This window comes from Citrobacter freundii complex sp. CFNIH9 (genome assembly GCF_002903305.1).
Classification (GTDB): Bacteria; Pseudomonadota; Gammaproteobacteria; order Enterobacterales; family Enterobacteriaceae; genus Citrobacter; species Citrobacter portucalensis.
Genome location: NZ_CP026238.1, coordinates 1 through 922,746 on the forward strand (window position 1 = coordinate 1; position 922,746 = coordinate 922,746).

General features: G+C 52.5%; 860 protein-coding genes, 17 tRNA genes, 7 rRNA genes, 3 other RNA genes, 7 pseudogenes, 1 riboswitch and 1 other annotated feature (1 of these 896 only partly in view). Of the genes and pseudogenes, 481 read left to right on the forward strand and 413 right to left on the reverse strand.

Features of this window, described 5'->3' with window-relative positions:
• Positions 1 to 8 precede the first annotated feature (8 nt).
• On the forward strand, positions 9 to 902 hold the full coding sequence (rarD, locus tag C2U43_RS00005; RefSeq protein ID WP_003828953.1) for an EamA family transporter RarD: 894 nt from the start codon (positions 9 to 11) through the stop codon (positions 900 to 902).
• A 73-nt stretch (positions 903 to 975) separates the two neighbouring features.
• Here the strand turns inward: rarD and corA are convergent, their stop codons facing one another.
• From corA to lptM, 8 genes are all read right to left on the reverse strand, one after another.
• Positions 976 to 1,926 carry a magnesium/cobalt transporter CorA gene (gene corA, locus C2U43_RS00010; RefSeq protein WP_003017920.1) on the reverse strand — a complete coding sequence of 317 codons (951 nt, stop codon included), beginning with the start codon at positions 1,924 to 1,926 and terminating at the stop codon, positions 976 to 978.
• A 154-nt stretch (positions 1,927 to 2,080) separates the two neighbouring features.
• Positions 2,081 to 2,137: a YsgD/CorL family protein gene (gene ysgD, locus C2U43_RS29685; RefSeq protein WP_212723238.1), complete on the reverse strand. Its 57-nt coding sequence runs from the start codon at positions 2,135 to 2,137 to the stop codon at positions 2,081 to 2,083.
• Between the two features lie 247 nt (positions 2,138 to 2,384).
• On the reverse strand, positions 2,385 to 4,547 hold the full coding sequence (gene uvrD / locus C2U43_RS00015) for a DNA helicase II (RefSeq protein WP_103284528.1): 2,163 nt from the start codon (positions 4,545 to 4,547) through the stop codon (positions 2,385 to 2,387).
• An 88-nt stretch (positions 4,548 to 4,635) separates the two neighbouring features.
• Positions 4,636 to 5,352 carry a 5-amino-6-(5-phospho-D-ribitylamino)uracil phosphatase YigB gene (gene yigB / locus C2U43_RS00020; protein WP_032945701.1) on the reverse strand — a complete coding sequence of 239 codons (717 nt, stop codon included), beginning with the start codon at positions 5,350 to 5,352 and terminating at the stop codon, positions 4,636 to 4,638.
• The gene (gene xerC, locus C2U43_RS00025) at positions 5,352 to 6,254 is read right to left on the reverse strand and encodes a tyrosine recombinase XerC (RefSeq protein WP_103015294.1); all 903 of its coding nucleotides are present in this window, start codon (positions 6,252 to 6,254) and stop codon (positions 5,352 to 5,354) included. The genes yigB and xerC overlap by 1 nt, the downstream gene beginning before the upstream one ends.
• Positions 6,251 to 6,958: a DUF484 domain-containing protein gene (locus tag C2U43_RS00030; protein WP_008787084.1), complete on the reverse strand. Its 708-nt coding sequence runs from the start codon at positions 6,956 to 6,958 to the stop codon at positions 6,251 to 6,253. Before C2U43_RS00030 ends, xerC begins: the two co-directional genes overlap by 4 nt.
• The gene (gene dapF, locus C2U43_RS00035) at positions 6,955 to 7,779 is read right to left on the reverse strand and encodes a diaminopimelate epimerase (RefSeq protein ID WP_003017933.1); all 825 of its coding nucleotides are present in this window, start codon (positions 7,777 to 7,779) and stop codon (positions 6,955 to 6,957) included. Before dapF ends, C2U43_RS00030 begins: the two co-directional genes overlap by 4 nt.
• A gap of 49 nt (positions 7,780 to 7,828) precedes the next feature.
• Positions 7,829 to 8,032: an LPS translocon maturation chaperone LptM gene (lptM, locus tag C2U43_RS00040; RefSeq protein ID WP_003017937.1), complete on the reverse strand. Its 204-nt coding sequence runs from the start codon at positions 8,030 to 8,032 to the stop codon at positions 7,829 to 7,831.
• A gap of 138 nt (positions 8,033 to 8,170) precedes the next feature.
• Between lptM and cyaY the strand changes: the two genes are divergently transcribed.
• A complete protein-coding gene (cyaY, locus tag C2U43_RS00045) occupies positions 8,171 to 8,491 on the forward strand; it encodes an iron donor protein CyaY (RefSeq protein WP_003828967.1) in 321 nt (106 codons plus the stop codon).
• 75 nt (positions 8,492 to 8,566) lie between these two features.
• On the opposite strand, the gene cyaA is transcribed toward cyaY, so the two are convergent.
• Positions 8,567 to 11,113, reverse strand: coding sequence for a class I adenylate cyclase (gene cyaA, locus C2U43_RS00050; RefSeq protein WP_032934207.1), 2,547 nt, complete (start codon positions 11,111 to 11,113; stop codon positions 8,567 to 8,569).
• A 394-nt stretch (positions 11,114 to 11,507) separates the two neighbouring features.
• Between cyaA and hemC the strand changes: the two genes are divergently transcribed.
• From hemC to hemY, 4 genes are read left to right on the forward strand one after another with little or no spacing between them, the layout of a single operon-like run.
• On the forward strand, positions 11,508 to 12,449 hold the full coding sequence (gene hemC / locus C2U43_RS00055; protein WP_003828972.1) for a hydroxymethylbilane synthase: 942 nt from the start codon (positions 11,508 to 11,510) through the stop codon (positions 12,447 to 12,449).
• Positions 12,446 to 13,186, forward strand: coding sequence for a uroporphyrinogen-III synthase (gene hemD / locus C2U43_RS00060; protein ID WP_003828974.1), 741 nt, complete (start codon positions 12,446 to 12,448; stop codon positions 13,184 to 13,186). The genes hemC and hemD overlap by 4 nt, the downstream gene beginning before the upstream one ends.
• A 21-nt stretch (positions 13,187 to 13,207) precedes the next feature.
• Positions 13,208 to 14,389 (forward strand): uroporphyrinogen-III C-methyltransferase, encoded by a 1,182-nt coding sequence (gene hemX, locus C2U43_RS00065; RefSeq protein ID WP_103284529.1) that lies wholly within the window; start codon positions 13,208 to 13,210, stop codon positions 14,387 to 14,389.
• A gap of 2 nt (positions 14,390 to 14,391) precedes the next feature.
• A complete protein-coding gene (hemY, locus tag C2U43_RS00070) occupies positions 14,392 to 15,591 on the forward strand; it encodes a protoheme IX biogenesis protein HemY (RefSeq protein WP_048215221.1) in 1,200 nt (399 codons plus the stop codon).
• A 455-nt stretch (positions 15,592 to 16,046) separates the two neighbouring features.
• Here hemY and C2U43_RS00075 read toward each other — a convergent pair.
• The 20 genes from C2U43_RS00075 to trxA all read right to left on the reverse strand — a co-directional run bounded on the left by C2U43_RS00075 (position 16,047) and on the right by trxA (position 33,201).
• Positions 16,047 to 16,123: transfer RNA gene (locus C2U43_RS00075), tRNA-Pro, on the reverse strand.
• A 41-nt stretch (positions 16,124 to 16,164) separates the two neighbouring features.
• A tRNA-Leu gene (locus tag C2U43_RS00080) sits at positions 16,165 to 16,250 on the reverse strand.
• 20 nt (positions 16,251 to 16,270) lie between these two features.
• A tRNA-His gene (locus C2U43_RS00085) sits at positions 16,271 to 16,346 on the reverse strand.
• Positions 16,347 to 16,402: 56 nt separating this feature from the next.
• Positions 16,403 to 16,479, reverse strand: a tRNA-Arg gene (locus C2U43_RS00090).
• A 102-nt stretch (positions 16,480 to 16,581) separates the two neighbouring features.
• A complete protein-coding gene (gene thrP / locus C2U43_RS00095) occupies positions 16,582 to 17,967 on the reverse strand; it encodes a bifunctional threonine/serine APC transporter ThrP (RefSeq protein ID WP_003828980.1) in 1,386 nt (461 codons plus the stop codon).
• A gap of 278 nt (positions 17,968 to 18,245) precedes the next feature.
• Positions 18,246 to 18,986: a lipopolysaccharide N-acetylmannosaminouronosyltransferase gene (wecG, locus tag C2U43_RS00100; protein ID WP_003017964.1), complete on the reverse strand. Its 741-nt coding sequence runs from the start codon at positions 18,984 to 18,986 to the stop codon at positions 18,246 to 18,248.
• On the reverse strand, positions 18,986 to 20,341 hold the full coding sequence (gene wzyE / locus C2U43_RS00105; RefSeq protein WP_020996101.1) for an ECA oligosaccharide polymerase: 1,356 nt from the start codon (positions 20,339 to 20,341) through the stop codon (positions 18,986 to 18,988). The genes wecG and wzyE overlap by 1 nt, the downstream gene beginning before the upstream one ends.
• Positions 20,338 to 21,417: a TDP-N-acetylfucosamine:lipid II N-acetylfucosaminyltransferase gene (locus tag C2U43_RS00110; protein ID WP_103284530.1), complete on the reverse strand. Its 1,080-nt coding sequence runs from the start codon at positions 21,415 to 21,417 to the stop codon at positions 20,338 to 20,340. Before C2U43_RS00110 ends, wzyE begins: the two co-directional genes overlap by 4 nt.
• Positions 21,414 to 22,664: a lipid III flippase WzxE gene (gene wzxE, locus C2U43_RS00115; protein WP_100271711.1), complete on the reverse strand. Its 1,251-nt coding sequence runs from the start codon at positions 22,662 to 22,664 to the stop codon at positions 21,414 to 21,416. The genes C2U43_RS00110 and wzxE overlap by 4 nt, the downstream gene beginning before the upstream one ends.
• 1 nt (position 22,665) lies before the next feature.
• Positions 22,666 to 23,796 (reverse strand): dTDP-4-amino-4,6-dideoxygalactose transaminase, encoded by a 1,131-nt coding sequence (gene rffA / locus C2U43_RS00120; protein WP_032945690.1) that lies wholly within the window; start codon positions 23,794 to 23,796, stop codon positions 22,666 to 22,668.
• Positions 23,797 to 23,800: 4 nt separating this feature from the next.
• The gene (gene rffC, locus C2U43_RS00125; RefSeq protein WP_103284531.1) at positions 23,801 to 24,478 is read right to left on the reverse strand and encodes a dTDP-4-amino-4,6-dideoxy-D-galactose acyltransferase; all 678 of its coding nucleotides are present in this window, start codon (positions 24,476 to 24,478) and stop codon (positions 23,801 to 23,803) included.
• Positions 24,456 to 25,337: a glucose-1-phosphate thymidylyltransferase RfbA gene (gene rfbA, locus C2U43_RS00130; protein ID WP_032945685.1), complete on the reverse strand. Its 882-nt coding sequence runs from the start codon at positions 25,335 to 25,337 to the stop codon at positions 24,456 to 24,458. Before rfbA ends, rffC begins: the two co-directional genes overlap by 23 nt.
• A 33-nt stretch (positions 25,338 to 25,370) precedes the next feature.
• Complete coding sequence (gene rffG / locus C2U43_RS00135) at positions 25,371 to 26,438, reverse strand: dTDP-glucose 4,6-dehydratase (RefSeq protein WP_103284532.1); 1,068 nt, start codon at positions 26,436 to 26,438, stop codon at positions 25,371 to 25,373.
• Entirely contained in the window at positions 26,438 to 27,700 is a 1,263-nt protein-coding gene (gene wecC / locus C2U43_RS00140; protein WP_103284533.1) for a UDP-N-acetyl-D-mannosamine dehydrogenase, read from the reverse strand. The genes rffG and wecC overlap by 1 nt, the downstream gene beginning before the upstream one ends.
• Entirely contained in the window at positions 27,697 to 28,827 is a 1,131-nt protein-coding gene (gene wecB, locus C2U43_RS00145; RefSeq protein ID WP_071446066.1) for a non-hydrolyzing UDP-N-acetylglucosamine 2-epimerase, read from the reverse strand. Before wecB ends, wecC begins: the two co-directional genes overlap by 4 nt.
• 55 nt (positions 28,828 to 28,882) lie before the next feature.
• Positions 28,883 to 29,929 carry an ECA polysaccharide chain length modulation protein gene (wzzE, locus tag C2U43_RS00150; RefSeq protein ID WP_071446068.1) on the reverse strand — a complete coding sequence of 349 codons (1,047 nt, stop codon included), beginning with the start codon at positions 29,927 to 29,929 and terminating at the stop codon, positions 28,883 to 28,885.
• A gap of 12 nt (positions 29,930 to 29,941) precedes the next feature.
• Positions 29,942 to 31,072 (reverse strand): UDP-N-acetylglucosamine--undecaprenyl-phosphate N-acetylglucosaminephosphotransferase, encoded by a 1,131-nt coding sequence (wecA, locus tag C2U43_RS00155; protein ID WP_267966254.1) that lies wholly within the window; start codon positions 31,070 to 31,072, stop codon positions 29,942 to 29,944.
• 202 nt (positions 31,073 to 31,274) lie between these two features.
• The gene (rho, locus tag C2U43_RS00160) at positions 31,275 to 32,534 is read right to left on the reverse strand and encodes a transcription termination factor Rho (RefSeq protein ID WP_002437993.1); all 1,260 of its coding nucleotides are present in this window, start codon (positions 32,532 to 32,534) and stop codon (positions 31,275 to 31,277) included.
• An 87-nt stretch (positions 32,535 to 32,621) separates the two neighbouring features.
• Positions 32,622 to 32,741 carry a rho operon leader peptide gene (locus C2U43_RS00165; protein WP_049259789.1) on the reverse strand — a complete coding sequence of 40 codons (120 nt, stop codon included), beginning with the start codon at positions 32,739 to 32,741 and terminating at the stop codon, positions 32,622 to 32,624.
• A gap of 130 nt (positions 32,742 to 32,871) precedes the next feature.
• Positions 32,872 to 33,201, reverse strand: coding sequence for a thioredoxin TrxA (gene trxA / locus C2U43_RS00170; protein WP_001280776.1), 330 nt, complete (start codon positions 33,199 to 33,201; stop codon positions 32,872 to 32,874).
• Between the two features lie 143 nt (positions 33,202 to 33,344).
• Between trxA and rhlB the strand changes: the two genes are divergently transcribed.
• A complete protein-coding gene (gene rhlB, locus C2U43_RS00175; RefSeq protein WP_003829013.1) occupies positions 33,345 to 34,613 on the forward strand; it encodes an ATP-dependent RNA helicase RhlB in 1,269 nt (422 codons plus the stop codon).
• 136 nt (positions 34,614 to 34,749) lie between these two features.
• Positions 34,750 to 36,231, forward strand: coding sequence for a guanosine-5'-triphosphate,3'-diphosphate diphosphatase (gppA, locus tag C2U43_RS00185; protein ID WP_003829016.1), 1,482 nt, complete (start codon positions 34,750 to 34,752; stop codon positions 36,229 to 36,231).
• A gap of 51 nt (positions 36,232 to 36,282) precedes the next feature.
• Here gppA and rep read toward each other — a convergent pair whose 3' ends face one another.
• The 4 genes from rep to C2U43_RS00205 form a co-directional block, all read right to left on the reverse strand.
• A complete protein-coding gene (rep, locus tag C2U43_RS00190; protein ID WP_057067462.1) occupies positions 36,283 to 38,304 on the reverse strand; it encodes a DNA helicase Rep in 2,022 nt (673 codons plus the stop codon).
• Between the two features lie 104 nt (positions 38,305 to 38,408).
• Positions 38,409 to 39,137, reverse strand: coding sequence for a nicotinamide riboside transporter PnuC (pnuC, locus tag C2U43_RS00195; protein WP_060683009.1), 729 nt, complete (start codon positions 39,135 to 39,137; stop codon positions 38,409 to 38,411).
• A complete protein-coding gene (locus tag C2U43_RS00200) occupies positions 39,137 to 39,886 on the reverse strand; it encodes a nucleoside phosphorylase (protein WP_182315587.1) in 750 nt (249 codons plus the stop codon). Before C2U43_RS00200 ends, pnuC begins: the two co-directional genes overlap by 1 nt.
• Positions 39,887 to 39,911: 25 nt before the next feature.
• Positions 39,912 to 40,616: a Crp/Fnr family transcriptional regulator gene (locus C2U43_RS00205; protein WP_103285957.1), complete on the reverse strand. Its 705-nt coding sequence runs from the start codon at positions 40,614 to 40,616 to the stop codon at positions 39,912 to 39,914.
• A gap of 193 nt (positions 40,617 to 40,809) precedes the next feature.
• Here C2U43_RS00205 and ppiC (C2U43_RS00210) point away from each other — a divergent pair, with 193 nt between their 5' ends.
• Together ppiC (C2U43_RS00210) and ppiC (C2U43_RS00215) are read left to right on the forward strand one after the other, a co-directional pair.
• Positions 40,810 to 41,091 carry a peptidylprolyl isomerase PpiC gene (gene ppiC / locus C2U43_RS00210; RefSeq protein WP_038634595.1) on the forward strand — a complete coding sequence of 94 codons (282 nt, stop codon included), beginning with the start codon at positions 40,810 to 40,812 and terminating at the stop codon, positions 41,089 to 41,091.
• Between the two features lie 49 nt (positions 41,092 to 41,140).
• Positions 41,141 to 41,422, forward strand: coding sequence for a peptidylprolyl isomerase PpiC (gene ppiC / locus C2U43_RS00215; protein WP_003017999.1), 282 nt, complete (start codon positions 41,141 to 41,143; stop codon positions 41,420 to 41,422).
• A 100-nt stretch (positions 41,423 to 41,522) separates the two neighbouring features.
• On the opposite strand, the gene ilvC is transcribed toward ppiC (C2U43_RS00215), so the two are convergent.
• Entirely contained in the window at positions 41,523 to 42,998 is a 1,476-nt protein-coding gene (gene ilvC / locus C2U43_RS00220) for a ketol-acid reductoisomerase (protein ID WP_003829020.1), read from the reverse strand.
• Between the two features lie 164 nt (positions 42,999 to 43,162).
• Here ilvC and ilvY point away from each other — a divergent pair, with 164 nt between their 5' ends.
• Positions 43,163 to 44,065: an HTH-type transcriptional activator IlvY gene (ilvY, locus tag C2U43_RS00225; protein WP_003829023.1), complete on the forward strand. Its 903-nt coding sequence runs from the start codon at positions 43,163 to 43,165 to the stop codon at positions 44,063 to 44,065.
• Positions 44,066 to 44,237: 172 nt separating this feature from the next.
• Entirely contained in the window at positions 44,238 to 45,431 is a 1,194-nt protein-coding gene (gene fabV, locus C2U43_RS00230) for an enoyl-ACP reductase FabV (RefSeq protein ID WP_008787067.1), read from the forward strand.
• Positions 45,432 to 45,494: 63 nt separating this feature from the next.
• Here the strand turns inward: fabV and ilvA are convergent, their stop codons facing one another.
• The 6 genes from ilvA to ilvL all read right to left on the reverse strand — a co-directional run bounded on the left by ilvA (position 45,495) and on the right by ilvL (position 52,145).
• The gene (gene ilvA / locus C2U43_RS00235; protein ID WP_003018007.1) at positions 45,495 to 47,039 is read right to left on the reverse strand and encodes a threonine ammonia-lyase, biosynthetic; all 1,545 of its coding nucleotides are present in this window, start codon (positions 47,037 to 47,039) and stop codon (positions 45,495 to 45,497) included.
• Positions 47,040 to 47,044: 5 nt separating this feature from the next.
• Positions 47,045 to 48,895 carry a dihydroxy-acid dehydratase gene (ilvD, locus tag C2U43_RS00240; protein WP_103284534.1) on the reverse strand — a complete coding sequence of 617 codons (1,851 nt, stop codon included), beginning with the start codon at positions 48,893 to 48,895 and terminating at the stop codon, positions 47,045 to 47,047.
• A 158-nt stretch (positions 48,896 to 49,053) separates the two neighbouring features.
• On the reverse strand, positions 49,054 to 49,983 hold the full coding sequence (locus C2U43_RS00245; RefSeq protein ID WP_003829030.1) for a branched-chain amino acid transaminase: 930 nt from the start codon (positions 49,981 to 49,983) through the stop codon (positions 49,054 to 49,056).
• A 17-nt stretch (positions 49,984 to 50,000) separates the two neighbouring features.
• Entirely contained in the window at positions 50,001 to 50,264 is a 264-nt protein-coding gene (gene ilvM / locus C2U43_RS00250) for an acetolactate synthase 2 small subunit (protein WP_003018017.1), read from the reverse strand.
• Entirely contained in the window at positions 50,261 to 51,907 is a 1,647-nt protein-coding gene (gene ilvG / locus C2U43_RS00255; protein ID WP_103284535.1) for an acetolactate synthase 2 catalytic subunit, read from the reverse strand. Before ilvG ends, ilvM begins: the two co-directional genes overlap by 4 nt.
• Before the next feature lie 139 nt (positions 51,908 to 52,046).
• Positions 52,047 to 52,145, reverse strand: a complete 99-nt coding sequence (gene ilvL, locus C2U43_RS00260; protein WP_001311244.1) for an ilv operon leader peptide — start codon at positions 52,143 to 52,145, stop codon at positions 52,047 to 52,049.
• 352 nt (positions 52,146 to 52,497) lie between these two features.
• On the opposite strand from ilvL, the gene C2U43_RS00265 reads away from it, so the two are divergent.
• The gene (locus tag C2U43_RS00265) at positions 52,498 to 54,018 is read left to right on the forward strand and encodes a YifB family Mg chelatase-like AAA ATPase (protein WP_020996103.1); all 1,521 of its coding nucleotides are present in this window, start codon (positions 52,498 to 52,500) and stop codon (positions 54,016 to 54,018) included.
• 24 nt (positions 54,019 to 54,042) lie between these two features.
• Here C2U43_RS00265 and maoP read toward each other — a convergent pair whose 3' ends face one another.
• Complete coding sequence (gene maoP, locus C2U43_RS00270) at positions 54,043 to 54,381, reverse strand: macrodomain Ori organization protein MaoP (RefSeq protein WP_003018025.1); 339 nt, start codon at positions 54,379 to 54,381, stop codon at positions 54,043 to 54,045.
• A gap of 106 nt (positions 54,382 to 54,487) precedes the next feature.
• Here maoP and hdfR point away from each other — a divergent pair, with 106 nt between their 5' ends.
• On the forward strand, positions 54,488 to 55,333 hold the full coding sequence (gene hdfR / locus C2U43_RS00275) for an HTH-type transcriptional regulator HdfR (protein WP_008787063.1): 846 nt from the start codon (positions 54,488 to 54,490) through the stop codon (positions 55,331 to 55,333).
• 99 nt (positions 55,334 to 55,432) lie between these two features.
• Here the strand turns inward: hdfR and C2U43_RS00280 are convergent.
• The 6 genes from C2U43_RS00280 to C2U43_RS00305 form a co-directional block, all read right to left on the reverse strand.
• A tRNA-Trp gene (locus C2U43_RS00280) sits at positions 55,433 to 55,508 on the reverse strand.
• A 52-nt stretch (positions 55,509 to 55,560) separates the two neighbouring features.
• Positions 55,561 to 55,637, reverse strand: a tRNA-Asp gene (locus tag C2U43_RS00285).
• A gap of 54 nt (positions 55,638 to 55,691) precedes the next feature.
• A 5S ribosomal RNA gene (rrf, locus tag C2U43_RS00290) occupies positions 55,692 to 55,807 on the reverse strand.
• A gap of 97 nt (positions 55,808 to 55,904) precedes the next feature.
• A 23S ribosomal RNA gene (locus tag C2U43_RS00295) occupies positions 55,905 to 58,812 on the reverse strand.
• 221 nt (positions 58,813 to 59,033) lie between these two features.
• Positions 59,034 to 59,109 (reverse strand) — tRNA-Glu (locus tag C2U43_RS00300).
• 85 nt (positions 59,110 to 59,194) lie between these two features.
• Positions 59,195 to 60,736 (reverse strand): 16S ribosomal RNA (locus C2U43_RS00305).
• A gap of 481 nt (positions 60,737 to 61,217) precedes the next feature.
• Between C2U43_RS00305 and C2U43_RS00310 the strand changes: the two genes are divergently transcribed.
• A complete protein-coding gene (locus C2U43_RS00310; protein WP_003023753.1) occupies positions 61,218 to 61,922 on the forward strand; it encodes a FadR/GntR family transcriptional regulator in 705 nt (234 codons plus the stop codon).
• Position 61,923: 1 nt separating this feature from the next.
• Entirely contained in the window at positions 61,924 to 63,339 is a 1,416-nt protein-coding gene (mdtD, locus tag C2U43_RS00315; RefSeq protein WP_103284536.1) for a multidrug transporter subunit MdtD, read from the forward strand.
• Here mdtD and rbsR read toward each other — a convergent pair.
• The 7 genes from rbsR to kup all read right to left on the reverse strand — a co-directional run bounded on the left by rbsR (position 63,317) and on the right by kup (position 71,263).
• Positions 63,317 to 64,309 (reverse strand): ribose operon transcriptional repressor RbsR, encoded by a 993-nt coding sequence (gene rbsR, locus C2U43_RS00320; RefSeq protein ID WP_003023757.1) that lies wholly within the window; start codon positions 64,307 to 64,309, stop codon positions 63,317 to 63,319. The two genes, mdtD and rbsR, sit on opposite strands and share 23 nt — an antisense overlap.
• Positions 64,310 to 64,312: 3 nt before the next feature.
• Positions 64,313 to 65,242, reverse strand: coding sequence for a ribokinase (gene rbsK, locus C2U43_RS00325; RefSeq protein WP_003826997.1), 930 nt, complete (start codon positions 65,240 to 65,242; stop codon positions 64,313 to 64,315).
• A gap of 141 nt (positions 65,243 to 65,383) precedes the next feature.
• On the reverse strand, positions 65,384 to 66,274 hold the full coding sequence (gene rbsB / locus C2U43_RS00330; RefSeq protein ID WP_103284537.1) for a ribose ABC transporter substrate-binding protein RbsB: 891 nt from the start codon (positions 66,272 to 66,274) through the stop codon (positions 65,384 to 65,386).
• Between the two features lie 24 nt (positions 66,275 to 66,298).
• Complete coding sequence (rbsC, locus tag C2U43_RS00335; RefSeq protein ID WP_045449027.1) at positions 66,299 to 67,264, reverse strand: ribose ABC transporter permease; 966 nt, start codon at positions 67,262 to 67,264, stop codon at positions 66,299 to 66,301.
• A 5-nt stretch (positions 67,265 to 67,269) separates the two neighbouring features.
• Positions 67,270 to 68,775 (reverse strand): ribose ABC transporter ATP-binding protein RbsA, encoded by a 1,506-nt coding sequence (rbsA, locus tag C2U43_RS00340; protein WP_003023764.1) that lies wholly within the window; start codon positions 68,773 to 68,775, stop codon positions 67,270 to 67,272.
• 7 nt (positions 68,776 to 68,782) lie between these two features.
• Positions 68,783 to 69,202 (reverse strand): D-ribose pyranase, encoded by a 420-nt coding sequence (gene rbsD, locus C2U43_RS00345; RefSeq protein ID WP_003827001.1) that lies wholly within the window; start codon positions 69,200 to 69,202, stop codon positions 68,783 to 68,785.
• Positions 69,203 to 69,394: 192 nt separating this feature from the next.
• Positions 69,395 to 71,263 (reverse strand): low affinity potassium transporter Kup, encoded by a 1,869-nt coding sequence (kup, locus tag C2U43_RS00350; protein ID WP_003827003.1) that lies wholly within the window; start codon positions 71,261 to 71,263, stop codon positions 69,395 to 69,397.
• Positions 71,264 to 71,592: 329 nt separating this feature from the next.
• Here kup and ravA point away from each other — a divergent pair, with 329 nt between their 5' ends.
• Together ravA and viaA are read left to right on the forward strand one after the other, a co-directional pair.
• The gene (gene ravA / locus C2U43_RS00355) at positions 71,593 to 73,089 is read left to right on the forward strand and encodes an ATPase RavA (RefSeq protein ID WP_020996042.1); all 1,497 of its coding nucleotides are present in this window, start codon (positions 71,593 to 71,595) and stop codon (positions 73,087 to 73,089) included.
• Positions 73,083 to 74,534, forward strand: a complete 1,452-nt coding sequence (viaA, locus tag C2U43_RS00360) for an ATPase RavA stimulator ViaA (protein WP_103284538.1) — start codon at positions 73,083 to 73,085, stop codon at positions 74,532 to 74,534. The genes ravA and viaA overlap by 7 nt, the downstream gene beginning before the upstream one ends.
• A 3-nt stretch (positions 74,535 to 74,537) precedes the next feature.
• Here viaA and asnA read toward each other — a convergent pair whose 3' ends face one another.
• Positions 74,538 to 75,530 (reverse strand): aspartate--ammonia ligase, encoded by a 993-nt coding sequence (gene asnA / locus C2U43_RS00365; protein ID WP_003827009.1) that lies wholly within the window; start codon positions 75,528 to 75,530, stop codon positions 74,538 to 74,540.
• Positions 75,531 to 75,681: 151 nt separating this feature from the next.
• On the opposite strand from asnA, the gene asnC reads away from it, so the two are divergent.
• The 20 genes from asnC to phoU all read left to right on the forward strand — a co-directional run bounded on the left by asnC (position 75,682) and on the right by phoU (position 96,195).
• The gene (gene asnC / locus C2U43_RS00370; protein WP_003023780.1) at positions 75,682 to 76,140 is read left to right on the forward strand and encodes a transcriptional regulator AsnC; all 459 of its coding nucleotides are present in this window, start codon (positions 75,682 to 75,684) and stop codon (positions 76,138 to 76,140) included.
• 88 nt (positions 76,141 to 76,228) lie between these two features.
• The gene (gene mioC, locus C2U43_RS00375; RefSeq protein WP_003827013.1) at positions 76,229 to 76,678 is read left to right on the forward strand and encodes an FMN-binding protein MioC; all 450 of its coding nucleotides are present in this window, start codon (positions 76,229 to 76,231) and stop codon (positions 76,676 to 76,678) included.
• 372 nt (positions 76,679 to 77,050) lie between these two features.
• Positions 77,051 to 78,940, forward strand: coding sequence for a tRNA uridine-5-carboxymethylaminomethyl(34) synthesis enzyme MnmG (gene mnmG, locus C2U43_RS00380; protein WP_003827014.1), 1,890 nt, complete (start codon positions 77,051 to 77,053; stop codon positions 78,938 to 78,940).
• A gap of 102 nt (positions 78,941 to 79,042) precedes the next feature.
• Positions 79,043 to 79,666, forward strand: a complete 624-nt coding sequence (rsmG, locus tag C2U43_RS00385; protein WP_003827017.1) for a 16S rRNA (guanine(527)-N(7))-methyltransferase RsmG — start codon at positions 79,043 to 79,045, stop codon at positions 79,664 to 79,666.
• 614 nt (positions 79,667 to 80,280) lie between these two features.
• On the forward strand, positions 80,281 to 80,661 hold the full coding sequence (gene atpI, locus C2U43_RS00390; RefSeq protein ID WP_003827019.1) for a F0F1 ATP synthase subunit I: 381 nt from the start codon (positions 80,281 to 80,283) through the stop codon (positions 80,659 to 80,661).
• Between the two features lie 7 nt (positions 80,662 to 80,668).
• Positions 80,669 to 81,484: a F0F1 ATP synthase subunit A gene (gene atpB, locus C2U43_RS00395; protein WP_003023792.1), complete on the forward strand. Its 816-nt coding sequence runs from the start codon at positions 80,669 to 80,671 to the stop codon at positions 81,482 to 81,484.
• Positions 81,485 to 81,530: 46 nt separating this feature from the next.
• Entirely contained in the window at positions 81,531 to 81,770 is a 240-nt protein-coding gene (gene atpE / locus C2U43_RS00400) for a F0F1 ATP synthase subunit C (protein ID WP_003023794.1), read from the forward strand.
• 59 nt (positions 81,771 to 81,829) lie between these two features.
• Positions 81,830 to 82,300, forward strand: coding sequence for a F0F1 ATP synthase subunit B (atpF, locus tag C2U43_RS00405; protein ID WP_003827022.1), 471 nt, complete (start codon positions 81,830 to 81,832; stop codon positions 82,298 to 82,300).
• 14 nt (positions 82,301 to 82,314) lie between these two features.
• The gene (gene atpH, locus C2U43_RS00410) at positions 82,315 to 82,848 is read left to right on the forward strand and encodes a F0F1 ATP synthase subunit delta (RefSeq protein WP_003827024.1); all 534 of its coding nucleotides are present in this window, start codon (positions 82,315 to 82,317) and stop codon (positions 82,846 to 82,848) included.
• Positions 82,849 to 82,860: 12 nt separating this feature from the next.
• A complete protein-coding gene (gene atpA / locus C2U43_RS00415; RefSeq protein ID WP_003023802.1) occupies positions 82,861 to 84,402 on the forward strand; it encodes a F0F1 ATP synthase subunit alpha in 1,542 nt (513 codons plus the stop codon).
• A gap of 50 nt (positions 84,403 to 84,452) precedes the next feature.
• Positions 84,453 to 85,316, forward strand: coding sequence for a F0F1 ATP synthase subunit gamma (gene atpG / locus C2U43_RS00420; protein WP_008786551.1), 864 nt, complete (start codon positions 84,453 to 84,455; stop codon positions 85,314 to 85,316).
• A 26-nt stretch (positions 85,317 to 85,342) separates the two neighbouring features.
• Positions 85,343 to 86,725 (forward strand): F0F1 ATP synthase subunit beta, encoded by a 1,383-nt coding sequence (gene atpD, locus C2U43_RS00425; protein ID WP_003023806.1) that lies wholly within the window; start codon positions 85,343 to 85,345, stop codon positions 86,723 to 86,725.
• Between the two features lie 20 nt (positions 86,726 to 86,745).
• Positions 86,746 to 87,165 carry a F0F1 ATP synthase subunit epsilon gene (locus tag C2U43_RS00430; protein WP_003023809.1) on the forward strand — a complete coding sequence of 140 codons (420 nt, stop codon included), beginning with the start codon at positions 86,746 to 86,748 and terminating at the stop codon, positions 87,163 to 87,165.
• A 676-nt stretch (positions 87,166 to 87,841) separates the two neighbouring features.
• Complete coding sequence (gene glmU / locus C2U43_RS00435) at positions 87,842 to 89,212, forward strand: bifunctional UDP-N-acetylglucosamine diphosphorylase/glucosamine-1-phosphate N-acetyltransferase GlmU (RefSeq protein WP_008786550.1); 1,371 nt, start codon at positions 87,842 to 87,844, stop codon at positions 89,210 to 89,212.
• A 224-nt stretch (positions 89,213 to 89,436) separates the two neighbouring features.
• Positions 89,437 to 91,266, forward strand: coding sequence for a glutamine--fructose-6-phosphate transaminase (isomerizing) (gene glmS / locus C2U43_RS00440; protein WP_003827031.1), 1,830 nt, complete (start codon positions 89,437 to 89,439; stop codon positions 91,264 to 91,266).
• A 335-nt stretch (positions 91,267 to 91,601) separates the two neighbouring features.
• The gene (gene pstS / locus C2U43_RS00445) at positions 91,602 to 92,642 is read left to right on the forward strand and encodes a phosphate ABC transporter substrate-binding protein PstS (protein WP_003827033.1); all 1,041 of its coding nucleotides are present in this window, start codon (positions 91,602 to 91,604) and stop codon (positions 92,640 to 92,642) included.
• A gap of 143 nt (positions 92,643 to 92,785) precedes the next feature.
• Positions 92,786 to 93,745: a phosphate ABC transporter permease PstC gene (gene pstC, locus C2U43_RS00450; RefSeq protein WP_008786549.1), complete on the forward strand. Its 960-nt coding sequence runs from the start codon at positions 92,786 to 92,788 to the stop codon at positions 93,743 to 93,745.
• A complete protein-coding gene (gene pstA, locus C2U43_RS00455) occupies positions 93,745 to 94,635 on the forward strand; it encodes a phosphate ABC transporter permease PstA (RefSeq protein WP_003827037.1) in 891 nt (296 codons plus the stop codon). Before pstC ends, pstA begins: the two co-directional genes overlap by 1 nt.
• A 46-nt stretch (positions 94,636 to 94,681) precedes the next feature.
• Complete coding sequence (gene pstB, locus C2U43_RS00460) at positions 94,682 to 95,455, forward strand: phosphate ABC transporter ATP-binding protein PstB (protein ID WP_003023821.1); 774 nt, start codon at positions 94,682 to 94,684, stop codon at positions 95,453 to 95,455.
• A gap of 14 nt (positions 95,456 to 95,469) precedes the next feature.
• Positions 95,470 to 96,195 (forward strand): phosphate signaling complex protein PhoU, encoded by a 726-nt coding sequence (phoU, locus tag C2U43_RS00465; RefSeq protein ID WP_003023824.1) that lies wholly within the window; start codon positions 95,470 to 95,472, stop codon positions 96,193 to 96,195.
• Between the two features lie 121 nt (positions 96,196 to 96,316).
• Here phoU and yieH read toward each other — a convergent pair whose 3' ends face one another.
• Entirely contained in the window at positions 96,317 to 96,982 is a 666-nt protein-coding gene (gene yieH, locus C2U43_RS00470) for a 6-phosphogluconate phosphatase (RefSeq protein WP_003827040.1), read from the reverse strand.
• Positions 96,983 to 97,149: 167 nt separating this feature from the next.
• Between yieH and adeP the strand changes: the two genes are divergently transcribed.
• The gene (gene adeP / locus C2U43_RS00475; protein ID WP_003827042.1) at positions 97,150 to 98,487 is read left to right on the forward strand and encodes an adenine permease AdeP; all 1,338 of its coding nucleotides are present in this window, start codon (positions 97,150 to 97,152) and stop codon (positions 98,485 to 98,487) included.
• 56 nt (positions 98,488 to 98,543) lie between these two features.
• Here the strand turns inward: adeP and C2U43_RS00480 are convergent, their stop codons facing one another.
• The 10 genes from C2U43_RS00480 to C2U43_RS30160 all read right to left on the reverse strand — a co-directional run bounded on the left by C2U43_RS00480 (position 98,544) and on the right by C2U43_RS30160 (position 106,587).
• A complete protein-coding gene (locus C2U43_RS00480) occupies positions 98,544 to 99,110 on the reverse strand; it encodes an NADPH-dependent FMN reductase (RefSeq protein ID WP_003827046.1) in 567 nt (188 codons plus the stop codon).
• Positions 99,111 to 99,140: 30 nt separating this feature from the next.
• Positions 99,141 to 99,887 carry a 4'-phosphopantetheinyl transferase family protein gene (locus tag C2U43_RS00485; protein ID WP_003827048.1) on the reverse strand — a complete coding sequence of 249 codons (747 nt, stop codon included), beginning with the start codon at positions 99,885 to 99,887 and terminating at the stop codon, positions 99,141 to 99,143.
• A 166-nt stretch (positions 99,888 to 100,053) separates the two neighbouring features.
• Complete coding sequence (gene yidZ, locus C2U43_RS00490; RefSeq protein WP_103284539.1) at positions 100,054 to 101,013, reverse strand: HTH-type transcriptional regulator YidZ; 960 nt, start codon at positions 101,011 to 101,013, stop codon at positions 100,054 to 100,056.
• The gene (locus C2U43_RS00495; RefSeq protein WP_008786546.1) at positions 100,988 to 102,163 is read right to left on the reverse strand and encodes an MFS transporter; all 1,176 of its coding nucleotides are present in this window, start codon (positions 102,161 to 102,163) and stop codon (positions 100,988 to 100,990) included. The genes yidZ and C2U43_RS00495 overlap by 26 nt, the downstream gene beginning before the upstream one ends.
• Before the next feature lie 182 nt (positions 102,164 to 102,345).
• Positions 102,346 to 103,710 (reverse strand): tRNA uridine-5-carboxymethylaminomethyl(34) synthesis GTPase MnmE, encoded by a 1,365-nt coding sequence (gene mnmE, locus C2U43_RS00500; protein ID WP_032945460.1) that lies wholly within the window; start codon positions 103,708 to 103,710, stop codon positions 102,346 to 102,348.
• 105 nt (positions 103,711 to 103,815) lie between these two features.
• A complete protein-coding gene (gene yidC, locus C2U43_RS00505; protein WP_003827058.1) occupies positions 103,816 to 105,462 on the reverse strand; it encodes a membrane protein insertase YidC in 1,647 nt (548 codons plus the stop codon).
• Between the two features lie 2 nt (positions 105,463 to 105,464).
• Positions 105,465 to 105,722 (reverse strand): membrane protein insertion efficiency factor YidD, encoded by a 258-nt coding sequence (gene yidD / locus C2U43_RS00510; protein ID WP_003023846.1) that lies wholly within the window; start codon positions 105,720 to 105,722, stop codon positions 105,465 to 105,467.
• Positions 105,686 to 106,045, reverse strand: coding sequence for a ribonuclease P protein component (gene rnpA, locus C2U43_RS00515; protein ID WP_003844432.1), 360 nt, complete (start codon positions 106,043 to 106,045; stop codon positions 105,686 to 105,688). The genes yidD and rnpA overlap by 37 nt, the downstream gene beginning before the upstream one ends.
• 17 nt (positions 106,046 to 106,062) lie before the next feature.
• Positions 106,063 to 106,203, reverse strand: coding sequence for a 50S ribosomal protein L34 (gene rpmH, locus C2U43_RS00520; RefSeq protein ID WP_003023858.1), 141 nt, complete (start codon positions 106,201 to 106,203; stop codon positions 106,063 to 106,065).
• 228 nt (positions 106,204 to 106,431) lie between these two features.
• Positions 106,432 to 106,587 (reverse strand): hypothetical protein, encoded by a 156-nt coding sequence (locus tag C2U43_RS30160; protein ID WP_418657320.1) that lies wholly within the window; start codon positions 106,585 to 106,587, stop codon positions 106,432 to 106,434.
• 222 nt (positions 106,588 to 106,809) lie between these two features.
• Here C2U43_RS30160 and dnaA point away from each other — a divergent pair, with 222 nt between their 5' ends.
• The 8 genes from dnaA to C2U43_RS00565 all read left to right on the forward strand — a co-directional run bounded on the left by dnaA (position 106,810) and on the right by C2U43_RS00565 (position 117,290).
• Entirely contained in the window at positions 106,810 to 108,213 is a 1,404-nt protein-coding gene (gene dnaA / locus C2U43_RS00530) for a chromosomal replication initiator protein DnaA (protein ID WP_003827078.1), read from the forward strand.
• A 4-nt stretch (positions 108,214 to 108,217) separates the two neighbouring features.
• The gene (gene dnaN, locus C2U43_RS00535; RefSeq protein ID WP_003023863.1) at positions 108,218 to 109,318 is read left to right on the forward strand and encodes a DNA polymerase III subunit beta; all 1,101 of its coding nucleotides are present in this window, start codon (positions 108,218 to 108,220) and stop codon (positions 109,316 to 109,318) included.
• Positions 109,318 to 110,391, forward strand: a complete 1,074-nt coding sequence (gene recF, locus C2U43_RS00540; protein ID WP_103284540.1) for a DNA replication/repair protein RecF — start codon at positions 109,318 to 109,320, stop codon at positions 110,389 to 110,391. The genes dnaN and recF overlap by 1 nt, the downstream gene beginning before the upstream one ends.
• A gap of 28 nt (positions 110,392 to 110,419) precedes the next feature.
• Positions 110,420 to 112,834, forward strand: a complete 2,415-nt coding sequence (gene gyrB / locus C2U43_RS00545) for a DNA topoisomerase (ATP-hydrolyzing) subunit B (protein ID WP_008786542.1) — start codon at positions 110,420 to 110,422, stop codon at positions 112,832 to 112,834.
• A 210-nt stretch (positions 112,835 to 113,044) separates the two neighbouring features.
• Positions 113,045 to 113,857, forward strand: a complete 813-nt coding sequence (yidA, locus tag C2U43_RS00550; RefSeq protein WP_008786541.1) for a sugar-phosphatase — start codon at positions 113,045 to 113,047, stop codon at positions 113,855 to 113,857.
• A 171-nt stretch (positions 113,858 to 114,028) separates the two neighbouring features.
• Positions 114,029 to 115,039: a hypothetical protein gene (locus tag C2U43_RS00555; protein ID WP_020996043.1), complete on the forward strand. Its 1,011-nt coding sequence runs from the start codon at positions 114,029 to 114,031 to the stop codon at positions 115,037 to 115,039.
• Positions 115,036 to 116,166 (forward strand): BamA/TamA family outer membrane protein, encoded by a 1,131-nt coding sequence (locus C2U43_RS00560; RefSeq protein ID WP_103284541.1) that lies wholly within the window; start codon positions 115,036 to 115,038, stop codon positions 116,164 to 116,166. The genes C2U43_RS00555 and C2U43_RS00560 overlap by 4 nt, the downstream gene beginning before the upstream one ends.
• On the forward strand, positions 116,163 to 117,290 hold the full coding sequence (locus tag C2U43_RS00565; RefSeq protein WP_103284542.1) for a DUF4056 domain-containing protein: 1,128 nt from the start codon (positions 116,163 to 116,165) through the stop codon (positions 117,288 to 117,290). The genes C2U43_RS00560 and C2U43_RS00565 overlap by 4 nt, the downstream gene beginning before the upstream one ends.
• On the opposite strand, the gene cbrA is transcribed toward C2U43_RS00565, so the two are convergent.
• Positions 117,279 to 118,424, reverse strand: a complete 1,146-nt coding sequence (cbrA, locus tag C2U43_RS00570) for a colicin M resistance lipid reductase CbrA (protein WP_103284543.1) — start codon at positions 118,422 to 118,424, stop codon at positions 117,279 to 117,281. The two genes, C2U43_RS00565 and cbrA, sit on opposite strands and share 12 nt — an antisense overlap.
• Positions 118,425 to 118,523: 99 nt before the next feature.
• Between cbrA and C2U43_RS00575 the strand changes: the two genes are divergently transcribed.
• Positions 118,524 to 119,750, forward strand: a complete 1,227-nt coding sequence (locus C2U43_RS00575) for a DUF3748 domain-containing protein (protein ID WP_103284544.1) — start codon at positions 118,524 to 118,526, stop codon at positions 119,748 to 119,750.
• 1 nt (position 119,751) lies between these two features.
• Here C2U43_RS00575 and C2U43_RS00580 read toward each other — a convergent pair whose 3' ends face one another.
• The gene (locus C2U43_RS00580; protein ID WP_003023879.1) at positions 119,752 to 120,084 is read right to left on the reverse strand and encodes a YceK/YidQ family lipoprotein; all 333 of its coding nucleotides are present in this window, start codon (positions 120,082 to 120,084) and stop codon (positions 119,752 to 119,754) included.
• A gap of 238 nt (positions 120,085 to 120,322) precedes the next feature.
• Positions 120,323 to 120,394, forward strand: a sequence feature (ROSE (Repression Of Heat Shock gene Expression) occurs in the 5'-region of heat shock genes and acts as an RNA thermometer to modulate expression.).
• Here C2U43_RS00580 and ibpA point away from each other — a divergent pair.
• From ibpA to C2U43_RS00610, 6 genes are all read left to right on the forward strand, one after another.
• Positions 120,388 to 120,801, forward strand: coding sequence for a small heat shock chaperone IbpA (gene ibpA / locus C2U43_RS00585; protein WP_003023882.1), 414 nt, complete (start codon positions 120,388 to 120,390; stop codon positions 120,799 to 120,801). Its footprint overlaps the feature before it by 7 nt.
• A gap of 92 nt (positions 120,802 to 120,893) precedes the next feature.
• Positions 120,894 to 121,322 carry a small heat shock chaperone IbpB gene (ibpB, locus tag C2U43_RS00590; protein WP_003827096.1) on the forward strand — a complete coding sequence of 143 codons (429 nt, stop codon included), beginning with the start codon at positions 120,894 to 120,896 and terminating at the stop codon, positions 121,320 to 121,322.
• A gap of 124 nt (positions 121,323 to 121,446) precedes the next feature.
• Positions 121,447 to 123,108 (forward strand): putative transporter, encoded by a 1,662-nt coding sequence (locus tag C2U43_RS00595; RefSeq protein WP_048237049.1) that lies wholly within the window; start codon positions 121,447 to 121,449, stop codon positions 123,106 to 123,108.
• Positions 123,109 to 123,293: 185 nt separating this feature from the next.
• Positions 123,294 to 123,641, forward strand: a complete 348-nt coding sequence (locus tag C2U43_RS00600; protein WP_003023888.1) for a YidH family protein — start codon at positions 123,294 to 123,296, stop codon at positions 123,639 to 123,641.
• A complete protein-coding gene (locus C2U43_RS00605; protein WP_032945444.1) occupies positions 123,631 to 123,993 on the forward strand; it encodes a DUF202 domain-containing protein in 363 nt (120 codons plus the stop codon). The genes C2U43_RS00600 and C2U43_RS00605 overlap by 11 nt, the downstream gene beginning before the upstream one ends.
• 14 nt (positions 123,994 to 124,007) lie before the next feature.
• A complete protein-coding gene (locus C2U43_RS00610) occupies positions 124,008 to 124,520 on the forward strand; it encodes a radical SAM protein (protein ID WP_053069354.1) in 513 nt (170 codons plus the stop codon).
• 12 nt (positions 124,521 to 124,532) lie between these two features.
• Here C2U43_RS00610 and dsdA read toward each other — a convergent pair whose 3' ends face one another.
• Entirely contained in the window at positions 124,533 to 125,855 is a 1,323-nt protein-coding gene (dsdA, locus tag C2U43_RS00615) for a D-serine ammonia-lyase (RefSeq protein ID WP_103284545.1), read from the reverse strand.
• 17 nt (positions 125,856 to 125,872) lie between these two features.
• A complete protein-coding gene (gene dsdX / locus C2U43_RS00620) occupies positions 125,873 to 127,210 on the reverse strand; it encodes a D-serine transporter DsdX (protein WP_003827107.1) in 1,338 nt (445 codons plus the stop codon).
• Positions 127,211 to 127,439: 229 nt separating this feature from the next.
• On the opposite strand from dsdX, the gene dsdC reads away from it, so the two are divergent.
• Both dsdC and C2U43_RS00630 read left to right on the forward strand, forming a co-directional pair.
• On the forward strand, positions 127,440 to 128,366 hold the full coding sequence (dsdC, locus tag C2U43_RS00625; protein WP_003827110.1) for a DNA-binding transcriptional regulator DsdC: 927 nt from the start codon (positions 127,440 to 127,442) through the stop codon (positions 128,364 to 128,366).
• A 78-nt stretch (positions 128,367 to 128,444) separates the two neighbouring features.
• The gene (locus C2U43_RS00630) at positions 128,445 to 129,527 is read left to right on the forward strand and encodes a cellulase family glycosylhydrolase (RefSeq protein ID WP_103285958.1); all 1,083 of its coding nucleotides are present in this window, start codon (positions 128,445 to 128,447) and stop codon (positions 129,525 to 129,527) included.
• Here C2U43_RS00630 and emrD read toward each other — a convergent pair.
• From emrD to tisB, 3 genes are all read right to left on the reverse strand, one after another.
• Positions 129,454 to 130,638 carry a multidrug efflux MFS transporter EmrD gene (gene emrD / locus C2U43_RS00635; protein ID WP_032934162.1) on the reverse strand — a complete coding sequence of 395 codons (1,185 nt, stop codon included), beginning with the start codon at positions 130,636 to 130,638 and terminating at the stop codon, positions 129,454 to 129,456. The genes C2U43_RS00630 and emrD overlap by 74 nt on opposite strands.
• 191 nt (positions 130,639 to 130,829) lie before the next feature.
• A complete protein-coding gene (locus C2U43_RS00640; protein ID WP_020996046.1) occupies positions 130,830 to 131,663 on the reverse strand; it encodes a DMT family transporter in 834 nt (277 codons plus the stop codon).
• Positions 131,664 to 131,786: 123 nt separating this feature from the next.
• Positions 131,787 to 131,876, reverse strand: a complete 90-nt coding sequence (gene tisB / locus C2U43_RS00645) for a type I toxin-antitoxin system toxin TisB (RefSeq protein WP_003023909.1) — start codon at positions 131,874 to 131,876, stop codon at positions 131,787 to 131,789.
• Positions 131,877 to 132,398: 522 nt separating this feature from the next.
• Between tisB and ivbL the strand changes: the two genes are divergently transcribed.
• The 7 genes from ivbL to uhpT all read left to right on the forward strand — a co-directional run bounded on the left by ivbL (position 132,399) and on the right by uhpT (position 139,706).
• On the forward strand, positions 132,399 to 132,497 hold the full coding sequence (gene ivbL / locus C2U43_RS00650; RefSeq protein WP_003827118.1) for an ilvB operon leader peptide IvbL: 99 nt from the start codon (positions 132,399 to 132,401) through the stop codon (positions 132,495 to 132,497).
• Positions 132,498 to 132,604: 107 nt separating this feature from the next.
• Positions 132,605 to 134,293: an acetolactate synthase large subunit gene (gene ilvB, locus C2U43_RS00655; protein ID WP_048215245.1), complete on the forward strand. Its 1,689-nt coding sequence runs from the start codon at positions 132,605 to 132,607 to the stop codon at positions 134,291 to 134,293.
• Between the two features lie 3 nt (positions 134,294 to 134,296).
• Positions 134,297 to 134,587: an acetolactate synthase small subunit gene (gene ilvN / locus C2U43_RS00660; RefSeq protein WP_003023914.1), complete on the forward strand. Its 291-nt coding sequence runs from the start codon at positions 134,297 to 134,299 to the stop codon at positions 134,585 to 134,587.
• A 154-nt stretch (positions 134,588 to 134,741) separates the two neighbouring features.
• Positions 134,742 to 135,335: a transcriptional regulator UhpA gene (gene uhpA, locus C2U43_RS00665; protein WP_003023923.1), complete on the forward strand. Its 594-nt coding sequence runs from the start codon at positions 134,742 to 134,744 to the stop codon at positions 135,333 to 135,335.
• On the forward strand, positions 135,332 to 136,834 hold the full coding sequence (uhpB, locus tag C2U43_RS00670) for a signal transduction histidine-protein kinase/phosphatase UhpB (protein WP_103284546.1): 1,503 nt from the start codon (positions 135,332 to 135,334) through the stop codon (positions 136,832 to 136,834). Before uhpA ends, uhpB begins: the two co-directional genes overlap by 4 nt.
• A 9-nt stretch (positions 136,835 to 136,843) precedes the next feature.
• The gene (locus tag C2U43_RS00675; protein WP_048237040.1) at positions 136,844 to 138,172 is read left to right on the forward strand and encodes an MFS transporter; all 1,329 of its coding nucleotides are present in this window, start codon (positions 136,844 to 136,846) and stop codon (positions 138,170 to 138,172) included.
• A 142-nt stretch (positions 138,173 to 138,314) separates the two neighbouring features.
• Complete coding sequence (gene uhpT / locus C2U43_RS00680) at positions 138,315 to 139,706, forward strand: hexose-6-phosphate:phosphate antiporter (protein WP_003023929.1); 1,392 nt, start codon at positions 138,315 to 138,317, stop codon at positions 139,704 to 139,706.
• A 47-nt stretch (positions 139,707 to 139,753) separates the two neighbouring features.
• Here the strand turns inward: uhpT and C2U43_RS00685 are convergent, their stop codons facing one another.
• Positions 139,754 to 140,659: a LysR family transcriptional regulator gene (locus C2U43_RS00685; protein WP_103284547.1), complete on the reverse strand. Its 906-nt coding sequence runs from the start codon at positions 140,657 to 140,659 to the stop codon at positions 139,754 to 139,756.
• A gap of 105 nt (positions 140,660 to 140,764) precedes the next feature.
• Here C2U43_RS00685 and C2U43_RS00690 point away from each other — a divergent pair, with 105 nt between their 5' ends.
• The 3 genes from C2U43_RS00690 (at position 140,765) to nepI (ending at position 143,176) form a co-directional block, all read left to right on the forward strand.
• The gene (locus C2U43_RS00690) at positions 140,765 to 141,217 is read left to right on the forward strand and encodes a DUF1198 family protein (protein WP_003827141.1); all 453 of its coding nucleotides are present in this window, start codon (positions 140,765 to 140,767) and stop codon (positions 141,215 to 141,217) included.
• Between the two features lie 99 nt (positions 141,218 to 141,316).
• Complete coding sequence (locus tag C2U43_RS00695; protein ID WP_003827143.1) at positions 141,317 to 141,841, forward strand: SRPBCC domain-containing protein; 525 nt, start codon at positions 141,317 to 141,319, stop codon at positions 141,839 to 141,841.
• A 141-nt stretch (positions 141,842 to 141,982) separates the two neighbouring features.
• The gene (gene nepI, locus C2U43_RS00700; RefSeq protein ID WP_008786516.1) at positions 141,983 to 143,176 is read left to right on the forward strand and encodes a purine ribonucleoside efflux pump NepI; all 1,194 of its coding nucleotides are present in this window, start codon (positions 141,983 to 141,985) and stop codon (positions 143,174 to 143,176) included.
• Positions 143,177 to 143,237: 61 nt separating this feature from the next.
• On the opposite strand, the gene C2U43_RS00705 is transcribed toward nepI, so the two are convergent.
• The 5 genes from C2U43_RS00705 to C2U43_RS00725 form a co-directional block, all read right to left on the reverse strand.
• Complete coding sequence (locus tag C2U43_RS00705; protein ID WP_008786515.1) at positions 143,238 to 144,617, reverse strand: carbohydrate porin; 1,380 nt, start codon at positions 144,615 to 144,617, stop codon at positions 143,238 to 143,240.
• 205 nt (positions 144,618 to 144,822) lie between these two features.
• Complete coding sequence (locus C2U43_RS00710) at positions 144,823 to 145,125, reverse strand: PTS lactose/cellobiose transporter subunit IIA (RefSeq protein WP_008786514.1); 303 nt, start codon at positions 145,123 to 145,125, stop codon at positions 144,823 to 144,825.
• A 12-nt stretch (positions 145,126 to 145,137) separates the two neighbouring features.
• Positions 145,138 to 146,520 (reverse strand): glycoside hydrolase family 1 protein, encoded by a 1,383-nt coding sequence (locus C2U43_RS00715; RefSeq protein ID WP_103284548.1) that lies wholly within the window; start codon positions 146,518 to 146,520, stop codon positions 145,138 to 145,140.
• Positions 146,521 to 146,540: 20 nt separating this feature from the next.
• Positions 146,541 to 147,872: a PTS cellobiose transporter subunit IIC gene (locus C2U43_RS00720; protein ID WP_008786512.1), complete on the reverse strand. Its 1,332-nt coding sequence runs from the start codon at positions 147,870 to 147,872 to the stop codon at positions 146,541 to 146,543.
• Between the two features lie 12 nt (positions 147,873 to 147,884).
• On the reverse strand, positions 147,885 to 148,199 hold the full coding sequence (locus C2U43_RS00725; protein ID WP_008786511.1) for a PTS sugar transporter subunit IIB: 315 nt from the start codon (positions 148,197 to 148,199) through the stop codon (positions 147,885 to 147,887).
• 292 nt (positions 148,200 to 148,491) lie between these two features.
• Between C2U43_RS00725 and C2U43_RS00730 the strand changes: the two genes are divergently transcribed.
• The gene (locus C2U43_RS00730) at positions 148,492 to 149,439 is read left to right on the forward strand and encodes a LacI family DNA-binding transcriptional regulator (protein WP_032941556.1); all 948 of its coding nucleotides are present in this window, start codon (positions 148,492 to 148,494) and stop codon (positions 149,437 to 149,439) included.
• Positions 149,440 to 149,476: 37 nt separating this feature from the next.
• Here C2U43_RS00730 and C2U43_RS00735 read toward each other — a convergent pair whose 3' ends face one another.
• Entirely contained in the window at positions 149,477 to 149,770 is a 294-nt protein-coding gene (locus tag C2U43_RS00735; RefSeq protein WP_103284549.1) for a YicS family protein, read from the reverse strand.
• A gap of 130 nt (positions 149,771 to 149,900) precedes the next feature.
• On the opposite strand from C2U43_RS00735, the gene C2U43_RS00740 reads away from it, so the two are divergent.
• The 3 genes from C2U43_RS00740 (at position 149,901) to nlpA (ending at position 152,412) form a co-directional block, all read left to right on the forward strand.
• Entirely contained in the window at positions 149,901 to 150,317 is a 417-nt protein-coding gene (locus C2U43_RS00740) for a GNAT family N-acetyltransferase (RefSeq protein WP_003827152.1), read from the forward strand.
• A gap of 226 nt (positions 150,318 to 150,543) precedes the next feature.
• Complete coding sequence (locus C2U43_RS00745) at positions 150,544 to 151,470, forward strand: Rpn family recombination-promoting nuclease/putative transposase (protein ID WP_103284550.1); 927 nt, start codon at positions 150,544 to 150,546, stop codon at positions 151,468 to 151,470.
• Positions 151,471 to 151,593: 123 nt separating this feature from the next.
• Positions 151,594 to 152,412, forward strand: coding sequence for a lipoprotein NlpA (nlpA, locus tag C2U43_RS00750; RefSeq protein ID WP_032945419.1), 819 nt, complete (start codon positions 151,594 to 151,596; stop codon positions 152,410 to 152,412).
• Positions 152,413 to 152,440: 28 nt separating this feature from the next.
• On the opposite strand, the gene C2U43_RS00755 is transcribed toward nlpA, so the two are convergent.
• Together C2U43_RS00755 and C2U43_RS00760 are read right to left on the reverse strand one after the other, a co-directional pair.
• Positions 152,441 to 153,343, reverse strand: a complete 903-nt coding sequence (locus C2U43_RS00755; protein ID WP_003827166.1) for a carboxylate/amino acid/amine transporter — start codon at positions 153,341 to 153,343, stop codon at positions 152,441 to 152,443.
• 25 nt (positions 153,344 to 153,368) lie between these two features.
• On the reverse strand, positions 153,369 to 154,313 hold the full coding sequence (locus C2U43_RS00760) for a LysR substrate-binding domain-containing protein (RefSeq protein ID WP_103285959.1): 945 nt from the start codon (positions 154,311 to 154,313) through the stop codon (positions 153,369 to 153,371).
• Between the two features lie 146 nt (positions 154,314 to 154,459).
• On the opposite strand from C2U43_RS00760, the gene C2U43_RS00765 reads away from it, so the two are divergent.
• Positions 154,460 to 155,236, forward strand: coding sequence for an SDR family NAD(P)-dependent oxidoreductase (locus C2U43_RS00765; RefSeq protein WP_103284551.1), 777 nt, complete (start codon positions 154,460 to 154,462; stop codon positions 155,234 to 155,236).
• Positions 155,237 to 155,275: 39 nt separating this feature from the next.
• Here C2U43_RS00765 and C2U43_RS00770 read toward each other — a convergent pair whose 3' ends face one another.
• Positions 155,276 to 155,566, reverse strand: coding sequence for a putative quinol monooxygenase (locus tag C2U43_RS00770; RefSeq protein WP_162623446.1), 291 nt, complete (start codon positions 155,564 to 155,566; stop codon positions 155,276 to 155,278).
• Positions 155,567 to 155,582: 16 nt separating this feature from the next.
• Positions 155,583 to 156,590, reverse strand: coding sequence for a zinc-binding alcohol dehydrogenase family protein (locus C2U43_RS00775; RefSeq protein ID WP_060682985.1), 1,008 nt, complete (start codon positions 156,588 to 156,590; stop codon positions 155,583 to 155,585).
• Between the two features lie 238 nt (positions 156,591 to 156,828).
• Here C2U43_RS00775 and C2U43_RS00785 point away from each other — a divergent pair, with 238 nt between their 5' ends.
• The gene (locus tag C2U43_RS00785; RefSeq protein ID WP_103284552.1) at positions 156,829 to 157,731 is read left to right on the forward strand and encodes a LysR family transcriptional regulator; all 903 of its coding nucleotides are present in this window, start codon (positions 156,829 to 156,831) and stop codon (positions 157,729 to 157,731) included.
• A gap of 36 nt (positions 157,732 to 157,767) precedes the next feature.
• Here the strand turns inward: C2U43_RS00785 and C2U43_RS00790 are convergent, their stop codons facing one another.
• The 3 genes from C2U43_RS00790 to C2U43_RS00800 all read right to left on the reverse strand — a co-directional run bounded on the left by C2U43_RS00790 (position 157,768) and on the right by C2U43_RS00800 (position 160,841).
• Positions 157,768 to 159,264: a C69 family dipeptidase gene (locus tag C2U43_RS00790; RefSeq protein ID WP_032945412.1), complete on the reverse strand. Its 1,497-nt coding sequence runs from the start codon at positions 159,262 to 159,264 to the stop codon at positions 157,768 to 157,770.
• A 342-nt stretch (positions 159,265 to 159,606) separates the two neighbouring features.
• Positions 159,607 to 160,071 (reverse strand): hypothetical protein, encoded by a 465-nt coding sequence (locus C2U43_RS00795; protein WP_103284553.1) that lies wholly within the window; start codon positions 160,069 to 160,071, stop codon positions 159,607 to 159,609.
• Complete coding sequence (locus C2U43_RS00800) at positions 160,068 to 160,841, reverse strand: winged helix-turn-helix domain-containing protein (RefSeq protein WP_103284554.1); 774 nt, start codon at positions 160,839 to 160,841, stop codon at positions 160,068 to 160,070. Before C2U43_RS00800 ends, C2U43_RS00795 begins: the two co-directional genes overlap by 4 nt.
• Positions 160,842 to 161,418: 577 nt before the next feature.
• Here C2U43_RS00800 and C2U43_RS00805 point away from each other — a divergent pair.
• Together C2U43_RS00805 and misL are read left to right on the forward strand one after the other, a co-directional pair.
• Positions 161,419 to 162,036, forward strand: a complete 618-nt coding sequence (locus C2U43_RS00805; RefSeq protein WP_032945410.1) for a helix-turn-helix transcriptional regulator — start codon at positions 161,419 to 161,421, stop codon at positions 162,034 to 162,036.
• A 75-nt stretch (positions 162,037 to 162,111) separates the two neighbouring features.
• Positions 162,112 to 164,916 (forward strand): intestinal colonization autotransporter adhesin MisL, encoded by a 2,805-nt coding sequence (gene misL / locus C2U43_RS00810; protein WP_103284555.1) that lies wholly within the window; start codon positions 162,112 to 162,114, stop codon positions 164,914 to 164,916.
• 108 nt (positions 164,917 to 165,024) lie between these two features.
• Here the strand turns inward: misL and C2U43_RS00815 are convergent, their stop codons facing one another.
• The 4 genes and pseudogenes from C2U43_RS00815 to C2U43_RS00830 all read right to left on the reverse strand — a co-directional run bounded on the left by C2U43_RS00815 (position 165,025) and on the right by C2U43_RS00830 (position 166,122).
• Positions 165,025 to 165,327, reverse strand: coding sequence for a type II toxin-antitoxin system RelE/ParE family toxin (locus tag C2U43_RS00815; protein WP_103284556.1), 303 nt, complete (start codon positions 165,325 to 165,327; stop codon positions 165,025 to 165,027).
• A gap of 3 nt (positions 165,328 to 165,330) precedes the next feature.
• The gene (locus C2U43_RS00820; RefSeq protein ID WP_103284557.1) at positions 165,331 to 165,591 is read right to left on the reverse strand and encodes a type II toxin-antitoxin system Phd/YefM family antitoxin; all 261 of its coding nucleotides are present in this window, start codon (positions 165,589 to 165,591) and stop codon (positions 165,331 to 165,333) included.
• Between the two features lie 175 nt (positions 165,592 to 165,766).
• A pseudogene (locus C2U43_RS29995) lies at positions 165,767 to 165,934 on the reverse strand (SymE family type I addiction module toxin); the annotation flags it as partial.
• A 93-nt stretch (positions 165,935 to 166,027) separates the two neighbouring features.
• Positions 166,028 to 166,122: transfer RNA gene (locus C2U43_RS00830), tRNA-Sec, on the reverse strand.
• A gap of 290 nt (positions 166,123 to 166,412) precedes the next feature.
• On the opposite strand from C2U43_RS00830, the gene C2U43_RS00835 reads away from it, so the two are divergent.
• The 9 genes from C2U43_RS00835 (at position 166,413) to C2U43_RS00875 (ending at position 176,620) form a co-directional block, all read left to right on the forward strand.
• Complete coding sequence (locus C2U43_RS00835) at positions 166,413 to 167,795, forward strand: glycoside-pentoside-hexuronide family transporter (RefSeq protein ID WP_048227337.1); 1,383 nt, start codon at positions 166,413 to 166,415, stop codon at positions 167,793 to 167,795.
• A 10-nt stretch (positions 167,796 to 167,805) separates the two neighbouring features.
• Complete coding sequence (gene yicI / locus C2U43_RS00840) at positions 167,806 to 170,124, forward strand: alpha-xylosidase (RefSeq protein WP_103284558.1); 2,319 nt, start codon at positions 167,806 to 167,808, stop codon at positions 170,122 to 170,124.
• A gap of 456 nt (positions 170,125 to 170,580) precedes the next feature.
• Positions 170,581 to 172,134, forward strand: a complete 1,554-nt coding sequence (locus C2U43_RS00845) for a BglG family transcription antiterminator (protein ID WP_103284559.1) — start codon at positions 170,581 to 170,583, stop codon at positions 172,132 to 172,134.
• Between the two features lie 26 nt (positions 172,135 to 172,160).
• Positions 172,161 to 172,631 carry a PTS sugar transporter subunit IIA gene (locus C2U43_RS00850; protein ID WP_008786490.1) on the forward strand — a complete coding sequence of 157 codons (471 nt, stop codon included), beginning with the start codon at positions 172,161 to 172,163 and terminating at the stop codon, positions 172,629 to 172,631.
• 19 nt (positions 172,632 to 172,650) lie between these two features.
• Positions 172,651 to 172,971, forward strand: coding sequence for a PTS fructose transporter subunit IIB (locus C2U43_RS00855; RefSeq protein ID WP_103284560.1), 321 nt, complete (start codon positions 172,651 to 172,653; stop codon positions 172,969 to 172,971).
• A 26-nt stretch (positions 172,972 to 172,997) separates the two neighbouring features.
• Positions 172,998 to 174,089 carry a PTS fructose transporter subunit IIC gene (locus C2U43_RS00860; protein ID WP_003827232.1) on the forward strand — a complete coding sequence of 364 codons (1,092 nt, stop codon included), beginning with the start codon at positions 172,998 to 173,000 and terminating at the stop codon, positions 174,087 to 174,089.
• An 11-nt stretch (positions 174,090 to 174,100) separates the two neighbouring features.
• Positions 174,101 to 174,952, forward strand: coding sequence for a class II fructose-bisphosphate aldolase (locus tag C2U43_RS00865; protein ID WP_032945395.1), 852 nt, complete (start codon positions 174,101 to 174,103; stop codon positions 174,950 to 174,952).
• A gap of 80 nt (positions 174,953 to 175,032) precedes the next feature.
• A complete protein-coding gene (locus C2U43_RS00870; protein ID WP_003024018.1) occupies positions 175,033 to 175,893 on the forward strand; it encodes a ketose-bisphosphate aldolase in 861 nt (286 codons plus the stop codon).
• A gap of 49 nt (positions 175,894 to 175,942) precedes the next feature.
• Positions 175,943 to 176,620, forward strand: coding sequence for a D-lyxose/D-mannose family sugar isomerase (locus C2U43_RS00875; protein WP_103014667.1), 678 nt, complete (start codon positions 175,943 to 175,945; stop codon positions 176,618 to 176,620).
• Positions 176,621 to 176,662: 42 nt separating this feature from the next.
• Here the strand turns inward: C2U43_RS00875 and C2U43_RS00880 are convergent, their stop codons facing one another.
• A complete protein-coding gene (locus tag C2U43_RS00880; protein WP_103284561.1) occupies positions 176,663 to 178,372 on the reverse strand; it encodes an AsmA family protein in 1,710 nt (569 codons plus the stop codon).
• Positions 178,373 to 178,493: 121 nt separating this feature from the next.
• Positions 178,494 to 179,885 carry a xanthine/proton symporter XanP gene (xanP, locus tag C2U43_RS00885; RefSeq protein WP_003024026.1) on the reverse strand — a complete coding sequence of 464 codons (1,392 nt, stop codon included), beginning with the start codon at positions 179,883 to 179,885 and terminating at the stop codon, positions 178,494 to 178,496.
• A gap of 225 nt (positions 179,886 to 180,110) precedes the next feature.
• On the opposite strand from xanP, the gene gltS reads away from it, so the two are divergent.
• The gene (gene gltS / locus C2U43_RS00890) at positions 180,111 to 181,316 is read left to right on the forward strand and encodes a sodium/glutamate symporter (RefSeq protein WP_003024029.1); all 1,206 of its coding nucleotides are present in this window, start codon (positions 180,111 to 180,113) and stop codon (positions 181,314 to 181,316) included.
• A gap of 42 nt (positions 181,317 to 181,358) precedes the next feature.
• On the opposite strand, the gene recG is transcribed toward gltS, so the two are convergent.
• Genes recG through gmk form a run of 5 tightly spaced genes read right to left on the reverse strand, consistent with a single transcriptional unit; the run spans position 181,359 to position 187,226 of the window.
• Positions 181,359 to 183,440, reverse strand: a complete 2,082-nt coding sequence (recG, locus tag C2U43_RS00895) for an ATP-dependent DNA helicase RecG (protein WP_103284562.1) — start codon at positions 183,438 to 183,440, stop codon at positions 181,359 to 181,361.
• A gap of 5 nt (positions 183,441 to 183,445) precedes the next feature.
• Positions 183,446 to 184,135 carry a tRNA (guanosine(18)-2'-O)-methyltransferase TrmH gene (gene trmH / locus C2U43_RS00900; RefSeq protein ID WP_032945382.1) on the reverse strand — a complete coding sequence of 230 codons (690 nt, stop codon included), beginning with the start codon at positions 184,133 to 184,135 and terminating at the stop codon, positions 183,446 to 183,448.
• Positions 184,136 to 184,139: 4 nt separating this feature from the next.
• On the reverse strand, positions 184,140 to 186,254 hold the full coding sequence (gene spoT, locus C2U43_RS00905; RefSeq protein ID WP_003024038.1) for a bifunctional GTP diphosphokinase/guanosine-3',5'-bis pyrophosphate 3'-pyrophosphohydrolase: 2,115 nt from the start codon (positions 186,252 to 186,254) through the stop codon (positions 184,140 to 184,142).
• A gap of 18 nt (positions 186,255 to 186,272) precedes the next feature.
• A complete protein-coding gene (rpoZ, locus tag C2U43_RS00910; protein WP_000135058.1) occupies positions 186,273 to 186,548 on the reverse strand; it encodes a DNA-directed RNA polymerase subunit omega in 276 nt (91 codons plus the stop codon).
• Positions 186,549 to 186,602: 54 nt separating this feature from the next.
• Positions 186,603 to 187,226, reverse strand: coding sequence for a guanylate kinase (gene gmk, locus C2U43_RS00915; RefSeq protein WP_003024042.1), 624 nt, complete (start codon positions 187,224 to 187,226; stop codon positions 186,603 to 186,605).
• A 261-nt stretch (positions 187,227 to 187,487) separates the two neighbouring features.
• Between gmk and ligB the strand changes: the two genes are divergently transcribed.
• Entirely contained in the window at positions 187,488 to 189,167 is a 1,680-nt protein-coding gene (gene ligB, locus C2U43_RS00920) for an NAD-dependent DNA ligase LigB (RefSeq protein ID WP_103284563.1), read from the forward strand.
• Here ligB and C2U43_RS00925 read toward each other — a convergent pair.
• Together C2U43_RS00925 and C2U43_RS00930 are read right to left on the reverse strand one after the other, a co-directional pair.
• Positions 189,164 to 189,781: a trimeric intracellular cation channel family protein gene (locus C2U43_RS00925; protein WP_003024049.1), complete on the reverse strand. Its 618-nt coding sequence runs from the start codon at positions 189,779 to 189,781 to the stop codon at positions 189,164 to 189,166. The genes ligB and C2U43_RS00925 overlap by 4 nt on opposite strands.
• 258 nt (positions 189,782 to 190,039) lie before the next feature.
• A complete protein-coding gene (locus tag C2U43_RS00930) occupies positions 190,040 to 190,903 on the reverse strand; it encodes a YicC/YloC family endoribonuclease (RefSeq protein WP_003024052.1) in 864 nt (287 codons plus the stop codon).
• Between the two features lie 125 nt (positions 190,904 to 191,028).
• Here C2U43_RS00930 and rph point away from each other — a divergent pair, with 125 nt between their 5' ends.
• Both rph and pyrE read left to right on the forward strand, forming a co-directional pair.
• Positions 191,029 to 191,745 carry a ribonuclease PH gene (gene rph / locus C2U43_RS00940; RefSeq protein ID WP_003024054.1) on the forward strand — a complete coding sequence of 239 codons (717 nt, stop codon included), beginning with the start codon at positions 191,029 to 191,031 and terminating at the stop codon, positions 191,743 to 191,745.
• 65 nt (positions 191,746 to 191,810) lie between these two features.
• Positions 191,811 to 192,452, forward strand: a complete 642-nt coding sequence (gene pyrE, locus C2U43_RS00945; RefSeq protein ID WP_003837602.1) for an orotate phosphoribosyltransferase — start codon at positions 191,811 to 191,813, stop codon at positions 192,450 to 192,452.
• A 66-nt stretch (positions 192,453 to 192,518) separates the two neighbouring features.
• Here pyrE and slmA read toward each other — a convergent pair whose 3' ends face one another.
• From slmA to coaBC, 3 genes are all read right to left on the reverse strand, one after another.
• A complete protein-coding gene (slmA, locus tag C2U43_RS00950; RefSeq protein ID WP_003827257.1) occupies positions 192,519 to 193,115 on the reverse strand; it encodes a nucleoid occlusion factor SlmA in 597 nt (198 codons plus the stop codon).
• Between the two features lie 116 nt (positions 193,116 to 193,231).
• Entirely contained in the window at positions 193,232 to 193,690 is a 459-nt protein-coding gene (dut, locus tag C2U43_RS00960) for a dUTP diphosphatase (RefSeq protein WP_003827259.1), read from the reverse strand.
• Positions 193,668 to 194,888 (reverse strand): bifunctional phosphopantothenoylcysteine decarboxylase/phosphopantothenate--cysteine ligase CoaBC, encoded by a 1,221-nt coding sequence (coaBC, locus tag C2U43_RS00965; RefSeq protein WP_100272877.1) that lies wholly within the window; start codon positions 194,886 to 194,888, stop codon positions 193,668 to 193,670. The genes dut and coaBC overlap by 23 nt, the downstream gene beginning before the upstream one ends.
• A 171-nt stretch (positions 194,889 to 195,059) precedes the next feature.
• Between coaBC and radC the strand changes: the two genes are divergently transcribed.
• From radC to mutM, 4 genes are all read left to right on the forward strand, one after another.
• Entirely contained in the window at positions 195,060 to 195,725 is a 666-nt protein-coding gene (gene radC / locus C2U43_RS00970) for a RadC family protein (RefSeq protein ID WP_032945377.1), read from the forward strand.
• 276 nt (positions 195,726 to 196,001) lie between these two features.
• Positions 196,002 to 196,238, forward strand: a complete 237-nt coding sequence (gene rpmB / locus C2U43_RS00975; RefSeq protein ID WP_003024071.1) for a 50S ribosomal protein L28 — start codon at positions 196,002 to 196,004, stop codon at positions 196,236 to 196,238.
• 20 nt (positions 196,239 to 196,258) lie between these two features.
• Positions 196,259 to 196,426, forward strand: a complete 168-nt coding sequence (rpmG, locus tag C2U43_RS00980) for a 50S ribosomal protein L33 (RefSeq protein WP_003024094.1) — start codon at positions 196,259 to 196,261, stop codon at positions 196,424 to 196,426.
• Between the two features lie 98 nt (positions 196,427 to 196,524).
• Positions 196,525 to 197,334, forward strand: a complete 810-nt coding sequence (mutM, locus tag C2U43_RS00985; protein WP_103284564.1) for a bifunctional DNA-formamidopyrimidine glycosylase/DNA-(apurinic or apyrimidinic site) lyase — start codon at positions 196,525 to 196,527, stop codon at positions 197,332 to 197,334.
• Positions 197,335 to 197,372: 38 nt separating this feature from the next.
• On the opposite strand, the gene coaD is transcribed toward mutM, so the two are convergent.
• Both coaD and waaA read right to left on the reverse strand, forming a co-directional pair.
• Positions 197,373 to 197,852, reverse strand: coding sequence for a pantetheine-phosphate adenylyltransferase (gene coaD / locus C2U43_RS00990; protein ID WP_003024099.1), 480 nt, complete (start codon positions 197,850 to 197,852; stop codon positions 197,373 to 197,375).
• 8 nt (positions 197,853 to 197,860) lie between these two features.
• The gene (gene waaA / locus C2U43_RS00995) at positions 197,861 to 199,138 is read right to left on the reverse strand and encodes a lipid IV(A) 3-deoxy-D-manno-octulosonic acid transferase (protein WP_048237015.1); all 1,278 of its coding nucleotides are present in this window, start codon (positions 199,136 to 199,138) and stop codon (positions 197,861 to 197,863) included.
• 424 nt (positions 199,139 to 199,562) lie between these two features.
• Here waaA and C2U43_RS01005 point away from each other — a divergent pair, with 424 nt between their 5' ends.
• Genes C2U43_RS01005 through C2U43_RS01020 form a run of 5 tightly spaced genes read left to right on the forward strand, consistent with a single transcriptional unit; the run spans position 199,563 to position 203,569 of the window.
• Positions 199,563 to 200,687: a glycosyltransferase family 4 protein gene (locus C2U43_RS01005; protein WP_103284566.1), complete on the forward strand. Its 1,125-nt coding sequence runs from the start codon at positions 199,563 to 199,565 to the stop codon at positions 200,685 to 200,687.
• Positions 200,680 to 201,477 carry a lipopolysaccharide core heptose(I) kinase RfaP gene (gene rfaP / locus C2U43_RS01010; RefSeq protein WP_103284567.1) on the forward strand — a complete coding sequence of 266 codons (798 nt, stop codon included), beginning with the start codon at positions 200,680 to 200,682 and terminating at the stop codon, positions 201,475 to 201,477. The genes C2U43_RS01005 and rfaP overlap by 8 nt, the downstream gene beginning before the upstream one ends.
• Before the next feature lie 30 nt (positions 201,478 to 201,507).
• Positions 201,508 to 202,401, forward strand: a complete 894-nt coding sequence (locus tag C2U43_RS01015) for a glycosyltransferase family 8 protein (RefSeq protein WP_233899559.1) — start codon at positions 201,508 to 201,510, stop codon at positions 202,399 to 202,401.
• Positions 202,341 to 202,529 carry a glycosyltransferase family 8 C-terminal domain-containing protein gene (locus C2U43_RS29690; RefSeq protein WP_233899560.1) on the forward strand — a complete coding sequence of 63 codons (189 nt, stop codon included), beginning with the start codon at positions 202,341 to 202,343 and terminating at the stop codon, positions 202,527 to 202,529. The genes C2U43_RS01015 and C2U43_RS29690 overlap by 61 nt, the downstream gene beginning before the upstream one ends.
• Before the next feature lie 47 nt (positions 202,530 to 202,576).
• Positions 202,577 to 203,569 carry a glycosyltransferase family 8 protein gene (locus tag C2U43_RS01020; protein WP_103284568.1) on the forward strand — a complete coding sequence of 331 codons (993 nt, stop codon included), beginning with the start codon at positions 202,577 to 202,579 and terminating at the stop codon, positions 203,567 to 203,569.
• A gap of 26 nt (positions 203,570 to 203,595) precedes the next feature.
• Here the strand turns inward: C2U43_RS01020 and C2U43_RS01025 are convergent, their stop codons facing one another.
• The 7 genes from C2U43_RS01025 to rfaD all read right to left on the reverse strand — a co-directional run bounded on the left by C2U43_RS01025 (position 203,596) and on the right by rfaD (position 210,982).
• The gene (locus C2U43_RS01025) at positions 203,596 to 204,540 is read right to left on the reverse strand and encodes a glycosyltransferase family 8 protein (RefSeq protein WP_103284569.1); all 945 of its coding nucleotides are present in this window, start codon (positions 204,538 to 204,540) and stop codon (positions 203,596 to 203,598) included.
• The gene (gene rfaQ / locus C2U43_RS01030) at positions 204,541 to 205,596 is read right to left on the reverse strand and encodes a lipopolysaccharide core heptosyltransferase RfaQ (RefSeq protein WP_103284570.1); all 1,056 of its coding nucleotides are present in this window, start codon (positions 205,594 to 205,596) and stop codon (positions 204,541 to 204,543) included. It lies immediately after the preceding gene.
• Position 205,597: 1 nt separating this feature from the next.
• On the reverse strand, positions 205,598 to 206,611 hold the full coding sequence (locus tag C2U43_RS01035; RefSeq protein ID WP_103284571.1) for a glycosyltransferase family 2 protein: 1,014 nt from the start codon (positions 206,609 to 206,611) through the stop codon (positions 205,598 to 205,600).
• On the reverse strand, positions 206,604 to 207,887 hold the full coding sequence (locus tag C2U43_RS01040) for an O-antigen ligase family protein (RefSeq protein WP_182315596.1): 1,284 nt from the start codon (positions 207,885 to 207,887) through the stop codon (positions 206,604 to 206,606). Before C2U43_RS01040 ends, C2U43_RS01035 begins: the two co-directional genes overlap by 8 nt.
• Positions 207,888 to 207,903: 16 nt before the next feature.
• The gene (gene rfaC, locus C2U43_RS01045) at positions 207,904 to 208,872 is read right to left on the reverse strand and encodes a lipopolysaccharide heptosyltransferase RfaC (RefSeq protein WP_103284573.1); all 969 of its coding nucleotides are present in this window, start codon (positions 208,870 to 208,872) and stop codon (positions 207,904 to 207,906) included.
• Between the two features lie 3 nt (positions 208,873 to 208,875).
• Complete coding sequence (gene rfaF, locus C2U43_RS01050; protein ID WP_071446339.1) at positions 208,876 to 209,922, reverse strand: ADP-heptose--LPS heptosyltransferase RfaF; 1,047 nt, start codon at positions 209,920 to 209,922, stop codon at positions 208,876 to 208,878.
• Positions 209,923 to 210,001: 79 nt separating this feature from the next.
• The gene (rfaD, locus tag C2U43_RS01055) at positions 210,002 to 210,982 is read right to left on the reverse strand and encodes an ADP-glyceromanno-heptose 6-epimerase (protein ID WP_048227317.1); all 981 of its coding nucleotides are present in this window, start codon (positions 210,980 to 210,982) and stop codon (positions 210,002 to 210,004) included.
• A 214-nt stretch (positions 210,983 to 211,196) separates the two neighbouring features.
• Between rfaD and kbl the strand changes: the two genes are divergently transcribed.
• The 3 genes from kbl (at position 211,197) to C2U43_RS01070 (ending at position 214,648) form a co-directional block, all read left to right on the forward strand.
• Positions 211,197 to 212,393 (forward strand): glycine C-acetyltransferase, encoded by a 1,197-nt coding sequence (gene kbl / locus C2U43_RS01060; RefSeq protein ID WP_003827313.1) that lies wholly within the window; start codon positions 211,197 to 211,199, stop codon positions 212,391 to 212,393.
• A 9-nt stretch (positions 212,394 to 212,402) separates the two neighbouring features.
• Positions 212,403 to 213,428, forward strand: a complete 1,026-nt coding sequence (gene tdh / locus C2U43_RS01065) for an L-threonine 3-dehydrogenase (protein WP_003024132.1) — start codon at positions 212,403 to 212,405, stop codon at positions 213,426 to 213,428.
• Positions 213,429 to 213,610: 182 nt separating this feature from the next.
• Positions 213,611 to 214,648 carry a glycosyltransferase gene (locus C2U43_RS01070; protein WP_048215306.1) on the forward strand — a complete coding sequence of 346 codons (1,038 nt, stop codon included), beginning with the start codon at positions 213,611 to 213,613 and terminating at the stop codon, positions 214,646 to 214,648.
• Here C2U43_RS01070 and C2U43_RS01075 read toward each other — a convergent pair whose 3' ends face one another.
• From C2U43_RS01075 to gpmM, 3 genes are read right to left on the reverse strand one after another with little or no spacing between them, the layout of a single operon-like run.
• On the reverse strand, positions 214,649 to 215,584 hold the full coding sequence (locus C2U43_RS01075; RefSeq protein WP_003024138.1) for a divergent polysaccharide deacetylase family protein: 936 nt from the start codon (positions 215,582 to 215,584) through the stop codon (positions 214,649 to 214,651).
• Between the two features lie 3 nt (positions 215,585 to 215,587).
• Positions 215,588 to 216,847 carry a murein hydrolase activator EnvC gene (gene envC / locus C2U43_RS01080; protein WP_233899628.1) on the reverse strand — a complete coding sequence of 420 codons (1,260 nt, stop codon included), beginning with the start codon at positions 216,845 to 216,847 and terminating at the stop codon, positions 215,588 to 215,590.
• Between the two features lie 33 nt (positions 216,848 to 216,880).
• A complete protein-coding gene (gene gpmM / locus C2U43_RS01085) occupies positions 216,881 to 218,425 on the reverse strand; it encodes a 2,3-bisphosphoglycerate-independent phosphoglycerate mutase (protein WP_103284575.1) in 1,545 nt (514 codons plus the stop codon).
• A gap of 248 nt (positions 218,426 to 218,673) precedes the next feature.
• Here gpmM and C2U43_RS01095 point away from each other — a divergent pair, with 248 nt between their 5' ends.
• The 5 genes from C2U43_RS01095 to cysE all read left to right on the forward strand — a co-directional run bounded on the left by C2U43_RS01095 (position 218,674) and on the right by cysE (position 221,841).
• A complete protein-coding gene (locus C2U43_RS01095) occupies positions 218,674 to 219,105 on the forward strand; it encodes a rhodanese-like domain-containing protein (protein ID WP_003024148.1) in 432 nt (143 codons plus the stop codon).
• A gap of 52 nt (positions 219,106 to 219,157) precedes the next feature.
• Positions 219,158 to 219,409: a glutaredoxin 3 gene (grxC, locus tag C2U43_RS01100; RefSeq protein ID WP_003024152.1), complete on the forward strand. Its 252-nt coding sequence runs from the start codon at positions 219,158 to 219,160 to the stop codon at positions 219,407 to 219,409.
• Between the two features lie 46 nt (positions 219,410 to 219,455).
• Positions 219,456 to 219,923: a protein-export chaperone SecB gene (gene secB, locus C2U43_RS01105; RefSeq protein ID WP_003024155.1), complete on the forward strand. Its 468-nt coding sequence runs from the start codon at positions 219,456 to 219,458 to the stop codon at positions 219,921 to 219,923.
• Complete coding sequence (gene gpsA, locus C2U43_RS01110) at positions 219,923 to 220,942, forward strand: NAD(P)H-dependent glycerol-3-phosphate dehydrogenase (protein ID WP_008786462.1); 1,020 nt, start codon at positions 219,923 to 219,925, stop codon at positions 220,940 to 220,942. The genes secB and gpsA overlap by 1 nt, the downstream gene beginning before the upstream one ends.
• 77 nt (positions 220,943 to 221,019) lie before the next feature.
• The gene (cysE, locus tag C2U43_RS01115) at positions 221,020 to 221,841 is read left to right on the forward strand and encodes a serine O-acetyltransferase (protein ID WP_003024160.1); all 822 of its coding nucleotides are present in this window, start codon (positions 221,020 to 221,022) and stop codon (positions 221,839 to 221,841) included.
• Positions 221,842 to 222,022: 181 nt separating this feature from the next.
• Here the strand turns inward: cysE and trmL are convergent, their stop codons facing one another.
• The 5 genes from trmL to C2U43_RS01145 all read right to left on the reverse strand — a co-directional run bounded on the left by trmL (position 222,023) and on the right by C2U43_RS01145 (position 226,777).
• On the reverse strand, positions 222,023 to 222,496 hold the full coding sequence (gene trmL, locus C2U43_RS01125; RefSeq protein ID WP_048237006.1) for a tRNA (uridine(34)/cytosine(34)/5-carboxymethylaminomethyluridine(34)-2'-O)-methyltransferase TrmL: 474 nt from the start codon (positions 222,494 to 222,496) through the stop codon (positions 222,023 to 222,025).
• Between the two features lie 40 nt (positions 222,497 to 222,536).
• Positions 222,537 to 223,727 carry an FMN-dependent L-lactate dehydrogenase LldD gene (lldD, locus tag C2U43_RS01130; RefSeq protein WP_008786460.1) on the reverse strand — a complete coding sequence of 397 codons (1,191 nt, stop codon included), beginning with the start codon at positions 223,725 to 223,727 and terminating at the stop codon, positions 222,537 to 222,539.
• Positions 223,724 to 224,500 (reverse strand): transcriptional regulator LldR, encoded by a 777-nt coding sequence (gene lldR, locus C2U43_RS01135; RefSeq protein ID WP_003024170.1) that lies wholly within the window; start codon positions 224,498 to 224,500, stop codon positions 223,724 to 223,726. Before lldR ends, lldD begins: the two co-directional genes overlap by 4 nt.
• Complete coding sequence (gene lldP, locus C2U43_RS01140) at positions 224,497 to 226,152, reverse strand: L-lactate permease (RefSeq protein WP_103284578.1); 1,656 nt, start codon at positions 226,150 to 226,152, stop codon at positions 224,497 to 224,499. The genes lldR and lldP overlap by 4 nt, the downstream gene beginning before the upstream one ends.
• Positions 226,153 to 226,414: 262 nt before the next feature.
• The gene (locus tag C2U43_RS01145) at positions 226,415 to 226,777 is read right to left on the reverse strand and encodes a YibL family ribosome-associated protein (RefSeq protein WP_008786458.1); all 363 of its coding nucleotides are present in this window, start codon (positions 226,775 to 226,777) and stop codon (positions 226,415 to 226,417) included.
• A gap of 292 nt (positions 226,778 to 227,069) precedes the next feature.
• On the opposite strand from C2U43_RS01145, the gene C2U43_RS01150 reads away from it, so the two are divergent.
• Positions 227,070 to 227,276 carry a hypothetical protein gene (locus C2U43_RS01150; protein WP_032945348.1) on the forward strand — a complete coding sequence of 69 codons (207 nt, stop codon included), beginning with the start codon at positions 227,070 to 227,072 and terminating at the stop codon, positions 227,274 to 227,276.
• A 12-nt stretch (positions 227,277 to 227,288) separates the two neighbouring features.
• On the opposite strand, the gene mtlR is transcribed toward C2U43_RS01150, so the two are convergent.
• From mtlR to mtlA, 3 genes are all read right to left on the reverse strand, one after another.
• The gene (mtlR, locus tag C2U43_RS01155; RefSeq protein WP_003024179.1) at positions 227,289 to 227,876 is read right to left on the reverse strand and encodes a mannitol operon repressor MtlR; all 588 of its coding nucleotides are present in this window, start codon (positions 227,874 to 227,876) and stop codon (positions 227,289 to 227,291) included.
• Positions 227,876 to 229,024, reverse strand: a complete 1,149-nt coding sequence (gene mtlD, locus C2U43_RS01160) for a mannitol-1-phosphate 5-dehydrogenase (RefSeq protein ID WP_100271768.1) — start codon at positions 229,022 to 229,024, stop codon at positions 227,876 to 227,878. The genes mtlR and mtlD overlap by 1 nt, the downstream gene beginning before the upstream one ends.
• A gap of 138 nt (positions 229,025 to 229,162) precedes the next feature.
• Complete coding sequence (gene mtlA / locus C2U43_RS01165) at positions 229,163 to 231,076, reverse strand: PTS mannitol transporter subunit IICBA (protein ID WP_008786455.1); 1,914 nt, start codon at positions 231,074 to 231,076, stop codon at positions 229,163 to 229,165.
• A 531-nt stretch (positions 231,077 to 231,607) separates the two neighbouring features.
• Here mtlA and C2U43_RS01170 point away from each other — a divergent pair.
• From C2U43_RS01170 to C2U43_RS01210, 9 genes are all read left to right on the forward strand, one after another.
• The gene (locus tag C2U43_RS01170; protein ID WP_003827338.1) at positions 231,608 to 231,970 is read left to right on the forward strand and encodes a DUF3302 domain-containing protein; all 363 of its coding nucleotides are present in this window, start codon (positions 231,608 to 231,610) and stop codon (positions 231,968 to 231,970) included.
• Between the two features lie 2 nt (positions 231,971 to 231,972).
• On the forward strand, positions 231,973 to 233,109 hold the full coding sequence (locus tag C2U43_RS01175) for an HlyD family secretion protein (RefSeq protein WP_003827339.1): 1,137 nt from the start codon (positions 231,973 to 231,975) through the stop codon (positions 233,107 to 233,109).
• A gap of 97 nt (positions 233,110 to 233,206) precedes the next feature.
• Entirely contained in the window at positions 233,207 to 233,815 is a 609-nt protein-coding gene (locus tag C2U43_RS01180; protein ID WP_008786453.1) for a glutathione S-transferase, read from the forward strand.
• A gap of 98 nt (positions 233,816 to 233,913) precedes the next feature.
• Positions 233,914 to 235,305: an L-seryl-tRNA(Sec) selenium transferase gene (selA, locus tag C2U43_RS01185; RefSeq protein WP_008786452.1), complete on the forward strand. Its 1,392-nt coding sequence runs from the start codon at positions 233,914 to 233,916 to the stop codon at positions 235,303 to 235,305.
• Positions 235,302 to 237,146, forward strand: coding sequence for a selenocysteine-specific translation elongation factor (gene selB, locus C2U43_RS01190; protein ID WP_103284579.1), 1,845 nt, complete (start codon positions 235,302 to 235,304; stop codon positions 237,144 to 237,146). The genes selA and selB overlap by 4 nt, the downstream gene beginning before the upstream one ends.
• Before the next feature lie 188 nt (positions 237,147 to 237,334).
• Positions 237,335 to 238,486, forward strand: a complete 1,152-nt coding sequence (yiaY, locus tag C2U43_RS01195; protein ID WP_008786450.1) for an L-threonine dehydrogenase — start codon at positions 237,335 to 237,337, stop codon at positions 238,484 to 238,486.
• Positions 238,487 to 238,604: 118 nt separating this feature from the next.
• Positions 238,605 to 240,116, forward strand: coding sequence for an aldehyde dehydrogenase AldB (aldB, locus tag C2U43_RS01200; RefSeq protein ID WP_103284580.1), 1,512 nt, complete (start codon positions 238,605 to 238,607; stop codon positions 240,114 to 240,116).
• A 250-nt stretch (positions 240,117 to 240,366) separates the two neighbouring features.
• Positions 240,367 to 240,690: a DUF3302 domain-containing protein gene (locus tag C2U43_RS01205; protein WP_003024200.1), complete on the forward strand. Its 324-nt coding sequence runs from the start codon at positions 240,367 to 240,369 to the stop codon at positions 240,688 to 240,690.
• 5 nt (positions 240,691 to 240,695) lie between these two features.
• Positions 240,696 to 241,832, forward strand: coding sequence for an HlyD family secretion protein (locus tag C2U43_RS01210; RefSeq protein ID WP_003827345.1), 1,137 nt, complete (start codon positions 240,696 to 240,698; stop codon positions 241,830 to 241,832).
• A 16-nt stretch (positions 241,833 to 241,848) separates the two neighbouring features.
• Here C2U43_RS01210 and C2U43_RS01215 read toward each other — a convergent pair whose 3' ends face one another.
• Positions 241,849 to 242,799, reverse strand: a complete 951-nt coding sequence (locus tag C2U43_RS01215; RefSeq protein ID WP_103284581.1) for a LysR family transcriptional regulator — start codon at positions 242,797 to 242,799, stop codon at positions 241,849 to 241,851.
• A gap of 121 nt (positions 242,800 to 242,920) precedes the next feature.
• Between C2U43_RS01215 and C2U43_RS01220 the strand changes: the two genes are divergently transcribed.
• On the forward strand, positions 242,921 to 243,661 hold the full coding sequence (locus C2U43_RS01220; protein WP_032945338.1) for a MipA/OmpV family protein: 741 nt from the start codon (positions 242,921 to 242,923) through the stop codon (positions 243,659 to 243,661).
• An 87-nt stretch (positions 243,662 to 243,748) separates the two neighbouring features.
• Here C2U43_RS01220 and C2U43_RS01225 read toward each other — a convergent pair whose 3' ends face one another.
• Positions 243,749 to 245,704 carry a glycoside hydrolase family 127 protein gene (locus C2U43_RS01225; RefSeq protein ID WP_103284582.1) on the reverse strand — a complete coding sequence of 652 codons (1,956 nt, stop codon included), beginning with the start codon at positions 245,702 to 245,704 and terminating at the stop codon, positions 243,749 to 243,751.
• Between the two features lie 10 nt (positions 245,705 to 245,714).
• Entirely contained in the window at positions 245,715 to 247,115 is a 1,401-nt protein-coding gene (locus C2U43_RS01230) for an MFS transporter (RefSeq protein ID WP_103284583.1), read from the reverse strand.
• A 252-nt stretch (positions 247,116 to 247,367) separates the two neighbouring features.
• On the opposite strand from C2U43_RS01230, the gene C2U43_RS01235 reads away from it, so the two are divergent.
• The gene (locus C2U43_RS01235; protein ID WP_003827350.1) at positions 247,368 to 248,183 is read left to right on the forward strand and encodes a helix-turn-helix domain-containing protein; all 816 of its coding nucleotides are present in this window, start codon (positions 247,368 to 247,370) and stop codon (positions 248,181 to 248,183) included.
• A gap of 76 nt (positions 248,184 to 248,259) precedes the next feature.
• Here the strand turns inward: C2U43_RS01235 and araD are convergent, their stop codons facing one another.
• The 8 genes from araD to yiaK form a co-directional block, all read right to left on the reverse strand.
• A complete protein-coding gene (araD, locus tag C2U43_RS01240; protein WP_103284584.1) occupies positions 248,260 to 248,958 on the reverse strand; it encodes an L-ribulose-5-phosphate 4-epimerase in 699 nt (232 codons plus the stop codon).
• Entirely contained in the window at positions 248,952 to 249,812 is an 861-nt protein-coding gene (locus C2U43_RS01245) for an L-ribulose-5-phosphate 3-epimerase (RefSeq protein ID WP_103284585.1), read from the reverse strand. The genes araD and C2U43_RS01245 overlap by 7 nt, the downstream gene beginning before the upstream one ends.
• Positions 249,805 to 250,467, reverse strand: coding sequence for a 3-keto-L-gulonate-6-phosphate decarboxylase UlaD (gene ulaD, locus C2U43_RS01250; protein WP_048227376.1), 663 nt, complete (start codon positions 250,465 to 250,467; stop codon positions 249,805 to 249,807). The genes C2U43_RS01245 and ulaD overlap by 8 nt, the downstream gene beginning before the upstream one ends.
• Positions 250,467 to 251,969 carry an FGGY-family carbohydrate kinase gene (locus C2U43_RS01255; RefSeq protein ID WP_103284586.1) on the reverse strand — a complete coding sequence of 501 codons (1,503 nt, stop codon included), beginning with the start codon at positions 251,967 to 251,969 and terminating at the stop codon, positions 250,467 to 250,469. The genes ulaD and C2U43_RS01255 overlap by 1 nt, the downstream gene beginning before the upstream one ends.
• 98 nt (positions 251,970 to 252,067) lie before the next feature.
• Positions 252,068 to 253,387 (reverse strand): MFS transporter, encoded by a 1,320-nt coding sequence (locus C2U43_RS01260; protein WP_003827355.1) that lies wholly within the window; start codon positions 253,385 to 253,387, stop codon positions 252,068 to 252,070.
• A 31-nt stretch (positions 253,388 to 253,418) separates the two neighbouring features.
• Complete coding sequence (locus C2U43_RS01265; protein ID WP_103284587.1) at positions 253,419 to 254,351, reverse strand: DUF4862 family protein; 933 nt, start codon at positions 254,349 to 254,351, stop codon at positions 253,419 to 253,421.
• Between the two features lie 14 nt (positions 254,352 to 254,365).
• A complete protein-coding gene (locus C2U43_RS01270) occupies positions 254,366 to 254,830 on the reverse strand; it encodes a YhcH/YjgK/YiaL family protein (RefSeq protein ID WP_103014694.1) in 465 nt (154 codons plus the stop codon).
• Positions 254,831 to 254,841: 11 nt separating this feature from the next.
• Positions 254,842 to 255,840, reverse strand: a complete 999-nt coding sequence (yiaK, locus tag C2U43_RS01275; RefSeq protein ID WP_003827358.1) for a 3-dehydro-L-gulonate 2-dehydrogenase — start codon at positions 255,838 to 255,840, stop codon at positions 254,842 to 254,844.
• Between the two features lie 217 nt (positions 255,841 to 256,057).
• Between yiaK and yiaJ the strand changes: the two genes are divergently transcribed.
• Positions 256,058 to 256,873, forward strand: coding sequence for an IclR family transcriptional regulator YiaJ (gene yiaJ / locus C2U43_RS01280; protein ID WP_003827359.1), 816 nt, complete (start codon positions 256,058 to 256,060; stop codon positions 256,871 to 256,873).
• Positions 256,874 to 256,978: 105 nt separating this feature from the next.
• Positions 256,979 to 257,452 (forward strand): 4Fe-4S dicluster domain-containing protein, encoded by a 474-nt coding sequence (locus tag C2U43_RS01285; protein WP_008786443.1) that lies wholly within the window; start codon positions 256,979 to 256,981, stop codon positions 257,450 to 257,452.
• 34 nt (positions 257,453 to 257,486) lie between these two features.
• On the opposite strand, the gene avtA is transcribed toward C2U43_RS01285, so the two are convergent.
• Together avtA and malS are read right to left on the reverse strand one after the other, a co-directional pair.
• Positions 257,487 to 258,737 carry a valine--pyruvate transaminase gene (gene avtA, locus C2U43_RS01290; RefSeq protein ID WP_103284588.1) on the reverse strand — a complete coding sequence of 417 codons (1,251 nt, stop codon included), beginning with the start codon at positions 258,735 to 258,737 and terminating at the stop codon, positions 257,487 to 257,489.
• 176 nt (positions 258,738 to 258,913) lie between these two features.
• Positions 258,914 to 260,944 (reverse strand): alpha-amylase, encoded by a 2,031-nt coding sequence (malS, locus tag C2U43_RS01295; protein WP_103284589.1) that lies wholly within the window; start codon positions 260,942 to 260,944, stop codon positions 258,914 to 258,916.
• Between the two features lie 316 nt (positions 260,945 to 261,260).
• Between malS and C2U43_RS01300 the strand changes: the two genes are divergently transcribed.
• Positions 261,261 to 262,085: a protein bax gene (locus C2U43_RS01300; protein ID WP_008786441.1), complete on the forward strand. Its 825-nt coding sequence runs from the start codon at positions 261,261 to 261,263 to the stop codon at positions 262,083 to 262,085.
• Between the two features lie 44 nt (positions 262,086 to 262,129).
• Here C2U43_RS01300 and xylR read toward each other — a convergent pair whose 3' ends face one another.
• Positions 262,130 to 263,308, reverse strand: coding sequence for a D-xylose utilization transcriptional activator XylR (xylR, locus tag C2U43_RS01305; RefSeq protein WP_008786439.1), 1,179 nt, complete (start codon positions 263,306 to 263,308; stop codon positions 262,130 to 262,132).
• 361 nt (positions 263,309 to 263,669) lie between these two features.
• Here xylR and xylA point away from each other — a divergent pair, with 361 nt between their 5' ends.
• The 3 genes from xylA (at position 263,670) to yiaB (ending at position 267,051) form a co-directional block, all read left to right on the forward strand.
• On the forward strand, positions 263,670 to 264,992 hold the full coding sequence (gene xylA / locus C2U43_RS01310; protein ID WP_003024252.1) for a xylose isomerase: 1,323 nt from the start codon (positions 263,670 to 263,672) through the stop codon (positions 264,990 to 264,992).
• Positions 264,993 to 265,063: 71 nt separating this feature from the next.
• Positions 265,064 to 266,518 (forward strand): xylulokinase, encoded by a 1,455-nt coding sequence (gene xylB / locus C2U43_RS01315; RefSeq protein WP_103284590.1) that lies wholly within the window; start codon positions 265,064 to 265,066, stop codon positions 266,516 to 266,518.
• A 167-nt stretch (positions 266,519 to 266,685) separates the two neighbouring features.
• Complete coding sequence (yiaB, locus tag C2U43_RS01320; protein ID WP_048227297.1) at positions 266,686 to 267,051, forward strand: inner membrane protein YiaB; 366 nt, start codon at positions 266,686 to 266,688, stop codon at positions 267,049 to 267,051.
• Here the strand turns inward: yiaB and C2U43_RS01325 are convergent.
• On the reverse strand, positions 267,048 to 268,043 hold the full coding sequence (locus C2U43_RS01325; protein ID WP_071446723.1) for an acyltransferase: 996 nt from the start codon (positions 268,041 to 268,043) through the stop codon (positions 267,048 to 267,050). The two genes, yiaB and C2U43_RS01325, sit on opposite strands and share 4 nt — an antisense overlap.
• A 172-nt stretch (positions 268,044 to 268,215) precedes the next feature.
• Here C2U43_RS01325 and C2U43_RS01330 point away from each other — a divergent pair, with 172 nt between their 5' ends.
• The 3 genes from C2U43_RS01330 (at position 268,216) to glyS (ending at position 271,610) form a co-directional block, all read left to right on the forward strand.
• Positions 268,216 to 268,524 (forward strand): YsaB family lipoprotein, encoded by a 309-nt coding sequence (locus C2U43_RS01330; RefSeq protein ID WP_020996059.1) that lies wholly within the window; start codon positions 268,216 to 268,218, stop codon positions 268,522 to 268,524.
• A 95-nt stretch (positions 268,525 to 268,619) separates the two neighbouring features.
• The gene (glyQ, locus tag C2U43_RS01335) at positions 268,620 to 269,531 is read left to right on the forward strand and encodes a glycine--tRNA ligase subunit alpha (RefSeq protein ID WP_001168551.1); all 912 of its coding nucleotides are present in this window, start codon (positions 268,620 to 268,622) and stop codon (positions 269,529 to 269,531) included.
• 9 nt (positions 269,532 to 269,540) lie between these two features.
• Entirely contained in the window at positions 269,541 to 271,610 is a 2,070-nt protein-coding gene (gene glyS, locus C2U43_RS01340; protein WP_008786433.1) for a glycine--tRNA ligase subunit beta, read from the forward strand.
• Between the two features lie 113 nt (positions 271,611 to 271,723).
• On the opposite strand, the gene cueP is transcribed toward glyS, so the two are convergent.
• The 3 genes from cueP to C2U43_RS01355 all read right to left on the reverse strand — a co-directional run bounded on the left by cueP (position 271,724) and on the right by C2U43_RS01355 (position 273,233).
• Positions 271,724 to 272,263: a copper-binding periplasmic metallochaperone CueP gene (cueP, locus tag C2U43_RS01345; RefSeq protein ID WP_048236988.1), complete on the reverse strand. Its 540-nt coding sequence runs from the start codon at positions 272,261 to 272,263 to the stop codon at positions 271,724 to 271,726.
• A gap of 187 nt (positions 272,264 to 272,450) precedes the next feature.
• The gene (gene cspE, locus C2U43_RS01350; protein WP_000014594.1) at positions 272,451 to 272,663 is read right to left on the reverse strand and encodes a transcription antiterminator/RNA stability regulator CspE; all 213 of its coding nucleotides are present in this window, start codon (positions 272,661 to 272,663) and stop codon (positions 272,451 to 272,453) included.
• 279 nt (positions 272,664 to 272,942) lie between these two features.
• Complete coding sequence (locus tag C2U43_RS01355) at positions 272,943 to 273,233, reverse strand: HTH-type transcriptional regulator (protein WP_103284591.1); 291 nt, start codon at positions 273,231 to 273,233, stop codon at positions 272,943 to 272,945.
• Between the two features lie 380 nt (positions 273,234 to 273,613).
• Here C2U43_RS01355 and C2U43_RS01360 point away from each other — a divergent pair, with 380 nt between their 5' ends.
• Positions 273,614 to 274,324, forward strand: a complete 711-nt coding sequence (locus C2U43_RS01360; RefSeq protein ID WP_003827386.1) for a DUF3053 domain-containing protein — start codon at positions 273,614 to 273,616, stop codon at positions 274,322 to 274,324.
• 58 nt (positions 274,325 to 274,382) lie between these two features.
• Here C2U43_RS01360 and ghrB read toward each other — a convergent pair whose 3' ends face one another.
• From ghrB to C2U43_RS01390, 6 genes are all read right to left on the reverse strand, one after another.
• On the reverse strand, positions 274,383 to 275,357 hold the full coding sequence (gene ghrB / locus C2U43_RS01365; RefSeq protein WP_103284592.1) for a glyoxylate/hydroxypyruvate reductase GhrB: 975 nt from the start codon (positions 275,355 to 275,357) through the stop codon (positions 274,383 to 274,385).
• 22 nt (positions 275,358 to 275,379) lie between these two features.
• A complete protein-coding gene (locus C2U43_RS01370; RefSeq protein WP_103284593.1) occupies positions 275,380 to 276,660 on the reverse strand; it encodes an MFS transporter in 1,281 nt (426 codons plus the stop codon).
• 64 nt (positions 276,661 to 276,724) lie between these two features.
• The gene (locus C2U43_RS01375; RefSeq protein WP_103284594.1) at positions 276,725 to 277,663 is read right to left on the reverse strand and encodes a sugar kinase; all 939 of its coding nucleotides are present in this window, start codon (positions 277,661 to 277,663) and stop codon (positions 276,725 to 276,727) included.
• Positions 277,664 to 277,666: 3 nt separating this feature from the next.
• Complete coding sequence (locus tag C2U43_RS01380) at positions 277,667 to 278,416, reverse strand: sugar phosphate isomerase/epimerase family protein (RefSeq protein WP_103284595.1); 750 nt, start codon at positions 278,414 to 278,416, stop codon at positions 277,667 to 277,669.
• 99 nt (positions 278,417 to 278,515) lie between these two features.
• Complete coding sequence (locus C2U43_RS01385; protein WP_005133828.1) at positions 278,516 to 279,532, reverse strand: LacI family DNA-binding transcriptional regulator; 1,017 nt, start codon at positions 279,530 to 279,532, stop codon at positions 278,516 to 278,518.
• 104 nt (positions 279,533 to 279,636) lie between these two features.
• Complete coding sequence (locus C2U43_RS01390; protein ID WP_003827397.1) at positions 279,637 to 280,299, reverse strand: OmpA family lipoprotein; 663 nt, start codon at positions 280,297 to 280,299, stop codon at positions 279,637 to 279,639.
• A 159-nt stretch (positions 280,300 to 280,458) separates the two neighbouring features.
• On the opposite strand from C2U43_RS01390, the gene C2U43_RS01395 reads away from it, so the two are divergent.
• Positions 280,459 to 282,792, forward strand: a complete 2,334-nt coding sequence (locus C2U43_RS01395) for a molybdopterin guanine dinucleotide-containing S/N-oxide reductase (protein ID WP_103284596.1) — start codon at positions 280,459 to 280,461, stop codon at positions 282,790 to 282,792.
• Here C2U43_RS01395 and C2U43_RS01400 read toward each other — a convergent pair.
• Positions 282,761 to 283,201 (reverse strand): N-acetyltransferase, encoded by a 441-nt coding sequence (locus tag C2U43_RS01400; protein ID WP_008786424.1) that lies wholly within the window; start codon positions 283,199 to 283,201, stop codon positions 282,761 to 282,763. The two genes, C2U43_RS01395 and C2U43_RS01400, sit on opposite strands and share 32 nt — an antisense overlap.
• Positions 283,191 to 283,760: a DNA-3-methyladenine glycosylase I gene (gene tag, locus C2U43_RS01405; protein ID WP_103284597.1), complete on the reverse strand. Its 570-nt coding sequence runs from the start codon at positions 283,758 to 283,760 to the stop codon at positions 283,191 to 283,193. Before tag ends, C2U43_RS01400 begins: the two co-directional genes overlap by 11 nt.
• Positions 283,761 to 283,918: 158 nt before the next feature.
• Here tag and C2U43_RS01410 point away from each other — a divergent pair, with 158 nt between their 5' ends.
• The 11 genes from C2U43_RS01410 (at position 283,919) to C2U43_RS01475 (ending at position 296,223) form a co-directional block, all read left to right on the forward strand.
• Complete coding sequence (locus tag C2U43_RS01410; protein WP_020996061.1) at positions 283,919 to 284,620, forward strand: autotransporter outer membrane beta-barrel domain-containing protein; 702 nt, start codon at positions 283,919 to 283,921, stop codon at positions 284,618 to 284,620.
• Positions 284,621 to 284,871: 251 nt separating this feature from the next.
• Positions 284,872 to 286,074 (forward strand): L-lactate MFS transporter, encoded by a 1,203-nt coding sequence (locus C2U43_RS01415; protein ID WP_020996062.1) that lies wholly within the window; start codon positions 284,872 to 284,874, stop codon positions 286,072 to 286,074.
• A 210-nt stretch (positions 286,075 to 286,284) separates the two neighbouring features.
• A complete protein-coding gene (gene eptB, locus C2U43_RS01420; RefSeq protein ID WP_103284598.1) occupies positions 286,285 to 287,979 on the forward strand; it encodes a kdo(2)-lipid A phosphoethanolamine 7''-transferase in 1,695 nt (564 codons plus the stop codon).
• Positions 287,980 to 288,070: 91 nt separating this feature from the next.
• Positions 288,071 to 288,147, forward strand: a tRNA-Pro gene (locus tag C2U43_RS01425).
• 34 nt (positions 288,148 to 288,181) lie between these two features.
• A non-coding RNA gene (locus tag C2U43_RS01430) (RtT sRNA) lies at positions 288,182 to 288,314 on the forward strand.
• Between the two features lie 829 nt (positions 288,315 to 289,143).
• Complete coding sequence (dppA, locus tag C2U43_RS01445; RefSeq protein WP_003827414.1) at positions 289,144 to 290,751, forward strand: dipeptide ABC transporter periplasmic-binding protein DppA; 1,608 nt, start codon at positions 289,144 to 289,146, stop codon at positions 290,749 to 290,751.
• 166 nt (positions 290,752 to 290,917) lie between these two features.
• Positions 290,918 to 291,937, forward strand: a complete 1,020-nt coding sequence (gene dppB / locus C2U43_RS01455) for a dipeptide ABC transporter permease DppB (RefSeq protein ID WP_032945322.1) — start codon at positions 290,918 to 290,920, stop codon at positions 291,935 to 291,937.
• 9 nt (positions 291,938 to 291,946) lie between these two features.
• Complete coding sequence (gene dppC / locus C2U43_RS01460; protein ID WP_003024315.1) at positions 291,947 to 292,849, forward strand: dipeptide ABC transporter permease DppC; 903 nt, start codon at positions 291,947 to 291,949, stop codon at positions 292,847 to 292,849.
• Between the two features lie 10 nt (positions 292,850 to 292,859).
• On the forward strand, positions 292,860 to 293,843 hold the full coding sequence (gene dppD, locus C2U43_RS01465; protein WP_003024317.1) for a dipeptide ABC transporter ATP-binding protein: 984 nt from the start codon (positions 292,860 to 292,862) through the stop codon (positions 293,841 to 293,843).
• A complete protein-coding gene (gene dppF / locus C2U43_RS01470; RefSeq protein ID WP_003827418.1) occupies positions 293,840 to 294,844 on the forward strand; it encodes a dipeptide ABC transporter ATP-binding subunit DppF in 1,005 nt (334 codons plus the stop codon). Before dppD ends, dppF begins: the two co-directional genes overlap by 4 nt.
• A 176-nt stretch (positions 294,845 to 295,020) precedes the next feature.
• Positions 295,021 to 296,223, forward strand: a complete 1,203-nt coding sequence (locus C2U43_RS01475) for a sigma-54 interaction domain-containing protein (RefSeq protein ID WP_057067482.1) — start codon at positions 295,021 to 295,023, stop codon at positions 296,221 to 296,223.
• Positions 296,224 to 296,258: 35 nt separating this feature from the next.
• Here the strand turns inward: C2U43_RS01475 and C2U43_RS01480 are convergent, their stop codons facing one another.
• Both C2U43_RS01480 and megL read right to left on the reverse strand, forming a co-directional pair.
• The gene (locus tag C2U43_RS01480) at positions 296,259 to 297,557 is read right to left on the reverse strand and encodes an amino acid permease (protein WP_008786415.1); all 1,299 of its coding nucleotides are present in this window, start codon (positions 297,555 to 297,557) and stop codon (positions 296,259 to 296,261) included.
• 117 nt (positions 297,558 to 297,674) lie between these two features.
• Positions 297,675 to 298,871: a methionine gamma-lyase gene (megL, locus tag C2U43_RS01485; RefSeq protein WP_048236980.1), complete on the reverse strand. Its 1,197-nt coding sequence runs from the start codon at positions 298,869 to 298,871 to the stop codon at positions 297,675 to 297,677.
• 425 nt (positions 298,872 to 299,296) lie between these two features.
• On the opposite strand from megL, the gene C2U43_RS29295 reads away from it, so the two are divergent.
• The 4 genes from C2U43_RS29295 to C2U43_RS01515 all read left to right on the forward strand — a co-directional run bounded on the left by C2U43_RS29295 (position 299,297) and on the right by C2U43_RS01515 (position 304,796).
• On the forward strand, positions 299,297 to 299,404 hold the full coding sequence (locus tag C2U43_RS29295; protein WP_003827426.1) for a type I toxin-antitoxin system toxin Ldr family protein: 108 nt from the start codon (positions 299,297 to 299,299) through the stop codon (positions 299,402 to 299,404).
• A gap of 226 nt (positions 299,405 to 299,630) precedes the next feature.
• A complete protein-coding gene (gene hmsP / locus C2U43_RS01495) occupies positions 299,631 to 301,637 on the forward strand; it encodes a biofilm formation regulator HmsP (RefSeq protein ID WP_020996063.1) in 2,007 nt (668 codons plus the stop codon).
• Between the two features lie 157 nt (positions 301,638 to 301,794).
• A complete protein-coding gene (gene dctA, locus C2U43_RS01505) occupies positions 301,795 to 303,081 on the forward strand; it encodes a C4-dicarboxylate transporter DctC (protein WP_008786411.1) in 1,287 nt (428 codons plus the stop codon).
• Positions 303,082 to 303,302: 221 nt separating this feature from the next.
• Positions 303,303 to 304,796: a M16 family metallopeptidase gene (locus tag C2U43_RS01515; RefSeq protein ID WP_032945317.1), complete on the forward strand. Its 1,494-nt coding sequence runs from the start codon at positions 303,303 to 303,305 to the stop codon at positions 304,794 to 304,796.
• 99 nt (positions 304,797 to 304,895) lie between these two features.
• Here the strand turns inward: C2U43_RS01515 and C2U43_RS01520 are convergent, their stop codons facing one another.
• Positions 304,896 to 305,825, reverse strand: a complete 930-nt coding sequence (locus tag C2U43_RS01520) for a sugar kinase (protein ID WP_103284599.1) — start codon at positions 305,823 to 305,825, stop codon at positions 304,896 to 304,898.
• Positions 305,826 to 306,055: 230 nt separating this feature from the next.
• On the opposite strand from C2U43_RS01520, the gene pdeH reads away from it, so the two are divergent.
• Together pdeH and C2U43_RS01530 are read left to right on the forward strand one after the other, a co-directional pair.
• Positions 306,056 to 306,823 carry a cyclic-guanylate-specific phosphodiesterase gene (gene pdeH, locus C2U43_RS01525; protein ID WP_008786408.1) on the forward strand — a complete coding sequence of 256 codons (768 nt, stop codon included), beginning with the start codon at positions 306,056 to 306,058 and terminating at the stop codon, positions 306,821 to 306,823.
• 78 nt (positions 306,824 to 306,901) lie between these two features.
• Positions 306,902 to 308,962 (forward strand): AsmA family protein, encoded by a 2,061-nt coding sequence (locus tag C2U43_RS01530; RefSeq protein ID WP_103284600.1) that lies wholly within the window; start codon positions 306,902 to 306,904, stop codon positions 308,960 to 308,962.
• Positions 308,963 to 309,045: 83 nt separating this feature from the next.
• Here the strand turns inward: C2U43_RS01530 and C2U43_RS01535 are convergent, their stop codons facing one another.
• The 3 genes from C2U43_RS01535 to C2U43_RS01545 form a co-directional block, all read right to left on the reverse strand.
• Positions 309,046 to 310,368: an MFS transporter gene (locus C2U43_RS01535; RefSeq protein WP_003023312.1), complete on the reverse strand. Its 1,323-nt coding sequence runs from the start codon at positions 310,366 to 310,368 to the stop codon at positions 309,046 to 309,048.
• Between the two features lie 334 nt (positions 310,369 to 310,702).
• Complete coding sequence (gene yhjD / locus C2U43_RS01540) at positions 310,703 to 311,704, reverse strand: inner membrane protein YhjD (RefSeq protein WP_032945313.1); 1,002 nt, start codon at positions 311,702 to 311,704, stop codon at positions 310,703 to 310,705.
• Positions 311,705 to 311,775: 71 nt separating this feature from the next.
• Positions 311,776 to 312,675, reverse strand: coding sequence for a LysR family transcriptional regulator (locus C2U43_RS01545; RefSeq protein ID WP_103284601.1), 900 nt, complete (start codon positions 312,673 to 312,675; stop codon positions 311,776 to 311,778).
• Between the two features lie 119 nt (positions 312,676 to 312,794).
• On the opposite strand from C2U43_RS01545, the gene C2U43_RS01550 reads away from it, so the two are divergent.
• Both C2U43_RS01550 and C2U43_RS01555 read left to right on the forward strand, forming a co-directional pair.
• Positions 312,795 to 313,553 (forward strand): SDR family NAD(P)-dependent oxidoreductase, encoded by a 759-nt coding sequence (locus C2U43_RS01550; RefSeq protein WP_032945309.1) that lies wholly within the window; start codon positions 312,795 to 312,797, stop codon positions 313,551 to 313,553.
• A gap of 371 nt (positions 313,554 to 313,924) precedes the next feature.
• Positions 313,925 to 314,530, forward strand: a complete 606-nt coding sequence (locus C2U43_RS01555) for a helix-turn-helix transcriptional regulator (protein ID WP_003827446.1) — start codon at positions 313,925 to 313,927, stop codon at positions 314,528 to 314,530.
• A 15-nt stretch (positions 314,531 to 314,545) separates the two neighbouring features.
• Here the strand turns inward: C2U43_RS01555 and C2U43_RS01560 are convergent, their stop codons facing one another.
• Positions 314,546 to 314,896 (reverse strand): glycoside hydrolase family protein, encoded by a 351-nt coding sequence (locus C2U43_RS01560; RefSeq protein WP_103284602.1) that lies wholly within the window; start codon positions 314,894 to 314,896, stop codon positions 314,546 to 314,548.
• 86 nt (positions 314,897 to 314,982) lie between these two features.
• A complete protein-coding gene (locus tag C2U43_RS01565) occupies positions 314,983 to 315,522 on the reverse strand; it encodes a GNAT family N-acetyltransferase (protein ID WP_060682918.1) in 540 nt (179 codons plus the stop codon).
• Between the two features lie 167 nt (positions 315,523 to 315,689).
• Here C2U43_RS01565 and C2U43_RS01570 point away from each other — a divergent pair, with 167 nt between their 5' ends.
• On the forward strand, positions 315,690 to 317,279 hold the full coding sequence (locus tag C2U43_RS01570; RefSeq protein ID WP_060682917.1) for an STY4199 family HEPN domain-containing protein: 1,590 nt from the start codon (positions 315,690 to 315,692) through the stop codon (positions 317,277 to 317,279).
• 27 nt (positions 317,280 to 317,306) lie between these two features.
• On the opposite strand, the gene C2U43_RS01575 is transcribed toward C2U43_RS01570, so the two are convergent.
• Positions 317,307 to 318,956: an alpha,alpha-trehalase gene (locus tag C2U43_RS01575; RefSeq protein WP_003827453.1), complete on the reverse strand. Its 1,650-nt coding sequence runs from the start codon at positions 318,954 to 318,956 to the stop codon at positions 317,307 to 317,309.
• Between the two features lie 427 nt (positions 318,957 to 319,383).
• Here C2U43_RS01575 and C2U43_RS01580 point away from each other — a divergent pair, with 427 nt between their 5' ends.
• A complete protein-coding gene (locus tag C2U43_RS01580; protein WP_103284603.1) occupies positions 319,384 to 320,778 on the forward strand; it encodes a cytochrome-c peroxidase in 1,395 nt (464 codons plus the stop codon).
• 42 nt (positions 320,779 to 320,820) lie between these two features.
• On the opposite strand, the gene gorA is transcribed toward C2U43_RS01580, so the two are convergent.
• Together gorA and C2U43_RS01590 are read right to left on the reverse strand one after the other, a co-directional pair.
• Positions 320,821 to 322,173 (reverse strand): glutathione-disulfide reductase, encoded by a 1,353-nt coding sequence (gorA, locus tag C2U43_RS01585; protein ID WP_103284604.1) that lies wholly within the window; start codon positions 322,171 to 322,173, stop codon positions 320,821 to 320,823.
• A gap of 104 nt (positions 322,174 to 322,277) precedes the next feature.
• Positions 322,278 to 323,120, reverse strand: coding sequence for a 23S rRNA (adenine(2030)-N(6))-methyltransferase RlmJ (locus C2U43_RS01590; protein ID WP_003827459.1), 843 nt, complete (start codon positions 323,118 to 323,120; stop codon positions 322,278 to 322,280).
• 208 nt (positions 323,121 to 323,328) lie between these two features.
• Between C2U43_RS01590 and prlC the strand changes: the two genes are divergently transcribed.
• Entirely contained in the window at positions 323,329 to 325,371 is a 2,043-nt protein-coding gene (gene prlC, locus C2U43_RS01595; RefSeq protein ID WP_103284605.1) for an oligopeptidase A, read from the forward strand.
• A gap of 8 nt (positions 325,372 to 325,379) precedes the next feature.
• Positions 325,380 to 326,129 (forward strand): 16S rRNA (guanine(1516)-N(2))-methyltransferase RsmJ, encoded by a 750-nt coding sequence (gene rsmJ, locus C2U43_RS01600; RefSeq protein WP_003827462.1) that lies wholly within the window; start codon positions 325,380 to 325,382, stop codon positions 326,127 to 326,129.
• Between the two features lie 176 nt (positions 326,130 to 326,305).
• Here rsmJ and C2U43_RS01610 read toward each other — a convergent pair whose 3' ends face one another.
• Together C2U43_RS01610 and C2U43_RS01620 are read right to left on the reverse strand one after the other, a co-directional pair.
• Positions 326,306 to 327,286, reverse strand: a complete 981-nt coding sequence (locus C2U43_RS01610) for a transposase (RefSeq protein ID WP_103284606.1) — start codon at positions 327,284 to 327,286, stop codon at positions 326,306 to 326,308.
• Positions 327,287 to 327,517: 231 nt separating this feature from the next.
• Positions 327,518 to 328,717: an NAD(P)/FAD-dependent oxidoreductase gene (locus C2U43_RS01620; RefSeq protein ID WP_103284607.1), complete on the reverse strand. Its 1,200-nt coding sequence runs from the start codon at positions 328,715 to 328,717 to the stop codon at positions 327,518 to 327,520.
• A 232-nt stretch (positions 328,718 to 328,949) separates the two neighbouring features.
• On the opposite strand from C2U43_RS01620, the gene C2U43_RS01625 reads away from it, so the two are divergent.
• Positions 328,950 to 329,453 carry an RrF2 family transcriptional regulator gene (locus C2U43_RS01625; protein WP_003023361.1) on the forward strand — a complete coding sequence of 168 codons (504 nt, stop codon included), beginning with the start codon at positions 328,950 to 328,952 and terminating at the stop codon, positions 329,451 to 329,453.
• 87 nt (positions 329,454 to 329,540) lie between these two features.
• Here the strand turns inward: C2U43_RS01625 and dtpB are convergent, their stop codons facing one another.
• Complete coding sequence (gene dtpB, locus C2U43_RS01630) at positions 329,541 to 331,013, reverse strand: dipeptide/tripeptide permease DtpB (protein ID WP_048215357.1); 1,473 nt, start codon at positions 331,011 to 331,013, stop codon at positions 329,541 to 329,543.
• A gap of 281 nt (positions 331,014 to 331,294) precedes the next feature.
• Positions 331,295 to 331,732 carry a universal stress protein UspA gene (gene uspA, locus C2U43_RS01635; protein ID WP_003023368.1) on the reverse strand — a complete coding sequence of 146 codons (438 nt, stop codon included), beginning with the start codon at positions 331,730 to 331,732 and terminating at the stop codon, positions 331,295 to 331,297.
• A 393-nt stretch (positions 331,733 to 332,125) separates the two neighbouring features.
• Here uspA and uspB point away from each other — a divergent pair, with 393 nt between their 5' ends.
• The gene (uspB, locus tag C2U43_RS01640; protein ID WP_003023371.1) at positions 332,126 to 332,461 is read left to right on the forward strand and encodes a universal stress protein UspB; all 336 of its coding nucleotides are present in this window, start codon (positions 332,126 to 332,128) and stop codon (positions 332,459 to 332,461) included.
• 64 nt (positions 332,462 to 332,525) lie between these two features.
• On the opposite strand, the gene pitA is transcribed toward uspB, so the two are convergent.
• Complete coding sequence (gene pitA / locus C2U43_RS01645) at positions 332,526 to 334,025, reverse strand: inorganic phosphate transporter PitA (RefSeq protein ID WP_003827471.1); 1,500 nt, start codon at positions 334,023 to 334,025, stop codon at positions 332,526 to 332,528.
• A 229-nt stretch (positions 334,026 to 334,254) separates the two neighbouring features.
• Between pitA and C2U43_RS01650 the strand changes: the two genes are divergently transcribed.
• The 6 genes from C2U43_RS01650 (at position 334,255) to C2U43_RS01675 (ending at position 342,877) form a co-directional block, all read left to right on the forward strand.
• The gene (locus tag C2U43_RS01650) at positions 334,255 to 335,445 is read left to right on the forward strand and encodes an NAD(P)/FAD-dependent oxidoreductase (RefSeq protein ID WP_103284608.1); all 1,191 of its coding nucleotides are present in this window, start codon (positions 334,255 to 334,257) and stop codon (positions 335,443 to 335,445) included.
• Between the two features lie 93 nt (positions 335,446 to 335,538).
• Positions 335,539 to 337,005 (forward strand): AAA family ATPase, encoded by a 1,467-nt coding sequence (locus C2U43_RS01655; protein WP_197964487.1) that lies wholly within the window; start codon positions 335,539 to 335,541, stop codon positions 337,003 to 337,005.
• A complete protein-coding gene (locus C2U43_RS01660; protein WP_103284610.1) occupies positions 336,980 to 337,612 on the forward strand; it encodes a TIGR02646 family protein in 633 nt (210 codons plus the stop codon). Before C2U43_RS01655 ends, C2U43_RS01660 begins: the two co-directional genes overlap by 26 nt.
• A 329-nt stretch (positions 337,613 to 337,941) precedes the next feature.
• On the forward strand, positions 337,942 to 339,009 hold the full coding sequence (locus C2U43_RS01665) for an HlyD family secretion protein (RefSeq protein ID WP_060682909.1): 1,068 nt from the start codon (positions 337,942 to 337,944) through the stop codon (positions 339,007 to 339,009).
• The gene (rbbA, locus tag C2U43_RS01670; RefSeq protein ID WP_103284611.1) at positions 339,006 to 341,753 is read left to right on the forward strand and encodes a ribosome-associated ATPase/putative transporter RbbA; all 2,748 of its coding nucleotides are present in this window, start codon (positions 339,006 to 339,008) and stop codon (positions 341,751 to 341,753) included. The genes C2U43_RS01665 and rbbA overlap by 4 nt, the downstream gene beginning before the upstream one ends.
• A complete protein-coding gene (locus C2U43_RS01675) occupies positions 341,753 to 342,877 on the forward strand; it encodes an ABC transporter permease (RefSeq protein ID WP_020996068.1) in 1,125 nt (374 codons plus the stop codon). The genes rbbA and C2U43_RS01675 overlap by 1 nt, the downstream gene beginning before the upstream one ends.
• Before the next feature lie 104 nt (positions 342,878 to 342,981).
• On the opposite strand, the gene nikR is transcribed toward C2U43_RS01675, so the two are convergent.
• Entirely contained in the window at positions 342,982 to 343,383 is a 402-nt protein-coding gene (gene nikR / locus C2U43_RS01680) for a nickel-responsive transcriptional regulator NikR (RefSeq protein WP_003827507.1), read from the reverse strand.
• 91 nt (positions 343,384 to 343,474) lie between these two features.
• Positions 343,475 to 344,335 carry a LysR family transcriptional regulator gene (locus tag C2U43_RS01690; RefSeq protein ID WP_103284612.1) on the reverse strand — a complete coding sequence of 287 codons (861 nt, stop codon included), beginning with the start codon at positions 344,333 to 344,335 and terminating at the stop codon, positions 343,475 to 343,477.
• 99 nt (positions 344,336 to 344,434) lie between these two features.
• On the opposite strand from C2U43_RS01690, the gene C2U43_RS01695 reads away from it, so the two are divergent.
• Positions 344,435 to 344,941 carry a phenolic acid decarboxylase gene (locus tag C2U43_RS01695; protein ID WP_103284613.1) on the forward strand — a complete coding sequence of 169 codons (507 nt, stop codon included), beginning with the start codon at positions 344,435 to 344,437 and terminating at the stop codon, positions 344,939 to 344,941.
• Here the strand turns inward: C2U43_RS01695 and acpT are convergent.
• Positions 344,933 to 345,523 (reverse strand): 4'-phosphopantetheinyl transferase AcpT, encoded by a 591-nt coding sequence (gene acpT / locus C2U43_RS01700; RefSeq protein ID WP_003827514.1) that lies wholly within the window; start codon positions 345,521 to 345,523, stop codon positions 344,933 to 344,935. The two genes, C2U43_RS01695 and acpT, sit on opposite strands and share 9 nt — an antisense overlap.
• 62 nt (positions 345,524 to 345,585) lie before the next feature.
• A complete protein-coding gene (locus C2U43_RS01705) occupies positions 345,586 to 346,635 on the reverse strand; it encodes an AI-2E family transporter (RefSeq protein WP_103284614.1) in 1,050 nt (349 codons plus the stop codon).
• A 133-nt stretch (positions 346,636 to 346,768) separates the two neighbouring features.
• Between C2U43_RS01705 and C2U43_RS01710 the strand changes: the two genes are divergently transcribed.
• Positions 346,769 to 347,986 carry an MFS transporter gene (locus C2U43_RS01710; protein WP_057067177.1) on the forward strand — a complete coding sequence of 406 codons (1,218 nt, stop codon included), beginning with the start codon at positions 346,769 to 346,771 and terminating at the stop codon, positions 347,984 to 347,986.
• Between the two features lie 3 nt (positions 347,987 to 347,989).
• On the opposite strand, the gene C2U43_RS01715 is transcribed toward C2U43_RS01710, so the two are convergent.
• Positions 347,990 to 348,547 (reverse strand): DcrB family lipoprotein, encoded by a 558-nt coding sequence (locus tag C2U43_RS01715; RefSeq protein ID WP_003827547.1) that lies wholly within the window; start codon positions 348,545 to 348,547, stop codon positions 347,990 to 347,992.
• Positions 348,548 to 348,619: 72 nt separating this feature from the next.
• Positions 348,620 to 349,285: a 7-cyano-7-deazaguanine/7-aminomethyl-7-deazaguanine transporter gene (locus tag C2U43_RS01720; protein WP_003827549.1), complete on the reverse strand. Its 666-nt coding sequence runs from the start codon at positions 349,283 to 349,285 to the stop codon at positions 348,620 to 348,622.
• Positions 349,286 to 349,453: 168 nt separating this feature from the next.
• Here C2U43_RS01720 and tusA point away from each other — a divergent pair, with 168 nt between their 5' ends.
• Complete coding sequence (gene tusA / locus C2U43_RS01725; protein WP_103284615.1) at positions 349,454 to 349,699, forward strand: sulfurtransferase TusA; 246 nt, start codon at positions 349,454 to 349,456, stop codon at positions 349,697 to 349,699.
• Positions 349,700 to 349,797: 98 nt separating this feature from the next.
• On the opposite strand, the gene zntA is transcribed toward tusA, so the two are convergent.
• Together zntA and C2U43_RS01735 are read right to left on the reverse strand one after the other, a co-directional pair.
• Entirely contained in the window at positions 349,798 to 351,996 is a 2,199-nt protein-coding gene (zntA, locus tag C2U43_RS01730) for a Zn(II)/Cd(II)/Pb(II) translocating P-type ATPase ZntA (RefSeq protein ID WP_060682898.1), read from the reverse strand.
• A 74-nt stretch (positions 351,997 to 352,070) separates the two neighbouring features.
• A complete protein-coding gene (locus C2U43_RS01735; protein ID WP_003827558.1) occupies positions 352,071 to 352,697 on the reverse strand; it encodes a lysoplasmalogenase in 627 nt (208 codons plus the stop codon).
• Between the two features lie 141 nt (positions 352,698 to 352,838).
• On the opposite strand from C2U43_RS01735, the gene C2U43_RS01740 reads away from it, so the two are divergent.
• The 6 genes from C2U43_RS01740 (at position 352,839) to C2U43_RS01765 (ending at position 356,914) form a co-directional block, all read left to right on the forward strand.
• Positions 352,839 to 353,198: a DUF2500 domain-containing protein gene (locus C2U43_RS01740; RefSeq protein ID WP_032945264.1), complete on the forward strand. Its 360-nt coding sequence runs from the start codon at positions 352,839 to 352,841 to the stop codon at positions 353,196 to 353,198.
• 239 nt (positions 353,199 to 353,437) lie between these two features.
• Positions 353,438 to 353,917 carry an Hcp family type VI secretion system effector gene (locus C2U43_RS01745; RefSeq protein ID WP_103284616.1) on the forward strand — a complete coding sequence of 160 codons (480 nt, stop codon included), beginning with the start codon at positions 353,438 to 353,440 and terminating at the stop codon, positions 353,915 to 353,917.
• 6 nt (positions 353,918 to 353,923) lie between these two features.
• Positions 353,924 to 354,805 carry a hypothetical protein gene (locus C2U43_RS01750; protein WP_233899561.1) on the forward strand — a complete coding sequence of 294 codons (882 nt, stop codon included), beginning with the start codon at positions 353,924 to 353,926 and terminating at the stop codon, positions 354,803 to 354,805.
• Between the two features lies 1 nt (position 354,806).
• Positions 354,807 to 355,310: a DUF1240 domain-containing protein gene (locus C2U43_RS01755; protein ID WP_233899562.1), complete on the forward strand. Its 504-nt coding sequence runs from the start codon at positions 354,807 to 354,809 to the stop codon at positions 355,308 to 355,310.
• 211 nt (positions 355,311 to 355,521) lie between these two features.
• Positions 355,522 to 356,403: a hypothetical protein gene (locus C2U43_RS01760; RefSeq protein ID WP_233899563.1), complete on the forward strand. Its 882-nt coding sequence runs from the start codon at positions 355,522 to 355,524 to the stop codon at positions 356,401 to 356,403.
• Positions 356,387 to 356,914, forward strand: a complete 528-nt coding sequence (locus tag C2U43_RS01765; RefSeq protein ID WP_223240772.1) for a DUF1240 domain-containing protein — start codon at positions 356,387 to 356,389, stop codon at positions 356,912 to 356,914. Before C2U43_RS01760 ends, C2U43_RS01765 begins: the two co-directional genes overlap by 17 nt.
• Positions 356,915 to 356,971: 57 nt before the next feature.
• On the opposite strand, the gene C2U43_RS01770 is transcribed toward C2U43_RS01765, so the two are convergent.
• Both C2U43_RS01770 and rsmD read right to left on the reverse strand, forming a co-directional pair.
• Entirely contained in the window at positions 356,972 to 357,247 is a 276-nt protein-coding gene (locus C2U43_RS01770) for a DUF1145 family protein (protein WP_003023415.1), read from the reverse strand.
• Positions 357,237 to 357,833: a 16S rRNA (guanine(966)-N(2))-methyltransferase gene (gene rsmD / locus C2U43_RS01775; RefSeq protein WP_003827565.1), complete on the reverse strand. Its 597-nt coding sequence runs from the start codon at positions 357,831 to 357,833 to the stop codon at positions 357,237 to 357,239. The genes C2U43_RS01770 and rsmD overlap by 11 nt, the downstream gene beginning before the upstream one ends.
• 151 nt (positions 357,834 to 357,984) lie before the next feature.
• Between rsmD and ftsY the strand changes: the two genes are divergently transcribed.
• The 5 genes from ftsY to C2U43_RS01800 all read left to right on the forward strand — a co-directional run bounded on the left by ftsY (position 357,985) and on the right by C2U43_RS01800 (position 363,782).
• On the forward strand, positions 357,985 to 359,511 hold the full coding sequence (gene ftsY, locus C2U43_RS01780) for a signal recognition particle-docking protein FtsY (RefSeq protein WP_008786366.1): 1,527 nt from the start codon (positions 357,985 to 357,987) through the stop codon (positions 359,509 to 359,511).
• Positions 359,512 to 359,513: 2 nt separating this feature from the next.
• Complete coding sequence (gene ftsE / locus C2U43_RS01785; protein WP_003023420.1) at positions 359,514 to 360,182, forward strand: cell division ATP-binding protein FtsE; 669 nt, start codon at positions 359,514 to 359,516, stop codon at positions 360,180 to 360,182.
• On the forward strand, positions 360,175 to 361,233 hold the full coding sequence (gene ftsX, locus C2U43_RS01790) for a permease-like cell division protein FtsX (protein ID WP_003837835.1): 1,059 nt from the start codon (positions 360,175 to 360,177) through the stop codon (positions 361,231 to 361,233). The genes ftsE and ftsX overlap by 8 nt, the downstream gene beginning before the upstream one ends.
• 270 nt (positions 361,234 to 361,503) lie before the next feature.
• Positions 361,504 to 362,358 (forward strand): RNA polymerase sigma factor RpoH, encoded by an 855-nt coding sequence (rpoH, locus tag C2U43_RS01795; protein ID WP_003023425.1) that lies wholly within the window; start codon positions 361,504 to 361,506, stop codon positions 362,356 to 362,358.
• 320 nt (positions 362,359 to 362,678) lie between these two features.
• Complete coding sequence (locus C2U43_RS01800) at positions 362,679 to 363,782, forward strand: branched-chain amino acid ABC transporter substrate-binding protein (RefSeq protein WP_158654517.1); 1,104 nt, start codon at positions 362,679 to 362,681, stop codon at positions 363,780 to 363,782.
• Between the two features lie 83 nt (positions 363,783 to 363,865).
• On the opposite strand, the pseudogene C2U43_RS30165 reads toward C2U43_RS01800, so the two are convergent.
• Together C2U43_RS30165 and panM are read right to left on the reverse strand one after the other, a co-directional pair.
• A pseudogene (locus tag C2U43_RS30165) lies at positions 363,866 to 363,993 on the reverse strand (hypothetical protein).
• A complete protein-coding gene (gene panM / locus C2U43_RS01805) occupies positions 363,978 to 364,361 on the reverse strand; it encodes an aspartate 1-decarboxylase autocleavage activator PanM (protein ID WP_003827573.1) in 384 nt (127 codons plus the stop codon). Before panM ends, C2U43_RS30165 begins: the two are co-directional and overlap by 16 nt.
• Positions 364,362 to 364,784: 423 nt before the next feature.
• Between panM and livK the strand changes: the two genes are divergently transcribed.
• The 11 genes from livK (at position 364,785) to ugpQ (ending at position 375,251) form a co-directional block, all read left to right on the forward strand.
• On the forward strand, positions 364,785 to 365,894 hold the full coding sequence (gene livK, locus C2U43_RS01810; RefSeq protein WP_103284620.1) for a high-affinity branched-chain amino acid ABC transporter substrate-binding protein LivK: 1,110 nt from the start codon (positions 364,785 to 364,787) through the stop codon (positions 365,892 to 365,894).
• A gap of 61 nt (positions 365,895 to 365,955) precedes the next feature.
• Positions 365,956 to 366,882, forward strand: a complete 927-nt coding sequence (gene livH, locus C2U43_RS01815; RefSeq protein WP_003827575.1) for a high-affinity branched-chain amino acid ABC transporter permease LivH — start codon at positions 365,956 to 365,958, stop codon at positions 366,880 to 366,882.
• Positions 366,879 to 368,156 carry a branched chain amino acid ABC transporter permease LivM gene (gene livM / locus C2U43_RS01820; protein WP_048215381.1) on the forward strand — a complete coding sequence of 426 codons (1,278 nt, stop codon included), beginning with the start codon at positions 366,879 to 366,881 and terminating at the stop codon, positions 368,154 to 368,156. The genes livH and livM overlap by 4 nt, the downstream gene beginning before the upstream one ends.
• Positions 368,153 to 368,920 carry a high-affinity branched-chain amino acid ABC transporter ATP-binding protein LivG gene (gene livG / locus C2U43_RS01825; protein ID WP_103284621.1) on the forward strand — a complete coding sequence of 256 codons (768 nt, stop codon included), beginning with the start codon at positions 368,153 to 368,155 and terminating at the stop codon, positions 368,918 to 368,920. The genes livM and livG overlap by 4 nt, the downstream gene beginning before the upstream one ends.
• A 17-nt stretch (positions 368,921 to 368,937) precedes the next feature.
• Entirely contained in the window at positions 368,938 to 369,651 is a 714-nt protein-coding gene (livF, locus tag C2U43_RS01830; RefSeq protein WP_103284622.1) for a high-affinity branched-chain amino acid ABC transporter ATP-binding protein LivF, read from the forward strand.
• Between the two features lie 101 nt (positions 369,652 to 369,752).
• Positions 369,753 to 370,034, forward strand: coding sequence for a hypothetical protein (locus C2U43_RS01835; protein WP_003827582.1), 282 nt, complete (start codon positions 369,753 to 369,755; stop codon positions 370,032 to 370,034).
• Between the two features lie 247 nt (positions 370,035 to 370,281).
• Positions 370,282 to 371,598, forward strand: coding sequence for a sn-glycerol-3-phosphate ABC transporter substrate-binding protein UgpB (gene ugpB / locus C2U43_RS01840; RefSeq protein WP_003827583.1), 1,317 nt, complete (start codon positions 370,282 to 370,284; stop codon positions 371,596 to 371,598).
• A gap of 110 nt (positions 371,599 to 371,708) precedes the next feature.
• Positions 371,709 to 372,596, forward strand: a complete 888-nt coding sequence (gene ugpA / locus C2U43_RS01845; RefSeq protein ID WP_003837841.1) for a sn-glycerol-3-phosphate ABC transporter permease UgpA — start codon at positions 371,709 to 371,711, stop codon at positions 372,594 to 372,596.
• Positions 372,593 to 373,438: a sn-glycerol-3-phosphate ABC transporter permease UgpE gene (gene ugpE, locus C2U43_RS01850; RefSeq protein WP_003023450.1), complete on the forward strand. Its 846-nt coding sequence runs from the start codon at positions 372,593 to 372,595 to the stop codon at positions 373,436 to 373,438. Before ugpA ends, ugpE begins: the two co-directional genes overlap by 4 nt.
• Before the next feature lie 2 nt (positions 373,439 to 373,440).
• On the forward strand, positions 373,441 to 374,511 hold the full coding sequence (locus tag C2U43_RS01855; RefSeq protein ID WP_008786359.1) for a sn-glycerol-3-phosphate import ATP-binding protein UgpC: 1,071 nt from the start codon (positions 373,441 to 373,443) through the stop codon (positions 374,509 to 374,511).
• Positions 374,508 to 375,251: a glycerophosphodiester phosphodiesterase gene (ugpQ, locus tag C2U43_RS01860; protein ID WP_057067171.1), complete on the forward strand. Its 744-nt coding sequence runs from the start codon at positions 374,508 to 374,510 to the stop codon at positions 375,249 to 375,251. The genes C2U43_RS01855 and ugpQ overlap by 4 nt, the downstream gene beginning before the upstream one ends.
• On the opposite strand, the gene C2U43_RS01865 is transcribed toward ugpQ, so the two are convergent.
• Entirely contained in the window at positions 375,248 to 375,688 is a 441-nt protein-coding gene (locus C2U43_RS01865; RefSeq protein ID WP_048215386.1) for a DUF2756 family protein, read from the reverse strand. The two genes, ugpQ and C2U43_RS01865, sit on opposite strands and share 4 nt — an antisense overlap.
• Before the next feature lie 118 nt (positions 375,689 to 375,806).
• On the opposite strand from C2U43_RS01865, the gene ggt reads away from it, so the two are divergent.
• Complete coding sequence (gene ggt, locus C2U43_RS01870; protein ID WP_199771088.1) at positions 375,807 to 377,552, forward strand: gamma-glutamyltransferase; 1,746 nt, start codon at positions 375,807 to 375,809, stop codon at positions 377,550 to 377,552.
• Positions 377,553 to 377,862: 310 nt separating this feature from the next.
• On the opposite strand, the gene tssD is transcribed toward ggt, so the two are convergent.
• From tssD to yhhY, 3 genes are all read right to left on the reverse strand, one after another.
• Positions 377,863 to 379,002, reverse strand: a complete 1,140-nt coding sequence (tssD, locus tag C2U43_RS01880; RefSeq protein WP_048236955.1) for an Hcp family type VI secretion system effector — start codon at positions 379,000 to 379,002, stop codon at positions 377,863 to 377,865.
• Positions 379,003 to 379,270: 268 nt separating this feature from the next.
• Positions 379,271 to 380,155 (reverse strand): hypothetical protein, encoded by an 885-nt coding sequence (locus C2U43_RS01885; RefSeq protein ID WP_103284623.1) that lies wholly within the window; start codon positions 380,153 to 380,155, stop codon positions 379,271 to 379,273.
• Positions 380,156 to 380,201: 46 nt separating this feature from the next.
• Positions 380,202 to 380,690 carry an N-acetyltransferase gene (gene yhhY, locus C2U43_RS01890; protein ID WP_103284624.1) on the reverse strand — a complete coding sequence of 163 codons (489 nt, stop codon included), beginning with the start codon at positions 380,688 to 380,690 and terminating at the stop codon, positions 380,202 to 380,204.
• Positions 380,691 to 381,160: 470 nt separating this feature from the next.
• On the opposite strand from yhhY, the gene C2U43_RS01895 reads away from it, so the two are divergent.
• From C2U43_RS01895 to gntU, 5 genes are all read left to right on the forward strand, one after another.
• Positions 381,161 to 382,198, forward strand: coding sequence for an oxidoreductase (locus tag C2U43_RS01895; protein WP_071446689.1), 1,038 nt, complete (start codon positions 381,161 to 381,163; stop codon positions 382,196 to 382,198).
• A gap of 123 nt (positions 382,199 to 382,321) precedes the next feature.
• Positions 382,322 to 383,017 (forward strand): quercetin 2,3-dioxygenase, encoded by a 696-nt coding sequence (gene yhhW / locus C2U43_RS01900; protein ID WP_103284625.1) that lies wholly within the window; start codon positions 382,322 to 382,324, stop codon positions 383,015 to 383,017.
• Between the two features lie 297 nt (positions 383,018 to 383,314).
• Entirely contained in the window at positions 383,315 to 384,310 is a 996-nt protein-coding gene (gene gntR / locus C2U43_RS01905) for a gluconate operon transcriptional repressor GntR (protein ID WP_008786351.1), read from the forward strand.
• Between the two features lie 141 nt (positions 384,311 to 384,451).
• The gene (gene gntK / locus C2U43_RS01910; protein ID WP_003023475.1) at positions 384,452 to 384,982 is read left to right on the forward strand and encodes a gluconokinase; all 531 of its coding nucleotides are present in this window, start codon (positions 384,452 to 384,454) and stop codon (positions 384,980 to 384,982) included.
• On the forward strand, positions 384,982 to 386,322 hold the full coding sequence (gntU, locus tag C2U43_RS01915) for a gluconate transporter (protein ID WP_060682883.1): 1,341 nt from the start codon (positions 384,982 to 384,984) through the stop codon (positions 386,320 to 386,322). Before gntK ends, gntU begins: the two co-directional genes overlap by 1 nt.
• Here the strand turns inward: gntU and C2U43_RS01920 are convergent.
• The 3 genes and pseudogenes from C2U43_RS01920 to yhgN form a co-directional block, all read right to left on the reverse strand.
• Positions 386,245 to 386,424, reverse strand: a pseudogene (locus C2U43_RS01920) (MarC family protein); the annotation flags it as partial. The gene gntU and the pseudogene C2U43_RS01920 overlap by 78 nt on opposite strands.
• A complete protein-coding gene (locus tag C2U43_RS01925) occupies positions 386,418 to 386,864 on the reverse strand; it encodes a hypothetical protein (protein WP_103284626.1) in 447 nt (148 codons plus the stop codon). The pseudogene C2U43_RS01920 and the gene C2U43_RS01925, both read right to left, overlap by 7 nt.
• A gap of 1,028 nt (positions 386,865 to 387,892) precedes the next feature.
• Positions 387,893 to 388,486 (reverse strand): NAAT family transporter YhgN, encoded by a 594-nt coding sequence (yhgN, locus tag C2U43_RS01935; RefSeq protein ID WP_003023480.1) that lies wholly within the window; start codon positions 388,484 to 388,486, stop codon positions 387,893 to 387,895.
• A 190-nt stretch (positions 388,487 to 388,676) separates the two neighbouring features.
• Between yhgN and asd the strand changes: the two genes are divergently transcribed.
• From asd to glgP, 6 genes are all read left to right on the forward strand, one after another.
• The gene (asd, locus tag C2U43_RS01940; RefSeq protein WP_003827614.1) at positions 388,677 to 389,783 is read left to right on the forward strand and encodes an aspartate-semialdehyde dehydrogenase; all 1,107 of its coding nucleotides are present in this window, start codon (positions 388,677 to 388,679) and stop codon (positions 389,781 to 389,783) included.
• Between the two features lie 273 nt (positions 389,784 to 390,056).
• Complete coding sequence (glgB, locus tag C2U43_RS01945; RefSeq protein ID WP_032945237.1) at positions 390,057 to 392,240, forward strand: 1,4-alpha-glucan branching enzyme; 2,184 nt, start codon at positions 390,057 to 390,059, stop codon at positions 392,238 to 392,240.
• A complete protein-coding gene (gene glgX / locus C2U43_RS01950; RefSeq protein ID WP_103284627.1) occupies positions 392,240 to 394,216 on the forward strand; it encodes a glycogen debranching protein GlgX in 1,977 nt (658 codons plus the stop codon). Before glgB ends, glgX begins: the two co-directional genes overlap by 1 nt.
• A 14-nt stretch (positions 394,217 to 394,230) precedes the next feature.
• The gene (glgC, locus tag C2U43_RS01955; protein ID WP_006687433.1) at positions 394,231 to 395,526 is read left to right on the forward strand and encodes a glucose-1-phosphate adenylyltransferase; all 1,296 of its coding nucleotides are present in this window, start codon (positions 394,231 to 394,233) and stop codon (positions 395,524 to 395,526) included.
• Positions 395,526 to 396,959 (forward strand): glycogen synthase GlgA, encoded by a 1,434-nt coding sequence (gene glgA / locus C2U43_RS01960; RefSeq protein WP_003827622.1) that lies wholly within the window; start codon positions 395,526 to 395,528, stop codon positions 396,957 to 396,959. Before glgC ends, glgA begins: the two co-directional genes overlap by 1 nt.
• A gap of 19 nt (positions 396,960 to 396,978) precedes the next feature.
• Complete coding sequence (gene glgP, locus C2U43_RS01965; protein WP_048215392.1) at positions 396,979 to 399,426, forward strand: glycogen phosphorylase; 2,448 nt, start codon at positions 396,979 to 396,981, stop codon at positions 399,424 to 399,426.
• A gap of 90 nt (positions 399,427 to 399,516) precedes the next feature.
• Here the strand turns inward: glgP and glpD are convergent, their stop codons facing one another.
• Positions 399,517 to 401,025: a glycerol-3-phosphate dehydrogenase gene (gene glpD, locus C2U43_RS01970; protein WP_008786343.1), complete on the reverse strand. Its 1,509-nt coding sequence runs from the start codon at positions 401,023 to 401,025 to the stop codon at positions 399,517 to 399,519.
• A 198-nt stretch (positions 401,026 to 401,223) separates the two neighbouring features.
• Here glpD and glpE point away from each other — a divergent pair, with 198 nt between their 5' ends.
• The 3 genes from glpE (at position 401,224) to C2U43_RS01985 (ending at position 403,263) form a co-directional block, all read left to right on the forward strand.
• Positions 401,224 to 401,550 carry a thiosulfate sulfurtransferase GlpE gene (glpE, locus tag C2U43_RS01975; protein ID WP_003827629.1) on the forward strand — a complete coding sequence of 109 codons (327 nt, stop codon included), beginning with the start codon at positions 401,224 to 401,226 and terminating at the stop codon, positions 401,548 to 401,550.
• 75 nt (positions 401,551 to 401,625) lie between these two features.
• Positions 401,626 to 402,459 (forward strand): rhomboid family intramembrane serine protease GlpG, encoded by an 834-nt coding sequence (gene glpG / locus C2U43_RS01980; protein ID WP_103284628.1) that lies wholly within the window; start codon positions 401,626 to 401,628, stop codon positions 402,457 to 402,459.
• Between the two features lie 45 nt (positions 402,460 to 402,504).
• Positions 402,505 to 403,263, forward strand: coding sequence for a DeoR/GlpR family transcriptional regulator (locus tag C2U43_RS01985; protein ID WP_003023499.1), 759 nt, complete (start codon positions 402,505 to 402,507; stop codon positions 403,261 to 403,263).
• Positions 403,264 to 403,304: 41 nt separating this feature from the next.
• Here C2U43_RS01985 and malT read toward each other — a convergent pair whose 3' ends face one another.
• Complete coding sequence (malT, locus tag C2U43_RS01990; RefSeq protein WP_103284629.1) at positions 403,305 to 406,010, reverse strand: HTH-type transcriptional regulator MalT; 2,706 nt, start codon at positions 406,008 to 406,010, stop codon at positions 403,305 to 403,307.
• 618 nt (positions 406,011 to 406,628) lie between these two features.
• Between malT and malP the strand changes: the two genes are divergently transcribed.
• Both malP and malQ read left to right on the forward strand, forming a co-directional pair.
• Complete coding sequence (gene malP, locus C2U43_RS01995; RefSeq protein ID WP_103284630.1) at positions 406,629 to 409,022, forward strand: maltodextrin phosphorylase; 2,394 nt, start codon at positions 406,629 to 406,631, stop codon at positions 409,020 to 409,022.
• A 9-nt stretch (positions 409,023 to 409,031) separates the two neighbouring features.
• The gene (gene malQ / locus C2U43_RS02000) at positions 409,032 to 411,119 is read left to right on the forward strand and encodes a 4-alpha-glucanotransferase (RefSeq protein WP_103284631.1); all 2,088 of its coding nucleotides are present in this window, start codon (positions 409,032 to 409,034) and stop codon (positions 411,117 to 411,119) included.
• 87 nt (positions 411,120 to 411,206) lie between these two features.
• Here malQ and gntT read toward each other — a convergent pair whose 3' ends face one another.
• The 3 genes from gntT to gntX form a co-directional block, all read right to left on the reverse strand.
• On the reverse strand, positions 411,207 to 412,523 hold the full coding sequence (gene gntT, locus C2U43_RS02005) for a gluconate transporter (protein WP_103284632.1): 1,317 nt from the start codon (positions 412,521 to 412,523) through the stop codon (positions 411,207 to 411,209).
• Between the two features lie 379 nt (positions 412,524 to 412,902).
• Positions 412,903 to 413,478 (reverse strand): Fe-S biogenesis protein NfuA, encoded by a 576-nt coding sequence (gene nfuA / locus C2U43_RS02010; RefSeq protein ID WP_003023509.1) that lies wholly within the window; start codon positions 413,476 to 413,478, stop codon positions 412,903 to 412,905.
• A 58-nt stretch (positions 413,479 to 413,536) separates the two neighbouring features.
• Positions 413,537 to 414,220 carry a DNA utilization protein GntX gene (gntX, locus tag C2U43_RS02015; RefSeq protein WP_008786337.1) on the reverse strand — a complete coding sequence of 228 codons (684 nt, stop codon included), beginning with the start codon at positions 414,218 to 414,220 and terminating at the stop codon, positions 413,537 to 413,539.
• A 37-nt stretch (positions 414,221 to 414,257) separates the two neighbouring features.
• On the opposite strand from gntX, the gene bioH reads away from it, so the two are divergent.
• The gene (bioH, locus tag C2U43_RS02020) at positions 414,258 to 415,028 is read left to right on the forward strand and encodes a pimeloyl-ACP methyl ester esterase BioH (RefSeq protein ID WP_057067158.1); all 771 of its coding nucleotides are present in this window, start codon (positions 414,258 to 414,260) and stop codon (positions 415,026 to 415,028) included.
• A 44-nt stretch (positions 415,029 to 415,072) separates the two neighbouring features.
• Here the strand turns inward: bioH and C2U43_RS02025 are convergent.
• From C2U43_RS02025 to greB, 6 genes and pseudogenes are all read right to left on the reverse strand, one after another.
• Positions 415,073 to 415,546: pseudogene (locus C2U43_RS02025) on the reverse strand (Rpn family recombination-promoting nuclease/putative transposase); the annotation flags it as partial.
• A gap of 233 nt (positions 415,547 to 415,779) precedes the next feature.
• Positions 415,780 to 416,016 (reverse strand): [Fe-S]-dependent transcriptional repressor FeoC, encoded by a 237-nt coding sequence (gene feoC, locus C2U43_RS02030; RefSeq protein WP_003023516.1) that lies wholly within the window; start codon positions 416,014 to 416,016, stop codon positions 415,780 to 415,782.
• A gap of 11 nt (positions 416,017 to 416,027) precedes the next feature.
• Positions 416,028 to 418,346 (reverse strand): Fe(2+) transporter permease subunit FeoB, encoded by a 2,319-nt coding sequence (gene feoB, locus C2U43_RS02035; RefSeq protein WP_008786334.1) that lies wholly within the window; start codon positions 418,344 to 418,346, stop codon positions 416,028 to 416,030.
• A gap of 18 nt (positions 418,347 to 418,364) precedes the next feature.
• A complete protein-coding gene (gene feoA, locus C2U43_RS02040; RefSeq protein ID WP_003023519.1) occupies positions 418,365 to 418,592 on the reverse strand; it encodes a ferrous iron transporter A in 228 nt (75 codons plus the stop codon).
• 432 nt (positions 418,593 to 419,024) lie between these two features.
• Complete coding sequence (locus C2U43_RS02045) at positions 419,025 to 421,358, reverse strand: Tex family protein (protein WP_103284633.1); 2,334 nt, start codon at positions 421,356 to 421,358, stop codon at positions 419,025 to 419,027.
• 98 nt (positions 421,359 to 421,456) lie between these two features.
• The gene (gene greB, locus C2U43_RS02050; protein ID WP_003023524.1) at positions 421,457 to 421,930 is read right to left on the reverse strand and encodes a transcription elongation factor GreB; all 474 of its coding nucleotides are present in this window, start codon (positions 421,928 to 421,930) and stop codon (positions 421,457 to 421,459) included.
• 225 nt (positions 421,931 to 422,155) lie between these two features.
• On the opposite strand from greB, the gene ompR reads away from it, so the two are divergent.
• The gene (gene ompR, locus C2U43_RS02055) at positions 422,156 to 422,875 is read left to right on the forward strand and encodes an osmolarity response regulator transcription factor OmpR (RefSeq protein WP_103284634.1); all 720 of its coding nucleotides are present in this window, start codon (positions 422,156 to 422,158) and stop codon (positions 422,873 to 422,875) included.
• The gene (gene envZ, locus C2U43_RS02060; RefSeq protein ID WP_103284635.1) at positions 422,872 to 424,224 is read left to right on the forward strand and encodes a two-component system sensor histidine kinase EnvZ; all 1,353 of its coding nucleotides are present in this window, start codon (positions 422,872 to 422,874) and stop codon (positions 424,222 to 424,224) included. Before ompR ends, envZ begins: the two co-directional genes overlap by 4 nt.
• A gap of 787 nt (positions 424,225 to 425,011) precedes the next feature.
• Here the strand turns inward: envZ and nadS are convergent.
• The 3 genes from nadS to pckA form a co-directional block, all read right to left on the reverse strand.
• On the reverse strand, positions 425,012 to 425,308 hold the full coding sequence (nadS, locus tag C2U43_RS02070; protein WP_048236945.1) for a NadS family protein: 297 nt from the start codon (positions 425,306 to 425,308) through the stop codon (positions 425,012 to 425,014).
• Positions 425,309 to 425,360: 52 nt separating this feature from the next.
• Positions 425,361 to 425,678 carry a toxin HigB-2 gene (locus C2U43_RS02075; protein WP_047408175.1) on the reverse strand — a complete coding sequence of 106 codons (318 nt, stop codon included), beginning with the start codon at positions 425,676 to 425,678 and terminating at the stop codon, positions 425,361 to 425,363.
• Between the two features lie 122 nt (positions 425,679 to 425,800).
• Entirely contained in the window at positions 425,801 to 427,423 is a 1,623-nt protein-coding gene (gene pckA / locus C2U43_RS02080; RefSeq protein ID WP_003023529.1) for a phosphoenolpyruvate carboxykinase (ATP), read from the reverse strand.
• A 378-nt stretch (positions 427,424 to 427,801) separates the two neighbouring features.
• Between pckA and C2U43_RS02085 the strand changes: the two genes are divergently transcribed.
• Positions 427,802 to 429,520 carry a DUF4153 domain-containing protein gene (locus tag C2U43_RS02085; protein WP_103284636.1) on the forward strand — a complete coding sequence of 573 codons (1,719 nt, stop codon included), beginning with the start codon at positions 427,802 to 427,804 and terminating at the stop codon, positions 429,518 to 429,520.
• 109 nt (positions 429,521 to 429,629) lie between these two features.
• On the opposite strand, the gene hslO is transcribed toward C2U43_RS02085, so the two are convergent.
• From hslO to igaA, 4 genes are all read right to left on the reverse strand, one after another.
• On the reverse strand, positions 429,630 to 430,508 hold the full coding sequence (hslO, locus tag C2U43_RS02090) for an Hsp33 family molecular chaperone HslO (RefSeq protein ID WP_003023531.1): 879 nt from the start codon (positions 430,506 to 430,508) through the stop codon (positions 429,630 to 429,632).
• A gap of 24 nt (positions 430,509 to 430,532) precedes the next feature.
• Positions 430,533 to 430,934: a ribosome-associated heat shock protein Hsp15 gene (gene hslR / locus C2U43_RS02095; RefSeq protein WP_003837900.1), complete on the reverse strand. Its 402-nt coding sequence runs from the start codon at positions 430,932 to 430,934 to the stop codon at positions 430,533 to 430,535.
• Between the two features lie 10 nt (positions 430,935 to 430,944).
• Positions 430,945 to 431,613 (reverse strand): GMP/IMP nucleotidase, encoded by a 669-nt coding sequence (yrfG, locus tag C2U43_RS02100; protein ID WP_003023533.1) that lies wholly within the window; start codon positions 431,611 to 431,613, stop codon positions 430,945 to 430,947.
• A 62-nt stretch (positions 431,614 to 431,675) separates the two neighbouring features.
• A complete protein-coding gene (gene igaA, locus C2U43_RS02105; protein ID WP_032945218.1) occupies positions 431,676 to 433,811 on the reverse strand; it encodes an intracellular growth attenuator protein IgaA in 2,136 nt (711 codons plus the stop codon).
• Positions 433,812 to 434,133: 322 nt separating this feature from the next.
• Here igaA and nudE point away from each other — a divergent pair, with 322 nt between their 5' ends.
• Positions 434,134 to 434,694: an ADP compounds hydrolase NudE gene (nudE, locus tag C2U43_RS02110; RefSeq protein ID WP_048236942.1), complete on the forward strand. Its 561-nt coding sequence runs from the start codon at positions 434,134 to 434,136 to the stop codon at positions 434,692 to 434,694.
• 105 nt (positions 434,695 to 434,799) lie between these two features.
• On the opposite strand, the gene mrcA is transcribed toward nudE, so the two are convergent.
• Positions 434,800 to 437,352, reverse strand: a complete 2,553-nt coding sequence (gene mrcA / locus C2U43_RS02115; RefSeq protein ID WP_162623412.1) for a peptidoglycan glycosyltransferase/peptidoglycan DD-transpeptidase MrcA — start codon at positions 437,350 to 437,352, stop codon at positions 434,800 to 434,802.
• Between the two features lie 120 nt (positions 437,353 to 437,472).
• Between mrcA and C2U43_RS02120 the strand changes: the two genes are divergently transcribed.
• The 20 genes from C2U43_RS02120 to C2U43_RS02215 all read left to right on the forward strand — a co-directional run bounded on the left by C2U43_RS02120 (position 437,473) and on the right by C2U43_RS02215 (position 455,238).
• Positions 437,473 to 438,255: a DNA utilization protein HofM gene (locus C2U43_RS02120; protein WP_103284638.1), complete on the forward strand. Its 783-nt coding sequence runs from the start codon at positions 437,473 to 437,475 to the stop codon at positions 438,253 to 438,255.
• Entirely contained in the window at positions 438,252 to 438,791 is a 540-nt protein-coding gene (locus C2U43_RS02125; protein ID WP_103284639.1) for a PilN domain-containing protein, read from the forward strand. The genes C2U43_RS02120 and C2U43_RS02125 overlap by 4 nt, the downstream gene beginning before the upstream one ends.
• The gene (locus tag C2U43_RS02130; protein ID WP_032945211.1) at positions 438,775 to 439,230 is read left to right on the forward strand and encodes a HofO family protein; all 456 of its coding nucleotides are present in this window, start codon (positions 438,775 to 438,777) and stop codon (positions 439,228 to 439,230) included. The genes C2U43_RS02125 and C2U43_RS02130 overlap by 17 nt, the downstream gene beginning before the upstream one ends.
• Positions 439,220 to 439,633: a HofP DNA utilization family protein gene (locus C2U43_RS02135; protein ID WP_048215406.1), complete on the forward strand. Its 414-nt coding sequence runs from the start codon at positions 439,220 to 439,222 to the stop codon at positions 439,631 to 439,633. Before C2U43_RS02130 ends, C2U43_RS02135 begins: the two co-directional genes overlap by 11 nt.
• Entirely contained in the window at positions 439,536 to 440,783 is a 1,248-nt protein-coding gene (gene hofQ / locus C2U43_RS02140; RefSeq protein WP_075551229.1) for a DNA uptake porin HofQ, read from the forward strand. Before C2U43_RS02135 ends, hofQ begins: the two co-directional genes overlap by 98 nt.
• A 404-nt stretch (positions 440,784 to 441,187) precedes the next feature.
• The gene (gene aroK / locus C2U43_RS02145) at positions 441,188 to 441,709 is read left to right on the forward strand and encodes a shikimate kinase AroK (RefSeq protein ID WP_003023552.1); all 522 of its coding nucleotides are present in this window, start codon (positions 441,188 to 441,190) and stop codon (positions 441,707 to 441,709) included.
• Between the two features lie 57 nt (positions 441,710 to 441,766).
• On the forward strand, positions 441,767 to 442,855 hold the full coding sequence (gene aroB / locus C2U43_RS02150; protein WP_103284640.1) for a 3-dehydroquinate synthase: 1,089 nt from the start codon (positions 441,767 to 441,769) through the stop codon (positions 442,853 to 442,855).
• A gap of 96 nt (positions 442,856 to 442,951) precedes the next feature.
• Positions 442,952 to 444,256, forward strand: coding sequence for a cell division protein DamX (gene damX, locus C2U43_RS02155; protein WP_071446675.1), 1,305 nt, complete (start codon positions 442,952 to 442,954; stop codon positions 444,254 to 444,256).
• Positions 444,257 to 444,373: 117 nt separating this feature from the next.
• A complete protein-coding gene (dam, locus tag C2U43_RS02160) occupies positions 444,374 to 445,210 on the forward strand; it encodes an adenine-specific DNA-methyltransferase (RefSeq protein ID WP_003023558.1) in 837 nt (278 codons plus the stop codon).
• Between the two features lie 17 nt (positions 445,211 to 445,227).
• The gene (rpe, locus tag C2U43_RS02165) at positions 445,228 to 445,905 is read left to right on the forward strand and encodes a ribulose-phosphate 3-epimerase (RefSeq protein WP_003023561.1); all 678 of its coding nucleotides are present in this window, start codon (positions 445,228 to 445,230) and stop codon (positions 445,903 to 445,905) included.
• A complete protein-coding gene (gph, locus tag C2U43_RS02170) occupies positions 445,898 to 446,656 on the forward strand; it encodes a phosphoglycolate phosphatase (RefSeq protein ID WP_103284641.1) in 759 nt (252 codons plus the stop codon). The genes rpe and gph overlap by 8 nt, the downstream gene beginning before the upstream one ends.
• Positions 446,649 to 447,653, forward strand: coding sequence for a tryptophan--tRNA ligase (trpS, locus tag C2U43_RS02175; protein ID WP_103284642.1), 1,005 nt, complete (start codon positions 446,649 to 446,651; stop codon positions 447,651 to 447,653). Before gph ends, trpS begins: the two co-directional genes overlap by 8 nt.
• A gap of 165 nt (positions 447,654 to 447,818) precedes the next feature.
• The gene (gene yhfZ / locus C2U43_RS02180) at positions 447,819 to 448,724 is read left to right on the forward strand and encodes a GntR family transcriptional regulator YhfZ (RefSeq protein ID WP_008786319.1); all 906 of its coding nucleotides are present in this window, start codon (positions 447,819 to 447,821) and stop codon (positions 448,722 to 448,724) included.
• Between the two features lie 15 nt (positions 448,725 to 448,739).
• Positions 448,740 to 449,102 carry a hypothetical protein gene (locus C2U43_RS02185; RefSeq protein ID WP_020996077.1) on the forward strand — a complete coding sequence of 121 codons (363 nt, stop codon included), beginning with the start codon at positions 448,740 to 448,742 and terminating at the stop codon, positions 449,100 to 449,102.
• An 83-nt stretch (positions 449,103 to 449,185) separates the two neighbouring features.
• Complete coding sequence (locus C2U43_RS02190) at positions 449,186 to 450,349, forward strand: YhfX family PLP-dependent enzyme (protein WP_008786317.1); 1,164 nt, start codon at positions 449,186 to 449,188, stop codon at positions 450,347 to 450,349.
• Positions 450,349 to 451,575, forward strand: coding sequence for a phosphopentomutase (locus C2U43_RS02195; RefSeq protein WP_103284643.1), 1,227 nt, complete (start codon positions 450,349 to 450,351; stop codon positions 451,573 to 451,575). Before C2U43_RS02190 ends, C2U43_RS02195 begins: the two co-directional genes overlap by 1 nt.
• Positions 451,572 to 452,450, forward strand: coding sequence for a phosphotriesterase-related protein (locus C2U43_RS02200; protein WP_103284644.1), 879 nt, complete (start codon positions 451,572 to 451,574; stop codon positions 452,448 to 452,450). Before C2U43_RS02195 ends, C2U43_RS02200 begins: the two co-directional genes overlap by 4 nt.
• A 10-nt stretch (positions 452,451 to 452,460) precedes the next feature.
• Positions 452,461 to 452,814: a DUF2620 domain-containing protein gene (locus tag C2U43_RS02205; protein ID WP_003023576.1), complete on the forward strand. Its 354-nt coding sequence runs from the start codon at positions 452,461 to 452,463 to the stop codon at positions 452,812 to 452,814.
• A gap of 11 nt (positions 452,815 to 452,825) precedes the next feature.
• Positions 452,826 to 454,130, forward strand: coding sequence for a YhfT family protein (locus C2U43_RS02210; RefSeq protein WP_008786313.1), 1,305 nt, complete (start codon positions 452,826 to 452,828; stop codon positions 454,128 to 454,130).
• Positions 454,131 to 454,143: 13 nt separating this feature from the next.
• A complete protein-coding gene (locus C2U43_RS02215; protein WP_103284645.1) occupies positions 454,144 to 455,238 on the forward strand; it encodes an aminotransferase class I/II-fold pyridoxal phosphate-dependent enzyme in 1,095 nt (364 codons plus the stop codon).
• Between the two features lie 67 nt (positions 455,239 to 455,305).
• Here C2U43_RS02215 and C2U43_RS02220 read toward each other — a convergent pair whose 3' ends face one another.
• The 8 genes from C2U43_RS02220 to tsgA form a co-directional block, all read right to left on the reverse strand.
• Entirely contained in the window at positions 455,306 to 455,476 is a 171-nt protein-coding gene (locus tag C2U43_RS02220) for a YhfL family protein (RefSeq protein WP_103284646.1), read from the reverse strand.
• Between the two features lie 196 nt (positions 455,477 to 455,672).
• A complete protein-coding gene (locus C2U43_RS30170) occupies positions 455,673 to 456,071 on the reverse strand; it encodes an autotransporter domain-containing protein (RefSeq protein ID WP_442861424.1) in 399 nt (132 codons plus the stop codon).
• Complete coding sequence (locus C2U43_RS02225) at positions 456,037 to 461,694, reverse strand: beta strand repeat-containing protein (protein ID WP_442861425.1); 5,658 nt, start codon at positions 461,692 to 461,694, stop codon at positions 456,037 to 456,039. Before C2U43_RS02225 ends, C2U43_RS30170 begins: the two co-directional genes overlap by 35 nt.
• 319 nt (positions 461,695 to 462,013) lie before the next feature.
• Positions 462,014 to 463,387, reverse strand: coding sequence for a siroheme synthase CysG (cysG, locus tag C2U43_RS02230; protein WP_008786309.1), 1,374 nt, complete (start codon positions 463,385 to 463,387; stop codon positions 462,014 to 462,016).
• Positions 463,388 to 463,547: 160 nt separating this feature from the next.
• Positions 463,548 to 464,354: a nitrite transporter NirC gene (gene nirC, locus C2U43_RS02240; RefSeq protein ID WP_103284647.1), complete on the reverse strand. Its 807-nt coding sequence runs from the start codon at positions 464,352 to 464,354 to the stop codon at positions 463,548 to 463,550.
• A gap of 186 nt (positions 464,355 to 464,540) precedes the next feature.
• Positions 464,541 to 464,867 (reverse strand): nitrite reductase small subunit NirD, encoded by a 327-nt coding sequence (nirD, locus tag C2U43_RS02245; protein WP_003023590.1) that lies wholly within the window; start codon positions 464,865 to 464,867, stop codon positions 464,541 to 464,543.
• A complete protein-coding gene (nirB, locus tag C2U43_RS02250) occupies positions 464,864 to 467,407 on the reverse strand; it encodes an NADPH-nitrite reductase large subunit (protein ID WP_008786307.1) in 2,544 nt (847 codons plus the stop codon). The genes nirD and nirB overlap by 4 nt, the downstream gene beginning before the upstream one ends.
• A 271-nt stretch (positions 467,408 to 467,678) precedes the next feature.
• A complete protein-coding gene (gene tsgA / locus C2U43_RS02255) occupies positions 467,679 to 468,860 on the reverse strand; it encodes an MFS transporter TsgA (protein WP_032945197.1) in 1,182 nt (393 codons plus the stop codon).
• Between the two features lie 264 nt (positions 468,861 to 469,124).
• Here tsgA and ppiA point away from each other — a divergent pair, with 264 nt between their 5' ends.
• The 5 genes from ppiA (at position 469,125) to argD (ending at position 472,461) form a co-directional block, all read left to right on the forward strand.
• Positions 469,125 to 469,697, forward strand: coding sequence for a peptidylprolyl isomerase A (gene ppiA, locus C2U43_RS02260; RefSeq protein ID WP_003023595.1), 573 nt, complete (start codon positions 469,125 to 469,127; stop codon positions 469,695 to 469,697).
• Between the two features lie 106 nt (positions 469,698 to 469,803).
• Positions 469,804 to 469,971, forward strand: coding sequence for a YhfG family protein (locus C2U43_RS02265; protein ID WP_065772013.1), 168 nt, complete (start codon positions 469,804 to 469,806; stop codon positions 469,969 to 469,971).
• The gene (locus tag C2U43_RS02270; protein ID WP_103284648.1) at positions 469,961 to 470,563 is read left to right on the forward strand and encodes a putative adenosine monophosphate-protein transferase Fic; all 603 of its coding nucleotides are present in this window, start codon (positions 469,961 to 469,963) and stop codon (positions 470,561 to 470,563) included. The genes C2U43_RS02265 and C2U43_RS02270 overlap by 11 nt, the downstream gene beginning before the upstream one ends.
• A gap of 31 nt (positions 470,564 to 470,594) precedes the next feature.
• The gene (pabA, locus tag C2U43_RS02275; RefSeq protein WP_048236932.1) at positions 470,595 to 471,158 is read left to right on the forward strand and encodes an aminodeoxychorismate synthase component 2; all 564 of its coding nucleotides are present in this window, start codon (positions 470,595 to 470,597) and stop codon (positions 471,156 to 471,158) included.
• A gap of 85 nt (positions 471,159 to 471,243) precedes the next feature.
• A complete protein-coding gene (gene argD, locus C2U43_RS02280) occupies positions 471,244 to 472,461 on the forward strand; it encodes a bifunctional acetylornithine/succinyldiaminopimelate transaminase (protein ID WP_008786303.1) in 1,218 nt (405 codons plus the stop codon).
• A 75-nt stretch (positions 472,462 to 472,536) separates the two neighbouring features.
• Here the strand turns inward: argD and C2U43_RS02285 are convergent, their stop codons facing one another.
• On the reverse strand, positions 472,537 to 474,624 hold the full coding sequence (locus tag C2U43_RS02285; protein WP_071446669.1) for a YccS/YhfK family putative transporter: 2,088 nt from the start codon (positions 474,622 to 474,624) through the stop codon (positions 472,537 to 472,539).
• A 51-nt stretch (positions 474,625 to 474,675) separates the two neighbouring features.
• Positions 474,676 to 475,308 (reverse strand): cAMP-activated global transcriptional regulator CRP, encoded by a 633-nt coding sequence (gene crp, locus C2U43_RS02290; RefSeq protein WP_000242758.1) that lies wholly within the window; start codon positions 475,306 to 475,308, stop codon positions 474,676 to 474,678.
• A gap of 308 nt (positions 475,309 to 475,616) precedes the next feature.
• Between crp and C2U43_RS02305 the strand changes: the two genes are divergently transcribed.
• Complete coding sequence (locus tag C2U43_RS02305) at positions 475,617 to 476,024, forward strand: OsmC family protein (RefSeq protein WP_003827750.1); 408 nt, start codon at positions 475,617 to 475,619, stop codon at positions 476,022 to 476,024.
• 93 nt (positions 476,025 to 476,117) lie between these two features.
• Here C2U43_RS02305 and C2U43_RS02310 read toward each other — a convergent pair whose 3' ends face one another.
• The 4 genes and pseudogenes from C2U43_RS02310 to C2U43_RS02325 all read right to left on the reverse strand — a co-directional run bounded on the left by C2U43_RS02310 (position 476,118) and on the right by C2U43_RS02325 (position 479,079).
• Positions 476,118 to 476,987, reverse strand: coding sequence for a phosphoribulokinase (locus tag C2U43_RS02310; RefSeq protein ID WP_008786301.1), 870 nt, complete (start codon positions 476,985 to 476,987; stop codon positions 476,118 to 476,120).
• A 53-nt stretch (positions 476,988 to 477,040) separates the two neighbouring features.
• Positions 477,041 to 477,259, reverse strand: coding sequence for a YheU family protein (locus C2U43_RS02315; protein WP_003023615.1), 219 nt, complete (start codon positions 477,257 to 477,259; stop codon positions 477,041 to 477,043).
• Positions 477,256 to 478,324 (reverse strand): annotated as a pseudogene (locus C2U43_RS02320) (hydrolase). The gene C2U43_RS02315 and the pseudogene C2U43_RS02320 overlap by 4 nt, the downstream one beginning before the upstream one ends.
• 35 nt (positions 478,325 to 478,359) lie before the next feature.
• Positions 478,360 to 479,079, reverse strand: a complete 720-nt coding sequence (locus C2U43_RS02325; RefSeq protein ID WP_008786298.1) for an NUDIX domain-containing protein — start codon at positions 479,077 to 479,079, stop codon at positions 478,360 to 478,362.
• 191 nt (positions 479,080 to 479,270) lie between these two features.
• On the opposite strand from C2U43_RS02325, the gene prs reads away from it, so the two are divergent.
• Entirely contained in the window at positions 479,271 to 480,131 is an 861-nt protein-coding gene (gene prs / locus C2U43_RS02330; protein ID WP_008786297.1) for a ribose-phosphate diphosphokinase, read from the forward strand.
• 14 nt (positions 480,132 to 480,145) lie between these two features.
• Entirely contained in the window at positions 480,146 to 481,636 is a 1,491-nt protein-coding gene (locus C2U43_RS02335) for a nicotinate phosphoribosyltransferase (protein WP_103284650.1), read from the forward strand.
• A 52-nt stretch (positions 481,637 to 481,688) separates the two neighbouring features.
• Here C2U43_RS02335 and C2U43_RS02340 read toward each other — a convergent pair whose 3' ends face one another.
• Positions 481,689 to 483,590: an ABC transporter ATP-binding protein gene (locus tag C2U43_RS02340; RefSeq protein ID WP_003827754.1), complete on the reverse strand. Its 1,902-nt coding sequence runs from the start codon at positions 483,588 to 483,590 to the stop codon at positions 481,689 to 481,691.
• Positions 483,591 to 483,722: 132 nt separating this feature from the next.
• On the opposite strand from C2U43_RS02340, the gene kefG reads away from it, so the two are divergent.
• The 4 genes from kefG (at position 483,723) to slyD (ending at position 486,995) form a co-directional block, all read left to right on the forward strand.
• Entirely contained in the window at positions 483,723 to 484,274 is a 552-nt protein-coding gene (gene kefG / locus C2U43_RS02350; RefSeq protein WP_003023629.1) for a glutathione-regulated potassium-efflux system ancillary protein KefG, read from the forward strand.
• On the forward strand, positions 484,274 to 486,079 hold the full coding sequence (gene kefB, locus C2U43_RS02355; RefSeq protein WP_003827759.1) for a glutathione-regulated potassium-efflux system protein KefB: 1,806 nt from the start codon (positions 484,274 to 484,276) through the stop codon (positions 486,077 to 486,079). The genes kefG and kefB overlap by 1 nt, the downstream gene beginning before the upstream one ends.
• Before the next feature lie 9 nt (positions 486,080 to 486,088).
• Positions 486,089 to 486,289, forward strand: a complete 201-nt coding sequence (locus C2U43_RS02360) for a YheV family putative zinc ribbon protein (RefSeq protein WP_003023632.1) — start codon at positions 486,089 to 486,091, stop codon at positions 486,287 to 486,289.
• A 94-nt stretch (positions 486,290 to 486,383) separates the two neighbouring features.
• A complete protein-coding gene (slyD, locus tag C2U43_RS02365; protein WP_008786294.1) occupies positions 486,384 to 486,995 on the forward strand; it encodes a peptidylprolyl isomerase in 612 nt (203 codons plus the stop codon).
• 113 nt (positions 486,996 to 487,108) lie between these two features.
• Here slyD and C2U43_RS02370 read toward each other — a convergent pair whose 3' ends face one another.
• Positions 487,109 to 487,327, reverse strand: coding sequence for a protein SlyX (locus C2U43_RS02370; RefSeq protein ID WP_003023639.1), 219 nt, complete (start codon positions 487,325 to 487,327; stop codon positions 487,109 to 487,111).
• Positions 487,328 to 487,559: 232 nt separating this feature from the next.
• On the opposite strand from C2U43_RS02370, the gene fkpA reads away from it, so the two are divergent.
• From fkpA to bfr, 11 genes are all read left to right on the forward strand, one after another.
• Positions 487,560 to 488,378, forward strand: a complete 819-nt coding sequence (fkpA, locus tag C2U43_RS02375; RefSeq protein ID WP_003827768.1) for an FKBP-type peptidyl-prolyl cis-trans isomerase — start codon at positions 487,560 to 487,562, stop codon at positions 488,376 to 488,378.
• Between the two features lie 167 nt (positions 488,379 to 488,545).
• Positions 488,546 to 489,268 (forward strand): helix-turn-helix transcriptional regulator, encoded by a 723-nt coding sequence (locus C2U43_RS02380; RefSeq protein ID WP_003023643.1) that lies wholly within the window; start codon positions 488,546 to 488,548, stop codon positions 489,266 to 489,268.
• A complete protein-coding gene (tusD, locus tag C2U43_RS02385; protein ID WP_057067137.1) occupies positions 489,268 to 489,654 on the forward strand; it encodes a sulfurtransferase complex subunit TusD in 387 nt (128 codons plus the stop codon). The genes C2U43_RS02380 and tusD overlap by 1 nt, the downstream gene beginning before the upstream one ends.
• Positions 489,654 to 490,013 carry a sulfurtransferase complex subunit TusC gene (gene tusC / locus C2U43_RS02390; protein ID WP_003827771.1) on the forward strand — a complete coding sequence of 120 codons (360 nt, stop codon included), beginning with the start codon at positions 489,654 to 489,656 and terminating at the stop codon, positions 490,011 to 490,013. The genes tusD and tusC overlap by 1 nt, the downstream gene beginning before the upstream one ends.
• Positions 490,014 to 490,020: 7 nt before the next feature.
• Positions 490,021 to 490,308: a sulfurtransferase complex subunit TusB gene (gene tusB / locus C2U43_RS02395; RefSeq protein WP_103284651.1), complete on the forward strand. Its 288-nt coding sequence runs from the start codon at positions 490,021 to 490,023 to the stop codon at positions 490,306 to 490,308.
• 125 nt (positions 490,309 to 490,433) lie between these two features.
• Entirely contained in the window at positions 490,434 to 490,808 is a 375-nt protein-coding gene (gene rpsL, locus C2U43_RS02400) for a 30S ribosomal protein S12 (RefSeq protein WP_003023654.1), read from the forward strand.
• A 95-nt stretch (positions 490,809 to 490,903) separates the two neighbouring features.
• Entirely contained in the window at positions 490,904 to 491,374 is a 471-nt protein-coding gene (rpsG, locus tag C2U43_RS02405; protein ID WP_003023657.1) for a 30S ribosomal protein S7, read from the forward strand.
• A 96-nt stretch (positions 491,375 to 491,470) separates the two neighbouring features.
• On the forward strand, positions 491,471 to 493,585 hold the full coding sequence (fusA, locus tag C2U43_RS02410; protein ID WP_003023659.1) for an elongation factor G: 2,115 nt from the start codon (positions 491,471 to 491,473) through the stop codon (positions 493,583 to 493,585).
• A 69-nt stretch (positions 493,586 to 493,654) separates the two neighbouring features.
• Positions 493,655 to 494,839: an elongation factor Tu gene (gene tuf, locus C2U43_RS02415; RefSeq protein ID WP_003031109.1), complete on the forward strand. Its 1,185-nt coding sequence runs from the start codon at positions 493,655 to 493,657 to the stop codon at positions 494,837 to 494,839.
• 185 nt (positions 494,840 to 495,024) lie between these two features.
• Positions 495,025 to 495,219, forward strand: a complete 195-nt coding sequence (gene bfd / locus C2U43_RS02425) for a bacterioferritin-associated ferredoxin (RefSeq protein ID WP_003031111.1) — start codon at positions 495,025 to 495,027, stop codon at positions 495,217 to 495,219.
• 71 nt (positions 495,220 to 495,290) lie between these two features.
• The gene (gene bfr, locus C2U43_RS02430) at positions 495,291 to 495,767 is read left to right on the forward strand and encodes a bacterioferritin (RefSeq protein WP_003827773.1); all 477 of its coding nucleotides are present in this window, start codon (positions 495,291 to 495,293) and stop codon (positions 495,765 to 495,767) included.
• Here bfr and C2U43_RS02435 read toward each other — a convergent pair.
• Complete coding sequence (locus tag C2U43_RS02435; RefSeq protein ID WP_032945174.1) at positions 495,764 to 496,231, reverse strand: prepilin peptidase; 468 nt, start codon at positions 496,229 to 496,231, stop codon at positions 495,764 to 495,766. The two genes, bfr and C2U43_RS02435, sit on opposite strands and share 4 nt — an antisense overlap.
• Before the next feature lie 379 nt (positions 496,232 to 496,610).
• Between C2U43_RS02435 and rpsJ the strand changes: the two genes are divergently transcribed.
• The 31 genes from rpsJ (at position 496,611) to arfA (ending at position 511,448) form a co-directional block, all read left to right on the forward strand.
• Positions 496,611 to 496,922: a 30S ribosomal protein S10 gene (gene rpsJ / locus C2U43_RS02440; protein ID WP_001181005.1), complete on the forward strand. Its 312-nt coding sequence runs from the start codon at positions 496,611 to 496,613 to the stop codon at positions 496,920 to 496,922.
• 32 nt (positions 496,923 to 496,954) lie between these two features.
• Positions 496,955 to 497,584, forward strand: coding sequence for a 50S ribosomal protein L3 (gene rplC, locus C2U43_RS02445; RefSeq protein WP_103284652.1), 630 nt, complete (start codon positions 496,955 to 496,957; stop codon positions 497,582 to 497,584).
• A 10-nt stretch (positions 497,585 to 497,594) separates the two neighbouring features.
• Positions 497,595 to 498,200, forward strand: coding sequence for a 50S ribosomal protein L4 (rplD, locus tag C2U43_RS02450; protein ID WP_003031119.1), 606 nt, complete (start codon positions 497,595 to 497,597; stop codon positions 498,198 to 498,200).
• On the forward strand, positions 498,197 to 498,499 hold the full coding sequence (rplW, locus tag C2U43_RS02455) for a 50S ribosomal protein L23 (RefSeq protein WP_000617546.1): 303 nt from the start codon (positions 498,197 to 498,199) through the stop codon (positions 498,497 to 498,499). The genes rplD and rplW overlap by 4 nt, the downstream gene beginning before the upstream one ends.
• Before the next feature lie 17 nt (positions 498,500 to 498,516).
• A complete protein-coding gene (gene rplB / locus C2U43_RS02460; protein ID WP_000301869.1) occupies positions 498,517 to 499,338 on the forward strand; it encodes a 50S ribosomal protein L2 in 822 nt (273 codons plus the stop codon).
• A gap of 16 nt (positions 499,339 to 499,354) precedes the next feature.
• Positions 499,355 to 499,633: a 30S ribosomal protein S19 gene (gene rpsS, locus C2U43_RS02465; RefSeq protein WP_001138115.1), complete on the forward strand. Its 279-nt coding sequence runs from the start codon at positions 499,355 to 499,357 to the stop codon at positions 499,631 to 499,633.
• Between the two features lie 14 nt (positions 499,634 to 499,647).
• On the forward strand, positions 499,648 to 499,980 hold the full coding sequence (rplV, locus tag C2U43_RS02470; protein WP_000448832.1) for a 50S ribosomal protein L22: 333 nt from the start codon (positions 499,648 to 499,650) through the stop codon (positions 499,978 to 499,980).
• 17 nt (positions 499,981 to 499,997) lie between these two features.
• Positions 499,998 to 500,699 (forward strand): 30S ribosomal protein S3, encoded by a 702-nt coding sequence (gene rpsC / locus C2U43_RS02475; RefSeq protein ID WP_000529945.1) that lies wholly within the window; start codon positions 499,998 to 500,000, stop codon positions 500,697 to 500,699.
• Between the two features lie 12 nt (positions 500,700 to 500,711).
• Positions 500,712 to 501,122 carry a 50S ribosomal protein L16 gene (gene rplP, locus C2U43_RS02480; protein ID WP_000941208.1) on the forward strand — a complete coding sequence of 137 codons (411 nt, stop codon included), beginning with the start codon at positions 500,712 to 500,714 and terminating at the stop codon, positions 501,120 to 501,122.
• Positions 501,122 to 501,313, forward strand: coding sequence for a 50S ribosomal protein L29 (gene rpmC / locus C2U43_RS02485; RefSeq protein ID WP_000644742.1), 192 nt, complete (start codon positions 501,122 to 501,124; stop codon positions 501,311 to 501,313). The genes rplP and rpmC overlap by 1 nt, the downstream gene beginning before the upstream one ends.
• Entirely contained in the window at positions 501,313 to 501,567 is a 255-nt protein-coding gene (gene rpsQ, locus C2U43_RS02490) for a 30S ribosomal protein S17 (protein WP_003031120.1), read from the forward strand. Before rpmC ends, rpsQ begins: the two co-directional genes overlap by 1 nt.
• Before the next feature lie 163 nt (positions 501,568 to 501,730).
• Complete coding sequence (rplN, locus tag C2U43_RS02495) at positions 501,731 to 502,102, forward strand: 50S ribosomal protein L14 (protein ID WP_000613954.1); 372 nt, start codon at positions 501,731 to 501,733, stop codon at positions 502,100 to 502,102.
• 10 nt (positions 502,103 to 502,112) lie between these two features.
• Positions 502,113 to 502,427, forward strand: coding sequence for a 50S ribosomal protein L24 (rplX, locus tag C2U43_RS02500; RefSeq protein WP_003031122.1), 315 nt, complete (start codon positions 502,113 to 502,115; stop codon positions 502,425 to 502,427).
• A gap of 14 nt (positions 502,428 to 502,441) precedes the next feature.
• Positions 502,442 to 502,981 (forward strand): 50S ribosomal protein L5, encoded by a 540-nt coding sequence (rplE, locus tag C2U43_RS02505; RefSeq protein WP_003031123.1) that lies wholly within the window; start codon positions 502,442 to 502,444, stop codon positions 502,979 to 502,981.
• Positions 502,982 to 502,995: 14 nt separating this feature from the next.
• Positions 502,996 to 503,301: a 30S ribosomal protein S14 gene (gene rpsN, locus C2U43_RS02510; RefSeq protein ID WP_003031125.1), complete on the forward strand. Its 306-nt coding sequence runs from the start codon at positions 502,996 to 502,998 to the stop codon at positions 503,299 to 503,301.
• Positions 503,302 to 503,331: 30 nt separating this feature from the next.
• On the forward strand, positions 503,332 to 503,724 hold the full coding sequence (gene rpsH / locus C2U43_RS02515; RefSeq protein WP_003031127.1) for a 30S ribosomal protein S8: 393 nt from the start codon (positions 503,332 to 503,334) through the stop codon (positions 503,722 to 503,724).
• A 12-nt stretch (positions 503,725 to 503,736) separates the two neighbouring features.
• The gene (gene rplF / locus C2U43_RS02520) at positions 503,737 to 504,270 is read left to right on the forward strand and encodes a 50S ribosomal protein L6 (protein ID WP_003031129.1); all 534 of its coding nucleotides are present in this window, start codon (positions 503,737 to 503,739) and stop codon (positions 504,268 to 504,270) included.
• 9 nt (positions 504,271 to 504,279) lie between these two features.
• Entirely contained in the window at positions 504,280 to 504,633 is a 354-nt protein-coding gene (gene rplR / locus C2U43_RS02525) for a 50S ribosomal protein L18 (RefSeq protein ID WP_000358960.1), read from the forward strand.
• A gap of 14 nt (positions 504,634 to 504,647) precedes the next feature.
• Positions 504,648 to 505,151 carry a 30S ribosomal protein S5 gene (rpsE, locus tag C2U43_RS02530; RefSeq protein WP_003031131.1) on the forward strand — a complete coding sequence of 168 codons (504 nt, stop codon included), beginning with the start codon at positions 504,648 to 504,650 and terminating at the stop codon, positions 505,149 to 505,151.
• A gap of 3 nt (positions 505,152 to 505,154) precedes the next feature.
• Positions 505,155 to 505,334: a 50S ribosomal protein L30 gene (gene rpmD, locus C2U43_RS02535; RefSeq protein WP_001140434.1), complete on the forward strand. Its 180-nt coding sequence runs from the start codon at positions 505,155 to 505,157 to the stop codon at positions 505,332 to 505,334.
• 3 nt (positions 505,335 to 505,337) lie between these two features.
• Positions 505,338 to 505,772: a 50S ribosomal protein L15 gene (gene rplO, locus C2U43_RS02540; protein ID WP_003031132.1), complete on the forward strand. Its 435-nt coding sequence runs from the start codon at positions 505,338 to 505,340 to the stop codon at positions 505,770 to 505,772.
• 7 nt (positions 505,773 to 505,779) lie between these two features.
• Entirely contained in the window at positions 505,780 to 507,111 is a 1,332-nt protein-coding gene (gene secY / locus C2U43_RS02545; RefSeq protein ID WP_001118864.1) for a preprotein translocase subunit SecY, read from the forward strand.
• A gap of 30 nt (positions 507,112 to 507,141) precedes the next feature.
• Positions 507,142 to 507,258 carry a 50S ribosomal protein L36 gene (gene rpmJ, locus C2U43_RS02550; protein WP_000868187.1) on the forward strand — a complete coding sequence of 39 codons (117 nt, stop codon included), beginning with the start codon at positions 507,142 to 507,144 and terminating at the stop codon, positions 507,256 to 507,258.
• 146 nt (positions 507,259 to 507,404) lie between these two features.
• The gene (gene rpsM, locus C2U43_RS02555; RefSeq protein WP_003031135.1) at positions 507,405 to 507,761 is read left to right on the forward strand and encodes a 30S ribosomal protein S13; all 357 of its coding nucleotides are present in this window, start codon (positions 507,405 to 507,407) and stop codon (positions 507,759 to 507,761) included.
• A gap of 16 nt (positions 507,762 to 507,777) precedes the next feature.
• Positions 507,778 to 508,167 carry a 30S ribosomal protein S11 gene (gene rpsK, locus C2U43_RS02560; RefSeq protein ID WP_003031137.1) on the forward strand — a complete coding sequence of 130 codons (390 nt, stop codon included), beginning with the start codon at positions 507,778 to 507,780 and terminating at the stop codon, positions 508,165 to 508,167.
• Between the two features lie 33 nt (positions 508,168 to 508,200).
• The gene (rpsD, locus tag C2U43_RS02565) at positions 508,201 to 508,821 is read left to right on the forward strand and encodes a 30S ribosomal protein S4 (RefSeq protein WP_003031138.1); all 621 of its coding nucleotides are present in this window, start codon (positions 508,201 to 508,203) and stop codon (positions 508,819 to 508,821) included.
• A gap of 25 nt (positions 508,822 to 508,846) precedes the next feature.
• The gene (locus C2U43_RS02570; RefSeq protein ID WP_003031139.1) at positions 508,847 to 509,836 is read left to right on the forward strand and encodes a DNA-directed RNA polymerase subunit alpha; all 990 of its coding nucleotides are present in this window, start codon (positions 508,847 to 508,849) and stop codon (positions 509,834 to 509,836) included.
• 40 nt (positions 509,837 to 509,876) lie between these two features.
• Entirely contained in the window at positions 509,877 to 510,260 is a 384-nt protein-coding gene (gene rplQ, locus C2U43_RS02575; RefSeq protein ID WP_001216370.1) for a 50S ribosomal protein L17, read from the forward strand.
• Positions 510,261 to 510,367: 107 nt separating this feature from the next.
• On the forward strand, positions 510,368 to 510,736 hold the full coding sequence (locus C2U43_RS02580) for a DUF1992 domain-containing protein (RefSeq protein ID WP_003845236.1): 369 nt from the start codon (positions 510,368 to 510,370) through the stop codon (positions 510,734 to 510,736).
• Positions 510,737 to 510,746: 10 nt separating this feature from the next.
• Entirely contained in the window at positions 510,747 to 511,172 is a 426-nt protein-coding gene (zntR, locus tag C2U43_RS02585; protein ID WP_048236923.1) for a Zn(2+)-responsive transcriptional regulator, read from the forward strand.
• A gap of 57 nt (positions 511,173 to 511,229) precedes the next feature.
• Positions 511,230 to 511,448 (forward strand): alternative ribosome-rescue factor ArfA, encoded by a 219-nt coding sequence (gene arfA, locus C2U43_RS02590; protein WP_003828276.1) that lies wholly within the window; start codon positions 511,230 to 511,232, stop codon positions 511,446 to 511,448.
• Here the strand turns inward: arfA and mscL are convergent.
• The 5 genes from mscL to def form a co-directional block, all read right to left on the reverse strand.
• Complete coding sequence (gene mscL, locus C2U43_RS02595) at positions 511,445 to 511,858, reverse strand: large-conductance mechanosensitive channel protein MscL (RefSeq protein WP_003031152.1); 414 nt, start codon at positions 511,856 to 511,858, stop codon at positions 511,445 to 511,447. The two genes, arfA and mscL, sit on opposite strands and share 4 nt — an antisense overlap.
• Before the next feature lie 141 nt (positions 511,859 to 511,999).
• On the reverse strand, positions 512,000 to 513,376 hold the full coding sequence (gene trkA, locus C2U43_RS02600; protein WP_003031153.1) for a Trk system potassium transporter TrkA: 1,377 nt from the start codon (positions 513,374 to 513,376) through the stop codon (positions 512,000 to 512,002).
• A gap of 21 nt (positions 513,377 to 513,397) precedes the next feature.
• Complete coding sequence (gene rsmB / locus C2U43_RS02605; protein WP_032945172.1) at positions 513,398 to 514,687, reverse strand: 16S rRNA (cytosine(967)-C(5))-methyltransferase RsmB; 1,290 nt, start codon at positions 514,685 to 514,687, stop codon at positions 513,398 to 513,400.
• A gap of 51 nt (positions 514,688 to 514,738) precedes the next feature.
• The gene (fmt, locus tag C2U43_RS02610) at positions 514,739 to 515,686 is read right to left on the reverse strand and encodes a methionyl-tRNA formyltransferase (protein WP_103284653.1); all 948 of its coding nucleotides are present in this window, start codon (positions 515,684 to 515,686) and stop codon (positions 514,739 to 514,741) included.
• Between the two features lie 14 nt (positions 515,687 to 515,700).
• Positions 515,701 to 516,210 carry a peptide deformylase gene (def, locus tag C2U43_RS02615; protein ID WP_003828283.1) on the reverse strand — a complete coding sequence of 170 codons (510 nt, stop codon included), beginning with the start codon at positions 516,208 to 516,210 and terminating at the stop codon, positions 515,701 to 515,703.
• 129 nt (positions 516,211 to 516,339) lie between these two features.
• Between def and dprA the strand changes: the two genes are divergently transcribed.
• The 6 genes from dprA to C2U43_RS02645 are packed head-to-tail and all read left to right on the forward strand — an operon-like array spanning position 516,340 to position 520,132.
• Positions 516,340 to 517,464 (forward strand): DNA-protecting protein DprA, encoded by a 1,125-nt coding sequence (dprA, locus tag C2U43_RS02620; RefSeq protein WP_103284654.1) that lies wholly within the window; start codon positions 516,340 to 516,342, stop codon positions 517,462 to 517,464.
• A complete protein-coding gene (smg, locus tag C2U43_RS02625) occupies positions 517,436 to 517,909 on the forward strand; it encodes a DUF494 family protein Smg (protein WP_003031162.1) in 474 nt (157 codons plus the stop codon). The genes dprA and smg overlap by 29 nt, the downstream gene beginning before the upstream one ends.
• Before the next feature lie 26 nt (positions 517,910 to 517,935).
• On the forward strand, positions 517,936 to 518,478 hold the full coding sequence (locus C2U43_RS02630; RefSeq protein WP_008786284.1) for a DNA topoisomerase family protein: 543 nt from the start codon (positions 517,936 to 517,938) through the stop codon (positions 518,476 to 518,478).
• A gap of 4 nt (positions 518,479 to 518,482) precedes the next feature.
• On the forward strand, positions 518,483 to 519,055 hold the full coding sequence (tsaC, locus tag C2U43_RS02635) for an L-threonylcarbamoyladenylate synthase type 1 TsaC (RefSeq protein ID WP_008786283.1): 573 nt from the start codon (positions 518,483 to 518,485) through the stop codon (positions 519,053 to 519,055).
• A 1-nt stretch (position 519,056) separates the two neighbouring features.
• Positions 519,057 to 519,878, forward strand: coding sequence for a shikimate dehydrogenase (aroE, locus tag C2U43_RS02640; protein ID WP_103284655.1), 822 nt, complete (start codon positions 519,057 to 519,059; stop codon positions 519,876 to 519,878).
• Positions 519,875 to 520,132, forward strand: a complete 258-nt coding sequence (locus C2U43_RS02645) for a DUF1488 domain-containing protein (protein ID WP_060682860.1) — start codon at positions 519,875 to 519,877, stop codon at positions 520,130 to 520,132. The genes aroE and C2U43_RS02645 overlap by 4 nt, the downstream gene beginning before the upstream one ends.
• Here C2U43_RS02645 and C2U43_RS02650 read toward each other — a convergent pair.
• Positions 520,108 to 520,662, reverse strand: coding sequence for a gamma carbonic anhydrase family protein (locus tag C2U43_RS02650; protein WP_003031171.1), 555 nt, complete (start codon positions 520,660 to 520,662; stop codon positions 520,108 to 520,110). The two genes, C2U43_RS02645 and C2U43_RS02650, sit on opposite strands and share 25 nt — an antisense overlap.
• Positions 520,663 to 521,136: 474 nt before the next feature.
• On the opposite strand from C2U43_RS02650, the gene C2U43_RS02665 reads away from it, so the two are divergent.
• From C2U43_RS02665 to rrf (C2U43_RS02695), 7 genes are all read left to right on the forward strand, one after another.
• Positions 521,137 to 522,678: ribosomal RNA gene (locus C2U43_RS02665) — 16S ribosomal RNA — on the forward strand.
• A 71-nt stretch (positions 522,679 to 522,749) separates the two neighbouring features.
• Positions 522,750 to 522,826: transfer RNA gene (locus C2U43_RS02670), tRNA-Ile, on the forward strand.
• A gap of 108 nt (positions 522,827 to 522,934) precedes the next feature.
• A tRNA-Ala gene (locus tag C2U43_RS02675) sits at positions 522,935 to 523,010 on the forward strand.
• A 208-nt stretch (positions 523,011 to 523,218) separates the two neighbouring features.
• A 23S ribosomal RNA gene (locus C2U43_RS02680) occupies positions 523,219 to 526,126 on the forward strand.
• Between the two features lie 97 nt (positions 526,127 to 526,223).
• Positions 526,224 to 526,339, forward strand: a 5S ribosomal RNA gene (rrf, locus tag C2U43_RS02685).
• Positions 526,340 to 526,353: 14 nt separating this feature from the next.
• Positions 526,354 to 526,429: transfer RNA gene (locus C2U43_RS02690), tRNA-Thr, on the forward strand.
• A gap of 38 nt (positions 526,430 to 526,467) precedes the next feature.
• Positions 526,468 to 526,583, forward strand: a 5S ribosomal RNA gene (gene rrf, locus C2U43_RS02695).
• Positions 526,584 to 526,703: 120 nt separating this feature from the next.
• Here the strand turns inward: rrf (C2U43_RS02695) and C2U43_RS02705 are convergent.
• The 7 genes from C2U43_RS02705 to C2U43_RS02735 form a co-directional block, all read right to left on the reverse strand.
• Positions 526,704 to 527,462, reverse strand: coding sequence for an amino acid ABC transporter ATP-binding protein (locus C2U43_RS02705; RefSeq protein ID WP_003025300.1), 759 nt, complete (start codon positions 527,460 to 527,462; stop codon positions 526,704 to 526,706).
• 7 nt (positions 527,463 to 527,469) lie between these two features.
• A complete protein-coding gene (locus C2U43_RS02710) occupies positions 527,470 to 528,573 on the reverse strand; it encodes an amino acid ABC transporter permease (RefSeq protein WP_063941628.1) in 1,104 nt (367 codons plus the stop codon).
• A gap of 9 nt (positions 528,574 to 528,582) precedes the next feature.
• Positions 528,583 to 529,764 (reverse strand): amino acid ABC transporter permease, encoded by a 1,182-nt coding sequence (locus C2U43_RS02715; RefSeq protein ID WP_003844801.1) that lies wholly within the window; start codon positions 529,762 to 529,764, stop codon positions 528,583 to 528,585.
• A 69-nt stretch (positions 529,765 to 529,833) separates the two neighbouring features.
• Positions 529,834 to 530,859, reverse strand: a complete 1,026-nt coding sequence (locus tag C2U43_RS02720; protein WP_008785976.1) for an amino acid ABC transporter substrate-binding protein — start codon at positions 530,857 to 530,859, stop codon at positions 529,834 to 529,836.
• Between the two features lie 460 nt (positions 530,860 to 531,319).
• A complete protein-coding gene (locus C2U43_RS02725; protein ID WP_003025292.1) occupies positions 531,320 to 531,541 on the reverse strand; it encodes a lipoprotein in 222 nt (73 codons plus the stop codon).
• Between the two features lie 270 nt (positions 531,542 to 531,811).
• On the reverse strand, positions 531,812 to 534,925 hold the full coding sequence (locus C2U43_RS02730; RefSeq protein ID WP_008785975.1) for an efflux RND transporter permease subunit: 3,114 nt from the start codon (positions 534,923 to 534,925) through the stop codon (positions 531,812 to 531,814).
• 11 nt (positions 534,926 to 534,936) lie between these two features.
• The gene (locus C2U43_RS02735; protein WP_008785974.1) at positions 534,937 to 536,097 is read right to left on the reverse strand and encodes an efflux RND transporter periplasmic adaptor subunit; all 1,161 of its coding nucleotides are present in this window, start codon (positions 536,095 to 536,097) and stop codon (positions 534,937 to 534,939) included.
• A gap of 413 nt (positions 536,098 to 536,510) precedes the next feature.
• Between C2U43_RS02735 and envR the strand changes: the two genes are divergently transcribed.
• Positions 536,511 to 537,167 carry an acrEF/envCD operon transcriptional regulator gene (envR, locus tag C2U43_RS02740; protein ID WP_103284657.1) on the forward strand — a complete coding sequence of 219 codons (657 nt, stop codon included), beginning with the start codon at positions 536,511 to 536,513 and terminating at the stop codon, positions 537,165 to 537,167.
• A 46-nt stretch (positions 537,168 to 537,213) separates the two neighbouring features.
• On the opposite strand, the gene C2U43_RS02745 is transcribed toward envR, so the two are convergent.
• The 13 genes from C2U43_RS02745 to acuI all read right to left on the reverse strand — a co-directional run bounded on the left by C2U43_RS02745 (position 537,214) and on the right by acuI (position 548,530).
• Positions 537,214 to 537,378, reverse strand: a complete 165-nt coding sequence (locus tag C2U43_RS02745; protein ID WP_003025279.1) for a DUF2556 family protein — start codon at positions 537,376 to 537,378, stop codon at positions 537,214 to 537,216.
• Between the two features lie 82 nt (positions 537,379 to 537,460).
• On the reverse strand, positions 537,461 to 538,345 hold the full coding sequence (gene yhdJ / locus C2U43_RS02750) for an adenine-specific DNA-methyltransferase (protein WP_103284658.1): 885 nt from the start codon (positions 538,343 to 538,345) through the stop codon (positions 537,461 to 537,463).
• An 88-nt stretch (positions 538,346 to 538,433) separates the two neighbouring features.
• Positions 538,434 to 538,730, reverse strand: coding sequence for a DNA-binding transcriptional regulator Fis (gene fis / locus C2U43_RS02755; protein ID WP_000462905.1), 297 nt, complete (start codon positions 538,728 to 538,730; stop codon positions 538,434 to 538,436).
• Positions 538,731 to 538,755: 25 nt separating this feature from the next.
• Positions 538,756 to 539,721 carry a tRNA dihydrouridine synthase DusB gene (dusB, locus tag C2U43_RS02760; RefSeq protein ID WP_008785970.1) on the reverse strand — a complete coding sequence of 322 codons (966 nt, stop codon included), beginning with the start codon at positions 539,719 to 539,721 and terminating at the stop codon, positions 538,756 to 538,758.
• A 298-nt stretch (positions 539,722 to 540,019) separates the two neighbouring features.
• Positions 540,020 to 540,754, reverse strand: coding sequence for a carbonic anhydrase (locus tag C2U43_RS02765; protein WP_225623070.1), 735 nt, complete (start codon positions 540,752 to 540,754; stop codon positions 540,020 to 540,022).
• Positions 540,755 to 540,924: 170 nt separating this feature from the next.
• On the reverse strand, positions 540,925 to 541,806 hold the full coding sequence (gene prmA, locus C2U43_RS02770; RefSeq protein WP_003025221.1) for a 50S ribosomal protein L11 methyltransferase: 882 nt from the start codon (positions 541,804 to 541,806) through the stop codon (positions 540,925 to 540,927).
• Between the two features lie 11 nt (positions 541,807 to 541,817).
• Complete coding sequence (gene panF, locus C2U43_RS02775) at positions 541,818 to 543,269, reverse strand: sodium/pantothenate symporter (RefSeq protein WP_020996361.1); 1,452 nt, start codon at positions 543,267 to 543,269, stop codon at positions 541,818 to 541,820.
• Complete coding sequence (locus tag C2U43_RS02780) at positions 543,259 to 543,501, reverse strand: YhdT family protein (protein WP_003828839.1); 243 nt, start codon at positions 543,499 to 543,501, stop codon at positions 543,259 to 543,261. Before C2U43_RS02780 ends, panF begins: the two co-directional genes overlap by 11 nt.
• 107 nt (positions 543,502 to 543,608) lie before the next feature.
• Complete coding sequence (gene accC, locus C2U43_RS02785) at positions 543,609 to 544,958, reverse strand: acetyl-CoA carboxylase biotin carboxylase subunit (protein WP_003828838.1); 1,350 nt, start codon at positions 544,956 to 544,958, stop codon at positions 543,609 to 543,611.
• A 10-nt stretch (positions 544,959 to 544,968) separates the two neighbouring features.
• Complete coding sequence (accB, locus tag C2U43_RS02790; protein WP_003025210.1) at positions 544,969 to 545,439, reverse strand: acetyl-CoA carboxylase biotin carboxyl carrier protein; 471 nt, start codon at positions 545,437 to 545,439, stop codon at positions 544,969 to 544,971.
• A 392-nt stretch (positions 545,440 to 545,831) separates the two neighbouring features.
• Positions 545,832 to 546,431, reverse strand: coding sequence for a protein-methionine-sulfoxide reductase heme-binding subunit MsrQ (gene msrQ, locus C2U43_RS02800; protein WP_103284659.1), 600 nt, complete (start codon positions 546,429 to 546,431; stop codon positions 545,832 to 545,834).
• Positions 546,432 to 547,436 (reverse strand): protein-methionine-sulfoxide reductase catalytic subunit MsrP, encoded by a 1,005-nt coding sequence (gene msrP / locus C2U43_RS02805; RefSeq protein ID WP_103284660.1) that lies wholly within the window; start codon positions 547,434 to 547,436, stop codon positions 546,432 to 546,434.
• 119 nt (positions 547,437 to 547,555) lie between these two features.
• Entirely contained in the window at positions 547,556 to 548,530 is a 975-nt protein-coding gene (acuI, locus tag C2U43_RS02810) for an acrylyl-CoA reductase (NADPH) (RefSeq protein ID WP_060683120.1), read from the reverse strand.
• A 225-nt stretch (positions 548,531 to 548,755) separates the two neighbouring features.
• Here acuI and csrD point away from each other — a divergent pair, with 225 nt between their 5' ends.
• Complete coding sequence (gene csrD / locus C2U43_RS02815) at positions 548,756 to 550,696, forward strand: RNase E specificity factor CsrD (protein ID WP_103284661.1); 1,941 nt, start codon at positions 548,756 to 548,758, stop codon at positions 550,694 to 550,696.
• Between the two features lie 8 nt (positions 550,697 to 550,704).
• On the opposite strand, the gene C2U43_RS29305 is transcribed toward csrD, so the two are convergent.
• Positions 550,705 to 551,025 carry a hypothetical protein gene (locus tag C2U43_RS29305; RefSeq protein WP_153752135.1) on the reverse strand — a complete coding sequence of 107 codons (321 nt, stop codon included), beginning with the start codon at positions 551,023 to 551,025 and terminating at the stop codon, positions 550,705 to 550,707.
• On the opposite strand from C2U43_RS29305, the gene mreB reads away from it, so the two are divergent.
• The 7 genes from mreB to tldD all read left to right on the forward strand — a co-directional run bounded on the left by mreB (position 551,003) and on the right by tldD (position 561,189).
• Positions 551,003 to 552,046 carry a rod shape-determining protein MreB gene (gene mreB / locus C2U43_RS02825; protein WP_000913396.1) on the forward strand — a complete coding sequence of 348 codons (1,044 nt, stop codon included), beginning with the start codon at positions 551,003 to 551,005 and terminating at the stop codon, positions 552,044 to 552,046. The genes C2U43_RS29305 and mreB overlap by 23 nt on opposite strands.
• Positions 552,047 to 552,112: 66 nt before the next feature.
• Complete coding sequence (gene mreC, locus C2U43_RS02830) at positions 552,113 to 553,135, forward strand: rod shape-determining protein MreC (protein WP_003828827.1); 1,023 nt, start codon at positions 552,113 to 552,115, stop codon at positions 553,133 to 553,135.
• Positions 553,136 to 553,624: a rod shape-determining protein MreD gene (gene mreD, locus C2U43_RS02835; protein ID WP_003025196.1), complete on the forward strand. Its 489-nt coding sequence runs from the start codon at positions 553,136 to 553,138 to the stop codon at positions 553,622 to 553,624.
• 7 nt (positions 553,625 to 553,631) lie between these two features.
• Positions 553,632 to 554,225: a Maf family protein gene (locus C2U43_RS02840; protein ID WP_103284662.1), complete on the forward strand. Its 594-nt coding sequence runs from the start codon at positions 553,632 to 553,634 to the stop codon at positions 554,223 to 554,225.
• Complete coding sequence (gene rng / locus C2U43_RS02845) at positions 554,215 to 555,684, forward strand: ribonuclease G (RefSeq protein ID WP_003025190.1); 1,470 nt, start codon at positions 554,215 to 554,217, stop codon at positions 555,682 to 555,684. Before C2U43_RS02840 ends, rng begins: the two co-directional genes overlap by 11 nt.
• A gap of 111 nt (positions 555,685 to 555,795) precedes the next feature.
• On the forward strand, positions 555,796 to 559,596 hold the full coding sequence (gene yhdP / locus C2U43_RS02850; RefSeq protein WP_103284663.1) for an AsmA2 domain-containing protein YhdP: 3,801 nt from the start codon (positions 555,796 to 555,798) through the stop codon (positions 559,594 to 559,596).
• 147 nt (positions 559,597 to 559,743) lie between these two features.
• Complete coding sequence (tldD, locus tag C2U43_RS02855) at positions 559,744 to 561,189, forward strand: metalloprotease TldD (protein WP_103284664.1); 1,446 nt, start codon at positions 559,744 to 559,746, stop codon at positions 561,187 to 561,189.
• Positions 561,190 to 561,275: 86 nt separating this feature from the next.
• Here tldD and aaeR read toward each other — a convergent pair whose 3' ends face one another.
• On the reverse strand, positions 561,276 to 562,205 hold the full coding sequence (aaeR, locus tag C2U43_RS02860; RefSeq protein WP_008785957.1) for an HTH-type transcriptional activator AaeR: 930 nt from the start codon (positions 562,203 to 562,205) through the stop codon (positions 561,276 to 561,278).
• Positions 562,206 to 562,389: 184 nt separating this feature from the next.
• Here aaeR and aaeX point away from each other — a divergent pair, with 184 nt between their 5' ends.
• From aaeX to C2U43_RS02880, 4 genes are all read left to right on the forward strand, one after another.
• Positions 562,390 to 562,593 carry a p-hydroxybenzoic acid efflux pump operon protein AaeX gene (aaeX, locus tag C2U43_RS02865; protein WP_003828816.1) on the forward strand — a complete coding sequence of 68 codons (204 nt, stop codon included), beginning with the start codon at positions 562,390 to 562,392 and terminating at the stop codon, positions 562,591 to 562,593.
• 7 nt (positions 562,594 to 562,600) lie between these two features.
• Positions 562,601 to 563,533 carry a p-hydroxybenzoic acid efflux pump subunit AaeA gene (gene aaeA / locus C2U43_RS02870; RefSeq protein WP_003828814.1) on the forward strand — a complete coding sequence of 311 codons (933 nt, stop codon included), beginning with the start codon at positions 562,601 to 562,603 and terminating at the stop codon, positions 563,531 to 563,533.
• 5 nt (positions 563,534 to 563,538) lie between these two features.
• Positions 563,539 to 565,506, forward strand: a complete 1,968-nt coding sequence (aaeB, locus tag C2U43_RS02875; RefSeq protein ID WP_071444711.1) for a p-hydroxybenzoic acid efflux pump subunit AaeB — start codon at positions 563,539 to 563,541, stop codon at positions 565,504 to 565,506.
• 119 nt (positions 565,507 to 565,625) lie between these two features.
• Positions 565,626 to 565,904: a barstar family protein gene (locus C2U43_RS02880; RefSeq protein ID WP_103284665.1), complete on the forward strand. Its 279-nt coding sequence runs from the start codon at positions 565,626 to 565,628 to the stop codon at positions 565,902 to 565,904.
• Positions 565,905 to 565,961: 57 nt separating this feature from the next.
• On the opposite strand, the gene yhcN is transcribed toward C2U43_RS02880, so the two are convergent.
• Both yhcN and argR read right to left on the reverse strand, forming a co-directional pair.
• Entirely contained in the window at positions 565,962 to 566,228 is a 267-nt protein-coding gene (gene yhcN, locus C2U43_RS02885; RefSeq protein WP_003828812.1) for a peroxide/acid stress response protein YhcN, read from the reverse strand.
• 376 nt (positions 566,229 to 566,604) lie between these two features.
• On the reverse strand, positions 566,605 to 567,075 hold the full coding sequence (gene argR, locus C2U43_RS02890; protein ID WP_003025162.1) for a transcriptional regulator ArgR: 471 nt from the start codon (positions 567,073 to 567,075) through the stop codon (positions 566,605 to 566,607).
• Positions 567,076 to 567,511: 436 nt separating this feature from the next.
• Here argR and mdh point away from each other — a divergent pair, with 436 nt between their 5' ends.
• On the forward strand, positions 567,512 to 568,447 hold the full coding sequence (gene mdh / locus C2U43_RS02900; RefSeq protein ID WP_008785953.1) for a malate dehydrogenase: 936 nt from the start codon (positions 567,512 to 567,514) through the stop codon (positions 568,445 to 568,447).
• Between the two features lie 145 nt (positions 568,448 to 568,592).
• Here mdh and degS read toward each other — a convergent pair whose 3' ends face one another.
• The 3 genes from degS to zapG form a co-directional block, all read right to left on the reverse strand.
• Positions 568,593 to 569,660, reverse strand: a complete 1,068-nt coding sequence (gene degS / locus C2U43_RS02905; RefSeq protein ID WP_008785952.1) for an outer membrane-stress sensor serine endopeptidase DegS — start codon at positions 569,658 to 569,660, stop codon at positions 568,593 to 568,595.
• A gap of 89 nt (positions 569,661 to 569,749) precedes the next feature.
• Positions 569,750 to 571,117, reverse strand: coding sequence for a serine endoprotease DegQ (gene degQ / locus C2U43_RS02910; protein ID WP_008785951.1), 1,368 nt, complete (start codon positions 571,115 to 571,117; stop codon positions 569,750 to 569,752).
• 168 nt (positions 571,118 to 571,285) lie between these two features.
• A complete protein-coding gene (gene zapG / locus C2U43_RS02915; protein WP_003025147.1) occupies positions 571,286 to 571,684 on the reverse strand; it encodes a Z-ring associated protein ZapG in 399 nt (132 codons plus the stop codon).
• A gap of 192 nt (positions 571,685 to 571,876) precedes the next feature.
• Here zapG and zapE point away from each other — a divergent pair, with 192 nt between their 5' ends.
• The 5 genes from zapE to sspB all read left to right on the forward strand — a co-directional run bounded on the left by zapE (position 571,877) and on the right by sspB (position 575,522).
• The gene (gene zapE / locus C2U43_RS02920; protein WP_103284666.1) at positions 571,877 to 573,004 is read left to right on the forward strand and encodes a cell division protein ZapE; all 1,128 of its coding nucleotides are present in this window, start codon (positions 571,877 to 571,879) and stop codon (positions 573,002 to 573,004) included.
• A 217-nt stretch (positions 573,005 to 573,221) separates the two neighbouring features.
• Positions 573,222 to 573,650, forward strand: coding sequence for a 50S ribosomal protein L13 (gene rplM, locus C2U43_RS02925; RefSeq protein ID WP_003025141.1), 429 nt, complete (start codon positions 573,222 to 573,224; stop codon positions 573,648 to 573,650).
• A gap of 15 nt (positions 573,651 to 573,665) precedes the next feature.
• Positions 573,666 to 574,058, forward strand: a complete 393-nt coding sequence (gene rpsI / locus C2U43_RS02930; RefSeq protein ID WP_003025138.1) for a 30S ribosomal protein S9 — start codon at positions 573,666 to 573,668, stop codon at positions 574,056 to 574,058.
• 316 nt (positions 574,059 to 574,374) lie between these two features.
• A complete protein-coding gene (sspA, locus tag C2U43_RS02940; protein ID WP_003025132.1) occupies positions 574,375 to 575,013 on the forward strand; it encodes a stringent starvation protein SspA in 639 nt (212 codons plus the stop codon).
• Positions 575,014 to 575,018: 5 nt separating this feature from the next.
• The gene (gene sspB / locus C2U43_RS02945) at positions 575,019 to 575,522 is read left to right on the forward strand and encodes a ClpXP protease specificity-enhancing factor (protein ID WP_032945142.1); all 504 of its coding nucleotides are present in this window, start codon (positions 575,019 to 575,021) and stop codon (positions 575,520 to 575,522) included.
• Between the two features lie 55 nt (positions 575,523 to 575,577).
• Here the strand turns inward: sspB and dcuC (C2U43_RS02950) are convergent, their stop codons facing one another.
• Positions 575,578 to 576,945 carry an anaerobic C4-dicarboxylate transporter DcuC gene (gene dcuC, locus C2U43_RS02950; RefSeq protein WP_057067985.1) on the reverse strand — a complete coding sequence of 456 codons (1,368 nt, stop codon included), beginning with the start codon at positions 576,943 to 576,945 and terminating at the stop codon, positions 575,578 to 575,580.
• A gap of 359 nt (positions 576,946 to 577,304) precedes the next feature.
• On the opposite strand from dcuC (C2U43_RS02950), the gene nanR reads away from it, so the two are divergent.
• The 5 genes from nanR to nanQ all read left to right on the forward strand — a co-directional run bounded on the left by nanR (position 577,305) and on the right by nanQ (position 582,285).
• Complete coding sequence (nanR, locus tag C2U43_RS02955; RefSeq protein WP_008785946.1) at positions 577,305 to 578,096, forward strand: transcriptional regulator NanR; 792 nt, start codon at positions 577,305 to 577,307, stop codon at positions 578,094 to 578,096.
• 259 nt (positions 578,097 to 578,355) lie between these two features.
• On the forward strand, positions 578,356 to 579,249 hold the full coding sequence (nanA, locus tag C2U43_RS02960) for an N-acetylneuraminate lyase (protein ID WP_003828793.1): 894 nt from the start codon (positions 578,356 to 578,358) through the stop codon (positions 579,247 to 579,249).
• A gap of 109 nt (positions 579,250 to 579,358) precedes the next feature.
• A complete protein-coding gene (gene nanT / locus C2U43_RS02965) occupies positions 579,359 to 580,849 on the forward strand; it encodes a sialic acid transporter NanT (RefSeq protein ID WP_003828791.1) in 1,491 nt (496 codons plus the stop codon).
• A 96-nt stretch (positions 580,850 to 580,945) separates the two neighbouring features.
• A complete protein-coding gene (gene nanK / locus C2U43_RS02970; RefSeq protein ID WP_103284667.1) occupies positions 580,946 to 581,815 on the forward strand; it encodes an N-acetylmannosamine kinase in 870 nt (289 codons plus the stop codon).
• Between the two features lie 2 nt (positions 581,816 to 581,817).
• Positions 581,818 to 582,285, forward strand: a complete 468-nt coding sequence (nanQ, locus tag C2U43_RS02975; protein ID WP_057067638.1) for an N-acetylneuraminate anomerase — start codon at positions 581,818 to 581,820, stop codon at positions 582,283 to 582,285.
• A gap of 58 nt (positions 582,286 to 582,343) precedes the next feature.
• On the opposite strand, the gene C2U43_RS02980 is transcribed toward nanQ, so the two are convergent.
• The 4 genes from C2U43_RS02980 to gltB form a co-directional block, all read right to left on the reverse strand.
• Positions 582,344 to 583,624: a cytosine deaminase gene (locus tag C2U43_RS02980; RefSeq protein WP_032945132.1), complete on the reverse strand. Its 1,281-nt coding sequence runs from the start codon at positions 583,622 to 583,624 to the stop codon at positions 582,344 to 582,346.
• A complete protein-coding gene (gene codB / locus C2U43_RS02985; protein ID WP_032945130.1) occupies positions 583,614 to 584,864 on the reverse strand; it encodes a cytosine permease in 1,251 nt (416 codons plus the stop codon). The genes C2U43_RS02980 and codB overlap by 11 nt, the downstream gene beginning before the upstream one ends.
• A gap of 247 nt (positions 584,865 to 585,111) precedes the next feature.
• Positions 585,112 to 586,530 carry a glutamate synthase small subunit gene (locus tag C2U43_RS02990; protein WP_008785940.1) on the reverse strand — a complete coding sequence of 473 codons (1,419 nt, stop codon included), beginning with the start codon at positions 586,528 to 586,530 and terminating at the stop codon, positions 585,112 to 585,114.
• A gap of 12 nt (positions 586,531 to 586,542) precedes the next feature.
• The gene (gene gltB / locus C2U43_RS02995; protein ID WP_020996357.1) at positions 586,543 to 591,003 is read right to left on the reverse strand and encodes a glutamate synthase large subunit; all 4,461 of its coding nucleotides are present in this window, start codon (positions 591,001 to 591,003) and stop codon (positions 586,543 to 586,545) included.
• A gap of 684 nt (positions 591,004 to 591,687) precedes the next feature.
• Between gltB and C2U43_RS03005 the strand changes: the two genes are divergently transcribed.
• The 4 genes from C2U43_RS03005 (at position 591,688) to mtgA (ending at position 596,748) form a co-directional block, all read left to right on the forward strand.
• Complete coding sequence (locus C2U43_RS03005; protein ID WP_103014945.1) at positions 591,688 to 592,617, forward strand: TIGR01212 family radical SAM protein; 930 nt, start codon at positions 591,688 to 591,690, stop codon at positions 592,615 to 592,617.
• Between the two features lie 195 nt (positions 592,618 to 592,812).
• The gene (gene arcB, locus C2U43_RS03010) at positions 592,813 to 595,149 is read left to right on the forward strand and encodes an aerobic respiration two-component sensor histidine kinase ArcB (protein WP_020996355.1); all 2,337 of its coding nucleotides are present in this window, start codon (positions 592,813 to 592,815) and stop codon (positions 595,147 to 595,149) included.
• A gap of 229 nt (positions 595,150 to 595,378) precedes the next feature.
• Positions 595,379 to 596,032, forward strand: coding sequence for an isoprenoid biosynthesis glyoxalase ElbB (gene elbB, locus C2U43_RS03015; protein WP_003828774.1), 654 nt, complete (start codon positions 595,379 to 595,381; stop codon positions 596,030 to 596,032).
• Positions 596,029 to 596,748: a monofunctional biosynthetic peptidoglycan transglycosylase gene (gene mtgA, locus C2U43_RS03020; RefSeq protein ID WP_103284668.1), complete on the forward strand. Its 720-nt coding sequence runs from the start codon at positions 596,029 to 596,031 to the stop codon at positions 596,746 to 596,748. The genes elbB and mtgA overlap by 4 nt, the downstream gene beginning before the upstream one ends.
• Before the next feature lie 66 nt (positions 596,749 to 596,814).
• Here the strand turns inward: mtgA and npr are convergent, their stop codons facing one another.
• The 11 genes from npr to C2U43_RS03075 form a co-directional block, all read right to left on the reverse strand.
• Entirely contained in the window at positions 596,815 to 597,087 is a 273-nt protein-coding gene (gene npr / locus C2U43_RS03025; RefSeq protein ID WP_003828770.1) for a PTS phosphocarrier protein NPr, read from the reverse strand.
• Entirely contained in the window at positions 597,084 to 597,938 is an 855-nt protein-coding gene (gene rapZ, locus C2U43_RS03030; RefSeq protein ID WP_003025085.1) for an RNase adapter RapZ, read from the reverse strand. The genes npr and rapZ overlap by 4 nt, the downstream gene beginning before the upstream one ends.
• A 45-nt stretch (positions 597,939 to 597,983) precedes the next feature.
• The gene (ptsN, locus tag C2U43_RS03035; protein WP_003025083.1) at positions 597,984 to 598,475 is read right to left on the reverse strand and encodes a PTS IIA-like nitrogen regulatory protein PtsN; all 492 of its coding nucleotides are present in this window, start codon (positions 598,473 to 598,475) and stop codon (positions 597,984 to 597,986) included.
• Positions 598,476 to 598,558: 83 nt separating this feature from the next.
• Entirely contained in the window at positions 598,559 to 598,846 is a 288-nt protein-coding gene (gene hpf, locus C2U43_RS03040; protein ID WP_003025078.1) for a ribosome hibernation promoting factor, read from the reverse strand.
• Positions 598,847 to 598,868: 22 nt separating this feature from the next.
• Positions 598,869 to 600,302, reverse strand: coding sequence for an RNA polymerase factor sigma-54 (rpoN, locus tag C2U43_RS03045; protein WP_008785934.1), 1,434 nt, complete (start codon positions 600,300 to 600,302; stop codon positions 598,869 to 598,871).
• A 46-nt stretch (positions 600,303 to 600,348) separates the two neighbouring features.
• On the reverse strand, positions 600,349 to 601,074 hold the full coding sequence (gene lptB / locus C2U43_RS03050) for an LPS export ABC transporter ATP-binding protein (RefSeq protein WP_003828761.1): 726 nt from the start codon (positions 601,072 to 601,074) through the stop codon (positions 600,349 to 600,351).
• 6 nt (positions 601,075 to 601,080) lie between these two features.
• Positions 601,081 to 601,629 carry a lipopolysaccharide ABC transporter substrate-binding protein LptA gene (gene lptA / locus C2U43_RS03055; RefSeq protein ID WP_003828759.1) on the reverse strand — a complete coding sequence of 183 codons (549 nt, stop codon included), beginning with the start codon at positions 601,627 to 601,629 and terminating at the stop codon, positions 601,081 to 601,083.
• Entirely contained in the window at positions 601,598 to 602,173 is a 576-nt protein-coding gene (lptC, locus tag C2U43_RS03060) for an LPS export ABC transporter periplasmic protein LptC (RefSeq protein WP_008785932.1), read from the reverse strand. Before lptC ends, lptA begins: the two co-directional genes overlap by 32 nt.
• Entirely contained in the window at positions 602,170 to 602,736 is a 567-nt protein-coding gene (kdsC, locus tag C2U43_RS03065) for a 3-deoxy-manno-octulosonate-8-phosphatase KdsC (RefSeq protein WP_032945113.1), read from the reverse strand. The genes lptC and kdsC overlap by 4 nt, the downstream gene beginning before the upstream one ends.
• A gap of 20 nt (positions 602,737 to 602,756) precedes the next feature.
• The gene (kdsD, locus tag C2U43_RS03070) at positions 602,757 to 603,743 is read right to left on the reverse strand and encodes an arabinose-5-phosphate isomerase KdsD (RefSeq protein WP_003025063.1); all 987 of its coding nucleotides are present in this window, start codon (positions 603,741 to 603,743) and stop codon (positions 602,757 to 602,759) included.
• Between the two features lie 13 nt (positions 603,744 to 603,756).
• Entirely contained in the window at positions 603,757 to 604,734 is a 978-nt protein-coding gene (locus C2U43_RS03075) for a calcium/sodium antiporter (protein ID WP_003828751.1), read from the reverse strand.
• A gap of 215 nt (positions 604,735 to 604,949) precedes the next feature.
• Between C2U43_RS03075 and mlaF the strand changes: the two genes are divergently transcribed.
• The 7 genes from mlaF (at position 604,950) to murA (ending at position 609,798) form a co-directional block, all read left to right on the forward strand.
• Positions 604,950 to 605,762, forward strand: a complete 813-nt coding sequence (gene mlaF / locus C2U43_RS03080) for a phospholipid ABC transporter ATP-binding protein MlaF (RefSeq protein ID WP_003828749.1) — start codon at positions 604,950 to 604,952, stop codon at positions 605,760 to 605,762.
• 7 nt (positions 605,763 to 605,769) lie between these two features.
• Positions 605,770 to 606,552, forward strand: coding sequence for a lipid asymmetry maintenance ABC transporter permease subunit MlaE (gene mlaE, locus C2U43_RS03085; RefSeq protein ID WP_003025053.1), 783 nt, complete (start codon positions 605,770 to 605,772; stop codon positions 606,550 to 606,552).
• 4 nt (positions 606,553 to 606,556) lie between these two features.
• Positions 606,557 to 607,114, forward strand: a complete 558-nt coding sequence (gene mlaD / locus C2U43_RS03090; RefSeq protein WP_003828747.1) for an outer membrane lipid asymmetry maintenance protein MlaD — start codon at positions 606,557 to 606,559, stop codon at positions 607,112 to 607,114.
• 18 nt (positions 607,115 to 607,132) lie between these two features.
• Positions 607,133 to 607,768, forward strand: coding sequence for a phospholipid-binding protein MlaC (gene mlaC, locus C2U43_RS03095; protein ID WP_008785928.1), 636 nt, complete (start codon positions 607,133 to 607,135; stop codon positions 607,766 to 607,768).
• Complete coding sequence (gene mlaB, locus C2U43_RS03100; protein ID WP_071444702.1) at positions 607,768 to 608,061, forward strand: lipid asymmetry maintenance protein MlaB; 294 nt, start codon at positions 607,768 to 607,770, stop codon at positions 608,059 to 608,061. Before mlaC ends, mlaB begins: the two co-directional genes overlap by 1 nt.
• Positions 608,062 to 608,230: 169 nt before the next feature.
• Complete coding sequence (gene ibaG, locus C2U43_RS03105; protein ID WP_003025040.1) at positions 608,231 to 608,485, forward strand: BolA family iron metabolism protein IbaG; 255 nt, start codon at positions 608,231 to 608,233, stop codon at positions 608,483 to 608,485.
• A 53-nt stretch (positions 608,486 to 608,538) separates the two neighbouring features.
• Positions 608,539 to 609,798, forward strand: a complete 1,260-nt coding sequence (murA, locus tag C2U43_RS03110) for a UDP-N-acetylglucosamine 1-carboxyvinyltransferase (RefSeq protein WP_003839949.1) — start codon at positions 608,539 to 608,541, stop codon at positions 609,796 to 609,798.
• A gap of 56 nt (positions 609,799 to 609,854) precedes the next feature.
• Here the strand turns inward: murA and sfsB are convergent, their stop codons facing one another.
• Positions 609,855 to 610,139 carry a DNA-binding transcriptional regulator SfsB gene (gene sfsB, locus C2U43_RS03115; RefSeq protein WP_003025035.1) on the reverse strand — a complete coding sequence of 95 codons (285 nt, stop codon included), beginning with the start codon at positions 610,137 to 610,139 and terminating at the stop codon, positions 609,855 to 609,857.
• A 220-nt stretch (positions 610,140 to 610,359) separates the two neighbouring features.
• The gene (ispB, locus tag C2U43_RS03120) at positions 610,360 to 611,331 is read right to left on the reverse strand and encodes an octaprenyl diphosphate synthase (protein WP_003839953.1); all 972 of its coding nucleotides are present in this window, start codon (positions 611,329 to 611,331) and stop codon (positions 610,360 to 610,362) included.
• A 258-nt stretch (positions 611,332 to 611,589) separates the two neighbouring features.
• Here ispB and rplU point away from each other — a divergent pair, with 258 nt between their 5' ends.
• The 4 genes from rplU (at position 611,590) to cgtA (ending at position 614,459) form a co-directional block, all read left to right on the forward strand.
• Entirely contained in the window at positions 611,590 to 611,901 is a 312-nt protein-coding gene (gene rplU / locus C2U43_RS03125) for a 50S ribosomal protein L21 (RefSeq protein WP_003025032.1), read from the forward strand.
• Positions 611,902 to 611,920: 19 nt separating this feature from the next.
• On the forward strand, positions 611,921 to 612,178 hold the full coding sequence (rpmA, locus tag C2U43_RS03130; RefSeq protein WP_003025030.1) for a 50S ribosomal protein L27: 258 nt from the start codon (positions 611,921 to 611,923) through the stop codon (positions 612,176 to 612,178).
• Between the two features lie 127 nt (positions 612,179 to 612,305).
• On the forward strand, positions 612,306 to 613,271 hold the full coding sequence (locus C2U43_RS03135; RefSeq protein WP_008785922.1) for a DMT family transporter: 966 nt from the start codon (positions 612,306 to 612,308) through the stop codon (positions 613,269 to 613,271).
• A gap of 15 nt (positions 613,272 to 613,286) precedes the next feature.
• Complete coding sequence (cgtA, locus tag C2U43_RS03140) at positions 613,287 to 614,459, forward strand: Obg family GTPase CgtA (RefSeq protein WP_003828732.1); 1,173 nt, start codon at positions 613,287 to 613,289, stop codon at positions 614,457 to 614,459.
• A gap of 105 nt (positions 614,460 to 614,564) precedes the next feature.
• On the opposite strand, the gene dacB is transcribed toward cgtA, so the two are convergent.
• Positions 614,565 to 615,998, reverse strand: coding sequence for a serine-type D-Ala-D-Ala carboxypeptidase (dacB, locus tag C2U43_RS03145; RefSeq protein ID WP_103284669.1), 1,434 nt, complete (start codon positions 615,996 to 615,998; stop codon positions 614,565 to 614,567).
• Positions 615,999 to 616,246: 248 nt separating this feature from the next.
• Between dacB and greA the strand changes: the two genes are divergently transcribed.
• On the forward strand, positions 616,247 to 616,723 hold the full coding sequence (gene greA / locus C2U43_RS03155; RefSeq protein WP_003025019.1) for a transcription elongation factor GreA: 477 nt from the start codon (positions 616,247 to 616,249) through the stop codon (positions 616,721 to 616,723).
• A 153-nt stretch (positions 616,724 to 616,876) separates the two neighbouring features.
• On the opposite strand, the gene yhbY is transcribed toward greA, so the two are convergent.
• Positions 616,877 to 617,170 carry a ribosome assembly RNA-binding protein YhbY gene (yhbY, locus tag C2U43_RS03165; protein WP_003025016.1) on the reverse strand — a complete coding sequence of 98 codons (294 nt, stop codon included), beginning with the start codon at positions 617,168 to 617,170 and terminating at the stop codon, positions 616,877 to 616,879.
• Between the two features lie 125 nt (positions 617,171 to 617,295).
• On the opposite strand from yhbY, the gene rlmE reads away from it, so the two are divergent.
• The 4 genes from rlmE to glmM all read left to right on the forward strand — a co-directional run bounded on the left by rlmE (position 617,296) and on the right by glmM (position 622,236).
• The gene (gene rlmE / locus C2U43_RS03170) at positions 617,296 to 617,925 is read left to right on the forward strand and encodes a 23S rRNA (uridine(2552)-2'-O)-methyltransferase RlmE (protein ID WP_003025015.1); all 630 of its coding nucleotides are present in this window, start codon (positions 617,296 to 617,298) and stop codon (positions 617,923 to 617,925) included.
• Positions 617,926 to 618,024: 99 nt separating this feature from the next.
• Positions 618,025 to 619,959, forward strand: a complete 1,935-nt coding sequence (ftsH, locus tag C2U43_RS03175) for an ATP-dependent zinc metalloprotease FtsH (protein ID WP_003025013.1) — start codon at positions 618,025 to 618,027, stop codon at positions 619,957 to 619,959.
• 98 nt (positions 619,960 to 620,057) lie between these two features.
• Positions 620,058 to 620,906 carry a dihydropteroate synthase gene (gene folP / locus C2U43_RS03180; RefSeq protein WP_048225717.1) on the forward strand — a complete coding sequence of 283 codons (849 nt, stop codon included), beginning with the start codon at positions 620,058 to 620,060 and terminating at the stop codon, positions 620,904 to 620,906.
• Entirely contained in the window at positions 620,899 to 622,236 is a 1,338-nt protein-coding gene (gene glmM, locus C2U43_RS03185) for a phosphoglucosamine mutase (protein WP_103284670.1), read from the forward strand. Before folP ends, glmM begins: the two co-directional genes overlap by 8 nt.
• Positions 622,237 to 622,280: 44 nt before the next feature.
• On the opposite strand, the gene dcuC (C2U43_RS03190) is transcribed toward glmM, so the two are convergent.
• Together dcuC (C2U43_RS03190) and iadA are read right to left on the reverse strand one after the other, a co-directional pair.
• Positions 622,281 to 623,747 (reverse strand): C4-dicarboxylate transporter DcuC, encoded by a 1,467-nt coding sequence (dcuC, locus tag C2U43_RS03190; protein ID WP_103284671.1) that lies wholly within the window; start codon positions 623,745 to 623,747, stop codon positions 622,281 to 622,283.
• 10 nt (positions 623,748 to 623,757) lie between these two features.
• Positions 623,758 to 624,891 (reverse strand): beta-aspartyl-peptidase, encoded by a 1,134-nt coding sequence (gene iadA, locus C2U43_RS03195; RefSeq protein ID WP_103284672.1) that lies wholly within the window; start codon positions 624,889 to 624,891, stop codon positions 623,758 to 623,760.
• A gap of 148 nt (positions 624,892 to 625,039) precedes the next feature.
• Between iadA and C2U43_RS03200 the strand changes: the two genes are divergently transcribed.
• The 3 genes from C2U43_RS03200 to C2U43_RS03210 all read left to right on the forward strand — a co-directional run bounded on the left by C2U43_RS03200 (position 625,040) and on the right by C2U43_RS03210 (position 626,529).
• A complete protein-coding gene (locus tag C2U43_RS03200; protein WP_103284673.1) occupies positions 625,040 to 625,933 on the forward strand; it encodes a LysR family transcriptional regulator in 894 nt (297 codons plus the stop codon).
• A gap of 167 nt (positions 625,934 to 626,100) precedes the next feature.
• The gene (secG, locus tag C2U43_RS03205; protein WP_003025000.1) at positions 626,101 to 626,433 is read left to right on the forward strand and encodes a preprotein translocase subunit SecG; all 333 of its coding nucleotides are present in this window, start codon (positions 626,101 to 626,103) and stop codon (positions 626,431 to 626,433) included.
• Positions 626,434 to 626,442: 9 nt separating this feature from the next.
• Positions 626,443 to 626,529, forward strand: a tRNA-Leu gene (locus C2U43_RS03210).
• Between the two features lie 197 nt (positions 626,530 to 626,726).
• Here the strand turns inward: C2U43_RS03210 and argG are convergent.
• Positions 626,727 to 628,070: an argininosuccinate synthase gene (argG, locus tag C2U43_RS03215; RefSeq protein ID WP_005131837.1), complete on the reverse strand. Its 1,344-nt coding sequence runs from the start codon at positions 628,068 to 628,070 to the stop codon at positions 626,727 to 626,729.
• A 333-nt stretch (positions 628,071 to 628,403) separates the two neighbouring features.
• On the opposite strand from argG, the gene C2U43_RS03220 reads away from it, so the two are divergent.
• The 12 genes from C2U43_RS03220 to mtr all read left to right on the forward strand — a co-directional run bounded on the left by C2U43_RS03220 (position 628,404) and on the right by mtr (position 642,284).
• A tRNA-Met gene (locus C2U43_RS03220) sits at positions 628,404 to 628,480 on the forward strand.
• Positions 628,481 to 628,687: 207 nt separating this feature from the next.
• On the forward strand, positions 628,688 to 629,140 hold the full coding sequence (rimP, locus tag C2U43_RS03225; protein ID WP_003024996.1) for a ribosome maturation factor RimP: 453 nt from the start codon (positions 628,688 to 628,690) through the stop codon (positions 629,138 to 629,140).
• 28 nt (positions 629,141 to 629,168) lie between these two features.
• The gene (gene nusA / locus C2U43_RS03230; RefSeq protein WP_003024992.1) at positions 629,169 to 630,656 is read left to right on the forward strand and encodes a transcription termination factor NusA; all 1,488 of its coding nucleotides are present in this window, start codon (positions 629,169 to 629,171) and stop codon (positions 630,654 to 630,656) included.
• A gap of 24 nt (positions 630,657 to 630,680) precedes the next feature.
• The gene (gene infB / locus C2U43_RS03235) at positions 630,681 to 633,371 is read left to right on the forward strand and encodes a translation initiation factor IF-2 (RefSeq protein WP_003828710.1); all 2,691 of its coding nucleotides are present in this window, start codon (positions 630,681 to 630,683) and stop codon (positions 633,369 to 633,371) included.
• Positions 633,372 to 633,520: 149 nt separating this feature from the next.
• Positions 633,521 to 633,925 carry a 30S ribosome-binding factor RbfA gene (gene rbfA, locus C2U43_RS03240; RefSeq protein WP_003024988.1) on the forward strand — a complete coding sequence of 135 codons (405 nt, stop codon included), beginning with the start codon at positions 633,521 to 633,523 and terminating at the stop codon, positions 633,923 to 633,925.
• Positions 633,925 to 634,869, forward strand: coding sequence for a tRNA pseudouridine(55) synthase TruB (gene truB / locus C2U43_RS03245; RefSeq protein WP_003828704.1), 945 nt, complete (start codon positions 633,925 to 633,927; stop codon positions 634,867 to 634,869). The genes rbfA and truB overlap by 1 nt, the downstream gene beginning before the upstream one ends.
• Before the next feature lie 273 nt (positions 634,870 to 635,142).
• Entirely contained in the window at positions 635,143 to 635,412 is a 270-nt protein-coding gene (gene rpsO / locus C2U43_RS03250; protein WP_000059465.1) for a 30S ribosomal protein S15, read from the forward strand.
• Between the two features lie 246 nt (positions 635,413 to 635,658).
• A complete protein-coding gene (gene pnp, locus C2U43_RS03255) occupies positions 635,659 to 637,791 on the forward strand; it encodes a polyribonucleotide nucleotidyltransferase (RefSeq protein ID WP_008785911.1) in 2,133 nt (710 codons plus the stop codon).
• Positions 637,792 to 637,900: 109 nt separating this feature from the next.
• On the forward strand, positions 637,901 to 638,785 hold the full coding sequence (nlpI, locus tag C2U43_RS03260) for a lipoprotein NlpI (RefSeq protein WP_003024982.1): 885 nt from the start codon (positions 637,901 to 637,903) through the stop codon (positions 638,783 to 638,785).
• Between the two features lie 106 nt (positions 638,786 to 638,891).
• Complete coding sequence (gene yrbN, locus C2U43_RS29310) at positions 638,892 to 638,972, forward strand: protein YrbN (RefSeq protein ID WP_010723222.1); 81 nt, start codon at positions 638,892 to 638,894, stop codon at positions 638,970 to 638,972.
• The gene (locus C2U43_RS03265; protein WP_003828643.1) at positions 638,965 to 640,893 is read left to right on the forward strand and encodes a DEAD/DEAH family ATP-dependent RNA helicase; all 1,929 of its coding nucleotides are present in this window, start codon (positions 638,965 to 638,967) and stop codon (positions 640,891 to 640,893) included. The genes yrbN and C2U43_RS03265 overlap by 8 nt, the downstream gene beginning before the upstream one ends.
• Positions 640,894 to 641,039: 146 nt before the next feature.
• Positions 641,040 to 642,284: a tryptophan permease gene (gene mtr / locus C2U43_RS03270; protein ID WP_003828642.1), complete on the forward strand. Its 1,245-nt coding sequence runs from the start codon at positions 641,040 to 641,042 to the stop codon at positions 642,282 to 642,284.
• Between the two features lie 90 nt (positions 642,285 to 642,374).
• Here the strand turns inward: mtr and C2U43_RS03275 are convergent, their stop codons facing one another.
• The 3 genes from C2U43_RS03275 to ubiU all read right to left on the reverse strand — a co-directional run bounded on the left by C2U43_RS03275 (position 642,375) and on the right by ubiU (position 645,443).
• Complete coding sequence (locus tag C2U43_RS03275) at positions 642,375 to 643,382, reverse strand: luciferase-like monooxygenase (protein WP_103284674.1); 1,008 nt, start codon at positions 643,380 to 643,382, stop codon at positions 642,375 to 642,377.
• A gap of 178 nt (positions 643,383 to 643,560) precedes the next feature.
• Positions 643,561 to 644,439 (reverse strand): U32 family peptidase, encoded by an 879-nt coding sequence (locus C2U43_RS03280; RefSeq protein ID WP_020996351.1) that lies wholly within the window; start codon positions 644,437 to 644,439, stop codon positions 643,561 to 643,563.
• An 8-nt stretch (positions 644,440 to 644,447) separates the two neighbouring features.
• A complete protein-coding gene (gene ubiU, locus C2U43_RS03285; RefSeq protein WP_003024971.1) occupies positions 644,448 to 645,443 on the reverse strand; it encodes a ubiquinone anaerobic biosynthesis protein UbiU in 996 nt (331 codons plus the stop codon).
• A gap of 220 nt (positions 645,444 to 645,663) precedes the next feature.
• Between ubiU and ubiT the strand changes: the two genes are divergently transcribed.
• Both ubiT and C2U43_RS03295 read left to right on the forward strand, forming a co-directional pair.
• Complete coding sequence (gene ubiT, locus C2U43_RS03290; protein ID WP_003828637.1) at positions 645,664 to 646,188, forward strand: ubiquinone anaerobic biosynthesis accessory factor UbiT; 525 nt, start codon at positions 645,664 to 645,666, stop codon at positions 646,186 to 646,188.
• Positions 646,182 to 646,685, forward strand: coding sequence for a GNAT family N-acetyltransferase (locus C2U43_RS03295; RefSeq protein ID WP_008785907.1), 504 nt, complete (start codon positions 646,182 to 646,184; stop codon positions 646,683 to 646,685). The genes ubiT and C2U43_RS03295 overlap by 7 nt, the downstream gene beginning before the upstream one ends.
• On the opposite strand, the gene C2U43_RS03300 is transcribed toward C2U43_RS03295, so the two are convergent.
• On the reverse strand, positions 646,682 to 646,972 hold the full coding sequence (locus tag C2U43_RS03300) for a GIY-YIG nuclease family protein (RefSeq protein ID WP_032945094.1): 291 nt from the start codon (positions 646,970 to 646,972) through the stop codon (positions 646,682 to 646,684). The genes C2U43_RS03295 and C2U43_RS03300 overlap by 4 nt on opposite strands.
• 52 nt (positions 646,973 to 647,024) lie before the next feature.
• On the opposite strand from C2U43_RS03300, the gene C2U43_RS03305 reads away from it, so the two are divergent.
• Both C2U43_RS03305 and C2U43_RS03310 read left to right on the forward strand, forming a co-directional pair.
• On the forward strand, positions 647,025 to 647,453 hold the full coding sequence (locus C2U43_RS03305; protein ID WP_003828634.1) for a YhbP family protein: 429 nt from the start codon (positions 647,025 to 647,027) through the stop codon (positions 647,451 to 647,453).
• 36 nt (positions 647,454 to 647,489) lie between these two features.
• A complete protein-coding gene (locus C2U43_RS03310; RefSeq protein WP_003828632.1) occupies positions 647,490 to 648,125 on the forward strand; it encodes an NAD(P)H-binding protein in 636 nt (211 codons plus the stop codon).
• A gap of 73 nt (positions 648,126 to 648,198) precedes the next feature.
• Here the strand turns inward: C2U43_RS03310 and dolP are convergent, their stop codons facing one another.
• The 4 genes from dolP to C2U43_RS03330 are packed head-to-tail and all read right to left on the reverse strand — an operon-like array spanning position 648,199 to position 651,813.
• Entirely contained in the window at positions 648,199 to 648,774 is a 576-nt protein-coding gene (dolP, locus tag C2U43_RS03315; RefSeq protein WP_008785904.1) for a division/outer membrane stress-associated lipid-binding lipoprotein, read from the reverse strand.
• A gap of 9 nt (positions 648,775 to 648,783) precedes the next feature.
• A complete protein-coding gene (gene diaA, locus C2U43_RS03320; protein WP_003024948.1) occupies positions 648,784 to 649,374 on the reverse strand; it encodes a DnaA initiator-associating protein DiaA in 591 nt (196 codons plus the stop codon).
• 34 nt (positions 649,375 to 649,408) lie between these two features.
• A complete protein-coding gene (locus C2U43_RS03325; RefSeq protein ID WP_003828625.1) occupies positions 649,409 to 649,804 on the reverse strand; it encodes a YraN family protein in 396 nt (131 codons plus the stop codon).
• Positions 649,762 to 651,813, reverse strand: a complete 2,052-nt coding sequence (locus tag C2U43_RS03330) for a penicillin-binding protein activator (protein ID WP_103284675.1) — start codon at positions 651,811 to 651,813, stop codon at positions 649,762 to 649,764. The genes C2U43_RS03325 and C2U43_RS03330 overlap by 43 nt, the downstream gene beginning before the upstream one ends.
• Before the next feature lie 63 nt (positions 651,814 to 651,876).
• On the opposite strand from C2U43_RS03330, the gene rsmI reads away from it, so the two are divergent.
• The gene (gene rsmI, locus C2U43_RS03335) at positions 651,877 to 652,740 is read left to right on the forward strand and encodes a 16S rRNA (cytidine(1402)-2'-O)-methyltransferase (protein ID WP_003024942.1); all 864 of its coding nucleotides are present in this window, start codon (positions 651,877 to 651,879) and stop codon (positions 652,738 to 652,740) included.
• A gap of 55 nt (positions 652,741 to 652,795) precedes the next feature.
• On the opposite strand, the gene kbaY is transcribed toward rsmI, so the two are convergent.
• The 8 genes from kbaY to kbaZ all read right to left on the reverse strand — a co-directional run bounded on the left by kbaY (position 652,796) and on the right by kbaZ (position 660,173).
• On the reverse strand, positions 652,796 to 653,677 hold the full coding sequence (kbaY, locus tag C2U43_RS03340) for a tagatose-bisphosphate aldolase subunit KbaY (RefSeq protein ID WP_016151042.1): 882 nt from the start codon (positions 653,675 to 653,677) through the stop codon (positions 652,796 to 652,798).
• Positions 653,678 to 653,689: 12 nt separating this feature from the next.
• The gene (locus tag C2U43_RS03345; RefSeq protein WP_048215474.1) at positions 653,690 to 654,844 is read right to left on the reverse strand and encodes an AgaS family sugar isomerase; all 1,155 of its coding nucleotides are present in this window, start codon (positions 654,842 to 654,844) and stop codon (positions 653,690 to 653,692) included.
• Between the two features lie 301 nt (positions 654,845 to 655,145).
• A complete protein-coding gene (gene nagA / locus C2U43_RS03350; protein WP_103284676.1) occupies positions 655,146 to 656,279 on the reverse strand; it encodes an N-acetylglucosamine-6-phosphate deacetylase in 1,134 nt (377 codons plus the stop codon).
• Positions 656,276 to 656,710, reverse strand: a complete 435-nt coding sequence (gene agaF, locus C2U43_RS03355) for a PTS galactosamine/N-acetylgalactosamine transporter subunit IIA (RefSeq protein ID WP_008785899.1) — start codon at positions 656,708 to 656,710, stop codon at positions 656,276 to 656,278. Before agaF ends, nagA begins: the two co-directional genes overlap by 4 nt.
• A 16-nt stretch (positions 656,711 to 656,726) precedes the next feature.
• Positions 656,727 to 657,605 carry a PTS N-acetylgalactosamine transporter subunit IID gene (gene agaE, locus C2U43_RS03360; RefSeq protein WP_003024929.1) on the reverse strand — a complete coding sequence of 293 codons (879 nt, stop codon included), beginning with the start codon at positions 657,603 to 657,605 and terminating at the stop codon, positions 656,727 to 656,729.
• Positions 657,595 to 658,374, reverse strand: a complete 780-nt coding sequence (gene agaW / locus C2U43_RS03365; RefSeq protein ID WP_003839998.1) for a PTS N-acetylgalactosamine transporter subunit IIC — start codon at positions 658,372 to 658,374, stop codon at positions 657,595 to 657,597. The genes agaE and agaW overlap by 11 nt, the downstream gene beginning before the upstream one ends.
• 10 nt (positions 658,375 to 658,384) lie before the next feature.
• A complete protein-coding gene (gene agaV, locus C2U43_RS03370; protein WP_003024925.1) occupies positions 658,385 to 658,858 on the reverse strand; it encodes a PTS N-acetylgalactosamine transporter subunit IIB in 474 nt (157 codons plus the stop codon).
• 19 nt (positions 658,859 to 658,877) lie between these two features.
• Entirely contained in the window at positions 658,878 to 660,173 is a 1,296-nt protein-coding gene (gene kbaZ, locus C2U43_RS03375) for a tagatose-bisphosphate aldolase subunit KbaZ (protein WP_020996349.1), read from the reverse strand.
• Between the two features lie 249 nt (positions 660,174 to 660,422).
• Here kbaZ and C2U43_RS03380 point away from each other — a divergent pair, with 249 nt between their 5' ends.
• Entirely contained in the window at positions 660,423 to 661,229 is an 807-nt protein-coding gene (locus tag C2U43_RS03380) for a DeoR family transcriptional regulator (protein WP_003024922.1), read from the forward strand.
• Between the two features lie 323 nt (positions 661,230 to 661,552).
• A complete protein-coding gene (agaR, locus tag C2U43_RS03385) occupies positions 661,553 to 662,323 on the forward strand; it encodes a transcriptional repressor AgaR (protein ID WP_003024920.1) in 771 nt (256 codons plus the stop codon).
• A 37-nt stretch (positions 662,324 to 662,360) separates the two neighbouring features.
• On the opposite strand, the gene C2U43_RS03390 is transcribed toward agaR, so the two are convergent.
• The 7 genes from C2U43_RS03390 to garD all read right to left on the reverse strand — a co-directional run bounded on the left by C2U43_RS03390 (position 662,361) and on the right by garD (position 670,754).
• The gene (locus C2U43_RS03390; RefSeq protein WP_008785896.1) at positions 662,361 to 663,281 is read right to left on the reverse strand and encodes an ROK family protein; all 921 of its coding nucleotides are present in this window, start codon (positions 663,279 to 663,281) and stop codon (positions 662,361 to 662,363) included.
• 18 nt (positions 663,282 to 663,299) lie between these two features.
• A complete protein-coding gene (locus tag C2U43_RS03395; protein ID WP_048236827.1) occupies positions 663,300 to 664,556 on the reverse strand; it encodes a Gfo/Idh/MocA family protein in 1,257 nt (418 codons plus the stop codon).
• Positions 664,557 to 664,592: 36 nt separating this feature from the next.
• A complete protein-coding gene (locus C2U43_RS03400; RefSeq protein WP_008785894.1) occupies positions 664,593 to 665,699 on the reverse strand; it encodes an ABC transporter ATP-binding protein in 1,107 nt (368 codons plus the stop codon).
• 11 nt (positions 665,700 to 665,710) lie between these two features.
• The gene (locus C2U43_RS03405; RefSeq protein ID WP_003024907.1) at positions 665,711 to 666,535 is read right to left on the reverse strand and encodes a carbohydrate ABC transporter permease; all 825 of its coding nucleotides are present in this window, start codon (positions 666,533 to 666,535) and stop codon (positions 665,711 to 665,713) included.
• 9 nt (positions 666,536 to 666,544) lie between these two features.
• Entirely contained in the window at positions 666,545 to 667,489 is a 945-nt protein-coding gene (locus tag C2U43_RS03410) for a carbohydrate ABC transporter permease (protein WP_048215478.1), read from the reverse strand.
• A 78-nt stretch (positions 667,490 to 667,567) separates the two neighbouring features.
• Positions 667,568 to 668,827, reverse strand: a complete 1,260-nt coding sequence (locus C2U43_RS03415; protein ID WP_103284677.1) for an ABC transporter substrate-binding protein — start codon at positions 668,825 to 668,827, stop codon at positions 667,568 to 667,570.
• Between the two features lie 355 nt (positions 668,828 to 669,182).
• Entirely contained in the window at positions 669,183 to 670,754 is a 1,572-nt protein-coding gene (gene garD, locus C2U43_RS03420) for a galactarate dehydratase (RefSeq protein WP_057067637.1), read from the reverse strand.
• Between the two features lie 405 nt (positions 670,755 to 671,159).
• Here garD and garP point away from each other — a divergent pair, with 405 nt between their 5' ends.
• The 14 genes from garP to C2U43_RS03500 all read left to right on the forward strand — a co-directional run bounded on the left by garP (position 671,160) and on the right by C2U43_RS03500 (position 688,721).
• Positions 671,160 to 672,494, forward strand: a complete 1,335-nt coding sequence (gene garP / locus C2U43_RS03430; RefSeq protein ID WP_103284678.1) for a galactarate/glucarate/glycerate transporter GarP — start codon at positions 671,160 to 671,162, stop codon at positions 672,492 to 672,494.
• A gap of 15 nt (positions 672,495 to 672,509) precedes the next feature.
• Entirely contained in the window at positions 672,510 to 673,280 is a 771-nt protein-coding gene (gene garL, locus C2U43_RS03435) for a 2-dehydro-3-deoxyglucarate aldolase (protein ID WP_008785889.1), read from the forward strand.
• A gap of 30 nt (positions 673,281 to 673,310) precedes the next feature.
• Positions 673,311 to 674,201, forward strand: coding sequence for a 2-hydroxy-3-oxopropionate reductase (gene garR, locus C2U43_RS03440; protein ID WP_003828600.1), 891 nt, complete (start codon positions 673,311 to 673,313; stop codon positions 674,199 to 674,201).
• A gap of 65 nt (positions 674,202 to 674,266) precedes the next feature.
• Positions 674,267 to 675,412, forward strand: coding sequence for a glycerate 2-kinase (garK, locus tag C2U43_RS03445; protein WP_032934186.1), 1,146 nt, complete (start codon positions 674,267 to 674,269; stop codon positions 675,410 to 675,412).
• Positions 675,413 to 675,444: 32 nt separating this feature from the next.
• Positions 675,445 to 675,821, forward strand: an RNA gene (gene rnpB, locus C2U43_RS03450) — RNase P RNA component class A.
• Positions 675,822 to 676,679: 858 nt separating this feature from the next.
• Positions 676,680 to 677,618 carry a transcriptional regulator TdcA gene (tdcA, locus tag C2U43_RS03455; protein ID WP_003828596.1) on the forward strand — a complete coding sequence of 313 codons (939 nt, stop codon included), beginning with the start codon at positions 676,680 to 676,682 and terminating at the stop codon, positions 677,616 to 677,618.
• Positions 677,619 to 677,716: 98 nt separating this feature from the next.
• Positions 677,717 to 678,706 (forward strand): bifunctional threonine ammonia-lyase/L-serine ammonia-lyase TdcB, encoded by a 990-nt coding sequence (gene tdcB / locus C2U43_RS03460; protein ID WP_003828594.1) that lies wholly within the window; start codon positions 677,717 to 677,719, stop codon positions 678,704 to 678,706.
• Between the two features lie 22 nt (positions 678,707 to 678,728).
• Positions 678,729 to 680,060, forward strand: a complete 1,332-nt coding sequence (gene tdcC / locus C2U43_RS03465; protein ID WP_057067551.1) for a threonine/serine transporter TdcC — start codon at positions 678,729 to 678,731, stop codon at positions 680,058 to 680,060.
• Between the two features lie 31 nt (positions 680,061 to 680,091).
• Positions 680,092 to 681,300 carry a propionate kinase gene (gene tdcD, locus C2U43_RS03470; RefSeq protein ID WP_103284679.1) on the forward strand — a complete coding sequence of 403 codons (1,209 nt, stop codon included), beginning with the start codon at positions 680,092 to 680,094 and terminating at the stop codon, positions 681,298 to 681,300.
• 28 nt (positions 681,301 to 681,328) lie between these two features.
• Complete coding sequence (gene pflB, locus C2U43_RS03475; RefSeq protein ID WP_043017750.1) at positions 681,329 to 683,623, forward strand: formate C-acetyltransferase; 2,295 nt, start codon at positions 681,329 to 681,331, stop codon at positions 683,621 to 683,623.
• A 13-nt stretch (positions 683,624 to 683,636) separates the two neighbouring features.
• A complete protein-coding gene (locus C2U43_RS03480) occupies positions 683,637 to 684,032 on the forward strand; it encodes an enamine/imine deaminase (RefSeq protein WP_003828585.1) in 396 nt (131 codons plus the stop codon).
• Positions 684,033 to 684,119: 87 nt separating this feature from the next.
• Positions 684,120 to 685,484 carry an L-serine ammonia-lyase gene (tdcG, locus tag C2U43_RS03485; protein WP_008785882.1) on the forward strand — a complete coding sequence of 455 codons (1,365 nt, stop codon included), beginning with the start codon at positions 684,120 to 684,122 and terminating at the stop codon, positions 685,482 to 685,484.
• A 570-nt stretch (positions 685,485 to 686,054) separates the two neighbouring features.
• The gene (locus C2U43_RS03495; RefSeq protein ID WP_020996346.1) at positions 686,055 to 687,386 is read left to right on the forward strand and encodes an amino acid permease; all 1,332 of its coding nucleotides are present in this window, start codon (positions 686,055 to 686,057) and stop codon (positions 687,384 to 687,386) included.
• A gap of 24 nt (positions 687,387 to 687,410) precedes the next feature.
• Entirely contained in the window at positions 687,411 to 688,721 is a 1,311-nt protein-coding gene (locus tag C2U43_RS03500; RefSeq protein WP_008785880.1) for an L-cysteine desulfidase family protein, read from the forward strand.
• Positions 688,722 to 688,775: 54 nt separating this feature from the next.
• On the opposite strand, the gene C2U43_RS03505 is transcribed toward C2U43_RS03500, so the two are convergent.
• Both C2U43_RS03505 and C2U43_RS03510 read right to left on the reverse strand, forming a co-directional pair.
• Positions 688,776 to 688,925: a hypothetical protein gene (locus C2U43_RS03505; protein ID WP_003828578.1), complete on the reverse strand. Its 150-nt coding sequence runs from the start codon at positions 688,923 to 688,925 to the stop codon at positions 688,776 to 688,778.
• A gap of 26 nt (positions 688,926 to 688,951) precedes the next feature.
• Positions 688,952 to 689,653: a pirin family protein gene (locus C2U43_RS03510; protein ID WP_103284680.1), complete on the reverse strand. Its 702-nt coding sequence runs from the start codon at positions 689,651 to 689,653 to the stop codon at positions 688,952 to 688,954.
• Between the two features lie 104 nt (positions 689,654 to 689,757).
• Between C2U43_RS03510 and yhaJ the strand changes: the two genes are divergently transcribed.
• Positions 689,758 to 690,654, forward strand: coding sequence for a DNA-binding transcriptional regulator YhaJ (gene yhaJ, locus C2U43_RS03515; protein ID WP_003024855.1), 897 nt, complete (start codon positions 689,758 to 689,760; stop codon positions 690,652 to 690,654).
• Between the two features lie 108 nt (positions 690,655 to 690,762).
• Here yhaJ and C2U43_RS03520 read toward each other — a convergent pair whose 3' ends face one another.
• The 11 genes from C2U43_RS03520 to C2U43_RS03570 all read right to left on the reverse strand — a co-directional run bounded on the left by C2U43_RS03520 (position 690,763) and on the right by C2U43_RS03570 (position 698,042).
• Positions 690,763 to 691,128 carry a DUF805 domain-containing protein gene (locus C2U43_RS03520; RefSeq protein ID WP_008785879.1) on the reverse strand — a complete coding sequence of 122 codons (366 nt, stop codon included), beginning with the start codon at positions 691,126 to 691,128 and terminating at the stop codon, positions 690,763 to 690,765.
• 125 nt (positions 691,129 to 691,253) lie between these two features.
• Complete coding sequence (gene yqjG / locus C2U43_RS03525) at positions 691,254 to 692,240, reverse strand: glutathionyl-hydroquinone reductase YqjG (RefSeq protein WP_103284681.1); 987 nt, start codon at positions 692,238 to 692,240, stop codon at positions 691,254 to 691,256.
• A gap of 72 nt (positions 692,241 to 692,312) precedes the next feature.
• The gene (locus tag C2U43_RS03530; protein ID WP_003024847.1) at positions 692,313 to 692,705 is read right to left on the reverse strand and encodes a DoxX family protein; all 393 of its coding nucleotides are present in this window, start codon (positions 692,703 to 692,705) and stop codon (positions 692,313 to 692,315) included.
• A 173-nt stretch (positions 692,706 to 692,878) separates the two neighbouring features.
• The gene (locus tag C2U43_RS03535) at positions 692,879 to 693,178 is read right to left on the reverse strand and encodes a YqjK-like family protein (RefSeq protein ID WP_103284682.1); all 300 of its coding nucleotides are present in this window, start codon (positions 693,176 to 693,178) and stop codon (positions 692,879 to 692,881) included.
• A complete protein-coding gene (locus tag C2U43_RS03540) occupies positions 693,175 to 693,573 on the reverse strand; it encodes a phage holin family protein (RefSeq protein ID WP_103284683.1) in 399 nt (132 codons plus the stop codon). Before C2U43_RS03540 ends, C2U43_RS03535 begins: the two co-directional genes overlap by 4 nt.
• Positions 693,574 to 693,575: 2 nt before the next feature.
• Positions 693,576 to 693,881, reverse strand: a complete 306-nt coding sequence (locus C2U43_RS03545) for a DUF883 family protein (protein WP_003024832.1) — start codon at positions 693,879 to 693,881, stop codon at positions 693,576 to 693,578.
• Positions 693,882 to 693,914: 33 nt separating this feature from the next.
• Positions 693,915 to 694,283 (reverse strand): DUF1090 domain-containing protein, encoded by a 369-nt coding sequence (locus tag C2U43_RS03550; RefSeq protein ID WP_103284684.1) that lies wholly within the window; start codon positions 694,281 to 694,283, stop codon positions 693,915 to 693,917.
• Positions 694,284 to 694,431: 148 nt separating this feature from the next.
• Positions 694,432 to 694,800, reverse strand: a complete 369-nt coding sequence (gene mzrA / locus C2U43_RS03555) for an EnvZ/OmpR regulon moderator MzrA (protein WP_172111181.1) — start codon at positions 694,798 to 694,800, stop codon at positions 694,432 to 694,434.
• An 18-nt stretch (positions 694,801 to 694,818) separates the two neighbouring features.
• Positions 694,819 to 695,481, reverse strand: coding sequence for a DedA family general envelope maintenance protein YqjA (gene yqjA, locus C2U43_RS03560; RefSeq protein ID WP_003828561.1), 663 nt, complete (start codon positions 695,479 to 695,481; stop codon positions 694,819 to 694,821).
• Between the two features lie 348 nt (positions 695,482 to 695,829).
• Positions 695,830 to 696,606, reverse strand: coding sequence for a transcriptional regulator ExuR (gene exuR / locus C2U43_RS03565; protein WP_003828559.1), 777 nt, complete (start codon positions 696,604 to 696,606; stop codon positions 695,830 to 695,832).
• Positions 696,607 to 696,740: 134 nt separating this feature from the next.
• Positions 696,741 to 698,042, reverse strand: coding sequence for an MFS transporter (locus tag C2U43_RS03570; RefSeq protein WP_003828557.1), 1,302 nt, complete (start codon positions 698,040 to 698,042; stop codon positions 696,741 to 696,743).
• A gap of 472 nt (positions 698,043 to 698,514) precedes the next feature.
• On the opposite strand from C2U43_RS03570, the gene uxaC reads away from it, so the two are divergent.
• The 3 genes from uxaC (at position 698,515) to C2U43_RS03585 (ending at position 702,122) form a co-directional block, all read left to right on the forward strand.
• Positions 698,515 to 699,927: a glucuronate isomerase gene (gene uxaC / locus C2U43_RS03575; RefSeq protein WP_003024811.1), complete on the forward strand. Its 1,413-nt coding sequence runs from the start codon at positions 698,515 to 698,517 to the stop codon at positions 699,925 to 699,927.
• A 15-nt stretch (positions 699,928 to 699,942) separates the two neighbouring features.
• Positions 699,943 to 701,430, forward strand: coding sequence for a UxaA family hydrolase (locus C2U43_RS03580; RefSeq protein ID WP_103284685.1), 1,488 nt, complete (start codon positions 699,943 to 699,945; stop codon positions 701,428 to 701,430).
• A gap of 137 nt (positions 701,431 to 701,567) precedes the next feature.
• Positions 701,568 to 702,122, forward strand: coding sequence for a YgjV family protein (locus tag C2U43_RS03585; protein ID WP_103284686.1), 555 nt, complete (start codon positions 701,568 to 701,570; stop codon positions 702,120 to 702,122).
• Between the two features lie 16 nt (positions 702,123 to 702,138).
• On the opposite strand, the gene sstT is transcribed toward C2U43_RS03585, so the two are convergent.
• From sstT to C2U43_RS03605, 4 genes are all read right to left on the reverse strand, one after another.
• A complete protein-coding gene (sstT, locus tag C2U43_RS03590; protein ID WP_103284687.1) occupies positions 702,139 to 703,383 on the reverse strand; it encodes a serine/threonine transporter SstT in 1,245 nt (414 codons plus the stop codon).
• A 242-nt stretch (positions 703,384 to 703,625) separates the two neighbouring features.
• Positions 703,626 to 704,594 carry a TerC family protein gene (locus C2U43_RS03595; RefSeq protein ID WP_048216385.1) on the reverse strand — a complete coding sequence of 323 codons (969 nt, stop codon included), beginning with the start codon at positions 704,592 to 704,594 and terminating at the stop codon, positions 703,626 to 703,628.
• 271 nt (positions 704,595 to 704,865) lie between these two features.
• Entirely contained in the window at positions 704,866 to 705,864 is a 999-nt protein-coding gene (locus C2U43_RS03600) for a Gfo/Idh/MocA family protein (protein ID WP_008785868.1), read from the reverse strand.
• A 72-nt stretch (positions 705,865 to 705,936) separates the two neighbouring features.
• The gene (locus tag C2U43_RS03605) at positions 705,937 to 706,437 is read right to left on the reverse strand and encodes a M48 metallopeptidase family protein (RefSeq protein WP_016154609.1); all 501 of its coding nucleotides are present in this window, start codon (positions 706,435 to 706,437) and stop codon (positions 705,937 to 705,939) included.
• 82 nt (positions 706,438 to 706,519) lie between these two features.
• Between C2U43_RS03605 and rlmG the strand changes: the two genes are divergently transcribed.
• Complete coding sequence (rlmG, locus tag C2U43_RS03610) at positions 706,520 to 707,656, forward strand: 23S rRNA (guanine(1835)-N(2))-methyltransferase RlmG (protein ID WP_008785866.1); 1,137 nt, start codon at positions 706,520 to 706,522, stop codon at positions 707,654 to 707,656.
• Between the two features lie 53 nt (positions 707,657 to 707,709).
• Here rlmG and C2U43_RS03615 read toward each other — a convergent pair whose 3' ends face one another.
• Together C2U43_RS03615 and ygjG are read right to left on the reverse strand one after the other, a co-directional pair.
• Positions 707,710 to 709,728, reverse strand: a complete 2,019-nt coding sequence (locus C2U43_RS03615; RefSeq protein ID WP_103284688.1) for an NADPH-dependent 2,4-dienoyl-CoA reductase — start codon at positions 709,726 to 709,728, stop codon at positions 707,710 to 707,712.
• 202 nt (positions 709,729 to 709,930) lie between these two features.
• Positions 709,931 to 711,310, reverse strand: coding sequence for a putrescine aminotransferase (ygjG, locus tag C2U43_RS03620; protein ID WP_167371260.1), 1,380 nt, complete (start codon positions 711,308 to 711,310; stop codon positions 709,931 to 709,933).
• A 430-nt stretch (positions 711,311 to 711,740) separates the two neighbouring features.
• Between ygjG and C2U43_RS03625 the strand changes: the two genes are divergently transcribed.
• The gene (locus C2U43_RS03625) at positions 711,741 to 713,261 is read left to right on the forward strand and encodes a methyl-accepting chemotaxis protein (RefSeq protein ID WP_079934933.1); all 1,521 of its coding nucleotides are present in this window, start codon (positions 711,741 to 711,743) and stop codon (positions 713,259 to 713,261) included.
• Positions 713,262 to 713,314: 53 nt separating this feature from the next.
• On the opposite strand, the gene C2U43_RS03630 is transcribed toward C2U43_RS03625, so the two are convergent.
• Positions 713,315 to 713,998: a PadR family transcriptional regulator gene (locus C2U43_RS03630; protein ID WP_167820709.1), complete on the reverse strand. Its 684-nt coding sequence runs from the start codon at positions 713,996 to 713,998 to the stop codon at positions 713,315 to 713,317.
• Between the two features lie 235 nt (positions 713,999 to 714,233).
• Here C2U43_RS03630 and C2U43_RS03635 point away from each other — a divergent pair, with 235 nt between their 5' ends.
• On the forward strand, positions 714,234 to 715,007 hold the full coding sequence (locus C2U43_RS03635; RefSeq protein ID WP_103284689.1) for a siderophore-interacting protein: 774 nt from the start codon (positions 714,234 to 714,236) through the stop codon (positions 715,005 to 715,007).
• Here C2U43_RS03635 and C2U43_RS03640 read toward each other — a convergent pair whose 3' ends face one another.
• The gene (locus tag C2U43_RS03640; RefSeq protein WP_020996343.1) at positions 715,008 to 715,856 is read right to left on the reverse strand and encodes a helix-turn-helix domain-containing protein; all 849 of its coding nucleotides are present in this window, start codon (positions 715,854 to 715,856) and stop codon (positions 715,008 to 715,010) included.
• A gap of 67 nt (positions 715,857 to 715,923) precedes the next feature.
• On the opposite strand from C2U43_RS03640, the gene cfa reads away from it, so the two are divergent.
• On the forward strand, positions 715,924 to 717,078 hold the full coding sequence (gene cfa / locus C2U43_RS03645) for a cyclopropane fatty acyl phospholipid synthase (RefSeq protein ID WP_048225647.1): 1,155 nt from the start codon (positions 715,924 to 715,926) through the stop codon (positions 717,076 to 717,078).
• 284 nt (positions 717,079 to 717,362) lie between these two features.
• Here the strand turns inward: cfa and C2U43_RS03650 are convergent, their stop codons facing one another.
• Complete coding sequence (locus tag C2U43_RS03650) at positions 717,363 to 719,021, reverse strand: glycerone kinase (RefSeq protein WP_103284690.1); 1,659 nt, start codon at positions 719,019 to 719,021, stop codon at positions 717,363 to 717,365.
• A gap of 561 nt (positions 719,022 to 719,582) precedes the next feature.
• Between C2U43_RS03650 and C2U43_RS03660 the strand changes: the two genes are divergently transcribed.
• Positions 719,583 to 720,680, forward strand: a complete 1,098-nt coding sequence (locus C2U43_RS03660) for a glycerol dehydrogenase (RefSeq protein WP_003024745.1) — start codon at positions 719,583 to 719,585, stop codon at positions 720,678 to 720,680.
• 91 nt (positions 720,681 to 720,771) lie between these two features.
• Entirely contained in the window at positions 720,772 to 722,697 is a 1,926-nt protein-coding gene (dhaR, locus tag C2U43_RS03665; protein ID WP_003828512.1) for a dihydroxyacetone kinase operon transcriptional regulator DhaR, read from the forward strand.
• On the opposite strand, the gene C2U43_RS03670 is transcribed toward dhaR, so the two are convergent.
• Genes C2U43_RS03670 through C2U43_RS03685 form a run of 4 tightly spaced genes read right to left on the reverse strand, consistent with a single transcriptional unit; the run spans position 722,675 to position 725,190 of the window.
• A complete protein-coding gene (locus tag C2U43_RS03670; protein WP_103284691.1) occupies positions 722,675 to 723,205 on the reverse strand; it encodes a cob(I)yrinic acid a,c-diamide adenosyltransferase in 531 nt (176 codons plus the stop codon). The two genes, dhaR and C2U43_RS03670, sit on opposite strands and share 23 nt — an antisense overlap.
• Positions 723,206 to 723,559 (reverse strand): glycerol dehydratase reactivase beta/small subunit family protein, encoded by a 354-nt coding sequence (locus C2U43_RS03675; RefSeq protein WP_103284692.1) that lies wholly within the window; start codon positions 723,557 to 723,559, stop codon positions 723,206 to 723,208. It abuts the gene before it with no gap.
• Positions 723,560 to 723,575: 16 nt separating this feature from the next.
• Positions 723,576 to 724,739: a 1,3-propanediol dehydrogenase gene (dhaT, locus tag C2U43_RS03680; protein ID WP_103284693.1), complete on the reverse strand. Its 1,164-nt coding sequence runs from the start codon at positions 724,737 to 724,739 to the stop codon at positions 723,576 to 723,578.
• Between the two features lie 22 nt (positions 724,740 to 724,761).
• Complete coding sequence (locus C2U43_RS03685) at positions 724,762 to 725,190, reverse strand: GlcG/HbpS family heme-binding protein (protein ID WP_103284694.1); 429 nt, start codon at positions 725,188 to 725,190, stop codon at positions 724,762 to 724,764.
• A 392-nt stretch (positions 725,191 to 725,582) separates the two neighbouring features.
• Between C2U43_RS03685 and C2U43_RS03690 the strand changes: the two genes are divergently transcribed.
• From C2U43_RS03690 to C2U43_RS03710, 5 genes are all read left to right on the forward strand, one after another.
• Positions 725,583 to 727,250 (forward strand): propanediol/glycerol family dehydratase large subunit, encoded by a 1,668-nt coding sequence (locus C2U43_RS03690; RefSeq protein ID WP_057067396.1) that lies wholly within the window; start codon positions 725,583 to 725,585, stop codon positions 727,248 to 727,250.
• A gap of 11 nt (positions 727,251 to 727,261) precedes the next feature.
• Positions 727,262 to 727,846, forward strand: coding sequence for a propanediol/glycerol family dehydratase medium subunit (locus tag C2U43_RS03695; protein WP_103284695.1), 585 nt, complete (start codon positions 727,262 to 727,264; stop codon positions 727,844 to 727,846).
• A 2-nt stretch (positions 727,847 to 727,848) separates the two neighbouring features.
• Complete coding sequence (locus tag C2U43_RS03700) at positions 727,849 to 728,277, forward strand: diol dehydratase small subunit (protein ID WP_007372193.1); 429 nt, start codon at positions 727,849 to 727,851, stop codon at positions 728,275 to 728,277.
• 10 nt (positions 728,278 to 728,287) lie between these two features.
• Positions 728,288 to 730,102, forward strand: a complete 1,815-nt coding sequence (locus tag C2U43_RS03705; protein WP_103284696.1) for a diol dehydratase reactivase subunit alpha — start codon at positions 728,288 to 728,290, stop codon at positions 730,100 to 730,102.
• A gap of 109 nt (positions 730,103 to 730,211) precedes the next feature.
• Positions 730,212 to 730,535, forward strand: coding sequence for a DUF1889 family protein (locus tag C2U43_RS03710; protein WP_001573898.1), 324 nt, complete (start codon positions 730,212 to 730,214; stop codon positions 730,533 to 730,535).
• Positions 730,536 to 730,783: 248 nt separating this feature from the next.
• On the opposite strand, the gene C2U43_RS03715 is transcribed toward C2U43_RS03710, so the two are convergent.
• Positions 730,784 to 730,859 (reverse strand) — tRNA-Ile (locus tag C2U43_RS03715).
• Between the two features lie 125 nt (positions 730,860 to 730,984).
• Here C2U43_RS03715 and mug point away from each other — a divergent pair.
• The gene (gene mug, locus C2U43_RS03720; RefSeq protein ID WP_008785849.1) at positions 730,985 to 731,491 is read left to right on the forward strand and encodes a G/U mismatch-specific DNA glycosylase; all 507 of its coding nucleotides are present in this window, start codon (positions 730,985 to 730,987) and stop codon (positions 731,489 to 731,491) included.
• Between the two features lie 45 nt (positions 731,492 to 731,536).
• On the opposite strand, the gene rpoD is transcribed toward mug, so the two are convergent.
• The 3 genes from rpoD to rpsU all read right to left on the reverse strand — a co-directional run bounded on the left by rpoD (position 731,537) and on the right by rpsU (position 735,866).
• The gene (gene rpoD, locus C2U43_RS03725) at positions 731,537 to 733,384 is read right to left on the reverse strand and encodes an RNA polymerase sigma factor RpoD (protein ID WP_003024699.1); all 1,848 of its coding nucleotides are present in this window, start codon (positions 733,382 to 733,384) and stop codon (positions 731,537 to 731,539) included.
• Between the two features lie 283 nt (positions 733,385 to 733,667).
• Positions 733,668 to 735,413 (reverse strand): DNA primase, encoded by a 1,746-nt coding sequence (dnaG, locus tag C2U43_RS03730; RefSeq protein WP_003828467.1) that lies wholly within the window; start codon positions 735,411 to 735,413, stop codon positions 733,668 to 733,670.
• A 237-nt stretch (positions 735,414 to 735,650) separates the two neighbouring features.
• Positions 735,651 to 735,866: a 30S ribosomal protein S21 gene (gene rpsU, locus C2U43_RS03735; protein ID WP_001144069.1), complete on the reverse strand. Its 216-nt coding sequence runs from the start codon at positions 735,864 to 735,866 to the stop codon at positions 735,651 to 735,653.
• A 236-nt stretch (positions 735,867 to 736,102) separates the two neighbouring features.
• On the opposite strand from rpsU, the gene tsaD reads away from it, so the two are divergent.
• Complete coding sequence (gene tsaD / locus C2U43_RS03745; RefSeq protein ID WP_003024694.1) at positions 736,103 to 737,116, forward strand: tRNA (adenosine(37)-N6)-threonylcarbamoyltransferase complex transferase subunit TsaD; 1,014 nt, start codon at positions 736,103 to 736,105, stop codon at positions 737,114 to 737,116.
• 87 nt (positions 737,117 to 737,203) lie between these two features.
• Here tsaD and ureG read toward each other — a convergent pair whose 3' ends face one another.
• The 10 genes from ureG to ttdA all read right to left on the reverse strand — a co-directional run bounded on the left by ureG (position 737,204) and on the right by ttdA (position 745,279).
• Entirely contained in the window at positions 737,204 to 737,821 is a 618-nt protein-coding gene (ureG, locus tag C2U43_RS03750) for an urease accessory protein UreG (RefSeq protein WP_103284697.1), read from the reverse strand.
• 9 nt (positions 737,822 to 737,830) lie between these two features.
• Entirely contained in the window at positions 737,831 to 738,502 is a 672-nt protein-coding gene (locus C2U43_RS03755) for an urease accessory protein UreF (protein WP_060683212.1), read from the reverse strand.
• Positions 738,502 to 738,960: an urease accessory protein UreE gene (gene ureE, locus C2U43_RS03760; RefSeq protein ID WP_020996339.1), complete on the reverse strand. Its 459-nt coding sequence runs from the start codon at positions 738,958 to 738,960 to the stop codon at positions 738,502 to 738,504. The genes C2U43_RS03755 and ureE overlap by 1 nt, the downstream gene beginning before the upstream one ends.
• A gap of 9 nt (positions 738,961 to 738,969) precedes the next feature.
• Entirely contained in the window at positions 738,970 to 740,673 is a 1,704-nt protein-coding gene (gene ureC / locus C2U43_RS03765) for an urease subunit alpha (protein ID WP_103284698.1), read from the reverse strand.
• Positions 740,666 to 740,986, reverse strand: a complete 321-nt coding sequence (locus tag C2U43_RS03770) for an urease subunit beta (RefSeq protein WP_003828455.1) — start codon at positions 740,984 to 740,986, stop codon at positions 740,666 to 740,668. The genes ureC and C2U43_RS03770 overlap by 8 nt, the downstream gene beginning before the upstream one ends.
• A 9-nt stretch (positions 740,987 to 740,995) precedes the next feature.
• Complete coding sequence (locus C2U43_RS03775; RefSeq protein WP_003024678.1) at positions 740,996 to 741,298, reverse strand: urease subunit gamma; 303 nt, start codon at positions 741,296 to 741,298, stop codon at positions 740,996 to 740,998.
• Between the two features lie 10 nt (positions 741,299 to 741,308).
• Positions 741,309 to 742,133, reverse strand: coding sequence for an urease accessory protein UreD (locus C2U43_RS03780; RefSeq protein ID WP_199771096.1), 825 nt, complete (start codon positions 742,131 to 742,133; stop codon positions 741,309 to 741,311).
• Between the two features lie 123 nt (positions 742,134 to 742,256).
• Positions 742,257 to 743,720: an anion permease gene (locus tag C2U43_RS03785; protein WP_103284700.1), complete on the reverse strand. Its 1,464-nt coding sequence runs from the start codon at positions 743,718 to 743,720 to the stop codon at positions 742,257 to 742,259.
• Between the two features lie 48 nt (positions 743,721 to 743,768).
• Positions 743,769 to 744,374 (reverse strand): L(+)-tartrate dehydratase subunit beta, encoded by a 606-nt coding sequence (gene ttdB / locus C2U43_RS03790; RefSeq protein ID WP_003828447.1) that lies wholly within the window; start codon positions 744,372 to 744,374, stop codon positions 743,769 to 743,771.
• Positions 744,371 to 745,279 carry a L(+)-tartrate dehydratase subunit alpha gene (gene ttdA / locus C2U43_RS03795; protein ID WP_003828445.1) on the reverse strand — a complete coding sequence of 303 codons (909 nt, stop codon included), beginning with the start codon at positions 745,277 to 745,279 and terminating at the stop codon, positions 744,371 to 744,373. Before ttdA ends, ttdB begins: the two co-directional genes overlap by 4 nt.
• A gap of 213 nt (positions 745,280 to 745,492) precedes the next feature.
• Between ttdA and ttdR the strand changes: the two genes are divergently transcribed.
• Positions 745,493 to 746,434, forward strand: coding sequence for an L-tartrate utilization transcriptional activator TtdR (gene ttdR, locus C2U43_RS03800; RefSeq protein ID WP_032945042.1), 942 nt, complete (start codon positions 745,493 to 745,495; stop codon positions 746,432 to 746,434).
• 31 nt (positions 746,435 to 746,465) lie between these two features.
• Here the strand turns inward: ttdR and plsY are convergent, their stop codons facing one another.
• Positions 746,466 to 747,083, reverse strand: coding sequence for a glycerol-3-phosphate 1-O-acyltransferase PlsY (gene plsY / locus C2U43_RS03805; RefSeq protein WP_003828443.1), 618 nt, complete (start codon positions 747,081 to 747,083; stop codon positions 746,466 to 746,468).
• A gap of 106 nt (positions 747,084 to 747,189) precedes the next feature.
• Between plsY and folB the strand changes: the two genes are divergently transcribed.
• Both folB and bacA read left to right on the forward strand, forming a co-directional pair.
• A complete protein-coding gene (folB, locus tag C2U43_RS03810; RefSeq protein WP_003024659.1) occupies positions 747,190 to 747,558 on the forward strand; it encodes a bifunctional dihydroneopterin aldolase/7,8-dihydroneopterin epimerase in 369 nt (122 codons plus the stop codon).
• A gap of 86 nt (positions 747,559 to 747,644) precedes the next feature.
• A complete protein-coding gene (bacA, locus tag C2U43_RS03815; RefSeq protein ID WP_003828439.1) occupies positions 747,645 to 748,463 on the forward strand; it encodes an undecaprenyl-diphosphate phosphatase in 819 nt (272 codons plus the stop codon).
• Between the two features lie 109 nt (positions 748,464 to 748,572).
• On the opposite strand, the gene C2U43_RS03825 is transcribed toward bacA, so the two are convergent.
• Together C2U43_RS03825 and C2U43_RS03830 are read right to left on the reverse strand one after the other, a co-directional pair.
• A complete protein-coding gene (locus C2U43_RS03825; RefSeq protein ID WP_103284701.1) occupies positions 748,573 to 749,808 on the reverse strand; it encodes a multifunctional CCA addition/repair protein in 1,236 nt (411 codons plus the stop codon).
• Between the two features lie 62 nt (positions 749,809 to 749,870).
• On the reverse strand, positions 749,871 to 750,491 hold the full coding sequence (locus C2U43_RS03830; RefSeq protein WP_003828434.1) for a TIGR04211 family SH3 domain-containing protein: 621 nt from the start codon (positions 750,489 to 750,491) through the stop codon (positions 749,871 to 749,873).
• A gap of 241 nt (positions 750,492 to 750,732) precedes the next feature.
• Here C2U43_RS03830 and C2U43_RS03840 point away from each other — a divergent pair, with 241 nt between their 5' ends.
• The 3 genes from C2U43_RS03840 (at position 750,733) to hldE (ending at position 756,494) form a co-directional block, all read left to right on the forward strand.
• Positions 750,733 to 752,034: a CYTH domain-containing protein gene (locus C2U43_RS03840; protein WP_103284702.1), complete on the forward strand. Its 1,302-nt coding sequence runs from the start codon at positions 750,733 to 750,735 to the stop codon at positions 752,032 to 752,034.
• A gap of 126 nt (positions 752,035 to 752,160) precedes the next feature.
• Entirely contained in the window at positions 752,161 to 755,001 is a 2,841-nt protein-coding gene (glnE, locus tag C2U43_RS03845; RefSeq protein WP_103284703.1) for a bifunctional [glutamate--ammonia ligase]-adenylyl-L-tyrosine phosphorylase/[glutamate--ammonia-ligase] adenylyltransferase, read from the forward strand.
• A gap of 59 nt (positions 755,002 to 755,060) precedes the next feature.
• Positions 755,061 to 756,494 (forward strand): bifunctional D-glycero-beta-D-manno-heptose-7-phosphate kinase/D-glycero-beta-D-manno-heptose 1-phosphate adenylyltransferase HldE, encoded by a 1,434-nt coding sequence (gene hldE / locus C2U43_RS03850; protein ID WP_103284704.1) that lies wholly within the window; start codon positions 755,061 to 755,063, stop codon positions 756,492 to 756,494.
• Between the two features lie 103 nt (positions 756,495 to 756,597).
• Here hldE and C2U43_RS03855 read toward each other — a convergent pair whose 3' ends face one another.
• Together C2U43_RS03855 and C2U43_RS03860 are read right to left on the reverse strand one after the other, a co-directional pair.
• Positions 756,598 to 758,265, reverse strand: a complete 1,668-nt coding sequence (locus tag C2U43_RS03855; protein WP_103284705.1) for a flotillin family protein — start codon at positions 758,263 to 758,265, stop codon at positions 756,598 to 756,600.
• Positions 758,266 to 758,288: 23 nt separating this feature from the next.
• Complete coding sequence (locus C2U43_RS03860) at positions 758,289 to 758,918, reverse strand: OB-fold-containig protein (protein ID WP_103284706.1); 630 nt, start codon at positions 758,916 to 758,918, stop codon at positions 758,289 to 758,291.
• Between the two features lie 261 nt (positions 758,919 to 759,179).
• On the opposite strand from C2U43_RS03860, the gene glgS reads away from it, so the two are divergent.
• Positions 759,180 to 759,386 carry a cell surface composition regulator GlgS gene (gene glgS, locus C2U43_RS03865; RefSeq protein ID WP_008785836.1) on the forward strand — a complete coding sequence of 69 codons (207 nt, stop codon included), beginning with the start codon at positions 759,180 to 759,182 and terminating at the stop codon, positions 759,384 to 759,386.
• A gap of 33 nt (positions 759,387 to 759,419) precedes the next feature.
• Here the strand turns inward: glgS and ubiK are convergent, their stop codons facing one another.
• On the reverse strand, positions 759,420 to 759,716 hold the full coding sequence (gene ubiK / locus C2U43_RS03870) for a ubiquinone biosynthesis accessory factor UbiK (RefSeq protein WP_020996337.1): 297 nt from the start codon (positions 759,714 to 759,716) through the stop codon (positions 759,420 to 759,422).
• A gap of 132 nt (positions 759,717 to 759,848) precedes the next feature.
• A riboswitch (FMN riboswitch) is annotated at positions 759,849 to 759,998 on the forward strand.
• Between the two features lie 106 nt (positions 759,999 to 760,104).
• Between ubiK and ribB the strand changes: the two genes are divergently transcribed.
• The gene (gene ribB / locus C2U43_RS03875; RefSeq protein ID WP_003828424.1) at positions 760,105 to 760,758 is read left to right on the forward strand and encodes a 3,4-dihydroxy-2-butanone-4-phosphate synthase; all 654 of its coding nucleotides are present in this window, start codon (positions 760,105 to 760,107) and stop codon (positions 760,756 to 760,758) included.
• An 84-nt stretch (positions 760,759 to 760,842) separates the two neighbouring features.
• Here ribB and dsbI read toward each other — a convergent pair whose 3' ends face one another.
• The 3 genes from dsbI to C2U43_RS03890 are packed head-to-tail and all read right to left on the reverse strand — an operon-like array spanning position 760,843 to position 764,023.
• Entirely contained in the window at positions 760,843 to 761,520 is a 678-nt protein-coding gene (dsbI, locus tag C2U43_RS03880; protein WP_103284707.1) for a protein-disulfide oxidoreductase DsbI, read from the reverse strand.
• Between the two features lie 14 nt (positions 761,521 to 761,534).
• Positions 761,535 to 762,203 (reverse strand): thiol:disulfide interchange protein DsbA/DsbL, encoded by a 669-nt coding sequence (locus C2U43_RS03885; RefSeq protein WP_103284708.1) that lies wholly within the window; start codon positions 762,201 to 762,203, stop codon positions 761,535 to 761,537.
• Positions 762,204 to 762,226: 23 nt separating this feature from the next.
• Positions 762,227 to 764,023 (reverse strand): aryl-sulfate sulfotransferase, encoded by a 1,797-nt coding sequence (locus C2U43_RS03890; RefSeq protein ID WP_048215529.1) that lies wholly within the window; start codon positions 764,021 to 764,023, stop codon positions 762,227 to 762,229.
• Between the two features lie 396 nt (positions 764,024 to 764,419).
• Here C2U43_RS03890 and C2U43_RS03895 point away from each other — a divergent pair, with 396 nt between their 5' ends.
• Entirely contained in the window at positions 764,420 to 764,596 is a 177-nt protein-coding gene (locus C2U43_RS03895) for a hypothetical protein (RefSeq protein WP_071446370.1), read from the forward strand.
• Between the two features lie 65 nt (positions 764,597 to 764,661).
• Here C2U43_RS03895 and zupT read toward each other — a convergent pair whose 3' ends face one another.
• Entirely contained in the window at positions 764,662 to 765,435 is a 774-nt protein-coding gene (gene zupT / locus C2U43_RS03900; RefSeq protein WP_003024600.1) for a zinc transporter ZupT, read from the reverse strand.
• Between the two features lie 147 nt (positions 765,436 to 765,582).
• Here zupT and ygiD point away from each other — a divergent pair, with 147 nt between their 5' ends.
• Positions 765,583 to 766,371, forward strand: a complete 789-nt coding sequence (gene ygiD / locus C2U43_RS03905) for a 4,5-DOPA dioxygenase extradiol (RefSeq protein WP_003828413.1) — start codon at positions 765,583 to 765,585, stop codon at positions 766,369 to 766,371.
• An 85-nt stretch (positions 766,372 to 766,456) separates the two neighbouring features.
• On the opposite strand, the gene C2U43_RS03910 is transcribed toward ygiD, so the two are convergent.
• The 3 genes from C2U43_RS03910 to tolC all read right to left on the reverse strand — a co-directional run bounded on the left by C2U43_RS03910 (position 766,457) and on the right by tolC (position 769,926).
• A complete protein-coding gene (locus tag C2U43_RS03910; RefSeq protein WP_079934119.1) occupies positions 766,457 to 767,617 on the reverse strand; it encodes a glutathionylspermidine synthase family protein in 1,161 nt (386 codons plus the stop codon).
• 5 nt (positions 767,618 to 767,622) lie between these two features.
• Positions 767,623 to 768,300: a DUF1190 family protein gene (locus C2U43_RS03915; protein WP_003024591.1), complete on the reverse strand. Its 678-nt coding sequence runs from the start codon at positions 768,298 to 768,300 to the stop codon at positions 767,623 to 767,625.
• 147 nt (positions 768,301 to 768,447) lie between these two features.
• A complete protein-coding gene (gene tolC, locus C2U43_RS03925) occupies positions 768,448 to 769,926 on the reverse strand; it encodes an outer membrane channel protein TolC (protein ID WP_103284709.1) in 1,479 nt (492 codons plus the stop codon).
• 199 nt (positions 769,927 to 770,125) lie between these two features.
• Here tolC and nudF point away from each other — a divergent pair, with 199 nt between their 5' ends.
• Genes nudF through parE form a run of 5 tightly spaced genes read left to right on the forward strand, consistent with a single transcriptional unit; the run spans position 770,126 to position 774,531 of the window.
• Positions 770,126 to 770,758 (forward strand): ADP-ribose diphosphatase, encoded by a 633-nt coding sequence (gene nudF, locus C2U43_RS03930; RefSeq protein ID WP_048215533.1) that lies wholly within the window; start codon positions 770,126 to 770,128, stop codon positions 770,756 to 770,758.
• Complete coding sequence (locus tag C2U43_RS03935; RefSeq protein ID WP_003024582.1) at positions 770,755 to 771,177, forward strand: DUF1249 family protein; 423 nt, start codon at positions 770,755 to 770,757, stop codon at positions 771,175 to 771,177. Before nudF ends, C2U43_RS03935 begins: the two co-directional genes overlap by 4 nt.
• Before the next feature lie 24 nt (positions 771,178 to 771,201).
• Positions 771,202 to 772,029 (forward strand): 3',5'-cyclic-AMP phosphodiesterase, encoded by an 828-nt coding sequence (gene cpdA, locus C2U43_RS03940; protein ID WP_008785825.1) that lies wholly within the window; start codon positions 771,202 to 771,204, stop codon positions 772,027 to 772,029.
• Positions 772,029 to 772,610 (forward strand): esterase YqiA, encoded by a 582-nt coding sequence (gene yqiA, locus C2U43_RS03945; protein ID WP_003024575.1) that lies wholly within the window; start codon positions 772,029 to 772,031, stop codon positions 772,608 to 772,610. Before cpdA ends, yqiA begins: the two co-directional genes overlap by 1 nt.
• A 28-nt stretch (positions 772,611 to 772,638) precedes the next feature.
• Positions 772,639 to 774,531 (forward strand): DNA topoisomerase IV subunit B, encoded by a 1,893-nt coding sequence (gene parE / locus C2U43_RS03950; RefSeq protein WP_003024571.1) that lies wholly within the window; start codon positions 772,639 to 772,641, stop codon positions 774,529 to 774,531.
• A gap of 106 nt (positions 774,532 to 774,637) precedes the next feature.
• On the opposite strand, the gene C2U43_RS03955 is transcribed toward parE, so the two are convergent.
• The 4 genes from C2U43_RS03955 to qseB all read right to left on the reverse strand — a co-directional run bounded on the left by C2U43_RS03955 (position 774,638) and on the right by qseB (position 777,679).
• Positions 774,638 to 774,952, reverse strand: a complete 315-nt coding sequence (locus C2U43_RS03955) for a putative quinol monooxygenase (protein ID WP_003024557.1) — start codon at positions 774,950 to 774,952, stop codon at positions 774,638 to 774,640.
• A 30-nt stretch (positions 774,953 to 774,982) separates the two neighbouring features.
• On the reverse strand, positions 774,983 to 775,564 hold the full coding sequence (locus tag C2U43_RS03960) for an NAD(P)H-dependent oxidoreductase (RefSeq protein WP_003828397.1): 582 nt from the start codon (positions 775,562 to 775,564) through the stop codon (positions 774,983 to 774,985).
• Positions 775,565 to 775,673: 109 nt separating this feature from the next.
• Positions 775,674 to 777,023, reverse strand: a complete 1,350-nt coding sequence (gene qseC / locus C2U43_RS03965) for a quorum sensing histidine kinase QseC (protein ID WP_100271902.1) — start codon at positions 777,021 to 777,023, stop codon at positions 775,674 to 775,676.
• Positions 777,020 to 777,679 carry a quorum sensing response regulator transcription factor QseB gene (qseB, locus tag C2U43_RS03970; RefSeq protein WP_003828394.1) on the reverse strand — a complete coding sequence of 220 codons (660 nt, stop codon included), beginning with the start codon at positions 777,677 to 777,679 and terminating at the stop codon, positions 777,020 to 777,022. The genes qseC and qseB overlap by 4 nt, the downstream gene beginning before the upstream one ends.
• A gap of 150 nt (positions 777,680 to 777,829) precedes the next feature.
• Between qseB and C2U43_RS03975 the strand changes: the two genes are divergently transcribed.
• From C2U43_RS03975 to ftsP, 4 genes are all read left to right on the forward strand, one after another.
• On the forward strand, positions 777,830 to 778,228 hold the full coding sequence (locus C2U43_RS03975; RefSeq protein WP_003024544.1) for a YgiW/YdeI family stress tolerance OB fold protein: 399 nt from the start codon (positions 777,830 to 777,832) through the stop codon (positions 778,226 to 778,228).
• 118 nt (positions 778,229 to 778,346) lie between these two features.
• On the forward strand, positions 778,347 to 780,605 hold the full coding sequence (parC, locus tag C2U43_RS03980; protein WP_003828391.1) for a DNA topoisomerase IV subunit A: 2,259 nt from the start codon (positions 778,347 to 778,349) through the stop codon (positions 780,603 to 780,605).
• Between the two features lie 195 nt (positions 780,606 to 780,800).
• The gene (plsC, locus tag C2U43_RS03985) at positions 780,801 to 781,538 is read left to right on the forward strand and encodes a 1-acylglycerol-3-phosphate O-acyltransferase (protein WP_003024540.1); all 738 of its coding nucleotides are present in this window, start codon (positions 780,801 to 780,803) and stop codon (positions 781,536 to 781,538) included.
• A gap of 70 nt (positions 781,539 to 781,608) precedes the next feature.
• Positions 781,609 to 783,021, forward strand: a complete 1,413-nt coding sequence (gene ftsP / locus C2U43_RS03990) for a cell division protein FtsP (protein ID WP_008785819.1) — start codon at positions 781,609 to 781,611, stop codon at positions 783,019 to 783,021.
• Positions 783,022 to 783,037: 16 nt separating this feature from the next.
• Here ftsP and C2U43_RS03995 read toward each other — a convergent pair whose 3' ends face one another.
• Positions 783,038 to 784,513 (reverse strand): TrkH family potassium uptake protein, encoded by a 1,476-nt coding sequence (locus C2U43_RS03995; protein ID WP_020996330.1) that lies wholly within the window; start codon positions 784,511 to 784,513, stop codon positions 783,038 to 783,040.
• A 199-nt stretch (positions 784,514 to 784,712) separates the two neighbouring features.
• Between C2U43_RS03995 and C2U43_RS04000 the strand changes: the two genes are divergently transcribed.
• Positions 784,713 to 786,884, forward strand: a complete 2,172-nt coding sequence (locus C2U43_RS04000) for a YgiQ family radical SAM protein (RefSeq protein ID WP_103284710.1) — start codon at positions 784,713 to 784,715, stop codon at positions 786,882 to 786,884.
• Between the two features lie 103 nt (positions 786,885 to 786,987).
• Here C2U43_RS04000 and C2U43_RS04005 read toward each other — a convergent pair whose 3' ends face one another.
• The 4 genes from C2U43_RS04005 to yqhD all read right to left on the reverse strand — a co-directional run bounded on the left by C2U43_RS04005 (position 786,988) and on the right by yqhD (position 791,345).
• On the reverse strand, positions 786,988 to 787,443 hold the full coding sequence (locus tag C2U43_RS04005; RefSeq protein ID WP_008785817.1) for an HIT family protein: 456 nt from the start codon (positions 787,441 to 787,443) through the stop codon (positions 786,988 to 786,990).
• A 44-nt stretch (positions 787,444 to 787,487) separates the two neighbouring features.
• Positions 787,488 to 788,942 (reverse strand): DASS family sodium-coupled anion symporter, encoded by a 1,455-nt coding sequence (locus C2U43_RS04010; protein WP_003828381.1) that lies wholly within the window; start codon positions 788,940 to 788,942, stop codon positions 787,488 to 787,490.
• Positions 788,943 to 789,129: 187 nt separating this feature from the next.
• Positions 789,130 to 789,957: a 2,5-didehydrogluconate reductase DkgA gene (gene dkgA, locus C2U43_RS04015; protein WP_008785816.1), complete on the reverse strand. Its 828-nt coding sequence runs from the start codon at positions 789,955 to 789,957 to the stop codon at positions 789,130 to 789,132.
• Between the two features lie 224 nt (positions 789,958 to 790,181).
• Positions 790,182 to 791,345 (reverse strand): alcohol dehydrogenase, encoded by a 1,164-nt coding sequence (yqhD, locus tag C2U43_RS04020; RefSeq protein ID WP_048215537.1) that lies wholly within the window; start codon positions 791,343 to 791,345, stop codon positions 790,182 to 790,184.
• 194 nt (positions 791,346 to 791,539) lie between these two features.
• On the opposite strand from yqhD, the gene C2U43_RS04025 reads away from it, so the two are divergent.
• Positions 791,540 to 792,439, forward strand: a complete 900-nt coding sequence (locus C2U43_RS04025; RefSeq protein ID WP_032941737.1) for an AraC family transcriptional regulator — start codon at positions 791,540 to 791,542, stop codon at positions 792,437 to 792,439.
• 70 nt (positions 792,440 to 792,509) lie between these two features.
• On the opposite strand, the gene yghB is transcribed toward C2U43_RS04025, so the two are convergent.
• Entirely contained in the window at positions 792,510 to 793,169 is a 660-nt protein-coding gene (yghB, locus tag C2U43_RS04030) for a DedA family general envelope maintenance protein YghB (protein ID WP_003024510.1), read from the reverse strand.
• 131 nt (positions 793,170 to 793,300) lie between these two features.
• Positions 793,301 to 794,488, reverse strand: coding sequence for a cystathionine beta-lyase (gene metC / locus C2U43_RS04035; RefSeq protein ID WP_060683231.1), 1,188 nt, complete (start codon positions 794,486 to 794,488; stop codon positions 793,301 to 793,303).
• Between the two features lie 250 nt (positions 794,489 to 794,738).
• On the opposite strand from metC, the gene exbB reads away from it, so the two are divergent.
• A complete protein-coding gene (exbB, locus tag C2U43_RS04045; protein ID WP_003024507.1) occupies positions 794,739 to 795,473 on the forward strand; it encodes a tol-pal system-associated acyl-CoA thioesterase in 735 nt (244 codons plus the stop codon).
• 6 nt (positions 795,474 to 795,479) lie between these two features.
• On the forward strand, positions 795,480 to 795,905 hold the full coding sequence (gene exbD / locus C2U43_RS04050) for a TonB system transport protein ExbD (RefSeq protein ID WP_003828370.1): 426 nt from the start codon (positions 795,480 to 795,482) through the stop codon (positions 795,903 to 795,905).
• A gap of 77 nt (positions 795,906 to 795,982) precedes the next feature.
• Here exbD and C2U43_RS04055 read toward each other — a convergent pair whose 3' ends face one another.
• Positions 795,983 to 796,390, reverse strand: a complete 408-nt coding sequence (locus C2U43_RS04055; protein WP_057068268.1) for a hypothetical protein — start codon at positions 796,388 to 796,390, stop codon at positions 795,983 to 795,985.
• Position 796,391: 1 nt separating this feature from the next.
• The gene (locus C2U43_RS04060) at positions 796,392 to 796,796 is read right to left on the reverse strand and encodes a hypothetical protein (RefSeq protein WP_008785810.1); all 405 of its coding nucleotides are present in this window, start codon (positions 796,794 to 796,796) and stop codon (positions 796,392 to 796,394) included.
• 104 nt (positions 796,797 to 796,900) lie between these two features.
• Between C2U43_RS04060 and C2U43_RS04065 the strand changes: the two genes are divergently transcribed.
• Positions 796,901 to 797,404 (forward strand): ESA_00282 family adhesion-associated protein, encoded by a 504-nt coding sequence (locus C2U43_RS04065; protein ID WP_103284711.1) that lies wholly within the window; start codon positions 796,901 to 796,903, stop codon positions 797,402 to 797,404.
• A gap of 68 nt (positions 797,405 to 797,472) precedes the next feature.
• Here C2U43_RS04065 and C2U43_RS04070 read toward each other — a convergent pair whose 3' ends face one another.
• Positions 797,473 to 798,513: an aldo/keto reductase gene (locus C2U43_RS04070; RefSeq protein WP_008785808.1), complete on the reverse strand. Its 1,041-nt coding sequence runs from the start codon at positions 798,511 to 798,513 to the stop codon at positions 797,473 to 797,475.
• A gap of 155 nt (positions 798,514 to 798,668) precedes the next feature.
• Here C2U43_RS04070 and yghX point away from each other — a divergent pair, with 155 nt between their 5' ends.
• From yghX to hybG, 11 genes are all read left to right on the forward strand, one after another.
• Complete coding sequence (gene yghX / locus C2U43_RS04075) at positions 798,669 to 799,556, forward strand: YghX family hydrolase (RefSeq protein WP_079934127.1); 888 nt, start codon at positions 798,669 to 798,671, stop codon at positions 799,554 to 799,556.
• A 215-nt stretch (positions 799,557 to 799,771) separates the two neighbouring features.
• Positions 799,772 to 801,412, forward strand: a complete 1,641-nt coding sequence (locus tag C2U43_RS04080; protein ID WP_008785806.1) for a methyl-accepting chemotaxis protein — start codon at positions 799,772 to 799,774, stop codon at positions 801,410 to 801,412.
• A gap of 84 nt (positions 801,413 to 801,496) precedes the next feature.
• Positions 801,497 to 801,784 carry a DUF2623 family protein gene (locus tag C2U43_RS04085; protein ID WP_003024490.1) on the forward strand — a complete coding sequence of 96 codons (288 nt, stop codon included), beginning with the start codon at positions 801,497 to 801,499 and terminating at the stop codon, positions 801,782 to 801,784.
• A 188-nt stretch (positions 801,785 to 801,972) separates the two neighbouring features.
• On the forward strand, positions 801,973 to 803,091 hold the full coding sequence (hybO, locus tag C2U43_RS04090; RefSeq protein WP_003024486.1) for a hydrogenase 2 small subunit: 1,119 nt from the start codon (positions 801,973 to 801,975) through the stop codon (positions 803,089 to 803,091).
• A 2-nt stretch (positions 803,092 to 803,093) separates the two neighbouring features.
• Positions 803,094 to 804,080, forward strand: coding sequence for a hydrogenase 2 operon protein HybA (gene hybA / locus C2U43_RS04095; protein WP_003828357.1), 987 nt, complete (start codon positions 803,094 to 803,096; stop codon positions 804,078 to 804,080).
• On the forward strand, positions 804,070 to 805,248 hold the full coding sequence (gene hybB, locus C2U43_RS04100; RefSeq protein ID WP_003828354.1) for a Ni/Fe-hydrogenase cytochrome b subunit: 1,179 nt from the start codon (positions 804,070 to 804,072) through the stop codon (positions 805,246 to 805,248). Before hybA ends, hybB begins: the two co-directional genes overlap by 11 nt.
• Positions 805,245 to 806,948 carry a hydrogenase 2 large subunit gene (gene hybC / locus C2U43_RS04105; protein ID WP_003828353.1) on the forward strand — a complete coding sequence of 568 codons (1,704 nt, stop codon included), beginning with the start codon at positions 805,245 to 805,247 and terminating at the stop codon, positions 806,946 to 806,948. The genes hybB and hybC overlap by 4 nt, the downstream gene beginning before the upstream one ends.
• Positions 806,948 to 807,442, forward strand: a complete 495-nt coding sequence (locus C2U43_RS04110) for a HyaD/HybD family hydrogenase maturation endopeptidase (RefSeq protein ID WP_032944999.1) — start codon at positions 806,948 to 806,950, stop codon at positions 807,440 to 807,442. The genes hybC and C2U43_RS04110 overlap by 1 nt, the downstream gene beginning before the upstream one ends.
• Positions 807,435 to 807,923, forward strand: coding sequence for a hydrogenase-2 assembly chaperone (gene hybE, locus C2U43_RS04115; protein WP_008785804.1), 489 nt, complete (start codon positions 807,435 to 807,437; stop codon positions 807,921 to 807,923). The genes C2U43_RS04110 and hybE overlap by 8 nt, the downstream gene beginning before the upstream one ends.
• On the forward strand, positions 807,916 to 808,257 hold the full coding sequence (gene hypA / locus C2U43_RS04120) for a hydrogenase maturation nickel metallochaperone HypA (protein WP_103284712.1): 342 nt from the start codon (positions 807,916 to 807,918) through the stop codon (positions 808,255 to 808,257). Before hybE ends, hypA begins: the two co-directional genes overlap by 8 nt.
• 30 nt (positions 808,258 to 808,287) lie before the next feature.
• On the forward strand, positions 808,288 to 808,536 hold the full coding sequence (gene hybG / locus C2U43_RS04125; RefSeq protein WP_003024459.1) for a hydrogenase maturation factor HybG: 249 nt from the start codon (positions 808,288 to 808,290) through the stop codon (positions 808,534 to 808,536).
• Between the two features lie 94 nt (positions 808,537 to 808,630).
• On the opposite strand, the gene yghU is transcribed toward hybG, so the two are convergent.
• Positions 808,631 to 809,497: a glutathione-dependent disulfide-bond oxidoreductase gene (gene yghU, locus C2U43_RS04130; RefSeq protein WP_103284713.1), complete on the reverse strand. Its 867-nt coding sequence runs from the start codon at positions 809,495 to 809,497 to the stop codon at positions 808,631 to 808,633.
• 218 nt (positions 809,498 to 809,715) lie between these two features.
• On the opposite strand from yghU, the gene C2U43_RS04135 reads away from it, so the two are divergent.
• Both C2U43_RS04135 and gss read left to right on the forward strand, forming a co-directional pair.
• Positions 809,716 to 812,004, forward strand: a complete 2,289-nt coding sequence (locus C2U43_RS04135; RefSeq protein ID WP_103284714.1) for an FdhF/YdeP family oxidoreductase — start codon at positions 809,716 to 809,718, stop codon at positions 812,002 to 812,004.
• A gap of 153 nt (positions 812,005 to 812,157) precedes the next feature.
• Complete coding sequence (gene gss, locus C2U43_RS04140; RefSeq protein WP_103284715.1) at positions 812,158 to 814,017, forward strand: bifunctional glutathionylspermidine amidase/synthase; 1,860 nt, start codon at positions 812,158 to 812,160, stop codon at positions 814,015 to 814,017.
• Positions 814,018 to 814,268: 251 nt separating this feature from the next.
• Here gss and C2U43_RS29315 read toward each other — a convergent pair whose 3' ends face one another.
• The 8 genes from C2U43_RS29315 to C2U43_RS04175 form a co-directional block, all read right to left on the reverse strand.
• The gene (locus C2U43_RS29315; protein ID WP_158654519.1) at positions 814,269 to 814,424 is read right to left on the reverse strand and encodes a hypothetical protein; all 156 of its coding nucleotides are present in this window, start codon (positions 814,422 to 814,424) and stop codon (positions 814,269 to 814,271) included.
• A gap of 122 nt (positions 814,425 to 814,546) precedes the next feature.
• On the reverse strand, positions 814,547 to 815,656 hold the full coding sequence (locus C2U43_RS29320; RefSeq protein WP_158654520.1) for a hypothetical protein: 1,110 nt from the start codon (positions 815,654 to 815,656) through the stop codon (positions 814,547 to 814,549).
• Positions 815,657 to 815,679: 23 nt separating this feature from the next.
• Positions 815,680 to 816,027, reverse strand: a complete 348-nt coding sequence (locus tag C2U43_RS29325; RefSeq protein WP_158654521.1) for a hypothetical protein — start codon at positions 816,025 to 816,027, stop codon at positions 815,680 to 815,682.
• Between the two features lie 768 nt (positions 816,028 to 816,795).
• A complete protein-coding gene (locus tag C2U43_RS04155) occupies positions 816,796 to 817,185 on the reverse strand; it encodes a hypothetical protein (RefSeq protein WP_103284718.1) in 390 nt (129 codons plus the stop codon).
• A 537-nt stretch (positions 817,186 to 817,722) separates the two neighbouring features.
• Positions 817,723 to 818,796 carry a PAAR domain-containing protein gene (locus C2U43_RS29540; protein WP_199771089.1) on the reverse strand — a complete coding sequence of 358 codons (1,074 nt, stop codon included), beginning with the start codon at positions 818,794 to 818,796 and terminating at the stop codon, positions 817,723 to 817,725.
• Between the two features lie 35 nt (positions 818,797 to 818,831).
• A complete protein-coding gene (locus C2U43_RS04165; protein WP_103284719.1) occupies positions 818,832 to 820,805 on the reverse strand; it encodes a type VI secretion system Vgr family protein in 1,974 nt (657 codons plus the stop codon).
• A 603-nt stretch (positions 820,806 to 821,408) separates the two neighbouring features.
• Positions 821,409 to 822,137, reverse strand: coding sequence for a peptidoglycan recognition protein family protein (locus tag C2U43_RS04170; RefSeq protein ID WP_071445514.1), 729 nt, complete (start codon positions 822,135 to 822,137; stop codon positions 821,409 to 821,411).
• Between the two features lie 474 nt (positions 822,138 to 822,611).
• Positions 822,612 to 823,130 (reverse strand): Hcp family type VI secretion system effector, encoded by a 519-nt coding sequence (locus C2U43_RS04175; RefSeq protein WP_047408665.1) that lies wholly within the window; start codon positions 823,128 to 823,130, stop codon positions 822,612 to 822,614.
• Between the two features lie 673 nt (positions 823,131 to 823,803).
• On the opposite strand from C2U43_RS04175, the gene tssB reads away from it, so the two are divergent.
• The 15 genes and pseudogenes from tssB to C2U43_RS04250 all read left to right on the forward strand — a co-directional run bounded on the left by tssB (position 823,804) and on the right by C2U43_RS04250 (position 843,393).
• A complete protein-coding gene (tssB, locus tag C2U43_RS04180; protein WP_071445512.1) occupies positions 823,804 to 824,310 on the forward strand; it encodes a type VI secretion system contractile sheath small subunit in 507 nt (168 codons plus the stop codon).
• Between the two features lie 19 nt (positions 824,311 to 824,329).
• Positions 824,330 to 825,811 carry a type VI secretion system contractile sheath large subunit gene (tssC, locus tag C2U43_RS04185; RefSeq protein ID WP_071445509.1) on the forward strand — a complete coding sequence of 494 codons (1,482 nt, stop codon included), beginning with the start codon at positions 824,330 to 824,332 and terminating at the stop codon, positions 825,809 to 825,811.
• A gap of 5 nt (positions 825,812 to 825,816) precedes the next feature.
• Complete coding sequence (gene tssE, locus C2U43_RS04190; RefSeq protein ID WP_071445507.1) at positions 825,817 to 826,239, forward strand: type VI secretion system baseplate subunit TssE; 423 nt, start codon at positions 825,817 to 825,819, stop codon at positions 826,237 to 826,239.
• A 5-nt stretch (positions 826,240 to 826,244) separates the two neighbouring features.
• Entirely contained in the window at positions 826,245 to 828,077 is a 1,833-nt protein-coding gene (gene tssF, locus C2U43_RS04195) for a type VI secretion system baseplate subunit TssF (protein ID WP_103284720.1), read from the forward strand.
• Positions 828,044 to 829,087 (forward strand): type VI secretion system baseplate subunit TssG, encoded by a 1,044-nt coding sequence (gene tssG / locus C2U43_RS04200; RefSeq protein WP_071445502.1) that lies wholly within the window; start codon positions 828,044 to 828,046, stop codon positions 829,085 to 829,087. Before tssF ends, tssG begins: the two co-directional genes overlap by 34 nt.
• Positions 829,088 to 829,115: 28 nt before the next feature.
• A complete protein-coding gene (gene tagH / locus C2U43_RS04205) occupies positions 829,116 to 830,390 on the forward strand; it encodes a type VI secretion system-associated FHA domain protein TagH (RefSeq protein ID WP_395227742.1) in 1,275 nt (424 codons plus the stop codon).
• Positions 830,391 to 830,413: 23 nt separating this feature from the next.
• On the forward strand, positions 830,414 to 830,920 hold the full coding sequence (gene tssJ, locus C2U43_RS04210; protein ID WP_373371263.1) for a type VI secretion system lipoprotein TssJ: 507 nt from the start codon (positions 830,414 to 830,416) through the stop codon (positions 830,918 to 830,920).
• Between the two features lie 2 nt (positions 830,921 to 830,922).
• Complete coding sequence (tssK, locus tag C2U43_RS04215) at positions 830,923 to 832,266, forward strand: type VI secretion system baseplate subunit TssK (RefSeq protein WP_103284723.1); 1,344 nt, start codon at positions 830,923 to 830,925, stop codon at positions 832,264 to 832,266.
• 27 nt (positions 832,267 to 832,293) lie between these two features.
• Positions 832,294 to 833,079, forward strand: a complete 786-nt coding sequence (gene icmH, locus C2U43_RS04220; RefSeq protein WP_374115577.1) for a type IVB secretion system protein IcmH/DotU — start codon at positions 832,294 to 832,296, stop codon at positions 833,077 to 833,079.
• An 11-nt stretch (positions 833,080 to 833,090) separates the two neighbouring features.
• Complete coding sequence (gene tssH / locus C2U43_RS04225; protein ID WP_103284724.1) at positions 833,091 to 835,829, forward strand: type VI secretion system ATPase TssH; 2,739 nt, start codon at positions 833,091 to 833,093, stop codon at positions 835,827 to 835,829.
• A complete protein-coding gene (gene vasI / locus C2U43_RS04230; RefSeq protein ID WP_103284725.1) occupies positions 835,826 to 836,572 on the forward strand; it encodes a type VI secretion system-associated protein VasI in 747 nt (248 codons plus the stop codon). Before tssH ends, vasI begins: the two co-directional genes overlap by 4 nt.
• Positions 836,573 to 836,582: 10 nt before the next feature.
• A complete protein-coding gene (tssA, locus tag C2U43_RS04235; RefSeq protein WP_103285964.1) occupies positions 836,583 to 837,998 on the forward strand; it encodes a type VI secretion system protein TssA in 1,416 nt (471 codons plus the stop codon).
• 105 nt (positions 837,999 to 838,103) lie between these two features.
• Complete coding sequence (gene tssM, locus C2U43_RS04240; RefSeq protein ID WP_158654568.1) at positions 838,104 to 841,535, forward strand: type VI secretion system membrane subunit TssM; 3,432 nt, start codon at positions 838,104 to 838,106, stop codon at positions 841,533 to 841,535.
• 14 nt (positions 841,536 to 841,549) lie between these two features.
• A pseudogene (locus tag C2U43_RS04245) lies at positions 841,550 to 843,002 on the forward strand (VasL domain-containing protein).
• Positions 842,914 to 843,393: an Hcp family type VI secretion system effector gene (locus C2U43_RS04250; RefSeq protein WP_047408701.1), complete on the forward strand. Its 480-nt coding sequence runs from the start codon at positions 842,914 to 842,916 to the stop codon at positions 843,391 to 843,393. The pseudogene C2U43_RS04245 and the gene C2U43_RS04250 overlap by 89 nt, the downstream one beginning before the upstream one ends.
• 228 nt (positions 843,394 to 843,621) lie before the next feature.
• Here C2U43_RS04250 and C2U43_RS04255 read toward each other — a convergent pair whose 3' ends face one another.
• From C2U43_RS04255 to C2U43_RS04265, 3 genes are all read right to left on the reverse strand, one after another.
• The gene (locus C2U43_RS04255; protein WP_103284728.1) at positions 843,622 to 844,404 is read right to left on the reverse strand and encodes a hypothetical protein; all 783 of its coding nucleotides are present in this window, start codon (positions 844,402 to 844,404) and stop codon (positions 843,622 to 843,624) included.
• 633 nt (positions 844,405 to 845,037) lie between these two features.
• Positions 845,038 to 845,113, reverse strand: a tRNA-Phe gene (locus tag C2U43_RS04260).
• 105 nt (positions 845,114 to 845,218) lie between these two features.
• Positions 845,219 to 845,926, reverse strand: a complete 708-nt coding sequence (locus C2U43_RS04265) for a DUF554 domain-containing protein (protein ID WP_048215570.1) — start codon at positions 845,924 to 845,926, stop codon at positions 845,219 to 845,221.
• Between the two features lie 468 nt (positions 845,927 to 846,394).
• Here C2U43_RS04265 and C2U43_RS04270 point away from each other — a divergent pair, with 468 nt between their 5' ends.
• Complete coding sequence (locus tag C2U43_RS04270) at positions 846,395 to 848,530, forward strand: ornithine decarboxylase (RefSeq protein ID WP_103284729.1); 2,136 nt, start codon at positions 846,395 to 846,397, stop codon at positions 848,528 to 848,530.
• Positions 848,531 to 848,582: 52 nt separating this feature from the next.
• Here C2U43_RS04270 and C2U43_RS04275 read toward each other — a convergent pair whose 3' ends face one another.
• The 4 genes from C2U43_RS04275 to mutY all read right to left on the reverse strand — a co-directional run bounded on the left by C2U43_RS04275 (position 848,583) and on the right by mutY (position 852,571).
• Positions 848,583 to 849,839 carry a nucleoside permease gene (locus C2U43_RS04275; protein WP_071445575.1) on the reverse strand — a complete coding sequence of 419 codons (1,257 nt, stop codon included), beginning with the start codon at positions 849,837 to 849,839 and terminating at the stop codon, positions 848,583 to 848,585.
• Positions 849,840 to 850,049: 210 nt separating this feature from the next.
• Positions 850,050 to 851,135 carry a membrane-bound lytic murein transglycosylase MltC gene (gene mltC / locus C2U43_RS04280; protein WP_158654522.1) on the reverse strand — a complete coding sequence of 362 codons (1,086 nt, stop codon included), beginning with the start codon at positions 851,133 to 851,135 and terminating at the stop codon, positions 850,050 to 850,052.
• A gap of 86 nt (positions 851,136 to 851,221) precedes the next feature.
• The gene (locus C2U43_RS04285) at positions 851,222 to 851,491 is read right to left on the reverse strand and encodes an oxidative damage protection protein (RefSeq protein ID WP_003027126.1); all 270 of its coding nucleotides are present in this window, start codon (positions 851,489 to 851,491) and stop codon (positions 851,222 to 851,224) included.
• Positions 851,492 to 851,518: 27 nt separating this feature from the next.
• Positions 851,519 to 852,571 (reverse strand): A/G-specific adenine glycosylase, encoded by a 1,053-nt coding sequence (mutY, locus tag C2U43_RS04290; RefSeq protein WP_032941749.1) that lies wholly within the window; start codon positions 852,569 to 852,571, stop codon positions 851,519 to 851,521.
• Positions 852,572 to 852,731: 160 nt separating this feature from the next.
• On the opposite strand from mutY, the gene trmB reads away from it, so the two are divergent.
• The 4 genes from trmB to ansB all read left to right on the forward strand — a co-directional run bounded on the left by trmB (position 852,732) and on the right by ansB (position 855,782).
• On the forward strand, positions 852,732 to 853,451 hold the full coding sequence (gene trmB / locus C2U43_RS04295; RefSeq protein ID WP_003825406.1) for a tRNA (guanosine(46)-N7)-methyltransferase TrmB: 720 nt from the start codon (positions 852,732 to 852,734) through the stop codon (positions 853,449 to 853,451).
• The gene (locus tag C2U43_RS04300) at positions 853,451 to 853,777 is read left to right on the forward strand and encodes a YggL family protein (protein WP_003027115.1); all 327 of its coding nucleotides are present in this window, start codon (positions 853,451 to 853,453) and stop codon (positions 853,775 to 853,777) included. The genes trmB and C2U43_RS04300 overlap by 1 nt, the downstream gene beginning before the upstream one ends.
• Before the next feature lie 49 nt (positions 853,778 to 853,826).
• Complete coding sequence (locus C2U43_RS04305) at positions 853,827 to 854,546, forward strand: DUF2884 domain-containing protein (RefSeq protein WP_003825409.1); 720 nt, start codon at positions 853,827 to 853,829, stop codon at positions 854,544 to 854,546.
• 189 nt (positions 854,547 to 854,735) lie between these two features.
• Positions 854,736 to 855,782 (forward strand): L-asparaginase 2, encoded by a 1,047-nt coding sequence (gene ansB / locus C2U43_RS04310; protein WP_003027108.1) that lies wholly within the window; start codon positions 854,736 to 854,738, stop codon positions 855,780 to 855,782.
• Between the two features lie 114 nt (positions 855,783 to 855,896).
• Here the strand turns inward: ansB and hemW are convergent, their stop codons facing one another.
• The 5 genes from hemW to C2U43_RS04335 are packed head-to-tail and all read right to left on the reverse strand — an operon-like array spanning position 855,897 to position 859,203.
• On the reverse strand, positions 855,897 to 857,033 hold the full coding sequence (hemW, locus tag C2U43_RS04315; RefSeq protein ID WP_103284731.1) for a radical SAM family heme chaperone HemW: 1,137 nt from the start codon (positions 857,031 to 857,033) through the stop codon (positions 855,897 to 855,899).
• On the reverse strand, positions 857,026 to 857,619 hold the full coding sequence (locus C2U43_RS04320) for an XTP/dITP diphosphatase (protein ID WP_103284732.1): 594 nt from the start codon (positions 857,617 to 857,619) through the stop codon (positions 857,026 to 857,028). Before C2U43_RS04320 ends, hemW begins: the two co-directional genes overlap by 8 nt.
• Positions 857,620 to 857,626: 7 nt before the next feature.
• Positions 857,627 to 857,917: a DUF167 family protein YggU gene (gene yggU / locus C2U43_RS04325; protein ID WP_003027101.1), complete on the reverse strand. Its 291-nt coding sequence runs from the start codon at positions 857,915 to 857,917 to the stop codon at positions 857,627 to 857,629.
• Entirely contained in the window at positions 857,914 to 858,480 is a 567-nt protein-coding gene (locus C2U43_RS04330) for a YggT family protein (protein WP_003825417.1), read from the reverse strand. The genes yggU and C2U43_RS04330 overlap by 4 nt, the downstream gene beginning before the upstream one ends.
• 18 nt (positions 858,481 to 858,498) lie before the next feature.
• Positions 858,499 to 859,203 carry a YggS family pyridoxal phosphate-dependent enzyme gene (locus C2U43_RS04335; RefSeq protein ID WP_103284733.1) on the reverse strand — a complete coding sequence of 235 codons (705 nt, stop codon included), beginning with the start codon at positions 859,201 to 859,203 and terminating at the stop codon, positions 858,499 to 858,501.
• A gap of 17 nt (positions 859,204 to 859,220) precedes the next feature.
• Between C2U43_RS04335 and C2U43_RS04340 the strand changes: the two genes are divergently transcribed.
• A complete protein-coding gene (locus C2U43_RS04340; RefSeq protein ID WP_048236732.1) occupies positions 859,221 to 860,201 on the forward strand; it encodes a type IV pilus twitching motility protein PilT in 981 nt (326 codons plus the stop codon).
• Here the strand turns inward: C2U43_RS04340 and ruvX are convergent.
• The 8 genes from ruvX to metK all read right to left on the reverse strand — a co-directional run bounded on the left by ruvX (position 860,198) and on the right by metK (position 867,450).
• On the reverse strand, positions 860,198 to 860,614 hold the full coding sequence (ruvX, locus tag C2U43_RS04345; RefSeq protein ID WP_008785771.1) for a Holliday junction resolvase RuvX: 417 nt from the start codon (positions 860,612 to 860,614) through the stop codon (positions 860,198 to 860,200). The two genes, C2U43_RS04340 and ruvX, sit on opposite strands and share 4 nt — an antisense overlap.
• A complete protein-coding gene (locus C2U43_RS04350) occupies positions 860,614 to 861,177 on the reverse strand; it encodes a YqgE/AlgH family protein (protein WP_003027086.1) in 564 nt (187 codons plus the stop codon). Before C2U43_RS04350 ends, ruvX begins: the two co-directional genes overlap by 1 nt.
• A 176-nt stretch (positions 861,178 to 861,353) precedes the next feature.
• On the reverse strand, positions 861,354 to 862,301 hold the full coding sequence (gshB, locus tag C2U43_RS04355; RefSeq protein ID WP_003027083.1) for a glutathione synthase: 948 nt from the start codon (positions 862,299 to 862,301) through the stop codon (positions 861,354 to 861,356).
• 19 nt (positions 862,302 to 862,320) lie between these two features.
• Positions 862,321 to 863,052 carry a 16S rRNA (uracil(1498)-N(3))-methyltransferase gene (gene rsmE, locus C2U43_RS04360; RefSeq protein ID WP_008785768.1) on the reverse strand — a complete coding sequence of 244 codons (732 nt, stop codon included), beginning with the start codon at positions 863,050 to 863,052 and terminating at the stop codon, positions 862,321 to 862,323.
• Between the two features lie 74 nt (positions 863,053 to 863,126).
• On the reverse strand, positions 863,127 to 863,834 hold the full coding sequence (gene endA / locus C2U43_RS04365; RefSeq protein WP_103284734.1) for a deoxyribonuclease I: 708 nt from the start codon (positions 863,832 to 863,834) through the stop codon (positions 863,127 to 863,129).
• Between the two features lie 94 nt (positions 863,835 to 863,928).
• A complete protein-coding gene (locus C2U43_RS04370) occupies positions 863,929 to 864,426 on the reverse strand; it encodes a SprT family zinc-dependent metalloprotease (RefSeq protein WP_003825440.1) in 498 nt (165 codons plus the stop codon).
• A 76-nt stretch (positions 864,427 to 864,502) separates the two neighbouring features.
• Complete coding sequence (gene galP / locus C2U43_RS04375; protein WP_008785766.1) at positions 864,503 to 865,897, reverse strand: galactose/proton symporter; 1,395 nt, start codon at positions 865,895 to 865,897, stop codon at positions 864,503 to 864,505.
• A 398-nt stretch (positions 865,898 to 866,295) separates the two neighbouring features.
• On the reverse strand, positions 866,296 to 867,450 hold the full coding sequence (gene metK / locus C2U43_RS04380) for a methionine adenosyltransferase (protein WP_020996311.1): 1,155 nt from the start codon (positions 867,448 to 867,450) through the stop codon (positions 866,296 to 866,298).
• Positions 867,451 to 867,868: 418 nt separating this feature from the next.
• Here metK and C2U43_RS30000 point away from each other — a divergent pair.
• From C2U43_RS30000 to speB, 4 genes and pseudogenes are all read left to right on the forward strand, one after another.
• Positions 867,869 to 867,970 (forward strand): annotated as a pseudogene (locus C2U43_RS30000) (hypothetical protein); the annotation flags it as partial.
• 258 nt (positions 867,971 to 868,228) lie between these two features.
• Complete coding sequence (yqgB, locus tag C2U43_RS04395; protein WP_071692618.1) at positions 868,229 to 868,375, forward strand: acid stress response protein YqgB; 147 nt, start codon at positions 868,229 to 868,231, stop codon at positions 868,373 to 868,375.
• Complete coding sequence (speA, locus tag C2U43_RS04400) at positions 868,368 to 870,344, forward strand: biosynthetic arginine decarboxylase (protein ID WP_020996310.1); 1,977 nt, start codon at positions 868,368 to 868,370, stop codon at positions 870,342 to 870,344. Before yqgB ends, speA begins: the two co-directional genes overlap by 8 nt.
• 207 nt (positions 870,345 to 870,551) lie before the next feature.
• Complete coding sequence (gene speB, locus C2U43_RS04410; RefSeq protein ID WP_003027056.1) at positions 870,552 to 871,472, forward strand: agmatinase; 921 nt, start codon at positions 870,552 to 870,554, stop codon at positions 871,470 to 871,472.
• A gap of 184 nt (positions 871,473 to 871,656) precedes the next feature.
• Here speB and C2U43_RS04415 read toward each other — a convergent pair whose 3' ends face one another.
• Positions 871,657 to 872,415 (reverse strand): M48 family metallopeptidase, encoded by a 759-nt coding sequence (locus C2U43_RS04415; RefSeq protein ID WP_032944921.1) that lies wholly within the window; start codon positions 872,413 to 872,415, stop codon positions 871,657 to 871,659.
• A gap of 279 nt (positions 872,416 to 872,694) precedes the next feature.
• Between C2U43_RS04415 and tkt the strand changes: the two genes are divergently transcribed.
• The 8 genes from tkt to srsR all read left to right on the forward strand — a co-directional run bounded on the left by tkt (position 872,695) and on the right by srsR (position 882,317).
• Positions 872,695 to 874,686, forward strand: coding sequence for a transketolase (gene tkt, locus C2U43_RS04420; protein WP_048215577.1), 1,992 nt, complete (start codon positions 872,695 to 872,697; stop codon positions 874,684 to 874,686).
• 491 nt (positions 874,687 to 875,177) lie between these two features.
• On the forward strand, positions 875,178 to 876,206 hold the full coding sequence (epd, locus tag C2U43_RS04430; RefSeq protein ID WP_103284736.1) for an erythrose-4-phosphate dehydrogenase: 1,029 nt from the start codon (positions 875,178 to 875,180) through the stop codon (positions 876,204 to 876,206).
• A 39-nt stretch (positions 876,207 to 876,245) separates the two neighbouring features.
• A complete protein-coding gene (pgk, locus tag C2U43_RS04435) occupies positions 876,246 to 877,409 on the forward strand; it encodes a phosphoglycerate kinase (protein ID WP_003027032.1) in 1,164 nt (387 codons plus the stop codon).
• 88 nt (positions 877,410 to 877,497) lie between these two features.
• On the forward strand, positions 877,498 to 878,577 hold the full coding sequence (gene fbaA, locus C2U43_RS04440; protein ID WP_003027029.1) for a class II fructose-bisphosphate aldolase: 1,080 nt from the start codon (positions 877,498 to 877,500) through the stop codon (positions 878,575 to 878,577).
• A 191-nt stretch (positions 878,578 to 878,768) separates the two neighbouring features.
• Positions 878,769 to 879,629 (forward strand): small-conductance mechanosensitive channel MscS, encoded by an 861-nt coding sequence (locus tag C2U43_RS04445; protein ID WP_003825461.1) that lies wholly within the window; start codon positions 878,769 to 878,771, stop codon positions 879,627 to 879,629.
• Between the two features lie 192 nt (positions 879,630 to 879,821).
• Complete coding sequence (gene argO / locus C2U43_RS04450; protein ID WP_003027005.1) at positions 879,822 to 880,457, forward strand: arginine exporter ArgO; 636 nt, start codon at positions 879,822 to 879,824, stop codon at positions 880,455 to 880,457.
• 93 nt (positions 880,458 to 880,550) lie between these two features.
• Complete coding sequence (locus C2U43_RS04455) at positions 880,551 to 881,297, forward strand: oxidative stress defense protein (RefSeq protein ID WP_003825465.1); 747 nt, start codon at positions 880,551 to 880,553, stop codon at positions 881,295 to 881,297.
• Between the two features lie 123 nt (positions 881,298 to 881,420).
• Positions 881,421 to 882,317 carry a LysR family transcriptional regulator SrsR gene (gene srsR, locus C2U43_RS04460; RefSeq protein WP_003026999.1) on the forward strand — a complete coding sequence of 299 codons (897 nt, stop codon included), beginning with the start codon at positions 881,421 to 881,423 and terminating at the stop codon, positions 882,315 to 882,317.
• On the opposite strand, the gene C2U43_RS04465 is transcribed toward srsR, so the two are convergent.
• From C2U43_RS04465 to argP, 5 genes are all read right to left on the reverse strand, one after another.
• On the reverse strand, positions 882,314 to 883,780 hold the full coding sequence (locus tag C2U43_RS04465) for an acetyl-CoA hydrolase/transferase family protein (protein ID WP_103284737.1): 1,467 nt from the start codon (positions 883,778 to 883,780) through the stop codon (positions 882,314 to 882,316). The two genes, srsR and C2U43_RS04465, sit on opposite strands and share 4 nt — an antisense overlap.
• Positions 883,781 to 883,804: 24 nt before the next feature.
• A complete protein-coding gene (gene scpB, locus C2U43_RS04470) occupies positions 883,805 to 884,590 on the reverse strand; it encodes a methylmalonyl-CoA decarboxylase (protein WP_008785757.1) in 786 nt (261 codons plus the stop codon).
• A gap of 10 nt (positions 884,591 to 884,600) precedes the next feature.
• Positions 884,601 to 885,596: a methylmalonyl Co-A mutase-associated GTPase MeaB gene (meaB, locus tag C2U43_RS04475; RefSeq protein WP_103284738.1), complete on the reverse strand. Its 996-nt coding sequence runs from the start codon at positions 885,594 to 885,596 to the stop codon at positions 884,601 to 884,603.
• The gene (gene scpA / locus C2U43_RS04480; protein WP_103284739.1) at positions 885,589 to 887,733 is read right to left on the reverse strand and encodes a methylmalonyl-CoA mutase; all 2,145 of its coding nucleotides are present in this window, start codon (positions 887,731 to 887,733) and stop codon (positions 885,589 to 885,591) included. The genes meaB and scpA overlap by 8 nt, the downstream gene beginning before the upstream one ends.
• A 233-nt stretch (positions 887,734 to 887,966) precedes the next feature.
• Positions 887,967 to 888,860 carry a DNA-binding transcriptional regulator ArgP gene (argP, locus tag C2U43_RS04485; protein WP_003825477.1) on the reverse strand — a complete coding sequence of 298 codons (894 nt, stop codon included), beginning with the start codon at positions 888,858 to 888,860 and terminating at the stop codon, positions 887,967 to 887,969.
• A 170-nt stretch (positions 888,861 to 889,030) separates the two neighbouring features.
• On the opposite strand from argP, the gene rpiA reads away from it, so the two are divergent.
• Together rpiA and serA are read left to right on the forward strand one after the other, a co-directional pair.
• Positions 889,031 to 889,690, forward strand: coding sequence for a ribose-5-phosphate isomerase RpiA (rpiA, locus tag C2U43_RS04490; protein ID WP_003825479.1), 660 nt, complete (start codon positions 889,031 to 889,033; stop codon positions 889,688 to 889,690).
• 271 nt (positions 889,691 to 889,961) lie between these two features.
• Entirely contained in the window at positions 889,962 to 891,194 is a 1,233-nt protein-coding gene (gene serA / locus C2U43_RS04495; protein ID WP_003825480.1) for a phosphoglycerate dehydrogenase, read from the forward strand.
• Positions 891,195 to 891,315: 121 nt separating this feature from the next.
• On the opposite strand, the gene C2U43_RS04500 is transcribed toward serA, so the two are convergent.
• The 3 genes from C2U43_RS04500 to zapA form a co-directional block, all read right to left on the reverse strand.
• Complete coding sequence (locus tag C2U43_RS04500) at positions 891,316 to 891,912, reverse strand: 5-formyltetrahydrofolate cyclo-ligase (RefSeq protein WP_003825482.1); 597 nt, start codon at positions 891,910 to 891,912, stop codon at positions 891,316 to 891,318.
• Positions 891,913 to 891,931: 19 nt separating this feature from the next.
• Positions 891,932 to 892,115: non-coding RNA, 6S RNA (gene ssrS, locus C2U43_RS04505), on the reverse strand.
• A 41-nt stretch (positions 892,116 to 892,156) separates the two neighbouring features.
• The gene (gene zapA / locus C2U43_RS04510; RefSeq protein ID WP_003026980.1) at positions 892,157 to 892,486 is read right to left on the reverse strand and encodes a cell division protein ZapA; all 330 of its coding nucleotides are present in this window, start codon (positions 892,484 to 892,486) and stop codon (positions 892,157 to 892,159) included.
• Between the two features lie 167 nt (positions 892,487 to 892,653).
• Between zapA and C2U43_RS04520 the strand changes: the two genes are divergently transcribed.
• The 8 genes from C2U43_RS04520 (at position 892,654) to C2U43_RS04560 (ending at position 902,859) form a co-directional block, all read left to right on the forward strand.
• Entirely contained in the window at positions 892,654 to 893,232 is a 579-nt protein-coding gene (locus C2U43_RS04520; protein ID WP_158654524.1) for a YecA/YgfB family protein, read from the forward strand.
• A 24-nt stretch (positions 893,233 to 893,256) separates the two neighbouring features.
• Complete coding sequence (pepP, locus tag C2U43_RS04525; protein WP_048215582.1) at positions 893,257 to 894,582, forward strand: Xaa-Pro aminopeptidase; 1,326 nt, start codon at positions 893,257 to 893,259, stop codon at positions 894,580 to 894,582.
• Positions 894,579 to 895,757: a 2-octaprenyl-6-methoxyphenyl hydroxylase gene (gene ubiH / locus C2U43_RS04530; RefSeq protein WP_103284741.1), complete on the forward strand. Its 1,179-nt coding sequence runs from the start codon at positions 894,579 to 894,581 to the stop codon at positions 895,755 to 895,757. Before pepP ends, ubiH begins: the two co-directional genes overlap by 4 nt.
• A 115-nt stretch (positions 895,758 to 895,872) precedes the next feature.
• Entirely contained in the window at positions 895,873 to 897,075 is a 1,203-nt protein-coding gene (gene ubiI, locus C2U43_RS04535; RefSeq protein ID WP_008785748.1) for an FAD-dependent 2-octaprenylphenol hydroxylase, read from the forward strand.
• A 452-nt stretch (positions 897,076 to 897,527) separates the two neighbouring features.
• Positions 897,528 to 898,622 (forward strand): glycine cleavage system aminomethyltransferase GcvT, encoded by a 1,095-nt coding sequence (gene gcvT / locus C2U43_RS04545; protein ID WP_048215585.1) that lies wholly within the window; start codon positions 897,528 to 897,530, stop codon positions 898,620 to 898,622.
• Between the two features lie 25 nt (positions 898,623 to 898,647).
• Entirely contained in the window at positions 898,648 to 899,037 is a 390-nt protein-coding gene (gene gcvH / locus C2U43_RS04550; protein WP_003026965.1) for a glycine cleavage system protein GcvH, read from the forward strand.
• 127 nt (positions 899,038 to 899,164) lie between these two features.
• Positions 899,165 to 902,038: an aminomethyl-transferring glycine dehydrogenase gene (gcvP, locus tag C2U43_RS04555; RefSeq protein WP_103284742.1), complete on the forward strand. Its 2,874-nt coding sequence runs from the start codon at positions 899,165 to 899,167 to the stop codon at positions 902,036 to 902,038.
• A 77-nt stretch (positions 902,039 to 902,115) separates the two neighbouring features.
• Positions 902,116 to 902,859 carry an SDR family oxidoreductase gene (locus tag C2U43_RS04560; protein WP_003825501.1) on the forward strand — a complete coding sequence of 248 codons (744 nt, stop codon included), beginning with the start codon at positions 902,116 to 902,118 and terminating at the stop codon, positions 902,857 to 902,859.
• A 93-nt stretch (positions 902,860 to 902,952) separates the two neighbouring features.
• Here C2U43_RS04560 and bglA read toward each other — a convergent pair whose 3' ends face one another.
• Both bglA and C2U43_RS04570 read right to left on the reverse strand, forming a co-directional pair.
• The gene (gene bglA, locus C2U43_RS04565; protein ID WP_103284743.1) at positions 902,953 to 904,386 is read right to left on the reverse strand and encodes a 6-phospho-beta-glucosidase BglA; all 1,434 of its coding nucleotides are present in this window, start codon (positions 904,384 to 904,386) and stop codon (positions 902,953 to 902,955) included.
• A gap of 120 nt (positions 904,387 to 904,506) precedes the next feature.
• The gene (locus C2U43_RS04570) at positions 904,507 to 905,235 is read right to left on the reverse strand and encodes a MurR/RpiR family transcriptional regulator (protein WP_008785744.1); all 729 of its coding nucleotides are present in this window, start codon (positions 905,233 to 905,235) and stop codon (positions 904,507 to 904,509) included.
• A 52-nt stretch (positions 905,236 to 905,287) separates the two neighbouring features.
• Here C2U43_RS04570 and yqfB point away from each other — a divergent pair, with 52 nt between their 5' ends.
• The gene (gene yqfB / locus C2U43_RS04575; protein ID WP_048225466.1) at positions 905,288 to 905,599 is read left to right on the forward strand and encodes a N(4)-acetylcytidine aminohydrolase; all 312 of its coding nucleotides are present in this window, start codon (positions 905,288 to 905,290) and stop codon (positions 905,597 to 905,599) included.
• A 163-nt stretch (positions 905,600 to 905,762) separates the two neighbouring features.
• On the forward strand, positions 905,763 to 906,425 hold the full coding sequence (gene trhA / locus C2U43_RS04580; RefSeq protein ID WP_071445549.1) for a PAQR family membrane homeostasis protein TrhA: 663 nt from the start codon (positions 905,763 to 905,765) through the stop codon (positions 906,423 to 906,425).
• 131 nt (positions 906,426 to 906,556) lie between these two features.
• Here the strand turns inward: trhA and ygfZ are convergent, their stop codons facing one another.
• Complete coding sequence (gene ygfZ, locus C2U43_RS04585; protein ID WP_103284744.1) at positions 906,557 to 907,540, reverse strand: tRNA-modifying protein YgfZ; 984 nt, start codon at positions 907,538 to 907,540, stop codon at positions 906,557 to 906,559.
• A 257-nt stretch (positions 907,541 to 907,797) separates the two neighbouring features.
• On the opposite strand from ygfZ, the gene sdhE reads away from it, so the two are divergent.
• Together sdhE and C2U43_RS04600 are read left to right on the forward strand one after the other, a co-directional pair.
• On the forward strand, positions 907,798 to 908,064 hold the full coding sequence (gene sdhE / locus C2U43_RS04595; protein ID WP_003825514.1) for an FAD assembly factor SdhE: 267 nt from the start codon (positions 907,798 to 907,800) through the stop codon (positions 908,062 to 908,064).
• Positions 908,045 to 908,452, forward strand: coding sequence for a protein YgfX (locus C2U43_RS04600; protein ID WP_003825515.1), 408 nt, complete (start codon positions 908,045 to 908,047; stop codon positions 908,450 to 908,452). The genes sdhE and C2U43_RS04600 overlap by 20 nt, the downstream gene beginning before the upstream one ends.
• A 101-nt stretch (positions 908,453 to 908,553) precedes the next feature.
• Here C2U43_RS04600 and fldB read toward each other — a convergent pair whose 3' ends face one another.
• The gene (gene fldB / locus C2U43_RS04605) at positions 908,554 to 909,075 is read right to left on the reverse strand and encodes a flavodoxin FldB (RefSeq protein WP_003026933.1); all 522 of its coding nucleotides are present in this window, start codon (positions 909,073 to 909,075) and stop codon (positions 908,554 to 908,556) included.
• Between the two features lie 113 nt (positions 909,076 to 909,188).
• Here fldB and xerD point away from each other — a divergent pair, with 113 nt between their 5' ends.
• From xerD to lysS, 5 genes are all read left to right on the forward strand, one after another.
• Entirely contained in the window at positions 909,189 to 910,085 is an 897-nt protein-coding gene (xerD, locus tag C2U43_RS04610) for a site-specific tyrosine recombinase XerD (protein ID WP_003825519.1), read from the forward strand.
• A gap of 23 nt (positions 910,086 to 910,108) precedes the next feature.
• Entirely contained in the window at positions 910,109 to 910,822 is a 714-nt protein-coding gene (gene dsbC, locus C2U43_RS04615; protein ID WP_003825520.1) for a bifunctional protein-disulfide isomerase/oxidoreductase DsbC, read from the forward strand.
• 5 nt (positions 910,823 to 910,827) lie between these two features.
• Positions 910,828 to 912,561 carry a single-stranded-DNA-specific exonuclease RecJ gene (gene recJ, locus C2U43_RS04620; RefSeq protein ID WP_103284745.1) on the forward strand — a complete coding sequence of 578 codons (1,734 nt, stop codon included), beginning with the start codon at positions 910,828 to 910,830 and terminating at the stop codon, positions 912,559 to 912,561.
• Between the two features lie 91 nt (positions 912,562 to 912,652).
• Positions 912,653 to 913,751 (forward strand): peptide chain release factor 2 gene (gene prfB, locus C2U43_RS04625; RefSeq protein WP_100194817.1). Its coding sequence is split into 2 segments (ribosomal slippage): positions 912,653 to 912,727 and positions 912,729 to 913,751, totalling 1,098 coding nucleotides; the frame shifts between segments, so codons are not numbered across the junction.
• A gap of 9 nt (positions 913,752 to 913,760) precedes the next feature.
• Positions 913,761 to 915,278 carry a lysine--tRNA ligase gene (gene lysS, locus C2U43_RS04630; protein WP_003026911.1) on the forward strand — a complete coding sequence of 506 codons (1,518 nt, stop codon included), beginning with the start codon at positions 913,761 to 913,763 and terminating at the stop codon, positions 915,276 to 915,278.
• A 77-nt stretch (positions 915,279 to 915,355) separates the two neighbouring features.
• On the opposite strand, the gene idi is transcribed toward lysS, so the two are convergent.
• Positions 915,356 to 915,910, reverse strand: coding sequence for an isopentenyl-diphosphate Delta-isomerase (gene idi / locus C2U43_RS04635; protein WP_057068486.1), 555 nt, complete (start codon positions 915,908 to 915,910; stop codon positions 915,356 to 915,358).
• Between the two features lie 166 nt (positions 915,911 to 916,076).
• Between idi and actS the strand changes: the two genes are divergently transcribed.
• From actS to C2U43_RS04650, 3 genes are all read left to right on the forward strand, one after another.
• Positions 916,077 to 916,835, forward strand: coding sequence for an amidase activator ActS (gene actS, locus C2U43_RS04640; RefSeq protein WP_103285965.1), 759 nt, complete (start codon positions 916,077 to 916,079; stop codon positions 916,833 to 916,835).
• A gap of 79 nt (positions 916,836 to 916,914) precedes the next feature.
• Positions 916,915 to 916,988, forward strand: a tRNA-Gly gene (locus tag C2U43_RS04645).
• Between the two features lie 164 nt (positions 916,989 to 917,152).
• Positions 917,153 to 918,343, forward strand: a complete 1,191-nt coding sequence (locus C2U43_RS04650; RefSeq protein WP_048998164.1) for a tyrosine-type recombinase/integrase — start codon at positions 917,153 to 917,155, stop codon at positions 918,341 to 918,343.
• A gap of 26 nt (positions 918,344 to 918,369) precedes the next feature.
• Here the strand turns inward: C2U43_RS04650 and C2U43_RS04655 are convergent.
• The 4 genes from C2U43_RS04655 to silR all read right to left on the reverse strand — a co-directional run.
• A protein-coding gene (locus C2U43_RS04655) for an IS3-like element ISSen4 family transposase (RefSeq protein ID WP_103284746.1) occupies positions 918,370 to 919,490 on the reverse strand; the annotation gives its coding sequence in 2 pieces (ribosomal slippage) (positions 918,370 to 919,232 and positions 919,232 to 919,490; 1,122 coding nt in all).
• A 537-nt stretch (positions 919,491 to 920,027) separates the two neighbouring features.
• On the reverse strand, positions 920,028 to 920,459 hold the full coding sequence (gene silE, locus C2U43_RS04660) for a silver-binding protein SilE (protein ID WP_000790483.1): 432 nt from the start codon (positions 920,457 to 920,459) through the stop codon (positions 920,028 to 920,030).
• A gap of 250 nt (positions 920,460 to 920,709) precedes the next feature.
• Positions 920,710 to 922,185 carry a copper/silver sensor histidine kinase SilS gene (gene silS / locus C2U43_RS04665; protein ID WP_032433718.1) on the reverse strand — a complete coding sequence of 492 codons (1,476 nt, stop codon included), beginning with the start codon at positions 922,183 to 922,185 and terminating at the stop codon, positions 920,710 to 920,712.
• A protein-coding gene (gene silR / locus C2U43_RS04670) for a copper/silver response regulator transcription factor SilR (RefSeq protein ID WP_038633715.1) crosses the window boundary here: on the reverse strand, positions 922,178 to 922,746 show its 3' portion. Its footprint extends 112 nt past the window's final position; 569 of the gene's 681 nt are visible here — the last part of the coding sequence; its start codon lies off the right edge, out of view; its stop codon occupies positions 922,178 to 922,180. Before silR ends, silS begins: the two co-directional genes overlap by 8 nt.

Sequence of the window (922,746 nt, forward strand, 5' to 3'; positions counted from 1 at the left end):
TTTTCCCGATGGATGCTAAACAAACGCGGCAGGGCGTGCTACTCGCTCTTGCTGCTTATTTTATTTGGGGTATCGCTCCCGCCTACTTCAAGCTGATTTACTATGTTCCGGCGGATGAGATCCTGACGCACCGCGTCATCTGGTCATTTTTCTTTATGGTGGTACTGATGAGCATCAGCCGCCAGTGGTCAGGCGTCAAAACGCTGCTACAAACGCCAAAGAAGATCTTCCTGCTGGCGCTCTCTGCAGTGCTCATCGGCGGAAACTGGCTGCTGTTCATTTGGGCGGTCAATAATCACCATATGCTGGAAGCCAGCCTCGGCTATTTTATTAACCCACTGGTGAATATTGTGCTGGGAATGCTATTCCTCGGTGAGCGCTTTCGTCGCATGCAGTGGCTGGCGGTACTGTTAGCCGCCTGCGGCGTGCTGGTACAGCTGTGGACCTTCGGATCGCTGCCAATAATCGCGCTGGGACTGGCGTTCAGCTTTGCGTTCTATGGGCTGGTGCGCAAGAAGATTGCCGTCGAAGCACAAACCGGCATGCTGATCGAAACCCTGTGGCTTTTACCTGTCGCCGCCATCTATCTGTTTGGCATTGCGGACAGCTCAACTAGCCATATGGGGCAAAACCCCATGTCGCTCAACCTGCTGCTGATTGCCGCGGGTGTCGTGACCACCATTCCGCTGCTGTGCTTTACCGGCGCGGCAACCCGCCTGCGTCTGTCCACGCTGGGATTCTTCCAGTATATCGGGCCTACGCTGATGTTCCTGTTGGCCGTCACCTTCTACGGTGAAGTTCCGGGAACGGATAAAATGGTCACGTTTGCGTTTATCTGGGTGGCGCTGGCGATTTTCGTGATGGATGCGATTTATACGCAACGACGGGTTCGTCGGAGCTAGGGGAGTGCCGGATGGCGCTTCGCTTATCCGGCCTACAAAAGCACATCGCCGTAGGCCGGATAAAGTACAGTGATTACAGCCAGTTCTTGCGCTTAAAGTACAGATACGGCGCCAGCCCCGCGAGCATCATAAAGACAATCGCGCCCGGGTAACCGAAGCTCCAGTGCAATTCCGGCATAAACTCAAAGTTCATCCCGTAGCTGGAAGCCACCAGCGTCGGCGGCAGGAATACCACAGAAACCACCGAGAAGATCTTGATGATGCGGTTCTGCTCGATGTTGATAAAACCCATCGCCGCCTGCATCAGGAAGTTAACCTTCTGGAACAGCGATTCGTTATGCGGCAGCAGTGACTCGATATCGCGCAGGATCTCACGCGCCTGCTCCAGCTGACTGCCCGGCAAACGCGCTTTACGCACCAGGAAGTTCAGCGCGCGCTGGGTATCCATCAGACACAGACGTACTTTCCAGCCGATATCTTCCAGTTCCGCCAACGTCGAAAGCGCTTCGTCATACTCATCGCCCTGACGCCCTTCCATGATCACACGGCTGAGTTTTTCCAGGTCGCTGTAGATGTTTTCGATCTCATCCGCCAGTTGTTCAATTTTGGTTTCGAACAGGTCGAGCAACAGCTCGTAAGCGTTACCATCCACCATCGCCTGGTTACGCGCACGCATGCGGTACAGGCGGAAAGCCGGCAGTTCGCGCTCGCGCAGAGTAAACAGGCGGCCTTCGCGAATGGTAAATGCGACGGTTGAGTTACCCGCGTGATCGTCGGCGTCTTCGTAAAAGAAGAAGGAGTGGATGTGCAGACCGTCTTCGTCTTCAAAAAAACGTGCGGATGCTTCGATGTCTTCCAGTTCAGGGCGCGTAGCCAGATTCTGGCCCAAGTCCTTTTGCACACGGTTTCGTTCTTCGTCATCCGGCTCGACTAAATCGACCCAAACCGAACTGGCCAGGTGCTCGATCTCGTCTGCCTCAAGGCGAGTTAAACGATTGTTTTCCAGTTGAAATGCGCTCAGCATGACCGGGACTCCCAATGCAAAAAATTATCGGACAGTTCGGAGGGCACACAGAAACAAATTGGGTTTCAGACCATTAAACAGCCTGACTCAGCGCGACGGGAAAAAACAGAAGGTCGCTGACAACCGCGAAGGCTATCAGCAAAAAGGGATAGCCTTAGGAGTTGATCCTGGATGACAGGATAATGAGCCAGTATCTACTGGGTGTGTCCAAGGCGAATGTCCTCTTAGCGTAATCGTGCGCGCATGTTACGCCAGCAAAATTTTGACGTCAACACGCAACGGATGGCGAAAAAGTAATAATTTCCCCTTATACAGAAAGGTTAGCAGAGGGGAATTATTTATCTATGATTTCAGAATATTAACCGACAGATAGCCGGATGGCGGCTTCGCCTTATCCGGCCTACAAATCAAAATATTACGTTCCGCGTAGGCCTGATAAGCGCAGCGACATCAGGCGATCATACCGTTTCCAGTCTGGCGTAGGCGGCAACCAGCCATTTGATCCCCTGCCCCTGGAACGCGACCTGCAAACGACTGTGTTCGCCGCTTCCTTCCAGGTTGACGATGGTGCCCTCGCCAAATTTAGCGTGGCGCACGCGCTGGCCGAGCTTATAGCCGGTATCATTTTCCGCCATTGGCGTGCCCATCCGCTGATGGCTCACCGGGCGGCTGACAGTGGCGCGCAGGCGAACCTCTTCAACGCACGCTTCCGGCAGTTCGCCGATAAAGCGCGACGGACGATGGTAAACCTCTTTGCCGTACAGACGACGCGTTTCGGCGTAGGTCAGCGTCAGCTTTTGCATTGCGCGGGTCACGCCTACGTAAGCCAGGCGGCGCTCTTCTTCGAGGCGACCGCCTTCGTCCAGCGACATCTGGCTGGGGAACATGCCTTCTTCCATCCCGACGATAAACACCTGCGGGAACTCCAGACCTTTCGCCGAGTGCAGCGTCATCAGCTGTACCGCATCCTGCCAGGTATCCGCCTGCCCTTCGCCCGCTTCCAGCGCGGCGTGAGACAGGAACGCCTGCAGCGGCATTAAGTCTTCGTCTTCTTCGTTGTAGCTGAACTGGCGCGTTGCCGTCACCAGTTCGTCTAAGTTTTCGATACGCGTCTGGCCTTTCTCGCCTTTTTCCTGCTCGTACATAATGCGCAGGCCGGAGTCTTTAACCACCCGGTCAGTCTGCACGTGCAGCGGCATATCGGCGGTCTCCTGCGCCAGTGCGTCAATCAGCTCCATAAAGCGCTGTAAGGCGCTGGCGGCGCGACCCGCGAGGGCTTTTTCCTGCAACAGCTCACGACAGGCCTGCCACAACGTTAGCTGGCGGTCACGGGAGGTCTGACGCACCACATCTAAAGTACGATCGCCAATCCCGCGGGTGGGCGTATTCACCACGCGCTCAAATGCGGCGTCGTCATTGCGGTTGGCGATCAGACGCAGGTAGGAAAGCGCATCTTTGATTTCCTGGCGTTCGAAGAAGCGCATCCCGCCATAAATCCGATACGGCATGCTGGCCTGTAACAACGCCTCTTCCAGTACGCGCGACTGGGCGTTGCTGCGATAAAGAATAGCGCATTGCTCCAGCGCACCGCCGTTGTCCTGCCAGGTCTTGATACGATTGACCACAAAGCGCGCTTCATCGAGTTCGTTGAACGCGCAGTACAGCGAGATCGGTTCGCCGTCGACGCCATCGGTCCACAGCTTTTTACCCAGACGCCCGTTGTTGTTTTCAATCAGGGCGTTGGCCGCGCTGAGGATATTGTTAGTCGAGCGGTAGTTCTGCTCCAGGCGAATAGTTTCTGCGCCGGGGAAATCCGTGAGGAAGCGCTGGATGTTCTCCACCTGCGCTCCGCGCCAGCCGTAGATTGACTGATCGTCATCGCCGACGATCATTACCTTGCCGGTATCGCCCGCCAGCAGGCGGATCCACGCGTACTGAATGTTGTTGGTATCCTGAAATTCGTCCACCAGGATATTGGTAAAACGTTCGCGGTAGTGCTGCAGGATATGCGGTTTGTTGAGCCACAGCTCGTGGGCGCGCAGCAGCAGCTCGGCGAAATCCACCAGCCCCGCGCGGTCACACGCTTCCTGGTAAGCCTGATACACTTTCTGCCAGGTTTGCTCAACCGGGTTGCCGTAGCTTTGCAGATGATGCGGACGCAGCCCTTCGTCTTTCTGGCTGTTGATGAACCACATCGCCTGACGCGGCGGCCACTGCTTCTCATCAAGGTTCATCGCCTTGATCAGACGCTTGAGCAAACGCAGTTGGTCTTCACTGTCGAGGATCTGAAAATCCTGCGGCAGGTTCGCATCCATATGGTGCGCGCGCAGCAGGCGGTGGGCCAGACCGTGGAATGTCCCCACCCACATACCGCCCTGGCTGGTTCCCATGATCTGGCCGATACGGTGGCGCATTTCCGCCGCCGCTTTGTTGGTAAAGGTCACAGCCATAATGGAGTACGGCGAGTTATTCTCAACCGTCAGTAACCAGGCGATACGGTGCACCAGCACGCGCGTTTTACCACTCCCCGCGCCTGCCAGAACCAGCATGTTGCTGCGTGGCGCGGCCACCGCTTCACGCTGTTTATCATTAAGGCTGTCGAGCAGGTAAGAAACGTCCATTGGCACCGCCGCGTAAAAGTAGGTAAGGCGGATAAGCGTAGCGCCATCCGCCAAAAAGCTGGGTATATATACAGAGTTCTGCTGGTGATTATATCAGCGAGGTCAGAGATGCCAACTGTGAAATTTCGATATGCGGAAGCAAACGACTGTCTGCGGTTTGCATCAGGTCGGCATTTTCCGGTTTGATCCAGCAGGCCTGCATACCACAACGGATGGCGCCCGCGACGTCCGTCGTCAGGTCATCACCCACGTGCAGAATCTCACCCACAGGCATTTTCAGTTTTTCCGCCGCCAACGTGTACATGTCGCTAAACGGTTTTGATCGTCCGTCGGGACCGGCACGCAGCACAAACTCAAAGTAATCACCCAGGCCAAACAGTTCCGGCTGCGCGTTACCGTTGGTGATCGCCACCAGCGGCCATTTGCGGGCCAGCGCCTTCAGCGTGTCATGCGTCGTCTGCGGGACTTCAATGCGGCTACGCCATTTGGCAAAATTCATCATCGCCGCATTCGCCCCCATTCTGGCTTCTGCCGCTGACAACCCCGCCTCCAGCATAGCGCGCTCTACGGCACGGTGACGCCATTGGGTAACATCGTGGTAGATTTCCGGCTCGGCGTCGCGAACGGCCTGACGTAAGCGCTGTAGGTCGCTATTTTGCAGCGAATTCAACGCCGGATGGTAATTCTGTACAAACGCGAGCGCTTCCTGCTCGGTGCGTGTGATAACGGGACGGTTATCGTAAAGGGTGTCATCAAGGTCAAAGGTGAGCGCAGAAATGCGCCCCAAAGGCCGGTAAAAACGCATTATTTCCCCCGTTTGGCGCGCGGATGCGCCGCATCGTACACTGAAGCCAGGTGTTGAAAATCAAGATGGGTATAGATTTGAGTCGTGGAGAGATTGGCATGACCCAATAACTCCTGCACTCCGCGCAGATCGCCGCTCGACTCCAGCATATGCGTCGCAAAGGAGTGACGCAATTTGTGGGGATGTACGTGGCTGTTCAGCCCCTGCTTGATACCCCATTCAGCAAAGCGTTTCTGCACATTACGCGCCGAGATGCGTTTGCCCAGTTTGGACAGAAATAGCGCATCGTCATCGCTGCCAAATAGCCCGCGTAGATCCAGCCAGTGCTCAATCCACGCCACCGCGTTGCGGCCAATCGGCAGGCGACGCTCTTTACTGCCCTTACCCATCACCCACACTTCGCCGGTGTCGAGGTCGAGATGTTTAATATCCAGCCCAACCAACTCAGATAAACGCAGACCCGCGCCGTACATCACTTCCAGCATTGCTCTATCGCGCACGGCAAGGGGATCGTTGAGATCGATATCCAGCAGACGATTAACATCGTCGACATCGATATTTTTAGGGAGATGACGCGGTGCTTTCGGCGCGGAAACGCTTTTTGCCGGATTAGCTTTCAGCTCGCCCTGATTAACCAGCCAGTCGAAGAAACTGCGTAACGCGGAGAGACGCAGCGCCAGACTCGCCGGCCCCAGTCCTTTACGACGGCTGCGAACAGCAAAACTACGTACCATCGCAGCATCACATTGTTGCCAGCTTTGCAGACCGGTCTCTCCGGCTAACGCAATGATGGCATCAAGCTGACGCTGATAATTAAGCAATGTGACCGGGCTAAGCTGACGCTCAACGCCCAGATAGCGCAAAAAGCGCGCCACATCCTGAGAAAGGGGTGAATCGGTCATACGCGTTCAATCCAGCGCTCCAGCAGTTCCGGCAACATCAGCGAGATTTCCTGCAGCAATTGCGTGCCTTGCCCCTGCTGGTAATGATTAACGTCACGGCTGCTGAACAGCATCACGCCCAGAGAGCCATCTTGCCCGAGCATCGACATCGCCACCGAACCTATGGCTTTCGCCTCCGGCATCATGACCAGCAATTCCGGACCATTGAGTGGCCCAAGATAGTGCTGTGACTGACCCAGACGCTGGATACGCAGCGGTTCAAAAGCCTGACGGCTTAATGCCAGATGGGTGAATTTTGATGGCGCGCCAAGTCGCCAGCGATCCGGGAACAGACGAACCGTCGCTCCGGCCAGCCCTAACTCACGCGCCCAGCGATGAAATCGCATCAGCATGTCGTCAAGACTGCTGGCCGACACCAGCCGCCCTTGCAGATTTAACAGACGATAGAACAGGCTTTCATTGGCGTTGGCTTGTTCCATCAACAACGCCATGTTCTCTTCCAGCACGTTAATATGATTACGTGCCCGCGCCATATGCCATTCCACTAAAGAGACCGTGCCCCGCACTGGGTGCGGAACTCGCATCGCTTCAACGGCCTGGGCATTACGGATAAAAAACTCAGGATTACGTTGCAGGTAATCGACGACCGCCCGGTCGTCCAGCTCCATGAGCGTTTCCTGTAGTTCTTCCCCTGGTTGCTTCATAAGTGAATAAATCCGTCGTAGACATGTGCCGCCGGGCCAGTCATATACAGCGGATGACCCGGACCTTTCCAGGCGATATCAAGTCGACCGCCCGGTAATTCCACCCTCACTTCTTCTGCCAGCAGACCCTGCTGGATACCGACCGCAACGGCAGCGCACGCACCGCTGCCGCAGGCCTGCGTTTCACCCGCGCCGCGCTCATAGACGCGCAGTCGGATATGCTCGCGTTTTACCACCTGCATAAATCCGATATTGGCGCGTTCAGGGAAGCGTTCGTGGCTTTCCAGAACCGGTCCCAGTGTTTCTACCGTGGCCGTATCAACATCATCAACCTGAATCACGCAGTGCGGGTTCCCCATTGAAACCACGCCGCACAATACTGTCTGTTCGGCCGCGCGCATAATATAGGTCTTCTCTGCTTTGTTAGCGCGAAAAGGAACCTGCGAGGGTTCAAAATTGGGTTCGCCCATATTCACCCGCACCAGCTCGTCGTCGGTTACGGTTAATACCATACGACCATTCGCGGTACTGACGCGAATATCACGTTTATTAGTCAGCCCTTTCAGGCGAACAAAACGGGCAAAACAGCGGGCGCCATTGCCACACTGTGACACTTCACTGCCGTCGGCATTAAAAATACGGTAGTGGAAATCCAGCTCCGGATCATACGGAGGCTCAACCACCAGCAGTTGATCAAATCCAACGCCGAGATGTCTGTCGGCCAGGCGGCGGATCAGCTCTGGTGAGAAAAAGACATTCTGCGTTACCGCGTCGACGACCATAAAATCGTTGCCAAGGCCATGCATTTTAGAGAATTGCATCATTCACTCCGTTCACGCGGGTACAGAAATGTAAAATCTATTCCTGCCGTTAGTAATTCACCTGAGAAGGCCCATCACTAATCCCACGATCGTTTTTCTCAGGCGTGGTGGATTGCGATTGCGGCTGAACGCTCTTGGTCGGAGGCGGCGCGGTTTTATCAGCTGGCGGGAAATAGAGCGGGCCTTTTAACCCACAGCCCGTCAGGCTGAACAGAGTAAAAATGACAGCGAGTGGCTTTAACACGTTTTTCATTATGGATTGCCTGTAAAGTTCATGCTTTCTGTTTTCTATCATCGCAGGAGAAGGCGTAAAAGCAAGAGTTTGGCTAAAAACTGCATCGCGATTTATTCCACGTTATACTGCGGGCATCACGAAAAATAGGATAAGAAAATGAACGACAGTGAATTTCATCGCCTTGCTGACACCCTGTGGATGACCATTGAAGAACGTCTGGATGACTGGGATGGCGACAGCGATATCGATTGTGAGATCAACGGCGGCGTGCTGACCATCAGCTTCGAAAACGGCAGCAAAATTATTATTAACCGTCAGGAGCCGCTGCACCAGGTGTGGCTGGCGACCAAACAGGGCGGCTACCACTTTGACCTGAAAGGCGACGAATGGATCTGCGACCGAAGCGGCGAAACGTTCTGGGATCTGTTGGAACAAGCGGCAACGCAGCAGGCGGGTGAAGAGGTGAGCTTCCGCTAAGCTTTAGTGCCGGATGCGCTTTGCTTATCCGGCCTACTTTAGCCCGGTAAGCGTCGCGCCACCGGGCAAGTTAACTCACGAGAAATACTGCTGTAACAGCGGCGTGTCGTTGTCCTGACTGGCTGGCGGAACGGCGCTAATCGGCTGGGTGCGGAACGGAATCACCTGCGCGCGCCCGTCGGTTTTCACAATCTGATAGAACTGCGGCAGGTTAAAGTTGATGAAGCTGGAGCCGTAGGTAAAACGATCGTGCGACGATGAGTAGAAACGACTGACGTCGCGTACCAACTCCTCTTTGCTACCTTCGCAGTGGTGATACACCTCGGCCCGATTGCTTTCGTCCAGAATGTAGATATTAAAGCCCTGCTCATCACCCGTTTCTTCGAAAAAGAACTGAATAATCCCTTCGCTGGCAAAACCGTCGACCACCGACGGCAGTTTCACATGGTTGGTCTCAACCTGGACGGAAAGCCCGTGCAGTTTGTTATGTGAAATCGCGCCATAGAATTCAATTGCGTTTTCCAGCTTCTGTACCGAAACGTTCAGGCGCTCGAAGAACAATCCCCACGTCTGGCCGGAAACACGCAGCGCTTTGAAACGTCCGGTTTCCTGACGGGTGCTGGAGAGGCGTAGTTCGATGCACTCAGACACCAGTTGCTGGACGCGGGTGCGAATTAAACCGCGCAGATGCTGGCTATAGCAGAAGACCTCGACGCTATCTGGCGGCGCGGCATCCTGGTGCATTTTGCCCAGAATCGTTTTTAACGCTTCAATCATCGCCTGCTCGCCGTTGAAGTGCAGCGTACGCACTTCATTCCACGAGTTGCGATACAGCAGGTCGACGCTTCCTACCAGGCAATTTTGCTCTTCGCCAAAGCTGAAGACGTCCAGCTTACGGAAATCAAAATGCACCACCTGATTGCGAAATGCTGCCGTTGGGTCATATTCGAGGTTAACGATAATCGCCAGATGGCGAATTTCGCATGGGCTATAGAGCGCTTTCGGCGTTGGTGCAGGCAGCCGCAGCGGGAAGTGGTGCGATACGTCGGCGACCATTTCCTGCAGCTTCGGCAAATCAACAATGCCGTTGCCCTTAATAAACAAATGCGTACGCGAGGTCAGCAGGCCGTTGAACCAGGCCCACGCCACCAGCTTGTTTAGATAGCGGTTATATTCCAGCGGCTGATGGCTGATGATCGAGTCCATGTTCGGCGCGCGGTTGTAGAGATACCAACCTGAACGGTTGGCACGACCCGGCGGTACATGGATAAAGGTCAGATTCGGTTCCGAGAGATCCGGAGATATCTGTGGGTTCACCAGCGTGACTTTACCCGGTAACGCTTCAAACGCGGCATACAGCTTACGGGTCAGCACGCCGATATCCTGCGGGCTGGCGCTGACGCTGAGGTTATTGCGCCGCGCAAAGCGGATCAGATTACGATAGCTCTGCATCATCGCATCGAGCAGTTCGTTATGCGCTTCGCGTACCTGGTCAATCTTCCAGTTAGCGCGGTTATCCAGCATGGTCAGACGGGCGTCATCCCAGCCCCACTCTTTCACTAACTGACTTAATACTTCACGACGCCAGCCCACACAGGCGCGCTCACGGCTCAGTTTCTCACACACTTTTAAGTAGAAACATCGACGCACTAAATCCAGGCGCGTCGGATCTTCGATCGCCGTGAGGTACTCGGTAACGCGCTCCAGCATCATGCAGTAAGGATCGAGACCAAAAGAGACGATCTCGCCGTCATGCAGACGCTGTTTAATATCTTTCGCCAGCAGGCGTGGATTTGGGTATTCCCAGGAATAAGCTTCCAGCAGCAGCGTTTTCAGCACCGCTTTGTACGGGGAGTCGATACTCTTGTACAACTGCCAGAGGCTGGCGCCAAAGTACTCTTCGGCGGATAGCGAACTGAGCCCGCCGAGATCCAGCCATTCGTTTGGCGTTAGCACCCCCTGCGCGTAGAGCGTCATGACGTAATCGTCGTAATGCTCTTCTTCGTCGCCAGGCACCATATTCCACAGAATACGTTTACCCGCGAGGCGCACAGCGGTGCGATAGAATTCATCAAGCAACAGGATATGCTGCGTCGAGCCACAGTCTTCACCACCCAGACTGCCGCTTTCATTGTGACGGAAACGGTTTTCATCAATCAGGAAGAAACTGACCTCCACGCCCAGCGAGGCGGCCCAGCTTTCCAGCAGGCTGCATTTACGCTGCAGCAGCTGGCGCTCTTCACTATCCAGCCAGGATTGATGGCAGACCCAGATATCAAGGTCAGAGGAACAGCTTTGCCCTACCGAAGAGGTGCTGCCCATTGAGTAAACGCCGGTGATCGGCAGTTCGCCCTTGGGAGGATCCTGCGGCGACATACCGCGGTACAGTTCCAGTTCGTTCAGGTAGTGGCGTTGGGTTTCATCAGGCGTGTAAAAGCATATGCCTTTGGGAACGTTACCATCGAGGTAACCCGGCATCAGCGGATGGTGGTAGTGCAATAATGTCGGCAGCAGACTGTATACCTGCTGGAAGGCAGGTCCCATGGCAGCAAGCGCGCGATCCACACGCAGTTGATTTATGGCATCCAGTCTCTGTTTCAGAGTCTCAATATAGAGGTACAAGACGTATCGCCTGATGTTGCTATCCGTCATGTTGTCGATTGCCGCGGCGCAAGCGCTCACAATAATCGCCATCAATTCGGATAAACCGTATGTCAAAAATAACCGTTACCTGTTTTTCGCCCATATTTTTTTATGCTGTTCAGCCGAAAAAATGGTCTAAAACGTGATCAATTTAACACCTTGCTCATTGACCGTAAAGAAAGATGCGCTACATACAAGTGTAGCACCGTTCGTTACGTGTAAATTCCTTCATACGGTCGGGAGGTTTCTCGTCATTATTCACTGCCAGTGATGATGCAGCGCCTTTTCCTCTCACTTACGTTTGAGCGTAACGCTGACATCCCTTTGATAAGGATGTTAGGATGGTCAATGATTGATAATGACGGTAACAAGCATGTTAGACAATGTTTTGAGAATTGCCACACGCCAAAGCCCCCTTGCGCTCTGGCAGGCACATTATGTCAAAGACGCCTTAATGGCAAACCACCCCGGTCTGATCGTGGAACTGGTTCCTATGGTAACCCGTGGCGATGTGATCCTTGATACCCCGCTGGCGAAGGTCGGGGGGAAAGGGTTGTTTGTTAAAGAGCTGGAAGTCGCGCTGCTGGAAAAACGCGCCGATATCGCTGTGCATTCCATGAAGGATGTGCCGGTTGAATTCCCTGACGGTCTTGGGCTGGTCACCATTTGTGAGCGAGAGGATCCGCGTGATGCTTTCGTCTCAAATAAGTACAACTCGCTGGATGAACTCCCCGCAGGCAGCATCGTCGGGACGTCCAGTTTGCGCCGCCAGTGCCAGTTGGCGAAGCGTCGCCCGGATCTCGTCATCCGTTCGCTGCGCGGCAACGTAGGCACGCGCCTCAGCAAACTGGATAACGGCGATTATGACGCCATTATTCTGGCAGTCGCCGGATTAAAACGTTTAGGTCTTGAGTCGCGAGTCCGCACCGCTCTGCCGCCGGAAGTCTCCCTGCCCGCTGTCGGGCAAGGCGCAGTAGGCATAGAATGTCGACTGGATGATATGCGCACTCAGGCACTGTTAGCGCCGCTCAACCATGAAGAGACCGCGCTACGCGTCAAAGCAGAACGCGCCATGAACACCCGCCTGGAAGGGGGATGTCAGGTACCTATTGGCAGCTATGCCGAAATCATCGACGGTGAGATTTGGCTACGTGCGCTGGTCGGCGCGCCAGACGGTTCACAGATGGTATGTGGAGAACGTCGCGGCGCCACACAGGATGCCGAACAGATGGGTATCTCTCTGGCAGAAGAACTGCTGGAGAACGGTGCGCGCGCCATTCTGGCGGAAGTTTATAACGGAGAAGCCCCCGCATGAGTATTCTGGTCACCCGCCCGTCTCCCGCAGGGGAAGAGTTAGTGAGCCGACTGCGCACACTGGGGCAGGTGGCCTGGAGTTTTCCGCTCATCGAGTTTTCACCTGGTCGGGAACTGGCAACGGTTGCTTCCCGACTGTCGGCGCTGACGGAGAACGATCTGGTCTTCGCTCTCTCGCAGCACGCCGTCACCTTTGCAGATGCCGAGCTTCGCCAGCAAGAGAAAAGCTGGCCATCCCTTCCGCGTTATTTTGCCATTGGCCGTACAACGGCGCTGGCGCTGCATACTGTTAGCGGCTTCAATATTCACTACCCTCTGGATCGGGAAATTAGCGAAGTCTTGCTACAATTACCTGAATTACAAAATATTGCGGGAAAACGCGCGCTTATATTACGCGGCAACGGTGGCCGGGAGCTGATAGGTGAAACCCTGACGGCACGCGGAGCCGATGTCGATTTTTGTGAATGTTATCAACGCAGTGCAAAACATTACGATGGTGCGGAAGAAGCTATGCGCTGGCAATCCCGTGGCGTAACCACGGTGGTTGTCACCAGCGGAGAGATGCTACAACAGCTCTGGTCGCTCATTCCGCAGTGGTATCGTGAGCACTGGTTACTACGCTGTCGGCTGTTGGTCGTCAGTGAGCGTCTGGCGCACCTCGCCCGGGAACTGGGCTGGCAAGATATTAAGGTCGCTGATAACGCCGACAACGATGCGCTACTACGCGCATTACAATAACTCTCATAATGGGATGCCATAATGACGGAACAAGAAAAATCCTCCGCCGTGGTTGAAGAGACCAGGGAGGCCGTGGAAACCACGTCACAGCCAGTCAATACTGAAAAAAAGAGTAAGAACAGCACGGCGCTGATTCTGAGCGCTGTGGCGATTGCTATTGCGCTGGCTGCAGGCGTTGGGCTGTACGGCTGGGGGAAACAACAGGCAACAACACAAACGGCAACCAGCGATGCGCTGGCGAACCAGCTGATGGCGCTGCAAAAAGCGCAGGAAAGCCAAAAAGCTGAGCTGGAAGGCATTATTAAACAGCAGGCAACACAGCTGGATGAAGCCACTCGCCAGCAGGCCGCGCTGGTCAAACAGCTTGATGAGGTCCAGCAAAAAGTCGCCACCATCTCCGGCAGCGATGCTGGCACATGGCTGCTGGCGCAGGCTGATTTTCTGGTGAAACTGGCCGGTCGTAAATTATGGAGCGATCAGGACGTCACCACCGCCGCGGCGCTGTTGAAAAGCGCCGACGCCAGTCTGGCAGATATGAACGACCCGAGCTTAATTACCGCGCGACGTGCGATTACTGACGACATCGCGAGCCTCTCCGCGGTGACTCAGGTCGACTATGACGGCATTATCCTGAAAGTGAATCAGCTCTCTAATCAGATTGATAACCTGCGTCTGGCCGACAACGACACCGACGATTCACCAATGGACTCCGACAGCAGCGAGCTTTCCAGCTCGATTAGCGAATGGCGCGTCAATCTGCAAAAAAGCTGGCAGAACTTTATGGACAGCTTCATCACTATTCGTCGTCGTGATGAAACCGCCGTCCCGCTGCTGGCACCGAACCAGGACGTTTACTTACGAGAGAACATCCGTTCTCGTCTGTTAGTGGCCGCACAGGCCGTGCCGCGTCATCAGGAAGAAACATACCGCCAGGCGCTGGAAAATGTCTCCACATGGGTGCGTGCTTACTACGACACCGACGATGCAGCGACCAAAGCGTTCCTTGAAGAAGTAGACCAGCTGAGCCAGCAAAGCATCAGTATGGATGTTCCGGAAACGCTGCAGAGCCAGGCTATTCTCGACAAGTTAATGCAGACCCGCGTACGTAATTTACTGGCGCAGCCTGCCACAGCACCGGTAGCAGTAGCACCTGCGCCAGCGCCTTCGACAGATGCTCCGGCAACCGCGCCGCAAGGAGAATAATGATGCTAAAAGTATTGTTGCTCTTTGTGCTGTTGATCGCCGGGATCGTCGTCGGTCCGATGATAGCCGGTCATCAGGGTTACGTGCTGATCCAGACGGATAACTACAATATAGAAACCAGCGTGACGGGCCTGGTGATCATCCTGATCGTCGCCATGGTCGTCCTGTTTGCGATTGAATGGCTGTTGCGCCGAATTTTCCGCACCGGCGCACATACCCGTGGGTGGTTTGTGGGTCGTAAGCGACGTCGCGCCCGTAAGCAGACCGAACAGGCGCTGCTCAAACTGGCAGAAGGTGACTATCAGCAGGTTGAGAAGCTGATGTCGAAAAATGCCGATCATGCAGAACAGCCGGTAGTGAATTACCTGCTGGCGGCAGAAGCGGCTCAGCAGCGCGGTGACGAAGCGCGCGCCAACCAACACCTTGAGCGAGCTGCCGAACTGGCCGGAAATGATACGATCCCGGTAGAAATCGCTCGCGTTCGCCTGCAACTGGCGCGTAATGAAAATCACGCCGCACGCCACAGCGTAGACAAACTGCTGGAAGTGACGCCACGTCATCCGGAAGTGCTGCGTCTGGCTGAGCAGGCCTACATTCGCACCGGCGCATGGAGTTCCTTGCTGGATATCATCCCATCCATGGCAAAAGCGCATGTGGGTGATGATGAGCACCGCGCCATGCTGGAACAACAGGCATGGGTTGGCTTGATGGATCAAGTCCGCGCCGATCAGGGCAGCGAGGGGCTGCGTGCATGGTGGAAAAACCAGAGCCGTAAAACCCGTCATCAGGTTGCTTTGCAGGTAGCGATGGCTGAACATCTGATTGAGTGTGACGATCACGATACGGCGCAGCAGGTCATCATTGATGGTTTGAAACGTCAGTACGATGACCGCCTGGTGCTGCCGATCCCGCGTCTGAAAACCAATAATCCGGAACAGATAGAAAAAGTGCTGCGCCAGCAGATTAAAGCCGTGGGCGATCGCCCGTTGCTGTGGAGTACGCTGGGTCAGTCGTTAATGAAGCATGGGGAATGGCAGGAAGCTACTCTCGCCTTCCGTGCCGCTCTCAAACAGCGCCCGGATGCCTATGACTACGCCTGGCTTGCTGACGCGCTGGACAGACTGCACCAGCCGGAAGAAGCTGCCACCATGCGCCGTGATGGCCTGATGTTGACGCTGCAGAACAACAATCCCCCGCAGTAACTCCTGAATGCCCGGTGGCGTTTTCGCTTACCGGGCCTACATATTTTTCAATCGCATAAACAAAATCCTTCGAGAAGTCACTTGAAGGATTTTGTTTATGCATAAAAAAACGCCCGCTCGGTAAGGAGCAGGCGTTAAACAGGTCTGTATGACAACATAAATGGGTGCTTCACTCAACGTTATGTCCATGGTGTTTGATGAGGCCTGAGCGACATCTGTCTGTGGACGATAAGCACCGTAAACGGCTCTGCATCATTCCTGAGTTTATGAGGCCAGATGGCGAACATAAGAGATGGAATGAGCATCTACCCGCATATTATTGCACAACGCATGCCACGATTGCACTGCAAAAACCAGGTATTCGGACTTTTTAAGACTTCAGGAAATTCGCAGATGCGCAGGCTAAGAAGGGAAAATCTGAAAACAAAAAACCCCGCCGAAGCGGGGTTCAAAATTGGTCGGCGAGAGAGGATTCGAACCTCCGACCCACTGGTCCCAAACCAGTTGCGCTACCAAGCTGCGCTACTCGCCGTTTTACTGCTTTTTGAATTTTTAGTTCAATTCTTTAAGTCGTGGTGCGAGGGGGGGGACTCGAACCCCCACATCCTAAGGACACTAACACCTGAAGCTAGCGCGTCTACCAATTCCGCCACCTTCGCATTTCACAACTTTAAATTAATGGGGTGGCTAATGGGATTCGAACCCACGACAACTGGAATCACAATCCAGGGCTCTACCAACTGAGCTATAGCCACCACTGCAAATCTTTTACGCGGTATTAAAACCACCGCAGCTCTGGCACCCTACTAAATGGTGCGCCCGACAGGATTCGAACCTGAGACCTCTGCCTCCGGAGGGCAGCGCTCTATCCAGCTGAGCTACGGGCGCTTAGCGCCGTTGCGGGGCTGGATATTACGGAGGTCTCGGTCTTCTGTCTAGTGCTTTTTTAAAATAAATTATCGTTTGGTCATGGTTTGTGCGTTTTGTCGCTTATTCCCGCAATTTATGGGCTGTGCCATGACGATTCAGACCAAAAACCTTATAAATGAGCGTCACGGCCAGTAAGAAACCCATGCCAACAAAAAGCGACATTCGGGTATCTTCATTAAAGTACATGCCAATTAATACGCAAATCAGGAACGCCATCGTCAAATAATTCGCCCACGGGAACAGAATGGAGCGGAATGGATGACTGGCAATCGCCGCTTTATGCGCCTGACGGAAACGCAACTGGCTTATCAGGATCACAAACCACGGCACCATCCCCGGCAACACGCTGGCACTATAGACATAAACAAACACGCGCTGCGGGTTAGGAATGATGTAGTTCAGGCATGAGCCAATCAGCAGGATCGCGATAGAAATAGCCACTCCGGCAACCGGCACGCCATGGCGTGATACTTTTCCAACAACGGCAGGAAGCTGGCGATTCTTTGCCAGCGCGTAGAGCATACGCCCACAGCTGTACATGCCGCTGTTACAGCCAGACAGCGCCGCCGTCAGCACCACAAAGTTAATAATCCCTGCCGCAGCAGTAATACCAATCTTGGCAAAGGTGAGAACAAACGGGCTGCCGTTGCTGCCAATCTCATTCCACGGGAAAATAGTGACGATGACAAAAATCGCACCAACGTAGAAAATCAGAATGCGCCACAGCACCTTACCCACCGCGCTACGCAGCGTGACCTGTGGATTCTTCGCTTCCCCTGCAGTGATGCCGATCAGCTCCACGCCCTGGTAAGACGCCACAACAATACACAATGCCGTCAGGAAGCCCTTCCAGCCCCCAGCAAAGAAGCCACCGTGCTCGGTCAGGTTGCCAAAACCAATCGCCTGGCCGCCATTGCCGAAGCCGAAGAAAATCACCCCAACCCCAATGACAATCATCACAATGATGGTGGTCACTTTGATCATGGCAAACCAGAACTCAATTTCACCATACAGGCGAACCGCAGCGAGGTTTGCCAACGCAACCAGTCCGACCGCGATCAGTGCGGGTATCCATTGCGCCATTTCCGGAAACCAGAACTGCACATACACCCCGATGGCGGTAATCTCTGAGATCCCCACAGCCATCCACATAAACCAGTATGACCAGGCGGTGAGATAGCCAAAGAAGGGGCTCATATAACGGTGAGCGTAAACAGCGAATGAACCTGCAACCGGCTCGAGGAATAACATCTCCCCCATAGAACGCATAATGAAAAACACGAACAGCCCGGCGACGATATACGCCAGCAGAACCGAAGGTCCCGCCCATTTCAGGGTACTGGCGGCCCCCATAAATAGCCCAACGCCAATAGTGCCCCCAAGGGCAATTAATTCGATGTGACGAGCCTCCAGCCCACGCTGTAGCTCAGGTTTGTTCTCAGCCATAAATCCTCTTGATGTGTTTGCATGCTGTCCGGTATTACCGGTTCTCGTTATGGGTACATCTTGTTATGCCATAACAGGCCATGCGGCACCGACCGCTTTACGGTTGGCGCCAAAAACACCACGGCACTGCAATGATTGTTGCGAATGGTTTCCTAAAATCGCTTAAATGGCAATTAAAGCATTCAAAAAATGAATAGATTGTGCGAGAAAGCAGCGATTATGTTGTGAATAAGTAGCGTAATTAGCAGATCACGCTACTTATCAGAGGAGAGAGAGCGTCAGAGGTTGCCGGTATAGTGCCAGCGGAGATAGCGTAATAAGCGAAGTTGCCGAGTAATACGGCTCGGCTGCGACAATAAGCGATACAGCCACTCCAGCCCCAGATTTTGCCAGATTTTAGGCGCACGCTTAACGTGACCGGTAAAGACGTCGTAGGTGCCCCCGACGCCCATATACAGCGCGTCGGGGTGAGTCTTGCGGCAATCACGCATAAAGATCTCTTGTTTTGGCGAGCCCATCGCCACCGTCACAATTTGCGCACCGCTGGCGTGAATACGCTCAAACAACGCCTGACGCTGCTCTGGGGTAAAATAACCGTCCTGACTACCCACAATGTTCACGCGCCACTGTGCACGTAGTTTTGCTTCTGTTTGTGCCAGAACTTCAGGCTTGCCGCCAACCAGGAAAACTGGCGTTCCGTTTTGCCCAGCTCGCGCCATCAGCGCTTCCCAAAGGTCAGCTCCGGCCACGCGTGAAACCTGCGCCTGTGGGAATTTTTTGCGCACCGAACGCACCACGCTAATCCCATCCGCATACTTGAACTCCGCGGCGTTGATCAGCTCCCTCACTTCAGGGTTATCTTCTGCTGTCAGCATCTTCTCAGCGTTAATAGCCACCAGCGTTCCTGACCTGAGGTGTCCTTCGGCAAACAGGTAATTCAGCGCATGTTGCATATCGCGCCAGCCAATCAATTGTAATCCGCGCAGCGAATACAGCGGCGCAGTTGTGTTATCTGTCATTACGATCCTTCAATCTGTGTCCGGGGCAGCGATTTGATTCGTTTATGAATGAGTCCCGCGCTATCAAACAGCCAGAACAGCAGTTTTGCCACCAGTAGGCAAACGCCGAAAATCACGAGGAAAAAGACCACTCGTGAGACAAACGAATCCAGCCCTTCACGTGCCAAAACGATCATATTGAAAATGGCGCCAAAACAGAAACTGTGCAAAATCGCCGCCTTATAGCGATTGGTTTCGCGATTGCCAAGCTCATACAGCCAGTCGAACCACTTGATAATGAGCCCAACAACAATCGCGCCTAATGGTATAAACAGCGCCCCGCCCATCACCACCAGTGAACCAATTAACGTCGGCGAAATCGCCAGTCCTGAGTGGTTGTTCAACACTTCCCAGGTAAAGTAGTTCGCTGAATTGAGTACAATACTCGGCCGCCCAGGCCACAGCCAGGAGGGAATAAAGACGTAGAAGTCACGGACGATCGGCGCCAGCCCCTGGAACTCAATATTGTGGTAATTCTGCAGCAATAGCGCCAGGTTCTCCCACGGTGAGAAGGTGTCGCGCGTAAGGTACAGGAACGTATAGAACGCCTCATCGCCGCTAACGCTCATTCCGTAGCGCTTCAACGCCAGCCAGAACATCCCGACAATGCCCAACACGCCTGCAGCGGCCAACATCCACAGCGAAATCCAGCCGCGAATAATGCCGATAAACAAGAAGATGGCAAACGCGATAATGATATTGGCACGCGTCCCACCCACAATCATATAGGTCAGCAAACCAAACGCGACGGTACTCACGAGGAAGAACACCCACGCTTTGCTGTCCTGACGCAAGAAATAAACCACCAGCATTGCCGGAATGAAGAAGTAGAAGAAACGCTTCAGAGCGACGCCAGAGACTTCACTGGAAAAAATTTGGCTATAGGATTGCAGTCTGAACAGCAGGAATCCGTTGTGCATAAAGAAGATGCCCACACTCACCAGCGCAATCGCCATCAGGATAACCCAGGTCAAATGGGCTTCAACGCGATTGATGGTAAACAGCGGCCTGCGCGGCTTATCATCTACTCGTTTGCGCAAGCGCGTTTTATACGTCACGTAGTAGACGGCATAGAAACAGGCGGCTGACAGCAAGGCCTGTAGAAGGATCTCCGGCGGAGCCACTGCCACATCAAAGCGGAACACCAGGATGCTGGTTAACGGGAATCCGAAGAAGAACGTCAGCAAGAACAACAATGAGAAGAAAACATTGAAGTTAAAACGCACGCGGCGGAACTCAAACCAGGTCAGCGTGGCGATAAACAAGGTGGAGAGCAGCCAGACCACCAGAAGACCGCTGAATTGCATCAGGCTCATACGGTTTCTCCTGAAGCAATGCGCAGCGCGTTGTGCCACGGCTGCAGATAATTCGGGCTAAAGAAGGTAATAGTATTTTTATCTACCGATGCCAACTGGCGCTGCGCTTCACGTACGACGCCTTCATTGAGATCATCAGTGGTGAATAACACCGGAAGATTTTGTTCCACCATATCCTGCCAGAAGGGATTTTCACGGTTGAGCACGCATGGGATACCCGCCTGGATCAGCAAACACAGGGTACCGATTCCCTGTTGACGGGCAAAAATAAAGTAACCCAAATCGCATTGACGCAATAACGCGAGATAAGCGTCAAATTCCAGCTTTTCACTCAAAATTTGCAGATTATCAGCGCTAAATAACGCCAGGCCGGCCTGGCGAACCTCGTCGATATAGGCCGCATTATTGGCGGGATAACCCATCGGCACAATCACATTCACCGTGTCGCCAAACTGCTGATGGACGGCGCGAAGCGCGGCAACATGCTCATTGCTGCGATCGCCAGAGTTGCCAACCAGCACCGTCATCTTGCCGCTGCGCTGGCAATCATTGTTCATGTTATTGAGTGAAGGATCCATTCGCGTTGGGAAATAGAGCAACTCACCCCGCACACGGGGATGTTGCTCGGCGAAATAACGTAAATCGCCCCGTGTGGCAAACACGCAGCCCACACGATTCTGCGCCATGCGGCGAATCGGGTAAAACAGGCGGAATTTCAGTCCACTGGAGACTTCGTATAAATCAGCGCCCCAGATATGCCAGTAAAACTGCGCCGGTTTAATCCCGCCACTCAGCAGCGCCAGCCACAGGCTGGTGTTGAACTGACCGTGGAAGAAGAAACGCTGTTGGCGATCCGCTTTCGCTTTCGCGATCACAGCGTCAGCAAGCGCCTTTTTCCCGCTGTAGAAGCTTAGCGATAACGCCGGGCAGCTCTCACTGAGTCCCGCATCCTGACCGGCAACCATAAACGTGCGCGCATGCTCGCTCGTCGCGGCCAGCGAGTCGTTGAAAAACCGCAACACGGTTTGGTTATGGTGAGGGATATCCGATCCCAGAACGTGAATCAGTACAGTCATGCCCGCCTACGCCAGAGTAAAAACACGCCACAACAAAGAGAAAAATAGACGATGTACGTTGCCATATAAGCCTGTGCCGCTCCCAGCGCACCGTGTGCAGGGATCAGCCAGTGAGCAAACACCGTCAATAACATGAACTGGCTAATTTCAGCCAAAATATAAAACCGCAGCGATGCTTTCGCGATCACCAGATACCCAAAGACATACGCCCCAACTTTCAGTACATCGCCGACCAGTTGCCAGGCAAACAGATCGCGCATGGCGGTGAATTTTGCGGAGAAAAGCAGCCAGATCGCAAAATCACGCAGCAACCAAACAGTAAAGCTCGCAGCGGCAACCGCCGGTAACACGAACTTCAGCGACTTAATCACCTCGCGCGTAATGTCGCGCTTTTCGGTCAGTCGCGACAACGTCGGAAGCAAGTAAACGCTGAATGAGGCGGTAATGAATTGCAGATAAGCATCAGAGATACTGCTTACTCCCTGCCAAATCCCTACATCATCCCAACTGTACTGCGCCGCCAGCAGGTTTCGCATCATCACGTATGCCACAGGCAGCGTTACGGAGGTAATCAGCGCCATCAGGGTAAACTTGCTTAGCTGTCCAGCCAGACCGTTATCCCACGAGGGTTTCAGGTAATGCAGGGGAATCGCCCCACGCTTAATCAGCATAATAGCGGCGGGGATAACGACCAACGCGGGCACTAACGCCAGACCCAGCAAAGCGCCTTCATACCCTCCCAGGCGATAACAGCCATAATAAGCCACTACGCCCACCAGGCTACCCACAATCAGCGACAGCGCGTTACCCGCCGCATCGCGAAAGCCCTTCATCAACGCCAGCAGCAGGTTCGCCCAGGCAATACCCATCTGCACCAGCGCAACCAGTCTAACCAGCCCCTGATAATGTGTATGACCAAATAATCCCTGACTAATAGGCGCGGCCGCCAGCAGGAAAATCACCGCCATCAGCGTAGAGAATCCCAGCACCATCGCGGAAGATGTACCGACCACCTTACGGAGCCGGGTCGGATCGTCATGATGCTGCGCAACGTATTTCGTGACGCCATTGAAAATGCCGGCCCCCGCCAGGACACCAAGCACGGTGACCATCTGGCGGAAGTTACCCGCCTGCCCCACGCCTGCCGGGCCAAACGACACCGCCAGCAGCTTCACGACCAGCAAACCTGCACCAATTTTTACCAGCGTACTGGCTGCCGTCCATAAGGACGCTTTAGCAAGCGACATATCAGGCGAAGTAGTTGAGTAAGGTCGAAATGACCGTTCGCTGGTTTACTGGCGACAGGTTGTAAAACAGCGGCAAGCGCAGCAGACGCTCGCTCTCTTTAGTGGTGAAACGATCAACACCGGCAAATACGCCGAATTTATCGCCAGCCGGACAATCATGTAGCGGGATATAGTGGAACACCGCCATAATTTCAGCTTCTTTCAAGAAGTTAATCAACGCCGTGCGATCGTCGATATCGCGCAGCTTGATATAAAACATATGGGCATTCTGCACGCAGTTTTCCGGGACAGAAGGCAGATCAATGCGTCCGGCACGCGCCAGCGGTTCGAGAGCATCATAGTAGTTCTGCCACAGCGCCAGACGCTGCTGGTTAATACGGTCAGCCGCTTCCAGTTGTGCCCACAGATAGGCAGCCTGCAGATCGGACATCAGATAGCTGGAGCCAATATCACGCCAGGTATACTTATCCACCTGACCGCGGAAAAACTGGCTGCGGTTAGTTCCTTTTTCACGGATGATCTCTGCACGTTCGACTAATTTTTTATCATTAATCAGCGTCGCACCACCTTCACCGCCTGCGGTATAGTTTTTGGTCTCATGGAAGCTAAAGCAACCGATGTGACCAATCGTCCCCAGCGCCCGACCTTTGTAAGTCGACATGACGCCCTGGGCCGCATCTTCCACGACAAACAGGTTATGTTTGGTCGCCAGCGCCATGATGGTATCCATTTCACAGGCTACGCCCGCGTAATGCACCGGCACGATAGCGCGGGTCTTGTCGGTGATCGCCGCTTCAATCAGCGTTTCGTCAATGTTCATGGTATCCGGGCGGATATCAACAAAGACAATTTTCGCACCGCGCAGCACGAAAGCATTGGCCGTGGAGACAAACGTATAGCTCGGCATAATGACTTCATCGCCAGGCTGGATATCCAGCAGCAATGCCGCCATCTCAAGCGATGCGGTGCAGGAAGGCGTCAGCAATACTTTCTCGCTGCCAAAATGCTGTTCCAGCCATTGTTGGCAGCGACGGGTAAAACCACCGTCGCCACACAGTTTGCCGCTGTTCATCGCAGACTGCATGTAATCGAGTTCAGTGCCCACCACCGGCGGTGCGTTAAATGGAATCATCGTGTCACCTGTATAACCAATACGCGGTGCTTTCCACATTCGCACCACTGTGTATATAACGTTTAAGCGCGGCGGTATTGCCCATTTGGGTCGCCACGCGCAATGTTGTTTTACCGCGAGCCTGCGCCCAGCAAAGGGCAACCTGCATCAGTTCTGCTCCCACCCCACGCCCGGCCAGCAGGCCAATTCGCGCATCGGTCGCATTCAGTTCACGCAGCGAGACATAGCCACGAATATCACCTGCCGGTGTACGAAAAACGAGGCATTGATGATCGAACGTCCCCAGCACCGCGTTTTCAATCCACTGCGCATAAAAACGCGTGCTGGCATCTGCTGCATACCATGGGGCGCGAAAACGACTTTGCGCGAACGCCTGTCCTGCCAGTTGGCGTAATGCAGGGATATCCGTAGTTTGTGCGACCTGCGCACCGTGGTCGCCATGCGCACACATCACCGGCAGCACAAAATCCACTTCACCTTCAACCAGTGAGAAGCCCAACTGTTGCAAGGCATCTAATTCATGGGTATTGGCCGCAGGAATTTTTGCCTGTACCCGCGACCAGGGCTGCAACACATCCGCAGTCAGAACCGGCGCGTGTTGGTCAAAACGCACAATGGCGCTATTCACGCCAAAGAACGTATTTTCCCAGCTAAGCGGCTCAATACTGGCGCGGACGAGCACGGAGCAGCTCCAGCAGGTATTGACCATAACCCGTTTTGGCCAGTGAACTGGCAGCACGCTTCACGCCTTCGTCATCCAGCCAACCGTTACGCCAGGCGATTTCTTCCAGACAGGCTATTTTGAAGCCCTGGCGTTTTTCCACCGTCTGCACAAAAGTACTCGCTTCGATAAGACTGTCGTGCGTACCGGTATCCAGCCAGGCAAAGCCACGCCCGAGCAATTCTACCGTCAGATGTCCGTCATCAAGATACATCTGGTTGATAGACGTAATCTCCAGCTCCCCACGCTCAGAAGGTTTTACGCGTTTTGCGTATTCCACCACCTTGCTGTCATAGAAATAGAGACCGGTCACCGCCCAGTTTGATTTTGGTGCTTTCGGCTTCTCTTCCAGCGAGATAGCTCGAAAATTGTCGTCAAACTCCACGACACCAAAACGTTCAGGATCCATCACCTGGTAACCAAACACCGTCGCGCCTTGCGTTCTGGCGGCTACGTGACGCAGTTTTGGACTGAATCCCTGACCAAAGAAGATATTGTCGCCTAACACCAGACATGATGGTTCACCGTTAAGGAACGTTTCACCAATGATAAACGCCTGTGCTAATCCATCCGGACTGGGTTGCTCAGCATAGTGCAATTCAATGCCGAACTCAGATCCATCGCCCAGTAAGCGCTGGAAATAGCCTTTATCTTCCGGTGTAGTGATAATCAGGATTTCGCGAATTCCCGCCAGCATCAATACTGATAACGGGTAGTAAATCATCGGCTTATCGTAAATAGGCAATAGCTGCTTCGATACGCCACGCGTAATGGGATACAGGCGAGTACCTGAGCCACCCGCCAGAATGATACCTTTCATGCGTTGTCTCCTCCGGGAGCCAAAACCAGGCTGTTAGCCCTTCAGACCTAAACGTTCGCCCTGGTAACTGCCGTCCTGCACGGGTTTCCACCATGCCTGATTAGCCAGATACCACTGCACGGTTTTGCGCATTCCGCTTTCAAACGTTTCTTGCGGCATCCAGCCTAGTTCACGCGCAATTTTCGACGCGTCAATGGCGTAACGCAAATCATGACCCGGGCGATCGTCCACAAAAGCGATCAAGTCGCGGTACTGCGCGATACCCTGAGGCTTTTGCGGTGCCAACTCTTCCAACAGGCTGCAAACCGTTTCGACAACTTCCAGGTTTTTACGCTCGTTATGACCACCGATATTATAGTTTTCTCCCACCGCGCCCGTTGTCGCCACACAATAGAGCGCCCTGGCGTGATCTTCTACATACAACCAGTCACGGATCTGTTGCCCATTGCCGTAAACCGGCAACGGCTTCCCCGCCAATGCGTTGAGGATCATCAGCGGAATCAGTTTTTCCGGAAAATGGTACGGACCATAGTTGTTAGAACAGTTGGTTATCAGCGTTGGCAGACCGTAGGTACGCAGCCAGGCGCGAACCAGATGATCGCTGCTGGCTTTCGACGCGGAATAAGGGCTGCTCGGTGCATACGGTGTGGTTTCAGTGAAGAAATCATCCGTAGAATGCAGGTCGCCATACACCTCGTCAGTCGAGATATGGTGGAAACGAAACGCTGATTTTTTCTCGCTGGTTAAATCACCCCAGTAAGCGCGCGCCGCTTCCAACAGCGTGTAGGTTCCCACGATGTTAGTTTCGATGAAGGCGGCCGGACCATCAATTGAGCGATCGACGTGGCTTTCTGCCGCCAGATGCATCACGCAGTCCGGCTGATAGTGTTGAAACACCCTGTCGAGCGAAGCTCGATCGCAGATATCGACTTTCTCAAAGGTAAAACGAGGATTCTGTGCAACCGGCTCCAGCGACATCAGATTTCCGGCATAGGTCAGTTTATCGACCACAACTACCGCATCCTGAGTCTCATGAATGATATGCCGAACAACCGCAGAGCCGATGAATCCCGCTCCACCGGTAACCAGAATTCGTTTCATTAGCGCCAAACCCCTTTGGTATCAACGACATATTGCTGATGAACCGCATCGCCTTTAATGGCTTTAAATTCATTATGGTCGACCAGCAAGACCAGCACATCGGCGCTTGCCAGGGCATCGTCCAGCGTTGCCAGTTGGCACAGACCGTCCAGTTTTTTCGGCAGTTGATGGATGTTCGGTTCCACCACCAATGTTTCGCCTTTGTGCCAATGCGCGATGCTTTGCGCAATCCCCATCGCCGGGCTTTCACGTAAATCATCAATATTCGGTTTAAATGCCAGACCAAAGCAGGCAATTTTCACTTCGCTGGCCCGTTTATTGGTATCCGCCAGACAGTCGGCCACGGCAGCTTTTACCCGCTCGACCACCCAATGAGGCTTACCGTCGTTTACCTCACGCGCGGTGCGAATCAATTTCGCCTGCTGCGGGTTCTGCGCCACGATAAACCACGGATCAACTGCGATACAGTGCCCGCCAACACCCGGACCCGGTTGCAAAATATTCACGCGCGGATGGCGATTTGCCAGGCGAATCAGTTCCCAGACGTTGATCCCCTGATCGGCGCAAATCAGCGACAGCTCATTGGCAAAGGCGATATTGACGTCGCGGAAGCTATTTTCAGTCAGCTTGCACATTTCCGCAGTGCGGGCGTTAGTCACGACACATTCACCCTCAAGGAAGATGTTGTACAGTTCGCTAGCACGCGCGGAACAGACAGAGGTCATTCCCCCAATCACGCGGTCGTTTTTAATCAGTTCAACCATCACCTGGCCCGGCAGCACTCGCTCTGGGCAATAAGCAATGTTAACGTCAGCCTGTTCACCGACCTGTTGCGGGAAAGTCAGATCAGGACGCATTTCAGCCAGCCATGTGGCCATCTGTTCGGTAGCCCCGACAGGCGACGTCGATTCAAGGATCACCAACGCGCCTTTTTTCAGCACCGGCGCAAGAGACTTCGCCGCAGCTTCCACATAAACCATATCGGGTTCGTGCTCCCCCTTAAACGGAGTAGGCACAGCAATCAGATAGGCATCCGCATCTACAGGGGTTGTGGTCGCACACAGAAATCCATTTGCGACCGCCGTTTTCACCACGGCGCCCAAATCTGGCTCAACGATATGAATTTCACCGCGATTAATGGTATCCACCGCGTGTTGATTTACATCTACGCCAATCACATGCTTTTGACGGGAAGCAAAGGCAGCCGCCGTCGGCAGTCCGATATAACCCAGCCCAATGACAGAAATGGTCGTAAAACTCATAGCGATATCCGATTATTTTTTAACGCGTGTAAAATGCGGCCACATGCCTGCCCGTCACCATACGGATTATGGGCGCGGCTCATGGTCTGATATTCATTGTCGTCATGCAGCAAACGCGTGACTTCTTCGACAATACGCTGCGGGTCTGTCCCTACCAGACGTACTGTGCCCGCAGTAATCGCTTCCGGACGTTCCGTCGTTTCGCGCATCACCAGTACCGGTTTCCCCAGAGATGGGGCTTCTTCCTGAATCCCACCAGAGTCGGTAAGGATCAGCCAGGCGTGATTCATCAGCCAGACAAACGGCATGTAATCCTGCGGTTCAATCAGGATGACGTTTTCAACGTGACCCAGAATACGATTAACCGGTTCGCTGACGTTAGGATTCAGGTGCACTGGATAGACAATCTGTACGTTCTGATTGGCCGCGGCAATTTCCGCCAGCGCGTGGCAAATGCGTTCAAAACCGCGACCAAAGCTTTCCCGACGATGACCGGTCACCAGAATCATTTTTTTATCAGCGGCCAGGAAAGGATAACGTTCTGCCAGATCGGTACGCAGCACCTCGTTTCCCAGTACACGGTCACGAACCCAGATCAACGCATCAATAACCGTATTACCTGTTACGAAGATACGGCTATCAGAAATGTTTTCCCGTAGCAGGTTTTGGCGCGAGTTTTCTGTTGGCGCAAAATGATACATCGCCAGATGCCCGGTCAGCGTACGGTTCGCCTCTTCCGGCCAGGGAGAGTAGAGATCGCCTGTACGTAAACCCGCCTCCACATGCCCTACCGGAATGCGTTGATAGAACGCGGCCAGGCTAGTGGCAATGGTGGTCGTGGTATCGCCGTGAACCAACACAACGTCGGGTTTAAAATCAGCCAGAATAGGCTTTAATCCTTCAAGGATTCGGCAGGTAATTTCTGTTAGTCCCTGACCTGGCTGCATAATATTGAGATCGTAGTCAGGTACAATGGAAAAAAGGTTCAACACCTGATCGAGCATCTCCCGATGCTGTGCCGTGACGCAAACTTTTGCCTCAAAATCAGGATCTTTTGCCAGCGCATGAACCAGAGGTGCCATTTTTATGGCCTCTGGTCGCGTGCCAAATACAGTCAGTACTTTCACATCGATTCTCTTCGGATTGGCAGTGAGAGCCCAGCCCCTCACTGCAACGATATTGCTAAATCGTGCGGCGACGGGTTAACGCGACACCAGCACCGATCAGAGCCCCAACGATGCCCCACATAATCATCAGGAAGGCACGACGAGGGCTGTCACGTTTTACCGGTTCCTCCGGTGTACGCAAATAACGATAGGTCTGAAAACGCGGATCCAGAGTTGGCCCAACGTTCAGTGTGTTAAGCATGGCTCGGTTTTGGAAGTAGTCCAGATCGAAATCGGGACCAACAGATTGCAGGTTTTCGAGTCGCGCCTGCAGCATAGGACGTCCGAGCAAAAACAGTTCTGAATCGGGCAACTCTTCAGCCGGAACGTCAGTGGAAGTACGCGAAATATTATGCTGTTCAGCAATTTTGAGTGCCTGCTCAATATTATGAACACGGCGAGAGAAAATCGATTTCGCCACTTCTTCCTGGCGTTTAACCTGTGCTTTCATCTGCACGGTGCGCGCAGCCCAGGCTCCCTTTAACTCGTCGTTCAGATGACGCGCTGCACGCTGACTGGCAAACGCGACGTACTGTCGCAGCAGATTGTTGGCATCAGGTGCCGTCTCGGCAATCAGTTTCACGCTGTCATTGGTATTACGAACCGCATCGCCGGGCATAAACTGAATGTTATTGATCAGTTCATCCAGCATCGCCGCATCGGCTTTACTGTTACCCACCATACGTTGCTTGTAGTAATCAGTCTGCAGCCAGAATTCACGGCGCGTATCCCATGAGGCAAGCTGCATAATAAATTCTTTATAGGCTTCATCCATCACTGACGGTTGATCCGCAGATGCAAGACTGGCCTTGATGTCCAGGTTACGCAAGAACTGCTGCTGAGAATAATAGCCGCCCAACATATTGACCGTTGGCCTGTCTGAAATCGCCGTTGCACTCCACTCCTGACGAGCAAAAAACGTATACGCGAGAGCGACTATCGCGAAGGCGAGAGCCATGCCGACAATCCACACTTTCCCTGCCCATAAGGCACGAAACAACCCACGGATATCCAGTTCATTTTCTGCGCTCACGGCGTGTTCCCCCGGTAATGGTTGTGTCATCGCATCCTCAATTCACTTGGTTAAGTTTGGTTTGCCTTCGCGGTGCCTTCGTAGCCTGCGCTTAACACGCTTAATAAATCTCGCGACCTTCCATGCCCGCTTAATACAGTAACCGTAAAGACCGAATGCCAGTAAAAAGAGCACCAACATGGCCCATTCAGGAACTAAACGAAAATATTCAGCCAGTGCACCGATAGAGGCCAGAATCGCTGCAGCCAACGTGATCAGAACAAATGCCTGTCGGGAAGTAAACCCGGCGCGCATCACTAAATGATGAATATGCTGGCGATCGGCAGAGAAAGGACTCATGCCTTTACGTAAACGACGATACATGATCGCCACCATATCCATTAACGGAATGGCGATAATCCACAGTGCAGTGACCGGGCTAATAGGATGCGTTTTACCTTGAGTGGTCTCCAGCAGGATCCAGATTACCGTAAAGCCAATCAGCGTACTCCCCGCATCGCCCATAAAGACCTTATAGCGGCGTCCAAGAATACCCAGGTTCAGCATGATGTAAGGCAGGATGGCGGCAATCATGGCAAAACACCAGATAGCCAGGCTTGTCTGACCATCGAACCACAGGATAAACCCCATCGCTGCGAATGAGACGCTGGATAGCCCGCCTAACAAGCCATCAATGCCATCAACCATATTAAAGGCGTTAATCGCCGCCCAGACGGCAAAAAGGGTGAGAAAATAACCAAAGGGACCCAACAACAACTCCCACGGGCCAAAAATATATCCCAGGCTACTTAGATAAAGCTCACCTTTTACCATCATCAAAATAGCAATCACCGCCTGAACAACTGCTCGTACTTTTACGCTGATGTCAAAACGATCGTCAAGCGCACCAACAAACACCAGCACACCTGCACAGAAGAGGTATAACGAGGCATGGGGAATGTAATAATCCGAAAGGCCAAACATGAAATTGATTCCTGCAAACACAGAAATCCCGCCCACTAACGGAATAATCCCTTGGTGACGTTTGCGGAAGTTTGGCTTATCCACTAAACCTATTTTTATGGCTACTTTTCGTGCCAAAAAAATAAAAATGGTTGTGAATAAAAAAATACTAACTAGCTCAGAGAAAGCAGCGAGTAGATTCACAGTGTATGTGTTCTCAGCATATATCATTTCCTTAAAGTATAATGCGTTAAGACGCCCCCTTGAAGAGAGCAGCTAAAACATTACACTTCCTACCTCTTGTCGGTCATGCCACTCATTGTGACAATCCATGACGCCGATAATAATGACAATTTTATCTGACCAAACATTAGGATGAATCGTAAAAGCAAAACGCCACGTAAAAACGTGGCGTTTTCAGATGATGCCCGAATCAGGAACGCTTCATCATATCGAAGAAGTCGTCGTTGGTCTTGGTCATCGCCAGTTTGTTAATGAGGAATTCCATTGCATCGATTTCACCCATCGGATGGATGATTTTGCGCAGGATCCACATTTTCTGCAGCTCTTCCTGGGTGGTGAGCAGCTCTTCTTTACGGGTACCGGAACGGTTGTAGTCGATAGCCGGGAAGACGCGTTTTTCAGCAATCTTACGAGAGAGATGCAGTTCCATGTTGCCGGTACCTTTAAACTCTTCGTAGATAACTTCATCCATTTTAGAGCCGGTATCAATCAGCGCAGTCGCGATGATGGTCAGGCTACCGCCCTCTTCCACGTTACGTGCAGCACCAAAGAAACGCTTCGGACGATGCAGGGCGTTGGCGTCCACACCACCGGTCAGTACTTTACCGGAAGCCGGAACCACGGTGTTATATGCACGCGCCAGACGGGTGATGGAGTCAAGCAGAATGATAACGTCTTTCTTGTGTTCAACCAGACGTTTCGCCTTCTCGATAACCATTTCCGCAACCTGAACGTGGCGGGAGGCAGGTTCGTCAAAGGTAGAGGCAACCACTTCACCTTTCACCAGACGCTGCATCTCGGTAACTTCTTCCGGACGTTCGTCAATCAGCAGCACCATCAGCACGCAGTCAGGATGATTGTATGCAATGCTCTGCGCGATATTCTGCAGCAGCATGGTTTTACCCGCTTTCGGCGGAGCAACAATCAGACCACGTTGGCCACGACCGATCGGCGATGCCAGATCCAGTACACGCGCCGTTAAGTCTTCAGTAGAACCGTTACCACGTTCCATACGCAGACGAGAGTTTGCGTGCAGCGGCGTTAAGTTCTCAAAGAGGATTTTGTTACGGGCGTTTTCTGGTTTGTCGTAGTTAACTTCGTTAACTTTCAACAGCGCAAAGTAGCGTTCACCTTCTTTCGGCGGGCGAATCTTACCAGAAATGGTATCACCAGTGCGGAGGTTGAAACGGCGGATTTGGCTGGGAGAAACGTAGATGTCATCAGGACCGGCGAGGTAGGAGCTGTCTGCAGAGCGGAGGAAACCAAATCCATCCTGCAATATCTCCAGCACACCGTCACCAAAGATATCTTCGCCACTCTTTGCGTGCTGCTTCAGGATGGCAAAAATAATGTCCTGCTTGCGCATACGAGCCAGGTTTTCCAGGCCCATATTTTCGCCGAGAGTGATCAGCTCAGAAACCGGCGTATTCTTTAATTCGGTAAGATTCATAATGGTGTGAGTTCTTAAACTTGGGGTAAATCTCGAACTTAATGTTGTGAATGGTATGGCAGGGTCATCCATGCCTGTTTACGGCCATCAACTCATGTCTGTTCGCTGTCTGGTCACAGGAAAGTACGCAGAACTGAAACGACAAGACGGATTGAGTGACAAGCCAGGAATCTGTCCACTTCTCGCGCGAGAAACAACGGGAAGTATTGGATATAACTAGATTCAAACTTAATAAGGTATGTTTAATACGAAGTCAACACTAACTTAGCACGACTCAAGTCGGGCGTCCAGTCATCCGAATCATTTCGAAGTAGGGTCGCCCGATCATGAGACTTCCTTACGCTAAATTAGCGTCGAGGAATTCTTTCAACTGACCTTTGGACAGCGCGCCGACTTTCGTCGCCGCAACTTCGCCGTTTTTAAACAGCAGCAGGGTCGGGATGCCACGGATACCATACTTCGGCGCGGTGCCTGGGTTTTGGTCAATGTTCAGTTTAGCAACCGTCAGTTTGCCCTGATATTCGTCAGCGATTTCATCCAGAATCGGAGCGATCATTTTGCACGGACCGCACCACTCTGCCCAGAAATCAACGAGGATTGCTCCGTCCGCTTTGAGTACATCCGTGTCAAAACTGTCGTCAGTCAGGTGAATAATTTTATCGCTCATAATAACTCCACAGGAATAAGCCTGGTGCATTGGTGTAGCATTAATCAACGACGTGTTGATGTAGCATTAACCAACTAAAGGTTGACTTTATTTCACCGGATACGCTTTCGTAAAGCAATAGTAAGCTGATATTCTACCACACTATGAGCAAAACACATTTAACAGAACAGAAGTTTTCCGACTTCGCCCTGCACCCAAAGGTGATAGAAGCCCTTGAAAATAAAGGCTTTCATAACTGTACGCCCATTCAGGCCCTCGCGCTGCCGCTAACGCTGGCTGGTCGTGATGTTGCCGGGCAGGCGCAAACCGGTACCGGAAAAACGATGGCGTTCCTGACGTCAACGTTTCATTATCTTCTCTCTCATCCCGCGATTGCCGATCGCAAGGTGAACCAACCGCGTGCGTTAATTATGGCGCCAACGCGTGAGTTAGCCGTGCAGATCCACGCCGATGCCGAGCCGCTGGCACAGACCACTGGTCTGAAATTAGGCCTGGCGTATGGCGGCGACGGTTACGATAAACAGCTGAAAGTGCTGGAAAGCGGCGTCGATATTCTTATCGGCACGACCGGTCGTCTTATCGACTATGCAAAACAGAACCACATTAATCTGGGCGCGATTCAGGTCGTGGTGCTGGATGAAGCCGATCGTATGTACGATCTGGGCTTTATTAAAGATATCCGTTGGCTGTTCCGTCGTATGCCGCCAACCACCCAACGTCTGAACATGCTGTTTTCTGCAACCCTCTCTTACCGCGTTCGCGAACTGGCGTTCGAACAGATGAATAACGCTGAGTACGTTGAAGTCGAACCGGAACAGAAAACTGGCCACCGCATTAAAGAAGAGCTCTTCTACCCTTCCAACGAAGAGAAAATGCGTTTGCTGCAAACGCTGATTGAAGAAGAGTGGCCAGATCGCGCCATTGTTTTTGCTAACACCAAGCATCGTTGTGAAGATATCTGGGGCAGCCTTGCTGCGGACGGTCATCGCGTCGGTCTGCTGACCGGTGACGTAGCACAGAAAAAACGTCTGCGTATTCTTGATGAGTTCACCCGTGGCGATCTCGACATTCTCGTTGCGACGGATGTCGCTGCGCGTGGCCTGCATATTCCAGCCGTAACGCACGTATTTAACTATGACCTGCCGGATGACTGTGAAGATTACGTTCACCGAATCGGTCGTACCGGACGTGCTGGCGCAAGCGGTCACTCTATCAGCCTGGCCTGTGAAGAGTACGCGCTGAATTTACCTGCAATCGAGACCTATATCGGCCACTCGATTCCGGTCAGCAAATATAACCCGGATGCGCTGATGACCGATCTGCCGAAGCCGTTGCGCTTAACGCGCCCGCGTACAGGCAATGGCCCACGCCGTACCGGTGGTGCTCCGCGTAATCGTCGTCGTTCAGGTTAAGAAAAGTTATGCCATACACAAAATCATTCAGCCTGTATCAAGGCGGCAAGAAAACGAATCCCGATGAGCTTACTTTAGTAAGTGATTCGGGTGAGAGAACGCAGCCAACACAGATACAGGTTGAAGGATGAAGTGTATGAATTCTACTTCGCTGTATGCAGCAATCGATCTCGGTTCGAATAGTTTTCATATGCTGGTTGTACGCGAGGTGGCAGGAAGCATCCAGACGCTCACGCGTATCAAACGCAAAGTGCGTCTGGCCGCTGGACTCAACGGTGACAACGAGCTCTCTGTTGAAGCGATGGAGCGCGGCTGGCAATGCTTGCGCTTGTTTGCAGAACGTCTGCAGGATATTCCGCATCCTCAAATCCGCGTGGTCGCCACGGCAACATTACGCATCGCCGTAAATGCCGATGTGTTTATTGCTAAAGCGCAAGAGATCCTTGGCTGCCCTGTCCAGGTAATTAGCGGTGAAGAAGAAGCGCGACTGATTTATCAAGGTGTGGCCCACACAACCGGCGGTGCCGATCAGCGTCTGGTTGTGGATATTGGTGGCGCCAGCACTGAATTAGTCACCGGTTCCGGCGCACAAACCACCTCTCTGTTCAGCCTGTCGATGGGCTGCGTCACCTGGCTCGAACGTTATTTTACCGATCGTAATCTGGCACAGGAAAACTTTGACGAGGCAGAGAAGGCCGCACGTGAAGTTCTGCGCCCGGTCGCCGACAAACTGCGTTTTCATGGCTGGAAAGTTTGCGTTGGTGCCTCTGGTACCGTCCAGGCGTTGCAGGAAATCATGATGGCGCAGGGTATGGATGAGCGCATTACGTTGGCCAAACTGCAGCAGCTTAAGCAGCGTGCCATTCACTGCGGTCGTCTGGAAGAGCTGGAAATCGAAGGGTTAACGCTGGAACGTGCGCTGGTTTTCCCCAGCGGGCTGGCCATTCTGATTGCTATTTTCACCGAACTGAACATTCAATGCATGACTCTGGCTGGCGGCGCATTACGTGAAGGTCTGGTCTACGGCATGCTGCATCTGGCGGTGGATCAGGATATTCGTAGCCGCACATTACGCAATATCCAGCGTCGCTTTATGGTCGATACAGAGCAAGCACATCGCGTTGCCAATTTAGCGACTAAATTTCTCGATCAGGTAGAAAAAAAGTGGCATCTCGAACCGATTAGCCGCGAACTACTGATTAGTGCCTGTCAGCTGCATGAAATTGGCCTGAGCGTTGATTTTAAACAGGCACCACAGCATGCCGCTTATCTGGTGCGCAATCTCGATCTCCCGGGTTTTACCCCTGCGCAAAAGAAACTGCTAGCAACGCTGTTACTCAACCAGACCAACCCCGTCGATCTCTCTTCGCTCCACCAGCAAAACGCAGTGCCACCGCGCATCGCGGAGCATCTTTGCCGTTTGCTACGTTTGGCGATCATCTTCGCCAGCCGTCGCCGTGACGATCTTGTGCCGGAAATTCAAATGGATGCAAGAAACGAGCACCTGACGGTCACGCTACCAGAAGGCTGGCTGGAACATCATCCGCTGGGTAAAGAGTTAATCGATCAGGAAAGTCAGTGGCAAAGCTATGTCCACTGGCCGCTGGACGTTCATTAGATGTTGGTTGCCGGATAGCGCGCGTTTACACGTATCCGGCCTACAAAATACCTACTTCGCTTTGGCTTTCGCCATCATTGCCCGAATATTAGCGATGCTGGCCTGCCCTTTTTGCATCCGCTCCTCAGCGCTCACCACTTTACGCTCTTGTTCCCAGATAACGTCATCCTGTGGCAGCTCCAGCAGGAAACGACTCGGTTCCGGACGCACCAGCTCACCATACTGACGACGCTCTTTGCACAGAGTGAAGATGAGTTCTTTCTGTGCACGCGTAATCCCTACGTAAGCCAGACGACGTTCTTCGTCGATATTGTCTTCATCGATACTGCTCTGGTGCGGCAAAAATCCTTCTTCCATTCCCACCATAAACACGTAAGGGAACTCCAGCCCTTTTGAGGCATGCAGCGTCATCAACTGCACCTGATCCAGCTCTTCTTCGCTCTCTCCACGCTCCATCATGTCGCGCAGGGTAAAGCGGGTAACGACCTGGGTCAGGGTCATCGGCTCTTCCAGCTCACTGCCTTCCAGCATCTCCGTCATCCAGCTGAACAGCGTATTGACGTTTTTCATACGCATTTCAGCCGCTTTCGGGCTCGGCGAGGTTTCATACAGCCAGGATTCGTAATCAATACCGTGGATCAGATCGCGCACGGCGGCAACCGGTTCGCGCTCCGCCAGGCGCTGAATTTCACCCAGCCAGTGCGTAAAGCGGGTCAGAGAGTCATACCCCCGCCCGGTCAGTGTCTGGCTAAGCCCCATATCAAAGCTGGCGGTAAACAGGCTTTTATTACGTGTCATCGCCCATTCACCCAACTTTTGCAGCGTGGCCGGACCGATTTCACGCTTTGGCGTGTTTACGATGCGCAAAAATGCGCTGTCGTCATCCGGGTTGCTCAGCACGCGCAGGTAGGCCAGCAAATCTTTAATCTCCGGACGCGAGAAGAACGATGTTCCGCCGGAGATTTTGTACGGGATACGGTTCTGCATCAGAAACTTTTCGAACACGCGCGACTGATGGTTGCCGCGATAAAGGATGGCGTAGTCTTTATATTGCGTCTTGTTCACAAAGTGATGGGCAATTAATTCCCCGGTCACACGTTCGGCTTCATGCTCTTCATTATTTGCGCTCAGTACCTTCAGCTCAGCACCGTAACCCAACTCGGAAAAGAGCCGCTTTTCAAAGACGTGTGGATTGTTCGCAATGAGGATGTTCGCCGCCTTCAGGATGCGACCTGATGAACGGTAGTTTTGCTCCAGCTTCACCACCTGCAAAGCCGGAAAATCTTTGCTCAACAGTACCAGGTTCTGCGGACGGGCGCCGCGCCAGGAGTAGATCGACTGATCGTCATCGCCCACGACGGTAAAGCGCGCACGTTTCCCTACCAGCAACTTCACCAGCTCGTACTGGCTGGTGTTGGTATCCTGATATTCATCCACCAGCAGGTAGCGGATTCTGTTTTGCCAGCGCTCACGTACTTCTTCATTGCGCTGTAGCAGCAGCGTGGGAAGCAGGATCAGATCGTCAAAATCGAGGACGTTACACGCCTTCATATGCGCGTCATACAGACCATAGCAGTGGGCAAAAATACGATCGCGCTCGCCCTTTGCGCTGGCTGCCGCCTGCGCTGGCGTCATCAGATCGTTTTTCCAGTTGGAGATCGTCGAGATCAGCTGCTGGAGAATAAGCTTATCGTCTTCAATTAGCCCTTCGGTCAGTTCCTTAAGCAGGGCCACCTGGTCGGTATCGTCAAACAGCGAGAAGTTCGACTTCATCCCCAGCGCCGCATATTCGCGCTTAATGACATCCAGTCCCAGTGTGTGGAAAGTGGAGATCATCAACCCGCGTGCTTCTTTACGCCCCAGCGTTTGCGCCACGCGCTCTTTCATCTCGCGCGCAGCCTTATTGGTAAAGGTCACTGCCGCAATATGTCGTGCCTGATAGCCACATTCACGGATCAGATGGGCTATTTTGTTGGTGATAACACGCGTCTTGCCGGAACCCGCTCCCGCCAGCACCAGGCAAGGTCCGGTGACGAATTCGACGGCTTGTTGTTGTCCGGGGTTCAAACGCATAAGGGATTGCTCAATCTGTAAACACGGGGGAGGTGGATTGTAGCAGAAAGAGGGAGAAAAAGAGTAACTGGCTACCCCTGTGAGTAGCCAGAAAATCGGGTCAATCAGGAAGCTGTCGCGGCTAGTGGTGTATAGCCGTTGCGCTGCGCGCTCTTGATCCAGCTGTAGGATCCCATCACCGCGATTGCCGTCAGCAGGACATATTCGAGCGACATGGCGTAAACGCCCTGCACCGCGTAAATAACCACGCTAATCACGTCGATGAGCACCCACAGCAGCCAGTTTTCGACATATTTACGCGTCATCAGAATCATGGCCGCAATCGACAACACCAGCATGGTGGAATCCCAGAACGGGAAGGCATCGGGCTGAAGGTCAGGCATCGCGACCGGTATACCTATCATTTGTAGCAGTGCAATCATAATGCGGGTAAGCGCTGCAAACACCGGATCGATAAACAGCGTCATCAAAACTATCGCCACCGCGCAAACGCCGCCCAGCACCAGGGTTTGCTGACGGGAAAGCCAACGTACCTTGAGCGCAGCTTCCTGCGCCTCGTTTTGTCGGCTCCACGCATACCAACCGTAAATGTTAGCGGCGAAGAAAAACACCTGTAGCAACAAGCTGGCATAGAGCTGAATCTGGAAAAAGATTGCCGCAAACAGCGTGACGTTAATCAGGCCAAACAGGTAATTGATGATTTTTTCCCGGCTGGCACACCAGATACATAACAGACCAAATACGGTACCAATGGCTTCAATCCAAGATAGTGCATAGCCGCCTTCGCCGAGAGGAATGTTGACCATTACATTGTTAATGCTAAAAAAGTCCATCACTGACCTCCTTGCTGACTATCGGAATGAATGGCGCGTAGCGCCAGGGTAATTTGCCGTTCTTCGCCCTGTTGGCACAACGTTTCCTGCTGGACATAATCATTGATACTGCTATCCAGACAACCGTTGTGGGCAACCACCACATTGAGTAATGACGCCGTACGTAACCCGCGCAGCGCACCGATGGTCATCAAAGCGGCACTTTCCATATCCGCACCCAGAACGCCGAGTGCCGACCACTGCGCATCCAGTTCCGCTTCCCGGTCGGTATAAAAACTATCGTGGCTGCGCACCAGGCCGCATGTGGCGGGAATATTCATCTGCCGCGCCTGCGCCATCAGTTCCCAGGTTAACTGCGGGTCGGCGCAGGCCGGATAGCCCGCAGGCGCATAGGTACGGCTGGTCCCGTCATCCGTTACCGCGGCATGGGCGATAATCACGTCACCAAGCGCAAGATTATCCTGCAATGCCCCGCAGCTACCGATACGAATCAGGGTCTTTACACCGATTTGAAGCAGTTCTTCAATGGCAATAGCCGTAGACGGTCCACCGATTCCGGTAGAGAGCACTAAAATCTCGATCCCCTGATACCAACCTCGCGCGGCGCGAAACTCACGGTTTTGACCAAGCGATTCTGGGTTATCAAGAAAATTGGCGATGCGATCGACTCGCAACGGGTCTCCCGGCAGCAGCGCATAGCGTGCGCCTGTCATCTCCTTGCTTAACTGGATATGGGGTTGCAGCGACATTCTCGCGCCTCCTTCACTCTTACGGTTATCCGATATCAGCCTCCTGCTTTAACTTTTCAGGGACTAACAACACAATGCTTTCACCATCGGTATCAATAATCTGTAACGCTTTCAGATCATGTAAAATACGATTAATACTACGGGTCGTCGCCGCCAGCTCCTCGCTGAGGTTTAGCTTATCCAGCAAAATTTCATTCGTGCCATCTTGTTGATAAAGCAGCCATAACGCCTGGCACACTCGCTGATACAGCGAGTAAAGATTGTCGCTGCTGGCCTTTTTCGACAGCTGGTAATATTGCTGACTAAAGAAGCGCAGCATCCGCTGGTTAAAATGGTTATCTAACGCCAGCCAGCGGCTGAAGTATTCCTGCGATAAGCTCAGAAGCTGCACATGTCCTACCGCCACTACCGAACAGATGTAATGGCGCGACTCAAAAATCTCGAGTTCGCCCAGCATATCGCCTTTCCGGTAGCGGGCTTGACGATAACGACGTCCATCTTCAGCCTCATAGAAAACATCGACTTCACCGGCAATAATCAGCGAAAAACGCTGACATATTTCCCCCTGCCGACAGATAAAGGCACCGCGTTGGATCTCTTCAAAACGCCAGCGCTGCATGATGTCCAGAGGGCAATATTTCAATAATTCATAGAGCTGTGGATCGCGAACAATATCACCCAGCCCGGTAAGCCATCCGACTGAAAATTCAGTTTTTTTCATTGTATCCATGATATCTCGCTCCATGGCTGTAGGGACAGGACGGAGGTCCCCGGCAAAAGGGAATGCGGCAGAGAAAATGTCGCTCATCTCCCGTTTCCATACATCAGGCGAGACATCTGTCCCGCGATGGCGAAGAGTATATGTCCACGACTAAGACGGGTGATAAAGTAATGGGACATCTTTGAGACATGAGAACAAAATAATGGCTAAGAGCGCGGCAGCCCTACATATCCTGGTAAAAGAAGAGAAATTAGCTCTGGAGATCCTGAGCAAGCTGGATCGCGGTATTAGCTTCGATCATTTGGCAAAACGCTATTCTCGCTGCCCCTCTGGGCGCAACGGAGGCGATCTGGGCGAGTTCAAACAGGGGATGATGGTGGGACCATTTGATGCCGCTGTGTTTAGCTGCCCACTGCTTAAACCTTACGGGCCTGTAAAAACCAAATTTGGCTACCACATCATCAAAGTGCTGTATCGACGGTAAGCCATGCTAAAATCGCGAGCCTTACAGACCCCCTTTTGAAGGCACGATCATGGCAAAAACAGCAGCAGCAGTGCATATCCTTGTTAAAGAAGAGAAACTGGCACTGGATCTTCTGGAACAGATTAAAAACGGCGCCGACTTCGGCAAACTGGCGAAGAAACACTCCATCTGCCCATCAGGCAAACGCGGCGGTGATTTAGGCGAATTCCGTCAGGGCCAGATGGTTCCGGCGTTCGACAAAGTGGTCTTTTCCTGCCCAGTGCTGGAGCCAACCGGCCCGCTGCACACTCAGTTCGGTTACCACATCATTAAAGTGCTGTACCGTAACTAATAGAAAGCCCGGTGTTTAAACACCGGGCTTTTTTTGCCGGATAGCGCTTCGCTTATCCGGCCTACGAAGCGCTGTTGATATGCCATTCCTCTATGAGGAATTAGCCTGCGACCGCAATGCGCTTCATATCGGTCATGTAGCCACGCAGTTTCTGGCCCACTTTCTCGATAGCATGGCCGCGAATCGCATCGTTCACGTCACGCAGCTGCGCGTTGTCTACCGCGCCTTCAGCAATCGCTTTGCCCAGGTCGCCGGTCTGCAGGGTGGTCATGAACTCTTTCAGCAGCGGTACGCAAGCGTAAGAGAACAGGTAGTTGCCGTATTCTGCGGTATCAGAGATAACCACGTTCATTTCGTACAGACGCTTACGGGCAATAGTGTTGGCGATCAGCGGCAGTTCGTGCAGTGATTCGTAGTAAGCAGATTCTTCGATGATGCCGGAATCCACCATGGTTTCGAACGCCAGCTCAACGCCCGCTTTCACCATCGCAATCATCAGAACGCCTTTATCAAAGTATTCCTGCTCGCCGATTTTACCGTCGAACTGGGCAGCGGTTTCGAACGCGGTTTTGCCGGTCTCTTCACGCCAGGTCAGCAGTTTCTTATCGTCGTTGGCCCAGTCAGCCATCATGCCGGAAGAGAATTCACCGGAGATGATGTCATCCATGTGTTTCTGGAACAGCGGCGCCATGATCTCTTTCAGCTGTTCGGACAGCGCGTAAGCACGCAGTTTCGCCGGGTTAGAAAGACGGTCCATCATCAGAGTGATGCCGCCCTGCTTCAGCGCTTCGGTGATGGTTTCCCAGCCGAACTGAATCAGTTTTTCAGCATATGCCGGGTCAGTACCCTCTTCCACCAGCTTATCGAAGCACAGCAGAGAACCGGCCTGCAGCATACCGCACAGGATAGTCTGCTCACCCATCAGGTCAGATTTCACTTCCGCAACGAAGGAGGACTCCAGTACGCCAGCACGGTGACCGCCGGTGGCCGCAGCCCAGGCTTTAGCAATCGCCATGCCTTCGCCTTTCGGATCATTTTCCGGGTGAACGGCGATCAGCGTAGGTACGCCGAAACCACGTTTGTACTCTTCACGAACTTCAGTACCCGGGCATTTCGGTGCCACCATCACAACGGTGATGTCTTTACGGATCTGCTCGCCCACTTCCACGATGTTGAAGCCGTGGGAGTAACCCAGCGCCGCGCCGTCTTTCATCAGCGGCTGTACAGAACGCACAACGTCGGAGTGCTGCTTGTCCGGCGTCAGGTTAACCACCAGATCAGCCTGCGGGATCAGCTCTTCGTAGGTACCCACTTTGAAGCCGTTTTCGGTCGCTTTACGCCAGGAAGCACGCTTCTCAGCAATGGCTTCTTTACGCAGTGCGTAGGAGATATCCAGACCGGAGTCACGCATGTTCAGGCCCTGGTTCAGACCCTGGGCGCCACAGCCGACGATGACCACTTTTTTACCCTGAAGGTAGCTCGCACCATCGGCGAATTCGTCGCGACCCATAAAGCGACATTTACCCAGCTGTGCCAGCTGCTGGCGCAGGTTCAGTGTATTAAAGTAGTTAGCCATGATGGTGTACTCCGTGATGTTGTGTTGTGGTGCTTATTATTCGGTTCGCAGATTTGTATTTGCGAGATTGAATCCACATTACAACAGGAAATTTATTGCGGAAATTGATATATTCACAACGTCACATTGCAATTTATGCAACGTAGAAAATCGGAGGCTCGTCTGTGGATTTACGCGATCTGAAAATGTTCCTGCATTTGGCTGAAAGTCGTCACTTTGGCCGCAGCGCGCGGGCAATGCACGTCAGCCCATCCACGCTTTCCCGGCAGATTCAGCGCCTCGAAGAAGACCTCGGCCAGCCGCTGTTTGTGCGCGATAACCGCACGGTTACACTGACCGAAGCCGGTGAAGAGCTGCGCGTGTTTGCCCAACAGACGCTGTTGCAGTACCAGCAGTTACGCCACACTCTCGATCAACAAGGGCCGTCGCTGTCGGGCGAACTGCATATCTTCTGTTCGGTAACTGCCGCCTACAGCCATCTGCCGCCAATCCTTGACCGTTTCCGCGCCGAGCATCCGTCAGTGGAAATTAAGCTCACCACCGGCGACGCCGCCGATGCGATGGATAAAGTGGTCACTGGTGAAGCCGATCTGGCAATTGCCGGTAAGCCCGAAACGCTGCCTGGCGCGGTGGCGTTCTCGATGCTGGAGAATCTGACGGTTGTGTTGATCGCTCCGGCGCTGCCCTGCCCGGTGCGAAATCAGGTATCGGTCGATAAGCCGGACTGGTCGACGGTGCCGTTTATCATGGCCGATCAGGGTCCGGTACGCCGCCGTATCGAGCTGTGGTTCCGCCGTCACAAAATCAGCAACCCATCAATTTACGCCACGGTGGGTGGCCACGAAGCGATGGTCTCAATGGTAGCGCTGGGCTGCGGTGTGGCGCTGCTGCCGGAAGTGGTGCTAGAAAACAGCCCGGAGCCGGTACGTAATCGCGTGATGATTTTAGAGCGCAGTGACGAAAAAACACCGTTCGAGCTTGGCGTCTGCGCGCCGAAAAAGCGACTGCATGAACCGCTGATCGACGCGTTTTGGAAGATTGTTCTGGAACGTAAATCCGCAGAGTAGCGCCAGCGTCAGGTCTAAAATCAGTGGTAGATTCAGTATTGGCGCTCCTTTTCTGTATAATGTCGTGATCCATTGTAGTGGGGGGCTTGTTAACCATCGCGTTAAGCAGGCCAGAACAGACGGTGTCATTGCGCACTTGACAGCGAAAATACAAACTTAATTAGCCATCATTATGATAATCAAACCAAAAATTCGTGGATTCATCTGTACAACGACCCATCCGACTGGCTGCAAAGTCAACGTGGAAAAGCAGATCGAGTATGTTAAGCAGAACGGGAAAATCGAGAACGGCCCGTCTCGCGTGCTGGTGATCGGTGCTTCCACCGGTTACGGTCTGGCTTCCAGAATTTCCGCCGCCTTTGGCAGCGGTGCCGCCACTATCGGCGTATTTTTCGAAAAACCGGGCACGGATACCAAACCAGGTTCCGCAGGCTGGTATAACTCTGCAGCTTTCGACGAAGCGGCCAAGCGTGAAGGTCTGTACTCCAAAAGCATCAACGGCGATGCGTTCTCTGACGAATGCCGTGATGAAGTAATCAAACTGATCAAAGAAGACCTGGGTCAGATTGACCTGGTGGTTTACTCACTGGCTTCCCCAGTGCGTAAAATGCCGAAAACCGGTGAAATCGTCCGTTCAGCGCTGAAGCCAATCGGTGAGGTTTACACCTCTAAAGCGATCGATACCAACAAAGATCAGATCATCACCGCCAGCATTGAGCCGGCAACCGAAGAAGAAGTTCAGAACACCGTCACCGTCATGGGCGGCGAAGACTGGGAACTGTGGATGGGCGCGCTGAGCGAAGCGGGCGTGCTGGCTGATGGCGTGAAAACCGTAGCCTACTCCTACATCGGTACCGACCTGACCTGGCCAATCTACTGGCACGGCGCGCTGGGCAAAGCGAAAGAAGACCTCGATCGCGCGGCGGGTGAGCTGCGTAACCAGCTGGCACCGCTGAACGGTTCCGCTAACGTTGCCGTACTGAAGTCCGTCATCACCCAGGCATCTTCTGCGATTCCGGTAATGCCGCTGTACATCTCCATGGTCTTCAAGCTGATGAAAGCGCAGGGGATTCACGAAGGTTGTATTGAGCAGATCAACCGTCTGATGACCACCAGCCTGTACGGCGATAAAGTGGCGCTTGATGACAACCAGCGTATCCGTATGGATGACTGGGAACTGCGTGACGACATTCAGCAGGCATGTCGCGATCTGTGGCCGCTGATCACTACCGAAAACCTGGCGCAAGAAACTGACTATGCAGGATACAAGCAGGAATTCCTGAACCTGTTCGGTTTTGCCCTCGACGGTGTGGATTACGATGCTGACGTGAATACCGAAGTCGAATTCGACGTTATCACGCTGTAATCTGCTGATACAGTAGCAAAAAGGGTTCATGTTTTTACATGAACCCTTTTTTAATGGCTGTCGTTAACCCGCCAGGAAGAACCTGAACGCCGGGTTATGTGTTTCATCATGACAGTCATAACCCAGTTCATTCAGCCGCGTTTCGAAATCAGGCTCGTGTTCACCCAACTCAAACGCCGCCAGCACACGACCATAATCAGTGCCGTGACTGCGATAGTGGAACAATGAAATATTCCAGTGCGTCCCCAGGGTATGCAGGAATTTGAGCAACGCCCCCGGCGACTCCGGAAATTCGAAGCTATAAAGACGTTCCTGTAAGGGTTTCGACGGACGTCCACCGACCATATAGCGCACGTGTAGCTTCGCCATCTCGTCATCAGACAGATCCACCACGCTATAGCCGCCCTCATTGAGCAGTTGCAGGATTTCCTTACGCTCTTCCAGCCCACGGCTCAGACGTACGCCGACAAAAATGCAGGCGTCTTTCGCATCAGCAAAGCGGTAGTTAAACTCGGTCACAGAGCGCCCGCCCAGCAGTTGGCAAAACTTCAGGAAGCTGCCCTTTTCTTCCGGGATGGTCACGGCCAGCAAGGCTTCGCGCTGTTCCCCCAGCTCGCAACGTTCGGAAACGTAGCGCAGGCCGTGGAAGTTAACGTTAGCGCCGGAAAGAACATGCGCCAGACGCTCACCGCGAATATTATGCTGGGCGATGTATTTTTTCATCCCCGCCAGCGCCAGCGCCCCGGAAGGCTCCGCCACCGCACGTACATCCTCGAACAGGTCTTTCATTGCCGCGCAAATAGCATCACTATCCACGGTAATAATATCGTCGAGGTATTCCTGGCACAGACGGAAGGTTTCATCGCCAATACGTTTGACCGCCACGCCTTCGGCAAAGAGACCCACTCGCGGCAGATCCACCGGATGACCGGCATCCAGCGCCGCTTTCAGACAGGCCGAATCTTCGGCTTCCACGGCAATCACTTTGATTTGCGGCATCAGCTGTTTAATTAGCACCGCAACACCTGCCGCCAGACCGCCGCCGCCAACTGGCACAAAGACGCGATCGAGATGCGCATCCTGCTGGAGCAGCTCCAGCGCCAGCGTGCCCTGCCCGGCAATCACCATCGGATGATCGAACGGCGGTACCCAGGTAAAACCCTGCTGCTGCGACAATTCAATCGCTTTGGCTTTGGCTTCATCAAAGTTCGCGCCGTGCAGCAGCACTTCTCCGCCGAAGCCGCGAACGGCGTCGACTTTGATATCGGCGGTAGCCGTTGGCATGACAATCAGCGCCTTCACGCCTAATCGCGCAGAAGAGAAAGCGACGCCCTGAGCATGATTACCAGCCGATGCGGTAATGACGCCATGCGCTTTTTGCTCTTCGGTCAAGCCCGCCATCATGGCATAGGCACCGCGTAGCTTGAAGCTGTGAACAGGTTGACGGTCTTCGCGCTTCACCAGAATGACATTGTCGAGGCGCGAAGAGAGTTTTTCCATTTTCTGTAGCGGCGTTACCTGTGCCGCTTCGTATACCGGCGCACGCAGTACCGCTCTGAGATACTCGGCACCCTCAGGAGCGCCGGATAGAGGTTGTGAATCCGCCATGGTCATTATCCCCCGAGCTTCGACTTATCGCGCACCGCACCTTTGTCGGCACTGGTTGCCAGGCTGGCGTAGGCGCGCAGTGCAAAGGAGACCTGACGCTGACGATCTTTTGGCGTCCAGGCTTTGTCACCGCGAGCTTCCTGCGCTTCACGGCGCGCAGCGATTTCCGCATCACTCAGTTGAAGTTGAATACCACGATTCGGGATATCGATGGCAATCATGTCACCATCTTCGATAATCGCGATATTACCGCCGCTGGCCGCTTCCGGAGAAACGTGACCAATGGAAAGCCCCGAAGTACCGCCGGAGAAACGACCGTCGGTAATCAGCGCGCAAGCCTTACCGAGGCCCATCGATTTCAGGAAGGTGGTTGGGTAGAGCATTTCCTGCATGCCTGGCCCGCCTTTCGGCCCTTCGTAGCGAATGACAACCACGTCGCCAGCCACCACTTTACCGCCGAGGATGGCTTCAACTGCATCGTCCTGGCTTTCATACACTTTTGCCGGGCCGGTGAATTTCAGGATGCTGTCATCCACGCCTGCGGTTTTTACAATACAGCCGTTTTCCGCGAAGTTGCCGTACAGAACTGCCAGACCGCCGTCTTTGCTGTAAGCATGTTCCAGCGAGCGGATGCAGCCTTCAGCGCGGTCGTCATCCAGCGTATCCCAACGGCAATCCTGTGAGAATGCCTGGGTTGTACGAATGCCGGCCGGGCCAGCACGGAACATTTTTTTCACCGCGTCGTCTTTGGTCAACATCACGTCATAACGATCGAGCGTTTGCGGCAGAGTCAGACCCAGCACGTTTTTCACGTCGCGGTTCAGCAGTTCGGCACGATCCAGTTCGCCTAAAATACCCAATACACCGCCTGCGCGGTGCACGTCTTCCATATGGTATTTCTGCGTGCTCGGCGCCACTTTACACAGCTGCGGGACTTTGCGGGACAGCTTGTCGATATCACTCATGGTGAAGTCGATTTCCGCTTCCTGCGCGGCCGCCAGCAGGTGCAGAACGGTATTGGTGGAGCCGCCCATGGCGATATCCAGCGTCATGGCGTTCTCAAATGCCGCTTTGCTGGCAATGTTGCGCGGCAGCGCGGAAGCATCGTCCTGCTCGTAATAGCGTTTGGTCAGCTCGACGATGCGCTTACCTGCGTTGAGGAACAGTTCTTTACGGTCGGCGTGAGTCGCCAGCAGTGAACCGTTACCCGGCTGCGACAGGCCCAGCGCTTCAGTCAGGCAGTTCATCGAGTTAGCGGTGAACATACCGGAACAGGAGCCGCAGGTCGGACAGGCGGAACGTTCAACCTGCTCGCTTTGTGAGTCGGAAACTTTCGGGTCAGCACCCTGAATCATCGCATCAACCAGGTCGAGCTTGATGATTTGGTCAGAGAGCTTGGTTTTCCCGGCTTCCATCGGACCGCCGGAAACAAAGATCACCGGAATATTCAGGCGCAAAGAGGCCATTAACATCCCGGGGGTGATTTTGTCGCAGTTGGAGATGCAGACCATCGCATCGGCGCAGTGGGCGTTAACCATGTACTCAACGGAGTCAGCGATCAGCTCACGCGACGGCAGTGAATACAGCATGCCGCCATGACCCATGGCGATACCATCATCCACAGCAATGGTGTTGAACTCTTTCGCCACGCCGCCTGAGGCTTCGATTTGTTCGGCAACCAGCTTACCGAGATCGCGCAGGTGGACGTGACCCGGCACAAACTGGGTAAAGGAGTTCACCACAGCGATAATCGGTTTACCGAAGTCATCATCGGTCATCCCGGTGGCGCGCCACAATGCGCGGGCACCCGCCATATTGCGGCCGTGAGTGGTGGTGGCAGAACGATACTTAGGCATGCTTGATTAACTCCCGTCTGTCTTTCCCCTGCATACTTCACGCCGCAGGTGCGTTGGCCGCCTCGCTCACCCCAGTCACTTACTACAGTAAGCTCCTGGGACTTGCTGCGTTGCCGTCTTCCTGCAACGTGAATTATTTTGGGGAAATATTAATTTTGTTATTGGTTTACTGAATCCAACCAGCCGTATTTATCTTCCGTTTCACCGGTGAAGAGCCCAAAGAAGGCCTGCTGGATGCGTTTGGTGACCGGACCGCAGCGGCCTTCGCCCACCTGGATACCATCGACACTGCGTACTGGGGTGATTTCGGCCGCGGTACCGGACATGAACACTTCATCGGCCAGGTACAGTGATTCACGGGACAGCACCTGCTCACGCACTTCGATATCGAGATCTTTCGCCAGCTTAATGATCGCATCACGAGTGATACCCGGCAGCGCGGAAGAGGTAAACGGCGGGGTAAACAGAATGCCGTCTTTTACTTCAAACAGGTTTTCGCCCGCACCTTCGGAGATGTAACCATTCACATCCAGCGCAATGCCTTCCTGATAGCCATGACGACGCGCTTCGCTACCCACCAGCAGCGAAGACAGATAGTTACCGCCCGCTTTAGCAGCAGTAGGGATGGTGTTCGGCGCAACGCGGTTCCAGGAAGAAACCATCGCGTCGATCCCCTGCTCCAGCGCTTCTGCACCAAGGTAAGCACCCCACGGGAACGCGGCGATGATCACATCAGTGGTGTATCCCGCTGGCGGGTTAACGCCCATCCCCACGTCGCCAACAAACACCAGCGGACGGATATAGGCGCTGGTCAGATTGTTTTTACGAATCACCTCGCGGCAAGCTTCCATCAGCTCATCAACGCTCTGAGAAACCGGAAAACGATAGATCTTGGCTGAATCACGCAGACGCTGCATATGTTCGCGATGACGGAACACCACCGGCCCTTTGTGAGAATCGTAGCAACGGATGCCTTCGAATACTGAAGTACCGTAGTGCAGCGCGTGGGACATCACGTGAACCTTCGCGTCTTCCCAACGAATCATCTCGCCATTAGACCAAATGTAATCAGCTTTTTTCGTCGTCATTTTTCTTCCTTTTGCGCTCAGGCGCGGATTTGTTGTGATGTGGTTGTGCTCTGGCAGATAGCAACATGTGCAACGTCTACCAGTTTACTTAACTGACTAAACAGTAAGTCGACCGACCGGGGGCTGGCAACGGTCAATTCGATATTTATATTTTGCGCATCGCTGGCGGCTTCCATATTCATGGAGCACACCTGAAAACCGCGATGGCGTACCACGCGTAAAACACGTTCTAACGTTTCCGGATTGAAACGAGCCTCAACGGCGACCTGATGTTGCATCATGATAATTTCTCCAGCATTTCTGAGTTACTGGCACCTGGCGGTACCAGAGGCCAGACATTCTCAAGTTCGTCGATTGAGACATGAAGCAGGTATGGCCCCTCGCTGTTCAGCATGGTGTCGAGTGCCGCTTCAACCTGGTCTTTACGGGTGATGTGTTGACCTGGTATGCCGAAGGCGCTGGCCAACATGAGGAAATCGGGGTTATCGGTAAGGGTGGTTTCGCTATAACGTTCCTGGAAAAACAGCTGCTGCCATTGTCGCACCATGCCCAACCGCTGGTTGTCGAGTAAAACTATTTTCAGCGGCAACTGCTTGCGTTTTACGGTGCCCAGCTCCTGTACATTCATCATGAAGGAGCCGTCACCGGAGATACAGATTACCGTATCGTTCGGGCGAGCAACCTGCGCGCCAACAGCTGCTGGCAGGCCAAAGCCCATCGTACCCAGGCCGCTCGAGGTGATGAAATTTTCCGGGCGGGTGTAGGTCATATGCTGCGCCGACCACATCTGATGCTGACCAACATCCGTTGTCACTACGCTGTCTGCGGGTTTGCGATCGGACAACTGCTTCAACAACAGTGGCGCGTAGATAGCCTCACCGGGATGATCATAGCGCCAGGTATGCTCTGTGCGCAGTTCAGCGCTATGCTGACGCCATGCGTCAATCTTCAGAGATTGCTGCAATGCCGGCAGCAGAGAATTTAAATCACCCTGCAGGGCGACGTGCGCCTGGCGCAGCTTGTTCATTTCCGCCGGGTCAATATCCATGTGGATCACGCTGGCGTTCGGCGCGAAGGTATTCAGCTTGCCGGTCACCCGGTCATCAAAACGCGCACCCACTGCAATCAGTAAATCACATTCTTGCACCGCGAAATTTGCCGCTTTAGTGCCATGCATTCCCAACATACCCAAATAGTATGGGTAGTCAGCTTCTACTGCACCCAGCCCCTTCAACGTGCAGGCGACCGGCATTTGGGTTACCGCGATAAATTCACGCAGGGCCGGGACCGCCTGAGCCATACCAACGCCGCCACCGACGTACAGGATCGGTTTTTGCGCCTGCGCCAGCATTTTACGCGCCTGCTCAACGTCAGCGTGCGGGAAAACCTCTAGGTTTTCGACGGTCGTAAAATACGGCTCCAGCGTACCGCTGGCCAGCTGGATATCTTTCGGGATATCAACCAAAACCGGACCCGGACGACCGGAGTTCGCCACAGCGAAAGCCTCTGCCATGATGCGCGGCAGTTCTTCCAGTGACTGCACCAGGAAACTGTGTTTGGTGCAGGACAAAGACATACCCAGAACGTCCACTTCCTGAAACGCATCCGTTCCGATGAAAGGTGAGGCCACCTGACCGGTGATCGCCACCACAGGAACAGAATCTAACAGCGCATCGGCAAGTCCGGTGATCAGGTTGGTAGCGCCAGGACCTGAAGTGGCGATACACACGCCGGTTTTACCGGTCGCACGGGCATAGCCAATTGCCGCCATTGCCGCGCCCTGCTCGTGTCGGCACAACAGGTGTTCTACGCCGCCGTCATACAACGCATCGTAAACCGGCATAATTGCGCCACCAGGATAACCAAAGACGGTTTGAACCCCTTGTGCACGCAACGCATGTACCACCCACTGTGCCCCATTCATAGTTACATCCCCGCCGTAAATCTTGAGAAACAGAATTTTATGCTACCGCTCACTTTCTGCTCCTCGTGTATGTTTTTAAGGTCAAAAAAAACCCCCGGACCTTTCGGTGCGGGGGTCTTAGTTCGTTAAGGCTTGTTTTCTAAGCCTTTCCTCGTCCAAGTGCAGCCCCGCACGGTGGGATAATAATCACCACCACGCTAATCACGACCAGGCTAATCACTCGTAGAAGGGCTGTCATTTTTGTATTTTCTTGCATCTTGTTCGAAGGAATACCTAAAGAGTTACCATAGAATTTGCAAATGACACAAGATATTTTTTTATTCGTTTTTCTGACGCCGTTAACGGTTTAGATAAATATCGTTGTTTTTTATACAAAAAATCAAAAGTGAAAATATTTCACGTTTCAGGTGATTATCGGCAACCCGTTTCCTACTAAAAACGTTATTCAAAAGCGTTTGCGAGCGCTATCCCAGGCTTTATGCAAGCAGTATTGAGCTACATAAAAACACAGGAATAAGCCTCTAAAAACCGTAATTATGTGAAATCTTGCCGCGATGTATTGCGACATAATGTTTTCATCAGGAGGGCTTATGTCACTATCGATTGTTCACACACGCGCTGCGCTGGGCGTGAATGCGCCAGCCATTACCATCGAGGTACATATCAGCAATGGTTTGCCTGGTTTAACCATGGTGGGATTACCCGAAACAACGGTAAAAGAGGCTCGCGATCGAGTTCGCAGTGCGATTATTAATAGCGGTTATGAATTCCCGGCGAAGAAGATAACCATAAACCTCGCTCCGGCCGATCTCCCGAAAGAAGGGGGACGATATGATTTACCTATCGCAGTTGCGCTTCTGGCAGCGTCTGAGCAGCTTACAACCCATAACCTCGATACATATGAGCTGGTAGGCGAATTAGCGCTTACAGGCGCGTTACGCGGCGTTCCCGGTGCGATATCAAGTGCAACTGAAGCTATTCGCGCAGGCAGGAGAATTATTGTCGCAAAAGAGAATGCAGCTGAAGTGGGACTGATACACGGTGAAGGGTGCCTGATAGCCGATCATCTACAGGCCGTATGCGCATTTCTCGAAGGTAAGCATGATTTAGACAGACCATCATCGGCAGATTTTACCCCCTGCGCATTAGCAGATGATCTGAGCGATGTTATCGGCCAGGAACAGGGTAAACGCGGACTGGAACTTACCGCAGCTGGCGGTCATAACCTCTTACTCATCGGGCCGCCGGGAACGGGTAAGACCATGCTGGCCAGTCGCCTGAGAGGATTGCTTCCGCCACTGAGTAATGATGAGGCACTGGAAAGCGCCGCGATTCTAAGTCTGGTCAATTCCGACACACTACAAAAACAGTGGAAACAACGCCCTTTTCGTTCGCCGCATCACAGTGCTTCATTAACTGCCATGGTCGGTGGCGGCTCTATTCCTGCGCCAGGCGAGATATCTCTGGCGCATAACGGCATACTGTTTCTGGATGAACTTCCCGAGTTTGAGCGGCGCACGCTGGATGCACTGCGAGAGCCCATTGAGTCCGGGCAGATTCATTTATCCCGCACTCGGGCAAAAATAACTTACCCCGCGCGTTTTCAGCTTATTGCTGCCATGAATCCCAGCCCAACAGGACATTATCAGGGGAACCATAACCGCTGTACCCCAGAGCAGACACTACGCTACCTCAATCGATTATCAGGCCCATTTCTTGACCGCTTCGATCTCTCCCTCGAAATCCCCTTACCGCCGCCCGGCATACTCAGCCAGAGCCAGGTAAAAGGGGAAGATAGCGCAACGGTGAAGCAACGCGTTATAGCAGCACGAGAGCGTCAGTATCGGCGGCAGAATAAGTTAAATGCGCAACTGGACAGTCAGGATATCCATAAATACTGTCCACTGCGTAGCGACGATGCGCAGTGGCTTGAAGAAACGCTCGCGCATCTCGGATTATCCATCCGCGCCTGGTTACGCCTGATAAAGGTCGCTCGAACGATCGCGGATATAGAACAATCTGACCATATCTCTCGCCAGCACTTACAGGAAGCTGTTGGGTATCGGGCGATAGACAGATTACTCATTCATTTGCAGAAACTACTGGCATAAAAAAAGGGCTTTCGCCCTTTTTTATTAATCATCAGATTCGGTGTAGTCTTCCGCACCTTCCACCTGAGGTTTCCCGCCAGACAGCGTGTGGAAGCGTTTTGGACGCTTAATGCGCGTCATGTATTTGGACCACACACGTTCAGCTTCGGTAACCGGTTCGCGCTCACCACGGCATACCGCAACAAACAGTTTTTCTTCTTCCGTTACCGGCTCACGCTTGCCCAGATCCAGCTCGTTGAAAGCATAACCGTGACGCTCAAGCAGTTGTGCTTCTTTAATGGTGAAATCACCATGACGGGAGAATCCGCGGGGATAATATTTATTATCGAAATATCGATTAGTCGTCGTAAAGCTTTCCGCCATCCTGCACGCTCCTAATTCTTTGGCCGAGCTATTTATGGCGCGGAGTATTAGTTACGCTTGACAGAGCGTCAAACAAAAGATTTAAATCATAACGACAAATAATTTTATGGAGCGAGTTGTGGATACGGAATTGTTAAAAACTTTCCTGGAAGTTAGCCGGACACGCCACTTTGGCAGGGCTGCTGAAGCGCTCTATCTGACCCAATCAGCGGTTAGTTTTCGGATCAGACAACTGGAAAATCAATTGGGTGTAAACCTGTTCACCCGACACAGAAACAATATCCGTTTAACCGCTGCAGGTGAAAAATTATTACCTTACGCTGAAACGCTGATGAATACGTGGCAAGCAGCACGTAAGGAGGTTGCGAATACCTCGCGGCATAACGAGTTTTCTATTGGTGCCAGCGCATCCCTCTGGGAATGCATGCTTAATGGCTGGCTGGGGCGTTTGTACCAATCCCAGGAGCCACAATCCAGCCTACAATTTGAAGCGAGGATCGCGCAGCGACAGTCGTTAGTAAAACAGCTTCATGAACGACAGCTTGATCTATTGATTACTACCGAAACGCCCAAAATGGACGAATTTAGCAGCCAACTGTTGGGATATTTCACGCTGGCGCTGTATTGCAGTTCTCCTTCACAAACCAAAGATGAACTGAATTATCTGCGTCTGGAATGGGGACCTGACTTTCAGCAACACGAGGCTGGATTGATTGCGGGAGATGAAGTGCCGGTACTTACCACCAGTTCGGCAGAATTAGCCAGGCAGCAACTTTCAGTCCTCAAAGGTTTTAGCTGGCTACCGGTCAGCTGGGCTAAAGGTAAAAGCGATCTCCATACGGTTACCGACAGTACAACGCTTTCACGCCCGTTATATGCAGTTTGGCTGCAAAATAGCGATAAACATGCGCTGATTTGCGATCTGCTGAGAACGAATATTCTGGAAGATTAAGGAAAACGCTGGCAAGGATGCCGGGAGTAAAATAGAAAGAAGGAAAAACTCAAATTACAGGTAAAAAAAATCCTTAGCAATAATGCTAAGGATTGTTTCTGGCAGGGGCGGAGAGACTCGAACTCGCGACACCCGGTTTTGGAGACCGGTGCTCTACCAACTGAGCTACGCCCCTAAATCTTCTTATCATTAAGCCTGCTTAGTAGCAGGCTTAATTTTCTAATAAGTGGCGGAACGGACGGGACTCGAACCCGCGACCCCCTGCGTGACAGGCAGGTATTCTAACCAACTGAACTACCGCTCCACCGAATTTCTTTGTCACCACCCGGATTTTCATCCCGGTTTACTGCAATTTGATGCCTGGCAGTTCCCTACTCTCGCATGGGGAGACCCCACACTACCATCGGCGCTACGGCGTTTCACTTCTGAGTTCGGCATGGGGTCAGGTGGGACCACCGCGCTACAGCCGCCAGGCAAATTCTGTTTATCAACACACCTCCCGGGCATGTCGATGTCATCTGTAATCAAGCTGAATGTCGATGTCTCTTCGCCAAAACATCTTCGGCGTTGTAAGGTTAAGCCTCACGGTTCATTAGTATCGGTTAGCTCAATGTATCGCTACACTTACACACCCGACCTATCAACGTCGTCGTCTTCAACGTTCCTTCAGGACTCTCAAGGAGTCAGGGAGAACTCATCTCGGGGCAAGTTTCGTGCTTAGATGCTTTCAGCACTTATCTCTTCCGCATTTAGCTACCGGGCAATGCCATTGGCATGACAACCCGAACACCAGTGATGCGTCCACTCCGGTCCTCTCGTACTAGGAGCAGCCCCCCTCAATTCTCCAGCGCCCACGGCAGATAGGGACCGAACTGTCTCACGACGTTCTAAACCCAGCTCGCGTACCACTTTAAATGGCGAACAGCCATACCCTTGGGACCTACTTCAGCCCCAGGATGTGATGAGCCGACATCGAGGTGCCAAACACCGCCGTCGATATGAACTCTTGGGCGGTATCAGCCTGTTATCCCCGGAGTACCTTTTATCCGTTGAGCGATGGCCCTTCCATTCAGAACCACCGGATCACTAAGACCTGCTTTCGCACCTGCTCGAGCCGTCACTCTCGCAGTCAAGCTAGCTTATGCCTTTGCACTAACCTCCTGATGTCCGACCAGGATTAGCTAACCTTCGTGCTCCTCCGTTACTCTTTAGGAGGAGACCGCCCCAGTCAAACTACCCACCAGACACTGTCCGCAACCCGGATTACGGGTCTACGTTAGAACACCAGCCATTAAAGGGTGGTATTTCAAGGATGGCTCCATGCAGACTGGCGTCCACACTTCAAAGCCTCCCACCTATCCTACACATCAAGGACCAGTGTTCAGTGTCAAGCTATAGTAAAGGTTCACGGGGTCTTTCCGTCTTGCCGCGGGTACACTGCATCTTCACAGCGAGTTCAATTTCACTGAGTCTCGGGTGGAGACAGCCTGGCCATCATTACGCCATTCGTGCAGGTCGGAACTTACCCGACAAGGAATTTCGCTACCTTAGGACCGTTATAGTTACGGCCGCCGTTTACCGGGGCTTCGATCAAGAGCTTCTCCTTACGGATAACCCCATCAATTAACCTTCCGGCACCGGGCAGGCGTCACACCGTATACGTCCACTTTCGTGTTTGCACAGTGCTGTGTTTTTAATAAACAGTTGCAGCCAGCTGGTATCTTCGACTGATTTCAGCTCCATGGGTAAACCACTTCACCTACATATCAGCGTGCCTTCTCCCGAAGTTACGGCACCATTTTGCCTAGTTCCTTCACCCGAGTTCTCTCAAGCGCCTTGGTATTCTCTACCTGACCACCTGTGTCGGTTTGGGGTACGATTTCGTGTTACCTGATGCTTAGAGGCTTTTCCTGGAAGCAGGGCATTTGTTACTTCAGCACCGTAGTGCCTCGTCATCACACCTCAGCGTTAATAAGGTACCGGATTTACCTGGAACCTCCGCCTACATGCTTAAACCGGGACAACCGTCGCCCGGCTAACATAGCCTTCTCCGTCCCCCCTTCGCAGTAACACCAAGTACAGGAATATTAACCTGTTTCCCATCGACTACGCCTTTCGGCCTCGCCTTAGGGGTCGACTCACCCTGCCCCGATTAACGTTGGACAGGAACCCTTGGTCTTCCGGCGTGCGGGTTTTTCACCCGCATTATCGTTACTTATGTCAGCATTCGCACTTCTGATACCTCCAGCATACCTCACAGTACACCTTCAACGGCTTACAGAACGCTCCCCTACCCAACAACACATAGTGTCGCTGCCGCAGCTTCGGTGCATGGTTTAGCCCCGTTACATCTTCCGCGCAGGCCGACTCGACCAGTGAGCTATTACGCTTTCTTTAAATGATGGCTGCTTCTAAGCCAACATCCTGGCTGTCTGTGCCTTCCCACATCGTTTCCCACTTAACCATGACTTTGGGACCTTAGCTGGCGGTCTGGGTTGTTTCCCTCTTCACGACGGACGTTAGCACCCGCCGTGTGTCTCCCGTGATAACATTCTTCGGTATTCGCAGTTTGCATCGGGTTGGTAAGTCGGGATGACCCCCTAGCCGAAACAGTGCTCTACCCCCGAAGATGAATTCACGAGGCGCTACCTAAATAGCTTTCGGGGAGAACCAGCTATCTCCCGGTTTGATTGGCCTTTCACCCCCAGCCACAAGTCATCCGCTAATTTTTCAACATTAGTCGGTTCGGTCCTCCAGTTAGTGTTACCCAACCTTCAACCTGCCCATGGCTAGATCACCGGGTTTCGGGTCTATACCCTGCAACTTAACGCCCAGTTAAGACTCGGTTTCCCTTCGGCTCCCCTATTCGGTTAACCTTGCTACAGAATATAAGTCGCTGACCCATTATACAAAAGGTACGCAGTCACACCCCGAAGGATGCTCCCACTGCTTGTACGTACACGGTTTCAGGTTCTTTTTCACTCCCCTCGCCGGGGTTCTTTTCGCCTTTCCCTCACGGTACTGGTTCACTATCGGTCAGTCAGGAGTATTTAGCCTTGGAGGATGGTCCCCCCATATTCAGACAGGATACCACGTGTCCCGCCCTACTCTTCGAGTTCACAACACATGCACTTTTGTGTACGGGACTTTCACCCTGTATCGTGCGACTTTCCAGACGCTTCCACTAACACACATGCTGATTCAGACTCTGGGCTGCTCCCCGTTCGCTCGCCGCTACTGGGGGAATCTCGGTTGATTTCTTTTCCTCGGGGTACTTAGATGTTTCAGTTCCCCCGGTTCGCTTCATTACGCTATGTATTCACGTAATGATAGTGTGTCGAAACACACTGGGTTTCCCCATTCGGAAATCGCCGGTTATAACGGTTCATATCACCTTACCGACGCTTATCGCAGATTAGCACGTCCTTCATCGCCTCTGACTGCCAGGGCATCCACCGTGTACGCTTAGTCGCTTAACCTCACAACCCGAAGATGTTTCTTTCGATTCATCATCGACTTGCAAAAATTTGAGAGACTCGAACACACCATTTTTCATTTCTTATTACGGAGAAATGAAACAGTGTGTCGTTTCAATTTTCAGCTTGATCCAGATTTTTAAAGAGCAAATATCTCAAACGTGACTCGAAAGTCAGTTTTGAGATACTTCGGTCGGCGACTTTCACTCACACATACCAGCAAGTGGCGTCCCCTAGGGGATTCGAACCCCTGTTACCGCCGTGAAAGGGCGGTGTCCTGGGCCTCTAGACGAAGGGGACACTGAAGTCTCAATCGCAAGACGCCTTGCTATTTACTTTTCATCAGACAATCTGTGTGAGCACTACAAAGGCAGGTTCTTTAAGGTAAGGAGGTGATCCAACCGCAGGTTCCCCTACGGTTACCTTGTTACGACTTCACCCCAGTCATGAATCACAAAGTGGTAAGCGCCCTCCCGAAGGTTAAGCTACCTACTTCTTTTGCAACCCACTCCCATGGTGTGACGGGCGGTGTGTACAAGGCCCGGGAACGTATTCACCGTGGCATTCTGATCCACGATTACTAGCGATTCCGACTTCATGGAGTCGAGTTGCAGACTCCAATCCGGACTACGACATACTTTATGAGGTCCGCTTGCTCTCGCGAGGTCGCTTCTCTTTGTATATGCCATTGTAGCACGTGTGTAGCCCTACTCGTAAGGGCCATGATGACTTGACGTCATCCCCACCTTCCTCCAGTTTATCACTGGCAGTCTCCTTTGAGTTCCCGGCCTAACCGCTGGCAACAAAGGATAAGGGTTGCGCTCGTTGCGGGACTTAACCCAACATTTCACAACACGAGCTGACGACAGCCATGCAGCACCTGTCTCAGAGTTCCCGAAGGCACCAAAGCATCTCTGCTAAGTTCTCTGGATGTCAAGAGTAGGTAAGGTTCTTCGCGTTGCATCGAATTAAACCACATGCTCCACCGCTTGTGCGGGCCCCCGTCAATTCATTTGAGTTTTAACCTTGCGGCCGTACTCCCCAGGCGGTCGACTTAACGCGTTAGCTCCGGAAGCCACGCCTCAAGGGCACAACCTCCAAGTCGACATCGTTTACGGCGTGGACTACCAGGGTATCTAATCCTGTTTGCTCCCCACGCTTTCGCACCTGAGCGTCAGTCTTTGTCCAGGGGGCCGCCTTCGCCACCGGTATTCCTCCAGATCTCTACGCATTTCACCGCTACACCTGGAATTCTACCCCCCTCTACAAGACTCTAGCCTGCCAGTTTCGGATGCAGTTCCCAGGTTGAGCCCGGGGATTTCACATTCGACTTGACAGACCGCCTGCGTGCGCTTTACGCCCAGTAATTCCGATTAACGCTTGCACCCTCCGTATTACCGCGGCTGCTGGCACGGAGTTAGCCGGTGCTTCTTCTGCGAGTAACGTCAATTGCTGCAGTTATTAACCACAACACCTTCCTCCTCGCTGAAAGTACTTTACAACCCGAAGGCCTTCTTCATACACGCGGCATGGCTGCATCAGGCTTGCGCCCATTGTGCAATATTCCCCACTGCTGCCTCCCGTAGGAGTCTGGACCGTGTCTCAGTTCCAGTGTGGCTGGTCATCCTCTCAGACCAGCTAGGGATCGTCGCCTAGGTGAGCCGTTACCCCACCTACTAGCTAATCCCATCTGGGCACATCCGATGGCAAGAGGCCCGAAGGTCCCCCTCTTTGGTCTTGCGACGTTATGCGGTATTAGCTACCGTTTCCAGTAGTTATCCCCCTCCATCGGGCAGTTTCCCAGACATTACTCACCCGTCCGCCACTCGTCACCCAAGGAGCAAGCTCCTCTGTGCTACCGTTCGACTTGCATGTGTTAGGCCTGCCGCCAGCGTTCAATCTGAGCCATGATCAAACTCTTCAATTTAAAAGTTTGATGCTCAATGAATTAAACTTCGTAATGAATTACGTGTTCACTCGTTGAGACTTGGTATTCATTTTTCGTCTTGCGACGTTAAGAATCCGTATCTTCGAGTGCCCACACAGATTGTCTGATAAATTGTTAAAGAGCAGTGCCGCTTCGCTTTTTCTCAGCGGTGCGGGGTGTGCATATTACGCCATCCCGCTACGAAGTCAAGCATTTAATTTCGCTTTCTTCGCCGGAGTTCTCAGTGGAACTCCGCTGACCCGGCGGCTTGTAATCCGTTGTTCCGTGTCAGTGGAGGCGCATTATAGGGAGTTATTTCAGGCTGACAAGGGGAAATTTAAAATAACTTTCCGAGTGCGTGTTTTTTCACCAAAACAACCATTAACATGCCATAAAATAAGCAAATTGCCGTTTTTGCAGCCGCAATCACACTTCCAGGTGGCATACTAATGAATAAGAAAAAGAGTAAGGAAGAACATTCATGCCGTTAAATGCCCAACAGCTAGCCGCACAGAAAAACTTGTCCTACGTTCTGGCCGAAAAGCTGGCTCAGCGAATATTAAAAGGTGAATACGCGCCGGGTGCGATATTGCCTGGCGAAATAGAGCTGGGCGATCAGTTTGGCGTGAGTCGCACCGCGGTAAGAGAGGCGGTAAAAACATTAACGGCAAAAGGTATGGTATTACCGCGCCCACGTATTGGCACACGCGTCATGCCGCAAGCAAACTGGAACTTCCTTGACCAGGAGCTGCTCACCTGGTGGATGACAGAAGATAATTTCCCGCAGGTCATTAAACATTTTCTGGTGATGCGTATCAGCCTGGAGCCTCAGGCGTGCTTACTGGCAGCGACCATAGGTACGGCTGAACAGAAAGCGCACCTCAACACGCTGATGGAAGAGATGGTCGAGCTGAAAAGAAACTTCAGACGCGAACGCTGGATTGAGGTTGATATCGCCTGGCATGAGCACATCTATGAAATGAGTGCGAATCCGTTCCTTATTTCCTTTGCATCTCTGTTCCATTCGGTTTACCAGACCTACTTTACCTCTATTACCTATAACGATGTGGTGAAACTGGATTTGCACCAGGCCATTGTCGATGCAATAGATGATAACGATGGCGATCGCGCCTTTGCTGCCTGTCAGGCATTGCTGATAGCACCGAACGTGCTACCGGATAAATAATATGTCAGAAAAGAAATCACGCAGTATGGCCGGGCTACCGTGGATAGCAGCCATGGCCTTTTTTATGCAGGCACTAGACGCCACGATCCTCAATACCGCCCTACCCGCAATAGCACATAGTCTTAACCGCTCTCCACTCGCCATGCAGTCGGCCATTATCAGCTATACCCTGACTGTCGCGATGCTGATCCCGGTAAGTGGTTGGCTGGCAGACCGATTTGGTACCCGACGCGTCTTTATGATTGCCGTTAGCCTGTTTACGTTGGGATCGCTGGCCTGTGCGCTGTCCAGTTCCTTAAGCGAGCTGGTGATTTTCCGTGTCATTCAGGGGATCGGTGGCGCCATGATGATGCCCGTTGCCCGTCTGGCGTTATTGCGTGCTTACCCCCGCAGCGAACTGCTTCCCGTGCTTAACTTCGTCACCATGCCAGGACTTGTGGGGCCGATTTTAGGTCCGGTATTGGGCGGTGTACTGGTTACATGGGCCAGTTGGCACTGGATCTTCCTGATTAATATTCCAATTGGCATTGCCGGTATCTTCTATGCCCGCAAATATATGCCGAACTTCACCACGCCACGCCGCGGTTTTGATATGACCGGTTTCTTTCTGTTTGGTTTGAGCCTGGTATTGTTTTCAAGCGGCGTTGAATTGTTCGGTGAGAAGCTTGTCGAGACCTGGGTCGCACTCGGTATTATTCTTGCCAGTGTGTTGTTACTACTCGCCTATATTCGCCATGCGCGTCGCCACCCAACGCCGCTGATATCGCTTCCGATATTTAAGACTCGGACCTTTTCTGTTGGGATCGCCGGAAACCTCGCCACTCGCCTGGGTACAGGCTGTGTGCCCTTCTTAATGCCGCTGATGTTGCAGGTAGGATTTGGATATCCGGCTCTGATAGCCGGCTGCATGATGGCGCCAACAGCGTTAGGTTCAATTCTGGCAAAATCCATGGTGACGCAGGTACTGCGCAAACTCGGCTACAGGACCACATTGGTGGGTGTTACGGTATTTATCGGCCTGATGATTGCGCAGTTCGCTTTGCAATCTCCTGCCATGCCGATCTGGATGCTAATCCTGCCGTTGTTCATTTTAGGTATGGCGATGTCCACCCAGTTTACTTCAATGAATACCATCACTCTGGCGGATCTGACCGATGAAAACGCCAGCAGCGGCAACAGCGTATTGGCCGTTACTCAGCAGTTATCAATCAGTTTAGGGGTAGCCATCAGCGCCGCCGTTCTGCGTATCTATGAAGGTATGGAAGGAACCAATACGGTCGAGCAGTTCCACTACACCTTTATGACGATGGGCGCTATCACGGTAATATCCGCGCTGATGTTCATGCTGCTAAAAGCCAAAGATGGACGTAACCTGATCAAAGATCGGCACAAACCTAAACCGACCCCCGCTCCATAAGAACAGGAGTAAGCTGCAAACGCTGTTGCTGTAATGCGGGCTGCGCCATCCGGTGAATTAATACATCGATGGCCAGTTCGCCCAATTCATCTTTTGGTTGGTGGATGGTCGTCAGGGGCGGCGTCATATAGCGCGCCAGCTCGATATCATCGTAACCCACCACAGCCATATCCTGCGGAATGCGCAATCCTGACTGGTACAGAGCCTGATACGCGCCAACTGCCATTGCATCATTGCCGGTAAAAACAGCCTGCGGTCGCTGTTTATGCGACAGCAACGTTTGCATAGCTTCAAAGCCGCCGCCGAACTCAAAGTCACCGGTAATCTCGTAGCCTTCCGGGACAGGCAACCCCGCCCGCTTCATTGCTGCCCGATATCCTTCCAGACGCAAACGCGCCGGGGTTTTATCCAGCGGCCCGGTGATGCAGGCAATGCGCGTAAACCCTTTTTCGATAAGATGTTGCGTGGCTAAATCCCCGCCCAGCAAGGAGTTATCCTGAATCAGATCGCTTTCACCATCAAAAGGTGACCAGTCCATCATCACGGTCGGTATAGAAGGATAACGCTGCATTATCTCTCTGGAAGGCTGATGTGTTTCGGTGCAGAGCAGCAACAAGCCGTCCACACGTTTTTGCATCAGAGTTTCCAGGTTACGGTTCATGCGCTGTTCATCGCCTTCGGTATTGCACAGCACCAGGCTGTAGCCGCGCTCAAAACAGCTACGTTCAACGCCGCGCACTAGTTCAGAATAGAAGGGATTGGTACTGGCAGTGATTAACATGCCAATCGTGCGGGTCTGGTTTAACTTGAGGCTACGCGCCAGCGCGGAGGGCGCGTAGTTAAGCGCTTTAATTGCAGCTTCTACTTTGTCAGTGACGGACTCACTGACAAAGCGATCTTTATTAATGACGTGAGAAACCGTCGACGTGGAAACACCCGCCAGGCGGGCGACGTCCTTCATTGTAGCCAAGCGTTACCTCTGTTGACTTAAAAACGCTTCTATTTCTTCGCGCCACGGAACGGAAGGCTGTGCGCCTTTACGGGTAACCGCAATCGCCGCAGCGGCATGCGCAAAACGGATCGCTTCAGGCAGCGGAGTCTCTTCCAGCAACGCCGTAATTAACGCGCCATTAAAGGTGTCTCCAGCGGCAATAGTATCAACGGCTTCCACTTTAAAACCGGGCACACGCTGTCCTTCGCCATTAACACTGGCCCACACACCGCGACTACCTAAAGTAATCAGTACAGTATGGATACCTTTAGCGTGCAATGCCTGCGCCGCTTTGGCCGCGTCTTCATCATTTTCGACCCGGATCCCCGTCAGCTTTTCAGCCTCGGTTTCATTCGGGGTAATAATATCCACCAGCGCCAGCAGTTCATCAGAAAGTTCACGTGCCGGTGCCGGGTTCAGGGCGACCATGGTCTTATTTTGATGTGCAATCTTTGCTGCAGTCAGTACGCTTTCGATCGGCGATTCTAACTGCATAAGTAAGGCGGACGCCTGAGCAATACGCTCATGCTGTGCTTCCACCAACGCTGGCGAAAGAGCTGCGTTCGCTCCGGCATGAATGCCGATAACGTTCTCACCTTCACCATTCACAAAAATCAACGCCACTCCGGTCGATTCCCCCGAAATCACGCTAATCGGCGCGATATCGATGTTGTCTTTGGCTAACTGTTTACGCACACTTTCGCCAATATCATCATCGCCCGTACAGGCAATGAATGCGATATTCGCGCCACTACGACCCGCAGCAACAGCCTGATTCGCGCCTTTACCGCCAAATGCGACCTGATAATGGCTACCAGTTACGGTTTCACCAGGTGTCGGGAAAGAGTTAAGGTTAAGGATGTGATCGGCATTGATACTGCCAAGAACAACGAGGTTGCCTGCGGTTTTCATATTTGGTGTTCCAAGTCAAAGTGCGCCACCGGGTTAGGGTGGCGCGTGCCCTGCTTTTCTTTTTACGCTTTCATCCCCAAAATCAGATACGGGGATGGCGTATTTATGTCTCCATCAGGCCGCGAGCGACCTGAATCGGTATTACTGCTTGATGACCAGCTTCAGGTCAACCGGATATTTAGCCTGAACCTTCTCGCCTTTCAGGACTTTATCTGCAGTCTCAACGCCTTTCGCGCCGATCTGATCCGGCAACTGAGCAATGGTCGCAGCCAGTTTGCCATCATTTACTGCTTTTTCGCCATCTGGAGTGCCGTCAAATCCAACCACCATCACATCAGATTTACCCGCGGTTTGCAGTGCGCGCAGCGCACCCAGCGCCATTTCATCGTTCTGGGCAAATACGGCCTGCACATCAGGATGCGCGGTCAGCAGGTTCTGCATGACGTTCAGACCTTTGGTGCGGTCGAAGTCTGCCGGCTGGCTGGCCAGTACGTTAAATTTGTGTGCCGCAACGGCCTGCTGGAAACCTTCGCCACGCTCACGCGCCGCTGAAGTTCCGGCAATCCCTTGCAGTTCGATAACTTTCGCGCCTTCACCTGCTTTCTTCGCGATGTAATCACCCGCAATTTTGCCACCCAACACGTTATCAGACGCGATGTGGCTTACCACTTCGCCTTTGGAGGCAACACGGTCAAGGGTAATAACCGGAATTTTTGCCTGGTTAGCCATCTTCACAGCATTACCAACGGCATCAGAGTCAGTCGGGTTGATCAGCAGAATTTTAGTTCCACGAACCGTTAAGTCCTGAACGTTAGCCAGCTCTTTCGCCGGATTGTTCTGCGAGTCCAGAATCACCAGGTTGTAACCCAGCTTATCCGCCTCTTTTTGCGCCCCATCCTTCAGAGAAACAAAGAACGGGTTGTTGAGGGTGGAGACCACCAGCGCAATGGTACCTTTCGCCATCGCATTCGCGCTCACGGTGGCGCTCAGCGCAACAGCAGAAACCAGGGTAGCCAGTTTTTTCATGTTCATATTTAAGATGTCCTGTAATCGTTGTTACTGCTTTTTGTTGTCTACCAGTACCGCCAGCAAAATCACCACCGCTTTGACGATCATCTGGTAATAGGAGGATACACCTAACAAATTCAAACCATTATTGAGGAAACCAAGAATCAATGCGCCGATCAGCGTCCCAACAATACGTCCTTTACCACCCGCCAGGCTGGTACCGCCTAACACCACCGCTGCGATAGCATCCAGCTCATAGCCAGTACCTGCCGTCGGTTGTGCGGAGGAGAGTCGCGCGACTTCAATGATGCCCGCCAGCGATGCCAGCAGACCGCACAGTGAGTAAACGATAATTTTGATTTTACTGACGCTGATACCAGACAAACGCGTTGCCGCTTCGTTACCGCCCAGCGCGTAGATATAACGGCCCAGACGAGTGTGGTGCAGCATGTACCACGCCGCGAGGAAGACAATCCCCATGATCCACACTGGCGTAGGGATGCCTAACGGACGACCAATACCAAACCAGCCAAACACATCGGCATTGTCAGTAAACCCGGTATTAACCGGACTGCCGTTGGTGTACACCATGGTCACGCCGCGCAGCAGCAGCATCATCACTAGCGTTGCAATAAACGCCTGCACCCGGCCTTTCGCAACAATCACCCCGGTGACTGCGCCAATGGCAGCGCCGAGCGCCAGGGCCGCAGCAACAGCCACCAGCGCATTGACCTCAATCCCTACAATTGAAGCCGCAACCGCGCCGGTAAGCGCCAGCAAGGAACCGACGGACAGATCGATACCCGACGTCAGGATAACCAGCGTCATGCCAACGGCCATGATGGCGTTCACCGACGTTTGCTGGAGAATGTTGAACAGGTTATTAACGGTAAAAAAGTTAGGGCTCATGGTGGAAACAATCGCGATCAGCACTAACAGAGCGATGAGCGACTTTTGCTCCAGAAGCCATGCTTTAGTGAAATAACGGCGACCAGAAACAGCCTGGGTAGTCATCTTTTTTACTCCTGATTCACGCGATTAAGCTTGCCCACAGCGGCAGCCATTAATACTTCCTGAGTGGCCTGCTCGCGAGTGAACTCACCGCCGAGATGCCCTTCATGCATAACGATAATTCGATCGCTCATGCCCAATACTTCTGGCATCTCAGAGGAGACCAGAATGATGCTCAGCCCGTCAGCCTTAAACTGGTTGATAAGCTGATAGATTTCTTTCTTGGCCCCAACGTCAACGCCGCGCGTTGGTTCATCAAGGATCAGCACTTTTGGCCGGGTCATCAGACCGCGCGCAATCGCCACTTTCTGCTGGTTACCGCCGGAAAGCAGGCCGATAGCCTGTTCCATTGATGGTGTTTTAACATTGAACAGACGAATAAAATCACCCACCGCCTGCTGCTCATCTTTATGTTTAAGGCTTCCACCGGCGCGGCTGAAATAACGCAGCGCGGTCAGTGACATGTTCTCTTTCACCGACATGCCCAGCACTAAGCCATCGCGTTTACGGTCTTCAGAAATATAGACGATGCCGTTAGCCAACCCATCCTGCGGCGAACGGGTAACCACTTCATGGCCATCAAGCGTGACGTAACCGCTGGTGCGCGGCAATGCGCCGTACAATACTTTCATCAGTTCGGTACGTCCGGCCCCCATCAGCCCGGATACGCCAAGGATCTCGCCTTTACGCAGCGTGAACGAAACATCGTTTACGCCAGGACCGCACAGGTTATCGACCTTCAGGCGAATATCACCCGGCGCTTTTTCCAGGCGCGGGTACTGATCTTCCAGCTTACGTCCCACCATCATTTCAATCAGCGAGTCTTCAGTCAGCGAGGCAACCTCACGTTCGGCAATAAACTGCCCGTCGCGGAAGACGGTTACGTCATCGCAAATCTCGAAGATCTCTTTCATACGGTGAGAAATATAGACAATGCCGCGTCCCTGGGATTTCAGTTCGCGGATGACGCGGAACAGGGATTCGGTTTCGGTATCGGTGAGGGCATCCGTCGGTTCATCCATAATGATGACCTTCGATTCAAAGCTCAGCACTTTGGCAATTTCGACCATCTGCTGATCGCCAATCGACAGCTCACCAACCAGTCTGTCGCTTTTAAAGCGTAGATTGAGTTTGGCGAGCAGCAGATCGGCTTCGGCGTACATCTTCTTCCAGTCAATTTTGCCAAAGCGATTCACAAACTCACGGCCAAGAAAAATGTTCTCGGCGATAGTGAGTTGCGGGATCAGGTTCAGCTCCTGGTGGATGATACCGATTCCGGCTTCCTGGGAGGATTTCGGGCCGTTAAAGGTGGTCTCTTTCCCCAGCCACAATAAAGAACCGGCATCACGGGTATAGATCCCGGTCAGCACTTTCATCATGGTGGATTTGCCCGCGCCGTTTTCGCCCACCAGCGCCATCACGCGGCCAGGGTAGACATTCAGCGCGGCGCCGGATAGCGCTTTTACGCCCGGGAACGCTTTATCGATCCCTTTGAGTTGCAGTAATGCGTTCATGATGGCCTCAGAACGTGACGCCAGCACAGAGAATGATATTCGCATACGGAGAACATTCTCCGCTGCGAATTACCGCCTGACTGTCTGCGGTTTGTTTTTTGAATTGTTCATGCGTGGTGTAACGAATTTCTATGGTGTTTCCCTGGTGTTGTTGCAGTTGCTCAATGTGGCTGAGCAACGTTTCGTGGAGTTGCGGATTATGTTGTTTAATTTCCGACGCGAGAATAGCCGCCTCGACCTGCATTTCACGTGTGACCACATCCAGTACCTGCATAAAAGAAGGTACGCCCTGGGTTAATGCCATATCAATACGCGTTGTGCTGTTCGGGATGGGTAAACCTGCATCACACACCACCAGCGTATCGGTATGCCCCAGACGGGAGATCACCGTTGAAATTTCAGAGTTGAGTACCGTGCCTTTCTTCATTTTCTTTCCCCACTAGCGAAACGTTTCGCTGGAGATAAGTGTAGTGCGAAGAGTGGACAGAAAACCACCGCGACGTTACGAAAATGTGATCGCCATCGAAACGTTTCGCAAGGATTATCATTTGATGAAATGAAAACTGAGAGGGGCAAAACAAAACGCCCCCTTTCGCGATGAAAGAGGGCGTCGATGAGATTAAATCTCTACCTGAGTACCAAGCTCAATAACCCGGTTCGGTGGGATTTCAAACTGGTCCGGCGCGCGCAGCGCGTTGCGCTGTAGCAGCAGATACAGCTTGCCGCGCAGACGCAGGTACCATGGCCGCTTGCCTACAATCAACGACTCATGCGACATGAAGAAGGACGTTTCCATCATCCGACAGCTTAAGCCTTCCAGACCGCAGCGATGGAACACTTCCTCCACGTTCGGCGTTTCGCGCCAACCGTAGCTGGCCACCACGCGCCAGAAGGTGGGCGATAACTGCTCAATCTGCACTCTACGCACGTTGTGAACATAGGGCGCATCTTCCGTGCGCAGCGTCAGCAGAATAACGCGCTCATGCAGCACCTTGTTATGCTTGAGGTTATGCAGAAGCGCAAACGGGATGACGTTCAGTGCGCGGGACATATACACCGCCGTTCCCGGCACGCGTACCGGTGGCGATTTCTCCAGAGAAGCAATCATCGCCTCCAGAGAGTTACCGTGCTCATGCATGCGACGCAGCAGACGGAAGCGTTCGCTTTTCCAGGTGGTCATGATGGTGAACATCACCAGACCCAGCGTCAGAGGCAGCCAACCGCCAGAAATAAGCTTATCGAGGTTCGCGGAGAACAGCGGAACATCGACGCACAAGAACGCCACCAGGATCAGGAAGACGAAGTATTTATTCCAGTGCCAGTTTTTGCGCGCCACGGTGGTCGACAGAATTGAAGTCAGTACCATCGTCCCCGTTACCGCAATCCCATACGCCGCGGCAAGGTTACTGGAGTGTTCAAAGCTCACAATCACGATAACTACCGCAAAATAGAGCATCCAGTTAACGAAAGGAATGTAAATCTGGCCCGATTCCATTTCCGAGGTATGGATGATACGCATCGGCGATAAATACCCCAGACGTACGGCCTGACGCGTCAGCGAGAAGACACCGGAGATAACCGCCTGAGAAGCGATAACCGTTGCCAGCGCGGCGAGGATCAACAATGGAATTAATGCCCAGTCCGGCGCCAGCAGGAAAAATGGGTTTTTGATCGCTTCAGGATGCTTTAACAGCAACGCGCCCTGCCCAAAATAGTTCAGCACCAGTGAAGGCAATACCACGGAGAACCATGCCAGACGAATCGGCAATTTACCGAAGTGGCCCATATCCGCATACAGCGCTTCAACACCGGTAATCGACAGCACCACCGCACCCAGCGCGATAAAGGACAGCGTTTTGAATTCGAGGAAGAAATGCACCGCCCAATACGGATTGAGCGCCTGCAGCACTTCCGGATTGCCAATAATACTGCGCACACCTAATACCGCGAGCGTCAGGAACCATAGCAGCATAATCGGCGCAAACAGCTTACCGACCATGCCGGTACCGTGTTTTTGAATCAAAAACAGCAGGGTCAGCACAATTATTGAGAGCGGAACAATCCAGGTATCCAGTTGCGGGGCAACTATCTCCAGACCTTCAATTGCAGACATCACCGAAATGGCTGGCGTAATCACCACTTCACCATAGAAGAAGCTGCCGCCTATCAATCCCATAATGACCAGCATGGAGGTTGTTCGCGCCGAGGTATTGCGCCCGGCCAATGACATCAGCGTCAGGATCCCGCCTTCTCCGGCGTTATCTGCGCGCATGACAAACGTCAGGTATTTAATGGAGACAACAAAGATCAGCAGCCAGAAAATCAGCGAGAGAAAACCAAATACGGCATCACGTTCAACGCCAAAACCAAACTGGCCGGACAAACATTCACGAAGCGTATAAAGTGGGCTGGTACCAATATCACCGTAGACAACCCCAATGGCCGCAAGGGTAATCGCAGACAATGATTGTTTATTATCAGTGCTCATAGACTCGTCTTTCGTTTATACACATCATCTTTCAAGCCACTCCGTGTGGGCTGCATTCGTTATTCCCCCCATCCCAGAAGAAAACTCCATTGCCGCCTTGGTGCAGCTTGATTGATTTGGTGTATATATAAGAAATGTGTGCGTCGTCCCTTGGCCCACAAAAAGGCGCACAGTATGCACGATTAATCACAAAATCGTACCCCTAAATGAGACCAGATTAATCTGGCTCAAAGAAAAATAAGCGCACCTTCAGTCTATTACTGCAATGGTGTGAAGCATCTATACTCGCAGTTTATGCAGTACATTTGGCGAAAGGACGCCACTTCATTATGGCTCACCCACATTTATTAGCGGAAAGAATTTCCCGTCTGAGCAATGCGCTGGAAAAGGGACTTTATGAACGTAGCCACGCCATTCGTCTGTGTCTGCTGGCAGCACTCAGCGGCGAGAGCGTTTTCTTATTAGGCCCCCCGGGGATCGCAAAAAGCTTAATTGCCCGCCGACTGAAGTTTGCCTTCCAAAACGCGCGCGCTTTTGAATACCTGATGACGCGCTTCTCTACGCCCGAAGAGGTGTTTGGTCCACTGTCCATTCAGGCGTTAAAAGACGAAGGTCGCTATGAACGCTTAACGGCGGGCTATCTTCCTGAAGCTGAAATCGTTTTTCTCGATGAAATCTGGAAAGCAGGCCCGGCAATCCTTAACACCCTGTTGACCGCCATTAACGAACGTCACTTCCGTAACGGCGCGTATGAAGAAAAAATTCCGATGCGTCTGCTGGTGGCGGCTTCCAACGAACTGCCTGAAGCAGACAGCAGCCTGGAAGCGCTGTACGACCGTATGCTGATTCGTCTGTGGCTGGATAAAGTTCAGGACAAGGCCAATTTCCGCTCCATGCTGTTAAGTCAGCAGGATGAAAGCGACAATCCGGTCCCGGCATCATTGCAGGTGACGGATGAAGAGTATCACCAGTGGCAAAAAGACATTGGTGCCATCAAGCTTCCCGATCGCGTGTTTGAGCTCATTTTCACGCTGCGCCAACAGTTGGACGTGTTACCGAATGCACCTTATGTGTCCGATCGTCGCTGGAAAAAAGCGATCCGCTTACTCCAGGCCAGTGCTTTCTTTAGCGGACGCGATGCGGTAGTACCTATCGACCTGATCCTGCTGAAAGATTGCCTGTGGTACGACGCACAAAGCCTGAATCTGATGCAACAACAGCTTGAAATATTGATGACCGGACACGCCTGGCAACAGCAAGCCATGCTGACGCGTCTGGGCAGTATTGTGCAGCGCCGCATTCAGCTCCAGCAGCAGCAAAGCGACAAAACGGCGTTCACGGTGATCCGCCAGGGCGGAATGTTCAGCCGTCGTCCTCATTATGATTTACCGCCAGAAGCCTCGTCTTCTGTCGTGACCTTACTGCTGCAAAAGCCTTTAAAACTGCATGATATGGAGGTTATCCATATAGCTTTCGAACGTGGCGCGCTGGAACTGTGGCTAACAAAAGGCGGTGAGATCCGCGGAAAACTAAACGGGATCGGCTTTGCCCAAACGCTGAATATGGAAGTCGATAGCGCACAGCATCTGGTTGTACGCGATGTCAGTTTACAAGGTTCTCGCCTGGCGCTGCCGGGGGCTTCGCAAGAGAGTATGCCCGCAGAGATAAAACAGGAGCTTGAAGCGCTCGATAACGAGTGGCATCAGCAGCACAGCGCATTCAGCGAACAGCAAAAATGCCTGTTTATTCATAGCGACTGGTTAGGCCGCATTGAGGCCAGCCTGCAGGATGTCGGGGCGCAAATCCGCCAGGCGCAACAATGCTGACCCTTGATACGCTCAACATCATGCTGGCAGTCAGCGAAGAGGCGATGATCGAAGAGATGATCGTCGCCCTGCTGGCTTCCCCAAAGATGGTGGTATTTTTTAAAAAATTTCCTCGCCTTAAAAAAGCGATCACTGACGACATTCCCCGCTGGCGTGAATCATTGCGTAGCCGCCTCAAAGATACCCATGTACCGCCGGAGCTGATGGAGGAGGTTATGTGCTATCAACAAAGCCAGCTCCTCTCTCATGCGCAGTTTATCGTTCAGCTACCGCAAATATTATCGCTATTGCACCGCCTTCATTCGCCTTGGGCCGGGCAAGCGCAGCAACTGGTCAATGACAACAGCACCTTTACGCCCGCACTACATACGCTTTTTCTCCAGCGCTGGCGCCTGAGCCTGGTGGTGCAAACCACAACGCTGAATCAGCAACTGCTGGAAGAAGAGCGCGAGCATTTGCTCAGTGAAGTACAGGAACGGATGACCCTCAGCGGGCAACTGGAACCTGTACTGGCAGAAAATGACAACGCAGTAGGCCGGTTGTGGGATATGAGCGCGGGCCAAATCAAGCGCGGTGATTATCAGTTGATGGTGAAATACGGCGAATTTCTGACGCAACAACCCGAACTCCAGCGCCTGGCCGAGCAGTTAGGTCGTTCCAGAGAGGCGAAATCCGTGCCGCGTAAAGATGCGCCAATGGAAACCTTCCGTACCCTGGTGCGCGAACCGGCAACCGTCCCGGAGCAGGTGGATGGCATCCAGCAAAGTGACGATATCCTGCGCCTGCTACCGCCAGAGCTGGCCACGCTGGGCATTACCGAACTGGAATACGAGTTCTACCGACGGCTGGTGGAAAAGCAACTGCTCACCTACCGCCTGCACGGCGAAGCATGGCGTGAGAAAGTAACGGAACGTCCGGTGGTGCATCAGGATTTTGACGAGCAGCCGCGCGGGCCTTTTATCGTCTGCGTTGATACCTCGGGATCGATGGGCGGGTTTAATGAGCAGTGTGCGAAAGCCTTTTGCCTGGCGCTAATGCGCGTCGCCCTTGCCGATAACCGGCGCTGTTTCATTATGCTGTTTTCAACAGAAGTGGTGCGCTATGAGCTTTCCGGTCCGGAGGGCATCGAACAGGCGATCCGCTTTTTAAGTCAGCGCTTTCGTGGCGGCACTGATATTGCCAGCTGTTTTCGCGCCATAATTGAGCGCATGCAGGGTCGGGAATGGTTTGATGCAGATGCGGTGGTAATCTCAGATTTTATCGCTCAGCGATTGCCCGATGAGGTCGTCAATAAAGTGGGTGAATTACAGCGGGTGCACCAGCACCGTTTTCACGCGGTGGCGATGTCAGCACATGGCAAACCCGGCATCATGCGCATTTTCGATCATATCTGGCGCTTTGATACCGGGATGCGAAGCCGCCTGCTCAGGCGCTGGCGGCGTTAATTGTTACAGCAGAGATGCGACGCTTTCACGTACCTGGGCCGGCCATACGCCACACTGAACCTGACCAATGTGCGGTAATTGCAGCAACAGCATGGTCAGACGCGACTGCCCAATGCCGCCACCAATTGTCTGCGGCATTTCACCGCGCAGCAGCGCCTGGTGCCACTCCAGACTCAGGCGATCTTCATCACCGGTCAGAGACAGCTGGTGTTTCAGGGCGTCAGCATCCACACGGATCCCCATAGAAGACAGCTCAAACGCATCTTCCAGAACCGGGTTCCAGACCAGAATATCACCGTTCAGACCGGCATGACCCAGCTCGGACGCTGAACTCCAGTCATCATAATCCGGCGCACGTACGTCATGACGGTGACCGTCACTGAGCTTACCGCCGATCCCCACCAGGAATACCGCACCCAGCTCTTTAGCGATCGCACGTTCACGACCTTTTGCATCAAGATCCGGATAACGAGATAACAGCTCCTGGCTATGAACAAAGTGGATCTGCTCTGGCAGGAACGGTGCCAGACCAAACTCTTTGCTAACCGCAGCTTCGGTGGCCTTAATTCCCGCCCAGATAGCCTCTACCGTGCTTTTCAGAGTGGAGAATTGACGCTCACCGTCGCCCATCACGCGCTCCCAGTCCCACTGGTCAACGTACACTGAGTGCAGCGGGGAGAGGCGATCTTCATCGGGACGCAGGGCTTTCATGTGCGTGTACAGCCCCTCGCCTGCGCTAAAGTCGTGTTGTCCTAACGTTTGACGCTTCCACTTCGCCAGTGAATGAACCACTTCGAATTGAGCGTCTGGCAATGCTTTAACCTTCACCTGCACCGCTTTCTCACAGCCCGACAAGTTATCCTGCGTGCCATCTCCAACGCGGCTGAGGATCGGCGCCTGAACTTCGATCAGGCCTAAACGCTCTTCCAGCTGGCGAGAAAAATGAGATTTTACGAAGCTAATTTGACGTTGTTTGGCAATGTAAGCGGTTTTCATTATGTGTACTCCTGTGTCCTGTTGCCTATGATTAAGCAACAGAATGGAGGTAATATTCAATAATCAACAAACAAAAAGCCGTCTTCGATTTTGATTCGTTAAAATTAACGTCTAAAATAGAGGGAATCATTAATCTACATAAGAAAAACCTATGGAAAATTATCAGATCGACAATCTGGACCGTGGCATTCTTGACGCCTTAATGGAAAATGCTCGTACCGCCTACGCAGAATTAGCCAAACAGTTCGGCGTCAGCCCAGGAACAATTCACGTTCGCGTAGAAAAGATGAAGCAGGCGGGGATTATTACCGGCGCGCGGATTGATGTCAGTCCCAAACAATTGGGTTATGACGTCGGCTGCTTTATCGGCATCATCCTGAAAAGTGCGAAAGACTATCCGTCAGCGCTGGCCAGACTGGAAAGCCTCGATGAAGTGACCGAAGCGTATTACACCACCGGGCACTACAGCATCTTTATTAAGGTGATGTGCAAGTCGATCGACGCATTGCAGCAGGTACTTATCAACAAGATCCAAACAATTGACGAAATTCAGTCCACGGAAACGCTGATCGTCCTGCAAAACCCGATCATGCGTACCATCAAGCCGTGATCGCTTTTTTTAATACCCTGGTTTTCCACAGGTAGATCCCAGCTCGCTCACAGCGTACAATACGCCCTCTTTATAAAGGTGGGCGATCATGGCAGACATCACTCTTATCAGCGGTAGTACGCTTGGCAGTGCGGAATATGTAGCAGAGCATCTGGCTGAAAAGCTGGACGACGCCGGTTTTTCCAGCGAAATACTGCATGGGCCAATGCTTGAAGAGGTTCCAACTGACGGGATCTGGCTGATTATCAGCTCCACGCACGGTGCGGGAGATATTCCTGACAACCTGCAGCCTTTATATGATGCGTTACGCGAGCAAAAGCCGGACCTGTCACAAGTGCGCTTTGGTGCAATCGGGATCGGCAGTCGTGAATATGACACCTTTTGCGGCGCAATCGACAAGCTGGAAGCCGAATTGAAGGCCTGTGGGGCAAAACAGATCGGCGAAACACTCAGGATCAACGTGCTGGAACATGAAATTCCGGAAGATCCGGCTGAAATTTGGCTGGGATCGTGGCATCCGTTGCTCAGAGATTTGTAAAGATCGCACTTTTTTATGTGGATAACTCTGGTTAAAAGCTTGGATCAACCGGTAGTTATCCCAAGAACAACCGTTGTTCAGTTTTTGAGTTGTGTATAACCCTTCATTCTGATCCCAGCTTATACGGACCAGGATCACCGATCATTCACAGCTAATGATCCTCAGCAACCTGTTGATCTTACTTAAAGGATCGTCCTTATCCACAGAAAGGTGCGATCCTAATAAGAGATCACAATAAAACAGATCTCTAAATAAAAAGATCTTCTTTTTAATACCCAGGATCCCAGGTCTTTCTCCATCGACTAAAGTTGAGTAGAATCCACGGCCCGGGCTTCAATCCATTTTCACACCGCGTTATGCGAGGCAATTACCATGTTTTATCAGGATCCTTTTGACGTCATCATCATTGGCGGGGGTCATGCAGGCACCGAGGCCGCAATGGCCGCGGCGCGAATGGGTCAACAGACTCTGCTTTTGACACACAATATCGACACTCTGGGGCAGATGAGCTGCAACCCGGCGATCGGCGGTATTGGGAAGGGACACCTGGTAAAAGAAGTGGATGCGCTTGGTGGATTGATGGCAAAAGCGATCGACCATGCCGGTATTCAGTTTAGGATACTAAACGCAAGCAAAGGGCCAGCCGTTCGCGCTACCCGAGCTCAGGCCGATCGTGTGCTCTATCGTCAGGCGGTACGCACTGCGCTGGAGAATCAACCCAACCTGATGATCTTCCAGCAGGCGGTTGAAGATCTGATTGTCGAAAACGATCGCGTTGTGGGTGCAGTAACCCAAATGGGACTGAAGTTCCGTGCCAAAGCGGTCGTATTAACCGTGGGGACTTTCCTCGACGGCAAAATTCATATTGGCCTGGATAACTACAGCGGTGGCCGCGCTGGCGATCCGCCGTCCATCCCGCTGTCACGCCGTCTGCGTGAACTGCCGCTGCGCGTCAGCCGCCTGAAAACCGGTACACCGCCGCGTATCGATGCGCGCACGATTGATTTCAGCGTGCTCGGCCAGCAAAACAGCGATAACCCGATGCCGGTCTTCTCATTCCTGGGCGATGCTTCTCAGCATCCGCGCCAGATGCCGTGTTACATCACGCATACCAATGAGAAAACCCATGACGTGATCCGCAACAACCTAGATCGTAGCCCAATGTACGCTGGCGTGATCGAAGGTATCGGCCCACGCTACTGCCCGTCGATCGAAGACAAAGTGATGCGCTTTGCCGATCGTAACCAGCATCAGATCTTCCTCGAACCGGAAGGACTGACCTCTAACGAAATTTACCCGAATGGCATCTCCACCAGCTTGCCGTTCGATGTGCAGATGCAAATTGTCCGCTCCATGCAGGGGATGGAAAATGCCAGAATCGTCCGCCCAGGCTACGCGATTGAGTATGATTTCTTCGATCCGCGTGACCTGAAACCTACTCTGGAAAGCAAATTCATCCAGGGTCTGTTCTTTGCGGGCCAGATTAACGGTACAACCGGTTATGAAGAAGCTGCCGCACAAGGCATGCTGGCTGGTCTGAACGCCGCACGTTTGTCTGCTGAAAAAGAGGGATGGGCACCGCGTCGCGATCAGGCTTATCTTGGCGTGCTGGTGGACGACCTGTGTACGCTGGGCACCAAAGAACCGTACCGTATGTTCACATCTCGCGCTGAATACCGTCTGATGCTGCGTGAAGATAACGCCGACCTGCGTCTGACCGAAATTGGTCGTGAACTGGGTCTGGTGGACGATGAGCGCTGGGCTCGCTTCAACGAGAAACTGGAGCGTATCGAACAGGAACGCCAACGTCTTAAATCAACCTGGGTGAATCCGTTAGCGGAGTCCGCAGCAGAAGTGAATGCTCACCTGGCTACACCTCTGTCACGTGAAGCGAGCGGTGAAGATCTGCTGCGTCGCCCGGATATGACCTATGCTCAGTTGACCTCTTTATCTGCGTTCGCACCCGCGCTTGATGATGCTCAGGCCGCAGAACAGGTTGAGATTCAGGTGAAATACGAAGGGTATATTGCCCGTCAGCTGGAAGAAATTGAAAGACAACAGCGCAATGAAAACACCCTGTTGCCTGCAACGCTGGATTATCGTCAGGTCTCTGGCTTGTCGAATGAAGTTATCGCTAAGCTGAACGATCACAAACCCGTTTCGATCGGTCAGGCATCGCGTATTTCCGGCATAACGCCTGCCGCCATCTCCATTCTGCTGGTATGGCTGAAAAAACAAGGTATGCTGCGCCGCAGCGCTTGATAACACTATTTTGGCGGGGGCGCTTCGCTTGCCCGCCGTACAAATTTGTAGGCCCGATAAGCGAAAGCGCATCGGGCATTTGATTATTAACAGGTAACGACCGTGCTCAACAAACTCTCTCGTCTGCTGGCTGATGCCGGTATTTCTCTTACCGATCACCAGAAAAATCAGCTGATTGCGTATGTCGATATGCTGCACAAATGGAACAAAGCCTACAACCTGACGTCGGTGCGGGATCCAAACGAAATGCTGGTGCGCCATATTCTGGACAGCATTGTCGTTGCACCGTATCTGAAGGGTGAGCGTTTTATCGATGTAGGTACGGGACCGGGCCTGCCGGGAATTCCGCTCTCTATCGTGCGTCCAGAAGCGCATTTCACACTGCTCGATAGCCTGGGAAAACGTGTTCGTTTCTTGCGTCAGGTGCAGCATGAGCTTGCGCTTACTAACATCACTCCAGTGCAAAGCCGTGTTGAAGAATTTCCTTCAGAACCGCCGTTTGATGGGGTGATTAGCCGTGCTTTCGCTTCACTCAATGATATGGTGAGCTGGTGTCATCATTTGCCGGGCCAGAATGGGCGTTTTTATGCGCTAAAAGGGCAGTTGCCTGCAGATGAAATTGATTCGCTGCCAGCAGAATTCAGCGTTGAGTCCGTCGAAAAATTACGCGTTCCGCAGTTGGATGGTGAACGTCATTTGGTGGTTATTAAGCCAAACAAAATTTAATTTTTATCAAAAAAAATAGAGAAAAAACGGCTTTTCAGGTGTTAAAAGTCATAGGTAATAGTGTGGTTAAATGTCGTTACATTTCACTAGTGCCTTACGGTTTTGCATCATAACTATAACGTACCGTTTTTTGTTAAAAGCGAAACAAGTCAGCTGTGAAAATATCAGTCTGCTAAAAATAGAACGTAAGAATCACCGTTCGTGTTAATTTTTTATTATAAATGTCAATGAGCGGTTTTTTTGTTGTTAGGCGTTGTTTTTGAAATAGTGGCTATTTTTACGCTTAAATATCAAAAAGATGAAAAGGCATCAATTGCCACGTAAATAAATTATGCGAAGGTGAATATGTTCAATATGTGATCTGGTGCACGCTTTGACGCCAGTGTTTTCGCGGCATTTGCAGTTTTGCATGATCGTTCACAGTTTGCCTAAAAGTAATAAATGTGGGGCAGCGAAAAATATTTAAACATTTATTCACTTTTTAGCTACTTATTGTTTGAAATCACGAAGGCGCACCGTATAATTTGTCCGCTTTTTGATGCTTGACTCTAAGCCATAAAGAACGTTTTATACGACACGCGGCATACCTCGAAGGGAGCAGGAGTAAAAACGTGATGTCTATGTCGCTCTTGAGTCGAAACGTTGCTCGTAAGCTTTTGCTCACACAGCTTCTGGTTGTAATAGCAAGTGGATTGCTGTTTAGCCTCAAAGACCCTTTCTGGGGCATCTCCGCGTTGTGTGGAGGATTGGCAGTGTTACTGCCTAATGTGTTGTTTATGATATTTGCCTGGCGTCACCAGGTACATACACCAGCGAAGGGCCGAGTAGCCTGGTCGTTCGCTTTCGGCGAAGCCTTCAAGGTATTAGCGATGCTGGTGTTGTTGGTGGTGGCGTTGGCTGTTTTGAAAGCGGTATTCATGCCGCTGATCGTTACGTGGGTTTTGGTGCTGGTGGTTCAGATACTGGCGCCGGCTGTAATTAACAACAAAGGGTAAAGGCATCATGGCTTCAGAAAATATGACGCCGCAGGATTACATAGGACACCATCTGAATAACCTTCAGTTGGACCTACGTACATTCTCGCTGGTGGATCCGCACAACCCCCCAGCCACCTTCTGGACGCTCAATATTGACTCCATTTTCTTCTCGGTGGTTCTGGGTCTGTTGTTCCTGCTTATGTTCCGTAGCGTAGCCAAAAAGGCGACCAGCGGCGTACCAGGTAAATTTCAGACCGCGATTGAGCTGGTAATCGGCTTTGTGCATGGTAGCGTGAAAGACATGTACCATGGCAAAAGCAAGCTGATTGCTCCGCTGGCCCTGACGATTTTCGTCTGGGTATTCCTGATGAACTTGATGGATTTGCTGCCTATCGACCTGCTGCCGTACATCGGTGAGCATATCTTTGGCCTACCGGCTCTGCGTGTGGTTCCGTCTGCTGACGTGAACATCACCCTGTCGATGGCGCTGGGCGTATTTATCCTCATTCTGTTCTACAGCATCAAAATGAAAGGCATCGGTGGCTTCGCGAAAGAGTTGACGCTGCAGCCGTTCAATCACTGGGCGTTCATCCCTGTCAACTTAATCCTTGAAGGGGTAAGCCTGCTGTCCAAACCAATCTCTCTTGGTCTGCGACTGTTCGGCAACATGTATGCCGGTGAGCTGATTTTCATTCTGATTGCTGGTCTGTTGCCGTGGTGGTCACAGTGGATCCTGAATGTGCCTTGGGCCATTTTCCACATACTGATTATCACGCTGCAAGCCTTCATATTTATGGTTCTGACGATTGTCTATCTGTCGATGGCATCTGAAGAGCATTAATTTACCAACACTACTACGTTTTAACTGAAACAAACTGGAGACTGTCATGGAAAACCTGAATATGGATCTGCTGTACATTGCTGCCGCTGTGATGATGGGTCTGGCGGCAATCGGTGCTGCGATCGGTATCGGCATCCTCGGGGGTAAATTCCTGGAAGGCGCAGCGCGTCAACCGGATCTGATTCCTCTGCTGCGTACTCAGTTCTTTATCGTTATGGGTCTGGTGGATGCAATCCCAATGATCGCTGTAGGTCTGGGTCTGTACGTGATGTTTGCTGTCGCGTAGTAAGCGTTGCTTGAATTAAGAGCAATATCAGAACGTTAACTAGATAGAGGCATTGTGCTGTGAATCTTAACGCAACAATCCTCGGCCAGGCCATCGCGTTTGTCCTGTTCGTTCTGTTCTGCATGAAGTACGTATGGCCGCCATTAATGGCTGCCATCGAAAAACGTCAAAAAGAAATTGCTGACGGCCTTGCTTCTGCAGAACGAGCACATAAGGATCTTGACCTTGCAAAGGCCAGCGCGACCGACCAGCTGAAAAAAGCGAAGGCGGAAGCTCAGGTAATCATCGAGCAGGCGAACAAACGCCGTGCTCAGATCCTGGACGAAGCTAAAACTGAAGCAGAGCAGGAACGTACTAAAATCGTGGCACAGGCGCAGGCGGAAATTGACGCCGAGCGTAAACGTGCTCGCGAAGAGCTGCGTAAGCAAGTTGCTATCCTGGCTGTTGCTGGCGCCGAGAAGATCATCGAACGTTCCGTGGATGAAGCTGCTAATAGCGACATCGTGGACAAACTTGTCGCTGAACTGTAAGGAGGGAGGGGCTGATGTCTGAATTTATTACGGTAGCTCGCCCCTACGCCAAAGCAGCTTTTGACTTTGCCGTTGAGCACCAAAGCATTGACCGTTGGCAGGATATGTTGACGTTCGCCGCTGAGGTGACAAAAAACGAACAAATGGCAGAGCTTCTCTCTGGCGCGCTGGCGCCGGAAACGCTCGCTGAGTCGTTTATCGCCGTGTGCGGTGAGCAGCTGGACGAAAGCGGCCAAAACCTGATTAGGGTTATGGCTGAAAATAACCGTCTGAATGCGCTCCCGGATGTTCTTGAGCAGTTTATTCACCTGCGTGCAGCCAGTGAGGCTATCTCTGAGGTAGAAGTCACTTCTGCCAATGCACTGAGTGATGAACAGCTTACGAAGATTAGTGCTGCGATGGAAAAACGTCTGTCACGCAAAGTTAAGCTGAATTGCAAAATCGATAAGTCTGTAATGGCAGGCGTAATCATCCGAGCGGGTGATATGGTCATTGATGGCAGCGTACGCGGCCGTCTTGAGCGCCTTGCAGACGTCTTGCAGTCTTAAGGGGACTGGAGCATGCAACTGAATTCCACCGAAATCAGCGAACTGATCAAGCAGCGCATTGCTCAGTTCAATGTTGTGAGCGAAGCTCACAACGAAGGTACTATTGTTTCTGTAAGTGACGGTGTTATCCGCATTCACGGCCTGGCCGATTGTATGCAGGGTGAGATGATTTCCCTGCCGGGTAACCGTTACGCTATCGCACTGAACCTGGAGCGCGACTCCGTAGGTGCTGTTGTGATGGGGCCATACGCTGACCTCGCCGAAGGCATGAAGGTTAAGTGTACGGGTCGTATTCTGGAAGTTCCGGTTGGCCGTGGCCTGCTGGGTCGTGTGGTGAACACTCTGGGTTCCCCGATTGACGGTAAAGGTCCGGTTGATAACGATGGCTTCTCGCCAATCGAAGTTATCGCACCAGGCGTAATCGAACGTCAGTCCGTCGACCAGCCAGTACAGACCGGTTATAAATCTGTTGATGCCATGATCCCAATCGGTCGTGGCCAGCGTGAGCTGATCATCGGTGACCGTCAGACAGGTAAAACTGCGATGGCAATCGATGCCATCATCAACCAGCGTGATTCCGGCATCAAATGTGTGTACGTGGCTATCGGCCAGAAAGCGTCCACCATTTCCAACGTGGTTCGTAAACTGGAAGAACACGGCGCACTGTCCAACACCATCGTTGTTGTGGCGACCGCGTCTGAATCTGCTGCACTGCAATACCTGGCACCATATGCCGGTTGCGCAATGGGCGAATACTTCCGTGACCGCGGTGAAGATGCACTGATCGTTTACGATGACCTGTCTAAACAGGCCGTTGCTTACCGTCAGGTTTCCCTGCTGCTGCGTCGTCCGCCAGGACGTGAAGCATTCCCGGGCGACGTATTTTACCTCCACTCCCGTCTGCTGGAACGCGCATCCCGCGTAAACGCGGAATACGTTGAGAAGTTCACCAATGGTGAAGTTAAAGGTAAAACCGGCTCCCTGACCGCTCTGCCGATTATCGAAACCCAGGCGGGTGACGTTTCTGCGTTCGTTCCGACCAACGTAATTTCCATTACCGATGGTCAGATCTTCCTGGAAACCAACCTGTTTAACTCCGGTATTCGTCCGGCAGTTAACCCGGGTATCTCCGTATCTCGTGTTGGTGGTGCAGCGCAGACCAAGATCATCAAGAAACTGTCCGGTGGTATTCGTACCGCTCTGGCACAGTATCGTGAACTGGCAGCGTTTTCTCAGTTCGCTTCCGACCTGGATGAAGCTACTCGTAAGCAGCTGAGCCATGGTCAGAAAGTAACTGAACTGCTGAAGCAGAAACAGTATGCGCCAATGTCTGTTGCACAGCAGGGTGTGGTGCTGTTTGCGGCTGAACGCGGTTACCTCGAAGATGTGGAACTGGCGAAAATCGGTAGCTTCGAAGCCGCTCTGCTGGCTTACGTTGACCGTGACCACGCTCCGCTGATGCAAGAGATCAACCAGTCCGGTGGCTATAACGATGAAATCGAAGGCAAGCTGAAAGCTATCCTCGATTCCTTCAAGGCAACCCAGTCCTGGTAACGTCTGGCGGTCTGCTTTAGGGCGGACCGCAAGGCATTGAGGAGAAGCTCATGGCCGGCGCAAAAGAGATACGTAGTAAGATCGCAAGCGTCCAGAACACGCAGAAGATCACTAAAGCGATGGAGATGGTCGCCGCTTCCAAAATGCGTAAATCGCAGGATCGCATGGCGGCCAGCCGTCCTTATGCAGAGACCATGCGCAAAGTGATTGGTCACCTTGCGAATGGTAATCTGGAATATAAGCACCCTTACCTGGAAGAACGCGACGTTAAACGCGTGGGCTACCTGGTGGTGTCGACCGACCGTGGTCTGTGCGGTGGCTTGAACATTAACCTGTTCAAAAAGCTGCTGGCGGATATGAAAACATGGTCCGATAAAGGCGTTCAGTGCGATATCGCAATGATCGGCTCTAAGGGCGTGTCTTTCTTTAACTCCGTTGGCGGAAACGTGATCGCTCAGGTAACCGGCATGGGGGATAACCCTTCCCTGTCCGAACTGATCGGTCCGGTTAAAGTGATGCTGCAGGCCTACGATGAAGGTCGTCTGGACAGACTGTACGTTGTCAGCAACAAATTTATTAACACCATGTCTCAGGTTCCGACCCTCACTCAACTGCTGCCGTTACCGGCATCAGAAGATGAAGAGTTAAAACAAAAAGCCTGGGATTACCTGTATGAACCAGACCCGAAACCGCTGCTGGATACCCTGCTGCGTCGTTACGTTGAATCTCAGGTTTATCAGGGCGTGGTAGAAAACCTGGCCAGCGAGCAGGCCGCACGTATGGTGGCGATGAAAGCCGCGACCGACAATGGCGGCAGCCTGATTAAAGAGCTGCAGTTGGTATACAACAAAGCTCGTCAGGCCAGCATTACTCAGGAACTCACCGAAATCGTCGGTGGTGCATCCGCGGTATAACCAGGTTAATTCGTAGAGGATTCAAGATGGCTACTGGAAAAATTGTCCAGGTAATCGGCGCCGTGGTTGACGTCGAATTCCCTCAGGATGCCGTACCGCGCGTGTACGATGCTCTTGAGGTTATGAATGGTAAAGAGAGCCTGGTGCTGGAAGTTCAGCAGCAGCTCGGCGGCGGTATCGTACGTACCATCGCCATGGGTTCTTCCGACGGTTTGCGTCGTGGTCTGGAAGTTAAAGACCTCGAACACCCGATCGAAGTCCCGGTAGGTAAAGCAACCCTGGGTCGTATCATGAACGTCCTGGGTCACCCGATCGACATGAAAGGCGATATCGGTGAAGAAGAGCGTTGGGCTATCCACCGCGCAGCACCTTCCTACGAAGAGCTGTCCAGCTCTCAGGAACTGCTGGAAACCGGCATCAAAGTTATCGACCTGATGTGTCCGTTCGCTAAGGGCGGTAAAGTCGGTCTGTTCGGTGGTGCGGGTGTAGGTAAAACCGTAAACATGATGGAGCTGATCCGTAACATCGCGATCGAACACTCCGGTTACTCCGTGTTTGCGGGCGTAGGTGAACGTACTCGTGAGGGTAACGACTTCTACCACGAAATGACCGACTCCAACGTACTGGACAAAGTGTCCCTGGTATATGGCCAGATGAACGAGCCGCCGGGAAACCGTCTGCGCGTTGCACTGACCGGTCTGACCATGGCTGAGAAGTTCCGTGACGAAGGTCGTGACGTTCTGCTGTTCGTTGATAACATCTACCGTTACACCCTGGCCGGTACAGAAGTATCTGCACTGCTGGGTCGTATGCCATCAGCGGTAGGCTACCAGCCGACCCTGGCGGAAGAGATGGGTGTTCTTCAGGAACGTATCACCTCTACCAAAACCGGTTCTATCACCTCCGTTCAGGCGGTATACGTACCTGCGGATGACTTGACTGACCCGTCCCCAGCAACCACCTTTGCTCACTTGGATGCAACCGTGGTACTGAGCCGTCAGATCGCTTCTCTGGGTATCTACCCGGCAGTTGACCCGCTGGACTCCACCAGCCGTCAGTTGGATCCGCTGGTTGTTGGTCAGGAACACTACGACACCGCGCGTGGCGTACAGTCCCTGCTGCAGCGTTATCAGGAACTGAAAGACATCATCGCCATCCTGGGTATGGATGAACTGTCTGAAGAAGATAAACTGGTGGTAGCACGTGCGCGTAAGATCCAGCGCTTCCTGTCCCAGCCGTTCTTCGTTGCGGAAGTATTCACCGGTTCTCCGGGTAAATACGTTTCCCTGAAAGACACCATCCGTGGCTTTAAAGGCATCATGGAAGGCGAATACGACCACCTGCCAGAGCAGGCGTTCTACATGGTTGGTTCTATCGACGAAGCCGTGGAAAAAGCCAAAAAACTTTAACGCCTTAATCGGAGGGTGATATGGCAATGACTTACCACCTGGACGTCGTCAGCGCAGAGCAACAAATGTTCTCTGGTCTGGTCGAGAAAATCCAGGTAACGGGTAGTGAAGGTGAACTGGGTATTTTCCCGGGTCACGCCCCGCTGCTCACCGCCATTAAGCCTGGTATGATCCGCATCGTTAAACAGTTCGGTCATGAAGAGTTTATCTATCTGTCCGGCGGCATTCTCGAAGTGCAGCCTGGCAGCGTGACCGTACTGGCTGATACCGCGATTCGCGGACAGGATCTCGATGAAGCGAGAGCCCTGGAAGCGAAGCGTAAGGCTGAAGAGCACATTAAGAGCTCTCATGGTGACGTGGATTACGCTCAGGCATCTGCGGAACTGGCCAAAGCGATCGCGAAACTGCGCGTTATCGAGTTGACCAAAAAAGCGATGTAACACCGGCTTGAAAAGCACAAAGGCCAGTCTGGTTTCCAGGCTGGCTTTTTTTATGGCTTGGTTACAGGAAATATGTAAATAAAAAGCAGTTTTATTGTTTCGTGATTTAGATCATAAAAATATTGATTGGTTAAAAAATGAGGCGTAGACTCTTTTTTATGTGATGTATGTCACATAATGAACTCAGATAAAAAAAAGAGATACCAACATGAAATTGATCAACAAAATCATCGCCCTGTTCAGCAATATGAGTTTTTAGTCTTTCCCCGCCAGCTCTGTGGCGCGAAGCTTAATGCGGTTTATCAGCTAGCGCCATCGTTATTAAATCCCCCCTCCTTCGCTGTATCATTTGTTCTCTATCATTCCTCCCCTCAATTTTCCCAACCCATTTTTCTGCTTCTCACTGAATCACATAAATAAAATCGTTCTATGCTGATGTAATGCTTTATTCATGCGGTAAAAAAATAGCAAAAACATTAACCTAAGGCTTTAATAAGAGCAGACTCCAGGTTTTTGGGAGACAAAAGACGCAGATATAGACGAAAATAGTGAGTTATCAGATGGGGAATCACCCCTGTTGAACGTTTTATCTTCGGTCCATTTCACGCTGAAAAAAATGTAGTATTTTCAATGTGAAACGGTATAAATTCGTTCTCAAATTACAGTCAGGACGTGTATGTTGAATAATGCTATGAGCGTTGTGATCCTTGCCGCAGGCAAAGGCACGCGTATGTATTCCGATCTTCCTAAAGTGCTGCACACCCTCGCAGGAAAGCCGATGGTTCAGCATGTCATTGATGCAGCTAATGAATTAGGTGCGACTCATGTACACCTTGTCTACGGACACGGTGGCGATCTGCTTAAGCAAACGCTGAAAGATGGCAATCTGAATTGGGTTCTGCAGGCTGAGCAGTTGGGTACCGGCCATGCAATGCAGCAGGCGGCGCCATTCTTTAGTGATGACGAAGACATTTTAATGCTCTATGGAGATGTGCCGCTGATCTCTACCGATACCTTACGTCGCCTGCGTGAAGCCAAACCGCAGGGTGGTATCGGTTTGTTAACGGTAAAACTGGACGACCCATCCGGCTATGGGCGTATTACCCGTGATAACGGCAAAGTTACTGGCATTGTTGAGCATAAAGATGCAACCGACGAGCAGCGTCAAATCCAGGAAATCAACACTGGCATTCTGATTGCCAACGGCGCTGACATGAAGCGTTGGCTGTCTAAACTGACCAACAACAACGTGCAGGGTGAATACTACATCACCGATATCATCGCGATGGCGTATCAGGAAGGACGTGAAATTGCGGCAGTACATCCGGCACGAATCAGTGAAACGGAAGGGGTAAATAACCGCCTTCAGTTATCCCGTCTGGAACGTGTGTATCAGTCCGAGCAGGCAGAAAAACTGCTGCTGGCGGGCGTGATGCTGCGCGATCCTGCACGTTTTGATCTTCGCGGTACGCTGATTCACGGGCGCGATGTTGAAATTGATACTAACGTTATCATTGAAGGTAACGTAACCGTTGGAGATCGCGTCAAGATTGGTGCTGGCTGCATCATCAAAAACAGCGTGATTGGTGAGGGTTGTGAGCTTAGCCCGTACAGTGTGGTGGAAGATGCCCATCTGGAAGCCGCTTGCACCATCGGTCCATTCGCGCGTCTGCGCCCGGGTGCTGAGCTGCAGGAAGGCGCACACGTGGGTAACTTCGTCGAAATGAAAAAAGCGCGTCTGGGTAAAGGCTCTAAAGCTGGTCATTTGACCTATCTGGGCGATGCGGAAATTGGCGATAATGTGAATATCGGCGCGGGTACGATCACCTGCAACTACGATGGTGCCAATAAGTTTAAAACCATTATTGGTGATGATGTGTTTGTGGGTTCTGATACTCAGCTGGTGGCACCTGTCACCGTGGGTAAAGGTGCGACGATTGCCGCAGGAACCACCGTAACGCGTAATGTCGCCGATAACGAATTGGTATTAAGCCGTGTACCTCAGGTCCATAAACAGGGCTGGCAGCGTCCGGTGAAGAAGAAGTAATTTATTTTTGCCGGATGGCGGCCTACGTGCGGTGACGTTCTGTAGGCCTGATAAGCGTGAGCGCCATCAGGCAGACAAGAGATGAGGGGATAATATAATCCTCCGCTCAACAAGCAGTACCTATAAAAATAACCCCACTCTCTACAAGGCTCGGGGCGCCCGAAATACGGGTATCAGGTTGACCGACAACGACAGGCTAATGCCTAAATTCGGAATCAAAAAATATGTGTGGAATTGTTGGCGCTATCGCGCAGCGTGATGTAGCTGAAATCCTTCTCGAAGGTTTACGTCGTCTGGAATATCGTGGTTATGACTCTGCTGGTCTGGCCGTTGTCGATGCTGAAGGCAACATGACCCGTCTGCGTCGTCTGGGTAAAGTGCAGATGCTGACTGCTGCTGCGGAAGAACATCCGCTGCATGGTGGTACTGGTATTGCTCACACCCGCTGGGCGACACACGGTGAACCTTCAGAAGCGAACGCGCATCCCCATGTTTCTGAACACATTGTTGTGGTGCATAACGGCATCATTGAAAACCATGAACCACTGCGTGAGCTGTTGAAAACGCGTGGCTACACTTTTGTTTCTGAAACCGACACCGAAGTGATTGCTCACCTGGTGCACTGGGAGCTGGAACAGGGTGGTACGCTGCGTGAAGCCGTGCTGCGTACTATTCCGCAGCTGCGCGGTGCCTACGGCACGGTGATCATGGATACCCGTAACCCGGAAACCCTGCTGGCGGCCCGTTCTGGCAGCCCGCTGGTGATTGGTCTGGGTATGGGTGAGAACTTTATCGCTTCCGATCAGCTGGCACTGCTGCCGGTAACCCGTCGCTTCATCTTCCTGGAAGAGGGCGACATCGCGGAAGTAACCCGTCGTTCGGTCTCTATTTTCGACAAGTCTGGCGCGGAAGTGAAACGTCAGGATATCGAATCTAATCTGCAATACGATGCGGGCGAAAAAGGTATTTATCGCCACTACATGCAGAAAGAGATCTACGAACAGCCGAACGCAATTAAAAACACGCTGACCGGCCGTATCAGCCACGGTGAAGTGGATTTAAGCGAGCTGGGTTCGCATGCCAACGAGTTGCTGTCTCAGGTTGAGCATATCCAGATTATCGCCTGCGGTACGTCGTACAACTCCGGTATGGTGTCCCGCTACTGGTTTGAATCGCTGGCTGGCATTCCTTGTGATGTCGAAATTGCTTCCGAATTCCGCTATCGCAAATCCGCCGTGCGTCGTAACAGCCTGATGATCACCCTTTCCCAGTCTGGTGAAACGGCAGATACCCTGGCGGGTCTGCGCCTATCCAAAGAGTTGGGCTATCTGGGTTCGCTGGCTATTTGTAACGTACCGGGCTCTTCTCTGGTGCGCGAATCCGACCTGGCGATGATGACCAATGCCGGTACCGAAATCGGCGTGGCCTCCACGAAAGCATTTACCACTCAGCTGACCGTTCTGCTGATGCTGGTGGCGAAACTGTCTCGTCTGAAAGGCTTGGATGTGGCTATTGAGCAGGAAATCGTTCACGGTCTGCAGGCGCTGCCGAGCCGTATTGAGCAGATGCTGTCTCAGGACAAACGCATTGCCGCTCTGGCTGAAGGTTTCTCTGATAAACACCATGCGCTGTTCCTGGGCCGTGGCGATCAGTACCCGATTGCGCTGGAAGGCGCGCTGAAGCTGAAAGAGATCTCGTATATTCACGCTGAAGCATATGCCGCAGGCGAACTGAAACACGGTCCGCTGGCGCTGATTGATGCCGATATGCCGGTTATCGTGGTTGCGCCGAACAACGAACTGCTGGAAAAACTGAAATCCAACATTGAAGAAGTTCGCGCCCGTGGTGGTCAGCTGTACGTCTTTGCTGACCAGGATGCTGGCTTTACCAGCAGCGAAAACATGCACATCATTGAGATGCCGCATGTGGAAGAGGTGATTGCACCGATCTTCTATACCGTTCCGCTGCAGCTGCTGGCGTATCATGTGGCACTGATTAAAGGCACCGACGTGGATCAGCCGCGTAACCTGGCGAAGTCGGTTACCGTAGAGTAATCCGTACCTAACTGAACTGAAAAATGCCCTGCTATGAGCGGGGCATTTTTTTAAACTTGTTCTGTTTTTAATCAATTATCCCGCCTGTTTTATGTGACAAACCGTCATCTTCAGCTACTGTTTGCAGTGTCATAAAAAGAAAATTTTAGCGAAATGTTATTGTCATGGTAATGGTTAACGTTTTGTTTTAAATGTATTTTTAGATAAATAACTTATCGTATTTTTCATTGTCATAAAACTGTCATATTTCGTACATTTAACTGTCACCTGTTTGTCCTATTTTGCTCACAGTAGCAACTCAAACAACGATTTACGAAAACCGTGCAGGAGACATTATGAAAGTTATGCGTACCACTGTCGCAACTGTTGTCGCCGCGACCTTATCCATGAGCGCGTTCTCTGCGTTTGCAGCAGCGAGCCTGACAGGTGCAGGTGCAACCTTCCCTGCGCCAGTGTATGCCAAATGGGCAGATACCTATCAGAAAGAGACCGGTAGCAAAGTAAACTACCAGGGTATCGGCTCCTCCGGTGGTGTAAAACAAATTACGGCCAATACCGTTGATTTCGGCGCTTCTGATGCCCCGCTGTCTGACGAGAAACTGGCACAAGAAGGCCTGTTCCAGTTCCCGACCGTTATCGGCGGTGTGGTGCTGGCGGTGAATATCCCTGGACTGAAATCCGGCGAGCTGGTGCTTGACGGTAAAACGCTGGGCGACATCTACCTCGGTAAAATTAAGAAGTGGGATGACGAAGCCATCACCAAACTGAACCCAGGTCTGAAGCTGCCTTCGCAAAATATCGCCGTTGTGCGTCGCGCTGATGGTTCTGGTACTTCCTTCGTCTTCACCAGCTACCTGGCGAAAGTGAACGAAGAGTGGAAATCTAAAATTGGTTCCGGTTCTACCGTTAACTGGCCGACCGGTCTGGGCGGTAAAGGTAACGACGGTATCGCCGCGTTCGTACAGCGTCTGCCGGGTTCTATCGGTTACGTTGAGTACGCTTACGCTAAGCAGAACAACCTGGCGTACACCAAGCTGGTCTCTGCTGATGGTAAACCGGTAAGCCCGACCGAAGAAAACTTTGCCAACGCCGCTAAAGGCGCTGACTGGAGCAAAACCTTCGCTCAGGATCTGACTAACCAGAAAGGTGACGATGCGTGGCCAATCACTTCCACCACCTTCATCCTGGTCCATAAAGAGCAGAAGAAGCCTGAGCAGGGCGTTGAAGTGCTGAAATTCTTCGACTGGGCATACAAAAATGGTGGCAAACAGGCTAATGACCTGGATTACGCCAGCCTGCCGGACAGCGTGGTTGAGCAGATTCGTGCTGCATGGAAGACCAACGTGAAAGACAGCAGCGGTAAAGCGCTGTACTAATAGAATATCTTTAACGAGTTGGCGGATGGCGCTACGCTTATCCGCCCTACAGTTCCGACTGTAGGCCCAATTTGTAGGCCGGATAAGCGTAGCGCCATCCGGCAGGGCAATTTCGTAAACGCGTTTAACTTAAAGAGTGATTTATGGCTGCAACCAAGCCTGCTTTTAACCCACCGGGTAAAAAGGGTGACATGATATTCAGTGCGCTGGTAAAACTGGCTGCGCTGATTGTGCTATTGATGTTGGGTGGCATTATTGTCTCTCTGGTTATCTCCTCCTGGCCAAGCATTCAGAAATTTGGTTTCTCCTTTCTTTGGACCAAAGACTGGGATGCGCCGAACGATATCTACGGCGCGCTGGTACCTATTTACGGTACGCTGGTCACCTCGTTTATTGCATTGCTGATTGCCGTTCCGGTGAGTTTCGGCATTGCGCTGTTCCTGACTGAACTTGCACCTGGCTGGCTGCGTCGCCCGTTGGGTATCGCTATTGAACTGCTGGCAGCAATTCCGAGTATCGTATACGGCATGTGGGGCCTGTTTATCTTTGCCCCGCTGTTTGCGACGTACTTCCAGGAGCCGGTCGGAAACATCCTTTCCAACATTCCGTTTGTTGGCGCACTGTTCGCTGGCCCGGCGTTTGGTATCGGTATTCTGGCGGCTGGTGTGATCCTCGCCATCATGATCATTCCGTACATTGCTGCGGTTATGCGTGATGTGTTCGAACAAACGCCGGTGCTTATGAAAGAGTCAGCCTACGGCATCGGCTGTACCACCTGGGAAGTTATCTGGCGTATCGTCCTGCCGTTCACCAAAAATGGTGTGATCGGCGGTGTGATGCTGGGTCTGGGCCGCGCGCTGGGTGAAACCATGGCGGTCACCTTTATCATTGGTAACACCTACCAGCTCGATAGTGCCTCGCTGTACATGCCGGGCAACAGTATTACCTCTGCGCTGGCGAATGAATTTGCCGAAGCGGAATCTGGCCTGCACGTTGCTGCGTTGATGGAACTGGGTCTGATTCTGTTTGTGATCACCTTCATCGTACTGGCGGCGTCTAAGTTCATGATCATGCGCCTTGCGAAGAACGAGGGGGCACGCTAATGGCTACGCTTGAAATGCAAAACACCACTGCGCTGGCGGAGTCCCGCCGTAAAATGCAGGCACGTCGCCGTCTGAAGAACCGCATCGCGCTGACGCTCTCTATGGCGACCATGGCGTTCGGTCTGTTCTGGCTCATTTGGATCCTGATGTCCACGATCACCCGTGGTATTGACGGTATGTCGCTGGCGCTGTTCACCGAAATGACGCCTCCGCCGAATACAGCGGGTGGTGGTCTGGCGAACGCCCTGGCCGGTAGCGGACTGTTAATTCTGTGGGCGACCGTGTTTGGTACACCGCTTGGCATTATGGCGGGTATCTACCTGGCAGAGTACGGACGTAAGTCCTGGCTGGCTGAGGTTATCCGCTTTATCAATGACATTCTGCTGTCTGCGCCATCAATCGTAGTCGGTCTGTTCGTTTACACCATTGTGGTCGCAAAAATGGAACACTTCTCTGGCTGGGCGGGCGTTATCGCGCTGGCGCTGCTGCAGGTGCCCATTGTTATTCGTACCACGGAGAACATGCTCAAGCTGGTGCCGGATAGCCTGCGTGAAGCTGCCTATGCACTGGGTACGCCGAAATGGAAGATGATTTCTGCAATCACCCTGAAGGCGTCTGTCTCGGGGATCATTACAGGCGTTCTGTTAGCGATTGCTCGTATCGCAGGTGAAACGGCTCCGCTGCTGTTTACGTCGCTCTCCAATCAGTTCTGGAGCACCGACATGATGCAGCCTATCGCCAACCTGCCGGTCACTATCTTTAAGTTTGCGATGAGCCCGTTTGCTGAGTGGCAGCAACTGGCCTGGGCCGGGGTACTGATTATTACCTTGTGCGTACTGCTGCTGAACATTCTGGCGCGCGTCATTTTCGCGAAGAAGAAACACGGTTAATTTTTACGGCGTGGCTGATGCGGCGCCGGATGAGGAAGAGATTGAAATGAGTATGGTTGATACTGCCCCGGGTAAGATTCAGGTTCGTGATTTGAACTTCTACTATGGCAAATTCCATGCCCTGAAGAACATCAACCTGGATATTGCTAAAAACCAGGTAACGGCGTTTATCGGGCCGTCAGGCTGTGGTAAATCAACGCTGCTGCGTACGTTCAACAAAATGTTTGAACTGTACCCGGAGCAGCGTGCGGAAGGTGAAATCCTGCTGGATGGCGACAATATTCTCACCAATACCCAGGATATCGCTCTGCTGCGTGCCAAAGTGGGCATGGTATTCCAGAAGCCGACGCCGTTCCCGATGTCCATCTACGACAACATTGCTTTTGGCGTACGTCTGTTTGAGAAACTCTCGCGTGCGGATATGGACGAGCGTGTGCAGTGGGCATTGACCAAGGCCGCATTGTGGAACGAAACCAAAGATAAATTACACCAGAGCGGGTACTCTCTCTCGGGTGGTCAGCAGCAGCGTCTGTGTATTGCGCGTGGTATCGCCATTCGCCCGGAAGTGCTTCTGCTTGATGAGCCATGTTCAGCGCTCGACCCTATTTCTACCGGGCGTATCGAAGAGCTGATCACTGAGCTAAAAGAGGATTACACCGTCGTTATCGTTACCCACAACATGCAGCAGGCTGCGCGTTGTTCCGATCACACGGCATTTATGTACCTGGGCGAGTTGATTGAGTTCAGCAACACGGACGATCTGTTCACCAAGCCCGCGAAGAAACAAACTGAAGATTACATCACCGGTCGTTACGGCTGATTCAGGAGCTTGTTGTGGATAACCTTAACCTTAATAAACATATTTCCGGCCAGTTCAATGCAGAGCTGGAAAGCATCCGTACCCAGGTGATGACCATGGGCGGCATGGTCGAGCAGCAGCTTTCTGATGCAATCACGGCGATGCACAACCAGGACAGCGAGCTGGCAAAACGCGTCATTGAAGGCGATAAGAACGTCAACATGATGGAAGTGGCGATCGACGAAGCCTGCGTGCGTATCATCGCCAAGCGTCAACCGACAGCGAGCGACCTGCGTCTGGTGATGGCGATTATCAAAACCATCGCTGAGCTGGAACGTATTGGCGACGTGGCGGACAAAATTTGCCGTACCGCGCTGGAGAAGTTCTCGCAACAGCACCAGCCGCTGCTGGTAAGCCTGGAATCACTGGGCCGCCACACCGTACAAATGCTGCATGACGTGCTGGATGCGTTTGCGCGTATGGATCTGGACGAAGCAGTGCGTATTTATCGCGAAGATAAGAAAGTTGACCAGGAATATGAAGGCATCGTGCGTCAGCTGATGACTTATATGATGGAAGACCCACGTACCATTCCAAGCGTGCTGACCGCGCTGTTCTGCGCACGTTCCATCGAACGTATCGGTGACCGCTGCCAGAATATCTGCGAATACATCTTCTACTTCGTGAAGGGACAAGACTTCCGTCACGTGGGCGGGGATGAGCTGGATAAGCTGCTGGCGGGCAAAGATCCGAAGGAATAAGCAGTTTGTTGCGTTCGCCGGGATCCCCCGGCGTCGCTATTGTAGGCCGGATAAGGTGTTACGCCGCATCCGGCATTCTGCGCCATTCGCCTGATGGCGCTTTGCTTATCGGGCCTACTGTTTATTCGACGATATTCCAACCCCGCGCTTTCCACAATTCCGGCAACTGTGCCAGATCGGTAAACGTCGTCACTTTTGGATGATCGATCGGTTTGTTATGCGGATCGGCGCAGAAGTAGAACACTTCCATCCCGGCGGCAATCCCCGCCTGCGCACCTGCGCTGGAATCATCAACCAGAATGCAGTTCTCAACGTTAACGTCCATCGCTTTCGCCGCATGGAACATCAGGGCCGGATCGGGCTTCCAACGCTGAATATCGTAGCCGCTGAACAGTAAATCAGGGAAATGGTGCAACATGCCCAGCTTACCCAGCGAATGCTGCATTTTGCTGACTGGACCGTTAGAGACCACACACATTGGTACGGCCATGCTGTCCAGTAGCGCATTGGCACCGGCAATCACCTCCAGTTCCGTATCGAACAGACGTGCGACCTCAGCGCGGTAAACCGGTTCTAAATCGGCTTTTGCCAGTTCGACACCGTGCTCTTCGTTGATAATGTCGATGATCTCGTACAGCTTTACCCCCTTGAAGCGTTTGAAAATTTCTTCAAGATCGAGCGTAATGCCAAACGCCTGGAACATGCTGACATACGCGCGAGAACAAATCACTTCACTGTCGACAAGGGTACCGTCACAGTCAAAAAATACGGCTTCTATCTGGGACATGTCATTTCCGTTTTAACAAGTTTAACGTTTTCGTAATGCATTATTGGGCGACGCAATCGTTGCCGTATAAGCAAAATCAATGAAAAAAGTTGCTCATAACCCAACCCTATTGTCGCATTTTGGTATAGGATAGCGACGAATTTTCCCTCCTTGTTCGGAAATTGATAATGAGTCAACAACACACAACCCAGGCTTCTGGCCAGGGGATGCTGGAACGCGTGTTCAAACTGCGCGAACATGGCACGACGGCACGGACCGAAGTGATCGCCGGTTTAACGACCTTCCTGACGATGGTGTATATCGTTTTTGTTAACCCGCAAATTCTTGGCGTGGCTGGCATGGATACCAGCGCTGTCTTTGTTACCACCTGCCTTATTGCTGCATTTGGTAGCATCCTGATGGGCCTGTTTGCCAACCTGCCGGTCGCACTTGCGCCTGCTATGGGCCTGAACGCATTCTTCGCTTTCGTGGTTGTTGGCGCGATGGGGCTGTCATGGCAGATTGGTATGGGCGCTATCTTCTGGGGCGCTGTTGGTCTGCTGCTGCTGACGATTTTCCGCGTTCGTTACTGGATGATTGCCAATATCCCGGTTAGCCTGCGTGTGGGGATCACCAGCGGTATTGGTCTGTTCATCGGCATGATGGGGCTGAAAAACGCCGGTGTTATCGTCGCCAACAAAGACACACTGGTGTCTATCGGTAACCTGACGTCCCACAGCGTACTGCTCGGTATCCTGGGCTTCTTTATCATCGCGATTCTGGCGTCACGTAACATTCACGCGGCGGTGCTGATTTCTATCATTGTAACCACGCTGCTGGGCTGGATGCTGGGCGATGTTCATTACAACGGTATCGTTTCTGCGCCACCGAGCGTGATGTCCGTTATCGGACATGTCGACCTGGCCGGTTCGTTTAACATTGGCCTGGCGGGTGTGATTTTCTCGTTCATGCTGGTTAACCTGTTCGACTCCTCCGGTACGCTGATTGGCGTTACGGATAAAGCCGGTCTGGCGGATGCGAAGGGCAAGTTCCCGCGCATGAAGCAAGCGCTGTATGTGGATAGCGTGTCGTCGGTTACCGGGGCGTTTATCGGGACTTCTTCCGTTACTGCGTATATCGAATCTTCTTCCGGGGTTTCGGTCGGTGGACGTACCGGTCTGACCGCCGTGGTCGTTGGCCTGCTGTTCTTGCTGGTTATCTTCCTGTCGCCGCTGGCGGGGATGGTACCGGGTTATGCAGCCGCTGGTGCGCTGATTTACGTTGGCGTCCTGATGACATCAAGCCTGTCGCGCGTGAAGTGGGATGACCTGACAGAAGCGGTTCCGGCGTTTATTACCGCCGTGATGATGCCATTTAGCTTCTCAATTACCGAAGGTATTGCGCTGGGCTTTATTTCTTACTGCGTGATGAAGATTGGTACCGGACGTTTCCGCGATCTCAGCCCGTGCGTCATCATTGTCGCGCTGCTGTTTGTGCTGAAGATTGTGTTTATCGACGCGCACTAATTGCTGTTTATTTGCCCATATATCAACAAGCCCGGCATATCGCCGGGCTTTTTCTTTTACGCTTTCACGCGCTGAATGTAGTCGCCAAATGCGGTCAGTTGACCGGTCAGATGGTCCAGCGTGCTTTGGTCGATCACTTCACCTGTCTGCGGGTCTACTTTATTCTGAATGACGCCGCCCATAAATTCCGGCTTGTTCATTACCATGGCGTCGAGGAATACCAGGATCTGACGCAGATGATACTGGCAGCGCGCGCCGCCAATAGCGCCCATAGAACTGGTCTGGATCAGCACCGGCTTACCCGATAATGGCTGATCGGGCAGGCGGGACAGCCAGTCGATGGCGTTCTTCAGTCCGCCCGGAACAGAATAGTTATATTCAGGTGTGACGATGACGACACCGTCCGCCTTTCTGATTTGCTCAGCCAGTGCTTCTACGCTGGCCGGAAAACCTTCTTCCTGTTGGAGGTCGGCATCGTACAGAGGGATATCACCAATCGACGGCAGCGCGTTCACTTCCATTCCCGCTGGAGCAATCTTGGGCAGCGTACGGGCAACCATTCCATTAAACGAACCTTTGCGCAGACTTCCCAGTAACGTAACAACATTCAATGTTTCAGACATGGCGACTCCTGTTTCATCATGAAGGTTAAATCAAAGCGTATGGCTCTTCGCTGCACATAATTGAGAGAACCGGATCAGACGACCCGTTGGCTCATTGGCGCGAGTCTGGATATCAGGCAAACTTTTCCAGTCCTGTTTACCATCAAACTCCCAAACCTTGAGTTTTTCAATGGTTGGCGTAACTGCAACTGACCACACCAGTACATCTTCCGCATCGCAAATGGCTTCAACCTGCGCCACATGGGCACATTTCAGGCGCCCTGCGCCGGGTAAAAGCTGGAGCTCGCGCGGATCGTCATTGCACACATCGCCAGTGAGTTTGAGTACGCTCTGGCGCAATGTAATGAGCTGCGCGCGTGCTTCGTTGGGGTCGTTTTGGTTATTGATCCACAGGTTTTCGTTACTGGAGAAGCGCCACGTTTCCGCTGAATTTGGATTGTGAAACCCGCGGGTGGCCCGCTGAAGTTCCATATCCAGGCCGCACGTTCCTTCAGTTGTTAGCACAACGCCGACGATATTCCCGGCATAGGAAATCGAAAAACCCGGCAGGTTCTTATCGCGAAAAACGGGCTTACCTTTGGCCTGAGTAACAATTTCGGGCAGCGTGCTGGTGCCGTAAAGCATAAACATCAGTTCAGCGAGAAGACTTCGGGAAGCCAGGAAACGTGTCCGGCGATGAGCGGGTAGATCTCTTGCTTCGATATGACATGGAGAAGGGAGGCGAGCTGAAACCAGGTGTCCCTCCGTAAGAATCCCTCTGGCAAAATGTGTCGCCATTTGTCGCTCCGTGATTAATGGTCCGTGATTATTACCAGAGTAACATTTACACGGCTTCCGGGCAGGCTTTGCTGCCCAAAAACTAAGCGAAAATGGGAGACATTACGCGATATTTACATTTCTGTTGCCAGAATGGTCGATTTAGCAACACCAAAATGAAGGATCTTCAGGAGATATCGCGATAAAGCGCCTTGATCGTGTCTTTTAGCCAGACGATCTTAGGATTGTGGCTGTTGCGTTTATGCCAAAGAAGAGTGAACGGTACGCGCATTTTTTCCAGTTGCGCCGTATCAAATGGCATTGGCCGTGCAACGAGTGGAAGCTGGTGGAGTTGGTTATAACGCTGGCAATAGACCGGTGCGGTGGCTATCAGCGCGTGATCCGGCTGCGCGGCCATAAACAGCGATTGCTCAAAACCGGGCAGACATAACGCGATATTGCGTGCGCGTCCCATTTCTTGCAGGACTTCATCCAGCGCCCATGTATCGCTTTGCTCCCAGCTAATGCTGATGTGCGGATAGCGCAGAAAGGTGTCCAGATTCCACTCTTCCTGCAGTGCGGGATGATCTTCACGTAGCCAGACGCAGGGCAGATCGGAAAACAGCACTTCATGGTCGATCGACAATGGCAACAAACTCAGCAGTTCGCGCGAACTCGGATGACTTTCGCGCCCGGTAAAGCCAATATCCACTTCACCGCGAATAATGGCATCCAGCGAGTCATAGTCCCAGTTGCGTATTTTGATTGTTGCCTGGGGATAGCGCTGATAAATCTGCTGGGAGAGCGCATTGAACATGATCATCACTAACGGCGTTTCGGCCGCCAGATCAAACTTCAGCCCGCGTGGAGACTCATGGTGCGGCTTATCGAGCAACTGATTGCCCATCTGCATCCATTCAGCAAGGCTCTGCTCCATGCTGACCATCAGCGGCGTCGGCGATAGCCCCAGCGGGGTGTTCACAAACAAGGGATCATCAAACCAGGTCCGCAGCTTCGACAGCGACTTACTGACCGCCGACGGTGTGACGTTCATCCGTTTGGCGGTTTTAGTGACGCTGCGTTCCTGCATCAACAGCTGCAGACAGAGCAATAAATTAAGATCAAGACTGCTGAGGGATTTCTTCATGAGTTGGCGCGGACCGGTTAGGTGCAACAGTGATAATCAGCATGATACTCACTATGCTACAGCCAATCAGAATCCCGATCAGCATATTCAGCGCATCAAGGCCAAGAACCGCCGCCAGCCAAATCCACAGCGAGGAACCGCAAACCTGGGCAATACCTAATGCCGAGCTGGCGACGCCCGCGCGCAGCGAGAACGGCCCAAGCGCCTGGCTCATCGCAACACCGAAGCCGACCGAGAATCCGGCGCAGATTAACGTCAGCCCGAAAAGCGTTACTGCGTGTGAAGTGGCAAGGGTTAACACCACGCCGGCACACAGAAACAGCACCTGTGAGGTCAGCATCAGAACGCGGGGCTTAAATACGCTCAGAGCAAATGGCGTAGAGAAAGAGACCGCCATACTGATGCCTGCGGTCATGGCCATCGTGGTGGCATACTCACCACGGTCGAAGCCCATCACTTCCATCAGCAGCACCGGAGACGTATTCACGAAGGTCAGGATCACCGACACGCTGAGGGTGGTAATGGCCAGACGGCTTAAGAAAAAGCGGTTTACCAGTGATTCGGTCGTGTGGTTCTTTTCCGTCGTCGCCATAAGCGTTGCTGGGCGCGATTCTCGCAGCACAAACACCGATAGCAGGCAAACAGCCACACCCATTCCCATCATCGTGTAGAACAGGCTCTGCCACGGGTATTTGAGCATGATCAGATGCCCCATCACTGGAGCCAACACCGGCACAATACAGGTAATACCGTTCAACAACGACAGCACCTTCGCCCGGCGGCGATCGTCGAGCGTATCGCGCAGGATAGCGAAAGCCACCACGTAGCAACAGCCCGCACCTACGCCCTGAATAAAACGACCTATGAGGAATGGCGTACCGCTTTCGGCGAAAGAACATAGCGCAGAGGCGAAAATAAAGATGAGTGCGCCGACTATGGCGACCGGTTTGCGACCTGACTGGTCGGCAATTTTACCGGCGAACAGCATCGCCGTCGCCATTCCTGCCAGATAAACCGAAAACGCGATATGCAGTTGCGCCTCGCTGGCCTGTAAATCGGCAGCAATACGGGGCAGCCCCACCAGATACATATCAATACCGGCAGGATAAAGAAGAACCAGGGCGAAACTGCAGATTAGAAAGCGTGTCATAGCGACCTCATAAGAAATGTGGCGCTAAGCATACGGTCAGAGAGTCAACTGCACGAGTTGCCATTTGGACAACAGTGATTTCCACATGGGAAATAGTTGTTGCCGGATGGCGGCGTAAACGCCTTATCCGGCCTACGAGGCCTGTAGGCCCGGTTAGCATCACGCCACCGGGCAACACAACGTTACTTACCGATACAGAAGCTGGAGAAAATCCGTCCCAGCAGATCGTCGGAGGTAAACTCTCCTGTGATCTCACTGAGGTTCTGCTGCGCCAGGCGTAGCTCCTCAGCCAGCAATTCTCCGGCCCATGCTCCGAGCAGTTGGGCTTTACCCTGCTCGAGATGCTCTGCAGCTTCTGCCAGCGCCTGCAGGTGACGACGACGGGCCAGGAAACCGCCTTCCATATTGGTTTCAAAGCCCATGCTCTGTTTGAGATGATTACGCAGTACGTCAACGCCTTCACCGGTACGCGCAGAGAGGCGAACCAGTGAGTGGCCATTTACTTCGCTAAGGCCCAGCGTCTCACCGGTAATATCCGCTTTGTTACGCACCACGGTGATCGGCAGTTTGGCTGGCAGACGGGCAATAAAGTCTGGCCAGATATCTGCCGGGTCCACGGCGTCGGTGGTGGTGCCATCAACCATAAACAGTACACGGTCGGCCTGTTCAATTTCCTGCCAGGCACGTTCGATACCGATGCGTTCAACTTCGTCGCTGGCATCGCGCAAACCGGCGGTGTCGATGATGTGTAGCGGCATGCCGTCGATGTGAATATGCTCACGCAGCACGTCGCGAGTAGTCCCGGCGATATCGGTGACAATGGCCGCCTCACGGCCAGCCAGCGCGTTCAGCAGGCTTGATTTCCCGGCGTTTGGCCGACCGGCAATCACCACCTTCATCCCTTCGCGCAGCAGGCTGCCCTGACGCGCTTCCGCACGCACGGCATCAAGATCGCTGATAACGCTGTTGAGTTGCGCTTCAATCTTGCCGTCAGACAGGAAGTCGATTTCTTCATCCGGGAAGTCGATCGCTGCTTCAACATAGATGCGCAGGTGAGTGAGCGCTTCCACAAGATGATTTACCCGTGCGGAAAATGCGCCCTGCAACGAGTTCAGCGCCGAGCGAGCGGCTTGCTCTGAGCTGGCATCGATCAGGTCGGCAATCGCCTCGGCCTGGGCTAAATCGAGCTTATCATTGAGAAACGCTCGCTCGGAGAATTCACCCGGTCTGGCAATGCGCAGCCCGGGAATGGTCAGAATACGTTTGAGCAGCAGGTCAAGAATCACCGGACCTCCGTGGCCCTGAAGCTCTAAAACGTCTTCGCCGGTAAAGGAGTTTGGGCCGGGGAACCACAAGGCAATCCCCTGATCCAGCGCGCTGCCATCCGCGTCTTTAAACGGCAGATAATCGGCATAACGCGGTTTGGGCAGTTTCCCCAGTACGGTTTCTGCGACCTCACGCGCTTTCAGGCCGGAGATACGCAGGATACCCACGCCACCACGTCCCGGTGGGGTGGCCTGAGCGACGATGGTGTCGTTATGGCTCATGGTTTGTCTCTTCTTAATGCAATAAAAAAGGCGGTCTAATGACCGCCCTTTACTTTATGTTCCGTTTGCCGGATGGCGGCTTCGCCTAATCCGGCCTACACCGAATCAGGAGTTTTTCTTCTCGCGGCTATGCAGGCCACGTTTCTCCAGACCACGGTAAATCAGCTGCTGCTGAATAATGGTTACCAGGTTGCTGACGATATAGTACAGCACCAGACCTGACGGGAACCACAGGAAGAACACGGTGAAGATGACCGGCATGAAGGTCATGATCTTCTGCTGCATCGGGTCGGTTACGGTGGTCGGAGACATCTTCTGAATGAAGAACATCGTCACGCCCATCAGAATCGGCAGGATGTAGTACGGGTCCTGTGCAGACAGGTCATGGATCCACAGAGCGAACGGCGCATGACGCAGTTCAATGGAACCCATCAGCATGTAGTACAACGCCAGGAAGATTGGCATCTGGATGATCAGCGGGAAGCAGCCGCCCAGCGGGTTTACCTTCTCAGCTTTGTACAGGGCCATCATTTCCTGGCTCTGACGCTGTTTGTCATCGCCCAGACGCTCACGCATAGCCTGAATCTTCGGCTGCAGCATACGCATCTTCGCCATGGAGGTGTACTGCGCTTTGGTCAGCGGGTACATGATGCCACGAACGATAAAGGTGATAACGATGATGGAGAAGCCCCAGTTACCCAGGAAGCTATGGATCCACTTCAGCAGTTTAAATAGCGGCTGAGAAATGAACCACAACCAGCCGTAATCCACGGTCAGATCCAGGTGCGGTGCAACGGCCGCCATTTTATCCTGAATTTCCGGGCCGACCCACAGGGTGCTGGTCATCGCGCCAGTCTGGCCAGGCTGAACCAGTACCGGCTGTGATTTATAGCCGATAGCGGCAATGCCGTTACCCAGGTTAGCGGTATAGAAGTTGTTGGTGCCGTCGTTACGCGGAACCCATGCCGTTGCGAAATACTGTTGCAGCATTGCGACCCAGCCGTCTTTAGCATTGACGTTCAGGTTTTCGTTTTCAGCAATGGTGTCGAATTTGTATTTCTCATACTTCTCATCCGGCGTGGAGTACGCCGCGCCACGGAAGGTGTGCAGCGCAAAGTTGCTGCTACCGGTGTCGCGATGAGATGGCAGATTGATGGATTGCTTCAGCTGACCAAAGGTGGAGATTTCCAGCGGTTTTTCGCCGGCGTTCTGCACGCTGTAGTTAACGTTGACAGCATATTCACCACGCTTAAGAACAAACGTTTTAGTGAATGTGTTACCCGCTGCGTCAGTATAGGTCATCGGGATCTGCAGTTCGTTCTGACCGTCAGCCAGTACAAACGCGTCTTTATCGACGTTGTACAGCGGACGTGGGCCGTTAGCCGGGTTATCCGGGCCGTCACGACCTGTCAGGCCACTCTGTGCCTGGTAGATGAACTGTGGCGTGGTTTCCAGTAACTGGAACGGTTCGGTAGAACCGAGTTCTTTCGGGTAAGCTGGCAGTGAAGCCTGTTCCACATCACCACCACGGGTGTTGATGGTCAGATCAAGCACGTCAGTTTTAACCGTAATCAGTTTCCCCTGGCCACTGGCCGGTACGCCCTGGTCTGCGGCGCTACCCGCTGCGGTGGTCGTTGTCTGCGTGGTCTGTTGGGCCTGAGGTTGCGGGTTTTTATCCTGCTCCCAGGCTTGCCAGATCATGAAAGACACGAACAGCAAAGCGATGACTAAAAGATTGCGTTGCGAATCCATCGTTAGTGTTCTCTGGTATCAAATGGTCCGGGCGGGACGGGATCGTCACCACCAGGGTGTAAAGGGTGGCATTTTAATACGCGTTTCACCGTCAACCAACTGCCTTTTATCACTCCAAACCTGCGCAATGCCTCAATTCCGTAGCTCGAACAGGTTGGAGTGAAACGGCAATGCGGCCCAAGCAGCGGACTGATCAGGCGTTGATAGACCCGAATGAGGGCTATCAGGACCCGCGAGCCAGGCGACAATGGCGACGCCATAATTTTTCCAACGCTTCCGAGAGAGCACGGTTATCGAGGTCAGCAACCCCTTTTTTCGCCACCACCACGAAATCCATTGCTGGAAGCTCGTGCTGACGTAAACGGAAGCTTTCACGCGTCAGACGTTTAATCCGATTGCGTTCATGCGCACGTTTAACATTTTTCTTGGCGACTGTAAGACCGATACGGGGATGCCCCAGCGAATTCAGGCGGCCGAGGATGGTGATTTGCGGCGTGCCAGCCCGTTGTGGCTGCTGGAAGACGAATGTGAAATGAGTGGGAGTTAACAAACGTAACTCCCTGGGAAATGCGAGCTTAACCACTCAGGGGCTAGCTTTTATTACTTAGAAACGGTCAGACGAGAACGGCCTTTAGCACGACGACGTGCCAGAACCTGACGACCATTTTTATTAGCCATACGAGCACGGAAGCCGTGAGAACGGTTGCGCTTCAGTACAGACGGTTGAAAAGTGCGTTTCATGGCGATTTCTACCTAAACTTGAATAAATTCACTGACTTTTGCGTATACCCGAACGAATTTCGAACGACTTACGCCACAGTGTGGGTGATTAAAGAGGCCGGATTGTAATAATTGTACACTCCGGAGTCAATTCTCTTTCCTTATTTCCCGCTTTTTTCCGCATGGTTTCGCGTAAAAAACAGGCAGCGTTGACGCCGTAAGGCGACCGTTACTCGCTGGGGGTAAGAATTATACGGGCTGGTGGATAAAGCGCAAGGATCGCACGGGATCTTTATTAGATCGTTTAAGCAGTAAAGCATCTTTACTCATTAATTTTTTCAATATGCGCGCTAAAACCTGCAGCACTTCTCCAGGATCGTTTACACTTAGCCGATTCTGGATCATCCTGTGGATAAATCGGGAAGAATCTGTGAGAAACAGAAGATCTCTTTCTCAGTTTACGCTATGATCCGCGGTCCTGATCGTTTCAATGGATCCTGATCGGGTAAAAATTGCAGATAGCAATTCGCACGTCACCCTTTGCATAGGGTCTTGTCGATGTGCGTCAACAATCATGAATGTTTCAGCCTTTGTCATTTATCGACTTTTGTTCGAGTGGAGTCCGCCGTGTCACTTTCGCTTTGGCAGCAGTGTCTTGCCCGATTGCAGGATGAGTTACCAGCCACAGAGTTCAGTATGTGGATACGCCCGTTGCAGGCGGAACTGAGCGATAACACGCTGGCTTTGTATGCGCCAAACCGTTTCGTGCTCGATTGGGTAAGGGATAAATACCTTAATAATATTAATGGATTACTCAATAATTTCTGTGGCGCGGATGCCCCACAGCTGCGCTTTGAAGTCGGCACTAAACCCGTCACGCAAACGCTGAAAACGCCGGTCAACAATGTTGTTGCGCCCGCCCACGTGGCTCAGCAAGTGCAACCACAACGTGCTGCTCCGGCGGCGCGTCCAGGCTGGGATAACGTCCCGGCTCCGGCAGAACCTACCTATCGTTCTAACGTCAACGTCAAACACACGTTTGATAACTTCGTTGAAGGTAAATCTAACCAGCTGGCGCGCGCGGCGGCACGTCAGGTGGCGGACAATCCTGGCGGCGCCTACAATCCGTTATTCCTTTATGGCGGTACGGGTCTGGGTAAAACCCACCTGTTGCACGCTGTCGGTAACGGCATTATGGCGCGTAAGCCAAACGCCAAAGTGGTGTATATGCACTCCGAGCGTTTTGTGCAGGACATGGTCAAAGCCCTGCAAAACAACGCGATCGAAGAGTTTAAACGCTACTACCGTTCCGTTGACGCGCTGCTGATTGACGATATCCAATTCTTCGCGAATAAAGAGCGATCGCAGGAAGAGTTTTTCCACACCTTTAACGCCCTGCTGGAAGGCAATCAGCAGATCATCCTGACCTCGGATCGCTATCCGAAGGAGATCAACGGCGTTGAAGATCGTCTGAAATCCCGCTTTGGCTGGGGACTGACTGTCGCGATCGAACCGCCTGAACTGGAAACGCGTGTTGCGATCCTGATGAAAAAAGCCGACGAAAACGACATTCGTCTGCCGGGTGAAGTAGCGTTCTTTATTGCCAAGCGTCTACGCTCTAACGTACGTGAGCTGGAAGGCGCACTGAACCGCGTGATCGCCAACGCCAATTTTACCGGCCGGGCGATTACTATCGATTTCGTGCGTGAAGCGCTGCGCGATCTGCTGGCCTTGCAGGAAAAGCTGGTCACCATCGACAATATCCAGAAGACGGTGGCGGAGTATTACAAAATCAAAATTGCGGATCTGCTTTCTAAGCGTCGATCTCGCTCGGTAGCTCGTCCGCGCCAGATGGCGATGGCGCTGGCAAAAGAGCTCACTAACCACAGTCTGCCGGAAATTGGCGACGCGTTTGGTGGGCGTGACCATACTACCGTGCTTCATGCCTGCCGCAAGATTGAGCAGTTGCGTGAAGAAAGCCATGACATTAAAGAAGATTTCTCCAATTTAATCAGAACATTATCTTCGTGACGCTATGAAATTTACCGTTGAACGTGAACATTTATTAAAACCGCTTCAGCAGGTCAGCGGCCCGCTGGGTGGACGTCCTACACTGCCTATTCTCGGAAACCTGCTGCTGCAGGTTGCTGACGGCACGCTTTCGCTGACCGGCACCGATCTCGAAATGGAGATGGTGGCGCGCGTGGCGCTGATCCAGCCTCATGAACCTGGTGCGACCACCGTTCCGGCGCGTAAATTCTTCGATATTTGCCGTGGATTGCCGGAAGGCGCGGAAATTGCCGTTCAACTGGAAGGCGACCGTATGCTGGTGCGTTCTGGCCGCAGCCGTTTCTCGCTGTCTACGCTGCCTGCCGCCGACTTCCCGAATCTGGACGACTGGCAGAGCGAAGTCGAATTCACCCTGCCGCAGGCGACGATGAAGCGCCTGATTGAAGCCACGCAGTTTTCGATGGCGCATCAGGACGTACGTTACTACTTAAACGGCATGCTGTTTGAAACCGAAGGGGAAGAGCTGCGTACCGTGGCGACCGACGGTCACCGCCTGGCGGTTTGTTCAATGCCTGTTGGTCAGCCGTTGCCAAGCCATTCGGTGATCGTACCGCGTAAAGGTGTGATTGAACTGATGCGTATGCTCGACGGCGGCGATAACCCGCTGCGCGTGCAGATTGGCAGCAACAACATTCGTGCGCACGTTGGTGACTTCATCTTCACCTCTAAGCTGGTTGATGGCCGTTTCCCGGATTATCGCCGCGTATTGCCGAAGAATCCGGACAAGCATCTGGAAGCCGGTTGCGATATCCTCAAACAGGCGTTTGCGCGTGCGGCGATCCTCTCGAACGAGAAATTCCGCGGCGTGCGTCTGTATGTCAGCGAAAATCAGCTCAAAATCACCGCCAACAACCCGGAGCAGGAAGAAGCAGAAGAAATTCTGGATGTCTCCTATCCTGGTACAGAACTGGAAATCGGCTTTAACGTGAGCTACGTGCTGGACGTTCTGAACGCGCTGAAGTGCGAGAACGTGCGTATTCTGCTGACTGATTCCGTATCGAGCGTACAGATTGAAGATGCCGCATCACAGTCGGCTGCCTATGTTGTTATGCCAATGAGACTGTAATGTCGCTCACCCGCCTGTTGATCCGCGATTTTCGCAATATCGAAAGCGCGGATCTCGCTTTATCCCCTGGCTTTAACTTCCTGGTTGGCGCGAACGGCAGCGGCAAAACCAGCGTACTGGAAGCTATCTATACGCTCGGCCACGGTCGGGCGTTTCGCAGTTTGCAGATTGGTCGCGTGATTCGCCACGAGCAGGAGTCGTTTGTTTTACACGGGCGTTTGCAGGGTGAAGAACGTGAGACGTCGATTGGCCTGACGAAAGACAAACTGGGCGACAGCAAAGTGCGCATTGACGGCACTGACGGGCACAAGGTCGCAGAACTGGCGCACCTGATGCCGATGCAGCTGATCACGCCTGAGGGGTTTACTTTACTCAATGGCGGCCCCAAATACAGAAGAGCATTCCTTGACTGGGGATGTTTTCACAATGAAGTCGGATTTTTCACCGCCTGGAGCAACCTGAAGCGACTGCTCAAGCAGCGCAATGCAGCGCTGCGCCAGGTGAGTCGTTATGAGCAACTGCGCCCGTGGGATAAAGAACTGATCCCACTGGCGGAACAAATCAGCACCTGGCGCGCGGAGTACAGCGCCGGTATCGCGCAGGATATGGCGGATACCTGCCAGCAGTTTCTTCCCGAGTTTTCGCTCTCCTTCTCATTCCAGCGCGGCTGGGAGAAAGAGACTGATTATGCCGAAGTGCTGGAACGCAGTTTTGAACGCGATCGCATGTTGACCTACACTGCGCACGGCCCGCATAAGGCGGATTTCCGCATTCGCGCCGACGGTGCGCCGGTGGAAGATACGTTGTCGCGTGGGCAGCTAAAGCTGCTGATGTGCGCCTTACGTCTGGCGCAAGGGGAGTTCCTGACCCGTGAAAGCGGGCGGCGCTGCCTGTACCTGATAGATGATTTTGCCTCTGAACTGGATGACGCGCGTCGCGGACTGCTGGCCAGCCGCTTAAAAGCCACGCAATCTCAGGTCTTTGTCAGCGCAATCAGCGCTGAACACGTTATAGACATGTCCGATGAAAATTCGAAGATGTTTACCGTGGAAAAGGGTAAAATAACGGATTAACCCAAGATAAAATGAGCGAGAAACGTTGATGTCGAATTCTTATGACTCCTCCAGTATCAAAGTCCTGAAAGGACTGGATGCGGTGCGTAAGCGCCCGGGTATGTATATCGGCGACACGGATGACGGCACCGGTCTGCACCACATGGTATTCGAGGTGGTAGATAACGCTATCGACGAAGCGCTCGCGGGTCACTGTAAAGATATCGTGGTAACGATTCACGCTGACAACTCCGTGTCCGTTACCGATGATGGCCGTGGTATCCCAACCGGTATTCACCCGGAAGAGGGCGTTTCGGCAGCGGAAGTTATCATGACCGTTTTGCACGCAGGCGGTAAATTCGATGATAACTCCTATAAAGTTTCCGGCGGTCTGCACGGCGTGGGTGTTTCCGTCGTTAACGCCCTGTCACAGAAGCTGGAACTGGTGATTCGTCGTGAAGGCAAAGTGCATCAGCAAACTTACGTGCACGGTGTGCCGCAGGCGCCGCTGGCAGTAACCGGCGAAACAGAATTGACCGGGACTCAGGTCCGTTTCTGGCCAAGCCACGAAACCTTTACCAATGTTGTTGAATTTGAATACGACATTCTGGCGAAACGTCTGCGTGAGCTGTCATTCCTGAACTCCGGCGTCTCTATTCGTCTGCGCGACAAGCGTGACGGCAAAGAAGACCATTTCCACTACGAAGGTGGCATCAAGGCGTTTGTTGAATACCTCAACAAAAACAAAACGCCGATCCACCCGAATATCTTCTACTTCTCCACCGAAAAAGACGGTATCGGCGTTGAAGTTGCGCTGCAGTGGAACGATGGTTTCCAGGAAAACATCTACTGCTTCACCAACAACATTCCACAGCGTGACGGCGGTACTCACCTTGCAGGCTTCCGTGCGGCGATGACCCGTACCCTGAACGCCTACATGGACAAAGAAGGCTACAGCAAAAAAGCGAAAGTCAGCGCTACTGGTGACGATGCCCGTGAAGGCCTGATTGCCGTTGTTTCCGTGAAAGTACCGGATCCGAAGTTCTCCTCACAGACCAAAGACAAGCTGGTCTCCTCTGAGGTGAAATCGGCGGTAGAACAGCAGATGAACGAACTGCTGAGCGAATATCTGCTGGAAAACCCGTCTGACGCGAAAATCGTTGTTGGCAAAATTATTGATGCTGCACGTGCTCGTGAAGCTGCACGTCGTGCACGTGAAATGACCCGTCGTAAAGGCGCGCTCGACTTAGCCGGTCTGCCGGGCAAGCTGGCGGATTGTCAGGAACGTGACCCGGCGCTGTCCGAACTGTACCTTGTGGAAGGGGACTCCGCGGGCGGTTCTGCGAAGCAGGGCCGTAACCGTAAAAACCAGGCGATTCTGCCGCTGAAGGGTAAAATCCTCAACGTCGAGAAAGCGCGCTTTGACAAGATGCTCTCCTCTCAGGAAGTCGCGACGCTGATCACTGCGCTCGGCTGTGGCATCGGTCGAGACGAGTACAACCCGGACAAACTGCGTTATCACAGCATCATCATCATGACCGATGCGGACGTCGATGGCTCGCACATTCGTACGCTGCTGTTGACCTTCTTCTATCGTCAGATGCCGGAAATCGTTGAACGCGGCCACGTTTACATTGCACAGCCACCGCTGTACAAAGTAAAAAAAGGCAAGCAGGAACAGTACATTAAAGATGACGAAGCGATGGATCAGTATCAGATCTCTATCGCTCTGGATGGTGCTACGCTGCACACCAACGCCAGCGCACCGGCCCTTTCCGGTGAGTCGTTAGAGAAACTGGTTTCTGAATACAACGCGACGCAGAAAATGATTGGCCGTATGGAACGTCGTTTCCCGAAAGCGCTGCTGAAAGAGCTGGTTTATCAACCGACGCTGCCAGAAGCCGATCTGGCTGATGAAGCGAAAGTTACGGCCTGGGTTTCCCAGTTGGTTAACGTGCTTAATGAAAACGAAATGCACGGCAGCACCTGGAATAGCTTCGTGCGTAAAGACGCTGAACTGAACCTGTTCGAACCGGTGATCCGGGTGCGTACCCACGGTGTCGATACTGACTATCCATTGGAACATGAATTTGTGACCGGTGGCGAGTACCATCGTATTTGTACACTTGGCGAGAAGCTGCGTGGGCTGATCGAAGACGATGCGTTTATCGAACGTGGCGAGCGTCGCCAGCCGGTTGCCAGCTTTGAGCAGGCGCTGGAATGGCTGCAGAAAGAGTCTCGTCGTGGCCTCGCTATCCAGCGTTATAAAGGTCTGGGCGAGATGAACCCGGAACAGCTGTGGGAAACCACCATGGATCCGGAAAGCCGTCGTATGCTGCGCGTTACCGTGAAGGATGCGATTGCTGCCGACCAGCTGTTCACCACGCTGATGGGCGATGCCGTTGAACCGCGTCGCGCATTTATCGAAGAGAACGCCCTGAAAGCGGCGAACATCGATATTTAAGCCAATCTGTAGGCCGGATAAGGCGGTTTACGCCGCCATCCGGCAAGACGTTGTATTGTGCCTGATGGCGCGTTGCTTATCAGGCCTACAAACGACAACCAATCTACAAAAAGGGGAATCTCGATTCCCCTTTCTATCCCCCTTTTCGTAGCTGTTTTTTGAGCGGAATCGCGTTAGCATGAGGACGGACTCATTTAATTCGGGGAACTCATGGCTATCAAACTTATTGCTATCGACATGGATGGCACACTTCTGCTGCCCGATCACACCATTTCACCAGCGGTCAAAACGGCGATTGCCGCGGCACGCGCGCGTGGCGTGAATGTGGTGCTGACCACGGGACGCCCGTATGCCGGCGTTCACAGCTATCTGAAAGAACTACATATGGAACAACCCGGTGACTACTGCATTACCTACAACGGTGCGCTGGTGCAGAAAGCAGGGGATGGCAGTACCGTGGCGCAAACCGCGCTGAGCTATGATGATTATCGTTACCTGGAGCAGCTCTCCCGGGAAGTCGGCTCGCATTTCCATGCCCTCGATCGCAATACGCTGTATACCGCGAACCGTGATATCAGCTACTACACGGTGCACGAATCGTTTGTCGCGACCATTCCGCTGGTGTTCTGTGAAGCCGAGAAAATGGATCCCGCAACCCAGTTCCTGAAAGTGATGATGATTGACGAGCCGGAGATCCTCGATAAAGCTATCTCTCGTCTACCTGCGGAAGTAAAAGAGAAGTACACCGTGCTGAAAAGTGCGCCGTATTTCCTCGAAATCCTCGATAAACGCGTCAATAAAGGGACGGGCGTTAAATCGCTGGCCGATGCGTTAGGCATTAAAGCCGAAGAGGTGATGGCGATTGGCGATCAGGAAAACGACATAGCGATGATTGAATACGCAGGGGTGGGCGTTGCTATGGATAACGCTATTCCATCAGTCAAAGAAATCGCCAACTTCGTAACGAAATCTAACCTTGAAGATGGCGTCGCCTGGGCGATAGAGAAATACGTCCTTTCCTGATGCGTATTATGCCTGGCCTCGGCTGGGCAATAACATTAAGATGTTATAAAACATATATTTATATTATCAGATGTGAAACCGCACATTAATACCTCCACATAGTACGTAACTTCTATACTCTCCCTTCTTCTTTTATATCTGGGCAATTCCTGCCTGCTACTAAACTTTCTTATGACAAACACAAGCATCCGCGTGGTGTTGATAACGTCTTCCTGTCTGGTTTTTCATGCCAGTGCCGCGACGGATTCCAGCTCAACTATTACACCTCTCTTTGGCTATCAGGATGACGGTCTGTCTGCGCCTGTACCGGAAAAAACGACTGTTAAACCTGCCGAAAACCACACCATTTTGCCCTTTTTAGGCGATGAAGCGCGTAAGCGCGGATATGAACTACCGGCACCGTTTGGCGTGAATATTAACTACATGAATATCCGACAAAATATTAATGTGGATAGTATTAACTTCAACGGTCTTTCCCTCGGTGGCCGCTCACTGGATAACGCGTTTAAAATTAGCGTCGGCAATACGCGTGAACGCAGTAAAACCGAAACGCTGAAGCTGGATGCCTGGCTGCTGCCGTTTATGAATGTCTATGGCTTGATTGGCTATACCGATGGCCACTCCGTTTCGCAAATAGGCGTCGGGATAAAAGGCCCCCTTAAAGACCGCACACCAAGCAGTTTGCAGAATCTGGCGTTTCAGCTCGATTTTAAAGGCACCACCTACGGCGTAGGGACGACGTTGGTCGGCGGTGTAGGCAACTGGTTTACTGCTTTTGATGCCAACTACACCCAGACGCGGTTCGATATTCTGGATGGGAGTATTGACGCCTTAACCCTTTCTCCGCGCATCGGTTATCGCTTTACCACCCCCAGTGTGGATGCGCTGCACCTGCCATCCGGAAAGTTGAATCTATGGGTTGGCAGTATGTACCAGGACGTGCAGCAAGAATTTAGCGGTAGCCTTAACGACCTCACCATGCCGTCTGAAACGCTGCAAAGACTCGTTGATATTGCCAACAAAGACGGTAATGGTCGCTTTGACGTTAAACAGCATCTCCAATCCCCCTGGAACGTGCTGGTGGGCGCACAGTATGAAATTACCCGGAACTTCAACGTCACGACCGAAATCGGCTTTGCTGAACGTAACAGTTTCTTCATGGCGGGAGAGTATCGCTTTTGAGCCGTCTTACCCTCTTCCTGCTGTTCAACCTGCTCTCCTGTACAGTGCGGGCAGCGTTGCCGAGCCGAGGCGAAGTTGACGGTTGGCTAAATAAGTTGGGTGCCAGTGATAGCTTTGACGCCAACAAAGGCATTGACTGGGGCGTAATGCCGGGACCGTTTTATACCCCGGAGCTGGGGTTAGGGATCGGTACAGCGGTGGTGGGGATGTATCGCCCTGACCCGAATGATACGGTAAGCCAAAACTCGACGCTGACGCTCAGCGGCTATTTTAGCTCAACTGGCGCATTCGGTATCACGATGCAAAATTACGCATTTTTTGCCGACGATCGGTGGCGATTTTTTCTCAATGGCGCATTAACGGATACTCCAACCTACTACTGGGGGCAAGGTTTTAGCGATGGGGATAAAGATAACCAAAAACAGCAATACACCGCTCAGGTTCTGGAGTTGCGTCCAACGTTGTATCGCCAGTTGGCACCCAATGTTTATCTGGGGCTTGGCTGGTCGCTGAACGCCCAGCACGCTACCCAAATGGACGATAACGATCCGCCCAACATTGAGCATACCGGGCAGGGGGGGTCGGTTCTCAGCTCCGGAAGTAGTGTCGAACTCAGCTGGGACGATCGTGATTTCGTTCCCAATCCGCGTAAAGGACAGTATGCCGATGTGCGCTATACCCGATTCACACCAGAGGTGGGAAGCGATACGCGATTTGATGAATATCAACTGCACTACAGTCGCTATCACTCGCTGGACGAGAACAATGTGCTTGCCTGGGAGATGGACGGCGCGTTTACCCAGGGCGATGTGCCGTGGAGCATGATGCCGCTGCTTGGCAGCAATCAGCGTATGCGCGGTTATTACGAAGGGCGCTATCGGGATAAAAACGCCGTCAGCGGGCAACTGGAGTATCGGCGGAAACTTGACTGGCGGCATGGTGTGGTTGGTTGGCTCGGTGCGGGCACGATGGGACCCTCTTTTCATGCGCTGGACGATGGACGCTGGTTACCGTCCGCCGGTGTGGGCTACCGCTTTGAATTTAAGCCCCGGGTGAATGTGCGGCTTGATTATGGGATTGGCAAAGGGAGCAGCGGTTTTTATTTTCAGGTTGGAGAGGCATTTTGATCAATAAGGTGGTGTTAATAGCGCTCTTATGGCTGGCAACGGCGATAGCCCGTGCGGCAATACCTGTAACTTTGCAGCTCGTTTCTACAGAGAATAAGGCCCAGGGTACTGCCTGGCCGGTAGTTTCGCCCCTCCCTGCACCTCAGGGATTACGTCCGTGCTGCGCGTTTGGCTACGACCTGCACGCACAGGTACTGCATATGCCGGTGCCATTTTATGAACTTGATAATGTTGTCACGATCGATAGCATCGGCGAGCACCGCTATAACGATAGCCTACTGTTAGGGCTAGCGAATCTGGCAGGGATCGGGCATGAGAATAACGGCATAGTGTATACCGCTCGCGGTGGCTTCATTGATACCGCACATGTCCGTGATACCGCAGACATGACGGCCTGGCTCTTTAGCCATCTTCTTCCACGGCTTGGTCAATCATTTACGCTGCGTCTGGATGATGAGCTTGCGCAACGGCATGTCGTATTTAACGCTTTCACACCCCCCACAGAGCCTGCTGATCGTTACGCGCTGGCGGCATGGATGGCCGCGCATCTGGCGTTTCAGCTCGCTGCCTGGCATGAAATTGCGCAATGGTATGGTTTTGAGTCTGTTCCAGGATTTTCGGAGGAGGTTTCTGCATTTTCCCCGGAAGATCTCTACTCAAATTTGTTGGGTACCAGAATTGCGGTATCGCTGATCCTCAATGGGCAACTGGCAACAACGGAAATGTACGATGCGGCGATGAACAACGCGCTGCGCCAGGCGTTGATGCAATTGGGGGCAAAACCGGAAAAAATCACCCGCTTTCAGTTTGATATGCTGGATGGCAAATGGTGGAACAGCAAGCGTCGGGTACCAGAGAAATATTTGGTTCTGCACAGAAACTATGATGTGAGTGACTCGCGTTTACCGACGTCGGTACCGGGTGAACAAGCCTCGCCATTGAGACTGATGTTGCCACATCACTGGCGAGAATATTCCCTTGATGCGTTGGCACAACTCGAACTTTGGCCTGGCCGTACAATGGAGCGGCTGCCTACGCCAGGTTCCTGGTACACCGTCGCCAACTTTCCCGCGCTGGCTACAGTGGCACAAGGCCGTGACAGTGAGGTGAACTCAGTCCCTTAAAAAAACGCGCCATAATGTCATAGCCATACTACGTTTTCTCTCACGTTTTTCTTTCGCTGGCGGGCGGCTTTCTGATTTTGCCAAGGAAATATGCGCAACGCCGCTGCGCATAATCCATTTACGGGAAAATGCCGACGTCAGGGCCCGGCTTTTCAGGATTTTGCCATACAGTTTGAGACGTAACTTGTGGGTGGCTTTACGGTAAGCGTGATTCATATCTGGCGTATCCCGCAGCAGTACCGATTTGAGGATCTCCGCGCTGTCCAGCGCATAGCTAATCCCTTCCAGCGAGCTGGCGCTGATAAAACCGGCCGCTTCACCAATCAAAAATGCGTTGTCCTCGCCGCAGACGAAGTCTTTCCAGCGTGAGGGGAATAGCACCGTACATTTTTCACTTTTCACCGGTTTGCCGAACTGGAAATGGAACGCTTCCAGCTTCTCTTTCAGCGCGTCAAAGCGTGCCTGTCCGTCCTTCATGGGGTAGGCGCCACCAAAGATAAAATAGCCATCTTTGCTGATACTCCAGGAATAACAGTCAGTTGCATCGTTATCAAAAATACAGGAATAGAACGGTACGGGATGCTTTTCCGCAAACCATTGTTGAATAGCGACATATTTACGGATTTGGTGCTGTGGATAGAGATGACGGCGCACCAGTGAGTTCGCACCGTCTGCCCCCACCAGATAACGTGCAGTTATCTGCTGCTCCCAACCGTCGGCGCGGAAGATAACATGCCATTTATCGCCCTCGCGCCAGATTTTCCGGCACAGGCTGTCGTGATACACCTGCACATCATCAGGGATGAGAGATTTAAGCCATAAATCAAAAGCATGGCGGTTGATATTAATGTAGCTGCGCTGGTAGTTACGCGTCAAAGAAGCGGCAACATCAACCGTTTTAACGCTAAAAATCTGCGGGTTGGCGATGACATCAACGGGTAAGGTTATCCCGTCGCGGATAAACGAACGCTGGGCGTCCGGGGCCAGCAGACCGCCGCAGGGTTTAGTGAAACCTTCGTTGCCGCACTGGCGTTTTTTATCCAACGCAATCACGCGCATTTTTCCGCTCAACTGTCGCGCCAGCGCTGCGCCTGCCGGACCTAAACCGATAATCGCTACGTCAAAATGTTCCATCTTTCTGTCCGCAAAAATGAAGATGGCGATACGCTAAAGCCTGAAAGTGAAGTGCTTGTGAAGTATGATTGTTTTAATCGTCTTGTATCAGGGCATCTCATGAAGCAAATCACCTTTACGCCGCGTAATCATCAGCTTACCAATATCAACACCTGGACATCGGACAGCCAGTGGCTGGTCTTTGATGTGCGCCCTTCCGGCGCTTCCTTTACCGGTGAAACAATTGAGCGCGTCAATATCCATACTGGCGAGCTGGAGGTGATTTACCGGGCTACTCAGGGATCGCACGTTGGCGTGGTGACCGTTCATCCAAAGTTGGAAAAATATGTCTTCATTCACGGGCCTGAAAATCCTGATGAAACATGGCATTACGACTTCCATCATCGTCGTGGGGTGATTGTTACGCAGGCTGGGGTGGAGAATCTGGATGCAATGGATATTACTGCGCCCTATACGCCAGGTGCGCTGCGCGGCGGGAGTCATGTGCATGTTTTTAGCCCGAACGGTGAGTTTGTCAGTTTCACCTATAACGACCATGTTCTGCATGAGCGCTCTCCGGCGCTCGATTTACGCAACGTCGGTGTGGCTGCACCGTATGGTCCGGTGAAGGTCTCCGCGCAGCATCCGCGTGAATACAGTGGCAGCCATTGGTGCGTGCTGGTGAGCCAGACGACACCAACGCCAAAACCGGGTAGCGATGAGATTAACCGCGCCTATGAAGAGGGCTGGGTTGGAGAAAACAGGCTGGCGTTTATCGGTGATACGCTATCAACCACTGGCGAGAAAGTACCGGAGCTGTTTATTGTTGATTTGCCACAGGATGAAAGCGGCTGGAAACAGCCGGGGGACGCGCCTCTGGAGGGGACTGACATGACCATGCCTGCGCCGCCATCTGGTATTCGCCAACGCCGTCTAACGTTTACCCATGAGCGCGCCTTCCCGGGGCTGGTGAATCAGCCTCGCCACTGGGTACGCAGTAATCCAAAGGCATCTGAGATTGCGTTTTTAATGCGTGATGACAACGGTATTGTACAGCTATGGCTGATTTCCCCACAGGGTGGATCGCTGCGTCAGCTTACCCAGTGCGCTACGAATATTCAGTCAGCCTTTAACTGGCACCCATCGGGGAAATGGCTGGGATTTGTACTGGAGAACAGAATTGCCTGTTGTGATGTTCAAACGGGCGAGATTGATTTTTTAACGGAACGTCATGATAACCCGCCGTCGGCCGATGCGATCGTCTTCTCCCCTGATGGTCGACAGGTTACGTGGATGGAAGACGTCGAGGGTTTCCGCCAGCTGTGGGTGACTGAAACCGGGCGTTAATTTATGGAGCAGACATTTCTGCCGGGGGAATAACGGCGTTCGTGGCCTGGGTTCTCTCCTCGCTCTTTTCTACGCGGGATCTCACCGAGTTATCTTTGCGAAAGAGATCCCAAGGTAGCAATACCGTATCGAGCACCGCGGTAAAAGGCATATCCAGAATCGCCAGCGACTTGGTTCCCCAGTTTGTATCACTTTCGCTAATCATTGTGGCACTGGCTCGCGTGCCAGGATACGTCCCTTCTTTGCCACCTGTATGCGACATGATGCTGGAACAACCGCTTACAAACGCCATCCCACTACACATCGTCAGTGTTACCAACATTTTTTTAATCATCATTTATTCATCTGTATTTATCGTGTTTGCATGGTGAGTTAAAGCGATCCGTTGCGAAAATAACATCACCATTTCGTCGCACTGTGGCGGCCATCGCGATTTAACGAGAACAACTGCTCCCCCCAGTGTATGCAATAGACAACAAACTGCAAAAAAAGTCAGATGAATACGCTTGAAAAGTTTGTATTAAGACCCATTTTTAGAGTGTAGACAAATGAAGGGCATGCCAGATGGGTGTCCTGGCTACCTGACCTGTCCATGATGGAAGGTCAATATTCTCGCTGATTTCAGGAGCTATTGATTATGCGTAACTTTGATTTATCCCCGCTGTACCGTTCTGCTATTGGTTTTGACCGTCTGTTCAACCTGCTGGAAAACAATCAGGGCCAGAGCAATGGCGGCTACCCTCCGTACAACGTTGAGCTGGTAGACGAAAACCATTACCGCATTGCAATTGCCGTTGCCGGTTTTGCTGAAAGCGAACTGGAAATTACTGCCCAGGACAATCTGCTGGTGGTAAAAGGCGCCCATGCGGACGATCAAAAAGAACGTACTTACCTGTATCAGGGTATTGCCGAGCGCAACTTTGAACGCAAGTTCCAGTTAGCGGAGAACATTCATGTTCGCGGCGCAAACCTGGTAAATGGTCTGCTGTATATCGATCTTGAGCGCGTGATTCCTGAAGCGAACAAACCGCGCCGCATCGAAATCAACTAATTCTGTAGGCCGCTTCAGGCGGCCTTGCTAAGTCATCGGCTTGCCGTCAGGGAGCCGAAAGGTACCTACTCGCTTCTTAGAAGGAGATTATTATGCGTAACTACGATTTATCCCCACTGCTGCGTCAATGGATCGGTTTTGACAAACTGGCCAATGCCTTGCAAAACACCGGTGAAAGCCAGAGCTTCCCGCCTTATAACATCGAAAAGAGCGATGATAACCACTACCGCATTACCCTTGCGTTAGCCGGTTTCCGCCAGGAAGATCTGGATATTCAACTGGAAGGCACGCGCCTGACCGTGAAAGGTACGCCGCAGCAGCCGGAAAAAGAGACCAAATGGTTGCATCAGGGGCTGGTCACTCAGCCGTTCAGCCTGAGCTTTACGCTGGCTGAAAATATGGAGGTCTCCGGCGCAAGCTTCACTAACGGCTTGCTGCATATTGATTTGACCCGGAATGAACCTGAAACCATTGCTCCACAACGTATCGCCATCAGCGAACGTCCTGCATTAGATAGTTAAATAGCTCCATGCCTTTGCCCCGCCAGAAATGACGGGGCTTTTTTGTGCTTTACCACCCATACATTGCGACTGTACTCTGCGAGAATCCATTTACTTAATGATGTTATTCACAGGGAACAGAATAATGAGTGATATAGCATTGACGGTCAGCGTTCTGGCATTAGTGGCAGTTGTCGGGTTATGGATCGGCAACATAAAAATACGTGGTGTGGGTTTTGGCATTGGAGGCGTGCTGTTCGGCGGTATTATCGTCGGGCATTTTGTCGATCAGGCAGGGATGACCCTGAGCGGCGACATGCTGCATTTTATTCAGGAATTTGGCCTGATTCTTTTCGTCTACACCATTGGTATTCAGGTGGGGCCGGGCTTTTTTGCTTCTCTGCGCGTTTCGGGCCTGCGGCTGAATCTGTTTGCTGTGCTGATTGTCATCATGGGTGGCCTGGTCACTGCGATCCTGCATAAGATTTTTGCCATTCCTCTCCCTGTGGTGCTGGGAATATTCTCTGGAGCGGTCACCAATACCCCGGCGTTAGGTGCGGGGCAGCAAATTCTGCGCGATTTAGGTACGCCTGGCGATGTGGTTGACCAGATGGGGATGAGCTATGCCATGGCTTATCCTTTCGGCATCTGCGGAATTTTACTGACCATGTGGCTGATGCGCCTTATTTTCCGCGTTAACGTCGATGCTGAAGCCCAGCAGCATGAATCCACGCTGACCAACGGGCACGCACTGATTCAGACGATGAACATCCGCGTGGAAAACCCAAACATCAACAATATGGCGATTCAGGATGTCCCGATTCTGAACAGCGACAAAATCATCTGCTCGCGTCTGAAACGTGACGAGACATTGATGGTGCCGTCGCCAGGGACGGTTATCCAGATGGGCGACCTGCTACACCTGGTCGGACAGCCTGCTGACCTGCATAACGCGCAGGTGGTGATTGGGCAGGAGGTAGACACATCGCTGTCTACGCGAGGTACCGATTTACGCGTCGAACGCGTGGTGGTGACCAACGAACAGGTGCTGGGTAAACGAATCCGCGACCTGCACTTTAAAGAACGTTACGACGTGGTGATTTCCCGCCTGAACCGTGCAGGTGTTGAGCTGGTAGCCAGCAGTGACGCCAGCCTGCAATTCGGGGATATCCTCAATCTGGTGGGACGTCCTTCGTCCATTGATGCCGTTGCCAATGTTGTGGGTAACGCGCAGCAAAAACTGCAGCAGGTGCAGATGCTGCCGGTATTTATCGGTATCGGGCTGGGTGTTCTACTGGGTTCAATCCCGCTGTTCATCCCGGGGTTCCCGGTGGCGTTGAAACTGGGGTTGGCCGGCGGGCCGCTGATTATGGCCCTGATCCTGGGGCGTATTGGTAGCATCGGTAAGCTGTACTGGTTTATGCCTCCCAGCGCTAACCTGGCGTTGCGAGAGTTGGGTATCGTGCTGTTTCTTGCGGTGGTGGGTCTGAAGTCAGGCGGTGATTTTGTCGATACCCTAACACAGGGCGATGGCCTGAGCTGGGTGGGTTACGGTATTTTCATTACCGCGATTCCGCTCATTACCGTGGGCTTGCTGGCGCGAATCTTTGCCAAAATGAACTATCTGACGCTGTGCGGCATGTTGGCTGGCTCAATGACCGATCCCCCGGCTCTGGCGTTTGCTAATAACCTGCATGCCACCAGCGGGGCAGCAGCGCTCTCCTACGCTACCGTTTATCCACTGGTCATGTTCCTGAGGATTATCACCCCGCAACTGTTGGCGGTGCTCTTCTGGGGATTAGGTTAAAACTGACTTATCCGGCCTGCATCTCCTGTCGGCCGGATAAAACGCAACTCTCCATCCGGCATTACAAACACCCTCTCTCTTTCCCATTGTCTCATCACCCGACTCGCCCTCTCGTTTGAGAATCAGGTTCATACTCCTTAACTGTTCCGGTATAACGACCAGACAACAATATTTAAGGAGCTGTCATGAAGATTTCTCGCCTTGGAGAAGCACCGGATTATCGCTTCTCACTGGCAAATGAACGTACCTTTCTGGCGTGGATCCGCACCGCGCTCGGATTTCTGGCGGCGGGGGTTGGCCTTGATCAACTGGCCCCGGATTTTGCCACGCCGGTCATCCGTGAGGCGCTTGCCTTGTTGCTGTGTCTATTTGCCGGCGGTCTGGCGATCTACGGCTATCTGCGCTGGCTACGTAACGAAAAGGCGATGCGACTGAAAGAGGACTTGCCCTACACCCACAGCCTGCTGATTATCAGCGTCATGCTGACTATTGTGGCGGTGATTGTCATGACGCTGGTGCTGTATGCCGGATAGCCGCAAATCCCGACGCATCGCTGATCCGGGGTTACAACCGGAGCGGACTTCACTGGCCTGGTTTCGCACGTTGTTGGGCTATGGCGCGTTAATGGCGCTGGCGATTAAGCACAACTGGCACCAGGCGGGAGCGTTGTTCTGGATATCGGTAGTTGTGCTGGCGATAGTGGCGATTATCCTCTGGCGCTACACCCGCAGCCGTAATCTGATGGATGTGAGTCATAGCGATTTTTCTGAATCTCGCGCGGTGCGTGACAAATTTATGATCTCCCTCGCGGTGTTATCCCTCGCAATGCTGTTTGCTGTAACGCATGTTCGCCAACTTATCGTATTTATCGGGAATTTTGCATGACAGGATGTGAGAACATGGATGTTAGTGATGATGTTTTAAACGTGGTGATTGACCATCAGAAGTGTTTACAACCGGTTGAAGTGTACCGTGGTTTGCAACAAGGAAATGTTCGCCTGGTACAGTTTATTCCGCTGGTTAAGCTCGATGGTTCAGGTCATCTGACAGACGAATCGGTTACGTCTGAGGCATGGGGCCGATTTTTAATTACGATATTTGATATCTGGGTACGTGAAGATATTAATCAGATATCTATCCAGCTTTTCGATAAAACGCTTCGCCAGTGGTGTGGTCTGACGGCACAGATTGAACGACAGACCATGTCATCAATGAATACGCGTTGCCAGACATGCTCATTGTTTCAATATTACCACGGTGATTGTCCTGCGTACTGCGAGGAAAATGGAAAGGGCGTGCTGTGTGCAGGCTATCAGGCTTTCTTCAGCCATACCGCACCGCATATGCGCGTGATGCGTGACCTGCTTAAGCAGCATCGCTCACCGATGGAGCTGATGGCGATGCTGCGTTAAGCTCAGCGGTATTTAACGTCCTTTGGCCAGATACTGCGCCATTTCATCTTCCGGGACCATTCCACCGCCGGTCGCCCACACCAGGTGGGTGGCGTTATTGAGCTGATCCGCGCTGAAGCCGTGCATGTGCTGATAGTCAGCAGAGGCGCAAACGTGTTGCGGACCGGCCATCCCTGCCAGCGCTGACGGTTCGAGGCGAATACCTTCTTCCTGCGCCAGCCAGCCCAGCATGTCGTACATAGTCTGATCGTCCAGGGTGTACAGACCGTCGAGCAGACGTTCCATTGCCCGGCCAACAAAGCCAGACGCACGGCCGACAGCCAGCCCATCAGCCGCCGTCAGGTTGTCGATGCCAATATCCTGCACGGAAATCGTATCGTGCAGTCCGGTATAAATCCCCAGCAGCATGCACGGTGAATGGGTTGGTTCTGCGAAGAAGCAGTGCACGTTATCGCCAAACGCCAGCTTCAGGCCAAACGCCACGCCGCCAGGGCCACCGCCGACGCCGCATGGCAGGTAAACAAACAGTGGATGGTCTGCATCCACCACGCGCCCCTGCTGGGCAAACTGCGCCTTTAAGCGCTGTCCGGCCACCGCATAGCCTAAAAACAGCGTGCGGGAATTTTCATCATCGATAAAGAAGCAGTTTGGATCGGACTCCGCCGCCTTACGGCCCTGTTCAACCGCCACGCCGTAATCTTCTTCATACTCCACGACCGTCACACCGTGACTGCGCAGTTTGGCTTTTTTCCATGCGCGGGCATCGGCCGACATATGCACCGTCACCTTAAAGCCGATACGGGCGCTCATAATGCCAATCGACATGCCGAGGTTACCGGTGGAGCCTACCGCGATGCTGTACTGGCTAAAGAACTGTTTGAATTCGGGCGAAAGCAGAACGCTGTAATCGTCTTGTGTGGTCAGCAGACCGGCTTCCAGCGCCAGTTTTTCCGCGTGGGTCAGTACTTCATAAATGCCACCACGGGCTTTAATCGAGCCAGAAATTGGCAGGTGACTGTCTTTCTTCAGCAGAATTTCGCCATTGATGCGCTGCCCGTACTCTTTCTCCAGCCGCTTTTGCATGGCCGGAATCGCGGCCAGCTCAGATTCAATAATGCCGCCGGTGGCCGCGGTTTCCGGGAATGCCTTTGCCAGGTACGGCGCAAAGCGCGTCAGACGGGCGTGGGCATCCTGAACATCGTGTTCAGTCAGGCCAACATACGGTAAACCTTCCGCAAGAGAGGTGGTGCCAGGGTTAAACCAGGTTGTCTCCTTGAGAGCAACCAGATCTTCCACTAAAGGATGCTGGGCGATAAGTGTTTGAATGTTTTCCATAGTCAGTCTCTTTGCGCTTAGATAATAAAGGAAAGCAGGAATGTGCAAGCCAGTGCAATCACGGACGCGATAAATGTCGCGGTCGTATAGTATTTAAACGTTTCATTCAGGGTGGCACCGCAGTATTGCTTCACCAGCCAGAAGAGGGAATCGGTAACGATCGTGCAGCCAATAGCGCCGGAACCGATAGCAATGGCGATGATCTCCGGGCTGACGTTGGGATAGAGCGGCAGCATCGGTGCAACGATTGCCGTGGCGCCCATCATTGCCACCGTGGCGGAACCCACCGCGGCATGCAGGATTAACGCCACCAGCCACGCCAGCAGAATCGGGTGCATATGCATGTTCGAGAGGATCAGCGCAAGAGTATCCGCCAGCCCACTGCTCTTGAGGATAGCGTTGAACGCGCCGCCTGCGCCGATAATCAACAGAATGTTAGCGATGGAGCCAAAACCGTTTTCAGTGTGGGTCAGCAACGTACCCATACCGATGTGCTGACGCAGGCCGAGAATGTAATAGGCAACGAAAACGGCAATAAACATCGCGGTGATCGGGTTACCAATAAACTCCAGCAGCGTATATACCGTGCTGCCTTTCGCCATGTTCAGCTCAGCGACGGTTTTTACCAGCATCAGGCCAATCGGCAGCAGAACGGTAAACAGCGTAGCACCCAGCGACGGTAGCGTACTTTCGTCACGCACTTTAAGGTCAGAAAACTCAGCCGGAACCGGTTTAAACGGCAGACGGTTACCCAGGAATTTCAGGTACAGAGGACCGCCTATCAGCGAGGCCATCAAGCCGACCAGTAAGCCGTAGACAATCACGGTGCCAATGTCTGCGCCCAGCTTGTTAGCCACGAACAGGGCAGCCGGATGCGGTGGTACCACGCAGTGCACCGCCATCAGCGCCGTACACAGCGGAATCGCCAGCTTCAGTAATGAAGTATTGGTTTTCTTGGCAATTGAAAAGGCCAGTGGAATCAACAGCACCACGCCGACTTCAACAAACAGCGTGATCCCGCAAATCAGCCCAACCAGAACCATAATGACGTCGGCGGATAGCCAGCGGCAGCGCTGCAGCGTCAGGCCAATGCGTTCGGCTGCGCCGGACACTTCCATCATTTTGCCCAGAATGGTCCCAAGGCCGATAACCGCGGCGAGGAAGCCCAGCGTACCGCCGATGCCACTCTCAATGGCATTGACCATATCCAACGGCCCCATGCCCATCATCGTACCCACGAAGAAGCTGGCTAACAGTAGCGCCAGAAACGGGTGGAATTTGAACTTCACGATGGTCAAAACGATTAACACGATGCTTATCAGCAGCGTGCTCACAACCCAGATTTGAGAGTGCATAACTCACCTTGCCCTGTGATTAATATAGGGTTATTGGACAAAAATAAGGCATGGTCTGACAAACGATATAAATCCCCCTTCACATGAGCTAGATTGCATCAAATGAGTGATTTATGTCTAATTGCGCTTTGTTTATGCGATATGGTTCACTCTGATTCACCTTTGAGCTGATTTTTGCAGCGAACTTTTTTACACTCCAGCGCATGAATCAGAAGGAAAGGAGGTGAGAATGGATCCCCTACGCGAAGTCAGAAACCGGCTGCTCAACGGCTGGCAGTTGTCAAAGCTGTATACTTTTGAAGTGGCGGCCCGGCATCAGTCTTTTGCGCTGGCGGCAGACGAGCTGTCATTGAGTCCCAGTGCCGTCAGCCATCGCATAAATCAGCTTGAAGATGAGCTTGGTATCCAATTATTTGTTCGTTCTCATCGCAAAGTGGAACTCACTCATGAGGGCAAACGGGTATTTTGGGCGCTGAAGTCGTCACTGGACACGCTCAACCAGGAGATTCTTGATATTAAGAATCAGGAGCTCTCGGGGACGCTCACCGTCTACTCACGGCCTTCTATCGCCCAGTGCTGGCTGGTTCCGGCGCTCGGCGACTTTACTCGTCGCTACCCGTCAATTTCGCTAACCATGTTGACCGGGAACGACAACGTCAATCTACAGCGTGCGGGTATCGATCTCGCCATCTATTTTGACGATGCACCCTCCGCGCAACTCACGCATCACTTCCTGATGGATGAAGAGATCCTGCCGGTGTGCAGCCCGGACTACGCCCGCCGCCATGACCTTACCGGTTCGCTGGTGAATTTGCCGCACTGTACGTTGCTGCACGACAGACAGGCGTGGAGTAACGATTCCGGGACCGATGAATGGCACAGTTGGGCGCAGCATTTTGCGGCGAATTTGCCGACATCGTCGGGGATTGGTTTTGATCGTTCTGATTTAGCAGTAATTGCGGCAATGAACCATATCGGCGTGGCGATGGGCCGAAAACGGCTGGTGCAAAAACGCCTCGACAGCGGAGAATTGATTGCGCCTTTTGGCGATATGGCGCTGAAATGTCATCAGCATTACTACATCACCACGCTGCCCGGCAGGCAGTGGCCGAAAATCGAGGCGTTTATTGGCTGGCTACAGGAGCAGGTTAAATAAGCGGGTCGCGAATATTTTTTACGCTTTCGCTCTACACGGAAAGTGAAAAAGCGTGCTAAATACGTGATATCACTCCTGATGATTTGCGTAAGGACGACCGTGTTAAAGCCGATTGTTTCCCTTTTACTGTTGGCCAGCGCCACCGTGTGTGCCGCGCAACCTGCGTTGACGGCGGCGCAGTATGTGCAGCAGCTTGGGGTTGGGATGGACGTAGATTGGGCGCGTACCGATCGGGGCATCCGTGAATTCGATCCGCTGGTGGTGAGGGATTATAAGGCGAAAGGGTTGACCCACGTGCGTATTCGCGTGGCGGGTGAGCCTACGGAGGCGCGGCTCATTCATCTGCGCAAGCTGGTGGAAGCCTGCGAGCAGTATGGCGTGATCCCGATAATCGCCTATCAGGCTGACGAGTATAAAAAAGACCCCAGTGCCAGTAACGAAAAAGAGGTGGTTAACTGGTGGGTGGCGGTGGCGCATTACTTTGGTCAAAGTTCGCCGCTGCTGGGTTTCGACCTGATTTATGAACCTGCCGATAAGCTCAACCATAATCAGGCGTCGCTCAATAGGGTGTATGACAAAACCATCCATACCATCCATGCTATCGATCCACAGCGAATGATTTTTATCGCGCCGAAACTGCATGCCGCACCGGAAGATTTACCCAACCTAAAGTTGCCGCCGCAAAGTCAGAATACCGTGTTGGCCCAATGGCATATTTTCCCGTGGGGGCCGCTGAAAAATAACGGTAAATACCCGTGGACCTCAGGGACAGCGGCAGAAAAGGCCGCCATTCGCGCCCGTATCAATACTGCCATTCACTGGCAGCAGAAAACCGGTCATGTTAGTTGGGTAGGAGGCTGGTCGCCGGGAGAAACCATCAGGAATGCGCCTTCTGCCTCGCAAATGGCGTTTGCCCGCTTTATGGCTTGCGAGCTGAAGAAAGCGAAAGTTCCCTATGCTATCAATGCGGATACGCAGTTCTATGATGGTGAGGAAGGGGCATGGAGACCGGCGCTGGAGCCGTTGTTGAATACCATGATTGCCCCTGAGTGTGAAAAGCCCGGCGAGAAGCCGGGCCATCATACGCTTAAACCGCCTGTCCCTGATGCGACACGCGTGACGCCAGCGGAAGCCAGCAAACAAAAATCAACAGCCCCATAAGGGTCATCAGCAGGCCCAGACTGGCTTGCCCGGTCTGCGGCAGCATGGCAGAGAACCACGCCAGCACGCCGGAACCAATGTTCTGTAATCCACCAACCAGCGCACCAGCAGTACCGGCCAGGAACGGGAAAGGCTCCATTGCGCCGCTGGTTGCCAGCGGAAACAGCATCCCGGCGCCGAAGAAAAACAGTGCGGCGGGAACCAGCAGCGTCCAGACGTTCATCACGTCGAACAGACCAGGGATCCACATCATCAAGCCGGCGACCAGACAGCAGATAACCGACTGCCACATTAGCGTCGAGAAACGCTTATTCGGGCGACCGGCGAACCAGGCACCAAAAAATGCCGCCGGAATGGGCAGAATAAACAGGATACTGACCACCATGCTGCTTAAGCCGAGACGCGCGCCTAACAACACCCCGGAACAGGCTTCGAAGACCGCAACGCCCGCCAGGCCGCCGATCAGCATCAGCACGTAACAGGTGAAAGAGCTGTTGCCAAACAGCGTTTTGTAGCTGGCGATAAGCCGTGGACGCGGCGCACCTGCGGGGCGCGTTTCCGGCATCCAGCGCGCCATGCTAAACGTAACGCCTGCGCACAGCACCAGCAGGAAGATGTAACAGGCTCGCCAGTTCCACAGGGTATCCAGCATACCGCCAATCAGCGGTGCCAGCAGTGGGCTGACCAGAATTCCCATGTTTAACAGGCTATTAGCGTGGCGTAACTGCGTGCCTTCATACAAATCGCGCGGTAAAGTTCGCGCCATCACACCGCCGACGCCCGTTCCCATCCCCTGTATTGCGCTGGCGATAATCAATACCGTCAGGCTGTGGGTGGTTATGGCGACCAGCGTAGCCAGCATAAAAATGGACATCCCGGCGAGGATCACCGGGCGGCGGCCAACGCGATCGGAAAGTGGGCCGTAAATCAGTTGTGACAGGCCGTAGGTCAACAGATAGGCGGCCATCACGCTTTGCACCGCCCCTTCGCGAACGTTCAGTTCACGCGCCATATCAGCAATCGCGGGGATATAAATGGTTTGCGCCATCTGACCTACCGCCACCAGTAATACCAACATCAACAACAAATTGACGCTTCTATGCCTTTTCATTTCGCTGATTACTTTTCAAAAAGTGAAAAAATAAGAATAAGGTGCTGCACTTTCCCGTAAATGCGCGTGGAATCTACCACAACAGAAAAAGAAGGCCAGATAGTGGGCTGGAATGTTTAAACGATGAACGGCAGGAAATGTAAACAAAAAGCGGCAACAAATGTTGCCGGATTGCATCGGGTTTACAGAGGTCATGATAAGCGTAGCAAAACTGCGCCTATGGCAATGCCTCCAGCAGCAACAAGACGTATTCCGGCAACCTTTTCTTTCAGTAGCAGCCACGCGAGCAGCGCGCCAAACAGGATGGAAGTTTCACGCAGCGCAGCGACTACCGCCAACGGAGCCTGAGTCATGGCCCACAGCGCCAGACCGTAAGAACCCATTGTGCCAATCCCACCAAGAATACCTTTCTTCCACTGCTGTACCAGATAGCGCGACGCTTCCCGGCGTCGGGCAATCATCGCCCAGCCCAGCAGGCAGGAGCCGTTCAGAAAGAAGGTCCACAGCGTATAACCCAGCGCGGTTTCAGATAAACGTACGCCGGTGCCATCAACCAGCGTATATCCGGCGATAAAGCAGGCGTTAATGAGCGCCAGCACGATCCCGCGTTGCGAGCTGCTGCGTCCGTTAAACGCCATGCCGAGGATCGCCAGACAGATCGTGGCAATCCCCACCCAGGCTAGAACAGAGAGGCTATCGCCAAGAAACAGGACGCTGATAATTGCGACCAGCAGCGGCGCTGTGCCGCGCATTAACGGATAGGTCTGGCTCATATCCGAAACCTGATAGGTTTTGGCGACCAGGACGGTATATACAATTTGCAACGCAGTTGAGACGGCTAAAAAAGGCAGGCTGGCGGCGGAAGGTTGCGGCGCAAAGGGTAAGCAAATCAATGCCATAATTGCAGCAGAACCGCTGACACCGATCGCTGAGTACAGTTTATCGTTTCCAGCTTTAACAATGGCATTCCAGCTGGCATGCAGCAGCGCGGCGAACAGCAAAATGCAGAAAACAGAAAGCGTCATGGTGGAATTCTTCCCTGAGAATGTCATAAAAACGTAACATATTGGCGCGACACAAGCACCAGGGAGAAGGTGAAAGGGGAGCGGAGTGTTACCCGCCCCCCTTAGGTGCGACTTGAATCCGAATTACTTAACGTATTTCAGAACGGCATCAAGTAGTTGCAGTGCTGCAACAATGAGTTTGAGGATAAGAATAGCGATATCCACGAGGCTCATACGCTCTCCTTTTGGTACAAGGAGCACGGTGCTGACGTACCTCGCCGCTGCCTGTTGCCAGCACCTTTGTTGACATAACACAGTGTGCTCACACGGGGGTTAAGGCGCTGACGGCACCACCCGTTTCAGCCAGGACTTTGATGCGCCGGTTTACGATGCGGCCCCCGCATAACACATTGCGTACCGAGACATTATAGATAAACACTGTATAAATTAACAGTATTTTATGGACGTTACGCTATTCATGTTCCATACTCAAAACCATCAAAATTCGTGCCGAAATTGCGTGTTCTTCGCAGAACGCGTATACTTTTTTCGTTGACATAACACAGTGTGTTCGGCGGCTACCAACCGCACAGCACTGAAAAAAACCTCGCTCCGGCGGGGTTTTTTGTATTTCAGCAATGCACAACGAAATGTGATCGTTGACGCATTTTTATGCAGATGAAAATTTTTCCATTGTCACGCTGAAAAACCTGTGTTTGTATAAATCCAGTTAATCAACAAACAGACAGGTCCCTAATGAACCCTTCCATGCTGACTGCGACCCTACTAAAAACTGCGCCATCTCGCGCAGCGGTCGTCGTGCGTGTGGTGGTGGTCGTCGGCAATGCGCCGTAGGGTCCGAATCAACACACGATTCCAAAACCCCGCCGGCGCAAACCGGGCGGGGTTTTTCGTTTCAGAGACCTGCCCGGAGCAAAGGCCCAGAATAAAAGGACTGGAGCATGGCAAGTTCGGGCATAACATCCAAGCGTACGCGTTTTACGGGCGCAGAATTCATCGTTCATTTCCTGGAACGCCAGGGGATTCAGGTTGTTACCGGTATTCCCGGCGGATCGATTCTTCCCGTCTATGACGCCTTAAGTCAAAGCACGCAAATCCGTCATATCCTGGCGCGCCACGAGCAAGGAGCTGGGTTTATCGCGCAGGGAATGGCGAGAACCGATGGCAAACCCGCCGTCTGTATGGCCTGCAGCGGACCGGGCGCAACCAATCTGGTGACCGCCATTGCTGATGCGCGTCTGGATTCCATCCCGCTGGTGTGTATCACCGGGCAGGTTCCGGCCTCAATGATAGGCACCGACGCCTTCCAGGAAGTCGACACCTACGGCATCTCTATCCCCATCACTAAGCACAACTATCTGGTCCGCCATATCAGTGAATTACCGCAGGTCATGAGCGATGCGTTCCGCATTGCGCAGTCCGGACGTCCAGGCCCGGTGTGGATAGACATTCCTAAGGATATTCAAACCGCTGTTTTTGATATTGAAGAGATGCCGGAGCCTGCGCAGAAAATGGCGGCACCAGCGTTCAGCCAGGACAGCATTCGCGATGCCGCAGCCATGATTAACGCCGCACAGCGTCCGGTGCTGTACCTCGGCGGCGGCGTGATTAACGCACCTGAGCGCGTGCGTGAACTGGCGGAAAAAGCGATGCTGCCCACCACTATGACCTTAATGGCGCTCGGTATGTTGCCGAAAGCCCATCCGCTGTCGTTAGGCATGCTGGGCATGCACGGCGCGCGTAGCACTAACTTTATTCTGCAAGAAGCGGATTTATTGATTGTTCTGGGCGCACGTTTTGATGACCGGGCGATTGGTAAAACGGAGCAGTTCTGCCCGAACGCCAAAATCATTCACGTAGATATCGACCGCGCGGAGCTGGGTAAAATCAAACAACCGCACGTGGCGATTCAGGCGGATGTCGATGAGGTTCTGGCGCAATTGATCCCATTAATTGACGCGCAGCCGCGAGAGTCGTGGCATCAGACGGTGGCCGATTTACAACGTGAATTCCCTTGCACTATTCCGCAGGAAAGCGACCCGCTCAGCCACTATGGATTGATCAACGCCGTGGCTGCCTGCGTAGACGATAGCGCTATTATCACCACCGACGTAGGCCAGCATCAGATGTGGGCGGCACAGGCTTATCCGCTGAACCGTCCGCGTCAGTGGCTGACCTCCGGCGGTCTGGGAACTATGGGCTTTGGCCTGCCAGCGGCAATTGGTGCAGCGCTGGCCAATCCCGACAAAAAAGTGCTGTGCTTCTCCGGCGACGGCAGCCTGATGATGAATATTCAGGAAATGGCGACAGCCAGCGAAAATCAGCTGGATATTAAAATCATCCTGATGAATAACGAAGCGTTGGGTCTTGTATATCAGCAGCAGAGTCTGTTCTATAAGCAGGGTGTTTTTGCCGCGACCTATCCGGGGATGATTAACTTTATGCAGATAGCCGCCGGGTTTGGTCTCGAAACCTGCGATCTGAATAACGAAGCGGACCCACAGGCAGCGTTGCAGGAGATTATTAATCGCCCTGGGCCTGCGCTGATCCACGTGCGCATCGATGCCGAACAAAAAGTGTACCCGATGGTGCCGCCGGGTGCGGCAAACACAGAAATGGTGGGGGAATAAGCCATGCAACAGCAGACACATGACAACGTAATCCTGGAACTCACCGTACGCAACCATCCGGGCGTAATGACTCACGTTTGCGGGCTGTTCGCCCGCCGCGCGTTCAACGTAGAAGGCATTCTCTGTCTACCGATTCAGGACAGCGATAAGAGCCGCATCTGGCTACTGGTCAATGACGATCAACGTCTTGAGCAGATGATAAGCCAGATCGACAAGCTGGAAGATGTGGTGAAAGTGGCCCGCAACCAGTCCGATCCGTCGATGTTTAACAAAATTACCGTGTTCTTTGAGTGATTCGCTCAAGGCTTGAACACCAAAGCACTTATCGTTAAGGTAAGCGCTTTTGCTGGATGGCGGCATTAATGCCTTATCCGGCCTACAACGGCACCCGCCCGTAGGCCTGATAAGCGTAGCGCCATCAGGCATGCCTTAGCGCCAGGATGAACCCATGATTACCGTTGCCCTTATTGACGACCACCTCATCGTCCGCTCCGGCTTTGCCCAACTGCTGGGGCTGGAACCTGATTTGCAGGTGGTCGCTGAGTTTGGCTCAGGCAGTGAGGCGCTGGCGGGATTACCGGGACGCGGCGTGCAGGTGTGTATCTGCGACATCTCGATGCCTGATATCTCCGGTCTTGAACTGTTAAGCCAGTTGCCAAAAGGAATGGCGATTATCATGCTCTCTGTCCACGACAGCCCGGCGCTGGTGGAGCAGGCGCTCAACGCGGGCGCGCGTGGTTTCCTTTCTAAACGTTGTAGCCCGGATGAGCTGATCGCGGCGGTGCATACCGTAGCGACAGGCGGCTGTTACCTGACGCCGGACATCGCCGTCAAACTGGCGGCCGGTCGTCAGGATCCGCTCACCAAACGCGAACGTCAGGTGGCGGAAAAACTGGCGCAAGGTATGGCGGTCAAAGAGATTGCCGCTGAACTGGGTCTGTCGCCGAAAACGGTGCACGTGCATCGCGCCAACCTGATGGAAAAGCTGGGCGTCAGCAACGACGTCGAACTGGCCCGACGGATGTTTGACGGCTGGCAATGAACACGCTCTGTTCCCGGTTAATCACTGTTGTTGCCTGCTTCTTTATCTTCTCTGCCGCGTGGTTTTGCCTGTGGAGCATCAGCCTGCATCTGGTTGAGCGCCCGGAGCTGGCGGTACTGCTGTTTCCGTTTGGCCTGCGTCTGGGGTTGATGCTGCAATGTCCGCGCGGCTACTGGCCGGTGCTGCTGGGCGCGGAATGGCTGCTTCTTTTCTGGTTGGCGCAGGAAGTGGCGCTGGCCCATTTGCCACTTTTGATGATCGGTAGCTTCCTCACGTTACTCCCGGTGATGTTGATTTCGCGATACCGCCATCAGCGCGACTGGCGCACGCTGTTGTTGCAGGGCGCGGCGCTCACGGCGGCGGCGTTGCTGCAATCGCTGCCCTGGCTTGGGCAAGGTGAAGAGGCGTGGGACGCGCTGCTGCTGACGCTCACCGGCGGATTAACGCTGGCGCCGATCTGCCTGGTGTTCTGGCACTATCTGACCAGCACGACCTGGCTGCCGCTGGGCCCGGCGGTGGTGTCGCAGCCGGTGAACTGGCGCGGGCGACATCTGGTCTGGTACCTGCTGCTGTTTAGCGTCAGCCTGTGGCTACAGCTCGGTTTACCCGCCGAACTTTCGCGCTTCACGCCGTTTTGCCTCGCGTTGCCGATCATTGCGCTGGCCTGGCACTACGGCTGGCAGGGGGCGCTGATTGCGACGCTGATGAACGCCATCGCGCTGATTGCCAGCCAGACCTGGCACGATCATCCCGTCGATCTGTTGCTCTCGCTGCTGGTGCAAAGCCTGACCGGGCTGCTGCTCGGTGCGGGTATTCAGCGTCTGCGCGAACTTAACCAGTCGCTGCAAAATGAATTAGCACGCAACCATCGTCTGGCGGAACGCCTGCTGGAAACCGAAGAGAGCGTGCGCCGGGATGTGGCGCGCGAACTGCACGATGATATCGGCCAGACCATCACCGCCATTCGCACCCAGGCGGGTATTGTTCAGCGGCTGGCGCCGGAAAACGCAGGGGTGAAGCGCAGCGGGGCGCACATTGAACAACTTTCTCTCGGCGTGTACGATTCGGTGCGTCGCCTGTTAGGCCGTCTGCGACCACGTCAACTGGACGATCTCACGCTGGAGCAGGCCATCCGCTCACTGATGCGCGAAATGGAGCTGGAAAGTCGCGGTATCGTCAGCCATCTCGACTGGCGAATTGATGAATCTGCACTTAGCGAAAGCCAGCGGGTGACGCTGTTTCGCGTCTGTCAGGAAGGGCTGAACAACATCGTTAAGCACGCCAACGCCAGCGCGGTGACGCTTCAGGGCTGGCAACAGGATGAACGGCTAATGCTGGTGATTGAGGACGACGGCAGCGGCCTGCCGCCTGGGTCGAATCAACAGGGATTTGGCCTCACTGGGATGCGTGAACGGATTAGCGCCCTCGGCGGATCGCTCTCGATTTCCTGTACGCATGGCACGCGGGTCAGCGTGTCGTTACCCCAGCGATATGTGTAAGGCGCGGTCATGTTTTCGTTTTTAAAAGCTCCGGCCAGTGCGCCGCTCATTACTGATAAGCGTGAAGTGGATGCCCTCTACCGCTACTGGCGGCGGCATATCCTGACCACCATCTGGCTCGGCTACGCGCTGTTCTATTTCACACGCAAAAGCTTCAATGCCGCCGTACCGGATATCCTCACCAGCGGCGTGCTGACTCGCAGCGACATTGGGCTGCTGGCGACGCTGTTTTACATCACCTACGGCCTGTCGAAGTTTGTTTCCGGTATCGTCAGCGACCGATCCAACGCTCGCTATTTTATGGGCATCGGACTGATTGCCACCGGCGTGGTAAACATTCTGTTTGGATTCTCCACCTCGCTATGGGCCTTTGCGGTGCTGTGGGCGCTGAACGCCTTTTTCCAGGGCTGGGGATCGCCGGTCTGCGCGCGTTTATTGACCGCGTGGTATTCGCGTACTGAACGCGGCGGCTGGTGGGCGCTGTGGAACACCGCGCACAACGTCGGCGGGGCGCTGATCCCTATCGTGATGGCGGCGACAGCGCTGCACTACGGCTGGCGCGCCGGGATGATGATCGCCGGGCTGTTGGCGATTGTGGTGGGGATTTTTCTCTGCTGGCGGCTGCGCGACAGGCCGCAGGCGATTGGTCTGCCGCCAATTGGCGACTGGCGGCATGATGAACTGGAAATTGCCCAACAGCAGGAAGGTGCTGGGCTGAGCCGCAAAGAGATCCTCACCCGCTATGTGCTGCTGAATCCTTATATCTGGCTGCTGTCACTGTGTTATGTGCTGGTGTACGTGGTCCGTGCCGCGATTAACGACTGGGGCAATCTGTACATGTCGGAGACGCTCGGCGTGGATCTGGTGACCGCCAATACCGCCGTGACCATGTTTGAGCTGGGCGGATTTGTTGGCGCGCTGGTGGCGGGTTGGGGTTCGGACAAGCTGTTTAACGGCAACCGCGGTCCAATGAACCTTATTTTCGCCGCCGGAATTTTGCTCTCCGTTGGCTCGCTGTGGCTAATGCCGTTCGCCAGCTATGTGATGCAGGCCGCGTGCTTCTTCACCACCGGATTCTTCGTCTTCGGCCCGCAGATGCTGATCGGCATGGCAGCGGCGGAGTGTTCGCACAAAGAGGCGGCGGGCGCGGCAACCGGATTTGTCGGGCTGTTTGCTTATCTGGGGGCATCGCTCTCCGGCTGGCCGCTGGCGAAGGTGATGGAGGTCTGGCACTGGACCGGATTCTTTGTGGTGATCGCTATTGCGGCGGGAATTTCCGCGCTGCTGCTGCTGCCGTTTTTAAATGCCCAGGCTCCGCGCGAACTCAACGAAGCGTGATGTACCTCACCTTTTTGTCCCGAGTGGAGCAAAACTAAGAAATTTTCCCGGTTTCACCTGGACGCTGTCTCAGGCGCGTCTTCCGGCTGATTTTTACAATGCCTGCCATTCGCAGGTATAAAAATTAGCTCGGGAGTGTCAAATGCTGGCCTTTCTAAACCAGGTGCGCAAGCCGACCCTGGATCTGCCGCTCGATGTGCGGCGCAAAATGTGGTTCAAACCGTTCATGCAGTCCTATCTGGTAGTCTTTATCGGCTACCTGACCATGTACCTGATCCGCAAAAACTTCAACATCGCGCAGAACGACATGATCTCCACCTACGGGCTGAGCATGACGCAGCTGGGGATGATTGGCCTGGGCTTCTCCATCACCTACGGCGTGGGTAAAACGCTGGTTTCCTACTACGCGGACGGCAAAAACACCAAGCAGTTCCTGCCGTTTATGCTGATCCTCTCCGCCATCTGTATGCTTGGCTTCAGCGCTAGCATGGGCGCGGGTTCAACCAGCCTGTTTTTGATGATCGCTTTCTACGCGCTGAGCGGTTTCTTCCAGAGTACTGGCGGCTCATGTAGCTATTCCACCATTACTAAATGGACGCCGCGTCGCAAACGGGGTTCTTACCTCGGCATGTGGAATATCTCCCACAACCTCGGCGGTGCGGGTGCGGCGGGCGTGGCGCTGTTTGGCGCTAACTATCTGTTCGACGGTCACGTCATCGGTATGTTTATCTTCCCGTCGATTATTGCTCTGATTGTCGGCTTTATCGGCCTGCGCTACGGCAGCGACTCCCCGGAATCTTATGGCCTCGGTAAAGCCGAAGAGCTGTTCGGTGAGGAGATCAGCGAAGAAGACAAAGAGACCGAAGAAAACGAGATGACCAAATGGCAGATCTTTGTTGAGTACGTGCTGAAAAACAAAGTGATCTGGCTGTTATGTTTCTCGAACATCTTCCTGTACGTAGTGCGTATCGGTATCGACCAGTGGTCCACAGTCTACGCCTTCCAGGAGCTGAAGCTTTCCAAAGAAGTGGCGATTCAGGGCTTTACCCTGTTCGAAGTGGGCGCGTTGGTCGGTACGCTGCTGTGGGGCTGGCTCTCTGACCTGGCGAACGGTCGTCGTGCGCTGGTGGCCTGTGTAGCGCTGGCGTTGATTATCGCCACCCTGGGCGTTTATCAGCACGCCAGCAACCAGTACGTTTATCTGGCTTCGCTGTTTGCGCTGGGCTTCCTGGTGTTTGGCCCGCAGCTGTTAATCGGCGTTGCGGCAGTCGGATTTGTGCCGAAAAAAGCGATCGGCGCAGCCGATGGGATTAAAGGCACTTTCGCTTATCTGATTGGTGACAGCTTCGCCAAGCTCGGTCTGGGGATGATTGCCGACGGCACGCCGATTTTCGGGCTGACCGGCTGGGCAGGCACCTTTGCTGCGCTGGATACCGCCGCCATTGGCTGTATCTGCCTGATGGCCATCGTGGCTGTGTTTGAAGAACGTAAAATTCGCCGCGAGAAAAAGATTCAACAATTGAAAGTAGCTTAAGTTAAGTGTGCATTGGTAACTTTTGCCCGCCTTAATGGCGGGCTTTTTTATGCTCTCAACTGGCTGGTTTCATGTACCAGATTGCGCAGCCACTGATGAGCGGCATCGCGGTGCGTGCGTTCATGCCAGGCCATGCTTTTTGTAAAACCGGCTATGGGCAGCGGGGGCGGTAAAACGTGCATACGGGTGTCGTCATACGCCAGACGGGCAGGAACAACGGCAATCATATCGCTGATAGCGAGGATGTCCGGCAATACCAGGAAGCTGCTAACCGACAAACCAATCTGCCGTTGGCGTCCGACGCTTGCCAGTGCCTCATCGGTGACGCCCCAGAAACTTTCACCCTCATAAGAAACCAGCACATGCTCCAGCGCGCAGAAGCGATCGAGCGTCAGCGGTTGCCCCGCATCAGGATGCGCATGACGCATGAGACAAACGTACTCTTCATCATATAACGCCCGGCTATGCAGGTTGTCGGGCGTGGAATCCGGCGTCAGCAACGCCAGGTCGATTTTCCCCTGCTCAAACTGTGTGGTGAGCAGCACTGGCTCAACCGGGATCACTCGTACACGAATGCCCGGTGCGCGCACGCGAAGCGCGGCAATAAATGGCACGATAACTGATTTGAGCGCGTAATCCGTAGCGGCGACGGTAAAGGTGAGCGCTGCGGTGAGCGGGTCAAATTGTGTCGGTTTAAGCAGGATATCGATATCGCTGAGGATTTGTTTGACCGGGGCGGCCAACTGTTGGGCACGCAGCGTCGGAACAATGCCATGCGGTGTGCGACTAAACAGCGGATCGTCAAAATAGTCGCGCAGGCGGTTAAGCATACCGCTTACCGCAGGCTGGGTGAGCGACAGCCGCTGCGCCGCCCGGGTTACGCTGCGTTCATCCAGCAGGGCATCCAGCGTTTTTAACAGATTGAGATCGAGCGTTCTGATATCAGATTTCATGATGTCTGCCTGCGAGTTCGATAAGTCACATTATGACACGTTCAGTCGTCGACAGAGGTGAATTTGCCGCTATGATGGGCGTCCTGTCTGGTAATGGATGTGCGCATGATTTGGATAATGCTGGCCACGCTGGTGGTTGTTTTTGTGGTGGGATTTCGGGTGCTAACGTCCGGGTCGCGGCGGGCAATTCGCCGTCTGAGCGAGCGGCTGAACATTGATGTCGTGCCGGTAGAATCGATGATCGATCAGATGGGAAAAGTACAGGGTGAGGCTTTTTTACAGTACCTCCACCGTCCTGATGAATCGCATCTACAAAATGCTGCCCAGGTGCTGTTGATCTGGCAAATCGTTATTGTCGACGGCAGTGAGCAGAACTTGTTGCAATGGCACCGCTGGCTGCAAAAAGCCCGGCTGGCTGCACCGATTACCGACGCGCAGGTGCGTCTGGCGCTCGGTTTTCTGCGCGAGATGGAGCCGGATATGCAGGAGCTTAATGCGTTCCAGATGCGCTATAACGCCTTTTTCCAGCCCGAGGATGGCGTGCACTGGCTGCACTGATATCAAAATTTATGATGACGACTATTTTGAATCGTCATTATCTTTATATCTTACGCGAAAGCATGATGTACCTCGTTAACTCACACGACGAGGTACATCATGAATCAAGCGACTCAACAACGTGCAATTATCTGGCCTGCAGCGTATCTGCCGGGGACGACTGATAACTTTGCCTCAAATGAAATTATCGTTGCCGGACTGAGCGCCCGTGCCGTCTGGGCACAGCTTAATGACACAACGCGCTGGCCGACGTATTACAGCAACGTGGCGGATATCCGTTTTCACGACGGTTCCGGTCCATTGTTGAGCATGGATGCCCGTTTTCGTTTTACGACTTTTGGTTTCCCCATCGAAGCGCAAATCACCGAGTATGTGCCGCCGGTTGACGGCCAGGCCGCGCGTGTTGCCTGGCATGGCTGGGCGGAAGGCGATGCCACTACACGTCTGGATGTGATCCACGCCTGGCTCTTTGAGGATTTACCCGGCGGGCGCGTACGTATTCTGACCCAGGAATCACAAATTGGCGTTCCGGCACAAGAACTGGCACGTACGCTGCCCAATCCGATGATCAACGGTCACCAGGAGTGGATAACCGGCCTGGCCCGGGCTGCGCGTGACGCTTAATTGAGCCAGAAAGGGCACTCTGTCCTGGGCCGGATAAGGCACAGCCGATCTCCGGTGAATAGTTGTCAAAACGTTAAATACGTCACAAATTTAATGTTACACTGCGTAACTTTTCTACAATAACCCCACGCAGGTAACAAAATGAGTGAAGCTGTTGAACAAAAATCCCGCGCTGAGGCAAATTCCCGACCTAACTGGTCGGCGGTATTTGCCGTGGCGTTCTGCGTTGCCTGCCTGATAACCGTTGAATTTCTCCCCGTTAGCCTGTTAACGCCGATGGCGCAGGATTTGGGGATTTCTGAAGGCGTGGCCGGGCAATCGGTGACCGTGACGGCATTTGTCGCCATGTTCGCCAGCCTGTTTGTGACGCAAATTATTCAGGCGACCGATCGTCGCTATGTGGTGATCCTGTTTTCGGTGCTACTGACGCTTTCCTGTCTGCTGGTTTCCTTTGCCAATTCTTTTTCGCTGCTGCTCGTTGGCCGCGCCTGCCTCGGTCTGGCGCTTGGCGGCTTCTGGGCGATGTCGGCGTCGCTGACCATGCGTCTGGTTCCTGCACGTACGGTGCCGAAAGCGCTGTCGGTTATTTTTGGCGCGGTCTCCATCGCGCTGGTAATTGCCGCGCCGCTGGGGAGCTTTTTGGGCGGCATTATCGGCTGGCGTAACGTGTTTAATGCGGCGGCGGTAATGGGCGTGCTGTGCACGATTTGGGTGGTGAGAGCGTTGCCTTCGCTGCCTGGTGAACCTTCGCATCAGAAACAAAACATGTTCAGCTTGTTGCAGCGTCCAGGGGTGATGGCCGGGATGATTGCCATCTTCATGTCCTTTGCTGGTCAGTTCGCCTTCTTTACCTATATTCGCCCGATCTATATGAATCTGGCGGGCTTTGACGTTGATGGCCTGACGCTGGTGCTGCTGAGCTTCGGTATTGCCAGTTTCGTTGGTACGTCGTTCTCGTCGATGATTTTGAAGCGTTCGGTCAAACTGGCGTTAGCCGGTGCGCCACTGGTGCTGGCGCTCAGTGCGCTGGTCCTGATCCTGTGGGGCAGCGACAAAGTGGTCGCGGCAGGTATTGCGATTATCTGGGGACTGTTGTTTGCGCTGGTACCGGTCGGCTGGTCGACGTGGATCACCCGTTCGCTTGCTGATCAGGCAGAAAAAGCCGGATCCGTCCAGGTCGCCGTGATCCAGCTTGCCAATACCTGCGGGGCAGCGGTGGGAGGCTATGCGCTTGATACCCTCGGACTGCTGTCGCCCCTGATGCTTTCCGGCAGCCTGATGCTGCTGACGGCGCTTTTGGTGGCAGCGAAAGTTCGCATAAAAGGTATGCAATAATCTCGGTGTTGTTCGCCGGATAAGGCGTTCTCGCCGTATCCGGCACTTCACGACTCACTAATCAGAACCATGCTTCCCACATGGCACCAAGGTTAAAGTCGTCCAGCGTTTCATCCTGCGTGCCGTTGACCCGCGCGGTGCGATCGTTATCCACCTTGCCGCCGGTGACGTAGAAGCGCAGCATCGGGCGGAACTCTGGTCCCATGGCGATCGACATGTTCTGCGACAGCGTCAGTTTCCAGCCGTGGTTATCCCCGCCGTTGTCGTAATCTACGCGCTGATAGCCCGCTTCCAGCCAGGTGGAGTGAACGTCGTTCCAGAAGTACATTGGACGCACAATCGCGCCGTAGTTCTTACGGTTATCGCTCTTATCGGTGCTGTTGTCGTAATCATGGAATGCTAACAGGTATTCCACCTGCGCCTGGCGGGTAAACTTATGACTTCCCTCGAAGCTGGCGTAAACCGTAGTCAGGTCGTCGGTTTTGTTATAGACGCTGTTGTCGGAGTTATCAGAATAACGGGCAATCACTTTATTCACACCGCTGTCGTTGGTATGGCTCAGCACGAATGCGCCCTGCCAGGCTTTCAGGCGGTCATCGCTCTCGACGGCTTTGGAGTCAAAACCGTAGTTGGCGTAGATCTCCAGATCCAGCGGGCCCACTTTCATATTGTGAATTTTTGACGTCACAGCGTAGTTGCCTTTATCGCCGGTACCGGAACCGCCAGTACAGGTAATACGCGATGGGTTGGCTTCGTCTTCCATCACTTCCGGGCTGCACGATTCAACTGCGGCAACGGTGGCGACATCAAACTGTACGCCGCCGATGTCGAAGTTCTTCACCCCGGCGCCCTGGCCGTCGTGGTTCATCCAGAAGTAGTCGTTGATACCCTGTTGCGGACGCTGGTGGAAGTCGCGGCCTGCCCAGATATAGGCGTTGGGATTGGATTCCAGTACGTTGGTGACGCCCGCGTAGGCTTTTTTCAGGTTAACTTCGTCGCCCCAGTGGTCGATCATCACGTTGATGTCCCAGATGGCGCCGTTATCGCTTTTGAACGCTTTTGAGAGCTGGAACTCGCCGCCGTTGCCTTCGTTACCCAGGCGACCGATAGCGGAAGCACCGTTGTAGGAGCCATCAACGCCAACGTATTTCTGATCGCCGCTCTGGAAATGCGCGCCGTAACGCGCATAGCCGCTGAATTTCACACCGAACGGAATAGCCATATCCGGCGATTGCGCCGCACTTTGCGGCTCGTTAATGACATCGGTTTTTTTCGCCACGGCGGCGTCCATTTTTGCCTGACGCTCAGCCAGCGCTTTATCGACGGCTTTGGCAACGATGGCATCGATTTGTTCTTGTGTGAATTCCTGTGCGAGGACAGAAATTGGGCACAGCGCGGCGACGACCGCCAGCGTGACTGGAAGTTTTTTTATCATGTTCATGGTTATCTCATCGACACTTTACCCTTCAGTTTGCGTAGAGCATTCTGAATAAGTGTGTGCATTAATTTATTTTAAGATAATAACCATCCCGTCTCGGTTTAATTTGCTATCACCAAAACAAGTTGATTTGTCTATTTAATAACGGGTACAGGGCTGCTTTATTTAATCGTAATGCTTTCTCCGTTGTTGAATGTTTAATTAACGATTAACGCTGATACAGATGAATAATTTCTTCTGACAGTTCGCGGGCTAATAACGACGTCATTAAGTGATCCTGCGCATGCACCATAATTAATGTCATTGGTTGCCGGGCTTCCCCGGCGTCCTGTTCGATCAATTTGGTTTGCATGTGATGAGCCTGACGGGCGTAACCGTCAGCCTCACGAAGCAGGCTTTTTGCCTCGTCAATATTGCCGGCGCGCGCGGCATGCAGCGCTTCAAAGCACAGACTGCGGGATTGCCCGGCATTGACGATGATTTCCATTACTGCTTCTTCTAATGCAATCATGTTGTTCTCTTCCTAATCGAATCCGTTATTTTCGGCGGTCTGGGCAAACCATTCGCCGCTTTTTTTCACCGTACGTTTTTGCGTTGCTAAATCTAACTGAACAAAACCGTAGCGGTTTTTATAGCCGTTAAGCCATGACCAGTTATCAATAAAGGTCCACATATGGTAGCCAAGACAATTACAGCCTTCGCTAATTCCTTTATGTAGCCATTTAAGATGATCAGAGACAAATTCAATACGGTAGCTGTCGTTGATTTGCTCTTGCTGAATAAAACGCTGCTCATTCTCGACACCCATACCGTTTTCAGAAATAAAACAGCGCGGGTTGCCATAATTATCACGCAGATTGGTAATAATATCGTAAATACCAGGCTCATAAATTTCCCAGCCACGGTAGGGGTTCATTTTCCGCCCCGGCATTTCGTAATAATCAAACAGCCACTCCGGCATAAACGGTGCATCCGGGTTGACGGCGCTATCACGACATTTCACGCGACGCGGCTGATAGTAGTTGATGCCGAGCAGGTCGATTTTGCCCTCGGCGATTAACTGGCTGTCGCCTGGCTGACATGTTGGTAATTGATCATACTCCTTCAGCAGCTCAACCAGATCCGCCGGATATTCACCCTTCAGCACCGGGTCAAGGAAACTGCGGTTAAACATCAGGTCCGCATAGTGTGCGGCTTTTACATCCGCCGGATTTTGTGAGCGCGGGTAGGAAGGCGTTAAATTCAGCACCACGCCGATTTCACCGTCATGGTTTGCGGCACGATATGCCCGAACCGCCGTCGAATGCGCCAGTACGGTGTGATACGCCACGGTGGCTGCACGTTTGAAATCCACCACATTAGGGTAATGGAAGTCATACAGATAGCCGCCTTCAACCGGGACAATTGGCTCGTTAAAGGTAAACCAGTGCTTAACCCGGTTGCCGAACAATGTAAAACACGTTTGTGCATAGCGGCCAAACGCCTCGACCACTTCACGGTTTTCCCAGCCACCTTTCTCCTGCATCACCATCGGCATGTCGAAATGGAACAGGGTGATAAATGGCGTAATGCCTTGTGCCAGCAGCTCGTCGATGACGTTGTTATAGAACTCGACGGCTTCAGGATTAACCTCGCCGGTACCGTCCGGAATCAGGCGCGACCAGCTCAGAGACGTACGGAAGCTGTTATGCTTCAGCTGTTTGAGCAGTGCGATGTCCTGTTTCCAGTGCTGATAAAAGGTCGAGGTAGTTGCCGGGCCAACTCCCTGATGGAAACGACCTGGCTGACGGTCGAACCACACGTCCCACGTGGTCTGGCTTTTGCCGCCGTTCAGGCTATCCCCTTCGGTTTGCAGCGCTGAGCAGGCACTGCCCCACCAGAAGTTTTCAGGAAAACGGTATCTCATTGTTCTGACTCCTTGATTCATTATGAGTTGCTACGGGCAGCGTTCGCCACGGAGACGGCATCCTGTGCTTTTTGCTCTTCGGTTTTCAGCAAAGAACGTTCGTAAGCACGCAGGAATGGAAGGTACATCAGCGCTGACATCGCCATACAGATAAAGCACATCACCACCGGACTTAATGCCCAGTTTGCGGCCCAGGAAGCACCGATTGGCGCAGGCGTAGTCCACGGCGTCAGTGAAACAACCTGTGCCAGCCAGCCGAGTTTGGTGGCGCTATAGGCCAGCACGGCGTTAACCAGCGGGACGCAGACAAACGGGATGAACAACATCGGGTTCATGATGATTGGCGCACCAAACAGAATAGGCTCATTGATATTAAAGAAACTAGGCACAATTCCCATTTTGCCGATAGTACGCAGATGCGCGACGCGACTGCGCAGCAGCAGGAATGCCAGCGGTAAAGTTGAACCGACGCCGCCAATCAGCAGGTAGTGATCCCAGAAACCTTGCAGATAGACATGGGGCAGCGCAGCGCCCGCTGCCAGAGCGGCCTGGTTAGCGGACAGGTTCGCCATCCAGAATGGGTTCATGATGCCGGTTACGATCAATGAGCCGTGAATGCCGGCAAACCAGAAAATCTGGCACAACAGCACAGAAAGCAGAATAGCGGGCAGTGAGTCAGAAGCGGAAACCAGCGGCTCCAGCAGGTGCATAATCGCCTGCGGGATGATCATCCCAGTTTGTGCTTCGATAAACAGGTTCAGCGGATGCAGGGTCGCAATCACCACCAGTACCGGAATGAGGATCTCGAATGAACGCGCGACGCCGGTCGGGACTTCCTTCGGCAGGCGGATTGTCACGTTATTCTGCTTCAGCCATGCATATATACGGGTGGAGTAAATGGCGGTGATGAGGGCGGTAAAGATACCCTGACCGGAAAGATACTGCGTCGAGATTTTACCGTCGGCATAGGGCGCAGCAACCAGTAAAAACGCCATAAAGGCCAGCAGGCCAGACATCACCGGATCGAGGTTAAACTGACGGCCCAGGCTGGCACCAATGCCCACGGAGATAAAGAACGTCATAACACCCATGCTGAGGTTAAACGGCAGCATCAGCTGTTCACGATAAGTTGCCGAGAAATCGAGCCAGCCCCGGGCAAAGCTGTTGGTGGTATCGGCAGAGAACGGCGGAAAAATAAACACCAGCATGAAGGAGCCGATGATCATAAACGGCAGCGCCGCCGTAAAACCGTCACGAATTGCAATCACATACTTCTGCTGCCCTAACTTGCCAGCGAGCGGGGTGATGGATTGTTCAATGACGGCAACCATTGACTGATATAACGAACTCATAATGACACCTTTCTAGTGTGTCGCTTCAATCAGCGACAGAGCATAATCCAGCACTTTGTCACCGCGTTGCATACCGTAATCCATCATATCTATGGCTTTTACGGGTATACCCTGGGTGGCAGCCTTTTCGGAGAGCGTATTAAGCATGTACTTTACCTGGGGGCCGAGTAGCACCACCTGGTAATTTGGAAACTGAATGTCAAATTCGGAAACGCCGTAGGCCTCAATCTTCACAGGCAATCCGCGAGACTCTGCCTCTTCAACCATTTTGCGAACCAGCAAGCTGGTGGACATCCCTGCTGAACAACACAACATAATCCTGAACATAGTGAACCATCCTTTAAATGTAAAAACTTATTGCGAGTCTGATTTGATATCATACGGAAACCGGTTTCCATTCATGGAAAACAGAACTGTGACGGCCATCAAGATCTTATTCTTATAAGGCTAATTATTTGGATTTAGCTCACGAAATTAGCTGTGAAGATCTCTTTTTGAGTCCAAATGGAAAATCGGTTTCCATGAAAAACGGAAACAGCTATACTGCGGATGGTGATTATTTGAGCCAATGTTAAATTCAGGATGGAAAGGGCCAGGCGGGTCCTGTCAGGGGAGAATGATGTCTACTATCAACGATGTATCGCGTTTGGCTGGCGTGTCAAAAGCCACTGTGTCACGCGTGTTGAGCGGATCGCGTGGCGTAAAAGAGGCCAGCCGCCTCGCCGTGTTGAAAGCGGTGGATGAACTCAATTATCGTCCGAACGTGATTGCGCAGTCGCTACTCAGCCAGTCTACGGGCTGTATCGGCGTGATATGCGCGCAGGACAACATTAATCAGACCACGGGTTATCTCTACGCGCTGGAAAAGCATCTTAGCCAGCATCAAAAGCACCTGCTGCTGCGTTTTGCCAATACCAAAGCGGAAGTCATGAGCGCTCTTGATGAATTAAGCTGCGGCTTGTGCGATGACGTCCTGATTATTGGCGCGCGTTTTCCGCTGAACATCAATCAGGAGAATGTCATTCTGGTGGATTGTCTGGATTCCGGCGATGACGTCAACAGCATCCAGTTCGATCATGAGTTCGCTACCGAAACCGCCTGTAACTACCTGATAAGTCAGAACCGACGCCAGATTGCTTTAATTCATCCGGACGGGATGGGTTTCTCCGATCAGGTGCTGTTGGGCTATAAACACGCGCTGGAAAAAAACTTCCTGCCGTTTAACCGTAACCTGGTATTTATGGCTGCAACGTCATCGTCAGTGGCCTTGCAGGAGCTGCTGAACAACGCGTCAACGCTGAATTTTAACGCGCTGCTGGTGGCGGATGAACAGCAGGCACAGCGGGTGATCCCGCAGTTGCAGGCGTTTAATAAATCAGTACCGCAAGACATTATGGTCTTTAGCCTGGCCGGTTCGCTGCATCTGCCGGGAATCCCTACGATCCCGGCGATTGAATATTCCATGGACGCCATGGCGGCGCGGATCGTCAGTTGGCTTAACGAGAAAACCCAGAGCGTGCTGGGGTCGTACGTGCTGCGCGGCGACTTAATTATTCCTCAGCGTTAACGCTTTCCCTCTGGCGTGGGGCTATTTCGCTTCACGCCTATAAATCCGGGCATTCAACTTTGCCAAGCGCTTCCCAGTAGTTGTTTTGATTGTTTCTTTGAATTGCCAGAATGGCTTCGCGGATGTGCTGCTGATTACGCGTATCAGCCATAATCGTTTTTTCCCACACATCATCAGATGGCGACCCTTGCGGGGTGCAAATCTTACGTAAATCCTTCATAACAGTATTCTTTTCGTGTACAGCCTGCAGACTGCCATAAGCCGAGTCGGCTTGCGCCAGACCAGGTAGCGTGAAAAGGACGGCAATAATCGGAAAAATGACTCGTTTCATGATAATAATCCTTGTTGTCTATGCGCATCATCTCAAGAGTAAGTGTAGACGGCATACGACTCACTCATCACCCTGTGTTAATGTCTAAAAATAAATCAGCCAGAAGTTGTAGTTATTTCAGGAGGATAGGATGCAAATACAGATTACAGATACGATTACCGAAGACGATCAAAATGCCCTGCTTGCCGGATTGCGCGCTTACAACCGGCAGTTTCTGAGAACCACCAATTTTGGCGACCTGGCGGTGTACTGGCGCGATGAGCGCAATGACATTCTGGGTGGGCTGATCGGCAAAATCAAAGGCGAATGGCTGTGCATTGATTTTCTGTGGATGCATGACTCGCTGCGTAAAGGTGGTTACGGCACAAAATTGATGCAGGCCGCAGAACAGACGGCGCGTGAGAGAGGATGCCTGCATGCGCTGGTGGATACCATGAGTTTCCAGGCGCTGCCGTTTTATCAGAAAAACGGCTATCAGCTGCAAATGACCCTCGATAACTTCCCGGAAACCGGTTCCGCGCGCCATTATTTGTCGAAAACGTTTTGATGACCGGAAGGTCTGGATGCTGCCGCCAAAGAGGATTTAGGTACTTGCCCGGAGGTGATCACGCTTACCGGGCATTTTTTGCGAGCGTTATTCCCTGAAAATGAATACATTGCAAAAGCATGTATTTTTCTGCCAAGCCGCCTCGCAGATAGAAAAATTCTCAGATGTTGTGAGTGCGTCTGGCGAGTAAGGTTCCGTCATCTTGTACTTCTGGTGACGGACCGCCATGAAAAAACCAACAACTTCTACGCCGCATGATGCGGTATTTAAAAAGTTCTTAAGCCATCCAGAAACGGCACGGGATTTTCTTGATAGCTATCTTCCCGCACCATTACGTGAACTTTGCGATCTGAACACACTGAAGCTGGAGCCAGGGAGTTTTATTGAGGAAGACCTGCGTGCCAGTTATTCCGATGTTCTGTGGTCGCTAAAAACGAGAACTGGTAAAGGCTATATCTACGCGTTGATTGAACACCAGAGTTCACCGGATGCTCATATGGCATTCCGAATGATGCGTTACGCCGTTGCCGCGATGCAGAATCACCTTGATGCTGGCCACAAAACGCTGCCGCTGGTGGTTCCGATACTTTTTTACCATGGCGTTGCCAGCCCGTACCCTTTTTCGCTGTGCTGGCTGGATGAGTTTGACGATCCAGAGACTGCGCGGCAGCTTTATAGCGCGACCTTCCCGCTGGTCGATATCACGGTGGTGTCTGATGATGAGATTATGCAGCACCGGCGAGTGGCACTACTGGAACTTGTCCAGAAGCATATACGCGAGCGCGATTTGATGGTGCTGGTCGATAAACTGGTTGCCCTGTTGATTAAGGGACACGCTAATGACAGTCAGGTAGAAACGCTATTTAATTACCTGGTGCAGTCTGGCAGCGCACCGCGTTTTGAGGCGTTTATTCGAGAGGTTGCCCTGCGCGTTCCCCAGCATAAGGAGAGATTAATGACGATTGCAGAATGCTTACGTGAGTCGGGGCGAAGGACAGGGTTGCTAGAGGGCAAACTCGAAGGCAAACGCGAGGGCAAAAAGGACGAAGCGTTGCGGATAGCCCATGCCATGCTTGAGAAGGGGATCGATCGTGAACTGGTGCTAATTATTACCGGGCTTGCAATTGATGAACTAACAGTATCTTCCGACTAATTTATCTTAGCCCCATTATGCTTTTTTCTTCTTGCTGATGCTTTTTCGTTTTTTAAACCGCAGCGGCCTTCCCGCTATAGTCATTTCATTACTCATCAGGCGGTTATTGCAAAAGGATAAAACGTGAAGCTGAAGATACCTTATTTCGGGGCCGGGGCGGCGGTATTACTGGCGGGATTATTGCTGGCAGGATGCGATCAACAGAGCAGCGATGCAAAGCATATAAAAGTGGGTGTAATTAACGGTGCTGAGCAGGATGTAGCGGAGGTCGCGAAGAAAGTCGCTAAAGAAAAATATGGTCTGGAGGTGGAACTGGTGGGTTTTAGCGGTTCTCTGTTGCCCAACGATGCCACCAATCATGGTGAGCTGGATGCCAACGTCTTCCAGCATCGCCCGTTCCTTGAACAAGATAATAAAGCACACGGCTATAAGCTGGTCGCAGTGGGCAATACCTTTGTGTTCCCGATGGCTGGTTATTCGAAGAAAATCAAAACTGTCGCTGAACTAAAAGACGGTGCAACGATTGCGATACCTAACGATCCAACCAATCTGGGCCGGGCGCTGTTGCTGCTGCAAAAAGAGAAGTTAATTACGCTGAAAGCGGATACCGGCCTGCTGCCAACAGCGTTGGATATCACTGATAATCCTCGGCATCTGAAAATTATGGAACTGGAAGGTGCGCAGTTGCCGCGTGTGCTGGACGATCAGAAAGTGGATGTGGCGATTATCAGTACCACCTACATCCAGCAAACCGGGCTTTCCCCGGTACATGACAGCGTATTTATTGAAGACAAAAACTCACCGTATGTGAACATTCTGGTGGCGCGAGAAGACAACAAAGATGCCGAGAATGTGAAAGAGTTCCTTCAATCTTATCAGTCACCTGAAGTGGCGAAGGCGGCAGAAACTATCTTTAACGGTGGCGCGGTTCCGGGCTGGTAATCATAACCTTTTGCCGCGCCGGTTGGTGTTAAACCGCTCTGGCGCGGCGACGTGAGTCCATTGAGATAAGTATTACCGAAGAGAGGATCAAAAGCGTGCCCAGCCAGTCTGGCAGGGTAAAGGTAATACCTAACAGCAGCAGGGACAGCAACGCGCTGCTCAACGGTTCCGCGCAGCTTAAAATGCTCGCTTTCGGTCCGCCAATCATCTGCGCGCCTTTCAGGTACAGGCTAAACGTCAGCGACGTGCCGATGACCACCAGATAGAAAAACGCCAGAATCAAACTGCCATTCACCACGAAATTAGTGCCCTGTCCGGCATAAAACGGCAGCAGGATCATGCCGCCGATTAACATACTCCAGCCGACGACCGGCAGCGTGCCGTAGCGCGCGATAAGCGTTGAGGGGTAGGTGGTGTAGAACGCGGCGGCAAACGCCGAGGCAATTCCCCAGAACAGCGCGGCAGGTGAGATAGACAGCGACGTCGGGTTACCGTGGGTGACCAGCAAGAAGGTGCCGATAAGCGAGGTGAAGATCGCAGTCAGCACTAAAATCCCCGGTCGTGCTTTGCGCACCACGGAAAACCACGCCACGATTATGGTCGGTGACAAAAATTGCAGCACCGTCGCGGTGGCGGCGTTGGATTTTTCAATAGTCAGCAGAAAGGTTAGCTGTACGGTGAGTGCCCCAACCACGGAAAAAATCAGTAGGCTGATGGCGTCTTTGCGGTTTTTGATAATGGAGAACACTTTGTCGCCGTGAACGAAAGAGAGCATCAGCAGAATGAGCCCGGCGAAAATCAGGCGCGTCATGGTTAGAAACTGCGACGACATCTGGCTTTGCTCCATGATGTATTGCGCGCAAACGCCTGAACTTCCCCACAATACGGCGGCAATCAGGACGTTCATCATCCCTCTTCTGGTGGAACTCATCTTTCCCTCGGCATGTTGTTTTGTTTTATTTGTGTGCAGGCATCATAGCAGAGATGGTTGTGATTTCTGCCAGCACATCCGCAATCAGCCAGTCATTAAAGACTTTTACCTCCGGGCGCATTACCGCGTGCTGTGGCGTAACAATGTAGTAGGACCACGCCAGAGGCCAGCGGGTGTTGGGATGAAGCTGAACCAGTTGTCCGTCTGTCAGTAACTGCTGCACCAATGCCCTACGCACAATGGCGACACCTTGACCGCTGAGCGCCGCCAGAATCACTGCAGAGGTAGAGTTGATGTGCAATCCACTGTCGCGAACGGCAGGTGCCTGGGTGGCGGTCAGGACATCATTCCAGCCCGGGAAATTGGCGCCGGGGTGGGGAGTGTCATCATGGATAAGCTTCTGTGCGGCCAACCATTCTCCACAGGATATTTTATCTACTGGCACAATACGTGGGCTACAAACCAGAACCGCTTCTTCATCCATCAGCCAGGTTTTATTTACCCCAGGCCAGTCGCCTTTACCGCAACGTACGCCCAGATCCGCTTCGCCATGAGCAACATCCATCAGCTTTTCCGTCACGTTCAAGCGTAATTCTATGTTTTCATGCGCTTGTGAGAAGCGATTGAGGCGGCTCATCAGCCAGTTCATCACCAGTACCTGAGAGGCCGTGATGATCACCACCGAGCGCGCCCGTCGGCCGCGTAACTTGTTCAGCCCGGATTCCAGGCTATCCAGTCCCTGGGTTATCTCGCGCAACGCGTCCTGCGCTTCGCTGACCAGCGCGAGACGCTCTTTACCTGAACGGGTACGATGCAGCAGCGGGTGGCCAACCCAGTCTTCCAGCGCACGAACCAGTTGCCCAACGGCAGCCGGAGTGACCCCCAGTTCCTGCGCCGCACCAGTAAAACTGCCGTGGCGGGCAGTGGCCTCAAAAGCGTGTAACCATTTAAGCCGATTAAGCGAGCGCATCAGGTCATTTCCCGTTTTGTGAATATCTTCAGTATATGCCATCGAGATAGATTTTCTTTCTCGGTTCGCTATTTCTTCTCATTCGTCAGCGCCTCAGGGGAGTGGCATTGTTAGCGCATTAACGAATACTTGAAACGAGGCTAGCGATGAACACATTATTTGTCGGCAAAAAACTGTTAGTGGTGGGTGGTACCAGTGGTATCGGATTTGAAACCGCAAAACTGATCCTCCAGGGTGGTGGTCGAGTGGTGCTGGTTGGCAATCGCGCCGAGAAAGCGGAACGGGCCCGTCAGGCGTTGTCGGAGCTGGGTGACGTCTCTGTCATTGTGGCGGATCTGATGTCAGAAGCGGGCGTTAAGCAGGTGATGGCAACGGTGAATGCTGAGCACAAAGACATCAACCTGTTAGTAAATGCAGCTGGGGTTTTCTTCCCAAAACCTTTCACTGATCATGAAGTTGAAGATTATGAACTGTACATGAGCCTCAACCGCGCGACGTTTTTTATCACCCGCGATGTCGTGCGTAATATGGTGGCGGCTAACATCCTGGGTGCCATTGTGAATATTGGTTCGATGTGGGCGCAACAAGCAATTGGCGCAACACCTTCTTCAGCGTACTCAATGGCAAAAGCGGGCCTGCATGCATTAACTAAAAATCTGGCCATCGAGCTGGGGGCGAATGGGATCCGCGTCAATGCCGTTTCGCCAGCAGTGGTGCATACACCTATCTACGAAGGATTTATCCCGAAAGAAGACGTACAAGGTGTGATGAGCAGCTTTGACAGCTTCCATCCGATTGGTCGGGTTGGTACGCCGCGTGATGTGGCTGAATCCGTCGCGTTCCTGTTGTCAGACAAAGCGCAATGGGTAACTGGCGCTATCTGGGATGTGGATGGCGGTGTTATGGCCGGACGCAATGGCTGATGTAAATCCCCCGCATAGCTGCGGGGGCGCGTAGAGACATTAAGGCTCAATCGGCGTCAGATAATCCAGCCGTAGCGGTTCGGCTAGCAGATCGTTCATTTGTAGAATGAACGCCTGGAAATGTGGCAGAGCGATATGCTCATCCAGACCGGCCTGACCGCGCCAGGATTCGCGCACGTAGAACACATCCGGCGTGTCGCGTAACTGGAACAGGGCATATTCAATATTGCCCGGCTCCCGACGCGTGGGCAGCAGCAGAGCTTGTAGCGCCTGTTTCAGTGCGTCGATTTTCCCCGGTTTGGCTTTCAGTACCGCAATAATTGAAATCACGTCAGAATCAGACATGTTAAAACCCCTCCAGCACAATCTTGCCGACCGAGCGACCGGTTTCAATTTGCGTGTGGGCTTTTTGCAGATTTGCCGCGGTAATCGCGCCAAAATGTTCGCCCAGCGTGGTACGGAGGGTGCTGTCGTCGATCAGCTGCGCCACGCGGGTCAGTAACTGATGCTGCGCAATGATGTCGTGGGTGGTAAACATCGAACGGGTAAACATAAACTCCCAGTGCAGCGAAATGCTTTTGGCCTTCAGCGGGCGCGCATCGAGAGATTGAGGATCGTCAATCAGCGCCAGTTTGCCCTGCGGCGCCAGTGCGGCAATAATTTGCGAATAGTGCTGCTCGGTATTGTTCAGGCTGGCAACGTGCGTCACCTCTTTAATGCCTATCCGTGCCAGCTCTTCCGTCAACGGCTTGCTGTGGTCAATCACATGATGAGCGCCCGCTTCACGTACCCATTTCTGGCTCTGCGGACGCGATGCGGTACCGATGACGGTCATTTTGGTCAGCTTACTGGCCAGTTGTGTCAGAATAGAACCGACGCCGCCAGCCGCGCCAACAATCAATAATACATCATCTTCATTGCCATTTTCCTCAACGCCCAGACGGTCGAACAGCATTTCCCAGGCGGTGATAGCGGTCAGTGGCAGCGCCGCAGCAGAAGCATTATCCAGTGTTTTTGGCTTCAGCGCGGTAATACGTTCATCAACCAGCTGAAATTCACTGTTACTGCCAGCGCGGCCGAGCGCTCCGGCGTACCAGACTTCATCACCGGGTGCGAACAGGGTGACGGCTTCGCCCACGGACTTCACCACGCCAACGGCGTCCCAGCCCAGTACGCGCGGCACATCAGCGTTAAAACCTTCGCGGACCTTGGTATCAACGGGGTTGACGGAAATGGCTTTCACTTCAACCAGCAGATCGTGCCCGGTAGCAACTGGCATGGGCAGGTCAATCTCTTGTAAAAATTCAATGTTATTGCCGTCGGTCGCGGCGCGGGTAATGGCGATGGCTTTCATATTCTCTCCGGTCACAGGAATCAGTTTATACCCGTCATACTTCAAGCTGCATGTGCGTTGGCTACGTTCGCTCACCCCAGTCACATAGTTTGCTATGCTCCTGGAGATTCACTCTCTTGCTGCCTTCATGCAACTCGAATTATTTAGGGTATATCTGTTGATATAATTTGATGGTAAACCGGTAACAGAACGGGAAAAATAGCCCTATGGCGACAGGACTTATACTCGGGGAGTGAAAATGTTCCGGCTTGAAGATCTCACGTTATTTGTCCGCGCCGCGGCGCTGAATAGTTTTAGCGATGCCGCGCGCGAAGTCGGCGTTCAGCCTGCTCAGGTCAGTTCTGCTATCAAGCGTCTGGAGTCTACGTTGGCTATCCGCTTGTTCGCCCGCTCTACGCGCAGCCTGCGCCTGACGCCGGAGGGCGAGGTCTGGCTACCCTATGCTCGCCAGATGCTGGACGTAATGCATGCCGGGCTGCAAAAAATTCAGACCCCGGAAGATGAAGTGTCAGGCACGCTGCAAATCGCCGTGCCTTCCGATCTCGGTCGTAACCTGCTGCTGCCGATCTTTCAGTCGTTTCGACGCCGCTATCCTGCGCTGCGCCTGCGGATTTTTTTCTCCGACCAGGTAACGGATGTCTTTAAAGACCCCGTCGATGTTGCGTTTCGCTATGGCAACACCGAAGACGCGTCCTACATTGCGCTGCCGGTTGCACCGGGTAACCGACGCGTGCTGGTGGCATCACCGGAATGGGTTGAGCAAAACGGCGCGCCGCAAAAACTGGATGATTTAACACAGCTCAACGCCATGACTTTCGTATTACGCGGCCGCCTGCACGATCGCTGGACGTTTACGCGCAACGGCGAGGTCAGCAGTGTGCAGGTTAACGGCACCATTATGAGTGACGATGCGGAAGTGATCCGGCGCCTGGCGATTGCCGGAGAAGGTGTGGCGTACAAGTCGTGGCTGGATGTCAGCGAGGATGTGCGTGACGGTCGATTACAACTGCTGATGCCGGATTATCAGGGAGAGAAAGTCCCGCTGAATATGATTTGCCCGCATCGGAAGCAGCTTTCAACCGCGGTACGCCTTCTGCACGAGGCGGTGAAGGCACGGTGTGAAATGCTGGCGCAAAGCTAATAAGCGCTTTACGCCAGAATACTATCGCGTCGTTACTCAGTCTTTTTTCGTTGCATTCGCAAAGAAAATATCAGACTGAATGTCTTTAGTACGGATGGTAAATAGCTGATTGGTTAGATCTTCCGTCAGCTTCTCGGCGTCGGCCATGATGCGCAGGTTGAAGTCATTCAGCATCTTATCCGCGGCGGGTTTATCGGTTTTCGCCATCTTCAGATACTCTGCTTCGACCTCTTTTTGCTCCTTCGCCACTTTGTCTTCCCACGCTTTGTAGGCTTTTTTGACGATTGGCGCGAGCTTCGGATAATCGGTCATCGTCAGCGTTTGTAATTTACGATATTTCCAGTAGATAGACTGATCGTCCGCTTTATCGGTACCCATCGTGTAGTTAGCCGGATACGCTTTCAGGCCGCTGTAGTACGGAACGAAGGCGGTGAGGTCAGCCATGCCCAGGCCAATGTAGGTCGTTTCACCAATCTCTTTTGGCAACCACGGACGGACCTGCATAACGTGCGCTTCATAGGTACGGAAAACGCTGACCGGACGCCATGGCTCTTTGCCGTTCAGACCGTTGGTGTACGGGTCATGGCTGGTCCCTTCATAGTGACTACGCAACACGGCTTTCACATCATCCAGCGTCATTTTCTTCTCTGGCGTCATGAAGACCGGGAATTCGCGCCCTTTGGCCATATCCTGATTTACGGAAGGATTGAACTCTTTCTGGATGGTCCATACGCGAGGGTCGTTATACGTGCGGTCACGCTCGTCATCACGGGTATAGGCTTTGGAGAAGTTGAATTTACCGTCTTTCGCCGGATCGTACAGCCCTTTTTCAGTCGCAAATTGAATCAGGTTTTTTGACGCCATCATGTCCGGACTTTTAGGATCGTAATCCTGTAAGCGGCCCTGATTACCGGTGGCAAAATACTGGTTATTCGGCAGACGCTGCGCCATCCACTGGTGGCCGCTACCGGTTTCCAGGTACCAGATCTCGTTATCGTCGACGACGGCAACGCCAAAACCTTCGCCTGCGCCGACGGTCTCAACGATATGGCCCAACAGCGCCACAGCTTCACGTGCGGTTTTACTTTGTGACAGCAGAATATCCGGGATATCGTCTTCGGTGATCCCTTTATCCTCAACGTACGGGTCGGCGGCCAGTGCTTTCGGTGAGGCAAAAATGGATTCTGTACCGCTTACGCCGACACCCAGTTCGTTAAATCCGGTCGCGCCGTGCAGTTGGGTTTTCCAGTTTGGGACAGTGGTATAACGCAGAGAGTTTTTCGGCAGTGGCCAGGTAAAATCATTCGCACCATTATGTGCTTTGGTGCTGTATACCCCGGTCTGATTTTGCTTTGCCGGATGAATGACAAAATGCTGTGCTTTCAGGGCATCGCTGTCTGCGCTACGGGCGACCAGCATGGAGCCGTCCGCTGATGCTTCGTTGCCGACCAGCAGGGTCGTACAAGCAAAACCTGATGAAACAACGGCCAAATTTATAGAAAGTGCAATCAGGCACTTTTTAAAAGTAAACATTACGTATCCCTCATATGTACGCCAAAAATACACCGGAAACACACCGTTTCCTGAAATGCGATAATGCCTGAACGCTCAGACATTGCTCGCGAGAGAGATAAACGCCCCTGCCCACGTCTTCTCCAAATATCCATCCGTAGGTTGAAGTCTTCTGGGCAAAATATAACGCCCATTTCGCTTAATTATTACGCAACGGATATTATGATATTCAGGATGTTTCCTGATTCGCGATGAAGAATAGCAATGGGTTATGTGTGGATTCAGTGACCCATGTCGCGTAAGTCAATGATGACAAATGTGAATTTCATTGAGGGGCCGTACTTTTTGTTTCTGGATATGACGTTACCTTTTGCGGCAATACAGCGAGGGCACATTGGAGCTGGCAAAAATCCATGCACCTTTATACTCCTCCATGACCAGGCTCAGGCTTCGTCCGCTTTGGCGGTAAAATCCAGGTAATGTGTCGTTAATATCCGCTTCATCAGCGGTGTCAGCGAAGGTTTTGACGACCTGCATCGCCTGTAGCACTCGGGCATCGCGCTTTTGGGTGTAGTTAAAATAGATGTTCCTGCTAATGTCTGAGGTATTACGCCCGTACAGTTTGCCGGTAATAGTGGCCAGGCCTTCACTGTTGTACATCCGAAACGATAACGTACCCGTAAAGCGGTTGCTGCCAATATTCCATTCCATGTTACCGATGCAATTCAGCGGTTTTTCGGCATAGCGTGAATGCCATAACCATCCGCCTGAACCGAGCACAGTAACCAGCCCGGTCACGAGCACTATAAGGTGGCGTGTTTTTTTCATTGCCCGCGCATCCAGTAATAATGAGTAGTACAAAATGCGTTAGCATCCACCCGTGCATCTTTATCACAGACAAATGCCACGATCCTTTCCGCTTTGCTGTAACCGGTAAGAAACACGTGCTTGTTGTTTTCACAGAGATAGGGATGTAACTGCATCAGATTGAAATAGCCTTGCTGGTCGTGTTCATTTGGTGAGTAATAGATTTTGCAATTTTGCCGCGATGGCGTCTGCATGGAAGCCTGGACAAATTTACTAAACGGCATAACAGGGCGCGTTTGATACCACACCAGCCAGATGATCAACGTGGCAATCACGACACTGGCGCTAAATAAAACCTCAAACCAGGGTATCTGCGTCGTTTGTTGTGGTGTCGAAGGAATTATCTTTGCGGGGGGGATTTCTTCAATAACCGGCGGCGGGGAAACTTCACTCTGTTGAAGCGTTATTGTCTCTACTTGCGTATTCTCATTTAATCTGAGCCCGCGTCGGGAAATAGTTTTCACCGTATCACGAGGCAACCCCACGTCCGCCAGCGCGTTTCGTAGCGTCAGAATAGCCTGGTAAAATGTGTTGGTGGTGGTCACATTATTTCTTTCACCCCAACCAATTGTCATCAACGTGTTCTGGGAAACAATGTCACTTGCGTGAGTAATTAAATAGAGAAAACAGAGCGAGGCAGGGAGCTGGAGCTGAATTGCTCGCCCGGTATGACGATTGACCAGACTTTTGCTATCAGGATTAAATTCGACCAACTGATTGATAAGGTACAATTGCCCAGCCCTCAGTAACCAAAACGAATCACAGCGTGTGCTAACGCATCCTTTAAATTTTACATCCAAATCGAAAATGCGCCTCACTCTTTGTTCATGAACGAAGATAAGAATTTCACCAGCTCATTAAAACCTTTTTAAATACAATACGTTAGCGATCTTATTTCTTAGGTGAGAATTAACTAAGGTTAAATAATGAGAATTCATTACAGTTTTATCTGAATTATCTTTATATTTGTCCACAACATGACAAGGGTGATTGAGTTATCAGAATTACGTAATTAGTAAGTAACTTTTATGCAGGTTATTTTTTAGCAAATAGTGCTTTTTTACTGTTTATCCTGGAATCTGAATTTATGCATAAAATTCCTAATGCATAGGTTGTTATTCTGAGATAAAGCGTAAATAAGCTTAGCGCAATCGTATTACTCACAGACCATACATATTAGTGCATCAGGAGTTTATTACATTTTATTAGCGCCACTGTTATTAGCTGACAAGGAACGTACTACGTGTTGGATTGACACATTTATTTACCAATGAAATATTTATGGAAAAATAACAGGAGTCATTTTTGATGAAGAGATCACCGTCACAGACTGTTCGTTGCATAAGCTGTGAATTATCCTGTCAATTATTTCCGGATACTGCGGTTCGTGCCAGTTACTGTCACCGTGCCGCATTTGCGATCTGGCCTGAGGGGAATGGCTTTCTGCAAAAAGGAATTATTGAAAAGCTTCTGCTTAATAATCAAAACCATTTGTCGCGTGGGTTTATTTTTGTGGACTTTTCTTTCCCGAATCTGCGCCTGTTTGCCGACCCGCAATGGGTTGACCGGCTTGCCTACAGCGGTATGCATATTGTGTTGATAGCAGACAGGAACCTGGCGCCGTTAGCCAACTACTGGCTGTCCAAAAGCAATAAAATACAAGGGATTATATATTCTGATGATGATGACGAAGTTCAACATCAGAAAATTAGGCGACTCTTTACTGGTCATCTCGCTAACAGCAAACGTGGACGCTCACTTAACTATACTGAAATGATATTACTGAAGCGTTTTGTGTCAGGGAAAAGTATTCAGCAAATTACCAAAATAGATAATATCGATATTAAGAAAATATATGTCTACAAGCTCAGGCTTGAAGATAAGTTAGGCCATAGTATTCATCAAATATTGTCGAATATTTTATAACGTATTTTTGAATTTTATTATTTTCACATCCTTGCGATGTGGTGGACGCTCTACGCCTGAAAGCAGGAGGCTAATATGCCAAATCCCAAATCTTATTCTCGTATTGCCATAGCGGTTTCAGCCGCATTAACCTCTATGGTATTTTCAGCTCAAGCGGCATGGGTTGACGTTGATAGTCTACCCTCCACCGGACTGGTTAGCAGTCTGCCCCCGGAATTGCAGGCAATAATTCCAGCGCAGGCAAATGCCAGTTTCGCTAAAACCAGCGCCATGCCGAATTATGTTTATCAATGGAGTGCGGGCACTATTCCCGTTTATGGCAATGGATTAACGATTAATGGACCCGGCGCTGAAGCTTTTGAGCACTCTGTTACCGTTATTCAGAACAGTACAACGGGTAGTCCGGGCGTTATTTTTGGGGACGACCTGACGATTCGCACGCAGTCGAAGAATGCCGCCAATAATGGTAAAGATGTTGACGGTATCCGCACGCACGGGGCCAATACGCCGGATAACCCGGTCTTTATCATCACCGGGGATCGCACCAGTATTTATGTGGACGGTCAGGATGGTGACGGTATTAACGCCGGTTACAACTCCTATAGCCAGGGTTGGAAGGGCTCGGCCAGCATTTACGTCGGTGACGATCTGTATATTCAGACCACCGGTTCCCAGGGACGTGGTATCACAGCAAACGCGATGAAAGACGCCACGCAGGCCAAAAATACAATTGTCGTTGGCGACCGGGCACACATTGTGACGACAGGTGACAGTTCAGAGGGTCTTCGCACCGGGCAGAACGGTTCCTCGATACTGCTTGGCAATGACGCCACCATTGAGACTTCGGGTGCTTCTTCAACGGGGATTTATGCCGCCTCATCGTCCAAAACGGAACTGGGCAACAACGCGACGATTACGGTCAACGGCGTCAGCGCTCATGCGGTTTATTCCACCAACGCGACCGTGAATCTCGGTGAAAACGCAACGATCAACGTGAACAGTTCGGCGAAAGCGGCGTCATACAGCAAAGCGCCACGCGGCCTGTATGCGACTTCACGCGGGGCGATAAATCTGGCAGGCGGTGCCGCCATTACCATGGCGGGCGATCACAGCAACGAAAGTTATGCCATCAGCACCGAAACGGGCGGCATCGTAGACGGTTCTACTGGCGGGCGTTTTCTTATCGACGGCGATCTTCATGCCGCTGGCGCGACTGCTGCAACCAGCAGCCTGCCGCAGCAAAACAGTACCATTAAGCTCAACATGACCGACAACTCGTTGTGGAGCGGGGCGTCATATATCACCAGCGCCACTGCCGGGACGGGCGTTATCTCGCTGCAAATGAGCGACGCGACCTGGAACATGACTAACAGTTCAACGCTCACCGACCTGACGCTGAACGGCGGGTCAGTGGTGAACTTTGGGCATGCTGACGGCGAACCGTGGCAGACGCTTACCATCAATGAAGATTTTACCGGGAACGGCGGCAAACTGGTTTTCAATACTGTTCTGAATGACGATACCTCCGAAACCGACAAGCTGAAAGTGCTCGGCAACACCGCGGGTAATGCGTTTGTGGCGGTGAATAACATTGGCGGAACCGGGGCGCAGACCATTGAAGGTATTGAGATCATCGAAGTGGCCGGTAATTCTGACGGTACTTTTGAGAAAGCGGGCCGTATTGTTGCCGGTGCGTACGACTATAACGTGGTGCAGAAAGGCAGTAACTGGTATCTGACCAGCTTTATTCCTGCTCCGCCGGATCCGGAAGACCCGGACCCCGTCGATCCGCATGACCCGGACCCTGTTGATCCGGACCCGGTTGACCCTATTGATCCAGACCCGGTCGATCCTGTAGACCCGATTATCCCTGAGCCGGAAGAACCTGTTGCGCCTCCTGTCACTGAGCAGCAATACCGTCCGGAAGCAGGCAGTTATCTGGCGAACAACTATGCGGCTAACACGCTGTTTATGACCCGACTGCACGATCGTCTGGGTGAAACGCAGTACGTAGATATGCTGACAGGCGAGAAGAAAGTTACCAGCCTGTGGATGCGTAACGTTGGGGCGCATACCCGCTTCAAAGACGGTAGCGGGCAGTTGAAAACCCAAAGCAACAGCTATGTAATGCAGCTAGGCGGCGACCTGGCGCAGTGGAGTAGCGACGGTCTTGACCGCTGGCACCTTGGCGCGATGGCAGGTTATGCCAACAGCCAGAACCGCACGCAGTCCAGCCTGACCGGCTACCATTCACGTGGCCAGGTCACCGGTTACAGCGTGGGGTTGTACGGCACATGGTATGCCAACGACGCCGACAAGACCGGCACCTACGTGGATACCTGGGCGCTGTACAACTGGTTTGATAACAAAGTGATGGGCCAGGAGCAGGCAGCAGAGAAATACAAATCCAGCGGGATAACCGCTTCGGTTGAAGCCGGTTACAGCTTCAAACTGGGTGAAAGCGAGCGCAACAGCTACTGGCTGCAACCAAAAGCGCAGGTGGTATGGATGGACGTGCAAGCCGACAGTCACCGCGAAGCGAACGGTACCCGCGTGAAGGATAATACCGATGGCAACCTGATGACCCGTCTGGGTGTGAAAGCCTTTATCAACGGTCACAACGCCATCGACGACGGTAAATCTCGCGAGTTCCAGCCGTTTGTTGAAGCCAACTGGATCCACAACACACAGACAACCAGCGTGAAGATGGACGATGTGAGCAACGACATGCGAGGCACCAAAAACATCGGTGAGCTGAAAGTCGGCGTTGAAGGTCAAATCACTCCGCGCCTCAACGTGTGGAGCAACGTGGCCCAACAGGTCGGGGATAAAGGCTACAGCGATACCCGCGGTATGCTCGGCGTGAAATATAACTTCTGATGCATCACAGGTAATAGAGAGCCGCTGATTAACCGATCAGCGGCTTTATTTTTTCTGGGAATCGTAGGCCGGATAAGCGTTAGCGCCATCCGGCATTAAGGTGGTGGGTTACAAACGTTGTCCCAGATGTTTTGTTGGTACTCGGCTTTGGTGTAAGACTGCCAATACAACAATATTTGTGTCCTGTGCACAGTAGTAAATCATATGGCTAACATAAGGAAAGCTGTAAACATCTGCACCAAAATCATCAATGCGATGATGCCCCATGCCTGGCATTTCAGCTAACTGAGAGAGAACGCCCCGTAATTTTCTAAGATAATCCCTGGACTGTTTAGCGCCCCAATTTCTTGATGTGTAATCACGGATATCAATAATATCGCGCTGTGCTTCTCCAGTAAGTTTGTAACTCACTTTTTATCCTTTGTGTTGATCCATCAACTCATCAAAAAAAGCATCACCATCGACAGTATTGCCCAAATGAATATCGCTTTGAGCACGCTGAATTTTGGCCTTCAGTAACTGGAGTTTCATGGCTTCCATTTGTTCATAGTCCTCAATGGAGACGACAACTGCAACAGGCTTACCGTTACGACTAATTTGCACAGGTTCTCGCTGCGCTTTAAGTAGCATATCGCCAAACTGGGTTTTGGCTTCATTTGCCGTAAGAGTATGCATATTGCCACCATTTCGCATGAATCGTTCGATTCATTCATTATAGTCGATATCTTTCTGGGGGTCACTATGAGGTGGGTGGTCAGACAGTGGGTATTGTGAAAGTAGGCCGGATAAGCGTAAGCGCCATCCGGCACCAACTAAACCTGTAAGTAACGCTTACAGGTTTAGCCTTGCTTCACTGAAGAGTCGCCAGCGTGCTCTCAATTCTATTTAACTTCAGATTGGCCTCTTTCAGCTCATCCTGCAACCGTTGTTATTGCTCACTGTAGACCATCAGGGCGATACAACCGTTCATTACTTTGACGGTAATTTTCTGCCCGATATCAAACCCAACTGCGCGTAGTTACCTGTCGGAAAGGATAATTTCGGACGAGAATCATGAAAGCCTTTTTGAGCAGAGAAAATATGGCAAATGACTGGAATAAGATAGGAATTTTGGCGGAAGATCACAGGAGTCGAACCTGCCCGGGACCGCTGGCGGCCCCAACTGGATTTGAAGTCCAGCCACCTCACCGGAGATGACGATCTTCCGCGCCTCGATTGCTACATGGAGGCGGGGCGCATTATAGCTACTTCCAAACGTTTCCACACCCCCTCACTCACTTTTTTAACTTCCGTTTCTCCATACCATGACCAGTTTCAAATAAATCCCCGCAAAATCCATTACTTACACTTAGACACATTTTTTGACGCTACTCTGATCACAGAAAACAAGAATCGTAATTTGATAACGAGATATCGGAATACCCGCGCTCACAGGGATGGTTTACAAGAACTGTAACCGGTATCAGTGCGTGTGAAAGTGCTAACAAGGATGCGTAATGAAAAGTGAGATTTTGTCCGTTAAAGAGAAGATTGGCTACGGCATGGGCGATGCCGCCAGCCACATCATCTTTGATAACGTTATGTTATATATGATGTTCTTCTATACCGATATTTTTGGTATCCCGGCCGGTTTTGTCGGCACGATGTTCTTACTGGCTCGCGCGCTGGATGCTATCTCAGACCCTTGCATGGGACTGCTCGCCGACCGCACCCGTTCGCGCTGGGGGAAATTCCGCCCGTGGGTGCTGTTTGGCGCTCTGCCATTTGGTCTGGTCTGTGTGCTCGCCTACAGCACGCCGGATCTCAGCCTGCACGGCAAAATGATTTATGCCGCAATCACCTACACGCTGCTGACCCTGCTTTATACCGTGGTGAATATTCCCTACTGCGCGCTGGGCGGTGTGATAACCAATGACCCAACGCAGCGTATCTCCCTGCAGTCATGGCGCTTTGTGCTGGCGACGGCGGGCGGCATGCTCTCCACCGTGCTGATGATGCCGCTGGTGAATCTGATTGGCGGCGAAGATAAAGCGTTGGGCTTCCAGGGCGGGATTGCCGTGCTCTCGATTGTGGCGTTCCTGATGCTGGCATTTTGCTTCTTCACCACCAAAGAACGTGTGGAAGCGCCGCCGAGCAGCAACTCAATGCGTGAAGACCTGCGCGACATCTGGCAGAACGACCAATGGCGCATCGTCGGCCTGCTGACCATCCTCAACATCCTTGCCGTCTGCGTACGCGGCGGGGCGATGATGTATTACGTCACCTGGATTCTGGGTACCCCGGAAGTGTTTGTCGCCTTCCTCACCACCTATTGCGTCGGCAATCTTATCGGCTCTGCGCTGGCAAAACCGCTGACTGACTGGAAATGCAAAGTCAGCGTCTTCTGGTGGACGAACGCCCTGCTGGCGGTCGTCAGTCTGGCAATGTTCTTCGTGCCGATGCACGCAAATCTCACCATGTTCGCCTTCATCTTCGTGATTGGCGTACTGCATCAGCTCGTGACGCCAATCCAGTGGGTGATGATGTCCGACACCGTTGATTACGGCGAGTGGTGTAACGGAAAACGTCTGACGGGGATCAGCTTCGCGGGCACGCTGTTCGTGCTGAAGCTGGGTCTGGCACTCGGCGGGGCGATGATCGGCTGGATGCTGGCGGGCGGCGGTTACGATGCCGCAGCGAAAACCCAGAACAGCGCCACCATTAGCATCATTATCGCATTGTTCACGATTGTCCCGGCTATTTGTTACCTGTTGAGTGCCGTGATTGCCAAACGCTTCTATACCCTGAAAACGCCGTATCTGACGGAAATCATGAGTCAGCTGGCTCAGGGTGCGCACCGCAATCAGCAGGATTTTTCGACGAAAGAATTACAGAACTAAGGAACCAACGATGAAAATTAGCGACGGAAACTGGCTGACGCAGCCTGGCCTGAATTTAATTCACCCGATTCAGGTATTCGAGGTTGAGCAACAGGGTAACGAGATGATTGTCTACGTTGCGCCGCGCGATGTGCGTGAACGTACCTGGCAACTGGATACTCCACTCTTCACCCTGCGCTTTTTCTCGCCGCAGGAAGGCGTGGTGGGCGTGCGTATGGAACATTTCCAGGGCGCGTTGAATAACGGTCCGCACTATTCGCTGAACGTGCTGCAGGACGTCAACGTAGAGATACAAAACACCGCTGAATTTGCCGAACTGAAAAGCGGTAATTTGAGCGTGCGGGTCACTAAAGGTGAGTTCTGGTCGCTGGATTTCCTGCGTAACGGCGAACGTATTACCGGCAGCCAGCTGAAAAATAACGGCTACGTGCAGGACACCAACAGCGGGAAAAACTATATGTTTGAACGCCTGGATCTGGGCGTTGGCGAAACGGTGTACGGTCTGGGCGAGCGCTTTACTGCGCTGGTACGTAACGGCCAGACGGTGGAAACATGGAACCGCGATGGCGGCACCAGTACCGAGCAGTCTTACAAGAACATCCCGTTTTATCTCACCAACCGTGGTTACGGCGTGCTGGTAAACCATCCGCAGTGCGTGTCGTTTGAAATCGGCTCTGAGAAAGTGTCAAAAGTGCAGTTCAGCGTTGAAAGCGAGTATCTGGAATATTTCGTCATCGACGGCCCTACGCCGAAAGCGGTGCTGGATCGCTATACCCGCTTTACCGGCCGTCCGGCACTGCCGCCAGCCTGGTCATTCGGTTTGTGGCTGACTACATCGTTCACCACTAATTACGATGAAGCGACGGTGAACAGTTTTATCGACGGGATGGCCGAGCGCAATCTGCCGCTGCACGTCTTCCATTTCGACTGCTTCTGGATGAAAGCCTTCCAGTGGTGCGACTTTGAGTGGGATCCGGTGACCTTCCCTGACCCGGAAGGCATGATCCGCCGCCTGAAAGAGAAAGGGCTGAAGGTCTGCGTATGGATAAACCCCTATATCGGCCAGAAATCCCCGCTGTTCAATGAACTGAAAGAGAAAGGTTATCTGCTCAAGCGCCCGGACGGCTCCCTGTGGCAATGGGATAAATGGCAGCCGGGCCTGGCGATTTATGACTTTACCAATCCTGAAGCCTGCGAGTGGTATGCCAACAAGCTGAAAGGTCTGGTGGATATCGGCGTTGACTGCTTCAAAACTGACTTTGGCGAACGCATTCCTACTGACGTTAAGTGGTTTGACGGTGCCGATCCGCAGAAAATGCACAACCATTATGCGTACATCTACAACGAATTGGTATGGAACGTGCTGAAAGAGACCGTCGGTGAAGAAGAGGCCGTGCTGTTCGCCCGTTCGGCCTCGGTCGGCGCGCAGCAGTTTCCGGTGCACTGGGGCGGCGACTGCTACGCCAACTATGAATCGATGGCCGAAAGCCTGCGTGGTGGGTTGTCCATCGGCCTGTCCGGCTTTGGCTTCTGGAGTCACGATATTGGCGGCTTTGAGAATACCGCCCCGGCGCACGTCTACAAGCGCTGGTGTGCGTTCGGGTTGCTCTCCAGCCACAGCCGCCTGCACGGTAGTAAATCCTACCGTGTGCCATGGGCGTACGATGATGAATCCTGCAACGTGGTACGCTACTTCACTGAGCAGAAATGCCGCATGATGCCATACCTGTATCGCGAAGCGGCGCGCGCCAATGAACTCGGAACGCCGATGATGCGCGCAATGATGCTGGAGTTCCCGGACGATCCGGCATGTGATTATCTCGACCGCCAGTACATGCTGGGCGATAGCGTGATGGTTGCGCCGGTGTTTAGCGAGGCGGGTGATGTGCAGTTCTATCTGCCGGAAGGACGCTGGACACATCTGTGGCGTAACGACGAGGTGGCGGGCAGCCGCTGGCATAAGCAGCAGCATGACTTCCTGAGTCTGCCGGTTTATGTGCGCGACAATACACTGCTGGCACTGGGCTGCAATAACCAGAAGCCGGACTACGCCTGGCACGAAGGGACGGCGTTCCAGCTGTTCCATCTGCAGGAGGGTCGGGAGGCGATTTGTGAAGTCCCGGCGGCTGACGGTTCGGTTATCTTCACGCTGAAGGCGACGCGCACGGGTAATACCATCACCGTGCAAGGAAGTGGCGAAGCGCGCAACTGGACGCTGTGTCTGCGTAATATTACGCAGGTTAGCGGCGTGAAGGGCGGCTCGTCTGTGGGCAGTGAGTGGGGAACGGTTGTCACGCCGAATGCGGATGTGCTGACGATTACCCTGTAAGTAAATCTCAACGTGGGCTGGATGGCGATGCAATGCGTTTTATCCGGTCCACGCTGCGAGCAGCATTCCAGATCTGAAAATCCAAAATATCCTGAATTAAATTTTTATCTCCCCATATTTGCGAGCGATATCACTCTGAATCCCACGAAAAATGTGATCTGCGCCGTAAATATCTCACTATTTCCCGTTTTTGTCTTATTTCTGTCCGGAATACAGGACACGATTTAGTATTGTTGGCGCATCGTAGTCCTCTTATATTTATCATCACGGATTACACGTGGAGCATCAATGCTTCTTTATAACCTAAATAATTCGAGTTGCAGGAAGGCGGCGACGCAGCGAATCCCCTGAACGTACATAAGTACGTGACTGGGGTGAGCGAGAAAAACCAACGCACATGCAGCTTGAAGTATGACGGGTATAGATATTTAATCTGGTATGTAATAAGGGTAAATAATGCAAATGATTACCTCGCGACAAAACAGATTATTAAAATTTCTTCTGTCTAAGAAGGAATATGTCACGCTGCTGAAAATTGCCGAGTATTTATCTGTTTCAGAGAAAACTGTGCAGCGCGATCTGCGCTTACTGGAACCATGGTTATCAGAATGGAAAATAACTATCGATAAACGTGCTGGTGCTGGGGTGATATTAAGTGCAGATAATATTACCGACCTTTTATATATGGACCAGTTATTAGGATCGGAGGGTGATGATGCTGACGGCATGATGAATAATTCACGGCGAGTCAAGATAGCTTCACAGTTATTAAGCGAAACGCCGCATGAAACGTCGATCAGTAAATTATCCGAACGTTATTTCATTAGTAGCGCATCGATTGTTAACGATCTGAAAGTAATTGAGTCCTGGATTACCCCACTGGGCCTGTCGTTGATTCGCAGTCAGAGCGGCACGCATATCGAAGGCAGCGAGAGCGGTGTGCGCCAGGCGATGGCGTCGCTGATTAACGGCGTGATTAACCATAATGAACCTGGTAACGTGGTTTATTCACGCCTTGATCCGGGCAGTTATAAAGCCTTAGTGCATTACTTTGGCGAAGAAGACGTTTTATTTGTCCAGACGTTATTGCAGGAAATGGAGAACGACCTGTGTTGGTCTCTGGGCGAGCCTTATTACGTCAATATCTTTACCCATATTCTGATCATGATGTACCGCATCACGCGGGGCAATGCGCTTCCGAGAAAAGAAGAGAGCATCACTACCTGTGATGAGAACATATTTTCCATTGCCAGTCGCATGATTCAGCATATCGAAAAACGCATTGCCCACCCGCTGCCGGAAGACGAAGTCTGGTTTATATATCAATACATTATCTCCTCGGGTGTAGTGATTGAAGAGCATAATGACGTGAGTGTGATTGGCCATATGCACTCCAGCGACGAAGCGCGTTTGATTACCCATCGGTTGATTGCCACCTTCGCCGAGATGGTCGACAGCGATCTTAGCCAGGACACGGCGCTGTATGACGGATTGCTGATCCACATTAAGCCGCTGATTAACCGCCTGAACTACCAGATCCGCATTCGTAATCCGTTGCTGGAGGATATCAAAGGCGAGTTGCAGGACGTGTGGCGTCTGACCCAGTGTGCGGTGAATAGGGTGTTTAGCGGTTGGGGCGAGCGGGCCGTGTCGGAAGATGAAGTGGGATATTTAACCGTGCATTTTCAGGCCGCAATGGAGCGTCAGATAGCGCGTAAACGCGTACTACTGGTCTGTTCAACGGGTATCGGCACTTCTCACTTACTCAAAAGCCGTATTCTGCGCGCCTTTCCGGACTGGACTATCGTCGGCGTGGTGTCGGCAGGCAGCCTGCCCACCGTACTGACGGACGATATTGAACTGGTGGTATCGACGATTAATTTACCCGCGGTTGCCATGCCGGTCGTGTATGTCACTGCCTTCTTCAATGATGCGGATATTAAGCGGGTAACAGAAACGGTTATTACGGAAAAATTACATCGGGCGACGTCGCTGGTCGTTGAAAATTAATGTCTGAACTCCATGAGGTATGATTGATGGACATCACGAAAATACTCAATACAAATCGCGTTATTTTGGACATGAAGGCTACAAGCAAAACGGAGGCTATTGAGGAACTGACGGATATTCTGCAAAAAGATGGAGCAATTAGCTGTCGCGAAACGTTTATTCAGGATGTCTGGCAACGTGAGTCAGAAGGCTCGACCGGCTTCGAAAACCATATTGCGATCCCGCACGGGAAATCCTCGGCGGTGGTCAATACCACGCTGGCGATTGGGCGTACCCGCCAGGATATTCCCTGGGAAACCCTGGACGGCAGCAACGTGCGCTGCATTATTCTGTTTGCCGTACGTCTTGAAGATCAAAACACCACCCATATTCGTCTGCTTTCGCAGGTTGCTGGCGCGTTGGCAGATGACGACATTATTGAACAACTATTAGTTGAAAGTAGTCCACAGAAAATTATTGAGCTTTTTAGCCAATATGCTGAATCCAATGTCTGCTAAATAAAATGTGGAGCATGTTATGAATATTGTTTGTGTTGCCGCCTGTACGGCGGGTATTGCGCACACCTATATTGCCCGTGAGAAGTTAATTAAAGGTGCTAAAGCGCTTGGTCATAATATAAAGGTTGAAACCCAGGGCACCATTGGCACAGAAAACGAACTGCTGACAGAAGATATTTCTTCAGCTGATGTCGTGATTCTTGCCGTCGATGTAAAAATAAAAGGGGAGGAGCGATTTTCAAACAAACGCATTGTGCGAGTAAAAACTGAAATCGTCATAAAATCGCCCATTCAGTTTCTTGAAAAGGTCGAAAAATCATTAGTTAATAATAACCAGTAGCGATCCTCATTCTGGAGGGGTTTCACATGAGTGAAAATAAAATTCCGCTATCTCAGGAAATAAAAAAACATTTATTAACGGGAATTTCGTGGATGATCCCGTTAATTGTCGCCGCCGGGATCTGTATTGCTCTCGGGCAAATACTTGGCGGCACTAACGTCGGTGAAAAAACAGGAACCATTCCCTGGATGCTCAACCAGATTGGCGGCTGGGGGATGGGGTTAATCGTACCGCTGATTAGTGCGGCGATTGCGTACTCCATTGCTGACCGTCCGGGATTCGCGCCGGGCCTGATTGTCGGCTTCGTCTGCGGAGAAATTCATACCGGTTTTATCGGTGGGATGCTGGGCGGATTTCTGGTCGGTTATACCGTCCTGCTGCTCAAGCGCTATATCCGTTTGCCGCAGTCGATGCAGGGGTTGATGCCCATCATGGTGCTGCCGGTACTGAGTACCGTCATTGGCGGTCTGTTGATGATGACGCTGATTGGCAAGCCGATTGCCTGGCTGCAGGACGCGTTGATTCATCTGCTGGAGTCCATGCAGGGCGGATCCCGCTTTCTGATGGGCGCTATCCTCGGTGCGATGGCGACATTCGACTTCGGTGGGCCGGTGAATAAAACCATGTCGCTGTTTGCTGACGGCATGCTGGTCAGCGGCGTGTACGGTCCGGAAGCGGTGAAGTTTGTTGGTTCGATGATCCCTCCATTTGGCATTACGCTCTCTTTCCTGCTGACGCGTCACAAGTACACCCGTGCGGAACGTGAGGCGCTGAAGGCTGCATTCCCGATGGGGATCTGCATGATTACCGAAGGGGTTATTCCGATTGCGGCGCGCGACCTGCTGCGGGTGGTGGGCTCCTGCGTGGTGGCCTCGGCGATTGCGGGTGGCCTGATTATGGTGTGGGGTGTCGAAAGCCCGGTACCGCACGGCGGCATGTTTGTGGTTCCGCTCTTTACGCATCCGCTGCTGTTTTGCCTGGCGCTGGGGATCGGTACGGTGATTTGTGGCGTCATGCTGTCGCTGTGGAAGAAACCGGTAACCGAGCGTGATGAAGAGTTTGACGAACTCAGCGATCAAAAGCTGAAAGACGAAGAAATCACCTTCACCCTGGAATAACCGGAGGCCGTATGTTTGCCGATATGAAAAGCATGGTGACCAAAGCCTGGCGCGAGCAGTACGCGCTGCTGGCCATCAACTGTATGAACCTGGAAAGCGCCCGCGCAGCGGTGCGAGTGGCGGAGAAACACCGTGCGCCCATCATTCTGAATTTGTATCAGGGGCATCTGGAGCATTTTCCGGCCCCGATAGCGGCAGCGGTGGTCAAAACGCTGGCAGAGGAAGCCTCGGTACCGGTCGCGCTGGCGCTGGATCATGGAAAGGATCCTGTACGCATTCGCCAGGCTTTTCGCGCCGGATTCAGCGGCTTAATGATCGACGCCTCCGCCTTTGCGCTGGAGGAGAATATTCGCCAGACCCGGGCGGTGGTTGAGCTTGCAGCCAGCGTTTCTCTGTGCGTGGAAGGCGAGCTGGGCCATCTGGCCGATGCTCCGTGCTATGACCACGCCGCTAACGCTGATTTGATGACCCAGGCCGCCGACGTGGAACCCTTCATCCAACAGACCGGGATCGATTTGCTGGCGGTGTCGGTGGGTACGGCACACGGCATGTACGCGCCGGGTATCACTCCTGCTATTGATTTCCAGCGGCTGGAGGAAATAGCCCGGTTATCAACGGTGCCGCTGGCGCTGCATGGCGGCAGCGGAACGCCGTTTGACCAGCTACAGCGCTGTCCGACGTTTGGTGTCGCCAAGATAAACGTTGGTGCGGCGGTTTTCGAAGCCGGAAAGGCTGCGCTACTGCATACCCTGTGTCGCGACACATCCGGTGAACTCGTTGATGCCCTGGCCCTGATGGAACAGGCCTGCGAGGAAGCCATTATTCCGTACCTGCAGGCCAGCGGCGCTATCGGCAAAGCCTGATTCATTTTCTGTAACGCCTTCTATGCCTCTGCGATGACGCACTGGCAGGGCTTTCTACACCCTGAAACTGGAGAATTAACATGTTAGTTTCGATGAAAGAATTACTGCAACCTACCCGTCAGCACGGTTTTGCCATCGGCGCATTCAACGTGGCGGACAGCTGCTTTGTACGCGCAGTAGTGGAAGAAGCGGAGGCGACCAACACCCCGGCGATTATCTCCATTCACCCCAGCGAACATGATTTTGTCGGCGATGCGTTTTTTAGCTACGTCCGTGATATCACCCTGCGTAGCCCGGTTCCCTTTACTCTGCATCTGGACCATGGCGCTTCGGTTGAGCATGTCCTGCGGGCGATTCAGTGTGGGTTTACCTCGGTGATGATTGATGGCTCGCTGCTACCATATGAAGAGAACGTGGCGCTGACCCGCGAAGTGGTCAAACTGGCGCATGCGGTAGGTGTTTCGGTGGAAGGGGAGTTGGGAACGATTGGCCAGACCGGGACGTCAGTGGAAGGCGGCGTGTCGAAGGTTACTTATACCGATCCTGCTCAGGCAGAGGATTTTATCGCCCGAACCGGTGCAGACACGCTGGCGGTGGCGATTGGAACCGCGCACGGGATCTACCCGAAAGGGATGCAGCCTGAGCTGCAAATGAACATCCTGCGCGATATCGCCGGACGTGTGGATATTCCGCTGGTGCTGCACGGTGGTTCCGCGAACCCGGATGCGGAAATTGCCGAATCCGTGACGCTGGGCGTTGGCAAAATCAACATTTCCAGCGATATGAAATACGCCTACTTCCAGAAAGTCCGCGAAATCCTGGCGAAAGAAACCTGGTGGGACCCGAACGTAATCTACCCGGAAGCCATTAGCGCCGCGCGGGACGTGATCCGCCACAAAATGAAACTGTTCGGTTCAACCGGCAAAGCATCACTTTACTAACGGCATGCAGGCGGGGCGACCCGCCTCTTTCGCAACAAGGAAAAGTGCAATGAAGCGTTCACACATTAATTATGCCGTCGATAAAGCGCATGCCATAGCTGAGACTTTTCGGGTCTGTCTGCCTGATTTCGCGTATTTTACGGTCGATGCCTGGCGGCAACAGGATCAAACTCTGTGGCGTGAAGTGCGTGATCTCCAGTTGGGCTGGGATATTACCGACTTCGGGCACGGAGATTTTGCGCAAACGGGGCTGACGTTACTAACGTTGCGCAATGGTCTGATGGGGTCAGCGGATTACCCCAAACCGTATGCCGAAAAGATGCTGCAAATTCAGCAGGATCAACAAACACCGTGGCATTTTCATCGCCATAAAATGGAAGATATCGTTAATCGCGGCGGCGGTGATTTATGTATGCAGCTGGCGTGGGTCACGCCTGATGATGAGTATGACGCCCGACGCGTTGTTGAGGTTAGCGTGGATGGTCAGCGGCGTACAGTTAACGCTGGCGAGACGCTGGTATTGAAACCGGGACAAGGAGTGTGCCTGCCACCGCGCTTGTATCATCGCTTTTGGGCGGAGAAGGCGTTCGTGCTGGGCTGGGAAATCTCGATGGTCAATGACGACCAGCATGACAATCACTTTCTGGAACCTGGCGGTCGCTTCCCGGTGATTGAAGAAGACGAGCCGGTGAAGTGGCTGCTGTGCAGTGAATATATTCGTTTATGAGCGTGAGTAGGCCCGGTAAGCGAAGCGTCACCGGGCAATAAATCATTGTGCAGGTGGTGGTGCAGTGACTTCACTCCCCGAAACCACGCCCGCCTGCATAGTTTGCGTTACCTGCTGTTTCTCCACGTTCACCGCATGTAACTGACCGTTGACCGTTGGCTTGAGAGGCGCATCGGCCTGAATATTGCCGCTGGCAGTAAGCTGGATGTTGCCATCTCCGGAAAGCGGCAGTGCGGGCCAGCCCCACTGCTGCAGGATCGTCATTGGCACGCCGCGCCCGTTCAGGCTGACCTGCGTCTGGCGCTGAGGTAGCTGCGAAATGCTGGCGGTGGCCTCCAGCAGTCCTTTTTCCGTATAGGCGCTCAGTTCGCTGATATTGATGGTGCTGCTGTTTGCCGTTAGCGCCAGAGAAGGACGACGCACATCCGTACGGTTAAAGGTGGCTGCGGCAGCGTTGAGGGTGGCGCTCCCGCTCCAGATCCCCCACTGATTGTTCTGTACCAGCCCGAGGTTAGCGCCGTAGCCGTCCAGCGCGGTGAGCTGCCACGGGAAATTCGGGTCGATATCAATCACCAGATTGCGGCTGGCGCTGAATTTCTTCAGCGTCAGGCTGTTTAGCCACGCTGGCAGGGGTTTCATCCACAGCTGTTTCCAGTTTTCCGGCAGCGTGTATTCCAGACCAGCAATAGCGGCATCGTCAAGGACCAGCGCTTTGTTGCTGCGCATCCAGTTTCCGGATGTTCTGACCATACCGCCTTCCCAGCGGGTGGTGAACTGGCGCAGCGCAATGCCCTGCGGTGAGAACTCGGCGTTCAGAATCGGATCGAAGAAGTGTAGAGAGCCGTAAATAAACTCGCTGGCGTTCATCGACAATTTTCCTTCCTGAGTTTGCCAGTCGTCCTTACTGAAGGTCATGTTGCGCAAGCTCAGATCGAGATCCGTCACCGCCCAGTCGGGGCCTTGCAGACGGGCATCCGTCACTTCCAGACGACCAATTTGCAGGGAAGGAATAGTGCTTAACGGGGCAAAAAAGTCGGCCAGCGATTTGTCGCTTTGCAGCCGGATATCGTTCAGGCGCAGATTCTCCACAACCCAACTTCCGTCTGCATTGCGTTGCGCTACGCCGGTTAATGCCCCACGCGCCACGTCAGCGCCAATATTGCTTAGCGTCACCCGGTCATGGTCGATGCTGCCTTCAATCAAGACGTTGGTAGTTGGAACATCGTTGAGCGTCAACGAACTGGCGCTGAGCTGAATTTGCGCTTTGCTCCCGAGAATTTTACCTGCCTCAGGGCTCCAGGGAATGACGCCGCCGTTAACGCGCTGGGCGCTGAGGTTCCACTCGCTGCCGGGGCTGTTAAGCGCCATATCCTGCATTTGCAGGCGATCGGCCTGGAACGGTAGCGGTGCGGTTTGCTGGGAAAGATTCAGTGTGCCGTTTTGCAACAAAATGGTGTCTACGTGCAGCGGGTCGGTGATTTGGCGGCTACTCAGCCCAATATCGACCGTTTTAGCGACCAGCGTTGCGGGCTGACCATCCCGGCCAAAGGTGACGTTTTCCAGCAGAATATGGGAAGGGGAGGAAAACCGGTGATCGATGGCATCAAACGCCAGATGGTAGCTGCTGTTCTCCGAAACCCAGGCGCTGACGTGTTCTGCCCCCCAGCGGGTTTGCAGTAGAAAATAAAGGCCGAGAATCGCCACTGCAAGGGCGATCAGCACGTAAAGAAGCAGCTTTCCAATAAATTTCATGGTCTTCCATCCCGCGAAGTGCACATAGTCAAGTTATGCACGATTTAGGCGCAATGCTCAAGGCGGGAATGGTGAAAGAGCGTTACAGCGGCGTTGATTCAGAACCAACGCCGCATTTTGCTTATTGCTTTTCTGGCGGGAATACCAGATTCAGAACGATTGCGGTAATACCGCCAGCGGCGATACCGGAAGAGAGCAGGTTTTTCACCCAATCCGGGGCGAACTGGAGAATCAGCGGCTGCTGGGAAACACCCAGACCAACGGCCAGCGACAGCGCGATAATCAGAATCGCGCGGCGGTTCAACGGCTCGCGGGACACGATACGCACACCGGATGCTGCGATAGTACCGAACATCACCAGCGTTGCGCCGCCCAGTACCGGCTCAGGAATATGCTGTACAAAACCGCTGACTGCCGGGAACAGGCCCAGCGCGATCAACATCAGCGCCACCACAAAACCAACGTAGCGGCTGGCAACGCCTGTTAACTGAATAACCCCATTGTTCTGGCCAAAACAGGAGTTCGGGAAGGTGTTGAACACGGCGGAAACAAACGAGTTCAGACCGTTCGCCAGCACGCCGCCTTTCAGGCGCTTCATATACAGCGGACCAGAAACCGGCTGCTCGGAGACATCAGAGGTGGCCGTAATATCGCCGATGGTTTCCAGTGACGTGATCATAAAGACCAGCATCAGCGGCAGCAGTAAACTCCAGTCGATGCCCAAGCCATAATACAGCGGCGTTGGCACCATCAGCAGGTCCTGACTTACCGGTGCGGTATTTTGCGGCAGCATGTCCATAAACCAGGCCAGCAGATAGCCTGCCGCCATCGCAATCACCAATGACGCAACGCGCAGGTACGGGTTGCGTTGACGGTTAAGCAGGATGATTAGCGCCAGCACCACGCCTGCCAACAGTAAATTCTTCGGCGCACCAAAGGTGTTGTCGCTCATTGCGGCATAGCCACCGCCAATCGATGTCAGACCCACCTGAATCAACGACAGGCCGATAATCATCACTACCACCCCTGAGACCAGCGGAGTAATAATACGACGCGCCAGGTGCAGGACACGCGAGATAACCATCTCGGTGCAGCTTGCCAGCATCAGCGTACCGAACAGCGCCGCCATCATGGTTGGGACATCTGCGCCACCGGTTTTTAGCGCCGTACCGCCCATAATCAGTGGCGCAACAAAGTTAAAGCTGGTGCCCTGAATGGATAGCAGCCCTGAGCCGACCGGCCCCCAGGCTTTGATCTGAATGATAGAAGCCACGCCGGAGGCGAACAGCGACATACTGATAATGTGTTGAGTATCCTGAGCCGGTAAACCAAGCGCCTGGCAAATTAACAGAGCAGGGGTGATCACCGCGACGAACATGGCCAGCAGATGCTGACAGGCGGCAAACAGGGTCTGGGCTAACGGGGGGCGATCTTCAAGACGGTAAATCAGTTCACTGTTGTGAGTCTGCGCAACCGGTTGCGCATTTGTTGACTCTACGGCGTTAACGGACATCAGAGGCAATCCCATGGTGGAAAAGCGGTGATTTTATCTGACCAGGGCAGAAAAGCAAACGTTTGCTAGCAGGTATTCTTAATATTTAAAACGGATAAACAAACATTTTTATATAACTTTTCATCATTTTCTGCTTAAAATCCACTCCGAAAACTCAATAAGAGCTAAAAATCGGTCTGGAATGCATCGTGCGTGATTGTGCTAAACGCACTAATGGAGCTGTAAATGTTTTATCTCGATACGTTATCAACGCTGGTTGCGGCAACCCTTGTGTTGCTGCTGGGACGTAAGCTCGTCCAGTCTGTTTCCTTCCTGAAAAAATACACCATTCCCGAACCTGTTGCAGGCGGATTGCTGGTGGCGATTGCGCTGCTGGTGCTGAAAAAAAGCATGGGTTGGGAAGTGAACTTCGATATGACCCTGCGCGATCCGCTGATGCTGGCCTTTTTCGCCACTATCGGTCTGAACGCCAATATCGCCAGTCTGCGTGCTGGTGGCCGCGTGGTGGGTATTTTTCTGATTGTGGTTGTTGGCTTGTTGCTGATGCAAAACGCCATCGGTATTGGTATGGCGACCCTGCTGGGTCTGGACCCGCTGATGGGTCTGATCGCTGGCTCGATCACCCTCTCTGGTGGACACGGAACCGGGGCCGCGTGGAGCAAGCTGTTTATTGAACGTTATGGCTTCACCAATGCGACTGAAGTGGCGATGGCTTGCGCAACGTTTGGTCTGGTGTTGGGTGGGCTGATTGGCGGCCCGGTGGCACGCTATCTGGTCAAACACTCCACCACGCCAGACGGTATGCCGGACGATCAGGCCGTGCCGACCGCATTTGAAAAGCCGGACGTTGGGCGCATGATCACCTCGTTGGTGCTGATTGAAACCATTGCTCTGATCGCTATCTGTCTGACGGTGGGTAAAATCGTTGCGCAAATGCTGGTTGGAACAGTGCTGGAATTGCCGACCTTCGTCTGCGTCCTGTTTGTTGGGGTGATCCTCAGTAACGGTCTGGCGCTACTGGGCTTTTATCGGGTGTTCGAACGTGCGGTTTCTGTACTGGGTAACGTTAGTCTGTCGCTGTTTCTGGCGATGGCGCTGATGAGCCTGAAGCTGTGGGAACTGGCTTCACTGGCCTTGCCGATGCTGGCAATCCTGGTTGTGCAGACTATTTTCATGGCGCTGTACGCGATATTCGTCACCTGGCGCATGATGGGTAAGAACTACGATGCCGCCGTGCTGGCTGCCGGACACTGCGGTTTTGGCCTCGGCGCGACGCCGACGGCGATTGCCAACATGCAGGCGATTACCGAACGTTTTGGACCATCCCATATGGCGTTTCTGGTGGTGCCGATGGTGGGGGCGTTCTTTATTGATATCGTCAATGCGTTGGTGATTAAGCTGTATCTGCTGTTACCGATTTTCGCGCAATAACGGCTGTGCGGCGGGGTAACATCCGCCGCCGCTATGAATTAACTACGCGTTGGAGTAGCGTTCGGTTTCCGGCATCCAGCGCTCTATCAGTGCCACGGCCTGTTGCGGATAACGTTCGTGAATATGGCGGGCAATGCGCTGAACTTCCGGGATAATCGCCTGATCGCGCAGTAAATCTGCGACCTTGAATTCTGCCGTTCCGGTCTGGCGAGTACCTAACAGCTCGCCGGGGCCGCGAATCTCTAAATCTTTTTGCGCAATTACGAACCCGTCGTTGCTGTCTCGCAGAACCTGCAGGCGTTTCTGCGCGGTTTTAGACAGCGGTGATTTGTAGAGCAGAACGCAGTGGGAAGCCACCGCGCCACGGCCTACGCGACCACGCAACTGGTGCAACTGGGCCAGACCTAAGCGTTCCGGGTTTTCAATAATCATCAGGCTGGCGTTTGGCACGTCCACGCCCACTTCAATCACCGTCGTGGCAACCAGCAGATGCAGTTCACCCTGCTTAAAGGCCGCCATTACCGACTGCTTCTCGGCGGGCTTCATGCGCCCGTGTACCAGGCCAATATTGAGTTCTGGCAGCGCCAGTTTAAGCTCTTCCCACGTCGCTTCTGCCGCCTGAGCTTCCAACAAGTCAGACTCTTCAATTAGCGTACAGACCCAGTATGCTTGACGTCCTTCGTGGGTACAGGCGTTGCGCACGCGATCAATAATATCGCTGCGGCGGGTATCCGGAATGGCCACCGTAGTGACCGGCGTACGCCCCGGAGGCAGTTCGTCAATGACCGACGTGTCGAGGTCAGCATAGGCTGTCATCGCCAGGGTACGTGGAATCGGCGTGGCGGTCATGATTAGCTGGTGTGGGTGGAAACCCTGCTGCTGACCTTTCTCCCACAGCGCCAGACGCTGATGTACGCCGAAGCGGTGCTGTTCGTCGATGATAACCAGCGCCAGCCCGTTGAACTGCACCTGTTCCTGGAAAATCGCGTGCGTGCCGACAATCATCTGCACCTGACCGCTGGCGATGGCTTCTTGTTGCGCCAGACGCGCTTTACCTTTCTGCTTGCCTGCCAGCCAGCCCACTTCAACGCCCAGTGGCGCGAACCAGTTGCGGAAGTTATTTGCATGTTGTTCAGCCAATAGTTCGGTAGGAGCCATTAGCGCAACCTGCGTACCATGTGCGATAGCCCGCAGCGCGGCCAGCGCGGCAACCAGCGTTTTACCGGAGCCGACATCACCCTGCACCAGGCGCATCATCGGCACATCCAGTGCCATATCGCGTTCAATCTCAGCGGTAACGCGGGCCTGTGCGCCAGTAGGTTTGAACGGCAATGCTGCCAGCAGCTTATCTTTTAGCGCGTTGTTAGCACTTAACGGCTGGGCGTGAAAACGCTGTGCCCCGGCGCGTAGTGCCAGCATGCTGAGATTATGCGCCAGCAGTTCTTCGAGAATCAGACGTCGCTGCGCCGGATGTTGTCCGGTTTCCAGATCGCTGAGTTGCAGCGACGGTGGGGGGCGGTGCAACGTGCGCAGTGCTTCGGGTAGGCTCATCATGCCCTGTGACAGCTCTGGCGGCAGCAGTTCGGCAATGGCGCAGGTATCGAGCAGATCCAGTGCCTGATCGGTCAGCTTGCGCAGCGTGGCCTGCTTCACACCTTCGGTGGTTGGATATACTGGTGTGAGTGTTTCCTGCAATTCTGGCGTGCTGAGATCGCCTTGTACGCGGTATTCCGGGTGAATCATCTCTGCGCCGTATTTCCCGCGTTTGGCTTCACCGTAGGCCAGTACCCTACGCCCGGTAGCAAGGCTGTTTTTCATCGCTGCGCTGAAGTTGAAAAAGCGCATGGTGAGAATCCCCGAGCCATCGCTGATTTGACAGGTCATCATCCGGCGGCCGCCGAAGGTAATATTGCAGTTCAGCACTTCGCCTTCAACGGTGGCATAGACACCCGGCAGCAGTTCGCCAATTGGGTACAGATGGGTACGGTCTTCGTAACGCAGAGGGAGGTGGAGCAGGAGGTCCTGCACGGTGTGCAGGCCAATTTTAGCCAGTTTACTGCTTTGCGCTGCGCCAACGCCGGTCAGAGAGTTGAGTGGGATGGCATCCAGTAAACGGCCTTTCATCGCGTTTATCTCGCAGATTGCATAGTGGCCCACCACGTTGCATCGGCTTCAATTTCGCCCTGCGTGTTTACGTGAGGGTAGGGAAGACCTTTGCGCTTAGCGACATTCGCCAGCACCGGATAACCGCCTTCAAACAGTAAGCGCTGCTGCTCTTCTTGTGGCAGCATGCTGTTTTCTCGTCGGTACATCCCCGCGTTTTGCCGCTGGCGCTGTGCTTCGTACAGAATCAGCGCGGAGGCGACAGAAACGTTCAGTGACTGCACCATGCCAGTCATGGGAATGATGATGTCCTGATCAGCCAGATCCAACGCTTCCTGAGTGATGCCGGTTTTCTCCTGGCCCATCAGGATGCAGGTGGGGCGCGTGTAATCAATCTCGCGAAAATCCACGGCTTTATCTGACAGATGGGTTGCCAGGACCTGCATGCCCCGGCTTTTTAAATGTGTGACCGCATCGCCAATGGTAAGGTGAGTTTTCACCTGCACCCAACTGTTGCTGCCTGCGGCAGAAGAGGCCATGGTGCGCATACGGCTACCCGGCCAGACGGCGTGGACTTCATGCACGCCAACCGCATCTGCAGTACGAATAATCGCAGAAACGTTATGAGGTTTGTGAACCTGCTCCATGCAGACGGTCAGATCGGGCTGACGACGTGCGAGCATCTCGCGGATACGTGCATAGCGCTGTTCATTCATAAGACTAGTTTCGGTTACGGGTGACTTTTATCACGTCCGGCATGACGCGGATTTTGCGCATGATATTCGCCAGGTGCACACGATCGCGAGCGGTCAGGCGAATAAAGGCGCTATAAACGCGGCCATCTTTCTCTTCCGTATTCAGACTTTGAATATTGGAGGTGGTCGTGTTGATTGCCGCCGTCAGGTTCGCCAGAGCACCCTGGTGGTTAAACATATCCACCTTAATCTCGGTGATGAATTCCTGCTCCGTCTCTTTATCCCATTCCACCGCCATAAACTTCTCTGGCTCTTTCTGGTAGCCACGAATATTACGGCAGGACTCATGGTGGATCACCAGACCTTTACCTGGACTGACGTGGGCAATGATTGGATCGCCTGGAATTGGACGACAGCATTTCGCGAAGGTGATCAGCACGCCGTCTGCGCCTTTGATTGGCAGATGACCATGGCCAGATTGTGCTGGTACGTTCGCTGTTGCTTCGCCCTGCTGGAGGTTTTTCGCTACCACCACGCTCATGGCGTTACCCAGACCGATTTCTGCGAGCAGATCGTCAAGCGTGGCGAGCTTCATACGCTCAAGCTCACGCTGGATGCTCTCTGGGGGGATCTCAGCCAGTTTACGGCTACCGCCCAGGGCATGGTTGAGCAGTCGACGACCCAGACTGACGGAATCATCGCGCTTGAGGTTTTTCAACAGTTGGCGAATCTTGGCGCGCGCTTTCGAACTGACGACGAAGTTTAGCCACGCGGCATTCGGACGTGCGCCCGGCGCGGTGATAATCTCAACGGTCTGGCCGCTAAAGAGCGGTTGTGAAAGCGGGTAAGGCTGTCTGTCGACGCGCGCGCCGACGCAGGCGTGACCGATATCGGTATGCACAGCGTAGGCGAAGTCGACAGGCGTTGCACCAGCGGGCAGTTCGACAATGCGCCCTTCCGGTGTGAAAACATAAATCTCATCCGGGAAGAGATCAGATTTGACGCTTTCAATAAATTCAAACGAGCTACCGGCGCTCTGCTGCAGTTCCAGCAAGCTTTGCATCCAGCGCTGAGCGCGGATTTGCGCAGTGGTGCTGCTTTCGCCGCCGTGCTCTTTGTAAGCCCAGTGCGCAGCAACACCCATCTCTGCCATCTGGTCCATGTCTTCAGTACGAATCTGTACTTCAACCGGGACGCCATGAGGGCCGATCATTGAGGTGTGCAAAGACTGATATCCGTTCGCTTTCGGAATGGCGATATAGTCTTTCACGCGACCAGGGCGTGGTTTGTACAGGCTGTGCATCTGGCCGAGTACGCGATAGCAGGTATCGGAATCATGAACGATGACGCGAAATGCGTAGATATCCATGATGGAGTGAAAACGCTGCTCTTTGAGCACCATTTTGCAGTAAATAGAGTACAGGTGCTTCTCACGCCCGCTTACGCGACACGGAATACCTGCCTCCTGCAAACGCCCTTCGATTTCCGAGAGGATTTTTTGGATCATCTCTTTGCGGTTGCCGCGAGCGGCTTTAACCACTTCTTTAATCACGCGATAGCGGTTTGGGTACAGCGCTTCAAAACCCAGCTCTTCCAGCTCGGTTTTAATGTGATGAATACCTAAACGGTGTGCCAGCGGACTATAGATTTCGAGGGTTTCACGGGCGATGCGGCGACGTTTGTCCGGGCGTAATGAGCCCAACGTGCGCATGTTGTGGGTGCGGTCGGCAAGTTTGATGAGAATGACGCGGATATCCTGCACCATCGCCATAATCATCTTGCGAAAGTTTTCAGCTTGCGCCTCTTTCTTATCGCGAAACTTAAGCTTATCAAGTTTCGATACCCCTTCTACCAGCTCTGCAACGCTTTTACCAAAAAGCTGTTCCATGTCCTGATAGGTGGCTGGGGTATCTTCAATCACGTCATGCAGCAGCGCAGCCATCAGCGTTTCGTAGTCGAGTTTCATCTCGGCCAGAATGCAGGCTACCGCTACCGGGTGCGTGATATAGGGTTCACCGCTTGAACGTGTCTGGCCCTCGTGAGCGTCACGTGCAACGAGATACGCCTGCCGAAGACGCTTAATCTGGTCTTCCGGCAGGTAGTTTTGAATCAGTTGATTCAGGCTTTCAAACAGATACAAGGGCGACCCGCTTTGTGATTAACGACGACCTTCAGCAATAGCGGTAACGGCTTGTAATTCAGCGGCTTCCTGCTCTTGCTGTTCCTGGCGCTCACGCACGTCGAGGATCTGGTTGTTGATCAGACCTTCTTCGATTTCGCGCAGCGCGATAACGGTAGTTTTATCGTTTTCTTCCGGTACGAGCGGATCCTTTCCGCCTACCTGCATCTGACGAGCGCGACGCGCGGCGACCAGTACCAGGTCAAAACGGTTACCAATTTTCTCTACAGCGTCCTGAACAGTTACGCGTGCCATACTTAAAATGCTCCACAGGTGAAGAAATGACTGGGCATGATACTGAATGTGGGTTCAGTCTGCCAACAGTTTGCTGATTAAAGCGTCATGACGCTGCTTTTGGCGGCTCATGCGCAGACGTTCGGCGCGAATGATGGTTTTCAAATCGCCCAGGGCGGTGTCGAAATCATCATTCACAATAAGATAATCATATTCGGCGTAATGGCTCATTTCTGCAACAGCTTGCGCCATACGTTTCGCGATCACGTCTTCGCTATCCTGACCGCGGCCACGCAGGCGGCGGTCCAGCTCAATCTTAGACGGTGGCAAAATAAAAATACTGCGCGCATGCGGCATTTTTTCACGAATTTGCTGCGCACCTTGCCAGTCGATATCTAAAAAGACGTCTACGCCGGATGCTAATACTTGCTCAATGGTTTCACGCGAGGTGCCGTAGTAATTACCGAAAACCTCCGCGTGTTCCAGGAACGCGTCTCTGCCAATCATGGTTCTGAATTCATCATGGTTCACAAAGAAATAGTGTTCACCGTGCACTTCCCCCGGGCGCGGTGCGCGCGTGGTGTGCGAAACAGAAACCTGGGTGTCATACAACGGTTGGGTCTTTAATAAAGCCTGAATCAGGCTGGATTTACCCGCGCCACTGGGGGCAGAAACAATATAAAGCGTGCCTTGAGCCATGAGTATCTTAATGTATGTGATTGTCGAAAGAGAGCCTACATACGGGCTTATTATACACGTAGCCGCTATGTGACGTAGCCCTTGTCACACTTTTTGCGCATGTTTATTGCGTTTTGCGTACCAGTTTCCTGTTTTATCGGTGATTTGCAGCAATACATGCAAATGTCCGGAAAGCTGTTCGCAGGATGAATTTTTGCCGCTCTGTTTCTATTTCACTTCGCGCTATACCTGCCGGGAAACGTATCGTTCAGCGGAGATAGCATGGGATTATGGAAATGCATAGGGCTGGTTTTACTGGTGTGGCATTTACCTGCGTGGGCGGTATGCCCCGTCTGGTCGCCTGCCAGGGCAAACGAGGAAATTTCACGACTACAGCAGCAGATTACACAGTGGAATGACAGTTACTGGAAACAAGGGGAAAGTGCCGTAGACGACGGCGTTTATGACCAGCTCAATGCGCAACTAATTCAATGGCAGCGCTGTTTTGGCGATGAAGTCCCACCAGATCTGTCTGTGCCCCCAATAAGTGGCACCGTCTCGCATCCAGTTCCCCACACGGGCGTTCGAAAACTTGCTGATAAGCAAGCGCTACAGCAATGGATGCTCGCTCGCAGCGATCTCTGGGTGCAACCGAAGGTGGATGGCGTGGCGGTGACGTTAGTCTATCGCAATGGCAATCTGGTACGGGCGATTAGCCGTGGTAATGGCCTGAAAGGCGAAGACTGGACGCAAAAGGTTCTGCAGATCCCTTCCGTACCACATTCCACCAAGGGGAAACTCGCTAACAGTACGTTGCAGGGTGAGATATTTTTGCAGCAAGAGGAGCATATTCAGAAGCAGAGAGGAGGAATGAACGCCCGCTCGAAGGTTGCTGGATTAATGATGCGCCAGGGCAATCCGGAAATGTTACGCTCGCTGGCAATTTTTATCTGGGCCTGGCCTGATGGTCCGGCGGTCATGCCTGAAAGACTGGAGCAGCTCACGGCTGCCGGGTTCAGTTACACGCAACGTTATACTCACGCCGTGAAGAATGCGGATGAAGTCGAAAAGTTGCGCGCCAGGTGGTGGGGTTCAGCATTACCTTTTGTGACAGATGGTGTCGTGGTGCGAACGGCAAAAGAGCCACGGGCAAAGTATTGGCTACCCGGGCAGGGTGAGTGGCTGGCGGCGTGGAAATATCCTCCCGTGACGAGGGTATCTGAGGTTACTGGTATTCAGTTCTCCGTTGGTAAAAGCGGGAAAATTGCGGTGGTTGCATTGCTGACTCCCGTCATGCTGGATGATAAACGCGTACAGCGCGTCAATATTGGCTCCGTCCGACGCTGGAATGAATGGGATATCGCGCCTGGCGATCAGATTCTGGTGAGCCTGGCTGGACAAGGGATACCCCGTATAGACGAGGTGGTCTGGCGCAGCACTCAGCGTACTAAGCCAATACCCCCCGAGGGGCGCTTCAATTCATTAACCTGTTTTTATGCTACAGCGGAGTGCCAGGAACAGTTTGTTGCCAGACTGGTCTGGCTGGGCGGCAAAGAGGTGCTGGGGCTGGAGGGGATCGGCGAGGCGGGATGGCGAGAGCTCAACCAGGTGTATCGCTTTGAACATATCTTTTCCTGGCTTGGGTTAACTCAGGAACAGTTAGAGTCTGCACTTGGTGTAATCAAAGGGGAGAAGCTGTGGCATCAGTTCAACCTGTCGCGCGATCTCCCGTTCACGCGCTGGGTGATTGCCATGGGAATACCGTTAACACAGGCAACGCTAAATGCCAGCCGGGATGGTTCGTGGCAGCAATTAAAAGAACGCGATGAACAAAGCTGGCGGCAGCTTCCTTTCATGGGGGAACGGCGGGCACGGCAGGTTATTCAATGGCTGGAGGATCGAGAGGTCACAGCGCTGAGCAACTGGTTAGCTGCTCAGCGGATCGCGGGCTTTATGCCTTAATGGCCTTCGTGGCGATAGTAAAATACCGGCAGACCTAACTTCAGGCGCAGCGCCAGTAATCGGGCGGTAAAGCCGAAGAGCAGAGTAGAGATAACCACTACATCATGACTGGAGACATAATGCTGTAGCACGATGTACAACACAGCAGCGGCGAATGATACGCCAGCATACAGCTCTTTCTGGAACACTAACGGGATGCGTTTGCAGAACATGTCGCGTAATACGCCACCGAAGACGCCGGTCGTGACCGCAGCGACCACGGCGATAATCGGTCCATGACCCATATCCAGTGCCACCTGAGCACCGATAATAGAAAAGACCACAAGGCCCAGCGCATCCAGTACGAGGAATATTTTGCGCAGATAGGGCATGACGGGAGCAATAATAGTGGTGAGTACCGCAGCGGTCGCCACGATAATGACGTATTCAGGGTGCTTTACCCAGCCAAGAGGATAGTGGCCGAGAAGAATATCGCGTACCGATCCGCCGCCAATGGCCGTCGCGGTGGCAATGATGATGACGCCAAATGTATCCATACGACGACGCCCAGCAGCAAGCGCACCGGTCATGGCTTCGGCAGTAATACCAATTAAATATAAAACGTGTAACAGCATGCATTCCCCCTGATTTGCTGGGGGCTAAGGTTAACGATTTGTGCGCCTTGTCACGATTGAGATTTTCTAAGGTGAAGTGATTTTAATAACTACAGCTAATGCTGGTTTGGTGAAAATGCGTGGTGATATGCGCTTTGTGTTATGAGCTTCAATAAAGAATGATGAGAAAATATAATTCGAATTGAACAGGGAAGTACCAAAGCGTCGGGAAAAACACGTAGCCTCGCCATTTATTGGCGGGCTACGTAGAATGGTTGCTTACTCGATGTTCTGAATCTGCTCGCGCATTTGCTCGATCAGTACCTTCAGTTCAATCGCGGAATTCGTCACTTCGGCATTGATAGACTTCGATGCCAGAGTGTTCGACTCACGGTTGAATTCCTGCATCATGAAGTCCAGACGACGGCCAACCGCCTCTTTTTTCTTTAGAATGTTGTAGGTTTCTTTGACGTGGGCTTCCAGACGATCTAATTCTTCTGCCACATCGATACGCTGCGCCATCAGCACCAGTTCTTGCTCAAGGCGGTTATTCTCCAACTGTACCTGGGCGTCTTCCAGTTTGGCTACCAGACGCTCGCGCTGCCATTGCAGGATTTCCGGCATATGAGCACGCACTTTTGTGACTTCAGCACTGACGCCTTCCAGACGCTGCTCGATCAGCGCTTTCAGCGCCTGACCTTCGGTTTCACGCGCAACGATGAAGTCATCCAGCGTACCGTCAAGCGCGGCGAGGATTTCGGCGGCAATGGCGTCCAGATCTTGCTCCTGGGCAGCCATTACGCCAGGCCAGCGCAGGATATCAACCGGGTTGATTTCACCTTCATCGCTCTGCATTTTGACCCAGTTAGCAGCGCTAACGAGCTGTTTAGCGAGTTTTTCATTCAGAATCAGCTCGCCTTGCGCGCTGGCATCAGGCTCAAAACGCAGCGTACATTCGACTTTACCGCGCGTCAGACGCGTGCGAATACGTTCGCGAACAACGGGTTCGAGACTACGGAACTGCTCCGGCAGGCGAAAATAAGTTTCCAGATAACGCTGGTTTACCGAGCGCATTTCCCAGGTGGCGCTACCCCATTCACCCTTGATTTCACGCCGGGCGTAGGCGGTCATGCTGCGGATCATAGACGTTCCTGTTTTTAAAGATGAGATGGGAGGATTATAGCCATCCGCGTCTTGTCAGGATAGGAATAACAGTCGGAAGTCCGTATAATGCGCAGCCACATTCGTTTCAAGCCGGAGATTTTATCATGCGTCCAGCAGGTCGTAGTGCCAATCAGGTGCGTCCCGTCACCCTGACCCGTAATTATACAAAACACGCTGAAGGCTCCGTGCTGGTCGAATTTGGTGATACCAAAGTGCTGTGTACCGCCTCTATTGATGAAGGCGTACCGCGTTTTCTGAAAGGTCAGGGCCAGGGCTGGATCACCGCAGAATATGGCATGCTGCCACGCGCTACGCACACCCGTAACGCCCGTGAAGCGGCAAAAGGTAAGCAGGGCGGTCGTACCATGGAAATCCAGCGTCTGATCGCCCGCGCGCTGCGCGCAGCTGTTGATCTGAAAACGCTCGGCGAATTCACAATTACGCTGGACTGCGATGTTATTCAGGCCGATGGCGGTACGCGCACCGCATCAATTACCGGCGCATGCGTTGCGTTGGCGGATGCGCTGAACAAGCTGGTGGCGAGCGGTAAGCTGAAAACTAACCCGATGAAAGGGATGGTTGCCGCGGTTTCCGTGGGCATTGTGAACGGTGAAGCACTCTGTGACCTTGAGTATGTTGAAGACTCTGCTGCTGAAACCGACATGAACGTAGTGATGACTGAGGACGGTCGCATTATAGAGGTTCAGGGTACGGCGGAAGGCGAACCGTTCAGCCATGAAGAACTTCTCACCCTACTGGCATTGGCCCGAGGGGGAATCGAATCCATTGTAGCGACGCAGAAGGCGGCGTTAGAAAATTGATTTTAAAGGCGACTGATGAGTCGCCTTTTTTTTGTCTGTAATAAAGTGAGATGAGGAGCGAATCCATGAAACCGTATCAGCGCCAGTTTATTGAGTTTGCGCTTAGCAAGCAGGTACTAAAGTTTGGCGAATTTACGCTGAAATCCGGGCGCAAAAGCCCCTATTTCTTCAACGCCGGGCTGTTTAATACCGGGCGCGACCTGGCACTGTTAGGCCGTTTTTATGCCGAAGCGCTGGTGGATTCCGGTATTGAGTTCGATTTGCTGTTTGGCCCTGCCTACAAAGGTATTCCGATTGCGACCACAACGGCCGTTGCGCTGGCGGAACACCATGATAAAGATTTGCCGTACTGTTTTAACCGTAAAGAGGCGAAGACCCACGGTGAAGGCGGAAATCTGGTCGGTAGCGCACTAGAGGGACGCGTAATGCTGGTGGATGATGTTATCACCGCAGGTACGGCGATTCGTGAGTCGATGGAGATTATCCAGGCGAATGGCGCCACTCTGGCGGGGGTACTGATTTCTCTCGATCGTCAGGAACGCGGTCGCGGCGAGATTTCCGCGATTCAGGAAGTGGAACGCGATTATGGCTGCAAGGTGATTTCTATCATTACCCTGAAAGATCTGATTGCGTATCTGGAAGAGAAACCAGAGATGGCGGAGCATCTGGTGGCAGTACGGGCCTATCGCGAAGCGTACGGAGTTTAAGAACTGCCGGATGGCGCTGCGCTTATCCGGCCTACGTAACCCCGTAGGCCGGACAAGACGAAATCGCTACTGCAATTGAGCGGCAACCAACGGCCAGCGGGTGTCAAAATCATCCGTTGGGCGGTATTTAAATTCGCTACGTACAAACCGGGACAGCATACCTTCGCAGAAAGCCAGTAACTGGCTGGCCAGCAGCGTTTCATCCACGGTGTAGCCTTCACCTTCACGCATTCTTTTTTCTCGCAGAACCTGGCGCAACTGCGCTTCAATGCGCTCAAAAAGTTGGTTAATGCGACCTTGCAGACGGTCTTGCTCGAACATCAACGCGTGTCCGGTCAGAATTCGTGTCAGGCCAGGGTTACGCTCACCAAACCCTAAAATCAGCAGAACGATCAGACGCAGACGCGCGTTGGTGTCTTTTTCATCTTTCAAAATCAGATTGATACGCGTAATCAGACTATCTTCGATAAACTCAATCAGGCTATCGAACATACGGGTCTTGCTGGGGAAATGGCGATACAATGCCGCTTCGGATACGCCAACTGAGGCTGCCAGCTTTGCTGTGGTGATGCGTTGGCTACCATCGCTGGACTCAAGCATCAGTGCCAGAGACTGAAGTATTTCTTCGCGACGATTCCTTTTCGCAGTTTGCTTTTCTACCATGTTACAAAATACCCCTGAAAATAAGCTCTTGCCAGGCAGGCATCCACACAGCGACCGCAAACTGTTGTTTGCGGTGTGTTATTGCGTTATTACGCTATGGGATACTTTTCTGCGGGTTACTTGCGCCCGGAATGGCCGAAGCCACCTTCGCCACGATCGGTGGCTTCAAACTCTTCCACCAGATTAAATTCAGCCTGCACGACCGGTACAAATACCATCTGCGCGATACGTTCGCCCGGCTCAATAGTGAAGCTGTCCTGACCACGGTTCCAGACGGATACCATCAGTTGGCCCTGGTAGTCGGAATCAATCAAACCAACCAGATTGCCCAGCACGATACCGTGCTTATGGCCCAGCCCGGAGCGCGGGAGCATTACCGCTGCCAGAGAAGGATCGGCAATGTGGATAGCTAACCCGGTTGGCACCAGCGTTGTTGCGCCCGGCGCCAGCTCTACGGCGTCATCAAGACAAGCACGCAGGTCAAGTCCGGCAGAACCAGAAGTGGCGTACGTCGGGAGCGGAAATTGTTGCCCTACGCGCGGGTCCAGAATCTTAACGTCGATTTTTTTCATCATAACGGGTCACGATCTCGTCGAGTAATAATTGGCCCAGGAGTTCTTTACGCTCAAGCGGTAAGACTTTGTCTCCATCCTGCCAAAAAAGGTGTAATGCGTTGCTATCGCTGTTAAACCCTTGAGTTGACAGCGAAACGTCGTTCGCACAGATCACATCAAGGTTTTTGCGGATGCGTTTTTGCCGGGCATATTCTTCCACATTATTTGTTTCGGCGGCAAACCCAACGACAAAAGGACGGTTAGCATCCAGTGCGGCAACACCGGCGATAATGTCCGGATTTTTGACCATTTTTACTGTTAATTCATCGCCCTGCGTCGCTTGTTTTTTTATTTTTTCGTGGGCGACAGTTTCAGCGCGATAATCAGCGACCGCAGCGCAGCCGATAAAAATATGCTGTTGTTGCACCGTAGACTGCACAGCGGCTTCCATTTCCAGCGCAGTCATCACATCAACCCGTTGAACAAATGGTGGTGTGGATAACGAAACGGGACCCGATACCAGAGTGACGTTTGCCCCGCGCTTTGCGGCAGCGGCCGCGATCGCAAACCCCATCTTCCCGGAACTGTGGTTGGAAATATAACGCACGGGATCAAGCGGTTCACGCGTCGGACCCGCCGTAATCATGATGTTGAGATGTTGCAGATCGTTGACAGGTGAAAAATGTTCTGCCGCCATATCCACAATCGTTAACGGATCCAGCATACGTCCAGGGCCGATATCACCACATGCCTGACTACCGCTGTCAGGACCCCAAATGAGCAAACCGCGTGAGGCAAGAATACCCAGATTGTGCTGGGTCGCGGCAGCGCGGTACATCTGCTGGTTCATGGCTGGCAGTACAGCAACAGGAGCAGGCGTTGCCAGACAAATCGTTGACACCAGGTCGTTGGCCATACCTGCGGCGACACGAGCAATCAGGTCTGCTGTAGCGGGTGCCAGGATGACCAAATCGGCCCATTTTCCCAGCTCAATGTGGCCCATCGCGGCTTCGGCTGCGGGGTCAAGCAGGCTGTCGGAAACGGGATAACCTGAAACCGCCTGTAAACTCAGGGGAGTAATAAATGCTTTTGCCGCTTCGGTCATCGCCACGCGGACGTCAGCGCCGCGTTCCCGTAAACGACGCACCAACTCAGGGGTCTTGTACGCAGCAATACCGCCACTGACGCCAAGTACGATTTTTTTACCGGCCAGGCTCATCATGATCTTTCCTGTTGGGTTTCACCAGAAGGCGGATATTTTATCACAATCCGCAATTTGTCGTGCTTTTGACCGTGCTCCACTTTGCGAGGCGCTACGAAGAAGTGAAAACAACGCGTCGAATCACCGTCGGTGTTATGCCACTATGCGGACGCGAAAGGAGGGAGAAGCATGGAAAATACAGGAAGTATGATGCCCCGGGAAAAGCTATTGGCGCAGGGGGCCAGTTCTCTGACCGATGTTGAGCTTTTGGCTCTTTTTTTACGTACCGGCATGCAGGGTAAAGATGTGCTTACGCTGGCGAAAGAGATGCTTCAGCATTTTGAGTCGCTGTATGGCCTGTTGTCTGCTGATTACATGGATTTTAGCTATGTTCAGGGAATCGGTATCGCGAAGTACGCGCAGTTGAAGGGGATTGCGGAGCTGGCAAGACGCTACTACAACGTGCGAGTGATAGAGGAGCGTGCTCTACTTAGTCCGGAAATGGCGCGTGAATTTCTGCAAAGTCAGCTTTCGCAAGAGGAACGCGAGATCTTTCTGGTGATCTTTATGGATTCTCAACATCGCGTGATTAAACACAGCAAACTTTTTTCCGGTACGCTTAGCCATGTCGAGGTACATCCGAGAGAAATTGTCCGTGAAGCGATAAAAATGAATGCTTCTGCGGTGATCCTTGCGCATAATCACCCTTCGGGGTGTGCAGAGCCGAGTAAAGCAGATAAACTCATCACCGAGCGTGTTGTGAAATGCTGTCAGTTCATGGATATCCGGGTGCTTGATCATCTGGTCATTGGGCGCGGAGAGTACGTTTCTTTTGCGGAACGCGGTTGGATTTAACGCACTTTACGCGATCCATCGGGATCTTTGTCTGTTCGGGACTTGAGCGCATCGCTGACTCAGCGTATACTACGCCACCTTTGAGAATCTCGGGTTTGGCATTTGGGCCTGGCAATCGAGAGTTCGCAAATACGCAAAATCATTCTTGTTGCGTCCAATGACGAGGCAACATTGAAAGATTAAGTGTATTGAACTGCGATAACCGGGCTGAGAAGCCTGACGAGGCGCCAATACCCCATACGAAGCTCGAGCTAATTTGATTTTTGGAGAATAGACATGTCCCGAGTCTGCCAAGTTACTGGCAAGCGTCCGGTGACCGGTAACAACCGTTCCCACGCACTGAACGCGACTAAACGCCGTTTCCTGCCTAACCTGCACTCTCACCGTTTTTGGGTTGAGAGCGAGAAGCGTTTTGTCACCCTGCGTGTATCTGCTAAAGGTATGCGTGTTATTGATAAGAAAGGCATCGAAACAGTTCTGTCTGAACTGCGTGCCCGTGGCGAAAAGTACTAAGTACTAAGAGGAAATAAATCATGGCTAAAGGTATTCGTGAGAAAATCAAGCTGGTTTCTTCTGCTGGTACTGGTCACTTCTATACCACTACGAAGAACAAACGTACTAAGCCGGAAAAACTGGAACTGAAAAAGTTCGATCCAGTTGTTCGTCAGCACGTTTTATACAAAGAAGCGAAAATCAAATAATTTTCGTTTTGATGTAAAGAAAAACCCTGCCTCGGCGGGGTTTTTTGTTTTCTGGCCGTCCCCATATTAATGAGACCTGACATACCGCCGGAGATACTATGCCTGAATTACCTGAAGTCGAAACCAGCCGCCGTGGTATTGAGCCGCATCTGGTGGGGGCAACGATTATGCACGCGACGGTGCGTAACGGTCGTTTGCGTTGGCCAGTATCTGAGGAAATCTATCGTCTGAGTGATCAACCTGTCCTCAGCGTACAGCGGCGCGCGAAATACCTGCTGCTAGAACTGACGGATGGCTGGATAATCATTCATCTGGGGATGTCGGGTAGCTTGCGTATCCTTCCTGAAGAGCTTCCGGCAGACAAGCACGACCACGTTGACTTAGTGATGAGCAACGGCAAAGTTCTGCGTTATACCGATCCCCGCCGCTTTGGCGCCTGGCTGTGGACTAAAGAACTGGATGGACATAATGTCCTCGCTCATCTTGGCCCTGAGCCGCTGAGCGACGATTTCAACGCCAATTATCTACAGCAGAAATGTGCGAAGAAGAAAACGGCGATTAAACCCTGGCTGATGGATAACAAACTGGTGGTGGGTGTGGGTAATATCTACGCCAGCGAGTCGCTATTTGCGGCTGGGATTCATCCTGACCGTCTTGCGTCATCACTGTCGAAAGATGAGTGTGAATTGCTGGTACGCGTTATCAAGGCGGTGTTGCTGCGTTCTATCGAGCAGGGTGGGACGACGCTGAAGGACTTTCTGCAAAGTGACGGGAAGCCTGGCTATTTTGCCCAGGAGCTGCAGGTCTATGGGAGAGAAGGTGAACCGTGTCGTGCATGCGGCGCACCGATTGTTGCGAAAAAACACGCCCAGCGTACAACGTTCTATTGCCGTCGCTGTCAGAAATAGTGTCATTGCTGGCCGGATGCTGCATCCGGCCTGGTGCATTACTTCAGTTTACTCATTAACGCCTGATGGACGTTTTCCGGCAAAAAGTGCGTCACGTCACCCTGGTGGCGGGCAACTTCTTTCACCAGTGACGATGAGATAAAAGACCACTCTTTAGATGGCATCAGAAAAACGCTTTCCAGCTGTGGCATGAGGTGGCGGTTCATATGGGCCAGCTGCATTTCATACTCAAAATCGGCTACCGCGCGCAGGCCACGGATCAGAATGTTCGCCTGATTATCACGGGCAAAGTTTGCCATCAGATCGCTGAATCCCAGCACTTCCACATTGCCAAGATGCGCCGTTGCCTGTTGTGCCAGCTCAACGCGCTCTTCCAGAGTAAACATCGGCTTTTTACTGGGGCTTGCGGCAATCGCCAGAATCACGTGATCAAACATGCTTGTCGCACGCGTCACGATATCGAGGTGGCCGTTAGTAATAGGATCAAAGGTTCCTGGATAAATCGCCCGTTTTTGCATGACTTGCCTCAATGCGTTTTGGGTGGCAGGTAAGGTTCCAGCAGTTGCAGCAGACGCTGTAGCGCGCCCTGATTTTGATACAGAACTTCAACTGCGTGACGGCCATAAAAATTACGATAATCTGCATCGGTCAGTAAGGAAGAGACCTCTTTCACCAGCGTAGTTGCGTCGGTGACGGTGATCAATCCGCTTGCCTGTTCGAGACGGGCGCAAATATCTTTAAAATTAAACGTATGTGGTCCCATCAACACCGGAATAGCATGCGCTGCCGCTTCCAGCGGGTTGTGTCCACCACGTTCAACCAGTGAACCGCCGACAAAAGCAAGGTCGGCAATGCCATACAGCAACATCAGCTCACCCATGGTATCGCCGATCACAACCTGAGTACCTGATGATGGAACTTCACCCGAAGAACGAGTGGTATAGCTTAGTCCAGCCTGGCGTACGAGGTTAATGGCATCCGGGAACCGTTCTGGATGTCTGGGGACCAGAATCAGTAAAAGATTCGGGAACTGATTTAATAACGCCTGATGGGCGGCAATGATGATGCTTTCTTCGCCGTCGTGGGTGCTGGTTGCAATCCATACCGGGCGGTGAGGTGCCCATTGACGACGTAATGTCACCGCTTTTGCGGCCAGTTGCGGTGTGACGGATATATCAAACTTCAGGCTGCCAGTAACGGTGACTTGATTGCTTCTGGCGCCAAGCGTAATAAAACGTGCGCCATCTTCTTCGTTTTGTGCGGCAATCAACGTAATTCGTCGCAGTAGTCTGCCAACAAATTTACCCAATTTCGCATAACCAGCGGCTGAACGAGCAGAAAGACGTGCGTTGGCAATGACCAGAGGAATGTGGCGCTTATGGAGTGCCGCGATCAGATTTGGCCACAGCTCGGTTTCCATAATTAACACCAGTTTGGGGTCAACTTTATTCAGAAAACGGTTCAGGGCATCCGGTAAATCGTATGGCAAATAAATGTGCTGAACGTCAGTGCCAAAAGCAGATTGTACGCGCTCAGAACCGGTTGGCGTCATGGTGGTTACCGTGATCGGCAAGTCGGGATAACGATGTCGCAGAGCGCGAACTAATGGGATTGCAGCCAGCGTTTCGCCCACGGAAACCGAATGAAGCATGATGCCGCCAGGTTTTAGCGGGCGGCGATAAAAGCCGTAGCGTTCGCCCCAGCGTTTACGGTAGGCCGGAGCCTTACGTCCGCGCACCCAAAGCCGTATCCAGATCAAAGGCTGAATAAGGTAGAAAAGGGCGGTGTAAAGCAATTCGAGCATAATGGTAGCTGACTTATGAATGTGCTGGGGATTCTATGTATTTAACTATGGCTTTACCATCATTTTTATCCAGGTTGTATCAAAACGATGGAATTGGTGAGGGACCGATTTCGCTGATGGCTATTTCAAAAATGCACATGGCCGCATTTATATGTCTTAACCTCTTGTGCGGTGTACGTTTTCTGATGAACTGGTTTCTTTTTTATCTGTATGTTTTTCATGGCTTATTTTGTATTTTGTTCAAAAAATATTCATTTCGGAATGCGTGATAATAAATGATATACTACTGCGCAATTTCAGGTAGCTAGCGGGCAGAAACGTTTCGAAAGCTCAGAAAGTCATCTTTGGATGCTTTAGGCAAGGATTACACGATTCTGATGCTTCAAACCTGACATGCCTGGCGACGCGATGCGGATATTAATGCATGAATATTGCTTTTTGTTTGTACAAGTATTTTCCCTATGGTGGGTTACAACGTGATTTCTTGCGGGTAGCGCTGACGGTTGCTTCTCGTGGCCATCATGTTCAGGTATTTACCCAGTCATGGCAGGGCGAGCGTCCGAAAGGGCTGGAGATTATACTCGTCCCCGTCACATCCAGAACGAATCATGGGAAAAACGAGCAATATTATCAGTGGGTTCAGAATTATTTAACTCAACATCCCGTCGATCGTGTCGTTGGTTTTAATAAAATGCCTGGGTTGGATGTGTATTACGCTGCGGACGTTTGCTATGCAGAAAAGGTCGCCCGCGAGAAAGGCTTTTTCTACAAATTGACGCGCAGGTACCGACACTATTCTGCATTTGAACAAGCTGTATTTCAGCGGGGTGCCGGCACTACGCTTTTGATGTTAACCGATAAGCAAATTGTTGATTTCAAACATCATTACCAAACTGAGAGCCAGCGTTTTTGTATCCTGCCACCAGGAATCTATCCTGACCGAAAGTACAGCCAACAACCTGAAAACAGCCGGCAGGTTGTCAGAGAAAAAAACGGTATTGGTCTCGATCAGTACTTACTCTTACAGGTAGGTTCCGATTTCAAACGCAAAGGTGTGCCAAGAACATTACAGGCGTTGGCTTCTTTGCCTGATGTCATCCGCCACCGCACGCGATTGATGGTTGTTGGTCAGGATAAGGCCGATCGCTATCGCGCTCAGGCTCGTCAATTGGGGGTTGAAGAACAAGTGCAGTTCTTCTCGGGGCGAGACGATGTCGCAGAATTGATGTCTGCTGCTGATTTATTACTTCACCCCGCTGTACAGGAAGCTGCCGGTATTGTCTTACTAGAAGCTGTAGTTGCCGGGCTACCGGTATTAACTACCGAAGTTTGCGGCTATGCGGGTTATATCAACGCCGCACAATGTGGGGTGGTGATTCCTGAACCTTTTGAGCAGGAAAATCTGAATACAGCACTTTTCGATGCGCTGCAAAATAATGAGCAGAGAAGTCGTTGGGCCGGGAACGCGCGGCATTTTGCTGATACAGAAGATCTCTACAGCCTGGCAGATAAAGCTGCAGATATCATTTTAGGTCCTAAGAATGATTGAATTAAAAGAACCATTTGCCACGCAGTGGCAAGGAAAAGACCCGTTTACTGAAGTCACTAAGCTGGATGGTGAGGTTTTTCGCGCTCTGGAAACACGGCGTACCCTACGTTTTGAGATGATGGGAAAGGGTTATTTTCTTAAATATCATCATGGAACCACGCTTAAAGAAGTGGTGAAGAACCTTATATCTCTGCGTATGCCTGTACTGGGTGCCGACCGTGAGTGGCTGGCGATTCACCGCTTAAAAGAACTGAATGTTGATACTATGACAGGGGTTGCATTTGGTCAAAAAGGTCTGAATCCGTTAGAGCGAACCTCGTTTATCATCACTGAGGACCTTTCTCCCGCCATCAGCCTTGAAGATTTTTGTGCCGGGTGGGGAGTTGAGCGTCCTGATTTTGTATTAAAACGGACCATTATTACCCGTGTGGCAGAAATGGTGGGTAAAATGCATCGGGGTGGAGTAAATCATCGGGATTGCTATATTTGCCATTTTTTACTCCAACAACCGATGCCAGAAAATATTGCGGATATCAAACTTTCCGTAATCGATCTGCATCGTGCACAAATTCGTCAACATGTACCGTGCCGCTGGCGAGACAAGGACTTGATCGGACTCTACTTCTCTTCACTTGAGATCGGTCTGACGTCCAGAGATATCTACCGTTTTTTACGTGTCTATTTTTCGATGCCACTTCGTGAAATCTTTCGTCAGGAAGTCAGGTTGTTTGAACAGGCTGTCACAAAAGCGCAAAAAATAAGACGAAGAACAATAAGAAAAGCGCTATAAATCACATATAAAGTTTGAGGCCATTTTATTATGAACATTGATTTCCAGAAGCTAGTTATTCAAAAACACGTCATAGACAGCTCTACGCATGAGAAGAGTAAAAAACTAAGTGTTGCGTATGGTGTCGACCGTAATTTTTTATTTGGCTCTGGCATTTCAATGACCTCAGTATTAGTGAATAACCCTGATATTGATATTCACTTTTATATAGCAACAGACTATATAGATGACGATTATCTGGAGAGTGTAAAACGCCTGACCCAAATGTATAGTACGACTGTGACGGTTCTTGTGTTCGATAACGCGGCGTTTCGTGACTTACCGAGTACAAAAGCATGGACTTATGCAATGTACTATCGTTATTTCGCATTTGAATATTTAAGCACAGACTTAAGCTCCGTACTGTATCTTGATGCAGATGTTATTTGCAAAGGATCTCTCCGCGAGCTTACCGAGATTAATTTCTGTGGAGAATATGCCGCTGTTATTAATGATATTGATGAAGTGCGTATTAAATCCGGTAACAGACTCGGTATTCCTGAACTGAGTAACGGTTACTTTAACTCTGGCGTGGTATTTGCTAATCTCGAAGTGTGGCGTGAACAGAAGCTGTTGACCAAAGCATTTTCTATTTTAGAAAAACGTCAAAAGGAACTTCTATATTTTGACCAGGATGTGTTAAATATATTATTTGTAGGGAATGTGATTTTCCTGAGAAGAGATTTTAACTGTATTTATGGTGTGGATCAGGAACTAAAAAACAAAAACGATAAGATTTATCAGGATTATATTACAGATGATACTGTTTTAATCCATTATGTCGGTGTGTTACTAAGCCATGGCATACATGGGCTAAATATCCGGTGGCTAAATTCTTCATCGAAGCATATAAAAAATCCGCATGGGCGGAACAATCCTTGTTAAATGCAAATACGGCAAAGTTGTATAAACGTAAGTCACGGCATGAAAGAGTGCAGCGTAAATATATTCGCTCGGTACTTAGTCATGTAATGTATATAAAAAATAAGTTAAACAATTCAAAAGCATATTGAATATAGAAACAATAACTTATTGATAATAGATTAAATAGGTGTAGCGAATGAACTTTGATTGTCATCAGTCTATAAAAAAGATACTTGAGTTTAATCAAGCGCCGACCGAACAAAAAATACAACTTAACATCGCCTGGGGTGTTGACAGGAATTTTATGTTTGGTGCTGCAATTTCGATGACATCGGTACTATTGAATAATAAAGATTTAAATATCCATTTTCATCTTTTTACTGACTACATTGATGCTGATTACCAGCAGCGGATTTCTAAATTAGCAGAGCAATTTTCCACAAACATCTCAATTTATGTTATGGATGCTAATGGGTTAAAGGTTTTACCAAGTGGCCACGCTTGGTCACACGCAATGTACTTCAGATTTATTGCCTTTGAATATCTTGGTGAGAAAATTGATTCACTTTTATACATTGATGCGGATGTAATGTGCAAAGGTTCACTTTTTGAACTCACGCAGATTGATCTTGGAGAATATGTTGCAGCGGTAATTACTGATGTGGATGATAGCCCTGCCAGAGATATTGAGATAAATAAAGATTATTTCAATTCAGGTGTCATATTTGCAAACCTGAAAAAGTGGAAAGAGCAGAATTTTATCAATGCAGCTTTTGATATCTTATTAGACAAAAATAACAAACTTTCATTTCCAGATCAGGATGTCTTGAATATTCTTTTCTTTAAAAAAGTAATTTTTCTGGAAAGAAGATTTAATGCTATCTATGGTATTAAGCAAGAATTAAAAAGCAAGAACCTTTCAAAATATAAAGAATATATAACGCCTGAAACGATTCTTATCCATTATATAGGTGTAACTAAACCATGGAATTCATGGGCTGACTATCCCTCTGCACAGTACTTTGTTGAAGCCTGGAAAGCTTCGCCGTGGGCGGATGTTCCACTGCTACCAGCCAGAACGCCAAAACAGTATAAAAAGAAATCACGCCATGAAAGATTACAAGGGAAGTATTTCACCTCGGTAATCAGTTATATTGGTTATTTGCGTGAAAAATTAAAAAGTAAGTAAAAAAACTCCCGTAAGGGAGTTTTTTATTAACGTAATTTAGTCTTAAGGTATTTCAAATACCATTTGAATGAGGCGTAATAATTCCCTTTTTTAGCTTCCTGGCGTGAATAGACCCGATAATCAGTAGGTCTCATGCGTGGAGCATAAGAACGCATTTCTGTGTTTCGCCATGGTGTGAAATGATGGTAGAAAAGATAAAGTTGCTGTGAAAGCCCAGTATGTTCTTTATACCAGGGTTTCCTTCCACCGGTGAAATGAATAATGCGAGGTAAGCTATCTTTTTGATAAAAAAAGGTATCTTTTTGCTGGTCTGTGAACCAGTTAAATAAGAAATTCCATCGCTTATCAATAAATTTAACGTTACCGTTCATTGCGATGTTCAGTGCATCCTGATCAAAGTAAGGTAAGGATTTACCTTGTTCAAATAACACTGTGTTTGCTTTATTTTCAATGTCATACTTGATCCAGTTTTCAATGTTAATATATAAAAAACCAGCATTGAAATAATGATCAGTATTAAGGTTCAGACGTTTGGCATTTTTTGTATCATGAATATCGAGAGAATCATGGCTGACAGCGCAAATGACATTGCTAATATCAATGCTGTTAATATCATTGAGCTTATCAAAACATAGTGTATCAGCATCTAAATAGATAAAATGTTCAACCTTATCCTTAAGTAAGCGCGGCACGGCCAGACGCATATAGGTAGAACGGTTCAGGTGTTTGATTGCAAAGTCATTGTTATACTTTTCAATCTCTTCCTTATCGATATTGATAACCTGAATTTTATCACTGGTAGAACGTAGTTTATTGATTTCTTCATCTGTAACGTCATAGACAAAGACGAAGAATGACAGATCCTGCCCCGGGTTGTTCATTATGACAGACATAATGGACACTGCTACATATTCCAGATAATTGGCATCTGTACAGTAAGCAATGTTAATAACGTTTTTTTTGCTGTCCATTTATGCTTTCTCATTACCTTTTATATTGTCACTATCATGAAGTACCTTATCGATAGCGTCAATCACAGCTTGCTCCGGTATCCATGTTAGATATTTTTTAGATCTGTCGAGTTTATCTCGAGAAGGCATCGGATGATAATCGCCAGCCCAAATCAATAAAGCTTTATCCGACCATGGCTTCCACTGTTGATAATTGGTGGCACCAAACAGGCAGACCTGTGGTGTCTTTAGCGCCGCTGCCATATGCATAGGAGCAGAATCGACGCCAATGTACAGAACGGCATGATCGATCAATGCAGCCAACTGCAAAAAGGTGGTTTTACCTGCCAGCGTCAGATCAGGGGAAGATTGACACAGTTCAGCAATGCGCTGAACCTGCTGCTGCTCACTTAGCGCTGGCCCACAGGTAAGATAAACATGCAGACCACACCGATGAAGGTGGTCTATAACATGCGCGAATTTTTCATCGTCCCAGCATTTAAACTCTTGTCTGGCAGTGGGTTGAATAACGACATATTTTTGTGAAGGCAATTCCGGGAGTAGGGTAACTAAATGTTGATAGTCGTCAGGGCGATAACAAAGAGACATCTCTTTCTTCAGTTCTGTTTCGCTAAACCCGATACCTTTTAGAATAGATAAATTTTGTTCAACAATATGTGTTCCAATGGATGGCGTTACTCGCGTAAAAAGTCGGTTCCACTGATCTTTTTCGCGCTCAAAAGCAATTGAAGGGCAACGCAAAGACGCTATAAGAGCGCCGATCGGCCATTGTTCGGTGAGGTTAACGATCAGGTCGTAGTGATTTTTCTTCAGTTGTTTACGTACTGAAAGGTAATTTTTCACTGTTGACAGCAGGCCTTGCTTTTTCTCAATCAGATAAAAATTATTGATATCTTTATGGGCGGCTAAGATTGCTTTGGTATCTTTATAGAGCAGCAAATCGATCTTAGCTTGCGGATAACGAGCCCGAATGCTGGCAATAACAGGTGTAGTTAGCAGAACATCCCCATAAAACTTGAGCTTGCAAATAAGAATCCGGTCAACTTTTTCAAACATGTTAAAATCCCTTTCGCAAGAATAAGCTTTTGCAAGCAGATATTATCTTATATCTTGTTTCAGAAATAGAACGATCGATATGGGGATATTTCATTTTCAGAATTATTTTCTTCTTAACGATTTTCGTATCGCAGCATGCAAGTGCATTCTGAATGTCATTTAGCATACTCTCGCTATAGCGATAATAGCCTTTTTTCTTGCGTAAAAGTTTACGTCCTTCGAGAAAGCAATTGATAATCATAAATGTCGCAACAGTACGCTTGGATCTATTTTCATTAATATAGTTATACATTTTTCGCATAGCAAAGAAGATGCTGTCAGCGTCACTATCAATAATGTTCTCGGTAATACTTTTATCGTTTACTCGGTAGTAATATAACTTATTCTCGATTTTTAGAATCTTATGGCATTTAAAATACTGGAATGGGCAAAAAATCATGTCTTCGTAGCGATGATGTTCCTCGAACTTATCGCTACCAATGATATTGCGGTGAAAGATTTTTGTCATCAGATGCCATTGCCCTGCCTTGAATGTTGGTAATAGAGGGGCGTAATTGTCATCTGATAAGATTATTTCGCGCTGGGTAATGTTGTTTTCCATTTTCGGCGCGTTCTTATACAAATTGTTTATATCTCGAGTTAAGTTAAATTCGATGATGTCATATTTTTCGTCTCTTAACTTAGGCAAGAGAATTGTAAAATAATTCTGGCAGACAATATCATCACTGTCTACAAAACCAATATATTTCCCTGTCGCATGAGCAAGCCCAACATTACGGGTGATTGCAACACCCTGATTTTTTTGGCTTATATATTTAACATTATGACAATCTTTTTCGCGGTAAAACGCATTTATATGCTCTTCGGTTAAATCCGTAGAGCCATCATTAACAATTATTACCTCCACATCATCAGTGATGCTCTGATGTATAGATGCCAACGTCGCTGTGATGAGTTCAGCGTTGTTGTATGTAGGTATAATAATGCTCAGTAAATAACCGGAAGCGTTAACCATGGCATCGTTCTCTTGTTGGATTCGAGCTCAGTACTGCTGCTACACATAACGCCAGCACGCTGCTCAGGGCTTCACCTTTGGCATACAATAATAAATCACTCAAGCCATAGACTGCGATAGCGCCTGAGACGACGAACAACAGAGGACTACGTTGCCAGTAAGCTATTAAAAACATGGCAGTATAGAGCAAGAGTAGCACAACAACACCAGGGATGCCTTTTAGTGAGAAGGTATCAACCATTTCGTTATGCAGGTGGACATCAATGAAGACCAGTGCCCCTTGCAGCGAGGTGTCCTGCACCGCAAGTCGCTGAATTTCTGCTCCGCGTTGTTCGAGTGACTGTCCCCAGTGGTGCACTTTCCCAGCTTCAATACCTGCCCGTTGCATCGCCAGTCTCGCGCCGATAGAAGTATTACTATTGTTTTGATTATAAGAGTGCAGATCAACCAGGAAGTTCTGATAGCGGCTTTCAATGATTGGTTTTAAGGGGATTGCAGCAGCCCCCACCAGTATTACAAAACCCAGCAGTGCCCTTAATAGCATGGTGCGGTTGTGACGATAGTACATCAGGAATAGGCCGACACTCAGGATCGGGTATACCAAAATAGCGGCTCGAGTTTGCGTTGTGATGATGACTGCCAGCGATATCAAAAAATGTAACAGATAGAGTGCAACGGTGTGTTTTAGACGCAGATTAATAATGGCCTGAGAGGCTAATAATGCAATTAGCGTCAGAGCGTAGGCTGTGCCGGTTTGGTGTTCAAAGCCCAGCGCAACACGGTAGGTCATAATATCTGGTGCCCCGGCGACCTCGTAGCCTGCGAATAGATACAGACCTATTGCTGTAAGAATCGTCCAGATACTGGTGATGCGAGTTTTGTTGGCACATGGCTCTCGCGATGCCAAAGCGGTCATAACCAGTGCGGCAAATATCATCACTTTGCCACCGTTTTGGTATGACCTATAGGCTCCGGTAAAAGCAGATCCTGGCTGTTTAAATATTTCTACCCAAATAATCTGGAGTAAACCGAAGAGCAACAACATAACAGGTAAAACCAGGTTTTGTTTGTTACTGCACACATGTTTTATATTTTTTCCTATAAGCGGTAGAGATAGCGCCGTGGAGAAAATAAATACCTTCAGCGCTTCATCTGGATTGACCAGCACCATCGCAAGCGTTGCCAGGATCCCAGCGTAAAATAAGAAGTATATAAAATCGAATGGGTTATTTCTTATACTACAAATAAAGCGAGAAAACATGTGTTGGCGAAGCATGGTTCATCTCTTAAAGTTAAAGCAAATTATTATCAACTAGCGATATGTTGACTAAGTTAGCATCCAGATCCTGCAATTTTCCGGAATGGCTTTGCTGTGTGTATTGATTCTTCCCATATCCCCCAATCAGTCCGGGATCCGTTGGGCCATACAACGTAATATTGGGGCGATCCAACGCGGCGGTTAAATGGCTCAATCCTGTATCAACCGACACCACAAACTTTGCCCCCGCCAGAATGCGAGCCACATCTTCCAGACTCATTCGCGGCAGGACATCAACGTAGGGAAACCCTTCTGCCAGCCTTTTGGCGCGCGCTTCTTCATGAGGGGCACCCCAGGGGAGTTTAATACGGATGCCCGTATTATTTAACAGGCCAATCAGCTCCCGCCAGTTGGCTTCTGGCCAGTGCTTATCATCACGTGTCGTGGCGTGCAGAAATACAGCATACTGGCCTGCATCAGCCTTATGTTCATTCATAAAATGCTGCGCAATCGCGTAATCACCCTGCAACTGCGGTTTAGCATACCCCAGACTTTTGGCGAACAATTCACGGGTACGTTCTACCGCGTGCTGCTGTTTGGCTATGTGATGTTTGCGATTATAAAACAGACTCGCCAGCGGTTCGCGGGCTGTGCTCCAGTCCATACCATGCTTGATGCCACGTGCCAGACGTGTCACCAACGCCGCACTTTTAACCAAACCCTGCGCATCAATTATCGCGTCATAATACTGTAAACGCACCGCATCACGAAACGCTTTACGCTCGGCTTTAATCGGCGCTGAAAACCAGGCTTTTCGCCAGCGACGGATCGCTACTGGAATAACCCGGTCAACGGCTGAATGCCAGGAGGGGATTTGAGCGAACCCTTCTTCCACCACCCAATCAAATTGAATACCCGGAATAGCCTGCTGCGCATCGGTTAATGCAGGCAACGTATGCAGTACATCGCCCATAGACGACGTTTTAACGATCAGAACCCGCATCCGTCAGGCTTCCTCTTGTAACAACAGGTCGTTGAGTTCTTCCAGTACGCGCTGGGGTGTGATGTCAATCAGGCTCTGGTGATAGCCTTCTGCCGCATCGCCCTTACGCACTTTGTGATACCCCGTAATCAGGCGAATGACACGTGCCTTGTGGGAAAGCGGAGGCGTAAAATCCGGGCTGCTTGGACCATACAATGCGACCAGTGGACGGTTCAGTGCTGCGGCCACGTGCATTAATCCAGAATCGTTGGTGACGACCGCTTTGCAGGCGGCGAGCAGAATGACGGCCTGTTCCAGCTGTGTTTCGCCCGCCAGATTACGGCACCAGGCTTGCTGTTCAGTGCTCAGCGTTGCCAGGATCTCATTGCCAGCTTCATGGTCTTTTGCTGAGCCAAACAGCACAATCTGATGGCCTTCATCGATCAACTGCTTCGCCAACTCTGCGTAGTGATAATGTGGCCAGCGTTTCGCTGGACCAAATTCCGCACCAGGGCAAAAACCGATGATGGGGCGTTCGGCTGAAAGGGAGAACTGGCTACAGGTTAGCGATTTTTCACCCTCGCTGACCTGCAACTGTGGCCATAGCAGAGGCTGCGGCAAATCTTTGGCCGTCAGCATCACGCCTTTATCATAAGCCAGAGCCACATAGCGCTCGACCATCAGTGGCCATGCGTCTTTATCCAGTACGCGCGCATCGTTCAGCAGACCGTAGCGCATCTCGCCACGCCAACCGGTACGATGGGGAATACCCGCAAAGAATGGCACCAGAGCGGATTTAAACGAGTTAGGCAGCACATAAGCGCGGTCATAGCGCTTCTCACGCAGACTGTGGCCGAGTTTACGGCGCTCGCCGATCTCCAGCGCGCCGTGCCCCAACGGCATGGCGATAGCTTCGTTGACTTCTGGCATGCGCGACAATAACGGACGGCACCAGGCAGGTGCCATCACGTCGATTATCGCCTGGGGATAGCGCGCCTTGAGCGTGCGATAGAGACTTTGCGACATCATCATGTCGCCCACCCAAGACGGGCCAACCACCAAAATCTTCATTCACTTCATCCTTCAAGCTGTCTCTGCGTTGGCTGCCTGCGTTCACTACGGTCACTTACTTTTGTAAGCTCCCGGAGGTTCACTTAGTTGCCGCCTTGATACCGCTCGAATGATTTTGTGAATTTGTAGCGTTGTCGCGGTTCAGCCAGGCCATATATTCCGTGACGCCTTCGGCGACGGTTTTAAACGGCTTGTCATAGCCCGCTGCGCGCAGGTTCGTCAGATCTGCCTGGGTAAATGCCTGGTAGCGGCCTTTCAGTTTTTCCGGGAATGGAATGTACTCAATGCTGCCTTTTTTGTGGTACGCCAGCGTAGCATCGGCAACGGCCTGGAAAGATTCCGCACGACCTGTACCGAGGTTAAAGATGCCGGAAACCCCGTTTTCCAGGAACCACAGGTTTACCGCAGCCACGTCGCCTACGTAAACGAAATCACGTTTGAAGTTTTCACTGCCTTCAAACAGTTTTGGCGTTTCGCCATTGTTAAGCTGGGTGTTGAGGTGGAAAGCAACGCTTGCCATGCTGCCTTTGTGGCCTTCACGCGGTCCGTAGACGTTGAAATAGCGGAAGCCAACAATCTGTGAATTGGCTTCTGGCAGGATCTGACGCACGTACTCGTCGAACAGGAATTTTGAGTAGCCGTAGACGTTCAGCGGTTTCTCATATTCACGGGATTCGATGAAATCAGAAGTGCGACCGCCGTAGGTGGCGGCAGAGGACGCGTACAGGAACGGGATTTCACGCTCCAGGCAGTAGTGCAGTAGCTCTTTGGAGTATTGATAGTTGTTGTCCATCATATACTTGCCGTCCCACTCGGTGGTGGAAGAGCATGCGCCTTCGTGGAAAATCGCTTCGATATCGCCGAAATCTTCCCCGGCCATAATCTGGATCAGGAAGTCTTCCTTGTCCATGTAGTCAGCAATATTCAGATCCACCAGGTTAACAAACTTGGTGCCGTCTTTCAGGTTGTCCACCACCAGGATGTCGGTGATGCCTTTATCATTCAGGGACTTAACGATGTTGCTGCCGATAAAGCCCGCGCCGCCGGTAACGATGATCATAAATGTAACCTTCGAATTATGGAGTCAGAGACAATCTCAGACACGAATACTTCTATCATATCACTACATGGCTTAGGCTTCAGCCATTCACCGATAAGCCGTGCGGGTACACGTGATTTATGCTTCATTTTGAAGAAGTGATGATGCGTCATCTCGTATCAACGTATAGCTTTGGGTAATATGTGCTGAAATTTGCCCAGTCTGGAGAATTGAAATGCGTGGGGATTTTTACAAACAGTTAACGAACGATCTCGAAACCGCACGTGCGGAAGGATTGTTTAAAGAAGAACGCATTATTACATCTGCCCAGCAGGCGGATATCACCGTGGCGGATGGAAGCCACGTTATTAACTTTTGTGCGAACAACTATCTGGGACTGGCTAACCATCCGGAACTGATTGCAGCGGCAAAAGCGGGTATGGATTCTCACGGATTTGGTATGGCTTCGGTTCGCTTTATTTGCGGTACCCAGGACAGCCATAAACAACTGGAGCAAAAACTGGCGGCATTCCTCGGTATGGAAGATGCCATCCTTTACTCTTCCTGCTTCGACGCCAACGGCGGCCTGTTTGAAACGCTGCTGGGCGCAGAAGACGCAATTATTTCCGATGCCCTGAACCACGCTTCTATCATTGATGGCGTGCGTCTGTGTAAAGCAAAACGTTTCCGTTACGCCAACAACGATATGGTGGAACTGGAAGCTCGCCTGAAAGAAGCGCGTGAAGCGGGCGCTCGTCATATCCTGATCGCCACTGATGGCGTGTTCTCTATGGATGGGGTAATCGCTAACCTGAAAGGCGTTTGCGATCTGGCGGATAAATACGACGCGCTGGTCATGGTTGATGATTCCCATGCCGTCGGTTTTGTCGGCGAAAATGGTCGTGGCTCCCATGAATACTGTGACGTGATGGGTCGCGTGGACATCATCACCGGTACGCTGGGTAAAGCACTCGGCGGCGCATCCGGTGGTTACACCGCAGCGCGCAAAGAAGTTGTTGAGTGGCTGCGTCAGCGTTCCCGTCCTTATTTGTTCTCCAACTCACTGGCACCGGCGATTGTTGCGGCTTCCATTAAAGTGCTGGAAATGGTTGAAGCTGGCAGCGACCTGCGCGATCGCCTGTGGGCGAATGCACGTCAGTTCCGCGAGCAAATGTCTGCCGCAGGCTTTACGTTAGCCGGTGCGGATCACGCGATCATCCCGGTTATGCTGGGTGATGCAGTAGTGGCGCAGGCATTCGCCCGCGAGCTGCAAAAAGAGGGGATTTACGTTACCGGATTCTTCTATCCGGTGGTTCCAAAAGGCCAGGCGCGTATCCGTACCCAGATGTCTGCGGCGCATACCCCTGAGCAGATTACGCGTGCTGTTGAGGCGTTCACACGCATTGGTAAACAACTGGGCGTTATTGCCTGAGGATGTGAAATGAAAGCGTTATCCAAACTGAAAGCGGAAGAGGGCATTTGGATGACCGACGTTCCTGAACCGGAAGTCGGTCATAACGATTTGCTGATTAAAATCCGTAAAACAGCCATCTGCGGGACTGACGTTCACATTTATAACTGGGATGAATGGTCGCAAAAAACCATCCCGGTACCGATGGTCGTTGGGCATGAATATGTCGGCGAAGTTGTTGGCATCGGTCAGGAAGTTAAAGGCTTTAAAATCGGCGATCGCGTTTCAGGCGAAGGTCATATCACCTGCGGGCATTGCCGTAACTGCCGCGGTGGACGTACTCACCTGTGCCGCAATACGACCGGTGTCGGTGTAAACCGCCCTGGCTGCTTTGCGGAGTACCTGGTGATCCCGGCATTTAACGCATTTAAAATCCCGGACAATATCTCCGACGACCTGGCGTCTATCTTCGATCCGTTCGGTAATGCAGTGCACACGGCGCTGTCGTTCGATCTGGTTGGGGAAGATGTGCTGGTTTCCGGTGCGGGTCCAATCGGTATTATGGCGGCAGCGGTCGCGAAGCATGTTGGCGCACGCCACGTGGTGATCACCGACGTTAATGAGTATCGCCTTGAGCTGGCGCGCAAAATGGGTATCACCCGCGCGGTCAATGTCTCGAAAGAGAATCTGACCGACGTGATGGCTGAACTGGGTATGACCGAAGGATTTGATGTGGGCCTGGAGATGTCCGGGGCGCCGCCAGCGTTTCGCGCCATGCTGGACACCATGAACCACGGTGGCCGTATTGCTATGCTGGGCATTCCGCCATCTGATATGTCCATCGACTGGACGAAAGTTATCTTTAAGGGACTGTTTATTAAAGGTATCTACGGTCGTGAGATGTTTGAAACCTGGTACAAAATGGCTGCACTGATCCAGTCTGGTCTGGATTTGTCGCCGATCATCACCCATCGATTCTCCATTGATGAATTCCAGCAGGGCTTTGACGCGATGCGTTCAGGCCAGTCAGGGAAAGTGATCCTGAGCTGGGATTAACCGTATCCACCCTGTGGATTCTGTGTGTTGTCCCCGGATGTTGATTATCATTACCGTCCGGGGCTTTTTTGCTTCCTCCTGCCCGGCGCATTTTCCGCTAAAGAATTAATATTTTTTTCTGAAAATCTACCGCTTAATATGCTAAAAAGTGCCGATAACTCTACTGTTTGGCAGGATTTGATATGACCTATACCCCTGGTCTCCTGAGCGTCATTATGCCGCTTTACAACACGGGTGAGCCGTTCATTGCGTGTATGGATTCACTGATTGCGCAAACCTGGAAGAACCTGGAGATCATTATTGTTAATGATGGCTCTACGGATAACTCTGCGGAGCTTGCTCAGTCTTATGCGGATCGTTATCCGCACGTTCATCTGCTGCACCAGCGCAATGGGGGCGTTTCTGCGGCGCGCAATACCGGTATGAAAGTTGCCAGGGGGGAGTACATCGCGTACGTAGACGGCGATGATATTGCCTATCCGGAAATGTATGAAACGCTGATGAATATGGCGCTGAAAGACAACCTGGATGTTGCGCAGTGCAACGCTGACTGGTGTATTGCCGAGACGGGCCACACCTGGGCATCCATTCCTACCGATCGTATTCGTTCTACCGGCGTGATGACCGGGCCAGACTGGTTACGCAAAGCGTTAGCCAGCCGCCGTTGGCGGCACGTTGTCTGGATGGGCGTTTATCGTCATCAGACTATCCGCGACGCGGGGCTGACCTTCCTGTCTGGCCTGCACCACCAGGATATTATCTGGACAACGGAGTTTATGTTTAATGCGAAGCGCGCGCGTTACACGGAAGTCCCGCTGTACAAATACTTCCTGCACGGCGCATCTGTTAGCCGTCTGCCGCGCACCGGGCTGAAAAACCTCGCTTACCAGCGCCACTACATCAAAATTACCCGTCTGCTGGATAAGATGAATCACGACTACGCCGGACGCATTCCAATTTACCCGGAATTCAAACAGCAGGTGATTTACGAAGCGCTACGCGTTTGTCATTGCATACGTAAAGAGCCGGACGAGAAAATCCGCCAGCGCATGATTGCTGAAGTATTTGTATCGGGTATGTTCAAGCGTATGGTGAGTAATATCTGCAGCGTTAAGCTGGGTTATCAGGTGCTGTTGTGGGCTATCCGTTTTAGCCAGTGGCGCGATAAATCATTGACGCCGCGCCGCCTGGCCCATTTAACGCTGGATAGTAAAGACTGATTATTGCCAGCCCTGCCACTGCAGGCGCATATACTGCACCAGCGTGCTTTGGGTGATGCTTTCGCCGAGCACGCTGAAGAAGCGGCTGGCGTACACCGGCTCTAACGGCTGTTTCGGTTTGCATAATTTCACCCCGCGGAAAGGATTACGCGGCGCATCAGGCGTACCGTTCTTCGGTGGTGTGAGGTTTGGTCTGGAGGTATCCACCTGTGGTTCATTGAGCAAACTGCTTGGGCGAACCAGCGTGATGTCGGCTGGCAGGCTATACAGCATCTGCTGCAGGACGCGAACCGTAGACGGGTGAGGGTGGCCAATGGCGATTGCGGAGCCGTTGCGGCGCGCAAGCTCGACGGCACGATTAAACTGACGGCGAATATCGGCTTCGTTTTGCGTGTCATCCAGGAAGACTTTGCGTTTGATGACCTTCACACCGGTTCCTGACGCTGCGCGCATTGCCTGGCTGTTACCGATGGTCATGCTGTCCAGGAAGTAGAGGTCGTAGCGTTCCAGCGCCTGCATCACCTTCTGCATGCCGAACAGGCTGGAGGTCATCGCGCTGCCCATATGGTTGTTCAGACCGACCGCATTCGGTACTTTGCTTACCGCGTCGCGAATAATCCGCTCAATCTCTTCGCTGCTCATTTCAGGGCGTAACGTGTCTTTCTCTAACGGCTGCTTGCTCAGCGGCGCCATTGGCAGATGGATTAAGACTTCATGCCCGCTGTTATGCGCTTTGATTGCCATTTCACGCGCATGTGGGGCGTTAGGCAGAACGGCAACGGAGATGGTAGAAGGCATCGCCAGTACCTGGTTTTCAGTGTGTGGGCGATAGCCGAAATCATCAATGACGATGGCGAGTTTGCCAGCAAATACAGGTGTTGCGAAGGCCAGCAGACTGGCGAGAGAGAGTAGTAGACGACGAAATTGTTGTGGCAAAACTTATCTTCCCAACCACGGCTGTGGATTGACCGCCTGACCCTGGCGACGAATTTCGAAATAGAGTGCCGGCCTGCCCTGACCGCCGCTGCTACCCACAAGTGCTATAGGCTGCCCGGCGCGAACCTGCGTACCGACGCTGACCAGTGCGCTCTGGTTATAACCGTACAGGCTCATATCGCCTTTACCGTGTTCAACGACGACCACCAGGCCATAGCCCTGCAGCCAGTCCGCCAGAATGACACGACCATCGGCAATGGCTTTAACTTCGGTGCCCTCGGATGCACCAATAACCATCCCCTTCCAACGTAGCTCACCCTGCAGCTGTTCGCCATAACGATGTAACGTTGGACCACGAACGGGCCAGAATGCCTGACCGCGTGGCGAGCCCAAACCGCCGGTACGCGACATCAGTGATTTTTCACTTTCGGTCGGTTTATAGGTTGAGCCTTTTCGTGACGCATCCTGTTGCTTATCGCGCACGGCCTGCGCCTCGCGTGCTTCACGTTCCGCACGCGCTTTGGCTGCGGCTTCGGCACGGGCAATGCTGTTGCGCAGACGGGATTCGTTGGCGCGCATTTCGCCCAGTTGCTGTTGACCCTGTTGAATCGATGATTCCAGACTCGAAAGCGTTTTTTGACGTTCGTTACGTGCCTGTTCCAGCTTAGCCTGCTGAGCGCGCTGTTCGTACAGTAGCGTCTGCTGCTCGCTCTGCTTATCTTCCAGCTCGGCTTTTTGCGAGTCGACCTCTTCGCGGGTTTGTTTCAGCTGCGCGATGGTTTCCTGTCGCGCCTGGTTCAGATAGCCGAAATAGGCCTGCAGGCGTTGCCCACGCTGGCTTTCTTCACCGCTAAGAATGAGCTGAATGCCGGTGTGTTCGCCCTGGCGAAAAGCTGCGTCTAGCTGCGCTGCCAGGCTGCGTTCTTGCGCGGCCCGCTGTTTTTCCAGCTTCGCGAGTGCTGCATTCATCTCTGCGATTTGCGCATTCAGCTGTGCCAGTGAGTTTTGCGTTTCGCGCAACTGCCTTGCGGCAACGGCGATGGCTTGTTCCTGAGCTTTAAGCTGAGCGAGGAGGGTGGTGCGTTGTTGTTGCTGTTGGCGTACCGCGCGTTCTTTTGCCGCGATATCAGCCTGAATAGATTTGAGCTGGTCGCGTTCGTCCGCGTGGGCGGAAAAGGCGCACAGCAATACGCCAGCGCTAAGCGCGCTGGCGTAGAACAAGGGCCTGACTGAAAACTTACGTGGTTTCACGGCCCGAGTGATGGTATTAATCGCCTTTCCCCTCATGGGGAGGGATTATTCCACGATGAACAGCGGCTTACCAGTCATCTCTTGCGGGATTTCCATACCCATCAGCGTCAGCATCGTCGGGGCGATATCAGAAAGTTTGCCGCCTTCGACTGCTTTAACGTTCTTACCACCGACATAAATCAGCGGAACGGGCAGGTTGGTGTGCGCAGTGTGCGCCTGACCGGTGGACGGATCGCGCATCTGCTCTGCGTTACCGTGGTCCGCGGTGATCAGCAACTGGCCGCCAACGGATTCAACCGCTTTCGCGACCTGTTCAACGCAGTGATCCAGCGCTTCAACCGCTTTAACCGCTGCTTCCATTACGCCGGTGTGACCAACCATGTCGCCGTTAGGGTAGTTACAAATGATGGTGTCGTATTTTCCGCTCTCAATCGCCGCAACCAGTTTTTCGGTCAGCTCAGCAGAGCTCATCTCCGGCTGCAGATCGTAGGTCGCCACTTTCGGCGAGTTGATCAGGATGCGATCTTCGCCTTTGAACGGCTCTTCTACGCCGCCATTGAAGAAGAAGGTCACGTGCGCATATTTTTCGGTTTCGGAAATACGCAGCTGCGTTTTGTCGTTTTTCGCCATCCACTCGCCAAGGGTGTTAGCCAGAGACGCTGGTGGGTAAGCAACCGCAGTTTTGATGTCGGCCGCGTATTCGGTCAGCATCACAAAGTTGAGGTTAACGACTTTCTTACGGGCGAAGCCGTCGAAATCAGCATTAACAAACGCACGAGTGATTTCACGCGCACGGTCAGCACGGAAGTTCATGAAAATCAGCGTATCGCCGTCTTCCATGGCGGCTTCAGCCTGGCCTTCAGCACGGATCACGGTCGCTTTCACGAATTCGTCGTTTTCGTCGCGGGCATAAGCAGCCTGCAGGCCTTCAACCGCTGTAGCGAACTGGAACTCGCCTTTGGCCAACGTCATCAGGTCATAAGCCTGTTCAACGCGATCCCAACGGTTGTCACGGTCCATCGCGTAGTAACGACCGATGATGGACGCTACGCGGCCTTTGCCCAGCGCGGCAAATTTCTCTTCGAATTTCTGCAGTGAATGTTCAGCGCTGCGCGGCGGGGTATCACGGCCATCAAGGAAAGCGTGCAGATAGATTTTCTCAGCCCCGCGTTCAGCAGCCATTTCTACCATCGCCATGATGTGATCTTCGTGGCTGTGAACACCGCCCGCAGAGAGCAGACCCATGATGTGAACCGCTTTGCCGCTATTTTTTGCCTGGTCGACCGCATTGGTCAGCACCGGGTTAGCGAAGAAAGTACGCTCTTTAATTTCTACATCCAGACGGGTCAGGTCCTGATACACGATGCGGCCCGCGCCCAGGTTGACGTGACCGACTTCGGAGTTGCCCATCTGGCGATCGGGCAGGCCAACTTCCAGGCCAGACGCATCAATCAGGGTATGCGGACGTTTTGCCCACAGGGCATCCATTACCGGGGTTTTGGCATTAAAGATGGCGTTATCCTGGCTGTCTTCGCGATAGCCATAGCCATCCAGAATCACCAGTACCATAGGTTTTTTAGAAACCGACATTGCGACAACCTCACACTTAATAGATAAAAATAATTGCGTAATTTTACTACAGCTGAATCGATAAAGTAGCCCCGGAAGATCAAATAATCGACCAGAGCGCGCCGCAGAGGGCGTGGTTTTAGGTTTTTTTTTCCGTAGCGCCCCGCAAAAATGCAATCCAATGCACGCTCTGGCTGTATTTGCGCCAACGCGCAGGTATACTCCTTTCCTGGTTTTTTTAATCACTGAGTCGGGAGTTGTTACCCCCCATGCAAGAAATTATGCAATTTGTTAGTCGCCACCCTGTATTGAGTATCGCCTGGATTGCGTTACTGGCGGCTGTATTATTTACCACGTTTAAGAGCCTGACTTCCAAAGTGAAGGTGATTACGCGCGGAGAAGCCACACGTCTCATCAATAAAGAAGACGCCGTTGTCGTGGATTTACGTCAGCGCGACGACTTCCGCAAAGGTCATATCGCTGGCTCTACGAACCTGCTGCCGAGCGAAATCAAAGCCAACAACTTTGGCGAACTGGAAAAACACAAAAACAAACCTGTTATTGTGGTTGATGGCTCAGGCATGCAGTGCCAGGATTCAGCAACTGCGCTGATCAAAGCCGGTTTTGAGCAGGTGTCTGTACTGAAAGATGGCGTAGCGGGCTGGAGTGGTGAGAATCTGCCACTGGTTCGCGGCAAGTAATTTACCCGTCTTCTTTCATGCCGCAGGGTAAAAAGAACACTGGAGATAAGTCATGGCCAATATTGAGATCTATACCAAAGCAACCTGCCCGTTTTGCCATCGCGCAAAGGCGCTCCTGAACAGCAAGGGTGTGAGTTTCCAGGAGCTTCCGATTGACGGCGATGCCGTGAAGCGTGAAGAAATGATCAAGCGCAGTGGCCGTACTACGGTTCCGCAGATTTTTATTGATGCACAGCACATTGGTGGTTGTGACGACTTGTATGCGTTGGATGCGCGTGGTGGACTGGATCCGCTGCTGCGTTAAGGCGTACCGAAGTATTTAAAGGACAACACTAAAGGGTTTTCTCAACATGTCAGAACAAAATAACACTGAAATGGCTTTCCAGATCCAACGTATTTATACCAAGGATGTGTCTTTCGAAGCGCCAAATGCACCGCATGTTTTCCAGAAAGATTGGCAGCCAGAGGTTAAACTGGATCTTGATACCGCATCTACCCAACTGGCAGATGACGTGTATGAAGTAGTGCTGCGTGTCACCGTAACGGCTTCCCTGGGTGAAGAAACTGCGTTCCTGTGCGAAGTTCAGCAGGGCGGTATTTTCTCCATCAGTGGTATCGAAGGGACTCAGATGGCGCATTGCCTGGGCGCATACTGCCCGAACATTCTGTTCCCGTATGCCCGCGAATGCATCACCAGCCTGGTTTCACGCGGTACGTTCCCGCAACTGAACCTTGCGCCGGTCAACTTTGATGCGCTGTTCATGAACTATTTACAGCAGCAGGCTGGCGAAGGTACTGAAGAACATCAGGATGCCTGATGAACCAAAGTAATGCTTCAATGACTGTGATTGGTGCCGGCTCGTACGGCACCGCTCTTGCCATCACCCTGGCAAGAAATGGCCATCAGGTTGTCCTGTGGGGCCATGATCCTAAACATATCGCGACTCTCGAGCACGATCGCTGCAACGTCGCGTTCCTTCCTGATGTGCCTTTTCCCGACACGCTGCGCCTGGAAAGTGATTTAGCCACTGCACTGGCCGCCAGTCGTAATATTCTGGTGGTGGTGCCGAGCCACGTCTTTGGCGAAGTGCTGCGTAACATCAAACCATTGATGCGTCCTGACGCACGACTGGTCTGGGCGACAAAAGGTCTGGAAGCGGAAACAGGGCGTCTGCTGCAGGACGTCGCGCGTGAAGCGCTGGGGGACTCAATTCCACTGGCGGTTATTTCCGGCCCGACGTTCGCCAAAGAGTTGGCTGCGGGCATGCCGACGGCGATTTCTCTGGCCTCGACGGACGACACCTTTGCTGACGATCTCCAGCAGTTGCTGCACTGCGGCAAAAGCTTCCGCGTATACAGCAATCCGGATTTCATTGGCGTACAGCTTGGCGGTGCGGTGAAAAACGTCATTGCCATTGGTGCGGGGATGTCTGACGGCATCGGTTTCGGCGCGAATGCACGAACCGCATTGATCACCCGTGGGTTGACCGAAATGTCTCGTCTTGGTGCGGCGCTGGGGGCCGATCCTGCCACCTTTATGGGGATGGCGGGTTTAGGCGATCTGGTGCTGACCTGTACCGACAACCAGTCGCGCAACCGTCGTTTTGGCATGATGCTCGGCCAGGGGATGGACGTGCAGGGTGCGCAGGACAAGATTGGCCAAGTGGTTGAAGGCTATCGCAATACGAAAGAAGTTCGTGAATTGGCGCACCGTTTTGGTGTTGAGATGCCAATAACCGAGGAAATTTATCAAGTATTGTATTGCGGAAAAAACGCGCGCGAGGCAGCATTGACGTTATTAGGCCGTGCACGCAAGGACGAGCTGAGTCGCCACTAGCTGTAAGGAACTGTTGAATATAACGACCCGATCCGCGAAGAACGGATCGGTCGTTTTGCTACCTTCTGGAGTACGCAATGCCGTGTGAAGAACTGGATATCGTCTGGAAAAACATTAAAGCGGAAGCCCGGGCACTGGCGGAATGTGAGCCAATGCTGGCCAGTTTTTACCACGCAACGCTGCTCAAGCATGAAAATCTCGGCAGTGCGCTAAGCTATATGCTGGCGAATAAACTCGCTTCTCCAATCATGCCCGCCATTGCGATTCGCGAAGTCGTAGAAGAGGCCTATGCGGCCGATCCTGAAATGATTGCCTCAGCGGCCTGCGATATTCAGGCAGTACGCACGCGTGACCCGGCTGTCGATAAATATTCCACTCCACTGCTGTATCTGAAGGGCTTTCATGCGCTTCAGGCCTACCGTATCGGTCACTGGCTGTGGCATCAGGGGCGTCAGGCGCTGGCGATCTTCCTGCAAAATCAGGTGTCCGTTACCTTCCAGGTAGATATTCATCCGGCGGCAAAAATTGGCCGTGGGATTATGCTCGATCACGCCACCGGCATTGTGGTTGGTGAAACCGCGGTGATTGAAAACGACGTCTCTATTCTGCAATCCGTCACGCTGGGCGGGACCGGTAAAGCCGGCGGTGACCGCCACCCGAAAATTCGTGAAGGCGTGATGATCGGCGCGGGAGCAAAAATTCTCGGCAACATTGAAGTCGGGCGCGGCGCAAAGATTGGCGCAGGTTCGGTCGTGCTACAGCCCGTACCGCCGCATACCACCGCCGCAGGCGTACCGGCGCGCATCGTCGGTAAGCCAGACAGCGATAAGCCGTCTATGGATATGGATCAGCATTTCAACGGGATTCATCATACTTTCGAATACGGCGATGGAATCTGATTTCGAGCTATCTTACTTGTCATCTTGAACCCGGGCTGTGCTCGCCATCCTCACGTACTACGTATACGCGCAGGTCGGCAAGCGCAGTCCATGTCCAACCTGACTGCGCCGATAACGCTCGAAAAATAACGGTAAATTCTTTCGTAGGTCGGATAAGGCGTCAGCCGCCATCCGACAAAAATCAACTACGCAATATCGCGCCGGGATAACCTAACTGGCGCCAGGCCTCATACACCACCACCGACACCGCATTCGACAGGTTCATGCTGCGACTGTCCGGCATCATCGGAATACGAATTTTTTGTTCGGCAGGCAGCGCGTCGAGGATGCTGGCTGGCAGACCGCGAGTTTCCGGGCCAAACATCAGATAATCCCCATCCTGATAGCTTACCGCGCTATGCGCTGGCGTACCTTTGGTGGTCAGGGCAAACAGACGTTGCGGATTTTCTGCGGCGACGAAGGCGGCGTAATCAGGGTGGCGTAGCACAGCGGTAAATTCATGGTAATCCAGCCCCGCGCGACGCAGGCGCTTGTCGTCCCAGGTAAAGCCCATTGGCTCAATAATATGCAGACGAAAGCCGGTGTTGGCGCAAAGACGGATAATATTGCCGGTATTTGGCGGGATTTCTGGTTCGAATAAAACGATGTTTAGCATGCTGCCCCCTTAAGTACGGGGCAGCATAGCAAATTAACGTTTACGCCGCATTTCCACGTTTGGGCTGCATCGGGTAGTCAGCCACCTGTTTGCCCAGTTCCTGTACCAGCGAATCACGGCTGATTTCGCTAATCGATTTCGCCCCGGTAAGGGTCATTGCCACCTTCATCTCTTTCTCGATCAGATTCAGCAGATTCGCCACCCCGGCCTGACCGTGGGTGGCCAGCGCGTACAGATAAGCACGTCCCAGCAGAACACTATCCGCGCCCAGCGCAATCATACGTACGACGTCCAGACCGTTGCGGATCCCACTGTCTGCCAGAATGGTGATATCGCCTTTTACCGCATCGGCAATAGCGGGTAACGCGCGAGCTGAAGACAGCACGCCGTCTAACTGGCGACCACCGTGGTTAGAGACAACGATGCCGTCCGCACCAAAGCGTACGGCGTCTCGGGCATCTTCGGGATCGAGGATCCCTTTGATCACCATCGGACCATCCCAAAATTCGCGGATCCACTCGAGGTCTTTCCAGGAAATCGACGGATCGAAATTATTCGCCAGCCAGCCGATGTAATCCTCAAGACCGGTAGGTTTACCAAGATAAGTCGAGATATTACCTAAATCATGTGGGCGACCGTTCAGGCCAACGTCCCATGCCCACTGTGGATGGGTGACTGCCTGCCAGTAGCGGCGTAGTGCGGCATTTGGGCCGCTCATCCCGGAATGGGCGTCACGGTAGCGTGCACCAGGGGTTGGCATATCGACGGTAAAGACCAGCGTGGAGCAACCCGCCGCTTTGGCGCGCTCCAGCGCGTTGCGCATAAAGCCACGATCGCGCAGAACATATAGCTGAAACCACATCGGACGTTTGATGGTTGGGGCGACTTCTTCAATCGGACATACGGATACCGTGGAAAGCGTAAATGGAATGCCTTTGGCATCAGCGGCGGCGGCGGCCTGAACTTCGCCCCGGCGCGCGTACATGCCGCACAGACCGACAGGTGCAAGGGCCACCGGCATGGAGAGCGTTTCGTTGAACAGCTTTGTCTCCAGGCTCAGGTCGGACATATTCTTCAGCACGCGCTGGCGAAGTGCCACTTCAGACAGGTCTGCCACGTTACGGCGCAGAGTGTGCTCTGCATACGCCCCACCGTCTATATAGTGGAACAAGAAGGGGGGTAGGATGCGCTGGGCTGCGGCGCGATAGTCGCTGGCTGCTGAAATAATCATGTGTTGTTCTCCCTGCTATTCTCACCAGGGTCACCGGGCAGGCGGGTGATACGCGCCTGGCGGGCCTGATCTTCATCAAATCGTTTAATCGTGGTGTGGACAAAACTGAGGTGCGCCATCATTGCTTTACGCGCTCCGTCGGCATCTCCGGCAACAATCGCATCCAGGACGGCCTGATGCTGCGCCGTCAGTTGCGAAAATACGGGCGGCACAAGGTACATACGCTGACGGCTCTGTTTCACCGAAGACTGTAATACGTCGAAGAAACCGCGCATGGTCTGTAACAGCACCACGTTGTGCGAGGCTTCCGCAATGGCGAGATGAAAGCGAACGTCTGCCTGCGAGGCGAGATCTGGATCTTCGCTTTGTGTGGCCTCGAAACAGAGTCTGATCTTCTCTTTGTCGGCAGCAGTGGCACGCATAGCTGCATGCCAGGCGGTGCTGGCTTCGATGGCGTGGCGGGCTTCCAGAATATCGAAACTGTAATCAGGGTCGTCTGCCAGCAGAGTTTTCAGCGGCTGAACGATGTTTTGTTCAGACCATGCCTCATGCTGCCAGCGGATAAACGTCCCGCCGCCACGACGGCTAATCAACACGCCTTCGCTCACCAGTTTCGCCAGCGCCTCGCGCAGCGAGTTGCGCGATACGCCGAGCTGTACGGCCAGTTGGCGCTCAGCGGGCAACTTCATGCCCGCCTCCAGCTGTTGTTCTTCAATCAGCGCCCGCACACGAGATGCGACCTCGTCTGACAGGCGTCTGGGCATCACTATCATGGAATCATCCAGGTTAAGACATAGGCCTGCAGTGTGGTAATCACACCCACCATGCAGGTGAAAATCAGGCTGTGCTTCACGGTAAAGCGGAACAGATCAGACTCTTTCCCCACTAATCCCACTGCCGCACAGGCGATAGCGATAGATTGTGGAGAGATCATCTTGCCGGTCACGCCGCCGGTGGTATTTGCGGCCACCATCAGCACATCCGAAACGCCGATTTGCTGAGCGGCCGTGGCCTGCAGGGCGGCGAACAATGCGTTTGATGAGGTGTCGGACCCGGTCAGGAATACCCCCAGCCAGCCAAGGAACGGCGAGAAGAAGGTAAATGCGCTGCCGGTATGTGCCAGGGCCAGTGCCAGGGTGGATGAAAGCCCGGAGTAGTTAGAGATAAACGCGAACGCCAGCACCATCCCGATGGAGTAGATAGGCAGCGCCAGATCTTTCAGCGTGCTACCAAAGGTCTGCAGCGCAGCAGATGGCTTCATTTTCAGCCAGACGATAGACAGCAGGGCGGCAAACAGTATTGCGGTACCGGTCGCGGAGAACCAGTCAAATTTGTACACCGCCGCGTAGGCTGTAGCTTCGTGTACGACCGGTGGCATACGGGCAACCAGCTTGTCGAGGAACGGAACCGGAATATTGACCACCCAGTGGTACATCGCGCCGCCTGGCGCAAACAGCACTTTAAACGGCGGTATGCTCCACAGCGTGACGGTAGCGGTCAGAAACAGAAACGGTGACCAGGCGCGTACCACCTGCCCAGCGGTGTAGCGGGTGCGTGACAGATCCATATCGACCTGCGAAGCGCCCATATCGCCAAAACGGAAGATGCGTACCGGCTGCCAGCGTTTCAGGAACAGCGTCAGACACACCAGTGAGACCAGAGAAGAGATGATGTCCGGCAGTTCCGGCCCGATAAAGTTAGAGCTGAGGTACTGTGCGATAGCAAACGAGCCGCCAGCGACCATCACCGCAGGCCAGGTTTCTTTGACACCACGCCAGCCATCCATAATCGCCATAATCCAGAACAGCACGATAATGGTCAGGAACGGCAGTTGACGACCTACCATCTGGCCAATCTCGAAGCTGTCCAGTCCGGTAACCTGACCGGCAACCAGAATCGGAATGCCCATTGCGCCAAAAGCGACCGGCGCGGTATTTACGATCAGGCACAAACCTGCCGCATACAGCGGGTTAAAGCCAAGACCAACCAGCAGTGCGGCGGTAATCGCTACCGGAGCGCCAAAGCCTGCCGCTCCCTCGAGGAATGCCCCAAAGGAGAAACCAACAATCAGCATTTGCAGACGCTGGTCTGGGGTAATCGAGAGTATCGATGATCGGATAATGTCGAACTGCCCGGTCTTCACCGAGATTTTATAGACGAATACCGCGGCGATAATGATCCAGGCAATTGGCCACAGACCGTAGAAGAAACCGTACACTACGGATGCCAGAGCGTGATCGACCGGCATTTTGTAAAACAGCAGGGCGACCGATAAAGCGATCACCACCGTCCATGACGCCGCAACATAGCCTTTCAGCTTGAGCTTAATCAGGGCGAAGAAAAAGAACAGGATAGGGAGCGATGCGATCAGGCTGGAAAGCCAGATATTACCGGCCGGGTCGTAGTTCTGTTGCCAGAGATTCATTGCAGGTCTCCTGGGGGCCGCTGACATAATGGAATGAGTCTTTGCTCAAATCTTCGTCACACTATGTGTAAAAGTGGCCCTGCCAATATTGTTGTGTAGGGGTAATGACAATGAATGGTTAATCAAATGTTATTTATTGGCAACGGTATTGTACGCACATTTTAATGAAATGTGAGGTGCTGGTAGGATCTGGCTAAAATTGGTAGGGCCAATTGCGAGGGGAAATGAAGGACCGGGCAAGCGGATGTTGCCCGGTGGGAGATTAGAACTCGCTCTTCGCGAAGCCCGTCATCTCTTTCAGGCCCATTTCACGGCCAAGCTCGGTCATCGGGTGGACGACGATCAGGCCGCGCACGCTTTTCTTCAGTTTGCCCATGTCAGCCTGCTCTTTTTTGGTGATGGCCCGACGGAACGGAAGTTTTGTCAGCTTTTGCGCTTCTTTACTCAGCTTCTGGCCGTGAACTTCACGCAGGCGTGCGATCTCGGCTTCCAGAGTTTCTTTCTCTTTTTCCAGCTCGGCGTATTTGTCGGCGGCTTCAACCAGGGACAGGTCTGCCTGCTGGTGGCGAATAGCGTCCAGACGATCGCTCAGGCGTTTAATTTCGTTTTTTTCGACTTCTTTCATAGGATAGCTTCTGATAAAAATAGGATGAATGCCCTATAGTATGCGCGCAGAGCGGGAATATTCACAACTGCTCGAAGATAAATAATCAAATACCGTAAGTATTAATTAGCTAATGATAATGTTACTACATTGATTAACAAGGAATTTTAAGCGATAAGATCGACCATGGTGCTTTTTATTGGCGTGTTCGTGGTGAAGCACGTTTTCCTCAATATAAACACCCAACTGATCCTAAACTTAAATGATCAACCGCACAGGCTGAGCGCGGTTAATACATGGAGGAGGGAAGATTATGGCGAAAATAGGTGAGAACGTTTCAATCCTGATTGATAAAACTGTCGATTTTATGGCTTCAAGCCAGGCTTTTCGCGAATATTTGAATAAAACACCGCCGCGCAACGTTGTCCCTTCAGAAATACCGCAGGAAAACGCGCAGCTGTATCTGCAACGTCTGGCGTACTATCGGCAGCTGTATCGACCGCAGCAGGAAGAGAAATAAGCAAACATCGTCTTATTTTTGAAAGGCTTTTTTTAAGCTGATTTTAGAAATCAGCTCGGTCAGGGAAAGGACCATGGTGGATCGTACCATCTGCTGGTAACGCTGGATCTGCATGGCATGCAAACCAGAGTCTGAGGTATCAAACTGGGGTGGCGGCGGGAGTGCCGTCACGCAGTGAAGTTCACCAAACGGTCCAAGAATTTCGTCGTCGGTGAATGCGTATTCGTTGCCGTCGTGATTCAGCTCCTCCCGCAGCGCCATCAGCAGCTCAGCATCTTCGTACTCCGGGCGACTGAGTACGCCCAGGCCGTAGATTAACTTCAGACGAACGGAAAGATCGCCCAACGGACCATCGCCGTCGAGCAGCGGTTCTACGGCGTATTTCACCGCATAGTCGTCTTTGCGAAATACCTGAAGCACAAGGATATTCACCGCCTCGGTGAGCAGTTCTACGGCGGTGATGAGGAAGCTGCGTACGGTTTTGCCAGCATTCAGACGCTCAAGCACACGATTTTCAAAGGCCTGCGTTTGTTCCATTATTGCCTGCATATCTGACAATCTATTATTCAGGCGCAGGATATCCTGCGCCAGGTCCTGCATCATTTCTTTGCGTTATACGCGTTAACAGCCTCAAGCACGACATCACTATTGGCATCCAGCCCGGAAACTTGCGCCAGCGCGGCCTGTGGGCCTTTTTCGTCAATCAGCGCGGCCAGTTCCTGTGCCTGCGGATCTTCTTCGCTGCGATAGTGCATCGCTGCCGCAATACCGGTAACCAGATTCGCATGCGGCAAACCATATTCCAGCGTACCCAGCAGCGGTTTAATCAGGCGGTCGCCTGCGCTCAGCTTACGCAGCGGCTGACGACCCACGCGCTCAACGTCATCTTTCAGATACGGGTTTTCAAAACGACCGAGGATTTTCTGAATGTATGCCGCATGTTTTGCTGCATCAAAGCCATAGCGTTTGATCAGTACCGCGCCGCTCTCTTCCATCGCACCTTTTACCACTGCGCGGATTTTCTCGTCGAGAATCGCGTCACGGATGGTCTGATGACCGGTCAATTTTCCGAGGTACGCGGTTATAGCATGCCCGGTGTTCAGCGTGAAGAGTTTACGTTCGACAAATGCCATCAGGTTATCAGTTAATTCCATTCCTGGGATATCTGGCAGTTCACCTTTGAACTGTGTTTTGTCGACAATCCACTCACTGAAGGTTTCCACGGTAACTTCCAGCGGATCGTTGGTTGCTGAAGCTGAAGGCGGAACAATGCGGTCCACGGCAGAATCGACAAAGCCAACATGTTCTTCAACCCAGGCTTTATCTTCATCTGCTAACGCGTTCATTACATGGCCTTTCAACTGGGTCGTTCCGCGCACCATGTTTTCACAAGCGATGATATTTAGTGGAGTAGCGATGCCCTGCGCCTTGCGTTTAACCAGTCCTTTGGCGATGGCTGGAGCGATACGCTCAAGTACAACCGGACCGACGGCGGTAGTGACTAAATCTACGTGGGCAATCAGTTCAACAACATCATCGCCGATGCTGCTTACAGCGTTGACGCCGGAGACGGTATCAACCTGCTCATTTTCACCCACGACATGAACCTGATAGCTATGACGGGCATTCAGGGCATCGAGCACGACCTGATTTACATCCGCGAACGTCAGCTGTATCCCCGCGTCCGCCAGCAGTTTGCCGATAAAGCCACGACCGATATTACCTGCGCCAAAATGTAATGCTTTCATAGTATTAACCTTCATTAATGTTTTTACCCAAGAGGGCTGGGGTGAGGGACTGCATTGATTTCCCCTCAACCTAACCCTCTCCACAAGGGAGAGGATTTTGTAGGCCCGGTAAGCGTGAGCGCCACCGGGCAATAACGCTTACTTACGACCTGCCAGCAGTTCCAGAACTTCATCCACGCTGGTGGTATGGGCCAGACGTTCAATCACGGATTCATCATCCAGAGCGTTGGTCAGGCTGGTAATCACCTGGATGTGCTCGTTGTTACGCGCTGCGATACCAATAACCAGACGGGCAATATCATCTTCTTCTTCACCGAAGCGAACGCCTTCCGGGTACTGGCAGAACACCACACCGGTTTTCAGCACGCGGTCTTTGGCTTCAACCGTACCGTGCGGTACTGCGATGGACTCACCCAGGTAAGTCGGGGTCAGTTTTTCGCGGTCCAGCATCGCCTCGACGTATTCTGGCTCAACGTAACCACCTTTCACCAGTTGCTCACCAGCAAAGCGAATCGCTTCTTCTTTGTTAGCCGCTTTACGGCCAAGGAAGATGTTCTCCGCACCCAGTTTGAACAGGTGGGTATCACCCTCTTCAAAGCTGTCTTTCAGGTGGTCGCGAACTTTCTCCTCGTTCACGTTGTGGCGCTGCGCAGCGACCAGACGTTCGGTCAGGTTGGAGTACAGACCGCTGTCGAGGAAGTTGGTCAGCGAAATGTGCTGTGCCTGAGGCACCTGGCGCATCGCGCGTTCGGTCAGGTCACGGTGGGTAATGACCAGATCCACATCCGGCGGCAGATTATTAATCGCGCTGTTAGTGACGGAAATCTGAGACAGCCCTGCATCCTGCACTTTCTTACGTAGTACGCCCGCACCCATGGCGCTGGAACCCATACCGGCATCGCAGGCAACGATGATTTTACGCACATGGCTCAGGTCGTTGGTGACGTCGCCAGCCGCCAGCGGGGATGCGCCTTTGGATTCCGCTTTCATGTCGTGCATACGACGGGTTGCGGCATCAATGTCATCATCTTCTTTCACTTTGCTGGTTTTCAGCAGAATGGCTGAGACCACAAAGGAGACTGCCATAGCCGCACAGATAGCAGCGATGTTAGCGAAGTAAGCTCCCTTCGGTGTCATTGCCAGCACGGCCAGGATAGAACCCGGAGACGCCGGAGAAACCAGACCGCCGTTCAGGATAGTCAGGGTAAATACGCCAGTCATACCGCCGAGAATAACGGCCAGGATCAGGCGCGGGTTCATCAGCACGTACGGGAAGTAAATTTCGTGGATACCACCCAGGAAGTGGATGATAGCCGCGCCGCCTGCAGACTGCTTAGCGCTGCCGCGACCGAAGAACATGTACGCCAGCAGGACGCCCATACCCGGACCCGGGTTAGCTTCAATCAGGAAGAAGATGGATTTACCCATCTCATGGGACTGCTGAATACCCAGCGGTGAGAAAATACCGTGGTTAATGGCGTTGTTGAGGAACAAGATTTTCGCCGGTTCAACGAAAATCGATGCCAGCGGCAGCATGTCATGGACAACCATGAAGTTAACGCCTGCCGCCAGAATTTTGGACAGTGCTTCAACCAATGGACCAATGCCAAGGAATGCCAGAATGGCGAGGATCATACCGATGATGCCAGCGGAGAAGTTATTCACCAGCATCTCAAAACCGGATTTGATCTTACCGTCTACCCAGTTGTCGAAGTGTTTGATCGCCCAGCCGCCCAGTGGACCTGCAATCATCGCGCCGAGGAACATTGGCATGTCCGCACCGACGATAACGCCCATGGTGGTGATTGCACCAACTACGCCGCCACGCTCGCCGCCAACCAGTTTACCACCGGTATAACCGATCAGTAGCGGCAGCAGATAGGTGATCATCGGGCCGACCAGCTTCGCCAGCGTTTCGTTCGGCAACCACCCTGTCGGAATGAATAATGCGGTGATAATACCCCACGCGATAAACGCGCCGATATTTGGCATCACCATGTTGCTGAGGAATCGACCAAAGCTTTGCACCTTGATCTTAATATCGGATGACATAAAAACACCCCTTCTTATGTTTGCTATCACGCAGGCTGAAAGCCCGAGGTTTGTTAATGTAGCGGCAGGAGGTAGCCGGACCCTGTAGATACTGCGAAATCTGGCACTGAATCGTTCAACTGTCCAGTCGACGGCCTTTTATGTGACATTCGTCACGTAAATATAGGGTGTATGGCGTTAGTTAATGTGATTTTAATCACAAAATACCCGTACAAAAAAACATCGCAGTGCAATAATTCGCTGAAAATGAGGATTAAATGTGAAGTGGTTCACATTTTTGCTTTCCTTGTTTGTTGGATTTTTGTGATGTGAATCGCAAAGTATTTTCATCTGAAATTTTTCAGATGTGATCTGCGGCAGGTTCTACCCCCGACATTTTTTATTGCAAAACAAAGCAACTTCTCACCAGAAAAAATATTTATTTTGTGGTATGGCAAAAACCCTTAACTCCAGTTATGTTCAAAACATCAGCCAGGGTGCATACGGCTGCCGGCATAAAAAAACTCTAATTAGCGTGAATTCGAGGCAGGTATGTTTCTAAATTATTTCGCGTTGGGCGTGCTGATCTTCGTTTTTCTGGTTCTGTTTTACGGAATCATCGCCATTCACGATATTCCCTATAACATGGCTAAAAAACGTAACCATCCCCATGCCGATGCCATCCATACTGCAGGATGGGTGAGCTTGTTCACTCTTCATGTTATTTGGCCGTTCCTGTGGATCTGGGCCACGCTCTACCAGCCTGAAAAGGGATGGGGAATGCAGTCACATATCACACCGACCGGAAAGGAGTCAGACCCTGAGATTGCCGCGCTGGCAGCGCGAATCACCCAGTTGGAAAAAAGACTGGATGGGGAGAAAAAAACCGATAACTCCACCTTTCCGGAGATTTAATCATGGATTTGTTGATAGTCCTGACCTATGTGGCCTTTGCCTGGGCCATCTTTAAAATATTCCGTATTCCGGTAAACCAATGGACGCTTGCTACCGCTGCATTAGGTGGGGTGTTCATTGTTGCGGGATTGATTTTATTAATGAACTATAACCACCCATATACCTTTACGGCGCAAAAAGCGGTTATTTCAATTCCGGTCACTCCGCAAGTCACAGGAATTGTTAGTGAGGTAACGGATAAAAATAATCAGCTAATTAAAAAAGGCGATGTGCTGTTTAAGCTCGATCCGGTACGGTATCAGGCGCGTGTCGACAGGCTGCAGGCTGATCTGGTTACCGCTACGCACAACATCGACAACCTAAAAGCACAGTTGTCGGAAGCGGTCGCCAATACCACCCGTGTATCTGCTGAACGTGACCGTCTGTATAAAGATTATCAACGCTATTTGAAAGGCAGTCAGGCGAAGGTTAACCCGTTCTCTGAAAGCGATATCGATAACGCCCGGCAAAACTATCTGGCACAGGATGCGCTGGTCAAAGGCTCTGTTGCAGAACAGACGCAGATACAGAGCCAATTAGACAGTATGGTCAACGGTGAGCAATCTCAGGTTGCGTCCCTACGTGCCCAGCTTGCCGAGGCTAAATACAATCTTGAACAGACGGTAGTTCGTGCCCCCAGCAACGGTTATGCCACGCAGATTTTAATTCGTCCGGGGACTTACGCAGCAGCATTACCTTTGCGTCCGGTAATGGTGTTTATTCCTGAACAAAAACGGCAAATCGTGGCGCAATTCCGCCAGAACTCGCTGCTGCGCCTTAAGCCGGGCGATGAAGCGGAAGTGGTGTTTAATGCGCTGCCTGGACAGGTTTTCACCGGCAAGCTGACCAGTATTCTTCCGGTCGTTCCGGGCGGTTCTTATCAGGCTCAGGGCGCATTACAGTCCTTAACGGTGGTGCCGGGTACCGATGGCGTGCTGGCTACGATTGAGCTGGATCCGAATGCCGATGTGGATGCGCTGCCGGACGGTATCTATGCTCAGGTTGCAGTCTATTCCGACCATTTCGCCCACGTGTCGGTAATGCGTAAAGTACTGCTGCGCATGACCAGTTGGATGCATTACCTTTATTTGGATCATTGAGACTGCCATCACCTGCCATTTTCAGTGACCTGAGCCATACTAAGCGGTGTCCCACTATCGTTGGGCACCGCTTTTTTGTTGGCAAAAAGGACCCGGCATGAAACTCATTGGCAGCTATACCAGCCCTTTTGTGCGTAAAATTTCTATTCTGTTACTGGAAAAGGGCATCACCTTCGAATTTGTGAATGAACTCCCCTATAACGCGGATAGCGGCGTGGCGCGCTATAACCCGTTAGGTAAAGTACCCGCGTTGGTCACCGATGCGGGCGAGTATTGGTTTGATTCTCCTATCATTGCGGAATATATAGAGCTACTGGATATTGCACCAGCCATGCTGCCGCGTGATCCGCTGGCTGCGCTGAAGGTACGCCAGTTGGAAGCGTTGGCAGACGGCATTATGGATGCCGGTTTAGTTTCGGTGCGCGAACAGGCTCGCCCTGCCGCGCAGCAGTCAGAAACTGAATTGTTACGTCAGCGTGAGAAGATCACCCGTAGTCTGGATGTGCTGGAAGGCTATCTGGCGGATGGTACGCTGAAAACGGATACGGTTAACCTGGCAACCATTGCGATTGCCTGCGCCGTCGGTTATCTCAATTTCCGTCGGGTTGCGCCCGGTTGGTGTGTTGATCGCCCCCGTCTGGTCAAACTGGTGGAAACGCTCTTTCAACGCGAGAGTTTTGCCCGCACGGAACCGCCAAAGGCTTGATGCGTATTATGTCCGCCTGAGCAAAGTCACGGTACAATCCTTCCTATATCGATATCCCTCTCCACGGTGGAGAGGGCCACCAACAGCCAGGCCCTTTCATGACAACCGACATGCGTTCACTCTACAGCCAGCTTCCTGCTATCGATCGTTTATTGCGCGATAGCGCCTTCCCAGCCCTACGTGAATCTCACGGCCATACCCGGGTGGTTGACCTGCTGCGTCACATGCTCGACGAAGCCAGAGAAGCTATTCGCGACACGCACGCGCTCCCGGCATGGTGTGAGGACTGGGCACAAGAAGCCAGCGCCCGGCTGGAACGAGAATCGCAAAGCGCGCTACGCCCGGTGATTAACCTGACCGGAACGGTGCTGCATACCAACCTTGGGCGCGCGTCGCAGGCTGAAGAAGCAATTGAAGCGGTGGTACAGGCGATGCGCACGCCGGTGACGCTGGAATATAGTCTGGATGATGCCGGGCGGGGACATCGGGATCGGGCCCTGGCGGATTTACTCTGCCGTCTGACGGGGGCGGAAGACGCCTGTATCGTCAATAACAATGCGGCAGCTGTTCTGCTGATGCTGGCCGCCACGGCGAACGGCAAAGAGGTGGTTGTTTCTCGCGGCGAGCTGGTGGAAATCGGCGGCGCGTTTCGTATTCCGGACGTCATGTGTCAGGCCGGATGCATTCTACGCGAGGTGGGGACCACCAACCGGACCCATGCGAAAGATTACCGCCAGGCAGTGAATGAAAACACCGGTCTGCTGATGAAAGTGCATACCAGTAATTACAGCATTGAAGGCTTCACAAAGTCGGTGGATGAGGCGGAGCTGGCCGTAATTGGGCAGGAACTGGATGTACCGGTGGTGGCGGATCTGGGCAGTGGTTCGCTGGTCGATCTCAGCCAGTATGGTTTGCCGCAGGAGCCGATGCCGCAGCAACTGATTGCCGCTGGCGTCAGTCTGGTGAGTTTCTCCGGCGATAAACTGCTGGGCGGGCCGCAGGCTGGGATAATTGTCGGTAAAAAAGAGATGATCGCTCGTTTGCAGAGCCATCCGCTGAAACGCGCATTACGGGCAGATAAAATGACACTGGCTGCGCTGGAAGCGACGCTACGGCTCTATCTGCACCCGGAAGCACTGGCGGAGAAGTTGCCCACATTGCGCCAGCTCACCCGCTCACAAGAAGCGATCCACGCGCAGGCACAGCAATTACAGGCACAGCTTGCAGAGCATTACGGTGATGAGTTCGCCCTGAATGTGATGCCTTGCCTGTCGCAGATTGGCAGCGGCTCACTACCTGTTGATAGGCTGCCCAGCGCGGCGCTAACCTTTACCCCACATGACGGGCGCGGGAGCCGCCTTGAAGCGTTGGCAGCCCGTTGGCGTACGCTGCCCGTGCCGGTTATTGGGCGAATTTATGATGGCCGCTTATGGCTGGATCTGCGCTGCCTTGAAGACGAGACCCGGTTTATGGAGATGATGCTGAAATGATTATTGCAACCGCCGGACACGTTGACCACGGAAAAACAACGTTATTACAGGCGATTACCGGTGTGAATGCCGACCGTCTGCCGGAAGAAAAAAAGCGCGGCATGACCATCGATCTCGGCTATGCCTACTGGCCGCAGCCGGATGGGCGGGTGCTGGGGTTTATCGACGTTCCTGGACACGAAAAGTTTCTGTCCAACATGTTGGCGGGGGTCGGCGGCATCGATCACGCGTTACTGGTGGTGGCGTGTGATGATGGCGTAATGGCGCAAACCCGTGAGCATTTGCAAATTCTGCAGCTGACGGGCAATCCGCAGATCACCGTGGCACTCACGAAAGCCGACCGCGTAGACGAAGCAAGAATTGAAGAGGTGCGTGCGGAGATTCAGGCCACGCTGGGGAATTATGGTTTCGCGGAGTCGGTGCTTTTCGTCACTGCGGCCAGTGAAGGCCGTGGCATCGAGGAACTGCGTGACCATTTGTTGCAATTAACGTCGCGCGAGCATGCCCGCGATCACAGCTTCCGCCTGGCGATTGACCGCGCCTTTACGGTCAAAGGCGCAGGACTGGTGGTAACCGGGACGGCGCTCAGCGGTGAAGTGAATGTCGGTGACACGCTGTGGCTCACGGGCGTCAACAAACCGATGCGCGTACGTAGCCTGCATGCACAAAATCAGGCCACCGACCGCGCGCAAGCGGGACAACGTATTGCGCTGAATATTGCCGGTGATGCGCAAAAAGAAGAACTAAACCGCGGCGACTGGCTGCTTTCTGATGCGCCGCCAGAGGCTTTTACCCGCGTGATTGTTTCTTTAGAACATGCCGCGCCGCTGATGCAGTGGCAACCGTTGCATATTCACCACGCGGCCAGCCATGTCACCGGGCGCATCTCGCTGCTTGAAGGAACGCTGGCGGAACTGGTGTTTGATACACCACTCTGGCTTGCTGATAACGACCGTCTGGTGCTGCGTGATATTTCTGCCCGGACAACGCTGGCAGGTGCACGTGTTGTGACGCTTAATCCGCCGCGACGCGGAAAGCGTAAGCCGGAATATTTGCAGTGGCTGTCGGCGCTGGAAAACGCGCAGACTGACGGTGACGCTCTGGCGCTGCACCTGGCGCGTGGGGCGGTGAATATTCCTGACTTTGCCTGGGCGCGTCAGCTCAATGGCAACGGTATGCGTCCGTTGATTGAGCAACATGGATTTATTCAGGCGGGATACAGCCTGTTGAATGCCCCCGTTGCCGCGCGCTGGCAACGGAAAGTTCTCGATACGCTGGCGACCTACCATGAGCAGCACCGTGATGAACCAGGACCCGGGCGCGAGCGCCTGCGCCGTATGGCTTTGCCGATGGAAGACGAAGCGCTGGTATTGCTGCTAATTGAAAAGATGCGCGAGAGTGGCGCTATTCATAGCCATCATGGCTGGTTGCATTTGCCGGAACATAAGGCGGGTTTCAGCGATGAGCAGTTGGCAATCTGGCAAAAGGTAGAACCACTTTTTGGCGATGAGCCGTGGTGGGTGCGCGATTTGGCAAAACAGACGGGAACAGATGAACAGATGATGCGTGTGGCGTTACGACAAGCGGCACAGCAAGGCATCATTACCGCGATCGTGAAAGATCGTTATTACCGTAACGATCGGATTGTGGCCTTTGCCAATATGATCCGCGAACTGGATCAGGAAAGGGGATCGACATGTGCCGCCGATTTTCGCGACAGGCTTAACGTTGGGCGCAAATTGGCTATCCAAATTCTGGAATATTTTGACCGCATTGGTTTTACTCGCCGTCGGGGAAATGATCATTTATTACGCGATGCCTTGCTGTTCCCTGAAAAATAATGAAACAATTAATTCATGGATTAAATGAATTAATACAAAATAGATGTTGATTGAAATAAGCACATTAGATTATGAACCTAATGTGCTTTTTAATTGTAAGTGTTATTAAAATAACAACCACGATCATATTTTGTTGGAAATTTCACTCGTATGCTTCCTACCTCTTTAGAGTAATTAAGGATCGTACAATGGCTGCTTCAACATTTTTTATTCCTTCCGTGAATGTAATCGGCGCTGACGCATTAAAAGACGCAATGAATACAATGGCGGAATATGGTTTTCGCCGTACGCTGATTGTTACGGATGCCATGCTGACGAAATTAGGTATGGCTGGCGATATTCAAAAAGCGCTACAGGAACATGATATTTCCAGCGTAATTTACGATGGTACGCATCCTAACCCCACGACCAGTAACGTTGCCGCTGGCCTGAAAATGCTGAAAGAAAATGACTGTGATAGCGTTATTTCTCTCGGCGGCGGCTCTCCACACGATTGTGCGAAGGGCATTGCGCTGGTGGCGGCTAATGGTGGCGATATTCGTGACTACGAAGGTGTAGACCGCTCTGCAAAACCGCAGCTGCCGATGATCGCCATCAACACCACGGCGGGTACGGCATCTGAAATGACCCGCTTCTGCATCATCACTGATGAAGTACGCCACATTAAAATGGCGATTGTGGATAAGCATGTTACACCGCTGCTGTCCGTCAATGACTCCTCGCTGATGGTCGGTATGCCGAAGTCTCTGACGGCGGCTACCGGTATGGATGCGCTGACTCACGCTATCGAAGCCTATGTTTCTATTGCTGCGACCCCCATTACCGATGCGTGCGCGCTTAAAGCTGTCACCATGATTGCGGAAAACCTGCCGGTCGCCGTGGAAGAGGGCGGCAATGCTCAGGCGCGCGAAGCCATGGCCTATGCGCAGTTCCTCGCAGGTATGGCCTTTAACAATGCCTCCCTTGGCTACGTGCATGCGATGGCGCACCAGCTGGGTGGCTTCTACGATCTGCCACACGGAGTATGTAATGCCGTACTGCTGCCGCATGTACAGGTATTTAATAGCAAAGTTGCTGCCGCCCGCCTGCGCGATTGCGCCTCGGCAATGGGTGTGAACGTTGCTGGTCTGAGCGAAGAGCAAGGGGCAGAAGCCTGCATCGCGGCGATCCGCGAACTGGCGCAGAAAGTGAATATTCCGGCTGGGCTGCGTGAGCTGAACGTGAAAGAAGAAGATTTTGCCGTTCTGGCGACTAATGCCCTGAAAGATGCCTGTGGTTTCACTAACCCGATTCAGGCGACACATGAAGAAATCATGGCGATTTATCGTGCTGCCATGTAATTCGTGATACCTGTCGTAAAGCAGTAAAAGGCTGGCGAATAATTCGCCAGTCCCGTCTACCCTTGTAGTACCCCTACAGCAAGGAGACGGTCATGACCAATAACCCCCTTCAACGCGTATTTATCCCGGCGAGTATGGTTACCCTCTGAAGTTAAAAGCCCGATACGATAACTTTATCGGCGGTGGCTGGGTCGCACCGGTGGACGGTGAGTATTACCAAAACCTGACGCCGGTAACCGGGCAATTACTGTGCGAAGTGGCCTCTTCCGGCAAAAAGGACATCGATTTGGCACTGGATGCCGCGCACAAAGCAAAAGACAAATGGGCGCAGACTTCCGTGCAGGACAGGGCGGCGATTTTGTTCAAAATTGCCGATCGTATGGAGCAAAATCTGGAGCTGCTGGCGACGGCTGAAACCTGGGATAACGGTAAACCCATCCGTGAAACCAGCGCGGCAGATGTGCCGCTGGCGATTGACCATTTCCGCTATTTCGCGTCCTGTATTCGTGCACAGGAAGGGGGAATAAGCGAAGTTGATAGCGATACCGTGGCGTATCACTTCCATGAACCTCTTGGCGTGGTGGGGCAAATTATCCCGTGGAACTTCCCGCTGTTGATGGCCAGTTGGAAGATGGCGCCCGCCCTGGCTGCCGGTAACTGTGTCGTGCTTAAACCTGCGCGCCTGACGCCGCTGTCCGTGTTGTTGCTGATGGAAGTTGTCGGCGATCTGCTCCCGCCAGGCGTGGTGAACGTGGTAAACGGCGCGGGAGGGGAAATCGGTGAGTATCTGGCGACGTCAAAACGCATTGCAAAAGTGGCGTTTACCGGCTCAACGGAAGTTGGGCAGCAGATCATGCAGTACGCCACGCAGAACATTATCCCTGTCACGCTGGAGCTGGGCGGGAAATCCCCCAATATCTTCTTCGCGGACGTGATGGATGAAGAAGATGCGTTCTTTGACAAAGCGCTGGAAGGTTTTGCATTGTTTGCCTTCAACCAGGGCGAAGTATGTACCTGTCCGAGTCGTGCGCTGGTACAAGAATCCATTTACGAACGTTTTATGGAAAGAGCCATTCGTCGGGTGGAAAGTATCCGTAGCGGCAACCCGTTAGACAGCGTGACGCAAATGGGCGCGCAGGTGTCGCATGGTCAACTGGAAACCATTCTGAATTACATCGACATTGGTAAAAAAGAAGGGGCAGATGTTCTCACCGGCGGGCGGCGCAAGCAGCTGGATGGCGAGTTAAAAGAGGGGTACTACCTCGAACCGACCATTCTGTTTGGTAAGAACAACATGCGGGTTTTCCAGGAGGAGATCTTCGGGCCGGTGCTGGCTGTCACGACGTTTAAAACCATGGAAGAGGCACTGGAAATCGCTAATGACACCCAATATGGGCTTGGCGCTGGCGTCTGGAGTCGTAACGGAAATCTGGCGTACAAAATGGGACGTGGGATTCAGGCGGGGCGAGTTTGGACCAACTGTTACCATGCTTACCCGGCACATGCGGCGTTCGGCGGCTACAAGCAGTCGGGTATCGGGCGCGAGACGCATAAGATGATGCTTGAGCATTATCAGCAAACCAAATGCCTGTTAGTGAGCTACTCTGATAAACCACTGGGGCTGTTTTAATTTCACGTCACCTACTGCCCGGTCGCGTTTAGCGTACCGGGCATCAAGTTATGTCCTCAGGTAAGTGGCTGGGGTGAACGAACGCAGCCAACAAAGAAGCAGCTCGAAAGACGACGGGTATATATAAACCCATATATCGTTATATAAATAAGATAATTGCATCCAATCTGGTCATTCCAATACTATTATCAACTCTATTGTTTAAATCAAATTGCATCCGAATTTCTTAATTTAAATCCCTGAGGCAAATATGTTCCTTAATTATTTTGCATTAGGAGTGCTTATTTTTGTATTCCTGGTCATTTTTTACGGGATTATTATTCTGCATGATATTCCCTATCTAATTGCAAAGAAACGTAACCATCCTCATGCCGACGCAATACATGTAGCGGGTTGGGTTAGTTTGTTTACCTTACATGTTATTTGGCCCTTTTTATGGATCTGGGCAACGCTTTATCGCCCGGAACGCGGGTGGGGCATGCAGAGCGCGGATTCTTCCCTGATCCAGCTTCAGGCAAGGGTTGCGGATCTGGAAAAGAAACTGGGTGAGGCCAAGACCTCTCCGGCGGAGTAATATCGATGGATTTACTGATTGTTCTGACCTATGTGGCGTGTGCATGGTCAATATTTAAAATTTTTAAAATTCCTGTAAATAAATGGACAGTTCCTACCGCGGCATTAGGCGGTATATTCATTGTTTGCGGACTTATATTACTGATGAATTATAACCATCCGTATACATTTAAGGCACAAAAAGCGGTAATTTCTATTCCCGTGGTGCCGCAGGTAACGGGTGTAGTGACAGAAGTGACGGATAAGAAGAATACGCTAATCAAAAAAGGCGAGGTTCTGTTTAAGCTTAATCCAGGGCGTTATCAGGCGCGGGTCGATCGCCTGAAGGCAGATATTGTTACCGCACAGCATAAAGAGCAGGCTCTGGTTGCGCAGTTAGACGAAATGAAAGCCAACACGCAGCGGGCAAAGGCCACGCGTGACAAACTGGCAAAAGATTACCAGCGCTATGCGCAGGGGAGTCAGGCGAAGGTGAATCCTTTTTCTGAACGCGATATCGACGCGGCGCGCCAAAACTACCTGGCGCAGGAAGCTTCGGTGAAATCCTCCGTTGCAGAACAACAGCAAATTCAGAGCCAGTTGGACAGCCTGGTACTGGGTGAGAATTCGCAAATTGCCAGCCTGAAAGCACAGCTAGCGGAAGCAGAGTTCAACCTGGACCAGACCGTGGTTCGCGCGCCCAGTGATGGTTACGTCACTCAGGTGCTGATGCGCCCAGGAACCTATGCCGCCGCGCTGCCGATGCGTCCGGTCATGGTATTCATCCCGGATCAGAAACGACAAATTATCGCCCAGTTCCGTCAAAACTCGTTGTTGCGACTGGAACCAGGCGATGAAGCGGAAGTGGTGTTTAATGCCCTGCCGGGTAAGGTGTTTAGCGGTAAACTGGCCGCCATTAGTCCGGCAGTACCGGGTGGTACATACCAGTCGAACGGGGCACTGCAATCATTAAACTCTACGCCCGGTTCAGAAGGGGTAATCGCCACGATTGAGCTGAACGACAATGCGGATGTGAACGCATTACCTGATGGGATTTACGCCCAGGTTGCCGTTTACTCTGACCATTTCGAACATGTGTCGGTCATGCGCAAGGTGTTGCTGCGGATGACCAGTTGGGTGCATTACCTGTATCTCGACCACTAAGCGCAGGCTATTTCGCTTACTCAGGCTGTCGTATCGCCTGAGCAAGCTGCTGACGTATCTCCGCGAGCATTGCATCGAGAATATACTGCACTCGCCAGGGCTGGTATTCACGCTTGCGGAAAATCGCCACTAAATCCAGCCACCATTCATGTTGCTCCGAGAAACACGGGACCAGCATCTCGGAACGACAATCTCTTTGCACACTTTCATTTGGCGCAAAAACAATCCCCAAATGATTACGTGCCAGCGCCAGTGCGGATTGTGTATTGTCGCAGATGTAATTTCCCGTCACACGATAGTCACGCATCTTTTTGTCTTCAGCAGAATTGAATCGCCAAATGTTGGCATCATCAATCATCATAGAATCAATTAGAATGCAGGAATGGTTAACTAATTCATCAGGACTACTAATAGGATTCTTGGTGAGATATTCCCGACTGGCAAAAGCAATAACCGCATATTTAGTGATAAAACTGGCGACCAGTGATTCATCTTTAGGATGAGCATAGGAAAGTAAAATATCACAATCGTCAGGAAAGTCGACGCCTTCATAAAATGCTTTGCGATCCAGGTTATAGGTTTTTAGCACCAGACTGATATCGCCAATATCCATAATTTTTGCAATAACATGTTGCGATAAGTAAGCAATAATTCCGGTTGGTGCATATACCGTTACTTTGCCACGTTTCTCGTGCTTATAATCAGCAATGAAATTATTTAACTGATCATTTCTGTCTAACATGTCATTGATGTAAGGAAGTAACGCTATACCAAACGGCGTGAGGGTCAGTTGTCGGGTGGTGCGGTCAAATACCTTTAGCCCAACTTTTGATTCAAAATCAGCAAGATACTTACTTACATTGGCCTGAGCAATGCCGAGAACAGTAGCGGCATGGCTGATATTTTCACTGGCAGCAATTACCGAAATAATCTTCAGTTCCCGGTGTTTAAGTTGTAATTTATTCATCGCCAAGCCCAATATATATAATTTTATATATATTACTATATAAATATGAACCTTGCACCGATGAAATTGTAAGCATTATTATGCACCCGCTTTGTAGCTTATTTTAAAATGGAATGTTGGCATGTTAATTAAACACAATATTGTGGCGCTGCTCGCCTTTTCTTTTATGGCGAGTGCAACTGCCGCAGAATTTTCTATTGGCGCTGGCGCTGTATATAATGAATCACCTTATCGCGGGTATAATGATAATGTTCACGCAGTACCGCTTGTCAGTTATGAAAGTGAATCATTTTATTTTAGGCAAACAACGCTAGGTTATATTTTGTCTAAGAGTGAAAGTAATGAATTTAGTATTACTGCCTCTTATATGCCGCTGGAGTTTGATCCCGGCGACAATGACGATCACGCGATGAAAACGCTGGATAAGCGTGACGCAACTGCAATGGCGGGTGCCGCGTGGTATCACCATGAAAGATGGGGTAGCGTGAAAGTCTCCGCCGCTGCGGATGTGCTGGACAACAGTAATGGCTGGGTAGGGGAAGTTTCACTGTTCCGTCCAATGCCGATGGGCAAGCTGACGCTGACGCCATCAATTGGCGTGCTCTACTATGACGAAAAATTCAATGAATACTACTACGGCATTTCGGGTAATGAGTCCCGTCGTAGTGGTTTATCAAGCTATTCCCCAGGCGATAGCTGGACACCGTATGTTGGCCTGTCCGCTAAATACGCATTAACCACTAACCTGACGCTGCTGGCAAGCGCCAACTATAGCGCACTGCCGGATGACATTAAAAATAGTCCGATGGTTGATCGTGATGACAGCTTCACCTTTATGTCCGGTCTGACCTGGCGTTTCTGATTCTCACCCGTTTGTCCTCAGGGAGGAGGGCAATCTTTTCATGAGACATTGACGGATGGGGGCTAACCGCCGCCATCCGCCTTATTATTACTGCTCGTTTATCCAGATACGCATTTCGCCTTCACCACGGTTCGCCCAGCTAAACCACGGAATAAACGTCAATGTATGCGCCTGGCGCGAAGCTGGGGAAACATCGTAGTGCCACAACGATTGTTGTGCTGCATCGGCATTACTTTGCTTCACGCCTTCAGCCTGAATTAACATTTTATGGCTGAACAATCCCTTACCCTCGAATACTCTGAACTCACTCTCTTTTGGCAACCACAGGTTATGCAATTCCTCACCGTTGTCGGCCTGCTCCAGGCAATACACCAGCGGTCCACGCTGAATGGCGACCTTACCGGCGACATGACGCACTAATGGATTTCCGTACACCCGACGCACCGGCATTGGCAGGGTCAGACTGAGCGTATCGCCTTCCTGCCAGGTTCGGCTGATGTGCAAATAGCCTTTACGAATATCCTGCTCAACTGGCTGACCATTCAGTAAAACCTGTGGCGCGGTGCACCAGTCTGGCAGGCGCAGGGCCAGGGTGTGATATATCGACTGCGGTGATTCGATGGCGATTTTCACCTGCTCATGCCATGGATAATCCCCGCTAATGCGCAGCTTGAGCGAGCCATCAGCCACCGGGACTTCCATGCTATTGCCCACGTACATATTGATATATAGCGCGTCCTGACGTGGTGTGTAGATGTAATGACCAATAGAGGTGAGTACGCGGGCGATATTCGGCGGGCAACAGGCGCAGCCAAACCAGCGCTGACGAACGGGTTTCACGTGATCATAAATATGATTGAATTTTAATGATTTAGGATGTACTTCCAACGGGTTCACATAGAAGAAGTGCTTGCCATCGAGCGCCATCCCGCCCAATACAGTGTTATACAGGGCGCGCTCCATCACGTCGGCATACTGGCTGTCTGCCTCCATCTCCAGCATTCTGCGGGCGAACATCATTAGACCGATTGAGGCGCAGCTTTCCGCATACACGGAGTCGTTAGGCAGATCGTAATCGCTGCTAAACGCCTCGCCGCTGCTTTGTGAACCGATCCCGCCGGTAATGTACAACTGACGCTGGGCCATGTTTTTCCACAGACGCAGGCAATCCTGACGTTTGCCTTCGTCCTGACTCAAGCGTGCCAGATGCGCCACGCCGGTCATCAGATAAACAAAACGTACTGCATGACCGATCGCCGTTTGCTGTTCTGAAATGGGCTGATGAGCCTGGCTATAGGGTTTATCCTTCACCATCCATGCCGGGCCGTAAGTATGCCAGTAAGAGGTTTGGCCGCGCTTTTCGTACTCTTCGTCATAGAAATGGGGTTGCGCGCCGCGCTGTTCCACAAAGTAATTTACCAGCGCCATATAGCGTGGTTGCTGGGTCACTTCGTATAAGCGCATTAACGCCAGCTCAATTTCCGGGTGTCCCGGATAGCCGCGCAGTTGATTATCACCAAGCCCGAAAACGTTATCGATGTGGTCTGCCAGACGGCACACTACATCTAAAAGACGACGTTTTCCCGTCGCCTGAAAGAACGCGACGCCTGCTTCGATCAAATGACCTGCACAGTACAACTCATGACACTCGGCGAGGTTAGTCCAGCGTTCATCCGGGGCTTTCACTGTAAAGTATGTATTGAGATAGCCGTCTTCACACTGCGCAGCGGCCACCAACTCGATGACCTCATCTGCGGTTTTCTCAAGTTCCGCATCAGGTTTCTGGCACAGGGACCAGGCGACTGCCTCCAGCCATTTCGCTACGTCGCTATCCTGAAAAACCATGCCGTAAAATTCGCCATCCTGCAGTCCTGCGGCGATACGAAAGTTCTCTATCGCATGACTTGGTTCCGCCTCTGCAATGCGGTCATTCAGCGCATCCCACTGGTAGGGGATCACTACATCACGGACCAACTGTTGGTATTGTCCGAGGAACGGATCGCTGACGGTGAGCTTATGCAGGTCGACTTCCAGTACGTTCATTTCGTGCTCCTTAAGGCTGTACATGACGCTGACGCAGATCGGTGGCAATGCGCGACATCATCGGATTATTGAGTTTGCAGATGCGAATAGACAGCGCCAACAGCAGGTGGAACAGCGCGGGAAGCAGCGTCTCCATCGCGGTAATTCCTTGCAGCGAACTGGCGGTTTGGTTACCAGCGCCTGGCTGATAGGCGACAAAAATAAATAACAGGCTGATGATCCCCGCGCTTGAGGCCCAGGCCAGCTTGATGAAAAACAGGTTGAAGGCGAAATTCATGCCGGAAGAACGCACGCCGGTTTTCCACTCGCCGTAATCGTCGGCAAAGGCCATCAGCGAGAAGTGCAGAGGCAGCGTAAAGCCCAGAATAATGCCGTTGCCGAGAATAACCGCCAGCCATAATGTTTGATAAGCCGGGCCGGTCGGCAGGAACCACATCATCACTGCCAGGGCTGCCAGCACCAGGTTGGTGTAGTAATAGAGTTTGACGGTATCTATACGGCGGGTCAGCGGGCTGACAACCACTGAACCGATGATGGACGCAAAGGTCACCATGGTGAAAAACAGCGACGTGTAAGCGGTACTGCCTTCCAGCACGTAGGTAATGAAATACATGTACCCGCCGCCACGAATATTGAAGACGTTAATCAGCAGGAAAGACATCACCAGCATTAGCAGCAACTGGTCATTTTTGCGTAGCCCACCAATGTGTTCACGCAGGGTAAATTTCCCCATCATCGCCAGCGGCACACGCTCGCAAACCCAGAAGAAGCAGCACAGGAACATCACCACAGCGATGGCGCACAGGATGCCCACGCCGAACTGATAACCCTGCGCGGCATTGCCCTGACCCAGAATATCCACCATCCACGGCAGACCAACGGAGACAAGGAATCCCGCCACGCCGCACAGCACAAAGCGCCAGGACTGACAGGCGATCACCTCGTTATGGCGGGTCGTCATGGTGTTGATCAGCGCACAATACGGTACGTTGATGGCGGTATAGCCGACAGAGAGCAGTAGATAGGTGCCGAATGCCCAGGCGATTTTTACGCTCATGCTGGCGTCAGGGACGGTAAACGTGAGTACGCCAATGATGCCAATGGGAATTGCCACCCACAGCTGCCATGGGCGAAAACGCCCCCAGCGGCTTTGCGTGCGGTCGGCAAGTATGCCCATTATCGGATCGGAAATGGCATCAAATACACGCAGGGCAATAAACAATGTGCCGACCAGCGCGGGCGTTAACCCGAAGACATCGGTATAGAAAAATGTCAGGAAGTTCATGATCAGACAGGTAATTACCGTCCCGCCAGCATCGCCTAACCCATAACCTATTTTTTCACGCAGGGATAATTTGTCGTCCTGGGCACGCTGTGCCAAATCAGATGTCGTAATCGGAGCCGAAGTCATAAATAACTCCCGGAGAGGATGTTCAGAAAGTATCCCGCTACGTTGCGGGTTATTTGTTTGTAATTTGCAAAGTACGTTATTTATTCTGCACGAAATGTTTGGGTCAACAAGGGAAGAGAAAAGTATAAAAAGATGACAATTCCGACTTCATTATAAAAATGTGATTTCGATCCAGTGAAAAGCAAGTTTATCGTGAATAATCAATAATAAAGAGCAGTTTAAATAATGCAAAAAGCGGGAATTTGAATATATATGCTCGAATTGTCCATGTCTCTTCCGATTAAAGTGCAAAATGGTGGGCTATTTATTTCCCGAGGTGTGGGAAGCCATCCGGCGCGGCAATTGCAATCCTGGGAAATCATCTTTGTCGAAAAAGGGACATTAACGATTCGCGAAGGTCAGACCGTTTTTTGCGTGAATGCTGGAGAAAGTTTGCTGTTATGGCCGCAGCGTTCGCATATTGGTGTGGGACAGTTTCCGGCTGATTTGAAATTTTACTGGCTACACTTTGAGGTGACAGCAGAAAACGATGCTTCACTTACAGAACCGTTGCTTGCGATTCCTCAGCATGCCCGGGTTAGCGAGCCACAATATATTATTTCGCTGTTTCGCCAGTTCTTACGTGAGCAGGAAAATATTCATCGCAGCGTTGCATTGGAACTGATCCTACTGCTGATTTTGCAGCAAATCTCCGCGGCGGCTAGCGAGCAACCCGCAGATAGCCCCGGTAATGCGCTGGCATGGAAAGCGCAACAAATAATCCACACCCAGTTCCACCTGCCGATTAGTGCTTCAACTCTGGCGAAAGAGCTGCATTGCAATGCGGATTATCTGGGGCGTGTATTTCGGAGCGCTTTCCGGCTGACGCTAACTGAAGCATTGCATCGCCAGCGGGTAAGGGCGGCAGAAAAGCTGTTGATCAGTGACTCGCTGTCGCTTACCGAAGTGGCGATTAAATGTGGATTTAATGATGTGGGTTACTTTCGCAAAATCTTTCGTAAGCATACCAGCCTGACGCCTGCGGCGTGGAAAAGGCGCTACTGCAAAGAGCATATTAATTCGGCGTAAATGAGGATCGCCGGGTGGCGCTATGCTTACCCGGCCTAAAAATGACAGACCAGTGCAAGCACAGCGCCGCCGGACGTTAATTTTGCCCGTAATACGCATTCACACCGTGTTTACGCAGATAGTGTTTATCCAGCAACTCAGGCTGCATATCCGGTAACTGCGGAGCTAACTGGCGCGAGAAAAGCCCCATGTAGGCGCATTCTTCGAGTACCACTGCGTTATGTACGGCGTCTGCGGCATCTTTACCCCAGGCAAACGGACCGTGTGAATGCACTAACACTGCCGGAACCTGCAGCGGATTGAGATCGCGTTGCTCAAAGGTCTGAATGATCACTTCACCGGTTTGATATTCGTATTCACCATTGATTTCCTCAACGGTCATCAGCCGGGTACACGGAATAGAACCATAGAAATAATCGGCATGCGTGGTGCCCCATGCCGGGAGATCAAGACCCGCCTGCGACCAGATCGTCGCGTGGCGTGAGTGAGTATGGACGATCCCACCGATCTCAGGGTAGCGGCGGTACAGCGCCAGATGGGTTGGCGTGTCTGAGGAGGGTTTTTTACTGCCTTCAACCACGTTGCCGCTGGCAATATCCACCACCACCATATCGTCGGCGGTCATCACGTCATATTCCACGCCGGACGGCTTAATCACCATCAGCTTACGCGTTTCATCCACAGCGCTGACGTTACCCCAGGTAAAGGTGACTAAACCATGAGCCGGAAGCGCCAGATTGGCCGCCAGCACATCGGCTTTCAGTTGTTCTAACATGAAAATCCTCCTTCCTGCATACGTGCTTCTATCCAGCGTCGTGCCTGGATAATTTCCAGTACCGGCTCTTTTGCTTTTTCAGTCCACATTTCAATCAGAAACGACCCGCGATAGTTCAGCTCATGCAGCGTTTTGAAGATACCAACAAAGTCCACGCACCCTTCGCCAAAGGGCACATCGCGAAACTGGCCCGGATGGGTTTCGGTTACTGGCAGTGTGTCTTTCAGATGGATAGCGGCGATACGGTCGATGCCCAGCGTCAATTCGGCAGTGACGTCATTACCCCATGCGCTGAGGTTGCCCACATCCGGGTAGACGGTGAACCACGGCGATGACAGCATTTCATCCCACTTTTTCCACTTGCTAATTGAGTTCATAAAAGCGGTATCCATGATTTCTACCGCCAGCATGACCTGCGCGGCGGCGGCTTGCTCGACTGCCCATGCCAGCCCTTCGGCAAAGCGCTGCTGCGTACCTTCGTCATGTTCCTCGTAATAGACGTCGTAACCTGCCAGTTGAATAGTGCGAATACCGAGATCGCGCGCCAGACGAATGGCTTTGGTCATGATGTCGCGTGCCCGAATACGGACTGATTCATCGCGGCTGCCAAACGGAAAACGGCGGTGGGCGGATAGGCACATTGAGGGGATTGCCACGCCGGTTTCTAACATTGCGCTCACCAGCGATGCACGCTGAGCAGGACTCCACTCAAGACGCGACAGACGTTCATCGGTTTCATCCACTGACATCTCGACGAAATCAAAACCACAGCTTTTCGCCAGCACCAGACGCTCCGGCCAGGAGAGGTCTTTCGCCAGCGCTTTTTCATAGATACCTAACGGATGATTACGCATACTGTGCTCCCCAGATAGCATCGATTTGCGTATGGAATTCAGCGGCAACCTGCGTTGGGTTTTGCGCCCCAGCCAGCGCGCGTCCGGCGATAAAGGCTTTGACGTTGATATCGCGAAACAGCGGCAGGTCGGCGGGCGTAATCCCGCCGGTAATCGACAACTCCAGACCGATATCGGAAAGCGCTTTCATGCGCGCCAGATCAGCTTCTCCCCATTGTTGTCCGCTGGCCTGAGCATCGCGGCCACGATGGTAAATTGCCTGGCGAACCCCAACGCGATACCAGTCACGGGCATCATCCAGCGTCCAGTTGCCGAACAGTTCCATCTGAATTTCGCCGCCGCAGGACTGCGCGACGCCATGGCCTTTCTCTACCGTCGCCAGTGGGGCAGCGCAGATGATAGTCATCCAGTTAGCGCCAGCGCCAAACGCTTGCTGTGCGAGGGTTTCGCCCGCATCGGCTACCTTCCAGTCGGCAACGATGATTTTATTTGGACACTGGGTACGCAGCGCTTTCACGGCAGCCAGGCCTTCGGTTAAGCAGAGAATCGTCCCTGCCTCAACGATATCAACGCTCTCTTGTAGCAGTGCGACATCGTGTTGGGCCGCCTGCAGGTTGGTGTGGTCGAGCGCCAGTTGCAGTAATGGTCGACTCATCATTCGTGCTCCTTAATGCGGGCGTGATAGCCCTGTAGTGCGGTAATTAAATTCTGGTATTGGCGGTATTTACGCTGGTAGCTCGCATGCGCCGTAGCGTCTGGCAGCAGTGTGCGAACCGGGTGCTGTAAGCTGCGCTGCGCGTCACTGAAATTGTGATAAACGCCGGTGCCTACGCGGGCGGCGAGCGCAGCGCCAAAGCAGCCGGTCTCTTCAATCTGTGGCAATTCGATACGTAAACCGCTGACGTCCGCCAGCATTTGCATCCAGATGTCGGAGTGCGCTGGACCTCCGGTGACGCGCAGGGTATGTGCCTGCGTAAAACGTTCGCGCATGCGGTTCAGATGGGTCATGTGGCTGAAAACCACGCCTTCGTAGATAGCCTGTAATAAGTGGGCACGAGTGTGTATAGCCTGCATGCCATAAAAGCCGCTGGTCATCTCCAGTCCGGCGTTGCTGCCGTACAAAAAGGGCAGAAAGAAAAGCTCGCTACCGGCTTTCGGTAAGCTGGCAACGGCCTGATTAATCTCATCAAAAGAGAGTTCGCCCCACTGGGCGGTAAACCATTCCAGATTGCCTGAAGAGGTCGGACTGGCTTCATGAACGATGTACTGCCCGTCATTTACATAGCGACCATAGACATAGGGATGGGGCTCGTGGTCGCGCAGGCCGTGAGCGATCCCGCTGGTGACGGCCCAGGTACCCATCACCGCGTTGAGGGTGCGTTCATCTTCGATACCGGCGCAGAGTGCGGTGGAAACCACATCAAACAGTCCGCCGACGACGGGGGTACCCGCCGCCAGACCGGTTATGGCGGCTGTCTGAGCGGTGATTTCCCCGCATATTTCTGCTGAACCAACGATGGGGGGCAGGGCATTGTCGATTTCACTGATGCCCAGCCACTGAGTCAGCCTCGGGTCGTACTGACCCGTGGTCATGTTGTAGAGGTTCGACTCGGAGATATTGCTCTCTTCACAGCCTTTGGCGCCGGTTAAGCACCAGCGCAGGTAGTCATGACCCATCATGACGCTACAAATTTGCGCGTAGCGCTGGGGGGTGTTCTCTTTCACCCAGCGCAGGAGCGATGCCGGATGACCGGTCCACAATGTCTGGCGGGTGATCGGGTAGAGCTGCTCAGGTATCCCATCCTGCTGCCAGCGCTGAACGATTTCCATCGCGCGTCGGTCAGAAGAGAGAATGGCATTGCCTAGCGGCTTATCTTGCTTATCGAGAAGGAACAGACCTTTGCCCTGAGCGGATATACCGACGCCTTTGATTTGCTCACCGCACACGCCTGTGCGCTTTAACAGCCCGGCGATGGTCGCGACGCACTGTTGCCACAGTTGGTGCATATCGCGTTCGGCGTAACCTGGCAATGGCGATATTGTCTGCAGCGATTGCCGGTTAATTCCCTGCTCATGACCTTTGGCATCATACAAACCCGCTTTCAGATATGTACCGCCACAATCAATACCCATCCAGAAGGTCGCTTTCTCACTCATCTTTGTTATCTCATTTTTGCCGGATGGCGCTGCGCTTATCCAGCCTGGGACGGTTGCTACCTGTAGGCCCGGTAAGCGAAGCGCCACCGGGCATTGTTTTAAGCTGTACGTTTATGTGGATTCAGCGTCTTTAGCGGCGCGGCACCTGCATCGCATTTCGCTGGTAGCAACAGGGCCATCAGCGCGGCCAGAGCCAGTGAAATTGCCAGGCAATAAACGCCCGCATCTTTGCTGTACAGGGTGATGAGAACGCCGACTGCGTAAGGGCCGCAGAAACCACCGAGGTTGCCGAGAGCGTTGATGACCCCACGTGCGCCACCGGCCATTTCCGCACTGAACAAACGTGCTGGAATAGTCCAGAACACGCCCGCAGCCGATTGCAGGAAGAATCCGCAGCCGACCAGCGCGGCATAAGCCAGCCAGACGTTATTTTTCAGCGCCACAGAGAGGAACATGCACAAGGCGAAGCCAATCAGCGGTAGGCAGACGAACAACTTGCGTTTACCGGTGCGGTCAGAGAGTGAAGAGAAAAGGAACATCCCGGCAATTGCGCCGACGTATGGCAGAATGGCGAGCATGCCGACCTGTCCCATGCTGCTGTGAGTCAACTCTTTGAGGATGGTCGGCAGCCACAGGGTGTAACCGTAAATCCCGGTCTGATAGAAGAAGTTCAGCGCGATTAGCTGCCACATGGTTTTATCGGAAAGTACCGCACTCAGAGAGGCATTTTTGACCTCTGTTCCGGCAATGGCTTTTTGCTCGGCGGCCAGGGTTTCTACCAGGTAATTTTTCTCCGCCTCAGAGATCCAGCGTGCTTCCTGCGGACGGTCGTAAACGGTATAGGCCCACAGCACCAGGACGACGACAGACAGTAAGCCTTCAATGATAAACAGCCAACGCCAGTCGAGTACGGTGATGATCCAGCCCGAGAGCGGGGCGGTAATGATCCCGGCAATCGGCACAAACATAATCACAATCGCATTGGCGCGACCGCGCTCGGCGTCGGGGAACCAGTTGCTGATCATCGTCAGCACGACCGGCAGCATGCCGCCTTCAGCAACACCGAGTAAGAAACGCAAAACCAGCAGTTGATACTGATTCGTGATTAATCCCGTCAGAACGGAAATAACCGCCCAGGCAACTAGCGACCAGCCGATAAATTTCTTGCCGCTGCCGTGTACGGCAATTTTTCCGCCGGGAACCTGTAAAAACAGATAACCGATAAAGAAAATACCACCGGCCAGACCGGCCATGGTGGCGGAAATACCTAATTCTTCATCCATTCCGCCGGGCATCGCGAATGCGATATTGACGCGGTCCATATAAGAAATAATACAGGCGATAAGAATAGGTGGAATAATCCGTAGCCAGCGCTGACGGGGTATGTCTTGAAGTGTAGGGCGAGAGGTCATGTTCATATTAATATTCTCGTAGAGTAGTATTTTATTTTTATAGTTTTGCTTTATTTAATGCGGCGATACCGTCGCGCAATATCGCTACACGATGGCTCACATCTGCACTGGCATTTATTTCCAGCAATTTAATGCCAGAAAATTGCAATGGGTCTGCTCCTGCGCAGGCGAATAATTCGTGGGCATGCTCTGTGGTCATTAGACCTTCTGGACAGAAAGGGGCAAACGGTGCATGTAAGTCCTGCCACTCGCCGTATTCCCCCGCAAGCGTGGTACCGGAAAACATCAGTGCGCCCAGTTTTCCAGCCCGTTTGGTCTGCTGCGTGTGGGTCAGTGGTAGGGTGAGGTTCCGCCCTTCAATGGCCGAGCGCGCCCAGTTAATGCACACGCTGATGTCATATCCGGCTATCGCGTCCAGCACGTTGCCTAACGGTAAAAATCCTTTGCGTGGCGCGGGGCCTGTCATGGCATCGCAATGTTCCAACACCAGATCGCAGGACCAGTCCCAGCGGGTAATTTCTTTCAGCGAACGAGCAAACGCGTCGGTGGCCTGAGCGACGTTCGGGTTGCCCGCCAGCGGGGCAGCATGCAACTCCAGTGCAATCACTTTTCCGCCGTTGGCCGCATTGATATGGTTGATTTTCTGCTGCAGATGACGGTAATACGCCACGCAGGCTTTACGCTGTTCTTCATCGCTGGAGGCCAGCCCGAAACCACCATTAATACCGCGACGGCGCATGGTTTCCATAATGGCCGTGACCACGATTTGCCAGTCGCCCGGCGTATGGCGTAATAACCATTCGTCGCCTAACGGGTGCAGATGTTCAAGACAGGGCTGCTCCAGTCCGCGAATATCCGGGGTATCGGAGAGTTGTCGCCAGAATTCCTTCTCTTCCTCTTCACTCTTTTGGTGAAATGAGGGTGCACAGGGGTACGCACCGATAATATAACCGGTAGTGTTAGCTTTCATTTTTTGTGCTCCTTTTATAAAACTGAAATAGCAACCTTCACGACTATTTTGCGGATCGGTGTGGCGACAGTTTTATGACATGCTGGACGATGAACATCCTGCGGGAAAAATATGGCGTAACTTCCCGGAATCATTTCAATAAAAGATTCATGTTCGCTGGCGTGATAAAAAATAATATCGCGCTGTTCTAATAGCGATTCACTGATTTGGTTATTCCCGGTATCAATGGCGATCCCGATTTTCTCTTCACCCCAGGCCAGAAACTGAATATCCAGATAGCGGCGATGCACCTCAGGACGATTTTCGGCAACGTCACGCGTGGTTAAATCAATAATTTGCGCGAAGATATTTTTACCGTCGATCTCCACCACGCCCGGCTCTAGTTTGCGAAAATCTGTGGTGCGCAGAAAGTCGAGCGCCCTTTCAATCGCAGCAGGCAAATGGCATGGGTTAGGTTGAGCAATATGTCCGAAGATCATGGTGTTGCTCCTTACAGGGCCTGAATTTTTGCCCAGACGCTGTCGTCAACGGTGATACCGTTCCGGCGATTTTCTTCCAGTAGCTTCGTAAACTCGTGGCCCGGCAGACGGACAGGCGTGTTTTCATCTGCACGTTCGGCGGTGGTGATGAAATCCATAATCCGCTGTAGCTTGGCATCACGGGTGGCGCCATCGATCAGTTTATCCACTTCAATGGCGATAAATATCTGTGAAACGCCATATTCATCGCTGTTATCCTGGGTGACTTCCGCAACGGAAGAGCCATCAGAAAGCAGGGTGGCAATCATATCCAGCACAATCGACAGACCTGAACCTTTCCAGTAACCCATTGGTAATATGCGGCGGTTTTTTTCGATAACGCCCGGCTCTTTGGTGAGATTGCCTTCATCATCAAAGCCACCGTCTACCGGCAGTTCGCGACCGGCCAGGCGATTCACTTCCAGCATGCCGTAGGAGAACATCGACATCGACATATCAACCATGGTGATTGGCGATGAGGGGATCGCGACGATCAGCGGGTTAGTACCAATGCGGCACTCTTTCGAACCCCACGGTGGCATGACGGCAATCGAGTTAGTCCAGCAGATACCGATATAACCTTTCTCCGCCGCCTGCCAGCCATAGCTGCCGCCGCGCATCCAGTGGTTGGCGTTACGCAGTGCGACCAGGCCAATACCGTGATCGGAGGCCAGCTCAATGGCTCTGTCCATCATCTTTTTCGCCGTCAGATTGCCGATCGAACGCTGAGCATCCCATTGTTCAATCGCCCCCAGGCTGGTAATGCGTTGCGGTTTGGCCTCAGGAATGATGTCGCCGTTATCCAATTGCTGAATAAAACGAGGAAAACGATTCACACCGTGCGAATAAACGCCGGACTCTGTAGTGCGCGCAAACATTTCGGCACAGGCATCGGCGGTTTCAACGGCAATACCGCGTGCCAGCAGTACCCGATTGAACGCATCTTTCAACTGCTCAAAAGTGACTTTCATTCCTGTTTCCTTGTTTAAATTTGATCGCTTTTTTATCTCTAAATTTCACTATGCGAAATCTGATTTCAAATATAGCGATCAAATTTTGACAGATCAACGGGGTGGTCTATTTTTTAAAATCATCAAAATCAAATAGTTGTGTTTTTTCGGTTCAGATCGTGAACTGAAACACACTTTGCGCTACCATCAGAGCGCGACGAAAAGGGGAGCGGAAGCGATGGGCACAAAAGAGAGTGAAATGACGCAAGACAAAGAGAGGCCAGCCGGAAGTCAGAGCCTGTTCCGTGGTTTGATGTTGATTGAGATTCTGAGTAACTATCCGAATGGGTGCCCATTGGCCCATCTGTCTGAACTGGCCGGGCTGAACAAAAGTACTGTGCATCGACTCCTGCAAGGGCTGCAGTCCTGCGGATATGTCACGCCTGCACCTGCTGCGGGTAGCTATAGGCTGACCACCAAATTTATCGCCGTTGGGCAGAAGGCACTGTCGTCACTGAATATCATCCATGTTGCCGCGCCGCACCTCGAAGCGTTGAATATTGCTACTGGTGAAACAATCAACTTCTCCAGCCGTGAAGATGACCACGCGATTCTGATTTATAAGCTGGAACCGACGACGGGCATGCTGCGTACTCGCGCTTATATCGGTCAACATATGCCACTGTATTGCTCCGCGATGGGTAAAATTTACATGGCGTTTGGGCATGCGGATTATGTGAAATCTTACTGGGAGAGCCATCAGGATCTTATTCAGCCGCTGACCCGCAATACCATTACCGGTTTACCGGCGATGTACGACGAATTGGCGCAGATCCGCGAAAGCAGTATGGCGATGGATCGGGAAGAGAACGAATTGGGCGTTTCCTGTATTGCCGTGCCGGTGTTTGATATTCATGGTCGGGTGCCGTACGCAGTGTCAATTTCACTCTCTACCTCGCGACTTAAGCAGATAGGGGAAAAAAATCTACTCAAGCCGCTACGGGAAACCGCGCAGGCGATTTCAAATGAGCTGGGTTTTACCGTTCGCGATTAAGGTTATTCAGGCACCTGACAATATTTAACCGTTTCCCCTGTCCGATCAAAGCGTCAGGGGCGGTCTCTCTGGCACTCTGTGGTTTTCACGCAGAGGGAGGGGGCAATGAACGCGTTTATTATGGCGGATGCGGCAAAATGTATTGGGTGTCGTACCTGCGAAGTTGCCTGCGTCGTCGCGCATCAGCAAAATCAGGACTGTGCTTCGGTCTCTTCTTCTGCGTTTATACCGCGGATTCGGGTCATCAAAGACGACGCCTTTACCACGGCGGTCGCCTGCCATCAATGCGAAGACGCTCCCTGTGCGAATGTTTGTCCAACTCACGCCATTCGTCGTGAACATGGGCATATCTTCGTTGAACAGGCACGTTGTATTGGTTGTAAAAGCTGTATGCTGGCCTGCCCGTTTGGGGCAATGAATGTCGTTGCCCGTTCGTCGCGGGTGCAGGCGATAAAATGCGATTTGTGCTGGCATCGCGAGGCGGGACCAGCGTGTGTCGAAGCCTGCCCGACCAGCGCGTTGCAGTGTGTTGATGCCGTCAGTATTCAGCGCCAGCGCCTGCGTTCACAGCCGCTGTGAAGTGAGCCCGACCCGCACCTGGGTCGGGTTTGCGTTAGCCTTCCAGCCAGGCGCGTTCGATCTCTTCAGCCAGAATCTTCACGCCAGCTTCGATTTTCTCCGGCTCTGGCACGTAGTTCATCCGCATGCACTGATGGGTATGCGGCCAGGGTTTATCCAGCCCCGGGAAGAAGTAGTCACCAGGAACCATCAGTACGCCGCGCGCTTTCAGACGCTGATACAACAGTTCGGTGGTGATCGGTAAATCTTTGAACCATAGCCACAGGAAAATCGCGCCTTCAGGTTTATGGATAAGGCAGCGATCTTCTGACAAATAGCGGCGAATAATCGCAACCGTCTCCTGAACGCGCTGATAGTAAAACGGCTTGATAACCGTTTCGGACAGGCGCAGCAGATCGTTACGTTTAATCATCTCGCACATCATCGCCGGTCCCATCCCGCCAGGTGCAAGGCTGATGATGCCGTTCATATTGGTAATCGCCGTGATGATTTTTTCATTCGCGATAATGATGCCGCAGCGGGAGCCTGGCAGACCCAGCTTGGAAAGGCTCATGCACAACACAATGTTGGGGTTCCACAGTGGGCGTGCTTCGCTAAAGATAATGCCAGGGAATGGTACGCCATAGGCGTTATCAATCACCAGCGGGATCCCATGCTGGTTGGCCAGCCGGTCCAGCTTCATCAGCTCGTCGTCGGTGATCACGTTGCCTGTCGGGTTAGTGGGGCGCGACACGCAGATCATGCCCGTTTCTTCACCGATGTGCAGGTGTTCAAAATCAACGTGATACTTAAACTGGCCTTCCGGTAGCAGCTCAATGTTCGGACGTGCTGAGACGAAGAGATCTTCTTCCAGCCCGGAATCGGCATAGCCAATGTATTCCGGCGCTAACGGGAATAACACTTTTTGCGTTGTTCCGTCAGCGCGGCGTCCGGCGAACAAATTGAATAAGTAGAAAAACGCGCTCTGACTGCCATTTGTCAGTGCAATATTTTGTGGCTCGATATCCCAACCCTGCTTCTCACGTAGCAGTTTCGCCAGTTCAGACAGTAGCACGGTTTTCCCTTGCGGACCGTCATAATTGCAAAGCGCATCAGTGGCTTTGCCGTTTTCCAGCATATCTGCCAGCAGAGACTGGAAGTAATTTTGCATCTCTGGAATTTGCGCCGGATTACCACCGCCGAGCATGATGGCGCCTGGGGTGCGTAAACCGTCGTTGAGGTCCTCCATCAGGCGGGTGATGCCTGAATGGCGGGTAAATTTGTCGCCAAAAAGTGAGAATGTCATAGCAGGGGGTCTGTCGAACTGAGTAGTAAAGTGGCTAACCATAGCGCTACCTATGGCAGGGTGCAAATCAGGGGGAACGAGCTGGATTGATGTTTTGTGCTGCAGATGTTTACCTGGCTGGTTTTTTATTTTGTGTTGGGCTTCCCGCTGTATGCACAGCGGGAAGCCTGTTGGGATCAGGGCTGACCGGCCCACACCACCATCACCTTATCGTCGCCATGCTCGCGGATAAATCCGTATCCCTGCTTCAATGTCAGCGTGGTCTGTTTACCAGCACCGATGGCGGGATGTCTGGCCCGGAACTGACTGATGCGCTGCCAGTGAGCGACGCTGGCGGCAGATTTCCCGGCCACATCCTGCCAGTTCATTTCTGAGCGCGTACCCTGCAATGGGTCTGAACCTGTTGGTCCAAAGGGCCGGGCCGACTCGTCTCCGTAAAAGAGTTGTACCGCGCCTGGCGCCAGAAGCAATAGCTCGGCGGCTTTGTCTCCACCTTCGCGGAACAGACGCGTATCGTGCGAGGAAAGATAGCTCAGAACGTTGAAATCCTGCAATTTCTCAGCCATCTGTTGCCAGGTGACATCCATATTTGCCAGACAATCGACGGCCTTTGCCGCCTGCTCCTGATAGTCGAAATTGATCATCGCATCAAAGCCGTGACGGTAATAGTCGCTTTGCATCACGCCGTGACCCCAGGCCTCGCCGGTCATCCAGAAAGGTTTGTCATCCAGCGCTTTATCCGGGTTCGCTTTCTTCCATTCAACCAGCGCCGTGCTGGCCTGTGTTTTTAACTGCTGCCAGGCGGGAAGTTCGACGTGTTTGGCGGTATCGACCCGAAACCCGTCAATCCCGTAATCACGCACCCACTGGCTGAGCCAGTGGGTCAGATAATCGCGGGGCGTATAACCAGCAATAGCTTTAGCGTGCGTATCCGGTTTGTGTTGGTAAAAGTTTGGCAGCCCGGAAGGCGTGGTGGATTCGGTTTTCAGATCGGGTAGGAAAGCCAGCGACATGGTCAGGTCGTCAAAACCCGGATTGTCGTAATCGCCAATATCGGTGCGGATCCAGTTTTTCCCCCACCATTTTTCCCAGCCTGCTTTATCGCTGAAGTTGATGTAATCATTAAAGCTGTGCCAGCTTTGCCCGGCGGCTGGCTTCCAGTCCGTCCAGCGTTCACCGAGCGTGTTTTTCAGTTCATCGCCCGACAAGTACAGGGCCCCAAACTGATACTCCTGCATATCCGCCAGCGTGGCGTAGCCGGTATGATTCATGACGACATCAAACAGGATGCGAATGCCGCGCTGGTGCGCGCCGTCAACCAGCGCACGCAGGTCAGCTTCATTACCCATATTCGCGTCGAGCGTGGTCCAGTCCTGAGTGTAATAGCCGTGGTAAGCATAATGGGGGAAATCGCCTTTGGTGCCACCGCCGACCCAGCCGTGGATTTGCTCAAACGGCGCGCTGATCCATAACGCATTGACGCCCAGTTGTTGCAGATAGTCGAGTTTGCTGGCGAGCCCGCGCAAATCGCCCCCGTGGAAGGTACCAATTTCCTGCATGCCGTCGTTGCGACGCCCGTAGCTGTGGTCGTTGCTCGGGTCACCATTTACAAAGCGATCCGTCAGGACGAAATACACCGTAGCGTTATGCCAGTCGAAAGCTGCCGGGGCATCAGTTTCCGCCCGTTCCAGCAGCAACAGCCCGTTGCTGGCTGCGGCAGGCTGTAGGGTAATCGACCCATTTTTTACCGTTGCCGTTTGCTGGCTGTAGAAATCACGCACCACGGCACCTTCCGGAAAGGTCTGGCTCACATCCAGTGTTAACGGCGAACCATCCCATTTCGGGCACTGGCGAATCTGGGTCGTGACAGGGTCTGCGGCGCTTTTTACCGAGAGCATCAACGTTGGCGTTCCGGAGCGGGTATCCACTTCCAGCGTGTAATCGCCGTCTTTGAATAAGCGCCACTGCGGCGGGGTGCCTTCACACGGTTTTAGCGACAGCATCTGGTTGAGTTTTATCGCATCAGCAGGCTGCCAGCACTGTTGGTCAAAATTTAGGATTAAAGGACGCGTACCCTTCGTCAACGCTGCATGGCTGACGAATTTACCCGTACCTTCCGCTTCGAAGGTGGGGAGTCCCTGAGAAGTCCATGATGAGGCGATGGCAATGCCGGGCATGAGCGCCAGCGCAACGGCGGCAGGTTTCATAATGCTGTCCTTGGTGCTGCGATTTTCGCCAGTTTGCCAGTGAAATCAGGCCGGAAACTCCTCCTTTGAGTCGATTCCGCCAGGAGGAGAAGTGAGGGTGAGCGATCGCGCGCAAAAAATGAACTCATTTTGCGATAACCTCCACATTTTCTTCGAATTAATAGCACCCTGAACCGTTAATGCGTGACATGGTTTCAGAATTGGACTATTCCTTTGGGTGCTCTTGACGGCTATTTTTGATATGATTTGAGATTCATCTCTCATTTTTGTGAAAAATATAAGGTGTTGGAATGTATAAATCCGACCAGGAGACCTAATGATATTGACTCCCATTCGACGATATGGGGCAATGATTCTTATGTTACTCACCGTTGCATTTTCGGGTGAGGTGCTGGCAAAGACACACACGGCGACAACGAGTCACAAGCCCCAGGTAATCAAGACAAGTAATACACAGGTAAGCAGTAAACAAGAGTATTCTCGCAATAGTGCAAAGAGTAGTTCACTTCCTGATTTGCGAAAATACCCTTCCGGAACACCAAGGAAAAAAGCGTTTCTCCGGACGGTTATGCCTTATATTACCAGTCAAAATGCTGCCATTACGGCGGACCGTAACTGGCTGATTTCAAAACAGTACCAGAACCGCTGGTCACCGACTGAGCGTACGCGTATGAAAGATATCGCGAAGCGCTACAAGGTGAGCTGGTCTGGCAACACGCGTAAAATCCCATGGAATACGTTGCTTGAGCGCGTAGACATTATCCCGACCAGTATGGTGGCAACCATGGCTGCGGCTGAAAGTGGCTGGGGTACGTCGAAGCTGGCGCGTAGCAACAACAACCTGTTTGGCATGAAATGTGGCAAAGGTCGTTGTAACAATGCCCCGGGTAAGGTGAAAGGCTACTCACAGTTTGAATCGGTGAAAGAGTCGGTGAATGCTTACGTCATCAACCTGAACACGCATCCGGCTTACTCTTCATTCCGTAAGTCACGTGCGCAGCTGCGTAAAGCCGATCAGGAAGTCACCGCTACCGCGATGATTCATAAGCTGAAGGGTTATTCCACTAAAGGACAGAGCTACAACAATTATCTGTTCGCAATGTATCAGGATAACCAGCGTTTAATCGCCGCGCATATGTAATTCTGTGTGCCGGATGGCGGCTTCGCCGCATCCGGCAATAATCCTCACAGCAACACTTCGCTGTTCACATCGCGATACTCTTTGGGCGTCGTGTCATACTCTTTCTTAAAGACCGAATAAAAATATTGCAGAGACGGATAGCCGCACATCTGTGAGATTTCGTTGATTGAAAGCGTGGTAGATATCAACAGGCTGCGCGCTTTTTCCAGCTTTTCGGCATGAATCACGGCGTGGATAGTCTCTCCGACCTCTTCTTTAAAACGCTTCTCCAGATTCGAACGAGAAATCCCCACTGAATCCAGCACTTGTTCAACCTTAATACCTTTACAGGCATGGTTGCGGATAAAGTGCATCGCCTGAATCACCGCCGGATCGGTTAATGAACGGTAGTCGGTTGAGCGGCGTTCAATGACGCGCACCGGAGGAACCAGTGTACGTTGCAGCGGCAGCTCTTCATTTGCCAGTAAACGATGTAAGAGCTTAGCGGCCTGATACCCCATCTGCCTGGCTCCCTGAGCCACGGATGAAAGCGCCACCCGTGACAGATAGCGGGTCAGTTCTTCGTTGTCGATCCCAATCACACACAGCTTTTCCGGTACTGGAATATGCAGGTGCTCGCAGACTTGCAGGACGTGTCGTGCCCGCGCGTCGGTAACGGCGATAATACCGGTTTGCGGCGGTAGTGTTTGTAGCCAGTCCGCCAGACGATTTTGCGCGTGCTGCCAGTTTTCCGGTGCGGTTTCCAGCCCCTGATAGACAACGCCGCGGTACTTCTCTTTGGCAACCAGCTGGCAAAACGCATATTCACGTTCCGCGGCCCAGCGTTTGCCGCTTGACGATGGCAGACCATAGAACGCAAAGCGGTTAATCCCTTTTTCTTTCAGGTGCAGGAAAGCGCTTTCTACCAACGCGTGGTTGTCGGTGGCGATGTAATGTACCGGTGGATAATCTTGCTCCAGATGGTAGGAGCCTCCAACGCCGATGATGGGAACTTCAACATCGGCAAGTAATTGCGCAATATCATCATCGTCATAATCAGCAATAACGCCGTCGCCTAACCAGTCTTTAATATTATCGATACGGGCGCGGAAATCTTCCTCAATGAATATATCCCACTCGGATTGCGATGCCTGTAAATATTCACCCACACCTTCTACCACCTGGCGGTCGTAGGCTTTATTGGCATTAAATAGCAGAGTGATGCGGTGACGTTTATCAAACATAAGAACCTGTCCTGGAAAGGTTAACGTGGGCCTGTCGATACTAGCAAAACCGCAGGTACGACTGCTTGATGAAGCGTGACAAAATTCCTGATTGCCTGAGGCTACGCAAAATTTACATACTGGTCGCGGGATGACAATTGTCATTTTTTATCTGCGCATTACGGTTTTTTGTTTAATGACTAACCTTCGATCGCGATCGCTTTTTTATTTCTTTATTTAGCGCGTTTTTTTGGGAGCCAGCGCACGTTTGGGTATTCTCTTAATGGCGGTGTGAAATAACGTAATTGAGCAATAAATCAGGAAATTCCAGTATAGCCATATCGCAGTTTACTTGCCGTATTACCTGATTATGGAGCTTATTATGCCGGCTTATTTTGACCAACTCGATCGTGTTCGTTTCGAAGGCACTCAATCCACCAACCCGCTCGCATTTCGCCATTACAACCCTGACGAAATCGTATTGGGCAAGCGCATGGAAGATCATCTGCGTTTTGCGGCCTGCTACTGGCATACCTTCTGCTGGAACGGGGCGGATATGTTCGGTATGGGCGCTTTCGATCGTCCATGGCAGCAGCCTGGTGAAGCTCTGGCGCTGGCGAAACGCAAAGCGGATGTGGCATTTGAGTTTTTCCACAAGCTGAACGTGCCTTACTACTGCTTCCATGACGTGGATGTTTCGCCGGAAGGCGCGTCTTTGAAAGAGTACAAAAACAACTTTGCGCAGATGGTTGATGTGCTGGCGGCAAAACAGGAACAGAGCGGCGTGAAGCTGCTGTGGGGAACAGCAAACTGCTTCACTAACCCACGCTACGGTGCGGGTGCGGCCACAAACCCAGATCCAGAAGTGTTCAGCTGGGCCGCCACGCAGGTGGTTACGGCCATGGATGCCACGCACAAGTTAGGTGGTGAAAACTACGTTCTGTGGGGCGGCCGTGAAGGTTATGAAACACTGCTGAATACCGATCTGCGTCAGGAACGTGAGCAGATTGGTCGTTTCATGCAATTAGTCGTGGAACACAAACACAAAACCGGTTTCCAGGGCACTTTGCTTATCGAGCCGAAACCGCAGGAACCGACCAAGCACCAGTACGACTACGATGCGGCGACCGTGTACGGATTCCTCAAGCAGTTCGGTCTGGAAAAAGAGATCAAACTGAATATCGAAGCCAACCACGCTACGCTTGCAGGCCATTCGTTCCATCACGAAATCGCCACTGCTATCGCGTTGGGTCTGTTTGGCTCTGTCGATGCCAACCGCGGCGACGCACAGCTGGGCTGGGATACCGACCAGTTCCCGAACAGCGTAGAAGAGAATGCGCTGGTGATGTACGAAATCCTGAAAGCGGGCGGCTTCACTACCGGCGGCCTGAACTTTGATGCCAAAGTACGTCGTCAGAGCACCGATAAATACGATCTGTTCTATGGTCATATTGGCGCGATGGATACCATGGCGCTGTCGCTGAAAATTGCGGCCCGTATGATTGAAGACGGTGGCCTGGATCAGCGTGTGGCTAAACGTTATGCCGGTTGGAATGGTGAGCTGGGCCAGCAAATTCTGAAAGGCCAGATGACGCTGACAGAAATTGCGCAGTACGCTGAACAACACAACCTGGCGCCAGTGCACCAGAGCGGTCATCAGGAATTGCTGGAAAATCTGGTAAACCATTATTTGTTCGACAAATAACGGGTCTCTGAGAACGTCCGTAAGCCCGGTCAGCTAGCGCTACCGGGCCTTTCTTTAAGGAACGATGCCTTATGTATATCGGGATAGATCTTGGCACATCAGGCGTAAAGGCCATTCTGCTCAATGAGCAGGGCGATGTGGTGGCTTCAAAAACGGAGAAACTCACCGTCTCGCGCCCGCACCCGTTATGGTCAGAACAAGACCCTGAGCAGTGGTGGCTGGCAACGGATCGCGCGGTAAAAGCACTGGGTCAGCAGCATTCACTCCGCGAGGTGAAAGCGTTGGGGATTGCCGGGCAGATGCACGGCGCGACGCTACTGGATGAACAACAGAAGGTATTGCGTCCGGCTATCTTATGGAACGACGGTCGCTGTGCTGAAGAGTGCGAGATGCTGGAGAGTCAGGTTCCGCAGTCTCGTGCCATCACTGGCAACCTGATGATGCCTGGCTTTACCGCGCCAAAACTGCTGTGGGTGCAACGCCACGAGCCGGAGATTTTCAACCAGATTGATAAAGTCCTGCTGCCGAAAGATTACCTGCGTTTGCGCATGACCGGTGATTTTGCCAGCGATATGTCTGATGCGGCAGGGACAATGTGGCTGGATGTCGCGAAGCGTGACTGGAGCGATGTCATGCTGGCTGCCTGTAAACTGACTCGCGCACATATGCCTGCGCTCTATGAAGGCAGCGAGATTACCGGAACCTTATTGCCAGACGTCGCTAAAGCCTGGGGAATGCAGGAGGTTGCGGTTGTTGCCGGAGGCGGTGATAACGCGGCGGGCGCGGTTGGCGTAGGTATGATGAATGCCGGTCAGGCGATGCTTTCGCTGGGGACATCCGGCGTCTATTTTGCGGTGAGTGATGGTTTCCTTAGCAAACCGGAAAGTGCGGTTCACAGTTTTTGCCATGCTTTGCCTGAGCGATGGCATCTGATGTCTGTAATGTTAAGTGCAGCATCGTGTCTGGACTGGGCGGCAAAATTAACTGGACTGGCGAGCGTTCCTGCGTTGATTGACGCTGCGCAACAGGCGGATGAACACGCGGAGCCGGTCTGGTTTTTACCTTATTTGTCCGGCGAGCGTACGCCGCATAACAATCCGCAGGCTAAGGGCGTATTTTTCGGTCTGACGCATCAGCATGGTCCGGCAGAACTGGCACAGGCGGTGCTGGAAGGTGTGGGTTTCGCGCTGGCTGACGGTATGGACGTGGTACATGCCAGTGGCGTTCAGCCCGCCAGCATTACGCTGATCGGCGGTGGGGCACGCAGTGAATACTGGCGTCAGATGCTATCTGACATCAGCGGATTGCAGTTGGATTACCGTACCGGCGGTGACGTTGGCCCTGCACTCGGCGCGGCGCGCCTGGCGCAAGTTGCCATGAATCCGCAAACGTCGCTATCAGAGTTACTGCCTCAGCTTACGCTGGAGCAGGCGCATTATCCTGACGCGGAGCGTCATGCTCGTTATCAACAGCGTCGAGAAACCTTCCGTCGTATCTATCAGCAATTACAACCGCTGATGTCCTGACCACTTTCCCCTCTGGCTAGCAGAGGGGAATTTGCCGCATACATATATCCACAAAAATAATAAGTTACACGTATGGATGTATTCTGAAAGTCCTGCGTAGTCGCTTTTTTCTGTGTTGTCTTTAGCGGGTTATTCATATTGTATCCATGATGGATAAGGAGATCCCAATGAAGACAACCAGGCTGTTGCCATGGATATTATTTCTCTCAGGCATACTGACTTACAGTATCGGTTTATGGCGCGCATGCCCGTTATTGAGCGGCAAGGGGTATTTTTTGGGGGCGCTGATGACGGGGATGTTCGTAACGTATGCCTATCAGCGCGCAGTAAATCTCAATCAAAACGATGAACGCTTCGCTTCCGTATGTCAGATGGTGGCGCTCATCACGGCAGGGTTGTTGCTGGTGGGGGTGTGGAATGCCCCGTTGGCGCCCTTCGAAATAGGGTTATACCCGGCAGCATTCTTCGTCTGTTTAATGGGGCAATTTTTACTGCAGCGTTCGCGTAATCAGGCGCTACCTGGAGACACCTAACTCACCAGCCTACGCGTATCAATACGCTGCAACAGAATAGACAAAAGTAAACTTCCTGCCAGCGTGGCGCTGAAAATCCACAGCATATCCAGCGGTGGCCAGTTTTTGAGTTCAATTCCGTTGGTACGTAGTGCGTGAATGATCAGCGCATGAAAACCATAAATGCCCAATGAATGGCGAGAAATAAGGCCCAGTAGCGGCAGGGTACGTGTGCTGAGCGTATTTTTGACCAGCGTCAGGAGCGAGGCGGCGCAAATAAATACCGCTGGGCCGCAGTAGAGGTACCAGGTGTCGGCAAAATTGCCTCGCCAGCGCAGTTCATGCAATGTGCCACGAGAAATAATAAATACTGCGGTAATAAATACCGCCGCACAGAGCCAGCTGAGCGCACGCTTTTGCGTATCCATCATGCCAATCGCCCGGCCCAGCATGCCGTACAGGATGTAATAGAAAGTATCGCCACTGATGTACAGGTTGACTGGGAGCCACTCAAAGCCGCCGATTTTTTGCGAGACGGTGTTGGGATTGGCAATCACCCCAATCACAACCATGAGTGCCAGTAGCATCTTGCCGCTGATATTTTTCACCTGTATCAGCGGAGAAACCAGGTAGATGACGGCGATCGCGAAGAAAAACCACAGGTGATAGAACACCGGCTTTTGCAGTAGGTTCTTCAGCGACAGCTCAGCGTTGATCGAGGTAAACAGCAGAATATAGGCCAGTGCCACGCTGCTGTAAAACAGGATGCAGAGCGCGATGCGCAGGAAATGGCGCGGTTTGGCGCTACGCTCACCAAAGAACAGATAGCCCGAAATCATAAAGAACAGCGGAACGCTGACGCGAGAGGCTGAATTGAGCACGTTAGCCAGATCCCAATTCAACGGGCTGACGCTTTGCGCATTGGTGATGTACCAGGTTGTGGTGTGGATCATCACGACCATTAAACAGGCTATCCCGCGCAGGTTATCAATCCAGAAAATTTTGGGCTGCATCAGTTCCTCTGTGTCCATTAAAAAAAGTCTGACCGATATTTTGCGAACGTAGCTCACTGGAATAATCCGAGTTCTTACGCTAAAGCTTGAGATGGTCTGATGAGATTCTCAGAATAGGATCTGTTTCCAGACACTAATAATAAGACTGACCAGCAAACCAGGCGGTAATAAAATGATGATGAAGTATTTCTTTCCCGCGATCGCTGCCCTTTTGCTGGTAGCGTGCGCTGACACACAATCGTCTGCACCTGCGCAGAAAGCGCAAAAGGTTAAGGTCAGTGCCACACGTTCGCTGGATATGGAGTCATTGTGCAAAAATGAGGCGGCGCAACGCTACAACACTGGCGCGCAGAAAATTGATATCTCCGGACTGGAACAATTCCAGGGCAGCTATGAGATGCGTGGTTCTACCTTCCGTAAAGAGAGTTTTGTCTGTTCTTTTGATGCAGACGGGCAGTTTTTGCACCTTTCCATGCGCTAAGTTCCCCCTTTTTCCCGTTTCGTACTGTATATCTTGCAGCCAGCGGGTATACTGATCGCTTCCTTTAAATCCACACGTATCCAGCACGAAATAATATGCAAAAGTTTGATACCAGGACCTTCCAGGGCTTGATCCTGACCTTACAGGATTACTGGGCTCGCCAGGGCTGCACCATCGTTCAACCATTGGACATGGAAGTCGGCGCGGGAACATCTCACCCAATGACCTGCCTGCGTGCGCTGGGGCCGGAGCCGATGGCGACTGCTTATGTGCAGCCTTCTCGTCGTCCGACCGATGGCCGCTATGGCGAAAACCCGAACCGCTTACAGCACTACTATCAGTTCCAGGTAGTGATTAAGCCGTCTCCGGACAACATTCAGGAGCTGTACCTGGGTTCTCTGAAAGAACTGGGTATGGACCCGACCATTCACGATATCCGTTTCGTGGAAGATAACTGGGAAAACCCGACGCTGGGTGCCTGGGGTCTGGGTTGGGAAGTGTGGCTGAACGGTATGGAAGTGACGCAGTTCACCTACTTCCAGCAGGTTGGTGGCCTGGAATGTAAACCAGTAACCGGGGAAATTACTTACGGTCTGGAACGTCTGGCCATGTACATTCAGGGCGTAGACAGCGTTTACGACCTGGTCTGGAGCGACGGCCCGCTGGGTAAAACCACTTACGGCGACGTGTTCCATCAGAACGAAGTGGAGCAATCCACCTACAACTTCGAATACGCCGACGTGGACTTCCTGTTCACCTGCTTCGAGCAGTACGAGAAAGAAGCGCAGCAGCTGCTGGCGCTGGAAAATCCGCTGCCGCTGCCTGCGTATGAACGCATTCTGAAAGCCGCCCATAGCTTCAACCTGCTGGATGCGCGTAAAGCCATCTCCGTCACTGAGCGTCAGCGCTATATCCTGCGAATTCGCACCCTGACCAAAGCAGTGGCAGAAGCTTACTACGCTTCCCGTGAAGCCCTTGGCTTCCCGATGTGCAACAAAGACAAATAAGAGGCGGCCATGTCTGAGAAAACTTTTCTGGTGGAAATCGGCACTGAAGAGCTGCCACCAAAAGCACTGCGCAGCCTGGCTGAGTCCTTTGCTGCAAACTTTACCGCGGAGCTGGATAACGCTGGCATCGCGCACGGCAACGTTGAGTGGTTCGCTGCGCCGCGTCGTCTGGCGCTGAAAGTCGCGAATCTGGCGGAATCTCAACCCGATCGCGAAGTTGAAAAACGCGGTCCGGCCATTGCTCAGGCGTTTGACGCTGAAGGCAAACCGAGCAAAGCGGCAGAAGGTTGGGCACGTGGCTGCGGTATCACGGTTGATCAGGCTGAGCGTCTGACTACCGACAAAGGCGAATGGCTGCTGTACCGTGCGCATGTAAAAGGCGAAAGCGCAGAAACGCTGCTGCCAAACATGATCGCCACGTCACTGGCGAAGCTGCCTATCCCGAAACTGATGCGCTGGGGCGCGTCTGATGTCCACTTCGTGCGTCCTGTTCACACCGTGACCCTGCTGTTGGGCGACAAAGTGATTCCGGCAACGATTCTGGGCATTCAGTCCGATCGCGTGATCCGTGGACACCGCTTTATGGGCGAGCCGGAATTCACCATCGATTCTGCCGATCAGTACCCGGAAATCCTGCGTGAACGCGGCAAAGTAATTGCGGATTACGCTGAGCGTAAAGCGAAAATCAAAGCCGATGCTGAAGAAGCAGCGCGTAAGATTGGCGGTAACGCTGACCTGAGCGAAAGCCTGCTGGAAGAAGTCACCTCGCTGGTGGAATGGCCGGTAGTGCTGACCGCGAAATTCGAAGAGAAATTCCTCGCAGTTCCGTCTGAAGCGCTGGTTCACACCATGAAAGGTGACCAGAAATACTTCCCGGTTTACGCGAACGACGGCAAACTGCTGCCGAACTTTATCTTCGTTGCCAACATCGAATCGAAAGATCCGATCCAGATTATCTCCGGTAACGAGAAAGTCGTTCGTCCGCGCCTGGCGGATGCCGAGTTCTTCTTCAATACCGACCGTAAAAAACGTCTGGAAGACCATCTGCCGCGTCTGCAAACCGTGCTGTTCCAACAGCAACTGGGTACGCTGCGCGACAAGACTGACCGTATCCAGGCGCTGGCGGGCTGGATTGCTGGTCAGATTGGCGCTGATGTTAACCACGCAACGCGTGCTGGCCTGCTGTCCAAGTGTGACCTGATGACCAACATGGTCTTCGAGTTCACCGACACCCAGGGTGTGATGGGCATGCACTATGCGCGTCACGATGGCGAAGCGGAAGATGTAGCTGTGGCGCTGAACGAGCAGTATCAGCCGCGTTTTGCTGGTGATGACCTGCCGTCGAACCCGGTAGCTTGTGCCGTGGCGATTGCTGACAAGATGGACACCCTGGCGGGTATCTTCGGTATCGGTCAGCATCCGAAAGGCGACAAAGACCCGTTTGCGCTGCGTCGTGCTGCGCTGGGTGTGCTGCGTATTATCGTTGAGAAGAACCTGAATCTGGATCTGCAAACGCTGACCGAAGAAGCGGTTCGTCTGTATGGTGACAAGCTGACCAACGCCAACGTGGTGGATGACGTTATCGACTTTATGCTTGGTCGCTTCCGCGCCTGGTATCAGGACGAAGGTTACACCGTCGACACCATTCAGGCCGTACTGGCACGTCGTCCGACTCGTCCGGCTGATTTTGACGCACGTATGAAGGCGGTTTCGCACTTCCGTACGCTGGAAGCCGCGTCCGCGCTGGCTGCCGCGAACAAGCGTGTATCGAACATCCTGGCGAAGTCTGAAGAGACGCTGAATGACCGCGTGAATGCGGCAACGCTGAAAGAGCCGGAAGAAATTGCGCTGGCGATGCAGGTGGTTGTGCTGCGCGATAAGCTGGAGCCTGTCTTCGCTGCCGGTCGTTACCAGGAAGCGCTGGTTGAGTTGGCGGAACTGCGTGAACCGGTTGATGCGTTCTTCGAGAAAGTGATGGTCAACGTAGAAGATAAAGATCTGCGTATTAACCGTCTGTCTATGCTCGAAAAACTGCGCGAGCTGTTCCTGCGCGTGGCAGATATTTCTCTGCTGCAGTAACGGCCCTGCGCTGACTTAGAAAATGCCGGATGGCGGCTTCGCCTTATCCGGCCTACGAGAGAAACACCAGTAGGCCGGATAAGCATTGCGCCATCCGGCATTTTTTTATGTTGTTAGCGCAACTGCAATTTTGTCAGACAGGTCTGGCTGTCTTCCATCGTCTTAATAGGATACTCCGCCGTTTTACCGTTGTAGCTCACTGCGATGGTGCCTTCCATATTGCGCGGTAGCCATACCCCGACAAAGCCATTACGGCCGCTCTTCATCGCTTTTTGTACCACCACATCACCCTTGTTATCCGTCACTTTGACATTGAATGTCTTCTCCGGCATTTCGCCCTGGCAGCCAGAAAGACTGTGGTTGAAGCAAGGATGTGTTTGCCATTCATACGGGGCAAATGACAGATAGAATTTTTCACCGAGCGGCAGGGTATAAACCTGATCGCCCGAAGAGAGCTTCAACGCGGTGCTGGTGATGGACGCTGAGTACGGCAGCGGGCGACTCTGCGGTGACTGATCAATCGTCTCTACGATTTGTTCGACGGATTTCCCGCTAAGCCCGTGTTCGGCCAGAAAAGTAGCTTCCGGCGTTGCCGCGAACGCAGTACCTGTAGTGAGCAAACCTAAAATCAGCAGCAGTGAGGATTTCGACATAGCTTCAATTCCTTGTGAAAATTGTGGAATATAGACTGGCTCACTATAAAGCTTGCCCTTAGGGAAAGGTCAAAGGGGCGACGGGTAAAGTAATGCAAAGAAGCGTTTAGGTGGGATGTGCTGCGAAGTACAGATAAAAAAAATCCCCGCCGTTTGGCAGGGATTCAGAATTTTGAGCTTTTTAAGCTTACAGGCTGGTTACGTTGCCAGCTGCCGGGCCTTTAGCGCCGCTTTCGATGGTGAAGGAAACTTTCTGACCTTCGTCCAGAGATTTGTAGCCATCGTTCTGGATAGCAGAGAAGTGTACGAACACGTCTTTAGAGCCATCGTCAGGAGTGATGAAGCCGAAACCTTTGTCAGCGTTGAACCATTTTACGATACCAGTCATTTTACCGGACATAGTGTATTACCTTTTAAAAAATAAGTGTGCCTTTCGGCGATATGGCGTGCTTTACAGATTTTTTAACAGTAAAGGAAATGCTCACTACGAAGGGTATCAACGATAACTCTTGAAGGGACTTGCCTTACTAACTGCTGTAATGGTCTGTACGTCAAACCGTTGAGGGCATTAACTCATTTTACGCATGTGGATGCAACTACTATTTTCTTTTTTGTGGATAACCTTCGTAAGAGAACGGCCCTGTTACAGGACCGTTCTTAAGCAAAATTGAAAAATAGTTCAATCCATCAGTTGCTTACTTAACCTAGGGTCTGCCTGGAGCAGGCGCATCAACTTTAGCTCGGTAGTGGAAGGTTTTACGCGTTTAGACTCCCATTCATGAACCATCGCGACCGTCACGCCCATCACTCGGGCAAAATCATCTGTTTTTAAACCTGTCCCTCGTCGTAGCTGTTCAAATTCGGTGAAAGGGTTGGTTTTTTGCGGCAGAGTGATCGTCTGCGATACATCTTTAAAAACAATCTGCTCCAGACTGCTTAGCAGTTCAAACATAGGATCTTTGTATTCCATTGAGAACTCCTACAAATCACACAGCGGGATCGTGAATTTCTTCGAAGCTCATTAAGAGTAGTCGGAAAAAATGAAGCCGGATTTAAGGGTTGTGTGATGGATTCGTTTCAGCGGATCGCAGGTGACAATCTTTTGCTGGCTAACGAACTGATAAAGGTCGGGATCTCCGAACGATCGATTCCGATTGTAAAGATGACTAAAATATGACGCCGAGTGGTGAATGCAGCATTGTTTAGCAAAACGAACGGTGGCGGGAACGGTTATTTTCCCCCACAAGATTACGCGGAAAGGGTATCTTGCGGGGCTGACCTGGACTATCCTTGTCAACGTCAGGCACGCGGGTGTCGTTGTGCGCATTTTTGGGTGAAAGGAGTATTAAAATGGCGACAGGTAAGTCCTGCTCTCGCTGGTTTGCGCCTGTTTTGGCGCTCTTAATGGTAGTTGGCCTGAGTGGGTGTTTTGATAAAGAAGGCGATCAACGCAAAGCGTTTATCGATTTTCTGCAGAATACTGCAATGCGTAGCGGAGAGCGTTTACCAACGCTGACCGCCGATCAGAAAAAACAGTTTGGCCCGTTTGTGTCCGATTACGCGATTCTGTATGGCTATTCGCAACAGGTTAATCAGGCGATGGACTCCGGTCTGCGTCCGGTGGTTGATAGCGTAAATGCGATTCGTGTTCCTCAGGATTATGTGACTCAGCGTGAACCGCTGCGTCAGGCAAATGGTGCGCTAGGTGTATTAGGGCAACAGTTGCAGAATGCGAAACTACAGGCAGATGCTGCGCATGGCGCGCTGAAGCAGGGCGAAGATCTGAAACCGGTCTTTGATCAGGTGTACAACAAAGTTGTTACTGCACCAGCAGAGGCCTTACAGCCGCTGATCCCTGCCGCGCAAATTTTCACGCAGCAGCTGGTGCAGGTTGGTGATTTTGTGGCGCAGCAGGATACGCAGGTGAGCTTTGTCGCCAACGGTATCCAGTTCCCAACGTCACAGCAGGCAAGTCAGTACAATACGCTGATTGGCCCGTTGGCTGCTCAGCATCAGGCATTTAATCAGGCCTGGACTGCTGCGGTGAATGCCGCTCAGTAATTAAGATACGGTAATACATGAAAGGCCGGGTGAGCGTAAGCGCTACCCGGCCTTTTGTTTATGATGCGACCTGCGGGTTTACGCAGTTCTTCTCAACGCGTCCTTGCAGCGCATCGATTAAGTTATCCACCGCACAGGCCGCCATGTTGTAGCGCGTTTCGTGCGTGGCTGAACCAATGTGCGGTACGGCCACCACGTTGGGCAGTGACAGCAGCGGTGAGTCTACCGATAATGGCTCTTGCTCAAATACATCCAGGCCAGCGGCATGAATTTCGCCTTTTTGCAGGGCAGCAATCAACGCTTTTTCATCGACCACCGGGCCACGTCCGGCGTTAATGAAAATGGCGGAAGACTTCATTTTGGCAAACTGCTCGGTGCTGAACAGATGATGCGTTTCGTCGGTCAACGGCAGGATCAGGCAGACAAAATCAGACTCTTGCAACAGCGTATCGAGGTCGCAGTAACGTGCATTGAAGCGCGCTTCTGCTTCCTGATGATGACGGCGCGCATTATAGAGAATCGGCATGTTAAAGCCGAAATGCGCACGTTGTGCCAGCGCCAGCCCAATGCGGCCCATACCGACAATCCCCAGCGTTTTGTGGTGTACATCGGTACCAAACCAGTCCGGTCCGATACTTTTGGTCCATTCGCCGACCTTTACCCGTTCGGCAACTTCCACTACGCGGCGAGCGGTGCTTAACACCAGCGCCATTACCGTATCGGCGACGGTTTCCGTCAGCACGGTTGGCGTGTGCATCAACAGCACCTTACGCGCGTTGAGGGCATCGACGTCGAAGTTGTCATAGCCTACGGAAATCGTGGATGTCGCACGCAGCCTGGGCATTTTCTCCAGCAGAGCGGTATTGACGGCTTCACTGGAGCCCAGCAGACCTTCTGCATTGGCAAAAGCGTCGGCGTGCTGTGCGACCGTTTCCGGGCGCAGGTTAGGCACCTGAGTCACAGTAAAATGTTCTTCCAGGCGATGCAGTAAATCGTCAGGTAACGCTTTATAGAGAATAATGGACGGCTTCATGCGAATCTCCGTAAGTTAAAATTTAAGCGTGGCGTGCGCCAATAGGTAGCTGTTGATTATTAGCAGGCTTAACAATGAGAGTTAGCCACACTGAGACAAAAAGCGCTACCCCCATAAAAATGTACGAGGCAGACGGGCTGCCGGTAGCGCCATTGAGGTAGCCGACAAACCATGAACCAAAGAATGAGCCTAGCGCGCCCATGCTGTTGATCAGCGCCATTGCCCCACCGGCGACGTTGCGCGGCAGCATTTCCGGGATGATGGCGAAGAAGGGACCATAGGGGGCATACATTGCCGCGCCTGCAATAACCAACAGCGTGTAAGAAATCCAGAAGTGGTCTGCGCCTAAGGCCCAGGAGCCGATAAACGCGAACGCCGCGATCAGTAACAGTGGCCAGACAAACAGCTTACGGTTTTGCAGCTTATCGGACGCCCAGGAGACGAGGATCATCGCCGCCGTTGCCGCCAGATACGGTACGGATGACAGCCAACCAACTTCCACCATCCCCAGGTTTGCGCCGCCGTTGCGGATAATCGACGGCAGCCACAGGACAAAACCATAGACGCCAATACTCCAGGCGAAATACTGCATACACAGCAGGATGACGTTACGTGAGCGGAAAGCCTCGCTATAGTTACGTACGGCTTTGATGCCTTGCTGCTCTTTTTCCAGTTGTGCCTGAAGAGCGGCTTTTTCAGATTCTGACAGCCAACCGACCTGAGACGGTTTGTCTTTTACCAGCACCCACCAACAGAACGCCCAGATGATGGCCGGGAAGCCCTCGATGATGAACATTTCCCGCCAGCCCAGCGCCTGAATCAGGTAACCGGAAACCACGGACATCCACAGAACGGTGACCGGATTACCGAGGATCAGGAAAGTGTTTGCGCGCGAGCGTTCAGATTTCGTAAACCAGTTGCTGATATAAATCAGCATTGCCGGCATCACGGCGGCTTCAACGACGCCAAGAATAAAGCGGATGGCGGCAAGCATTGGAATATTGCTGACCATGCCGGTTAACGACGCGCATGCGCCCCAGAGGATCAGACAGACAAAAATCAGTTTTCGTACGCTGCGGCGTTCAGCGTAAATTGCGCCCGGGATCTGAAAGAAGAAATAGCCGAGGAAAAACAGTGCGCCCAGCAGGGAAGAGATCCCCTTGGTAATGCCGAGGTCCTCGTTGATACCGGCGGCGGAGGCGAAGCTGAAGTTCGCGCGGTCAAGGTACGCCAGGCTATACGTGATAAACACGATTGGCATGATGTACCACCAGCGTTTTGCTGCATTAGTTGAGCTATTCATAGACTGCCCTCTGGTTATGCTGATACGCCGCCTCTGTATGTAGGGTACAGAGTTGGCCGGGAGTTTATTCCCCTAATTGTTCACGTGTGGGTAATCCTTCGCTGTCGCCCTGAACCTGAATGGCCAGTGCGCCAATTTTATTGCCGCGGGTCACCGCCTGATGCAACGAGCGGCCTTCCAGCAGGGCGCTAATAACGCCTACGGCAAAGCCATCTCCTGCGCCGACCGTATCGACCACATTGTCGACTTTTACCGGTGCCACGCAGCCTTGTTCGCCGCTGGCGGTTTTGTACCAGGCGCCATCAGCCCCGGTTTTCACGATCACGGCCTTCACGCCATGGCGCAGATAAAAGTCGGCGATGGCTTCAGGCGTTTGCTGACCGGTTAAAATCATGCCCTCTTTTAACCCTGGTAAAACCCAGTCAGCCTGGAATGCCAGCCGGTTCAGTTTTTCCACCATTTCGGCTTCGCTTTTCCACAATACCGGGCGCAAATTCGGGTCGAACGAGATGGTCTTCCCCTGGGCCTTCATGGTGCGGGCGGTATGCGCCAGTAGTTCATAAGAGCTGGCAGAAAGCGCTGCTGCTACGCCGCTCAGGTGCAGGTGGCGCGCGCTGGCGAAATAGTCCTCGTGATAATCTTCAATGCTGAGGTGGCTGGCAGCGGAACCTTTACGGAAATATTCCACAATGGGATCGGTTCCATTTTCGACTTTAGATTTAAGCTGAAAGCCAGTAGCGTAACGCCCGTCCTGGGTGACTCCCTGCGCATCAATCCCTTCTTTTTCCAGCGACTTAACGATAAAACGGCCAAAACTGTCGTTGCCAACGCGGCTTACCCAACCGACCTTCAGGCCCAGACGGGCAAGACCGGTCGCTAAGTTAAGCTCAGCGCCTGCAACGCGCTTGATAAATTGCTCCACATCCGCCAGTTCGCCGGTTTGCGTGGCGACAAACATCGCCATCGCTTCACCAATAGTGACCACATCCAGTGAATTTTTCATGCGTTACTCCTCGCGTAACAGCTCAACGTAGCGGCGGGTAACCGCCACCAAATCCTGCCCTTCCAGGGGGAACTCAATGCCGCGTGGGACATCGTTGGGCAGCGTTTTTAGCAGCGCCAGCCAGCGCGGATCGGCTTCATCAGGCGGTACGGCGCGGTAGCTGTCGTGATATGCAACTGCGGCTTTGACATGGATATAGCCAACGGTTGACGCCAGGTTTTGTGCTGCTTCTTCCGGGGAGTCGCCCACCCACAGCCAGTTGCCCATATCGAAGGTCAGAGATATCGGCAGGTTTTGCGCCTGACAGGCTTCGTTAAAGCGCTGCATTGGCTGCAGGCGTCCGCAGTCGGTCTGATCGTTCTCGACAACCAGCTCCATTCCGCTGTTGTCCAGCCATTGGCGTAGAACGTCGAACTGTTCGGTATAGGAAAAATGGCCGAGGGAGACTTTTAACCACAGTGCCTGCAAGGCCTGCGCTTCCTCAAGTAGTTCTGGAAGACGGGGGTTGAGGTTACCATCCTCAAGGAACAACGGTTCAGGCGCTGAGTAACAGGCCAGCAGGCCGAAGATTTCGATCGCAGAAGCCATCGTTGACAGCGTCTTCAGCTCGGCGTCGGTTAATAGCTCGCGGCGGATTTCGACGCCGTCAGCACCGGCTTCAGCGATGATGGGCAGCATTGCCGTTTGCCCGCCTGCGGCCCGTACCTGGTCGTGGCCGTAAGCGGCGGTGACCACCATAATTTTTCTTTTCATGGAAACTCCAGACTAGCATTCTTGTTATAACGCTAGATGGAACCGGTTCCAAAGAAAAGCCTATGATGTCGAATTTATGATCACCATCACGAAGGTAATTTAACGGGCGGTAGAGCCGCGCACGATCAGCTCGCCGGAGAAGACCTGTTCCTGAATGGCAGCGGAGCCGCCATCAATCCGGCGCACAACCTGCTCGACGGCGGTGTAACCAATCTGCCAGGTGGGTTGTTTCAACGTGGTAATACCAACGCCCGCCAGCTCAGCCCATTCCAGTTCGTCAAAGCCGAGTAAGCCAATGTCGCTCCCCCAGTTGAGGCCAATGCGTTTCAGGGCGCGGGCTACTTGTAGCGTGAGGGCACCGTTGGCAGAGATAACGGCTTTGCGCATTCCACGATGCTGCTGGTGAAACTGGCGCAGGGTGTCGTCCAGTTGCGTATTGTCCGTGAGCGGGACTTCGGCATTTTGCGCGATAACGCCGGGGTATTGCGCGAGCGTGGCGCGAAAAGCGCTCAGGCGTTCGCGGCGGGTATTCACCATGCCGAGTGGTTCGCTGAGGAACAGGATGGCTTCAAAACCTTGTTCGACCAGATGCTCGGTGGCAACCGTTGCCGCCTGAGTGTTATCCAGCCCGACCATATCACAGGCGAAATCGGGAATTTTACGGTCAATCAGCACCATCGGCAGCGCAGACTGTTGCAGGCGGTTCAGCCCCTCTTCGCGCATCCCGACGGCGTTGACCACTATCCCTTCGACCTGGTAGCTGCGCAGCAGGTCGAGATAATGCAGCTCCTGATCCACTTCGTTGTTGGTGTTACACACCAGCGGGGTAAAGCCTTTATCGCGACAGGCGGCTTCAATACCACTTAACACGTTGACGGAGTAGGGATTAGTAATATCGGCGATGATCAGGCCAATCAGGCGGGTACGACCATGTTTCAGGCCTCTTGCCATCAGGCTGGGACGATAGTCGAGATCGGCAATGGCTTGTTCAATGCGGGCCAGCAGCGCGTCGGAAAGCAGGTGCTTTTCACCGTTGAGATAACGTGAAATGCTGGTCTTGCCGGTTTTTGCAGCTTTCGCCACATCGCTGATGGTTGCCCGTGTTGATTTGCTCATCGCTGATTTCCCTGAATTTGGTGACAACACCTTAACGCGAAAATCAACGATGGCAAGTGCTTCATGCCGGATGGACGCGGACTGTCTCCATCCGGCACAAAACGTTACTGGATCGGGCTTAAGGTAATTTCTACGCGGCGGTTTTGCGCTTTACCTTCCGCTGTGCTGTTGCTGGCGATCGGATTTGCCGGGCCCATACCCTGAGTGCGGATGCGGTTAGCTGCGACCCCTTGAGTGATCAAGGCGCTGGCTACGGAGTCTGCGCGCTGCTGTGACAGACGCATATTCAGATCCTGGCTGCCGGTGCTGTCGGTGAAGCCCAGCACATTGACGGCGGTTTTATTGTACTCTTTCAGTACCATCGCCACGCCGGTCAGGGTGTTAGCACCCGCAGGCTTCAGGTTGGCGCTGCTGCTGTCGAAGGTGACGTTGTTTGGCATGTTCAGAATGATGTTATCGCCACTGCGTGTCACGCTGACGCCCGTTCCCTGCATTTTTTCGCGCAGTTTTGCTTCCTGTACATCCATGTAATAGCCGATACCACCGCCAACGGCCGCGCCAGCCGCTGCGCCAATCAGTGCGCCTTTGCCGCGATCTTTCTTCGAAGAAGAGAGTGCGCCAATGCCCGCGCCGACCAGAGAGCCAATACCTGCGCCAATGCCGGATTTACCCGCTTCGCGTTCGCCGGTGTAAGGGTTTGTTGTGCAGCCAGAAACCGCCAGGGCGCCGCTCACGATGGCAGCAATAACAAATACACGTTTCTTCATCTTAATTCCTTAATGACTTTTTCTTCTTTGCCACAGCGACCGTGGCGGTTGATTATGACGTGTGAACATGAAGAAAATTCCAGGGAAGACTCTGAAATTTGTAAGTAACATTGAACGGCATAATAAATAAGCCGTCACATCGCATTCAGGAGCGCCATCTTGGCTAATTCACCCGCACATTACTCGGTGTTAACCGCCGCCCACTGGGGACCAATCCTCGTCGACACTGATGGGGAGACAGTTTTCTCCTCGCGTGGCGCTCTGCCCACCACTCATCCCAACTCTTTGCAAACCGTGGTGCGCGACCAGGTTCACAGTAAAACGCGGGTACGTTTTCCGATGGTGCGTAAAGGGTTTCTCGCCTCGCCGGAGAACCCACAGGGCATACGTGGGCAGGATGAGTTTGTTCGCGTCAGTTGGGACGACGCGCTGAATCTTATCCATACGCAGCATAAACGCATCCGTGACAGCTACGGCCCGGCCTCAATTTTTGCCGGTTCGTACGGCTGGCGTTCCAACGGCGTGTTACACAAAGCGGCGACCCTGTTACAGCGTTATATGGCGTTGGCGGGCGGTTATACCGGGCATCTGGGGGATTACTCGACGGGGGCTGCGCAGGCGATCATGCCGTACGTGGTGGGCGGGAACGAAGTTTACCAGCAGCAAACCAGCTGGCCGGTGGTGCTGGAGAACAGCGAGGTGGTGGTGTTGTGGAGCGCCAATCCGCTGAATACCCTGAAGATTGCCTGGAACGCGTCCGATGAGCAGGGCCTCGCGTACTTTGAGGCATTGCGCGACAGCGGTAAACGGTTGATCTGTATCGATCCGATGCGATCGGAAAGCGTCGATTTCTTTGGCGATAAGATGGAATGGATTGCCCCGCATATGGGGACCGACGTAGCGCTGATGCTGGGCATCGCGCATACGCTGGTGGAAAACGGCTGGCATGACGAGGACTTTCTCGCCCGGTGTACCACCGGATATGACCGTTTTGCCGACTATCTGCTGGGTAAATCTGATGATGTTGCAAAAACGGCAGAATGGGCGGCTGAGATTTGTGGCATTCCGGCGGCGAAGATACGCGAACTTGCGGCGTTATTTCACCAAAATACCACCATGCTGATGGCCGGATGGGGCATGCAGCGCCAGCAGTATGGCGAGCAGAAACACTGGATGATTGTCACCCTGGCCGCCATGCTCGGACAAATCGGGACGCCAGGCGGCGGTTTTGGGCTGTCGTACCATTTTGCCAACGGCGGCAACCCAACGCGCCGGGCTGCGGTGCTGGCTTCAATGCAGGGCAGCGTTAAAGACGGCACCGACGCGGTAGATAAAATCCCGGTGGCGCGAATTGTCGAAGCGCTGGAAAATCCCGGCGGTTTTTACCAGCACAACGGCATGGACCGCCATTTCCCGGACATCCGTATGCTGTGGTGGGCGGGTGGCGCTAACTTCACCCATCATCAGGACACTAACCGTTTAATTCGCGCCTGGCAAAAACCGGAGCTGGTGGTCATCTCGGAGTGTTTCTGGACCGCCGCAGCAAAGCATGCCGATATCGTGCTGCCAGCAACCACCTCCTTTGAGCGTAATGATTTGACCATGACTGGCGATTACAGCAACCAGCACCTGGTGCCGATGAAGCAGGTCGTACCGCCGCAGGACGAAGCGCGAAATGATTTTGATGTCTTTGCCGAGCTGAGTGAGCGCTGGGAAAAGGGCGGATATGAACGGTTCACCGAAGGTAAAAGCGAACTGGCGTGGTTGGAGACTTTTTACAATATTGCCGGGCAACGTGGGGCCAGTCAGCAGGTGACATTGCCGCCTTTCGCCGAGTTTTGGCAGCGCAACGCCCTGATCGAAATGCCGGAAAACGCCGCCAGCGCACAGTTTATCCGTTTTGCGGATTTTCGCTGCGACCCGCAGGCGCATCCGCTGAAAACGGACAGCGGCAAAATTGAAATCTACTCCGCGAGGATTGCCGGTTACGGCTACGCGGACTGCGGGGGACACCCGATGTGGCTGGAGCCGGATGAGTGGTTCGGTAACGCCGAACCGGACCAGCTACAGCTGCTTTCCGCCCATCCGGCGCACCGTTTGCATAGTCAGCTTAACTACAGTGCGCTACGTGAGCAGTACGCGGTAGCGGATCGTGAGCCGATAACGATTCATCCGCAGGACGCCCACGCGCGCGGCATTGCGGATGGCGATACGGTCAGGGTGTGGAACCAGCGCGGGCAAGTTCTGGCGGGCGCGGTGGTGACGGCGGGTATTAAACCCGGCGTCATCTGTATTCATGAAGGCGCCTGGCCTGATTTGGATCTCGCAGCGAACGGTATTTGTAAAAATGGCGCCGTCAACGTGCTGACCAAAGATCTCCCCAGCTCGAAGCTGGGGAATGGCTGCGCGGGCAATACTGCGCTGGCGTGGCTTGAAAAATATAGCGGACCAACGTTGGCGCTTACGGCGTTTGATCCGCCTGCCAGCCCATAATCCACGTGGGGTGGTGAGTCTCTTCCTGCCATGCGCCGTCTTCAATGCGAAAACCCAGCGCATGGTAGAAGTTCACCGCTGATTGATTCTTCTGGTAGACCTCAAGGCTGAGTATCGAAAAGCGCTGCTGGACATGCTGCACCAGCGCTTTGCCGATCCCGCTTCTGATGGCGGCAGGTGCGACAAACAGCGCGCCGAGAAAGCGGTCGTCAATCACACTGGCAAAGCCTTTGAGCTCGCCTTCTTCTTCCCAAACCCAGGTTTGCGCGGCTGGCAGATAAACATCCCGCACCACGGATTCACTTTCGCGCCAGTAGCGCTCTTCGATAAATGGATGGGCATGGATTGTGCTTTCCATCCACAGCGCCAGAATTGACGGCAGATCGTCAGCCTTGGATTCACGAATCATGTTGTTCTCCCGGATAACAGATGCAGCTGGTGACATGGTCGTTGACCAGGCCGCACGCCTGCATAAAGGAGTAACAAATGGTGGTGCCGACAAACTTAAATCCGCGTTTTTTTAACGCTTTAGACAGCGCGTCTGACGCAGGCGTGGAGGTGGGAATATCGCTCAGGTTGGCGGCGCGAGTCACTTGCGGTTGGTTATCAACAAATGACCAGACGAATTCGCTAAACGACTCTCCGTTTTGCGCCATCGTCAGAAAAGCACGAGCGTTGCCGATAATGGCCTGAATTTTTCCGCGATGGCGAATAATGCGGGCATCCAGTACCAGCCTTTCCACATCCTCTTCGGTCATGGCCGCCACTTTTTCCGGGTCAAAATGGTGGAAAGCGTGGCGATAATTTTCCCGTTTCTTTAGCACGGTAATCCACGATAACCCGGCCTGCTGACCTTCCAGGCAGATCATTTCGAACAGTTTATTACTATCTGTTTCGGGGACGCCCCATTCCTTGTCGTGGTAGGCAATGTAAAGTGGATCCTGACTGACCCATCCGCAACGCTGCATATTCTTCCTCGCTGTTTTTACTGGCGTAAAAATTTCATTCGGCCCGCCTTGACGCGCCAGCTAAAAAGACAATATTTAATACAGGGCCAGATGGGCCCATATCCTTCATACAATGACAATAATATTGCCGAATTCGGCTCTTTTCTGGAGTCGCGTTGATGATTATAAGAAACAGTAGTGGTCATCAGAGGTTAACTCTGGTGAGCGTTGTAGTTTGTGCGCTGTCCATCAATACAGCATATGGCTGGCAACAAGAATATATCGTTGATGCGATGTCAGGGCATACGGCTGAACGTTATACATGGGACAGCGATCACCAACCACGTTATAACGACATTCTGGAAGAACGTATTCGTTCCACTCAGAACGTGGCGGGTCCCGTGGTGAATCTGGCGGATGAGACGCCTATGGATGCGACCAGCGGCATGAGTATGGGCTGGAACTTCCCGCTTTCAAGGCAGGTGACAACTGGTCCGGTTGCCGCACTGCATTATGACGGTTCAACCACATCTACTTACAACGAATTTGGCGATAGCGCGACGTCGGTAACGCAGAACGATCCGCTGTGGCATGCCAGCGTGAGCTCGTTGGGCTGGCGAGTCAATTCGCAGTTCGGTGATGTGCGACCGTGGGCGCAAATCAGCTATAACCAGCAGTTTGGCGAGAATATCTGGAAGGCGCAGTCGGGTCTCAGCCGCATGTCAGCAGCGGGTCAGGATGGTAACTGGGTGGATGTCACCGTCGGTGCGGATATGCTGTTGAACCCGCACATGGCGGCTTACGCAGCGCTTTCGCAGGCGGAAAACAGTACCAACAACAGCGACTATATGTACACCATGGGAGTGAGCGCCAAATTTTAACGTAAGTAATCAGCATACAAACATCTTGATTACATGTTGAGATCAACAATCACACGCACTCCAGCGATAGCGTGTACTAACTCATGCGATAAAATTCAGTAACCCGACTTTTTGTCTCGTCATTCATTCCGCATTCCAGGCATTTCATTCCGTCCTGGCGGCATTTCATGCCGTTTTCTCCTGCTCATAAAAGCGCTTCGGTATGGTTGTTGGCAGAGAATTTCCCATTTTGTTTATGCAGGAAGACTGCCATGAAAACTTCTGATTATCAGCGTACCCGCTGGCTGACACTGATCGGCACCATCATTACCCAATTTGCTTTAGGTTCTGTTTATACCTGGAGCCTGTTTAACGGTGCGCTCTCTTCTAAGCTTGATGCGCCAGTGAGTCAGGTTGCCTTTTCCTTTGGCCTGCTGAGCCTCGGGCTGGCGATTTCTTCTTCCGTCGCCGGGAAACTGCAGGAACGTTTTGGCGTGAAACGTGTCACCATGGCCTCCGGTATTTTACTGGGTGTCGGCTTCTTCTTAACCGCCCACTCTGACAGCCTGATTATGCTGTGGCTGAGCGCCGGTGTATTGGTTGGTCTGGCGGATGGCGCAGGCTACCTGTTAACACTTTCCAACTGTGTAAAATGGTTCCCTGAGCGTAAAGGGCTGATTTCCGCCTTTGCCATCGGTTCTTACGGTCTTGGCAGCCTCGGTTTTAAATTCATCGACAGCCAACTGTTGAGCACTGTGGGTCTGGAAAAAACCTTCATGATTTGGGGCGCGATTGTGCTGGTGATGATCGTCTTTGGCTCCACGCTGATGAAAGACGCGCCGAATCAGGAAGTGAAAACGAAAAATGGCGTGGTTGAGAATGACTACACCCTGGCGCAGTCCATGCGTAAACCGCAGTACTGGATGCTGGCAGTGATGTTCCTGACGGCGTGTATGAGTGGGCTGTATGTGATTGGCGTGGCGAAAGATATTGCACAAAGCCTGGCGCATATGGATGTGGCAACGGCGGCAAATGCGGTTACCGTCATTTCTATCGCTAACCTGTCAGGTCGTCTGGTTCTGGGGATTCTGTCCGACAAAATCTCTCGTATTCGCGTTATCACCATTGGGCAGGTCGTTTCGCTGGTCGGTATGGCGGCACTGCTGTTCGCCCCGCTGAATGATGCGACCTTCTTCGCGGCGATTGCCTGTGTAGCATTTAACTTTGGCGGTACCATCACCGTGTTCCCGTCACTGGTGAGCGAGTTCTTCGGTTTGAATAACCTGGCTAAAAACTACGGCGTCATTTACTTAGGTTTCGGTATCGGCAGCATTTGTGGTTCCATTATCGCCTCGCTGTTCGGCGGTTTCTATGTGACCTTCTGCGTTATCTTTGCGCTGTTAATTATCTCGCTGGCACTCTCCACCACCATCCGCCAGCCACAGCGTAGCGTATATACCGAGGCGCACGCCTAAACCTATTAGTAGTCTGATTAATACCTGGCGCATATATTTACAAAAATATATGCGTCATTTGCATTCTCCATAAGCACTTTTTCCCCCTCCTGTGGTCTACTTACCCGCGCCCGTAGACATTTCACTTCTGCTGTTGTCGCATTTTCCCCTGCCTGGTCTGTTTGACTACTGCTCAGGGTGTTTTAATCCCGATTCCCAGGGTTTGTTTGCATGAGATACATTAAGTCGATGACGCAGCAGAAACTCAGTTTCCTGCTGGCAATCTATATCGGTTTGTTTATGAACTGTGCTGTATTTTTCCGGCGCTTTAGCGGATATGCACACGAGTTTACCGTCTGGAAAGGACTCTCTGCGGTTGTTGAATTAGCCGGCACTGTGCTGGTGACCTTCTTTTTACTACGGCTTCTCTCTTTATTTGGTCGGCGCGCCTGGCGTGTCCTGACAACCTTAGTGGTGCTGTGTTCTGCTGGTGCCAGCTATTACATGACCTTCCTGAATGTGGTAATTGGTTACGGTATTATTGCCTCCGTAATGACCACGGATATTGATTTATCGAAAGAAGTGGTTGGCTGGCATTTTGTCGTGTGGCTGGTTTCGGTCAGCATTTTACCGTTGGTTCTGATTTGGAGTAATCGCTGCCGCTATACCCTGATGAAACAGATCCGTACGCCTGGTATGAGATGGCGCAGCGTGGCGGTAGTTTTACTGGCTGGTCTGATGGTATGGGTCCCGATTCGCCTGCTGAGTATGCAACAGAGAAGCGTTGAGCGAGCAACGGGAATCGATTTACCCAGCTATGGCGGGGTAGTGGCGAATTCCTATCTGCCGTCAAACTGGCTCTCCGCGCTGGGTCTGTACGCCTGGGCACAGGTGGATGAATCCTCAGACAACAAATCGTTGATGAACCCGGCGAAGAAGTTTACCTATGTTGCCCCCAAAAACCTCGACGACACCTATGTGGTCTTTATTATCGGCGAAACGACCCGCTGGGATCATATGGGGATTTTTGGCTATGAGCGTAATACCACGCCAAGGCTCGCCCAGGAGAAAAATCTGGCCGCCTTCCGTGGATATTCCTGTGATACGGCAACCAAACTTTCGCTGCGTTGCATGTTTGTGCGTGAGGGTGGGGCAGAAGAAAACCCGCAGCGTACTCTGAAAGAACAAAACGTCTTCTCCGTGCTCGGCCAGTTAGGGTTCAAGACCGATCTTTACGCGATGCAAAGCGAGATGTGGTTCTACAGTAACACCATGGCGGAGAACATCGCCTATCGTGAGCAGATTGGCGCAGAGCCACGTAACCGTGGCAAGAACGTTGACGATATGCTGTTGATTACCGAGATGCAGCAGTCTCTACAAAATAATGAAGATGGTGGCAAACATCTGATTATTCTGCATACCAAGGGCTCGCATTTTAACTACACCCAGCGCTACACCCGCGAATATGCGCAGTGGAAGCCGGAGTGTGTCAATGTTGATAGCGGCTGCTCGAAGGCCCAGATGATCAACTCATTCGATAACTCGGTAACCTATGTTGATCACTTTATTACCAAAGTATTTGATCAACTACGCGATAAGAAAGCGATCGTGTTCTACGCCGCCGATCACGGTGAGTCGATTAACGAGCGCGAGCATCTGCACGGTACGCCGCGTAAAATGGCGCCACCTGAGCAGTTCCGCGTTCCTATGATGGTGTGGATGTCTGACAAGTATCTGGAAGACCCCGACCATGCGAAGGCGTTTGCACACCTTAAGCAAGAAGCTGATATGAAGGTGCCGCGTCGTCATGTGGAACTGTACGACACCATTTTGGGTTGCCTCGGTTATACCTCGCCAAATGGTGGTATTAACGAGAATAACAACTGGTGTCGTATCCCGGACGCGAATAAGGCTACAGCCCAGTAACTGAGCTGCTGACTTTCTCGCCGATTAAATGGCATTTTGATACTAAGGGATTGACGGGCGCGCAGCTGAGCAGTAAGATGCGCCCCGCATTCGGTGATTGGCGCAGCCTGGTAGCGCACTTCGTTCGGGACGAAGGGGTCGGAGGTTCGAATCCTCTATCACCGACCAAATTAGAATAGCCCGCTCTCTGAGCGGGCTTTTTGCATTCCGGAATCCACGAGGATGAGAACCTCCGGGGGCAAGAGGTTCGACTCGAGCGTAGCGAGAGAACGTTGCGTCAGCAACGGCCCGCAGGGCGAGCCACGCAGTGGCGAGTAATCCTCTATCACCGACCAAATTAGAAAAGCCCGCTCTCTGAGCGGGCTTTTTGCATTTGTGGCTTTTGTAGGCCTGATAAGCGAAGCGCCATCAGGCAAAACATCACGCTATAACAGACACTGCCGGATGCGGCGCAGGCGCCTTATCCGGCCTACAGGCGAAGCGCCATCAGGCAAAACATCACGCTATAACAGACACTGCCGGATGCGGCGCAAGCGCCTTATCCGGCCTACAGGCGAAGCGCTGGCAGGGCGTATTTTGTGTTTTTCCGACCCCACGTTTGACCTTCATTTTATCTGCAAAAATTGTGCACCACTTCCCACTGACTGTTAACGATTCTGTGACATATTCCATTGCCTTTTTTTATATTTGCTTGAAACTTTTTTTGCGCTACTTATGGCTGAAGCTGGCATTTTCCGCTGTGCGCTTTAACGTTCATGGTATTAATCGCTCAGATATGCAGCATTAATTTAGAAAGTTTGAATAAATTGCATAAATGTTAATCACCAAATGTTGCGAAATATGAAGATGTTTATTCTGGCATAGTGCGCGTAGCACAAATTTCCCTGCTGAAAATGTCCTTCCGCACTTTTTTTAATCTTTGTTTGTGAATTCTCACCGTTGGCGTAAATCACGGTGACCTGTATTGACGTTTTCACATTCTGTTGACAGATTGTAGGGTATGAGGGGCATTTCATGGAGAATCCGCACTGCAACTCAGTCGCTTATGTGAACGGAATCCCCATCCTCTTAACGCCGACCCGGCCGGGTAAAAAACAAAAAAGGCCAGGCGGTGCAAACCCACTGCAAAGGGTAAAACAACAAACATCACATTGGAGCAGAAGAATGAGTATTTCCTTGAAGAAGTCAGGGATGCTGAAGCTTGGTCTGAGCCTGGTGGCTATGACCGTCGCAGCAAGCGTACAGGCTAAAACTCTGGTTTATTGTTCAGAAGGATCTCCTGAAGGCTTTAACCCGCAGCTTTTCACCTCTGGCACCACCTATGATGCCAGCTCTGTACCGATCTATAACCGCCTGGTCGAGTTCAAAACCGGTACGACTGAAGTGATCCCGGGCCTTGCTGAGAAGTGGGAAATCAGCGAAGACGGCAAAACCTACACCTTCCACCTGCGTCAGGGCGTGAAGTGGCAGGACAACAAAGAATTTAAACCGACGCGCGATTTTAACGCCGATGACGTGGTGTTCTCTTTCGATCGTCAGAAAAATGCCCAGAACCCGTACCACAAAGTCTCTGGCGGCAGCTATGAATACTTCGAAGGGATGGGTCTGCCGGATCTGATCTCCGAAGTGAAAAAAGTGGACGATAAAACCGTTCAGTTCGTGCTGACTCGCCCGGAAGCGCCGTTCCTGGCTGACCTGGCGATGGACTTCGCTTCTATTCTTTCCAAAGAATATGCTGACAACATGCTGAAAGCCGGTTCTCCGGAGAAAGTGGATCTGAACCCAATTGGTACCGGTCCGTTCCAGCTGCAGCAGTACCAGAAAGACTCCCGTATTCTGTATAAAGCATTCGAAGGTTACTGGGGCACCAAGCCGCAGATCGACCGTCTGGTCTTCTCCATTACGCCTGATGCTTCCGTGCGTTACGCCAAACTGCAGAAGAACGAGTGCCAGGTGATGCCGTACCCGAACCCGGCAGACATCGCGCGCATGAAGCAGGATAAAAACATCAACCTGATGGAGCAGGCGGGTCTGAACGTGGGCTACCTCTCTTTCAATACCGAGAAGAAACCGTTTGATGACGTGAAAGTCCGTCAGGCGCTGACCTACGCGGTAAACAAAGAAGCGATCATCAAAGCGGTTTATCAGGGCGCTGGCGTTGCCGCGAAAAACCTGATCCCGCCGACCATGTGGGGCTATAACGACGACGTTAAAGACTACACCTACGATCCTGAGAAGGCCAAAGCGCTGCTGAAGGAAGCTGGTCAGGACAAAGGCTTTACCGTTGAGCTGTGGGCTATGCCGGTACAGCGTCCATATAACCCGAACGCACGTCGTATGGCAGAAATGGTTCAGGCTGACTGGGCGAAAATTGGCGTTCAGGCCAAGATTGTGACCTACGAGTGGGGCGAGTATCTGAAACGCGCCAAAGCGGGTGAGCATCAGGCGGTGATGATGGGTTGGACCGGTGACAACGGGGATCCGGACAACTTCTTCGCGACCTTGTTCAGCTGTGCGGCAGCGAAAGACGGTTCTAACTACTCTCGCTGGTGCTACAAGCCGTTTGAAGACCTGATCCAGCCGGCGCGTGCGACCGACGATCACAACAAACGTATTGAACTGTACAAGCAAGCTCAGGTTGTTATGCACGACCAGGCTCCGGCTCTGATTGTTGCTCACTCCACCGTGTACGAACCAGTGCGTAAAGAAGTGAAAGGCTATGTGGTTGATCCATTAGGCAAACACCACTTCGAAAACGTCTCTGTCGAATAATTAAAAGCAATTAAGGAAGCGCTGCGCCCCGGTATTGTGTAGGCCGGATAAGCGCAGCGCCCTCCGGCGTAATGCTTTACCCGCGATGCAGTTTGCGTGGGATAAGATTTGTGAGCAATACAGACTCACGGTTCCAGGCCGTGCGTCATTAGAGAGAATCCGGGTTATGTTGCAGTTCATTCTCCGACGTTTGGGACTCGTCATCCCCACGTTTATCGGTATCACTCTTCTCACCTTTGCCTTCGTCCATATGATCCCCGGCGATCCGGTTATGATCATGGCGGGTGAACGTGGGATCTCCCCTGAGCGTCATGCTCAACTGTTGGCTGAACTCGGTCTGGATAAGCCGATGTGGCAGCAGTACCTCCACTATATCTGGGGGGTTATGCATGGTGATTTAGGTATCTCACTGAAAAGCCGCTTACCGGTGTGGGAAGAGTTCGTACCTCGCTTCAAAGCAACGCTGGAACTCGGCGTCTGCGCGATGATTTTCGCCGTCGCAGTGGGTATCCCAGTGGGTGTACTTGCTGCCGTTAAGCGCGGCTCCATTTTCGATCACACGGCAGTTGGCCTGGCGCTGACCGGTTACTCTATGCCGATTTTCTGGTGGGGCATGATGCTGATCATGCTGGTTTCCGTGCAGTTGAACCTGACGCCAGTTTCTGGGCGGGTGAGCGACATGGTGTTCCTTGATGATTCCAATCCGCTAACCGGCTTTATGCTGATCGACACCGCCATCTGGGGTGAAGAGGGCAACTTTATTGATGCGTTGGCGCATATGATCCTGCCTGCGATGGTGCTGGGTACCATTCCTCTGGCGGTCATTGTGCGTATGACCCGTTCATCGATGCTGGAAGTGCTGGGTGAAGATTACATCCGTACCGCGCGCGCCAAAGGCCTGACTCGTATGCGCGTCATCATTATTCACGCTCTGCGTAACGCGATGCTGCCTGTGGTGACCGTTATCGGCCTGCAGGTTGGTACGTTGCTGGCCGGGGCGATCCTGACCGAGACCATCTTCTCGTGGCCGGGACTGGGGCGCTGGCTGATCGATGCGCTGCAACGCCGCGATTATCCGGTGGTGCAGGGCGGGGTGCTGCTGGTCGCGACGATGATTATCCTCGTCAACCTGCTGGTAGACCTGCTGTACGGCGTGGTGAACCCGCGTATTCGGCATAAGAAGTAAGGGGCCATCATGTCACAGGTTACTGAAAATAAAGTTATTGCTGCACCGGTGCCGATGACTCCGCTGCAGGAGTTCTGGCACTATTTTAAACGCAACAAAGGTGCGGTTGTTGGGCTGGTGTACGTTGTGGTGATGATCCTGATTGCGGTCTTTGCCAACGTCCTCGCACCCTACAACCCGGCAGACCAGTTCCGCGATACGCTGCTGGCTCCTCCCGCGTGGCAGGAAGGCGGTACCATGGCGCATCTGTTTGGTACTGATGATGTAGGCCGCGACGTGCTGTCCCGCCTGATGTACGGTGCGCGTCTGTCGCTGTTGGTCGGCTGTCTGGTGGTAGTACTCTCCCTGCTGATGGGCGTGGTTCTTGGGCTGATCGCCGGTTACTTTGGCGGGATTGTCGATAACGTCATCATGCGTGTGGTCGATATCATGCTGGCATTGCCGAGCCTGTTGCTGGCGCTGGTGCTGGTGGCGGTATTTGGCCCCTCGATTGGCAACGCCGCGTTGGCGCTGACGTTCGTGGCATTGCCGCACTATGTCCGTTTGACGCGCGCCGCCGTGCTGGTGGAGGTTAACCGCGACTACGTCACCGCATCTCGCGTGGCGGGAGCCGGCGCGATGCGCCAGATGTTCGTCAACATTCTTCCTAACTGTCTTGCGCCGCTGATTGTTCAGGCGTCGCTTGGCTTCTCTAACGCCATTCTCGATATGGCTGCCCTCGGCTTCCTGGGGATGGGCGCACAGCCGCCTACGCCGGAATGGGGCACCATGCTCTCTGACGTTCTGCAGTTTGCCCAAAGCGCCTGGTGGGTTGTGACCTTCCCGGGGCTGGCGATCCTGTTGACGGTGCTGGCATTTAACCTGATGGGTGACGGTCTGCGTGACGCGCTCGATCCCAAACTGAAGCAGTAAGAGGTTCGAGATGGCGTTATTAAATGTAGATAAATTATCGGTGCATTTCGGCGACGTAGGTTCCGAATTCCGCGCCGTAGACCGCATTAGCTACAGTGTGAATCAGGGTGAAGTGGTTGGCATTGTAGGAGAGTCCGGCTCTGGTAAGTCCGTCAGTTCGCTGGCGATTATGGGACTGATTGACTACCCAGGCCGCGTTATGGCCGAAAATCTGGAGTTTAATGGTCGCGACCTGAAGCGCATCTCTGAGAAAGAGCGTCGCCAGTTAGTGGGTGCGGAAGTGGCGATGATCTTCCAGGACCCGATGACCAGCCTTAACCCCTGCTACACCGTCGGCTACCAGATTATGGAAGCCATTAAAGTGCACCAGGGCGGCAACAAAAAAACGCGTATTCAGCGGGCAATAGACCTGCTGACGCTGGTGGGTATCCCCGATCCGGCCTCACGTCTGGATGTATATCCTCACCAGTTGTCCGGTGGGATGAGCCAGCGCGTGATGATCGCGATGGCGATAGCCTGTCGTCCGAAACTGCTGATTGCCGACGAACCGACAACGGCGCTGGATGTGACTATTCAGGCGCAGATCATCGAGCTACTGCTGGAATTGCAGCAAAAAGAGAACATGGCGCTGGTCTTAATCACGCACGATCTGGCGCTAGTGGCTGAAGCGGCACACAAAATCATCGTGATGTACGCCGGCCAGGTGGTAGAAACCGGAGCCGCGCAGGATATTTTCCGCGCGCCGCGTCATCCTTACACCCAGGCGCTGCTGCGCGCGCTGCCTGAGTTTGCTCAGGATAAAGCACGTCTGGCCTCGCTGCCGGGCGTGGTTCCCGGGAAATATGACCGCCCGAGCGGCTGTTTGCTGAACCCACGCTGCCCCTATGCGACCGACAAATGCCGCGCTGAAGAACCTGAACTGAACCTGCTGGAAGGCGGTCGTCAGTCGAAATGCCACTACCCACTTGACGATGCCGGGAGGCCTGGGCTATGAGTACGCAAAAGGCCGCTTTGCCACAGCCGCTGTTGCAGGCTATTGATCTGAAAAAACACTACCCGGTGAAAAAGGGCATGTTCGCCCCGGAGCGCCTGGTGAAAGCGCTGGATGGCGTCTCCTTTACCTTAGAACGCGGTAAAACACTGGCGGTGGTAGGCGAGTCGGGCTGTGGGAAATCCACCCTTGGCCGCCTGCTGACGATGATTGAAGTCCCGACCGGCGGTGAGCTGTATTACCAGGGACAGGATCTGCTTAAGCACGACCCGCAGGCGCAAAAGCTGCGTCGGCAGAAAATCCAGATTGTATTCCAGAACCCGTACGGTTCCCTGAACCCGCGTAAAAAAGTGGGACAGATTCTGGAAGAGCCGCTGCTGATCAACTCCACGCTCAGCAAAGAGGAACGTCGTGAAAAAGCGCTGGCGATGATGGCGAAAGTGGGGCTGAAAACCGAACACTACGACCGCTATCCGCATATGTTCTCCGGCGGTCAGCGTCAGCGTATTGCCATCGCTCGCGGTCTGATGCTTGACCCGGACGTGGTGATTGCCGATGAACCGGTCTCAGCGCTGGACGTCTCGGTGCGTGCGCAGGTGCTGAATCTGATGATGGATTTGCAGCAGGAACTGGGGCTGTCATACGTCTTTATCTCGCACGACCTGTCGGTGGTCGAGCACATTGCCGATGAAGTGATGGTGATGTATTTAGGCCGCTGCGTGGAGAAAGGGACGAAGGACCAAATCTTCAATAATCCGCGTCATCCGTACACGCAAGCGCTGCTCTCCGCAACGCCGCGTCTGAACCCGGACGATCGCCGTGAGCGTATCAAGCTGACCGGTGAACTGCCAAGCCCGCTGAATCCGCCGCCGGGCTGCGCGTTTAACGCCCGCTGCCGTCGTCGCTTTGGTCCGTGTACCCAGCTTCAGCCGCAGTTGAAAGATTACGGCGGTCAACTGGTGGCGTGTTTTGCCGTTGATCAGGATGAGAATCCACAGCAATAAACCTGGGTTATGACCCGATAACCGGAGCCTTGTGCTCCGGTTTTTTTATATTTTCTCTTTACGTCCACAATGTGAGTCCTTTGGCAGAACATTATTCCACAGCGTCTAGAATGTAGTCAGATTTCCTCTAGTCACAGAAATATCTATTTCGCAGTTGCTAACTACCAGGAGCAAATGTGGTCACGATACGCTGGGATATTAAAACAATTGATCGTCTGTCGATGGTTGAGGATGTCCTGAAGGAGTTTTCCTGCTGTGATATCAATATCATCTCCATGAAAGTCACGCCTGGGCGGATCCTGATTAAATCCTGGTGCCGCCAGCTACAGGATATTTCCTGTGTGCAATCCTGTTTAAGCCAGCGCGCCGATATTATTCATGTCGCTTACCTCTGTGAGGAGATAAGTGAGCTGTCAACGCCGGAGCCGGAACGGCCGCGCTATTTCTCTGACATTATTTGCAGCAGCCAGAGCATGCACGCGCTTATCGAAAAGGCGATAAAAATTGCCGACAGCAAATATACCGTTCTGATCCGTGGCGATACGGGGACCGGTAAAGAGCTGCTGGCCCGGGCTATCCATAATTCCGGGCAGCGACGTTTTTATCCGTTTATTCCGGTCAACTGCTCTGCGCTACCTGAGTCGCTAATGGAGAGTGAATTCTTTGGCTATGAGAAAGGGGCTTTCAGCGGCGCGGATTGTAAAGGCAAAAAAGGGCTGTTTGAAATGGCCGATAAAGGCACCCTTTTTCTCGATGAGTTTGGCGAAATGTCGCTGAGCTTACAGGCTAAACTCCTGCGCGTGCTTCAGGATGGCGGGATTCGGCGCGTTGGCGGAGCGCATATTATTCCGGTCAATGTGCGCATTATTGTGGCAACCAATGCCAATCTGGAAGAGATGGTAGAACAACGTCTGCTGCGCGCCGATCTCTATTACCGCATCAACGTGCTTTCACTGACCATTCCACCTTTGCGCGAGCGTCCACAGGATATCAGCCTGCTGATTCGCCACTTTGTGCAGAAATACGCAAAGGAATTCCAGCGGCGGATCATTCTGGATAAAGCCTGTTTTGATGCCCTGCACCATCACACCTGGCCGGGAAACGTGCGCGAACTGGAAAATACCATTATTCGCCTGATGCTGATGGCTGAATCCGATGTTATTACGCGGGAAGAATTAGGGATGGTGAATTTGCCTGCCGTTGAGCGGGGCCCGACAGAACGTCCTTTTAAAGAGCAGGTTCTGTGTGCTGAACGCCAGCTCATTGAACAGATGGTGGAAGATAATGTGTCGTCACGGCATATCGCCAAAGCGCTGGGCGTGTCGCACACCACGGTGCTGAATAAAATTCGCGGCTATCAGCTGGAGAGTGTGAGTTAAGCGCCGCCAGCGTCTGACGGCGCGATATACGTGGGTTATTCAATCAGCTTCAATAAGGGCGACAGGCACAGCAGAATTCCGTACAGCAGGATCAACCAGGTTTTCAGTCCGCGCAGTTTTTCCAGTTGCGTTACTTTATAGATCAGGAAGAACGGAATAATACACGACACAATCCCGTAAAGCGGGCTACCTAACTGGAAGAACACCAGTACCGATACGCGAAATGACACCCAAATGACCAGGGTGATAACAATAAAGGTGCAAATACCCAGCGTAAGCACCAACGGATTAATTTTCTCAATGTCAATGACGCGGCTCAGAACGTTGAGAATAATACCTTTGATCGCTTCGTGGAATCCCAGATAAATACCAAAGAACGCGGTTAATACGGCGAAGATATTTAATACCGTTGAGGTGATATGAATAATCTGCCCAGGAATGACCTGAGCCGCCAGCGCCAGTGCTGAAATATTTTGTTCGAAAGCCGAAACGGCCTCTTCATGGCTAATGGAAAAGGTAAAAGAGAAGGAGAAAAACAGAATGACAGCAATCAGAGTAATGTAACTGATGCGATGCGTACGGATTGCCATACGCGTAGCCAGCACCCGGTCCGCCACCCGTTTGCGGTAGGCGATGTTCATTGGGTTCAACACCTGAATAAACACCGCCGAGAAGAAGCAGAACGGGATGGTTAGCAGTACATCACGAAAGAAGACCGATGCTTCAGGGAAGGCGCTGATATTAGCGAAGTTCCAGTGCGGAACCATCGCAAAACCAAATACGATGATGATACCCACTTTGACCACCACCATCGGGCCGGAGATTTTGAACAGCAGCTTTTCTCCCCCGGAAGCAATGGCGACCAGCACGGCAAAAATGGCCACTTTATAGATTATCGACTGCGAAAGATCGGCCTCGGTCAAGCCGAAGGTTTTGATATATGAGGCGCTGTCAAAAACCACGGATAAGGAATAAATAAATATGCCGTGAATAATCATCAGAAAATAGATGACGCCAAGAAATACGCCCCAGTTTTTTCCCAGATAATGACTTATAATATCCGTGTAGTCATTACAGGTTTCGCTTTCTGATAATGTTTTTAAATAAATATCCTGCACAATATAAGTTGCCGGATAAGCAATAATAAAGGCAACGATAAATACCCAAATGCCTGTTAAGCCAATTTGTACCGGCATCAGTACCGTTCCGGCACCAATGGCCATGCCGATGCACAGTAATACCCAGCCAAAATCGTATTTCGTAAACGGTATTTTTTTTGAGAATGGTACGGCGGTTGCTGTATTGTTGCTTAATTGTAATGTGTTGTCCTGCATAGAACCCCCTGCCCAAAATACACGTTCTCCCCGAAAGAGGATCGCGTGTATTGCCAGACTGTTGTGCCTTGATTCTCAACAACCTGAACCGAACGACGTCGGTTCAGGCCATATTGGTCAGAATGTTGCCTTTCTGATGGCGTGTTCAAGGTCGTTAATAATATCTTCTGGATCTTCAAGACCCACAGAAAGACGGATAAGCCCGTCGGTAATACCTGCTTTGAGCCGTTCCTCAGGTGCAACGGGCGAATGTGTCATAGACGCTGGGTGCTGAATTAGGGTTTCGGTATCACCGAGACTGACCGCGAGGAGGCACAATTCTACAGAATTGATCATCCGCCTACCAGCCTCGAGGCCGCCGGCGATTTCGAAGCTGATAATTCCACCTGGCAGGCTCATTTGCCGCTGGCCCAACTCATACTGTGGATGCGAAGTCAGGCCAGGATAATACACCCGAGTAATAGATGGATGCCCTTCGAGGAAGCGGGCGATTTTCAGCGCATTTTCACAGTGGCGTTCCATACGAATGCCCAGCGTTTTAACGCCGCGCAGTGTTAACCACGCATTGAAAGGACTCATGCAGCCGCCGGTGATATCTTTCAGGCCTACAAACCGCGCCTGGTCGATAAACTCCTGCTTACCAACAATGATGCCGCCAATCACATCCCCGTGACCATTGATATATTTGGTGACGCTGTGAACCACAATATCCGCGCCCAGTTGCAAAGGCTGTTGACAGTACGGCGACATAAAGGTGTTATCCACCACCAGCAATGCGCCCTGTTGATGGGCGATACCGGCCACCGTTTCAATGTCGACCAGCGACAGCGTTGGGTTGGCGGGCGTTTCGATATACACAACTTTGGTTTCTGGTCGCATGGCGGCGCGGATTTCTTCAGGCTTTGCCGCGTCGACAAAGCTGACGTTAATCCCAAACTTCGGCATGCTGTGCGACAAAAACGCATGGGTGCAGCCGTAAATCGCGCTGGCGGAAACGATATGGTCACTCTGCTGGCAAAGCGTCAACAGCGTTGTGGTGATAGCTGAAATACCGGACGCGGTTGCCAACCCGGCTTCACCTCTTTCCAGTACCGCCAGCTTTTTCTCCAGCGCATCGGTGGTGGGGTTACCCAAGCGGGTGTAAATGTACCCGGACTCTTCGAGCGCAAAGCGGGCGGCACCTTGTTCGGCGCTGTCAAAAACAAACGTTGAGGTCTGGAAAATAGGCGTACTAAGCGCGCCAGTTGAAGGGTCGGGTTGTTGCCCCGCGTGAACGATCTGGGTGTTGAATCCGTAAGTACGACAGTCAGACATGATATCTCCTTTAATTCGGAACAGAACAGCTCACAGTCAAATAGCAATCGCTGTGCCAGAAAATGAACTGATAGATATCAATGTGTTATGTTTTTGTCTGAACTAATGGTCGGCAGGAATGTTGCCAACTGGAAAGAATCTTTCCAGCGTGCTGGTAAGAAAATGGGTGAATTGCGAGGCGCTACGCAGAGCGCAATATTGCGCAGTGATATGGCAAGTGGGCTGCCGTAGAATCAGCGGCAAGCCGGGAATTCCCGGTGAGGCGCAATGTTGCGGGGGCTTGATCCCCGGCGGCATCGGTTGCTGGAAAGAGAAAACCCCCGCACGTTGTTCGGTATAAACCAGGCAACAAGACGGGGGCTAACTTGACTCCAGACAAGTTAAGGATAGCCGCGAACAGTTGCCATTGCAACACAGGCGGCTATATGACGCTCGCACAGTTAGGCGTGGCCTTCTGGCACGATTTAGCGGCTCCAATCATCGCTGGCACCATTGCCAGCCTTATTGTGAGCTGGCTGCGTAACAGGAAGTAATGCGCTTTGTGGGCGTCTGCCTGCCGTGATGGCAACATGCGCCCGAACCAGGCCGCAGGGGGCGACCTTGCGGCCTTTTTCGGCTTAAATGCAGATAAATCTCGTCGCCAGGTACCTATCCTGTCGCGATAATGCACGCTGGGAAGTTTTCAGATACCGCCTCTCTTAATACCGCTACGATCGGGTATACTCTGACGGCAGTTTCGTCTATCCGTGGAGAGTCAGTTTGCGTGTCAGTCGCTCGTTAACAATTAAGCAGATGGCAATGGTTGCGGCCGTTGTTATGGTGTTCGTTTTTATTTTTTGCACCGTTTTGTTGTTCCATCTGGTCCAGCAAAACCGCTATAACACGGCTACGCAACTGGAAAGTATCGCTCGCTCCGTCCGTGAGCCTCTGTCGGACACTATCCTGAAAGGGGATATTCCCGAAGCGGAAGCCATTTTAAAAAGTATTCGGCCAGCGGGTGTAGTCAGTCGCGCCGATGTGGTGCTGCCCAATCAGTTTCAGGCGTTGCGGATGAGTTTTATCCCTGAACGCCCCGTTCCTGTTACGGTGACTCGCCTGTTTGAGCTTCCGGTACAAATTTCGCTGCCGATCTATTCTCTTGAGCGTTCAGCTAACCCGCAACCGCTGGCGTATCTGGTACTGCAGGCGGATTCGTACCGCATGTACAAATTCGTGATGAGTACGCTCTCGACGTTAGTGACCATTTACTTACTTTTGTCGTTAATACTGACCGTCGCCATCTCCTGGTGCATTAACCGCTTGATTGTGCACCCCTTACGTAAAATTGCCCGTGAGCTGAACGACATCCAACAGCAGGATCTGATTGGCTATCAATTGGCATTGCCGCGTCTACATCAGGATGATGAGATTGGTATGCTGGTGCGTAGCTACAATCTTAATCAGCAGTTGATTCAGCGACATAGCGAAGAGCAAAGCGACTTTGCAATGCGTTTCCCGGTTTCCGAACTGCCCAATAAGTCGTTTTTAATGGGGCTGCTGGAGCAGGTTGTTACCCGCCAGCAGACGACGGCGCTGATGATTGTCACCTGCGAAACCTTACGTGATACCGCGGGTGTGTTAACTGAAACTCAGCGGGAAATCCTGCTGCTTACGCTGGTAGAAAAACTCAAGTCGGTATTAGCCCCCAGGATGGTGCTTTCCCAGGTGAGTGGCTATGACTTCGCCATCATCGCCCATGGTGTAAAAGAACCCTGGCACGCTATTACTTTAGGTCAGCAAGTACTCACTATCGTTAACGAGCGATTACCTATTCAGGGTATTCAACTGCGTCCTACCTGCAACATTGGGGTAGCAATGTTCTATGGTGATTTGACCGCAGAACAGCTTTACCGCCGCGCCCTGTCGGCCGTGTTAACCTCGCGCCATAAGGGTAAAAATCAAATTCAGTTCTTTGATCCGTTACAGATGGAAGAGGCGCAGCAGCGTTTGACGGAAGAGAACGATATTCTCAGCGCGCTGGATAACCAGCAGTTCGCGCTTTGGATGCAGCCGCAGGTGGAAATGTCCAGCGGTAAGGTATTGAGCGCAGAAGCATTATTGCGGATGCAGCAGCCGGACGGAAGCTGGGAGCTGCCCGAAGGGTTAATCGACAGGATTGAGTCCTGCGGCCTGATGGTGACGGTTGGTTACTGGGTGTTGGAAGAGACGTGTCGCCAGCTGTCAGCGTGGCAGGAACGGGGTCTGATGCTGCCGCTGTCGGTGAATTTGTCCGCATTACAGCTGATGCACCCGAGTATGGTCTCGGACCTGCTGGAGTTGTTAAACCGCTATCGCATCAAGCCTGGTACGTTGATCCTGGAAGTGACTGAAAGCCGACATATCGATGATCCCCACGCCGCGGTGGCCATTTTGCGCCCATTGCGTAATGCGGGAGTACGTATCGCACTGGATGACTTTGGCATGGGGTATGCGGGCCTGCGTCAGCTGCAGCACATGAAGTCGCTACCGGTGGATGTCCTCAAAATCGATAAGATGTTTGTCGATGGGGTACCTGAGGATTGCAGCATGATCTCCGCCATCATTCAGTTGGCCCACAGCCTTAATTTGCAGATGATCGCCGAAGGTGTCGAAACCGAAGCGCAGCGTGAATGGCTATCACAAGCCGGGGTGGAAGTGGCACAAGGGTTCCTGTTTGCCAGACCGGTTCCGGCAAATATCTTCGAAGAACGTTATCTGGCGCCGGAAAGCGCTGATTACAAAAGTTAAAAAAGGTCTCGCTTGTGCGAGCCAGCTCAAAATTTTTAACATTTTTGTATCAATTATGATCCAGGTACATTTCTGTCAAGTTGTGTGGGTGTTACTTTAAGGCCGCAGGTTAAACAAAACCTTACAAGACCTGTGGTTTTTACTTTAAGGACACCCTATGAAAACCTCTATATTCAAAAGCCTTTACTTTCAGGTCCTGACAGCGATTGCCATTGGTATTCTCCTTGGCCATTACTACCCTGAATTAGGCGCCCAAATGAAACCGCTTGGTGATGCCTTCGTTAAGCTCATCAAGATGGTCATCGCACCTGTCATCTTCTGTACTGTCGTTACCGGCATTGCAGGCATGGAAAGTATGAAAGCCGTAGGCCGCACCGGTGCGGTTGCACTGCTTTATTTTGAAGTGGTCAGTACGATTGCGCTGATCATCGGTCTTATCATTGTTAACGTGGTGCAACCCGGTGCCGGGATGAACGTCGATCCGGCGACGCTGGATGCCAAAGCGGTTGCGATTTACGCCGAACAGGCAAAAGACCAGGGGATCGTAGGTTTCCTGATGGATATTATCCCGGCGAGCGTCATTGGCGCGTTTGCCAGCGGTAACATCCTGCAGGTATTGCTGTTTGCAGTAATGTTTGGTTTTGCGCTGCATCGTCTGGGCAGCAAGGGCCAGATGATTTTCAACGTGATTGAAAGTTTCTCACAGGTTATTTTCGGCATCATCAATATGATCATGCGCCTGGCGCCTATCGGTGCTTTCGGTGCTATGGCCTTTACCATCGGTAAATATGGCGTCGGAACGCTGGTGCAACTGGGTCAGCTAATCATCTGCTTCTACATCACCTGTATTCTGTTTGTGGTGCTGGTGCTGGGTTCAATTGCGCGCGCAACCGGCTTCAGTATCTTTAAATTCATCCGCTATATCCGAGAAGAGCTGCTGATCGTTCTGGGTACTTCTTCTTCCGAGTCTGCGCTGCCGCGTATGCTCGATAAGATGGAAAAACTGGGCTGTCGGAAGTCGGTTGTCGGATTGGTTATACCCACGGGCTACTCGTTTAACCTTGATGGGACATCAATCTATCTGACTATGGCGGCGGTGTTTATCGCTCAGGCGACCAACAGCCACATGGATATCTTCCATCAGATAACCCTGTTGGTGGTGCTCCTGCTCTCCTCAAAAGGTGCAGCGGGTGTAACCGGGAGTGGCTTCATTGTTCTGGCCGCGACTATCTCTGCGGTGGGTCATTTACCGGTTGCTGGCCTGGCACTGATTCTTGGTATTGACCGCTTCATGTCTGAAGCCCGTGCGCTGACCAACCTGATTGGTAACGGTGTTGCAACTGTCGTTGTGGCTAAATGGGTGAAAGAATTGGATACCAAAAAGCTGGATGACACGCTGAATAATCGTGCGCCGGATGGCAAAACGCACGATTTATCCTCTTAATCTCGTCACTTATGCCCGTAGTCCCTTCCAGGACTGCGGGCGTTTGCGCATAATTACCCCCTGTGCCTGAAACCGTCGATTCGGCGGCTCGGGATTTTTTCACTTCTTCCGTGACATTTTTATGTTCTCGCGGTCTAACACGAAGTGTTTTTAACGTCATATTCAGAGAGTCCTTTCGAGGGCTGTCTTTTTATTTCCAGGATAGTTGATCAGGGGTTCACATGCAGGGCACAAAAATTCGACTTTTAGCGGGCGGCTTGCTGATGATGGCCACTGCCGGCTATGTGCAGGCAGATGCGCTCCAGCCTGATCCAGCGTGGCAACAGGGCACGCTGGCAAATGGTTTACAGTGGCAAGTGTTAGCCACTCCCCAGCGTCCGAGCGACCGTATTGAGGTTCGCTTGCTGGTCAATACCGGTTCACTCACCGAAAGTGCGCAACAGAGTGGTTTCAGCCATGCGATCCCGCGTATCGCGCTGACGCAAAGCGGTGGCCTCGATGCCACGCAAGCCCGTTCACTGTGGCAGCAGGGGTTCGATCCCAAACGTCCCATGCCGCCGGTTATCGTTTCCTATGATTCAACGCTGTATAACCTCAGTCTGCCTAACAGCCGTAACGACCTACTGAAAGAGTCACTTTCTTATCTGGCAAATATCTCCGGTAAACTGAGCATCACCTCTGAAACGGTCAATCATGCGCTGAATAGCGAAGACATGGTTGCAACCTGGCCGTCAGATACCAAAGAAGGGTGGTGGCGTTACCGTCTGAAGGGATCGACCCTGCTGGGGCACGATCCCGCCGATCCGCTGAAAACGCCGGTAGACGCGTCGAAAATTCAGTCTTTCTACCAGAAATGGTATACCCCGGACGCGATGACGCTGATCATCGTCGGTAACGTTGATGCACGCAGCGTAGCTGAGCAAATCAATAAAACCTTTGGCGAGTTAAAAGGAAAACGCGAAACGCCTGCACCGGTTCCCACGCTCTCTCCGCTGCGAGCAGAAGCCGTGAGTATTATGACCGATGCGGTACGCCAGGATCGCCTGTCTATTATGTGGGATACGCCGTGGCAGCCGATCCGTGAATCTGCCGCGCTGTTACGTTACTGGCGCGCTGATTTAGCTCGTGAGGCGCTGTTCTGGCACATTCAGCAAGAGCTAACCAAAAACAATGCCAAAGACATTGGCCTCGGATTTGACTGCCGGGTGCTGTTCCTGCGCGCGCAGTGCGCGATTAACGTTGAGTCGCCGAACGATAAGCTGAACGCCAATCTGGGTACGGTTGCGCGTGAGCTGGCGAAAGTGCGTGATAAGGGACTGCCGGAAGAAGAGTTCAATGCGCTGGTAGCGCAAAAGAATCTGGAACTGCAGAAGCTGTTTGCCACCTATGGTCGTACCGATACCGATATTTTGATCAGCCAGCGTTTGCGCTCGCTGCAAAATCAGGTGGTGGATATTGCGCCTGAACAGTACCAGCGTTTACGCCAGAGCTTCCTCAACAGCCTGAGCGTTGAGATGCTGAATCAGGACCTGCGTCAGCAGCTGTCGCAAGATATGGCGTTAATTCTGCTGCAGCCGAAGGGTGAACCTGAATTCAATATGAAGGATCTGCAGGCGACGTGGGATAGCATTATGGCGCCCGTTACCGCAGCGGCAACGTCTGTTGAAACGGATGAATCACACCCTGAAGTGACGGATATCCCGCCTGTACAGTAAAGGATATCGTAACCTGTAAGCCGGGCAAGTGAAGCGCTCCCGGCTTACCCAGTGCCGGATGCGGCGTTAACGCCTTATCCGGCCTACAGGAACAATAAATTATTGCGGCATGGCGTCGCGGGGGATAATCGCCCCACGATGCTGAATGACGGTGCTTGCCGTCAGGTGGCCGCGTTTTGCGGCTTCGGCGGCATCGCCACCGGTCAGACGGACCGCCAGATACCCGGCGCTGAAGGAGTCTCCGGCCGCAGTGGTATCGATCACTTTCTCTTTCGGCAATTTAACGGCCGGAACGTCGATCAGTACTTCGCCTGCAATGGAAACCAGGCAAGAGTCTGCGCCGCGCTTCACTACCACTTCCTGAACGCCAGCTGCGTGAGTACGGGCAATCACCTCGGCAACGGGTTTTTCACCCCACAGTGCGTCTTCATCGTCCAGCGTCAGGAATGCGATATTGGTGCATTCCAGCATCTGCTGATACACCTGCTGGGTTTCTTCTTTGCTGCTCCACAGACGTGGGCGGTAGTTATTGTCAAAAATGACCTTTCCGCCGTTGGCACGGCATTCACGCAGCAATGACAGCAGCTTGTCACGGCTTGCCGGGCTTAAAATCGCCAGGCTGATTCCGCTCAGATACAAGTAGTCAAATGTCGCCAGTTCTTCGCAAATCGCGGCAGACTGCTCGCTCTCCAGCCAGAATTTTGCGGCGGCTTCATTACGCCAGTAATAGAAGGTGCGCTCGCCAGTGCTGTCGGTCTCAATGTAGTAGAGACCTGGCAGGCGGTTTTCCATGCGCTGGGTTAATGAAGTGTCTACGTTTTCACCCTGCCAGGACTCCAGCATTTGTTGGCTAAAACTGTCGGTACCCAGTGCAGTCACATAGTGTACGGAAAGTGCCGCCGCATCGACCTGACGGGCGATATAAACGGATGTATTCAACGTGTCGCCACCGAATCCGCGCTGAACGTCTGCGCCTTTCTGTGACAGCTCAATCATGCATTCGCCAATCACGGCAATCTTTCTGGACATAGTCGTAACCTGCTCTGAAAAAAATTAGCGTTAGTGTGCGCTGTGGGTGTTAAGTGGTCAACTATATTAAAACATCGTTCCATTATTTTTTTGAGCCAGCACGTGTTCTGCGTTGTTTTTGCCGCTTAGTTTTTATTTTTGCGCACAGCTGAACGTAAAGTTCTTCGTCTGAGCGCCGATAACCTTTGACGAGTCCGGTCAGTCACACTCTTATTTACAGGACATCTCAGATGATAAAGCAGGTTACCCAGCAGCTCATTACGCCCGATGCGAGTATTGAAAGCTTGCTGGAAAGACGCTATTGGCTGCAGTGCGAGCGTGCTTACACCTACCAGCCAATTTACCAGACCAACGGACGGCTGATGGCCGTTGAACTGCTGACCGTCGTGAGCCATCCTGATAACCCTTCCCAACGTATTGCACCAGACCGCTATTTTGCTGAAGTGGCTGTACGGCATCGTGTTGATGTTGTGAAAGAGCAACTTCTGCAGCTTGAGCTGAAAGGGGGCTTTTTCAGAGCCAACAACCTGCTGGCTTCAGTGAATGTCGATGGACCAACACTCATTGCGATGCGTCAGGATCCCGAAATCCTGAAAATCATTGAAGGCCTGCCGTGGCTGCGTTTTGAGCTGGTGGAACATATCCGCTTGCCGAAGGGGTCGTCGTTCGCCTCAATGTGCGAGTTCGGCCCGCTCTGGCTGGATGACTTTGGTACCGGAATGGCGAACTTCTCGGCGCTTAGTGAAGTGAGTTATGACTATATCAAAGTGGCGCGGGATCTGTTCGTCATGCTGCGCAAGACGCCGGAGGGACGTAATCTCTTCACACTACTATTGCAGCTCATGAACCGCTATTGCCGCGGTGTCATTGTCGAAGGCGTTGAAACGCTGGAAGAGTGGCGCGATGTGCAAAACTCACCAGCTTTCGCTGCGCAAGGCTATTTTCTCTCTCGTCCAGTGCCTCTGGATACGCTTGAAGAGGTGATCCTGTCGCTTTGATGAGGGCGTAGTGCACCTCCTTTTTATCCTGCTGGACTATCTTTAGGACAGGCAAGGAAGGAAGTAAGGAGGTTAGACATGACGAGAACAGGTAAAATAACCACTTCAGTAATAGGGGTTTTCTTGTTGTTGATCGTCGTACTCATCATTGTGATTGCGACATTTGACTGGAACCGGCTCAAACCGACCATCAACCAGAAAGTCTCTACAGAACTCAACCGGCCCTTTGCTATACGGGGTGACCTGGGCGTGGTTTGGGAACGCCAGAAGCAGGAAACTGGCTGGCGTAGCTGGGTTCCTTGGCCGCATGTTCATGCTGAAGATATCATCCTCGGCAACCCGCCGGACATTCCCGACGTCACCATGGTGCATCTGCCGCGTGTTGAAGCTACGCTCGCCCCGCTGGCACTGCTGACAAAAACCGTCTGGCTCCCGTGGGTCAAGCTGGTCAAACCCGATGCGCGGCTGATCCGCCTGTCGGAGAAAAACAATAACTGGACCTTTAACTTAGCTGGGGACGAAAACCGCGATCCTGATGCGCCGCCATCAGCATGGTCTTTCCGGCTGGATAACATTCTGTTCGACCAGGGACGTATCGCCATTAACGATAAGGTGACGAAGTCGGAGATTGAGATCCTGGTCGATCCGCTGGGTAAACCGTTACCCTTTAGCGAAGTGACCGGCGCAAAAGGTAAAGAGAGCAACGCCCGCGTCGAGGACTACGTGTTTGGGCTGAAAGCGCAAGGACGATATAACGGCGAACCGCTAAGCGGTAGCGGAAAAATAGGCGGAATGCTGGCGCTGCGTGGCGAAGATACGCCTTTCCCGATTCAGGCTGATTTCCGTTCGGGCAATACGCGCGTAGCGTTTATCGGCACGATAAACGATCCGATGAATATGGGCGGGGCGGATCTGCGGCTTAAATTCTCGGGAGATTCGCTAGGGGATTTGTACGATTTGACCGGCGTACTGCTCCCGGATACGCCGCCGTTTGAAACCGACGGACGTCTGGTGGCGAAAATTGACCCGGAAAAATCCTCTGTTTTTGATTATCGCGATTTCAATGGCCGTATTGGCGACAGCGATATTCACGGAACGCTGGCCTACACCACCGGTAAGCCGCGACCCATGCTGAAGGGTGATGTGGAATCACGCCAGCTGAGGCTGGCCGATTTGGGGCCGCTGATCGGGGTGGATTCAGGCAAAGGGGCGGAACGGGCAAAACAATCTGAACAGCGCAAAGGTGAGAAGAGCGTTCAGCCTGCGGACAAGGTCTTGCCGTATGACCGTTTTGAAACCGATAAATGGAACGTGATGGACGCTGACGTGCGTTTCATAGGACGGCGTATTGAGCATGGCAGTAGCCTGCCGATCAGCGATCTCTCCACTCATATCATCCTGAAAAATGCTGACCTGCGCCTGCAACCGCTGAAATTTGGTCTTGCGGGAGGCAGCATTGTCTCCAGCATCCATCTGGAAGGGGATAAAAAGCCGATGCGGGGGCAGGCGGATATTCAGGCGCGGCGGCTGAAGCTAAAAGCGCTGATGCCCGATGTGGAACTGATGCAGAAAACGCTCGGTGAAATGAACGGGGACGCCCGGTTTAGCGGAAGTGGAAACTCGGTAGCGGCGCTGCTGGGTAACAGCAATGGCAACCTGAAACTGCTGATGAATGACGGCTTGATCAGCCGGAATCTGATGGAAATTGTGGGCTTGAATCTGGGGAACTATCTTGTCGGGCAGATATTTGGTGATGACGAAGTGCGGGTGAACTGCGCGGCGGCGAATCTGGATATTGTTAACGGCGTGGCGCGTCCGCAGATTTTTGCTTTCGACACGGAAAACGCAGTCATCAATGTCACTGGTACGGCAAGCTTTGCGTCGGAGCAACTTGATTTAACCATCGATCCGGAGAGCAAAGGGATTCGTATTATTACTCTGCGTTCGCCGCTGTATGTTCGCGGCACATTTAAGAATCCGCGGGCTGGCGTGAAGGCCGGACCGCTGATTGCGCGCGGTGCGGTTGCTGCCGCATTAGCCACGTTAGTTACTCCCGCGGCAGCCTTGTTGGCGCTGATTTCGCCGTCAGAGGGTGACGCGAATCAGTGCCGGACGATCCTGTCGCAGATGAAGAAGTGATGTCTGGCCGGATGTTTATCCGGCCTGGATTTCATGCTCAACGTAGGCCGGATAAGGTGGTTACACCGCATCCGGCAAAAGAATTACAACGACTGATGGCGGGTTTCGTGGGTCAACAGCAGTGCAATCAGCGTCAATGCCGCCATCGATGCCAGATACGTACCAACAGCCGCCAGACCATAATTCGCCTGCAACCATGCAGCGATGTATGGGGCAACCGATGCGCCGAGAATCGACGAAACGTTGTATGAGAACGACGCCCCCGTGTAGCGCACTTCGGTCGGGAACAGCTCCGGCAGCAGTGCGCCCATCGGGCCAAATGTCAGACCCATCAGGCTTAAGCCCAGCAACAGGAAGGCGAACACCAGCACCGGATTGCCAGAGCCGAGCAGCGGTTTAAAGGCAAACAGCGCAAACAGAATGATCAGCGTGGTGATGATGAGCATGCTCTTGCGGCGACCAAACGCATCGGCCAGCAGGCCCGCCACCGGCACCATGACGCCAAAACCAATGACCGCCATCATCAGCATCCACAACACTTCATTACGCGGCAGGCCAAGCCCTACAGGCGCTGCGGCGGTACTGAACGTCATCGAATAGACGGTCATGATATAGAACAGCGTATAGGTCGCCAGCATGATGAACGTGCCGAGGATCGTCACGCGAACATGTTTTGTCAGTAGAGTACCTAGCGGGATTTTCACCTGTTTTTTCGCCGCGGCTACTTTGGCGAAAACCGGGGATTCATGCAGCGAAACGCGGACGTACAGACCGATAATCACCAGCACCGCGGAGAAGATAAACGGTACGCGCCAGCCCCAGCTCATGAACTGTTCGTCGGTCAGCAGCCAGGAGAGCAGCAGAAAGGTACCGTTGGCGAAGAAGAAACCGATAGGCGCGCCCAGCTGCGGAAATGATCCGTACAGCGCGCGTTTGCGCGGTGGTGCGTTTTCCGTCGCCAGCAACGCTGCGCCGCCCCATTCACCGCCCAGACCTAAACCCTGACCAAAACGCGCCAGCGCCAGCAGCAGTGGGGCGAAAATGCCGATAGTTTCATAGCCCGGCAGCAGGCCAATGACGACTGTCGAGATCCCCATGGTAAGCAGTGAAGCAACCAGTGTGACTTTACGGCCGACGCGATCGCCGAAATGTCCGAACACCGCGGAACCGATTGGTCGGGCCACAAAGGCGATAGCAAAAGTGGCGAGGGACTGTAGCGTAGCCGCGGTCGGATCCCCCTGCGGGAAGAAGATATGCGGGAACACGATCACCGCGGCGGTGGCGTAAATATAGAAGTCGAAGAACTCAATGGCGGTGCCAATGAGCGAGGCGACGACAACTTTATTGCGCGAGTTGACCGGGGTGTGTTCCTGTTCGTTGTCGAGTGTTGTGGCTGTTGCTTGCATAATATTTTCTTATTTTTGGCCGAACGAAAGGTCATATTACGCACAGCAAAAGAGACATTTCAATCTGTAACAAACTTTGAGATCGGTCAAAAATGGAGCAAAAAGGGGATAATTTTTAGGCTTGAGATTTCACTTCCATGAAATGCTTCACACAATTTAAAACTTGGATGATAAAACTGGTTTTTGGTTAAATAAAAGTTACGGGTTGGATTTATTCACTAAATCAGTGAGAGCAGGCGGCATTATAATTGCCGGATGGCGCTACGCTTATCCGGCCTACAAAACTCTCCCGTAGGCCAGATAAGCGCAGCGCCATCCGGCCAGTTAACAAAGATTAGCGGTGTGTTTTCCCCGGCATACGCGGGTCGTCTTTGTATTCCGCCGTGGCAATCCAGGCTGCGCAAAACAGGGTCAGACGAGCGAAGAAGTAGAAGAACGCCATCAGTCCAAGCACGGAACCAAATGCCGCGCCCGACGGCGACTGCACCAGTGATGGCAGCGTATACGTCATGATCATTTTGATGACTTCAAACCCCAGCGCCGCGATAAAGGTACCGCGTATGAGCGCTTTCTTACGCGGTCGGTGACGCGGTAGCCGCCAAAAAATCCAGAAGAACAGCAGGTAGTTGGCGAAAATAGAGATGGTCAGGCCGATCAGTCGCCAGGCGGGCTTCAGCCATTCGATACCGTCGAGATACAGCGCAGAGATAATCATCTGCTGGGCGGAACCGGCGATAGAGGTAATGGACAGAGTAACAATCAGTGCAACCAGTAAGCCAATCAAGGAAACAAAATCACGCAGATATTTGACCCAAATTTTTTCCTGATCCTGCGGCGTACGTTCCCAAACATCCCGCGACTGGGCACGAATCGCTTCGCGCAGGTTCCCCATCCAGTTAATGCCGGAATAGAGCGCGATACCCAGCCCAACCAAACCTACGGTCGTACGCTGCTGAACGGCGGTATTGATGGTGTTTTTCAGCGTAGAGGCGAGTGTCGGATCGCTGACGTTCAGCAGAATCTTGCTGAAGATATCCTGCAACAGCGTAGGGTGCGAAGCGAGAATAAAACCCGCGGCGGCAAACGACACCATCAGGATTGGGATCATCGACAGAAACGAGAAGTAGGTAATGGCGGCGCCAAACTGATTTCCCATACGATCGTTAAACCGCTCTGCGGCACGAATAAGATGGGCGATGATGGGCTGGCGTTGAATTTTATCGGCGAAGGTCAGAGCGGTTTTCAGCGCCTGGTTCGCTTTAGCGTTTTTCTCCGGCGCGGCGGAGGCTGGTTTATGTTCTGGCGTAGGGTGTTTTGCGTCTTGTTCCTGCGTCATCCGATCGGTTGTCCTTATTTTGTTCACTCATGACATTATAGCCTGCTCAGGGGCGCATCCTGAAAAATGGACTAATCCACATAGTCTTTCATCACGCCAGTCAGCCATTCCATAAACAGATGTACCCGGCGGGAGAGGTTGCGCCGATGCGGATAAAGCAAAGAGACTGGCATTGGCTCGGCGCGATATTGCGGCAACACTTCGACCAGCGTACCGGCGCGCAGGGCATCACGCACGCCAACGCGCGGCACCTGAATAATGCCCAGACCGGCAAGGCATGCCGCGTGATAGGTTTCGGTACTGTTTACCGTTAGCATGCCGCCGGTTTTAACCCATTGCGTGCCGTTTTCTGTCGCCACTTCGAAACCTTGCGCACGCGTTCCCAAATTGATCGAGTAATGCACCACTGCATGCGAGGCAAGATCCTCCAGATTTTCCGGGTAACCAAAGCGGGCGAGGTATTGCGGGCTGGCGCAGTTAATCTGCGTGAGTTTCCCCAGTGGGCGCGCAATCAGCCCTGAATCTTTCAGCGTACCCACGCGTACCACACAGTCGAAACCTTCGCGGATCAAATCCACCAGACGGTCGCTGCTGCTGAGTTCGAGTTCCAGGCCTGGATACTGATGCAAAAAGCTCGGTAAGCGGGGCATCACCAGGTTTCTTGCTACACCGACCGGCATATCAACGCGCAGCTTGCCGCTGATGCTGGACGGATCGTGATGGAACAACCCATCCAGCTCATCCAGATTACTCAACAGATCTTTCGCGCGTTCGTAATAGATCATGCCGTCTTGCGTGAGCTGAACGCGGCGTGTTGTGCGGTGCAACAACTGCGTGCCCAGATGATTTTCCAGAGCCTGGATCTGGCGCGATACGCTACCTTTAGGAAGTCCGAGGGTGTCTGCGGCACGCGAAAAGCTCTCCAGTTCTGCGACGCGGATGAACAACTGCATTGCGTGAATTTTATCCATTCTCATGCCCTATTGTTGTTCTAAATGAAACAGTAATGCGCAGTTAGCAGTATTTATTGTTCTTCTATCACCTAATAAGCTTTGTCTCAATCTTCACAACACCTGAAATGAGGTTTCTTATGACGCAACGTATCGCATTGGTGACTGGCGGCGGCCGTGGACTCGGTAAAAACGCGGCGCTGAAGCTAGCGAGTAAAGGAATCGGTATTATCCTGACGTGGAACAGCAATGAAAAAGAAGCGCAGCAGGTTGTGGATGAAATACGCCAATCTGGCGGTAAAGCGGCGGCATTACCGTTGAATGTCGGTGATATTTCTACATTCCCTCAGTTTGTTCAACAGGTGCAGGGAACGTTACAAACGCAGTGGCAAAGTAACGTGTTTGATTATTTATTGAACAATGCCGGAATCGGCATTAACGCACCGTATCCGGCATTTACTGAAGCGCAATTTGACCAACTTTTGAACATCCATTTTAAGGGCCCCTTTTTCCTGACGCAGAGCCTGCTACCGCTGATGAATAAAGGTGGTCGCATCCTCAATGTCTCGACCGGGCTTGCCCGCTTTGCGCTACCGGGTTACAGCGCATACGCAGCCATGAAAGGTGCGATGGAAGTGTTAACCCGTTATCAGGCAAAAGAGCTGGGAGAGCGCGGCATAACGGCGAATATTATTGCGCCAGGCGCAATAGAAACGGATTTTAGCGGCGGAAATGTGCGGGATAATGCGCAATTGAATGCGTACATTGCATCGCAAACGGCGCTGGGACGCGTTGGTTTGCCGGATGATATCGGCGATGCCATTGCTGCGCTGCTTAGCGATGAACTGGCCTGGATGACGGCACAGCGTATCGAGGTATCCGGCGGAATGTTCCTGTAAACCCATAAGGTGCTTATTCAACAGGTCACGGCATGCGTTGAATAAGCACTTAATGCTAGATTGTATTTTGTAACAGATTTATCCATTGTCGTAGATATCTTATTTTTAGCTAAAAATATAAAATCATATTAATTAATATTCATTGTCTTATCATGAGCGTCGAATATTAAGACTTTCCCTAATTTTCGAACCTGTTTTTGTTCCTTTGTATGATCCTTCGGGTTGAGCTGTAACTATTCATAACTTCTGCTTCTTTCTTCCCCATCTATCGGTAAAATGGCCCCCCGCCAAATGGTGACTTCTTATTTTACCCTATGGGTAATACCCTTCCGCATGTTAAGGCTAATATCCTATTCGGATGGAGATAAATAATGCAGGTAGTAATGTTTGACAGGCAGTCAATATTTATTCATGGAATGAATGTAAGTTTGCAGCAACGTATTCCAGGAGTGGATGTTCAGGGTGTCAGTCAGGCAGATGAACTTTGGCTGACGCTGGAAGATAAACCCGAGGCATTAGTTATATTGGATGGCGACCTTGATGCTGAGTTCTGCTGTAGCTTGCTGCAACAGATAGCAGAGCGCTTTGCGATGGTGAAGGTGCTGGTGACCGCAACGGACTGCCGTAAAAAATGGCTGCAAGAGGTCACTAAACTGAACGTGCTGGCCATTGTTCCGCGCGATTCTGACGCGGAAACCTTTACGCTGGCCCTCAATAGCGTCGCGATGGGTATGATGTTTATCCCCAGAGACTGCATAACCGCTACCGAAAGCGGTGGGCAAAATATCAGATTGCTCAGCGCGCGTCAGCGGGAGATTTTGACCATGCTGGCCGCCGGAGAATCTAATAAACAAATTGGTCGACTGTTAAATATCAGTACCGGAACGGTAAAAGCCCATCTTGAATCGTTGTACCAGCGCCTGGAGGTAAAAAACCGTACGCAGGCGGCAATGATGTTAAACAACACCATTTACTAGGAACATATTTCACAGTCAGAATATTTCTGGCTGTGAAATAAACGCCGGCCAGATATTTTTAGCGCAAAATTGGGTAATTCCCACACTGAATATCCACGTAATTAATGCTTCCAGCTGAAACCTGTCTTTTATTTGCGTCATTTCCTTATGAATGAATGCCTCGCAGATCCTCATATCTGCGAGCAGCAATGTTTCTGCCTGCATCACCGTAATTGGGGTATCAAAGGATTCATTGGCGGTGATTTCGTGTCCGTAGCCAATGACCCAGATGCCTTTTTTGTCCTGATACTTTTCCAGCGACAGGCCCTGCCATTGCTTAATAAATGCAATACAAGCGGGCGTGAAATGCGTCGAACGCAGCGGCATAATAGTCTCTGTGCAAAGAGACCTATTCTAAAAAAAACACGCCGTTACGCTAGTTGCCTGACAGCCAGTATTTACCGCAAAACGACCTATGCCGTGGGCGGCTGATATTCCTGTTTTAACAGACCAAAAATCCAGTCATCGTGCCAGGTATGATGTAGCCAGTAGCTTGCGCGTAGCGTGCCTTCATGAATGAACCCGACCTTTTCCAACAGACGCCGTGAGGCTTCGTTTCCTGCGGTGACACAGGCGGTCAGTCGCCGCAGACCGCCGCTGGCAAATGCGTATTCACACACGGCATGCAGAGATTCAACGCCATACCCTTTACCCTGCGCCTCTGGGGCGAGCAGAAAGCCAACCTCGGCACACTCATTGCTCTCCTGAATGTATCCTGTCACGCCAAGCGGTGCTCCCGATGTCTTATCGCACAGGAGCAAACATAGCCAGTGCGGGCTGCCGGGAAACCATTCAGGCAGGCGGGAGTCGAAGGCTGTCCGTATTTCCTCTTCAGTACGTGCGTCAGCGACAAAACGCATCACATCTGGGTTCTGCTGTAGCGTTAAGAAGAACGTCCAGTCATTTTCTGTCAGTGGGCGGCAGAGCAGACGTGATGTTTGCAGTACAGGCACAGGCTTATCTCCAGAATAATTTTCAATGATTGTGCGGAAGTCACTGTAAAACTTATTTATTTGCTATATGAATGTGTTCTAGTCTACATCGGCACAACGTTGCGTTTAAAAAAGATAATTACATACCATTGTGAGGCCGCACGTTTTGGGTCCTTTTAGGGAAGATGATGACCAATAGCGCGTTACAAGCGACATGTACACCCTTTGAACATTGTCTGGGGATTATCCGCCAGGCGTCGGTAGAAATATTACTGCTGCTAGGCGTACATGCCGCAGAAGGCAAAGACCCACGGTGGTTTCTCGAGCAACTGGATCAGGCACGACTGAATCTGGGCGGCTGGGGGGCTGTCGCCAGACGGTTGCAGATGAATGATGCGCAATTGAGCCAGTTCACTCTGCGGCTACGTCATCTTCAACAGAGTGTACCCCAATATGAAAATGGCCAGGACGTCAGTGAAAACCAGCTGATTTCAGCGCTGCGCTTTGTGGCTTCTCTGGAACAATTACGCCAGCAACAGCCCATCCTGAAGTATCAAACCGAAATTGCACCTGTGGAGCCGGATGCTCAGATGCGGGCGCAGCGTCAACTTCGCGCAATAGAATTAACCCTCAAATCTCTGATTGCACGGGTATGGCCGGATCAACATCCTCTCAACAGCTTTCTGAAACAGCACTTTGGTGGTGAACGTCTGCGTCGCTGGCTAAAGTTGGGCGAAGGACGAGATGCGCTGGACGGTATGATGTTTAGCGAGCTGGCGCTGATGGTCGTCGATAAGAAATTATTCGTTCGCCACTTTACGCAGATTTTTAACGATACCTCAGTGCTCATGTCATTTGTTGAGCCGCGTATCACGCTACGCATGTTTTTGGATGATTGCCGCCTGGCTCGTAACTGCGTTATCGCGCAGCAGCCGCTGACGTCGGTACAACTGATGTTGCTGGACTACCAGTACCGACAGATAACTCATCCTGTGCAACGGGCATTTGAAGAACGGCGTACGCGCATTAATCCTGCGTCGTATCTGGAATCTGATGAGGCCATGGTCCGCCAGTTTTGGGAAACAGCAAAGCAAAAAGACGAGCAAGCGGGAGGCGATAAGCATGAAATCGCAGACAGTATTGATCCGCCGGAAAAGCGGGCCAAGCGCACGGCGGAAGAACGTGAACAGCTGATTTCCGGCATGTTGTGGGTAGCGGTCGGCGTGATGGTGCTGGCGATTTCGCTGGGTGCGTTCTGGTTATTCACTTCGCCGGCGCCACAGTCGTCTTCCGGACAATCCGTTGAAATTGTGCAGGAGGAACCGCGACGCGATGCCCCCAGCGCACGGGAGGCGGTGACCCGAATGGGCATCACCTGGGATGCCTTTAACATGCGTGCGGCTATCGATCGCAATGACACCCGCGTGACGTCACTGTTCCTGCAGGGCGGGATGGACTGGAAGCTGGCGTGGACGGAGCAGGCGTTTTCGGCGGGCAATACAGAGGTGTTGAGACTGCTGCTGCGTTACCCTTCGCAGATGGATGAAAGCAAACCATGCCGACAGTTTATGACTACGCTCAGCCATGCGATGTCGAATGGGGCATCGCTCACTTCGCTGCATAAAAGTTATCTGCAAAGTTTTTGTTCCGTGCCTGCGGTCGTTGCGCGTCAGCAATATGATCTTGAGCAGGCCGAGCTGCGTGTTCGCGCCCAGCCAAGCCCTGAGAACAAGAAATGGCAGAAAATTCACGCCGAGCTGTACGATGCGATTAACTGAAAGCCTGATGACTCAGACCGTCAGCTGCTAGGGTTCGCCATACAAACCGATGAGTCGGCGCACCACGCCATTGGTCCAGCCAAAGCCGTCCTGCAACGGATATTCCCCTCCGCCGCCTTCGCGCGGCGCGGCGTCGGCTATGTGGTATTTTTCGATAAGTTTGTGGTGTTCCTGATAAAAGAGATTCACCGTTTTCAGCCAGTTACGGGCAATTTCATCCCCGAGATGGTCGTCACCGTACAGTTTGAAGCCCTGGATCGCCATCCACTGCAGCGGCGCCCAGCCGTTGGGTTTATCCCATTGCTCACCGGTTTCATGCTCCGTGGCTAAAATGCCACCGGGCGTGAGCAGGCGACTGCGAACTGCGTTAGCAAGCCGATCGGCTTGTTCATGCGTTGCCATACCGACATACAGCGGCACAATACTGGCGGCAGAAAACAGGGCCATTTGTTCGCGCCGCCAGTCGTAATCGCGATAGCAGCCGTTTTCATCGTCCCAGAGATAGCGGTTTACCGCATCACGACGATCGCTGGCTTTCTGGCGAAACAGCGCTTCCGTTTCTTTGTCACCTTTCAGCGCGGAAATATTGGCGATAGTGCTTTCCAGCTTGTAGAGGAATGCGTTCAGGTCAATTGGGATGAACTGCGTGGTGCGTATGCTGGCAAGGCGGCCTGCGTCGCGCAGCCAGCGCGATGAATAATCCCAGCCAGAAGCCGCGCCCGCGCGTAAATCCCGATACACTTCATTGGGCGGGCGACCCGAATGCTTGGCGGTCTCGACGTCTTCAAGCCATGACTCATCGCGCGGCGTATCACGATCGTCCCAATAGCGGTTAAGTAGAGAGCCGTCCGACATTCTGATCACGTGGCGGTAGGCCTGGTTGAGTACCAGGGAATCGGCGCCATCCATCCAGAACGCGTACTCCATTTTTAGATGATCAAGGTAACGACGCGCGCCGCGTACGCCATCTTCTTCAAACAGCTCCACCATCAGGGCAAAAACGGGCGGCTGTGAGCGACTCAGATAGTAAGTACGGTTGCCGTTCGGGATGTGACCATAGTTTTCAATCATCCAGGCAAAGTTATCTGCCATACATTTCAGCAAATCTTCGCGGCCGCTCTCTGCCAGACCCAGCATGGTAAAGTAGGAATCCCAGTAGTAGGTTTCGCTAAAACGCCCGCCTGGCACAATGTATGACTGCGGTAACGCCAGCAGCGAGGACCAGGGAATGTGATCCTGCGGCTCGCGCGTCAGCACCGGCCACAGTTGATCGATATGCTCTTTCAGCGAACTTTCCGGGTCAGAAACGTATTCGCTGGAGGGCGTTTCCGGGAGCCAGAAATGGTTCTCGACGAAGCGTCGCAGATCGAAGTCCCGATGGCGTTTAACCTTGCGATAGCGAATTAAAATGTCGAGCGGGTCCATTTTGGGCGCACAATCTGGGAAGGTTTTACTATCCGCAAACAGTTTGGATGACTGGACGTGTTCGAACAGTTCGAGATAACGATCGGCAGGGGTTAACGCATCTGAAGCGGGAAGTCCTTCAATCATCTCCGGCTCAGGCTCCGCCTCAATCATTTCATCCAGCTTTAACTCGCACGGATCCATTTCATAAAGCAGATCGATGTCGATCGTCATTTCTTCAGAAGGGGCGTGGGGTAGTTTCTGGTTGAGCATAATGAGAAAGACCTCCGATGGACGTTGAAAGATGAAGGCTATTGCCCGGTCGTCAGTTAAGCGTAGACATTCGCTTCGGTGTCGGGTGAGTAAAGCGTGCGGTTGATCACGTTTTAATGCTGAGCAAAATTTAAAGAATCAGACTATCCCAATGAAAATAATGGATAATTCAAAATTCTGCATGATCTGAATATATTCCATTTTCAGAGCATTCGATTGCAACGAGGTGTGAACAGAGACAGGTAACGCCTTATCTCTATAATAGGCGCAGGCTATTCTATTGATAGTTCTCCTCCATGTAATTGCTTGATACTTATCAAAATAGTAATCCCCTTATTTCCTATGATGGTCAGGTCTGACAAAGACTATGCATTAATTATTCTAATTTTTCTGGGTCACAATAACTCACAACGGTGAGGGTAAAATAATGAAAATCATTACCCGTCTTACCGCGATTGCCATAGCTGGCATCGTGATTTGTTATTTTGGATTATCCGGTTATGTGTGGTATCACGATAATCAACGTAGCAAACAGGCTGATGTTCAGGCCTCTACGCTGGAAGAAAATAATAAGGTATTAGGATTTTTACGCGAAAAAGGATGCGATTATTGTCACACGCCTTCAGCTGAATTACCTTTCTATTCTTCTTTTCCTGTCGCTAAGCAGTTGATGAATTATGATATTCAACTGGGATACAAATCATTCAATCTTGAGGCCGTTCGTGCGGCGCTGGTCGCAGATAAACCCGTTTCGCAAAGCGACCTGAATAAAATTGAATGGGTGATGCAGTACGACACCATGCCGCCAACGCGATATACCGCGCTGCACTGGGCCGGGAAGGTCAGCGATAAGGAGCGAGCCGAGATCCTGGGCTGGATTGCGAAACAGCGTGAGCAGTATTACGCCAGTAACGATACCGCCGCGCAGCATCGTAATGAACCGGTACAACCGATACCGGAAAGCATCCCAACCGATGCCCGCAAAGTAGCGCTTGGCTTTACGCTTTACCACGACCCACGTATTTCCGGCGACAGCACGATTTCTTGCGCGCATTGCCACGCCCTGAATGCAGGCGGCGTGGATGGCCGGAAAACGTCGATCGGCGTAGGCGGCGCTGTTGGCCCGATTAATGCGCCGACGGTGTTTAACTCGGTCTTCAACGTTGAACAATTCTGGGATGGTCGTGCGCCAACATTGCAGGCGCAGGCAGGCGGCCCGCCACTGAACCCTATCGAAATGGCGTCTAAATCCTGGGATGAAATTATCCAGAAACTGGATAAAGATCCGCAATTGAAGCAAGAGTTTATCGCGGTTTATCCGCAGGGATTCAGCGGGGATAATATTACCGATGCGATTGCTGAGTTTGAGAAAACGCTAATTACGCCAAATTCGCCGTTTGATAAATGGCTACGCGGCGATGAAGCGGCGTTAACTGCTCAACAGAAACATGGCTATCAATTGTTTAAAGATAATAAGTGTGCGACCTGTCATGGCGGTATTATTTTAGGCGGGCGCTCATTTGAGCCATTGGGGTTGAAAAAGGACTTTAATTTCGGTGAGGTCACTGCCGCAGATATTGGCCGCATGAACGTCACTAATGAATTACGTGACAAGCTGCGTCAAAAAGTCCCGGGCTTGCGTAACGTTGCGCTGACCGCGCCTTATTTCCATCGCGGTGATGTGCCTACGCTCGATGGTGCGGTAAAACTGATGCTGCGTTATCAGGTGGGTAAAGAACTGCCGCAGGAAGATATCGACGATATCGTGGCGTTCCTCGAAAGCTTAAACGGCGTGTATACGCCATATATGCAGGGTAAATAAGAGAAAACCGGATGGCAAAGCACCATCCGGTTTATTTATTGCTTAACGCATGGTAACGAATTCTTCTGCCGCCGTTGGGTGAATCGCAACGGTGTTATCAAAGTCTTTCTTGGTTGCGCCCATTTTCAGCGCGACCGCGAAGCCTTGCAGCATTTCATCCATTCCAAAACCAATACCGTGAATACCGACAATTTTCTCTTCCAGACCGACGCAAACCAGCTTCATGCGGCATGGCTGACGGTGCGTGGTGACAGCGGTATACATTGCGGTAAATGATGATTTATACACTTTCACCTGGTCATCGCCGTGCTGTTCGCGAGCCTGCTGCTCGGTCAAGCCCACGGTGCCAATCGGCGGGTGGCTGAAGACCACGGTCGGGATGTTGTTGTAGTCCAGATGCTCGTCCGGCTTGTTGTTAAACAGACGCTCGGACAGACGACGGCCCGCGGCAACGGCAACCGGCGTCAGCTCAACGGCACCGGTGTTATCGCCAACGGCATAAATCCCCGGTACGCTGGTGTTTTGGAATTTATCAACGACGATGTAGCCTTTTTCGTTGGTTTTCACGCCGGTAACAGCCAGATTGAAGTTGTCCGTTTCTGGCTCACGACCAATCGCCCAAATCAGGCAGTCTACTGTTTCGCTACGACCATCTTCCAGTTGCAGGGTCAGGCTGCCGTCAGCGTTTTTAACAACCGCTTTTGGAATCGCGTGAGTATGCAGAGTCGGGCCTTCGGCGTTCATTACCTCAACCAGCGTGTCGACGATCATCGGGTCAAAGCTACGCAGCGGCGCGTGTTTGCGTACGAACAGGTGCGTTTGGGCACCCAGGCCGTTAATCACACCAGCCAGCTCAACGGCAATGTAGCCTGCACCAACAACAGCCACGCGTTCTGGTAACGCTGGCAGCTCAAAGAAACCATTAGAATCAATACCGTATTCCGCGCCAGGGACAGCCGGGCGACTCGGGCGACCACCAGTGGCAATCAAAATATGATCGGCAGTGATGATTTCACCATTCACTTCAACGGTTTTTGCATCAACGAAGCGCGCAAAGCCTTTGATCACATCGACATTATTTTTGCCCAGCACGTTGTCGTACGAGGTATGAATACGATCGATATAAGCGGTACGCGTGGCGATCAGTTTATCCCAGTCGAACTTATTGATGGTGGTGTCGAAACCGTAATCCGGACCGTACATGTGGATCGCTTCGCGGACCTGTGCGGCATGCCACATCACTTTCTTCGGTACGCAGCCAACGTTAACGCAGGTGCCGCCTAACTCTTTGGCTTCAATCAGTGCGCATTTTTGACCGTACATTGCTGCACGGTTAATGGAGGCAATACCGCCGCTGCCGCCGCCAATAGCGATGTAATCATAGTGCTTGGTCATGACCGCTCCTTTATGTTCATTGTAGGGCGGAGAAGCGTTACGCCATCCGCCAAAATATTCGCGATTGTATACCTGATATTAAAAGGTTCCACCGATGGCTGCGATTACTCCGGTACTATCCAGCTTACGGAAGTATGCCCGGTTCCTGTCGGAACCAGTTTGCTGTGCAACCACGGCAGGACGTTGTTCATCTGCTGCTCCAGCTTCCACGGTGGGTTAATCACAATCATGCCGGATGCCGTCATGCCGCGCTGATCGCTGTCCGGGCGTACTGCCAGCTCAATTTGCAGAATCTTGCGGATGCCGGTGTCTTCGAGATCGTGGATCATGCGCTTGATTTGTTGGCGCAGAACCACTGGATACCACAACGCATAGGTGCCGGTCGCGAAACGTTTGTAGCCTTCGTTAATACCGGTCACTACTGCCTGGTAGTCGCTTTTGATTTCGTAGGGTGGATCGATAAGGATCAACCCACGACGGGAAACCGGCGGTAATTTTGCTTTCAGCTGCTGATAACCATCGGCTTTGGCCACGCGAGCGCGCTCATCTTTCTGGAATTCGCCGCGCAGCAGAGGGAAGTCGCTCGGGTGCAGTTCAGTTAATTGCAGACTGTCCTGTTCGCGCAGCAGCTGGCGAGCAATTAACGGAGAGCCCGGGTAGTAGCGCAGCTGACCGCTACGGTTGAAGTGCTGCACTACGCCAATGTAGGGTTCCAGTTCGGCAGGCAAATCGTCCTGCTGCCAGATACGGGCGATCCCTTCCAGGTATTCACCGGTGCGTTCGGCATGCTCACTGCTCAGCTGATAACGGCCAGCACCAGCATGGGTGTCCAGATAAAGAAACGGTTTTTCTTTCTCTTTGAGCGATTCAATGATCAGGCTCTGAACGGTGTGTTTAAGGACGTCGGCGTGGTTGCCTGCGTGATAACTGTGGCGATAACTGAGCATGGGTAATGAAATTCCGCTGAAATGACGATTTGCCACAGTTTACAGCAGATCGGCACAGATTACCCGTAGGCCCGGTAAGCGCAGCGCCACCGGGCGTCTTTCCATCACGGTTAGCATTGAAATCCTCTACACTTAACCCCATTGTACAAATTAATATGCACAGCGCCGGATACGCGCTTCATTCACTCTTTTCAACAGGACCGCGCTAATGACCAATCCATTGCTGACTCCCTTCGAACTGCCGCCGTTTTCTAAAATTCAGCCAGAGCACGTTGTGCCTGCCGTCACTAAGGCGCTGAACGATTGCCGTGAAAACGTTGAGCGAGTGGTTGCGCAGGGCGCGCCGTACACCTGGGAAAATCTCTGCCAGCCGTTGGCAGAAGTCGACGATGTGCTGGGGCGTATTTTCTCTCCGGTTAGTCACCTGAATTCGGTGAAAAACAGCCCGGAACTGCGTGAAGCCTACGAACAAACGCTGCCGCTGCTGTCTGAATACAGCACCTGGGTTGGACAACATGAAGGCCTGTACAAAGCGTACCGCGACCTGCGTGATGGCGATCATTACGCCACCCTGAACACCGCACAGAAAAAAGCGGTTGATAACGCGCTGCGCGATTTTGAGCTTTCTGGTATTGGTCTGCCGAAGGAAAAACAGCAGCGCTATGGTGAGATTGCCACCCGCCTGTCTGAGCTCGGCAACCTGTACAGCAATAACGTCCTCGATGCTACGATGGGCTGGACCAAGCTGGTGGCCGACGAAGCGGAACTTGCCGGGATGCCGGAAAGCGCGCTGGCCGCCGCAAAAGCGCAGGCTGAAGCCAAAGAGCAGGAAGGCTATCTGTTAACCCTGGATATCCCAAGCTACCTGCCGGTGATGACCTACTGTGATAACCAGGGGCTGCGTGAAGAGATGTATCGTGCATACTCCACGCGCGCATCTGACCAGGGGCCAAACGCGGGCAAATGGGACAACAGCCCGATAATGGAAGAGATCCTCGCGCTGCGCCACGAACTGGCACAACTGCTGGGCTTTGAGAGCTACGCCTTTAAATCTCTGGCTACCAAAATGGCGGAGAACCCGCAGCAGGTACTCGACTTCCTGACTGACCTGGCGAAACGTGCCCGTCCGCAGGGTGAGAAAGAGCTGGCTCAGCTGCGCGCCTTCGCGAAAGCGGAATTTGGTGTTGATGAGCTACAGCCGTGGGATATCGCTTACTACAGCGAGAAACAAAAACAGCACCTCTACAGCATCAGCGACGAGCAGCTGCGTCCTTACTTCCCGGAAAACAAAGCCGTTAACGGTCTGTTTGAAGTGGTTAAACGTATTTATGGCATCACCGCCAAAGAGCGCACCGATGTTGACGTCTGGCATCCGGAAGTTCGTTTCTTCGAGCTGTACGACGAAAACAACGAGCTGCGCGGCAGCTTCTATCTTGATCTGTATGCCCGTGAACACAAACGCGGTGGGGCGTGGATGGACGACTGTGTCGGCCAGATGCGCAAGACAGACGGCACATTGCAAAAGCCGGTCGCTTACCTGACCTGTAACTTTAACCGTCCGGTGAACGGTAAACCTGCGCTGTTTACCCACGATGAAGTGATCACCCTGTTCCACGAGTTCGGCCATGGTCTGCACCATATGCTGACCCGTGTCGAAACCGCGGGCGTTTCCGGTATCAACGGTGTGCCATGGGATGCGGTCGAACTGCCGAGCCAGTTTATGGAGAACTGGTGTTGGGAGCCGGAAGCGTTGGCGTTTATCTCTGGTCACTTTGAGACCGGTGAGCCGCTGCCGAAGGAACTGCTGGATAAAATGCTGGCGGCGAAAAACTACCAGGCAGCGCTGTTTATTCTGCGTCAACTGGAGTTCGGTCTGTTTGATTTCCGTCTGCACGCGGAGTTTAACCCGCAGCAAGGGGCTAAAATCCTCGAGACGCTGGCGGAAATTAAAAAACAGGTCGCCGTGGTGCCGGGCCCAACATGGGGCCGCTTCCCGCATGCTTTCAGCCACATTTTTGCTGGTGGCTACGCAGCGGGTTACTACAGCTATCTGTGGGCAGACGTACTGGCGGCAGATGCCTTCTCTCGCTTCGAAGATGAAGGGATTTTCAACCGTCAGACCGGACAATCGTTCCTCGATAACATCCTCACCCGTGGCGGTTCTGAAGAGCCGATGGAACTGTTCAAGCGCTTCCGTGGCCGCGAGCCACAGCTGGATGCAATGCTGGAGCATTACGGGATCAAAGGCTGATTATTCACGTGAAAATCTGCTTAGTAGATGAAACAGGCGCCGGAGACGGCGCCTTATCTGTTCTTGCCGCCCGCTGGGGACTGGAACACGATGAAGATAACCTGATGGCGCTGGTGATGACGCCGGAACATCTGGAACTGCGCAAACGTGATGAACCCAAACTTGGCGGTATCTTCGTGGATTTCGTGGGCGGTGCGATGGCCCATCGGCGCAAATTTGGCGGTGGACGCGGTGAAGCGGTGGCGAAGGCGGTTGGCATTAAAGGCGATTACCTGCCGGATGTGGTCGATGCAACCGCAGGGCTGGGGCGCGATGCGTTTGTACTGGCCTCGGTAGGCTGCCGCGTACGAATGCTGGAACGTAATCCGGTAGTGGCGGCGCTGCTTGATGATGGCCTGGCGCGCGGCTATGCCGACCCGGAAATCGGTCCGTGGCTGCAGGAACGTTTACAGCTGATCCATGCGTCGAGTCTGACGGCGTTAACCGATATCACGCCGCGCCCGCAGGTGGTGTACCTCGATCCGATGTTTCCACATAAGCAGAAAAGCGCGCTGGTGAAAAAAGAGATGCGGGTGTTTCAGTCATTGGTGGGGCCGGATTTAGATGCGGATGGGCTGCTGGAGCCTGCGCGTCAGTTGGCCACCAAACGTGTGGTGGTGAAGCGCCCAGATTACGCGCCGCCGCTGGCGGATGTCGCCACGCCGAACGCGGTAGTCACGAAAGGGCATCGGTTTGATATCTACGCTGGGACAGCATAGTTTGTAGATCTGTGCGCTGTGCTGCCTGATGCGCTGCGCTTATCAGGCCTACGGCAGCGTGTGGTTTGTAGATACTGTTTTCGCCTGCAAGCCTTTTCAGGTTCCGCGGTTACGGATAGCAGGCACGATCAGTCACAGCGCCGTCAGGCGCTGTTTTTTCCTGATTCATCTTCCCTTCAGGCTGTTATCACCCCATGTCTCGACGCATCGAACGGCTCACCTGATTTCAGTACCCCGTAAGACACATGCGCCAGCTTGCGCATCATTGCGCCTATTATCACTTTCCCTTTTTTACTGTTTCCTGCCAGACGGTCGCGGAACGCCCGCCCCCATTCCGTTTTACTTATTGCCACCATCGCTGGCATGTACAGAGCCCTGCGCAGGGATACATGGCCGCTTTTACTCATCCGACTCATTCCCCTCACGCTGCTGCCTGATTCATGCTGGCGCGGTGTCAGACCGGCAAAGGCGGCGAACTGTCTCGCCTGACTGAACCTGTCCTTCAGTCCCACATAAGCCAGCAGCACCGCCGACGTCTTTTCCCCGATACCCGGGATACTTTCCAGCAGCTTCCTGCGGTGTTTCATGTCCGGGTCGTCATCCGTCAGGTCCTTTATCTGCTTTTCGATGCGTTTAATTTCGGCATGAAGCCACAGCAGATGAGCGTCGATACTCGGACGCTGTACCTCACGTGCTGTCTCAAGGCGATTCAGTTCCTGCGTACGCATATCCGTCAGTGACTGATGGCGCAGCACCAGTGCCCGTAACGCCCGTTCAACCGGATGCGGAGCTTCCCAGACTGCCGGGCGCTTCTGACGGCAAAACTCTGCCAGCATGCGGGCATCAACGGCATCGGTTTTGCTGCGCAGCCCCTCGCTCTGTGCGAAGGCTTTGCCGAGGGCAGGATTGATGATGGAGACGGTGAATCCGGCATCACTGAGATGGGCGGCCACGTCTTCCATATACGTACTGGTGGCTTCCATACAGATATGCGCCGGCGCCACGTTATGGCTGTTGAGCCAGTGGAGGAGTTCATTGTGGCCCTTCAGGGTGTTCGCAAATTTTTTACTGCGGTGACGGCCATCGGGACGCAGCACATCGACATCCAGCTTGGCTTTAGAGACGTCAATACCGATAAAATGAAGTTCCTGTTCCATAGTGAGACCAACCTTGTGAATGCGGATTACCGGGAAAACCGGTCCATGATACTGTCCGGTTTGTCACTTGTGGAGAACGGCAGTCCGCTGCATAAATCTACAATACAGGTTGTTAACCTAAGGCCGGATACGGCATGCGGACGGCATGGCAGGGAGAACTGGCCGGCCCTCTCTGCACAGAGAGGATAATACAAGGCCGGATAAGGCGTTAGCCGCATCCGGCATAACCTATTAAACAAACGGTGCCAGCGGGTCGGCAATCTCAAATGCTACTGCTCGGTCTGCTTTCGGTGGGTAAATCAGCTCGCTGACAATCGACACCTTCAGCTTCTTCGCTTCTGCGCGCGTCAGTTTCACCTGTTGATCCCATCCTTCGCTATACACCGCACCCCAGGCACCAAGATCCAGGCAGGTGACGTAGTTTTCCTGACGATATGGCAATGGCGCTACGTCCAACAGATCTGCCGCAGCGTTATTACCGGCAAATTTACCCAACAAAATAGCGTGCTGACAGGTCATTAACGCATGGTTGCCTTTGTCGTCGGTGGCGGCATAGGCCACATCGCCAGTGGCGTAGATATCATCGTGACCCACAACCTGCAGATTGGCATTCACATGCAGACGGCCCTGGCGATCGCGCGGGGCGTTAATCTGTGCTGTCAGGTTATTAGCCTGTACGCCGACGGTCCAGATAACCGTCTGAGAGGCAATCACCTGCCCATCTTTCAGCGTGACGCCGGAGGCATCCACACACTCTACTTCCGCATTGACCAGCCACTCGACGCCCAGTTCAGCAGAGGCTTCGATAATCACGTCACGTAATTCCTGGCTCCAGCGTCCGCACGGCTGAGCACCGCGTTCAACTACGACAACTCTGGTCTTAGCATCAGCGCCCAATATTTCGCGCAAACGACCCGGTAATTCCAGCGCCATCTCTATCCCGGTGAAACCACCACCACAGACCACCACAGTATTACGAGCCTCACTTTCCGGTTGTAATGCCAGATTGCTAATGTGCTGCTCCAGTACGGCGGCGCTCTCGAGTTGGTCGAGGTCAAACGCGTGCTCGGCGGCACCGGCAACGGCGTCGCGGTTTACGTGACTTCCGCTGGCGAGCACCAGGCGGTCATAGCGATGCAGATGAGTGTCACCGTTGGCATCTTTCCAGCTCACCTCTTTAGAGTCCGGGAGGATTTGCTCGACGTGACCTTGCAGGAAGTTGACGCCGGTAACGTCAAATAGCGGTTGCAGTGGTGCGACCAGCGTATGAACGGCGCTTTCATAAAATCGTGGGCGGACACGCAGCTCCGGTTGTGGCGCAATTACTGTAATATCAATGGCCTGCTGATGTTTATCCGCCAGTCGTGCGGCGCTTAATGCTGCCCACATACCGGCAAAGCCGGCGCCCACGATCAGAATTTGTTTACGCATTGGGGTTTTCTCACTGGTGACTACGATTTATTTACTCGGATTTTATTTGTCGTAGTTATGAATTGCAATGCGATCGAGATCCTTTTTGCCTCAAAGGGTGGTGTTTTTTGATTATCTATTTGATAAATATGTATTTAAAGTTCTGTTGTGAAAAGGGAGTACTTTGCTGTCTGGAATGAATGAGATGAAAAAGCTACAATAAACTCAGATTCATTTTGGCTGAGATAAGAGAATGGCATTCTACAGTTCGGGAGTTGAGTACGGCATTCATAGCCTGATGTGTATGGTCGACAGTAAGGGCGACGCGCGGGATATGAGCGTGCGGGAAATAGCCGAACTGCAAAGCGTACCGTATGACTATCTGGCAAAAATTTTCACCCGTCTGTCCAAAGCGGGTCTGGTGCGCAGCATTGAAGGCAAAGGTGGCGGTTTCCAGTTAGCTAAACCCGCTGAACACATCACGGTGCTGGATGTGGTGAATGCTATTGATGGCGATAAGCGCATCTTTGAATGTCGTGAAATTCGCCAGCGGCTGGCGGTATTTGAGGAGCATCCACCCGAGTGGGCCTGTGAAGGCATTTGTGGTGTGCGTTCGGTAATGGACATGGCTCAGCAGCGAATGGAAGAAGCGCTCGGCCAGCATACGATTCTGGACTTGGCGCGCAAAATGTACCGTAAAGCACCGGATACCTTTGTGGTGGAAGTGCAGGAGTGGATAGACGCGCGTAAAGGGTAGTGAGTGAAAATGCCCGATAGCGCAAGGCGACCGGGCATGTTGAATGTAGGCCGGATAGGGGCAATAGCCGCCATCCGGCACTGAAGGTTATTGCTCGGTGCTCGGCGTATTAATCATGCGGTTCAGCCATGGCACCATAATCGCCATCACGACCGTTACGGCCAGGGTGACAAGGCCAATCTTACTGAAGACGTTGGTATAGATAGGCAGCGTTTGCAGCGGGTCGGTGATGTTCTCTGGTACGGCGGTGAACGTAGCGACATAACCCCCCATCAGGAAGGCTGCGGCTTGTGTCAGGAACCACATCCCAAGAATGAAGCCCATCAGGTGTTGTGGCACGAGAGCGGCGACCATAGCCAGTCCCAGGGCGCTAATCAGCAGTTCACCCAGGCTCTGGAACAGATACACCAGCACGATAAACCACGGCGACGTCAGCCCTTGTGCATCGGCAAACCACATCCCGGCAGCGGCGGCCGTCAGGAAGCCCAATGAGCACAGGAACATACCGAGCGTAAATTTCATCGGCATGGTCAGGTCTTTGCCTTTGTTGCCCAGACGGGTATAGATTGCGGCCAGTACCGGACTCGCCAGTACCACCCAGAACGGGTTCAGCGCCTGGAAGCTCACCGGGTTGATGGCGAAACCAAGAATTTCATGGTGTACGTTATTGATTGCAAAGAAGTTTAGCGATGTCGGCATCTGCGCGTACAGCACGTAGAACACCACCGCTTCCAGCATCAGGATAAAGGCCACGAACATCTTGTTGCGCCCGGTTTTATCCAGTTTGAATGCCTGACGGAAGAAGATGATGGTCACGGCAATCGACAGGACGATCAGCACCAGGTTGGCAATCTGCACGTTGTGCATCAGCCAGGCGCAGATAAATACCATCACTACCGTACCGGCCAGCACGTACAGCAGGTTACGGAAGTTCAGTGGCTTATGGTCTGGCTCAGAGCCGATATTTTTCACCATTCCGCGGCAGGCAAAGTATACCAACAGCGCGACGATTAGTCCGGCTCCGCACAGGTTGTAAGTCACTGCGTAGCCAAACTTATCGGCAATCACCGGCGCCAGCGACAGTGACAGTAGCGAACCGATGTTAATCGACATATAAAACAGGGTGAAAGCACCGTCCAGACGGGCGTCTTTCGGGGGATAACATTTTGACAGCAGGCTTGCCGGGTTGGCTTTAAATAGCCCGTTACCAACGGCAATGGTACCCAAAGCAATAAAGATCAGATCCGGCTTAAGCAGCGACATCCCGGTCATGAAGTAGCCGATTGCCAGCACAATGGCACCGAGTACCAGCGTGCGCTTGGTGCCTAACAGGTGGTCGCCGACGTAGCCGCCGATCGAGATCAGGCCGTAAACCAGTGCGGCAAAGGCACCAAAGGTGACAAATGCCTGTTCTTGTGAAAATCCGAGCTGCTTAACAAAAAATACCGCCAGGATGCCCTGTACGCCGTAATAGCCAAATCGTTCCCATAATTCCACAAAGAAGATCATGAAGAACGGACGAGGTTGCTGCAGCAAGCCCGTAGGTGCAGTTTTATTCATATTCCATCGCCTTTCAAAGCCATCCCGAAAAGTATGAACGCGTATGCTTAAACGCGCCGAAAAAGTCTTATTTTGTTATAGACTGCGGTTATTGGCCGCAAGGGTAGAGTATTATAGAGATAGTTTTCGATCCAATTAGTAGATCACACTAATTATGATTTGTTTGTTGGATTGATGTACTAATTGTGACCGAATGATAAAAACAAAAACGCCCGCGAAGGCGGGCGTTTACAGGCTTAACGACTTGCAGTGGGCCGGGCTAACTTCCGGCGGCAAGCATTTTATGCTTCTTCGTCGTCACGCAGCGGAACAATCAACATGTCGACGTGGACGGTGTTGATCAGTTGGCGCGCGGAGGACATCAGTTTGCTCCAGAAATCCTGGTGGTGACCACAGACGACCAGATCCATGTCGTATTTTTTGATGGCATCAACCAGAACCTGACCCAGGTCGCCGCTACCGCTCAGGGTTTCGGTGATAGGGTAGCCTGCATTGGTGGACAGCTCGGTTAACGCGTGGTGGGTTTCTTCAGAAATGCGTTTCTGCATGTCGCCCAGATTCACGTCGATGAGCCCGGTGTACAGGTCGGAATAGTTTACGTCAACGTGGATAAGGGAGACTTTAGCATTGTAAGGTCGCGCCATAGAAACCGCTTTTTCAACCAGAACTTTGCTTTCCGGAGAAAGATCAACCGCGATAAGAATGTGTTTATAAGCCATAGTGTTACTCCTTCCATAAGTTGTCGATGACTAGCCTGCTGGCGTTATATGCCGCCGCGTCATCCGCGTCCTGCGAACCTTGTGCGCGGGGCTAGCCCAGTCGTAAAAAACGTACCATATAAGGACTATCCTTACATTATAGCGACCAGGATAATCCGTCAATCCGCCTTGCTTGCCAAATAGTTAAACAAATTTTTTAGTTAATTGCATTGATAGCGATTAACCTTATGGCAAAAAAATTAACTAATCTCCTACACTATCTAAAGAGGCGTTCGGATGCGTGATACTAACACGAACGGTTTCGGCTGCACTCTTCATTGAATGGTTTGGCAGGGTATCGGGGAGCGGTAGTCCCGGAAAGGAGTTCCGTGGGCGGGTCGCCGGGGAGGAGGTATGATAAGCACCATTGCATTATTCTGGGCTTTATGTGTCGTTTGCATTGTTAATATGGCGCGCTATTTTTCTTCGCTACGCGCACTGTTAGTGGTACTTCGTGGTTGCGATCCATTACTTTACCAGTATGTAGATGGAGGGGGCTTTTTTACCTCGCATGGGCAACCGAACAAGCAGATGCGTCTGGTGTGGTATATCTACGCTCAGCGTTACCGCGATCATCATGATGATGAATTTATTCGCCGCTGTGAGCGGGTTCGCGGTCAGTTCATTCTCACCAGCGCGCTATGCGGCCTGGTGCTAATCAGCATGGTTGCGCTGATTATCTGGCACTGATGCCAACAACAGATACAAAAAAAGCGGGTCAGCTTCCTGACCCGCTTTTTTACCGTGCATTCGCTTAGATAAGCTTCAGGGAGAGCCAGTACAGCACCCCGGAAAGAATAATCGCAGCTGGCAGGGTGAAGACCCAGGCCATCAGAATGCTGGTTACCGTTTTACGCTGCAATCCGCCGCCATCAACAACCATCGTCCCCGCAACGGAAGAAGAGAGAACGTGGGTGGTGGAAACGGGCATACCGGTGTAGCTGGCGAGACCGATAGAGACTGCGGCGGTCATCTGAGCCGACATCCCCTGGGCATAAGTCATGCCTTTCTTACCGATTTTCTCGCCGATGGTGGTGGCAACACGACGCCAGCCAATCATCGTACCAATACCCAGCGCCAGTGCGACGGCCATAATGATCCAGATAGGCGCGTACTCAATGGTGCTCAGCATGTCGGCTTTCAGTTTTTTCAGCAGACGCTGATCGTCAGCGCTTACGCCAGGCAACTTAACCACTTTATCGGTGGTATCAGAGATGCACAGCATAATACGGCGCAGCTGACCACGCTGTTCGACGCTTAACTTGTCGTAGGTTTCCAGGTTCGCCAGCATACCTTTCGCACGTTCCAGCGCGTTGATGGTATTCGCCGGGTGGCAATGGAACTCTGTCGTCGTCGCAGGTGCCGCGTCCGTCGGGGACGGAATCAGCTGGTCTACGCCTGTGGCCTGTTTAAGCAGGTCAGGGCGCTGCTGGAAGAAGACTTCGACGTTATTGATTGCATCACGGGTACGGGTAATCTCGTAACCGGAAGCATTCATATTCACCACGAAGCCTGCAGGCGCTACGCCAATCAGCACCAGCATCACCAGACCAATGCCTTTCTGCCCGTCGTTAGCGCCATGAGAGAACGCTACGCCGATAGCGGAGAGGATCAGTGCAATACGGGTCCAGAACGGCGGCTTTTTCTTGCCATCTTTCTTTTCACGTTCTGCTGGCGTCAGGTGGATACGGGCACGTTTTTTTGTACCGCTCCAGTAACGACGCAGAATGAAAATAAGACCGCCTGCAACCACCAGACCAACAATTGGCGAGATGATAAGCGAAGCAAAAATACCGATAACTTTCGGAATGTTAAGTGCGTCCACCACCGAGGTGCCGGTCATCAGTGCATTGGTTAAACCAATACCGATAATGGCGCCAATCAGCGTGTGGGAGCTGGATGCAGGTAAACCAAAGTACCAGGTACCCAGGTTCCAGATAATTGCCGCCAGCAGCATGGAGAACACCATGGCAAGGCCATGTGACGATCCCATATTAAGCAGCAGATCCGTTGGTAGCATATGCACGATGGCATACGCCACGCTGAGACCACCCAGCAAAACACCAAAGAAGTTGAACAACGCAGCCATGACCACCGCCAATTGCGAACGCATTGCACGGGTATAGATCACGGTTGCGACAGCATTGGCTGTGTCATGGAAGCCGTTAATTGCTTCGTAGAACAGCACAAAAGCCAGAGCAAGCAATAGTAAAAGCCCGGTATGTAAATCCAGGCCAGCAAACAAATGTAGCATAGGACGTTACGCCATTTTGAGGACATGAACGCGGCGCATTATCAGTGACTTTGGCGGCGCGGGCAAAGTGAAATATAGAGTTTTTTTGATTTGTCTCCTGCTTTGTTTTACACCACTAAAGAATTATCCTATATATTTCAGTTAAATACCCTTTATCGGTAGTTTGGTGCTGGTGCGACCACTGAGGAATCTTTACAATTCACACCCGCTTTTTAGAGAGGATCGCAACGTGGAAAGGTTTGATACCGTTATTATAGGCGCTGGCGCAGCGGGTATGTTTTGTGCCGCGCAGGCAGGACAAGCAGGTAGTCGAGTACTGCTTATTGATAATGGTAAAAAGCCAGGACGCAAGATTCTCATGTCTGGCGGGGGACGCTGCAACTTTACCAATCTTTATGTCGAACCGGCCGCCTATTTGAGCCAAAACCCCCATTTTTGCAAATCGGCACTGGCGCGTTACACGCAGTGGGATTTTATCGACCTGGTGGGCAAACATGGTATTGCCTGGCATGAAAAAACGCTGGGTCAGCTGTTCTGCGATGATTCCGCTCAGCAAATTGTCGATATGCTGGTAGACGAGTGTGAAAAAGGTAACGTAACTATGCGGTTACGGAGCGAAGTCCTGAGCGTGGTGCAGGATGATGAAGGTTTCACCCTCGAACTGAACGGCATGACGGTCGGCACGAAAAAACTGGTTATCGCTTCCGGTGGGCTTTCCATGCCGGGACTGGGGGCAACGCCGTTTGGTTATAAAATTGCCGAACAGTTTGGTCTGAAGGTGTTGCCAACGCGCGCGGGACTGGTGCCCTTTACGTTGCATAAGCCACTGCTGGAGCAGCTTCAGGTGCTCTCTGGCGTGTCGGTCTCCTCCGTTATCACCGCCGAAGACGGCACAGTATTTCGTGAAAATCTGCTCTTTACACACCGAGGACTTTCGGGCCCAGCTGTTTTGCAGATTTCCAGTTTTTGGCAGCCAGGCGAATTTGTCAGCATTAATTTGTTGCCGGATGTTGACCTGGCGAGCTTCCTCGACGAACAACGTAGCGCACACCCTAACCAGAGCTTAAAGAATACCTTAGCAATGCAGTTGCCAAAGCGTCTGGTGGAATGCTTGCAACAGTTAGGGCAAATTCCTGACGTGTCTCTGAAGCAGCTTAACGTACGCGATCAGCAAACGCTGGTTGAAACGCTGACCGAGTGGCGGGTGCAGCCGAACGGTACGGAAGGGTATCGTACCGCTGAAGTTACGTTGGGCGGCGTCGATACCAACGAGCTGTCATCGCGCACAATGGAAGCCCGCAAAGTGCCAGGGCTCTACTTTATCGGCGAAGTGATGGACGTCACCGGCTGGTTGGGTGGCTATAACTTCCAGTGGGCATGGTCGAGTGCCTGGGCATGCGCGCAGGATCTGGCGAATTAAACTCTGGAGATTGATGAATCATTGCTCAAGAGATGTATCATTAGCGGTAGCGCGATACCTGTACCAGCGATCTCATGTTTACTTAAGGAATGGATGATGAAAATTACGCAGTTGACATTACACAATGTCGGGCGCTTTACCTCTTTAGAGGTCCCAATTGCGCCTACAAGCGACAATCCTTCCAATGTTACTGTGCTGGTGGGGAATAATGGTGCAGGAAAAACGTCAATTTTACAGGCGCTGGCGACATCACTCAGTTGGATGGTATCACGCATTCGTAGTGAGAAAGGGAGTGGCAGTAGCCTCAGTGAAAATCTGATTACTAATGAGAGTACATCTGCTGCAATTACGCTTGCGGTGAAAGCCGCGGTAATCGGTGCAGAAGAAAAGGAATATCACTGGACTCTGGCGAAAGCCAGAAGTGGAATGATTGGCGAATATACCAGCCTGCTTAATTCTGCTTCCGTTTTGGCAAATTATTACCGCACCCTCTTAACACAACATCGTAAAAGCAGTTTACCTTTAATCGCCTTTTATCCGGTAGAACGAAGCGTATTGGAAATCCCTCTTAAAATTAAAAATAAACATGCTTTCCAGCAGATAGATGGATATGACCATGCTCTTAATCAGGGCGTAGATTTTAGTCGGTTTTTTGAGTGGTTCCGTACCCGAGAAGATATTGAAAATGAGAATGATAAAACGGTATTGTCGGATTTTCTAGATGAGGATTTTGAAAATAGATTGCAAATACTTGCCGATATTGAAAATGCTGATGAGCGTGTCGATAAACTTGAACCTCTTGATTTTAAAGGCTTAGGCGAGGAGTTCAAAAAACTTAAAAGCGCTATTAAATTGATGCAGGATATTCAGGATAAATCTAAAGAGGCCAGAGATCCGCAACTAAACGCAGTACGTGCTGCAATTGCCGCATTTATGCCGGGTTTTGAAGGGCTCCAGGTTCGCCGTAAGCCTCGGGTGCATATGACGGTAGAAAAAAACGGGGAAACACTCAATGTCTTGCAATTGTCGCAAGGTGAAAAATCACTGATGGCGCTTGTTGGGGATATCGCTCGTCGATTGGCGATGATGAATCCGACCCTGGAAAATCCATTGTATGGACAAGGAGTTGTGCTGATTGACGAAGTAGACATGCATCTTCATCCCTCGTGGCAGCGTGGTATTATAGATCGGTTAACCACAACATTTCCTCACTGCCAGTTTATTTTGACAACCCATTCGCCTTTGGTCATCAGCGACTGCAAAAATGTACTGGTCTATTCGCTTGATGATGGGGAGTTGAGTGTTGTTCCTTCTCTGTATGGGCAAGATGCAAATAGTGTATTACTGGATGTGATGGATACGGATATTCGTAATGCAAAGATTGCGACTCAACTCAACGATTTATTGGATTTAATTCAGAAAAAACAGCTAAATCAAGCGAGAAGTTTACTTGAAAAGCTAATGGAGGATCTGCCTGCTAATAATCTGGAATTATCTAAAGCTCGTTTATTACTGCGCAAACAGGAGTTACGCATTGAGAAAAATCACGAAGAGCAATGAGCCAGGTAGTTTGACTCGCTGGAAGCGTTCTAATGCGAGCGGCGTTTATGAGGATTTGACTGAAATAGAACGTCGAGATATTCGGGCGGTTTGTGTTCAGGAACAATTTTATCTGTGTGCGTATTGCTGTAAACCTATCAGTGGTCAGAATAGTGATACTATGAATGAGCATGTGCAAGCCAGACATCACGCCCAGCATTTATCCCTTGATTTTAATAATATTGTTGCAAGTTGCACTACAGCAAAGCAATGTGATGAATCTCACGGTTCCCAGCTGTTTTCACTGACTCCGTTGATGGATGAGTGTGAAACGGAACTGGAATTTATGATCAGTGGTCGTGTCAGAGGTAATACGTTTCGTGCGCAGGAAGCGATTCGGGTTCTTAATCTTGGAGAGGATGAAACGAAGAACAGAAAGCTGATTGAAATACGCAAACAAGCCATAGCCACCATACTATTTAGTAACGGAATAGATCCTGATGAAGGTCTGGAAGACGATGAATTACTCCACGATCTAATTAATGTCCTGAGTCTCCCCAAAGACAATCAACTGGAACCTTATGCCCCCATCGTTATCAACGTTCTTCGGGGCTGGTTATCAGAGTAAATACTGTTGGTCCATTATGGATGTCCCTCAACACAAACAACAACCGAATAGACATATTGAATCCAGGTGTTAGTATTCAATAGACAGCAGTAATGAGTATGCGTGTTTCATTTCCGGCCAGGAACGCTGATGATGACAACATTACTACCCGATTTCACAGCATTTTCATCATTCACTTCCTTCGCGGCGCAGGTTGCTTACATGCCTGTCTGCTCTCTGGCCATTGTTTCTCATTCCTTCTTATCCCGGATGGAATCCCCCGCTGAATAGCTGTTCAGTGGGCTTTGTGACACGCATCGTTTGATAACAGGGATTACGGCGGGTCGAATATGGATAAGTTTAAACGTCATATGATGTGGTGGGTGGCGGGCATTCTGGTCGTGGTGGCCGCGATAGCATGGTGGATGCTGCGCCCTGCGGGAATACCGGAGGGGTTTGCAGCCAGCAATGGCAGAATTGAAGCTACCGAAGTGGATATTGCCACCAAGATTGCCGGGCGAATTGACACGATCCTCGTGTCGGAAGGGCAGTTCGTTCGCCAGGGCGAAGTGCTGGCGAAAATGGATACCCGCGTGCTGCAGGAGCAGCGGCTGGAAGCGGTAGCCCAAATCAAAGAGGCCGAAAGCGCGGTGGCGGCGGCGCGGGCGTTGTTAGAGCAGCGGCAAAGTGAAATGCGCGCCGCGCAGTCGGTGGTAAAACAGCGTGAGGCGGAACTGCAGTCGGTCTCTAAACGCCACGTCCGCTCCCGTTCGCTATCTCAGCGTGGGGCTGTGTCTGAGCAACAGCTGGATGACGACAGGGCTGCGGCAGAAAGCGCACGCGCTGCACTGGAATCCGCAAAGGCGCAGGTCTCTGCGGCAAAAGCCGCCATTGAAGCCGCTCGCACCAGTATCATTCAGGCGCAAACCCGCGTAGAAGCCGCGCAGGCTACCGAACGTCGTATTGTGGCTGATATTGATGACAGCGAGTTGAAAGCCCCGCGCGATGGCCGCGTACAGTACCGCGTAGCTGAACCGGGCGAGGTGCTTTCCGCGGGCGGTCGCGTGCTGAATATGGTCGATCTCAGCGATGTCTACATGACGTTCTTCTTGCCAACCGAACAGGCTGGTTTACTGAAGATTGGTGGAGAAGCGCGGCTGGTGCTGGATGCTGCGCCGGATCTGCGTATTCCGGCGACCATCAGCTTTGTGGCTAGCGTCGCGCAGTTCACGCCGAAAACGGTCGAAACCAGCGATGAACGGCTGAAACTGATGTTTCGCGTCAAAGCGCGTATCCCGCCAGAGCTGTTGCAGCAGCATCTGGAGTACGTGAAAACCGGTCTGCCGGGCATGGCGTGGGTGCGTGTTGATGAAAGTCGCGCCTGGCCTGACGACCTGGTGGTGAGGTTGCCGCAATGACGCATCTGGCGCTGGTTCCCGTTCCTCCCGTGGCGCACCTTGACGGCGTGAGTCAGCATTACGGGAAAACGGTAGCGCTGAACAATATCACGCTGGATATCCCTGCCCGCTGTATGGTGGGGCTGATTGGCCCGGACGGCGTCGGAAAATCGAGCCTGCTATCGCTCATCTCCGGCGCACGGGTTATTGAACACGGCAACGTGATGGTGCTGGGCGGCGATATGCGCGACCCAAAACATCGCCGGGATGTCTGCCCGCGCATTGCCTGGATGCCGCAGGGGCTGGGGAAAAACCTGTATCACACGCTGTCGGTATATGAGAACGTCGATTTCTTTGCCCGCCTGTTTGGGCATGACAAAGCGGAGCGTGAGGCGCGGATTACCGAGCTGCTGAATAGCACCGGACTGGCACCGTTTCGCGACCGTCCTGCCGGGAAGCTCTCGGGCGGGATGAAGCAAAAGCTGGGGCTGTGCTGCGCGTTAATCCACGACCCGGAACTGTTAATTCTCGATGAACCCACCACCGGGGTCGACCCGCTGTCCCGCGCCCAGTTCTGGGATCTGATTAACAGCATTCGCCAGCGGCAGACCAACATGAGCGTGCTGGTTGCGACCGCTTATATGGAAGAAGCCGAGCGCTTTGACTGGCTGGTGGCGATGAACGCCGGGGAGGTGTTAGCCACAGGGAGCGCGCAGCAGCTACGTGAGCAAACCAACAGCAACACGCTGGAGCAGGCGTTTATCGCGCTGTTACCTGAAGCCCAGCGCCAGGCGCATAAACCGGTAGTGATCCCGCCGTATCACGCTGAGCAGGAAGAGATTGCCATCGAGGCGAAAAACCTGACCATGCGCTTCGGTAAATTTGTGGCGGTGGACCACGTTAACTTCCGCATTCCGCGCGGGGAAATCTTCGGTTTTCTCGGCTCCAACGGCTGCGGTAAATCCACCACTATGAAAATGCTCACCGGACTGCTGCCCGCAAGCGAAGGCGAGGCGTGGCTGTTTGGACAAGCGGTTGATCCGAAGAATATCGATACCCGCCGCCGGGTAGGCTATATGTCGCAGGCATTTTCGCTCTACAGCGAGCTGACTGTCCGGCAAAACCTCGAACTACATGCGCGGCTGTTCCATATCCCTGAAGCAGAAATCCCTGGGCGGGTGCAGGAGATGAGTGAGCGCTTTTCGCTGACCGATGTCGAAGATGCGCTGCCCGGTGCGCTGCCGTTGGGGATCCGTCAACGCCTGTCGCTGGCGGTGGCGGTGATCCATCGCCCGGAGATGCTCATTCTTGATGAACCGACCTCCGGGGTCGATCCGGTAGCGAGGGATATGTTCTGGCAACTGATGGTTGATCTGTCGCGCCAGGACAAAGTGACCATTTTTATCTCCACCCACTTTATGAACGAAGCGGAGCGCTGCGACCGCATGTCGCTGATGCACGCCGGAAAAGTACTGGCCAGCGGTACGCCGCAGGAACTGGTGAAACAGCGTGGAGCTGCCAGTCTGGAAGAGGCGTTTATCTCCTGGTTGCAGGAAGCGGCAGGCCCGGCGCCGGAAGCTCAGTTAGCGCCAGCCAATGTCCAGACAGTGCATGAAAACAGTAAGCCGCCGCGGCAAGGCTTTAGCCTGCGGCGCTTGTTCAGCTACAGCCGTCGTGAAGCGCTGGAGCTGCGACGTGACCCGGTACGTTCAACGCTGGCGCTGATGGGCACAGTGATCCTGATGCTTATCATGGGCTACGGCATCAGCATGGATGTAGAAAACCTGCGTTTTTCGGTGCTCGATCGCGACCAGACCGTCAGCAGCCAGGCGTGGACGCTGAATCTGGCGGGTTCGCGCTATTTTATCGAGCAACCGCCGCTCACCAGTTATGACGAGCTGGACAAACGGATGCGCTCAGGGGAAGTTGCGGTAGCAATTGAAATTCCGCCAAATTTTGGCCGCGATATCGCGCGTGGAACGCCGGTGAAGATTGGCGTCTGGGTCGATGGCGCAATGCCAAGCCGCGCTGAAACGGTCAGGGGTTACGTGCAGGCGATGCACCAGACCTGGCTGCAGGATGTGATGGCGCGCCAGCCAAATGCCAGCGGGCAAAACGGGCTGATGACCATTGAAACTCGCTATCGTTACAACCCGGATGTGAAGAGTCTACCGGCGATTGTTCCGGCAGTGATCCCACTGCTGTTGATGATGATCCCTTCCATGCTCAGCGCCCTCAGCGTGGTGCGTGAGAAAGAGCTGGGGTCGATTATCAATCTGTACGTTACGCCCACGACCCGCAGCGAGTTTTTACTCGGCAAACAGTTGCCGTACATCGTGCTGGGCATGCTGAACTTCCTGCTGTTGTGCGCGCTGTCGGTGTTTGTATTCGGCGTTCCGCATAAGGGGAGCTTTGTGACCCTGACGCTGGCTGCGCTGCTGTACGTCACCATTGCCACCGGGCTGGGGCTGTTAATCTCCACGTTTATGAAAAGCCAGATCGCGGCCATTTTTGGTACGGCGATTATTACGCTGATCCCGGCGACGCAGTTTTCCGGAATGATCGATCCAGTTGCCTCGCTGGAAGGGCCGGGTCGGTGGATTGGTGAAATTTATCCGACCAGCCATTTTCTGACCATCGCGCGTGGAACGTTCTCTAAAGCGTTGGATCTGACCGATCTCTGGCAGCTGTTTATTCCGCTGGCGGTAGCCATTCCGGTGGTGATTGGTCTGAGCGTATTACTGCTGAAAAAACAGGAGGGGTGATGCGCCGATTACGCAATATTTATAACCTCGGCATCAAAGAGTTGCGCAGCCTGCTGGGTGACAAAGCGATGCTGACGCTGATCGTCTTCGCCTTCACGATTTCGGTTTATTCTTCCGCGACCGTCCTGCCGGGTTCGCTGCATCTGGCACCGATTGCTATTGCCGATATGGACCAGTCGCAGTTGTCGAATCGGATTGTGAACAGCTTTTATCGCCCGTGGTTTTTACCGCCGGAGATGATCACTGCCGATGAAATGGATGCCGGGTTGGACGCCGGGCGCTATACCTTCGCCGTAAACATTCCGCCTGATTTTCAGCGCGATGTGCTGGCCGGACGACAACCGGATATACAGGTTAACGTCGATGCCACGCGCATGAGCCAGGCGTTTACCGGCAACAGCTATATCCAGAATATCATCAGCGGCGAGGTGAACAGCTTTGTGGCGCGTTACCGCGATAACAATGAGCCGCCGGTGGCGCTGGAAATGCGCATGCGCTTTAACCCTAATCTGGAACCCGCCCGCTTTGGCGCGGTGATGGCGATTATCAATAACATCACTATGCTGGCGATTGTGCTGACCGGTTCGGCGTTGATCCGCGAACGCGAGCACGGGACCATTGAACATCTGCTGGTGATGCCGGTGACGCCGTTTGAGATCATGATGGCAAAAATCTGGTCGATGGGGCTGGTGGTGCTGGTGGTTTCCGGTCTGTCGCTGATGCTGATGGTAAAAGGCGTGCTCGGGGTGCCGATTGAAGGTTCGATACCGTTGTTTATGCTGGGCGTGGCGCTGAGCCTGTTCGCCACCACCTCGATCGGCATTTTTATGGGCACGCTGGCGCGCTCCATGCCGCAGCTGGGGCTGCTGATGATTCTGGTGCTGCTGCCGTTACAGATGCTTTCAGGTGGCTCCACACCGCGTGAAAGCATGCCGCAGGCGGTGCAGGACATTATGCTGACCATGCCGACTACTCATTTTGTCAGTCTCGCGCAGGCGATACTTTATCGCGGAGCCGGGTTTAGCATTGTCTGGCCGCAGTTTCTGACGCTGCTGGCGATTGGTAGCGCGTTCTTCCTGATTGCACTGCTGCGTTTCAGAAAGACGATTGGCACGATGGCGTAATCATTATTGCCGGGGGCGCTTCGCTTGCCTGGCCTACAAACGGTAACGGACGTAGGCCGGATAAGGCGTAGCCGCCATCCGGCATCCCGCAACGAAACAGGCAATTACTCTTCTTTCGGCAGGCACTGTAGATGGCCGTGGCGCACGCCGCGCTGGGAAATCACGTCATCGGCAAAATGCTGCACATCGCCCATGTCGCCTTTTAGCACGGCGATTTCCAGACAGTCGTCATGGTTGATGTGCACGTGCAGCGTGGCGACCGATAAATCGTGGTGGTGGTGTTGGGTAGAAACAATACGGCTGGCCAGATCACGCTTCTCATGCTCATAAACATACGAGAGCACCGCGAAGCCCTGGGTGCCGTGTTCAAGGGTAGTTTCCTGCGCCAGTGCGCCACGCAGAATATCGCGTATCGCTTCGGAACGGTTGTTGTAGCCACGGCGCTGACTCAGGCCGTCGAGCGTTTCCAGTAAATCGTCATCGAGGGTAATGGTGACTCGTTGCATCTGCAGTTAACCTTTCATGTGGCGCGTTGGCGCACAGGGAGTAAGGGGAATAGCGTATTTTGTAACACACGTCCGGCATCCGGGGAAAAGGTTAATGCTCTCGTAATAAACGCAGGAGGGTACTGACCTGTTCATCCAGCGGAGCGAGAGTATTTTTAACGATCAGATGCAAAGGCGTGGCGCGACGAGCACCATGGCTTAACGGCAGTGGGCGTAAAATCCCCTGATCAAGTTGCGTCTGAATACGTTCCTCGGGCAGCCAGCCGTAACCGACCTGATACATCACCGCATCAATCGCGGCATCAATGGTCGAGAAGGTCCAGGCATCGCGCACCGGTTGTTGTGGGTTGTCGCGATCGGCAATGCGAATCAGCGGCCAGGCGCGTAATGCGTCTTCATTCAGCGGCACATCCAGCATGCAGAGTGGGTGATCGCGGTGGGCCACGGCCACGAAGTCAATATTCATCAGCCATTCGCCGCGTCCGGTGACATCCTGACGCCGGGTCAGGATCATTACGTCCGCATCGGCATGTGCTGCCAGTCGAGCATCGCCATTCTCCAGGACTTCGGTCAGACGCACCTGCGTTTGCGGCCAGGCCTGCTGAAACTGTTTGAGAATGGCAAACAGGCGTTTGCGTGGGAAGATGCTATCTACCATCAAATCCAGCCGCGTTCGCGTACCGTTTTGTAACGTTGCGGCCCGGGTTTCCACCCATAAAAAGGCCTTCAGTAGCGGTTTGACCTGATTGAGCAATAGCTCTCCGGCCGGTGTCAGGACAGCCCTGCGCCCTTCCGGGGTCAGCAGCGTTACGCCAAGTCGCTCCTGTAACAGTGCCAGATTGTAGCTTACCGAAGACTGGCTACGGTTGGTCTCTTCCGCCGCTTTAGCGAAGCTGCCCAGCTCCACCACTTTCTCCAATAGGGCCCACTGCTCGAGGGTTGTTTTGTGCATAACTCATCTAATAATTGAATGAATTTGATGCAAACATAGCGTTATTCATCCAATTTTTGAAGCGTTAAGATCCTCGCATCAAGTAAGAGGAGAACGAATATGAGTGCGTTTGATAAACATGATTTAAGCGGATTTGTCGGCAAACATCTGGTCTATACCTACGATAATGGCTGGAATTACGAGATCTACGTGAAAAACGACACTACGCTGGACTACCGCATTCACAGCGGCATTGTGGGGAATCGTTGGGTGAAAGATCAGCGGGCCTATATTGTGCGGGTCGGGGAGAGCGTTTATAAAATTTCGTGGACCGAACCGACCGGGACCGACGTCAGCCTGATCGTAAATCTGGGTGACAAACTCTTTCACGGCACCATCTTTTTCCCTCGCTGGGTGATCAATAATCCGGAAAAAACGGTCTGCTTCCAGAATGACCATATTCCGCTGATGATGTCGTACCGCGATGCCGGCCCGGCGTATCCCACTGAGGTGATTGATGAGTTCGCGACCATCACTTTCGTAAGTGACTGCGGCGCGAACAATGATGACGTTATTGCCTGTGCGGCGAGCGAGCTGCCGAAAAACTTCCCGGAAAATTTACGCTAAGGCTTCCAGTCGCTGCACGGCGTCTGCGGTCAGGGTAAACGGCGTGGGGGTGCACACCGCCAGGCTCAGGGTATCGAGCTGGCACTGGCTGACGGAGAGTGAGGAAGTTAGCGCGGTACTGTCGACGCTGACGATTTGCCAGGCGCTACCGCCGCGCTGTTTCACGATAGCTTCTTTACGCGTCCAGATGCGCCAGAACGCCGCCAGCTGTTGCTCTGGGCGTTCGGCCTCGACTTCGGCATGCTCACCAAGACTGAATACCGTATTTGCCAGCGTTTGCCAGTTATCGCGCGGGCGAACGACTTCTATATCGCAGCCGACTTCCCCTTCGTCGCTGAGCAGCAGGGCGATATCATCACCGCTGTGGCTGAGATTGAACCACAGCGGCGTGTCAGCAGAAAAGGCCGGTTTTCCTTGCTCGCCATAGACGATGTCTGGTAATGGCGAAAGGGCATGGGAAAGCAGCACGCGACCGGCCAGCCAGCGCGCACGGCGAGCACCTTGCGGCGCTTGCTCACTCAGTGCGGCAGGCAGTGCACCAGCGCTTAAAACAGAAACTTTCCCAAGAACGATCCGGTACATATTAGGGCTAACCTTTAGTAATAATGGGGTTGTGTATCATTCTTCACATGCTGTTTGCAAGTTTATCCCGGTAATCGGCTTTTGGGCCTGCCGGGCCCCAGCAAAATCGCCAGTTTGCTGCCGCCTTTGGTGGTTTCCATCCAGATTTTACACACGCTGGTTAACGGCACGGAGAGCAACATGCCGACCGGACCGAGCAGCCATCCCCATACCAACAGAGAGAGGAAGACGATTAGCGTCGATAATCCCAGCCGATGCCCCATCATTCGGGGTTCGAGAATATTGCCAATCACCATATGCACCACCAGAAACAGTGCGCCAACCAACAGACATTCGTAAATGCCATTAAAAAGCAGTGCCTGGATCATGGGCGGGACGGCGGAAATGACCGAGCCAATGTTGGGCACGTAGTTTAACAGGAATGCCAGTACGCCCCACATCAGAGCAAACTGAATCCCCATCAGTGCCAGTCCCAGCCAGATTATGGCACCGGTCCATAAGCTGAGCAGCGTTTTCAGCGCCAGATAGTGTGACACACCCTTCAGCGCTCGATGTAGCCCCGCAATGTGGATTTGCGGATTATTCAACGCAAAACGCATCTTATAGGGGACATGACGCACCTCAAACAGCATAAAAACTACCGTCATCACCAGCAGAAAGACGCTGGCCATGGCACCAGAAAGACTCGTCATCAGCGTGGTTGTGAAGGTCATCAGCTTGTCAGAGTCCATGCGTTGCAGTATACGTTCCGGGGACATATGCAGATTCAGAAAAGGCACCAGCTCTTGCAAATACAGAACCTTGCGCGTTAGCTCCTTATTGTATTTTGGCAGCAGGTCCATGAATTCAGTGATTGACGACGCCAGCACGCCAACCAACGCCGTAAGAACGATCAGCATCACCACCACGACTAAGGTAATAGCGATTGGGCGACCCACTCCCCGGCGGATAAACCAGGTGACCAGTGGATTCAATACAATGGCAAAAAAGAGGGCCAGCAGCAGCTGCACAATGATATCCGCCGCAGCATGGATACCTGCGAGGATCACCACCAGAGCGGCCAGTTTGAGCAAAATGTGCAAACCCGTTTTATCGGGCTGGGTGGTTATCATGTCTTCTTCCTGTTTGCGTTTTTGCATTAAGTGTAGCGGCTGGCTTGCGACTGATATTCCTAAACTGGCTACTGATTTCTGCTCTGCAACATGGTAGAAATGAAACACTGTTGTGAAAACGTGGTGACCCTCCATGCCCGAACCCGTCGCTGAACCGACGCTTAGCGGTTTACGCCTGAACCTGCGTATTGTTTCTGTGGTGATGTTTAACTTCGCCAGCTACCTGACCATCGGCCTGCCGCTCGCGGTGTTGCCTGGCTACGTCCATGATGTAATGGGATTTAGCGCTTTCTGGGCTGGGCTGGTCATCAGCCTGCAATATTTCGCTACGCTGCTGAGCCGTCCGCATGCCGGTCGCTATGCCGATCTGCTGGGGCCAAAGAAGATTGTGGTATTTGGGCTGTGCGGCTGCTTTTTAAGTGGCCTGGGCTATTTACTGGCGGGATCAACGAACGGCTGGCCGTTGGCCAGTCTGCTGCTGCTATGTCTGGGGCGCGTGATTCTCGGGATCGGGCAAAGCTTTGCCGGGACCGGCTCTACGCTGTGGGGCGTGGGGGTGGTTGGCTCAATGCACATCGGACGGGTGATTTCCTGGAATGGTATCGTGACCTATGGCGCGATGGCGATAGGCGCGCCGCTGGGTGTTCTGTTTTATGCCTGGGGTGGCTTACAGGGGCTGGCGCTGACCGTGATGGGCGTGGCACTGTTGGCAATCCTGCTGGCGCTCCCTCGTCCGGCGGTGAAGGCCAGCAAAGGCAAACCGTTGCCATTTCGCGCGGTGCTTGGGCGCGTCTGGTTGTATGGTATGGCGCTGGCCCTGGCCTCCGCCGGATTTGGGGTAATCGCTACCTTCATTACCTTGTTCTATGATGCCAAAGGCTGGGATGGCGCCGCATTCGCGCTGACGCTTTTTAGCTGCACGTTTGTCGGTACTCGTTTGTTGTTCCCAAATGGTATCAACCGTTTAGGCGGGCTGAATGTGGCGATGATCTGCTTTAGCGTCGAGATTGTCGGGCTGTTACTGGTCGGGATGGCTTCGATGCCGTGGATGGCGAAAATCGGCGTTCTGCTGGCCGGGGCTGGGTTCTCACTGGTTTTCCCGGCGCTGGGCGTGGTGGCGGTAAAAGCCGTTCCTCAGCAAAATCAGGGTGCTGCGCTGGCGACCTACACGGTGTTTATGGATTTATCGCTGGGGGTTACCGGGCCGCTGGCCGGGCTGGTCATGACGTGGGCGGGTGTGCCGGTTATCTATCTGGCAGCGTCAGGGCTGGTAGCGGTGGCGTTATTGCTGACCTGGCGGTTAAAAAAACGGCCTCAGGTGGTGTCACCGGAGGCCGCGTCATCGTCTTAACCGTTACTGGATAACCAGCGTGTTAATGATGTTTTCTGCGGTAGTCTGCGCTTTTTGCTGATCGTCAGCAGGCAGCGTGATTTGCAGCGTCAGCAGTTGGTTGTCCACTTTACCCAACACCACGGAAGAGTATGCGGTCTGGCCTTTGGCCGAGATGATGCTGTCTAACTGCTGCAGCGTGTGGCCTTTCAGCTCAATAGATTTATTGGTGACGACCTGCAGCTGCGGGTCACGGCTACGCTGCTGATCTTCCAGACGTTTTGCCAGCACGGCCAGATCTTCGTTGGTGTTGTCGCCAACAATCACAATCACCGCTTTCTGGCCGGTTGCGTCAGAATATACGTGCATATTGTTCGCCTGGGTGCCCAGCTTGCCGCTCTGATCGGTCATATCCGCTGGCAGGGAAAAACTGAGTTTGCCGTCCAGCAGGCTGACCGGTTGTCCGGTGGCGTTACTTTCTGCGGCAGCACCCTCGGCTGGCGCTTTTGTATCGCTATTATCACAGGCCGCAAGCCCCATAACCAGCAGGCCAATACCGACATATTTAACCAGATTGCGCATTGACTTCTTCCTTTCGATAAACGGCCATAACGGCTCATTCGTCCATCTTATCACAACTCGGAAAATGAACCTTTAACTCGTCTGCAATGCAGAGATTTCAGATTTATCTGCCAGCCTTTTCAGTAACATATTCAGCAACACGCCATACATTGGCAGGAAGAAAATAATGCTGATCAGCACTTTGAAGCAGTAATCGACCAATGCGATTTCCATCCAGTGCTCGGCCATAAAGGCATCCGGGCTACGCCAGAAAGCGATAAAGAAGAAGGCCAACGTATCGCTGATATTACCAAACAGCGTGGACGCCGTCGGTGCCAGCCACCAGCGACGGTTCTGACGCAGGCGGTTAAAGACATGCACATCCAGAATTTGTCCCAGCGCGTAGGCCATAAAGCTGGCGGCGGCGATACGGGCGACAAACAGATTAAAGTGCAGCAGCGCGCCGAATCCTTGCCACGATCCCATATAGAACAGTGATGAAACGACATAGGAGATCAGCAGCGCGGGGATCATAACCGCAAAGATGATACGTCGAGCCAGCGGCGCGCCAAAAATACGCACGGTCAGGTCGGTCGCGAGGAAAATAAACGGAAAGCTAAACGCGCCCCATGTGGTATGGAAACCAAAAATGGAGATTGGAAGCTGCACCAGATAGTTGCTGGAGGTGATCACCAGCAGATGAAATAGCGATAGCCAGAACAACGCTTTTACGCGCTGAGTTTGTGTAAACGGAGTCATATTGTGACCTTTTTGTTGGATGGGGTGAGGGAACCCAATAAAAAACCGTCGCATGATACTGCTTTAAGAGCACATTGCAATGGTTGTTTTTCACGCAATCGTTAACCTGATTGGCTTACGCCACAACAGAGCGTAAAATAACGCCGTTTTTGTATGAATGAGACGACGATGAGCGACCTGTTTACTTCCCCCGACCATACTCTTGATGCCCAGGGGCTGCGCTGCCCGGAACCGGTAATGATGGTGCGTAAAACCGTACGCGGCATGCAGGCCGGTGAAACGCTGCTGATTGTCGCCGACGATCCGGCAACAACCCGCGATATTCCTGGCTTCTGTACCTTTATGGAACATGAGCTGGTGGCCAAAGAGACCGACTCGCTGCCGTACCGTTATTTAGTGCGCAAAAGGCAGTAATCTTGTCATGCCGGATGGCGCTAACGCTTCTCCGGCCTATAAAGACTGAGTAACCTGTAGGCCTGATAAGCGAAGCGCCATCAGGCGAGAAACAGGCACTACCCTTTACGCAACAACCGCAGCGCGTTCGCGGTCACCAGCACCGTCGCCCCCGTATCCGCCAGCACCGCCAGCCACAGTCCGGTTATCCCGAGCAGCGTGGTGACGAGGAAAATCCCCTTCAGACCCAGCGCAATCGCAATGTTCTGGCGAATATTGGCGTGGGTGGCCCGCGCCAGCTGAATCATTTGCACCAGACCACGCAGACGGTTGTGGGTCAGGGCTGCATCGGCGGTTTCCAGCGCGACGTCGGTCCCGCTTCCCATCGCAATGCCGATGGTAGCCGCTTTCATTGCCGGGGCGTCGTTGATGCCGTCGCCGACCATCGCCAGCGGCGACTGTTGGTTAAGATGGGTAACGGCCTGCACCTTATCTTCCGGCAAGAGTCCCGCTTTGAATTCGAGGCCCAGTTCACCGGCAATGGCGGCGGCCGCACGCGGGTTATCACCGGTCAGGATCACGCCTTTCACGCCAATCTGATTAAGCTCGCTGATGGCGCTGCGAGCGTCATCGCGCAGCGTGTCCTGTAGGGCCAGTACGCCGAGTACAGTATCGTTACGCAGCACCAACACCACCGTTTGGCCCGCGCTTTCCAGCTCGCTAATCTGCCCGGCAAAGGCGTCGGCAGGCTGCTTACCAGCGGCGCAAATCAGTACGCGTTCGCCGTTGACCAGCGCTTCAATTCCAGAGCCAACCAGCGCCCGTTGCTCTTTTGCGACAGGAATAGTCAGTTCGCGCGTTTGTGCTTCCCGAACAATTGCTTGTGCCAGCGGGTGTGTCGCGCCTTGCTCTACCGCTGCCGCCAGTGCCAGCAATTCAGCCTCACCAATACCGCTTGCCGGATGAATCGCCGTGACGCGTGGTTTACCGACGGTCAGGGTGCCGGTTTTATCAAACGCCACCTGCGTGACTCTACCCAACTGTTCCAGCGCGGCTCCGCCTTTGATTAATGCCCCACGACGCGCCGCAGCGGCCAGACCAGAGGTAATGGCTGCGGGCGTTGAAATCACCAATGCACAAGGGCAGCCAATCAGCAGCAGCGTCAGCCCTTTATAAATCCACTCCTGCCAGGATGCGGCAAACAGCAGTGGCGGTACGAGGGTGACCAGCAGCGCAACCGCCATAATAGCTGGGGTATAAATTCGGCTGAAACGGTCAATAAAGCGCTCAATGGGAGCGCGGCGTTCTTCCGCTTCTTCAATCAGCTTCAGAATACGGTCAATCGCGCTGGCACCCGGTTCTGAGAGCACTTCCAGCGTTACCAGACGATCCACGCTGGTGGCACCCGCCGGGACTTTCTCGCCGGTGGCGCGTTCAACCGGGATCGATTCGCCGGTCAGGGCGCTCTCATCAAAGCTGGCAAAGCCGGAGACCAGTTTGCCGTCGGCAGGTAAACGCCCACCCGCGGCAACCTCAATAACATCGCCAGGCCGGAGGGTATTGATAGCCACCTCTTCGCGCTCGCCGTTACGCAGGCGTGTGGCGGTTTCCGGTTTGAGCGCCATCAGAGCGCTGACCCCTTTACGGGCGCGGCTGGCGGCCCATCCTTCCAGGCGTTCGCCAATTAAAAACAGTAGCAGCACCATGGCGGCTTCCGCCGTCGCGCCGATAAACAGTGCGCCAATGGCGGCGACGCTCATCAGCGTTTCAATGGCAAAGTAGCTGCCGGTTTTCATCAGACGCAGGGCCTGACGGGCAATGGGATACAGACCGACCAGCGTGGTGGCGATAAACGCTATCTGACCGAAGGGATGATTGAACTGCTCCAGCCCCCAGCTAATCGCCATCATGATAATCAGCGAAATCAGCGGCAGGTTTTCTTTAAAACGTGACTCGGGGGCGGCGTCCGTCGCGTGCTCATCGCGCAGGGTATAGCCTGCTTTTTGCACCGCGTTTTCAACTTGCTGGCGGATATCGGAACCGGCATCGACCACCAGTTTTTCAGTGGCGAACAGAACCTGGACCTGGTTGACGCCGCTGACCTGGCGGACCGCATTCTCTACTTTGCGGGCGCAAGCTGCGCAGTCCATGCCTGCCACTTTCCAGGAATAGCGGGTACCTATTACGGTATCGGATACGGTTGGTGTAGTGGAGCAGCTTCCTTCGCAGCAGCAGTCATCCGCCTTTTGTGGTGCAGGCGCTGGCTTGAAAGAAGAGAATTGTGGGACTTTTTTGCCACGGGTATCGGGTGTCGACATGGCATCCTCCGGTTGATAATCATTTCGTATTAACCGGAGGATACACTCTGGAGTCGACTCCAGAGTCAAGCGTTTTAAAGATACAACGAACGAACAATCAGGAAATGTCCGGCGAAGTAGCAGGCGGCGGCAATGGCGTTATCGGCGCGGAAGCGGCGACGGTAATGGCTACCCAGCCAGACAATGTTGCCGATGAACAGGAGGGACGCGCCCATAAATGCCGACAGCGCCGGGGCGGTCGGGCGGAAGAACCACAGCTCACCGGCCATCCAGACCATCATCAGCGTGATGCCGATAAAGGTGCAGATAGCGACACGCAGCTCTTCCAGACGCGTCCAGATCACGGCGATCAGCAACGCCCCCAGCACTACCAGCACCAACGGCAAAGGCCAGAAGAATGACAGCGTCATTTGGCTGGCGAAGTAGATGGTGTACAGCAGATGCGACAGGAAGAATGCCCCCACGGCGTACAGCAGGCGTTGGCGCGGTAACAGCGTCAGCGCATCGCCCAGCAGCGAGGCAAGCAGGCCAGCCAGCACCAGATAGCTGATAGCGTTAAACATTGGCGCCTGCCAGGCCAGCAGCGCCAGCAGGAGTAACGTCAGGGGCTTAAAGACCCAGCGTTGCCAGGCAGGTCCACGATAGGAAGCATCCACGAACAACCATGCGGAAAGACAGACAGCGATAAACGACCAAAGCATCTTAGTTCCTTGAATTCGTTATTTTTTCGTAAGCGGGGTGCTCACGGCTCTTCTGTCCAGTGTAGAGGTCGACACAGCCAGATGACAACACCATAACAGGCGATGTATGCTTATTTCCGCATTTTCTGATGGGTTAATAATATGAGCAAACCACCACTTTTTTTCATTGTTATCATTGTCTTAATCGTTGTCGCTGCGTCGTTTCGCTTTGTTCAGCAGCGGCGAGAAAAAGCCGATAATGATGCGGCACCGCTGGTGCAAAAGCAGGTGGTGGTAAGTAATAAACGGGAAAAACCGCTAAACGATCGACGATCCCGTCAGCAGGAAGTAAGCCCGGCAGGAACCAGCATGCGCTATGAAGCCAGCTTTAAGCCACAAAACGGGGGGATGGAGCAGACGTTTCGTCTGGATGCGCAGCAGTACCACGCATTAACGGTCGGGGATAAAGGCACGCTGAGTTACAAAGGTTCGCGATTTGTTGATTTTACGCATGGGCAATAAAGCCGATCGGCACTGTATTTATCTTGCCAGTGCCGATAATAAATTCAACTGAAATATATAACACTATTCAAATATAGTTATTATTTATTCTTCTGTGAAAATAACGTTGGTATTATATTTTTTTTGTGTGACCAAAATATCGATTGTATCACTATTCTGCTATCCGCCTTTTACTATCCTATTATTCCGACGTTGTCGCATGAATATAAACATGTAATTTAAATGGCTAAGGAATTGAAATGGCGAATACAATGTGGTTGACCTTGAATGGGCTGGCGCAGGGATTGATTTCTGCTGGTTGTGCATCGGTAAATTCGATAGGAAATAAATCACAAACGGCCCACCGTGATCAGATAATGGTCATGACAGTGAATCATGGCATGAGTCGGGTACAGAATGTGAACCATCAATGTTTGACGTTTATAAAGCCAGTAGATAAATCCTCACCGTTATTAGGGAAAGCCATAACTGACAATGAAACATTGAACTGTGAATTTAGCTTCTATCGCACGAGTCCTGCGGGTTTAAATGAGTGTTATTACGCGATAAAACTTATCAATGCCAGAATATCCAGCATCAATTTACAGGTGCCTCATACTATCGATGACAGTGCGGGTCAGCCAGAAGAAATCATTGAGCTTTCCTATGAGTCAATTACCTGGGATCACATTATGGCGGGAACCAGTGCATACAGCCTTTGGGATGAGCGAATTTATTAAGGAGTAATGATGGAAAGGTATTATGACTGGATAGGGAATCACCGTGAAGATATTCTTAGAGGAAATAACCGGCAACGTAATCAGCGTATTGAGAACGAAATCAGAACGCTGAAAAATAATCTGAATAGCAATACACAACACATTATGCTGCTAACGCTTGAAGAGGCGCAGGGCGTGATTGATGATTTGCTGGGCAGCAAATCCGTCAGTTTTTCGACCAATTATGCAGGTAATATCAAAGATGCGGCTGATGCGACTAAAAAGCTGTCGAAGCTTTTTTCTTATCAACAGGCCGGAAAGATTGTCTTCACTTTAAAAGGCCTTGGGATTAAAGCAACGCAATATGCTTATCAGGGAAAGCTGTATGTGAAGATTACGGGCTACCCTTCTCTGCGGCGCATTCTTAACGGAACCCGTTACCGGATAAATCATCCTAAGGTACTTGAAGTGGGCATTGGCAGCGCCGGGTTTCGAAATGGCATAATGTCAGGGGCCAGATTCTGTATCTGGTTTTCCGCATGCTGGCGGTTGATTGAGCTGGCCTTCAAATCAGAGCATGACGTCGCCGCATTGCTGGGGAATGTGACGATGGATGTGGCGAAGGTGATTGTGAGTATTTTTGCCTCAAGATTATCAGGTAATGTTATTCGTTGGGGCGTCTCTCTTTTTGTAACGAGTGCGACTGTTCCAGTTTGGGGGGGAATTGTTGGTGCTGTTGCATTAGGTCTATTCATCGCCTGGTCTCTGAATGAAGTGGACAAAAAATATGAGCTATCAGACAAACTGATAGCGTGCATTCGTCAGGGACTTAAAGAACGGCAAAGAATCGAAGAGTGGAACGCCCAACGCCTGGGATACAGAAACTCCCTTTACGGCGGAATTTATTGATATGAATATTAATCTGGAGAACATTAAGAAAAGATGTTGTTTGTTTCTTTTTATGCTTTTTGTGGGAGGGATTAGTTGGGGGTTTTATTATGCCAGTGTGCCAGACATTACCGATCTTATTGAATCCAGAAGCATTGTTTATTTTTTCTGGGGCTCATTTTCTCTGCTGCTGATGTTTCCGGTGGGTTTTTTCTTTGTTTTATGTATTGCCTACGTGACCTTTACGAAAAGCATGCAGCCGCCCAAATTCTTCGACAGGGCATTTACTATCGGTATCCACGTTGCGGGTGTAGGATTTGTTACTGGTAATATTTTCTCTTTTATTGTCATTTTTTATCCTCTTGGTACTAACTATGTTTTATGTGAGCGTCCAGGCCCGACGTCTGGCACCTATTACACCCGGACCGAAGAGATTTGCGAGCAGGTGAAACACCTGCGGAAAACAAGAGCCAGTAAAGATATTCCAAAACTGAAAGATCAACTGGACGGTATATTACCACCGTGATGGTGGTTTGCTGGCCCGGCTCACTACTTCAGTGTACCAAAGTGTGAACACGGTTGAGTGATTCTGCTTACTTGTGCAGTTGCTAAACGCAATTTCTGTAAATGTATTTTATTCAATAATAACCATGAATGATATTTGTGGTGCTGGAGTTGTGATTATTTATGCAACCTACGCATACCGTCTATGGGATGAGCGAATTTATTAAGGAGTAATGATGGAAAGGTATTATGACTGGATAGGGAATCACCGTGAAGATATTCTTAGAGGAAATAACTGGCAACTTAATCAGCGTGTTGAGAACGAAATCAGAACGCTGAAAAATAATCTGAATAGCAATACACAACACATTATGCTGCTAACGCTTGAAGAGGCGCAGGGTGTGATTGATGATTTGTTGGGCAGCAAACCCGTCAGTTTTTCGACCAATTATGCCGGTAATATCAAAGATGCGGCTGATGCGACTAAAAAGCTGTCGAAGCTTTTTTCTTATCAGCAGGCCGGAAAGATTGTCTTCACCTTAAAAGGCCTTGGGATTAAAGCAACGCAGTATGCTTATCAGGGAAAGCTGTATGTGAAGATTACGGGCTACCCTTCTCTGCGGCGCATTCTTAACGGAACCCGTTACCGGATTAACCATCCTAAGGTACTTGAAGTGGGCATTGGCAGCGCCGGGTTTCGAAATAACATAATGTCAGGGGCCAGATTCTGCATCTGGTTTTCCGCCTGCTGGCGGTTCATTGAGGTGGTGTTTAAATCCGAGCATGACGTCGCCGCACTGCTGGGAAACGTGACGATGGATGTGGCGAAGGTGATTGTAAGTGTTTTTGTCTCGCAATCAGCGGGTAGTGCTCTTAGGTTCGTTGTACCTCTATTTATCTCTAGCGGGGCCGTTCCGGTTTGGGGAGAAATCGTTTGTGTCGTTGTATTAGGTTTTATTATTGCTAAGACACTGAATGAAGTGGACGAAAAATATGAGCTATCAGATAAAGTTATAGCGTGCATTCGTGAGGGGATGAAAGAGCGGCAAAGAATTGCAGAGTGGAACGCCCAACGGCTGGGGTACAGAAGTTCCCTATATGGCGGAATTTATTGATATGAACTTCAATATAAATCTGGAGAATATTAAGAAAAGATGCAAGTTGTTTCTTTGTATGTTCTTTTTTGGAGGCATGACCTGGGTGGGGTATATTGCCAGCGTACCTGATCTCACCGATCTCATTGAATCCAGAAGCATCGTCTATTTTTTCTGGGGTTCATTTTGCATATTATTCATGTTTCCGGTGACGGGGTGCTTTACTTTGGGCACTGCCTATCTGGCTTTTGCGAAAAGCATGCAGCCGCCAAAATTCTTCGACAGGACATTTACCATTGTTTTCCACGTCGCGGGGGTAGGATTTGTTATTGGTACTATCCTCTCTTTTATTGTTATTTTTTATCCTCTTGGTACTAACTATGTTTTATGTGAGCGTCCAGGCCCGACGTCTGGCACCTATTACACCCGGACCGAAGAGATTTGCGAGCAAGTGAAACACCTGCGGAAAACAAGAGCCAGTAAAGATATTCCAAAACTGAAAGATCAACTGGACGGTATATTACCACCGTGATGGTGAGTTGCAGGCCCAGCCCGGCCCGCAACGTGCCGCCGGGCGAAAAGATCACAGCTACTTCTTCAACTGATCTTTAATCTTCTTCTGCCACACCAGTAGCTCAAAGACGCCGAACAGAAAAATACGGATTTTCTCTCCGTTGGTCATCTGCGGGCCATCTTTAGGCATGGTGCTTTTTAGCAGCGCCAGCTGCATGCCATGCATCAGCACCATAAATATCAGTGCGACGTTAACGAAGATGTTAAGCGGGCGTGGAAAGGGTTGGAAAATATTCAGTAGTAAAAATGCCCAGACGCACAGCATCAGCAGGCGTCCCAGGTTAATCAGCATCGTGTTCTCCTCGTGCTTCACGTTGGTACAGGCGATAGGCGACCTGTCCGGCGACTTTCTCACGGTATAGCGACCAGTTCACCGGAACCGGCGGTAAGCCGTTTTCTACTTCGCTTTCAACGTAAATATACGCTTCATTTGCCAGCCAGCCATGAGTTTCCAGAAGAGTTAATGTTTCTTCCAGTAATCCTTTGCGAAACGGCGGGTCAACAAATACCACGTTATGCGGCGTACCTGCCTGAGCCAAAAATGTCAGCGTATTGGTATTGACGACGCGGGCATGGGAGGCTTTTAGCGTGGCGAGATTCTTTTGTAGCTGCTGAGATACCGCGCGATCCATCTCCAGAAGCGTCGCATTTGCCGCATAGCGAGAGAGGGCTTCCAGCCCCAGCGCGCCGCTGCCGGCGAAGCAGTCCAGACAGTGAGCATCGACCATTACCGGGGCCAGCCAGTTAAACAACGTTTCGCGCACACGGTCGGTGGTCGGACGTAAGCCGGGGCTGTCCGGAACCGGGAGTTTACGGCCACGCCATTGCCCGCCAATAATGCGGATCTGGCCGCTACCAGAGTGATTCGGTTTTTTCATTTCTATTATTGCTCAATCCGCCTATAGCATGTCATTCCAGGCGGTGATGTGAGTTAAGTTAAGTGATAGACTATTTCATCATTTTTTTAGCTGCTATGTACATAGCGTTGACGCTGTGCCATGAAGCAACAGCGGGGGAGTGTAGTCGCAAATGGCGAAAGAGAAAAAACGTGGCTTTTTTTCCTGGCTGGGCTTTGGTCAAAAAGAGCAGGCACCGGAAAACGAGACAGAAGTAAAAAATGAAGAACAACAACCGGTTGCTGAAGAAACTACCGTCGTTGACGAACAGCCGCACGTCGAGGAAACCCGTAGCGAGGCTGAAACGCAAGCCTTTGCAGCTGAAGTCGTTGAAGTAACTGAACAGGTTGCGGAAATCGAAAAACTGCAGCCGGAAGAAGAACCTGTCGCCGAACAAGCGCAGCCGGAGATTGAGCCGGTTGCTGAACCCGTTGCTGAAACTGTAGTGGAAACGCCAGCAGCGGTGGTTATCGAACGCGAAGAATTGCCGCTGCCGGAAGAGGTGAAAACTGAAGAAGTTTCTGCCGAAGAATGGCAGGCCGAAGCGGAAACCGTGGAAATCGTTGAGGCGGCTGAAGAAGAAGCTGAAAACGAACCGCAACTGACCGACGAAGAGCTGGAAGCACAGGCGCTGGCCGCTGAGGCTGCTGAAGAAGCGGTTATGGTGGTGCCGGTAGAAGAACCTGCTGTAGAAGAACCGGTAGAAGAAGAGGTGGTCCAGGAGCAGGAAAAACCAACCAAAGAAGGTTTCTTTGCGCGTCTGAAACGCAGCCTGCTGAAAACAAAAGAAAACCTCGGTTCCGGATTTATCAGTCTGTTCCGTGGTAAAAAAATCGACGATGATCTGTTTGAAGAGCTGGAAGAGCAGCTGCTGATCGCTGATGTGGGTGTAGAAACGACCCGCAAGATCATTGCGAATCTGACGGAAGGCGCCAGCCGTAAGCAGCTTAAAGATGCGGAAGCGCTGTACGGTCTGTTGAAAGAAGAGATGGGCGAGATTCTGGCGAAGGTTGACGAACCGCTGAACGTTGATGGCAAAACACCATTTGTTATCTTAATGGTTGGCGTCAACGGCGTGGGCAAAACCACCACTATTGGTAAGCTGGCGCGTCAGTTTGAGCAGCAGGGTAAATCGGTAATGCTGGCGGCAGGTGATACTTTCCGTGCGGCGGCGGTAGAACAGCTGCAGGTTTGGGGTCAGCGTAACAACATCCCGGTGATTGCTCAGCATACTGGCGCGGATTCCGCGTCCGTTATCTTTGATGCCATCCAGGCGGCGAAGGCGCGTAACGTAGACGTGCTGATCGCTGATACCGCAGGGCGTTTGCAGAATAAATCGCACCTGATGGAAGAATTGAAAAAAATCGTTCGCGTCATGAAGAAGCTGGACGAAGATGCGCCGCATGAAGTTATGCTGACTATCGACGCCAGCACCGGGCAGAATGCGATAAGCCAGGCCAAACTGTTCCATGAAGCGGTGGGCTTAACCGGTATCACCCTGACCAAGCTGGACGGTACGGCGAAGGGCGGGGTTATCTTCTCGGTTGCCGATCAATTTGGCATCCCTATCCGCTATATCGGTGTGGGCGAACGTATCGAGGATTTACGTCCGTTTAAAGCGGACGATTTTATAGAGGCACTTTTTGCCCGAGAGGATTAACAATGATTCGCTTTGAACATGTCAGCAAGGCCTATCTCGGTGGGAGACAAGCGCTGCAGGGAGTGACCTTCCATATGCAGCCTGGCGAGATGGCGTTTCTGACCGGCCACTCCGGCGCGGGGAAAAGTACCCTGCTGAAGCTGATTTGTGGAATTGAACGGCCCAGCGCCGGGAAAATCTACTTTAGCGGGCATGACATCAGCCGTTTGAAAAACCGTGAAGTGCCGTTTCTGCGTCGCCAGATTGGCATGATTTTTCAGGATCACCACCTGTTGATGGACAGAACCGTGTTTGACAATGTGGCAATCCCGCTGATCATCGCGGGCGCCAGCGGGGACGATATTCGTCGTCGCGTGTCAGCGGCGCTGGATAAGGTCGGGCTGTTGGACAAAGCGAAAAACTTCCCGATTCAGCTCTCCGGCGGTGAACAACAACGCGTCGGCATCGCCCGCGCGGTGGTGAACAAACCTGCGGTGCTGCTGGCGGATGAACCAACGGGGAACCTGGATGACGCGCTGTCAGAAGGGATCCTTCGCCTGTTCGAAGAGTTTAACCGCGTCGGGGTCACGGTATTAATGGCCACGCACGATATTGGCCTGATCTCCCGTCGCTCCTATCGCCAAATGGTTCTGAGCGATGGACATCTGCATGGAGGCCTGGCGCATGAATAGACGTGACGCTATTAACCAAATCAAACAGTTCGGTGGCCGACTGGATCGCTTTCGTAAATCGGGCGGTGCGCCGGGTGACGGCGGTCGCAACGCGCCAAAGCGTGCGAAAGCCGCGCCAAAGCCGAACTCGCGTAAAACTAATGTCTTTAACGAGCAGGTACGTTATGCGTTTCAGGGCGCGTTACAGGACCTGAAAAGCAAGCCGCTGGCGACGTTTCTGACGGTGATGGTCATTGCCATCTCCCTGACGCTGCCAAGCGTGTGCTACATGGTTTATAAGAACGTAAACCATGCGGCAAGCCAGTATTATCCGTCTCCGCAGATCACCGTTTACCTGCAAAAAACGCTGGATGATGATGCGGCGGCGCGGGTGGTTGGTCAGTTGCAGGCCGAGCAGGGCGTGGAGAAAGTGAATTATCTTTCTCGTGACGACGCGCTGGGTGAATTCCGCAACTGGTCTGGCTTTGGCGGCGCGCTGGATATGCTGGAAGAGAACCCGCTTCCGGCCGTGGCGGTTGTTATCCCGAAACTGGACTTTCAGGGTACGGAGTCGCTGAACACGCTGCGTGACCGCATCGCACAAATCAACGGTATTGATGAAGTGCGAATGGATGACAGCTGGTTCGCTCGCCTGGCGGCGCTGACGGGCCTTGTCGGGCGCGTTTCCGCGATGATCGGCGTGCTGATGGTGGCGGCGGTCTTCCTCGTCATCGGTAACAGCGTGCGTCTGAGTATTTTTGCGCGACGCGATACCATTAACGTGCAGAAACTGATTGGCGCGACGGATGGATTTATCCTGCGTCCGTTCCTCTACGGCGGTGCACTGCTCGGTTTTTCCGGTGCATTTCTTTCACTGATTTTGTCAGAAATTTTGGTGATGCGTCTGTCGTCAGCGGTAACTGAAGTGGCGCAGGTTTTTGGAACCAAGTTTGATATCAATGGCTTATCATTTGACGAGTGCCTGTTATTGCTGCTGGTGTGCTCAATGATTGGCTGGGTGGCAGCCTGGCTTGCCACGGTTCAACATTTACGCCACTTTACCCCCGATTAAAAAATCTCTGGTATAATCTTTCCCTGCACTGAGTAGTTCGCTCTGCAGGGAAAGAGTCCCTGTGATCTCTTCCCGGCGTATTCATTGTGATGTCACATTTTGTGCGTAATCTATACACATTACGACATGGAACTTGTGGATAAAATCACTGTCTGATAAAAGATTGAATGATATTCTCGTTGCTCATAAGCTCTGGCATGGTTGTTGCTACTGGTTTTTGTTAATTAGTTTTTAGCCAATGCGCCAGATGAAAAGATTGAGAGGATTTGAATGACCAAAGAAATGCAAAATTTAGCTTTAGCCCCTGTTGGTAACCTGGAATCTTACATCCGGGCTGCAAACGCGTGGCCGATGTTGTCGGCTGACGAGGAGCGGGCACTGGCTGAAAAGCTGCATTACCAGGGCGATCTGGAAGCAGCTAAAACGCTGATCCTGTCTCACCTGCGCTTTGTTGTTCATGTTGCTCGTAATTATGCGGGCTATGGCCTGCCGCAGGCGGATCTGATTCAGGAAGGTAATATCGGCCTGATGAAAGCTGTGCGCCGTTTCAACCCGGAAGTGGGTGTGCGCCTGGTTTCCTTCGCCGTGCATTGGATCAAAGCTGAGATCCACGAATACGTTCTGCGTAACTGGCGTATCGTTAAAGTTGCGACCACCAAAGCACAGCGTAAGCTGTTCTTTAACCTGCGTAAAACCAAACAGCGTCTGGGCTGGTTTAACCAGGACGAAGTTGAAATGGTTGCTCGCGAGCTGGGTGTTTCCAGCAAAGACGTGCGCGAAATGGAATCCCGTATGGCGGCGCAGGACATGACGTTTGACATGTCTTCAGACGACGAGTCTGACAGCCAGCCGATGGCCCCGGTGCTGTATCTGCAGGATAAATCTTCTAACTTTGCCGACGGCATTGAAGAAGATAACTGGGAAGATCAGGCCGCGAACAAACTGACCCACGCAATGGAAGGTCTGGATGAGCGTAGCCAGGACATCATTCGTGCCCGTTGGCTGGACGAAGACAACAAGTCGACGTTGCAGGAACTGGCCGATCGCTACGGCGTTTCCGCTGAACGTGTTCGTCAGCTTGAAAAGAACGCCATGAAAAAACTGCGCGCGGCGATCGAAGCGTAATCTTCGCGCATTGCCAATGAACCCTCGAATGTGAATTCGGGGGTTTTGTTTTTTGTAGGCCGGATAAGGCGTTTACGCTGCCATCCGGCAACACCTTTGCCCGATGGCGCTTTGCTTATCGGGCCTACGACCTTTCCTCCCCTCCCCAGATACGAATTTGTTATCTGGATGTAAATTTAGCTATTCCAAAATAATAAAAATCGGGTATGTTTTAGCAGAGTATGCTGCTAAAGCACGGGTGGCTATCCAATAATCGAAATAAAGTGCTGAACAACAACATCACAACACACGTAATAACCACAATAATGGGGATTGTCAGGATGAATATGAAGGGTAAAGCGTTATTGGCAGGATGTATCGCCCTGTCTTTGAGCAATATGGCGTTTGCTAAGGATATTAAAGTTGCCGTCGTCGGCGCGATGTCCGGTCCGGTAGCGCAGTATGGCGATCAGGAATTTACTGGCGCAGAGCAGGCGATTGCAGATATCAACGCCAAAGGCGGCGTGGAAGGCGACAAACTGGTCATGGTGAAATATGACGATGCCTGTGACCCGAAACAAGCGGTAGCGGTAGCTAACAAAGTGGTCAACGACGGGATTAAATATGTTATCGGCCACCTGTGCTCGTCTTCCACTCAGCCTGCGTCAGATATCTATGAAGACGAAGGCATTCTGATGATCACCCCAGCGGCAACGGCGCCTGAGCTGACCGCGCGCGGCTATAACCTGGTGATGCGTACCACCGGTCTGGATTCCGATCAGGGACCAACCGCTGCCAAATATATCGTTGAAAAAGTGAAGCCGAAGCGCATTGCGATCGTTCACGACAAACAACAGTACGGCGAAGGCCTGGCGCGTTCCGTGCAGGACAACCTCAAGAAAGCCAACGCTGACGTGGTGTTCTTCGACGGGATCACCGCTGGCGAGAAAGATTTCTCTACGCTGGTGGCGCGTCTGAAGAAAGAGAATATCGATTTCGTTTACTACGGTGGTTACCACCCGGAAATGGGGCAGATCCTGCGTCAGTCTCGTGCCGCAGGTCTGAAAACCCAGTTTATGGGACCAGAAGGGGTAGCGAACGTGTCGCTGTCTAACATCGCGGGTGAGTCTGCAGAAGGCTTACTGGTAACGAAACCGAAGAACTACGATCAGGTTCCGGCGAACAAACCGATTGTGGACGCGATCAAAGCCAAGAAACAGGATCCGAGCGGTGCATTCGTATGGACCACTTACGCCGCGCTGCAATCCTTGCAGGCAGGTCTGAACCAGTCTGACGACCCGGCTGAAATTGCCAAATACCTGAAAGCAAACTCAGTGGAAACCGTAATGGGGCCGCTGTCATGGGATGCGAAGGGCGATCTGAAAGGCTTCGAATTCGGCGTGTTTGACTGGCATGCAAACGGGACGGCGACCGACGCCAAATAATTTTCCTGGCGCCTTTCGCGCTGCAGATGCGTTGGCTACGTTATTCAACCCCGGTCACTTACTTATGTAAGCTCCCGGGGACTTCATAACTTGCCGCCTTCCTGCAACGTGAAATTCTTGGAAAATTGCGAGATGGTTTTTTATTTTTTGCTCCCAGCATGTAGGCCGGATAAGCGTCAGCGCCATCCGGCTTTTTTATCTTTTTTCCCAGCCATTCTCCTGGGCTGTAAACCCTAACGCCTGCATAAACGCGGCCATCACGCTGCGGTCTTCAACGCCGACGTCGGCCATCCACCATGAACTCACGTCAGGGTTTTCCCGGATGACTTCTTCGATCAAATACTGCCCGACGCCGCGACGGCGGGTGATATCGCGTACGCGCAATGAATCTAATGCACCTTGCGTGCCGCTCAGGGTTACGCGAACTGCGCCTAACAGACGCTCGTTAAAGCGTGCGGCGTAGATCCGGTGCGTTTCATCTACGCTTAACGATGAGGCGGAATATTCCGGCCAGATTTTGCCCAGATCAATCTGGTCCTGGTCGCTAAAGTTATCTAAACGAACGATGGTCAGCTTCATTAACAGCATGTCCAAATCACAAAAGATGGAATGAGTGTACCGAAATAATTCGCCCGGATGCTTTCTCTTTTTTATGTGAATAACCAGATTAATAATTTTGTAACAACGGTAATGACAGTTTGAAACCGTAGAGATTGAAAAACAGGCAGAATAATACCCTGGAATGCAGCATTTTATTCGGCTCTTTGTACCGTTATTTTATGCTGACAAACGTGCTTTTTTTTGTTTATCTATAGTGAAAAGCAGAATATTATCTTTTCTTAATCGACTGAAAAATAGAGATTTTAGCCTGATTTTGCTTAAAAAACTGCGCTAAACCATTAATGAGACTGGTAAAAATAGTGTAGTTCAAAAAAAGCACAGACTGCTTTTTAACCACATAAATACAAAATATTAATTACGTCACGAATGGGGATTCAGGTAATGAAACGGAATGCGAAAACAATCATCGCAGGGGTGATAGCACTGGCAATGTCACACGCGGTCATGGCGGAAGATATCAAGGTCGCTGTTGTCGGCGCGATGTCAGGTCCGGTCGCGCAGTGGGGCGATATGGAATTTAATGGCGCACGTCAGGCCATTAAAGATATCAATGCCAAAGGCGGGGTCAAAGGCGACAAACTGGTCGCTGTGGAATATGACGATGCCTGCGATCCGAAACAGGCCGTTGCGGTAGCGAACAAAATCGTCAATGACGGCATTCAGTACGTTATTGGACATCTGTGCTCATCTTCCACGCAGCCCGCATCAGATATCTATGAAGATGAAGGCATTCTGATGATTTCTCCGGGTGCCACAAACCCGGAACTGACCCAGCGCGGTTACGCTCACATTATGCGTACAGCGGGCCTGGACTCCTCTCAGGGGCCGACCGCCGCGAAATACATTCTGGAGAAGGTGAAGCCACAGCGTATCGCCATCATTCACGATAAACAGCAATACGGTGAAGGTCTGGCGCGTTCGGTGCAGGACAGCCTGAAAGCGGGCAAAGCCAACATCGTTTTCTTTGACGGTATCACCGCCGGGGAAAAAGATTTTTCTGCGCTGATCGCCCGCCTGAAAAAAGAAAATATCGACTTTGTTTATTACGGCGGCTACTACCCGGAAATGGGGCAAATGCTGCGCCAGGCGCGTTCCGTCGGGCTGAAAACCCAGTTTATGGGACCTGAGGGCGTCGGCAATGCGTCGCTGTCTAACATCGCCGGTGATGCTGCTGAAGGCATGCTGGTAACCATGCCAAAACGCTATGACCAGGATCCGGCGAATAAGGCTATCGTCGATGCGCTCAAAGCTGACAAGAAAGATCCAACCGGACCATACGTGTGGATCACTTATGCAGCCGTCCAGTCATTGGCGACAGCAATGGATCGCAGCGGTAGTAAAGAGCCGCTGGACCTGGTGAAAGATCTGAAAGCACACGGGGCTGATACCGTGATTGGGCCGCTGAAATGGGACGAAAAAGGCGATTTGAAGGGATTTGAGTTTGGTGTCTTTCAGTGGCATGCAGACGGTTCTTCGGCCGTTGCGAAGTAATACCTGAAGACGAGTTATCCCACCGCCCGTGCAAAACGGGCGGGTTTAAAAAGGTTACCTTATGTCCGAGCAGTTCCTCTATTTCTTGCAGCAGATGTTTAACGGCGTCACGCTGGGAAGCACCTACGCGCTGATCGCCATCGGTTACACGATGGTGTACGGCATTATCGGCATGATCAACTTCGCCCACGGCGAGGTGTATATGATCGGCAGCTATGTCTCCTTTATGATCATCGCAGCGCTAATGATGATGGGCATCGATTCCAGCTGGCTACTGGTCGCGGCGGGCTTCGTCGGCGCGATTGTCATTGCCAGCGCCTACGGCTGGAGCATTGAACGCGTGGCGTATCGGCCCGTGCGCAGCTCCAAGCGCCTGATCGCGCTGATTTCCGCTATCGGGATGTCCATCTTCCTGCAAAACTACGTCAGCCTGACGGAAGGTTCGCGCGACGTGGCGCTGCCCAGCCTGTTTAATGGCCAGTGGACTGTAGGCAGTAGCGATAACTTCTCTGCTTCCATCACCACCATGCAGTTGGTTATCTGGATCGTAACCTTCCTGGCAATGCTGGCGCTGACGCTGTTTATCCGTTACTCCCGTATGGGCCGCGCCTGCCGTGCCTGTGCCGAAGACCTGAAGATGGCCAGCCTGCTCGGCATTAACACCGATCGCGTGATTGCGTTGACCTTTGTGATTGGTGCGGCAATGGCGGCGGTAGCGGGCGTGCTGCTCGGTCAGTTCTATGGCGTAATTAACCCATACATCGGCTTTATGGCCGGGATGAAGGCCTTTACCGCGGCGGTACTGGGCGGCATCGGCAGCATTCCAGGGGCGATGATCGGCGGCCTGATTCTGGGCGTTGCGGAAGCGCTCTCCTCTGCTTATCTGAGTACTGAATACAAAGACGTTGTTTCATTCGCGCTGCTGATTCTGGTGCTGCTGGTGATGCCGACCGGTATTCTGGGTCGCCCGGAGGTAGAGAAAGTATGAAACCGATGCATTTTGCAATGGCGCTGCTCTCTGCCGCTATGTTCTTCGTCCTGGCGGGCGTTTTTATGGGCGTTCAGTTAGAGCTGGACGGTACCAAGCTGGTGGTCGATACCGCCGCGGATATCCGCTGGCAGTGGGTGTTTATCGGCACTGGCGTGGTCTTTCTTTTCCAACTGCTGCGTCCAGCCTTCCAGAAAGGCCTGAAGAGCGTCTCCGGACCGAAATTTATTCTGCCGGCGATTGACGGCTCCACCGTTAAACAGAAGCTGTTCCTGGTGGCGCTGCTGGTGATTGCCGTGGCGTGGCCGTTTATGGTGTCACGCGGTACGGTGGATATCGCCACGCTGACGATGATTTATATCATCCTCGGCCTCGGCTTAAACGTGGTGGTAGGGCTTTCGGGCCTGCTGGTGCTGGGCTACGGCGGCTTCTATGCCATCGGCGCTTACACCTTCGCGCTGCTGAACCACTATTACGGACTCGGCTTCTGGACCTGTCTGCCGCTGGCGGGACTGGTTTCCGCTGCTGCGGGCTTCCTGCTTGGCTTCCCGGTACTGCGCCTGCGCGGTGATTATCTGGCGATTGTGACCTTAGGCTTCGGCGAAATCGTCCGCATCCTGCTGCTCAACAACACCGAAGTAACCGGCGGTCCAAACGGTATTAGCCAGATCCCGAAACCGACCTTTTTCGGTCTGGAGTTCAGCCGTACCGCCCGTGAAGGCGGCTGGGATACCTTCAGCAACTTCTTTAACGTCAAGTACGATCCGTCTGACCGCGTCATTTTCCTCTATCTGGTGGCGCTGCTGCTGGTGGTCTTCTCGCTGTTTGTTATCAACCGTTTGCTGCGTATGCCGCTGGGTCGTGCGTGGGAAGCGCTGCGTGAAGATGAAATTGCCTGTCGTTCTCTGGGCTTAAACCCTACGCGCATCAAGCTGACAGCCTTTACCATCAGCGCCGCGTTTGCCGGTTTTGCCGGTACGCTGTTTGCCGCGCGCCAGGGCTTCGTCAGCCCGGAATCCTTCACCTTTGCCGAGTCGGCCTTTGTGCTGGCGATTGTGGTACTGGGCGGAATGGGCTCACAGTTTGCGGTGATCCTCGCAGCTATCCTGCTGGTGGTGTCACGCGAGCTGATGCGTGATTTCAACGAATACAGCATGTTAATGCTGGGTGGTTTAATGGTACTGATGATGATCTGGCGTCCGCAGGGCTTGTTGCCGATGACCCGTCCACAGTTGAAGCTGAAAAACGGGGAAGCAAAAGGAGAGCAGGCATGAGTCAGCCATTATTATCCGTTAACGGCCTGATGATGCGCTTCGGCGGTCTGCTGGCGGTAAACAACGTTGAACTGGAACTGCGACCGCAGGAGATTGTCTCGTTAATCGGCCCGAACGGTGCGGGGAAAACCACGGTCTTTAACTGTCTGACCGGTTTTTATAAGCCGACCGGCGGGACGATTAAGCTGCGTGACCAGCACCTGGAAGGGCTGCCGGGTCAGCAAATCGCGCGTATGGGCGTGGTACGTACTTTCCAGCACGTGCGTCTGTTTCGCGAAATGACGGTGATTGAAAACCTGCTGGTGGCGCAACATCAGCAACTGAAAACTGGTGTTTTCTCCGGCCTGTTGAAAACCCCGTCGTTCCGTCGCGCGCAGAGTGAAGCGTTGGATCGCGCCGCTACCTGGCTGGATCGTATTGGCTTGCTGGAGCATGCCAACCGTCAGGCCAGTAACCTGGCCTATGGCGATCAGCGCCGTCTGGAAATTGCCCGCTGCATGGTGACCCAGCCGGAAATCCTGATGCTCGACGAACCCGCTGCTGGACTCAACCCGAAAGAGACCAAAGAGCTGGACGAGCTGATTGCTGAACTGCGTAACCATCACAACACCACCATTTTGTTGATTGAGCACGACATGAAGCTGGTGATGGGGATTTCCGACCGTATTTACGTGGTGAACCAGGGCACGCCGCTGGCGAATGGGACGCCGGAACAGATTCGTAATAACCCGGATGTTATCCGCGCCTATTTAGGTGAAGCATAATGGGGGCGAGGATTAATATGGATAAGGCGATGTTATCGTTCGACAAAGTCAACGCCCACTACGGCAAGATACAGGCGCTGCACGACGTCAGCTTGTATATCAACCAGGGTGAAATCGTTACTCTGATTGGTGCTAACGGCGCGGGGAAAACCACGCTGCTCGGCACATTGTGTGGCGACCCGCGAGCGACCAGTGGGCGAATCGTCTTTGATGGTAAAGACATTACCGACTGGCAGACGTCGAAAATCATGCGCGAAGCGGTAGCGATTGTGCCGGAAGGGCGTCGCGTGTTTTCCCGCATGACGGTGGAAGAGAACCTGGCGATGGGTGGCTTCTTTGCCGAAAAGGACCAGTTTCAGGAACGCATCAAATGGGTGTATGACCTGTTTCCCCGTCTGCATGAGCGTCGTATTCAGCGTGCGGGAACGATGTCCGGCGGTGAACAGCAGATGCTGGCGATAGGCCGTGCACTGATGAGCCAGCCGAGGCTGCTGCTGCTTGATGAACCGTCGCTGGGTCTGGCGCCGATTATCATCCAGCAGATTTTTAACACCATCGAACAGCTGCGCGAACAGGGGATGACCATCTTCCTCGTCGAACAGAACGCTAACCAGGCGCTGAAGCTCGCCGATCGCGGCTACGTGCTGGAAAACGGTCATGTGGTGCTGGAAGACACCGGTGATGCGTTACTGGCTAACGAAGCGGTGCGTAGCGCGTATCTGGGCGGTTAATCATTCTCTGAATAGACAAGGGGCCCGCTGTGGCCCCTTTTTATTGCTCTATGTTATTATTGAGAATAGTTATCAATAATAAAAATGAACATGGAGAAAGGATGATTCGTTCAGGTACCTGCATGATGATTGGCAGTTTGTTTTTGACGCTTTCACTAACCACCCAGGCCTCAACACCGCCAGCGTTTGACCCGCGCGATCCCGCTATCTGGGAAGAGAAACCGGACAACCCGTTAGCGCAATCCGACTCGCCCTGCGAAGTGTTTACCAGCTCGGTATGCCCAGGCTGGGATGATGATAAATCGGATATCCAACGTGAACGTGAGCGGCGAGAGCAGCAGCGTTTACAGAATGAATATGAGCGACGCTGGCGTCGGGATTAATCTTCCTTGCTGGAGCAGCCGATCACGCCATCCAGGCCGGAGAAGGTATAGCGATATCCGGCTTTGTTGTGCACCACCCCGCATTTTCCTGTCACTACGCTTTCACCGCCTTGCCATCTGTTTGTCGCCTTACTATCTTTTTTTTGTAATAAAAAAGTTATTTTTCTGTCATTCGAGCATGTCATGTTACCCCCGCGAGCATAAAACGCGTGATATCGCGCATCCGGCACAACAAGAGAGATAACCGATGATATCGTTACGACATACAGCTTTAGGACTGGCACTTAGCCTGGCATTTGCAGGTCAGGCACTGGCGGTCACCACTATCCCGTTCTGGCACTCAATGGAAGGCGAACTGGGTAAAGAAGTTGATTCACTGGCGCAACGTTTTAATGCAGCCAATCCCGACTACAAAATTGTTCCGCAGTACAAAGGCAACTACGAGCAGAGCCTGAGTGCAGGAATTGCTGCTTTCCGTACCGGAAACGCGCCTGCGCTGCTGCAGGTTTATGAAGTGGGTACGGCAACCATGATGGCCTCAAAAGCCATTAAACCGGTCTATGAAGTATTCAAAGAGGCTGGCATTAACTTCGATGAGTCTCAGTTCGTACCGACCGTTTCCGGTTACTACACCGACTCTAAAAGCGGACACTTGCTCTCCCAGCCGTTTAACAGCTCCACTCCGGTGCTGTACTACAACAAAGATGCCTTCAAAAAAGCGGGTTTAGACCCGGAACAGCCGCCGAAAACCTGGCAGGATCTGGCGGAATATACCGCGAAGCTGAAAGCCGCAGGTATGAAGTGCGGTTACGCCAGCGGCTGGCAGGGATGGATTCAGATTGAAAACTTCAGCGCCTGGAACGGTCTGCCGGTAGCAACCAAAAACAATGGCTTTGACGGTACCGACGCGGTGCTGGAGTTCAATAAACCGGAACAGGTGAAACACATCGCTCTGCTGGAAGAGCTGAACAAAAAAGGTGATTTCAGCTACTTCGGGCGTAAGGACGAATCCACCGAGAAGTTCTACAACGGGGATTGTGCCATTACCACCGCCTCTTCCGGTTCTCTGGCTGACATCCGTCACTACGCTAAATTCAACTATGGCGTCGGGATGATGCCGTACGATGCTGATGTGAAGGGCGCGCCGCAGAATGCGATTATCGGTGGGGCCAGCCTGTGGGTGATGCAGGGTAAAGACAAAGCAACCTACGAAGGCGTGGCGCAGTTCCTCAACTTCCTGGCGAAGCCTGAAATTGCTGCGGAATGGCACCAGAAGACCGGCTATCTGCCGATCACCACCGCTGCCTACGACCTGACCCGTGAGCAGGGCTTCTATGAGAAGAACCCTGGGGCTGATATCGCCACCCGCCAGATGCTGAACAAGCCGCCGTTGCCGTTCACCAAAGGACTGCGTCTGGGCAATATGCCGCAGATCCGCACTATTGTGGATGAAGAGCTGGAAAGCGTCTGGACCGGGAAGAAAACCCCGCAGCAGGCACTGGATGCCGCCGTTGAGCGTGGCAATCAGTTACTGCGCCGCTTTGAGCAATCGACCAAGTCTTAAGTGTATAAGTGCCTGATGGCGCTGCGCTTATCAGGCCTACAAGTCCGTAGTTTGTAGGCCGGATAAGGTGCTTGCACCGCCATCCGGCACCTTCCAGGAAAAGAACCTACATGTCTTCATCCCGTCCGGTATTCCGCTCGCGTTGGCTTCCCTATTTATTGGTGGCTCCGCAGCTGGTTATCACCGTTATTTTCTTTATCTGGCCCGCCGGTGAAGCGTTGTGGTACTCGCTACAATCCGTTGATCCGTTTGGTCTTTCCAGCCAGTTTGTCGGACTGGAAAACTTTGTCGCGCTGTTTCATGACCCGTACTACCTCGACTCATTCTGGACCACCATTAAGTTCAGTACGTTAGTCACGGTAAGTGGTCTGCTGGTGTCGTTATTTTTTGCGGCGCTGGTGAATTACGTGGTGCGCGGCAGCCGTTTTTACCAGACGCTGATGTTGTTGCCTTATGCCGTTGCGCCCGCCGTCGCCGCCGTATTGTGGATCTTCCTGTTTAACCCAGGACGTGGGCTGATTACCCATTTTCTCGGTGAGTTTGGCTATGACTGGAACCATGCGCAAAACAGCGGTCAGGCGATGTTCCTGGTGGTGTTTGCATCGGTCTGGAAGCAGATTAGTTACAACTTCCTGTTCTTCTTTGCCGCACTGCAGTCTATCCCGCGATCGCTGATCGAAGCTGCTGCGATTGATGGCGCAGGGCCGGTTCGCCGCTTCTTTAAGCTGGCGCTGCCGCTGATAGCCCCGGTCAGCTTCTTTCTGCTGGTGGTGAATCTGGTTTATGCCTTCTTTGATACCTTCCCGGTTATTGATGCCGCCACGGCGGGTGGGCCGGTGCAGGCGACGACCACGCTGATTTATAAGATCTACCGTGAAGGGTTTGTCGGGTTGGATCTGGCTTCTTCCGCCGCACAATCGGTGGTGCTGATGTTCCTGGTCATTATTTTGACGGTGGTGCAGTTCCGCTATGTGGAAAGTAAGGTGCGTTACCAATGATTGAGAACCGTCGTGGGCTGACAATATTCAGCCATGCCATGTTGATTATGGGGATCATGGTGATCCTGTTTCCGCTGTACGTCGCGTTTGTCGCGGCGACGCTGGACAACAAAGCGGTGTTTGAAACGCCGATGACGCTGGTTCCCGGCACGCAGTTGCTGGAGAACATGAAATACATCTGGGTCAACGGTGTGGGCGTCAACAGCGCGCCGTTCTGGTTGATGATGCTTAACAGCTTCATCATGGCGTTCAGTATTACGGTAGGGAAAATCACCGTCTCCATGCTCTCCGCATTCGCCATCGTCTGGTTCCGTTTTCCGCTGCGCAACCTGTTCTTCTGGATGATTTTTATCACCCTGATGCTGCCGGTTGAGGTGCGAATCTTCCCCACCGTGGAGGTTATCGCCAACCTGAAAATGCTCGACAGCTATGCGGGTCTGACGCTGCCGTTGATGGCATCGGCTACTGCGACCTTCCTGTTCCGACAGTTCTTTATGACCCTGCCGGATGAGCTGGTTGAGGCCGCGCGAATTGACGGTGCGTCACCGATGCGTTTTTTCCGCGATATCGTACTACCACTGTCAAAAACCAATCTGGCGGCGCTGTTCGTTATCACCTTTATCTACGGCTGGAACCAGTATTTGTGGCCGTTGTTAATTATTACCGACGTCAATTTGGGCACTGCGGTGGCGGGTATCAAAGGCATGATCGCCACCGGTGAAGGCACCACGCAGTGGAACCAGGTAATGGCTGCCATGCTGCTGACGCTCATCCCTCCGGTAATCATCGTGTTAGCCATGCAGCGTGCCTTCGTACGCGGTCTGGTCGATAGTGAGAAATAAAAATGGCTGGTTTAAAACTACAGGCAGTAACCAAAAGCTGGGACGGCAAAACCCAGGTGATTAAACCGCTGACGCTGGACGTCGCGGACGGGGAATTTATCGTGATGGTTGGCCCATCCGGCTGCGGAAAGTCTACGCTGCTGCGGATGGTGGCCGGGCTGGAGCGGGTGAGCGGTGGCGATATCTGGATTGATAATAAACGCGTCACCGAGATGGAGCCGAAGGATCGCGGCATTGCGATGGTCTTTCAAAACTACGCGCTCTACCCGCATATGAGCGTGGAAGAAAACATGGCCTGGGGGCTGAAAATCCGCGGGATGGGCAAGGAGCACATTGCTGAACGGGTAAATGAGGCGGCGCGTATTCTCGAGCTGGGTGAGCTGCTCAAACGTCGTCCGCGCGAACTTTCTGGCGGTCAGCGCCAGCGCGTAGCGATGGGGCGAGCGATTGTGCGTGACCCAGCGGTATTCCTGTTCGATGAGCCGCTTTCTAACCTCGATGCCAAGCTGCGCGTGCAGATGCGTCTGGAGTTACAACATCTGCATCGCCGCCTGAAAACCACTTCGCTATACGTGACGCACGACCAGGTTGAAGCGATGACCCTCGCCCAACGGGTGATGGTGATGAACAAAGGCATTGCCGAGCAGATAGGTACACCGGTTGAGGTGTATGAAAAGCCTGCCAGCCGCTTTGTGGCGAGTTTTATCGGCAGCCCGGCGATGAACCTGCTGGACGGGTGCATCAGTACCTCGGGCACCCATTTTGAACTGGAGGGCGGCATGACGCTACCCATCGGCAGAAGCGCGAGAGAGTCTATTGGGCGTAAAATGACGTTGGGTATCCGCCCAGAGCATATTGCGCTAAGCTCGCAGGCCGAAGGCGGCGTGCCGTTGGTTGTTGATACACTGGAAATGCTGGGCGCAGATAACCTGGCACACGGACGCTGGGGCGAGCAAAAGCTGGTGGTGCGACTGGCGCATCAGCATCGCCCAACGGCAGGCAGCACGCTGTGGCTGCATCTGCCGGAAAATCATCTGCATCTTTTTGATGGCGAAACAGGACAACGCGTATGAGTAACTGGCCTTACCCCCATATTGTCGCCCATCGTGGCGGCGGTAAGCTGGCCCCGGAAAACACCCTGGCGGCGATCGACGTGGGGGCGCGATACGGGCATACCATGATCGAGTTTGACGCTAAATTGTCGAAAGACGGTGAGATCTTCTTACTGCATGATGACAACCTGGAGCGAACCAGCAACGGCTGGGGCGTGGCAGGCGAGCTGAACTGGCAGGATTTATTGCGCGTGGACGCCGGCGGCTGGTTTAGCGGTGAGTTTAAAGGTGAACCGCTGCCGCTGCTCTCGCAAGTGGCCGAGCGCTGCCGTCAGCACGGTATGATGGCGAATATTGAAATTAAACCCACAACCGGCACCGGAACGTTAACCGGCAAAGTCGTGGCGCTGGCCGCGCGGGAGCTGTGGGCGGGAATGACGCCGCCACTATTGTCATCCTTTGAAATTGATGCACTTGAAGCGGCGCAGCTGGCGGTACCTGAACTGCCGAGAGGCTTGCTGCTTGATGAATGGCGCGAGGACTGGCGCGAGCTGACCACGCGGCTTGGCTGCGTCTCTATTCATCTTAATCACAAACTGCTGGATGAAGCGCGTGTGGATGCGCTGCGCGATGCGGGGCTACGTATTCTGGTATATACCGTCAACCGACCCCAGCGCGCGGCGGAACTGCTGCGCTGGGGCGTGGACTGCATCTGTACCGATGCCATTGATACGATTGGTCCGGATTTCCAACCTTTTTAAGGCCCAATCGTTTTTAACGGAACGTTAGGCTGCGGCGTGCTGGAGGGCTTCAGCATGTCGCCGTTCTTTTTCTCTGACAGCATATGTTGCTTATTCAGAGAGCTGTCCGGGTTACGGGTTCCACTCAACATCCCACCGTTGCTGTTGGGCAGCATTTGCTGCTGGCTGGGATTCAACTCGCCTGGCTGAGACTGAAGGACCCGCTGGGAGTTGGTGTTAATTTGGTTTTCCAGATGCTGTTGCTGCATACGCGTCTGCGTTTGCAACTGTTGGTTGAGCATCCCTTTCTGCTGAATTTGCTGCGTTTGCATTTGGGTTTGCATACGCTGCTGACTCGGGATCTGATAACCGGGTTGGTTCGGGTTATTCATGGTGTTGATGGGCTGTGCAAAGCCTGCAAACGGCAACAGCATGGCTAAAAGTAAGAGTCGTTTCATCGCTTTTCTCCTCTCGGGGATCTCTTAAGTTTACTCCTTTCTCGCCGTTACGATGATTATTTCAGAGTTATGCACCAGGCTTAGTGGGGGCCGACCCCCATACATCTGGAGAATAACGATGATAAAACCGACGTTTTTACGCCGGGTAGCCATTGCTGCTCTGCTCTCAGGAAGTTGTTTTAGCGTTGCTGCCGCGCCGGCTGCGCCACCGTCGGTATCTTACGGAGTCGAGGAAGATGTGTTCCATCCCGTACGTGCTAAGCATGGGATGGTGGCCTCTGTGGATGCTTTAGCTACCCAGGTTGGTGTGGACATTCTTAAACAGGGCGGGAATGCCGTCGATGCCGCCGTGGCGGTTGGCTATGCGCTGGCGGTGACGCATCCCCAGGCGGGCAATCTGGGCGGCGGTGGTTTTATGCTGCTGCGTACCAAAGACGGTAACACCACAGCGATCGATTTTCGTGAAATGGCGCCTGCTGGCGCGACCCGTGACATGTTCCTCGATGAGCAGGGCAACGCCGATGCGAAAAAGTCGCTGACGTCGCATCTGGCATCCGGTACGCCGGGTACCGTGGCGGGTTTCTCGCTGGCGCTGGAGAAATACGGCACGATGCCGCTGAACAAAGTGGTGCGCCCGGCGATGAAGCTGGCGGAAGAGGGCTTTGTGGTTAATGACGCGCTGGCCGACGATCTGAAAACCTATGGCAGCGAGGTGCTCCCTAATCACGAGAACAGCAAAGCCATTTTCTGGAAGGACGGCGAGCCGCTGCAAAAGGGCGATAAGCTGGTGCAAAAGAATCTGGCGAAAAGTCTGGAAATGATTGCCGAGAATGGTCCGGATGCGTTTTATAAAGGGGCGATTGCCGATCAGATAGCCGGGGAAATGCAGAAGAACGGCGGGCTGATGACCAAAGAGGATTTAGCCAGCTATAAAGCCGTGGAGCGCACGCCGATCGGCGGTGACTATCGCGGGTATCAGGTCTTCTCCATGCCGCCGCCGTCCTCGGGCGGTATTCATATCGTGCAGATCCTCAATATTCTCGAAAACTTCGATATGAAGAAGTACGGATTTGGCAGCGCCGATGCTATGCAGGTTATGGCTGAAGCGGAGAAATATGCTTACGCCGATCGTTCAGAATATCTGGGCGACCCGGATTTTGTGAAAGTGCCGTGGCAAGCGCTGACCAACAAAGCCTATGCTAAAACGCTTGCCGATCAGATTGATATCAACAAGGCTAAGCCCTCCAGCCAGATCAAACCTGGCAAGCTCGCCCCGTATGAAAGCAACCAGACTACGCACTTCTCGGTCGTGGATAAAGACGGCAATGCCGTGGCGGTAACGTATACCCTGAATACCACCTTCGGGACCGGCATCGTGGCGGGTAACACCGGTATTCTGCTGAATAATGAAATGGACGACTTCTCCGCTAAGCCGGGCGTGCCGAACGTTTATGGACTGGTGGGCGGTGATGCCAACGCGGTTGGACCGAAGAAGCGTCCGCTGTCGTCGATGTCGCCGACTATCGTGGTAAAAGACGGGAAAACCTGGCTGGTTACCGGCAGCCCAGGTGGAAGCCGAATCATCACTACCGTACTGCAAATGGTGGTCAACAGCATTGATTTTGGGATGAACGTCGCCGAAGCGACCAACGCACCGCGCTTCCATCATCAATGGTTGCCGGATGAACTGCGCATCGAGAAGGGCTTCAGCCCGGATACAATCAAGCTGCTGGAGCAAAAAGGACAGAAAGTAGCGCTGAAAGAGGCGATTGGCAGCACGCAGAGCATTATGGTTGGACCGGATGGCGCACTGTATGGTGCTTCTGACCCGCGTTGCGTGGATGACTTAACGGCGGGGTACTAAGCATAACAGCCCTCTTCGGTGGGAGAGGGCTTGACAAATATTTTTTACTATAGTGAATGGTCTTGGTGATACCGGTCAATTTCGATTAGCAACTTATGGCCTTGGGCGGATACGCGATAATAATCCATTCCTGAGGGGGTTCTTGCTACTATATCGACTAAACCCGCTTTGGATAGGTTATTTATGAGCCTAACTACGTTACCAACTCCATCCATTCTCCTACTGGTCATTGCGCGATCAAGATTATACCAGGTCCAATTTACGTCATCTCTGGAAGCTAATAATTTCAATATGTTAAGTTCAGTATCGTTTACCATGATGGTGCATCCGGGTGATAAAGGTCATTACCAGTTATTCTATAATCTTCGAGTGTTGATGTATGCGTGTTATTCCATAGATCATAAGCCTCTTGGTTATCGCTTGGCCTGCCAGTTTCCCAACCTAAATTGCAATAACGTTGATACTCTCGACATTCATGAGTGTAGTAGTTTAAATCCACTTGTTCTGGTAACAATTCACCGTTCGCTATCTTTTTTAAACGGCTTACCATAAATTCATTACCAGGATCTGGATCGAAGCGAGATATGTGTTTTTCTACAATTGCAATTCCTTCATGGGTAATATTTACGCCTTCAGTTGTAAGATGTTCAACAGGGCCTCCCGCTTTATCTGGATCAAATGGCCTTGATGTATAAGTTCCTTTCGCTCCAAACTGCTCCAGTTCTTCTAATTCAGGAAATTTCATCCTTCCCATAGTTAAGCCTGCAGCTACTGAAGCACCAAGAATCAGCAATCCTTTGTTATCCATAACCTGCTCGTAACCCGCAGGAGCATCGCCACCCAGCTTTTTCGCCGTTTCCCTGAAACCGTCGATATTGCCGTTGTAGATCCCTCCGGCAGCAAGCAATCTGCCAACCCCTTTGCTGTTTAACGTTTTGAGGCCGTTGTCTGCGGGGGTTTTTGGTCGGGGGATAAACAGGCGGTTGTAGTTTTCGGGCAACGCCAGGTAGCTGAACTCAGTGTTGGCAATAAGATGTTTGCAGAGGATATATTCATAGTTGATGGTTATTGTTTCTGTGTCTAAATTATTCTCGATGAATTGGTGTTGAATGGCTGATAGAAATGCTCCCCGCAGTTGAATATAATAATATTTTTCCCATCTACCGAACCTATTGATGCGGTAGAAATAAAATTCCATATACAACTGCTCGTTGTTGTTAATAGCATTTACAAACAATGGGGTGCTTTTATCTATCAGTTTGCAAAATTGCAGTCCGTGAAAATGTGAACCTCTACCAGTACTGGTTATACTATTAGACAGCGAAAAAGTAAAAATTTCGTCTTCGTGCCCTATTTGCCAGCGGTTACCCACGGATGCAATGGTTCCGCATCCGTCAGAAATAGCACCCTGCTGCTGCCCTGAAACCATCAGATAGACGATATCACTCATGACATCCATATCCTTTTATTACTTACTGTCATAAAAACGATAAATTGATTTTTGTTTTTATTACGCTTTCTGATGGCGTTCGTATATAGCAGAAATAAAACGTTTCACTTTAAATGAATTTTCTTGAGGGGAATCTGAATATAAATAGCTAAGGGCGTAATTTTTATTTATTTTATAATGGAGGATTATTGATGGAGTTTTCATTGATGTTTATTAACCCATATCAACAGCCTACAGCGTTCTGAACGATGTAGGCCTGACCGGTAGGTTATGGCGCATATCGCTGCAGTGATTCGGACCAGCGGAATATTTGGCTGCTTTTACCCTGTAGGCTAACGCGCTCTAAGTCATAAAATCCGTGCGTCTTTGCCGAGCGCATTTTGAGAATGTACTTACTTTCGCTGATGTCGTGCTGCCTTGTGCCGTCTTTATTCCAGTCTCCAGCAATGTCCGAATAGTAATAAACAAGGTCAGAAAACACGTTGATTATCTTGCTGTCTTTGATGGTGTAGAGTTCCAGCACTTCATAAAATGCGCCGCCGCCGGAATACGCATCAGAGTATCCACCCCGCACCCCGAATGCCAGGGTATCGGGTGCTATCCGGTACGGTGCCAGATCCAGCTTTGTATAATAAGCCAGCGGTCTGACGGACTCATCATCGCTCTCTTTTTCAGCGGCTTTATTCCACTCTGAGAGCTGGTTTAACGGTTTTTCCGAGCGTGCAATCGGCGTTAGCTGTGGATTCTGCCAGGAAAAAACGCCGAGATATAATTTATTAGCGCGCCCGTTGCTGTAGTTTTCCGGGCAGGTGTTATCCGCGTATTTTTTTGCTTGCTCGGCGTCAGCCTTATTATCGGCAAAACAAGCAATGCCAATATATTTACCGTCTTTTCCCCAAGATTTAGCACCGGTCAGGATCAGGTTGTCAGGATCTTCATTCGGTGCAACCCAGGCAATCCACTGCTTTTCAGATAAGCCCTGAGGAAGCTCACCAAATCCTTTCGCAGGGGTTGCTCCTGCCATTTGCTCAGCAAAAATCTGTTTACCTTCAGGATGTTGGATGGCACTGGCTACGGAATCGAGATTTTGTACGGTAGTGGCAAAAGCAGGGGAGAGCGAGGCCAGCAAAACCAGGGGAAGAAACTTTTTCACTATTGCGTCCTTTCAATAAGCAGGGCGATAAGGCTCGCCCTTAAATTTATTTCACGCGCGCCATAAAGTAGGCATCAACATACTCACCGTTGCGCAGGCCGTATTTCTTACCGGTGCCTTCGATTTCAAAGCCGTACTTCTTATAGACTGCTACAGCAGGCTCATTATCAACAAATACCGTCAGCTCAATGCGCTCGACGCGCAGCCAGTTGTCGCACATGTCGATCATCGTACGAATCAGCGCGCTGGCAACGCCACGATTGTGCCACCTGCCATCCACACAGATACCAAAATCGGCCACGTGGCTGCGGCGCGGGCGCTGCGCGACCTCAATACAGAGATGCCCCACGACGATATCGTCAATGCAGGCAACCAGCTGTTTGACACCGGCTTGCTCGGTTAGCCGCGCTTGCCACATTTCGAGAGAAGGATGAGGAACCTGTAGCGTGTTGTGGTACACCTCCGGCTGGGCGTGGATCTGACGAATTGCTTCGTAATCTTTCGGTTCAGCGTGGCGTATCACTATCTCACTCATTCCTTATCTCCTGCAGGGTTAATTGTGCATTTACACTCGCTGAGAAAGAAAAATCCGTCAACTGCATTTTTTTGCAAAAAGAAGTAGACAAGTGCGAATGAGAATGATTATTATTGCTCTGCGTTCAGGGGAACCCCTACGGAGAACCTGAAAGCACGACATTGCTCACATTGCTTCCAGTATTACTTTAGCCAGCTTTTGCTGGCTTTTTTTTTGGCTGGGTTTCGGGCTAGTTTGCTTGCCAGCTTAATCCCGGGCTGTGCTCGCAATCCTCACGTACTCTGTGTACGCTCCAGTTGCTGCGCGCAGGCCGTGAATAATCTGCCTACGCCACTTACGCCCGATCTTTTGGCTGTATAATGCGGTAGGCCGGATAAGGCAACGCCGCATCCGGCACGATGACAGGATGGATTCAGTCTCCAGCCGCTTTGCGCTATGGTGTAGACAATCACCTTCAAAAGGATCGTCTCATGACCTTACACTGCGCATTTATTGGTTTTGGTAAAAGCACCACCCGCTACCATTTGCCGTACGTCCTCAACCGCAAAAATAGCTGGCACGTCGCGCACATTTTCCGCCGCAACGCCAGGCCGGAAGAGCAGGCGCCGCAGTATTCACATATTCACTTCACCAGCGACCTCGACGAGATCTTAAACGATCCGCAGGTGAAACTGGTGATCGTCTGTACCCATGCTGACAGCCATTTTGAATATGCTAAACGCGCGCTGGAAGCGGGTAAAAATGTGCTGGTTGAGAAACCCTTCACGCCGACGCTTGCGCAAGCAAAAGAGCTGTTCGAACTGGCGCGAAGCAAAGGACTGACCGTTACGCCGTATCAGAATCGCCGTTTTGACTCCTGCTTCCTCACCGCGAAAAAAGCCATTGAGAGCGGCAAGCTCGGCAAGATTGTTGAGGTTGAAAGCCATTTCGATTACTACCGTCCTGAAGCAGAAACCAAGCCGGGACTGCCGCAGGACGGCGCGTTTTATGGTCTGGGCGTACACACCATGGATCAGATTATCTCGCTGTTCGGACGTCCCGATCATGTGGCCTATGACATCCGCAGCCTGCGCAACAAAGCGAACCCGGACGATACCTTTGAAGCGCAGCTGTTTTACGGCGACCTGAAAGCCATTGTTAAAACCAGTCATCTGGTGAAAATCGACTATCCGAAGTTTATCGTCCATGGCACCAAAGGCTCGTTTGTGAAGTACGGCATCGACCAGCAGGAAACCAGCCTGAAGGCCAATATCATGCCGGGTGAGCCAGGTTTCGCTGCTGATGATTCCATTGGGATGCTGGAGTACGTCAACGATGACGGCATCACGGTAAAAGAAGAGGTAAAGCCGGAAGTGGGGGATTACGGTCGCGTGTATGACGCGCTGTACCAGACGCTGACCACCGGTACGCCTAATTACGTCAAGGAATCTGAAGTTCTTACCAACCTGGAGATCCTCGAACGCGCCTTTGAACAGGCAACGCCTGCCACGATAACCCTCGCCAAATAGCCTGCACAGACTCCTCTGGGCTTGTTCATATTTTTTGAACAGAGGAGTCAATTTTCACCCTCTATGATCCCAGACGGATTGAGTCCACACTTACTCCATCGAAAACATCTGGGGGTGAACACAATGATCTACTTACGCAAAGCTAACGACCGTGGCCACGCTAATCATGGCTGGCTTGATTCATGGCATACCTTCTCTTTTGCCAACTACTATGACCCGAACTTTATGGGGTTCTCGGCACTGCGCGTGATTAACGATGACGTGATCGATGCAGGTCAGGGATTTGGTACTCACCCCCATAAAGACATGGAAATCCTGACTTACGTGCTGGAAGGCGCGGTAGAGCATCAGGACAGCATGGGCAATAAAGAGCAGGTTCCGGCCGGTGAGTTTCAGATTATGAGCGCCGGGACGGGGATCCGTCACTCGGAGTACAACCCGAGCAATACTGAGAAGCTGCATCTGTATCAGATCTGGATCATGCCGCAGGAGAACGGTATTATACCGCGCTATGAACAGCGTCGTTTCGATGCCGCTCAGGGTAAACAACTGGTGCTGTCGCCGGATGCCCGTGATGGTTCACTGAAAGTGTACCAGGATATGGAGCTGTACCGTTGGGCGCTGGTCAAAGATGAGCAGTCGGTGCATCAGATTGCCGCGGAACGCCGCGTTTGGATCCAGGTGGTAAAAGGCAACGTGACGATTAACGGCACCAAAGCGACCACTAGCGACGGTCTGGCAATCTGGGATGAACAGGCAATTTCTATTCATGCCGACAGCGACAGTGAAGTGTTGCTGTTTGACCTGCCGCCAGTATAAAAATACACGTCATCCTTCAAGCCGCATCTGTGTTGGCTTTATTACTCGGCCCATCCATAGGCCTCGCCCCTTCGGGGCCGCTGTATGCAGCGTTCAAATCTGCTCCCGGCAGATTTGTCGCTCACCCCGGTCGCGTACTTAATGTACGCTCCCGGGGATTCACTGCGTCGCCGCCTTGATGCAACTCGAATGATTTTGTGTATTTATCACAATAAAAACTCCTTTTTTTCTCTGCAAAGGTTCACACACGTCCGTGGTAAACTGGGGGAATCTATCCCTTTTTAACGCTTCAGGACGATGAAAAAGAAAAGACCCGTACTTCAGGATGTAGCCGACCGCGTGGGCGTGACTAAAATGACGGTCAGTCGCTTTTTGCGTAACCCGGAGCAGGTCTCCGTGGCGCTGCGGGGCAAAATTGCCGCTGCACTTGATGAGCTGGGTTATATTCCCAATCGCGCTCCTGATATCCTTTCTAACGCTACCAGCCGCGCTATCGGCGTGCTGTTACCGTCTCTCACTAACCAGGTTTTTGCTGAAGTGCTACGCGGCATTGAGGCTGTCACCGACGCCCATGGTTATCAAACGATGCTCGCGCACTACGGCTATAAGCCTGAGATGGAACAAGAGCGCCTGGAATCGATGCTGTCGTGGAATATCGATGGCCTGATCCTCACCGAACGTAGCCATACGCCCCGTACGCTGAAAATGATTGAAGTTGCCGGTATCCCGGTGGTTGAGCTGATGGATAGCCAGTCTCCGTGTCTGGATATCGCCGTCGGTTTCGACAACTTCGAAGCCGCGCGTCAGATGACTGCCGCTATTATCGCCCGCGGGCACCGTCATGTAGCCTATCTTGGCGCTCGTCTTGATGAACGTACTATCATCAAACAGAGAGGCTACGAGCAGGCAATGCGCGATGCCAACCTGGTGCCGTACAGCGTGATGGTGGAACAGTCTTCTTCCTACTCCTCCGGTATTGAACTCATCCGTCAGGCGCGGCGTGAATACCCGCAGCTCGACGGCGTTTTCTGTACCAACGATGACCTGGCGGTAGGGGCGGCCTTCGAATGCCAGCGTTTAGGGCTGAAAATCCCGGATGACATGGCGATTGCCGGATTCCACGGTCACGACATCGGGCAGGTGATGGAGCCGCGTCTGGCGAGTGTGCTCACGCCACGTGAACGGATGGGCAGCATTGGCGCAGAACGCCTGCTGGCGCGCATTCGTGGTGAAGCAGTCACGCCTAAAATGTTAGATTTAGGTTTCACCTTGTCACCGGGCGGATCTATTTAAGCCAACAAGTTTGAAGTAGCTCACACTTATACACTTCGAGCACGAATGGATATTGCTTCTCTATTTATCCGGCTGGACAATGTTACCGATAACAGTTACCCGTAACAATTTCCTGATTCTTGTACCAGTGGGGGCAACGCTTTGAGCACGACTAATCATGATCACCACGTTTACGTTCTGATGGGCGTATCGGGCAGCGGTAAATCTGCTGTCGCCAGCGAAGTGGCGCATCAACTGCAGGCCGCGTTTCTTGATGGCGATTTTCTCCATCCGCGCAGCAACATCATGAAAATGGCTTCCGGTGAGCCACTCAACGATGACGACCGTAAACCGTGGCTACAGGCGCTGAATGACGCCGCTTTTGCGATGCAGCGTACCAACAAGGTTTCGCTGATCGTCTGTTCTGCCTTGAAAAAAGTCTACCGCGACCAGTTGCGCGACGGTAACCCGAACCTCTCTTTCATTTATCTGAAAGGGGATTTTGACGTTATTGAAAGCCGTCTGAAGGCGCGTAAAGGCCACTTCTTCAAAACGCAGATGCTGGTTACCCAGTTTGAAGCGCTGGAAGAACCGGGTGCGAATGAAAACGATGTACTGGTGGTCGATATCGATCAACCACTGGACGGTGTGGTCGCCAGCACCATTGAGGTTATTAACCAAGGCAGTAAGTAGTGAGCACATTAACGCTTGTTTTAACAGCAGTAGGGTCCGTTTTATTACTGCTGTTTTTAGTGATGAAGGCGCGTATGCACGCCTTCGTTGCTTTGATGGTGGTATCCATTGGTGCAGGTCTCTTTTCCGGTATGCCGCTCGATAAAATCGCGGCGACCATGGAAAAAGGGATGGGAGGCACGCTCGGTTTCCTGGCGATTGTGGTGGCGCTGGGGGCGATGTTCGGCAAGATTTTGCATGAGACCGGCGCGGTCGATCAGATTGCCGTCAAAATGCTGAAATCCTTCGGTCATAGCCGCGCACATTACGCGATTGGCCTGGCCGGTCTGATTTGCGCGCTGCCGCTGTTCTTTGAGGTGGCGATTGTGCTGCTGATTAGCGTAGCGTTCTCAATGGCGCGCCATACCGGTACTAACCTGGTTAAGTTGGTCATTCCGCTGTTTGCGGGCGTGGCGGCTGCCGCAGCGTTCCTGCTGCCGGGGCCTGCGCCGATGCTGCTGGCCTCTCAGATGCACGCCGACTTTGGCTGGATGATCCTGATTGGCCTGTGCGCCGCGATCCCGGGCATGATTATCGCCGGGCCGCTGTGGGGTAACTTCATCAGCCGTTACGTTGAGCTGCACGTACCGGAAGACATTTCCGAGCCGCATCTGGGCGAAGGCAAAATGCCCTCCTTTGGCTTCAGCTTATCGCTTATCCTGCTGCCGCTGGTGCTGGTTGGTCTGAAAACCATCGCCGCACGCTTTGTTCCGGTCGGTTCTTCAACCTACGAATGGTTCGAGTTTATCGGTCATCCGTTTACCGCGATTCTGGTTGCCTGTCTGGTGGCGATTTACGGTCTGGCGGTGCGTCAGGGCATGCCAAAAGACCGCGTGATGGAAATCTGCGGCCATGCGCTGCAGCCAGCGGGGATTATTCTGCTGGTGATTGGTGCGGGCGGCGTGTTCAAACAGGTACTGGTAGATTCCGGCGTTGGCCCTGCACTGGGCGAAGCGTTAACCGGTATGGGCTTGCCGATCGCTATCACCTGCTTCGTGCTGGCGGCGGCGGTGCGTATCATTCAGGGGTCCGCGACAGTGGCCTGCTTAACGGCGGTCGGTCTGGTGATGCCGGTGATTGAGCAACTGAACTACTCCGGTGCCCAGATGGCGGCGCTGTCTATCTGTATCGCGGGCGGCTCTATCGTGGTCAGCCACGTTAACGACGCTGGTTTCTGGTTGTTCGGTAAATTTACCGGTGCGACTGAAGCGCAAACGCTGAAGACCTGGACGATGATGGAAACCATCCTCGGTACGGTCGGCGCGATTGTCGGTATGATTGCTTTCCAGTTGTTGAGCTGATGGCATTGCCCGGTGGCGCTAGCGCTTACCGGGCCTGGAAACGAGCACATATCGACACTGTAGGCCGGGTAAGGCGAAGCCGCCACCCGGCTTTTTTACAGCACCATCACCCCATCCTCGGTTTTCAACCAACGCGGCGCTTTTAGCGTATCGGCGAAATAGCCCACTAAATCCTGCAGTAAATCACCCGCCACGCGTTCCATCTCGTCAGACAGCGTTTTACTCATCAGTAAATGCGTCAAAAGCTGGCAGTAACGCCCCATCTGATCTGGTTCGGGTTCAAAGAGGGGAGAGCGGGTTGGTAAGGTTTCTACCGTCAGGCTGGCCTGCAGATGCTGCGGTACAGATTCCGTTAAGGTTGGTTGCAGTAGTGCCAGACAGGCCGACAGGCGCGCACAAATCGCCAGTTTTTCTACCGGGTCATGACATTCAACAAGCCCTTCGACAAAACGCTCACAGTTATCTGCCAGCTCGGTGAAGTCCGTGGCATGGCTAAAGGGCAGGGTAAATAAAGAGTGTGAAAAGAGAGGGGTCGTTGCCATAGGGCAGCCTCCGATGAGTGATTTTCATCCACCACTGGAGAGGCTAATCTCACTGGAGGTGGAGCCGAACAGGGTTAGCCTTACCGGCCTCATCGGATACCGGCGCGTCTTGCGACGCCCCCGCCCGGTCCACCATTGGAGTGTACCTAAGCGTGCGACACAAAAATACTTGCGTCACCGATGAAGGAGTTCAGAAGGCTAATTCTGGCACATGATTTTGCAGGTGCAGCGAGAAGATAATGCTTATCCGTGATGCTGACAAGAGGGCATTCCGGAAGGCGCTTCGCAGAAATGAAAATACGCTTTTTCAGCGGTTTAAAAGCATAAGGAATACCTGGTATTACAGTGCAATGCCGTTCAGTTAAGCATGTAGGGTGAACATGTGATTATTGCTCAGGGTTCCGTTCACCTCAGTGGTGTCATTTCTCTGAAGCGCTGATGCCCGTGAACGTGCAAGGGAGGCTCACCGCCGCCTCCCTTGCAACCCAGGCTCCCGGCGGGAAAATCGTCGCTGCGCGAGTTATTCGTCTTATTCCGTCTGCCTGTCGGGTCGGGGCCGAGCCTGCATCCATGCAGGCCGTCCCCTCTGCCCGCATCCCTGCGGGCAGACCCGGTCAGCCGTCAACACCTCATCGATTTTCAGCCGGACCAGGGTGTCGCTTCAGCGCTCTGGCTTTCATCTATATCCGTTTTGCTGTTCACAGGTATTCAAGTAAAACTCAGGTGGTCAGGTGTGGGCTGGTCCGGCTGAAAATTGCCGACGCGTTTCCGTAAGGCCGGGAGAACCCGCAGGGATGCGGGTTCAGGGCGCGTTTTGCATGGACGCTGCCTCGCGCCCGGCCCGGTAGCCTGGAGGAATAAGTGGAGGGAACCACGAAGTGGCAATTTTCCTGCCGGGAGCCGGGATTGTTAAGGGGGCTGCGTAGCCCCCTTAACACGTTCACTGGTGACGAGATCTCAGAGAAGCAATGAACATAACGTGAACGGAATCGTTCTCTGAAATGCCATGCTCTCCAGCTTCAAAACGGTTACCCCTTCATCCACATCCGCACGCCATCGAGGAACATCTGGGTTGCCATCATCACCAGAATCAGCCCCATCAGGCGTTCCAGCGCGTTAACCCCTTTCTCTCCCAGCAGACGTAAAAACAGCGAAGACTGCAGCAAAATCACGAATGTACCGCCCCAGGCGATCAGCAGCGCAATCACCAGATGCCCCATCTGATTTGGGTACTGATGCGACAACAGCATTAATGAGGCCAGGATTGTCGGCCCGGCGACCAGCGGAATCGCCAGCGGTACGATAAACGGCTCTTCACCAGCCGGAAGCCCGGTGCTATTCCCGGTGGCGCTGGGGAAAATCATCTTAATGGCGATCAGGAACAGAATGATGCCCCCGGAGATCGATACGGTTTCCGCGCGCAGGTTAAGAAATGCCAGAATTTTCTCGCCCGCAAACAGGAATATCAGCATCACCAACAGAGCAATAAACAGCTCGCGAATCATAATCGCGCGGCGACGTTTTGGTTCGGTATGTTTCAATACGGACATGAAAATGGGCAGATTTCCGAGCGGATCCATAATCAGGATCAATAAAACTGCCGCTGAAATGATTTCATTCATAACTCAAATTCCCTGATAATTACCGCGGACTTTCTGCTTGCTTGCGCAGCGGGATAAGTCGCATTACTGATGGCTTCGCTATCATTGATTAATTTCACTTGCGACTTTGGCTGCTTTTTGTATGGTGAAGGATAGGCCAGTAGGATACTGGTTAGCATACACAGCACACATCTCTGCAGGAAAAAACGCTATGAAAAATGTTGGTTTTATCGGCTGGCGCGGTATGGTCGGCTCTGTTCTCATGCAACGCATGGTTGAGGAGCGTGACTTCGACGCCATTCGCCCTGTTTTCTTTTCTACTTCCCAGCTTGGGCAGGCGGCACCGACGTTCGGTGGCACCGCGACCGGCACACTTCAGGACGCTTTTGATCTGGATGCGCTGAAGGCGCTCGATATCATCGTGACCTGTCAGGGCGGCGATTATACCAACGAAATCTATCCAAAGCTTCGTGAAAGCGGTTGGCAGGGTTACTGGATTGACGCAGCCTCTTCGCTGCGTATGAAAGACGATGCCATCATTATTCTCGATCCGGTTAACCAGGATGTCATCACCGACGGCCTGAACAAAGGCATTAAGACCTTTGTCGGCGGCAACTGTACCGTTAGCCTGATGCTGATGTCCCTCGGTGGCCTGTTTGCCAATGACCTGGTTGACTGGGTTTCCGTAGCGACCTATCAGGCGGCTTCCGGCGGCGGCGCGCGCCATATGCGTGAACTGCTGTCTCAGATGGGTCATCTGTATGGCCATGTGGCCGAGGAACTGGCGACCCCTTCCTCTGCTATTCTCGACATCGAACGAAAAGTAACGACCCTGTCCCGCAGCGGCGAACTGCCGGTTGATAACTTTGGCGTACCGCTGGCCGGTAGCCTGATTCCGTGGATCGACAAACAGCTCGATAACGGTCAGAGCCGCGAAGAGTGGAAGGGACAGGCGGAAACCAACAAAATTCTCAACACGTCTTCCGTGATCCCGGTTGATGGTCTGTGCGTGCGCGTCGGCGCGCTGCGCTGCCACAGCCAGGCGTTCACCATTAAACTGAAAAAAGATGTGTCTATTCCGACCGTGGAAGAACTGCTGGCGGCGCACAATCCGTGGGCCAAAGTTGTACCAAACGATCGGGATATCACCATGCGTGAGTTAACCCCGGCGGCCGTTACCGGCACGCTGACCACGCCAGTAGGCCGTCTGCGTAAGCTGAACATGGGACCGGAGTTCCTGTCAGCCTTTACTGTGGGCGACCAGTTGCTGTGGGGGGCTGCGGAGCCATTGCGCCGTATGCTGCGCCAATTGGCGTAATAGTTTGTTAACGATCAAGGGGTGAGGAATCACCCCTTTTTTTGCGTAATACAGGAGTAAGCGCAGATGTTTCATTTTTTACCAGGAGTAAGATAAAGCATTGGCTATTCTTTAAGGGTGACTTAGTACCGGAGGTATTAAGTTGTTGCCTGAAGGTGGGACGACGCAGAGAGGATGCACAATTGTGCTGCGCCGTTCAGGTCAAAAAAAGTGTCACTACCTGATGTCGAAAATCAGTTGGAAGGGGTGACGCCATAAAACAGGATGACAACCATGTCCGTTCGTATCGATAGAGACGTGATTAATGCGCTAATTGCAGGCCATTTTGCGGATCCTTTTTCCGTACTCGGTATGCACCAAACTGATGCTGGACTTGAAGTCCGCGCCCTATTACCTGACGCCACCGAAGTGTGGGTAATCGAACCCAAAACCGGACGCAAAGTCGGCAAGCTGGATTGCCTCGACTCTCGCGGTTTTTTCTGTGCAGTACTTCCCCGCCGTAAAAATTTCTTTCGCTATCAGTTGGCCGTTGTCTGGCATGGACAGCAGAATCTGATTGATGACCCTTATCGTTTTGGCCCGCTGATCCAGGATATGGATGCCTGGCTGTTATCTGAAGGTACGCACCTGCGACCTTACGAAACGCTGGGTGCGCATGCGGATACCATGGATGGCGTAACCGGTACGCGCTTCTCAGTCTGGGCGCCTAACGCTCAACGCGTGTCAGTGGTTGGGCAGTTCAACTACTGGGATGGTCGTCGCCACCCAATGCGCCTGCGCAAAGAAAGCGGTATCTGGGAGCTGTTTATCCCCGGCGCGCAGCATGGTCAGCTGTATAAATACGAGATGATCGATGCCAACGGTAAGCTGCGAATCAAAGCGGACCCTTACGCCTTCGAAGCGCAAATGCGTCCGGAAACCGCGTCGCTTATCTGTGGTCTGCCGGAAAAAGTAGTGCAAAGCGAGGCGCGCAAAAAAGCCAACCAGTTTGATGCACCGATCTCTATCTATGAAGTGCACCTGGGCTCATGGCGTCGTCATACCGATAACAACTTCTGGCTGAGCTACCGCGAACTGGCGGATCAGTTAGTGCCGTACGCTAAGTGGATGGGTTTTACTCATCTCGAACTGTTGCCGATTAACGAGCATCCGTTCGACGGTAGCTGGGGCTACCAGCCTACCGGTATGTATGCGCCGACCCGTCGCTTCGGGACGCGCGATGATTTCCGCTATTTCGTGAATGCTGCGCATCAGGCGGGGCTGAACGTCATTCTCGACTGGGTGCCGGGCCACTTCCCATCGGACGACTTTGGTTTGGCTGAGTTTGATGGCACCAACCTGTATGAGCACAGCGACCCGCGCGAAGGGTATCACCAGGACTGGAACACGCTGATCTACAACTATGGTCGCCGTGAAGTCAGCAACTACCTGGTGGGCAACGCCCTGTACTGGATTGAACGCTTTGGTATTGACGCGTTGCGCGTGGATGCCGTGGCGTCGATGATTTATCGCGACTACAGCCGCAAAGAAGGGGAATGGATCCCAAACGAATTTGGTGGTCGTGAAAACCTCGAAGCCATTGAATTTTTGCGCAATACCAACCGCATTCTTGGCGAGCAGGTGCCTGGTGCGGTGAGTATGGCGGAAGAGTCCACCGACTTTGCCGGCGTTTCAAGACCACAGGATATGGGCGGTTTAGGGTTCTGGTATAAGTGGAACCTCGGCTGGATGCACGACACGCTGGACTACATGAAGCTGGACCCGATTCATCGTCAGTACCATCACGACAAGCTGACCTTCGGCATGCTGTACAACTACACCGAAAACTTTGTCCTGCCGCTGTCGCATGATGAAGTGGTACACGGTAAAAAATCCATTCTCGATCGCATGCCGGGAGACGCATGGCAGAAGTTTGCCAACCTGCGCGCCTACTACGGCTGGATGTGGGCCTTCCCGGGAAAAAAACTGCTGTTTATGGGCAACGAGTTTGCGCAGGGACGTGAATGGAACCATGACGCCAGCCTCGACTGGCACCTGCTGGAAGGTGGCGATAACTGGCACCACGGCGTACAGCGTCTGGTGCGCGATCTGAACCACACCTACCGTCATCACAAAGCGCTGCACGAACTCGACTTTGACGCCTATGGCTTTGAGTGGCTGGTGGTAGATGACAACGAACGTTCGGTGCTGGCTTTCGTGCGTCGTGACAAGGTCGGCAATGAAATCATCGTGGTCAGCAACTTTACGCCTGTGCCTCGCCACGGCTATCGCTTCGGTATCAATCAACCAGGCAAATGGCGTGAGATCCTCAATACCGACTCGATGCATTACCACGGTAGCAATACCGGCAATGGCGGTGCGGTGCACAGCGATGAAATCGCCAGCCATGGTCGTCAGCACTCACTGAGCCTCACGTTACCGCCGTTGGCAACGATCTGGCTGGTTCGGGAGGGGTAATGACGCAACTGGCAACCGGCAACGCCACCCCCCATGGTGCAACGTATGACGGCCATGGTGTCAATTTCACACTCTTCTCAGCCCACGCTGAACGCGTTGAATTATGCGTATTCGATGAGCAAGGGTGCGAACTTCGCTATGACCTGCCGGGGCGTAGCGGTGATGTCTGGCACGGCTATCTGGCCAACGCCCGGCCCGGTCTGCGCTATGGCTATCGTGTTCATGGCCCATGGCAACCGCAGCAGGGCCACCGGTTTAATGCGGCCAAGCTGCTGCTTGACCCTTGCGCCCGTCGGGTGGATGGCGAGTTAAAAGATAACCCGCTGCTGCACGGTGGGCTAAATGAACCGGATCATCATGATAATGCCACCATCGCGCTGAAGGGCGTGGTGGTGTCCGATCATTATGACTGGGAGGATGATACCCCGCCGCGCACGCCGTGGGGCAATACCGTGATTTACGAAGCGCATGTCAAAGGGTTGACGTATTTGCATCCTGAGCTGCCGGAAGAGATTCGCGGAACCTACAAAGCGCTGGGCCATCCAGTGATGATCGATTACTTCAAGCGCCTCGGCATTACCGCGCTGGAGCTGCTGCCGGTGGCGCATTTTGCCAGCGAACCACGGCTTCAGCGGCTGGGGCTGTCGAACTATTGGGGCTACAACCCGGTAGCGATGTTCGCGCTGCATCCGGCCTATGCCTGTTCGCCGGAGAGTGCGCTTGATGAGTTTCGCGACGCGGTAAAAGCGCTGCACAAAGCGGGGATTGAGGTCATTCTCGATATCGTTTTGAACCACAGCGCCGAGCTGGATCTCGAAGGCCCCGTCTTCTCGCTGCGCGGAATTGATAACCGTAGCTATTATTGGATCAGGGACGATGGTGATTACTACAACTGGACCGGTTGTGGGAACACCCTCAATCTGAGCCATCTGGGTGTTGTGGAATACGCATGTGAATGCCTGCGCTACTGGGTTGAAACCTGCCATGTGGATGGTTTTCGTTTTGATTTGGCTTCCGTCATGGGGCGTACACCTGCGTTTCGTCAGGATGCGCCACTGTTTACCGCGATCCAAAACTGTCCGCTGCTCTCACGCGTTAAGCTGATTGCGGAACCGTGGGATATTGGTGAAGGCGGGTATCAGGTGGGGAATTTCCCCCCGCCGTTTGCCGAGTGGAATGACCATTTCCGCGATGCGACCCGACGCTTCTGGCTCAAGCGTAATCTCTCGTTGGGTGAGTTTGCCGGGCGTTTTGCCGCATCAAGCGACGTGTTTAAACGCGATGGTCGCAAACCCAGCGCGACGGTCAATCTGGTGACTGCGCACGACGGTTTTACGCTACGCGACTGTGTGTGCTTCACAAATAAGCACAATGAAGCGAATGGTGAGGAAAATCGCGACGGCACTAGCAATAACTACAGCGACAATCATGGTAAAGAAGGATTAGGCGGCACGCTGGACCTGATTGAGCGGCGGCGCGACAGCATTCATGCGCTGTTATCCACGCTGTTGCTCTCCCAGGGGACGCCGATGTTGCTGGCGGGCGATGAGCATGGTCATAGCCAGCACGGCAACAATAACGCTTACTGCCAGGATAACGCCCTGACCTGGCTGGACTGGCAGCAGGCAAACAGCGGGCTAACCACATTTACCGCTGCCCTGATCCATCTTCGCCAGCAAATTCCTGCACTAACGGGTGATCGCTGGTGGGAAGAGGGCGATGGCAATGTTCGTTGGCTGAATAAGTACGCACAACCCTTAAGTGCGGATGAGTGGCAAAACGGCCCGAGGCAGATGCAAATCCTGCTTTCAGACCGTTTTTTGATTGCAATAAATGCCACGCTTGAGGTGACAGATATCGTTTTACCTGAAGGGGAATGGTGCGCCGTTCCCCCATTTGCCGGAGAGGATAATCCGGTGCTTACGGCTGTCTGGCAGGGACCTGCGCACGGACTGTGTGTGTTCCAGAGAAGATAAAAAAGGAGTTAGTCATGGTGAGTTTAGAGAAGAACGATCGTGTAATGTTGGCGCGCCAGCTGCCATTAAAATCTGTTGCCCTGATCCTGGCCGGTGGCCGCGGTACCCGCTTAAAAGATTTAACCAACAAACGTGCCAAACCTGCTGTGCACTTTGGCGGTAAGTTCCGCATTATCGATTTTGCCTTATCCAACTGTATTAACTCCGGGATCCGCCGTATTGGCGTGATCACTCAGTACCAGTCCCACACGCTGGTGCAGCATATTCAGCGCGGCTGGTCGTTCTTTAGCGAAGAGATGAACGAGTTTGTCGATCTGCTGCCTGCCCAGCAGAGAATGCAGGGTGAAAACTGGTATCGCGGTACGGCGGATGCGGTGACCCAAAACCTGGACATCATTCGACGCTATAAAGCGGAATATGTGGTGATCCTCGCGGGCGATCATATCTACAAGCAGGACTACTCACGCATGCTGATCGACCACGTCGAGAAAGGCGCGCGTTGCACCGTGGCCTGTATGCCAGTGCCTATTGAAGAGGCCAGCGCGTTTGGCGTAATGGACGTGGACGACAGCGACAAAATTATCGAGTTTGTTGAAAAACCCGCCAACCCGCCAGCCATGCCAGGCGACCCGACCAAATCTCTTGCCAGTATGGGGATCTACGTTTTCAACGCCGATTATCTGTATGAATTGCTGGCGGAAGATGACCTCGATGAAAACTCCAGTCACGATTTCGGTAAAGACATTATCCCGAAAATCACCGAAGCTGGCATGGCGTATGCACATCCATTCCCGTTGTCCTGCGTGCAGTCTGACCCGGAATCCGAGCCGTACTGGCGTGACGTGGGTACGCTGGAAGCCTACTGGAAGGCGAACCTCGATCTGGCTTCGGTGACGCCTGAACTGGACATGTACGACCAGGACTGGCCAATCCGTACGCACATGGAATCGCTGCCACCGGCGAAATTTGTTCAGGACCGTTCCGGCAGCCACGGAATGACGCTGAACTCGCTGGTTTCTGGCGGATGCATCATTTCAGGCTCGGTGGTGGTGCAGTCCGTTCTGTTCCCGCGAGTGCGGGTGAATTCATTCTGTAACATTGATTCGGCAGTGTTGTTACCTGAAGTGTGGGTGGGACGTTCGTGCCGCTTACGTCGTTGCATTATCGACCGCGCCTGCGTTATTCCCGAAGGCATGGTGATTGGTGAAAACGCGGAAGAAGATGCGCGTCGTTTCTACCGTTCAGAGGAAGGTATTGTGCTGGTCACGCGTGAAATGCTACGCAAACTGCAGATCAAACAGGAGCGATAATGCAGGTTTTACACGTTTGTTCAGAGATGTTCCCCCTGTTAAAAACCGGGGGACTGGCGGATGTTATTGGGGCGTTACCCGCAGCGCAAATAGCGGACGGCGTGGATGCCCGCGTGCTGCTCCCGGCGTTTCCTGATATTCGTCGCGGCATTCCCGATGCGCAGGTTGTAACGCGTCGGGATACCTTCGCCGGACGTATCACGCTGCTGTTCGGGCATTTCAACGGCGTGGGTATTTACCTGATTGACGCGCCGCATCTCTATGACCGCCCCGGTAGCCCGTATCACGACACTAACCTGTTTGCGTATACCGATAACGTGCAGCGTTTTGCATTGCTGGGCTGGGTTGGCTGTGAAATGGCCTGTGGCCTTGACCCATTCTGGCGCCCGGATGTGGTGCATGCGCACGACTGGCATGCGGGTCTGGCTCCGGCGTATCTGGCGGCGCGCGGCCATCCGGCGAAATCGGTGTTCACCGTCCACAACCTGGCGTATCAAGGCATGTTTTATGCAAAGCATATGGATGACATCCAATTGCCATGGTCGTTCTTTAATGTGCACGGACTGGAGTTTAACGGGCAGATTTCGTTTCTGAAGGCAGGGTTGTACTACGCCGACCACATTACGGCGGTCAGTCCGACCTACGCGCGGGAAATTACCGAGCCGCAGTTTGCCTACGGGATGGAAGGTCTGTTGCAGCAGCGTCATCGTGAAGGCCGTCTTTCCGGTGTGCTGAACGGCGTTGATGAAAAAATCTGGAGCCCGGAAACCGATCTCCTGCTGGCATCGCGATATACGCGCGACACGCTGGAGGAGAAGGCAGAAAACAAACGTCAGCTTCAGATAGCGATGGGACTTAAGGTCAACGATAAAGTACCGCTGTTTGCCGTGGTGAGCCGTCTGACCAGTCAAAAAGGGCTGGATCTGGTGCTGGAAGCGCTGCCGGGGTTGTTAGAGCAGGGTGGACAGCTGGCATTGCTAGGCGCGGGCGATCCGGTATTACAGGAAGGATTCCTCGCCGCAGCGGCGGAACATCCAGGACAGGTGGGGGTGCAGATCGGCTATCACGAAGCCTTCTCGCACCGCATCATGGGTGGGGCTGATGTGATATTGGTTCCCAGCCGTTTTGAGCCGTGTGGCTTAACGCAGTTGTATGGACTGAAGTACGGCACGCTGCCGCTGGTGCGGCGCACCGGTGGGCTGGCTGATACAGTCTCTGACAGTTCGCTGGAAAACCTGGCGGACGGTATCGCTAGTGGGTTTGTATTTGAAGATAGTAATGCCTGGTCGCTGTTACGCGCGATCCGGCGTGCTTTCGTATTGTGGTCCCGGCCTTCGCTTTGGCGGTTTGTACAACGTCAGGCCATGACCATGGATTTTAGCTGGCAAGTCGCGGCGAAGTCATACCGTGAGCTTTACTATCGCTTGAAATAGATATCCAGGAATCACCTATATGAATGCTCCATTTACTTATGCATCGCCCACACTCAGCGTAGAGGCACTTAAGCATTCTATTGCCTATAAGCTGATGTTCACGATTGGTAAGGACCCGGTCATTGCCAATAAACATGAGTGGCTGAACGCCACGTTGTTCGCGGTGCGCGACCGTCTCGTGGAGCGCTGGCTGCGTTCTAACCGTGCGCAATTATCTCAGGAAACTCGTCAGGTCTATTACTTGTCTATGGAGTTTCTGATTGGCCGCACGCTTTCCAATGCACTGTTATCGCTGGGCATTTATGACGATGTCAAAAATGCGCTGGAAGGTATGGGGTTGGATCTTGAAGATCTGATCGACGAAGAAAACGACCCGGGTCTTGGCAATGGTGGTCTCGGACGTCTGGCGGCCTGCTTCCTGGACTCACTGGCAACGCTGGGCCTGCCGGGACGCGGTTACGGTATTCGTTATGACTACGGCATGTTCAAGCAGAACATTGTTGATGGCCGCCAGAAAGAGTCGCCGGACTACTGGCTGGAATACGGTAACCCGTGGGAATTCAAACGCCACAACACGCGCTACAAAGTGCGTTTTGGCGGGCGTATTCAGCAGGAAGGTAAGAAAACGCGCTGGATAGAAACCGAAGAGATCCTCGCGGTCGCCTACGACCAGATTATCCCCGGCTACGACACCGACGCCACCAACACGCTGCGCCTGTGGAATGCCCAGGCCAGTAGCGAGATCAACCTCGGTAAATTTAACCAGGGCGACTACTTTGCGGCTGTGGAAGATAAAAACCACTCCGAGAACGTCTCCCGCGTACTGTACCCGGACGACTCCACCTATTCAGGACGCGAGCTGCGGTTGCGCCAGGAGTATTTCCTGGTCTCCTCTACGGTGCAGGACATCCTGAACCGTCATTATCAGCTGCACAAAACCTACGACAATCTGGCGGATAAAATCGCCATTCACCTCAACGATACCCATCCGGTGCTGTCGATCCCTGAGCTGATGCGACTGCTGATCGATGAGCATAAGTTCAGTTGGGACGATGCGTTTGAGGTCTGCTGCCAGGTCTTCTCGTATACCAACCACACCTTGATGAGCGAAGCGCTGGAGACCTGGCCTGTCGATATGCTGGGCAAAATTTTGCCGCGCCATCTGCAAATCATCTTTGAAATCAACGACTACTTCCTGAAGACGTTGCAGGAACAGTATCCGAACGATACTGCTCTGCTGGGGCGGACGTCGATTATCGATGAATCTAACGGCCGTCGTGTGCGTATGGCATGGCTGGCGGTGGTGGTGAGCCACAAGGTTAACGGCGTTTCTGAATTGCACTCCAACCTGATGGTGCAGTCGCTGTTTGCTGATTTTGCGAAGATTTTCCCGACTCGTTTTTGCAACGTCACCAACGGCGTGACGCCGCGCCGCTGGCTGGCGCTGGCTAACCCGTCGCTCTCTGAAGTGCTGGATGAGAACATTGGTCGCACCTGGCGAACCGATCTCAGCCAGCTCAGCGAGCTTGAGCAGCACTGCGATTACCCACTGGTAAATCAGGCGGTGCGCCGCGCGAAGCTGGAGAATAAAAAGCGTCTGGCCACGCTCATCGCCCAGCAACTGAACGTGGTGGTGAACCCGAAATCGCTGTTTGATGTGCAGATAAAGCGTATTCACGAATACAAACGCCAGTTGATGAACGTGCTGCATGTGATCACCCGCTACAACCGCATTAAGGCCGATCCTGACGCTGAGTGGGTGCCGCGTGTGAATATCTTCGCCGGTAAAGCGGCTTCTGCTTATTACATGGCGAAACACATCATTCACCTGATCAACGACGTCGCGAAAGTGATCAACAACGATCCGCAAATTGGCGACAAGCTGAAAGTGGTGTTTATCCCCAACTACAGCGTCAGCCTGGCGCAGGTGATTATTCCTGCTGCCGACCTTTCTGAACAGATTTCTCTGGCCGGGACCGAAGCCTCCGGTACCAGTAATATGAAATTTGCTCTTAACGGTGCGCTGACCATCGGTACGCTGGACGGCGCCAACGTTGAGATGCTGGAGCATGTGGGCGCAGAAAATATCTTTATCTTTGGTAATACGGCGGAAGAGGTCGAGGCTTTACGCAGCCAGGGCTACAAGCCGCGTGAGTATTACGAGAAAGACGAAGAGCTGCACCAGGTGCTGACGCAGATCGGCAGCGGCGTATTCAGCCCTGAGGAGCCGGGACGCTATCGCGACCTGGTGGATTCGCTGATTAACTTTGGCGACCACTATCAGGTTCTGGCGGATTATCGCAGCTACGTTGATTGCCAGGATAAGGTTGATGAACTGTATCGTCACCCGGAAGAGTGGACCACCAAGTCGATGATTAATATCGCCAACATGGGATACTTCTCGTCGGACAGAACGATAAAAGAGTACGCCGAAAACATCTGGCATATCGATTCGGTGCGGTTGTAACACACGATGCCGGGGGCGCTTCGCTTGCCCGGCCTACGTTTATGCACTCTTGTAGGCCGGATAAGGCGCTAGCCGCATCCGGCATTTTTATCAGGACGCCAGCGACAGCTGGTGTTTTTCAATGTACTCCGCCAGCCACTGGGTCATACGCGACTGCTGCTCAGCGTTCAGCCACATACCTTCTTTCGTGCGACGCCACAACGCATCTTCCGCACGACGAACCCATTCATGATCGACCAGATATTTCAGTTCGGCCTCATAAAACTCATGGCCAAAGTCTTCACCTAACTCGGCAAGCGAGGTGGCTTCGCCGATAACCCATTCGGTGTTGCTGCCGTAGGTGCGAGAATAATGGCGTGCCAGCGACTCGGTCAGGAACGGGTAGCGACGGCGCAGTTTGGCCGCGTAATCTTCGCGATCGCCGCCAATGTCACCGCCTGGCAGAATGCACTCTTTCGTCCATGCCGGACCAATTCCCTGGTAGTACGATGCCAGTTTTTCCATCGCGTGCTCAGCCAGCTTACGATAGGTGGTCAGCTTACCGCCAAAGACCGACAGCAACGGCGCTTTGCCGTTTTCGTCGTGGATATCCAGCGTGTAATCACGGGTGATCGCCTGCGGTGAGTCAGACTCGTCATCGCACAGCGGACGCACGCCTGAGTAAGTCCAGACGATATCATCACGGCCCAGCTGCTTCTTAAAGTGCGCGTTGTAGACCTTCAGCAGGTAATTGATTTCGCTTTCATCAATTTTCACTGCTTTCGGATCGCCTTTGTATTCAACGTCTGTCGTCCCGATGATCGAGAATTCGTCCATCCATGGGATAACAAACACAATACGCTTATCTTCGTTTTGCAGAATATAAGCTTGCTTCTGGGTATGTACGCGCGGCACTACGATGTGGCTGCCTTTAATCAGGCGAATGCCGTACGGTGATGGCAGGTGCATACCGTCGTCGAAGAACTCTTTCACCCACGGACCGGTGGCGTTGACCAGGCCACGCGCCTGCCAGGTGTATTTTTTGCCGGTATCGATATCTTCAGCTTCAACAATCCACAAACCGTTTTCACGGCGAGCAGAAGTGGCGCGAGTGCGGGTTAATACTTCTCCGCCTTTACGTACAACCATTTGGGCGTTTGCCAAAACCAGTCGCGCATCGTCTACCCAGCAGTCAGAATATTCGAAACCGCGCACAATCTCAGGTTTCATTACGGAATCTGCGCCAAAACGCAAACCGGTAGAACTTGGCAAACTAGTGCGTTTGCCCAGATGATCGTACATAAACAAACCAATGCGGATCATCCACGCCGGACGCAGGTGCGGGCGGTGGGGCAGACGAAAGCGCATCGGGAAGGCGATATGCGGTGCCATTTTCAACAGCACTTCACGTTCGGCCAGCGCTTCGCTTACCAGACGAAATTCGTAGTGTTCCAGGTAGCGCAGGCCACCGTGGATGAGTTTGGAGCTAGCGGAAGAGGTGGCGCAGGCTAAATCCTGCGCTTCCAGCATCAGCACGGATAAACCGCGTCCAGCGGCATCTGCCGCGATACCGGCACCGTTGATGCCTCCACCTATCACAATCAGATCTTTGGTTTCCATGCTGGCCTCTCGCACTTTCGTTATAGCTCATCAATGTTCGTTATCGAGCATAATAGCAAAGAATCGCGCCATTGGTAACATCGGATAAACAATTTACAGTGATACATATAACATTATGGCGTTTAACTGCCGTCGGGACGTACACTAAGCAGTAACATGTCCGAAAAGCATCACCTGCCATATAAAGAAGAGAGAGCAATGGATCAGTTTGAATGTATTAATGTCGAAGAAGCGCATCAGAAGCTGCATCAGGGGAGCGCGGTGTTAGTGGATATCCGTGATCCGCAAAGCTATGCCATGGGGCATGCCCCGCAGGCGTTTCATCTGACGAACGACACGCTGGGGTCATTTATGCGCGAGCATGATTTCGACACCGCTGTGTTGGTGATGTGTTATCACGGCAACAGCAGTAAAGGCGCGGCGCAATATCTTCTTCAGCAGGGCTATGACGCGGTTTACAGCGTTGACGGCGGCTTCGACGCCTGGCATCGACATTTTCCGGCAGAAGTGGCATACGGTTCGTAAGCTAACAAAGATGCAGCCTGAAACGGGCAGGATATATATACTGTCCTCTTTTGTGTGGAATAAGCGACAGCAACCATGTTGATGATTACCTCTTTTGCTAACCCCCGCGTGGCGCAGGCATTTGTTGATTATATGGCGACACAGGGCGTTATCCTGACGATTCAACAACATCAGCAAACGGATGTCTGGCTGGCGGATGAGTCCCAGGCCGAGCGCGTGCATGCTGAACTGGCGCGATTTCTGGAGAATCCGGGCGATCCGCGCTACCTAGCGGCAAGCTGGCAGTCGGGTCAGACCGACAGCGGTCTGCACTACCAGCGTTATCCGTTCCTGGCCACATTGCGCGAACGCGCAGGCCCGGTAACCTGGTTCGTAATGGCCGCGTGTGTGCTGGTGTTTATCGCGATGAACGTGCTGGGCGACCAGGCGGTGATGCTTTGGCTGGCATGGCCGTTTGACCCTTCGCTGAAATTTGAATTCTGGCGTTATTTCACCCACGCTTTTATGCACTTCTCGCTGATGCATATTCTGTTCAACCTGTTGTGGTGGTGGTATCTCGGCGGTGCGGTTGAAAAGCGTCTGGGCAGTGGAAAACTGATTGTAATTACCGTGATCAGCGCCCTGTTGAGCGGCTATGTTCAGCAGAAATTTAGCGGCCCGTGGTTTGGTGGACTGTCTGGCGTGGTATATGCGCTGATGGGCTACGTGTGGTTGCGCGGCGAGCGCGATCCGCAAAGCGGTATTTTCCTGCAGCGTGGTTTGATTATCTTTGCTTTGATCTGGATTGTTGCCGGCTGGTTTGATCTATTCGGCATGTCGATGGCGAATGGCGCTCATATCGCCGGGTTGGCCGTGGGTCTGGCAATGGCGTTTGCCGATACGATGAATGTGCGGAAACGAACTTTGTAGGCCGGATAAGCGTTAGCGCATCCGGCAAAATTTCAGGGAACACTAATGAAGCAAACACAACGACATGACGCGATCATCGAGCTGGTAAAAAAACAGGGATACGTCAGTACTGAAGAGCTGGTGGAGCATTTCTCCGTCAGCCCGCAGACGATTCGCCGCGATCTTAACGATCTGGCCGATCAGAACATGATTTTGCGCCATCACGGCGGCGCGGCGCTGCCATCCAGCTCGGTCAACACCCCGTGGCATGACCGTAAAGCGACGCAGACGGCGGAAAAAGAGCGCATTGCCCGCAAAGTTGCCACGCAAATCCCGAACGGCTCTACGCTGTTTATTGATATCGGAACCACGCCGGAAGCGGTGGCTCACGCGCTGCTTAATCACAGCAATTTACGCATTGTGACCAACAACCTCAATGTGGCGAACACGCTGATGGCGAAAGAGGATTTCCGCATAATCCTCGCTGGTGGTGAACTGCGTAGCCGCGACGGCGGTATTATGGGCGAAGCGACCCTCGACTTTATTTCTCAGTTCCGTCTGGACTTCGGCATCTTAGGGATCAGCGGCATCGACAGCGATGGTTCTCTGCTGGAGTTTGATTATCACGAAGTTCGTACCAAGCGCGCGATCATTGAGAATTCACGGCATGTGATGCTGGTGGTGGACCACTCGAAGTTTGGGCGTAACGCGATGGTGAATATGGGCAGCATCAGCATGGTGGATGCGGTGTATACCGACACGCTGCCGCCTGCTGGTGTGATGCAGGTGATTGCTGACCATCATATCCAGTTAGAGCTGTGCTAAGGTAATTCCAGGCCTGATAAGCGTTGCGTATCAGGCATTAACTAAACGCCGTACCCCATCATCTTCAGCAGCTTCTGCGCATGTTGCACCGCATCCTGGCGATGTGCGACGCCGAGCTTTTGGTACAAATTGCGGATGTGCGTCTTGATGGTCGTTGCCGCGACGGCCAGCTCTCCGGCGATCTGTTCGTTGCTGTAGCCCGAATAAATCAGTCCCAGAACCTGCCATTCGCGCTGGGTCAGCGGGCTGGTGCGGATAAGCTCCGGCACTTCCGGGTGAGTAAGCAGACGCTCAACGAATCCTTCATCGAAGTGGGCAAATTTATGGCGGTGGTGCTGGTTAATCTCACGCAAAATGCGCTGGGCGCGGTGCTGATCGAGTTCCGGTAAGGTATTGAGCTGAATCAGCTGACGCAGTTGTTGCGCCATGGCCTCGCCTTCGATAACAAAGTGGCTGATGAATCCGGTGCGGTTCGCCAGCTGTAGGGCGTCGAGTAACACACGCTGGGCGTCATTTTTGCGCCCTGCCTGCCAGTAGAGCTGATTAAGCAGCAACAGGTTGCGGTTCAGATCGCTCATCAGGCGCAGGTTGCGCGCATTTTCATTCAACTCTTCCAGCACAATCTCAGCCGGTTCAAACTCGCCGAGCAGGATTTGTGCACGAGCGATGTTGCGCCACTGGCTTTGCAGGAAGTGGTTATTGGCGAATTCTGGTTTCGGCGTGTGGCGCAGCCAGTTGGCGGCCGAGTTTTTGTCGCCCACCATTTGCCAGTAAATCACCCGCACCTTATCGGCGTTGGAGATCCAGTCGCTGTGATAGTGACCGTTACCCAACAGGTTTTCCAGACGGTTGAGCAGGCTGCGAGCGTTATCGAGATCGCCCCGTGCCAGTGAACACTGAACCAGCAGCGCCAGACACTGTAACTGTTGCTGCGGCTGGAAAGTGGAAAGCAGTTCAATACCGCTACGGGCAGAAGCTTCTGATTCGTCCAGACGCGCCCATGCCCACAGTAGCTGTGCGCGAATACGTACCAGGAATTCGTGCATCGGCAGCTGTTCCAGGTGCTGTTCTTTGATCAGCTGGAACGCTTTTTCCTGAGTTTCCCAGGCGGCCTGTAAAAAGCCCTGGGCAAACAAAATTTCGCTTTGCTGGATAAGACTCCACAGTGCGTAATGCCAGACGTCATGATGGCGCGCCATTTGCTCGGTTTGCTGCATTAACGCCAGAGAGCGCGTGAGATCGCCCTTACAGTGCAGGACTTCGCCGTGCACCGAGGTGGCGACGATCCGGCTATAGAACCAGGCGATGGGCAACTCATCCAGCGCCAGTTTCGCCAGGCGTTCGGCTTCGTCAGGGTTGCCGTCGTTAATCGCTACTTGCGCCCGTAAAGCGTCGAATTCGGCGTGCAGTGTCGGCTCCATGTCGCCTTTCATTTCCTGCTCTGCGCGCGCAAGCAAGGTGTTAACCTCTCCGTAGCGGTGCTGGCTTTGCATCAGCCAGGCTTGCAACAGAACCAGACGCGGATTTTCCAGCAGGCTTTCCCACGGCAGGGCTTTCAGCGACTCTTCCAGTAACGTCAGCTCGCTATGGTTAAACAGTCCCCACGCATGATTAAGCAGGATATCGCGTAGCATATGGGCGTCGCCGGCCGCCAGCGCGTGGTGGATAGCTTCGCTGGGGAAGCCTTGCGCCATCCAGCTTTCAGCTGCGGCGCGGTGTATTTCGGGCAGTTCGTTCGCCAGCTCCCATTGGCAGCGCTGGCGTAAAAAGCTGCCAAACAGCGGGTGATAGCTGAACCACTCGCCAACGTCATCCATTCGCTGCAGGAATAACCCCTGGCGCTCAATTTCTTCCAGCCGCATCTGGCCGTTTTCTTCCCCGGTAACGCGGACGATCAGCGCATCGTTCATGGAGCGCAGAATGGCGCTTTTCAGCAGGAAGTGACGGGTGCCGAGGTCGACGCTGTCCAGCACTTCATCAACCAGATAATCGGACAAATGGCTGGCGTTGATCCCCGCGAGGCGTCGTGCTGACTGGTGCGCGGAATGATTGTTCTGGCGGGTGGAAAGGGCGATCAATTGTAATGCCGTGGCCCAGCCAGCAACGTCATCGCACATCCGGCTGCTTTCAGCCGCTTCGATGGGGGAGGACAAACGTCGGTCGAAAAATTGTTTGGCTTCCTGATGGTTAAAGGCCAGCTGTTGACTGCCTATCTCCAGCAGTTGATCGCGTACCCGCAGGTTGGCAATACCCAACTGCGGCAGATTGCGCGACAGCACGACCAGCGTGAGGTTCTCAGGCTGATGACGCAGGAAGAAACGCATCGCTTCGTGAATGGCCGGATTAGAGATCAGATGATAATCATCTACTACCAGGTAGAGCGGGCGGTGCCACTCGGCCAGTTCGATAAATAGCTGGGCAAACAGTGACGTCAGGCTGGCGTACTGACGTTTTTGCACCATCGCTTCGCTGGTGGTGCAGTGTCCACCGGTTGCCTGTTGGATAGCGGCGATCAGATAACTGGCAAAGCGCTCTTGCTGATTATCGCCCTCATCCAGAGAATACCAGCCTAAATCATTTTTCCCTGCCGCCCATTGTGAAACCAGCGTCGTTTTTCCATAACCAGCAGGACTTGTTATCAGGGCAAGCCTGAAATTGTTCGCGCCGGAAAGTTTAGCCAACAGGCGCTCACGAACCACCGTATGGTCGAGTCGAACCGGACGACTTAATTTAGACGGAATCAACATAAGTTAGTCACTTCACTGTGTGAAAATAGGGAAGAATGATTTTTTTTGCGCTTCGTAATTAATAGATATAAGGTCGGCCAGATTGGTGTTTTATGCAAGCTAAGCGGACTTTTTGTGTGTCTGATTTTGCACTATGTCACAAATCTATACATCTATTGCAATAAATGCTTTAAAGAGTCGCAACAGGCGTGGCGACTGGATCCGTCGTTATTTTAACTGTGTTGAAAAATCCCTCTCTTTTTATATGGTTACTCAAATAGCTAATGAATATCACCGAATTTTGTGGCCGACTTAAAAGTTTTATGTGAACTATCTTATCCGGCACAGATATTTCAGGTTAGAAACTATTTCCCTATTTACACATTGTTTCTCATCGTCATATCGCTATTTGATATTGTCGATTAATCCTTTGTTACTAATGCGTCATCCGAAGAGCGTTATGCGGGGTTTGCGCGAATTTACGGGCAATTACCTCCCCTTTAAGTGGTGGTGATCACACTTTTATGCTCATCCCCGCTCCTCCTCCCTCCCTAATCCGTGCCAGGATGAGGAATGTCAACAACGAGCCAGGCAAACTAGCGATAACGTTGTTTTATTACCTAAGGATCTGGAACCCCTATGTCACAGCCTACTTTCAACAAAGATCAATTTCAGGCTGCCCTGACGCGTCAGTGGCAGCGCTTCGGTTTACTGTCGGCTCAAGAAATGACGTCGCGCCAGTGGTGGCAGGCAGTGAGTGGGGCGTTGGCTGAGTTACTCAGCGCCCAGCCTGCGGCGAAACCGGCAAAAAATCAGCGTCACGTTAACTACATCTCGATGGAGTTTTTGATTGGTCGCCTGACCGGCAACAATTTACTCAACCTCGGCTGGTATCAGGCGGTGAGCGATGAGCTGAAAGCGCATGACGTCAACCTGACTGATCTGCTGGAAGAAGAGATCGATCCGGCGTTGGGTAACGGTGGATTGGGACGCCTGGCGGCCTGCTTCCTTGATTCGATGGCGACAGTCGGCCAGTCGGCGACGGGCTATGGCCTCAACTACCAGTACGGCCTGTTCCGTCAGTCGTTTGCCGATGGCCAACAAATGGAAGCCCCGGATGACTGGCATCGTGGCAGCTACCCGTGGTTCCGTCACAACGAGGCGCTGGATGTGCAGGTTGGGATTGGCGGCAAGGTCACCAAAGAAGGGCACTGGGAGCCAGGGTTTACTATCACCGGCCAGGCCTGGGATCTGCCGGTTCTCGGTTACCGTAACGGCGTAGCGCAACCGCTGCGTCTGTGGCAGGCCAGCCATGCGCACCCGTTTAACCTGACCAAATTTAATGACGGCGATTTCCTGCGCGCAGAACAGCAGGGCATCGACGCTGAAAAACTGACGAAAGTGCTGTACCCGAACGATAACCACACCGCGGGTAAAAAGCTGCGCCTGATGCAGCAGTACTTCCAGTGCGCCTGCTCCGTAGCCGACATTCTGCGCCGCCATCATCTGGCAGGGCGTAAGCTGCACGAACTGGCTGATTACGAAGTCATTCAACTTAACGATACTCACCCGACTATCGCGATCCCTGAACTGCTGCGCGTGCTGATTGATGAGCACCAGATGAGCTGGGACGATGCGTGGGCGATTACCAGCAAGACCTTCGCTTACACCAACCACACCCTGATGCCGGAAGCGTTAGAGTGCTGGGATGAGAAACTGGTGAAAGCACTCCTGCCGCGCCACATGCAAATCATCAAAGAGATTAACGACCGCTTTAAGACGTTGGTTGATAAAACCTGGCCGGGTGATGCTGAAGTCTGGGCGAAGCTGGCAGTGGTGCACAATAAACAGGTGCGTATGGCCAACATGTGCGTGGTCAGCGGTTTTGCGGTCAACGGCGTGGCGGCACTGCACTCCGATCTGGTGGTGAAAGATCTGTTCCCGGAATATCACCAGCTCTGGCCGAACAAATTCCATAACGTCACTAACGGGATTACTCCGCGTCGCTGGATTAAGCAATGCAACCCGGCGCTTGCCGCACTGCTGGATAAATCGCTGAAAAAAGAGTGGGCTAACGACCTCGACCAGCTGATTAACCTGGAAAAATACGCGGACGATGCGAAGTTCCGTCAGCAGTATCGTGACATCAAGCTGGCGAACAAAGAGCGTCTGGTGAAGTTTATTAAAGCGCGTACCGGTATTGAAATAACGACTAACGCTATCTTTGATATTCAGATTAAACGTCTTCATGAGTACAAGCGCCAGCACCTGAATCTGCTGCATATTCTGGCGTTGTACAAAGAAATCCGTGAGAACCCGCAGGCAGATCGCGTGCCGCGCGTATTCTTGTTTGGCGCAAAAGCTGCTCCGGGTTACTACCTGGCGAAAAATATCATCTTCGCTATCAACCAGGTTGCACAAACCATCAATAACGACCCGAAAGTCGGTGACAAGCTGAAGGTTGTCTTCCTGCCGGATTATTGTGTTTCAGCGGCGGAAATGCTGATCCCGGCGGCGGATATCTCTGAGCAGATTTCAACCGCAGGGAAAGAGGCTTCCGGCACCGGTAACATGAAGCTGGCGCTGAACGGTGCGTTAACCGTAGGTACGCTGGATGGCGCAAACGTCGAAATCGCCGAGAAGGTGGGTGACGAGAATATCTTTATCTTTGGTCATACCGTGGAAGAGGTGAAGGCGCTCAAAGCCAAAGGCTACGACCCGGTGAAATGGCGTAAAAAAGACAAAGTGCTGGATGCTGTCCTGAAAGAGCTGGAAAGCGGGAAATACAGCGATGGCGACAAGCATGCCTTTGACCAGATGCTGCACAGTATCGGCAAGCAGGGCGGCGACCCGTATCTGGTGATGGCGGACTTCGCGGCCTACGTTGAAGCTCAGAAGCAGGTTGACGTGTTGTATCGTGACCAGGACGCCTGGACCCGGGCGGCGATTCTGAATACCGCGCGTTGCGGCATGTTCAGCTCGGATCGCTCCATCCGCGATTATCAGGCTCGTATCTGGCAGGCGAAACGTTAAGGAATCGCGATGGAAAGCAAACGTCTGGATAATGCCGCGCTGGCGGCGGGGATCAGCCCCAATTACATTAATGCCCACGGTAAACCGCAGTCTATAGGCGCCGAAACCAAACGGCGTTTGCTTGACGCCATGCATCGCACCACCGCTGCCACTCAGGTGGCGGTAACCCCGGTGCCGAATGTCATGGTCTATACCGCTGGCAAGAAAATGCCGCTGGCGGTTGAGGGAAGCGGAGAGTTTAACTGGCTGCTGACCACCGAAGAGGGCGTGCAGCACAAAGGGCATGCCGTCGGCGGTAAATCTTTTAACCTTCCGGCGAAGCTGCCGGAGGGGTATCACACGTTGACCCTGACCCAGGGCGAGCTGCGTTCCCATTGTCGTATCATCGTGGCACCAAAGCGCTGCTATGAACCGCAGGCGTTGTTAGCCGGGCAGAAGCTGTGGGGCGCATGCGTTCAGCTCTACACCTTGCGATCGGAAAAGAACTGGGGGATTGGCGACTTCGGCGATCTCCGCACCATGCTGGAGGATGTGGCGCAACGCGGCGGCGCGTTTATCGGGCTTAATCCGATTCACGCGCTGTATCCGGCGAATCCGGAGAGTGCCAGCCCGTACAGCCCGTCGTCACGTCGCTGGTTGAACGTTATTTATATTGATGTAAACGCCGTAGATGATTTCCGTCTGAGTAAAGAGGCGCAGGCGTGGTGGAAGAAACCCGCGACTCAGCAGGCTCTGCAACGCGCCCGCGATGCCGAGTGGGTTGATTATTCTGCTGTTACCGCATTGAAGATGACGGCGCTACGTATGGCGTGGAAAAGCTTCTCTGCGCGTGATGATGAGCAGATGGCGGCATTTCGCCAGTTTGTGGCTCAGGAAGGGGATAGCCTCTACTGGCAGGCGGCCTTTGATGCGCTGCATGCGCATCAGGTGAAAGAGGACGCATTGCGCTGGGGCTGGCCGGTGTGGCCAGAAGTTTTCCAGTCAGTGGACTCGCCAGAGGTAAAACGCTTCTGCGAAGAACATCGTGATGACGTAGATTTCTACCTGTGGTTGCAGTGGCTGGCGTATACCCAGTTTGCTGACTGCTGGAAAACCAGCCAGGGCTTTGCAATGCCGATAGGGCTGTATCGCGACCTGGCCGTTGGCGTGGCCGAAGGCGGGGCGGAAACCTGGTGTGACCGCGAGTTGTATTGCCTGAAAGCTTCAGTTGGCGCGCCGCCGGATATTCTCGGTCCGCTTGGGCAAAACTGGGGACTGCCGCCGATGGATCCGCACATCATCACGGCACGTGCTTACGAACCGTTTATTGAACTGCTGCGCGCCAATATGCAGAACTGCGGCGCGTTGCGTATCGACCATGTCATGTCGATGCTGCGTCTGTGGTGGATCCCTTACGGTGAAACTGCCGATCACGGTGCCTACGTGCATTATCCGGTCGACGATCTGCTGTCAATTCTGGCGCTGGAGAGTAAACGTCATCACTGCATGGTGATTGGTGAAGATCTGGGTACCGTGCCGGTGGAGATCGTCAGCAAGCTGCGTGACAGTGGCGTCTACTCCTACAAAGTGCTTTATTTTGAGAATGACCATGAGAAAAACTTCCGTGCGCCGAAAGCGTACCCGGAACAATCAATGGCAGTCGCGGCGACGCATGACCTTCCTACGCTTAAAGGATATTGGGATAGCGGCGATCTGACGCTAGGTAAAGCACTGGGCCTGTATCCGGATGAAGTCGTGCTGCGCGGGTTGTATCAGGACCGGGAACTGGCGAAACAGGGGCTGCTGGACGCGCTGCACAAATACGGCTGCCTGCCAAAACGTGCCGGTCACAAGGCGTCCCTGATGTCGATGACGCCGATTCTGAATCGCGGCATGCAACGCTACATCGCTGACAGCAACAGTGCGTTGCTGGGCCTGCAACCGGAAGACTGGCTGGATATGGCTGAGCCGGTCAACATTCCGGGGACCAGCGACCAGTACAAAAACTGGCGGCGAAAACTCACCGCCACGCTGGAGCAGATGTTTGCCGATGAGGGCGTGAATAAGCTGATTAAGGATTTGGATAAGCGGCGAAAAGCGGCCGCGAAGAAGAAGTAAGAAAGCCGGGGATTTCCCCGGCTTTTTTATGGTGATGGCTCGTAGCACGTAGGCCTGATAAGCGTAGCGCCATCAGGCTCAGTTTTATCAGACCACGATACCCAGCAGCAGACACCCTACCAGACCGCAGACGGAGATAATGGTTTCCAACATTGACCATGACTTGATGGTTTCACCGATGGTCAGGTTGAAGTACTCCTTGAACAGCCAGAACCCAGGATCGTTCACGTGGGAGAAGATGACGGAACCGGAACCAACCGCAATAACCATCAGCTCAGGGCTTACGCCGGTCGTTGCAATCAGCGGTGCCACAATCCCACCTGCAGTAATCGCTGCAACGGTTGCGGAACCCAGTGCGATACGTAGTACTGCAGCGATAGACCATGCCATCAGCAGTGGAGACACGTTAGAGCCGTGCATCATTGAAGCGATGTATTTGTCCACGCCGCTATCAACCAGAACCTGTTTGAAGGCACCGCCACCACCGATGATCAACAGCATCATCGCGATGATTTTGATTGAGGACACCAGCGTGTCGTTAATCTGATCCATCGAACGTCCGCGGTTCAGACCAAAAGTGAACATCGCAATCAGCACCGCAATCAGCGTTGCCATGACCGGGTCACCGAGGAATTCTGCAACCGTCAGGAAAGCATGACCTTTCGGCAGAATCATCTCCGCCACAGCGCGCATTGCCATCAGGATAACCGGGACCAGAGAGGTCCAGACGCTGACGCCAAAGCCTGGCATCTCTTCTTCAGTGAAGGTTTTTGCGCTGTACAGACCTTCCGGGATTGGCTTATCGATGCCTTTCAGGAAACGCGCGTATACCGGACCGGCGAGAATAACGGTCGGGATTGCCAGAATCGTACCAAACAACAGAGTTTTACCCATATCTGCGTGGAAAATGGTGGCAATAGCGGTTGGACCCGGGTGCGGTGGCAGGAAGCCGTGAGTAACGGACAGCGCAGCCGCCATCGGCACACCAACGTACAGCAGCGGGATGTTAGCAGCGGCAGCAATGGTGAATACCAGCGGCAGCATCAGCACGAAGCCGACTTCGTAGAACAGGGCAAAACCGACGGTGAATCCGGTTAATACCACCGCCCACTGAATGTGTTTTTTGCCGAATTTAGCAATCAGCGTGGTTGCGATGCGCTGTGCGCCGCCGCAGTCCGCCAGCATTTTGCCCAGCATGGCGCCAAAACCCATAATCAGGGCGAGGCTGCCAAGGGTTCCGCCGACGCCGGCTTTAATCGAACCGATGACTTTATCCAGTGGCATCCCTTGCATCAATCCGACAGCAAGCGCCACCAGGACGAGAGCGATGAAGCCGTTCATTTTGAAACGGATCATCAGGAGGAGTAACAAGATTACACCGATAGCAACGATGACTAATGGCATGATTTACCTGGCCTTTACTTTGTTATGGGTAACGTCAGTGTTTAGATGACAAATTCCGATTGTCCCGACCGGGAACAGAGTATTCTCAGCACCAATGCTGGTTGCCTTCAAAACTAATCAGTTTAACTGGCTATTATGTGTGTGTTAGGTGCTGACACGAATGATACGGGTAACATGCTACGCTTGAAAATCACCTGGACAGGCAAAATTTAAAATATGAGAAGCTGGTCAAATTATGCGGGGGATTGTTGCAGGATAAATGCGAAGAAATGTTGGGGTGTAAGCCGGAGACCGCGATTACGCTACCACCCGGCATTAATGCCCGATAGCGACGCGGATGCGTCTTATCGGGCCTACGGATACTCTACAGGTTCGGGCGTTAGTAGTAAGAGTGCTCGCCGCGCTGGTGTTCGGTTAAATCGCGAACGCCTTTCAGTTCAGGGAATTCAGCCAGCAGCTGCTTCTCGATACCTTCTTTCAGCGTTACATCTACCATTGAACAGCCGTTACAGCCGCCGCCAAACTGCAGAATGGCGTAGCCTTCATCGGTGATTTCCATCAGAGAGACACGACCACCGTGGCCAGCCAGCTGTGGGTTGATCTGCGATTGCAGCATGTACTCCACGCGTTCCATCAGCGGCGCATCATCGGCAACTTTACGCATTTTGGCGTTTGGTGCTTTCAGGGTCAGCTGGGAGCCTAACTGGTCGGTAACGAAATCGATTTCTGCATCTTCCAGATACGGTGCGCTCAGTTCATCAACATATGCGGTCAGCAGGTCAAATTTAATGGCGGTGTCGGTTGCTTCCACGGCGTCCGGCGGACAATAAGAAACGCCGCATTCAGCGTTAGGCGTGCCGGGATTAATCACAAATACGCGGATTTGTGTCCCTTCTTCCTGATTTGCCAGCAGTTTGGCAAAGTGCGCTTGTGCAGCATCGGAAATATGGATCATAGTAATGGCCTAATAGTTGACTATTTTACTTGGTTATAATACGCCCATCATCGAGGCTCTACAAGGTTCGACACAGGCACCATACCTGGACAGTCGCCGCGCCGTTGCGTAAAAGCAGCTGCGCGATTTCCGCGACGGTACTTCCGGTAGTGACGACATCATCCACAATAACCATATGGAGTCCCTGCACCGGCAATTCAAGGCGAAAGGCATTTTTCAGGTTACGTTTACGTAATCGGGCGCTGAGATGGTGCTGTGTGGCGGTTGCCCGAACCCGCGAGATGGTCCGGCTGTCCCAGTCGCAACCCAGCCAGCGTGCCAGCGGACGGCACAGTAAATCGCTCTGATTAAACCCTCTGCGCCAGTGTCGACGTTGCCAGAGCGGGACGCTGACCAGCCTGTCCGGTAGAGGAAGGCCGCTGGTGCGCCGGGCCTGTAGTACCTCCAGCAACAACAAACGTGAAAGAGCTGAGGCTGTTTCGCTGCGTCGTGAAAACTTGAGCTGGTGGATAAGCCCGCTCAACGGCGGAACATAGTCGCTGACGGTAACCAGTCTCTGCCACGGCGGCGGTTTTTGCAGGCAGCGCCCACAGGGAATGACGGTATGAGCGGCAGGGAGTCCACATTGAGGGCACAGGCTGGCGTGTTGACGCGTTGCCCGCGTACAGACTGAGCAGATCCCCCAATGCCCTAACGTCAGGGGCATTCGGCATAGCCAGCACAATCCCGGTACTGTTAGCATAGATGCATCCTTTCAGGCTAAAAGAGAACAATAACTGATGAATGACATCTGGTGGCAGACCCAGGGTTCGGGAAATTACCATCTTGTGCTGCTGCACGGATGGGGACTGAATGCGCAAGTGTGGCATTGCATAAGCGAGGAACTGAGTTCGCATTTTACGCTGCATCTTGTCGACTTACCGGGATTTGGTCGTAGCCAGGGTTTCGGTGCAATGTCACTGGAAGAGATGGCTGAGCGGGTATTGAAACAGGCACCGGAGAAAGCTATCTGGCTCGGCTGGAGTCTGGGCGGGCTGGTCGCGAGTCAGGTGGCGTTAACGCATCCTGAGCGTGTTCAGGCGCTGGTGACCGTCGCGTCTTCCCCTTGCTTTAGCGCGCGGGATGAGTGGCCGGGAATCAAGCCAGAGGTGCTGGCAGGCTTCCAGCAGCAGCTGAGCGAAGATTTCCAGCGTACGGTGGAGCGTTTTCTGGCATTGCAAACGATGGGCACAGAAACTGCGCGTCAGGATGCGCGAGCGCTGAAGAAAACGGTACTGGCTTTACCCATGCCGGACGTCGAGGTGCTCAATGGTGGACTTGAGATCCTGAAAACGGTCGATCTGCGAGAACCGCTGTGCGCGGTGGAAATGCCTTTCCTGCGGTTGTATGGCTATCTTGACGGGCTGGTGCCACGCAAAGTCGTCCCGATGCTGGATGCCCTGTGGCCGCAGAGCGAGTCTTTGGTGTTTGCCAAAGCGGCGCATGCGCCGTTTATCTCGCATCCCGCCGAATTCTGTGCAGCGCTTGTGGCGTTAAAACAGAAACTATAAATTTGATGTGTTGCCCGGTGGTGCCATGCTCGCCGGGCCTGAGATTAATGGCTGCGCGTACCCAGATCCTCAGCGGTCAGGCCAGTAATTCTGAAGATGGTTAGTGGGTCTATACCATCAGCCTGCATGGTTGATGCAATACGTAATGCTTCCTCTCGTTTGCCTTGTTGCAGACCCGTTTGTAACCCCTCCTGTAGCCCTTCTTGCAACCCTTTCCTATGGCCTTCCTGAAGACCATTAAGGTGTCCTTCCTGTCGTAATCTTTCGGCGACTTCATGAAGAAACTCGCCAAAATGTGTGGTGTTACCGGCCTGCATTAAATAATTAAACAAGGCTTTCAACTGGTTGTCATTAGCGTGTCCTTTAACAAGCAGGATGGCCAGTTTTTCTACCAGCCCCACCAAATCGCGTTTACGAATATGCTTTTGGATGAGCTCCAACAGCGCCATCCGGCGATGCTGCATAATCTTGTCATCGGGCACAACAGTGATATCGATCAGTGGAAACGCGGTGCTATACCTGAGAAAAAAGATGACGAGACTCTACTTCCCAGGTTACCAGTAATCATCCACGAATTAACAACGATGCGCGGCTGGCTGGAGGATAGATCTTTTTTGCTGAAATAATGAAATCTGTGTGGAATCCATTACGCAAAAAAGCCGGATATCAGCGTAAACGCGCTATCCGGCCGGGACGTTTGCATCATTTGTAGGCCGGATAAGCGTAGCGCCATCCGGCAAAGAGCATCTGATTAGCGTAAAGCCCACCACTCGCGCAGGCAGGCTTTACCTTCTGGGCAACTTTTGCAGCTTCCGGAAAGACACCCGTCGGCATCTTCCTGAATCCGCACCGCTTTGCCCATCTTTTCTAACTGATTCAGCATGGCGTCAATCATGGGCTGCGGGGTATGCAGCGTGTGGCTAATTTGTGTAGCCTCCATGCGCCCCCGCAAAGCCAGTAAATCACGAACCTGAATAAGCGATGCCATTGTCGATAACCTTAGTGGCAATCGCCAGTCGTGCTGGAACAGCAGGAACTCGCCGTCCTGTTGGTTGCCAGCAGTGCGAGGTCCACGCGGCTGCGAGCTCGGCGCAGCAGGCCCAGCAACACGATGTTAAACAGGATGACCGCTAAAATGCACACCAGGCTGTAGGTCGGATGCTCTTTGTAGCTGACCGTCTGATAAAACAGCGTCGACAGAGAGTAGGCGATATTCAGGCCCCACAGAATCGAGAAGCTCATCCAGCCACGGCTGGATTCACGTGCGATAGCGCCCATCACTGAAATGCACGGTACATACAGCAGAACAAAGATCAGGTAGCTGTACGCGGCGGCGGCGCTGCCAAATTTCTCGCCCATCACGCCCATTGCACCGGTAGCCATTTCACCGTCGCCCTTGCTGGCTTCGATAGGGTTAGCCAGCACGCTCAGGCTGAAAGTGTCTTTCAGGCTTTGCCAGGTTTCATCTACCGCGCTGAGCAGCTCATCACCGAGGTGGAAATCTGCCGGGTTGAACTCTTCTTCCTGAATGTTTTCTGCGGTATAGAGCGTGTTCAGCGTACCGACAACCACTTCTTTCGCCATCGCGCCGGTGAACAGACCTACGGTTGCCTGCCAGTTATCTTCGTGAACACCAATCGGTTTGAAGACTGGGGTAATGACGCGGCTCACGGAAGCCAGAGCTGAGTCGTTGATGTTGTCGACGATTTTCCCGCTCAGTGAGAAGCTGTTAAAGGCACTGAGGAAAATGCTGACGATGATGATGACTTTACCTGCACGCAGAACGAAGCCTTTCAGACGTTGCCAGGTTTGAATGATCAGACTCTTAATGTGCGGTACGTGATATACCGGCAGCTCCATCACGAACGGCGTTGCTTCGCCACGCATGATGGTGTGTTTGAGCATCAGGCCGGTCAACACCGCCATGACGATACCCAGTACGTACAGCGAGAAGACCGCCAGCGCGCCGTTCTGACCAAAGAACGCGGCGGCAAAGACGGCGAAAATCGCCAGACGTGCACCACAGGACATAAACGGCGCCATCATGATGGTCATCAGACGCTCACGCGGGGCATCCAGCGTACGTGCGCCCATCACTGACGGTACGTTACAGCCAAAGCCGACGATCAGCGGGACGAACGATTTGCCCGGCAGTCCCAGCGCCTGCATCAGACGGTCCATCACAAACGCAGCGCGCGCCATGTAGCCGGAGTCTTCAAGGAAGGAGAGGAACAGATACATCATGCCGATTTGCGGTACCAGCGGCAGCACGGTGTTAATCCCGCCGCCAAGGCCCTGGGCCAGGAAGATGGTCAGCCAGTCCGGGAAATGCAGCGTATAGCCAATCCACTGAATACCATGGATAAAGAGTGCCACGGAGCCAACATCAAACAACGGCTGCAGAGCGCCGCCAATGTTGATGGCAAGCAGGAACATCAGGTACATCACGAACAGGAAAATCGGCAGACCGAGAAAGCGGTTGAGGATAATTTTATCTACCGCGGTGGTGAAACGGCTCGGCTCTGCTGTCAGGGTATTACTGACGGTATCGCAGATAGCGGCAATGCACTGGTAACGTGCATCGGCAATATGCAGCGCCGGGTCGTCCATTGTCTCGCTCAGGCGAGCAACAGCGGCATCAAGGTTTTGTGCTGCATCACCGGCGTAAGCACGGCTGTAGATATCGCCTTCGAGCATCTGCAGGCCTAGCCAGCGGCGCTGTTTGAGCGGCATATCTTTGGCCATTGCGTCGGCGAGGGAATCAGCTTCTTGCAGCAGCGGCTGGGCATAATGGACCAGCTCAACGGTGTCGTTTTCTTTGTAGCGATCGATCGCCAGCTTCAGTGCTTCAATGCCGCGGGCGCGGGTGGATACCAGTGGAACCACCGGACAGCCAAGACGAGCGGAGAGGGCGTCGATATCGATACGGATTTGCTGTTTCTCAGCTATATCCAGCATGTTCAGTGCGACGATACAGGGAATACCTAGCTCAAGCAGTTGCAACGTCAGGTAGAGGTTGCGTTCAAGGTTTGAAGCATCGACCACGTTGATCAAGAGATCCGCGTCGCCGCTTAAAATATAGTGACAGGCAATCTGCTCATCGAGAGAGGTTTGGGATGAGATTGTCGTCAGAGAATAGGTGCCGGGTAAATCGACCAGCGTGACCTGGTGGTCCGTCGTGGCGAAATGGCCTTCTTTACGCTCAACGGTAACGCCAGCCCAGTTGCCTACACGCTGGCGCGCGCCGGTGAGCTGGTTGAATAAGGTTGTCTTGCCGGAATTAGGATTACCAATTAAACCAATGGTTAGTTTTTTCATTTTTATAGACTCACTGTATTAACAGGAAACCGCTTCCACTTCTAATAACGCCAGATCCTTCTTACGCAATACCAGACTTACGCGACGCGTTTCGATATGGATAGGATCGCCGAGCGGGGCGACGCGTACCACGTTGAAGGATGAGCCGGGTAGCATGCCAAGTGACAACAGTTTCTGACGATAAGCCGGGCTGATTTCACGGGCAAAACCGGTAATTTTCCACGCACTGTCAGGAGTGAATTGCATAGGGACCTACTTATATCTCGCTAACTGGATGATAACCTCATGGGGCGACAGGGCGGCATGAGACCAGATGATTAGCCAACGTAAGGAAAGAGTAAATAATCAACAAACCAATGATAATGAGAATGGTTTCTATCATCAATAGAATAAGTGTGACGGAATGTGCAATTGGATAATAATTTGAGCCAATTTTGATATTCCTCAATATTTATTCTGGTTGGAAACGAGTGATTCGCGGAAGTAATTATTGGGGATCTTAATGTTTAATTAAGGTTTCATCTGTTAATGAAGTGATAAATATATTGTGGTGCAACGCGGGGCATAGATTAAATATGCCGGATGACGACGCTCATGCGCCTTATCCGGCCTACAAATTAATTGTGATAACCTGGCCGGACAGGGCGTTTACACCACCATCCGGCACAGGGTTTAAACTTAGCGTTTTTTACCCATTGCCGCAGCCAGCGCATCCATCATCGCGCTGTTGCCCGCAGGCTGTGCGTCACGGCCACGCGGTTTCGCGGCTTTTGGCGTCGGGCGATTACCCTGAGCGCGATCGTTATTCCCGCCGCCGCGACGCGCATTAGTTTCACCCGGCTGCTCGTCCAGACGCATGGTCAGCGCGATACGCTTACGCTGCAGGTCCACTTCCAGCACTTTCACCTTCACAATGTCGCCTGCTTTCACCACGGTGTGCGGATCGTCGACGAACTTATTCGACAGCGAAGAGATATGCACCAGACCATCCTGATGAACGCCGATATCAACAAACGCGCCGAAGTTGGTGACGTTGGTGACTGCCCCTTCCAGAATCATTCCCGGCAGCAGATCGTTCATGGTTTCTACACCATCGGCAAACTGCGCGGTTTTAAATTCAGGACGCGGATCGCGGCCCGGCTTTTCCAGCTCTTTGATGATGTCGGTGACGGTCGGCACCCCGAAGCGTTCGTCGGTAAAATCAGCGGCTTTCAGATTACGCAGTTCGCTGCTGTTACCCATCAGGTCACGCAACGATTGCTCGGTGGCGGCCAGAATGCGTTCCACAACCGGATAAGCTTCCGGGTGAACGGTAGAGGCATCCAGTGGGTTATCGCCATGGTTGATACGCAGGAAGCCCGCGCACTGTTCAAAGGCTTTAGGCCCCAGACGGCTGACTTTTAACAGTTGCTGACGGTTCTGGAATTGACCGTTCTCATCGCGCCAGGCAACGATATTCTGCGCCATCATGCGCGTCAGACCAGCAACACGGGTCAGCAGCGGTACGGAGGCGGTATTCAGATCGACGCCGACGGCGTTCACGCAGTCTTCCACCACCGCATCCAGCTTACGCGCCAACTGAGTCTGGCTTACGTCGTGCTGATACTGGCCCACGCCGATAGATTTCGGATCGATTTTCACCAGCTCAGCCAGCGGATCCTGCAGACGACGGGCGATAGACACCGCGCCACGCAGAGATACGTCGAGGTCCGGGAACTCCAGCGCCGCCAGTTCGGATGCGGAGTAAACCGACGCTCCGGCTTCACTGACGATCACTTTCTGCGCGGTCACTTGCGGGAACTGCTTTTGCACGTCGAGGAAGAAACGCTCGGTTTCGCGCGACGCCGTACCGTTACCAATCGCCACCAGTTCAACGTTGTGTTTTTCACACAGCGCCGCAACGGCAACGGCGGCTTTGGCGGCCTGACCGGTATGCGGATAAATGGTGTCGGTCGCGACCAGCTTGCCGGTACCGTCAACCACTGCCACTTTTACACCGGTACGCAGACCTGGATCGAGGCCCATGGTGGCGCGCAGCCCGGCCGGAGCGGCCATCAGCAGGTCATGCAGGTTACGGGCAAAGACGTTGATAGCTTCATCTTCCGCACGTTCGCGCACGGTACCCATCAGCTCCGTTTCGAGGTGCATCAGCACCTTGATGCGCCACGTCCAGCTAACCACGCCTTTACGCCAGCTGTCTGCTGGGGCGTTGTTCAGGCGTAGTCCCAGGTGATCCCGGATAATCTGCTCGCCGTGGCTCTCTTTTGGTGGCTCATCGAATTGCGGATCGGCATTCAGTGAAAGTTGCAACACGCCTTCGTTACGGCCACGGAACATGGCCAGCGCACGGTGGGATGGCACGGTAGAAATCGGTTCGTGGTGATCGAAGTAGTCGCGGAACTTAGCGCCTTCCTCTTCTTTACCGCTTACCACGGTGGCGACCAGGTGGGCGTTTTTCCACAGATAATCACGTACTTTCGCCAGCAGAGCAGCGTCTTCAGCGAAGCGCTCCATTAGAATGTAGCGCGCGCCGTCGAGGGCGGCTTTGGTATCAGCCACGCCGTTTTCGGCGTTGAGATATTTTGCGGCTTCCGTTTCCGGGTCGTGAGACGGTTCGTTCCACAACAGGTCTGCCAGCGGCTCCAGTCCGGCCTCAATGGCGATCTGCCCACGGGTGCGGCGCTTAGGTTTGTACGGCAGATAGAGGTCTTCGAGTTCGGTCTTACTTAACGTGCCGTTGATCGCTTTCGCCAGATCGTCGGTCAGTTTGCCTTGCTCGCCGATAGATTTCAGGATTGCCTGACGGCGGTCTTCCAGTTCACGCAGATATCCCAGACGGGTTTCCAGATTACGCAGTTGCGTATCGTCCAGACCGCCGGTGATTTCCTTACGATATCGTGCGATAAACGGCACGGTGTTCCCTTCGTCAAGCAGGCGAACGGCAGCTTCTACCTGTTCAGCACGAGCCTGAATTTCACCTGCGATAATGCGGCAGAAAGAATCATTCATCATGGATAGCTTCGTCTATAGGATAAAAAATCAGGGGATAGTTATACGGATTGACTGGCAAAAATGCCAGCCATCTGCCGGGGCTTCGGATTGTTCCGGTCTCACTTCACGTATTCAATCTCATTCACGTACCAGCTGGCTTCGCCACCTGGGGTGTTTACTACTGCGAGATCGCCGACCTCTTTTTTCAATAGCGCCCGCGCCATTGGTGAGTCGATTGAGATGTAATCCTTACGACCGAAGATCTCATCGTAGCCAACAATACGGAATTTGCGGATGTCGCCATCGTCATTTTCAATCTCAACCCATGCGCCAAAGAAGACTTTGCCTTCCTGCTGTGGGGAGTAATCGACGATTTTTAGATTCTCCATGCACTTGGTCAAATAACGGACGCGGCGGTCGATCTCACGCAGGCGCTTTTTATTATACTGGTAGTCGGCATTTTCGCTGCGGTCACCCAGACTTGCGGCCCAGGTAACTTTTTTGGTGACTTCCGGGCGCTCTTCACGCCAGAGATAATTCAGCTCTTGTTTAAGTTTTTCATACCCTTCACGGGTTATCAGGGGCGTTTTCATCTTATTGTTTTACCTTCGACTCTGTGATGATGCGCACAATTAGTATTACGTGAGCATATCAACAGAATAAATAATGTATTGCGAGAAACATTGTATACTTAAGCTGCTGTTTAATATGCTTTGTAACAATTTAGCCTGGAATTCATACCAGAATTCGCTGGTGACTCACGTTAGCTTTCTTAAGAATATACACTTAATTGTTGCGAACCTTTGGGAGTAATAACAATGCAAGAGAACTATAAGATTCTGGTGGTCGATGACGACATGCGCTTGCGTGCGCTTCTGGAGCGTTATCTGACCGAGCAGGGCTTCCAGGTTCGAAGCGTCGCAAACGCTGAGCAGATGGATCGTCTGCTGACCCGTGAGTCCTTTCACCTGATGGTGCTGGATTTAATGCTGCCGGGAGAAGATGGCCTGTCTATTTGCCGTCGCCTGCGCAGCCAGAGCAACCCGATGCCGATCATTATGGTCTCAGCGAAGGGTGAAGAAGTTGACCGTATCGTAGGGCTGGAAATCGGTGCCGACGATTACATCCCGAAACCGTTTAACCCGCGTGAGCTGCTGGCACGTATTCGTGCAGTCCTGCGTCGTCAGGCGAATGAACTGCCGGGCGCACCTTCTCAGGAAGAAGCGGTTATCGCTTTTGGTAAGTTCAAACTGAACCTCGGTACGCGTGAAATGTTCCGCGAAGATGAGCCGATGCCGCTCACCAGCGGGGAATTTGCGGTACTGAAAGCGCTGGTAAGCCACCCGCGCGAGCCGCTGTCCCGCGACAAGCTGATGAACCTCGCCCGTGGTCGTGAATATTCCGCGATGGAACGTTCTATCGACGTCCAGATCTCCCGTCTGCGCCGCATGGTGGAAGAAGATCCGGCTCATCCACGCTACATTCAGACCGTATGGGGTCTGGGCTATGTCTTTGTTCCGGACGGTTCTAAAGCATGAGGCGAATGCGCTTCTCACCACGAAGTTCGTTTGCCCGCACGTTATTGCTCATCGTCACCTTGCTGTTTGCCAGCCTGGTGACGACATACCTGGTAGTGCTGAACTTCGCGATTCTGCCGAGCCTCCAGCAGTTTAATAAGGTCCTGGCGTACGAAGTTCGTATGCTGATGACCGATAAACTGCAACTGGAGGACGGTACGCAACTGGTGGTGCCGCCCGCATTCCGCCGGGAAATTTATCGTGAGCTGGGTATTTCTCTCTATTCCAACGAGGCTGCTGAAGAGGCCGGACTGCGTTGGGCGCAACATTATGAATTCTTAAGCCATCAGATGGCGCAGCAGTTGGGTGGCCCAACGGAAGTCCGCGTTGAGGTAAACAAAAGCTCGCCGGTCGTGTGGCTGAAAACCTGGCTGTCGCCCAATATCTGGGTACGCGTGCCGCTTACAGAAATTCATCAGGGTGACTTCTCGCCGCTGTTCCGCTATACGCTAGCGATTATGCTGCTGGCTATCGGTGGGGCGTGGCTGTTTATCCGTATCCAGAACCGGCCATTGGTGGATCTTGAACATGCGGCGCTGCAGGTGGGGAAAGGTATCATTCCGCCGCCGTTGCGTGAGTATGGCGCTTCAGAGGTGCGCTCCGTAACCCGTGCCTTTAACCATATGGCCGCGGGCGTGAAGCAGCTGGCCGATGACCGTACGCTGTTAATGGCGGGCGTGAGCCACGATTTACGTACCCCGCTGACGCGTATTCGTCTGGCGACGGAAATGATGGGCGAAGAGGACGGTTATCTTGCGGAGTCCATCAATAAGGACATCGAAGAGTGTAACGCCATCATCGAGCAGTTCATCGATTACCTGCGTACCGGTCAGGAGATGCCAATGGAGATGGCAGATCTGAACTCGGTGCTGGGTGAAGTGGTGGCGGCAGAAAGCGGCTACGAACGTGAAATCGAAACTGCGCTGCTGCCGGGCAGCATTCAGGTGAAGATGCACCCGCTGTCGATCAAGCGTGCGGTTGCCAATATGGTGGTTAATGCCGCCCGCTACGGCAACGGCTGGATTAAGGTCAGTAGCGGAATAGAGCAGCATCGCGCCTGGTTCCAGGTAGAAGATGATGGTCCGGGCATCAAGCCGGAGCAGCGTAAGCACCTGTTCCAGCCGTTTGTCCGCGGTGACAGCGCGCGCAGTACCAGCGGCACGGGCCTGGGTCTGGCGATTGTGCAGCGTATTATTGATAACCATAACGGTATGCTGGAGATTGGTACCAGTGAACGCGGTGGGCTGTCGATTCGTGCATGGCTTCCGGTTCCCTTCACTCGCGCGCCGGGCAACACGAAAGACGCATAACAAAGAGAGGCGAAATGCCTTAATGCTCGTCAGTTAAGCATGTATGGTGAACATGTGATTCTTGCTCAGGGTTCCGTTCACCTCAGCGATGTCATTTCTCTGAAGCGCTGATGCCCGTGAACGTGCAAGGAAGGCTCACCGCCGCCTCCCTTGCAACCCAGGCTCCCGGCGGGAAAATCGTCGCTGCGCGAGTTATTCGTCTTATGCCGTCTGCCTGTCGGGTCGGGGCCGAGCCTGCATCCATGCAGGCCATCCCCTCTGCCCGCATCCCTGCGGGCAGACCCGGTCAGCCGTCAACACCTCATCGATTTTCAGCCGGACCAGGGTGTCGCTTCAGCGCTCTGGCTTTCAGCTATATCCGTTTTGCTGTTCACAGGTATTCAAGTAAAAGCTCAGGTGGTCAGGCGTGGCTGGTCCGGCTGAAAATTGCCGACGTGTTTCCGTAAGGCCGGGAGAGCCAGCATGGATGCTGGCGCAGGGCGTGCTTTGCAGGGACGCTTCCTCGCGCCCGGCCCGGAAGCCTGGAGGAATAAGCGGAGGGTATTGCGTAGCAACAATTTTCCCGCCGGGAGCCGGGATTGTAAAGGGCGTGGCGGAAAACGCCCTTTACACGTTCACGGGAATCCGTGTTTCAGAGAAACAATGAGCATGAGGTGAACGGAACTCTATCTCCGGGATAGCATGTTCTTTACCTCCGCCAGTTTACTGAAACTGAGGCGCTAACTGACTGGCATTAAGGCGAAATGCCTCCCTTTTTGTTTGCGGGATAGGCCGTAAAATAACGGACTTAAATTGCTTTTAATTGATTAATTATAAAAGGATTTCTTTGAATTAATAAAAGCAGTTTTCTGGGTGCTCCTGTGGGCTGGCGTCGTTTCGTTTCCCAGCTTTTAACCAGGTCATAACTCACGCCAACGGCGATGGCAAAATCCTGTTGGCGTAACCCTGTTGCTTCGCGGATGGCTTTAACATCAATTTCGCTAAAGGTATGTACATGTTCAGGCTTAGGTGTTTCTTCACCCTTCTCTATACGCACCATTTCTTCTGCACTGGCCAGCAAATCGGCAAATAATTCGTCTTTCATTTTGGCCTCACCACACCGGATAGCGGTGTCCTGATGATTAAAATTCCCATGATTAAATCAGCATATTGGATAAGTGCATTAAAACTCTTTTTTGCTCTTCGGTTAAATCATCCTGTTCATTTTTAGGATAGAGCAAAGCGAGATAGATTCGACCTTTGCGCGTCACGTTGTAATAAATAACCCTAATACCGCTGCGTTTGCCCATACCAGAGCGGCTCCAGCGAATTTTTCTGAATCCACCTGTACCAGCGATAGTATCTCCAGCCTCAGGGTTCTCTATAAGCGTCTCTTGAAAGGCGCGAAACTCATCGTCAGGCAAAAGTAACGGACGGCGTTTACTAAATCCTTGTAGCTCAATAAATGTGAACATAGCGCGTCCTGCGCATGGGGTTGATAGTACAGATTATAGGTGTACGGAGTACATTTTAAAAGATAGACACAATAAAAAACCCCTTATCCTCTCGGATAAGGGGCTATATAACGAATCAAAAATTACAGCTTCGGTCCGGCGCTAACCAGCGCTTCACCTGCAGGGGTGTCGGTATATTTCTCGAAGTTCTCGATAAACAGTTTCGCCAGTGCATTGGCTTTTTCCTGCCACTGCTCCGGAGATGCGTAGGTATTACGCGGATCGAGAATGCGAGTGTCCACACCCGGCAGCTCGGTCGGGATAGCCAGGTCAAACATCGGCAGACGGAACGTTTCTGCGTCATCCAGCGAACCGTTCAGGATGGCGTCGATAATCGCACGGGTATCTTTGATAGAGATACGCTTGCCGGTACCGTTCCAGCCTGTGTTAACCAGATACGCCTGTGCACCTGCCGCCTGCATACGTTTCACCAGCACTTCTGCGTACTGCGTTGGGTGCAGAGACAGGAATGCTGCGCCGAAGCAGGCAGAGAAGGTTGGGGTCGGTTCGGTGACGCCGCGTTCGGTACCGGCCAGTTTGGCGGTGAAGCCAGACAGGAAGTGGTACTGTGTTTGGTCTGCCGTCAGGCGAGAAACCGGCGGCAGCACGCCAAATGCGTCGGCGGTCAGGAAGATTACTTTGGTAGCATGGCCCGCTTTTGACACCGGCTTAACGATATTATCGATGTGATAAATCGGGTAGGAAACGCGGGTGTTCTCAGTTTTTGAACCATCATCGAAATCGATGGAACCATCTTCGCGCACGGTGACGTTTTCCAGCAGCGCGTCACGACGGATCGCGTTGTAGATTTCCGGCTCGGCATCTTTAGACAGTTTGATGGTCTTCGCATAGCAACCGCCTTCGAAGTTAAACACGCCGTCGTCATCCCAGCCGTGTTCGTCATCGCCAATCAGGCGACGTTTCGGGTCGGTGGACAGCGTGGTTTTACCGGTGCCGGACAGGCCAAAGAAGACTGCCACATCACCTTTTTCCCCGACGTTAGCCGAGCAGTGCATGGAGGCAATGCCTTTCAGCGGCAGCAGGTAGTTCATTACGGAGAACATACCTTTCTTCATTTCGCCGCCGTACCAGGTGCCACCAATCAACTGGATACGCTCAGTCAGGTTGAAAGCCACGAAGTTTTCTGAGTTCAGACCCTGCTCTTTCCACTGTGGGTTGGTGCATTTAGCGCCGTTCATCACGATGAAATCAGGTTTGAAATCAACCAGCTCTTCGTCGCTTGGGCGGATGAACATGTTTTTGACAAAATGCGCCTGCCAGGCAACTTCGGTAATGAAGCGCACGGAAAGACGGGTATCGGCGTTAGCGCCGCAGAAAGCATCAATGATAAACAGGCGCTTGCCGGAAAGTTGCTGGGTGACTAATCCTTTCAGATGCTGCCAGGTTTCCGGGGAGAGCGGTTTGTTGTCGTTCTTACCTTTACCTTTGTCGGACCACCACAGCGTGTCGCGCGTGGTGTCGTCACGGACAATGTACTTATCCTTTGGCGAACGTCCGGTGAAGATACCGGTATCAACGGCAACGGCGCCCAGATTCGTTAACACGCCACGTTCATAACCTTCCAGGTTTGGATCAAGTTCTTCCTGGAAAAGCGTGTCGTAGTCTGGATTGTAAACGATATCCTGAACGTCATTGATACCATAAGCCTTGAGATCTTGCGGGGTTAAACTGTTGTTCACACGCATTTCACTGCTCCTTAGCCAATATGTATTACCTGGAATAGTAAGGTTTTTTAGGGATTGTTAACCGCGACAAGGCTCATAGATTTACGCATCCGGGAAAATCACGGGCGACCGAATGCGCTGCGACTCCTGTCACAAAGAGGCAGATATTATGGCAGGAAACCCTTTTTTGTTGTGGAAAATGTTCTTAAAACGTTAATGGAGAGTGTTTTTGGCGGGAATCTTGTGAGTGTAATCGCATTCACGCAAGAAATGAGCGTTGGTTATACATAAACAATATCGATTCACTTCCCGTCGTCGTGGTCTGAAATCGCTATATCAATGCTCAAAATTGTGAAGTTGATGCGATAATTAGCTTTTCCCTTCATTCTGGATACTGACATGGATAGTGCTGAAATTTCACGTACGACGCGTTGGGGCATGATATTCATCGGCCTGTTGCAGGGGACATTATGCTATCTGCTGATGACATATCTGGCGCCCCATAATGACGGCTGGCTGTTTTATGGCATGCCTGCGACGATTGCGATCACCTCGGCACTTTTGCTTACTGTTGTTTCTTTCAAACAACGCGCGCTGTGGTACTGGATGGCGCTGATCTTTGTTGTCGTGCTGGCGATGAGCGTCTGGCTAAAGTGGCAAGTCGAGGACAGTGATAAGTGGCGGCAACATGAAGTTTTTATGTTCTACGGTTGGCGCTTACTGCTGATGGCGATGCTTGCTTTGCCCTGGATTCAGTACTCGCTTCATGTCTCTCGTGAGCAGGCGCGTTACCCGCATTTTTATCGGCAATTGTGGCTTAATGCGTTGACGTTGCTGATTGTCTTTGTCGCCAACGGTTTGTTCTGGCTGGTGCTCCTGCTATGGAGCGAGATGTTTAAGCTGGTCGGTATTCCCTTCTTCAGCACGCTCTTCTTTGATACCGACTGGTTTGGCTATGTGGCCTTTGGTCTGATTACCGCACTGGCAGTGGTACTGGCCCGAACACAGTCGCGTCTGGTCACGGCGGTACAAAAATTACTGACGTTTATCGCCACCGGTCTGTTACCTCTGGTCGCGCTGTTGGCGCTGATGTTCATACTGACCTTACCCTTCACCGGGCTGGAGGCTATTTCGCAACGCGTGTCTGCGGCCGGGTTGATGTCAACGCTGACGCTGCTCCTGTTGCTGTTGATGGCTATCGTGCGTGAACCGCAAAAAGAGGCGTTACCCTATCCTGGCGCGTTACGCTACCTGATCAAATGCTCTCTGATTGTCGCGCCCATCTATATGCTGATTGCCGGTTGGTCACTGTGGGTGCGAATACAGCAGTACGGTTGGACGCCTGAGCGTTTGTATGGCGTGCTGGTGGTCGTGGTGCTGCTGGTATGGTCGTTTGGCTATCTGGCCAGCATTTTGCGCCGCGGGCGCAATCCGCTTGAGCTTCAGGGGCCGGTCATTCTTGGCGTTTCGTTGCTGGCGTTGGGGCTGTTGGTTCTGCTGTCATCGCCGGTTATTGATGCCTGGCGCATCAGCGTTAACAGCCATATGGGGCTATATCACAGCGGGAAAATTAAACCGGATCAAGTCAGCCTGTATATGTTGGATCACAGCGGAAAACCGGGGCGCGCAGCGTTGGAAGCATTACAAAAAGATGTGGCGTTTAATCAAGACAGTAAACGCAGACGCGACTTGAATTCTCTGCTGCAAGGGCGCCGGGATCCGGTTAAAGAGCTAACCGCAACACAGTTAGTATCGAAGGTTGTGATGGCTCCGGGGAGCCAGAAGCCAGACGATGCGTTCTGGGCGTTTGTCAAAACACAGGGGTATCGCATCACCTCTTGTGCTGAGCAGAATGCGTGCGTACTGGTGAGTCAGGACCTCAATGCGGATGGTCATCCTGAGCAGGTGTTATATGCCTTTGGCGATGGGGAGAGTCTGATCTTCGGCATGCAAAAAAACAAATGGGATTTGTTAGCTGTTGCCACGCTACCTGACGGATTCACTAAGGATAAATTGCTGCAGGCGGTAGCGAATCAGCAACTGGGCTCAGCCCCCAGAATCTGGCGGGATATCACTATTGATGGCAAAAGACTGCCGATGACTTATTACACCGAATGAGTGTGTTGCCGACATCGTTTTTGCCGGATGGCAGCGCGAACGTCTTATCCGGCCTACGACAGATTTTCCGTAGGCCTGATAAGCGCCGTGCCATCAGGCAAGACAGTGATTAATGCACCTGGGGATCGGCAGGGGAGGCATTGCTGCGGATCTCAGCAATATCCATGGCGTTAAACAGATAGTGGCTACCGCAGTAATCGCAGTGCATATCGATCTCGCCTTCTTCCGCCAGAATGCTGTCCACTTCTTCGTCCGGCAACGTTTTCAGTGCGCCTGCGCAGCGTTCGCGTGAACAGGTGCATTTGAACTCAACGTCCTGCGGATCGTAGAGAGTAACCTCTTCTTCGTGGTACAGGCGCCACAGCACTTCGTTGGCCGGCAGCGTCAGCAGCTCTTCGGCTTTGATAGTTTCGGTCAGGGCGGTCAGGTGATCGAAATCATCTGCCTGCGCGTTTTGCGCCGGCATTACCTGCAGCAGCATTCCGCCAGCAGCGGGTTTGCCATCAACGTCGCCAGTGCGGATGAACAGGCGTGTCGGCAGCTGTTCAGAACGCATGAAGTAATCTTCCAGACACGCTGCCAGCGTGTCACCTTCCAGACCGACCACGCCTTGATAACGCTCGCCTTCTTCCGGGGTAATGGTGATCACCAGGTAACCGTTGCCCACCAGCGTTTTCAGATCGGCATCTTCAGGAATATCACCCTGCATGCGGGCCACGCCGCGCATCTGCTGATTGTTGTTGCCGTTGATGACGGCCAGGCTCAGCGGACCATCACCCTGCAACTGCACAGTGATATCACCGGCAAATTTCAGCGTGGCGGTGAGCAGGCTGGTGGCAACCAGCAGCTCAGCCAGTACGTTTTTGACCGGCTGCGGGTAAGTATGATTTTCGAGGATCTGTTGCAGGGTTTCCGAAACGGTCACCAGCTCGCCGCGCACGGCAAAGTTTTCAAACAGATAACGATGTAATTGGTCATGTTGCGGCATAATCATCTCTCTTGCAGGTGACAGTCACTCGCTGTCGCCGTGTTTAAATCGTAACAGGTCGCGGCGCTCTTTCTTGTCCGGTCGTCTGTCCGGGTGCGGCATGGTTAACGCGTTAAGTTTACGCGCCAGCGCCATTTTTTCGCGTTTTTCCACGCTTTCCGCGGTTTCTTCATACAGCGTAACGGCTTCCGTTGCCGGGCGACGCTGCTCGGTAATGGCCTTGATAATGACTGTTCGTTCGTCATTTCCCTGGCGAAGGGTGAGGGTGGCGTTCAGCTCGACAATCTTGCTTGGCTTACTGCGCTGGCCGTTGTAGTGCACCTTACCGCCTTCAACCATTTCGCGGGCTAGCGCACGCGTTTTGTAAAAGCGTGCAGCCCACAGCCATTTATCCAGCCTGACTTCAGCAGAGGGCTTTTCTTTCATGGCGTCTCCTTCACATCAGTGAGGGGATCAGTCGGCGGTAGTCATTCAGTGACGGATGGCGTGCGTACTGTTTTTCGGCGATGCCGGAGTCGGGATTGGTCACGCCGAGGCAGTAACGAATACCGTACAGAGCAGCGGCGTCGAGAATGGGTTCGCTGTCGTCAATAAACAGCGTCTTCTCTGCACTCATTCCCGTTTCTTCAGCCACAGCGTGCCATAACCGCTGATCCTCTTTGGGATAACCAAATGTGTGGGTGGAAAGTAATAAATCAAGGTGTGAGGCCAGACCGGTATGCTCAAGCTTCACCGCCAGATTATGCGGATGCGCGTTGGTGAGCAAAATGCGGCGCTTGCCGCTGGCTTTTAAGGCATCAAGAAACGGTACGGTATCTTCGCGCAAAACGGCGCGCGGTCCCTGTTCCGTGGTCATGGCGCAAATATCCAGATCCAGGCACTCGCTCCAGTAATCCAGGCAATACCAGTTTAGCGTATGCTGCACGGCATGATACTGCTGACGAATATAGTCCTGAGCTTCCTGAGGAGAGATACCCTGCTTCGCGCCATAGGTTTCCGGCACCAGTTTTTGCCAGAAATAGTTATCGAATGCCAGGTCGAGCAGCGTGCCGTCCATATCTAACAACACGGTGTCGACATCCTGCCAGGCAATATTGATATGCATGGAAACTCCCCAGAAGAAAACATGATGCGCGACAGGGTAGCATATCCTGTCGCGCGAGCGTGTTATCGAATCAGGCTTTCCGGGTTGTCAATCAGTGTTGGATTCAGACAACTTTCGTAGTAGCTCTGAATTTCCGCGATGCGGGTGCGGTGACGCTGGTAGCGTCTGAATGCCTGTATGCTGTTGTAGATAGCGCATCCGAGCATGGAGAACATCAGCAGCGTCGTGCCAAGGTAGCGCCATAAACCTGAGCGGTCCGGGATACGGTGCAGTCCAATGTGCTGGGTGCCATTGGCGTCAGTCGAAATATTGGTGACGATCCCCTCCGCGCGAAACGGCGTCTGCATTAGCATCTGTGCCAGGCGCTGGAAGGCGTTCCACTGTTCCTGAGGCGGATAGTCATATAGCGAGGTCGTCGGCCACGGCTGATCGACCAGATCGCTGCCTTCGTCGCTGATAATCAGGAAACCGCCGGGAGCAGGGCTATTCAGCGCCTGGGCTGCTCGTGCAGTCTCGCGTGAAATAAACGGTGCCGTAGAGGTATTCACCAGATTATCCAACGACTCTGCGCTTACCGGACGCAGCAGCACGTTCACGCCATCCAGTTTGCCTGCGTTCGCTCGCTTCACCAGCGCGGCCCAGTCTTTACTGTTACCGAGGTTAACCAGTGCATTCTTTAAGCGTACACATTCATCTTTGGCTGCACACAGATCGGCCGTTTTCAGGACAATCTCACCAAAATCGTCCAGTAATACCATGCCGGACTTTTGGATTGCTGAGCGTAGCGATGCGCTGACGCGAGAGTCATCGTCAGGTTTGGGATGCAGCTGACGGCTCACGGCCTGCGTGAGCGCGGTAGCCTTATTCACTAGGTCAGACTCAGGCAGCGGCAATGCGCGCGCGTCATTCCAGATAATTTGCGAGCAATCGAAAGGCATAAACGGCGTGGCAGGCTGCGCATTCCAGCTTCCTTGGGTATGAATGTTACACATACCCGTACCACTCAGGTGCAGCGTGTCACCCACGCGAACGCCCGCGTTTTCGAGCTGTTTAACGCTGGTGGCTTCGATAGTTTGCGCGCCCTTCATCCAGGAGAGCGTGACCTTTATTGGCATATCCAGCGGGATCCAAAACAGCAGCATCAGCAGTACCAGCAACGAGCCGCCTGCGATGACGGCGTTGCGCAGCCAGTGCTGTAACGGGAAGTTTTTCACTTCATCGTGCAGAGATAAAAAACGCCCCTGGCGGGCAACGTGGCGATCGAGATAAATATCGATATCCGTTTGCTGGCCAAGGTCTTGGGCGATGTAAGGTTGCCAGTGAGGTGGGTAGATCAGATCAATAATACCCAGCGAGATATTATTAATTTGTTCCTGGTCGTTTTCGCCAAACAATCCCCAGCGACGCGGCGTACCGCGCAGACAATGAATTTCCCGCAGGGCGCTTTTAGACGGCGGGGCGAACAATCCCCACAGACCCGCAGCTAACAGCAATACCGCGCCACCAACTGCCCACGGAACAAACGTGTTCGGGATAACCAAACAGAAAAAGAACAGCAGGAATGAGGCGGTTATCAGCAACGCCTCGCGCAATCCCGAAGGGCGGCTGAGCGCATATTCTTCATGGGTTTCCTGGCGAATATTCAGCAGTTCAATCTGCTCACTTTCTTCACCACGAATGGACGCCTGGGTAGAAGCGGTGTGCTGTAACGCATAACCACGCGCTTCCTGCATATATTCCTGCAGCGTATGGCCGTTCAACGAGATAACCAGCGGTATCGTATTGGTGTGGATTATCTCAACGCTGTTTTCGTCGTTGATGTATTGTTCCCAGAAAGGGGGAAGATGTACCTCAACGGAATCAAGATAGTAGCGCCATTTGTTAGGATCGTCGGTGGTAATGCCGTAACGTGTAATCGAACGAGTAAGCACGATGACGCTATTACTTTGGGCATTCAACGTTAATGAGACCGGTGCAGCACTGGCTCCCGTGGGACCGGGTACTTGCTGAATTTGACTAAGGCTTTCGAGATAGTTTTCGACTGCGCTGCGTTCTTCAGGTGTGAGTTTACGTTTCGAGGCGTCTGAGAAGACGCTGCTCAAGGGTAAATTTTTCTGCCTGGATTTTGATTTGAGTAGCCATCCTGCAAGCAATGAGCAGGCCAGCAAAGCAGCTAAAAAAATCAGAATGGTGCTCATGCTTTCCCCATCTTACTTAGTCTGTCAGGCGTGGTCAGTCGCACCCTGTTCAATATTCGTGATTCTGTGGTTGGCTATCGGCAAGTGTGGAGTCGAACTTGAGCATCTTTAAGTACAGCCCAGTAAATGCGAATCATAGCAAAATCACCAAAAATGGAATATCAGCAAATTCCTGGAGTTATTTCAACCTATTGACTTTTAATTTGAAATAGGGATTAACTTTTAGTACGTTACATAAATGTAAATAAACGGCAATTCACATTGCCGAAACCGTGCGGTATATCGCACAATAACCCCAGATTTCACAGCAAAGATCCTCACAATGAGCAAATCATTACAGAAACCCACGATTTTGAAAGTGGAAACCATCGCCCAATCCCGGCTGTTTAAGGTCGAAAGCGTGGACCTTGAGTTCAGCAATGGCGTACGCCGCGTTTATGAACGTATGCGTCCATCCACGCGTGAAGCGGTAATGATTGTGCCGATTGTTGACGACCATCTGATCCTTATTCGCGAATACGCGGTCGGGACCGAGTCCTACGAACTGGGTTTTTCCAAGGGATTAATCGATCCTGGCGAAAGCGTGTTTGAGGCGGCGAATCGGGAGCTGAAAGAAGAGGTGGGGTTTGGCGCAAAAGATCTGACGTTTTTAAAGAAACTCAGCATGGCGCCATCTTATTTCTCCAGCAAGATGAACATCGTGGTGGCAGAGGACTTATATCCTGAATCGCTGGAGGGTGATGAACCTGAGCCATTACCGCAGGTGCGCTGGCCGCTGGCGCATTTGATGGACCTGCTGGAAGACCCTGATTTTCACGAAGCGCGTAATGTCAGTGCGCTGTTCCTCGTACGCGAATGGCTGAAAGGGCAGGGACGGCTTTAATTACGATTGCCAACTGATACCTTATCCAGCCTACAAAATTCCGGAAGATCAAATAATTGTACCGAAATTGTAGGCCGGATAAGCGAAGCGCCATCCGGCAATCGATCAGAACAGTTCGTGTGTCTCACCATTATCGATAATGGTTGTCCCCACCTCATGCACCGCCTGTTGCGTCGGCTGAGTGCCTTCAATGAAGTACTCAGCGCGGCTATTGCCACCGTTCGCCAGTTGTCCTGTGCTGCGATCGATATTGACCGTCACGATACCCGGCGGTGGCGTCAGCGGCTGTTCAGGCACACCTTCCAGTACGGATTTCATGTAAGCATCCCATGCAGGCTGCGCACTCTTCGCACCGCCTTCGTAGCCGGAGATTTGGTCTTTGATCGCGCCGGAAGCCGTTGTATGACCAAGGTTGCGGCGATGGTCATCAAAGCCGATCCATACCGACGTTACTACCCCTGGTCCGTAACCGGAGAACCACGCATCTTTAGAGCTGTTGGTAGTCCCGGTTTTCCCGCCGATATCATGGCGCTGTAAATCGCGACCTGCGCGCCAACCGGTTCCCATCCAGCCTGGTTCACCAAAGATATTGGTGTTCAGCGCGCTTTTAATCAGGAAGGCCAGCGGCGTGTTGATCACGTGCGGAGCGTACTCCTGTGTGCCGCTTTGCGCGACCAGAGCCTGGTTTGCCTGCTCAAGTTGCGGCATAGGCACGGCGGCATTCTGCTGTTCTTGCGAGACGGCGACATCTTCTACGTTACTGTTTTCCAGCACATTAGATTTCTGGGTATCGCCATATATCACCGGAATATCGCATTCCGGGCAGGCAATTTTCGGCTTCGCTTCGAAGATAACGCCGCCCATATCGCTTTCAATCTTACTGATGAAATACGGATCGACCAGGAAGCCGCCATTAGACATCACCGCGTAACCGCGCGCCACCTGCAACGGCGTGAACGAAGCCGAACCCAGCGCCAGTGATTCGGTATGCACAATGTTCTGTGCCGGGAAACCGAAACGTTGCAGATACTCTGCCGCGTAATCCACGCCCATAGCGCGCATGGCGCGTACCATCACCACGTTTTTCGACTGACCCAGCCCCTGACGTAAGCGGATAGGACCGGCGTACTGCGGCGGGGAGTTCTTCGGCTGCCAGTCGGAACCAGCACCGGCATCCCAGCGGGAGATTGGCACGTCGTTGAGCATGCTCGCCAGCGTCAGACCTTTATCCATTGCGGCGGTATACAGGAATGGCTTGATGTTGGAGCCCACCTGGCGTAACGCCTGGGTTGCACGGTTAAACTTGCTCTGGTTGAAGTCAAAACCACCAACCAGCGCCAGCACCGCGCCGTTTTGCGGATTGATGGAGACCAGGGCGGAGTTGACGTCCGGCACTTGCGCCAGCCACCAGGCATCTCCCACCTGGCGTACCCAGATTTGCTGGCCAGTCTGTACTACGTCAGTCACTTTACGCGGCGTTGGGCCTTGTTGAGTATCCGAACGGTAAGGACGCGCCCAGCGCATACCATCCATCCGTAATGACACTGATGTACCATCCGCCAGCGCGGCAATGGCTTCCTGTGGATTGGCGCTGGTAACAACCGCCGGCAGCAGGGGGCCATAAGTCGGCAGCGCTTTCAGCGTATCGGTAATTTTCTTGCTGTCCCAACTGCTTTCGCCCACTTTCCATAGCACGTTCGACGGGCCGCGGTAGCCGTGGCGCATGTCGTAATCCATCACGTTGTTACGTACTGCCTGCTGAGCTGCCTGCTGTACTTTGCGCGTAATGGTGGTGGTGATGCGATACCCGTCTTCATAGGCTTTCTCGCCATAACGGTTATACATCTCCTGACGCACCATCTCAGACAGATACGGTGCAGAGAAAGCGATTTCCGGCGCGTGGTAGTTAGCGTCAATGGCCTCGCCGCGCGCCTGATCGTACTGGGCTTGCGTGATGTAGTTTTCGCTCAACATACGCGACAGTACAACGTTACGTCGCGCGGTTGCACGGTCCATCGAATAGAGCGGGTTGAAGGTTGACGGCGCTTTTGGCAGACCGGCAATCACCGCAATTTCACTTAAGCTGAGTTGATCCACCGTCTTACCGAAATAGACCTGCGCGGCAGCACCCACGCCATAGGCGCGATACCCCAGATAGATCTTGTTCAGATACAGTTCGAGGATCTCATCTTTACTCAGCAGTTGTTCAATGCGGATCGCCAGAAACACTTCTTTGATCTTACGCATCAGCGTACGTTCCGGGCTGAGGAAGAAGTTTCTCGCCAACTGTTGGGTAATGGTACTCGCCCCTTGCGATGCGTGACCTGAGAACAATGCGACGCTGGCCGCACGGAAGATCCCCACCGGGTCTACCCCATGGTGCTCATAAAAGCGGCTGTCTTCTGTGGCGATAAAGGCTTTAACCATTACCGGCGGCATCTGATCCAGCGTGACCGGGATTCGACGTTTCTCGCCATATTGCGCGATTAGCTCGCCGTCAGCGCTGTAAACCTGCATCGGGATCTGTAAACGCACATCTTTGAGCGTCGCGACGTCAGGTAATTGCGGCTCGATATAGCGATAAAGGCCATAAATCGAGCCTGCTCCCAGCAGGATGCAACATACTGCAAGGATTAATAAATACTTTACGAACTTCACTGGAGATTTCCCATTTAGTGGCATTTGGGCAGTTTATAAACAAACGCGCGGTAGTATAAAGGCAAGCCAGACGCATTGATATACCCGTTAAAGCGACGGGTGATAAGGAGATCATCAGCAATGGCTTTCAATATCTGGAAAATTGGTCTGCATATTCAGCAACATGAAGCGCTGGCTGTCGCTATCGTTCGCGAAGCATCAGGTTGGTATCTGCAACGCTGGTGGCGTATACCGCTGACGCCTCAGGCTATCGTCGATGGCCACATTCGCGAGCCTGAACAGCTGGTCGCCGCGCTGCTGCCGTGGAGCCGGGAGCTTCCTCGCCGACACCATATTCATCTCTCTTTTCCCGCCAACAGGACGTTACAAAAAAAGTTTCCTCGTCCGACAATGACGTTACGCGAGCCAGAGCAAACCGCATGGTTGTCTGGTTCGATGGCGCGTGAACTGGATATGGCGCCGGATGCGCTGCATTTTGATTATAGCGAAGACACGTTGAGCCCGGCGTTTAACGTCACTGCTGCGCAAAGCAAAGAGATTTCAGCGCTTCTGACGCTTATCCAAACCCTGAAGGTGCAGGTTACGGCGATTACACCGGATGCCAGCGCGTTACAGCGATTTATTCCCTTCTTGCCAGAACATCAGCAGTGTCTGGTATGGCGTGATGACGCCCAGTGGTTATGGGCGACCCGTTCGGCATGGGGACGTAAATCAACGGGCGATATTGGCAGTATCGATGAGCTTGCCACGACATTATCTCTGCCCACGACAGCCATTGCGCAATGCTTCCCTGGCGGCTTCGATCCTTTGAGCGCCGTGTCTGTACGCCAGCCGCCCATTCCAACGCAAAGTCATCACTTCGCCATTGCGCTGGGACTCGCTATGGGAGGCGCGTACCGATGATAGCGACCATTAATCTTCTGCCCTGGCGTCAGACTCGGCGTTACGCTTGCCTGCGCTTCTGGGGCATCTTATTTAGCGCTTCGCTACTGCTTAGTATTGGCGTGTTGTTGCGCTATTACAGCGTGTTGAGTGTAGAAAATCGGGCTGAATTGTTGCTGGCAGATGCCGAAAAGACGCGTGTCGAGGCCTTAATGGCGCTAAAGCCGCGTATGCAGCAGCGCCAGCAACGATGGCAACAGGTGCAGGTACGGAACAAACAGCGTGAGCAGACCCGAAGCTGGCAGTCGGTTTTGCAAGAGCTGGCGGAATTACTGCCTGAGCAGGCGTGGTTAACAAAAATGACCTGGCAACAGGACACGCTGGAACTGACGGGAAACACGCTGAACTTTGCCGCGCTGAAGACTCTGGAAGCGCAATTACGCCAGCAGCCATTATTTCAGTTGAGCAGCTCCGGTGAAACGCAGCAGGATGCGCAGGGACGCTGGCAATTCCACTATCGACTGACACGGAGCGGTGCGCATGATAACGCTCTGTGATGTCTGGTTAGCGCAGTCGCCGCGCTTTCGACTCATCTGCTGGTGCGGCTGGATGTTGGGGCTACTCATACTGGTGACGTTATGTCTTTATCCCGTAGCGCGGGAGCGGACGATGCAACGCGAGACGCTGGTCCAGCAACGGGCAGCTATTCAGATGCAATGGCGAGATGTCTATCTGTTAGCGGCATCACCAGCAGAGCCGGAAGAGAAACTGACCCTGTTCTCTCCACTACTGTTTCAGACTTCACTTACTCGTCTTATCCACTGGCAACCCTCTGCGCAAGGCGGAGAGATGGCGCTGATATCGGCCTGGGATGCTATCCCGCAGACGTTTGTCCAGTTGGCGGATCAGGGGATGAACGTCAGCCGATTTTCGCTTAGCGCAGAAGACACGGAGCTGCTGCTAACGCTACAGCTGGAGCGTCTGAATGACGGTTGAACGCTGGCTGTTGATATGCGTAAGCGTACTGATGCTCACCGGTATGCGTAATCCCTTCCTGCCGCCGGAGGACCGTTGCCAAATTGCTGAGCTGTCGACATGGCGTTTTCAGGGCATGGTGAGCCAGGGCACGCGACCCATTGGCATCGTTCAGGATAGCCAGAAAAAATGGCGGCGGGTTAAGCCAAATGACGTCCTGAAAAACGGTTGGACGATTACGCAGATAACGGCCCAGAACATAACCCTCGACACAGAAAAAAACTGCGAACCGCCGCGGTGGCAGTGGCAACGACAAGGAGCGGTAAATGAAGCGATGGATAGCGTGGATAGTAATAGCGCTGGTGGTCGGGATAACGAGCGCGCTGGCGACGAAACCGCAAAACGTGACGCTGGTGGTCGATGATGTGCCGGTTACTCAGGTATTGCAGGCGCTGGCTGAACAGGAACAGAAAAACCTGGTGGTTTCGCCAGATGTCAGCGGTGTGCTGTCGCTGCATTTGACGGATGTCCCCTGGAAGCAGGCATTGCAGACGGTGGTAAAAAGTGCCGGACTGGTATTACGCCAGGAGGGAAACATCCTGCATGTACATTCTGTTCAATGGCAGAGTGAAAATGCGGCCCGCCAGGACAATGAACAGGCGCGGATTCAGGCCAGTATGCCGCTGGAGCAGCGCAGCATTATTTTGCACTATGCCGATGCTGCCGAGCTGGCAAAAGCAGGAGAAAAGCTGCTCAGTGCCAAGGGAAGCATGACGGTGGATAAACGGACCAACCGCTTACTGCTGCGTGATAATAGCGTTGCGCTTAACACCCTGGAAAAGTGGGTATCGGAAATGGATTTGCCGGTTGCCCAGGTCGAACTGGCGGCGCATATCGTGACTATTAATGAAAAAAGTTTGCGCGAGCTGGGAGTGAAGTGGTCGCTGGCTGACGCACAACACTCGGGGGCGGTTGGGAATGTCACGACGCTCGCCAGCGACCTTTCTGTAGCCACCGCCACATCCCGTGTGGGATTTAACATTGGCCGTATTAACGGTCGTTTACTGGAACTGGAGTTGTCTGCGCTGGAGCAAAAACAGCAGTTGGATATCATCGCCAGTCCACGATTACTGGCATCTCACCTGCAACCTGCCAGTATTAAGCAGGGCAGTGAGATCCCTTATCAGGTCTCCAGCGGTGAAAGCGGTGCGACATCCGTCGAGTTCAAGGAAGCGGTACTGGGGATGGAGGTAACACCAACGGTGTTGCAGAAAGGGAGAATCAGGCTGAAACTGCATATCAGCCAGAATGTTCCCGGACAGGTTCTACAGCAGGCAGATGGCGAAGTGCTGGCTATCGACAAGCAGGAGATTGAAACTCAGGTCGAGGTAAAAAGCGGCGAGACGATTGCGCTTGGCGGGATTTTTTCACATAAGAATAAATCCGCAGCCGACAGCGTGCCGCTATTAGGCGACATTCCCTGGCTTGGCTCTCTTTTTCGCCATGATGGTAAAGAAGACGAACGGCGCGAATTAGTGGTCTTTATTACGCCCAGACTGGTTTCAACGGAATAACTTATGCATGAAAAGCCGTTGTTTTTGCACTGAACACGTTTCAGGGATTTGACGTGAGGGTGTATTTAGCATACAAGGAGTACCGATTTGAGCGTCGGTACTTTTCTTTACTTATGCGGCAGTGAATACGCTTTGCCTTTCCGGTGGTGTGCCATAGGCTTATTGGGTGTCATTTGACTGCGCGATACGTCGCCAGGTCTGATGTTTGCAGGGTAGCATGCCTGCCACGACCAGAAATGCGTTAGGTTTGGTGATTTATTCAGTTGCCAAACCCGCTTGAGTATTGAGATAATTTTCAGTCTGACTCTCGCAATATCTTATGAGGTTTCAGTTCATGTCCTGCTGCGCTGGGTGTCTGCGAAGCGGGTTTACCATTAACGAATAGTCTTAGTAGTACCGAAAAAATGGCAGAGAAACGCAATATCTTTCTGGTTGGGCCTATGGGTGCCGGAAAAAGCACTATTGGGCGCCAGTTAGCTCAACAACTCAATATGGAATTTTACGATTCTGATCAAGAGATTGAGAAACGAACCGGAGCTGATGTGGGCTGGGTCTTCGATGTAGAAGGTGAAGACGGCTTCCGTGATCGCGAAGAAAAAGTCATCAACGAGTTGACGGAAAAACAGGGTATTGTGCTGGCAACTGGCGGTGGCTCTGTAAAATCACGTGAAACACGTAACCGTCTTTCCGCGCGTGGCGTCGTGGTCTATCTTGAAACGACAATTGAAAAACAACTTGCACGTACTCAACGTGACAAGAAACGCCCGCTGCTGCAGGTAGAATCACCGCCTCGTGAAGTTCTGGAAGCGTTGGCTGACGAACGCAATCCTCTGTACGAAGAGATTGCTGACGTGACCATTCGCACCGACGATCAGAGCGCAAAAGTCGTAGCAAACCAGATTATTCATATGTTGGAAAGCAACTAATTCTGGCTGAATACACACTCGTCTGCGGGTACAAGTAACTAAGGTGGATGTCGCGTAATGGAGAGGATCACAGTCACTCTCGGGGAACGTAGTTACCCTATCACCATCGCGGCTGGTTTGTTCAATGAGCCAGCTTCATTCTTACCGCTGAAATCGGGCGATCAGGTTATGTTGGTGACCAACGAAACCCTGGCTCCCCTTTATCTCGATAAGGTTCGCGGCGTACTTGAACAGGCGGGTGTTAACGTTGATAGCGTTATCCTTCCCGATGGCGAGCAGTATAAAAGCCTGACGGTTCTGGATACGGTTTTCACCGCGTTACTGCAAAAACCGCATGGTCGTGATACCACGTTAGTTGCCCTTGGCGGCGGCGTGATTGGCGATCTGACCGGTTTTGCGGCAGCCAGCTATCAACGTGGTGTTCGTTTTATTCAAGTCCCGACAACTCTGTTGTCGCAGGTCGACTCCTCCGTTGGCGGCAAAACCGCCGTAAACCATCCCCTCGGTAAAAACATGATTGGCGCGTTTTACCAACCGGCCTCCGTGGTGGTGGATCTCGATTGTCTGAAAACGCTTCCTGCGCGTGAGCTGGCATCGGGGCTGGCGGAAGTGATCAAATACGGCATCATTCTTGACGGCGAATTTTTCAGCTGGCTGGAAGACAATCTGGATGCGTTACTGCGTCTGGATGGTCCGGCAATGGCGTACTGTATCCGTCGTTGTTGTGAGCTGAAAGCAGAAGTTGTCGCAGCAGACGAGCGTGAAATGGGCTTACGTGCTTTACTGAATCTGGGACACACGTTTGGCCATGCGATCGAAGCTGAAATGGGTTATGGCAATTGGTTACATGGTGAAGCAGTCGCAGCAGGTATGGTAATGGCTGCCCGTACGTCAGAACGTTTGGGTCAGTTCACCTCCGCTGATACGCAGCGCATCATTACGCTGTTACAGCGAGCAGGCTTACCGGTGAATGGGCCGCGTGAAATGTCCAACGAGGCTTATCTGCCGCACATGCTGCGAGATAAAAAAGTGTTAGCGGGAGAGATTCGTTTGGTGCTTCCGCGAGCGATAGGGAAGAGTGAAGTGCGCGGCGGAGTGTCGCACGAGGTGGTTCTTAACGCTATTGCTGATTGCCAGCAGGCGTAACAACAAGAAAGGTCAGGCTTACGTTGCGAAACGTAGGTCTTTTAGCTTCAGGTTATGTGCAAAGTCGTAAGCATTAACCTTTGAGTGGGGTGTTAAATGGATGAATTCAAACCAGAAGACGAGCTGAAACCCGATCCCAGCGATCGTCGTACTGGTCGTTCTCGTCAATCGTCTGAACGCGATAATGAGCCGCAAATCAATTTTGATGATGTTGATCTGGATGCTGACGATCGCCGTCCTGCACGTGCACGCAAAGAGCGTGAAGAAGAGCAGGACATTGAAGAAGAGTATGAATCTGATGACGATGCCGTGGATGAAGAGCGTGTAGAACGTCGTCCGCGCAAGCGTAAGAAAGCCGCCAGCAAGCCTGCCTCCCGCCAATATATGATGATGGGTGTGGGTGTTCTGGTACTGCTGCTGCTGATTATCGGCATTGGTTCTGCGCTGAAAGCCCCCTCATCTTCTTCCAATGAGCAGGCAGCATCTGGTGAGAAGAGCATCGATCTTTCTGGCAGCAATGCAACGGATCAGGCGAGCGCAACGGCTCCTGCAACGGGCACTGAGCAGACCGCTGGCAATACCCAGCAGGATGTTTCCCTGCCACCGATTTCCTCTACCCCGACTCAAGGTCAGGCACCTGCGGCAACCGAAGGCCAGCAGCGTGTTGAAGTGCAGGGCGATTTGAACAATGCTCTGACACAACCGCAGGGTCAGGAGCAGGTTAACAACGCCGTGGTTAACTCTACGCTGCCGACCGAACCTGCGACCGTTGCGCCGATGCGTAATGGTAATGCTGCGCGCCAGACGGCGAAAACGGAAACGACTGAGCGTCCTGCTGCTACGCGCCAGGAACGTAAACAGGCCGTTATTGAGCCGAAGAGCAAACCGCAAACTACGGTGAAAGCGACGCCGACAGAGCCGAAACCTGTTGCTCAGGCAAAACCAACCGTAACTGCTACCGCGCCGACCACCACAACTAAAGCACCTGTGGTAACCGCTACGCCGAAAGCGACCGCTGAGCCGAAAGCAACTGCGACGCCAACGCAGACCGCAACGCCTGCGCCAACGGCGACAGCAACAACGACAACGCCTGTTGCTGGCGGAGCGAAAAGCGCAGGTAATGTTGGAGCGTTAAAATCTGCGCCGTCCAGCCATTACACGCTGCAGCTCAGCAGTTCTTCTAACTACGACAACCTGAACGGTTGGGCGAAGAAAGAAAACCTGAAGAACTACGTGGTGTACCAGACGACGCGTAACGGTCAACCGTGGTATGTTCTGGTGACAGGCGTGTATGCGTCTAAAGAAGACGCGAAACGTGCAGTGTCTACGTTACCCGCTGATATTCAGGCGAAAAACCCGTGGGCAAAACCGCTGCATCAGGTTCAGGCCGATTTGAAGTAAGATAGGATATGTTCTGCAATGGTTTGATGTTTCGCCCAATTGCGGGACAAAGACTAAAGCGCAGGATGCTGTCGGAGCTTTCTCCACAGCCGGAGAAGGTGTAATTAGTTAGTCAGCATGAAAAAAAATCGCGCTTTTTTGAAATGGGCAGGGGGGAAATACCCCCTGCTTGATGATATCAAACGGCATTTACCTCAGGGTGAGTGCTTGATTGAACCTTTCGTGGGTGCCGGGTCGGTGTTTCTCAACACCGACTTTTCTCGTTATATTCTTGCCGATATCAACAGCGACCTTATCAGTCTCTATAACATCGTGAAGACGCGTACCGATGAGTATGTGCAGGCTTCGCGTGAGCTGTTTATGCCTGAAACCAATCAGGCTGAGGTGTACTATCGGTTCAGAGAAGAATTTAATGCCAGCCAGGATCCGTTCCGCAGAGCAGTACTGTTCTTGTATCTGAACCGCTTTGGTTACAACGGATTGTGCCGTTATAACCTGCGCGGCGAGTTTAACGTCCCGTTTGGGCGTTATAAAAAACCTTACTTCCCGGAAGCTGAGTTGTACCATTTTGCTGAGAAAGCGCAGAATGCGGAGTTCCATTGCCTCTCCTATGAAGAGTGCATGGACCGTGCGGATAGCAACTCTGTGGTCTATTGTGACCCGCCTTATGCACCGCTTTCGGCGACGGCAAATTTCACTGCGTATCACACCAACAGCTTTAGCCCGAAAGAGCAGGCGCATTTGGCCGAGATGGCAGAAAAGCTGGTCAGTAAGCAGATCCCGGTGTTAATTTCGAACCACGATACGCCCGATACCCGTGAATGGTACCGAGCGGCGAAACATTTTCAGGTCAAAGTGCGGCGCAGCATAAGCAGCAATGGCGGCACGCGTAAAAAGGTGAACGAACTGCTGGCACTGTATAAACCAGGAGTCGTAACGCCTGCGAAGAAATAAATCTCAAGGAGAAGCGGATGAAACAGTATTTGATCGCCCCCTCAATTCTGTCGGCTGATTTTGCCCGCCTGGGTGAGGACACCGCGAGAGCGCTGACTGCCGGTGCCGATGTCGTGCACTTCGACGTCATGGACAATCACTATGTACCGAACCTGACCATCGGACCGATGGTACTGAAATCGCTGCGTAAATATGGCATCACCGCCCCGATTGATGTTCACCTGATGGTGAAACCGGTCGATCGTATTGTCCCGGACTTCGCCGCCGCTGGCGCCAGCATCATTACTTTTCATCCGGAAGCCTCCGAGCATGTCGATCGCACTTTACAGCTGATCAAAGAGCATGGCTGTAAAGCGGGCCTGGTGTTCAACCCGGCAACACCGCTGAGCTATCTGGACTACGTCATGGATAAGCTCGATGTGATCCTGCTGATGTCCGTTAACCCAGGCTTTGGCGGACAGTCCTTCATCCCACAAACCCTGGATAAGCTGCGCGAAGTGCGTCGTCGTATTGATGAATCTGGCTACGATATCCGCCTCGAAGTGGATGGTGGCGTCAAAGTGAATAACATTGGTGAAATTGCCGCGGCAGGCGCAGATATGTTTGTTGCAGGCTCCGCCATTTTCGACCAACCAGACTACAAAAAAGTCATTGATGAAATGCGCAATGAACTGGCGAAGGTAAGTCATGGATAAGTTTCAGGATATTCGGGGCGCTGCATTTGACCTCGACGGCACGCTGGTCGACAGCGCGCCGGGATTAGCCGCAGCGGTGGACATGGCGCTGTATGCGCTGGAACTGCCGGTTGCCGGAGAAGAACGCGTTATCACCTGGATTGGTAACGGTGCAGATGTACTGATGGAGCGCGCGCTGGCGTGGTCCCGTCAGGAGCGCGCAACATTACGTAAAACGATGGGTAAACCGCCCGTTGATGATGATATTCCCGCCGAGGAGCAGGTACGTATTTTGCGTAAGCTGTTCGACAGATACTACGGCGATGTCGCAGAAGAGGGGACATTCCTGTTCCCTGATGTTGCCGACACGCTGGGCGCGCTGCATGCGAAAGGATTGCCGCTGGGTCTGGTGACCAACAAACCGACCCCGTTTGTCGCGCCATTGCTCGAAGCATTAGATATCGCCAGGTACTTTAGCGTGGTCATCGGTGGTGACGACGTGCAGAATAAAAAACCGCATCCGGATCCGCTGCTGCTTGTGGCAAGTAAGCTTGGCATCAAGCCTGAGCAAATGCTCTTCGTAGGGGATTCACGCAATGATATTCAGGCGGCAAAAGCTGCTGGCTGTCCGTCCGTTGGCCTGACCTATGGCTACAACTACGGCGAGTCGATCGCGCTGAGCCAGCCCGACGTTATTTACGACCGTATTAATGAACTACTGCCCGCTCTCGGGCTTCCGCATAGCGAAAATCAGGAATCAAAAAATGACTAAGCCCATCGTTTTTAGTGGCGCACAGCCCTCAGGTGAATTGACCATTGGCAACTATATGGGTGCGCTGCGTCAGTGGGTGAGCATGCAGGATGACTACCATTGCATCTACTGCATCGTTGACCAACATGCCATCACCGTTCGTCAGGATGCTCAGCAGCTGCGTAAAGCAACTCTCGATACGCTGGCGCTGTATCTGGCATGCGGTATCGATCCTGAAAAAAGCACCATTTTCGTGCAGTCTCACGTACCGGAGCATGCACAGTTAGGTTGGGCGCTGAACTGCTACACCTACTTCGGCGAACTGAGCCGTATGACCCAGTTCAAAGACAAATCCGCGCGCTATGCGGAGAACATCAACGCCGGTCTGTTTGATTATCCGGTACTGATGGCGGCAGACATCCTGTTGTATCAGACCAACCAGGTACCGGTTGGCGAAGATCAGAAACAGCATCTGGAACTGAGCCGCGATATCGCCCAGCGCTTCAACGCTCTGTATGGCGACATCTTCAAAGTGCCTGAGCCGTTCATTCCTAAATCCGGCGCGCGCGTGATGTCGCTGCTGGAGCCGACGAAGAAAATGTCCAAGTCGGATGACAACCGCAACAACGTGATCGGTCTGCTGGAAGATCCGAAATCTGTGGTTAAAAAAATCAAACGTGCGATGACCGACTCCGAAGAGCCGCCGGTTGTACGCTACGACGTGCAGAACAAAGCGGGTGTTTCCAACCTGCTGGATATTCTCTCCGCCTTCACCGGTAAGAGCATTCCGGAGCTGGAACAGCACTTCGAAGGCAAAATGTATGGTCATTTGAAAGGTGAAGTCGCAGAGGCCGTTTCCGGTATGCTGACCGAGCTTCAGGAACGCTATCACCGTTTCCGTAACGATGAAGCTTTCCTGCAGAAAGTGATGAAAGAAGGTGCGGAAAAAGCCAGCGCCCGCGCATCTGTTACGCTGAAAGCCGTTTACGAAGCGATTGGTTTTGTCGCCAAGCCGTAATGCGCTCTGCGATACTGAAGAAACCGGGTTATGCCCGGTTTTTTTTCGCCTGCTCGTTTGTGAACCTCAAAAAATGTGAAGCACCTCGCCGTTTGCATATTTCCTCATTGCGTTATATCTTCACTTTAATGAAGATATAAATATTCAATTTACTGAAAATATAAAATGCGTCGGACATTTATCAAGAAAGAGGGGGTTGTGCTGACAACCCTGGCCCGTTACCTGCTCGGTGAGAAGTGCGGTAACAGACTGAAAACTATTGATGAACTGGCAGCCGAGTGTCACTCATCGGTAGGGTTAACCCAGGCCGCGTTGAAAACGCTGGAATCCTCAGGGGCGATCCGTATTGAGCGTCGCGGGCGTAACGGTAGCTATCTGGTGGAGATGGATAACCGTACGCTGCTAAAGCATGTAGATATTAATAACGTAGTTTGTGCGATGCCGCTGCCCTACACCCGTTTATATGAAGGGCTGGCGAGTGGGCTGAAGGCGCAGTTCGACGGGATCCCATTTTATTACGCACACATGCGTGGGGCTGATATTCGCGTGGAATGCCTGCTAAACGGCGTCTACGACATGGCGGTGGTTTCTCGTCTGGCGGCGGAAAGTTACCTTGCCCAGGACAGATTGCGTATCACGTTGGCGCTGGGGCCGCATACCTACGTTGGTGAGCACCAGCTGATTTGTCGCAAGGGCGAATCTGCAACAGTAAAACGTGTCGGGCTCGATAACCGTTCGGCGGATCAGAAAATCATGACCGAGGCCTGTTTTGGCGACCGTGACGTTGAATTGATCGATATGCCTTATCACGAGAGCTTACAGCGCATCGCGAAAGGGGACGTGGACGCGGTTATCTGGAACGTGGTTGCGGAGGCCGAGCTGGCAGTTTTGGGATTAGAAGCCACGCCGCTTACCAACGATCCGCGGTTTCTTCAGGCCACGGAGGCCGTGGTACTGACCCGGGCAGAGGATTATCCGATGCAACAGCTACTGCGAGCCGTTGTTAATAAAGAGGCGCTGCTTGCCCACCAGCAACGTGTGGCGAACGGTGAACAGGAACCCAGTTATTAAGTGAAGGCGAACGACATGGAAAACAGGCTTAACCTGCTGTGCGAAGCAGGCGTTATCGACAAGGATATTTGTAGCGGCATGCTGCAGGTGGTCAGGCGGTTGGATGAAGAGTGGTGTTTGCCGATTCACAATGAGCAAGGAACCATGGCGATGACCCATATGGCGAGCGCGTTAATGCGTAGCCGCAAGGGCGAAGTGATTGAAGCACTGGATGGTGAGCTGTTAGAGGAGCTGACACAATCTCATCTCTGGCCAACTATTTTGCTGGTACATCAGGCGTTGCTGAAAGAGTTCACGGTGACGCTGCACGCGAATGAAGAAGGCTACATGTTGGCGAACTTGTATGGATTGTGGATGGCTGCGAACGAAGGCGTCTAAAACCCATGGAGAATTAGCCTATTGCACCCTAAATATTCAAAAAAATGAATATTTAGCTGAAGAATTAGAAACGAGGCAGAGAAATGTTTATAGAGGCATTGAAACGCCAGAACCCCGCGCTTATCTCGGCTGCTATCGCGTTGTGGCAGCAGGGAAAGATCGCACCTGACAGTTGGGTTATTGATGTTGACCAGGTTATCGAGAATGGTAAACGCCTGCTGGATGTCGCGAGGCAACATGGCATCTCGCTATATCTGATGACCAAACAGGTAGGACGTAACCCGTGGCTGGCGGACAAGCTGTTGCAGCTTGGCTATGAAGGCATCGTGGTTGTCGATTACAAGGAGAGTCGCGTCATGCGCCGTGCCGGGCTGCCGGTTGCGCACCAGGGACATCTGGTGCAGATCCCGTCGCGACTGGTCAATGACGCAGTGGCGCAGGGCACCGAGGTCATCACGTTGTTCTCGCTGGAGAAAGCGCGCGAAGTTTCAGCTGCAGCGGTGAAGGCCGGCTGCGAACAGAACGTGATGCTGAAAGTGTACGACAAGGATGATTTTCTCTATCCGGGGCAGGAAAGCGGATTTCCTCTTATGTATCTGACGGATGTGGTCAATGAAATTCGCAGGCTGCCGGGCTTACGCCTGAGCGGGTTGACCCATTTCCCCTGCCTGTTATGGGATGAAAACTCAGCGCAGACGATGCCGACGCCTAATCTGCACACGCTGGTGAATGCACGACGTCAGTTGGCGGAAGCCGGGATTGCCATTGAGCAACTTAATGCGCCGTCAGCCAGTAGCTGTTCGTCACTCCCTCTGCTGGCGGAATATGGCGTCACCCACGCCGAGCCGGGTCATGCACTGACAGGCACTATTCCTTCCAATCAAAAAGGCGACCAGCCGGAACGAATCGCGATGCTGTGGCTGAGCGAGGTATCGCACAATTTTCGCGGGGACAGTTATTGCTACGGCGGGGGTTATTACCGTCGAGGCCATGCGCAAAATGCGCTGGTCTTTACGCCAGAAAGTGATTCGCCGATCGCAGCGAAGCTAAAACCCGTAGATGACAGCAGTATTGACTACTACCTGCCTGTTGCTGGGGAGTTTCCGGTGAGCAGCGCGGTGATCTTCTGTTTTCGCACCCAGATCTTCGTGACGCGTAGCGACGTGGTGCTGGTGTCGGGTATTCAGCACGGTGCAGCTGAAATCGTCGCGCGTTACGACAGTCTCGGCAATATTCTGGAGGACTAATGGCCCGATTCGTGGTGTTAGTAATCGACAGTTTTGGCGTTGGTGCAATGAAAGACGTCACGCGGGTCAGGCCGCAGGATGCCGGAGCGAATACCTGTGGTCATATCCTGGGCGAACTCCCGCAGTTACGGCTGCCAACGCTGGAAAAGTTGGGGCTGATTAACGCTCTGGGCTTTGCCCCAGGCGTGATGAAACCCTCTGCATCAGCAGTCTGGGGCGTTGCGGAGCTGCAGCATGAAGGGGGAGATACCTTTATGGGCCATCAGGAGATTTTAGGCACACGGCCTCAGGCCCCGCTGCGGATGCCATTTAGCGACGTCATCGATGGAGTTGAACAGGCGCTGAAAGCCGCGGGCTGGCATGTGGAACGCCGCGGCGACGACCTGGCGTTTCTTTGGGTCAACGATGCGGTTGCGGTGGGCGATAACCTCGAAGCGGATTTAGGTCAGGTCTACAACATTACCGCCAATCTTGCCGTTATCCCGTTTGATGAAGTGCTAAAGATAGGCCGGGTGGTGCGTGAGCAGGTTCAGGTTGGGCGCGTGATCGCGTTTGGCGGTCAGCTTGCAGACAGTCAGCGCATTCTGGATGCCGCCGAGACCAAAGAGGGACGCTTTATCGGTATTAACGCCCCACGCTCCGGCGCCTATGAAAATGGCTTCCAGGTCAGGCATATGGGTTTTGGTGTAGATGAGCAGGTACAGGTACCGCAAAAACTGTATGACGCCGGAATCCCTACCGTGCTGGTCGGTAAAGTGGCGGACATCGTTGGCAATCCGCACGGGCGCAGCTGGCAAAACCTGGTGGATAGCCAGCAGATCATGGATATCACGCTTAACGAATTTAACGCTGAGTCGACGGTATTTATCTGTACCAACATTCAGGAGACCGACCTCGCCGGGCACGCGGAAGACGTGGCACGTTATGCGGAGCGGTTGCAGCTTGTCGATCTTAATCTTTCGCGCCTTCTGGCCGCTATGGATCCAAATGACTGCCTGGTGGTTATGGCCGATCACGGTAACGATCCGACCATTGGTCACAGCCATCATACCCGGGAAGTTGTGCCGGTATTGGTATATCAACAGGGGCTGGAGCCTGCGCAATTAGGCATCCGGGCGACGTTATCTGACGTTGGCGCTACGGTGTGTGAATTTTTCGGCGCGGCGGCACCACAAAATGGCTGTTCTTTTCTCTCGGCATTGCGCCTTACAGGAGACACTTTATGAACTTTGATCCGACGGGCTACACCTGGGTCCACGAACATCTGCATATCGATCTCTCCGGGTTCAAGAATAACCTCGACTGCCGGTTAGATCAGTACGATCTCATTTGTCAGGAAATGAAGGATCTCCGGGCGTTAGGCGTCAGCAACATTATTGAGATGACCAACCGCTATATGGGGCGTAATCCGCAATTCATGCTCGACCTGATGCGCGAGACCGGAATCAACGTCGTGGCCTGCACAGGCTATTACCAGGATGCGTTCTTCCCTGAACATGTTGCGGCCCGCAGCGTGGAACAGCTCGCGCAGGAGATGGTCGATGAGATAGTTATCGGTATTGATGGTACTGAATTGAAGGCCGGAATTATCGCGGAAATCGGCTCCAGTGAAGGTGTGATTACGCCGCTTGAAGAGAAGGTGTTTATCGCCGCGGCGCGGGCACACATCGAAACCGGACGCCCCATCTCAACCCATACCTCTTTTAGCACGATGGGGGTGGAACAGTTGGTGTTGCTACAGGCGCGCGGCGTCGACCTTTCCCGCGTAACCGTTGGTCACTGCGACCTGAAAGATAACCTCGACAATATCTTACGCATGATCGATCTCGGTGCGTATGTGCAATTCGATACCATCGGTAAAAACAGCTATTACCCGGACGAGAAGCGCATTGGCATGCTGCATGAGCTACGTAATCGCGGGCTGCTTAATCGCGTGATGCTCTCCATGGATATTACCCGTCGCTCGCATTTAAAAGCCAATGGCGGCAATGGCTATGACTATCTGTTAACCACTTTTATCCCACAGTTGCGCCAGTCAGGATTCAGCCAGGCCGATGTGGACACGATGTTGCGTGATAACCCCTCACAATTTTTCCAATAAGGACAGAATCATGAAAAAGATTGGCGTTGCTGGCTTACAGCGTGAGCAGATTAAAAAGACCATCGAAACCGCAGCACCGGGCTGCTTTGAAGTCTCCATTCATAACGATATGGAAGCGGCGATGAAGGTGAAATCCGGACAACTGGATTACTACATCGGCGCTTGTAACACCGGCGCGGGTGCAGCGCTGTCGATTGCCATCGCGGTGATTGGCTACAACAAAAGCTGCACTATCGCCAAGCCGGGTATTAAGGCGAAAGACGAACATATCGCAAAAATGGTTGCGGAAGGGAAAGTGGCTTTTGGTCTCTCCGTCGAACATGTTGAACATGCGATTCCGATGCTGGTTAACCACCTGAAATAAAAGGCATGACTATGGATCTGTATATTCAGATTGTGGTGGTGGCCTGCCTGACCGGCATGACGTCACTTCTGGCACACCGCTCGGCGGCCGTCTTTCATGACGGCATCCGCCCGATTCTGCCGCAGCTGATCGAGGGGTACATGAATCGCCGTGAGGCGGGAAGTATCGCGTTTGGTCTGAGTATCGGCTTTGTGGCGTCGGTGGGGATCTCCTTTACCCTGAAAACCGGCTTGCTCAACGCCTGGCTGCTGTTCCTGCCGACGGATATTCTCGGCGTGCTGGCGATGAACAGCCTGCTGGCGTTCGGTCTGGGCGCTATCTGGGGCGTATTGATTCTGACCTGCCTGCTGCCGGTGAACCATCTGCTCACGGCGCTGCCGGTTGATGTGCTGGGTAGCCTCGGTGAACTGAGTTCTCCAGTGGTGTCCGCATTCGCACTCTTCCCGCTGGTGGCGATTTTCTACCAGTTTGGCTGGAAGCACAGCATTATCGCGGCGGTGGTAGTACTGATGACCCGCGTGGTGGTGGTGCGTTACTTCCCGCATCTGAACCCAGAATCGATTGAGATTTTTGTGGGGATGATGATGCTGCTGGCGATCGCCATTACGCATGATATTCGCCACCGCGGTGATGAAGAGATGGATGCCAGCGGGCTATCGGTCTTTGAAGAACGAACTTCGCGGATTATTAAAAACCTGCCGTATATTGCCATCGTCGGCGCGCTGATTGCCGCCGTTGCCAGTATGAAAATTTTTGCTGGTAGCGAGGTCTCAATTTTTACGCTGGAAAAAGCCTATTCGGCAGGGATTACGCCGGAGCAGTCGCAGACGCTGGTTAACCAGGCGGCGTTGGCGGAGTTTATGCGCGGGCTGGGCTTTGTACCGATGATTGCGACAACCGCACTGGCGACGGGCGTTTACGCGGTAGCGGGTTTCACCTTCGTTTATTCCGTTGGCTACCTGGCACCGAATCCGTGGATTGCGGCAATCCTTGGCGCTATCGTGATTTCAGCGGAAGTGCTGCTGCTGCGCTCTATTGGCAAATGGCTGGGGCGTTATCCATCAGTACGTAACGCATCGGACAATATTCGTAATGCGATGAATATGCTGATGGAAATGGCACTGTTGATCGGTTCGATTTTTGCCGCCATCAAGATGGCAGGCTACACCGGTTTCTCAATTGCGGTAGCGATCTACTTCCTCAATGAATCGATTGGACGTCCGGTACAGAAGATGGCCGCGCCGGTAGTGGCGGTGATGATCACGGGCATCGTACTGAATATTCTCTACTGGTTTGGTCTGTTTGTTCCGGCCTGAGGAGGCGTAAAACATGAAGACGTTTCCTCTGCAAAGCCTGACGCTCACGCAAGCACAGCAAAAGCAGTTTGCGCTGGTGGATACGATTTGCCGTCACTTTCCTGGCGCTGATTTTCTGGCCGGAGGTGATTTGGGATTGGCTACGGGGCTAAATCAGCCTCGGGTGACGCAACGTGTGGAAAAGGTGCTGGCCGAGGCATTTCATGCTGAGGCCGCAGCGCTGGTTCAGGGGGCGGGCACCGGGGCTATTCGCGCCGGGCTGGCTGCGCTGCTCAAACCCGGCCAGCGTCTGCTGGTTCATGATGCGCCGGTGTATCCCACAACGCAGGTACTCGTTGAGCAGATGGGTATTACCCTGGTCAGGGCGGATTTTAACTGCCTCCCGGCAATCACGCAGGCGATTACGCAGCATCGTCCTGACGCCGCACTGGTGCAGCATACGCGTCAGCAACCGCAGGATCGTTACGTGTTAGCCGAGGTGTTGGCGGAAATAACAAAGTACGGCGTGCCGACGTTAACCGACGATAACTACGCGGTGATGAAGGTTGACGGTATCGGCTGTGAATGTGGGGCGACGCTGTCTACCTTTTCCTGCTTCAAGCTCTTTGGTCCGGAGGGAGTAGGGGCGGTGGTCGGCAAGGCGGAGGCTATCGCTAAAATCCGTGCGACGCTTTATTCCGGTGGCAGCCAGATTCAGGGGGCGCAGGCGCTGGAGGTGCTCCGCGGCCTGGTTTTCGCTCCGGTGATGCATGCGGTACAGGCTGGCGTTTCCGAACGATTGCTGACGATGCTCAATAGCGGAGTGCTGCCCGAGGTGAAAAAAGCCGTCATCGCCAATGCTCAGTCGAAGGTGCTGATCGTGGAGTTTCACCAGCCGATTGCCGCTCGTGTGCTGAAAGCGGCACAAGAGAGAGGCGCGCTGCCATACCCGGTGGGAGCTGAGTCGAAGTATGAGATCCCTCCACTGTTCTATCGCCTTTCGGGGACGTTTCGCGAAGCGAGTCCGTCGTTGGGCGATTATGCGATTCGAATCAATCCAAACCGAAGTGGAGAAGAAACGGTGCTGCGTATTTTGCGCGAGAGCGTGAGTGAGATAACATGTGAATGAGCACCTAATCTATAAATGCAAAAACCGGGAAGTTCCCGGTTTTTTTGTATCTGCGCAATCGCTTCTATTACTGATTCGCAGCCGGGCCACAGCCACCAATAATTTTTGAAATCGAAATTGCTGGATGCAGGAAATAATCGTAGCTGCAGTTATTTTTTGTGTTTTCGATATGACCAGTACACGCGGTTAGCGTAGCCAGAACACCAGCAATGATGGTGATTTTTGCAAATTTAAACATGTCAAAATCCTTGTTAGATATCTATTTCTAAATGGATGAAGTCCATTTTTCGCCGGATAAGATATCAACTAACATAAACTTTAAGTAGTCCAGAAAAGGACATGTCGCTTTATATATAAAACATACGATTAGTGAATTGAATTTAAATAAAAAAGCCTGGTATTAATAAATAATACCAGGCTACGGATTTAATTAATTAGCGAAATGTTTTTCTGAAATTCAACATAAAGCCTTTATCGCTGATGTTGTCCTCTTTCCACTGGTAAGCGTCCAGATTCAGGCTGGCGTCTTCGGCGCTGTATTTCACGCCGACCGTCGCCAGGCCGTTGACGCCTCCGCCTTTTTGGTCGTCGTCTACGCTAAAGGACTGGCCTGTGGCACCTTGCAGTGACGCAGTACGCTGGCTCTTGCTGTAGCTCAGGTTCGGACCGCCTTCCAGCGTGGCGCTGGCGCTCCAGCCATTTTCAGCGGTATAGTCGAACTTCATTCCGACAATGGAATCCACAGCGGTTTCGCTGCCAGCGTTCATCGAAAGGTTAAAGTCCCCCGCACTACGCTCTTTATAGCTGCCTTCCAGCGTATGACGGAATTTCACCCCCGGCGTACGGCGTGACTTTCAACGTATCGTTGAGCATGGTGAAGGTTTTCGCCCCTTCGCTGCGGAACTCAAGATACTGCTGACGTGCGTTGGAATCCGCCACCTTATTGGTGTCGCCATAAGAGACAGAACGGCTGCTGTCGAGGTTGTGTACGTCATAACGCAGGCTGTTCTTCCACGCCAGACCTTCATTAAACGCCATGCTGTGCTTCAGACCAAAGAACTGGCTGTAGCCGCCGGTCAGGCCGTTGTCGCCCGCGGTCTTCGAACCGTCACCGTCCAGGCGCGCGATACCGTACTCCAGCGTCAGATTCTGGCTGGCGGTGAGATCCAACGACTGACGTAATGCCAGCATGTCGTACTGGGTATCGTTGCCCAACTCAGCGCGCGGGTCGCCTTTCGCTACGACGTTGAACGCCAGGCCATCTTTAATTTGCGGCGCGGCATCGGCCAGCATGGTAAAGCGGTTGCTTAGCACGCGGGCTTCACGGAACGCGGTGATAGCCTGACTGCCGCTCACCTGCTTAAGCGCGTTGTTCAGTTCAGCGGTGGAGCCAACGTTGAGGCTGGTGTACAGCTCGTTGTTGGTGTAACCGGCGTCGAGCGCCTGCGCCACGTCACTGACAGAACCATCGGTCGCCACATCGGCATAGGCGTTTTTGGTCATGGTGACGTCAACGTTGCCGCTGGCATCGGTGCTGCCCTGTGCATTCCACACCACGGAGGTGGATTGAATGGCACCTGCGTCGGACAGGTTGCTGCCCTCGACCACGTTGTCAAAGCTGACGGTGGTGTCGGCAGTACCTGCGGTAAAACCGGTGTTAATCTCCACGCCGTTCATGCTGGCATTGCTGACCATCAACTTACCGGCGCTGCCATCAGCGCTGGTGCCGACCACATAGCCCGACAGGTTGTTGGTGGCCGTTGAATCTGCACTGTCGCTGGTGGTAACGGTTGTCGTACCATCGGTAATGGTAGGTTCCGTGGGGGCCGTGAAGTCAACATAATGCACTTCCGTACCGTCGCCGTTTTCGCCGCTGCCTTCAATGGTTTTACCATCCTGCTTGATAAAGCCGGAGCCAGTCACGTTGTCATCAATGTAGACCGTGCCGTTGTTGACGATATGGCCGTTACTGCCCAACTGGCTGAAGGCGTAGGAGTTGCTGGCGTAAATATTGATGGTGCCGTTATTTTCGATCACTGCATCGGATTTGGCATCTGATTCCAGCTGCATCCCGACCATACCGGTTTGTGTGGTACCTTCGGTTCCCACATTGATGGTGCCGTTATTGACCATCTTCGCACTGCCGTGCGCGGACATCGCCACATTGTTGGTTTTATCAATGTTGATGGTGCCGTCGTTAATGGCTTTACTGCCGCCATTATTTTTCGAGGTAGTGACCTGTCCGTTAATGACGCCAGTGCTGCCGTTGTATAGCGTGTGCCCGCTCCCGCCGGTGGCGATATCGGCATCGCTGTTCACTGTCCCCCAGTTATTGAAGGTGCCAGACCACAAGCTATTATCCGCCAGCGTCATCACGCCGCCTTCCAGGTTATTGAGCGTACCGTTTTTATCGACGGAGCCGTTTTTGACGGTGCCCGCGTTATTGACGGTTGACGCCGCGGTGAAGGTCAGTTTATCGACTTCGCCGCCAGCGTTGTTGTTCAGTACCGCACCACCCGATGCGCCGGTCCAGTCCGTCACGATGCCGGTATTGTTCATGGTGCTGGCCCACTGCTCAACCGTGTTCATGGAACCGCTGTTGTTGATGATGGAACCTGCGACGGTGGTGCCGGTTTTTCCGGTCACGGTGCCTGTATTGTTGAAGATACCGCCGTCAACGGAGACCGCCGTGGTTGTACCTTCGTTGGTATAGGTGCCGCCTGTTGCAATACTGACGCTGCTGATGCTACCGGTGTCGGCATTGGTTAAATCGCCGTAATTTTTAACGATGACTTTTCCGTCGCTGACGGTGCCCGCATTGCTAATGTGTACGGTTTCCGTTGCGATCGGATTGGTAATGATGGTTTCGCCGGTAAGCGTTTCGCCTGCGGCGGTAATGACATCGCCATCAGCAAAAGTAAGGGAAACGTTGCTGTCGGTTGGGTTGTAGTCGTCGCTGCCCTGGCAGTTGCTGTCATAACAGACCATACCGTAGTTAACCACGGTACTTTTGCTGTCAGTCAAGAAAGGCTTGCCGTAATTGGCATCAATATTGATGAAGCCGGTGGTGTCGTTAATCACGATGCCGCCATTCAGCGCCGCCATGCCCACCAGTTGGTTATCATCGGTTTTGGTGACGCCCTCATCGGCGGTGAGATTAATAGTGCCCTGGTTAATGGCTGTGCCGCCATTGAGCGCCATCATGCCGAAGCCCGCATTATTGACGGTAATGGTACCCGTATTGGTGGCGATTGCATCGCCATAACCACTGTCGGTTGAGCCTGCCACCATTGCCGAGCTGGTCAGATAGAGTTGTGATGGTGACCAGTAGCTTTTGCTGGCGACGGTATTATCGTCGTTCAGCGTCGGGACAAAGCCATCCAGGTAAATATCTCCGGCATTGAGGGCCGTCCCCTTACTGGCGGATACACCATAGACCCCCGCACCCAGGAGACTTATGGTGGCGCCTGCCTCGTTGCTCACTTCGCCGTAGTTTTCCGCCAGCATGGCGTACAGCGTATTTTGGTACCATATCAGCGGGAAAGTTCCTATTCCGCTATCCCAACCTGGGGTTAATGACGATACCAGCGTGATTGATCCTCCCGCTGCGTTGCTAACTATCGATCCTTGATCGGTAGCCGCAGTGATTGCATTACGGTTGCTATGACCGCTTGTGGCATAGGCGCTAATATCGCCACTGTTTTTTGCCTGTGCGCCGCTGCGGGCGAATAATAGGGCGGCAGCGCCGTCATCAACGATAGCTCCCTGATTATCGATCGATGAACCCTGACCTTTTACGGTTAATATTGCGTTGTTGATGTAATAGTCGCTGGGCAAAACTGTTTCTGTGATTTTAATTACAGAGTTTTGGTCTAACGTTAAGCTGCCGCCGTTTTGTACATTGGCCAGTGTCACTGAGCCGCCGGGGAGGGTGGTGATATTCAATGTGGACTCACCGCTTAATGTGACACTGCTAGCACCGTCTATATTTATGCCTTTAACAGACGATGCTTCGCCATCGCCACTTTCGGCGTAGTTGATATCAATACCGCCCATCAGATTGACGGTATTGCCATCACCTTTGACCGTGAGGCCGTATGTATCCAGCCACTGTCCACTTACCGTGCTCACATCGCTAACATTGATGTTAAGCGAGCCGGTTAGATCCACCTGATTGTTCGTGCCGCTGACGGTGATTCCCTGGAGGGTATCGCTGTTGCTGGCCATCTGGCTATCTGCGTCATAGTCACCGCTGATTGTGACGTTGCCGGTAATATTCAGCGTATTGTTATCACCCGCCATATCGAGGCCCTGTGCGCCACGGTATACGCTGTTGCTGTCCTCGACAGCGGTCACATTGATATCACCATCCAGCGTCGCCTGTGACGAGTCGCCACTCATTTTTGCGCCAGTACCATTCAGGCTGATGTCGATATTCCCTTTATTATGAAAGACATTTCTTTCACCATCGATCACAAAACCCACGGAGTTTGCATCGCGCACGGTCGCGTTGCCGGTGTTTTTGATTTCGTTACCCGACCCGTCAGTGACGATACCCGTCGCGCCGTTGGTGACCAGCATGTCACCTGCCTGAGTCAGGCTATTATCATTACCATCAATGACTGCAGCGATAGAGCCCGCGCCATCCACGGTGATATCACCCGTATTCGCGATTCGGGAATTATCGCCCGCAATGACGGTACCCGTTGCGCCCTGCGCAATGGTTTGATCTCCTTCGCCAATAACCAGCGCCTTATTACCTGCGATGTACAGTCCGGTAGACCCCGCGCCGGTGACCGTTGAGTCGCCGGTGTTATCAATCACCGCACCGTCACCGGTCATTTTGGCTCCGGTCGCGCCGTCGGTAACGTTTAGCTCACCATCGTTAGTAATGCGCGTTTTGTCGCCGGTGATGCTGATACCGATAGAGCCTGCGCCGCTGACATCGGTGGTGCCGATATTATCGAAGGTGGCGCTGTTGCCGTTAATCAGGATGCCCGTTGCGCCGCCGGAAATATCCTGCTTCCCTTCGCTGTTAATGGTTGCGTTGTCGCCGTCAATATATAGCCCGGTAGAACCTGCGCCGCTGGCGGTGGTATCGCCTTTATTGTCGATGAGGACATCATCACCGGTAATCTTTGCCCCGGTAGCGCCGTCGGCCACATAGAGTTCACCATCGTTGATAACGTGCGAGTTGTCGCCATTGACGATGGAGCCGGTTGAACCTTGACCGCTGATGTTAGAGGTGCCGGTATTCGCCACCGTGGTTTCGTTGCCATCGATCACCATGCCGGTGCCGCCACCTGTGACGTCAATGCCACCGGAAATGCGGGTGGTGGTGCCGTTACCTGAAATCAGCGCGCCGGTTGCGCCGTCGACGGTGCTTTGTCCTGAAATCGTATTGGTGGTGTTGTCACCGGTAATGACGATGCCGACCGCACCATCGCTGACGGAGGAATCACCGCTTAACGCGTTGTTTGTCCGATCGCCGGAGATGATGACGCCAGTTTTACCTTCACCACGGGTATCAACCCCGCGATCGGCAGTATTTGAAGCGTCATCGCCAGCGACGACGGTTGTCTGGTCATCGGCAACGATCAGGTATCCCTGGTTGTCATATTTCCAGTACAGGCCGCTTCCTTGTACCGTACCTTCAATGACGGCGGCATTATCGTCGGTCACTTTCCAGTCGGAAACCAGCAGCGTTTTACCGTCTTGTAACGCGATCTGCCACCGATCGTCCTGTTCGACGTAATTCCATACGGCGCCGCCGAGGTCCGTGCCGCTATCCAGCTTGATGCCGTCAAATGTCAGTGTGTTCAGGCCTTTATCGATGGTGACGCCGTTACTGAAGGTAATAACAGAGGTATCATCAGGTGGTGTAGGTGTTACATCGCCGCCATCGTCGTCGGGAGGCGTGGGCGTTACATCGCCGCCATCGTCGTCGGGAGGCGTGGGCGTTACATCGCCGCCATCGTCGTCGGGAGGCGTGGGCGTTACATCGCCGCCATCGTCGTCGGGAGGCGTGGGCGTTACATCGCCGCCATCGTCATCGGGAGGTGTGGGCGTTACATCACCGCCATCGTCGTCGGGAGGCGTGGGCGTTACATCACCGCTATCGTCGTCAGGAGGTGTGGGCGTTACATCGCCATTATCTGATGGGGTTGCCGGAGTATCATTATGGTGGGAATGGCCGCCGCCATTGTTATCGATACCTATCGCTACACCAGCTGTTAGCGCAGCGACACCACCTGCGACCCATCCCCAGTGATTGTCTTGTTCTGTATAATCTGCCAGGCAGCGTGCGGAGAGTTTGTTACGTTCGGCTTTTGATAATACGGATATATCAGTAGGGCAATCATTGTCATCGTCGCTACTATCTGCGGCTATCGCCGGGAGATAGTAAGTTTGCAACGCAAGAGCAATACCCACAGCAATGAGTTTTTTCCTTTGCATAATCGACATCCTTAAATAAATACGCACAAAATATGCCATTGAAGGCATAAATTTATTTCGAGGTAATTTATTATTTTGCCACTGAATGACCGTGCTTCGTCAAATTACTCAATGGTCATGTATTATTTAGGATGTGAATTAGATTTATGGGTTGTACGGATATAAATAGGGTATTTTACGTGTTTTTTATAAATTAGAGCGCAGATTCATTTTGTTGGTGAATGAGTTTAGTCTTTCTTAATTCAGGTTTGAGAATAAATCATGAATAATAAACGAGAAAATAAATGCCCTGAGAGTCAGGGCATTTATTTGCATTCAATTAATGGTTTGAGAACCAGTTCAGCTTATCGCGAAGGCCTACCACACGACCAACAATAATTAACGCTGGGCTTTCAACCTGTTGCGCCAACTCTCCTAGCTGAGTCAGCTCGCCATTGACGACACGCTGTTTCACGGAGGTACCGTTTTCTACCAGGGCGACGGGCATATCGGGCTGCATGCCAAATTCGATCAATTTTTCCTGAATCGTGGCCGCCTGGTTCAGCCCCATGTAGAACACCAGCGTTTGTTTCTCTGCTGCCAGGTTTTCCCAGTCCAGCTCACCGCCGGTTTTCAGGTGTCCGGTAACCAGACGCACGCTCTGAGCGTAATCACGATGGGTCAGTGGAATGCCGGAATAGGCAGAACAACCGGAGGCTGCGGTAATACCCGGCACTACAGAGAATGGGATACCGGCATGGCACAGCGTTTCCAGCTCTTCGCCACCGCGGCCAAAGATGAACGGGTCGCCACCTTTCAGTCGAACCACGCGCTTGCCCTGTTGTGCTTCACGCAGCAGGATCTGGTTGATCTCTTCCTGCGGTACGCAGTGATAGCCCGCACGTTTACCGACGAACACTCGGTCTGCATCGCGGCGTACAAGGTTCATGATATCGTCGGAAACCAGACGGTCATAGACCACGACATCCGCTTGCTGGATCTGCTGTAGCCCTTTCAGCGTCAGCAGGCCGGCATCGCCAGGACCGGCGCCAACCAGCACCACTTCACCACGGTGATCCAGCGGTTCGCTGAGCATTTGCTCAGTGGTTTCCTCGACGGCTTTCAGGTCATTGTTCGCCAACGACTGCGCCAGGCGGTCATTCACGAACAATTTTTCCCAGAAGCGGCGACGTTCACCCATGCTGGCAAACTGTTGCTTCACTCGGGAACGCAACTTGCCGGCATACTGCGCGACCTGGCCCAGATGCTGAGGCAGTACGGATTCAAGCCTTTCACGCAGCAGACGGGCCAGCACTGGCGATGTCCCGCCGGAGGAGACCGCCACCATCAGCGGTGAGCGGTCGATAATGGAGGGCATGATAAAACTGGCTGCTTTTGGCGCATCGACCACGTTGCAGAAGATACGACGTGATTCTGCGGCGGTGCTGACGCTTTGGTTGACGGCATCGTCATCGGTGGCGGCAATAGCCAACCAGCAGGTGTCGAGCAGGGACTCATCGAACGGCCCCTCAACCAGCGTCAGCATGTTTTCATCTGCCCATACTTTGAACTGCGGAATAAACGCCAGCGCATTAACCGTTAAACGGGCGCCCGCTTCCAGCAGTAACCGCGCTTTGCGTTCTGCGACATCACCACCGCCGACGATCAAGCAGTCGCGGTCACGTAGTTGACAAAATATAGGCAAATGATCCACGACATTACCCCTTAATTATTGGCAGCAGCCTCAGAATCTACCCATTAGGCTATCTTATTTGTCAGTTTGTCCCTGGGCAGTGCTCGCAATCCTCACGTACTGCATGTACGTTCCGGTTGTTCCGCGCTGTCCGTGTTCAAACTGCCTGCATCGAATACGCCTACTGGGCAAGATTTTCAGCTTGATTGATTTTTGCCGGAGCCGGACGCTCCGATTTTGGCGTAGCATACCAATAACCCAATCCCATGAATACGACACCGGACAAAGTATTACCGAGTGTCACCCACAGCAGGTTATGACCAATTCCTGACAGGGTATAGGCTTCGCTGTGGTGGCCGAACCAGGAGAGGGCAAACAGCGTCATGTTGGCAACGGAGTGCTCGTAGCCGGAAGCGATAAACGCCAGCAGACACCACCAGATAGCGAGGAATTTTGCCGCGCCTTCGGTACGGATTGCCATCCAGATTGCCAGACAAACCAACCAGTTACACAGTGCGCCTTTAAAGAACAAAACCATTGCAGGCGCGGTCGTTTTCGCCAGAGCAACCGAATGGACGATGCTGGTATCGACCGGCAGCAGGCTACCGCCACCCCAGCTGTAAAGCAGGGCGACAAACACGGAACCGACCAGGTTACCCAGCCAGGTTTTTGGCAGGATAGCCCACATCTGACCGTGGCTGATGGTGCCTGCTTTGACGCCGAGTGTCAGAAACATGGTGTGACCGGTAAACAGTTCCGAACCGGCAATAATGACCAGCGTTAAGGCGATACCAAAGGTTGCACCCATCACCAGAGGACGAACGGACGGGTCGAGCAGATTACCGAGGGTGAAAATAAGAATGATGCCGAGACCCACATAGGCTCCCGCCATTGCCGAACTGATCCAGAATCCAAGCGGGTTATTAGCCGACAGGCGTGCGATGCGCGCAGCGTTAGCCGCACACTTATTAATAGTGTCTGTGAACATGTGTTGATTATCCTTGAAGTACAAACAATAAAAAGAAATCGTAACCGTAGGCCGGACAAGGCATTTATGCCGCCATCCGGCAATGTGCCTGTGCAATTGCCTGATGGCGCTACGCTTATCAGGCCTACCAATAAAAGACCTACAAATACGTCAAAAAAGGGGAGGCGTTGCGCCTCCCAAAATTAATTAACCGCGCAGTTGCACCGTGCCGTCTTTCACTCGCGCTTCGTAATGTTTCACGGAGAACTGTTCGTCTTCCATGCACAGACCGTCGCTTAAGCGAAAACGCTGTTTTTTCAGCGGGCTGGCAACCCACAATTCGCCCTGATGTTCAGCAATCAGCCCACGAGAAAGCACGCTGGACTCAAAGAACGGGTCGATGTTGCTGATCGCAAACACCTGGTCGCTGTGATACGGGCGGAAAATCGCAACCTGCTCGTTACCTAACAGGGCGCAGACGCCTGTTGCAGGCAGAATGTCATCGATTTTGCAGATGTTTTTCCACTGGCTCATGCGTTTTCCTCCACCAGAGTCACCGGGATACGCTCATAAGGCGTCGCCGGACGATGTTGTTCACGTTCAGGCACAACCTGGACATTCGGATCGCGTTTTTCGCTGTTGATAAAGTGTTTGAAGCGAACCTGCGCGGATGGGGTGTTAACGGTTTCTGTCCACTCACACACCACAGCTTCACGCAGACGGGCCATCTCTTCTTCAAGATGTTGGTTCAGACCCAACTTGTCGTCGATGATGACGGACTTCAGATACTCGATACCGCCTTCCAGATTGTCTAACCACGGTGCGGTACGGGTCAGTTTGTCGGCAGTACGGATGTAGAACATCATGAAACGGTCAAGGTACTTGAGCAGCGTTTCGCGATCGATATCCGCTGCCAGCAGGTCTGCATGACGAGGTTTCATCCCGCCGTTACCGCAAACGTACAGGTTCCAGCCTTTCTCAGTGGCGATGATACCCACGTCTTTACCCTGAGCTTCCGCACATTCACGGGTACAGCCGGAGACGCCGAACTTCATTTTGTGCGGGGTACGAATGCCTTTGTAGCGATTTTCCAGCTCCACGCCGAAGCCCACGCTATCGCCGACGCCGTAACGGCACCAGGTGCTGCCTACGCAGGTTTTCGCCATACGCAGCGCTTTGGCATACGCGTGACCGGTTTCAAAACCGGCTTCAATCAGCTGACGCCAGATTTCCGGCAGGTCATCTTTCTGCGCGCCGAACAGGCCGATACGCTGAGAACCGGTAATTTTGGTGTACAGGTTAAATTCGCGCGCGATACGGCCCACAGCCACCAGGCCTTCAGGGGTAATTTCGCCACCCGCAGAGCGCGGGATCACGGAATAAGTACCGTCTTTCTGGATGTTCGCCAGGAAATTGTCGTTGGTGTCCTGCAACGGCGTGTGCTGCGGTTTGAGGATGTACTCATTCCAGCAGGAAGCCAGCAGGGAACCTACGGTAGGTTTACATACTTCACAGCCGTAGCCTTTCCCGTGTTTTGCCAGCAGTTCTTCGAAGGTTTTGATGCCTTCTACGCGGATGAGATGGAACAGTTCCTGACGTGAGTACGGGAAGTGTTCACACAGATTGTTGTTAACTTCGATACCCTGTTTCGCCAGTTCGGCGTTCAGAACCTGCGTTACCAGCGGGATACACCCGCCGCAGCCGGTCCCGGCTTTGGTTTCTGCTTTCAGCGCCGCAACGGTATGGCAGCCCTTGTTGATAGCGGCAACCAGCATGCCTTTGGTGACGTCAAAACAGGAGCAAATCTGCGCGCTGTCCGGCAGTTTATCGACACCGATAGACGGCTTACCGCTGCCCGCGTGTGCTGGCAGAATCAGTGAATCCGGATTTTCCGGCAGTTCGATGGCGTTCAGCACCAGTTGCAGCAGATTGCCGTAATCGCTGGTGTCGCCCACCAGAACCGCGCCGAGCAGGGTTTTGTTATCTTCGCTAACGATCAGGCGTTTGTAGACTTCTTTGCTTTCGTCGAGATAGACGTAGCTACGTGCGCCCGGCGTGCGCGCATGCGCATCACCAATACCACCGACGTCAACGCCGAGCAGCTTCAGCTTGGCGCTCAGGTCCGCGCCTTCAAAGGCGTTTTCAGTTTCGAGAATATGGTCAACGGCAACCTGCGCCATTTTATAGCCTGGAGCGACCAGACCATACACGCGGTTGTTCCAACTGGCGCATTCGCCGATGGCATAGATGTCCGGGTCAGATGTCTGGCAAGTGTCGTTAATGACGATACCGCCGCGTGGCGCGACGTCCAGACCGCACTGGGTGGCCAGTTTGTCGCGTGGACGAATACCGGTAGAGAAGACGATGAAATCGACTTCCAGTTCGCTACCGTCGGCAAAACGCATGGTTTTGCGCGCTTCGGTGCCTTCCTGAACGATTTCTTTGGTGTTTTTGCTGGTGTGCACACGCACGCCCATGCTTTCAATTTTGCGACGTAACTGCTCGCCACCCATATGATCCAGCTGTTCAGCCATCAGCATTGGGGCGAATTCAATCACGTGGGTTTCAACGCCGAGGCTTTTCAGCGCACCGGCGGCTTCCAGGCCCAGCAGGCCACCGCCGACCACGGCACCGCGTTTGCTGCGGCGCGCGCAAGACTCAATGGCGTTGAGGTCTTCGATGGTGCGGTAAACGAAGCAGTCCTGGGTTTCCGAACCTTTAATCGGTGGGATCCACGGGTAAGAGCCCGTCGCCATGATCAGCTTATCGTAGTAAACCGTACGACCTGCGCTGGAGTGGATCACCTTCTCCTGGCGGTTAATGGTAATTGCTCGTTCGCCCACTAACACCTTAACGCCGTGCTTCTCGTAGAATCCTTCACGCACCAGAGAAAGCTCTTCGGCGGTGTGGTGGGAGAAGTAGGAAGACAGGTGTACGCGGTCGTACGCTTTGCGGGGTTCTTCACAGAAGACGGTAATATCAAAATTGGCAGCGTCGGATTTATCAAGAAGATCCTCAATAAAGCGATGGCCGACCATACCATTACCGATAATAGCGAGTCTGACTTTGCTCATTTTTGCCTCGATTTCTTTTCTATTACTGCCTACCTTAACGATTCAGCAACCGCGCTTATTGATGCAAATCAAATTCGCCCTTATATACTCCTTAAGAGGTATATAACTGATTTGTCAGCATTTTTATAAGTGACGGAATTATTTGGGTTTTCGTGTTTGTATAAATAGCGTACAAATTAAGGGGTTTTTGTAAGAATTGGCCTACATGACCAGTGAAAGAAGAGGAGGGTGAGAATGTGCCGGATGATGTGGGTACCATCCGGCAGTGAGATTAATGCGTTGCTGGGGCGTTATGCTGGCGATGGCGCGTGACAAACCCAAGAATAAAGCACATCACGAATACAACCGCATACAAGCCGTTAGCTGTTTGCAATGCCGCCTGCGGGCCGCTGTGTGCCACGATAGGGCCGGTGACGACGAAAGTGAGCATTGTGCCGATGGTGCCGCAGGTCAGAACGAAGTTAACCAGTTTGGGTGAGGCGACCTTCGTCTGCTGGGAGCCAAGGGTAATGATGGTGGTATAAATCGCACTGGAGAAGAAGCCCAGCGTCATAATAAACCACGGCATATGCTCTGGCGTACCGGTGATAAACAGATACATCAGGACGGTAGCCAGACCCGCCAGTACGGTCAGGATGCGCTGCAAATCGAAGAAACGCAGAATAAAGCTAAATGCCCACATGCCAACCATGTAAGACATCCAGAAGTCGCTGACCAGTTTACCCGCATCGTTCAGGCTCATGCCCAGACTTTTGGCGTACTCCGGGACCCAGGAGATAAAACCCAACTGACCGAGGATGTAGCACAGTGCAGCGATCGCCAGAAACAGCACGCCAATCCCCCATTTTTCTTTTACTACCGGCGCGTCTGACTGCTGAGCGTGTTTACCCAGTGCCGGGAATTCACAACCGAAGGTCAGCAGGAAAATGGCGACGTATACGAGGCCGATGCAGGCATAGACCCAATACCATTCGATGCTGCGCGCTAACAGGAACGCGGCAACCATCGGGAAAATCATGCCGGCCATGCTGAAGAAGGAGTCAGTAAACAGCAGGCGGGAACCGCGCTGGCGACCTTCGTACATTTGCGTTACCAGGAACGTACCAATCGACATGGTAATACCGCTCACCAGGCCCAATACAAACATGGCGGCGGAGAACAAGGCCAGGCTATGGCTGAACATCAGTCCGGCAACGGCCAGTACCATCAGGATAAAGCCGAAGCGCAACTGGGTTTTCAGTGGCACGATTTCCATTAACCATGCATTCAGAAAGATAGAGATCAGAATGCCGGCATTCAGGAAGGTGAAGGTGTTACTCATGCTGGAAACCGGCAAATGGAAGTAATCTGCGATGTTTCCCATCACCATCCCGGTGACAATTACCAACGCACCTGTCAGGGCGTAGGAGAGAAAGCTAATCCATGTGAGCTTGATGCGATTGCTGTTAGTCATGACTGGCCTGTATAGAAGTGTAAGGCGCATTGACTGCGCCGTGAGCGGGCAGATTTTAGGCGCTTTAGTGACGCATTTAAATATTTATCGGTAATAACTTGGTGCGTTACATTTTTCTATGTGATCTTGATCACATTGATACTTGCAGCCATGAGGTTACATTTGTTTCAGGTACGTAAAATTAAGTAAAGGGATGGCCTTGTCCTTGAAGGCTCTTTAGAATCAATTCACTTGCTTCATTTCTGCTCTTGTTAAGGAATTCTCATGCTCAAATCGACTCTGGCGGCTGTTGCAGCTGTTCTCGCTCTTTCTGCTCTCTCTCCCGCAGCACTGGCAGCAAAAGGTGATCCACATGTTCTGCTGACAACCTCTGCTGGTAACATTGAGCTGGAGCTGAACAGTCAGAAAGCCCCGGTTTCAGTGCAAAACTTTGTCGATTATGTCAACAGTGGTTTCTATAACAACACCACGTTCCACCGTGTGATCCCAGGCTTCATGGTGCAGGGCGGCGGTTTTACCGAGCAGATGCAGCAGAAGAAACCTAACCCGCCAATCAAGAATGAAGCCGATAACGGACTGCGTAACACTCGCGGCACGATTGCTATGGCGCGTACAGCGGATAAAGACAGCGCGACCAGCCAGTTCTTTATCAACATTGCAGATAACGCTTTCCTCGATCACGGCCAGCGCGACTTTGGCTACGCTGTTTTTGGTAAAGTTGTGAAAGGTATGGATGTCGCGGATAAAATCTCTCAGGTACAGACCCATGATGTCGGTCCATACCAGAATGTCCCGTCAAAACCGATTGTTATCCTTTCTGCTAAAGTCCTGCCGTAATCGTATCTTGCGCGGGTAGTTCTTGCCCGCGTTCACCCCTCTCTCTGCGTAACCCGAAATTGCTGCTTATACTTGTGGCAAGTGTCGGCTCATTCAGGGAGGTCACGTGAAAAAACTCACCGATAAACAAAAGTCCAGGCTGTGGGAACAACGGCGAAACGCCAATTTCCAGGCCAGCCGACGGCTGGAAGGCGTAGATATTCCACGGGTTACTCTGAGTGCTGAAGACGCCCAGGCGCGTCTTGAAGAGCTGAGGAGGCACTATGAGCGATAAATTCGGTGATGGTCGCGACCCGTATTTATATCCGGGCCTGAATGTCATGCGTAACCGTCTGGGGATTCATCAGGCGCAGCGTTTGGCGCAGGCGGCTTATGAACTGACAGCGCTGCGTGCGGCGACTATCGAATTGGGGCCGCTTAAACGGGGCTTACCGCACCTGTGCGCCATTCATCGCCAGCTGTATCGGGATATTTTTGACTGGGCGGGACACCTGCGTGAAGTCGATATTTACCAGGGCGATACTCGCTTTTGCCACTTCGCCTATATCGAGAAAGAGGGCAATGCGCTGATGCAGGACCTGGAAGATGAGTCCTGGCTGGTGGGATTACCGGAAGACAAGTTTGTCGATCGTCTTGCCCACTATTATTGCGAAATCAATGTGCTGCATCCGTTTCGCATTGGCAGTGGCCTGGCGCAGCGTATTTTCTTCGAACAGTTAGCGATTCATGCCGGGTATATGCTGAGCTGGGATGGCATTCCGGTTGAGGAGTGGAATCAGGCTAATCAGAGCGGGGCGATGGGTGACCTGTCTGCACTGCGGGTGATATTTCGTAAAGTGGTAAGCGAAGCCCCGGAAACTGAGTAGAATAGCGCGGTTCTTATGTACCGGAGCCGCCATGATCCTGCTTATTGATAACTATGATTCTTTTACCTGGAACCTGTACCAATACTTCTGCGAACTGGGCGCTGATGTCCTTGTCCGGCGCAACGACGAGCTGACGCTGGCGCAAATCGACGCGCTGAACCCGCAAAAAATCGTGATTTCCCCTGGGCCATGCACGCCGGATGACGCCGGTATCTCACTGGACGTTATTCGTCATTTCGCCGGTAAGCTTCCCTTGTTGGGTGTTTGTCTTGGTCACCAGGCGATGGCGCAGGCCTTTGGCGCGAGCGTGGTTCGGGCGGCTAAAGTGATGCACGGTAAAACCTCGCCGATTACCCATACCGGGCAGGGTGTTTTTCAGGGACTCGCTAACCCATTAACGGTGACGCGCTACCACTCTCTGGTGGTTGCCCCTGAGACGCTTCCCGAGTGCTTTGAGGTGACGGCCTGGAGTGAAACGCAGGAGATTATGGGCATTCGTCACCGCGAGTGGGATATGGAAGGGGTACAGTTTCACCCGGAGAGTATTCTCAGCGAACAGGGGCATCAGCTGCTGGCTAATTTTCTCAATCGCTGATTTGTAGTTGCTATTCAGTGATTTTTTATTCATATTTTGTGATTATAATTTCACTGGCGTTTCTGCTTAACAGGGTGGTAATGACATGGCAACTGAACAAACTGCAATTACGCGCGCGACATTCGATGAAGTGATTCTGCCGATTTATGCACCGGCTGAGTTTATCCCGGTAAAAGGAAAAGGGAGTCGAGTGTGGGATCAACAGGGCAAAGAGTATGTTGATTTCGCGGGCGGCATTGCAGTGACCGCGTTAGGGCATTGCCATCCGGCATTGGTTGAGGCGTTAAAAACCCAGGGTGAAACCCTGTGGCATACCAGCAACGTATTTACCAACGAACCGGCGTTGCGCTTAGGCCGTAAAATCATTGATGCGACCTTTGCCGAGCGCGTGCTGTTCATGAACTCCGGTACTGAAGCCAACGAAACCGCCTTTAAGCTGGCGCGCCACTATGCCTGCGTGCGTCATAGCCCGTTCAAAACCAAAATCATTGCCTTCCATAATGCGTTTCACGGCCGTTCGCTGTTTACCGTGTCCGTTGGTGGGCAGCCGAAATACTCCGACGGCTTTGGGCCAAAACCGGCGGATATCATCCATGTCCCGTTTAACGATCTGCATGCGGTCAAAGCGGTGATGGACGATCACACCTGCGCGGTGGTGGTTGAGCCTATTCAGGGAGAGGGCGGCGTCACTGCGGCAACGCCGGAATTCCTGCAAGGTTTGCGTGAACTTTGTGACCAGCACCAGGCGCTGTTGGTATTTGATGAAGTGCAGAGCGGGATGGGGCGTACCGGCGATTTGTTTGCCTATATGCACTACGGCGTGACGCCGGATATCCTCACCAGCGCGAAGGCGCTCGGTGGCGGCTTCCCGGTAAGTGCGGTGTTGACCACTCAGGAGATTGCCTCCGCGTTCCACGTGGGTTCGCACGGCTCCACCTACGGCGGTAACCCGCTGGCCTGCGCGGTAGCGGGGGCAGCGTTTGATATCATCAACACGCCGGACGTGCTGGGAGGCATTCAGGCCCGGCGTCAGGCGTTTGTCCAGCATTTGCACAAGATTGATCAACAGTTCGACATTTTCAGCGATATTCGCGGGATGGGGCTGCTGATTGGCGCTGAGCTGAAGCCGCAGTTTAAAGGCCGGGCGCGCGATTTCCTCTATGCCGCCGCGCACGAAGGGGTGATGGTGCTGAACGCCGGGCCGGACGTAATGCGTTTCGCGCCGTCGCTGGTAGTAGAGCAGGCGGATATCGATGAAGGGATGCAGCGCTTCGCGCAGGCGGTAGCGAAGGTGGTGGGCTGATTGCCGGAAAGGCGGCGCGTACAGGGTAAGGTGTGATTCGTAGGCCGGATAAGCGTAGCGCATCCGGCAAATCTCTTAACCTTTCATGTCCCGTAGTCGGCGGCTCAGCCAGATCCCGTGGTGCGGTCGCTGACGCCATGCTACCGACGAAATGGTATGCATGGTGTTCAGATGCCCAAGAACCCGCTGCAGATGCTGCTCAAGGGTGCTTAACGGACCATGGGACAGCATCTCTGGCGCTTCGAGAATATTCACATCTCCCGAGCTTCCCGGCCCATCATATTCCAGCCGCTGCTGACAGCGCTGGAGCGCAATTTCGCAGGACTCCAGATACCGCTGCGCCAAATCCGGCGTCAGCATCGTATGTTCCCTTGCCAGCGTGGTCATCGCGTTGATGTGTTCAACGATGAACTGGCTGTGCGTAACCCACAGTTTCATGTCTGCAAGGTAGTGCGAGTTAAATCCCGGCTCCTGCATTGCCTGGTTCAGCGAGTTGAACAGCGTGTTTTGCGTCTGGTTGACGCGCATGCGTTGATACGCCAGCGGCGTGGCCTGTGGATCGTTGCTGAGGATCAGACGAATGGCCTCCTGGTCGGCTTCTAACGCATCGTGGGCGTTTTTACGCAGCAGACCGCTCTGCCACTGTGGCCACAGCCAGAGCGTGCCGCCAAAGGCGATTAAGCAGCCAATGACCGTATCGACAAACCGCGGCACGATAAACTCTTCCCCGTTCAGCGTCAGCAGTTGCAGGGTGTATACCGCCGTTACCGTAAAACCGACGGTAGCCCAGCCGTAGTTTTTACGGATGATCAGATAGCTCACCAGGGTGATCAGCAGCATGGCCGCCAGCGTGAAACCTTCGGGAATATGAAAGTGCAACGTGACGCCGGCAATAACCAGTCCAACGAGCGTACCTACGGAACGGTGTAAGATGCGCACCCGGGTCGCCCCGTAGCCATTTTGCGTAACAAACAGGACTGTCATCAAAATCCAGTAAGGCTTTGGCAGGTGTAAGGCACTGCCCATCAGGCTGGCGATACTCAACATAACGCTGATGCGTCCGGCATTGCGCAGCGCTGGGGATTTCAACGACAGGTAGTTTTTCAGGGCAGGGATCAGCGGCAACCGACGCTGCTTGTCAGCCATTAAGTCACGGGCATACAGCGGGCGCTGGGTCCGTAGCACGCGGGCAATACGGCTGAAGTGCCAGTAGCAAAATTGCCCCACCGGATTGTCCGGATGCTGCCTGGCGATTTTCTCCAGCGTGCCAATCTGCTTATCCATCGAGAAACGGGTCGGCAAGCGGTGATACAAAATATCATCGGCCAGTACCCGAAGGCGTTCGGCGACGGTTCGCGCGTTCCAGCGAATTACCTGCTCCGCGTGGCTACGCTCAACCAGTTTTTGCACTTCTTCTGGCTGGTGGAGGCTAACGGAAATATGCTCCTGTAAATCCAGCGCCTCCTGGAAAGCACGCAGCAGGCGTTTGTATTCGTTGTTGTGATGTGCTGACAGCATATGCATTTGCTGATAGCACTGGGTAATCAGATCCACCGCCTTTTGTTGGCGAACCAGCAGGGGAGGCAGCGCTTTTTCTGGGTCGGCATGCTGGGTCAGCATGCTGTACTTGGCTTCACAGTAATCGGCTAATTCACGGTACAGCAAGCTGAGCGATTCACGGAGCGGTTGCTCGCGCCACATCCAGAACCAGAACCAGTTGAACAGGCCGTACCATAACGTGCCCAGCGCGTAAATCAGCAGCGGCTCCCAGACGGGCATATTCCCGGCCAGGCTGAGCGTGAAAATCGCCGCGATAAGCGAGGCTGGCAGTAATCGCGCATGCAAGGGGCTTAGCTCGGCGGTTACGCCAAGAATCAGCGTCAGGCCGGTGAGGATCAATGGTAGCGGTATAGTTTGCGCAAGCAGTAGCTGCATGATCAAGCTGCACCCGGCAAACAGCGATGCACCAATGACTAAGCGTTTGAAAAAGCGCTTGTGCGGGGTATCAAGACCGGCAATGTTGCAGCAGGCAGGGACGAGGGAAAAGAGAAGCCCCAAATGAAGCTGACCGATGATCAGACCAACAGCCACAGGTAAACATAGCACCAGCGTTTGTCGTAGTGCGTAGTTGATCTCTGGGTGGTATATCAGTCTTCGCCACATCGGAGTAAACAAAAGTGGCGCATTACTGGGTAACGCGCCACTTCGATGGGGTTAACGCGTGCCGTAGACGACGATGGTCTTACCGTGTGCGGAGATCAGGTTCTGATCTTCCAGCATCTTCAGAATACGACCGACGGTCTCACGGGAGCAGCCAACGATCTGGCCGATTTCCTGACGGGTGATTTTAATCTGCATGCCGTCCGGGTGGGTCATCGCATCAGGCTGTTTCGCCAGATTCAGCAGAGTCTGCGCGATACGACCGGTTACGTCGAGGAAGGCAAGGTTGCCCACTTTTTCAGACGTGACCTGCAGACGACGAGCCATCTGAGAAGACAGGCGCATCAGAATATCCGGGTTGACCTGGATTAATTGGCGAAATTTTTTGTAGGAAATTTCAGCGACTTCACATGCGGTTTTGGCACGTACCCAGGCGCTACGTTCCTGACCTTCTTCGAAGAGGCCTAATTCACCAATAAAATCGCCCTGATTCAGATAAGAAAGGATCATTTCTTTCCCTTCTTCATCTTTGATCAGCACTGCCACGGAGCCTTTAACGATGTAATACAACGTTTCCGCTTTTTCACCCTGGTGAATCAGCGTGCTCTTCGATGGGTACTTATGAATATGGCAATGAGACAAGAACCATTCGAGAGTCGGGTCTGTTTGCGGTTTGCCAAGCACCATGCGCGGTTATCCTCTGTTATAAGCTGTCTCCAGAGCCAGAAAACGACGCTGCCTCTGGGTTTGCAAAAATATGCTTCCCGCTACCTGGGAAAGGGGCTGTCAAAAATATACTGCAGCCTGTAATGTGATGTCCTCTGCATACATGCAGTACGTCAATGTATTACTGTAGCATCCCGTCTGTTTTAGCATAGCTTTCGCCGTGTGTCTCCTGGTGTCTCGCTTCAGCATGACGCAGGTCGCCTTCCGTTGCGAGAATTGTTATGTGCGCGTAATCTGTCAGGAAAATTGAAACATTGGAGTTACGAAATATGCAAGCGCGTGTAAAGTGGGTTGAGGGGTTAACCTTCCTCGGTGAGTCCGCCTCTGGCCACCAAATTTTGATGGACGGTAACTCCGGTGATAAAGCGCCGAGCCCGATGGAAATGGTATTAATGGCTGCTGGCGGTTGTAGCGCAATTGATGTGGTATCGATCCTGCAAAAGGGTCGTCAGGATGTGACCAACTGCGAAGTGAAGCTGACTTCAGAGCGTCGTGATGAAGCGCCGCGCCTGTTTACCCACATCAACCTGCATTTCATCGTAACGGGTAACGATCTGAAAGATGCGTCTGTCTCCCGCGCCGTCGATCTTTCAGCGGAAAAATACTGCTCCGTGGCGTTGATGCTGGAAAAGGCGGTGAACATTACCCATTCCTATGAAGTGGTTGCTGCTGCGTGATGCCATGCCTGATGGCGTTACACTTATCAGGCCTACAGGATATAAACGCGTAGGCCGGATAAGGCATCAACCACCATCCGGCAAAAGACCACATCACTCGATCTTCTTACCTTCCATCAGTCGCTGTACCAGCGGCAGCATAATCAATTCCATCGCCAGACCCATCTTGCCGCCAGGTACGACTAACGTATTGATATGGGAAATGAATGAGCCCTGCAGCATGGCCAGTAACCAGGGATAATCGATCCCTTCCAGGTTACGAAAATGAATCACGACAAAGCTTTCATCCAGTGATGGAATGCTCTTAGCGGCAAAGGGATTGGAGGTATCGACGGTCGGTACGCGCTGGAAGTTAATATGCGTCCGGGAAAACTGCGGTGTGATGTAATTGATGTAATCGTCCATTGAACGTACCACCGAGTCCATCACCGCTTCACGCGAATGTCCACGCTCGCTGGTATCGCGGGTCAGCTTCTGGATCCATTCCAGGTTTACGATCGGCACCACGCCAACCAGCAGATCGACATGCCGGGCCACGTTTTGCTGTGGGGTGACGACACCGCCGTGCAGCCCTTCGTAGAACAGTACATCCGTCGGTTCAGGTAGCGGCTGCCAGGGCGTGAATGTCCCCGGAACCTGGTTCCACGGTACGGCTTCATCGTAAGTGTGCAGATATTTTCGCGACTGGCCTTTGCCCGTCTGACCGTATTCGATGAAGGTTTGTTCCAGCAAGCCGAAGTCATTAGCTTCGGGGCCAAAATAGCTGATATGCCGCCCGGCATCGCGCGCTTTGCGAATCGCCATGTCCATTTCCGGACGGGTATAGCGATGAAAACTGTCACCTTCCACCTCGGCGGCGCGCAGATTTAACTGCGCGAAAATTTTACGAAACGCGAGGCTGGTGGTGGTGGTCCCCGCGCCGCTGGATCCTGTTACCGCAATCACCGGATGTTTGGCAGACATAACAACTCCATGAAATGGTTGTAATTATAGTAAAGTCGGCCGGCGGCTACGGATTACTCGTGAATCTGCTTCCTCGGCATAATGTTGACCGTTTCATGCAGTTCAGACCACACCAGCACGGCTTCACCTGATTGTAGTTGGCGTTTGACGTCGGCGACTTTTTGTTCGAGCGAGCGTTCATGTTCACCATAATCGGTGCCTTCGCGCAAGACAAAGCTTTCAATCAAATTGTCCAGCGCGTCCGGGGAGATATCTTGCCAGGGGATAATCATGATGACGCCTCCAGATACGTTGTCAGCCAGTCCGGGATTCTTGATTCCAGCCACATCTCAGGACGGCGCACCGTGCCACCTATAAATCCGACGTGGCCGCCGTGTTCAGTAAGCTGGTACTCCACCTGTGAGGGCAGATTTTCCGGTTTCGGGATCACATGATGATCCATAAACGGATCGTCTTTCGCATGGATAATCAGCGTTGGTTTGGCGATCCGATTGAGCAACGGCATGGCGCTGCACTGGCGGTAATAGTCTATAGCATCGGCGAAACCGTGAATTTTGGCGGTGATTAGATCGTCAAAATCGCGAATGCGGCGCAAAGATTTCAACTGGGCCAGACTCACCGGCAGCGAACCTGGATAAGCTTCAAGCTTCCGTGAGGCATTGGCTTTCAACAGATTGAGCAGGTAGCGCTGGTAGACCCGGGAGAAGCCCTTGTCCATATGGTAGCTACAGGCTTCCAGCACGAAAGGTGCAGAAACGATAACCGCCGCATCTATCGGAATATCGTTGCCTTCTTTTGCCAGCAGGCAAGCCAGCATGTTTCCACCGAGTGAATAACCTACCGCCGAGGTCGGTACGCGACCGAACTCACGCTCCAGCCAGTGTAAAAACCAGGTACCATCTTCTGTTTCACCGGAGTGATAAATACGGTTCAGACGATTGGGTTCGCCGCTGCAACCGCGAAAATGCATTACCACACCCAGCCAGCCGCGCTTTTGTGCTGCTTCAATCAGGCCATGTGCGTAGGGGCTGTTCAGACTGCCTTCCAGACCGTGAAAAACCACCAGGCGCGGTTTGTGTTTCGCCTGTTGCGGATCTTCGCTCCACGCCAGATCGACGAAATCACCGTCAGGCAATTCCAGACGCTGCCAGTGGGCGTCGAACTTCACCTTGCGGCGAATTAAACGCGGCAGCATCGTCTGCAGATGGCGGTTACTGATACCGCGCATCGGGCGGAATTCTCGCGAATCGTCGGTAGGTGGGGTCATTTCTGTGGACGTGATTTCAACCATAACACCGGAGCAATTAATAATCGGAAAGAATAACTATACCGCGCACAGCGCGTGCGGGTTAGCCAATATGTGATTTTGTCGCTAGTCAGTCAGCAGGTTACGCGAGAAAAGATGAAAATCGACGTTGGGTTTACGTCGCCACAGGCGGGCTTTACGCGTCCCTGTCGCCACGCTTTCTCCGGTATCTTCAAACATTCCTGACGCTTCAAAGCGACGAATCAGACTTTTACGCTGGATCGACTGGCCGAGGATCACCTCAGTGGCTTCGAGCAGTTGCCCATGGGTAAATGTTTCCGGCAAGCAGTATACGGGCAGGAGCGAGTACATCGTTTTTTGCCGTAAGCGGTGTAGCGCCGCGGTAATGATTTTCTCGTGATCAAACGCGAGTGAATAGTTTTTCAGTTCATCAACCGGCACCCAACGGGCATTACTGACGCTGGCGATATGGGGCGCGCAGTCTACCCAGGCGATTAGTGCAAACCAGGTGACCGTCAGGCTCCAGCCGCGCGGGTCACGATCAGGGCCGGAAAAGGTATCCAGTTGTTCCAGCCACGAAGGCGAAACGCCTGTTTTTTCGGTGAGTTTGCGCAGCGCGGTGGCGCGGGTTGAATCATCGTTTTCGATATCAATAAAGCCGCCGGGTAATCCCCAACGCCCTTTTTGCGGCTGGTTTGCCCGCTCGACCAGTAATACGCACAGCGCCTGCTGATGCAGTGTAAATAACACGCTATCTACCGTCACCAGAGGTGAAGGGAAGCGGCTGGCATCGTACTGATTCAGGTAGTCGGCTTCGGTGGTCATAAGGTACTCACGATGATTTGTAACGCTGACAAGTGTACCAGCCCGACACCGGGGGGCAAGGTTCGTTTTTTCTCATTGCTTATCAGTGGATTAGCTCACGGCTTAAAAATAATTCATTTTATGCTTGCTTAATATGTGTCACAGGGACATTATTAATTGTGTCGAAGGGACACAATTAAGGGGTGAGCGCGATGAACATAAAATTGACACTAACTTTGGACGACCAGACCTATGCCGTTGCCAGCGGTGTTTTTCCTGATGGTGCTGTCTGGTTAAAAGTCACCGATGCGTTGCCAACCTTTGCTCGCCTGATGCGCATCCGTGCCACGGCTATGCGCGATATGAACGATTTTATGCTGCTGGCGCAACTGGTTGAGGCGGTACGTCATCAGACCGATGTACTGGTCAGCCATCTCGACCTTCCCTGGCTGCCGTGGGCGCGTCAGGACAGACATATGGTATCGGGTGACAGCTTTGCGTTGAAAGTCTTCGCCAGTCAGCTTAATACGTTGAAATTTGACAAGGTTAACGTGCTCGACCCGCACAGCGATGCGGCGGCGGCTGCAATCGACAACTTTGTGGCGATCCCCCAGGAGGTCTGCCTGATGCAAAGCGCGTCATTATCGCGGCTGTTTCAGCAAAACGCGCTGATGCTGGTTGCTCCCGATGCGGGATCGCTGAAGAAGATTGATGCTGTAGCCAGAGTAGCCGGTGTGGAGCAGTACGCCATCCTGAGCAAAAAACGTGATGTGGCAAGCGGCAGCCTGACGGGATTTGCGTTATTGGCCGGAGACGTCAGGGGTAGGGATCTACTGATTGTTGACGATCTGTGTGACGCAGGCGGTACGTTTATAGGCTCTGCACAAGTATTACGTGATGCTGGCGCCCGCAGTGTCAGCCTGTATGTCACCCACGGTATCTTTTCTAAGGGCGTTGATCACCTGTTTGCAAACGGTATTGACGCTATCTACACCACCACCTCTTTAGCTGCCCCAGCGTTGGTACATCCGCAGCTTGAGCTTATCGATATTGACGCGATTTACCGCGCCTGAGGGAGAGACTGATTATGAAAATGAACCCGATTCTGGCTATCGACGGCTACAAAGTTTCTCATCGCGTACAGTATCCGCAGGGTACCCATCGCGTGTATTCCAACTTTACCCCGCGCAGCGATCGCTTTTTCTCCTCGCCGTTGGCGGATGGCAAACTGGTATTCTTCGGCCTGCAGGGTTTTATGCAGTGGTTTTTAGTCGACCTGTTTAATGAGGCGTTCTTTGCCCGCCCGGAAGACGAGGTGGTCAGCGAATACAAACAGGTCATGGACAGCTATCTGGGCAAAGATGCGGTGGCGGTGGACCATATTCGTGCACTGCATCAGTTGGGCTATCTGCCGCTGCACATTAAGGCGCTGGATGAAGGCAGCAAAGTCCCGATGGCGGTACCGGTTTTAACTATCATCAACACCCAACCCGAGTTTTTCTGGCTGGTGAATTACCTGGAGACCGTGCTGTCGGCGGAGCTGTGGAAGGCGTCAACAAATGCCACGATAGCTCACCACTACCGCAAAATCTGCGCTCGCTGGGCAGAGCAAACCTGTAGCGACCTGACGCACCTTGACTTCCAGTGCCATGACTTTTCATTTCGCGGTATGTCCGGATTACAGGACACCATGCAGGCGGGCAGTGGGCATTTGTTAAGCTTTAAAGGGACCGACAGTATTCCATCTCTGCTGTACGCTCGCGATTACTACACCGACGGCGAGCCCTATTTTATCGGCGCCAGCATTCCGGCTACCGAACACAGCGTGATGTGTATGGGTGAGCGCGAGCATGAAATTGAAACCTTCCGCCGCCTGATTGCCGATCTCTACCCGCAAGGATTTGTATCGATAGTCTCTGATACCTGGGACTACTGGCAGGTGCTGACGGAATATACCCGCGAACTGAAGAACATCATTCTGGCGCGTGAAGGTCGGGTGGTATTCCGTCCGGATAGCGGCAACCCGGTGGAGATCCTGTGTGGTACTGGCGAAGATGACGATACAAGCAGCGATCGTTCCGCTCAGGAGAAAGGGTCTGTGGAAGTGCTGTGGGAGATTTTTGGCGGCACGATTAACGCCAAAGGTTACAAGGTGCTCGACCCGCATGTCGGACTGATTTATGGCGACTCCATCACCCTTGAGCGAGCGAATGAGATCCTGCGTCGTCTGGAAGCGAAAGGATTTGCCAGTTCAAACGTCGTGTTTGGCGTTGGTTCTTTTACTTATCAATACAACACACGTGACACCTTTGGTTTTGCGATGAAAGCGACGTGGGGAGAAGTCGACGGTAAAGGCCGGACGATTTTTAAAGAACCGAAAACTGATAATGGCTTAAAACGCTCTGCCCGTGGTTTGCTGCGTGTGACGAGGAATGAAGCAGGTGATTTATGCCTGCATGACGAACAGACCTGGGAGCAAGAGCAGGAAGGGGAGCTGAAAACTCGTTTTCTCAACGGCAAGCTGTTTAACCGCGAGCATTTCGAAGAAATCCGCCAGCGTCTGGCGACACAGGGATAATTCAACAAAAATGCCGGATGAGACGTGTTGGCGTCGGATCCGGCAATGATGACTACTCGGCCAGCATCTGCTCAAGCTGTTCCTGAGCCTCCAGCCAGGCCATTTCACACTCTTCCAGCCCGGATTTCGCACTGGCCTGCTGCTGCAAACAGGCGGTAAGTTCGGCTTTGCGACTTTGGTCGTACAGTTCGCTGTCGCCGAGTTTTTCTTCCGCCTGCGCCAGCTGTGCGTGCAGTTTCTCCATCTCTTTTTCCAGACGGGTAATCTCTTTACGCAGCGGTTGCGTCAGGGAGCGCAGTTCCGCTTCGCGGCGCTTCTGGTCTTTACGCGCCTGGGCGCTGTTAACGCTCTCTTTCGCCGGTTCGTCGCCCTGGTTTTCCTGTTTCTGGACATCGCTCAGCCACTGCTGATAATCCTCCAGATCGCCATCAAACGGCTCGACTTTCTTGTCGTGTACCAGATAGAGGTCGTCGGTGGTGGAGCGGATCAGGTGACGGTCGTGCGAGACGACAACCAGCGCGCCTTCAAAATCGATCAGCGCCTCGGTCAGCGCCTGACGCATATCCAGGTCCAGGTGGTTGGTTGGTTCATCGAGCAGCAGCAGGTTAGGGCGCTGCCAGACGATCAACGCCAGTACCAGACGCGCTTTTTCGCCACCGGAGAAGCGGCGTGTCTCTTCGCTGACTTTATCGCCCTGGAAGCCGAATCCACCCAGGTAGTCACGCAGTTTCTGCTCCAGTTCCTGCGGCGCCATGCGTGCCAGATGCTGAATGGGTGATTCATCGGCGCGTAAAAACTCCAGCTGGTGCTGCGCGAAGTAGCCCAGTTTGATGCCTTTCGCCAGGCCAATCTCACCGCTGATTGGGGCCAGTTCGCCGGCCAGCAGCTTAATCAGCGTCGATTTACCCGCGCCGTTGCGACCGAGCAGGCCGATGCGGGAACCCGGCACCAGATTCAGTTTGATCGAATCGAGAATGACGCGATCGCCGTAGCCAGCGCTAACCTTTTCCATCTTCAGCAGCGGGTTTGGCAGGCTTTCCGGCTCACGGAAGCTGAAGTGGAACGGGTTGTCCACGTGCGCTGGGGCAATCAGCTCCATACGTTCCAGCATTTTGATACGGCTCTGTGCCTGCTTCGCTTTCGTTGCTTTAGCGCGGAAACGATCGATATAGCTTTGCAGATGCGCCACGCGCTCCTGCTGGCTTTCGTACATTGCCTGTTGCTGTGCGAGGCGGGTCGCACGCTGGATTTCAAACGCGCTGTAGTTGCCGGTGTACTCGAACATGGTTTGCTGTTCGATATGAATAATTTTATCCACCACCGGATCGAGGAAGTCGCGATCGTGGGAGATCAAAATCAGCGTGCCCTGATAGCTTTTCAGCCATCTTTCCAGCCAGATCACCGCGTCGAGATCGAGGTGGTTGGTGGGTTCATCGAGCAGCAGTAGGTCTGAACGGCAAATCAGCGCCTGGGCCAGGTTGAGACGCATACGCCAGCCACCGGAGAAGTCGCTGACCGGGCGCTCAAGCTGTTCGTTGGAGAAGCCGAGGCCATGCAGCAGGCTGGCGGCGCGTGAGCGCACGGTCCAGGCGTCGATGGCATCCAGCTTGCCATGGACGGTGGCAATGGCATGTCCATCGTTACGTTCGTTGGCGTCGTTCAACTGCGCTTCCAGTTGACGATACTCGCGGTCGCCGTCAATGACATACTCCAGCGCGGGCTGTGGCAACGCAGGCGTTTCCTGATTCACCCACGCGAGCTGCCAGTTTCCCGGATAGGTAAATCCTCCAGCGTCGGCGCTGAGTTCATTTTTCAGCAATGCCAGAAGGGTAGATTTACCGCAGCCATTTTTACCCACCAGGCCAACCTTCTGCCCTGGATTAATGGTGGCCGTGGCATTGTCCAGCAAGACGCGCACGCCGCGACGAATTTGTAACGATGAGAAAACAATCATAAGGCGCCGTATGTTCAGACTATGTTAATTTATCATTATGATAATGTAATGTGCGGGCCGTTTGCCGCACCGAGGCGCAATGGTAGCCCAAAACGTCGAAAATAGACAAAAGACAAAACCGGGAGGGGGATGATGTTCCAGCCAGCGAAAGTCTTGCTGCTGTATGCCCATCCGGAATCTCAGGACTCGGTCGCGAACCGTGTTCTGCTTAAACCGGCCATGCAGCTCAGCAATGTTACCGTGCACGACCTTTACGCGCACTATCCTGATTTTTTTATCGATATTCCGCATGAACAGGCGCTGCTGCGTGAGCATGATGTGATTGTTTTTCAGCACCCACTCTATACCTATAGCTGTCCGGCGCTGTTAAAGGAATGGCTTGACCGCGTACTGAGCCGCGGATTTGCCAGCGGTCCCGGAGGGAATCAACTGGCGGGAAAGTACTGGCGTAGCGTTATCACTACCGGAGAACCGGAAAGTGCCTATCGCTATGACGCGCTAAACCGTTATCCAATGAGCGATGTGCTGCGCCCTTTCGAGCTAACGGCCGGTATGTGCCGCATGCACTGGATGAGCCCAATTATCGTTTACTGGGCCAGACGGCAAACGAAGCAGGAGCTGGACAGCCATGCGAAAGCGTATGGTGACTGGCTGGCGAATCCGATCCCTGTGGGAGGCCGCTAATGGAAGGTTCTGATTTATTGACAGCGGGAGTGTTGTTCCTCTTCGCGGCGGTGGCTGCAGTTCCCCTGGCCTCAAAGCTGGGTATCGGTCCGGTGCTGGGTTACTTGCTGGCGGGTATTGCTATCGGCCCGTGGGGATTAGGATTTATCAGCGATGTGGATGAAATCCTGCATTTTTCCGAGCTGGGCGTAGTCTTTCTGATGTTCATCATTGGGCTGGAACTTAATCCCGCCAAACTGTGGCAACTGCGGCGTTCAATTTTTGGCGTCGGTGCCGCGCAGGTGATGCTGAGCGCGGTGGTGCTGGCCGGATTATTGATGCTCACTGCGTTCTCCTGGCAGGCGGCAGTGGTTGGCGGCATTGGTCTGGCGATGTCATCGACCGCTATGGCGCTACAGTTGATGCGCGAAAAAGGCATGAACCGCAGTGAATCCGGACAACTGGGTTTTTCGGTGCTGCTGTTTCAGGATCTGGCGGTGATCCCCGCGCTGGCACTGGTTCCGCTGCTGGCGGGTTCTGCTGACGAACATTTTGACTGGATCAAAGTGGGAATGAAGGTGCTGGCCTTTGCCGGCATGCTGATTGGCGGTCGCTATTTGCTGCGTCCGGTTTTCCGCTTTATTGCGGATTCTGGCGTGCGGGAAGTGTTCACCGCTGCCACGCTGCTGTTGGTGCTGGGTTCTGCTTTATTTATGGATGCGCTGGGGCTGTCAATGGCGCTGGGAACGTTTATCGCGGGCGTGCTGCTGGCGGAAAGCGAATACCGACATGAGCTGGAAACGGCAATCGATCCGTTTAAAGGCCTGTTGCTCGGGCTGTTTTTTATCTCAGTTGGCATGTCGCTCAACCTCGGTGTGCTCTACACCCATATTCTGTGGGTGGCAGCGAGCGTGATCGTGCTGGTGGTCGTAAAAATGCTGGTGCTGTATGTGCTGGCACGTCTTAACGGCATGAGAAGCTCTGAACGGATGCAATTTGCCGGGGTTTTAAGTCAGGGTGGTGAATTCGCTTTCGTGCTGTTTTCAACGGCATCCTCGCAACGGCTGTTTCAGGGCGACCAAATGGCGTTGTTGCTGGTGACCGTCACGCTGTCGATGATGACCACGCCGCTGGTGATGAAGTTGATTGATAAATGGCTATCCCGCCAGTTTAACGGCACGGATGAGGAAGATGAAAAACCCTGGGTGGAAGATGATAAACCGCAGGTGATTGTGGTGGGGTTTGGGCGTTTTGGTCAGGTTATTGGTCGCCTGTTGATGGCCAATAAAATGCGCATTACCGTTCTGGAGCGGGATATCAGCGCGGTGAATCTGATGCGTAAATATGGCTATAAGGTTTATTACGGTGATGCCACGCAGGTGGAACTGTTGCGCTCCGCAGGGGCAGAGGCGGCTCAGTCTATTGTTATTACCTGTAATGAGCCTGAAGACACTATGAAACTGGTGGAACTGTGCCAACAGTATTTTCCGCATTTGCATATTCTTGCGCGAGCGCGCGGACGTGTAGAGGCACATGAGTTATTACAGGCTGGTGTGACGCAGTTTTCCCGCGAAACGTTCTCCAGTGCGCTGGAGTTGGGGCGTAAAACGCTGGTTACACTGGGAATGCATCCGCACCAGGCTCAGCGTGCTCAGCTGCATTTTCGGCGGCTGGATATGCGCATGCTGCGGGAACTGATCCCCATGCATACAGATACGGTACAAATCTCTCGAGCCAGGGAAGCCCGGCGTGAGCTGGAGGAAATTTTCCAACGAGAGATGCAGCAAGAGCGACGTCAGCTGGATGGCTGGGATGAATTTGAGTAGAGGATAACCATGGCAATTCGTAAACGTTTTATCGCAGGTGCAAAATGTCCGTCCTGCCAGTCGCAGGATACGCTGGCGATGTGGCGCGAAAATAATATCGATATTGTTGAGTGTGTTAAGTGCGGTCATCAGATGCGGGAAGCAGATAAAGAGGCGCGCGAGCACGTTCGCAAAGAAGAGCAAGTGATCGGGATTTTTCATCCGGACTAGCGATATGGCGCAGCTTTTTTTAAGCTAGAGGGTACACGGGTGCAGAATTCCGCTACAATCTGCGCCACTATTCTTTCCATGCTCAGGAGATATCATGAAAGTAGCAAAGGACCTGGTGGTCAGCCTGGCCTATCAGGTACGTACAGAAGACGGTGTGTTGGTTGATGAGTCTCCGGTGAGTGCACCGCTGGACTACCTGCATGGTCACGGTTCCCTGATTTCTGGCCTGGAAACAGCGCTGGACGGTCATGAAGTTGGCGACAAATTCGATGTTGCTGTTGGCGCAAACGACGCATACGGTCAGTACGACGAAAACCTGGTGCAGCGCGTTCCTAAAGACGTCTTCATGGGCGTTGACGAACTGCAGGTTGGCATGCGTTTCCTGGCTGAAACTGACCAGGGTCCAGTACCGGTAGAAATTACCGAAGTGGAAGACGACCACGTTGTGGTTGACGGTAACCACATGCTGGCTGGCCAGAATCTGAAATTCAACGTAGAAGTTGTTGCTATCCGCGAAGCGACCGAAGAAGAACTGGCTCACGGCCACGTTCACGGTGCGCACGGTCACGACCACGATCATGACCACGGTCATGACGGTTGCTGCGGTGGTCACGGCCACGGTCACGACCATGGTCACGAGCACGGCGGCGAAGGCTGCTGCGGCGGTGGCGGTAAAGGTAACGGCGGCGGCTGCGGTTGCCACTGATCGGTATGATTGCCTGATGGCGCTACGCTTATCAGGCCTACCGTAGGCTGGATAAGACGTTTACGTCGTCATCCGGCACAAAAAAGCGGGGATATCCCCGCTTTTTTTACGTCTCAATAATGTGGCGGCGGGGTCTCTTCAGACTGCGACGCAATGTGGGACGGTTGCGTTGCTTTGAGCTTTTCCGTCAGCAGACGCAGATGGTCGCGCAGTTTGGCCATTTCCAGTTCATGCGCGGTCACCGTCACGTTGAGCTCTTCAATGGTGATCTCCTGAAATGCCAGGCGACTTTCCAGTTCAGCCAGGCGAGTTTCCATTGTTGTATCCTGCATGATTCACCTCTTTCTTTTTTCTCCGGCAGATCGCGGACTGCGGCGAATTCTACTTAACTTTGCTTGTTTGCACAGCACTCAATCTTCGGTAACGAAACTAATTTAAACAAAAAGAGTCTGAAAAGTGGTGATAATAGGGCGTGCCTGTATGTTGATTTGTTCTGCAACGCTTTATAGTACATTTTTATGTTAGCTAACCCTGGGGTGAGATGCCCCGGCCCTGGAGATATGGATGAAATCACTGTTTAAAGTAACGCTGCTGGCGACCACAATGGCTGTTGCTCTGCATGCCCCGATCACCTTCGCTGCTGATGCTGCGAAACCAGCCGCTACTGCTGACAGCAAAGCAGCATTCAAGAATGACGACCAAAAAGCCGCTTACGCGCTGGGCGCGTCCCTGGGTCGTTATATGGAAAACTCTCTGAAAGAGCAGGAAAAACTGGGCATCAAACTGGATAAAGATCAGCTGATCGCTGGTGTTCAGGATGCGTTTGCAGACAAGAGCAAACTGTCTGACCAGGAAATCGAACAAACTCTGCAGGCGTTTGAAGCGCGCGTGAAGAGCTCCGCTCAGGCGAAAATGGAAAAAGACGCGGCTGACAACGAAGCCAAAGGTAAAGTTTACCGCGAGAAATTTGCTAAAGAGAAAGGCGTTAAAACCTCTTCTACTGGCCTGGTCTACAAAGTAGAGAAAGAAGGTACTGGCGCTGCACCGAAAGACAGCGATACCGTGGTAGTTAACTACAAAGGTACGCTGATCGATGGTAAAGAGTTTGATAACTCCTACACCCGTGGTGAACCGCTGTCTTTCCGTCTTGACGGTGTCATCCCTGGCTGGACTGAAGGCCTGAAAAACATCAAGAAAGGCGGCAAAATCCAGCTGGTTATCCCACCGGATCTGGCTTACGGCAAAACGGGCGTCCCGGGTATTCCGGCCAACTCTACGCTGGTATTTGATGTTGAACTGTTAGACATCAAACCGGCACCGAAAGCTGACGCGCAGCCAGATGCTGCACCGGCAGATAAAGCTGCCGACAGCAGCAAAAAATAAGCTAACAGAAACCGCCGCCCACAGGGCGGCGGTTTTTTATTATCGACAGGATATAATTAATACTGGAAAGCGCCTTGTGCGCTGTATTACTTTAGATGCCCCTATAATAGTGATGAGCCTGCCCTGACAACATAACGACAGGCTCCTGAAAAGGAGTGCTTTTTTTCATGTCCAGGTCGCTTTTAACCAACGAAACCAGTGAGCTAGATTTGCTGGATCAACGTCCTTTCGATCAAACCGACTTCGATATCCTCAAATCCTACGAAGCGGTAGTGGACGGGTTGGCGATGCTCATTGGTTCCCATTGTGAAATCGTATTGCACTCTTTGCAGGATTTGAAATGCTCGGCCATCCGCATTGCTAACGGTGAACACACGGGCCGTAAAATTGGCTCACCGATTACTGACCTTGCGTTGCGTATGCTGCATGATATGACGGGTGCGGATAGCAGCGTGTCGAAGTGTTACTTCACACGTGCGAAAAGCGGTGTCTTGATGAAGTCGGTGACGATTGCCATTCGCAACCGTGAGCATCGCGTGATTGGTCTGCTGTGCATCAACATGAACCTTGATGTTCCTTTCTCGCAGATAATGAATACCTTTATCCCACCGGAAACCCCGGAAGTGGGCTCTGCCGTCAACTTCGCTTCTTCGGTGGAAGATCTGGTTACCCAGACGCTGGAATTCACGATCGAAGAAGTGAATGCCGATCGCAATGTTTCCAACAACGCGAAGAACCGCCAGATCGTCCTGAATTTATATGAGAAAGGCATCTTCGATATTAAAGATGCAATCAATCAGGTCGCCGATCGGCTGAACATCTCCAAACATACGGTCTACCTCTATATTCGTCAGTTCAAAAGCGGCGATTTCCAGGGGCAAGACAAGTAATGCGTTTTGCCATCATGGTGACAGGGCCTGCTTATGGCACGCAGCAGGCGAGCAGCGCGTTGCAATTTGCTCATGCGCTTCTCGAAGAAGGGCATGAGTTATGCAGCGTTTTTTTCTATCGAGAAGGTGTATATAACGCCAACTTACTGACTTCACCCGCCAGTGATGAATATGATCTGGTGCGGGCCTGGCAACAGCTGAACCAACAGCATGGTGTAACGCTGAATATCTGCGTGGCGGCGGCGTTGCGTCGCGGCATTGTTGATGAAACTGAGGCAAAGCGGCTGGGACTGGCAGGGGCTAATTTACAATCAGGTTTTAACCTCAGCGGACTTGGATCGCTGGCTGAGGCATCCCTGACCTGCGATCGCGTGGTGCAGTTCTGATGAAACGTGTTGCTTTTGTTTTTTCTACCGTGCCGCACGGCAGCGCATCTGGTCGTGAAGGGTTAGATGCATTGCTGGCGACATCTGCATTAACGGAAGACCTCGGCGTGTTTTTTATCGGCGATGGCGTCTTTCAAATCCTCCAGGGACAACAACCGGATGCCGTGCTGGCGCGAGACTATATCGCAACCTTCAAGCTGTTAGGGTTGTACGATATCGATCAATGTTGGCTGTGCGCCGCCTCATTACGCGAGCGGGGCCTTCAGCAGGGGGTTAATTTTGTGGTCGATGCGACAGCGCTTGAACCGGAAGATTTACGCCGTGAGTTAGGCAACTTTGACGTCATTTTAAGGTTTTGAGACTCTCATGCTGCACACACTACATCGCTCCGCGTGGCTTACCGATTTCTCCTCTCTTCTTCGCCTGCTAGATAAAGACGATGAGCTTTTATTGCTCCAGGATGGTGTGACGGCGGCAATCGAAGGCAGCCGTTTCCTTGAAAGTCTGCAAAATGCCTCCATTAAGGTCTATGTACTGGAAGAAGACATTAAGGCTCGCGGTTTGAGTGGTCAAATTTCAGACAGTGTCGTCAGGGTTAGCTATACTGACTTCGTCAGACTTACGGTGAAGCATCCCAGCCAGATGTCCTGGTAATTGTGGGATCGTTGTATATTTCTTGACACCTTTTCGACACCGACCTAAAATTCTGCGTCCTCATATTGTATGAGGTCGTTTTATTACGTGTTTACGAAGCAAAAGCTAAAACCAGGAGCTATTTAATGGCAACAGTTAACCAGCTGGTACGCAAACCACGTGCACGCAAAGTTGCAAAAAGCAACGTGCCTGCGCTGGAAGCATGCCCGCAGAAACGTGGCGTATGTACTCGTGTATATACTACCACTCCTAAAAAACCGAACTCCGCACTGCGTAAAGTTTGCCGTGTTCGTCTGACTAACGGTTTTGAAGTGACTTCCTACATCGGTGGTGAAGGTCACAACCTGCAGGAGCACTCCGTGATCCTGATCCGTGGCGGTCGTGTAAAAGACCTCCCGGGTGTTCGTTACCACACCGTTCGTGGTGCGCTTGACTGCTCCGGCGTTAAAGACCGTAAGCAATCACGCTCCAAGTATGGCGTGAAACGTCCTAAGGCTTAATGGTTCTCCGTTAAGTAAGGCCAAACGTTTTATATTAATGTCAAACTAAACTCTTAGAGTTTTGGACAATCCTGAATTAACAACGGAGTATTTCCATGCCACGTCGTCGCGTCATTGGTCAGCGTAAAATTCTGCCGGATCCGAAGTTCGGATCAGAACTGCTGGCTAAATTTGTAAATATCCTGATGGTAGATGGTAAAAAATCTACTGCCGAAACTATCGTATACAGCGCGCTGGAGACCCTGGCTCAGCGTTCTGGTAAAAACGAACTGGAAGCTTTCGAAGTAGCTCTCGAAAACGTGCGCCCGACTGTCGAAGTTAAGTCTCGCCGCGTTGGTGGTTCTACTTATCAGGTACCAGTTGAAGTCCGTCCGGTCCGTCGTAATGCTCTGGCAATGCGTTGGATCGTTGAAGCTGCTCGTAAACGCGGTGATAAATCCATGGCTCTGCGCCTGGCGAACGAACTTTCTGATGCTGCAGAAAACAAAGGTACTGCAGTTAAGAAACGTGAAGACGTTCACCGTATGGCAGAAGCCAACAAGGCGTTCGCACACTACCGTTGGTAATCCCTTCGGAGTTTTAGTCACCAGGCGGGCGCTTCTAGTAAGCAGCCCGCTTTGGGCTACTTAAATTGAACGCCTAAAAGATAAACGAGGAATCAAATGGCTCGTACAACACCCATCGCGCGCTACCGTAACATCGGTATCAGTGCGCACATCGACGCCGGTAAAACCACTACTACCGAACGTATTCTGTTCTACACCGGTGTAAACCATAAAATCGGTGAAGTTCATGACGGCGCAGCCACCATGGACTGGATGGAGCAGGAGCAGGAACGTGGTATTACTATCACCTCCGCAGCGACTACTGCATTCTGGTCTGGTATGGCTAAGCAGTATGAACCGCATCGCGTAAACATCATCGACACCCCGGGGCACGTTGACTTCACTATCGAAGTAGAACGTTCCATGCGTGTGCTTGATGGTGCAGTAATGGTTTACTGCGCAGTTGGTGGTGTTCAGCCTCAGTCTGAAACCGTATGGCGTCAGGCAAACAAATATAAAGTTCCGCGCATTGCGTTCGTTAACAAAATGGACCGTATGGGTGCGAACTTCCTGAAAGTTGTTGGTCAGATCAAAACCCGTCTGGGCGCGAACCCTGTTCCGCTGCAGCTGGCAATTGGCGCTGAAGAAGCGTTCACCGGTGTTGTTGACCTGGTGAAAATGAAAGCCATCAACTGGAACGAAGAAGATGCAGGCGTAACCTTCACTTATGAAGATATCCCGGCTGACATGCAGGAACTGGCTGAAGAATGGCACCAGAACCTGATCGAGTCCGCTGCAGAAGCTTCAGAAGAGCTGATGGAGAAATACCTGGGTGGTGAAGAACTGACTGAAGAAGAGATCAAAAAAGCTCTGCGTCAGCGCGTTCTGAACAACGAAATCATCCTGGTAACCTGTGGTTCTGCGTTCAAGAACAAAGGTGTTCAGGCGATGCTGGATGCGGTAATTGATTACCTGCCATCCCCAGTAGACGTACCTGCGATCAACGGTATTCTGGACGACGGTAAAGATACTCCTGCTGAGCGTCATGCTAGCGATGACGAGCCGTTTGCTGCTCTGGCATTCAAAATCGCTACTGACCCGTTCGTGGGTAACCTGACCTTCTTCCGCGTGTACTCTGGTGTGGTTAACTCCGGTGACACCATCCTGAACTCCGTGAAAACTGCACGTGAACGTTTCGGCCGTATCGTACAGATGCACGCTAACAAACGTGAAGAGATCAAAGAAGTTCGCGCGGGCGATATCGCTGCTGCAATCGGTCTGAAAGACGTGACCACTGGTGACACTCTGTGTGACCCGGATCACCCGATCATTCTGGAACGTATGGAATTCCCTGAGCCGGTAATTTCCATCGCGGTAGAACCGAAAACCAAAGCTGACCAGGAAAAAATGGGTCTGGCTCTGGGCCGTCTGGCTAAAGAAGACCCGTCATTCCGCGTATGGACTGACGAAGAATCTAACCAGACCATTATCGCTGGTATGGGTGAGCTGCACCTCGACATCATCGTTGACCGTATGAAGCGTGAATTCAACGTTGAAGCGAACGTCGGTAAACCTCAGGTTGCTTACCGTGAAGCGATTCGCGCGAAAGTTACCGATATCGAAGGTAAACACGCTAAGCAGTCTGGTGGTCGCGGTCAGTACGGTCATGTTGTTATCGACATGTACCCGCTGGAGCCGGGTTCAAACCCGAAAGGCTACGAGTTCATCAACGACATCAAAGGTGGTGTAATTCCTGGCGAATACATCCCGGCCGTTGATAAAGGCATCCAGGAACAGCTGAAATCTGGCCCGCTGGCTGGTTACCCGGTTGTTGATCTGGGCGTGCGTCTGCACTTCGGTTCTTACCATGACGTTGACTCCTCTGAGCTGGCGTTTAAACTGGCCGCTTCTATCGCCTTCAAAGATGGCTTTAAGAAAGCGAAACCAGTTCTGCTTGAGCCTATCATGAAGGTTGAAGTAGAGACTCCGGAAGAGAACACCGGTGACGTAATCGGTGACTTGAGCCGCCGTCGTGGTATGCTTCGTGGTCAGGAATCCAACGTCACTGGCGTTGTTATCCATGCTGAAGTTCCGCTGTCTGAAATGTTCGGATATGCAACCCAGCTGCGTTCTCTGACCAAAGGCCGTGCTTCTTACTCCATGGAGTTCCTGAAGTACGACGATGCGCCGAACAACGTTGCTCAGGCCGTTATTGAAGCCCGTGGTAAATAATCCACAGGATTAAAACCTAAGTCCCGTGCTCTCTCCATAGGGGAGAGCACTATAGTAAGGAATATAGCCGTGTCTAAAGAAAAATTTGAACGTACAAAACCGCACGTTAACGTCGGCACCATCGGCCACGTTGACCACGGTAAAACTACCCTGACCGCTGCAATCACTACCGTACTGGCTAAAACCTACGGCGGTGCTGCTCGTGCATTCGACCAGATCGATAACGCGCCGGAAGAAAAAGCTCGTGGTATCACCATCAACACTTCTCACGTTGAATATGACACCCCGACTCGCCACTACGCACACGTAGACTGCCCGGGCCACGCCGACTATGTTAAAAACATGATCACCGGTGCTGCGCAGATGGACGGCGCGATCCTGGTTGTTGCTGCGACTGACGGCCCGATGCCGCAGACTCGTGAGCACATCCTGCTGGGTCGTCAGGTAGGCGTTCCGTACATCATCGTGTTCCTGAACAAATGCGACATGGTTGATGACGAAGAGCTGCTGGAACTGGTAGAAATGGAAGTTCGTGAACTTCTGTCTCAGTACGATTTCCCGGGCGACGACACTCCGATCGTTCGTGGTTCTGCTCTGAAAGCGCTGGAAGGCGAAGCAGAGTGGGAAGCGAAAATCATCGAACTGGCTGGCTTCCTGGATTCTTACATCCCAGAACCAGAGCGTGCGATTGACAAGCCGTTCCTGCTGCCTATCGAAGACGTATTCTCCATCTCCGGTCGTGGTACCGTTGTTACCGGTCGTGTAGAGCGCGGTATCATCAAAGTTGGTGAAGAAGTTGAAATCGTTGGTATCAAAGAGACTGCTAAGTCTACCTGTACTGGCGTTGAAATGTTCCGCAAACTGCTGGACGAAGGCCGTGCTGGTGAGAACGTTGGTGTTCTGCTGCGTGGTATCAAACGTGAAGAAATCGAACGTGGTCAGGTACTGGCTAAGCCGGGCTCTATCAAGCCGCACACCAAGTTCGAATCTGAAGTGTACATTCTGTCCAAAGACGAAGGCGGCCGTCATACTCCGTTCTTCAAAGGCTACCGTCCGCAGTTCTACTTCCGTACTACTGACGTGACTGGTACCATCGAACTGCCAGAAGGCGTAGAGATGGTAATGCCGGGCGACAACATCAAAATGGTTGTTACCCTGATCCACCCGATCGCGATGGACGACGGTCTGCGTTTCGCAATCCGTGAAGGCGGCCGTACTGTTGGTGCGGGCGTTGTTGCTAAAGTAATGAGCTAATTATTGATTAATTAGCTTTGAGCTTAAAAAGGGCGCTTCGGCGCCCTTTTTGCTACCTGCAATTTAGTCGTTGTCATATTTATTCGCATTTTTTATTCATTCTCCCGCCGCGTAAATCGCGTTGTGCTATTGTAATCATAACTATTCTCATTTACACTTTGCGCAGAAATTGAACGGGAGCGATCATGTACGTTTGTTTGTGTAATGCGATAAGTGATAAAAAAATACGTCAGGCTGTTCGCCAGTTTCATCCTCAGTCCTTTCAGCAATTACGTAAATTTATTCCTGTTGGAAATCAATGCGGTAAATGCATTCGTGCTGCCCGCGAGGTCATGCAGGATGAATTAACACAAATGCCAGAATTTAAAGAGATCGCCTAAGTCACACTCTTTTTTTTGACATCCCTGTAGCCCCATCTACGCTCTAAGAATGGAAGCGGAGGGACTATAAAATGAAAGGTGATGTTAAAATCATAAATTATCTCAATAAACTATTGGGAAATGAGCTTGTCGCGATCAACCAGTATTTTCTCCATGCTCGTATGTTTAAAAACTGGGGACTGACTCGCCTCAATGATGTTGAGTACCATGAATCTATCGATGAGATGAAACACGCTGATAAATATATCGAGCGTATTTTATTCTTAGAAGGGATCCCTAACTTGCAGGATCTTGGCAAGTTGGGTATTGGCGAAGACGTTGAAGAGATGCTGCAATCCGATCTTCGACTCGAACTCGATGGTGCTAAAGACTTACGTGAAGCCATTGCCTATGCCGATAGCGTTCATGATTATGTCAGCCGGGATATGATGATTGAGATCCTGACTGAAGAAGAAGGGCATATTGACTGGCTCGAAACCGAGCTGGACCTGATTGCAAAACTTGGCTTACAAAATTATCTGCAATCGCAAATTAAAGTCAGTGACTAACCGCCCTGTATCATACTTACCAGGCCAATAACAAAACCCGCAGCCGCCAGATATGGCCCAAATGGCAGCGGGTTTTTTAGTACCTGTTTCCCGTAACGGACGCAGGAAATCCCGGTAAGGCAACATGCCATGCCCGCGGCAAGTAAAACCAAAAGTGGTAATGATTCCCAGCGATGCCATGCGCCTAGCGCGGCAAGAAATTTGACGTCGCCAAAGCCTAATCCTTCCTGTCGGCATATCAAACGATACCCCCAGTAGAACAAAGCAAATACCCCATAGCCCGCTACGGCCCCCCAAAGCGCGTCGGATAACTGTGCAGGTCTGCAGCATTGATGATAAATAAGACCGCCCCACAAAAGAGGGCAGGTAAATTTGTCGGGCAGCAACCCGGTACGTAGGTCATGGACTAAGAGCAACCCTGATAGCGAAACATAAATCAACAGAAAGGGGAGGTCGATGTACATGGGCAAGCCTTATCTGGTAAAGAGTTTACCTTCAGGTAAACCCGGCGGCCCTACAAGCCCGGGATGTGGGTTATGGATGCTCTCTTCCACGGAAAACGCGTTGCATCACAGGACTTACAATCAGAATGGAAGGAGCGCCGCATTGGTGAACGAGTGATTAATTTCTACGCGGCACTTGCTTAAGACTGAGATTTACGTATAATGCGCTGGCTTGTCTAATATTGACAGCGGTTCGATATGAGCCACCGGTACTGCGAAAGCAATACCAGACAATGTTCCCAATCGGGGAACTCTGTAAGAACGGTTACACTCTCCCATCAATCGTAATGGGTTTGAGGAGTAACTATTTCGTCTATAAAATAATTGGAGCTCTGGTCTCATGCAGAACCAAAGAATCCGTATCCGTTTGAAAGCGTTTGATCATCGTCTGATCGATCAATCAACCGCGGAAATCGTCGAGACTGCCAAGCGCACTGGTGCGCAGGTTCGTGGTCCGATCCCGCTGCCGACCCGCAAAGAGCGTTTCACCGTTCTGATCTCCCCGCACGTCAACAAAGACGCGCGTGATCAGTACGAGATCCGTACTCACAAGCGTCTGGTTGACATCGTTGAGCCAACTGAAAAAACCGTTGATGCTCTGATGCGTCTGGACCTGGCTGCCGGTGTAGACGTGCAGATCAGCCTGGGTTAATCAGGTCATCGAGCGATTGAGAGGTTGATACAATGATTGGTTTAGTCGGTAAAAAAGTGGGTATGACCCGCATCTTCACTGAAGATGGCGTATCTATCCCAGTAACCGTTATCGAAGTTGAAGCAAACCGCGTTACTCAGGTTAAAGATCTGGCTAACGATGGCTATCGCGCTGTTCAGGTTACCACCGGTGCTAAAAAAGCTAACCGTGTAACTAAGCCGGAAGCTGGCCACTTTGCTAAAGCTGGCGTAGAAGCTGGCCGCGGCCTGTGGGAATTCCGTCTGGCAGATGGTGAAGAATACACCGTTGGTCAGAACATTAGCGTTGAACTGTTTGCTGACGTTAAAAAAGTTGACATAACCGGTACCTCTAAAGGTAAAGGTTTCGCTGGTACCGTTAAGCGCTGGAACTTCCGTACCCAGGACGCTACTCACGGTAACTCCTTGTCTCACCGCGTTCCGGGTTCTATCGGTCAGAACCAGACTCCGGGCAAAGTGTTCAAAGGCAAGAAAATGGCAGGTCAGCTGGGCAACGAACGTGTAACCGTTCAGAGCCTGGACGTAGTACGTGTTGACGCTGAGCGCAACCTGCTGCTGGTTAAAGGTGGTGTTCCGGGTGCGACCGGTTGCGACCTGATCGTTAAACCAGCTGTGAAGGCGTAAGGGGATAGCAATGGAATTAGTATTGAAAGACGCGCAGAGCGCGCTGACTGTTTCCGAAACTACCTTCGGTCGTGATTTCAACGAAGCGCTGGTTCACCAGGTTGTTGTTGCTTATGCAGCTGGTGCTCGTCAGGGTACTCGTGCTCAGAAGACTCGTGCTGAAGTAACTGGTTCAGGCAAAAAGCCGTGGCGCCAGAAAGGTACCGGCCGTGCGCGTTCAGGTTCTATCAAGAGCCCGATCTGGCGTTCAGGTGGCGTGACCTTCGCTGCTCGTCCACAGGACCACAGTCAAAAAGTTAACAAAAAGATGTACCGCGGCGCGCTGAAAAGCATTCTGTCCGAACTGGTACGTCAGGATCGTCTGATCGTTGTCGAATCATTCTCTGTAGAAGCGCCTAAAACTAAGCTGCTGGCACAGAAACTGAAAGACATGGCTCTGGAAGATGTGCTGATCATCACCGGTGAGCTGGACGAAAACCTGTTCCTGGCTGCGCGCAACCTGCACAAGGTTGACGTACGCGATGCAACTGGTATCGACCCGGTTAGCCTGATCGCCTTCGACAAAGTCGTAATGACTGCTGATGCTGTTAAGCAAGTTGAGGAGATGCTGGCATGATTCGTGAAGAACGTCTGCTGAAAGTGCTGCGCGCACCGCACGTTTCTGAAAAAGCGTCTACTGCGATGGAAAAAACTAACACCATCGTTCTCAAAGTTGCTAAAGACGCGACCAAAGCAGAAATCAAAGCTGCTGTGCAGAAACTGTTTGAAGTCGAAGTCGAAGTCGTTAACACCCTGGTAGTTAAAGGGAAAGTTAAACGTCACGGACAGCGTATCGGTCGTCGTAGCGACTGGAAAAAAGCTTACGTCACCCTGAAGGAAGGCCAGAATCTGGACTTCGTCGGCGGCGCTGAGTAAGTCGGAGGAGTAATACAATGGCAGTTGTTAAATGTAAACCGACATCTCCGGGTCGTCGCCACGTTGTTAAAGTGGTCAACCCAGAGCTGCACAAGGGCAAACCTTTTGCTCCGCTGGTTGAAAAAAACAGCAAATCCGGTGGTCGTAACAACAATGGCCGCATCACCACTCGTCACATCGGTGGTGGTCACAAGCAGGCTTATCGTATTGTTGACTTCAAACGCAACAAAGACGGTATCCCGGCAGTTGTTGAACGTCTTGAGTACGATCCGAACCGCTCCGCGAACATCGCGCTGGTTCTGTACAAAGACGGTGAACGCCGTTACATCCTGGCCCCTAAAGGCCTGAAAGCTGGCGACCAGATTCAGTCTGGCGTTGATGCTGCAATCAAAGCAGGTAACACCCTGCCGATGCGCAATATCCCGGTTGGTTCTACCGTTCATAACGTAGAAATGAAACCAGGTAAAGGCGGTCAGCTGGCACGTTCCGCTGGTACTTACGTTCAGATCGTTGCTCGTGATGGTGCTTATGTCACCCTGCGTCTGCGTTCTGGTGAAATGCGTAAAGTCGAAGCAGACTGCCGTGCAACTCTGGGCGAAGTTGGCAATGCTGAGCATATGCTGCGCGTTCTGGGTAAAGCAGGTGCTGCACGCTGGCGTGGTGTTCGTCCTACCGTTCGCGGTACTGCGATGAACCCAGTCGACCACCCACATGGTGGTGGTGAAGGTCGTAACTTTGGTAAGCACCCGGTAACTCCGTGGGGCGTTCAGACCAAAGGTAAGAAGACCCGCAGCAACAAGCGTACTGATAAATTCATCGTACGTCGCCGTAGCAAATAATTTTAGAGGATAAGCCATGCCACGTTCTCTCAAGAAAGGTCCTTTTATTGACCTGCACTTGCTGAAGAAGGTAGAGAAAGCGGTGGAAAGCGGAGACAAGAAGCCCCTGCGCACTTGGTCCCGTCGTTCAACGATCTTTCCTAACATGATCGGTTTGACCATCGCTGTCCATAATGGTCGTCAGCACGTTCCGGTATTTGTTTCCGACGAAATGGTCGGTCACAAACTGGGTGAATTCGCACCGACTCGTACTTATCGCGGCCACGCTGCTGATAAAAAAGCGAAGAAGAAATAAGGTAGGAGGAAGAGATGGAAACTTTAGCTCAACATCGCCATGCTCGTTCTTCTGCTCAGAAGGTTCGCCTTGTTGCAGACCTGATTCGCGGTAAGAAAGTGTCGCAGGCTCTGGATATTCTGACCTACACCAATAAGAAAGCGGCTGTACTGGTTAAGAAAGTCCTGGAATCTGCCATTGCTAACGCTGAACACAACGATGGCGCTGACATTGACGATCTGAAAGTTACGAAAATTTTCGTAGACGAAGGCCCGAGCATGAAGCGCATTATGCCGCGTGCAAAAGGTCGTGCAGATCGCATCCTGAAGCGCACCAGCCACATTACTGTGGTTGTGTCCGATCGCTGAGACTCTGGAGACTAGCAATGGGTCAGAAAGTACATCCTAATGGTATTCGCCTGGGTATTGTAAAACCATGGAACTCAACCTGGTTTGCGAACACCAAAGAATTCGCTGACAACCTGGACAGCGATTTTAAAGTACGTCAGTACCTGACTAAGGAACTGGCGAAAGCGTCTGTATCTCGTATCGTTATCGAGCGTCCGGCTAAGAGCATCCGTGTGACCATTCACACCGCTCGCCCGGGTATCGTTATCGGTAAGAAAGGCGAAGACGTAGAAAAACTGCGCAAAGTCGTAGCGGATATTGCTGGCGTTCCTGCTCAGATCAATATCGCCGAAGTGCGTAAGCCTGAACTGGACGCAAAATTGGTTGCTGACAGCATCACTTCTCAGCTGGAACGTCGTGTTATGTTCCGTCGTGCTATGAAGCGTGCTGTACAGAACGCAATGCGTCTGGGCGCTAAAGGTATCAAAGTTGAAGTTAGCGGCCGTCTGGGCGGCGCGGAAATCGCACGTACCGAATGGTACCGCGAAGGTCGCGTACCTCTGCACACTCTGCGTGCTGACATCGACTACAACACCTCTGAAGCGCACACCACTTACGGTGTAATCGGCGTTAAAGTGTGGATCTTCAAAGGCGAGATCCTGGGTGGTATGGCTGCTGTTGAACAACCGGAAAAACCGGCTGCGCAACCTAAAAAGCAGCAGCGTAAAGGCCGTAAATAAGGAGCGTCGCTGATGTTACAACCAAAGCGTACAAAATTCCGTAAAATGCACAAAGGCCGTAACCGCGGTCTGGCTGCTGGCGCGGATGTTAGCTTCGGCAGCTTCGGTCTGAAAGCTGTTGGCCGTGGTCGTCTGACTGCCCGTCAGATCGAAGCAGCACGTCGTGCTATGACTCGTGCAGTTAAGCGTCAAGGTAAGATCTGGATCCGTGTATTCCCGGACAAACCGATCACTGAAAAGCCGCTGGCAGTGCGTATGGGTAAAGGTAAAGGTAACGTGGAGTATTGGGTTGCCTTGATTCAGCCGGGTAAAGTCCTGTATGAAATGGACGGCGTACCGGAAGAGCTGGCCCGTGAAGCATTCAAGCTGGCAGCAGCGAAACTGCCGATTAAAACCACCTTTGTAACTAAGACGGTGATGTAATGAAAGCAAAAGAGCTGCGTGAGAAGAGTGTTGAAGAGCTGAACACCGAGCTGCTGAATCTGCTGCGTGAGCAGTTCAACCTGCGTATGCAGGCTGCAAGTGGCCAGCTGCAACAGTCTCACCTGTTGAAGCAAGTGCGTCGTGACGTCGCACGCGTTAAGACTTTACTGACTGAGAAGGCGGGTGCGTAATGACCGATAAAATCCGTACTCTGCAAGGTCGCGTTGTTAGCGATAAAATGGAGAAATCCATCGTTGTTGCTATCGAACGTTTTGTGAAACACCCGATCTACGGTAAATTCATTAAGCGTACGACCAAACTGCACGTACATGACGAGAACAACGAATGCGGTACTGGTGACGTGGTTGAAATCCGCGAATGCCGTCCGCTGTCCAAGACTAAGTCCTGGACGCTGGTTCGCGTTGTAGAGAAAGCCGTTCTGTAATACAGTAGGCATTCTCAACGAATAAACGGCTCAGCGATGAGCCGTTTATTTTTTCTACCCATATCGTTGAAGCGGTGTTATAATGCCGCGCCCCCGATATGGGGCTTTTTTAACGACCTGATTTTCGGGTCTCAGTAGTAGTTGACATTAGCGGAGCACTAAAATGATCCAAGAACAGACTATGCTGAACGTCGCCGACAACTCCGGTGCACGTCGCGTAATGTGTATCAAGGTTCTGGGTGGCTCGCACCGTCGCTACGCAGGCGTCGGCGATATCATCAAGATCACCATCAAGGAAGCAATTCCGCGTGGTAAGGTCAAAAAAGGTGATGTGCTGAAGGCGGTAGTGGTGCGCACCAAGAAGGGTGTTCGTCGCCCGGACGGTTCTGTCATTCGCTTCGATGGTAATGCATGCGTTATTTTAAACAATAACAGCGAGCAACCTATCGGTACGCGTATTTTTGGGCCGGTAACTCGTGAACTTCGTAACGAGAAGTTCATGAAAATTATCTCTCTGGCACCAGAAGTACTCTAAGGAGCGAATCATGGCAGCGAAGATCCGTCGTGATGACGAAGTTATCGTGTTAACCGGTAAAGATAAAGGTAAACGCGGTAAAGTTAAGAATGTCCTGTCTTCCGGCAAGGTCATTGTTGAAGGTATCAACTTGGTTAAGAAACATCAGAAGCCGGTTCCGGCCCTGAACCAACCAGGCGGCATCGTAGAGAAAGAAGCAGCTATTCAGATCTCTAACCTTGCTATCTTCAACGCGGCAACCGGCAAGGCTGACCGTGTAGGCTTTAGATTCGAAGACGGCAAAAAAGTCCGTTTCTTCAAATCTAACAGCGAAACTATCAAGTAATTTGGAGTAGTACGATGGCGAAACTGCATGATTACTACAAAGACGAAGTAGTCGCTAAACTCATGACTGAGTTTAACTACAATTCTGTCATGCAAGTCCCTCGGGTCGAGAAGATCACCCTGAACATGGGTGTTGGTGAAGCGATCGCTGACAAGAAACTGCTGGATAACGCAGCAGCTGACCTGACAGCAATCTCCGGTCAAAAACCGCTGATCACCAAAGCACGCAAATCAGTTGCAGGCTTCAAAATCCGTCAGGGCTATCCGATCGGCTGTAAAGTAACTCTGCGTGGCGAACGCATGTGGGAGTTCTTTGAGCGCCTGATCACTATTGCTGTTCCACGTATCCGTGACTTCCGTGGCTTGTCCGCTAAGTCTTTCGACGGTCGTGGTAACTACAGCATGGGTGTCCGTGAGCAGATCATCTTCCCAGAAATCGACTACGATAAAGTCGACCGCGTGCGTGGTTTGGATATTACCATTACCACTACTGCGAAATCTGATGAAGAAGGCCGTGCTCTGCTGGCTGCCTTTGACTTCCCGTTCCGCAAGTAAGGTAGGGTTACTGAATGGCTAAGCAATCAATGAAAGCACGCGAAGTAAAGCGCGTAGCTTTAGCTGATAAGTACTTCGCAAAACGCGCTGAACTGAAAGCTATTATCTCTGATGTGAACGCGACCGACGAAGATCGTTGGAACGCAGTTCTCAAGCTGCAGTCTCTGCCGCGTGATTCCAGCCCGTCCCGTCAGCGTAACCGCTGCCGTCAAACAGGTCGTCCGCATGGCTATGTGGGCAAGTTCGGGTTGAGCCGTATCAAACTGCGTGAAGCCGCCATGCGCGGTGAAGTACCAGGCTTGAAAAAGGCTAGCTGGTAATTACCAATTGAATCACGGGAGTAAAGACAGATGAGCATGCAAGATCCGATCGCGGATATGCTGACCCGTATCCGTAACGGTCAGGCCGCGAATAAAGCTGCGGTCACCATGCCTTCCTCCAAGCTGAAAGTGGCAATTGCCAACGTGCTGAAGGAAGAAGGTTTTATTGAAGATTTTAAAGTTGAAGGCGACACCAAGCCGGAACTGGAACTTACTCTCAAGTATTTCCAGGGTAAAGCTGTTGTAGAAAGCATTCAGCGTGTCAGTCGCCCAGGTCTGCGCATTTATAAGCGTAAAGACGAGCTGCCGAAAGTTATGGCTGGCATGGGTATCGCAGTTGTTTCTACCTCTAAAGGTGTTATGACTGATCGTGCAGCGCGCCAGGCTGGTCTTGGTGGCGAAATTATCTGCTACGTAGCCTAATCGGAGGAAAAAATGTCTCGTGTTGCTAAAGCACCGGTCGTTATTCCTGCCGGCGTTGATGTAAAAATCAACGGTCAGGTTATTACGATCAAAGGTAAAAACGGCGAGCTGACTCGTACTCTCAACGATGCTGTTGCAGTAAATCATGCAGATAATGCACTGACCTTCGGTCCGCGTGATGGTTACGCAGATGGATGGGCTCAGGCTGGTACCGCGCGTGCCCTGCTGAATGCAATGGTTGTCGGTGTTACCGAAGGCTTCACTAAGAAGCTTCAGCTGGTTGGTGTAGGTTATCGTGCAGCGGTTAAAGGGAATGTAGTAAACCTGGCTTTAGGTTTCTCTCACCCAGTTGACCATCAGCTGCCTGCGGGAATCACTGCAGAATGTCCGTCTCAGACTGAAATCGTGCTGAAAGGCGCTGATAAACAGCTGATCGGTCAGGTTGCAGCAGATCTGCGCGCCTACCGTCGTCCTGAGCCTTATAAAGGCAAGGGTGTTCGTTACGCCGACGAAGTCGTGCGTACCAAAGAGGCTAAGAAGAAGTAAGGTAACACTATGGATAAGAAATCTGCTCGTATCCGTCGTGCGACCCGCGCACGCCGCAAGCTCCAGGAGCTGGGTGCAACTCGCCTGGTGGTACATCGTACCCCGCGTCATATTTACGCACAGGTAATTGCACCGAACGGTTCTGAAGTTCTGGTAGCTGCTTCTACTGTAGAAAAAGCTATCGCTGAACAATTGAAGTACACCGGTAACAAAGACGCTGCTGCAGCTGTAGGTAAAGCTGTTGCTGAACGCGCTCTGGAAAAAGGCATCAAAGATGTTTCTTTTGACCGTTCCGGGTTCCAATATCATGGTCGTGTCCAGGCACTGGCAGATGCTGCCCGTGAAGCTGGCCTTCAGTTCTAAGGTAGAGGTGTAAGATGGCTCACATCGAAAAACAAGCTGGCGAACTGCAGGAAAAGCTGATCGCGGTTAACCGCGTATCTAAAACCGTTAAAGGTGGTCGTATTTTCTCCTTCACAGCTCTGACTGTAGTTGGTGATGGTAACGGTCGCGTTGGTTTTGGTTACGGTAAAGCGCGTGAAGTTCCAGCAGCGATCCAGAAAGCGATGGAAAAAGCCCGTCGCAATATGATTAACGTCGCGCTGAACCACGGCACCCTGCAGCACCCGGTTAAGGGTACTCACACGGGTTCTCGTGTATTCATGCAGCCGGCTTCCGAAGGTACCGGTATCATCGCCGGTGGTGCAATGCGCGCCGTTCTGGAAGTCGCTGGAGTTCGTAACGTTCTGGCTAAAGCGTATGGTTCCACTAACCCGATTAACGTGGTTCGTGCAACTATCGATGGTCTGGAAAATATGAAATCTCCGGAAATGGTCGCTGCCAAGCGTGGTAAATCCGTTGAAGAAATTCTGGGGAAATAAACCATGGCAAAGACTATTAAAATTACTCAAACCCGCAGTGCAATCGGTCGTCTGCCGAAACACAAGGCAACGCTGCTTGGCCTGGGTCTGCGTCGTATTGGTCACACCGTAGAGCGCGAGGATACTCCTGCTGTTCGTGGTATGGTCAACGCGGTTTCCTTCATGGTTAAAGTTGAGGAGTAAGAGATGCGTTTAAATACTCTGTCTCCGGCCGAAGGCTCTAAAAAAGCGGCTCGCCGCCTGGGTCGTGGTATCGGTTCTGGCCTCGGTAAAACCGGTGGTCGTGGTCACAAAGGTCAGAAGTCTCGTTCTGGCGGTGGCGTACGTCGCGGTTTCGAGGGTGGTCAGATGCCTCTGTACCGTCGTCTGCCGAAATTCGGCTTCACTTCACGTAAAGCAGCGATTACAGCCGAAGTTCGTCTGTCTGACCTGGCTAAAGTTGAAGGCGGTGTTGTAGACCTGAACACGCTGAAAGCAGCTAACATTATCGGTATCCAGATCGAGTTCGCGAAAGTGATCCTGGCTGGTGAAGTCACTACTCCGGTAACTGTTCGTGGCCTGCGTGTTACTAAAGGCGCTCGTGCTGCTATCGAAGCTGCTGGCGGTAAAATCGAGGAATAAGTAGCAGATGGCTAAACAACCGGGATTAGATTTTCAAAGTGCCAAAGGTGGCTTAGGCGAGCTGAAACGCAGACTGCTGTTTGTAATCGGCGCGCTGATTGTGTTCCGTATTGGCTCTTTCATTCCGATCCCTGGTATTGATGCCGCTGTACTTGCCAAACTGCTTGAGCAACAGCGAGGCACCATCATTGAAATGTTTAACATGTTCTCTGGTGGTGCTCTCAGCCGTGCTTCTATCTTTGCTCTGGGGATCATGCCGTATATTTCGGCGTCGATCATTATCCAGCTGCTGACGGTGGTTCATCCAACGCTGGCAGAAATTAAGAAAGAAGGGGAGTCTGGTCGTCGTAAGATCAGCCAGTACACCCGCTACGGTACTCTGGTGCTGGCAATATTCCAGTCGATCGGTATTGCTACCGGTCTGCCGAATATGCCTGGTATGCAGGGCCTGGTGATGAACCCAGGCTTTGCATTCTATTTCACCGCTGTTGTAAGTCTGGTTACAGGGACGATGTTCCTGATGTGGTTGGGCGAACAGATTACTGAACGTGGTATCGGCAACGGTATCTCAATCATTATCTTCGCCGGTATTGTCGCGGGACTCCCGCCAGCCATTGCCCATACTATCGAGCAAGCGCGTCAAGGCGACCTGCACTTCCTCGTGTTGCTGTTGGTTGCAGTATTAGTATTCGCAGTGACGTTCTTTGTTGTATTTGTTGAGCGTGGTCAACGCCGTATTGTGGTAAACTACGCGAAACGTCAGCAAGGTCGTCGTGTCTATGCTGCACAGAGCACACATTTACCGCTGAAAGTGAATATGGCGGGGGTAATCCCGGCAATCTTCGCTTCCAGTATTATTCTGTTCCCGGCGACCATCGCGTCATGGTTCGGGGGCGGGACTGGTTGGAACTGGCTGACAACAATTTCGCTGTATTTGCAGCCTGGGCAACCGCTTTATGTGTTACTCTATGCGTCTGCAATCATATTCTTCTGTTTCTTCTACACGGCGTTGGTTTTCAACCCGCGTGAAACAGCAGATAACCTGAAGAAGTCCGGTGCATTTGTACCAGGAATTCGTCCGGGAGAGCAAACGGCGAAGTATATCGATAAAGTAATGACCCGCCTGACTTTGGTTGGTGCGCTCTACATTACCTTTATCTGCCTGATCCCGGAGTTCATGCGTGATGCAATGAAAGTACCGTTCTATTTCGGTGGGACCTCACTGCTTATCGTTGTTGTCGTGATTATGGACTTTATGGCTCAAGTGCAAACTCTGATGATGTCAAGTCAGTACGAGTCTGCATTGAAGAAGGCGAATCTGAAAGGCTACGGCCGTTAACAGTCGCCCGAGAAGTTACGGAGAGTAAAAATGAAAGTTCGTGCTTCCGTCAAGAAATTATGCCGTAACTGCAAAATCGTTAAGCGTGATGGTGTCATCCGTGTGATTTGCAGTGCCGAGCCGAAGCATAAACAGCGCCAAGGCTGATTTATTCGCATATTTTTCTTGCAAAGTTGGGTTGAGCTGGCTAGATTAGCCAGCCAATCTTTTGTATGTCTGTGCGTTTCCATTTGAGTATCCTGAAAACGGGCTTTTCAGCATGGTGCGTACATATTAAATAGTAGGAGTGCATAGTGGCCCGTATAGCAGGCATTAACATTCCTGATCAGAAACATGCTGTGATCGCATTAACTTCGATCTACGGCGTCGGCAAGACCCGTTCTAAAGCCATTTTGGCTGCCGCGGGTATCGCTGAAGATGTTAAGATCAGTGAGCTGTCTGAAGAACAAATCGACACGCTGCGTGACGAAGTTGCCAAATTTGTCGTTGAAGGTGATCTGCGCCGTGAAGTTAGCATGAGCATCAAGCGCCTTATGGACCTTGGTTGCTATCGCGGTTTGCGTCATCGTCGTGGTCTCCCGGTTCGCGGTCAGCGTACCAAGACCAACGCACGTACCCGTAAGGGTCCGCGCAAACCGATCAAGAAATAATCGGGGTGATTGAATAATGGCAAAGGCACCAATTCGTGCACGTAAACGTGTAAGAAAACAAGTCTCTGACGGCGTGGCTCATATCCATGCTTCTTTTAACAACACCATCGTTACCATTACTGATCGTCAGGGTAACGCACTGGGTTGGGCAACAGCCGGTGGTTCCGGTTTCCGTGGTTCTCGCAAATCCACTCCGTTTGCAGCTCAGGTTGCAGCAGAGCGTTGCGCTGAAGCCGTAAAAGAATACGGTATCAAGAATCTGGAAGTTATGGTCAAAGGACCGGGTCCAGGTCGCGAATCTACTGTTCGTGCTCTGAACGCCGCTGGTTTCCGCATCACTAATATTACTGATGTGACTCCGATCCCTCATAACGGTTGTCGTCCGCCGAAAAAACGTCGCGTATAACGCTGTCGTTTCTAGGATTGTTGGAGAAAGAAAATGGCAAGATATTTGGGTCCTAAGCTCAAGCTGAGCCGTCGTGAGGGCACTGACTTATTCCTTAAGTCTGGCGTTCGCGCGATCGATACCAAGTGTAAAATTGAACAAGCTCCTGGCCAGCACGGTGCGCGTAAACCGCGTCTGTCTGACTATGGTGTGCAGTTGCGTGAAAAGCAAAAAGTTCGCCGTATCTACGGTGTGCTGGAGCGTCAGTTCCGTAACTACTACAAAGAAGCAGCACGTCTGAAAGGCAACACCGGTGAAAACCTGTTGGGTCTGCTGGAAGGTCGTCTGGACAACGTTGTATACCGTATGGGCTTCGGTGCCACTCGTGCAGAAGCACGTCAGCTGGTCAGCCATAAAGCAATTATGGTAAACGGTCGTGTTGTTAACATCGCTTCTTATCAGGTTAGTCCGAATGACGTTGTTAGCATTCGTGAGAAAGCGAAGAAGCAGTCTCGCGTGAAAGCCGCTCTGGAGCTGGCTGAGCAGCGTGAAAAGCCAACCTGGCTGGAAGTTGATGCTGGCAAGATGGAAGGTACGTTCAAGCGTAAGCCGGAGCGTTCTGATCTGTCTGCGGACATTAACGAACACCTGATCGTCGAGCTTTACTCCAAGTAAAGCTTAGTACCAAAGAGAGGACACAATGCAGGGTTCTGTGACAGAGTTTCTAAAACCGCGCCTGGTAGATATCGAGCAAGTGAGTTCGACGCACGCCAAGGTGACCCTTGAGCCTTTAGAGCGTGGCTTTGGCCATACTTTGGGTAACGCACTGCGCCGTATTCTGCTCTCATCGATGCCGGGTTGCGCGGTGACCGAGGTTGAGATTGATGGTGTACTACATGAGTACAGCACCAAAGAAGGCGTTCAGGAAGATATCCTGGAAATCCTGCTCAACCTGAAAGGGCTGGCGGTGAGAGTTCAGGGTAAAGATGACGTTATTCTTACCTTGAATAAATCTGGCATTGGCCCTGTGACTGCAGCCGACATTACCCATGATGGTGATGTCGAAATCGTCAAGCCACAGCACGTGATCTGCCACCTGACCGATGAGAATGCATCTATTAGCATGCGTATCAAAGTTCAGCGCGGTCGTGGTTATGTGCCGGCTTCTACCCGAATTCATTCGGAAGAAGATGAGCGCCCAATCGGCCGTCTGCTGGTCGACGCATGCTACAGCCCTGTAGAGCGTATTGCCTACAATGTTGAAGCAGCGCGTGTAGAACAGCGTACCGACCTGGACAAGCTGGTCATCGAAATGGAAACCAACGGCACAATCGATCCTGAAGAGGCGATTCGTCGTGCGGCAACCATTCTGGCTGAACAACTGGAAGCTTTCGTTGATTTACGTGATGTACGTCAGCCGGAAGTTAAAGAAGAGAAACCAGAATTCGATCCGATCCTGCTGCGCCCTGTTGACGATCTGGAATTGACTGTCCGCTCTGCTAACTGCCTCAAAGCAGAAGCTATCCACTATATCGGTGATCTGGTACAGCGTACTGAGGTTGAGCTTCTTAAGACGCCTAACCTTGGTAAAAAATCTCTTACCGAGATTAAAGACGTGCTGGCTTCCCGTGGACTGTCTCTGGGCATGCGCCTGGAAAACTGGCCACCGGCAAGCATCGCTGACGAGTAACCGGATCACAGGTTAAGGTTTTACTGAGAAGGATAAGGTCATGCGCCATCGTAAGAGTGGTCGTCAACTGAACCGCAACAGCAGCCATCGCCAGGCTATGTTCCGCAATATGGCAGGTTCACTGGTTCGTCATGAAATCATCAAGACGACTCTGCCGAAAGCGAAAGAGCTGCGTCGCGTAGTTGAGCCGCTGATTACTCTTGCCAAGACTGATAGCGTAGCTAATCGTCGTCTGGCATTCGCCCGTACTCGTGATAACGAGATCGTGGCAAAACTGTTTAACGAACTGGGCCCGCGTTTTGCGAGCCGCGCCGGTGGTTACACTCGCATTCTGAAGTGTGGTTTCCGTGCAGGCGACAACGCGCCGATGGCATACATCGAGCTGGTTGATCGTTCAGAGAAAACAGAAGCTGCTGCAGAGTAATCTGTAGTAACGTAAAAAAACCCGCCTCGGCGGGTTTTTTTATATCCGTCATATCCCCACTTATCTACAATATTTGTACTCTTTTTGTTCATCCCCTGGAGTGTTGTATGTGGTTACTTGACCAGTGGGCAGAGCGCCATATTATTGATGCACAGTCTAAAGGCGAGTTTGATGATTTACCGGGAACGGGCGAACCGCTGACTCTTGACGATGACTCCCATGTCCCGCCTGAACTCCGAGCCGGATACCGTTTATTAAAAAATGCAGGTTGCCTTCCTCCTGAGCTCGAGCAACGCAGAGAGGCAATACAGCTGCTTGAAATACTCGCGGGGATCCGCAAAGATGATCCCAGTTATCCTGAGGTGAGCCGAAGACTGTCGCTACTGGAACTTAAACTTCGGCAGGCTGGACTCAGCACCGAGTTTTTGCGCGGTGACTACGCAGATAAGCTGCTAAAAAAGATCAACGATGAATAGCGGAGAGAGCATGTACCGAATTGGTGAAATAGCGAAACTGGCTGACGTGACGCCGGATACTATCCGCTACTATGAAAAGCAGCAGATGATGGAGCATGAAGTGCGTACTGAAGGCGGATTTCGCCTCTATACAGAAAGCGATCTTCAGCGCTTGAAGTTTATTCGTTATGCCCGGCAGCTTGGTTTCACTCTGGAGTCGATCCGTGAATTGCTTTCGATCCGGGTTGATCCCGAACACCATACCTGTCAGGAATCAAAAGGGATCGTCCAGGAAAGACTGCAAGAAGTCGAAGCCCGCATTGCTGAACTTCAGACGATGCAGCGGTCACTGCAGCGATTGAATGATGCATGCTGCGGCAAGGCACACAGCAGCGTGTACTGCTCTATTCTTGAAGCTCTTGAGCAAGGCGCCAGTGGAACAACGACAGGATGTTGATTTCTTGAACTGCCAGGTCTACACTCGCGGCGTAAATTACAACAAACTGGAGATATTATGAGTCGTTATCAGCACACCAAAGGGCAGATAAAGGACAACGCCATTGAGGCGCTTCTGCATGACCCACTGTTCAGACAGCGCGTTGAGAAAAATAAGAAAGGGAAAGGAAGTTATCTGCGAAAAGGCAAACATGGCAATCGGGGTAACTGGGAGGCCAGTGGCAAGAAAGTAATTAACTTTTTTACCACTGGCCTTCTAGTTTCAGTGAGTGCTTAAGAGCGATTATTCTGTTCTTTCAGCAGGTCACGAATTTCACTTAGCAATACTTCTTCTTTCGATGGCGCTGGCGGTGCTGCCGGCTCTTCCGCTTTTTTACGGTTCAGTTTGTTGATCAGTTTGATTGCCATAAAGATAGCAAACGCAACAATAATGAAATCGAATACATTCTGAATAAATACACCGTAATGCATGACCACGGCAGGGATGTCTCCCTGTGCATCACGTAGCGTTAAAGCAAACTGTTTAAAATCAATTCCACCAATTAACAGCCCCAGCGGCGGCATAATGATATCGGCAACCAGTGATGAAACAATCTTACCGAATGCCGCACCAATAATGACACCCACTGCCAAATCGACAACATTCCCGCGCATCGCGAATTCGCGAAACTCTTTAATAATGCTCATTTTATTCTCCCTATGCAGCTGACGTTTATAAGTTTAACAAATGTTTAGGCAATTTCCATTTATGTATTGCCGAAAGGAAAATTTATTAGACCATGAAAAATAAAGGGAAATAAAAAGGGCGCTGTATTAGCGCCCAAATTATTACAGGAAGAAAGGACTTGGCTGGAATAGTCGCTCGACGTCGGTAATAAACTTTTTATCTGTCAGGAACATAATTACGTGATCACCCTGCTCAATGCGCAGGTTATCGTTGGCAATCATGACATCGTTACCACGTACAACGGCGCCAATAATGGTTCCGGGCGGAAGTTTAATTTCATCAATTGAACGCCCTACAACTCTCGACGTCGTTTCATCCCCGTGTGCGACGGCTTCAATGGCTTCCGCGACGCCACGGCGAAGTGAAGAAACGCCAACAATATCAGCTTTACGCACGTGGCTCAGCAGCGCGGAGATGGTCGCCTGCTGCGGTGAAATCGCAATATCGATCACGCTGCCTTGCACCAGATCGACGTATGCTCTGCGCTGGATCAACACCATCACTTTCTTGGCGCCCATCCGTTTGGCAAGCATCGCCGACATGATATTTGCTTCATCATCGTTGGTCACTGCGATGAACAGATCGACCTGATCGATATGTTCTTCGGCCAGTAACTCTTGATCCGAAGCATCACCAAAAAAGACGATCGTATTTTGTAGTTTCTCTGCAAGTTCGGATGCGCGTTGTTGATTACGTTCGATCAGTTTGACGCTGTAATCTTTTTCCAGACGACGTGCCAGACCCGCACCGATATTACCGCCACCCACTAACATAATGCGTTTGTACGGCTTTTCCAGACGCTGCAGTTCACTCATTACGGCGCGTATATGCTGGGATGCCGCAATAAAGAAGACTTCATCACCCGCTTCAACGATCGTAGAACCTTGCGGACGGATCGGTCGGTCATGACGGAAAATCGCCGCAACGCGGGTATCGATGTGCGGCATATGCTCACGCATTGTTGACAGCGCATTACCGATAAGCGGCCCGCCGTAATAAGCTTTTACTACTGCCAGACTGACTTTACCTTCGGCAAAATTCACCACCTGCAATGCGCCCGGATATTCAATCAGGCGATAAATGCTATCGATAACCAGTTGCTCAGGTGCAATCAGATGATCGATTGGCACCGCATCGGATTGGAACAGCTTGTCGGCATCGCGAACGTAATCTGGTGAACGAATACGGGCGATGCGATTAGGCGTATTAAACAGCGAATAAGCTACCTGGCAGGCAACCATATTTGTTTCATCTGAGCTGGTTACGGCAACCAGCATATCGGCATCGTCGGCACCGGCTTCACGCAATACGCGGGGATGCGAACCATGCCCTTGCACGACACGGAGATCAAACTTGTCCTGCAGGCTGCGCAGGCGTTCGCCATTGGTATCGACTACCGTGATATCGTTGTTCTCTCCGACCAGGTTTTCAGCCAGCGTACCGCCAACTTGCCCTGCGCCCAGAATGATAATTTTCATCAGTCGCGACCCGTTATCTCATCACTTTTTGATTAGCTTAGCGTAAAAGAAGCCATCGCCATCTTCCGCACCCGGTAAATTCTGACGTCCGGGTTTTTCCGGCGTACCGGTTTCGCTTAATACCGCATCCGGTGTGCGTGCCAGGAAGGCGGCAATTTGCTGCTGGTTCTCTTCTGGCAGGATAGAACACGTTGCATACACCAGCGTGCCGCCAGATTTAAGATGTGACCAGGTCGCATTCAGGATCTCAGCCTGTAATTGGGCAAGTTCGGCAATATCCCGGTCGCGGCGCAGCCATTTGATATCCGGATGGCGACGGATCACCCCGGTAGCAGAACATGGGGCGTCCAGCAAAATACGGTCAAACTGTTGTTCACCGCACCACTGCTGTGGATAGCGGCCATCCCCCTGTTTTACGGTTGCCTTCATGCCCAGACGTTTCAGATTGTCGTAAACGCGCGATAAGCGTTTTTCATCCACATCGACGGCCATGACGTTAGCTAGCGGAGCAACTTCCAGAATGTGAGTGGTTTTACCGCCCGGCGCACAGCACAGGTCGAGGATCTGTTCACCGTCCTCCGGCAACAGATAATTTACGCATCCTTGAGCGGAAGCATCCTGAACGGTGACCCAACCTTCGTCAAAACCAGGGAGGGCGTGAACTGGAGCCGGTGTTTCCAGACGCACTGCATCCGGGTAGTCTGGATGCGGGAAACCGGTTAATCCCGCTTCGGTAAGCAGGTCTAGCCAGGCGTCGCGAGTATGGTGATTACGATTGACTCGTAGCCACATCGGCGGTCGCTGGTTATTGGCTTCAAGAATGGCTTCCCACTGCTGCGGATACGCACTTTTAATACGTTTCACCAGCCAGGAGGGGTGTAAGAAGCGCAAATCGCTTTGCGCAAACTCGGCCAGCAGTTCATCCTGACGGCGTTGAAACTGGCGCAGTACGCCGTTGATCAGCCCTTTCAGCTGTGGACGCTTAATAACGACCGCGCCTTCTACGGTCTCAGCCAGCGCAGCGTGTGCTGGAATACGAGTATGCAACAGTTGATAGAAGCCCACCATGATCAGGTAGTGAACGGTGCGCTGTTTGCCCGTCATTGGACGTTCCATCAGTTGTTGGATCATCCACTCCAGTTGAGAGAGTGTACGCAATACGCCGAAGCAAAGTTCCTGTAACAGTGCTTTGTCTTTATCGGCAACTTTTTGCTGCATGGCGGGCAGCACGTTACTTAGTGATTGTCCTTTCTCGACAACCTGTTCGACGGCCTGGGCCGCCATACTGCGTAAATTAAGATGTTTTTTCATAAGCGCAAAAATAAAAATGCCCGGAGACACCGGGCTTAAAGAGATGAACCGTCAGGACAGACGGTTTCCGGGCACGAACCACTCCCGGCGCGAATTAAGCAGATCCTGCGCGCTCATGGCTTTTTTACCGGCAGGCTGCAAAGAGATAAGATTCAGAATGCCGTCGCCTGTTGCGACCTGGATACCCTGCTTTGTCGCCTCTAGAATGGTGCCTGGCTCGGCCTGGGTGTTTACAGCAATAACCGAAGCTTGCCAGACTTTCACTGGCTGACCATCGATTTCAAGCCAGCTCATTGGCCACGGGTTAAAGGCGCGGATGCAGCGTTCCAATTGAACAGCCGAAAGCGACCAGTCGATACGGGCCTCTTCTTTGCTGAGTTTTTCTGCATACGTAACCAGTGATTCGTCTTGTACCACCGGTTTTATTGTGCCGGCAGCCAGCTGTTTTAGCGTTTCAATCAGCCCCTGAGGCCCCAGGTCTGCCAGCTTGTCATATAACGAACCGCTGGTATCTTCTGCCGTAATTGGGCAGGACAGCTTCAGCAGCATATCACCGGTGTCGAGGCCAACATCCATCTGCATGATGGTAACACCGGTTTCGGCGTCGCCTGCCCACAGTGAGCGCTGGATCGGTGCTGCACCCCGCCAGCGCGGAAGCAGGGAACCGTGAACGTTGATACAACCCAGGCGCGGCATTTCCAGTACTGCTTTTGGCAGGATCAGGCCATATGCTACCACCACCATCACGTCTGCGTGTAAATCAGCAACCAGTTGCTGGTTTTCCTGAGGGCGAAGAGAGACGGGTTGAAAAACCGGTATCCCTTTTTCTTCTGCCAGCACTTTTACCGGGCTGGGCATCAGCTTTTTACCGCGTCCCGCCGGGCGGTCCGGTTGGGTAAACACGCCAACGACGTTATGTCCAGAAGACAGCAGCGCGTCGAGATGACGCGCTGCAAAGTCAGGTGTACCCGCAAAAATAATACGTAGTGAGTCTGACACGTTGATCCTTGTCCTTAAGCTCGGGCGTTCAGGCGGTCGAGTTTTTCAACTTTCTGACGAATGCGTTGTTGCTTCAACGGAGACAGATAATCGATAAATAGTTTACCGACCAGGTGATCCATTTCATGTTGAATGCAGATAGCGAGCAGGCCATCGGCTTCCAGTTCAAAAGATTTGCCGTCGCGATCGAGCGCACGAATTTTTACTTTCTCTGCACGCGGTACTAACGCACGCTGTTCAGGAATAGACAGACAGCCTTCTTCAATGCCGGTTTCGCCGTCTTTTTCCAGCAGTTCTGGGTTAATGAGTACCAACTGCTCATCGCGATTTTCAGAGACATCAATAACAATGATGCGCTGATGAATATCGACCTGTGTTGCTGCCAGACCGATACCTTCTTCGGCGTACATCGTTTCGAACATATCATCAACGATACGCTGAATTTCTGCATTCACTTCTTCAACCGGTTTTGCGACTTTGCGAAGGCGCTCGTCCGGAATATGTAACACTTGCAAAACTGACATAGTTATCCAGAGTTGTGTTCAGGAGTTGAAAAGATTATTACCTCTATTCTAGACAAAACCCCCTCTGATTGACAGCATCAGTGACCAATCGCAAAGATTGCCAGGACTGCTTGTGGCAGGGGAACAGGGATGACCCAAATCGAAATTTGGCTACGTTTAGCGCAAGTGAATGAACTGTATGGTGATGAGATAGTGCGCGTTGCTCACTGGCTCAATACTCAACCGTGTATTAACAATGCGGTACTCCTGCAGGCTGGATTCTCTCCACGCCAGGCAAGACGCTTTTTAACCTTTTCAGATCTGACGCTGGAAAAAACGCTGCGCTGGCTTGAACAGCCTAACCACCACTTTGTGGTTGCCGACAGCGAGCATTATCCGCCACAGCTCCGTGCGATTGAGGATTATCCTGGGGTGCTTTTTGTTGCAGGAGCTCCCGCATGCCTCCACTCATTTCAAGTTGCCGTTGTCGGTAGTCGACAACACTCATGGTATGGCGAACGCTGGGGACGGTTTTTTTGTGAAAAGCTTGTTGCATGTGGGGTGACGATCACCAGCGGTCTGGCCCGGGGGATTGATGGCGTGGCGCACAATGCTGCGATAAACCGACAAGGCACAAGTATTGCGGTGCTGGGAAATGGACTTGAGACCATTCACCCACGACAGCATATCCGTCTTGCGGAACGACTGATTGAGGCAGGGGGCGCACTGGTGTCTGAGTTCCCATTAGATACGCTCCCTTTGCCGCGCAATTTTCCCCGACGAAATCGTATTATCAGTGGTCTAAGTAAAGGTGTACTGGTTGTCGAAGCTGCACAGCGTAGTGGTTCACTGGTTACTGCTCGCTGTGCAATTGAACAAGGGCGGGAGGTGTTTGCTTTACCAGGGCCGATTGGGAGCCCGGGAAGTGAAGGCCCGCATTGGCTTATTCAGCAGGGAGCCATGCTTGTGACGACACCAGAGGAAATTCTTGAAAATTTGCAATATGGGCTGCAATGGTTGCCAGATGAACCTGAAAAATCAATTTATTCGCCAGATCACGAAGAGGTGGCATTGCCATTTCCGGAGCTCCTGGCTAACGTAGGAGATGAGGTAACACCTGTTGACGTCGTCGCTGAACGTGCCGGCCAACCTGTGCCAGAGGTAGTGGCTCAACTGCTCGAACTGGAGTTAGCAGGGTGGATCGCAGCTGTACCCGGCGGCTATGTCCGATTGAGGAGGGCATGCCATGTTCGACGTACTAATGTATTTGTTTGAGACATATATCCATAACGAAGCTGAGCTGCGTGTGGATCAGGACAAACTGGAACGGGATCTTACCGACGCTGGTTTTGATCGTGAAGACATTTACAACGCGTTACTTTGGCTGGAGAAGCTTGCTGACTATCAGGATGGTCTTGCTGAACCTATGCAGCTGGCATCGGACCCTCTTTCTATACGTATTTATACTGCGGAAGAGTGCGACCGACTGGATGCAAGCTGTAGAGGATTCCTGCTATTCCTGGAGCAGATTCAGGTGCTAAACCTCGAAACGCGAGAAATGGTTATTGAGCGCGTACTCGCGCTAGATACGGCAGAGTTCGATCTGGAAGACCTGAAGTGGGTGATTCTGATGGTGCTATTCAACATTCCAGGTTGTGAAAATGCCTATCAGCAAATGGAAGAATTACTCTTTGAAGTGAATGAAGGTATGCTGCATTAATCAATCTTCATTCAGTATGAGTTGTTATGGCTAAATCAGCACTGTTCACGGTGCGTAAAAACGAGCCCTGCCCACAATGCGGGGCTGAACTGGTTATTCGTTCCGGGAAACACGGTCCGTTTCTCGGTTGTTCACACTATCCAGAATGCGATTACATCCGTCCGCTGAAATCTTCCGCGGACGGACATGTTGTCAAAGTTCTGGAGGGTAAGCTTTGTCCTGCATGTGGCGCTGAGCTGGTGCTGAGACAGGGACGATTCGGTATGTTTATTGGATGCAGTGACTATCCTGCGTGCGATCACACCGAGCTCATCGACAAGCCTGATGAAACAGCAATAGTCTGTCCTCAATGCCAGACTGGTCATCTTGTCCAGCGGCGTTCCCGTTATGGCAAAACCTTTTACTCCTGCGATCGCTATCCGGAGTGCCAGTTTGTCATTAACTTCAAACCGTTAGCCGGAGAATGTCCTGAGTGTCATTATCCGCTTCTCATCGAAAAGAAAACCGCGCAGGGTGTGAAGCATTTCTGTGCCAGTAAACAATGTGGAAAGCCGATTTCGGCGGAATAAAAAAGTGAATAATAGCCTGCCCACAGACGCTATCGCTGCGGCGATAGCGGTTCTGAAACAAGAAAAAGTCATCGCCTATCCAACTGAAGCTGTATTTGGTGTCGGCTGCGACCCCGATAGCGAAACGGCTGTAACCCGTTTGTTGGCGCTAAAACAACGTCCGGTCGATAAAGGGTTAATTTTAATCGCGTCAAACTTTGAACAACTTAAACCATATATCGACGATAGCATGCTCACCGATGCTCAACGTGACGCTGTTTTCGCCCGTTGGCCTGGTCCTGTTACCTTCGTTTTCCCAGCGCTTGCGACAACGCCACGCTGGTTGACCGGGCGCTTTGATTCTCTGGCTGTTCGCGTCACCGATCACCCGCTGGTGGTTGCTTTGTGCCAGGCTTATGGCAAACCATTAGTTTCTACCAGTGCTAATTTGAGTGGCTTACCGCCTTGCAGAACGGTAGAGGAAGTTCGCGCACAGTTCGGTACAGACTTTCCCGTGGTTGAAGGGGAGACCGGGGGGCGTTTGAATCCTTCGGAGATCCGTGATGCTCTGACAGGTGAACAGTTTCGACAGGGGTAATATGAAAGAAGCCTATGCTGTTTTTGGTAATCCGATAGCGCACAGTAAATCGCCCTTTATTCATCAGCAATTTGCAGAGCAGCTGAAGATTGATCACTCCTACGGGCGTGTATTGGCACCCATCAATGATTTTGTGAATACCCTGAACGCTTTTTTTGCTGAGGGCGGGAAGGGGGCAAATGTCACCGTGCCTTTTAAAGAAGAGGCATTTGCACGTGCCGATGAACTAACGGAGCGGGCATCGCTTGCTGGAGCGGTCAACACCCTTAAACGGCTGGAGGATGGGCGTTTACTGGGAGACAACACGGATGGTATCGGCTTGTTGAGCGATCTTGAGCGTTTATCTTTTATTCGTCCCGGATCGCGAGTTCTGCTGATTGGTGCGGGTGGTGCATCCCGTGGAGTTTTATTACCTCTTCTTTCTATGGATTGTGCGGTGACTATTGTTAACCGTACCGCTTCGCGCGCTGAAGAGCTGGCACAAATCTTCTCCCATACCGGCAGCGTACAGGCGGTAGGAATGGACGAGCTTGATAATTACAGTTTTGACTTGATTATTAATGCGACATCCAGCGGAATTAGCGGTGAGATACCGGCTATTCCGACATCTCTTATTCACTCATCTGTCTATTGTTATGACATGTTTTATCAGAAAGGAGATACACCGTTCCTCTCCTGGTGTGCCAAACATGGGGCGAAACAATATGCTGATGGCCTGGGTATGCTGGTGGGGCAAGCAGCGCACGCCGTTTTACTCTGGCATGGGGTTTTGCCGCAGATTGAACCCGTCATTAAAAGCATGCAGCAGGAATTGTCGGCATGAATCAGGCGATCCAGTTTCCCGATCGAGAAGAATGGCGCACGGATGTCAACGCCGTTGTGTTTCCGGCGATGGTTCATGGTATGCAGTTAACATGTGCCATATCTGGAGAGATGCTGGCGTCCCGCTTTGGCGGCGACACGCCTGAACATTGGTTGGAAATCTTTCAACAGCATCGCTGGGATCTGGAAGAAGAAGCTGAAGGATTGATCCAGGCCCAGCAGGAAGATGCTCAAGGTTGGGTGTGGTTACTCTGACTTAAATATTCATCTTTCCACTTAACATAGTTGTTAGCTGAATATTGTAAGCCTGCTTTCTCTTCATCGCTTAATGGACGGATTTGTTTAACCGGGCTTCCCAGGTACAGATACCCGCTTTCCAGGCGTTTGTTTTGGGGAACCAGGCTCCCAGCCCCAATCATAACGTCGTCTTCTACTACCACGCCATCCAGCAGAATCGAACCCATGCCGACTAATACGCGGTTGCCAATGATGCAGCCGTGTAGCATGACCTTATGACCGACCGTTACATCCTCACCCACGATCAATGGATTACCCTGCGGATTAGACGTGGATTTATGTGTGACATGGAGAACGCTGCCGTCCTGAATGTTTGTACGGGCACCAATTTGTACATAGTTAACGTCGCCACGAATGGCAACCAGTGGCCAAATTCCGACATCATCAGCCAAACGGGCATCACCAATGACGACACTGCTGGTGTCGATCATTACGCGATTTCCGATCTGTGGGAAAAGATCCTTATAAGGACGCAGTACATCAGACATGTTTACCTCAACGAAAATAGAGCAGTAATGAAGACTTTGGTTGGATTATTGAGACTGTGCAAGTGGTTTAGCTATCAAAAATCAGCCAAATTGCGCAGGAATGTAGCGAAAGGAGTGAAAAACAAGCATTCAGAAAAAAAGATCCAAAAAATACTTGTGCTAAAAAATGGGAACCCTATAATGCGCCTCCATCGACACGGCGGATGTGAATCACTTCACGCAAACAGCCGGTTCGGTTGAAGAGAAAAACCTGAAAATGAGGGTTGACTCTGAAAGAGGAAAGCGTAATATACGCCACCTCGCGACAGAGCGCTAAAGCGCGTCGCAACTGCTCTTTAACAATTTATCAGACAATCTGTGTGGGCACTCGAAGATACGGATTCTTAACGTCGCAAGACGAAAAATGAATACCAAGTCTCAACGAGTGAACACGTAATTCATTACGAAGTTTAATTCATTGAGCATCAAACTTTTAAATTGAAGAGTTTGATCATGGCTCAGATTGAACGCTGGCGGCAGGCCTAACACATGCAAGTCGAACGGTAGCACAGAGGAGCTTGCTCCTTGGGTGACGAGTGGCGGACGGGTGAGTAATGTCTGGGAAACTGCCCGATGGAGGGGGATAACTACTGGAAACGGTAGCTAATACCGCATAACGTCGCAAGACCAAAGAGGGGGACCTTCGGGCCTCTTGCCATCGGATGTGCCCAGATGGGATTAGCTAGTAGGTGGGGTAACGGCTCACCTAGGCGACGATCCCTAGCTGGTCTGAGAGGATGACCAGCCACACTGGAACTGAGACACGGTCCAGACTCCTACGGGAGGCAGCAGTGGGGAATATTGCACAATGGGCGCAAGCCTGATGCAGCCATGCCGCGTGTATGAAGAAGGCCTTCGGGTTGTAAAGTACTTTCAGCGAGGAGGAAGGCGTTGTGGTTAATAACCGCAGCGATTGACGTTACTCGCAGAAGAAGCACCGGCTAACTCCGTGCCAGCAGCCGCGGTAATACGGAGGGTGCAAGCGTTAATCGGAATTACTGGGCGTAAAGCGCACGCAGGCGGTCTGTCAAGTCGGATGTGAAATCCCCGGGCTCAACCTGGGAACTGCATCCGAAACTGGCAGGCTAGAGTCTTGTAGAGGGGGGTAGAATTCCAGGTGTAGCGGTGAAATGCGTAGAGATCTGGAGGAATACCGGTGGCGAAGGCGGCCCCCTGGACAAAGACTGACGCTCAGGTGCGAAAGCGTGGGGAGCAAACAGGATTAGATACCCTGGTAGTCCACGCCGTAAACGATGTCGACTTGGAGGTTGTGCCCTTGAGGCGTGGCTTCCGGAGCTAACGCGTTAAGTCGACCGCCTGGGGAGTACGGCCGCAAGGTTAAAACTCAAATGAATTGACGGGGGCCCGCACAAGCGGTGGAGCATGTGGTTTAATTCGATGCAACGCGAAGAACCTTACCTACTCTTGACATCCAGAGAACTTAGCAGAGATGCTTTGGTGCCTTCGGGAACTCTGAGACAGGTGCTGCATGGCTGTCGTCAGCTCGTGTTGTGAAATGTTGGGTTAAGTCCCGCAACGAGCGCAACCCTTATCCTTTGTTGCCAGCGGTTAGGCCGGGAACTCAAAGGAGACTGCCAGTGATAAACTGGAGGAAGGTGGGGATGACGTCAAGTCATCATGGCCCTTACGAGTAGGGCTACACACGTGCTACAATGGCATATACAAAGAGAAGCGACCTCGCGAGAGCAAGCGGACCTCATAAAGTATGTCGTAGTCCGGATTGGAGTCTGCAACTCGACTCCATGAAGTCGGAATCGCTAGTAATCGTGGATCAGAATGCCACGGTGAATACGTTCCCGGGCCTTGTACACACCGCCCGTCACACCATGGGAGTGGGTTGCAAAAGAAGTAGGTAGCTTAACCTTCGGGAGGGCGCTTACCACTTTGTGATTCATGACTGGGGTGAAGTCGTAACAAGGTAACCGTAGGGGAACCTGCGGTTGGATCACCTCCTTACCTTAAAGAACCTGCCTTTGTAGTGCTCACACAGATTGTCTGATGAAAATTAGCAGTAAGAAAATCTCTGCAGGCTTGTAGCTCAGGTGGTTAGAGCGCACCCCTGATAAGGGTGAGGTCGGTGGTTCAAGTCCACTCAGGCCTACCAAATTCGCCTCCGTGCTGTGTTACGGCGATGCTCGCATACTTCAGTATGCTTCGCACCACCGCGCCTTGCCCGGAAACGAATTAGGGTACAGAGATTAGCATTTACGATGGGGTTATAGCTCAGCTGGGAGAGCGCCTGCCTTGCACGCAGGAGGTCTGCGGTTCGATCCCGCATAGCTCCACCATCCTTACTGCAAAAACACAAGAAAACTTCAGAGTGTACCTGAAAAAGTTCACTGCGAAGTTTTGCTCTTTAAAAATCTGGATCAAGCTGAAAATTGAAACGACACACTGTTTCATTTCTCCGTAATAAGAAATGAAAAGCGGTGTGTTCGAGTCTCTCAAATTTTTGCAAGTCGATGGTGAATCGAAAGAAACATCTTCGGGTTGTGAGGTTAAGCGACTAAGCGTACACGGTGGATGCCCTGGCAGTCAGAGGCGATGAAGGACGTGCTAATCTGCGATAAGCGTCGGTAAGGTGATATGAACCGTTATAACCGGCGATTTCCGAATGGGGAAACCCAGTGTGATTCGTCACACTATCATTACGTGAATACATAGCGTAATGAAGCGAACCGGGGGAACTGAAACATCTAAGTACCCCGAGGAAAAGAAATCAACCGAGATTCCCCCAGTAGCGGCGAGCGAACGGGGAGCAGCCCAGAGTCTGAATCAGCATGTGTGTTAGTGGAAGCGTCTGGAAAGTCGCACGATACAGGGTGAAAGTCCCGTACACAAAAGTGCATATGTTGTGAACTCGAAGAGTAGGGCGGGACACGTGGTATCCTGTCTGAATATGGGGGGACCATCCTCCAAGGCTAAATACTCCTGACTGACCGATAGTGAACCAGTACCGTGAGGGAAAGGCGAAAAGAACCCCGGCGAGGGGAGTGAAAAAGAACCTGAAACCGTGTACGTACAAGCAGTGGGAGCACCCTTCGGGGTGTGACTGCGTACCTTTTGTATAATGGGTCAGCGACTTATATTCTGTAGCAAGGTTAACCGAATAGGGGAGCCGAAGGGAAACCGAGTCTTAACTGGGCGTTAAGTTGCAGGGTATAGACCCGAAACCCGGTGATCTAGCCATGGGCAGGTTGAAGGTTGGGTAACACTAACTGGAGGACCGAACCGACTAATGTTGAAAAATTAGCGGATGACTTGTGGCTGGGGGTGAAAGGCCAATCAAACCGGGAGATAGCTGGTTCTCCCCGAAAGCTATTTAGGTAGCGCCTCGTGAACTCATCTTCGGGGGTAGAGCACTGTTTCGGCTAGGGGGTCATCCCGACTTACCAACCCGATGCAAACTGCGAATACCGAAGAATGTTATCACGGGAGACACACGGCGGGTGCTAACGTCCGTCGTGAAGAGGGAAACAACCCAGACCGCCAGCTAAGGTCCCAAAGTCATGGTTAAGTGGGAAACGATGTGGGAAGGCACAGACAGCCAGGATGTTGGCTTAGAAGCAGCCATCATTTAAAGAAAGCGTAATAGCTCACTGGTCGAGTCGGCCTGCGCGGAAGATGTAACGGGGCTAAACCATGCACCGAAGCTGCGGCAGCGACACTATGTGTTGTTGGGTAGGGGAGCGTTCTGTAAGCCGTTGAAGGTGTATCGTGAGGTATGCTGGAGGTATCAGAAGTGCGAATGCTGACATAAGTAACGATAATGCGGGTGAAAAACCCGCACGCCGGAAGACCAAGGGTTCCTGTCCAACGTTAATCGGGGCAGGGTGAGTCGACCCCTAAGGCGAGGCCGAAAGGCGTAGTCGATGGGAAACAGGTTAATATTCCTGTACTTGGTGTTACTGCGAAGGGGGGACGGAGAAGGCTATGTTAGCCGGGCGACGGTTGTCCCGGTTTAAGCATGTAGGCGGAGGTTTCAGGTAAATCCGGTACCTTATTAACGCTGAGGTGTGATGACGAGGCACTACGGTGCTGAAGTAACAAATGCCCTGCTTCCAGGAAAAGCCTCTAAGCATCAGGTAACACGAAATCGTACCCCAAACCGACACAGGTGGTCAGGTAGAGAATACCAAGGCGCTTGAGAGAACTCGGGTGAAGGAACTAGGCAAAATGGTGCCGTAACTTCGGGAGAAGGCACGCTGATATGTAGGTGAAGTGATTTACTCATGGAGCTGAAATCAGTCGAAGATACCAGCTGGCTGCAACTGTTTATTAAAAACACAGCACTGTGCAAACACGAAAGTGGACGTATACGGTGTGACGCCTGCCCGGTGCCGGAAGGTTAATTGATGGGGTTATCCGTAAGGAGAAGCTCTTGATCGAAGCCCCGGTAAACGGCGGCCGTAACTATAACGGTCCTAAGGTAGCGAAATTCCTTGTCGGGTAAGTTCCGACCTGCACGAATGGCGTAATGATGGCCAGGCTGTCTCCACCCGAGACTCAGTGAAATTGAACTCGCTGTGAAGATGCAGTGTACCCGCGGCAAGACGGAAAGACCCCGTGAACCTTTACTATAGCTTGACACTGAACACTGGTCCTTGATGTGTAGGATAGGTGGGAGGCTTTGAAGTGTGGACGCCAGTCTGCATGGAGCCATCCTTGAAATACCACCCTTTAATGGCTGGTGTTCTAACGTAGACCCGTAATCCGGGTTGCGGACAGTGTCTGGTGGGTAGTTTGACTGGGGCGGTCTCCTCCTAAAGAGTAACGGAGGAGCACGAAGGTTAGCTAATCCTGGTCGGACATCAGGAGGTTAGTGCAAAGGCATAAGCTAGCTTGACTGCGAGAGTGACGGCTCGAGCAGGTGCGAAAGCAGGTCTTAGTGATCCGGTGGTTCTGAATGGAAGGGCCATCGCTCAACGGATAAAAGGTACTCCGGGGATAACAGGCTGATACCGCCCAAGAGTTCATATCGACGGCGGTGTTTGGCACCTCGATGTCGGCTCATCACATCCTGGGGCTGAAGTAGGTCCCAAGGGTATGGCTGTTCGCCATTTAAAGTGGTACGCGAGCTGGGTTTAGAACGTCGTGAGACAGTTCGGTCCCTATCTGCCGTGGGCGCTGGAGAATTGAGGGGGGCTGCTCCTAGTACGAGAGGACCGGAGTGGACGCATCACTGGTGTTCGGGTTGTCATGCCAATGGCATTGCCCGGTAGCTAAATGCGGAAGAGATAAGTGCTGAAAGCATCTAAGCACGAAACTTGCCCCGAGATGAGTTCTCCCTGACTCCTTGAGAGTCCTGAAGGAACGTTGAAGACGACGACGTTGATAGGTCGGGTGTGTAAGTGTAGCGATACATTGAGCTAACCGATACTAATGAACCGTGAGGCTTAACCTTACAACGCCGAAGATGTTTTGGCGAAGAGACATCGACATTCAGCTTGATTACAGATTACATCGACATGCCCGGGAGGTGTGTTGATGAACAGAATTTGCCTGGCGGCTGTAGCGCGGTGGTCCCACCTGACCCCATGCCGAACTCAGAAGTGAAACGCCGTAGCGCCGATGGTAGTGTGGGGTCTCCCCATGCGAGAGTAGGGAACTGCCAGGCATCAAATTTAGTGTGCTGATATGGCTCAGTTGGTAGAGCGCACCCTTGGTAAGGGTGAGGTCCCCAGTTCGACTCTGGGTATCAGCACCAGTTTTTCGGTTAAAGTTCGGCACTTAGAAAAGAATTTGTCTGGCGGCTGTAGCGCGGTGGTCCCACCTGACCCCATGCCGAACTCAGAAGTGAAACGCCGTAGCGCCGATGGTAGTGTGGGGTCTCCCCATGCGAGAGTAGGGAACTGCCAGACATCAAATAAAAGCGAAAGGCTCAGTCGAAAGACTGGGCCTTTTGTTTTATCTGTTGTTTGTCGGCGAGCGCTCTCCTGAGGAGGACAAATCCACCGGAACTGTATCCGGCATATATATATTTAATGAATAACCTGCGATAAAAACGCGCGAGTGCGTTCCGATTTGGGGTGAGCAAAAAACTCATCCGGTGGTGCCTGTTCCACAATCTCGCCAAGATCCATAAAGATCACCCGGTCAGCTACTGTGCGGGCAAAGCCCATTTCATGGGTTACACATAGCATGGTCATGCCCGATTGCGCCAGACCTATCATGGTATCCAGCACTTCTTTTACCATTTCAGGATCCAACGCTGATGTGGGTTCATCAAATAACATGATTTTGGGTTTCATACACAGCGAGCGTGCAATGGCCACGCGCTGTTGTTGTCCACCAGAGATTTGCCCGGGATATTTATGTGCATGTTCGGCAATGCGGACCCGCTCAAGGTAGTGCATTGCCAGTACTTCAGCCTCTTTTTTCGGCATCTTTTGCACCCAGATAGGCGCCAGCGTGCAGTTTTGCAAGACAGTTAAATGAGGAAAGAGATTAAAGTGCTGAAAGACCATGCCAACTTCTTGTCGGACGCGCTCAATATTGCGGATGTCTTCATTGAGCTCAATCCCATCCACTACAATGCGTCCTTGCTGATGTTCTTCCAGATGGTTAATACAGCGGATAGTTGTCGATTTACCCGAACCGGAAGGCCCGCATAATACGATGCGCTCTCCCTGTTTTACCTTCAGGTTGATGTTTTTCAGGACATGAAACTGTCCGTACCATTTGTTGACGTTTTCCAGCGTAATCATCGCGTCGGTAGACGGCATTAATAATTGGCTCATAAATTCCTCAGTGCGGTGTACGCCCGGTGTTAAAACGTTTTTCCAGATGCTGGCTGTAACGCGACATACTGAAACAGAAGATCCAGTAAATCAGTGCAGCGAAAACATATCCTTCTGTCGACATACCCAGCCACGCAGGGTCCACAGTTGCCTGCTGCACGCTACTGAAGAGATCAAACAGACCGATGATGATGACCAGGCTGGTATCCTTGAACAGGGCGATAATCGTGTTAACCAGACCCGGGATAACCAGCTTGAGGGCTTGCGGAAGAATGACCAGCCCCTGAGTTTTCCAGTACCCTAGCGCCAGTGATTCCGCGGCCTCATACTGACCTTTCGGTAGGGCCTGTAACCCTCCGCGAACCACTTCTGCGACATAGGCCGACTGGAAAAGAATAACGCCGACCAGCGCCCGGATAAGCTTGTCGATACTGGTTCCTTCGGACATAAACAGAGGAAGCATGACCGAGGACATAAACAGAACGGTAATCAACGGTACACCGCGCCAGAACTCAATGAAAATGACGGATAAAACCCGCACGACTGGCATATGGGAACGACGTCCCAACGCCAGTAAAATACCCCATGGAAGCGCGCCTGCAATCCCCACGGATGCAATAATAAGCGTCAGTGTTAATCCACCCCACTGCCGGGTTTCTACGCGTTCAAGCCCGAAAAAACCACCGTACATCAGCCACCAGACGACAATCGGATATATGACTGCCCAGATGGCGATATAACGGCCTCGGTGGGGAATGGTTTTCCAGAACATCGGAACAATAGAAACCAGACCAATTATCAGGGCCAGATTTACGCGCCAACGCTGATCGTGTGGATAAAGCCCATACATGAATTGTCCGAAGCGTTCATGGATGAACACCCAGCAGGCTCCGGCTTTGGTACAGTCTGCCCGGGTAGAACCGACCCAGTTGGCCTGAAAGAATACCCAGTTCAACAGTGGTGGAAGAAATGACCAAATCAGCCATACGCATAGCAGGGTGAGCAGGCTATTTGACCAACTGGAGAACAGGTTTTTACGCACCCAGAGTAGACTGCGGCTTGCCGGATTGCTGCGCTGGCGCGAGGGGTGAGACAGCAGTGCTTTTGTCATCATGGCTCCTTAGCGCTCAATCAGTGCAATACGGCGGTTATAAATATTCATCAGCAAAGAAATACTCAGACTGATGATCAGGTATACCGACATGGTGATGGCGATCGTTTCAATGGCTTGCCCTGTTTGATTGAGTACCGTGCCGGCAAACAGTGAAACCATGTCCGGATAACCAATGGCGGCCGCAAGAGAAGAGTTCTTGACGATATTCAGGTACTGGCTGGTCAGTGGGGGAATGATGACGCGTAGCGCCTGCGGGATGATTACCTGGCGTAGCGTCACCGGATTTGGCAGACCCAGCGAGCGTGCGGCTTCATGTTGGCCGTAAGGAACGGCCTGAATGCCCGCCCGAATAATTTCTGCAATAAATGCCGAGGTATATACCGAAAGCGCCAGAGTCAATGCCGCCAGTTCAGGAATAAGCACCATACCGCCACGGAAGTTAAAACCACGGAGCGCGGGAATATCCCAGTGAAGCGCAGCGCCAAACATCCACTGTGAAATCACCGGTAAAAGTACGATCAACGCCAGAGCTGTGGGCCAGGTCCGACGTAGCTGACCGGTTTTGGTCTGATGCATTCTGTTGAAGCGAAATAATCCGATGGTGACGACGATAGCGATAACGACAGCGGTGCAAAAGGCAAAAAAACCTTCTCCCATTTGCGGGGCCGGAATATAGAGCCCCCGGTTACTCAGGAACATCAAATCCAGCGCGTTAACGGCCTGGCGTGGGCCGGGCAGATTACGTAATACGGCGAAATACCAGAAGAAGATCTGCAGCAGCGGCGGTATATTGCGGAACGTTTCGATGTAGATCGTCGAGAGCTTTCGCAATAACCAGTTATCTGACAGGCGTGCTAGTCCGAGAAAGAAACCGAGAATTGATGCGAAAACAATGCACAGTGCTGAAACTAACAGAGTATTGAGCAGGCCGACCACAAAGACACGACCATACGTATCGCCTTGCTCGTAATCGATCAGATGCTGGACAATGCCAAATCCTGCGCTGCGATCGAGAAAAGAAAACCCCGAGGTAATACCGCTATTGTTCAGGTTATTTATCGTGTTATGAATGAGATAGACCGCAATGCTGATAACCGCAATGACGGCGAGTATTTGAAATAACCAGGCGCGGACCGCAGGGTTAGAAAAGGATAACGATCCTTTTACGGTTGAGCGGCGATGGAACATAAGAAAACCTCAGTAACTATGACTCTGGGCTGAGCGCCGCAGTTGCGGCGCCCGTTACATCACTACGCATTAGCGCACCGGTGGCGCATACTGAATGCCACCGTTATTCCAGAGGTTGTTCTGTCCACGTTTGATCTTCAGCGGACTTTCCGATCCAACGTTACGTTCAAAGATCTCCGAATAGTTACCAACTTGCTTGATAATGTTGTAGGCCCATTTGTTATCAAGCTTCAGATCCTTGCCATAATCCCCTTCTTTACCCAACAGGTGTGCCATATCCGGTGTTGCTGGATTAGCCGCTTTTTCATCGACGTTTTTCGAGTTAACACCCATTTCTTCCGCATTTAGCATGGCGAACAGCGTCCAGCGAACAATGGAGAACCACTCATCGTCCCCACGACGTACGACAGGTCCCAGAGGTTCTTTAGAAATAACTTCTGGCAGGACGATCCATTCCGCAGGATTGCTCAGCTTGATGCGTAGGGCATACAGCTGAGACTGGTCGGAAGCCAGCGTATCGCAACGTCCAGATTCCAGAGCTTTGGCTGATTCATCCGAACGGTCAAAGGTGACGGGGGTGTACTTCATCTTGTTGGCTTTAAAGTAGTCGGCCACGTTTAGTTCGGTATCGGTTCCCGCCTGAATACAGACCGTTGCACCATCCAGCTCTTTAGCGCTCTTCAGGCCTGCTTTATTGTGGGTAAGAAAACCAATGCCGTCGTAATACGTTACACCAGTGAAGGACATGCCCATACCGGCATCACGAGAAGAGGTCCACGTGGTATTACGAGAGAGCATGTCGACTTCACCAGACTGTAATGCGGTAAAGCGTTCCTTGGCGGTGAGCGGGGTATATTTTACTTTGCTATCATCGCCAAATACGGCGGAGGCAACGCCACGACATACATCAACATCAATACCCGAGAACTTGCCGCTTGCATCGGCGTAAGAAAAGCCAGGCAAGCCGTCGCTGATCCCACATTGCACAAACCCTTTTTTCTTTACGGCATCAAGTGTTGCGCCGGCATGTGCCTGATTTGCAACAGCAAGCAGCACACCGGCCGCAGCCAGGCTGGCGATTATCATCTTTTTCATAGAGCATCCTGTGTGGAGGAATTATTGTTATGGAAACGTTCTGAAAACGTCTTTTACCTGTCTGTGGCTTTGGCCATACTCTTTTAAGCAAAGGTAGTGCCAGTTTTTTGCGCCTGATTATTCGACGCAATATGCAGAGTGTAGACAGGAAAAAATAAATGCAGCGCCCTGAAGTGGTGCAAAATTGAAACGTAAGCCACATTTCGGCGCAAAAAATTTAAAAATCAGACAGGACGCGTGATAACGATTTCTGGCGTTAATATTAATGACGTGAGAATAATGAAAAGAAAATGTGGTGTTACGAAAAACAGAAAAAATGCTAATTTCAAATCGCGGATGTGTGAGTGAAATCTATAATAATTTTATTACATGTCAGGTTCTATTAAGCAACGTTTTGTCTTATATGTAGATTTTATGCTTATTGCTAAAAGCGCGGTAATAACCGCGCTTTTAAGATGATTTATTTGGTCAGGGCGACAATCCCAAGCGTCAGTCCGGCAACGGCTGCAGCACCACCGGCGATGGCTCCGGCTGTTTCCCAGTTATCCTGGGTGGTGCCTTTCATACAGGTATTGGTATGAACCAGGCGTCCCTGATCGTCGTATACAGGTACGCAAGGAGAATCGTGTGCACAGCCAGCCAGGAATGCGGTAAGCAGTGCAACGGATATTAATCTTTTCATGGTGTTACCTCAAAATAAGCGTTTCGCTAATTAAGCAAAGACAAACGCTAAGCCATCTGCGAACTCGGCGATTATTTTACCACTTCTTAAAAAAGGACTGACATGAGGAATAATCTCAATTCATGTGGATTGTAAAAATAATGGATAAAAAGAAAGGCTGCAGGCGAGTTTAGAGGGATAGTTTAAATGAAATAAATGGCTATCTTACTAATAAATAAAGAGGAGCATCGTAGGTGAAAAAGGCGTCCGTAGACGCCTTTATTTTACAAATTAATCGTTGTGCCGACTAAAACGCCGTCTTACGACAACAAAGAAGACGGGGACGAAGAAGATAGCCAACAATGTTGCGGTCAGCATTCCTCCCATAACACCGGTACCGACCGCATTCTGCGCACCACTACCTGCACCGTGACTGATAACCAGAGGCATAACCCCCAGAATAAAGGCCAGGGATGTCATCAGGATAGGACGAAGACGCATGCGCGATGCCTCCAGCGTCGCTTCAATCAACCCCTTGCCTTCTTTATCCATCAGGTCTTTGGCAAACTCGACGATCAGGATGGCGTTCTTAGCCGAGAGGCCGATTGTGGTTAGTAAGCCAACCTGGAAATACACATCGTTATTCATCCCACGCAGTGATGCTGCTAACAATGCGCCCACAACACCGAGCGGTACAACCAGCATCACCGAGAAAGGAATAGACCAGCTTTCATACAATGCGGCAAGGCAAAGGAAGACAACGATTAGCGAGATGGCATACAGCGCAGGTGCCTGGTTACCCGACAGCCTTTCCTGATAGGACATCCCCGTCCAGTCATGACCAATACCGTTTGGCAGTTTTTCCGCCAGGCTTTCCATCAGCGCCATTGCTTCACCGGTACTTCTGCCAGGCGCTGCTTCTCCCAGCAGTTCCATAGAAGGCATACCGTTATAGCGCTCCAGGCGCGGTGAGCCGTAGATCCAGTGTGCGGAACTGAACGTGGAGAACGGAACCATTTCGCCATTGGCGCTACGGACATACAGATTATTGATGTCCTCCGGTAACATACGGAACTTGGCATCGGCTTGTACGTACACTTTTTTCACGCGGCCACGGTCAATGAAGTCATTGACGTAATAGCCGCCCAGCGCAGCTGAGATGGTTTCGTTGATATCAGACAGTGAGACACCAAGCGCTTGCGCTTTCTCCTGATCGACATCCAGTTTGAACTGTGCGGTATCCTCGAGCCCGTTTGGACGCACACGAACCAGCAGGTCAGGGTGTTTGGCAACCATGCCCAGCAGTTGGTTACGTGCCTGGGTTAGCGCAGCATGCCCCAACCCGCCCTGGTCAATCAGCTCGAAGTCGAAGCCCGTTGCGGTACCCAGTTCAACGATGGCTGGCATGTTGAAAGGGAACACCAGACCATCACGAATCTGACTAAACGCTCGGGTAGCGCGGGCGATAATTGATTCAACGTTATTTTCGTTACCGCTACGTTCTTCCCAGGGCTTGAGGCTGACGAACGCCATCCCTGAGTTTTGCCCCTGGCCGCTGAAGCTAAAGCCGTTAACCGTAAAGACGCTTTCAACGTTGGCTTTTTCATTGTTCAGGTAGTAGTGGGTGACCTGATCCAGCACCTTCTGGGTGCGTTCTTGCGTGGCGCCTGCAGGAAGTTGAATCATCGTCAGGAAGACGCCCTGATCTTCCTCTGGCAGGAAGGAGGTTGGCAGGCGCATAAACAGCACCGCCATCCCGATGACGATTATCAGGTAGACGACCAGGTAACGCCCAGTTTTACGCACAATACCGCTGACGCTATTGGTGTAATGATTGACGCTGTGATCGAATTTGGCGTTGAACCAGCCAAAGAAACCGCTTCTTTTCTCGTGATGTTCAGCTGATACCGGCTTCAGCAACGTTGCACAAAGTGCGGGAGTCAGGATCAGCGCGACCAGTACTGAAAGCGCCATGGCGGAAACGATGGTGATGGAAAACTGCCGATAGATAGCCCCGGTTGAACCGCCAAAGAAGGCCATCGGGATAAATACCGCAGACAGCACCATGGCAATACCAACCAGCGCTCCCTGTATTTGTGACATGGATTTTTCCGTCGCCTCTTTGGGCGGCAGATGATCCTCCATCATCACGCGTTCCACGTTTTCCACCACCACTATCGCATCATCGACCAATAGACCGATGGCGAGCACCATGCCGAACATCGTCAGGGTGTTTATTGAGTAGCCAAACGCAGCAAGCACGGCAAATGTGCCCAACAATACGACAGGTACGGCGATGGTCGGAATGAGCGTTGCCCGGATGTTTTGCAGGAACAAATACATGACCAGGAACACCAGCACGATCGCTTCAAACAGTGTTTTTACCACTTCATGAATGGAGATGGTCACAAATGGCGTCGTGTCGTACGGGTAGACCACCTTCATTCCCTGCGGGAAGAATGGTTGCAGTTCAACCAGCTTGGCTTTAATAGCGTTCGCGGTATCCAGCGCGTTTGCCCCAGTTGCCAGCTTGATCCCAAGGCCGGATGCAGGCTTACCGTTAATACGCGCCACGACGTTGTAGTTTTCCCCGCCTAACTCGATACGCGCGACGTCTTTCAGGTGAACAACCGAACCATCGCTGTTCACGCGTAAAGTCACTTTGCCGAACTCTTCAGGGTCTTTCAGTCGCGTTTGCGCAATGATAGAAGCGTTAAGCTGCTGGTTAGGTAATGCAGGCGTCCCCCCTAACTGACCTGCGGCAATCTGATCGTTCTGTACCTTCAACTGATTGATCACATCAACCGGCGTGAGCTGATATTTGTTCAATAAGTTTGCATCCAGCCAGATGCGCATGGCGTACTGTGCACCAAACAGCTGCACGTCACCCACGCCATTCAGACGGCTGATTGAGTCTTTAACGTTCGAGGCGACGTAATCGGAAATGTCATCCTGTGTGGTTTGTGGGTTGTCAGAAACAAAACCCGCAACCATCAAAAAGCTGCTGCTGGATTTCTCGACGCTGATCCCTTGCTGCTGAACTTCTTGCGGCAGTAGCGGAGTGGCGAGCTGCAGTTTATTTTGCACCTGCACTTGCGCGATATCGGGATCGGTACCGGACTGGAAAGTCAGTGTAATAGTCACACTCCCGGCCGAGTCGCTGGTGGAGGACATATACATCAGGTTATCGATACCATTCATATTCTGTTCGATAACCTGTGTGACTGTATCCTGAACCGTCTGTGCATCTGCACCAGGGTAGGTGGCAGAAATGGCGACCGCAGGAGGCGCAATGGTTGGGTACTGTGCCACGGGCAGTTGCATGATTGCCAGAGCACCCGCCATCATCAGAATGATAGCCAATACCCAGGCAAAGATAGGACGCCTGATAAAAAAGTTAGCCATGTCCGGTTACCTTATTGGGCTTTCGTGGCAGGGGTTTCGGTATCGGCGGTTGCTTTAACCTGAACGCCTGGACGTGCTTTCTGTAAGCCGCTCACGATAACTTTGTCACCCGGTTGCAGGCCTTCGCTGATGAGCCACTTGTCACCAATAGCTTGTGCGGCAACGACTGCGCGAGACTCAACCTGACTCTTGTCGTTAACGACCATTACGGTGGCATCGCCGCGAGGCGTACGCGTTACCCCCTGCTGCGGAACGAGAATGGCATTCGGCTGGACGCCTTCATCAATGCGTGCACGCACAAACATGCCCGGCAACAGCGTGTGCTGCGGGTTAGGGAACACGGCTCTGAGGGTGATTGAGCCGGTGCTTTCATCAACCGTCACATCAGAAAACTGCAAAGAGCCTTTTAGCGGGTATGACTGACCATTTTCCATCACCAGTTCGACAGTACTGCTGGCGCTGTCTTTATGCAGACTCCCTTGTTCAACGGACTGTTTGAGGCGCATAAAGTCGTTACTGGACTGTGTCACGTCGACGTAAATGGGATCGAGCTGTTGAACGGTAGCAAGCTCTGTAGCCTGGCCATTCGTGACTAATGCACCTTCGGTGACGTTAGATTTACCGATGCGTCCGCTAATTGGCGATGTCACTTTGGTGTAGGCCAGATTGATACGCGCGCTTTCGACCGCCGCTTTTGCCGCGATCACGGAGGCATCGGCCTGACGAGCATCAGCAATTGCCTGATCGTACTCTTGCTGGCTGATGTACTTGGTGCCAACCAACGGCACATAGCGTTTTACCGTTAAATGCGCGATTGCAGCAGCCGCTTCACTCTTCGCCAGTTCACCTTTGGCGCTGTCATAGTCAGCCTGATAAGTCGCGGGATCGATCTGATAAAGTGACTGCCCGGCTTCAATATCGCTTCCCTCAGTGAAATTCCGTTTAAGCACTATCCCGCTGACCTGGGGACGAACTTCTGCAATTCGGAATGCCGTTGTGCGCCCGGGTAATTCGGTCGTTACGGCTAAAGGAGCCTTTTCGACGACATGGACAGTCACCTGCGGTTCTGCGGGATGAGCTTGTGTTTCTCCCTGATCGTTACAACCGGCGAGTAATGCAGCGGAGACGATGATGAATGAGGGCAGGAGTGAAAACCTGGCATTTTTCGTCATTTCTATTCCTTAAAAAACCGAACGCTCGTTATTAACCGGGTAACGCAGGGGGCGATAACGTGCACAAGAAAAATAATAGTTGGCTATCCTACAAATTATTAGCTTGCGATGTAAGCAATACTTATTTATAGGCACGATACACGGCACGTAAAAGCAAAAAAAGATTAATCGACAGCTGTTTCATTGTGGTGTTAATAGCAATACTATGATTCGCATAAACACAAATTGAAATAAGCATTTGGTTTGTGAATATATTGTTTGTTGGTATTCGTTTTGTTTATTCGTGTGCAAAGTCCGTAATAATATTTTTTAGAACTCGTTTAAATAAATGCTAAGTGATACATTTGTTCCGTATCGCAAATATTAGATAAGAAAGTTAATCATTCTCTACTCTACCTCAGACAGTCGGAACCATGGCCAGAAAAACGAAAGCTGATGCCCTCAAAACGCGGCTGCACCTGATAGAAACGGCAATTGTACAGTTTGCCGCACGTGGCGTAAGCAATACGACGCTAAACGACATTGCGGATGCCGCCAGCGTGACGCGTGGCGCACTCTATTGGCATTTCGAAAATAAAACTCAACTGTTTAATGAGCTATGGTTACAACAACCACCTTTACGCGATCTTATTCAGGACAAGTTAATTGGTCGTTGGGGTGATAACCCTTTACAGCGATTGCGAGAAAAGTTTGTGGTGGGGTTACAATATATTGCAGAGAACCCTCGTCAGCAGGCATTAATGCAGATTTTATATCATAAGTGTGAATTTCATAACGATATGATATCTGAGCAGGCTATTCGCGATAAAATAGGTATCAGTCATCAAAGCATTCGTGATTCCCTACAAAAGTGTGTCGATGACAATTTGATTGCCACCACTCTTGATTTAGATGTCATCATCATTATTCTGCACGGTAGTTTTAGCGGAATTATAAAAAACTGGTTAATGAATCCAGTGAGTTATGATCTATATGGGCAAGCTCCAGTATTAGTTGATAATGTACTAAAAATGTTAAGCCCAGACGGTAGCGTCATGCAATTAATGCAGAGTGAAAACCAGGTCGGATAGTTTTTACCGCCAGAGGCTGACGGCTGTCGAAGTGTTATCTGAGGTGCTATTCGAGGTCGACGCAGTTGACCAGCTTAAGGGGATTCACTGAGTTCATATTCCGGCACTTGTCGTGCTCTGTTGTCATCAGCTCTATCCATTGGATGAGCAGCGCATCAAAAAGAAAAACGAAGACCGCAAAAACAACCAGCCACCAATACTTGCGAATCATTCCTAAACCCTGTGTATTCATGCCCAAGTGTGCAGGGAATATACACGAAATTTTTAAGCTGAAAAGCAGACTTACAATGCCTTTACTTTGTTGAAAGATCGCCACTCCTTGCCGTCAATCGACTCTTTTTAGACAGGTTTTTTGTCTTACGTTTTTTCACCTTGGCAAGCTCAATTTCTGAAAAATGAGAACCGATACTCAGTCTTCTGAGTCCCATTTTTACGTATTCAGTATTGATCTCAATCCCGACAAACTTGCGACCCAATTCCACGGCGGTAGCTCCGGTGGTGAAGCTGCCGGCAAACGGATCCAGTACCTTGTCATCTGGGTTCGAGGACGCCAGAATTATACGCTCCAGGAGGGCTTTGGGTTTCTGGGTGGGGTGGTTTTCGTATTCGTCCATCAGATAGCGTACGCGTGGGAACTCCCAGACATTGCCCGGCACTTTTTTCTGATTGTAGGGCTGCGGCGGGTTTTTTCTGTAGTCTATTAGCGCGCGTTTAGCGCCAGTTTTGGCTTCAACCAGAATATCGTCACGATTAAATGTGTAGTTTTTCTGATCTTTTACCATCATCAGGATCGGTTCATACATCGAACCAAAGTAATTTTTGGCCTGTACCCCTGAGCTATCGTATGACCACACGATACGACTCTTGATGGTAAAAAGCGGGCGGCATTTGAGGTCGATGTACGGCATGTTCTCCGTACTGTTCATGATGTACATGGTGCCGTGTGGTTTGAGGATGCGATGGCACTCGTCGATGCACTCAAACAACCACGCCAGAAAGGTCTCTTCGTCCCAGGATTCAACCATCCCGTCAAAGTCTTTCCCGATGTTATAAGGAGGGTCAGCAAAAATGAGTTCGACGCTTTCAGACGGCAGTTTTTTCAGTTCAGTTAGCGCATCGCCCAGGATTATCTTTTTTGATTCATCGCCAAAATAGACAGGTTCACATCTCGCGTTCATCGCCAAAGCCTCCCGTGTGACGTCAATAAAAAAGGCGCTTCCCCATGCCGAGTAGCGCCTTTTAAAACAAACATTTAACTGATTAGTATCAGTTCATGCCGTATTTTTTCAGTTTTTTACGCAGCGTACCACGGTTGATGCCCATCATCAGGGCAGCACGGGTCTGGTTACCGCGGGTGTATTGCATCACCATGTCCAACAGGGGCTGTTCTACTTCAGCCAGTACCAGCTCATAGAGATCATTCACATCCTGACCATTCAATTGAGCAAAATAGTTCTTCAGTGCCTGTTTAACCGAGTCACGCAGGGGCTTTTGAGTTACCTGGTCCTGAGAGTTAACGGTAGAAACGGTCAGTACGTCAGAATTTACGCGTTGTTCGAACATAGTTCTGTCAGCTCTTTATTTCTGTTTACGCAAAATTTTCGAAGTATGCCTCCAACGCCGCCAGCTGTTCGCTGGAATCTTCAATGGCGTTGAATGTGCGCCGAAACTGGTCATCCGGAGCGTGTTCCTGGAGATACCAGGATACGTGTTTACGCGCAATTCGGTACCCTTTTGCCTGACCATAAAAGTCGTGCAGTTCCCGAATGTGCGCACAAAGCAAGCGCTTCACCTCTGCCAGAGGCAGCGGGGGCAGCAGCTCCCCAGTGTCCAGATAATGCTGGATTTCCCGAAAGATCCAGGGTCTTCCCTGAGCTGCACGTCCTATCATCAGGGCATCCGCCCCCGTATAGTCGAGTACAGCTCTGGCTTTATGCGGGTCAGTAATGTCGCCATTCGCGATAATCGGAATGGAAACTTTCTGCTTAACTGCCCGAATACTGTCGTACTCAGCATCTCCATTGAACAAACAGGCGCGGGTGCGTCCATGAATGGTCAGAGCCTGAATGCCACAGTCTTCAGCCAGTTGGGCAATCTCTACGCAGTTACGGTGTTCCGGAGCCCAGCCGGTGCGAATCTTGAGTGTGACAGGAACGTCCACTGCATTGACGACCTCGGTTAGTATCGATTTCACTAAATCCGGGTACTGCAAGAGGGCTGAACCTGCGAGCTTGCGATTCACTTTTTTAGCCGGACACCCCATATTGATATCAATAATCTGGGCGCCGCTTTCCACGTTAATACGTGCGGCATCGGCCATCTCAACAGGGTCGCTACCGGCAATTTGCACCGTGCGAATTCCTGGCTCATCAACGTGCACCATCCGTAAACGAGACTTATCACTTTCCCAAACCTGCGGGTTAGAAGACATCATCTCGGATACTGTCAATCCTGCTCCCATCTCATAGCACAGCGTCCTGAATGGTCTGTCAGTGATGCCAGCCATAGGTGCTGCGATCAGGCGATTTCTGAGCTGGTATTGTCCGATGCGCATGAGTTAAGAAATGACCATACTGTGACTGCAAGGCGGCGTATATTACGCATTTTTCGCACGAGATGAAAGGCCAAACTTTGACCAATCCACTGAGGTGGATCAATGAATTGCCGTAAATGTGAACGCATGAAAATATTTAATCATATAAATCATCGCATTATAAAAATGTGTCGATTTTATATACACATATAATTTTGCGTAACTTCTCATTTTTTCTTCAGCTGCAGACGGTACTGACAAGATATTCTGCTGAATTAATCAGCAAATTACCTCGTCATTGTGTGATCGCTACCTCATTTTAGTACAGGATCTCGGTATCCCCAGAATAGCTGTCCGTAATCTTGCGTTCATTCAACGGCTGCAGCGGGCGATTGTTTGCCGTCCCAACAATGTAGTGGAATTTATCCATCTGTTCGGCAGAAAGAGCAACAGGCGTTTTCAGGACAGTCCAGGTGACGCCTTCGGTGCAGGGAGGCGTTGTTAACGAACCACGGTAGCGCCAGTAGGTTTTATTGTCGGGTAAAAGCTGGTGGATATCGACCGGCGAGAAGATGGCCATGCTGCTGTCCTCCATGGTTGGAAAGGACTCCCACAAATTTTGAATCGCCTGGTTTGGTTCGCCGATATCAAACATAACCGCCACGATAGCGATGTCTCCGGATTGATTTTTGTGGACCAGCTGCAGCTCCAGCGGATAGGTTTTACCGTTGAGGGTATGTTCGCTCGGGGCATGAAAATCAAATTGTTTTAAATAATAAAGTGTTTCATCAATTTCAATAGAATTAGATGCGTAGCTACTCATCGTTGCCTGCAACGTATGGTTAATGCTCCGAAATCTGGTTGGGCCATCGACGTACTGCATGTTCAGCGCGGGGAGACCGAGTTTACTGGTTGTGGTGGTCTGGATGTCTATGGGGGATTGGTTTATGCCTGTCTGGCACGTTGCATACGCTTTGCTGATTTCTCCCCACCGTGCGGGGCCGTTTTCTTCGGTATATCCCCATGGTACGGCCAGCGTGGTCAGTGGCATCATGCATGCTGCCAGCAAAGTTGTTGTAAAACAGTTGAAACGCATACGTTTACTCAACGAGAATCAATATAAAAAATAACAAAATCAATTGATTATTATATCGCTGAGGAAAGTGTCGGTATGCTGGTCAATTGTCTGAAAATGGCGTGGTCAGATAACCACGCCGGAAGGGATTATTTTTTCTGGCCGGTAATGCGACACCACTCTTCTTTCTCGATAACCGGATCGAGCGTAAAGAGATCGGCATAGGCTTCACAGACGCTTTCCGCCTGGCTGGCAAGAATACCAGAAAGCCCCAGCAAACCGCCCTCAACGGGCAGTACGCTGATTAACGGAGCCAGTTCACGTAATGGGCCAGCAAGGATGTTGGCGACCACCACGTCGGCTTTCATCGCCTCTGGCTGGTCTTTCGGCAGATAAAGCTCCAGACGCTCAGAAACACCATTACGCTGGGCGTTATCACGGCTGGCCTGAATCGCTTGCGGGTCGATATCCACGCCAATGGCTTTCGCCGCACCCAGCTTCAGTGCCGCAATGGCAAGAATGCCGGAGCCGCAGCCAAAGTCGATAACCGTTTTACCGTTAAGATCAAGACCGTCCAGCCATTGCAGGCACAGAGAGGTAGTGGGGTGCGTGCCTGTACCAAACGCCAGACCCGGGTCCAGCATCACGTTGACAGCATTCTCATCCGGGACATCGCGCCAGCTTGGGCAAATCCACAGACGTTCACCAAAGCGCATCGGGTGGAAGTTATCCATCCATTCGCGTTCCCAGTCTTTGTCTTCGAGCTGTTCGATTTTATGCGCGAAGCCTTCACCCAGCAGCGGATGCTGTTCCAGGATAGCAACTACTTCTTTCATATCGGTTTCTGCATCGAACAAGCCGATAACGTCGGTATCACCCCACAGGCGAGTCTCGCCCGGCAGAGGTTCAAATACCGGCGTATCATGCGTATCCTGGAAAGTAATGGAAACGGAGCCCGCTTCCATCAGCGCATCGCTCAACTCTTCAGCGTTGGCACCGGTCGTGTTCAGTTTCAGTTGGATCCATGGCATGGCAAAACTCTTTATTTATCAGTAGTCAATATGGCGGCTTGCGGGACGGCGGAACCGAAACGGTTGCCTATCAGGAAAGCCAGCAAGCTTATCAGTAACGAGGGCACGATTGGGTGGAAGCCCAGGAACTGAACGTTAAAGGTGGCGAGTAGAGCATAAAGCACGCCGCCGACAATCATCGCGCTCAATGCGCCTGACGCGTTTGCCCGCTCCCAATAGAGGCCCAGCACCAGCGGCCACAGGAAGACGGCTTCCAGCCCGCCAAACGCCAGCAGATTCAGCCAGATAATCATCTCTGGCGGTTTCCAGGCGGCCAGCAACAGCAACGCGCCCAACAGCAGGGTAATCACTGCCGACATGCGTTTCAGCCGGGTTTCGTTTTCCAGCTGTTCCGGGCGAAGGTTCAGGTACAGATCCTTAATGATCGTAGCGGAACTTTGCAGCAATTGGGCATTGATCGTCGACATGATCGCGGCCATAGGTGCGGCGAGGAAAATCCCGGCAGCGACCGGCGGCAGGACTTTGACCATCAGCGTAGGGATTACCAGATCCGGTACCGTCAGGTCAGGGATTACCGCCCGTCCCAGAGCGCCCGCCAGATGCATACCAAACATCAGAATCGCCACCACGATGGTGCCGATGATAATGCCGCGGTGTACCGCTTTACTGTCTTTATAAGAGATACAGCGTACCGCCGTATGCGGCAGGCCAATCACGCCAAAGCATACCAGCACCCAGAATGAGGTCATAAACGTGGGTGACAAAATGTCATCAGCGCCCTGCGGCGAAACCAGTTTAGGATCGATAGTCTGCAGGGTTACCACCGCATTGCTGAGGCCACCGGCAGCATGAACAACGCCGACCAGCAAAACGATAGTACCAATCAGCATCACCATGCCCTGCATGGTATCGTTCAGTACGCTGGCGCGAAAGCCGCCAAACGCCGTGTATAACGCGATGCTGACGCCAAAAATCAGCAGGCCGGTTTCGTAGGGGATACCCGCTGCGGTTTCCAGCAAACGTGCGCCGCCAATAAACTGTACGGTCATTGCCCCGACAAACGCGACCAACAGGCTGAGGCTTGCCAGCCATACCAGCAGGCGGCTCTGGTAGCGTGCAAATAGCATATCGTTGAGGGTAACAGCATTATAACGGCGTGCCAGAATGGCGAATTTCTTACCAAGAATCCCCAATGAGAGCCATACGGCGGGCAACTGGATCATCGCTAGCAGCACCCATCCCAGTCCGTATTTGTAAGCGGCACCAGGACCGCCAATAAACGAGCTGGCGCTAATGTAGGTTGCCGTTAGCGTCATCGCTAACACGACGCCGCCCATGGAGCGGCTGCCGAGGAAATATTCATTCAGGAAGGTACCGGTCGATCTCTTGCGCATGGCATAAACTGAGAGACCGAAGACCACCAGAAGATAGGCGACCAGCGGAAAAATAACTTCAAGCTGCATCGTCATCCTCCAACGGAATGTCGCGATAGATAAACTTCACCATCGCCCAGCACAGCACGATAAAAACCAGCGGCGTTAGCAGGCAGGCCATTTCGAACCAGTGCGGTAAGCCGGTAAAACCCAGCGTTGAATCTGGTAAGTAAGCGGCCACTAACCATGTGACCAGATATAAAAGGGTTAGCCACAGCGCCCAGCGCGCCTCTTTATGGGCCTGAACAAAACGAGCGTCCATTTTTTGTCCCTTGTGGATAAAGAAAGCGGGGATTGTACCTTATGGCACGTGCGGGAGGGGAGAAAAACAAAAGGCCGGAATTTCCGGCCTTTTCGGTTAACGCACGCTTACTTTTCCTGAAGTCCGAGTTTTTTCTCCAGGTAGTGGATATTGGTTCCACCGTGCTGGAAGTGCTCGTCATTCATGATACGGATCTGCAGGTCAACGTTGGTTTTGATACCGTCGATGATCAGTTCCTGCAATGCGTTTTTCATACGGGCGATAGCGACGTCGCGGTTTTCGCCATAGCAGATCAGCTTACCGATCATTGAGTCATAGTATGGAGGTACGGTGTAGCCTGCGTAAATATGAGACTCCCAACGCACACCAAAGCCACCCGGCGCGTGGAAACGCGTGATTTTACCCGGGCTTGGCAGGAAGGTGTTCGGGTCTTCGGCGTTGATACGGCATTCTACCGCATGGCCTTTAACCACAACTTCGTCCTGCTTGATGGACAGCGGTTGACCCGCTGCGATGCGCAGTTGCTCTTTGATCAGATCAACGCCGGTGATCATTTCGGTTACCGGGTGTTCAACCTGAATACGGGTGTTCATCTCAATGAAGTAGAACTCGCCGTTTTCGAACAGGAACTCGAAAGTACCCGCCCCGCGATAGCCGATATCAACACACGCTTTGGCGCAACGCTCGCCGATGTAGCGACGCAGTTCCGGGGTAATGCCCGGCGCTGGTGCTTCTTCGACAACTTTCTGGTGACGACGCTGCATGGAGCAGTCACGTTCTGCCAGATAAATCGCGTTACCCTGACCGTCAGCCAGCACCTGAATTTCAATGTGGCGTGGGTTTTCCAGGTATTTCTCCATGTAGACCATGTCGTTATTGAAAGCGGCTTTTGCTTCCGCTTTGGTCATGGAGATGGATTGTGCCAGTTCGGCATCGCTGCGCACGACGCGCATACCGCGACCGCCGCCGCCGCCGGAGGCTTTGATGATAACCGGGTAGCCGATGCGTTTAGCATGAGCGCGGTTAGCGTCCATGTCATCGCCCAGCGGGCCGTCAGAGCCTGGGACTGTCGGTACGCCCGCTTTCTTCATCGCGGTGATTGCAGACACTTTGTCGCCCATCAGGCGGATGGTGTCAGCTTTCGGGCCGATGAAGATAAAGCCAGAACGCTCTACCTGCTCAGCAAAGTTGGCGTTCTCAGAGAGGAAGCCATAGCCCGGGTGAATTGCCACCGCGCCGGTGATTTCAGCGGCGCTGATGATAGCCGGGATGTTCAGATAGCTTTTTACGGACGGAGCCGGGCCGATACAGACCGTCTCATCCGCCAGCAATACGTGTTTTAAATCGCGATCCGCACTTGAATGCACAGCGACAGTCTTGATGCCCAGTTCTTTACAGGCACGAAGAATACGCAGGGCAATCTCGCCGCGGTTGGCGATAACAATTTTATCCAACATGTTCGCCTCGTTATTCGATGACGACCAGCGGCTCGTCAAATTCTACCGGTTGACCACTTTCTACCAGAATCGCTTTAACTACGCCGGATTTGTCGGCTTCGATCTGGTTCATCATTTTCATGGCTTCAACGATGCACAGGGTATCGCCCGCATTCACTTTCTGTCCGATTTCGATGAACGCTTTAGCATCCGGGCTCGGGGTGCGGTAGAACGTACCAACCATTGGGGAGCGTACGATGTGACCACTGATTTCCGCTGCTGCCGGAGCTTCCATACTTGGAGAGGCAGTTTGTGCGACAGCGTTAGACAGAGCTGGTTGCTGCATCACTGGTGCAGCATAAGCCTGTTGCATCATCGGAAAACTTGCAGCTGGCGCTGCACGGCTGATGCGTACAGATTCTTCGCCTTCAGAAATTTCCAGTTCGGAGATGCCTGATTCTTCAACCAGCTCGATCAGTTTTTTAATCTTACGAATATCCATGAGTGGGTTCCGTACTCTTTGTTTAGTGAGATTGTGACAGGCGTTTTACCGCCGTCTGTATAGCATTTTTATAACAGTGAGTGACAAGATGCCACGCATCTCAGGCGCTGCACTGGGTGCTGCTGCCATTAAGTGAGATTGCCAGACTTGTTAGTCATTGTGCGGCTATCTTCTGCCATTTTCGGGTAAAAGACAAAATATACCTTCAATATGCGATTGTCACCCTTTCAGCGCCTTAAAAACGCTACCGGGGATAGCAAAGTCGCACATTATAACTATTTCGTAGCAATTGGCAGCTAAATACTGGTCTTATCAGGGAAGATAATCAACCGTTAACATGTAAAGAAAATCGGATCGTCCGTGTTTTGCAACGCACTGCACATATCGTGAAACTACCGCCACCACTGGCGAAACTTCTTGTAACGGCACGCTAACAGCACCGCAGCGAGCGCTGCATAAATAATCTGTTGAGGGGAGATAATTTTTACCGACCACAGATAATGTATGGGTGCCAGGATCGCCACAAGATAGACGAAGTTGTGCAAATACTGCCAGTTTTTACCCAGCTTTCGCTGTGCAGCCTGCGTGGACGTTAAGGTGAGGGCGAATAATATGACCCAACTGACAATGCCCAAGGTTAAATAAGGTCGCGTCATTAATTCCCGCCCTAACAACGCCAGATTATTAATGCCCAGTTCCAGTAACGCGTAGCTGGTTAAATGCAGTGTTGCCCAGGCGAAACACCATAGCCCTAACAGGCGACGTGTGCGTATCAATAATGGCTGTTTAGCGTAGCGCGCGAGTGGAGAGACCAGCAAGGTCGCCAGCAAGAATTTCAGAGCTGTCCTACCGGTAAAGTGCTGGATATCTTTGACCGGATCGGCGCTCAGGCCGCCGTGATTTATCGCCCAAAATAGCCAGATAAACGGCAAAAAACCGGCAAGATGCAGGCAAACTTTCAGCCCGGTAATATACTTTGCGGTCAGTCGCACTTAAAAATTCTCCTGCAAATTGAGTCCGCGATACAGTGACGCAACCTCTTCGGCATAGCCGTTAAACATCAGCGTAGGCTGACGCTGTACGTCCAGAATACCGCCAGCGCCAATAAAACGCTCAGTGGCCTGGGACCAGCGGGGATGATCGACATGCGGATTCACGTTGGCATAAAACCCGTATTCATTGGGCGCGGCCAGATTCCAGGTTGTCGGAGGGCGTTCGCGTGTGAGTTTGATACTCACGATCGACTTAATGCCTTTAAATCCATATTTCCACGGCACAATTAAGCGAATGGGCGCGCCATTTTGTGGCGGAAGGGCCTTACCATAAACCCCCACGGTAAGCAGTGTGAGTGGGTGCATCGCTTCATCCAGGCGCAACCCTTCTACATAGGGATACTTCAGCCCGCCGCCAATAAAGCGATCTTTTTGTCCTGGCATTTCTTCCGGTGCGTACAGCGTTTCGAACGCGACATACTTCGCATTGCTGGTGGGTTCTACCTGCGCCAACAGTTTATGTAACGGAAAGCCAATCCACGGCACGACCATTGACCAGGCTTCCACGCAGCGCATGCGGTAAATCCGTTGCTCCAGCGGGAAACGGGTGGTCAAGGTATCGTGATCGAGAGTGAGTGGTTTGGCGACCTCACCACTGATTTTTAATATCCACGGATCGGTTTTCAGGCTACCCGCGTTGGCTGCCGGATCCGCTTTGTCGAGACCGAATTCATAGAAGTTGTTGTAGCCAGAAACTTTATCCGCTGGGGTTAAAGGAAGCGAATTTTGCCAGGCGGCGGGCTTGCTGAAATCAAGCGGCTTTCCCGCGGGCGCGGGCGGGCGGTCATTACCCTTAAACCAACTCAGAAGGTCAGCCTGCGCAGAGTGGGGTAAAGACAACGCGGCTGCGCTGATCCCTAATGCTTTCAGCACATGGCGACGCTGCATAAAAAAAGCCGACTCGTCAGTGACGTCGGCTTCTGTAAATGGACGTAATTTCTTCATAACAGACTCCCGGCTTACGCGTCATAACTGACAGGGGACGCGTAGTTAATATGGCAGGGAGTCTGTAGATGTGCCGCGAAATTTCGTTAATTAAGTGTAAATTTCTGCGCCAGGGTCTGTTACTTCACCTTCACCAGCGTACGGCCTTGCACCTGGTTATTGATGATGGCATCGGCGAACTTCGGCGCATCCGCCAGCGTAATTTCCGTTGCCGCCTGAGCATAGAAAGATTCCGGCAGATCCTTAACCAGACGCGCCCAGGCTTCTGCACGGCGTGTCGGCGGGGTCATCACCGAGTCCACTCCTTGCAAACGAACGTTACGCAGAATGAATGGCATTACCGTGGTTGGCAGAGCGAAACCGCCCGCCAGACCGCAGGCGGCAACACAGCCGCCGTAGTTCATCTGCGCGAGGACTTTCGCCAGAACTTTGTCGCCAACGGTATCCACCGCGCCAGCCCACAGCTGTTTTTCCAGCGGGCGAGATTCAGCAAATTCATCGCGGCCAAGAACACGATTAGCGCCCAGGCTTTTCAGGTAGTCGTGGGTGCTTTCACGACCCGAAACCGCCGCAACCTGATAACCCAGCTTATGCAGTAACGCAACGGCCGTGCTGCCCACGCCTCCGCTGGCACCAGTGACGACAATCTCACCGTCTTGCGGACGAATTCCTGCATCTTCAAGCGCCATGACGCAAAGCATGGCGGTAAAGCCAGCGGTACCGATGACCATGGCTTTACGTCCATCCAGCCCTTTTGGCAGCGCAACCAGCCAGTCGCCTTTCACGCGTGCGCGTTCTGCCAGTCCACCCCAATGATTTTCACCTACGCCCCAACCGGTCAGTAAAACCTCCTGACCCGCATGAAAACGGGGATCTTCGCTTGCACGCACGGTACCAGCGAAATCGATACCAGGAATCATCGGAAAATTACGAATGATTTTTCCCTTGCCGGTGATAGCCAGGGCGTCTTTATAGTTCAGGCTTGACCAGTGGACATCCACCGTTACATCGCCTTCCGGTAGCTGATTTTCGTCGAGGGGTTGAACGGATGCGAGGGTTTTTCCGTCCTGCTGTTCTAAGATCAAAGCCTGCATAACCTGTCCTCAATTCGTATAGTGGATTGGAAAATTAATAATGAAGACTATACTCGCTAATCAAAACATGATGCCGATTCTGCGCAATAAATTGCCAGATATACCTGATTTGGTAGTATGCCCTCACAGTTTGTATAAATTGGCGGATTTTGCGGTCAGTTTTGCATTTTAGAGTCGATTTATCACTTTCAGGCCTGTTTCATAACTGTCGGAGTTAACACAAGGATGCGATTAACGACGAAATTTTCAGCTTTTGTCACGCTGCTTACTGGGTTAACGATCTTCGTGACTCTGATCGGCTGTTCGCTGAGTTTCTACAACGCTATTCAATATAAGTTCACCACGCGCGTTCATGCGGTCGCGACGGCGATTGATACGCATCTGGTCTCCAGAGATGTCGTTGCGTTAACCCCGCAAATCGATGAACTGATGGTTTCTGTTGATATCGTGCGCATCGAACTGTTGCAGGGCGAAAACGTGGTGTATGACCACTCCCGGACCAGCAGCTACCGACCGGCAGGGACAAACAATCTCTACCGCGAGATTACCGTACCGTTGGTCAAGCATCCGGGTATGTCATTGCGTCTGGTTTATCAGGATCCGATGGGTAACTATTTCCATTCGCTACTGACCACCGCGCCGCTCACGATAGCCATTGCTTTCATTATTCTGATGCTCTTTTTGTCTGTGCGCTGGCTTCAGCGTCAGCTTTCGGGTCAGGAGCTGCTGGAGATTCGTTCCACACGTATTCTGAACGGCGAACGTGGACCGAACGTGCGGGGAACGGTCTATGAATGGCCTGCGCGTACCAGCAGTGCGCTCGATATGCTGCTGACTGAAATTCAAAATGCCCGCGAGCAACGCAGCCGCCTGGATACGCTGATTCGTTCCTATGTCGCGCAGGATACAAAAACCGGGCTAAGCAACCGCTTGTTCTTTGATAACCAACTGGCCACGCTGCTGGAAGATCAGGAAAAAGTAGGCTCGCATGGCGTTGTGATGATGGTGCGCCTGCCGGACTTTACGCTGCTGCGTGATAGCTGGGGAATCACCCTCGCGGAAGAACAAATCTCGACGCTGATCAATTTGTTGTCGACTTTTATGACGCGCTATCCGGGCGCGTTGCTGGCGCGCTACCACCGTAGCGATTTTGCTATTCTGCTGCCGCACCGTACGCTGAAAGAGGCGGAAAGCATCGCCGGGCAATTATTAAAAGCGGTAGATGCACTTCCGGCTAATAAAATGATCGATCGTGCCGATATGGTTCATATTGGCATTTGCGTTTGCCGCAGCGGTCAGTCGCCGGAGCAAGTGATGGATCATGCTGAAGCCGCCACCCGGAATTCGGTATTGCAGGGCGGAAATAGCTGGTCGGTCTATGATGACTCGCTGCCGGAAAAAGGTCGGGGCAACGTACGCTGGCGAACGCTGATCGAACAGATGCTCAGCCGGGGCGGGCCGAGAATTTATCAAAAGCCTGCAGTAACGCGTGAAGGCCGGGTGCACCATCGGGAGTTGATGTGCCGTATTTTTGATGGCAACGAAGAGGTCATTTCGGCGGAATATATGCCGATGGTCCTGCAATTTGGTCTGGCAGAAGAATATGACCGTTTGCAGATAAGCCGTCTGATCCTGCTTTTGGGCTACTGGCCGCAGGAAAATCTGGCGATGCAGACAACGGTTGAATCGCTTATTCGTCCACGTTTTCAGCGCTGGCTGCGTGATATGCTGATGCAGTGCGAAAAATCATTACGCAAACGCATAATTATTGAACTTGCTGAGGCAGATGTCTGTCAACATATCAGCCGGTTACAGCCTGTCATCAGATTGATGAATGCGCTGGGCGTGCGTATTGCCGTTACGCAGGCGGGGTTAACGCTGGTGAGCACCAGTTGGATCAAAGAGCTTAACGTTGAGTTATTGAAGCTTCATCCAAGTCTGGTGAGGAACATTGTTAAGCGAACGGAAAATCAGCTTCTGGTTCAAAGCCTGGTGGAGGCCTGTTCGGGAACACCCACGCAGGTTTACGCCACGGGCGTACGTTCGCGTAGTGAGTGGCATACGCTGACAGAACGCGGAGTTGCGGGTGGGCAAGGGGATTTTTTTGCCGCATCACAACCACTTGACACTAACGTGAAAAAATATTCGCAAAGATACTCGGTTTAACCTGCCGTTTAATTTGTTTTCACGTAGAATAACGCGCGCTGTGCCTTCTGGGGGTGTGCTTGCCTGCTCGCCAGGTTGTAACAGCAAACATGCAGGTGAATGACCTTTGACAGGTTGCAAACAAAAGCGAGGAGTGCTGCTGATTTATTCAGCCCTGATGGACTCAGGCCGGTTTTGTAACAAAGGAAACGAACTGCACTAATTTTCACCGTAGCAGATGATTTTTGCGCCTTGTCGCTGCTGCGTGTGGTTGGTAAAGTAAGCGGATTTTGTTTTCCGCCCCAGCTTTCAGGATTATCCCTTAGTATGTTGAAAAAATTTCGTGGCATGTTTTCCAATGACCTGTCCATTGACCTGGGTACCGCGAATACCCTTATTTATGTAAAAGGACAAGGCATCGTATTGAATGAGCCTTCTGTTGTGGCCATTCGTCAGGATCGTGCCGGTTCGCCGAAAAGCGTGGCTGCAGTAGGTCATGATGCGAAGCAGATGCTGGGTCGTACGCCGGGCAATATCGCTGCAATTCGCCCAATGAAAGACGGCGTTATCGCTGACTTCTTCGTGACTGAAAAAATGCTCCAGCACTTTATCAAGCAAGTGCACAGCAATAGCTTCATGCGCCCAAGCCCGCGCGTACTGGTGTGTGTACCGGTTGGAGCAACTCAGGTTGAACGCCGTGCGATCCGTGAATCCGCTCAGGGCGCAGGTGCTCGTGAAGTCTTCCTGATCGAAGAGCCGATGGCGGCCGCGATCGGTGCGGGTCTGCCAGTTTCTGAAGCAACCGGTTCAATGGTTGTGGATATCGGTGGTGGTACCACTGAAGTTGCCGTTATCTCCCTGAACGGCGTGGTTTACTCCTCTTCTGTCCGTATTGGCGGCGACCGCTTCGATGAAGCCATCATTAATTATGTTCGTCGTAACTACGGTTCACTGATCGGTGAAGCGACCGCAGAACGTATTAAACACGAGATCGGTTCCGCTTATCCGGGTGACGAAGTGCGCGAAATCGAAGTTCGCGGTCGTAACCTGGCTGAAGGCGTTCCGCGTGGCTTTACCCTGAACTCTAACGAGATTCTGGAAGCTCTGCAGGAACCACTGACCGGTATCGTAAGCGCAGTAATGGTTGCACTGGAACAGTGCCCGCCGGAACTGGCGTCTGACATCTCCGAACGCGGTATGGTGCTGACCGGTGGCGGTGCGCTGCTGCGTAACCTTGACCGTCTGTTAATGGAAGAAACCGGTATTCCAGTTGTTGTTGCTGAAGATCCGCTGACCTGCGTGGCGCGCGGCGGCGGCAAGGCGCTGGAAATGATCGACATGCACGGCGGCGACCTGTTCAGCGAAGAGTAATCGGATGCAGGTTGGGTAGCCCCCGCGGGTTGCCCTTCCGCTCTGATACGAGAATACGCATAGACTATGAAGCCAATTTTTAGCCGTGGCCCGTCGCTACAGATTCGCCTTATTCTGGCGGTGCTGGTGGCGCTCGGCGTTATTATTGCCGACAGCCGCCTGGGTACGTTTAGTCAAATCCGAACGTACATGGATACCGCCGTCAGTCCTTTCTACTTTATCTCAAATGGTCCTCGTGAATTACTCGACGGCGTGTCGCAAACGCTGGCTTCGCGTGACCAACTCGAACTTGAAAACCGGGCGTTGCGTCAGGAACTGCTGCTGAAAAACAGCGAACTGCTGATGCTGGGGCAATACAAACAGGAGAACGCGCGTTTGCGTGAGCTGCTGGGATCGCCATTGCGTCAGGACGAACAAAAGATGGTGACGCAGGTCATCTCAACGGTTAATGACCCTTACAGCGATCAGGTCGTGATCGACAAAGGGAGCGTTAACGGCGTCTACGAAGGCCAGCCGGTTATTAGCGACAAAGGCGTAGTAGGTCAGGTCGTGGCGGTGGCTAAATTGACCAGCCGCGTGCTGCTGATTTGCGATGCGACGCATGCGCTGCCCATTCAGGTACTGCGTAATGATATCCGCGTAATCGCTGCGGGTAACGGTTGCACCGACGATCTTCAGCTCGAACACCTGCCGGCTAACACCGACATTCGCGTTGGCGATGTGCTGGTCACCTCGGGTCTGGGTGGACGTTTCCCTGAAGGTTATCCGGTTGCTGTTGTTTCTTCCGTTAAGCTGGACACTCAGCGCGCATATACCGTGATTCAGGCTCGCCCGACTGCGGGTCTGCAGCGTCTGCGCTATCTGCTGCTGTTGTGGGGTGCCGATCGTAATGGCGCAAACCCGATGACGCCGGAAGAAGTACACCGCGTTGCGAATGAACGTCTGATGCAAATGATGCCGCAAGTTCTGCCTGCACCAGATACCATGGGACCGCCTGCGCCAATGCCAGCACCTGCAACAGGCGTGGCTCCAGCGCCCGCAGATACCACGCCGCCACAACCTGCTCCGCGTAAGCCGGGAGGACAGTAAGTGGCAAGCTATCGTAGCCAGGGACGTTGGGTGATTTGGCTCTCGTTCCTTATTGCACTGTTGCTGCAAGTCATGCCCTGGCCGGATGACATTCTGGTTTTCCGGCCAAACTGGGTGCTGCTCATCTTGTTGTATTGGATCCTGGCGCTGCCGCATCGCGTAAATGTGGGCACGGGATTTGTGGTGGGTGCCATACTGGATCTCATCAGCGGCTCCACGCTTGGCGTGCGCGCATTGTCGATGAGTATCATTGCTTATCTGGTCGCGCTGAAATTCCAGCTATTCCGAAACCTCGCGCTCTGGCAACAGGCGCTGGTGGTCATGTTGTTATCACTGGTCGTGGATATTATTGTTTTCTGGGCCGAGTTTTTAGTGATCAACGTCTCTTTCAGACCTGAAGTGTTCTGGAGTAGTGTAGTGAATGGTGTGCTTTGGCCATGGCTATTCTTACTGATGCGTAAAGTCCGTCAGCAGTTTGCGGTGCAATAAGGTTGATATGAATACTCTGTATCTTGCTTCAGGTTCTCCACGTCGTCAGGAGTTGCTCGCTCAGCTTGGTGTTACGTTTGAACGACTGGTCCCTGGGATTGAAGAACAGCGTCACCCGCAGGAAAGCGCGCAGCAGTACGTTTCCCGTCTGGCGCGCGAAAAAGCGCAGGCTGGCGTAGTGCTGGCACAGCGCGATTTGCCGGTATTGGGTGCGGATACCATCGTTATCCTTAATGGCGAAGTGTTGGAAAAACCGCACGACGCCGCCCATGCCGCAGCAATGCTGCGCAAACTGTCGGGCAAAACGCATCAAGTTATGACGGCCGTGGCACTGGCCGATCGCCAGCACAGTCTGGACTGCCTGGTAGTGACGGAAGTGACATTCAGAGCACTAACCGATGAGGACATCGCGAGCTATGTTGCCAGCGGTGAACCAATGGATAAAGCAGGTGCATACGGTATTCAAGGGTTGGGTGGCTGTTTTGTCAGGAAGATAAATGGCAGCTATCACGCCGTAGTCGGCTTACCGCTGGTAGAAACGTATGAGTTGCTGACCAATTTTAACGCACTGCGTGAGAAAAGGGATAAACATGACGGCTGAATTGTTGGTAAACGTAACGCCATCGGAAACTCGGGTGGCTTACATCGATGGTGGTATTCTGCAGGAAATTCATATTGAACGTGAGGCGCGACGCGGAATCGTAGGCAATATCTACAAAGGTCGTGTAAGTCGTGTACTTCCGGGTATGCAGGCGGCTTTTGTAGATATTGGACTGGATAAAGCCGCATTTCTTCACGCTTCTGACATCATGCCGCACACCGAATGCGTGGCGGGTGAAGAACAAAAACAGTTCACCGTACGCGACATTTCTGAACTGGTGCGCCAGGGTCAGGATCTGATGGTACAGGTGGTAAAAGATCCGTTGGGAACTAAAGGCGCACGCCTGACGACGGACATCACGCTGCCTTCCCGTTATCTCGTCTTTATGCCGGGGGCTTCGCACGTTGGCGTATCCCAACGTATCGAAAGCGAAACCGAACGCGAACGCCTGAAAAAAGTGGTGGCGGATTACTGCGATGAGCAGGGTGGCTTCATCATTCGCACGGCGGCGGAAGGCGTATGCGAAGAGGATCTGGCCTCGGATGCTGCCTACCTGAAGCGCGTCTGGACGAAAGTCATGGAGCGTAAAAAGCGCCCGCAAACGCGCTACCAGATGTACGGTGAGTTGGCACTGGCACAGCGCGTGTTGCGTGACTTTGCCGATGCGCAGCTTGACCGCATCCGCGTCGACTCCCGTCTGACCTATGAGGCGTTACTGGAATTTACGGCGGAATATATCCCCGAGATGACCAGCAAGCTGGAACATTACAGCGGGCGACAGCCTATTTTTGATCTCTTTGACGTTGAGAATGAAATCCAGCGCGCGCTGGAACGCAAAGTTGAGCTGAAGTCCGGCGGTTATTTGATCATCGATCAAACCGAAGCGATGACCACCGTGGATATCAACACCGGCGCGTTTGTTGGGCATCGTAATCTCGACGACACTATCTTTAATACTAATATTGAAGCAACGCAGGCCATTGCTCGTCAGCTGCGTCTGCGTAACCTCGGCGGTATTATCATTATCGATTTTATCGACATGAATAATGAAGATCACCGTCGCCGGGTGCTGCACTCCCTGGAGCAGGCTCTGAGCAAGGATCGCGTAAAAACCAGCATTAACGGTTTTTCACAGCTGGGCCTGGTGGAGATGACGCGTAAACGCACACGTGAAAGCGTGGAACATGTACTGTGCAACGAGTGTCCGACCTGCCATGGGCGTGGTACGGTGAAAACGGTGGAAACCGTATGCTATGAAATCATGCGCGAAATCGTGCGCGTACACCATGCATATGACTCTGACCGTTTCCTGGTTTATGCCTCTCCGGCAGTGGCTGAAACCCTGAAAGGTGAAGAGTCACATGCGCTGGCGGAAGTTGAGATCTTTGTCGGCAAACAGGTCAAAGTACAAATCGAACCGCTGTATAACCAGGAGCAGTTCGACGTCGTCATGATGTAAATCGTGTAGTGGCACCCGCGCATGTAGGCCGGATAAGGCGCAAGCGCCGTTATCCGGCAATATTCACTCAAGGGGTGTGAGTCATATTTTTTGGTAGACAAGGAGAGGCGCGTGAGGCGATTGCCGGGGATTTTACTGCTCACTGGAGCCGCATTCGTTGTCATCGCAGCGCTGCTGGTCAGTGGACTGCGCCTTGCGTTACCTCATCTTGATAGCTGGCGTCCGGCCATTCTTGGCAAGATTGAATCCGCCACAGGTCTGCCTGTTTCCGCTAGCCAGCTTTCTGCCAGCTGGCAAAATTTCTGTCCTACGCTTGAAGCGCGCAATATCCATGCGCAGCTGAAAGATGGGGGAGAATTTTCGGTAAAACGCGTCACGCTGGCGCTGGATGTCTGGCAAAGTTTGCTGCACATGCGCTGGCAGTTTCGCGATCTCACCTTCTGGCAACTGCAGTTGCGCACCAATACTCCTATCCAGCGCAGCGAAGGCGGAGATGGGATTGAAACCGGCCATCTCAGCGATCTCTTCCTGCGTCAGTTTGATCATTTCGATCTACGCGACAGCCATATCAGCTTTATAACCCTCTCAGGTCAACGTGCTGAACTGGCGATCCCCCAGCTTACCTGGTTGAATGGTAAAAATCGGCATCGCGCCGAGGGTCAGGTCAGCCTCTCCAGCCTGACCGGACAGCACGGCATTATGCAGGTGCGTATGGATCTGCGTGATGACGAAGGGCTGTTGAATAACGGTCGGGTCTGGCTGCAGGCAGACGACATCGACGTCAAACCATGGCTGGGCAAATGGATGCAGGATAATGTCGCGCTACAAACCGCGCGTTTTAGCCTGGAAGCATGGATGACGATCAGCAAAGGCGTCGTTTCTGGTGGTGATGTCTGGCTGAAAAAAGGCGGGGCAAGTTGGCTGGGTGAAAATCGTACGCATACGCTTTCCGTCGATAATCTGACGGCGCACATCAGCCGTGAAGAGCCGGGCTGGCAATTCTCTATTCCCGATACGCGTATCACCATGGATGATAAGCCCTGGCCGAGCGGGGCATTAACGCTGGCCTGGATCCCCGAGCAGGAAGTCGGTGGTGAGAATAACAAACGCAGTGATGAGCTACGCATTCGCGCCAGTAATCTGGAACTGGCCGGGTTAGAAGGACTGCGTCCGATGGCGTCCAGGCTATCGCCTGCGCTGGGTGATATCTGGCGGGCCACGCAACCCAGCGGCAAAATAGACGTGCTTGCGCTGGATATCCCGTTACAGGCGACAGAAAAAACCCGCTTCCTGTCCTCGTGGACCGATTTGGCCTGGAAACAGTGGAAGCTGCTGCCGGGGGCAGAACATTTCTCCGGTACGCTTGCGGGCAGCGTTGAAAATGGGGCGCTCACCGCCTCCATGAAACAAGCAAAAATGCCGTATGAAACCGTCTTCCGCGCGCCGTTGGAAATAGAGAATGGCGTGGCGACGCTAAGCTGGCTGAAGAATGATAAAGGCTTCCAGTTAGACGGGCGCAACATTGATGTTAAAGCGAAAGCGGTACATGCGCGCGGTGGTTTTCGCTATCTGCAACCGGCTGATGATGAGCCATGGTTGGGCATTCTGGCCGGTATCAGTACCGACGATGGCTCCCAGGCCTGGCGTTATTTCCCGGAAAACCTGATGGGTAAGGATCTGGTTGACTACCTCAGCGGCGCTATTCAGGGCGGCGAGGCGGATAACGCCACGCTGGTGTATGGCGGTAACCCGAATCTGTTCCCGTATCTGCACAATGAAGGGCAGTTTCAGGTCCTGGTGCCGCTACGCAATGCGAAGTTTGCTTTCCAACCTGACTGGCCTGCGCTAACCGATCTCAATATCGAACTGAACTTCATTAACGATGGCCTGTGGATGAAGACGGATAGCGTCAATCTAGGCGGCGTGAAGGCCAGTAACCTGACGGCTAATATTCCCGACTATGCAAAAGAAAAGCTGCTGATTGATGCCGATATCAACGGGCCAGGCAAGGCGGTTGGACCTTATTTTGATGAGACTCCGTTGAAGGATTCTCTCGGCGCCACGCTGGAACAGTTGCAAATTGACGGCGATGTGAATGCTCGCTTACATCTTGATATTCCTCTAGACGGCTCGCTGGTTACCGCCAAAGGCGACGTCAACCTGCGTAATAACAGCCTGTTTATTAAACCACTCGACAGCACGCTGAAGAATTTGAATGGTAAATTCAGCTTTATCAACGGCGATCTGAAGAGCGAGCCGATGACGGCGAACTGGTTTAATCAGCCGCTGAACGTCGACTTCTCCACCACCGAAGGGGCGAAAGCCTATCAGGTAGCCGTGAACCTGCAAGGCGACTGGCAGCCAACCCGCATGGGGATTTTACCGGCGCAGGTCAACGATGCGTTAAGTGGCAGCATGGCGTGGAATGGCAAAGTGGGTATCGATCTTCCGTATCATGCCGGGCCGACCTACGACATTGAGCTAAAAGGTGATCTGAAGAATGTAAGTAGTCACTTACCTGCTCCGCTGAATAAGGCGCCCGGTGAAGCGTTGCCGGTGAATGTTAAGGCCAGCGGCAATCTGCGCAGCTTTGAACTGACCGGTAATGCTGGCAGTAAGAACCACTTTAACAGCCGCTGGCTGCTGAATCAGAAACTGACGCTTGACCGCGCTATCTGGACGTCGGAAAGCCGTACTGTGCCCGCGTTACCCGATCAGCAAGGCATTGAGCTTAATCTTCCCCCTATGGATGGCGCGCAATGGCTGGCGTTGTTCCAAAAAGGCGCAGCGGATAACGTTGGCACTAATGCCAACTTCCCACAACGCATCACCGTGCGTACGCCATCGTTATCCCTGGGCGGTCAGCAGTGGAATAATTTGAGTATTGTGTCTGAGCCTGCGAGCAATGGCTCCATCGTACAGGCGCAGGGTCGTGAAATTAACGCCACGCTGGCGATGCGCAATAATGCGCCATGGCTGGCCAATATTAAGTATCTTTATTACAACCCTAGCGCGGCGAAAGCGTCACCGGGCAACACATCAGCCTCGCCGTTTTCCGCCGTGGACAACTTCAGCTTCCGCGGCTGGCCGGACCTTCAGTTACGCTGTGCCGAGTGCTGGATGTGGGGACAGAAATATGGGCGCATTGATGCCGATGTAGCAATTAAAGGCGACACGCTAACGTTGAGCAACGGTCTGTTGGATACGGGCTTTGCCAGACTGACCACCGATGGCGTGTGGGTGAATGCGCCGGGCAAAGAGCGAACGTCACTGAAGGGTAAACTGAGCGGCAGTAAAATTGACTCCGCTGCCAGTTTCTTTGGCGTATCGACCCCGATTCGTAATTCTTCGTTCAACGTGGAGTATGACCTGCACTGGCGTAACCCGCCGTGGGATCCGGACGAAGCATCGCTGAATGGGATTTTGCGTACCCGGTTGGGCAAAGGTGAGCTTACCGAACTCAGTACCGGGCATGCGGGGCAACTGTTGCGACTGCTGAGCTTTGATGCGTTGCTACGTAAACTGCGTTTTGATTTTAGCGATACCTTCAGTGAAGGTTTCTATTTCGACTCGATTCGCAGCACGGCGTGGATCAAAGATGGTGTGATGCATACCGACGACACGCTGGTGGATGGTCTGGAGGCAGACATTGCGATGAAAGGCTCAGTGAATCTGGTCCGTCGGGAGCTGGATATGGAAGCTATTGTCGCGCCTGAAATTTCTGCCACCGTAGGGGTTGCCGCTGCGTTTGCTGTCAACCCGATTGTCGGTGCGGCGGTGTTTGCTGCCAGTAAGGTTCTGGGACCATTGTGGAGCAAAGTTTCGATTCTGCGCTATCGCATCACCGGTCCGGTCGATAAACCGCAGATTAACGAAGTTCTGCGTCAGCCGCGCAAAGAAAGCCAGCAATGATTTGACGGGGGCAAGTAATTGCCCCAATCTCAGTACATAGTATTGCCGGATGGAGCAGCGCTTATCCGGCCTACAGTAGCCTAACAACGTAGGCCGGATAAGGCGTTTTTGCCGCCATCCGGCAGAATTAAATGAGTAACCAAAACGATGAGTCTGAACCTGGTAAGTGAACAATTGCTAGCGGCGAATGGCCTGAAACATCAGGATCTGTTTGCCATTCTGGGCCAACTGGCCGAACGCCGTCTTGACTACGGCGATCTCTATTTTCAGTCGAGCTATCACGAATCCTGGGTTTTAGAAGACCGCATCATTAAAGACGGCTCTTACAATATCGATCAGGGTGTTGGCGTGCGCGCCATCAGCGGCGAAAAAACAGGGTTTGCCTATTCAGACCAGATCAGCCTGCTGGCGCTGGAGCAAAGTGCTCATGCTGCCCGTACTATCGTGCGTGACAGCGGTGACGGCAAAGTAAAAACGCTAGGAGCGGTTGAGCATCAGGCGCTTTACACTTCGGTTGATCCGTTACAGAGCATGAGCCGCGAAGAGAAACTGGATATTCTGCGTCGCGTTGATAGCGTGGCCCGTGCCGCCGACAAACGCGTCCAGGAAGTAACCGCCAGCCTGACCGGTGTTTATGAACTGATCCTGGTAGCAGCGACCGACGGTACGTTGGCCGCTGACGTTCGCCCGCTGGTACGCCTGTCCGTAAGCGTACAGGTCGAAGAGGACGGTAAGCGCGAGCGCGGTGCCAGCGGTGGTGGCGGTCGTTTTGGCTATGACTATTTCCTTGGCGACCTTGATGGTGAAGTCCGTGCTGACGCGTGGGCGAAAGAAGCCGTACGCATGGCGTTAGTTAATTTGTCCGCGGTAGCAGCGCCTGCTGGTACGCTGCCGGTAGTACTCGGCGCTGGCTGGCCTGGCGTTCTGCTGCATGAAGCGGTCGGTCATGGTCTGGAAGGTGACTTTAACCGCCGTGGTACCTCGGTATTCAGCGGTCACATGGGTGAGCTGGTGGCGTCGGAACTGTGTACCGTTGTGGATGATGGCACAATGGCGGACCGTCGTGGCTCTGTGGCTATTGATGATGAAGGCACACCGGGTCAGTACAACGTGCTGATCGAAAACGGTATTCTGAAAGGCTACATGCAAGACAAACTGAACGCGCGCCTGATGGGCGTCGCGCCAACGGGTAACGGTCGCCGTGAATCTTACGCGCACTTGCCGATGCCACGCATGACCAACACCTACATGCTGCCGGGGAAATCCACGCCGCAGGAAATCATCGAATCCGTTGAATACGGCATTTATGCGCCTAACTTCGGCGGCGGCCAGGTGGATATCACCTCCGGGAAATTCGTGTTCTCGACGTCTGAAGCGTATCTGATTGAAAACGGTAAAGTAACCAAACCGGTGAAAGGCGCGACGCTGATTGGGTCTGGTATCGAAGCGATGCAGCAGATTTCAATGGTAGGTAACGACCTGAAGCTGGATAACGGGGTTGGTGTGTGCGGTAAAGAAGGGCAGAGCCTGCCGGTGGGCGTGGGCCAGCCGACGCTGAAGGTGGATAACCTGACGGTGGGTGGTACTGCATAACATCATGATGTATGCCCGATAAGCACCAGCGCTATCGGGCATCTTTCCGGACGCGGCGTCAACGCCTTATCCGGCCAATACTCTTTTTATTTCTCTTTTCCCCGGCCGTACATCCCCTGAAAAAGCTGCGCTACATCAACAAAATACTCCGTCAGATAGTTAATCACCACCTGGACCTTGAGCGGCAGTTTGTCTTTTTCGGTATATAGCGCATAGACCGGACGCGGATCCGACTGGTAGCGGGGAAGGAGGATCTCCACTTCGCCACGATTGATCTCATTGATCACCCACATCAGCGGCACATAGGCAATGCCCGCACCCGCAGCCAGCCAGCGCACCAATGTCATCGGATCGTTAGTCACAAAACGACCCTCTGGGATCAGGCGGGTGGAAATTCCTTCCGGAGCGATAAGCTCGAATTCATTATCCGGGCGCACGCTGTATTCCAGCCACGAGTGGTTGCTGAGATCGGCGGGTTTCTCCGGGGCACCAAACTGTGCGAGATAGCTTTTAGCCGCGCAGACTACCATCGGCATGGCACCCAGGCGACGCGAGAACAGACTGGAGTCCTGCAACGCACCGACGCGGATAACCACGTCCAGACCATCGGCAATTAAATCCGGGGCCGGGATGCCTGTTACCAGATTTACCGTCAGACCGGGGTATTCCTTCAGCATTGTCGCGGTCAATCCGGCGAGGACATTTTGTGCCATGGTTGAAGAACAACCAATGCGCAGCGTGCCGATGGGCGTGTTGTTAAAGGCATAAAGCTGCTCGTGAACATCCTGCGCTTCGTGCAGCATTCTCCGGCAGCCCTGGTAGTAAATTTTACCGGCTTCGGTCAGCCCAATGCTGCGTGTACTGCGGTTTAGCAGCTTAACCTGTAGCTCATCTTCCAGTTTGGAGACCGTCTGGCTTATCGATGAAACGCTCATTTGTAGCTGTCTTGCGGCGGCGGTGAAGGAGCCCAGTTCGACGACTTTGGCGAACACCGACATACGTTTTAATCGTTCCATTGTTCACTCTGGCTTAAAAGTGATTTAGATCACATAATATAGATAACAGCATAACAGTTACGTTAATATATTATTATTCAAATAACAGCTATGTCGCTCTCGCCTGGCTCATCCTTGCCCTTCTCTGCGGTGACATACGCTAGAAAATCTATCACCTGCACTCTCTTAAGTTACCAAGGTCAACATGAGTCTGTTTCCCGTTATCGTGGTGTTTGGTTTGTCCTTCCCACCGATTTTTTTCGAATTACTTTTGTCACTGGCGATTTTCTGGCTGGTGCGCCGGATGCTGGTTCCAACCGGCATCTATGATTTTGTCTGGCATCCGGCTCTGTTTAACACCGCGCTGTATTGCTGCCTGTTCTATTTAATAACGCGCCTGTTCGTTTGAGGTTGAAGTGAAAACACTAACAAAAAAACTCTCCCGTACGGCCACGACTCTCGTACTGGTCATTCTGGCCTTCATCGCTATTTTTCGCGCATGGGTGTATTACACCGAGTCGCCATGGACACGTGATGCGCGTTTCAGCGCAGAAGTTGTCGCTATTGCGCCGGATGTTGCGGGTCTTATTTCCAACGTTAACGTCCATGATAACCAACTGGTGAAAAAGGATCAGATTCTGTTCACCATCGATCAGCCACGCTATAAGAAAGCCCTTGAGCAGGCCGAAGCTGATGTTTCTTATTATCAGGTTCTGGCCCAGGAAAAACGCCAGGAGGCTGGCCGTCGTAACCGCCTTGGCGTGCAGGCCATGTCTCGTGAAGAGATTGACCAGTCAAACAACGTCCTGCAAACCGTATTACACCAGCTTGCGAAAGCACAAGCGACCCGCGACCTGGCAAAATTAGATCTGGAACGTACCGTCATTCGCGCACCAGCAGACGGTTGGGTCACTAACCTGAACGTTTATAGCGGCGAATTTATTACGCGTGGTTCCACAGCGGTGGCACTGGTCAAACAGCATTCTTTCTATGTGCTGGCTTATATGGAAGAAACCAAACTAGAAGGCGTTCGCCCTGGTTATCGCGCTGAGATCACCCCGTTGGGCAGTAATAATGTCTTAAAAGGCACCGTTGATAGCGTGGCGGCGGGGGTAACAAATGCCAGCAGTACGCAGGATGCAAAAGGTATGGCGACCATTGATTCAAATCTGGAATGGGTGCGCCTGGCGCAGCGTGTACCGGTGCGAATCCGCCTTGATGAGCAGCAGGGAACTCTGTGGCCTGCCGGGACAACGGCTACCGTTGTCATTACCGGTAAGCAGGACCGTGATGCAAGCCAGGAGTCCTTCTTCCGTAAAATGGCGCACCGCCTGCGCGAGTTTGGTTAATCGCGATGGGTATTTTCTCCATTGCCAATCAGCATATCCGCTTTGCGGTAAAACTGGCGTGCGCGATTGTACTGGCGCTGTTCGTTGGTTTTCACTTCCAACTTGAGACTCCGCGTTGGGCGGTGCTGACTGCAGCCATTGTGGCGGCAGGCCCGGCCTTTGCTGCCGGTGGGGAACCCTATTCAGGGGCTATTCGCTATCGCGGCATGCTGCGTATTGTCGGGACATTTATCGGTTGTATTGCCGGACTGATCATTATCATCAGTATGATCCGCGCTCCGTTATTGATGATCCTGGTGTGCTGTATCTGGGCCGGATTTTGTACCTGGATCTCGTCACTGGTGAAGATCGAGAACTCCTATGCCTGGGGGCTTTCGGGCTATACGGCGCTGATCATCGTCATTACTATTCAGGCCGAACCGCTGCTGACGCCGCAATTTGCGCTCGAACGTTGCAGTGAAATTGTGATGGGGATTGTCTGTGCCATTGTGGCCGATCTGCTTTTCTCTCCCCGTTCGATAAAACAAGAGATTGATGTTGAGCTGGACAGCCTGCTGGTGGCGCAATATCAACTGATGCAGTTGTGCATTAAGCACGGCGACAGCGAGGTTGTGGATAAAGCCTGGGGCGATTTAGTCCGTCGTACGGCGGCGCTGGAAGGTATGCGCAGTAACCTGAATATGGAGTCTTCGCGCTGGGGGCGTGCTAACCGCAGGCTTAAAGCATTGAACACGCTGTCGCTCACGCTTATCACGCAGTCCTGCGAAACCTATCTTATTCAGAACACCCGACCGGAACTGATCACTGATACTTTCCGCGAGTTGTTCGATACGCCGGTTGAAACGGTGCAGGATGTCCATAAACAGTTGAAGCGGATGCGTCGGGTTATTGTCTGGACTGGCGAACGTGAAACACCGGTAACGATTTATAGCTGGGCAGGTGCGGCGACGCGCTACCTGCTGCTCAAACGTGGTGTGGTGAGTAATACCAAGATTAGCGCTACGGAAGAAGAGATCCTGCAAGGTGAGCCGGTGGTGAAAGTGGAGTCTGCCGAGCGTCATCATGCGATGGTTAACTTCTGGCGTACCACGCTTTCTTGTGTGCTGGGGACCTTATTCTGGCTATGGACCGGATGGACCTCCGGCAGCGGTGCAATGGTGATGATTGCGGTCGTCACCTCGCTGGCAATGCGTTTGCCAAATCCTCGCATGGTGGCGATAGACTTTATCTATGGGACGTTGGCAGCGTTACCGCTCGGAGCGCTCTATTTCCTGGTGATTATCCCTAATACGCAACAAAGCATGCTGTTACTGTGCCTGAGCCTGGCGGTGCTGGGATTCTTTCTGGGGATTGAGGTACAGAAACGACGGCTGGGATCGATGGGGGCGCTGGCCAGCACCATTAATATCATTGTGCTGGATAACCCGATGACCTTCCACTTCAGCCAGTTCCTTGACAGTGCGCTGGGGCAGATTGTTGGCTGCGTGTTGGCGTTTATCGTCATTCTGCTGGTGCGTGATAACTCTCGTGACAGAACAGGTCGCGTATTGCTCAACCAGTTCGTGTCGGCGGCAGTTTCAGCGATGACCACCAATGTAGTACGTCGTAAAGAAAATCATCTTCCGGCACTTTATCAGCAGCTGTTTTTGCTGATGAACAAGTTTCCCGGCGATCTGGCGAAGTTTCGCCTGGCGCTGACGATGATCATCGCGCATCAGCGCCTGCGTGATGCACCGGTACCGGTAAACGAGGATCTATCCGCATTCCATCGTCAGCTTCGGCGTACTGCCGATCACGTAATTTCAGCAGGAAATGACGACAAGCGCCGACGCTACTTTAGCCAGTTACTGGAGGAGCTCGAGGTCTACCAGGAGAAATTAATTATCTGGCAAGCACCGCCGCAGGTGACCGAGCCGGTAAAACGACTCAGTGGGATGCTGCACAAATACCAGCATGCGCTGGTCAGTAATTAAGAGTTGTAAACCGACGCTAAAAGCGTCGGTTTTTTTATGGCTATACTTAGCTGAAAATGCGAGAGACCCCTGGATATTGGCGGTCTGTAGAGTAGCTGGCGTCGGGATGGTGGCTATAGATGAACATCTATACATTTGATTTTGACGAGATAGAAGATCAGGGCGATTTCTACCGCGAGTTCACGCGCACATTCGGTCTGGCCCGGGAAAAGGTTGTTGATTTGGATTCTCTGTGGGAGGTGGTGATCGGGGAAGTCTTACCGCTGCCGCTGGAGATTGAATTTGTCCATTTACCGGACAAGCTGCGCAGGCGATACGGCGCGTTGATTTTACTGTTCGATGAAGCGGAAGAAGAGCTGGAAGGGCAGTTGCGTTTTAACATTCGTCACTCAATGTAAGACATAAAAAAGCCCCCGGCAGGCGGGGGCAAGTCGTCGGACTTAGACGACGAGGGTTTATTTGTAGAGTTCTGCAGTAGCGTGCCAGTGAGCACCTTCACGGAGTTCGGTGACGCGATAGCTGCTGGCGCCTGCTTTTTCAGCTTTAGCGGCGATGGCCTGACGCATGTCCATTGGTGAACTACCGATCTGAGAGACGGAGACGCTACCGATGGATTGCAGATTCTGTGCTTCTTGTGAGTTCACCTGAGTAACCGCGGCGCTTGCACCGAAGGAGAGAACAGAAAGAAGGCTTAAGGTTGCAATAGTAGTTTTGATTTTCATGATATTTACCTCGTCGAATTCTTTTATTGGGGTCTGTGTTTCGTGACCCTCATCACAAAATCAAGTATACACTAATCACCCGATAAATTAATACCACGCTAATTGTTTCATTGGGTTTTGAGTGTTAAGAAAATGATTTTTTATAACTCAATGGAATTAAAAAGAGCATTTTAAACAGCTTATACAAAATAAATTTAATTAAATCATGTAGATACTTGATTTTGCAAAATGTGCGTTTTTAAGGCTGCACATTCACCATGTGAATGTATTTTGATGGTTAAACGCACCATTTGTTAAATCAATAGCAGTGGAAAAGAGAAGGAGGGGGATGAAAAGAGAGTGTTTTCCCCCGCCGCGAGGCGACGGGGAGGTGGTATTACAGTTCTTGTTCGAACAGTTCCAGAATGGCTTCGTACAGATCTTTTACCGTAAAACCCTTAGCTGGGGTGGTGAAGATGGTATCGTCACCGGCAATCGTACCCAGGATACCTTCCGCTTTCCCCAATGAGTCCAGCAGACGTGCAATCAACTGAGCAGCGCCAGGGCTGGTATGAATAACTACGACCGCATCGTTATAGTCGATATCCAGCACCAGATTTTTCAGCGGGCTGGAGGTCGTGGGTACGCCCAGTTCCGCCGGAAGACAGTACACCATTTCCATTTTCGCATTGCGGGTACGCACGGCGCCAAATTTGGTCAGCATGCGTGAAACCTTGGACTGATTGATATTATCAAAGCCCTGATCCTGCAACGCGAGGACGATTTCGCCTTGAGAGCTGAACTTTTCTTCTTTAAGTAGCGCTTTAAACGCCTTTACTAATTCTTCTTGTTTTGCCGAGCTTCGCATAAGTCACCCGTAATATGGCGGTAGAAACAACATTATTGTGCATACAGATGAATTTTTATGCAAACAGTCTGCCTTGTTCAAGGCTGAAATAATGTTATGAAAGAGCGGAATTTTATCAAATTTCGTTATCAAGAAACATGCCTGTGTCACGGCTCGCAAATAAGGTTAAAAGTAAATTAAATGTTATCAAATTGATGTTGTTTTGAGAGGCGGGTAGGGTATATTGTCAGCACCTGTTGGAAAGTTGCTCTACTGTGTGGGTGGTTTTGAATTACGTAACTTAGGTTTTATTTTACGTAAGTTAAATGCATAAAAGCCAAATTTGCGTGACTACGCATTCTTGACGCGTGGTTGTTGTATTCATTGGATTTGTGAATTAAGGTCGCCGCCGCGGAGCAATAGACATTTTGCTTATCAATATAATAAGGAGTTTAGGATGAAAGTTGCAGTCCTCGGCGCTGCTGGTGGTATCGGTCAGGCGCTAGCATTACTGTTAAAAACCCAACTGCCTTCAGGTTCAGAACTCTCCCTGTACGACATCGCTCCAGTAACACCTGGTGTGGCCGTTGATTTGAGCCATATCCCTACTGCTGTGAAAATCAAAGGCTTCAGCGGCGAAGATGCTACCCCTGCACTGGAAGGTGCTGATGTGGTACTGATCTCTGCGGGTGTCGCACGTAAACCGGGTATGGATCGTTCCGACCTGTTCAACGTCAACGCCGGAATCGTGAAGAACCTGGTGCAGCAAGTTGCTAAAACCTGCCCGAAAGCGTGTATCGGTATCATCACCAACCCGGTGAATACTACCGTTGCCATCGCTGCAGAAGTGCTGAAAAAAGCAGGCGTATACGATAAGAACAAACTGTTTGGCGTGACCACGCTGGACATCATCCGCTCCAACACCTTTGTTGCGGAACTGAAAGGCAAACAACCAGGCGACGTTGAAGTTCCGGTTATTGGCGGCCATTCTGGCGTGACCATCCTGCCACTGCTGTCACAAATTCCTGGCGTAAGCTTCACCGAACAAGAAGCAGCTGACCTGACTAAACGTATCCAGAATGCGGGTACTGAAGTTGTGGAAGCCAAAGCCGGTGGCGGTTCTGCAACCCTGTCTATGGGTCAGGCTGCTGCACGTTTCGGCCTGTCCCTGGTTCGCGCATTGAGCGGCGAAAAAGGTGTGGTTGAATGTGCTTACGTTGAAGGCGACGGCCAGTATGCTCGTTTCTTCTCTCAGCCGCTGCTGCTGGGTAAAAACGGCGTAGAAGAGCGTCAGTCTATCGGCAAGCTGAGCGCGTTTGAACAAAGCTCGCTGGAAGGCATGCTGGATACGCTGAAAAAAGATATTACTCTGGGCGAAGAGTTCGTTAAGTAACGCGAGAGAGGCCTGCGTGTATTTGTAGGCCTGATAAGCGTAGCGCCATCAGGCATTACGTACTAACTCTCTACGATATCGCCTAATAAAAACCGGAGCCACATGCTCCGGTTTTTTTATGGTCAGTAGGCCGCCAGACGTGACGTTAATTGGTGGCCGGGTATTCCTGGATCGTTACCTGCAGCGTCAACTGTTTGTCATCACGCATCACGACAACGGAGATAACTGAACCTGGTCGAATCTCTGCCACCTGGTCCATCGTTTCCAGCGCAGACACCGCCGGTTTGTTATTGACCGAGATAATCAGATCGTTAACCTGAATGCCCGCCTGCGCTGCCGGACCATCCGGGGAAACTTCGTTAACCACAATCCCCTGAATTTGATCCATCCCGCCGCCCTGAGCGTGCAGTGGTGCAATTTCGCGACCGCTGATACCGATGTAGCCACGAATCACGCGCCCGTCACGAATCAGCTTATCCATGATTTTAGTCGCCAACTGAAACGGAATGGCAAAACCGATCCCTTCCGGGGTTTCGCCATCGTTGCTCTTATCAAATGACAGCGTGTTAATCCCCATCAATTCACCCAGTGAGTTGACCAGCGCACCGCCGGAGTTTCCGTGGTTGATGGAAGCATCTGTTTGCAGGAAGTTTTGCCGTCCTGTCGGGTTCAGGCCAATTCGACCGGTGGCGCTGATGATCCCCTGAGTGATGGTTTGCCCAAGGTTGTACGGGTTACCGATGGCGAGTACTACGTCACCAATGTGCGGCACGCGTTTGTTATTAATTGGGATTGTTGGCAGCCCGCCAGTGGCGTTGATTTTCAGCACCGCAAGGTCGGTTAACGTATCAGACCCCACAAGCAGCGCTTCAAATACGCGGCCGTCCTGCAATGCGACGATGATTTGGTCGGCATCGTTAATGACGTGCTTATTGGTAATGATATAGCCGCGCTGATCCATGATAACGCCTGAGCCGAGCGTGCGGATCTCAAGCTGGTTGTGCGCGGTACTGTTCATACTGCGGTTATAAACGTTCACAACGGCAGGCGCTGCGCGGCGAACCGCCGGGTTATAGCTGGCAGGCGTTTCATCTGCACTGTCGAACTGCGGTGCGGTAAGCGTATTAATTTTTCGCAGAGAGGGCATCGCGGCCAGCAGGATGGCGCCGACGATTAAACCAATCGCGACCGAACGTAAAAGCTTCACAAACATGATGGCGGCGTCATTAATAAAGGGAACGGCAGCAGCATATCACGAGTTTGCCGGACATCACACGAGGGGCTGATGTCCGGTTGCATGCGTTAACGCAGGAGCAGGTAAATACTCTCGTTACCGCGCACCACCTGCAGAGCAATGATCGACGGTTTCGCTTCCAGCACTTTTCGCATTTCGGCGATTGAGTTTACGCGATCGCGGTTAACGCCAATGATAACGTCATCTTTATGCAGACCGGCCTGTGCTGCAGGGCTGCTTTTTTCTACGTTATCAATTCTGATTCCTTTGGTGCCGTCTTTTAACTGACCATCGCTGAGCGTGGCCCCTTGCAACGCAGGCGCAATCATCTCTGCGCTGGCGGACGATGATGTGCTGGTATCGAGGGTGACTTCAACCTCCAGCGGTTTACCGTTACGCAGCAGGCCCAGTTTGACCTTGGTTCCAGGTTCAGTTGTCGCAATGCGTGAACGCAGTTCGGCGAAGCTGTTGAGCGGTTTACCGTTGAGACTGGTAATGACGTCGCCGGACTTCACTCCCGCTTTTGCGGAGCCGGAGTTAGGCAGAACCTCACTGACAAACGCGCCACGCTGTACGTCCAGTTTGAACGCTTTGGCGATATCCGAGGTCATTTCGGTGCCTTTGATACCCAACAGACCGCGTTTGATTTCACCAAACTGCATCAGCTGCTGTGCCAGCGTGCGCGCCATGTTGCTCGGGATTGCAAAACCAATCCCGATGCTGCCGCCGCCGGGGGCCAGAATCGCAGTGTTAATACCGATCAGCTCACCGTTCAGGTTGAGCAATGCGCCGCCGGAGTTACCGCGGTTGATAGAGGCGTCAGTCTGAATAAAGTTTTCCAGACCTTCCAGGTTCAACCCACTGCGACCCAAGGCAGATACAATGCCGGAGGTGGCTGTTTGACCCAAACCGAACGGGTTACCCACAGCCACCGCGAAATCACCCACGCGAAGTTTGTCGGAGTCAGCAATGGCAATTTGCGTCAGGTTGCTGGGGTGCTGAATTTGTAGCAGTGCGATATCGCTCTGATCGTCGCTGCCGATAAGCTTAGCGTCGAACTCACGGCCATCATTAAGCTGAACGCTGATTTTTTGCGCCTGATTAATAACGTGGTTATTGGTCAGAACGTAGCCTTTGGCTGCGTCAATGATGACCCCTGAGCCCAGCCCTTCAAAGGGTTGTGACGGTTGATCGGGAAGTTCATCACCAAAAAACTTTTTGAACTCTTCCGGGACTTTCTGCCCCTGAGTGGCGGTGCCTTCAACCCTTACGCTCACCACGGCAGGTAACACTTTCTCCAGCATCGGAGCGAGGCTGGGAAGCGCAGCCTGACCGGGAACCTGGCCGGGGATAGACGCTGCGGCCGGGAATGGCGCCGAGAGAGTTAACCCGACACTTAACGCTAATGCACTCAACAGCTGGGTTTGTTTTTTCATGGATCCTGCTCTCGTACCTTGAGTAAACGGAAGATGATTCAAAACAGGTTGATGTTATTGAATTTTCGGTTAGGTCACAATGCGGCTAACGACTAAATAATAGCTGGGACAGGAAGAGAAGCGGAGGGCGCAATTGCTGCGCCCAATAAATTTCTTAACGATGTGCGGTTAGTCGCGCTTTGCGCCGCTACGCAGCAGGCCGGATGCCCCTTCAGAATAGTCACGTGGCATCTGAACCGGCGCCTGATCGTTGCCTGCTTCAGACTCTGCCAGACGGTTACGGAACGGGTTGTTTTCCGGCGACATACCCGGCAGCAGGTTGCTGGAGCTTTTCGCCATGTGCTGGTAAATCTGACGATAATCGTCCGCCATGTTATCCAGCAATTCAGCGCTGCGGGCAAAGTGGCTCACCAGCTCTTCGCGGTACTCTTCCAGCTCAGCTTTATTTTTTTCCAGTTCGTACTGCAATGCCTGCTGTTGGCGTAATTTACGATTACCAAAACGCATGGCTACAGCACCAATAATGATACCGACGACTAACCCAATTAGCGCATATTCCCAGGTCATGAACATCTCCCGTTGTCTTGTGTTTCCGTAGGGTGTTGGCTTTAGGCTCCATGCCTGCGCCTGATTATGCCACTATAACCGCTAATCCCGTAGAAGTGGAATCCCGTGTTTATATCACGTAATGTAGAACGGCCTTTTTTTCGTCAACCGTGAGCGACGGCACATCGATTCTCAAGGAATAACAATAACATCATGCAAAGCTTTTCCCCTACATCGCGTTACCAGCAAGCCCTCAACGACGGCAGTCATCAACCCGACAACGTACAACTCGAAGCCGTGAATCGACTGGAAACAATTTTCCAGGCGCTTACAACGCCAGCACGTCCTGCGCCGCAGGAGAGTGGACTGATGGCGCGTTTTGGTAAGTTGCTGGGCAAGCGTGAGTCACCGATCAACGCGCCGGTGCGTGGTTTATATATGTGGGGCGGAGTTGGGCGCGGAAAAACCTGGCTGATGGATCTGTTCTACCATAGCCTGCCGGGCGAACGTAAACAGCGTTTGCACTTCCACCGTTTTATGCTGCGCGTCCATGAAGAGCTTACTGCTTTACAGGGGCAGAGCGATCCGCTGGAAATCATCGCCGACCGCTTTAAGGCCGAAACGGACGTGCTGTGCTTTGACGAATTTTTTGTTTCCGATATCACCGACGCCATGCTGCTCGGCGGCCTGATGAAAGCGCTGTTTGCCCGCGGTATTACGCTGGTGGCGACCTCCAATATTCCGCCAGATGAGCTATATCGTAACGGTTTGCAACGCTCCCGTTTTCTTCCTGCCATTGATGCCATCAAACAGCATTGTGACATCATGAATGTCGATGCCGGCGTCGATTATCGTCTGCGCACCTTAACGCAGGCGCATTTGTGGTTGTCGCCATTGAATGAGGAAACCCGCCAGCAGATGGATAAACTCTGGCTGGCATTAGCGGGAACCAAAGGTGAACATGCGCCAACGCTGGAGATCAATCATCGTCCGATGCAGACGCTGGCCGTCGAAAACCAAACGCTGGCGGTGTCGTTTACCACGCTCTGCGTTGATGCCCGGAGTCAGCATGACTACATTGCGCTGTCGCGTCTGTTTCACACGGTGCTGTTGTCTGATGTGCCGGTCATGACCCCGCTGATGGAGAGTGAAGCGCGACGCTTTATCGCATTGGTGGATGAGTTCTACGAACGCCACGTCAAGCTGGTGGTCAGTGCGGCATCACCCCTCTATGAAATTTATCAGGGCGAGCGTCTGAAGTTTGAATTTCAGCGTTGTTTGTCGCGTTTGCAGGAGATGCAAAGCGAAGAGTATCTGAAGCGGGAACATTTAGCCGGTTAAACCTGCCGCAAATCACATAAAGGGGTCGATCTTTGACCCTGACTTCTCTATAATCTTGCGACCCCACGTTACGAGAGAGTTTTTTCCCAAAACTTTCTATGCGCCGGCATAGGCTATTCGAAGGGGTAGGTTTGCTGGACAATGTCGTGTGAACCTCAACTGACAAAACGTTTGGGTGTTCACCAACGTGTAACTTATTTATTTGGGTAAGCTTTTAATGAAAACTTTTACAGCTAAACCAGAAACCGTAAAACGCGACTGGTATGTTGTTGACGCGACCGGTAAAACTCTGGGCCGTCTGGCTTCCGAACTGGCTCTGCGCCTGCGCGGTAAGCACAAAGCGGAATACACTCCGCACGTAGATACCGGTGATTACATCATCGTTCTGAACGCTGACAAAGTTGCTGTAACCGGCAACAAGCGTACTGACAAAGTGTACTATCACCACACCGGCCACATCGGTGGTATCAAACAAGCGACCTTTGAAGAGATGATTGCTCGCCGTCCTGAGCGTGTGCTTGAAATCGCGGTTAAAGGCATGCTGCCAAAAGGCCCGCTGGGTCGTGCTATGTTCCGTAAACTGAAAGTTTACGCTGGCAACGAGCACAACCACGCGGCACAGCAACCGCAAGTTCTTGACATCTAATCGGGATTATAGGCAATGGCTGAAAATCAATACTACGGCACTGGTCGCCGCAAAAGTTCCGCAGCTCGCGTTTTCATCAAACCGGGCAGTGGTAAAATCGTAATCAACCAACGTTCTCTGGAACAGTACTTCGGTCGTGAAACTGCCCGCATGGTAGTTCGTCAGCCGCTGGAACTGGTCGACATGGTTGAGAAACTGGATCTGTACATCACTGTTAAAGGTGGTGGTATCTCTGGTCAGGCTGGTGCGATCCGTCACGGTATCACCCGCGCTCTGATGGAGTACGACGAATCCCTGCGTGGCGAACTGCGTAAAGCTGGCTTCGTTACCCGTGATGCTCGTCAGGTTGAACGTAAGAAAGTCGGTCTGCGTAAAGCACGTCGTCGTCCTCAGTTCTCCAAACGTTAATTGTACTCTGCTTCGGCAGACGACAATTTGCGAAAAAACCCGCTTCGGCGGGTTTTTTTATCGTTATTTCTCGCCTCAGATCCACGGTAATCCGCTGATTGCCACCTCTTTTTCTCCATTTCAAGAATCGACTCACCACAAAGGTCACAAAATCTGGTAAACTATCATCCAATTTTCTGCCCAAATGTCCGGTATCGTTCATTTTTTGTTTGTATTTTGAACAGTAATGACTTTCCCGAGTCTGGGTGACATCACTTCTGGCTGGCCACTGAGTGGCTGGTAGCAGTAAAAATTCTGAATATACCTGGAGGTTTTCATGGCTGTCGCTGCCAACAAACGTTCGGTAATGACGCTGTTTTCTGGTCCTACTGACATCTATAGCCATCAGGTCCGCATTGTGCTGGCTGAGAAAGGTGTTAGTTTCGAGATTGAGCATGTGGAGAAGGACAATCCACCTCAGGATCTGATCGACCTCAACCCGAATCAGAGCGTACCGACACTGGTGGATCGTGAGCTGACCCTGTGGGAATCTCGCATCATTATGGAATACCTGGATGAGCGCTTCCCGCATCCGCCGCTGATGCCGGTTTACCCGGTTGCGCGTGGTGAAAGCCGCCTGTACATGCAGCGTATTGAAAAAGACTGGTACACGCTGATGAACGTCATCGTGAACGGTTCTGCTTCTGAAGCCGAAGTCGCGCGTAAGCGTCTGCGCGAAGAACTGCTGGCAATCGCGCCAGTATTTGGCCAGAAACCTTACTTCCTGAGCGATGAGTTCAGCCTGGTAGACTGCTACCTGGCGCCTCTGCTGTGGCGTTTACCGCAGCTGGGTATTGAATTCAACGGTGCAGGTTCGAAAGAACTGAAAGGGTACATGACTCGCGTCTTCGAACGTGACTCTTTCCTGGCTTCTCTGACTGAGCCTGAACGTGAAATGCGTCTGGGCCGGGGTTAACCTGTATGGATTTGCCACAGCTAACACCACGCCGTCCGTATCTGCTGCGCGCGTTCTATGAGTGGTTGCTGGACAACCAGCTCACGCCGCATCTGGTGGTGGATGTGACGCTCCAGGACGTGCAGGTTCCAATGGAATATGCGCGTGACGGGCAAATTGTTCTGAATATTGCACCGCGTGCGGTGGGCAACCTGGAACTGGCTAACGATGAAGTGCGCTTTAACGCGCGCTTCGGTGGTGTGCCGCGTCAGGTGTCTGTGCCGTTGGCTGCCGTTCTGGCAATTTATGCACGTGAAAATGGCGCCGGTACGATGTTTGAACCGGAAGCCGCCTACGACGAAGATGTTGCCAGCTTAAATGATGACGACAACGACACGTCTGGTTTTGAGAGTGAAACGGTCATGTCGGTCATTGATGGCGATAAACCTGATAATGGCGACGACAACGATCCGGATGATACTCCGCCACCGCCTCGCGGTGGGCGTCCAGCGCTGCGCGTAGTGAAATAAGTAGTGAAATGAAAAACAGGCCCTTTGGGGCCTGTTCTGTTTTCTGGCTTTGGTATCAATAAAACAGCGCGATGGTGGCTACCATATTCACCACAAATCCTACTGCCATCGGGATTGCTGTACGTTTTACCACTTCAAAGGGCGATACGCCGGCAATACCCGATGTCACGACAATTACAGCGGTTATGGGTGACACCGCGCGGGCAAGCGTAGTGGCAAAATGCATCGGCATAATCATTACTACGGCAGGAATATGCAGCCCGGCGGCAATATCCGGAATGAGGCTGGCAAAAGACATAAACGGCGCGTTGCCTGACCCCATGACGATTGCGCAGGCGGCGATGACCACCGCCATGATGATCATCACGCCGATGCCGCCAAGACCGGAATGCTCTGCGCCTTTTATTACGGCATCGACTGTCCCGATAGTCGTCAACCCTTTCGCAAAGATTTCACCGGCGACCACCAGGGTGACAACGTTGGCAAACTGTGTCCCCATGCCGTCAAAAAAAGCCTGCACATCATCCATCGTTTCGCGCAAATTATGTTTATGCAGGAATTCAACAAACATAGTCAGCGTCATGCTCATCAACATTACCACCACCAGATTCAACTCTGCTTTCATTAGCCCCATTTGTGCAAGGGCAAGCGAGCCCAGCATCAGGATCAGCGGCATCACCGGCAAAATGGCGTAATAGAGCGGGGGTACGTTTTCCAGCGCCTTTTGTTCCGCAAATCCGTTACTTTCCGGTGCGGCTTTTTTATCAAATTGACGCTGAACGAAAAAATGCGCAATGGCGACGGCGACAATGACACACGACGCGACGGGCAACTGGTATTGAAAGAAATAGGTGGCGATTTTCATGCCCGCGACCTGCGCGGCAAAAATAGAGTTGGTTTCCAGAATGCCCCATTCAATCGACATCGAAGTGGCAATGACCGCAACAGCGGATAAACGACTCACGCCAAGGCTAACCAGCGTTGGGAACAGCGTCACCATCAGCAACATACCTAACCCGGATGCGCTGGTAATGAACTGCGCCATGATCTGACCAATCACATAGGTGGCGGCAAGAACTACATAGGGGGAACGGATTAGCTTGAGCGGGCGACTTAACAGGCTAACCATCGCTCTGCTGGCCCCCATTCTGTCCATATAACGGGCATAACCGCCCACCGCCATGATTGATAACCCCAGCCCGGCCGCGCGGTTGGAGAGCATACGCAAAATTTCATTGTAAATATCGACCAGTAGATAGCCACTGCTTTTGTCGTTAGCGACCAACGCGCCGTAGCCCAGCCAGACGCCGCAGATCATCAGGAAGATCCCGGCGGCGGCCAACACGACCTGCGGTTTGTAGTTTTTGAGGATCAGGTAACCCATCGTTAATAAAACGATGACAGAGATAATGATGCCGAACATTGTTTCACTCCATGTCAGAGAAGAAGATAAATCCGGTAATAACGCTGCTGTCAAAACGGATGTTATATTTTTCTGGGTATTTTTTATGGAGTGAATATCTTATTTTTAATTCGATGGTGTAATTATTTATCGTTATAAAATAGACGGTTATGATAAATTATCACGTTCATATTCATAATTTTCATGAAGGTATTTAACTCCATTCAATTAAAATGAGGCAGAAGATACTCGCTTAAAATAATATTGCTGTTACGTATATTATCAATAGGCCAGCCGGATCAGATCGTCCATCATTTCACCCTGCTTTCGATCCTGTGTTAGGATAAACCTGCTGTTGTTTGTCACCACGACTTAGCTGAATGGACCCTATGAACGCATTTGATTCGCAAGCTGAAGACTCTCCATCCACCATTGGCCGTAGCTTACGCAATCGCCCGTTGGCGCGTAAAAAACTGTCTGAAATGGTTGAAGAAGAACTGGAGCAGATGATTCGTCGTCGGGAATTTGGCGAGGGCGAACAGTTGCCGTCTGAGCGGGAGCTGATGGCCTTCTTTAACGTGGGCCGTCCTTCTGTACGAGAAGCGCTGGCCGCGTTAAAACGCAAAGGTCTGGTACAAATCAACAACGGCGAGCGCGCCCGCGTTTCGCGTCCTTCAGCTGATACCATCATTAGCGAGCTGTCAGGTATGGCGAAAGATTTCCTCGCACATCCCGGCGGCATTGCCCACTTCGAGCAGTTGCGACTGTTCTTTGAATCCAGCCTGGTACGATACGCCGCCGAACATGCGACAGATGAGCAAATCGACAGACTGGCTAAAGCACTGGAGATCAACAGCCAGTCGCTCGATGACAATACGTTGTTCATCCGCTCGGACGTTGATTTTCACCGTGTACTGGCTGAGATCCCGGGCAATCCTATCTTTATGGCTATCCATGTTGCGCTGTTAGACTGGCTGATTGCCGCCCGTCCGACCGTCGCCGATCAAGAGTTGTATGAGCACAACAACGTGAGTTATCAGCAGCATATCGCGATTGTCGACGCAATTCGCCAGCGCGATCCTGAAGAAGCTGACCGCGCACTGCAAGAACATCTCAATAGCGTTTCCGCGACCTGGCATGCCTTCAGCAAAAGTAAAAAATTGCGTAAGTGATCGCGATCCTGACGATCGTTTAAACACAAAATCATTCAAGTTGCATCAAGGCGGCAAGAGAGCGAGTTCCCTGGAGCATAGATAACTATGTGACAGGGGTGAGCGAACGCAGCTAACGCAGAGGCGGCTCGAAGGATGAAGTGTTTAGTGAAGTAGATCGCACTATAAGCGTTCTGTATTGTATTGCTGCTTATTTGATCTGGTATAACAGGTATAAAGGTATGCAGTTAGATAACACTAATCATCGTCGGAGGTCGTTATGGCAAGAGATTTAAAAGGCGTAATGCCAGCGTTGTTAACCCCATTCGATAACCAACAGAGACTGGACATCGAGAGTCTGCGCCGCCTGGTGCGTTTCAACATTGGTCAGGGTGTAGACGGGCTCTATGTCGGTGGCTCAACGGGTGAGGCCTTTGTCCAAAACCGCGTTGAAAGAGAGCAGGTACTGGAAATTGTTGCCGAAGAGGCGAAAGGTAAGGTGACGCTGATCGCCCATGTTGGCACGGTGAGTACTGAAGAGAGCCAACAGCTGGCGAGTGCGGCACATCGTTACGGCTTTGATGCCGTTTCGGCCGTTACACCGTTTTACTATCCGTTCAGCTTTGAAGAACATTGCGATCACTACCGCGCAATTATTGATTCCGCTGATGGTTTACCGATGGTGGTCTATAACATTCCGGCGCTGAGTGGCGTAAAACTGACGCTGGATCAAATCAACACACTGGTGACGCTGCCAGGCGTTGGCGCACTGAAGCAAACTTCGGGCGATCTCTATCAGATGGAACAGATCCGCCGCGCTCATCCCGATCTGGTGCTTTATAACGGCTATGACGAGATCTTTGCTTCCGGACTGCTTGCGGGCGCAGATGGCGGTATCGGTAGCACTTACAACATCATGGGGTGGCGCTATCAGGGAATTGTGAAAGCGCTCAAAGAAGGTGACATCCGCACGGCGCAAAAGCTGCAAACCGAGTGCAATAAGGTTATCGATCTGCTTATTAAGGTTGGCGTGTTCCGCGGCCTGAAAACAGTATTGCACTATATGGATGTGGTTTCTGTCCCACTGTGCCGTAAACCCTTTGCTCCGGTAGATGAACACTATCTGCCGGAACTGAAAGCGCTGGCAAACCAACTGCTGGCGGAAAAGGCGTAATCACGGGTCGCCGGGGGCGCTTCGCTTGCCCGGCCTGGATCTTCGACCGTAGGCCGGGTAAGGCAAAGCCACCACCCGGCACAACAACAAAAATCGTCGGGAGAGTAAAATGAGTACTTCTACCCAGAACATCCCGTGGTATCGCCATCTCAATCGGGCACAATGGCGGGCATTTTCCGCCGCCTGGCTGGGATATTTGCTTGATGGTTTCGATTTTGTGTTAATCGCTCTGGTGCTGACAGAAGTGCAGGGCGAATTCGGACTGACGACGGTGCAGGCTGCCAGCCTGATCTCGGCCGCCTTTATCTCCCGTTGGTTTGGCGGGTTAATGCTGGGGGCAATGGGCGACCGCTACGGACGCCGCCTGGCAATGGTCACCAGCATCATTCTGTTCTCTGTGGGAACGCTGGCCTGCGGTTTCGCGCCGGGCTACACCACCATGTTTATCGCCCGCCTGGTTATCGGTATGGGAATGGCCGGTGAGTATGGCTCCAGCGCAACCTATGTTATTGAAAGTTGGCCTAAACACCTGCGAAACAAAGCCAGTGGTTTCCTGATTTCCGGCTTTTCCGTTGGTGCCGTGATCGCCGCCCAGGTCTACAGTCTGGTGGTCCCGGTCTGGGGATGGCGCGCGCTGTTCTTCATCGGCATCCTGCCAATTATCTTCGCCCTCTGGCTGCGTAAAAATATTCCAGAAGCGGAAGACTGGAAAGAGAAACACGAAGGCAAAGCGCCGGTACGCACGATGGTGGACATTCTCTACCGGGGCGAGCATCGGGTAATTAATATTCTGATGACGCTCGCCGCTGCAACCGCGTTGTGGTTCTGCTTTGCTGGCAACCTGCAAAATGCGGCTATCGTGGCGGTTCTTGGACTGATATGCGCGTTTATCTTCATTAGCTTTATGGTGCAAAGCAGCGGGAAACGCTGGCCGACGGGCGTGATGCTGATGGTGGTCGTGCTATTCGCCTTCCTGTACTCGTGGCCGATTCAGGCGCTGTTGCCAACCTATCTGAAAACGGAACTGCTGTACGATCCTTCCACGGTGGCCAGAGTGCTCTTCTTTAGCGGTTTTGGTGCGGCGGTTGGGTGTTGCGTCGGCGGTTTTCTTGGTGACTGGCTGGGCACGCGTAAAGCCTATGTCTGCAGTCTGCTGGCCTCGCAGTTGCTGATTATTCCGGTGTTTGCGATAGGCGGTTCAAACGTCTGGGTACTGGGTTTGCTGCTGTTTTTCCAACAAATGCTCGGTCAGGGGATCTCCGGGATCTTACCAAAACTGATTGGCGGCTATTTCGATACCGATCAGCGTGCGGCGGGACTGGGCTTCACCTATAACGTAGGCGCACTGGGCGGGGCTTTGGCACCGATCATCGGCGCACTGATTGCCCAACGTCTTGATCTGGGTACCGCGCTGGGATCGCTCTCTTTCGGCCTGACATTTGTAGTGATCCTGCTGATTGGTCTCGATATGCCGTCCCGCGTACAGCGCTGGCTGCGTCCTGAAGCGTTACGTACGCATGACGCCATCGATGGTCGACCGTTTAGCGGGGCCGTGCCGTTCGGCGGTGACAAAAGCACCATGGTGAAATCCAAAAGTTAATCCAGTTGCCCGGTGCTGAACCGGGCAATAGCCGTAAGGGAAGAATATGTCGTTCTTTGAGCTACAGAGCGCCACCACGATGCATGAGGCGGCGTCATGACCACACTGGCGATTGATATTGGCGGCACCAAATTGGCTGCCGCGCTGGTAGACAACAATCTGCAAGTCCGCGAGCGGCGTGAGCTGCCGACGCCTGCCAGTAAAACGCCGCAAGCGCTGCGCGCCGCGTTACAAACACTGGTTGCCCCGCTACAGGGGCGTGCTAATCGGGTGGCGATCGCCTCGACGGGGATTATCCGTGAGGGGGCTTTACTGGCGCTGAATCCGCATAACCTCGGCGGATTGATGCATTTTCCGCTGACACAAACGCTGGAGCAAATCACCGACCTGCCGACGCTGGCCGTCAATGACGCACAGGCAGCGGCGTGGGCTGAGTACCATGCGCTTGGTGGTGAGTACCGCGATCTGGTGTTTATTACCGTCTCCACAGGCGTGGGCGGGGGAGTCGTCAGCGGTGGGACACTGCTGACCGGAGTCGGCGGTTTGGCTGGGCATCTGGGACATACGCTGGCCGATCCGCATGGGCCTGTTTGCGGCTGCGGGCGTGTGGGCTGCGTTGAGGCGATCTCATCCGGTCGTGGAATAGCGGCTGCTGCCGAAGGCGCGCTTGCCGGATGCGACCCCAAAACTATTTTTAGCCGTGCCGGGCAGGGGGATGAGCAGGCAAGCCGGTTGATCCATCGCTCAGCGCGTACTTTGGCAAGGCTTGTTGCCGATGTGAAGGTCACGACCGATTGTCAGTGCGTGGTCATTGGCGGTAGCGTTGGGCTGGCTGAAGGGTATCTGGCGCTGGTGGAACATTATCTGGCACAAGAGCCTTGGGCCTATCACGTGGAATTGCTGGCGGCGCATTACCGTCATGACGCTGGATTACTGGGGGCCGCGCTGTTGGCCCAGGGAGAATGATGATGATATCAGATGCGTTGAATTCACTGCCTTCTGCCGGATTACATCCGGTCTTGCAGCAGGCGTTAACGCTTGCCATTGCGGCGAATCCGCAGGAGAAAACGCCTGGGCGCTACACGTTGCAGGGCGAGAATATTTTTATGAATGTCATGCAATTTACAACGCAGAGCCCAGAGCATAAGAAAGCGGAGCTGCATCAGCAGTACATTGATATTCAGATGCTGTTGTCCGGCGAAGAACGGATTCTGTTCGGGATGACCGATTCTGCTCGTCACTGCGAAGAGATGCACATCGAGGATGATTATCAGCTGTGCAGCCAGATTGCCGATGAACAGGCTATGGTACTGAAGCCGGGAAAATTTGTGATTTTTATGCCGGGCGAGCCGCATAAACCGGGTTGTGTGGTGCAGACCCCGATGGACATCAAAAAGGTGGTGATCAAAGTCCGCGCCAGCTTATTACAAGCTTGAGAATGAGAGACTGTGTCGGATGGCAAGGCTTACGCCATCCGACATGGAATGTAACGACCTAGCGCTTAAACGTCACCGTTTCTGGCTGCGTCAGATGCAGTGTGGTTTGGCTTGGGACCGTCTCGGCAATGACTCGACCATGACGAATGGAATAACGGGCAGGCGTCTGGCGACGAACCGCGTCAAACCCATTTTCTGCAGGCAAAATCACCAGATTCGCAGAATTCCCCACGTTCAGACCATAGTCCTGCAGATGCAGGGTTTTCGCGCTGTGGGTGGTGACCAGGTTCAACCCATCGTTAATTTGTCCGTATCCCATCAGCTGGCACACGTGTAATCCCATATGCAGCACCTGCAGCATATTCGCAGTGCCCAGCGGGTACCACGGATCGAAGACGTCATCATGACCGAAGCAGACGTTGATCTCCGCTTCCAGCATCTCTTTGACGCGCGTAACACCACGACGCTTAGGATAAGTGTCAAAGCGCCCTTGCAGGTGAATATTCACCAGTGGATTTGCGACAAAGTTAATGCCGGACATTTTCAACAGGCGGAAAAGACGGGAAGCATACGCGCCGTTGTAGGAATGCATCGCCGTAGTATGGCTGGCGGTCACGCGCTCGCCCATATTGTAGCGATGCGCCAGCGCCGCAACGGTTTCAACAAAGCGGGATTGCTCATCATCGATTTCGTCACAGTGCACGTCGATAAGTTTGTCGTATTTTTGCGCCAGAGCGAAAATCTTATGCAGCGACTCTACGCCATATTCACGCGTGAATTCAAAGTGCGGGATCGCGCCAATGACGTCGGCGCCCAGACGTACGGCTTCCTCCAGGAGCGCTTCACCGTTGGGATAAGAAAGAATGCCTTCTTGCGGGAACGCGACAATCTGTAGCTCTACCCACGGAGCGACTTCTTGCTTCACCTCCAGCATGGCTTTTAGCGCCGTCAACGTAGGGTCGGAAACGTCAACGTGAGTACGGACATACTGGATGCCGTTGGCCATCTGCCACTTCAGGGTCTGCATGGCGCGCGCTTTGACGTCTTCGTGAGTGAGCATTGCCTTACGTTCAGCCCAGCGTTCAATGCCCTCAAACAGCGTACCAGACTGATTCCAGCTCGGCTCGCCCGCGGTTTGCGTAGTGTCCAGATGGATATGTGGCTCAACGAACGGTGGGATAGCCAGACCGCCTTCAGCATCAAGCACTTCACCCTGTGGTAACGTCGCTGCGTCTTGAGGCTCAATACGGCTAAAGCGCCCGTTTTCAATCGTGATTTGCCATAACCCTTCACGTCCCTGTAAACGCGCCTGATGAATGGTGATGTTATTATTCTGCATGGCTGACCTCCGGGGATTTAGCAAGGCTGCGATTGAAAAGTGGATTCAGCAGGATATAGCTGAATACGCCGCCGAGTACGGCATTGACGGGCACGATGCCGGGAATATAGTGGCCTGCGGCAATGCCCAGTGCAACGGACAGGATCGCTATCCAGTTTACGGAAATAAATTGCGCTTTGCTGAAGTCGGCATAGCGGCGATGGTTCAGCAGATAGTCGGCGATGATCACCCCGCCAATCGGGGGAATCGCTGCCGACAGAAATGTCAGCCAGCCGACAAAGTTATTGTAAAGCCACAGCGCGCACAGTGTGCCAATAATACCGTTAGCCACCGACAGCGTACGGCTGGAAAGGCCGGTAATATTGGCAAATCCCAGGCCCGATGCGTACAGCGCATTATCGTTGGTGGTCCAGATATTCAGGCCGAGAACGATGATCGCGGGCAGCAGCAGTCCCTGGGCAATCATCACGTCAGAGATATCCGCCTGTCCAACCGCAGCCGCGCCCGCAGCGCCGAAGATGAACATCAAGGAGTTGCCAAGGAAAAACGCCACCATGGCGATCAGCACCGCGCCTTTGGCGTTGCGGCCAAAACGGACGAAGTCAGCGGTTAATGTCCCTGCGCTGACAAACGAGCCGACTACCAGCGCCAGTGCGGTGGAGAAATCCAGCGGCGTTTGCGGCACTATCGCTTTTAAATGCTCCAAACCGCCGACATCGCTCACTGCCAGCCAGACGGAGTAGCTGCCAAGTACGACGATGGCAGGCACGGCGATGATAGATAAAACGGTCAGCGCTGAGATGCCAAAAAAGATGGTCAGGGTCATCAACAGACCGGAAACCGCAATCAGGATATTGACGTCAATTCCCGTTGCTTTGCCAACCGGGATAGCAAACATGGCCACACCAACGCCAAACCAGCCTACCTGTGTGCCGCCTAACAGCAGAGAGGGAAGCCATGAACCTTTCACACCAAATGAGTAACGTGCCAGAAGGTGGGTTGAGAGCCCTGTTTTTGCGCCGATAAAACCGAGAAATGCAGTGTAAATACCGAGGAGAAGATTACCGAAGAGAACTGCCAGGAAGAAATCATTATAAGAAAGACCGGTACCGAGTGTGCCACCGGTCCACATACTGGCGGAAAAGAATGTGAGTCCCAACATGACAAATGTTAGTGGAACTACGCCTTTTCGCGCCGCCAGAGGGACGGGGCCCTGGCTATAATTGTTGTCTTGCGACACAACGCCTCCATGAATTTTGCCCAAAAAATCCGCCGCATAATATACAGTTCTCAACGTAAAGCAAACGTTTTCGTCTGGTTTTTACATGGTTATTATTCATGATGTTGATCTGTTTGGGGTGTTAAGGTTATTTGCCCTGTTTACTAAACGTGTTGTCAGACTGGCTTAATCGGCAGGTTTGGCGGTATTGCGGCAGGAATTTGGCATCTCACCCACCAGGGCAGATGAGATGCCTTAAGAGGCTGTATTACACTTCCAGGTAGTTCAGGATACCGTCTGCCGCTTTACGACCTTCGGCAATCGCGGTGACTACCAGATCCGAACCGCGCACGATGTCGCCACCGGCGAAGATTTTCGGGTTGCTGGTCTGGAAGGCGTTGTCGCTGCGCTCTGGAGCAATAATGCGGCCCTGAGAATCCAGTTCGACGCTGTGTTTTGCCAGCCACTCCATACTGTGCGGACGGAAGCCAAACGCCAGTACCACCGCATCTGCCGGAACAACGTGTTCGGAACCGGCGACGATCTCCGCACGGCGACGGCCCTTCGCATCCGGTTCACCCATTTCGGTACGCGCCATTTTCACACCGCATACCTTACCGTTGGCGTTCACTTCCACGCCTAAAGGCTGGACGTTGAACTGGAATTCGACGCCTTCTTCACGCGCATTTTTCACTTCGCGTTTGGAACCCGGCATGTTCTCTTCGTCACGACGATAAGCGCAGATGACATGTGCTGCGTTCTGGCGAACCGAGGTCCGCACGCAGTCCATCGCGGTATCGCCGCCGCCGAGAACGACGACGCGTTTGCCTTCCATGCTGATGTACGGCTCGTCGCTGCTTTCGCCAAAGCCCATCAACTGTTTGGTATTGGCGATCAGGAACGGCAGGGCATCAAACACACCGGAAGCGTCTTCGTTTTCCAGTCCGCCGCGCATCGACTGATAAGTACCTACGCCAAGGAATACCGCGTCGTAATCCTTCAGCAGGTCGTCGAGCTGGACGTCACGGCCCACTTCGACGTTGAGTTTGAACTCAATACCCATGCCGGTGAAGATCTCACGACGGCGGGTCATGACCTCTTTCTCCAGCTTGAAAGCCGGGATGCCGAAGGTCAGCAGACCACCGATCTCCGGATGACGATCAAACACCACCGCCTTCACGCCGTTACGGGTCAGCACATCAGCACAGGCCAGGCCTGCCGGACCGGCACCGATGATCGCCACGCGCTTGTCGGTTTGACGCACGCCGGTCATATCCGGGCGCCAGCCCATTTCGAATGCTTTATCGTTGATATAGCGCTCGATGTTACCGATAGTCACTGCGCCGAACTCATCGTTCAGCGTACAGGATCCTTCACACAGACGATCCTGCGGGCACACGCGGCCACAGACTTCCGGCAGAGTGTTGGTCTGGTGCGACAGTTCTGCTGCTTCAAAAATACGCCCCTCGTTCGCCAGTTTCAGCCAGTTCGGGATGTAGTTATGCACCGGGCACTTCCACTCGCAGTACGGGTTACCGCAGGACAGGCAGCGGTCTGCCTGTGCTTTGGCCTGACCTTCGGAAAACGGCTCGTAGATCTCGATAAACTCGATCTTACGGATCTTCAGCGGCTTCTTAGGCGGATCAACGCGCTGCAGGTCGATAAATTGGTATACGTTCTGACTCATTGCTGCTACCCCTTACTGCGCCTGCACACGCAGCTCTGCTGCGCTACGACTACGGTGACCCAACAGTGCTTTCACATCACTGGATTTTGGTTTTACCAGCGCGAATTTCGCCGAGAATGCTGGCCAGTTAGCCAGGATCTCTTCGCCGTGTGAAGAGCCGGTATGCTGTACGTGCTCGGTAATCAAACCGCGCAGGTGTTCCTCGTGGATAGCCAGCGAGTCCACGTTCAGCACTTCTACCAGTTCCGGGTTCACGCGTTTGCGGAACTCACCGTCTTCGTCGAGCACGTAGGCGAATCCACCCGTCATACCCGCTCCGAAGTTGACGCCCGTTTTTCCGAGAATACAGACGATGCCGCCGGTCATATATTCGCAGCCGTTGTCGCCAATACCTTCAACCACGGTGATTGCCCCGGAGTTACGTACTGCAAAGCGCTCACCCGCACGACCCGCGGCAAACAGGCGGCCACCGGTGGCGCCATACAGACAGGTGTTACCAATGATGCTCGCCTCATGGCTACGGAAAGCAGAGCCAACCGGAGGACGCACTGCCAGCAGACCGCCCGCCATACCTTTACCGACATAGTCGTTGGCATCACCGGTCAGATACAACTCCACGCCACCCGCGTTCCACACGCCGAAGCTCTGGCCTGCGGTACCGCTGAAGTGCGCTTTGATTGGGTCAGACGCCAGCCCCTGATCGCCATGCGTTTGCGCGATATAGCCCGACAGCGACGCGCCAACAGAACGGTCGGTGTTGCGGATATCGAACCAGAAGGTTTTGCTCTGGCGCTCGTCGACAAACGGTTTCGCTTGCTGTAACAACTGAGCGTTCAGCACGCCGTTATCAAACGGCGGGTTGTTCTCGGTGCAATGCAGCGCTTTACCCGGATGCGGTTCGGCGGTTTCCAGCAGACGAGACAGTTCCAGTTTCTGTTGCTTGGCGGTAAACCCTTCCAGCTCTTTGAGCAGGTCGGTACGACCAATCAGATCCACCAGACGCTTCACACCCAGTTGCGCCATCAGCTCACGGACTTCGCGGGCGATAAATTCAAAGTAGTTAGTCACTTTGAACGGCAGGCCGTGATAGTGATTCTTACGCAGTTTGTCATCCTGAGTCGCCACGCCGGTTGCGCAGTTGTTCAGGTGGCAAATACGCAGGTATTTACAGCCCAGCGCCACCATTGGACCGGTACCGAAGCCGAAGCTTTCCGCACCCAGAATCGCCGCTTTAATGATATCGACACCGGTTTTCAGACCGCCATCAACCTGCAGACGAATCTTGTGACGCAGACCGTTAGCGACCAGCGCCTGCTGGGTTTCCACCAGACCGAGTTCCCACGGGCAGCCCGCATATTTCACCGAGGAGAGCGGGCTTGCGCCGGTACCGCCATCGTAGCCAGCAATGGTGATCAGATCCGCATAGGCTTTCGCCACGCCTGTGGCGATGGTGCCAACGCCTGGTTCGGAAACCAGCTTCACGGAGATCATCGCTTTCGGGTTGACCTGTTTGAGGTCGAAAATCAGCTGCGCTAAGTCTTCGATAGAGTAAATATCGTGGTGCGGCGGCGGGGAGATCAGCGTCACGCCCGGCACCGAATAGCGCAGTTTGGCGATGTACGGGGTGACTTTATCACCCGGTAACTGACCGCCTTCGCCAGGTTTCGCGCCCTGAGCGACTTTAATCTGGATGACATCGGCGTTGACCAGATACGCCGGGGTTACGCCAAAGCGACCGGAAGCAACCTGCTTAATGCGCGACACTTTATTGGTGCCATAGCGCGCCGGGTCTTCACCGCCTTCACCGGAGTTCGAGTTGCCGCCGATGCTGTTCATGGCTTCGGCCAGCGCTTCGTGTGCTTCGGGGCTTAATGCGCCGATGGACATAGCTGCGGTATCAAAGCGTTTAAACAGTTCGGTTGCGGGTTCTACTTCGCTAATGCTTACGGCTTCATCGCCAGGCGTAATCGCCAACAGATCGCGCAGCGTGGCCGCCGGACGCTCATTGACCAGCTTGGCATATTCCTGATAGTCGCTGTACTCGCCGCTTTGTACCGCCTGTTGCAGCGTGCGCACCACGTCCGGGTTGTAGGCATGGTATTCGCCGCCGTGGACGTATTTGAGCAAACCGCCCTGGCTGATAGGTTTACGTGCCAGCCATGCATGTTTGGAGAGGTTCAGCAGATCCTGCTGGAAGTCGCTAAACCCTGCGCCGCTGATGCGGCTGACCACGCCCTGGAAGCACAGCGCCACGACATCATCGTGCAGACCAACGGCTTCAAACAGCTTCGAGCAGCGGTAAGAGGCAATGGTCGAGATGCCCATTTTGGACATGATTTTGTACAGACCTTTGTTGATGCCGTTACGGTAGTTCAGCATCACGGTCCGGTAATCTTTGGCAATCGCCTGAGTGTCGATCAGTCGTCCCAGCGTTTCATACGCGAGATACGGATAAATGGCCGTCGCGCCAAAGCCAAGCAGGACAGCAAAATGGTGCGGGTCGCGGGCACTGGCGGTTTCAACGATGATGTTGGCGTCGCAACGCAGACTTTGTTCTACCAGACGCGTTTGCACTGCGCCTACGGCCATCGGTGCCGGAACCGGCAGGCGGTTTTTCGCGATGTTACGGTCAGAGAGCACCAGCAGCACCGTACCGTTACGCACCATCTGTTCCGCCTTATCGCACAATGCTTTGACGGTCTCTTCGAGCGTGGTTTCGGTCACGTCGAAGGTGATATCCAGGCGGTCGGCGCGGTAATGCTCCTCTTTCATGGTGGTGAGCTGGGTAAAATCGGAGTACAGCAGGATCGGCGATTTAAAGCTCAGGCGGTGTGCCTGACCTTCGGCTTCGCAGAAGACGTTCATCTCACGACCGATGCTGGTGGCCAGCGACATAACGTGCGCTTCACGCAGCGGGTCGATCGGCGGGTTAGTCACCTGCGCGAACTGCTGGCGGAAGTAGTCATAAATGATGCGTGGCTGGCTTGAGAGCACCGCAAACGGGGTATCATCACCCATTGAGCCGACCGCTTCCTGACCGTTTTCACCGAGCACGCGGATCACGGAATCCAGCTCTTCGGCGCTGTAGTTAAACTGTTTCTGATAGCTGGCGAGCGTGTCATCGTCCAGTTCGCGGCTGCCGACCTGATCGTCAGCGAGGTCTTCGAACGGCACCAGACGGCGGACGTTCTTCTCCATCCACTCTTTGTACGGATGGCGGCTTTTCAGATCGTCATCGGTTTCGGCGGAGTGCAGAATGCGCCCGCTGCGGGTATCGATAACCATCAGCTCGCCAGGGCCGACGCGACCTTTCTCGACGACTTCATCCGGCTGATAATCCCAGATCCCAACTTCAGAGGCACAGGTAATCAGCTTGTCTTTGGTGATGACGTAGCGCGCCGGACGTAGGCCGTTACGGTCAAGGTTACAGGCGGCAAAACGGCCGTCGGACATAACAATGCCCGCCGGGCCATCCCACGGCTCCATGTGCATGGAGTTAAAGTCAAAGAACGCGCGCAGCTCCGGGTCCATATCCGGGTTGTTCTGCCAGGCCGGCGGCACCAGTAAACGCATGGCACGGATAATGTCCATCCCGCCAGCCAGCAGCAGTTCTAGCATGTTATCCATTGAGCTGGAGTCGGAACCGGTTTCGTTAACGAACGGTGCGGCGTCGTGCAGGTCAGGGATCAATGGCGTCTGGAATTTATAGGTACGTGCGCGTGCCCACTGGCGGTTGCCGGTGATGGTGTTGATTTCACCGTTATGCGCCAGGTAGCGGAACGGTTGCGCCAGCGGCCAGCGCGGTACGGTATTGGTGGAGAAGCGCTGGTGGAACAGGCAGATGGCCGATTCCAGACGCAGATCCGCCAGGTCCAGGTAAAAGCGCGGCAGATCCGCCGGCATACACAGACCTTTATAGATATTGACCAGGTTCGACAAGCTACAGACGTAGAAGTCTTTATCGTCCTGGAGGCGTTTTTCGATGCGACGGCGCGCGATGAACAGGCGGCGCTCCATATCACGCGGACGCCAGCCCGCAGGGGCGTTGACAAAAATTTGCTCGATACGAGGCAGGGAGGAGAGGGCGATTTCACCGAGAACACCTTCGTTGGTCGGCACGTCGCGCCAGCCGACAATCGACAGGGTCTCCTGCTGTAATTCTTCTTCGACAATGCGACGAGAAGCCGCAGCCAGTTCAGCGTCTTTATTTAAAAAGATCATGCCGACGGCATAGTTTTTAGCTAAACGCCAGCCGCGCTCTTGCGCCACGATGCGGAAAAAGCGGTCAGGTTTTTGTAACAGCAAACCGCAACCATCGCCGGTTTTACCATCGGCTAGAATTGCGCCACGGTGCTGCATGCGGGCCAGTGCGTGTATGGCGGTACGCACTACCTTGTGGCTAGGTTCGCCTTCTATGTGGGCGATCAGGCCGAAACCACAGTTATCCCTCTCAAGGGATTTATCGTACAACATATCAGTGAACCTCCCCAGGCTCTGCGGGATTCCCATCTGGACCGTTGCGCACGGGCACACCAAGAGCATGGCGACGGGGTTTGCGTGTCATACGCTTACCTCGCATTCGCCCTCTTTATCCTTTTCGCATAGGTCAAACAAGTTTGAGGACTTGCTTCAGAGGGAATCTCAATTACTGCATAAATATGATGAGCAGGCTGCTCATCCAGAAAGCTTCCAGCGGATTTCCACGTTATCGGGAATCCACACACAGGTCAAATGGCAATCTTATTTATGCAAAAATGTGCTATAGGGCGATTAACTTTATGAATATGTTGAAATTTAAGGCTTTTTTACATTGATTTAACGCAAGGGGGATGGGGAGCGAAGTGTGATCTGTCTCACTGTCAGAAAGGCTGTATATCCCCCGTCCTCCCTTTGTTTATCGCTATGCTTGGCATTTTATGCTGGTTTTTGGAGTTTTGGCGTCTTAAAGATACTGTTTTTATGCTGAGAGTATAAGAAGATAAAAAAAACAGTCGGATATAAGGAAAAGTAATTTCATTTTGAATGAATGAAATTTCGATTATTTTGATTTGTTATGCAATGAATAAAAGCACGCCAGGGCGATTGATCCAGGTCATCGCCGACTGGGGCAAAAAATGGCAGGCTTTGGCCTCTTTTCAAGGCGCGGTCTACCAGATTATGCAGTTACAGAAATTAGTCAATATGTTTGGTGGGGATCTTTCTCGCCGTTACGGGCAAAAGGTTCATAAACTCACGCTTCACGGCGGCTTTAGCTGTCCAAATCGTGATGGCACCATCGGACGTGGCGGGTGTACTTTCTGCAATGTCGCCTCGTTTGCCGATGAAGCACAGCAGCACCATTCTATTGCCGAGCAGCTTGAGCATCAGGCGCATCTGGTCAATCGCGCGAAACGCTATCTGGCCTATTTCCAGGCCTATACCAGCACCTTTGCTGAAGTGCAGGTGCTGCGTTCGATGTATCAGCAGGCGGTTAGCCAGGCCAGTATCGTCGGGTTATGCGTTGGGACGCGCCCCGACTGCGTGCCGGATGCGGTACTCGATCTGCTTTGCGAGTATAAAGACCTCGGCTATGAGGTATGGCTGGAACTCGGTTTGCAAACCGCGCATGACAAAACCCTGCATCGTATTAACCGCGGCCATGATTTTGCCTGCTACCAACGCACTACGCGACTGGCACGCGAGCGTGGGCTGAAAGTGTGCTCGCACCTGATTGTCGGTCTGCCGGGAGAAGGGCAGGCAGAATGCCTGCAAACCATGGAACGTGTAGTGGAGACGGGTGTTGACGGTATTAAGCTGCACCCGCTGCATATTGTGAAAGGCAGTACGATGGCGAAAGCCTGGGAAGCCGGGCGGCTGAACGGAATTGAACTGGACGACTATACGGTTACCGCCGGGGAGATGATCCGTCATACGCCGCCAGAGGTGATTTATCATCGAATTTCCGCCAGCGCGCGCCGCCCAACGCTGTTGGCACCGCTATGGTGTGAAAACCGCTGGACCGGCATGGTCGAACTGGATAAGTACCTTAACAAGTACGGTGTGCAAGGCTCGGCGCTCGGTACGCCATGGGTACAGCCTGAGAACTAACTCTCCGTAGGCCGGATAAGGCAAAGCCGACATCCGGCAATCTGCGCCTGCTTGCCTGATGGCGCTTTGCTTATCAGGCCTACGATGGCCTCTCCGCGGTCATTTCACCGATAACCTCCGCATTTCTTGCACAATCTTCAACGTCACGCTGAGAATTGAGTATTATTGTGCCAAGTTGTCGTGAAGGAACCCTCTATGAAGCAAATCCGTATGCTGGCGCAATATTACGTCGACCTGATGATGAAGTTAGGTCTGGTGCGATTTTCGCTGCTGTTGGCGCTGGCTCTGGTCGTGTTGGCAATTGTGGTGCAGATGGCTGTCACCATGGTGCTGCATGGCCAGGTAGAAAGCATTGATGTCATCCGTTCTATCTTTTTTGGTCTGTTAATTACCCCCTGGGCCGTCTATTTCTTGTCTGTGGTGGTGGAGCAACTTGAGGAGTCCCGGCAACGCCTGTCACGACTGGTACAAAAGCTGGAAGAGATGCGCGAGCGAGATCTCAAGCTCAATGTGCAGCTGAAAGATAATATTGCCCAGCTCAATCAGGAAATTGTTGAGCGTGAAAAAGCCGAAGCAGAGCGCCAGGAAACATTCGAGCAACTGAAGGTTGAAATCAAAGAGCGCGAAGAGGCGCAGATCCAGCTTGAGCAACAGTCTTCCTTTTTACGCTCTTTCCTTGATGCCTCGCCGGATCTGGTTTTTTATCGCAATGAAGATAAGGAGTTTTCCGGCTGTAACCGTGCCATGGAGCTGCTGACTGGCAAAAGCGAAAAGCAGCTGGTGAACTTAAAACCGGCTGATGTTTACTCTCCTGAAGCGGCTGAAAAGGTGATTGAGACCGACGAGAAGGTGTTCCGTCATAATGTTTCGCTCACCTACGAACAGTGGCTGGACTACCCGGACGGACGCAAAGCCTGCTTTGAAATTCGCAAAGTGCCTTACTATGACCGCGTAGGTAAGCGACATGGTCTGATGGGCTTTGGGCGCGATATTACCGAGCGTAAGCGTTATCAGGACGCGCTTGAGCGCGCCAGCCGCGATAAGACCACCTTTATTTCTACCATCAGCCACGAGCTGCGCACCCCGCTTAACGGCATTGTCGGCTTAAGCCGGATCCTGCTGGATACGGATCTGACCGCGGAGCAGGAAAAATACCTGAAAACAATCCACGTCTCTGCTGTGACGCTGGGGAATATTTTCAACGATATTATCGACATGGATAAGATGGAACGACGTAAAGTTCAGCTCGATAACCAGCCAATCGATTTCACCAGCTTTATGGCGGATCTGGAAAACCTCTCTGGCCTACAGGCGCAGCAAAAAGGGCTGCGCTTTGTGCTTGAGCCGACGTTACCGCTGCCGCATAAGGTCATTACCGACGGAACGCGTCTGCGTCAGATCCTGTGGAATCTGATCAGCAACGCCGTGAAGTTTACCCAGCAGGGGCAGGTGACCGTGCGGGCGCGCTATGACCAGGGGAATATGCTGCATTTCGAAGTTGAAGATTCCGGCATCGGCATTCCGCAGGATGAGCAGGATAAAATCTTCGCTATGTATTATCAGGTGAAGGACAGCAACGGCGGTAAACCGGCAACGGGGACAGGGATTGGTTTGGCCGTGTCGAAGCGTCTGGCGAAAAACATGGGCGGTGATATTACGGTTTCCAGCCAGGCAGGAAAAGGGTCCATCTTTACGCTAACCGTGCATGCCCCCGCGGTAGCGGAAGAGATTGAAGATGCTTTTGAAGACGATGAAATGCCGCTGCCAGCCCTGAATGTGCTGCTGGTAGAAGACATTGAGCTGAACGTTATTGTTGCGCGCTCCGTGCTGGAAAAATTAGGCAACAGCGTGGATGTCGCGATGACCGGGAAAGCCGCGCTGGAAATGTTTACGCCGGGTGAATATGACCTGGTGCTGTTGGATATTCAGCTACCGGATATGACCGGTCTGGATATCTCGCGGGAGCTCACGCAAAAATACGCCCGTGAAGATCTGCCACCGCTGGTTGCACTCACCGCCAACGTACTGAAAGATAAAAAAGAGTATCTGGACGCAGGCATGGACGACGTGCTGAGTAAGCCGCTGTCGGTTCCGGCGCTAACCGCCATGATCAAAAAATACTGGGATACCCGAAACGAAGAGGAGAGCACTGTGACATCTGAAGAAAGCAGTAAATCGCAAGCGCTGTTAGATATTCCTATGTTGGAACAATACCTCGAGCTGGTGGGACCGAAGTTAATTACCGACGGGCTGGCGGTGTTTGAGAAGATGATGCCGGGATATTTGAGCGTGCTGGAGTCCAACCTGACGGCACGGGATAAAAAAGGTGTTGTTGAGGAAGGCCATAAAATTAAAGGCGCAGCAGGTTCAGTGGGGCTGCGTCACCTGCAACAGCTTGGTCAGCAAATCCAGTCGCCGGATCTTCCTGCCTGGGAAGATAACGTTGCTGAATGGATTGAAGAGATGAAGCAGGAGTGGCAGCACGACGTGGCAGTATTAAAAGCCTGGGTGGCGAGTGTGGAAAAAAAATGACCCCGGCTTGACCGGGGTGCGCGAATACTGCGCCAACACCAGGGAAATCGTGGCTGCGCCGTAAATTATTATCATTGTTTACAAGGGCGCAGCCCTAATTTTCAGGCCGCACGCAGTTAAGATAGCAAATCTTAAATAATTTGTTACATGAATCAGTTAAATGTGTGAAGCGTAGCATTTAAATCATAATAACTAATATGTTTCAGCCAGTTGAGAAAGGAGTATTACGATGAAAAAAGTGGGTGTAGTGCTCAGCGGATGCGGCGTGTATGACGGTGCAGAGATCCATGAAACTGTTCTCACGCTTCTGGCCATTGCCCGCAACGGCGCTCAGGCTGTCTGTTTCGCGCCAGATAAACAACAAGCGGATGTGATTAATCATCTGACCGGCGAGCCGATGCTGGAAACTCGCAATGTGCTGATTGAAGCCGCGCGTATCACACGTGGCGATATTCGCCCACTTGCGCAGGCAGTCTCATCGGAACTGGATGCGTTGATCGTGCCGGGTGGGTTTGGTGCGGCCAAAAATCTGAGCAATTTTGCCAGTCAGGGCAGCGAATGCCGGGTTGACAGCGATTTAGCCGCGCTGGCGGTGGCCATGCATCAGGCGGGTAAGCCGTTGGGGTTTATGTGCATTGCGCCTGCCATGTTACCTAAAATTTTTGACTTCCCGCTGCGTCTGACCATCGGCACTGATATCGACACGGCAGAGGTGCTGGAAGAGATGGGCGCTGAGCATGTGCCTTGTCCGGTTGATGATATTGTCGTCGATGAAGACAACAAAATCGTCACCACGCCTGCCTATATGCTGGCGCAGGACATCGCTCAGGCTGCGAGTGGCATCGATAAACTGGTATCGCGTGTGCTGGTGCTGACTGAATGAGAAAAGGAGTAACCGCCTTTCTGCGACGTATTTTTCTGCGGGCGGTGGTTGTCCTCGCCGTATTCTGGGGCGGAGGCATTGCACTTTTCAGCGTGATGCCTGTGCCTTTCTCGGCGGTAATGGTCGAGCGACAGCTGGGCGCATGGCTGTCCGGTGATTTCGGCTATGTGGCGCACTCGGACTGGGTGAGTATGGATGAGATCTCACCGTGGATGGGACTGGCGGTGATTGCTGCAGAGGACCAGAAGTTTCCAGACCACTGGGGGTTTGACGTCACCGCCATAGAGAAAGCGCTGGCGCACAATGAACGCAATGAAAACCGCATTCGCGGGGCGTCGACGTTATCGCAACAGACGGCGAAAAACCTCTTTTTGTGGGATGGACGTAGCTGGGTGCGTAAAGGTCTCGAAGCCGGGCTAACGCTGGGCATGGAAACCGTCTGGAGTAAGAAACGTATTCTGACCGTCTATTTGAATATCGCCGAGTTTGGCGATGGAGTATTTGGCGTGGAGGCGGCGGCGCAACGGTATTTTCATAAACCGGCCAGTCGGTTGAGCCTGTCTGAAGCGGCCTTGCTGGCGGCAGTATTGCCCAATCCTTTGCGTTTTAAGGCGAATGCGCCTTCTGGTTATGTGCGTAACCGCCAGGCCTGGATTATGCGCCAAATGCGCCAGTTAGGTGGTGAGTCGTTTATGCGGGAAAATAAGCTGTATTAGCGTAGTTATTGCCGGATGCGGCGTAAACGCCTTATCCGGCCTACTGGCTACGTTCTGTGTACTCGATTAATCTTCATCAAACCCTGAATTAAACAGGGCAATCACTGCGGCCAGGGCTTCTACTTCCTGTGGTCCCGTGGCTTCGACTTCTATCTGACGCCCTTTGGCTGAATCCAGCATCAGCAGAGCGATAACGCTGTTGGCCTCGGCTTCCGTTCCTTCATCATTACGCAGCAAAACTTCTGCTTCGAAACCCTGCATCAATTCAAACAGTTTCATCGCTGGGCGGGCATGCATGCCCAGCTTATTGGTGATTTCAACGGTTTGCTTCACGGTCATGATTTACGTTTTTCCAGCGTACGATGGCGTGACTGCACGTTTTTACCGCGTGAGCGGAAGTAGTCTGCCAGCTGCTCTGCAATATACACCGAACGGTGTTTCCCGCCGGTACAGCCGATGGCTACGGTAAGGTAGCTACGGTTGTTGGTCTCCAGCATGGGTAACCATAGCTCAAGATAGCTGCGAGTCTGGTAGATAAAATTGTGTACTTCTGTGTGCCTGTCGAGGAATGCGGCGACGGGGCGGTCAAGACCGGTCATTGGGCGCAGCTTTGGATCCCAGTGTGGGTTAGGCAGAAAGCGCACGTCAAAGACGTAATCCGCATCAATCGGGATACCGTGTTTGAAACCAAAGGATTCGAATACCATCGTCAATTCACGTTCACGTTTACCCAGCAGTCGGGTACGTAACATTTCCGCCAGTTCGTGTACGGACATTTCGGAGGTATCAACGATCAGGTCAGCGCGAGAGCGCAGTGGCTCCAGCAAATCGCTTTCCTTATCGATAGCGCTTTCCAGAGACAAGTTCTTGCTGGAGAGCGGGTGTAAACGGCGCGTGTCGCTGTAGCGACGAATCAGCGTGTTACGGTCTGCATCAAGGAACAGCAGCTGTGGTGAGAAACCCTCAGGCAGATTATTCATTGCCTGCTCAAAAATTTCCGGGGACTCAGGCATGTTGCGCACATCAATGCTGACGGCCGCAGAAATCTGGCGATCGGCCAGTGTACGAGCCAGATCGGGCAACAGCACTACGGGAAGGTTATCCACGCAGTAAAAACCCATATCTTCCAGCGCACGCAGGGCGACAGATTTACCTGACCCTGAACGGCCGCTGACGATCATCAGTACCATGTACTGTTTCTCCTCACAACGACAAAAAAGGATGCCATTGGGTTGTTATGCTTCATCCTGTCCACCTTCGGTGTCCGTGATGATTTGATACAACTCCTGGTCACTCTGCGCGGCGCGCAGACGACGACAGATGGTTTTATCTGCCAGACGTTTTGCGACCAGTGACAACGTATGCAAATGCGTCTTGGTTTGGTCTGCCGGGACCAGCAGGGCGAAAAGCAGATCGACAGGTTGATTATCAATGGCGTCGAAGGCGATGGGTGTTTCGAGTTGAACAAACACACCAACCGCGCGCATCGTGTCTTCTTCCAGCTTTCCGTGCGGGATTGCAATACCATTACCGATGCCGGTACTGCCCATTTTTTCACGCGTCAGAATGGCTTCAAATACCACCTGAGAAGGCAGGCTAAGCTGTTTTGCCGCAAGTTCGCTGATGATTTCCAGTGCGCGTTTCTTGCTTTGGCAGTGAACGCCTGCGCGTGTACATTCCTGGTTAAGAACAGTGCTCAGTTGTAGAGTCGTATCGTTATTTGTCATAATTTCACCTAAGCGCTAACTGTACAAATGGCCCGTTGTGCTACACAACAGGCCGTCCTGCACCCGCTAACTGCCCGGACAAGTTAGTGCTGTTTCAGTTTATCTTTATGTTTTGTTAACTGCCGGGCCAGTTTATCAATTAAACCGTCAATGGCGGCGTACATATCCTGACCTTCCGCGCTGGCATGAATTTCGCCACCGTTCACATGCAGTGTTGCATCCGAGATATGTGTAACCTTCTCCACTTTCAACACAATATAGACCTGATTAATCCGGTCGAAATATTGTTCGAGCTTGGCAAATTTTGTATTCACAAAATCGCGCAGGGCTTCGGTGATTTCGACGTTGTTTCCAGTGATGTTGAGCTGCATAGTGTCTTCCTTATCGGTTGGGTCACACCAGCTGTTTGCGCTGGTTAGACGGCGGAATGGATAAAGACTCTCGGTACTTCGCAACGGTGCGGCGCGCCACCATGATACCCTGTTCTGACAGCATAGAGGTTAACTTGCTGTCACTCAGTGGTTTCGCGGGGTTTTCCGCAGCAATTAATTTCTTCACCAGCGCACGGATAGCTGTGGATGAGGCTTCACCTCCGCCTTCAGTGTTAACGTGACTGGAAAAGAAATACTTCAATTCAAAAATGCCGCGCGGACTGTGCAGATACTTTTGCGTGGTCACACGGGAAATGGTCGATTCGTGCATCTCGACGGCCTGGGCGATATCCGCCAGCACCATCGGTTTCATATACTCTTCGCCTTGCTCAAAGAAAGCTTGCTGCTGCTCAACGATGCAGCGGCTGACGCGCAGCAACGTATCATTGCGGCTTTCCAGGCTTTTAATCAGCCACTTCGCATCTTGCAGATTGCTACGAATAAACTGGCTGTCGGCATCGTTGCGCGCGCTATTGCACATGGCGGCGTAGTGCTGGTTAATCTGTAAGCGCGGAATGCTGTCGCCGTTGAGTTCGACCACCCAGCGATCGTTATGCTTACGCACCAGCACATCCGGAATGACGTACTCCGGCTCGCCGGTCTGGATCGATTGCCCAGGTCTTGGATCCAGCGACTGAATAAGATTGACGGCTTCTTTCAGCACGTCTTCTTTCAGCCGGGTCACGCGCATCAGGGTGCGGAAGTCATGGTTGGCTAACAGATCGAGGTGATCGCTGATGATCAGACGCGCTTCTTCCAGCCACGGTGTGGCTTTATCAAACTGCGAAAGTTGGATCAGTAAGCAGTCACGGAGATCTTTGGCGGCCACGCCAACGGGATCAAAGCGCTGAACGCGTTTAAGCACAGCTTCGATTTCGTCCATACCGACGTCGTCATCGCCCATGCTTTCGAGAATATCGTCCAGGGTCACGGTGAGATAACCGGTTTCGTCTACCGCATCTACAATGGATGTCGCAATGGCGCGATCGGTATCCGAGAACGGAGTCAGTTCCACTTGCCACATCAGGTAATCCTGTAGTGATTGCGTGGTCTCACCCTGATACACAGGCAGTTCGTCGTCGATGTAATCTCCGCTGGTGCCCGAAGGCGTCCCGGCGGTGTAAATTTCATCCCAACTGGCGTCAAGCGGCAACTCCTCAGGCATCTCTTTTTGTTCGAGTGCATCTGCGGTGTCGAGGGTTTCGCTGTCCTGTTTTTCCTGGGTATCAATTTCGTCGTGAAGATCGGTTTGCTCGAGCAGTGGGTTACTTTCCAGCGCTTGCTGAAGTTCTTGCTGAAGTTCCAGCGTGGACAGCTGCAACAGACGGATAGCCTGTTGTAGCTGAGGCGTCATCGCCAGTTGTTGGCTAAGCCTGAGTTGCAAACCTTGCTTCATGTTCAGAGTTGTTTTCTCCTGCAGTGACGTGAAGTCTTCTACCCTATCAGAGTCTGAAGTCTTCCCCAAGGTATACGCGCTTAACGTGCTCATCCTGCAGTATTTCTGTTGGCGTGCCGTGCGCGATCAGGTGTCCCTGACTTACGATATAGGCGCGCTCACACACTGCCAGCGTTTCGCGGACGTTATGGTCGGTAATCAGCACGCCAAGGCCGCTGTCGCGCAGGTGTTCGATGATCCGTTTAATATCAATAACAGAAATCGGGTCAACACCGGCAAACGGTTCATCCAACAGGATAAATTTCGGATTAGCGGCCAGTGCGCGAGCGATCTCCACGCGGCGTCGTTCACCACCGGAGAGCGACTGACCTAAGCTGTCGCGCAGGTGCTCGATGTGGAATTCTTCCATCAGCTCGTTGGCCCGATCTTCCCGCTGCTCGCTGGTCAGATCGTCACGAATTTGCAGTACCGCCATCAGGTTATCAAACACGCTCAGGCGACGGAAAATCGATGCTTCCTGCGGTAAGTAGCCGATGCCGCGACGCGCGCGCGCATGCAGAGGCAGCAGACTGATGTCTTCGTCATCAATGATAATGTTACCCGCATCGCGCGGGACAATGCCGACTACCATGTAAAAGGTTGTTGTCTTGCCTGCACCGTTAGGACCGAGCAGACCGACGATCTCCCCGGAGTTGACGGTCAGACTGACATCTTCAACCACACGACGGCCTTTATAGGCTTTTGCAAGGTTCTTTGCAGTTAATGTTGCCATAACGAATCAGTTACCTTTTTTCTCTGCCGGAGCCTTGTTTTTGTCCTGCAACTGCGACGGAACCAGAACGGTGGTGACGCGTTTGCCTTTATCGCTGAAGGCCTGCATTTTCTGCTCTTTTACCAGATAAGTGATCTTATCGCCCGTGATGTTGCTATCGAGCTGTTCCAGATACGCCTTGCCGGTGAGAACGACAAAGTCTTTCGCCAGTTCATAGTGCATCTGAGAGGCGTGGCCTTTAACCGGTTTACCGTTGTCCTGCATCTGGTAAAACGTCGCTGGATTGCCATAGCCATCAATCACTTCTTTGCCGTCTTCACCGCCAGGACGGGTCACGACGACTTTATCGGCGTTAATTTTGATGGTGCCCTGAGTCACAATCACGTTGCCAGTAAACGTCACCACGTTGCCCTGCATATCCAGGGACTGCTGGTCCGACTCAATGTGAATCGGCTGCTCGGTATCGCCGGTGACGGCAAATGCCGGAATGCTGGCGGCCAGAAGTGAGCTGGCAAGTACAAGATTAAGGCTGAGTTTGTTTGTTTTGGATTTCATATGAGGTTCTAACCTTTTCAATCAGCTCGGCGTTCTTGCTGCGTAAGTTGCCGCGCATCTTCAGTCCGCTGGAGTTAAATGTTGTGCCATACAACGTCACCAGATCATCGGAAGTGACGTCTTGTGTCACCAGGTTAATCTGCGCGTTATCGGTCGTAATTCTGCGTAGTTGAGAGTCAGGCACCAGGGCGTTAACCTCAACATGGCCGTACAGATACAGCATCCGATCGTTGGTCAATTTGGCTTTGTCGGCCTTGATCGTCCAGGTCGGTACTTTATCCTTATCAAACGTGGTTAATACTGGTTGAGTAAACCACGAAACCGCTTGTTCCGAATAATATTCAACGTGTTGTGCGATCAAGTGATAGCTCAGCGCGCCTTCCGGACTATACACGACGGTATCAGTATGTTCGCTCTTATAGGTTGGCTCGTTGTTATTGACGACGACCTGAGTGGTGTCATCTTTGTCTGCCAGATTAATACCAATCATCACAAGGACAGCCAGCGACAGTAGAATGATAACCCAACGTCTGGTTTTGCTCATATCGATTGCCCTTTGGCCTCGTCCAGTTTGCCCTGCGCCAGGAGTAATAAATCGCAGACTTCACGCACAGCGCCACGTCCCCCATCAATGTGGGTGACATAATCAGCTCGCGGGATCAGCAAAGGGTGGGCATCTGCCACCGCGACGCTTAATCCCACTTTAGCCATCACCGGCCAGTCGATCAGGTCATCGCCAACGTAGGCGACATTCTCCGGCGCGATCGCCAGTTTGCTAAGGAGATCGCCAAAGGCAACCAGTTTGTCTGACTGCCCCTGATACAGGTGGGTGATCCCCAAAGTGGCACAGCGATCTTCTACAAGTTTAGCCTTTCGTCCGGTAATAATGGCAACCTCAATACCGGAAGTGAGCGCACAGCGAATTCCGTAACCATCACGGACGTTAAAAGCCTTCAGCTCTTCACCGTTGTTGCCCATATAAATCAGACCATCAGACAGTACGCCATCCACATCCAGGATCAGCAAACGGATGTTTTCTGCCCGGGTGATAACGTCTGCGCTGACGGGTCCATAACAGGTCGCAAGCGACGCACCTGCTTTACTCATTTTCGTTATCCTTGAGTTTCTTACACTACACCTGCACGCAGCAGATCATGCATATGTAACACACCGAGTAACTGGTCGCCATCAGCAACCATTACCGAGGTGATATGGCGGGACTGCATTAAGTTCAGGGCATCGACGGCAAGAATACCCGGACGCACGCGAATGCCTCCAGGGGTCATCACATCGGCAATGCCTAACTGGCGTACATCAACGCCCATATCGAAGACACGACGTAAATCGCCATCGGTGAAAATACCGTCAATCTTCATGGCATCATCGCAAATGACGGTCATGCCGAGATTTTTACGCGTGATCTCAATTAAGGCGTCACGCAGGCTGGCGTTTTTGGTCACATGCGGGATCTCGTCGCCCGTATGCATAATATCGTTAACGCGCAGTAAAAGCTTACGGCCCAGTGCGCCACCGGGATGAGACAACGCAAAATCTTCCGCGGTAAAGCCGCGCGCTTTTAATAATGCCACCGCTAGGGCATCGCCCATCACCAGTGTTGCTGTCGTACTGCTGGTCGGTGCCAGACCTAACGGACAAGCTTCCTTGGGCACTTTAACACACAGATGCACATCTGCCGCACGCGCCATACTGCTTTCAGGACGACCGGTCATGCAGATAAGCGGTACATGAAGACGTTTTAATACCGGGATCAGCGCCGCTATCTCATTGGATTCACCGGAGTTAGAGATGGCGATAACCACATCCTGCGGCGAGACCATACCCAGATCGCCATGTGCGGCTTCGCCTGGGTGTACAAAAAATGAGGGGGTGCCGGTGCTGGCAAATGTGGCTGCCATTTTCCGCCCGATATGGCCGGATTTCCCCATTCCCATTACCACCACTTTGCCCGGGCAGCTGAATATTTTCTCGCATGCGAGGGTAAAATTTTGGTTGATGTACTGATCAAGCTCCGCCAGGCCTTCACGTTCAATTGCCAGGACTTCCTTGCCTGCTTGCTGAAAGTCAAAACCCGGTTGCAACTCTAAGTGCGACATAATGCGTTTCCAGTTATCCAACGAGAAGTGGCGATAACCAATACAGCATCGCCAGCCATATGATAAAACCGCCGGTCAGCAGCGCACCTGCGCCGCGACCAATCTGGCGCGGACGTCGCCAGCAGAGTAGTGCAAAAATCACGCTCACCAGCAGCATGACGCTATAGTCACGGGTGAAGGCCATCGGATTGACTTCACCCGGCGTAATCAGCGCCGGTAGCCCGAGGACGATAACGATATTAAAAATGTTTGCGCCGATAATGTTACCGACGGCAATATCGTTTTCACCTTTACGCAGACCCGCAATCGCTGTTGCCAGCTCCGGCAGGCTGGTACCAATGGCGACCACTGTCAGCCCGATAGTAAGTTCGCTCATGGCGAAATAGTTCGCCAGCACGGTAGCGTTATCCACCACCATACGTGTTGCCATTGGCATAATAATCAGCGCAATGCCCAGCCACAAAAACGCGACAGGTAACCCGCCTTCGCGCGGCAGCTCAGCTATCTGCTCACGCGTCAGGCTGTCATTGCCTTGTCGCTCGGCCAGACGGGCGATTTTAACAATGAATAGTAGCCATAGCACGGCCAGAAGCAGAAGAAAGAAACCGTCGCTGCGGCTTAACTGTCCGTCATACAGGACGGATGCAGCTAAAATACTTACCAGCAACATTAGCGGTAATTCACGACGCAGAACATCAGAATGCACGGTAAAAGGATGAATCAGCGCCGACAGGCCTAAAATAAGCAGAATGTTGGTGATGTTAGAACCTATAGCGGTCCCGACAGCCAGATCGAGTTGCCCATTCATCGATGCGGCAACGGAGACAATTATCTCGGGTAACGACGTACCCATGCTGACCACGGTCATTCCGATGATAATGGGAGGAATACCGAAGTTTCGACATAAAATGGATGCAGCAAATACCAGACGGTCGGCACCGTAGACCACCAGAAGTAAACCAATTATTAACAGCGCCGTCGCTAAAAGCATCTAAAGTCCTTTCTTCAGGTATACTCGCCGGTCCACTTGAAGGATCTTCTGGAAGCCGTAACGAAGTCTTAATTTTGACTTTATGCGGCTAAAAAGTAAAACAAATGCCAGCTTTCGCTAACCAGGACAGGCAATAATCTGTAAATATGTTGAGTTCATGGCTAAATTGAGCGCCAAACTCTTCGATCAACGAGGCAATAGTAAAGGATGAATCAATGGGGCAGTCTGTGGCGAATCTAGTCGATATGCGCGATGTCAGCTTTTCCCGGGGTGACCGCTGCATCTTTGATAATATTTCCCTGACGGTACCGCGCGGTAAGGTGACGGCGATCATGGGGCCATCAGGCATCGGCAAAACGACGCTGTTGCGTCTGATTGGCGGACAGATCCCCCCGGATAAGGGCGAGATCCTGTTTGACGGTGAGAACGTCCCGGCCATGTCCCGTTCGCGTTTATTTACCGTGCGTAAGCGCATGAGTATGCTGTTTCAGTCTGGTGCGCTATTTACCGACATGAATGTGTTTGACAACGTCGCGTACCCTCTGCGCGAGCATACGACGTTGCCAGCGCCGTTGCTGAAGAGCACGGTGATGATGAAGCTCGAGGCCGTCGGCCTGCGGGGTGCGGCCAAATTAATGCCTTCTGAATTATCCGGTGGGATGGCGCGTCGCGCCGCGTTAGCACGTGCTATCGCGCTGGAGCCAGACCTCATCATGTTTGATGAGCCGTTCGTCGGCCAGGATCCCATCACCATGGGCGTTCTGGTGAAGCTGATTTCAGAACTGAACAGCGCGCTGGGCGTCACCTGTGTGGTGGTATCCCATGATGTGCCTGAGGTACTGAGTATTGCGGATTACGCCTATATAATGGCGGACAAAAAAATAGTGGCCTACGGTAGTGCTCAGGCACTACAAGAAAATGCCGATCCGCGCGTACGCCAGTTCCTTGACGGCATTGCCGATGGACCGGTTCCGTTCCGTTACCCGGCGGGCGACTACCACATCGATTTACTCAAAACAGGGAGTTAAGCCACCCATGTTGTTAAATGCGCTGGCATCACTCGGACATCGGGGAATAAAAACCCTCAGGACGTTCGGGCGAGCCGGATTAATGTTGTTCAATGCGGTTGTCGGCAAGCCGGAGTTTCGCAAACATGCGCCGCTGCTGATCCGCCAGCTCTATAATGTCGGTGTCTTATCGATGCTGATCATTATTGTTTCTGGCGTGTTCATCGGTATGGTGCTGGGGTTGCAGGGATACCTGGTGCTGACCACCTACAGCGCGGAAACCAGCCTCGGTATGCTGGTGGCACTGTCATTGTTACGTGAGTTGGGACCGGTTGTTGCGGCGCTGCTGTTTGCCGGGCGGGCCGGGTCGGCCTTAACCGCAGAAATTGGCCTGATGCGGGCGACCGAACAGCTTTCCAGTCTGGAGATGATGGCCGTCGATCCACTGCGCCGGGTGATTTCCCCACGTTTTTGGGCTGGCGTCATTTCATTGCCGTTGCTGACGATTATTTTTGTCGCAGTGGGTATCTGGGGTGGTTCACTGGTTGGCGTAAGCTGGAAGGGTATTGATGCAGGCTTCTTCTGGTCGGCTATGCAAAATGCCGTCGACTGGCGTCTGGACCTGGTCAACTGTCTGATTAAGAGCGTGGTGTTCGCCATTACGGTCACCTGGATTGCATTGTTCAATGGTTATGATGCGATCCCGACCTCTGCTGGGATTAGCCGGGCAACGACACGCACCGTTGTGCACGCCTCTCTTGCCGTTCTGGGGCTGGATTTTGTGCTGACCGCACTGATGTTTGGGAATTGAGTTCATGCAAACGAAAAAAAATGAAATTTGGGTCGGGTTATTCCTGTTGGTTGCGCTGCTGGCAGCTCTGTTTGTTTGCCTGAAGGCGGCGAACGTTACCTCAATGCGTACTGAGCCGACTTACACGATTTATGCGACCTTTGATAATATCGGCGGCCTGAGAGAGCGTTCTCCGGTGCGGATTGGCGGAGTGGTAGTTGGACGCGTATCGGACATCTCGTTAGATCCGAAAACGTACCTGCCGCGCGTGACGCTGGAAATCGAATCGCGTTTTAACCATATTCCTGACACCAGTTCTCTGAGCATCCGTACTTCCGGTCTGCTGGGCGAACAGTATCTGGCATTGAATGTGGGTTTTGAAGATCCTGAGCTGGGAACGTCTATCCTCAAAGATGGCGGTACGATTCAGGACACGAAATCCGCGATGGTGCTGGAAGATATGATTGGTCAGTTCCTTTACAACAGCAACAGTAAAGGTGATGACAATAAGAATTCTGGCGATGCGCCAGCCGCAACTGACGGCAATAATGAAGCCACTACGCCTGCGGGCGCAACGAAATAATCTCAGGAGAATCGACGTATGTTTAAACGATTGATGATGGTGGCTATGCTGGTGATTGCTCCGCTTAGCGCAGCAACTGCAGCCGACCAAACGAACCCGTACAAACAGATGAATGAGGCGGCGCAGAAGACATTTGACCGTCTGAAGAATGAACAACCTAAAATCCGCGCAAACCCGGATTACCTGCGCCAGGTTGTCGATCAGGAACTGTTGCCATACGTGCAGGTTAAATATGCGGGTGCGCTGGTACTGGGTCGCTACTACAAAGATGCGACCCCTGCTCAGCGTGAAGCCTATTTTGCTGCATTTCGTGAATATCTGAAGCAGGCCTACGGCCAGGCTCTGGCGATGTACCATGGCCAGACTTATGAAATTGCACCAGAGCAACCGCTGGGTGATGCGACCATCGTGCCTATCCGCGTAACCATCATCGATCCAAACGGTCGTCCTCCGGTACGTTTGGATTTCCAGTGGCGTAAAAACTCCCAGACCGGTAACTGGCAGGCTTATGACATGATTGCTGAAGGCGTAAGTATGATCACCACCAAACAAAATGAGTGGAGCGATCTGCTGCGTACCAAAGGTATTGATGGCCTGACGGCGCAGCTGAAATCTATTGCTCAGCAGAAAATCACTCTGGAAGAGAAAAAATAATGACGCAGTCACTCACCTGGTCGCGTGAAGGTGACAAGCTGGTGCTGGTGGGGGAGCTGGATCAGGACGTGTTAAACCCATTATGGGATGCGCGAATTGAGGCGATGAAAGGGGTATCCTGCATCGACCTGAACCAGGTATCCCGGGTAGATACCGGCGGTCTGGCGTTACTGTTGCATCTGATTAATCAGGGCAAGCAGCAGGGAAACAGCGTTTCGCTCACTGGTGTTAACGATAAAGTGTACACGCTGGCGCAGCTTTACAATCTGCCTGACGACGTCCTTCCACGTTAATTTTACCAGGCCGGATAAGGTCTTGTGCCGCTATCCGGCAAAACCCCTGAGGGGGATCTGCCACTAAAGCCTTGTCTGATTTATCAGCGAGGCTTTTTGCTTATTTATGACAGCGCCACTTTGCTCTAAGATGTTGGGCTGTTTTCACTATCTGACGAATGAAGAGCCCATGGAAAATAATGAAATTCAGAGCGTGCTGATGAATGCACTCTCCCTCCAGGAAGTCCACGTTTCTGGCGACGGCAGTCACTTTCAGGTTATTGCCGTGGGTGAGATGTTTGAAGGCATGAGCCGGGTCAAGAAGCAGCAATCGGTCTATGGCCCGTTGATGGAGTACATTGCGGACAACCGCATTCATGCCGTGTCGATTAAGGCGTTTACCCCAGCGGAATGGGCGCGCGATCGCAAACTTAACGGTTTTTGAGCTACGGGTGATGTGCCGGTAGCGAAGATAAATTCTTAACAGAGAACAGAATAATGGATAAATTTCGTGTTCAGGGGCCAACTAAGCTCCAGGGCGAAGTCACAATTTCAGGCGCTAAAAACGCCGCACTGCCGATCCTGTTTGCGGCGCTGCTGGCTGAAGAACCTGTAGAGATCCAAAACGTCCCGAAACTGAAGGACGTTGACACATCAATGAAGCTGCTGAGCCAGCTGGGTGCGAAAGTTGAGCGTAATGGTTCTGTGCACATCGATGCGCGTGATGTGAACGTCTTCTGTGCGCCGTACGATCTGGTGAAAACCATGCGTGCATCCATTTGGGCGCTCGGGCCGCTGGTTGCCCGCTTTGGTCAGGGCCAGGTTTCACTGCCGGGTGGCTGTACCATTGGCGCGCGTCCGGTTGACCTGCACATTACCGGCCTGGAGCAGTTAGGCGCGACTATTAAGCTGGAAGAAGGCTATGTGAAGGCGTCCGTTGATGGCCGTCTGAAAGGCGCGCATATCGTCATGGACAAAGTGAGCGTCGGCGCGACGGTCACCATCATGTGCGCAGCAACGCTTGCCGAAGGCACCACCATCATCGAAAACGCTGCGCGCGAGCCGGAGATTGTGGATACCGCGAACTTCCTGATTGCGCTGGGCGCGAAGATCACGGGTCAGGGCACCGATCGTATTACCATCGAAGGCGTTGAGCGTCTTGGCGGTGGTGTTTATCGCGTTCTGCCAGATCGTATCGAAACCGGTACCTTCCTGGTGGCGGCGGCAATTTCTCGCGGCAAGATTATCTGCCGTAATGCACAGCCGGACACGCTGGATGCCGTTCTGGCGAAGCTGCGTGATGCGGGTGCGGATATTGAAGTGGGTGATGATTGGATCAGCCTTGATATGCACGGTAAACGTCCGAAAGCGGTCAATGTGCGTACTGCACCGCATCCGGCGTTCCCTACCGACATGCAGGCCCAGTTTACATTGCTGAACCTAGTGGCAGAAGGGACCGGCTTCATCACGGAAACCGTGTTTGAGAACCGCTTTATGCACGTGCCTGAGCTGAGCCGTATGGGCGCTCACGCAGAAATCGAAAGCAATACCGTGATTTGCCACGGCGTGGAAACGCTCTCTGGCGCACAGGTTATGGCGACCGATCTGCGCGCATCTGCAAGCCTGGTGCTGGCAGGGTGTATTGCTGAAGGTACGACGGTAGTCGACCGTATTTATCACATCGATCGCGGCTATGAGCGCATCGAAGATAAACTGCGTGCGCTGGGCGCAAACATTGAGCGCGTGAAAGGCGAGTAATCGTCAACGTCTCTTGTAACCCCCAGTTCAGTTGGCCGGGGGTTACAGCTCAATGTTCATTCCGGATTCTTTTTCTCTCTGCGACTCCTCATCATCCGCGTTCTGTCGATGAACTCATGCGTTTTGGCATCGTGATAGCGTGACGGCCAAATCACCCAGGGGTCAGTTCCCAGTGCCCGGGCGATAATCAACTCACCTTTTGGCCATGGTCTCGTTAACGCATTGGCCAGCGTTGATGAACTCAATCCATTTTTACGTGATTCAGCGGCCATTGAGGTCCCTTTCTTGCGCAGTCCGGCGATGATGTCGGCCGGATGCCAGTCAATCAGCTTGCTTTCCATCAATTCATCTCTCCTTTGGTTAACGGCTTACGGTTTCACGATCGGTTGTGCCGACACTATAACGCCCGAAGAACGAATGTTCTAAAATGTTCATGTAAAGTGTGTGTATATTCAGAATATGCCAAGGTTCTGCGTGATTATCTGGAGGGGGTAAATTCTTACTGGAACTTATAAGAAAATCCCGTGCAGGGCACGGGATGAGGGAGGATGCTGTAGGGAATTAACGGTCGCGCTGCACGGCGATATGTGCCAGACCAATCAGCGCTTCTCTCCACGGCGTATCGGGCAGCACCTGAAGCGCAGCGATGGCTTTATCAGCCTCTTCTTCTGCCCGCTGACGGGTCCATTCCAGAGACCCACAGGCGTTCATCGCTTCCAGAACCGGCTCCAGAAGGTGACGACCATTACCTTGCTCAATGGCCTGGCGGATCATTAGCGCTTGTTCTGGGGTGCCGTGGCGCATGGCATGCAACAGTGGCAGCGTTGGTTTACCCTCGTTGAGGTCATCACCGACGTTTTTACCCAGCTGCTCGCCATCTGCGCTGTAATCCAGCAAATCGTCAATTAACTGGAAAGCGGTACCGAGATAACGGCCATAATCCTGCAACCCTTTTTCTTGTTCTTCGCTACAGCCAGCCAGAATACCTGAACATTGGGCTGCCGCTTCAAACAAACGCGCGGTCTTACTGTAGATGACGCGCATATAGTTTTCTTCGGTGATGTCCGGGTCGTTGACGTTCATCAACTGCAAGACTTCACCTTCGGCAATGACGTTGACTGCTTTCGACATGACTTCCAGCACTTTCAACGAGCCAAGGCTGGTCATCATCTGAAATGCACGGGTATAGATAAAATCGCCAACCAGCACGCTGGCCGCATTACCAAACGCCGCATTTGCCGTAGCTTTCCCACGGCGCATGTCTGACTCATCCACAACATCGTCGTGCAGCAGGGTCGCTGTGTGAATAAACTCGATGAGGGCCGCAATCGTAACGTGCGCATTTTCCTGGTAACCAACGGCCCGCGCGGCGAGGACGGCGATCATTGGGCGAATGCGTTTTCCGCCGCCGCTAACGATGTAGTACCCCAGTTGATTGATCAACTGAACGTCGGAATTGAGCTGTTCAAGGATTGTCGCATTGACCCCCGCCATATCTTGCGCGGTTAACTCATTGATTTTTTCTAAATTCATCGCAAAAGCCGGGCTTCTCGCCCCGATTACCTTACTGTGTGGGAAGGTAACGTCGGGTTTAGGGTTATAAATATATGCTGATTGTACTGAAAAAACGCCGTAGATAAACGTTACCGTACGTGTTGTGTTTTTTTTCTTCATGTATTGACGGTAGCACTTGTCAAAGGCTCGCGTTTTGCGTAATATTCGCGCCCTATTGTGAATATTTATAGCGCACTCTGAATCATCAAAAAGGTGTGCGCGGAAGCGGAGTTTTTTATGTACGCGGTTTTCCAAAGTGGTGGTAAACAACACCGAGTAAGCGAAGGTCAGACCGTTCGCCTGGAAAAGCTGGACATCGCAACTGGCGAATCTGTTGAATTCGCAGAAGTTCTGATGATCGCAAACGGTGAAGAAGTCAAAATCGGCGTTCCTTTCGTTGATGGCGGCGTTATCAAAGCTGAAGTCGTTGCTCACGGTCGTGGCGAGAAAGTTAAAATTGTTAAGTTTCGTCGTCGTAAACACTACCGTAAGCAGCAGGGCCATCGTCAGTGGTTCACTGATGTGAAAATCACTGGCATCAGCGCTTAAGTTAAGGGGAGCAGATTAAATGGCACATAAAAAGGCTGGCGGCTCGACTCGTAACGGTCGCGATTCAGAAGCTAAACGTCTGGGCGTAAAACGCTTCGGCGGTGAAACAGTTCTGGCTGGTAGCATCATCGTTCGTCAACGTGGTACTAAATTCCACGCTGGCTCCAACGTTGGTTGCGGCAAAGACCACACTCTGTTTGCTAAAGCAGACGGTAAAGTGAAATTTGAAGTGAAAGGCCCGAAAAACCGTAAATTCATCAGCATCGTTGCTGAATAAGTTTTTCGCGTCCCGGTAACGGATAAAAGCCCCGCAACACGTTGCGGGGCTTTTTACATTCGACGGCCGGTAAATACGCTCGTCGCGCCGTGACAACCCGGAAACGAGCCCTTGCAGGGAATACGGCATGAAGCAGCAGGCAGGCATTGGTATTCTGTTAGCACTCACAACGGCAGTATGTTGGGGCGCTTTGCCAATAGCAATGAAGCAAGTGCTGGAGGTGATGGAGCCTCCTACCGTGGTGTTCTACCGTTTTTTAATGGCAAGCGTTGGCCTTGGCGCTATTCTTGCGGTTAAAAAAAAGCTCCCTCCGTTGCGTATTTTTCGCAAAGCGCGTTGGCTGGTGTTGCTGGCTATCGCAACCGGTGGGCTGTTCGGTAACTTCATTCTGTTTAGTTCATCCTTGCAGTATTTGAGCCCAACGGCTTCGCAGGTTATCGGTCAGCTGTCACCGGTTGGTATGATGATCGCCAGCGTCTTTATCCTGAAAGAAAAGATGCGCGGCACGCAGGTGATTGGCGCCATTATGCTTCTGAGCGGCCTGGTCCTGTTTTTTAATACCAGTCTGATCGAAATTTTTACCCGACTCACCGATTACACCTGGGGCGTTATCTTTGGTGTCGGTGCGGCGATGGTCTGGGTGAGCTATGGGGTCGCGCAAAAGGTGTTATTGCGCCGCCTGGCATCACCGCAGATCCTATTTTTACTGTACACTTTATGTACGATCGCGTTGTTGCCGCTGGCTAAACCCGGTGTCATCACGCAGCTCAGCGACTGGCAGCTGGCATGCCTGATATTCTGCGGCCTGAATACGCTGGTAGGATATGGCGCTCTCGCGGAAGCGATGGCGCGTTGGCAGGCGGCGCAGGTGAGCGCTCTTATCACGCTCACACCGCTGTTTACGTTGTTATTTTCAGATTTATTATCACTGGCCTGGCCCGATTTCTTCGCCAGACCGATGCTAAACCTATTAGGTTATCTCGGTGCGTTTATCGTGGTTGCGGGCGCGATGTATTCCGCCATTGGTCATCGAATTTGGGGCGGTTTACGTAAGCATGAAACGGTGGTTTCGCAACCCCGCTCAGGCGAATGATTTACGGAGAGTAAAATGAAGTTTGTTGATGAAGCATCGATTCTGGTCGTTGCAGGTGATGGCGGTAATGGTTGCGTCAGCTTCCGCCGCGAAAAGTACATCCCAAAAGGCGGTCCGGACGGTGGTGATGGTGGTGACGGTGGTGACGTTTGGCTGGAAGCCGACGAAAACCTGAACACACTGATCGATTACCGTTTTGAAAAATCATTCCGTGCGGAACGTGGTCAGAATGGCGCGAGCCGTGATTGCACCGGTAAGCGTGGCAAAGACGTTACCATTAAAGTACCTGTTGGTACGCGTGTTATCGATCAGGGCACGGGCGAAACCATGGGCGACATGACCAAACACGGTCAGCGTCTGATGGTCGCTAAAGGTGGCTGGCACGGTCTGGGCAACACCCGTTTCAAATCCTCGGTTAACCGTACTCCGCGTCAGAAAACAATGGGTACGCCGGGTGATAAGCGCGATCTGATGCTGGAGCTGATGCTGCTGGCGGACGTGGGTATGCTGGGCATGCCAAACGCCGGGAAATCGACGTTTATCCGTGCGGTGTCCGCGGCGAAGCCGAAAGTCGCTGATTATCCGTTTACCACCCTGGTGCCGAGCCTGGGCGTGGTGCGTATGGACAACGAAAAGAGCTTCGTGGTTGCCGACATTCCGGGACTGATTGAAGGCGCGGCTGAAGGCGCAGGCCTGGGTATCCGCTTCCTGAAACACCTGGAACGTTGCCGTGTACTGCTTCACCTCATCGATATCGATCCGATTGATGGTTCTGATCCAGTTGAAAACGCCCGTATCATTATTGGCGAACTGGAAAAATACAGTCAGGATTTGGCATCTAAACCGCGCTGGTTAGTGTTCAACAAAATTGATTTGATGGACAAGGCTGAAGCGGAAGAGAAAGCGAAAGCGATCGCCGAAGCGTTGGGTTGGGAAGGTAAATATTACCTGATCTCTGCCGCCAGCCAACTGGGCGTGAAAGATCTCTGCTGGGATGTGATGACCTTTATCATCGAGAACCCGATTGTTCAGGCTGAAGAAGCGAAACAGCCAGAGAAAGTTGAGTTCATGTGGGATGATTATCACCGCCAGCAGCTCGCTGAAGTCGAAGACGAAGCGGAAGATGACTGGGATGACGATTGGGACGAAGACGACGAAGAAGGCGTTGAGTTCATCTACAAGCGTTAATCGCATTAAAAACCCCGGCCATGTTGCCGGGGTTTTTGTTTCCAGGTCTCACTGTAGGCCGGAAAAGGCACGTTAATGCCGCCATCCGGCAATCAAATTACCCATTTAGTTGTTCTGATAAATATCCTTGTACAACCGGCTCTCGAAGCGCACCAACGGAATACGGCGATTACGCTGGTCAGCTGGCTCTACCGCATAACCAGATAAATACTGCACGAATGCCATGCGTTGGCCGCTTGCCGTGGTGATGAAACCTGCGAGGTTATAAACCCCCTGCAGCGAGCCTGTCTTCGCCGATACTTTGCCATCCACACCAGCCTGATGCAGACCCGCACGGTATTGCAGAGAGCCGTCGTGGCCCGCCAGCGGCAGCATAGTGATAAAGTTCAGCTCGTTATCGTGTTGAGCGATATATTGCAGCACCTGCATCATGGTCGCTGGGGCAATCAGGTTATGGCGGGAGAGGCCAGAACCGTCGGCAATAATAGTGTTGCCGATATCGACGCCTGCCTGCTGACGCAAAATCTGGCGCACGGCGTCAGAACCCGCCCGCCAGGTGCCCGGCACGTTAAATCGGGCATGACCAATCATACGGAAAACGGTATCGGCAATCATGTTGTCCGATTTTTTCAGCATAATCTTAAGCAGGTCATGTAGCGGCGCAGACTGCTTACTGGCGACCACCGTTCCTGGTTCGTTGACCAACGTCTGGCGCAGCAGTGTACCGCTGTAGGTGATACCTGCTTGTTTTAGCTCATCTTTGATAATTGCCCCGGCATAGCTGGCACCGTCCTGAATGGCGAACGCCAGCGGCAGCGGATCGGCACGTTGTGGCAGGCATCCGGTCAGCGTATAGCGGTTGAGATCGCCGGGAACTACATCCAGTTCACAATATTGCGCTTCCGCAGAACCTCGGGCGAGAGTACGCACCTGACTGAACATGGTGACCGGGTAATAAGATGCCACGCGAATAAAGGCGAGATCGTTGGGTTTTTGCGCGCTGTAGAGTGAAACTGAGAAACAGTTTCTATCGACAATAGCCGCTGCGGGCGGTGCACTAAAACACTGCGTCATGTCGTTCCAGGGCCAGCCGGGCGCTTTATCATGACTGGCAAAAATAGAGGTGTCGATCAGGACATTTCCGGCAATTTGCTTCACACCTGATTTTTTCAGGGTTGCCACCATATTGCGAATATCCTGGCGTTTTAGCGTCGGATCGGCACCAAATCGTGCCACTAAGTCACCTTTCAATACGCCGCCTTCCACGCTGCCTTTGGTCTCAAGCGTGGTGGTAAAACGAAAGTCAGGCCCGAGCTGAATCAATGCTGCCAGCGCGGTGATTACTTTCTGGGTACTGGCGGGCAGCGCCATCTGCTGGCTATGAAAATCAATCGCGGGTGCAGGTGCGCCAACCTTCTGTACCATAAGGGCGAGGTTGGCCCCGGCAGGGAGCTGATTGATATACTCGTCGACGTTCGCAGCCTGAACGCTGAACGCTATACTGGCAGTCAATCCGATGGTAAATCTGGAAAATCGCATAATCTCGCGCTAACAACCTGGAAACAGGCCGTCATACTACGGCGCAACGCCCCAAAAAGTAAACGATGACCCATAAGGAACTCCAGGGTAAAATGATCATCAAATAGAGAATTGTAGCTGACCTGGGACCTTGAGCCCCGGGTCGGTATTTTTTTGCTTCTGACTCTGGCATGACACACGCCAGGGTGGGCTTAGCAGCCGGGGTGAGAGCAACTACCCCCTACAGGAATGTTCAAGAGGTATAACAAATGCAAGCTATCCCGATGACCTTACGTGGTGCTGAAAAACTGCGCGAAGAGCTGGATTTTCTGAAATCTGTGCGCCGTCCTGAAATTATTGCCGCTATCGCTGAAGCGCGTGAGCACGGTGACCTGAAAGAGAACGCGGAGTATCACGCGGCGCGCGAACAGCAGGGTTTCTGCGAAGGACGCATTAAAGATATCGAAGCTAAACTGTCCAACGCGCAGGTAATCGACGTTACTAAAATGCCGAACAATGGCCGCGTTGTTTTCGGTGCGACGGTTACCGTTCTGAATCTCGATAACGATGAAGAGCAGACATGGCGTATTGTCGGCGATGATGAAGCCGATTTTAAACAGAACCTGATTTCAGTGAACTCGCCTATCGCTCGTGGCCTGATCGGTAAAGAGCAGGATGACGTCGTAGTTATCAAAACGCCGGGCGGCGAAGTGGAATATGAAGTGACGAAGGTAGAATACCTGTAATTCGCATCTTGGTTAAGATGTTGATACATTGTAAAGAAAGGAAAAAGGCCGCATAGCGGCCTTTTATCAACGAAGAGAGCGTGGCATTTTGCTCTCCTGCTAGCGGAAAACCCCGCGTTTTACACAAACTTCGTGTGCAACTTTGGGATATTCTTAGCGTGGCAGCGAGATTTTACGTTCTTTAGTCGGGCGATACAGTACCAGCGTTTTGCCGATGACCTGTACATTGCAGGCGCCGGTTTCGCGTACGATAGCTTCCACGATCAAGGTTTTAGTATCGCGATCTTCCGAGGCGATTTTCACCTTGATAAGTTCATGGTGCTCTAACGCTTGTTCAATCTCGGCCAGTACCCCTTCGGTCAAACCATTATTGCCAAGCATAACTACAGGCTTGAGCGGATGTGCCAGACCTTTCAGGTGCTGTTTTTGTTTAGTACTCAGATTCATCGTATATTTTTGCTTACGTTGGGATTGAAAACGGGTCATTCTACCGCCATCTCCCATATATCGCCAAATAGCTGTGTAGAAATTTACACCATTGGTTACGATGAACTGCCCTTTGGGAATGTGAAATGACAGGTAAAAAGCGTTCTGCCAGCTCGAGTCGCTGGCTTCAGGAACACTTTAGCGATAAATATGTTCAACAGGCGCAGAAAAAGGGGTTACGTTCCCGTGCCTGGTTTAAACTTGATGAAATACAGCAAAGTGACAAAATTTTTAAACCGGGGATGACGATAGTTGATCTCGGTGCTGCACCCGGTGGCTGGTCGCAATATGCAGTTACGCAGATCGGCAACACCGGCCGCATTATCGCTTGCGATCTTTTACCTATGGATCCAATCGTTGGTGTGGACTTCCTTCAGGGCGACTTTCGTGATGAATTAGTCCTGAAAGCGTTACTTGAACGCGTAGGTGACAGTAAAGTACAAGTTGTCATGTCTGATATGGCGCCAAATATGTGTGGAACACCGGCGGTGGATATTCCCCGGGCCATGTATCTGGTAGAACTGGCGCTTGGAATGGCTCGTGATGTATTAGCGCCAGGTGGTAGTTTTGTAGTGAAGGTGTTCCAGGGCGAAGGCTTCGATGAGTATCTAAGAGAGATTCGCTCCCTGTTTACGAAGGTCAAAGTTCGTAAGCCGGACTCTTCTCGCGCCCGTTCGCGTGAAGTGTATATTGTAGCGACCGGGCGTAAACCATAACCGGCAGATTTCAAACGAAAGTTTGAAAGAAACTGGATATAGAGTATCCTGACGCTGTTTTTAACACAGTTGTAATATGAGGTTAATCCCTTGAGTGACATGGCGAAAAACCTAATTCTCTGGCTGGTCATTGCCGTTGTGCTGATGTCAGTATTCCAGAGCTTTGGGCCCAGCGAGTCTAATGGCCGTAAGGTTGATTACTCTACCTTCCTGCAAGAGGTCAATCAGGACCAGGTTCGTGAAGCGAAGATCAACGGACGTGAGATTAACGTTACCAAGAAAGATAGTAACCGTTACACGACCTACATCCCGGTTAACGATCCGAAGCTGCTTGATAACCTGCTGACCAAAAACGTCAAGGTTGTTGGCGAACCACCTGAAGAGCCGAGCCTGCTGGCTTCTATCTTCATTTCCTGGTTCCCAATGCTGCTGCTGATTGGTGTCTGGATCTTCTTCATGCGTCAGATGCAGGGCGGTGGTGGCAAAGGTGCCATGTCGTTCGGCAAGAGCAAAGCGCGCATGCTAACGGAAGATCAGATCAAAACGACTTTTGCTGACGTTGCGGGTTGTGACGAAGCAAAAGAAGAAGTCGCTGAGCTGGTTGAGTATCTGCGCGAACCGAGCCGTTTCCAGAAACTGGGCGGTAAAATCCCGAAAGGCGTCCTGATGGTTGGTCCTCCGGGTACGGGTAAAACCCTGCTGGCGAAAGCTATCGCAGGTGAAGCGAAGGTTCCATTCTTCACAATTTCCGGTTCTGATTTCGTGGAAATGTTCGTGGGTGTCGGTGCATCTCGTGTGCGAGACATGTTCGAACAAGCCAAGAAAGCGGCACCGTGCATCATCTTCATCGATGAAATCGACGCCGTAGGTCGCCAGCGTGGCGCAGGTCTGGGCGGTGGTCACGATGAACGTGAACAGACGCTGAACCAGATGCTGGTTGAGATGGACGGCTTCGAAGGTAACGAAGGTATTATCGTTATCGCGGCAACTAACCGTCCGGACGTTCTTGACCCTGCGCTGCTGCGTCCAGGCCGTTTCGACCGTCAGGTTGTGGTTGGTCTGCCAGACGTTCGCGGTCGTGAACAGATCCTGAAAGTGCATATGCGTCGCGTACCGCTGTCTCCGGATATCGATGCGGCAATCATTGCACGTGGCACGCCTGGCTTCTCCGGTGCGGACCTCGCGAACCTGGTGAACGAAGCGGCGCTGTTTGCTGCTCGTGGCAACAAGCGCGTAGTGTCGATGGTTGAGTTCGAAAAAGCGAAAGACAAAATCATGATGGGTGCGGAACGTCGCTCCATGGTGATGACGGAAGCGCAGAAAGAATCTACCGCGTATCACGAAGCTGGCCACGCGATTATCGGTCGCCTGGTACCGGAACACGATCCGGTGCACAAAGTAACGATTATCCCGCGCGGTCGTGCGCTGGGTGTGACCTTCTTCCTGCCTGAAGGCGACGCAATCAGCGCCAGCCGTCAGAAACTGGAAAGTCAGATCTCCACACTGTACGGTGGCCGTCTGGCGGAAGAGATCATCTACGGTGCTGAACATGTTTCTACCGGTGCGTCGAACGACATTAAAGTCGCGACTAACCTGGCGCGTAACATGGTTACTCAGTGGGGCTTCTCCGATAAACTCGGTCCGTTGCTGTACGCTGAAGAAGAAGGCGAGGTGTTCCTGGGACGTTCTGTGGCGAAAGCGAAACACATGTCCGATGAAACCGCTCGCATTATCGATCAGGAAGTTAAGCTGCTGATTGAGCGTAACTATGACCGTGCACGTCGTTTGCTGAACGAAAACATGGACATTCTGCATTCGATGAAAGATGCGCTCATGAAATATGAGACCATCGATGCGCCGCAGATTGACGATCTAATGGCTCGCCGCGACGTACGTCCGCCAGCGGGTTGGGAAGAACCGGGTTCTTCTAACAACAACTCTGGTAGCACCGGTAAGCCGAGTGCACCGCGTCCGGTTGATGAACCGCGTGCGCCGGACTCTGGCACTATGTCAGAGCAACTGGGCGACAAATAAGTTATCGTTGATGATGACCGTGTTTTAATTGAAAACCCTGGGGCTTGCTCCGGGGTTTTTCTTATCTGCATATTCAAGATTTTACCAGGGATAAAACTATGAAACTCTTTGCTCAGGGTTCTTCACTGGATCTCAGCCATCCGCACGTCATGGGGATTTTGAACGTCACGCCAGACTCATTTTCCGATGGTGGAGCGCACAACTCTCTGGTTGAGGCGGTAAAACACGCAAACCTGATGATTAACGCCGGGGCGACTATCATTGATGTGGGCGGTGAGTCCACGCGTCCGGGCGCGGCTGATGTGAGTGTGGAAGAAGAGTTGCAGCGAGTGATCCCAGTGGTCGAGGCGATTGCTCAGCGTTTTGAAGTGTGGATTTCGGTCGATACCTCAAAACCCGAAGTGATTCGCGAATGTGCCAGAGTTGGCGCGCATATCATCAATGATATTCGCTCACTCTCGGAGCCTGGAGCGCTGGAAGCCGCAGCGGAGACCGGATTACCGGTTTGCCTGATGCATATGCAGGGGCAGCCGAAAACCATGCAGGAAGCACCAAAGTATGAGGATGTTTTTGCTGAGGTAAACCGTTACTTTGTTGAGCAAATAGCACGTTGCGAGCGGGCTGGAATCACAAAAGATAAATTGTTGCTCGACCCCGGATTCGGATTCGGTAAAAATCTCACTCACAACTACACATTACTGGCACGTTTGTCTGAGTTTCATCATTTTAATCTGCCATTGCTGGTTGGGATGTCACGAAAATCAATGGTTGGCCAGTTACTGAATGTGGGGCCATCTGAACGCCTGAGCGGTAGCCTTGCGTGCGCGGTGATTGCCGCAATGCAGGGGGCGCAGATCGTTCGTGTCCATGACGTCAAAGAAACCGTAGAAGCGATGCGTGTGGTGGAAGCCACATTGTCTGCAAAGGAAAAAAAACGCTATGAGTAATCGTAAATATTTTGGCACTGATGGGATCCGCGGTCGCGTAGGCGATGCCCCAATTACTCCTGACTTTGTGCTCAAGCTGGGCTGGGCTGCAGGGAAAGTGCTTGCTCGTCATGGTTCACGTAAAATTATTATCGGTAAAGATACGCGTATTTCCGGCTATATGCTGGAGTCTGCGCTGGAAGCGGGCCTGGCTGCCGCCGGACTCTCAGCCTCATTCACAGGGCCAATGCCAACACCCGCCGTTGCGTATCTGACGCGCGCCTTCCGTGCTGAGGCTGGGATTGTTATCTCCGCTTCGCACAACCCGTACTATGACAACGGGATTAAATTCTTCTCTACCGACGGGACTAAACTGCCGGATGCAGTGGAAGAAGCCATTGAAGCCGAGATGGAAAAAGCGATCACCTGCGTGGATTCCGCTGAACTGGGTAAAGCCACGCGTATCGTTGATGCTGCCGGTCGCTATATCGAGTTTTGCAAAGGCACCTTCCCGAACGAACTGAATCTGAATGAGCTTAAAATTGTGGTGGATTGCGCTAACGGTGCGACGTACCACATTGCGCCAAATGTACTGCGTGAACTGGGTGCAAACGTGATTGCCATTGGCTGTGAGCCAAACGGTGTGAATATCAATGAAGAAGTCGGCGCCACCGACGTCCGTGCCCTGCAGGCGCGCGTGATTGCGGAAAAAGCCGATCTGGGTATTGCGCTGGATGGCGATGGCGACCGCGTCATTATGGTTGATCACGAAGGTAATAAGGTCGATGGCGATCAGATCATGTATATCATCGCCCGTGAAGCCCTGCGTCAGGGTCAGCTGCGCGGTGGCGCGGTAGGTACGCTGATGAGCAACATGGGCCTCGAGCTGGCGCTGAAACAACTGGGTATTCCGTTTGCCCGTGCAAAAGTTGGCGACCGCTATGTGCTGGAAAAAATGCAGGAAAAAGGCTGGCGTATCGGTGCCGAAAACTCAGGTCATGTGATCCTGCTGGACAAAACCACCACTGGTGACGGTATCGTGGCGGGTCTGCAGGTGCTGGCGGCGATGGTACGCAACCATATGAGCTTGCACGACCTGTGCAGCGGCATGAAAATGTTCCCACAGCTGCTGGTTAACGTACGATACACAGCAGGTAGCGGCGATCCACTGGAACATGAAAATGTGAAAGCGGTGATGGCGGAAGTGGAAGCGGCGCTGGGTAACCGTGGACGCGTCCTGCTGCGTAAGTCTGGTACCGAACCGTTAATTCGTGTGATGGTTGAAGGTGAAGACGAAGCGCAGGTGACTGAATTCGCCCACCGTATTGCCGATGCTGTGAAAGCGGCGTAATTCCGAAGAAAGTGAAAGCCGGAGTCTGAGACTCCGGCTTTTTTTTACTGTACGGCAAGCGGCTGTTTACGTCGGCGCTGCCAGAAGTAACCACTGACCATCAGTAGCACAAGGACTGCCAGCCACGGCAGAACCGCCAGCAGATGCCCAGACCGGGCAAAGGTTAACGCAATCATCAGTAGCCAACCGCCCAGCATCGGAATCGCGGTACGCTTAACAATATCCACAGGCGAGACACCTGCAATCCCTGCGATAGCAATGATTACGCCGGCGATGGGCGATAGTGTACGACCAATACCCGCCGAGATCTGGATAGGCAACATCATGACAGCGATATCGCTACCGATATGACGGCTGATGTCCGGCACCATGGGTGCGAAGGAGAAAAATGCCGCATTCCCGGAGCCCATCAGCGCTGAAATTGCGAAGGTGATCAGGGTCATCAGCAGGATAATAGAGGCGGCGCTGAGGCCAAATTCACCGGAAAGTGACAACAGTGCGTCAACGGCACCAATGGCTTTCAGTCCGGCGGAAAAGACTTCACCGGCGATAATCAGCGTCACGACGGTGGCAAAAACGCTGCCCATGCTGTCGAAAACCTTTTGTACGCCAGCCATCACCTCGCGCGCCTTGCGATGACGGCAGTACTCACAAACCAGCGTAATAGCGAGGCTTATCAGTACGGCGGTATCCAGCGTGATCTTGAGAGAGCTGAATACTAAATCGCTGCACACCAGCATCAATACCAGCGGCAGCATGGGCAGAAACAGCCAGGCGATAGGTGCGTCGGCTTCATCAGTCGCCGTTAATGTCTGCATTTGCTGAGCTGCATTGTCGCCACTTTCCCGACGGTCAAAAAAGCGTTGCACAACAATATGCAGTAGGGCGATGAAAAGAATGACGGGCACAACGATTGGCAACTGATCCTGCACGAAATAGTTCACGACCTCGATGCCTGCAGTTTTGGCGGCGAGAACAGAGTTGCCGGAACCGGGGCCAAACTCAACCGCACAGGTACTGGCGATAACGGCGGCAACCGCGGCGCGGCTACAGCCAAGACGGGTAAGCAGCGGGTAAAGCGTCGCCATCAACAGCAGACCCAATCCGGTGGCGCTGCTGATAAACAGCGACAGGAATTGACCCAATAGCAGTGCCAGCCCCAGCAGCAGATAAGGCGAGTTCAGCCGTTGCAAAGGACGAGACGTCACCCGAACCAGTACCTGGCTTGCGCCAATGGCTGACATGTAGGTGGCAAAACCACCAATCAGCATAATTTGCAGTCCGAGGCCGCCGAGACGCACGCTCAGGGTATCGCGAATAAACTCAAAGGCGTCAAAGGGGCCAAATCCGGTGCTCTTTTTCACCAGGCCACTGAGTGAGGTCATTCCGCTAAAATGCGCGATAAGCAACAGCACAATCCCGGTCAATAACAGTACCGACTGGGGGTGATATTTTTTGAGGATCAGACGTCCGGCAAAAATGATGGCGATTAGCGCCAGTAGCAATGACATTCTTGCCCCCTTACTCGAAGTTGCCGGTAACCAGGCACTCGCCATCCCGCAGCAACGGTTTACCCGCGGCAAACAGATGGGCCAGCGAGAGGTCATCATTGAGTACACAGATATCAGCACGTTCTCCGGCGCAGAGCACGCCCCCGGAAATACCCAGCGAGCGCGCAACGTTTGCCGTCAGCATCGCGATGGCCTGTGACACCGGAATCCCGACATCAATCAGGCGAGGAAGCAGGTTAAGATTGCCTGCGACCGGTGCCGCGCTTAAACCTTCAACGATACCCTGAGCGTTAAAGCGCGGAACGCTGCCATTGCCGTCAGAACTGATCGTGATGCGCTCCGCCGGAACCAGTGCTTCGAGTGCGTGGAGAATCGCTTGCTCCTGAGGCATAAAACGACTGCCACCGGACGTAACATCGATATGGCCGCCGCGATGGGCGAAAGCAATCGCCTGTTCGAACAAGGGCTCAGTTCTCGCAACATGCGTCGGTGAAATATGGTGAATCGGAATACCCGCATCACACAGCTCAATAAGTTGCGACATCCCTTCCGGCAGATTCCCCAGGTGCACATGCAGCAAGCCTTTTTTCCCAGCCAGCAGGGAAGCGACGCGAATATCGCTCACTATCCTCAGCAACTCCTGGAAAGAGGGGTAAGAACCGCGGTGATCGGCGAGGGCGATTTTTACACCAAGAATTGCCGGAATGAAGGCCATATCATCGCGGATGGATCGCGTAATAGTTGGGCTGGGAACGGCGTAGGCTCCCGTGTGCATAAACGCGCGTAATCCCTCAAGGTTGAGAGACTGCATTTTTGCGTAGAGGTCTTTGGGTGAACGAGAAATGGCATCGGTGCCTAACACGCCAACCACCGTGGTAATACCTGCCTGAATCAGGTCGCGCAGCTTGACGGCGGGCGTCCGACTGGCAAATCCGGCTTCACCACCGCCACCGGTAAGATGAACATGCTGATCGATGATACCAGGGATAACCCATTTACCCCGACAATCGATGACCTCGTTGATGCCATCAAACAATGAAATATCTTTTTCTACCGCCACAATTCGGTCGGCATGAATGAGCAGGGAGCAGAGGCCTAAATCCTCAGGAGAAAAAACACGGGCATTGGTCAATAAAGTAAACATAGCGGTCCTGTCAAACGTCGAGGGTGAGAGTCGGCAGGTGAAACGAAATATTGTTGTTATGATGCCCACCATAAAGCCATTACTATAACTATGACTATTACCGATTTGTTATTGGAGGATGCGGTTATGGCATGGCGGAGAGCACAACGTGGATTGTAAGTGGCTGGAAGATTTTCTGGCCTTGAGCCAGCATGGAAACTACTCTCAGGCCGCGGCGCAGCGGCATATTACTCAACCGGCGTTGAGTCGGCGTATAAAGGCGCTGGAAGAGGTGCTGGGAGTGCCTTTGTTTGACCGGACAACGACCCCTGTCACGCTGACGCGCTATGGTGAACGCTTTGAACCTTATGCCCGGCACGTCCTCAGCACGTTAACAGAGGCACGCCATGAGCTGTCGGCGATGACGCCAGCAACGGATAACACGCTGGTGATGGTCAGCCTGCATACGCTGTCGGTGAATATCCTGCCGGATATGATCAACTACCTGCGACAGAGTGAGCCGCAGTTAAACTTTACGGTAAACGCCAGTATCCAGGGGATAGACAACCACTTCAATGCCCTGATGAACCGGCAAATTGATTTACTGGTAACCTACGATTTACCCTCTGCCCAGCCGGGGCTGGAGATCGCCGGAGGGTTAAAACGTTCACTATGGCGGTATGAGCGATTTATACCGGTTATTTCCGCCCAGTTGGCTTATGCGCTTAGTGATCCGCATGCTCCGATTCCGTGGCTATGCTATAGCGACTACACCTTTGTCAGACGTATTATTGAGTCGGCAGAACAACGCGTCCGCCCACGGCTAAAAAAAGTATTTGAGAGTGGTTTAAGCGAAACGATACGAGAAATGGTACTGCGCCATATGGGAATGGCTTGGTTACCTGAATCGATGGTGGCGGAAGAGTTGGTGAATCAGCAAATTATTCACTGCTGGCCAGAAAATACAGACCTGATTTGTGAAATCCCCGTTGTGGTATGGGCGAATCTTGAAGATCAACGTGCCGTTATGCAGAGATGCTGGGAGAAGTTGCTGCGTTTTTGATTGATATGGCGATTTTTTCCGCAGTTGATACAATGCTAACAAATTGCCCTTGCGAAGGTTATTCGCTTTGGTTAGTATTCACACCCGCTTCAGTGGGAAACAGTAAATATTCCCGCTTTAATGGTCGAAGCATTGTACGCGGCAACTCCGCAAGGAACAGGTTGATTATGCACGAAGCTCTTTTAGTAGTTTTCCTTATTGTGGCAATTGGCCTGGTAGGCTTGATCATGCTGCAGCAAGGCAAAGGCGCTGATATGGGAGCCTCTTTTGGCGCAGGCGCTTCTGGTACTCTGTTTGGTTCAAGTGGTTCTGGTAACTTCATGACCCGTATGACAGCTGTATTGGGAACCTTGTTCTTCATCATCAGTCTGGTGCTGGGTAACATGAACAGCAATAAGACCAATAAAGGAAGTGAGTGGGAAAATCTGAGTGCACCGGCGAAAACCGAGCAAACTCAGCCAGCTGCTCCGGCTCAGCCGACCAGCGATATCCCACGCTAAGTATTCTGTACCGAGGTGGTGGAATTGGTAGACACGCTACCTTGAGGTGGTAGTGCCCTAACGGGCTTGTGGGTTCGAGTCCCATCCTCGGTACCAAATTCCAAAAAAAAGACGCTGCAAAGCGTCTTTTTTTTCGTCTGTTATTTATGGCTATCCTGTAGGTCGGATAAGGCGTTAACGCCGCCATCCGACATTATTACAACGCCTGATGGCGCTACGCTTATCAGGCCTACAGACATCCTATATTCCGCGCATAAAAAAGGCCGCTTTCGCGGCCTTAAGATAGTGAATCTTTACTTCGCCTTATTTTCCAGATTCTCAACCTGCGGCAGGCCGGTTGCGGAAGAGGCTGTCAGTAGGCCAGACTGCGCATAGCCGAACAGCTTCTCGCGGGTATCGGTGATATCCAGATTACGCATGGTCAACTGACCGATACGGTCATCCGGAGAGAATACGGAGTCGCCTTTTTCCATCGTCAGACGTTCTGGTTTGTACGTCAGATTGTCAGACACGGTGTTGAGGATTGAGTAGTCATTACCACGACGCAGTTCCAGCGTGACTTCGCCGGTAATCTGGCTGGCAACCCAACGCTGCAGACCGTCACGCAGCATCAGCGCCTGAGAGTCGAACCAGCGGCCCTGATACAGCAGACGACCCAGCTGGCGACCGTGCGCGTGATACTGCTCGATGGTATCCTCGTTGTGAATACCGGTCAGCAGACGCTCGTAGGCGATATGCAGCAATGCCATCCCCGGGGCTTCGTAGATGCCACGGCTCTTCGCTTCAATGATACGGTTTTCAATCTGATCGCTCATACCCAGACCGTGACGGCCGCCGATACGGTTGGCTTCCAGCATCATCTCAACGTCGTCGCTGAAGGTTTTACCGTTAAGAGCAACCGGATGACCCTGTTCAAAACGCACGGTCACTTCTTCTGCCGGGATCTTCACGCTCTCATCCCAGAACTTCACGCCCATAATCGGGTTGACGATTTTGACGCTGGAATTCAGGAATTCCAGATCTTTTGCTTCGTGAGTCGCACCGAGCATATTGGAGTCTGTTGAGTACGCTTTCTCAACGGACATTTTGTAGTCGAAACCACAGGCAATCATAAATTCGGACATCTCATGGCGACCGCCGAGTTCATCGATAAAATCGGTATCCAGCCATGGTTTGTAAATCTGCAGTTCGGCGTTGGTCAGCAGACCGTAACGATAGAAACGTTCAATATCGTTACCTTTATAGGTGCTACCGTCGCCCCAGATGTTTACACCATCTTCTTTCATGGCGGCAACCAGCATGGTGCCGGTCACGGCGCGGCCCAACGGGGTGGTATTGAAATAGGTCAGTCCGCCAGTGGTGTTGTGGAAGGCACCGCACTGAATGGCAGCGATCCCTTCGGCAACCAGCTGCTTACGGCAATCTACCAGGCGAGCATTCTCAGCACCATATTCCATTGCACGGCGAGGAATGGCGTCATAGTCATCCTCATCCGGCTGGCCCAAATTCGCAGTATATGCATATGGGACAGCCCCTTTTTGTCGCATCCACAGCAGTGCTGCGCTGGTGTCCAGGCCGCCGGAAAAAGCGATACCAATACGTTGACCTACCGGGAGATGCTTGAGAATCGTCGTCATAAAATAAAACCCTGCTTGATAGACTGGTGAAGAGGTCGGCTTATTATACTAATTGCATTTTTATGCAAAATAAATGAGTTTTCATTTAATCATCTTTTCTGGATGACAGGAAGAGTTTAGTGATAATTTCGTTAAATAACGGCATGGGCGGCATATTTATCTTGCTGGGCTAGCGCTGGGCAGCATTCATTGATTTGCATAGTCGTAACAAGGTTGACATAACGCATAGTGAATCAATATACTGTGCGCAGATTTTACGTCCCGTCTCGGTACCAAATCCCAGCAGTATTTGCATTTTTTACCCAAAACGAGTAAAATTTGCCACGTTTCAGGCGCGGGGTGGAGCAGCCTGGTAGCTCGTCGGGCTCATAACCCGAAGGTCGTCGGTTCAAATCCGGCCCCCGCAACCACTTTCCCTTAGAGTTCTTTTTCAAATATACTGTGAAGACTTAGGCCTTCGTAGCTGGATTTGAAAAAAATTCTTTCGGAAGGTTCTCCGAACCGCAGGTGCGGTTATAGGGTTCAGTTATCTAAAGCCCCGATTTATCGGGGTTTTTTGTTATCTGACTACAGAATAACTGGGCTTTAGGCCCTTTTTTTATGTCTTGGGGGTGGGCTTGTCCACATTAGAGCAAAAATTAACAGAGATGATTACAGCGCCAGTTGAAGCCCTGGGCTACGAACTGGTCGGCATCGAATTTATTCGTGGTCGCACATCCACACTGCGCATCTATATTGATAGTGAAGATGGCATCAATGTTGATGATTGTGCTGATGTGAGCCATCAGGTAAGCGCCGTGATGGATGTCGAAGACCCAATCACCGTTGCCTATAACCTGGAAGTCTCCTCTCCGGGTCTCGACCGTCCTCTGTTCACAGCTGAACACTACGTGCGTTTCCTGGGTGAAGAAGTCACGCTGGTTCTTCGTATGGCGGTACAAAACCGTCGTAAATGGCAGGGCGTTATCAAAGCGGTGGACGGTGAGATGATCACGGTCACAGTCGAAGGCAAAGATGAAGTGTTCGCGCTGAGTAATATCCAGAAGGCGAACCTGGTTCCCCACTTTTAACAGTCTGGATTGAGGTGAAAAGCCCGCGATGAACAAAGAAATTTTGGCTGTTGTTGAAGCCGTATCCAACGAAAAAGCGCTGCCACGCGAGAAAATTTTTGAAGCGCTGGAAAGTGCGCTGGCTACAGCAACAAAGAAAAAATATGAGCAAGAGATCGACGTTCGCGTAGAAATCGATCGTAAAAGCGGTGATTTCGATACCTTCCGTCGTTGGGTAATCGTAGAAGAAGTTACTCAGCCGACCAAAGAAATTACGCTGGAAGCGGCACGCTTCGAAGACGAAAGTCTGAACGTGGGCGAATATGTTGAAGATCAGATTGAATCTGTCACCTTTGACCGTATCACTACCCAGACCGCGAAGCAGGTTATCGTACAGAAAGTACGTGAAGCTGAACGCGCAATGGTTGTTGATCAGTTCCGCGAACATGAAGGCGAAATCGTCACCGGTGTGGTGAAGAAAGTAAACCGCGACAACATTTCACTGGATCTGGGCAGCAATGCTGAAGCTGTGATCCTGCGTGAAGACATGCTGCCGCGTGAAAACTTCCGCCCTGGTGACCGTATTCGTGGCGTTCTGTACTCAGTTCGCCCGGAAGCGCGCGGTGCACAGCTGTTCGTAACCCGTTCCAAGCCGGAAATGCTGATTGAGCTGTTCCGCATTGAAGTGCCGGAAATCGGCGAAGAAGTTATCGAAATTAAAGCGGCTGCTCGCGATCCGGGATCGCGTGCGAAAATCGCCGTTAAGACCAACGACAAGCGTATTGATCCGGTCGGCGCCTGTGTTGGTATGCGCGGTGCGCGCGTTCAGGCGGTTTCTACCGAACTGGGCGGCGAGCGTATCGATATCGTCCTGTGGGATGATAACCCGGCGCAGTTCGTGATTAACGCAATGGCACCAGCAGACGTCGCTTCTATCGTGGTGGATGAAGACAAACACACCATGGATATCGCGGTTGAAGCCGGTAACCTGGCTCAGGCGATTGGACGTAATGGTCAGAACGTCCGCCTGGCTTCACAACTGAGCGGTTGGGAACTCAACGTGATGACCGTTGATGACCTGCAAGCGAAGCATCAGGCTGAAGCACATGCAGCCATCGATACCTTCACCAAATATCTCGATATCGATGAAGATTTCGCGACCGTTCTGGTGGAAGAAGGTTTTGCGACGCTGGAAGAACTGGCCTACGTGCCAATGAAAGAACTGCTGGAAATTGACGGCCTGGATGAACAGACCGTTGAAGCGCTGCGCGAGCGTGCTAAAAACGCACTGACCACTCTGGCACTGGCCCAGGAAGAAAGCCTCGGTGATAACAAACCGGCTGACGATCTGCTGAATCTGGAAGGATTGGATCGTGAGATGGCCTTCAAACTGGCGGCCCGTGGTGTTTGTACGCTGGAAGATCTCGCTGAACAGGGCATTGATGATCTGGCTGATATCGAAGGGTTGACCGACGAAAAAGCCGGTGAGCTGATTATGGCTGCCCGTAATATTTGCTGGTTCGGCGACGAAGCGTAATAAACTGTAGCAGGAAGGAACAGTATGACAGATGTAACCGTAAAAACGCTGGCTGCAGAGATACAGACTTCCGTAGATCGCCTGGTACAGCAATTTGCTGATGCCGGTATCCCGAAGTCTGCTGACGACTCTGTGTCCGCACAAGAGAAACAAACCTTACTGGCGCATTTGAACCGTGAAAACGGCTCAGCGCCGGATAAGTTGACATTGCAGCGTAAAACGCGCAGTACTCTCAATATTCCAGGTACCGGTGGAAAAAGCAAATCGGTACAAATCGAAGTCCGCAAGACACGCACCTTTGTGAAACGCGATCCGCAAGAGGCTGAACGCCTTGCCGCGGAAGAGCAGGCGCAGCGTGAAGCGGAAGAGCAAGCCCGTCGTGAGGCAGAAGAAGCTGCCAAACGCGAGGCGCAACAAAAAGCCGAACGTGAGGCCGCAGAACAAGCTAAGCGTGAAGCCGCTGATAAAGCGAAACGTGAAGCTGCGGAAAAAGACAAAGTGAGCAATCAACAGACCGACGATATGACTAAAACCGCCCAGGCCGAAAAAGCCCGCCGTGAAAATGAAGCCGCAGAACTGAAGCGTAAAGCGGAAGAAGAAGCACGTCGCAAGCTTGAAGAAGAAGCGCGCCGCGTAGCGGAAGAAGCTCGCCGTATGGCGGAAGAAAACGAGAAAAATGGTGTGAATAACGCTGAACCTGTCGAAGACACCAGTGATTATCACGTCACCACCTCTCAGCATGCTCGCCAGGCTGAAGACGAGAACGATCGTGAAGTTGAAGGCGGTCGTGGTCGTACTCGCAGCACTAAAGCAGCGCGTCCGGCGAAGAAAGGTAACAAACACGCTGAATCTAAAGCTGACCGTGAAGAGGCACGTGCAGCGGTTCGCGGCGGTAAAGGCGGTAAGCAGCGTAAAGGTTCCGCTTTGCAGCAGGGCTTCCAGAAGCCAGCTCAGGCCGTTAACCGTGACGTTGTGATCGGCGAAACCATCACCGTTGGCGATCTGGCGAACAAGATGGCGGTCAAAGGCTCTCAGGTCATCAAAGCAATGATGAAACTGGGCGCAATGGCGACTATCAACCAGGTCATCGACCAGGAAACCGCACAGCTGGTTGCCGAAGAGATGGGCCACAAAGTTATCCTGCGTCGTGAAAACGAGCTGGAAGAAGCAGTAATGAGCGACCGTGACACCGGCGCTGCGGCTGAACCGCGCGCACCGGTAGTGACCATCATGGGTCACGTTGACCACGGTAAAACGTCTCTGCTGGACTACATTCGTTCAACGAAAGTGGCCTCTGGCGAAGCGGGCGGTATTACTCAGCACATCGGTGCGTACCACGTTGAAACTGACAACGGTATGATCACCTTCCTGGACACCCCGGGTCACGCCGCGTTTACCTCCATGCGTGCTCGTGGTGCTCAGGCGACGGATATCGTTGTTCTGGTTGTTGCAGCAGACGACGGCGTGATGCCGCAGACTATCGAAGCTATCCAGCACGCGAAAGCGGCAGGTGTGCCGGTAGTTGTTGCAGTCAACAAAATCGATAAACCGGAAGCGGATCCAGATCGCGTTAAAAACGAACTGTCCCAGTACGGCATCATGCCGGAAGAGTGGGGCGGCGAGAGCCAGTTCGTTCACGTTTCTGCGAAAGCGGGTACCGGTATCGACGAACTGCTGGATGCTATCCTGCTGCAAGCCGAAGTACTGGAACTGAAAGCTGTGCGTAAAGGTATGGCGAGCGGTGCGGTTATCGAATCCTTCCTGGATAAAGGTCGTGGCCCGGTTGCTACCGTCCTGGTTCGCGAAGGTACCCTGAACAAGGGCGATATCGTTCTGTGTGGTTTCGAATACGGCCGCGTTCGTGCGATGCGTAACGAACTGGGTCAGGAAGTTCTGGAAGCAGGTCCGTCCATTCCGGTGGAAATCCTCGGTCTGTCCGGTGTTCCGGCTGCGGGTGACGAAGTTACTGTTGTTCGTGACGAGAAGAAAGCGCGTGAAGTTGCACTGTACCGTCAGGGCAAATTCCGTGAAGTTAAACTGGCTCGTCAGCAGAAATCTAAACTTGAGAACATGTTCGCCAACATGACCGAAGGCGAAGTTCATGAAGTGAACATCGTGCTGAAGGCTGACGTACAGGGTTCTGTAGAAGCGATTTCCGACTCTTTACTGAAACTGTCTACCGACGAAGTAAAAGTGAAGATCATCGGTTCTGGCGTAGGTGGTATCACCGAAACCGACGCGACCCTGGCTGCGGCATCCAACGCGATTCTGGTTGGCTTCAACGTACGTGCTGATGCCTCTGCACGTAAAGTTATCGAATCAGAAAGCCTGGATCTGCGTTACTACTCCGTCATCTATCATCTGATCGACGAAGTGAAAGCAGCGATGAGCGGCATGCTGTCTCCGGAATTGAAACAGCAGATCATTGGTCTGGCTGAAGTTCGTGATGTGTTCAAATCACCGAAATTCGGCGCTATCGCAGGCTGTATGGTTACCGAAGGCACGATTAAACGTCACAACCCAATCCGCGTACTGCGCGACAACGTGGTTATCTATGAAGGCGAGCTGGAATCCCTGCGCCGCTTCAAAGATGACGTCAACGAAGTCCGTAACGGTATGGAATGTGGTATCGGCGTTAAGAACTACAACGACGTTCGCGTTGGCGATATGATCGAAGTGTTCGAGATCATCGAGATCAAACGTACAATTGCTTAAGGTTGTTCGGGTGTAGGCCGGATAAGGCGTTTACGCCGACATCCGGCAATGTAATGCCTGATGGCGCTACGCTTATCAGGCCTACAGCCTAATCACCGAATTATTTTCAAAAGGGGCTGAATGCCCCTTTTTTGTCTGGAGAATTTATTATGGCGAAAGAATTTGGTCGCCCGCAGCGTGTCGCGCAGGAGATGCAGAAAGAAATCGCACTCATCCTGCAACGCGAAATCAAAGACCCGCGTGTTGGCATGATGACCACCGTATCGGGTGTTGAGATGTCCCGTGATCTGGCATATGCCAAAGTATTCGTGACTTTCCTCAACGATCAGGACGAAGCTGCCGTGAAAAACGGCATTAAGGCACTGCAGGAAGCCTCTGGTTTTATCCGCTCTCTGCTGGGTAAAGCAATGCGTCTGCGTATCGTGCCTGAGCTGACCTTCTTCTACGACAACTCGTTGGTTGAAGGGATGCGCATGTCCAACCTGGTGACCAGCGTGGTGAAACATGACGATGAGCGTCGTGTGAACCCAGCGGACGACAGCAAGGAGGACTGATGAGTCGTCCTCGTCGTCGTGGTCGCGATATTCATGGTGTCCTGCTGCTGGATAAGCCGCAGGGCATGTCCAGCAATGACGTGCTGCAAAAAGTAAAGCGCATCTACAATGCCAACCGCGCGGGACATACCGGCGCGTTGGATCCGCTGGCGACAGGCATGCTGCCTATCTGCCTTGGTGAAGCGACAAAGTTTTCACAGTATTTGCTGGATTCTGACAAACGCTATCGCGTGGTTGCCCGTCTGGGCCAGCGTACTGACACTTCCGATGCCGATGGGCAGATCGTGCAGGAGCGTCCGGTAACCTTCACCGCAGAACAACTGGCGAGCGCGCTGGAGACTTTCCGCGGCGATATCGAGCAGATTCCGTCGATGTATTCGGCGCTGAAGTATCAGGGTAAGAAGCTGTACGAATATGCGCGTCAAGGCATTGAAGTGCCGCGTGAAGCGCGCCCGATTACCGTCTATGAGCTGCTGTTTATTCGCCATGAAGGTAACGAACTGGAACTGGAAGTTCACTGCTCCAAAGGCACCTATATTCGTACCATCGTTGACGATCTCGGTGAGAAGCTGGGCTGCGGCGCGCACGTAACGTATCTGCGTCGTCTGACGGTCAGCAAGTATCCGGTGGATCGTATGGTCACGCTGGAACACCTGCGTGAGCTGGTCGAACAGGCAGAACAGCAGAACATTCCGGCGGCTCAGCTGCTTGATCCTTTGCTGATGCCAATGGACAGTCCGGCATCGGACTATCCTGTTGTTAATTTGCCTTTAACATCGTCGGTTTACTTTAAAAATGGTAATCCGGTACGGACGACAGGCGCCCCGCTGGAAGGGCTGGTACGCGTGACGGAAGGCGATGACGGCAAGTTTATTGGCATGGGGGAGATGGACGATGAAGGTCGTGTCGCCCCCCGCCGCCTGGTGGTTGAGTATCCTGCATAGCGCTCTCTGTCTTGCGATAAAAGGGCGCTGCGAGTAGAATACTGCCGCTTAACGTCGCGTGAATTGTTTAACAATCTGCGTGGCGTATACACAAAATCATTCGAGCTGCATCAAGGCGGCAAGTCTGAGGATCCTCAGGAGCTTACTTAGGTAAGTGACTGAGGTGAGCGGACGCAGCCAACGCAGAGTCAGTTTGAAGGATAAAGTGTATACACTGGGATAGCTGAATTAGAGATCGGCATCCTTTCATTCTTATCACTTTGGAGTTTTAAAATGTCTCTAAGTACTGAAGCTACCGCTAAAATCGTTTCTGAGTTTGGTCGTGATGCAAACGACACCGGTTCTACCGATGTTCAGGTTGCTCTGTTGACTGCACAGATTAACCACCTGCAGGGCCACTTTGCAGAGCACAAAAAAGATCACCACAGCCGTCGTGGTCTGCTGCGCATGGTTTCTCAGCGTCGTAAACTGCTCGACTACCTGAAACGTAAAGATGTTGCACGTTACACCGCGCTGATCGAGCGTCTGGGCCTGCGTCGCTAATTCTTTCGAGTTTCAGAAAGAGGGGGCCTTCATGGCCCCTTTTTTCCAGCAGATGGCAGCAATTCGCTGGAAACTAATGTATTGTTGCTATGAATGATCTTCCGTTGCAGAGGTTCGCGCGGCTAATGAGAGGCTTTACTCATGCTTATGGGTTAGGGTTGTCATTAGTCGCGAGGATGCGCAGAAGATCGGGTATTAACGATGGCGCAAAAATGTGCCGTCAAAAAATAGAGAAAGGATATTATTTTGCTTAATCCGATCGTTCGTAAATTCCAGTACGGTCAGCATACCGTTACGCTGGAAACCGGCATGATGGCGCGTCAGGCGACTGCCGCTGTTATGGTTAGCATGGATGACACCGCGGTATTCGTTACCGTTGTTGGTCAGAAAAAAGCGAAACCAGGCCAGGACTTTTTCCCGCTGACCGTTAACTATCAGGAGCGTACCTACGCTGCTGGCCGTATCCCGGGTAGCTTCTTCCGTCGTGAAGGCCGTCCGAGCGAAGGCGAAACCCTGATCGCGCGTCTGATTGACCGCCCGGTTCGCCCGCTGTTCCCGGAAGGCTTCGTTAACGAAGTTCAGGTTATCGCGACCGTTGTTTCCGTTAACCCGCAGGTTAACCCGGACATCGTGGCAATGATTGGTGCATCTGCTGCGCTGACTCTGTCTGGTATCCCATTCAACGGCCCGATCGGTGCTGCACGTGTTGGTTACATCAATGACCAGTACGTACTGAACCCGACTCAGGACGAACTGAAAGAAAGCAAGCTGGACCTGGTTGTTGCAGGTACTGAAGCAGCTGTACTGATGGTTGAATCCGAAGCTGAACTGCTGAGCGAAGATCAGATGCTGGGCGCTGTTGTGTTCGGTCACGAACAGCAGCAGGTTGTGATTCAGGCGATCAACGAGCTGGCGAAAGAAGCTGGCAAACCGCGTTGGGACTGGCAGCCAGAAGCCGTCAACGAAGCGCTGAACGCACGCGTTGCCGCACTGGCAGAAGCTCGCCTGAGCGATGCTTACCGTATCACTGACAAACAAGAGCGTTATGCTCAGGTTGACGTGATCAAATCTGAAACCATCGCGACTCTGGTGGCTGAAGACGAAACCCTGGACGCTAACGAACTGGGTGAAATCCTGCACGCTATCGAGAAAAACGTTGTTCGTAGCCGCGTACTGGCAGGCGAGCCGCGCATCGATGGCCGTGAAAAAGACATGATCCGTGGCCTGGACGTGCGTACTGGCGTTCTGCCGCGTACCCACGGTTCCGCACTGTTCACCCGTGGCGAAACTCAGGCGCTGGTTACTGCGACCCTGGGCACCACTCGTGATGCGCAGAACCTCGACGAACTGATGGGCGAGCGTACTGACAACTTCCTGTTCCACTACAACTTCCCTCCGTACTGCGTAGGTGAAACCGGTATGGTCGGTTCTCCGAAGCGTCGTGAGATTGGTCACGGCCGTCTGGCGAAGCGTGGCGTACTGGCAGTAATGCCGGAACTGGATAAATTCCCGTACACCGTACGTGTGGTTTCTGAAATCACCGAATCTAACGGTTCTTCTTCCATGGCTTCCGTATGTGGTGCTTCCCTGGCGCTGATGGACGCAGGCGTGCCGATCAAAGCAGCCGTTGCGGGTATCGCGATGGGTCTGGTGAAAGAAGGCGACAACTTTGTTGTTCTGTCTGACATCCTGGGCGACGAAGACCACCTGGGCGATATGGACTTCAAAGTGGCGGGTTCCCGCGACGGTATCTCTGCACTGCAGATGGATATCAAAATTGAAGGTATCACCAAAGAAATCATGCAGGTTGCTCTGAACCAGGCTAAAGGTGCGCGTCTGCACATCCTGGGTGTGATGGAACAAGCGATCAACGCTCCGCGTGGCGATATTTCTCAGTTCGCTCCGCGTATCCACACTATCAAGATCAGCCCGGACAAGATCAAAGACGTTATCGGTAAAGGCGGTTCTGTTATCCGTGCTCTGACCGAAGAAACCGGCACCACCATTGAAATCGAAGATGATGGTACCGTGAAGATTGCTGCGACCGACGGTGAGAAAGCGAAATATGCTATCCGTCGTATCGAAGAGATCACCGCAGAGATCGAAGTAGGCCGTATCTACAATGGTAAAGTGACCCGTATCGTTGACTTTGGCGCATTCGTTGCCATCGGTGGCGGTAAAGAAGGTCTGGTACACATCTCTCAGATCGCTGATAAGCGCGTTGAGAAAGTGACCGACTACCTGCAGATGGGCCAGGAAGTACCGGTCAAAGTTCTGGAAGTTGATCGCCAGGGCCGTGTGCGTTTGAGCATTAAAGAAGCAACTGAGCAGTCTCAGCCTGCAGGCGAACCGGAAGCTCCGGCAAGCCAGGGCGAGTAAGGTTGCCATTGCCCTCCGTGAAAGCGGAGGGCCTTTAACCCGGCAGGATGCCTTGTTAGCAACCGGGGAACCTGGACGTTCATTCAATCGTTGTCTTCGGGAGTGGGAAATGAAGCCTTTTTTGCGCTGGTGTTTCGTTGCGACAGCACTCACGCTGGCTGGATGCAGTAATTCCGCCTGGCGAAAGAGTGAAGTCCTCGCAGTACCATTGCAACCGACTTTGCAGCAGGAAGTGATTCTGGCACGTATGGAACAAATTCTTGCCAGTCGGGCTTTAACCGATGACGAACGCGCACAGCTTTTATATGAGCGCGGAGTGTTGTATGATAGTCTCGGTCTGAGGGCATTGGCGCGAAATGATTTTTCACAAGCGCTGGCAATCCGACCAGATATGCCTGAAGTATTCAATTACTTAGGTATATATTTAACGCAGGCAGGCAATTTTGATGCTGCCTATGAAGCGTTTGATTCTGTACTTGAGCTTGATCCAACTTACAACTACGCGCACTTAAATCGCGGTATCGCATTGTATTACGGCGGTCGCGACAAGTTAGCGCAAGATGATCTGCTAGCGTTTTATCAAGACGATCCCAATGATCCTTTCCGTAGTCTGTGGCTTTATCTTGCCGAGCAGAAGCTCGATGAGAAGCAGGCTAAAGAAGCGTTGAAGCAACGCTTTGAGAAATCGGATAAAGAGCAATGGGGATGGAACATTGTCGAGTTCTACCTGGGCAACATTAGCGAAGCAACGCTGATGGAACGCCTGAAGGCGGACGCAACGGATAACACCTCGCTCGCTGAGCATCTCAGTGAAACCAACTTCTATTTAGGTAAGTACTACCTAAGTCTGGGGGATTTGGACAACGCTACGGCATTGTTCAAACTGGCGGTGGCTAACAACGTTCATAACTTTGTTGAGCACCGATACGCATTGTTGGAATTATCGCTCCTGGGCCAGGACCAAGATGACCTGGCAGAATCGGACCAGCAATAGCTGACGTACACATCAGCCCGTAATCTTTTTTGATTGCCATCACCTTCACGGGTGAGGGCGTTGTTGTTCGTTAATACACCTACTTTGAGCCGGTTCACACTTTTCAATGAAAATTGCAGATCAATTTCATGATGAGTTATGTAGACTGGCCGCCATTAATTTTGAGGCACACGTACTACATGGCTGAATTCGAAACCACTTTTGCAGATCTGGGCCTGAAGGCTCCTATCCTTGAAGCCCTTAACGATCTGGGTTACGAAAAACCATCTCCAATCCAGGCAGAGTGCATTCCGCATCTGCTGGGCGGCCGCGATGTTCTGGGTATGGCCCAGACAGGTAGCGGCAAAACTGCAGCGTTCTCTTTACCGCTGCTCAACAATCTTGATCCTGAGCTGAAGGCACCTCAGATTCTGGTGCTGGCACCGACCCGCGAACTGGCGGTTCAGGTAGCAGAAGCCATGACGGATTTCTCTAAACACATGCGCGGCGTGAACGTGGTTGCCCTGTACGGCGGCCAGCGTTATGACGTGCAATTACGTGCCCTGCGTCAGGGGCCACAGATCGTCGTCGGTACGCCGGGTCGTCTGCTGGATCACCTGAAGCGCGGTACTCTGGACCTCTCCAAACTGAGCGGTCTGGTACTGGACGAAGCTGACGAAATGCTGCGTATGGGCTTCATCGAAGACGTTGAAACCATCATGGCGCAGATCCCGGAAGGTCATCAGACCGCTCTGTTCTCTGCAACCATGCCGGAAGCGATTCGTCGTATTACCCGCCGCTTTATGAAAGAGCCGCAGGAAGTACGTATTCAGTCCAGCGTTACTACCCGTCCTGACATCAGCCAGAGCTACTGGACTGTGTGGGGCATGCGTAAAAATGAAGCGCTGGTGCGTTTTCTGGAAGCGGAAGATTTTGATGCGGCGATTATCTTCGTACGTACCAAAAATGCGACCCTGGAAGTAGCAGAAGCGCTGGAGCGTAGCGGTTATAGCAGCGCTGCACTGAACGGCGACATGAACCAGTCCCTGCGTGAGCAGACTCTGGAGCGTCTGAAAGATGGCCGTCTGGATATTCTGATTGCAACCGACGTTGCGGCCCGTGGCCTAGACGTTGAGCGTATCAGCCTGGTTGTTAACTACGACATCCCGATGGATTCCGAGTCTTACGTTCACCGTATCGGCCGTACCGGTCGTGCGGGTCGTGCGGGTCGTGCGCTGCTGTTCGTTGAGAACCGCGAGCGTCGTCTGCTGCGTAACATCGAACGCACCATGAAGCTGACTATTCCTGAAGTAGAACTGCCGAACGCAGATCTGCTGGGCAAACGCCGTCTGGAAAAATTCGCCGCTAAAGTACAGCAGCAGCTGGAAAGCAGCGATCTGGATCAGTACCGTGCTCTGCTGGCGAAAATGCAGCCGGAAGAAGAGCTGGATATCGAAACGCTGGCAGCTGCACTGCTGAAAATGGCTCAGGGCGAACGTCCTCTGATCCTGCCGCCAGATGCGCCGATGCGTCCGAAACGCGAATTCCGCGACCGTGATGACCGTGGTCCGCGTGACCGTAACGATCGTGGCCCTCGTGACCGTAATGACCGTGGTGGTGAAGACCGTCCGCGTCGTGAACGTCGTGACGTTGGTGACATGCAGCTGTACCGCATTGAAGTGGGCCGTGATGACGGTGTTGAAGTTCGTCATATCGTTGGTGCGATTGCTAACGAAGGTGATATCAGCAGCCGTTACATCGGTAACATCAAGCTGTTTGCTTCCCACTCCACCATCGAACTGCCGAAAGGTATGCCGGGCGACGTGCTGCAGCACTTTACCCGTACTCGCATCCTGAACAAGCCGATGAACATGCAGCTGGTTGGCGATGCGGTTCCGCACACCGGTGGTGAGCGTCGTGGCGGTGGTCGTTTCAGCGGTGAGCGTCGTGAAGGTGGTCGCGGTGAAGGTCGTAACTTTAGCGGTGAACGTCGTGAAGGCGGTCGTGGCGATGGTCGTCGTTTCAGTGGCGAACGTCGTGAAGGCAACCGTGGTCCGCGTCGTGACGATTCTTCTGCTCCGCGTCGTGATGACTCTGCTGGTCGTCGTCGTTTCGGCGGTGATGCATAAGCCTTTTAGCTTTATAGCTGTAAAGTAAAATATACGGCCCCGATCTCAACAATCGGGGCTTTTTTTATTTCAATTGTACTCGTGTACTGGTACAGTGCAGCGCATTGAGATGTAGTCACAATATAAATGACTGGAGAGATGGCTAAATGGCAACACTAACCACCACCCAAACGTCACCTTCGCTGCTCGGCGGCGTGGTGATCATCGGCGGCACCATAATTGGCGCGGGGATGTTTTCTCTGCCAGTGGTCATGTCCGGGGCGTGGTTCTTCTGGTCAATGGCGGCGCTGATCTTTACCTGGTTCTGCATGCTGCACTCCGGGCTGATGATCCTTGAAGCTAACCTCAATTACCGCATTGGCTCCAGCTTCGACACCATTACCAAAGATCTGCTGGGCAAAGGCTGGAACGTGGTGAACGGCATCTCGATTGCTTTTGTTCTCTATATTCTGACCTACGCGTATATCTCGGCGAGCGGGTCGATCCTGCATCACACCTTCTCCGAGATGTCGTTGAACGTTCCGGCGCGTGCGGCAGGTCTTGGCTTTGCGTTACTGGTGGCGTTTGTGGTGTGGTTAAGTACCAAAGCGGTGAGCCGCATGACGGCAATTGTGCTGGGCGCAAAGGTGATTACCTTTTTCCTGACCTTCGGCAGCTTATTGGGACACGTTCAGCCCACAACGTTGTTTAACGTGGCGGAAAGCAATGCTTCGTATACGCCGTACCTGCTGATGACGCTGCCGTTCTGTCTGGCCTCATTCGGCTATCACGGCAACGTCCCGAGCCTGATGAAGTATTACGGCAAAGATCCGAAGACCATCGTTAAGTGTCTGGTGTACGGCACGCTGCTGGCGCTGGTGCTGTATACCGTGTGGTTGCTGGGGACGATGGGTAACATTCCGCGTCCGGAGTTTATCGGTATTGCGCAGCAGGGCGGTAACATTGATGTGCTGGTACAGGCGCTGAGCGGTGTACTAAACAGCCGCAGTCTGGATCTGCTGCTGGTGGTGTTCTCCAACTTTGCGGTGGCGAGTTCATTCCTCGGCGTTACGCTCGGTCTGTTTGACTATCTGGCGGATCTGTTTGGCTTTGATGATTCGGCAATGGGACGTTTCAAAACGGCATTGCTGACGTTTGTCCCACCAATTATCGGTGGCTTGCTGTGGCCGAACGGTTTTCTGTACGCCATTGGCTATGCAGGACTCGCGGCAACCATCTGGGCCGCCATTGTTCCGGCGCTGCTGGCACGTAAATCCCGCGAGCGTTTCGGTAGCCCGAAATTCCGTGTCTGGGGCGGTAAGCCGATGATTGCGCTGATCCTGGTATTCGGTATCGGCAACGCGGTTATCCATATTCTGTCGAGCGTGAATCTGTTGCCTGTTTATCAGTAACTTTGTTGTGCCGGATGGCGGCTGCGCCTTATCCGGCCTACAGGGTCAAGTAGGCCCGGTAAGCGAAGCGCCACCGGGCAAAACAACGCACTACCCCAATAATTCCTGCTTCACATCCATCGCCAAATCAAACGAATGTAGACGTGCCTGATGATCAAAAATCTGGCCGTTAACCATAATCTCATCAGCCTGGGTTTCACGCAAAATGGCGTCGAGACCATGCCGCACTTTTGCCTTATCACCGACCAGCGACATGCTCAGCGCCTGTTGTACGCCGTACTGCTCAGAAGCGGACCACAGCTGCTGCATATTCTCTACCGGCGGCGGTAGCTGGCCGGTTTCGCCACGACGCAGCCTCACAAATGCCTGCTGCATGGAGGTGAAAAGAAACTCGGCGTCGCGATTGCTGTCGGCGGCAATAATGTTGATGCACACCATCGCATACGGCTTTGCCAGCCGCGCCGAGGGTTTGAACTGGGTGCGATACAAATGCAGCGCCTGATGCAGCATATCCGGGGCAAAGTGCGAGGCGAAGGCAAACGGCAGACCAAGCTGGGCCGCCAGTTGTGCACTGTACAGGCTGGAGCCTAATAACCAGACCGGGATCTGCTCGCCGTAGCCGGGAACCGGGCGTACATGGGGATTAGGATCGCGGGCGTCGAACCAGTCCACCAGTTCAGCGACGTCGCGTGGGAAGTTATCGATATCACCGCTCATATGGCGGCGCAGTGCGCGCATGGTTGGTTGATCGCTACCCGGTGCGCGACCGAGCCCGAGATCGATTCGTCCCGGATATAGCGTGTTCAGGGTACCGAACTGCTCGGCGATCACCAGCGGCGAATGGTTAGGCAGCATCACGCCGCCAGACCCGAGATGCAGCGTAGTGGTATTGGCAGCCAGAAAACCAATCAGCACTGAGGTTGCTGCGCTGGCGATGCCGGTCATGTTGTGATGTTCCGCCAGCCAATAGCGGTGGTAACCGCGTTTTTCGGCCAGTTGAGCAAGATCAAGCGAGTGTGTGAAGGCCTCTTTTGCCGAAGATCCTTCAGGGATCGGCGCCAGATCCAGCACCGAGAACGGAATAGTTTTGTCAGTCATAACGGCTCACTTTGTTACCGGTTAATCTTTTAATACTGCATTAAAGATTAGCGAATGTTGTTAACAAAGTGAGCTTTATACGGCGGGCATCGAATACAACATGCCCGATGGCGCTGCGCTTATCGGGCCTACGGGATCGCTATTTGTAGGCCCGATAAGGCATTTATGCCGCATCCGACTAGGCCTGCAGCTCCAGTCCAGCCAGTCGCTTCCAGTAGCCGTTACAGTCACTGTGGGCGGCAAGCGGTAATGGGGCACTGCCATTTTCATTGGCGCGGAAGGCGTCGAGCATGGCGAATGTTTCAGTGCCTGAAGGGGACAGACGCACAATATCAACCAGCCCCTGCATCGATGTCAGTTCGTTGCCGAGGTTGTAAACATAGCCGCTCATGGTCTGGATCCCGTTAAGGACAAAGACCTGCTGATTCTCCTGCGACAGCACATCGCGCCCGTTCGGGTATTTTATGCAGCAGGTTTCACACTCGTCTTTTGGACGGTCTTCAGAGCGTGCGGTAAAGCAGCGGGCAGAGTACGCCAGCGGCAGATGCCCGTAGCTCAGCACTTCTACTTCAAACTGATTGCGAATACCCAGCTCATCACACTGGTTGAGCAAGTTTGCCAGCCAGTCGCGGGAAAGCTCTACCGGCATACACCAGCGCACCATGCCTTGTTTGAGCAGAATACGCAGGGTAACCGCGTTGTAGCAGTTGAGCGCATGCCCGGCGACAAACGGCAGCTTACGCTCGGCGCACATGTTTACTACGCCGAGATCGCTGGCTTCCAGCAGGAAGTCACCGTTTTCGACATAGCGCTTCAGCTCTCCCAGTTCAGAAGAGGCCTGTACCAGCGCCAGTGTTGACAGCACAACCTGTTTACCGCTGCCAGCGAGCGATTTCGCCATATCGAGCCAGTCGCCCACTTTGGTGGCACGGCGTTTACTGCATACCGCTTCACCAAGATAGATAACGTCGGCCTGGCTTACGGCAGCCTGCTGATAAAAATCTTCCAGCGTTTCTTTCGGCCAGTACCACAGCACCGGCCCTAAGGAATATTTCATTGCTTCTCTCACTGCCATTTACGGTGATACGCGCCAAGCGTGGTCTGTGTGCCTTCGGACATAGAACCGAGCGTTTCCATCCACGCGGCCTGCGGGACGTAGTTTTGCGGGTCGGCCATACAGCGGTCGATCGCCTGACGCCACACTTTCGCCACCTGGCTGACATAGGCCGGACTACGCTGACGACCTTCGATTTTCACCGAGGCAATATTGGCTGCCAGCAGTTCCGGCAGCAGCTCCAGCGTGTTCAGGCTGGTGGGTTCTTCCAGCGCATGATAACGCTCGCCGTCAACCAGATAGCGGCCTTTGCATAGCGTCGGATAACCGGCGTTTTCCCCGTCCTGATAGCGGTCGATCAGCACTTCATTAAGACGGGATTCCAGCCCCTGTTGGGTCTGTTGCCAGCGGACAAAACGGGCAGGTGAGCAGGCACCAACCGTGTTAGGAGACTCACCCGTCAGATAGGACGAAAGATAGCAACGGCCTTCCGCCATAATGCACAGGCTACCGAAGGCGAACACTTCCAGGGGAACAGGTGTGACGCGAGCAAGCTGCTTCACCTGATGAATAGACAGCACGCGCGGCAGCACCACGCGGGCGACGTCAAAGTTGCGATGATAGAAATTAATTGCCTCTTCATTGGTTGCAGATGCCTGAACAGAGACATGGCGCTCAATATGCGGGTAGCGCTCTGCGGCATACTCAAGCATGGCGAGGTCGGCAAGGATCAGCGCGTCTGCACCCAGTTGCGCTGCCATATCAACGGCACGTTGCCAGCGCGCGTAACCATCCGGGTGCGCAAAGGTGTTAATCGCAATGTGCAGCTTACGGCGGTGCTGATGGACAAAACTCACCGCTTCCTGCAATTTTTTCTCGGTAAAATTAAGGCCGGCGAAATGACGGGCGTTGGTATCATCTTTCAGCCCGATGTAGACAGCATCAGCGCCGTTCTCGATGGCCGCCTTAAGCGCCGGTAGGTTTCCGGCAGGGCAGAGCAGCTCCATAATTTATCCTGAACGTTGCGCCGTGATGGGCGCAGAAATGTTAACGAATGGGGATTTTAGTTAACCTTGCTGAGACAATTTTTGATTTGAGGCAGTTAAAGTCGTATTGGTGACACCAATAAAGAGGTAACAATTTCGCATCGAATTGTTGATTTATGCCGCTATGTCGTTTATTTGATATGGCAAAATAGCAGGACTATTGAAACAGGGAGTAAAGCTCGTGTTGGATAAACTGCGTTCACGCTTAGTACAATTTGGTCCTTCTCTGATGAGTGTACCAGTTAAACTGACGCCCTTTGCGCTGAAGCGCCAGGTTCTGGAACAGGTCCTGAGCTGGCAGTTTAGTCAGGCGCTGGCCGATGGGGAGCTGGAGTTTCTCGAAGGTCGCTGGCTGAGCATTCATGTGCGTGACATTGACCTCAAATGGTATACCTCTGTTGAGAACGATAAACTTATCGTCAGCCAGAATGCAGATGCGGATGTAAGTTTTAGCGCCGATGCCAGCGATCTCCTGATGATCGTGGCCCGCAAGCAGGATCCAGATACGCTTTTCTTCCAGCGTCGCCTGGTGATTGAAGGTGATACAGAATTAGGGCTCTACGTAAAAAATCTGATGGATGCCATCGAACTGGAGCAGATGCCTAAAGCGTTGCGCGTCATGCTGATGCAGTTGGCGGATTTTGTTGAGGCGGGGATGAAAACGTCGCCAGAAACCAAACAGACCTCGGTAGGTGAGCCATGCTGATTCGAGTTGAAATTCCCATTGATGCCCCTGGTATTGATGCGCTGCTGCGCCGTTCATTTGAGAGCGATGCGGAAGCGAAATTAGTGCACGACCTGCGTGAAGATGGTTTCTTAACGCTGGGTCTGGTTGCTACCGATGACGAAGGTCAGGTAGTGGGTTACGTCGCGTTCAGCCCAGTCGATGTTCAGGGTGAAGATCTGCAATGGGTCGGCATGGCGCCGCTCGCGGTGGATGAAAACTACCGGGGGCAGGGCCTGGCGCGTCAGCTGGTCTATGAAGGACTCGATTCACTGAACGAGTTTGGCTACGCAGCGGTGGTTACGCTGGGGGATCCGGCCCTGTACAGCCGCTTTGGCTTTGAGCTGGCGGCCCATCATGACCTGCGTTGCCGCTGGCCGGGCACCGAAAGCGCGTTCCAGGTTCATCGCCTGGCGGACGATGCGCTGGATGGCGTGACGGGACTTGTGGAATACCACGACCACTTCAATCGCTTTTAAGCTTCCGGGGTTTGCAGGCTGCTTAATAGCGCCTCAAACCCTTCGCCTTCGACAAGGCGCTCTTTCTGCCGCTTGGTGAGCTGTTTAACGCGATACTCTATGCGCAGGGCCAGCGAACGGTCGCCGACCTGCGCCGCAAATGCCAACGTGAGTTCCCCCTTTCCGCGTAGCGCCTTCGCGCCTTTCCCACTTTGATGCTGCTTATAGCGGCGCTGCACATCGGTGGTTATTCCGGTGTATAAGGCGTTGTCTGCGGTACGGATCAGGTACAGATACCAGGGTGTCATTGTTACCATCGACGTGATAATTTTCAGGCCTACAGTATAAAAGAGAACAGAAATGGAAACACTGACTGCGGTGTCTCGCTGGCTGGCAAAACAGCACGTCGTGACCTGGTGCGTACACCATGAAGGTGAATTGTGGTGCGCCAATGCGTTTTACCTGTTTGATGCGCAGAAGATGGTGTTCTATGTGCTGACCGAAGAGAAAACGCGGCATGCGCAGATGTCCGGACCACGCGCACCGATTGCCGGTACAGTAAACGGTCAGCCTAAAACCGTCGCTCTGATTCGTGGCGTACAGTTTAAAGGGGAAATCCGGCGTCTTGAAGGCCAGGAGAGCGAAGACGCGCGTAAAGCCTACAACCGCCGTTTCCCCGTCGCCAGAATGCTGCCAGCGCCCGTATGGGAGATTCGACTGGATGAAGTCAAATTTACGGACAACACGCTGGGCTTCGGTAAAAAGATGCACTGGCTGCGTGATCTATAGTTAGAACAGTGATTGAAGACCTGGGGAAGATAAGCGATGAGTCAGGTGTTAATAACGGGAGCCACGGGGCTGGTGGGCGGACATTTGCTGCGTATGTTGCTCAATGAACCCCGGGTCAATGCCATCACGGCACCAACGCGTCGACCGCTGGCAGATACGGTTGGTATCTATAACCCCCATGATCCGCAGCTAACCGATGCTCTGGCACAGGTCACCGATCCGGTCGATATTGTCTTTTGTTGTTTGGGGACTACCCGGCGTGAAGCGGGCAGCAAAGAGGCGTTTATCCATGCTGACTATACGCTGGTGGTAGATACAGCCCTGACGGGACGTAGGTTAGGCGCCCAGCATATGCTGGTGGTGAGTTCGATGGGCGCCAATGCGAATTCACCGTTTTTTTATAATCGGGTGAAAGGTGAAATGGAGCAGGCGCTGATCGCGCAGAATTGGCCACGGCTGACGATTGTCCGGCCTTCAATGCTACTGGGTGATAGGGACAAACAGCGGACGAATGAGATGTTTTTAGCGCCGTTGTTCAGGCTGCTGCCGGGTAACTGGAAGTCGATTGAAGCGCGCGATGTTGCTCGGGCAATGCTGGCAGAAGCGCTGGCGCCTGGGCATGAAGGGGTTTCGATCCTGACCTCTTCCGAGCTACGCGAAAGGGCTAAATAAAAAAATGCCGAATGGCGCTGACGCTTATCCGGCCTACAAACGATTACGTTCTGTAGGCCGGATAAGATGCGTGTTACTTAATAAACGTAAAGGCTGTCGTGACGCGTTTCACGCCGCTTACCCGGCTGGCGATATCCGCCGCCGCCTTCGCTTCACGCTCGGTCACCAGACCTAACAGGAACACTTCCCCGTTCTCAGTCGTTACTTTCACGTTAGAGGATTTCACCTGATCGCTGGTCAGTAACTGGGAACGTACTTTGGTGGTTATCCAGGTATCGTTGGACGCATCGCCCAGACCGATTGGCTGGCCCTGACGGATCTCATTAAAGACCTCAGTCGTACCTTCTACGCCCATCGCAATCTGTTTTGCACGTGCAGACAGTTCGCTATTCGGCGACTGGCCGACCAGCAGCACTTTACCCTGATATGCGCTCACGTTGATTCGCGCTTCTTTCTTGATCTGGGCATCTTTCGACAACGCCGTATTGACGCGTAATTCCAGGGTACTGTCATCAACCTGGGTGCCGACACTACGAGGATCCGTCGCGGCTTTAGTCCCGACAGCTGCAGTTCCAACAACGGCGGCAGCGACACAGCCTTGCAGCAGCAGTGCAGCGATAATCACAGCAAGCGGCGAAAATGCCTTCATGTGTACTCCTTAATCATCCTGGTGAGGGAAAAGCGTGTTATCGATAAGATCGCAAAGGCAGTTGACCGTCAGCATGTGCATTTCCTGAACGCGGGCGCTGTGGTGTGAGGGAATACGGATTTCAACATCCTGTGGCCCCAGTAATCCGGCCAGTTCCCCTCCGTCATACCCGGTCAGCGCGACGATTGTCATGTCGCGTGTCACGGCGGCTTCAACGGCTTTTACGATATCGCGGCTATTACCACGCGTAGAGATTGCCAGCAGAACATCACCTGCATGTCCCAGCGCACGGACTTGTTTTGCATAAACTTCGTCGTGCAGGCGATCGTTGGCAATCGCAGTTAAGACCACATTATCAGTATTTAGTGCAATCGCAGGTAAACTTGGGCGTTCTGTTTCAAAACGATTGATCATGCTGGCAGCAAAATGCTGTGCGTTGGCAGCGGACGTCCCATTACCACAACAGAGAATTTTGTTGCCATTGAGCAGGGACTGAACCAGCGTCATGGCGGCACGGGAGATTGCATCCGGAAGTGCTTCAGCCGCAGCTATCTGAGTTTGAATGCTTTCTGTAAAGCAGACTTTAATTCTATCTAACACGCTAATCCTTAAGAACCAGGCTCTGAATCTTCAACTATGAGCGGTCGTTGAACGCGTCCTTAAACCACTCAACATCATTTCCGGTGAAGGCTAACACATCGAACCGGCAATCCACAGTATCAAAACTCCCATTGTGGCGCGCAAGCCACAAGCGGGCGGTCTGTAATAATTTGTGTTGTTTGCTCCGGGTCACACTCGCCGCCGCACCGCCGAACTGTGCTGAGCGTCGGTAGCGAACCTCAACAAATACGGTGGTGTTGCCTTCACGCATTATCAGGTCGATTTCGCCACCACGTTCACGCACGTTGGCGGCGATAAAATGCAGACCCTTGCTCAGCAGCCAGTCACGCGCGGTGGATTCCCACGCGTCACCGGTCTGTTTACTCGTTAACTGGCGGGGACGACTTGTCCTTGCTGGTATTTGAGCCATGATAACTTCCTGTTAATCACACAATCCTGCGTTGCGGTTAAGGCCCCGGTATTGCCGTTAATTTCGAAACCCTGCACCTGACGCATTTGCGAGAAGTGGTTGGCAAGCGACCAGGCATCGACACCCATGGCATACATACGCGCCAGCGAGTAGTCGTTACGAACCGCGCCAAGCGCCTGCTGCATGAGAGGCGCGTTAGCGCCTGCCAGCATCGGAATTTCGCTGTACTGCAAACCTTCCATCTCCAGACGGAAATCCGGGCCGGCAGTGCCCTGCGCACTACGAGAGCTGGCGTACAGCGTTGCTCCGCTCTGGCTGCCGTTGCGCATGGCGATCATCGGCTTAATAAATGCAATTTCTTCCGGCGTCGCCAGAATATACACGGCATCAACACGACCGCTGCCGCCGGTTATTTGCGCATCGGTAGGTGCTGCCGGGATGGTCAGACCGCCAATCGTCACGCCGGGTTGGGCTGGCACAGAGGAGGCCACCGGGCTGCCTGTCAGGGAAATCCCCGAGCCGCCGTTGACGCCCATTTTAAGTTCAGCGGTGGAGCCGAACTTCTGCTGCAATACCACGCCGCCACCCAGTTTTTGCCATTCCTGTGCAAAGGCGTTGGCAACGCGATCGCCTAATGAACTCCGTGGAATCAACAACAGCGGCGTCTGTTTTCCCTGATCGCGGATGTGGCGTGCGGCGTCGCGCGCTTCATCTTCTGGCGACAGGGCGAAGTAGCAGACGTTCGGCAGATTTTTCACCGACTCCGGCTGGTTAAGCGCCAGGACGTTCAATGGCGTGTTGCTTTTCATCAGCTCTTCAACATTGTTCTTCAACAGTGGGCCAACCACGATGCTGGCGCCATCCTGCTGAACCTGAGTCAGGATCTGGTTCAGCGGCTGTGATGAAGTGTCGTAGATTTTCAGCTCAGCGGATGGATTCGCCGGTGCGCTGGCGGTTGTTGGCTGAGCGGGTGCTGCGGGCTGCACAGCAGGTGTTTCTGGCTGAGCCGGCGTCTCGTTGGTCAGATCGCTTACTGACGCCTGAGACGGGCTGGCAACGCCGTCAGTCGTTTGCGGCTGTTCTGTGGTGGTCGCGGCAGCTGGAACTGCGGCAGGTGCGACAGCAACAGGGGCTGCGACAGGTTGAGTGCCCATGTTTTTCGCAGCTTCAAAGCCTTGCTGAATAGTCCGGCCAAATACAGCGGCCTGACCGTTCAGTGGTAACAGCAGGGCGATTTTGCTGGTAGAGGCGGGCTTAAAGCTCTGCACGTTAACCAACTGTGTTGGTAACAGTTTTGCTCCTGGGTTTTGCGGATAACGTTTCTGCCAGTCCGCAATACCGGCTTTCATCATGTCCGGATCGTTACGGTTATCGAACCAGACGCGCTGGAGATCCAGCCAGCCTTGCAGCACGTTTTCATCAGCATTGATGACCAGCGCCTGCGCTTGCTCCTGGGTCATGGACGACAGCGCCAGCCAGGTGGCGTCCATATTTTTCTGCTTAGCATTCGCGGCCAGCAGCGGTTCCTGCGCGATCAGGGCGCGCAGCAGCGTCAGAGATGGACGACCCTGGTTGACGTCGATTTGCGCCTGCCAGTAGCGTGCCTGTTGGTTTTGATCAAAATCGGCGGGAGTTAACTTATCCAGCAGGGCCTGTGCGCCAGCGACATCCTTCTGCGCGAGCTTAATCTCGACGGCCAACAGTGACTGCTCACGCTGCTGGGTATCGCTTAGCTTCTGCGGTAGCTGGTTAAACAGTTCGATAGCCTGCTGGCTCTTGCCTTCTTTCAGCAGTGCACGAATGGCGAGTAATTGCCAGTTGGTCTTGCTATCATCAGAGCTTTGCTGCATTTGTTGCAGATAAAAGCCGGAATCAGCCTGCGCAGTGCCCTGCATATGGGCTGCACTCTGGTCTGGCGCCTGGGTGCCACAGCCTGCGAAAATCAGTGCTGCCAGAATGACTGGTAGCGCGCGTGCGGCTTTCAAACGAGAAAATGTTGAGGGTACCATACTGTATCCAGTGATATTTTTTTACTCAATGCTCAATATTAAATCGGCAATACGGACGACACAATGAAACAACACGAATCGGCGGATAATTCTCAAGGCCAACTCTTTATTGTACCTACTCCTATAGGAAATTTGGCTGATATTACCCAACGAGCGCTCGAAGTTTTACAAGCCGTTGATTTGATTGCCGCTGAAGACACTCGTCATACAGGATTATTGTTACAACACTTCGCGATTAACGCGCGTCTGTTCGCGCTACATGACCACAACGAGCAGCAAAAGGCTGAAACGCTGGTCGCGAAGCTCAAAGAAGGACAAAACATTGCGCTGGTTTCCGATGCCGGAACGCCGCTGATTAACGATCCTGGCTACCATCTGGTGCGTACCTGTCGTGAAGCAGGGATTCGCGTTGTTCCCCTGCCTGGTCCTTGTGCGGCGATTGCTGCCCTGAGCGCTGCAGGCCTGCCTTCAGACCGTTTTTGCTATGAAGGATTTCTGCCTGCCAAATCGAAAGGGCGTCGTGATGCGATGAAAGCCATTGAGGCCGAGCCGCGTACGCTTATTTTTTATGAATCTACCCACCGCTTGCTGGATAGCCTGGAAGACATGGTTGCCGTCTGGGGCGAATCCCGTTACGTGGTACTGGCGCGCGAGCTGACCAAAACCTGGGAAACTATTCACGGCGCACCGGTTGGCGAACTGCTGGCGTGGGTCAAGGAAGATGAAAACCGTCGTAAGGGCGAAATGGTGCTGATTGTCGAAGGGCATAAAGCGCAAGAAGATGACCTCCCGGCTGATGCGCTGCGTACGCTGGCCTTATTGCAGGCAGAACTGCCGCTGAAAAAGGCCGCCGCGCTGGCTGCTGAAATCCATGGCGTGAAAAAGAATGCGTTGTATAAGCACGCGCTGGAACAGCAGGGAGAGTAAGCCCGATTGCTGATGGCCAAACCGACAAGGGTATGGCCATTAGCTAACACAGTGCTTAAGACTGAGCGGCAGTTTCACTGATTAATAAGCGGTTTGCTGACCCGCATACAGTGATTTTGCTACGCACCACTTCTTTCATCGCATCCATACCGACCCGCATGTAATAGCGAGGATCGTTGCCCTGCGGATTCTCCGCAAACCACGCTTTGACCGCATCGGCAAAAGCGATTTTCAGTTCGGTCGCGACGTTAACTTTGCAAACGCCAAGCTCGATCGTGCGGCGGACGTATTCGTCAGGGACATCACTTGCGCCATGTAGCACCAGCGGAACGTCGACTACCTCACGAATTTCACCCAGCCGCTGGAAATCGATTTTGGGCGTCTTGGTGTACAAACCGTGTGCTGTGCCGATGGCAACAGCAAGGCTATCTACGCCAGTACGCTCAACAAACCGTTTAGCTTCTTGTGGATCGGTGAGGAAGGCGCTTTCTGCATCCACACTCATATCATCTTCTACGCCACCGAGGCGACCCAGCTCAGCTTCCACGCTGCAATCTTTGGCATGGCAAAAATCCACAACGGATTTCACCAGCTTCACGTTTTCTTCAAACGGAAAGTGGCTGCCGTCAATCATTGCGCTGCGCACTCCTGCATTCACTTTACGACGAATGTCGTCCAGCGACTCATGGTGATCGAGGTGCAGCGCCAGCGGTATACCGTAGCTGGTGGAATAAGCGCTGCACAGCGCGTAGATCTCTTCTAGCGCGATATGCTTAAAGGTACCCGGCGTTCCTGCCAGGATCACCGGCGATTGCATTTCATAGCACACTTCAAGGATCGCCTGGATCGTCTCGGCGTTATGAATGTTAAAGGCAGGTACGGCATAACCCTTTTTTTGGGCATCCAGCAGGAGGTATTTCGTGGAAATAATGCTCATAAAACGATCCTTTTAGGCGTTCCAGGGATGAATAACAACGCCCTGTACAACGCGGTTCACAGTGCCGCTGGCAGAAGGCGTATCCGGTGTATTGCCGATATTGATGGATTGCGTCAAAGCAAAAACCTGGGCGTAGATCAGGAAGCAGAACGCCAATTCCATATCGATGAAAGAGCGTGCTGGCGGCAGCAGAATATGTGGGCCTGCTTCAATCACCTCATGGGTTTGTGCGGCAATCGCGACAACCCGCAATGCCTGCCGATCGCGGCGTAACTCTGCCAGCAGATCGAGATCGTATTGACGTGTATACGGATGGCTGGAAACAAAGACCACTACCAGCGTTTCGTTATCAACCAGTGACTTTGGACCGTGACGAAAGCCTGTCGGGGAGTCATAGAATGCGGCCAGTTTGCCTGCAGTCAGCTCCAGGACTTTCAGTGCCGATTCCCGCGCTGCTCCCTGTAATCCACCGCTACCGAGGTAAACGATCCGTTTCCAGGGTTCATTGCCAAATACACCGTCGCTGAAATCGCCCAGCGAAGTCAGAATCGCCTGGCACCGATCGGCCACGTCACGGAAGGTCTGGCTGTTGATTTTCTCTGGGGCAAATACTGCCAGGCAGCTGGCCATCATGGTGGTAATGCTGCTGGTCATCGCGAAGCCACGGTCATGTGTCTCTGCGGGCATTAACAGAGCAAAGGCATTGTCGCTTGCAACTGCGTTTTGATAGAGGCTACCTGCTTCGTTGCAGGTGATCGGCAGGTGATAACACTCAGGCACAAACTGATTAGCCAGTTCCACTGCTGCAACGCTTTCAGGGCTGTTACCTGAGCGAGCGAAAGAAATGAGCAGCAGCGGATGTGCGGGATTCAGGTAATCCATCGGATTGGTGACCAGATCGGTGGTCGGCACAGCGCTGATGTTTTTACCGGTATAGCTTGCCAGCCAGGGGGCGATGATGTCGCCAATGAATGCTGATGTTCCAGCCCCGGTCAGTATGATCCGCAGATCGTTTTTGCGCAGTAATGGTGCGAGAAAGCTGTCAATGGCAGATCGAATGTTGTCGATATTCGTAAGGGAACGGATCCAACTGGCAGGTTGTTGACGGATCTCTTCTTCGGTCCAGGTGCCCGTTACCGCGGTAACAGGGGTATAGGTTTCTGGCATAACTTAAGTCCTTAGTCTTGTAAATTCCACATAAGACGCTGGCGAGAATGTCGCTATCTTTCGTTTCGTTTCACTTGTTCATCTTGTCGATTGATTAAAATCTATAGGAAAGAAATCGAAAGAGCAATAATCCAAAAGGAAATAAAACGAAATTTGTGATCGTGAGAACGAAAGGTGTGGTTATCTTATTGATCTATAAGAAGTAGGCTTGTTGTAGGATGGTTAGGTATTTACTCAAGCGAAAGGAAAAGAAAGGCCTTGCGATCGAAGACCGCAGGCCAACACGAGACAAAATGAAAGGTCAAAGGGGGAGAGCCTGACCCTGAATCCAGATCTGTTGTAAATGTAGCCCGCTATTGAGCGCGATCGCGTCTGCACGTTTTCCCACTGCTAACGATCCCAGTTGGCGATCGATACCCAACAGACGTGCGGGGTGGAGAGAGGCCATATGAATTGCCTCTTCTGCCGTTATCCCGGTGAGCTCGACCATATTACGTACGGCTGCGTCAACCGAGAGCGTGCTACCAGCCAGGCCACCGGAAGCGGTACGCACAATACCACTGTGCATTTCCACCTCCTCACCGCAGAGTGTATAGCGTCCGTCTGGCATTCCTGCAGCCTGCATGGCATCGGTGATCAGCACCAGCCTGTCTTTGGCGCAACAGCAGCAGAGTTTCATGGCTGCCGGGTGGACATGGTGTCCGTCAGCGATAAGTTCCAGCCAGGCGCGAGGGTCGGTTAACCCTGCGCCAACCATTCCTGGCTCCCGATGATGTAAACCGGTCATACCGTTATAGCAGTGAACCAGTCCGTCAGCGCCGGCGTCAAAGGCTGCGCGGGTTTGTTCCCAGGTAGCTGCACTGTGTCCCAGCATCACCCGTACGTTGCGCTGCTTCAGATGTTCGATGGCCTGCAATGCACCGGTTTTTTCTGGTGCCAGCGCAACGACGCGCAATGTTTGCTGGGAAATCGCAATCAGTTCATCCAGTTCACTGAGTTCCAGTTCTCTGAAAAGCTCAGGCGGGTGCGCCCCTTTGTTCTGCGGCGTAAAGTACGGGCCTTCAAGATAACTGCCCAGCACCTGTGCGCCTGGCCCTCCGGAATGGTAGCGATGGGCGATACGCTCAAGCGCCTTGTGAATATCCGGTAATGGAGCGGTGACGGTAGTGGGTAGCCAGTTGGCTACCCCTTCACGTGCTTTGTGCATCGCCAGTTTGTCGAGTGTGTCCGGTGCTTCATCCATCACATCGGCACCCGCGCCCCCGTGTACGTGGGTATCAATGTATGCCGGACAGAGCAGTTCAGCATCGCGGACCATAACGCCGGAAGGAATTGGCTCTATTGCCGCAATGATACCGTCTTCAATATGCAATTGATGATCGTCCAGCCAACCCTGTTCGGTCAGTAGACGTCTGGCGCGCAGTAGCAGTGTCATATCCCTTCCTCAACGGGCTTTTCCTCACGGCAGCGTCCCAGCTCGTCCACCAGGCTGGTTAAACCCCGGTGCCCGCACTCCAGCGCCTGCAAACGAAACGCTTCGCTGCTCAGGTCGTCGCGCTCCAGCACCATCTCCAGTAGCAGTTGTAGATTGGTACCGGTGATCACTTCAGTACCTTGCCTTTGCATGGCTAGCGTGGAAGCGACGCGAAATGGCGTCCCACCCAACAGGTCGGTCAGAAACACGATGTCTTGCTGCGCATCCAGTTCACCCACCGCCTGCTCAAGTTGTGAGGTGAGCAAGGCAGTGGTTGAGGTTTCCGGAAAGTCGATGGCAATGAACTGAGTCTGCTCACCCAGAATCTGTTTCATCGCTTTTTCCATTCCGCTGGCAAACCCGCCATGACCCGTCAAAATAATACCTAACATCTACAACCCCTTATATTTACAGGAAATGACAGAACTTACCTACGACGCCGAGCACCACGGTAATGGCGATAAGGCGCAGAGGACTCCAGCCACGGCGGACCAGCCAGAACATGGTTAATGTGTAGACCAGCGGTAAAAAAGCAGGCATCAGCTTGTCTATCACGTCTGTTTGCAGTTTCACTACCGCATCGCCAGCAGTGATTTCCAGCGTAGTGCTCAGGCGAACATAGGTCGCTACCAGCGCACCGATCACCGTCATCCCTACGATGGATGCCGCATGTCCAACCTTTTTGGTGTTAGCTTTAATCAGCGGAATGGCAGCAACGCCCATTCGATAAGCATAGTGTGCCAGCCCAAAGCGCAGACCAAGATGAACCACGTTGAACATAACAATAAAGACAACTGCGCCAAGAATAGAGCCTTGCAGCGCCAGACTGGCCCCGATACCGCCGCAAATAGGCAGTAACGTTAACCAGAACATGGCATCGCCGATGCCGCCAAGCGGCGCACCCACGGCAATCTTTGTGCTTTGAATACTGTTCACATCCTGCTTGGAGCGTTCCATCGCCAGGATAATCCCGATAACAAACGTGACCAGGAACGGGTGCGTGTTGAAGAAGCCCATATGGCCTTTCATCGAACGCGCCAGATCGCGCTTATTGGTATGGATCTTTTTCAGAGCAGGTAACAGGCCGTACAGCCATCCTGATGCCTGCATACGTTCGTAGTTAAAAGAGGCCTGCAACAGCATTGAACGCCAGGCAACACGGTTGATATCTTTTTTCGTCAGCTCGGCACCGATATTCTGGTCTTCGTAGACGTTTTCATTGGTGCCGGACAGCAGCGTTTCTTCGGTTTCGGAAACGTTCGGCAGAGCCGTTTGATTAGATGCCATCTTCGAATTCCTCTTTTTGTGCTGCGGGAGCTGTAGGTTCAGGTGATTTACGCAGAAAATCGATCAGCGCCATTGCCAGTGCTGCGGCGGCGATCGCCAGCACAGGGAGTTTGAGCCAGGCTGCTGCTACAAAACCCAGGATGAAGTAGGGGATATAGACGTTTTTCATCATGATTTTCAGCAGTACGGCGAAGCCGATAGCTGGCATGATGCCGCCTGCCACACCCAGTCCGTCAATCAGACGCGTTGGCAGAACATCTATCGCGGTTTTGGCATGTTCCGCGCCAAAGTAAATCGGCAGGAACGCGCATAAAAAGTAGAAGGTCCCCAACGCGAGCAACGCCAGATAGTTGACCCTCTCAATCCCGGCGGTATCGGCATTCGCTGCCATGCGATCGCAGCGAGCCATCACCCCGGACATCACAGAGAACAGGAAGGTAATCCCCATCTGTACTGCTACAGCGAACGGTACCGCCACACCTACGGCAACTTCAGGTTTCACTCCGGTCGTTATGGCAAACGTGGTTCCCACGATAGTGCCGATAATCACGTTTGGCGGTTGAGCTCCCGCTAGTGGGGCAAGACCCATCCACACCAGTTCCAGCGTACCACCTGTTAAAATACCGGTATGCAGATCGCCCAGAATCAGGCCGACCAGCGGCCCGAGAACAACCGGGCGGTGCATGTGCGTTAACCCGTTGAACATATCCAGGCCTGCAATAAAGGCGAGAATACCCAACGCAAAAGCCTGCAACAGACTGATTTCCATTGTGAATCCCTCAGAGAAGTTTATAGAGGTCCTGGGCGGGTTCTGTTGGAACGCCCTGAACGAAGCATTCCACTCCAGCGGCTTTGAGCCCGTTGAACGCCGTAATATCTGCAGCGTCTACAGAAACCGTTTTGGCGATTTGTTGCTTGCCGTTGGCGTAGTGCATATTGCCAACGTTGATACGGTTAACAGGAACACCGCCTTCGACCAGACGGAAGAAATCCGCAGGCGATTTGCAGACCAGCAGAATTTTCTGGCGATCGGCGGCACGGTGAATATTGTCGATCACTTTTTGTAGTGACCAGAAGCGTACGGCGATCCCTTCTGCCAGTACCATTTCCATCAGGTTTTGCTGCACTGGATCTTCAGCCACCTCATCATTAGCGACCAGCACCAGGTTTGCCCCCGCAAACCCGACCCATTGCACACCAACCTGACCGTGAATCAGACGTTCATCAATGCGACTTAATACAATGTTTGGCATGGTATTTTTCTCTTTTTTGTTATGCGTTACGATCTGGAGCACCTAGGCAGGCGCAGTGATATTGCTGCAGTATGTCCTGAATATGGTTAATGATGAGTTCTCGCGGCGTGGCGCTGAGATCTCCCTCGCGCACTTTTACGTACTGCAAAGGTAAATACTGGCTAATCAGCGGTAGTGGAATGGGGTCGTCCGCCAGGTTACGTACCAGACGTTCAAATGCTTCATCAATCTGGCTGTCCGGCCAGTAGTAACGAACCCGATCAGAGTAGCTGTATCCACGGGCCAGACGGCGTGCGTTGCCATCACCGTGATAATGGCTCTGCCAGTACTCTGGTCTATCAAGCATTACGCTTTCCAGCACATGTCGCAGGCCTGAGCTGGCTTTTGCAGGCAGCAATTCTTCTTCAATGGCAGCTAACGAAAACAGCGCTTCGCGCAGGGCGAAGGTAAGCGCGGGTCCCACTTTCAGAATAGCGAAGTGGTCTATCACCAGTTGGCGCAAGGACTGTGGCGTTTGGTAATCGGTAGAATGCGCTTCAAAAACCAGCGTGTCGTAGTCTTCCACCATTTTGCTGAGTGCCACGGCTTTCTGCGGTTGATAATCAATGATGTGCGTGTGGTCGAATTCAACGCCAGGTTGCACGACCAGGGCGATAATACGTGCCCATATACCTTCCAGCCCGCGCTTTTCAAAGGCGTGATAGTGGGCCTGCAGCGTTGCACGTGCGGCATCTGGCGTTGTTACCGCCAGTTCGGTTAACGCTTCGTGTGCGCCACCAGGAACCGGAACTTCTGTGCCAATCACATAGACCAGGTCAGACTCGCCAAAATGTGCCATACAGGTTTCTTCGGCGACTTTGGCCAGGCGTGCGGCGCGCTCAGCGACGATTTCATCCGTCAGTGGAACCGGGTCGTTGGCACAAGACATGCTGCAATCGAGGTGGATTTTTTTAAAGCCTGCGGCGACATAGCTCTTGATCAGATCGTCAGCATTGGCCATTGCCTGTTCCGCAGGCAGATTTTGCCAACGGTTTGGCCCGAGATGGTCTCCGCCGAGAATCAGCATATCCTGAGAAAAATCAAGCGAGTCGGCTAATCGGCAGACAAAACTGCGAAAATCGGCTGGCGTCATACCTGTATAGCCGCCAAACTGGTCAACCTGATTAGAGGTTGCTTCGATCAACAGCGGTGTATGGTTTGCATGGGCGTAGCGTATTGCGGCTTCCAGTACGATTGGATGCGCGGAACAAACGGCATAAATCCCATTTGCCTTCCCCCGTTTATGCTGCTCGACCATTTTAGTTAGATGTTTCACTTTCCTCTCCAGGTCAGATTACTGCGACATCAATCTTTCGTTTTGTTTCATTTAATACTGCATCATGGTGTTATAAAAATAAAACGAAAGATAATAGTTTTCCGATCTGTTTCACAAAAGAAACACAATGAAAGGTTTCAGCGTAAGTTCGTCCGGCTCTTCCCTGCTTGCGGGGCTTGCATTCGCGCAAAAGAAAGGCGTTAATAGACAAAACGAAATAAAACGAAAGGTTCAACTAAAGGATTTCTTATGAGTAACACCGAGTCCTCTGCAGACAAGCGCGTTATTGGCACCAGCGAAAGACGTGAGCAGATCATCCAGCGGTTACGGCAGCAGGGAAGCGTTCAGGTTAACGATCTCTCCTTATTTTTTGGCGTCTCCACGGTCACTATTCGCAACGACCTCGCTTTTCTGGAAAAGCAGGGGATTGCGGTACGTGCCTATGGCGGAGCGCTGATTTGCGAAAGCAATGCACCTGTTGTGGAGCCTTCTGTTGAAGATAAGAGTTCACTTAATACGGCAGTAAAACGCAGTATTGCCAGAGCCGCCGCAGAGTTGATTCAACCGGGACACCGCGTGATCCTTGACTCCGGTACCACGACCTATGAAATTGCCCGCCTTATGCGCCAGCATACTAATGTCATTGCTATGACCAACGGTATGAATGTCGCCAATGCGCTACTGGAAGCCGAAGGGGTTGAGCTGCTGATGACCGGCGGTCATTTGCGTCGTCAGTCACAATCGTTTTATGGCGATCAGGCTGAGCAGTCGCTACAAAATTATCACTTCGACATGCTGTTTCTTGGCGTTGATGCTATTGATTTAGAGCGTGGTGTTAGCACGCACAACGAAGATGAAGCGCGTCTCAACCGTCGGATGTGTGAAGTGGCTGAACGTATTATTGTTGTTACCGACTCGACGAAGTTTAACCGCTCCAGCCTGCATAAGATCATTGATACCCAGAGGATCCATACCATCATTGTTGATGAAGGTATCCCAGAGGAGAGTTTGCAGGAACTACGCCGCAGCGGTGTTGAAGTGATCATTGTTGAGTAGTCCCGCTCTAAAATTCAAAAATGTGATCCCATTCAATTAAACAAAAACAAACCATAAGCGAGCTTTTTTAGTAGCTCGCTTTCGTTTTTTGCATGCTTCCCGTCTCTTTCTCGCATCTTACCCGTTTTGAGTCTTTTCATTTTTTCGGTTTTCTTCGTTTCGGTTTGCTAAAACGAAAGAAAATAGTCAGTTTTGGTTAAATTAAACGCTGAGTCTGTGCGCACAAATTCACCTTATTGCTTCTGATGTAATATATTCAAAAGAAAACGAAAGTGCTAAAGCGCTAAAACAAAACAACATGAATATTTGATGGAGCAATAGAAATGCTGGATAACTTAAGACGTCGCGAGCAAATAATTGATCTGCTGTGCGATCAGGGTAGCGTTCGTGTCGAGCCACTGAGCGTCCATTTTGGTGTGTCATCGGTCACGATCCGCAACGACTTACGTTATCTGGAGCAGAAAGGATGCGTCATGCGCTCCTACGGCGGTGCGGTTCTCAATCAGCACTTCGCCCTTGACCGGCCTTTGCAGGATAAGGACCGGCTGAATCGCGATGTGAAAACGCGTATTGCCGAAAAAGCAGCCAGCTTTGTGAAAGATGGTGACACGTTAATCCTCGATTCCGGTTCGACCACCACGCTCATTCCTCCAATGTTAAAGAATCGCCGCGATCTGGTGGTGATGACCAATGCGCTCAACATTGCGTGGGAACTGGCGAATTTTGAGCGCGTAGACGTCATGATCCTGGGAGGGAATGTCAGGCAAAGCGTCTATTCATTGTATGGCCCTTCAGCAGAACACCAGCTCAGACAATACCGGTTTGATAAGCTTTTTTTGGGCGTTGATGGATTCTGCCTTGAAGCGGGGATTACCACGCCACATCCGGGAGAAGCACATCTGAATCAGGTAATGTGTGAGGTTGCGCAGGAGGTCACGGTAGTCGCTGACTCCAGCAAGTTTGGCCGCAAAAGTTTCTGTATGATTAGCGAAATCAGCGGGATTGACCGGGTGATTACCGACAGCGGTATCCCTGAAAATTATCACCGGACGTTAATCCAGCTTGGGGTGGATGTGGTGATTGCGGATGAATAACTGAAACTGCTGGCGAGATTTTCTCGCCAGCAGTGTTTTAGTGGGTCAGCGTACCCTGTTCAACCAGCAGCAATGCGGCACCGCGAACCCCGCTGGATGCACCATGGATGGCCGGGAATACGCGGGCAGGCTCTAATCCCGGGAACAAGTAACGTGACATGGCCTGCGGCAGTAACGTATAAATTTCCTCGATGTTGGAAACTCCACCGCCGAGAACAAAAGCATCGACATCCAGAATCAACTGCAATTGCGCCAGCGTACAACCCAACATATCAATCCATGCTTCTATGGTAGTAACGGCGCTGGCATTGCCATGACGATAATGCTCCAGCAGGGTCTCCATTTTGAGTTGTTCTCCACTGAAGTGTTTGTGGAGCCACAGTAAACCAGGACCGGATTGATAGCGTTCCAGACACCCTTGTAAGCCACAGCCGCACTTCAACTCCGGCAAGTGATAACGACGCATAAACGTTGCCGGAAGCGGTAAATGGCCGAACTCACTGGCCATTCGGTTGCGACCCCGATACAACTGACCGTCAATGACTAACCCTCCACCCATGCCGGTGCCAATAATGGCACCAAAAATTCGGGAGAACTGGCGAGCCTGCTGGGTATGGGCTTCCGAGAGTGCAAAACAGCAGCAGTCATTGTCCAGTTCAACCGAACGATTGAGGCGGTGGGCCAGATCGTTCATCACCTGGCGTCCTGTGAGGCAAGGCACGTTAGATGACAGTAATTTTCCGGTATGTCTGTCCATAAGACCGGGCATGCCGATGCCAATTTTTCCTTGCGTTCCAGTCGCCCAGTCGGCGGTATCAATAAGTGAAGTAAAGGTCGAAAGAAAGAGTTCATAATCCTGCACTGGCGTGGCGACGCGCTTACGCCAGCAAACCTGCATTTCCTTATCAAAAGCGACAATTTCAGTTTTGGTTCCACCAATATCAACACCGTAAAACATGCCTCATCTCCTCCGGCTTCACAGCGTAACCAGACAGTTTTCCTTGCGAGCGCGCTCTGCGGCAAAGACCATTAAGTGACTTTCCAGTGATTCATCCGGGCCAGAAAGGATCATATTTTGATCGTTGGCCATCACTGCGTGGATGAAGCGATCCATCAGGTAGTAATCGCCACCACCATGCCCCCCCATCTGGGTTTGTGTGCCAGCGGCGATCTCCTCGATCTGATGCACTGTTTCTTTGTCTGTCAGGAAATCAAACACCCGGATCTGCTCGCCATCGCCTTCCAGATAACCTCTGGTACCAAACAGGCGCGTTTTTCGATCTTCCATTTTGGTAAACGCGGTCATGGTAAAGGTCACTGTCTGCTGGTGGGCAAAACGTAAGTTAACAACCTGATGATCCACCACATCATTATCACAACGATAAACACAACGACCATAAGGCCCATCGCGCAGCGCCTGGCGAACATTCTCTTCGCTAGGATCGGCAGTCAGCACCCGACGGAAGTGTGGAGTGCATTTGTGGTTTTCACCCAGATAAATTTTGCAGGCAGACCAGGGACAGGTTGATTCAACCTGACAATCAAGGCAGCGGTCGGCGGCACCAGCAGGCTGATTCTCTTTCACAAAGTGACTCAGGCTACCAAATGATCCTACGTCCTGGCAGTTGTCGCTCATGATGTAGCGGATCCAGTCCAAATCATGACAGGATTTCTGTAACAACATAAATGACGATTCTGCTTCATTGCGCCAGTTACCACGTACAAACGAGTGCGCCTGATGCCAGTAACCTACGGGTTCGAGATGCTGCATGCTGACAATATCGCCAATTACGCCATCATCAAGCAGTGATTTCAGCTTTTGCGTATAGCGGGTGTAACGCAGGACGTGCGCGACGGCCAGTAATACGTTGTTGCGTTTGACCGCATCAATAATGATCCGGCAATCTTCTGGCGTAGGGGCGAGCGGTTTTTCCAGCAGAATGTGATAGCCGAGATTAGCAAACGCCACGGCAGGATCTTTGTGCATATTATCCTGCGTGCAAATAAGTACCACATCGGCCATTTTGGGTTGGGCCGCAGCTTCTTGCCAGTCGCAAAACACGTTATTTGGGTCAATCTTATGCTGTGCGACAAACTGCTGGCGGTATGCCTCTCTGGGCTCGGCAACGCCTACCACCTGCATTCTGTCTGGATGTTCAAGCGCATAGCGAGAATATATTTCTCCGCGCGCACCAGCCCCTACCACTAATACGGTCACTTTATTCGCACACATATAAACCTCTCATTTTTTACTTAGCCTGAATAACGGTCAGGCCAAATTTTCTTCATGTTTTTTATCAAACAAAAAGGCGGCATCCAGATTAAATTTCACTTTGATAGATTCACCGGGAAGTGGGGTCCAGTCGGGTGAGGAGTTAATACGTAAGATCATATGTTGCTCACCAATATCAAAATGCAGAAGGTCTTCGTTGCCCATCCTTTCTACGTTGGTAATGTGCGCATCGAACGCAGAGGCATCATGCTGCGAGGCTAACTGAATGGCCTCTGAGCGGATGCCAAACCAGACGCTGGAGTGCGGATATTGCTCCAGTAGGTTACTCAAGCGCGTATTTAATGGCAGGATTAAATTATCAGCCAGGCGCAGGCCACGAGTGCTGGGGTCAATATCAAGCAGCATAATATTCATTGCCGGATTACCAATAAAACCAGCAACAAATTTATTCCTGGGGTGATGGTAAATATTCCCTGGGGTATCCACCTGCATAATACGACCGCCATTTAGAACGCAAATCCTGTCTCCCATCGTCATCGCTTCAATCTGATCGTGCGTGACGTACACCATGGTTGCGCTCACGCCTTCGTGACGCAGTTGTCGATGCAGTTCTGTCAGCCGCACGCGCATTGAAACACGCAGTTTTGCATCCAGGTTGGACAGCGGCTCATCAAACAAAAAAACGTCTGGCTTACGCACGATGGCCCTGCCAACGGCTACTCGCTGGCATTGACCGCCTGAAAGCTGACCGGGCTTTTTGTCGAGCAATGTTTCGATTTCCAGCTTGTGTGCAGCTTCCCGGACGCGGATATCAATCTCTTCTTTGCTCATTTTCCCTAACAGACTGAATGCCATATTTTTATAAATCGTCATGTGGGGATAGAGGGCATAATTCTGGAAGACCATGGCAACGCCTCGCTCCTTTGGTAGCAGGTCGTTGACGCACTTCTCTCCGATTGCGATATGGCCATGAGTGATATCTTCCAGACCTGCAATCATGCGTAGCAGCGTTGATTTGGCGCAGCCTGATGGCCCGACAAACACCATGAATTCGCCGTCGTGGATTTCAAGATCAACGCCATGGATCGCCTGAAAGCCATTGGGATAGACTTTGCTTACTGCCTGTAATTGAATACCTGACATAACACTGCCCCTTATCCTTTAATTCCGGCACCAGCGATGCCGCGAATAAAATAGCGCTGGAAGAAGATATAAAGTAACAACATCGGGATAATCGCCAGCAATGCGCCCGCCATTAACATCGGATATTCCACGCCTGAGCGGCCAGAAAGTGAGGCTAATCCTACTGGTAATGTCATTTTATCCATGGAGGTGTTGACGATCAGCGGCCACATTAAATTATTCCAGCTCCACAGTCCGTTAATAATGACGCAGGCAATCAGTCCCGGTTTAATTAATGGCAGCATAATTTTGAAGAAAATAGTCAGATGGTTATACCCATCCATAATGGCTGCCTCTTCCAGTTCTTTAGGTACTGACAGAAAAAACTGACGTAATAAAAAGGCGCTATATATGCTGAATAAACCCGGTAACACCAGTCCAGGAATTGAGTTCAGCAAACCGATTTTTTCAACGGTTAAAAACTGTGGGATTAAAAAGATCTGACCGGGCACCATCAGAATTGAAATACACAGCATAAACAGGACATCTCGTCCTTTGAAACGCAGTCGGGAGAAACCGTACGCTGCCATTGCCGCAATCAGCGTCTGCAAAATGACGATGACCAGCGTGGAGACGATCGAGTTAAAGTAAAAGCTGCCAAAAGGCATTTCATGCAAGATTTTACCGTAAGCCTGAAACCCTGGGTTGGCGGGTAGCAGTATCGGCGGAAAGGCGATGCTTTCTGCCTGGGTTTTAAAAGAGGTGATGATCATCCAGATAAACGGAACCACCGTTACCAGCGTCGCGAGGATCATCAGGCCGTAAATTAGCCATTTTTCACGTTTTGTCATGAACATCGTGGTGCCTCACTGTGCTTTAAGTCGTTTACCAATCCATATTTGCAGCAGCGTCAGGACCATCGTGATAACGAAAATCACCACGGCGATTGCTGAGGCATACCCTTTTTCATGGTAGATAAAGGCGTATTTATAGAAGAGATAGGCGATGGTCATCGTCTGATCGTCCACCATGGATGAACTGCCAAACAGCAGATAAACCACATCGAAAATTTGCAGCGTTTCGATAAAAGAGATCACCAGTACGAAAAACAGCGTTGGGATCATTAGCGGTAAGGTAATAGACCAGAATCCACGCAATTTGCTGATGCCATCCAGCGACATCGCTTCATAAATTTGTTTGGGGATCCCCTGCAATCCAGCGAGCAGAATGATCATCTTCAGCGCAATAGCCGACCAGATGATAACCAACGAGGCGCTCAGACGGACGACATCGGGATCGGATAACCAACCGATGGCCGGAAGATCGAAAAAAGCCAGGATCTGATTAATTAAGCCGAAGTTTCGGTTCATCAACCACTGCCAGACCATAGCAATGGCCGCAGGCATAGTGACCGCGGGTAGAAATAACAGTGTGCGAAACAACCACTGACCGCGAATCGCCTGATTCAGGCCAATTGCGAGCAGTAATGACAAAATGGTGATTATCGGTACACAAATAAAAACATAGGCCAGGGTGTTATATATTGCTGAACGAAACTCATCATCGCTGAATAAATTAATATAGTTATCTAAGCTGATCGTCGTCCAGATCTGAAACTCGCCGAGGTCGGTGAAACTATAAAAAACGTTCTGGAAGAATGGAGTAAAGTAAAAAACAATTAACCCCGCCAGTAACGGCATAATCATTATCCATCCCCAGAAGCGTTCTTCTTTTTCCAGCTTGGTCAGGGATTTTTTATGCACTTCCCTGGCTGGTAATTGTGGGGATGCAGCTTCATCTGAATAGCTCATACAGACTCCGGGATGCTCACTGTGCAACCAAAATATATTGCGTGGGCGAAAGCGAGAGGGAGCATGGCTCCCTCAGGATTATTTCTGCATTTCTCGTTCAACGCGTTTTGCAACACCAGGCATGACTTTTTCTGGGTCAGTACCCGTCCAGACTTTTTTCAAGCCATCATTCAGGATGCTATTCCACTTGGCGGTATTGGAGCCTGCGGTTGGATATTTATGTGAGAAAGCCAATGAATCTATATAGGCTGAAACATCAATACCCTTAAAGCCTTCAGCCCACTCTTTGGCTACTTTTTGGTTGGCGGGGATCACGACTTTTCCCGTAGCCAGCGTCTGCTGCGCATGCTCAGAGCTCATGAACTCAATGAACTTCCACGCCGCATCTTTATGCTGACTTTTTGCTGACATGGCAAATGCCAGGCTATGGGATACACCTGCCTGCTCTGCCATTTTAGGCATTGGTACCACGCCGATGTGATCTTTAATCAGCTCGTTTTGAGAGAAGGGTAATGCCCACCATGAGCCCGCGTAGACCATGGCCACCCGGTTGGACTGAAAGACATCCGAGGCTTCCATCTCGCCTGGCGGTTGGATTAGTCCCGCGTTCAGCATGCTTTGAACATCGCGATAGACGGCGATGGCTTTGTCATTGGCAACATCCGTTTTGCCCTCAGGCAGGACAATTTTATCGCCAGCCTGTAATAGCAGGTTAAAATAACTGTCCTGTCCGCTGCTGAATTCCATTGCCAGTGGATAAGACTGTTTATCCAGCCCTTTACACAACTGCTCTGATTTTTGTTTTAAATCGTCCCATGTCCAGTTTTTATCGGGATAGCTCACGCCAGCCTGATCGAACATTTTTTTGTTGTACCAGACGGCAATTGCATCAATATCCCTTGGGATGGCATATTGCTGCGACTGGTATTGATAGGCATCGACTGAGCTTTTAACAAAATCATCCAGTTTCGGCGCTGATTTCTCTTTCAGATAATTGCTCAGTGGTTCCAGCATGCCATTTTTAACATATTGCTGGAAATTAGGCATATTCATCCAGAATACATCCGGTGCTACATTTCCACCGACTGCTGAACTTAGCTTGATAAAATATTGGTCATAAGGTGTTAATTCAATTTCGACTTTGATGCCAGGGTTGTTTTTTTCGAATTCATTAACGAGCTGTTGTTCGCCAGGGAGTTGATTACGGTCCCATAACGTGTAGCGTAATTTAACAGGCTTTGCGTCCGATTGGCCTTCAGCACTTGCGACGACAGGAGTTGCCAGTAAACAGGAAATAAGACAGGCCAATGCGACATTATTTTTATTCAGGGTATACATAACTTCCCTCTTTATTCAGGTCAGAATGCTTATGAGGTAAATTACAGGAGCCTATGAATAATCTGTTTTACATCGGAGAAAGTCAAAGCGGTAAAAAATAGGGGATTATCGCATTAAAACAAGGTCGTCTTTCGGTAGGTTTCTCTTTTATCAAAACGAAAATATAACATAAAACAATGGCGATATTATTTCGTTTAATTTCATGTTGTTAGGTTCATTTTGTGGGTTTGAATCGAAAAAAACAGATGTTTAAAAAAACCTCTTAAAATGCGAACGTTATCACTTTATTTGTTGTTACATAGACATAAAAAACGGGGATAAATCCCCGTTTTTTCGTTGGCTTTCGTTTCGATAATCAGGTCACTGGCGCCGGGTTAAACACCGCCAGCTGGTTATGCAGTCCCCACTGGTCCGAGAAGGTTTTCTTACGCCCGCTGGCGACGTCGAGAATAAATTCGAACAGTTTCAGACCCACATCTTCAATGGTTTCTTCTCCGGTGGCGATGGTGCCCGCGTTAATGTCCATCAGGTCAAACCAACGGTTGGCCAGCTCGGTGCGTGTCGCCATTTTAATCACCGGCACGGCCATCAGGCCATACGGCGTACCGCGACCGGTAGTGAACACCTGCACGGTGATCCCGGAGGCGACCTGCTGTGTACCGCAAACAAAATCACTGGCGGGGGTTGCAGCGTAAATCAGGCCACGTTTGGTTGGACGCTGACCCGGCGACAATACTTCGACAATCGCGCTCTTGCCAGACTTGGCAATTGAACCCAGCGCCTTTTCCACCACGTTTGCCAGGCCGCCTTTCTTGTTGCCCGGAGAAGGGTTAGCGCTGCGATCCGTTTTGCCCATATCAAGGTAGTTATCGTACCAGGCCATCTCTTCGAGCAGGCGTTTACCTACTTCTTCGTTAATCGCACGTGGGGTCAGAAGGTGGATGGCATCGCGCACTTCGGTTACTTCAGAGAACATTACGGTCGCGCCGCAGCGTACTAACAGGTCGGAGGCATAACCCACCGCCGGGTTGGCCGTCACGCCGGAGAACGCATCGCTACCGCCGCACTGCATGCCGACCACCAGTTCTGAAGCCGGGCAGGTTTCACGTTGGCGCTGATTGAGTTTTGCCAGGTGACGTTCGGCCACCTGCAGAATATCGGTGACCATCGATTGAAAGCCGACGTGCTTTTCATCCTGCAGGCTGACGATACTGGCGCTGTCGACCGGAATACTTTTCACGTCGTGCGTGCCTTCCAGCAGCCGCTCTGGCTGCAGTTTTTCGCAACCGAGGCCGATGACCATCACTTCACCGCCAAAATTTGGGTTAAGCGCAATATTGTGAATGGTGCGAATCGGCACGATGGCGGCTGGAGCATTGATCGCCACGCCGCAGCCGTAGAGATGATTGAGCCCCACCACACCGTCGACGTTCGGGTATTTAGGCAGCAGATCGCGCTCAATGATTTTCACCACATAATCCACCACGCCCGCTACGCAGTGCACGCTGGTGGAGATACCGAGTAGATTTTTGGTACCAACGCTACCGTCAGCATTGCGGTAACCTTCAAAGGTATAACCCTCAAGAGGCGGCAGCGGCTCTGGCACTTTAGTTGCCAGCGGCAGCGTCTCCAGCGGCGGGGCTTTGGGCAGCTCAACCATTGATTCATCAATCCAGCTGCCGCGTGGGATATCGCGAACGGCATAGCCTATCACTTCGCCATAACGCACGATTTCGCCATGAACAGGAATATCCAATAGCGCCACTTTATGACCCTGGGGAATATGTTCAATGAGTTCCAGTCCGTCCGGAAAACGCGTTCCGGCTTTCAGACCATTGTCATTGACAATTATCGCCACATTATCTGTTTCGTGAACTTTAATATAAAACGCCGTTGGCGATTCTTGTCTGATTTCGATGTCGGCCATTGTCCAGTATTCTCCAACAAGGTGGTGATAATAGTGTGGATATTTATATTTTGAATCTAATTGTAAGTAATAAAGATTCGGTATCGTGAAATAAGAATGTCAGGAGTTTAACGTGAAGAATGTGACGATGATCACTTAAACTCAGCAAGGCCGCGTTACCAGTGGTAGCAATACGTAAATGTGTGCATTAGCGCCCATGCTTGTGTGCATATGCCCAAAACATTAATTTAATAACGTGTATTTAATGAGCGCTTGCACAATGATTAACGTTGTGCTGATGATTATACTAAATCACGGTTTCATAACGTCTGATAAATTATTATCTATTTTTATTATCGGTAATTTATCACGAGAAATACCCACAAAATAATAATAAAAACCTTTTATGTGCCCGAGGTAAATAGAATGATATTGGATACAGTTGTCGAGAAAAAGAAAAGTACGCACACCCGTTATTTAATATTGCTGATAATATTTATTGTTACAGCCGTTAACTATGCGGACCGTGCGACGCTGTCTATTGCCGGAACTGAAGTGGCGAAAGAGTTACATCTCAGCGCCATCTCAATGGGTTACATTTTCTCAGCCTTCGGCTGGGCTTACCTGTTGATGCAAATCCCCGGCGGCTGGCTGCTGGATAAATTCGGCTCGAAGAAAGTCTACACCTACAGTTTGTTCTTCTGGTCACTGTTTACCTTCCTGCAGGGCTTTGTGGACATGTTCCCGCTGGCCTGGGCGGGTATTTCAATGTTCATCATGCGCTTTATGCTGGGCTTCTCGGAAGCGCCATCCTTCCCGGCTAATGCCCGTATCGTGGCGGCCTGGTTCCCAACGAAAGAGCGCGGCACGGCATCTGCGATTTTTAACTCCGCACAGTATTTCTCCCTGGCGCTGTTTTCCCCGCTGCTCGGCTGGCTGACCTTCGCCTGGGGCTGGGAGCACGTCTTTACCGTGATGGGCGTGATTGGTTTTGTGCTTACCGGACTGTGGGTAAAGTTTATTCATAACCCAACCGATCACCCACGCATGTCGCAAGAAGAGTTGAAGTTTATCTCTGAAAACGGCGCGGTCGTGGATATGGACCATAAAAAACCGGGCGATGTGAAGTCAGGTGGTCCTAAACTGCATTATATCAAGCAGTTGCTCACGAACCGTATGATGCTTGGTGTGTTCTTTGGCCAGTATTTTATCAACACAATTACCTGGTTTTTTCTCACCTGGTTCCCGATTTACCTGGTTCAGGAAAAAGGTATGTCGATTCTGAAAGTGGGCCTGGTGGCTTCGATTCCGGCACTGTGTGGGTTTTTCGGTGGCGTGCTCGGCGGCGTGTTCTCTGATTATCTGATTAAACGTGGTTTCAGCATTACCCTGGCGCGTAAGCTGCCGATAGTGCTCGGCATGTTGCTCGCATCGACCATTATTCTGTGTAACTACACCGATAATACCGCTCTTATGGTGGCGCTGATGGCGCTGGCGTTCTTCGGTAAAGGTTTCGGTGCGCTGGGTTGGCCGGTGATTTCCGATACCGCGCCGAAAGAGATTGTCGGTCTGTGCGGTGGGGTATTTAACGTATTTGGCAACGTGGCTTCCATCGTCACCCCGCTGGTGATTGGGTATCTGGTGAGCGAGCTGCACTCATTTAATGCTGCGCTGATGTTTGTAGGGTGCTCGGCGCTGATGGCAATGGTTTGCTACCTGTTTATTGTCGGTGACATTAAACGTATGGAATTGCAGAAATAAATAAAGGTATAGGCGATGAATAACACGATTTTCCCGAATAAGTTTAAAGCGGCCCTCGCGGCGCAACAAATTCAGATTGGCTGCTGGTCTGCATTGGCCAGCCCAATCAGTACCGAAGTTTTAGGCCTGGCAGGTTTTGACTGGCTGGTACTGGATGGCGAACATGCGCCGAATGATATCTCGACGTTTATTCCGCAATTGATGGCGCTGAAAGGCAGCGACAGCGCGGCGGTAGTGCGTGTACCAACCAACGAGCCGGTAATTATCAAGCGTCTGCTGGATATCGGGTTTTACAACTTCCTGATCCCGTTCGTTGAGACGGAAGAAGAAGCGGTTAACGCTGTGGCGTCGACCCGCTATCCGCCGGAAGGTATTCGCGGCGTGTCCGTATCCCATCGCGCCAATATGTTTGGCACCGTACCGGACTACTTTGCGCAGTCGAATAAGAACATCACCATCATCGTGCAGATCGAAAGTCAGCAGGGCGTTGATAACGTTGACGCAATCGCGGCGACAGAAGGCGTTGACGGTGTCTTCGTCGGACCAAGCGATCTGGCCGCGGCGCTAGGTCACCTCGGCAATGCGTCACATCCTGATGTGCAGAAAGCTATCCAGCACATTTTTGCCCGCGCGAAAGCACACGGAAAACCAAGCGGCATTCTGGCCCCGGTAGAGGCGGATGCGCGTCGTTATCTGGAGTGGGGCGCGACGTTTGTTGCCGTTGGCAGCGACCTTGGCGTGTTCCGTTCAGCCACGCAGAAACTGGCTGATTCTTTTAAGAAATAACCACCATCGACAGTAGAGAGAGATAAAGACATGACAATGAAAGTTGGTTTTATTGGCCTCGGTATTATGGGTAAACCAATGAGTAAAAACCTCCTCAAGGCAGGTTACTCGCTGGTGGTTGCTGACCGTAACCCGGAATCCATTGCGGAAGTAATTGCCGCAGGCGCTGAAACCGCCGCCACGGCGAAAGATATCGCTGAGCAGTGTGATGTGATCATCACCATGCTGCCGAACTCTCCGCATGTTAAGGAAGTGGCACTGGGTGAAGGCGGCATTATTGAAGGGGCGAAACCGGGCACAGTGCTTATCGACATGAGCTCCATTGCACCGTTGGCCAGCCGTGAAATTAGCGACGCGCTGAAAGCGAAAGGCGTGGATATGCTGGATGCGCCGGTCAGCGGCGGCGAGCCAAAAGCGATTGACGGCACGTTGTCGGTGATGGTCGGCGGCGATAAAGCGATTTTCGACAAGTACTACGATCTGCTGAAAGCGATGGCAGGCTCCGTGGTGCATACCGGTGAAATTGGCGCGGGTAACGTCACCAAGCTGGCGAATCAGGTGATTGTGGCGCTGAACATTGCCGCGATGTCTGAAGCGCTGACGCTGGCGACCAAAGCGGGTGTGAATCCGGACCTGGTGTATCAGGCGATCCGTGGCGGGCTGGCAGGCAGCACCGTGCTGGATGCGAAAGCGCCGATGGTGATGGATCGCAACTTTAAACCAGGTTTCCGTATTGACCTGCATATCAAAGACCTGGCGAACGCGCTGGATACCTCTCATGGCGTTGGCGCTCAGTTGCCGCTGACTGCAGCAGTCATGGAGATGATGCAGGCGCTACGCGCAGATGGATTGGGTACTGCCGATCACAGTGCGCTCGCATGCTACTACGAAAAACTGGCGAAAGTGGAAGTCACTCGCTAACAAGAAGGGCGCGGATGTGCGCCCTGTATTTCTTGCCTTGCGCGGCACAGTCAGGCTACATAACTATGAAAATCGTAATTGCCCCAGACTCTTATAAAGAAAGCCTTTCTGCCACCGAGGTAGCTCAGGCAATAGAAAAAGGATTTCGGGAAATTTTCCCCGATGCGCAATATGTTTCTGTTCCGGTTGCCGATGGCGGCGAAGGAACGGTTGAAGCCATGATTGCCGCGACGCAAGGGAGTGAACATTCAGCGCAAGTAACGGGGCCGCTGGGCGAAAAAGTGAATGCCTGCTGGGGCATGTCTGGAGATGGTAAAACTGCGTTTATCGAAATGGCGGCAGCCAGCGGTCTGGCGTTGGTGCCTCCTGAAAAGCGCAACCCTTTAGTCACTACGTCACGCGGTACCGGAGAGCTGATTTTGCAGGCGCTGGATAGCGGTGCGCAGAGCATCATTATTGGCATCGGCGGCAGTGCCACCAACGACGGTGGCGCGGGTATGGTGCAGGCGCTGGGGGCAAAACTTTGCGACGCCAACGGGACAGAAATTGGCTATGGTGGTGGAAGCCTGATGAGTCTGAACTCCATCGATATCTCGGGTCTGGATCCGCGCTTAAAAACCTGTTCCATTCGCGTGGCCTGTGATGTGACTAATCCACTCATCGGCGATTCTGGCGCTTCGCGCATTTTTGGCCCGCAGAAAGGGGCGACGGAAGAACGCATTCTCGAACTGGACCGTAATCTGTCTCATTATGCCGACATTATTAAAAAGTCTCTGCGGGTTGATGTGAAAGATGTGCCAGGCTCCGGTGCGGCAGGTGGAATGGGCGCGGCATTAATGGCTTTTTTAGGCGCCGAGCTGCGCAGCGGTATCGAGATTGTGACCCAGGCGCTCAATCTGGAAGAGCATATTCACGACTGTACGCTGGTGGTGACCGGCGAAGGGCGGATCGACAGCCAGAGCATTCACGGCAAAGTGCCGGTAGGCGTGGCGAATGTCGCGAAGAAGTACCACAAGCCGGTTATTGGTATTGGCGGCAGCCTGACGCGCGATGTGGAGGTAGTGCATCAATATGGTATCGATGCGGTATTTAGCGTATTGACCAGCATCAGCACGCTGGAAGAGGCCTTCCGTGGGGCATTTGATAATATTTATCGCGCCTCAAGAAACATCGCTGCCACGTTAGCGATAGGAATGCGCAGTGCGGGGTGACATTGCCCCGCAAACCCTCTATACTGCGCGCCGAAGCTGACCAGACAGTCGCCGCTTCGTCGTCGTCCTCTTCGGGGGAGACGGGCGGAGGGGAGGAAAGTCCGGGCTCCATAGGGCAGGGTGCCAGGTAACGCCTGGGGGGGAAACCCACGACCAGTGCAACAGAGAGCAAACCGCCGATGGCCCACGCAAGTGGGATCAGGTAAGGGTGAAAGGGTGCGGTAAGAGCGCACCGCGCGGCTGGTAACAGTCCGTGGCACGGTAAACTCCACCCGGAGCAAGGCCAAATAGGGGTTCACAAGGTACGGCCCGTACTGAACCCGGGTAGGCTGCTTGAGCCAGTGAGCGATTGCTGGCCTAGATGAATGACTGTCCACGACAGAACCCGGCTTATCGGTCAGCTTCACTCTTTAATAAAACCCCGCTTCGGCGGGGTTTTTGCTTTCTGGGCGGTTGCCATGCCTGATGGCGCTGCGCTTATCAGGCCTACTGGGGGAGAGACTGGTTTTGTAGGCCGGATAAGGTGTTTACACCGCCATCCGGCAGAGGTTTTACAGCGAGCATTGAGATTGGTTTTCGAGGATGCAGGCGCTTATTTCCTTCCTATCTAATTTTTATATCCCTATTATTTATGCACCAAATTTCTTTTATCTGAGGGGAATGTGTCGGTGGATATTTCTAATTTTGTGACAACCAACACAAAACGCTGCGCGATACGTTTTTATCGAGAACAATCGAACGCAATCGATCGCCATCACAAAATTACTTGCTAATAAATCGCACAAAATCAGTGTTAATATAATGTTGCATATGATAATTGTTTGTATTTTTTAGATTGAATTTTAATAAATGCAATGTTTCTTTACAAACAAATGTGGCGAAAAAATGTGATGCATAACGTTATTTAATCGCCATAATCATTAAAATATAATTAAATTTGATAAGTTGTTTATTAAATTTAAGCGCCATCTTGCCTGATAATTGTTCTGTAATTGATTGAAATATAGCCTTTCATGGTTTTAAAAAATAGTGGAAAAAATGGGGGTGTTATAGCCATAAAAAATCGTTATCCCCCCATCTTTTTTTGACTAAAGTCAGGATAAAGTGAGATCGATAATTCATATCTATATGATTATTAAGTGATTTAAATTTTAATGATAGTCTTACAAAATGTAAGTCAAGGGGATTTGTGAGGGGTAGCACATATCCTTGTTCGCTTAATTTGGTACACTTCCTGCCGTCAACAAAGTAATTAACGCAGGTCGATATGAATACTATTACACTCCCTAAAACACAGCACTTAGTGGTCTTTCAGGAAGTCATTAGAAGCGGTTCTATCGGCTCAGCTGCAAAAGAATTAGGTTTAACTCAACCGGCTGTCAGCAAAATCATTAATGATGTAGAGGCTTATTTCGGTATTGAGTTAGTTGTACGTAAAAATACTGGTGTGACATTGACTCAGGCAGGGCAGGTGATGCTCTCATGGTCTGAATCTATTACCCGTGAAATGAAAAACATGGTTGATGAGATGAACAGCATGACGAGCAACGCAGTCGTTGATGTGTCGTTTGGCTTTCCTTCACTGATTGCCTTCACCATCATGTCCGGCATGATTAAAAAATTCAAAGAAGTGTTCCCGAAGGCGCAGGTTTCTATGTATGAAGCTCAGCTCTCCTCCTTCTTACCGGCAATCCGTGACGGACGTCTGGATTTCGCCATCGGTACGCTGAGTGATGAGATGAAACTGCACGATCTGCATGTTGAACCGCTCTTTGAGTCAGACTTTATCCTGGTTGCCAGCAAGTCCCGAACATGCACCGGCATCACCTCGCTGAGCGCGTTGAAAAACGAACAGTGGGTGTTGCCACAAACGAATATGGGGTACTACAGCGAACTTCTTACCACGTTACAGAATAATGGCATCAGCAGTGAAAACATCGTTAAAACAGACTCTGTCGTTACGATTTATAATCTTGTTCTCAATGCTGATTTCTTAACAGTAATTCCCTGCGATATGACCACACCGTTTGGCTCAAACCAGTTTATTACTATCCCGGTAGAAGAAACCTTACCCGTCGCGCGTTATGCCGCCGTGTGGTCGAAAAATTATCGAATTAAAAAAGCAGCATCTATTTTGGTGGAATTAGCCAAAGAGTATTCATCATATAATTGTCGGAGACGAAGGCAATTAATTGAAATTGATTAAAGATTGAATTTGTTTTAACACGAAATAAACGCCATTTGTCTATATCTGACAATGGTTACGGCTATCTATTTACTTTAATACCCAGGTAAGAGGTTCTAATGCACATTACATACGATCTCCCAGTTGCAATTGAAGATATCCTCGAAGCGAAAAAAAGACTTGCGGGGAAAATTTATAAAACGGGAATGCCTCGCTCTAACTATTTTAGTGAACGTTGCAAAGGGGAAATTTTCCTCAAGTTTGAAAACATGCAGCGTACCGGTTCATTTAAAATCCGTGGTGCTTTTAACAAGCTCAGTTCATTAACCGAAGCTGAAAGATGTAAGGGCGTGGTGGCTTGCTCTGCAGGTAACCATGCGCAAGGTGTTTCTCTCTCCTGCGCTATGCTCGGAATCGACGGCAAAGTGGTGATGCCGAAAGGCGCACCGAAGTCTAAAGTAGCGGCAACCTGCGATTATTCCGCAGAAGTTGTGCTGCACGGCGACAACTTCAACGACACCATCGCTAAGGTTAGCGAGATTGTGGAAACTGAAGGCCGTATCTTTATTCCACCCTATGATGACCCGAAAGTTATTGCTGGTCAGGGCACTATTGGTCTGGAAATTCTGGAAGACTTGTACGATGTCGATAACGTGATTGTGCCAATTGGCGGTGGTGGACTGATTGCTGGTATTGCGGTGGCAATTAAATCTATTAACCCGACCATTAAAATTATTGGCGTACAGTCTGAAAACGTTCACGGCATGGCGGCTTCTTTCCACGCTGGAGAAATAACCACGCACCGAACGACCGGCACCCTGGCGGATGGTTGTGACGTCTCCCGCCCGGGTACTTTAACGTATGAAATCGTTCGTGAGTTGGTAGATGACATTGTCCTGGTCAGCGAAGATGAAATTCGCAACAGCATGGTGGCATTAATTCAGCGAAATAAAGTTGTGACTGAAGGTGCCGGCGCGCTGGCATGCGCAGCATTATTAAGCGGGAAATTAGATAGCTATATCCAGAACAGAAAAACAGTCAGCATTATTTCTGGCGGTAATATCGACCTTTCTCGTGTATCTCAAATTACTGGTTTAGTTGACGCTTAATATACTTCGTTGAGGATAGGATATGAGTACTACTGATAGCATTGTATCCAGCCAGACAAAACAGTCGTCCTGGCGCAAATCGGACACCACCTGGACACTGGGTTTATTTGGTACAGCCATCGGCGCTGGGGTGCTGTTCTTCCCTATCCGCGCAGGTTTTGGCGGACTGATCCCCATTCTGATCATGCTGGTGTTAGCATACCCCATCGCTTTCTATTGCCACCGTGCGCTGGCACGCCTGTGTCTTTCCGGTTCTAACCCTTCCGGTAACATCACAGAAACGGTTGAAGAGCACTTTGGTAAAACGGGCGGCGTGGTTATCACGTTCCTCTACTTCTTTGCGATTTGTCCGCTGCTGTGGATTTATGGCGTCACCATTACCAACACCTTTATGACCTTCTGGGAAAACCAGCTGCAGATGCCAGCGTTAAACCGTGGCTTCGTGGCACTGTTCCTGCTGCTGTTGATGGCATTCGTCATCTGGTTTGGTAAAGATCTGATGGTTAAAGTGATGAGCTACCTGGTATGGCCGTTCATTGCCAGCCTGGTGCTTATTTCTCTGTCCCTGATCCCTTACTGGAACTCTGCGGTTATCGATCAGGTTGATCTCAGCAATATCGCCCTGACTGGCCATGACGGCATCCTGGTTACCGTATGGCTGGGTATTTCCATCATGGTGTTCTCTTTCAACTTCTCGCCAATCGTTTCTTCCTTCGTCGTCTCTAAACGCGAAGAGTATGAGAAAGATTACGGTCGCGAATTCACCGAGCAGAAATGTTCTAAAATCATCTCCCGCGCCAGTATGCTGATGGTTGCGGTAGTAATGTTCTTCGCCTTTAGCTGCCTGTTCACGCTCTCTCCGGCAAACATGGCGGATGCGAAAGCGCAAAACATTCCTGTGCTGTCTTACCTGGCAAACCACTTCGCTTCACTGTCCGGTACGAAGTCCACCTTCGCAACTGTTCTGGAGTACGGTGCTTCAATCATCGCCCTGGTTGCTATCTTCAAATCTTTCTTCGGCCACTATCTGGGGACGCTGGAAGGTCTGAACGGTCTGGTGCTGAAGTTTGGTTACAAAGGCGATAAAACGAAAGTTTCTGCCGGCAAACTTAATACCATCAGCATGATCTTCATCATGGGATCCACCTGGGTTGTGGCTTACGCCAACCCGAACATCCTGGACCTGATTGAAGCAATGGGCGCGCCGATTATTGCCTCTCTGCTCTGCCTGCTGCCGATGTATGCCATCCGTAAAGCGCCATCACTGGCGAAATACCGTGGCCGTCTGGATAACGTGTTTGTTACCGTGATTGGTCTGCTGACCATCCTGAACATCGTCTACAAACTGTTTTAATCCTTAAGCTCAGGATGAGCGGAGTAGTGAAATGAATGAGTTTCCGGTAGTACTGGTTATTAACTGTGGTTCGTCTTCCATTAAATTCTCAGTGTTGGATGCAGCAAACTGTGAAGTTTTAATGGCGGGGATCGCAGACGGTATTAACTCTGAAAATGCGTTCATAGCAATTAATGGGGGAGAGCCAGCTAAGCTGGCTCACCACAGCTACGAAGACGCATTAAAAGCAATTGCCGTTGAACTAGAGAAACGTAATTTAATGGACAGTGTGGCCTTAATTGGCCACCGCATTGCCCACGGCGGAAATATCTTTACCGAATCAGCAATTATTACTGACGAAGTTATCGATAATATTCGTCGGGTATCGCCGCTAGCTCCGTTACATAATTATGCGAACCTGAGTGGGATCGAATCTGCTCAGTACCTTTTCCCAGGCGTGCAGCAGGTGGCGGTATTTGATACCAGCTTCCACCAGACGATGGCTCCTGAAGCCTATCTGTACGGTTTACCGTGGAAATATTTTGAGGAGTTGGGCGTTCGTCGTTATGGCTTCCACGGCACGTCGCACCGCTATGTTTCTCAACGGGCGCATGAGCTTCTTGACCTGCAGAGTGATGACTCCGGTCTGGTTGTGGCGCACCTTGGGAACGGCGCGTCAATCTGTGCGGTACGTAATGGACAGAGCGTTGATACCTCAATGGGCATGACGCCGCTGGAAGGGCTGATGATGGGCACACGCAGCGGCGACGTCGATTTCGGCGCGATGGCGTGGATTGCCAGCGAAACCAACCAGACGCTGAACGACCTTGAGCGCGTAGTGAATAAAGAGTCCGGTTTACTGGGTATTTCCGGTCTGTCCTCTGACTTACGTACGTTAGAAAAAGCCTGGCACGAAGGACATGAGCGTGCGCAGCTGGCGATTAAAACGTTTGTGCATCGTATTGCACGCCATATCGCCGGACATGCCGCATCGCTGCATCGTCTTGATGGGATTATTTTCACCGGCGGAATTGGTGAGAACTCGGTATTAATTCGTCGTCTGGTTATTGAACATCTCGCCGTTTTAGGGGTGAATATCGACAGCGAAATGAATAGCCTGCCAAATTCCCATGGCGAAAGAATTATCTCTAATAAAGATGCTCGTGTTATTTGTGCGGTTATTCCCACAAATGAAGAGAAAATGATTGCGCGTGATGCCATTGCCTTAGGCAAAATTAATACACCAGTAGAATTTGCATAATTAAATTTCAGCAGAGAGATTATTTTTCATGAAGGTAAATATCGATACCAGCGATATGCTGTATGCCGAAGCCTGGAATGGCTTTAAAGGTACGGACTGGAAAGAAGAAATTAATGTCCGTGATTTTATTCAGCACAACTATACGCCTTATGAAGGGGATGAATCTTTCCTCGCCGAAGCAACGCCTGCGACCACTGCATTGTGGGAAAAAGTTATGGCGGGCATCCGTATTGAAAACTCGACGCACGCGCCGGTTGATTTCGATACCAATATTGCGACCACGATAACCGCGCATGACGCCGGTTATATTGAACAAGAACTGGAAAAAATCGTCGGTCTACAAACGGATAAGCCGCTCAAGCGTGCTCTGCATCCGTTTGGCGGCATCAATATGATCAAAAGCTCTTTTGATGCTTATGGTCGTGAGATGGATGCTGATTTTGAATACCAGTTTACTGAACTGCGTAAAACCCATAACCAGGGCGTATTCGACGCCTACTCTCCGGATATGCTGCGCTGCCGTAAATCCGGCGTGCTGACCGGCCTGCCGGATGGTTACGGTCGTGGTCGTATCATCGGTGATTATCGCCGCGTCGCGCTGTACGGTATCCGCTATCTGGTGCGTGAGCGTGAACTGCAGTTTGCCGATCTCCAGTCGAACCTGGAGTGGGGCCAGAATCTTGAAGCCACGATTCGTCTTCGCGAAGAGCTGTCTGAACACCGTCGCGCCCTGCTGCAAATGCAGGAAATGGCGGCGAAATACGGCTGCGATATCTCCCGTCCGGCGCGTAATGCGCAGGAAGCGGTGCAGTGGGTGTATTTTGCTTACCTGGCTGCGGTGAAATCGCAGAACGGTGGCGCTATGTCGCTGGGCCGTACCGCATCGTTCCTCGACATCTACATTGAGCGCGACTTCAAAGCGGGAATTTTAAACGAGCAGCAGGCGCAGGAGCTGATCGACCACTTCATTATGAAGATCCGTATGGTGCGCTTCCTGCGTACGCCGGAATTCGACACCCTGTTCTCAGGCGACCCAATCTGGGCGACCGAAGTTATCGGCGGTATGGGACTGGATGGCCGCACGCTGGTGACCAAAAACTCGTTCCGCTATCTGCATACGCTGCACACCATGGGCCCGGCACCTGAGCCGAACCTGACGGTGCTGTGGTCTGAGCAGCTACCGATAGCCTTCAAAAAGTACGCCGCCCAGGTGTCTATCATCACCTCGTCTTTGCAGTATGAAAACGACGATCTGATGCGTGCCGACTTTGACAGCGATGACTATGCCATTGCCTGCTGCGTCAGCCCGATGGTTATCGGCAAGCAAATGCAGTTCTTCGGGGCGCGTGCCAACCTCGCCAAAACGTTGCTGTATGCAATCAACGGCGGCGTGGATGAGAAGCTGAAAATCCAGGTCGGGCCGAAAACGGCACCGCTGATGGATGACGTGTTGGACTACGACACGGTGATGGAGAGCCTGGACCACTTTATGGACTGGCTGGCCGTGCAGTACATTAGCGCGCTGAACATCATCCACTACATGCACGACAAGTACAGCTACGAAGCTTCGCTGATGGCGCTGCACGATCGTGATGTCTATCGCACGATGGCCTGTGGTATGGCGGGTCTGTCCGTGGCGGCGGATTCTCTGTCGGCTATCAAATATGCTCGCGTGAAACCGATTCGTGATGAAAATGGTCTGGCAGTTGATTTCGAAATCGAAGGCGACTATCCGCAATACGGTAACAACGACGAGCGCGTAGACAGCATTGCCTGCGACCTGGTCGAACGCTTTATGAAGAAAATTAAGGTGTTGCCAACCTACCGTAACGCGGTGCCGACGCAGTCCATTCTGACCATTACCTCCAACGTGGTGTACGGACAGAAAACCGGTAACACGCCGGACGGACGTCGCGCAGGTACGCCGTTTGCGCCAGGGGCGAACCCGATGCACGGCCGCGATCGTAAAGGTGCGGTGGCGTCGTTAACCTCGGTTGCCAAACTGCCGTTCACCTATGCCAAAGACGGTATCTCGTACACCTTCTCCATTGTTCCGGCAGCGCTGGGCAAAGAGGATGGGGTGCGTAAAACCAACCTGGTCGGTCTGCTGGACGGTTACTTCCACCATGAAGCACATGTGGAAGGTGGTCAGCATCTAAACGTTAACGTTATGAACCGTGAAATGTTGATGGATGCCATTGAGCACCCGGAAAACTATCCGAACCTGACGATCCGCGTGTCTGGTTATGCGGTGCGCTTCAACGCGCTGACCCGCGAACAGCAGCAGGATGTTATTTCACGTACTTTCACCCAGGCGCTCTGACGCCGGAGGGACTATGAGAAAAGTAATTGCAACCGAATGTGCGCCAGGGGCGATTGGGCCTTACGTACAGGGTGTGGATCTGGGCAGCATGGTGTTGACGTCAGGTCAAATCCCGGTATGTCCACAGACCGGTGAAGTGGCAGAAAACGTGGCCGATCAGGCGCGTCAAAGCCTGGAAAACGTGAAAGCGATCGTCGAGTCCGCAGGTTTGAAAGTGAGCGATATCGTGAAGACGACCGTTTTCGTTTCTGACCTGAACGACTTCGCCACCATTAATCAGGTGTACCAGCAGTTCTTTGATGAGCATAAGGCAATTTACCCTACGCGCAGCTGCGTACAGGTCGCCCGCTTACCAAAGGATGTGAAGCTGGAGATTGAAGCCATCGCCGTACGTGGCGACACGCTGTAATCCCTTGCGGGGCGATCTCAGGATCGCCCCGATCCTTAATGAGTGTGAAACCTGGTCTTCACTGAACGGCAATCCGAGGGTGTGGATATGATTAGCGCATTCGATATTTTTAAGATTGGCATTGGACCTTCCAGCTCCCATACCGTGGGGCCAATGAACGCAGGTAAAAGCTTTATCGATCTGTTGGTCAGCAGCGGGGAACTTCCCAAGGCTACGCATATTGTGGTCGATCTTTATGGATCGCTCTCCCTGACCGGAAAAGGTCATGCGACGGATGTCGCCATCATGATGGGACTGGCCGGTAACAGTCCGCAAAACGTTAATATAGATTCTATCGCTGGTTTTACTCAGGAAGTGGCCCGTACCGGACGTTTACCGGTTGCAGAGGGCACGCATATTGTCGATTTCTCCCCAGACAAAAATATCCTCTTCCACGCCGAAACGCTGCCGCGCCATGAAAATGGCATGCGTATCACCGCATGGAACGGCACCGAGACGCTATTAAGCAAAACCTATTACTCCGTCGGCGGTGGTTTTATCGTTGAAGAGGAGCAATTTGGTCAGGCGCATGATGTTGAAGCACACGTGCCCTACAATTTTCATTCCGCCAGCGAACTGCTGAAACTGTGTGAGCGCAACGGGCTGTCTGTTTCCGGCCTGATGATGCAGAACGAGCTGGCGATGCGTAGCAAAGAAGAAATCGATGCTGGTTTTGCCGCCATCTGGGATGTCATGCACGCCGGCATTGAGCGCGGCATGAACACCGAAGGCGTCCTGCCGGGTCCATTGAACGTCCCGCGCCGCGCCGTGGCATTACGTCGGTTACTGGTTTCCAGCGATAATCTGTCCAGCGACCCGATGAACGTTATCGACTGGATCAACATGTTCGCGCTGGCCGTGAGCGAAGAAAACGCCGCCGGATGCCGGGTTGTGACGGCACCGACCAACGGCGCATGTGGAATTATCCCTGCCGTATTGGCCTATTACGACAAGTTCCGCCGTCCGGTGAATGCAAACTCCATTGCCCGTTACTTGCTGGCCGCGGGGGCGATAGGGGCGCTGTATAAGATGAACGCCTCTATTTCTGGTGCCGAAGTCGGCTGCCAGGGTGAAATTGGCGTAGCCTGTTCAATGGCGGCAGCCGGGCTGACCGAGTTGCTCGGCGGTAGCCCGTCGCAGGTTTGTATTGCGGCGGAAATCGCCATGGAGCATAACCTGGGGCTGACCTGCGATCCGGTTGCTGGACAGGTGCAAATACCGTGTATTGAACGTAATGCGATCAACGCGGTAAAAGCCGTCAACGCCGCACGCATGGCGCTACGTCGCACATCTGAGCCACGCGTTTCGCTCGATAAAGTGATCGAGACCATGTATGAAACGGGCAAAGATATGAACGACAAATACCGCGAAACGTCACGCGGTGGTCTGGCGATTAAAGTGGTCTGTACCTGAGATGAAAGGGTGCGTTTGTAGGCCGGATAAGGCGTAAGCGCCGCCGCCTCCCTTGCATCCCAGGCTCCCGGCGGGAAAATCGTCGCTGCGCGAGCTATTCGTCTTATTCCGTCTGCCTGTCGGGTCGGGGCCGAGCCTGCATCCATGCAGGCCGTCCCCTCTGCCCGCATCCCTGCGGGCAGTCCCGGTCAGCCGTCAACGCCTCATCGATTTTCAGCCGGACCGGGGTCATCGCTTCAACCCTCTGACTTCCAGTTAAATCTGTTTTGCTGTTTTAACAAAAAACGCAGAAGGTGAGGTGTTAACTGATCAGCATTAGCACTTTGGTGTGCATTTTTTGTTGTGATCTGCTTCAAAAATAGAATTTAAATCCTACATATGCATATAAAAGAGAAAATATTTCTTAACTTTTAGAAATTACAGGGGTTTGTTTGTGAAGTTTTTCTCTGATCCTGCGCGTATGATTTCTTCATTACTCCAATAGCTCACCTGCACCTAAGTACTGCGTATTGCATTGATGCAGTACGAAAAAAATATAAAAACCTCTACCTACACATTGAGCGGGAAATTATGGAAACGGCAACGAATAGTAGCGTAATACTCGACGCATCTGCTCCGGCACGTCGGGCGGGAATGACCGAAAGCGAATGGCGTGAAGCCATTAAGTTCGACAGCACGGACACCGGCTGGGTCATTATGAGTATCGGTATGGCAATTGGCGCGGGGATTGTTTTTCTTCCTGTCCAGGTTGGATTGATGGGGCTGTGGGTGTTCTTGCTCTCCTCTATCATCGGCTACCCAGCCATGTATTTGTTCCAGCGTCTGTTTATCAACACGCTGGCTGAGTCCCCAGAGTGTAAAGACTACCCGAGCGTGATCAGCGGCTATCTGGGTAAGAACTGGGGCATCCTGTTAGGTGCGTTGTATTTTGTGATGCTGGTTATCTGGATGTTCGTTTATTCCACCGCCATCACCAATGACAGCGCCTCCTATCTGCACACGTTTGGTGTGACGGAAGGTTTACTGTCCGACAGCCCGTTCTATGGCCTGGTACTGATTTGCATCCTGGTGGCTATCTCGTCACGCGGGGAACAAATGCTGTTTAAAATCTCCACCGGCATGGTAATGACCAAGCTGCTGGTTGTGGCAGCGCTTGGCGTGTCGATGGTAGGGATGTGGCATCTGCATAACGCGGGTTCACTGCCGCCGATGGCGCTGCTGATCAAAAATGCGATCATCACTCTGCCGTTTACGCTGACCTCGATTCTGTTTATTCAGACCTTAAGCCCGATGGTTATCTCATACCGTTCACGCAACAAATCCATCGAAGTGGCGCGCCATAAAGCCCTGCGTGCCATGAACATCGCGTTCGGTATTCTGTTTGTTACCGTCTTTTTCTACGCCGTTTCCTTCACGTTGGCGATGGGCCACGACGAAGCGGTTAAAGCTTATGAGCAGAACATTTCCGCTCTGGCGATTGCCGCGCAATTTATCAATGGTGCGGGTGCTGGCTGGGTGAAAATCGTCAGCGTTATTCTGAACATTTTCGCCGTTATGACCGCTTTCTTCGGTGTCTACTTAGGTTTCCGTGAAGCGACTCAAGGGATCGTGATGAACATTCTGCGCCGCTATATGCCGGCTGAGAAAATCAACGAAACCTTTGTTCAGCGCGGCATTATGATTTTTGCCATCCTGCTGGCCTGGAGCGCAATTGTGCTCAACGCGCCGGTGCTGAGCTTCACCTCTATTTGTAGCCCTATCTTCGGCATGGTGGGTTGTCTGATCCCGGCCTGGCTGGTCTACAAAGTTCCTGCACTGCACAAATACAAAGGCGCTTCCCTGTATCTGATTATTTTCACGGGCCTGCTGTTGTGCGTTTCTCCGTTCCTGGCATTTTCCTGAGATATTTGAGCAAAGGTTGTTGTTATGTTTGAGACTACATTGAATCCATTATGGGATAGTTTTATCCGCGCGGTGCAGGAAGAAGTTAAGCCTGCGTTGGGCTGTACAGAACCTATCTCTCTGGCTCTGGCGGCGGCGGTTGCATCCTCTGAGCTGGACGGCGCGGTTGAACGCATTGACGCGTGGGTCTCACCGAACCTGATGAAAAACGGCATGGGTGTTACCGTGCCGGGTACCGGAATGGTCGGGTTACCTGTCGCGGCGGCGCTGGGTGCGCTGGGGGGAAATGCCCGTGCCGGTTTAGAGGTACTGAAAGATGCGTCGCCACAAGCGATCGCCGATGCGAAGGCGATGCTGAGCGCTGGCAAGGTTGCGGTGATGCTGCAGGAGCCTTGCGAGGACATCCTCTTTTCCCGCGCGAAGGTTTACAGCGCTGAAGGATGGGCGTGCGTGACGATTGTGGGCGGTCATACCAACATTGTGCACATCGAGACCAATAAGGGCGTAGTGTTCACCACAGAACAGAATGCTCAGGAAGAGGAACAGGAGTCGCCGCTGGCGGTACTGTCTCACACCTCGCTGGAAGAGATTCTGGCGTTCGTGAATGCGGTACCGTTTGAGTCAATCCGCTTCATTCTCGATGCGGCAAAACTGAACGGTGCGCTGTCTCAGGAAGGGCTGCGCGGTAACTGGGGTTTGCACATCGGAACCACGCTTGAGAAGCAGTGTGCGCGTGGCCTGCTGGCGAACGATCTCTCCACCTCTATTCTGATCCGCACCAGTGCGGCATCGGATGCGCGAATGGGCGGGGCGACGCTGCCGGCCATGAGCAACTCCGGCTCTGGTAATCAGGGCATTACCGCGACTGTTCCGGTGATGGTGGTGGCCGAGCACTTTGGCGCGGATGAGGAGAAACTGGCACGTGCGCTAATGTTGTCTCATCTGAGCGCTATCTACATCCATCATCAGCTTCCGCGTTTGTCTGCACTGTGTGCGGCAACTACGGCGGCGATGGGGGCAGCAGCGGGGATGGCATGGATCGTAGATGGTCGCTACAACACCATCGCGATGGCGATCAGTAGCATGATTGGCGACGTGAGCGGAATGATATGCGATGGCGCTTCAAACAGCTGCGCGATGAAAGTCTCAACCAGTGCTTCCGCGGCGTGGAAAGCGGTACTGATGGCGCTGGATGATACTGCTGTAACCGGCAACGAAGGGATTGTGGCGCATAACGTGGAACAATCTATCGCTAACCTGTGTGCGCTGGCGTGTCGTTCGATGCAGGAAACCGACAAGCAGATTATTGAGATCATGGCCAGTAAGGCACATTAATCTGTAGGCCGGGTAAGCCGTTGGCGCCACCCGGCATAAGTCTAAGCCGCCTGTTCAGGCGGCTTCTTCGTCTTCCAGCCGTAGTTCGGCATCGGCCACAATCGCTTCCAGCTCTGTCAGCATTTCTTCATAGCCGAAGGTAACTGTTTCTTGTTTTTTCGGCTCAACCTGAGGCTGGCGTTTTTTTGATGATTTCTTGCTCAATAGTCGTACTCCATTGTTTTCCCTGACTATACGGGCAAATCTATCAGCAAAGCGCGCAGCGGGGTATCGGCGACTAACGTTATGTTAGTTTCGTCACGAATAAATGCCCCATCGCCACAGGTGAGCGCTTCTTTTTCGGCGCCAGACGTCACCGCATGGAATCTGCCGTGAATCGACTGTAAATAAGCACGTGGCCCATGTAACTGAAAACTCAACGATTCACCTTGCTGTAGCTCAACGTGGTGCAACCATACCTGTTGGCGCAGATGCAGGCTGCCTTGTTCACCGTCCGGCGAGGCCAGCAACTGATGCTTACCGGTGCTCAGCGTGGCTTTCTGTACACAGGCGTTTTCACGCTGCGGGCAGGCGTCCAGCCAGAGCTGCATCCGGGTTAACGGTTTGTCTTTGCTGATATTGTGTTCGCTATAGCTAATCCCGGGCTGTGTCGCGAGCAGCAAAACTTCACCTGCTTTGGCCTTGATATGGTTGCCTTCGCTGTCTCGGTACTCCGCTTCCCCTTCGAGGATCAGATTGACGATATCCACCTTCGGATAGGTCCGTGGCTGGAAAGAGGCCCCCGGTGCCAGAACTTCCTGGTTCAGAACACGCAGCGAGGCATAACCCAGCAGTTTAGGATCAAAATAGTGTCCAAAGGAGAAGGTATAACGGGCCTGCAGCCAGCCGTAGTCTGCTTGCCCGCATTGTTTGGCTGTACGGGTAGTAATCATAGTTCTTGACCTCTCTTTACTTCCTTTTATGTTAAATGGCTAGACGCTGCATTGTTAGCCAGATATTCTGCCCGGTATGTTCAAATTTCCTGAATGAGAACGAGATGGCCAAAGAAAGGGCTTTAACGCTTGAAGCGTTACGCGTCATGGACGCAATAGACAGACGCGGTAGTTTTGCTGCTGCGGCAGACGAACTGGGACGCGTTCCTTCCGCACTTAGCTATACCATGCAGAAGCTGGAGGAAGAGCTGGACGTGGTGCTGTTTGACCGTTCAGGCCACCGCACAAAATTTACTAACGTTGGGCGTATGTTGCTGGAGCGCGGGCGCGTACTGCTGGAAGCTGCGGATAAACTGACTACCGATGCCGAAGCATTGGCTCGCGGTTGGGAAACGCATCTGACTATCGTTACCGAAGCGCTGGTGCCGACGGCGGCGTTTTTCCCGCTGATCGACAGGCTTGCCGGGAAGGCCAATACCCAGCTTTCCGTTATTACCGAAGTTCTGGCCGGGGCGTGGGAGCGTCTTGAGCAGGGGCGGGCGGATATCGTGATTGCGCCGGATATGCATTTTCGCTCATCCTCAGAAATCAACTCGCGCAAGCTGTACTCGCTGATGAACGTCTATGTAGCGGCCCCGGATCATCCCATTCATCAGGAGCCGGAACCGTTATCGGAAGTCACCCGCGTTAAATACCGTGGGATCGCGGTGGCGGATACCGCCCGTGAACGTCCGGTGCTGACGGTTCAACTGCTGGATAAGCAGCCGCGTCTGACGGTGAGTACGATAGAAGATAAACGTCAGGCGCTGTTGGCAGGACTTGGCGTGGCGACGATGCCGTATCCACTGGTGGAAGAGGATATTGCGGCTGGTCGGCTGCGGGTCGTTAGTCCGGAATCGACAAGCGAGATAGATATTATTATGGCCTGGCGTCGTGACAGCATGGGCGAGGCGAAATCCTGGTGTCTGCGGGAAATCCCCAAGCTGTTTGCGGGTAAATAGCCTGACTGTTACGCCGGATGCGGTGCGAAGCACCTTATCCGGCTTGGAAGACGGAGTATGTTGTAGGCCTGATAAGCGCAGCGCCATCAGGCATCTACATATGCTACGTCAGGATAACTGTTTGGGATCGGGCCCGAAGCGGTTGCTCCCCTGAGTCCCGTTTTGACAGTTGAAAATGATGATCACCAGCCAGCCTACGATCGGGATCAGCAGCACCAGTAGCCACCAGGCTGAACGATCGGTGTCATGTAAACGCCGGAACTGTACCGCCCACCACGGAATAAAGACCAGAACCCCGTAAATCGTCGTTAATATGCCTTCTCCACCAGCGCGCTCCCAGCCAAACATTCTGTCCAGAATACCCAGCACGAATGTGAAGATGATGTTGACCAGCACAAACATCCAGTATTCTTTACGACGTGCGCGGCCACCAAAACCAAAGTAATTCTTTAATACGTTTAAATACCAATCCATTTTTGCCTCGTTCTGCATTCAATTACTTGTTTTTAAAGTAATCAAATTAAGAATAGCTGTGAATGAAATGATGGTAAATATTTACGGTATTAATTATTTAGCCCCCAAATGGGGGCCTGTGTAAATCAGGCGAAACGCTCGTCACGCCCATGAGGTTCGTTGAGGTCCTGCCACGGCCCAACAGAAATAATGCCGGTCGGGTTAATGGTTTTGTGGCTACGGAAGTAGTGATTGCGGATGTGATCGAAATTGACGGTTTCCGCAATACCCGGCATCTGGTAGATATCACGCAGGAAACCGTACAGGTTCAGATAGTCGCTAATCCGGTGTTTGTCGCACTTGAAGTGGGTGACATACACGGGATCAAAGCGTACCAGCGTGGTCCACAGGCGAATGTCGGCCTCGGTTAACTGGTCGCCGGTCAGGTAGCGATGTTGCCCAAGGAGCTGCTCCAGTCGTGCCAGAGATTGAAAGACGTTATCCACGGCGTCGTCGTAGGCTTCCTGACTGGTGGCAAATCCGGCTTTATACACGCCGTTATTAACGTTGTCATAAATCCAGCCGTTCAGCTCGTCGATTTTACTTTGCAGGGCAGGGGGATAGTAATCTCCGGCTTTCGCGCCCAGCGCATCAAACGCGGTGTTAAACATGCGGATGATTTCTGCAGATTCGTTGCTGACAATAGTGTGGTTCTTTTTATCCCACAGCACCGGGACGGTGACCCGACCGCTGTAGTGCGGATCGGCGTGTAAATAGAGCTGATAAAGAAATTCGTGTTGATACAGGGTATCGCCAGTTGCCGCCGGGAAGTTATCGTCAAAGGTCCAGCCGTTTTCCAGCATCAGCGGATGCACAACAGAAACGGAAATAAACGGTTCCAGCCCTTTGAGTTTGCGCAAAATCAGCGTGCGATGCGCCCACGGACAGGCCAGAGAAACGTACAGATGATAGCGGTCTTTTTCGGCAGCAAAGCCACCTTCACCGGTCGGGCCAGGCGCGCCATCCGCGGTGAGCCAGTTACGGAAAGCCGATGCAGAACGTTGAAATTTTCCACCGGTTGATTTGGTATCGTACCAGGTGTCATGCCAGACGCCGTCAATCAGTTGTCCCATGATTTTCTCCTCCTCAGATAGCAAAAGCGAGGAGATATCTCCTCGCTTTTTGATGTGTTCAGTATAGTTTGCTTACCACTTTTTATTCAGCACGCGGTCAATACTAAATGCGCCTGGACCGGTGATAGCCAGCAGCAGGAAACCGCCTGCGATGGTCAGGTTTTTCATGAACATCAGAGAGTTCACACCTTCCGCAAAGTTGCTGTGGAAGAGGAACGCCGTCAGCAATGTGAAGCCTGCGGTGAACAGCGCGGTTGTACGAGTCAGGAAACCGAACAGAATTGCCAGACCGCCGCCAAACTCAAGCAGAATCACCAGCGGCAGCATAAATCCTGGGACGCCCATGGCTTCCATGTACTGTTGGGTACCCGCATATCCGGTGATTTTTCCCCAACCTGCGGTAATAAACAGGATTGGCATCAGAATGCGCGCTACCAGTACACCAACATCTTCTAATTTCTTCATCATACTCTCCAGGAAACCACTCAGGCGGCTTATTGTGTTTTTTTGTGCATCGACGCTGCAGAGCGCGTCGTTGCTGTCGATGGAGAGAATCATAAACGTGCTTAATGAGAATTGTTAGCAAGGAAAACTGTCAGTATTTTTCAAAAATTTTGAGGTTGGGGGCAAGGAAAGGATTAGCCGCGCAGTTGCTGCTGTCTGATGGTCGATTTCACCAGACGCCAGATACTCCAGACGCTAAAGCCGCGCTTAGCCCAGCGTACCAGCAGATTCGGGTTGCGGATGGTGCGAACCGCCATAATACTGCTCCCGACCAACACCCAGCCACGCAGGTTCAGTAGCGTCTTCCAGCCACGATCGTAGACCTCGGTTGCTTCCAGCCAGTCTCGGCGAGTCGTAGACAGATCCAGCCGTTGCTGCTGGATCTGTCCAAGCAGTTGCGCCTTACGCTTTTGACGTTCGACTTTGCTGCTCATAATGCATCATCCTCCAGGGCTTGCCTGTCATTAGCGAGTTCCTGGCGTGTATGGCGTAGCAGCGTTGTTTTACGTGCTTTACGCAGCGTCCATATCCCGCCAATCAGCGCTAACAGCAACAGCACAACGGTGGTGGCAATCATGGCGTTCAGGCGGTATTGAGGGTCAATGGCCCAGATGATAAGCACCATCAGGCTCATCAGGCCAAACGCCGCGAACAGCATAGTCAGCCCAAGCATCAGCAGGATCTGGATGAGATTGGCTTTTTCCTCTTCCAGCTCAACGACGGCCAGCCGCAGCCGTGTTTCTACGATCTCAACGAGAATCGTCAGGATCCGCTGTCCAATACCCAGTACGCCTTTGCCTGGACCTTGTGCGTGTTGAGAATCAGCCATTGTTAACGGCGCGACAGCAGTACACCAAGCACCACACCGACTGCAGCGCCAATGCCGACGCCTGTCCATGGGTTTTCGCGCACGTAGTTATCGGCTTTAGCCGCGGCCTCACGGGTCTGTTTGGCAATTACATCGCTGGTTTCACTCAGACGATGGCGGCTCTCGCGCAGCGCATGTTCGGCTTTGCTGCGAATTTTACTCATCTCTTCCTTCGACTTATCGCCAGAGGAGCTAAGTACTTCTTCAAGCGTATCCGCAAGAGATTTCAGCTCAGCGCGCAGGTTTTCCGTAGCATTATCTTTCGACATAGTTTTCTCCAGTTGAGTGGCTAGTTACCGTACTTAGTAATCGCGGGTCTCGAGTTCTTTTAGCTCTTGCTGAGCTTCAGCAAGCTTGTGTTCGCGCTTTGCGATTTTTTCCGCATCGCCTTTTTGCTTAGCTTCGGCTAAGTCACGTTGACGCTCGGCAATCTCATTTTTCTGCTCGGCGATTTTTTTCTGATGGTTGGCGCGCAGTTTGCTGTCTGTACAGTTTGCTCTGACTTCGCTCAGCGCTTTGTTCAGCCCATTGATACGGCTCTGATTGTTGTGTTTTTCGGCATAGCTAATCTCCCGCTGAATGTCTTGTTCTTTTTCCTGACAGAGGGTGGTGGCGTAGCTGCCGGCACTGAGAGCGAAAAGGCTAATTGCCAAAGCGATGCGGTATTTCATTCTTGAACCTTCCATTGTGATTCGACCTCGTCGTTTAGGGTCGATGCTCCAGAATAATAAAGCGTTGGGTCATAAACCCAGTTTATTAATCATAGGCGCTAAACGGTGAAATCACCAAAGTGAGTGATCTAATTCAGATTCCTGGAAATTAACCAAAACGGTGTGGGGTCTCACGTAAGCGGGATAACCACTGAACCGCCTGATTATTATCATCCTGCTGAGCGATAACGAAACCGTGCGGTAACGTTCGATCCAGTACGACCTTCGCCGCTGCGCTCTGTGCACTGGAATCAAAGGTAATCAGCAGGGCGTCATTTTGCGGAGTGATGCTTTTAAAACGAATGCCGTTGGCATCCAGGTGATGCCAGATAGAGAAGCCATCAGGCATGCTGACTCCCTGGTTTACGGCACGAATGGCAAGCGTTGACTCCTGCTGGCGAATGACCGACCAGGTCAGGAGCAACGCGCCGATGAACAACATAAAAGTGGTGGACCAGGCAAGTCGTCGGAGCGTTATGCATGATTTCAGCATAATTTACCCTCGGTTCCCGTATTTCTTTTTCCAAAGAACAACCAGTGAACCTGCCAGACCAAACACCAGTAACACCACAGGAAGCAGCATCAGGCAAGACATCAGCTGATCTTCATATTTGAGAAACACCGGTGTTTTGCCCAGCAGATAGCCCAGCGATGTGAGAATAAGGACCCAAAGCAGTCCGCTCATCCAGTTAAAGAACTGAAAGCGCGCATTGTTCAGGCCGGACAATCCTGCGATGGTCGGCAGTAATGTTCTGACAAACGCGATAAAGCGACCGACCAGCAGCGCAGACAAGCCATGCTTATGGAACAGATGATGCGCACGCTGATGGTAATGTGCAGGAAGATGAGATAACCAGTTTTGCACTGTGCGGGTATTGCCCAACCATCGACCTTGTATATAGCTGAGCCAGCAACCGAGGCTGGCTGCGGTGGTGAGTAGTAGCACCGTTTGCGGAAAACCCATTGCGCCTTTGGCAATAAGTACGCCGACCAGTACCAGCAAACTGTCGCCAGGTAAAAAGGCTGCTGGCAGCAGTCCGTTTTCCAGAAACAAAATGGTAAAGAGTACAAAATAGAGCATGCCAATCATGGAAGGATTGGCCAGCGTTTCAAAATCCTGAGCCCATAAAGCATTTAGTAATTGAGTCAGTAGTTCCATTCAATATTCCTGGAGAATCGGTTGTCGTCATGCCGGTTTTCTGGTTTTTGTAACACCACGATTTTATTAATATTTTTTACATGATTCGCGGTTTGATACAAATTCACGGCCTGAACTATTCCCTGTAAAGTTGTGAAGTTAGCAAGCTCTTAAACACAAAAATTCAAACAGCATCTAATTGTAACAAAGGTCAACGTAGTCCGTTATAGAAATTACGGTTGTTGAACTGTGATTTTGCTTATCGCAATGGAGGGTGGCGAGAGGATTTACACAGGCTGACATTTTATACCTAATGCTTACCAAGTGTCAGAAACAGGCGCGTGGTCGCGCCTGCATTGATAAGATTGTTTATTTTGCGCTGTTAGCTGCTGTATCGAGGTGAACGACCGGATTTTCGGTAAATAGATAACGGTCCGCATTGAACTCAAAATCATCGCTGGTTTCGTTAAACAGCATCTGCTTCGTGTTCTCAAGATGCTGCCACATCGCCAGTTTGGCGGCATGAGGATCTTTGCGAATCAGCGCCCGAAGGATCTGGTCATGGTCATCACACCAGTTATCAACCGTGCGCAGGTCGATGTGGTCGTGCAGTTTCTTCCAGTAGGGGTTATGAATGCGCTGAGTCCACATTTTTTCAACAATCGCGGCCAGAGCCGAGTTCTGCGTTGCCAGGGCGACCTGTACATGGAACTGGAGATCCCACTCGGAGTCACGAAAGCTTTTTTCGTTTCGTGATTTCTCCTGAATCTCCATCAGCTTCATGATGTCCTGTTTGGTCACCTGGGTGGCGGCAAACTCGGCAATGTTACTCTCAATGAGCTGACGCGCTTGGAGCAGCTCGAAAGGACCGTAGCTGGCAAATTCCAGGTTTTCATCTGGCGCAACATAATGTCTGGGTTGGTTGGAAATGACGTGGATCCCCGATCCTTTGCGCACCTCAACGTAACCCTCTACCTCGAGCATGATAATTGCTTCACGAACCACGGTACGGCTGACATTTTTTTCATCGGCGATAAAGCGCTCGGCAGGGAGTTTGTCACCCACCAGATAGACGCCTTGCTCAATGCGTTCTTTCAGATCAGCTGCAAGTTGTTGGTACAAACGTCGTGGTTCGGTGATTTCCATATGCGCTCCAGGCATGATACGGCAGACTATATTTGTTATACCACTTTTGCGATTACTGCTCCACTCGCGGCGATAAAAAAGCCGCCAGATAACTGGCGGCTTTGCATTATATACCCTTGATGAAAAGCAGCGGGTTAATTTTGCGGAGCGGGATCGCCAGTCTGTGATCCCGAGTCGACCTCGCTGGCCGATTTGTTTTGCAAGACCGTCCAGATAACGAGTGCGCCGAGCAGGTCGAATACCGCCAGTACGGCGAACAGCGGGCTAAAGCCGATAGTGTCAGCCAGTGCGCCAACAACCAGTGCAAACAGCGTACTGGCAAGCCAGGCGGACATACCGGTCAGACCGTTTGCCGTTGCCACTTCATTACGACCAAATACGTCAGAAGAAAGCGTAATCAGCGCACCGGACAGCGCCTGGTGAGCAAAGCCTCCGACGCACAGCAGGGCGATAGCAATGTACGGGCTGGTGAACAGACCAATCATCCCTGGGCCAATCATCAGCAATGCGCCCATGGTGACGACCATTTTACGTGAAACGATCAGGTTAACGCCGAACCAGCGCTGGAACAGCGGCGGTAAGTAGCCCCCAACGATACAGCCCAGGTCAGCAAACAGCATCGGCATCCAGGCAAACATCGCAATCTCTTTCAGGTTAAAGCCGTAGACTTTAAACATGAACAGCGGGATCCAGGCGTTGAAGGTACCCCAGGCCGGCTCTGCCAGGAAACGCGGCAGCGCGATGCCCCAGAACTGGCGGTTACGCAGGATCTGACCGAGCGACATTTTTTTCGAGGTCGCGTTTTTATGCTGTGATTCCTGACCATTCAGAATGTAATCACGTTCTTCATCAGACAGCTTTTTCTGGTCGCGCGGGTGTTTGTAGAACACAAGCCAGCACATCGCCCAGATGAAGCTCAGCGCACCGGAAATAATGAATGCCATCTGCCAGCTGTGCATGACGATTGCCCAGACGACCAGCGGCGGAGCAATCATCGCACCGATAGAAGAGCCGACGTTAAAGTACCCAACGGCAATTGAACGTTCTTTTGCCGGGAACCACTCAGAACTGGCTTTCAAACCCGCAGGGATCATTGCGGCTTCAGCGGCACCTACCGCGCCACGCGCCAGCGCCAGTCCACCCCAACTGCCAGCCAGTGCGGTCGCGCCACAGAAGACGGCCCACAGAACGGCGAACATCGCGTAACCAACTTTTGTGCCGAGCACATCGAGCACGTAGCCGGCAACGGGTTGCATTACGGTGTAAGCAGCAGAATACGCTGCGATGATATAGGAATACTGTTGAGTGGAGATGTGTAACTCTTCCATCAGAGTTGGCGCAGCTGCCGCCACAGTGTTACGTGTCAGGTAACCCAGCACGGTGCCAAGCGTCACCAGTGCAATCATGTACCAACGTAACCCTTTAATTTTACGCATGTAAAACCTCATCGTTTTGTTATGTCCGCGAACGAGCGGTCATCTTCCAGTTCAGGGCGGAGGATGTTCTTTTACGAGGGGGGACCGAAAAAAAAGCCGGTACTCCCCGAACTTTGCCATGTCAATAATTGTGCTAATTCGGTTTCCGTACCGGTCAATCCGATGGTGATACATCGGTAATTTGCATTCCGTCGGCTTATGTATCGCGACGGCCAAAAGATAACTTGTCATACAGCTTTAAAAGGTGAGTGCCATCACAAAAGTGTGAATCTTCGTGTGGTCATTATTTCGATTCAGCAAAGCCAGCGCTGGCGCGGCTTGACGCGTGATTTACCTCTTTGAGAGTAATTTTTTTGTCACCATTTGTTGATCTAACTCACGAAAATATCTTCAGTGTATGGAAATTGGTGTGATAACTTTGTCAACATCAAAACATAAGCAATCTGACGCACTCGTTGAGAGGAAGACGATAATGACCCCGTTTATGACTGAAGATTTCCTGCTGGACACCGAATTTGCCCGCCGTCTGTACCATGATTACGCCAAAGACCAGCCGATCTTCGATTACCACTGCCATTTACCACCGCAACAAATCGCTGAAAACTACCGTTTTAATAACCTGTATGACATCTGGCTGAAGGGTGATCACTACAAATGGCGTGCGATGCGTACTAATGGCGTCGCTGAGCGCTTGTGTACCGGCGATGCGTCCGATCGCGAGAAGTTTGACGCATGGGCCGCCACGGTTCCGCACACTATCGGTAACCCGCTGTACCACTGGACCCACCTCGAATTACGTCGCCCGTTTGGTATTACAGGTAAGCTGCTTTCTCCTGCGACTGCTGATGAAATCTGGAACCAGTGCAACGAGCTGCTGGCGCAGGATAAATTCTCCGCGCGCGGCATCATGCAGCAGATGAATGTGAAAATGGTCGGCACTACCGATGACCCGATCGACTCTCTGGAGCATCATGCGGCCGTAGCTAAAGACGGAAGCTTTGATGTGAAAGTGCTGCCGAGCTGGCGTCCGGATAAAGCCTTTAACATTGAGCTGGCGACCTTTAATGACTACATGGCGAAGCTTGGTGAAGTGTCTGACACGGATATCCGCCGCTTCAGCGATCTGCAAGCTGCACTGACCAAACGTCTGGATCACTTCGCGGCTCACGGCTGTAAAGTTTCTGACCACGCGCTGGACGTGGTGCTGTTTGCCGAATCTAACGAATCTGAACTGGATAGCATTCTGGCGCGTCGCCTGGCGGGTGAAACCCTGAGTGAGCATGAAGTTGCCCAGTTTAAAACCGCCGTGCTGGTGTTCCTTGGTGCGGAATATGCTCGTCGCGAATGGGTACAGCAGTACCACATCGGCGCGCTGCGTAATAACAACCTGCGCCAGTTCAAACTGTTGGGCGCGGATGTTGGCTTCGACTCCATCAATGACCGTCCGATGGCTGAAGAACTGTCCAAACTGCTGAGCAAGCAGAACGAACAGAACCTGCTGCCGAAAACCATTCTCTACTGCCTGAACCCGCGTGATAACGAAGTGCTGGGCACCATGATCGGCAACTTCCAGGGCGAAGGTATGCCGGGCAAGATGCAGTTCGGTTCCGGCTGGTGGTTCAACGATCAGAAAGACGGGATGGAACGTCAGATGACGCAGCTGGCCCAGCTCGGCCTGCTGAGCCGTTTCGTCGGCATGCTGACCGATAGCCGTAGCTTCCTGTCATACACGCGCCATGAATACTTCCGTCGCATTCTGTGCCAGATGATTGGCCGTTGGGTTGCTGCAGGTGAAGCACCGGCAGATATCCAGTTGCTGGGTGAAATGGTCAGAAATATTTGCTTTAACAATGCGCGTGATTACTTCGCCATTGAACTGAACTAAGGCCCGGGTGAAGGTATGCAATACATCAAGATCCATGCGCTGGATAACGTCGCGGTAGCGCTCGCTGATTTGGCTGAAGGAACCGAAGTCACCGTTGATGGGCAGGCGGTAACCCTGCGTCAGGCGGTCTCTCGTGGCCACAAATTCGCTTTACGTGATATTGCGAAAGGCGAAAACGTCATTAAATACGGTTTGCCAATTGGTCATACGCTGGTGGACGTTGCGGCGGGTGAGCATATTCATGCTCACAACACGCGCACTAATCTGAGCGACCTGGACACGTATAGCTACCACCCTGATTTTCAGGCGGAAGTTGCACAACCGGCGGATCGCGATGTGCAGATCTACCGTCGTGCCAACGGCGATGTTGGCGTGCGCAACGAACTGTGGATCCTACCGACGGTTGGCTGTGTTAACGCCATGGCGCGCCAGATGCAGAACCGTTTTCTGAAAGAGACTAACGATGCCGAAGGAATCGACGGCGTACATCTCTTCAGCCACACCTACGGCTGTTCACAGCTCGGCGACGACCACATTAACACCCGCACCATGCTGCAAAACATGGTGCGTCACCCGAATGCGGGTGCGGTGCTGGTGGTTGGCCTTGGTTGTGAAAACAACCAGGTTGATGCCTTCCGCGAAACCTTAGGCGAGTACGATCCTGAGCGCGTTCACTTCATGGTCTGCCAACATCAGGAAGACGAAGTGGAAGCGGGGATTGAACATCTTCACCAGTTGTACAACGTGATGCGTAACGATAAGCGTGAGCCGGGTAAACTGGGTGAGCTGAAGTTTGGTCTGGAATGCGGCGGCTCTGACGGCCTGTCCGGTATTACCGCCAACCCGATGCTGGGGCGTTTTTCTGACTACGTGATTGCCAACGGCGGCACCACCGTACTGACCGAAGTACCGGAAATGTTCGGCGCCGAGCAACTGCTGATGGACCACTGCCGCGATGAAGAAACGTTCGGCAAGCTGGTCACCATGGTCAATGACTTCAAGCAGTACTTCATTGCTCACGACCAGCCGATCTACGAGAACCCATCGCCGGGCAACAAAGCGGGCGGTATCACCACGCTGGAAGATAAATCTCTCGGCTGCACGCAAAAAGCAGGCTTCAGCCAGGTGGTGGACGTATTGCGCTACGGCGAACGTCTGAAGACGCATGGTCTGAATCTACTGAGCGCACCGGGTAACGATGCGGTGGCGACCAGTGCCCTGGCGGGCGCGGGCTGTCATATGGTGCTGTTCAGTACCGGTCGCGGTACGCCGTACGGTGGTTTTGTGCCGACGGTGAAAATTGCTACCAACAGCGAGCTGGCGGCGAAGAAAAAGCACTGGATCGACTTTGACGCTGGACAGTTGATCCACGGCAAAGCGATGCCGCAGTTACTGGAAGAATTTGTCGATACCATCGTCGAGTTCGCCAACGGCAAGCAAACCTGCAACGAGCGGAATGATTTTAGAGAGTTAGCGATATTTAAAAGCGGCGTAACATTGTAGTAAATACCTGATGGTACCTGCATGCAGGTCTGCGCAAACCGTAGGCCTGATAAGCGCAGCGCCATCAGGCACAAACCGTTGCCGGATGTGGCGAACTCGCCTTATCCGGCCTACGAGATAGAATTGGGGTTGCTTGCATGACCGCGTATTGGCTGGCCCAGGGCGTAGGTGTCATCGCCTTTCTGATCGGCATTACCACCTTTTTCAATCGCGATGAGCGCCGGTTCCGGCTGCAACTCGCCGTCTATAGCGCCACCATTGGCGTGCATTTTTTCCTGATGGGCGCCTGGCCTGCAGGCATGAGCGCAGAACTCAACACCATCCGCACACTTGTCTCAATGCATACCCGCAAACTGTGGGTAATGACCGTTTTTATTGTCCTCACCCTGGTTCTCGGGCTGGCGAAATTACAGCATGCGATGGAGCTGTTGCCGATAATTGGCACGCTGGCCAGTACCTGGGCGCTGTTCCGCTGCAAAGGGTTAACCGTGCGCTGCGTCATGTGGTGCGCAACTGCCTGTTGGGTTATCCATAATTTCTGGCTGGGATCGATTGGTGGGACGATGATCGAAGGGAGTTTTCTTGTGATGAACGGCCTGAATATTATTCGCTTCCGGCGAATGCAAAAACACGGAATTGATCCGTTCAAAATTGAAAAAAGCGTACAAGAAGAGAACCCCTCCGCCCGATGACGGAGGGGCGTCGGGATTAGCCGCGCAGGGCGTTATTTGCCAGACGCTCGTCTTCTGCCTGGCAGGCTGCAGCGGTAAACAGGACGTCTGTAGAAGAGTTCAGCGCCGTTTCACATGAGTCCTGCAATACGCCGATGATAAAGCCAACGGCAACAACCTGCATGGCGATGTCATTCGGGATACCGAACATGTTGCACGCCAGCGGGATCAGCAGCAGAGAACCGCCGGCCACGCCCGATGCACCACAGGCACACAGCGAAGCCACCACGCTCAGTAACAGCGCAGTCGGTAAATCAACCGGAACACCCAGCGTATTCACCGCCGCCAGCGTCAGTACGGTAATGGTGATCGCCGCGCCCGCCATATTGATGGTGGCTCCCAGCGGAATAGACACCGAATAGGTATCACGATCCAGATTCAGTTTCTCACACAGTGCCATGTTCACCGGAATATTTGCCGCCGAACTGCGGGTAAAGAAGGCATACACGCCGCTTTCACGCAGACAGGCCAGCACCAGAGGGTACGGGTTACGGCGAATTTTCCAGAAGACCAGCAGTGGGTTAACCACAAATGCCACCAGCAGCATACAGCCTACCAGTACGGTCAGCAGTTGGGCGTAGCCCCAAAGCGTTGCGAAACCGGTGGTTGCCAGCGTGGAGGAGACCAGACCAAAGATACCGATTGGCGCGAAACGAATCACCAGTTTCACCATAAAGGTGACGGCGTTGGACATATCATTGACCAGATTTTTGGTCGTTTCATTACCGTGGCGCAGTGCAAAGCCCAGACCAACGGCCCATACCAGAATACCGATATAGTTAGCGTTAAGCAGGGCATCAACTGGGTTAGAAACCATGCTCATCAGCAGGCCGCGCATCACTTCAACAATCCCGGACGGCGGTACGATATCCCCCGCACTGCTGGAAAGATGCAGTGTTGATGGGAAAGCAAAGCTGAAGACAACGGCGGTTAATGCCGCTGAAAATGTTCCGAGCAGGTAGAGGAACAGAATGGGGCGGATATTGGTTTTTTGCCCGTGCTGGTGGTTGGCGATAGAAGCCATCACCAGCATCAGAACCAAAATTGGCGCGACGGCTTTTAATGCGCCGACGAACAGCGTACCCAGCAAACCAACGGCTTCAGCCGCAGGTTTTGACACCAGTGCCAGTAAAATCCCCAGTACCAAACCGATCAAAATTTGTTTAACCAGGCTCCCTTGCGCCAAACGCGAGAGTAGCCCCGATGAACGTTGCGTAGTCATGTAGTAATCCTTTCATTGTGTTGTTGCCTTACCTTTGTGCGTTCTGTTGACGCATCTTTCAGGATCGGGCAAATGTTTGCATGGCTGAGTATAAGGAAAGAACGCGGTTCGGGAAGCGAAATATCCTGGATTCCGCGTTGAGATCATATTTTATAACTTTAACTTAACATTATTTTGACATGATAAACAAAAAGCCCGACGCACGCAGTGTGCTGTCGGGCTTTTCAGCTAGCAGATGAAACTTACTGTATTTGCTGCTTTTTATCGTGCTGGTGGTTGACCCACGCGTTAACAACCAGCGTCACAAACAGAATGCCAAATACCACGCCTAACGAGATAGCGATCGGGATATGGTAGAAATCGACGATCAGCATCTTAATACCGATAAACACCAAAATGACCGACAAGCCGTACTTCAGCATGGAGAAACGCTCCGCCACGCCCGCCAGCAGGAAGTACATCGCACGCAGACCCAAAATAGCAAACAGGTTCGAGGTCAGCACGATGAACGGGTCGGTGGTCACGGCAAAGATAGCCGGAATACTGTCGACGGCAAAAATCACATCGCTCAGCTCAACCAGAATCAACACCAGCATCAGCGGCGTAACAAACAGCAGGCCGTTTTTACGCACGAAGAATTTTTCATCTTCGATGGTATCGGTCATGCGCAAATGACCGCGCAGCCAGCGTACTAACGGTCTGTCGCCAATACCGGAGGCATCTTCTTTCGCCAGCGCCATCTTCACGCCGGTAAACAACAGGAACGCGCCGAACACGTACAACAGCCACTCAAACTGGGTGATAAGCCAGCTGCCCGCGAAGATCATGATCGTACGCAGCACAATCGCACCCAGCACGCCATACACCAGTACCCGACGCTGCAACGCAGGCGGTACGGAGAAGTAGCTGAACAGCATCAACCAGACAAAGACGTTATCTACCGCCAGCGATTTTTCGATCAAATAGCCGGTCAGGAACGCCAGCGCCTGTGGGTCGGCAACGGCGCGCCCCTGGGTTTCCGCCAGGTACCACCAGAAGGCGGCGTTAAACAGTAACGAGAGCGTTACCCAGACGATAGACCAGGCTGCAGCCTGCTTCATTGACATCGTATGCGCGCCACGACGCCCCTGCAACAGCAGGTCGATGGCCAGCATAATTACCACTACGACAGCGAAGCCACCCCATAACAACGGTGTGCCGACAGTATTCATTGTATTTCCCCATGCATAAAAAAAACGGCCAACGCCGAATGACGTTAGCCGCTGCTTTTTATGCATAGACCTTGCCATTCGGCAAGGTCTCACTTACAACAACAAAGGAATACGGTGGCGTATTCCTTTGTTATCGCCCGGTGACCGGATGTGGTTTTTCACACATCGTAATGACGATCAACCGACAACGAAGTTACTCCCCTTTGCGGGTTACAAAATATTACAGGCCATGCTTTCAGTCAATGGCCTGCAACATTCGTTTTACACACCTTTACGCAGTCAGCGATGTTTCCGCTTCGTCTGCCGGGAAAACCACGCCGGTCTGGCGGCGAATCTCCGTTTGCAGTTTGGCGGTGATACGGCTGACGGCCAGTGCCGGGTGATCCACTTCGCCGGATTCAACCAAATGGGCAAAAGCCTCTGCCTCATACAGCATAGTATTGATGTGTTGAGGCGTCGTCAGATCCTGCGTTTTCCCACCGCGTGGCACGAAGCACACCTTTTGGCATTCGGAGATATGCTCGATGACCAGCGATCCCGACTCGCCCTGAATTTCACTGGCTAATACCGAGTCGCTTACTTTTGAGTGCTGGAGCGTAACGCTGAAATCACCGTAATTCAGCACTACCACGCCGTGGGCATCCACGCCACTTTCCAGCAGGCTGGCGCTGGCCTGAACGCTCTGCGGTTCGCCCCACAGCGCAACCGCTGAGGCCAGGCAGTAAAAACCGATATCCATAATCGAGCCATTGGAGAACGCCGGATTAAACGTGTTCGGATTTTCACCGTCCAGATAGCGCTGGTAACGCGAGGAGTACTGGCAGTAATTGATAAACGCTTTCCTGATTTTTCCTACTCTGGGTAGTGATTGCTGTAACAGCAGGAAATTAGGCAGGTAGGCGGTTTTAAACGCTTCAAACAGCACGACCCGATTCTCACGCGCGCAGGCGATAGCGGCTTCGGCTTGCGCCAGATTGGAGGCCAGCGGCTTTTCGCAAATAACATGCTTTTTGTGCCGCAAAAACAGCTCGGTCTGAGGGAAATGCAAAGAGTTTGGACTGGCTATGTAGACGGCGTCGATCGCCTCGCTTTGCGCCATCGCTTCCAGCGAGGTAAACAGATGTTCGACAGGGTAATCGTTGGCGAAGGTCTGCGCCTGCTCAAGGCTACGAGAATAGACTGCGGTTAACTTATATTTGCCGGTTTCATGGGCGGCATCGACAAACTGGCGGGTGATCCAGTTTGTGCCAATTACTGCGAAACGTATCATAAAGGCCTTCAGGCTGCGAAAAGGGATTCTTTCGTCAATTTAGCATGCCCTGAAGACAAAGCCAGTGCGCGACTACGCAGTTTGCTTTAACGATTGTTGCGTTAACCACAGGCGGGTATCGAACTCCAGTTGATGATACTGAGGCTCCATATGACAGCAAAGCTGGTAAAACGCTTTGTCGTGCTCTTTTTCTTTCAGATGCGCCAGTTCATGAACGACGATCATGCGTAAAAAGGGTTCTGGGGCATTGCGAAACACGGTGGCGACGCGGATCTCCGCTTTGGCTTTGAGCTTACCGCCCTGCACGCGAGAGACGGCGGTATGCAGCCCCAACGCATTCTTCAGAACGTGGATCTTGCTGTCATACATGACTTTATTCAGCGGCGGGGCGTTACGCAGAAACTGATTTTTCAGATCCTGGGTATATTGCCAGAGCGCTTTGTCAGTCGCGAAGTCATGCGTACCCGGATAGCGCTTCTCCAGCACTGCGCCCAGGCGCTGCTCAGCAATCAGCGTTCTCACTTGAGAAAGCAAATGTTCCGGGTAGCCCTGGAGGTAAGTTAGTTGGTTCATTCATGTCCACGCAAATCATAAAAGTGTATACTCACGCACCCTTTTCAGGGATACGCCGAAATTTTACCATTCAGGAGGGCCGATGAGCCACATAGACAACGGTTTCCGTTCGCTGTCACTTAAACGTTTCCCGGAAACGGATGACGTTAACCCGCTGCTGGCGTGGGAAGCTGCAGATGAATATCTGCTGCAACAGCTGGACGATACCGAGATTAGCGGCCCGGTGCTGATCCTGAATGATACCTTCGGCGCGCTGGGCTGTGCGCTGGCGGAACATACGCCGTACAGCATCGGCGATTCCTATCTCAGCGAGCTTGCCACGCGCGAGAACCTGCGTCACAACGATATTGCCGAGTCGAGCGTCAAGTTCCTCGACAGTACCGCTGACTATCCGCAGGCGCCGGGCGTGGTGCTGATTAAGCTGCCAAAAACCATGGCGCTGCTGGAGCAGCAACTGCGTGCGCTGCGCGAAGTGGTAACGCCAGAAACGCGCATCATCGCCGGGGCAAAAGCGCGTGATGTACATACCTCGACGCTGGAACTGTTTGAAAAAGTGTTGGGCCCAACCACCACGACGCTGGCGTGGAAAAAAGCGCGTTTGATCAACTGTACGTTCAGCAAACCGGAGCTGGCCGCTGCCTCGCAAACGCTAAGCTGGAAGCTGGAAGGCACCGACTGGACTATCCATAACCACGCCAACGTCTTCTCCCGTACCGGGCTGGATATCGGCGCGCGCTTTTTTATCGAGCATCTGCCGGAAAACCTCGAAGGGGAGATTGTGGATCTCGGCTGCGGCAACGGCGTCATCGGTATGACGCTGCTGGCGAAAAACCCAGAAGCCAGTGTGGTGTTTGTTGATGAATCGCCAATGGCGGTGGCTTCAAGCCGCTTGAACGTGGAAAGTAACATGCCTGAAGCGCTGGATCGCTGCGAGTTTATGATTAACAACGCGCTGTCTGGCGTTGAACCGTTCCGCTTTAACGCTGTGCTGTGCAACCCACCGTTCCACCAGAAGCACGCGCTGACGGATAACATTGCCTGGGAAATGTTCCACCACGCCCGTCGCTGCCTGAAAATCAACGGTGAGCTGTATATTGTGGCTAACCGTCACCTCGACTACTTCCACAAGCTGAAGAAGATTTTCGGCAACTGCGTAACCATCGCCACCAATAATAAATTCGTGGTGCTGAAAGCGGTCAAAACCGGTCGCCGTCGGTAATAGCGGGTGCCGGATGCGGCTAACGCCTTATCCGGCATACGAAATACATCCTGTTAAATTTCCAGTGCCAGCCTGGTGCCTTGCGCAATAGCGCGTCGGGCATCCAGTTCCATCGCCACATCGCAGCCGCCGATCAGATGCACCGTTTTACCTGCCGCGTGCAGCGGATCGACCAGCTCACGGCGCGGCTCTTGTCCGGCGCAAATCACCACGTTATCCACGTTAAAGATCACCGGTTCACCGTTCAACACAACGTGTAACCCATCATCATCAATCTTCTGATAGCTGACTGCCGGGATCATTTTCACGCCGCGTGAGAGCAGGGTGGCGCGATGGATCCAGCCCGTCGTTTTACCTAAACCTTGCCCCGGTTTGCTGGCTTTTCGCTGCAGCATCACTATCTGGCGAGGGCTGCGGGATAAGTGCGGGCCTTCCGGGCGTAAGCCGCCAGGCTGTTGCAGGCTGGTGTCGATCCCCCATTCCACGCAGAACTCCGCTATGTTCTGGCTGGTGGGTTCACCCGGCTGACTCAGATACATTGCGGTATCGAAACCGATCCCGCCGCAGCCCACGATCGCCACGCGTTTACCCACCGGCGTTTTATCGCGCAGCACGTCGAGATAGCTCAGCACTTTAGGATGATCGATCCCCTCGATCGGCGGCATGCGTGGCTCGATCCCACTGGCAAGGATCACTTCGTCGAAGGTGTGCAGATCGTGTGCGCTGACAAAGTGATTCAGCTTCAGGGTCACGCCAGTCACGTCGATCATCCGACGGTAGTAGCGCAGGGTTTCATAGAATTCTTCTTTGCCGGGGATCTGTTTGGCGATATTAAACTGCCCGCCAATCTCGCCATGTGCGTCAAACAGCGTCACGTGATGCCCGCGCGCTGCGGCATTAATGGCGAAGGCGAGGCCCGCAGGACCCGCACCGACAACCGCCAGATTTTTCGGCACAGCTGCCGCAACGATCGGCATTTTGGTCTCATGGCAGGCGCGCGGATTGACCAGGCAAGAGGTGACTTTGCCGACGAAGATCTGATCCAGACAGGCCTGGTTACAGCCGATACAGGTGTTGATCTCATCCGCTCGTCCGGTTTGCGCTTTTGAAAGTAGTTCGGCATCGGCGAGGAACGGACGGGCCATCGATACCATATCGGCATCGCCACGGGCCAGAATGTCGTCGGCGACCTGGGGATCGTTAATGCGGTTGGTGGTGACCAGTGGGATTGTTACATGCCCTTTCAGCTTACGCGTCACCCAACTAAACGCACCGCGCGGTACCGGGGTAGCGATAGTGGGAATACGTGCCTCATGCCAGCCAATACCGGTGTTAATAATGGTGGCCCCCGCGGCTTCTATAGCCTGCGCCAGCTGAACGGTTTCGTCGAAGGTTCCGCCGTTTTCCACCAGATCGAGCATCGACAGGCGGAAGATAATAATAAAGTCATTCCCGGCACGCTGACGTACCGCTCGCACCACCTCAACGGCAAACCGCATGCGGTTGGCATACTCACCGCCCCATTGGTCATCGCGCTGGTTGGTACGCAGGGTCAGGAATTCGTTGATGAGATACCCTTCCGACCCCATCACTTCCACGCCATCGTAGCCCGCTTCCCGCGCCAGCTGTGCGCAGTGGGCAAAATCTTCAATCAACTGCAGCACTTCATCGTGCGTTAATTCATGTGGCGTAAAGCGGTTAATGGGGGCCTGAATTGCAGAAGGCGCCACCAGATGCGGCTGGTAGCTGTAACGTCCGGTGTGCAGGATCTGCAGGGCGATTTTGCCGCCTTCGTCATGCACGGCATCGGTAATGACGCGATGGTGAGCAAGCTGGCTGGTGTCGTTCAGCATCGCACCGCCTTCCATTCCCACTCCGGAAAGCGCAGGCGCAATGCCTCCGCTCACAATTAACGCTACGCCATGACGGGCGCGCTCGGCGTAGAACGCGGCCAGCCGTTCTGCACCATCGGGATACTCTTCCAGCCCGGTATGCATTGAACCCATCAGCACGCGGTTTTTAAGCGTGGTGAAGCCTAAATCGAGCGGGGCGAACAGCGACGGATAGCTCATAAAGGTGTCCAGTATGTAAAATTATTGTTATGTGGTCGGATGAGTTAATAATTTAGCCGTCGCCGCGTAAAAGGGAAAAGGGGAATGCCGTGATTGTGATGGGATTCAAAAAAGGAGTGGAGGCAGAGGACGAAATTGCCGGATGGCGGCTACGCCTTATCCGGCCTACAAAAGAGTGTCTTCTATAGGCCGGGTAAGGTTGTTACATTTGCTCCACGCTCACCCGTAATGCTGCCAGGGCTTTGCGCGTCGATCGCAATACCAGATCGCATTGCTCGATCGTTAACGTCAACGGCGGTTCGATGCGGATCGTCTTTGCATTATTAAGCGTGCCGGCAACCAGCACCCGCTGGCGGAACATCTCACTGGCAAAGTTGTAGCCGATTTCATTATCGACAAACTCAATCGCCATCAGCATTCCCTTACCGCGTACATCATGCACCAGGTCCGGGTACTCCCGCGCAAGCTGGCGGAAACCATCCAACAACATATCGCCTTTCTGCTCCGCCTGAGCCGGTAAATTTTGCTCTAGCAGGACGTTAATGGTGGCCAGCGCAGCTGCACAAGCGAGCGGGTTGCCGCCAAACGTGGTGGTATGCAGGAAAGGATTGTCGAACAGGACGGAGAACACCTCTTCGGTGGCAATGGTCGCGCCAATGGGCATCACACCGCCGCCCAACGCTTTGGCCAGGCACATAATGTCGGGTTGCACGTTTTCGTGTTCGCAGGCGAACATCTTGCCGGTACGCCCCATGCCGGTTTGCACTTCGTCAAGGATCATCAGCGCGCCAAACTCATCGCAAAGTTTACGAACGGCGGTCAAATAACCTTGCGGCGGCAGGATCACCCCTCCTTCACCCTGGATCGGCTCGAGGATCACAGCTGCGACATCGTCACCGGTCTTTTTACACTCGCTGAGCATGGTGCGCATTGCGTTAATATCGCCAAACGGCACATGACGGAAGCCCGGCAGCAGCGGCATAAAAGGTTTACGGAAGGTGGATTTAGCCGTAGCGGACAGCGCGCCCAGTGATTTACCGTGGAATGCGCCGCTGGTGGCAATAAACGTAAATTTACCGCGCGGCGATTGATATGCTTTCGCCAGCTTCAGGGCGGCTTCAACCGACTCGGTCCCGCTGTTACAGAAAAAACTGTATTTCAGTTTACCGGGCGCCAGTGCGGCGAGGGTTTTTGCCAGCATGGCCCGCAGAGGGTCAAGTAACTCCTGGCTGTGTAAAGGTTGTTTCGCGAGTTGATTCTGTACGGCGGAAACCACGACTGGATTACGGTGCCCCACGTTGAAAATTCCAAAACCGCCCAGGCAATCGACGAACTCTTGCCCCTGGGTGTCGACAAGCGTATTAAGGCTTCCTGCTTGCCATTCTACGGCTCCGTAATCCCCGCCTGCAGTTACAGATTTTCGATACTCTAAGAACCCCGGATTGACATGCTCCTTGAAGTACTCAATCACCTCTCGGTTTAACGATTTCATTTCCTCATGATCAAGCGTGCGCTTTTCGATGAGATTCAGTGCGTGTGCGCTGCAGGCCAGGGCCGATGCGCTGGAAGGTAACCTGTTCAAAATATGCTCCCGGAGCTCGCGTATCACATGATACTGAATTAAGTATTGCAGGGATTGCGCCATTCCGGCGCGCTTAGCAAAAATCGGGATAAACACCAGGAAATATCTCATTTGCGCAACATTTAATACCGTGCTTTAACATTTGCTGGCATTTTGCCCAAGTAAGGAGCCTGAAAACAGATCGAATAAACGCAAATTTGCGCTAAAAATGGGCAATATTTGCACTGTGACGGTGCGCTGGTAGAAGTGACGTTGAATAGTTACTAGATGAAAGTATTTTAAATCAATGGATTAGAATGCGTACAGATTTTGAGGTTTAATCGCAAATTGCGATCTAAATCAAATTTAACAACTAAAGATAAAAAAATTATCGCCGAAATAACATAAGCCGAAAGAGTTAACAACCAGATAACCTGCACAGGACGCAATCATGTCTTCTCATCCCTACGTTAGTCAGCAAAATACACCGCTGGATGATGATATCACCCTCATGTCTACCACCGATTTACAAAGCTATATCACCCATGCGAACGATACATTTGTCCAGGTCAGTGGCTATCAGCTGAATGAATTGCTCGATAAGCCGCACAATCAGGTTCGTCATCCGGACATGCCAAAAGCGGCGTTTGCGGATATGTGGTACACCCTGAAGCAGGGCGAGCCATGGAGCGGGATTGTGAAAAACCGGCGTAAGAATGGCGATCACTACTGGGTGAGGGCCAATGCGGTGCCGATGGTGCGGGAAGGACGCGTGACCGGGTATATGTCGATTCGTACCCGGGCAACTGACGAGGAAATTGCGGCGGTCGAGCCTTTATATAAAGCGCTGAACGAAGGACGTTGCAACCGGCGTATTCATAAAGGGCTGGTGGTACGCAAAGGCTGGCTGGGTAAACTGCCGGCGATGCCGATTCGCTGGCGGGTGCGCAGCGTGATGGCATTCCTGTTTGTCCTGCTAGCGGTCGCATTGCAGCAAATGGGCGCCGAATGGCCGTTACTGCTGATGAGCGCGTTGGTGATGGTGCTGGGAACGGCTATTTTCGAATGGCAAATTGTGCGTCCTATTGAGAATGTCACCCGTCAGGCGCTGAAAGTGGCGACCGGTGAGCGGAACAGCGTGTCGCATCTTAACCGTAGTGATGAACTGGGCCTGATGCTACGAGCAGTGGGCCAACTTGGATTAATGTGTCGCTGGCTCATTCACGACGTCTCCAGCCAGGTGAGTTGCGTGCGCAGCGACAGCGAAACGCTGGCGAAAGGCAGCGATGATTTAAACAAGCATACGCAGCAGACCGTAGAGAATGTGCAGGAAACGGTGACCACCATGAATCAGATGGCGGCATCGGTGAAACAAAACTCAGAGACCGCCGCCGCGGCCGATAAGCTCTCTATTGCCGCCAGTAGCGCGGCAACGCACGGCGGTGAGGCGATGGATACCGTCATCAAAACCATGGACGATATCGCCAACAGCACCCAGCGGATCGGCACCATTACGACGCTGATTAACGATATTGCCTTCCAGACCAACATTCTGGCTTTGAATGCCGCTGTTGAAGCCGCGCGGGCGGGCGAGCAAGGGAAAGGGTTCGCCGTGGTGGCGGGAGAAGTACGTCATCTTGCTAGCCGTAGCGCCAGTGCAGCCAATGATATCCGCAAGTTGATTGATGCCAGCGCTGACAAGGTGCAGTCCGGATCTGACCAGGTGCACGCCGCAGGACGCACGATGGACGATATTGTGGCGCAGGTGCAAAACGTCACTCAGCTGATCGCCCAAATCAGCCACTCCACGCTGGAACAGTCAGATGGTCTTTCCAGCCTGACCCGTGCGGTGAATGAATTAAGCAACATTACACAGAAAAACGCCGAACTGGTTGAAGAGAGTGCGCAGATTTCCGCGATGGTGAAACATCGCGCTGGTCGTCTGGAAGATGCGGTTACGGTGCTGCATTAATACTAAAAATACAGGCGGAACGTTGGGCATACGGGTTCCGCCTGCTGTGCAGATTAATCCAGCTGAGTAATATCCAGCGCAGCGCGATCGATAATACCGATGATTTTTTTGATCTGCGCATCGCTGGTATCACCGTGATTGACGCGTAGATCCAGCACGGCTTTGAAGTTTTCCAGCGCGCGTTTCATCTGTGGATTTTTGCGTAATTCAAAACCTACGCAGCGGGCTTTAATCCGTTCGTGGATATGTTCCAGATGTTCACGGTTCTCATCCAGCCACTGCTGGCCCTGAGTCGTGATCGCAATCTGTTTACGCCCACCTTCCTCGTCGCTGACGGTGATCAGTGCCTGATCCTGCAAGAAATCCAGCGTTGGATAGATAACGCCCGGGCTTGGGGTGTAATTACCCTGGGTCAGGGTTTCAATCGCTTTAATCAGCTCATAGCCGTGGCTGGCGTCGCGGGTCAAGATATCCAGAATCACCAGGCGTAATTCGCCGTGGCCGAAGAACCGCTGACGACGACCCCCTCCGCCGCCGCCACGACCGTGGCGATGTCCGCAACCCTGCTCGTGGTGATGTTCTTTGTTACAGCCTTCATGGCGATGTTCTTCACCTTTGCAGCAACCTGCATGGTGCTCGTTGTGGCGGCCTTCATGGTGATGTCCTTCACCCTTGCAGCAGCCTTCGTGTTGGTGCTCTGAGTGCTTACAGCAACCTTCATGATGGTTTTGCATCATCGTCTCCTGATGTTGTTTAGATATATCTAATTTATATCTAAAAATTATCAGTTTGCAAGTCTACAAATAAAATGTTGTATAACATTATGATTATTATCTATTTTTATGTGTCTGTGATAACTGGGTAATCATAAGTTAACTATATCAAAAAGTGCTTGCAATATTTTTGATTAGCAATCATTATCATTTAAAAAATCAATTTAGATATATCGTATTATCTTCACAAGGCGAAAAAATGACAAAAAACATCTCACGCTACCCACAGCGCGTTCGCAATGAACTGCGTTTTCGAGAACTTACTGTCCTGCGCGTAGAGCGTATTAGCGCGGGCTTTCAGCGTATTGTACTGGGCGGTGACGCGCTGGACGGTTTTAGCTCACGCGGCTTTGACGACCATACCAAGGTCTTTTTCCCTGAACCGGGCAGCAACTTTGTACCACCTGTCGTCACCGATGAAGGCATTGTCTGGGCGGACGGTGTACGTCCGCTCTCCCGTGACTACACGCCGTTGTATGACGAAGCGCGCCATGAGCTGGCACTGGATTTCTATATTCATGACGGCGGCGTGGCAAGTACGTGGGCGATGAATGCCCGTGAGGGTGACAAGCTGACGATCGGCGGGCCGCGCGGTTCTTTGGTGGTGCCAGAGGATTATGCGTATCAGGTTTACGTGTGTGATGAGTCGGGAATGCCCGCGTTGCGCCGACGCCTGGAGTCGCTCAGCCGTTTGGCGGTACGTCCGCACGTCACGGCGCTGGTTAGCGTGCAGGATGCAGCCTACCAGGACTATTTTGCCCATCTCGACGGATTTACTCTTCAGTGGTTTATCGGCCATGATGAGCAGGCGGTGAATGAACACTTATCGCGGCTAAGCGTGCCCGCAGACGATTATTTCATCTGGATCACCGGCGAAGGCAAGGTGGTCAAAAACCTGAGTGCTCGTTTTGAAACCGAGGCGTTCGATCAGCAACGGGTTCGTGCAGCGGCTTACTGGCATCAACGCCGTTAATCAGTAATTAGAGGGCGGAACGCCAAACGCCTGGCGGAATGCGTAGCTAAATGCCGCGGTGCTTGAATACCCAACGTCGAGTGCCACGGCGGTTACGCTTTTATTTTTCTTCAGCATTAATACAGATTCAAGTATTCGCATTTTTTGCTTCCAGACGCTGAAAGGCAATCCGGTTTCTTTTTTGAAATGGCGTGAAAAGGTACGGGCAGACATACCCAGATGCTGCGCCCAGTATTCAACCGAATGCTCCAGTGCGGGGGATTCTTGTATTGTTCGGCAGACTTTGGTTAATTCACGATCCTGCGGCCAGGGTAATACAAAAGCGACTTCCGGGAGTTGCAGAATAATATCGACCAGCACACTAACCAGCTTGCCCTCTTTTGACTGACTATCATAATGGCCTGAAATTGAATTCGTGGCGTAATGAATAAACTCTCTGGCGAAATCACTGATAGCCACTACTTTGCATTCATTGATGCTCTCTTCAAGAAAGCCCGGTTTAATATCCAGATTTTCTAAATACACATCATCTAATGCCCAAACCGCATGCTCCGTATTATTTGGGATCCAAATGCCATAATGCGCGGGGATTATCCAGCACTTACCGGCAACATCAATGCGCATGCTGCCTTTGCGGGCGAAATGAAACTGCATAAAAGAGTGTGAATGCTGCGGTACATGGTGGTTGGCTTCCAGGACATAAGAGCGAAAGAATACGTCCTGCGGCAGTTCGGTCATGGAGTTATCCGGGAAGGAGTTCCACTGTTTTTGCGCGAGAGTTTCCATAAATGAATCGTCAATGCTCCCGATGGTGTGTCCGCTGTTCGATAGATCTTGTCCGCGGATCATAATACATACACTCTTTTTTCCATAATAATCTTGCGTAATAATTTTTAGCCCACTTTTGGTAAATACCATGAACTCGCTTTGTTCAGATGCTGTCATCGTCAATGAAACAAATGATAACTGGACCCGAATGGGAAAAGAGCTGCTTTCGCAAGCGGATATCAGAATTAATGGCTCGCGCGCCTGGGACATTCAACTTCATCATACCGGTTTCTTTAAACGGGTATTGCAACAAGGCTCGTTAGGGCTTGGCGAAAGCTATATGGAAGGCTGGTGGGACTGCGAACGGCTCGATATTCTGTTCTGCAAAATCCTGAAAGCAAAACTCGACCAGCAGATGCCAGGTAATCTGAAAGATATTTTACGCATTGCCAGCGCACGCCTGTTTAATTTGCAGTCACGTAGCCGTGCATGGATCGTCGGTAAAGAACATTATGATATTGGTAACGATCTCTTTGCGCTGATGCTTGATCCGCATATGCAATATTCCTGCGGTTACTGGAAAGACGCGACCACATTAGACGAAGCGCAAAATGCCAAATTAAAAATGATCTGCGAGAAGCTGCAGCTTAAGCCGGGTATGCGTTTACTCGATATCGGTTGTGGATGGGGCGGGTTGGCAGAATATGCGGCGCGTCATTATGGCGTGGCGGTAGAAGGCGTTACCATTTCCAAAGAGCAGCAGAAAATGGCGCAGCAGCGCTGTGAAGGGCTGGACGTTAACATTCTGCTGCAGGATTATCGCGATCTTGATAAACACTACGATCGCATTGTGTCCGTGGGGATGTTTGAACATGTCGGGCCGAAAAACTACGACACCTATTTCAGCATCGCCGACCGTTGTTTAAAACCGGACGGACTGTTCCTGCTGCATACTATTGGCAGCAATAAAAAAGGGATGAGCGTCGATCCGTGGATCAATAAATACATTTTCCCGAACGGTTGCTTACCGTCGATTTCCCATATTGCCGAGGCCAGCGAATCACGGTTTGTGATGGAGGACTGGCATAACTTCGGCAGCGATTATGATAAAACGCTGATGGCCTGGCATGAGCGCTTTAATCAGGCCTGGCCGGAGCTGTCGTCACGTTATTCCGCCACCTTCAGAAGAATGTTTAATTATTATTTATGTGCCTGCGCAGGGGCTTTCCGCGCCAGAGATATTGAGCTTTGGCAGGTGCTGTTTAGCCGCGGTGTAGAGGGCGGGATCCGCGTTTATCGTTAACGCACTGCCGGATGGCGGCGCAAGCGCCTTATCCGGCCTACATAGGTTTGCACTCGTAGGTCGGATAAGCGCAGCGCATCAGGCATATCTTCGCCGGATGGCGGCGCAAGCGCCTTATCCGGCCTACAAAAGTTTGCACTCGTCGGCCTGATAAGCGTAGTGCATCAGGCGGCGCAAAACTTATCAGGCCTACAAAGGTTTGTACTCGTAGGCCTGATAAGCGCAGCGCATCAGGCGTATCTTTGCCGGATGGCGGCGCAAGTGCCTTATCAGGCATTTATGGCTTAACCCAATTCACTCTCTGCCAGCGCTTTAAATACCATCGCGACGGCGTGCGCGCCGGGGTCCATATTTCCGAGCAGGCTTTCACTGCTCAGATACGATGCGCGACCCGCATTGGCTTTGCTCGACAAACAGGTTCGTTCGGCTCCCGCTTGCGCGGCGTCGAAGGCGGCCTGCAGATTTTGCGGCTGCGTGAGCAGCGAAGTCAGAGCCGGTTGCAGCGCATCAATCATGGTGCGATCGCCTTCGTCTGCGCCGCCGTAGAACTTCATCTGCGCCAGTCCCGTATTCAGGGCTTCGGCAACGTTAGCTCCCTGTTCCAGTTTCTGCCCCGCAGCGGTAAAGAAAATAGACATCAGCACACCGCTGGAACCGCCCATCACCACGGTCAGACGTTCGCCAATCAGCGCAAACAGCGTGGCAAGGTTATCCAGCGGCAACTGCTGACGATGCAACAGACCGGCAATTTCGCGCGCGCCTGCGGCAAAGGTTGAACCGGTATCGCCATCGCCGACTTTGGCATCCAGCGCATTAAGATGGGTCTCCAGATCGGAAAGGGTTGTGGTGACAAGCTCCACAATCCCGGCCACCAGGGCATTTGCCGAAGGCTGGAATTCCACGCGTGCGCTACGCTGAGATGACGGTACACAGCTGATTTCACGCGGTGGGACCGGCGTCGGCCAGTTACTGGTTTCCACCTCTGTGAGCAGCGCTTTTTCGATGCTCTCTTCCAGCACGATGGCCGTCAGTGAAAAGCCTTTCATATCCAGCGCGGTGACCAGCGAGGCCGGGCCAATCAGCCAGTCGATTCGCGGATGCAGCGGGCTGCTGGCCAGTTCGCGGGTAATGATGGCCATTTCGGCAACAGAAACGCCGCCAAGATTATTAATCATCACCGCCAGACGGCCGGTTTCAGGCAGGGTAGCCAGCAGTTTATCCACCATCAGGTTCACCACCTGCGCACTGTTCTGGGTGTCGATGACCGAGGCGCCTGGTTCGCCGTGAATGCCCATACCCAGCTCCGCGTGGCCCGGATGATGACGCGGGGCGGCGTCGGTTTCTTGCGGCAGATGACAGCTGGAAAGCGCAACGCCCAGACTGAAGGTGTTATTGGCCGCGTATTGCGCTTCACGCAGGACGGTGGCGAGGTTGTAGCCGCGTTCGGCAAAATAGCCCGCGATTTTATGCACCAGGATGGTTCCCGCAATGCCGCGCGGGTGTTTGTTATCCGGCAGGGAGATGTCATCGCCGACAATCAGCATTTCAACGTTGTAACCAAGGCGACGGGCTTTCTCGGCGGCAAGACCGAAATTAAGACGGTCACCGGTGTAATTTTTCACGATCAACAAACAGCCCGCCTCACCGGTTACCGCCTGAATGGCGGTCAGTACCGCATCTACGCTCGGGGAAGCGAACACGTCGCCACAGACTGCGGCGGTTAGCATACCTTTACCGATAAACCCAACGTGCGCGGGTTCGTGCCCTGAACCGCCGCCGGAAATGATCGCCACGTTATTTTTGTTGAGGTCACGACGGACCACGATGCGAATGGCCGGATCGCTTTCCAGACGCGCCAGGTTATTCCACGGGCTGGTGATAATCGTACCGTCGATGACGTCGCTCACGAGATGGGTGCGTTGATTAAAAAAGAATTGAGACATAACGGCTCCTTGAGGTTGAGTGTAAGACAAACCCCCGGAAGCATGGTCATGGTGCGGAGGCGATAGAGAGATTCTGGCGAAGTCAGCGTGGAAAAAAACAACGTTAAAATGAGTTTCATTACGGAACGTTGTTATTGTTTTTTGTTCCGAAATGAAACTGAAAAGAACGGGGAACGACCACAATGCGAGCTTGCTCGACTTTTTCCTCTCGCGATGAATGCAGGTCACACGGCACTGTCAGCTTTTTTTTACCGGTATTTTGGCAAGTGAGTGGGTAAAAGAGAAAGTGAGATTCGTCTGGGCCGGAGATTTGGTGGCAAATGCACGGATCGGGATCGCAAACCTTATGTTTTTTATGGTTAAGCGTTCCAATATGAAACATGTGTCGTTTTTATCTGTTTCATATCAGAACAAAAAGACGAAAGATTTTTTTGTGCACGCCTCGCCATACAGTTATTGCATCGCTCCGGTACCTCCCGTTTTCGCCGTCAGCATCAGGCCAAACAGGTTAACGCCAGGGCTCACCATGTAAAAACATGTACTTATTTGAGGATGAAAGGAATGCTAAAAGTTATTCAATCTCCAGCCAAATATCTCCAGGGTCCTGACGCTTCCACCTTGTTTGGTCAATACGCTAAAAATCTGGCGGACAGCTTTTTCGTGATTGCGGATGACTTCGTGATGAAGCTGGCGGGAGAGAAAGTACTCAACGGCCTGCACAGCCACGACATTAGCTGCCATGCGGAACGCTTTAACGGTGAATGTAGCCATGTTGAAATTAATCGCCTGATTGCCATTCTGAAACAGCACGGTTGCCGCGGTGTGGTTGGGATTGGCGGTGGGAAAACGCTGGATACCGCCAAAGCGATTGGCTACTACCAGAAGTTGCCGGTGGTGGTGATCCCGACTATCGCGTCTACCGATGCGCCAACCAGCGCGCTGTCCGTTATCTATACCGAAGCCGGTGAGTTTGAAGAGTATCTGATCTACCCGAAAAACCCGGATATGGTGGTAATGGACACTGCAATCATTGCCAAAGCGCCGGTACGTCTGCTGGTGGCCGGGATGGGCGATGCGCTCTCGACCTGGTTTGAAGCGAAAGCCTGTTATGACGCCAGAGCGACCAGCATGGCGGGCGGACAGTCCACGGTGGCGGCGCTGAGCCTGGCGCGCTTGTGCTATGATACCCTGCTGGCGGAAGGCGAGAAGGCACGCTTTGCCGCGCAGGCCGGCGTGGTGACCGATGCGCTGGAGCGTATTGTCGAAGCTAACACTTACCTCAGTGGCATCGGTTTTGAAAGCAGCGGTCTGGCAGGGGCGCATGCGATCCACAACGGCTTTACGATTCTGGAAGAGTGCCACCATTTGTACCACGGTGAAAAAGTCGCCTTTGGTACGCTGGCGCAACTGGTGCTGCAAAACAGCCCGATGGAAGAGATCGAAACCGTGCTGAATTTCTGTCAGAAAGTAGGCCTGCCGGTAACGTTAGCGGAAATGGGCGTGAAAGAAGACGTTGACGGCAAGATCATGGCGGTGGCAAAAGCGACCTGTGCAGAAGGTGAAACCATCCACAATATGCCGTTCCCGGTAACGCCTGAAAGCGTACATGCCGCTATTTTGACGGCAGACCTGCTGGGACAGCAGTGGCTGGCGCGTTAATCAGTCGTCGGTAGGTTTTTATCCGGCATCTTCTCCCCCTCTGACAGTCTCTGCCGGAGGGGTTGTCTATGGTTAAACAGCGGAAAGGGATATGACGGCGCACACGCATAGCATCGGGAAGGAAGTCTCTTCAGTCATTGCCCAGTCATGGCATCGTTGCAGCAAGTTTATGCAGCGGGAAACCTGGCAGGCGCCGCATCAGGCGCAAGGGCTGACCTTTGAGTCGATTTGTCGTCGCAAGACGGCGTTGCTGACGATTGCTCAGGCTGCGCTGGAAGATGCCTGGGAGTTTATGGACGGCCGCCCGTGCGCGCTGCTGATTCTGGATGAATCAGCCTGTATTCTCAGCCGTTGCGGTGATCCGCAGACGGTGGAGCAACTGGCAGAGCTTGGGTTTCGCGACGGCAGCTACTGTGCGGAAAGCATCATTGGCAGTTGTGCGCTGTCGCTGGCGACGATGCCGGGCCAGCCGACAAAAACCTCTGGCGATCAGCATTTTAAACAGGCGCTGCATCCGTGGTCGTTCTGCTCGACGCCGGTCTTCGATAACCATGGTCGACTGTTCGGCTCCATCTCGCTGTGTTGTCTGGTGGAGCATGAGTGCGTTTCTGATTTATCCCTGACGCTGGCGATAGCCAGAGAAGTCGGCAACTCTTTGCTGACCGACAGCCTGCTGGCTGAATCCAACCGCCATCTGAACCAGATGTACGGGCTGCTGGAAAGTATGGATGATGGTGTGATGGCTTGGAACGAACAGGGCGTATTGCAGTTTCTCAATGCGCGTGCGGCGCTGCTTTTGCATCTCGATGCTCAGGCCAGTCAGGGGAAAAACATTCACGATCTGCTCAATCTCCCCATGCTGCTGCGCCGGGCGATCAAACATGCCCGCGGCCTGAATCACGTCGAAGTTACCTTTGAAAGCCAGCATCAGTTTGTTGATGCCGTCATCACCCTAAAACCGATTGTTGAGGAACAGGGCAACAGCTTTATCCTGCTGCTGCATCCGGTGGAGCAAATGCGCCAGCTGATGACCAGCCAGCTTGGCAAGGTGAGCCACACCTTTGAGCAGATGTCGACTGACGATCCGGAAACCCGCCGCTTGATCCACTTTGGACGCCAGGCGGCGAGGGGGAGTTTCCCGATCCTACTGTGCGGGGAAGAAGGCGTTGGTAAGGAGCTGCTGAGCCAGGCCATTCACAACGAAAGCGAGCGCGCCAGCGGGCCGTATATCGCCGTGAACTGTCAGCTGTATGCCAACAGCGTGCTGGGGCAGGATTTTATGGGCAGTGCGCCCACCGACGATGAAAATGGCCGGTTGAGCCGTCTTGAACTGGCGAACGGCGGCACGCTGTTTCTGGAAAAAATTGAATATCTGGCGCCGGAGCTGCAATCCGCGCTGTTACAGGTGATCAAGCAGGGGGTACTAACCCGCCTGGATGCCCGTCGGTTGATTCCGGTGGATGTCAAAGTGATCGCCACCACCACGGTTGATCTCGCCAATCTGGTGGAGCAAAACCGCTTTAGCCGTCAGCTATATTACGCGCTGCACTCTTTTGAGATAGTGATCCCCCCGCTGCGGGCGCGGCGTAACAGTATTCCCTCGCTGATTTATACGCGACTGAATAGCCTGAAAAAACGCTTTTCATCCAGTTTGAAGATCGACGACGACGCGCTGGCTCAGCTGGTGGCCTATTCGTGGCCGGGCAATGACTTTGAGCTGAACAGCATTATCGAAAACATCGCCATCAGCAGTGATAACGGCCATATTCGGCTGAGCAATCTACCGGATTATCTGTTTGCCGAACGTCCTGGTCTGGAGACGGCGTCTTCACTGCTGCCAGCCAGTCTGACCTTTACCGCTATCGAAAAAGAGGCGATTATCCATGCTGCTCGCGTCACCAGCGGGCGCGTACAGGAGATGTCGCAACTGCTGAACATTGGTCGCACTACCTTGTGGCGCAAGATGAAGCAATACGACATTGATGCCAGCCAGTTTAAGCGCAAGCATCTGGACTAGTTTCTTCAATTCTCGCCATCGAGAACAGCGCGTCCGACAGTCGGTTGATGTAACGCCTGGGTTCATCGCGTAACGTCAGCGTTCTGCTCATTGCGATAAGGATCCGCTCCAGTCGGCGGGTCAGGGTTCGCGCAACGTGTAGCTGTGCCGATGGCAGATTTTTCCCCGGAATAACAAACTCTTTGAGCGGGCCGCTTTGCGCCATATTGCGGTCAATAAGCTGCTCCAGCGCCTGAATATCCTCATCGCCAATACGCTGTTGTAAGCGCGCGAGTCCTTTCTCATCGCTGGCGAGTTCCGCACCCAGTACAAACAGCATCTTCTGTATGGCGTGCAGATCCTGGCGTAGTTCAGCCTGGTGCGTGCTGGCATAGCAGACGCCAAGCTGGGAAATCAGTTCATCCACCGTGCCATAGGCCTCAACGCGGATGTCATCTTTGTCGATACGGCTGCCGCCAAACAGCGCGGTCGTGCCTTTATCGCCGGTTCGGGTGTAGATGCGGTACATTTATTTTATCTCGTTGAAGGGAAGTACTTTGACCAGTTGACCGGCATTGGCGCCAAGCGTTCGGATCTGCGCAATTCCGGCGCGGATATGCCCACGGATCAGCGCCCGATCTTCGGGCAATTGGGCGTGGGTTAAAGCAATATCACCCGTGGCGTTAAGACCCAGACCGACACGTAGCGTTGAGCTTTTGGCCGCAAGTTTGCTCAATGCCAGCGCGCAGTCATGCTCGTCGCAACAGATTGCCCGGCAAGGGACGCCTTGCTCTTCCAGTCCCCAGCACAGCTCATCAAGCACGCGAGTATCCTGCCAGCGTGAGTGATAAAACAGATGTACGCCCGGTGATGAAAGTGACATTGCGCCCCCTGCGTTATCAGAATGCCTGACGGAAGATCTCGGCAATTTCTTTCTCGTTCCCTTTGCGCGGGTTAGAGAAGGCGTTACCGTCCTTCAGCGCCATTTCCGCCATGTACGGGAAATCGGCTTCTTTGACGCCCAGATCGTGCAAATGCTGCGGAATGCCGATGTCAGCGGAGAGACGGGCAATGGCGTGAATGGCCAGTTCGGCGGCATCCATGGTGGAAAGTCCGTCAGTGTTTTCGCCCATAAATTCTGCGATATCGGCAAATTTCTCCGGGTTAGCGATCAGGTTATAGCGCGCCACGTGCGGGAGCAGAACGGCATTCGCCACGCCGTGTGGCATGTCGTACAGACCGCCAAGCTGATGCGCCATTGCGTGAACGTAGCCGAGATTGGCGTTGTTGAAGGCCATGCCCGCCAGCAGAGAGGCGTAGGCCATGTTCTCGCGAGCTTTCAGGTTGCTGCCCAGCGCTACGGCCTGACGCAAGTTGCGTGCGATCAGGCGAATAGCCTGAATAGCGGCGGCGTCGGTGACCGGGTTGGCATCTTTGGAAATATAGGCTTCTACGGCGTGGGTCAGGGCATCCATACCGGTCGCGGCGGTCAGCGGGGCGGGTTTGCCGAGCATCAGCAGCGGATCGTTAATGGAGACCGACGGCAGGTTACGCCAGCTGACAATCACAAACTTCACTTTGGTTTTGGTATTGGTCAGCACGCAGTGGCGGGTGACTTCGCTGGCGGTACCGGCAGTGGTATTCACCGCAACGATAGGCGGCAGCGGGTTGGTCAGGGTTTCAATCCCGGCATAGCTGTAGAGATCGCCTTCGTGAGTTGCCGCGATACCGATGCCTTTACCGCAGTCATGCGGGCTACCGCCGCCAACGGTAACGATGATATCGCAATGCTCTTTGCGAAAGACCTCCAGACCATCGCGCACGTTGGTGTCTTTGGGATTTGGCTCAACGCCGTCAAAAACCACCACGTCAATGCCCGCTTCACGTAAATGGGTGAGGGTTTTATCTACCGCACCGTCTTTAATAGCCCTCAGACCTTTATCAGTAACCAGCAGCGCTTTTTTACCGCCTAACAGTTTGCAGCGTTCGCCGACAACGGAAATAGCATTGGGGCCAAAGAAGTTCACATTTGGCACCAGGTAATCAAACATACGATAGCTCATAATATACCTTCTTAGATTTAAATTATAATTCAGAGAAACAATTCAGTGCGGTTTCTGCTAATAATCTGTCTTGTTCGACAGTGCCGCCGCTAACGCCAACGGCACCAATTAATTTATCGTTTAATATGACAGGTAAGCCGCCGCCGAAAATAACAATGCGCTGTTGGTTAGTAAGCTGCAAACCATATAGCGAAGCACCAGGTTGTACCGCGTCGGTAATTTCATGGGTACCCTGACGCAGGCAGCAGGCGGTATACGCTTTATTAAGAGAGATATCACAGCTGGTGACAAACGCATCGTCCATGCGTTGCATTAGCAGCGTATTCCCGCCGTGATCCACCACGGAAAAGACCACCGGAACGTTGATCTCAAGCGCTTTAGTCTCAACGGCCTGCGCCATTTTTTTTGCAGCCGCCAGCGTAATGGTGGCAATTTGTTGGCTCTTATTCACAGTCTCTCCTGAAAATGTTGTAGGGCTGAGGTCACGAAACATATCGCGCAACAGCTATTTTTATCATTGGCTTTACCTTATTTTCTCGCCGCACGTTATTAAGTCAATAGGGTGGATTTTTCATAAATATTAAATTCATTTCCCTGACTTTGCGTTTATTGATAATGATCATTTAACCTCGTCACAATTCACGATGGATATTCCTGAATTGCGTTTCAATATGAAACGATGCGTTTTTATTAGGTGCCAAATTGGAACGAAATTAATTTTATTTTTTTATTGCTTGGCTCATTTAGAGTTCGGCCATTGCTGATGAAAGGCGAATGCCGGGTGTGGTGTCCCCGGCAATATGGCCCGGCGTCCCTATTTTTTACCTTTTGAGTCAATAAATCATGAGAAGATCAAAACGATTCGAAGTGCTTGCGAAGCGGCCTGTAAATCAGGATGGGCTGATTGGCGAATGGCCTGAAGAGGGGCTGATCGCCATGGAAAGCCCCTACGATCCGGCGTCGTCGGTGAAGGTCGAAAATGGTCGTATTGTTGAGCTGGACGGTAAGAGCCGCGCCGAGTTCGACATGATCGACCGTTTCATTGCCGATTATGCCATTAACGTGGCCGAAGCTGAGCGGGCCATGCAGCTCGATGCGCTGGAGATCGCCAGAATGCTGGTGGATATCCATGTCAGTCGGGAAGAGATTATTGCCATTACCACCGCCATCACCCCGGCGAAAGCGGTGGAAGTGATGGCGCAAATGAACGTGGTGGAGATGATGATGGCGCTACAAAAAATGCGCGCCAGACGCACTCCCTCCAACCAGTGCCACGTGACTAACCTGAAAGATAACCCGGTACAGATTGCCGCCGACGCTGCTGAAGCGGGGATCCGCGGCTTTTCCGAGCAGGAAACGACGGTCGGGATCGCCCGCTACGCGCCGTTTAACGCCCTGGCTCTGCTGGTGGGTTCCCAGTGCGGTCGCCCCGGTGTGCTGACCCAATGTTCCGTTGAAGAGGCCACCGAGCTGGAGCTGGGCATGCGCGGGCTAACCAGTTATGCCGAAACGGTGTCGGTCTATGGCACAGAATCGGTGTTTACCGACGGCGATGACACGCCGTGGTCCAAAGCGTTTCTCGCCTCGGCTTATGCGTCGCGTGGCCTGAAGATGCGCTACACCTCCGGCACCGGCTCGGAGGCGCTGATGGGCTATTCCGAAAGTAAATCGATGCTTTATCTGGAGTCGCGCTGCATTTTTATCACTAAAGGCGCGGGCGTACAGGGGCTGCAAAACGGTGCGGTCAGCTGTATCGGCATGACCGGCGCTGTGCCGTCAGGGATCCGCGCGGTGCTGGCGGAAAACCTGATTGCCTCAATGCTCGACCTTGAAGTGGCCTCCGCCAATGACCAGACCTTTTCCCACTCCGATATTCGCCGTACTGCCCGTACCCTGATGCAGATGCTGCCGGGTACCGACTTTATTTTCTCCGGTTACAGCGCGGTACCCAACTACGACAACATGTTTGCCGGGTCGAACTTCGACGCTGAAGATTTCGATGATTACAACATTCTGCAACGCGATCTGATGGTTGACGGCGGTCTGCGTCCAGTCACGGAAGAGGAAACCATCGCCATTCGCAATAAGGCCGCACGCGCCATTCAGGCAGTGTTCCGCGAACTGGGCCTGCCGCTGATTAGCGATGAAGAAGTCGAAGCTGCTACTTATGCTCACGGCAGCAAAGATATGCCTGCGCGTAATGTCGTTGAGGATTTGGCTGCCGTGGAAGAGATGATGAAGCGCAATATCACCGGGCTGGATATCGTCGGCGCGTTGAGTTGCAGCGGCTTCGAAGATATCGCCAGCAATATCCTCAACATGCTGAGACAGCGTGTTACCGGTGATTACCTGCAAACGTCGGCCATTCTGGATCGCCAGTTCGACGTCGTCAGCGCCGTCAACGACATCAATGATTATCAGGGACCTGGTACCGGCTATCGCATCAGTGCCGAACGCTGGGCGGAAATTAAAAATATTGCGGGCGTGGTTCAGCCCGGCTCGATCGAATAAGGCGGTACACAGTGGAATGCACAACTGAACGTAAGCCGGTTTTCACCTTACAGGTGAGCGAAGGCGAGGCGGCTAACGCGGATGAGCGCGTTGATGAGGTGGTGATTGGCGTCGGCCCGGCCTTTGATAAGTATCAGCATAAAACCTTGATTGATATGCAGCACAACGCGATTTTGAAAGAGCTGGTTGCTGGCATCGAAGAAGAGGGACTGCATGCGCGAGTAGTGAGGATCCTGCGCACCTCGGATGTTTCTTTTATGGCATGGGATGCGGCAAATCTTAGCGGCTCAGGCATTGGGATTGGTATCCAGTCGAAAGGAACCACGGTGATTCATCAGCGCGATCTGCTGCCGCTAAGTAACCTGGAACTGTTTTCTCAGGCTCCGCTGCTGACGCTGGAAACCTATCGTCAGATTGGTAAAAACGCCGCGCGCTATGCACGCAAAGAGTCGCCTTCGCCGGTGCCAGTGGTCAATGACCAGATGGTGCGCCCTAAATTTATGGCCAAGGCCGCGCTGTTTCATATCAAAGAAACCAAACACGTGGTGCAGGATGCTGCGCCTGTCACGTTGCATATTGCACTGGTAAGGGAATGACCATGAACGACAACATCATGACCGCGCAGGATTACCCATTAGCCACCCGCTGCCCGGAGAAAATCCGGACGCCTGGCGGCAAGCCGCTAACCGACATTACCCTTGAGAATGTGCTGGCGGGCCGCGTAGGACCGCAGGATGTGCGTATTTCTCAGCAAACGCTGGAGTACCAGGCGCAGATTGCCGAGCAGATGCAGCGTCATGCCGTGGCGCGCAATTTTCGTCGTGCGGCAGAACTGATTGCGATCCCGGATGCCCGCATTCTGGAGATCTACAACGCACTGAGGCCGTTTCGTTCTTCGTTCGCCGAGTTGCAGGCCATTGCCGATGAACTGGAACACACCTGGCACGCCACGGTGAACGCCGGGTTTGTCCGCGAATCGGCAGAAGTATACCAGCAGAGAAATAAGCTGCGTAAAGGCAGTCAGTGACGGAGGCAGCATGCCGTTAATTGCAGGGATCGATATCGGCAACGCCACCACTGAAGTGGCGTTGGCGCAGGATGGCCGGTTTATCGGCAGCGGGATTGTCGCCACGACCGGGATGAAAGGCACGCGGGAGAATATCGCCGGGGTGGTCGCGTCCCTGCAGCAGGCGCTGGATAAAACGTCGTGGTCGCTGCAGGACGTGGCAAAAATCTGCATCAACGAGGCCGCACCGGTTATTGGCGATGTGGCGATGGAAACCATCACTGAAACCATCATTACCGAATCAACGATGATTGGCCATAACCCGCAAACGCCCGGCGGCGTTGGCGTGGGCATGGGAACTACCATCGCCGTGGAGAAGTTGGCGGCGTTGAGCGAGGATCGATTTGCCCAGGGTTGGATACCGTTGGTGGGTGAGGAGATGGATTTCCTTGAGGTGGTTTGGTTTATCAATGAAGCGCTGGATCGCGGCGTCAACGTGGTGGCGGCCATCCTGAAAAAAGATGATGGCGTGCTGGTGAATAATCGCCTGCATCGGCCAATACCGGTGGTTGATGAAGTCACTCTGCTGGAGAAGGTGCCGGAAGGCGTGCTGGCGGCGGTGGAAGTGGCGGCCCCGGGACAGGTGGTGCGGGTGCTGTCGAATCCTTACGGTATCGCGACCTTCTTTGCCCTGACCCCTGAGGAAACGCAAACTATTGTCCCCATCGCCAGAGCGCTGATTGGCAACCGTTCCGCCGTGGTGCTGAAAACCCCGCAGGGAGATGTGCGATCAAGAGTGATCCCGGCGGGTAAGATCTTTATCCGTGGTGAAAAGCGTGGCGGTGAAGCCGACGTAGCGCAAGGCGCGCAGGCCATTATGCAGGCGATGAGCGCCTGCGCGCCCGTGTGTGATATTCGTGGTGAAGCAGGCACGCACGCAGGCGGCATGCTGGAGCGGGTGCGAAAGGTGATGGCCTCGCTGACCGGTCATGACATGAACACGGTGCATATTCAGGATCTATTGGCGGTCGATACATTTATTCCGCGCAAGGTGCAGGGCGGCATTGCCGGAGAGTGTTCAATGGAGAACGCCGTGGGCATTGCGGCGATGGTGAAAGCCGATCGTTTACAGATGCAGGCCATCGCCAGTGAGCTGAGCGCCCGGTTAAATACCCCAGTTGAAGTCGGTGGTGTGGAGGCCAACATGGCCGTAGCAGGGGCGTTAACAACGCCCGGATGCGCCGCACCGCTGGCGATCCTCGACTTAGGCGCAGGATCTACCGATGCCGCCGTCATCAATAGCGACGGTGTAGTGAAAGCAGTTCATCTGGCCGGCGCGGGGAATATGGTCAGCCTGTTGATTCAAACTGAGCTGGGCTTAAGCGATGCATTTCTGGCGGAGGAAATAAAAAAATACCCGCTGGCAAAAGTGGAGAGCCTGTTCAGCATTCGCCATGAGAACGGCGCGGTGGAGTTTTTCCGCGAACCGCTCAGTCCGTCAGTATTCGCCAAAGTGGTGTACTTGAAAGAGGGCGAGCTGATCCCGGTAGATAACCAGACTTCGCTGGAAAAAATCCGTCTGGTGCGCCGACAGGCTAAAGAGATGGTTTTTGTGACCAACTGCCTTCGCGCGTTACGCCAGGTGTCACCCGGTGGCTCTATTCGCGATATGACGTTCGTGGTGCTGGTAGGCGGTTCTTCGCTGGATTTCGAAATCCCGCAGATGATCACCGATGCGCTGGCGCATTACGGCGTTGTCGCCGGGCAGGGCAATATTCGAGGTACCGAAGGGCCTCGTAATGCGGTGGCAACTGGGCTGGTTTTAGCCGGAGAAGCAAAAAAATAGCGCAGAAAACAGCCGCGCAAGCGTTTAGCTGCGGGGTAAGTCAAATAAAGGCGATGTTCTCTTTGATATCCCGGCGGAGTTGGGTACATAGTATAAATGTGTCTCTCACGTGGTTAATTTTAAGGATAAGAGCATGCCAACAGCAATTGAGAAAGCATTGGATTTTATTGGTGGTATGAACACTTCGGCGTCAGTACCACATTCAATGGATGAAAGTACCGCTAAGGGAATCTTAAAGTATTTGCATGACTTAGGTGTGCCAGCGAGTCCGGAAGTTGTGATGGCACGGGGTGAGCAAGAGGGATGGAATCCCGAGTTCACGAAAAAAGTGGCCGGATGGGCAGAAAAAGTCGCCTCCGGTAACCGCATCCTTATCAAGAACCCAGAGTATTTTTCAACCTATATGCAGGAGCAGCTCAAAGAGCTAGTGTGAGCTGACTATCGAATTAAACTCTAACGGACGTTTCCATCCCAGGATGGCGGCGTCCAGATGGGGTTGCCATTAACATGCTGTTTGCTGAACAGGTGTATCGCGTAAATAGCTTTAGTCCCCGCCAGCTATGTTCTTCCGTGTACTCATTCAACATATTGATGCAAGCAAGTATTGATTTTGCTACATGCCAATTTCTATGGAATACCCATAAAAAAAGGACCTGCGATTTCTCGCAAGTCCTTGAGATTTGGTGGCCCCTGCTGGACTTGAACCAGCGACCAAGCGATTATGAGTCGCCTGCTCTAACCACTGAGCTAAGGGGCCGTGGCGGTGGATTATAAAGTAACTCCGCGTTGCAATCCAGACATAAGCGTACGGATGCTGTTTTTATAAACAATGTATTTTCAGTCCGTTATACTGGTTCCTCTGATGTATTGTTCGGAGTAATTATGGTTAAGGACATACTGGCACCGGAGCTGCGGGTGGTGTTTTGCGGCATCAATCCGGGGCTTTCTTCCGCAGGTACAGGATTCCCCTTTGCGCACCCCGCTAATCGCTTCTGGAAGGTTATCCATCAGGCGGGATTCACCGATCGCCAGCTTAAACCTGAAGAGGCACAGCATCTGCTGGACTTTCGCTGCGGCGTGACTAAGTTTGTCGACAGACCAACGGTACAAGCCAATGAAGTGAAGCTACAAGAGATGCGTAGCGGCGGTCGTCTGCTTATTGAGAAAATAGAAGAGTATCAGCCAGCCGCGCTCGCTATCCTTGGGAAGCAGGCATTTGAGCAGGGGCTTAGCCAGCGTGGGGCACAGTGGGGAAAACAGACGCTGACCATTGGCGCGACGCAGATTTGGGTATTGCCGAATCCCAGCGGATTGAGCCGGATTACACTGGATAAGCTGGTGGAGGCGTATCGCGAGTTGGATGATGCGCTGGTCATGCGCGGGATGTAAAGAAAAACGCCACCTTGCGGTGGCGTTTGAACTTATACGGCGAGATTAATCGTCGAGGAAGCTACGCAGTACTTCAGAGCGGCTCGGGTGGCGCAGTTTACGCAGTGCCTTCGCTTCGATCTGACGGATACGTTCGCGGGTAACGTCGAACTGTTTACCCACTTCTTCCAGCGTGTGGTCGGTGTTCATATCGATACCGAAACGCATACGCAGAACTTTCGCTTCACGGGCGGTCAGGCCAGCCAGAACGTCGTGCGTTGCGGCACGCAGGCTCTCGGTGGTAGCAGAGTCCAGCGGCAGCTCGAGGGTGGTATCCTCGATGAAATCACCCAGATGCGAATCTTCATCGTCGCCGATCGGCGTTTCCATGGAGATAGGTTCTTTAGCAATTTTCAGCACTTTACGGATCTTGTCTTCCGGCATCAGCATGCGCTCAGCCAGTTCTTCTGGCGTCGGCTCGCGGCCCATCTCTTGCAGCATCTGACGGGAGATACGGTTGAGCTTGTTGATAGTCTCAATCATATGTACCGGGATACGGATGGTACGCGCCTGATCCGCGATCGAACGGGTGATCGCCTGACGGATCCACCAGGTTGCATAGGTGGAGAACTTGTAACCACGACGGTATTCAAACTTATCAACCGCTTTCATCAGACCGATGTTACCTTCCTGAATCAGATCCAGGAACTGCAGGCCACGGTTGGTGTATTTTTTAGCGATAGAGATAACCAGACGTAAGTTCGCTTCAACCATCTCTTTTTTCGCACGGCGTGCTTTCGCTTCACCGATGGACATGCGACGGTTGATATCTTTAACCTGCTCGATGGTCAGGCCGGTTTCTTCTTCAATCTGCTGCAGTTTCTGCAGGCCGCGGTGAACGTCATCTGCCACGTCGTGCAGTTTTTCAGACCACGGTTTGTTCATCGCGATTGCCGCGTTGAACCAGGTTTCACTGGTTTCATTGCCAGTAAACAGGGTGATGAAGTTTTTCTTCGGCATTTTGCACTGCTCAACGCAGAGCTTCATGATCAGACGTTCCTGAGTACGCACGCGGTCCATCATGACGCGCATGCTGTTTACCAGGTAGTCGAACTGCTTCGGCACCAGGCGGAACTGTTTGAACACTTCGGACAGCTTCTGAATTTCTTCCTGCGCGGCAGCATGGCTGCGGCCTTTCGCTTTGATGGTGTCGCGAGTGATTTCGTACTGAGTACGCAGTTCACCGAATTTTTCACGCGCTAACTCAGGGTCGATGCTGTTGTCATCATCGCTGCTGTCGTCGTCGCCATCTTCTTCATCTTCATCTTCATCGTCATCCATCTCTTCCTGAGAGAGTTCAGAACCGACGTGGGTCGCCGTTGGCGCCATGTCTTCTTCCGCATTTGGATCGACAAAGCCTGTGATCAGATCGGAAAGACGTGCTTCTTCAGCTTCTACGCGATCGTACTGCTCAAGCAGGTAGGTGATAGCTTCCGGGTATTCGGCAACGGAGCATTGAACCTGGTTAATCCCGTCTTCGATGCGTTTAGCGATGTCGATTTCGCCTTCGCGGGTTAACAGTTCAACGGTACCCATTTCACGCATGTACATGCGGACCGGGTCAGTCGTACGACCGATTTCGGACTCAACGCTGGACAGAACCTGGGCAGCCGCTTCTTCCGCGTCTTCATCGGTGCTGTTGGAGGTTTCAGCAAGCAGCAGATCATCGGCATCAGGTGCTTCTTCCATCACCTGAATACCCATGTCATTGATCATTTGGATGATGTCTTCGATTTGATCTGAATCGACGATATCTTCCGGCAGATGGTCATTGACCTCGGCATAGGTCAGATAGCCTTGCTCCTTACCACGTTGGACAAGAAGCTTCAGCTGTGACTGCGGGTTTTGCTCCATAAGACGGTATCCACACTTAATTCGTTTGATTGGTGTTGGGCGGTAAAACCGCCAACGGCAAAACGAGGGCATACTTATATTTTGCCGCTGCCTCTCCGTGCGGCTGTCGGGGGCTTCCCGATCGATATTCGGCAGTTAAGCCGTTAAATACTTCATCTTTCACGTTGTCTCTGCGTTAGCTGCGTTCTCTCTTCCTGGTCATGTACTTATGTACACTCCCAGGCGTTCGTTCACTTGCTGCCTTGATACAACGCGAATGATTTTGTCTTTGTTTGCCTTTCTCTTATTTCTTGGCCAGTTCCTGGTTCAGTGTCCAGAGTTCCCGGCGTTCTTCGCTGCTTAAACCGTGTGTGCGCTCACGAGCTATCAACTCTTCCTGGCGCAGTTCAAGCATCGAATCAAACATATGGTTGAGTGAGTCGGTGAAGGTTTTTTCCGCGATATCTTTATCTGCTATATCGTCCCACATCGACAGTTTTTCAAGGGTCGCAGCATCATTTGTGCCACGGTAGTGTTCTAAAAGTTGCCCGGTGGTCAGACCTGGCTGAGCCAGACAAGTGTTGACCAGTTCTCTGAATAAGCCAAGTCCAGGCAGCTTATTACTATCCAGTGCGCCTAACGGTGGAACCAGCGGGGCGAGGCCCGGGTTCTGTACCAGCAACCCTATAAGTATACGCATGGTCGTACGTTTTAGCTGTGGAACAGGGCGGGAAGCCCCATTTTCTGCCAGTTTAGGCATTAAACGTTCAAGCTGGCTGTCATCCAGAATGCCGAGCTTGTTCCCCAACTCCTGTCGCAAGTAAATGCGCAACGTTTCGCCTGGTACCTGAGTAATCAGAGGTAATGCCAGCGTACTGAGCTGTGCGCGTCCGTCCGGGGTACTCAAATCCACCTGCGGCAGCAGGCTGTTAAATAAAAACGCGGAGAGCGGCAGCGCCTGCTCCATCCGGGCTTCAAAGGCCTCTTTCCCTTCTTTACGCACCAGCGTATCGGGGTCTTCGCCGTCAGGTAAAAACATGAAGCGTAGCTGGCGTCCGTCTGTCATATAGGGCAGTGCGGTTTCCAGTGCGCGCCATGCTGCGTCGCGTCCGGCACGGTCGCCGTCGTAACAGCAAATTACGTTGTTCGTCGCGCGGAACAACAGTTGGATGTGATCGGCAGTAGTTGACGTCCCTAGGGATGCCACGGCGTAGTTAATGCCGTATTGCGCCAGCGCCACCACATCCATATAGCCTTCTACCACTAACAGGCGCTGTGGATCGGCGTTATCCTGCTGGGCTTCATAAAGGCCATACAGCTGGCGGCCTTTATGGAAAATATCGGTTTCCGGGGAGTTCAGATATTTCGGCAGGGCATCGCCCAGCACGCGTCCACCAAAACCAATGACTCGACCACGTTTGTCGCGAATGGGGAACATCACCCGTTCGCGGAAGCGATCGTAACTGCGTCCCTGATCGTTGGTGACCAACATCCCCGCATCGACCAGCGATTTGCGATTCTCAGCATTGCCGCCAAACCGTTTCAGGACGTTGTCCCAGCCGGGGGGCGCAAAACCAATAGCAAAACGGGTGATAACGTCGCTACTTAATCCTCGCTTTTCCAGGTACTGGCGCGCAGGGGTAGCGGCGGGCTGCATCAAAGACTGTTGATAAAAAGTGTTCAGGCCGTCCATCAATTGATAAAGGCTTTGCCGTTGATGGCGCTCTATCTGACTGGGGCCACTGCCTGCTTCATAGGGTACTTCAAGGTTGTGCATTGCGGCCAGTTCTTCGACGGTTTCCACAAACTCGAGCTTGTCGTAGTTCATGAGAAAGTCGACGGCGTTGCCATGCGCGCCACACCCAAAGCAGTGATAAAACTGTTTTTCACCGTTTACGGTGAAAGAGGGGGTTTTTTCGTTATGGAACGGACAGCACGCGTGATAATTTTTGCCCTGCTTTTTCAGCTTTACCCGCGCGTCGATGAGATCGACGATGTCGGTTCTTGCCAGCAGGTCATTGATAAAAACGCGAGGAATTCGTCCAGCCATAAGCCCCTGTTTTTTGATGACTCATATACACAAAATCATTCAGGATGCATCAAGGCGGCAAGGAAGCGAATCCTCAGGAGCGTACAGCAGTACGTGACTGGGGTGAGCGACTGCAGCCAACACTGAGGCAGCTTGAATGATGACGTGTATAAACGAAAATAAGCCGCGCATTCCTTCCGGAAGCACGGCCTTACAACTACAACTCAGTCTGAATTGAGAGCGTTGGCTCTCAATGGATTAGTACAGACGAGTACGGCGTGCGTTTTCGCGAGCCAGTTTCTTCGCGTGACGTTTCACAGCAGAAGCTTTAGCGCGCTTACGTTCGGTAGTCGGTTTTTCATAGAACTCACGACGACGAACTTCCGCCAGAACACCTGCTTTTTCGCATGAACGCTTGAAGCGACGCAGTGCTACGTCGAACGGCTCGTTTTCACGTACTTTAATTACCGGCATGTAACTCTCACCTTTAATAAATTCGGTTTGCCGCTGGCATCAACGCCAGCTTATTTCAAAATGGTGCGGAATTTTACTGCAATTGCTGCTGCTTTGTAAAGCACCGACGCGATTTTGAAAGGGACTTTTATAAGGACAAGGAGTATACACGAGCGAAACTCCTGGGGCGAACAAAGTTTTACATCAACCCGCATTGGTCCTACACTGCGCGGTAATAGAGCGAGGTAAAACAAGTCATGCGTGTACTGGGTATTGAAACATCCTGCGATGAAACCGGCATCGCCATTTACGACGATGAAAAAGGTCTTTTAGCCAACCAATTGTATAGTCAGGTGAAATTACATGCTGACTACGGCGGCGTAGTGCCTGAACTGGCCTCGCGCGATCACGTACGTAAAACCGTACCGTTGATCCAGGCCGCGCTGAAAGAAGCGGGACTGACGGCAAAAGAGATCGATGCGGTGGCGTATACCGCAGGTCCTGGTCTGGTTGGTGCGCTGCTGGTTGGTGCAACCGTAGGACGTTCGCTGGCGTTCGCCTGGGGCGTACCGGCAATTCCTGTGCACCACATGGAAGGGCATCTGCTCGCGCCAATGCTGGAAGATAATCCCCCTGCGTTCCCGTTCGTCGCGCTGCTGGTTTCCGGCGGTCACACGCAGCTGATCAGCGTCACCGGTATCGGTCAGTATGAATTGCTGGGCGAATCGATTGATGATGCTGCCGGTGAAGCGTTCGACAAAACCGCCAAGCTGCTGGGATTGGATTATCCTGGTGGCCCAATGCTGTCAAAGCTGGCATCACAAGGCGTTGAAAAACGTTTTGTCTTCCCGCGTCCGATGACTGACCGTCCGGGGCTGGATTTCAGCTTCTCAGGTTTGAAAACCTTCGCTGCGAATACCATTCGTAATAACGAAAATGACGATCAGACCCGCGCTGATATCGCCCGCGCGTTTGAAGACGCGGTAGTTGATACGCTGATGATCAAGTGCAAACGCGCGCTGGATCAAACCGGTTTTAAACGTCTGGTGATGGCGGGGGGCGTGAGTGCGAACCGTACGCTGCGCGCAAAACTGGCCGAGATGATGCAAAAACGTCGTGGCGAAGTGTTTTACGCGCGTCCGGAATTTTGTACCGATAACGGGGCGATGATCGCCTACGCGGGCATGGTGCGCTTTAAAGCGGGTGCAACGGCGGATCTTGGCGTGACCGTGCGCCCACGCTGGCCGCTGGCGGAATTACCGGCAGCATAAGTTTTTTTGCCCGGTGGCGCTGCGTTTACCGGGCTTACAAAACCGTAGGCCGGGTCAGGCGAATCCGCCGCCCGGCGATAGCTCTCACTACATCCGCAACATTCCTTTCTCTTCCAGAAACGCGATAATTTTTTCCAGGCCTTCTCCAGATTTTAAATTACTAAACGTCCATGGACGCTCGCCGCGCATGCGCAAGGTATCGCGCTCCATCACCTCCAGCGATGCGCCGACGTAAGGGGCAAGATCGGTTTTATTGATCACCAGAAAATCGGATTTGGTGATCCCCGGACCACCTTTACGCGGGATCTTCTCGCCTTCAGCAACATCGATCACATAGATCGTCAGATCCGCGAGTTCCGGGCTGAAGGTGGCGCTCAGGTTATCGCCGCCGCTTTCCACAAAAATCAGATCCAGATTGCAGAATTTCTCGCTCAGCGCTTCTACGGCGGCCAGATTCATCGACGCATCTTCGCGGATGGCGGTATGCGGGCAGCCACCGGTTTCCACGCCGACGATCCTCTCTGGCTCCAGTGCGCCCGCCTCGGTGAGAATGCGCTGATCTTCTTTGGTGTAGATATCGTTGGTCACCACCGCCAACTGATAGCTGCTGCGCATGGCTTTGCATAACGCTTCCAGCAGCGCCGTTTTGCCCGAGCCAACCGGGCCGCCAACGCCCACACGCAGGGGATGCTTGTAGTTACTCATTTTTTCTCCTCAGGAGCGGAATAATCGGGAATATTGGGTTTCATGCCGGGCAGACGCGATAGCGGCCAACGGCGTTGCGGAGCCGAGGCTGGTGTCAGGACACGTCAGCGCCTGTGCCAAACCCTGCGCATAGCGATCGCAGAGCGCAATAATCAAACGCTGGGCCGCCTGTTGTCCAAAAGGAACCAGCTTGACGCCAGCCATGACAGCGCTCTCAATCCAGCTGTAGCCGAGGCTTAACGCCAGCTCCGTCAGCGGAATTTTCCAGCGCACGCCCAGCCAGGCCATGCCGCAGAGTTGGCTGTCGACAAAGAGGGTGCGCCATTCTCGCGAGCAATCCGACTCCCAGTCGGTGACCAGCCGCGTAAACGCCGCACCCCGACTGCGTTCTTCATCCCGCAGTTCGCGGGTTTCGCGACAGGCCAGCAGGTAAGCGCTCCAGCGGCGTGCTGCGTCGAGATCGTCCTGCTCGCAGGCGCGATACAGTCTCGCCAGCAGCGGTAGGTCAACGGTAAAAAAGTTCTGCTCCATCTGCTGGATTTGCCAGGCAGAGAAGTCATCGACGCTTTTCACCCAGCCGATTTCCACCGCCCACTCCAGACCCTGGGACCAGGTAAATGACCCTACCGGGAGCGCGCTGCTGGCGAGCTGCATCAGACGTAGCTGTTGGCTGTTATGCATCAGTGCGCATGGCCGTGGTGATGCCCGTGTGATTCACTGGCATAAGCGCCTGCTTCAGGTTCAAACGGCAACTGGGCGAACGTCACCTCAAGGTTGAACTGGCGCAGCATGTCGTCCAGCACATGATCGTGGTGGTAGCGCAGTTCGTCCGGCAGAATTTGCAGTGGAACGTGACGATTACCGAGGTGATAACAGGCTTTGGCGAGCAGGAAAGGATCGGCGCAGCGCACCACGGAAACCGACTCCGGTGCGGCGATCACTTCGATCACTTCGCTGCCATCTTCGGTACTTAGCAGATCGCCACCGCGCAGCAGCAAACCACGCGGTAGCATTAGCCCGGCTTCGCGACCGTCGTTCAGTGCTACCCTGGCGCGACTTTTTACCCGGACATCAATGGGCAGCGTGACGCTTGCAGTAACGCGGTGAGCGTGGTCAAGGCGTTGGGTCAGATAGATCATCGTCACTCCTCAAAACAGAAAATAGCGTTGCGCCATCGGCAAAACATCTGCCGGTTCGCTGGTGATAAGTTCGCCATCAATACGCACCTCGTAAGTCTGAGCATCGACGGTGATATTGGGTTGCAGGCCGTTGTGGATCATGTCGACCTTTTTCACTGTCCGACAGCCTTTGACGACGGCGATAGCGCTTTGCAGATTGAGCTGCTGCGGGATGTTTTGCGCGTCAGCGGCCTGCGAAATAAAGGTCAGCCGGGTGTGGTGCCGCGCCGCGCCAAGCGCGCCGAACATCATGCGGTAATGCACCGGCTGCGGGGTGGGGATCGAGGCGTTGATATCGCCCATCGGCGCGCAGGCGATCATCCCGCCCTTGACGATCGTCGCCGGTTTTACGCCAAAAAAGGCGGGTGACCACAGCACCAGATCGGCCAGTTTGCCTGGCTCAACGGAACCGACTTCATGGGCGATACCGTGGGTTAATGCCGGGTTGATGGTGTATTTGGCGACGTAGCGTTTAACGCGCAGGTTGTCGTTGTCACCGGTTTCTTCTGCCAACGGGCCACGCTGAACCTTCATGCGGTGCGCCACCTGCCAGGTACGCAGGATCACTTCGCCCACGCGCCCCATCGCCTGTGAATCGGACGAGGTCAGGGAAAACGCGCCAATGTCATGCAGCACATCCTCGGCAGCGATTGTTTCCCGGCGAATGCGGGATTCGGCAAAGGCCACGTCTTCGGCGATATCCGGATCGAGGTGGTGGCAAACCATCAGCATGTCGAGATGCTCGTCGATGGTGTTGACGGTATAGGGCAGCGTCGGATTCGTGGAGGAGGGCAGAATATTCGGATGCGCGCAGGCGGTGATGATATCCGGCGCATGGCCGCCGCCCGCGCCTTCAGTGTGAAAGGTATGAATGGTGCGATCGCCAATCGCCGCCAGCGTATCTTCAACGAAACCGGACTCGTTGAGCGTGTCGCTGTGCAGCGCGACCTGGATGTCCATTTCGTCGGCCACGGTTAGCGCGCAGTCGATAGCGGCAGGCGTGGCGCCCCAGTCTTCATGGATTTTCAGGCCAATTGCGCCCGCGCTGATTTGCTCGCGCAAGGCGTCTGGATTTGAGCCATTGCCTTTACCCAGCAAACCAATGTTAACCGGCAACGAATCTGCCGCCTGCAGCATGTGCGCGATGTACCAGGGGCCCGGTGTGCAGGTGGTGGCGTGAGTGCCTGCGGCCGGACCGGTGCCTCCGCCGATCATCGTCGTCACCCCGGAAACCAGCGCCTCCTGCGCCTGCTGTGGGCAGATCCAGTGAATATGCGTATCCACGCCGCCCGCAGTGACGATCTTACCTTCCCCAGCGATGACTTCAGTTCCCACGCCTATCGGGATCGTGACGTTGGGTTGAATATCGGGATTACCTGCTTTGCCGATGGCGAAGATCCTGCCGTTTTTGATGCCGATATCCGCTTTCACGATCCCCCAGTGATCGACGATCAGCGCGTTGGTGATCACCAGATCCACGCATGCATCGGCGCGCATTTGTCCCTGGCCCATGCCGTCGCGGATCACTTTTCCGCCGCCGAATTTGACCTCTTCGCCGTAGGTGGTGAAGTCTTGTTCCACCTCGATCCACAGGTCGGTATCCGCCAGGCGCACTTTATCGCCGGTGGTTGGGCCAAACATGTCGGCGTACGCCTGCCGGGAAATGTCACTCATTATCTGCCTCCAGTGCGCCCATCACTTCGCTGCGAAAACCCACGATCCTTTGTGCACCGGCAACGCGCACCAGTTCGACTTCGCGTTTTTGTCCTGGCTCAAAACGCACCGCAGTGCCCGCAGCAATGTTCAGACGAAAACCGCGTGCAGCCAGCCTGTCAAAGCGCAGCGCTGGGTTCACTTCGTAAAAGTGATAGTGCGATCCCACCTGGATGGGTCTGTCGCCATGATTTTCCACCACGATCGTGCAGATCTCCCGCCCTTGATTAAGCGCAATATTGCCTTTTGCGATCTGATATTCACCTGGGATCATTGCTGCTCCTTAGACGATCGGATTGTGGACAGTGACCAGCTTCGATCCGTCCGGAAATGTGGCTTCAACCTGAATATCCGGGATCATCTCCGGTACGCCTTCCATCACCTGATCGCGGCGCAGGACGTGACGCCCGTCTTCCATCAGCGCGGCCACGGTTTGCCCGTCCCGCGCCCCTTCCATGATGAAAGCGCTAATCAGCGCCACCGATTCCGGGTAGTTCAGCTTCAGCCCGCGGGCCAGGCGACGTTCCGCCACCAGCGCGGCGGTAAATAGCAACAGCTTGTCTTTTTCTCTGGGAGTCAGTTCCATAAGGGTTCTCTTAGGTTTGCCAGATTCGCGGGAGTACGGGCGCTTTGTGTGTCAGCAGCGGGCGCAGAAATTGCCAGATGTCGCGCATAACGCGCTGGACAACCAGGTTGTCGCTAGCAAGAAAACGGATTGTCAGCAGCGAATCGTTAAGCGTTGCCCCGGCGTAATCGCCAAGCGCCGTAAGCCGCTCCCGCGTGCCCTCGAGCATATGTTCGCTGGCCGGATAACACAGCAACGTGCCGACCCAGGGATGATGTGCGACGCCGCTCAGATTCCCCTCCTGCAACTGCAAGCGTTCTATCAGCAGTGGCTGCCCATCTCGCCATACTTCCTGGCGGTTTTGCAGCGTGCCGTAACTGAAGGTCTCCTGCATAACCGGTCGGCCAAGACACAGCAGATCCCAGGCCAGCAGGCGGCTTGCGGATGTCAGATGAAAGACGGTCTGAATAGCGGCGTTGGCGCCGGGAAAGAGGATCGTATCCTGCGGCAGCCACTCCAGCGTCGCGTGGGGTGCGAGGGTAAAATGCTGGCGCAGCAATGCCTGCGGTCCACGGCTGCGGTAAAACTTTCCCGCGCCAGGCTGGGTGATTAACGTGTGGCTGTTTTCGTCGAGCGTTACGGCGATATGGAGCTCATCCCCGCCGACGATCCCCGCCGGTGGATGAAGCAAATAGAGATGGCAAACGTCCTCTTCCGGGTAAAACGGGCGTTGAACCGTCAATGGACCATGATGACGCGCCGAGGCGAGCACCGTTTTGTGCCCGGTGCAGGTAAAATGCAGATCCAGTTCGGCCTGCCAGCCCCGTGTGAGTGTCTCGTGCGCAACCGTGTCCAGAGCGTTTCCCCTATCAGCATGAGGGTGTTTGCATACAAAAAAGTATGCCTCAGCGCATCGGGAAATCGATCATATGAGAAGCTTATGGATAAAGGGGCGACAATACGTCGCCCCACCAGGGTTTTACAGTAAAACGAGGGGCATCCAGACCAGACCGGTAATCACCAGAAGCACGAGGAAAATCAGGCCAAAAATAGCACCGAGTCGCCAGTAATCCACTGTTGGTAAATAGCCGCTACCGTAGTAGATAGGGCTAGGGCCGGTGGCGTACGGGGTCAGAATGCTGCCCAGACCAATGGCGGCGCCAACCATCAGGCAGAAGACCGGTAGCGGGATTTCCGGCATTGCCAGCGCGGCGGCAATCATCATCGGTGCGAGGGCGGAGGTATAGGCTGTGGCGCTGGCAAAGAAGTAACGCAGCAGATAGAACACCACGATCAGCGCTACCATCACCATCATCGGCGAATAACCGCTCAGCCCGTTTGCCAGCAGCTTGCCGAACCAGGTAATAAAACCGGTGTTATTGAGCCCGGTGGCCAGCGTGATCAGCGAGGCCAGCCAGAAAAAGACGTTCCATGCGGCTTTATTGCTGACGATGTCATCCCAGCTAATGATGCGCAGTACCAGCATCAACGCCACCACGCTGTATCCAACCATCGCGGCGTCAATATAATCGCCGCCGAAGATCCACAGCACCAGCGCGCCGACCATCAGCACCAGCATCTTTTTCTCGCGAGCGCAGAGCGGTCCCATCGCTTTTAGTTCGGTATCCGCCCAGCGTGGAACCTGATCGCCGGATTTCAGCATCGGTGGATATAACACGTACGCCAGCCACGGCACGATCAGCACCAGTAAAATGCTCAGCGGCAGCATGCCTAAGAACCAGTCACCCCAGCTTAGCGCGGTGTGGGACGCGCCTTTCATCAGACCGATCAACAGCAGGTTCGGCGCCATTGCCGTTAAGAAAATGGCGCTGGTAACGCAGTCAGCGACAATGCCCATCCACATGATGTACGAGCCAATAGAGCGTGAACTGGCGCTATTGGGTTGTGAGTTATACAGCGGCGGCAGGTTGCGGATAATCGGGTAGATTATTCCGGCCCCACGGGCGGAGTTGGAAGGTGTGACGGGAGCGAGGATAAGTTCGGAGAACATCACCGCATAGCCGAGAAACAGAGTCCTATGCCCCATCTTTTTCACCAGCATCAGCGCGATTCGCCGACCGAGTCCGGTTTTCTCATAGCCAGTACCAAACATAAAGGCCGCGAAGATCAGCCAGATGACCGAGTTTGAAAAGCCAGATACCGCCCACGACAGCGATTTGGCGGTAAATTTAAAACCGTCCTGCGCGAGTTGCTCCGGGCTGAACAGCAGCCACGGAGAAAGGACGGCGATGATCGAAATGCCAATCATCGCCACTACCGCCCCTGGTACAGGTTCCAGAATAAGCCCGACAATCACACCGGTAAAGACGGCAAAATAGAGCCAGGTGTGGCTCTCAAGACCGGTGGGGACGGGTAGAACAGCAATAATGGCGATGACCACCAGCGGAGCCTGGTATCGCCACCAACCAGCTAAAGGTGCCATTGTTGTATCCCTACGAAAGGGGAGAGGCGTGGCGCCTCTCCGGGAGGGTTATTTGATGTAATGCACGTGCTCGCAGATTTCATCGACGATAGGGTCGCGACGTTCAGCGAACAGCTTTTTGTTTTCAGCGATCAGGTTATTGCCGTGGGTATCGATGGAAACGATCAGCGGGCCGAACTCTTTTACCCGACACACCCACAGGGACTCCGGCATGCCGAGTTCCGTCCAGTGCACCTCTTCGATCTCCTCAACCTGGGTTGCCGCCACGACTGCGCAGCCTGCCGGGAAGATGACGTGCAGCGCTTTAAACTGCTTGCAACCTTCTTCCGTCAGCGGTCCCATGCCGCCCTTGCCGACCACCAGTTTGACGCCAGTCTGTTCGATAAAGTCTTTCTCAAACGCTTCCATACGCATGCTGGTGGTTGGGCCGACGGAAACCATTTCCCATTTTTCACCGTTCTTACGTACGATCGGGCCCGCGTGGAAAATGGCTTTGCCGTTCAGGTCATAAGGAATCGGGCGCTTCAGTTCGATCAGGCGGCGGTGGCAAACGTCACGGCAGGTCACCAGCGTACCGGTCAGGTAAATGACATCGCCAACGCGAATGTCTGCCAGATCTTCGGCTTTGATCGGGGTTGTGAGGATCTTTTTCATAACGCGCTCCGGGTGTGAGACAGGTTTTCGAAGGAGAGGTCAGCATGAACCAACAGCGTGCCGCGACGGTGGGCCCAGCAGCCAGTAGAGACGGCAACGCCGATTGTCGACGGGTGGCGCGCGGCGGATTCGATATGCACGCCCATCACCGAGCTATTACCGGTCAATCCTTGCGGACCAATGCCCAGACGGTTAAGTCCTTCTTCCAGACGCAGTTCCAGTTCGGCCGCTTTCGGATTCGGATGACGTGAGCCGATAGGGCGCAGCACCGCTTTACGAGAAAGAACGGCGGCGGTTTCTACGGAGGTGGCAATACCTACGCCCACCAGCACTGGCGGACAGGCGTTGACTGCCAGCGTGGAGATATTTTCAAAAACAAATTTCACCACACCTTCGTAGCCCTCAGAAGGCATTAACACTTTCGAGCGTCCCGGCAGCGTACAGCCGCCACCTGCCATGTAGACTTCGATTTCCGCGTCATCGTTATCAGGGATGATGTCCCAGGTGACCCACGGCACACCGGTACCTGTATTTTTGCCGGTATTCACTTCGTCAAAAATCTCGACCGCGTTATGGCGCAGCGGCGCTTTTACCGTGGCGTCTTCAACGGCCTGCTTCAGAATGCTTTGCAGTTCGCCGAGGAGCGGAAAACGGGAACCGACCTTCACGAAAAACATAATCTCGCCGGTGTCCTGACAGGCTGGGCGGTTCAGGTCGATAGCTTTCTGCATGTTGTCAAACATGGTGTGGTAGATGATTTTACCCATCGGCGAGGTTTCGCCTTCACGCAGCTGTTTTAATTTATCCACGACGTCATCGGGCATGCGGGTAGAAATCATGGCGGTAAAATCAGCGACAATGTTCGTCAGCGTATTTATCGCATTTTGGTTATTTTGATTGCTCATCTTGTTAACTCCAGTTCTTTTATTTATCTGGAAATAAATTCTCCGCCACAAACTACCACTAAAAGTGTGGATTAATATTATTTGCCACTGTGAATATCTAATTAACAGTTCGTGAATGATGTCCGGATAAGGCAATAAAAATTGCGCAAAGGCAGGGTTTAAGACGCATGAGAGAATTACACTGCGGTGAACAACATTACGGATAGACCGATCATGCTGAACACGTATCCCCTTGCGAAAGACCTGCAGGTGTTGGTTGAAATTGTGCATAGCGGCAGCTTCAGCGCCGCCGCCGCGACGCTGGGGCAAACGCCGGCGTTTGTGACAAAACGCATTCAGATCCTAGAGTCCACGCTTGGGACGACGCTGCTAAGCCGCTCTGCGCGTGGTGTAGCGCTCACGGAGAGTGGTCAACGTTGCTATGAACATGCGCAGGCGATCCTCGCGGGCTATCAGCATCTGGTCGATGACGTCACGCAACTCAAAACGCGCCCGGCAGGGATGATTCGTATCGGCTGTAGTTTTGGCTTTGGGCGCAGTTATATTGCACCGGCAATTACCGAATTGATGCATAGCTACCCTGAATTACAGGTGCATTTTGAGCTTTACGATCGGCAAATTGATTTGGCGCAGGATAATATCGATTTGGATATTCGTATTAATGACGAGATACCGGATTATTATATTGCGCATTTGTTAACGAAAAACAAAAGAATATTGTGTGCGGCCCCACCGTATTTACAAAAATACGGTGAGCCGATGACGTTACAGGAATTAAGTCGTCATGATTGTCTGGTCACTAAAGAACGCGATATGACTCACGGGGTGTGGGAACTGGACAATGGTCAGGAGAAAAAGTCGGTCAAGGTGGCGGGACATCTTTCCTCTAACAGCGGTGAGATTGTGTTGCAGTGGGCGCTACAGGGAAAAGGGATTATGTTGCGTTCCGAATGGGATGTGCAGCCGTTTCTGGCCAGCGGTGAACTGGTGCGTGTGCTGCCGGACTATGCGCAGAGCGCTAATATCTGGGCGGTTTATCAGGAGCCGCTGTATCGCAGCGTGAAGCTGCGCGTGTGCGTGGAGTTTCTGGCGACGTGGTGTCAGAACCGATTAGGCAAACCGGTGGAGGGGTATCACATCCCCCACGCCGGATAAGACGCCGTTGCGTCGCTATCCGACAATAAAATCACTCGGGGTCTCGTTCGCGTTTTTTCTTCAACTTGGTCCAGATCTTCGGCTCCTGACGACGCCACAGACGCTGAATGTTGTCATGGTGACGAAGCAGAATTAAGCACGACAGCATGGACACGGGAAAAGTGAACTGGGGATTGAACCACCAGACGTAAAAAGGGGCGATCAACGCGCTGACGATAGCGCCTAACGACGAGTAGCCGCTTAATAAGACGGTCAGCAGCCAGGTCCCGGCCATCACGCCGGTTAAGTCCCAACCAATCGGCGCAATCGCACCAAAAGCGGTGGCAACGCCTTTCCCACCTTTAAAGCCGAAGAACACCGGCCAAATGTGGCCCAGACAGGCGGCGATTGCGATCAATCCCAGCCAGAAAGGGCTGACGCCTAGCGCATAGGCACCCCAGACGGGTAACATACCTTTCAGGACGTCGAAAATCAGTACCGCGACGGCGGCTCCCTTGCCACCGATGCGCAGCACGTTTGTCGCGCCCGGATTCCCAGAGCCGCTGTCGCGCGGGTCCGGCAATCCAGCAAGGCGGCATACCAGAATAGCACTGGAAATTGAGCCACAGAGGTACGCGAAGATAATCATTCCAGGCGCGATTGCACTCATAAGCTGTTCCGTTTTGAAAATGTCGTGTAAAACGCTACTTCTGTGGATAATACGCATATTTCGCCGGAAGTGGTATCCGGGTTAGCCAAAAAGCAGGCAGGTCGTGATGGATATTGTATTTATAGAGCAACTTTCTGTAATCACCACTATTGGTGTTTACGACTGGGAACAAACGATCGAACAACGGTTGGTGTTCGATATCGAAATGGCATGGGATAACCGCAAATCGGCTAAAAGCGATGATGTGGCTGATTGCCTGAGCTATGCTGATATTGCTCAAACGGTTGTTAATCATGTGGAAGGTGGGCGCTTTGCGCTGGTAGAACGGGTTGCGGAAGAGGTGGCAGATCTCCTGCTTAGCCGCTTTAATTCTCCCTGGGTACGGATCAAACTCAGTAAACCCGGCGCGGTAGCCCGTGCGGCGAACGTCGGGGTTATCATTGAGCGTGGCAATAATCTGAAAGAAAATAATTAATTTAATAATTTCTAAAACAAACGGGTATAAAAGGGTCCTTTCGTCGGCTCTTTTTTGCCGTGGTTTCTCTATCTAGGGGTTTATTAATGAGTGATATGCACTCGCTGCTGGTGGCGGCAATTTTGGGTGTGGTCGAAGGATTGACGGAATTTTTACCCGTTTCCAGTACTGGCCATATGATTATTGTTGGCCACTTATTGGGTTTTGAGGGTGACACTGCAAAAACATTTGAAGTGGTGATTCAGCTGGGCTCTATTCTGGCGGTGGTGGTGATGTTCTGGCGACGTCTGTTTGGCTTGATCGGCATTCACTTCGGCAAGGCCCCGCATGAAGGTACTGGCAAAGGTCGGTTGACGCTGGGACATATCCTGTTGGGGATGATTCCAGCCGTAGTACTGGGGCTAATCTTCCACGACACCATCAAATCGCTGTTTAACCCAATCAACGTGATGTATGCGCTGGTGGTGGGTGGTGTACTGCTGATTGCCGCAGAATGCCTGAAGCCGAAAGAACCGCGTGCGCCGGGTCTGGATGATATGACCTATCGCCAGGCGTTTATGATTGGCTGTTTCCAGTGTCTGGCGCTGTGGCCGGGTTTTTCTCGTTCCGGGGCGACGATTTCTGGCGGCATGCTGATGGGCGTGAGTCGTTACGCGGCCTCTGAATTCTCCTTCCTGTTGGCTGTGCCGATGATGATGGGCGCGACGGCGCTGGATCTCTACAAGAGCTGGTCTTTCCTCAGCGCGTCAGATATTCCGATGTTTGCAGTTGGTTTCGTGACGGCGTTTATCGTGGCGCTGGTGGCGATCAAAACCTTCCTGCAACTGATTAAACGCATCTCGTTCATTCCGTTTGCGATTTACCGCTTTATTGTGGCGGCTGCCGTTTACGTCGTGTTCTTCTGATGTCTTACCGTGGTGCCGGATGGCGGCGTTCTGCCTTATCCGGCCTACGGGTTATATCCGTTTCGAACCTGTAGGCCGGATAAGCACAGCGCATTCGGCAACGCAGTGTCTACGCTTTCGGGCAACGCTGCTCCTTCCAACTGGCTACCGCCGAGATGCGACGCCGGGTCAGTTCTTCACGAATTGCCTGACCTTTGAATCCAGCTTCAACCACGTCTTTCGTTGGCACCGCCTGCGCAACCTGCCAGGCTTCACGTAACAGCCTGCCTTGCGGATAATCTGATGCTTCAAAACCGGTTCGCCCACGCACATCGGCCTCGCTGGTGAGGGCGATTTGCTCCACGCGCTGCGGTTTGCGCCAGGCATCGATGGAATCAAACAGCTTAACGATGGTTTTCGGCTGCAGGATCGGGAAGGTATGAATGAGGTCGTGGAACTCGGAAACCAGTTTGGCTAAATCACGGATGTCATTCGGCACGCGCAGGCGCTGGCACAGTTGTTCGACAAGCTTAACACCTGCCGGACCGTGGCCATGATGGCGCGGCCACAGCGCTTTAGGCGTCAATGCCTTGCCAAGATCGTGGCACAGCGTAGCAAAACGCACGTCGACTTCCGGACTTAACATGGCTGCCATCGACAGCGTCATCAGCGTGTGAATGCCGGTGTCGATTTCCGGATGCCACTGTGCGGGGGCTGGAACGCCAAACAAAGCATCCACTTCCGGAAACAGGACGCGCAGTGCGTCGCAGTCGCGCAGGACCTGGAAAAATACCTGTGGGTTACGGGTGGTTAATGCGCCTTCGGTTTCTTTCCACACCCGCTCTGGTGTCAGATGCTCCAGTTCACCAGCGGCGGTCATGTCACGCATTAGCGTCATGGTTTCGTCAGCAATACGAAAACCGAGGTGCGCATAGCGGGCAGCAAAGCGCGCCACGCGCAGCACGCGCAGCGGATCTTCGCTAAAGGCAGATGAAACATGGCGCAGCAGACGGTTTTCCAGATCGTCGCGTCCGTTATACGGGTCGATAATCTCCCCGTCGTCATCGCGGGCGATTGCGTTGATGGTCAGGTCACGACGCTGAAGATCGGCCTCCAGCGTCACATCTGCGGCGGCATAGCAGGTGAATCCGGTATACCCCGAGCCTGACTTACGTTCGGTACGCGCCAGCGCATACTCTTCGCGGGTTTGCGGATGCAGAAACACGGGAAAATCGCGGCCTACCTGCTGGTAGCCCGCGTCGAGCATCTCTTGCGGCGTGGCGCCAACAACAACCCAATCTTTATCTTTAATCGGTAGCCCTAATAACGCATCCCGAACAGCACCACCGACCAGATAAATCTTCACGCCACTTTCCTTTTGAAAACTATGATCCCTTAATCATATGTCAGTGTGGCGGAGAAGGCGATTCAGTTCATCCAGCGATCTTTGCGTTTACGGCTTGGGATCATGTGTGGCAGAACCAGGCCGAGCAGCAGACCAAGACCCAACACGCCGCCACCGTACATAAACCACTGCATGATGATGGTGCGCTGTTTGTCATCAAGCTGAAGGTTGGCTGCGCTGACCTTCTTTTGCGCCACGATAAGCTCGTTTTTCAGCTTCTGGTTTTCTTGTTTCAGCCCGTCGATCACGCTGTCGCTTTGCGCTACCTTTTGCTGCATATCAGCGGTGCGCTGATTCCACGTGGTATCGATATTATTGAGCTTATCGGTCAAGGTCTTAACCTGGTTTTCCAGGTCGGGAACGCGGGTACGCAGGCTCGGCGTACTGTTCAGCTCTTTCAGTGGGATCCAGGCGGTACGTCCGGTGCTGTCTTTCACCTGGCCGTAGTTAGTGTTGGCATCGGTCTGTAATAGCGTGACTTCCTCGCCGGCATTAACCGTACCCACGAGGCGATAATTATCTCCCGGACCGCTGCGGACCCAAGTGTTCAGTTCGTCAGAGACATAGCGCTTTTCTTCGGCATGAGAGACTGCAGTGGCGCTAAGTGCGAGTAAAGTTAATCCAATCAGGCGTAATTTTGGCATCAGGCTGTCGTTATTGTCATAGAAAGTGGAACGATAGTAGTGGCATCAGTGTCTCTACGCAAAGCATTCGACATCAATCGGAATCATCTGTGTCCTTTTTGCCACCACTCGAAACTTTTACGCCCGTCAAATTGCTCGTTGCATGGCAATTTGGCGCAAAATACTATCTACTGACCATAAAGAACGAACTTAGTTCGCAGTCAGTTTTCTCAACTGTGACATAACCCATAAGTACAAGACCATGGCCCAGGAAATCGAATTAAAATTTATCGTCAATAATGACGCTGTAGATGCGCTACGTGAACGTCTGAATACGCTGGGGGGAGAGCATCATGCGCCCAGCCAGTTGCTGAATATCTACTACGAAACACCGGATGCGTGGTTGCGTGGTCACGATATGGGGCTGCGTATTCGCGGTGAAAATGGTCATTACGAAATGACCATGAAAATTGCCGGACGCGTGACGGGCGGACTGCACCAGCGGCCAGAATATAACGTTGCGCTAAACGCGCCTGAGCTGGACCTCACCTTGCTCCCAACGGAAGTCTGGCCTGATGGCGAGCTGCCTGCTGAACTTGCTTCTCAAGTGCAGCCGTTGTTCAGCACCGATTTTTACCGTGAGAAATGGTTGGTTGATGTTGATGGCAGCCGGATTGAAATGGCCCTCGATCTGGGGGAGGTGAAAGCGGGCGAGTTTGCAGAACCTATCTGTGAGCTTGAACTTGAACTGCTAAGCGGCGATACCCGTGCGGTACTGAAGCTGGCAAACCAGCTGGTTTCGCAAACCGGTTTACGCCAGGGTAGCTTGAGCAAAGCAGCGCGCGGTTATCACCTGGCTCAGGGGAATGCGCCGCGCGAACTCAAACCGACACGCATTTTGAAAGTTCCGGCGAAAGCGAGTATTGAGCAGGGGCTGGAAGCGGCGCTGGAGCTGGCATTATCACAGTGGCAGTATCATGAAGAGCTGTGGGTGCGCGGCGTTAAAGGGGCGAAAGCCGAGGTGCTGGCGGCTATGGGCCTGGTGCGTCACATTCTGATGCTGTTTGGCGGTAATGTGCCGCGAAAAGCGAGCGCTCACTTACGTGATTTGTTGACCCAGTCGGAAGCGATCATTTCGTCGGACGTTTCTGCTGTATCGGCGGTTTACAGCACGCAAACGGCAATGGCCAAGCTGGCGCTGACCGAATGGCTGGTGACCAAAGGATGGCAGCCGTTCCTTGATGCGAAGGCGCAGGGAAAAATTGCCGACTCCTTTAAGCGTTTCTCTGATACCCATCTTTCACGCCATGCCGCTGAGCTGAAAACCGCTTTTGCGCAGCCGCTGGGCGATCAGTACACCGATCAGCTTCCTCGTTTGACGCGCAACATTGATAGCATGCTGATGCTGGCGGGATACTACGACGAAAATGTCGCATCAGAATGGATCGCCAACTGGCAGGGTTTGCGCCACGCCATTGCGGCCAATCAATATATTGAAATTGAACACTTCCGTAACGAGGCAATTGCACTGGAACCGTTCTGGCTGCACAGCGGAAAACGATAATCAGGACCGAGGCCGGGATGCCTGATGGCGCTGCGCTTATCAGGCCTACGCGATGTGTGTAACTGTCATGTAGGCCGGATAAGGCTAAACGCCGCCATCCGGCACCATTCAAAGGATAACCCGTAAATGAAGCAGCTCTCTTCACCGTTACAGCAGTACTGGCCGACCGTTGTTGAGCGGCTGCCAGCAGCAATATCTGAGTCCTCGCTTAGCGTTCAGGCGAAGTCAGTACTTACATTCAGCGATTTTGTCCGTGACAGCATTATTGCCCATCCCGAATGGCTGGCTGAGCTGGAAAGCGCTCCCCCCCTGGCGGATGAATGGCAACACTATGCCGACTGGTTACAGCAAACATTGGCTGACGTTAGTGATGAAAACACGCTGATGCGTGAGTTACGCCTGTTTCGCCGTCGCATTATGGTGCGTATCGCCTGGGCACAGACGCTGTCGCTGGTGACTGAAGAGAGTATTTTGCAGCAGCTAAGCCATCTGGCTGAAACGTTGATCGTCGCCGCGCGCGACTGGTTATACGCCGCCTGCTGTCGCGAATGGGGTACGCCTTGTAATCCTGAAGGTGTGGCGCAGCCGCTGCTGATTTTAGGCATGGGGAAACTGGGCGGCGGCGAGCTGAATTTTTCCTCCGATATCGACCTGATTTTTGCCTGGCCAGAACATGGCAGCACACAGGGCGGGCGACGCGAGCTGGATAACGCCCAGTTCTTTACCCGTATGGGCCAGCGGCTCATCAAGGTATTAGATCAGCCCACAATGGATGGGTTTGTCTATCGGGTGGATATGCGTTTACGCCCGTTTGGCGACAGCGGTCCGTTGGTACTGAGCTTCTCTGCGCTGGAGGATTATTACCAGGAGCAAGGGCGCGACTGGGAACGCTATGCGATGGTCAAAGCCCGCATTATGGGCGATGCCGACGGCACTTATGTCAGAGAGCTTCGTGCCATGCTGCGGCCTTTTGTTTTCCGTCGCTATATTGATTTCAGCGTGATCCAGTCGCTGCGTAACATGAAAGGGATGATTGCCCGAGAAGTGCGCCGCCGCGGCCTGAAAGACAACATCAAGCTGGGGGCGGGCGGTATTCGCGAAATCGAATTTATCGTGCAGGTATTCCAGCTGATTCGCGGCGGACGTGAACCGTCGCTGCAATCCCGCTCGCTGTTACCGACGCTTAGCGCCATCAATGCGCTGCACCTGCTGTCTGATACCGATACGGAACAACTGCGAGCAGCCTATCTCTATTTACGCCGCCTGGAAAACCTGCTGCAAAGCATCAATGATGAACAGACCCAAACGTTGCCAGGCGATGAACTGAATCGCGCGCGGCTGGCGTGGGGGATGAACGTTGATGACTGGCAGCAATTAACTGATGTGCTGGCCAATCATATGGACAACGTACGCCGGGTATTTAACGAGCTGATTGGCGATGACGAAGCTGAAAGCCAGGAAGAGTCGCTCTCAGAACAGTGGCGCGAACTGTGGCAGGACGCCTTACAGGAAGATGACACCACGCCGGTGCTGACGCATCTGGCGGATGACGATCGCCGGCGCGTGCTGTCTCTGATTGCTGATTTCCGCAAAGAGCTGGATAAACGCACCATTGGTCCACGCGGACGCCAGGTGCTGGATCATTTAATGCCGCATCTGCTGAGCGATGTCTGTACGCGTGACGATGCCTCAGTCCCGCTATCGCGCATTACCCCTCTGCTGGTAGGGATTGTTACCCGTACGACCTATCTGGAACTGCTGAGCGAATTCCCCGGGGCGCTGAAGCATCTGATTTCGCTCTGTGCGGCCTCGCCGATGGTCGCCAGCCAGCTGGCGCGGTATCCGCTGTTGCTCGATGAACTGCTGGATCCGAACACCCTGTATCAACCTACCGCGACGGATGCTTACCGTGATGAGCTGCGCCAGTATTTGCTGCGCGTGCCGGAAGATGACGAAGAACAGCAACTTGAGGCTCTGCGCCAGTTTAAGCAAACGCAGCTACTGCGTATTGCCGCGGCCGATATCGCCGGTACACTGCCGGTGATGAAGGTGAGCGATCATTTAACCTGGCTGGCGGAAGCTATTATTGATGCGGTAGTCCAGCAGGCGTGGACGCAGATGGTCGCGCGCTACGGTCAACCTACTCATCTTAGCGAACGCGAGGGGCGTGGCTTTGCCGTCGTCGGTTATGGCAAGCTGGGCGGCTGGGAACTGGGTTACAGCTCGGATCTCGATTTGATCTTCCTGCATGACTGTCCGATGGACGTGATGACGGACGGTGAGCGTGAGATTGACGGGCGACAGTTCTATCTGCGTCTGGCGCAGCGCATTATGCACCTCTTCAGTACCCGTACTTCGTCCGGTATTTTGTACGAAGTGGATGCGCGTTTGCGTCCGTCAGGGGCGGCGGGAATGCTGGTGACATCAGCTGACGCTTTTGCCGATTATCAGCGTAACGAAGCCTGGACATGGGAGCATCAGGCGCTGGTGCGTGCTCGTGTAGTGTACGGCGACCCGCAGTTGACCTCTCAGTTTGATGCGATTCGTCGCGATATCATGACCCTCGTCCGCGATGGGAAAACCTTGCAGACCGAGGTGCGCGAAATGCGTGAGAAAATGCGTGCCCATTTGGGCAATAAGCATCGCGATCGTTTTGATATCAAAGCGGATGAAGGCGGCATCACAGACATTGAGTTTATTACGCAGTATCTGGTGCTGCGCTATGCGCATGAAAAACCGAAGCTGACGCGCTGGTCGGATAACGTGCGCATTCTGGAATTACTGGCGCAAAACGACATTATGGACGAGCAGGAAGCGCTGGCGCTTACCCGTGCTTATACGACGTTGCGTGATGAACTTCATCATCTTGCGTTGCAGGAACTTCCGGGCCATGTGGCGCTGGAGCACTTTGACGCTGAACGTACGCTGGTGCGTGACAGCTGGCAGAAGTGGCTGGTTGCCGAGTGAAGTGTGCTATTATCGCGCGCAAATTTTAAGACCCTCAGAGAATCTCTCAGGAGACAGGAATGAAAGTAACGCTGCCAGAGTTTGAACGTGCAGGAGTCATGGTTGTCGGTGATGTGATGCTGGATCGCTACTGGTACGGTCCTACCAGCCGTATTTCACCTGAAGCGCCGGTTCCGGTGGTGAAGGTCGATACCATCGAAGAACGTCCCGGTGGCGCAGCAAACGTGGCGATGAACATTGCCTCTCTGGGAGCGAATTCGCGTCTGGTGGGCCTGACCGGTATTGACGACGCGGCGCGTGCGCTGAGCAAAACGCTGGCGGATGTGAACGTAAAATGCGATTTCGTTTCCGTGCCGACCCATCCGACGATAACCAAACTGCGCGTGCTTTCCCGCAACCAGCAGCTGATTCGCCTGGATTTCGAAGAAGGTTTTGAAGGTGTGGATCCGCAGCCGCTGCACGAGCGTATTAACCAGGCGCTGGGTTCTATCGGTGCTCTGGTGCTCTCCGACTACGCCAAAGGCGCGTTGGCAAGCGTGCAGCAGATGATTGCTCTGGCGCGTAAGGCTGGGGTGCCGGTGCTTATCGATCCGAAAGGAACCGACTTTGAACGCTACCGTGGCGCAACGCTGCTGACGCCGAACCTGTCTGAGTTTGAAGCGGTGGCCGGTAAGTGCAAAAGCGAAGACGAGTTGGTTGAGCGCGGCATGAAAGTGATTGCTGATTTCGACCTTTCCGCACTGCTGATCACGCGCTCCGAACAGGGGATGACGTTGCTGCAACCGGGCAAATCGCCGCTGCATATGCCGACGCAGGCGCAGGAAGTGTATGATGTGACCGGTGCAGGCGATACGGTTATCGGCGTGCTGGCGGCGACGCTGGCGGCGGGTAACTCACTGGAAGAGGCGTGCTATTTTGCTAACGCCGCAGCCGGTGTTGTCGTCGGTAAGCTGGGGACCTCTACCGTTTCTCCGATTGAACTGGAAAACGCCGTGCGCGGTCGGGCTGATACTGGCTTTGGCGTGATGAGCGAATCTGAGCTGAAACAGGCCGTTGCCAGCGCCCGCAAGCGCGGCGAGAAAGTGGTAATGACCAACGGTGTGTTCGACATCCTGCATGCGGGCCATGTTTCCTATCTGGCGAATGCGCGCAAGCTGGGCGATCGCCTGATCGTGGCGGTCAACAGCGATGCTTCGACCAAACGTCTGAAAGGTGAAACGCGTCCGGTCAACCCGCTGGAACAGCGTATGATCGTACTGGGCGCGCTGGAATCCGTCGACTGGGTGGTCTCTTTTGAAGAAGATACGCCGCAGCGTCTGATTGCGGGCATTCTGCCGGATCTGCTGGTAAAAGGCGGTGATTATAAGCCGGAAGAAATTGCGGGTAGCAAAGAGGTGTGGGCGAACGGCGGTGAAGTGCTGGTGCTGAACTTCGAAGATGGCTGCTCCACGACAAATATCATCAAGAAGATCCAGAAAGACAGCGATAAGTAACACCTGGAAAGTTTGCCGGATGGCGGTGTAAACACCTTATCCGGCCTACGAGATTGTAGGCCGGATAAAACGCGTAAGCGTTGCCATCCGGCATTTCTGTTTCTTATTGTTCAGTCGTTTTCTCAACAGGCTGTGGACTGTTTTTCAGCGGCTCGGCCAGTGCCGACAGCGAACCGCCGGACAAGCCAATTTCATTTAACAGCGAGTCGATCAGCGGCGCTTGTGTACGATAGGAAAGGGCTGCGGATAATGCCTGCTCTGCGAGATTCCCACCGTTTACGTTACCTGCGGTTACTTCACCGACTGCGCCGCCGCGATTGAGACCATCAACCTGAATAATCTTGATCCCATCGATAGACTTCATTGGCTCGACGGATTTCTCAATAACCGCTGGCAGGGACTGCAGCAGCGCCAGCTTAAATTTCAGGCTGGTCTGTTCATCGGAAAGCACGTTGATGGCATCGTTAAGTGCGCGTTGTGCTTCTGCTTCTGCCAGACCTTTTTTCCGCGTTGCCTCGGCTAGTTCAACAATCGCTGCCGCCTGCAATTCTGCCGCTTCTTTCTCCGCTTTCGCGCGCACGGTCAGCTCAACGGCCTGGGTTTCCGCATCCTGAGCTGCGGCAATCAACGCCACCTGTTTGGCACGATCCGCTTCTGCGGTCTGGCGGGTGGTTTCTACGTTCTGCTGGGCACGAACCGCATCGGCCAGCGCATCGTTAGCGCGTGCTTCAGCCTGAGACTGCTGTTCGGACTTGGCGGCAATGGCGATGGACTTGGTCTGGTTGGCGATCTCTGTTGCCTGCTGCTGTTCGATCTCTTTGATGCGAACTTCACGCTCGGCCTCGACTTTTCTTGAACGAACCGCCTGCTCGCGATCGATTTCTGTTTCCTGAATTTGGCGTTCGGCAAGGATACGCGTCTGTTCAGCTTCACGATGGCGCTCGGCTTCAAAGGCGGCAATTTTGGCGTTTTGCTCGGCCGTGCGGGTTTTCACCTGCTGCTCCTGCTCGAGCGTCATGAAGGCTTCCTGCTGCTCGATCTCCAGCTTACGCGACAGCGCATCACGATTTTTCTCACGGACGGCAACTTCTACGTCCTGCTCGACTTCGTTACGTTCGCGACGACGACGTTCCGTTTCCTGGGTCAGCTTGGTCAGACCCTCGGCATCAAAGGCGTTGTTAGGGTTGAAATGGACTTTTTCGGTCTGGTTGAAGTTGGTGAGTGAAACGCTCTCCAGCTCCAGACCGTTTTTGGACAGGTCTTCCGCGACGGTGTTTTGTACGCCCTGAACGAAGTTTTCACGCGTATCCTGCAGTTCGTGCATGGTCATCTGCGACGCCGTGGCACGCAGGGCATCGACAAACTTATCTTCTATTAGCACACGCAAATCCTCTGGTGACAGCGTCCGCTGTCCCAGCGTCTGTGCGGCGGTAGCAATCCCTTCAACAGACGGTTTTACACGCACAAAAAAGGCGACGACGACATCTACGCGCATACGGTCTTTGGTGATAAGACTGTCGACAGTAGAACGGCTCACCTCAAGTTTGAGGGTGTTCATGTTGATAGGAATGATTTCGTGGAAGATAGGCATGACAATTGCGCCGCCGCTCATCACCACTTTTTGCCCACCAAGGCCGGTACGCACAAATGCCTGTTCAGCAGATGCACGACGATACAGGCGGGCAAAAATAATCCCGATAATGACTAAGACGACCACCGCTACAATGGCGGTAAACATCCATGAAGGTAACATGCCAAAAACATCATCCATCTATAAGGTCCCTCTGTGTAAAATTATAAAACAGTCGGCCAGGGGTTTAGCTCGGCCAGGTAACGCGTTGCAGAGAGTCGGCAAATAATCAGCACCTTGTCTCCTTTTTTGAATTCTTTGCCCGCTTCAGGCTCCAGCAGCACATAGTGGGTCTGCCCAAACTTGTCGGTAAATTTGCCTTCGCATGGGGTTCCGGCACTCGCAGAATGGCCGGTAATAATTGCCATGCTGCCGATAAACTCATCCTCGGCGAGGGCGGTGGTTTCATCTCGTGGTAGCCATGGAGCAATAATTTTCCCGCTGTAATGCACGGCGAAGACCGCAAAAATAAAGCTCGCCGGCGCGAGCAGCAGATTGCTGAGCGGTGCTTGCCACAGCGTGACCCAGCCATGCTGAAGGAGGATACCGAAGAGTCCAAAGAAGCCAGCGAGTAAGCACAGCACGATCAGCGCTGGAATCCGTCCGATATTGAGATAGTGCAATGCCTGTCCGATATTGCCGGAGGTCAGGGCATCGTAATGTTCGAGATGCGCATCAAGCGCGCCAGAAAGGTAATGACCGAAAATAAGAGAGATGATTTCTAATAGGCCAATCAGTAGTACAAATGAAATAGCAAACAGGTAGGGGCTGTTGTAATCCGTGAATAATACCAAGTTGTTTCCTCCTGTTACTGCGTTCCCTGTCAGTATCAAAAGTAATGGTTTTACCCCTTACTTTTACATGTCGTTACAATAACATGTGTCACCGTGACCTTAAATCCGAAAAGGGGGGTCATCCCCCTCTTAGATTTCGTAGGAAACTGTGAAGCAGGCGGTTTTGTTGCGCACAATATGTACAGAATAACTTCGTATCCAGGGAAATACTGAAATTAGAAAAAGCATATGGCCTTAGCAGATATTCAATAACTGGAGGGTATGCTCATGAACAGCAATATGTATTCACTGAACAATTTCGATTTCCTGGCCCGTAGTTTTGCCAGGATGCAGGCTGAGGGCCATCCCATTGATATCCAGGCGATAACCGGGAATATGGATGAAGAACATCGTAGCTGGTTTTGCAAACGCTATGCGCTGTACTGCCAGCAAGCGACGGAAGCCAGGAAGCTAGAACTGGAACACTAACAGAAAAACGGGCCTTGCGGCCCGTTGTCGTTTTTACTCTTGCGGATCAACTGACGGGATCGCGGGGGCAGGCTTAACGTCTGCCGTTTTATCACGTGATTCAAGCTCAGTCAGACGTTGCTCAAGCAGCGCCAGCTTTTCACGCGTGCGCAATAAAACCTGAGTCTGTACATCGAATTCTTCGCGGCTTACCAGATCCAGACGGGTCAGCTGTGACTGCAGCGTTTGACGAATTTTCTTCTCGACGTCTTCGCCAAACTCGCGGATCCCTTTCGGCATCGACTCGTGAACCTGACGAGCAATCTGCTCAATTTTTTTCGGGTCAATCATTGTGGTTTCCCTGAACTGGTACGTGTTGCTGCCTATTGTAGTGCGAACTGGCACAGGCATAAACCAGAATTGTGTGAAGCTAAGACGAGTAAAGGCGTTGATGAAGGTAATCAATAGCGTTATAGTTAACCCGCTTATTCTCAGGGCGGGGCGAAATTCCCCACCGGCGGTAAATCAACTGATGTTGAAAGCCCGCGAGCGCTTTTTGTTACGGCAAAAAGGTCAGCAGATCCGGTGTAATTCCGGGGCCGACGGTTAGAGTCCGGATGGGAGAGAGTAACGATCCAGTCGGGCATGGACCCGCTCACGTTATTTTTTTGCCGCTTAGACGGTACTCCTAAGACTGCCCTGATTCTGGTAACCATAATTTTAGTGAGGTTTTTTTACCATGAATCAGACGCTACTTTCCTCTTTTGGTACGCCTTTCGAACGTGTTGAACATGCGCTGTCTGCGCTGCGTGAAGGACGCGGTGTAATGGTGCTTGACGACGAAGACCGTGAAAACGAAGGCGATATGATTTTCCCGGCAGAAACCATGACCGTAGAACAGATGGCGCTGACCATCCGTCACGGTAGCGGTATTGTTTGCCTGTGCATCACTGAAGACCGACGCAAACAGCTCGATCTGCCAATGATGGTGGAAAATAACACCAGCGCTTACGGTACCGGTTTTACCGTGACCATTGAAGCCGCAGAAGGCGTAACCACCGGCGTTTCCGCAGCAGACCGTGTTACTACGGTGCGTGCGGCAATTAAGGATGGCGCAAAACCTTCCGATCTTAACCGTCCGGGGCACGTTTTCCCGCTGCGTGCTCAGGCAGGCGGCGTGTTGACCCGCGGTGGTCATACTGAAGCAACCATCGACCTGATGACGCTGGCAGGGTTTAAACCAGCCGGTGTGCTGTGCGAACTGACCAATGATGACGGCACCATGGCCCGTGCGCCAGAGTGCATCGAATTTGCCGGTAAGCATAATATGGCTGTAGTGACTATCGAAGACCTGGTGGCTTACCGTCAGGCGCATGAGCGCAAAGCCAGCTAATTGCTGACTACCGCGACAACCGTGGTAGGGATAAAAAAACCGAAGTCAGTTTCCTGGCTTCGGTTTTTTGTTATTACAACCTGGCTATTTTTTTCTGGCCAGTTTAAGTGCCCAGGCTCCGCTCATTATCAGCAACAGCACTAAACACAAACCAAAAGCGAGCAGGCAGGCCTGCGCCATATTCATAAAATGCCATGGCGGGAGCAGATACCAGCCTTCGGACTGCTGGTACAGATCGACAAACCACTTTTGCATACTGCTAAGCGCCACGCCATCAGGAACGACAGGTGCGTCATAGCCGCAATCTCCAGTGGGCTTAAACCATTCTGGAGCCCAGTTTGCCAGCGGCAAATTGAAAGGGAATGTCGGATCGGTGGAACATCCCTGTACGCCAAAGAGCGAATCCGGGTCCGGGTTATGTACCGCATAATGAATGCCATTAAGTTTGATAGAGAACTTAATGCCCATAATGCTGCCATAAAATGCCGCAATGCAGCCGACCAGTTTTAGAATGAGGTTTTTAGGGTTTATTGCCGCGATCAGCCCACCGAAAACCATCACAAACATGGCAAAGCGGATATATACACATTGCTCGCAAGGGGCCATGTAGAGATAGATTTGGAAGAACGAGTGCGCCAGAATAATTAACCCACCCATGGCACAAGCCATTAGCAACCACAAAAAGCGTCGCTCCTGCCATCTCACCAGGGTATTAACCGGTGCGGTACATAAGTCTCGCCACAATCCTTTGATAAAATCCATAGCCGGTTCCCTGTTTATTTTGTCGCCAGCTCTCTGACAAGCTCAGCCATGGAATCAATCGATTTGATGCTTTTGGTGTAGATCAGGTACTTACCATTGACGACGTAAGCCGGAACCCCCTGGATTTTGGCAACATCATAAGCCGCTTTCCATTTTTCCAGTGTCTCCTGGACTACGGGTTCTTTTAAGGCGCTCTCGAAGTCTGCTTGACTCATACCTGCAGCGTCCAGTCCTGTTTTGATGAATGAAGCGGGATCTTTACCGTCAGACCAGCGTTCTTTCTTATCGTGGTAGGCAGTGTAGTAAGCAAACTTAGCTTTTTTGAACTGTGATTTGGCATCAAACAATGAAATTCCTGCGGCCTGATCCTTAGCAATCATTACTGCAAATACTTCACTGGCCTGTTTGCCGTATTCTCCTTTGGTCTCGAGATGAAACGGTGTGAAGGCGACGAGATCGGCAACTTTATCTGACACCGGGCCGGTCACGGCTTTATCATATTTGTAGCAGAATGGGCAGGCGTAGCTGAATACTTTGATCAACGTTTTATCAGCATTGGGAATCGGTTTCTCCAGCACCATATAGTCAGTACCTTCAGTAAAAGCCGATGCTGCAAATGGTGAAACCAGCGCTGCCGTTAATATCACGCTTTTAAATAATGAAGTAATCCATTTAGACGACATAATTAATCCTTAATCTAACGAAATTATTTAAACATTTGTTGTGGGCGAACCAGTAATGCGCGGTAGTGCGTTTGGTTTGGTTTATCGGAAAGGACATCAATTTCGACTTTGACTTCTTTTGTTTTGTAGTCAATTTCGTTGATTTTGCCGATGGTTGGCTGTCCAACGTCAAATAAATTAATAGAACCACCAAATCCAAACATCGTGTCGCGGTCTTTTTGATATTCAATTACCGACGTGATAGGACTGTAGAAATCATAACCGCGCTCTTTCCCGTATTCCCAAACTTGCTGAACGGTTCCTTTTTTCTCGTCAATTTTATATTCGACGAACCGGGAGTATTTCATTGTTGGTAGAGCCGGTTGTTCGAGTCCACGGCCATCGCCATTGTCAAAGATGGTTAGCGTTCCTTTGCTGGAGAGCCAGGCGGTGTGTTGGGTGTAGGTAAAATCGAAATCAGTATTCTCGCACTTACCGTTTTCATCACACTTCAGCGCGTTGCCCTTATCATCAACCGGTTTTAACAGTTTGCTTGCCAGCGCCTTATTCCAGCCTTTAGACGGTGCCAGGATCCATTTCACCTGTTTATCGCGACCGATTTTGACGACACCCTGATGGCGGGAAGAAAGAATGATGGAGTCATCTTTAGCGTCATAGGCAATGGAGTTGACGTGAGCCCAGTTACGGCCCGCACCAACGCCGAGGGCGTCACCATAGGGGGTATCTGGCTCCAGTTTCGCCTGTTGGCCTGCGTGAGCGAGATCCACGTTGACGCATACCGCGCCTGCGTCCAGCGCACCCAGTAGCGCGTCACGCATCGGGTCGAGAATTTGTGTCAGATCCCATACGTCAACAACACGTCCAGATTTATCGACTTCAATAATCTGGTCGCGGATGGTATGTACGTGAAGGCCATCTTCTTTGCGATAATCGCGTTTACCCACGCGAAGCAGTACGGTGCCGTTCACTGTTTCGACCGACTCATGCGACGCGTCGAGGAATCCGCGAGGCAGCTTATGGTCGGCCAGAACTTGCCCCAGCATATCGAATTCATACCAGTGCTGGCCCTGGACGGCGGTGAAGGTGCCTCGCGGTGTTTCACGAATACCCATCAGGTAGCCGCGCTTGTTGATATCCATGTCATGGCCGTCATAGAAGGTGTCCTGATCCAGCCACCACCGATATTCACCTTCCGTATCGACGACAAAGGTAAAGGGTGCGATATCAAAGGGGAGTGCGCCGCCAGCTGGACCCGCATCCAGGATGCCGGCATTTTTATCTTTTTCGCCATGCCAGTGGAATTCTGCACCCTGCGGGGTAAAGGTGTGGGTATTCACCAGATAAAGACGATCTTCAAAACCCGGTGCTACTTTAATCACTTTTGTTTGCTGCAAATCAGATATTGAGCGGTTATCCATGTAGTGATTTACGATGGCGGAAGTTTGCACCACATAATCATCTTTCATGGCCTTACCGTTTTCTTTATATTCAACGGTTACCTTATTTGCGAACTTTTGATAAAGGCCAAAAATAGGAATGCCATCGTACGTGGCGAGTGACTCTTTGCCGACGGTATAAGTCACCGGAACGCCTTTTTCACCTTTACCATGGACGGTAACTTTAACATCTGAAATAACGTGGCTATCTAATTCAACCAGCGCAGTAAGCGGGGCATTTCCATAAGGGTCAACTACTATTGCGCCCAATTTTCCTGCAGGTTGGGCCGGTTGAAAACCAGCGGCAAGAGAGTTTCCTGCTGCTAATCCAAATGTCAGTGCCAGAGTCCCTGCCAGAAGTGTTTTTCGGTATTGTGTAAACATGGATATATCTCCTTATATTACCTATAAATATAATCTTGCTGAATATATTATGTTTTTACGGTTTTGATAAAATAAAATGGTATTGCTAATGCTACTTTTGTAATGCATTAATTAATATTGATGAAATGTATTATTCTTCAGGAGCTAATTTTTATTATTTTTTTGATAGTATGAGTGAGATATTTTAAGAACAATATTTATTATTGCGTAGTGTGATCTTGTCGACATTGTTTTAATTGTTTATAACGAGTTTGGCTAATAGCTTAGCCGCTGATTTATATGATCGAAATCATATATTTGTTTCTGAAATATGCCACTATATGAGTATGTCAGAATAAGGTTGTGTAAAATTTTAACGTTAAATGTTTAATGATGTTAAATTTTAAGGGTAGAAGAATGTTTATTGCCTGGTATTGGATTGTATTAATTGCACTCGTTGCGGTGGGTTATTATTGCCATATGAAACGTTATTGTCGGGCATTCCGCCAGGACAGAGATGCCTTACTTGAAGCGCGAAACAAACTCTTTCGTCGCTCTGGTGAAGATAACAGCGCGGTTAAGGAACAGGATTAGTCCTTCATATTCTGCTATGGATGAGCGGATGCTGTAAATTTGCAGGGTGGCATCCGCCCTCTGGATTATCCGATTCCCATTGACTGGAGGATGACGAGGCTTAATCCCATCACCGACATTCCACATAACACCCCATAGCTGGGATTATTATTGGGATCGATCTCTTTTGCCAACGGCATCAATTCATCGACGGACAGCGCCACCATAATACCTGCGACTGCCGCCATTATTGCCGCCATCACCACCGGTGATATCAGGCTACCGAGAATTAACCACGCCAGTACGCCGCCCAGTATTTCTGCCATACCTGAAATCCCTGCCCAGAATATCGCCGTACGTTTGGAGCCTGTGGCGGCATAGACGGGACCCGCCACCGCTAATCCTTCAGGAATATTGTGCAATGCAACGGCGAGGGCAATACCAAAGCCCAGCTCAAGGTTGCTACTGGCGGTAACAAACGTCGCAATCCCTTCAGGAAAGTTGTGCAGGCTGATGCCGAGCGTTAATAAAATCGCGGTGCGTTTAATAGAGCCGGGTAGAGGCTGCGTTGTTTTTTGTACCAGATCCTGAGGGTGCGCGTGCGGCAATAGACGATCCAGGCCAAAGTAGCCCAGTAAGCCAACGATGAACATTCCGTAGCCTAATACCGGCGACATACCTTCAGCGGCCAGCGCAGCAGGTAGCATCTCCATAAGGGAGATCAGTAACATAATCCCGGCGGCGAAGCCTAAAGAAAAGGCGAGAACGCGGTTAGACGGTTTTTGCCCTAACACGCCGAGAAATGCGCCGATAAACGTGGCGGCACCTGCCAGTAAAGTCAGAAGTAAAGGTACTGACATCGACAAATAAAACTCCTTATCAATCTGCTATCCGGGTTGGATCGTCAAAATAACTGATGATCTTCATCATGGTTATCTGAGTTCTTCATCAACCGAATAAGCGTATTGTGGTGGTATCAAAATGACTCCCTCAGTAAGGATATCATCATGTCTTCAACTCGTATGCCAGCATTGTTTTTGGGTCACGGTAGCCCGATGAATGTTCTGGAAGATAACGTTTATACCCGTGCCTGGCAGCAACTGGGGGAAACGTTGCCGCGTCCGAAAGCCATTGTGGTGGTCTCGGCGCACTGGTTCACCCGTGGAACGGGTGTGACTGCGATGGAAGCTCCCAAAACGATCCACGATTTTGGCGGTTTTCCGCAAGCATTATATGACACCCATTACCCGGCTCCCGGCTCGCCTGAACTGGCGCAGCATCTGGTTGACTTGCTTGCTCCAGTGCCTGTGACCCTGGACAAAGAAGCCTGGGGTTTTGACCACGGTTCCTGGGGCGTTCTGATCAAGATGTATCCGAATGCGGACATTCCGATGGTGCAGTTGAGTATCGACAGCACCAAACCTGCGGCATGGCATTTTGAGATGGGCCGTAAGCTGGCGGCGCTGCGTGATGAGGGCATTATGCTGGTGGCCAGTGGTAACGTGGTGCATAACCTGCGCACTGCGCGTTGGCACGGTGAGAACACGCCTTATCCGTGGGCGACTTCATTCAATGACTATGTTAAGGCAAACCTGACATGGCAGGGACCGGTTGAGCAGCACCCACTGGTGAACTATCTCGATCATGAAGGTGGATCGTTGTCGAACCCGACGCCGGATCACTATCTGCCGCTGCTGTATGTACTCGGGGCTTGGGATGGTAAAGAGTCTGTCACGATCCCGGTAGATGGTATTGAGATGGGAAGTTTAAGTATGTTGTCGGTGCAGGTTGGATGATGAATGCCCGATGGCACTGCGCTTATCGGGCATTAAGTTCGCGCCGTAGGCCGGGTAAGGCGAAGCCGCCACCCGGCACTTTCAATCATTCGACAAAAATATGCGGATAGAAACGTGACAGATCCTGCGTGATCAACGCGCGGTCTTCACGAATGCCGATCCCGGCTGGTTGATCGTTGATCAGCCAGCTGCCAATCAGCATATAGCTGTCGCCAAACTTCGGTAGCTGATGGAATTGCTGCACGATCATGCCTTCTTCACCGTACGGTCCTTCCACGGATTCGATCGTTTTACCGTTCTCAATGATGGAGACATTAGCCCCCTCGCGCGAGAAGATCGGTTTGACGACGAATTTATCCATCTGCGGATGGTCGTCTTCGGCGAAGTACGCTGGCAGCAGGTTCGGATGGTCCGGGAACATTTCCCATAACAGCGGCAACAGTGCTTTGTTGGAGATAATGCTCTTCCAGGCCGGTTCCAGCCAGCGAACGCCAGCGTCTTCCAGCTTGGTGGAGAACATTTCACGCAGCATGAATTCCCACGGATAGAGCTTGAACAGGTTAGCGATTACCTGATCCTGCATGTCGGTGAACTGACCTTTTTCACCAAGACCAATATCTTCTACATAGAGGAATTCTGTAGCGATCTCAGCTTCGGCAGCGCAATCCTGCAGATACTGGATCGTACCGCGATCTTCTACCGTATCACGACAGCAGGTCAGATGAAGCAGTTGAAAACCATACTGCTCACGCAGCTCGGTGAAACGCTCGATCAGTTTTTCCTGCAGACTGTTGAACTGATCGCTGCCTTCCGGCAGGTTGCCCGCATTGAGCTGATCTTCCAGCCAGATCCACTGGAAAAACGCGGCTTCGTACAGCGAGGTTGGCGTATCGGCGTTGTTTTCTAGAAGCTTGGGTTCACCCGTGCCGTCCCATGCCAGATCGAGACGTGAATAGAGCGACGGTTGCTGTGTCTGCCAGGACTGGCGGACAAAGCCCCAGGTATGCTTCGGAATGCGAAACTTGGTCATCAGCTCATCGCTGGCGATGACCTTTTCCACCACCTTGAGGCACATTTGATGCAGCTCTGCGGTGACCTCTTCCAGCTTTTCAACCTGAGCAAGGGTGAGCTTATAGTACGCGTCTTCACACCAGTACGGCTCGCCGTACATAGTGTGAAAATTGAAACCGTATTCGGTGGCTTTGTCGCGCCAGTCCGGGCGCTCAACAATACTGACTCTTTCCATGACGATCAGCCACCCATTGAACGTGTGGTGGTGCCGCTTGCGCTACGCTGCATGGTGCTCTGTTTGGCCACAGACTCACCAAATCCGCCGCGGGTTACGGTAGAGGTGGTGGCAGGTTTCGGTGCCATAGCGGTTTTCGGTACGGTCATGGTGCGACCCGGCGTTGCTGCGCCGTAGTTTTTACCGCTGGCATCCGTGTATTTGCCGTAAGCCGGGCTGGCTGGGTTTTTCGAGCTGAACAGCGGTTGCTGAGCGCCCATTCCGCCGCCCATCAGTCGGCCCATCATGTAGCCCGCCATCAGCGGCATCCAGAAGCTGCCGCTGCTTTGATTCTGTGCCTGAGCCTGGCCTTCACCGGTCGGTGCCATACCCGCTTGCGCAGGAGCCTGCTGGCACTGGCCTTCGCCGAATTCAGCGATACAGTCTTCACGAGTGGCGTATTTTGGTGCGGTACGTTCAGCTTCTTTCAGCGCATTGTTAAACGCAGTAGTACATTCGGCGCTTTTACCCGGATTCGCCGCAGAGCAGTCGTCAGCGTTCTGATAAAGCGAAACCGTTTCGTCGCTCTTTTCACAGCCCGCGAGCATAAACACAGCGGTAACTGCCAGGGCGACAGGAGTCAGATGGCGCGCGCTCCAGCTTTTGCGGAACGAGGCGTGATGTATAGATTTTGTCCGTTTCATTTATGTCTTCCAGTACCCAGTGGTAACTCTGCTCAGAATAGAGGATGACTGGTCGAAATTGAAGCGGTAAGAGGCGAGAATGCGGAAGAAGGGGCGGATCTTTACGTTGTCTTACGTTCAGACGGGGCCGAAGCCCCGTCATCAGCATCAGTTACGGAACGGGTTGCTGCCGGTGCTGCTGGTTGAACGTGCTGCTGTCGGCTGTGCCGCAGGCGTCGCGCTGTTGGACGTATAACCGTCCGCCGCGGCGTCTTGCTGCGCGTTTTCCGGCGCGATCGTATCCGGAGTCGTGGATACTGGTTTACCCAGCGTATTGTTCAGTGCTACCAGATCCTGCTCGTTCAGCGTACCGAGCGCAGATTTGACGTTTAACTGGTTGATAAGATAGGTATAACGCGCATTCGCCAGTTGCTGCTTGGCGTTGTACAGCGTGGTGGTGGCATCCAACACATCCACAATGGTACGTGTACCTACGGAATAGCCGGCTTCCATCGCATCCAAAGAACTTTGTGCAGAGACAACCGCTTGTTTGTAAGCGTTAATGCTACTGATAGACGCATTAATGTTGTTGAACGAAGAACGAACGGTCTGCACCACGCTGCGGTGTGCGCTTTCCAGCTGTTCACTCGCGCCAACAAAGTTGTACTGCGCTTGTTTCACCTGCGAGTTAACCATTCCGCCCTGGTACAGCGGCAGCGAGAAGCTCAGACCGATTTTATTCTGACCCATGTTGCTGTCGTCATACTGGGAGCTGTTGGTTTTAGACCCGCTGTACGAGGTGTCAGATACCCCGGTAGAGGCGGTCAGGTCCAGAGTCGGTAAATGACCATCCTGCGCCAGACGAATCTGCTCACGTGCCAGATCCTGGCTCAAACGGGCCTGCAATAACGACAGGTTGCGGTTTTCTGCTTCTTTCAGCAGCGCATTCACCGCCTGCGGTTTGTTGGTTTTAAAACCATCAACGTTCAGTGAAGCCAGTTCCGGATAGTAGTTACCGGTTACCTGGCGCAGCTGTTCTACCGCGTTATCCAGATTGTTACGCGCGGTAACTTCATTCGCCAGTACAGTATCGTATTGTGAACGGGCGTTCTGTACGTCAGTGATGGCAACCAGGCCAACGTTAAAACGCTGTGTTGTCTGATCTAACTGACGATAGACCGCATCTTTCTGTGCCTGAGTGTAAGAAAGCACGTCAATTGCGTTCAGTACGTTAAAATAGGCCGTGGCGGTGTTCAGGATCAGCGTTTGCTGATCGGTCTGATAGGTCACGTCCTGGATGCCCGCTGATTTTTCTTGCAGCGTCAGGGCACGCCATTTAGACATGTCGAACAGCGTCTGAGTCAATTGTAATGACGCGCTGGTTGCATTGGAGTTGACGCCATTTGCATCACGGTAACCATTGCTGTAGGTGTAATCGGCACCTAAACCCAGTTGCGGCAGCAATGGACTACGCGCTTCGTTAATTTTTTCGAATGCAGCATCGCGATCGGCGGCGGATTTACGCAATTCCGGGTTGCTCAGGCGTGCTTGCTGATAAACCTGCATCAGGTTTTCTGCCTGGCTCAAAGTACTGAACCCCGACAGGCTCAGGCCGATAAGGATGGGGAGCAATTTCTTCATTTGCATTCCTTGTTGTGAAGCAGTATTTAGCGCTGATCAAATTGTAAAAATATTTGCTGATTCTAGCAGAATCCGCCACTTCAAAAAGTTGGCGTTACGTGCCATACGGCGTTAATTTGCATCAATTTAACACAAGGGCGTTCAAACATCAGTCAAACGACCTTGAAATTCACATTTTAATCACTATTGGTTTCAGGACCGCACAATGAGTAAACCAGACAACTTGCCAATGACTTTCACTAAAAATGATGTAGAAATTATTGCACGAGAAAAGCTATACCGCGGTTTTTTTTCACTGGATCTTTATCGGTTTCGCCATCGCCTGTTTAACGGGGGGATGAGCGGCGAGGTAACGCGCGAAATTTTTGAGCGCGGACACGCGGCAGTCTTGCTACCCTTTGACCCTGAGCGAGATGAAGTTGTGCTGGTCGAGCAGATCCGTATCGCGGCATTTGATACCAGCGAAAGCCCGTGGTTACTGGAGATGGTGGCCGGTATGATCGAAGAGGGCGAAACCGTTGAAGATGTAGCCCGTCGTGAAGCAATGGAAGAGGCCGGGCTGGAAGTTAAACGGACGAAGCCCGTTCTGAGCTATCTGGCAAGCCCGGGTGGCACCAGTGAGCGCCTGTCTATTTTAGTCGGCGAAGTGGACGCCACGACCGCGAGCGGGATCCATGGTCTGGCTGATGAAAACGAAGATATTCGTGTTCATGTGGTGAGCCGGGAACAGGCTTATCAATGGGTTGAAGAGGGGAAAATCGACAACGCAGCGTCTGTCATCGCCTTGCAATGGTTACAGCTGCACTATCAAGAGTTAAAAACTGAGTGGAAAAAATGAAGCGTTACACACCTGACTTCCCTGAAATGATGCGTCTGTGCGAAACCAACTATTCGCAATTGCGCCGCCTGCTGCCACGTAATGATGCAGCCGGTGAAACAGTGAGCTATCAGGTAGCAAACGCACAATATCGGTTAACGATCGTGGAATCGACCCGATACACTACGCTTGTTGCGATCGAACAAACGGCACCGGCCGTCACATACTGGAGCCTGCCGTCATTGACCGTGCGCCTGTATCATGACGCAAGGGTGGCTGAAGTGTGTTCAAGTCAGCAGATCTTTCGCTTCAAAGCGCGGTATGATTATCCAAATAAAAAGTTGCATCAACGCGACGAAAAGCATCAAATTAATCAGTTTTTGGCCGACTGGTTACGGTACTGTTTAGCACATGGAGCGATGGCGATTCCGGTTTATTAGCGTCGTGAAACCTAAGGACACCATTTGGAAAGCCTGTTAACCCTTCCTTTGGCTGGTGAGGCCAGAGTCAGGATCTTACAAATTACAGACACTCACCTGTTTGCCGAAAAGCATGAAACGCTGCTGGGTGTGAACACCTGGGACAGCTATCAATCCGTACTGGATGCAATACATGCAGAGTCGCCTGAGTACGATCTGATCGTCGCGACGGGTGATTTGGCGCAGGATCAATCCGCTGCGGCTTATCAGCATTTTGCTGAGGGCATCGCAAGTTTTCGTGCGCCCTGCGTTTGGCTACCGGGTAATCACGATTTTCAGCCGGCAATGTACAGCGCGCTGCAGGATGCGGGCATTTCCCCGGCCAAACGCGTTTTCATTGGCGAACAGTGGCAAATATTGTTGCTGGACAGCCAGGTGTTCGGCGTTCCCCACGGTGAGTTAAGTGAATTCCAGCTCGAATGGCTGGAGCGTAAACTTGCTGATGCGCCAGAGCGTAATACCTTGCTACTACTGCATCATCATCCCCTGCCTGCGGGCTGCAGCTGGCTCGATCAGCACAGTCTGCGAAATGCCGCTGAGCTGGATAACGTGCTGGTGAATTATCCTCGCGCCAGGTATCTATTGTGCGGGCATATTCATCAGGAACTGGATCTGGACTGGAACGGACGCCGTCTGCTGGCGACGCCGTCGACCTGCGTGCAGTTTAAACCGCACTGTTCCAATTTCACATTGGATACCATCAGCCCAGGCTGGCGGACGCTGGAGCTTTTTGCCGACGGGACGTTGCAGACTCAGGTACGTCGTCTGCAGGGTAATCGGTTCCACCCTGATACCGCTTCAGAAGGCTACTGATGTCTACGCTTCTCTATCTTCACGGATTTAATAGCTCTCCTCGTTCGGCGAAGGCGTGTTTACTGAAAAACTGGCTGGCGGAACACCACCCGCACGTTGAGATGATCGTGCCGCAGCTACCTCCGTATCCTGCGCAGGCCGCAGAGATGCTGGAATCGATCATTCTTGAACACGGCGGAGAGTCGCTGGGGATTGTCGGTTCCTCTTTAGGCGGCTATTACGCCACCTGGCTGTCGCAATGTTTTATGCTGCCGGCAGTGGTGGTGAACCCTGCCGTACGGCCTTATGAACTGCTGGTCGACTATCTCGGTCAAAACGAGAACCCCTACACGGGGCAGCAATATGTGCTAGAGTCACGCCATATTTACGATCTTAAAGTCATGCAGATTGACCCGCTGGAAGCGCCGGATTTGATCTGGCTGCTCCAACAAACGGGCGATGAAGTGTTGGACTACCGCCAGGCGGTGGCGTATTACGCCTCCTGCCGTCAGACAGTTATTGAGGGCGGAAACCACGCATTCACGGGCTTCGAAGATTATTTCAACCCGATTGTCGATTTCCTTGGACTGCACAGTTTCTGACGATCAATTCGAATTGCTTATTTAAACCATGACGCAAACTTATAACGCTGATGCCATTGAGGTACTCACTGGGCTTGAGCCGGTACGCCGTCGCCCTGGGATGTACACCGATACGACCCGTCCGAACCATCTTGGGCAGGAAGTGATTGATAACAGTGTGGATGAAGCACTGGCGGGCCACGCGAAACGCGTGGACGTGATCTTACATGCCGACCAGTCTCTGGAAGTCATTGATGACGGACGCGGCATGCCGGTAGATATTCACCCTGAAGAAGGCGTTCCGGCGGTTGAGCTGATCCTCTGTCGTCTGCATGCGGGCGGCAAGTTCTCTAACAAGAACTACCAGTTCTCCGGTGGTCTGCACGGTGTGGGTATCTCCGTTGTTAACGCCCTGTCCAAACGTGTGGAAGTGAACGTGCGCCGCGACGGGCAGGTATACAACATCGCGTTTGAGAATGGCGATAAAGTGCAGGATTTACAGGTTGTCGGTACCTGCGGCAAACGCAATACCGGGACCAGCGTGCACTTCTGGCCTGATGAAAGCTTCTTTGACAGCCCGCGTTTTTCTGTTTCGCGCTTAACGCACGTACTGAAAGCCAAAGCGGTACTGTGCCCTGGCGTTGAGATCACTTTTAAGGATGAGGTCAACAACAGCGAACAGCGCTGGTGCTACCAGGACGGTTTAAATGACTATCTGAGCGAAGCGGTGAATGGCCTACCGACGCTGCCGGAAAAACCGTTTATCGGTAATTTCAGCGGTGAGACGGAGACGGTGGACTGGGCGCTGCTCTGGCTGCCGGAAGGCGGCGAGCTGCTGACCGAAAGCTATGTGAACCTGATCCCAACCATGCAAGGTGGTACGCACGTTAACGGTCTGCGTCAGGGACTGCTGGATGCGATGCGCGAGTTCTGCGAATACCGTAACATCCTGCCGCGTGGCGTGAAGCTGTCGGCGGAAGATATCTGGGATCGCTGTGCTTATGTGTTGTCGGTAAAAATGCAGGATCCGCAGTTCGCCGGACAAACCAAAGAGCGCCTCTCTTCGCGTCAGTGTGCGGCATTTGTCTCTGGCGTGGTGAAAGATGCATTCAGCCTGTGGCTGAACCAGAACGTGCAGTCAGCCGAACTGCTGGCTGAGATGGCGATTTCCAGCGCGCAGCGTCGTCTGCGTGCAGCGAAAAAAGTAGTGCGTAAAAAGCTGACCAGCGGTCCGGCGCTGCCGGGTAAACTGGCGGACTGTACCGCACAGGATCTTAATCGCACTGAACTGTTCCTTGTCGAAGGTGACTCGGCGGGCGGATCGGCCAAGCAGGCGCGCGATCGTGAATATCAGGCGATCATGCCGCTGAAAGGTAAGATCCTCAATACCTGGGAAGTCTCTTCCGATGAAGTGCTGGCTTCGCAGGAGGTTCACGATATTTCCGTGGCGATCGGTATCGATCCGGACAGCGACGATCTGAGCCAATTGCGCTATGGCAAGATCTGTATCCTGGCGGATGCGGACTCCGATGGCCTGCACATCGCCACGCTGCTGTGCGCGCTGTTTGTGAAGCACTTCCGCACGCTGGTGAAACACGGTCACGTCTACGTGGCGCTGCCGCCGTTATACCGTATCGACCTCGGCAAAGAGGTCTATTACGCGCTGACGGAAGAAGAGAAAGCGGGCGTACTGGAGCAGTTAAAGCGCAAGAAAGGCAAGCCGAACGTGCAGCGCTTTAAAGGTCTGGGTGAAATGAACCCGATGCAGCTTCGTGAAACTACGCTGGATCCGAACACCCGTCGCCTGGTGCAGCTCATTATCGATGATGAAGACGATCAGCGTACCAACGCAATGATGGATATGCTGCTGGCCAAGAAGCGTTCTGAAGATCGTCGTAACTGGTTGCAGGAGAAAGGCGACCTGGCGGATCTCGAAGGGTAATTGCATGTAGAAAAGCCGGAGACGGGCGTAAAATGCCTTATCCGGCTCTCATCTGACGAAGCGATTTATGCCGGATAGCTAAGCGTCACCCGGCAAATCGACAATCTTAAATGCCCGACTCCAGAATACGAATATTCATGTCCAGCACGTCACCTTTCACGGCTTCGCTGTAGGCTTTCATATGCGGGGTCTGCAAATGCGCTTCAAGATGCGCGATGCTTTCCCACTGCTCAACCATCACGATTGAATCTGGCGCTGTGGTCTGAAAACTCACACCTGCGGCATGATCCACCATCGGCGCATAGCCGTGGCAGCCTTCTTCTTTCAGTACGGTCGGAACGATTTTGGCAAACTGATCCAGTACCGCCTGGCGGTGATGTTGACCTGGACGTGTACGGATTTCTGCAATAACGGTAAGCATGGTTAACTCCTTCTAATTCCAGGTTACCAGTTAACCAAAAATTTCGGTCAGATGCTTGCGATATTCTGCGATATAACGCGGGACGTCCGGCATTTTAATCACGTCATTGGTGATAAAGGTCGGCAGCGCTTCCATTCCCAGGAACTGGTTTGCTTTATGGAACGGGAGATAGACGCCATCAACGCCAACGCCATGGAAGAACTGGTCTTTTTCAGTGAAGGCTTCCATCGGTGCGTTCCAGGTCAGGGACAGCATGTATTTTTTGCCCTGAATCAGCCCGCCGGAGCCGTATTTTTTTGAGGCATCTGAACGTGTGCGGCCGTCGCTGGCGTACAGCGTACCGTGACCTTCGGTAAACACGTCATCGATGTATTTTTTCACGGTCCACGGTGCGCCCATCCACCAGCCTGGCATCTGCCAGATAACCGCATCGGCCCAGACGAAATTCTGCACTTCTGCTTTTACGTCATAATCGCTGTCTGCGCGTACGACTTTAACATCATGCCCGAGGTCGCGCAGGATACCGTCCGCGACCTCGGTCAGGGTGTCATTCAGTTGACCATTAGAATGGCCGAATTTTTTCGCCCCGTTGATAATCAGAATGTTGCTCATTTTGTGTCCTCAAGGAAATACGTTTGAGGACGATTTTACTCCCACCAGCGGTACGGTGAAATTAGCAAAATGTGCAAAGTCTTTTGCTATATGAGCAACAATAACGCAATTACCAACTGACTTTTGCTTCAAAGCCACCTTCCGGAGCGTTGCCGAACGAGGCTGACATTCCATGCAGTGTTGCGATACGACGGACAATCGACAGACCGAGACCGCTGCCGGTCACGCTTTGTCCCGGTGGACGATAAAAGCGTTCACCGATGTGTGTAAGTACCTCTGGCGCAACGCCAGGACCGTTATCTTTGACGCTGAAGTTACGGGCGTTGAGCGTCACTTCCACAATGCTCCCCTGCGGACTGTAGCGAATGGCATTATCCAGCAGATTTCGTACCATCAGGCTCAGCAACAGCGGCTGTCCTGTGCGCGTGATATTGTGTGCGTTAATCTGCAAACGTACGTCAATATGCGCCTGCTGGGCCGGGTGGTAGATATCCATCACCGCGGATTGCAGTAGCTCCTCCAGCGAGATTTCTGCCACATCCTGAAGATTATCGAGGGAGTCGAGGCGCGAAAGCGTCAGGAGCTGATCGACCAGTCGCGTGGCGCGTTCAATTCCCGCATGCAGCTGCACCAGCGCTTTTTCCCGCGTTTGCGGGTCGTCGTCTGACAGTTGCACCACTTCGGTTTGCACCTTCAGCGCGGTCAACGGACTGCGCAGTTCGTGAGCGGCGTCAGAGGTAAAGCGCCGTTCGCGGACCATCATAGAGTGGATGCGGGTAAACAGCTGATTAAGCGACTCAACCAGCGGGCGCACTTCGCTTGGCACACCTTTCGGGTCGAGCGGTTCTTCTGACTCCGGGGCGCGCCAGCGCAGAGCTTGCGCCAGTTTTTTTAGCGGCCTGAGTTCGCGACTCAGCATGACCACCAGGATCAGCAACATCAGCGGCAGCGCAACCAGCCACGGGGTTAACTGTGCGGTAAGGATCGAAAGCGCCATATCCTCCCGGTATTCCCACTCCTGGCCCACCACAATGCGATATTTTCCATCAGCGGAATTCAGCCACAGGAAGCGCCAGGAATCGTTGTCGCCCCTGAGTTGGCCGTCGCTAAACCCCTCCCGGCTGTAGCTGTAGGGAATATCCTGGCCATTGTCGCCATCGTGTAGCACCATTTTGCCGTCGGTGGAGTAGATGGCAAACGCCAGTGCGTCGTCATCAATATGGCCATGTTTCAGTTTTTTTGGCGTGCGGGCCATATTGTTTGAGGTGGTGACATCGCTGATATCCAGCGTGCTAAGCCGCTTGGCGAACAGCATCAGCTGCGTATCAAACAGCTCATCGACATTATCGGTAGTCTGCCTCCAGGCCACAAAACTGGATACGGCCCAGGTTGCTGATGCCAGAATCAGAAAAATAAGCGTTAGCCTGACTCGCAGGCTGAGGCGTTGTGTGAGTTTCATGCGTCACCCAGGGTATAGCCAATGCCATGCACGGTACGGATAAAGTCGCTGCCGAGCTTACGGCGTAAGTGATGGACGTGGACCTCAACCGCATTGCTGGAGACATTTTCGTCCCAGGTATACAGTTTTTCTTCAATCAGTTTGCGGGGCAGGACGCGACCTTTGTTGCGCATCAGCAGTTCCAGCAGCGCGAACTCTTTAGGTTTGAGTGACAAAGGTTCACCCGCCGCCGTGGCGACCAGCGCGCCGGGATCGAGCGTTACCTGGCCATGGCACAATGTGTTGCTGGCCTGGCCGCTGGCACGACGTACCAGTGCCTCCAGTCTGGCGGCAACTTCGATCAGCGCAAAGGGTTTGCACAGATAGTCATCTGCGCCCAGGCGCAGGCCTTCTACGCGTTCTGCCAGCGCGTCGCGAGCGGTCAGAATCAGCACAGGCTCCTGCTTTCCGTTGGCTCGCCATTCGCGCAAAATGTCCCGTCCGTCTATGCCTGGCAGCGTCAGGTCGAGGATTACCGCATCATAAGGTGCGCTGTAGAGTGCTTCTTTCCCTTGGCGACCTTCGGTAAACCAGTCGATGCTGAAACCCATTTTACTCAGACCTGTTTTCAGGCCATCGCCAATCAACGTGTCATCTTCGATCAGTAAAATACGCATATGTTCATCCCTGCGATAACTCATTTGCAGTCAGTAAACCTGTGGCTACAGTCTCTGTACAGCAAAAAAAGTATCTTTTTTTGCCTTAAGAACTTGTTAAGGATTAACTTATTTAATAGTCGTAAACCAACATGAAAGGGAGACATGACGATGAAAAAATTAGCTGCAATGGTTGCCGTAATGGCACTGTGTTCCGCACCTGTTCTGGCAGCTCAGCAGGGCGGCTTCTCTGGACCAACGACAACCACCACGCAGAGCCAAAACGGCGGATTTGTCGGCCCGAACGGTAGCAGCACGACGGTAGAAAGCGCCAAATCACTGCGTGATGACACCTGGGTTACCCTGCGCGGGAACATCGTTGAGCGTATTTCCGACGACCTGTACGTGTTTAAAGATGCGACCGGCACGGTTAATGTGGATATCGACCACAAGCGCTGGAACGGCGTAACCGTCACACCGCAGGATGTGGTTGAAATCCAGGGTGAAGTGGATAAAGACTGGAACTCCGTTGAAATCGACGTGAAACAGATTACCAAAGTTGCTAAGTAATCCCCATCAGGGCCGCATTCGCGGCCCTTTTCTTTGTGACTCAACACGCCAGATAGGGTAGTATCTGCGGCAATATTGCCCTTCAATAGAGGGGTACAAAGTTGAGGAACCACGATTAATGAGCGATATGGCAGAGCGCCTGGCGCTGCATGAATTCACGGAAAACGCCTATCTGAACTATTCCATGTACGTCATCATGGACAGGGCGTTGCCGTTTATTGGCGATGGTTTGAAACCCGTTCAGCGTCGCATCGTATACGCGATGTCCGAACTGGGGCTGAATGCCAGCGCCAAATTTAAAAAATCCGCCCGTACCGTCGGTGACGTGCTGGGTAAATATCATCCGCATGGCGACAGCGCCTGCTATGAAGCGATGGTGCTGATGGCGCAGCCGTTCTCTTACCGTTACCCGCTGGTTGACGGGCAGGGGAACTGGGGGGCACCGGACGATCCTAAATCCTTCGCGGCGATGCGTTATACCGAATCACGCCTGTCTAAATATGCGGAAGTCCTGCTGGGTGAACTCGGTCAGGGAACGTCGGACTGGGTGCCAAACTTCGACGGCACCATGCAGGAGCCGAAGATGCTGCCTGCGCGTCTGCCAAATATTCTGCTGAACGGCACGACCGGTATTGCCGTTGGTATGGCAACGGACATTCCGCCACATAACCTGCGTGAAGTGGCAAAAGCAGCGATTACTCTGATTGAGCAGCCGAAAACGACGCTGGATCAGTTGCTGGATATCGTGCAAGGGCCGGATTACCCGACCGAAGCGGAGATCATTACTTCGCGCGCGGAAATTCGTAAGATTTACGAAAACGGACGCGGCTCCGTACGTATGCGTGCGGTATGGACGAAAGAAGACGGCGCGGTGGTGATTTCCGCGCTGCCGCATCAGGTTTCCGGGGCAAAAGTGCTGGAGCAGATCGCTGCTCAAATGCGCAATAAAAAGCTGCCGATGGTAGACGACCTGCGCGACGAATCGGATCACGAAAACCCGACCCGTCTGGTGATTGTCCCGCGCTCTAATCGTGTGGATATGGAGCAGGTGATGAACCACCTGTTTGCCACTACCGATCTCGAAAAAAGCTACCGTATCAACCTGAACATGATCGGTCTTGATGGTCGTCCTGCGGTGAAAAACCTGCTGGAGATCCTCACCGAATGGCTGGCGTTCCGCCGCGATACCGTGCGTCGCCGCCTGAATTATCGTCTGGAAAAAGTGCTCAAGCGCCTGCACATCCTTGAAGGTTTGCTGGTGGCGTTCCTCAACATTGACGAAGTCATCGAAATTATTCGTCATGAAGATGAACCTAAGCCTGAGCTGATGTCGCGGTTTGGCATTTCTGAAACCCAGGCTGAAGCCATCCTTGAGCTGAAATTGCGCCACCTTGCCAAACTCGAAGAGATGAAAATCCGCGGTGAGCAGGATGAGCTGGCGAAAGAGCGCGATCAGTTGCAGGCCATTCTGGCTTCCGAACGTAAAATGAGTAACCTGCTGAAGAAAGAGCTGCAGGCCGATGCAGATGCCTATGGCGACGATCGTCGCTCTCCGTTGCAGGAACGCGAAGAAGCGAAGGCGATGAGCGAGCACGACATGCTGCCATCTGAGCCGGTGACCATTGTGTTGTCCCAGAGTGGCTGGGTGCGTAGCGCCAAAGGCCACGACATCGATGCGCCAGGATTAAGCTATAAAGCGGGCGACAGCTTTAAGTCGGCAGTGAAGGGTAAGAGCAACCAGCCGGTGGTGTTCGTGGACTCGACCGGACGCAGCTATGCCATCGACCCGATTACGCTGCCGTCGGCGCGCGGTCAGGGTGAACCGCTGACCGGGAAGCTCACGCTGCCGCCAGGCGCGACGGTTGAGCACATGCTGATGGAAGGCGACGATCAAAAACTGCTGATGGCCTCCGATGCGGGCTACGGTTTTGTCTGTACCTTCAATGACCTGGTCGCACGTAACCGTGCTGGTAAGGCATTGATTACGCTGCCAGAAAATGCGCGCGTGATGCAGCCGGTGGTGATTGAAGATGAAACCGATATGCTACTGGCTATTACTCAGGCTGGTCGCATGTTGATGTTCCCGGTGAGCGATTTACCGCAGCTGTCGAAAGGCAAAGGGAACAAGATCATTAATATCCCTTCAGCGGAAGCGGCGAAAGGCGAGGATGGTCTGGCGCAACTTTACGTGCTGCCGCCGCAGAGCACGCTGACCATCCACGTCGGTAAGCGCAAAATCAAACTGCGTCCTGAAGAGTTGCAGAAAGTGACCGGTGAGCGCGGCCGTCGCGGCACGCTAATGCGTGGTCTGCAGCGTATCGACAGCATTGAGATTGACTCGCCTCGACGCGCCAGTCACGGCGACAGCGAAGAATAACGCTACCGTCCGGCTCTCCCTGTTAAAGCCCAGGGAGAGCCAACGTTAAAAATTCCCGTGAAACCGTTGTTTATTCGTGCGTTGCGATTAACAATACGCTTTTCCAGAGAGCCGCCCTTAACAAAGCCCTAACCTGATACCGCGTGATGAATCAGGTGACGTAAAATGCCAGGCTCTTAGGCCTTAGAGGTTGTTATGCTATATATTTTTCGTTTAATTATTACTGTTATTTACTGCGTTCTGGTCTGTATTTTCGGTTGCATATACTGTCTGTTCAGCCCACGAAATCCAAAACACGTTGCAACGTTCGGCCATATGTTTGGCCGCCTGGCTCCCCTTTATGGCCTGAAGGTCGAGTGCCGCATGCCGGCAGACGCGCAGAACTATGGTAATGCTATCTATATTTGTAACCATCAGAACAACTATGACATGGTTACCGCTGCGAATATCGTTCAGCCGCCGACGGTGACGGTAGGTAAAAAAAGCCTGCTGTGGATCCCTTTCTTCGGGCAGCTGTACTGGTTAACCGGTAACCTGTTGATTGACAGAAACAACCGCGCTAAAGCGCACAGCACCATTGCTGCCGTGGTGAATCATTTCAAAAAACGTCGCATTTCTATCTGGATGTTCCCTGAAGGGACGCGTAGCCGCGGTCGCGGTCTGCTGCCGTTTAAAACCGGCGCGTTCCATGCAGCGATTGCTGCTGGTGTCCCGGTCATTCCGGTGTGCGTTTCCACAACCTCGAACAAGATAAAACTCAATCGACTCAATAATGGTCTGGCAATTGTCGAGATGTTGCCACCGGTGGATATTAGCCACTTTGGGAAAGATCAGGTTCGTGAACTGGCAGCGCATTGCCGCACGCTGATGGAACAAAAAATCGCAGAACTCGATAAAGAAGTTGCTGAGCGGGAAGCCGCCGGTAAGGTTTAATCCGCGCAATTCGGGTTTTTTACAGGAAATGACTTCCTGCGTGTTAATAGCCAGTTTTTATGGAGTTTATATGTCATTCAGTCGGCGTCAGTTCATTCAGGCATCGGGGATCGCACTGTGTGCAGGTGCTGTTCCGCTGAAGGCTAATGCTGCCGGTCAGCAACAACCGTTACCCGTGCCTCCGCTGCTGGAATCCCGCCGGGGGCAGCCGCTATTTATGACGCTGCAACGTGCGCACTGGTCCTTTACACAAGGCACGCGCGCACCTGTCTGGGGAATTAACGGCCGCTACCTGGGACCGACAATCCGCGTCTGGAAAGGGGATGACGTCAAGCTTATCTACAGCAACCGTCTGACTGAAAATGTCTCGATGACCGTCGCCGGGTTACAGGTACCTGGCCCGCTGATGGGCGGCCCGGCGCGCATGATGTCCCCGAATGCTGACTGGGCGCCGGTGCTACCGATTCGCCAGAATGCCGCCACGTTGTGGTATCACGCTAATACGCCAAATCGTACTGCTCAGCAGGTCTATAACGGTCTTGCCGGGATGTGGCTGGTTGAAGATGAAGTGAGTAAATCACTGTCTATTCCCAACCACTATGGCGTGGATGATTTTCCGGTCATTATCCAGGACAAGCGGCTGGACAACTTTGGCACGCCGGAATACAGCGAGCCCGGCAGCGGTGGCTTTGTCGGTGATACGCTGCTGGTCAATGGGGCGCAAAGCCCGTATGTCGAAGTCTCCCGCGGCTGGGTGCGCTTGCGTTTGCTGAACGCTTCAAACTCGCGTCGTTACCAGCTGCAAATGAGCGATGGCCGTGCGCTGCATGTGATTTCCGGCGATCAGGGTTTTTTACCTGCGCCTGTTTCGGTGAAGCAGCTCTCGTTGGCTCCGGGCGAGCGTCGTGAGATCCTGGTGGATATGACGAACGGTAATGAGGTCTCTATCACCTGTGGTGAGGCGGCCAGTATTGTCGACAGGATCCGCGGGTTCTTTGAGCCTTCCAGTATTCTCATCTCCACGCTGGTGCTGACTCTGCGTCCAACGGGCCTTCTGCCGCTGGTGACCGATAGCCTGCCAATGCGCCTGCTGCCAACGGAAATCCTCAGCGGTTCGCCGATTCGCAGCCGTGATATCAGCCTGGACGACGATCCTGGCATCAACGGTCAGCTGTGGGACGTCAATCGTATGGATATTACTGCCCAGCAGGGCTCCTGGGAACGTTGGACGGTGCGGGCGGATATGCCCCAGTCCTTCCATATTGAAGGTGTTTCGTTCCTGATCCGTAATGTGAATGGCGCGATGCCGTTCCCGGAAGACAGAGGCTGGAAAGATACTGTCTGGGTTGATGGCCAGGTTGAATTACTGGTTTATTACGGACAGCCTTCCTGGGCCCATTTCCCGTTCTACTTTAATAGCCAGACGCTGGAAATGGCGGATCGTGGCTCAATCGGACAGATGTTGGTGAACCCGGCGCCGTAATGCGCCGGGGTATTCGTTACGCCCGCCAGAACATGCGCGAGAACAGGATCAGAATGGGGTAAATCTCCAGACGCCCCATGATCATGGCCGCGCACATCAGTAGCTTTGCTTCCTCGTTTAAGGTGCCAAATGTCGTGGCGGTGACGCCAAATCCCAGCCCCATATTGTTGATGCAGGCGGCGACGGTGGCGAAAGAGGAGAAGAGATCGTAGCCCATCAGATTGAGCGCCCAGATAAAAAAGCTGGTGAACAAAACGTAGAGAAAGAAAAAGCTCCATACCGAACGCACCACCCGGTCGCTTACCACGCTATTGCCCACTTTGATATTCAGCAGGGCGCGAGGGTGCGCGAGCTGATGTAACTCCTGACGGCACTGCTTGAACATAATCAAAAAGCGCAGCACCTTAATCCCCCCGCAGGTCGAACCCACACAACCGCCGAAGAAACTGGCGCTGAGCAGCATGAAGATCGTGTGCGAAGGCCACTGCGCGTAATCCGCCGTCGACAGGCCATTATCTGTCAGCATCGAACTGGCCAGAAAAAAAGCATGCACCAGGCTGTCCGTTAATCCGTACATGCCTGCCCGCCAAACTTGCCAGGTGGCGATCAGAGTGACCACCAACGCAATAAGCAAAAAGAAACGCAATTCGGCATTACGACGAAAGGGTTTGAAGGTACGTTTCACGATAGCAACGTACCAGAGGGTGAAGTTAAACGCAGACAGCAGTGAAAATATCCCGGCGACAAGCTCAATGGCATGGCTGTTATAAAAGCCGATGCTCTCGCTGCGAGTGGAAAATCCGCCGAGAGAGACCGTCGACAGCCCGTGGCATAAGGCGTCGAAAAACGACATCCCGGCAGCCCAGTAGGCCAGAGTACAAATAAGACCCAGAATGACATAGGTCATCCACAGCGTACGTGCAGTATCAGCAAGTCTTGGCGTGAGGCGTTCTTCTTTAAAAGGGCCCGGCATTTCAGACTGATACAGCTTCATGCCACCAATACCCAGCAGCGGCAATACCGCCACGGCGAGGACGATAACACCCAGACCGCCAATAAAATTGAGCTGAGCCCGATAGTACAGATACGACTTCGGCAAGGCGCTGACGTCATCAATCACCGTTGCGCCTGTAGTGGTAATCCCAGAAACTCCTTCAAACAGGGCATCCGCAAAAGAGAGGTTTAAGCCATCGTCCATCCACATCGGCATCGCGCTGATAAACGAAAACAACAGCCAGAACAGGACGATAATGACGAAACCATCCCGGGTGCGCAGTTGAATCCCCGCATGTTTGGTTGCCAACCACGCCCCGCCGCCGAGGGTGAAGAAAGTCATAAACGTGCTGAAAAAAGCGAACAAGCTCCGCTCTTTGTTTAACAAAGCGATGAGCATCGGTGGCAGCATAGAAAAGCTGTAGAGAAGAACCAGAAATCCGCACAGGTGAACAACAACCCGTAACTGGGAAATATGCAGTGAATCGTTGAGTCGCAATGAAAAATCCCCCGCCGAAAAAGAGTTATCTCAGCTGGCCGGCATGGTCTTAATTATGATCGATAAAAATGATCGTCGTAAAATTTAACAATTTATATAACTTTCTACTGGTCTGGTTCAGACTCCACTTCATTTCTTGCCGACATACAGCGTATAATCCTCGGCCTTTGATTATTTTTTTACCATTTTTGGAAGCATTATGAGCGCAATATCCCTGATCCAGCCGGACAGAGACCTTTTCTCCTGGCCGCAGTACTGGGCTGCCTGTTTTGGCCCGGCACCGTTTTTGCCGATGTCACGCGACGAAATGGACCAACTTGGCTGGGATAGCTGCGACATCATTCTGGTTACCGGCGATGCATACGTCGATCATCCCAGCTTTGGCATGGCAATTTGCGGACGTATGCTGGAAGCGCAGGGCTTTCGCGTAGGGATTATCGCCCAGCCGGAGTGGAACAACAAAGACGATTTTATGCGTTTGGGTAAACCGAACCTGTTCTTTGGTGTGACCGCAGGCAACATGGACTCGATGATCAACCGTTACACCGCCGATCGCCGACTGCGCCATGACGATGCCTACACACCGGACAACGTTGCGGGCAAACGTCCGGACCGCGCCACGCTGGTCTATACCCAGCGCTGTAAAGAAGCATGGAAAGATGTGCCGGTTATTCTCGGCGGTATTGAGGCCAGCCTGCGCCGTACCGCGCACTATGACTACTGGTCTGATACCGTTCGTCGCTCTGTTCTGGTGGATTCCAAAGCCGACATGCTGATGTTCGGCAACGGCGAACGTCCGCTGGTGGAAGTGGCGCATCGTCTGGCGATGGGCGAAACCATCGATCAGATCCGCGACGTGCGTAACACTGCGATTATGGTTAAAGAAGCGCTGCCGGGCTGGAGTGGGGTGGATTCCACGCGCCTCGACACGCCGGGCAAGATTGACCCGATCCCGCATCCGTATGGTGAAGATCTGCCGTGTGCTGACAACAAGCCGGTCGCACCGAAAAAGCAGGAAGCGAAAGCGGTAACCGTACAGCCGCCGCGCCCGAAACCGTGGGAAAAAACCTACGTGCTGCTGCCGTCCTTCGAAAAAGTGAAGGGCGATAAAGTGCTGTATGCGCATGCGTCGCGTATCCTGCACCACGAAACCAACCCAGGCTGTGCGCGTGCGATGATGCAAAAGCACGGCGATCGCTACATCTGGATCAACCCGCCAGCCATTCCGCTCTCTACCGAAGAGATGGATAGCGTCTTTGCGCTGCCGTACAAACGTGTGCCGCATCCGGCGTATGGCGACAGCCGCATTCCGGCCTATGAGATGATCCGTTTCTCGATCAACATTATGCGTGGCTGCTTTGGCGGCTGTTCGTTCTGTTCGATTACCGAGCACGAAGGTCGCATCATCCAGAGCCGCTCTGAAGACTCGATCATCAATGAAATCGAAGCCATTCGCGACACCGTTCCAGGCTTTACCGGCGTGATTTCCGACCTCGGCGGCCCAACGGCGAACATGTATATGCTGCGCTGTAAGTCACCACGCGCGGAGCAAACCTGCCGTCGTCTGTCATGCGTCTACCCGGATATTTGTCCGCACATGGATACCAATCATGAGCCGACAATTAACCTTTATCGTCGTGCGCGTGATTTGAAAGGCATTAAAAAGATCCTCATCGCTTCGGGCGTGCGTTACGACATCGCGGTTGAAGACCCGCGTTATATCAAAGAGCTGGCGACCCACCACGTTGGCGGCTACCTGAAGATTGCGCCAGAGCATACCGAAGAAGGCCCGCTATCGAAGATGATGAAGCCGGGGATGGGCAGCTACGATCGCTTTAAGGAATTGTTCGATACCTACTCTAAGCAAGCGGGTAAAGAGCAATACCTGATCCCGTACTTTATTTCCGCGCACCCGGGCACGCGTGATGAAGATATGGTGAATCTGGCGTTGTGGTTGAAGCAACGTCGTTTCCGTCTGGATCAGGTGCAGAACTTCTATCCATCACCGTTGGCGAACTCCACAACCATGTATTACACCGGGAAAAACCCGCTGGGTAAAATTGGTTATAAGAGTGAAGATGTGGTGGTGCCGAAAGGTGATAAGCAGCGTCGTTTGCATAAAGCCCTGCTGCGTTACCACGATCCAGCCAACTGGCCGTTAATCCGCCAGGCGCTGGAAGATATGGGTAAAAAGCATCTGATCGGCGGTCGTCGCGAATGTCTGGTCCCGGCGCCTACGCTGGAAGAGATGCGAGAAGCGCGTCGCCAGAACCGTTATACTCGCCCGGCATTGACCAAGCACACACCGGTGGCGCATCAGCGCCAGACGCCAGCCGCAAACAAAAAACGCGGGAAAGTGGCAGGGCGCTAATCTGCCTTGCCCGGTGGTGAAATGCTTATCAGGCCTACGAATAGCACAGTTTTGTAGGCCGGATAAGGTGCTTGAACCACCATCCGGCAGAGAGACTCAGTATTTATGCTTCACGAATTCTGGCCGCTAATGCGGCCAGTTTTGCATCATCCGCCCGTTCATGATCGTGTGACGAAAGATATCCTTCATACTGCTCGAAAAATTTGTTCTGCCGCGCTTCAATCGGTTTCCAGTGGGTTAGATCGCCAGTGCCATGCATGGGGCTTAATTTGCTGTGCACATGGTCTACGCCGAAACCTTCGAAGAACATACCCGTACGACTGACATCCGGGAAAGCCTTATCCAGTTTCTTAGCCACTTTTTGGGTCGCCAGCATCAGATCAGCCAGTGCCTGCGGCGGCATATCGAAGGCATAGCTGGGATAATGCTTTTTCGGGATCACCACGGTAAAACCGTCGGTGTTCGGGAAAATCGACAGAAAAGCCAGATGATGCTCGTCTTCCCAGACCTTATGGCAGGGTGCTTTACCTTCAACTATTTGACAGAAAATACAGGTCATTCCTTTTCTCCGCAGGTAAGGTGATTCGTCAGGACGCAGTCAGTTTAGTACAGACCCAACACCTTCCACCACATCAGACCCACGGTGATAAACACCGCCTGGTTAAACAAGCTGATGATAAATCCTGTACGCCACCAGACGCCCGTTGGAACGTACCCGGCACCAAACAGGATTGGACCGCGAGCGTGGGTGTACTGGGTGAGCGAGCAGTACAAACTGCTGGTGAAGGCCAGCATTAATGCCGTGGGGGCTGCGGGAATATTCAGATGCAGACCGACACCAAGGAAAACGGCGTACAGCGCGGCAATCTGTGCATTACCGCTGGCAAAAAAGTAGTGGGTATAGAAGTAGGCGGCGTTCAACAGCAGCAGGACGATCACCCAACTGGTACCGTGCATAGTACTGCTCAGGCTATCGCCGATCAGATTGCCAAACCAGGTGGTGAAGCCCAGTTTTTTCAGCTGGTTCGCCATCATCAACAGCGCGGCAAACCAAATCAGTGTGTCCCATGCGCCTTTCTCGCTCTTCACATCTTCCCAGCTCAGAACGCCGCTTAGCAATAAAATGGACAGTCCCACGAACGAAGCAGTGGTGGCGTCGACGCCTAACGTATCGCCAAAAATCCACAGCACCAGCAGCACGCCGACGGTAGCCAGCATCAGCCATTCGCCGCGAGACATACTGCCCATTTCCGCCAGCTCTTTGCGCGCCAGGTTAGGGGCATCCGGCGTGTGTTTAATTTCCGGGCGCACGATCCAGTAGACCAGCAGTGGAACCAGCAGTAAGGACACCAGGCATGGCAGCAGCGCCGCCATAAACCAGCCGCCCCAGGTCAGCGTGACGCCCGCATTGGCCGCCAGCTTCACCGCCAACAGGTTGCCGGTATAGCCGGTCATAAAGAGCGCGGCGGTGACGTCGTTGACGTTGCCAATACAGGTGATAAGAAAGGTACCGATTTTACTGCGGGACTCATCTTCCGGGTTCGAATGGAAACTGCGTGCCAGAGAGTCAGCAATCGGATAGATGACGCCGCCGCAGCGTGCTGTATTACTCGGCATTGCCGGGGAGAGGATCAGATCGGCAAAGGCCAGACCATAGGCGAGTCCCAGCGTGCGCTTGCCGAGCAGACGGATCATCTGCAGCGCAATGCGTCGTCCGAGGCCGGTTTTGATAAACCCGCGGGCAATCATAAAAGCCACGACGATAAGCCAGATAAGTGAACTGTTCAGCTCACTCAGTGCCGTGGTGATAGCGCCGCTGGCGGTTTTATCTCCGGCAGCATAGGCGAGCGCGAATACCGTAATACCAATAATGCCGACCGCGCCGATGGGTAATACTTTAGCCACAATAGAAGCGATGGTGGCGACGAAAATAATTGCCGAATGCCAGGCTGGCGCACTTAGCCCGGAAGGTGGAGTAAGCTGCCACAGTCCGGCAGAAATGAATATTATAAGAATTAATGGGAGCCATTTGACTCCACTGCTTTTTTTCTCAGTCACGTTTACGCACCTATGGATATGGTGAATATATTCATCAAATAAATATATTTATTTAATAATTAACAGGTTATGTTGCGTAATGCTGCTCCAGCGACTGCAAGAAATACATCAATATATATGTGTGAATTGTTTCCTGATATTTCAAATCAGTAAAGGCCCGACGAGAGTGTCGGGCTGGAGGAAGGAGTTAACCGCCGAACTGATCCGGGTCTGGCCCCAGACGTTTGCCCTGATCGAGTTTCGCGATTTCGCCTAATTCGTCTTTATCCAGGCGGAAGTCCCAGACGTTAAAGTTTTCTGCGATACGCGCAGGGGTGACAGATTTTGGAATCACCACCAGCCCGCTATCCAGATGCCAGCGGATGACAATCTGCGCCGGTGATTTGCCATATTTCTCAGCGAGGTCACGGATGATCTTTTGATCAAAGACGTCTTTGCCGCCCTGCGCCAGAGGGCTCCAGGATTCGGTCTGAATTTTATGCGTTGCGTTCCAGGCGTGCAGTTGGCGCTGTTGCATAAGCGGATGAAGTTCGATCTGGTTAATCACCGGAGGTACGCCGGTTTCATCCATCAACCGCTGGAGATGATTGATCTGAAAGTTGCACACGCCGATGCTCTTAATCAGCCCTTCTTTTTGCAGGTCGATCATGTTTTCCCACGCTTCAACGTAGTGGTCGATCGCCGGAACCGGCCAGTGCATCAGGTATAGATCGAGGTAATCAAGCTGGAGTTTTTCCATGCTTTCGAGCAAGGCTTCCCGGGGGCGTTTTTGGTCATCATTCCACAGCTTGGTGGTGATGAATAACTCGTCCCGTGGTACGCCAGCATCGCGTATTGCTTTGCCGACACCTTCTTCGTTTTTGTACGCCGCAGCGGTATCAATTGAGCGATACCCCACTTCCAGCGCTTTATGAATGGCGGTGATGACTTCTTCGTTGCTTGCCTTCCAGACCCCCAGGCCCAGTTGTGGCATGACGTTACCATCCTGTAGCTTGATAATGGTTGGACCGGTCATAATTCCCCCCCACACTTAATCCTTCAGGCTGCCTCTTTGTTGGCTGCTTGCGTTTACCCCGGTCACGTACTTATGTACGCTCCCGGGGATTCACTTAATTGCCGCCTCGATGCCTCATGAATGATTGGGTGTAAATTGAGTTCACCGGGGCAGCCCCCGGTGAGTTAGGTGTGACTTAAGCCTGGTATAAATACCCAAAAACGAAAGGCGGAGGTTAAAAAACCTTAGCGGGCAGCTTCGTAAATCCGACGGCTGACTTCAAGCGTAATGTCCTGATGTTCGCCCAGTTGCGTACCACCGTGTGCTTCCAGTTTTTCCAGCAATGCCGGGATGGAGCTACCGTCCAGGCCATAGTCAGACAGGCGAGTGGGTACGCCCATTTGTTCGAAGAAAGCACGGGTAGCGGCAATGGCGGCGTCGATGCGCTGGTCGTCGGAACCTTCGGTGATATTCCAGATACGCTCTGCGTATTGCAGCAGTTTGGCACGCTTGGTATCACGTTTTTCATTCCACAGCGCTGGCAGAACGATGGCCAGCGTTTGAGCATGATCCAGACCGTGCATTGCGGTCAGTTCATGGCCCAGCATATGCGTTGCCCAGTCCTGCGGTACGCCTGCGCCAATCAGGCCGTTCAGCGCCTGGGTTGCCGCCCACATAACGTTCGCACGCACGTTGTAGTTTTCCGGCTCCTGCAAGGCTTTCGGACCTTCTTCTACCAGCGTGAGCAGAATGCCTTCGGCAAAGCGATCCTGAATTTTCCCGTCTACCGGATAAGTCACATACTGTTCTACGGTATGAACAAAAGCATCCACAACGCCGTTTGCAACCTGACGCGGCGGCAGGGTGTAGGTGTAAACCGGATCCAGTACGGCAAACACTGGCTGCACGAACGGGGTCATAAAGGCCAGTTTATCGCCGGTGGTTTTACGCGAAATTACCGCGCCGGAGTTAGATTCAGAGCCGGTTGCAGGCAGGGTTAATACGGAGCCCATCGGGATGGCGCTTGTTACGTCGTTGCCGTGGGTTTCCAGAATGCGCCATGGATCAATGCCATCAGCGTACTGTGCCGCTGCCGCGATGAATTTGGTGCCGTCCAGCACTGAACCGCCACCTACCGCCAGCAGAAACGTCACTTTCTCATCACGCACGATTTTTACTGCGTTCATCAGCGTTTCGTAAGACGGGTTTGGCTCGATACCGCCAAACTCCAGCACATCCAGGCCTTTCAGCGCGTCCTGAACCTGTGCCAGGACGCCAGTTTTTTTCACGCTGCCGCCGCCATAGGTAACCAGTACGCGAGCGTCCTGAGGAATTTGATCGCGCAGCTCAGCAATCGCGCCTTTACCAAACAAAATACGTGTTGGGGTATGGAGATTAAAGTTGTTCATTGCTCGTTCCCTTTGGTGGGTAATAAAAGAGGGCAGGTGAGTGTCTGCCGGATGATGAACATTGTGGTCGCCCGCCGCGTTGCTCTCAATGCTCATTTCTGCCGATGTCTTGCCCATTTCTACAGACTGCTGGAGAAAACGGATAAATCTGCGCATTATGTCAGGGTCGAAAACCGATGATGAAATGGTGCCCCATGAACCGTGATGAGATCTGTCTTCTGCTGACAGATAAAATTAAGCAGCTGAAAAGCAATGAAAATAGACTTAACGAACTGCTGCCAGATGTCCGCCTGCTACACGGTACGGAGCCGGCGGCGCGTACACCGGTCATGTATCAGCCAGGCATCATATTTCTCTTTTCGGGACATAAAATTGGTTACATCAATGAGCGCATATTTCGCTATGACGCCAACGAATACCTGCTGCTAACCGTACCTTTACCCTTTGAATGTGAAACCTATGCGACGCCGGAGGTTCCTCTGGCCGGTATTTATCTGAATGTCGATATCCTGCAATTGCAGGAGCTGCTGATGGACATTGGGGAAGACGAGCTGTTCCAGCCCGCCATGGCGGCCAGCGGGATTAACTCTGCAACGCTCTCTGACGAAATTCTCTGCGCTGCTGAGCGCCTGCTGGATGTGATGGAGCGACCGCTGGATGCGCGTATTCTGGGGAAACAGATTATTCGCGAGATCCTCTACCATGTGCTGACCGGACCGCGCGGCGGCGCGTTACTTGCGCTGGTCAGTCGCCAGACGCATTTCAGTTTGATAAGCCGGGTACTGAAGCGGATTGAAACCAAATACACCGAAAACCTCAATGTAGAACAGCTGGCGGCAGAGGCGAACATGAGCGTGTCGGCGTTTCATCATAATTTTAAAGCGGTGACCAGCACGTCGCCGCTGCAATATCTTAAGAGCTATCGCCTGCATAAAGCACGGATGATGATGGTTCACGATGGGATGAAGGCCAGTGCGGCTGCCATGCGCGTCGGCTATGAGAGCGCATCGCAATTCAGTCGGGAGTTCAAACGTTTCTTTGGCGTAACGCCGGGGGAAGATGCGGCAAGAATTCGTATGATGCAGGGGAGTTGATTTCTTGTAGGCCTTAAAACCGCGCGCCATCAGGCATAATGCCGGGAATTACCCCGGCTACGGATAATACTCAGGCGCTACAGTATTTTTTTTTAATCACCACGAACAATGTTCCCAACAATCCTGCGGTTAACAGGGCAATCGGCAGGATCATTAGAAAGGTCATCACCTGATCTTCATGGCGTTTAACGAACGGGATCATGCTCAGCGCATAGCCGAAACTGGTGACGACGGTGACCCACAGCAGGCCACTCAGCCAGTTAAAAAACTGGAACCGACGGTTAGGAAGCCCTGAAATGCCAGCCATCGTTGGCAGCAAGGTGCGAACGAACGCCAGGAAACGCCCTGCCAGCAGCGCCATCAGGCCGTGTTGATCAAACATGCAGGTGGCGCGCTGATGGTATTTTTCCGGTAATTGCGCCAGCCAGCCTTTCACCGTGCGCGTGTTGCCTAGCCAGCGTCCCTGAATATAACTCAGCCAGCAGCCCAGACTGGCTGCGGCCGTCAGAATAGCTATGGTAGGTAAAAAACTCATCACGTCCTGAGCGATCAGCGCTCCTGCCAGTAATAACAGGCTGTCTCCGGGTAAAAAGGAGGCGGGCAGCAGGCCATTTTCTAAAAACAGCGTGGCGAACATGACGAAGTACACCACGCTCACAACGTGCGGATCCGCCAGTGCGGCAAAATCGTGTTGCCAGAGCGCGGAGACAATATCTTGAATGACTACCATGGACTTTCCTGTGGAACAGCGTTTATGTGTGGATTGTACTCCTGAATTGCCCGGGATGCCTTGATCCCGGACGCAACAATTGCAGACTTTTCCACCAGAAGTGTCTGCATATATGTCCATCTGTGGCAATTTTACTCGATTCGGGCAAATCCTGCGGCCAAATCGGCAATCAGATCGTCAACATTCTCTAAACCGATATGTAAACGGATGAGCGTTCCGCTGAAATCCACCTCGCCTTGCGGACGGATTGCCGCAATGTGTTCCGGCTGGTTGGCGAGAATCAGTGACTCAAAACCGCCCCAGGAGTAGGCCATACTGAACAGGCTGAAGTGATCCAGATACGCAGCAAGCTCCTCATTATTGAGCTTCTTATTCAATACAAAGGAGAACAGGCCGCTGCTGCCGGCGAAATCACGCTTCCAGAATTCATGGCCTTTACTGCCGGGCAGTGCCGGGTGGTTCACGCGGGCGACCTGCGGATGGCTGGCCAGCCACTCGGCGACCTTTAAGCTGCTTTCATGGTGCTGACGCAGGCGAACGCTCAGCGTACGCAGTCCACGGCTGGTCATATAGGCGGTATCGGCGTCCAGCATTTGCCCCATCAGATAGGCATTTTCGCGCAGTTGATCCCAGCAGCGGGCATTAGATACCGCCGTGCCGACCATGCCGTCAGAATGACCAATCAGATATTTGGTGCCTGCCTGAATAGAGATATCAATGCCAAAATCCAACGCTTTGAACAGCACCCCGGCAGCCCAGGTGTTATCAATCATGATGATTGCATCCGGCGCGACGCTTCTGACGGCGGCAACAATAGCTGGAACATCATGCACTTCCATAGTGACAGAGCCGGGAGATTCCAGAAATACGACTTTCGTGTTCGGCTGTATGTGCTTAACGATATCGGCGCCAACCAGCGGATCGAACCAGCCGGTGGACACGCCGAGCTTGCCGAGAATTTTGGTGCAGAAATCCTGACTGGGTTCATAGGCTGTGTTGGTCATCAGCACATGATCCCCTTGCTCTACAAAGGCAAGGATGGTGTTGGCCACGGCCGCCGCACCGCAGGGAAACAGCGCGCAACCCGCACCACCTTCCAGTTCGCACATCGCTTCCTGAAGAGAGAAATGCGTCAGGGTTCCGCGACGCCCATAGAAAAGCGCACCGTTCGCCCGGTTGTGCGTGGCCTGTTTTTTAGCCTCTACGGTGTCAAAAACCAGCGAAGAAGCGCGCTGGATCACGCTATTTACCGAGCCCAGCGTGTACTTTTTACTGCGTCCTGCGTGAACGAGTTTGGTTTCAAGTTGTTTATCTGCCATGTTGTCTTACCTGTTTTTATACGTCTGGATGTCTAAACTACCATAAATCAAAGATGACGCATCCTGCAGAACGGTCATACAGTAGAAAATAATCTCAAAATGCTTCTGGTGACTTTTTTACTGCGTAAGCGCAAGGAAAAGAAACCAAAGGTGCGGCAATATGTAAATAGTAATGAGAACGACTATCAATTCGACGTCGTTTTGATATGATTACGCTCAGATTTTGTGATTTGCGTCCTGGAGATACAGAGTGGGTAATAATTTGATGCAGACGGATCTTTCCGTCTGGGGTATGTATCAGCACGCCGATATCGTGGTTAAGTGCGTGATGATTGGGCTGATTTTGGCGTCAGTGGTCACCTGGGCTATCTTCTTTAGTAAGAGCCTTGAGTTCTTTACTCAGAAACGCCGCCTTAAGCGTGAACAGCAACTGCTGGCGGAAGCCCGCTCTTTAGATCAGGCAAGTGAAATTGCCGCAGGATTCGATGGCAAAAGCCTGGGCGCACAGTTGATTAACGAAGCGCAGAACGAGCTGGAACTGTCAGAAGGCAGCGACGATAACGAAGGCATTAAAGAGCGTACCGGCTTCCGTCTGGAGCGTCGTGTGGCGGCGGTAGGTCGTCATATGGGCCGCGGTAACGGATACCTGGCCACCATCGGGGCTATCTCTCCATTCGTCGGTCTGTTCGGTACCGTATGGGGCATCATGAATAGCTTCATCGGGATTGCACAAACTCAAACGACCAACCTCGCCGTTGTTGCGCCGGGTATCGCAGAAGCGCTGTTAGCGACCGCAATTGGTCTGGTTGCAGCAATTCCAGCGGTTGTTATCTACAACATTTTCGCACGTCAGATTGGCAGCTATAAAGCGATGCTGGGCGATGTCGCGGCACAGGTGCTGTTGTTGCAAAGTCGCGATCTGGACCTGAATGCAAGCGCATCCGCGCATCCGGTACGTGCAGCGCAGAAATTACGTGTAGGATAATGTTCCATGGCAATGAGCTTTAATGAAAACCTGGACGATAACGGTGAAATGCATGAAATCAACGTGACGCCGTTTATCGACGTTATGTTGGTTTTATTGATCATCTTTATGGTTGCCGCGCCGTTGGCAACCGTAGATGTGAAGGTGAATCTCCCTGCCTCCACCAGCACGCCGCAGCCGCGTCCGGAAAAACCGGTTTACCTGTCAGTTAAAGCCGATAAGAGTATGTTCATTGGCAACAATCAGGTGACGGATGAAACCATGATTAACGAGCTAAATGCGCTAACTGAAGGGAAGAAAGACACCACGATTTTCTTCCGGGCAGATAAAACCGTTGATTATGAGACCATGATGAAGGTGATGGATACGCTGCATCAGGCGGGCTTCCTGAAGATTGGTCTGGTTGGCGAAGAGACAGTGAAAGCGAAGTAATCTTCCTCATTGCCGGGTAATGGTTGCCGCCTTACCCGGCGTGTCTCTCCTGATTCAACTCCCTCGCACACTTGTTCTTATCTGTTCTCATCTAACGCGACCGTGGTTATCCTGGTGGGTTCGTAGTTCCCTTCAGACAGCTTTCGCGTCAGGCGTAAGGTAGCCGTTTCCCGCGCGAGTATATGCTGGTAGGTGCTTTCCAGTCGGGCCATGATTTTGTCCCGCAGTTCTGGTTGCTGCTCCATAATGGCTTCGATCGCGGCACCGTAGATCTCTTCTTTAGCCTGTAGCGAGTAAATTTCACGGCGATTTTGCCATTTCATCCGCACCAGTGCAGCGGGAATAGAGACTATCTCCTGAGCAACGCTTTCCAGTGTCGCGGTTTTATTGGCAATCAACACGGCTAAATTTTGCTTTAAGACAAACTCATCGCTTTTATGGTTATCTAAAGCCAAATAAACATTATTATCCTCAACATCTTTCATTTTATTTCTCTTCCAGAGAATAAAAAATAGGGTCGCTGGTTTCACGGGTAATTAAATTAAGCCAAATTTTGTTGCCCTGTTCATTTATGATGGCTGTTTTTTGAGTCAAAATTTTACTTAATTCTTGTGCATTAATGTCGCCTTCTGCCTGTAGTGAATTGAGCAGGCGAGAGAATGACTCAATTTTTGCTGCACGAAATAGACGCTCTTTTAAATGACGGTCGCACTCTTCAAATAGCATATTTCGTGACTGGCCGGTAGCAGCAGAGCTAATCAAAATATCGGATTCGTAATCGCTTAATGTTATCTTCCCCTGAGTCAAATTTTCACTATTATCTGTGGAGGTGGTATTGTCAGGTGAGCTGGATAAGTGAAAACGCGAGGGAACAAGATGCTCGGGAAGCATGTTGAAATATCCTTTGATGCCAATGATATGTTGTTTTAAATAAACCATGCCGCGTTGACAATAGCATGGCGTAATTTTAAAATCAAAAAAAATGGAGCCAGTATATGAACAGTATATTTTATTCTGTTATTACCCTGCTATTGCTGACCTGTGTGGTACTTTTGTTGATGCGCAGTGCAAATAAAAACCGTAATGCAGAAAATGGATACGCTGAAAACCAGCCGGAAATACTGAGTAAAGAAGAGGGTGAAGATCATTTCTCGGTACTGATGAATTCGATTACTCCGGTTTGGTATTGGCGTGTCAATCACGAATATATCGATTTTATCCACTCGACGATCAAACGGATGACAATGGTGGAGCTGAATGAGACGCCAGGGCTATTTGATGCACAGCGGCGTTGCAGCGATCTCAACTCTGCGGTGTATAAATATTACGACAATATTAAAAAACGCTGTCTGAGTGGCGAGAAAGTCCCGCATGCCGATCTGGACGTGCTTAACTTACGTCAGTGCTTCAGGGAGTTCAGCCTGGAAGCATATCCTGCACTTGTCGCGCTGGTGTGGCCGGAATATCAGCGCCCAGAAATCAAAGCAGAAGAGGTGTGAGGGACTGGCTGACCCGTATTACGTACCGGGGAGGCTAACGCCGCCACCCGGCACGGTGTTACCTACGGTTATTTGTCAGATGAGGCCTGCCACAGGTTCAGCTTACCGTCCGCGACGTGCTTATCGATCTGCGCCAGTTCTTCGGCGCTGAACGTCAGATTCGCCAGCGCCTGAACGTTTTCTTCCAGTTGCTCCGGTCGACTGGCGCCAATCAATACCGACGTTACCCTGTTGTCTTTTAGCAGCCAGCTTAAGGCCATTTGTGCCATCGACTGTCCACGCTGTTGCGCCATCTCATTAAGCAAACGCAGGCTGGTAAGGTTTTCTTCCGTCAGCATGTTTTCCGTTAATCCACGAACCTTTTTCCCTTCACGCTGCATGCGTGAACCTTCCGGAATACCGTTAAGGTATTTCCCCGTCAGCAGTCCCTGAGCCAGCGGCGTAAATGCGATGCAGCCTATGCCGTTGGATTCCAGCGTATCCAGCAGGCCGCTGCTGTCTACCCAGCGGTTAAGCAGGTTGTAAGACGGCTGATGGATCAGCAATGGAATTTTCCATTCCCGCATCAACTCGGCCATTTTCTGCGTACGTTCCGGAGAATAGGATGAAATGCCGACATACAGCGCTTTACCGCTTTGCACGGCGTGGGCCAGCGCCGAGGCGGTCTCTTCCATTGGCGTATTTTCGTCAACGCGGTGAGAGTAGAAGATATCGACATAGTCGAGACCCATGCGTTTCAGACTCTGGTCGAGGCTGGCGAGCAGGTATTTGCGCGAACCGCCAGAACCGTATGGCCCAGGCCACATGTCATAGCCTGCCTTGGTGGAGATAATCAGTTCATCGCGATAGTGTGCAAAATCCTCGCGCAGTAATCGGCCAAAATTCTCTTCTGCGCTGCCTGGTGGCGGCCCATAGTTATTGGCTAAATCAAAATGCGTGATGCCTAAATCAAATGCTTTACGCAACAGGGCGCGCTGTGAATCCAGCGCCTGAACGTGCCCAAAACTGTGCCATAAACCCAGCGATAGCGCGGGTAAACGCAAACCGCTGCGCCCACAGTAGCGATAGAGCATCTGCTCGTAACGTTCAGGATTGGCAAACCAGGCCATGAGATCTCCTTAGTGCAGGTGAATTTCGAAACAACGTTTCTATTCTAGCGGGTTCACGGTGAATATCCCGTTCACCAGGTCACACTGAGATGAAAAACTGGGCAAAAACAGGTCACTGTGCTTTGCTTAAAAAAACACCAATCAGGAGTGCGACGATGCCGCGTTTGACTGCCAAAGATTTTCCGCAAGAACTGCTCGACTACTATGACTATTACGCGCATGGCAAAATAACGAAACGCGAGTTTCTCAATCTGGCAGCGAAATATGCAGTGGGTGGCATGACGGCGTTGGCTTTATTCAATTTATTGAAACCCAACTATGCCCTCGCAACGCAGGTAGAATTTACCGATCCCGATATTTTGGCGGAATATATTACCTATCCTTCGCCTGAAGGGCATGGTGATGTGCGGGGGTATTTAGTTAAACCTGCGAAGGTGACAGGGAAAGTTCCGGCGGTGGTGGTAGTGCATGAGAATCGTGGGCTGAATCCGTATATTGAAGATGTGGCGAGACGGGTGGCGAAGGCGGGCTTTATGGCACTTGCGCCGGATGGATTAAGTTCGGTAGGGGGATATCCTGGCAATGATGATAAAGGTCGGGAATTGCAGCAGCAGGTTGACCCCGTAAAGTTGATGAATGATTTTTTTGCCGCCATTGAATTTATGCAATCTTATTCAGGGACGACGGGAAAGGTAGGTATCACCGGATTTTGCTACGGTGGTGGTGTGTCGAATGCCGCTGCTGTAGCTTTCCCTGAACTGGCCTGCGCGGTGCCTTTTTATGGGCGGCAGGTTCCTGCATCAGATGTCCCCAAAATAAACGCGCCTTTATTACTGCACTATGCGCAATTAGACACACGTATTAATGAGGGATGGCCTGCCTATGAAGCGGCGCTTAAGGCCAATAAGAAAGTCTATGAAGCCTATATCTATCCCGGCGTTAATCATGGCTTTCACAACGATTCGACCCCCCGTTATGATAAAGCTGCCGCTGATTTAGCCTGGGAACGTACTCTTGCGTGGTTTAACAAATATTTGCGATAGAAAACAATAGATTATTTAATGCTTATAACTAATTACCTGAATAATAATGCTACCTAATTTCATTAGCATTCATATTGATATAGTGTGGAGAGAGAGTGGATGTACTTAAGAAAGTAAAAAAATAAAGAACGCATTATATCTTCTCTACTGCCTGCCGATAACAAGGATAAGTATCGCCTGATGGCGAATTCCTCATCAACGGCAAGGAAATTATTATGCGTTTGCTGAAAAACTTCACTATTCGTATTGTCATGTTGGCAATACTGGGACTTTTTTGCCTGCTCTGGTCGGGCGTGGGTTTATTCAGTCTTCATTCGTTATCAAAAATATCTGAAGGCAATGATATTGACCGTCATCTTGTCCATCAGATGACGGTTCTCAGTCAGGGCAACGATCAGTACTTTCGCTTCGTAACGCGCTTAAGTCGCGCCATGGATGTCAAAATGAGTGGCGGAACGCCTGATTTTGCGCCAGCGCAACAGTCCCTGGAGAATATGAGCAAAAAACTCCAGGAGATGAAAACATTATCTCCGGGCCCTATGGACCCTGACGTCGCTAACGCAGTACTGACGAAGTGGCAGGCGCTGCTGGACAACGGCGTGATCCCGCAAATGCAGCTGGCGCAGCAGGGAACGCTTACGGCCTTTGCTGAGCATGCCAGCACTATTACACCCGCGTTGAGCCGTGAATTTGGCGCCAGTGCCGAGCGTTTTAACGCCACGGCAGGCGAGCGACTCGATACCACCCGCGTGATGGTCGATGGCAAAACCTCTATCATCCGGACGCTAATTATCACCGCTGTGATCCTTGGGATTGCCCTCCTTTTCTTTACCGACCGCTACCTTGTTTCCATGATGGTGAAACCGCTGGGACGTATTCGCCAACAGTTCCAGCAGATTGCGCAGGGCGATCTTAGCCATCCCATCGAAGATTTTGGTCGTAACTGTGTGGGTCAACTGGTGCCGTTATTGTGCGCGATGCAGGATAGCCTGCGTGAAGCCGTCAGTACCATCCGTTCAGGTAGTGACAACATCTGGCGAGGGGCGACGGAAATTTCGACCGGGAATAACGATCTCTCCTCACGTACTGAAGAGCAGGCTGCGGCTCTGGAAGAGACCGCTGCCAGCATGGAGCAACTGACCGCAACGGTAAAACTGAACGCAGAAAATGCGCGTGAAGCCAGCCAGCTTGCCGATACGGCCACAGAAACGGCAGGCAAAGGGAGCACGCTGGTTTCAGAAGTGGTTGAGACGATGGACGGCATTGCCGCCAGCTCTAAACAGATCGCGGAAATCACGTCAGTTATTAATAGCATTGCTTTCCAGACCAACATTCTGGCGCTGAACGCGGCGGTTGAAGCAGCCAGGGCAGGCGAGCAGGGGCGCGGTTTTGCCGTCGTCGCCGGTGAAGTACGCAACCTTGCCAGTCGCAGCGCTGGGGCGGCGAAAGAGATTGAGACGCTGATTGGCGAGTCATCGCGTCGTGTTGATCAGGGCGCTCGTCTGGTTAAAGAAACAGGATTAACCATGGAGGCGATTCTGCGCGGCGCCACCGAAGTGACTGTCATCATGAAGCAAATTGCCTCTGCCTCGGAAGAACAGAATAAGGGTATCTCGCAGGTGAGCGTGGCGATCACGCAGATGGACAGCGTAACGCAACAGAACGCTGCATTGGTAGAACAAGTTTCCGCCGCGGCAGTGGCGCTGGAACGACAAACAGAGGAGCTGCAACGCTCGGTGCAACAGTTCCGCCTTTCCGCTAATGATGTGCAATACGCAGCCAGCCAAACCACTTCCTCTTCAGCAGACAGCAAAACGTCTGCGGCCGCTAAAACGGATGAGTGGGTGTCCTTTTAAGCCGTTATAAAAAGTTCGTGATACCTCTGGTCTTTGCTTAAAAAATCGCTATATAATTTATTATATAGCGATTGGAGGTTATGCATGGACAACCATTTTGGTAAAGGTCTGATGGCCGGATTAAACGCCTCAAGTGCGGACAGTGCACGCTCAGTGGCGAATTTTTGTGCGGATTATAAGCGTGGTTTTGTGCTGGGATTTTCACATCGAATGTTTGAAAAAACGGGCGATCGACAGCTCAGCGCGTGGGAAGCGGGGATCCTGACGCGCCGTTATGGGCTGGATAAAGAGATGGTGATGGATTTCTTTAAAGAGAACCAGTCCAGTACAACAATTCGGTTTTTCATGGCTGGCTATCGACTCGAAGCTTGATCCGAAAGGGGTATTATCTTGCTTTAATTAATTACACTATTGACCTACGCCTTCGTTTTGTTGCTCCGCCGAAGTATTATAATGCACATAACCATATAAAAAGTGTGGTAATGGCGCGCCGATCGCAATATGCAACATGCGAATGGTGCAAAATAAAAGCCAGGTCTTCGCAACGGAATAACTATAAAATGACTGGAGATAACTCTCTCATCAATTCGAGCGGCATTAATCGCCGTGATTTCATGAAGCTTTGTGCAGCACTGGCCGCTACCATGGGGCTCAGTAGCAAAGCCGCCGCAGAAATGGCCGAATCAGTTTCTCGTCCTCAGCGCCCACCGGTTATCTGGATTGGTGCTCAGGAGTGTACGGGTTGTACTGAATCGCTGCTTCGCGCGACACACCCTACAGTGGAAAACCTCGTTCTGGAGACAATCTCTCTGGAATACCATGAGGTGCTCTCTGCCGCCTTCGGCCATCAGGTCGAAGAGAACAAACATAACGCTCTGGAGAAGTACAAAGGGCAATATGTTCTGGTAGTAGATGGTTCTATCCCACTGAAAGATAATGGTATTTACTGTATGGTTGCCGGCGAGCCGATCGTGGATCACATCCGCCGGGCCGCAGAAGGCGCAGCCGCTATCATTGCCATCGGCTCTTGTGCCGCGTGGGGTGGTGTTGCTGCCGCTGGCGTTAACCCAACGGGTGCCGTCGGCCTGCAAGAAGTTCTGCCAGGCAAAACCATCATCAACATCCCCGGCTGTCCGCCGAACCCGCATAACTTCCTCGCAACGGTCGCGCATATCATCACTTATGGTAAGCCGCCGAAGCTGGATACCAAAAACCGTCCGACATTCGCCTATGGTCGTTTGATTCACGAACACTGCGAACGTCGCCCGCACTTCGATGCTGGTCGTTTTGCTAAAGAGTTTGGTGATGAAGGCCACCGTGAAGGTTGGTGCCTCTACCATCTGGGCTGTAAAGGACCAGAAACCTACGGCAACTGCTCAACGCTGCAATTCTGCGATGTGGGCGGCGTGTGGCCGGTGGCTATCGGTCACCCTTGCTACGGCTGTAACGAAGAAGGCGTCGGCTTCCATAAAGGTATTCACCAGCTTGCTCACGTGGAAAACCAAACGCCGCGTTCCGAGAAACCTGACGTCAACATGAAAGAAGGCGGCAATGTTTCTGCCGGAGCGATTGGACTGCTGGGTGGCGTAGTAGGACTGGTTGCCGGCGTCAGCGTGATGGCGGTTCGTGAACTGGGGCGTCAGCAGAAGAAAGATAACGCTGACTCACGGGGAGAATAACCGTGAACAGACGTAACTTTATTAAAGCAGCCTCCAGCGGGGCATTGCTGTTGGGCGCCGCGCCGTCCATCAGCCATGCGGCTGCAGAAAACCGTCCGCCGATCCCTGGTTCTCTTGGGATGCTCTATGACTCGACGCTGTGCGTAGGCTGCCAGGCCTGTGTCACCAAGTGTCAGGATATCAACTTCCCGGCGCGTAACCCGGAAGGCGAGCAAACCTGGTCGAACAACGACAAACTGTCGCCGTATACCAATAACATCATTCAGGTGTGGCGTAGCGGAACAGGCGTTAACAAAGACCAGGAAGAAAATGGCTATGCATACATCAAGAAACAGTGCATGCACTGTGTTGATCCGAACTGCGTTTCCGTTTGCCCGGTCTCCGCGCTGAAGAAAGATCCGAAAACCGGCATCGTCCATTATGACAAAGATGTCTGCACGGGCTGTCGTTACTGCATGGTCGCCTGCCCGTACAACGTGCCTAAGTACGATTACAACAACCCGTTTGGTGCGCTTCACAAATGTGAACTGTGTAACCAGAAAGGCGTTGAGCGTCTGGACAAAGGTGGTTTACCGGGTTGTGTTGAAGTGTGCCCAGCCGGTGCGGTGATTTTTGGTACGCGTGAAGAGCTGATGGCTGAGGCGAAAAAACGTCTCGCGCTGAAGCCTGGTAGCGAATACCACTATCCGCGTCAGACGGTGAAAGCAGGCGATACCTATCTGCATACGGTACCGAAGTACTACCCACACCTGTACGGTGAGAAAGAAGGTGGTGGTACGCAGGTTATGGTACTGACGGGTGTTCCTTACGAGGATTTGGATCTGCCGAAGCTGGATGATCTTTCAACTGGTGCGCGTTCCGAACATGTTCAACATTCCCTGTACAAGGGCATGATACTACCCCTGGCTGCGCTGGCGGGCTTAACCGTGTTGGTTCGTCGTAATACGAAAAACGACCATCACGATGGAGGAGACGATCATGAGTCATGATCCTAAACCGCTGGGCGGAAAAATAATCAGCAAACCGGTCATTATTTTTGGGCCGCTTATCGTCCTGTGTATGCTCCTGATCGTGAAACGTCTGGTCTTCGGACTGGGCTCAGTCTCCGATCTGAACGGCGGTTTCCCATGGGGTGTATGGATCGCGTTTGACCTGTTGATTGGTACTGGCTTCGCGTGCGGTGGTTGGGCGCTGGCGTGGGCGGTGTACGTTTTCAACAGAGGACAATACCATCCATTGGTTCGTCCGGCGCTGCTGGCGAGTCTGTTTGGCTACTCGTTGGGTGGTCTGTCGATCACCATTGACGTCGGTCGTTACTGGAACCTGCCGTATTTCTACATTCCGGGCCACTTCAACGTGAACTCGGTACTGTTCGAAACGGCGGTCTGTATGACCATCTATATCGGCATCATGGCGCTGGAATTTGCTCCGGCTCTGTTTGAACGTCTGGGGTGGAAAGTTTCCCTCAAACGTTTGAATAAAGTGATGTTCTTTATTATTGCCCTCGGCGCGCTGCTGCCAACCATGCACCAGTCTTCAATGGGTTCATTGATGATTTCTGCGGGTTATAAGGTGCATCCGCTATGGCAAGCTTATGAAATGCTGCCGCTTTTCTCGGTATTAACCGCCTTTATTATGGGCTTTTCGATCGTCATCTTTGAAGGCTCGTTGGTACAAGCCGGTCTGAAAGGTAACGGTCCGGACGAGAAAAGTTTGTTCATCAAGCTGACGAATACCATCAGCGTGCTGCTGGCGATTTTCGTGGTACTGCGCTTTGGCGAACTGATCTATCGCGACAAGCTGTCCTATGCGTTCTCAGGCGATCTTTACTCCCTGATGTTCTGGCTTGAAGTCGTGCTGATGGTCTTCCCACTGGTGGTGCTGCGCGTCACTAAGCTGCGTAATGACTCGCGCATGCTGTATCTGTCTGCGCTGAGCGCATTGCTGGGTTGTGCAACATGGCGTCTGTCCTATTCGCTGGTGGCGTTCAATCCTGGTGGTGGCTACCACTACTTCCCGACCTGGGAAGAGCTGTTGATTTCTATTGGTTTTGTGGCTATTGAGATTTGTGCATACATCGTACTCATTCGTCTACTGCCGATACTTCCTCCTTTAAAACAAAACGATCAAAATCGTCATGAGGCGAGCAAAGCATGAGCCAGAGAATTACTATTGATCCGGTAACCCGTATTGAGGGTCATTTACGCATCGACTGCGAAATCGAAAATGGCGTGGTATCTAAAGCATGGGCTTCCGGTACCATGTGGCGCGGCATGGAAGAGATCGTGAAAAACCGCGATCCGCGCGATGCCTGGATGATTGTGCAGCGTATCTGTGGCGTTTGTACGACCACTCACGCTATCTCTTCCGTTCGTGCAGCAGAAAGTGCGCTGAATATTGATGTTCCGGTGAACGCACAGTATATCCGTAACATCATTCTGGCCGCGCACACCACGCATGACCACATTGTTCACTTCTATCAGCTGTCTGCGCTGGACTGGGTGGATATCACCTCTGCACTGAAAGCTGACCCAGCGAAAGCGTCTGCCATGCTGAACGGCGTGTCCTCCTGGCACCTGAACAGCGCAGAAGAGTTCACCAAGGTTCAGAACAAGATCAAAGATCTTGTTGCCAGTGGTCAGTTAGGCATTTTTGCTAACGGTTGCTGGGGTCACCCGGCAATGCAGCTGCCGCCGGAAGTGAACCTGATTGCGGTCGCACACTACCTGCAAGCGCTGGAATGCCAGCGTGATGCCAACCGCGTTGTGGCACTGTTGGGCGGTAAAACGCCGCACATCCAGAACCTGGCGGTAGGTGGGGTTGCTAACCCAATTAACCTTGACGGTCTCGGCGTGCTGAACCTTGAACGCCTGATGTACATCAAGTCCTTCATCGATAAGCTGAGCGACTTCGTTGAGCAGGTGTACAAGGTTGATACTGCGGTTATTGCTGCGTTCTATCCTGAGTGGCTGGAACGTGGTCAGGGTGCGGTTAACTATCTGAGTGCGCCGGAATTCCCGACAGACGGTAAAAACGGCAGCTTCCTGTTCCCGGGCGGTTATATCACCGATGCTGATCTGTCGACCTATCGTCCGATCACCTCTCACTCCGATGAGTACCTGATCAAAGGGATTCAGGAGAGTGCGAAACACGCGTGGTACAAAGATGAAGCGCCGCAGGCTCCGTGGGAAGGCACAACGGTTCCTGATTACACCGGTTGGTCAGATGACGGCAAATACTCCTGGGTTAAAGCGCCTACTTTCTACGGCAAAACGGTTGAAGTGGGTCCGCTGGCCAACATGCTGTGTAAACTGGCAGCCAAACGCGAGTCTACTCATGCCAAGCTGAATGAAATCATCGCGATTTACACCAAGCTGACCGGTAAAACTATCGAAGTGTCGCAGTTGCACTCTACGCTGGGCCGTATTATTGGCCGTACCGTTCACTGCTGTGAACTGCAGAACGTTCTGCAGGATCAGTACAATGCACTGATTGTGAACATCGGTAAAGGCGACCACACCACCTTCGTGAAACCGGATATTCCGGCAACAGGCGAATTCAAAGGTGTTGGTTTCCTCGAAGCGCCACGCGGTATGCTGTCTCACTGGATGGTGATTAAAGACGGCATTATCAGCAACTACCAGGCGGTTGTACCGTCAACCTGGAACTCTGGCCCACGTAACTTTAATGATGAAGTGGGACCGTATGAGCGCTCGCTGGTAGGTACGCCGATTGCCGATCCAAACAAACCGCTGGAAGTGGTTCGTACCATTCACTCCTTCGACCCTTGTATGTCATGTGCGGTGCATGTGGTGGACGTTGACGGGAACGAAGTGGTCTCAGTTAAGGTTCTGTAATGCGGATATTAGTCTTAGGGGTCGGCAATATTTTGCTGACCGACGAAGCCATCGGGGTACGTATCGTTGAGGCATTAGAGCAACGGTACATCCTGCCAGACTTTGTTGATGTTCTGGACGGTGGTACGGCTGGGATGGAGCTTCTCGGCGATATGGCGAACAGAGATCATCTGATCATTGCTGACGCCATTGTGTCGAAGAAAAACACGCCAGGAACGATGATGGTCCTGCGGGATGAAGAGATCCCAGCGCTGTTTACCAACAAAATCTCACCGCACCAGCTTGGCCTGGCCGACGTATTGTCGGCCCTGCGTTTTACCGGCGAGTTTCCGAAAAAGCTGACCTTAGTCGGCGTTATTCCGGAATCGTTGGAACCGCATATCGGGCTAACGCCAACGGTTGAAGCGATGATTGAACCTGCGCTGGAGCAGGTTCTTGCCGCGCTTCGCGAATCAGGCGTTGAAGCGATCCCTCGGGAGGCGGCTCATGTCTGAGGAGTTTGTCGGTTTTCAGACGGCCCCGAAGACGCAGATTCAGGCAGCGTTTGAAGAGGTTGCCCGGCGTTCGATGCACGATCTCTCTTTCTTGCATCCGAACATGCCGGTATATGTCTCTGATTTTACGCTGTTTGAAGGACAGTGGACGGGGTGTGTTATCACACCCTGGATGCTCAGCGCACTGATTTTCCCCGGACCGGACCAGATCTGGCCGGTGCGTAAAGTCAGCGAAAAAATCGGGCTGCGTCTGCCGTATGGCGAGATGACCTTTACCGTTGGTGAACTGGAGGGCGTATCGCAATACCTTTCCTGTTCACTGATGTCGCCGCTTTCGCACAGTATGTCGGCGCAAGAAGGTGTGCGTCTGACTGACGATTGCGCGCGCATGCTGTTATCGCTGCCGGTGAGCGATCCGAATGCGCCGCAGCTAAATCGCCGCGCGCTGCTGCTGGGTCGTCGGAACTGCGAAAATGCATGAGCTGTCCCTTTGTCAGAGCGCGGTTGAGATTGTTCAACAGCAGGCAGAGCAGCACGGTGTCAAATGTGTAACCGGCGTTTGGCTGGAAATCGGAGCGCTCTCGTGCGTTGAAGAGAGCGCCGTCCGTTTCAGTTTCGACATCGTCTGTCAGGGCACGCTGGCGCAAGGGTGTGAGTTGCATATTGATTACAAACCAGCCCAGGCATGGTGCTGGGATTGCAGTCAGGTTGTGGAAATCACCCAGCATGATGCGCAGTGTCCACTATGTCAGGGCGATCGTCTGCGGGTTGATGCAGGCGATTCACTGAAAGTGAAAAGTATTGAAGTCGAATAACCCATAGGTTGCTATGGGGCGGAGTCAGATATGTGTATTGGAGTCCCTGGTCAGGTTCTGGCCGTTGGTGAAGATATTCACCAGCTTGCGCAGGTTGAAGTGTGCGGCATCAAACGTGATGTCAATATTGCCCTGATTTGTGAAGGTGATACCGCTGAGCTGGTCGGGCAATGGGTGCTGGTGCACGTAGGGTTCGCCATGAGCATCATTGATGAAGATGAAGCTAAAGCCACGTTAGACGCACTTCGCCGCATGGAGTACGACGTCACCAGCGCGTGACAATCGGTTAGTGCCTGATGACGTTACGCTTATCAGGCCTACGCCTTCTATGTAGGCCGGATAAGGCATTTATGCCGCCATCCGGCATCTTGCGTTAACCCTGGCGCTTATCTTCGGTATTGGTGTCGAAGTCGCTGGCGTCATGACGTTCATGAAGCTGCTCGTTCAGCGGCCCGTTAGTGCGGTTTACAATACGACCACGCTTAACTGCCGGACGCGCGGCAACCTCTTTTGCCCAGCGCTGCACGTGCTTGTAACTTCCTGCATCGAGGAACTCTGCCGCGTCGTACACGTTGCCCAGCACCACATTGCCAAACCACGGCCAAACCGCCATATCGGCAATGGTGTATTCATCTCCTGCCACAAACTGATTCTGTGCTAACTGCTTATCCAGTACGTCGAGTAAGCGCTTGGCTTCCATCGTGAAGCGGTTAATAGCGTACTCAATTTTTACCGGCGCATAGTTATAGAAGTGACCAAAACCACCGCCGAGGAACGGCGCCGCACCCTGTAACCAGAATAACCAGTTCAGTGTTTCAGTACGTTTTGCCAAATCCTGCGGCAGGAAATAACCATATTTTTCCGCCAGATAGAGCAGAATTGCGCCAGATTCGAATACGCGAACCGGCGGGTTTTGCGAGTGGTCGCGCAGCGCCGGGATCTTCGAGTTCGGATTCACCTCAACAAAGCCGCTGGAAAACTGATCGCCATCGCCAATGCGAATAATCCAGGCATCGTATTCCGCGCCCTTCACGCCCTGCGCCAGTAACTCCTCCAGCATAATCGTCACTTTCTGCCCGTTTGGCGTCCCCAACGAATAGAGCTGTAGCGGATGCTTGCCAACCGGCAGCGTCTTCTCGTGGGTGGCGCCGGAAATCGGGCGGTTGATATTGGCGAATGCGCCGCCGTTCGATTTTTCCCACGTCCAGACTGTCGCGGGCTGATAGGTATTGTCTGACATATTGACCTGCCTTCTGAGTGGTTGTGTTGATGCAGTGTAGCAGTTAGGTAGAACTCAATTTAACAGATTGGGACTTTATGTCGCTTTGTGCTGAAAGGGGAAGATAAATCTAACCCGTTCATTGTACCTGGCCCGTACTCCATGAAGAGGAAATCAATGTTGGACGGAAATTGCTACCGTATTCACCATCAAAAATTGGCGGTGAATAAGCAGTAATAATGAAAAATGGTGTTCCAGGAGTAAGCGGTTATCAGGGCCCTGCGGGTGGGTGGGGTGCGGTAAAAGCCGTCACTGCTTCGGTGTTTTCGCAAAAGGCTGTCGCGCGCGACATTATCGCGATGTTCAAAATGAACCAGGTGAAAGGGTTCGACTGTCCGGGCTGTGCGTGGCCGGACCCCGGGCATCGTGCGCCAATGGAGCTGTGCGAAAATGGCGTTAAGGCGGTTTCCTGGGAGACAACCAGTAAGAAAGCGTCACCGGAATTTTTCAGCCGTCACCCGGTTTCCACACTCTGGCACTACAGCGATTATGAACTGGAAAACATTGGTCGTTTGACGCATCCAATGAAATACGATGCAGTGTCAGACACCTGGCAGGCGGTGGATTGGGATATCGCCTTCCAGGAGATCGGCGAGCGTCTCCGCAGCTATGACTCAGCACAACAGGTTGAGTTTTATACCTCCGGCAGAACGTCAAATGAGGCGGCGTTCCTGTATCAGCTGTTTGCCCGCGAATATGGTAGCAGCAACTTTCCTGATTGCTCAAACATGTGCCACGGACCGACCAGCGCAGGGCTAACGCCAGCCATTGGCCTTGGGAAAGGGACCGTTGAACTTGATGATTTTGACCACTGCGATCTGGTGATTTGTATCGGGCATAACCCTGGTACTAACCATCCACGCATGCTGACCACCTTACGCGACGTTGCCAAACGTGGAGCCAAAATTATCTCCATCAACCCGCTGAACGAAAGGGGGCTTGAGCGCTTTAGCTTCCCGCAAAGCGCGAAAGAGATGTTCACCGGTCAGGCGACGGAGCTGAGCAACGACTACTACCAGGTAAAAATGGGCGGAGACGCCTCGTTGCTCAAAGGCATAATGAAGGCGCTGATCGAAATGGACGAAGCGCGGATCCTACTGGATCAACAGCCGACGCTCGATCATGCGTTTATCGACCAACATACCGCGGGATATGCAGCGCTGTATGACGACTTACGTCAGCATAACTGGGCTGAGCTGGAACAGGACTCGGGTCTGACGCGTAGTCAGATGGAAGATCTGGCGCACAGCTACAGCAAATCCAGCGCCACGATTGTTTGTTATGGTCTGGGCATCACTCAGCATAAAAACGGCACCGAGAACGTCCAGCAGCTGGTAAATCTGTTGTTGCTGAAAGGTAATATGGGTAAGCCGGGGGCGGGGATCTGCCCGTTACGCGGCCATTCTAATGTGCAGGGCGATCGTTCTGTAGGGATCAACGAAGCGGCGTCCGAAGACTTCCTGCAACGACTTGAGAAGCATTTTTCTATCCGCGTTCCGCGCGAACATGGACGCTCCAGCGTGGAGAGCATTCGGGCCATCGAGCGGGGAGATGCAAAAGCGCTCATCTGCATGGGCGGCAATCTGGCGGTAGCGATGCCCCAGCCGCAGCGTACCTTTGCGGCGATGAAAAATCTGGATCTGCAGGTCCATGTGGCGACCAAACTGAACAGATCGCATCTGCTGCTGGCAAAGCATAACTACCTGCTACCTGCATTAGGCCGAACGGAGCGCGACATGCAGGCGACGGGGATCCAGTCGGTGACCGTCGAAGATTCTATGTCGATGGTCCACGCTTCCTGTGGCGCGCTGAAGCCGGCTTCCCACTGGCTAAAATCGGAGCCCGCGATTGTGGCGGGCATGGCGCGTGCCACGCTGCCGCATTCTCCGATCAGTTGGGAAGCATTTACCGGGGACTACGCGTTGATCCGTGACGCCATTGAAGCCGTGATCCCGGCGTTCCACGATTACAACGCACGTATTGCCGAGCCGGGCGGATTTCGTATGGATACGCCTGCTTCGCGCCGTGAATGGCGAACGGAGAATGGCAAAGCCAACTTTATCGTCAGCCATCAGCGGGCGGTAGAGCGGGAACATCAGCCTGCTGATGCACTGGTTCTGGCGACGCTGCGTAGCCACGATCAGTACAACACCACGATTTATGGGATGAACGATCGCTATCGTGGCATTACTGGCCGTCGGGATGTGGTGTTTTTAAGCGCCGAAGAAGCGACGAGCCGCGGTCTGAGCCAGGGTGATGTGGTCAACGTTCAGGCGCTGGACGACAACGGTCAGCCCTGCGCGGATCGCATCATGTACGGCTTAACGGTGGTGATTTACAACATGGCGGCTGGCTCAATTGGCGCTTATCTGCCTGAAGCGAATGTCCTGCTTTCGCTGGATGCGGTAGATACACAAAGTTTGACTCCGGCGTATAAAAGCGTACCGGTCACCCTGACCAAAGCGTAGTTCCTGCTGTGAATTTTTCGCCTCTGAGCGCCAGCCGCTGCGTTGAGGTGTATGATGATGTCGACCTCTGTCCGGTTAGTGTCGCAGAGCAGGCAATCAGAGCGAAAAATTCACGCCAACCTGCTCAGGCTGTATTGTTTTGAGGTAAGGTGCATGAGCAAAGGAACGACCAGTCAGGATGCCCCATTCGGGACATTATTGGGCTATGCCCCAGGTGGCGTAGCAATCTACTCTTCAGATTACAGCTCCCTCGACCCACGGGACTACGACGATGATGCAGCATTTCGCAGCTATATCGACGATGAATACATGGGCCACAAATGGCAGTGCGTAGAGTTCGCACGCCGCTTTCTCTTCCTTAACTATGGCATGGTCTTCACCGATGTGGGCATGGCCTGGGAGATCTTCTCCTTACGCTTCCTGCGCGAAGTAGTGAATGACAACATCCTACCGTTACAGGCATTTCCGAATGGTTCGCCCCGCGCGCCGGTAGCAGGCGCACTGCTTATCTGGCAAAAAGGCGGCGAATTTAAAGATACCGGGCATGTGGCGGTCGTCACCCAGTTGCTGGAAAACAAAATCCGTATTGCCGAACAGAACGTGCTCCATACGCCGCTGCCTCCCGGACAGCAGTGGACCCGCGAACTGGAGATGGTGGTTGAGAACGGTTGTTACACCCTGCGTGATACCTTTGACGACACGACCATTCTTGGTTGGATGATCCAGACCGATGATACCCGTTTCAGCCTACCGCAGCCGGAGATCGCCAATGACTCGCTGAAAATTGGCGGCGCGCGACTGGAAGATAACGGGCAATTTGATGGTAAATGGCTGAATGAGCAGGACCCGCTGCAAAAAGCCTACGTGCTGGCGAACGGTCATGTGATTAATCAGGACCCGCATCAATACTTCACCATTACCGAGAGCGCCGAGCAGGAGCTGATTAAAGCCACCAACGAGCTGCACCTGATGTATCTGCATGCGACCGACAAGGTGCTGAAAGACGACAACCTGCTGGCGCTGTTTGATATCCCGAAAATCCTCTGGCCGCGCCTGCGCCTTTCCTGGCAGCGTCGTCGGCATCATATGATTACGGGGCGTATGGATTTCTGTATGGATGAACGTGGACTGAAGGTGTATGAGTACAACGCCGATTCCGCATCGTGCCATACCGAAGCCGGTTTGATCCTCGAAAGATGGGCCGAACGGGGCTACACAGGGCAGGGACACAACCCGGCTGAAGGGTTGATCAACGAACTGGCGGGGGCCTGGAAGCACAGCCGCGCACGTCCGTTTGTCCACATCATGCAGGATAAGGATATCGAGGAGAACTATCACGCGCAGTTTATGCAGCAGGCGCTGCGTCAGGCCGGGTTTGACAGCAAAATTCTGCGAGGTCTGGATGAACTGTGCTGGGATGATGCCGGTCAGCTGATTGACGGTGATGGCCGTCTGGTGAACTGCGTCTGGAAGACCTGGGCGTGGGAAACCGCAATTGAGCAGGTGCGCGAGGTCAGCGAAACGGAGTACGCCGCGGTGCCAATTCGTACCGGGCATACGAATCAGGAAGTGCGTTTAATCGACGTGCTGCTGCGCCCGGAAGTGTTGGTCTTCGAACCTCTGTGGACGGTTATCCCTGGCAACAAAGCGATTCTGCCGATCCTCTGGCAACTGTTCCCGCACCACCGTTATCTGCTTGATACGGATTTCACTGTTAATGAAGAGCTGGCGCAAACCGGTTATGCGGTGAAACCTATTGCAGGACGTTGTGGCAGCAACATCGATCTGGTGAGTCATCAGGAAGAGCTACTGGATAAAACCAGCGGTAAGTTTGCCGAGCAGAAGAACATTTTTCAGCAGCTTTGGTGTCTGCCAAAAGTTGCCGGTAAATATATCCAGGTTTGTACCTTTACCGTAGGTGGTAACTACGGCGGTACCTGCCTGCGTGGTGACGAGTCGCTGGTGATTAAAAAAGAGAGCGATATTGAACCGCTGATTGTGGTGAAGGAATAACCGCTCACCCCCTGTGATGGTGATGTTGCCATCACGGGGGCTTTTGACCTGCGCTGATTTTTGCTCATGCCAAATCGATAGCATTGGAAATACGCCAACTTAGTATCATCAAATAAGTCAGCGCTTTCGCTGATTCAGGCTGATTGTAAGCCTTATTATAAGGGTCGCAAAATCCAGGGCAAGATTACGAAACCCCGCAAGGATTGACGCGAGGTACTCTCTGTCCATTGCCGCTCTTTCGTGATCTTGCCCTAAGCTGCCACCAGGTCCGGAAGCCCGCTGGCGATGTCCACTTTGAGGGCAAAAGGAGTGGAATGTGGCAGGTAAAGGCCGAAGCCCACCACTGCGGTGGCTGTCTCCGGCAGTCCGTCCACGTTCAGCGTAAAACGCAATTCTTTTAATGACATGTTGTTCTCCCTGGTGTTTACAGGAATAAAGACATTCCGCTGTTCAGCGGCAGTACAGTGTTACGCTTGTGTTCAGGCACGCTACCTACTCTGCTAAATTATTGGGTCTATTGAGTGTTATATCAATGCTCAATATAAAACTGATCTTCATACTCTAAGTCGTAGTTATTAAGTGAATTTAAGATAATATCTATTGCTCGTTTTCCCGCGGCCCAGGAACCGAAATGTTGTTTTTGTAGAGCAAATGACCCAATTATATAGAACCAACTTTCCTGAATCTTTCCGGAAAAAACAACTAACATGCCTTCTCCATTTCTTGCATTCTTTACTTTTAACTCACCAGTCCATAATTCCGTAATGTTCTTATTGAAGATATCTTTGCGTTCTCTTAGTGAAATTTCATCAATTTCAAGGTGATTATTTTCTTTTAGTTGACTGACAATTAGTTTACAAACCTGTTCTTTATTGATTGCCGCATCATGGTATAAAAAATAGCCATCAATAATGCCATGAACGTTACTTTCTTCTTTTAAAGATAACGAATAGTAGCTCATCTTTTCGTTATTATATCGTTCTGAATATAGCCATGAGGCAGGGTAATAAAAGGAATGGTTTGCAGGTACATCCAGATTTATACTCTTTAGTTCTTCTGCCAAATGCCATTTTGAGTCATTAATTAAAGTGAAAAAATTCACACAATGAAAGAGATCCTCAGCCAGCGATTCATAATCCTTCCAGTTGCAACAGGCTTTTACCATTATCACATTGGCCCTGTTGTTTTCAAAATCATAATTTTTAAATACTCTGATTCTTGATGTGATGGTTTCGTTATCGATATCTTTTTTTGTCAAAAAATCAGCATATCGACCACTAACGCTATAATAATATTTACAGTAAAGGATTTCTTCACCTAAAAGGTCTAATATATATTCTCCCCAGTCACTGGCATCGATGTCGTTATTTATATGTTCATAGACTACATCAACTTCTGTAAAGGGGGATTTTGCTCCAGAAATGGTCTGATAGCAGCCAATAGCATAGAGGTTATTGGTTCCTGCGATTAGCTCAGGTTTAATGCTGACCGGTTTTACATCTAGTGGGAGTAATATCTTGTAATATAAGCTTGTTACTTCTGAGGATGTATAGCGGCATCGCCAAAAATGCTCTTTTTGGTATTCAAAACTATATGTCACTGCCCTTGGGATGGATGGTTTGTTATTGCTTTCTCTCATTATAATAACTCTCTCTGGATTATCTACATTTCGTTTTTTAACATAAAATACATCACAACTAGAAAACCCAAATTAAAAGCCAATTTATATCCTTTAGATACCAGATTCTCTCCTTCAATGAAATTTTTAAGAAATGATTTTTTGATATTTTCTTGGTTATATTTTTGATGGAACGATACTATATTATTGACGCCAGCATCAATAAGAGAAAATACAAAAAAATACAAAAACAGATAACAGCCGATAAGAAAGCATATAGTTGACAATCGAGTGTATTGTAAATCATCATTTAACATAACACTAATGCAGGAAAGTAGTAAAAAAGCTACAACCCCAAATAACATTCTAAACATTCTATTGTATTGGTTCATTTAACCTCCAATGATAACAGTTGCTACACCTGAATGGAATAATTCCACATTACCGATAGTTGAATCGATAAGAGAAAAAAGTAACAACCAATAAAAACAAGCGTTCGCCAAGCCAGTGTCCATTGGCATAGTGCCAACTTGGGTTAATAATAAAAACCATCTTTCTAGGTGATGTTTTAAAAATTTTGTCACATTAGCTAATTTAAATCTGAAATATTCATTGTTTATTATAAAATGTTTTTAATATTTAAGTATTATGAAATTAAAAACCATGTAAATATAAAATAAAAACACACAGCTTCAGAGAGATATTTATTGTGTATTTATGCCTCGCGAATGAAGAAATTAGCTTTTTATTAATATTATCATTGTTAAATTTGATATGGAAGGAGTATATTTTTCAATCCCAATGTCGACTAATGAAAATGCGCTATAGTAAAAAACATAAATCCTGATAACGCCACAAGAAATTTAACAAGTATAATGCTATGTACATGATGTATGTTTTTAATCAATAAAAAGCAAATCAGAGATGACAATGCAATACCAAAATAAAATCTAAAAATTTGTTATGATACACCTTGATAATATTGCTTAAAGTTTCATAGAAGAACAATACTAACCTCCAATGATGACGTTTGTTTTTCCAGTCAATATAACACCTGATGTTGAAATTGCCAACCCCAGTAATACAGGCCAAGGGGTTTCAGTGAAGGGGCCTATTTGTATATCTTCCTCCCAATCAATTCCAATAACCAGTGCAAGCTTTCATGCCAGCTTTACTCTGAACATGAGATTATCTGTATCCCACCAAACCCCACTTTTCAGGCCTCCCCCTACTGAGCCAGCACTTACAGCAAGGGAACTTTTTTGTTTTAAATATTTAGATTCCAGAGCACTTGATAATTCGCCTTTTACGGCAGCTGCTTCAGCCCGCAATTCAAAGGCAGCGCCTCCTTGATGCTCATCCTCACCATTAATTAATGTTTCAGAGGCTTTTGCTTCAGCAGTTCCAAATGTTCCTTCTATTTTTATATCTTTAAAATCACCCGAATTTTCCTTTCCAAAACTAACCCCCGTATTTATAGAAAAACCGGTAGCCTTTACACCATATGTTCCTGATAAATGTTTATCGTTTGAGATAGTACCTGCATTCATTTCTACTTTACCAACAACAGTTCCTAAATTTTCTATCTTATCATTTTTTTCATAATAATATTTCTGAGTTGTCTTGGTTGTATTTATAAAGTTTGATGTGCAGAATGAATAAGGATTTAAAATTAGCCATTGCTTAAATGTTGCTATGAGTGGTGGTTGTCAATTATGGTATGTACATAAGATACATGAAACACGCATATATATATAAAGACAAATATGAGCTTAAGGAATCTTGATATGTTAAATTGATTGGATAAATACCATTTTATTGGTTGTCTGTCGATGTTGGTACTATTATTTTTTATATGAAATGCAGCTAATCGTTTAGCACCACCATCTATCATTGAAAAAATAGTATAGTAAAAAAAAGCATAAATACCAAGTAGGTGTACTATTTTTAATGATGTTATATTTCGAACGTGATGAAATATAATGTATACTGAAAGGAGGTATAGGGCAATACCTAAAAAAAATCTAAATACAAGATTATTGTATAATGGAAAGACAGATTCTGATATGCGAATAATTTTACTCATATTATCCCCCAATAGTAACAGTAGATGCACCTGATAGCACTATACCAGATTTGGAAGAGGTAAATCCAAGTCGCTCTTGAATAGGGACGCTAGTAAATGGTCCAAGCTGGATATCAATATCGCCCCCTAATCCTAATATAAATGCTATTTTCCCTGACAATTGAACTTTTACCATTATATTATCAAAATCCACCCATGCCCCTCCTCCCAATCCTAAACCTGCCGACCCAGCAGTTCCATCAACGGAACCTTTCAATTTAAAATATTTTGAGTCTATAGCACCTGAAAGCTGCCCTTTTGCAACAGCTGCCTCTGCTCCAAGTTCAAAGGCGGCACCAACTCTTGCTTCGTCAAGATCGTGTGTTAAATTATAGTTGCCTTTTCCTTCAGCTAACCCGATTGTACCTTCAGCTTTTGCCTCCACATAGTCACCAGATCCTGCTTTTCCTGAACTGAGGTCTACATTCCCAGAAATACCCTCTAACTTTGCATCAACCGAGCTGGAATGTACATCCTCATTTGCAACTGTCCCTGCCTTCATTTCAGCCTTGCCAACAGTACCTCCGAGACTAATGTTCGTCCCACTTTCTCCAATCGGATGATTTAGTTGAAAATCTATAATGCCTGCTTTTAAGTCACTCGTATCATATTGACCATCACCATCACCATCACCATCACCATCACCATCACCATCACCATCCGTTAGAGCTGACACTGCGTATCCAGTATATAATTTAAACTCATCTGAGCCATTTGGATTTTTTACCGAGCCATCTTCATTTCTATTTTTAACTATTGTTATAGAATGATATTCAGGAAGTTTAGGTCCTGTTGTCGGTGGTAATGATTTTTTACCACAAACTACCTTATCCCCTTTTCTGGCGGCAGGTATTCCATTTATTGTAACTGTTTTAGAACCTTCACTGATTACACCGGGCCCATGCTCTTTACAAACAAAAGTATCCCCCATTCGAGCAGCCGGAAAACCTCCTGTTGAGACATTACTACTGCCTGATGTTATTGGCCCATCATGTCCGGCTGTATCTGCCGTTTGTCTTGCTGCATCCTTACCCATATCGCATTCTCTTATGTGGCAATTAACTAATTTAATTATGGATTTAATTTTAACATGCCACCGGTCAGCACCTGTTCCTCGCTACCATCTGCTGATAATTTTTTGGTATTGACATGATATTCATCTTTCGCAGTATTCTTAATTATTTTTCCACTAATCGTAATTTCTCCATTCTCCAACAAGGTAATGCTCGACTCTCCACAAATAAACTCGATCTTCTCTTCTGAAGAAACGCTGATGGTTTTTTTTACCTTTATTGTTTGCTTCCCTTCATGAAGGGTAATTTCCTGATCTCCTTTATCTATATCGGTTATTTTATTTCCTTCAGTAACTTCGGTGATCTGATTATTAACTACCGTTGTTTTTTGATCATTAGCTACCGTCACCGTCTGGTCATGACCACCTGCCTTTTTACTGCCCACCTTCACTGTTTGCCCCACAACCACCGTCTCCGTATGGTTGTTGTTTACCGTCGTGGTCCGGTCGTGCAGCACCTCCGTATCCATGTTCTTCTGCGCATGGATATACACCCGCTCCTTTCCGGTGGCGTCATCAAACGTCAGCTCGTTAAATCCGCCGCCTTTATAGGTTTTCGAGCGGATGGTCATCTGCGTTTTCGTGCCCGGCAGACTGCCCGGTGGGCGGTTGTCCTGGTGGTAGGTGCGTCCCATGATGATGGGCTGGTCCGGGTCGCCGTTGAGGAAGTCCACAATAACCTCCTGGCCCACACGCGGAATGGCGAGATTGCCAAATCCCGTTCCCGCCCACGCCTGCGATACCCGTACCCAGCACGAACTGTCCTCATTCCCCGGACAGTAACGGTCCCAGTGAAAACGTATCCGCACCCGGGCATGTTCGTCACAGAAGATTTCTTCCCCGGCCGGGCCGGTGACGATGGCGCTCTGTGGGCCGTCTACGGAGGGCTTCGGCAGGGGAGGGACACGCCATGTTCTGTCGGCCGGGATAACCTCGAAACGATTGCTGAGAGTGGTTCCTGTTCCCTGACTGCCATGCAGTGCCTGCGGCTGGTCTCCTGCCAGTACGCTACCCACAATCTGCCATTCCCTGTTCAGCGATACTGATGGATGTCCTGTCAGGGTAAAGCGCTTCCCCGGCCACATTTTTGGTGAGTTACTGTAACCTGTTGCTGTCTCTGCATTATGTCTCCGGCCCTCAATCTGGTAGCGGGCAAACGCCTGTCCGTGGGATTCGTCTTTGAAACGTCCGGGATAATCGAAGATTTCATACTGCGTGAGTTGGCCGTTCAGGTTCTCAGCAGCGCGGTTGTAATAGCCGGGCCAGGCGGGCGTTTTGAAGGTGTAGTCCTGAGTTTCGACGGATGAAGGCCGTATCTGCGCATGATATCTGAACTGGCTGATGTGTTCGGTGGATGCCTCGGCCGTCGTATTCGGATTAAATGGCATGGATCCCAGTGACGATACTCCTGCCACATCATCGCAAAGTACCAGCTTTTGCTCTGTCCCTTCCGGAGTGCACCAGTCAAAATAAAAGATGCCTTCTTCTGACCACAGGCGGTTCAGGAAGGCAAGGTCAGTCTCACCGTACTGCACGCAGAACTCGCGTGCCGGGTGCGGCTCATAAAATACCGGGGTCCACCCGGTGATACCATTTTCACTGAGCAGGGTGGAGGAGATGGCTTTGATATCCTGCTGCTGGAAGATGCGGAAGTTCTGGCGTAAACCGCTTCTCCAGAGTGGTGGTGAGATAATTATATGGTATCCCATCTGCCAGTGATTGTTTTCACTGAGGGTTACGGCAGAGACAATACCACTGATATAGCGTAATGGCTCCATTCCCTGCCAGATGGTCAGTACGGCATTTTTTTCCAGGAAATCAGTTGCGGTCAGGTCAGAAAGACCGCTGGCAATATCCACTATTAGCTGGAAAGGTTTTGAGTAATGCTGAGTAAGTCGAAAACTGACCACCGCGGTGGTCATTTCCGACAGACCGTCCACTGCCAGTGTGAAGCGCAGTCCTTTTAACGACATATTACCTCCTGATGGTGATTGTCAACGGATTTACCTCAAATTCTCTTACAATGCTTTTATTAATTTGGTTGTTTAGTAGAGGAGTGAAACATCAGATAACTATATCCTGTAAGTTTAATTTTTCATCAATGTTTATTCTGTAACTCATGTTAATTCTTATCTTGCATTTTGTTAGCAGAAAATACATGTCTCCTGGATTTATCTGGGCCGTTATATTAGACGGTCGTATCATTCAGTCGGGTATATAGAATCCATTAGTAAGAAGTTTTTTCTTTATTGTTTTTCTACATTCCGATAGTTGTTTTCCATACCTTACTTGGCAGTAATTATACAATTTATCATTCTCATTTTTGGTTGTTGGTGAATCTCTTAGAATGTCAGAAGGCGAGACAGGTAATTCAAAAAATAAAGTTGATGATATGGTGTGTTTAATGAAAGGAATTGGTATCCAGGGCATGTCGCCTTCTTCATAGTATAGCTGTTTATCTATTCCAAGTAGAAAATATAAAAAAATAGATAAGATGATAAATTTATGGAATGAATGGGATCGCATATATAATATTGTACTCGAGAAAAATTTTCATTCGAAAACAAGTGTTAATTTCAGGGGGCACTTAACTTGAACTTTGTTCTGAGATTGGCAGCAATCTGAAGACCATAAGTTCCTGGACAAGCACGACCTAAGCCATTTAAAGAGGCAAACTCCCTATGTCCTCCTAACTGTGTGATTGGGAAAAATTTTATAAGAGTCCTAACTAAGACGTTAATAGCATTTTTCTGTTTATCGGTAGGTATATCAACGGATATATCCCAGTCATCCTTAACTTGTCCGGCAAACTCACTTAATGATCCCCATCGGGATGGTCCAAATTGTGAGGCTTCACCTGGTAAACTAAAATCTGATAAAAAAACTATACCAATTTTTCCTGTGTTTGCCCCTTTTAGGTGAGCGCCTTTTTCTCTTATATCCAGAGCTTCATAAACTACACCTGTGCAATCTATAGCATAATGATAACTTAAGTGATTAAAACTTTTGATGTCGGTTTCTTCAGCCTGGCGCATTTTAGCTTCCCCATCTTTAGTACATGAGTAACTATTTCCAGCATGATGTATTACAATTGCAGGATAGTCCCAGTCTTCACCATCACTTCCTGGGGTGGTTTTTGCTTTCCAATCACTTCGTTTTCTGACAGTTATTCCTGCTTCATGCAAGTCAGAAAATATAGATTCCCTTACCTCGTTCTTTTTTTTACGTTCTTTTATGGACTTTGATATTGCATCAAGCCCTGTATGAATCAACTCTTCAGTTACTTTATAATAATCGTTTTCCATATTAAGACCGTTTGAATGTAATTGATGACTAAATGCTCATGAATTTATAAATTAACGTGTTGATTTTATTGTGAATTTTATGATGACCATCGTGCGGGAAATATACTTCTCTTATGTGTTCACACTGCAAAATCATCACAGCCATAGGTCTACGTGCGTTACGTACTACCCGGCCTGCTTTCCCTTTAATTACTCTACTATTTGGCACTGCTATCTATTCTGCTTCCATTGTAAAACTCTGTCCTTTTAACGACATATCAACCTCCCTAAAGTATGACTCTCGCTGTTTAGTGACTGTGACGGTACGTACAGTGTTACGCTTGCGTTCAGGCACGCTACCGCCGAAGTTTCCGGCGTCCGCCATCTCCCGTAAAAACGTAATTCCTTACTGACAGCCTTCTTCTTTATTGATTGCCTGTGGCGCAATACAAAAACAGCACCCTGCCCGTGAGGGCCGGATGCTGTGGTTTTAACTTATGCTTCCAGCGGTGCACGCCAGTCGTCAGCACCGGAAGTACCGGACTTGATGTGTTCCCACTCGACTTTACGGTACGCCAGTGATACGGCGAGCAGTTGAGTGAACTCACGCTGTGTCGGGTCCTGGCAGTGCGGCATATGCAGGTTCATATCCACAATCGTTGAGTCCGTCAGGCGGGTAGTGAAGTAATGTTCCTGCTTACCTTCGACAGAAGTGCGCCACCAGTGCAGTTCAACTTTTGGCAGCATCTCACCGGACGCCAGCGCGTTATACAGTAGCGGAACGGCTTTATTCAGCGCCACGGTAAAGATGAATGGCTTGTGGGCACGCTGGCCTGCGGGCTGACCGGACTGTGGGTCGGTTGGCACGGTGACGTTGTGCAAAAACTCCTGCACCAGCATTTCGTCTTCGTGGCCCTGCACATAGATGTTACCGACAGAATCGGCGGTGAATGCGCCAGCGGTGATATTGCCCTGAGTCTGGCCTGTTATTGAAATGTAACATGGGGTTGGCATTTGTCGTGCTCCTTGTGGGTGTTGTTAACAACTATTTCCGGTGGTCTGCCGTTAATTCCCGACAGGCCGATAATAATGCGGCTCACTCCAGGAGTCGCATTATGCTTCTGCATCCGGCTTACGAACAAACCGAAGATGTGGTAACTCGATGAATGATATTTAATATTTATTAATTATGTTTTTAATTTAATCTAAATATATATTATCAACTATTGCAATTCATTTTCTCAGATGCCTATGTCTGGAAATGGACATTGGTTAATCATGAATAATATTATATTCGCTGCGCTTTATTGAGAAAAGTCTGTGAGGTGTTTCTTAATATGTTTCATCCTTTTATCCATAAGTTTTATACATAGCAATCCACTATAATTATTCCTGATAATGCATAAAATAAATTCATTTAAATTCAATTTGTTATGGTTTTGCATTGTGCGATTTGTGTTGCTTTTGTTTCTTCTGTACTTATATCTATCGAGCGGATAATAAAATCATACCCTTCTTTCAATTGAAGAAAAAGATCTTTTAAAATTTATCATTGAGCGTAAAATGCGGAGCATGAAGGGTGTGGAATTTATCTTTTACTGCCACTGGAACGGCATTGTTAGTAATTTTTTGTAGTAACGAAAATGCTGTGTTCATGGCTCGAGCGACAATCTTACGGACTATTTTTATGAGCAGCAGAAAAAATGACAGCAGTGGCAGTATTGCCCCTAAAGAACGTGTAAATATTAAATTTCAGCCGAAAACGGGAAACCAGACAGCAGAAGTGGAACTGCCGCTTAATTTATTAGTAACCGGCAATCTGACAGGTGGAACAGATGACACTCCGCTGGACGAACGCCAGCCTGTTGCTATTAATCGTAACAATTTTAACGCCGTGCTGGATCAGGCGGATATCGGGCGTGATTTTACGGTGCCCTCTGCGCTTAGCGAAGCTTCTGATGTACGTATGAACGTCAATCTGAAAGTGAAATCACTGGCCGATCTGTCACCGGACAATATTGCCGCCCAGGTTCCGGAGATGCGCAAAATGCTGGAACTGCGCGAAGCGCTGGTTGCACTCCGGGGGCCAATGGGCAATATGCCTGCCTTCCGTGCGCAACTTCAGGCTCTGCTTGCTGACGAAAAGAGCCGCGAACAACTGATTGCGGAGCTGGGCCTCGCTGGCCGGAAATAACTTGTACAAGGATTTCAGTATGTCAGAAACCACCTTACCGGAAGCGCTTGCTTCCACTGCATCTGTCGCCGCACCCAGCCTGCTGGATGAGATCATGGCGCAGACCCGTTTTAAACCAGAATCAGAAAGCTACGATATCGCCCGTCAAGGTGTGACTGCCTTTATCACCGCAATGTTGCAGGATGATGAGGCAGAATCAGTCGATATCCTGGCCGTTAACGGCATGATTGCTGATATTGATGCGCGTATGGGCCGCCAGATGGATCTGATCCTCCATGCCCCGGAGTTTCAAGAGATGGAGTCGTTCCTACGCTCACTGAAGCTGCTGGTTGACCATGCCGATCCGCGTGAAAACATCAAAATTCACATCATGCACGCTACTAAAGAAGAGCTGTTGGATGACTTTGAATTTTCAGCGGAAATAACCCAGTCTGGGTTCTATCGGCATGTCTATTCCAGCGGTTTTGGTCAGTTTGGCGGTGAGCCGTTTGCCGCAGTGATTGGCAATTACGCTTTTAACAATACCGCTGCTGATATGAAGCTGCTGAAGTATGTTAGCGCCGTCAGTGCGATGAGCCACTGCCCATTTCTGTCTTCCGTATCACCGGAATTCTTTGGTCTGGATTCGTTTACCGAACTTCCTGGCATTAAAGACGTTGCTGCTATTTTTGAAGGCCCGGCCTACACCAAATGGCGTTCGTTGCGCGAGTCCGAAGATTCCCGCAATCTGGGCCTGACAGCACCGCGTTTCCTGCTGCGTCATCCTTATGCACCGGATGAAAACCCGGTTAAGAGCTTTAACTACCATGAAAACGTCAGCAAAAATCATGAGCATTATCTGTGGGGAAACACGGCTTTTTTGCTTGCGGCAAACATGGCTGAAAGTTTCATGTCCACCCGCTGGTGCCCAAATATCGTCGGTCCGCAGAGCGGTGGCGCGGTAAAAGATTTGCCGGTGCATTTATATGAAGCCATGGGCCAGCTTCAGGCCAAAGTTCCGACCGAAATTCTCATTACCGACCGGCGGGAGTATGAACTGGCGGAGCAGGGCTTTATTACTCTGACAATGCGCAAAGGCTCTGATAATGCGGCATTTTTCTCTGCCAATTCGGTTCAGAAACCCAAAGTGTTCCCTAACACGGTGGAAGGGAAGGAGGCTGAAACCAACTACAAACTTGGTACGCAGCTCCCTTATCTTTTCATCATTAACCGACTGGCGCACTACATCAAAGTATTGCAACGCGAACAGCTTGGTTCATGGAAAGAAAGAGGGGATCTGGAGCGTGAGCTGAACGGCTGGATACGCCAGTACGTAGCTGACCAGGAGAACCCGCCTTCTGACGTGCGCAGCCGTAAACCGCTGCGTCAGGCGAAGATTGAAGTCTCTGATGTGGAAGGTGAACCAGGCTGGTACCAGGTTGCTCTGAGCGTCCGTCCGCACTTTAAGTACATGGGGGCATCATTTGAGTTGTCCCTGGTCGGGCGTCTGGATAAAGAGTAGTCACCATGATAATGGAGCGGGAGTCTGGGGGGAGTCTGTTTGAACGTATCGGGGAGGCGGCAAAACCATCTTCACGCCAGCGCCCAAAGACGGCGCTGTTGCATTCTATACGCGATAACCTGCGCAATATCCTCAACACCCGTTCCGGTAGCTGTTATGGCTCACCGGAGCTGGGGATCACGGATTTTATCGACAGGCCACCCGAGCGCCAGAACATCCGGGAATGGATGGTTCAGGCGATCCAGAACTGTATTCTGCGTTACGAACCCCGGATATCGGATGTGGCGGTGACTGCTGCCACAGAGGATAGCCATGCGCCACTGAACCTGCGTTTTCATATTGTGGCATATATGGATTTCAGCGACAGGCAGGATGTCCTGGAGTTTGACATTCTGCTGGATAACCACCAGCACTGGTGCGTGGAGTAAACCTGATGGCCTTCGAAGAGCGTTATTACCGCGAAGAACTGGACTATCTGCGTCAACTGGGCAAACTTCTTGGTCGTGAAAAACCCCATCTTGCCCGTTTTCTGGCCGAGAAAGAGGGCGATCCTGATGTGGAACGCCTGATGGAGGCATTTGCTTTCCTTTCTGGTGGCCTGCGGCAAAAGCTGGAGGATGAGTTCCCGGAGTTTACGCACAGCCTGATTAATATGCTGTGGCCCAATTATTTACGTCCTGTGCCGTCAATGGCCGTGGTTGAATACAACCCTGTTGCGACACAGTTTTCTGCGCCCGTTCAGGTTTGTCGTGATGAACTGATTTGCTCAGGCCCGGTTCGCGTGACGTCTTCGGGACGTAAGATTCTGGCCGGGGATGATGCTACCCAGTCTCCTGTATGCCATTTTACTCTGGCACGCGATACCTGGCTGCAACCGTTACATATTCGCGATGTGCGTAACACCAGCACGCTGAAAAAAGGGTACGTTGACATTGATTTTTTCACCGAAGGTAGTGTTTCTCCCGACACATTGGATCTGAATAAACTCACTTTCTGGCTGGGAAACGGAGATGACTATACCCGCCAGCAACTCTATTTATGGTTCAGTGAGCGGTTAATGGATGCGGAACTGGTGGCTGGAGAGCGGCGTATTCCCCTACCGGATTTGTGGCTGAACGCAGCTGGGTTTAAACGGGAAGATGCACTATTGCCGTGGCCGAAAAACGTCCATAGTGGCTATCGCGTGCTTCAGGAGTATTTTTGCTACCCGGAGAGCTTTTTCTTCTTTCATTTACAGGGGGCCACGTCGCTACCGGCAGACTTCCCGGTCGGCGCGTTTACACTGCGTTTGCATTTTAATCTGCCATTACCTGTGGATATCAAGCTTCGCAAAGATTCACTGCGCCTGTACTGTACGCCGGTGGTGAATTTATTCGCTCACCATTCTGAGCCTGTCAGGCCGGACGACAGTTCACCGCAATATGCGTTACGGGCCAGTCAACAGAACCCGGAACACTATGATGTTTTCCAGGTGAAGACGGTTTCCAGTAAGGTTGCAGCGTCGGATAAAACTCCCGGTCCTGATGAAGCAATACATATCTGGCCTGAGTTTGAAGGGTTTCAGCATCAGATCGAGTTCAGCCGTCAGCGTGAAGTTGTCTACTGGCACCACCGCACCAGAACCTCCCTGTTTCATCGTGGTCTGGAACACGCCATTGCCTTTGTTCACGCCGATGGCAATCAGCCCGACCCTTCCCGACTGAACGGTGAAGTATTCACCGCTTCGCTGGTGTGCACTAACCGAATGTTACCTGCGTCACTGCATACCGGCGATATCTGCGTTCCTGTTAACAAAAATCCAGCGGTGGCATCGTTCAGCAACGTTACGCGCCCGACCCGTCCTCTGTATCCAGTAACGGATGGCGATATGCACTGGTCGCTGATTTCCTGCATGAACCTGAACTACCTTTCGCTGTTGGACCGGGAGGCGCTGATCCAGGTGTTGCGTACCTTCGATATGCCGGGTATCCACCATCCACAGCAGGCACGGCTTTCCTCACAGAAGCTCGATGCCATCGAAAAAATGGAATCCCGCCCGGTTGACCGTCTGTTTAAAGGCGTCCCGGTTCGCGGTCTGTCCACCACGCTGTGGATCAATCCCGCCCCCTTTGTCTGTGAAGGCGAGATCTACCTGTTGGGTACCGTACTGTCATACTTTTTTGCGCTGTACGCCAGCATCAACTCATTTCACTGTCTCAAAATTATTAACACGGAAAGTCAGGAGTCCTGGGAATGGCAACACACAGGCCAGCACGCCCTGATGTAGGGGAAACGCTACCGCTCCCGGATGTGCGCGGGATGAATTTTTATGTGCTGATGGAGTCACTGTACCGCCAGTATGGTGAGCCGGGCTGTGAACCATCCCTGCGCACCGAACCGGAGCATGAAGTGGCGCTGTTCAAATCTGATGCCAGTATTGCCTTTCCGGGCAGCGATCTGAGTACGCTTGAACGCAGTGACAGCGGGCAGTTTATCCTGACGACAAAATTCCTGGGCTTCTCCGGCAGTCAGTCGCCGCTGCCCGGCTATTACCTGGATCGGATGGCGCGCGAATCTGCGCAAAATGAAGAGGGGCTGAAAGCGTTCCTCGATCTGTTCAGCCACCGCTGGACGCAGTTTGCTTACCATGCCTGGCGCAAATACCGCTATTACGTCTGTTTTCGCAACGGTGGAACTGATGTCTTTTCACAGCGGATGTATGCGCTGGTGGGCCTGGGCAATCAAAGCGTGCGAGACAAACTCGCCATCAATCACAGCAAAATGCTGGCCTACGCCGGGATACTGGCAACACCTGGGCGCTCGCCGGACGTGGTAAGTAACCTGGTCAGCCACTGCTTCGATTTACCTGATGTCAGCATCGAAAATTGGCAGTTGCGTAAGGTAGTCCTTGAACCCGCGCAACAAAACCGGCTGGGCGTGCGTAATCCTAAACGGAAAACGGCCGGGTATGTGCCGGGCCGCTCGGTGATCGGCGTTAATTTTACCCTCGGTGCCAGAGTGCCGGATCGCAGTGGAAAATTTCTGTTGCGGATCGGTAATCTCTCGATGGCGCGCTACCTCTCTTTTTTACCGGAAGGCGAAAACCACCAGGCGCTGACGATGTTTGTCTCCTTTCTGCTACGCGATCAGTTCGCCTGGGATCTGCGGCTTGATCTCGCACCGGACCAGGCGAAGGGAATGCGGCTGGGCGATCGCTCTCGATCCTGTATCGGACGCACGGCGTTTATCGGCCAGCCGAAAATGCCGCCAACCGTCACCCTCCATATTAGGGATTAATTTAATGGAAACGCAAATGGCTGAGGAAATAACGCACGCTCCCGTACTCTCACTGACGCTACAGGTGATGAACGGTAACGAACTGGAGAGCGGACGCGCCGCAAAATGTCTGTTTACCGCCGATGGCGGGGAAATTGGCAACGCATCCACCTGCCACTGGCCGGTGCAGGACAGGGCGGGTTCTGTTGCCGAACGCGCCTGTCAGGTGGTGATGCATGACGGCACATTTTGTCTGAAAAGCCTGGTATCGGGGCTGATGATTAACCTGGCACCGATGTCCACGGAGACCGGGCTGGTGCGCCTGCGGCAGGGCGATGAGGTCGTTCTGGGGGCGCTGGCGCTGAAGGTATTTATCCACAATGGACAGCTGGTCAGCTACAGCGAACAGATGGCGGCACCGGAAACCATCGTCACCAACCGTGACCGCCTGGCAGACGCGCTGCTGACGACGAACGGTCAGCCTGCGTATCCGGGCATGCCCCGAATGCACCAGCTTGCGGATACCGTGGTCAACAGCTTTTCCGCCGATCCGCTTCAAGCACTCCAGATGGAAAGTCTGACAGTGGCAGGCGATCCGCTTGCGGGGGTTGTCCCTGTCCGCTCTTCTGTTCCTGACAGGGATGGCGTGATCGACACCCCGTTTATGGATTTACCGCCGCGGTATTCCGATCAACAGACTCGCTACGAGGATGCGGCATCACCGACAGATACTGCCCAGCTCCATCTTGCCGTGACCCCGCTGTTGCGTGGGCTGGGCGGCTCGCTTGCCGTGCGTAACTCACAGGATGCCGATGATTTTCTGGAAGAAGCAGGGCGGACGTTGCAGGCGGCGATAAAAGGTCTGCTTGAGCTACAACAGCGCCGCAACAGTCTGTCGGACAAGCATCTGCGCCCGCTGGAAGATAACCCGCTGCGCCTGAATATGGACTATACCACCGCCCTTGACGTGATGTTTGCCGAAGGCAAAAGTCCAGTGCATCTGGCTGCACCCGCTGCCGTTGGTGAGAGTCTGCGCAATATCCGTCATCACGAAGAGGCCAACCGCGCCGCGATTGTCGAATCGCTGCGCGTGTTGCTGGATGCGTTCTCGCCGCAGAGCCTGATGCGTCGCTTTGTGCAGTACCGGCGCAGCCATGAACTGCGAAAGCCGCTGGATGATGCCGGTTCCTGGCAAATGTACTGCGATTACTACGACGAACTGGCCTCCAGCCGCCAGCAGGGTTTTGAAATGCTGTTTAACGAAGTCTATGCCCAGGTGTATGACCGGGTACTGCGCGAAAAACAGCGGGAGCCGGAAGCATGACAGGACGTTTTTTTCGTTTCTGCATGGTGATGTTGCTTTTCAGCCTCACCCTGACAGGCTGCGAAATGGTGAAAAAGCTCGGCCAGGTGATTAAGAACCCGGATGTTCAGGTCGGGAAACTGGCAGATCAGTCATCGGAGGTAACGGTCACGTTACTGACCGAGCCTGACACGAATATCAATGCGGACGGTGAGGCGGCTGCGGTCGATGTGCAACTGATTTATATGAGCGATGACTCGAAGTTGCAGGCGGCTGACTACGACATGGTTGCCAGCACGCCGCTGCCGGAGGTGCTGGGGAAAAATTATATCGACCACCAGGACTTTAACCTGCTGCCGGATACCATAAAAACGTTGCCGCCAGTGAAACTGGATGAAAAAACGCAGTTCATTGGTGTGGTAGCGTACTTCTCTGATGACCAGGCCACTGAGTGGAAGCAAATCGAACCAGTAGAAGGGGCGGGTCATCACTACCGTCTGCTGGTGCATGTACGACAGGGCAGTATCGAAATGAAGAAAGAGGACAACTGAGAATGGCGACCATGAAAAACAGGGTGATCTGGCAGGAAGGTCTGTTTGCCCTGCCGCAGCACTTCCAGCAGCAGCAGCGTCATCAGGAATATTTGCTGAACCAGCGTATGAGTGCGCAGGATGATTTTGCCTGGGGATTCACCTCGTTGTCGATCAATACCGAGCTGCTTGCCCAGGGGAAACTGATGCTGGACTACGCGACGGGTTGTATGCCGGATGGCACGGTGTTCAGCATTCCGGAGCAGGATCAACTCCCTCTGCCGTACCAGCCGCTCGATCTCTCCCGATCCGGCAGCAATGACATTTATCTGGCATTGCCCGTTATCAGTGATATCACCTGTGAAATCGAAGGTCGCCGGAGTGCTGGGCAGGGAACAGAGCGTTACCGCCTGACCCAGGCCGATACCCGCGATTTGCATTCCGATGATGGCGACGTGCAGCCTATCGTGCTGGGACAACTGGCACCGAAAATCGTCAGCGGCGCGGACGATCTCAGCGCCATGGTCACGCTGCCGCTGTGCCGTATCCGCAGCCAGCAATCCGGTGGCGCACTGGTGCTGGATGACAGCTTTATCCCGACCAGTCAGGCCGTCCGCGTAAGCCCCGTGCTGAACGGATTTGCTGGCGATGTGCAGGGGCTTCTCAGCAACCGCGCCAGCGAGCTGGCAAAACGTATCGGTTCGCCGGAGCAGAGCGGTATCGCAGATGTGGCTGAGTTCATGATGTTGCAGATGCTTAACCGCAGCCAGATGCACTTTACTCATCGTACCCACCTACACACCCTGCACCCGGAAACGTTTTATCTGGATCTGGTCCGCTTACTGGGGGAACTGATGACCTTTACGGAAGACAGTCGTCTGCCCTGTCCGGTGGAGCCCTACGACCACCGTAATCTTACGCAGTCGTTTAATTCCGTAATCCCGGAGCTGCGCCGGGCGCTCAACACCGTACTGATGCCGCGTGCGCAGAATCTGCCACTCGTCTTCTCTGACGGGTTTTATGTTGCCACGGTTAACGATCCGACCCTGTTGCGCTCCGGCACATTCATTCTGGCGGTGCGCTCACGGATGCCGCACAGCCAGCTTATTCACCAGTTTACCCAGCAGTCAAAAATCGCGGCCACCAACAAAATCCGCGATATGGTCAGTGTGCAGGTACCAGGTGTACCGCTGACGCCGCGAACTGCCGCCCCGCGCCAGTTACCGTACCACGACGGTTTTGTTTACTTCGAGCTGGACAAAGGTGCTGCTGCCTGGCTGGACGTGGTGAAAGCCGGTGCGCTGGCGCTGCATATTTCCGGCACCTTTCCGGATCTGGGGATACAGTTGTGGGCGATAAGGGGTTAAACCATGAATGAGTCGTTCGTTCCGTCCATTGACAGTCTGACCACAGGGAACCCGTCGGGAAAGGTCAATACTGCGCCGCAGCTCGCGGACGAAAGTCTCTCTGGTCGCCAGTACCGATTGGCTCTGCGCGGCAACAGCATAAACCCGATGATTGACGCCGCCACACCCCTGCTGGGGATGGTGATGCGCGTGGACGGGATGAACAGCCAGAGTATGCCGGAACACCTTTTTGCGCAGGTGGTGACGGACGTTCAGGCTGTGGAGCAACTGCTACAGGAACAGGGCTACGAGCCGGGCGTGATTGTCTCGTTTCGTTATGTTCTCTGCACCTTTATTGATGAAGCTGCACTGGGGAACGGCTGGTCGAACAAAAACGAATGGATCAAACAGTCGTTACTTGTGCATTTCCATAACGAAGCCTGGGGCGGTGAAAAAGTGTTCATCCTGCTGGAGCGCTTGATTCGTGAGCCAAAGCGCTATCAGGATCTGCTTGAGTTTTTATTTCTGTGCTTTTCGCTGGGGTTTCGCGGGCGCTACAGGGTGGCTGCGCAGGATCAAGGGGAGTTTGAACAGATATATCGCCGCCTGCATCACGTTTTGCATCAGCTTCGTGGCGATGCGCCTTTTCCGCTGCTGCATCAGGATAAAAAAACGCAGGGCGGACGCTATCAGCTTATCAAACGATTGACCATCCGACATATTCTCTGCGGCGGCATCGTCGTGCTGGCGCTGTTTTATTTCTTTTATCTGCTGCGGCTGGACAGCCAGACGCAGGATATTCTGCATCAACTGAACCGGCTGCTTGCCAGGTAAGGACACGACATATGATCCAGATTAATCTGGCCTCTCTGGTTAAGCATCTTAACCCGTTTTCCCGCCAGGCGCTGGAGGCGGCGGCAGCAGAGTGTATGAGCCAGCAGGCAATGGAAATCACCGTGGCACATGTGCTGTTGCAGATGCTGGCAGCGGTGCGCAGTGACGTGAGGGTGATTGCTGACCGGGCAGAAATTGATACAAATGCGCTTCGCCAGGCACTGAAGGTGGAAAATTACACGACGTCGCGAGCGACAGACAGCTACCCGGCATTTTCGCCGATGCTGGTCGAGTGGCTGAAAGAGGGCTGGCTGCTGGCCTCTGCCGAGATGCAGCATAGCGAGCTGCGCGGTGGAACACTGCTGCTGGCTCTGCTGCATTCGCCGCTACGCTATGTCCCGTCTGCCGCTGCCCGGTTGCTCATCGGCATCAACCGCGATCGCCTGCAACAGGACTTTGCTGAGTGGACGCGCGAGTCGGCGGAGTCAGTCGTACCGGATGCTGGCGGGCGGACCGTCAGTACTAAAAACGATACCGGCGACAGCCTGCTTGGCCGCTACGCCAAAAACATGACCGCAGACGCCCGTAACGGCAAACTCGATCCGGTCCTGTGCCGCGATAATGAAATCGACCTGATGATCGATATTCTCTGCCGTCGCCGCAAAAATAACCCGGTCGTGGTCGGTGAGGCGGGCGTCGGTAAGAGTGCGCTCATTGAAGGACTGGCGCTTCGTATTGTCGCAGGCCTGGTGCCGGACAAGTTGCGCGATACCGATATTATGACGCTCGATCTTGGCGCATTGCAGGCGGGCGCATCCGTTAAGGGTGAGTTCGAGAAGCGTTTTAAGGGGCTGATGGCAGAAGTCATTCAGTCACCCAACCCCGTCATTCTGTTTATCGACGAAGCCCATACGCTGATTGGCGCGGGGAATCAACAGGGCGGGCTGGATATCTCTAACCTGCTCAAACCGGCGCTGGCACGCGGCGAGCTGAAAACCATCGCCGCCACCACCTGGAGTGAGTACAAAAAATATTTCGAGAAAGACGCCGCCCTGTCGCGCCGTTTCCAACTGGTGAAAGTCAGTGAACCCACGGCTGCAGAAGCGACTATTATTCTGCGCGGTCTGTCGGCGGTATATGAGCAATCGCACGGCGTATTGATTGATGATGAAGCCTTACAGGCAGCGGCGACGTTAAGCGAGCGTTACCTCTCTGGTCGTCAGTTGCCGGATAAAGCCATCGACGTACTGGACACAGCCTGTGCCCGCGTGGCGATTAACCTCTCGTCGCCGCCGAAGCAAATTTCGGCGCTGACCACCCTGCGTCACCAGTGCGAGGCGGAAATGCGCCAGCTTGAGCGTGAAATCCGCATCGGCCTGCGGTCGGATACCTCACGACTGACTGAAGTTATCGTCCAGTATGACGAAACGTTGACCGAACTGGATGAACTGGAAGCGGCATGGCACCAGCAGCAGGCGCTGGTCCAGGAAATTATCTCGCTGCGTAAAGGGTTGCTGGAAGAAACCGACGCCAGCAGCAGTGAAGACATCACGCTACCGGACGCTGACGATAACGTCGTATCAACGGATGAACCCGAGGCCGAGCAGACGGGCGCGGAACCTGAAATCCCTCCTGCTGTTCGTCTCGTGCAGTTAACTGCTGAACTGGAGGCGTTGCACCATACGCAACTGCTGATTTCCCCGCACGTCGATAAAAAACAGATTGCCGCCGTGATTGCCGAATGGACTGGCGTGCCGCTTAACCGCCTGTCGCAAAACGAAATGTCAGTGATTACTGACTTACCTCAGTGGCTGGGTGAGACCATAAAAGGCCAGGATCTGGCGATCAGGCACCTGCATAAACACCTGTTGACCGCCCGCGCCGATCTGCGCCGTCCGGGACGACCGCTTGGCGCATTCCTGCTGGCTGGTCCCAGCGGCGTGGGTAAAACCGAAACCGTACTACAGCTGGCAGAACTGCTTTATGGCGGTCGCCAGTACCTCACCACCATCAATATGTCGGAATTCCAGGAGAAACACACCGTTTCGCGCCTGATTGGCTCCCCTCCGGGCTATGTCGGCTACGGTGAGGGTGGCGTACTGACCGAAGCGATTCGCCAGAATCCCTACTCTGTGGTGCTGCTTGACGAGGTGGAAAAAGCGCACCCAGATGTGCTCAATCTTTTTTACCAGGCGTTCGACAAGGGCGAGATGGCCGATGGTGAAGGCCGGTTGATCGACTGCAAAAATATCGTCTTTTTCCTGACGTCTAACCTCGGATACCAGGTGATTGTCGAACATGCCGACAATCTGGAATTAATGCAGGACGCGCTGTACCCGGTGCTGGCGGACTTCTTCAAACCCGCGCTGCTGGCTCGTATGGAAGTGGTGCCTTACCTGCCGTTATCTAAAGAAACGCTCTCGGTCATTATCGCCGGGAAGCTGGCAAGGCTGGATAACGTGCTGCGAACCCGCTTTAACGCGGAAGTGGTGATTGCATCGGCTGTCACTGACGAAATCATGCAGCGCGTCACCCGCGCCGAAAACGGTGCGCGAATGCTGGAATCGGTTATCGACGGCGAGATGCTGCCGCCACTGTCCCTGTTGCTGTTGCAGAAAATGGCGGCGAGCATCGCCATTGCCTGCATTACGCTGGACGTAGTGGACGGCGCATTTACTGCTGACATTGAAGATGTGCCGGATGAGGATACTCAGCCCGAAACCAAAACAGAGGACGAAGCTGTTTTATGAGCAGAATGCAGACGCTCCGGCAAACCGGACTGCTGATGGCTGGCCTGCTGGCGGGATTGTCTGCGGGTATTTCGTTCGCGAAAACGCCACCCGTACCCGGCGTCGTGGCCGCGCTGAGCAGCACCACATCCCCCGAGCCGGATACACAGGCCACGCTGAAAGCGATGCAGTCCTGTCGCCAGGAGCCTGCGGCGCTGGAACGACTCGACTGCTATGACCATATTTTGGCTCCGGGGCAATCCAGTTTTGATGGCGCGCTGGTAAAGGCCCGTTATGAAGGTGAGGCCTGGAAACGGGCTTTTGCTCAGGAAAAACAGCGTCCGGACAACTCCACCGCATTGATGATAACGCAAAGCGACGGAGAACATCCGACGGTGATTATCACCACGCCCGCTATCGGCAACGTCCCGCCGCGTCCGGTACTGATGTTCAGTTGCGTGGACAACATCAGCCGGATGCAGGTGGCGCTGACACATTCCATGACGTCCAGTGATATCGCCGTGACGCTGACTACTGATCACGGGCGCTTTCAGTCTCGCTGGTTTATCCGTGAAAACGGCACCCTGCTGGAGTCCAGCCGGGGATTATCCGGAATCGACGAAATTAAACAGCTTTTTGGTGCAAAAACGCTGACCATCGACACGGGCACGGACAGTGCGGCCGGGAAACTGACCTTTAATATTGACGGGCTGGCGAAAACCATCGCGCCGCTGCGCGATGCCTGTCACTGGGCGGGAGAATAATAAAATGGTAATGGACTTACGTAACCCGGATATCTGGATATCGCATCTGCTGGAAAATCTGCCGGAAGACAAACTGACCTCTGTGCTGAAAGATGATAATCCTGACTGGGAATATATTGACGGCGACATGCTTAAACTCGGCTCTCTGGCTCACAGCCAGCTTGATATCCCGGAAATTCAGCGCCGGGGGTTGACGCTCCTGGCCTCTAAAAGCAAGGATTTTCGCCTGCTGACCCATCTTTTACGTACCCTGCAGCACGCCGGTGATCCGCTGCTGGCGCTGCGTTTGCTGGCGCTTTACGTGGAGCATTACTGGACGGTGGCAGCACCGGGAATGGCGCATAAAAAACGTTTTGCCGCCCAGGTCATAAAGCGTTTTGAGGCGGGCATTTCCGGTTTTGCAGAGAATGCTGCTGCGACGCAGCGCGATCTGTTGTTGGGTGAACTGGCAAAACTGGCGCTACTGTGGCAGGACAATAACGCGACTGAACTGGCGCAGGCAACGGATGATGTTGCTGCGCTGTACATGCGGGCATTTCGCGACAGCGAACCTGCCGAAACGCCCGTTGCAGCACAATCTGCCGTCGCTTCTGTACCGCTTTCTACTGTGCCGGTCGCATCTGCACCTGCGCCATCTTCGGTAGCCCCCGCACCGGTGATGAATATTGACAGCCATGACGACAAAGCCTGGCGCGATACGTTGCTGAAAGTCGCTGCCATTTTATGCGAACGCCAGCCGGACGTGCCGCTTGGCTACCGTCTGCGTCGCCATGCGCTGTGGCTGGCAATTACCTCCGCGCCGCAGGCTGAAAGTAACGGACGCACACCGCTGGCCGCGTTCCCTGCCGATATGATGGATGATTTTCATGCGCGTCTGAACAATGCCGACATGACGCTGTGGCAACAGGTAGAGAAAAGCGCACTTCTGGCGCCCTACTGGTTTGACGGTCATTACCTTTCAGCGCAGGTTGCGCAGCGGCTGGGCTACACCGCCGTGGCAGAGGCTATCCATGAAGAAGCTATCGGTTTTCTTACCCGTTTGCCCCAGCTTTCCACTCTGCTGTTTAACGACCATACGCCCTTTATCAGCAGTCAGACAAAACAGTGGATGACCGCCTCGCCGTCCTCCGCTCAGCCCGTATCAGCACAGCAATCCGGCGAGGAATGGCAGAACGCCTTGGCCTGTTTTACTGAACAGGGGCTGGAGGCTGCATTACGGTATCTGGATACGCTGCCCGAAGGTTCCCCCCGTGACCAGTTTTATCGTCAGTATTTTGGCGCACAACTGATGGACGATGCTGGAATGGCAAAAATGGCGCAGCAACAGTTTCGGATGCTGTTCAACACCGGCTTGCGAATAGTGCTGGCAGAGTGGGAACCATCACTACTTGAGCAGCTTGAACAGAAGTTCACGGCAGAACAGTAAGAGATAACAGGAGTTTTTGTGAGAATACCGACCCCCCGACTGTTTAGTGGCATGAAATCAGTTTTGCGACCCGCGATGCCACGGTTTAAGGTCTCCGCGTTCTGGCTGCTGGTGCTGGCATGGGTTTTCCTGCTGGTGTGGATCTGGTGGAAAGGCCCGTCATGGTCGTTGTATGACGAGCTGTGGCTTAAACCGCTGTCCAATCGCTGGCTGGCGACGTCGGCATGGGGGATTATCGCCCTGGGGTGGCTCACCGTCCGGGTGATGAAGCGCCTGCAACAGCTTGAGAAACAACAAAAACAACAACGTAAGGAAGCGCAAGACCCGCTGAGCGTCGAGCTGAATGCGCAACAGCGTTACCTCGACTGGTGGTTACTGCGCCTGCAACGCCATCTCGACAACCGTCGTTATCTGTGGCAACTACCGTGGTATATGGTCATCGGCCCTGCCGGGAGCGGTAAAACCGCACTGTTACGTGAGGGATTTCCGTCCGATATCATTTATACGCCGGAAACGGTTCGTGGTGCAGAACAACGAGTGTACCTGACGCCGCATGTCGGAAAACAGGCGGTGATTTTTGATATTGATGGCTCGCTCTGTGAACAGCCGGATGCTGATGTCCTGCACCGTCGATTATGGGAGCACGTTCTGGACTGGCTGGTGGAAAAACGTGCCCGCCAGCCGCTGAACGGGATCATTATCACTCTCGACTTACCTGACCTGCTGACGGCTGACAAACGCCGTCGTGAGCATCTGTTGCAGACGCTGCGCAGCCGTTTGCAGGATATGCGCCAGCACCTCCACTGTCAGCTACCGGTTTACGTGGTGCTGACGCGGCTGGATTTGTTACACGGCTTTGCCGCCCTGTTTCAGTCACTGAACAAAAAAGATCGCGATACGATTCTGGGTGTTACCTTCACCCGCTGCGCTCATGAAAACGAGGACTGGCGCGCGGAGCTGGATGCTTTCTGGCAGACATGGTGCGATCAAATGAACCATGCCTTGCCGGATCTGATGCTCTTGCAGACGCATATGCGCAGTTCCCTGTTCAGTTTTTCCCGCCAGATACAGGGAAGCCGGGACTACCTGGTCGCCCTGCTCGACAGCCTGCTGGACGGTGAAAATATGGATGTGATGCTGCGTGGGGTATACCTCACTTCGTCACTGCAACGGGGCCAAATGGATGACATCTTTACGCAATCTGCCGCCCGGCAGTATCGGCTGGATGGCAGTCCACTGATCGCCTGGCCGCTGGTGGATACCGCATCTTACTTTACCCGCAATCTGTTTCCACAAGCGCTGCTGGCGGAGCCAAATCTGGCTGGAGAAAGCCGCACCTGGCTGATAAACAGCCGTCGCCGTCTTACGTCTTTTTCCGCAGTGGGTGGGGTGGCGGCATTACTGCTCATCACCGGATGGCACCATTATTATAATAATAACTACGCCTCCGGCGTACAGGTGCTGAAACAGGCGGAAGCCTTTATGGCGATCACGCCTCCGCAAGGGATTGATGACTACGGTAATATGCAACTACCGCTGCTTAACCCGGTGCGCGACGCGACGCTGGCCTATGGAAACTGGGATGACCGCAGTCGCCTGGCGGATATGGGATTGTATCAGGGACGGCGCGTCGGACCGTATGTCGAACAAACCTATCTGCAACTGTTGGATCAGCACTTTTTGCCTGCGCTGTTTAACGGTCTGGTGAAAGAAATGAATGCTGCACCGCCAGAGAGCGAAGAAAAACTCGCCGTGTTGCGTGTGATGAGAATGCTGGAGGATAAAAGCGGACGTAATCATGAAGTGGTTAAGCTGTACATGGCGAAGCGCTGGAGTGACGAGTTCCACGGCAAGCAGGACATCCAGGCGCAACTGATGTCGCACCTCGACTACGCGTTGAAGCACACCGACTGGCACGCAGAGCGTACAGCGGGCGACGGGGATGTCATCAGCCGCTGGACACCGTATGACGGTCTGGTGGTGGCTGCACAGAAAGAGTTAAGTAAACTACCTGTTTACCAGCGTGTTTACCAAAGTCTGAAAACACGGGCGCTTGGTGTCCTGCCTGCCGATCTGAACCTGCGCGATCAGATTGGTCCGACGTTCGATCAGATCTTCGTTGCCCCTGATGACAACAAACTGGTGATTCCGCAGTTTCTCACCCGCTATGGCCTGCAAAGTTATTTTGTGAAGCAACGTGATGCGCTGGTAGAACTGACAGCGATGGATTCCTGGGTGTTGAATCTTACCCAAAGTGTCAAATACAGCCAAGCCGATCGTGCTGAAATTCAGCGCCAGTTGACCGAGCAGTATATCAGCGACTATACCGCCACCTGGCGGGCGGGGATGGACAACCTCAATGTGCGCGATTATGAATCCATTGTACAACTGACCGGCTCACTGGAGCAGGTTATCAGCGGCGATCAGCCGTTGCAGCGTGCGCTGACGGCGCTGCGGGATAATACGCAGCCAGCCATTCTCTCTGAAAAGCTCTCTGATAAAGAGCGAGAAGATATGCAGGCAGAGCCGGATTATCGCCTGCTGACGCGTCTCGGACATGAGTTCGCACCGGAAAACGCTACCCTGGCAGTGCAGAATAACAAGGAAAATACCTTACAGGCGGTCTATCAGCAGCTAACGGAACTGCATCGCTACCTGCTGGCTATCCAGAATGCGCCGGTACCGGGGAAATCGGCGCTGAAAGCTGTTCAGCTCCGCCTTGACCAGAACAGCAGTGACCCTATATTTGCTACCCGCCAGATGGCGAAAACGCTTCCTGCACCACTTAATCGCTGGGTGGGTAAACTCGCCGACCAGGCCTGGCATGTGGTGATGGTGGAAGCGGTTCACTATATGGAAATTGACTGGCGTGACAACGTGGTGAAACCGTTCAACGAACAGCTTGCAAATAACTATCCGTTTAATCCACGTTCATCCCAAGATGCCTCGCTGGATGCATTTGAACGTTTCTTTAAACCGGACGGTGTGCTGGATACCTTTTATCAGCAGAACCTGAAACTGTTTATTGAGAATGATTTAAGTCGTGACGGGGGGGACGGCGTGATTATCCGTGAGGACATCATCCGGCAACTGGATACCGCGCAGAAAGTCCGTGACATATTCTTCAGTAAGCAGAATGGCCTGGGAACACAGTTTGCGGTGGAGACCGTCTCGCTTTCCGGCAATAAGCGCCGCAGTGTACTGAATCTGGACGGGCAATTAATTGACTACAGCCAAGGGCGTAATTACACCGCTCATCTGGTCTGGCCGAACAACATGCGGGAAGGTAATGAAAGCAAACTGACGCTGGTTAGCACCAATGGTGGGGCACCGCGAAGTATCAGTTTCAGTGGGCCGTGGGCGCAGTTCCGGCTATTTGGTGCAGGCCAGTTAACCAGCGTGGAAGAGGGGACATTCAGCGTGCGCTTTAACGTGGACAGTGGCGCGATGGTCTACCGGATACACGCTGATACTGAAGACAACCCGTTTAGTGGTGGACTGTTCAGTCAGTTCCGGCTAACGGACACGCTGTACTGAGGAAGGAGACCGGGATGAGCAACGACGCACTCATACAAACTATCGTCACTGGCAGTGATCCGCGTAATCTGCCGGAGTTCATCGCTATTCGCGAGGAAATCAACAAGGCTAGCCACCCGTCTCAGCCGGAAATGAACTGGAGGCTGGTGGAATCGCTGGCGCTGACAATTTTTAAGGCTAATGGCGTGGATTTGCACACGGTCACTTACTACACCCTGGCGCGTACCCGCACGCAGGGGTTGGTCGGTTTTTGTGAAGGAGCCGAACTGCTGGCGGCAATGATTACCTATGAATGGGACAAATTCTGGCCGCAGGGTGGATCTGCTCGTACTGATATGCTGGACTGGCTTAACACCCGTAGCGGAAATATCCTGCGCCAGCAGACCTCCTTTGCGGAAAGCGACCTGCCTCTGCTGTACCGTACCGAACGGGCCTTACAGCTTATCTGTGACAAACTCCAGCAGGTGGAGCTTAAACACCCGCCGCGTGTGGAGAATCTGCTTTATTTTATACAGAACACGCGCAAACGGCTGGAGCCGCAACCCCGGAATAATACAGATGCTGTCCCACAGGCCACCGTCAGAACGCTGGTCTATGCCCCGGAAAGTAATGCGCCCATGGTTACTGAGACACTCTCTTCTCTCCCCGAATTGCCGGAGATGAGGGTGGAAGTCCGTGGTCTGGCGGATAATGGGTGTATTGCCGATCAGGGCAGTCCGGTGAAAGGTTTTATGGCCGGTATCGCCGCTACTGCGGTTATCGCCGCAGTACTCTGGTGGTGGCAGGTGTACCCGATGCAACAGCAACTGGCACAGGTCAGGGATACGGCACAGGGCGCGGCAACGGTCTGGCTGACATCACCGGACCTGGACAGTTACGGACAACAGTTGCAACTGCTTCCTGATACGTCGCCATTACAACTGCTGGAGACCGGGATGCAGATGATGCGCACAGCGGACACTCGCTGGCCGGAAAGCCTGCAACAACAACAGGCCTCTGCTCAGTGGAGTGAAACCCTGAAAACTCGAGCACAGAACAGTCCACAGCTACGGGGCTGGTTACAGACTCGCCAGGATTTACACGCCTTTGCTGACCTTGTGATGCAGAGCGAGAAAGAAGGACTGACACTTTCTTATATAAAAAATGTCATCTGGCAGGCCGAGCGTAGGCTGGGGCAGGAGACACCGCTGGAATCATTACTGACGCAGTACCATGACGCTCGGACACAGGGTCAGAACACGCAGGCGCTGGAAAAACAGATTAATGAGCGACTGGACGGCGTGTTAAGCCGCTGGATGCTGCTGAAAAACGGCGAAATGCCGGAAGCGACAACTGAAATCAAATCCGGAAAATAACGACGAAATAAAAGGAGTTTACTATGGCAAATCCGGTTTATATGACATTGAACGGCGACCTTCAGGGGCTGATCTCCGCAGGCTGTTCTTCCATGGCCTCCATTGGCAATAAAGCGCAGATTACGCATACGGATCAGATTATGGTGCTGGGTTTGTCCCACGCACTGACTCGCGCACAGAATGTGAATCATCAGACGCTGGTGATCCAGAAGCCGGTGGATAAATCCTCCCCGTTACTGACTAAAGCCATCAGTGAGAATGAGTGTCTGACCTGCGATTTTGAGTATTATCGTACCAACCGCTTTGGCATTAATGAACTGTATTACAAAGTGAAGCTGATTAATGCCCGTATCGCCAGCATCAAGCATGTTGTGCCGCACACCATTAATAACAGCCAGGGGCAACCGGAAGAATCATTGTCACTGAGCTATGAAAGTATTACCCAGGAGCACTGTATTGCTGGAACCAGCGCCTATAGCTTGTGGGAGGAGCGGCTTTTCTGAGGAATATACATTGTGAAGAGTATTTATTTCGATCCAATCATCATTGCAGCTCTTGTCTGCAAAAATATCTGGGGTCTATAGCAAAAGTCGAAGTTGTCTGGTTAATCCCCGCATAGATATTCTACGCGGTCAATGGCATTATCTGTCAGCAAAAAAGGTGAGCCGTACACCCTGAAATTTTCATATCGATGGCTACCGCCGCAAATTATCGGCGGTAGCCAGGACGGATTACTGGTAACGGTTCACCAGGTCTTTAACCATTGAGGCATAGGCTTTTTGCTTAAGCTGCGAAAATTGCTTTTCAGCAGTTGCTTCTGCGGCATTTTTTTTCCCTGGCAGTGGTAGCAGCATTTTATCTTCATAATTGACCGGCGACCAGGTAGCCCATTCACCTGTTGCCACGTCCACTAGAGTGAAACGCACCAGATAACGTAGTGATGTATTGTCGGTTAGTTTTTCATTTTTATAATCTGACCAGACCATGTTTTTTGTCGCAGCGTCATATTTGCCTGACTGCAATGTATCCTGATAAACGATGATTGCTTTCTGATGACCTTTCGCGGCGACATAACGCAGAGCCTGCATCCAGTTCATGTTTTCTACAACAGCAATATCCTGGCTCTCGTCTTTATTTTTATCTTTATTACAAGTCACGGTCTTTTGCCTGTCCGGGATACCGGAGAAGGTTGCGACGGTATAATATCGACTCATTTCCTGCTGCATGATGGCTTCCGGTGCTCGGCTACCGGACTGTACCAGAATAACAGGGGAATTCAGAGGTACGCGAAATACATTCCCTTCCAGCGCAGCCTGGATCTCCTCTTCGGACACCGCCAGCGTAGTTTCATTGCCGAAAATATCCTTGTCCGTCAGTTGCTGTGCTGAAGCAGTCTTACTTACACCGTTCTCTGTCCGTGCCCCTGCTTTCTTTGCATCAATAGGAGAGTGTGGCGCGCAGCCAGCTAGCAGAAATACTGCTGTACATAAAAATACTGCTGACCTGGAATTCATATTTGCATCCTCAATGGCGTCAGGTGTTTCCTGCAATTATTTATCTGAAAACTCAAACTGAATTATACACATGAAATAAAGACCTAAAAAGAGAATTGCTGTTTATTAAAACATTCGGTTAAATAATAATTGATGGTTTTGTATGTATTATTTAAATATATGCAATCCTATTGCAGAGTACAGTTTATCCGTGTGGGGCTGGCTGGCAGTATTATTGGGAGAATTATAACAGTACGAAGAGTTTTTAGGGGGATGCAATATTCGGGAGTAAAACTATATTATTGCCTTAACACTAATATTGGTTTGTTCTCCTGAATGAATTTAAGCCGGGAATAAATGATGAAAATTCTGGAATATACAACATCAGAGTAAGACAAGAAGCGTCTCCTTCGGATCAGATTTTAAGATTTCGGGTATACAAGTGGGGTGGCGGTGTGTCTCAACGTCCTGGATTCGCCCATGCTCTTGAGTGTTGCCGAGAAAGGTAGATGCCAGCAGCTTACGCGCGACTTCTGCCAATCTAATTTGTGTATGAGAGTAGACGAATTGGAGGTGAGCAGTTGGCGAAGTTCGATGAAGAGTCCGCTTCGCCAAAAGCAAAAAACCAGCCCTAAGGCTGGTTTTTCTAAATTTTGGTGCCCGGACTCGGAATCGAACCAAGGACACGGGGATTTTCAATCCCCTGCTCTACCGACTGAGCTATCCGGGCAACGAGGCGCATTAAAACCGATTCGCTTCGTTTCGTCAACGAAATTTCTTCAAATCAACGCAGACTGCACAATCTATCACCACATTGTTGCTATTGCACGCATTCTCAGGCAAAAAATGCCGTCCACGCGGCAGAAAGCGGCATTGCCAGCAGAAGGGCAGGAAGCATATTCACAACCGCAAACATTTTGATTCCACAAATACGTAAACCGGTTGCCAACAACAGTAGCCCACCTACGGCGCTGAAATCGGCCATCATGGCTGGCGTCGTTAGGGGCAAAATCATTGCCGCGCAGGTGGCAAGCGTTAGCTGGATTGCCAGCATTGGTACACAAATTGCCGATACCGCGATACCTAATGAACAGGCAAAAATGATGGCCGTGAAGAAATCAAGAAACGACTTGGCGATTAAAATATTAGGATCGCCGGTCATCCCTTCATGTATCGCCCCGAAGATCCCGGTACCACTGGCGCAAAATAGCACGATGATGGCCACATAGCTCTGGATGAAGGATTCGTGCGTGGTGTTGGCATCCGACCGGGTGAAAAGCTGCTGCGCTTTGGCAACCGCGGTATTGATCCCTTTTTCCAGATAACAGAACTCACCAATTAATGCACCGACCAACGTAGCCAGGACCATCACCGGTAGGTTAGCGCATTTGATAACCAGCAAAATACCAATTCCCAAAGAGCACAATCCGAATATGGAGGTCATGGAGGCACGAATGCGTTCCGGTAAATGCTGGCTGAGTAGTGCGCCGAGAACACCACCAAATAAAATGGCGCCAGCATTAATAAAGGGTCCAATTACCACGTTTGCTCCTGCATACCCATTATCGTCTTGATGCTAAAGGCAATTCTCTGGGTAAAATATGTTTTCAGATTGCATTATTATGCCGCGATTGACAGGCGGATTGCTTGTTTATCTGTGAGGTTCAGGCTCCGGATTTTATCTTGCGCCTGAAAGTGAAAGGTGCCATGATTGCGCGAATTTTCTCCTGTCTGAATGGGGCTGCCTGGGATGATATTACTCCCCCTACATCGCCTTCAACATCGCCTTTTTGCGCGACGTTTGCCCCTTCCTGCGACTTATCTTTACGCTCCCACCATGCGGTGAGGGCAGCGCACGCTCACTGCAGGATAACAGTAAAATCAGAGGCTATCTGCTTTTACTGATGTCTGGCGGTCGGGGCTGGTAACCAGTTTGACCTGTCATTTCGTGGGCAAAGCAATATGGCTTTGTCCGGGACTTTTGATTTTCCCGAAACGGGTTATTGCGCTTATGAAATCAATGAAAATTGCCGCCAGTGGAGAACTGGTTTCTCGTCTGTCCAGCCATCGTCAGGTGGTGTCGCTGGACAGTACTGATTTTACTGACGTTGCGGCAGTCGTCATTACCGTTGCGGATAGCCGCAGCGGGATCCTTGCTTTGCTGAAACGCACCGGTTTTCATATACCCGTGTTTCTGTTCGCAGAGTCGGATGTTGATCTGCCGGCGGGCGTGAATGCGGTCATTCGCGGTCAGGCGCAGGACTGGCTGGAGCTGGAGTCTGCTGCCTGTCAGTATGAAGAAAATTTGCTGCCGCCGTTCTATGACACATTGACTCAGTATGTCGAGATGGGGAACAGCACATTTGCCTGCCCAGGACATCAACACGGTGAGTTCTTTAAAAAGCATCCCGCGGGGCGCCATTTCTACGAGTTCTTTGGCGAGAATCTGTTTCGCGCGGATATGTGCAACGCCGACGTTAAGCTTGGCGATCTGCTGATTCATGAAGGCTCGGCGAAACATGCGCAGAAATTTGCCGCGAAAGTTTTCCACGCGGATAAAACCTACTTTGTGCTGAACGGGACCTCTGCGGCCAATAAAGTAGTAACCAATGCGCTGCTGACGCGCGGCGATCTGGTGCTGTTTGACCGTAATAACCATAAGTCGAACCACCACGGTGCGCTGATCCAGGCGGGTGCGACGCCGGTGTATCTGGAAGCGGCGCGTAATCCGTTTGGCTTTATTGGCGGTATTGACGAGCACTGTTTTGATGAGGAGTATCTGCGCCAGCAACTTCGCGAGGTTGCGCCGCAAAAGGCCGATCAACCGCGCCCGTTCCGTCTGGCGATCATTCAGCTCGGCACCTATGACGGTACGATCTACAATGCCCGGCAGGTGATCGACAAGATCGGTCATCTGTGTGATTACATCCTGTTTGACTCCGCATGGGTCGGCTACGAACAATTTATTCCGATGATGGCCGATGGGTCACCGCTGCTGTTGGATCTCGATGCTAACGATCCGGGGATCTTTGTCACCCAGTCGGTACACAAACAGCAGGCCGGATTCTCGCAAACCTCGCAGATCCACAAAAAGGATAACCATATTCGCGGTCAGGCGCGGTTCTGCCCGCATAAGCGTCTGAATAATGCATTTATGCTGCATGCTTCTACCAGTCCGTTTTACCCGCTGTTTGCGGCGCTGGACATTAACGCCAAAATCCATGAAGGCGAGAGCGGTCGTCGGCTGTGGGCGGAGTGTGTGACGCTGGGCATTGAGGCCCGTAAAGCGATTCTTACCCGCTGCAAGATGATTCAGCCGTTTATTCCCCCGGTAGTTGATGGCAAACCGTGGGAAAGCTATCCGACGCAGGTGATTGCCAGCGAGCGCCGCTTCTTTAGCTTTGAACCGGGTGCTAAATGGCATGGTTTTTCCGGCTACGCGCGTGACCAGTATTTCGTTGACCCTTGCAAACTGCTGTTAACCACTCCGGGCATTGACGCACAAACCGGGCAATATACCGAGTTTGGTATTCCGGCGACGATTCTGGCGCATTACCTGCGTGAAAACGGCATCGTACCGGAGAAATGCGACCTTAACTCGATTCTGTTCCTGCTGACCCCGGCAGAAAGCGCTGAGAAACTGGCGCAACTGGTGGCGATGCTGGCGCAGTTTGAGCAGCATATTGAAGACGATACGCCGCTGGCAGATGTGCTGCCAACCATCTTCAATAAGTATCCGGTACGCTATCGGGATTACACCCTGCGTGAACTGTGCCAGGAGATGCACTCACTGTATGTCAGCTTTGATGTGAAAGATCTGCAAAAAGCGATGTTCCGTCAGGAAAGTTTACCTGCCGTGGCGATGAACCCACAGGATGCGAACAGCGCTTTTATCCGTGGTGATGTTGAACTGGTGCGGATTAGTGAAGCAGCTGGCCGCATTGCGGCGGAAGGTGCGCTGCCTTATCCTCCGGGCGTGCTGTGCGTGGTACCGGGCGAAGTATGGGGTGGGGCGGTACAGCAATATTTCCTGGCGCTGGAAGAGGGCGTAAACCTGCTGCCAGGCTTCTCGCCGGAGCTGCAAGGTGTTTACAGTGAAACGGATGCAGACGGTATTAAGCGTCTGTATGGATATGTTGTGAAGTAAGCGCAAAAAAAGCGGGTTACCTTTTGGCAACCCGCTTTTCTCTGCGTAAACGTTAGTGCGCGATAGTCTGGGTGCCTGCTGGAACGCGTACGTGTTTGTATTTAAACAGCGCAACGAAGGCAAAAGCCAGAACCAGCGAGTAACCTGCGAAGATCAACCACACGGTCTGCCAGTCGGTAATACCGTTCAGCGTATAGTGTTCAACGACTTTACCGCTCACCAGTCCGCCCAGAATACAACCGAAGCCGTTGGTCATCATCAGGAACATACCCTGTGCGCTGGCGCGGATTTCAGGGCGTACTTCTTTCTCCACGAACACAGAACCAGAGATGTTGAAGAAGTCGAAGGCGCAGCCGTAAACAATCATCGACAGAACCAGCAGCACGGTACCGAATGGCGTTGGATCGCCGTATGCAAACAGGCCGAAGCGCAGCATCCACGCCACAATACTGATAAGCATCACGTTCTTAATACCGTAACGGCTTAAGAAGAACGGGATGGTCAGGATAAACAGCGTCTCGGAAATCTGTGAAATCGACATCATCACCGATGCGTGTTCCACGATAAAGCTACCGGAGAACAGTGGGTTGTTATCGAAGCTGTGCAGGAAGGTGTTACCAAACATATTGGTAATCTGCAGCTCTGCGCCCAGCATCATTGAGAAGATGAAGAAAATCGCCATACGCTTGTTTTTAAACAGCGCGAAAGCATCCAGACCGAGCATTGATGTCCAGCTCTGGTTTTTCTGCTGATTGGCAACCGGAATATGCGGCAGCGTCAGGGTGAACAGTACCAGTACCAGGGACAATGTCGCACCGATATACAGCTGCATATGGCTCAGTTCAAAGCCGGAGAAGCTCACTGCCCACATCGCCAGAATAAAGCCGATGGTGCCCCAGATACGAATTGGCGGGAAGTCGGTAACGATATCCATCCCGGCAGATTGCAGGCGATAGTAGGAGATGGTGTTGATTAGCCCCAGTGTTGGCATATAGGCCAGGGAGTTAAGCAAGATCACAAAGAACATGGCCCCTGGCGTGGTGACTTCGGCTGCGGCAAACAGCGTTCCTGCACCGACCAGGTGGCAAAGGGCGTAAACCCACTTCGCACTGATCCATTTATCGGCCACGATCCCTAACAGCGTTGGCATAAGCACGGCGGCGATCCCCAGCGAGCTATACACCGCGCCAATGGATGCACCATCGAATTTAAGGGTGACAAACATATAGGAGCCGAGGGTAGTGAGCCAACTACCCCATAAGCAGAACTGCAGAAACGAGAGAACTTTCAGCTGCAGCTTAAGATTCATGTTAATTTCCTCACACCGTAATGCGGATGAATGTTTTAAAAGGCACATTTGCCGTGGCTATATGATGTGATTCTATCAATGAGAGGCACTCTTTTTTTGTTACCTGTGACAAATATTTGCAAACAATTTCTGATTGCAAAGCAAAAGAGTGATGGAGTTAACATTTTTGGTGCTTCAGGCCCCCGTTTTAGGGGGCTGAAGAGGAATACATTAGCGGCGTCGATAGGATTTTTGTGCGGAATTGACCTTGTAAAGGTATCGGCGTGATTCAGCAGAGGGATGTCGGGTGGTCAGCGTTTGATAAACGTCACCAGGAGACATGCTGTTAATGATATTCGCGGCCTGAATTTTATCGTTCGAGAACACGCGTAGCACGCTGCCCGCGCCGCCGTTATACGCGGTGATTACCGCATAGCGACGTGAGGTCGGATTATCGATACCGCCCAAATAGACATTGTTGAGCATTGCCAGATAGGCCGTACCGGTATCAATGTTGCTGGCCGGGTCAAACAAGAAGCTACGGCTTGGTGTGCCTGAGCGCCCTTGCGAGCGGAACACATCTTTCCCGGCGCTGTGCTGTACCACCTGCATCAGTCCCAGCGCATCGGCATGGCTCACCGCATACGGGTTAAACGAAGATTCGGTTTGCATGATAGCCAGAATCAGCGACTCGTCGACGCCATACTTACGTGAAGCCTGACGCACCATGCCAACGTATTTATGCGCGCGCTTATCAAGGTGGTTCGGCACCAGATTGATCGTCACGCTATAGATGATACGCAGGCCATTGCTGCGGCTTTTAAGTCGTGTTTGCAGCAGGTAGTTGGCAAAGTTGGTGGCACGCCCCTCCCAACGAATGGGCTGGCCGGTATTATCAACCACCTGTCCGTACAGGAATGGCTCTTTGGAAATCTTAATGTCGTCGACATCGGAATAGAGGTCGATAGATCCCGGATCATCGCCCATCAGCAATGTCTTAATAATCGCCCGACGCAGGTGTCCGGCGGGATCTGTCCCGGCAATGGTCTCGACGGATATCGTACCGTCATCAAAGTTGATGTGGCTGCGGGTTTGATACTGATCGGTATACTTTACGTAGTCCTTCGGACCCGCAATCAGCACTTCCTTAAATCCCCACAAATTCTCAATATTATGGGCAAATTGCCCCATCAGAATATCAAAACCGTTGGTATCCTTGACCCAGGCTTCGTTATAGGAATCGCCTTTTTTGGTCGAACTGGAACAGGAGATGAGCAACGGCGCAATAACGGCAAGCGCGAGAAATTTTTTCATCATTCCGGGAGTGCGTGTTGTGTTTGTTGTTTGCAAGGACCAGATTAAAACGTAGGCCGGATAAGCGCAGCGCCATCCGGCAACGGTTCTTATGATTCTGGCGTATAGCCTTCAATATGCACATCCTTACCTTCAAACAGGAAGTTAATCATCTCCTGTTCCAGTAACTTACGGTGTTCGACGTTCATCATATTGAGTTTTTTCTCGTTAATCAGCATGGTCTGTTTATGCTGCCATTGCGCCCATGCTTCTTTAGAAATCTCGTTATAAATGCGTTTTCCCAGATCGCCCGGGTACAGCTGAAAATCCTGGCCTTCTGCTTCGCGTTGCAGGAAAGTGCAAAAAATCGTTCTGCTCATAAAAAGTCCTCTCTATCGTCCGGTACGTTAAACGTGTGTACCGGCACGTAATTGCTGTAACAAACGCTCCACGGGAGCCGCCAGTCCGACCGACGGCGGTTGCGCTAAGTTATACCAGAGCGCGTTGCCTTCATCCATGCATGAGGTGAATGAAGACACGGGAAGCCACATAGGCACAATATCTAAGTGGAAATGGCTAAAGGTATGGCGAAACGCATTAAGTTGGGTCAGATTATCTGCGTTAATTTGTCGTTGCGCCAGCCAGTTGCGAAGTCCATCTTCGTCGTCAAACTGCGGAAAACAGTATAAACCACCCCACAAGCCGCTGGGCGGTCGCTGTGAGAGCAGCACTTCGTCATCATGCTGCATCAGTAAAAAATAGCCCGTTCGTTCCGGTAACGTCTGTTTGGGCTTTTTACCGGGATACAGCGCCCAACTTGCATTGGCGCTCGCCACACAGCCATTTTCCAACGGACACAGGGAACATTTAGGTTTTGAGCGCGTACAGACCATGGCGCCTAAATCCATCATCGCCTGATTAAAACGCTCAACACCCTGGGCTGGCGTAACTTGCTCGCTCAGCTCCCACAGCTTCTTTTCGACCTCTTTTTTACCCGGCCAGCCGCTTACAGCATAACAGCGAGCCAGCACGCGTTTGACGTTACCGTCGAGAATCGGAAAATGCTGACCCAGAGAGAGAGAAAGGATCGCGCCTGCGGTTGAACGTCCGACGCCAGGTAGGGCGGCTACTTCATCAAAGGTTTGCGGAAATATACCGCTATGCAGCGTCACAACCTGCTGCGCGGCTTTATGCAGATTTCGCGCACGGGCGTAATAACCCAGCCCGGTCCACAAATGCAGAACTTCATCCAGCGGCGCATGGGCTAAATCCGTTACCGTTGGGAAGCGCGCCATAAAGCGCTCAAAATAAGGGATAACGGTCGCAACCTGAGTTTGTTGCAGCATTACCTCAGAGAGCCATACTTTGTAAGGCGTCTTGTCAATTTGCCAGGGCAGCGTTTTCCGCCCGTATTTGTCGTACCAGCTCAAAACCTGAGCCGAAAATTGAGACGCTTGCATGATTACCGTTTCATTATTGCCGGGGGCAAGATTGCAGCACAGCGGCAACGGGGTGTAAACCGGAACTTTCCGCTGCTCACTTTCTTCCTTTACTTGCATCCGGCAACTAACTTTGGATAATGCCCGTTTTCAGAACTCAAACACAGCAGACTAAACTTTTATGAAGAACGACGTCATTTCACCGGAATTTGATGAAAACGGCCGCCCTCTGCGCCGGATTCGTAGTTTTGTTCGTCGCCAGGGGCGACTGACGAAAGGGCAGGAACACGCGCTGGAAAACTACTGGCCGGTGATGGGCGTTGAGTTCAGCGAAGAGCCTGTAGATTTCGCAGAACTGTTTGGCCGTGACGCGCCAGTCACGCTGGAAATCGGTTTTGGTATGGGAGCGTCGCTGGTTGCAATGGCGAAAGCGCGTCCGGAACAGAATTTCCTCGGCATTGAGGTTCACTCACCTGGCGTTGGTGCGTGTCTGGCTTCAGCCCATGAAGAGGGTGTCGAGAACCTGCGCGTCATGTGCCACGATGCCGTTGAAGTCCTGCATAAAATGATTCCTGACAATTCTTTATCTATGGTTCAGCTGTTTTTCCCTGACCCGTGGCATAAAGCACGTCATAATAAACGCCGTATCGTTCAGGTACCGTTTGCTGAGCATATCTTAAGTAAGCTGAAGCTGGGCGGCGTGTTCCATATGGCGACCGACTGGGAAGCGTATGCGGAGCACATGCTTGAAGTGATGTCCTCGATTGACGGGTATAAAAACCAGTCAGAGAGTAACGATTATGTACCGCGCCCGGAATCGCGCCCGGTAACCAAATTTGAACAACGTGGTCATCGTCTTGGCCACGGCGTATGGGACTTAATGTTCGAGAGGGTGAAATAATGGCAAAGAACCGTAGCCGTCGTCTGCGTAAAAAGATGCACATCGAAGAATTCCAGGAAGTAGGATTTTCGGTTGCATGGCGTTTCCCGGAAGGTACATCTGGAGAGCAGGTCGATCAAATCGTTGATGACTTTATCAATGAAGTTATCGAACCGAACAAGCTGGCTTTTGACGGCAGCGGCTATCTGGCCTGGGAAGGTCTGATCTGTCTGCAGGAAATCGGCAAATGCACCGAAGAACACCAGGCAATCGTGCGTAAGTGGCTGGAAGAGCACAAACTCGAAGAAGTGCGTACCAGCGAACTTTTCGATATTTGGTGGGACTAAGTAGCACAGGGTCGGCAAATGCCGGCCCGATTTGTATTGAGGGAAAGATATGATGCGCAAAACGCTGCTGGCGGCAGTCCTAACGTTCACGGCGATGGCCGCACATGCAGATTACCAGTGCAGCGTCACCCCGCGTGACGATGTGATTTTGAGCCCACAAACGGTGCAGGTGAAGGGCGAGAATGGCGACCTGGTTATTACCCAGGCTGGTGATGTCACCTTCAACGGTAAACAGTACAACCTGAACGCCGCACAGCGTGAGCAGGCCAAAGATTATCAGGCGGCGTTGCGTAGCAGCCTGCCGTGGATCGACGAAGGTGCCAGAGCGCGCGTAGAGAAAGGTCGCGTGGCGCTGGACAAAATCATCGCCAAAGAGGTCGGTGAAAGCAGCAACATGCGTGGCCGCTTAACCAAGCTGGATGCGCAATTGAAAGAGCAGATGAACCGCATCATCGAGCATCGAACTGATGGCCTGACTTTCCATTATAAGGCGATTGATCAGGTCCGCGCGGACGGACAACAGCTGGTTAATCAGGCGATGGGCGGCATTTTGCAGGACAGCATCAACGAAATGGGGGCGAAAGCCGTACTCAAAGGCGGTGGTAATCCACTGCAGGGCGTACTCGGAAGCCTCGGTGGCTTGCAGACCTCAATTCAGAACGAATGGAAGAATCAGGAACAAGACTTCCAGCAGTTTGGCAAAGATGTCTGTTCCCGCGTTGTGACGCTGGAAAACGATCGTAAAACGCTGGTTAGCACTCTGAAATAATCTTCACCTCTTATTAACGGCACAGAAACATTCTGTGCCGTTTTATTTTGTATATTTCTGTTTTTTTTAATATCCATCTCTAAGAACGGCAATTTGGTGGAGATATAAATCTGGTTAATTGGAACTCGTCACATTATTCATCTGTAGGATAGACATAATGCTGCAAATTCAAGTAACTGGAGAAATAACATGGAGTTTTTCAAGAAAACGGCACTTGCCGCACTGGTTATGGGTTTCAGCGGCGCGGCGCTTGCACTGCCAAACATCACCATTTTAGCGACCGGTGGGACGATTGCCGGCGGCGGTGATTCCGCGACAAAATCTAACTACACGGCAGGCAAGGTTGGCGTAGAAAATCTGGTTGAGGCCGTACCTCAATTGAAAGATATCGCTGTCGTTAAAGGTGAGCAGGTGGTGAATATCGGCTCCCAGGATATGAATGACGAAGTCTGGTTAACGCTGGCGAAAAAGATTAATACCGAGTGTGATAAAACCGACGGCTTCGTGGTAACACATGGTACGGATACCATGGAAGAAACCGCCTATTTCCTCGACCTGACCGTCAAGTGCAACAAGCCGGTGGTGCTGGTCGGTGCAATGCGTCCGTCTACGGGTATGAGCGCTGATGGCCCGTTCAACTTGTATAACGCGGTAGTAACTGCCGCAGACAAAGCCTCTGCCAACCGCGGAGTGCTGGTGGTGATGAACGACACCGTTATGGATGGTCGTGACGTGACTAAAACCAACACTACCGACGTCGCTACCTTCAAATCCGTTAACTACGGCCCGTTGGGTTACATCCATAACGGTAAAATCGACTACCAGCGTACGCCTGCGCGTAAGCACACCACGTCTACTCCGTTCGATGTGTCTAAGCTGACCGAGCTGCCGAAGGTTGGGATTGTTTATAACTACGCTAATGCCTCCGATCTGCCGGCAAAAGCGCTGGTGGATGCGGGTTACGCCGGGATCGTCAGTGCGGGTGTAGGTAACGGTAACCTGTATAAAACCATTTTCGATACGCTGGCAACCGCCGCGCATAAAGGTACCGTTGTAGTGCGTTCATCCCGTGTACCAACGGGCGCCACTACACAGGATGCAGAAGTTGATGATGCAAAATACGGATTTGTGGCTTCAGGTTCCCTGAACCCGCAAAAAGCACGTGTTCTGCTGCAGCTTGCGCTGACTCAAACCAAGGATCCTAAGCAGATCCAGGAAATGTTTAATCAGTATTAATCGATGAAGGTGGCTGCGCTTACCGCCCTAACCCTGTAGGCCGGATTAGACGCAGCCGCCATCCGGCAATTTTCCTGATGGCGCTACGCTTATCAGGCCTACGTTCACCAGCCATCACTCCGCCAGAAACAGCTCCAGCAGCGAATTCAAGAACAGCTTACCGTGTTGGGTAATCTGCCAGTACTCATCGCATTCACTCAGGTAGCCCTGGGAAATAGCCTCATCGATCTGTCGACGAATAACGTCTTCGGTAAGACCGGTATATTGCGTGAACTCCGCGCGAGGCGCGGCTTCCAGCAGCCGGAAACGGTTCATGAAGAACTCGAACGGCTTATCGGCTTCGGCGACATCGCACTGGCTTTCGAGATAACGCCCTTGCATATACCCACGCGGATGCCGTGTTTTGGTGGTGCGCAGGATGCGTCCGTCAGGGAATGTGATCTTACCGTGTGCGCCGCAGCCAATGCCAAGATAGTCGCCAAAACGCCAGTAGTTAAGGTTGTGCTGACACTGATAACCCGGTCTGGCGTAGGCTGAGGTTTCGTACTGCTGATATCCCGCGGCGGTAAGTAGCTGGTGGCCTTGCTCAAAAATATCCCACAGCGCGTCATCGTCCGGTAAAACCGGCGGTCGGGAACCGAACAGCGTGTTGGGTTCGATGGTCAACTGATACCAGGAAAGATGCGGTGGGTTGAGCGCGATGGCCTGCTGTAAATCGCCCAGCGCCTCTTCCAGCGTCTGATCCGGTAAACCATGCATCAGGTCGAGGTTAAAACTGCGTAGCCCCAGACCGCTCGCCAGGTGTGCTGCTCGTTTGGCTTCTTCCGGCCCGTGAATACGTCCCAGACGTTCGAGTTTGGCGGAGCTAAAGCTCTGTACGCCAATCGAGATACGGTTGACGCCAGCGCGTTGATAATCCACAAAGCGATCGGCTTCCACCGTCCCGGGATTCGCCTCCATCGTGATTTCTGCATCTTCGGCCAGATTCAGCCGTGCTCGCACGCCGTCGAGCAGCGTTTGCATCGCCGGGCCAGAAAGCAGGCTCGGCGTGCCACCACCGATAAAAATCGTCTTTACTTCACGGCCCTGGGCATGGGCCACCTCAGTATCCAGATCGCTCAGTAGATGCTGCACATAGTCGTCATGAGGGACTTCGCCCTTTAGCGCATGCGAGTTGAAGTCGCAGTACGGGCATTTCTGCACGCACCACGGGATGTGAATATAAAGACTTAGCGGCGGAAGCTTAACCATTACGCAGGGCATCCAGCAGCAGCTTCAGCGCCTGTCCGCGGTGAGAAATTGCACTCTTTTCTTCACGGGTCAGTTCGGCTGCGGTTTTCCCTTCAGACGGCACAAAGAAGATCGGGTCGTAGCCAAAACCACCGTTTCCGGCAGGTTCGCGGGTAATCACGCCCGGCCAGCTTCCGTGGCACACAACAGGCGTTGGATCGTCTGCATGGCGCATATACACCAGCACACAATGGAACTGCGCCTGGCGCTTGTCATCAGGAATATCCTGCAGGGTGTGAAGCAGTTTTTCCAGGTTCTGCTGATCGGTCGCATCTTCGCCGGAATAGCGGGCTGAATAGATACCCGGCGCGCCGCCAAGGGCATTTACTGCCAGACCTGAGTCATCAGCAATGGCCGGTAAGCCGGTAATTTGCGCGGCATGACGCGCCTTCAGAATGGCGTTCTCAATAAACGTCAGCCCGGTCTCGTCTGCAGAATCAACACCCAGTTCCGTTTGGGCAACAACACCAAGACCGAAATCACTCAGAAGAGAGGCGAGTTCACGCACTTTACCGGCATTGCCGGTCGCGAGGACAACTTTTTGCATGGGATACCTAATCAGTTAACGCCGCAATTTCGGGCGGGATCTGTTGCGGATGAATGATTTTAACCTGTTTGTGACGACCAAGCTCGCCCTTCTCAATGACGACCTGGCTTTTTGCCACACGGAACTGTTTGCCGAGAAACTTCACCAGATGGCTATTGGCCTGGCCATCAACCGGTGGGGCGGTAATGGCGACTTTAACTTCGTCGCCATGTAAACCCACAATACTGTCACGGCTGGCTTTAGGCTGAATATAGAGCCGTAAAACCAGACCGTCGTCGCAGGGTGTAACGGCACTCATAGCGCCATCCACAGCCCCGGCAGCAGCATGTTGCCTGTCGCCTGTAACACTTCCGCGATGCCCATGTTAATAACGTAGAGCAGCAGAACCAGAATCATTGGGGAGAAATCGATCCCGCCCATGCCTGGAAGTATGCGACGGATAGGACGCAGCAGCGGATCTGCCAGTTGAATCAGCACGTACTCTACAGGACTGCGGCCCTGGCTGACCCAGCTCATAATCGCCATCACAAGCAGCACCCAGAAAATCAACAGCCCGATAGTCTTCAGGACAATCAGTACGGCGGCGATCCAGATGATCGGCTGGAACGTGACCACCTTAAACAGCACGATTGCTTTGATAAAGCTGAGAACGAGCGCAACTAATGCTGAGGCGCTGTCGATCGGTCCCATCGGGGGAATAATGCGGCGTAACGGCCCAATGATGGGCTGAGTGATTTTCACTATAAACTGCGAGAACGGGTTGTAAAAATCGCAGCGAGACCATTGCATCCACACGCGCAGCAGCAGCGCCATGGTATACAGCTCAATTACCGTTGAGAGCAGGAAGGTCAACGTATTCATGGTGTTCCTTAGTTTTCCTTATTTTTTAGTGTAATCACGAGCACCAAAAATGGCAGTGCCAATGCGCACCATCGTGCTACCCGCCGCGATGGCGGCATCCATATCATCAGACATTCCCAGTGAGAGAGTGTCGATGCCTGGGTAGCGTGTTTTCAACCCGGCAAATGCTACCGCCATTTGCTGTGCAACTTCAAACTGCCTTACATAATCTGACTCTGGAGCCGGAATCGCCATCAGACCACGCAGGGTAATGCGCGGCAGTGCAGCGACTTCAGCGGCCAGTGCATCAAGCTCTGCCAGCGGAATTCCTGACTTACTGTTCTCATCGCTGATATTAATTTGAATCAGTACATTGAGCGGCGGCAGTTCCGCCGGGCGCTGTTCGCTCAGACGGGCAGCGATACGCAGGCGGTCGATCGTATGGCACCAGTCAAAGTGCTCAGCGACCAGACGACTTTTGTTGGACTGCAGCGGGCCGATAAAGTGCCACTGCAGATCGTTGACGCCTTTTTCCTGGAAGTAGCGGATTTTATCCACCCCTTCCTGCACATAGTTTTCACCGAAGGCACGCTGCCCGGCGGCAATGGCTTCTTCGATGGCGCTCGCAGGTTTGGTTTTACTGACTGCAAGCAACGTAACTTCTTCTGAAGACCGCCCGCAACGCGTCGCGGCGGCTGAGATTTTGTCCCGGACATGTGCCAGGTTATGCGCGATATCGTTCATTTTCCGAGGATGTTCATATGAATATGGAAGAAATAGTGGCCCTTAGTGTAAAGCATAACGTGTCGGATCTACACCTGTGCAATGCATGGCCTGCGCGCTGGCGCATACGTGGAAAAGTCGAAATCGCACCCTTTACTACGCCTGACGTGGAGAATCTGCTGATGTGCTGGCTCAGTGAGCAACAACAGGTACAGTGGCAGGAACAGGGGCAGATTGATTTTGCTATTGCGCTGGCCGGTTCCCAGCGGCTGCGCGCCAGTGCTTTTGTTCATCAACAGGGAACCTCACTGGCGCTAAGATTGCTCCCGCTTGATTGTCCATGTTTAGACGATCTCCAGACCCCTGACGTCATACCTGAACTGCTGCGCAGTGAAAATGGGTTAATTCTGGTGACAGGCGCTACCGGTAGCGGTAAATCAACGACCCTGGCGGCGATGGTAGAGTACCTTAATCAGCATGTTGCGGGGCATATTCTGACGCTGGAAGACCCGATTGAATATCGCTACACCAGCCAGCGTTGTCTTATTCAACAACGGGAGGTGGGCGTACACTGCGCTTCTTTTGCCGCCGGTTTACGCGGCGCGCTGCGTGAAGATCCCGACGTCATTTTGCTGGGCGAACTGCGCGACGCGGAAACCATTCGTCTGGCATTAACGGCAGCGGAAACCGGGCATCTGGTGCTGGCAACGTTACATACGCGAGGGGCGGCACAGGCCATCGCGCGGCTGGTGGACACCTTTTCGGCAACAGAGAAGGATCCGGTGCGTAACCAGTTAGCAGACAGCCTGCGGGCGGTACTTTCGCAAAAGCTGGAGGAAGATAAGCTGGGAGGACGCGTGGCGCTATTTGAGCTGCTCGTCAACACGCCAGCCGTGGGCAATTTGATTCGTGAAGGGAAAACGCATCAGCTGCCCGGCGTAATTCAAACCGGGCAACAGACAGGTATGCAGACATTTGCACAAAGTCAGCAGCAGCGTCAGGCGCAGGGACGGATTTAGTAACCCTGCTCGAAATAGCTTTCGAGGATGACCACGGCAGAAGCGGAATCTACTTTGCCTTTATTCAACGCCCGGTATCCGCCTTGTTCGAACAGGCCGGAGCGGGCCTCGACGGTGCTCAAGCGTTCATCGTGCAGCGTTACGGTTACGCCAAAGCGACCGTGAATACGGTTAGCGAACTTACGCGCGCGCGCGGTAAGGGGCTGTTCTGTGCCATCCATGTTGAGTGGTAGGCCGACAATGATTTCATCCGGCTGCCATTCTTTCAGCAGGCGTTCAATCAAACTCCAGTCTGGCGTACCGTCCTGCGCCTTAATGGCGGGCAACGGTCTGGCCGTACCGGTAATGCGCTGACCAACAGCAACACCAATACTTTTCGTACCAAAATCAAAAGAGAGTAATGTTCCGCTCATCAGGCATGTCCCGCCACGCCTGGCATGGTCTGAATATCTATCCCGATAAGTTTCGCCGCATCGCGCCAGCGGTCGGCAATCGGCGTTTTGAATAAGATGTTGAGGTCTGCGGGCGCCGTGAGCCAGGCGTTATCCAGTAACTCTTGTTCCAGTTGACCTTTTTCCCATGATGAATAACCCAGCGCAACCAGCACTTCGGACGGTTGTTCTTGTGTGCCCAGGGTTTCTAGTACATCGCGGGAGGTGGTGATGATGGTGTTATCTGAAATGCGGATACTGGATGCAAAACGTGACGGCGGGGTATGCAGAATAAATCCACGGTCTTCCGCCAGCGGGCCGCCGAGCATCACTGGTTTATCCAGACGAATGGCCGGATCGCGTTCTTCTGGGGTAATCTTCAGCTTTTCCAGAATCCCTTCAATTTGTAAGTTTTCCAGAGGCTTATTAACGATAATCCCCATTGCTCCGTTCTCATTATGTTCACAGATGTACACCACGGAACGGCGGAAAATCGGATCCTGGAGAGCAGGCATGGCAATCAGAAAGTGATGCTGTAAATTCATTGTCAGAGGTTCTGTTTCCTGGTTCAAAAAAGCAACAGAGCCCAGTATGTGGGCAAAGCTCGAAGATGTCACCCTCTGAAGATAGCATTGCCGGATGACGGCTTCGCCTAATCCGGTCTGCGGGGTGCAATTTCAGGCCGGATAAGACGCGATGGCGTCGCTATCCGGCAACGTATTTACTTCTGCAAACGCGCCTCAATGGCATCCATCAGCATACCGGTAATCGAAACCGGGAACTCCGCTTCGATTTCACGAATACAGGTTGGGCTGGTAACGTTAATTTCCGTCAGACGATCGCCAATGATATCCAAACCGACAAAAATCAAACCTTTCGCTTTCAGCGTTGGCCCAATGCGACGTGCAATTTCCCAGTCGCTGTCGGTCAATGGACGCGGCTCACCACGACCGCCAGCGGCCAGGTTACCACGGGTTTCGCCGCCCTGCGGAATACGCGCCAGGCAATAAGGAACGGGTTCGCCATCGACCACCAGGACGCGTTTATCGCCATCTTTAATTGCTGGCAGATAGTTCTGCGCCATGCAGTAGCGGGTACCGTGCTCGGTCAGCGTTTCAGCAATGACGCCAAGGTTCGGGTCGCCTTCCTTCACACGGAAAATAGATGCGCCGCCCATACCATCCAGCGGTTTGAGAATGATGTCGCTGTGTTTTTGCCAGAAGGCTTTCAGCTGCGCTTTGTTACGCGTGACCAGCGTTTCCGGCGTCAGGTCGGCAAACCATGCGGTGAACAGCTTTTCGTTGCAGTCGCGCAGGCTCTGCGGTTTGTTGACGATCAGCGTCCCTTTTTCTTCTGCACGTTCCAGAATATAGGTAGCGTAGATGAACTCGGTATCAAACGGCGGATCCTTACGCATCAGAATAACGTCCAGGTCTGCCAGCGGGAGATCCTGCTCGCTCTTGAACTCATACCATTTGTCGTAGTTCTGCTCTACGCTCAGGGTACGCGTATGGGCACGGGCTTCACCGTTGATCAGATAAAGATCGGCCATCTCCATATAATGAATTTCGTAACCGCGACGTTGCGCTTCCAGCAGCATAGCGAAGCTGGAATCTTTCTTGATGTTGATGCTTGCGATGGGATCCATCACGATGCCGAGCTTGATCATTGTCTTCTCCGTTTATGCCTTAGCCCAGATCGCCAAAACGCACCTGTAGCGCAGTAATGGCGGTGAGCGCGGTTGTCTCAGTACGCAGAACGCGAGGTCCTAACAGAATATCAGTAAACTGATAACGTGCGGTCATGGCAATTTCATCTGCCGACAACCCGCCTTCCGGGCCAATCAGCAAGCGGATGCGCTCCACCGGCAGCGGCAGCGTATTGATGCTGGCGCTGGCGCGCGGATGCAGGTTCAGTTTCAGACCTTCGTCCTGTTCCGCGCACCATGCTTCCAAATCCATTGCCGGGCGAATTTCGGGCACCCGGTTTCGACCGCACTGTTCGCAGGCGGCAATGGCGATTTTCTGCCACTGCTGGAGCTTCTTGTTCAGGCGTTCACTGTCCAGTTTAACGCCGCAGCGCTCAGAAAAAAGTGGCGTAATGAGGCTTACACCCAGTTCGATCGATTTCTGGATAGTGAATTCCATTTTTTCGCCGCGCGACATCACCTGACCCAGGTGGATGTGCAACGGCGACTCACGATCGTCGAGTTCAGCGTTAAGTACCTTCACATCCACGCTTTTTTTACTGGCGTGGGTGATTTCAGCGTCGAATACCTGATTGCTGCCATCAAACAGCTGTAGCGCCTGACCCGGTCCCATACGCAGCACGCGGCCGATATGGTTGGCTGCATCTTCACACAGTGAAATTTGGCTGCCGGAAGTGATTGGCTCAGGGTGATAAATGCGAGGAATGCGCATAGTTAAACATCCGCGTCATGGCCCTGGGCTACGAAAGGCCAGGGCATGGTTAAAAATATTGACGCTAGTGTAGGTTAGCTCTTTTGCGCCTGGCAAGCGCGTTGCACATATGGGTTATGGTTCCCCTGTACCTTTGCAATGCGTTCGTCGCGCTCACACTCCCAGTCGGTGACCGGATATTGCTTATTCCAGGCGTTAAAAAGCTGAGTTTGCTGGCGGGAGAGCGTTAGAGAGTACTGGTCGCGCATGTAAAAATAGGTACGAGCAATGGCACCGCGGGCGCGGGCTGGCGGCTCGGCAACTTTCTCTTTGAAGTCGACCTTCATGGCGCATTGCCCATACTGACCCTCGCCACCGTTCCACTGGCTGTACATGAAGTTAGCGCGATCGCCATTTACCTCACCCACCGCAGGTTGCAGGTTATGCATGTCGCTTTCCATTTTGCGATAGACCGGATCTTTGGCGCAGTTTTTACGCCCTCCGTCCTGCCAGCACTGACGCTGATGACCAAATTGCCAGGCGGGGACAACGTGCTCCCATTCAATTCGACTGGCGCGGTTTTCATTTTTTCGCACTTTATAGCCGCAGGATTCGAGGTCAACGATCCCTTTTTTGCCTTGCCAGTTAATTTTACAACCGCAGTAGAAATCGCCCGGCGCATCGGCGTTCACCTTGACGCCTGCTGCTTTTGCCTGAGAAAAACTGTTGATGCCTTCGGCTAAAACCGGGCCTGAAAACGCAGCGGCTAACAGGGCCGCAGCAAAAGAAAAATGACGGTACATCACAAACTCCGTGTCAAAACGAGCCCGCAACGTAGCGAAAGTTATTCCAGTATGCAATCAGTTAGGTCAGAAAAGTTCCTGATAATTCTGAAGATTATTCTGCAACCAGCGGTTCGCCGCAGTGAACACAGCGGTAGGTGGCCTCACCGCGCACAACGCGGTTATGGCGGCGGACGGTCAGTTGGTGCTCCTGACACTTACAGCGGTAAGTAAAGGTCTTGCGCTGCACCGATTGCAGTTCAAACTGATGCGTGCGCCGGGCCGGTACGCCCAGTACGCTTTCCATCATCCATTTCCACTCTTTTCCGTGTGGCGGCACGCGCCCAAAGTGCTTCCACACCAGTAAATGCGCCAGTTCATGGGGCACAACTTCGTTAATGAATGCGTCGACGTTTTCCATCAGCAGGACGGGATTAAGGCGAATTTCATAGGTTTGTAGCCACGCAGTGCCGGCGGCGGTGCCGCGCTGTTGGTAAACCAGCTTTGGCTCCGGATATTGGCGTTCGAGCTTGAGATTGGCCTGGGCGAGTTTTTCCCGCAGGCTACGCATAACGGCTTGCTGGATGGCGATAGGGAGACGGGAGGTTTTCATAACGCCAGAGGATAGTGCGACAGGGAAGGGACTGCAAGAGGAAGGCTTCCTCCGCTGGGGAGGAAGCCTTTGGTGATTAGTCGTGTGCGCCAATTTCGCGCAGTTTACGACCCTTCATCAGGTTACGCTCAATGTGTTCCAGAGAGACGTTTTTAGTTTCAGGGATCAGCCACAGAGTCAGGAAGATGAACAGTACGTTCAGGCCGCCGTAGACCCAGAAGGTGTTGGCGCTGCCCAGCGAGTTCAGCATCGTCAGGAAGGTTGCGCCGACGATCATGTTGGCAATCCAGTTGGTTGCAGTAGAGCAGGTGATGCCGAAATCGCGGCCTTTCAGCGGCTGGATTTCAGAGCACAGTACCCAAATCAGCGGACCGGCGCTCATGGCAAAGCCAACGATAAACATCAGCAGCATCAGTACTGCGAAGTATTGTGCGGATGCCGAGTGAATACCCACGTGCATCATTGTACCCAGCACGCCCATACCAACGGCCATCACGATAAAGCCAAGGATCAGCGTAGGCTTGCGGCCCCAACGGTCAACCAGGCCAATGGCGATAAAGGTTGCCAGCACGTTGGTCAGACCGACGATAACAGTCCCCCACATCTGCTCGGTGGTGTTGGTGTAGCCCGCCAGCTCAAAGATTTTCGGTGCGTAATACATGATGACGTTCATCCCGGTGAACTGCTGCATCACCTGCAACAGAACGCCAAGGAATACCGCACGACGGAAGTTGCTATTTTCTTTAAACAGCGCCCAGCCACTCTGCTTTACCTGCAGACTTTCACGGATTTCATCCAGCTCGCGTTTGGCTTCTGCGCTGGTGTCACGCAGACGCAACAGGACGCGTTCAGCATCAACAAAACGACGTTTAGCTGCAAACCAACGTGGGCTGTCCGGCAGGAAGATAACGCCAACCAGAAGCAGCAGGGCAGGGATGATGATTACACCCAGCATCCAGCGCCATGCGCCGCTGTAGCTAAAGGCTGTATCGGAAAGATACGCGCCCAAAATACCGATGGTGATCATCAGCTGATACATAGAGATCATGCTGCCACGAATCTTTTCCGGGGCAATTTCAGACAGGTACAGTGGCGCGGTATAAGACGCAACGCCTACAGCCAGGCCGAGCAGCACGCGGGAAACCAGCAGGACTTCAACGTTTGGCGCAGCGGCGGAGAACAGTGAACCCGCAACAAACAAGATCGCACCGATCATCAGGCTTTTTTTGCGTCCCAGTTTGAAGGAGAGCCAACCGCTGCCGACAGCACCTACCGCCGCACCAAACATCATGGAACTCACCACCCATTCCTGAGTGTGCGGGGTAATTTGAAACTCGTCGGTGATGAACGGTAAAGCACCGGCAATAACACCGATATCCAGGCCAAAAAGTAATCCAGCCAGGGCAGCCAGAAAGCAGACAAAAAATGTCATGGCTTTGTTGGAACGCCCCGTTTTTTTATTGTCAGGCATGATGCCCTCCGGTTGGGTAGCTAGTTTTGTTGATGTTAAGGGTAGGTGAGTACGGGGTAAAAAAATGCGAATCACATCACATTAGTGTAATCGCTTACACTGTCATTCATGCGGCTTATTAGTTAACTAATTGAAAGTTAGTATTATTTATTGGGATTAAATAATGTTGGTCGTCTGAATTTAAGACAATAATGAAAGATAATGTAACGGTGATGCAAGTGTGCTGGCTAAGAGATGTTAATTCAAGGTAGAGGGAAATATGGTGTGATGTAATCGCTTTCATTTTCATTTAAAGCAATAGTAATCATCGCGGTTTGGTGATGGATGTGGGAGAGGAAATAGGTATAAAAAAAGACCAGCGCGAGGCTGGTCTTCATAAGCGTTAAGTCTGGTTTAAATTACTTCAGACCGGCAGCGTCGCGCAGCAACTGTGCTTTGTCGGTTTTTTCCCATGGGAAATGTTCGCGACCAAAGTGACCGTAAGCAGCGGTTTCTTTGTAAATCGGGTGCAGCAGATCCAGCATCTGAATCAGGCCATACGGGCGCAGGTCGAAGAACTCACGCACTAGAAGGGTCAGCTGCTCTGAAGGCACTTTTTCAGTACCGAACGTTTCCACCATGATAGATGTCGGTTCTGCCACGCCGATTGCGTAGGAAACCTGAATCTCACAACGGTCAGCCAGGCCTGCGGCAACGATGTTTTTCGCTACGTAACGGGCTGCATAGGCTGCGGAACGGTCAACTTTAGACGGATCTTTACCAGAGAATGCACCGCCGCCGTGACGCGCCATGCCGCCGTAGGTATCAACGATGATTTTACGACCGGTCAGACCGCAGTCGCCCATCGGGCCGCCGATAACGAAACGACCAGTTGGGTTGATGAAGAATTTGGTCGAAGCGGTCAGCCATTCAGTCGGCAGTACCGGCTTGATGATCTCTTCCATAACGGCTTCTTGCAGCGATTTCTGGTCGATATCTTCAGAGTGCTGAGTAGACAGAACAACCGCATCAATACCGACGATTTTGCCGTCGTCATACTGGAAGGTTACCTGGCTTTTGGCATCCGGACGCAGCCAGGATAAGGTGCCGTTTTTACGCACTTCAGCCTGACGCTGCACCAGACGGTGAGCATAGGTAATAGGTGCTGGCATCAGCACGTCGGTTTCGTTGGTTGCATAACCAAACATCAGGCCCTGGTCGCCTGCGCCCTGTTCCAGCGGATCGGCACGGTCAACACCCTGGTTGATGTCCGGAGACTGTTTACCAATCGCGCTCAGTACCGCGCAAGAGTTGGCGTCAAAGCCCATGTCGGAATGCACATAGCCAATTTCGCGAACCGTGTTACGGGTGATCTCTTCGATATCAACCCATGCGCTGGTGGTGATCTCACCGCCAACTAAAACCATACCGGTTTTGACGTAGGTTTCGCAGGCAACGCGTGCTTTTGGATCCTGTTCCAGGATTGCATCCAGCACAGCATCAGAGATTTGGTCAGCGATTTTGTCAGGATGCCCTTCTGATACGGACTCGGACGTAAAAAGGTGTTTTGCCATATTTAATTTCACCTAAGGAGAATTTGGTTAGCTCAAACTGTCGAGTGGAATAGCCATGTGTAGAAGATTCTACCATGAGTCTGCAGATGACGGACACTGGCAGTCTGAGTGTTAATCGGTATAGATGGATTAACATCTGGACGGCTATTTTAGGACAGTTCTTCGCCTGATTTCCAGCTTTTTTTGATTGAGGTCGCATTGTACTGAAAATGTAACTGGAAATTTTTCCTGACGGTGCTGGCAATGTGCATATTTATCTTTTGCTTTTTGACTTTCTTATCGGTATAAAACGCGGCGCGCGGCTCATACAAAAGCACACGACGTTTTCATCGTGTTGCCACTTCCAGCCGGGTTAAAACTTTAGCTTTGGCTTGTGGGTTCGTTCCGTAAGGAGCAACCGTGGAGGTGATACGAGATAATGAACCGTTGTATTCTGCAGAATCTGTCGCACCGTTCTGGTGTACATATGTCCCCCGCAATCTGCATCTCTGCTTTGCATACCTGTCGATGTTATATACACAAAATCATTTATGCTGCGTCGAGGCGGCAAGTGAATGAGTCCCCTGAACGTACGAGTAGTACGTGACTGGGGCGAATGAGCGTAGCCAACAAAGAGGCTGCATGAAGGATGAAGTGTATACCCATCTCGGCGTATCTCAGGACTCAAGAGCCGGTAACGGTCACTAAGAACTGAACAAGGGCGCTCTTGGTAAACAAGAGTTTTCTCGTGGTTTCGCCGAACCGTCAGCATTAAGTTCGGTTACGTGTTTACATTGATATGAAAAAGAAACCGGTCGCACAGTCGGAGCGTCAGCACTATCTGCTGCAAATTCTGCCTGTATTTGGGTTGTTATCGCGTCTTCGGATTGCGATAGTAGTCAACTGTTTTACACTTGTTAATAAAATTGAGGTTCGCTATGTCTGACGACATTTCTTTGGGTTCGCCTTCGTCAGCAGGCGAACACGGTGTACTACGCTCCATGCAGGAGGTTGCAATGAGTTCCCAGGAAGCCAGCAAGATGCTGCGTACTTACAATATTGCCTGGTGGGGTAATAACTACTACGACGTCAATGAACTGGGTCACATCAGCGTGTGCCCGGATCCGGACGTACCCGAAGCGCGCGTTGACCTTGCTGAGTTGGTGAAAGCCCGTGAAGCGCAGGGCCAGCGTTTGCCTGCATTGTTCTGCTTCCCGCAGATCCTGCAACACCGTCTGCGTTCGATTAACGCCGCGTTTAAACGTGCCCGTGAATCTTACGGTTACAACGGTGACTATTTCCTCGTTTACCCGATCAAGGTCAACCAGCACCGCCGCGTGATTGAATCGCTGATCCACTCCGGCGAACCGCTGGGACTGGAAGCGGGTTCCAAAGCTGAACTGATGGCCGTTCTGGCTCATGCCGGAATGACCCGTAGCGTGATCGTGTGTAACGGTTATAAAGACCGCGAATATATCCGTCTGGCGCTGATTGGCGAGAAGATGGGCCATAAGGTCTATCTGGTCATCGAGAAGATGTCTGAAATCGCTATCGTGCTGGATGAAGCTGAACGCCTGAATGTCGTTCCGCGTCTGGGCGTGCGTGCGCGTCTGGCGTCGCAGGGCTCCGGCAAGTGGCAGTCCTCAGGCGGGGAAAAATCGAAATTCGGCCTGGCGGCAAACCAGGTGCTGCAACTGGTCGAAATTCTGCGCGAGCGCGGTCGTCTGGACAGCATTCAGTTGCTGCACTTCCACCTTGGCTCGCAGATGGCGAACATTCGTGATATCGCCACCGGCGTACGTGAATCGGCGCGTTTCTACGTTGAGCTGCACAAGCTTGGCGTCAATATCCAGTGCTTCGACGTGGGCGGTGGTCTGGGCGTGGATTACGAAGGTACCCGTTCGCAGTCTGACTGTTCCGTAAACTACGGCCTGAACGAATACGCCAACAACATTATCTGGGCGATTGGCGACGCCTGTGAAGAACACGGTCTGCCGCACCCAACGGTGATTACTGAATCGGGTCGTGCCGTTACCGCGCACCATACCGTGCTGGTATCTAACATTATCGGCGTTGAGCGTAGCGAAATTACCGAAGCGACGCCTCCGGCAGACAACGCGCCGCGCTCCCTGCAAAGCATGTGGGAAACCTGGCAAGAGATGCATGAACCGGGAACTCGCCGTTCGCTGCGTGAATGGCTGCACGACAGCCAGATGGATCTGCACGATATTCACGTTGGTTACTCTTCAGGTACCTTTAGTCTGCAAGAGCGCGCGTGGGCTGAGCAGCTTTATCTGAACATGTGCCATGAAGTGCAGAAACAACTCGACCCGAGCAACCGCGCGCATCGCCCGATTATCGACGAGCTGCAGGAGCGTATGGCGGATAAGATTTACGTCAACTTCTCGCTGTTCCAGTCGATGCCAGATGCGTGGGGGATCGATCAGCTGTTCCCGGTAATGCCGCTGGAAGGACTGAATCAGGTACCTGAGCGCCGCGCGGTGCTGTTGGATATCACCTGTGACTCTGATGGCGCTATCGACCACTACGTTGACGGTGATGGCATTGCGACCACCATGCCGATGCCGGAATATGACCCGGAGAACCCGCCGATGCTGGGCTTCTTTATGGTGGGTGCGTACCAGGAGATCCTCGGCAACATGCACAACCTGTTTGGTGATACCGAAGCGGTTGACGTGTTCGTCTTCCCTGACGGCAGCGTAGAAGTTGAGCTGTCCGACGAAGGGGATACCGTGGCGGATATGTTGCAGTACGTGCAGTTGGATCCGAACACCTTGCTGACGCAGTTCCGTGACCAGGTGAAAAACACCGATCTGGATACCGAGCTGCAGCAACAGTTCCTCGAAGAGTTTGAGGCCGGTCTGTACGGTTATACTTATCTGGAAGACGAGTAACGATAAATGCCTGCTGGCGCTACGCTTACCGGGCCTACGGAAGTAGGCCGGATAAAGCGAAGCCGCATTTGTGGCACTTACTTGAATCCGTACAAAATAACGGCGATAATTTGCCGTAAATATGCAGTTACCAAATCAATCCCTTCCTCGTCGGGCTTAACGACGCGGAGGGGATTTTTTTTCATCGATTTTTAAAGAGGTCAGTACATGAGCACCTTAGGTCATCAATACGACAACTCCCTGGTTTCTAACGCCTTTGGTTTTTTACGTCTGCCGATGAACTTCATGCCATACGACAGCGACGCCGATTGGGTGATCACCGGCGTACCGTTTGATATGGCAACGTCTGGTCGTGCGGGCGGGCGTCATGGTCCGGCGGCGATCCGTCAGGTTTCCACTAACCTGGCGTGGGAGCATAACCGCTTCCCGTGGAACTTCGATATGCGCGAGCGCCTGAACGTGGTGGACTGCGGCGATCTGGTTTATGCCTTCGGTGATGCGCGTGAAATGAGTGAAAAACTGCAGGCTCATGCTGAGAAGCTGCTTTCTGCCGGTAAGCGCATGCTCTCCTTCGGCGGCGACCACTTCGTCACGTTGCCGCTGCTGCGCGCGCACGCAAAACACTTTGGTAAAATGGCGCTGGTGCACTTTGATGCCCACACCGACACCTACGCGAACGGCTGCGAATTCGACCACGGCACCATGTTCTACACTGCGCCAAACGAAGGGCTGATCGATCCGAATCACTCTGTGCAGATTGGTATTCGTACCGAATTCGACAAAGACAATGGCTTTACCGTGCTGGATGCCTGCCAGGTGAACGATCGCAGCGTAGATGACATCATCGCCCAGGTTAAGCAGATTGTCGGTGATATGCCGGTGTATCTGACCTTTGATATCGACTGCCTGGATCCAGCATTTGCGCCGGGTACCGGTACGCCAGTGATCGGCGGTCTGACTTCCGATCGCGCGATCAAGCTGGTACGTGGTCTGAAAGATCTGAACATCGTCGGGATGGATGTTGTTGAAGTGGCTCCGGCCTACGATCAGTCAGAGATCACCGCGCTGGCGGCAGCTACGTTGGCTCTGGAAATGCTGTATATTCAGGCGGCGAAGAAAGGCGAATAATAGTCGGACTATTTTACTCGTCATTTTGGGTCCGGGCAGTGCTCGCCATCCTCACGTACTACGTGTACGCTCCGGTGGCTGTGCGCTGGCCGGGCCCAAACTGACTTCGCCAATTACGTCCGATAATGGGATGAAATCTGTAGGCCGGATAAGGCGTTCACGCCGCATCCGGCTCGATTAACGGTTATTTGATCCCGTCTGCGCTCATGCGATCGCGAATATGTTGCGCACGTTCTGCGGATGCCGGGTGATCGTCAAACATTGAGCTTTGACGTCCAGCTTCCAGTTTGGCCAGTTTCTCAAAGCTGGTGGCTAAACCTGCCGGATTGATCCCGCGTTTGCGCAACAAATCATACGAGTAATCATCCGCCTCGGATTCCTGACGCTGGGAGAACTGCGAGTTCACCAGTTTCTCGCCAAGATCGCCCAGTTGCGACTGCGACAGGCTGCCGACAATGCCGCCAGCGGATGCCGCCGCTGCACGTACGGCGTTGGTACCCAGCGCAACCTGCATACCTTTTTTCACGTGACCCAGCGCGACGTGGCCCATTTCATGGCCGATCACCGCTTCGACTTCGTTGTCGGTCATCATATCCATCAGGCCGCTGTATACGCGGATACAGCCGTTTGCCATGGCAAAGGCATTCACATCTTTCGCCATATAGACTTTGTAGTTCACCGGCTGGCCGTTAATGTTATCGCCAAGCGCGGCGGATATTTTGCCAAGACGCGTTGCGTACTCGCTGCTGGCCGGGGCGATAGTAGCCTTGCTGTCCATATCTTTACAGGCCTGATCGCTCAGCGCTTTTACCTGAGCATCGCTCAGACTGTAGGCCTGAAAAGCCTCCGCGCCAGAAGAAAGCAGTCCGTTGGAGTCCATGTTCTGGCAGCCGGTCAATGCCGCAGCCATGCTCGTAGCAAGCAGTAAAGCGCGAATTTTCATTTTTTCTCTTCCGCACAAAGTCAGGATTATTCTAAAAATTACGTCGTTTGCAGGTGAACCGACGCTCGGCCTAAGTATAAAGAAAAGAACAATACGCGGGCGAGAAGATTGCGCAACTTGCGCGCATGATCCAGAGATTTCTGAAGCGGCAAAAGGATGCTCCATGTACATGACACGCGGCTTGGGTTACATTGTTGGCACTTTTTTCCGGCGTAGCCCAAAACGCGCTGTCGTCAAGTCGTTAAGGGCTCAGCCTTCATTATCCGATCTGGAGTCAAAATGTCCTCACGTAAAGAGCTTGCCAATGCTATTCGTGCGCTGAGCATGGACGCAGTACAGAAAGCCAAATCCGGTCACCCGGGTGCCCCGATGGGTATGGCTGACATTGCCGAAGTCCTGTGGCGTGATTTCCTGAACCACAACCCGACTAACCCGTCCTGGGCTGACCGTGACCGCTTCGTGCTGTCCAACGGCCACGGCTCCATGCTGATTTATAGCCTGCTGCACCTCACCGGCTACGATCTGCCGATGTCCGAGCTGCAGAACTTCCGTCAGCTGCACTCCAAAACTCCGGGTCACCCGGAAGTGGGTTACACCGCGGGTGTTGAAACCACTACAGGTCCTCTGGGTCAGGGCATTGCGAATGCAGTGGGTATGGCTATCGCTGAAAAAACGCTGGCGGCGCAGTTTAACCGTCCAGGTCACGACATCGTTGACCACTTCACCTATGCTTTCATGGGTGACGGCTGCATGATGGAAGGTATCTCTCACGAGGTATGTTCCCTGGCTGGTACGCTGAAGCTGGGTAAACTGGTTGCGTTCTACGATGACAACGGCATCTCTATCGATGGCCACGTTGAAGGCTGGTTCACCGATGACACCGCGAAGCGTTTTGAAGCTTACGGCTGGCATGTGGTTCGTGGTGTTGATGGCCACGATGCTGACGCGATTAAGCGCGCAGTAGAAGAAGCACGCGCAGTAACCGACAAACCGTCCCTGCTGATGTGCAAAACCATCATCGGTTTCGGTTCTCCGAACAAAGCGGGTACTCACGACTCTCACGGTGCACCGCTGGGCGATGCAGAAATCGCACTGACCCGTGAACAGCTGGGCTGGAAATACGCGCCGTTCGAAATCCCGTCTGAAATCTACGCGCAGTGGGATGCGAAAGAAGCCGGTCAGGCAAAAGAAGCTGCATGGAACGAGAAGTTCGCTGCTTATGCGAAAGCCTTCCCGCAGGAAGCGGCTGAATTCACCCGTCGTATGAAAGGTGAAATGCCGTCTGACTTCGACGCCAAAGCGAACGAGTTCATTGCTAAGCTGCAGGCTAATCCGGCGAAAATCGCCAGCCGTAAAGCTTCTCAGAACGCGATTGAAGCCTTCGGTCCTCTGCTGCCTGAATTCCTCGGCGGCTCCGCTGACCTGGCACCGTCTAACCTGACGCTGTGGTCTGGTTCGAAAGCGATTAACGAAGATACTGCCGGTAACTACATCCATTACGGTGTGCGTGAATTCGGTATGACCGCTATCGCGAACGGTATCTCCCTGCACGGTGGTTTCCTGCCGTACACCTCCACCTTCCTGATGTTTGTGGAATATGCCCGTAACGCGGTGCGTATGGCTGCGCTGATGAAACAGCGTCAGGTCATGGTCTACACCCACGACTCCATCGGTCTGGGCGAAGACGGCCCGACTCACCAGCCGGTAGAGCAGGTTGCTTCTCTGCGTGTGACCCCGAACATGAGCACATGGCGTCCGTGTGACCAGGTTGAATCCGCCGTTGCGTGGAAATACGGTGTTGAGCGTCAGGACGGCCCGACCGCGCTGATCCTCTCCCGCCAGAACCTGGCACAGCAGGAGCGTACTGAAGAACAGCTGGCAAACATCGCTCGCGGTGGTTACGTGCTGAAAGACTGCGACGGTCAGCCGGAACTGATCTTCATCGCTACCGGTTCTGAAGTTGAGCTGGCTGTGGCTGCGTGGGACAAACTGACTGCCGAAGGCGTGAAGGCTCGCGTGGTTTCCATGCCGTCTACCGACGCGTTCGACAAACAGGATGCCGCTTACCGTGAGTCTGTGCTGCCGAAAGCGGTTTCCGCTCGCGTTGCAGTGGAAGCAGGTATCGCTGACTACTGGTTCAAATACGTAGGCCTGAACGGCGCAATCGTCGGTATGACCACCTTTGGTGAGTCTGCTCCGGCAGAGCTGCTGTTTGAAGAGTTCGGCTTCACCGTAGACAACGTTGTCGCGAAAGCTAAAGAACTGCTGTAATTTCGATTACAGGTGAAAACGGGTCGCTCAGGCGGCCCGTTTTTTTTTGCTTTTCCGCAACGCGCCGCGCGTTGCGCAATCGCACGGCGCAGTCTGCTATCCAGACCGTCTGCGGCATCATTGAAGGGCTCCGGGACTCGGACCTCGCGCTGGTGATTAGATGCAGGTTAGGGGGCTTTCTGATTTAAATCAGGGTGTGTAACACGACAATGAAATAATTTTGCTACGGTTATTCGTCATTCTGGAATATGGAATAAATTTAGCGTTGAAGGGCGTTAAAATGTGACGCAAGTCAGATAACTGTGTTCTGTTGCTGGACAATCATTCCTTTTATTCCGCGTTTCGCTTATTCTAGCTGAAGCGTTTCAGTCGATTAAATGTTCGACAATTAACCAATTAGTCGCAGTTTGCGACAGGTAAGGTTTCCCTGAGCGATTTGCTGCATTACTCTGTCTGCCACATCGTTTCTGAGAAATCCTTGCAGGAGACCTATGACCGTACGCGTAGCGATTAATGGTTTCGGTCGCATCGGACGCAACGTGGTTCGTGCTTTGTATGAATCCGGGCGTCGGGCGGAAATCACCGTGGTGGCAATCAACGAACTTGCGGATGCTGCAGGCATGGCGCATTTGTTGAAATATGACACCAGCCATGGACGTTTTGCCTGGGATGTTCGTCAGGAACGTGACCAGCTCATCGTTGGCGATGACGCTATCCGCATTCTGCATGAGCGAACCCTCGATGCACTTCCATGGCGCGAACTGGGTGTCGACATCGTGCTGGATTGTACGGGGGTCTTCGGCAATCGCGAACACGGCGAGGCGCATATTGCCGCTGGTGCAAAAAAAGTGCTCTTTTCACATCCTGGTAGTCACGACATCGACGCAACCGTTGTGTATGGCGTTAATCAGGATCAGCTGCGCGCTGAGCACCGGATCGTTTCCAACGCTTCCTGCACCACGAATTGCATAATACCCGTCATTAAATTGCTGGATGATGCTTACGGCATTGAGTCTGGTACCGTCACCACGATCCACTCCGCGATGCACGATCAGCAGGTTATTGATGCTTATCATCCTGACCTACGTCGCACGCGAGCGGCCAGCCAGTCGATTATTCCGGTTGATACCAAACTGGCGGCGGGCATCACGCGAATTTTCCCGCAGTTTAACGATCGTTTTGAAGCGATAGCGGTGCGTGTACCGACCATAAATGTGACGGCGATCGACTTAAGCGTGACGGTGAAAAAACCAGTAAAAGCCATTGAAGTCAACCAGTTGCTGCAAAAAGCAGCACAAGGTGCATTTCATGGTATAGTTGACTATACGGAATTACCGTTGGTCTCTGTAGATTTTAACCACGACCCGCACAGCGCCATCGTTGATGGTACGCAAACGCGTGTGAGTGGCGCTCACCTGATCAAAACGCTGGTCTGGTGTGATAATGAATGGGGCTTTGCTAACCGTATGCTCGATACTACGTTAGCGATGGCTGCTATTGGTTTCAGGCTCGACGCTTGAGCGTCGACAAAACTTTATGAATCAACGAGAGGATTCACCATGTCTGTAATTAAGATGACCGATCTGGATCTGGCTGGTAAACGCGTTTTTATCCGTGCGGACCTGAACGTACCAGTTAAAGAAGGGAAAGTAACCAGCGATGCGCGTATCCGTGCTTCTCTGCCGACCATCGAACTGGCCCTGAAACAGGGTGCGAAAGTGATGGTAACTTCCCACCTGGGTCGTCCTACCGAAGGCGAGTACAACGAAGAATTCTCTCTGCTGCCGGTTGTTAACTACCTGAAAGACAAACTGTCTGCTCCGGTTCGCCTGGTAAAAGATTACCTGGACGGCGTTGAAGTCGCTGCCGGTGAACTGGTGGTTCTGGAAAACGTTCGCTTCAACAAAGGCGAGAAGAAAGACGACGAAGCACTGTCCAAAAAATATGCTGCGCTGTGCGACGTATTCGTAATGGACGCTTTCGGTACAGCTCACCGTGCACAGGCTTCTACTCATGGTATCGGTAAATTCGCTGATGTAGCTTGCGCAGGCCCGCTGCTGGCTGCTGAGCTGGATGCGCTGGGTAAAGCACTGAAAGAACCTGCTCGTCCGATGGTTGCTATCGTTGGCGGTTCTAAAGTTTCCACCAAACTGACCGTTCTGGATTCTCTGTCAAAAATCGCTGACCAGCTGATCGTTGGCGGTGGTATCGCGAACACCTTCGTTGCCGCTCAAGGCCACAACGTGGGTAAATCCCTGTACGAAGCTGACCTGGTTGACGAAGCTAAGCGTCTGCTGACCACTTGCGACATCCCGGTCCCGACTGACGTTCGCGTAGCGACTGAATTCTCTGAAACTGCACCGGCTACTCTGAAGTCCGTTAGCGATGTGAAAGAAGACGAGCAGATCCTGGACATCGGCGACGCTTCTGCACAGCAGCTGGCTGACATCCTGAAAAATGCGAAAACCATTCTGTGGAATGGCCCGGTTGGCGTGTTCGAATTCCCGAACTTCCGCAAAGGTACTGAAATCGTTGCTAACGCTATCGCAGACAGCGAAGCGTTCTCTATCGCAGGCGGCGGTGACACCCTGGCAGCAATCGACCTGTTCGGCATTGCTGACAAAATCTCCTACATCTCCACTGGCGGCGGCGCTTTCCTCGAATTCGTGGAAGGTAAAGTATTGCCAGCAGTAGCGATGCTCGAAGAGCGCGCTAAAAAGTAAGCATTTAATGGGCAGGGAAACCTGCCCAATTATTAGCGCGCTTTAGAGCGCGCGCCCTTTCCAAGGCCGAAGATACAGGATTCGTAATATGTCTAAAATTTTTGATTTCGTAAAACCAGGCGTAATCACTGGTGATGACGTACAGAAAGTTTTCCAGGTAGCAAAAGAAAACAACTTTGCCCTGCCAGCTGTTAACTGCGTTGGTACCGACTCCATCAACGCCGTTCTGGAAACCGCTGCAAAAGTTAAAGCGCCGGTAATCGTACAGTTCTCCAACGGTGGTGCTTCTTTCATCGCGGGTAAAGGCGTGAAGTCTGACGTTCCTCAGGGCGCTGCAATCCTGGGTGCTATCTCTGGCGCGCATCACGTTCACCAGATGGCTGAACACTACGGTGTTCCGGTTATCCTGCACACTGACCACTGCGCGAAGAAACTGCTGCCGTGGATCGACGGTCTGCTGGACGCGGGTGAAAAACACTTCGCAGCAACCGGCAAACCGCTGTTCTCTTCTCACATGATCGACCTGTCTGAAGAGTCTCTGGAAGAGAACATCGAAATCTGCTCCAAATACCTGGCGCGCATGTCCAAAATGGGCATGACCCTGGAAATCGAACTGGGTTGCACCGGTGGCGAAGAAGACGGCGTGGACAACAGCCACATGGACGCTTCTGCACTGTACACCCAGCCGGAAGACGTTGATTACGCATACACCGAGCTGAGCAAAATCAGCCCGCGTTTCACCATCGCAGCTTCCTTCGGTAACGTACACGGCGTTTACAAGCCGGGTAACGTTGTTCTGACCCCGACCATCCTGCGCGACTCTCAGGACTATGTTTCTAAGAAACATAACCTGCCGCACAACAGCCTGAACTTCGTCTTCCACGGCGGTTCCGGTTCTACTGCTCAGGAAATCAAAGACTCCGTAAGCTACGGCGTAGTGAAAATGAACATCGACACCGATACCCAATGGGCTACCTGGGAAGGCGTTCTGAACTACTACAAAGCGAACGAAGCTTACCTGCAGGGCCAGCTGGGCAACCCGAAAGGCGAAGATCAGCCGAACAAGAAATACTACGATCCGCGCGTATGGCTGCGTGCTGGTCAGGCAACCATGATCACCCGTCTGGAACAGGCTTTCAAAGAACTGAACGCGGTTGACGTTCTGTAATTTACGCCGTTCTACGTGGCATGAGGCCCGCAAATGCGGGCCTTTTTTATTGCCATTTCAATATGCTGCTGGCAGAGAATTCTGTGATCTGTTTGGCAAAATCCAGGTTTATTGTTTACCCTTGTCAGATTGCCAGTCCCGTTGGGACGGCTTTATTTTTCCCATTTGGGTAAGCAAAAAAGGAATATTGAATGGAAGATTTGAATGTTGTCGACAGCATAAATGGTGCGGGCACCTGGCTGGTCCGCAATCAGGAGCTGCTGTTAAGCTATGCCGTCAACATCGTTGCGGCCATCGCCATTGTCATTATCGGTATGATTGTGGCGCGAATCGTATCAAACACCGTTAACCGCCTGATGGTGGCACGTAAAATTGATGCAACCGTTGCTGACTTCCTCTCCGCACTGGTGCGCTACGGTATTATCGCGTTCACGCTGATTGCCGCTCTGGGTCGCGTTGGGGTACAAACCGCTTCTGTGATTGCCGTTCTCGGTGCCGCAGGTTTAGCCGTTGGTCTGGCGCTGCAAGGTTCGCTGTCCAACCTCGCCGCTGGCGTGCTGCTGGTGATGTTCCGTCCGTTCCGCGCAGGTGAGTATGTAGACCTCGGCGGCGTAGCGGGAACCGTACTCAACGTGCAGATTTTCTCCACGACTATGCGTACCGTAGACGGTAAGATTGTTGTGATCCCAAACGGTAAAATCATTGCCGGGAACATCATTAACTTCTCTCGTGAGCCGGTTCGTCGTAACGAATTTATCATCGGCGTGGCTTACGACTCCGATATCGATCAGGTGAAAAAAATCCTCACCGATATCATTCAGTCTGACGAGCGTATCCTTAAAGATCGTGAAATGACGGTGCGCCTGAATGAGCTGGGCGCTTCCTCGATTAATTTTGTGGTACGCGTCTGGAGCAACAGTAGCGATCTGCAAAGCGTCTACTGGGACGTACTAGAGCGTATTAAACGCGAGTTTGACGCCAACGGTATCAGCTTCCCGTACCCGCAGATGGATGTGAACTTCAAGCGTGTGAAAGAGAGCGCGGCAGAGTAATCGCGTGCCCGGTGGCGCTATCGCTTACCGGGCCCACAGGTTTTGTAGGCCGGATAAGGCGTCAGCCGTCATCCGGCATTTCCCCACCCTTGGTATTAATTCTTCTTATCCCTGATTAAAATTATCCATTTCCGCTAATGTTTTCCCCGCGCTATAGTCTGCTCCTAAGAGAAACAGTTCGGGATGATTAACGTGTTATCGTATTATTTTCAAGGGCTTGCACTTGGTGCGGCTATGATACTTCCGCTCGGTCCGCAAAACGCCTTCGTGATGAACCAGGGGATCCGTCGCCAGTATCACATCATGATTGCTTTACTCTGCGCTATCAGCGACTTAGTGCTGATTTGCGCGGGGATCTTTGGCGGTAGCGCCTTGCTGATGCAGTCACCATGGCTGATGGCGCTTGTCACCTGGGGTGGGGTGGCATTTTTACTCTGGTACGGTTTCGGGGCGTTAAAAACGGCGATGAGCAGTAACCTGGAACTGGCCAGCGCCGAGGTGATGAAGCAGGGCCGCTGGAAAATTATCGCTACTATGCTGGCGGTGACATGGCTCAACCCCCATGTTTACCTGGATACCTTTGTGGTGCTGGGGAGTCTGGGAGGCCAACTGGACGTTGAGCCTAAGCGCTGGTTTGCGCTGGGCACCGTCAGTGCTTCGTTCCTGTGGTTCTTCGGCCTGGCATTGCTGGCGGCCTGGCTCGCTCCGCGTTTGCGCACTGCTAAAGCACAGCGGATCATCAATACCCTGGTAGGATTGGTGATGTGGTTTATCGCTTTTCAGTTGGCAAAAGAAGGTGTTGCGCACGTTCATGCGTTGTTCAACTAAGTGTTGTCTGATGGACAACGCAGCGAGATCGGCTAAGCTTGCCTGCATGTGCCCTGAGTTTCGGGGTAATTAATGAAACATGGAGGAACGACCGTGAAGTTCAAAATAATGGCCCTGGCGGCATTAGTCGGATTCAGCGCACTATCGGTACAGGCAAATGAGTTGCCAAATGGACCGCACATCGTGACTTCCGGAACGGCAAGCGTGGATGCGACACCAGACATCGCTACTCTGGCGATTGAAGTGAACGTAGCTGCAAAGGATGCGGCTTCAGCGAAGAAGCAGGCTGATGAGCGCGTGGCGCAATATCTGTCCTTCCTTGAACAGAACCAGATAGCGAAGAAAGATATTAGCGCGGCAAACCTGCGCACCCAGCCGGACTACGACTACCAGAATGGTAAAAGCGTCCTTAAAGGCTATCGTGCGGTACGTACCGTTGAGGTCACGCTGCGTCAGTTGGACAAACTCAATGCGCTGCTCGATGGTGCACTGAAGGCCGGTCTGAATGAGATCCGTTCGGTATCGCTTGGCGTTGCCCAGCCGGATACTTACAAAGATAAAGCGCGTAAAGCAGCAATTGATGATGCTATTCATCAGGCTGAGCAGTTAGCTGCGGGCTTTAACAGCAAACTGGGGCCCGTTTACAGCGTGCGTTACCACGTTTCCAATTATCAACCGAGCCCGATGGTACGGATGATGAAAGCAGATGCAGCGCCTGCGACATCCGCTCAGGAAACCTACGAACAGCCGGTTATTCAGTTTGACGATCAGGTTGATGTGGTCTTCCAGATTGAGCCGACGGCGGGGCAACCAGCAGCAACGCCAGCCAAAACCCAGTAATCATTGCAGACCCGGCTTTCCAGCCGGGTTTTTTCTGTGAGCAACTGTAAAAATGAGACCCCACATCCAGTCTTTTTTTTCGCCGTAATGAGGATAGGCCATAGCGATTTTTAAGGGGACGCTATGGATATTTTTATCTCGAAAAAGATGCGTAATTTCATTCTGCTGGCGCAAACCAATAACATTGCCAGAGCGGCAGAAAAAATACATATGACTGCATCGCCTTTCGGTAAAAGCATTGCCGCACTGGAAGATCAAATCGGCTATACGCTGTTTACCCGCAAGGATAACAACATCAGCCTGAATAAAGCCGGACAGGAGCTGTATCAGAAGCTGTTTCCCGTTTATCAGCGCCTTTCTGCCATTGATAACGAAATCCATAACGCCTCTCGCCGCTCGCGGGAAATCGTCATCGGTATCGACAATACCTACCCAACGATTATTTTTGACCAGTTGATTAGCCTTGGTGACAAGTATGACGGCGTGACGGCTCAGGCCGTTGAATTCAGCGAGAATGGGGTTATTGATAACCTGTTCGATCGCAAACTGGATTTTATTATCTCGCCGCAGCACGTTTCCCCCCGCGTCCAGGAACTGGAGAATCTGGCGATTAGCGAGCTGCCTCCGCTGCGTCTGGGGTTTCTCGTTTCCCGGCGCTACGAAGAAAAACAGCCGCAGGATCTGCTGCGCGAGCTGCCCTGGCTGCAAATGCGCTTCCAGAATCGCGCCAATTTTGAGGCGATGCTGGATGCATACATGCGGCCCTGCGGGATCAACCCGACGATTATCTACCGTCCGTACAGCTTTATGGCCAAGATCAGCGCGGTAGAGCGCGGACAGTTTTTGACGGTGATCCCTCATTTCGCCTGGCGGCTGGTGAACCCGTCGACGCTAAAGTATTTCGATGCGCCCGGCAGCCCCATGTATATGCAGGAGTTTCTCTATTCGCTGAAAAATCATCGCTATACCGCCACTATGCTCCAGCATATTGCTGAAGATCGTGACGGTAGCGCAAGTTAGCCGAGCATCGATCCAGTCTCGAGAAGGTTGCGATGCAGATCGAATGCATGGCTGAGATCGTGATGGATATGCCCGCCGGGCGCTTTCTCCAGATAGCGGTGCAGATAATCCCGGTAAAGAGGGTGCGCACAGTTATCGATAATCGTGTGCGCCCGCTGCATCGGAGATAGCCCACGCAGATCGGCAATCCCTTGTTCGGTCACGATCACTTTAACGCTATGTTCGCTGTGGTCGACATGGCTGCACATCGGTACGATGGTGGAGATTTTCCCGCCTTTGGCAATCGACGGCGCCATAAAGATAGACAGGTAGGCGTTGCGCTCGAAATCCCCGCTGCCGCCGATGCCATTCATCAGGTTCACCCCCGCAACGTGCGTGGAATTGGCATGGCCGTAGATATCAAACTCCAGACCGACGTTGAGCGCAATAACCCCCAGCCGACGGATGATCTCCGGGTTATTGGAGATCTCCTGCGGGCGCAGCACAATCCGGCTGGCGAAGAAGTCCATGTTGTCGTAAATCTTCTTTAGCGACGGGGCTGAAATGGTCAGGCTGGAGGCGCTGGCACCTGTTATCTTGCCCGTTTCCAGCAGATGCACCACCGACTCCTGCAACACCTCCGAATACATCATAAAGGGCGGGATATCCGGGTTCTCGCCCAGTCGCGCCATTACCGCGTTGTTGATATTGCCCACGCCGCTTTGTAAGGGCAGAAACTCAGCTGGAATACGTTTGTGCGCCATTTCTGCCAGCAAAAAAGTGACGACGTTATCGGCAATTTGCTGGCTGACCGGATTGGTTTTATCCGCCGCATTTCCGGCATCGGGCAGTTCGGTTTCTACCACCGCGACCACCTTTTTGGGGTCTATCTGCACGCACTGGCTGCCTACGCGATCCATGGTATGAAAAATGGGTACGCTGTTACGCCGTGGTGGTGCACCGGGTATCACGATGTCGGCAAACTCCGCCACACGCGGATTATGGTAATGATTCAGCTCGATAATCACCTTTTTCGCCCGCAGCAGCCAGGTGGGTGCATTGCCAATACCGCTGGAAAGCCAAATCCGGCCATCTGGCGCGATGGCGGAGGCTTCAATGACGGCAACATCGATCTCGCCAAAAAAGCCGTAATTAACCATTTGCGCCACTTCACTCAAATGGAGATCGACAAACCTCACCTGGCCCTGATTAATTTTCTCGCGCAGGCCCGTTGACGTTTGATAAGGCGCACGCCAGGAAACGGCATCCGCCGCGGATAGAACATCATCAGCGGCGGCGCCAATTGATGCTCCGGTCAGCAGGCGGATCTGAAAAGGCTGCCCGTTCTGATGCCGTTCGCAGGCGCGTTGGGCAATTGCGCTGGGTAACGCTTTGGGTGAACCCGCAGGGGTAAAGCCGCTAAACGCCACCATATCATCGTGCTGGATAATTTCTGCCGCCTGTTCGGCGCTCATCCGTTTCATGGCCGTCTCCTTCCTCGGACGTGATTAATGGCCAACAAAATTTGGTTTACGTTTTTCCATAAACGCGTTCATCCCTTCCTGATAATCCTCGCTGTCGTACACCGCGCGGCGCATGCCCTGAATACGCTCGAACTCATCAGAATTCATGGTGTGCGCTTCACCCAGCACGCGCAGTTCTTCTTTGATGACGGCGATGGCCAGCGGCGCTTTTTCCGAGATGTGGTGCGCCATTTGCAGAGTGAAATCTTCCAGTTCCTCGACGGGCACGACATGGTTAAGGATCCCGACCGCCATGGCGCGTTGTGCGGTGATGGGCGAAGCGGTAAAAATCAGCTCTTTCACGATGTGAAAACCAGCGTCGCGGGTCAGGTTGTGGATGCCCACCAGGTTATACGGCACACCGAGGTTGACCGGGGTCATCGAGAAAGTGGAGGTACTGGCTGCAATGATCAGATCGGAACTCATGATCATCTCAAACGCGCCGCCCCAGACGCTGCCTTCGACCATGGAGATCACCGGCTTCGGGTATTTTTGGATCATACGGGTTATCTGACGCAGCGGATCGTCATAAGAGAGCGGATCGCGACGTCCGGTCGGGAGTTCATGAATATCATGCCCGGCAGAAAACACTTTGGCCCCGCTTGGAGCGCGCAGAATGATGCAGCGAATGTCTGCACGATTGAGATCGCTCAGCGCCTGCATCAGATCGTCAATAAACACTTTACTCAGGGCATTGAGCTTGCGGGCGTAATTGAACTCAATAACCGCGACTTTCTGGATGATGACCACGTTGACGTATTGATAAGACATAATGTTCTCTTTATTGAAAGTAATGATGCTGAATAAATTCGCTGATGTGCCGCAGACCGGTGCGCGGCGAAAGATCATTGTTTTTGACGGCCTGAAGCGTCTGCTGGAAATAGCGGTCGAAATCAGTCCGCGCAAACAGCAGATGCAGGGCTTCTTCTTCAGCCTGCTGGTGTAACCAGTCCACCGCCTGCTGCTGGCGAACTTTTTCCAGTCGACCGCTGGCGGTCAGGCACGTTTTAAAGTCGGTTATCGCCTGCCAAACCTCCTCGATACCGCGTTTTTCCAGGGCGCTACAGGTCAGAACCCGCGGCTGCCACTCGTCATATTTGCGGCGCAGAATATGCAGGGCGGACTCGTACATATGGCGGGCAATGGCAACGCTGGTATGGTTATCACCGTCGTCCTTATTGATGACGACCAGATCCGCCATTTCCATCAGGCCTTTTTTGATGCCCTGTAAATCGTCGCCACCGCCAGCGATTTGCAGTGAGATAAAGCAATCCACCATGCCTGCGACTTCGGTTTCTGACTGCCCAACGCCGACGGTTTCTACAATCACCGCGTCAAAGCCAGCCGCTTCGCACAGCAGCATTAATTCGCGGGCACGCTGGCTGGCACCGCCTAAATGACCGCAGGAAGGGACCGGGCGAATAAACGCAGATTCGGCGCGGGCCAGCTCCGTCATGCGGGTTTTATCGCCAAGAATGCTGCCGCCGCTGACCGGGCTGCTGGGATCGACGGCGATCACCGCCACCCGTAATCCGTGGTGGATGAGCAACATGCCGAATGCTTCCAGGAAAGTGCTTTTGCCCGCGCCCGGCGTACCGGTGATCCCCAAACGCAGGGCGTTACCGGTGAACGGCATTATCGCGTCCAGCAATTGCGTACTCAGCGGCTGGTGGCGCGGGTGGTTGCTTTCGACCAGCGTCATTGCCTGGGCGAGCGTAGCCCGTTCGCCGAGTCGCAAACGGCGGACGGTATCTTCAAGCGTGGCGGCGTTAATCATGATGCTGACTGATACGGGTTAACACATCGCGGACGCTGTCGAGCATTGGCGTGCCGGGGCCATAAATGGCTGCCACGCCATGTTCGTGCAGGAAGGCGTAATCCTGTGGCGGAATAACGCCTCCTGCTACCACGCAGATATCTTCACGCCCCCATTTTTTGAGTGCGGTGACCAGTTCCGGGATCAGCGTTTTATGGCCCGCCGCCAGTGACGATGCGCCTATTACATGCACATCGTTTTCTACCGCCAGACGGGCGATCTCTTCCGGAGTGGAGAACATCGGGCTGAGATCGACATCGAAACCGAGATCGGAATAGGCGCTGGCGATTACCTTCGCGCCGCGATCGTGGCCGTCCTGGCCCATCTTGGCGATCAGAATACGCGGGCGGCGGCCATTTTCCGCGAGGAACTGTTCGGTTTGCGCAACGATGGTATCGAACTCATCGGCGGATTTGTCTGACTGATGATAGCTTTGCGCAATCACGCCGGTGACGCAGTGGCTGGGAACCAGATACCGATCAAAAGCGACTTCCAGCGCGTCGGAGATTTCACCCAGCGTGGCGCGAACACGGGCGGCGTTGACGGCAGCAGCCAGCAGGTTTTCATTATGCTGCGCGGCGTGGGTCAGTGCCGTGAGCGCGGCTTTAACGGCATCGTTGTCGCGGGTGGTGCGGATATGTTTCAGCGAGGCAATCTGCTCGTTGCGCACCTTCACGTTGTCGATCTCCAGTACCGACGTCTCGTCTTCTTTATCCAGTTTGTACTTATTGACGCCGACGATAACGCGCTTACCCTGGTCGATCAGCGACTGTTCACGCGCGGAAGCTTCTTCGATCATCCGTTTAGGGAGCCCGGCTTCGATCGCTTTCGCCATGCCGCCTGCCTCGTCAATCTGTTTGATGATCGTGCGTGCCTGCTTCACAATTTGATCGGTGAGTGACTCGACGTAATACGATCCGGCCAGCGGATCAACGGTGCGGCAGATCTCTGATTCTTCCTGAATGATGATTTGCGTATTACGCGCAATACGGGCGGAGAAATCGGTGGGCAGACCGAGCGCTTCATCAAAGGCGTTGGTATGCAGCGACTGGGTACCGCCAAGCGTAGCGCCGAGTGCTTCAATAGTGGTTCGTACCACGTTGTTATATGGATCCTGCTCGGTCAGGCTCCAGCCAGACGTCTGGCAGTGGGTACGCAGAGCAAGAGATTTCGGGTTGGTCGCGCCAAAACTGCTGACCGCTTCGCTCCACAAATAGCGCGCTGCGCGCAGCATGGCGACGTTCATAAACAGATCCATGCCGATGCCGAAGAAGAACGACAGGCGCGGGGCGAAGTCATCAATTTTCAGTCCGGCGGAGAGTGCAGCTTTGATGTATTCAATACCGTCTGCCAGCGTAAACGCTACCTGCTGCACGCAGTTCGCTCCGGCTTCACCCATGTGATAGCCGCTGATGCTGATGGTATTAAAGCGCGGCATGTTGCCGGAGCACCAGGCGATGATGTCGGCGATAATGCGCATCGAAGGTTTTGGGGGATAAATGTAGGTGTTGCGGCACAGGTACTCTTTCAGAATATCGTTCTGAATGGTCCCGGTGAGTTGTTCCGGCGTTACGCCTTGTTCTTCTGCAGTGACGATATAAAACGCCAGCACCGGCAGAACCGCGCCGTTCATGGTCATCGATACTGACATCTTATCCAGCGGGATCTGGTCGAACAGTATCTTCATATCTTCGACGGTATCGATCGCCACGCCTGCTTTACCGACGTCACCTGCCACGCGCGGGTTGTCAGAGTCATAGCCACGATGGGTGGCAAGGTCAAAGGCGACGGAAAGCCCTTTTTGCCCGGCGGCGAGGTTGCGGCGGTAAAAGGCGTTGGACTCTTTGGCGGTAGAGAAACCAGCGTATTGACGAATGGTCCACGGCTGCGCGGTATACATGGTGGCGCGCGGGCCACGCACGTAAGGCGGCAGGCCGGGAAGGGTGCCCGTGACTTCCAGATTATCGAGGTCCGCTTCGGTGTACAGCGGCTTGATGGCAATCCCTTCCGCCGTCTGTCTTTCCAGCGACTCGACGGTTTTTTCCCGTCGACTGAGTTCTTTATTGGCGAGTGTTTGCCACTCCTGCACGTTTGCCATTTTTTGCTCCGTATTACGCAATAAGTTGAATCTTTGCGAATACGGTGAGCTTTTTCATTTGGCTTGTCGCCAGCAAAAAATAGCCAACAGGGCGTCGTTTTTTGCCGCGTGGCGTGTTTGATTTTGTGATTTATTTCAAAGACGTGGCGGGAATAGCATGAAAAGAGGGGAAAAGGCTTGTCGGCCGGATAGGGCGTTACGCCACCATCCGGCACTCTGAGGTTATGAGAGGTTTAATCCTGACGCAGTACGTTGTGACCATAGGCCAGCAGCGCATCGGTGACGTTGCGCATCATGCGACTTTCCGGTGCAAAACGGTGCCAGTACAGCATCCGGCGCTGGAATAGGCCCGGTGTTAAGTCGATAAGCTCGCCGCTTTCCAGTTCTTTCTCAATCTGCAAGTGGGGGATCATGCAGCAGGTCGTTCCCTGACGCGCCAGTTGAACGAAGGCTTCAGACGAGTTAACGATATGGCACGGCACGCTGCCTGGCGGCAGGTCGAAGTTTTGTTGCAGGAACGCCTGGTGCATATCATCAAGATGGTCAAACGCTACCGCCGGGGCTTTCAGCAGGGCAGAGCGGGTGACGCCGTTAGGGAAATAACGCTCGGCGAAAGGTTTCGAACCAACAAACAGGTAGTCCAGCGCGCCGAGTTTATCCACCAGACAGCTTGGCAGCGCCTGATGTTGAATACTCACCGCACCGACCACTTCACCACGACGCAGACGTTCCTGAGTTCGGGTTTCATCCTCAACCTGCAGGTTCAGCCGAATCGGCGAATTTGCCAGTACCGGAGCCAGCGCCGGAAGCAACCAGGTCGCCAGACTGTCGGCGTTCACCGCCAGTGAGAGCAGCAGTGGCGTCGAGCCGGTTTGTTCATCACCCAGCCACTCGTCTTCCAGCAGTTCAACCTGACGCAAAAGCGCCAGTAGTTTCTGCCCCTGTTCGGTTGGGCGTGGTGGTACGGTACGCACCAGCAGCGGTTGTCCGAACATATTCTCAAGCTGTTTTATGCGCTGTGAAACCGCGGATTGCGTGATGCACAGCTTTTGCGCCGCGCGCTCAAATCCTCGTTCACGAATAACCGCATCCAGTGCTTGTAGTGTTCTGTAGTCCGGACGTTTCATTGCTTTGACGCACTCCTGAAAATTTTGCTTGTTCTGCACTATGACACAAATTTAGGTTGGGTAAAGACGAAATCCGCCGCTTGCGAGCGGGTGTGGGGACATTTTTCTGCACAATGTTCTATAATGCGCGTGAATTTTCCCACCATATTCACACCACAGGCGAAACGATCATGACGCAGGATGAACTGAAAAAAGCAGTAGGATGGGCGGCACTTCAGTATGTACAGCCCGGTACCATTGTGGGCGTAGGTACAGGTTCAACAGCCGCACACTTTATTGATGCGCTGGGCACAATGAAAGGTCAGATTGAAGGTGCGGTGTCCAGTTCGGACGCTTCAACCGAAAAACTCAAAAGCCTCGGTATCCACGTGTTCGATCTTAACGAAGTGGACAGCCTCGGCGTATACGTTGACGGTGCGGATGAAATCAACGGCCACATGCAGATGATCAAGGGCGGCGGCGCAGCGTTGACCCGTGAAAAAATTATTGCTTCCGTGGCGAAGAAATTTATCTGCATTGCCGACGCGTCCAAAGAAGTCGATATCCTCGGTAACTTCCCGCTGCCGGTTGAAGTGATCCCAATGGCGCGCAGCGCTGTGGCTCGCCAGTTGGTGAAGCTGGGCGGTCGTCCTGAATACCGTCAGGGCGTAGTGACGGACAATGGTAACGTGATCCTTGATGTACACGGTCTGGAGATCCTCGATGCCATCGCGATGGAAAACGCCATCAATGCGATTCCGGGCGTGGTAACCGTCGGTCTGTTTGCCAACCGTGGTGCGGATGTCGCGCTGATCGGTACACCAGACGGCGTGAAAACTATCGTAAAATGATCTGACGGGAGTGTCTTCTCCCGTTAAAAAAATTTTGGCAGGGCAAATTTGGTGACTTGTGTCACGTTTATAATATTGTCCTGCCGATCTCTCCAAAGAAAAAGTTATCGCCAGTATTTTCCTCTGACATTTCTCTCTGAATGACATTTCTTCAGCACGGCGACGCAAACGTTCATATTGCCGCAATATTATTTTTTGATATGTTGAAGAGACGGATGAAAATCCCACACACAACACATCAGTTTGAACAAAAAAAGACAGGGTCGGGGAAATGGCAAAGGTATCACTGGAGAAAGATAAGATTAAATTTCTGCTGGTTGAAGGCGTGCATCAAAAAGCGCTCGAAAGCCTTCGTGCAGCAGGTTATACCAACATCGAGTTTCATAAAGGCGCTCTGGACACTGAACAACTGAAAGAGTCCATCCGTGATGCCCACTTCATTGGCCTGCGATCCCGTACCCATCTGACTGAAGATGTGATTGACGCCGCAGAGAAACTGGTCGCGATTGGCTGCTTCTGTATCGGCACCAACCAGGTTGATCTCAGCGCTGCGGCAAAGCGCGGTATCCCCGTGTTTAACGCACCATTCTCAAACACGCGTTCCGTTGCAGAACTGGTGATTGGCGAACTGCTGCTGCTGCTACGCGGCGTACCCGAAGCAAACGCCAAAGCACACCGCGGCGTGTGGAATAAACTGGCTACCGGCTCGTTTGAAGCGCGTGGCAAAAAACTGGGGATCATCGGCTACGGCCACATTGGTACTCAGCTAGGCATTCTGGCGGAATCGCTGGGGATGCACGTCTATTTCTATGATATTGAAAATAAACTCCCGCTCGGCAACGCCACGCAGGTGCAGCATCTTTCCGACCTGCTCAATATGAGCGACGTGGTCAGTTTGCACGTACCGGAAAATGCCTCCACCAAAAATCTGATGGGTGCGCGTGAGATTGCGTTGATGAAACCAGGCGCGCTGCTGATTAACGCCGCACGCGGTACAGTTGTTGATATTCCTGCGCTGTGCGACGCGTTAGCGACCAAGCACCTGGCAGGGGCAGCAATCGACGTATTCCCAACCGAGCCGGCAACCAACAGCGATCCTTTCACTTCGCCGCTGTGTGATTTCGACAACGTGATCCTGACGCCGCACATTGGTGGTTCAACGCTGGAAGCACAGGAAAACATCGGTCTGGAAGTGGCTGGGAAACTGACCAAGTATTCCGACAACGGCTCTACGCTGTCTGCTGTTAACTTCCCGGAAGTTTCGCTGCCGCTGCACGGCGGTCGTCGTCTGATGCACATTCACGAAAACCGTCCGGGCGTACTGACTGCGCTGAACCAGATTTTTGCCGAGCAGGGCGTCAACATTGCCGCGCAGTATCTGCAGACTTCCGCACAGGTAGGTTATGTGGTTATTGATATTGAAGCGGATGAAGATGTGGCAGAGAAAGCGCTGCTGGCGATGAAAGCCCTTCCGGGAACCATTCGCGCTCGTCTGCTGTACTGATTTCCTCTACATGGGCAGGCGGTTGACCTGCCCATCTTTCCTCTGATTTCCCGGCCTCAAAATCTCTTTCTGTAACGCATACATTCTCTTTTCGAGCCTTGCCGCAATCGGCAAAAAACGGCTACCACTCCCAGATTTTGGACGGCGTCACCACCGCAGGCAGCGGGATATCCCATTCTTCGACAGGCAGCTTTTCCACTCGCTGACAATCGTGCGCGTAGCCTACGGGCTGGATCTTATGCTGCTGCCAGTTTTGAAGCGTTCGATCGTAAAATCCGCCGCCCATACCCAGGCGTTGCCCGACCTCATCAAACGCCACTAACGGCGTGATCAGTACATCCAGCTGTGAGAGCGGCAATACGTCACGTACATCAAGCCGTGGTTCCTGGATCTTTAAGCGATTGGTTACCAGGTCGCTGTGCGGATGATAGTGCAGGAACAGCAGGTTGCCAGGGCTGAAGGGGTGAAGAACTGGAAGATAGACGCGCTTGCCTGCTCGCCACAGCTGATCTATTAGCGGCTGGGTATCGAGTTCGCCATCGAACGAGAGGAATACCGCCACGGTATGAGCGAGTACAACAGGGGGATAACTGAGCATTCGGGTCGCGGCTTGCTGACCGTATTGTCGTTGCTGTTCGGAAGTAAGCGCGCGACGACGCTGCCGAATCAGTTGACGGATTTCTTGCCGGGATAAAGGGAGTTCAGAAAGTAATGTCATGGCTGTTGCCAGGTAGAAGGGAATCTCCGAGATGCCGCCGCAGGCTGTAACCCTTGAACCCTTGGTTCAAGGTGAATGCGTCGTCACAGTTTTAAGGCTTCTCGGACGGGCCGAGCATGCTCACCAACCGTGGAGCGCCACATTCTTGTGGTATGAAATATCGGCTCAGGGGACTGGCCCGCTTGCAAACATCTCAGAGAAATTTTGTCTTCACGGTCACTCTACCACAGTAAACCGAAAAGTGTTATTCAAAGTTTTGGCCCGTTTTTTCGGTTATGCGACCCTGATCAAGCAACGCCTGTTCGATGGTCTGTTGTAGCATCCGAATACGTTGTTCCATGCTCGCCGCGTACTCACGCGTCTTCGCTTTTTCCTGAGTTAATTCATAGCTGATGTTCAACGCGGCGATGAAAACCAACTGCTCAGTATTTGTGACTCTAGTGCGAACTTTCAGATCTTGCAATCGCTGATTGAGATCGTCCGCAGCCTGATTCAACGCATCCCTTTGTTCAGGCGGGCAATTCACTCGCAGTGAACGGCCAAATATTTGGATATCGACGGGTTGTGCAGACATGCCACCTTCCTGCTGATTGACTGCGCTGCCTTCGTCTCCAGACCGTGGGTCCGCGAAGGGGCGACACTATAGCTACCCTGGTATCAAGATACAAGCCCTTTTCTGGTCCACCAGGGTCCAAAGTGGTAGCATACCATGAATATTCCTCCCTTTGATGACGAATGCTTATGTCTATACAGAACGAAATGCCTGGTTACAACGAAGTTAGCCAGTTTTTGAACCAACAAGGGGCTGGATTAACCCCGGCCGAAATGCACGGCTTGATAAGCGGAATGATTTGCGGCGGAAACAACGACAGCTCATGGCAGCCGCTGCTGCACGACCTGACGAACGAAGGTCTGGCCTTTGGTCACGAGCTGGCTCAGGCGCTGCTGAAAATGCACTCAGCCACCAGTGATGCCCTCGAAGACGACGGCTTCCTTTTTCAGCTTTATCTGCCTGAAGGGGATGACATCAGCGTGTTCGATCGCGCCGATGCGCTGGCGGGATGGGTAAACCACTTTTTACTGGGCCTTGGCGTCACGCAGCCGAAGCTCGACAAAGTGACCGGCGAAACCGGGGAAGCGATTGACGACCTGCGCAATATCGCTCAATTGGGATATGACGAAGACGAAGATCAGGAAGAGCTGGAAATGTCGCTCGAAGAGATCATCGAATACGTGCGCGTAGCCGCCTTGCTGTGCCATGACACGTTTACGCGTCAGCAGCCGACCGCGCCGGAAGTACGTAAACCGACTCTGCACTAAGAACGAAACGCAAAGGAGAGTGTGATGAGCGAGATATCTCAGCAAGAATTCCAGCGTCGTCGCCAGGCTTTACTGGCACAAATGCAGCCCGGCAGCGCCGCGCTGATTTTTGCCGCACCGGAAGCGACGCGTAGCGCGGACAGTGAATACCCCTACCGCCAAAGCAGTGATTTCTGGTACTTCACCGGTTTTAACGAACCTGAAGCCGTGCTGGTGCTGATTAAAAGTGATGACACTCATAACCACAGCGTTTTGTTCAATCGGGTTCGCGATCTGACAGCGGAAATCTGGTTTGGCCGCCGTCTGGGCCAGGATGCTGCCCCGGCAAAACTTGGCGTTGACCGGGCGCTGGCCTTCAGTGAAATCAACCAACAGCTGTATTTACTGCTCAATGGTTTGGACGCGGTATACCACGCCCAGGGCGAGTATGCCTGGGCCGACGAGATTGTGTGCACGGCGCTGGATAAACTGCGCAAAGGCTCCAGACAAAATCTGCACGCGCCTGCCGCGATTATCGACTGGCGTCCGATGGTGCATGAAATGCGCCTGTTCAAATCACCGGAAGAAATTGCGGTCATGCGTCGTGCCGGAGAAATCACCGCACTGGCGCATACCCGCGCGATGGAAAAATGCCGTCCGGGAATGTTTGAATACCAGTTAGAAGGGGAGATTCACCATGAATTTACCCGTCATGGCGCGCGTTATCCGTCCTATAACACGATTGTCGGCAGCGGTGAAAACGGCTGTATCCTGCATTACACCGAAAATGAAAGTGAAATGCGCGATGGCGATCTGGTGCTAATCGACGCTGGATGCGAATACAAAGGCTATGCGGGTGACATTACGCGTACCTTCCCGGTAAACGGTAAATTTACCCCAGCACAGCGTGAAATCTACGATATCGTACTGGAATCCTTAGAGACCAGCCTGCGTCTGTATCGTCCCGGAACGTCCATTCAGGAAGTCACTGGCGAAGTGGTGCGCATCATGATTACGGGTCTGGTGAAGCTTGGCATTCTGCACGGTGATGTCGATCAGTTGATTACCGAAAATGCGCACCGCCCATTCTTTATGCATGGCCTAAGTCACTGGCTGGGTCTGGATGTGCACGACGTCGGCGTTTATGGTCAGGACCGCTCACGTATTCTTGAGCCGGGAATGGTACTCACCGTCGAACCGGGACTATATATCGCGCCGGATGCAGATGTACCGCCGGCTTATCGTGGTATCGGCATTCGTATTGAGGATGACATCCTCATCACCGAGGACGGCAATGAAAACCTGACCGCCAGCGTAGTGAAGAAAGCTGATGACATTGAAGCCTTAATGGCTGCGGCGCGACTGCAATGAGCGTGATTATCGTTGGTGGTGGTATGGTCGGTGCGACGCTGGCGCTGGCCATTTCCCAGCTCAGTCATGGGACGCTGCCAGTTCATCTGATAGAAGCGAGCGAACCTGAAACTGACCGTCATCCTGGGTTTGACGCCCGGGCGATCGCGCTGGCGGCAGGAACCTGCCAACAGCTGGCGCGAATTGGTGTATGGCAGGCGATTGCCGATTGCGCAACGGCCATTAAAACGGTTCACGTCAGCGATCGCGGCCATGCCGGATTTGTGACGCTGGATGCGCAGGAATACCGTATTCCGGCTCTGGGTCAGGTGGTAGAACTGCACGACGTCGGGCTGCGTCTGTTTGCGCTGCTGCGCAAAGCACCGGGCGTCACATTGCACTGCCCCGACCGCGTAGCCAGCGTGTCGCGCACGCAGGAGCGCGTTGAAGTGACGCTGGAGAATGGCGAGATGATTACCGGTCGCCTGCTGGTGGCTGCTGACGGCACGCGTTCCGCACTGGCGACTGCCTGCGGTGTTGACTGGCTGCAACAGCCTTATGAGCAACTGGCGGTGATTGCCAACGTCACAACCTCTGTACGGCACGACGGGCGAGCGTTTGAACGCTTCACGCAATATGGCCCGCTGGCAATGCTGCCAATGTCTGACGGTCGCTGCTCGCTGGTGTGGTGCCATCCGCTGGAGCAGCGTGATGAGATCATGGCCTGGTCCGACGAACAGTTTTGCCGTGAACTGCAAACCGCTTTTGGCTGGCGACTGGGACGTATTACCCAGGCTGGTAAACGCAGCGCTTATCCGCTTTCGTTAACTACGGCGCTGAAAGCGATTACCCATCGTACCGTGCTGGTAGGGAACGCCGCCCAGACGCTGCATCCCATTGCCGGGCAAGGTTTCAACCTTGGCCTGCGCGATGTAATGAGCCTTGCTGAGACGTTGACGCAGGCGCAGAACGGCGCGGAAGATGTGGGTGATTATGCGGTGCTGGCACGCTATCAGCAGCGCCGCGAGCGCGATCGCGAGACGACGATTGGTGTGACCAACAATTTAGTGTATTTGTTTGCCAATCACTGGGCCCCGCTGGTTGTTGGGCGCAATGTCGGGTTGATGGCGATGGAATTATTCACCCCTGCGCGCGATGCGCTGGCGGAGCGGACCCTGGGTTGGGTTGCACGATAAATATGACCTGTAGGCCGGATAAGGCAACGCCGACATCCGGCAAGGGTCCCCGCAAAAATGCCTGATGGCGCTGCGCTTATCAGGCCTACGGATTACAGGTTTCGAGGTACAAACAGTGCAAAGTGTTGATGTAGCAATTGTTGGTGGCGGCATGGTGGGGCTGGCGGTTGCCTGCGGCCTGCAGGGCAGTGGGTTGCGCGTTGCTGTATTAGAACAACATGTTCCGCAGCCGTTGGCGGCGGATGCACCTCCTCAGCTTCGCGTTTCGGCCATTAATGCAGCCAGCGAAAAACTGCTTACCCGTCTTGGCGTCTGGTCCGACATTGTTGCTCGTCGCGCTTGCTGCTACCACGGCATGGAAGTCTGGGACAAAGACAGCTTTGGACGCATTGAATTTGATGACCAGAGCATGGGTTACAGCCATTTGGGTCACATCGTTGAAAACTCAGAAATCCATTATGCGTTGTGGCAAAAGGCGCAGCGTTCAGCGGATATTACGCTGATGGCGCCAGCTGAAATACAGCAGGTGGCCTGGGGCGAGAACGAGGCATTTCTGAGCCTCAAAGATGGCGCAATGCTGACGGCGCGTCTGGTCGTCGGTGCCGATGGTGCTAATTCCTGGCTGCGCAATAAAGCGGACATTCCGCTCACCTTCTGGGACTACCGTCATCATGCGCTGGTGGCGACTATCCGTACGCAGGAAGCTCACGGTGCGGTTGCGCGTCAGGCGTTTCATGGCGAGGGGATCCTGGCATTCCTGCCACTCAGCGATCCACACCTGTGTTCTATTGTCTGGTCGCTCTCGCCGCAGGAAGCAGAACGTATGCAGCAGGCAAGCGTTGACGAGTTTAATCAGGCGCTGAATATCGCCTTTGATAATCGTCTGGGGCTGTGCAGCCTTGAAAGCGAACGTCAGGCGTTTCCGCTGACGGGACGTTATGCTCGCCAGTTCGCGGCCCATCGTCTGGCGCTGGTTGGGGATGCGGCGCATACCATCCACCCGCTGGCGGGTCAGGGGGTTAACCTTGGCTTTATGGATGCGGCAGAGCTGATCGATGAACTTAAGCGGCTACAGCGTCAGGGCAAAGATATTGGGCAGTATCTCTATTTACGCCGCTACGAGCGCAGCCGTAAGCACAGCGCAGCGCTGATGCTGGCGGGGATGCAGGGTTTCCGTGAACTGTTTGCAGGCGAGAATCCGGCGAAAAAACTGCTACGCGATATTGGGCTGAAACTGGCCGATACCCTCCCGGGCGTAAAACCACAACTCATCCGTCAGGCGATGGGACTGAACGATCTTCCCGAGTGGTTACGTTAGTGTCCGTAAGGACAATCTTAAGAGTTTGAGACCCGTCACACTTTCCTCTCCCGGCCTTCGCGCCGGGGTGCTTCTCTCATTTGAAATAATCTAATTCCACGCCTTTTTTCGCATTAGTTTTTCTAATATTACGTTTTTTTCATAACGCCATTTTTGACATTTTTTCCACATTTAATGTGGATTGGTGCTGTAATTTTGCGCTTATATTTGTTTGTTGTTCTGATTGATTGCTATATGTATGGAGTTTTATTCTGTTGGAGATCTGGCTGTTTTTCGCCATAAGCTAATGTGATGGTTAATTTTGACTTATGGTTTAGCGTCTGTTTCGGTGGTAAGTTCAGGACAAAGAGAACGTTTGCGTCGTAGCCCCTGGAGCGGCTGCGGTGCTGGGTTTCGTGGCGAAAATTTCACCGCGAAAGAGTTGGTAGCCCCGCTTATTCAACGAGGAAAAGATGGCTCAACAGACTCCTTTGTACGAACAACACACGCTATGTGGCGCGCGCATGGTCGATTTCCATGGCTGGATGATGCCACTGCATTACGGTTCTCAGCTCGATGAACACCATGCTGTTCGCACCGACGCCGGAATGTTTGATGTGTCGCATATGACCATCGTCGACCTGCGCGGTAGCCGCACCCGGGAGTTCTTGCGTTATCTGCTGGCAAACGACGTCGCGAAGCTAACGAAGACGGGTAAAGCCCTCTACTCCGGGATGCTCAATGCTTCGGGCGGCGTGATAGATGACCTGATTGTCTACTACTTCACTGAAGATTTCTTCCGCCTCGTTGTAAACTCCGCCACCCGCGAAAAAGACCTCTCCTGGATTACCCAACACGCTGAACCTTACGCCATCGACATCACCGTTCGTGACGACCTGTCGCTGATTGCGGTGCAGGGGCCAAACGCGCAGGAAAAAGCAGCCACGTTGTTTACTGACGAACAGCGCCATGCGGTAGAAGGTATGAAGCCGTTCTTTGGCGTTCAGGCGGGTGATTTGTTTATCGCAACCACCGGTTATACCGGCGAAGCAGGTTATGAAATTGCCATGCCGAATGAAAAGGCGGCAGATTTCTGGCGTGCGCTGGTACAAGCAGGCGTCAAACCTTGTGGTCTCGGCGCGCGCGACACCCTGCGTCTGGAAGCGGGTATGAACCTGTATGGTCAGGAGATGGACGAAGGGATTTCTCCGCTGGAAGCCAATATGGGTTGGACCATTGCGTGGGAACCTGCCGACCGCGACTTTATTGGTCGTGAAGCACTGGAAATGCAGCGCGAAAAAGGCCACGAACAGCTGGTCGGGCTGGTGATGACTGAGAAGGGCGTGCTGCGTAATGAACTGCCGGTGCGTTTCACCGATGCTTCTGGCAACCAGCATGAAGGCATTATCACCAGTGGCACATTCTCCCCAACCCTGGGTTACAGCATCGCGTTGGCGCGCGTGCCTGCGGGTATCGGTGAGACTGCGATCGTACAGATCCGTAACCGTGAAATGCCGGTAAAAGTGACTAAACCTGTTTTTGTGCGTAACGGCAAAGCCGTCGCGTAATTCATCCTTTTTTGGAGATTGATTGATGAGCAACGTACCTGCAGAACTGAAATACAGCAAAGAACACGAATGGCTGCGCAAAGAAGCTGACGGCTCTTACACCGTTGGTATCACCGAACACGCTCAGGAGCTGTTAGGTGACATGGTTTTCGTTGACCTGCCAGAAGTTGGCGCCACCGTCAGCGCGGGCGATGATTGCGCCGTTGCGGAGTCCGTAAAAGCGGCATCCGATATCTATGCGCCAGTAGGCGGTGAGATTGTTGCGGTTAACGATGCGCTCAGCGACTCCCCGGAACTGGTCAACAGCGAACCGTATGCGGGCGGCTGGATTTTCAAAATCAAAGCCAGCGATGAAAGCGAAATTGAATCGCTGTTGGATGCCACTGCGTACGAGGCATTACTGGAAGACGAATAAGATTGTGCCGGATGGCACTGCGTTTATCCGGCCTACGGTTTTATGTAGGCCCGGTAAGCGTCAGCGCCACCGGGCAATTGAGTTAGAGACAATCACGATTCACTGCACGTTTCAGGAACCATCGCCCATGACACAGACGTTAAGCCAGCTTGAAAACAGCGGCGCTTTCATTGAACGCCACATCGGACCGGACGCCGCGCAGCAGCAAGAGATGCTGAATGCGGTTGGCGCCGAGTCGTTAAACGCGCTGATCGGCCAGATTGTGCCGAAAGACATTCAGCTCGCAACCCCGCCACAGGTTGGCGAGGCGGCGACCGAATACGCTGCGCTGGCTGAATTAAAAGCCATCGCCGGGCGTAACAAGCGCTTCACGTCCTACATTGGCATGGGCTACACCGCCGTGCAGTTGCCACCGGTTATTCTGCGTAACATGCTGGAAAACCCAGGCTGGTACACCGCATATACGCCGTATCAGCCGGAAGTCTCCCAGGGGCGTCTGGAAGCTCTGCTGAACTTCCAACAGGTCACACTGGACCTGACGGGGCTGGATATGGCTTCTGCTTCTCTGCTGGATGAAGCCACTGCGGCTGCTGAAGCCATGGCGATGGCCAAACGTGTCAGCAAACTGAAAAATGCCAACCGTTTCTTTGTGGCGGCTGATGTTCACCCGCAAACGCTGGACGTGGTTCGCACCCGTGCAGAAACCTTTGGCTTTGACGTCATTGTTGATGACGCGGCGAAAGCACTGGATCACCAGGATGTGTTTGGCGTGCTGTTGCAGCAGGTTGGCACTACCGGTGAAGTGCACGACTACAGCAAACTGATTGCCGAGCTGAAATCCCGTAAAGTTGTGGTCAGTGTCGCTGCCGACTTTATGGCGCTGGTACTGCTGACTGCGCCGGGCAAACAGGGCGCGGATATTGTTTTCGGCTCTGCGCAACGCTTCGGCGTACCGATGGGTTACGGCGGCCCACACGCGGCATTCTTCGCCGCTAAAGACGAATTCAAACGCTCCATGCCAGGCCGTATTATCGGCGTATCGAAAGATGCGGCGGGCAATACCGCACTGCGCATGGCGATGCAGACTCGCGAGCAGCATATCCGCCGTGAGAAAGCGAACTCCAACATTTGTACCTCGCAGGTTCTGCTGGCCAACATCGCCAGCCTGTATGCCGTTTATCATGGTCCGGTTGGCCTGAAACGTATCGCTAATCGCATCCACCGCCTGACTGATATTCTGGCGGCCGGTCTGCAGCAGAAAGGGCTGAAGCTGCGCCATGCGCACTACTTCGACACTCTGTGTGTTGAAGTGGCCGACAAAGCGGCTGTTCTGGCGCGTGCCGAAGCGGCAGAAATCAACCTGCGTAGCGATATCCATAACGCGGTAGGTATTACGCTCGATGAAACCACCACCCGTGAAAACGTGGTGCAGTTGTTCAATGTTCTGCTGGGCGACAGCCACGGTTTGAATATCGATACGCTGGATAAAGATGTGGCGTTCGACAGCCGTTCCATTCAGGACAGCATGCTGCGTGACGATGCGATCCTCAGCCATCCGGTGTTTAATCGCTATCACAGCGAAACCGAAATGATGCGCTACATGCACTCGCTGGAGCGCAAAGATCTGGCGCTGAACCAGGCAATGATCCCGCTGGGTTCTTGCACCATGAAGCTGAACGCTGCCGCCGAGATGATCCCTATCACCTGGCCGGAATTCGCTGAACTTCACCCGTTCTGCCCGCCAGAGCAGGCAGAAGGTTATCACCAGATGATCGGCCAGCTTTCCGAGTGGCTGGTAAAACTGACCGGTTATGACGCCGTCTGCATGCAGCCGAACTCCGGCGCGCAGGGCGAGTATGCGGGTCTGCTGGCGATTCGTCACTATCACGAAAGCCGTAACGAAGGCCACCGCGATATCTGTCTGATCCCGGCTTCTGCCCACGGCACCAACCCGGCATCCGCACAGATGGCGGGGATGCAGGTTGTGGTTGTCGCTTGTGATAAGAACGGCAACATCGACCTGGACGATCTGCGAGCAAAAGCAGAACAACATGCTGCGAATCTCTCCTGCATCATGGTGACCTATCCGTCTACTCACGGCGTGTATGAAGAAACGATCCGTGAAGTGTGCGACGTTGTACACCAGTTTGGCGGCCAGGTTTACCTCGATGGCGCGAACATGAACGCTCAGGTTGGGATCACCACGCCGGGCTTTATCGGCGCAGATGTCTCGCACCTCAACCTGCATAAAACATTCTGCATTCCGCACGGCGGCGGCGGCCCAGGTATGGGACCGATTGGCGTCAAATCACATCTGGCACCGTTCGTACCGGGTCACAGCGTAGTGCAGATTGAAGGAATGCTCACCCGTCAGGGCGCAGTTTCTGCGGCGCCGTTCGGTAGTGCATCCATTCTGCCGATCAGCTGGATGTACATCCGTATGATGGGTGCAGAAGGTCTGAAGCAGGCAAGCCAGGTGGCTATCCTTAACGCTAACTACATTGCCAGCCGTCTGAAAGATGCTTATCCGGTACTGTATACCGGTCGCGACGGTCGCGTGGCGCATGAATGCATTCTCGATATTCGCCCACTGAAAGAAGAGACCGGCATCAGCGAACTGGATATTGCCAAGCGTCTGATCGATTACGGTTTCCATGCGCCGACTATGTCATTCCCGGTCGCGGGTACCCTGATGGTTGAACCGACTGAATCTGAAAGCAAAGTGGAACTTGATCGCTTTATCAATGCGATGCTGGCAATCCGCGCTGAAATCGATCGCGTGAAAGCCGGTGAATGGTCACTGGAAGATAACCCGCTGGTTAACTCACCGCACACGCAAAACGAGCTGGTCGCGGAGTGGAATCACGGTTATAGCCGCGAAATCGCCGTCTTCCCGGCTGGTGTGGCGAACAAATACTGGCCGACCGTGAAACGCCTTGATGATGTTTACGGTGACCGTAACCTGTTCTGCTCCTGCGTGCCGATGAGCGAATATCAGTAACTTTTCCGCGCAGTAAAGCTTTTGTAGGCCGGGTAAGGCGAAGTCGCCTCCCGGCTTTTTCATATCTGGAGGTATCCATGGGAATCGCACTGGTTACTGGCGGCAGTCGCGGCATCGGGCGGGCAACCGCGCTGCAGTTAGCGCAAGAGGGTTACACGGTTGCGGTTAACTTTCATCACAATATCCGTGCGGCAACGGAGGTGGTGAATACTATTGTCGCTGCCGGGGGAAAGGCGTTTGCTCTACGGGCTGATATCAGCGATGAAAGCCAGGTTGTGGCAATGTTTGAATCTATTGACCGCGAAGGTGAACCACTGACTGCGTTAGTTAATAATGCCGGGATTTTGTTTGAACAGAGCACGGTGGAAAGCCTAACCGCCGAAAGAATTAACCGCGTGCTGGCGACCAATGTTACCGGCTATTTTTTGTGTTGTCGGGAAGCGGTAAAGCGCATGTCGTTCAAACACGGAGGGCAAGGCGGGGCGATTGTGAATGTCTCTTCGGCGGCATCGCGGCTTGGTGCGCCATTCGAATATGTTGATTACGCGGCCTCAAAAGGCGCTGTGGACACACTCACCACCGGCCTTGCTCTGGAGGTTGCGGCGCAAGGGATCCGCGTAAACTGCGTACGACCTGGTCTTATCTACACTGAAATGCACGCTTCAGGCGGCGAGCCGGGAAGGGTCGATCGCGTGAAATCGATGTTGCCGATGCAGCGCGGAGGACAACCGGAGGAGGTCGCGCAGGCGATTACCTGGCTGCTGAGCGAGAAGGCGTCATACGTAACGGGCAGTTTTCTGGAACTGGCTGGCGGGAAGTAGGATTTAATCGCCGGATGGCGCTATGCTTATCCGGCCTACGGGAATTTAATCTGTAGGCTGGATAAGGCGTATACGCCGCCATCCGGCAGAAAATCAAAGTTTCTCGCCGTTGCTGGCAATCACCTCTTTGTACCAGTTAAAACTTTTCTTGCGTGAACGCGACATATCGCCGGTGCCGTCGTCGTGTTTGTTCACGTAGATAAAGCCGTAACGTTTGCTGTACTGACCGGTGGTGAACGAGACACAGTCGATGCAGCCCCACGGCGTGTAGCCCATCAGGTCTACGCCATCATAGGTTACCGCTTTCATCATCTCTTCAACGTGGGCGCGCAAATAGTCGATGCGATAGTCGTCGTTGATGCTGCCGTCTTCTTCCACTTTGTCGTAGGCACCAAATCCGTTTTCTACGATAAATAGCGGTTTCTGATAGCGCTCATACAGTTCACATAAGGCGTAACGCAGACCGACCGGATCAATCTGCCAGCCCCAGTCGGACGCTTTTACGTGCGGGTTCGGTACGCTGCCCTCAAAACCAGAAATGGCATCGCCGCTGCCGCCTTCCGCTTTTACCGCGTTGGTCATGTAGTAACTGAATCCGAGATAGTCACAGGTGCCTTCACGCAGGATTTGCTCATCTCCGGCTTCCATTCGGATGTTGAATTCGCGGCGTTCCCACTCGTTCAGTACATATGATGGATAGTAGCCGCGCAGTTGAACGTCGGTGAAAACGTAGCGCTCACGCATCGATTCCTGCGCGAACATCACATCTTCAGGCTTACAGGAGAACGGGTACAGCGGCACCATCGCCAGCATGCATCCGACTTTCATTTCCGGGTTGATGCGGCGTGCGGCTTTCACTGCCAGAGCGCTGGCCACGAACTGGTGATGCAGCACCTGGTACATGGTTTCTTCCGGGTTTTCATGCTCGGTATACACCACGCCGGAGCAGCAATAACCAAACAGCGGTGCGCGCCAGTTGCGCTGGTTGTTGATCTCGTTAAAGGTCATCCAGTATTTGACCTTGTGCTTGTAGCGCTCAAAAACGACTTCAGCAAATCGGACAAAGAAATCGACGACTTTACGATTGGTCCAGCTACCGTATTGTTGAACCAGGTGCAGCGGCATTTCAAAGTGGGAAAGGGTGATGACCGGTTCGATGTTGTACTTCAGCAGTTCATCGAACATGTCGTCGTAGAACTTTAGCCCTTCTTCATTCGGCTGGCTTTCATCCCCTTTGGGGAAGATACGCGTCCAGGCGATTGAGGTACGGAAGCATTTGAAGCCCATCTCGGCAAACAGCTTAATGTCTTCTTTGTAATGACCGTAAAAATCGACGGCTTCGTGGTTGGGGTAGTACTTACCGGGCACAACTTCCTGAGTGATTTCTCGCGGAACGCCGTGCGCACCACCGGTCAGTACATCGCAAATACTGGGGCCTTTGCCACCTTTGTTCCAGCCGCCTTCAACCTGGTGCGCCGCAACCGCGCCGCCCCATAAAAAATCTTTTGGTAAGGTAAGTTTTTTCATCTGCGCTCAGTCTCAAATTAATACAATCTGATTTTGAGTCTAACAAAGGAAAGATAAATGTCACGATATAACAAAATAGCGCTAATGTGATTTGTTACATCCAAAAAACAGATTGTTTTTTTACGCTATTCTTTTCGCCAGCTTGCGGCCGAGTGACTCCAGAATATAAATAACAGGGATCTGTGTGGTTATATCGTATACCCCGGCAATGCGCGTCTGTGGAACGTGCCAGGAGAGATTAAAGTCAGCCAATTTGGCCAGCCGCGAATGTTCATGACTGGTGACAGACAGGACCTTACAGTTATGCAGGCTGAATTGGCTGGCAAAACGCAGGATCTCTTCTGTTTCACCGGAAACGGAAAGCACGATCGCCAGCGCGTTTCTGGCCATGTCATTCGTTACCGGGAAATAAGGATCATCAATGTGATTACTGAATTTTCCAACGTTTGAGAAAAAACGTGCGCCATATTTGGCTAAGGCTCCGGATGTTCCCGCTCCGACGAATATAATACGTTCGGAAGATAATATAATATCAACAGCCTGATCGAGCAGGTTATCGAACTCATCATTATTAACGCCTTTAAAGAAGCTGATAATTTCGCTGGCACCGAAATTAGCCTGTTGCGGTTCATTCTGCTCTAAATATAATTTGAAGCGCACGCGAAATTCTGAGTAACCTTCACACTTAAGCTTGCGGCAAAAGCGCAGTACGGTGGTAGTGGAAACACCCACGGCATCGGCCAGTTCGCGAATGGTCATGTACATGACTTTGTCACGGTTTTTGATGACATAGTTGTAGACCAGCATCTCAAGATTGTTGAGACTGGCGATGGCAGCGTGGGAGAACATACTCACAATGGCAAAACTCACTCATCAGACTTCATCTACAGGGAATAATAACATGCAGCCAAATGACATCACTTTTTTTCAGCGTTTCCAGGATGACATTCTGGCCGGACGCAAGACCATCACTATCCGTGACGAGTCTGAATCACACTTCAAAGCCGGGGACATTTTACGGGTTGGGCGCTTCGAAGATGACGGTTACTTCTGCACGATTGAGGTTGTTGGCACCTCAACCGTCACGCTGGATACGCTGACGGATAAACATGCCCAGCAGGAAAATATGACGCTTGAAGAACTTAAACATGTCATTGCCGAGATTTACCCGGATCAGACGCAATTTTATGTGATTGATTTTAAATGTCTTTGATTTTAATGGTACGCATGTTAGCTGAAATTTAAAAACTAACACCATGATTTTTATTGATAAATATTTATCTGGTAATTATTTTAGCTAACAGGTGTTCACTGGAACCATTCTCAGTTACGCTAGAGGAGCAATCACGATAGTGTTCGTTTCTCGGGAGTAAGTTATGGTTCAGAAGCCATTAATCGCGCAGGGATATTCGCTGGCAGAGGAAATAGCCAACAGCATCAGTCACGGTATCGGGCTGGTGTTTGGGATTGTCGGACTGGTGTTGTTGCTGGTTCAGGCAGTGGATACCAATGCCAGCGCTATGGCGATTACCAGCTATAGCCTGTACGGCGGCAGCATGATCCTGCTGTTCCTCGCCTCAACCTTGTATCACGCGATCCCCCATCAGAGAGCGAAAGTCTGGCTGAAAAAATTCGACCACTGCGCGATTTATCTGCTGATTGCCGGGACCTACACGCCATTTCTGCTGGTGGGGCTTGATTCGCCGCTGGCACGTGGACTTATGATTGTTATCTGGAGCCTGGCGCTAATCGGTATTTTATTCAAACTGACCATCGCACACCGGTTTAAAATTCTGTCGCTGGTGACTTACCTGACAATGGGCTGGCTTTCGCTGATTGTGGTGTATCAACTGGCGGTGAAGTTGGCGGCGGGAGGCGTGACGTTGCTGGCTGTTGGCGGTGTGGTGTATTCGCTGGGCGTAATTTTCTACGTCTGTAAGCGTATTCCTTATAACCATGCGATCTGGCACGGTTTTGTGCTGGGCGGCAGCGTTTGCCACTTCCTGGCGATCTATCTGTACGTGGGGCAACACGCATAGATTCAGTGCAACCCCGGGGGCGGCGTAAACGCCTCGCCCGGGCTGTATTTTGTTGGCCGGACGAGGCAATGCCGCAATTCGGCGGCCTGTGCCGAATTGCCTAATGGCGCTGCACTTATCAGGCCTACCAATTACTCTTCGTCTAACGAATATGGCAGCGGTACGATACGCAGCGTTTTTGCGTCGTCACGGACGCGGAACACGCTGTCGGCCTCCATGTCGTTATTCATCACAACCTGCACCAGTACCTGACCATCGGCCAGTTGTACTGCAGCAAGTACGGTACCAGTACGGCGCCAGTTCTCGCCCATTTTTAATTCAAGGTCTTCGCCCGCTTCCGGTACCCGACTGGCGGCACCTGCCAGAGTCCACATGGCGCGTTTGTTGGCTCCGCGGAATTTTGCACGAGCCACCATTTCCTGACCGGTGTAGCAGCCTTTTTTAAAGCTGATCCCGCCCAGAGCCTGCAGATTGGTAGCCTGTGGAATAAACTGTGCACTGTTGGCTGTATCAATCACGGGGATACCCGCTTCGATATCCAGCGCCAGCCACTGCTGGCTGTTATTTAACTCAGCTTCGCCACGCAGCTTTTCAACCAAGGTTTCTGCTGTGGTGGCATCAACGATCAGCAGAAAACGTTCGGCAGGGTGTTCGAACCACAATACCGTGGAGGCACCTTCGGTAATGACCTGCTTATCACTGTTCGGTAATTCGCTAAAGAGATTGGCCAGCGCTGCACGTGCCTGGTATCCCGCTACGCCCAGCAAGACGCGCTCGTCGTCTGGGGCGATCGCCACCTTCGAGAAGACCGCGTATTTTTTCAGCTCAGTGAGCTGCGCATCACGCAGGCTACGGCGCTCAAGCCATGCAAAACCGTCACCCTGGCGGAACAGACGCAGGTTGCTCCACATTTTACCTTTGGCGTCACAATGTGCAGCCAACAGGTGCTGATGCTCGGTCATCTGGCTGACATCCGCCGTGACCTGACCCTGAATATACTTCTCACTGTCGACACCGGTGATGGTGGCGAGCGCCCAGTCATCGAGCGTCATTAGCGTCAGAGGTAAACGCGTTGACGCAAAAGGCTGGCGAGGAGGAAAAGATGTAAAAGCCATAATAATGTCCTGATTTGCTTAACGCAGTGATGATGACTAATGGTAAAAGAGCTATGGCCCATTGCAAGCGGTTTAAACAGGCTATTTGTGCCATATATTGTGCTTTGCGAGGAGACATCCAAAATTGGTGAATCCTTTGGCTTAATAAGGTTTTATTTAGCGAGCGAGCTTCAGTTTACTGATATTCCCGTAAAAAGAGCGGGAAAAACACGTTACAATAGCGGGATACTTCGTTTTCGCGAGACAGGGAGAAGAACATGGATATTAACAACAAAGCACGTATTCATTGGGCATGCCGCCGCGGTATGCGCGAGCTGGACATCTCGATCATGCCGTTTTTCGAACATGAATATGACAGCTTAAGTGACGAAGAAAAACGTATCTTTATCCGTCTGCTAGAATGTGATGATCCAGATTTATTTAACTGGTTGATGAATCATGGGAAACCAGCTGATGAGCAGCTGGAACAGATGGTGCGACTTATCCAGACACGGAATCGGGAACGTGGTCCAGTGGCAATCTGATTTACGCGTATCATGGCGCGCGCAGTGGCTTTCACTGCTAATTCATGGGCTGGTCGCGGTGTTTATTTTATTGATGCCCTGGCCATTGAGCTACACCCCATTATGGCTGGTTTTGCTCTCTCTGGTGGTGTTTGATAGCGTTCGCAGTCAGCGTCGAATCAACGCCTGTCAGGGAGAGATTCGGCTATTGATGGATGGCCGTCTGCGCTGGCAAGGGCAAGAGTGGTCTATCGTTAGCGCCCCCTGGATGGTTAAAACAGGTATGATGCTACGCTTGCGATCTGATGCCGGAAAACGTCAACATTTGTGGCTGGCAGCAGACAGTATGGATGATGCAGAGTGGCGGGATTTACGGCGGTTGATGCTGCAAAAGGCGAAGCAAGGGTAACGCATGACACATGCCTGATGGCGCGCAGCTTGAAGGCCTACAGTTAGGTGCGTCATGCAGGCCGGATAACGCATTTACGCCGTCATCCGGCAAATCGGTTATCAGGACCAGTGCTCGGCCATTTCCCCAAGAATTTGCTCGCACCAGGCCTGAATGCGTTCATCGCTGAGATCGTACTGGTTTGTCTCATCCAGCGCCAGGCCAACAAACAGTTGTCCATCAGCAATGACGGGTTTATCGCTGGTGAATTCGTAGCCTTCGGTGGGCCAGTAGCCGACAAACTTTACACCTTTGGTGATCAGTTTATCGTGCAGCATACCCAACGCATCCAGGAACCATTCGCCGTATCCCAACTGATCGCCCATACCGTAAAGTGCGACAATCTTGCCTTCCAGGTTGAGGTCGTCCAGTTGCTCCCAGACCGCTTCCCAGTCCTCCTGAATTTCACCGAAATCCCAGGTTGGGATGCCCAAAATGAGCACGTCATATTGCTCCATTAGGGTCGGGGAATCGTCTTTGAGGTTGTGCAGTGTCACCAGTTCGGGACCCAGGATATCGCGGATTTTTTCTGCTGCCATTTCGGTGTAGCAGGTGCTGGAACCGTAAAAAAGACCCATGTTCATGACGTAAACATCTCAATTCTGCTGTAGCGTTGCGGGTAGTGTAACAGAATCGCCGCATTCACGGCACAATGAGGCATAATGCATCAAAAATGAGAGTGGAATAAGGGGCGCGAGTGGAACAGGATCTGGCGCGCATCGAGCAGTTTCTTGATGCCCTGTGGCTGGAACGAAATCTGGCGGAAAACACATTAAGTGCGTATCGTCGCGATCTGACCATGCTTGTGGAATGGTTACATCACCGCGGCGCTTCGCTTGCGACCGCGCAAAGTGATGATCTGCAAGCCTTGCTGGCTGAGCGGATGGATGGAGGGTATAAAGCCACCAGTTCCGCACGTTTGCTCAGTGCGACGCGACGTTTTTTTCAGCATCTGTACCGCGAAAAATATCGCGAAGATGACCCCAGCGCCTCGCTTGCATCACCTAAACTTCCGCAGCGCCTGCCTAAAGATCTCAGCGAAGCGCAGGTTGAGCGGCTGCTACAAGCGCCGCTTATTGAGCAACCGCTCGAGCTACGCGACAAAGCCATGCTGGAAGTGCTGTATGCAACAGGCCTGCGCGTGTCTGAACTGGTAGGACTGACGATGAGTGACGTCAGCCTGCGTCAGGGTGTGGTACGGGTGATCGGTAAAGGTAACAAAGAGCGCCTTGTCCCGTTGGGTGAGGAGGCAGTGTACTGGCTGGAAACGTATCTGGAGCACGGGCGTCCATGGTTGCTCAACGGCGTATCGATTGATGTGCTGTTTCCTAGTCAGCGGGCGCAACAGATGACCCGTCAGACCTTCTGGCATCGTATCAAACACTATGCTGTGTTGGCGGGAATCGACAGCGAAAAGCTGTCACCGCACGTCCTGCGGCACGCGTTTGCCACGCATCTGCTCAACCATGGCGCAGACCTGCGCGTGGTGCAGATGCTACTGGGGCATAGCGATCTCTCGACAACGCAAATTTATACTCATGTCGCAACGGAGCGCTTGCGGCAACTACATCAACAGCATCACCCGCGAGCGTGAGTGCTGACAGGATAGGATAGGCTATGAAAAAACGTTTTATGATGTTCACCCTGCTGGCGACGGCGTTTTCCGGCATGGTACATGCAGACGACGCGGCAATTCGTCAGTCATTAGCAAAGCTGGGTGTGCAGAGCACCGAGATTCAACCTGCTCCGGTTGCGGGCATGAAAACCGTACTGACCAATAGCGGCGTGCTGTACGTAACTGAAGACGGTAAACATATTATTCAGGGACCGATGTACGACGTGAGCGGCGCAAGTCCGGTGAATGTCACCAACCAACTGCTGATGAAGCATCTGAACGCGCTGGAAAAAGAGATGATCATCTACAAAGCGCCGCAGGAAAAACACGTCATTACCGTTTTCACCGACATCACTTGTGGTTACTGCCACAAGCTGCATGAAGAGATGAAAGATTACAATGCGTTGGGGATCACCGTACGTTATCTGGCCTTCCCACGTCAGGGGCTGGACAGCCAGGCTGAACAAGACATGAAGTCTATCTGGTGTGCTAAGGACAAAAACAAAGCCTTTGACGACGCGATGACTGGCAAGGGCGTGAAAGCGGCGACCTGTGATGTGGATATCGCTAACCACTATGCGCTGGGCGTACAGTTTGGCGTCAGCGGTACACCGGCGATTGTGCTGAGCAATGGCTATGTCGTACCTGGTTATCAGGGCCCGAAAGAGATGAAAGAATTCCTCGACGCACATGCAAAACAGACCAGCGGTAAATAATTCGCGTGAAACAACAGATACAACTTCGTCGGCGTGAAGCCGACGAGACAGCCGAGCTACCTGCCGACTTACCGCCGCTGCTGCGCCGTTTATACGCCAGTCGCGGTGTACGTAGCGCGCAGGAGCTTGAGCGTAGCGTCAAAGGAATGCTGCCGTGGCAGCATTTAAACGGTGTCGAAAAGGCGGTTGAGATCCTCTACAACGCCTTTCGTGCGGGAACTCGCATCATCGTTGTTGGCGATTTCGATGCCGATGGCGCGACCAGCACGGCGCTAAGCATCCTGGCGATGCGCGCGTTGGGCTGTAGTAACGTTGACTACCTGGTGCCAAATCGTTTTGAGGACGGTTATGGTTTAAGCCCGGAAGTCGTTGATCAGGCCCATGCCCGTGGTGCTCAGCTGATTGTCACCGTAGACAACGGCATCTCGTCTCACGCGGGTGTCGAACATGCCAGAACGTTGGGGATCCCGGTCGTTGTGACCGATCACCACCTGCCAGGGGATACGCTGCCGGGCGCAGAGGCGATCATCAATCCTAACCTGCACGACTGTGAGTTCCCGTCGAAATCGCTGGCAGGCGTTGGTGTAGCCTTCTATCTGATGCTGGCGCTGCGCACTTTCCTGCGTGATAAAGGCTGGTTTGATGAGCGAGGCATTGCACCGCCGAACCTGGCGGATTTGCTCGATCTGGTTGCGCTTGGCACGGTGGCGGACGTGGTCCCGCTGGATGCCAATAACCGCATTCTGACGTGGCAAGGCTTAAGCCGTATCCGTGCTGGAAAATGCCGCCCAGGTATTAAAGCTCTGCTGGAGATTTCCAATCGCGACCCCCTAAAGCTGGCAGCCAGTGATTTAGGTTTTGCCCTCGGGCCACGGCTGAATGCGGCGGGGCGTCTGGACGATATGTCCGTTGGCGTAGCGCTGTTGCTGTGCGACAACATTGGTGAAGCGCGCGTGCTGGCCAATGAGCTGGACGCACTCAACCAGACGCGCAAAGAAATTGAGCAGGGTATGCAGGCAGAAGCGCTGACCCTGTGTGAAAAGCTGGAACGCAGTAGCGATACGCTTCCGGGCGGCCTGGCAATGTATCATCCCGAGTGGCATCAGGGCGTTGTGGGGATTCTGGCATCGCGTATTAAAGAGCGATTCCATCGCCCGGTGATAGCGTTTGCCCCGGCAGGTGACGGTACTCTTAAAGGCTCCGGGCGTTCGATTCAGGGGCTGCACATGCGCGATGCGCTGGAACGCCTGGACACCCTTTATCCGGGCATGATCCTCAAGTTTGGCGGTCACGCCATGGCTGCGGGCTTATCGCTTGAAGAGGCGCAGTTTGAGCGTTTCCAGCAGCGTTTTGGCGAACTGGTAACCGAGTGGTTGGATCCCGCCTTACTGCAAGGTGAAGTGGTGTCGGATGGCCCACTGAACGCGTCGGAGATGACCATGGAGGTCGCACAAATGCTGCGTGATGCCGGACCGTGGGGACAAATGTTCCCGGAACCGCTGTTTGACGGGCATTTCCGTTTGCTCCAGCAGCGTCTGGTCGGTGAGCGTCATCTGAAGGTAATGGTGGAGCCCGTAGGCGGTGGTCCGCTGCTGGACGGCATTGCGTTTAACGTCGATACCACCTGCTGGCCGGACAACGGCGTGCGCGAAGTTCAGCTTGCCTACAAACTGGATATTAATGAGTTTCGCGGCAACCGTAGTTTGCAGATTATAATCGACAATATCTGGCCACTTTAGCGTCACTAATCGCTATAAAAAAGGGCGTGGATTAGTTACAATCCCGCTCTTATCACCGCATTTTGACTAGTCCAATAAAAGAAATCAGACAATGTTTGAAATTAATCCGGTAAATAACCGCATTCAGGACCTCACGGAGCGCTCTGACGTTCTTAGGGGGTATCTTTGACTATGATGCCAAGAAAGAGCGTCTGGAAGAAGTAAACGCCGAGCTGGAACAGCCGGACGTATGGAACGAACCCGAACGCGCGCAGGCGCTGGGTAAAGAGCGTTCTTCTCTTGAAGCCATCGTTGATACGCTCGATCAGATGAGCCAGGGCCTGGAAGATGTCTCCGGCCTGCTGGAACTGGCTGTAGAAGCCGACGACGAAGAAACCTTTAACGAAGCCGTAGCAGAACTCGACACGCTGGAAGATAAGCTGGCCCAGCTGGAATTCCGTCGTATGTTCTCCGGTGAATATGACAGCGCAGATTGCTATCTCGATATTCAGGCAGGTTCTGGCGGTACGGAAGCGCAGGACTGGGCAAGCATGCTGATGCGCATGTATCTGCGTTGGGCTGAAGCGCGCGGCTTTAAGACTGAAATTATTGAAGAGTCTGAAGGTGAAGTGGCGGGTATTAAATCCGTAACCATCAGAATTGCTGGCGAATATGCGTACGGTTGGCTGCGTACTGAAACCGGCGTACACCGTCTGGTTCGTAAGAGTCCGTTCGACTCCGGCGGACGTCGCCATACGTCGTTCAGTTCTGCGTTTGTTTATCCGGAAGTTGATGATGATATTGATATCGATATCAACCCGGCGGATCTGCGTATTGACGTTTACCGTGCCTCCGGTGCGGGTGGTCAGCACGTTAACCGTACGGAATCTGCGGTGCGTATTACCCACATCCCGACTGGGATTGTGACGCAGTGTCAGAACGACCGTTCCCAGCACAAGAACAAAGACCAGGCCATGAAGCAGATGAAAGCGAAGCTTTATGAACTGGAAATGCAGAAGAAGAATGCCGAGAAACAGGCGATGGAAGACAACAAGTCAGATATCGGCTGGGGTAGCCAGATTCGTTCTTATGTCCTTGATGACTCCCGCATCAAAGATCTGCGTACCGGGGTTGAAACCCGTAACACGCAGGCGGTGCTGGATGGCAGCCTGGATCAATTTATCGAAGCAAGTTTGAAAGCAGGGTTATGAGGAACCAACATGTCTGAACAACACGTACAGGGCGCTGACGCGGTAGCCGACCTTAACAATGAACTGAAAACGCGCCGTGAGAAGCTGGCGAGCCTGCGTGAGCAGGGGATCCCGTTCCCGAACGATTTCCGTCGCGATCATACCTCAGACCAACTGCATGCTGACTTCGACGCGAAAGAAAACGAAGAGCTGGAAGCGCTGAACATTGAGGTATCCGTTGCTGGCCGTATGATGACCCGTCGTATTATGGGTAAAGCATCATTCGTTACGCTGCAGGACGTTGGCGGCCGTATTCAGCTGTACGTAGCTCGCGATGACCTGCCGGAAGGCGTCTACAACGAGCAGTTCAAAAAATGGGATCTTGGCGATATCCTCGGCGCGAAAGGTAAGTTGTTCAAGACTAAGACCGGTGAGTTGTCTATTCACTGCACCGAACTGCGTCTGCTGACCAAAGCGCTGCGCCCGCTGCCGGACAAATTCCACGGTCTGCAGGATCAGGAAGCGCGCTATCGTCAACGTTACCTGGATCTCATCTCTAACGATGAATCCCGCAATACCTTTAAAGTGCGTTCACAGATTATGGCTGGCATCCGTCAGTTCATGGTTGCTCGTGGCTTTATGGAAGTAGAAACCCCGATGATGCAGGTGATCCCAGGCGGTGCGGCAGCGCGTCCGTTTATCACTCATCATAACGCGTTGGATCTGGACATGTACCTGCGTATCGCGCCGGAACTGTACCTCAAGCGTCTGGTGGTTGGCGGCTTCGAACGCGTATTCGAAATTAACCGTAACTTCCGTAACGAAGGCATCTCTGTTCGCCATAACCCAGAGTTCACCATGATGGAACTCTACATGGCTTATGCGGACTACAAAGATCTGATCGAACTGACCGAATCGCTGTTCCGTACGCTGGCGCAGAACGTTCTGGGAACGACTGAAGTGCCTTACGGTGAAGAAGTCTTCGACTTCGGTAAGCCGTTCGAAAAACTGACCATGCGCGAAGCGATTCAGAAATACCGTCCGGAAACCAACATGGCCGATCTGGATAACTTCGATTCTGCAAAAGCGATTGCTGAATCTATCGGCATCAAAGTTGAGAAGAGCTGGGGTCTGGGCCGTATCGTGACCGAGATCTTTGAAGAAGTTGCGGAAGCGCACCTGATTCAACCGACCTTCATTACCGAGTACCCGGCAGAAGTTTCTCCGCTGGCGCGTCGTAATGACGAAAACCCGGAAATCACTGACCGCTTCGAATTCTTCATCGGCGGGCGTGAAATCGGTAACGGTTTCAGCGAGCTGAACGATGCGGAAGATCAGGCGCAGCGTTTCCAGGATCAGGTTAACGCTAAAGATGCGGGTGATGACGAAGCAATGTTCTATGACGAAGACTACGTTACCGCTCTGGAACACGGTCTGCCGCCGACTGCGGGTCTGGGCATTGGTATCGACCGTATGGTTATGCTGTTCACCAACAGCCACACTATCCGCGACGTGATCCTGTTCCCGGCGATGCGCCCGGTTAAGTAAGATGTGAAATGCCGGATGGCGGCTGACGCCTTATCCGGCCTACGATTCGTTATGTAGGCCAGATAAGCGTAGCGCCATCAGGCAATAATTTGTTGGCAGTAATTCCGCAACAGCGCACGCGCTTCTTTGTCTGCAACCTGCATTACCATCCACGGGCTAAAAGCCCACGGCGTCGCGTCAATCCCGCTTAAGACATCCTCAAGACTGCTCCACTGGCAATCCATCACTTCATCTGGGTTTAGCTGTAGCGGACTCACGATATGTGCGGCATAAACCGGGCATACTTCGTTTTCAACTATTCCACTCGGGTCTGTAGCGCGATAACGAAAGTCAGCGTATACGGGGCTGAGCAAGTCGATGTCTGCACCCAGTTCGAAGCGAGCCCGGCGAACAATAGCGGCTTCGTGGGTTTCACCCAGCTGCGGGTGACCGCAGACAGAGTTGGTCCAGACACCTGGCCAGGCTTTTTTGTGCAGCGAGCGGCGGGTGACCAGCAGTTGGCCCTGCTCGTTAAATATCCAGCACGAGAAAGCGGAATGCAGGGGAGTTGTGGCGGTATGCGCCGCATATTTTTCCAGCGTTCCGCAGGGTTGGTCCTGCTCATTCAATAAAATGACATGTTCCTGTCGCATAGCGTCCACCATCAATCTTAAGCACCCATATTATATGCTTAATTAAGTCAGATTGATTAACAGAGGGTGTGAAATGCCAGAGCCGACGGTTCGTTGCGCGATATGATTTGGCATCCGGTGTCTGGCTGCTATGATAAAGCGTCTGAAAATGTTGCGAGGTATTGTTTTGAGTGCAGGACGCCTGAAGAAAAATGGCCTGGGTATCGTGATGTTGCTGTGCGTCGGTCTGCTGTTAGCAGGGTGTTCCGGGAGCAAGTCGTCTGATACAGGAAGTTATTCCGGCTCCGTGTATACCGTGAAGCGGGGAGATACGCTATACCGTATTTCGCGCGCTACCGGGACCAGCGTGAAAGAGATCGCCCGCCTGAATAATATTTCACCGCCCTATACCATTGAAGTAGGGCAAAAACTGAAGGTCAGCGGTGGCGCGAAAACCAGTTCTAACTCTGGCAAAACAACCAAGAAATCCTCAACCAAAACGGCAGCGGCCAGACCGTCTTCGTCCGTACCGCAGTCTTCCTGGCCTCCGGTAGGGCAACGTTGCTGGCAGTGGCCTGCCAGCGGTAAGGTGATCCTGCCTTATTCAACCGCGGACGGCGGCAACAAGGGCATTGATATCTCGGCTGCGCGCGGTACACCGATTTATGCCGCCGGCGCCGGGAAGGTGGTTTACGTCGGTAATCAGCTGCGGGGCTATGGTAATCTCATCATGATTAAGCACAGTGAGGACTACATCACTGCGTATGCGCATAATGACACCATGCTGGTGAACAACGGTCAAAACGTGAAGGCCGGGCAGAAAATCGCGACGATGGGCAGCTCGGATGCGACTACGGTGCGGCTGCATTTCCAAATCCGCTACCGGGCGACGGCTATCGATCCGCTGCGTTATTTACCGCCGCAGGGCAGTAAACCAAAATGCTGACGGTGAATTAATCGCCAGTCAGTGGGTAAGTCCCTTGCCAAGAAGAGCGTAAGGTTTATAATCCCTTACGCACTTCGATGCGGGCGTAGTTCAATGGTAGAACGAGAGCTTCCCAAGCTCTATACGAGGGTTCGATTCCCTTCGCCCGCTCCAAACTCAAGTCTTCTGAAGTCTACCAAACTCAATTTTCCCTTGATAAATCAGCAGTTATAGCATTCTATTAGTCTATTGAACTCAATTGTACTCCCCCAGGGTCAAGCTCAATGTGGGGGTATGGATGGGGGTATAATTGTACCCCCTGCTGAGAGGTACCCCCAATGAAGCTGACAGCTCGTCAGGTTGAAACTGCAAAACCTAAAGATAAGCCCTACAAACTCGCTGATGGTGGTGGTCTTTACCTGCTGGTTAATCCCAACGGTAAAAGATACTGGCGTCTCAAATACCGTTCGCTAGGTAAAGAGAAGCTGCTCGCTATTGGCGTTTACCCCGATGTTTCTTTAGCTGAAGCCAGAAATAAGCGTGAGGATGCAAAAAGGACATTAGCGGCTGGCAACGATCCTTCTCTTGAACGGAAAATTGAGAAACTTAGTCGTCAACAAGATGCAGAAAACTCTTTTGAGGCTATCACGCGGGAGTGGTATCAGCGTCGCTATGACCGCTGGTCTGTCTCCTACCGCGAAGAAATGTTGAGAACCTTTGAAAAGGATGTGTTCCCTTATATCGGTCACCGGCCAATCAAAGATATCAAACCGATGGAGTTGCTTGCTGTTCTTTCAAAGATAGAAGTTCGAGGAGCAACTGAGAAGGTCCGTAAGGTTCGCCAGCGTTGTGGAGAGGTCTGGAAGTATGCCGTTGTGACTGGCAGGGCTGAGTACAATCCAGCTCCTGATCTAGCCAGCGCAGTAGCTCCCCATGAGAAAGAGCACTATGCTTTTTTGACCCAGGATGAATTGCCAGAGTTTCTTCAAACTCTGAACACCTACGCAGGTAGTGTACTTGTTAAAATAGCGATGCAATTACTTATTTTGACTGGAGTAAGGCCTGGGGAATTGAGGCAAGCGGAGTGGCAGGAGTTTGATTTTGAGCGGAAGGTTTGGAACGTGCCAGCAGAGCGCATGAAAATGCGCCGCCCTCATCTGGTTCCGTTATCAAGCCAGGTAATTGACTTGCTTAATCAGCTTAAACCCATGACGGGAGCGGGAACGTTGCTGTTCCCAGGACGTAATAATCCAAAGAAACCGATGAGTGATATGGCATTGACTGTGCTGGTCAGGCGTATCGGCTATGCCGGGCGTGTTACGGGGCATGGATTCCGCCACACGATGAGTACTATTTTGCATGAGCAGGGATTTAACTCAGCTTGGATCGAGCTACAACTGGCTCACGTCGATAAGAACTCAATTCGTGGAACGTATAACCATGCTCAGTATCTAGAGGGAAGGAGGGAGATGATGCAGTGGTATGGCAATCTAATCATTGATTTGAATTCAGCAGTACGGTCAGGCTGACCTGCCCCCACGATTAGATACAACACTCAGTTAGTAACGTCGGAATCTTCATTCTCAGAATGACCCTTTCTCCAGCCCGCTGCAAATTCAGACGGTGTCTGATAATTCAGCGTGGAGTGCGGGCGGCATTCGTTATAATCCTGCCGCCAGTCATTAATAATTTTCCTGGCATGAACGATATCGCTGAACCAGTGCTCATTCAAACATTCATCGCGAAATCGTCCGTTAAAGCTCTCAATAAATCCGTTCTGCGTTGGCTTGCCCGGCTGGATTAAGCGCAACTCAACACCATGCTCAAAGGCCCATTGATCCAGTGCACGGCAAGTGAACTCCGGCCCCTGGTCAGTTCTTATCGTCGCCGGATAGCCTCGAAACAGTGCAATGCTGTCCAGAATACGCGTGACCTGAACGCCTGAAATCCCAAAGGCAACAGTGACCGTCAGGCATTCCTTTGTGAAATCATCGACGCAGGTAAGACACTTGATCCTGCGACCGGTGGAAAGTGCGTCCATGACGAAATCCATCGACCAGGTCAGATTGGGCGCCGCCGGACGGAGCAGCGGCAGACGTTCTGTTGCCAGCCCTTTACGACGTCTTCTGCGTTTTACGCCCAGGCCACTGAGGTGATAAAGCCGGTACACGCGCTTATGATTAACATGAAGCCCTTCACGGCGCAGCAACTGCCAAATACGACGGTAGCCAAAACGCCTGCGCTCCAGTGCCAGCTCAGTGATGCGCCCTGATAAATGCGCATCAGCAGCCGGACGGTGAGCCTCATAGCGGCAGGTCGACAGGGATAAACCTGTAAGCCTGCAGGCACGACGTTGCGACAGACCGGTCACATCACACATCAACATCACGGCTTCCCGCTTCTGGTCTGTCGTCAGTACTTTCGCCCAAGAGCCACCTGAAGCGCCTCTTTATCCAGCATGGCTTCGGCAAGCAGCTTCTTGAGTCTGGTGTTCTCTTCCTCAAGCGACTTCAGGCGCTTAACTTCAGGCACCTCCATACCGCCATACTTCTTACGCCAGGTGTAAAACGTGGCATCGGAAATGGCATGCTTGCGGCAGAGTTCACGGGCGGGTACCCCAGCTTCGGCTTCGCGGAGAATACTGATGATCTGTTCGTCGGAAAAACGCTTCTTCATGGGGATGTCCTCATGTGGCTTATGAAGACATTACTAACATCGGGGTGTACTAATCAACGGGGAGCAGGTCAATCACAGAAGGAAAGCAGACAGAGCTGCGCGGCAAAGCAACAAAGGGAGGATATACTGTATGGAAAATGAAATCTGGGCATCCTACCCCAATTTATGTGGCGGATTTAGACAAAGCTGTTAGGGAATGTCTAAAATAGCGAAGCCATAGCATAGAATTTTTAATGGCATTATGATCAGGACATAAAGGACTTCATGCAGGGAAAAAATATCCCAAAAGAAACTGGTCATGTCAGCACACCAAAGGATCCTCGCCGGATCCTTTGGTTTTTCTCAGCCACAATCGCTTAACGTGAGTTTTCGTTCCACTGAGCGTCAGACCCCTATAATAATTCCTTTCAGACAGGTACCGGTTAAGTGTAGCTGAGTCAGACAAAAAAGCCCCCTGACGGGGGGCAAAAATGTAGCAACGTTGTTTCAGGAAAATCTATCAGGGAAAAGGTAACAGCACGGATACTACCGTCGCATTCAGCCTGCATTGATCATGCGGCGGTGCGCTTCGGCCATGGCCTGATGTGGGCCGGATTGCCCGTTATTCATGAATTCATGGGCAACCGCTGCTCTTTCATGCTCATTCATCGCCGCGTAAGACGTTGACGGGACGGTCGTGGATACCGTGTTATTTCCCATCATCTTCTGATGACTTTCCACCATTTTCTGGTGCGCATCCGCCGAGCCGTTCGTCATGGTTTCATGAGCAATAATGGCCTGTTCATGCTGGTCCATACCGGTCATACGAGGAGCAGTCCCCTGGATCCCGACAGGAGCCGCAGCAGACTGCATCTGGTGAGCAGGAGCCTGTGCATTGTTGACGCGATCATGGATATTCACGGTTTCAGTGGCCCAGGCCGATGAAATTAAACCAAAGCCCAGCAAAGATGCTAATACGATATTTTTCATGATAACTCTCCATTTCTGAATTAGTGATGTCCGGGGAAGTACAACCGGTGTTTTCAGTTCCATAACTGAAACAAGTTCGGCAGCGTTTATTTCTCCGGAAGAGGGCTGGATATTCATTTCCTGGCGTACTCTGACGCCGGGTATTGATGAAGCAATCCAGCCTTCCTGATAAGTTGCACTAATTATATCGAATGGCTTCTGTTTGCTGCATGACAGGCTAATGACATCTTTGTCATTTACATCTTTATTTTCAGCATTGGGTTTCCGGGATCATTTTCTCCAGTCTGGGCACGGATAAGATAAAACGCGTGGAGCGTACGTCTGATTCCACCTGCACTCTTCCGTGATGTGCTTCCACGATTGACTTCACAATCGCAAGGCCGATGCCGCTGCCTTCTCCTTTTCGTTGTCTGGATGGATCCACCCGATAAAAACGGTCAAACAGCCTTGATAAATGTTCTTCAGGGATCGGTTTCCCTGGATTTTCAATCACAAGGTCAAAAAAGCTCTCCTGCTTTCTTATTGAGACGGTTATGGCCTGTCCCTCCGGGGTATAACGCAGGGCATTGGATAACAGATTATTGATCGCTCTTCTGAACATTTGTGGATCTCCCTCAACCAGGCAGGGCATCCCGTTAAATTTGAGCGTGATATTGCGTTCTTCGGCCCAGGCTTCGAAAAACTCGAAGACTTTCATGACTTCTGCTCTGAGGTCAAAACGGACCCTGTCAGGTATAAGCTGGTTATTGTCCGCCTGTGCCAGAAACAGCATGTCGCTGACCATTTTGGTCATCCGGTTATACTCTTCAAGACTGGAGTAGAGGACATCCTCAAGTTCCTTCTGGGTTCGATCCTGACTCAGTGCGATTTCAGTCTGCGTCACCAGATTGGTGATGGGCGTTCTGATCTCATGCGCGATATCGGCAGAGAAATTGGCCTGGCGGGTAAAGACGTCCTCAATCTTTCCAATCATATGATTGAACGAGATAACCAGTTGCTCCAGCTCAATGGGAACGCGTGTCGGTTCCAGCCGCGCATCAAGATTCTCGGAGGTGATGTTTTTAATGGCATTGCTGACATTACGAAGGGGCAGGTGCCCCTGACGGACAGCGATGCGAATGATCAGAACAATCAGCAGGCTTATCACGACGGCGATCGCAATCAGATTTTTTTTCAGCGCATCGAGGTAATGGAGATGGAAATTAATGGAGAGGCCAGTCAGCATGACATAATTCTGCTGTTTGCCCTGAAATATCGCCTGGCCAGAGGAGGCGATAATCCGGTATGTTTCCATCTTCATTTCAGACCCGGTATCCATCGGTCTCGCAGGATCCTCCACCGTCCAGAGAAAGACATCCCGTGCGCGGCTGTGCTCGCTAAAATCTGCGGAATTCACGGCCGGGTGTAGTGCCGCCCCCTGCGCTGAACTAAAGAGCACTTCCCCCCTGGGATTGAGGAGCAAAAGGGCAACGTTGCGGTAGCTGGCAATCGACTCCTTTATTTTGCTTACTTTTTTTTCATCCGGATCCACCGGGGACTGCAGTATACGGTTCAGGGTAGTGCTGATTTGTTGAAGATCGCTGACATCCTGCTCGGCAAAATGATTTTCAACAGAATGCAGCATAAACCAGGTGAAGGCGATAAAAGCCAGTATCGTGGACAGGCTGATAAAAAAGGTCAGCCGCAGGGCGAGTGAGAAAGGGCGCCTGGAAGGTTTGCTATGCATCCGGGGCCTCCAGCATATAGCCCACGCCCCGGACAGTCTGGATCAGCTTTGTCCCGTAATCGTTGTCTATTTTAGCGCGGAGTCGCTTTACGGCGACATCAATCGCGTTAGTGTCGCTGTCAAAATTCATGTCCCAGACCTGAGAGGCAATCAGGGAACGGGGAAGAACCTCGCCCTGATGGCGAATGAAAAATTCCAGCAGGCTGAACTCTTTACTGGTGAGCACAATGCGGTTTCCGGCGCGACTGACTTTTCTGGATACGAGATCCATCGAGAGATCAGCCACCCTAAACTGGCTTTCCGTGATCATCGCGTTTCCCCGCCTCAGAAGGGTTCTCACCCGGGCCAGCAGTTCGGCAAACGCAAAGGGTTTAACCAGATAATCGTCCGCACCCAGTTCCAGTCCTTTGACCCTGTGTTCGATCGTGCCGAGGGCCGTCAGTAGTAAGACCGGCATACCCTTTCCGGCAGTGCGCAGCATGCGGATGATATCCCAGCCGTTCACATCAGGCAGCATGATGTCCAGAATGACTAAATCATACTCGGCTGTCATGGCGAGAT

Bases quoted from the DNA above. Each gene is read 5' to 3' on its own strand.
- grxC (WP_003024152.1), top strand. From the start codon at position 219,158: ATGGCCAATATTGAGATCTATACCAAAGCAACCTGCCCGTTTTGCCAT.
- C2U43_RS03915 (WP_003024591.1), bottom strand. From the start codon at position 768,300: ATGAAACGGACAAAATCTATACATCACGCCTCGTTCCGCAAAAGCTGG.
- dkgA (WP_008785816.1), bottom strand. From the start codon at position 789,957: ATGACCGGTCCAACCATTATCAAGCTACAGGATGGTAACGTCATGCCA.
- nikR (WP_003827507.1), bottom strand. From the start codon at position 343,383: ATGCAACGAGTCACCATTACCCTCGATGACGATTTACTGGAAACGCTC.
- C2U43_RS04520 (WP_158654524.1), top strand. From the start codon at position 892,654: ATGTCTATACAGAACGAAATGCCTGGTTACAACGAAGTTAGCCAGTTT.
- argP (WP_003825477.1), bottom strand. From the start codon at position 888,860: ATGAAACGTCCGGACTACAGAACACTACAAGCACTGGATGCGGTTATT.
- C2U43_RS01740 (WP_032945264.1), top strand. From the start codon at position 352,839: ATGAGCAAACCACCACTTTTTTTCATTGTTATCATTGTCTTAATCGTT.
- ruvX (WP_008785771.1), bottom strand. From the start codon at position 860,614: ATGAGCGGAACATTACTCTCTTTTGATTTTGGTACGAAAAGTATTGGT.
- C2U43_RS01515 (WP_032945317.1), top strand. From the start codon at position 303,303: ATGCAGGGCACAAAAATTCGACTTTTAGCGGGCGGCTTGCTGATGATG.
- selA (WP_008786452.1), top strand. From the start codon at position 233,914: ATGACAACCGACATGCGTTCACTCTACAGCCAGCTTCCTGCTATCGAT.
- corA (WP_003017920.1), bottom strand. From the start codon at position 1,926: ATGCTGAGCGCATTTCAACTGGAAAACAATCGTTTAACTCGCCTTGAG.
- silE (WP_000790483.1), bottom strand. From the start codon at position 920,459: ATGAAAAATATCGTATTAGCATCTTTGCTGGGCTTTGGTTTAATTTCA.
- C2U43_RS02325 (WP_008786298.1), bottom strand. From the start codon at position 479,079: ATGACCACCGAAGCCGACTACCTGAATCAGTACGATGCCAGCCGCTTC.
- C2U43_RS01835 (WP_003827582.1), top strand. From the start codon at position 369,753: ATGATTCGTTCAGGTACCTGCATGATGATTGGCAGTTTGTTTTTGACG.
- dacB (WP_103284669.1), bottom strand. From the start codon at position 615,998: ATGCGATTTTCCAGATTTACCATCGGATTGACTGCCAGTATAGCGTTC.
- C2U43_RS00855 (WP_103284560.1), top strand. From the start codon at position 172,651: ATGAATATTGTTTGTGTTGCCGCCTGTACGGCGGGTATTGCGCACACC.
- gppA (WP_003829016.1), top strand. From the start codon at position 34,750: ATGAATTCTACTTCGCTGTATGCAGCAATCGATCTCGGTTCGAATAGT.
- C2U43_RS03890 (WP_048215529.1), bottom strand. From the start codon at position 764,023: ATGTTTACACAATACCGAAAAACACTTCTGGCAGGGACTCTGGCACTG.
- C2U43_RS02650 (WP_003031171.1), bottom strand. From the start codon at position 520,662: ATGTCTGATGTACTGCGTCCTTATAAGGATCTTTTCCCACAGATCGGA.
- tssG (WP_071445502.1), top strand. From the start codon at position 828,044: ATGGCAACACACAGGCCAGCACGCCCTGATGTAGGGGAAACGCTACCG.
- metK (WP_020996311.1), bottom strand. From the start codon at position 867,450: ATGGCAAAACACCTTTTTACGTCCGAGTCCGTATCAGAAGGGCATCCT.
- yieH (WP_003827040.1), bottom strand. From the start codon at position 96,982: ATGTCCCAGATAGAAGCCGTATTTTTTGACTGTGACGGTACCCTTGTC.
- rpoH (WP_003023425.1), top strand. From the start codon at position 361,504: ATGACCAAAGAAATGCAAAATTTAGCTTTAGCCCCTGTTGGTAACCTG.
- wzxE (WP_100271711.1), bottom strand. From the start codon at position 22,664: ATGTCGCTTGCTAAAGCGTCCTTATGGACGGCAGCCAGTACGCTGGTA.
- ribB (WP_003828424.1), top strand. From the start codon at position 760,105: ATGAATCAGACGCTACTTTCCTCTTTTGGTACGCCTTTCGAACGTGTT.
- hypA (WP_103284712.1), top strand. From the start codon at position 807,916: ATGCATGAGCTGTCCCTTTGTCAGAGCGCGGTTGAGATTGTTCAACAG.
- pyrE (WP_003837602.1), top strand. From the start codon at position 191,811: ATGAAACCGTATCAGCGCCAGTTTATTGAGTTTGCGCTTAGCAAGCAG.
- glmS (WP_003827031.1), top strand. From the start codon at position 89,437: ATGTGTGGAATTGTTGGCGCTATCGCGCAGCGTGATGTAGCTGAAATC.
- dapF (WP_003017933.1), bottom strand. From the start codon at position 7,779: ATGCAATTCTCTAAAATGCATGGCCTTGGCAACGATTTTATGGTCGTC.
- glgS (WP_008785836.1), top strand. From the start codon at position 759,180: ATGCTCATGAACAGCAATATGTATTCACTGAACAATTTCGATTTCCTG.
- rplW (WP_000617546.1), top strand. From the start codon at position 498,197: ATGATTCGTGAAGAACGTCTGCTGAAAGTGCTGCGCGCACCGCACGTT.
- tusC (WP_003827771.1), top strand. From the start codon at position 489,654: ATGAAACGTGTTGCTTTTGTTTTTTCTACCGTGCCGCACGGCAGCGCA.
- C2U43_RS01800 (WP_158654517.1), top strand. From the start codon at position 362,679: ATGAATATGAAGGGTAAAGCGTTATTGGCAGGATGTATCGCCCTGTCT.
- C2U43_RS00740 (WP_003827152.1), top strand. From the start codon at position 149,901: ATGCAAATACAGATTACAGATACGATTACCGAAGACGATCAAAATGCC.
- C2U43_RS02310 (WP_008786301.1), bottom strand. From the start codon at position 476,987: ATGTCTGCCAAACATCCGGTGATTGCGGTAACAGGATCCAGCGGCGCG.
- C2U43_RS03960 (WP_003828397.1), bottom strand. From the start codon at position 775,564: ATGAGCAACATTCTGATTATCAACGGGGCGAAAAAATTCGGCCATTCT.
- C2U43_RS03265 (WP_003828643.1), top strand. From the start codon at position 638,965: ATGGCTGAATTCGAAACCACTTTTGCAGATCTGGGCCTGAAGGCTCCT.
- C2U43_RS00685 (WP_103284547.1), bottom strand. From the start codon at position 140,659: ATGAAATCTGATATCAGAACGCTCGATCTCAATCTGTTAAAAACGCTG.
- exbD (WP_003828370.1), top strand. From the start codon at position 795,480: ATGGCAATGAGCTTTAATGAAAACCTGGACGATAACGGTGAAATGCAT.
- rfaQ (WP_103284570.1), bottom strand. From the start codon at position 205,596: ATGTTTGAAAAAGTTGACCGGATTCTTATTTGCAAGCTCAAGTTTTAT.
- C2U43_RS04170 (WP_071445514.1), bottom strand. From the start codon at position 822,137: ATGGAAAACGATTATTATAAAGTAACTGAAGAGTTGATTCATACAGGG.
- C2U43_RS04025 (WP_032941737.1), top strand. From the start codon at position 791,540: ATGAACCGTGATGAGATCTGTCTTCTGCTGACAGATAAAATTAAGCAG.
- nusA (WP_003024992.1), top strand. From the start codon at position 629,169: ATGAACAAAGAAATTTTGGCTGTTGTTGAAGCCGTATCCAACGAAAAA.
- livK (WP_103284620.1), top strand. From the start codon at position 364,785: ATGAAACGGAATGCGAAAACAATCATCGCAGGGGTGATAGCACTGGCA.
- ttdR (WP_032945042.1), top strand. From the start codon at position 745,493: ATGCTGAACACGTATCCCCTTGCGAAAGACCTGCAGGTGTTGGTTGAA.
- C2U43_RS00575 (WP_103284544.1), top strand. From the start codon at position 118,524: ATGAAGCAAATCACCTTTACGCCGCGTAATCATCAGCTTACCAATATC.
- rplU (WP_003025032.1), top strand. From the start codon at position 611,590: ATGTACGCGGTTTTCCAAAGTGGTGGTAAACAACACCGAGTAAGCGAA.
- livF (WP_103284622.1), top strand. From the start codon at position 368,938: ATGGATAAGGCGATGTTATCGTTCGACAAAGTCAACGCCCACTACGGC.
- C2U43_RS04300 (WP_003027115.1), top strand. From the start codon at position 853,451: ATGGCAAAGAACCGTAGCCGTCGTCTGCGTAAAAAGATGCACATCGAA.
- mtlD (WP_100271768.1), bottom strand. From the start codon at position 229,024: ATGAAAGCATTACATTTTGGCGCAGGTAATATCGGTCGTGGCTTTATC.
- bioH (WP_057067158.1), top strand. From the start codon at position 414,258: ATGAATGACATCTGGTGGCAGACCCAGGGTTCGGGAAATTACCATCTT.
- C2U43_RS02360 (WP_003023632.1), top strand. From the start codon at position 486,089: ATGGCAATTCGTAAACGTTTTATCGCAGGTGCAAAATGTCCGTCCTGC.
- garK (WP_032934186.1), top strand. From the start codon at position 674,267: ATGAAAATCGTAATTGCCCCAGACTCTTATAAAGAAAGCCTTTCTGCC.
- uhpA (WP_003023923.1), top strand. From the start codon at position 134,742: ATGATTACCGTTGCCCTTATTGACGACCACCTCATCGTCCGCTCCGGC.
- gcvH (WP_003026965.1), top strand. From the start codon at position 898,648: ATGAGCAACGTACCTGCAGAACTGAAATACAGCAAAGAACACGAATGG.
- dhaT (WP_103284693.1), bottom strand. From the start codon at position 724,739: ATGAGCTATCGTATGTTTGATTACCTGGTGCCAAATGTGAACTTCTTT.
- endA (WP_103284734.1), bottom strand. From the start codon at position 863,834: ATGTACCGTCATTTTTCTTTTGCTGCGGCCCTGTTAGCCGCTGCGTTT.
- C2U43_RS02715 (WP_003844801.1), bottom strand. From the start codon at position 529,764: ATGTTCCATCGCCGCTCAACCGTAAAAGGATCGTTATCCTTTTCTAAC.
- aroB (WP_103284640.1), top strand. From the start codon at position 441,767: ATGGAGAGGATCACAGTCACTCTCGGGGAACGTAGTTACCCTATCACC.
- C2U43_RS02205 (WP_003023576.1), top strand. From the start codon at position 452,461: ATGAAAAAGATTGGCGTTGCTGGCTTACAGCGTGAGCAGATTAAAAAG.
- C2U43_RS02135 (WP_048215406.1), top strand. From the start codon at position 439,220: ATGACGGTTGAACGCTGGCTGTTGATATGCGTAAGCGTACTGATGCTC.
- gorA (WP_103284604.1), bottom strand. From the start codon at position 322,173: ATGACCAAGCACTATGATTACATCGCTATTGGCGGCGGCAGCGGCGGT.
- qseB (WP_003828394.1), bottom strand. From the start codon at position 777,679: ATGCGTATTTTACTGATCGAAGATGACACGTTGATTGGCGATGGCCTG.
- livG (WP_103284621.1), top strand. From the start codon at position 368,153: ATGAGTCAGCCATTATTATCCGTTAACGGCCTGATGATGCGCTTCGGC.
- C2U43_RS03955 (WP_003024557.1), bottom strand. From the start codon at position 774,952: ATGCTTACCGTTATTGCAGAAATCCGTACACGTCCAGGTCAACATCAC.
- yhcN (WP_003828812.1), bottom strand. From the start codon at position 566,228: ATGAAAATCAAAACTACTATTGCAACCTTAAGCCTTCTTTCTGTTCTC.
- dppB (WP_032945322.1), top strand. From the start codon at position 290,918: ATGTTGCAGTTCATTCTCCGACGTTTGGGACTCGTCATCCCCACGTTT.
- idi (WP_057068486.1), bottom strand. From the start codon at position 915,910: ATGCGACAGGAACATGTCATTTTATTGAATGAGCAGGACCAACCCTGC.
- C2U43_RS03500 (WP_008785880.1), top strand. From the start codon at position 687,411: ATGTTTGAGACTACATTGAATCCATTATGGGATAGTTTTATCCGCGCG.
- rpmH (WP_003023858.1), bottom strand. From the start codon at position 106,203: ATGAAACGCACTTTTCAACCGTCTGTACTGAAGCGCAACCGTTCTCAC.
- C2U43_RS01015 (WP_233899559.1), top strand. From the start codon at position 201,508: ATGAACATTGATTTCCAGAAGCTAGTTATTCAAAAACACGTCATAGAC.
- zntA (WP_060682898.1), bottom strand. From the start codon at position 351,996: ATGTCGACACCCGATACCCGTGGCAAAAAAGTCCCACAATTCTCTTCT.
- C2U43_RS04155 (WP_103284718.1), bottom strand. From the start codon at position 817,185: ATGAATGCAGGTACTATCTCAAACGATAAACATTTATCAGGAACATAT.
- hybO (WP_003024486.1), top strand. From the start codon at position 801,973: ATGACTGGAGATAACTCTCTCATCAATTCGAGCGGCATTAATCGCCGT.
- trmH (WP_032945382.1), bottom strand. From the start codon at position 184,135: ATGAATGAACAGCGCTATGCACGTATCCGCGAGATGCTCGCACGTCGT.
- cyaY (WP_003828967.1), top strand. From the start codon at position 8,171: ATGAACGACAGTGAATTTCATCGCCTTGCTGACACCCTGTGGATGACC.
- C2U43_RS00720 (WP_008786512.1), bottom strand. From the start codon at position 147,872: ATGAGTTCGTTATATCAGTCAATGGTTGCCGTCATTGAACAATCCATC.
- csrD (WP_103284661.1), top strand. From the start codon at position 548,756: ATGCGATTAACGACGAAATTTTCAGCTTTTGTCACGCTGCTTACTGGG.
- tssC (WP_071445509.1), top strand. From the start codon at position 824,330: ATGTCAGAAACCACCTTACCGGAAGCGCTTGCTTCCACTGCATCTGTC.
- ftsP (WP_008785819.1), top strand. From the start codon at position 781,609: ATGTCATTCAGTCGGCGTCAGTTCATTCAGGCATCGGGGATCGCACTG.
- mtlA (WP_008786455.1), bottom strand. From the start codon at position 231,076: ATGTCATCCGATATTAAGATCAAGGTGCAAAGCTTTGGTCGATTCCTC.
- C2U43_RS03305 (WP_003828634.1), top strand. From the start codon at position 647,025: ATGGAAACACTGACTGCGGTGTCTCGCTGGCTGGCAAAACAGCACGTC.
- C2U43_RS03705 (WP_103284696.1), top strand. From the start codon at position 728,288: ATGCCGTTAATTGCAGGGATCGATATCGGCAACGCCACCACTGAAGTG.
- hybB (WP_003828354.1), top strand. From the start codon at position 804,070: ATGAGTCATGATCCTAAACCGCTGGGCGGAAAAATAATCAGCAAACCG.
- folB (WP_003024659.1), top strand. From the start codon at position 747,190: ATGGATATTGTATTTATAGAGCAACTTTCTGTAATCACCACTATTGGT.
- rhlB (WP_003829013.1), top strand. From the start codon at position 33,345: ATGAGCAAAACACATTTAACAGAACAGAAGTTTTCCGACTTCGCCCTG.
- parE (WP_003024571.1), top strand. From the start codon at position 772,639: ATGACGCAAACTTATAACGCTGATGCCATTGAGGTACTCACTGGGCTT.
- fis (WP_000462905.1), bottom strand. From the start codon at position 538,730: ATGTTCGAACAACGCGTAAATTCTGACGTACTGACCGTTTCTACCGTT.
- agaR (WP_003024920.1), top strand. From the start codon at position 661,553: ATGCTGGATAACTTAAGACGTCGCGAGCAAATAATTGATCTGCTGTGC.
- glnE (WP_103284703.1), top strand. From the start codon at position 752,161: ATGAAGCAGCTCTCTTCACCGTTACAGCAGTACTGGCCGACCGTTGTT.
- pstA (WP_003827037.1), top strand. From the start codon at position 93,745: ATGGCTACGCTTGAAATGCAAAACACCACTGCGCTGGCGGAGTCCCGC.
- atpB (WP_003023792.1), top strand. From the start codon at position 80,669: ATGGCTTCAGAAAATATGACGCCGCAGGATTACATAGGACACCATCTG.
- atpD (WP_003023806.1), top strand. From the start codon at position 85,343: ATGGCTACTGGAAAAATTGTCCAGGTAATCGGCGCCGTGGTTGACGTC.
- rplQ (WP_001216370.1), top strand. From the start codon at position 509,877: ATGCGCCATCGTAAGAGTGGTCGTCAACTGAACCGCAACAGCAGCCAT.
- rbsK (WP_003826997.1), bottom strand. From the start codon at position 65,242: ATGAAAACCGCAGGCAACCTCGTTGTTCTTGGCAGTATCAATGCCGAT.
- yhbY (WP_003025016.1), bottom strand. From the start codon at position 617,170: ATGAATCTGAGTACTAAACAAAAACAGCACCTGAAAGGTCTGGCACAT.
- C2U43_RS02710 (WP_063941628.1), bottom strand. From the start codon at position 528,573: ATGACAAAAGCACTGCTGTCTCACCCCTCGCGCCAGCGCAGCAATCCG.
- C2U43_RS01765 (WP_223240772.1), top strand. From the start codon at position 356,387: ATGGCGGAATTTATTGATATGAACTTCAATATAAATCTGGAGAATATT.
- rbsB (WP_103284537.1), bottom strand. From the start codon at position 66,274: ATGAACATGAAAAAACTGGCTACCCTGGTTTCTGCTGTTGCGCTGAGC.
- lptA (WP_003828759.1), bottom strand. From the start codon at position 601,629: ATGAAATCCAAAACAAACAAACTCAGCCTTAATCTTGTACTTGCCAGC.
- C2U43_RS02220 (WP_103284646.1), bottom strand. From the start codon at position 455,476: ATGTTTAAATTTGCAAAAATCACCATCATTGCTGGTGTTCTGGCTACG.
- C2U43_RS01300 (WP_008786441.1), top strand. From the start codon at position 261,261: ATGATATTGACTCCCATTCGACGATATGGGGCAATGATTCTTATGTTA.
- rpsO (WP_000059465.1), top strand. From the start codon at position 635,143: ATGTCTCTAAGTACTGAAGCTACCGCTAAAATCGTTTCTGAGTTTGGT.
- rph (WP_003024054.1), top strand. From the start codon at position 191,029: ATGCGTCCAGCAGGTCGTAGTGCCAATCAGGTGCGTCCCGTCACCCTG.
- malP (WP_103284630.1), top strand. From the start codon at position 406,629: ATGTCACAGCCTACTTTCAACAAAGATCAATTTCAGGCTGCCCTGACG.
- C2U43_RS04570 (WP_008785744.1), bottom strand. From the start codon at position 905,235: ATGTTCTCCCACGCTGCCATCGCCAGTCTCAACAATCTTGAGATGCTG.
- smg (WP_003031162.1), top strand. From the start codon at position 517,436: ATGTTCGACGTACTAATGTATTTGTTTGAGACATATATCCATAACGAA.
- C2U43_RS03325 (WP_003828625.1), bottom strand. From the start codon at position 649,804: ATGGCTCAAATACCAGCAAGGACAAGTCGTCCCCGCCAGTTAACGAGT.
- sdhE (WP_003825514.1), top strand. From the start codon at position 907,798: ATGGATATTAACAACAAAGCACGTATTCATTGGGCATGCCGCCGCGGT.
- C2U43_RS04270 (WP_103284729.1), top strand. From the start codon at position 846,395: ATGAAATCAATGAAAATTGCCGCCAGTGGAGAACTGGTTTCTCGTCTG.
- nirC (WP_103284647.1), bottom strand. From the start codon at position 464,354: ATGTTCACAGACACTATTAATAAGTGTGCGGCTAACGCTGCGCGCATC.
- speA (WP_020996310.1), top strand. From the start codon at position 868,368: ATGTCTGACGACATTTCTTTGGGTTCGCCTTCGTCAGCAGGCGAACAC.
- hybG (WP_003024459.1), top strand. From the start codon at position 808,288: ATGTGTATTGGAGTCCCTGGTCAGGTTCTGGCCGTTGGTGAAGATATT.
- rpmJ (WP_000868187.1), top strand. From the start codon at position 507,142: ATGAAAGTTCGTGCTTCCGTCAAGAAATTATGCCGTAACTGCAAAATC.
- C2U43_RS03395 (WP_048236827.1), bottom strand. From the start codon at position 664,556: ATGTGTGCGAATAAAGTGACCGTATTAGTGGTAGGGGCTGGTGCGCGC.
- vasI (WP_103284725.1), top strand. From the start codon at position 835,826: ATGAGCAGAATGCAGACGCTCCGGCAAACCGGACTGCTGATGGCTGGC.
- plsY (WP_003828443.1), bottom strand. From the start codon at position 747,083: ATGAGTGCAATCGCGCCTGGAATGATTATCTTCGCGTACCTCTGTGGC.
- C2U43_RS01390 (WP_003827397.1), bottom strand. From the start codon at position 280,299: ATGAAGAAACGTGTATTTGTTATTGCTGCCATCGTGAGCGGCGCCCTG.
- C2U43_RS02315 (WP_003023615.1), bottom strand. From the start codon at position 477,259: ATGATTATCCCCTGGCAAGATATCTCCCCGGACGCGCTGGACAATTTG.
- mnmE (WP_032945460.1), bottom strand. From the start codon at position 103,710: ATGAGCCATAACGACACCATCGTCGCTCAGGCCACCCCACCGGGACGT.
- hslR (WP_003837900.1), bottom strand. From the start codon at position 430,934: ATGAAAGAAAAGCCCTCTGCTGAAGTCAGGCTGGATAAATGGCTGTGG.
- C2U43_RS03580 (WP_103284685.1), top strand. From the start codon at position 699,943: ATGCAATACATCAAGATCCATGCGCTGGATAACGTCGCGGTAGCGCTC.
- hemW (WP_103284731.1), bottom strand. From the start codon at position 857,033: ATGGTTAAGCTTCCGCCGCTAAGTCTTTATATTCACATCCCGTGGTGC.
- hofQ (WP_075551229.1), top strand. From the start codon at position 439,536: ATGAAGCGATGGATAGCGTGGATAGTAATAGCGCTGGTGGTCGGGATA.
- accB (WP_003025210.1), bottom strand. From the start codon at position 545,439: ATGGATATTCGTAAGATTAAAAAACTGATCGAGCTGGTTGAAGAATCA.
- fbaA (WP_003027029.1), top strand. From the start codon at position 877,498: ATGTCTAAAATTTTTGATTTCGTAAAACCAGGCGTAATCACTGGTGAT.
- envZ (WP_103284635.1), top strand. From the start codon at position 422,872: ATGAGGCGAATGCGCTTCTCACCACGAAGTTCGTTTGCCCGCACGTTA.
- C2U43_RS03405 (WP_003024907.1), bottom strand. From the start codon at position 666,535: ATGTTCATGACAAAACGTGAAAAATGGCTAATTTACGGCCTGATGATC.
- tdh (WP_003024132.1), top strand. From the start codon at position 212,403: ATGAAAGCGTTATCCAAACTGAAAGCGGAAGAGGGCATTTGGATGACC.
- C2U43_RS04445 (WP_003825461.1), top strand. From the start codon at position 878,769: ATGGAAGATTTGAATGTTGTCGACAGCATAAATGGTGCGGGCACCTGG.
- livH (WP_003827575.1), top strand. From the start codon at position 365,956: ATGTCCGAGCAGTTCCTCTATTTCTTGCAGCAGATGTTTAACGGCGTC.
- C2U43_RS03615 (WP_103284688.1), bottom strand. From the start codon at position 709,728: ATGAGCTATCCGTCGCTGTTCGCCCCGCTCGATTTAGGCTTCACCACG.
- ureC (WP_103284698.1), bottom strand. From the start codon at position 740,673: ATGAGTGACATTTCCCGGCAGGCGTACGCCGACATGTTTGGCCCAACC.
- nfuA (WP_003023509.1), bottom strand. From the start codon at position 413,478: ATGATCCATATTTCCGATGCTGCACAAGCGCACTTTGCCAAACTGCTG.
- C2U43_RS30160 (WP_418657320.1), bottom strand. From the start codon at position 106,587: ATGATCCAGAATCGGCTAAGTGTAAACGATCCTGGAGAAGTGCTGCAG.
- glgB (WP_032945237.1), top strand. From the start codon at position 390,057: ATGTCCGTTCGTATCGATAGAGACGTGATTAATGCGCTAATTGCAGGC.
- plsC (WP_003024540.1), top strand. From the start codon at position 780,801: ATGCTATATATTTTTCGTTTAATTATTACTGTTATTTACTGCGTTCTG.
- C2U43_RS01400 (WP_008786424.1), bottom strand. From the start codon at position 283,201: ATGATTCGTGAATCCAAGGCTGACGATCTGCCGTCAATTCTGGCGCTG.
- wzzE (WP_071446068.1), bottom strand. From the start codon at position 29,929: ATGACACAACCATTACCGGGGGAACACGCCGTGAGCGCAGAAAATGAA.
- dnaG (WP_003828467.1), bottom strand. From the start codon at position 735,413: ATGGCTGGACGAATTCCTCGCGTTTTTATCAATGACCTGCTGGCAAGA.
- dsdA (WP_103284545.1), bottom strand. From the start codon at position 125,855: ATGGAAAACATTCAAACACTTATCGCCCAGCATCCTTTAGTGGAAGAT.
- gph (WP_103284641.1), top strand. From the start codon at position 445,898: ATGGATAAGTTTCAGGATATTCGGGGCGCTGCATTTGACCTCGACGGC.
- gshB (WP_003027083.1), bottom strand. From the start codon at position 862,301: ATGATCAAGCTCGGCATCGTGATGGATCCCATCGCAAGCATCAACATC.
- C2U43_RS01610 (WP_103284606.1), bottom strand. From the start codon at position 327,286: ATGGAACAGGAACTTCATTTTATCGGTATTGACGTCTCTAAAGCCAAG.
- C2U43_RS02580 (WP_003845236.1), top strand. From the start codon at position 510,368: ATGTGGTTACTTGACCAGTGGGCAGAGCGCCATATTATTGATGCACAG.
- C2U43_RS03300 (WP_032945094.1), bottom strand. From the start codon at position 646,972: ATGACACCCTGGTATCTGTACCTGATCCGTACCGCAGACAACGCCTTA.
- ilvD (WP_103284534.1), bottom strand. From the start codon at position 48,895: ATGCCTAAGTATCGTTCTGCCACCACCACTCACGGCCGCAATATGGCG.
- asd (WP_003827614.1), top strand. From the start codon at position 388,677: ATGAAAAATGTTGGTTTTATCGGCTGGCGCGGTATGGTCGGCTCTGTT.
- C2U43_RS03545 (WP_003024832.1), bottom strand. From the start codon at position 693,881: ATGTCGAAAGATAATGCTACGGAAAACCTGCGCGCTGAGCTGAAATCT.
- C2U43_RS00430 (WP_003023809.1), top strand. From the start codon at position 86,746: ATGGCAATGACTTACCACCTGGACGTCGTCAGCGCAGAGCAACAAATG.
- uxaC (WP_003024811.1), top strand. From the start codon at position 698,515: ATGACCCCGTTTATGACTGAAGATTTCCTGCTGGACACCGAATTTGCC.
- C2U43_RS03495 (WP_020996346.1), top strand. From the start codon at position 686,055: ATGGAAACGGCAACGAATAGTAGCGTAATACTCGACGCATCTGCTCCG.
- ravA (WP_020996042.1), top strand. From the start codon at position 71,593: ATGGCTCACCCACATTTATTAGCGGAAAGAATTTCCCGTCTGAGCAAT.
- nirD (WP_003023590.1), bottom strand. From the start codon at position 464,867: ATGAGCCAGTGGAAAAACATCTGCAAAATCGATGACATTCTGCCTGCA.
- C2U43_RS01410 (WP_020996061.1), top strand. From the start codon at position 283,919: ATGATTATAAGAAACAGTAGTGGTCATCAGAGGTTAACTCTGGTGAGC.
- C2U43_RS04255 (WP_103284728.1), bottom strand. From the start codon at position 844,404: ATGAATTCCAGGTCAGCAGTATTTTTATGTACAGCAGTATTTCTGCTA.
- yhdJ (WP_103284658.1), bottom strand. From the start codon at position 538,345: ATGAACGCGAGATGTGAACCTGTCTATTTTGGCGATGAATCAAAAAAG.
- C2U43_RS04135 (WP_103284714.1), top strand. From the start codon at position 809,716: ATGAAAAATGGTGTTCCAGGAGTAAGCGGTTATCAGGGCCCTGCGGGT.
- C2U43_RS00580 (WP_003023879.1), bottom strand. From the start codon at position 120,084: ATGATTAAAAAAATGTTGGTAACACTGACGATGTGTAGTGGGATGGCG.
- C2U43_RS00480 (WP_003827046.1), bottom strand. From the start codon at position 99,110: ATGTCTGAAACATTGAATGTTGTTACGTTACTGGGAAGTCTGCGCAAA.
- dam (WP_003023558.1), top strand. From the start codon at position 444,374: ATGAAAAAAAATCGCGCTTTTTTGAAATGGGCAGGGGGGAAATACCCC.
- avtA (WP_103284588.1), bottom strand. From the start codon at position 258,737: ATGACATTCTCACTTTTTGGCGACAAATTTACCCGCCATTCAGGCATC.
- C2U43_RS03345 (WP_048215474.1), bottom strand. From the start codon at position 654,844: ATGCCAGAAACCTATACCCCTGTTACCGCGGTAACGGGCACCTGGACC.
- C2U43_RS02225 (WP_442861425.1), bottom strand. From the start codon at position 461,694: ATGCAAAGGAAAAAACTCATTGCTGTGGGTATTGCTCTTGCGTTGCAA.
- C2U43_RS00760 (WP_103285959.1), bottom strand. From the start codon at position 154,313: ATGCGCTCGCTTAATCGGCTTAAATGGTTACACGCTTTTGAGGCCACT.
- rho (WP_002437993.1), bottom strand. From the start codon at position 32,534: ATGAATCTTACCGAATTAAAGAATACGCCGGTTTCTGAGCTGATCACT.
- tkt (WP_048215577.1), top strand. From the start codon at position 872,695: ATGTCCTCACGTAAAGAGCTTGCCAATGCTATTCGTGCGCTGAGCATG.
- kdsD (WP_003025063.1), bottom strand. From the start codon at position 603,743: ATGTCGCACTTAGAGTTGCAACCGGGTTTTGACTTTCAGCAAGCAGGC.
- C2U43_RS00675 (WP_048237040.1), top strand. From the start codon at position 136,844: ATGTTTTCGTTTTTAAAAGCTCCGGCCAGTGCGCCGCTCATTACTGAT.
- elbB (WP_003828774.1), top strand. From the start codon at position 595,379: ATGAAAAAAGTGGGTGTAGTGCTCAGCGGATGCGGCGTGTATGACGGT.
- C2U43_RS04340 (WP_048236732.1), top strand. From the start codon at position 859,221: ATGAATATGGAAGAAATAGTGGCCCTTAGTGTAAAGCATAACGTGTCG.
- tsgA (WP_032945197.1), bottom strand. From the start codon at position 468,860: ATGACTAACAGCAATCGCATCAAGCTCACATGGATTAGCTTTCTCTCC.
- C2U43_RS29295 (WP_003827426.1), top strand. From the start codon at position 299,297: ATGACGCTCGCACAGTTAGGCGTGGCCTTCTGGCACGATTTAGCGGCT.
- atpE (WP_003023794.1), top strand. From the start codon at position 81,531: ATGGAAAACCTGAATATGGATCTGCTGTACATTGCTGCCGCTGTGATG.
- C2U43_RS03690 (WP_057067396.1), top strand. From the start codon at position 725,583: ATGAGAAGATCAAAACGATTCGAAGTGCTTGCGAAGCGGCCTGTAAAT.
- gcvT (WP_048215585.1), top strand. From the start codon at position 897,528: ATGGCTCAACAGACTCCTTTGTACGAACAACACACGCTATGTGGCGCG.
- rpmB (WP_003024071.1), top strand. From the start codon at position 196,002: ATGTCCCGAGTCTGCCAAGTTACTGGCAAGCGTCCGGTGACCGGTAAC.
- fkpA (WP_003827768.1), top strand. From the start codon at position 487,560: ATGAAATCACTGTTTAAAGTAACGCTGCTGGCGACCACAATGGCTGTT.
- rpoN (WP_008785934.1), bottom strand. From the start codon at position 600,302: ATGAAGCAAGGTTTGCAACTCAGGCTTAGCCAACAACTGGCGATGACG.
- C2U43_RS00880 (WP_103284561.1), bottom strand. From the start codon at position 178,372: ATGAAATTTATTGGAAAGCTGCTTCTTTACGTGCTGATCGCCCTTGCA.
- gpmM (WP_103284575.1), bottom strand. From the start codon at position 218,425: ATGTCGGTTTCTAAAAAACCTATGGTACTGGTGATTCTGGATGGCTAT.
- yicI (WP_103284558.1), top strand. From the start codon at position 167,806: ATGAAAATTAGCGACGGAAACTGGCTGACGCAGCCTGGCCTGAATTTA.
- C2U43_RS03885 (WP_103284708.1), bottom strand. From the start codon at position 762,203: ATGTCGTCTAAATGGATTACTTCATTATTTAAAAGCGTGATATTAACG.
- C2U43_RS03630 (WP_167820709.1), bottom strand. From the start codon at position 713,998: ATGATGCAAAACCATCATGAAGGTTGCTGTAAGCACTCAGAGCACCAA.
- pstC (WP_008786549.1), top strand. From the start codon at position 92,786: ATGGCTGCAACCAAGCCTGCTTTTAACCCACCGGGTAAAAAGGGTGAC.
- yidC (WP_003827058.1), bottom strand. From the start codon at position 105,462: ATGGATTCGCAACGCAATCTTTTAGTCATCGCTTTGCTGTTCGTGTCT.
- argG (WP_005131837.1), bottom strand. From the start codon at position 628,070: ATGACGACGATTCTCAAGCATCTCCCGGTAGGTCAACGTATTGGTATC.
- aaeX (WP_003828816.1), top strand. From the start codon at position 562,390: ATGAGTCTGTTTCCCGTTATCGTGGTGTTTGGTTTGTCCTTCCCACCG.
- C2U43_RS00745 (WP_103284550.1), top strand. From the start codon at position 150,544: ATGAAAAAACCAACAACTTCTACGCCGCATGATGCGGTATTTAAAAAG.
- rpsU (WP_001144069.1), bottom strand. From the start codon at position 735,866: ATGCCGGTAATTAAAGTACGTGAAAACGAGCCGTTCGACGTAGCACTG.
- radC (WP_032945377.1), top strand. From the start codon at position 195,060: ATGGAAAATACAGGAAGTATGATGCCCCGGGAAAAGCTATTGGCGCAG.
- C2U43_RS04330 (WP_003825417.1), bottom strand. From the start codon at position 858,480: ATGAATACGTTGACCTTCCTGCTCTCAACGGTAATTGAGCTGTATACC.
- C2U43_RS01170 (WP_003827338.1), top strand. From the start codon at position 231,608: ATGTTTCTAAATTATTTCGCGTTGGGCGTGCTGATCTTCGTTTTTCTG.
- ugpQ (WP_057067171.1), top strand. From the start codon at position 374,508: ATGAGTAACTGGCCTTACCCCCATATTGTCGCCCATCGTGGCGGCGGT.
- nanQ (WP_057067638.1), top strand. From the start codon at position 581,818: ATGATATCAGATGCGTTGAATTCACTGCCTTCTGCCGGATTACATCCG.
- sspB (WP_032945142.1), top strand. From the start codon at position 575,019: ATGGATTTGCCACAGCTAACACCACGCCGTCCGTATCTGCTGCGCGCG.
- C2U43_RS04175 (WP_047408665.1), bottom strand. From the start codon at position 823,130: ATGCCAACCCCATGTTACATTTCAATAACAGGCCAGACTCAGGGCAAT.
- C2U43_RS00705 (WP_008786515.1), bottom strand. From the start codon at position 144,617: ATGAACATGATAAAAAAACTTCCAGTCACGCTGGCGGTCGTCGCCGCG.
- mlaF (WP_003828749.1), top strand. From the start codon at position 604,950: ATGGGGCAGTCTGTGGCGAATCTAGTCGATATGCGCGATGTCAGCTTT.
- C2U43_RS02045 (WP_103284633.1), bottom strand. From the start codon at position 421,358: ATGATGAATGATTCTTTCTGCCGCATTATCGCAGGTGAAATTCAGGCT.
- rfaC (WP_103284573.1), bottom strand. From the start codon at position 208,872: ATGCGGGTTCTGATCGTTAAAACGTCGTCTATGGGCGATGTACTGCAT.
- xylB (WP_103284590.1), top strand. From the start codon at position 265,064: ATGTATATCGGGATAGATCTTGGCACATCAGGCGTAAAGGCCATTCTG.
- C2U43_RS02340 (WP_003827754.1), bottom strand. From the start codon at position 483,590: ATGATTGTTTTCTCATCGTTACAAATTCGTCGCGGCGTGCGCGTCTTG.
- C2U43_RS00630 (WP_103285958.1), top strand. From the start codon at position 128,445: ATGATTTGCGTAAGGACGACCGTGTTAAAGCCGATTGTTTCCCTTTTA.
- aroE (WP_103284655.1), top strand. From the start codon at position 519,057: ATGAAAGAAGCCTATGCTGTTTTTGGTAATCCGATAGCGCACAGTAAA.
- pitA (WP_003827471.1), bottom strand. From the start codon at position 334,025: ATGCTACATTTGTTTGCTGGCCTGGATTTACATACCGGGCTTTTACTA.
- dppD (WP_003024317.1), top strand. From the start codon at position 292,860: ATGGCGTTATTAAATGTAGATAAATTATCGGTGCATTTCGGCGACGTA.
- C2U43_RS01710 (WP_057067177.1), top strand. From the start codon at position 346,769: ATGCCCGAACCCGTCGCTGAACCGACGCTTAGCGGTTTACGCCTGAAC.
- rplB (WP_000301869.1), top strand. From the start codon at position 498,517: ATGGCAGTTGTTAAATGTAAACCGACATCTCCGGGTCGTCGCCACGTT.
- ilvC (WP_003829020.1), bottom strand. From the start codon at position 42,998: ATGGCTAACTACTTTAATACACTGAACCTGCGCCAGCAGCTGGCACAG.
- aaeR (WP_008785957.1), bottom strand. From the start codon at position 562,205: ATGGAACGATTAAAACGTATGTCGGTGTTCGCCAAAGTCGTCGAACTG.
- ureG (WP_103284697.1), bottom strand. From the start codon at position 737,821: ATGAGTAACTACAAGCATCCCCTGCGTGTGGGCGTTGGCGGCCCGGTT.
- xerC (WP_103015294.1), bottom strand. From the start codon at position 6,254: ATGACCGATTCACCCCTTTCTCAGGATGTGGCGCGCTTTTTGCGCTAT.
- tdcA (WP_003828596.1), top strand. From the start codon at position 676,680: ATGAATACTATTACACTCCCTAAAACACAGCACTTAGTGGTCTTTCAG.
- C2U43_RS02380 (WP_003023643.1), top strand. From the start codon at position 488,546: ATGTCCAGGTCGCTTTTAACCAACGAAACCAGTGAGCTAGATTTGCTG.
- crp (WP_000242758.1), bottom strand. From the start codon at position 475,308: ATGGTGCTTGGCAAACCGCAAACAGACCCGACTCTCGAATGGTTCTTG.
- atpG (WP_008786551.1), top strand. From the start codon at position 84,453: ATGGCCGGCGCAAAAGAGATACGTAGTAAGATCGCAAGCGTCCAGAAC.
- agaF (WP_008785899.1), bottom strand. From the start codon at position 656,710: ATGTTAGGTATTATTTTGACGGGTCATGGCGGGTTTGCCAGCGGAATG.
- C2U43_RS00690 (WP_003827141.1), top strand. From the start codon at position 140,765: ATGATTTGGATAATGCTGGCCACGCTGGTGGTTGTTTTTGTGGTGGGA.
- lldR (WP_003024170.1), bottom strand. From the start codon at position 224,500: ATGATAGTGATGCCCAGACGCCTGTCAGACGAGGTCGCATCTCGTGTG.
- tssJ (WP_373371263.1), top strand. From the start codon at position 830,414: ATGGTGATGTTGCTTTTCAGCCTCACCCTGACAGGCTGCGAAATGGTG.
- C2U43_RS00200 (WP_182315587.1), bottom strand. From the start codon at position 39,886: ATGTCGCTGCAACCCCATATCCAGTTAAGCAAGGAGATGACAGGCGCA.
- aroK (WP_003023552.1), top strand. From the start codon at position 441,188: ATGGCAGAGAAACGCAATATCTTTCTGGTTGGGCCTATGGGTGCCGGA.
- C2U43_RS04165 (WP_103284719.1), bottom strand. From the start codon at position 820,805: ATGTCGTTAAAAGGACTGCGCTTCACACTGGCAGTGGACGGTCTGTCG.
- atpA (WP_003023802.1), top strand. From the start codon at position 82,861: ATGCAACTGAATTCCACCGAAATCAGCGAACTGATCAAGCAGCGCATT.
- yidD (WP_003023846.1), bottom strand. From the start codon at position 105,722: ATGGCGTCGCCATTGTCGCCTGGCTCGCGGGTCCTGATAGCCCTCATT.
- trmL (WP_048237006.1), bottom strand. From the start codon at position 222,496: ATGCTAAACATCGTTTTATTCGAACCAGAAATCCCGCCAAATACCGGC.
- panF (WP_020996361.1), bottom strand. From the start codon at position 543,269: ATGCAGCTTGAAGTTATTTTTCCGCTGGTCGCCTATCTTCTGGTGGTC.
- C2U43_RS00555 (WP_020996043.1), top strand. From the start codon at position 114,029: ATGACAAACACAAGCATCCGCGTGGTGTTGATAACGTCTTCCTGTCTG.
- C2U43_RS00640 (WP_020996046.1), bottom strand. From the start codon at position 131,663: ATGACGCTTTCTGTTTTCTGCATTTTGCTGTTCGCCGCGCTGCTGCAT.
- C2U43_RS00595 (WP_048237049.1), top strand. From the start codon at position 121,447: ATGAGTGATATAGCATTGACGGTCAGCGTTCTGGCATTAGTGGCAGTT.
- viaA (WP_103284538.1), top strand. From the start codon at position 73,083: ATGCTGACCCTTGATACGCTCAACATCATGCTGGCAGTCAGCGAAGAG.
- acpT (WP_003827514.1), bottom strand. From the start codon at position 345,523: ATGTACCGGATCGTTCTTGGGAAAGTTTCTGTTTTAAGCGCTGGTGCA.
- ftsY (WP_008786366.1), top strand. From the start codon at position 357,985: ATGGCGAAAGAGAAAAAACGTGGCTTTTTTTCCTGGCTGGGCTTTGGT.
- C2U43_RS01770 (WP_003023415.1), bottom strand. From the start codon at position 357,247: ATGCTGATTAACCTGGGACGCCTGCTGATGCTGTGCGTCTGGGCATTT.
- ugpA (WP_003837841.1), top strand. From the start codon at position 371,709: ATGTCTTCATCCCGTCCGGTATTCCGCTCGCGTTGGCTTCCCTATTTA.
- hybE (WP_008785804.1), top strand. From the start codon at position 807,435: ATGTCTGAGGAGTTTGTCGGTTTTCAGACGGCCCCGAAGACGCAGATT.
- rarD (WP_003828953.1), top strand. From the start codon at position 9: ATGGATGCTAAACAAACGCGGCAGGGCGTGCTACTCGCTCTTGCTGCT.
- dnaN (WP_003023863.1), top strand. From the start codon at position 108,218: ATGAAATTTACCGTTGAACGTGAACATTTATTAAAACCGCTTCAGCAG.
- speB (WP_003027056.1), top strand. From the start codon at position 870,552: ATGAGCACCTTAGGTCATCAATACGACAACTCCCTGGTTTCTAACGCC.
- C2U43_RS29305 (WP_153752135.1), bottom strand. From the start codon at position 551,025: ATGCCACGAAATTTTTTCAACATACTAAGGGATAATCCTGAAAGCTGG.
- coaBC (WP_100272877.1), bottom strand. From the start codon at position 194,888: ATGAGCCTGGCCGGTAAAAAAATCGTACTTGGCGTCAGTGGCGGTATT.
- yidZ (WP_103284539.1), bottom strand. From the start codon at position 101,013: ATGAAGAAATCCCTCAGCAGTCTTGATCTTAATTTATTGCTCTGTCTG.
- pgk (WP_003027032.1), top strand. From the start codon at position 876,246: ATGTCTGTAATTAAGATGACCGATCTGGATCTGGCTGGTAAACGCGTT.
- fusA (WP_003023659.1), top strand. From the start codon at position 491,471: ATGGCTCGTACAACACCCATCGCGCGCTACCGTAACATCGGTATCAGT.
- panM (WP_003827573.1), bottom strand. From the start codon at position 364,361: ATGAAGCTGACCATCGTTCGTTTAGATAACTTTAGCGACCAGGACCAG.
- nanT (WP_003828791.1), top strand. From the start codon at position 579,359: ATGAGTACTTCTACCCAGAACATCCCGTGGTATCGCCATCTCAATCGG.
- ansB (WP_003027108.1), top strand. From the start codon at position 854,736: ATGGAGTTTTTCAAGAAAACGGCACTTGCCGCACTGGTTATGGGTTTC.
- maoP (WP_003018025.1), bottom strand. From the start codon at position 54,381: ATGGCGGAAAGCTTTACGACGACTAATCGATATTTCGATAATAAATAT.
- C2U43_RS00860 (WP_003827232.1), top strand. From the start codon at position 172,998: ATGAGTGAAAATAAAATTCCGCTATCTCAGGAAATAAAAAAACATTTA.
- C2U43_RS01620 (WP_103284607.1), bottom strand. From the start codon at position 328,717: ATGCGTAAACAAATTCTGATCGTGGGCGCCGGCTTTGCCGGTATGTGG.
- xanP (WP_003024026.1), bottom strand. From the start codon at position 179,885: ATGTCCGTTAACGCCGTAGAGTCAACAAATGCGCAACCGGTTGCGCAG.
- srsR (WP_003026999.1), top strand. From the start codon at position 881,421: ATGGATATTTTTATCTCGAAAAAGATGCGTAATTTCATTCTGCTGGCG.
- C2U43_RS03600 (WP_008785868.1), bottom strand. From the start codon at position 705,864: ATGATACGTTTCGCAGTAATTGGCACAAACTGGATCACCCGCCAGTTT.
- C2U43_RS03785 (WP_103284700.1), bottom strand. From the start codon at position 743,720: ATGGCACCTTTAGCTGGTTGGTGGCGATACCAGGCTCCGCTGGTGGTC.
- rfaP (WP_103284567.1), top strand. From the start codon at position 200,680: ATGATTGAATTAAAAGAACCATTTGCCACGCAGTGGCAAGGAAAAGAC.
- C2U43_RS02435 (WP_032945174.1), bottom strand. From the start codon at position 496,231: ATGTACATCGACCTCCCCTTTCTGTTGATTTATGTTTCGCTATCAGGG.
- uvrD (WP_103284528.1), bottom strand. From the start codon at position 4,547: ATGGACGTTTCTTACCTGCTCGACAGCCTTAATGATAAACAGCGTGAA.
- C2U43_RS03310 (WP_003828632.1), top strand. From the start codon at position 647,490: ATGAGTCAGGTGTTAATAACGGGAGCCACGGGGCTGGTGGGCGGACAT.
- C2U43_RS01520 (WP_103284599.1), bottom strand. From the start codon at position 305,825: ATGTCCAGAAAGATTGCCGTGATTGGCGAATGCATGATTGAGCTGTCA.
- greA (WP_003025019.1), top strand. From the start codon at position 616,247: ATGCAAGCTATCCCGATGACCTTACGTGGTGCTGAAAAACTGCGCGAA.
- prmA (WP_003025221.1), bottom strand. From the start codon at position 541,806: ATGCCATGGATCCAACTGAAACTGAACACGACCGGTGCCAACGCTGAA.
- megL (WP_048236980.1), bottom strand. From the start codon at position 298,871: ATGTCTGACTGTCGTACTTACGGATTCAACACCCAGATCGTTCACGCG.
- yiaY (WP_008786450.1), top strand. From the start codon at position 237,335: ATGGCTGCTTCAACATTTTTTATTCCTTCCGTGAATGTAATCGGCGCT.
- parC (WP_003828391.1), top strand. From the start codon at position 778,347: ATGAGCGATATGGCAGAGCGCCTGGCGCTGCATGAATTCACGGAAAAC.
- rapZ (WP_003025085.1), bottom strand. From the start codon at position 597,938: ATGGTACTGATGATCGTCAGCGGCCGTTCAGGGTCAGGTAAATCTGTC.
- ibaG (WP_003025040.1), top strand. From the start codon at position 608,231: ATGGAAAATAATGAAATTCAGAGCGTGCTGATGAATGCACTCTCCCTC.
- C2U43_RS01175 (WP_003827339.1), top strand. From the start codon at position 231,973: ATGGATTTGTTGATAGTCCTGACCTATGTGGCCTTTGCCTGGGCCATC.
- hpf (WP_003025078.1), bottom strand. From the start codon at position 598,846: ATGCAGCTCAACATCACTGGAAACAACGTCGAAATCACCGAAGCCCTG.
- rfaF (WP_071446339.1), bottom strand. From the start codon at position 209,922: ATGAAGATTTTGGTGGTTGGCCCGTCTTGGGTGGGCGACATGATGATG.
- C2U43_RS01550 (WP_032945309.1), top strand. From the start codon at position 312,795: ATGACGCAACGTATCGCATTGGTGACTGGCGGCGGCCGTGGACTCGGT.
- tag (WP_103284597.1), bottom strand. From the start codon at position 283,760: ATGCAGCGTTGCGGATGGGTCAGTCAGGATCCACTTTACATTGCCTAC.
- rpsH (WP_003031127.1), top strand. From the start codon at position 503,332: ATGAGCATGCAAGATCCGATCGCGGATATGCTGACCCGTATCCGTAAC.
- asnA (WP_003827009.1), bottom strand. From the start codon at position 75,530: ATGAAAACCGCTTACATTGCCAAACAACGTCAAATTAGCTTCGTAAAA.
- dppA (WP_003827414.1), top strand. From the start codon at position 289,144: ATGAGTATTTCCTTGAAGAAGTCAGGGATGCTGAAGCTTGGTCTGAGC.
- C2U43_RS00245 (WP_003829030.1), bottom strand. From the start codon at position 49,983: ATGACGACGAAAAAAGCTGATTACATTTGGTCTAATGGCGAGATGATT.
- C2U43_RS04320 (WP_103284732.1), bottom strand. From the start codon at position 857,619: ATGCAAAAAGTTGTCCTCGCGACCGGCAATGCCGGTAAAGTGCGTGAA.
- secY (WP_001118864.1), top strand. From the start codon at position 505,780: ATGGCTAAACAACCGGGATTAGATTTTCAAAGTGCCAAAGGTGGCTTA.
- rpsE (WP_003031131.1), top strand. From the start codon at position 504,648: ATGGCTCACATCGAAAAACAAGCTGGCGAACTGCAGGAAAAGCTGATC.
- kefB (WP_003827759.1), top strand. From the start codon at position 484,274: ATGGAAGGTTCTGATTTATTGACAGCGGGAGTGTTGTTCCTCTTCGCG.
- C2U43_RS01985 (WP_003023499.1), top strand. From the start codon at position 402,505: ATGAAGCAAACACAACGACATGACGCGATCATCGAGCTGGTAAAAAAA.
- C2U43_RS01025 (WP_103284569.1), bottom strand. From the start codon at position 204,540: ATGGACAGCAAAAAAAACGTTATTAACATTGCTTACTGTACAGATGCC.
- C2U43_RS00875 (WP_103014667.1), top strand. From the start codon at position 175,943: ATGAAGCGTTCACACATTAATTATGCCGTCGATAAAGCGCATGCCATA.
- epd (WP_103284736.1), top strand. From the start codon at position 875,178: ATGACCGTACGCGTAGCGATTAATGGTTTCGGTCGCATCGGACGCAAC.
- C2U43_RS02745 (WP_003025279.1), bottom strand. From the start codon at position 537,378: ATGATTCGCAAGTATTGGTGGCTGGTTGTTTTTGCGGTCTTCGTTTTT.
- C2U43_RS01655 (WP_197964487.1), top strand. From the start codon at position 335,539: ATGATGAAAATTACGCAGTTGACATTACACAATGTCGGGCGCTTTACC.
- fldB (WP_003026933.1), bottom strand. From the start codon at position 909,075: ATGAACATGGGTCTTTTTTACGGTTCCAGCACCTGCTACACCGAAATG.
- rpsG (WP_003023657.1), top strand. From the start codon at position 490,904: ATGCCACGTCGTCGCGTCATTGGTCAGCGTAAAATTCTGCCGGATCCG.
- C2U43_RS01285 (WP_008786443.1), top strand. From the start codon at position 256,979: ATGAACGCGTTTATTATGGCGGATGCGGCAAAATGTATTGGGTGTCGT.
- C2U43_RS01735 (WP_003827558.1), bottom strand. From the start codon at position 352,697: ATGCTTTGGTCGTTTATCGCTGTCTGTCTTTCCGCATGGTTGTTCGTG.
- C2U43_RS04275 (WP_071445575.1), bottom strand. From the start codon at position 849,839: ATGAATCTTAAGCTGCAGCTGAAAGTTCTCTCGTTTCTGCAGTTCTGC.
- malT (WP_103284629.1), bottom strand. From the start codon at position 406,010: ATGTTGATTCCGTCTAAATTAAGTCGTCCGGTTCGACTCGACCATACG.
- uspB (WP_003023371.1), top strand. From the start codon at position 332,126: ATGATAAGCACCATTGCATTATTCTGGGCTTTATGTGTCGTTTGCATT.
- metC (WP_060683231.1), bottom strand. From the start codon at position 794,488: ATGGCAGATAAACAACTTGAAACCAAACTCGTTCACGCAGGACGCAGT.
- uhpT (WP_003023929.1), top strand. From the start codon at position 138,315: ATGCTGGCCTTTCTAAACCAGGTGCGCAAGCCGACCCTGGATCTGCCG.
- C2U43_RS02125 (WP_103284639.1), top strand. From the start codon at position 438,252: ATGATAGCGACCATTAATCTTCTGCCCTGGCGTCAGACTCGGCGTTAC.
- fabV (WP_008787067.1), top strand. From the start codon at position 44,238: ATGATAATCAAACCAAAAATTCGTGGATTCATCTGTACAACGACCCAT.
- C2U43_RS04065 (WP_103284711.1), top strand. From the start codon at position 796,901: ATGAACAGTATATTTTATTCTGTTATTACCCTGCTATTGCTGACCTGT.
- kbaY (WP_016151042.1), bottom strand. From the start codon at position 653,677: ATGAGCATTATTTCCACGAAATACCTCCTGCTGGATGCCCAAAAAAAG.
- dprA (WP_103284654.1), top strand. From the start codon at position 516,340: ATGACCCAAATCGAAATTTGGCTACGTTTAGCGCAAGTGAATGAACTG.
- dppF (WP_003827418.1), top strand. From the start codon at position 293,840: ATGAGTACGCAAAAGGCCGCTTTGCCACAGCCGCTGTTGCAGGCTATT.
- bfd (WP_003031111.1), top strand. From the start codon at position 495,025: ATGTACGTTTGTTTGTGTAATGCGATAAGTGATAAAAAAATACGTCAG.
- trxA (WP_001280776.1), bottom strand. From the start codon at position 33,201: ATGAGCGATAAAATTATTCACCTGACTGACGACAGTTTTGACACGGAT.
- pabA (WP_048236932.1), top strand. From the start codon at position 470,595: ATGATCCTGCTTATTGATAACTATGATTCTTTTACCTGGAACCTGTAC.
- C2U43_RS01265 (WP_103284587.1), bottom strand. From the start codon at position 254,351: ATGAAAGCTAACACTACCGGTTATATTATCGGTGCGTACCCCTGTGCA.
- rplR (WP_000358960.1), top strand. From the start codon at position 504,280: ATGGATAAGAAATCTGCTCGTATCCGTCGTGCGACCCGCGCACGCCGC.
- yhfZ (WP_008786319.1), top strand. From the start codon at position 447,819: ATGCGTCGGACATTTATCAAGAAAGAGGGGGTTGTGCTGACAACCCTG.
- C2U43_RS02735 (WP_008785974.1), bottom strand. From the start codon at position 536,097: ATGACGAAAAATGCCAGGTTTTCACTCCTGCCCTCATTCATCATCGTC.
- C2U43_RS01480 (WP_008786415.1), bottom strand. From the start codon at position 297,557: ATGCAGGACAACACATTACAATTAAGCAACAATACAGCAACCGCCGTA.
- lldP (WP_103284578.1), bottom strand. From the start codon at position 226,152: ATGAATCTCTGGCAACAGAACTACGACCCGGCCGGTAATATCTGGCTT.
- C2U43_RS01260 (WP_003827355.1), bottom strand. From the start codon at position 253,387: ATGAACATGACCTCTCGCCCTACACTTCAAGACATACCCCGTCAGCGC.
- C2U43_RS01235 (WP_003827350.1), top strand. From the start codon at position 247,368: ATGCTCGAATTGTCCATGTCTCTTCCGATTAAAGTGCAAAATGGTGGG.
- waaA (WP_048237015.1), bottom strand. From the start codon at position 199,138: ATGCTCGAATTGCTTTACACCGCCCTTTTCTACCTTATTCAGCCTTTG.
- C2U43_RS02570 (WP_003031139.1), top strand. From the start codon at position 508,847: ATGCAGGGTTCTGTGACAGAGTTTCTAAAACCGCGCCTGGTAGATATC.
- C2U43_RS03775 (WP_003024678.1), bottom strand. From the start codon at position 741,298: ATGGAACTGACTCCCAGAGAAAAAGACAAGCTGTTGCTATTTACCGCC.
- C2U43_RS04370 (WP_003825440.1), bottom strand. From the start codon at position 864,426: ATGAAAACCTCCCGTCTCCCTATCGCCATCCAGCAAGCCGTTATGCGT.
- C2U43_RS01705 (WP_103284614.1), bottom strand. From the start codon at position 346,635: ATGATAACCACCCAGCCCGATAAAACGGGTTTGCACATTTTGCTCAAA.
- C2U43_RS01715 (WP_003827547.1), bottom strand. From the start codon at position 348,547: ATGCGCAATCTGGTTAAATATGTCGGTATTGGCCTGCTGGTTATGGGG.
- C2U43_RS01035 (WP_103284571.1), bottom strand. From the start codon at position 206,611: ATGGTTAACGCTTCCGGTTATTTACTGAGCATTATTATACCTACATAC.
- C2U43_RS01570 (WP_060682917.1), top strand. From the start codon at position 315,690: ATGACCAATAGCGCGTTACAAGCGACATGTACACCCTTTGAACATTGT.
- C2U43_RS01530 (WP_103284600.1), top strand. From the start codon at position 306,902: ATGACGAGAACAGGTAAAATAACCACTTCAGTAATAGGGGTTTTCTTG.
- C2U43_RS01270 (WP_103014694.1), bottom strand. From the start codon at position 254,830: ATGATCTTCGGACATATTGCTCAACCTAACCCATGCCATTTGCCTGCT.
- C2U43_RS02980 (WP_032945132.1), bottom strand. From the start codon at position 583,624: ATGCAGAATAATAACATCACCATTCATCAGGCGCGTTTACAGGGACGT.
- C2U43_RS03400 (WP_008785894.1), bottom strand. From the start codon at position 665,699: ATGTCAGGTATTCAATTACAGGCAGTAAGCAAAGTCTATCCCAATGGC.
- rpsN (WP_003031125.1), top strand. From the start codon at position 502,996: ATGGCTAAGCAATCAATGAAAGCACGCGAAGTAAAGCGCGTAGCTTTA.
- C2U43_RS01245 (WP_103284585.1), bottom strand. From the start codon at position 249,812: ATGCGTAATCATCCGTTAGGTATCTATGAAAAAGCGCTGGCGAAAGAC.
- C2U43_RS00755 (WP_003827166.1), bottom strand. From the start codon at position 153,343: ATGAGTTCCACCAGAAGAGGGATGATGAACGTCCTGATTGCCGCCGTA.
- C2U43_RS29320 (WP_158654520.1), bottom strand. From the start codon at position 815,656: ATGAGAGAAAGCAATAACAAACCATCCATCCCAAGGGCAGTGACATAT.
- adeP (WP_003827042.1), top strand. From the start codon at position 97,150: ATGAGTCAACAACACACAACCCAGGCTTCTGGCCAGGGGATGCTGGAA.
- rplC (WP_103284652.1), top strand. From the start codon at position 496,955: ATGATTGGTTTAGTCGGTAAAAAAGTGGGTATGACCCGCATCTTCACT.
- rpsS (WP_001138115.1), top strand. From the start codon at position 499,355: ATGCCACGTTCTCTCAAGAAAGGTCCTTTTATTGACCTGCACTTGCTG.
- C2U43_RS03535 (WP_103284682.1), bottom strand. From the start codon at position 693,178: ATGAGCAGCAAAGTCGAACGTCAAAAGCGTAAGGCGCAACTGCTTGGA.
- C2U43_RS01325 (WP_071446723.1), bottom strand. From the start codon at position 268,043: ATGCAGCCCAAAATTTTCTGGATTGATAACCTGCGCGGGATAGCCTGT.
- C2U43_RS02335 (WP_103284650.1), top strand. From the start codon at position 480,146: ATGAAAATGAACCCGATTCTGGCTATCGACGGCTACAAAGTTTCTCAT.
- tssA (WP_103285964.1), top strand. From the start codon at position 836,583: ATGGACTTACGTAACCCGGATATCTGGATATCGCATCTGCTGGAAAAT.
- mutY (WP_032941749.1), bottom strand. From the start codon at position 852,571: ATGCAAGCGTCTCAATTTTCGGCTCAGGTTTTGAGCTGGTACGACAAA.
- ttdA (WP_003828445.1), bottom strand. From the start codon at position 745,279: ATGAGCAATCAAAATAACCAAAATGCGATAAATACGCTGACGAACATT.
- tssH (WP_103284724.1), top strand. From the start codon at position 833,091: ATGATCCAGATTAATCTGGCCTCTCTGGTTAAGCATCTTAACCCGTTT.
- asnC (WP_003023780.1), top strand. From the start codon at position 75,682: ATGGAAAATTATCAGATCGACAATCTGGACCGTGGCATTCTTGACGCC.
- ibpA (WP_003023882.1), top strand. From the start codon at position 120,388: ATGCGTAACTTTGATTTATCCCCGCTGTACCGTTCTGCTATTGGTTTT.
- C2U43_RS01560 (WP_103284602.1), bottom strand. From the start codon at position 314,896: ATGCCGCTGCGTTCGACGCATTTCACGCCCGCTTGTATTGCATTTATT.
- ubiH (WP_103284741.1), top strand. From the start codon at position 894,579: ATGAGCGTGATTATCGTTGGTGGTGGTATGGTCGGTGCGACGCTGGCG.
- C2U43_RS01095 (WP_003024148.1), top strand. From the start codon at position 218,674: ATGCAAGAAATTATGCAATTTGTTAGTCGCCACCCTGTATTGAGTATC.
- ubiU (WP_003024971.1), bottom strand. From the start codon at position 645,443: ATGGAGCTGCTCTGCCCTGCCGGAAACCTACCGGCGCTTAAGGCGGCC.
- rplE (WP_003031123.1), top strand. From the start codon at position 502,442: ATGGCGAAACTGCATGATTACTACAAAGACGAAGTAGTCGCTAAACTC.
- mug (WP_008785849.1), top strand. From the start codon at position 730,985: ATGGTTAAGGACATACTGGCACCGGAGCTGCGGGTGGTGTTTTGCGGC.
- C2U43_RS03895 (WP_071446370.1), top strand. From the start codon at position 764,420: ATGTTTATTGCCTGGTATTGGATTGTATTAATTGCACTCGTTGCGGTG.
- C2U43_RS00850 (WP_008786490.1), top strand. From the start codon at position 172,161: ATGGACATCACGAAAATACTCAATACAAATCGCGTTATTTTGGACATG.
- C2U43_RS00870 (WP_003024018.1), top strand. From the start codon at position 175,033: ATGTTAGTTTCGATGAAAGAATTACTGCAACCTACCCGTCAGCACGGT.
- nirB (WP_008786307.1), bottom strand. From the start codon at position 467,407: ATGAGCAAAGTCAGACTCGCTATTATCGGTAATGGTATGGTCGGCCAT.
- ftsX (WP_003837835.1), top strand. From the start codon at position 360,175: ATGAATAGACGTGACGCTATTAACCAAATCAAACAGTTCGGTGGCCGA.
- tusD (WP_057067137.1), top strand. From the start codon at position 489,268: ATGCGTTTTGCCATCATGGTGACAGGGCCTGCTTATGGCACGCAGCAG.
- glpE (WP_003827629.1), top strand. From the start codon at position 401,224: ATGGATCAGTTTGAATGTATTAATGTCGAAGAAGCGCATCAGAAGCTG.
- C2U43_RS01695 (WP_103284613.1), top strand. From the start codon at position 344,435: ATGAGTGCGTTTGATAAACATGATTTAAGCGGATTTGTCGGCAAACAT.
- C2U43_RS01255 (WP_103284586.1), bottom strand. From the start codon at position 251,969: ATGAGTGAGAAAGCGACCTTCTGGATGGGTATTGATTGTGGCGGTACA.
- gntR (WP_008786351.1), top strand. From the start codon at position 383,315: ATGAAAAAGAAAAGACCCGTACTTCAGGATGTAGCCGACCGCGTGGGC.
- zapE (WP_103284666.1), top strand. From the start codon at position 571,877: ATGCAAAGCTTTTCCCCTACATCGCGTTACCAGCAAGCCCTCAACGAC.
- C2U43_RS01150 (WP_032945348.1), top strand. From the start codon at position 227,070: ATGGCGAAAATAGGTGAGAACGTTTCAATCCTGATTGATAAAACTGTC.
- mdh (WP_008785953.1), top strand. From the start codon at position 567,512: ATGAAAGTTGCAGTCCTCGGCGCTGCTGGTGGTATCGGTCAGGCGCTA.
- accC (WP_003828838.1), bottom strand. From the start codon at position 544,958: ATGTTGGATAAAATTGTTATCGCCAACCGCGGCGAGATTGCCCTGCGT.
- rpsQ (WP_003031120.1), top strand. From the start codon at position 501,313: ATGACCGATAAAATCCGTACTCTGCAAGGTCGCGTTGTTAGCGATAAA.
- C2U43_RS03660 (WP_003024745.1), top strand. From the start codon at position 719,583: ATGCTAAAAGTTATTCAATCTCCAGCCAAATATCTCCAGGGTCCTGAC.
- degS (WP_008785952.1), bottom strand. From the start codon at position 569,660: ATGTTTGTGAAGCTTTTACGTTCGGTCGCGATTGGTTTAATCGTCGGC.
- malS (WP_103284589.1), bottom strand. From the start codon at position 260,944: ATGAAACCTGCCGCCGTTGCGCTGGCGCTCATGCCCGGCATTGCCATC.
- sspA (WP_003025132.1), top strand. From the start codon at position 574,375: ATGGCTGTCGCTGCCAACAAACGTTCGGTAATGACGCTGTTTTCTGGT.
- C2U43_RS01625 (WP_003023361.1), top strand. From the start codon at position 328,950: ATGGCATTCTACAGTTCGGGAGTTGAGTACGGCATTCATAGCCTGATG.
- ureE (WP_020996339.1), bottom strand. From the start codon at position 738,960: ATGATCTATCTGACCCAACGCCTTGACCACGCTCACCGCGTTACTGCA.
- folP (WP_048225717.1), top strand. From the start codon at position 620,058: ATGAAACTCTTTGCTCAGGGTTCTTCACTGGATCTCAGCCATCCGCAC.
- wecG (WP_003017964.1), bottom strand. From the start codon at position 18,986: ATGACAGATAACACAACTGCGCCGCTGTATTCGCTGCGCGGATTACAA.
- C2U43_RS02645 (WP_060682860.1), top strand. From the start codon at position 519,875: ATGAATCAGGCGATCCAGTTTCCCGATCGAGAAGAATGGCGCACGGAT.
- C2U43_RS01690 (WP_103284612.1), bottom strand. From the start codon at position 344,335: ATGCACAAAACAACCCTCGAGCAGTGGGCCCTATTGGAGAAAGTGGTG.
- C2U43_RS01210 (WP_003827345.1), top strand. From the start codon at position 240,696: ATGGATTTACTGATTGTTCTGACCTATGTGGCGTGTGCATGGTCAATA.
- rfaD (WP_048227317.1), bottom strand. From the start codon at position 210,982: ATGATCATCGTTACCGGCGGCGCGGGCTTTATCGGCAGCAACATCGTT.
- pnuC (WP_060683009.1), bottom strand. From the start codon at position 39,137: ATGGACTTTTTTAGCATTAACAATGTAATGGTCAACATTCCTCTCGGC.
- prs (WP_008786297.1), top strand. From the start codon at position 479,271: ATGAACATAAAATTGACACTAACTTTGGACGACCAGACCTATGCCGTT.
- C2U43_RS04005 (WP_008785817.1), bottom strand. From the start codon at position 787,443: ATGACCTGTATTTTCTGTCAAATAGTTGAAGGTAAAGCACCCTGCCAT.
- C2U43_RS00930 (WP_003024052.1), bottom strand. From the start codon at position 190,903: ATGATCCGCAGCATGACCGCCTACGCCCGGCGTGAAATCAAGGGTGAA.
- C2U43_RS01040 (WP_182315596.1), bottom strand. From the start codon at position 207,887: ATGCTTCGCCAACACATGTTTTCTCGCTTTATTTGTAGTATAAGAAAT.
- C2U43_RS02210 (WP_008786313.1), top strand. From the start codon at position 452,826: ATGGATCTGTATATTCAGATTGTGGTGGTGGCCTGCCTGACCGGCATG.
- glpG (WP_103284628.1), top strand. From the start codon at position 401,626: ATGTTGATGATTACCTCTTTTGCTAACCCCCGCGTGGCGCAGGCATTT.
- rpmD (WP_001140434.1), top strand. From the start codon at position 505,155: ATGGCAAAGACTATTAAAATTACTCAAACCCGCAGTGCAATCGGTCGT.
- C2U43_RS00730 (WP_032941556.1), top strand. From the start codon at position 148,492: ATGTCTACTATCAACGATGTATCGCGTTTGGCTGGCGTGTCAAAAGCC.
- rpsD (WP_003031138.1), top strand. From the start codon at position 508,201: ATGGCAAGATATTTGGGTCCTAAGCTCAAGCTGAGCCGTCGTGAGGGC.
- C2U43_RS00710 (WP_008786514.1), bottom strand. From the start codon at position 145,125: ATGATTGCATTAGAAGAAGCAGTAATGGAAATCATCGTCAATGCCGGG.
- misL (WP_103284555.1), top strand. From the start codon at position 162,112: ATGCCAAATCCCAAATCTTATTCTCGTATTGCCATAGCGGTTTCAGCC.
- sfsB (WP_003025035.1), bottom strand. From the start codon at position 610,139: ATGGAAAGCAAGCTGATTGACTGGCATCCGGCCGACATCATCGCCGGA.
- ilvN (WP_003023914.1), top strand. From the start codon at position 134,297: ATGCAACAGCAGACACATGACAACGTAATCCTGGAACTCACCGTACGC.
- yqfB (WP_048225466.1), top strand. From the start codon at position 905,288: ATGCAGCCAAATGACATCACTTTTTTTCAGCGTTTCCAGGATGACATT.
- C2U43_RS03135 (WP_008785922.1), top strand. From the start codon at position 612,306: ATGAAGCAGCAGGCAGGCATTGGTATTCTGTTAGCACTCACAACGGCA.
- C2U43_RS00695 (WP_003827143.1), top strand. From the start codon at position 141,317: ATGAATCAAGCGACTCAACAACGTGCAATTATCTGGCCTGCAGCGTAT.
- nanR (WP_008785946.1), top strand. From the start codon at position 577,305: ATGGACCCTATGAACGCATTTGATTCGCAAGCTGAAGACTCTCCATCC.
- yghX (WP_079934127.1), top strand. From the start codon at position 798,669: ATGCCGCGTTTGACTGCCAAAGATTTTCCGCAAGAACTGCTCGACTAC.
- lldD (WP_008786460.1), bottom strand. From the start codon at position 223,727: ATGATTATTTCAGCAGCCAGCGACTATCGCGCCGCAGCCCAGCGCATC.
- C2U43_RS03280 (WP_020996351.1), bottom strand. From the start codon at position 644,439: ATGAAATATTCCTTAGGGCCGGTGCTGTGGTACTGGCCGAAAGAAACG.
- C2U43_RS01230 (WP_103284583.1), bottom strand. From the start codon at position 247,115: ATGACTTCGGCTCCGATTACGACATCTGATTTGGCACAGCGTGCCCAG.
- infB (WP_003828710.1), top strand. From the start codon at position 630,681: ATGACAGATGTAACCGTAAAAACGCTGGCTGCAGAGATACAGACTTCC.
- C2U43_RS04335 (WP_103284733.1), bottom strand. From the start codon at position 859,203: ATGAACGATATCGCGCATAACCTGGCACATGTCCGGGACAAAATCTCA.
- dppC (WP_003024315.1), top strand. From the start codon at position 291,947: ATGTCACAGGTTACTGAAAATAAAGTTATTGCTGCACCGGTGCCGATG.
- C2U43_RS02630 (WP_008786284.1), top strand. From the start codon at position 517,936: ATGGCTAAATCAGCACTGTTCACGGTGCGTAAAAACGAGCCCTGCCCA.
- hemD (WP_003828974.1), top strand. From the start codon at position 12,446: ATGAGTATTCTGGTCACCCGCCCGTCTCCCGCAGGGGAAGAGTTAGTG.
- C2U43_RS04070 (WP_008785808.1), bottom strand. From the start codon at position 798,513: ATGGCCTGGTTTGCCAATCCTGAACGTTACGAGCAGATGCTCTATCGC.
- trmB (WP_003825406.1), top strand. From the start codon at position 852,732: ATGAAGAACGACGTCATTTCACCGGAATTTGATGAAAACGGCCGCCCT.
- murA (WP_003839949.1), top strand. From the start codon at position 608,539: ATGGATAAATTTCGTGTTCAGGGGCCAACTAAGCTCCAGGGCGAAGTC.
- feoC (WP_003023516.1), bottom strand. From the start codon at position 416,016: ATGGCATCGCTTATTCAGGTTCGTGATTTACTGGCTTTGCGGGGGCGC.
- C2U43_RS04350 (WP_003027086.1), bottom strand. From the start codon at position 861,177: ATGAATTTACAGCATCACTTTCTGATTGCCATGCCTGCTCTCCAGGAT.
- C2U43_RS00030 (WP_008787084.1), bottom strand. From the start codon at position 6,958: ATGAAGCAACCAGGGGAAGAACTACAGGAAACGCTCATGGAGCTGGAC.
- C2U43_RS04055 (WP_057068268.1), bottom strand. From the start codon at position 796,390: ATGAAAGATGTTGAGGATAATAATGTTTATTTGGCTTTAGATAACCAT.
- C2U43_RS01760 (WP_233899563.1), top strand. From the start codon at position 355,522: ATGATGGAAAGGTATTATGACTGGATAGGGAATCACCGTGAAGATATT.
- rpmG (WP_003024094.1), top strand. From the start codon at position 196,259: ATGGCTAAAGGTATTCGTGAGAAAATCAAGCTGGTTTCTTCTGCTGGT.
- rsmE (WP_008785768.1), bottom strand. From the start codon at position 863,052: ATGCGCATTCCTCGCATTTATCACCCTGAGCCAATCACTTCCGGCAGC.
- C2U43_RS02370 (WP_003023639.1), bottom strand. From the start codon at position 487,327: ATGCAGGATACAACAATGGAAACTCGCCTGGCTGAACTGGAAAGTCGC.
- argD (WP_008786303.1), top strand. From the start codon at position 471,244: ATGGCAACTGAACAAACTGCAATTACGCGCGCGACATTCGATGAAGTG.
- C2U43_RS00735 (WP_103284549.1), bottom strand. From the start codon at position 149,770: ATGAAACGAGTCATTTTTCCGATTATTGCCGTCCTTTTCACGCTACCT.
- rbbA (WP_103284611.1), top strand. From the start codon at position 339,006: ATGACGCATCTGGCGCTGGTTCCCGTTCCTCCCGTGGCGCACCTTGAC.
- C2U43_RS01020 (WP_103284568.1), top strand. From the start codon at position 202,577: ATGAACTTTGATTGTCATCAGTCTATAAAAAAGATACTTGAGTTTAAT.
- mlaE (WP_003025053.1), top strand. From the start codon at position 605,770: ATGTTGTTAAATGCGCTGGCATCACTCGGACATCGGGGAATAAAAACC.
- yhhY (WP_103284624.1), bottom strand. From the start codon at position 380,690: ATGAGTGAGATAGTGATACGCCACGCTGAACCGAAAGATTACGAAGCA.
- nudE (WP_048236942.1), top strand. From the start codon at position 434,134: ATGAGCAAATCATTACAGAAACCCACGATTTTGAAAGTGGAAACCATC.
- C2U43_RS03670 (WP_103284691.1), bottom strand. From the start codon at position 723,205: ATGTACCGCATCTACACCCGAACCGGCGATAAAGGCACGACCGCGCTG.
- rplN (WP_000613954.1), top strand. From the start codon at position 501,731: ATGATCCAAGAACAGACTATGCTGAACGTCGCCGACAACTCCGGTGCA.
- araD (WP_103284584.1), bottom strand. From the start codon at position 248,958: ATGTTAGAACAACTGAAAGCCGATGTGCTGGCGGCCAATCTGGCGCTT.
- rpsK (WP_003031137.1), top strand. From the start codon at position 507,778: ATGGCAAAGGCACCAATTCGTGCACGTAAACGTGTAAGAAAACAAGTC.
- C2U43_RS29315 (WP_158654519.1), bottom strand. From the start codon at position 814,424: ATGTCATTAAAAGAATTGCGTTTTACGCTGAACGTGGACGGACTGCCG.
- uhpB (WP_103284546.1), top strand. From the start codon at position 135,332: ATGAACACGCTCTGTTCCCGGTTAATCACTGTTGTTGCCTGCTTCTTT.
- yggU (WP_003027101.1), bottom strand. From the start codon at position 857,917: ATGAGTGCCGTTACACCCTGCGACGACGGTCTGGTTTTACGGCTCTAT.
- C2U43_RS04650 (WP_048998164.1), top strand. From the start codon at position 917,153: ATGAAGCTGACAGCTCGTCAGGTTGAAACTGCAAAACCTAAAGATAAG.
- rsmD (WP_003827565.1), bottom strand. From the start codon at position 357,833: ATGAAAAAACCGAATCACTCTGGTAGCGGCCAGATCCGCATTATTGGC.
- sstT (WP_103284687.1), bottom strand. From the start codon at position 703,383: ATGACTACGCAACGTTCATCGGGGCTACTCTCGCGTTTGGCGCAAGGG.
- C2U43_RS01580 (WP_103284603.1), top strand. From the start codon at position 319,384: ATGAAAATCATTACCCGTCTTACCGCGATTGCCATAGCTGGCATCGTG.
- C2U43_RS01220 (WP_032945338.1), top strand. From the start codon at position 242,921: ATGTTAATTAAACACAATATTGTGGCGCTGCTCGCCTTTTCTTTTATG.
- yghB (WP_003024510.1), bottom strand. From the start codon at position 793,169: ATGGTAGTCATTCAAGATATTGTCTCCGCGCTCTGGCAACACGATTTT.
- yiaB (WP_048227297.1), top strand. From the start codon at position 266,686: ATGAAGACAACCAGGCTGTTGCCATGGATATTATTTCTCTCAGGCATA.
- C2U43_RS01535 (WP_003023312.1), bottom strand. From the start codon at position 310,368: ATGCAAGCAACAGCCACAACACTCGACAACGAACAGGAACACACCCCG.
- zupT (WP_003024600.1), bottom strand. From the start codon at position 765,435: ATGTCAGTACCTTTACTTCTGACTTTACTGGCAGGTGCCGCCACGTTT.
- meaB (WP_103284738.1), bottom strand. From the start codon at position 885,596: ATGATTAACGCCGCCACGCTTGAAGATACCGTCCGCCGTTTGCGACTC.
- exuR (WP_003828559.1), bottom strand. From the start codon at position 696,606: ATGGAAATCACCGAACCACGACGTTTGTACCAACAACTTGCAGCTGAT.
- arfA (WP_003828276.1), top strand. From the start codon at position 511,230: ATGAGTCGTTATCAGCACACCAAAGGGCAGATAAAGGACAACGCCATT.
- gntX (WP_008786337.1), bottom strand. From the start codon at position 414,220: ATGCTAACAGTACCGGGATTGTGCTGGCTATGCCGAATGCCCCTGACG.
- C2U43_RS03075 (WP_003828751.1), bottom strand. From the start codon at position 604,734: ATGCTTTTAGCGACGGCGCTGTTAATAATTGGTTTACTTCTGGTGGTC.
- C2U43_RS00605 (WP_032945444.1), top strand. From the start codon at position 123,631: ATGCCGGATAGCCGCAAATCCCGACGCATCGCTGATCCGGGGTTACAA.
- eptB (WP_103284598.1), top strand. From the start codon at position 286,285: ATGAGATACATTAAGTCGATGACGCAGCAGAAACTCAGTTTCCTGCTG.
- bglA (WP_103284743.1), bottom strand. From the start codon at position 904,386: ATGAAAAAACTTACCTTACCAAAAGATTTTTTATGGGGCGGCGCGGTT.
- tssF (WP_103284720.1), top strand. From the start codon at position 826,245: ATGGCCTTCGAAGAGCGTTATTACCGCGAAGAACTGGACTATCTGCGT.
- dsdX (WP_003827107.1), bottom strand. From the start codon at position 127,210: ATGCACTCTCAAATCTGGGTTGTGAGCACGCTGCTGATAAGCATCGTG.
- hemX (WP_103284529.1), top strand. From the start codon at position 13,208: ATGACGGAACAAGAAAAATCCTCCGCCGTGGTTGAAGAGACCAGGGAG.
- C2U43_RS04000 (WP_103284710.1), top strand. From the start codon at position 784,713: ATGAGCGCAATATCCCTGATCCAGCCGGACAGAGACCTTTTCTCCTGG.
- argR (WP_003025162.1), bottom strand. From the start codon at position 567,075: ATGCGAAGCTCGGCAAAACAAGAAGAATTAGTAAAGGCGTTTAAAGCG.
- secG (WP_003025000.1), top strand. From the start codon at position 626,101: ATGCACGAAGCTCTTTTAGTAGTTTTCCTTATTGTGGCAATTGGCCTG.
- C2U43_RS02200 (WP_103284644.1), top strand. From the start codon at position 451,572: ATGAACTTTGATCCGACGGGCTACACCTGGGTCCACGAACATCTGCAT.
- ygfZ (WP_103284744.1), bottom strand. From the start codon at position 907,540: ATGGCTTTTACATCTTTTCCTCCTCGCCAGCCTTTTGCGTCAACGCGT.
- C2U43_RS03640 (WP_020996343.1), bottom strand. From the start codon at position 715,856: ATGATCCGCGGACAAGATCTATCGAACAGCGGACACACCATCGGGAGC.
- tsaD (WP_003024694.1), top strand. From the start codon at position 736,103: ATGCGTGTACTGGGTATTGAAACATCCTGCGATGAAACCGGCATCGCC.
- lptM (WP_003017937.1), bottom strand. From the start codon at position 8,032: ATGAAAAACGTGTTAAAGCCACTCGCTGTCATTTTTACTCTGTTCAGC.
- C2U43_RS02990 (WP_008785940.1), bottom strand. From the start codon at position 586,530: ATGAGTCAGAACGTATACCAATTTATCGACCTGCAGCGCGTTGATCCG.
- hemY (WP_048215221.1), top strand. From the start codon at position 14,392: ATGCTAAAAGTATTGTTGCTCTTTGTGCTGTTGATCGCCGGGATCGTC.
- rplP (WP_000941208.1), top strand. From the start codon at position 500,712: ATGTTACAACCAAAGCGTACAAAATTCCGTAAAATGCACAAAGGCCGT.
- rbsC (WP_045449027.1), bottom strand. From the start codon at position 67,264: ATGACTACCCAGGCTGTTTCTGGTCGCCGTTATTTCACTAAAGCATGG.
- C2U43_RS03295 (WP_008785907.1), top strand. From the start codon at position 646,182: ATGCTGATTCGAGTTGAAATTCCCATTGATGCCCCTGGTATTGATGCG.
- pstS (WP_003827033.1), top strand. From the start codon at position 91,602: ATGAAAGTTATGCGTACCACTGTCGCAACTGTTGTCGCCGCGACCTTA.
- garR (WP_003828600.1), top strand. From the start codon at position 673,311: ATGACAATGAAAGTTGGTTTTATTGGCCTCGGTATTATGGGTAAACCA.
- C2U43_RS00110 (WP_103284530.1), bottom strand. From the start codon at position 21,417: ATGACTGTACTGATTCACGTTCTGGGATCGGATATCCCTCACCATAAC.
- ibpB (WP_003827096.1), top strand. From the start codon at position 120,894: ATGCGTAACTACGATTTATCCCCACTGCTGCGTCAATGGATCGGTTTT.
- dusB (WP_008785970.1), bottom strand. From the start codon at position 539,721: ATGCGCATCGGACAATACCAGCTCAGAAATCGCCTGATCGCAGCACCT.
- C2U43_RS29325 (WP_158654521.1), bottom strand. From the start codon at position 816,027: ATGAACCAATACAATAGAATGTTTAGAATGTTATTTGGGGTTGTAGCT.
- lptC (WP_008785932.1), bottom strand. From the start codon at position 602,173: ATGAGCAAAACCAGACGTTGGGTTATCATTCTACTGTCGCTGGCTGTC.
- mltC (WP_158654522.1), bottom strand. From the start codon at position 851,135: ATGATGAAAAAATTTCTCGCGCTTGCCGTTATTGCGCCGTTGCTCATC.
- C2U43_RS00785 (WP_103284552.1), top strand. From the start codon at position 156,829: ATGTTCCGGCTTGAAGATCTCACGTTATTTGTCCGCGCCGCGGCGCTG.
- yqhD (WP_048215537.1), bottom strand. From the start codon at position 791,345: ATGAACAACTTTAATCTCCATACCCCAACACGTATTTTGTTTGGTAAA.
- rpsJ (WP_001181005.1), top strand. From the start codon at position 496,611: ATGCAGAACCAAAGAATCCGTATCCGTTTGAAAGCGTTTGATCATCGT.
- C2U43_RS03755 (WP_060683212.1), bottom strand. From the start codon at position 738,502: ATGCATAACAGCCAACAGCTACGTCTGATGCAGCTCGCCAGCAGCGCG.
- yrfG (WP_003023533.1), bottom strand. From the start codon at position 431,613: ATGCATATCAATATTGCCTGGCAGGATGTCGACACCGTGTTGTTAGAT.
- C2U43_RS03830 (WP_003828434.1), bottom strand. From the start codon at position 750,491: ATGCCAAAATTACGCCTGATTGGATTAACTTTACTCGCACTTAGCGCC.
- kdsC (WP_032945113.1), bottom strand. From the start codon at position 602,736: ATGAGTAAAGCAGGTGCGTCGCTTGCGACCTGTTATGGACCCGTCAGC.
- C2U43_RS03635 (WP_103284689.1), top strand. From the start codon at position 714,234: ATGACAAAAAACATCTCACGCTACCCACAGCGCGTTCGCAATGAACTG.
- tdcD (WP_103284679.1), top strand. From the start codon at position 680,092: ATGAATGAGTTTCCGGTAGTACTGGTTATTAACTGTGGTTCGTCTTCC.
- C2U43_RS01355 (WP_103284591.1), bottom strand. From the start codon at position 273,233: ATGGAATACAAAGATCCTATGTTTGAACTGCTAAGCAGTCTGGAGCAG.
- C2U43_RS01675 (WP_020996068.1), top strand. From the start codon at position 341,753: ATGCGCCGATTACGCAATATTTATAACCTCGGCATCAAAGAGTTGCGC.
- C2U43_RS01380 (WP_103284595.1), bottom strand. From the start codon at position 278,416: ATGAAAAGAAAAATTATGGTGGTCACCGCCGCTTACGGCCACGACCAG.
- yhjD (WP_032945313.1), bottom strand. From the start codon at position 311,704: ATGACGCAGGAACAAGACGCAAAACACCCTACGCCAGAACATAAACCA.
- C2U43_RS02120 (WP_103284638.1), top strand. From the start codon at position 437,473: ATGGCTTTCAATATCTGGAAAATTGGTCTGCATATTCAGCAACATGAA.
- yiaK (WP_003827358.1), bottom strand. From the start codon at position 255,840: ATGAAAGTCACTTTTGAGCAGTTGAAAGATGCGTTCAATCGGGTACTG.
- kefG (WP_003023629.1), top strand. From the start codon at position 483,723: ATGTTCCAGCCAGCGAAAGTCTTGCTGCTGTATGCCCATCCGGAATCT.
- nudF (WP_048215533.1), top strand. From the start codon at position 770,126: ATGAGTAAACCAGACAACTTGCCAATGACTTTCACTAAAAATGATGTA.
- dtpB (WP_048215357.1), bottom strand. From the start codon at position 331,013: ATGAATAAAACTGCACCTACGGGCTTGCTGCAGCAACCTCGTCCGTTC.
- C2U43_RS04060 (WP_008785810.1), bottom strand. From the start codon at position 796,796: ATGCTTCCCGAGCATCTTGTTCCCTCGCGTTTTCACTTATCCAGCTCA.
- feoA (WP_003023519.1), bottom strand. From the start codon at position 418,592: ATGCAATTCACTCCTGACAGTGCGTGGAAAATTACCGGTTTTGCCCGT.
- C2U43_RS00865 (WP_032945395.1), top strand. From the start codon at position 174,101: ATGTTTGCCGATATGAAAAGCATGGTGACCAAAGCCTGGCGCGAGCAG.
- dsdC (WP_003827110.1), top strand. From the start codon at position 127,440: ATGGATCCCCTACGCGAAGTCAGAAACCGGCTGCTCAACGGCTGGCAG.
- C2U43_RS00845 (WP_103284559.1), top strand. From the start codon at position 170,581: ATGCAAATGATTACCTCGCGACAAAACAGATTATTAAAATTTCTTCTG.
- slyD (WP_008786294.1), top strand. From the start codon at position 486,384: ATGAAAGTAGCAAAGGACCTGGTGGTCAGCCTGGCCTATCAGGTACGT.
- ppiA (WP_003023595.1), top strand. From the start codon at position 469,125: ATGCTCAAATCGACTCTGGCGGCTGTTGCAGCTGTTCTCGCTCTTTCT.
- C2U43_RS03530 (WP_003024847.1), bottom strand. From the start codon at position 692,705: ATGAAGAAATTAGAAGATGTTGGTGTACTGGTAGCGCGCATTCTGATG.
- tdcC (WP_057067551.1), top strand. From the start codon at position 678,729: ATGAGTACTACTGATAGCATTGTATCCAGCCAGACAAAACAGTCGTCC.
- dsbI (WP_103284707.1), bottom strand. From the start codon at position 761,520: ATGGATTTTATCAAAGGATTGTGGCGAGACTTATGTACCGCACCGGTT.
- C2U43_RS00715 (WP_103284548.1), bottom strand. From the start codon at position 146,520: ATGAGATACCGTTTTCCTGAAAACTTCTGGTGGGGCAGTGCCTGCTCA.
- tssK (WP_103284723.1), top strand. From the start codon at position 830,923: ATGGCGACCATGAAAAACAGGGTGATCTGGCAGGAAGGTCTGTTTGCC.
- tssE (WP_071445507.1), top strand. From the start codon at position 825,817: ATGATAATGGAGCGGGAGTCTGGGGGGAGTCTGTTTGAACGTATCGGG.
- truB (WP_003828704.1), top strand. From the start codon at position 633,925: ATGAGTCGTCCTCGTCGTCGTGGTCGCGATATTCATGGTGTCCTGCTG.
- C2U43_RS00610 (WP_053069354.1), top strand. From the start codon at position 124,008: ATGGATGTTAGTGATGATGTTTTAAACGTGGTGATTGACCATCAGAAG.
- igaA (WP_032945218.1), bottom strand. From the start codon at position 433,811: ATGAGCACCATTCTGATTTTTTTAGCTGCTTTGCTGGCCTGCTCATTG.
- coaD (WP_003024099.1), bottom strand. From the start codon at position 197,852: ATGCAAAAACGGGCGATTTATCCAGGAACCTTTGATCCTATTACTAAC.
- atpI (WP_003827019.1), top strand. From the start codon at position 80,281: ATGTCTATGTCGCTCTTGAGTCGAAACGTTGCTCGTAAGCTTTTGCTC.
- scpB (WP_008785757.1), bottom strand. From the start codon at position 884,590: ATGTCTTATCAATACGTCAACGTGGTCATCATCCAGAAAGTCGCGGTT.
- C2U43_RS00805 (WP_032945410.1), top strand. From the start codon at position 161,419: ATGAAGAGATCACCGTCACAGACTGTTCGTTGCATAAGCTGTGAATTA.
- C2U43_RS01865 (WP_048215386.1), bottom strand. From the start codon at position 375,688: ATGAAACGACTCTTACTTTTAGCCATGCTGTTGCCGTTTGCAGGCTTT.
- rplO (WP_003031132.1), top strand. From the start codon at position 505,338: ATGCGTTTAAATACTCTGTCTCCGGCCGAAGGCTCTAAAAAAGCGGCT.
- gpsA (WP_008786462.1), top strand. From the start codon at position 219,923: ATGAACCAAAGTAATGCTTCAATGACTGTGATTGGTGCCGGCTCGTAC.
- msrP (WP_103284660.1), bottom strand. From the start codon at position 547,436: ATGAAGAAATTACGTCCATTTACAGAAGCCGACGTCACTGACGAGTCG.
- C2U43_RS04500 (WP_003825482.1), bottom strand. From the start codon at position 891,912: ATGACATTACTTTCTGAACTCCCTTTATCCCGGCAAGAAATCCGTCAA.
- pepP (WP_048215582.1), top strand. From the start codon at position 893,257: ATGAGCGAGATATCTCAGCAAGAATTCCAGCGTCGTCGCCAGGCTTTA.
- recG (WP_103284562.1), bottom strand. From the start codon at position 183,440: ATGAAAGGCCGTTTACTGGATGCCATCCCACTCAACTCTCTGACCGGC.
- yhaJ (WP_003024855.1), top strand. From the start codon at position 689,758: ATGGCCAAAGAAAGGGCTTTAACGCTTGAAGCGTTACGCGTCATGGAC.
- C2U43_RS01215 (WP_103284581.1), bottom strand. From the start codon at position 242,799: ATGAATAAATTACAACTTAAACACCGGGAACTGAAGATTATTTCGGTA.
- mreC (WP_003828827.1), top strand. From the start codon at position 552,113: ATGAAGCCAATTTTTAGCCGTGGCCCGTCGCTACAGATTCGCCTTATT.
- C2U43_RS01755 (WP_233899562.1), top strand. From the start codon at position 354,807: ATGAATATTAATCTGGAGAACATTAAGAAAAGATGTTGTTTGTTTCTT.
- C2U43_RS02780 (WP_003828839.1), bottom strand. From the start codon at position 543,501: ATGGACGCTCGTTTTGTTCAGGCCCATAAAGAGGCGCGCTGGGCGCTG.
- C2U43_RS02840 (WP_103284662.1), top strand. From the start codon at position 553,632: ATGAATACTCTGTATCTTGCTTCAGGTTCTCCACGTCGTCAGGAGTTG.
- prlC (WP_103284605.1), top strand. From the start codon at position 323,329: ATGACCAATCCATTGCTGACTCCCTTCGAACTGCCGCCGTTTTCTAAA.
- pstB (WP_003023821.1), top strand. From the start codon at position 94,682: ATGAGTATGGTTGATACTGCCCCGGGTAAGATTCAGGTTCGTGATTTG.
- npr (WP_003828770.1), bottom strand. From the start codon at position 597,087: ATGACCGTGAAGCAAACCGTTGAAATCACCAATAAGCTGGGCATGCAT.
- wzyE (WP_020996101.1), bottom strand. From the start codon at position 20,341: ATGAGCCTGATGCAATTCAGCGGTCTTCTGGTGGTCTGGCTGCTCTCC.
- hldE (WP_103284704.1), top strand. From the start codon at position 755,061: ATGAAAGTAACGCTGCCAGAGTTTGAACGTGCAGGAGTCATGGTTGTC.
- mtlR (WP_003024179.1), bottom strand. From the start codon at position 227,876: ATGCAGGACCTGGCGCAGGATATCCTGCGCCTGAATAATAGATTGTCA.
- yqjA (WP_003828561.1), bottom strand. From the start codon at position 695,481: ATGGAACTACTGACTCAATTACTAAATGCTTTATGGGCTCAGGATTTT.
- glmM (WP_103284670.1), top strand. From the start codon at position 620,899: ATGAGTAATCGTAAATATTTTGGCACTGATGGGATCCGCGGTCGCGTA.
- aaeB (WP_071444711.1), top strand. From the start codon at position 563,539: ATGGGTATTTTCTCCATTGCCAATCAGCATATCCGCTTTGCGGTAAAA.
- C2U43_RS00820 (WP_103284557.1), bottom strand. From the start codon at position 165,591: ATGCATACTCTTACGGCAAATGAAGCCAAAACCCAGTTTGGCGATATG.
- pdeH (WP_008786408.1), top strand. From the start codon at position 306,056: ATGATAAAGCAGGTTACCCAGCAGCTCATTACGCCCGATGCGAGTATT.
- C2U43_RS03975 (WP_003024544.1), top strand. From the start codon at position 777,830: ATGAAAAAATTAGCTGCAATGGTTGCCGTAATGGCACTGTGTTCCGCA.
- rplM (WP_003025141.1), top strand. From the start codon at position 573,222: ATGAAAACTTTTACAGCTAAACCAGAAACCGTAAAACGCGACTGGTAT.
- silS (WP_032433718.1), bottom strand. From the start codon at position 922,185: ATGCATAGCAAACCTTCCAGGCGCCCTTTCTCACTCGCCCTGCGGCTG.
- garP (WP_103284678.1), top strand. From the start codon at position 671,160: ATGATATTGGATACAGTTGTCGAGAAAAAGAAAAGTACGCACACCCGT.
- C2U43_RS03855 (WP_103284705.1), bottom strand. From the start codon at position 758,265: ATGGATGATGTTTTTGGCATGTTACCTTCATGGATGTTTACCGCCATT.
- rpoD (WP_003024699.1), bottom strand. From the start codon at position 733,384: ATGGAGCAAAACCCGCAGTCACAGCTGAAGCTTCTTGTCCAACGTGGT.
- C2U43_RS02880 (WP_103284665.1), top strand. From the start codon at position 565,626: ATGAACATCTATACATTTGATTTTGACGAGATAGAAGATCAGGGCGAT.
- C2U43_RS01205 (WP_003024200.1), top strand. From the start codon at position 240,367: ATGTTCCTTAATTATTTTGCATTAGGAGTGCTTATTTTTGTATTCCTG.
- C2U43_RS02085 (WP_103284636.1), top strand. From the start codon at position 427,802: ATGGATAGTGCTGAAATTTCACGTACGACGCGTTGGGGCATGATATTC.
- glyS (WP_008786433.1), top strand. From the start codon at position 269,541: ATGTCTGAGAAAACTTTTCTGGTGGAAATCGGCACTGAAGAGCTGCCA.
- mlaB (WP_071444702.1), top strand. From the start codon at position 607,768: ATGACGCAGTCACTCACCTGGTCGCGTGAAGGTGACAAGCTGGTGCTG.
- mscL (WP_003031152.1), bottom strand. From the start codon at position 511,858: ATGAGCATTATTAAAGAGTTTCGCGAATTCGCGATGCGCGGGAATGTT.
- dhaR (WP_003828512.1), top strand. From the start codon at position 720,772: ATGACGGCGCACACGCATAGCATCGGGAAGGAAGTCTCTTCAGTCATT.
- yrbN (WP_010723222.1), top strand. From the start codon at position 638,892: ATGAAAATTGCAGATCAATTTCATGATGAGTTATGTAGACTGGCCGCC.
- glgC (WP_006687433.1), top strand. From the start codon at position 394,231: ATGGTGAGTTTAGAGAAGAACGATCGTGTAATGTTGGCGCGCCAGCTG.
- C2U43_RS00265 (WP_020996103.1), top strand. From the start codon at position 52,498: ATGTCACTATCGATTGTTCACACACGCGCTGCGCTGGGCGTGAATGCG.
- arcB (WP_020996355.1), top strand. From the start codon at position 592,813: ATGAAGCAAATCCGTATGCTGGCGCAATATTACGTCGACCTGATGATG.
- C2U43_RS00835 (WP_048227337.1), top strand. From the start codon at position 166,413: ATGAAAAGTGAGATTTTGTCCGTTAAAGAGAAGATTGGCTACGGCATG.
- tusB (WP_103284651.1), top strand. From the start codon at position 490,021: ATGCTGCACACACTACATCGCTCCGCGTGGCTTACCGATTTCTCCTCT.
- gmk (WP_003024042.1), bottom strand. From the start codon at position 187,226: ATGGCTCAAGGCACGCTTTATATTGTTTCTGCCCCCAGTGGCGCGGGT.
- dcuC (WP_057067985.1), bottom strand. From the start codon at position 576,945: ATGTTCGGCATCATTATCTCTGTCATCGTTTTATTAACGATGGGTTAC.
- mreB (WP_000913396.1), top strand. From the start codon at position 551,003: ATGTTGAAAAAATTTCGTGGCATGTTTTCCAATGACCTGTCCATTGAC.
- degQ (WP_008785951.1), bottom strand. From the start codon at position 571,117: ATGAAAAAACAAACCCAGCTGTTGAGTGCATTAGCGTTAAGTGTCGGG.
- slmA (WP_003827257.1), bottom strand. From the start codon at position 193,115: ATGGTAGAAAAGCAAACTGCGAAAAGGAATCGTCGCGAAGAAATACTT.
- glmU (WP_008786550.1), top strand. From the start codon at position 87,842: ATGTTGAATAATGCTATGAGCGTTGTGATCCTTGCCGCAGGCAAAGGC.
- C2U43_RS00600 (WP_003023888.1), top strand. From the start codon at position 123,294: ATGAAGATTTCTCGCCTTGGAGAAGCACCGGATTATCGCTTCTCACTG.
- hdfR (WP_008787063.1), top strand. From the start codon at position 54,488: ATGGAGCGAGTTGTGGATACGGAATTGTTAAAAACTTTCCTGGAAGTT.
- rpsC (WP_000529945.1), top strand. From the start codon at position 499,998: ATGGGTCAGAAAGTACATCCTAATGGTATTCGCCTGGGTATTGTAAAA.
- rep (WP_057067462.1), bottom strand. From the start codon at position 38,304: ATGCGTTTGAACCCCGGACAACAACAAGCCGTCGAATTCGTCACCGGA.
- bacA (WP_003828439.1), top strand. From the start codon at position 747,645: ATGAGTGATATGCACTCGCTGCTGGTGGCGGCAATTTTGGGTGTGGTC.
- C2U43_RS01720 (WP_003827549.1), bottom strand. From the start codon at position 349,285: ATGACTCCGTTTACACAAACTCAGCGCGTAAAAGCGTTGTTCTGGCTA.
- ptsN (WP_003025083.1), bottom strand. From the start codon at position 598,475: ATGACAAATAACGATACGACTCTACAACTGAGCACTGTTCTTAACCAG.
- ilvA (WP_003018007.1), bottom strand. From the start codon at position 47,039: ATGGCGGATTCACAACCTCTATCCGGCGCTCCTGAGGGTGCCGAGTAT.
- uspA (WP_003023368.1), bottom strand. From the start codon at position 331,732: ATGGCTTATAAACACATTCTTATCGCGGTTGATCTTTCTCCGGAAAGC.
- lysS (WP_003026911.1), top strand. From the start codon at position 913,761: ATGTCTGAACAACACGTACAGGGCGCTGACGCGGTAGCCGACCTTAAC.
- glyQ (WP_001168551.1), top strand. From the start codon at position 268,620: ATGCAAAAGTTTGATACCAGGACCTTCCAGGGCTTGATCCTGACCTTA.
- C2U43_RS01555 (WP_003827446.1), top strand. From the start codon at position 313,925: ATGCAGGTAGTAATGTTTGACAGGCAGTCAATATTTATTCATGGAATG.
- secB (WP_003024155.1), top strand. From the start codon at position 219,456: ATGTCAGAACAAAATAACACTGAAATGGCTTTCCAGATCCAACGTATT.
- yigB (WP_032945701.1), bottom strand. From the start codon at position 5,352: ATGCGTTTTTACCGGCCTTTGGGGCGCATTTCTGCGCTCACCTTTGAC.
- cysE (WP_003024160.1), top strand. From the start codon at position 221,020: ATGCCGTGTGAAGAACTGGATATCGTCTGGAAAAACATTAAAGCGGAA.
- C2U43_RS02730 (WP_008785975.1), bottom strand. From the start codon at position 534,925: ATGGCTAACTTTTTTATCAGGCGTCCTATCTTTGCCTGGGTATTGGCT.
- C2U43_RS00925 (WP_003024049.1), bottom strand. From the start codon at position 189,781: ATGCTGTTACACGTTTTATATTTAATTGGTATTACTGCCGAAGCCATG.
- galP (WP_008785766.1), bottom strand. From the start codon at position 865,897: ATGCCTGACAATAAAAAAACGGGGCGTTCCAACAAAGCCATGACATTT.
- C2U43_RS02075 (WP_047408175.1), bottom strand. From the start codon at position 425,678: ATGTTCACATTTATTGAGCTACAAGGATTTAGTAAACGCCGTCCGTTA.
- C2U43_RS01895 (WP_071446689.1), top strand. From the start codon at position 381,161: ATGACCTTACACTGCGCATTTATTGGTTTTGGTAAAAGCACCACCCGC.
- trkA (WP_003031153.1), bottom strand. From the start codon at position 513,376: ATGAAAATTATCATTCTGGGCGCAGGGCAAGTTGGCGGTACGCTGGCT.
- rlmG (WP_008785866.1), top strand. From the start codon at position 706,520: ATGAGCCACATAGACAACGGTTTCCGTTCGCTGTCACTTAAACGTTTC.
- C2U43_RS03770 (WP_003828455.1), bottom strand. From the start codon at position 740,986: ATGATCCCAGGTGAATATCAGATCGCAAAAGGCAATATTGCGCTTAAT.
- C2U43_RS00495 (WP_008786546.1), bottom strand. From the start codon at position 102,163: ATGACACGCTTTCTAATCTGCAGTTTCGCCCTGGTTCTTCTTTATCCT.
- C2U43_RS02725 (WP_003025292.1), bottom strand. From the start codon at position 531,541: ATGAAAAGATTAATATCCGTTGCACTGCTTACCGCATTCCTGGCTGGC.
- C2U43_RS01370 (WP_103284593.1), bottom strand. From the start codon at position 276,660: ATGAATAGCTCAACTAATGCAGCAAAACGCTGGTGGTACATCATGCCA.
- C2U43_RS01590 (WP_003827459.1), bottom strand. From the start codon at position 323,120: ATGCTCAGTTATCGCCACAGTTATCACGCAGGCAACCACGCCGACGTC.
- damX (WP_071446675.1), top strand. From the start codon at position 442,952: ATGGATGAATTCAAACCAGAAGACGAGCTGAAACCCGATCCCAGCGAT.
- ligB (WP_103284563.1), top strand. From the start codon at position 187,488: ATGGGATTATGGAAATGCATAGGGCTGGTTTTACTGGTGTGGCATTTA.
- ompR (WP_103284634.1), top strand. From the start codon at position 422,156: ATGCAAGAGAACTATAAGATTCTGGTGGTCGATGACGACATGCGCTTG.
- C2U43_RS02305 (WP_003827750.1), top strand. From the start codon at position 475,617: ATGCAAGCGCGTGTAAAGTGGGTTGAGGGGTTAACCTTCCTCGGTGAG.
- C2U43_RS04250 (WP_047408701.1), top strand. From the start codon at position 842,914: ATGGCAAATCCGGTTTATATGACATTGAACGGCGACCTTCAGGGGCTG.
- C2U43_RS03540 (WP_103284683.1), bottom strand. From the start codon at position 693,573: ATGGCTGATTCTCAACACGCACAAGGTCCAGGCAAAGGCGTACTGGGT.
- C2U43_RS02705 (WP_003025300.1), bottom strand. From the start codon at position 527,462: ATGAGCCAATTATTAATGCCGTCTACCGACGCGATGATTACGCTGGAA.
- C2U43_RS04085 (WP_003024490.1), top strand. From the start codon at position 801,497: ATGGACAACCATTTTGGTAAAGGTCTGATGGCCGGATTAAACGCCTCA.
- mdtD (WP_103284536.1), top strand. From the start codon at position 61,924: ATGTCAGAAAAGAAATCACGCAGTATGGCCGGGCTACCGTGGATAGCA.
- gcvP (WP_103284742.1), top strand. From the start codon at position 899,165: ATGACACAGACGTTAAGCCAGCTTGAAAACAGCGGCGCTTTCATTGAA.
- tdcG (WP_008785882.1), top strand. From the start codon at position 684,120: ATGATTAGCGCATTCGATATTTTTAAGATTGGCATTGGACCTTCCAGC.
- ftsE (WP_003023420.1), top strand. From the start codon at position 359,514: ATGATTCGCTTTGAACATGTCAGCAAGGCCTATCTCGGTGGGAGACAA.
- tssD (WP_048236955.1), bottom strand. From the start codon at position 379,002: ATGAGTGATATCGTCTATCTGATGGTTTCAGGGCAGCAGCAGGGTGCT.
- iadA (WP_103284672.1), bottom strand. From the start codon at position 624,891: ATGTTTACTTTATTGACCAATGCCCGTGTTTTTTCTCCTGAGGATTTA.
- ugpB (WP_003827583.1), top strand. From the start codon at position 370,282: ATGATATCGTTACGACATACAGCTTTAGGACTGGCACTTAGCCTGGCA.
- rpoZ (WP_000135058.1), bottom strand. From the start codon at position 186,548: ATGGCACGCGTAACTGTTCAGGACGCTGTAGAGAAAATTGGTAACCGT.
- C2U43_RS03625 (WP_079934933.1), top strand. From the start codon at position 711,741: ATGTCTTCTCATCCCTACGTTAGTCAGCAAAATACACCGCTGGATGAT.
- kup (WP_003827003.1), bottom strand. From the start codon at position 71,263: ATGAGCACTGATAATAAACAATCATTGTCTGCGATTACCCTTGCGGCC.
- tusA (WP_103284615.1), top strand. From the start codon at position 349,454: ATGAGCGACCTGTTTACTTCCCCCGACCATACTCTTGATGCCCAGGGG.
- ttdB (WP_003828447.1), bottom strand. From the start codon at position 744,374: ATGAAAAAGATCCTCACAACCCCGATCAAAGCCGAAGATCTGGCAGAC.
- yqgB (WP_071692618.1), top strand. From the start codon at position 868,229: ATGAAAAAGAAACCGGTCGCACAGTCGGAGCGTCAGCACTATCTGCTG.
- tdcB (WP_003828594.1), top strand. From the start codon at position 677,717: ATGCACATTACATACGATCTCCCAGTTGCAATTGAAGATATCCTCGAA.
- C2U43_RS00765 (WP_103284551.1), top strand. From the start codon at position 154,460: ATGAACACATTATTTGTCGGCAAAAAACTGTTAGTGGTGGGTGGTACC.
- C2U43_RS01855 (WP_008786359.1), top strand. From the start codon at position 373,441: ATGGCTGGTTTAAAACTACAGGCAGTAACCAAAAGCTGGGACGGCAAA.
- tldD (WP_103284664.1), top strand. From the start codon at position 559,744: ATGAGTCTGAACCTGGTAAGTGAACAATTGCTAGCGGCGAATGGCCTG.
- C2U43_RS01330 (WP_020996059.1), top strand. From the start codon at position 268,216: ATGATGATGAAGTATTTCTTTCCCGCGATCGCTGCCCTTTTGCTGGTA.
- hslO (WP_003023531.1), bottom strand. From the start codon at position 430,508: ATGCCGCAACATGACCAATTACATCGTTATCTGTTTGAAAACTTTGCC.
- mioC (WP_003827013.1), top strand. From the start codon at position 76,229: ATGGCAGACATCACTCTTATCAGCGGTAGTACGCTTGGCAGTGCGGAA.
- feoB (WP_008786334.1), bottom strand. From the start codon at position 418,346: ATGAAAAAACTAACCATTGGTTTAATTGGTAATCCTAATTCCGGCAAG.
- yhgN (WP_003023480.1), bottom strand. From the start codon at position 388,486: ATGAATGAAATCATTTCAGCGGCAGTTTTATTGATCCTGATTATGGAT.
- C2U43_RS01665 (WP_060682909.1), top strand. From the start codon at position 337,942: ATGGATAAGTTTAAACGTCATATGATGTGGTGGGTGGCGGGCATTCTG.
- C2U43_RS01750 (WP_233899561.1), top strand. From the start codon at position 353,924: ATGATGGAAAGGTATTATGACTGGATAGGGAATCACCGTGAAGATATT.
- C2U43_RS01925 (WP_103284626.1), bottom strand. From the start codon at position 386,864: ATGGCAACGACCCCTCTCTTTTCACACTCTTTATTTACCCTGCCCTTT.
- malQ (WP_103284631.1), top strand. From the start codon at position 409,032: ATGGAAAGCAAACGTCTGGATAATGCCGCGCTGGCGGCGGGGATCAGC.
- rpiA (WP_003825479.1), top strand. From the start codon at position 889,031: ATGACGCAGGATGAACTGAAAAAAGCAGTAGGATGGGCGGCACTTCAG.
- hemC (WP_003828972.1), top strand. From the start codon at position 11,508: ATGTTAGACAATGTTTTGAGAATTGCCACACGCCAAAGCCCCCTTGCG.
- mutM (WP_103284564.1), top strand. From the start codon at position 196,525: ATGCCTGAATTACCTGAAGTCGAAACCAGCCGCCGTGGTATTGAGCCG.
- gss (WP_103284715.1), top strand. From the start codon at position 812,158: ATGAGCAAAGGAACGACCAGTCAGGATGCCCCATTCGGGACATTATTG.
- yghU (WP_103284713.1), bottom strand. From the start codon at position 809,497: ATGTCAGACAATACCTATCAGCCCGCGACAGTCTGGACGTGGGAAAAA.
- C2U43_RS04110 (WP_032944999.1), top strand. From the start codon at position 806,948: ATGCGGATATTAGTCTTAGGGGTCGGCAATATTTTGCTGACCGACGAA.
- ugpE (WP_003023450.1), top strand. From the start codon at position 372,593: ATGATTGAGAACCGTCGTGGGCTGACAATATTCAGCCATGCCATGTTG.
- tssB (WP_071445512.1), top strand. From the start codon at position 823,804: ATGAGCAGCAGAAAAAATGACAGCAGTGGCAGTATTGCCCCTAAAGAA.
- C2U43_RS04305 (WP_003825409.1), top strand. From the start codon at position 853,827: ATGATGCGCAAAACGCTGCTGGCGGCAGTCCTAACGTTCACGGCGATG.
- C2U43_RS03910 (WP_079934119.1), bottom strand. From the start codon at position 767,617: ATGGAAAGAGTCAGTATTGTTGAGCGCCCGGACTGGCGCGACAAAGCC.
- ghrB (WP_103284592.1), bottom strand. From the start codon at position 275,357: ATGAAGCCGTCCATTATTCTCTATAAAGCGTTACCTGACGATTTACTG.
- lptB (WP_003828761.1), bottom strand. From the start codon at position 601,074: ATGGCAACATTAACTGCAAAGAACCTTGCAAAAGCCTATAAAGGCCGT.
- C2U43_RS29540 (WP_199771089.1), bottom strand. From the start codon at position 818,796: ATGGGTAAGGATGCAGCAAGACAAACGGCAGATACAGCCGGACATGAT.
- agaE (WP_003024929.1), bottom strand. From the start codon at position 657,605: ATGGCATCTAATCAAACGGCTCTGCCGAACGTTTCCGAAACCGAAGAA.
- gntT (WP_103284632.1), bottom strand. From the start codon at position 412,523: ATGCCATTAGTCATCGTTGCTATCGGTGTAATCTTGTTACTCCTCCTG.
- kbl (WP_003827313.1), top strand. From the start codon at position 211,197: ATGCGTGGGGATTTTTACAAACAGTTAACGAACGATCTCGAAACCGCA.
- C2U43_RS01005 (WP_103284566.1), top strand. From the start codon at position 199,563: ATGAATATTGCTTTTTGTTTGTACAAGTATTTTCCCTATGGTGGGTTA.
- nadS (WP_048236945.1), bottom strand. From the start codon at position 425,308: ATGAAAGACGAATTATTTGCCGATTTGCTGGCCAGTGCAGAAGAAATG.
- zntR (WP_048236923.1), top strand. From the start codon at position 510,747: ATGTACCGAATTGGTGAAATAGCGAAACTGGCTGACGTGACGCCGGAT.
- C2U43_RS03520 (WP_008785879.1), bottom strand. From the start codon at position 691,128: ATGGATTGGTATTTAAACGTATTAAAGAATTACTTTGGTTTTGGTGGC.
- trhA (WP_071445549.1), top strand. From the start codon at position 905,763: ATGGTTCAGAAGCCATTAATCGCGCAGGGATATTCGCTGGCAGAGGAA.
- C2U43_RS04465 (WP_103284737.1), bottom strand. From the start codon at position 883,780: ATGAAACGGATGAGCGCCGAACAGGCGGCAGAAATTATCCAGCACGAT.
- greB (WP_003023524.1), bottom strand. From the start codon at position 421,930: ATGAAAACGCCCCTGATAACCCGTGAAGGGTATGAAAAACTTAAACAA.
- ppiC (WP_003017999.1), top strand. From the start codon at position 41,141: ATGGCAAAAACAGCAGCAGCAGTGCATATCCTTGTTAAAGAAGAGAAA.
- mtr (WP_003828642.1), top strand. From the start codon at position 641,040: ATGGCAACACTAACCACCACCCAAACGTCACCTTCGCTGCTCGGCGGC.
- zapA (WP_003026980.1), bottom strand. From the start codon at position 892,486: ATGTCTGCACAACCCGTCGATATCCAAATATTTGGCCGTTCACTGCGA.
- pflB (WP_043017750.1), top strand. From the start codon at position 681,329: ATGAAGGTAAATATCGATACCAGCGATATGCTGTATGCCGAAGCCTGG.
- C2U43_RS03605 (WP_016154609.1), bottom strand. From the start codon at position 706,437: ATGAACCAACTAACTTACCTCCAGGGCTACCCGGAACATTTGCTTTCT.
- rlmE (WP_003025015.1), top strand. From the start codon at position 617,296: ATGACAGGTAAAAAGCGTTCTGCCAGCTCGAGTCGCTGGCTTCAGGAA.
- cfa (WP_048225647.1), top strand. From the start codon at position 715,924: ATGAACTCGCTTTGTTCAGATGCTGTCATCGTCAATGAAACAAATGAT.
- C2U43_RS04415 (WP_032944921.1), bottom strand. From the start codon at position 872,415: ATGAAAATTCGCGCTTTACTGCTTGCTACGAGCATGGCTGCGGCATTG.
- ubiK (WP_020996337.1), bottom strand. From the start codon at position 759,716: ATGATTGACCCGAAAAAAATTGAGCAGATTGCTCGTCAGGTTCACGAG.
- C2U43_RS03935 (WP_003024582.1), top strand. From the start codon at position 770,755: ATGAAGCGTTACACACCTGACTTCCCTGAAATGATGCGTCTGTGCGAA.
- C2U43_RS00725 (WP_008786511.1), bottom strand. From the start codon at position 148,199: ATGTTCAGGATTATGTTGTGTTGTTCAGCAGGGATGTCCACCAGCTTG.
- rffA (WP_032945690.1), bottom strand. From the start codon at position 23,796: ATGATTCCATTTAACGCACCGCCGGTGGTGGGCACTGAACTCGATTAC.
- ilvL (WP_001311244.1), bottom strand. From the start codon at position 52,145: ATGACAGCCCTTCTACGAGTGATTAGCCTGGTCGTGATTAGCGTGGTG.
- agaW (WP_003839998.1), bottom strand. From the start codon at position 658,374: ATGGAAATCAGTCTGTTGCAGGCTTTTGCGTTGGGTATTCTCGCCTTT.
- C2U43_RS01180 (WP_008786453.1), top strand. From the start codon at position 233,207: ATGAAACTCATTGGCAGCTATACCAGCCCTTTTGTGCGTAAAATTTCT.
- gltS (WP_003024029.1), top strand. From the start codon at position 180,111: ATGTTTTATCTCGATACGTTATCAACGCTGGTTGCGGCAACCCTTGTG.
- ulaD (WP_048227376.1), bottom strand. From the start codon at position 250,467: ATGAGTCGACCATTACTGCAACTGGCGCTCGACCACACCAACCTGCAG.
- C2U43_RS01375 (WP_103284594.1), bottom strand. From the start codon at position 277,663: ATGAAAAATTCACTGGATGTGGTCACTATTGGTGAAGCGATGGCGATG.
- C2U43_RS04080 (WP_008785806.1), top strand. From the start codon at position 799,772: ATGCGTTTGCTGAAAAACTTCACTATTCGTATTGTCATGTTGGCAATA.
- livM (WP_048215381.1), top strand. From the start codon at position 366,879: ATGAAACCGATGCATTTTGCAATGGCGCTGCTCTCTGCCGCTATGTTC.
- pckA (WP_003023529.1), bottom strand. From the start codon at position 427,423: ATGCGTGTGAACAACAGTTTAACCCCGCAAGATCTCAAGGCTTATGGT.
- acuI (WP_060683120.1), bottom strand. From the start codon at position 548,530: ATGCAGGCTTTGATCTTAGAACAGCAGGACGGAAAAACCCTCGCATCC.
- gyrB (WP_008786542.1), top strand. From the start codon at position 110,420: ATGTCGAATTCTTATGACTCCTCCAGTATCAAAGTCCTGAAAGGACTG.
- dcuC (WP_103284671.1), bottom strand. From the start codon at position 623,747: ATGTCATTGCTACTGGCGCTAATCGCCATCATTTTTGCCGGACGTCTG.
- C2U43_RS02270 (WP_103284648.1), top strand. From the start codon at position 469,961: ATGAGCGATAAATTCGGTGATGGTCGCGACCCGTATTTATATCCGGGC.
- ygiD (WP_003828413.1), top strand. From the start codon at position 765,583: ATGTCTTCAACTCGTATGCCAGCATTGTTTTTGGGTCACGGTAGCCCG.
- bfr (WP_003827773.1), top strand. From the start codon at position 495,291: ATGAAAGGTGATGTTAAAATCATAAATTATCTCAATAAACTATTGGGA.
- rfbA (WP_032945685.1), bottom strand. From the start codon at position 25,337: ATGAAAGGTATCATTCTGGCGGGTGGCTCAGGTACTCGCCTGTATCCC.
- C2U43_RS03700 (WP_007372193.1), top strand. From the start codon at position 727,849: ATGAACGACAACATCATGACCGCGCAGGATTACCCATTAGCCACCCGC.
- recF (WP_103284540.1), top strand. From the start codon at position 109,318: ATGTCGCTCACCCGCCTGTTGATCCGCGATTTTCGCAATATCGAAAGC.
- C2U43_RS03005 (WP_103014945.1), top strand. From the start codon at position 591,688: ATGCAGTTACAGAAATTAGTCAATATGTTTGGTGGGGATCTTTCTCGC.
- rbsA (WP_003023764.1), bottom strand. From the start codon at position 68,775: ATGAACGCATTACTGCAACTCAAAGGGATCGATAAAGCGTTCCCGGGC.
- C2U43_RS02195 (WP_103284643.1), top strand. From the start codon at position 450,349: ATGGCCCGATTCGTGGTGTTAGTAATCGACAGTTTTGGCGTTGGTGCA.
- nepI (WP_008786516.1), top strand. From the start codon at position 141,983: ATGAGTGAAGCTGTTGAACAAAAATCCCGCGCTGAGGCAAATTCCCGA.
- cspE (WP_000014594.1), bottom strand. From the start codon at position 272,663: ATGTCCGGTAAAATGACTGGTATCGTAAAATGGTTCAACGCTGACAAA.
- scpA (WP_103284739.1), bottom strand. From the start codon at position 887,733: ATGGCAAACGTGCAGGAGTGGCAAACACTCGCCAATAAAGAACTCAGT.
- garD (WP_057067637.1), bottom strand. From the start codon at position 670,754: ATGGCCGACATCGAAATCAGACAAGAATCGCCAACGGCGTTTTATATT.
- C2U43_RS00310 (WP_003023753.1), top strand. From the start codon at position 61,218: ATGCCGTTAAATGCCCAACAGCTAGCCGCACAGAAAAACTTGTCCTAC.
- glgX (WP_103284627.1), top strand. From the start codon at position 392,240: ATGACGCAACTGGCAACCGGCAACGCCACCCCCCATGGTGCAACGTAT.
- yhhW (WP_103284625.1), top strand. From the start codon at position 382,322: ATGATCTACTTACGCAAAGCTAACGACCGTGGCCACGCTAATCATGGC.
- rsmI (WP_003024942.1), top strand. From the start codon at position 651,877: ATGAAACAACACGAATCGGCGGATAATTCTCAAGGCCAACTCTTTATT.
- selB (WP_103284579.1), top strand. From the start codon at position 235,302: ATGATTATTGCAACCGCCGGACACGTTGACCACGGAAAAACAACGTTA.
- rpsL (WP_003023654.1), top strand. From the start codon at position 490,434: ATGGCAACAGTTAACCAGCTGGTACGCAAACCACGTGCACGCAAAGTT.
- wecC (WP_103284533.1), bottom strand. From the start codon at position 27,700: ATGAGTTTTACGACCATTTCTGTCATTGGGCTGGGTTATATCGGACTG.
- cbrA (WP_103284543.1), bottom strand. From the start codon at position 118,424: ATGGAACATTTTGACGTAGCGATTATCGGTTTAGGTCCGGCAGGCGCA.
- rbfA (WP_003024988.1), top strand. From the start codon at position 633,521: ATGGCGAAAGAATTTGGTCGCCCGCAGCGTGTCGCGCAGGAGATGCAG.
- C2U43_RS03585 (WP_103284686.1), top strand. From the start codon at position 701,568: ATGACCGCGTATTGGCTGGCCCAGGGCGTAGGTGTCATCGCCTTTCTG.
- C2U43_RS02190 (WP_008786317.1), top strand. From the start codon at position 449,186: ATGTTTATAGAGGCATTGAAACGCCAGAACCCCGCGCTTATCTCGGCT.
- C2U43_RS01415 (WP_020996062.1), top strand. From the start codon at position 284,872: ATGAAAACTTCTGATTATCAGCGTACCCGCTGGCTGACACTGATCGGC.
- trpS (WP_103284642.1), top strand. From the start codon at position 446,649: ATGACTAAGCCCATCGTTTTTAGTGGCGCACAGCCCTCAGGTGAATTG.
- cueP (WP_048236988.1), bottom strand. From the start codon at position 272,263: ATGTCGAAATCCTCACTGCTGCTGATTTTAGGTTTGCTCACTACAGGT.
- dut (WP_003827259.1), bottom strand. From the start codon at position 193,690: ATGATGAAAAAAATCGACGTTAAGATTCTGGACCCGCGCGTAGGGCAA.
- rplX (WP_003031122.1), top strand. From the start codon at position 502,113: ATGGCAGCGAAGATCCGTCGTGATGACGAAGTTATCGTGTTAACCGGT.
- C2U43_RS00790 (WP_032945412.1), bottom strand. From the start codon at position 159,264: ATGTTTACTTTTAAAAAGTGCCTGATTGCACTTTCTATAAATTTGGCC.
- C2U43_RS01225 (WP_103284582.1), bottom strand. From the start codon at position 245,704: ATGAACGTACTGGAAGTCGACCTGCATAAGCTCACCGTCAGCGATCCG.
- C2U43_RS04285 (WP_003027126.1), bottom strand. From the start codon at position 851,491: ATGAGCAGAACGATTTTTTGCACTTTCCTGCAACGCGAAGCAGAAGGC.
- rplV (WP_000448832.1), top strand. From the start codon at position 499,648: ATGGAAACTTTAGCTCAACATCGCCATGCTCGTTCTTCTGCTCAGAAG.
- C2U43_RS01545 (WP_103284601.1), bottom strand. From the start codon at position 312,675: ATGGATAAAATTCACGCAATGCAGTTGTTCATCCGCGTCGCAGAACTG.
- C2U43_RS03410 (WP_048215478.1), bottom strand. From the start codon at position 667,489: ATGAGCTATTCAGATGAAGCTGCATCCCCACAATTACCAGCCAGGGAA.
- C2U43_RS02130 (WP_032945211.1), top strand. From the start codon at position 438,775: ATGATAACGCTCTGTGATGTCTGGTTAGCGCAGTCGCCGCGCTTTCGA.
- C2U43_RS01360 (WP_003827386.1), top strand. From the start codon at position 273,614: ATGGCGACAGGTAAGTCCTGCTCTCGCTGGTTTGCGCCTGTTTTGGCG.
- wecA (WP_267966254.1), bottom strand. From the start codon at position 31,072: ATGATATATGCTGAGAACACATACACTGTGAATCTACTCGCTGCTTTC.
- C2U43_RS02765 (WP_225623070.1), bottom strand. From the start codon at position 540,754: ATGATGCCACTGACCACGCTGGCCGTACCATGGGGATATACCGAAGAA.
- hybC (WP_003828353.1), top strand. From the start codon at position 805,245: ATGAGCCAGAGAATTACTATTGATCCGGTAACCCGTATTGAGGGTCAT.
- cgtA (WP_003828732.1), top strand. From the start codon at position 613,287: ATGAAGTTTGTTGATGAAGCATCGATTCTGGTCGTTGCAGGTGATGGC.
- C2U43_RS03570 (WP_003828557.1), bottom strand. From the start codon at position 698,042: ATGCGTAAAATTAAAGGGTTACGTTGGTACATGATTGCACTGGTGACG.
- C2U43_RS04560 (WP_003825501.1), top strand. From the start codon at position 902,116: ATGGGAATCGCACTGGTTACTGGCGGCAGTCGCGGCATCGGGCGGGCA.
- C2U43_RS03275 (WP_103284674.1), bottom strand. From the start codon at position 643,382: ATGACTGACAAAACTATTCCGTTCTCGGTGCTGGATCTGGCGCCGATC.
- C2U43_RS01575 (WP_003827453.1), bottom strand. From the start codon at position 318,956: ATGCTCAACCAGAAACTACCCCACGCCCCTTCTGAAGAAATGACGATC.
- mtgA (WP_103284668.1), top strand. From the start codon at position 596,029: ATGAGAAAAGGAGTAACCGCCTTTCTGCGACGTATTTTTCTGCGGGCG.
- yiaJ (WP_003827359.1), top strand. From the start codon at position 256,058: ATGGGCACAAAAGAGAGTGAAATGACGCAAGACAAAGAGAGGCCAGCC.
- C2U43_RS03390 (WP_008785896.1), bottom strand. From the start codon at position 663,281: ATGTTTTACGGTGTTGATATTGGTGGAACCAAAACTGAAATTGTCGCT.
- C2U43_RS02185 (WP_020996077.1), top strand. From the start codon at position 448,740: ATGGAAAACAGGCTTAACCTGCTGTGCGAAGCAGGCGTTATCGACAAG.
- C2U43_RS00795 (WP_103284553.1), bottom strand. From the start codon at position 160,071: ATGAAAAAAACACGCCACCTTATAGTGCTCGTGACCGGGCTGGTTACT.
- C2U43_RS01070 (WP_048215306.1), top strand. From the start codon at position 213,611: ATGACCTATACCCCTGGTCTCCTGAGCGTCATTATGCCGCTTTACAAC.
- dolP (WP_008785904.1), bottom strand. From the start codon at position 648,774: ATGAAGGCATTTTCGCCGCTTGCTGTGATTATCGCTGCACTGCTGCTG.
- zapG (WP_003025147.1), bottom strand. From the start codon at position 571,684: ATGACCTGGGAATATGCGCTAATTGGGTTAGTCGTCGGTATCATTATT.
- xylA (WP_003024252.1), top strand. From the start codon at position 263,670: ATGCCGGCTTATTTTGACCAACTCGATCGTGTTCGTTTCGAAGGCACT.
- atpH (WP_003827024.1), top strand. From the start codon at position 82,315: ATGTCTGAATTTATTACGGTAGCTCGCCCCTACGCCAAAGCAGCTTTT.
- C2U43_RS03675 (WP_103284692.1), bottom strand. From the start codon at position 723,559: ATGTCACTTTCATCACCGGGCGTACATCTGTTTTATCACTCACGCTGG.
- serA (WP_003825480.1), top strand. From the start codon at position 889,962: ATGGCAAAGGTATCACTGGAGAAAGATAAGATTAAATTTCTGCTGGTT.
- mlaD (WP_003828747.1), top strand. From the start codon at position 606,557: ATGCAAACGAAAAAAAATGAAATTTGGGTCGGGTTATTCCTGTTGGTT.
- ispB (WP_003839953.1), bottom strand. From the start codon at position 611,331: ATGAATTTAGAAAAAATCAATGAGTTAACCGCGCAAGATATGGCGGGG.
- C2U43_RS03510 (WP_103284680.1), bottom strand. From the start codon at position 689,653: ATGATTACTACCCGTACAGCCAAACAATGCGGGCAAGCAGACTACGGC.
- rplD (WP_003031119.1), top strand. From the start codon at position 497,595: ATGGAATTAGTATTGAAAGACGCGCAGAGCGCGCTGACTGTTTCCGAA.
- nanA (WP_003828793.1), top strand. From the start codon at position 578,356: ATGGCAAGAGATTTAAAAGGCGTAATGCCAGCGTTGTTAACCCCATTC.
- nagA (WP_103284676.1), bottom strand. From the start codon at position 656,279: ATGACACTGCTACTGCGCGCCAGACGTCTACTGACCGAACAGGGTTGG.
- ppiC (WP_038634595.1), top strand. From the start codon at position 40,810: ATGGCTAAGAGCGCGGCAGCCCTACATATCCTGGTAAAAGAAGAGAAA.
- dctA (WP_008786411.1), top strand. From the start codon at position 301,795: ATGAAAACCTCTATATTCAAAAGCCTTTACTTTCAGGTCCTGACAGCG.
- C2U43_RS00775 (WP_060682985.1), bottom strand. From the start codon at position 156,590: ATGAAAGCCATCGCCATTACCCGCGCCGCGACCGACGGCAATAACATT.
- ggt (WP_199771088.1), top strand. From the start codon at position 375,807: ATGATAAAACCGACGTTTTTACGCCGGGTAGCCATTGCTGCTCTGCTC.
- C2U43_RS01745 (WP_103284616.1), top strand. From the start codon at position 353,438: ATGGCGAATACAATGTGGTTGACCTTGAATGGGCTGGCGCAGGGATTG.
- C2U43_RS03840 (WP_103284702.1), top strand. From the start codon at position 750,733: ATGGCCCAGGAAATCGAATTAAAATTTATCGTCAATAATGACGCTGTA.
- ftsH (WP_003025013.1), top strand. From the start codon at position 618,025: ATGGCGAAAAACCTAATTCTCTGGCTGGTCATTGCCGTTGTGCTGATG.
- C2U43_RS00485 (WP_003827048.1), bottom strand. From the start codon at position 99,887: ATGGCGACACATTTTGCCAGAGGGATTCTTACGGAGGGACACCTGGTT.
- C2U43_RS03550 (WP_103284684.1), bottom strand. From the start codon at position 694,283: ATGAAATACCGCATCGCTTTGGCAATTAGCCTTTTCGCTCTCAGTGCC.
- tolC (WP_103284709.1), bottom strand. From the start codon at position 769,926: ATGCAAATGAAGAAATTGCTCCCCATCCTTATCGGCCTGAGCCTGTCG.
- rpe (WP_003023561.1), top strand. From the start codon at position 445,228: ATGAAACAGTATTTGATCGCCCCCTCAATTCTGTCGGCTGATTTTGCC.
- ilvM (WP_003018017.1), bottom strand. From the start codon at position 50,264: ATGATGCAACATCAGGTCGCCGTTGAGGCTCGTTTCAATCCGGAAACG.
- ilvB (WP_048215245.1), top strand. From the start codon at position 132,605: ATGGCAAGTTCGGGCATAACATCCAAGCGTACGCGTTTTACGGGCGCA.
- C2U43_RS03330 (WP_103284675.1), bottom strand. From the start codon at position 651,813: ATGGTACCCTCAACATTTTCTCGTTTGAAAGCCGCACGCGCGCTACCA.
- C2U43_RS03415 (WP_103284677.1), bottom strand. From the start codon at position 668,827: ATGTATACCCTGAATAAAAATAATGTCGCATTGGCCTGTCTTATTTCC.
- tisB (WP_003023909.1), bottom strand. From the start codon at position 131,876: ATGAGCCTCGTGGATATCGCTATTCTTATCCTCAAACTCATTGTTGCA.
- yqiA (WP_003024575.1), top strand. From the start codon at position 772,029: ATGTCTACGCTTCTCTATCTTCACGGATTTAATAGCTCTCCTCGTTCG.
- C2U43_RS03380 (WP_003024922.1), top strand. From the start codon at position 660,423: ATGAGTAACACCGAGTCCTCTGCAGACAAGCGCGTTATTGGCACCAGC.
- def (WP_003828283.1), bottom strand. From the start codon at position 516,210: ATGTCAGTTTTGCAAGTGTTACATATTCCGGACGAGCGCCTTCGCAAA.
- dsbC (WP_003825520.1), top strand. From the start codon at position 910,109: ATGAAAAAACGTTTTATGATGTTCACCCTGCTGGCGACGGCGTTTTCC.
- glpD (WP_008786343.1), bottom strand. From the start codon at position 401,025: ATGGAAACCAAAGATCTGATTGTGATAGGTGGAGGCATCAACGGTGCC.
- glgA (WP_003827622.1), top strand. From the start codon at position 395,526: ATGCAGGTTTTACACGTTTGTTCAGAGATGTTCCCCCTGTTAAAAACC.
- agaV (WP_003024925.1), bottom strand. From the start codon at position 658,858: ATGCCAAACATTGTATTAAGTCGCATTGATGAACGTCTGATTCACGGT.
- C2U43_RS02285 (WP_071446669.1), bottom strand. From the start codon at position 474,624: ATGTGGCGAAGACTGATATACCACCCAGAGATCAACTACGCACTACGA.
- envR (WP_103284657.1), top strand. From the start codon at position 536,511: ATGGCCAGAAAAACGAAAGCTGATGCCCTCAAAACGCGGCTGCACCTG.
- glgP (WP_048215392.1), top strand. From the start codon at position 396,979: ATGAATGCTCCATTTACTTATGCATCGCCCACACTCAGCGTAGAGGCA.
- rpmA (WP_003025030.1), top strand. From the start codon at position 611,921: ATGGCACATAAAAAGGCTGGCGGCTCGACTCGTAACGGTCGCGATTCA.
- C2U43_RS02720 (WP_008785976.1), bottom strand. From the start codon at position 530,859: ATGAAAAAGATGATAATCGCCAGCCTGGCTGCGGCCGGTGTGCTGCTT.
- C2U43_RS02215 (WP_103284645.1), top strand. From the start codon at position 454,144: ATGAAGACGTTTCCTCTGCAAAGCCTGACGCTCACGCAAGCACAGCAA.
- thrP (WP_003828980.1), bottom strand. From the start codon at position 17,967: ATGGCTGAGAACAAACCTGAGCTACAGCGTGGGCTGGAGGCTCGTCAC.
- C2U43_RS03595 (WP_048216385.1), bottom strand. From the start codon at position 704,594: ATGAATACTGTCGGCACACCGTTGTTATGGGGTGGCTTCGCTGTCGTA.
- garL (WP_008785889.1), top strand. From the start codon at position 672,510: ATGAATAACACGATTTTCCCGAATAAGTTTAAAGCGGCCCTCGCGGCG.
- mnmG (WP_003827014.1), top strand. From the start codon at position 77,051: ATGTTTTATCAGGATCCTTTTGACGTCATCATCATTGGCGGGGGTCAT.
- ivbL (WP_003827118.1), top strand. From the start codon at position 132,399: ATGAACCCTTCCATGCTGACTGCGACCCTACTAAAAACTGCGCCATCT.
- rsmB (WP_032945172.1), bottom strand. From the start codon at position 514,687: ATGAAAAAACATCTTAATTTACGCAGTATGGCGGCCCAGGCCGTCGAA.
- qseC (WP_100271902.1), bottom strand. From the start codon at position 777,023: ATGAAACTCACACAACGCCTCAGCCTGCGAGTCAGGCTAACGCTTATT.
- C2U43_RS01385 (WP_005133828.1), bottom strand. From the start codon at position 279,532: ATGAGCAAATCAACACGGGCAACCATCAGCGATGTGGCGAAAGCTGCA.
- yidA (WP_008786541.1), top strand. From the start codon at position 113,045: ATGGCTATCAAACTTATTGCTATCGACATGGATGGCACACTTCTGCTG.
- rbsD (WP_003827001.1), bottom strand. From the start codon at position 69,202: ATGAAGAAAGGCACGGTACTCAACTCTGAAATTTCAACGGTGATCTCC.
- ilvG (WP_103284535.1), bottom strand. From the start codon at position 51,907: ATGAATGGGGCACAGTGGGTGGTACATGCGTTGCGTGCACAAGGGGTT.
- nanK (WP_103284667.1), top strand. From the start codon at position 580,946: ATGACCACACTGGCGATTGATATTGGCGGCACCAAATTGGCTGCCGCG.
- emrD (WP_032934162.1), bottom strand. From the start codon at position 130,638: ATGAAAAGGCATAGAAGCGTCAATTTGTTGTTGATGTTGGTATTACTG.
- C2U43_RS01145 (WP_008786458.1), bottom strand. From the start codon at position 226,777: ATGAAAGAAGTCGAAAAAAACGAAATTAAACGCCTGAGCGATCGTCTG.
- rng (WP_003025190.1), top strand. From the start codon at position 554,215: ATGACGGCTGAATTGTTGGTAAACGTAACGCCATCGGAAACTCGGGTG.
- mlaC (WP_008785928.1), top strand. From the start codon at position 607,133: ATGTTTAAACGATTGATGATGGTGGCTATGCTGGTGATTGCTCCGCTT.
- nlpI (WP_003024982.1), top strand. From the start codon at position 637,901: ATGAAGCCTTTTTTGCGCTGGTGTTTCGTTGCGACAGCACTCACGCTG.
- rplF (WP_003031129.1), top strand. From the start codon at position 503,737: ATGTCTCGTGTTGCTAAAGCACCGGTCGTTATTCCTGCCGGCGTTGAT.
- gltB (WP_020996357.1), bottom strand. From the start codon at position 591,003: ATGTTGTACGATAAATCCCTTGAGAGGGATAACTGTGGTTTCGGCCTG.
- rpmC (WP_000644742.1), top strand. From the start codon at position 501,122: ATGAAAGCAAAAGAGCTGCGTGAGAAGAGTGTTGAAGAGCTGAACACC.
- rffG (WP_103284532.1), bottom strand. From the start codon at position 26,438: ATGAAACGAATTCTGGTTACCGGTGGAGCGGGATTCATCGGCTCTGCG.
- xylR (WP_008786439.1), bottom strand. From the start codon at position 263,308: ATGTTTGATAAACGTCACCGCATCACTCTGCTATTTAATGCCAATAAA.
- C2U43_RS03480 (WP_003828585.1), top strand. From the start codon at position 683,637: ATGAGAAAAGTAATTGCAACCGAATGTGCGCCAGGGGCGATTGGGCCT.
- yqjG (WP_103284681.1), bottom strand. From the start codon at position 692,240: ATGGGACAACTGATTGACGGCGTCTGGCATGACACCTGGTACGATACC.
- C2U43_RS03650 (WP_103284690.1), bottom strand. From the start codon at position 719,021: ATGTCTCAATTCTTTTTTAATCAACGCACCCATCTCGTGAGCGACGTC.
- rpsI (WP_003025138.1), top strand. From the start codon at position 573,666: ATGGCTGAAAATCAATACTACGGCACTGGTCGCCGCAAAAGTTCCGCA.
- C2U43_RS00205 (WP_103285957.1), bottom strand. From the start codon at position 40,616: ATGGATACAATGAAAAAAACTGAATTTTCAGTCGGATGGCTTACCGGG.